Source organism: Variovorax sp. Sphag1AA (assembly GCF_014192575.1).
Classification (GTDB): Bacteria; Pseudomonadota; Gammaproteobacteria; order Burkholderiales; family Burkholderiaceae_C; genus Variovorax.
Genome location: NZ_JACHYC010000002.1, coordinates 338,059 through 1,106,634 on the forward strand (window position 1 = coordinate 338,059; position 768,576 = coordinate 1,106,634).

A 768,576-nucleotide genomic window follows, 5' to 3' on the forward strand; every position below is an offset into this window, starting at 1 on the left:
TGCCTTCTTCCGCGAGCGCGACCAGCAGCAAAAGCTGCCGGGTCTTGAGGCGCGCACGGATGAACCAGTGCGTGTAGTTGGTCATGGGGTTTACCTGAATGCCGGTTCTGATATCGATTCCATCCAAATATTGATTGGAAAGATATCGGGGCGATTCCTAGACTCGCCCCACCTTGAAACGCAACGAACTCCAGCAACGCACACGGCAGTTGATCAACGGCCGGTGGGAGACGGGCGTGACCACCGGGATCAGCCGGAACCCCTCCGACACCCGGGAAGTTGTCGCCGAATATGCGCGTGCCGACCGCAACCAGACCAACCTCGCGATCCGCGCGGCGGCCGATGCCTTTCCGCACTGGAGCCACACGACGCCGCAGCGGCGCGCCGATGTGCTCGACCAGATCGGCACCGAGATCCTGGCGCGGCGTGAGGAGCTGGGCATGCTGCTGGCGCGCGAAGAGGGCAAGACCTTGCCCGAGGCCGTCGGCGAGGCAGCGCGCGCCGGGCACATCTTCAAGTTCTTCGCCGGTGAGGCGCTGCGGGCAGGCGGCGAGATGCTCGCTTCGGTACGTCCCGATGTCCAGGTCGACATCACGCGCGAGCCGGTCGGCGTGGTCGGGCTCATCGCGCCGTGGAACTTCCCGTTGGCGATTCCTGCATGGAAGATCGCGCCCGCGCTCGCCTACGGCAACTGCGTCGTCTTCAAGCCGGCCGAGCTGGTGCCGGCCTGCGGGTGGGCCCTGGCGGAGATCATCAGCCGCGCCGCGCTGCCGGCCGGCACCTTCAATCTGGTGATGGGCAGCGGCCGCGAAGTGGGCCAGACGATCGTCGACCATCCGCTGGTCGATGCGATCAGCTTCACCGGCTCCGTGCCGACCGGTGAGCACATCCTGCAGGCGGCCGCCAAGCGGCGCGCGAAGGTGCAGCTCGAGATGGGCGGCAAGAACCCGCTGGTGGTGCTCGCGGATGCGGACCTCGATCGCGCTGTCGACTGCGCGGTGCAGGGCGCCTACTTCTCGACCGGCCAGCGCTGCACCGCGTCGAGCCGGCTGATCGTCGAGGCGTCGGTGCACGACGCCTTCGTGGTGCGGCTGCGCCATCGGCTTGCCGCGCTCAAGGTGGGCCATGCGCTGGAGCGTGGCGTCGACATCGGCCCGGTGGTCGATGCCGCGCAGCTCGAACAGAACCTGGCGGCGGTCACCAACGCGATCGAAGAGGGCGCCGAGCACCTGTGGGGTGGAGAGCGGCTGCAGCGCGCCAGCGAAGGCTATTTCATGAGCCCGGCGCTCTTTCTTGCAAAGCCGGAGCACCGCGTCGCGCGCGAGGAGATCTTCGGCCCGGTCGCCTGCGTGCTGCGGGCGGACGACTACGAGCATGCGCTCGCATTGGCCAACGACACGCCCTTCGGCCTGTGCGCGGGCATCTGCACGACCTCGCTCTCGCGGGCTTCTCATTTCAAGCGCCACGCGCGCGTCGGCATGACCATGGTCAACCTGCCGACCGCAGGCGTCGACTACCACGTTCCTTTCGGTGGCCGGAAGGCCTCCAGCTACGGGCCGCGCGAGCAGGGCCGTTACGCCGCGGAGTTCTACACCACCGTCAAGACCGGCTACGTGCTGGCCTGATTGATCGAGATAACAACAACACCGAAGATTTCTTTCACCACCACGTCAACCAGGAGACAACATGAAACTGAACCGTCGCACGCTCAACATCGCTCTTGCCAGCGCGTCGCTTTCTTCGCTGCTGCCTGTCACGGCGTTCGCGCAGAAGAAGATCGTGCTGGGCTTCGCCCAGGTGGGCGCGGAGAGCGAATGGCGCACCGCCAACACCGAGTCGATCAAGTCGGCCGCGAAGGAATCCGACATCGACCTGAAGTTCTCCGATGCACAGCAGAAGCAGGAGAACCAGATCAAGGCCATCCGTTCGTACATCGCGCAGAAGGTGGACGTGATCGCCTTCTCGCCGGTGGTCCAGTCCGGCTGGGACACCGTGCTGAAGGAAGCCAAGGCCGCCAACATCCCGGTGGTGCTGACGGACCGCGCGGTCGACAGCAAGGACGACACGCTCTACGTGACTTTCATGGGCTCGGACTTCGTCGAGGAAGGCCGCAAGGCCGGCCGCTGGCTGGTCGAGAAGATGAAGGACAACAAGGGGCCGGTGAACATCGTCGAGCTGCAGGGGACGGTGGGCTCGGCACCCGCGATCGATCGCAAGAAGGGCTTCGAGGAGATCATCAAGGCCGATCCGAAGTACAAGATCATCCGCTCGCAGACCGGCGACTTCACCCGCGCCAAGGGCAAGGAAGTGATGGAAGCCTTCCTCAAGGCCGAGGGCAAGAACATCAATGTGCTCTACGCGCACAACGACGACATGGCGATCGGCGCCATCCAGGCCATCGAGGAAGCAGGGCTGAAGCCGGCGCAGGACATCGTGATCATCTCCATCGACGGCGTGAAGGGTGCCTTCGAGGCCATGATGGCCGGCAAGCTCAATGTGTCCGTCGAGTGCAGCCCGCTGCTTGGCCCGCAACTGATGAGCGCGGTCAAGGACATCAAGGCCGGCAAGACGCTGCCGAAGCGGATCCTGACGAAGGAGGGGATCTTCCCGATGGAGGTCGCGAAGGCCGAGTTCCCGAACCGGAAGTACTAACCCCCAGGCTCGAAGGCCTGGCTCACCCCCAGGCTCGCGCACTTCGTGTCGCTCTCCACCCCCTTTCAGGGGGCGCTCCCAGCGGGCCGGCGGAGCCGGTTCCGCGGGAGCCCACCGACTGCGGCGCGCTGCGCGGCCGCCTTGCACATTTACTCAGAGGAGACGTTATGAAAAGACAATTTTTGAAGGCTTTGTTGGGCGGTGTGGCGGCCGTTGTGGTGCTGGGGCTTGGGCCTGCGGCCTATGCGCAGGACAAGGGGTTGGTGGCGATCTCGATGCCTACCAAGTCGTCGGCGCGGTGGATCGCGGATGGGGGGAACATGGTCAAGTACTTCAATGAGAAGGGGTACAAGACCGACCTGCAGTACGCAGAAGACGACATTCCGAACCAGCTCGCGCAGATCGAGAACATGGTGACGAAGGGGCCGAAGGTGCTGGTGATTGCGGCGATCGACGGGACGACACTGTCCGATGTGCTGCAGAAGGCTGCGGACAAGGGGATCAAGGTCATCGCGTATGACCGGCTGATCCGCGGTTCCAAGAATGTCGACTACTACGCGACGTTCGACAACTTCCAGGTGGGTGTGCTGCAGGCGCAGTACATCGAGCAGGCGCTGAAGCTCAAGGAGGGCAAGGGGCCGTACAACATCGAGCTCTTCGGCGGTTCGCCGGATGACAACAACGCGTTCTTCTTCTACAACGGCGCGATGTCGGTGCTGAAGCCCTATATCGACAGCGGCAAGCTCGTGGTGCGCAGCAAGCAGCTGGGCATGGACAAGGTGTCGACGCTGCGCTGGGATGGTGCGGTGGCGCAGGCGCGGATGGACAACCTGCTGTCGGCCTACTACACGAAGGATCGTGTGGATGCAGTGCTGTCGCCGTACGACGGGCTGTCGATCGGCATCATCTCCTCGCTCAAGGGCGTGGGCTACGGCACGCCGCAGCAGCCGATGCCGGTGGTGACGGGGCAGGACGCGGAAGTCCCTTCGGTCAAGTCGATCCTGAAGAAGGAACAGACTTCCACCGTGTTCAAGGACACGCGTGAACTGGCGAAGGTGACGGTCAACATGGTCGACGCGATGATGGCCGGCAAGGCACCGGAGGTGAACGACACCAAGACCTACAACAACGGCGTGAAGGTCGTGCCTTCGTATCTGCTGAAGCCTGTGAGCGTCGATGCGACGAACTGGAAGCAGACACTGGTCGACAGCGGCTACTACAAGGAAAGCCAGATCAAATAGCGGAGACAGGGTGAACGATGTGATTCTGGAGATGCGCGGCATCACCAAGACCTTTCCGGGGGTGAACGCGCTGGACAACGTCAACCTCGCGGTGCGCTCGGGCGAGATCCACGCGGTGGTCGGCGAGAACGGCGCGGGCAAGTCCACGCTCATGAAGGTGCTGAGCGGCGTGTATCCCTGCGACTCCTACGAGGGCGAGATTCATTTCGACGGCGAGCTGCGCCGCTTCAAGGACATTGCCGACAGCGAGGCACTCGGCATCATCATCATTCACCAGGAGCTGGCGCTGGTGCCGCTGCTGTCGATTGCCGAGAACATCTTCCTCGGCAACGAGACGGCCAAGGGCGGCGTGATCGACTGGTTCGAGGCCTATGCGCGCACCCGTGAATTGCTCGCGAAGGTAGGGCTCAAGGAGCCGCCGACCTCGCTCATCACCAACCTGGGCGTGGGCAAGCAGCAGTTGGTGGAAATCGCGAAGGCGCTGTCGAAGCGGGTCAGGCTCCTGATCCTCGACGAGCCGACCGCGAGCCTCAACGAAAGCGACAGCGATGCACTGCTCAAGCTGCTGCTGGAGCTGAAGGCGCAGGGCATCTCGTCGATCCTCATCTCGCACAAGCTCAACGAGATCGCCAAGGTGGCGGATTCGATCACCGTGCTGCGCGACGGCGCAACGGTCGAGACGATGGACTGCCGCGCCGTGCCGATCAGCGAGGACCGCATCATCCGCGGCATGGTCGGGCGCGACATGGCGCACCGCTACCCGGAGCGCACGCCGGACATCGGCGAAGTCATCTTCGAGGTGCGCGACTGGCGCGTTCACCATGCGCTGCATGCGGATCGCGAGCAGATCAAGGGCGTGAACCTCAACGTGCGTCGCGGCGAGATCGTCGGCATCGCGGGCCTCATGGGCGCCGGCCGCACCGAGTTCGCGATGAGCGTCTTCGGGCGCTCCTACGGGCAGCGCATCAGCGGCTCGGTGCAGATGCACGGCAAGGAAGTCGATGTGAGCACGATCCGCAAGGCGATCGACCATGGCATTGCCTACGTCACCGAGGATCGCAAGAGCGCGGGGCTGGTGATCGAGGAAGACATTCGCAAGAACGTGAGCCTGGCGAACCTCGCGGCCATCTCGGAACGCGGCGTGATCGACGATGCGCGCGAATTCAAGGTGGCGAACGACTACCGCCGCGCGCTCAACATCCGCTGCCCCGGCGTGACCCAGCGCGTGGTCAACCTCTCCGGAGGCAACCAGCAGAAGGTGGTATTGAGCAAGTGGCTCTTCACCGAGCCCGAGCTGCTGATCCTCGACGAGCCCACGCGCGGCATCGACGTGGGTGCCAAGTACGAGATCTACACCATCATCGATCGGCTCGCGAGCGAGGGCAAAGGCATCCTGATGATTTCTTCGGAACTGCCTGAGCTGCTCGGCATGTGCGACCGCATCTATGTGATGAACGAAGGGCGCTTCGTCGCGGAGTTTCCCGTGGCTGAAGCCTCGCAGGAAAAGATCATGAGAGTCATCGTTGCATCCGGGAGCAGCGTCCATGAGCAATAACGCTCACCCCCAGCCTCGCCCACTTCGTGTGGCTCAGACACCCCCTCTCCGGGGGCAACCCCAGCAGCCCGGCGAAGCCGGTTCTGCGGGGTCCCTGGCCTCCGTAGCGGTTGCGGAACATGCAGGCTTCATCAAGAACAACCTGCGCGACTACGGCATGCTGCTGTCGCTGATCGCGATCATGGTGCTGTTCCAGGTGCTGACGGACGGCACACTGATGCGGCCGCTGAACCTCACCAACCTCGTGCTGCAGAACAGCTACATCGTCATCATGGCGCTGGGCATGCTGCTGGTGATCGTTGCAGGGCACATCGATCTCTCGGTGGGGTCGGTATGCGGCTTCATCGGCGCGCTTGCTGCTGTGCTGATGGTGGAGTACGACTGGCACTTCGTGCCGACCTTCATCGTGTGCCTCATTGCCGGTGGCGCGATCGGCGCGGCGCAGGGCTGGTTCGTAGCCTTCTTCAGGATCCCGTCGTTCATCGTCACGCTGGCCGGCATGCTGGTGTTCAAGGGGCTCACGCTGGCGTTGCTTGCGGGGCAGTCCGTCGGACCGTTCCCCGAGGCGTTCCAGAAGCTCAGCTCGGGCTTCGTGCCCGACGTGATCGGCGGCGAAGGCCTGCGCACGACGTCGCTGCTGCTGGGCGTGCTGGCCGCCGCTGCGCTGGTGTTCTTCAAGATGCGCGGCCGTGCACGGCTCGCAGAGCACGGCATGGCGCAGGAGCCCTACGGCTTCTTCCTCATCAAGAACCTGTTCTTCGCGGGAGCGATCCTGCTGCTGAGCTACCTGCTCGCCACCTACAAGGGCCTGCCCAATGTGCTGATCGTGATGGCGGTGCTGATCGTCGCCTACGACTTCGTGACCAATCGCACCACCATCGGTCGCCGCATCTATGCGCTGGGCGGCAACGAGAAGGCGGCGCGGCTGTCGGGCATCAAGACGCAGCGGCTGGCGTTTCTCACCTTCGTCAACATGGGCGTGCTTGCGGCGCTGGCGGGGCTGGTGTTCGCGGCGCGGCTGAATACCGCAACTCCCAAGGCGGGACTGGGTTTCGAGCTCGACGTGATCGCGGCCTGCTTCATCGGCGGCGCATCGGCGTCTGGCGGCGTCGGCAAGGTCATGGGCGCGGTGATCGGGGCGTTCATCATGGGTGTGATGAACAACGGCATGTCGATCCTCGGCGTCGGCATCGACTACCAACAGGTCATCAAGGGACTGGTGCTGCTCGCCGCGGTGTTCATCGACGTCTACAACAAGAACAAATGACCGGCACGACTACATCCAACGACGCGCCGGTGCTGCAACTCACGGGCATCGACAAGCAGTTCAACGGCGTGGCGGCGCTGCGCGGTGTGTCGCTGAGCTTGCGTGCGGGCGAGATCCATGCGCTGCTCGGCCAGAACGGCGCGGGCAAGTCCACCCTCATCAAGGTGCTCACCGGCGTGTATGCGGCCGACAGCGGGGAGATGGTGCTGTCGGGCCAATCGATCCGGCCGGCTTCGCCCATCGAGGCGCAGAAGATGGGCATCAGCACCGTCTACCAGGAAGTGAATCTCTGTTCGAACCTGTCGGTGGCGGAGAACATCCTGGCGGGCCGCTATCCGCGCAAAGGGCTTCGCATCGACTGGGCGGCGGTGAATCGCGAGGCGCGCGCGTTGCTTGCGCGGTTGGACGTGGACATCGACGTGTCGCGGCTGCTGTCGAGCTACTCGGTGGCGGTGCAGCAGATGGTCGCGATTGCGCGGGCGTTGGGCCTGTCGTCGAAGGTGCTGATCCTCGATGAGCCGACGTCGAGCCTGGACGACGACGAAGTGCAGAGCCTTTTCGCGGTGCTCCGGCGTCTGCGCAGCGAGGGCATGGCGATCCTGTTCGTGACGCACTTCCTGAACCAGGTCTATGCGGTGTCGGATCGCATCACGGTGCTGCGCAATGGTGCAGGGGTCGGTGAATGGCCGACCAGCGAGTTGGGTACGCAGGCGCTGATCTCCGCGATGGTGGGACGCGAACTCGCAGCGCAGGCGAGCGGCCCGGCGCAACTGCCGCCGATCGATGAAACGGCCAGCCCCGTGCTGGAGGCCGAGGGCCTCGGTCAGCGCGGCCAATTGCAGCCGGTCGACCTGCGCGTCCGCAAGGGCGAAATTGTCGGGCTCGCAGGCCTGCTCGGATCGGGGCGCACCGAACTCGCACGCCTGCTCTTCGGACTTGCGACGCCCGATTCGGGCGCCTTGCGTATTGATGGCGCGGCTGTGGATCTCGGAAGCCCCGCCGACGCGGTGCGGAATGGGCTTGCGCTGTGCCCCGAGGAACGCAAGACGGACGGCATCGTGGCCGACCTGTCGCTGCGCGAGAACATCGCGCTCGCCTTGCAAGCACGACGCGGCGTGCGCAACACGCTGAACCGCGCCGAGCAGACCGCACTGGCAGAGCGCTTCGTCAAGGCGCTGGGCATCAAGACCGCGAGCGTCGATACACCGATCGGCCTCTTGTCGGGCGGCAACCAGCAGAAGGCCCTGCTGGCGCGCTGGCTCGCGATCGAACCGCGCCTGCTGATCCTCGACGAGCCCACGCGCGGCATCGACGTTGCGGCGAAGCAGGAAATCATGGACGAGATCCTGCGCCTCGCCCGCAGCGGCATGGCGGTGATCTTCATTTCATCGGAGATGAACGAAGTGGTACGGGTTTCGCATCGAATCGTGGTGCTGCGCGAGCGGCGCAAGGTGGGTGAGTTGCCTTCTGGAGTTAGCGAGGACGCGGTCTACGACCTGATCGCGGCAGAACAATGACTCGCCCCCAGGCTCGCGCACTTCGTGTCGCTCTCCACCCCCTACCGGGGGCAACCCCTGCGGCCCGGCGAAGCCGGTTCCGCGGGGTTCCTGGCTTCGTCGGTGATGCACAAAGTGTCGGGGTCCTGATATGAGTGCCATCTTCCGCCATCGGCTCGCGTGGCCGGTCATCACGCTGCTGATCCTTCTGGCGATCAACGCGGTGTTCAACCTGAGCTTCCTGCACATCGAGGTGCGTGACGGGCATCTTTATGGGAGCCTGATCGACATCCTCAACCGCGCATCGCCGCTGGTGCTGGTGTCGCTCGGCATGACGCTGGTGATCGCCACGCGCGGCATCGACATCTCGGTGGGCGCGGTGGTCGCGATTGCCGGGGCATTGGCCGCATGGATGATCGGCGGCTCGCTCGTGGTCAACAACGGCACTGCTGCCGAGGTGAGCCGCTTCCCGATGTGGATAGCGATCGTCGCGGCACTTGCGGTCGCGGCGATCTGCGGGCTGTGGAACGGCCTGCTGGTGGCGCGCGTCGGCATGCAGCCGATCATCGCAACGCTGATCCTGATGGTGGCGGGGCGCGGCATCGCACAACTCATCACCGGCGGGCAGATCATCACGATCTACTACAAGCCGTTCTTCTTCGTCGGCAATGGCTATCTCTTCGGACTGCCGTTCTCGGTCTATGTCGCGGCGCTGGTGTTCGCGCTGGTGTACCTCGCGATCGTGCACAGCGCGCTGGGGCTCTTCGTTCAGTCGGTCGGCATCAACCCGAGCGCGGCGCGCGTGGCGGGCGTGCGGGCGCGGCGGATCATCGTCGGCGCCTACATGTTCTGCGGCTTCTGCGCGGGCGTGGCGGGCCTGCTGATCAGCTCCAACGTGAAGAGCGCCGATGGCAACAACGCGGGTCAACTGCTGGAACTCGATGCCATCCTCGCGGTCACGCTCGGTGGCACGGCGCTGACCGGCGGGCGCTTCAGCCTCGTGGGGAGCGTGATCGGCGCGCTCATCATCCAGACGCTGACCTACGGCATCTATTCGTTGGGCGTGCCGCCGGAGATCAACCTGGTGGTGAAGGCGGCAGTGGTGTTCGTCGTCATGTTGCTGCAATCGGCCGAGTTCCGCGCGAGCCTTCGCCAGCTCGTGCAGCGGCCGGCACGTGGGGAGTTTGTGCGATGAGCGCGGTGGTACCTGAATCGACTACGGTGCGCGCGAAAGCAGGCACCGCCGCCGAGACGCGCCCGCGCACGCGCTTCAATCCGAAGTACCTGCCGCTGGCCGCGACCATCTCGCTGTTCGTGCTGATGGGCACGTTGGGCTCGGTGTTCTACGACGGCTTCTTCTCGCTGCAGGTGTTCCTCAACCTGCTGATCGACAACGCATTCCTCTGCGTGGTTGCGGTGGGCATGACCTTCGTGATTCTCTCGGGCGGCATCGACCTGTCCGTCGGCTCGGTGATCGCGCTGACCACCATGGTGTCGGCCGCGCTGGTCGAGAAGCACGGCTGGAGCCCCGCGATCGTGATCCCGCTGGTGCTGGTGATGGGCACGCTATTCGGCGCTTTCATGGGGCTGCTGATCGAGCGCTTCCGCCTGCAACCCTTCATCGTCACGCTCGCAGGCATGTTCCTCGCGCGCGGGCTCTGCTATCTCATCAGCATCGATTCGATCAGCATCACCAACGAGGTCTATTCGGACATCTCGCAGTGGCGTCTGCCAGTGTGGGGCGGGGCGTCGATCTCGCTCAGCGGCTTGATCGCGCTCGGCGTGGTGGTGATCGCGGTGTACGTCGCGCACTACACGCCCTTCGGCCGCGCGGTGTACGCGATCGGTGGCAACGAGCAGTCGGCAGTGCTGATGGGGCTGCCCGTGCGCTCGACCATCATCGGCGTCTACACGCTCTCGGGCTTCTGCTCGGCGCTGGGCGGCGTGGTCTTCACGTTCTACATGCTGTCGGGCTATGGGCTGCACGCGGTGGGCCTGGAACTCGATGCGATCGCTGCGGTGGTGATCGGCGGCACGCTGCTCACCGGGGGCGTCGGCTATGTGGTGGGCACGCTGTTCGGCGTGCTGATGCTCGGGATCATCCAGACGCTCATTTCCTTCGACGGCACGCTGAGTTCATGGTGGACCCGCATCGTGGTCGGCGTGCTGCTGTTCATCTTCTGCCTGCTTCAACGACTCTTCACGGCGCGTGCCGCCGAGCGCTAGGAATTCCGCATGTCCGATCAGAAACCCAGGAAACTGCGTTCCACCGACTGGTTCGGCCCGGCCGACAAGAACGGCTTCATGTACCGGAGCTGGATGAAGAACCAGGGCATTCCCGATCACGAGTTCGACGGGCGGCCGATCATCGGCATCTGCAACACATGGTCGGAGCTGACGCCCTGCAACGCGCACTTCCGCAAGATTGCGGAGCATGTGAAGCGCGGCATCTCCGAAGCCGGCGGCTTCCCGGTCGAGTTCCCAGTGTTCTCCAACGGCGAATCGAACCTGCGGCCCACCGCGATGCTCACGCGCAATCTCGCGAGCATGGATGTGGAAGAGGCGATCCGCGGCAATCCGATCGACGCGGTGGTGCTGCTTGCCGGGTGCGACAAGACCACGCCCGCGCTGCTGATGGGTGCGGCGAGTTGCGACATTCCCGCGATCGTGGTGTCGGGCGGGCCGATGCTCAACGGCAAGCTGGAGGGGCGCGACATCGGCTCCGGCACTGCGGTGTGGCAACTGCACGAGGCGATGAAGGCCGGCGAGATCGACGTGCATCAGTTCCTCTCGGCAGAAGCAGGCATGTCGCGCTCGGCGGGCACCTGCAACACCATGGGCACGGCATCGACGATGGCGTGCATGGCCGAGGTGCTCGGTGTGGCGCTCCCGCACAACGCGGCGATTCCGGCGGTCGATGCGCGTCGCTACGTGCTCGCGCAGATGTCGGGCATGCGCGCAGTGGAGATTGCGCGCGAAGGGCTCACGCTTTCTAAGATCCTCACGCGCGAGGCCTTCGAGAACGCGATCCGCACCAATGCGGCCATCGGTGGATCGACGAATGCGGTGATCCATTTGAAGGCGATTGCAGGGCGCATCGGCGTGCCGCTCGAACTGGAGGACTGGACGCGCGTCGGGCGCGGCACGCCGACCCTCGTGGACCTGATGCCTTCGGGGCGCTTCCTGATGGAAGAGTTCTATTACGCCGGTGGCCTGCCGGCGGCGCTGCGCAGGCTCGGCGAAAACGGTCTGCTGCCGCATCCGGATGCGCTCACGGTCAATGGCCGATCGTTGTGGGACAACGTACGCGAAGCCCCGAGCCACAACGATGAGGTGATCCGTCCCATCGACAAGCCGCTGATCGAAGATGGCGGCATGTGCATCCTGCGCGGCAACCTTTCTCCGCGCGGCGCGGTGCTCAAGCCGTCGGCGGCTTCGCCCGAACTGCTCAAGCATCGCGGGCGCGCGGTGGTGTTCGAAGACTTCGAACACTACAAGGAACGCATCGTCGACGAATCGCTCGATGTCGATGCGAGCTCGGTGCTGGTGATGAAGAACTGCGGACCCAAGGGCTACCCGGGCATGGCCGAGGTCGGCAACATGGGCCTGCCGCCGAAGCTGCTTCGGCAGGGCATCAAGGACATGGTGCGGATTTCCGATGCGCGCATGAGCGGCACCGCCTACGGCACCGTGGTGCTCCATGTCGCGCCTGAAGCCGCAGCCGGCGGGCCGCTCGCGGTGGTGCGCGACGGCGACTGGATCGAGCTCGATTGCGACCGGGGCCGGCTGCATCTGGACATCAGCGATGCGGAACTGGCCGATCGGCTGCAGTCCATCGCACCTCCGCGAGAGAAGGGCAGCGGTTACCAGCGCCTCTATGTCGACCATGTGCTGCAGGCCGATGAAGGCTGCGACTTCGATTTCCTCGTCGGCTGCCGCGGTGCGGCGGTGCCGAAGCATTCCCATTGATTGAAGACCATGACCACTTCGACATCGACCCAACGCCGCTACCAGGGCATCTTTCCGGTTGCGCCGACCACCTTCACTGAATCAGGTGAGCTCGATCTCGCAAGCCAGAAGCGCTGCATCGACTTCATGATCGATGCGGGCTCGGACGGCATCTGCATCCTCGCCAACTTCTCCGAGCAGTTCGTGCTGTCGGATGACGAGCGCGAAGTGCTCACGCGAACGATCCTCGAGCATGTGGCGGGCCGCGTGCCCGTGATCGTGACCACGACGCACTTCAGCACCAAGGTGTGCGCCGAACGCAGCCGCCGCGTGCAGGAAATGGGCGCGGCGATGTTGATGGTGATGCCGCCGTATCACGGTGCGACCTTCCGCGTCGGCGAGCCGCAGATATACGACTTCTTCGCGCGCCTCTCCGATGCGGTCGACATTCCCATCATGATCCAGGACGCACCTGCCAGCGGCACGGTGCTCTCGGCGCCGTTCCTCGCACGCATGGCGAAGGAGATCGAGCACGTCGCTTACTTCAAGATCGAGACCGCGGGCGCTGCCTCCAAGTTGCGTGAGCTGATCCGGCTCGGCGGCGATGCGATCGAAGGGCCGTGGGACGGCGAAGAGGCGATCACGCTGATGGCCGATCTCGATGCAGGCGCGACTGGTTCGATGACGGGCGGTGGCTATCCCGATGGGCTGCGCTCGATCATCTTCGACCACCTCTCGGGCCGCCGCGAGCAGGCCTTCGAGCGCTACCAGCAATGGCTGCCGCTCATCAACTACGAGAACCGGCAGGCGGGTCTGCTGGCTTGCAAGGCACTGATGAAAGAGGGCGGCGTGATCGCCTGCGAAGCGCCGCGGCATCCGCTCGCGGCGATGCACCCGGACACGCGCGCCGGGCTGATCGAAACCGCGCGGCGGCTCGATCCCCTCGTGCTGCGCTGGGGGCGTTGACTACTTCCAGAAGGGCTCTGCCTTCGCGATCTCGTCGAGTGCCTTGCGGCATTCGACGGCGCTCGCGGGCTGCCGCGCGCTCAGCCAGCCGACCGCGAACCACGAACGACCATCGTGCGGCGCGTTGTCGCGGTAGGCGGCGATGGCGACCGCGTTGTCGTTGTGCTGCCCGAGTGCGTCCTGCGCCGGTTCGAGCTTCTTGAGGTAGCGCTTCGCATTGCGCGAACCGAAGATCGGCGCGACGAATTCGCCGAGATAGCGCAGGCGCTTGAGCCGCTTGCGCACCCGGTGCTGCGCGGCGGGCTCCAGTGCTTCGTAGCGCCGGCCATCTCGCACCACCTGGCGATGCAGTTTCGCGAGTCGCTTGCGCAAGGGCTTGTGCGCGGAGGCGGGTTCCGCAGCGGGCTTGTCGGGCTCGTCGCCGTCCGCTGTTTCGGTCGGAAGCGTGGCGGCCACGAGCTCAAGCAGCGTGCTCTGGAATGCGGCGTTGCGGACCACGTCGGCGGGCGCGCGCGGCGACGGTTCGTCGGCCCACGTGATCGGCGGTGCGCCGACGGCTTCCAGCCGGGGCTGCACATCCTGCAGCAGATGGTCGCGGTCGCGCTGACGACCGAGTTCGCGGAACGCGTCGACCAGCGCCGATTCCCATGCCGGGTTGATCAGCGAGGGGGCGAGCGCTTCCATTTCGCGCAGCGCGGTGCGCAGTCGCCGGATGCCGACGCGCAACTGGTGCACGTGTTCGGCTGCGGTGCTGCCCGCGGCGACCTCGCTCGCGTTGGCAAGGATCTGCGACAGGCATGACTTGATGACCGCGCAGAGCACCTGCGGCCCGTTGTCGGCATCGCCTTCGAGGCTGGGCGGCTCGGCCTTGACCGGATCGCCGAACAGCTCGCCCTTGGCCAGGCGCTGGCCGCGCGCGGACTTCGACACGATGTCGAGCCAGAGCCCGTAGCGGTTGCGCCAGCGATGGGCCAGTTCGAGCATCGAATGCGGGCTGCCGCTCTTCAGCTCGATCTCGAGTTCGCACAGCGCGTGCGAGCGTTCGCTGGCGGTCACTTCGCCATGGTCGAAGGCGAGTTCGACGAGGGCGTCGCCGGTACGCATCTCGCGTGTGGTGCGGCGCACGTCGGTGCCGTAGAGCGCGACGAGTTCCACCGTCGCGGGATCGTGCCCGGCCTTGCGGAGCGCGTCGTGGATCAGCCCACCGACAGGCGTGCCGTCATGGCGCTCGATGCGCGGCACCGGCACTTCGCGGGCAGCAGCGGGTGGCAACTCGACGTTGTGCTCATGGCGTTCGAGCAGCGTGCCGCCCGGCGCCTTTGAGGTCTGCCACCAGGTGCGGCCTTCCTTGCGCAGGCGCAGCACGATGCGCTGCGCAGCCAGTGCACCGTCGGCGGTGTCGAAATAGCGCGCGCGCAGGCGCGACACATGCGAGCGGCCGCGGCCCACGGCCGCTTCGACCGCTGCGCGTTGCTCGGGGCTGATCTGGAACTTGAGTTCGAATTCGGTCACTGGTCGGCATCACTCCTGCAGTTCGCGGACCTGCAGCGAAAGATCGAACAGCTTGGACTTGCTTGCGTAGTACCGGTCCAGTCGCCATTCCTTGAGGATGTCGATGGCCAGTTGGAAACTCTTGTAGTCGAGGCCGTACAAGTGCACGAGCTCGAAACTGTTTTCCGATTCGAGCGCGAGCACGAGCCTCGCAAGGATTTGTGCCGACTCGTTGGTCGGGTCGGTTTCGATAAAGCGACGCGCGACCTTGATGGCGTTCATGGGGAACTCTCCTCGATTGAGACAAGCCCACGAATATAGCCACGGGGCCCGGTTGCATTGTTACTGTTTTATGACACCCGGGGCCGTGAATTGACGATGCGCAAATTAACGCGTTGGAGCGGGCATTGGCATCGGCATCGGGTTCTGCATCGGGGCGGGCCGCGTTGCCGGCATCGGTGCCATCTGTGGTGCGGGCGGGGGCATGGGGGCGTCCGACATTGGGGAGGCCGGGACCGGCGTTTCCGTCGTGCGGATCACGCCGCCGCCCAGCACGCTGCCGGTGAACGTGGTCTGGCCGGTGCCGAGCACGCGTTGCTCGCAGGCCGCCTGATCGGCTGGGGGCTGGCGGCCGCAGCGGGCCAGTGCGTTCTGGCGCAGTTGGGCTTCATCCATCTTCGGAAAGCCGCCCTGGCGCGCGGTCTGGGCCGCCGCACCTCGTTCGCGCAGACAGGCGGCGCGGTCCTGCTTCACGCCGTCGCAGGGCAGGGATCCGGTTTGGGCCAGGGCCGACGAGGCCGTGACAAGGCCACCCGCAGCGGCAAGAACGGCAAGACACGAACGAACAGCACTCTTCATTGGTCACTCCTTTGCTTTGCGGCACGGCAGAGCCGCGCCAGGAGTTCAAAGTATGTGAAGCGGGCGGGCCGGGGGCCAGCGCCCACCGGCGCGCATTCGTGTCGGACAAGACCGGCCGCTCAGCCCTCCGCGATGCGCTTTGCGAGGTGAGCGAGCGCTTCGTCGACCTGATCGACGAGGATCAGCGAGAGATCGCCGGGCTGGAGTCGTGCGAGCGCGGAATCGATCGCGATGAACTCGCCGCGGATCTCATCGATGAAGCGGGTGCGTCCCGCGCCTTCGAGGCCCTGGCGCAGCAGCGCCATCACCTCGCCGTCGGCGCGTCCGCGCTGTGCGGCGTCCTGGTAGAGGATGACGTCGTCGAATGCCTCACCGAGGATCGCGGTCTGGTCGCGGATGTCGCAATCGCGGCGGTCGCCCGCGCCGCTGATGACGACCGAGCGCTTCTTCGCGGGCATGGTGTCGACCGCGGACACCAGCGCGCGCATCGCGTCGGTGTTGTGGCCGTAGTCGGCGATCACTGTCGCGCCGCGATAGTCCATCACGTTGAAGCGGCCGGGCACGCCTGCGGCGTCGTTGTTGAAGCTCGCAAGACCGCTGCGGATGGTGTCCCAGTCCAGGCCGACCGCCCATGCGGCGGCGACGGAGGCCATCACGTTATCGACCTGGAAGCCGATGGTGCCGTTGCGAGTGATCTGCACGTCGCGAAGCGGAATGCGCTCGCGCCACGAACCTTCGGCCGCGACCACGGCGTCCTGGTCGACGTAGACGGTGCGCTTGCCCTGCGCGCGGTGCGTGGCCATGACGGGGTGCTGGCGGTCCGCGGCGAAGAAGATCACGTTGCCGGGGCAGGTGGTCGCCATCGCGGCGACGTTCGGGTCAGCCGCGTTGAGCACTGCATAGCCGCCGGGCGCGACGTTGCGCACGATCACGCGCTTGAGCACGGCGAGGTCTTCCACCGTCGTGATGTAGTTCAGGCCGAGGTGATCGCCGCTGCCGATGTTGGTCACGACGGCCACCTGGCAGCGGTCGAAACCGAGGCCTTCGCGCAGGATGCCGCCGCGCGCGACTTCGAACACGGCCGCATCGACATCGGGATGCAGCAGCACATTGCGTGCGCTCTTCGGCCCGCTGCAATCGCCGCTGTCGGTCTGTCGGCCGTCGACGTAGACGCCGTCGGTGTTGGTCATGCCGGTGCGCAGGCCGCTGCTGGCGAGCAGGTGATTGATGAGGCGGGCGGTGGTCGTCTTGCCGTTGGTGCCGGTGACCGCCACGACCGGGATGCGACCGTCGTCGCCAGGGGCGTAGAGCGTGTCCATCACGGCTTCGCCGACCGCGCGGCCGCGGCCGAACGAGGGCGAGATGTGCATGCGCAGGCCGGGCGCGGCGTTGACCTCGACCACGCCGCCGTGCTGCTCTTCGAGCGGGCGCAGCACGTTCTCGCAGACCATGTCGACGCCGCAGATGTGCAGGCCAACCATCTGCGCCGCATCGACAGCGCGCGCTGCGACTTCGGGGTGAACCGTGTCGGTCACGTCGGTGGCGGTGCCTCCGGTGGAAAGGTTCGCGTTGTTGCGCAGCACCACGCGCTGGCCGAGCGCCGGTACGCTGTCGGGCGTGAGACCTTGCGATTCGAGACGGCCGACAGCGATGTCGTCGAGTCGGATCTTGGTCAGCGAGGTCGCGTGCCCTTCGCCGCGGCGCGGGTCCTGGTTGACGATGTCGACCAGCTCGCGCACCGTCTTCGCGCCGTCGCCGATCACCTGCGGCGGATCGCGACGCGCGGCGGCCACGAGGCGATCGCCCACCACCAGCAGGCGGAAGTCGAAGCCCGGCAGGAATTTCTCGACCATCACTTCGCCGTAGTGCGCGGCAGATGCGAAGGCTGCATCGAGCTGCTCGCGCGTCGTGATGTTGACCGTCACGCCCTTGCCCTGGTTGCCGTCCTGCGGTTTGACCACGACCGGCATGCCGATTTCCTGTGCGGCGGCCCATGCGTCCTCGAGGTCCGTGACCGGACGGCCGAGCGGCACCGGAACGCCGGCGGCATTCAGGAGCTGCTTGGTGAGCTCCTTGTCCTGCGCGATCGATTCGGCCACGCCGCTGGTGCTGTCCACTTCGGCGGCCTGGATGCGGCGCTGCTTCGAACCCCAGCCGAACTGCACGAGGCTGCCGCTGGTGAGCCGGCGATACGGAATGCCGCGTGCGACCGCTGCATCGACGATCGAGCCGGTGCTGGGGCCGAGGCGCTCGTCTTCATCGAGATCGCGCAATTCGGTGATCGCGGCGGTGGCATCGAATTCGCCGCCGGTGCGGACCGCTTCGATGAGCTTGAGCGCCAGTTCGAGCGCGCGGCGGCCGACGGCTTCTTCGCTGTACTGGAAGGTGACCTGGTAGACGCCTTCTTCGACGGTGCGCGAAGTGTGTCCGAAGTTCACTGCGCAACCTGCCTGCGCCTGAAGCGCCATCGCAGCGTTCTCGAGCACATGCGCGAGCGCCAGCGGCTGGCCGAGCACGATCGGATGCAGTTCGCCAATGGTGGGGAAGAGCGCGCGCAGGCGGTTCTCGAAATCGGGCAGTCGCTCGACGGCGTTCTCGTCGCCTTCGCAGCGCACGACAACCTCGATGCAGGTATGGCGGCTCCACAGATTGGGGCCGCGCAGGGCGCGGGTACGGATGACTTCCATGGCAGTGATCAACGGCCCTTGCGGGTCGGATGTCCGTTCGTTTCTCAGGCCTTCAGGCGAGTTGTTGTTCGGGGGACAGCAGCGTTTGCGAGAGCTGCAGGGATGCCAGCGCAGCTTGCAGATCGGCTTCGAAGGCTTCAACGCCGGCGCCGATCAGGTTCAGCGGAATGCCCATGGCCCAGCCGGCGGCGACCGCCGCGAGCAGGCTTTCGAGGCTGACGCCGACATGCGTGGCGCGCCAGACGGTCAGGCGACCGAGGCCCGGCAGGAAGGATTCGCTGGCGCCGTTGGCGAGCACCACGCGGTCCTGGCGGATCAGTACCGCTTTGCCACCATCGGCCTGATGTTTGGCGAGCGCTTCCGCCTGCGGGTCGGTCGAATAGAAGATCACGCCGCCGTCGCACAGTGGCGCGAGCCCGGCCACGCGCGGATCGGCCGCGTTGAGCACCGCGGTGCCTTCAGGCAGCACCACGTCGACCTGCGTGCGCAGCACCTTGACCATCTGGTCGCTCTCGATGATGTCGAATTCGGAGAGCGCTTCGTAGCCTTCGAGGTCGGTCACGATGCCGACTTCGCAGCGGTCGTAAGCGAGACCATCGCGCAGGATCGTCTCGGCGCCGTTCTCGATGACGACCGCCTGAACCGCGCGGTTGACCAGCAGGCGATGGCCGGCTTCCCAGTTGGCGCTGTTGCGTGCATCGACGCGGCGGCGCTCAAGGAAGAGACCATCGCGGCAGGCGAGGCCGGTGTGGCGGCCGCCGAGGCCGATCAGCCAGGCGACGAGCCGCGACAGCACCGCCGTGTCACGCGAGCCGGCGACGCCGACCACCGGAATGCGGCCCGGCGCGTCGTCCGGGAAGAGGTGATCGCAGATCGCGCGGCCCACCGGGCGCGGCGAACCGACGGCCGGTTTCAGGTGCATGAGCAGGCCAGGGCCGGCGTTGACTTCGACGATCGCACCGCCTTGCACGTGCAGCGGCCTGGCGATGTCCTGCGCCACCAGATCGATGCCGGCGATGTCGAGGCCGACCACGCGCGCAGCCAGCACGGCCGCGTGCGCCACTTCAGGATGCACCTGGTCGGTGCAGTCGATCGACATGTTGCCGTTGCGCTGGATCGTGACGACGCGGCCGGTGGCGGGCACCGAGTTGCCGTCGAGGTCCTGGCGCTTGAGTTCGAGCTGCAGCTTGGCGTCGGTTTCGAGAACGATGACGTCCAGCGGGTATTCCTCTTCCGCGCCGCGGCGGGGGTCGCTGTTGAGCTGGCTGTCGATCAGTTCCGAGACGGTGGCGCGGCCGTCGCCGGTCACCGTAATGATTTCGCCGCGCGCGGCCGCGACCACCTGGCCGCCGACCACCAGAAGGCGGTGTTCCGATCCACGGATGAAACGTTCGACCATCACATCGCTGCCCTCGGGCTCGGCGACCGCGAAGGCGGCCATGACTTCTTCGCGCGTGTTCAGTTCGAGCGAAACGCCGCGGCCGTGGTTGGCGTCGGAAGGCTTGACCACCACCGGCAGGCCGATGTCCTCGGCGGCATCCCAGGCTTCGTCGGCATCGGCGACGACCTGGCCTTCGGGCACCGGCACGCCGCAACCTGCGAGCAGCGACTTGGTGAGTTCCTTGTCGCTGGCGATCGATTCGCCGATCGCGCTGGTGTAGTCGGTTTCGGCGGTCCAGATGCGTTGCTGGTTGGCGCCGTAGCCGAGCTGCACGAGGTTGCCGTCGTTCAGGCGCATGTGCGGGATGCCGCGATCCGTCGCGGCGCCGACGATGCAGGCGGTGCTCGGGCCGAGGTAGCAGTCCTCGACCTTGGCCTTGACCGCATCGACCGCCTTCTGCACTTCCGCCGCGCCGAAGGGGTCGTTGTTGATTGCCGCCATCAGCAGCTTGTGGCCTTCGGCCAGCGCGACGCGGGCGACCTGCTCGTCACGAGCGCGGAAGACCATGCGGTAGACGCCATGCTCCGAAGTGCTCCGGGTTTGCCCGAAGCCGGTGGGCATGCCGGCAAGGTTCAGCAGCTCGATCACCACGTGTTCGAGCACGTGGCCCGCCCAAGTGCCTTCGGTCAGGCGCTGGATGAAGCCGCCGCGCTCGCCGACACCGCAGTGGTGCTCGATCAGCGCCGGCAGCAGGGCGGTCAGCCGGTCGGTGAAACCGGGGATCAGGTTGGACGGATGGTCCTCCAGCCGGCCGAGATCGAGCCAGACTTCCAGCACGGGTCGGTAGGTCCAGAGGTTCGGGCCGCGCAAATAGTTGATGCGCAGCAGTCGGATGTCGTCGAAACGGGTCATGAAAACGTTCGATGTGCTTTGGCCGAGCACCGCGGCGCCCTCAACGGCGCCCATGGCGATCGGTCAGAATCGGCGCCCTCGGAAACAGGTCCTGGGCGCCATGAAGGGTCCGGCAGCGGGCCGAAGAAACAGAAACACAATGCAACATCACGATCCAGTCGGCACCCCGGAGGGCGAATCTGAGGAGGCTTCAGCGGCGCTGGAAAGCCAGCTCATACCGGCGGAAAACGTTCTGGCGACGCTGCCGGTTGACCTTGACGAGGAACTTCGGTTTGCATCCGGGCTGCTCGCCCTGACCGATCGGCGCCTGCTCGTGCGCAATCCGGGTGGTGCGTGGTTCGAGTGGGCGCTGCCCGCCGAAGGCCTGGAATTGCAGCTTTCCGACCATGCCGGCATTGGCACGCTGGACCTCCTGGACGAAAAGGGCCGGCTGGCCCGGTGGCGATACACCCTGGCGCACCAGGCCGCGGCGCTGAAGGTGCAGAAGCTGTTCGAGCAGCATGCCGAGCGTGTCGCGCAAGTGACACTGCCGGGCGCCGAGGCGGAGGACTTGGGCGAAGCCGAACTCCAGACCCCGCCGTCCACCTGGGTTCTGCTGCGGCTCGGCCGTTTCGCCAAGCCGTATCGCAAGCAGCTGATCATCGGGTTTCTGCTGACGCTGGCCTCGACCGCCGCGACGCTGGTGCCGCCCTACCTGACCATCCCGCTGATGGACGACATCCTGATCCCGTTCCAGAACGGGCAGCAGATCGCGGTCCACAAGGTGGTGTTGTTCCTGAGCGCGCTGTTGGCTGCGGCGCTGGTCGGCTGGGCACTGGGGTGGGCACGTACTTACTTGCTGGCGCTGGTGTCCGAACGCATCGGCGCCGACCTGCGCACTACCACTTACGAACACTTGCTGACCTTGCCTCTGGATTACTTTGGCGGTAAGCGCACTGGCGACCTCATGGCGCGCATCGGCTCGGAGACCGACCGCATCAACGTCTTCCTGTCGCTCCACGCGCTCGACTTCCTCACCGACGTGCTGATGATCGCGATGACGGCGGTGATCCTGTTCTCGATCAACCCGCTGCTCGCGATCGTTACGCTGGTGCCCCTGCCGTTCATTGCCTGGATGATCCACGTGGTGCGCGACAAGCTCCGCACCGGCTTCGAGAAGATCGACCGGGTGTGGAGCGAAGTCACCAACGTGCTGGCCGACACCATCCCTGGCATCCGCGTCGTCAAGGCCTTCGCGCAGGAAAAGCGCGAGTCCGACCGCTTCCGCGCCGCCAACACCTACAACCTGCAGGTCAACGACAAGCTCAACAAGACCTGGTCGCTTTTCACGCCGAGCGTGTCGTTGCTGACGGAAGTCGGTCTCCTGGTGGTCTGGGCCTTCGGGATCTGGCAGGTGGCCCGCGGCAGCATCACGGTGGGTGTGTTGACCGCCTTCATCGCGTACATCGGCCGCTTCTACACGCGGCTCGATTCGATGAGCCGCATCGTCTCGGTCACGCAGAAAGCGGCTGCCGGCGCCAAGCGGATCTTCGACATCCTCGACCACGTGAGCAACGTGCCTGAGCCCGCGAATCCGGTGCAGGTCGATCGGGTGCGGGGCCGCATCGAGATGTCCGATGTGGGCTTCCGCTATGGCAGCCGCGCGGTGATTCGCGACCTCGATCTGGTGATCGAACCGGGCGAGATGATCGGCCTCGTCGGGCACAGCGGCTCGGGCAAGAGCACGCTGGTCAACCTGATCTGTCGCTTCTACGACGTGACCGATGGCGCGATCAAGGTCGACGACACCGACATCCGCCGGTTCGCGGTGGCCGACTACCGACGGCACGTGGGTTTGGTGCTGCAGGAGCCCTTCCTTTTCTTCGGCACGATCGCGCAGAACATTGCCTACGGCAAGCCGGATGCGACCCGCGAGGAAATCGTGGCGGCGGCGCGTGCGGCGCATGCGCACGACTTCATCCTGCGGCTGCCGCACGGCTACGACTCGCTGGTCGGCGAGCGTGGGCAAGGGCTTTCGGGTGGCGAGCGGCAACGCATCAGCATCGCGCGGGCGCTGCTGATCGACCCGCGCATCCTGATCCTCGACGAGGCCACGTCGGCCGTCGATACCGAGACAGAGAAGGAAATCCAGAAGGCGCTCGACAACCTCGTGCAGGGCCGCACCACGATCGCGATCGCGCACCGGCTTTCCACGCTGCGCAAGGCCGATCGCCTCGTCGTGATGGACCGCGGCGAGATCGTCGAAGTGGGGCCGCACGATGCGCTGATGGAAAAGCAGGGCGCCTACTGGCGCCTCTACCAGGCGCAGTTGCGTCAGGCCGATGAAGAAGAAAGCGCGGGCGCGGCGGCTGAACGCAGCGCCGTGGCCGTTGCGCTCGGTGCGCACGCAGCCCATCCGGCGGGGGACGCATGAACGACTTTCAACTTGAACGCGATGCCTTCGGGCGGCTCGTGCTGACGGATGCCGAGGGCGTTCATCACGCGGGCGTCGTGCCGGTGCGGGCATTTCCACTGACTGCGCCGGATCACGGGATTTCGCTGGTCGGGCCGGACGGACGCGAACTCGTCTGGATCGACCAGATCGCCGACTTGCCCGCGCCGATGCGCGAGTTGCTCGACCAGGACTTGCGGGCGCGCGACTTCGCGCCGAAGCTGCTCAAGCTGCACAAGGTGTCGAGCTTCGGCGTGCCGAGCACATGGAGCGTGAGCACGGACCGCGGTGAGACCAGCTTCGTGCTCAAGGCGGAAGAAGACATCCGCCGGCTGGAGCGCGGTGCGCTGCTGATCGCCAGCGCGCACGGGCTGCAGTTCCGCATCCCGGACGTCAAGGCGCTGGACCGCCATTCGCGCAAGCTGCTGGAGCGGTTCCTGTAACGCGACGGCTGAGCTGTCGTTCGACACTCGACGGGGGTAGTGCCAAACTCGCGCCCTTTCAGGGAACGAAGATCACCATGCACACCACCGCACTTGTCCTGTTCTCCGGCGGTCAGGATTCAACCACCTGCCTCGCCGCCGCGCTCGACAAATACGAACGCGTCGAAACAGTCGGCTTCGACTACGGGCAGCGCCATCGCATCGAACTCGAAGTGCGTGGCAAGGTGCTCGAGCAATTGCGGGAGCGCTTCCCGCGCTGGGACGCGCGGCTCGGCGAGGACCACATGCTCACGGTCGATGTGCTCGGGCAGATCAGCGCGTCGTCGCTGACGCAGGACATCGCGTTCGAGATGCAGGCGAACGGCTTGCCGAACACCTTCGTGCCGGGGCGCAACCTGCTGTTCCTCACGCTCGCCGGTGCGCTCGCGTACCGGCGCGGCATCGACGTGATCGTGACGGGAGTGTGCGAGACCGACTTCTCCGGCTATCCCGATTGCCGCGACGACACCATGAAGGCAATGCAGCTTGCACTGTCGCTCGGCATGGATCGGCGGCTCCTGATCGAAACGCCGCTGATGTGGATCGACAAGGCCGCCACCTGGGAGATGGCCCATCGCATCGGCGGGCCGGCGCTGGTCGATCTCATCGTCGAGGACACGCACACCTGCTATCTCGGCGATCGTGCCCAGCGCCATGGCTGGGGCTACGGTTGCGGCAATTGCCCGGCCTGCGAGCTGCGTGCCCGCGGCTGGGAGCGCTACATCGCCTCGACCCTGTAGCGGGCCGCCCCGCCGTTCGATTCGGGCACCAGCGTCCAGCGCTTGTCGTGGAAAGCGCCGACCGAGGCGCGATGCGCGATCGACACCATCGCGCCGCCGGCGGCCTTCACGCCCGCCGTGAGGCGGTGATAGAGGGTCTCTTCGGTCTCGGCATCCAGCGCGCTCGTCGCTTCATCGGCAAAGACCCAAGCCGGCTTGCGCAGCAGCACGCGGGCGATCGCGAGGCGCTGCTGTTCGCCGCCGGAGAGCTTCTGGCTCCACGCGTCGCTGTCGTCGAGACGGGCCGCGAGATCGGGCAGCATCGCTTCCTTCAGAGCCTGCACGAGCTGCGCGTCGCTGTAGGCACTCGCCGGCTGTGGATAGGCCAACGCATCGCGCAGGCGGCCGTTCGGCACATAGGGGCGCTGCGGAATGAACATCGCATTCGCCGGTATCGAGACACGGCCGTTCGCGAATGGCCAGATGCCCGCGAAGGCCCGGAACAAGGTCGACTTGCCGCTGCCCGAGGGGCCTTGAAGCAGCACGTTGTCGCCAGGCTGGACGGCGAGCGCGGCGCCCTGGATCAGCGGCACGCCATCGGGCAGCGTGACGCTCACGTCTGCCGCCTTCAGGCCTTCGCCGTTGACTGCCGGGGTGCGCTCCAATGCGCTCGTCTCGCTCGCATGCGCCCGCATCGCGGCTTCGAAGCTGGTGAGACGGTCGGCGGTGGCGCGCCAGACGGCCACGCGGTCGTAGTTGTCGACGAACCAGCTCAGCGAATCCTGGACGCGGCCGAACGCGGAGTTGACCTGCATCAGCTGCCCCAGCTGGATCGCGCCGCTGAAGAAGCGCGGCGCCTGCACGATGAACGCGAAGATCACCGATGCCTGGCCGAACGAGGCGGTGAAGGCCACGAGGTTCTTCTGCTTGTTGATCAGCTGAAGGTAGTTCTTGAGGACAGAACCGAAGCGCAGCTTGAGTTGCTCATGCTCCACCTGTTCGCCGCGGTCGAGCGCGATGGCTTCGCTGTATTCGCGCACCCGCACGAGGTGATGCCGGAAGTCGGCTTCGAAGCGCTGCTGCTGGTAGTTGAGGCCGATCAGCGGACGGCCGATGTAGTGCGTGATGATCGTGCCCGCCGCGCAGTAGGCGAGGGCGATCCAGACCATCGAACCCGGCACGGTGTAGCTGTTGCCGAAGAGCGAGAACGTCGTCTCGCCACTCAGGCCCCACAGGATGCCGATGAAGCTCACCAGCGTGACGACCGCGTTGAGCAGCCCCATGGACAGCGTCATCGTGTAGTCGGTGAAGAGCTGCATGTCTTCCTGGATACGCTGGTCGGGGTTGTCGGGCGACTGGCCATCCTTCTGTCCGTAGCGCGCGAGCTCCAGGTGATAGAAGGTGTGGTCCGCCATCCAGCGCGACAGGTAGCTGCGCGTCATCCATGCCCGCCACCGCAGTTGCAGCAGCTGGGTCAGATAGAACTTGAGGATCGCGATGGCGATGTATCCGGCAGCGATCCAGCAGAAGAAGACGATCTCGCGCCAGAACACCGCCTGGTCCTTGTTCTGCAGGGCATCGTAGAAGCGCGCGTACCACTGGTTGTTGAGCACCAGCATGTAGACCACGCCCAGGTTGAGCGCAACGATCGCCGCGAGCAGCGCGCGGGCGGTCCACTTCTCTTCCGATCGGAAGTAGGGTGCGGTCAACGCACCAATGCGGCGCAGGGTGGCAAGGAGGTTCTTGGAGCCGTCAGGAGAATTCATGGCGTGGGCATGGATTCGCGCCGGGAAGGCGCGTTGCTTTCATGCTACCGCCGAGCCGCGTCGCAGTCTTAAGTAACGCTGAAAAAGGATGCTTCAGGCGGCGTGCGGATGCCGCGCGCTCTCGTATAGCGTGCGCGCGAGATCGCGATGCCGCGTCAGCAGCGGTGCGAGCTCGAAATTCTCGAAACGGCCGTCGCGAATGCGTACGCGCCCGTTGATCACGCTCAGCGCGACCGCGCCCGGCTGGCAGAACACCAGGGCCGCGACCGGGTCGTGACCCGCGCCGGCGTGCGCGACGTCGTTCATGTCGAAAGCCACGATGTCGGCCGACATCCCCGGCGCGAGCACGCCGATGTCGTCTCGGCCCAGGACGCGTGCGCCGCCGAGCGTCGCGATCTCCAGCGCCTCGCGCGCCGTCATCGCGGCAGGTCCGAACCCCACGCGCTGAAGCAGCATCGCCTGCCGTGCCTCGCCGAGCATGTGCGCGCCGTCGTTCGAAGCACTCCCGTCCACGCCGAGGCCGACCGGCACGCCGGCGCGGCGCATCGCACCGATCGGCGCGATGCCCGAGGCGAGTCGCATGTTGGAGCAGGGGCAGTGCGCGACGCCGGTGCCGGTGCGGCCGAAGAGCGCGATGCCGGCCTCGTCGAGCTTCACGCAGTGCGCATGCCAGACGTCATGCCCGACCCAGCCGAGGTCTTCGGCGTATTCGGCGGGCGTCATGCCGAACTTCTCGCGCGAATAGGCGATGTCGTTGTCGTTCTCGGCCAGGTGCGTGTGCAACGACACGCCGCGTTCACGAGCCAGTTCCGCCGACAGGCGCATCAGGTCGCGCGAAACGGAGAACGGCGAACAGGGGGCCAGCACGATGCGCCGCATCGCGTGGCGCGACGAGTCGTGCCAACGATCGACGAGGCGTTCGCTGTCGCGCAGGATGGCGTCTTCCGTCTCCACCACTTCGTCGGGCGGCAACCCGCCGAGACTGCGGCCCACGCTCATGCTCCCGCGCGAGGCATGGAAGCGCATGCCCATCGCGTCGGCCGCTTCGATCGAGTCATCGAGGCGCGCGCCGTTCGGGAAGAGGTACAGGTGATCGCTCGTGGTGGTGCATCCGGAGAGCATCAGTTCGGCCATCGCGGTTTGCGTCGAGACCCTGATCATTTCGGGCGTGATGCGCGCCCACAGCAGGTAGAGGTTGGTGAGCCAGCCGAAGAGCTCTGCATCCTGCGCTTCGGGCACCGCGCGCGTCAGGCTCTGGTACATGTGGTGATGCGTGTTGACGAGGCCGGGCATCACCACATGCCCGCGCATGTCGATCGCATCGGCGCGGCCGTCTCGCGCCGCCTCGGCATAGACGGCCGGCAGATCGGCCGTCGCGCCGACCCACGTGATGGCGGGGCCCTCCGCGACCACTGCGCCGTCAGCGATCTCGCGCCGGCCGGCGTCCATGGTGACCAACACGTCGGCATGACGAAGGAGCAATGGGCGATGAGGGACGGTCATTTCATTCGCTCCTGTGAGTGGTGCGCTGCCGCCGCGGTCAGCGCTCGTTGCTGATGCCGCTTGCGACGTGGCCGGCGGGTACGTGGCGCGCGGCGGCATCCACATGGCCCGTCTGGTCGTCGAAGAAGAAGTCGGGCTCGAACTCGCGCAGGAACTCGCCCTTGGGAAGCCCGCCGAGGAACATCGCTTCGTCGACCTTGATGTTCCACTTCATCAGCGTGCGGATCGCGCGCTCGTGCGCGGGCGCGCTGCGTGCCGTGACCAGTGCCGTGCGGATGCGCATCGCGGGGTTGCTCGCAAGCTGGAGCCGATGGAGTGCGGCCAGCAGCGGCTTGAAAGGCCCTTCGGGGAGCGGCATCTCCGCATGGCTGGATTCGTGCTGCTGGAAGGCGTCGAGCCCCTCCGCCTGGAAGATGCGCTCCGCCTCGTCGCTGAAAAGCACCGCGTCGCCGTCGAAGGCAATGCGCACTTCGTTGGGATAGGCATCGCTCGCGTGCACCGATTCGACCAGCACGCGCGCCGCAGGAAAGCCTGCGCGCAGTGCTTCGCGCACATCTTCGGCGTTCACCGAAAGAAAGAGATGTGCGCGCAGCGGCCGCAAATAGCCGAACGGCGGCCGGCCCTGCGTGAACACACCGCGCTGCAGCGTGATGCCGTTCGCCAGGCCTGAACGGAAGATGCGCATGCCTGACACGGGATCGTTGCGAGACAGGATCACCACCTCTACGCGCTGCATGCCGTCATCGTTGAAGCGAAGCAGTTTGCGCACCAGTGAGTACGCGATCCCCGGCTGGGCCGGCACGTCGAGCCGTTCGAGCTGGAGCCTCATGTAGCCGGCATCGTCGCCCGCCTCGAAGATGCGGTTCTCTTCCTCGAGGTTGAAGAGGGCGCGCGATGAAATCGCAACGACGAGCTTGTCTTCGAGGGTGACCGGCATACGCTACTTGACGAACTGGTTGAGCTGGATGATCGGCATCAGTACCGCGAGCACGATCAGCATGACCACGCCGCCCATCGCCACGATCAGGAGCGGTTCAAGGATCGTCGCGAGATGCATGGCGCGGCGTTGCACTTCGGCGCCGAGCTGATTGGCCGCGCGCTGGAGCATCAACGGCAGCGTGCCGGTCTGTTCGCCGAGCCGCGCGAACATGGAGACGATGCCCGGGAAGCGCTTCTTCTGCGCGAGTGCCGAAGCGAGCGGTGCGCCTTCGCGCACCAGCACCAGCGCATCGAGCGCGTCGGCGCGCATCGCGCGGTTGCCCAGCGTTTCGGACGCCGCCTGCAGCGCACGAAGAATGGGCACCCCGGCAGTGGCAAGCATCGCGAGCGTGCTTGCGAAACGTGCTGCGTTGTAGCCGCGCGAGAGCTTGCCGACCAGCGGCAGGTTGAGCCAGGCCGCATCGAACCTCTCGCGAAATGCGGCACGCGACAGCGCAACCCGCGCGCCGAGGAACGCGAGCACGATCACGCCCAGCATCATCCAGCCGTAGTTGCGGACGAAGTCGCTGATCGCGAGCATGGCGACGGTGAGGATCGGCAGGGCGCGCTTGGTCCCCGCGAAGACATTGGCCACCTGCGGCACCACGTAGCTCACGAGGAAGACGACGATCACGATCGCGACCACGGTCACGATCGCCGGATACAGCGCGGCGCCGACCAGCTTCTGCTGCAGCGCCTGCCGCTGCTCCAGGTCGTCCGCGAGGCGTTCGAGCACCAGGCCGAGATTGCCGCTCTGCTCGCCCGCGCTGATCACGGCCGTGTAGATCGGGGAGAACTCTCGCGGATGCTGCGAGAGTGCACGGCCGAAGGGCGAGCCCGCGTTGACTTCAGCACGCAAAGAGGCGACGAGGTTGCGCTGCGGCTCGTTCTCTGCCTCGTCCGTGAGCGCTGTCAGTGCGCGCTCCAGTGGCAGTCCCGAGGACACCAGCCCGGCGAGCTGGCGCGTCCAGACGGCCAGCGTGGTCGAGTTGAAGATGCGGCCGCCGCCGATCACGCGCTTCCAGCCGCTGGCGGCCGGTGCGCCGCTCTCGGCGCTGCCGACGACCGTCACTTCCAGCGGAATCAGCGACTGGGCACGCAGCATCCCGCGCGCACTGCGAGCGGTGTCGGCTTCGAGAACGCCCTTGCGGGGCTGCCCCTGTTGGTCTATGGCTTCGAAGGAATAGGCAGGCATGGGGGACGGGTTGCAGAATGCGCGAGCCCGCATTGTCGGGGCAATAGCAATCAGAGGAGTTCATCATGCCGGTTCGCCATTTCGCCGCCGTTGCAACTCTGCTCGGTGCGCTTGCCGTTCCCGCGTGGGCGCAGCCCACGTTCAGCGGTTACCTGTGCTGCAACCTGCGCACCGACGGCAGTTGGGCCAGCGACAGCAACTATGCCGAAAGTGGTAAGCGCATCATCCCGGTGGGCACGCCGGTTCGCGTGACGGGCTATGGCCGGTATCGCGTGCACGTCGAGATCAACGGCGGCAAGCAGGACATCGGCAACGACTACAGCCGCGACATCGACCTCGGCGGGTTCGCCCAGCGCTGGGTGGTACAGGAAGACCCGGCCGCCAAGATCGCGACCTTCCCGCCGAAGATCCAGGCGGCCATCAAGGAAGCGCGGGTGACCAAGGGCATGACGCGCGAGCAGGTCGCGATGGCGGTCGGCTGGCCGATCAGCAGCGAGAACCCGAAGCTCGATGCCGAGATCTGGCGCATGTGGATCAGCAGCTTTGCCGAATACCAGGTCGTCTTCGACAAGGCCGGCAAGGTGCGCGAGATCGTGACCGATCCGCAGACCAAGAACCTCGTCGTGGCGGACTGACTATTCGCGTGTGACGCGGAGCAGCTCGGCGCGCGAGGTCACGCCGGCCTTGACCAGCCGCTCACCGTCCTCGCGCATCGAGCGCAAGCCACCGCGCTCGCCCGCCACGAAGATCTGGCTTTCTGGCGCACGGTTGTGGATCAGCGATTGCACCGCGTCGTCCGCCACCAGCAGCTCGAAGATGCCGGTGCGGCCCTGATAGCCGGTTTGGCCGCAGGCGTCGCATCCGACGGGCACCGCCTCGCCGCCGCCCGGGCCGGGCGCCGAGCACACGGGGCACAGCTTGCGCACCAGCCGCTGCGCCAGCACACCGAGCAACGATGAACTGAGCAGGAAGGGCTCGACGCCCATGTCGGTCAGCCGGGTCACCGCGCTGACGGAATCGTTGGTGTGCAGCGTCGCGAAGACGAGGTGACCGGTCAGCGATGCCTGGATCGCGATCTGCGCGGTCTCGAAATCGCGGATCTCGCCGATCATGATCACGTCCGGATCCTGTCGCAGGATCGCGCGCAGCGCCTTGGCGAAGGTCAGGTCGATCTTCGCGTTGACCTGCGTCTGGCCGACGCCGGGGAGCTCGTACTCGATCGGGTCTTCGACCGTCATGATGTTGCTGCTGTTGGCATCGAGCTGGCCGAGCGCCGCGTAGAGCGTCGTCGTCTTGCCGGAGCCGGTCGGGCCGGTCACGAGCACGATGCCGTGCGGCTGTCCGATCAGATGCTCGAAGCGCGCGCGCGTGTCGCCCAGCATGCCCACTGATTCGAGCGTGAGCTTGCTCTCGGATTTGTCGAGCAGACGTAGCACCGCGCGTTCGCCGTGCGCCGAAGGCAGCGTCGATACGCGCACATCCACCGCGCGCGTGCCGATCCGCAGGCTGATCCGGCCATCCTGCGGCAGGCGCTTCTCGGAGATGTCGAGGTCGGCCATGATCTTCAGGCGCGAGATCAGCGCCGCGTGCAAGGCGCGATTGGGCTGCACCACCTCGCGCAGCGTGCCGTCGATACGGAAGCGCACCGAGGAGGTCCGCTCGTAGGGCTCGATGTGGATGTCGCTCGCGCCGTCCCGCGCAGCTTGCGTGAGCAGCGCATTGAGCATGCGGATGATCGGCGCATCGCCGGCCGATTCCAGCAAGTCCTCGACCGCGGGTAGCTCCTGCATCATGCGCGACAGGTCGGCATCGCTCTGCACTTCACTGACCACTGCGGCGGCATTCGACTCGCCTTGCGCGTAGGCAGCGCTGATGCGCTTGGCGAGCTGGTCCGGCGCGAGCGGCTCGAAGGTCTTGACCTGGAACTTGCGCAGCACTTCGCCCAGCGCACTGCGCGGCGGCACCTTCGGCATCCAGAGCGTCAGGTTGCCGTCGTCCGTTTCTTCGAGCAGCAACTGCTGGCTGCGTGCGAAAGCGTAGGGAAGTGGATAGCGCATGGGTGCCTTGCCGTTGTCAGGGCAGCTCTCTGGAACTCGCGGGGTCCGCTGTCGGCGGCAGGGCGCCCCTGAGCGGCGAAGGCGCGAGCCGCGTGGACGTCGGCGAGGGCGGCGGGATGAGCACCGTGCCCTCGATCGCGCCACTGTTGCTGCTGCCACCACCACCGCTGCTGTTGCTCTGCGGTCGAACCGGAGGCGGCGGAAGCACGCCGGACTCGGGCACGTTGTTCAGCATGACGTTGCCACCTTCAGGCTGCCCTTGCATCTGGTCGGCTTGAATCATGTGGTAGCGATCGTAGGCCAGGCTTTCCGTCGTGAAGCCATCGCGCACCACCACCGGGCGCAGGAACATCATGAGGTTGACCTTCGCGCGCGAGCGGGTCTCGTTCTTGAACAGATTGCCCAACACCGGGATGTCGCCGGCGAGCGGGATCTTCTCCAGGCTGTTGCTGTAGTTGTCCGACAGGAGGCCGCCCAGCATCACGAGACCACCGTCTTCGACCAGCACGCTCGATTCGATCGAACGCTTATTGGTGGTCGGGCCGTTGAGCGCATTCTCGGTGCCGGGTTGCACGGTGGAAGTTTCCTGGAACACGGTCATCTTGATCGTGCCGTTCTCGTTGATCTGCGGGCGCACACGCAAGGTCAGGCCGACGTCCTTGCGTTCAATCGTCTGGAAAGGATTGACCGATCCGTTGGTCGCGCCGGTGTTGGTGAACTGGCCGGTGACGAAGGGCACGTTCTGGCCGACCACGATCTTTGCTTCCTCGTTGTCGAGGGTCAGCAGGTTCGGCTTCGAGAGCAGATTGCCTTCCTGGTTCGAAGCGAGGAAGTTGGCGATCGCGTTGATCACGAAGCCGCCGGAGGTCTGGCGTCCGATGCCGATGTTCATGCCGGTGCCGAGGGTCGTCAGCGCCGACGTTGTGCCGCCTGCGAGCGCTGCGGTCAGCGCCAGGATGTTCGCGCCGGTGAGGCTGGAGTTGGTGCCGATCACGCCTCGGGTGCCGACTGCCGTTTGCCACTGGACGCCGAACTCGGCGGCTCGCGTGGCGCTGACCTCGATGATCAGCGCCTCGATCATGACCTGCGCGCGACGGCCGTCGAGCTTGTCGATGACGGCGCGCAACTGGCGGTACTGCGGCTCTGCGGCGGTGATGATCAGCGAGTTCGTCGAGGGGTCGGCCTGGATCTGGCCGCCGGTCGACGGCTGGTTCGCGTTGTTGACTGGCGCGGTCGCCTGCATCGATGCCCCGGAGGTGCCTTGCGCCGCAGCGAGTTGCGCTGCAGGCTGGGTGTTCCCGGTGACCGGCGTCGCGCTGGCTCCCCCGGCGGTCCGATCGCCGCCCTGCGCAGCGATGGCCGCGCGCAGCGTCGCAGCCAACCTGACGGCGTCGGCGTTCTTCAGATAGACCACGTACACATTGCCCGCAGCGCCGTTGCCGTTGTCGGCGGGCGGCCGGTCGAGCTTCTCGACCAGCGTGCGGACGAGTTGCGCACGCGCCGGGTTGGCGGCGCGCAGGATCAGCGAATTGCTGCGCGGCTCGGCCAGCAGCGTGGTCCGGAACGATGCGTCGGCAGTGCCCGGTGGAGCGCCCGGCACGCCAGCCGTGCCCGAGCCGCCTTCGATGAGCCGGGTCACGAGCGGCACAAGATCCGTCGCGACCGAATGCCTGAGCGGGATGACCTCGATGTCCGAGGCATTCGGCACGTCGAGCGACGCGATGATGCGGGCCAGCCGGCGCATGTTCTCCGCGTAGTCGGTGATGACCAGCGAGTTGTTGCCCGGGTTCACGTTGATCGTGTTGTTAGGCGCGATCAGCGGCCGCAGCACCGGCAGCAGGTTGTTGGCCGATTCGTAGTTGAGCTTGAAGATCTGCGTGACGATCTGGTTGCCGCTCAGGTTCGAGGTGGGCGTGGCCGTGGTCACGGAAGTGCTCTGCAGCTTGGCATCGGCCTCGGGCACGATCTTGTAGAGCCCATCGGCCTGCACGATCGCAAAGCCCTGCAGCCGCAGCGCTGCGGCGAACTGGTTGAATGCGGCTTCAGGCAGGATCGCGCGATCGGTCTGCAGCGTGACGGTGCCCTTCACGCGCGGGTCGACCACCACGTCCCGGCCGGTCACGACCGCCATGGTCCGGGCGACCGATTCGATTTCGGCGTTGGTGAAGTTCAGCGTGATGGGTTCGCCGCGGCGCGGTGCGTCCTGCGCAAAGGCCGACGGAATGCACGCGGCAATCAACATCTGTGCGGCGAGCGCGATGGTGCCGATGCGCGCACCGTACGAAGTCTTGGGCTTCTTCATGGTCATCCCAGTGTGATTAGCGAGCGTGCGCCTTCGCGCCGTCCGATGATGTTCAACAGATTCGAAAGCGCGTCCTCCCGTCCTGGCGCGGCGCTGGCCTCGCCATCGAAGTGCAGCGTGGAGCCGTTCCATCGACCGCTGCCGCTCAGTTGCAGGCCGCTGCCTTCGCGCGTGGTCAGGAGCAGACTCGGCGAAGGACCGCCTTCGAGCGCGACCCGATAGCTCCCCATGGGCTTCAGGGTCGAGAGACTGGAGGAAATGTCGGTCGCGTCGAGAACTGCGCGGCCTGCAAACGAGAGCTGGGGGCCGTTCCACTTCAAGGCGAAGGACTGCATCGAGACGTCCATGGTGCCGTCGAGCTTGAGCGTGTTCCAGGGCGCGCCGAAGCCAGTCAGCATTGCGGCGGGCCAGCGCGACTGGCCATCGCCCCATGCGAGTTCGAGGCCGTTGGGGCGCGGCCGCGCCCTGAGTTCCAAGGGTTTGGTGGCGCAGCAGGGAATGTCCAGCGCGGCGGCGACGCCGTCCCAGCGGGGGCGCAGCGTCCAGCCGAGGCTGCCCGGCAGCGAGACCGCTTCGGCACCACCCGCGCCGCTCGTAAACACCAGACCCGCCGTACCGGTCCAGACCGTCCCGCGTGCATTGACCAGCTTCAGGTGGCCGTTGCTCCACTGGGACAGTCCGGCCGCCAGCCAACGTGCCGGCGCGAAGAAGGAAAGCGCGATCGCGATGCCGACCAACCCGCCGAGCGCCGCCCAGCGCCAGCCGGAGGCGCCGTCGGAACTCAGGGCGGGACGTGGTGTTGCCATGATTCAGCGTGCCGGCAGGCTCATGACGAGAGTGCCGTCCCAGCGCGAGCCCGAAGGTTCGGTGCCGGAGGGACCAGCGGCGCCAGGCGCAGGCGACTTGCCGCCAGGTTGTGCGCTCTGTTGCGTGTTGCGCGTCAGGTGGACCTCGCGGGGCACCGCCCGGGCGTTGCTGCGGACCTGCGCGAACCACTGCGCCAGCGTTTCGGCGGATGCGCCGCGCACTGCGATGGTCGCGCCTTCGCCAACGCCTGCGGATTGCAACTGGCCCGCGCCGCGCAGGTCTTCACGCACGGAGGTTTCGAGGCTGCGCATGGCGTCGTCGCGACTCGCGCGCGGCTGCGATTGAAGTGCCTTGGCCTGCGCCTGCAGGTTCGTCATGTTCTGCAGTTGCGCGTCGAGCTGCGCGTGTTCGGCAGGGGCGGAAGACAGCGTGCGCAGGGCTGGTGCGAGGCCGATCCACCAGAAGAGAGCAACCACCACTAGCACGCCGGCGGCAATGACGAGGCGCTGCTCGCGCGCTTCGAGTTCGGGCCACCACGCTTGCCAGCGGGCTTCGACCGTTTCGGTCCACTTCATCGCATTGCCTCCGCCTGCACGAGGAGCAGGTCACCCTCGCTGCGCGCGCTGTAGCCGCGCGAAGAAAGCGCCGAGGTCACGTTGGTCAGTTCTGAAGGCTTCAGACCCAGCCCGCGAAGGCGAAGCTGACCGCCGCCGAAATCGATCGCCGTGGGCACGCGCCCGCGCGGGAGGCTCGCGGAGAGCGCACCCAGCATGGGTTCGAAATCGCTCGACGTGACGCCACCGGTGGCCTGCTGCAGCGCCGCGACCTCGCGCGACATCTGCACCGGCGCATCGACCACGAGCTGCACCGAGGGAAAGGTCTGCGTGAGCACGTTGCGCACCGCGCCGCGCTTGGCTTCGAGGGCGTTGCGCTCCTTCCATGCCCATGCATTGAGGCCGATGAGCTGTGCCAGCACCAGCACTAGCGCACCCCAGCGTGCCGCACGCCAACGGCGGCCGCGCCAGAGCTCGCGCGAGATCGCTGCGAGCTTCTTGGTCGCGCGGGCGCGTCCGGTGGAGGCGAGGTCGAACTGGGCGAGGTCCCAGGGCGATTCGCTGGCCTGGAGCCAGCGCTCGGCGGGCTTGATGATCGGCACACGCTGGCCGAGGACGCTTTCGGCCAACTCGGAGACAGCGGGTTCAGCCATTGCGCTCGTGTTGGGCGGAAGCGTGCCCGCCAGTGCGAGGCCCGTGCTGTCGAAGGGCAGCGTCGTGACGCCGTCCGGGCCGGTGATCACGCAGACCGGCGCGTCGGGCTCGCCGATGACGAAGAGCATCGAAGGGCCGTCCGCAGGGGCGGGCGCGAATTCGGGAATGATGCGTGCGACGCGGCGGCCGGCTGCCTCCAGCGCCTGGACGGCGCTGCGCAGCCAGATCCGGTTGCATGCGGCCACCCAGATCGGGGCGCCCGCGCTGGCGCCGGGTTCCAGCGCGAAATGCAGGGACTCGGGGTCGTCGAGGAGATGGTCTTCAAGCAGGCCGTTGAGCACGGAGCGCAGCTTGGCGCCGCTGCTCATGCTGCCCTGCGGCAGCGTGACCTGATGCCAGGACAGTGCCGCAATCGGCACGCAGAGCACGACTTCATCGCTCGACGGCAACAGGGCCGCGGGCGCGGTCCCTTGGGCGTTGAGCCTGCGGCCGTCGCCGGACCAGTCCGCCCAGCCGTATTCGGCGGTGACCGAACCGGATGTGAGAGGAATAGTTACAAGCAGCACGGACATGGACGGAGAAAAAGGGTCGTCATTGTAGGTGCGGGACGACAATTGCCGCTACAGATTTGATAGCGTCCCATACAGGAGCTGCGCGCGTTGCGAATATTCTTGACCTAATCAATGACAGTTGAACTCAGCCGTCAGGTTTTCGGCGGCAGGACCGTGGCGCCCGCGCCACGCTCACGCCACACGATGCGGACGTTGATACCGTCTCTCTGAAGCAGGGTCCGTTCCTCGACCCATGCGCTGTCCAGGCGCAAGCGCGCCTGCACTTCGAAGTAGCTCGTGGCCACGCTGTATTGGTTGGTGTCGGTGAACTGGGTCGAGCTTTCCTGTACTAGCGCACTGGCATCGCCAACGGTTCGGAAATAGCTCCGCGAGCGGCGTTCGACCAGGCGCTTGGCGCTGGCCATATCGAGCTTCGGCGCGCTCGCGTAGATCGCTTCGGCAGTGGCCGTATTCAGGTTGAGCGGCGTTCGCACCGGGAGCACTGTCACGTACGGTTCCAGCGCCGCCGCGGTCGATGAGGAAAGCCCGAGCCAGACGAGTTGGTAGGTGTGTTGGGGAATCAGCGGCCCGGTGCCCGGGGTGTTGCTTGTCGTCGTGGTGCCTGTCGTGCCGGTTGTTCCGGTCGTGGACGTGGTGGACGTCGATCCGGTCGACGTGGTCGAAGTCGTTCCGGTTGTCGTGGTCGTGGTAGTGCCCGTTGTTCCGCTGCTGCTGGTGGTTGCGGCCGGCGGCAGTGCCAGTTGCAGGTTGCTGACGAGCACGCCGACCTCGGCCGCTGGCAGGTCGAGCAACTGGAAGAGCTTGTTGAACGCTGCGACGGCCGATTCCACCGGCTTGCCGTCCGCGACCAGATTCATGACGTTGAGCTTGGATTGCGCGTCGATGATCTGCCCCGAAAGGAAGGCGTCCGGCACGCCTTCAAGCATGTCGCTGGAGATGTTCTTGTCCGCTGCCAGGAAGCTCGACAGCTTTGCCTCCGCCAGCGGAATGGCCCAAGGCTCGGCGAGGTGATCGGCGCCGCCGCTGGCCGCGCTCGCGCGGGCGTCCTCGCGGAGGATCAGCCGTGACCAGTCCAGCGCCCCGACCAGCACCCAGCCCGACTGCACGCGAGCCCGCTCGGCCCCTTCGACTTCCGTGGAACGCCACTGCTGCCACAGCGCAGCCGCCGCGAAGGTCGCGACCAGCGTCACGGTGAGCATGGCGGCCAGCAGGGCCGCGCCGCGCTGGGTCCGCTTCATGACTTGGGCACCGTGACGGAAGGACGCACCCAGTCGCGCGTGATCGTGCCTGACAGCGCTGCGCCCGGGGGAATGTTGATGACCAGCCTGACGCCGTCAGGCAGAGGCGTGCTGGTGCCCAGCGCATCGGCGCTGACGGCCGGGCCCCAGGCGTCGTTGCGGAAGTAGTAGATCTGCCATTCCTGCATCGGCAGAAGGTCGACTTCGGCGTCGCCCGCATCGTTGGAGCTGCCCTGCGCCCACGCAGCCGCGCGCTCCCATGCCTGTTGCCAATCGGCCTGGGTGGTGAAGCCCGGCGACTGCCAGCGGCGCCAACGTGTCCCCGTGGCGGGATCGGTTCGCAGCGCCCATGCCACGACATAGACGCGCGGCGTGTCGCCATCGGTGCTGCGCCGGGTGAGGCGCAGCACGCGACCGTCCCAGTCGATGGCGCGTATCCGTGACAGTGCCACCGTGGCGTCGAGGTCGGCGCCCCATTGGCTCAGGGCCGTCTGCAGGGTGAGGATCGCGTCCCCGCGCTCGCGGTTCTGTGCTTCCGCACGGGCCATTCCGTCCAAGCCGCGCCAGCTCATGATCGCGAGCAGCGCCATGACCGCAATCGCGACCAGGAGCTCGATGAGCGTGAAGCCTTTCGAGCGGCGCATCAGTAGCGCCCCACGACGGTCGACACGCGCAGCACCGGCGCCTGATACACATCGACGACCTGCACGTCCACGCGGCGGAAGTTGGGATTCAGCGTGGCGCTGGTCGAGACCGTCACGCCGAACTCGGTGTTGGCCTGGACGCAGGTCAGGCCCGAATCGCCGACCGCGGGCAACTGCTTGGCGAGACGTGCCTTGATGAGTTCGTTCTCGGCGCAGATCTGGGCGAGCATGACGTCGGACTGGCGCTGCGCATTGCGTGTGAGCGCCATGGTCGCCTGCGTGCCGGCGGCCAGCGCGATCGCGACGATACCCAGCGCGACGAGCACTTCGATCAGCGTGAAGCCGGCTTGGCGAGCGAGCCTCATGGCGTCATCACCGTGAACGGCCGCAGGCCGTCGGTGCCTACGATCAGGCTGCGATTGGGTAGCGTCTCGGAGGTCAGCAGGACCTGCTGCGACGCGATGATCGGATCGGGCCCGAGCTGCAGTGCCGGCAGCGCCACGCGGGCCGCTGACATCGGCTGGGCCGCGATGCCTTCGGCGAGCCACGTGTTCGGCAGCGTGCCGGCCGGCAAGCCGTCGAAAGTGAAGTTGCCAGGGCCTTCCGGCGTGAGCCGCCAGCGCACGACAATGCCGCTGGCACGCGACTGCGCACGCGCCGATTCGAACAGCGCTGCGAGCCTTTCCGCTTCACGGTCGAGCGCCGCCTGGCTGGAATCACGCATCGCGAAGCTGACGCCCGCGGTGGCGACCGCGATGATCGCGATCACGACCAGGAGCTCGAGCAGCGTGAATCCGCGATTTGCGCGGCGTGCCTGCCGGAAAGGTCGCCAGCCGCGCCTACTGCCAACTGCCGATGTCGGCATTCTTGCCCTCGCCGCCGGGCTGGCCGTCGGCGCCGAGCGAGAGCACGTCGACCTCGCCCTTGATGCCCGGATTCATGTACTGGTAGGGATGGCCCCAGGGATCGTTGGGGAGCTTGTCGATATAGGGCTTCCAGTTGGGTGCCGCCGGCCCGGTGGTGGGGCGTGCAACCAGTGCCTGCAGGCCCTGTTCTCCGGTCGGGTAGCGCTGGTTGTCCAGCCGGTAGAGCTTGAGCGCCTGCATCAGGTTGTTGATGTCGGTCTTGGCTGCGGTCACACGCGCGTCATCCGCGCGTTCGATGACGTTGGGCACGATCAGCGCAGCGAGCACGCCGATGATGACCAGCACCACCATCAGTTCGATCAGCGTGAAGCCGCGCTGCAGGGTGCGCGAAATGGAGCGGTAGGAAAGGGGCATGGATTTGAATGAGAACCCGTGAGGGAGGGCGACGTCGCCGGTGTTCGCTGAATGATAATCCGGCCTTATGTCAGTCCCTTACGCACCTGCCCGATGGCCCGCAGCCGCTACGACGGCCGGTATCTGGGCGCTCGCGGCAGCGAGCGTCGTGTTCTGGGGGCTGAGATTGGCGGCGCCCTCTGACGCGATCGCGCCGCCGGCCGTCCTCAAGGCCGCGCTGGAGCCCGATCCGGCTGCTGTGGCCCAGATGCTGGGCGCTGTCTCCAACCAGCCTGTCGCTGCTGCCACACCCGAGGCCGCAAGCCGTTTCGCATTGCTCGGCGTGGTGGCAGATGCGGATCAGCAGGGCGCTGCACTCATCGCGGTCGATGGCAAGCCTGCGCGCCCGTTCAAGGTCGGCGCCAAGGTGGCTGATGGGTTCGTGCTTCAGTCGGTGACGACGCGGGGAGCCGCTCTTGGTCCGAGCGCAGATGGCAAGGCGGCCTTGACGCTGCAACTGCCGACGCGGCCTTTGGCCATCCCGTCACCGCCGCAACCATTTCAGCCGTCGCAGCCGGCGGTGATGGCGCCTCCACAACCGGCCTTCGCAGCACCGCCGCAACCGGCGGTTGCGGCACCGCAGTCACCGGCGGGTGCGCCGCCTGCCGTGACGGCTCCGCCACCGCTCCCGCCGAACTTCCCCGTACCAGGGGTCGCGCCGGTGATGGCGCCGCCGGCCGAGCCGACCTGATCGCGCCGGCTCAGGCCTGCAGGAAAAGGCGGTAGGCGGGGTTCTGGGTTTCCTCGACGAAGGGGTAGCCCAGCGTCTGCAGGAATTCGTCAAAAGCCACGTCGTCGGTCGCAGGAACTTGCAGGCCGACGAGGATTCGCCCGTAGTCGGCGCCCTGGTTGCGATAGTGGAAGAGGCTGATGTTCCAGTTGGGCCGTAGCAGGCTCAGGAACTTCAGCAGTGCGCCGGGACGCTCCGGGAACACGAAGCGCAACAACCTCTCGTCGTGTGCGAGGCCCGTCCGGCCGCCAACCAGGTGGCGGATGTGCTCCTTCGCAAGCTCGTCGTGCGTGAGGTCGATCGCGCCGAAGCCGTGCGCGACGAAGATGTCGGCGATCGTCCTGGATTCGCCCCGCGCCGTGGTGGTCAGGCCGACGAACACATGCGCTTCCTTCGAGTCGCTGATGCGGTAGTTGAACTCCGTGACGTTGCGCGAAGCACCGGGCAGTTGGCCGACCAGTTCGCAGAAGCGGCGAAAGCTTCCGCGCTCCTCGGGGATCGTGACGGCGAACAGCGCCTCGCGCTCTTCGCCGACCTCCGCACGCTCCGCGACGAAGCGCAGCCGGTCGAAGTTCATGTTGGCGCCGCACAGGATGGCGGCGTAGGTCTCGCCACGCGTGCCGCGTTCCTCGACATACTGCTTGATCGCGGCGACCGCGAGCGCACCCGCGGGCTCGACGATGCTGCGTGTGTCGATGAAGACGTCCTTGATGGCGGCGCAGACGGCATCGGTATCGACGGCGATGTACTCATCGACCAGACCGGATGCCAGCCGGAAGGTCTCCTCGCCAACCAGCTTGACGGCGGTGCCGTCGGAGAAGAGGCCCACGTCGGGAAGCGAAACACGTTGCTTTGCGGCGACCGACTGGATCATGGCGTCCGAATCGTTCATCTGCACGCCGATCACCTTGATCTCCGGTCGCAGCGCCTTGATGTAGCTGGCCACGCCCGCAATGAGGCCGCCTCCGCCGATCGCGACGAAGACCGCGTCGAGCGGCCCCTGGTGCTGGCGGAGGATCTCCATGGCGATCGTGCCCTGTCCCGCGATGACGTCCGGATCGTCGAAGGGATGGACGAAGGTCAGGCCGTGCGTCTTCTGCTGCTCAAGGGCATAGACATAGGCGTCGGAGTAGCTGTCGCCGTGCAGATGGACCTCACCTCCGAGCGCTCGCACCGCATCGATCTTCAGTTGAGGCGTCGTGACTGGCATCACGACCACTGCACGGGTCCCGAGCTTTCTGGCGCCCAGAGCCACGCCCTGCGCGTGATTTCCGGCCGAGGCGCAGATCACGCCGTTGGCGAGCTGCTCGGGACTCAAGTGCGCCATCTTGTTGTAGGCGCCGCGCAGCTTGAAGCTGAAGACGGGTTGCTGGTCTTCACGCTTGAGCAGCACGGTGTTGCCGAGCCTTGCGCTCAGCGCGCGCGCCGGCTCGAGCGCGGATTCGACAGCGACGTCATAGACGCGCGCGGTGAGGATGCGCTTCAGGTAGTCGGCGGGGGTGAGCGAATGGGCTGGCGGGTTCGGGTTGCTGGACATAGGGCCGCGATCATAGGCCTCTGATCCGCATGCGGCTGCGCCAAGAAAAAAGCCCCGGGCCTTGCGGCTCGGGGCTAAATCCACCAATTGGGAGGGTGGAGGAGACAACCGGTGCACACGGCTTCGTGTGCGATGAAATAAAGTATATCGACTGTTTGTTGCATTGCAACAAGCGAGTGACGCTTTTCGAACACAAATTCACGCCGCCGTACGGATTTTCTTTTTCTGCGTGCGTCCGTGAACCCTTGGAGCCACTGAGATGGAATGTACTGTGAGTTGGACCGGCAACGCCGGCGCGCGATCGGCAATGGGCTTCGTCGCCGAGACGGGAACCGGCCATGTGCTGATGATGGATGGCGCGCCCGATGCAGCCAAGCCGGAGAACGGTGGTCAGAATCTGGCGCCGCGGCCCATGGAAACGGTGCTTGCGGGCACCGGCGGATGCACCGCTTATGACGTCGTGCTGATCCTCAAGCGGGGTCGGCATCAGGTCGAGCGATGCAGCGTCAAGCTCACCAGCGAGCGCGCGGAAAAGGATCCCAAGGTCTTCACCAAGATCCACATGCACTTCACCGTGGCAGGCAAGGGGATTCCCGCTGCCGCAGTGGAGCGGGCCATCGCATTGAGCCACGAGACCTATTGCTCCGCCAGCGTGATGCTTGAAAAGACGGCCGAGATCACGACCAGCTTCGACCTGATCGACTTGTAAAGCAAGGCGACCCTCGCGAACCGTTAGACGCGGTGGGCGACGGTCGTCATCACCTTGGCAGCTACACGCATCAGCGCCTTGGCCGGCGGCGGCAACTCCTTGGCGCCAGCGCTCCAGGCCTGGCTGGCATGGCGCGCTTCATCCAGCTTCATCTGATCGATCACGGCGCGCGATGCCGTATCGCCGGCAGGCAATCGGTCGAGGTGGCCGTCCAGATGGGCTTCCACCTGCCGTTCGGTTTCCGCGACGAAACCCAGGCTCAACGCGTCGCCGAGCCGCCCTGCAACAAGACCGAGGCCAAACGCGCCCATGTACCAGAGCGGATTCAGCATGGACGGGCGCGCACCCAGCTCGTCGAGCCGTTGCTGCGTCCATGCGAGATGGTCTGTCTCCTCGCGTGCTGCATCATTGAAATGCATGCGGAGCGCCGGATCCCGAGTCACAGCGGCCTGTGCTGTATAGAGAGCCTGCGCACAGACTTCCCCTACATGATTGACGCGCATGAGCGCGCCTGCCTCGCGGCGTTCCGCGTCGGTCAGTGTGCCGGGCGGCGCGTCCGGCGAGGGTGTCGGCCGTGTCGAGTGAGGCTTGGCGAAAAGGGTGCGCAGTGCCGCGTCTGCCACCGACAGGACGGAGTCGAGCGATCGGTTCATCGGGCAATTGGAACCGATCTACAAAAGGACACAAATCGCGAGGGGCGCCTTTCGCATCGCGGTACGCCGCGCGTCCGAGATGCTTTGTTGCAGTCGTGCAACGAAACGTCGAGCCCAGCCGACATTTCGGGCGATTTGTTTTGCCCTTGCGAAGCGGCTCTGGTGCAATAGCGACAACTTCCCAAAAGGAGGTTGGCCCGGGGTCCGGTGGGAGCACAGAAGTGCCAGTCACGGTGAGCCCTTCGCACCGGAGCCCTATGTTTAACCTTGGAGAAACTTGCAATGAAAAAATCTCTAGTTGCCCTGGCTGCTCTGGCTGTTGCCGGCGTTGCTTCGGCTCAGTCGTCCGTGACGCTGTTCGGCGTGGTCGACGCCACCATCAATGGCTACTCGAACAAGTCGGAAAATGGCTTTGGTCAAGAAGTCAAGCTCCAAAAGAACCAGCTGACGAACTCGGGCTACAACAGCAGCCGTCTGGGCTTCCGTGGCACGGAAGACCTCGGTGGTGGCCTGGCTGCTAGCTTCTGGCTGGAAGCTGGTCTGGGCAACGACGACGGCACGACCGGCGGCAACGTGGCAAACGTGACCGGCACGTCGACCACTGGCCTCTTCAACCGTCGTTCGACCGTGAGCCTCTCCGGCGCGTTCGGTGAAGTCCGCCTCGGCCGTGACTACACCCCGACCTTCTGGAACGACACCGTGTTCGATCCGTTCGGCACCAACGGCGTTGGTACCAACCTGATCTCGACGGCCAACGGCGGCGCGACCATCCCCGCTCCCACCGGCTTCACGACCAACCAGATGTATGTCCGCGCCAGCAACTCGGTCGGCTACTTCCTGCCGCCGAACCTGGGTGGTTTCTATGGTCAGGTCATGTACGCTTTCAACGAAGCGTCGAAGTATGACCCGGGCATCCTGACCCCGAACACGGCTAACTCGCAGCGCACCGGCCGTTACGTCGGTGCTCGCGGCGGCTACGCCAACGGCCCGCTGGACGTTGCTCTCGCTTACGGCGAAGCCACGATCGGCGACGACTTCTTCGCTGGCACGACGAACACGCTGAAGACCTGGAACCTCGGCGCTTCGTATGACTTCGGCGTCGTCAAGCTCTTCGGTGAGTACTCGTCTGCCAAGAACGAAACCGACCGTTCGAACCCCAACCTGTTCAACGCCTTCGGTCTGACCGATCCGGGCGCGAAGGGCTGGTTGCTCGGCGCTACCGTGCCGGTCGGCCCTGGCCTGATCCGCGCTTCGTACTCGGCCGTCAAGTACAGCGACCTCCAGATCCCGGGTGCAACGACTGCTATCAGCCAAAACCTGACCCAGCTCTTCGGTCTGCAAGATCCGAAGGCTGACAAGTGGGCTATCGGCTACGTGCACAACCTGTCGAAGCGCACCGCTCTGTACGCTACGGTTGCATACGTGACCAACAAGGACAACACCCTGGTTGGCAACGGTCTGGCAGTTACCGGCGCGTTCGTGAACCCGACCGGCTACGCCCCGAAGAACTCGACGGGTTACGACCTCGGCATCCGTCACGCTTTCTAATCTGACGCTGGCGTAAGCCAGCATCAATGGGAAGTTCTTGAAAGCCACTCGACGAAAGTCGAGTGGCTTTTTTCGTTGCCGCTGCGATGTGTGCGGGCGCACCACACTGGGGTACTCCTGCATGGGCATGCAGCTTGCTCCTGCTAGCATCGATGAACACTTCATCCGCTGAATGATCGCTTTCGTACTGCGCCGCCTGATTCAGGCCGTGATCGTGATGGTCGCGGTTGCATTCATCGCCTTCCTTCTTTTCCAGTACGTCGGTGACCCGGTGGTGTTCCTGCTCGGGCAGGACGCCAAGCCCGAGCAGATCCGCGAGTTGCGCGCTTCGCTAGGGCTCGACCAACCCTTCTTCGTCCAGTTCTGGCACTTCCTCGTCAATGCAGCCCAGGGCGAATTCGGCTTGAGCTTGCGGCAGGGTGCAAAGGTGTCGCGATTGATTGCGGAGCGCTTCCCCGCCACGCTCGAGCTGGCAATGGTCGCCGCAATCCTTGCGCTTGTGATCGGCGTTCCGATGGGTGTCTATACTGCCCTGCGTCGCGGCAGCTTCATGAGCCAGATGTTCATGACACTCTCGCTGCTCGGCGTGTCGCTACCGCCTTTCCTGGTTGGCATCCTGCTGATCCTTGTCTTCGCAGTCCTTCTTGGATGGCTACCCAGCTTCGGGCGTGGCGAGGTCGTTCGACTCGGCTGGTGGAGTACCGGACTGCTGCGCGCCGATGGATGGACGCACATCGTGCTCCCCGCCGCAACGCTCGCGATCTTCCAGCTCACGCTCATCATGCGTCTCGTGCGGGCAGAGATGCTCGAAGTGCTGCGCACCGACTACATCAAGTTCGCACGCGCGCGCGGGCTCTCTGATCGCGCGATCCATTTTGGCCACGCACTGAAGAACACCCTGGTGCCAGTGATGACCATCACCGGGCTCCAGCTCGGCGGCCTCATCGCCTTCTCGATCATCACGGAGTCGGTCTTTCAATGGCCCGGCATGGGGCTGCTGTTCATTCAGGCGGTGACGTTCGCAGACATCCCTGTGATGGCCGCCTATCTCTGCCTCATCGCGCTGATCTTCGTCGTCATCAATCTCGTGGTCGATCTGCTCTACTTCGTTGTCGATCCACGCTTGCGTGTCGGCACTGCAGGAGGACACTGATGACTGAACCAAGTTTGCAAGCCTCTGGAAGAGCCTTCGCGCACATTGCGCGCTTCTATCCAGAGATCACCGCGTTCCGGCGCGATCTGCATGCGCATCCCGAACTCGGCTTCGAGGAGGTCTACACCTCCGGTCGCGTGACCGAGGCCCTGCGGGCTTGCGGAGTCGACGAGATCCACACCGGCATCGGCAAGACAGGCGTGGTCGGTGTGATCCGCGGCCGTTCGGTCGAAAGCGGACGCATGATCGGCCTGCGCGCGGACATGGACGCCCTGCCGATGTGCGAAGACAACGACTTCGCCTGGCGTTCGGCCAAGAACGGCCTGATGCACGGTTGCGGACACGACGGCCATACCGCGATGCTTGTCGGCGCGGCTCGCTATCTCGCAGAGACGCGCAACTTCGACGGCACTGCGGTGTTGATCTTCCAGCCCGGCGAAGAGGGCTTCGCGGGTGCGCGGGTGATGATCGAAGACGGGCTCTTTGACCGCTTCCCGGTTGAATCCGTCTATGCGATGCACAACTGGCCAGGGCTGCCCGCCGGCACCGTCGGCATCAATCGCGGCGCGATGATGGCTGCAGCCGACCGCATCACGATCGAAGTCACGGGCAAGGGTGGGCATGGCGCACATGCCTATCTCACCGTCGATCCAGTGGTGGTTTCCGCACACATCATCACGGCCGTGCAGAGCATCGTGTCGCGCAACGTTCGACCGATCGACGCAGCAGTGATCAGCGTCTGCGCCGTGCAGGCGGGCGATCTCAATGCAATGGCCGTGGTGCCGGGCAAGGCGACGCTCGTGGGCACCGTGCGCACCTTCAGCTCGCGCGTGCAGGAACAGGTCGAGCGCCGCCTTGCCGAACTGTGCTCGGCGGTCGCCGCCGGTTTCGGTGCGACGGCGCATGTAAAGTTCGAGCGCATCTATCCGGCCACCATCAACACCGCGCCCGAGGCGCAGTTCGCGGGCGATGTTGCGCAAACGCTGGTTGGCGCGCACAACGTCGAGCGCAACATGGAACCCAGCATGGGCGCCGAGGACTTCTCCTTCATGTTGCAGAAGAAGAAGGGCGCCTACCTGCGCATTGGTCAGGACGTGAAGGACGGCGCCTTCCTGCACAACAGCCGTTACGACTTCAACGATGAAATCCTGCCGCTCGGTGCCGCGCTGCACGCGGGTCTGATCGAGCAGGGCATGCCGCTGGCCGCGGAGGCCAGCAGTCCACGAAGCAAGATGGCCCAGACGGCCGCTTGAACTTTTCCAACCCAGAGGAGTGCTTTTCATGAGTCTGAAGAAAAAAGTGATCGCCACCGCGATCCTGTCCGTGCTGACGGCCACAAGCCTGGTGGCCGGCGCCCAAACCATTCGCATCGCGAACCAGGGGGACGCACTTTCGCTCGACCCGCACTCGCTCAACGAATCGCTGCAGCTGAGCGTGACCGCCAACGCCTACGAGCCGCTCGTGGGCCGCAACAAGGACCTGAGCCTCGCACCGCTGCTCGCCACGAGCTGGAAGCAGACTTCGCCGAACGTGTGGCGCTTCGAACTGCGCAAGGGCGTGACCTTCCATGACGGTACGCCGTTCACCGCCGATGACGTGGTCTTCACCTTCGCACGTGCGAAGGGCGACGGCTCCGACATGAAGGCCACGCTGAGCGACATCAAGGAAGTGCGCAAAGTCGGCGATCACGCCGTCGAGATCGAAACCAACGGCCCCTTCCCGATCCTCCCGGACGTGATCACACTGACCATGATCATGAGCAAGAAGTGGTGCGAAGAGAACGGCGCCGCCAAGCCGGTCGACAAGCGCAAGGGCGTCGAGAACACCGCTTCGTTCAAGGCCAACGGCACCGGTCCATTCCGTGTGCGCGAGCGCCAGCCCGACGTGCGCACCGTGTTCACGCGCAACCCGACCTACTGGGGCAAGATCGAAGGCAATGCGCAGGAGATCATCTTCACGCCGATCGCGAATCCCGCGACGCGCGTTGCCGCACTCATCTCCGGCGAAGTCGATGTGATGGAGCCGGTCCCGGTGCAGGACATCGCGCGCATCAATTCGAGCCCGAACGCACGCGTGATCACCGGCCCCGAACTGCGCACGATCTTCCTGGGCATGGACCAGAAGCGCGACGAGTTGCTCTATTCGAACGTGAAGGGCAAGAACCCCTTCAAGGACAAGCGCGTTCGCCAGGCCTTCTACCAGGCCATCGACATTGCCGGCATTCAGCGGACCGTGATGCGTGGCGCATCGCGCCCGACTGCCCTGATGGTCGGCCCCGGCATCAATGGCTGGAGCGCCGAGCAGGACAAGCGCCTGCCCTACGACATCGATGCAGCCAAGAAGCTGCTCGCCGACGCGGGCTACCCGAACGGCTTCGAAGTGTCGATGAACTGCCCGAACGACCGCTACGTGAACGACGCGCAGATCTGCCAGGGCGTTGCCGCCGGCCTCGCGCGTATCGGCGTCAAGATCAACCTCGTGGCCGAGACCAAGGGCAGCTACTTCCCGAAGGTGCTGCGTCGCGACACCAGCTTCTACATGCTCGGCTGGACGCCGACCACCTACGACTCGCACAATGCGCTGAGCTCGCTGATGGCCTGTCCGGACGACAAGGGTACTGGCCAGTTCAACCTCGGCTCCTACTGCAATCCGAAGCTCGACGAGTTGACCCGGAAGATTCAGTCCGAGACCGACAAGGCGAAGCGTGACGAGATGATCAAGGAAGCCTTCAAGATCCACGCGGACGACGTTGGCCACCTGCCGCTGCACCAGCAGTCGCTCGCATGGGGCGTGAGCAAGAAGGTGGAGCTCACGCAGCTCGCCGACAACTTCATGATGTTCAAGTGGATGAGCATCAAGGCGCAACAGCAGCCTTGATGGCTTGATGACCCGTGCGACTGGGGCCCGCCGTGGCGGGCCCCGCTTTTTTCCGTTTCCACGATGAACAAGACAATTGCGCGCTGGCTCGACAGCGATGTCGGCCACAGTTTCCGCAGCTCGCCCGTGGCGATGCTCGCGGCGGTGATCGCCTTCGTCTGCGTCTTCTGTGCGGTGTTTGCCAACTGGGTGTCGCCGCATGACCCCTTCAATCTCGCGGCGCTCGAACTGGGTGATGCGCGACTGCCGCCCGCATGGAGCGCCGAAGGCACGACCAAGTTCTTGCTCGGTACCGACGACCAGGGGCGTGACATCCTCTCTGCGCTGATGTACGGCGCGCGGATCTCGCTCGTGGTGGGGTTGGTGTCGGTGGTGCTCTCGGTGCTGGTCGGCGTGGTGCTCGGCCTGTGCGCGGGCTTCTTCGGCGGATGGCTCGATGCCTTCCTGATGCGGCTGTGCGATGTGATGCTGTCGTTTCCGCCGATCCTGATCGCGTTGCTCATTGCCGGCATCGGGCGCGCGCTCTTTCCCGATGCGCACGGCTCGCTGGCCTTTGGCGTGCTCATCATCTCGATCACGCTCGCAGGCTGGGTGCAGTATGCGCGCACGGTGCGCGGCTCCACGCTCGTCGAGCGCCACAAGGAATACGTGCAAGCCGCGCGCGTCACCGGCGTGCCACCCGTGCGCATCATGCTGCGGCACGTACTGCCCAACGTGATGGGGCCGGTGATGGTCCTCGCGACGATCCATGTCGCCACCGCGATCATCACGGAGGCCACGCTGTCTTTCCTCGGCGTCGGTGTGCCGCCGACATCGCCTTCGCTGGGGACGCTGATCAACACCGGGCGCGACTACCTGTTCTCGGGCGAATGGTGGATCACCGTCTTCCCGGGGCTCATGCTCGTTCTGATCGCGCTCAGCGTGAACCTCCTGGGCGACTGGCTGCGCGATGCGCTGAACCCCCGTTTGCGCTGAGCCTGGAGCTGATCGAATGAGCCTTCTTCAAGTCAGCAACCTCGTCGTCGAGTTTCCGCATCGACACGGCACCCTGCGTGCGCTGGACGACATCTCCTTCGACATCGCGCCTGGCGAAATCCTTGGCGTCGTGGGCGAGTCCGGCGCGGGCAAGTCACTCACTGGCGCGGCCATCATCGGCCTGCTGGAGCCGCCTGGCCGCGTGGCTGGCGGCGAAATCCGCCTCGAAGGTCAGCGCATCGACAACCTCCGAAGCGAGGCGATGCGGCATATCCGCGGCCGCAAGATCGGGGCGATCTTTCAGGATCCGCTGACCTCGCTGAATCCGCTCTACACGATCGGAAGGCAGCTCACCGAGACCATCCGCACCCACCTGCCGGTCAACGAGCAGGAGGCGCGGCGGCGCGCGATCGGGCTGCTCGAAGACACCGGCATCCCGGGCGCTGCGCAGCGTATCGACCACTACCCGCACCAGTTCTCCGGCGGGATGCGGCAGCGCGTGGTGATCGCCCTGGCGCTCGCGGCGGAGCCCAAGCTGATCGTGGCGGACGAGCCGACCACCGCGCTGGACGTGTCGATCCAGGCGCAGATCATCCAGTTGCTCAAGGGCATCTGCAAAGAGCGTGGCGCGGCGGTGATGCTGATCACGCACGACATGGGCGTGATCGCCGAAACCTGCGACCGCGTGGCGGTGATGTACGCCGGGCGCATCGCGGAGATCGGGCCGGTGCAGGAGGTGATCCACCAGCCTGCGCATCCCTACACCTCGGGCCTGATGGCTTCGATCCCGGACATGACGATGGACCGTGAACGCCTCAACCAGATCGACGGCGCCATGCCAAGGCTCAACGCGATTCCGACCGGCTGCGCGTTCAATCCGCGCTGCCCGCGCGTCTTCGATCGTTGCAGGATCGATCGCCCGGACTTGATGAACGCCGGCGCCACGCGGGCCGCCTGCTGGCTGCACGAGGCCGCGCCGGCCTACGGAGAAGCGGCATGAGCGCACTGGTGCAGGCCAACGACCTGGCCAAGAATTTCGACGTTTCGCCGCCCTGGCTCAACCGGGTGCTGGAGCGCAAGCCGCGCGTGCTATTGCGCGCGGTCGATGGCGTGAGCTTCACGATCGAGCGCGGCAAGACGATGGCGCTTGTCGGCGAATCCGGTTGCGGCAAGAGCACTGTCGCGCGGCTGCTGGTGGGCTTGTACGAGCCTTCGCGTGGAGGCATGCACTTCGACGGTCAGGACGTGCATGCGGCCTACAAAACGCCTGGAGGCCGCGCGCTGCGGCGGCGGATCCAGATGATCTTCCAGGACCCCTACGCCAGCCTCAACCCGCGCTGGACCGTCGAAGCCATCATCGGCGAGCCCTTGCGGGAGCACGGCATCCTGAAGGAGGGCCCGGAACTCAAGGCGCGGGTCGGCGAGCTGCTGAAGTCCGTGGGCCTTGGCCCGGCCGACATGGTGAAGTATCCGCACCAGTTCTCGGGCGGACAGCGGCAGCGCATCTCGATCGCCCGTGCGCTCGCGACGCAGCCCGAGTTCCTGGTCTGCGACGAGCCGACGTCCGCGCTCGACGTGAGCGTGCAGGCGCAGGTGCTCAACATCATGAAGGACCTGCAGCGTCAGCAGGGCCTGACCTATCTCTTCATCTCGCACAACCTCGCGGTGGTGCGACATGTGGCGGACCAGGTGGGCGTGATGTATCTCGGGCGACTGGTCGAACTCGCGGACAAGCAGAAGCTCTTCGCATCGCCGCAGCATCCGTACACCCGCATGCTGCTCGATGCGATTCCGCAGATGAAGCACGTCGGTCGCTCGCGCACGCCGGTGCAGGGCGAGGTGCCAAACCCGCTCAATCCGCCCTCGGGCTGCACCTTCCACCCGCGCTGCCCGCTCGCCAACGAGCGCTGCAAGACTGAACGGCCGTCGCTCCTGTCATTGCGTGGCGTGCAAGTCGCCTGCCACGCAGTAGAGGAAGGCCGGGCCTAGGCTACTGTTCCTCGCCCCAGGCATAGCCGTCGCGGGCGATCATCGCGCTTGAGGCGCTCGGGCCCCACGTGCCAGCGGCATACGGCCGCGGCGCGCCGTCGGAATTCCAGCTCTCGATCAGCGGCTCGACCCAGCGCCATGCTTCTTCCTGCTCGTCACTGCGCACGAAGAGGTTCAGCCGTCCGTCGATGACGTCGAGCAGCAGCCGTTCATACGCCCCCACGCGCTCCGAGCCGAAGCGCTTGTCGAAGTCGAGGTCGAGCTGCACCGGCGCGAGTTGAGGCCCCGCATGGCGATTCCCGTTGCGCTGCCGGTTGTCCTGCGCCTGCGCGAGCATGTGAAGCTCCAGCCCGTCCTTGGGCTGCAGGTTGATGACGAGCTTGTTCACCGAATTCGTCGGCGCGCGGAAGATGGCATGCGGCGTTTGCCGGAAGCTCACTTCGATGCGCGCGTCGCGCGATGCGAGCCGCTTGCCGGTGCGGATGTAGAGCGGCACGCCGGCCCAGCGCCAGTTGGCGATCTCGGTGCGCAGCGCGACGAAGGTTTCGGTCCGGCTGTCCGGGTCGACGCCGGGTTCCTCGCGATAGCCCTGCACGCGCTCACCATAGGCAGTGCCTGCGGTGTACTGGCCGCGAATCGCGTGCATCCCGATTGACTCCGCGGTCCATGGCTTGAGGGCGCGCAGCACCTTGAGCTTCTCGTCGCGGATCGCGTCGGCGTGCGCGTTGATCGGCGGCTCCATGCCGACCGCGCAGACCAGTTGCAGCGCATGGTTCTGCACCATGTCGCGCAGTGCGCCGGTCTGGTCGTAGAAGGCCCCGCGCTTCTCGACGCCGAGGTCTTCCGCGATCGTGATCTGGATGTTGGCGATGTGCTCGCGGCGCCAGATGGGCTCGAACAGCGCATTGCCGAAGCGCATCGCGAACAGGTTCTGTACCGAAGGCTTGCCGAGGTAGTGGTCGATGCGGAACACCTGCTGCTCGGCAAGTACCTTGCGCACTGCGGTGTTGATTGCGCGATTGGATGCCAGGTCGTGGCCCAGCGGCTTCTCGAGGACCACGCGCGTCTGCTCGCCGTTGAGACCGGCCGCTGCGATCTGTTCGACCACCTGCGTGAAAAGTGCCGGCGCGGTTGCAAGGTACATCACGACCACGTTGGCGTTGCGTGCCTTCAACAACCGGGCAAGTTTTTCGTAATCGGCCGGTTGCGAAAGATCCATGCGCAGGTAGTCGAGCAGGGACGCGAATTTCTTGAACTCTTCGGCCGAGGGGCGTTTGGCGCCTTCGACCGCGTTGAAGCGGTCCTGGATCAGCTTGCGATAGGCGTCATCGTCCAGTTCGTCGCGCGCGATACCGATGATGCGGCCCCCCTCGGGCAGCGTCCCGTGCCGGAATGCCTGGAAAAGCGCAGGCATCAGCTTTCGCCATGCGAGGTCGCCGGTACCGCCAAAAAGTACGAGATCGAAACTCATGGATACATCCCTAGGGTTGCGAAGGCGCGAGCATGAAGCTTGCCAGCGAATGGTACTTGTACCGATCCGGCCATTGATGACCACGCGATAAGCTGAAGGCGGCCCGCGGGGGCCATTTTTGTTTTCCGAATGAGGACCAGATGAAGAACAAGCTCGTGCAAACCTTGCAAATGGCAACTGCAGCGGCACTGATCGGCGCTTCGGCGGGCGCATCGGCTCAGACCGTCAACGTGATCTGTTCGGTGCAGGCCGAGTGGTGCAACATGATCGCGACCGTGTATGCGCGCACCACTGGCGTCAAGCTCAACATGTCGCTCAAAGGCTCGGGCGAGGCGCTCGCGCAGCTCATCGCGGAGAAGGACAACCCGAAGACCGACGTGTGGTTCGGCGGCACGGGCGATCCGCACCTGCAGGCTGCAGAGATGGGCCTCACGCTCGAATACAAGTCGCCGACCTTGCCGCAGCTCTATCCGTGGGCACAGCAGCAGGCCCAGCAGTCGGGCTACAGGACGGTGGGCATCTACTCCGGCCCGCTGGGCTTCGGCTACAACACCGAGCTCATTCAGAAGAAGAAGCTCCCAGTGCCACGCAGTTGGGCCGACCTGCTCAAGCCTGAATACAAGGGCGACATCCAGGTGGCGAATCCGGCATCGAGCGGCACGGCCTACACGATGATCGCCACGCTCGTCCAGTTGATGGGCGAGGACAAGGCCTTCGAGTACCTCAAGGGCCTGCACCGCAACGTGGGCCAGTACACGCGCTCTGGAACCGGCCCGATCAAGGCGGTGGCGCGCGGCGAGACGGCGGTCTCCATCAGCTTCATCCACGACGCGCCGCAAGAGAAGATGCAGGGCTTCCCCGTCGAGACCACGACGCCCTCCGAGGGCACCGGCGCGGAGATCGGCTCCATGAGCATCGTGAAGGGCGCGCGCAATCTCGACCAGGCGAAGAAGTTCTATGAATGGGCGCTCACGCCGCAGGCGCAGACCTTCGGTGCAGCGGCGAAGCAATATCAGCTGCCTTCGAACAAGACCACGCCGGTCGATCCCAACGTGCCCGATTTCAAGAAGATCAAGATGATCAACTACGACTACGCGAAGTACGGCGCGAGCGCCGAGCGCAAGCGTTTGATCGCGCGCTGGGAAAAGGACGTCAACTCGCTGCCGCGATAGCGTGTCGTCGATCTCGCAAGGGCGGCGCAGCCCCAATCGATCGATCTGGACCTGCATCGTCGCGGGTCTGATCGGCTACCTCGCATTGCCCTGGTATGCGATTCAGGACACCTCGTGGTACGAGGTGATCCCTCAGGTGTTCAGCGAAGGCGAAGCGGCAAACGGCGTGATCCAGGCAGCGCTCCAGGGCCGAAGCTGGCTCTACATCGGCCTTATCGGACTGGCGGTGTGCCTGTTGGGCGGCCTGCTTCGCGCCGGACGCGTGCAGGGGCAATTGCTGTTCATCGGTGGCGCGGTGGGGAGCATCGGCCTTGCGTTGAGCGGCTTTCTCATCGGCGCGAGGGGGTGGTCGATCGCGGCCCTCAACACGCAGCTCGGGGAGCTGTCGGTGAACCAGTTTGGGATGGGCGCGGGCGGGTTCGTGGCCTTCTCGGCATTGGTGCTGCTTGCGGCGTTCGGAATCGCACGCCTGGGCTTCTTCAAGGGCGATCTGTTCGTTGCCGGCGCGGTGATCGCGTCGGGCGTACTGATGGCGGTGTTCATCGCCTATCCAGTGAGCAAGGCGCTGGCCGGTGCCTTCATCGACGAAGACGGGCATTGGTCGTCCGCTGCATTCCTCGCCCGCATCGCCACCGAGCGCGTATGGGGGCTGGGCTGTCTCTCGGGCGGGGTTCGATGCGGAGTCGCATGGAACACGCTGGTGCTCGCACTTCTCACGGCAGCGGGCACGACCTTGCTCGGCACGTTGATGGCGCTCATGGCCGAACGCGGCAGCCGCCGCTGGCAGGCACCTCTGCGCGTGCTCGCGCTGCTGCCGATCATCACGCCGCCCTTCGTGGTCGGCTTGGGGCTGATCCTGCTCTTTGGCCGCGCGGGCGTGGTCAACCAGTTGCTCGAAAGCGCCTTCGGAATAGAGCCCACGCGCTGGTTCTACGGAATGCCGGGCGTGCTGGTCGCCCAGCTCTTCGCCTTCACCCCGATCGCCTTCATGATCATGCGTGGCGTGGTGCAAGGCGTGGCCCCGAGCCTGGAGGAGGCGGCGCTGATGCTTCGTGCAGACCGTCGACGTGCCTTCTTCACGGTCACGCTGCCGCTGATCAAGCCCGGACTCGCGAATGCCTTCCTCGTCGGCTTCATCGAAAGCATCGCGGACTTCGGCAACCCGATCGTGGTCGGCGGCCAGTTCTCGGTGCTGTCGACGGACATCTTCTTCGCGATCGTCGGTGCGCAGTACGACCAGGGTCGTGCCGCTTCGCTCGCCTGGGTGCTGACCTTCTTCGCGCTCGCGGTGTTCGCGCTCCAGCGCGGGCTGCTCGGCCGGCGCAGCTACACCACGGTGAGCGGCAAGGGAGATGCCGGCATCGCGATGCCGTTGCCGGATGGCGTGCGCCGCGCGATCTACTGCATTGCCTTGCCGTGGATCCTGTTCACGGTGGTGGTCTATCTCTTCGCTTTCGCGGGCGGCTTCGTACAGACATGGGGACGCGACTACACCTTCACGCTCAATCACTTCAGGACGGCGTTCGCGCTCGAATGGGGCCAGTTCGGCGTGGTGTGGGCGGGTACCGCGTGGAATTCGCTCATCACGACGGTCAAGCTCGCGGGCATTTCCGCGCCGTTCACCGCGGCATTCGGTCTTCTGATTGCGTGGCTGCTTTCGCGCAACGAGTTCAGGGGGCAGGGCGCCTTCGAGTTCGCGGCACTGCTGGCCTTCGCCATACCGGGCACGGTGCTCGGCGTGAGCTACATCCTCGCCTTCAACGTGCCGCCGCTCGAACTCACCGGCACGGGGCTCATCATCGTGCTGTGCTTCATGTTCCGGAACCTGCCGGTCGGAGTGCGAGCGGGCACCGCCGCGTTCAAGCAGATCGACCGTTCGCTGGATGAAGCATCGCTGATGCTGCGCGCATCGACCTCGCAGACGCTCTTCAAGGTGGTGCTGCCGCTGTTGAAGCCGGCGCTGGCGGCGGCGCTGGTCTACAGCTTCGTGCGCGCCATGACGACGGTGAGCGCGGTGATCTTCCTGGTCACGGCCGAGAACGAGCTGGCGACCACCTACATCATCGGCCGCGTCGGCAACGGCGACTACGGCGTCGCGCTCGCGTACTGCACGGTGCTCATGATCCTGATGGCCGCGGCGATCATGCTCGTGCAGCTGCTCGTCGGCGAGAGGAAGCTGGGCCGACGCAAGGCCGACGCGCCGGCGCCCGTCCCGGTCGCGACCTGAATCAAAGGACACCATGAGCAACGGCATCGAATTCCGCAACGTCACCAAGCGCTATGGCAAGAGCGCAGATGCGCCGCTCGCGGTCAAGGGCATCAGCTTCGAGGTGCCGGCCGGCACGCTGACCACGATCCTCGGCCCTTCCGGCTGCGGAAAGACCACGACGCTTCGAATGATCGCGGGACTGGAGTCGCCGACATCGGGCTCGATCATCATGGGCGGACGCGACGTCACCGACCTCGCGCCTTCCGAGCGCAACGTGAGCATGATGTTCCAGAGCTATGCGCTCTTCCCGCACATGAACGTCATCGAGAACGTCAGCTACGGCTTGCGCATGAGCGGCGTGCGCAAGGACGAGGCCCGTGCCCGGGCGCGCGATGCGCTCAAGGGCGTGGGGCTGGTCGACTTCGACACGCGCCTGCCGAGCGAACTCTCGGGCGGGCAACAGCAACGCGTGGCGCTCGCGCGTGCGCTGGTGCTGGAGCCCGCGGTGCTGCTGTTCGACGAGCCGCTTTCCAACCTCGACGCGCGCCTGCGCCGCGAGATGCGCGAGGAAATCCGCAACCTGCAGCAACGCCTGCAACTCACGGTGGCCTATGTCACGCACGACCAGAGCGAGGCGCTGGCGGTCAGCGACCAGATCATCGTGATGGACCACGGCGTGATTGCCCAGCGCGGCACGCCCGAGCAGCTCTATGGCAATCCGGAGAGCGAATTCGTCGCGGGCTTCATGGGCGAGGCGATGGTGTTCCCCGCGCTCGCACAGCCGGACGGACGCGTGCAGATGGGCCCGTTGATGTTGACGCCGCGCCACGCGGTCGCGCCCGGCATCGTCAAGGTCGCAGTGCGGCCGGAAGCCTGGTACATCGGTGCGGCGGTGGGCTTGCCCGCCACGGTGCGCAAGGCGTCTTTCCTCGGCAACTTCTACGAGTATGCTTTTGACACCGCGCTCGGTTCGGTCTTCGTCGTGTCCACCGACCTGGTGCATCCACTTGCCGCCGGCGCGGAGACCCACCTGTCCCTGACCAACCACGGCGTCTCCATCGTGCCCGTTGCCCTATGAATGTTGTTTTCGATCTCGGTGCCGTTCTTCTGACCTGGGAGCCGGTGGCGCTGGTGCAGACCCATTTCGCGGCGCACGCACCCACAGCTGACGCGGCACACGCGCTCGCGAGCCAGATGTTCCACCACGAGGACTGGCTCGGCTTCGACCGCGGCACGCATTCGCTCGATGATGCGATCGGCCGGATGGCCCTGCGTCTTTCGCTGCCGGGAGATCGACTCAGCGAGGTGCTCGCGCCCATGGGCGAGAGGCTGGAGCCCATCGGGGTCACGGTGGACCTGCTTGCGAGCCTGCGCGACCGGCGAGATGCGGGCGAAGACCTTCGCCTCTACTACCTCTCGAACATGCCGGAGCCCTACGCACGCGTGCTCGAATATCGCCATGCCTTCTTCACCTGGTTCGATGGCGGCATCTTCTCCGGCGACGTGAAGATCGTGAAGCCGCAGCGCGGTATCTACGACCTGCTGACTGAGCGATACAAGCTCGATGCCGCGGAGACCGTCTTCATCGACGACTCCGCCGCCAACGTTGCCGCTGCCCGCGAGCTGGGCTGGAAGGCGATCCACTGCGAGCGGCCAAGCCAGGTGCCGACGCAACTGGCCGCCTATTTGCCGGTCAGCACCACTTTGTCGACATCGAAGCCGAGCGTGCGCGCGTAGTCGAGTTCCGCGTCAAGCGCGGCCACGTCAAGCACCGGCGCGCGTGATAGCACCCAGAGGTATCTGCGATCGGGCGTGCCCACCAGCGCGACCTGGTAGTCGCGGTCCAGCTTCAGGATCCAGTAGTCACCCCAGACCACGGGCAGCCACGCCAGCCAGTCGGGCGCGAAACGCACCTCGAGTCGGCCCGCGCCCGGTTGGCCCGGGACGTTCACCACGCGCGCAATGCCGACGGATTCGTCGAATCGTCCGTCGTCAAGAATGCAGCGGTTGCGCACCTGCACGTTGCCGTCGTCCAACAATGTGTATTCAGCGGTTACCGGGCCGGCGCATTGTTTCTCGAAGCGGTTGGGCAAGCGCGCCTGCTCGTGCCAGAGGCCCACATAGCGCTTGAGATCGACCGGCGCGACCACCTGGAGGGGGGCGCGCATCAGCGGCGCGCCATCCGCCGGGCCGGCGATCGTGCCGTTGCGTGCATTGCGCGCGGTGTTGAGCGCCAGCAGCGTCAGGGCGCCGCCAACGCAAAAGGCGGTCGCCAGCGTCCCGATCGAGGCGCTGACAGCGCGATCATCGAATGCGGCTGGGGCCGGCGGTGCCCGGCGAGTGCGTTGACCCATGGGGGTTCCTCCTGAAGCTGAGAGAAGGTCAGTGGGAGGCCAAGATTAGTGACGCGAGACACCGGCCCACGTCAGCCGGGGACCACACGAGCTGTAGTTTTGCAGCGGGATAATGGCCGCATGAACCAACTCGATACCCTCCGTCAATGGACCACCGTGGTAGCCGACACCGGTGATTTCCGCCAACTCGCCCAGTTCAAGCCGCGAGATGCGACGACCAATCCGTCGCTCATCCTGAAGGCGGTGCAGAAGCCGGAATACCGGCCGCTGCTCGACGAAGCGGTCAGCAAACAAGACGGAAAGCCCATCGACGAGGTCATCGACCGCCTGCTGGTGCGCTTCGGCACCGAGATCCTCTCGATCATTCCCGGCCGCGTCTCCACCGAGGTGGATGCACGCTTGAGCTTCGATACCGAAGCCACCATTGCCCGCGCGGAGCGCATCGTGGCGCTCTACCGCGCCGAAGGCGTCGATGTCGAGAAGCGTCTGCTGATCAAGGTCGCCTCCACCTGGGAGGGCATCGAAGCGGCGCGCCGGCTCGAGCAGAAGGGCATCCATTGCAACCTGACGCTGCTGTTCTCGTTCGCGCAGGCGGTGGCCTGCGGAGCGGCCGGGGTGCAACTCATCTCGCCTTTCGTCGGTCGCATCTACGACTGGTACAAGAAGTCGGCAGGCAGCAACTGGAACGAGGCGGAGAACGCCGGCGCCAACGACCCGGGCGTGAAGTCCGTGCGCACGATCTTCGACTACTACAAGAAGCATGGCATCCGGACTGAGGTCATGGGTGCGAGCTTCCGCAACGTGGGTCAGATCGCGGCGCTTGCTGGCTGCGATCTGCTGACCATCAGCCCTGAGCTGCTCGCGGAACTCGCCGCGAGCGAAGCGCCGTTGACGCACGCACTCGATGTGGAAGCCGCGAAGCGCATGGACATCCCGAAGGTCGTGTTGAACGAGCCGGCATTCCGCTATGCGTTGAACGAGGACGCCATGGCCACCGAGAAGCTTGCCGAAGGCATTCGCGCCTTTGCCGCCGACGCGGTGAAGCTCGAGAAACTCATGGGAGCCTGACGATGCAACGCACGCGCGGCGACAGAACGGCGGCCTGGGCTTCGCTGCAGGCGCACTATGACGCAAGCGGCAAGGGCTTCGACCTGCGCCGCGCGTTCGCGGACGATGCAGGTCGCTTCGGCGAATTGAGCCAATCGGCGCCCTATGTCTTTGCCGATCTTTCGAAGAACCTGATCGATGCGCGGACTGAATCGCTGCTGTTGGCCCTGGCCCGCGAGACAGGTCTCGAAGCACATCGCGACGCGATGTTCGCCGGCAAGCACATCAATGCAACAGAGAACCGCGCGGTACTGCATACGCTGCTCCGCACGCCCCAGGGTGCCGCGATCGATGCGGGCCTGGTGTCGGCGTTCAATGATGTGCAGGCGACGCTGGCAGCGATGCTGGCTTTTGCCGAGGAGGTCCGCGCGGACCACACGATCACCGACGTGGTCAATATCGGCATCGGCGGATCGGATCTCGGGCCGCAGATGGCCGTGCTGGCGCTCGAAGCCGATGTCGCACGCGGCAAGCGCTTCCACTTTGTCTCCAACGTCGACGGCCATGAGCTCGATGGGGTGCTCCGCGGGCTTGCGCCGGAGCACACGCTGTTCCTCATCGCTTCGAAGACCTTCACCACGGCCGAGACGATGGCCAATGCGCGCTCCGCCAAGCGCTGGTTCGAGCAGTCGGGCAGTGTCGACATCGCGCGCCATTTCGCGGCGCTCACCACCAACGTCGAGGCCGCGCGCGAGTTCGGCATCGAGACCACCTTCGGTTTCTGGGACTGGGTGGGCGGCCGTTATTCGCTGTGGTCTGCGATTGGCTTGCCCATTGCGCTGGCGATCGGCTCGGACGGCTTCCGAAGGCTGCTGGCCGGTGCGCGTGCGATGGACGAGCATTTCCTCACCGCGCCGCTCGAACAGAACCTGCCGGTGCGGCTTGGCCTGCTCGATGTCTGGTATCGCGACTTCCACCGCTTCACAAGCCGCTGCATCGCGCCGTATCACAGCTCGCTGCGGCGGCTGCCGGCCTATCTGCAGCAACTCGAGATGGAGAGCAATGGCAAGCAGGTGGACATGGACGGCAAGCCGGTGGCGTTCGGGACGTCGCCGGTGCTGTGGGGCGAGCCCGGCACCAACGGGCAGCATGCCTACTTCCAGATGCTGCATCAGGGCACCGATGTGATTCCTCTGGAGTTCATCGCGGTGCGCGATGCGGCGCACGACCTCGAAGGCCATCATCCCAAGCTGCTCGCGAATGCGCTCGCGCAGGCGCAGGCCCTGATGGTCGGGCAGGCCGATGCCGGCGGCCACAAGAACTTCCCGGGCAACCGGCCGAGCAGCTTCTTCGTGTTCGACAAGCTGACCCCCGAATCGTTGGGCGCCTTCCTCGCGCTGTACGAGCATCGCGTGTTCACGAGCGGCTCGGTGTGGGGCATCAACAGCTTCGACCAGTGGGGCGTGGAACTCGGCAAGGTGCTGGCCAAGGACATCGAGCCTCGGCTGGCGTCGGGCAACGTCGAGGGGCTGGACGCATCTACCGCGGGGCTGCTGAAGAGGCTGCGCCCACGCGTCTGAACGCCGTCATCGGCATTCGCAGCACTGCTCGATATGATGGCCGAGGGGGTGTCCCCTGGGAAATCATCGAGAGGAGTTGCTCATGAACTTTCAACAGGCCGTCCAGACCTGCTTTCGCAAGTACGTCGACTTTTCGGGCCGCGCCTCGCGGCCCGAATACTGGTGGTTCGTCCTGGCGTACGTGATCCTTTCCTTCGTCGCCCGCTTCATCAACGACTACCTCTACCTGCTCGTGGTCCTTGCCTTCCTGCTGCCGCTGCTGGCGGCAGGTGCCCGGCGCCTGCATGACGTGGGCAAGTCCGCGTGGCTGCTGCTGATCGGGCTGATCCCCGTCGTTGGCGGACTGGTGCTTCTCTACTTCACCGTGCAGCCGAGCCAGACCGAATCCAACGCCTACGGACCACCGCCGCAGCCGCAGCCAGCAGGCATCTGAGCGTCACGCGCCGGAGCCCACCAGGACCGGCTTCACGCGATAGCGATCCGGAAACACCCGCTTCAGGTTGTCGACCTTCGGCAGGTCGTTGTACGAGATGTACGGGTGGTCCGGGTTGCGGGTCATGAAGTCCTGGTGATAGGCCTCTGCCGGGTAGAAGGCCTTGAGAGGTTCGATCGTGGTGGCGATCTTCTTGCCGAAGACCTTCGCGCCGTCCAGCTGCGCGATGTAGGCCTTGGCGATGCGCGCCTGCTCGGGGTTCGATGGAAAGATCGTTGAGCGGTATTGCGTGCCGGTGTCCGGCCCCTGCCGATTCAGCTGCGTTGGATCATGGGCGACCGAGAAGTAGACCTGCAGGATCTGCCCGTAGCTGATCTGCTTTGGATCGAAAGTGATTCGGACCGATTCCGCGTGGCCCGTATTGCCCATGCCGACCATGTCGTAGTGGGCAGTGCCCGCCTCGCCGCCGGCATAGCCCGACACCGCGTTGCTTACGCCCTTGACGTGCTGGAACACGCCTTGCACGCCCCAGAAGCAGCCTCCCGCAATCACGGCGGTCTCCGAAGCTGGCGCGGTGGCTGCGACCGGGTCGTCTGCGGGCGGGGGTATCACGACCGCCTTTTCGGCTCCGAGAACGGCGGCTGAAGGGAAGAGCGCCAGCGCTGCGAGAAGGACCAATGCCGGCCGGCGCGACATGATGGCCGTGGCGGGGGATTCGATGCGCTGCGTGTTCATCGCCGGTCTCCGTTTCGTGAAGGCCCAGTGTGAGCGCTTTCCGCAAATCGCGCGCGAAAAAAAACCTCGCGGCTTTCGCTGCGAGGTTTTTTCGTTGGCTGGAAGCCGGGCGTGAATTACATGCCCATGCCGCCCATGCCACCCATGCCGCCCATGTCGGGCATGCCGCCGCCGGCAGCGGATTCTTCCTTCGGTGCTTCGGCGACCATGGCTTCGGTCGTCAGCAGGAGGGAAGCCACCGAAGCTGCGTTCTGCAGAGCCGTGCGGGTGACCTTCGTCGGGTCCAGGATGCCCAGCTCGAGCATGTCGCCGTAGGTGTCGTTCTGTGCGTTGAAGCCGTAGTTGCCCTTGCCGGCCAGAACCGCGTTCACGACCACCGAGGCTTCGCCGCCGGCGTTGTTCACGATTTCGCGCAGGGGCGCTTCAACAGCCTTCAGGACCAGCTTGATGCCAGCGTCCTGGTCGACGTTGTCACCCTTGACCTTGTCGCCCACGGCTTGCTTGGCGCGCAGCAGAGCCACGCCGCCGCCAGCCACAACGCCTTCTTCCACTGCAGCGCGGGTAGCGTGCAGGGCGTCTTCGACGCGCGCCTTCTTTTCCTTCATTTCGACTTCGGTGGCAGCGCCGACCTTGATCACTGCAACGCCGCCGGCCAGCTTGGCCACGCGCTCTTGCAGCTTTTCGCGGTCGTAGTCGCTGGTGGCTTCTTCGATCTGCACGCGGACTTGCTTCACGCGGGCTTCGATGTCGGCAGCAGCGCCCGAACCGTCGATGATGATGGTGTTTTCCTTGCCCACTTCGATGCGCTTGGCTTGGCCGAGGTCAGCCAGCGTCACCTTCTCGAGGGTCAGGCCGACTTCTTCAGCGATGACCTTGCCGCCCGTGAGGATGGCGATGTCTTCGAGCATGGCCTTGCGGCGGTCGCCGAAGCCAGGTGCCTTGACGGCCACGACCTTCAGGATGCCGCGGATGGTGTTGACCACCAGCGTCGCCAGGGCTTCGCCTTCGACTTCTTCAGCAATGATCAGCAGCGGACGGCCGGCCTTGGCGACTTGTTCGAGCGTCGGCAGCAGGTCACGGATGTTGCTGATCTTCTTGTCGAACAGCAGCACGAACGGGTTCTCGAGGATCGCGCTTTGCTTTTCGGGGTTGTTGATGAAGTAGGGCGACAGGTAGCCGCGGTCGAATTGCATGCCTTCGACGACGTCGAGTTCGCTGTCGAGCGACTTGCCGTCTTCGACGGTGATGACGCCTTCCTTGCCGACCTTGTCCATCGCGTCAGCGATGATCTTGCCGATGGTTTCGTCGCTGTTGGCCGAGATCGAGCCGACTTGCGCGATTTCCTTCGAGGTGGTGGTGGCCTTCGAAGCCTTCTTCAGCTCGTCGACGAGGGCTGCAACAGCCTTGTCGATACCGCGCTTGAGGTCCATCGGGTTGATGCCGGCGGCCACGTACTTGAAGCCTTCGCGAACGATGGCCTGGGCCAGCACGGTCGCGGTGGTGGTGCCGTCACCGGCGTTGTCCGAGGTCTTGGAAGCCACTTCCTTCACGAGCTGGGCGCCCATGTTCTGCAGCTTGTCCTTGAGTTCGATTTCCTTGGCGACCGACACGCCGTCCTTGGTCACGGTGGGGGCGCCGAAGGAGCGCTCGAGCACCACGTTGCGGCCCTTGGGACCGAGGGTGACCTTGACTGCGTTGGCGAGGATGTTCACGCCTTCGACCATGCGCGCGCGGGCTTCGCCGCCGAAGACTACGTCTTTTGCTGCCATGTGATTTCTCCGAGATTCAGTTTGTGAGGGGGATGAAGGGGGAAGGGATTACTTCTCGACGACCGCGAACAGGTCGTCTTCCTTCATGACCAGGAGTTCGTCGCCGTCGACCTTGACGGTCTGGCCGCTGTACTTGCCGAACAGGACGCGGTCACCGACCTTGACGCTCATCGCTGCGATGTCGCCCTTGTCGTTCTTCTTGCCGGGGCCGACGGCCAGGACTTCGCCCTGATCCGGCTTCTCAGCCGCGTTGTCGGGGATCACGATGCCCGAGGCAGTCTTGGTTTCGCTTTCAATGCGCTTGACGATCACGCGATCGGCCAAAGGACGAAGTTTCATTGCATCTCCTGATTTAGAAACGGGGGTTGGTTTCGGCGCCTGCACCGGGCCTGCGCCGCATCGTCGAGAGCGCTGCTTGTTAGCACTCAAGTTCAACGAGTGCTAATCATAAGGGTGTTTTGTGTCGTTTCAAGGTCGTTCTGTGGTCATGGCCTCAAGACGGCTCGGCCAGCGCGGCGATTCTTGAATCAGGGCTTACCCGGTCTCGTGGTGGGCGGTTCGGGTGAGGTGGGATCGTCTTCCAACTCCAGATCCACGTGCAGCAGCAGTCGTGGCTCGGTGGACACCCGCTCGGCTTCGACGTGGCTGAATTCCTGGTCGCCCGAGACAAAACGCATTTCGTAGCTGCCGAGCTTGATGCTGTCGTCGTGGACGAGCAGTTGGCTTTCGATGCGGTGGTCGTTGACGAAAGTCCCGTTGCGGCTGCCCAGGTCCCGGATGGTGACGAACGCCGGCTCGACCGTGATGACCGCGTGGACGCGGCTCGCCTGCGGAGAGTCGATGACGATGTCGTTCTTGGGTCCGCGGCCAAGCGTGTTCTCGTCGGGCTTCAGCGTAATCGGCATGGATTCGCCGGAGACCGTCGTCAGCATCAATTGCGGCATGTCGGGATTCTGGATGGAAGAGCGCTAATTCTTTTTTCTCCCTTTTTTCTGCCGATGATTTCACAGCCGGCTCGCCAATGCACGTGGTCGGTTATATCGATCGCACCGGCGGACGGTCGGCATCGATCAGTTCGGCGTCCTGTGCCTGGGTCGCTTGAGGTAGGCGTCACGCACGATCAGCGCCATGGTTTCGACCGGTGTGAAGACCAGCGAGGCGCCGGCGAACACCGCAAAGCAGAAGTCGCCGAACATGAAAACGGGTTGTGGGTCCGGCTGGGTCAGGAACGGGCTGAGCACGATCGCGTGGATGATGAAGAGCAGCAGATTCGTCCCGACGGCCGCAATCAGCAACCGGCTGCGGAACATCGCGGAACAGATCAACGCCTGCACGGTGGCGGCGCCCAGTAGCGTCATTCCCATCGGATACCCCGCTGCGTAGCCTTGCAGGCCCAGTGCTGCGAGGAGGAGCGACGCCGCGGCAAGCAGTGCCGACTTGCGCCTCACTGAAGCCATGGCGGCCACGGGCCGCGGGGATCTCATCGGCGATGCGGCGCGCCGCGGATGGCGTCGGTCGAGCGGACCAGCTGAAGCTTCAGTTCCTGCGCGAGATCCGAACTGCTCCAGGGATTGGCATGGTTCACCAGCCAGCCGCACATCAGCACCATCCCGAGCACGCCCAGCGTGTAGAGGTCAGTTTCCATGATCCGCATCCCCCAAGCGATTCCGATTGCGGCAGTCTGCGCGGGCCCGGCGGGATTGGAAATCAGCCAATCGACCGGTGTTGTCGACCGAAGGCCTACAGCTTTTGTCATCGCCCGGACTCACGCTTTTGCCGCGCCGCCCCTGCGGAGCGACTTGGCGCGCTCCTTCTGGACTTCCTTCAGATGCTCGAGTTGGGCCGGGCAGTCCGCCTGTGCGCCGATCAGCACCACCGGGTTCCGCCGCAGCGCGGTCACGGCCTTCTCGACCTGCACGGGGTCGCGATGCCGGGTGACGAGGCCTGCGGCGACCGCGGCTTTCGATTGCTTGAAGAAGGACTTCTCGAAGGCGGGCGTTCCGCAGCGGGCGGCAATGACGCGGTAGTCGGCTTCGAGCTGTTCGCTGGACTCTGCGGAGATACCTGCCGCGCTCGTCGTCTGAGCGTGTGCCGGCCAAGGACCGGCAGCGGCTGCCATCGAAAAGCCCGCGACGAACAGTAAACGCGCATTCATGAGAAACCCCGCATTCGCCGGAAAGCGTCTGCGGGGTGAGAGTGCGACTCGGCCAGAGGAGTTGCGGCGTCTGGCCGATCGTTCGACAAAAAAGCCGAAGGACACCGTGTCGATCGATGCCTAGCTGATCAACTGGTTCTTGAGCGCGTAGTAGGTCAGGTCGCTGTTGGAGGTGAGGTTCATCTTCTCCATCAGCCGGCTGCGATAGGTGCTCACCGTCTTCACCGACAGCGAGAGTGCCTCCGCGATGCTGCCGGCGGTCTCGCCGGTCGCCAGCTTGAGAAAGACCTGGAACTCGCGCTCCGACAATTGCTCGTGCGGCGCGGCGTCGCTGTTGCGGTCCAACTGCCGCGCAAGCAACTCGGCGACCGCCGGCGTGATGTAGCGGCGACCGAGCGCGATGGTGCGGATCGCTTCCACGATCTCCATCGGATCGCACTCCTTGTTGAGATAGCCGCTGGCGCCTTGTCGGATGAGGTTCATCGCGTAGTGCTCTTCCGGATAGCCGCTCAGGATCAGGATGCCGGTGTCCGGCGCCTTGGCGCGGATCATCGCGATGGCATCGATGCCGCTCTGGCCCGGCATGGACAGGTCCATGACGAGCACGTCGATTTCATTGGATCGCACGAGGTCGATCGCTTCTCGCCCTGTCGCCGCTTCTCCGACGACGCGGAGATCGACATGTTGCGAGAAGAAGTCACGCAGGCCCGTGCGCACGATGGCATGGTCATCCACGATACCGATCTTGATCATTGCTTTCCTCCAGTGGTGGCGCCATGAGGATGCACCTGATCAGTTGCACGGACGCGTCTGCCAGTGCGCCGATCGCACGTAGGAAAGTGACGACTCGTCCCGAAAGTCAGGAGGCCGGTGCGATGGCCGCGTCGACGATGGCCTGCGCTTCGCCGAGGATGCGCTGCAGGTGGTCGGCACTGCGAAAGCTCTCGCCGTAGATCTTGTAGATGTTCTCGGTTCCGGAGGGCCGTGCGGCGAACCAGCCGCCCTCGGAGATCACCTTGATTCCCCCGATTGCGCCGCCGTTGCCGGGTGCCTTGCTGAGCACGCTGGTGATCTTGTCGCCGGCGAGTTCGGTGGCTCGCAGTTGGTCGGGCGTGAGCGCGGACAGCTGCTTCTTCTGCGGCACGGTGGCGGGTGCGTCGATCCGGTCGGAATACGGGCGGCCGAATTCGGCAGCGAGATCGGCGTAGTGCGCGCCGGGATCGCGCCCCGTGCGTGCGGTGATTTCGGCCGACAGCAAGGCCGCCGTGATGCCGTCCTTGTCGGTGGTCCAGACCGATCCATCGCGGCGAAGGAAGGTCGCGCCCGCGCTTTCCTCGCCGACGAAGCCGAGTGAGGCATCCATGAGGCCGTCCACGAACCACTTGAAGCCCACCGGCACTTCGTACAGCCGGCGGCCGAGGCGCGCGGTCACGCGGTCGATGAGGGCAGTCGATACGGCTGTCTTGCCGACCGCGGCCTTCGGCGACCACTGGGGGCGGTGCTGGAAGAGGTAGTCGATCGCGACCGACAGGTAGTGGTTCGGCTGCATCAAGCCGGCGCTGCGGGTCACGATGCCGTGGCGGTCGTGATCCGTGTCGCAGCCGAAGCCGACGTCGAAGCGGTCCTTGATGTCGAGCAGGCGCTGCATCGCGTAAGCGGACGAAGGGTCCATTCGGATCTGGCCGTCCCAGTCGAGCGTCATGAAGCCGAAGCGAGGGTCGACGACATCGTTGACCACGGTCAGGTCGATCTTGTAGCGATCGGCGATGGCGCCCCAGTAGTGCACGCCGGCGCCGCCCATCGGATCGACGCCCATGCGGATCTTGGCGTCGCGGATCGCGGTCATGTCGATCACGTTTTCGAGATCGCCGACGTAGGCGTCGAGATAGCTGTGCCGGTGGGTCGTCGGCGCGCGCAGTGCATCGGCGTGCGGCATGCGCTTGACTCCGTCGAGCCGCTGTTCGAGATAGCGATTCGCGGCCGATTCGACCCAGCCCGTGATGTCCTGCGCAGCTGGTCCGCCGTTGGGCGGGTTGTACTTGAAGCCGCCATCGCGCGGCGGATTGTGCGAAGGCGTGATGACGATGCCATCCGCAAGGCCGGACTCCCGGCCTTTGTTGTACGTGAGGATCGCGTGCGAGAGGGCGGGCGTCGGCGTGTATTCGTCGTTGGCCGCCACCATGACGTCGACGCCGTTTGCGGCCAGCACTTCGAGCGCGCTCTCGCTGGCCGGGGCCGAGAGCGCGTGCGTGTCGATGCCGAGAAACAGCGGCCCGTCGATCGCATGCGCCTTGCGGTAGTCGCAGATCGCCTGCGTCATGGCGAGCACATGCCATGCGTTGAACGACAGCTCGAAGGACGTGCCGCGATGCCCCGAGGTGCCGAACGCCACGCGCTGTGTTGGCACGCCCGGGTCTGGGACGCCGTCGTGATAGGCCGCAATGAGCCGGTCGACGTCGATGAGGGTCTCTGGCGGCGCCGGCTTGCCGGCGAGAGGGTTGATTCGCGAGGCCATGTCGTGCTCCCTGTGATCCGGGTCAGCCTTTCGTCTCTGGCGGGTGCGGCTTTTCGGCATGCCCGCCGAACTGGTGCCGCAGCGCCGACAACACGCGGTTCGAGAAGTCGGCCTGTCCGCGAGAGCTGAAGCGTGCGAACACGGCGGCGCTCAACACCGGCACGGGCACGCCTTCGTCGATCGCGGCCTGGACGGTCCAGCGACCTTCGCCCGAATCGGACACGCGGCCCTGGAAGCCTTCGAGGCCCGGATCTTCGACAAGCGCCGCTGCGGTGAGGTCGAGCAGCCACGAGCCGATCACGCTGCCGCGTCGCCACAGTTCGGTGATCTCGGGGATGTTCATGTCGTACTGGTAGAGCTCGGGCTCGCGCAGCGGGGACGTCTCCGCATCGACGTCGTGCGACACCTTGCCGATGCCGGCGTTGTGCAGGATGTTGAGCCCTTCGGCGTAGGCCGCCATGAGCCCGTACTCGATGCCGTTGTGGACCATCTTGACGAAGTGGCCCGCACCATGCGGACCGCAGTGAAGCCATCCCTGGTCGGCGGTGCCGCTGCCCGGTCGGCGCCCCGGCGTCGGTGCGAAGTCGCCCGCACCGGGTGCCAGCGTGGCGAAGATCGGCGAGAGATGCCGCACGGTGTCGTCCTCACCGCCGATCATCAGGCAGTAGCCCCGTTCGAAGCCCGCGATGCCGCCGCTGGTGCCGACGTCGACGTAGTGCAACCCGGAGGCACGCAGCGTTGCGGCGCGCCGGATGTCGTCGCGGTAGTACGAGTTGCCGCCGTCGATCACGATGTCGCCCTCGTCGAGCAGCGGCATCAGATCGGAAAGTGCGGCGTCGACCACCGCGGCGGGCACCATCAGCCAGATGGCGCGCGGCCGCGCGAGCTTCGCGACGAAATCCTGCAGCGAAACGGCGCCGGTGGCACCCTGTGCGGCGAGTCGTTCGATGGCACTCGTCGCGTTGTCGTGCACCACGCATTCGTGGCCGCCGCGCATCAGGCGGTTGGTCATGTTGGCGCCCATGCGTCCAAGGCCGATCATGCCAAGCTGCATCGCTTTGCTCCTGTGGGTCGAAGAGGTTTGAAGTGGAGGGCGATCATCTTCCCGGTCACGCGAAAAGTCGAGCGAGAGGCCCACGCTACAGCAGGTCGGTCGGCACGAACCACGAGAACAGCAACAGCTTCAGGCGCACGAGCGCGTTGGCGTCTGGCTCTTGGTCGAGCACGATGTTTTCGCCATCGGTCGTGACCCATTGGATCGAATCGGTGCCAGGTCGCAGACGGACTTCGTAGACGCTTTCGACGTTGTCGATCTGGAAGGCTTCGAGCAGGCGATGCGCGACGTCGTAGCTGTCCAGGCGCACGCCGAGTTCGGTGTTGAGGTAGGCCGAGCGTGGATCGAAGTTGAGCGAACCGACAAGCGCCCATTCGCGATCGACCAGCGTGAGCTTGGCGTGGAGCGCACCGCGCGACTCACGGAAGACCTTGCGCAGATTGAGGCTGCGCTTGATCTGCGCCGAGCTCACCTCGTACAGCGACACGCCGAGCTTGAGCATCTCGACGCGAAATCGGTTGTAGTTGATGTTGACCAGCGGCTCATCGGTGTCGGCCAGGGAGTTGGTTGCCACCGTGATGCGGATGCCGCGTGCGCGAAGCCGGGCGAGGTGATCCATGCCTTCTTCACCGGGGATGAAGTAGGGCGAGATGATGTTGATCTCGGAGCGGGCTTCGTCGAGCCGCGCGCGCATGCGCTCTGCCACCGTCGGCGGGCGTCGCTGGTGCGGGTCGTCGCCATCGGTGTCCGTGAGCGCCTTGGTCGGCGAATCCGCGACTGCCGTGGCCCGTGTCGGACTCAATTCCAATTTGCCTTGCGCGATGGCGATGCTCACTGGCGGGTCGCCAAACATGTCAGCTTCCGGCGCGGCGGGTGGCAAAGGCGCCTGCGTGGCGGAGGTGATTGCGTTGAACTTCGCGCGCAGTTCGTCGGGTGGCTTGGCACTCTGCACGATGTCGTGCAGGGGAAAAACGACTTCGCTGTTCCAGTAGTTGTCGAAGATCGTCTGCAGCTCGGCGACGACCGGGCCGGCCAGCATCACGTCGAGATCGATGAAGTTGGCGCCGCTGCTGCGCAGGAAATACTCGTCCGCGAGATTCCTGCCGCCCACCACCGCGAGCGCGCCGTCGGCGATGAAGAGCTTGTTGTGCATCCGGTGGTTGAGTCGACGGAAGTCGGCTGCGAAATTCAACCAGCGGGTCGCCGTGTGATCCCGGCCGGTCACGAACGGGTTGAACAGTCGGATCTCGATGTTCGGGTGGGCTGCCAGACCCAGCAGCATCGGATCGAGCTCGGTGGTGTAGAAGTCGTCGAGCAACAGCCGCACACGAACGCCACGCGCAGCAGCATCGCGGAGCTCTCGCGCGATCAGCTTGCCTGTCTTGTCATTGCCGAGCAGGTAGTACTGCAAATCGAGCGACGACCGGGCCCGGCGGATCAGCGCCAGCCGCGCATCGAGCGCAAACGCGGCCTGCGGCAGCACGCGAGCGCCGGACATCCCGTCTGGGTCTTGCCGGAACCCGGTGGTGAGTCGACCCAGCTCAGTCGCTTCCGACGCTGGAAACCCCGGTGCGTACGGCGTGACCGTGCGCGGCGGCACGCTCGCGCACGCCGTGAGAAAGCACGCGACCGCAAAAGCGAAGCAGCGGAAAAGCGGAAATGACCTTGAAAAAAATCGGGGCATGGCTCGCCGAAGGGCTTGGCGCCGGGATCGTAGCTGGCCGGAAGTGCGTGCGCCGCGCGCTGCGTAATTTCGATCTGCGTTCAGATTTTGTTCATGAATAGAATGCGAATCGTTATCAATTACAATCACCAATCCGAATGTTGATCCTTTCGAAGCGGGGCCCCGCGGCCACGCTGATCGCCGGCTGCGTCGCCATGTCCATTCAGCACCAAACCGTCGCCCAGACCAGTCAGGCCACCCTGCCGGAAGTGCGCGTGGACGCGAACGCCGAGGTTGAAACCGCGACCTCGCCAGTCATCGGCTACCGCGCCCGGAACGCTGCTTCCGCCACCAAGACCGACACGCCCCTGTCCGAGACGCCGCAGTCCGTGACGATCGTGACCCGCGACGAGATGATCGACCAGGGCGCCACAAATATTCAGGACGCGCTCAACTACGCCGCGGGCGTTCGCTCCGATGCCTACGGGCTGGATTCGCGCACCGACAGCGCACTGGTCCGCGGCGGAAATCCCGACGAGTACCTCGACGGCCTGCGCAAGAACTTCGACTGGTACACCAGCAACGCGCGCACCGACCCCTACACGCTCGAGCGCATCGAAGTCCTTCGCGGGCCCTCGGCGATGCTTTTCGGCCAGGGCAGCACCGCCGGCGTGGTCAACATGGTCAGCAAGCGGCCCCAGGCCGAGACGCAACGCGAAGTCGGTATGCAGTTCGGAAGCTGGAACCGCAAGCAGCTTCAGGCCGACCTGACCGGTCCGCTCACCGAAGATGGTCAATGGCTCTACCGCCTGATCGCCGTCGCCCGCAATTCCGATACCCAGGTCGACTACGTGCCAGACGATCGCCAGCTGATCGCGCCATCGTTGACCTGGCGGCCGAACGCGCAGACGTCGCTCACGCTGCAGGCTCTCTACCAGAAGGACAAGACCGGTTCGACCTCGCAGTTCTTCCCCTGGGAGGGCGTCGTGCTGCCGAACCCTAACGGCCAGCTTCCCACCAGCCGCTTCATCGGCGAGCCGGGCTACGACCGCTACAACACCGAACGCTCCACGGCCGGCTGGCTTTTCGAGCACAAGTTCAACGACGATTGGTCGGTGCGGCAGAACCTGCGCTTTGCACGCAACAACGTCGACTACACCGGCTTCTACGGTGATTCGTTCACCGAACCGGGTGGTTGGGCGGGTGATCCGGTCAACAAGCGGCTGTTTGGTCGCTTCTGGGATTCGAGCATCACCAAGGTCAACCTGCTGACCACCGACCAGAACATTGAAGGCCGCTTCAATACCGGCGCGCTCGAGCACCAGGTGCTCACCGGCGTCGACTACGCGCGCTACTCGATGAACAAGCGCTCTGCCTCGGACTACCCGATCTACCTCGGCGGCAACCAGCCGCTCATCGATGCTTACGCGCCGGTCTACGGGGTTCCCTTCCCGACGCAGGAGCTGGTCGATAGCCCGAAATCCACGCAGCGTCAGGTCGGCGTGTACCTGCAGGACCAGATGAAGTTCGCCAAGAACTGGATCGTGATCGCCGGTGTGCGGAATGACGATGTGTCGAATGGGCTCGAAGGCAGCGATGACGAAAAGTCCAACGCCACGAGCAAGCGATTCGCGCTGATGTACGCGGCCGACAACGGCATTTCGCCCTATATCAGCTACGGCGAATCCTTCACGCCCGTCGCGGGGCTGAATGCCAACGACCAGCGCTTCACCCCGCAACGCGGCAAGCAGTGGGAAGGCGGCATCAAGTACCTGCCCAACGACAAGCCGATCGCCTTTGCCGCCGCGGTCTATGACCTCCGTGAAGACAATCGCCTGATCCTCGATCCGAATGGCGGCACCGACTACGTGCAGGCCGGCAGCACCAAGACCCGCGGCGCGGAGTTCGAATTCAAGGCAACGCTCGCGAAGGCCTGGGATCTCGTCGCCTTCTACAACTACACCGACCTCGATCCGCAACTGACGCAGGTGCCCCGAAATCAGGCCGCGGTGTGGGCGAAGTACCGCTTCGCGTTGGTAGGGGTACCCGGCTTTTCCGTTGGCGCGGGCGTGCGCTGGATGAGCAGCTTCAAGGACGGCGTTGCGCCGGAGACGCCGGCCGTCACGCTGCTCGACGCGATGGTGGCCTACGAGACCGCCAAGTGGCGCTTCGCGCTCAACATCAGCAACCTCACCGACAAGGTCTACAGCTCCGTGTGCCTGTCGCGCGGCGATTGCTGGTATGGCGCGCGGCGCAACGCGATAGCCAGCGCTTCCTACCGCTTTTGATCTCCCGGCACAATCCACCCCTCTATGAACAGCCGACGTATCAAGATCTGGGCCTGGGTCCACAAGTGGAGCAGCCTGGTTTGCACCGTATTCATGCTGCTGTTGTGCATCACGGGCTTGCCGCTGATCTTCCATCACGAGATCGGCCACCTTCTCGGCACGGAGATCGAGTCCCCGAAGATGCCCGCGAGCACGCCGCGCGCCAGCCTCGACCGCGTGCTGGATTCGGCGCGCGCGCTGTATCCGGATCGCGTGGTGCAGTACGTCTCGCAGGCGGAGGACGACGACACCATCTGGTTCGTCACGATGACGCCGACGCCCGCCCCGACGGATGACTACAAGTCCGTCGCGGTGGATGCGCGTACCGCACAGGTCCTGGGCCAGCCGCCGACCGACGAAGGCTTCATGTACATCATGTTCAAGCTCCACGTCGACCTGTTCGCGGGGCTGCCGGGCAAGCTGTTCCTCGGCTTCATGGGGTTGCTTCTGCTGGTCGCGATCGTCTCGGGCGTCGTGCTCTATTCGCCCTTCATGCGCAAGCTTGACTTCGGTACGGTGCGCCGCGAGCGCCGTCCGCGGGTGAAGTGGCTCGACCTGCACAACCTGCTCGGCATCGTCACGCTGGTGTGGGCGTTCACGGTCGGCGCGACGGGCGTCATCAATACCTGGGCCGACTTGGTCGTGAAGTACTGGCAGTACGACCAGCTCAGCGGGCTGCTCAAGCCGTATGAAGGTCAGCCGCTTGTGCCCAAGGAGGATCGCGCGCCCGTGCAGAAGTCGCTGGACGCCGCCTTGCAGCATGCGCCTGGAATGAAGTTCTCGTTCATCGCCTTCCCGGGCACGGCCTTCTCGAGCCCGCACCACAACACGGTGTTCCTGCGCGGCAGCGAGCCCTTCACCTCGCGGCTGCTGCAGCCGGTGCTGGTCGATGCGCAAACGAACCAGATCACCGCCAGCCCGACGCTGCCCTGGTATCTCACGGGACTTCTCTTGTCGCAGCCGCTGCACTTCGGCGACTACGGCGGCATGCCGATGCAGATCCTCTGGGCGCTGCTCGACGTCGCGACCATCATCGTGCTCGGCAGCGGGCTCTATCTGTGGCTCAAGCGCGGCAAGACGGCGCCTTCAGCACGACGGCTCGAAGAGGCATCGGTCGAAGGCGGCACGCCGCCGCTGGCGCAACCCGCACCGGCGGCAAAGGTGAGCGCATGACGCATCACCACCATCACCACCGCGGCCACTTCTGGCATCTCTGGGGTTGGCCGATCGCGCTTGGCCTGCTCACCGTCTTCGGACTCATCTCGGCCTTGTTCAGCGACGGCGGATTGGGCGACGTGCTCGCCTGGTTCGCGCTCGGCATTCCGGTCGCGGTCGGTATCTGGTTCGGCTGGTGCCGACGCCCGGCCCAGCCCTAGGGTCAGTCCCCCCACCGCGACGCGGCGCATCACCGCAGAATCGCGGCGATGAAAAGAACCGTCGTCGCGTCGGCCTGTCTTCTGCTTGCAGCATCGCCCGCGGCCTGGGCGCAGGCCGAAGCGCCGACGCTGACTGAGGTCACCGTCACGACGCCGCGCGGTCCGGCGCCGGCCTTCGACGTGGCCGGCTCGGTCGATCGGGTGGAAGGCGACGACATCCGCGACAGCCGCCTGGGCGTCAACCTCTCCGAAGGCCTCGGCCCGGTGCCGGGGCTGCAGATCCAGAACCGCCAGAACTACGCCCAGGACCTGCAACTGTCGATTCGCGGCTTCGGCGCGCGCTCGACCTTCGGTGTGCGCGGTGTGCGCCTCTACGTCGACGGCATTCCCGCGACCATGCCGGACGGCCAGGGGCAAACGTCCAACATCGACATCGGCTCGCTCGATCGCGTCGAGGTGCTGCGCGGGCCGTTCTCTGCGCTCTACGGCAACTCGTCGGGCGGCGTGGTGCAGTCGTTCACCGAGACCGGCGAAGGACCGCCCAGGCTCGCCTTCTCGATGGCTGGTGGCAGCTTCGGCACCAGCCGCACCAGCTCGCAGGTGAGCGGTTCGTCCGGGGCGGTGGACTATCTGCTGAGCGGCAGCCACTTCTCCACCGACGGCTACCGCGACCACAGCGAGGCGCAGCGCAACATCGTCAACGGCAAGCTGGGCTTCTCGCTCGAAGACGGAAGCCGGCTCACGCTGATCCTCAACAGCGTGAACATCAACGCGCAGGACCCGCTCGGGCTCACGGCCGATCAATACGCCCTCAATCCGCGCAGCGCTGCGATAGCAACGCAATTCAACACGCGCAAGACCGTGGACCAGACGCAGGGCGGCCTGATCTACGACCGCCGCATCGACGCGGACAACGCGCTGCGGCTGATGCTCTACACCGGCGAGCGCAAGACCACGCAGTTCCAGGCCATCCCGCCTTCCGCGCAGGTGAGCCCGACGAGCGCCGGCGGCGTGATCGGCCTCGATCGCGACTACTGGGGTGCCGACCTGCGATGGACCTCGCACATGAAGCTGGCCGATCGTCCCTTTGAACTGGTTGCGGGCCTTGCCTACGACGACCTGCGCGAGCACCGCACCGGCTACGAGAACTACATCGGCAGCGTCGCGAATCCCATCCTCGGGGTGCAAGGCCGGCTTCGCCGCAACGAGATCAACAAGGTCTACAACGCCGACCCCTATGCACAGGCCAACTGGAAGTTCGCTGACCAGTGGGCGCTTGAAGTCGGCGTGCGTCGCAGCAAGGTCGATTTCGATTCGCAGGATCGCTACATCGTCGGGGCGAACCGCGATGACAGCGGCAGTGCGCGCTACGAGAAGACGCTCCCGGTGGCCTCGCTGCGCTACGAGGCCTCGCGCGATCTGGCCTTCTACACCTCGGTGGGCCGCGGCTTCGAGACGCCGACGCTCAACGAGCTTTCCTACCGGCCGGATGGTCAGAGCGGACTCAACTTCGCGCTGCAACCTGCGACCAACGACAGCGTCGAGGTCGGCGCCAAGGCACGGCTCGGCGGCGGCCTGCTGACCGCTGCGGCGTTCCAGACCCGCACCGACGACGAGATCGTGACCGCCACCAATGTCGGAGGCCGGGCCACCTACCAGAATGCCGGCCGTACCAAGCGCGACGGCTTCGAGCTGGCCTGGCAGCACGAAACCGAGAACCACTGGCGCACGCAGCTCGCCTACACCTGGCTCGACGCGCGCTACAGCGACCCGTTCTGCGGCACGGTGCCGTGCACCGCGAGCAGCTTCGTGCCGGCTGGCAATCGCATCCCCGGCATCGCCTCCCAGACGCTGTTCGCCTCCTACGGCTGGGTGCCGCCTGAAGGCTGGCGCGCGGGCACCGAACTGCGTGCGGCCTCCAACATCGAAGCCAATGATCGCAACACGGTCAGCGCGCCGGGCTATGGTGTGGTTGCGCTTTTCGCCGGCTACCTGAAGCGCTGGGATCGCTGGGAACTCAATGCCTTTGCGCGCGTGGACAACCTGTTCGACAAGCGCTACATCGGCTCGGTCATCGTGAACGAGGGCAATGCCCGCTACATCGAGCCGGCGCCAGGGCGGAACTGGACGGTCGGAGCAAGCGGGGCTTATCGCTTCTGAATTCCGGCCGAAAGGAGTTCAGATGAAGTTCAAGGATCGGCGTGATGCCGGCCGCCGGCTTGCCACGGCGCTCGATGCCTGGCGCGGTCGGCCCGATGTGCTGGTGCTGGCCCTGCCGCGGGGCGGTGTGCCGGTTGCATGGGAAGTGGCGCGCGCGCTCGGTGCGCCGCTCGATGTGCTCGTGGTGCGCAAGCTCGGCTTTCCGGGCCAGGAAGAGTTCGCGATGGGTGCCATCGCGTCGGGGGGCATCCGCGTGATGAGCGATACGGAAGGCGCCTGGCCGGTCTCCGAACGGCAGCTCGAAGCCATCGTTGCGCGCGAGCAGGCCGAACTGGAGCGGCGCGAACGGCGTTATCGCTCAGGCCGTCCGCCGCTCGAGTTGGCAGGACGAGTTCTGGTGCTGGTCGATGATGGCCTGGCGACCGGCGCGACCATGAGCGCTGCGGTCAAGGCGGCGCGCTCGGCTGGTCCGAATCGGATCGTGGTCGCCGTGCCGGTGGCCTCTGTCGAGGCGGTGCAAATTGTGGGCGCGCTCGCTGACGAGGTCGTCTGCCCCTATACGCCGGAGCACTTTCGCGCGGTGGGCCTGTGGTACGAGGATTTCGCGCAGACGAGCGACGAAGAGGTGGACCTGCTGCTGTCCGGGGCGGCTGGGTCTCAATGAAAAAAAGCCTGGGGATGCCGGAGCATCCACAGGCTTCGATGAGGTCGAACGCAGATCGCGTCAGAGACCGGCGGCGGCGCGCAAAACGGCGGCCTTGTCGGTGCGTTCCCAGGTGAACTCGGGCTCTTCGCGGCCGAAGTGGCCGTAGGCAGCGGTCTTGCTGTAGATCGGGCGCAGCAGATCGAGCATCTGGATGATGCCCTTCGGACGCAGGTCGAAGTGCTCCTGCACCAGCGTGGCGATCTTCTCGTCGGAGATGACGCCCGTGCCTTCGGTGTAGACGGTCACGTTCATCGGGCGGGCCACGCCGATCGCGTAGGCGACCTGGATCTGGCACTGGCGCGCGAGACCCGCGGCAACGATGTTCTTGGCGACGTAGCGCGCAGCGTAGGCGGCCGAGCGGTCGACCTTGCTCGGGTCCTTGCCCGAGAAAGCGCCGCCACCGTGCGGGCAGGCGCCGCCGTAGGTGTCGACGATGATCTTGCGGCCGGTGAGACCGCAGTCGCCCTGCGGGCCGCCGATGACGAAACGGCCGGTCGGGTTGATCAGGTACTTGGTTTCCTTCAGCCACTCCTTCGGGAGCACCGGCTTGATGATTTCCTCGACGACGGCTTCGACGAACGAAGACTTCATCTTGGTCGGCGTCTCGCTCTGATCGGGGTGGTGCTGCGTGGAGAGCACGACGGTGTCGATGCTGTGCGGCTTGCCGTCCACGTAGCGCATCGTGACCTGGCTCTTGGCATCGGGGCGCAGGAAGGGCAGGCGTCCGTCCTTGCGAAGCTGGGCCTGGCGCTCGACGAGGCGGTGCGCGTAGTAGATCGGCGCGGGCATCAGCTCGGGCGTCTCGTCGCAGGCGTAGCCGAACATCAGGCCCTGGTCGCCCGCGCCGGTGTTGAGGTGGTCGTCGCTCGCGTGGTCCACGCCCTGGGCGATGTCGTTGGACTGCTTGTCGTAGCAGACCATCACGGCGCAACCCTTGTAGTCGATGCCGTAGTCGGTGTTGTCGTAGCCGATGCGCTTGATGGTGTCGCGTGCGACCTGGATGTAGTCGACGTGCGCGTTGGTGGTGATTTCGCCGGCCAGGACGACGAGGCCGGTATTGGTCAGCGTTTCCGCAGCGACGCGCGAGCGGGGGTCCTGGGCAAAGATCGCGTCGAGGATCGCGTCCGAGATCTGGTCGGCAACCTTGTCGGGGTGGCCTTCAGAGACGGATTCGGAGGTGAAGAGAAAGTCGTTCGCCATTGAAAAAAGCTCCATGCAAGTTGGTTGGCGCGTTGCCAGCCTCATGTGGAGCTTTGGCGAACGCTTTAGCAGGTTGGGTTTAACGTCGCCCTGCAAGTAGTTCCATAACTCGGCGACAATTCGTATTCTATTCGAGCCGCGCCTGTGTTGCGCGCGCGCCATCCTTTCACCCCCTGCCTTGATGATCACTTTGTTCCGATTGCTCGCGCGCGTGCCGCTGCCCTGGATGCATGCGGTCGGCGGCTGCATCGGATGGCTCGTCTGGTGGTTGGCGCCGGACTACCGCAGGCGGTTCAAGGAAAACGCCGAGGCGGCCGGTTTCACGCCAGAGCAGTACCGCCCGGCGATTGCCGCGGCAGGCAAGATGGTGGGAGAGCTCCCGCTGATCTGGTCGCGCCCGCAGGGGCAGAGCCTGCTGCCCCACATCGTTCGTTGGGATGGCATCGAGAAATTTGAGGCAGCACTCGCCGCGCGCAAGGGCGTGATCCTCGTATCGCCGCACCTGGGCAGCTGGGAGACCTTCGGGCAGGCCGTGGGCGAGCGATTCTTCGAAACCTACGGACCGATCACCGCGCTCTTTCGCCCCGCGCGCAAGCAGTTCATGGCGGACCTCATCGCAGGTTCGCGCGATCGACCCGGCCTGCAAACCTTGCCCACCACCGTGGCTGGCGTGCGCGGCCTGATCCGTACGCTGCGCAACGGCGGCTACACCGGACTCTTGCCGGACCAGGTGCCGCCGCTCGGCCAGGGCGTCTGGGCGCCGTTCTTTGGTCGCCCTGCCTACACGATGACGCTGCTGCCTCGCCTCGCGCAACAGACCGGGGCCCGCGTTTTCCTGGGCGTGTGCGAACGGCTGCCGCGCGGCGCTGGCTATGCAATCCGCTTCGAGCCCTTCGACGGTACTGCGATGAGCGATCCAAAGGCCACGCCCGAAGCCGCCGCGACTGCAATGAACGAGGGCATCGAGCGACTGATCCGCAGCCTTCCTGGCCAGTACGTCTGGGACTACGCGCGCTACAAGCAGCCGCGCGAAGAGGTCGTGGCGGCCGAGCGCCCGAAGGGTGCGGCATGAGCCTGACGTCGAGACTCGGTATTGGGTTCATGCGCGCACTGGCCCACGTGCCGTTGCCGCTGGTGCGCGGCTTCGGTGCGGCGATGGGGCCTTTGCTCTATGTGCTCGCAAAATCCCGCCGGCGCGTCGTCGATGCGAATCTGGCGTTGTGCTTTCCCGAGAAGTCGGCCGAGGAGCGCAAGCGCATCGCGCGCGAGACCTTCGTCTACGTCGCCCAGTCGTTTCTCGACCGGAGCTGGCTCTGGCACGCGCCTGAACGTGTAGTGGCCAGTCGACTGAAGGTCGTGGGGTCTGCGACCGAGATTGATGCGCTCGCCAACGGCAACGAGCCGACCATCCTGTTTGCGCCGCACTTCTACGGCCTGGACGCTGCGGCCACAGCGCTGACGATGCGCACCCCGCGCCCTTGCACCACGATCTACACGACGCAGCGCGACCCCATGATCGACGCATGGGTCAGCGAGGGTCGCAGGCGCTTCGGTGACGTGAAGACCCTGAATCGCGTCGACGGCATCAAGCCGATCGTCGCGGCGCTTCGCAAGGGTGGTGTGCTGTATCTGCTTCCCGACATGGATTTCGGCCGCGACCAGACCGTGTTCGTGCCGTTCTACGGGGTGCAGGCGGCGACCATGCCGTCGCTCTCGCGATTCGCCCGACTGGGCCGTGCGCGCGTGGTGCCGGTGATTTCGAGGTTCACCAAGGGTGGCTACGAGATCGAGATGTTGCCGGCATGGAAGGACTTCCCGACCGACGACCTGATGGCCGACACCGCGCTCATGAACGAGCGGCTGCAGGGCTACATCGACACGATGCCCTCGCAGTACTACTGGGTGCATCGGCGCTTCAAGACGCGCCCCGAGGGCGAGCCTTCAGTCTACTGAGCCCGCGCGAGAAAGGCCTTGATCTCGCCCGCGACGAGGTCCGGCTGTTCGTGCACGATCCAGTGCGTCGCGCCCGGGACCTTGCGAACTTCAAGTCGCGGCACATAGTCTTCGAGGCCATCCAGCAGGCGCGGCAACAACGCCGCATCGTCGAGTGCCCACAGGACCAGGGTGGGCGCAGCCACCGTGAGCCGGTCTTTCGGCAAGGCCGGGATCTGCGCTGTCTGGCCAGGCATGGCCGGCTTCAGTGGCGTGACGCGGTAGAGGTTGCATGCGCCGGTCAGACCTGCCTGCCAGACCTCCCGGTACTGGTTCTTGACCTCTTCAGTCAGCCAGCCGAAGCCGTCGGGCCCCGCCTTCATCCGCTCGAAGAACGTCCACATGCGCCGGAAATCGTCTTCGGAGAGCAGCGCCTCGGCGTCGGGCCGCGCCAGGAAGTTCATGTAGGCGCTCGCAGCCTGTTGCGCCGGGTCGCTCAGCAAATCCCGCGCGAAGGTGCCGGGGTGCGGCGAATTGATGATGACGAGCTTTCCGATCCGGTCGGCGTGCTGGTTGGCGTAGCCCCACCCGAAAGCACCGCCCCAGTCATGAGCCACGAGCACGTCGATGCGCCCTTGTGCGTTCTCGGTGGCGGCAAGTTCCGCGACATCCTGCACCAACAGGTGCGGGCGATACGCCGCCACGTCCGTGGGCGAGCTCGACTTCTCGAATCCGCGCAGATTCGGCGCCACGCACCGGAAGCCGCCGTTTTCGGGGCGTGCGAAATAGTCCAGCAAGCCGTCCCAGATGAAGGCGGCCTCGGGAAAACCGTGCAGGAACACCATCAGCGGGCGCCCAGGTGCGCCGGCCGCACGGCAGCTGAGGGTGGTGCCATTCGGCAAGTCGCGGGTGAAAGTCTCGATCAAGGTGTCTCCTTCGGCTCCTCATCTTCCGGATGGGTCCAGCGCCAGAGCAATTCGGCTGCCTCGTCGACACCTTGTTGCTTGAGCGCAGAGAACAGTTTGACCTCGCCGCCGCCGGCTTGCAGTCGCACGATGGACAGCACCTTGGCGCCTTCCGAGCGGGTGAGCTTGTCAGCCTTGGTGAGCAGGACGAGGAACTTGAGACCTTGTTCGACCCGGGGGCGGATCACTTCGAGCAGGATCTCGTCCAGCTCGGTGAGGCCATGCCGGGGATCACACATCAGCACGATGCCGCGCAGGTTCTCGCGCGTCATCAGGTAGTTGCCCATCACGCGCTGCCAGCGCAGCTTGGCCTCGCGCGGCACCGCCGCGTAGCCGTAGCCCGGCAGGTCGGCGAGCACGGCATCGTCCACCTTCTGCTTGCCGACGCCGAACAGGTTGATGTGCTGCGTGCGTCCAGGCGTCTTCGACGCGAAGGCGAGGCGGGTCTGCTGTGTCAGCGTGTTGATCGCGGTGGACTTGCCCGCATTCGAGCGGCCGACGAAGGCAATCTCCGGCAGGTCGAGCTGCGGCAGGTGCTCGAGTTGTGGTGCGCTCGTGAGGAAGTGGGCAGTATGAAGCCAGCCGCGCGCGGTGCGAAAGCGCTCGGCCATCGCCGGGTCGACGGCGGATTTCGTGTGGGGATGGGTGGCCGGCTTGCGCGGCGGGGTGGTCATCGATGGGCTTTCCTAGCGGGGCGCCATTGTAGAATCGCCGGGTTTTGCGCCATAAATTCGAGCCCCCGATATGAAGTTGTTTGCCAATTTTCTGCTTGCGGCCCTTCTGAGCGCCGTTGTCCCCGTCAGCTTTGCAGCCGACGAACCAACCGAAAAGCCGGCCGCCGCGGCGCCCGCCAAGAAGCCCGATCCGGCCAAAGGCGAAGCACTCTTCAATACGGCACCCCCCAATGGCCAGGCCTGCGCTTCCTGCCACAACGCAGATGGCAACTCCGCGATCGCGACGAATCCGAAGCTCGCGCAACAGCATCCTGAATACATCTTCAAGCAGCTCCAGGACTTCCAGTCCGGCAAGCGCAAGAGCGCCATCATGAAGCCGATGGTGGCCGGCCTCTCCGAGGAAGACATGCGCAACATCGCATGGTTCGTCGGCTCGAAGAAGGTCAAGACCGGCTTCGCCAAGGAAAAGGACCTCGTCACGCTCGGCGAGAAGATCTTCCGCGGCGGCCTGGCCGATCGCCAGATCCCCGCGTGCGCCGGCTGCCACAGCCCGGACGGCGCAGGCATTCCGTCGCAGTACCCCCGTCTGGGTGGCCAGCATGCCGACTACACCGTGCAGCAGCTCACCCTGTTCCGTGATGGCGCTCGCCTGAATTCGCCGCAGATGACCGGCGTGACCGCCAAGCTCAGCGACCGCGAGATCAAGGCTGTGGCCGACTACATCGCCGGACTGCGCTGAATCCCCGCGGTTCGTCGTGAACTAACCGCCGATAACAACCCCAAACAGGGCGGGCCGATCCAGCGAGGATGGCCCGCCTTTTTTCTTTTCAACGGTCCGCGCCTCATGTCGGTTTCCACCCACGGTCTTCGCGTCCGTCACGGCCCCCACGCGGTCCGTGCGGCGGTGGAACTGCTTTCGTCGATGCGCTTCGCGATCGCGCTGCTGACCATCATCTGCATCGCATCGATCATCGGCACCGTGCTCAAGCAGCACGAGCCGATCAACAACTACATCAACCAGTTCGGGCCATTCTGGGCCGAGCTTTTCACCACCGCGCGCCTCGACTCGGTCTATAGCGCCTGGTGGTTCCTGTTGATCCTGGCGTTCCTCGTGATCAGCACTTCGCTGTGCATTGCGCGCAACACGCCACGCATCGTCGCGGACCTGCGCACCTACAAGGAAGGCATCCGCGTGCAGAGCCTGCGGGCCTTCGGACAGCGCGCTGAAACGCTTCTGGCGGAGACGCCGGACGTGGCGGCCAACCGAATCGGCCAGCTCCTTGTCAGCGGCGGCTGGAAAGTGAAATTGCAGCACCGGGAGGGCGACGGCTGGATGGTCGCTGCACGCGCGGGTGGTGCGCACAAGCTCGGCTATATCGCAGCGCATAGCGCGATCGTGCTGGTGTGTCTCGGCGGTCTGCTCGATGGCGACCTGATCGTGCGCGCGCAGACCTGGTTCAACGGCAAGAGCGTCTATACGGGCGGCGGGCTGATCGCGGACGTCCCTCCTCAGCATCGCCTGTCGCCGAACAACCCGACGTTCCGCGGCAACATCCTGGTGCCGGAGGGCGCGCAGTCGAGCGTGGCGATCCTCAACCAGTCCGATGGCGTGCTGCTGCAGGAACTGCCGTTCTCGATCGAGCTGAAGAAGTTCATCGTCGACTACTACTCGACCGGCATGCCCAAGCTGTTCGCGAGCGAAGTCGTGCTGCACGACCGCGAGACCGGCAAGGAAATCCCCGCGCGCATCGAGGTCAACCATCCTGCAAGCTACAAGGGCATCGAGATCTACCAGTCGAGCTTCGACGACGGTGGTTCGAGCGTGAAGCTCAAGGCCGTTCCGATGGCCGCCGCTGCCAAGCCCTTCGAGGTCGATGGCGTCATCGGGACCAGCACCGAGATTACCAACGGCACCGACCGGCTCGCGCTCGAATACACCGCCTTGCGGGTGATCAACGTCGAGAACTTCGGCGAGGGTGGAAGCGGCGCGATGACCAGCGGCGCCGATGTGCGCAAGGTTGACCTCCGCGGCGAACTCGAATCACGGCTCGGGGCTGCCAACAAGACGAACAAGCCGAAGGTGCTGCGCAACATCGGGCCCAGCATTGGCTACAAGCTACGCGATGCGGCAGGGCAGGCGCGCGAATTCCAGAACTACATGGTGCCGGTCGACACCGGCGACGGCCAGCCGGTGTTCCTGCTTGGCGTGCGCGAACGGCCCGACGAGCCTTTCCGTTACCTGCGCGTTCCGGCCGACGACAAGGGCTCGATGGACGATTTCGTCCGTATGCGCGAGACGCTGGCGGATAGCGCCGCGCGCTCGCGTGCCATCGACCGGTATATCGCGCGCGTGACCGACCCCAAGCGGCCCGAGTTGGCCGAGCAGCTTCGTGTCTCTGCGGGCCGTGCGCTCGCGCTCTTCGCAGGCGCGGAACGCGCCAAGGCCGACGCAGTGAGCACCGGCGGCTGGCAGGCCATTGCCGAATTCATGGAAGCCAACGTGCCGGAAGGCGAGCGCGAACGCGCCGGGGCCGTGTTGGTGCGCATCCTCAACGATGTGCTCTTCGAGGTGCTCAATGTGAGCCGCGAGAAGGCGGGCCTCGCGGCGCTGCCGGCCGATGAGAAGACGCAGGCCTATCTGACGCAGGCGGTGCTCGCCATCAGCGACGCGCATTTCTATCCGGCGCCGGTCGCGATGATGATGACCGACTTCAAGCAGGTGCAAGCCAGCGTGTTCCAGGTGGCGCGTGCCCCTGGCAAGAACGTCGTCTATCTGGGCTGCCTGTTGCTGATCATCGGCATTTTTGCCATGCTGTACGTCCGCGAGCGCAGGCTCTGGGTGTGGCTCGCGAAGAACGGCGCATCGGCAGACGGTACCGCGGCCACCATGGCTTTCTCGGTCAACCGCAAGACCATGGACAGCGATCGCGAATTCGAGCATCTCAAGGACAAGCTGCTCGCCATCAGGAAAGACACCGCGTCATGACCACGACCACCCTCACGCTCAATGACAGCTGGCTTTCGCGGCGCAATCTGTTCGACTGGGTCTTTGCCGTGCTGGTGCTGGCCGGCGGTCTCTTCGCGTTCTCGCGTTACGCGGCTTCGATGGACTACTACGAGAAGACCATCCTGATCGCCGCCATGGCAGCGGCGATCTGGATTGGCTGGTTCTGGCGCCCCTTGCGTGTGCTGGCGATCGTGGTGGCCGGTGCGTCCCTGCTCGCGATCGCGTCCTACCAGGGTGATCTGGCCCGGGCTGATTCGGTGTTCTGGCTCAAGTACTTCCTGTCGAGCCAGTCGGCGATCCTGTGGATGAGCGTGCTCTTCTTCATGAGCACGCTGTTCTACTGGATCGGTTTCTTCGGCGGCAAGCAGGGCGACACCATGGACCTCATCGGTTCGCGTCTCGCATGGGCCGCCGTGACCATGGCGCTGATCGGCACGATGGTCCGCTGGTACGAAAGCCATCAGCTCGGTCCGGACATCGGGCACATCCCGGTCAGCAACCTGTATGAAGTGTTCGTCCTCTTCTGCTGGCTGACGGCGGCGTTCTACCTCTACTTCGAATCGCGCTATCGCACCCGTGCATTGGGGGCGTTCGTGATGCTCGTGGTCAGCGCGGCGGTCGGGTTCCTGCTCTGGTACACGCTCGTACGCGATGCGCACGAGATCCAGCCACTGGTGCCGGCTCTGCAAAGCTGGTGGATGAAGTTGCACGTCCCGGCCAATTTCATCGGCTACGGGACCTTCTCGCTTTCCGCCATGGTCGCGTTCGCCTATCTGATCAAGGAGCAGGCCGATGAAACGCGCTGGTACAAGCTGACGCCGATCTGGCTGCTCGGCGTGGCGCTGTGCTTCGTCCCGGTGGCGTTCCGTCAGCGCGTGCAGGAAGCCGGCGGGAGCTACTGGGTGGGCTATGCGGCCATCTCGGCGCTGATTGCCGCGGGCATCCTGCTGGGCCGCCGCCGCATCGCGGCCCGGCTGCCGTCCAACGAGGTGCTGGACGACGTGATGTACAAGTCCATCACCGTCGGCTTTGCCTTCTTCACGATCGCCACGGTGCTCGGCGCGCTGTGGGCGGCGGACGCGTGGGGCGGTTACTGGAGTTGGGACCCCAAGGAGACCTGGGCGCTGATCGTCTGGCTCAACTATGCGGCCTGGCTGCATATGCGACTCGTGAAGGGGCTGCGCGGGACGGTCGCGGCCTGGTGGGCGCTTGCGGGCCTGGCGGTCACGACCTTCGCCTTCCTCGGCGTCAACATGTTCCTCAGCGGCTTGCACAGTTACGGCACTTTGTAGTGGGCGGGCGGCGCGGCGTGAACTGAATTCGGATCGCGCGTAACCAATTCGGGGCTGGCAACGAATCTATCCTTGCACGGCAGTTTCTGGTGAAAGGCGATCCATGCTGATTCAATCCCGCGACAGCGGCTTCATTCATCCCGATTCGAGCGACATCACGCCGCGTGGCGTGTACGAAGGGCGTCGCGACATGCTCAAGTGGCTGGCAACCGGCGTTGCCGGCGCCGCGATGGCGTCATGGGCGTCGCGCGAAGCACTTGCCGATGCAGTCGGCCCCGGAAAGCTGCCGCCGCTGCATGGGGCCAAATCGGCTGTCGCTGGCGCGCAGACGATGGAAAAGCCGACGGAGTACAAGGACGCCACGAGCTACAACAACTACTACGAGTTCGGCACCGACAAGGGCGATCCGGTCAAGAACGCCGGCACGCTCAAGACCCGTCCGTGGACCGTGGAGGTCGAAGGACTCGTCAACAAGCCCGGCAAGTACAACATCGAAGACCTGATCAAGCTCAGCGCCCAGGAAGAGCGCATCTATCGGTTGCGCTGCGTCGAAGGCTGGTCCATGGTGATTCCGTGGGTTGGCTATTCGCTTGCAGAGTTGATCAAGCGTGTCGAACCGCAGGGCAGCGCCAAGTACGTCGAGTTCGTGACGCTGGCCGACCCGAAGACCATGCCCTTCGTGGGCTCGCGCATTCTCGATTGGCCCTACACCGAAGGCCTGCGCATGGATGAGGCGATGCACCCGCTCACGCTGCTGACCTTCGGCATGTACGGCGAGGTGCTGCCCAACCAGAACGGTGCGCCCGTGCGCATCGTCGTGCCATGGAAGTACGGCTTCAAGAGCGGCAAGTCGATCGTCAAGATCCGTTTCGTCGAGAAGGAGCCCGGAACGGCGTGGAACAAGGCGGCGGCGAACGAGTACGGCTTCTATTCGAACGTGAACCCGAACGTCGACCATCCGCGCTGGAGCCAGGCCACCGAGCGCCGCATCGGCGATGGAGGCGGCCTGTTTGCCAAGCGCGCCAAGACGCTGCTGTTCAATGGCTACGAGGCGCAGGTCGGCCAGCTCTATGCAGGCATGGACCTGAAGAAGTACTACTGAGGCAGGTCTTCCAGTGAACAAGCTCCTGATGCACCCGGCGACCAAGCCGGTGATCTTCGTGCTTTGCCTGCTGCCGTTCGCGTGGCTGTTTTACGGCGCGCTCACCGACGGCCTCGGCGCGAATCCGGCAGAGCACCTGATCCGTTCGACGGGCGACTGGACGCTTCGCTTCATCTGCATCGTGCTGGCCGTCACGCCGCTGCGGGTCATCACCAAGACCAACGCGCTGGCGCGGTTCCGGCGGATGCTGGGGCTGTTCGCCTACTTCTATGTCGTCATCCATCTCTTGAGCTACAGCTGGTTCGACATGGGCTTCGAGCTGCAGGACATCGCGAAGGACATTGCCAAGCGGCCGTTTATCCTGGTTGGATTCAGCGGCTTCCTGCTGCTGACGCCACTTGCTGCGACGTCGTTCAATCGCGCGATCAAGGCGCTGGGCGCGAAGCGCTGGCAGGCGCTGCACCGATTGGTCTATGTGATTGCGGGGCTGGGTCTGCTGCACTTCTTCTGGATGCGGGCGGGCAAGAACAACTTCAGCGAAGTGTTCGTCTACGCCGCGATCATTGGCGTCCTGCTCGCCTGGCGAGTCTGGAATTTCGCGAGCAAGAAGAAGCCGGCACGGCCGATTGGCGTGCGGCCGCAGCCGACGGAATGATCCGCCGCTGCGGCAAGTTGCTCAGTCTTCGAAGCGTTCTGCGCGCAACTGGTCGTCGAGGGTTTCGCGCCTGCGGATGAGCGTGGCGCGTTCGCCGCTCACCAACACTTCGGCCGCCCGGCCCCGGGTGTTGTAGTTGCTGGCCATTGCCATGCAGTACGCGCCGGCCGAGAGGACCGCGAGCAGATCGCCTTGGGCGACCTGCAATTTGCGATCGCGTCCGATCCAGTCGCCGCTTTCGCACACCGGCCCGACCACGTCGTAAAGGACCGCCGTGCCGTCCGGGCGATCCTTCACCGGGACGATCTGATGGAAGGCCTGGTACATCGCCGGGCGAGGAAGGTCGTTCATCGCCGCATCGACGATGCAGAAGTTCTTCTCTTCGCCCGGCTTGGTGTAGAGCACCTCCGTGACGCAGACACCCGCATTGCCGACCAGCGAACGGCCGGGCTCGACGATGAGCCGGCGTTGTCCGAAGCCGCGCGCATCGAGGCGCGCCAGCATCTGCCGCCAGAGCGTATCGGCGCCGGGAGGCGTGTCGCCGTTGTAGTCGATGCCGAGACCGCCGCCGAAGTCGAGATGATGCAGCCGGATGCCGGTCTTCTCGATCGCCTCGACCAGATCGAGCACGCGCTCCAGTGCCTCGAGGTAGGGGGATACGTCAGTGATCTGCGAACCGATGTGGCAGTCGATGCCGACCACCTCGATTCCCTTGAGGGACGCGGCGTGTTGATAGATTGCCACCGCACGGTCATGGGCCACGCCGAACTTGTTGCCCTTGAGGCCCGTGGAGATGTAGGGATGCGTCTTCGGATCCACGTTGGGGTTGATCCGCACGCTGATCGCTGCGCGCCGACCTTCCTCGAGCGCGACTGCATTGAGGACCTCGAGCTCGGCCTCGCTCTCCACGTTGAAGCATCCGATGCCGGCGGCAAGCGCCTGTCGCATCTCGGCGCGTGTCTTGCCGACGCCGGAAAAGATCACCTTGGCCGGCTCGGCGCCCGCCGCGAGCACCCGTGCGAGCTCCCCGCCCGAAACGATGTCGAAGCCGCAGCCGGCTTGCGCGAATACGCGCAACACGCCCAATGAGGAGTTGGCCTTGATCGCATAGCAGACCAACGCGTCGCGGCCCTCGAAGCCACGCCGGTAGGCCGCGAGCGCGTCGAGCATCCATTGCTTCGAGTAGGTGAAGAGGGGGGTGCCGTGCTCGCGCGCGAGAGAGGCGATGGAGACGCCTTCGATCTGCAGATCGCCGTTCTTGCGTGCGATGTGCGGGTGTCCTGGAAGAAGTGCCGGCTGACTCATTTACTTGTTGCCTTCGGTGGATGCCGGAGCATTGTTTTCGTTTTGCGCGCCAGGAGCTTGCGCAGGTTTCGTCGGTGTTTCGGTCGTGGAACGGCCGGGGATCAGGACCTGGGGCAGGGTGGCCCGATCTTTTGCTGCGGGATCGGTCGGCAGGTACAGCGAGCCTTTTTGACCACAGGCGGTCAAGGCGACCCCAACGAGCGCGAGGCCAACGGCGCTCACTAGAATTTGGCGAACAGACATGGCGAAATTGTAGTAATGACCGACCCCGAGTACATGGACCACGCCGAGGCCGCACTGGCCGCGATCGAACGCAGCTGTGATCGCATCAACGATGCGACCGATGCCGACATCGACAATCAGCGCGTTGGTGGAATGATCACGATCACCTTCCGAAATGGCAGTCAGTTGATCGTCAACCTTCAGAAGCCGCTGCATGAAATCTGGCTTGCGGCGCGCTCCGGCGGTTATCACTACCGCCATGACGGCAACGCCTGGGTCGACACCAAGACCCACGAGGAATTCTTTGGCAACCTGACGCGCGAAGCGACGCTTCAGGCGGGGCTACCGCTGACTTTCTCCCTCGACTGATCAGTTCCGGAACAAGTCGAGGATCTTGCTGCGTTCTTCCGGCGGCGGCGGCGCGCCGATCGGTGGTGCCGAGATCGCCTCGGCCGGCGGCGTCGGGCCGGCCTCGACACCCAGGCTGGCGACGCCGCGACCCGGTGCGTAGTCGTCGTAGTACCACTCGCCGCCGACATTCACGACGCCTGCTGGCGCGGGCACCTCGGCAACCGGGACGCCCTTGATGGCCGTTTCCATGTAGGTGATCCAGATCGGCAGGGCCAAGCCACCGCCGGTCTCCTTGTCGCCGAGCTTGCGCGGCGTGTCGTACCCGATCCATGCAACCGCGGTCATCGTCGGCTGGAATCCGGCGAACCAGGCGTCCAGCGAGTCGTTCGTGGTGCCGGTCTTGCCATAGAGATCGGTGCGCTTGAGCGTCGCCTGTGCCTTGGCTGCCGTGCCGCCGCTCGCAACCGACTGCAGCAGGCTGTCCATGATGTACGCATTGCGCTGCGGGATCGCACGCATCGACTCGTTGAGCAGGGGAGGCTGTCTGTCGACCAGAACCTTGTCCTTGTGGTCGGTCACGCGCGTCACGAGATACGGGTTCACGCGGTAGCCGCCATTGGCGAAGACTGAATAGGCCGTCACCATCTGCATCGGCGTGACCGAGCCGGCGCCGAGCGCCATCGGGAGATACGCGGGATGCTTCTCGCGCTCGAAGCCGAAGTTGGTGATCCAGTCCTGCGCATAGCGCGTTCCGATCGACTGAAGGATGCGGATCGACACCATGTTCTTCGACTTCATCAGTGCGCGCCGCATCGGCATCGGACCTTCGAACTGGCCGTCATAGTTCTTCGGCTCCCAGGGCTGGCCGCCGGTGGTGCCGGCATCGAAGAACAGTGGCGCGTCATTGATGACCGTGCTGGGCGTGAAGCCCTTCTCGAGCGCGGCGGAGTAAATAAAGGGCTTGAAGCTCGATCCCGGCTGGCGCCAGGCCTGTGTGACGTGATTGAACTTGTTCTTGTCAAAGTCGAAGCCACCAACCATGGCCTTGACCGCGCCATCGCGCGGATCGGTAGCCACAAATGCGCCCTCGACTTCCGGCAACTGCGTGATCTCCCAGCTGCCCTTCGGTGTCTTGACAACGCGGATCACCGCGCCACGGCGGATTCTGATGTTCGGCGGTGCTTTGTCGGAGAGCCCCGACTGGGCGGGCTTCAGGCCTTCCCCGACGATCTGGACAGCGTCGCCGTTGCCGCGGACCGCATTGATCTCCTTGGCGTTGGCCTTGAGCACCACGGCCGACATCACGTCGCCGTTGTCAGGATGATCGGCGAGCGCGTCGTCCACGGCTTCGTCGAGCTCCTTGGAGTCGTTGGGAAGGTCGACGAACTTCTCGGGGCCGCGATAGATCTGCCGGCGCTCGTAGTCCATGATGCCCTTGCGAAGCGCACGGTAGGCGGCGGCCTGATCGGCCGCGACCAGCGTGGTGTAGACCTTGAGCCCCCGGGTGTAGGTGCTGTCGCCGTACTGCGCGTACATCAGTTGGCGAACCGTTTCGGCGACGTACTCCGCGTGCAGCCGTGACGGATCAGCTGCGTCGCGCAGATGCAGGTCTTCCTTCTTGGCTTCCGCTGCTTGCTCGGCGGTGATGAAGCCGGCTTCCTGCATGCGGTCGATCACGTAGAGTTGCCGCCCGCGGGCACGCGAAGGATTGTTGACGGGGTTATTGGCGCCCGGCGCCTTCGGCAGGCCGGCCAGCATCGCGGCCTGCGCAATCGTGATGTCCTGGAGCGGCTTGCCGAAATAGGCTTCGGATGCAGCAGCGAAGCCGTATGCCCGATTTCCGAGATAAATCTGGTTCACATAAATCTCGAGGATCTGGTCCTTCGTCAGAAGGTGCTCCAGCTTGAAGGTCAGAAGAACTTCATAAACCTTGCGGGTCAGTGTTTTTTCAGAGCTCAGGTAAACATTTCTCGCTACCTGCATCGTGATGGTCGATGCGCCCTGGCTTTTCACGCGGTTCAGATTTGCGAGTCCTGCGCGAAGCATTCCCTTGTAATCAACGCCTCCATGGTCATAAAAGCGTGCGTCTTCTGCGGCGAGAACAGCATCCTTCATGACTTTTGGGACGGTGGAAATCGGCGTCAGATTTCGCCGCTCTTCACCGAATTCGCCGATCAATATTCCTTCGGACGAAAACACGCGAAGCGGCAGCTTCGGCCGATAGTCCGAAAGCTCCGAAATATCGGGAAGATTGGGATAGGCCACAGCGAGCGCGACGGCGATGATGCAGACCACGGCGACCACACCGGCGACCGCGATCCCGAAGGCCCACAGTACGATCCGCATCAACCATGTCAGCCACGTCGAACGCTTGGGAGGAGGGGCTTTTGCAGGCCCTTTGGGTCGGGAGGTGTCGGGCATTGAGGCTGTCGGAGTCTGTCGAGCATTATAAAAACGCGGTCCGTGGGGCCGGCCGATTCGTAGCAGTTAGGACCCAAGTACTCTTATTTGTGACGAAAGTTGCAGAAGGGAACTGTTACGTCGACTTTTGACAACGATTGGCGCTGTAGGCGCGATCCTGCGCTTGGTTGGCACTGGGGCTTACTGCTAGCATGCAACCACACGCAAATTTTTCCAATCGTTACAAACGGATGGGATAGACCTTGATTGACCTGGGATCGTTATTTCGCCGTCAGCCCGCGCCTCTGCTCGGGCTGGACGTCAGTTCTTCCAGCGTCAAGCTCGTCGAACTCGGCCGTGATGCAAGCGGCAAGCTCGTGCTTGAGCGTTGCGCCATCGAGCCGCTGGAGCGTGGTTGGATCACCGACGGCAATGTCGAAAAATTCGATGAAGTGGCCGAGGCTGTGCGACGTGTCGTGCGCAAGAGCGGCACCCGCACCAAGAACGTTGCGCTGGCCCTGCCGCCATCGGCCGTCATCACCAAGAAGATCGTTCTGCCGGGTGGCATGAGCGAACAGGAACTCGAGATTCAGGTCGAGTCCGAGGCCAACCAATACATCCCGTTCTCGTTGGACGAGGTCAGCCTCGATTTCTGCGTGATGGGGCAAAGCGCCAGCTCCGCTGGCGATGTTGAAGTCCTCATCGCCGCCTCGCGCAAGGAAAAAGTTCAGGATCGCCAAGGCTTGGCTGAGGCTTCCGGCCTGAAGGCCGTGATCCTCGATGTCGAATCCTATGCATCGCGCCTCGCGACCGCGCGGTTGATCGAGCAGTTGCCCGCCCAGGGGCACGATGCTGTCGTGGCGCTCTTCGAGGTCGGTGCGTTCACCACCAGCATGCAGGTCCTGAAGAATCAGGAAGTCCTGTACGACCGTGACCAGGCGTTCGGCGGTGCGCAACTCACGCAGCTCATCGTGCGCCAATACGGTTTCTCCGCCGAAGAGGCCGAGGCCAAGAAGCGCAGCGGCGATCTGCCCGAAGACTACGGCTCCGGTGTGCTCAAGCCCTTCGTGGCGAGCATCGCGCAGGAAATCGCGCGCGCGCTTCAATTCTTCTTCACGAGCACGCCGCACAACCGGGTTGACTATGTGCTGCTGGCAGGAGGCTCGGCGTCGTTGCCTGGTCTGACCAGCGCCGTCACGCGCCAGACCTCCTTCGCGTGCTCGCTCGTGAATCCGTTCGATGGAATGGAAATAGGCAGCAGCATCCGCGAGAAGAAAGTGCGTCGTGAGGCACCGTCCTATCTGACGTCTTGCGGCCTCGCGATGCGGAGGTTTCTGCAGTGATCCTCATCAACCTGCTTCCCCATCGCGAGGCGGCGCGCAAGCGTCGTCGCGAGACCTTCTACGCCACACTAGGCTTGGCCGCGGTCGCTGGTGTACTGATCGCTGGCGGCGCCTATCTCTGGTTCCAGGCGCAAATCTCAAATCAGCAAGACAAGAACGGCATGCTGCAGTCGGCGATCACCAAGCTCGACGCCGAGATCAAGGAGATCTCGACATTGCAGGCGGAAATTGCCGCTCTTCGGGCGCGCCAACAAGCCGTGGAAGACTTGCAGGGTGACCGCAACATGCCTGTGCATCTGCTGAACGAACTCGTTCGTCAGTTGCCGGACGGTGTCTACCTGACCAGCATGAAGCAGGACAACCAGACGGTCACGCTGCAGGGCATGGCCCAATCGAATGAGCGTGTGTCCGAGTTGCTGCGCAACCTCGGCAACAACAGCCCGTGGCTGGTGAAGCCCGAACTGGTCGAGATCACGTCGACCAACATCAACCTCAGTCCCCGCGATCAGCGCCGTGTCGCCAACTTCACGATGCGTATCGGCCTGAAGCGGCCCACCGACGCTCAGAAGCCGGCCGCTCCAGCCATCCCGCCAGCCAAGGGGTAAGCGTCATCATGGCAACCAAACGCTCCTCTCCCAAGATCGATGTCGGGGCCGCGCTGCGGAGCTTCGGCGAGCAATTCCAGGGCCTCAATCCGAACGATCCTTCGGCTTGGCCTGCTATCCCGCGCTACGCGTTGTGTGTCGCCGTGGCTGCCGCGGTGGTCGTGGCGCTCTGGTTCTTCTGGCTCACCAATTCGAACGACGAACTGGAGGCGGCTCGCGCGAAGGAGGTCACTCTCAGAGCGGACTACCAGAAGAAGGTCGCCCAGGCAGCCAATCTCGAACTGCTGAAGAAGCAGCGCGAGCAAGTCCAGCAGTACGTCACGCTGCTCGAAAAGCAGCTTCCCAGCAAGGCTGAAATGGACGCACTGCTGTCGGACATCAACCAGGCTGGTCTTGGTCGCAGTCTCCAGTTCGAGCTGTTCAGGCCGGGGCAGGTTTCGGTCAAGGACTACTACGCCGAACTCCCGATCGCGGTGCGTGTGACCGGGCGCTATCACGACATGGGCGCTTTCGCCGCCGATGTTGCGAACCTCTCGCGCATCGTGACCTTGAACAATCTCTCCGTGACGCCTACGAAGGACGGTGCGCTCGTGATGGATGCGACCGCACGGACCTATCGCTATCTGGACGAGCAAGAGCAGAACATGCAGAAGCGCGCAGCAGCCGGGGCGAAGAAGAAATGAGAACGCTCGGATTCCTAGGGCTCTGTGCCGCCGTCGTGGGGCTGAGTGGGTGCTTCGGTTCAGATCAGGACGAACTTCGTACCTGGATGACCGAGCAGCGCGCGCAAGTCAAACCGAATGTGCCGCCTATCGCCGAACCCAAGAAGTTCACGCCGCAGGCCTACACCGAGGCCGGCGCTGTCGAGCCGTTCAACATGCAGAAGCTGACGCAGGCTCTTCGCCGTGACTCGAATCAGCCGAGCACGTCGGGCCTGATCGCTCCTGAGCTGACTCGCCGCAAGGAGGCTCTGGAAGCCTTCCCGCTTGACTCCATGGCGATGGTGGGCAGCCTCAATCGAAACGGACAACCGGTTGCCCTGATCAGCGTCGACAAGCTGCTCTATCAAGTAAAGGTGGGCAACTACCTGGGACTCAACTACGGGAAGATCACCCGTATCACCGAAACCGAACTCGCCTTGCGTGAAATCGTGCAGGACGCCGCCGGTGAATGGATCGAACGCGTGGCGACGCTGCAGTTGCAAGAGAGGACGAAATGAATCAACAAAAATCGATGCTCGCGCACTGGCTGCGCGCTGCGGGTGCGGCTGTCTTGGCATTCAGTGCCGCGGCCATCGTGCATGCCCAGAATGCCATCGAATCGGTCACGAGTTCGATGCAGTCGGGTTCGGAAGTCGTCCGGATCGATTTCTCGAAGCCACTCGCTGCGCCGCCCACCGGGTTTGCAATCCAGACTCCGGCACGTGTTGCGCTCGATTTCCCGGGGGTGACGAACGCAATCGGTCGCTCTGCCATTGATGTCAATCAGGGCAATCTGCGCTCGATCAACGTGGTTCAGGCCGGCGAGCGTACGCGCCTCGTGCTGAACCTCAAGCAAGCGACCGCATACAAGACCGAGATTCAGGGCAACTCGCTGCTGGTCGCGCTGGAGCCTGTACCCGGTGTTGCGCTGGCGCAGTCGGCGCAGGGCGCGTTCGCGGAAAACCGCAATCGCGACATGCTGCCGTTGAAGGATGTGGACTTCCGTCTCGGCTCCGACAACACCGGTCGGGTGATCGTCGATCTGGCCAACAACCAGGTGGGCGTGGACATTCGCCAGCAGGGCAAGAACCTCGTCGTCGAGTTCACCAAGTCGACGCTGCCGGAAGGTCTGCGCCGCCGACTCGACGTGGCGGATTTCGGCACGCCGGTTCAGATGGTGACGACCCAGCAAGTGGGCGACCGCGTGCGCATGACCATCGAGCCCAAGGGTGAGTGGGAGCACAGCGCCTATCAAAGCGAAAACCAGTTCGTTGTCGAAGTTCGCCCGCGCAAGATCGACCCGACCAAGTTGACCCAGGGCATTGGCTACAGCGGCGAAAAGCTCTCGCTGAACTTCCAGAACATCGAAGTCCGCTCGCTGCTCCAGGTGATCGCCGATTTCACGAACTTCAATATCGTGACCTCGGATTCCGTCACGGGCGCACTGACCCTTCGCCTGAAGGATGTGCCATGGGATCAGGCGCTGGACATCATCCTGCAGGCCAAGAACCTCGGCATGCGCAAGAACGGCAGCGTCCTCTGGATTGCTCCGAAGGATGAAATCAACGCTAAGGAAAAGCTGCAGTTCGAGGCGGAAAACGCCATCCAGAATCTTGAGCCGCTGCGCACGCAATCCTTCCAACTCAACTACACCAAGGCCGTGACGATCGCCCAGGGTCTCACCGGTACCGGCACCGCCAGTGGCGGTGGAGGCGGTGCGGGCTCGACGACCCGCATCCTGAGCCCGCGCGGCAGCGTGCTCGCCGAAGCGCGGACCAATCAGCTCTTCGTGTCGGACATCCCGTCGCGCCTTGCACAAGTGGCCGAACTGATCCAGAAGCTCGACGTGCCTGTCCGCCAGGTTCTGATCGAAGCCCGGATCGTCGAAGCGTCGGACACCTTCGGTAAATCGCTCGGTGTGAAGATGGGCGGCGGTGTCATCAACAACAACAACAGCGTGGGCACCTTCCCGTCCGTGACCGGCGGCGGAACCACCGGCAGCACGACGCTGAACGCGGACGGCACTATTTCGACGACTCGTACGAACACGCTGCCGACCGTGACGTTCCCTTCGTTCACGCAGGGTAATTTCGTCAACCTGCCATCCACTGGCGTGTCTGGCAACGGCAACGCACCGGGCACTTTCGCGATCTCGCTGTTCAACTCGGCGTTCTCGCGGATGCTGAACCTCGAAATCTCTGCCTTGGAAGCAGACGGCAAGGGCAAGGTGGTATCGAGCCCGCGAGTGGTGACCGCTGACCAGACCAAGGCGCTGATCGAGCAGGGTACGGAACTACCGTATCAGGTTGCAACTTCGAGCGGCGCGACCTCCATCGCGTTCCGCAAGGCCAACCTCAAGCTCGAGGTGACGCCCCAGATTACGCCCGAAGGCAACATCATCCTGACGCTGGACGTCAACAAGGACACGGTGGGTCAGGCGACCACCGCAGGCTTCGCGATCAACACGAAGCATGTGCAGACCGAGGTGCTGGTGGAGAACGGTGGCACGGTCGTCATTGGTGGTATCTTCGAGCTCACCGAAACCAACGACGAATCGCGCATACCGGTGCTGGGTGAAGTGCCTTATCTGGGCGCACTATTCCGTACGCGCAATCGCGTTGCCAACAAGACCGAAATGCTCGTCTTTATCACCCCGAAGATGATTACCGACCGTAACGCCGCGCGGTGACGCGCGGTGTTCGCAGCACCGCGTGGCGGTCGCACTCGTCGGATTGCCCGGCGCCGGCAAATCTGCAGTGGGCCGGCGCCTCGCGCAACGTCTTGAAGTCCCCTTCATCGATAGCGATCACGTGATCGAGGAGCGGATCGGCTGCTCGATCCGCGACTACTTCGAGCGGGAAGGGGAAACCAGCTTCCGGGACCTCGAACAGGCTGTCATTGCCGAACTCGCTGCGGCGCCCCACGGTATTGTTGCGACGGGCGGTGGCGCCGTTCTGCGGGAGGCCAACCGGGCCGCCTTGCGCTCGGGCTTTCATGTGATCTACCTTCGGTCGGCGCCCGAAGACCTGTTTCGACGTCTCCGGCACGATGTCAAGCGCCCGCTTCTGCAAGTCGCCGATCCGCTCGGGCGTTTGCGCGAACTGTATGGCGCCCGAGACCCGCTGTATCGAGAGACTGCCCACGACATTGTCGAAACCGGGCGTCCGACGGTCGCGATGCTGGTCAACATCATCGTGATGCAACTTGAGCTCGCGGGCATCGCGTCTCCGCCGCCCGGCACCGATCTTCCCGACTGACAGAGCGTGTTTGGGCATGCACCTAAACTCGGGGCATGCCATTGTCCGCCCCACCTGAAAGCGTCGAGATCCAGCTCGGCGACCGGAGTTACCCGATCCTGATCGGCAGCGGCTTGCTCGGTGACCCGGGCAGTTATGCTGCGCTCCCTTCCGCCGCCACGGCGCTGATCGTCACGAACACCACCGTTGCGCCGCTCTACGCCGAGACATTGCGTGCGGCGCTTGCGAACCGATTTCGCGCCGTTCACCTGCTCGAACTGCCGGATGGCGAAGCGTACAAAGACTGGCAGACGCTGAATCTCATCTTCGATGCATTGCTTTCCCATGGGTGCGATCGCAAGACGGTGCTTTTTGCGCTCGGCGGCGGCGTCGTCGGGGACATGACGGGCTTTGCCGCAGCGAGCTACATGCGCGGCGTGCCGTTTGTCCAGGTGCCGACGACCTTGCTGGCGCAAGTCGATTCTTCGGTGGGCGGCAAGACGGCCATCAATCACCCGCTCGGCAAGAACATGATCGGCGCGTTCTATCAGCCCCGGCTGGTGTTGTGCGACCTTTCGACGCTGACAACGCTCCCGCCGCGCGAACTTAGCGCCGGCCTCGCGGAGATCATCAAATACGGGCCGATCCATGACATGGCATTCATGGATTGGATCGAAGCGAACATCGATGCGATGGTCGCGCGCGATCCCTCGGCACTGGCACATGCGGTCAAGCGCAGTTGCGAGATCAAGGCCGAAGTCGTCGGGCAGGATGAGCGCGAAACCGGCTTGCGCGCCATCCTGAATTTCGGGCACACCTTCGGGCACGCCATCGAATCGGGTCTGGGCTATGGCGAATGGTTGCACGGCGAGGCGGTCGGCTGCGGCATGGTCATGGCTGCGCATCTGTCGCAGCGCCTCGGCGGCGTGGATGAAGCCTTCGTGCAACGCCTCACCGCATTGATTCAGAAGGCGGGGCTGCCGGTCGTCGGGCCTGCGCTCGGGGCGGAGCGCTATCTCGAACTGATGCGCATCGACAAGAAATCCGAAGCCGGCGAGATCCGGTTCGTCGTTATCGACAAACCGGGCTCGGCCATCATGCGCGGTGCGCCCGACGCGATGGTGCGCGAGGTGCTCGCGCAGTGCTGCGAGAAGAACTGAGCGGCGCGGATGAGCCTCGCGCCTTACGCCAGCCATGCGTCGCTTTCGCGCGGACGCAGGCATGCCGAAGAGCCGGCTCCCACGCGCGATGCGTTCCAGCGCGATCGCGATCGCATCGTGCATTCGACCGCCTTCCGGCGCCTCGTCTACAAGACGCAGGTGTTCCTCAATCACGAAGGCGATCTGTTCCGGACTCGCTTGACGCACTCGCTCGAAGTGGCTCAGCTTGGCCGCTCGATCGCGCGGGCGCTCCGGCTCAATGAGGACCTCGTCGAGGCCATCGCGCTCGCACATGATCTCGGGCACACGCCGTTCGGCCATGCCGGCCAGGACGCGCTCGATGCCTGCATGCAGGACCACGGAGGTTTCGAGCACAACCTGCAAAGCTTGCGAGTGGTGGATGAGCTCGAGCAACGTTACCCCCGATACGACGGACTCAATCTGAGCTTCGAGACGCGCGAGGGCATCCTCAAGCACTGTTCGCGCGCCAATGCGGAGCGTCTCGAAGCCGCAGAGCCGGACGGCGTGGCCCGGCGGTTCTGCGATCGCACACAGCCCAGCCTGGAGGCACAACTCTGCAACCTCGCCGACGAGATCGCCTACAACGCGCATGACATCGACGATGGTGTCAGGTCGGGTCTGATCGATATCGAACTGCTGGGCGAACTCGCCCTGTTCGAGCGCTATCGCAAGGAGACACTCGATGAGTACCCGGCGCTTCGCGGAAGGCGGGTGCTCTACGAAGCAATCCGGCGCATGCTCAGCGCGCAGGTATACGACGTCATCGACGCAACCTCGGCGGCGGTCCGGTCCGCGTCGCCTTCCGATGCGGATGCGGCGCGAAAAGCGGGGCCGCTTGTTCTCTTCAGCGAGACCATGCGCCGCGAATCCTCAGAACTCAAGCGCTTCCTGTTTCGCAATCTGTACCGGCATCCGCGGGTCATGGCGACCACCGAGCAGGCGAAGGAGGTCGTTCGCGACCTGTTCGAGGGGTACCTTGCCGATGCCGCTCAGATGCCCGAACGCTACGCGGAGCGCGCGGACCGGCATCGGGCGGTGGCGGACTATATTGCCGGGATGACCGATCGTTTCGCGATTCGTGAATACGAGCGCCTGACCGGACGGCGGTGGATCGAATGAGCAACAGCCACAAGACCGGCGTGCGCGTGCCCCCAGCCGCACTCGCTGTGGTTGCCGCAGGGGTCGCTGCGGCGCTGCACATCGGGAAGCTGCCACCGGCAGTGCCGGCGCTGCAATCCGGACTCGGCATCAGCTTGGTCGAAGCTGGCTTCCTGCTGTCGCTGATACAGGTCGCCAGCATGACCCTCGGCGTCTTCGTCGGCCTCGCGGCTGACTCGATCGGCCTGCGTCGGAGCATGTTGATGGGACTCGTACTCGTGTCCTGCGCCAGCCTTCTGGGCGGCTTCGTCGGCGCCTCGATCCACGACAAGGCGCATGCGCTTCCGCTGCTCCTTGCGCTACGGGCGCTCGAAGGCTTCGGCTTTCTGCTCGCGGTCATGCCTGGACCGGGTCTGATCCGCGCCATGGTTCCCCCCAGCGCCGAAAAGGCCGCAATGGGGCTCTGGGGTGCGTACATGCCGCTCGGCGTTGCGCTTGGGCTGCTTGCCGGCCCGGCCTTCATCGCCTGGCTCGATTGGGCGGGTTGGTGGTGGGCCCTGGGGCTGCTTTCCGCCGCGGCCGCGGTGTGGGTTGCCGCCGTGGTTCCGAGTGATCGGCTCCGAAGATCGGCCGCCGCCGGAGCCGCGGAGGCATGGCCTGCCCGCCTGCGCGAAACCGCGAGCGCCAGCGGTCCTTGGACGCTGGCATTGGCCTTCGCCGTCTATTCGTCGCAATGGATGGCCGTGATCGGATTCCTGCCGGCGATCTATGTCGATGCCGGCGTTCCCGCAGGATGGACGGCCGCGCTGACAGCCCTTGCGGCGGCGATGAACATCGTCGGCAACGTGACGGGTGGGCGGCTGTTGCAGCACGGTGTGGCACCGGACCGCCTGCTTCGCTGGGGCTTTGTCGTCATGGCGCTCGGCAGCGTGGCGGCATTCGCGCAGATCGGTGCGCCGCAAGACGCGTTGAGCCTTCCGCCTGCGCTTCGCTACCTCGCCGTCTGCATGTTCTCGCTCGCGGGCGGAGTGATTCCGGCCACCTTGTTCATGTTGGGCGTGCGGCTGGCGCCTGGGCCGTCCACCGTGTCCACGACGATCGGGCTGATGGTGCAGGCATCTTCCCTGGGTCAGTTCGCTGCTCCGCCGTTCGTCGCGTGGATCGCGCATCGCGCGGGCGGGTGGCAATGGACCTGGGTCGTGACACTGACTTGTTCGCTGTTGGGCATCGCCTTGGCCGCCCGACTGTCGCCGGCCCTTCCGCGCAGGGGGACTGCATGAATTCCTCCACCGTCTCCGCGGAGCAGGCCGAGGCCGATACCCGCCGCTGGCTCGAGCGTGCCGTGATCGGGCTCAACCTGTGTCCGTTTGCCAAGGCCGTCCACGTCCGCGGACAAGTCCACTATGCGATGTATCCATCACCCGACGAATCTGGGTTGATCGATGCGCTTGTCGATGAGGCCAGGGCGCTTCGCGACATCAGCGCCACCGAAAGAGATACGACGCTCCTGATTGCGCCCAACACCTTGACCGATTTTCTCGACTTCAACGATTTCCTCGCGCGCGCCGAACGGCGGCTCGCCCGCGAAGGCTTCGACGGCGAACTCCAGCTGGCCAGCTTTCACCCGCATTTCCAGTTCGCCGGCACGGAAGCGGACGACATTACGAACGCGACCAACCGGGCGCCTTACCCCACGCTGCATCTTCTGCGCGAGGAGAGTGTGGATCGCGCGGTCGAAGCCTTTCCGGACGCCGAGGCCATCTTCGGTCGCAATATGGAGACGCTGGAGAACCTCGGCCCCTCAGGGTGGGAGGCGCTAGACGTCGGCCCGGGAGCGGCGCGATGAGCAAGCTGGCAAAGGCGGAGAAGGCGGCAAAGGCCGAAGTGCAAGGCGAGCTGCGTCCGGGGCAGTCCGTCGAACTGCTCAAGGAACTGCACATCCTCACCCGCGAAGGCCGGCTCAACCAGGATTCGCGGCGAAAGCTCAAACAGGTCTACCACCTGTTCCAGTTCATCGAGAAGCTGCTGCAGGAGCTGCCGGGTGACGGTGCAGGGGCGACGCTGGCCGACCACGGCGCGGGCAAGTCGTATCTCGGATTCATCATCTACGACCTGTTCTTCAAGGCGCGGGGCGGCGGACATGTGTACGGCATTGAGACGCGCACCGATCTGGTCGACAAGTCGCGGGCACTGGCAGGGCGCCTGCATTTCGAGCGCATGTCGTTCCTCAACCTGACCGTGGCCGAATCCGCGACCGCCACCGAGCTTCCCGAGCGAATCGACGTCGTCACCGCGCTGCACGCCTGCGACACCGCTACGGACGACGCCATCGCATTCGGGCTCGCCAAGCATGCGAGCTTCATGGTGCTGGTGCCGTGTTGCCAGGCCGAAGTCGCCGCCTGCCTGCGCCAGACCAAGGCCCTCGCGTTGTCGCGCACGCCGCTGGCCGAGCTCTGGCGGCATCCGCTGCATACGCGCGAGATCGGCAGCCAGCTCACCAACGTGTTGCGGTGCCTCTATCTCGAGGCGAATGGCTACCAGGTCACCGTGACCGAGCTCGTCGGCTGGGAGCACAGCATGAAGAACGAGCTCATCATCGCCCGCCATACCGGCCAGCGAAAGGCGAGCGCCGCTGCGAGGCTGAGCGAATTGCTGGCCCAGTTCGGCCTCGAGTCGCTGATGGAGACGCGCTTCAGGCTGCCCTGAATCAACGGACCCCGCGCCATGGCCCGACTGCCCCGTCTCACGCTGGCTGATCAGCCGCACCACATTGTCCAGCGCGGCAACAACCGGCAGCCGATCTTCATGGACAGTGCGGATCACCAAATGATGCTGGGCCTCCTGGGCGAGAACGCGGTGCGCCACGGGGTCGCCATTCATGCGTACGTCCAGATGGAAAACCATCTTCACCTGCTGGCCACGCCTTCCACGGCTGATGGGCTGCCACAATGGGTTCAGGCAGTCGGAAGGCGCTATGTCCGGTACTTCAATGACCGCCACGGACGCACCGGTACGTTGTGGGAGGGGCGCTACAAGTCGACCCTGATCCAGCCCGAGCACTACCTGCTGGCCTGCATGGCCTACATGGACCTCAATCCGGTGCGCGCCGGGCTGGTTGCGGATGCCCGGGACTACCCGTGGTCGAGCTATGGCCACTACGCCGGGCTGCGCCACGACAAGCTGCTGACGCCGCATCCCCTCTATTGGGCGCTCGGCAACACGCCGTTCGCGCGCGAAGCTGCCTACGCTGAGTTGGTGCGCGCGGGGATTTCCGAGGCCGATCGGGTGCTGCTCACCGAAGGCGTACTTCGCGGTTGGGCCGTCGGCGACCGCCACTTCCTCGAATCGTTACAAAAAACCACAGAACGCCGGATTCGAAAGGCGCGTCCAGGACGCCCCCGTTTGCCGCGCGAATCAAGCTCGTAAGCGCCTGAGCACTAGGTTCAACAAGGGCTCAGTGCTACTGTTTTTGATGTGTCCCCATTTAAATGTTGACAAATATGGGCAAGATTTAATTCAGATCTGACCCCAATTAAACCGTTTGGCATTATTTGTGCAAAGCAATATGCTCCCTTTCCCTGCGAAAACTGAAGGAGCACGCCATGACGACGGCTGCCGAGATCGAGCATCTCCAACAACATGGTCTTTATTCCGCCGCTGACGAACACGACGCCTGCGGTGTCGGCTTCGTGGCCCATATCAAGGGCGAAAAGAGCCACGCTATCGTTGGCCAGGCGCTCAAGATCCTCGAAAATCTGGATCACCGTGGCGCAGTGGGCGCTGACAAACTCATGGGTGACGGCGCTGGCATCCTGATCCAGCTCCCCGATTTGCTCTACCGCGAGGAGATGGCGAAGCAGGGCGTCACGCTTCCTCCTCCGGGCGAATACGGCGTCGGCATGATCTTCCTGCCGAAGGAGCACGCATCCCGCGAAGCCTGCGAGCAGGAACTGGAGCGCGCCGTCAAGGCCGAAGGCCAGGTTCTCCTGGGTTGGCGCGACGTGCCGGTCAACCACGAAATGCCGATGTCGCCCACGGTGCGCGCCAAGGAGCCGCTCCTGCGCCAGATCTTCATCGGCCGCGGCAACGACGTGATCGTGCAGGACGCGCTGGAGCGCAAGCTCTACGTGATCCGCAAGACCGCCAGCGCGAACATCCAGCGCCTGAAGCTCAAGCACAGCAAGGAATACTACGTTCCGAGCATGTCGAGCCGTACGGTCGTCTACAAGGGCCTGCTGCTCGCTGACCAGGTCGGCACCTACTACCTCGACCTGCAGGACAAGCGCTGCGTCTCGGCGCTCGGCCTCGTGCACCAGCGCTTCTCGACCAACACATTCCCCGAGTGGCCGCTCGCCCACCCGTACCGCTATGTCGCCCACAACGGCGAAATCAACACGGTCAAGGGCAACTACAACTGGATGAAGGCACGCGAAGGCGTGATGTCCTCGCCGGTGCTGGGCGCCGACCTGCAGAAGCTCTATCCGATCAGCTTCGCCGGCCAGTCAGACACCGCGACGTTCGACAACTGCCTCGAACTGCTCACGATGGCTGGCTACCCGATCAGCCAGGCTGTGATGATGATGATCCCCGAGCCGTGGGAGCAGCACGCCACCATGGACACGCGCCGCCGCGCGTTCTATGAATACCACGCAGCGATGCTGGAGCCGTGGGACGGCCCCGCGTCGATCGTCTTCACCGATGGCCGCCAGATCGGCGCCACGCTCGATCGCAACGGCCTGCGTCCCTCGCGCTACTGCGTGACCGACGACGACCTCGTCATCATGGGTTCCGAGTCCGGTGTGCTGCCGGTGCCCGAGCAGAAGATCGTCCGCAAGTGGCGTCTGCAGCCCGGCAAGATGTTCCTGATCGACCTGGAGCAGGGCCGCATGATCGATGACGAGGAGGTCAAGGCCACCCTCGCGAACAGCAAGCCCTACAAGCAGTGGATCGAGAACCTGCGCATCAAGCTCGACAGCGTCGAAGCCGAGCCCGTGCAGCCGCTGACGAGCGAAGTCACGCTGCTCGACCGCCAGCAGGCCTTCGGCTACACGCAGGAAGACATCAAGTTCCTGATGAGCCCGATGGCAGCGGCCGGCGAAGAGGGCATCGGCTCGATGGGCAATGACAGCCCGCTGGCCGTGCTCTCCAACAAGAACAAGCCGCTCTACAACTACTTCAAGCAGCTGTTCGCGCAGGTGACGAACCCGCCGATCGACCCGATCCGCGAAGCGATCGTGATGTCGCTGGTGTCCTTCATCGGCCCGAAGCCGAACCTGCTGGACATCAACCAGGTCAACCCGCCGATGCGGCTCGAAGTGAGCCAGCCGATCCTCGACTTCGCCGACATGGCGAAGCTGCGCGACATCGGCAAGTACACGCAGGGCAAGTTCAAGAGCTACACGCTCGACATCACCTATCCGCTCGCATGGGGCGAAGAGGGCGTTGAAGCCAAGCTCGCGTCGCTGTGCGCCGAGGCGGTCGATGCGATCAAGCTCGGCCACAACATCCTGATCGTGAGCGACCGCAACGTCGGTCCGTCGCAGATCGCGATCCCGGCGCTGCTCGCGCTGTCCGCCGTGCATCAATACCTCGTGCGTGAGGGCCTGCGCACCACGGCCGGCCTCGTCGTCGAGACGGGCTCGGCGCGCGAAGTCCATCACTTCGGCGTGCTCGCCGGCTACGGCGCGGAAGCGGTTCACCCGTACCTCGCGATGGAAACGCTGGCCGCGATGCACGAAGACCTCTCGGGCGATCTGAGCGCCGAGAAGGCCATCTACAACTACGTCAAGGCAATCGGCAAGGGTCTGTCGAAGATCATGTCGAAGATGGGTGTCAGCACCTACATGAGCTACTGCGGTGCGCAGTTGTTCGAAGCCATCGGCCTGAACACCGAAACGGTCGAGAAGTACTTCACCGGCACCGCGAGCCGCGTCGAGGGCATCGGCGTGTTCGACATCGCCGAGGAAGCGATCCGCATGCACAAGGCGGCCTTCAGCGACGACCCGGTGCTCGCGCACATGCTCGACGCCGGCGGCGAATACGCCTGGCGCACGCGCGGCGAAGAGCACATGTGGACGCCTGACGCCATCGCCAAGTTGCAGCACAGCACGCGCGCCAACAACTTCAACACCTACAAGGAATACGCGCAGATCATCAACGACCAGAACCGCCGGCACCTCACGCTGCGCGGCCTGTTCGAGTTCAAGTTCGATCCGTCCAAGGCGATTCCCGTGGACGAAGTCGAGCCCGCGAGCGAGATCGTCAAGCGCTTTGCGACCGGCGCGATGTCGCTCGGCTCGATCAGCACCGAAGCGCATTCCACGCTGGCGATTGCCATGAACCGCATCGGCGGCAAGAGCAACACCGGCGAAGGCGGCGAAGATCCCGCGCGCTATCGCAACGAGCTCAAGGGCATTCCGATCAAGATGGGCGACACGCTCAAGAGCGTGATCGGCGAGTCGAACGTCGAAGTCGACCTGCCGCTGAAGGATGGCGATTCGCTGCGTTCCAAGATCAAGCAGGTCGCTTCGGGCCGTTTCGGCGTTACCGCCGAATACCTGTCGTCGTCGGACCAGATCCAGATCAAGATGGCGCAGGGCGCGAAGCCCGGCGAAGGCGGCCAGCTGCCGGGCGGCAAGGTGTCGCAGTACATCGGCGCGCTCCGCTACTCGGTGCCGGGTGTCGGCCTGATCTCGCCGCCGCCGCACCACGACATCTATTCGATCGAGGATCTGGCCCAGCTGATCCACGACCTGAAGAACGTCGCGCCCCATGCGAGCGTCAGCGTCAAGCTGGTGAGCGAAGTGGGCGTGGGCACCATCGCCGCAGGCGTTGCCAAGTGCAAGAGCGATCACGTCGTGATCGCCGGCCATGATGGCGGCACGGGCGCTTCGCCCTGGTCGTCGATCAAGCACGCGGGCAGCCCGTGGGAAATCGGCCTGGCTGAAACGCAGCAGACGCTGGTGCTCAACCGCCTGCGCGGCCGCATCCGCGTGCAGGCCGACGGCCAGATGAAGACCGGCCGCGACGTCGCGATCGGCGCGCTGCTCGGTGCGGACGAGTTCGGCTTCGCGACCGCACCGCTGGTGGTCGAGGGCTGCATCATGATGCGCAAGTGCCACCTGAACACCTGCCCGGTGGGCGTGGCCACGCAGGACCCGGTGCTGCGCAAGAAGTTCTCGGGCCGGCCCGAGCACGTCGTCAACTACTTCTTCTTCGTCGCCGAGGAAGTCCGCCAGATCATGGCGCAGCTCGGCGTGCGCAAGTTCGACGACCTGATCGGTCGTGCCGACCTGCTCGACACCCGCAAGGGCATCGAACACTGGAAGGCGCGCGGCCTCGATTTCAGCCGCCTGTTCGCGCAGCCGAACGTGCCGGCCGAAGTGGCGCGCTACCACGTCGACCTGCAGGATCACGGCCTCGCGAAGAGCCTGGACAACAAGCTCATCGAACGCTCGCGTCCCGCCATCGACAAGGGCGAGAAGGTGCAGTTCATCGAAGTCGCCCGCAACGTCAACCGTTCGGTCGGCGCGATGCTCTCGGGCGCGCTGACCAAGGTGCATCCGCAGGGCCTGCCGGACGACTCGATCCGCATCCAGCTCGAAGGCACGGGCGGCCAATCGTTCGGCGCCTTCCTGGCCCGCGGCATCACGCTGTACCTGATCGGCGATGCCAACGATTACACCGGCAAGGGCCTCTCGGGCGGCCGCGTGGTGGTGCGTCCGAGCCTCGACTTCCGCGGCGAAGCCATCCGCAACACCATCGTCGGCAACACCGCGCTGTACGGCGCGACCACCGGCGAGGCCTATTTCTGCGGCGTGGCCGGCGAGCGTTTCGCGGTGCGTCTGTCGGGGGCGACGGCAGTCGTTGAAGGCACCGGTGACCACGGTTGCGAATACATGACCGGCGGCACGGTGGCCGTGCTCGGCAAGACCGGCCGCAACTTCGCCGCCGGCATGAGCGGCGGCGTCGCCTTCGTCTACGACGAAGACGGCCAGTTCGCCTCACGCTGCAACCTCTCGATGGTGTCGCTCGACAAGGTCCTGACCTCGGCCGAGCAGACCGCGAGCGTGCATCGCAAGGTCTGGCACGACGGCGAGACCGACGAAGCGCGCCTGAAGAAGCTGCTCGAGGAGCACCACCGTTGGACCGGCAGCAAGCGCGCACGCGAGCTGCTCGACAACTGGGCGGTCGCGCGCACCAAGTTCGTGAAGGTGTTCCCGAACGAATACAAGCGCGCCCTGGCCGAGATGCACGACCGCGAGGTCGAGCTCACGAGCAGCGGCAACAACGCACACGCGGGCATGGAACCCCATGCAGCCGCGAAGCCGGTGGCGGCAGTCTGACGCCAATCAGAACGAAGAACAGAGGTAAGCACGATGGGAAAAATCACCGGCTTCATGGAGCATGAACGGATCGAGGAGGGCTACAAGCCCGTCGATGAACGGGTCAAGCACTACAAGGAATTCGTCGTCGGCCTGGACGACGCGCAGGCCAAGGTCCAGGGCGCACGCTGCATGGACTGCGGCACGCCGTTCTGCAACAGCGGCTGCCCGGTCAACAACGTCATTCCAGACTTCAACGACCTTGTCTATCGCGCCGACTGGCAGAGCGCCTTCGTGGTGCTCGATTCGACCAACAACTTCCCGGAGTTCACCGGCCGCATCTGCCCCGCGCCCTGCGAGGCGGCCTGCGTGCTCAACGTGAACGACGACGCGGTCGGCATCAAGTCGATCGAGCACGCGATCATCGATCGCGCATGGGATGAGGGCTGGGTCGCGCCGCGCGTGGCGAAGCACAAGACCGGCAAGAAGGTCGCCGTGGTCGGTTCGGGCCCGGCGGGCATGGCGGCTGCGCAGCAGCTGGCGCGCGTCGGCCACGACGTGACGCTGTTCGAGAAGAACGACCGCATCGGCGGCCTGCTGCGCTACGGCATCCCCGACTTCAAGATGGAGAAGTCGCACATCGATCGTCGCGTTGAGCAGATGAAGGCTGAGGGCGTCACCTTCCGTACCGGCGTGATGGTCGGCGCGGCCAAGGATCCGCTCGGCAAGGGCTCCAAGGTGACGAACTGGGCCAAGGAAACCGTCACGCCCGAGGAACTCCAGAAGGAGTTCGATGCCATCGTGCTGACGGGCGGTGCCGAGCAATCGCGCGACCTGCCCGTGCCGGGCCGCGATCTCGACGGCATCCATTTCGCGATGGAATTCCTGCCGCAGCAGAACAAGATCAACGCCGGTGACAAGGTCAAGGGGCAGATCCGCGCCGACGGCAAGAACGTGATCGTCATCGGCGGCGGCGACACCGGCTCCGACTGCGTGGGCACCAGCAACCGCCACGGTGCTGTCACCGTGACTCAGTTCGAGCTCATGCCGCAGCCGCCCGAGGAAGAGAACCGTCCGCTGACCTGGCCTTACTGGCCGTACAAGCTGCGGACCAGCTCGAGCCACGAAGAGGGCTGCGAGCGCGAATTCGCGATCTCGACCAAGGAATTCATCGGCGAAAAGGGCAAGGTCACCGGCCTGAAGACAGTCCGCGTCGAGTGGAAGGACGGCAAGATGGTCGAGGTCGCGGGCTCCGAACAGGTGCTCAAGGCAGACCTCGTGCTGCTTGCCATGGGCTTCGTCAGCCCCGTTGCGAACATCCTGGACGCCTTCGGCGTTGAAAAGGACGCACGTGGCAATGCCAAGGCCAGCGTCGACTTCATCGGCGGCTATGCGACCAACGTGCCGAAGGTGTTTGCTGCCGGCGACATCCGCCGCGGCCAGTCGCTGGTCGTCTGGGCCATCCGCGAAGGTCGTCAGGCCGCACGCGCGGTCGACGAGTTCCTGATGGGTTTCAGCGACCTGCCGCGCTGAGGTCCTGTTGTTGGGGCGGAACGCCCAGGGAAGCCGGTCGGCGAGCTCCGAACCGGGCTTCCCGTATCATTGCGTTACCGCGAGCCGGGATGTCGAGAGACGCCCCGGCTTTTTCATTGCCATGGATCCAACAACACCAGACACATCGCTCGTCGAATTCCGCCACGTCGCCTTTGGCTACGACTCACGCGCGATCCTCAATGACGTCTCCTTCGCCGTTCCGCGTGGCAAGGTCACTGCACTCATGGGCGCATCGGGCGGCGGCAAGACGACCGTCCTGCGACTGATCGGCGGACAGATCCGCGCGCGGCGCGGCGAAGTGCTGGTCAACGGTCAAGATGTCGGCAAGCTCGATGCCACCGGCCTCTACGCGGTCAGGCGGCGCATGGGCATGCTGTTCCAGTTCGGCGCGCTCTTTACCGACATGAGCGTGTTCGACAACGTGGCTTTCCCGCTGCGCGAGCACACGAACCTACCCGAATCTCTGATCCGGGACATCGTGTTGATGAAGCTCGATGCAGTCGGCCTGCGCGGTGCGCGTGATCTGATGCCCAGCGAGGTCTCGGGCGGCATGGCGCGCCGCGTGGCGCTCGCTCGTGCGATCGCGCTGGACCCGGACCTCGTCATGTATGACGAGCCGTTCGCGGGCCTCGATCCGATTTCGCTCGGCACGGCCGCACGTCTGATCCGCCAGCTCAACGACACGCTGGGGCTGACCAGCGTCATCGTCTCGCACGACCTCGAAGAGACCTTCCGCATCGCCGACCACGTGATCATCCTGGCCAACGGCGGCATCGCGGCGCAGGGCCGGCCCGACGACGTGCGCCGCAGCGATGACCCGCTGGTCCACCAATTCGTCAATGCGCTGCCTGAAGGGCCAGTGCATTTCCACTACCCGGCTACAACGGTCGAGGACGATTTCGGCAACAGCCACGGAGGGCGGGCATGAGTTGGTACCGCCCATCGGACGTCGGCTTCGCCGTGCGTAGCAAGCTCGCCGACCTTGGCGTCGGCGCGCAATTGTTCCTGCGCCTGTTCATCGGCGGCATGCGCAGCTTCCGCCGCTTCGGGTTGGTGCGAGACCAGATCCACTTCCTCGGCAACTACTCGCTGGCAATCATCGCGGTGTCGGGTCTCTTCGTGGGCTTCGTGCTGGGGCTCCAGGGCTACTACACGCTGCAGCGCTACGGATCGTCGGAAGCGCTCGGATTGCTGGTGGCATTGAGCCTCGTGCGTGAACTGGGCCCGGTTGTCGCCGCGCTGCTGTTCGCGGGCCGTGCCGGTACGTCGCTCACCGCCGAGATCGGCCTGATGAAGGCCGGCGAGCAATTGAGCGCAATGGAAATGATGGCGGTCGACCCGGTGCAGCGCATCCTTGCGCCGCGATTCTGGGGTGGCGTCATCACCATGCCGTTACTGGCCGCGGTGTTCAGCGCGGTAGGCGTGCTGGGCGGCTATGTCGTCGGGGTGCTGATGCTGGGCGTCGATCCCGGCGCGTTCTGGGGGCAGATGCAGGGTGGCGTCGATGTGTGGCGCGACGTGGGCAACGGCGTGGTCAAGAGCATCGTCTTTGGCCTGACCGTCACGTTCATCGCGTTGCTGCAGGGTTATGAGTCGCAGCCGACGCCCGAGGGTGTGTCACGCGCCACGACGCGAACAGTCGTGGTGGCCTCGCTTTCGGTGCTCGGTCTCGACTTCGTGCTGACCGCCATGATGTTCAGCATCTAGAGAAACGATCAGGAGAGTGCAAGAAATGCAACGTTCCAACAAAGACATCTGGGTCGGCCTGTTCGTGCTGATCGGGGCAGCGGCGCTGCTGTTCCTCGCCCTCCAGTCGGCCAACCTGTTGGGCCTGAACTTCCAGAAGACCTATCCGGTGACCGCCCGATTCGACAACATCGGCGGCTTGAAGCCGCAGACGGCGGTCAAGAGCGCCGGTGTCGTCGTCGGGCGCGTCGAGTCGATCGCATTCGACGACAAGAACTTCCAGGCCACTGTAACTTTGGCCCTTCAAAGCCGATATAGCTTTCCAAAGGACAGCTCCCTGAAGATCCTGACCAGCGGCCTGCTCGGTGAGCAGTACATCGGCATCGAGGCCGGAGCGGACGAGAAGAACCTGCAGCCAGGCGACGTCATCACCGCGACCCAGTCTGCCGTCGTCCTCGAAAATCTCATCGGGCAGTTCCTCTACAGCAAGGCAGCCGAAGGGGGCAGTTCGCAGAACAACTCCAACAAGAAATGAAACCACGATTTCCTTCCGCTTCGCGTTCCGCAGCCCCTGCTGCCCTGCGCGGAGCGTTGTCCGTCGCCGCGCTGGCGCTGGTGACCGGCTGCGCTACCGGCCCGAACGCCAATCCGGCCGACCCACTGGAGCCGCTCAATCGCCAGGTCGCGCGCTTCAACGACACCGTCGACGACGCGGTTCTGCGTCCGGTGGCCACGGTGTACCAGCGCGTGCTCCCGTCGCCCATCCGGACCGGCGTCAACAACTTCTTCGGCAACCTCTCGGACGTCTGGAGCTTCGTCAACAGCGTTGCGCAGCTGAAGCTGCAGGACAGCGCGCAGACCTTCATGCGCGTGAACGTCAACACCTTCTTCGGTCTGGGCGGCCTGCTCGATATCGCCACCGAAGCTGGCCTCGACCGCCACTCCGAGGATTTCGGCCAGACGCTGGGTCGATGGGGCGTGCCCGCCGGCCCGTACCTGGTGCTGCCGCTGCTCGGCCCGTCGACCTTGCGCGATGCAGCCGCGCTGCCGCTGGACTTCCGGGGCGATCCGGTCAGTTATGTGTCTGAGGTCTCGGTGCGCAACTCGTTGTATGCGCTGCGGCTGGTCGATCTGAGGTCCAACCTGCTGCGGGCCAGCCAGCTTCTCGACGATGCCGCGCTCGATCGATACACGTTCACACGCGATGCTTTCCTACAGCGCCGCCGCAGTGAAGTGCACGACGGTAATCTGCCAGACGACGGAAACTGACGCTGCAAGCGCGCTTGCATTCGGTTGCAGCGCCTCCTTGGCCGGAGGAACCCGGGCAGGTAGGCTCTCTCCAACCGTTCGCGCGAGCGATTTCGTGATTTGAAACAGGGACTATTAATGAACCAGATTCTTCAACGCCGCACCTTCGGGCGTTTCTTGATGGCGGGCCTGCTGCTGGTTGGCGCTGCGGTCGCCTACGTGGGCCCGGTCCGCGCCGCCGAAGACGAGGCGCCGGATGCGCTCGTCAAGCGCCTTTCCGTTGACGTGCTCGAATCCATCAAGGCCGACAAGTCCATCAAGGCTGGCGACCTCACCAAGATCATGGCGCTGGTCGATACCAAGGTCATGCCGAACGTGAACTTCCAGCGCATGACCTCTTCTGCCGTTGGCCCCGCCTGGCGTCAGGCCACGCCGGAGCAGCAAAAGCGGCTGGAAGAAGAATTCAAGACCCTTCTGGTGCGCACCTACGCGGGCGCGCTCGAACAGGTCAGCGACCAGACCGTCAGTGTTCGTCCCTTCCGCGGTTCCCCGGAAGACAAGGAAGTGCTCGTGCGAACCGAAGTGCGCGGCAGCGGCGATCCGGTGCAGCTCGACTACCGCCTCGAAAAGACCCCGGGAGAAGCCGGCGGCTGGAAGATCTACAACATCAACGTCCTCGGCGTGTGGCTGGTCGATACCTATCGCAGCCAGTTCGCGCAGCAGATCAATGCCAAGGGCATCGACGGCCTGATTGCCACCCTTGCTGCGCGCAACAAGTCCAACAGCACCAACCCCAGCAAGAGCTGAGCGAACCATGCTGGTGCTGCCGCCGAAGCTGACCCACGACGAGGCTTCCACTTGCGTCTACATGCTCCAGCGCGGGTTGGCGGGGCAGAACGGCAGTTCGACGGTGGTCGATGCCACCGCGCTGGTTCACTTCGATTCCTCGGCGCTGGCGGTGCTGCTCGAATGCCGGCGGGAGTCCGCAGCCCTCGGGCGCGGATTCGCCGTGAAAGGGCTTCCGCCGCGCCTGCGCGAACTCGCGTCGCTGTACGGAGTTGCCGGCCTTTTGCCGGCCGCGCCATAGAAAAAATCCCAGCCCCGTAAAATCGCCGGCTCCCATGCCCGCGATTTCCTTCCAATCGGTCTCCAAGACCTATCCTGCCTCACGCCAGCAACGGGCCCAGGGAAAACCGGGTCTCCGTGCTGTCGACAATGTGAGTTTCGAGATCGAGGAGGGCGAATTCTTCGGTCTCCTGGGTCCAAACGGCGCCGGAAAGACCTCCCTGATCAGCATGCTCGCCGGTCTCTCGCGCCCCAGCGCGGGCACGATTGCGGTGCATGGCTTCGACGTTCAGCGCGAATACAGCCAGGCCCGGCGCCAGTTGGGCATCGTGCCCCAGGAGCTGGTTTTCGACCCCTTCTTCAATGTGCGCGAGACCTTGCGCATCCAGTCCGGCTACTTCGGCATCAGCAATAACGACGACTGGATCGACGAGCTCCTGCACAGCCTGGGCCTCGCAGACAAGGCGACCGCCAACATGCGCCAGCTTTCCGGCGGCATGAAGCGACGCGTCCTTGTCGCGCAGGCGCTGGTCCACAAACCGCCGGTAATCGTGCTCGACGAGCCGACCGCAGGTGTCGACGTCGAGCTGCGACAGACCCTGTGGCAGTTCGTCGCCAAGCTCAACAAGCAGGGCAGCACGGTGCTGCTGACCACTCACTACCTTGAAGAAGCGGAGGCGCTCTGCCACCGCATCGCCATGCTGAAGCTGGGGCGCGTGATCGCCCTCGACCGGACGAGCGAACTGCTCCGTTCCGCCGCAAGCAACGTGCTTCGCTTCAAGACCGACGGCATGCTGCCTTGGTCGATCGCGCAGCATGCGCGCGTCACGGGACGCATCGTCCAGCTCCCGGCACAGAACGCGCACGAAGTCGAGCAACTCCTGGCTGCTCTCCGTGAAGCGGGGCTCGACGTCGAGGATGTCGAAATGCGCAAGGCCGATCTGGAAGATGTCTTCATCGACCTGATGGCTGGCGAGCAGACACCGTTGGAGGTCGCGCGATGATGGTCAACGCGCTGGGCTGGCGCGCTCTGCTTTACAAGGAAATCCTGCGCTTCTGGAAAGTCGGCCTCCAGACCGTCGGCGCCCCGGTGCTCACCGCACTGCTCTACCTGATGGTCTTCGGGCATGTGCTCGAAGATCACGTCAAGGTCTACGGCACCGTGAGCTACACCGCCTTCCTGGTGCCCGGGCTCGTGATGATGAGCGTGCTGCAAAACGCCTTCGCCAACAGCTCGTCGTCCATCATTCAAAGCAAGATCATGGGCAGTCTGGTGTTCGTGCTGCTCACGCCGCTGTCGCACTGGGGATGGTTCCTCGCCTACGTAGGCTCCTCGGTGGTGCGCGGTCTGGCGGTCGGGCTCGGCGTGTTCGTGGTGACCTCGCTCTTCGCGATGCCCGGCTTTGTCGCGCCGTGGTGGATCATCGTCTTCGCTTTCCTCGGGGCCGCGATCCTCGGCACGCTGGGGCTGATCGCCGGGCTCTGGGCCGAGAAGTTCGACCAGATGGCGGTGTTCCAGAACTTCCTGATCATGCCCATGACCTTCCTCTCGGGCGTGTTCTATTCGATCGGTTCGCTCCCGTCGTTCTGGCAGAAGGTGAGCCACCTGAATCCGTTCTTCTACATGATCGACGGCTTCCGCTTCGGCTTCTTCGGCGTGAGCGACGTGTCGCCGTGGATCAGTCTTGCGATCGTCGGCGGCGCCTGGCTGGTCGTGAGTGCGATCGCGGTGCACCTGCTGCGCATCGGCTACAAGATTCGCGGATGAACCTGCCCCTACGCTGACTGACATCATGACTGCCGAAGAACTTCAATCGATCATTCAAGCCGGGCTGAGCTGCGAGCACATCACGCTCGAAGGCGATGGTCGCCACTGGTACGCCACCATCGTTTCCCCCTCTTTCGAGGGCAAGCGCGCGATCCAGCGCCATCAGCTTGTCTACGCGACCCTGGGTGCCAAAATGCACACCGACGAGGTGCATGCACTCTCGATGAAAACCTACACGCCCGCCGAGTGGGCGAAGCAGGCTTCTTCGCCTTCCCTTTAGACCTCCGCTGGATTCTTCATGGACAAACTTCTGATTCGCGGCGGGCGTACGCTTCGCGGCGAGGTACGCATTTCCGGCGCCAAGAACGCCGCCCTACCCGAACTGTGCGCGGCGCTTCTGACCGATCAACCGGTGACGTTGCACAACGTGCCCCGGCTGAAAGACGTCGAGACCATGCTCAAGCTGGTCCACAACATGGGCGTGGCCGCCGAGCGCGACGACAACGGGACGGTGCGGATCAACGCGCGCTCGCTCGAAGTGCCCGAGGCGCCCTACGAACTGGTCAAGACCATGCGTGCGTCGGTGCTTGCGCTCGGGCCGCTGGTCGCCCGCTTCGGACGCGCCAAGGTCTCGCTGCCGGGCGGCTGCGCGATCGGATCGCGGCCCGTGGACCAGCACATCAAGGGCCTGCAGGCTATGGGCGCCGACATCGTGGTCGAGCACGGCTACATGATCGCGACCATCGGCGGTGGCCGGAAGCGGCTGCACGGTGCGCGCATCACGACCGACATGGTGACTGTCACCGGCACCGAGAACTTCCTCATGGCTGCCGCGCTGGCCGAAGGGGAGACGGTGCTTGAGAACGCTGCGCAGGAGCCCGAGATCACCGACCTGGCCGAAATGCTGATCGCGATGGGCGCAAAGATCGAAGGCCACGGCACCAGCCGTATCCGTATCCAGGGTGTCGAGAAGCTGGGCGGGTGCACCCATCAGGTGGTCGCGGACCGCATCGAGGCCGGCACCTTCCTTTGTGCCGTGGCAGCCACCGGCGGCGACGTCGTCCTGAAACACGGCCGTACCGATCACCTCGACGCCGTGATCGAGAAGCTGCGCGCGGCGGGCGCCGAGGTGAGCGGCACCGACGACGGCATCCGCGTCCGCAGCCAGGGGCGCCTCAAGGCCCAGAGCTTCCGCACGACCGAATACCCGGGCTTCCCGACCGACATGCAGGCGCAGTTCATGGCGCTCAACGTGATCGCTGAAGGCACATCGACGGTGACGGAGACGATCTTCGAGAACCGCTTCATGCACGTCGACGAGATGCTGCGCCTGGGTGCGCGCATCCAGACCGACGGCAAGGTCGCGGTGATCGAAGGCGTCTCGCAACTGTCCGGCGCGACGGTGATGGCGACCGATCTGCGCGCATCGGCCAGCCTCGTGATCGCCGGTCTCGTGGCCGAGGGCGAAACGCTCGTCGATCGCATCTATCACCTCGATCGCGGCTACGACCGCATGGAGTCGAAGCTGCGCGGCATCGGCGCCGACATCGAGCGCGTTGCGGGCCCGGCAGAGGTGCAGCCATGATCACGCTGGCGCTTTCGAAAGGCCGAATCTTCGAGGAGACCATGCCGCTGCTCGCTGCTGCTGGCATCGAGGTGACCGAGGATCCCGAGAAATCGCGCAAGCTGATCCTGGCGACGACGCGCCCGGACGTCCGCGTGGTGCTGGTGCGTGCATCGGACGTTCCGACCTACGTGCAGTACGGCGGCGCGGACCTGGGCGTGACCGGCCTGGACGTCCTGCTCGAGCACGGCAACCAGGGCCTGTACCAGCCGCTGGACCTGCGCATCGCCGCCTGCCGCCTGAGCGTCGCGGTACGGGCCGACTACGACTACGTCTCGGCCGTGAAGCAAGGCTCGCGCATCAAGGTGGCCACCAAGTACGTCGGACTTGCGCGCGACTTCTTCGCCAGCAAGGGCGTGCACGTCGACCTGATCAAGCTCTACGGCAGCATGGAACTGGCGCCGCTGACGGGGCTTGCCGATGCCATCGTCGATCTGGTCTCGACCGGCAATACCCTCAAGGCCAACCACCTGGTGGAGGTCGAGCGCATCATGGACATCAGCGCGCGGCTGGTGGTCAACCAGGCGGCGCTCAAGCTCAAGCGCGAAGCGATCCGGCGTATCGTCGATGCGTTCGAGTCGGCCATTCCTTCCTCGTGACATTGCAATGAACCTGAAAGCCACTCCTCTCCGTCTGTCGACCGCAACGGCCACCTTCGAGGCCGAATTCAAGGCGCGCCTGCATTGGTCCGCCGAGGCGGACGCGGCCATCGAGCAGGTGGTGGCGGACATCCTCGCGGACGTGCAGCGGCGCGGCGATGAGGCGGTGCTGGAGTACACGCGGCGCTTCGACCGACTCGAAGCCACTGGCATGGAGTCGCTGGAACTCACCGCTGCCGAATTGCGCAGCGCCTTCGAATCGCTGCCGGCCGAGCAGCGCAATGCACTCGAGGCAGCCGCAAGCCGGGTGCGCAGTTACCACGAGGCCCAGAAGAAGGCCAGCGGCGAAAGCTGGAGCTACCGTGATGCCGATGGCACGTTGCTGGGCCAGAAAGTCACGCCGCTCGACCGCGTCGGCATCTATGTGCCCGGCGGCAAGGCGGCCTATCCATCCAGCGTGCTGATGAACGCCATTCCCGCGCACGTCGCGGGCGTGGGCGAGATCATCATGGTCGTGCCGACGCCCGGCGGCGAGAAGAACCAGCTCGTTCTGGCTGCAGCACACGTGGCTGGCGTGACGCGCGCCTTCACGATCGGTGGTGCGCAGGCCGTGGCGGCGCTGGCCTACGGCACGGCCTCCGTTCCGGCAGTCGACAAGATCACCGGCCCCGGCAACGCCTATGTGGCGGCTGCAAAGCGCCGGGTCTTCGGCACGGTCGGCATCGACATGATCGCGGGCCCCAGCGAAATCCTGGTGCTGGCCGACGGCACGACTCCGCCCGACTGGGTCGCCATGGATCTGTTCAGCCAGGCCGAGCACGACGAGCTCGCGCAGAGCATCCTGTTGTGTCCGGACGCCGGATATATCGAGCGGGTTCAGCAGGAGATCGATCGGCTCCTTCCCTCCATGCCCCGCGCGGAAATCATCGCTGCCTCGCTGAACGGGCGCGGCGCACTGATCCAGACGCGCAGCATGGAAGAGGCCTGCGAGATCAGCAACCGGATCGCCCCGGAGCACCTCGAGGTCAGCAGCCGCGAGCCCCATCGTTGGGAACCGCTGCTCAAGCACGCCGGCGCGATCTTCCTTGGCGCCTTCACCAGCGAAAGCCTCGGTGACTATTGCGCGGGCCCCAATCACGTGCTGCCGACGAGCGGCACCGCACGCTTCAGCTCGCCGTTGGGCGTCTACGACTTCCAGAAGCGGTCGAGCCTGATCGAAGTCAGCGAGACCGGCGCCCAGGCCTTGGGTCGCGTGGCCGTGACTCTGGCGGAAGGCGAGGGCTTGACCGCGCACGCCGAAGCGGCGCGCATGCGGATCAAGTGATGTTCACCCTCAGACTGTTCCTGTTTGCTGCCCTGGCATTCGCTGCTGCCGGCGCGCAGGCGATGTCCATTCGCGAACTGCGCACGCTCGAAGCCAACGAAAAGGACGGCAAGATCTACGCGAACTACTACCTGGTGGGCGTCATGGAGGGCCTGCGCGAAGCCAGCGACGCCGACCAGCGCGCGGGGCTCAAGCCGCATTTCTGCATCAACGGGCGCAAGTTCGAGCCCGCCATGGCGCGCTCGCTCTACCAGACCGAACTGACGCGCAACGCCGACAACTACGAGGCCGACATGCCGGTGCAACTGGTGCTCGCCTCGGCCCTGCGCAATAGCTACCGCTGCTCGCCCTGAACCGAATGACATCCACCACTTCGACGAACCGCGCACTCGGCCGCATTCGCGCGGACGTGCAATCGATGCACGCCTATGCCGTCCAGGACGCCCGAGGCATGCTCAAGCTCGACGCCATGGAGAACCCGCATGGCCTGCCGCCCGCGCTGCAAGCCGCGCTGGGCCAGCGCTTGGGAGCGCTCGCGCTCAACCGTTACCCGGGCCCGCGCAGCGCCGACCTGCAGCGCGCCCTGGCCGAACACGCTGCCATGCCCGAAGGTTTCTCGCTGATGCTGGGCAATGGTTCGGATGAACTGATTTCCCTGCTGGCCATGGCCTGCGATCTGCCCGGTGCGGCCATCCTCGCGCCGGTGCCCGGCTTCGTGATGTACGCGATGAGCGCGCAACTCCAAGGGCTGCGATTCGTCGGTGTGCCGCTGACCGCGGACTTCGAGCTCGACGAGCGCGCAATGCTCGAAGCCATCGCGCGCGAAAAGCCCGCCATCGTCTACCTCGCCTATCCGAACAACCCGACGGCCAATCTCTGGGACGACGCGGCGATCGAGCGGATCGTCGAGGCGCAAGGCGAGCAGGGAGGTCTGGTCGTCATCGACGAGGCCTACCAGCCGTTCGCCGGCAAGAGCTACATCGACCGCGTGACGCGCCACGATCATGTGTTGCTGATGAGGACGATGAGCAAGTTCGGACTTGCAGGCGTGCGGCTCGGCTACATGATGGGCCCCTCCGCACTGGTTGCCGAGATCGACAAGGTCCGCCCGCCCTACAACATCAGCGTGCTGAACTGCGAGTGCGCCCTGTTCGCCCTGGAGCACGCCGACGTGTTCGCCAAGCAGGCGGCCGACATCCGCAGCCAGCGTGCCCGGATCTTCGAGGCGCTCGGACGGATGCCCGCCGTGAAGAGCTGGCCGAGCGAAGCGAACATGATCCTGATCCGTGTACCCGATGCCGCCAGGACTTTCGAGGGCATGCGGGCTGCCGGCGTGCTGGTCAAGAACGTTTCTAAAATGCACCCATTGCTCGCGAACTGCCTGCGGCTGACTGTCGGAACCGCCGACGAGAACGCCCGGATGATCGCGGCGCTGGAATCCTCACTATGAACACCCCCACGGCCCCCGAAGCAGTCATCGCCGCCGGTGCGCGCACGGCAACCGTCACCCGCAACACGGCCGAGACCAAGATCACGGTCCACGTCAACCTCGACGGCACTGGCAAGGCCAATCTGTCGACGGGCATCGGCTTCTTCGATCACATGCTCGACCAGATCGCCCGCCACGGGCTGATCGACCTGGATATCGACTGCAAGGGCGACCTGCACATCGACGGCCATCACACCGTCGAAGATGTCGGCATCACGCTCGGGCAAGCGGTCGCCAAGGCCGTCGGCGACAAGAAGGGCATCCGCCGCTACGGGCACGCGTACGTGCCGCTCGACGAAGCGCTCAGCCGGGTGGTGATCGACTTTTCGGGCCGCCCGGGCCTCGTGATGGACGTGCCCTTCACGAGCGGGATGATCGGCACCTTCGACACGCAACTCACCTCCGAGTTTTTCCACGGCTTCGTCAATCACGCATTCGTCACGCTGCACATCGACAACCTGAAGGGCGTCAACGCGCACCATCAGTGCGAGACGGTGTTCAAGGCCTTCGCCCGGGCGCTGCGCGAGGCGCTGGAGCTCGATCCGCGTTCGGCGGGCGTCATTCCTTCCACCAAGGGATCGCTCTGAACTGGAACCGTTGCTGCGCGGAGACTCATCCATGACGAAGAACACTGTCGCTGTGATCGACTACGGCATGGGCAACCTGCGGTCGGTGTCGCAGGCGGTCCAGCATGCGGCCGATCAGGTCGGGGTGGAGGTGTTCGTCACTTCCGATCCGGACGTGGTGCGTCGCGCAACCCGCGTCGTACTGCCGGGGCAGGGCGCCATGCCCGACTGCATGCGCGAGCTGCGCGATTCGGGCCTCCTGGAGTCCGTGCTAGAAGCGGCGGCGAGCAAGCCGTTGTTCGGCGTCTGCGTCGGCATGCAGATGCTGCTGTCCCGCAGCGACGAGGGCCCGACGAATGGGCTCGGTCTCATCCCCGGCGAGGTCCGGAAGTTCGAGCTGGAGGGGCGCAAGCAGCCCGACGGCAGCCGCTACAAGGTCCCGCAGATGGGCTGGAACCAGGTCGTTCAGACGCGGCCGCATCCGGTGTGGGCCGGCGTGCCTGACCAGAGCTACTTCTATTTTGTGCACAGCTTTTACGCGAAGCCCGCCGACCGCGCCCACAGTGTGGGGGAGGCGGACTACGGCGACCGCTTTACCGCCGCGGTCGCACGCGATAACATTTTTGCCACCCAGTTCCACCCCGAGAAGAGCGCGGACCATGGGTTGCAGCTCTATCGAAATTTCCTCCACTGGAATCCTTGAGACAGTAGACGCATCGACCGACAGGTCCGGGCTGCGGATGTGCGCGCCCGATTCTGGGTACGATCCCGCCTTTCATTCCCTCTCCCCACCCAGATTTCCCGCGATTCAATCGCTCGTCCCAAGCAATCCCGCACCATGCTCCTCATTCCTGCGATCGACCTCAAAGATGGCCATTGCGTCCGCCTCAAGCAGGGCGATATGGACCAGTCGACCACGTTCAGCGAAGATCCCGCCGCGATGGCGCGCAAGTGGCTGGAAGCCGGTGCAAGGCGGCTGCACCTCGTCGACCTGAACGGCGCGTTCGCGGGCAAACCGCAGAATCATGCGGCGATCAAGGCCATCCTCCGGGAAGTGGGCGATGACATCCCCGTGCAGCTCGGCGGCGGCATTCGTGACCTGGACACCATCGAACGGTACATCGACGATGGCCTGCGCTACGTGATCATCGGCACCGCCGCGGTCAAGAACCCTGGCTTCCTCAAGGATGCGTGCAGCGCCTTCGGCGGCCACATCATCGTCGGCCTGGACGCCAAGGACGGCAAGGTGGCGACGGACGGCTGGAGCAAGCTGACCGGCCACGAAGTGGCCGACCTGGGCAAGAAGTTCGAGGACTACGGCGTCGAGTCGATCATCTACACCGACATCGGCCGCGACGGCATGCTCTCGGGCATCAACATCGACGCCACGGTGCGTCTGGCGCAGGCGCTCACGATTCCGGTCATCGCATCGGGCGGCCTGTCGAACATGGCCGACATCGAGAAGCTCTGCGCCATCGAGAACGAAGGCGTCGAAGGCGTGATCTGCGGCCGGGCGATCTATTCCGGCGATCTCGACTTTGCCGCTGCGCAGGCCCGCGCCGACGAACTGGCCGACGCGGCCTGACGCCTCACCGGGCTATTCCGAGCGCACGGCCATCGTCTGGATGATGGTCTCCAGCTGAGGGCTCATCGGCAGGTTCAGCGCGGTGCCCGAAGGGAGCTTGCGCAGGAACCAGCGCTTGTACTGCCGCTCAATCTCGCCGTCTTCGGCGAGATCGTGAAAGGTGTCGTTCACGACCCGCGCCATCTCGGGATCGTCCTTCCGGTACATCACGCCATATGGGTCGTACGAAAGGAATTCGCCGACGACCTCGTAGTTGCTCTCGCCGTCGCTGCCACCGCGATCCTGCGCGATGAGGCCGTAGAGCAGCACGTCATCCGTCGCGAACGCCTCCGCCTTGCCCGATTTCACCAGTCCGAACGATTCGGCGTGGTCGCGCGAAACCAGCAGGTTCATGCCGATCTTGAAGCGTGCTGCGATGTCGCGCATCGTCTTCTCGTTGGTCGTTCCGCTGGTTACCGCGACCGGGCGGCCGCCCAAGTCCCTGAACGACTTGATCGGCGAACCCTTCGGCACCAGCAGCTTGGTGCCGGAAACGAAGATCGTCGGCGAAAACGCCACGCGTTTCTGGCGCTCGAGGTTGTTGGTGGTTGAGCCGCACTCGAGGTCGACCTTTCCGCTGACCACCGCGTCGATGCGCGATTCGGCGGTGACCGGTACCCATTTCGTCGCGAGCGTCTTGTGCACGGCATCGCCCATGGCTTCGACCAGTGCCTTACACAGCTCGATGGAGTAGCCGATCGGCTCGTTCCGCGGCGACAGGAACGAGAAGGGGATCGAGGATTCGCGGTAGCCGATGGTCACGGCGCCGGCGTCGCGCACTTTCGCCAGCGTGCCGGAGAGCGCTGCGGGCGTTGCGGGCGTCGGCTCGGTCTGCGCCGCAGCTTGTGGCGCAACGCCGGCGAAGCCCAGCCACAGGGCTGTGATTGCCGTCAGCGTCCGCGAGAGCGTCATGGTGGCCTCAGGCGTGCATCGGGTTGGCGAGCGTGGCGGCGCTTTCCTTGTCCATGGAGCGCGCGTTCGCGTCGGCTTCGCTCTCGGACAACAGCTCGCCTTCCCACTTGGCGACCACGGCAGTGGCGATCGAATTGCCCACCGCGTTGGTGGCCGAACGGCCCATGTCCAGGAAGGTGTCCACGCCCAGGATCAGCAGCAACCCGGCCTCGGGGATGTTGAACTGGTTCAGCGTTGCCGCAATCACCACCAGCGAGGCGCGAGGCACACCGGCCATGCCCTTGGAGGTCAGCATCAGGATCAGCAGCATCGTGAACTGGGTGGCGATCGACAGATGGATGTCGTAGGCCTGCGCAATGAAGAGCACTGCAAACGTGCAGTACATCATCGAGCCGTCCAGGTTGAAGGAGTAACCCATCGGCATCACGAAGCTCGAGATCTTGCGCTTGACGCCGAAGCGGTCGAGCGCCACCAGGATCTTCGGGTATGCCGCCTCCGAGCTTGCGGTCGCGAACGACAACAGGAAAGGCTCGCGGATGTACTGCAGCAGCTTCACGATGCGCGGGCCGAGGAAGATGAACCCGGCCAAGGCCAGCAGGCCCCAGAGCATGAAGAGGCTCAGATAGAAGCCGCCCATGAACACGGCGAACTTCAGCAGGATGTCCAGACCGTTGACCGCCACCGTGGCGGCCATCGCCGCGAGCACTGCGAGCGGCGCGAGCTTCATCACGTAGCCGGTGATCTTGAGCATGGCGTGCGAAAGCTCGTCGATCGAGGCGACCAGCGTCTTGCCCTTTTCACCCAGAGATGCCAGCGCGACGCCGAAGAACATCGAGAACACCACGATCTGCAGGATCTCGTTGTTCGCAAGCGCTTCCACGAAGGATCTCGGCACCATGTGGGCAACAAAATCTTTCAGCGTGAACTTGGAAGTCGCGAGATTCGCGGAAGCCCCAATGTCCGGCAATGGGAGTCCCAGGTTGTGCCCTGGTTGCAACAGGTTGGCCATGACCAGACCCAGCACCAGCGAAACCAGCGAGGCGGTGATGAACCACGCCAGCGCCTTGCCGAACACGCGCCCCACTGACGCGGCGTCTCCCATGTGCGCGATGCCCACCACGAGCGTCGAGAACACCAGCGGGCCGATCAGCATCTTGATGAGCCGCAGGAACACGTCCGAGACGATCGAGATGTAGCCCGCAATCTCCGCCGCTGTCCGCTTGTTGGGGAAATTCACGAAGACCATGTAGCCGAGGATGATCCCGATCACCATCGCGATCAGGATCCAGGCGGCGGGCGGCAGCTTTCTTCTCATGGGTTCTCCTCGTGACGGGACCAGCGAGTCTGCTGATGAGATTTCAAGCGAAAACAGCGCCGGCCGCAATCCCGACGCGGCCAAACCTAGAATCGGACCATGTCTGCCCAAACGTCGACCTTCCGTGGCCAGCCAGTGGTGCGTTTCGCGCTGCCCGGCGGTGACAGCTGCATGGTGGCCCTGCACGGCGCGCATGTGCTGTCGTGGATGACGGCCGACGGCGTGGAACGGCTCTATCTCAGCCCCGATGCGCGTTTCGACGGCCAGAGCGCCATTCGCGGCGGTGTGCCGATCTGCTGGCCCCAGTTCAACATGCGCGGTTCCTTGCCGAAGCACGGCTTTGTGCGCAATCTCCCCTGGCAGGCGGAATCCGTCGAGGTGAACGGCAGGCACGCGACCGCCACCCTCGCGCTGCACGACGATGCGGCAACGAGGGCGATCTGGCCGCATTCGTTCCGCGCCCGCCTTGTCGTCACGCTGGCGCCGCATGCATTGCGCATCGCGCTGACGATCGACAACACCGGCAGCGGGCCTTGGTCGTTCGCTGCCGCGTTGCATTCCTATCTTCGTGTCGATGACGTCACGGAAGCCGCGCTCGAGGGCCTCCAGGGTGCCAACCGGTGGGATGCAGTCCGCGACGACCGGCATGTCGAGGTTGCTCCTTCAGTTCGTTTCGGCAGCGAGTTCGACAGCGTCTATGCGTCCCCCGCGGCGCCGTTGCGCCTCGTGCAGCCGTCCGGCACGCTTGAGATTTCCCAGAGTGCGAGCTGCACCGAAACCGTGGTGTGGAACCCCGGTCCGGCGTTGAGCGCCAAGCTCGACGACCTGCCGGACGACGGCTGGCGCCACATGCTCTGTGTCGAGGCCGCGCGCATCGACGAGTCCGTTCTGCTGGCGCCCGGTGCGCAGTGGCAGGGCTGGCAGCAACTCACCGTCTCCTGAATCCTTGTCCTGAATCCCCATGCTTGCCAAACGCATCATTCCCTGCCTCGACGTCACCGGCGGCCGTGTCGTCAAGGGCGTCAATTTCGTCGAGTTGCGGGATGCCGGCGACCCGGTCGAAATCGCGGCCCGCTACAACGCCCAGGGCGCTGACGAGCTCACTTTCCTCGACATCACGGCGACCAGCGATGACCGGGACCTGATCCTGCCCATCATCGAGGCGGTCGCCTCGCAGGTGTTCATTCCGCTGACGGTTGGTGGTGGCGTACGAACGGTGGCGGACGTCCGCCGCCTGCTGAATGCCGGCGCGGACAAGACCAGCTTCAATTCGGCCGCCATCGCCAATCCGCAGGTGATCGAGGACGCCTCGCAGAAATACGGCGCGCAGTGCATCGTGGTGGCCATCGATGCCAAGCGCCGCAGCGCAGAGGACGCCGCCACGCGCGGCCCCGGCTGGGACGTCTACAGCCATGGGGGACGCAAGAACACCGGCCTCGACGCGGTGCAGTGGGCGGCCGAAATGGCCCGTCGCGGCGCGGGCGAGATCCTCCTTACCAGCATGGACCGGGACGGCACGAAGAGCGGTTTCGACCTCGAACTCACCCGGGCGGTGAGTGACGCGGTGAGCGTCCCCGTGATCGCCTCCGGCGGTGTCGGCAGCCTTGCGCATCTGGCGGACGGCATCCAGATCGGCGGTGCCGACGCTGTGCTGGCAGCCAGCATCTTTCACTATGGCGAATTCACGGTCGGCGAAGCCAAGGCGCAAATGGCTGCGCGCGGCATTCCCGTGCGGCAGTAACCGACCACGGACGGTGTGACATTTATTCCACCGACAATAGCCACATGGACTGGTTGGACGAAGTGAAATGGGACGCGAACGGCCTCGTGCCGGTGATCGCGCAGGAACAGGGCAGCAACGATGTGCTGATGTTCGCCTGGATGAATCGCGAGGCGCTGGCCAAGACGGCAGAGACCGGCCGTGCCGTGTATTTCAGCCGGTCGCGCGCCAAGCTCTGGTTCAAGGGCGAGGAATCGGGCCACGTCCAGACCGTGCACGAGATCCGTCTCGACTGCGACAACGATGTCGTGCTGCTCAAGGTCACCCAACGCGGCCATGAGCCGGGAATTGCCTGTCACACCGGCCGTCACAGCTGCTTCTTCAGCAAGTACGAGAATGGCCGCTGGGTCGTGACTGAACCGGTCCTGAAAGACCCCGCAACGATCTACACACCGACCCCAAGATGAGTACCGATACCGCTGGGCGGAATGCCGAGGACGCGCTGGCGCGCCTCGCCGCCGTCATCGAAAGCCGCCTGCCTGCGCGCGGCGGCGACCCCGAGAAAAGCTACGTTGCCCGCTTGCTGCATCGCGGCCCGGATGCATTCCTCAAGAAGATCGGAGAGGAAGCGACCGAGGTCGTGATGGCCGCGAAAGACGCCGATCACGGTGGCGACCGCACGAAACTGGTGAACGAAGTCGCCGATCTGTGGTTCCACAGCATGATCGCCCTCGCGCACTACGGCTTCGCGCCGAGCGACGTGGTGGCGGAGCTCGAGCGCCGTGAAGGCACGAGCGGTATCGAGGAAAAGGCCTTGCGCAAGGCGCAGGCGCGCGAAGCTTCGAACGATTGAGAGGACGCCATGCCCAACGACATCGTCACCGTGGATCCTGATGACTCGCTCAAGACCTGGGGCTGGGTCAGCTACATCCTGCATCTGGTGGTTGCCGTGGGCGCAGTGTTGCCGGGCGCGCAGGCCTCCATCGGGCTCCTGCTGATCGCGCTCATCATCGATCTGGTCAAACGAGACGATGCCGCCGGCACGTGGCAGGCATCGCATTTCAGCTGGCGCATCCGCTCCGTGCTCTGGGCAGGCCTGCTGTACGTGCTGACCTCCTGGCTGTGGCTGCTGTTTTTCGTGCCGGGCTGGGCCGCCTGGGCGCTCATTTCCCTCTGGTTCCTCTATCGCATCGTCAAGGGGATGGTGCGAATGAATGCGGGCCGATCCATGGAGCCATCGAATGTCCTCTGACCCCAACTGCATCTTCTGCAAGATCATCGAAGGGAAGATTCCCTCCAAGAAGGTCTACGAGGATGAAGAGCTTTTTGCCTTCCACGACATTGCCCCGTGGGCGCCGGTGCACTTCATGATCGTGCCCAAGAAGCATGTTCCCTCGATGGCCCAGGTGACTTCGGACGATGCACCGCTGCTCGGAAAGATCATGACGCTGGCGCCGAAACTCGCGATCGAGCAGGGCTGCAGGCCGTATCCGGAGGGCGGTTTCCGCATCGTGGTCAATACCGGGGCCGAAGGCGGCCAGGAGGTCCACCATCTGCATGTCCACGTCATGGGCGGCCCGCGCCCATGGCTTAGAGGCTGATATCCGTCCCGTCGAGCGGCATTTGCGCCCCGACTAAAATTCTTCACATTCTTCAGGAGTAATCCATGGGCTCTCTTTCCATCTGGCACTGGCTTATCGTGCTGCTGGTCGTCGTGATGATTTTCGGCACCAAGAAGCTTCGCAACATGGGGTCTGACCTCGGCGGCGCAGTCAAAGGCTTCAAGGACGGCATGAAGGACGGCGCAGCGCCTGAAACGCCGCCGGCCCCGAGCGCGCAAGTCACCAGCAACGCCGCCGCCGACAAGTCGACGATCGACGTCGAAGCACGTCAGAAGTCTTGACCGACGGCCGTCCGTGATCGATCTCGGCATCTCCAAGCTTGCGCTGATCGGCGCGATTGCGCTGATCGTGCTCGGGCCGGAAAAGCTTCCGCGTGTGGCGCGTACTGTTGGCACCTTGCTCGGCAAGGCGCAGCGCTACGTGAACGATGTCAAGGCCGAGGTCAATCGATCGATGGACCTCGACGAGCTTCGCAAGATGAAGGACACGGTGCAGGACGCTGCTCGCGAGGTCGAGCACAGCATCCATTCCGGCGCCAGCGACCTTGAAAAGCAGTTCGCCGACATCGGTCAGTCGTCTTCCGAATCGGCCGAGGCAACGCCGGTCTACCCCCAATACAAGCATCCGCGCAAGAACTGGCGTTTGAAGCAGGGTGCCACGCCGCAGTGGTACAAGTCCCGCAACGGCGTCCGTACCAAGGCGCTTTCAGGCGCGGCGCGCGTGGCGCGCTACCGCCCCCACAAGATCAACTAGCTTTGGCGTCGATCCGGTCGCGTCGAGCGCGCCCCGAGTTCCCGACCGCGCCCCCACATGGCTGACCCCACAGACAAGAACAAAGAAGACGAACTGGCTGGTACCGAACAGCCCTTCGTCCAACACCTGATGGAGCTGCGGGATCGCTTGCTCTATTGCCTCTACGGTCTTGCGGTGGCCGGCGTCCTGCTTGCGATCTGGCCGGGGCCGAGCGGGCTGATCGACCTGATCGCAGTACCGATCCGCGCCCACATGCCCCCGGACGCGAAGCTGATCGCCATCGGCGTCTTCTCGCCCTTCTTCGTGCCGCTGAAAGTGCTGCTGATGACGGCGGTGCTGCTTGCACTTCCGTGGCTCATGTATCAGTGCTGGATGTTCGTGGCGCCGGGGCTTTACAGCCACGAGAAGCGCTTTGCGCTTCCCTTGATCATCTTCGGCAGCCTGCTGGCCTATGCGGGCATCGCTTTCGTCCAGTTCTTCGTGCTGGACAAGATGTTCAGCTTCATCCAGCGGTTCACGCCGGCGGCAGTCGCGGCCACGCCCGATATTGCTTCTTATGTGGAGGCGATTCTTTCGCTCTACATCGCCTTCGGCGTGGCATTCCAGGTGCCGATTGTGGTGATGCTGCTGGTTCGATTCGAAATGGTCACGGTCGAGAAGCTGCGCTCTTTCCGCGGCTATTTCATCGTCGTGGCGTTCGTCGTCGCCGCGGTGCTCACGCCGCCGGACGTCGTCTCGCAACTGGCGCTCGCGATCCCGATGTGCCTGCTGTACGAAGTGGGCATCATCGGGGCGCGCTATTTCACCAAGTACAGCAAGGCGCCGGAAGAAAGCGCCGATTCCGCCCAGCCCTGAGTGGATTCCCCAATCCTCGTTGCCCTATTCGGTCTGGTCCGGCGCGCGCCGGATCTGCGATTTCGGCCGTGAGCCCGGCGTCACATCCAACTCCAGCTTGTCGCCGCCGCGCTGTAGCGCGAAGCGCGTGGCGCTGCCCGGCTTGAGCCCGGCGACGGCGGTGAGCAGTTCCTGAACATTGCCGACGTTTTTCTCGCCGACACCGGTGATGACGTCGCCAGGGCGCACGCCGGCCTTCGCTGCCGGGCCGTTCTGCAGCACGCCGGTGATGATCACGCCCGAATTCGCCTTCACGCCGAAGGTCTCTGCCAGCTCCGGTGAAAGATCGTTCGGCTCCACACCGATCCAGCCGCGAGTGACGCGGCCCGACTTCACGATGTCCTCCAGCACCTGCTTGGCCGTCGAGACCGGAATGGCGAATCCGATGCCCATGCTGCCGCCCGAGCGCGAGTAGATCGCGGTGTTGATCCCTTCAAGGTTTCCGTTCACGTCGATCAGTGCGCCGCCCGAGTTGCCGGGGTTGATCGCGGCATCGGTCTGGATGAAGTTCTCGAAGGTGTTGATGCCGAGCTTGTTGCGCCCAAGCGCTGAAACAATGCCGCTCGTGACGGTCTGGCCGACACCGAACGGATTTCCGATGGCGAGAACCTGATCGCCAACCTGCAGGGTGTCGGAGTTGCCCAGGACGACCACCGGCAGCTTGTCGAGCTCGATCTTCAGCACCGCCAGATCGGTCTCCGGGTCCGTGCCGATCACCTTGCCCCGCGCGTGCCGGCCGTCGTTGAGCGTCACGTCGATCTCGTCCGCGCCCTCCACGACGTGGTTGTTGGTCAGGATGTAGCCCTCTGCGCTCACGATGACACCGCTGCCGAGGCCGACTTGGGGCTGATCCGCGCCCTGGTCGCCGAAGAAGAAGCGGAACCAGGGGTCGTTGCTGCGCGGATTGAGCTGTGCCGCCTTGCTGGTATTGATGCTCACCACGGTGGGGGACGCCTTCTTCGCGGCAGCGCTCAGGCTGCCCGCTGCGACCGCCACGGGGTTGCTCGGAGGGGCCTCGACGACTGAAACCACCCCACCGAGCGAACGCGCCCGCTTGTCGAGCCACTCGGGTTTGAGCGTTGCGACCACGAAATAGGCCGCGAGAAGGACGGTGACGGCCTGTGAAAACAGCAACCAGGTGCGTTTCATGAAAAAGCTGAGAGACGGTGATAGCAAGCGCCGCTCATGCGGCGCCAAAAGGTCAATTGTCCACCAGTCGCTTGGCGGGGCTTTCGGGTGCCGGACGGGGGTTTCATATCCACATAAGGCAAGAAATTAGGGAAAACCCTAAAATCGACGGGCTTGCGGCCGGACGCCTTACAAGGACTTCTTCGGCGCGGCGCGCGCACAACCCTGCAGTGAAAAGCCGCATACGCAAGAGCCCCAGGCCTCGGTTCGCCGAGGGTCGCTTTCACCGGTTTCTCTTCGTTTGCCATGACTGCACAAGCCTTTGTCGAAGGCGCTTCGACGCTTTCTGCCTCCACCCCTGCGCGCGCACTCAATGCCCGCGACTACAAGACGCTGGCGCTGTCGGCCCTCGGCGGCACGCTCGAGTTCTACGACTTCGTCATCTACGTCTTCTTCGCCACCGTGCTGGGGGCGTTTTTCTTCCCCGCCGACATGCCGGACTGGCTGCGCCAGCTCCAGACTTTCGGCATCTTCGCGGCCGGCTATCTGGCGCGACCGCTGGGCGGCATCGCGATCGCGCATTTCGGCGACAAGCTCGGCCGCAAGCGCATGTTCTCGCTCTCGATCTTCCTGATGGCGGCGCCGACGCTTGTGATCGGCCTGCTGCCGACCTACGCCAGCATCGGCGTTGCCGCGCCGCTGCTGCTGCTCGCGATGCGGGTGCTGCAAGGTGCGGCAATCGGCGGCGAGATGCCCGGCGCCTGGGTCTTCGTGGCCGAGCACGTGCCGGCGCGCCGCTATGGCTTCGGTGTCGGCACGCTGACTTCGGGCATCACGGGCGGGATTCTGCTGGGATCGCTGGTTGCGGTGGCGATCAACAAGCGCTATTCGTCGGCCGAGGTTGCGGACTTCGCCTGGCGCATTCCCTTCATCCTCGGTGGTGTGTTCGGCTTGGTGTCGGTGTACCTGCGGCGCTTTCTTCACGAGACGCCAGTGTTTCGTGAACTCGCGGATCGACGCAGCGTTGCGCGCGAGCTTCCCCTCAAGACCGTGCTGCGTGAGCATCGCGGCGCGAGCGTGTTCGTTGCCTTGTTGACGTGGGTCCTCTCGGCAGCGATCGTGGTGGTCGTTCTGTACACGCCCACCTACCTGCAAAAGGTCCACCATGTGCCTGCGACGCTCGCGCTGGAGGCAAACGCGGTCGCGACGTTGATGCTCACGCTCGGCTGCATTCTGGTTGGCTGGGCGACCGATCGCATCGGCACGCGCGCGGTCATGCTGATCGGGTGGGGCGGTCTCTTCGTGACGACCTACCTGTTCTACACAAGTCTTCCCGGCGCGCCGGAATCGCTGATGTGGCACTACGGGCTGGTGGGCTTCTTCGTCGGCACGATCGCAACGGTGCCGATCGCCGGCGTCCGGGCTTTTCCTGCACCGGTGCGCTTCACAGGGCTTTCGTTCGCCTACAACATGTCCTACGCGATCTTCGGCGGCCTGACCCCAGTCATCCTCACGCTGTGGCTGGAGAAAGATCCGATGGCGCCAGCGCACTACGTCGGACTGCTGGCGGCTCTCGGCTTCGTCCTCGGCCTGTTGCCACTCGCGGCGCGCGGCCATGCGATGCGGGGCGCGCCGGCCGGGGCCACAATGGCGCAATGAGTACGACCCGCCACGAACTCCTTCACGCATTCGACCTGCTGCTCGCCCCCGAGCGATTCAAGGACTACGGGCCTAACGGCCTGCAGGTTGAAGGCCGCACCACAGTTCGCAAGATCGTCTCCGGGGTGACCGCGAGCCGCGCTTTGATCGAGGCTGCGATCCATGCCGAAGCCGACGCGATCTTCGTGCATCACGGATTGTTCTGGCGTGGCCAGGATGGTCGCGTGACAGGGTGGATGCGGCAGCGCCTGGGATTGCTGCTGGGCGATGACGTCAATCTGTTCGCCTACCACCTGCCCCTGGACGCCCATCCCGAACTCGGCAACAACGCGCAGCTCGGCGACAAACTCGGACTCGCGGCGCATACCGGCTCTACCGGTCGCTTCGGCGAGCAGGAACTCGGCTTTCTCGGCGCGAGGGCCAACGGCGAATCGTTTGCGAACGCGAAGGCATTGGCCACGCATGTGGAAAGGGCGCTGGGCAAGTCGGTCACCCTCGTCGAGGGCGGTCCAAAGCCGATCAGGAACATCGCATGGTGCACGGGCGGTGCGCAAGGCTACTTCGAGGCTGCGATCGCTGCTGGTGCGGATGCCTTCATCACCGGTGAGATTTCCGAGCCCCAAGCCCACTACGCGCGTGAGATGGGCGTCGCGTTCCTTGCCTGTGGTCATCATGCGACCGAGCGCTACGGCGCGCCGGCGGTCGCGGGCCATGTGGCGCAGCAACTTGGCCTCGCGCACGAATTCATCGACATCGACAACCCCGCCTGAGAACTGTGTTGCTCCCCATCGCCGTCACCCTGGGTGACCCTGCGGGCATCGGGCCCGAGATCATCGTCAAGGCATTCCGTGATTCGGGCGATGACCTCCGCGGCTGCTTCGTCGCGGGCGACGTCGGTCTCGTGCGGCGCGCCGCAGCGTTGCTTGCCGCGCCCGGTGCTCTCGCGTTGCCGGTTGCCGAGATTGAATCGCCGGCGGAAATGGCTGGCGTCCCTCCGAACTGCGTGCCGGTGTTGCAAGTTGTGGAGGCGCCGGATGCGCCCATTGCGCTCGGCAAGGTCAGTGCCGCAGCAGGACGCATCGCCGGCAACAGCGTTGTCTGGGCCGCGCGCGCCGCATTGCGCGGTGAGATCGCGGCCATCGTGACCGCGCCCTTGCACAAGGAAGCGCTGGCAGCAGCCGGCTTCAACTTTCCCGGTCATACCGAGTTGCTCCAGTCAGAAGCCGCCGCCCATCTTGGTCGCCCGGTTTCAGAAGTGCCGGTGCGGATGATGCTCGCCAACGACGAGTTGCGGACGGTGCTCGTCAGCATCCACATGTCGTTGCGCCGGGCGATCGAGGCGGTGACGTTCGATGGCGTTCTGGAGACGCTGCGGATCACGCACCGCTCGTTGATCGCAGTGCTCGGCAAGGCGCCGAAGATCGGTGTCGCGGGTCTCAACCCGCATGCGGGAGAGGGCGGTCTATTCGGCACCGAGGAGCGCGACATCATTGCGCCCGCGATCGCGGCGGCACAGAGGGAAGGCATCGTTGCGCATGGTCCGCACGCACCAGACACCGTCTTCATGCGCGCGCGGACCGGCGAGTTCGACGTTGTGGTCGCGATGTATCACGACCAGGGGTTGATTCCGGTGAAGTACCTCGGCGTGGAGAAGGGCGTCAATGTGACGCTGGGCTTGCCGCTCGTGCGTACGAGCCCCGATCACGGGACCGCATTCGACATTGCGGGCACCGGTCGCGCCGATGCGTCGAGTCTGATCGAGGCGGTTCGCATGGCGCGATCGCTTTCGCGCGAAGCGGCGTTCAGCGCTGCTTGAGGCTGTCCCGGATCTCGCGCAGCAACACGGTATCTTCAGGCGTCGCTGGCGGCGCCGCATCTTGCGTCTTCCGCAGCCTGTTGATTTGCTTGACCATCAGGAAAATGATGAAGGCAAGAATCACGAAGTTGACGGCGACGGTGATGAAATTGCCATAAGCAAGCACCGGCACGTTGGCCTTCTTCAGTTCCACCAGCGTGTCGGCCACATTTGCTGGTTTGGGCCCGAGCAGGATATAGAGATTCGAGAAATCGAGCCTGCCAAACACCAGCCCAACGATTGGCATGATCACGTCGCCCACCAAGGATTCGACGATCTTGCCGAAGGCGCCACCGATGATCACGCCGACCGCGAGGTCGATCACGTTGCCCTTGACGGCGAATTCACGAAACTCCTTGAGAAAGCTCATGTCGGGTACCTCGTGTCCGGAATTGCGAAAGGCTGGTCAGTATAGGGGCGTGTTTGATGCGCATTAATACGGAGGCAATGTGTCGCTTATGCGCGTCTCTTCGCATTGAATTCGCGATTTACGCTCCGCTACAATCATTGGTTGACCCCAAGACCTTAGCGAAGAACATTGAGGATCCCCCATGAGTGATAGCGCAGCCGGCCACGCCCGGGTTGACACTAGCAAGCGGACGTGGTTGATCGCATCAGGTTGTGCAGGAGCGGTGGGCGGAGTGGCTGTTGCCGTGCCGTTCGTCAGTACGTTCCAGCCATCTGAAAGAGCCAAGGCTGCCGGAGCCCCGGTAGAAGTCGACATCGGCGGCCTCCAGGTCGGCGAGAAGATGACGGTCGAATGGCGCGGCAAGCCCGTTTGGATCCTCAAGCGCACGCCCGAGCAGCTCGCCGAACTGCCCAAGCTCGATCCGCTCCTCGCTGATCCGCAATCCAAGCGCAATCCGGACGAGTTCACTCCCCCTTACGCGCGCAACGAGCACCGCTCGATCAAGCCCGAGATCCTGGTGGTGGTCGGGATCTGCACCCACCTCGGATGTTCTCCGACCGACAAGTTCCAGGCCGGCCCGCAGCCTTCGCTGCCCGACAACTGGCAAGGCGGCTTCCTCTGCCCGTGCCACGGCTCCACCTTCGATCTTGCGGCGCGGGTCTTCAAGAACAAGCCGGCGCCGGACAATCTGCCAGTCCCTCCCCACATGTACCTCTCCGACACTCGCCTCCTGATTGGCGAAGACAAGAAGGCTTGAGGAGAACGACGACATGGCTGACTTCAAGGAAATCTCCCCCAACGCTCCGGCGAACGAGAAGCTGCTCAACTGGGTCGACAACCGCTTCCCGCTGACCGCGCTCTGGAACGATCAGTGGGGCAAGTACTACGCGCCCAAGAACTTCAACATCTGGTACATCTTCGGCTCGCTCGCGATGCTGGTCCTCGTGATCCAGATCGTGACCGGCATCTTCCTGGTGATGCACTACAAGCCCGACGCCGCGCTCGCGTTCGCGTCGGTCGAGTACATCATGCGCGACGTGCCTTGGGGCTGGCTGATCCGGTACATGCACTCGACGGGCGCCTCGGCGTTCTTCATCGTGGTGTACCTGCATATGTTCCGTGGGCTCATCTACGGCAGCTATCGCAAGCCACGCGAACTCATCTGGATCTTCGGTTGTGCGATCTTCCTGTGCCTGATGGCCGAAGCCTTCATGGGCTACCTGCTGCCATGGGGTCAGATGAGCTACTGGGGCGCGCAGGTGATCGTCAACCTGTTCTCCGCCATTCCGTTCATCGGTCCGGACCTCGCGATCCTGATCCGTGGCGACTATGTGGTGAGCGATGCGACCCTCAACCGCTTCTTCAGCTTCCACGTCATCGCAGTGCCGTTGGTGCTGCTCGGCCTGGTGGTCGCTCACCTGATCGCGCTGCACGAAGTGGGTTCGAACAACCCTGACGGCATCGAGATCAAGGCCAAGCGCGGACCGGATGGTCATCCGCTGGACGGCATCCCGTCGCACCCGTACTACACGGTGCATGACATCTTCGGCACGGTCGTGTTCCTCACGATCTTCTCGGCGGTGATCTTCTTCGCGCCCGAGGCCGGCGGCTACTTCCTTGAGTACAACAACTTCATCCCCGCCGATTCGCTGAAGACGCCGAATCACATCGCGCCGGTGTGGTACTTCACGCCGTTCTATTCGATGCTTCGCGCCATCACGAGCGAGATGATGTACGCGCTCATCGCGTGCGTGGTCGCCGGTGCTGTGTTCGGCGTGTGGAAGACGCGCATCCCTTCGATCTTCAAGGGCCTGATCGTGGTGGTGGCCGTCGGTGTCGCCGCGATGATGCTGTCGATCGACGCCAAGTTCTGGGGCGTGGTCGTAATGGGCGGCGCCGTCATCATCCTGTTCTTCCTGCCGTGGCTGGACCACAGCCCGGTGAAGTCGATCCGTTACCGTCCGGGTTGGCACAAGTACATGTACGGCATCTTCGTGATCAACTTCGTGGTGCTCGCCTATCTTGGTGTGCAGCCGCCGTCGCCCGTCGGCGAGCGTGTGTCGCAGGTCGGGACGCTCTTCTACTTCGCCTTCTTCCTGCTGATGCCGTGGTGGAGCCGTCTGGGCGAATTCAAGCCGGTCCCTGAGCGCGTGACCTTCGCTGCCCACTGACCGGGAGAACACAAGAATGAAGAAACTGATCCTCACGTTGATCGCAGCGCTTGGTTTCGTGGTGGGCGCGCATGCCTCGGAAGAGGGCATCCCCTGGGACAAGGCCCCGAACCGCACGACCGACCTGGCGGCGCTGCAGAACGGCGCGAAGCTCTTCGTCAACTACTGCCTCAACTGCCATTCGGCGGCGTTCATGCGCTACAACCGGCTGCAGGACCTCGGCATCACCGAGCAGCAGATCAAGGACAACCTTCTGTTCACGACCGACAAGGTTGGTGAAACCATGAAGGCCAACATCGATCCGCGCCAGGCGAAGGAGTGGTTCGGCGGCATTCCGCCCGATCTGACGCTGGTTGCCCGGTCTCGCGCCGGCCACGGCGGCACTGGTGCGGACTATCTCTACACCTATCTGCGCACCTTCTACCGCGACGAAACCAAAGCCACGGGCTGGAACAACCTCGCATTCCCGAGTGTCGCAATGCCCCACGTGCTGTGGGAGCTGCAGGGAGAACGCCGTCCGATTTTCGACAAGGTCGAATCCCACGGCCACGAGGTCGAGGTGTTCAAGGGCTGGGAGCAGATCACACCCGGTACCATGACGCCGGTCCAGTATGACCAGGCCGTGGGCGATCTCGTCAGCTATATGCAATGGATGGCCGAGCCGGCGCAGAACACGCGCATCCGCGTGGGCGTCTGGGTGCTGCTGTTCCTTGTCATGGCAGTGGTCTTTGTTTGGCGCTTGAATGCCGCGTACTGGAAAGACGTCAAGTAACGCCATGCCGATCGGGTGCCTCGTGCGCCTGGTCCCGCAGAGTGGGTTGCGTACGCGACCCACTCTTTTTGATTTTTAGGAGCCTTTCGCCATGATGGTCTTGTATTCGGGAACGACCTGCCCTTTTTCTCACCGCTGCCGTTTCGTGCTGTTCGAAAAGGGCATGGATTTTGAGATTCGCGACGTCGATCTCTACAACAAGCCGGAAGACATCAGCGTGATGAATCCGTACGGACAGGTGCCGATCCTCGTGGAACGCGACCTGATCCTGTACGAGTCGAACATCATCAACGAGTACATCGACGAGCGCTTCCCGCATCCCCAACTGATGCCGGGCGATCCGGTCGATCGCGCGCGTGTGCGCCTGTTCCTGCTCAACTTCGAGAAGGAGCTCTTTGTGCACGTCTCCACGCTCGAAAACCGCAGCTCCAAGGGGAATGAGAAGGCCCTCGAAAAGGCTCGTTCGCACATCCGCGACCGTCTCACGCAGCTCGCACCGGTGTTCCTCAAGAACAAGTACATGCTGGGTGACAATTTCTCGATGCTCGACGTCGCGATTGCCCCTCTGCTTTGGCGCCTGGACTACTACGGTATCGACCTCAGCAAGAACGCGGCGCCGCTTTTGAAGTACGCTGAGCGAATCTTTTCCCGTCCGGCCTACATCGAAGCACTGACCCCATCCGAAAAGGTCATGCGGAAGTGAAACGCTGGCGCAGCCGGTCATGATCAACGCGCTCGAATCGTCCTCGACACGCCCGTATCTCATTCGGGCGCTTTATGAATGGTGCACGGACAACGGCTTCACGCCGTATGTTGCGGTGCAGGTCGACGACACGGTCCAGGTCCCGCGCGAGTACGTCAAGAACGGCGAGATCGTGCTGAACATCAGCTTCGACGCGACGAGCTCGCTGAATCTCGGCAACGAGTTCATCGAATTCAAGGCGCGTTTCGCGGGCACGGCCCGGGAGATCATCGTTCCAGTCAGCCGCGTGATCGCCATCTATGCGCGCGAGAACGGGCAGGGGATGGCGTTTCCGGCACCGGTGCCGGTTCAGTCGCCCGAGGGAAATCAGGCCGCCGTGCCGTCGGTTCCAGCGCCTGCTTCGGCATCGCCGCGCACGCCATTGCGCGATGCCACGCGAGGTGCGGAAGGTGATCCTGGGCGCGTCGTCCATCTCGTTACTGGCGAGGGTGCCGAGGAAACCGTGGAGGCCGGCTCTGCGCCGACCCCTTCGGAGGATCCGCCGCGGCCACCTTCTGGCGGCGGCTCCCGGCCATCGCTGAAGCGGATCAAGTGAGATTGGCGCGAGTCGCCGGTCGCTAGAATCCCATACTTCGCCGCTTTAGCTCAGTTGGTAGAGCAACCGCCTTGTAAGCGGTAGGTCGTCAGTTCGATTCCGACAAGCGGCACCACTCACAAGCCCCGGGCAGCAATGCCCAGGGCTTTTTTCGTTGCTGGCGTGGCGCGTTTCCGTCAGCTTCGCGTCTGGATCTTGATGCGGAGCGTGGTTACATGCCAGCCGCGCGACTTCAGACGCGACAGGAACGTGGGGGTCAGTTGGCGCAGCTTGGCAGCCGCAGCGTTGCCGGTGACAAGCACGCACCAGACGTCATCTTCCGCGGGGCCTGCCTTAACGCTCTGGCGCAACTCGGCGGGGATCAAATCGACGATGGCCGCGAGCCTTTCGGCCGCGTCACGTGCTCGCGCCGCAAGGCTCGCGAGGGTCGGCGACTCCTCCGTGGCCTGGAAGACGGAGACGGCATTGAAGCGGCGATTCATAGGAAAGTTCTGAAATCAGGGAATCAAACAAGAGGGCTAAAATGTGCGGTTTGCCGGCAATCCTGCAAAGCCAATTGGCTTGTATTGCAGCAAAGCGCGCCCAAGTTCCTTCTCGTCTATCTTAGGGATTTCGGTCGAAGCGTCCGCGTCAGCGAGTGTGCTTCGATCTCTATTCATGGCCACCAACTTCCTGACTCAAATTTTCGGCAGTCGCAACGATCGACTTCTGAAGCAGTATCGCAAGACGGTCGAACGCATCAACTCGCTGGAGCCGTCGTTCGAGAAGCTGGACGAAGCCGCGCTCCGCGCCAAGACCCAGGAATTCAAGGAGCGCATCGCCAAAGGCGAATCGCTCGATTCGCTGCTGCCGGAAGCCTTTGCGACGGTGCGCGAGGCGTCGAAGCGGGTCATGAAGATGCGTCACTTCGACGTTCAGCTTCTGGGCGGCATGGCGCTTCACTACGGCAAGATTTCCGAAATGCGCACCGGTGAAGGCAAGACGCTGACCGCGACCCTCCCGGTGTACCTGAACGCGCTCACGGGCAAGGGCGTGCACGTGGTGACGGTCAACGACTACCTTGCCGGCCGCGACGCCACCTGGATGGGGCGCCTCTACAACTATCTGGGTCTGTCGGTTGGCATCAACCTGCCGCAGATGCCGCGCGAAGAAAAGCAGCAGGCCTACGGCAGCGATATCACGTACGGCACCAACAACGAATACGGCTTCGACTACCTGCGCGACAACATGGTGTATGAACCCGGCGATCGGGTTCAGCGCGGACTGAACTACGCCATCGTCGACGAAGTGGACTCGATCCTGATCGACGAAGCCCGGACCCCGCTGATCATCAGCGGGCAGGCTGAAGACCACACCGATCTCTATCTGGCGATCAACAAGGTCGTGCCGCTGCTCGTGCGCCAGGAAGGCGAAGCCGATCCCCGCACCGGCGAAGGCGTGACGAAGCCCGGCGACTTCACGGTCGACGAGAAGACCCATCAGGTGTTCCTGACCGAGGACGGCCATGAAAAGGCCGAGCAGGTCCTGACGGAATTCAAGCTGTTGCCGGAAGGCGCGTCGCTCTACGATCCGGCCAATATCACGCTGATGCATCACCTGAATGCAGCGCTGCGTGCACGCCACCTGTATCACCGTGATCAGCACTACGTCGTCCAGCAGGGCGAAGTGATCATCGTCGACGAATTCACTGGCCGCCTTATGACCGGGCGCCGGTGGAGCGACGGTCTGCATCAGGCCGTGGAAGCCAAGGAAGGCGTCGAGATCCAATCGGAGAACCAGACGCTCGCATCGATCACGTTCCAGAACTATTTCCGCCTGTACGGCAAGCTCGCAGGCATGACGGGTACGGCCGATACCGAAGCCTACGAGTTCCAGGAGATCTATGGTCTGGAGACCGTGATCATTCCGCCGAACCGGCAGAGCAAGCGCGAAGACCAGCTCGATCGCGTCTACAAGACCACACGCGAAAAATACGAAGCCGCCATTCAGGACATCCGTGAATGCTTCGAGCGGGGCCAACCCGTGCTGGTCGGAACCTCGTCGATCGAGAACTCCGAGATCATCTCCAGCTTGCTCCAGAAGGCCGGCCTGGAGCACCAGGTGCTCAACGCCAAGCAGCACGCGCGTGAAGCCGAAATCGTGGCCCAGGCGGGTCGCGCCAAGATGATCACGATCGCGACCAACATGGCGGGTCGCGGTACCGACATCGTGCTGGGCGGCAACATCGAAAAGGCCATCGAGGCGGTCGAGGCCGATGAGGCTGCCGATCCTTCGACCAGGGCGGATGAAGTCGCACGTCTGCGTGCCCAGTGGGACAAGGACCACGAGTTCATCAAGTCCGTCGGCGGCCTGCGCATCATTGCTACCGAACGCCATGAGTCGCGCCGCATCGACAACCAGCTTCGCGGCCGTTCCGGCCGGCAGGGCGATCCGGGCTCGTCGCGCTTCTATCTGAGCCTGGACGACCCACTGATGCGCATCTTCGCGGGTGATCGCGTCAAGGCCATCATGGATCGCCTGAAGATGCCCGACGGCGAGGCCATCGAAGCTGGAATCGTCACTCGCAGCATCGAGAGCGCGCAGCGAAAGGTCGAGGCGCGCAATTTCGATATACGCAAGCAGTTGCTCGAGTACGACGACGTCTCGAACGACCAGCGCAAGGTCATCTACCAGCAGCGCAATGACATCCTCGACGCAGGCGACCTGACCGCACAGATCGAGGCGCTGCGCGAAGGCTGCTTCATCGATTTGGTACGCGAGTACGTGCCCGCCGAAACAGTCGAGGAGCAATGGAATCTCGCCGGTCTCGAAAAGGTGCTCGCAGACGATTGGCAGATCGACTTGCCGCTGCAGAAGGAAGTCGAGGCTGCGAGCGCAGTCGGCGACGAAGACGTCGTGGAGAAGATCGTGGCTGCCGCCAACGAGGCATTCAGCGCCAAGGTTGCGTTGATCGGCCAGGAGAACTTCACGCAGTTCGAGCGCATGGTGCTGCTGCAGAGCATCGATACGCACTGGCGCGAACATCTCGCATCGCTCGACTACCTTCGCCAGGGCATCCATCTGCGCGGCTACGCGCAGAAGCAGCCCAAGCAGGAATACAAGCGCGAGGCGTTCGAGCTGTTCGGTCAGTTGCTCGACTCGGTCAAGAACGAGGTGACCCGTCAACTGATGACGGTTCGCGTGCAGTCCAGCGAGCAACTCGAGCAAGCCGCCGAAGCCATGGAAAGCCGTGGCGAGAACCTGTCGAACATCACCTACAGTGCGCCGACGGAGACGGGCGAAGTCGAAGTCCGCGTGGACGAAGAGAGCACGCGCCGCCAGGCCGCGAGTGGCTTGAGCGCGGGCGCGGCGGCTTTTGCGCGGGTCGGCCGCAATGATCCTTGCCCCTGCGGCAGCGGCAAGAAGTTCAAGCAGTGCCACGGCAAGCTCACTTGATATTCATCAGCAGGACATCGCCATGCCCGTGAATCTTTCCGCTCCCGATCCCGCCGCCCTGCACGCAGTACCAGGTGTTCGTATCGGCGTCGCCGAAGCCGGCGTACGCAAAGTCAACCGCAAAGACCTCACTGTCGTGCTGATCGACGAAGGTGCCGCGGTGGGCGGCGTGTTCACGCAGAACCGCTTCTGCGCGGCGCCGGTCCAGGTCTGCCGCGATCACCTTGCCCGTAACCTCGGCATCCGGGCGATGGTAATCAACACCGGCAATGCGAACGCGGGCACCGGGGAAGACGGTCTGGCGCGCACGCGGGCAACCTGTATCGCGCTGGCACGCAAGCTGAACCTGGCGCCCGAGCAGATCCTGCCGTTCTCCACTGGCGTGATCATGGAGCCGCTGCCGATCGACAGGATTGAAGCAGGACTGCCGGCAGCGCTCGCCGACGCATCGCCTAGCCACTGGGCGCGAGCCGCCGAGGGCATCATGACGACGGATACCGTGCCCAAGGCCTTCAGCCAGCAGGTGCAGATCGACGGCGCGACCGTCACGATCACCGGCATCAGCAAGGGCGCCGGCATGATTCGTCCGAACATGGCCACCATGCTTGGGTTCATGGCGACCGACGCGAAGATCGATCCGTCGTTGATCCAGCCGCTTTCGAAGGCGCTGGCAGATGCATCGTTCAACCGTGTCACGATCGACGGCGATACGTCGACCAACGACTCCTTCGTTGTCATCGCTACCCAGAAGGCGTCGCATCCGACGATCACCTCGCTTGAATCAATCGCCGGCCAGGCGCTGCTCCAGGCCATGCAGAACGTGGCCCGTCAGCTTGCGCAGGCGATCGTGCGCGACGGTGAAGGGGCGACCAAGTTCATCACCGTTCGCGTCGAAGGCGGCCGTGACGATGCCGAGTGCCGGCAGGTCGCTTACGCAGTCGCGCATTCGCCTCTGGTGAAGACCGCGTTCTACGCGAGCGACCCGAACCTGGGTCGCATCCTCGCGGCCGTCGGCTATGCCGGTATTGCAGACCTCGATCAGACGGGCATCGATCTCTATCTGGACGACGTGCACGTCGCAGTGAAGGGCGGCCGGAATCCGTCCTATCGCGAGGAAGATGGACAGCGGGTCATGAAGCAGAGCGAGATCACTGTTCGCATTGCGCTCGGTCGGGGCAATGCCGCGGACACCGTCTGGACTTGCGACCTGAGCCACGACTACGTCTCGATCAACGCCGATTACCGCTCATGAACGAGAAGTTCGAGCGTCTGATCGAGCGCGCCGAACAGCTGATCGGCCGGATCGAATCGATTCTTCCGCAGCCGCTGGCTGCGCCCGCCGACTGGAATGCTTCCATTGCCTGGCGCTATCGCCGCCGCAGCTCCGGCCATGGGACGCTGGAGCCAATCCGGCATGTCGCGTCAATGCCGCTGGACGCGTTGAAGGAAATCGACGTCCAGAAGGAAAAGATCGAGCGCAACACGCGTCAGTTTGTCGAAGGCAAGCCGGCCAACAACGTTCTCCTGACTGGTGCACGCGGCACCGGCAAGTCGTCGTTGATCCGAGCCTGTCTCCAGGCCTATGCCCCGCAGGGGCTGCGTCTGATCGAGGTCGACAAGGCGGAGCTGATCGACCTGCCGGACATCGTCGAGGTGGTTTCCAATCGGCCAGAGAAATTCATCGTCTTCAGCGATGACCTGAGCTTTGATGAAGGCGAACCTGGCTACAAGGCGCTCAAGTCGATCCTCGACGGTTCCGTGGCTGCGGCGACGCCGAATGTGCTGATCTACGCGACCAGCAATCGGCGGCACCTGCTGCCCGAATACATGAAGGACAACCTCAGCTATACCCATACAGAGGACGGCGAGGTGCACCCTGGCGAGGTGATCGAGGAGAAGATTTCCTTGTCCGAGCGCTTCGGTCTTTGGGTGAGCTTCTATCCATTCACGCAGAACGAATACCTCACGATCGTCGCGCAGTGGCTGTCGTCATTCGGGGTGGACGCCAAGGCGATCGAGGCAGCCCGACCCGAAGCGCTCGTATGGGCGCTCGAGCGCGGATCGCGCAGCGGGCGCGTGGCCTATCAGTTTGCCCGTGACTACGCGGGTCGCAGCTGACACGATGAACGCACCTCGAAAGCACACGGAGGTTGCGGTTGGCATCCTCATTCGCGGAGACGACGCGCTCCTGCTTTCCACGCGGCCTGAAGGCAAGCCCTACGCGGGATACTGGGAGTTTCCGGGCGGGAAGATCGAAGCCGGCGAAACGGTCGAGCAGGCGCTGCGGCGCGAGTTGCACGAGGAACTCGGCATCACCATCGCTGGCGCCGACGTGTGGAAGGTGACCGAGCACGACTATCCCCACGCCTTGGTTCGCCTGCACTGGTGCAAGGTGACCGACTGGTCCGGCGATTTCGAGATGCGCGAAGGACAGGCGATGTGCTGGCAGCAATTACCCCTCGATGTATCGCCGGTGTTGCCGGGCGCGCTCCCGGTCTTGGCATGGCTTGCCGAAGAGCGCGGACTGCCGGTCTCGGTTGTCACGTCGGCGGCGTAAGCGGGCCTCTACTGGCGCTTGGGATCGCCAAACGGGTCATCGTCCGGCGGTGACTCTGCCGGCACCCTGAATTCCTCGCTCGCCCAGGCGCCCAGGTCGATCCCCTTGCAGCGCGCACTACAAAAAGGTCGATAGGGGTTGCTTGCGGCGTAAACGCTGTCGTTCCCACATGCTGGGCATTTGACGATGCGTTCGCCGATCGGAGAGGGCGAATCGGTGCTCATGCGCAGAGCGTCAGTTCGAACGGAGTGTCCTCGACGCTCTGGTGGAGTCGGTCATCGGCTTCCTGCCGCATGAGCCGGACCGAAACCATCAGGCGGTTGCCGCTGATTTCAGGGATGAGCCCCAGTTTCGGGTCGATGCGCAGGCGCAGCAATTGAAAGCTCCGGCCTTGCGGCAACGCTTGCTGAAATTGCCCTTTCGATGCCATGACCTTGTAGGGGACATCCGCATCGCGCAGGAGTTTCAGCAGCAGATAGATCGACTCCGCCAATGGCGCAAGCGTCGACGACCAGCGTTCGAGGTCGGCGCGTCGATCGTTGGAGCGACGGTTCTGCCAAGCGTAGTAGGCCGGCAGGTCGAACTCGCACGTCCCGCCGGGAATGCTCGCGCGGCTGCGAATGCTCATCAGCCATTCGTTCTCTGTGAGAGCCTGCCCGGCCTTGCCCGGTACAGTATTCAGCGTATTGAAGTTGCTTTCGAGCTTGCTGACGACCTGATCGAGCACCGTCTCTGCGATCGCGGGATTGCCGCGATAACTGTTGAACACGTTCTTGTGCTTGTCGAGGTCTCTCAGCACGTCGGCCTTGAGGTCGGCGCGTGCTGCCACATCCATGATCTCGAAGATCGTGACGAGCGCATAGTGATGCAGCAGCGGCGAATCGGCCGGCACCAGCTCGCCGAGACGGCGGAACAAGTGCTCCAGCCGCAGATAGGTCCGGATGCGCTCGTTGAATGGGTACTCGTAAAGGATCACGCGTGACGGCTTCCGGTGAGGATCATAGCCTCAAGAAGGCTTCGCGGGAGGCTGCGGAATGATCTTGCGGACAGCGCCCAGCATGAGATCGCCGAGTGCGAGTTGTCCGTGCATCGACAGGTGCGTGTCGTTGGGGAAGTAGAAGTCCCGGATTTTGGATTTCTGCTCTTTGGCGAACGTGAAAAGGTCCGGCCCGAGGCCTGCGTTCGCAAGAGCGGTCACAAAATCTTTCGAGTGGTCCGGCATGACGTAGGTGGTCGTCTTGTTGGGGATCACCATCCACATGATGGACCGGGCGCGATGCGCTTCCGAGAATGCGCGCATCTGTGCGACGTGCTCGGCCGTGAGTTCGCCGTTGTCGTCATCGTCCTTGAAGAAAAGCACCTTGCTGCAGAAGCGATTGCTGAACATCGAGCAGCCATCGGGCACCGGACGGATCCAGGTCTCCTTCGCAGCGAGCGTCGGCCCCTCGGTCTTCTTCGCCGCTTGCGTGTTGCGGTAAGTGATGTAGCCCGAGGTGAGCTTGGCCTTCCAGTTGAGGGCGAAGCCTGGCACATGCTCAGGCGACTCGAAGAAGGGCTCGGTCCGCGACTCGGGCGGCTTGCTCATTGCCTTGCACTTCTGCGTATTGGCCAGGCGGTCGGCGAGAAGACGCTCGACGCTCTCGATCACTACCAGCTTGCCTTTGAAGCCTGCGCGATCGAGCCATTCGTCGAAATCGTCGCAAAGCGCTTCCTGGAACTCGCCCCAGAAGATCGTTGAGATGCGGTAACCCTGCTTCTGCAGCACGGACTGCCAGCGGTGCGTCATGGAGAAGCTGTCCCCGATCACGAGGATGTCTGCTTCGTTGATCGGCGAGGCATGAAGGTACTTCCGCTCGACATGCGGCGGCTCCAGCTGCCAGCCGAATTCATAGTCCGAGACCAACCCGATCCGCGACAGATCGCCGTAGGGAATTGGCGTGTTCAACGTGACGATCAGCATGGCAACGATCACAGCGAAGCCAGCTGTGAAGACTTGCAGCCAGAGTTTTGCGGGCGTCATATCAGAACTGGAAATAGAGGAACGGGCTGTAGGAGCCCAGCTTCGAGACGCAGAGTCCGAGCAGAAGGACGGTCGCGAGCGACATGAGCCCGGTGAAGACCAGCGAGGCGCGCGGCCGGCCAGCCAGCGACTGTGCCTGGGGGACCCAGCGCTGCAGCGTGATGGTCGGCGGCAGTGCGAGGCAGATGAAGAGCCCGACGATCAGGGTCTGGAAAAATTCGGGCTTGCGGCTAGGAACGGGGCCGAATTCGGTGAATGCCTCCAGTGCAGTTCCATGGAAGCCCAGCATTCCCTTGTAGATCGCCATCGCGGCATGCATGCTTTCCGCGCGGAAGACCACCCAGGCGAGCATCACGCACAGGAATGTGATGAACCAGCCGAGGACTTTCGACAGTCGGCCGGGCTTCGAGTCGCGGCGAACCTTGCCATTCCAGAGATGGTTGATCACCAGGTACATGCCGTGCAGGCCGCCCCAGATCACGAAGGTCCAGGCGGCGCCATGCCACAGACCGCCCAGCAGCATGGTGATGAAGAGGTTCATGTAGCGGCGCGCCGGCCCCTTGCGATTGCCACCCAACGGAATGTAGAGATAGTCCCGCAGGAAGGTCGACAGGGAGATGTGCCAGCGGCGCCAGAACTCGATGATGTTCGTCGACTTGTAGGGTGAGTTGAAGTTGAGCGGCAACTTGACGCCCAGGCACAACGACAGGCCCACGGCCATGTCCGAATAGCCCGAGAAGTCGAAATAGATCTGCAGGGTATAGGCGAGCACGCCAAGCCATGCGGTGTAGAGCATGGGGTCCGTGCCGTGGTGCACACCATTGAACATGAGATCCGCGTACTCGCCCACCTTGTCGCCGATGAGGAGCTTCTTGGCGAGACCGAAGACGAAGATGGCGAGGCCAAGCGAGACCTTGTTCAGATCCACGCGGTAGGTCGCCGGATTGGCGAACTGCGGCATCATCTGCGCGTGGTGCAAGACCGGCCCCGCGATCAGATGGGGGAAGTAGGTGACGAAGAGCACGTAGTGCACGAAGCTGCGTTCGTGAACCTTGTCCTGCCAGCAGTCCACCAGGAACGCGATCTGCGTGAACGTGTAGAAGGAAATGCCGATCGGCAGGGCAATGTGCAGCATCGGCAGTGGCGTGAACCCTGCTGCGCTGATCCCTTCATTCACGTTGCCAAGGAAGAAGTTCGCGTACTTGAACGTGGCGAGCACCGCCAGGTTCACGGTCAGCGCGAACACCAACATGCGCTTTCGGCCCGCGTCGGTGCGGCCGGGCCCGCGCGTCAGGCGCAATCCGGCCCAATAGTTGAAGCAGATCGATGCGAGCAGCAGCGGCAGGGCTTCGACGCTCCACCAGCCGTAGAAGAAGAGCGATGCCAGCGCGAGGAAGCCGGCTGCAGCACGCACATCTCGCTTTCCGATGAGGAAGAACCCGAAAAGGACGATCGGGAAAAAGCAGAAGATGAACGCGTAAGAGTTGAAGAGCATCTTGGGGGAGCGTTGCCGCGGGGCTCGCTGGCACGCCGCTTTCTTGTTCTCCGGCGCTGGAGGCCGGCCAACCGTGGATTATCGCGCGCTGGCGACGGTCCACTGCTCCCAGAGACCCTCGACGTGGAGGGAGAGTTCCGCGAGACCCAGTCCTTCGTTGTAGATCACCGCGTCGGCCGAGGCTCTGCGAAGAGCGCGATGCGCCTGCTGCGCGATCACGGCACGAACCGCGTCGGGCGCCCAGCCCGACCGGGCCACCACGCGCTCGAGTTGTGTCTGCTCGCTCGCATCGATCACGAGGACGCGATCGACGATGGCGCGCCAGCGCTTCGATTCCACCAGCAAGGGCACGTCGAAGACGACCGCCTGTCCGGGTTGAGCGGAGGCGGCCTGACGTTCGCATTCAGCGCCGATCAAGGGGTGGAGGATGCCTTCGAGCCGCTTTTTCGCCTGGGCATCGGAAAACACGAGTTCCCGCATCCGTGCCCGGTCCATGCCGCCTTCAAGAGTCAGGATGGAGGGGCCGAACTCCGCTTCGAGTGCCGGCATCGCGGCGCCGCCCGGCTCGGCGATGGATCGGGCAATCGCATCGGTATCCACAAGCAGCGCGCCGCGCGCGACCAGCATGGCGGCGACCGTGCTCTTGCCGCTTCCGATGCCGCCGGTCAAGCCGATGCGCACCGCGCGCACTCCTTCAAAGGCCAATCGCGCGAAGAATCGCGTCGGGGCCGAAGAGCATTGCAGTCAGGCCCGCTCCGGCCAGGAAGGGGCCAAAGGGGACGTAGCCGCCTTCGCGCAACTTGCTGTTGAATTTGAGTGCGAGTCCGACGATGACGCCGATCACGGACGCCATGAGGATGATCGGTACCAGGGCCTGCCAGCCGAACCACGCACCGAACGCCGCGAAGAGCTTGAAGTCGCCATAGCCCATTCCTTCCTTCCCGGTCGTCAGCTTGAACAGCCAGTAGACCGCCCACAGCGAGGTATAGCCCGCGACGGCACCCCAGACCGCATTCGTCAGGCTGACACCTGTGAAGCCCGCGATGGAGGCGAGAAGGCCGGCCCACAGCAAGGGTAGCGTGATGTCGTCGGGCAACAGCGTCGTGTCCCAGTCGATCAGCGCCAGCGCCAGCAGCGCGGCTGCAAATCCGCACCATGCGAGGCCTCCGAACTGGCCGGGCATGTGCCACACGCTCCATGCGAAGAGTGCCGCCGTGATCAGCTCGACCAGTGGGTAGCGCAAGCTGATCGGCGTCTTGCACGCCGAGCATTTGCCGCGAAGCATGAGATAGCTCAGTACCGGGATGTTTTCGTACCAACGGATGGCGTGGCCGCATTGCTGGCACCGCGACTGCGGCACCATCAGGTTGAACCGCTCCGCTGCTGGCGCTTCGCCACCGTTCAAGGTTGCGCACTCGGCGGCCCATTGCTGCTCGAGCATCTTGGGTAGACGGTAGATCACGACATTGAGGAAGCTGCCGATCAGCAACCCGAGGACGCCTGCCAGGGCAGCGTCCACGCCCTGAGAGACGAGCATCAGACGACCTGGCCGAGCTTGAAGATAGGCAGGTACATCGACACCACGATGCCGCCGATGATCACGCCGAGGAACACGATGATGATCGGCTCCATCAGGCTCGACAGGCCTGCAACCATGTCATCGACTTCCTGTTCGTAGAAGTCGGCTGCCTTTCCGAGCATGTGATCGATGGAACCCGATTCCTCGCCGATGGCGGTCATCTGCAGAACCATCGACGGAAACAGGTTCGCATTGGTCATCGCCGCGGTCAGGCTGGTACCGGTCGACACCTCCTGTTGAATCTTGGTCGTGGCCTCCGCATACACGGAGTTGCCCGATGCGCCGCCCACAGAGTCCAACGCTTCGACCAGCGGCACGCCTGCCGCGAACATGGTCGCGAGCGTGCGCGTCCATCGCGCGACACAGGACTTGTCGATGAGGTCGCCGAAGATCGGCATGCGAAGCAGGAGACGGTCCATCACCTGCTGCACGCGCTCGTTGCGCTTCCACGCCTGGAGGAAGAAATAGATTCCGCCGCCGAGCACGCCAAAGATCAACCACCAGTACGAGACGAAGTATTCGCTGATGCCCATGACGATCAGCGTTGGTGCCGGCAGGTCGGCGCCGAAGGAGGTGAACACCTGCTTGAAGGCAGGGATCACGAAGATCATGATGATCGCCACCACGACGAAGGCCACGACGATCACGGATGTCGGGTACATGAGCGCCGACTTGATCTTCGACTTGATGGCCTCGGTCTTCTCCATGTAGGTGGCGAGGCGATCCAGCAGGTCTTCAAGAATACCGGCGGCCTCGCCGGCCTCCACGAGGTTGCAGTAGAGGCTGTCGAAGTATTTCGGGAATTTGCGGAACGCGGCCGACAGCGACGTACCCGTTTCAACGTCGCTGCGAATGTCGTTGAGCAGCTTTCCGACGCTTGGGTTCGCATTGCCCCGGCCGACGATGTCAAATGCCTGAAGCAGTGGCACGCCGGCCTTCATCATGGTGGCCAGCTGCCGCGTGAAGATGGCGATGTCCTTCGGCTTGATCGCCTTCCCGGACCTCATCCGCCGCTTCTTGATCTTGGTCGTGAGGACGCCCTGGCGCCGCAGCGCAGCCTGCACCTGGTTCTCGCCGGCGGCGCGAAGCTCGCCGCGCACGATCTTGCCGCTGCGGTCCTTTCCCTCCCACTCGTAGATATATTCCTTGAGCGTTCGGTTTGATGCTGCTGCCGTTGCCATTGGTTCTCCGCCGTTGAATGCTATTCGTTGGTGACTGCGAGCACTTCCTCAAGCGACGTCAGTCCCTGCATGACCTTCTTCAATCCTGACTGACGCAGCGAACGTACGCCCTCGGCTTCGGCTTGCCTTGAAATGTCGAGCGCCGACCCGTCCCGGAGAATGATCTTCTGGATCTCTTCACTGATCGGCATGACCTGGTAGATGCCGACCCGCCCCTTGTAGCCGCCGTTGCAGGCAGAGCAGCCGACGGGGTGATAGGGCTTCCATGAACCATCGAGTTCGTGTTCCTTGAAACCCGCATCGAGCAATGCCTGCTTGGGCACGTCCGAGGGCGCCTTGCACACGGTGCACAGGCGCCGGGCAAGACGCTGGGCGGTGATCAGGATCACGCTCGATGCGATGTTGAAGGGCGCGATACCCATATTGCGCATCCGCGTCAGCGTCGTTGGCGCGTCATTCGTGTGGAGCGTCGACAGCACCAGGTGACCCGTCTGCGCCGCCTTGATCGCGATGTCGGCAGTCTCCAGATCGCGGATTTCGCCGACCATGATGATGTCCGGATCCTGCCGCAGGAAGGCGCGCAGCGCGGCCGCGAAGGTGAGGCCGGCCTTCTCGTTGACGTTGACCTGATTGACGCCCGGTAGATTGATTTCGGACGGATCTTCCGCCGTGGCGATGTTCACGCCGGCCTTGTTAAGCAGGTTCAGACAGGTGTAGAGCGACACCGTCTTGCCCGAACCTGTCGGTCCTGTGACCAGCACCATTCCGTAGGGGCGGTTGATCGCATTGAGCAGGCGCTCCTTTTCGTCTGCGTCATAGCCGAGTGCGTCGATGCCGAGGCGCGCACTGCTCGGGTCAAGAATACGGATGACGATCTTTTCGCCGAAAAGCGTGGGGAGCGTGCTCACACGGAAATCGATCACGCGATCCGGGCCGATCTTGAGCTTCATGCGCCCGTCCTGCGGGACGCGCTTCTCGGAGATGTCCAGGCGCGAGATCACCTTGATGCGCGAGGCAAGCTTGTCCTTGATGACTGTCGGCGGGCTTGCGATCTCGCGCAGTTCGCCGTCGATGCGAAAGCGCACGCGGTAGTTGTGCTCGTACGGCTCGAAATGAATGTCCGACGCGCGCATGCTGAATGCGTCGAGCAACATCTTGTGCAAGAAGCGGACGACTGGGGCATCTTCGACTTCCGCTACGGCCTGCTCGTTTGTATCGCCCGCGGTCTCTGCCGAAACGTCATCGAATTCGAACTCGGTGCCGATGATGTTGTCGATGGATTCTGTAGCGGTCACCGCGGCCGCTTCGATCATCCTCGACAGCTTGTCGTATTCGGCAATGACCCAGTCCACGCCCATCTGCGAGGCGAACTTGATCTTCTCCGCCGCCTGCTGATCCGATGGGTCTGCCGTCGCGACAATGAGCCGGTTGTTGCGCTTGCTGAGGACGACTACGCGATAGGCTTGGCACAGCTTGGCGTCCAGGAGATCTTTGGGAAGGCGCTGCGGATCGATCGCATCCAGATCGAGAAGGGGGGCGCCGAAGGCGCTCGACAGGGTGTGCGCTAGGTCAGCCGCCGAGACGGCGCCGGTCCCGGTCAACTCCGCAATGAAGCTGGTCCGTCCGCTGAGCGACTTTTGGTAGATGTCCTCCGCGGCTTTTGCGGGGAGCTTTCCAGCCGAAACCAAGGCACGCGCAAGTCCCGGCAGAGCGACTGGCGAGCTTTCTTTGATCAGGGGTTCGGCAGCGGCCATTCAACGAATGTAAAAAACGTGAGAATTTGCTTCACGATCATCGCTGATCGCCTTCGCACTGTAAACCGCAGAGCCGTCTTCGCTCGCGAAGCATTTGGCGTTTGCGTCACAAAAGGCAGGTCGGACTAGGCGGGGATTAATACCTCCGGCTTCCAAATCCCGAAAAGGTCATGATGACGATCGGGCCCCGTTTGCTGCGGCGACAGAGGGCGAATGATCTTAGCAGCAGTCCAGTGACACGCGGCGGTGATCCGGCTTCGATATAAGGAGGGAGATGTTGTCGACTCCCAACAGCCACAACGCAAGAACCGCTGCATGGATTGTTGGGATAGCTCAATCGCGCGCCGCGGCGATCTTCCAATGAGCATGGCATGACCAGGAATGCTGGTCGGGGTGAGAGGATTCGAACCTCCGGCCTCTACGTCCCGAACGTAGCGCTCTACCAGGCTAAGCTACACCCCGATGGTTGCAAGAAAAGAGAGTCGTCCTTCGTGGTGACTTAGGCGCGTCGCTCAAGCAACTGAGCTGCTAATTGTAGCAAACCTGAAGAGTAAGAATTTTCGGGGAGGCCAGAAAGTGCGTCTATTGCTCGTTGCGCCTCAGCTGCCGCTGCTGCTCTTGTGGCCTCCAAGGCGCCGGTTTGCCGAACGATCGCAACGATCTGGGGTAGCTGCGTCGTGTCGCCCGCTTCGATGGCGGCGCGGATGAGGTCGCGCTGCTCTGGTGTTCCGCGCCGCATGGCAAGGATGAGCGGCAGCGTCGTCTTTCCTTCGCGCAGGTCGTCTCCCACGTTCTTGCCGGTTTCGCTTGCGTCGCCGGCGTAGTCAAGTACGTCGTCGACGACTTGAAATGCGGTGCCTAGCGCTTGACCGTAGGTTGCGCACGCTTCCTCGACTTCTGAAGATGCTTTGGCAAGCACCGCGGCAAGACGCGTGCTTGCTTCAAACAGTTTTGCAGTCTTGGAGCGGATGACGCGAAGGTAGGCTTCCTCATCGAGCGAAGCGTCGTGCATGTTCATCAGCTGGAGGACTTCGCCCTCGGCGATGACGTTGGTTGCCTCGGCGAGGATTTCCATGACGCGCATGTCGCGTGCTTCCAGCATCATCTGGAATGCGCGCGAATACAGGAAGTCGCCGACGAGGACGCTAGCGGGATTTCCGAAGGATTCGTTGGCCGTCGGCCGCCCGCGCCGAAGCGTAGATTCGTCAACCACGTCGTCGTGTAGCAACGTTGCCGTATGAATGAACTCGACAACTGCCGCAAGGTTGAAGCGTTGTTCTTCTTGATAGCCCAGGGCGCCTGCCATCAGCAACAGCAGGGCTGGCCGCAGTCGCTTGCCGCCGGCGGAGATGATGTATTTCGAGACCTCGCTCACGAGCGGGACGCCGGTATCGAGACGGCGTGCGATCACGCGGTCGACCCCGGCCATGTCTTCGGCAATCAGGCGGAGTACGCCGGAGGCAGGGGAGGTGTCTGGAGCAGAAACTGACAAGGCGAAGGCGCTTGCGCGCTGCGAGAGGTGCGACGGTGGCGCTGGGCCGGAAGCGAATGATTATATGGAGTGATGGCGCCGTGAGGCGGCGGACTCGGCGCCGATAGTGCTTTGATTGCGTTGGCGTGCTACAATCTTCGGCTCTGCGGAATTCGCCGTAGAGCCATCTTTTCCCAAGAGGTCCACATGTACGCGGTCATAAAAACCGGCGGCAAGCAGTATCGCGTTGCTTCCGGCGAAAAAATCAAAGTAGAACAGATTGCTGCGGACGTAGGCCAGGAAATCGTGATTGACCAAGTGCTTGCAGTCGGTGACGGCAGCGCAATCAAGGTCGGCACGCCCCTGGTGTCCGGTGCAACGGTAACGGCAACTGTGTTGTCGCACGGCAAGCACGACAAGGTTCGCATCTTCAAGATGCGTCGTCGTAAGCACTATCAGAAACGTCAAGGCCATCGCCAGCAGTTCACCGAACTGCAAATCGGCGCGATCGCCGGCTAAGGAGCTGATTCCATGGCACAGAAAAAAGGCGGCGGCTCCACGCGAAATGGGCGCGATTCGAAGCCCAAGATGCTCGGCGTAAAGGCGTTTGGCGGCGAACTGATCAGCGCAGGTTCGATCATCGTGCGCCAGCGCGGCACGCAGTTCCACCCCGGTGTGAACGTCGGCGTCGGCAAGGATCACACGCTGTTTGCACTGGTCGACGGTCATGTGTCGTTCGGTACCAAGGGTGCTCTCAACAAACAGACGGTCAACGTGACCCCGGCCTAAGCCGATCACTTCGATCTTTCGAAGCCCCGCTTTGCCGGGGCTTCTTCATTTGTAAACTGGACATCTCATGAAGTTCGTGGACGAGGCCTTCATCGACATCGCTGCTGGCGATGGCGGCAACGGCTGCGTGTCGTTTCGCCATGAGAAATACAAGGAGTTCGGCGGTCCGAACGGCGGCGACGGCGGTCGAGGCGGCCACGTGTTCGCGGTAGCCGATCCGAATCTCAACACGCTGGTCGATTTCCGCTATTCACGGCGCCATGAAGCCAAGCGGGGCCAGCATGGCATGGGTTCGGACATGTTCGGCGCCGCTGGTGACGACATCACGCTGAAGATGCCGGTCGGAACAATCATTTCCGATGCTGAGACCGGCGAGGTGCTGTACGAGCTCCTGAACCCGGGCGAGGTGATCACGATTGCCAAGGGCGGGGACGGTGGCTTCGGCAACATGCGCTTCAAGAGCGCGATCAATCGCGCTCCGCGCCAGAAGACGCCCGGCTGGCCCGGCGAGAAAAAGAATCTCAAGCTCGAATTGAAGGTCTTGGCCGATGTCGGGCTGCTAGGCATGCCCAACGCCGGCAAGTCGACGTTCATCAGCGCCGTTTCCAACGCGCGCCCGCGCGTGGCCGACTATCCCTTCACGACCCTTCACCCCAATCTCGGCGTTGTCCGAGTGGGGCCCGAGCAGAGTTTCGTCGTGGCTGATCTCCCCGGCCTGATCGAAGGCGCGTCAGAGGGCGCGGGGCTGGGCCACCAATTCCTGCGTCATCTGCAGCGTACGCGTCTGTTGCTCCACGTTGTCGACCTGGCGCCGTTCGACGAAGGCGTCGATCCGGTGGCGCAGGCCAAGGCCATCGTCGGAGAACTCAAGAAATACGATGCCACGCTGTACGAAAAGCCGCGTTGGCTGGTCCTCAACAAGCTGGACATGATCCCGGTCGACGAACGGGCCGCGCGGGTCAAGGATTTCGTCAAACGCCTTCGCTTCAAGGGACCGGTTTTCGAGATATCCGCGCTCACACGCGAGGGATGTGAGCCACTTGTTCAGGCGGTTTATCAGCAGGTCAAGGCTCAGCAAGTAGCCGAGCAGCCACCTGCAGAAGTCGATCCGCGGTTCTCGTGACTTTGTAATTCCAATGGTCGCCCCGGCGGTGGCCGTTCAACTGCATCAAGATGGCCTTCGCTTCCATGACACCGAGCTCTGGTTCTGCCGCACTTCGTGACGCTCGTCGCATCGTTGTCAAGGTGGGCTCAAGCCTTGTCACCAATGAAGGCCGCGGCCTGGATGAGAACGCCATCGGCGAATGGTGCCGTCAACTGGCGACTTTGGTTCGCGACGGGCGCGAAGTGGTCATGGTGTCGAGTGGTGCGATCGCAGAAGGAATGAAGCGACTCGGGTGGCGTGTCCGTCCGCACGAGGTCCATGAACTCCAGGCCGCCGCTGCCGTTGGCCAGATGGGCTTGGCACAGATCTACGAAACCAAGCTCCGCGAGAACGGCCTCGGAAGTGCGCAGGTCTTACTCACGCACGCTGATCTGGCCGACCGCGAGCGCTATCTGAATGCGCGCACCACCCTCGTGACGCTGCTGGCGCTGGGCGTGGTGCCGGTCATCAATGAAAACGACACCGTCGTCAACGACGAGATCAAGTTTGGCGACAACGACACGCTTGGCGCGCTAGTCGCCAACCTCGTGGAAGCCGATGCATTGGTCATCCTGACGGACCAGAAGGGCCTGTTCACTGCCGACCCGCGAAAAGACCCGGAAGCTCGCTTCGTTCACGAAGCGATCGCCGGCGACCCTGCGCTGGAGGTCATGGCTGGCGGCGCCGGTAGCAGCATCGGGAGGGGCGGAATGATCACCAAGATCCTCGCGGCCAAGCGCGCGGCGGGGTCGGGCGCCTCGACGGTGATCGCCTGGGGGCGCGAGCCCGACGCGCTTCTGCGGCTGACTCGCGGGGAGTCCATCGGCACCCTTCTGCTCGCGCAGACCGCCAAGCATCAGGCGCGCAAGCGGTGGATGGCCGATCACCTGCAGTTGCGCGGTGCCGTCTCCGTAGACGCCGGCGCAGCAGCCAAGGTGCGCGGAGAAGGCAAGAGCTTGCTGCCGATCGGCATGACCGGAGTCGAAGGCGACTTTTCTCGTGGCGATGTCATCGCGATCCGCGACGAGCAGGGATTCGAGCTGGCTCGGGGGTTGGCGAACTACTCGAGCGCAGAGGCACGCTTGCTATGTCGCAAGCCGTCGTCCGAGTTCGAGCGCCTTCTCGGCTATGTCGCCGAGGCCGAGATGGTCCATCGGGACAACATGGTCCTGATGCCTGACGGGCGCTGATCGCCTATTCAACTTCGCGGATTGGCGTCTTCAGGTAGCGGACCATTTCGCCGACAGACCCGCGCGGTGCGTGACCGCGACACAGCCCCTGGCTGGCCAGGGCCTGGGTGTGGCGCGAGGTTCGATCGCTGATCCGCTTCCACTCAGGATTCTGGGCGGATTCCCACGTTCCATTGCTGGTAAAGCGCGCGTAGCTCTTGTACTCGTCAGTGGCGCAGTGCACGCCCTCGTAGAAGGCGTTGAATCCGCCGCCTTCCTTGTTGGTGGCGACGACCACGTAGCGGACGACCCCATCGCCAGTCACCTTGATTGTGTTCGGGTCGACGCCGAACTTCAGGCTCGAGTACTTCGGCATCTCTATGTCGACCAGCTTGTCCTGATTGAAGGCGGGAGGCGGCGGAGCCTCCGATTCTTTCCAGTCGGAATCTCCGAAAAGCTCGGCATTCGCAAGTCCGGAGGCGCCGAGAACACAGGCAAGTAGAACGCCCCGGCTAGCGCGGAGCATGCAACGGGTCGCTTGTGGGGGGAGGCTCATTCGCAAGATTGGCATTCGGATTGGGATCGAAGCTGGCGCCGGGCGGCAGCTCGAAGGTCGGTTCGTGGCCCGGTCCGGGCGGATGTCGCTCGAATTCGCGGGCGCGCACGTTGCTTCGCAGGAAGCGATTGCGAAAGTCCTGTCGCGGCAGGTAGCGGGCGAGTTCCGTCAGCGCCATTTCATAGACGCCGCGCTTGAATTCGACAACGACGTCCAGCGGCACCCAGTAGTCGTGCCAACGCCATGCGTCGAATTCCGGATGATCTGTGGCACGCAGGTTCAGGTCCCAGTCGTGCCCGATCAATTGCAGTAGATACCAGATTTGCTTCTGGCCTTTGTAGTGGCCGCGTGCGTCACGGCGGATGAACCGATCCGGCACCTCGTAGCGCAACCAGTCGCGGGTACGGGCCACGATGCGCACATGCTCCGGGTGGAGACCTACTTCCTCATGCAGCTCCCGGAACATGGCCTGCTCGGGACTCTCGCCGCGATCGATGCCGCCTTGCGGAAACTGCCAGGAATGGGTGCGGATTCGCTTGCCCCAGAAAACCTGGTTTCTCTGGTTGAGCAGGATGATGCCGACGTTGGGCCTGAAGCCGTCCCGGTCGAGCATAATCAAACCCCAATTTTTGAACTGAGTCGATTATGCCTGCCGAGTTGCGCAGGGCAAGCGGCCAGTCCCGGGGCCCCGAGGCCCGTCCATTGCCCCCCAACCTCTAGACTTTGCGCGCCCGATGAAAGCTTCCCAGTTCTTTATCTCCACCCTCAAGGAAGCACCGGCCGATGCCGAAGTCGTCAGTCACCGCCTCATGATGCGGGCCGGCATGATCAAGAAGCTGGGCACCGGGATTTACACCTACATGCCGATGGGCCTGCGCGTGATCCGCAAGGTCGAGGCGATCGTGCGCGAGGAAATGAATCGCGCCGGGGCGGTCGAGTTGACGATGCCGGTGGTCCAGCCGTCTGAATTCTGGGAAGAGAGCGGACGCTTCCAGGCCTATGGGCCGGAACTCCTCCGCATCAAGGACCGGCATGACCGCTCCTTCGTGATCCAGCCGACCAGCGAAGAGGTCGTCACCGACATCGCCCGCCAGGAAATCCGCAGCTACAAGCAGCTGCCGAAGAACTTCTACCAGATCCAGACCAAGTTCCGCGATGAACGGCGCCCGCGCTTCGGCTTGATGCGTGGCCGCGAGTTCATCATGAAGGACGCCTACAGCTTCGACCGGGATCTGGACAGCGCCAAGGCCAGCTACAAGGTGATGGCCGACGCCTACCGGAAGATCTTCGATCGATTCGGCCTGCGCTATCGGGCCGTGGCTGCAGACAGCGGCGCGATCGGCGGCGACGTGAGCCAGGAATTCCAGGTCATCGCCGCGACGGGTGAGGACGCCATCGTCTACTGCCCGGACAGCGATTACGCCGCCAACATGGAAAAGGCCGAGGCACTGGCGCCGGCCGGCCCGCGTCCCGCCGCGAGCAAGCCGCTGACCAAGACGCCGACGCCGGGCAAGGCCACCTGCGAAGACGTGGCCGAGCTGCTGGGCGTCCCACTTTCGACCACGGTGAAGTCGCTGGTCCTCGCGACCGACATCCTCGATGAGGCTGGCGAGATCAAGGGCGCAGACGTCTGGCTGTTGCTGCTTCGCGGTGACCATGACATGAACGAGATCAAGGTCAGCAAGGTTCCGGGGCTCGACAAGGGCTTCCGTTTTGCGACTGTCACCGAAATCGAGGACCATTTCGGCTGCAAGCCGGGCTACCTCGGGCCGTTGAACCTCAAGCAGCCTGTCAAGATCGTCGTCGACCGCGAAGTGGCCGTCATGGCCGACTGGATCTGCGGCGCCAATGAAGTCGACTTCCACATCACCGGCGTCAACTGGGGCCGTGATCTGCCGGAGCCCGATGCGGTGGCCGATCTCCGCAACGTGGTCGCCGGCGATCGGTCGCCCGACGGAAAGGGTGTCCTCGCCATCGAGCGCGGCATTGAAGTCGGCCATGTGTTCGTGCTCGGCACCAAGTACAGCAAGCCGATGAACGCGACCTTCCTCGACGAAGCGGGCAAGCCCCAGTTCCTCGAAATGGGCTGCTACGGCATCGGCGTCACCCGTCTGCCGGCCGCCGCGATCGAGCAAAACAACGACGAGCGCGGGATCATCTGGCCCGACGCGATCGCCCCGTTCACCGTCGTCGTCTGCCCGATCGGCATGGACCGCAGCGCCGAGGTCAAGACGGCGGCCGAAGCGCTCTACGGGCAGCTCCTGGCAGCCGGTGTCGACGTGCTGCTCGACGACCGTGGCGAGCGGCCTGGCGCCATGTTCGCCGACTGGGAGCTGATCGGCGTGCCACATCGCGTGGTGATCTCCGATCGTGGCCTGAAAGAAGGCCAGTTCGAATACCAGCACCGCCGCGATACCTCCGCAACCAAGGTGTCGGTTGCCGGCATCGCGGATTTCATCACCGGCAAACTGGCTGCCGCATGAACCCCGTGGCGCCGATGGATGCGCCCGGACTTTCGAGACGCCTGTGCCTCGGCGGTGCTGCGGCCGGGGTGCTGACCCTGGCGCTGCCGACGCCGGCCCTGGCGGGTGCGCAGATCGAGGAACCGCTGATCGATTCGGTGCGAACGGCACTGAGCGCCGCAATCCGGAACAACGCGCCGCCGGTGCCTGAGTTCAAGGACACCGAGTCGCGCCTGGCCTATCTGCGGTGGCTCGGCGAGATGAGCGAGCGGCTCAAGAAGAAACTGCCCGATTGGCCGACCCGCAAAGAATTCCTCCAGACCGTCTGGTACGAGTCCCGACGCGCCGGCCTCGATGTAAGCCTCGTGCTCGGGCTGGTTCAGGTGGAGAGCAATTTCCGCAAGTTCGCAGTCTCGAGCGCCGGGGCCCGCGGCTACATGCAGGTCATGCCGTTCTGGACTCGGTCGATTGGCGACAGCGATCCGTCCAAGCTCTTCCACATGCAAACCAATCTGCGGTTTGGCTGCGTGATCCTGCGCCATTACCTCGACCGCGAGGCGGGCGATCTCTTCATGACGCTTGGCCGCTACAACGGCAGCCGCGGGAAGTCGCCTTACCCGAGCGCCGTCTTCGCGAACCAGCGCCTGTGGGTCTTCAAGGAATCGCGGCCGGACTGAGGCCCGCGCCAGAGACCAGATCGGCCGTCGCCGCGGGCTTGCCACGGGTGACCATGACCTGGTCAATACGGAAGCTGTCCACGTCCATCACCTCGAAGGTGTAGCCCGCCCAAGTCACGCTGTCCGTCCGCTTGGGCACACGCCGCAGCATCACCATCAGGAACCCGGCGAGGGTTTCGTATTCGTCGCGGTGCGGCAGTTCTTCGAGATCGAGCGCGCGCATCACGTCCTGGATCGGCGTCACGCCGTCGATCAGCCATGAGTTCTCGTCGCGCTTCACGATCTGCTGCTCCTCGTCCTGCGCGCCGACCAGATCGCCCATCACGGTGCTCATCACGTCGTTGAGCGTGATCACGCCCACGACCAGGCTGTACTCGTTCACGATGATCGCGAAGTCTTCGTGTACCTGCCGGAACTGTTCCAGCACTTCGGTGAGCGAGAGCCGGTCGGGCACCACCAGCGCCTTGTGCAGCGGAAGGCCATGGTCGAACGAAAGCGGCTGACCGCTCAATACGCGCTGGAACATGTCCTTGGCATCGACATAGCCCAGCACATGGTCGATGTCACCGTCGCACACCGGATAGGCGGAGAAGGGCTCGGCCACGATGCGGGCGCGCAGGACAGATTCGGGCTCGTCCCTGAGGAACCAGGCGATGCGGTCGCGCGAGGTCATTACGCTGCTCACAAGACGGGTGTCGAGCTCGAAGACATTCGCGATCACTTGCTGTTCCCGCTGCGCGAGCACGCCGGCCTGGGCGCCGGCTTCCGTCATCGCGAGGATGTCGGCGGATGTGATCTTGTCATCGCGCTGTGCCGGCATGCCGAGCAGCTTGAAAAGCAGGTCCGTGCTGACGGTGAAGAGCCAGACCAGCGGCTTGAACGTGGTGATCAGCATCCCCATCGGCCCGACGATCCGCACTGCGAGCCGCTCGGGATTGCTCATCCCGAGCCGCTTCGGAAACAGGTCGGCGAAGATCAGGAAGATCGCGATGATCGTGATGAATGAAGCGAGGAACGCGGCGGTCTGCGAGGCTTTCGGGCTGAGCCACAGGTCGAACAGATCCGCGAAATAGGGGCTCAACGAACCTTCGCCAACGACACCGCCCAGAATCGCGACGGCGTTGAGCCCGATCTGCACCACGGTGAAATAGTGGCTTGGCTGTTCCTGCATGCGCAGCACGCGCTCGGCGCGCAGATCTCCCTCGTCGGCCATCTGGCGGAGGCGCAGGCGACGCGATGCCGCGAGGGAGATCTCGGCAAGGGAGAAAAATGCACTCGTCGCGATCAGCGCAACGATGACCAGCAGGCTTTGGGTCAGGGTCATAGGTCGGTCGTCGAAGACCGACATGGTGCCACGAGCGGCGGGCGCTCAGCCGTGAAAGCGCCTCATCGCGAAGCTACTGGACAAAACCCATGCGGGTGCGTTGCGCGCCTGCCCTTGGAAGGTCCTCCACGCGCACCTCGTCGCGGCAGGCGAGACGGGCATTGCCGAAGCCGGTCATCAGTGCGCGTCGCATCTCGCGCGGGGCGAGCGTGGCGAGCAGGTCCAGCACGTCGTTCGACGGTTCGGGCGACAGCAGGCGGCCCCAATCATGGTCGCCGCGGATCGACGCGTAGAGCTGGCGTGCGATCTGCCGGGAGGCCTCGGGCGAGGGCGCCTCGATCTCGAAGACGTTCATGCGGTTCAGGATCGGCTCGGGAATGCTGCGTTCGTCGTTCGCCGTCGTGATCCAGATGACTTGGCTGGCATCGATCGGCACTTCGGCGAATTCATCGACGAAGGCGTGCGCGGTGTCGTGCTCCAGCAGGTTGTAGAGCGCGCCGAGCGGGTCGTACTGGCTGTCCGCACCGGCCTTGTCGATCTCGTCGATGACCATCACCGGATTCGCGTACTGACCATCCACGAGCGCCTCGAACACCTTGCCGGGCTTCGCGCCCTTCCATTGCGAAGAAGCGCCGGAGAGCAGCCAGCCAGCCGTCATCGAATTCATCGGTACGAGCGACATACCGGTTCCGAGCAGCTCGGCGAGCTTCTTCGCAAAGTGGGTCTTGCCGATGCCGGGCGGGCCGAGCAGCAGCATGGGCGTTACTTCGAGCCCGTCACGGCTGTCCTGCGAGAGTGCGACGTGGCGCCGCACATCGTCGAGCACTTCGGTGAAATTGGGGAGTTGCGCGTAGAGGCCGGACATCTCCGGCACACCGCTGGGTTTGACCTGGAAGCGATCGGGGCCGCGCTCCAGCATGCGTTCGTAGGTGGTGCGCAGATGTTCGTGATCGTGATCCGGCAGCTTGGCGAGCCTGCGCTCGACATCCTGCGTCTGGAAAACGCTGCGCAGGCTGGCGACCGGCAACTGGAACGACGACGCTGGCACGAGACTGCGGGAATCCATGGACACCTCCGTTTCAGACACTCGAACACAGCATAAGGCGTGCCCAGTGTCAGCGGGTGTCTATGTTTTCTCGGATTTGCGGAATCGTCGCGCGTAGGTCAAATACCGCCTTGCGGGTGCGTGGGGTCGACCCACAGCACCGATTCAGGCTTTTCGACAGGCTCGATGTCGAGGTTGATCGCGACCGCCTCGCCGTCGCTGCGGCACAGCACGCACTCGAGCGCCTCGGTCTCGCTGGCGTTGATTTCCTGGTGCGGCACGTAGGGCGGCACGTAGATGAAATCGCCGGGACCGGCTTCCGCCGTGTATTCGAGATGCTCGCCCCATCGCATGCGGGCGCGGCCCCGCACCACATAGATCACGGATTCGAGATGACCGTGATGGTGGGCGCCGGTCTTGGCATTCGCGTGGATGGTGACGGTGCCGGCCCAGAGCTTCTGGGCCCCGACGCGCGCGAAGTTGATCGCGGCTGCTCGGTTCATGCCCGGCGTCTGGGCGGTGTTGGTGTCGAGCTGGTTACCGGGGATGACGCGCACGCCGTCATGTTTCCAGGCGCCCTCGTCGTGCGCATGGCCATGATCGGCGTGGTCGTGGCTCATGTCAGGCGCTGGTGAGCATCTGCTGCAGCTCGCCGGATTCGTACATCTCCATCATGATGTCCGAACCGCCGACGAACTCGCCCTTCACATAGAGCTGGGGGATCGTTGGCCAGTTGCTGTATTCCTTGATGCCCTGGCGGATGGCATCGTCTTCCAGCACGTTGACGGTCTTCAGCGCCTTGGTGTCCACGCCGACGGCCTTGAGGATCTGGATCGCGCGACCGGAAAAGCCGCACATCGGAAAGCTGGCGTTGCCCTTCATGAAGAGCACAAGGTCGTTGGTCTTGACGAGATCGTCAATGCGTTGCTGGGCGTCGGACATGGGAGCTCTCCTGAAATTGGGCTGGGCGGATTATTTCACCGCGCGCCAGATCCCGCCGGAACATCTTGCGATGCCGGCGAGGTCGTCGCGGCTTTGGGATTCGGCGAAGCCGCGCTCCCGGAGCAGCTCCCGGACCGCCGCGCTCTGGTCGTAACCGTGTTCGAGCAGGAGCCATCCGCCATCCGCCAGGTGCGCCGGGGCGGCGTCGACGATGCGGCGGATGTCGTCGAGTCCGTCGTCGCCGGAGACGAGGGCACCCTGCGGTTCATGTTGCAGCGCCGCAAGATGGATGTCTTCGCGAGCGATGTACGGCGGGTTCGAGACGATCAGGTCATAGCCCGCGTCGGCGCCTGCGAGCCAGTCGGCCTGCTGGAAGCGCACCGGCAGGCCGAGCCGCTCTGCGTTGCCACGCGCGACGGCCAGTGCGTCGGCGCTGGCATCGACGGCGGTGACTTGCGCGTCCCGCCGCGCACGCTGGATGGCCAAGGCAATGGCGCCGCTGCCCGTGCCGAGATCGATCACGGTCGGCGCGTCGCGGCCTTCGAGGCATTGCAGCGCCCAGTCGACCAGCGTCTCGGTATCGGGGCGCGGCACCAGCACGCGGGGGTCGACCTGCAGGCCGAGTCCATGGAACTCCTTCTCGCCGAGCAGATAGGCCGTCGGCTCGCCGGCCTTCCGGCGGGCACAAAGGCTCGCGTAGTTGGGCCACACGGCGTCGTCGAGCGGGTCGGTGTCATGCACCAGCAGCCAGGCCCGATCGGTCGTTTGACGTCCGAGCACATGCAGCAAGAGCAGTTGGGCATCGAGCCTGTCGATGCCCATCGACGCTGCCGCGGACAGCATCGCAGCCGGCGTCGCGGGTGAAAGCGGATAGGTGGAGGTCACGCCGGCAGACTGGCTTCGAGCTCTGCAAGCTGCTCGGCTTCGCGGGCGGCTTGCAGTGCATCCAGCACTTCGCCGAGGTCGCCTTCCATGATGGTCAGCAGCTTGTAGAGCGTGAGATTGATCCGGTGGTCCGTGAGCCGGCCCTGCGGGAAGTTGTAGGTGCGGATGCGGTCGCTGCGGTCGCCGCTGCCGACGAGGCCCTTGCGCAGCGCGGCGTCCTTGGCGGCTTGCTCGCTGCGCTCCTTTTCCTGGATGCGCGCGGACAGCACCTGCAGGGCCTTCGCCTTGTTGCGGTGCTGGCTGCGATCGTCCTGGCACTCGGCCACGATGCCGGTCGGGATGTGCGTGATGCGCACCGCCGAATCGGTCTTGTTGATGTGCTGGCCGCCGGCGCCGCTCGCGCGGAAAGTGTCGATGCGCAGGTCGGCCGGATTGATCTGCACGGCCTGGGCTTCGTCCGGCTCGGCGAGCACCGCCACCGTGCAGGCGCTGGTGTGGATGCGGCCTTGCGTTTCGGTCGCCGGCACGCGCTGCACGCGATGGCCGCCCGATTCGAAGCGCAGGCGCCCGAAGACGTCGTCGCCCACGACGCGGATCACCACTTCCTTGTAGCCGCCGAGCTCGCTCTCGCTTTCGCTCACGATCTCGCAGCGCCAGCCCGCACGGTCGGCGTAACGGGTGTACATGCGCAGCAGGTCGCCCGCAAAGAGCGCAGACTCGTCGCCGCCCGTGCCTGCGCGGATTTCGAGGAAGGCATTGCGTGCGTCGTTCGGGTCCTTGGGCAGCAACAGGCGCTGGAGCTCGTCTTCGAGCTGCACCAGTTCCGCTTCGGCGCTCGTGATTTCTTCTTGCGCCATCTCGGCCATGTCGGGGTCTTCGAGCATCTCGCGCGCAGCGGCCAGATCGGATTCACGCTGCTTGTATCGGCTGTAGCGGCCGGCGATCTGGGTCACCTCCGCATGCTCGCGCGAGATGGTGCGGTACTGCGCCATGTCGGACATGATGTCTTCCCGCGAGAGCAGGAAGTCGAGTTCGCCGAGGCGTTGCGCAAAGCGCTCGAGCTGGTGACGCAAGAAGGATTTCACGTGAGTTCGGGGCGGATGGCGGAAGGGGTTGACCGCAAGCGGTGCGGCAACGACGAGGTCGGCGCACGGCGCCGGAAGCGACAGGCGTCGCTAACGCTCTTTGTTGCGCAGGTCGTTGCGCAGGAACAGGCGGGAGATCGTCTGCGCCGTGTGTTCGCGCGCGGTGGAATCGCCCGCGTGCAGTTCGGCCATCGCGCCATGGAGCATCTTCTGCGTGAGCCCGCGCGAGAGCGCCTCGAGCACCGCGTCGACGCTCTCACCCTTGGCGAGCAGTTTGCGCGCGCGCGCCAACTCGGTCGCGCGCCATTCGTCGGTCTGCGCATTGAGCTGGCGGATCAGCGGCACGGCGCCGCGCTGGTCGAGCCAGTGCATGAAGCTCTGCACGCCCGCGTCGATGATGACCTCGGCCTGCGCCACCGCGGCTTGGCGATTGGCTTGGCCCTGCTGCACGACCTGCGCGAGGTCGTCGACGGTGTAGAGGTAGATGTCTTCGAGCGCCTTGACCTCGGGTTCGATATCGCGCGGCACCGCGAGGTCGACCATGAACATCGGCCGGTGCTTGCGCAGCTTGAGCGCGCGCTCGACAGCGCCCAGGCCGATCAGCGGCAGCGTGCTTGCGGTACAGCTCACGACGATGTCGAACTCGGCGAGGCGCGCGGGCAGGTCGGCGAGCCGCATGGCTTCGCCGCCGAAGCGGGACGCCAGCTTTTCGCCGCGCTCCAGGGTGCGGTTGGCGATGACGATGGACTTGGGTTGCTTGGCCGCAAAGTGCGTCACGGCGAGGTCGATCATCTCGCCGGCGCCGACGAAAAGGACACGCGTGCGCTGGAGATCCTCGAAGAGCTGGCCGGCAAGGCGGACGGCAGCGGCGGCCATGCTGATGGAATGGGCGCCGATCTCGGTGGCGGTGCGGACTTCCTTCGCCACGGCGAAAGAGCGCTGGAAAAGCTGGTTCAGCGTGCTGCCGAGCGCTCCGGCGGTTTCGGCGGCACGGACAGCGTCCTTCATCTGGCCGAGGATCTGCGCCTCGCCGAGCACCATCGAATCCAGCCCGCTCGCGACGCGGAAAGCGTGGCGCGCAGCCTGGTCGTTGTGCAGGGTGTAGGCGTGCGAGCGGAGCAGGGCCGGCGAAACGCCGCCGCTCTGGGCCAGCCAGTCGACGGTGTGATCGAGTGCGAGATGTTCAGCCGCGCAGTAGATCTCGGTGCGGTTGCAGGTCGAGATGATGGCGGCTTCGACTTCCGGGTGCCGGCTGGAGCCGAACGAGTGGCGCAGGCTCTGCAGCGTGGGTGCGATCTGGTCGATGGCGAACGCAAAACGACCGCGCAGATCGAGCGGCGCGGTCGTGTGGTTCAAGCCCAAGGCCCAGACTGACATAGCCGCCGATTATAAAATCCGCCGCCCGCAGACGCTCCGGCATCCAAAAATGGCCGTTGCGGGACGAATCGAATGGCCCCGCTGGACTTTCTCAACCACCTCCTCAATTTCATCGCGCCGGCGTTCGCCGTCGGTTTCCTATGCGCGCTGCTCGGCCGGGTGGGCCAGCGGCCGGCCGGCAAAAGGCTCGCCTGGTGGGCGCAGGGCGCGGTCAACTTTGTCGTCGGCGTGGTAGTTCTGGCGGCTGGCCTGTTCTTCTTCGGCCAGGATGGCCGGATGGCCACCTACGCCGCGCTGGTGGTCGCGTGCGGCACCAGCCAATGGATCGTTTCCGGCGGCTGGCGCCGCTAGCAGGCTACGCAGTGGTGCCGGGGAGGATTCCCGGCGCAGGTGCCGCGACGGCCGGTGGCGGAACTGGCGCCCCGGTGGGTGACGGGAATCCCGGATAGGCCGCCATCGGCAGATCGGCTTCGCGCAGGCCGTCGAGGATCGAGAACAGCACATCGCTGCGGATCGAACCTGCGACGCGCGGGCTCTGCACATAGGCCACTGCCTGGAAGATCAGGAATCCGACCTCCACCCCTTCCAGCGTGACGCTCGGGGCAGGGGTCGACAGCACGCCGGGATGATTGCCGAACGCGGCCAGGATCACGTCCCGCGCCCGCGACGCATTGGTGGTCAGCGGCATCGGCAACCGGATCAGCACGCGGCCCTCGGCGTTCGACAGCGTCATGTTGCGCACGGTCTTGGTGATGAACTCCGAGTTCGGCACGATCATCGTCGAGCGGTCGCCCAGCTGGATTTCGGTGGCCCGCACGTTGATGCGGCGGATGTCGCCCTCGGCATTGCCCAGCACCACCCAGTCGCCGACCTTGACCGGCCGCTCCGCCAGCAGGATCAGGCCCGAGATGAAGTTCTGCACGATCGCCTGCAGGCCGAAGCCGATACCGACGGACAGCGCGCTCGCCACCCATGCAATCCGCTCGATGCCGATGCCCAGCGCCGAGAGCGTGAACGCAATCACCGTGATCCCGCCGACGTAGCCGAGCAGCGTGGTGATCGAACTCTGCATGCCCGGTTCGAGGGCGGTGGTCGGCAGGAAACGGCTGTCCAGCCAGTTCTTGAGGATGCGCAGGGCGATGAAGCCGGCGACCAGCACGGCCACTGCGCTGAAGATGGCGCCCGGCACGAGCTGGATCTCGCCCACCTTCACGCCGGAGCCGAACTTGCCGCTGCGCTGGAACACTTCGCCCGGGCTCGTGCCCAGCGGCGTCGCGAGCGCGATGAGCATGTAGAAGAACAGTGCCACCCGGCTCAGGCCCGACAGCGCGACCGCCGCCTGGTCCAGCGTCCGCGTCGCGAGCCCGAAGCTGGCCTGCAGCCGCTGCCCGAAGCTGCTGTGCGACGAGACCACCGCCATGAACAGGTCGTCCGCGAACTTGAACAGCACGTAGAACGCGGCCAGCACGATGCACGACCAGTTGAGCTGGCTCGCGAGAAAGCTCCCCATCGCCACGTAGCCCGTCGCTACGAGGATCCAGATCAGGATGAGGATGAGCGCGATCAGGCCGAGCAGCATGCCGACCCAGAGCGGTCGCTCCGCTTCCTCGGCCGCCGGCGGCGCGGCGGCGTTGGCGTTTGCTGCTGTCTCGGCTGGCGCCGCGTCGCGCGGGCCGCGCAGCCGCAACAGCATCGCGCCGATCATGCCGGTGAGTGCCAGCGCGGTGACGACGTGCGCGGCCACCACCGCCGCGAAGCTGGCATCCACCACCGCATTGACCTGCGTCGGCAGCCAGACCAGCGTTGCAATCAGCGCCATCAGCCACGGGAAGGGCGCGAGCCGCGCCGCCATCGCGTCGGGGATCGGCGGAAGCCGCCAGGACGGCCGGCCGTTGGACAGCAGCGCGCGCCCGAGGCCGACCACGAAGGCGATGAAGATGCCCGACTGCACCATGGCTTGCCCGAGTTTCCGGGTCTGCTCACCCCAGAGGCCGTGGAGGTCGAAGGTCGTGTACACCGCCTGCGCGGCCAGTCCGACGAGGAGCACGTTGGCGGTCACGATGGCGATCACGAGCAGCGACCGCCGCAACCGGCCTGCCGGCAGTACGCGCGCCGCGAGCTGCGTCAGGATGCGTTCGGCCAGCCAGTTGCCCGGCAGCGCGATCAGCAGGGCGAAGATCAGGCTGAAGATCACCGCCGGCGCGTGCTCGGGCTGTCTGGCGACCTCGACGCTGGATCCGATTTCCGCACCGAGCGCTTGCAGCCGATCCACGTCGCCGGACCAGGCGTCCGCGAGATCGCCCCAGAATTCGCGCCCCAGCGGCGAGGCGGCGCGCTCCGTGAGCTGCGCCTCGAACATCGCGCGGCGCTTGGCGAGCAGGTCGCTGGCGCGTTGCTGGGCATCGACCATGACGAGCCGCGCGAGCCGGATGTCCGCATCGACGGTGTTGCGTTCCTTGGTCAGCGTGGCGCGCCGCTTCGTGATGTCGGGCGTCTCGGCCGCAGCGCCGCCGGCCGGGGCAGGCCCGAGTTCTCCGAGCCGCGCGTTGAGGTCGTTGAGCTCGCTGGTGCGCGAGGCAATGAATTTCTCGGTGGTGGCGGTGAGGGCGTTGATCTGCGCGACGAGCGCGCTCACGTCTTCCGAGCTCTCGACCGTCTTCGGCATCTTTTCGAGCTCGGTGCGCAGCGCGGCGATCGTGGGCGCGACCTGCTCGGAGTCGGCCTGCGCAAACGAGGCGCAGCAAAACATGGCGGCCAGCAGCAGGGCCGCGAGGCGTGGGAACCAGCTCATGACTTCATCATAGAAGGCATCCGCCGGCCGCCGAAGCTGCTAGCCGGCGGGGCTGAACCGGTCGACCCGGTCCGTGATGATGCCGTCCGTGCCGAGCGCGATGAGGCGTTCGGCGGCCCATTCGTCGTTGACGGTGTAGCTCAGGGCGCGCAGGCCTGCGGCGTGCACCTTGGCCACTGTTTCTGCATCCCACAGCGCGTAGTTGCAGACGATCGCCTTGCAGTCAAGTTGCAGGGCGGTGTCGAGCCAGCCATCCCAAAGGGTGTCGAGCAGCAGGCCGCGCGGCAACTCGGGCTGCGTCGCCATCGCGCCGCGCAGAGAGTCGGGCTGGAAGGAAGTCAGCAGCGGGGGCGGAAGTGTCGAGTCGGTCCATAGTCGCGCCGCATGCTGCGCGACGACCTCGCCGGTCTTGAGTTCGAGCCCAGGGGTCGGCTTGATCTCGATGTTGAGGGCGTGGCGGTTGGCCAGGCAGAAACGGATCAGGCCCTCGAGAGTCGCAAGCGGCTCGCCGGCATAGCGGCGCGAATGCCAGCCGCCGGCATCGAGCTGCGACAGCGCGGACCACGGCTGGTCGCCGGCCACGCCGCGTCCGCTGCTCGTGCGTTCGAGCGTGGCGTCGTGCAGCAGGAAGGGCACACCGTCTGCGCTCAGCTTGGCATCGCACTCGAACATGCGAAAGCCGTATTCGGCGCCGAGACGGAAGGCTGCCAGTGTGTTTTCGGGCGCCAGCTTGCCGGCGCCGCGGTGCGCGACCCAGCGCGGATAGGGCCAATCGGCAGATGGCTTGCCGATGGTCATGTCGTGCGCTTGCCGGACCCGGCGTCAAACCAGTGCAGTTTGTCGGGCCGCGCCGCGATGCGCATTGTGTCGCCCGGCACGGCTACTTGCTGGCTCTCGTCCACGCGCATGACGAGCTGCTCTTCGCCGATGCGCCCGTAGATCAGCCGCTCGGCCCCAAGGAGTTCGACCTGTTCCACCTGCACCGACCACCCGTTCGGGTCGAGCATCAGGTGCTCTGGGCGAATGCCGAGGATCGTGCCCGGCCGGACGCCCGGCGCGTGCTTGAGCAGGTTCATCGGCGGCGAGCCGATGAAGCTGGCCACGAAGGTGGTCGCGGGTCGCGAGTACACCTCTTCCGGCGTCGCGAACTGGTCCATCACGCCGCCGTTCATCACGATGATGCGCTGCGCGAGCGTCATGGCTTCCACCTGGTCGTGCGTCACGAAGAGCGACGTGATGCCCAGCTCGCGATGCAGCTTCTGGATTTCCAGGCGGGTTTGTGCGCGCAGCTTGGCGTCCAGGTTCGACAGGGGTTCGTCGAACAGGAAGACCTTCGGCTGCCGCACGATCGCGCGGCCCATCGCCACGCGCTGGCGCTGGCCGCCGGAAAGCTGGCGTGGCTTGCGGTCGAGCAGGTGGCCGAGTTCGAGGATCTTCGCGGCCTTGTCCACACGGACCTTGATCTCGGAGGACGGCACCTTGGCAATCTTCAGGCCGTAGGCCATGTTGTCGAACACCGACATGTGGGGGTAGAGCGCGTAGTTCTGGAACACCATCGCGATGTCCCGCTCGGCCGGCTCGAGGTTGTTCACCACGCGGTCGCCGATGAGGATGTCGCCGACGCTGATCTCTTCCAGCCCCGCCACCATGCGCAGCAACGTGGACTTGCCGCACCCGGAAGGCCCGACGATGACGATGAATTCGTGGTCCGCGATCTCGGCGCTGACCCCGTGGATGACCTGGTTCGCCTTCGGCCCGTGGCCGTAGCGCTTGATGACGTTGCGAATCGAAAGGGATGCCATGTTCTGATCTGTTTCTTCGGTTCAGGCGGGGGTCACTTCTCAGTGTCGACGAGGCCCTTGACGAACCACTTTTGCATGAAGACCACCACCAGCGCGGGCGGCAGCATGGCGAGCAATGCCGTCGCCATCACGATGTTCCATTCGTTCTGGCTGTCGCCGCCGCCGATCATGCGTCGGATGCCGATCACGATCGGGTACATGTCCTCGCCTGTGGCCGCGAGCAGCGGCCACAGGTACTGGTTCCAGCCGTAGATGAACTGGATGACGAAGAGCGCTGCGATCGAGGTCTTCGACAACGGGACAAGCACGTCCCAGAAGAAACGCATCGGCCCGGCACCGTCCATGCGGGCGGCTTCGATGAGCTCGTCAGGAACTGTGAGGAAGAACTGCCGGAACAGGAAGGTCGCCGTCGCCGAGGCGATCAATGGAATGGTCAGGCCCGCGTAGCTGTTGAGCATGCCCAAATTCGAGACCACCTGGTAGGTCGGCCCGATCCGCACTTCAACCGGCAGCATCAGCGTGATGAAGATCGCCCAGAAGCACAGGCTCCTAAGGGGAAAGCGGAAGTACACCACCGCGAAGGCCGAGAGCAGCGAGATCGCGATCTTGCCGAAGGTGATGCCCAGCGCCATCACCAGGCTCACGAACATCATGCGCGCGACGGGTGCCGTGGAGCCCGCGCCCGAGCCCCCGGCGCGGCCAAGAAGCGCGGTCTTGTAGGACTCCCAGAAATGCCCGCCGGGCAGCAGCGGCATCGGTCGCTGGACGATTTCCTGCGCGGTGTGGGTCGAGGCGACGAAGGCCAGGTAGATCGGGAAGGCGACGATGAGCACGCCGAGGATCGCGACGGCGTGCGCCAGGATACCGAGGGAAGGATTGCGTTCGACCATTTCAGTAGTTCACCTTCTTCTCGACATAGCGGAACTGCAGGACCGTGAGCACGATGACGACAGCCATCAGCACCACCGACTGCGCGGCCGAGCCGCCGAGGTCCATGGCCTTGAAGCCGTCGTGATAGACCTTGTAGACCAGGATGCGCGTCGCCGTGCCGGGGCCGCCCTGTGTGGCAGCGTCGACGATCGCGAAGGTCTCGAAGAAGGCATAGACGACGTTCATCACCAGCAGGAAGAACGTGGTGGGCGACAGCAGCGGGAACTGAACCGTCCAGAAACGCCGCCAGGGTTTCGCGCCGTCGATGGCGGCGGCCTCGATCAGCGACTTAGGAATGGATTGCAGGCCCGCAAGGAAGAACAGGAAGTTGTAGGAGATCTGCTTCCAGACGGCGGCCATCACGATCAGCGCCATGGCGTGCGATCCGTTGAGCAGGTGGTTCCAGTCGAAGCCCAACTTGCCGAGCCCGTACGAGACCACGCCGAGCGACGGCGAGAACATGAAGACCCAAAGCACCGCCGCCACGACGGGCGCGACGGCGTAGGGCAGGATCAGCAGCGTCTTGTAGATCATCGCGCCGCGCACGATGCGGTCGACGAAAACCGCGAGCAGCAGCGACAGCGAGATGCCGATGCCTGCGACCAGGATCGAGAAGAGAGCCGTGGTCTCGAAGGACTCGATATAGCCCGGATCGTTGAACAGCTCGCGGAAATTCTGTAGGCCCACCCATTCGGTCGAAGAGCCGAAGGCGTCCTGCACCTGCATCGACTGCAGGAGCGCCTGCACGGCGGGCCAGAAGAAGAACACGCCGATGACGATCAACTGTGGCGCGAGCAGCGCCCAAGGCAGCCAGCCCGAGCGAAAGACAACGCGTTTTTCCATGAATCCCTCAAAAAGAAACCCCGCCGGTCGCCCAGCGGGGCTGCGAGTCTACCTGTGCCCAAGTCGCCAAAATCTTCGGCAGGCACCCTCCCCGCTTGGCGGGGAGGGCAGGGTGGGGTGCCATCCTGTGCCCAAAGGGCTGCAAGGGCGCAGCCCTTGTCAGCCCTTATTTGCCTTCTGGAAGCGCTCCAGTTGCTCGTTGCCGCGGTTCACGATGGCGTCGAGGGCCTCTTTCGGGGTCTTCTTGCCGTTCCAGACCTGTTCGAGTTCCTCGTCCTCGATGGTCCGGATCTGCACGTAGTTGCCCAGGCGGACGCCGCGGCTCTTGTCCGTCACCTTGCGGATCATCTGCGTCACGGCGACGTCGGTGCCGGGGTTCTGCTTGTAGAAGCCCGACTCTTCGGTGAGCTGGTAAGCCGCAGTGGTGATTGGCAGGTAGCCGGTGCGCTTGTGGCTGGCCGATTGCACCGCTGGCGTCGAGATGAACTTGAAGAACTCGGCCACGCCCTTGTATTCCTCAGGCTTCTTGCCTGCCATCACCCAGAGGCTGGCGCCGCCGATCACGGTGTTCTGTGGTGCACCCGGCACGTCGGGGTAGTAGGGCAGTGGTGCGACCGCATAGGCGAACTTCGCGTTCTTGGCGACGTTGCCGTAGAAGCCGGACGAAGTATTGATCATGGCGCACTCGCCGGAGACGAACGACGCCTCTGGGATGTTGGAGCGGCCCTTGTAGACGAACAGACCCTGCTTGGCCATGTTCGCGAGGTTCTCGATATGGCGCACGTGCAGCGGCGAGTTCACCTTCAGACGGGCGTCCATGCCCTGCAGGCCGTTGCTCTTGGTCGCGAACTCGACGTTGTGCCAGGCAGAGAAGCTCTCCAGCTGCGTCCAGTTCTGCCATGCGGTGGTGAACGGGCACTTGTGGCCGCTGGCCTTCAGCTTGGCCGCGGCGGCGACCACTTCAGGCCACGTCGAAGGCGCCTTGTTCGGGTCCAGGCCGGCGGCCTTGAACGCGTCCTTGTTGTAGTAGAAGACTGTGGTCGAGCTGTTGAACGGGAAGCTCAGCATCTGGCCGTTGGGGGCCGTGTAGTAGGCGGCCACGGCGGGGATGTACACGCTCGGGTCGAACTTCTGACCTGCGTCCTGCATGACCTTGGCTACGGGCACGATGGCGCCCTTGCTCGCCATCATCGTTGCAGTGCCCACTTCGAAGACTTGCAGGATATGCGGTGCGTTGCCGGCACGGAAGGCTGCGATCGCGGCGGTCATCGACTCGTCGTACTGGCCCTTGAAGACGGGGACCACCTTGTATTCCTTCTGGCTCTCGTTGAACTGCCTGGCCAGATCGTTGACCCATTCGTTGTTGACGGCGGTCATGGAATGCCACCATTGGATTTCGGTCTGTGCCAGCGCGGATGTTGAAATCGTTGCGGCGAGCACCGAGGCCATGGCGAGCGTTTTGAATCGCATGAAGACTCCTGAAGGGAAAAAGAAAGCGCGGATGCTAGGCCGTGCTTATGACACGGTCGCGTCACAATTTTTGACAAGTCCCGGAGTGTGCACCAAGGGGGGAAACCCTTTTGGGGCGCAACAGCCATGACGCCTGCATGCTGCAGCGCACCATGCTAGGATCGCCCTCCCTTTTTTTGGCTCTGCTGGCTCTGCCTCATGGCTCTTGGCGCTTGGGTTCTGGGCTGGCCTTCCTCGACGCGCATGAGCAAGACTTCCCTCGACAAAAGCAAGATCAGGTTCCTCCTGCTCGAAGGCATCCATCCTTCGGCGGTCGAGGTGCTCAAGGCCGCTGGCTATACCAACGTTGAAACCGTGTCGGGCGCCTTGCCGGACGCCGAACTCAAGGCCCGCGTCACCGACGTGCACTTCCTCGGCATCCGGTCGCGCACGCAGTTGACTCCCGAAGTGTTTGCCGCCGCCCAGAAGCTGGTGGCGGTCGGGGCCTTCTGCATCGGCACGAATCAGATCGATCTCGATGCGGCGCGCGAGCATGGCGTCGTCGTCTTCAACGCACCTTTCTCCAACACCCGCTCCGTGGCCGAACTGGTGCTGGCCGAAGCCATCCTGCTCCTGCGCGGCGTGCCCGAGAAGAGCGCCGTCGCGCACCGCGGCGGCTGGCTCAAGTCCGCAGACAACGCCTTCGAGATCCGGGGCAAGACGCTGGGCATCGTGGGCTACGGCTCGATCGGCGCGCAGTTGTCGGTGCTGGCCGAGGCGCTGGGCATGCAGGTCGCGTTCTTCGACGTGGTGACCAAGCTGCCGCTGGGCAATGCGCGGCAGGTGAGGGACCTGAACGAACTGCTCTCGCAGAGCGACATCGTGAGCCTGCACGTCCCCGAGACGCAGGCCACGCAGTGGATGATCGGCGCCGCCGAGATCGCCGCGATGAAACCCGGGGCGATTCTGATCAACGCCTCGCGCGGCACAGTCGTCGAGATCGAGCCGTTGGCCGTGGCCCTCAAGGAAAAGAAGCTGCTGGGCGCCGCGATCGACGTCTTCCCGGTCGAGCCGCGGACCAACAAGGATGAGTTCCAGTCGCCGCTGCGTGGGCTCGACAACGTGATCCTTACGCCGCATATCGGCGGCTCGACCATGGAGGCGCAGGCCAACATCGGTCTCGAAGTGGCCGAAAAACTGGTCAAGTACAGCGACAACGGCACCTCGACCTCGTCGGTCAACTTCCCCGAAGTGGCGTTGCCGGCGCATCCGGGCAAGCACCGGCTGCTGCACATCCACCGCAACGTGCCCGGGGTGCTGTCGGAGATCAACCGGATCTTTTCCGACAACAACATCAACATCGCTTCGCAGTACCTGCAGACCAATGAAAAGGTCGGCTACGTCGTGACCGACATCGATGCCGCCTCTTCGGACCTCGCGCTCGAGAAGCTCGCCAAGGTGCCTGGAACCATCCGCAGCCGAGTGCTGTTCTGACCCGCCTGCAAGGCCCTTTAGGGCTGCCTTAAAATCCATGCCCCTGGTTCAGGGGCGCGCAGCGCCCGACCGAGGCCGACTCCCCGATGAATGCTCCGACCGCGTTGACGGCGTTGTTGTCGCAGGCCGCAGAGCCCGCGCGATTGCGTGAGATCCCATACAACTACACCAGCTTCTCCGATCGCGAGATCGTGATCCGCCTGCTCGGCGAACGGGGCTGGGAGTTGCTGCAAACCCTCCGATCCGAGCGCCGCACCGGCCGCTCGGCCCGCATGCTCTACGAGGTGCTGGGCGACATCTGGGTGGTGCAGCGAAACCCCTATCTGGTCGATGACCTGCTGGACAACCCGCGCCGGCGAGGCCAGCTGGTGGACGCGCTCAACCACCGCCTCTCCGAGGTGCAGAAGCGCCGCACGCCAGACAGCGACCCACAGCGCGATGTGCTGGTGGGTGAGCTGGTCGGTCTCGTCGCCAAGGCCATCGCCGCCTTCGACACCATGTTCCGCGACGTCGCGGCCCTGCGGCGCAAGGCGACGCGCACGCTGCGCCGGCTGACAGCCAAGGACAACATCAAGTTCGACGCGCTTTCACGCGTGTCGCACGTGACCGATGCGACCGACTGGCGGGTCGAATACCCCTTCGTGGTGCTCACGCCCGATACCGAGGTCGAGATGGCGGGTCTCGTCAAGGGCTGTATCGAGCTCGGCCTGACCATCATTCCGCGTGGCGGCGGCACCGGCTACACCGGCGGCGCCATTCCACTGACATGGAACAGCGTGGTCATCAATACCGAGAAGCTCGAGGCGATGACCGAGGTCGAAATGATCTCGCTGCCCGGCATCGAAGCACCGGTGCCGACGATCTGGACCGAAGCCGGCGTGGTCACCCAGCGGGTGGCCGATGCGGCCGAGCGCGCGGGCTTCGTCTTTGCGGTCGACCCCACCTCCGCAGAAGCCTCGTGCGTCGGCGGCAACGTCGCGATGAACGCGGGCGGCAAGAAGGCCGTGCTGTGGGGTACGGCGCTCGACAACCTCGCCTCGTGGCGCATGGTGACACCGCAGGCCGAATGGCTCGAAGTCACGCGTATCGGCCATAACCTCGGCAAGATCCACGACGCCGAAAGCGCGGTCTTCGAGCTGCAGTACTTCGCGGCCGACGGCAAGACCGCGCTGCGCACCGAGCGGCTGGAGATCCCCGGCAAGACCTTCCGCAAGGAAGGCCTCGGCAAGGACGTGACCGACAAGTTCCTCTCGGGCCTCCCGGGCATCCAGAAGGAAGGCTGCGACGGCCTGATCACCAGCGCGCGCTGGGTGGTGCACCGCATGCCGGCGCATACGCGGACTGTCTGTCTCGAATTCTTCGGCAACGCCAAGGACGCGGTGCCCAGCATCGTCGAGATCAAGGACTTCATGTTCGCCGAGCAGAAGCGCTCCGGCGTTCTGCTGGCGGGGCTGGAGCACCTGGACGACCGCTACCTCAAGGCTGTCGGGTACGCGACCAAGTCAAAGCGCCATGGCGGCGGCCTGCCGAAGATGGTGCTCTTCGGCGACATCGCCGGCGACGACGCCGATGCGGTGGCGCGTGTCACCTCCGAAGTCGTGCGCATTGCCAATTCGCGGAGCGGCGAAGGCTTCATCGCGATCAGCCCCGAGGCGCGCAAGAAGTTCTGGCTCGACCGCAAGCGCACCGCGGCGATCAGCCGGCACACCAACGCCTTCAAGATCAACGAAGACGTCGTGATCCCGCTGCCGCGCATGGCCGAGTACACGGACGGCATCGAGCGCATCAACATCGAGCTGTCGCTGCGCAACAAGATTGCGCTCGCCGACGAGCTTGAAGCGTTCCTCGCGCGCGGCAACCTGCCGCTGGGCAAGAGCGACGACGCGAACGACATCCCCACCGCCGAGTTGCTGGAAGACCGCGTGGCGCAGGCCGTTGCGCTGGTGGCTGAGGTGCGTGCGCTGTGGCAGGGTTGGCTCGACAACGTCGACACGCTGTTCCCGCAGTTGCAGGACCATTCGTTGCGCGCAAGCTGGAAGACGCAGATTCGCGAGCCGCTGGCATCGATCTTCACAGGGGCGGAGTTCGCGCCGATCCTGGCCGAATGCAGCGCCATCCACAAGCGCGTCCTGAAGGGCCGCGTGTGGGTCGCGCTGCACATGCATGCCGGCGACGGCAACGTGCACACGAACATCCCCGTCAACAGCGACAACTACGAGATGCTGCAGACGGCGCATGAGGCGGTCGCGCGCATCATGGTGCTGGCGCGCAGCCTCGATGGCGTGATTTCCGGCGAGCACGGCATCGGCATCACCAAGCTCGAATTCCTGAGCGAAGACGAGCTACAACCATTCGCGGACTACAAGCGGCGCGTGGATCCGGAAGGCCGCTTCAACAAGGGCAAGCTGCTCCGCGACAACGCGGGCTTCATGCAAGGCGGACGTACGCTGCACGCCGATCTGACCAACGCCTACACGCCGAGCTTCGGCCTGATGGGACACGAGTCGATCATCATGCAGCAGAGCGACATCGGCGCGATCGCCGACAGCGTCAAGGACTGCCTGCGCTGCGGCAAGTGCAAGCCCGTGTGCGCGACGCATGTGCCGCGTGCCAATTTGCTCTATTCGCCACGCAACAAGATCCTTGCGACATCGCTGCTGGTCGAGGCCTTCCTCTACGAAGAGCAGACGCGGCGCGGCGTGAGCATCAAGCACTGGGAAGAGTTCGAGGACGTGGCCGATCACTGCACGGTCTGCCACAAGTGCCTGACGCCTTGCCCGGTGAAGATCGACTTCGGCGACGTGTCGATGAACATGCGCAACCTGCTGCGCAAGATGGGCCAGAAGTCCTTCCGGCCCGGCAACGCGGCCGCGATGTTCTTCCTCAACGCCACGAACCCGCAGACCATCAAGGCGATGCGCACCGGCATGGTCGACATCGGCTTCAAGGCGCAGCGCCTCGCGAACGACGTGCTGCGTGGTCTCGCGAAGAAGCAGACCTCCGCGCCGCCAGCCACCTTGGGGCCGGCGCCGATCAAGGAGCAGGTGATCCACTTCATCAACAAGAAGATGCCTGGTGGACTGCCCAAGAAGACGGCGCGTGCGTTGCTCGACATCGAGGATGCCGACTACGTGCCGATCATCCGCGACCCGAAGGCGACCACGCCCGATACGGAGGCGGTGTTCTACTTCCCGGGCTGCGGCTCGGAGCGGCTCTTCTCGCAGGTCGGTCTCGCCACGCAGGCGATGCTGTGGCATGCCGGCGTGCAGACGGTGTTGCCGCCGGGCTACCTGTGCTGCGGCTACCCGCAGCGCGGCAGCGGGCAGTTCGACAAGGCCGAGAAGATGATCACCGACAACCGGGTGCTCTTCCATCGCGTGGCCAACACGCTGAACTACCTCGACATCAAGACCGTGGTGGTGAGCTGCGGCACCTGCTACGACCAGCTTCAGGGCTACCAGTTCGACAAGATCTTCCCGGGCTGCCGCATCGTCGACATCCACGAATACTTGCTCGAGAAGGGCATCACCCTGGGCGATGCGGGCGGCGGAGGCTACCTCTATCACGACCCCTGCCATACGCCGATGAAGCTGCAGGAGCCGATGAAGACGGTGAAGGCACTGGTCGGCGACAACGTGCTCAAGAGCGACCGCTGCTGCGGCGAATCGGGCACGCTCGGCGTGACGCGCCCCGACATCTCGACCCAGATCCGCTTCCGCAAGGAAGAAGAGCTGCAGAAGGGCGAGTCGGCGTTGCGTGCGTCCGGCAAGGTCGCACCCGAAGGCAACGTCAAGATCCTGACCAGCTGCCCGAGCTGCCTGCAGGGCCTGAGCCGCTACGGCAACGACCTGAACAACGGCCTGCTCGAAGCCGACTACATCGTCGTCGAGATGGCCAACAAGATCCTCGGCGAGAGCTGGATGCCCGACTACGTCGCCGCGGCGAACCAGGGCGGTATCGAGCGCGTGCTGGTGTGACGATGAAGCGCGTCGAGGGTTGCCCACTGTGCGACGAGACCGGAGGTCGGCTGGTCCATGACGCCGCGAAGTTCCGCGTGATCCATGCGGCAGAAGCGGGCTTTCCCGCCTTCTATCGTGTGGTGTGGAAGGAGCATGTCGCCGAGTGGTCCGATCTCTCTTCCGCGGATCGCAGCCTGTGCATGGAGGCCGTCGCGATCGTGGAGCAGTGCCTGCGCGATGCGCTGGCGCCGGCCAAGATCAATCTCGCGGCGCTCGGGAACATGGTTCCGCATCTTCATTGGCATGTGATTGCGCGCTTCGACTGGGACACGCGCTTTCCCGCGCCGGTGTGGGCGCCCGCGCAACGCGAGCGCGATGCCGCGCGCGAAGCCGCCGTCGAGGCTGCTCTGCCGGCGGTTGAACGCGACATGGTCCAGCGTCTTTCGAGCAGGAGCTTCTGATGGCAGGTTTGCAGGCCGGCGCACCGACGCCGCAATCGATCACCGTGCACAGCCTCTCGCGTGTGTTGGAGATCGGCTTTTCCGACGGCGCGGTCTTCAAGATTCCCTTCGAGCTGATGCGCATCTATTCGCCCTCGGCGGAAGTGCAGGGCCATGGCCCGGGGCAGGAGATCCTCCAGACGGGCAAGCGCAACGTCGAGCTGGTGGACCTCCAGCCCGTCGGCAACTACGCGGTGCAGCCCTCATTCAGCGACGGCCACAACACCGGCATCTTCTCGTGGGACCTGCTGTACGACCTCGGTGCCCGGCAGGATGAGCTGTGGGCCGAGTACGAGAAGCGCCTTGCCGCGGCCGGTGTCGATCGCGATGCACCGATGCCCGAGAAGGGCGGACACGCCTGCGGCAGCCATTGAGAGAGTGAGAAATGCCCGGTGTCCCTACGGGGTCGTCGGCGCGGAGTGAACGCTTCCGGCCTAACATCGGAGGCATGAGTACCACCCATTTCGGATTCGAATCGGTCGAAGAGAGCGACAAGGCACGGCGCGTGCGCGGCGTGTTCGACTCGGTTGCCTCGCGCTACGACCTCATGAACGACCTCATGTCCATGGGCCTTCACAGGGCATGGAAGGCCTACACCATCATGGTGGCGAACGTAGGCGAAGGCTCGAAGGTGCTCGACATTGCAGGCGGCACGGGCGACCTCGCCCTGGCCTTTGCCAAGAAGGTCGGCGCCACTGGCCAGGTGGTCCATACCGACATCAACGAGGCGATGCTGCGCACCGGTCGTGACCGTCTGCTGGATGCGGGCGTCGTGCTGCCCACGATGGTCTGCGACGCCGAGAAGCTGCCTTTTCCCGACAACCACTTCGACGTCGTCACCGTCGCGTTCGGCCTGCGCAACATGACCCACAAGGACGCTGCACTGAAGGAGATGAACCGTGTGCTGAAGCCGCACGGCAAGCTCCTGGTGCTGGAGTTCTCGAAGGTCGCCAAGCCGCTGCAGAAAGCCTACGACTGGTATTCCTTCAGCGTACTGCCGCGCCTCGGCAAGGTGGTCGCGGGCGACGATGCCAGCTATCGCTACCTCGCCGAGTCGATCCGCATGCATCCCAGCCAGGACGAACTCAAGACCCTCATGAAGGAGGGCGGTTTCGGGCATGTGGACTATCACAACATGACTGGCGGCGTGGTTGCGCTGCATGTTGGAATCAAGTGTTGAACCTGAGTTGTTTGTTTGCCGTAGAGGAGACGTCATGAAGAATTTGTGGTCCGTCATGCTGGTGTGTGCACTGGCCGTCGTGAGCATTGATGCCGACGCCGCACGCATGGGTGGCGGCAAGTCGTTCGGCAAGCAGTCGAGCAATGTGACCCAGCGTCAGGCGACGCCTCCGCCTGCGACGCCCGCGCAGCCCGGCGCGCCGGCCCAGAACGCCAACAATGCCGCCGCCAAGCCCGCACCGACCACGCCTCAGACTGCGCCCGCCACGCCGAAGCGCCAGTGGGGCGGCATCCTAGGCGGCCTCGCAGCGGGCCTCGGTCTCGCATGGCTTGCACATTCGCTCGGTCTCGGCGCCGGGTTCGGCAATGTTCTGTTGATCATCCTGCTGGCATTGGCTGCGGTGGCCGTGTGGCGCATCTTCGCCTCGCGTTCGCGCGGCGCGGCGGCGCCCCGTGCCGGCGGCTTCGCATTCCAGGGTGCGGGCAGTCCGGCCGACGCGACAGCGCCCACGCAATACAGCCCCAAGAACGTCGGCAACGATGCTTCGGCCCGTCCATGGGAGCGCAATCAGCTGGCTTTCGATCCGACCCCGGTGAAGCAGCTCGATCATCCGGCCGGTTCGTCCATGGCGGGCGCGGCAGCTGCCGGCGGCAGCATGATCGGTTCGGCCCTTGTTGGATCGCAGTCCTGGGGCATCCCCGCAGGCTTCGACGCCGACGGGTTCCTCACCGCCGCGAAGCGCAACTTTGTCACCCTGCAGGATGCCTGGGACCGCGCCGACATTGGCACGTTGCGCTCGATGATGACCGACGAGATGGTCGGCGAGATCCGCCAGCAACTGGCCGAGCGTGAGAGCCACACCGGAGGCCAGCCGAACAAGACGGAGGTCGTGATGCTCGACGCGAAGCTGCTGGGCATCGAGGAACTGCCGGACGCCTACCTGGCGAGCGTCGAGTTCTCCGGAATGATCCGCGAGGATGTCTCGGCTGGCCCGAGTCCGTTCCGCGAAGTCTGGAACATGACCAAGCCGACCAACGGCGGTGGATGGTTGGTGGCAGGCGTTCAAGCGCTGCAGTAAGCCTTTTCCGTGGGCTGCGAGCCCGATAATGGGGACATGGTTACACCATCGTCCCCTTTTTCGTTTCTAGACGACCTGTTCAATCGCGTCGGCAGTCGTATGCAGCCGCCGGATTGGGCAATCCGCGAAATCCAGCAGCGGACCGTGCTCTTCCTCAACCACGTGCTGCAACAGGAGCCCGAGGCCCAGCAACGGCTGGTGCGCCAGCAGGGCAGGGTGGCGCTGTTCCAGTGGCGCTTCGTCACGATGAAGTTCGTCGCGACGCCCGCCGGCCTGCTGGACCTCGCGCCGGAAGGCGCTGAGCCCGAACTCACCCTGAGCGTCACGGAAGAATCTCCCTTCGGTCTTGCCCGCGCGGCGTTCACCGGCGAGAAGCCAGCAGTGCGCATTGAAGGCGACGTGCAATTGGCGGCGGAGGTCAACTGGCTCGTCGACCATGTGCGCTGGGACGTCGAGGACGATCTCGCCCGCCTGATCGGCGACGTGCCTGCGCACACGATCGCGACCGGCGCGCGCCGGGTGGTGGACGCACTGCGCCGCTTTGTCGGTGAGCGTTCCGGCAAGGCCGGCGGCTCCGCGGGCGCCGAATGAGGCGCATCTATCGCGGCATCTTCATCGTCTGGGTCGCGCTTCGCTACGGCCTCGACGAACTCGTTCTCACGAGCTTCCAGAAGCCCTGGCTGCGCGCCGTGGCTCGAATCGTCTCGTTCGGCCGCAAACTCGATGCCCCGCGCGGCCAGCGTCTGCGCGAAGCCCTGGAGCGCCTTGGCCCCATCTTCGTCAAGTTCGGCCAAGTGCTGTCGACTCGCCGCGACCTGCTACCGCCGGACATCGCGGACGAGCTTGCATGGCTGCAGGACCGGGTACCGCCGTTCCCGTCGAAGGTGGCCATCGCCACCATCGAGCGCGCCTTCCGGCGGCCGGTTGGCGAGGTCTTTGTCGAGTTCGATGAGACGCCGGTAGCAAGCGCGTCGATTGCCCAGGTGCATTTCGCGACCTTGCGCGCGCCCGACGGGTCCGTGCGCGAAGTCGCGGTCAAGGTTCTACGTCCGGGCATGCGCGATGTCATCGAGAAGGACCTTGGACTCATGGCCGTGATGGCCGGTTGGGTCGAGAACCTCTCCGCCGACGGCAAGCGGCTGAAGCCGCGCGAGGTGGTCGCCGAGTTCGACAAATACCTGCACGATGAACTCGACCTCGTGCGCGAGGCGGCCAATGCGGCCCAGCTTCGCCGCAACATGGACAAGCTCAACCTGGTGCTGATCCCGGAGATGTTCTGGGACTTCTGCCACCCCGAAGTCATCGTGATGGAGCGCATGAAGGGCGTGCCGATCGCGCAACTCGACCGCCTGCGCGCGGCCGGTGTCGACATCCCGAAGCTTGCGAGAGACGGCGTCACGATCTTCTTCACGCAGGTCTTCCGGGACGGCTTCTTCCATGCCGACATGCACCCGGGCAACATCCAGGTGAGCCTGGAGCCCGAGAGCTTCGGCCGTTATGTGTCGCTGGACTTCGGGATCATCGGCACGCTGACCGAGTCCGACAAGGAATACCTCGCGCAGAACTTCGTGGCGTTCTTCCGCCGCGACTACAAGCGCGTGGCAGAGCTCCATCTGGAAAGCGGCTGGGTGCCGGTGGGCACGCGCATCGATGAACTCGAGGCGGCGATTCGCACGGTCTGCGAGCCGTATTTCGACCGGCCGCTCAAGGAGATCTCCCTGGGCATGGTGCTGATGCGGCTGTTCCAGACCTCGCGCCGCTTCCATGTCGAGATCCAGCCGCAGCTCGTGCTGCTGCAGAAGACCCTGCTCAATATCGAGGGGTTGGGGCGGCAACTCGACCCCGAGCTGGACCTCTGGAACACCGCCAAGCCGTTCCTTGAAAAGTGGATGAGCGAGCAGATCGGCCCGCGCAAGCTGTTTGAACAATTGCGCGCCGAAGCGCCACGGTACGCAAAACTCCTGCCCCAGCTGCCGCGCCTGATGCACGATTTCCTGGAGAATCGCCCCGCCGACCACCGGCGGGAACTGCTGGAACTCCTGGCCGCCCAAAAGCGGACCAACCGCCTCCTGCAAGCGATCATCTACGGTGGCATAGGTTTTGTATTGGGATTGCTCGCGATGCAGGTGCTGGTGCGCGTGCGTCTTTTCTGACTTGGAGAATTTGCCGTGCTGTTGACCCTGGTCATCGCCTACCTGCTCGTCACCATCGCCATCGGCCTGTACGCCGCCAAACGGGTGAAGAACACCACGGACTTCGCGATCGCGGGTCGGCACCTGCCGCTCTACATGATCGTGACCACGACCTTCGCGACGTGGTTCGGGTCTGAAACGGTGCTCGGCATCCCGGCGAAGTTCATCGAGGGCGGCCTGAATGGGGTGATCGAGGACCCCTTCGGTGCGGGCACCTGCCTGATCCTGGTCGGCCTCTTCTTCGCCGGCAAGCTGTACCGGATGACGCTGCTCACCATCAGCGACTACTACCGCGAGCGTTACGGGCGGTTCATCGAGATCGCCTGCTCGCTCATCATCATGCTGAGCTACCTGGGCTGGGTGTCCGCGCAGGTCACGGCGCTGGGGCTGGTCTTCAACGTGCTGTCGGGCGGCGCCATCGGGGTGTCGATGGGCATGGTGATCGGCGTCGTCTCGATCCTGGCCTATACGCTCTTCGGCGGGATGTGGTCGGTCGCCGTGACCGACTTCATCCAGATGATCATCCTCGTGCTGGGGCTGGCCGTGATCGCGACCTTCGCCGGCAACATGGCTGGCGGCGCAGACAAGGTGGTGGAGTTCGCGGTGAGCAAGGAGCTGTTCAAGTTCTGGCCCGAGCCGACGTTCAAGGACATGGTTTTCTTCTTCGCGGCGGCCATCACGATGATGCTGGGCTCGATCCCACAGCAGGACGTGTTCCAGCGCGTGATGTCGGCCAACAGCGCCCGGGCGGCGACGCTTGGGCCGGTGATCGGCGGCGTGGCCTACATCCTCTTCGCCTTCGTGCCCATGTTCCTGGTGGCGAGCGCGCTGCTGATCATGCCGAGCGAAACCGCGACGCTCCTCAAGGAAGATCCGCAGAAGGTCCTGCCGACGCTGGTCCTCGAGAAAATGCCCTTCGTGATGCAGGTTTTCTTCTTCGGGGCGCTCCTCTCCGCCATCAAGTCGACCGCTTCGGCGACGTTGCTGGCGCCCAGCGTGACTTTCACCGAGAACATCTGGCGCCAATTCCGTCCGGCCGGTAGCGACCGCTCGAATCTGATGACCATGCGTCTCACGGTGCTGGTGTTCAGCGTCTGCGTGCTCGCCTACGCGATCCGCATGCAGGGAACGCCGATCTACGAACTGGTGTCCGGCGCCTATCAGGTGCCGCTCGTCGGCGCTTTCGTGCCGCTCGTGTGCGGGCTTTACTGGCAGCGCGCCTCCACCCAGGGCGCCGTCGCTGCCGTGGTGCTGGGCATCGGCGTGTGGCTGCTCTTCCTTGCGACTTCGTGGAGCGAGGTGTTCCCGGCCCAGTTGGCGGGCCTGCTGGCGTCTTTCGGCGGGATGGTGCTGGGGTCGCTGGCGCCGCAATGGGTGGCCAACACCCGTACGCCGCACCGGCCGCTGGCGGCTGACCCCGCCTGATCCGGGCGGCGCCCGGCGGGGTGGCGCCCCTATAATCGAGGGCTTTGCGAGCGGCCTCCGGCCGCTTCTTACGCCTCCCCACCCATGCCTATCTACGCATACAAGTGCAGCGCCTGTGGCTTTGCCAAGGATGTGCTGCAGAAAATGTCCGATGCTCCCTTGAGGGAGTGCCCGACTTGCGGCGCTGATGCGTTCAGCAAGCAAGTGACCGCTGCCGGCTTCCAGCTCAAGGGCTCCGGCTGGTACGTCACCGATTTCCGCGATGGCGGCAAGTCCGGGGGCGACAAGACGTCGGTCAGCTCGCCCGACAGCGCGTCGGCCAAGCCGGCCGAGGCTCCCGCGAGTGCCCCGGCGCCTGCATCTGCGCCTGCGCCCGCAGCGTCACCCGCACCCAGCGCGGACTGAGGTTGCGACCCGTCATGCTCGCCCTGCGCAAATGGCTGCTGTCCGGCTTGCTGGTCATCGTTCCGCTGGCCATCACGTTGGCCGTGCTGAACTGGATCATCGGCACGCTCGACCAGACGTTGTGGCTGTTACCGGAAGACTGGCAGAAATACCTTAGCGAGCACAAGGTGCGCGGCCTTGGCGTCCTGCTGACCCTGGCCATCTTGCTCAGTGTCGGCGCGGTCGCGAGCAACTTCGTCGGCAAGCGCCTGCTGGGCTGGGGTGATGCGGTGGTTCGCCGCATCCCCGTGGTTCGGTCGATCTATTCGAGCGTCAAGCAGGTTTCCGACACGTTGTTCTCCGAGAACGGCAACGCATTCCGCACAGCAGTGCTGGTCCAGTGGCCACGCGAGGGCGTCTGGACGATCGCCTTCGTGACCGGAACCCCCGGCCAAGAGGTCGTCGATCATTTGGGCGGCGGCGAGTATCTCGGTGTGTATGTGCCGACGACGCCCAACCCGACGGGCGGCTATTTCGTGATGCTCAAGCGCAGCGACTGCATCGAACTCAGGATGAGCGTGGACGACGCGCTCAAGTACATCGTCTCGATGGGGGTCGTCGTTCCTGGCGGCCCTGCAGCGATCGCGATCAAATAAACGCGCCCACGGGCGCCGGAATCCATCTATGGCCATGCGTACAAACTATTGCGGTCTCGTGACCGAAGCCCTTCTGGGACAAACCGTCACCCTTTGCGGTTGGGTCAATCGCCGGCGCGACCATGGCGGCGTGATCTTCATCGACCTGCGCGATCGCGAGGGCTATGTCCAGGTGGTGTGCGACCCCGATCGCGCCTCCACCTTCGCGACGGCCGAAGGCCTGCGCAACGAGTACTGCCTGCAGATCACCGGCCTCGTTCGCGCGCGCCCCGAGGGCACGACCAACGACAACCTCAAGAGCGGCAAGATCGAAGTGCTGTGCCACGAGTTGAAGGTTCTCAACCCTTCCGTGACGCCGCCGTTCCTGCTCGACGACGACAACCTCTCCGAAACCACCCGCCTGACGCACCGCGTGCTCGACCTGCGCCGTCCGGCCATGCAGCGCAACCTGATGCTGCGCTACAAGGTGACGATGGAGACGCGCAAGTTCCTCGATGCGAACGGCTTCATCGACATCGAGACGCCGATGCTCGGCAAGTCCACGCCCGAAGGCGCTCGCGACTACCTCGTGCCCAGCCGCGTGCACGACGGCAGCTTCTTCGCGCTGCCGCAGTCGCCGCAGCTCTTCAAGCAGCTGCTGATGGTGTCGGGCTTCGATCGCTACTACCAGATCGTCAAATGCTTCCGCGACGAGGACCTCCGCGCCGACCGTCAACCTGAGTTCACGCAGATCGACATCGAGACCTCGTTCATGGCCGAGGAAGAGATCCGCGAAATGTTCGAAGGCATGATCCGCAAGGTGTTCCGCGCTGCGGCCGAAGTCGAACTGCCGCCGTTCCCGGTCATGACCTACGGCGACGCCATGTTCAAGTACGGGTCCGACAAGCCGGACCTGCGCGTGAAGCTCGAGTTCACCGAGCTCACCGAGGTGATGCGCAACGTCGAGTTCAAGGTGTTCGCACAGGCTGCGAACGCGACCGGTGGCCGCGTGGTGGCACTGCGTGTGCCGGGTGGCGGCGCCGAGGGTGGTCTCTCGCGCGGCGACATCGACGCCTACACCGAGTTCGTCAAGATCTACGGCGCCAAGGGCCTCGCCTATATCAAGGTCAACGATGCCGAGAAGGGCCGCGACGGCCTGCAGAGCCCGATCGTCAAGAACCTCGACGACGCCGCGCTGGCCGAAATCATCGCCCGCACCGGTGCGCGCAATGGCGACATCCTGTTCTTCGGCGCTGACAAGGCCAAGGTGGTCAACGATGCGATCGGCGCGCTGCGCGTCAAGATCGGCCACAGCGCCTTCGGCAAGAAGAACGGCCTGTTCGACGACCGCTGGGCGCCCCTCTGGGTCGTCGACTTCCCGATGTTCGAGTTCGACGAGGAAGGTCAGCGTTGGTCGGCGGTGCACCACCCGTTCACCGCGCCCAAGGACGGCCACGAAGATCTCATGGACAACGCACCGGAGAAGTGCATCGCCAAGGCCTACGACATGGTGCTCAACGGCATCGAGATGGGCGGCGGCTCGGTCCGTATCCATCGCGAAGAAGTGCAAAGCAAGGTCTTCCGCGCGCTCAAGATCAGCGCCGAGGATGCGCAGAACAAGTTCGGCTTCCTGCTGGACGCGCTGCAGTACGGTGCCCCGCCGCACGGCGGCATCGCGATCGGCCTGGACCGTCTCGTGATGCTCCTGAGCGGCGCCGAGTCGATCCGCGACGTGATCGCCTTCCCGAAGACCCAGCGCGCACAGGATCTGCTCACGCAGGCGCCGAGCCCGGTCGATGAGAAGCAGCTGCGCGAACTGCACATCAAGCTGCGCAATCCGCAACCCGCAAACTGACCGACAGAGGGGCTGCAGTGAGCGAGCGCCCCTGGAAAATCCCGGAGTCGGTGCTGGTCGTGATCCACACGCCGGCACTCGACGTCCTCCTGATTCGCCGTGCCGACGCCGAGGACTTCTGGCAGTCGGTCACCGGCAGCAGGAATTCGGAAGACGAGCCGCTGGCCCTCACCGCTTCGCGCGAGGTGGCTGAGGAAACAAGCATCGATTGCAGCGAAGGGTCTGAACTCGCCGCTCAGCTGGTCGACTGGGGTCTCGAAAACATCTACGAGATCTACCCGCGCTGGCGTGCTCGCTACGCGCCAGGGGTGACGCACAACACGGAGCACCTTTTCGGGCTGTGCGTGCCCGATCGCGTGACGCCACAGCTCGATCCGCGCGAACATACCGATTGGCGCTGGCTGCCCTATCGCGAAGCGGCGGACGCCTGTTTTTCTCCATCGAACGCCGAAGCCATTCTGCTGCTGCCACAATTTGCGCGATGAATCCGCAGGCGAACACCCTCCGCGTGGCTACCTACAACATCCACAAGGGTGTGCAAGGCATCGGCCCGGCGCGGCGCCTCGAAATTCACAATCTCGGCCATGCCATCGAGCAGCTCGACGCGGACATCGTCTGCCTCCAGGAGGTTCGCAAGATGAACCGCCAGGCTGCGATGCGATTCCGGCATTGGCCGGAGTTGCCCCAGGCGGATTTCTTGGCGCCAGAGGGCTACACGGCGGTCTACGAGACCAACGCGATCACCAAGCACGGTGAGCACGGCAATGCGCTCCTGACCCGCTGGCCCGTCGTGCGCAAGACCCACCAGGACATCTCCGACCATCGCTTCGAGCAGCGCGGATTGCTGCATGTCGTGATCGACGTCGACGGCGTGCCAGTGCACGCCATCGTGGTGCATCTGGGGCTGATCAAGGGCAGTCGGATTCGGCAGGTGGCCCAGCTCCGGGAGTTTGTCGATCGCGAAATCCCGCCCAACGAGGCACTAGTGGTGGCCGGCGATTTCAATGACTGGGGCGCGCGCATGCGCTACGCGATGAATGCCATGGGCATGCGGGATTCGAGCGACCTTCGCGGGCCGCGCATCCTGACCTATCCGTCGCGACTGCCGGTGACCCAGCTCGATTTCATCTATGGACGGCGGCTCACCCCGGTCGCCTGTTCGGTGCCTCGCGGTCCGATCTGGGCGCGGATGTCCGACCATCTCCCGTTGGTGACCGATTTTTTGCTATCGAAACAGTAGCAACAACCGTAAGCGGGTAGGGCGCTGTAGGGCTAATCGGCTGGCGGCCATTCGCTGTTAGGATGCTTGGATGCTAAGGACCATCGACGCCGTACGGCGCCCCGCGGACGGGGCTGAAGACGAGGGCACACCCGTGTCCGTGAAGATTCGTGAGCGGCTGCTGGCTGCGCGACGACGCTTCAACGCCAACGACAACATCGCCGAATTCATCGAGCCGGGCGAGCTCGAGCATCTTCTCGACGAGGTCGAGGACAAGATGAAGGGCGTACTCCGCAGTCTCGTGATCGACATCGAGAACGATCACAACACGGACAACACCGCCCGGCGTGTGGCCAAGATGTACCTGCAGGAGGTGTTCAAGGGTCGCTATGTCAACCAACCTTCGCTCACTGAATTCCCCAATGCGGAGCATCTCAATGAGCTGATGATCGTCGGGCCGATCACGGTGCGCAGCGCTTGCTCGCACCATTTCTGCCCGATCATCGGTAAGCTGTGGATCGGCGTCATGCCCAACGAGAAGACCAACGTCATCGGCCTCTCGAAGTACGCGCGTCTCGCCGAATGGGTCATGGGCCGTCCGCAGATCCAGGAAGAGGCCGTGGTCCAGCTCGCTGACCTGATCCAGGAAAAGACGCAGCCCGACGGCCTCGCGCTGGTGGTGGAAGCGGAGCACTTCTGCATGCAGTGGCGCGGCGTCAAGGAGATGGACAGCAAGATGATCAACTCCGTGATGCGCGGCGTCTTCCTGAAGGACCCGAATCTGCGTCGCGAATTTCTTTCCCTTCTTCCGCGCCAGCGCTGAACATCATGCTCGTACGTCTTCTCTACGCCAGTCGCGCTGTGGACACCAGCCAGGAAGCCATCGACGCGATCCTGGCCCAATCGCGCTCGCACAACACGGCCTGCGGCGTCACCGGCATCCTCTGCTATGGCGGCGGTGTGTTCCTGCAGGCGATCGAAGGCGGCCGCATGGCGATCAGCGAGCTGTACGGCCACATCCAGAGAGACGCCCGCCACAAGGACGTGGTCCTGCTGCACTACGAAGAGATCTCGGAACGCCGGTTCGGCGGCTGGACCATGGGGCAGGTCAACCTGTCGAAGCTCAATGCCTCGACGCTGCTCAAGTATTCCGAGCGGCCGGAACTCGATCCCTACTCGGTCTCGGGCAAGGTTTCGCTGGCGCTGCTCGAAGAACTGATGGCCACCGCCGCCATCGTCGGACGGCACTGAGCCTCTGGTGTCTGCCGCTGCCTGGTCAGCGGCGAATCGAGCCGATTCCATGCGCCTGATCGGCTGCGACTTTTCGAGCGCGCCGACTTCACGCAAGCCGATCGTCGTCGCACTTGGCAGCTCGGGCGACGGGCGGGTCGAGCTTCAAGGATTCGAGTGCTTCGCATCGCTGGACGACTGGACCTGCTGGCTGGCCGAGACGCCGCAGTGGGTCGGGGCCTTTGATTTTCCATTCGGGCTGCCGCGCGAACTGTGCGTAGAGTTGGGTTGGCCCCTGGAGTGGAGATCGCTGATGAGCCACTACGCGGCCATCGATCGACCACAGATTCGCGACACCTTTGCCGCGTTCTGCGCTGCGCGTCCGGCCGGCAGCAAGTTCGCGCATCGCGCGACGGATCGTCCTGCAGGCTCCAGTCCGTCGATGAAGTGGGTCAATCCGCCAGTGGCGTACATGCTCCACGCCGGCGTGCCGCGCCTGATCGCCGCCGGCGCTTCATTGCCGGGCCTGCACGTGGCGTCTGAAGGCGGCGGCCGCATCGCATTGGAAGGCTACCCGGGACTGCTGGCGCGTGAGTTGATCGGCCGTCGCAGCTACAAGAGCGATCAGCTCGCCGGCCAGACAGCGGAGCGGAGGACGGCCCGAGACGATCTTCTTGCGGCGCTGGAGCGGGGCGCTTCGCGGTTGGAACTTCGGCTGGCAGTCTCCGACGATTTGCGGGAACGCCTCCTGGCCGATGCGAAGGGTGACCACATCGATGCCGCGCTGTGCCTCGTTCAAGCCGCCTGGGGCGCGGCGCGACGGACGAGCGAGGGACCCGGCTACGGGCTGCCGCCTGCCATCGATCCGCTCGAAGGCTGGATCGTCACGGCATGAGGGCCGCCGTCCTACACCGGCTCGCGCTGATACCGGCGCTCAACCCATCTTCCGCTGAGTAGATTGAAAAACGTGGTTCGAATGAACCATGGGCAAACCCCCTCAACTCGCAAAGGAAGTCTCATGAACAAGGACCAAGTTTCAGGCCGTGTCGAAGAAGCCAAGGGCAAGCTGAAGGAAGCGGCTGGCAAGGTGGTCGGCAGCGAAAAGCTGAAGGCCGAAGGTCAGGTGGACCAGGCTGCCGGCAAGGTGCAGAAGACCTACGGCGACACCAAGGAGCAGATCAAGGACGCGGTGCGTAACGAGATCGACAAGCCTTGAACGACTCGCTCGAAAAGAAGAAAAGCCCGGCATGCCGGGCTTTTTTTGTGGTGCACAGGAAGCGCGGCTTCAATGGCCGAGCCAGTCCCTGAGCTCGTCAGCGTGCTCCTCTTCATCGGTGAGGATTTCCTCGAGCATGCGGCGAGTGGTCGGGTCCTTGTCGCCGATCAGCGTGATCATCTGGCGGTAGGTCTCCACCGCGATGCGCTCGGCCACGAGGTTGGCGCGCACCATGGCCTGCAGGTCCATCGATTCGTCGTAGTCGGCATGGCTGCGATCGAGCAGCGACTTCGGGTTGAAGTCCGGTTCGCCACCGAGTTGCACGATGCGCTCGGCAATCTTGTCCGCGTGCGCCGTTTCCTCGTTTGCATGCACCAGGAACTCTTCGGCGATGGACGGCGAGGCCTCGCCGGTGGCCGTGAAGTAGTGACGCTTGTAGCGCAGGACGCACACGAGCTCGGTGGCGAGCGCGTCGTTGAGGAGCTTGACGATGTCGTCGCGCCACGGCCCGTAGCTCGGCGTGACCGCGCCTTCGTCGAGGTCCTTGGAGGCCGCGGCGTCGATGGCTTTCTGGTTCAGCACGAGGCGGTCGGGGCGTTCTTTGACTGCGGTGTTCATGAGGCATCCTTTCGTGGGTTGGCTGTTTTCTTCATCAGCGTGGTCACGAGGTCGGCCACGTCCGATGTCTTGAGCACGGCGGCCAGGACGGCGGTGATCGACAGCAGCCGCCATGGCCTGATCAGAACGACGAGTGCGCCCGTCGCAGCAGCGGCGGCCATCAGCTTCGCGGGCTCCTCGCGTGCGTAGCGTTCGAGCACCGGTAGCGCAAGCTGGCCCGCTGCGTTGGCTGGGTGGCGTCGCCACCAGCGCCGCACCACACGGCTCGCTACTGCGCTCCATGCAATGCCGGATCGCCCGTCGACTTGCCGCGGCGATTCATCAGGTGCCGCGTCGAGCCAGTCCGGGGACGGCTCATTCCTGTCCCCCTGGAGTTGCGCGATCAACGCGCGACGCGACAGCGAGAGGCGCTGCTGCGGCGTGAGCTGTTCGTGCTCAGTGCTCATGGCGTTCTCCGGCGAGGTGAAGCGCGTGGATGTCGGCCTCGACCTGCGCTCGCAGTTCGGCGAATCCGTGGACATTGCGCTGTCTGGATGCGTAGAGCGCCGAGACGAGTGCGATCAGCATTGCAACACCCGGTACGGCCACGAGGGCCCAGTGGAACCGGTCGTGCATCACGCCGAGCATGATTGCCACGCCGATGAGACCGAGCACCAGCATGACGCTGACCACAGCCAGAACGCCCGCGACCATTCGGGCGATCAGGCCGCGGCTGGCCTCCTGCGCTTCTTCTCGCAGGAGCGCGCCGTAGTTGGCGAGGTGATCGGCGATCAGCTCGGGATGCCCGAGCACCGTGGAATAAATGGGATGGAGCATGGTGCCGGGCAGTTGAGGCTCGCAGTGAGCCGCCGATGAACGTCAGGGACTGAAGATCAATAGTCGTCCCGACGGCGGCTTGCGAGCACGATCAACGCCGTGATGGCCGCACCGGCCGCGGCGGCGATGAGCACCGAGCGCATGGGCTGATCGGCGATGTACTTGCCCGTCACGTCGGCCGCCTGCTCAAAGCGGCGCTGCGCGCGGGCGCTGGTCGTCGATGCCGCGTCCAGGCCGCGCTGGACGGCCTGCTGTACGCGGGCCGCGAGCTGCTCCACGGCAGGTTCCGCATCGCGGCGCAGGTCGCGCACCTTTTCCCCCGCCGCGTTCACGGCGTTCTGCGCATAGGCCCGCGTCGTGTCGATCGCATCGGATGCGGTCTGACGCGCGTCGTCGGCCAGTTGCTGAGGAGTCTTGATGGTCGTGTTCATGAAAATAATCCTTCCGGGAAATTGGTTGCGAGGACCTGCTCATCGTACCGACGCTACCCGCGTCGTATCAAGCCCGCGATGAAGCTGGCCAGTGCGAGGACCAGGAAGATGATGAACAGGATCTTGGCGATGCCCACCGCACTTGCTGCGATGCCGCCGAATCCGAAGATGGCTGCGATCAGGGCAATGACCAGGAACACGACTGCGTAGTGCAACATGCTTGACTCCTTTGATGTGGCCGCGTTGATGTACAAGCGCGCTCTCTGGAACACGCTTGGATCAACGTTAAGACCCGCCCTGCGGAGACCCTGTCAGCAGTGGCGGGCGCGAGGCGTAGGAAAGGGCCGAATGCCCTTCACGCTCACGCCACGGCGGTAGAAGGAACCGAATTTGCCGGCAGCACTGCGCTCAGTCGCGTCCCCTGGCCCTGCTTGGATGTGACCGTGAGCCGGCCCTTGGCCGCCTCGACGCGATGGCGCATGCCGGCGAGGCCATGGCTCGAAGGCCGGTTGTGCTGCGTGTCGAAGCCCTTGCCGTTGTCCGTCACCTCGACGACAACATGATTGCCGTAGTTCTTCATGACGATGCTGGCCTCGGTCGCGTGCGCGTACTTGCCGATATTCGTCAGACCTTCCTGCACCATCCGGTAGACCGTGAGCTGGTTGGCCTCGTTCAGTTCCACGGGCTCGAGCACCATCTCGATCTCGATGTTCGATCGCTCCGCGAATTCGCGGCCCAGGATCTCCAGCGACGCGACCAGCCCGAGGTTGGATAGCGACGAAGGGCGCAGGTCCTCGATGATGCGGCGCTTGAGCGCGATGCCGCTGTTGAGAAGTTCGTTGAGATGCTGCAGCCGCTGGATTGCATCCGGCAAGTCGGTCATTCGCGACTTCAGCCGCGCGACGTCGAGCTTGGCGGCGGTGAGCAGCGAGCCCAGCTCATCGTGCAGCTCTCGCGCAAGGAATCCGCGTTCGGTCTCGCGCACCTGCTGCAGGTGAGTCGCCAGTTCCGCGAGCGTTGCGGTGCGCTCGCGCACTTCGTCTTCCAGCGCGTTGCGCTCGAGTTCGAGGGCCTGTTGCTGGCGCTCCCCACTCTGGCGCAAGGCGTGTGTCTGCCTCAGGTAGAGGTAGAACGCGACGAGGGCTGCGAGCGCGACGATGGCGATGCCGATGCGCGCGAAGCGCAGTGATTTCACGACCTGCAGTTGTCCGCGCGTGAGTTCGTCGCTGCTGAGGGCGACCAGATCGCCGACCTCGTTGCGAATGGCGTCCATTTCCTCGCGGCCGACGTCGGTCGTGATGACGAACTTCCACGCGTCTTCGTTGCCGCTCTGCCGCAGCCGCACGCTCATGTCCATCTCGGCGAGCTTCTTCGAGACATGCTTGGCGAGCTGATTCAGTTGCGCGAGCTGGTTCGGCCGGTTCGCATAAAGAAGCTGAAGTGCGGCAAGATGTCCGTCGACCTGCTTGACGGCTGCGTCATAGGGCTCGCGATATCGGGGCTCGCCTGTCAGCAGATAACCGCGCTGGCCCGTTTCTGCATCGAGGATGTTCTGAAGCATGAGGTTGAGCACGACGCGCGCTCGCTGCGCGTCGCTCACCTCCTCGAGGGCTTGTCGGGACTGGCGATAACCGGCTTCGTTGATGCCCACGAGCACGAGGGCGGCCAGCGTCGCCAGCGTGAGGCTCAGGGCCATCTTCGGGAAAGCTAGCCAGCGCATGGGGTCTCCGAGCGATGCCGAAAAATCAAATTCGGGAATAATCGAAACAGGCCAGGGACCGGCATGTTGCGACGCAAAAAGCCGCGATTCAACAGTGAAGGTAACAGATGATCAAGATTGGAATTGTGGACGACCATGCCATCGTTCGCTCCGGTTTGCGGCAGTTCTTTTCCGAGCATGTCGATCTGCGTGTGGTGGGTGAAGCCGCGAGCGGGCGCGAAGCCATCGAGCTTGTTCGCACCACTGAACTCGACGTGCTCGTGATGGATCTTTCCATGCCGGGCCAGAGTGGTATCGATGCGCTCGCGATGATCCGTGCCAAGGCACCCGATGTCGGTATCCTCATCCTCAGCGGCTATCCCGAAGAGCACTACGCGATGAACCTCATCCGGCAGGGCGCGAGCGGATATCTCAACAAGGAGTGTGATCCGATCGAGATCGTGAATGCAATCCGCACCATCTCGCTGGGGCGTCGCTACATCACGCCGGCCGTGGCAGAGTTGCTTGCGCGGCAGCTCGATCGCAAGGATGACGCCGCGCCGCACGAACAGCTTTCGGAGCGCGAGTTTCAGGTGTTCCTCAAGCTCGCCAAGGGCGAGACCGCGGGCGACATCGCAAAGACCTTGTCCCTGTCGGTGAAGACCGTGAGCACCTATCGCACACGCTTGATGGAGAAGATGAATCTCTCGTCCAACAGCGACCTCACTTATTACGCGCTGAAGAATAAGCTGATCGATTGAGTCGGCCTGTCGCGGCTCGGTCAGTTTCGGCTGGCCGTCTGCCGCTGCGCGGCGGACTGGGCAATGCAGAAATCGATGAGTCCATCGATCTCGTTGGATTTGTCGAAGACCGCATCGACCCCGAATTGCTCGCAGCGCTTGCGGATGTCCGGAGTCGCGTAGTTGCTCAGCACGACCACCTTTTGATCGGGGCGGCGTGACATGCAGGCCTGCAGGACACCCAGGCCGCTCCCCTGCTTGAGGAAGAGGTCGATGATGGCGAGTTCCCACTCGTCGGTGTTTTCGCTCAGCCACTGGGTCGCCTCGGCCTCCGTCTCTGCGAAGCCGATCGTCGAAATGCACGTGAGCTCCTCCAGAGTGCCGACGAGATTCTCTCGGATCGTGACGTTGTCTTCGACGATGTAGGTTTTCAATCTGGGGTCCATGAGAACCGCTTGCCCGTTGGCGAGCCTGACTACGAGCTTGCTTGTCCTCCAAGGAAAGCTGTCGTTGCAAATGCTACGGAATATTAGGCCCGATGATGCAGGGAACCGCGTCCAGCGGCTGTAGGCTTGTTCTTACGACTGTTGCTCGAAAGCCGCAGTCGTAGGCCCGTCCTCACAGCGCTTGCGGCGCGATGCCGACGCGGCAGTGGCGGCAGTCCTCGTACGCTCTTCGTGAAGGCCGCATCCTGCGGCGCCCACTGACCAGAGCTTGGCGAGGAGCCCCTAAATGCAGATTTTTTGGAGTTACGTCGCGTTCGGCATGCTGACGCTTCTGGCTGCGGCCACCGTCGCGGGAGGCGAGCCCGCCGTTGCCGAATTGAAGCTTGCGGAAGCAGCGACCAAGGCTGCGGTTGCCGGCGTGTCAGTGGTCTGTCTCCTGCCCGAGCCGAGGGCCGCGCTGTCATCGGCGAGCGCCGTGCTGGGCATCGACTGAGGAATACGCGGTGGTGGCCTCCCACGCTTCGGGGCACCGCCCGGTCTGGGTCAAGGTCGGCGCGGTCCTGTTGGGGCTGGTGGTTGCGATCGTCCTGATCGTTGCCTTCTTCCCGTGGGATGTGCTGCGTGAGCCGATCAATCGCTACGTCAGCGAACGGACGGGGCGCAAGTTCGAGATCACCCGAAAGCTCGATGTGAAGCCGGGCCTGCACCTTGCCACCGTCGAGCTCGACGGCGTCGAGTTCGCCAATCCTGAGTGGGCGCGCGATCCCTATCTGTTGCGCGCTGAACGAGCCGAGTTCGAAATCGCCTATTGGCGGCTTTTGATGGGCAAGCTCGTTCTTCCGCGCCTGAAGCTCAGTTCGCCAGCGATCGGTCTCCAGCTCGAAGGGGACGGCCGGCGCACGTGGGCGCTGAGCAAGGACAGTTCCGACACCAGCACCGTCCCGAACATCATCGGCCTGGTGCAGGTGGACGGCGGCACCCTGAACTTCCTCGCGAAGCAGCAGGACCTCGATCTCCACGCTGAATTCAACTACGACAACAGTCGTGGCGAGATGCCCCTGCAATACGCGATCAAGGGCCTGCTGCATCGGCAGCCGCTGAAGGGGGACGGCCGCACCGGCGACGTGCTCGAACTCAATTCGGGCAATCGCACGCCTTTCCCGATCGAGATCGACTTGCGTGCCGGCGCGGCCCATCTCAAGGCCAAGGGCACCGTGGCCGAACTGGCCAGTCTCGACGGCCTCGATGCGCAGGTCGATATGCGAGGCCAGAACCTCGGCAATCTCTACCCAGTGCTGGGCATCGCGTTACCGCAGACGCCGCCGTACGCGATCGAGGGCAATCTTCGAAAGAACGGCGACCTCTGGGAACTGCGCACCCTGACGGGTCGGCTGGGCCTGTCCGACATTTCGGGCGACATGCAATTCGACAAGGCGCAGAAGGTGCCGCACCTGGGTGGCGCCCTTCGGTCGCGCGTGCTCGACATGGATGACCTCGGACCGCTCATCGGTCTGGCACCGACCGACCGATCGGCCCGTGCGGTGGAAGGCGTCGCGCCGCCGCCGACGATCGCGCAGACGAAGCAGGGGCGGCTGGATCCGAATCGAAAGGTACTTCCCGATTCGCCGTTGGACTTCGAGCGGCTGCGCGCCATGAACGCGGACGTCAAATACGTCGCTGACCGCATCGACAACGTGCGGCAGTTGCCGCTGGACAAGGGCAGTGTGCAGGTGACGCTGAAGGACGGCGTGCTGACCCTCGATCCGCTCGATCTGGGCGTGGCGAGCGGCAAGGTCGCCGGCAAGATCCGCATCGATGCCACGCAGAATCCGGCCGACATCCGTGCAGCGCTCGACGTCCGTTCGATGCAGCTCGAGCGCTTGATCCCGAAAGCGGACAAGCTCAAGAGCAGCTTTGGCAAGCTGGACGGCCGCATCAATCTGTCGGGCCGCGGCAATTCGGTGGCGGGATGGCTCGGTGGCGCCTCGGGCGATGTTGCCGCGATGACTGGCCGTGGTCAGATGAGCAACCTGCTGCTGGAGGTCTTCGGACTCGACGGCGGCGAGATCGTCAAGTTCCTGCTCGAAGGCGACCGGGAGGTGACCTTGCGCTGCGCCGCGGTGGCATTCGACGTCGGCAAGGGCGTGATGCGCGGCCGCAATCTGCTTCTCGATACGAGCGACACGGTCTTCAACGGAACCGGCGACATCAACCTTGCCGACGAGAAGATGAACATCGTCATCCGCCCTCAGCCCAAGGACAAGAGCATCCTGGTGCTACGGACGCCACTTCTGATCCGCGGCACTTTCGCGTCGCCAAAGGTCGGCGTCGAGGCGGCGCCACTGGCGGCCCGTGGCGCGGCGGCACTGGCGCTAGGTGCCATCAACCCGCTTCTTGCGCTCGCGGCTACGCTCGAAACAGGTCCTGGGCAGGATGCGGACTGCACGGAAGTCCTGGCGCAGGCCCGCAAGCCCGAGTCGGGTGAAGCGGCTGCTGGCGCAGCCAAGGCCAGGAAGCAGCCCGCGCCGACGGGAAATCGCAGTTAACCGGTCAGGCGACCGGGCGATGGCCGCACACGCTGCATCCCGGATCGCGCGCGACGCGCAGGGTGTCGAAGGCTGATCGCCGGCCGTCGAACATGAGCAGGCTCCCGGCGAGGGAGGGCCCGATCCCCGCAAGAAGCTTCAGCGCTTCGTTGGCCTGCAAGGTGCCGATGGTGCCGACCACCGGCGCAAACACGCCAAGCACAGCGCATCGCGTTTCCTCGAAGTCGGCGTCGGGCGGGAAGATGCAGGCATAGCAGGGTGAGGTCGCATCGCGCGTGTCGTACACGCTGAGCTGCCCATCGAAGCGGATCGCTGCGCCGGCGACCAAGGGCTTGGCGTGGGCCACGCACGCACGATTGACGGCATGCCGCGTCTGGAAGTTGTCGCTGCAATCGACGACAACGTCCGCTTCGGCTACCAGCCTGGAAAGAAGCTCGTCGTCTGCCCGCTGCTTGACGGCCTCGATCGTGATGTCAGGGTTGATGGCGCGCATCGCTTCTGCCGCCGATTCGACCTTCGCCATGCCCACGCGCGAAGTGGTGTGTGCGATCTGGCGCTGGAGGTTGGTCAGGTCGAGCTCGTCATGGTCGACGAGCGTGATGCGGCCGACGCCCGCCGCTGCGAGATAGAGCGCAACAGGCGATCCCAGTCCGCCTGCGCCGATGACGAGCGCATGCGCCGCACTGACGCGCGCCTGACCGTCAATGCCGAACTCTTCAAGGAGGATGTGGCGCGAATAGCGCAGGAGGTGATCGTCTTCTTCCATGCGCCGTGCGAGACGCCCCAGGGTCGCGACCCGGTGCCGGGCCGCCCCAGGGTCAGTTTTCCTTCTTCTCTTCCTTGTTGTCGACGATCACCTGCGTCTTGCTCACGAGCACTGGTTGGCCCTTGAGACGGTTGAACGCTTGGACGAGCGGGAAGTCGTTTTCGGCGCCGAACTCCGGAACCTTGCGATCCTGCGGCGGCTTCTTGGCTTCTTCCTCGAGGCGCTTGCGGGCTTCGTCACGTGCCTTCTCGCGCTCGGAATCCTTGACCTCGGGGCCCTGGCCGCTGGCCAGATGCTTCTCGAGATCGGCCTCACGCATGCGCAGCGCAGCGTAGGGGCTGCCCTCGGCGCTTTCGTCGACCAGCACGTTGGGCACGATGCCCTTGGCCTGGATCGAGGCGCCACTCGGCGTGTAGTAGCGGGCGGTCGTGATTTTCAGGCCGGTGTCGGGGCCGAGCGGGCGGACCGTCTGCACGGAACCCTTGCCGAAGGTCTGGCTGCCCATGACGGTCGCGCGCTTGTGGTCCTGCAGCGCACCGGCGACGATTTCGCTGGCGGAGGCAGAGCCTTCATTGACGAGAACCACGAGCGGCACGGTCTTGAGACCCGCCGGCAGGCCGCGCAGCGGATCGCTGCCGGCGCGGCGTTGGTAGAACTCAGGCGCGGCCTTGTAGACGGCCTTGCTTTCCGCCAACTGGCCATCGGTCGAAACGACGGTCACGTTCTCGGGCAGGAAGGCGGCAGAAATCGCGACTGCGGAGTCAAGCAGGCCACCCGGGTCGTTGCGCAGATCGAGCACGAGACCCTTCAGATTGGGCTCCTGCTTGTAGATTTCCTCGACCTTCTTGACGAAGTCGTCGACCGTGCGTTCCTGGAACTGCGACAGGCGGATCCATGCATAGCCAGGCTCGAAGACCTTGCCGCGCACCGATTGGGTGCGGATTTCCTCACGCGTGATCGTCACGGGGAAGGTACGGTTCTCGTCCTTGCGATAGATCGTCAGCAGCACCTTGGTATTGGCCTCGCCGCGCATGCGCTTCACGGCCTCGTTGAGCGTGAGGCCGCGCACGGCGGTGTCGTCGATCTTGGTGATCAGGTCGTTCGGCTTCAGGCCAGCGCGGAAGGCCGGGGAGCCTTCGATCGGCGACACGATCTTGACGAGGCCGTCTTCCTGCGAAATCTCGATGCCTACGCCGACGAAGCGGCCGGTGGTGCCTTCGCGAAATTCCTTGAACGACTTCTTGTCGAAGTACTGCGAATGCGGATCGAGCCCGGCAACCATGCCGGAAATGGCGTCGGAGATGAGCTTCTTCTCGTCGACCGGCTCGACATAGTCGCTCTTGACCATGCCGAAGACCGCAGCGAGCTGCTGCAGTTCCTCCAGAGGCAGGGGGGCCAGCGAACCGCGGGCGACCGTTTGCAACGATACCGTTGTCAGCGCGCCGGCAACGGCACCTGCGGCAATCCAGCCGCCAATCTTCAGTTTCTGGCCCATGTGTAAGAGTCCTTGTCGCCTGTCAAATCAATATACACAGCTTGGAAGCTACTTGTCTGTCCGGGTTCCGTGATGACTCGAACTCTGGAGGATTTTGGTCAACCTTTTTTGCCTTGCGCAGCAACTGCGGCGGCAGCTTTCTCGGCCGCCTCGGCATCGCCAAGGTAATAGTGGCGCAGCGGCTTGAGATCATCGTCCAGTTCGTAGACCAGAGGAATTCCGTTGGGAATGTTGAGGCCGACGATCGCATCGTCGGAAATCCCGTCCAGGTACTTGACCAGTGCGCGGATGGAATTGCCGTGAGCCGCGACGACCAGCCGGCGGCCAGCGCGGATCGCAGGCGCCATCGACTCGTTCCAGAAGGGCAGCACGCGCGCGACGGTGTCTTTCAGGCACTCGGTCAGCGGGATCTGCTCGGGCGACAGCTTGCCGTACCGGATGTCGCTTCGCTCGCTGCGCGGATCGTTCGACTCCAGCGGCGGGGGCGGCGTGCCATAGCTGCGACGCCAGATCAGGACCTGCTCGTCGCCGTATTTCTTGGCGGTTTCTGCCTTGTTCAGGCCCTGGAGGGCGCCGTAATGGCGTTCGTTGAGGCGCCAGGAATGCACGACCGGGAGCCAGGTTCGATCGAGCTCGTCGAGCGTATGCCATAGGGTGCGGGTGGCGCGCTTCAGGACGCTGGTGTACGCCACGTCGAAGTCGTAGCCTTCTGCCTTGAGCAGTCGGCCGGCCTGCTTGGCCTGCTCGATGCCGGTGGCGGTCAGGTCGACGTCGGTCCAGCCGGTGAAGCGGTTTTCGAGATTCCAGGTCGATTCGCCGTGGCGGATCAATACCAGTTTGTGCATGAGGGAGGCCTTTGGGAACGCGGTCGGAAACCCGACATTCTAAAATCCGAGGTTTGCCACTCAAGGAACACCGTGAAATTCATCGTCGACAACTGGATGCTCATCCTGATCGCACTGGCCTCGGGGGGCATGCTCTTCTGGCCGATGCTGCGCGGGGCCAGCAGCGGCTCGCTGACGGCGCAAGGGGCGGTGCAGTTGATCAATCGTGAACGTGCCGTGGTGGTCGATGTCCGTGAGCCGGAGGAGTTTGCCACCGGTCATGTCACCGGAGCCAAGAACGTGCCGCTCAATGAGCTCGAACAGAAGCTCCCCGCTGCTGTGAAGAACAAATCGTTGCCTTTGTTGCTGATCTGTGCCACTGGCGCACGCGCCCAACGCGCCGTGGCGACGGCCAAGAAGCTGGGCTACGAGCAAGCCCAAGCTGTCTCCGGCGGACTCAAGTCGTGGAAAGAGGCTAACCTGCCGGTTGAAAAGGCCTGAACTTCCCTGACTTACGACCCATGCAAGCCGTCAAGATGTACACCACCGCCGTTTGCCCTTACTGCATTCGCGCGAAGCAAATCCTCAAATCCAAAGGCGTGGAGCAGATCGAAGAGATCCGCATCGACAGCGACCCCCAGGCGCGCGCGACGATGATGGACATCACGCAGCGCCGCACGGTGCCGCAGATATTCATCGGCGAAACGCACGTCGGCGGCTGCGACGACCTGATCGCGCTCGATGGTCGCGGTGGCCTGATGCCGCTGCTCCAGGGCGCCTGATAGGGCGTCGTTTTCAACGGCGATAATCGCCGGCTACATCCAGAAGCCCGCTCTGGGATTTCCCGGGCGGGCCTTGTTTTGACCCTAGAAAGTTCAGCCATGGCCGACCAGCAAGCACAAGATCCCGTCTTTCAGATCCAGCGCGTCTATCTGAAGGATCTCTCGCTCGAGCAACCCAATTCGCCGGCCATCCTGCTCGAACAGCAGCAGCCCACGGTCGACATCCAGCTTGGCGTCGACGCCCAGCCCGTCACCGACGGCATCTTCGAAATCACCGTGTCGGCCACGGTGCAGACCAAGATCGGCGAGAAGACCGTGTTCCTGGTCGAGGCCAAGCAAGCCGGCATCTTCGAAATCCGCAACCTGCCCGAAGACCAGATGGGCCCGATCCTCGGCATCGCCTGCCCGCAGATCGTCTATCCGTACCTGCGCGGCAACGTCGCCGACGTGATCCAGCGCGGCGGCTTCCCGCCGGTGCACCTCGCCGAAATCAACTTCCAGGCGATGTTCGAGCAGCAGCAGGCGCAGGCTGCCGCCAACCAGGCGTCGCCGATCATCACGCAGTGATCTCCACCGCGCGCCGCTGATGAAAGTCTGCGTGCTCGGTGCCGGCGCCTGGGGTACGGCGCTGGCGGTCAACGCTTCGGGCCGTCAGGCGGTCACGCTCTGGGCCCGAGATCCCGCTCAGGCGCAAGCCATGGCGGTGGCGCGCGAAAACACCCGCTACCTGCCGGGTGTTGCGCTTCCTCCCTCTATCACCATCACGTCCGGCGACGCGCTCGCCGCGGCGGGATCTGCCGATCTCGTCATCGTCGCAACGCCGATGGCAGCGTTGCGCGAGCAACTCGGGCTGCTCGCTGGCGTGTCTTGTCCGGTTGCCTGGCTCTCCAAGGGCGTCGAGCCAGCGCTCGCCGGCGGGGAAGGGCTGCTCGCCCACGAAATCCAGGCCCAGGTTGCGCCCCGGCTCGCCGCTGGCGTGCTGAGCGGACCCAGTTTCGCGCAGGAAGTGGCGCAGGCCCGGCCCACCGCCCTTGTCGCCGCGAGTCGCGATGCCAATGTGCGCAAGGCGCTGGTGGAGGCCTTCCACGGTCCGTCCCTGCGGGTCTATGCCAACGACGACATCGTCGGTGTCGAAGTCGGCGGTGCGGTCAAGAACGTCCTTGCGATTGCGACCGGGCTGGCCGACGGGCTCTCGCTGGGGCTCAATGCCCGGGCGGCGCTCATCACCCGGGGCCTGGCTGAAATGACGCGCTTCGGCGTGGCGCTTGGGGCTCGGGCCGAAACCTTCATGGGCCTTTCCGGCCTGGGCGACCTCGTGCTGACGGCCACAGGCGACCTGTCCCGCAACCGCAAGGTCGGTCTACTGCTGGCACAGGGGCGCACGCTTTCCCAGGCAGTCGACTCGCTCGGGCACGTGGCCGAAGGCGTCTATTGCGCACGCACTGTCGTGCAGCGTGCGCGGCATCTGGGGGTCGAGATGCCGATCTCGGCTGGCGTGGTCGCCCTGCTCGATGGGAAAGTGCGGCCTGCCGATGCGGTCGCCGAGTTGATGGCGCGCGAGCCTGGCAGCGAATCTGCCTGAGCCGCGGTGCGGGCTCAGGCCGGCGTGTAGGCCAACCGCACGTAGATCGGCGCGAATGCCTCGGCCTGCGTGATGTCGATCAGCGTTTCCTTGGCAAGCTCGAGCATCGCGATGAACGTCACGATCATCACGGGCGTGCCTCGCGACACGTCAAAGAGCTTCTCGAACTCGACGAATTGCCGGCCCTGCAACTGGCGCAGCACGATGCTCATGTGTTCGCGAACGCTCAGTTCTTCGCGCGAGATCTTGTGGTGCTGCACCAGCTTGGCTCGCTTGAGGATGTCGGCCCAGGCCTCGCGCAGGTCGACGACGTTGACATCCGGAAAGCGCGGCTTCAGCGATTGCTCGATGTAGACCTGGGCCTTCCAGAAGTCGCGCCCGGCCTGCGGGAGCGCACTCAGGGAAGCAGCCTGGAGCTTGGTCTGTTCGTATTCGAGCAGCCGGCGGACCAGTTCTGCGCGCGGATCCTCGGCTTCCTCGCCGTCTGCCGTCTTCTTGGGAGGCAGCAGCATGCGCGACTTGATCTCGATCAGCATCGCCGCCATCAGCAGGTATTCGGCGGCCAGTTCGAGGTTGGTCTGGCGGATTTCGTCGACGTAGCTCAGATATTGCCGGGTCAATCCGGCCATCGGGATGTCGAGGATATTGAAGTTCTGCTTGCGGATCAGGTAGAGCAGCAGATCCAGCGGGCCTTCGAACGCCTCAAGGAAGACCTGCAGCGCCTCGGGGGGGATGTACAGGTCATTGGGCAGCGCGAAGAGCGGCTCGCCGTAGAGCCGGGCGAGGGCAACCTGGTCGACCACTTCGGGCATCTGCGGGACGGCGGAGGCGCCGTCGTCCGCGGTGACCGCGTCTTCCGCCGAAACGGCGTGCTCGTCCGCTTCGGTGCCGTCGCCCTGGCGGCGGCTCCCGGTACCCGGTACGGCCCGGATGGTCACTTACTTGGCTTGGGTCTGGTAGACGTAGGGCTGCTGCGCAACCCGGCCTTCGCTGAATTCTTCCTGGAGGCCGGCGTCGAGGTGCTTGTCCCACAGCAGAGCGCGGCCAGCGCGCTGCTCGGCTTCGAGCGTCGGCTTCTTTTCCTTCATCTCTTCGATGAAGTTGGTGATTTCTGACGTGTAGTGGGCGCGGGCGAAGATGGGCATGGCAATTGGACCTTTTGGGGCGGGATTTTACCGGGTGGATTCCGCCTTGAAGCCGGCTGTGGCATGCGCTAGCGTGGCGGCTCCCAATCAACAAGGAGCCTGTCGATGAAACGCCGATACACGATATTCCTTGCTTCGACGATCGCCGCCGCCGCGCTGGTGGCCGCCTGCACGACCGGCGGCTCGTCCGCGCCGCAGAACAAGATGAGCTTCTTCATCACGAGCGCGAACCCGGGCAAGGGCGGGGATCTCGGCGGACTCGCAGGGGCCGACCGCTATTGCCAGAGCCTGGCCGAAAGCGTCGGTGCAGGCGGCCGCAGCTGGCGCGCGTACCTGAGCACGACCGCGACGGCCAGCACCCCGGCGGTGAATGCCCGCGATCGCATCGGCAAAGGGCCGTGGGTCAACGTGAAAGGCGTGACGATCGCCAACAACCTGGACGAACTGCACGGCACCAACAACCTCGACAAGCAGACGGGGCTGACGGAAAAGGGCGAGATCGTCAGCGCGAGTGGTGACCCCGTCAACAACCACGACATCCTGACGGGCTCGATGCCGGATGGTCGCGCCTCCACCGACACCAGCAAGGACACCACCTGCGGCAACTGGACCAAGAGCGGCGAAGGCTCAGCCATCGTCGGCCACCACAACCGGATGGGGACGAATGCGCCGCCGGCTTCGACGTCCTGGAACTCCTCGCACGCGACCAGGGGCTGCAGCCTGGAAGCTTTCAGAAGTACCGGCGGCGCAGGGCTCATGTATTGCTTCGCGCAGAACTGACTCGACGGCTAGACTGACCGCCCCGTGCAAATTCCTGGGACGGTATGCACCCATCGACCATCCGCCGCGGCATCGCGCCCCTTCTGCTTCTGACGACCATGCTCTGGCTTTTCGGCTGCGACACGAAGCGCATCAGCGAACTGGAGGAGGGCGTCGCCACCGAGGCCGACGTCCGTGCGCGGTTCGGCGAGCCCGAGAACGTGTGGGACACGTCCGCTGGCCGCGTCTTCGAATACAACCGCCAGCCGCAGGGGCAGAAGAACTACATGATCACCATCGGCCCCGACGGCAAGATGAGTGCGCTGCGGCAGGTGCTCACGCCGGAGAACTTCGCCAAGGTGACGCCCGGCATGCCGGCAGAGGATGTCCGCCGGCTGCTCGGCAAACCCGCCAAGCGGACGCCCTATCCGCTCAAGAACCAGACCGAATGGGAGTGGCGCTGGATGCAGCCGCCGAATTCGCCGATGGTGTTCACCGCCACGGTCGATGACGCGCAGCGTGTGGTCAGCGCGGCTTCGTCGCCCGATCGCGCGGCGGAGGCGCCTTAGCCTTCGTGTTCTTCAGCGCTCGGCATACCCGATGCGAGTTCGTCCGCGAAGCCCGAGCGGACGATCACTTCCAGCGGCTGCGGCTGCAGCGATTCGATGCAGAGCGCGCCGCCGCGAGCGAGCACCGCCTTGTGCAGTTGGCGCAGTGCATCGAGCCCGGTCGCGTCGAGCGAGATGAGGTGCATCGCATCGAGCACCACCGTCATGCCGCGCGGTGCGCGCTCGACGGCCTGAACCGTCGCGTCCAGCTTGGCAGCGGCACCGAAGAACAGCGCACCGTAGAGCCTGAAGGTGAGTACCGGCGGCTGCAGCGAGACCATCTCGACGGTGAACAGCCCGCTCATGCGCCGGATGAAGAGAGCGCAGGCGAGCACGATCCCCGCCTGGACCGCAACCGTGAGATCGAACACCACCGTGAGGAAGAAGGTGCCCAGCATCAGGAGCCGGTAGTGCCGGCTGAATCGCCGCAGCATGTACGGCGAGAACTCGCGCCACTCGCCCATGTTCCAGGCGACGAAGACGAGGATGCCCGCCAGGACCGAGAGCGGCACATGCTGCGCAAGCGGCGCGGCAACGAGCACGACGATCGTCAAGGTGATCGCATGCACGATGCCCGCGATCGGCGAAGTGGCCCCCGCCCGCACGTTGGTCACGGTGCGCGCGATGGTGCCCGTCGCCGGCATGCCGCCGAAGAAGGGCGCGACCGTGTTCGCGATGCCCTGCGCCATCAACTCCTGGTTGGGGTCGTGGCGCGGGAGGCCGCTCACCTGATCCGACACACGCGCGCACAGCAGCGATTCGATCGCACCCAGCGCGGCGATGGTGAGGGTCGGCGTCACGAGTTGCTTGACCGTCTCCCATGAGAAATCGGGCAGCGCGAACGCCGGAAGACCCTGAGGAATGCCGCCGAACCGCGTGCCGATCGTTTCGACATGCAGGCTGAATCCCCATGACACGAGCGTCAGCGTGATCAGCGCGACGATCGGCCCCGGCACGCGCGAACTCAGTTGTGCCGTGCGCGTGTTGGCGAAGCGGCCGAGCACGATGCGCACCGTCTGGCCCACGCGCGTCTTCTCGCGCAGCAGATGCGGCCAGGCGAACAGGCCGCCGAGGCAAGCCAGCCCGAGCCCGAAGGCGTAGGGATTGAAGCTGTCGAGATTCGTCGCCAGCGTGTGGAGCTGCGAGAACATGTCCGCAGGCATCTTCTCGATCGTGAGCCCGAGCCAGTCCTTGATCTGCGAGATGAGGATCAGGGCCGCGATGCCGTTGGTGAAGCCGATCACGATCGACACCGGCACGTAGCGCACCAGCGTGCCGAGACGAAACAGGCCGAGCAGGAACAGCAGCACGCCGGCGCAGGCCGTGGCGATCAGCAGGTTCGCCACGCCGTAGCGTTCGACGATGCCGTAGACGATCACGATGAATGCGCCGGCCGGTCCGCCGATCTGCACGGCGGATCCGCCGAGCGAAGAGATGAGGAAGCCCGCGATGATCGCGGTCCAGATGCCAGCCTCAGGCTTGAGGCCGGATGCGATCGCGAAGGCCATCGCGAGTGGCAGCGCGACGATGCCCACCGTCGCGCCCGCGCCGACATCCTTGAGGAAGCGCTCCCTGCTGTAGTCCGCGAGCGCGTCGATCAGTCGGGGACGAAACGGAGCGAGCTTGGGGCGCGGAGTCATGAGGGCTATTGTGGGCGTGCCCCCGTGACGAAGGGATTATTTCGAGTCGCCGGGCAGCACCGCATCGGCGGCGGCACCCACCGCCTTGCCGGTGATACGCGCGGTGCCGATTGCCGCATCGGCCGCAAGACCGACGGCTCCGGCGCCCACGCTCACCGCGGTGCTCGTGACGGTGACCGCTGCGCTCGCGACGGCGCACCCGGCCACTGCGACCGAAATCGCGAGCACGATGAACAGGCCAACGCGCCGCATCATGATTAACGCACTCGCATGCCCGGGATGGCTCCGGGCCAAGGTTCGAGCACATAGATGCCCGGGGTCGCCTTCTCGTCCGCATGGCTGGCGGCCAGCACCATGCCTTCGGAGACGCCGAACTTCATCTTGCGTGGCGCGAGGTTCGCGACCATGACGGTGAGCTTGCCCACGAGCTGTTCGGGCTGGTAGACCGAGGCGATGCCCGAGAACACATTGCGCGTCTTGCCTTCGCCCACGTCGAGCGTGAGATGCAGCAGTTTGGTCGACCCTTCGACCTTCTGGCATTCCACGATCTTCGCGATGCGCAGGTCGATCTTCGCGAAGTCATCGATGGTGATCGTCGGCGCGATGCCTTCGCCGCCGGGGAGTTCCGTCGCTGCAGCAGGCGTCGCGGCCGGCTCGGGCGCTTCGAAGAGCTGGTCGAGCTGCTTGGCGTCGACGCGCTGCATCAGGTGCTTGTAGTCGTTGATGGCGTGGCTCGCGCCGAGCAGCTTGCCTGCATCGGCGGATACCAGCGGCGCGGTGCCGAGGAAGGCTTCGACCTGTGCCGCGAGCGCCGGCAGCACCGGCTTCAGGTAGATCGTCAGCAGGCGGAAGGCCTCGATGCAGGCGGTGCACACATCGTGCAGGCGGGCATCCATGCCTTCTTTCTTCGCGAGTTCCCAGGGCTTGTTCTGGTCGACGTATTCGTTGACCTTGTCGGCCAGGCCCATGATCTCGCGCAGCGCGCGTGCGTAGTCGCGGGTGTCGTAGAGCGTCTGCATCTGCGCCGAAGCCGCCTGCAGCGCCGAGAGCAGCGCAGTGCCGTCCGCTGACACCGTACCCAGCTTGCCGCCGAAGCGCTTGGCGATGAAGCCCGCCGCGCGGCTCGCGATGTTGATGTACTTGCCGATCAGGTCGGCGTTCACGCGTGCGATGAAGTCGTCGGGGTTGAAGTCGACGTCTTCCACCTTGGCGTTGAGCTTGGCCGCGATGTAGTAGCGCAGCCACTCGGGGTTCATGCCGATTGAGAGGTACTTGAGCGGATCGATACCGGTGCCGCGGCTCTTGCTCATCTTCTCGCCCGACACCGTGATGAAGCCGTGCACATTGACCTGATTCGGCGTCTTGCGACCGCTGAACTGCAGCATCGCTGGCCAGAACAGCGTGTGGAAGTAGACGATGTCCTTGCCGATGAAGTGCACCTGCTCCACGGAGGGATCGGCCACGAAGTCGTCGAAGCTCTGCGCCGTGCGCGAAGGCTGGTGCCAGTGGTTGGCTGCCTGGCCCTTGTCGAAATGGTTCTTCAGGCTCGCGAGATAGCCCACCGGTGCGTCGAGCCACACGTAGAAGTACTTGCCCGGCGCATCGGGAATCTCGATGCCGAAGTAGGGTGCCTCGCGCGAGATGTCCCAGTCGGCCATGCCAGCCTCGAACCACTCGCCGGCCTTGCGGGCCATCTCGGGTTGCAGCTTGCCGTCCTGCGTCCAGCTCTTGAGGAAGTCGACCACCTGCGGGTCGGAGAGCTTGAAGAAGAAGTGCTCCGAGCTGCGCAGTTCTGGCGTCGCGCCTGTCAGCGTCGAATAGGGGTTGATGAGTTCCGTCGGCGAGTAGACGCTGCTGCACACCTCGCAGGCGTCGCCGTACTGGTCCTTGGCGTGGCACACCGGGCATTCGCCCTTGATGTAGCGGTCGGGCAGGAACATGCCCTTCACCGGGTCGTAGAACTGCTCGATGGTGCGCGTGGCGATCATGCCGCCGGCCTTCAGCTTCTTGTAGATGCCTTGCGCGAGTTCGGTGTTCTCGGCGCTGTCGGTCGAGTGCCAGTTGTCGAAGCGGATGTGGAAGCCGTCGAGGTATTCCTTGCGGCCCGCGGCGATCTCGCCGACGAACTCCTGCGGTGTCTTGCCGGCCTTTTCGGCCGCGATCATGATCGGCGCGCCGTGCGCGTCATCGGCACCCACGAAGTGCACCATGTGCCCCTGCATGCGCTGGAAGCGCACCCAGATGTCGGCCTGGATGTATTCCATGATGTGGCCGACGTGGAACTTGCCGTTGGCATAGGGCAGGGCGGTGGTGACGAAGATTCTGCGCTGGGACATATCGCGAGGGCGCTTTCGGGGGAGATCAGAAACAGGGCTGGCCCGGAGTGCGGCGGCTGCCGCCGGGCCGGCGGAAGGACACGCATTTTAGGTTGCGGGGCTATAGTCGTCCCGCCGACCGGAGTTCCACCGTGATCACCGCTTACGAAATCACCCTCGCCCAGGCGGCCGACGCCCGGGAGATCGCGGAGCTCTCCCGCGACGCGATCGAACGGGGTCTTTCGTGGCGCTGGACGGAGCGCCGCGTGTTGCGCGCCATCCGCAGCGAGGAGACCAACGTGGCCGTGGCGCGCCGCGATGGCGTGCTCCTCGGCTTCGGGATCATGCAGTACGGGGACGACGACGCGCACATTGCGCTCTTCGCGGTGCGTGCCCAGCAGCGCCGCTCGGGCGTGGGCTCCGCGCTCCTGGCCTGGCTCGAAACCACCGCAGGCGTCGCCGGCATGCGCGCGATACGGCTCGAAGCGCGGATCGGCAATGCAACCGCCAAGGCCTTCTATCGGCGGCATGGCTTTACGGAGTACGCCTCCAGCCCGGGCTACTACGAAGACGTGGAAGACGCGGTGCGAATGGTCAAGCGTCTCGGCGCTGAGCCGTGAGGCCGGCCTGCGGGTCTTCGCTGCGCCTCCATCCGAAGAACCTCCGGATCGCGTCGCGCTGCTCCATGGCGTCCGACCGCCCGAGCGCGATCAGTTCGCGGGTGAAGGCTTTCTCGAACAGCAAATAGCTGGCAAGCGCCGCACCCTTGAGTGCTTCTTCCGCGCGCGGCATCGAAGGCTCGCCGAGCAGGCTGCGCACCGCGGGCGGCAGGGCGTGTGCGTGCCGCGCGGCGATGACGTCCACGCGCTGCGAAGGCGCAATCAGCAGCAACTCGACATGACGCAGCGAGGTGCGGTGGCGCTCTTCCAGAGGGATCAGCGAAAGCGTCGCGTTGATGCGGCGTACGCGCTCGACATCGGCGGTCAGCGAATCCAGAAAGATGCTCGACAGCGCGTGCCCCGCAATCTGCGCAAGCGACGGGTAGCCGGTGAGCGCGTTCGGCGCCAGCACGGCCTGGGGCTCCTCCACACGGCCAGAGCCGATCGCAAGGACCCGTCTTGCGCCCAGATGAATGGCCGCAGAGAGTGGTGCCGACTGGCGCATGGAGCCATCGCCGAAGTACTCCACGTGACCACCCATGTCGAGCGCTGCCGCGGGGAATACGAAAGGGATCGCCGAAGACGCGAGCAGATGGTCGTAGGTGATGCGCACCGGCACCGCCACCCGCTTCGACCGGACCCAGGGCTGCTGCTGCGGACCGGCCTGATAGAAGGTGACGTGCTCGCCCGATCCGTAGCTCGATGCGGTTACTGCCAATGCATCGAGGTGACCCTTGGCCATCAGGTCGTCGAGTCGTTGCAGCGGCACCATTTGTTCCAGCACCTGGCGCAAAGGCGCGTTGTCGAGCAGCGAGCGCAGGCCGCTGCGCCGCCATTTGGCAATGAGCCAACCGGCAGAGAGGAGACGCGCCCAGGGCGCATCGCTGCGCACCACGCTCAGCGCATCGGCGCGGTAGATCTGACCGGGGCCGAGCCCCGACCACGCGCGCCCGATCATGCGCACCGTGGCCTCGAAATCGTCGGCCCCGCACGCGAGGGCGGCCGCATTGATCGCGCCCGCCGAAGTGCCGGTGATGATCTGGAAAGGGTTGATGCGCGAGCGTTCGCCGGCGCTGCGCCGCAGGCGGCCGATGGCCTGGAGCACGCCGACCTGGTAGGCGGCCCGCGCCCCGCCCCCGGTCAGGACCAGACCCGTCGGCGAGGTTTCGGAGCTTGGTGGTTCGTTCGGGACAGGGGGCATGCGCTGGGCGCAAGCGTACCCCGTCCCGGCGGATCAGGATGCGTACTGCTCCGCAGGATCGTCCGCCAGCGCCTTTTCGACCGTCTCGCGCGACAGCGTCGGCGCGAACGACTCGATGAAGGCGTGCACATAGCCGCGCAGGTAACTGCCGCGCCGCACGGCGAGCTTTGTCAGGTGGATGCCGAAAAGCTCACCGGCGTCGAGTGCCCGAAGCTGGGTATCGCGCTCGGCCTCGTAGGCGATGCCGGCGACGATGCCCACGCCCATGCCCAGTTGCGCATAGGTCTTGATGACATCCGCGTCCATCGCAGTCAGCACGATGTTGGGCGCGAGTCCACGTTCCTCGAAAGCCCTGTCGATGCGCGTGCGGCCGGTGAAGCCGGTGTCGTAGGTGATCAGTGGATGCTTCGCGAGCGCGTCCAGCGTCAGCGGCTCGTTCAACAGCGGGTGCCCCGGCGGCACCACGACCGAGTGCGTCCAGCGATAGCAGGGCAGCGCGACGAGTTGCGGATAGTCGCCAAGCGCCTCGGTCGCGATGCCGACGTCGACCTCGCCTTCGAGCAGCATCTGCGCAATCTGCTTGGGCGAGCCCTGGTGCAGATGCAGTTTCACGTCGGGGAACTGGGCCCGGAATTCCTGGACCGCCACTGGCAATGCGTAGCGCGCCTGCGAGTGCGTGGCAGCGACCGAGAGCAGCCCGGTCTGCCGCGCGACGAACTCCTGGCCCGCGAGCCGGAGGTTCGAGCTCTCCATCAGCATCCGTTCGATGATCGGCAGCACATGGCCGCCGGGCTCGGTGAGGCCCGTGAGCCGCTTGCCCGCGCGCACGAATAGCTCGATGCCGAGTTCCTCCTCGAGTTCGCGGATCTGTCGGCTGACGCCCGGCTGGGAGGTATGAAGCTGATGGGCGACTTCGGTCAGGTTGAAGCCGCAGCGCACGGCCTCGCGCACCGAGCGCAGTTGTTGGAAATTCATGAGGCCTTCATTGTCCCGAGGGGCAGGCCGATCGCGAACGAACGAATCGTTGGTTCCAAATGGGGAAATGATCTTTGGCCCCGATGGGCAATCGCCGGGCTGCAGGAGCGCCTTCCGCCGCCGCACTAGACTAGCCGCCATTCAGGAGTTACCCAGATGGCAGTTACACAAGAGGCGCTCGCAAGCGCACTTCAGGCGGTCCAGGACCCCAACACCGGCAAGGATTTCGTCAGCACCAAGGCGTTGAAGAACGTCCAGATCCAGGGCGACGACGTCTCGTTCGAGATCGAGCTCGGCTATCCGGCCAGGAGCCAGGTGCCCGAGATGCGCAAGGCGCTCGTGGCGGCGGCGAAGGCGGTGCAGGGTGTCGGGAACGTCTCGGTCAACATCACGACCAAGGTCATCAGCCATGCAGTGCAGCGCGGCGTGCAGCTGATGCCCAACGTGAAGAACATCATCGCGGTCGCCTCGGGCAAGGGCGGTGTCGGCAAGAGCACCACGGCCGCCAACCTCGCGCTCGCGCTCGCGGCCGAGGGTGCGAAGGTGGGGCTGCTCGATGCCGACATCTACGGGCCGAGCCAGCCAATGATGCTCGGCATCGACCGCCGCCCCGAGAGCGAGGACGGCAAGACCATGGAGCCGCTGGAGAACCACGGCGTGCAGGTGATGTCGATCGGCTTCCTTGTCGACCAGGACGAAGCCATGATCTGGCGTGGCCCGATGGCGACGCAGGCGCTGGAGCAGCTCCTGCGCCAGACCAACTGGAAGGACCTCGACTATCTCATCGTCGACATGCCGCCGGGCACCGGCGACATCCAGCTCACCCTCTCGCAGCGCGTGCCGATGACTGGCGCGGTGATCGTCACCACGCCGCAGGACATCGCGCTGCTGGACGCGAAGAAGGGCATCAAGATGTTCGAGAAGGTCGGCGTGCCGATCCTCGGCATCGTCGAGAACATGGCGGTGCACGTCTGCTCGAACTGCGGCCATGTCGAGCACATCTTCGGCGCCGAGGGCGGCAAGAAGATGGCCGAGCAGTACAAGATGGACTACCTCGGCGCGCTGCCGCTGGACATCAACATCCGCCTGCAGGCCGACAGCGGCAAGCCGACGGTGGTGGCCGATCCCGATGGCGAAGTGGCCGGCATCTACAAGGCAGTTGCGCGGCGCGTCGCCGTGGGCATCGCGGAAAAGGCGAAGGACTTCTCGGCCAAGTTCCCGACGATCACGATCAGCAAGAACACCTGAGGCCCGCAGCGCTCGCATGAACCTGCTCGCCTCGATGCGCTATCTCGTCGCGCTCGACGAGCATCGCCACTTCGGCCGCGCCGCCGAGGCGTGCCACATCACGCAGCCGGCGCTGTCGAATGCGCTGCGCGCGTTGGAGGCCGAATACGACGTGGTGATCGTGCGGCGCGGGCGTACCTACGTGGGCCTCACGCATGAAGGCGAACGCGTGCTGGCGACTGCGCAGCGCATGCTGCGCGAAAGCGAAGTGCTGCAGCAGGAACTGCGCAGCGAAGAAGGCAAGCCCTGCGGCCATCTGCGCATGGCGGCGGTCCCGACAGCCATCCCGATGCTGGCGCGCTTCGCGGCGATGCTGCAACAGCGGCATCCGGGCATCGTTCCGTCGGTGCTCACGATGAGTTCGCAGCAGCTCGAAACCGGCCTCGAAACCCTCTCGCTCGACCTGGCGCTGGGCTACACCGAGCGCATGCACCTGCGCGACGTGAAGCTCGATGCCTGGCCGCAGAGCGTCGAGCACTACTTCCTGTTGCGGCGGGCGGAGCGTCCTGCTGCGGACACGCTGCGCATCGGCAATCCGATCACGTGGGCCGATGCGGCTGCCCTGCCGCTCTGTCTGCTGACGCCCGACATGCACAACCGCGCCATCATCGACCAGGCATTCCGTGCCAGCGGCAAGACGGTCACGCCTGCGATCGAGACCAACTCCGTGCTGACGCTGGTGCTCGGTGCGGTGGCAGGCAAGGTCTGCAGCGTGTTGCCCGGCGCAATGGTCGCGGCGGCACGCGACCATCGCGAGCTGGAGGCACTGCCGCTCGTTGAACCGGATGTGCAGACACCCATCGGCTTCATGACACAACAGGGCGTGCGGCCGTCGCGAGCATTGGCCGCGGCACTCGACCTGCTGCAGGCGCCGGAATGGCTCGACCAAGTTGGGCAGCACAGCGGCACGCTGGGGGGATCGTTATAGGGTCAAACCTGCTTGACGATTTGTAACAGTACTTGTGACACTCCGGGGGGCCCAGCAGAGGGCACTCAAGACCACAACAGGAGTTACATCGATGACAGGTTCAAGTGCAGGTGTCCTCGACGGGGACGGCATCGGCGTCGCCGGGCCAGCACCAGGTTTTCTCGACAAGGAACGGATCATCGCGGGCGCCGGCTTCAACCGCTGGCTGGTTCCGCCGGCCGCTCTGGCAATCCACCTTTGCATCGGCATGGCGTACGGCTTCTCGGTGTTCTGGCTGCCGCTGTCGAAGTCGCTGTCCACCGCCGGCACGGGCGCCCAGGCCTGCCCGAACGACATGAGCTTCTTCGCCGAGCTCTTCGCCACCGGCTGCGACTGGCGCATTGCCACGCTGGGCTGGATGTACACCTTGTTCTTCGTCTTCCTCGGCTGCGCGGCTGCGCTCTGGGGCGGCTGGCTCGAACGCGCCGGTCCGCGCAAGGCGGGCGTGGTCTCGGCCGTCTGCTGGTGCGGCGGCATGCTGATCTCGGCGCTGGGGATTCACCTGCACCAGTTCTGGCTGATGATCATCGGCTCCGGGGTGATCGGTGGCATCGGGCTGGGGCTCGGCTACATCTCGCCGGTGAGCACGCTGATCAAATGGTTTCCCGACCGGCGCGGCATGGCGACCGGCATGGCGATCATGGGCTTCGGCGGCGGCGCGATGATCGGCTCGCCGCTGGCGGTGGACCTGATGAAGGCCTTCTCCACCCCGACCGACGTGGGCGTGATGCAAACCTTTGTCGTCATGGCGCTCGTCTATTTCGTCTTCATGATCGGCGGCGCGCTGGGCTACCGCGTCCCGCCGACCGGCTGGAAGCCTGAAGGCTGGACCCCGCCGCCCGCCCAGACCAGCAACGCGATGATCACGCAGCACCATGTGCACGTGAAGAAGGTGTGGGGCATCCCGCAGTTCTGGCTCGTGTGGATGGTGCTCACCATGAACGTGAGCGCCGGTATTGGCGTGATCGGCATGGCCAGCCCGATGCTGCAGGAAGTCTTCGGTGGCAACCTGATCGGCGTTGCCAAGAAGTTCGGCGAGCTCGACAAGACGCAGCTCGCAGCCATCGCGGCGGTGGCGGGCGGCTTTGCGGCGCTGCTGTCGCTCTTCAACATCGGCGGACGCTTCTTCTGGGCGAGCCTGTCGGACAAGCTGGGCCGCAAGCTCACCTACACGGTGTTCTTCGTGCTCGGCGGCCTGCTGTACTGGAGCATCCCGTCGTCGGCCGGCGCGGGCAGCAAGCTGCTGTTCGTCGGTGCGTTCTGCATCATCCTGTCGATGTACGGCGGCGGTTTCGCGACCGTGCCGGCCTACCTGGCCGACCTGTTCGGCACGCAGATGGTCGGCGCCATCCACGGCCGCCTGCTGACCGCGTGGGCCACGGCGGGCATCCTCGGCCCGGTGGTGGTGAACTACATGCGCGAATACCAGCTCGGCCTTGGCATTCCGCGCGAGCAGGTCTACAACCAGACCATGTACATCCTGGTGGGCATGCTGGTGATCGGGCTGATCTGCAACCTGCTGGTGCGACCCGTCGCGGCAAAGCATTTCATGAGCGAGGAAGAGCTTGCCCATGAGAAGAAGCTCGCGCACGAAAAGGCCCTGGCCGCCGAGGTGGGCGCGGCTTCGTCGGGCAGCAGCGACAAGGTGGGCCCAGCCGTGGTGGCGCTGGCCTGGCTGGCGGTCGGCATTCCGCTGGCATGGGGCGTCTATCGCACGCTGGTGGCCGCTGCAAAATTCTTCAATTGACGTGAGAGACAGGCGCCCGGCCGCACGCCGGGCGCTCCGCCGAGGCAAATGAAATACCCAGGCACCGAAGAAAAGATCAGGGAAGTCGCCGTCGCAACGCCCGAGCAGCTGCGCGAGCGCATCCGGCGAAAGAGCAAGCTGAAGGGCCGCCAGCCCGAGGAGGCCTCGCTGGACGAGGTAGGCGGACTCATCGGGCCACCTCCGGGCGACGGCTATCCCCGCGACCTGCTGATCGAGTACCTGCACAAGATCAACGACGCTCACGGTTGCCTGCACGACCATCATCTGGTCGCCCTCGCGAAGCTCATGAACATTCCGATGGCGGAGGTGTTCGAGGTCGCGAGCTTCTATCACCACTTCGAAGTCGTGCGCGGCGACGATCAGGCTCCGGGCCTGACGGTGCGCGTGTGCGAAAGCCTCTCCTGCGAGATGGCCGGCGCGAAAGACCTGCTCGCGCGATTGCCCGAACTGCTGGGGCAGGCCGGGCGCGGCGACGTCCGCGTGATCCCCGCGCCCTGCATCGGCCGCTGCGAGCAGGCGCCCGCGGTGGCGGTGCATCAGCGAGCGGTGCCGCTCGCAACGGCCGACAAGGTCATCGCCACGGTCCTTTCCGGCGAATCGCTGCAGGCTCACTCGCCTGGCGGGCGATCCGTCGCGCGATTCGAACCCTCCGAGCTCGCGCAACAAAGCGTCTCGCCCCTGCCGGATGCGCTCAAGGTCCGGCCCGCCTACACCGACTACGCGACCTACCGCGCACACGGCGGATACCAACTGGCGGCCGCCCTGGTCGGCAACGACAAGGAAGCCGAAACCGTGATCCGCTCCATGGAGAACTCGGGCCTGCGCGGCCTGGGCGGTGCGGGATTCCCGACCGGACGCAAGTGGCGCATCGTGCGCGACCAGCCTGCGCCGAAGCTCATGGCGGTCAACATCGACGAGGGCGAGCCCGGCACCTTCAAGGACCGCGCATACCTCGAACGCGATCCGCATCGCTTTCTCGAAGGCGTGCTGATCGCCGCCCGCATCGTGGGCATCGATGCCTGCTACCTGTACCTCCGCGATGAGTACCACGACTGCCGCGAACTGCTGACGGCGGAGCTCGCCAAGCTCCAGGCCGACCCGCCATGCCCGCTGCCGCACATCGAGTTGCGTCGCGGCGCGGGCGCCTACATCTGCGGCGAAGAGTCCGCCATGATCGAAAGCATCGAGGGCAAGCGCGGCGAACCCCGCATGCGTCCGCCCTATATCGCGCAGGTGGGCCTGTTCGGCCGCCCGACGCTGGAGCACAACTTCGAGACCCTCTACTGGGTGCGCGACATCGTGCAGAAGGGGCCGCAATGGTTCAGCTCCTTCGGCCGCCATGGGCGCAAGGGCTTGCGCAGCTTCAGCGTGAGCGGGCGGGTGAAGTCGCCGGGCGTGAAGCTCGCGCCAGCGGGCATCACGGTGCAGGAGCTGATCGACGAATACTGCGGCGGCATGCTGGACGGCCACGCGCTCTACGCCTACCTGCCGGGCGGCGCGTCGGGCGGCATCCTGCCCGCGCGCATGAACGACATTCCGCTGGACTTCGACACGCTGCAGCCGCACGGCTGCTTCATCGGCTCCGCGGCGGTGATGGTGCTGAGCCAGCATGACCGCGCGCGCGATGCGGCGCTCAACGTGATGCGCTTCTTCGAGCACGAAAGCTGCGGCCAGTGCACGCCGTGCCGGGTTGGCACTGCGAAGGCGGCGGCGCTGATGGAGGCGCCGGCCTGGGACAACGCCACCCTCGAAGACCTCGCGCAGGTCATGGGCGATGCGTCCATCTGCGGACTGGGGCAAGCTGCACCCAACCCCATCCGCTGCATCCAGAAGTACTTTCCGCAGGAGATCGCCGCATGAACGCGCCTGCCACGCTTGCCGAATTGCTGCCGCAGACGGTCGAGTTCCAGCTCGACGGGAAGACCGTGCAAGGCCTTGAAGGCGAGACCATCCTTCGGGCCGCGAAGCGTCACGGAGTCGATATTCCGCATCTCTGTTTCAAGGAAGGCCTGCGTCCTGACGGCAATTGCCGCGCCTGCGTGGTCGAGTTGAAGGGTGAACGCACTTTGGCGCCGAGTTGCTGCCGGACCGTTGCGGCAGGCATGGAAGTCCAGGCAACCAGCGAACGCGCGCTCAAGAGCCAGAAGATGGTTGTCGAGATGCTGCTCTCGGACATGCCCGACCAGGGCTACAAGTGGATCGGCGACGACGCCACCCTGCAGCATGGCGAACTCAGCGAATGGGCGGCGAAGCTCGATATCGCGGTCCGGCCCGAACTCAAGGCGCTGCGCCGCGAGCAGCCTGCGGCCGATGTGTCGCATCCGGCGATGGCGGTCAATCTCGACGCCTGCATCCAGTGCAACCGCTGCGTGCGCGCCTGCCGCGAGGAGCAGGTCAATGACGTGATCGGCTACGCACTGCGCGGACAAGACTCGAAGATCGTGTTCGACCTCGATGACCCGATGGGCGACAGCACCTGCGTGGCCTGCGGCGAATGCGTGCAAGCCTGTCCGACCGGCGCGCTCATGCCCAAGAGCCACATCGGTTCGCAGCAGGTGGATCGCAAGGTCGACTCGGTGTGCCCGTTCTGCGGCGTCGGTTGCCTCATCACCTACAACGTCAAGGACGAGAAGATCGTCAGCGTCGATGGTCGCGACGGGCCGGCCAACCACAGCCGGCTGTGCGTGAAGGGGCGCTTCGGCTTCGACTACGCGCACCACCCGCAACGGCTCACGAAGCCGCTGATCCGCAAGCCCGGCGTGCCGAAAACCTTCGACGATGCACCGCGCCCCGGTGACTGGAGCGAAGCGTTCCGCGAGGCGACGTGGGAAGAGGCTCTGGCGCTCGCCGCCGGCAAGCTCAAGGGCCTGCGCGACACGCACGGCCGCAAGGCGTTGGCGGGCTTCGGCTCGGCCAAGGGCAGCAACGAAGAGGCGTATCTCTTCCAGAAGCTGGTGCGCACCGGCTTCGGCAGCAACAACGTCGACCATTGCACGCGGCTGTGCCATGCGTCGAGCGTGGCGGCCTTGCTCGAAGGCGTGGGTTCGGGCGCGGTGAGTAACCAGGTCAACGATGTCGAGCACGCGGACCTGATCTTCGTGATCGGCTCCAACCCGACCGCGAACCATCCGGTGGCCGCCACCTGGATGAAGAACGCTGCGAAGCGCGGCACGAAGATCGTGCTGGCCGACCCGCGTCGCACCGACATCAGCAAGCATGCGTGGCGCACGCTCCAGTTCAAGGCCGACACCGATGTCGCCATGCTCAATGCGCTCATCCATGCGGTGATCGACGAAGGCTTGGTGGATGAGGCCTTCATCCGTGATCGCGCGAACAACTTCGGGGCGCTGCGCGAGAACGTCAAGGGCTACAGCCCCGAGGCAATGGCGCCGATCTGCGGCATTCCGGCCGAGACGCTGCGCGAAGTCGCGCGTGCCTTCGCGACCGCCAAGGGCGCCATGATCCTCTGGGGCATGGGCGTGAGCCAGCATGTGCACGGCACCGACAACGCCCGCTGCCTGATCGCGCTGGTCACCGTCACCGGACAGATCGGCAAGCCCGGCTCGGGGCTGCATCCTCTTCGCGGCCAGAACAACGTGCAGGGCGCGAGCGATGCGGGGCTGATCCCGATGATGTTCCCCAACTACCAGCGCGTCGACAACGCGGGCGCGCATGCGTGGTTCGAGAAGTTCTGGGGCATGCCGCTGGACGAGAAGCCCGGCTACACGGTCGTCGAGATCATGCACAAGGCGCTTGCACCCGACAGCGATCCGCACAAGGTGCGTGGCATGTACATCATGGGCGAGAACCCGGCCATGAGCGACCCCGACCTGAACCACGCACGGCACGCGCTGGCGAGCCTGGAGCATCTGGTGGTGCAGGACATCTTCATGACCGAGACCGCATGGCTCGCCGACGTGGTGCTGCCCGCGAGCGCGTGGCCCGAGAAGACCGGCACCGTGAGCAACACCGACCGCATGGTGCAGCTCGGCAAGCGCGCGCTCGATCCGCCGGGTGATGCCAAGCCCGATCTCTGGATCATTCAGCAGATCGCCACCCGCATGGGCCTGCCCTGGAGCTACGAAGGCGAGGAATCAGGCGTCGCGGCGGTCTACGAGGAAATGCGGCAGGCAATGCACGCCGCGATCAGCGGCATCAGTTGGGCGCGCCTGCAGCGTGAATCGAGCGTGACCTATCCCTGCCTGAGCGAGAACGATCCCGGCCAGCCGACCGTCTTCATCGAGAGGTTCCCGACCGCCGACGGCCGCGTGAAGCTGGTGCCGGCCGACATCATCCCGGCCGCCGAGCGGCCCGATGCCGACTTCCCGTACGTGCTCATCACCGGCCGGCAGCTCGAGCATTGGCACACCGGCAGCATGACGCGCCGCGCGACGGTGCTCGACGCGCTGGAGCCGATGGCGACCGCCTCGATGAACCAGGCCGACCTGGAGGCGATGGGCCTTCAGCCGGGCGACGTCATCACCATCCGCTCGCGTCGCGGCGAAGTGGCGATCCATGTGCGCCGCGACGACGGCACGCCGCACGGCGCGGTGTTCGTGCCTTTTGCGTACTACGAGGCGGCCGCAAACCTCATGACCAACGCGGCGCTCGACCCCTTCGGAAAGATCCCGGAGTTCAAGTACTGCGCGGTGAAGGTCGAGCGCGGAGGTGTGCCGATGCCGGCAGCGGGTTACGGAACTGGCGCGACAGGGGACAATCCACCCCAGTCATGGACAGCCTCGACCTGATCAGAACCTTTCGCGAAGTCGCCTCCCACGGCAGTTTTTCCCGGGCCGCGAGCAAGCTCGACGTCTCCAAAGCCACCGTCAGCAAGTACATCGCCGAGCTCGAATCGCGGCTCGGCGTGCGGCTCCTCAACCGCTCCACGCGGGCGGTGAGCCTCACCGATGCCGGCTCGCTGCTGCTCGAGCGCAGCAAGCCGATGATGGAAATGTTCGAGGACACCCAGGCCGAAGTGCAGGAGCACGCGAGCCGGCCGACCGGCCGCCTGCGCCTGTCGGCGCCGCTAGGGGCGGGGCATGGCGACCTGCCGAAGCTCGTCGGCGAGTTCATGGGCCACTACCCCGACGTCAGCATCAGCCTGCACCTGACCAACCGCAACATCGACATGGCGGAGGAGGGCATCGACCTGGCGCTGCACTTCGGCCCGATCGAGGACGAGAACCTGATCGTGCGCAAGCTCGCGCGCCGTAGCCTGGTGGTGTGCGCCTCGCCGATCTATTGGAAGAAGCACGGCAAGCCGGCGCATCCGAGCGAGTTGACCGAGCACGATACGTTGACGCATTCGAGGCTGGGCCCGCATCCGCAGTGGCGTTTCGAAGTCGACGGCAAGCCCTTCGACGTCCAGGTCAAGACACGGATGGACGCCAACGAATCCGCGGCGCTGATCCAGGTCGCGCTGCAGGGCTTCGGGCTCATCTACATGCCTGAGATGCTGGTGCAGCCGCACATCGATCATGGCGAGCTCGTCCCCGTGCTGCAGGCCTACACCCGCAACGACATGTGGCTGTCGGCCGCCTATCTCCAGCGGCGCCACAACAGCGCCGCCTTGCGCGCGTTGCTCGACTTTCTGGAAATGCGCTTCGGCCGGGAGGGCAAGTCGGCCCGGTGATTGACCGCCGGTTCGTGAAGGAATGCCTTTGACTGACCCGCGCGGGCCGAAATGCGCGGGATTAAGCCTTCTGTTTCTGTCTTTCGGTTTGGACTTGCCGGCCTAAGCTTCGAAGCAAGTCAAACGAACTACAGGAAGTGGAATGGCAAGACTGATCATCCTGGCCCGGCACGGCAGCGTGCGGCAGGTCAACCTCGCGGGTCCGATCACCACCATCGGGCGCTCGCATTCGAACAACGTGTGCATCGACAGCGACCGGGTGAGCCGCCATCACGCGGCCATCCAGTGGACCGGCGAGCACTACATCCTCACCGACATGGGCAGCCGCAACGGCACCTATGTGAATCGCGAGCGGGTCCGCGCGCACGAGCTGACCAACGGCGACGTGATCCTCGTCGGCGACTGCCAGCTTCGCTTCCTGTGCAACCGGCGCGTCGAAGTGCCGGTCGATGCGCTGCGGCTGATGCCCGCAGCGGACGATTTTCTCCAGCTCGTCCCTTCGCGCTGATCAGGCGGCGTGCGCCTCGCTGCGGTGCTGCACCGGCGCCGCCGTGTTCTGCGCGACGGGCGCTGCGGGCCGCGGACGGCGTTCGCTGATCAACCGGGCCGCCAGTTGCGCGGCCATTTCCAGCTTCTTGAGATCGCGCGCCTCCAGGGCCGGATCGGGGTTGAAGCTGAACGAATACAGGGTGCCGTAGATCCCGCCGTTCACTACCACCGGCGCGCTGAGGTAGCAGCCGGCCGGCACGCGGGCGTTGAGCACTTGCCGGCAGAACGCCATTTCCAGCGGTTCCGCCTGCTCGTCGATGAACTGCGCGCGCAGCGTCATTTGCGAACGGTGCGTCACGCGCTGGCCGTCCACCACTTCACAGGCGAAGGCGGCGTCCATGCCCTGTTGCTCGCGCAACAGCTTCAGCACCTGGTGGACGCCCTGATCGATCAGCGGATCGCAGAAGTCCGGCGTAGCGATGAGCAGGTCCGACACCGTGACCTCGAGGGCGCCGGGAGCGAAATCGCAGTCGTAGTAGCTCATGTGCAGGACCTTCTTTGTTACTTTCTGTGAATGGCTCTATTGAAACGCATATCACCGCGGTTTCAAAAAAATGAGAACTTAGGTTTCAGATTTAGTGACTACTTTGTCACAAAAGTACTACAGACGGTACTACTTTGTTACCTTCGATCAGCCCATTTCCGCGACGGCCTGTCGCCTCTGACGCATCGGCTATCGTCCGGCGCATGGCGCAATCCGAAATTCAACCCCCTGCGGGCCATGCCGCCCCGCTCGACGTCGCGGTCGTGATGCGACGCGAACGCCTGCACGGGCCGTCGAGCCACTGGCAGCCGTGGCGCTGGACGCTCGGCGAGGTCGTGCCTGACGAACCCGGTTTCGGCCGCGAGCCGCGCCTTTTGCACGAAGACGACGAGGAGCAGCGATGGCTGCATCCTGGATTCAAGGTCGAACTGTTCCGCGACGAGGCCGAGGGCTACCACCTGAACGTCTCGTCGCCGGCCCCCTGCTGGTTCGTGCTCTGGCGGATGGACGAGGAAGCCACCGTGGCCGCCGAGCCGATCCCGCGTCCGGTGGTCGTGACGCTCAGCTATTACGAGGCGGGCCGGTGGCTCGACGCGCAGGAAACCGTCGAGCAGGTGCCGGCGCCACCGGAAGTCGTGACCTGGCTGCGCGCCTTCGTCGACGAACACTACGTGGTCGAGCCCAAGCGTCGAAAGCGGCCGGAGAGCTTCCGTTCTCTGACCGATCGCTTCGGCAACGCAGTGAGCGTCTCCACCGAGAAGCCGCGCGGCCGGGGAGCCGGCGATGTCTGAGGGCTTCTTCGATCGCTGGTCGCGCCGCAAGCAGCAGGCGCGTGAGGGGGAGGTGCCGGACGAACCCCTGAAGCCGCAGGCGGAACCGCTGCCGGGTGGAGCGGCAGCGCCGCCAGCGGGCGAGCTTGAAATCCCCGGCGAGCAACTTCCCCCCGAGGCCGTCGAGACACAACCGCTCACGCTGGAGGATGTGAAGGCGCTCGGCATCGATTCGGATTTCCGTCCCTTCGTCGCGCAGAACGTGGCGCCGGAAGTCCGCAACGCCGCCTTCAGGAAGCTCTTCTCCGATCCGCAATTCAACGTGATGGATGGACTCGACACCTACATCGACGACTATTCCAAGCCCTCGCCGCTACCCGAGGGCGCGCTGCGCCAGATGGCCAGCGCGAAGTTTCTGAAGCTTTTCGACGAAGACCCCACGCACCCCGAAGAAACTCCCAAGGGTGATGGATTGGTCGGCGTGGCACAGTCCGGCCATTCCGGGGATCTTCCCAGCCCGCCGGTTGCCGATGCGCAACCCGCCAGCCAAAAGACCAATGACCACGACGCTGATCTGCGACTGCAACCAGACGATGCCCCTCGAGCCGAAGACGCTCGGGGCAGCGCTGACTGAATCCCTGCCACTGCGCTCGGCACTCTGCCGGCGCGAAGCGCCTTCTTTCCAGCAAGCGATCCAGTCCGGCGACGACGTGGTCGTGGCGTGCACGCAGGAGAAAAGACTCTTCGGAGAACTCGCGCAGCAGACGCCCGGAGCGACCTCCCCGATCCGCTTTGTCAACATCCGCGAGACCGGCGGCTGGAGCCGTGACGCTAAAGGCGCGATGCCGAAGATCGCGGCGCTGCTCGCCGCTGCCGGGTTGCCCGAGCCCGAACCGGTCTCGACCGTGAGCTACGCCAGCCAGGGCCGCCTGCTGATCGTCGGGCCGATCGATGAAGCCGAACAGGCTGCCGCGCTGGTTGCCGACGCGCTCGACGTGACCATTTTTTCGCGTGGTCCGGGTGTTGCGGGTGGTGGGCAGGAGCGGCGCTGGCCGGTAATCGCCGGGCGCATCGATGCGCTGGCCGGATGGCTCGGCGCGTTCAAGCTCCAGTGGACACACGACAACCCGATCGACCTCGACCTGTGCACGCGCTGCAATGCCTGCGTCAGCGCCTGCCCGGAGCAGGCCATCGGGCTCGACTACCAGATCGATATCGCGAAATGCACATCGCACCGCGACTGCGAGCGCGCCTGCGCCGTGGCCGGAGCCATCCGCTTCGACAGGACGCCGGAGCAGCAGGACGGTGCCTTCGATCTCGTCCTCGACCTCGGGGACGTGCCGCTCATCGACTGGCATGCGCCGCCGCAGGGCTACTTCCATCTACCGAGGGGTCTGTCGAACGCGAAGGGTGCGCAGACACTTCTGCGCCTGCGCGACATGGTCGGCGAGTTCGAGAAGCCGAAGTTCTTCGACTACAAGCAGAAGCTCTGCGCGCACAGCCGCAACGAAGTGGTGGGCTGCAACGCCTGCATCGATGTGTGCTCGGCCCATGCGGTGAGCAGCGACAAGGAGCGCCAGCGCATCGTCGTCAACCCGAACCTCTGCGTCGGATGCGGCGCGTGCACCACCGTATGCCCGACAGGTGCGCTGGGCTACACCTACCCGCGCACGCCTGACCAGGGGCGCAAGTTGCGCACGCTGCTGTCGACCTACGCGGGCGCCGGTGGACGCGATGCGGCGCTGTTGCTGCACAGCGAGGAGGGCGGTCGGGCGCTCATCGAGCAACTTGGCCGGGCGGCTCAGCTCGGCAAGGCGCAAGGCGTTCCGGCGAACGTGATTCCGCTCGCGCTCTTCCACGCAGCGAGCACCGGTATCGACCTCTGGCTGAGCGCGGTGGCGTTCGGCGCACGGCAGGTGTGCGTGCTGCTGACCGGTGAAGAGGCGCCGCAGTATGTCGACGCGCTGAAGAAGCAGGTGGAAATCGCACAGGCGCTCCTGCACGGCCTCGGCTACACGGGCACGCATTTCAGGCTTATCGAGGCGGCTTCTTCGGCGGCGCTCGACAAGGCACTCGCTGCCTTGCGCGAGACGCGGCAAGTCGTGCCGTCCAAGGCCGCGCGCTTTGCGGTCGGGGCGGAGAAGCGCGGCACGCTCGAATTGGCGCTCGACCATCTGATGGATGAGTCGCCGGTGTTGAAGGCACAGGCCGATTCGTCGCTCGCGATTGCGCTGCCCGCGGGCTCACCCTTCGGCAGCATCGCGGTGGACAAGGACAAGTGCACCCTCTGTCTCGCCTGCGTCAGCGCCTGCCCGGCGAGTGCGCTGCAGGACAACCGGGATTCGCCGCAGCTTCGGTTCATCGAGAAGAACTGCGTTCAATGCGGGCTCTGCGAAACCACCTGCCCGGAAAACGCGATCGATCTCGTGCCACGACTGCTGGCCTCGCCCGCACGCAAGCAGGCGGTGGTGCTCAACGAAGCGAAGCCGTGGGCCTGCATCCGCTGTTCGAAGCCCTTCGGCACGCAGAAGGCCATCGAGGCGATGCTCGTCAAGCTGGCCGGCCACGCGATGTTCCAGGGCGAGGCGCTGGAGCGCCTCAAGATGTGCAGCGACTGCCGGGTCATCGACCTCTACAGCTCGCAGGACGAAACGAAGATCACACAGCAATGAGCCAGACCTTTCCAGCGACCTCGGCCCTCGACGAAGAAATCGCGCGCGCGGAACTCTACGGCTTGCTCGCGCGGCTCTGGTATGCCGCGCCGGATTCGGAACTGCACGAAGCCTTCCGGGTCGCGCCAACCGAAGCGCCTGCCGCGGGCGCCTTCCTTGAGGAGCCGTGGCGGCGCCTCGTCGGCGTCGGCCGCGAAATGGACGCTGCCTCGATCGGCGACGAATACGACGCGCTCTTCGGCGGCATCGGCCGGCCGGAGGTCTTTCTCTTCGGTTCGCACTATCTGAGCGGTTTTCTCAACGACAAGCCGCTCGCCAAGCTGCGCAACGACCTCGACCAACTCGGGCTTGCGCGCGAAGAGGCCGTCTCCGAGACCGAGGACCACATCGCCTTCCTGTTCGAGGTGATGCGCTACCTGATCGCGGGCGAGGACGTCGAAGTGGCCAACCTGACCCGTCAGCGGGCGTTCTTCTCGACCCATATCCAGTCGTGGTTGCCGACCATGTGCGATGCCGTGTCGCGGCACCCGAAGGCGCGCTTCTACGCCGCGCTGGCGGAGCTGACGCGCGCTTTCGGCGAGGTCGAGGCGCAGGGTTTCGACATGCTCGAATGAGAGCAGGGAAATCTCAGGGGATTTTTCGGACGACTGGCATTAGGGTCTCGACTACTATCCGAACTTATGTAACTGGTTTCATATCTGACCAGTGCGTCAGCCACTCCTGGAGTTCGTCATGCAGGACAGCCAAGCCCCCGGTTCACAGCCGGCATCCCGTCGGGGATTCTTTCTAGGCGCCGCCACGGTTGGTGTCGCCGCAGCAGCCGTCACGGCGCTGCCCAAAGTCGTCGATTCGCCCGATGCCTCCGCCGCACCCGAGCCCAAACCCGCGCCGGAAAAAGGTGGCGGCTATTCGCTGAGCGAGCACGTCAAGCGCTACTACAAGACCGCGTCTGCCTGAAGACGGAGGTGAACCCCATGCTGTTGACCAAGAAGACGAGCGGCGCCGCGCGTGACGTTGCCTCGCCTGCCACCAACCCCTCCCACGCCGGCTCATCGTTTGTGCACAGCCTTCGGCGCGGTCTCTCCAACGCACTGCCGACCATGGACCGGCGCGCCTTCCTGCGGCGCTCCGGACTGGGCGTCGGCGTCGGTCTCGCGGCCGGGCAGCTCACGCTGATCCGCAAGGCCAGGGCGGCCGACGGCCGGCCCACCGCGATCGGCGCGGGCAAGGTCGAAGTCCGCCGTACGGTCTGCTCGCACTGCTCGGTCGGCTGCGCTTCCGATGCCGTGGTCGAGAACGGCGTCTGGGTGCGCCAGGAGCCGGTGTTCGATTCGCCAATCAACCTCGGCGCGCACTGCGCCAAGGGCGCGGCACTGCGCGAGCACGGCCATGGCGAATACCGCCTGCGCTACCCGATGAAGCTGGTCAACGGCAAGTACCAGCGCATCAGTTGGGACACGGCGCTCGACGAGATCACAGCCAAGCTCAAGGAGCTCAGCAAGGCCAGCGGCCCCGACTCGATCTACTGGATCGGCTCCAGCAAGCACAGCAACGAGCAGTCGTACCTGCTGCGCAAGTTCGTGAGCTTCTTCGGCAGCAACAACTGCGATCACCAGGCGCGCATCTGCCACTCCACCACCGTCGCCGGCGTTGCGAACACATGGGGCTACGGCGCCATGACCAATTCGTACAACGACATGCGCAACGCCAAGGTTGCGATGTACATCGGTTCCAACGCGGCCGAGGCGCATCCGGTGAGCATGCTGCACATGCTCCATGCCAAGGAGCGCGGCTGCAAGATGATCGTGGTCGACCCGCGCTTCACGCGCACCGCGGCCAAGGCCGACGAGTACGTGCGGATCCGCTCGGGCTCCGACATCCCGTTCCTCTTCGGCATCCTGCATCACATCTTCAAGAACGGCTGGGAAGACAAGAAGTTCATCAACGACCGGGTCTTCGGCATGGACGAGGTTCGCGCCGAAGTGCTCGCGAAGTGGACGCCCGACAAGGTCGAGGAGGCCTGCGGCGTCAAGGAGGCCCAGGTTCTCAAGGTCGCGACCTGGCTCAATGAAAACCGCCCCGGCACCGTCGTCTGGTGCATGGGCCAGACCCAGCACTCGATCGGCAACGCGATCGTGCGCGCCTCGTGCATCCTGCAACTTGCGCTCGGCAACGTCGGGGTCTCCGGCGGCGGCACCAACATCTTCCGCGGCCACGACAACGTGCAGGGTGCGACCGACGTGGGACCGAACCCGGATTCGCTGCCCGGTTACTACGGCCTGACCGAAGGCTCGTGGAAGCACTTCGCTGCGAGCTGGGGCGTGGACTACGAGTGGATCAAGAGCCGCTACGCTTCGCCCGCGATGATGAGCAAGCCCGGCATCACGGTGTCGCGCTGGATCGACGGCGTGCTCGAAAAGAACGAGCTGATCGACCAGGACTCGAACCTGCGCGGCGTCGTCTATTGGGGCCACGCGCCGAACTCGCAGACGCGGGGCCTCGAGATGAAGCGGGCCATGGACAAGCTCGACCTGCTCGTGGTGATCGACCCGTATCCGTCCGCGACTGCCGCGATGGCCGCCATGCCCGGCAAGGCGGAAGACCTCAACCCGAATCGCGCGGTCTACCTGCTGCCGGCCTGCACGCAGTTCGAGACCAGCGGGTCGTGCACCGCGTCGAACCGCTCGCTCCAATGGCGCGAGAAGGTCATCGAGCCGCTCTGGGAGAGCCGCAGCGACCACATGATCATGCAGCAGTTCGCCGACCGCCTCGGCTTCGGCAAGGAGCTGAGCAAGAACTACAAGATGCAGAAGGTCAAGGGCATGGACGAGCCCGTGCCCGACGACATCCTGCGAGAGATCAACAAGAACTGCTGGGCCATCGGCTACACCGGCCAGAGCCCTGAACGCCTGCAGGCGCACATGCGCAACATGTCGGCCTTCGACGTGGCCACGCTCAAGGCCAAGGCCTCGGTCAAGGACAAGGTCAACGGCTACGACATCGCGGGCGACTACTACGGCCTGCCGTGGCCCTGCTACGGCACGCCGGAACTCAAGCACCCCGGCTCGCCGAACCTGTACGACACCTCCAAGCATGTGATGGACGGCGGCGGCAACTTCCGCGCGAACTTCGGCGTGGAACGCAACGGCAAGAACCTGCTCGCAGAGGACGGCTCGCACTCGCTCGGCGCGGCCATCACGACCGGCTACCCCGAACTGGACCATCTGCTGCTCAAGCGGCTCGGCTGGTGGGACGAGCTCTCTGCCGACGAGAAGGCCAAGGCCGACGGCAAGAACTGGAAGACCGACCCCTCGGGCGGCATGATCCGCGTGTTCATGAAGAACCATGGCTGCCATCCCTTCGGCAATGCCAAGGCGCGCGCGACGGTCTGGAACTTCCCGGATTCGATCCCGCAGCATCGCGAACCGCTCTACGGCACCCGGCCCGATCTCGCTGCGAAGTACCCGACGCACGACGACAAGATGGCCTTCTGGCGCATGCCGACGCTGTACAAGACCGTGCAGCAGCGCAACATCGCCGACAAGATCTCGGAGAAGTTCCCCTACATCATGACTTCCGGCCGCCTGGTCGAGTACGAGGGCGGTGGCGAGGAAACGCGCTCCAACCCGTGGCTGGCCGAGCTGCAGCAGCAGATGTTCATCGAGATCAATCCGAAGGTCGCGGCCGAGAAGGGCATCCGCAACGGCGAGCGTGCCTGGGTGATGACGCCGACGGGCGCGCGTCTCAATGTGCAGGCATTGGTGACGGAGCGCGTGGGGCCAGACACGGTGTTCATGCCCTTCCACTTCTCGGGCCACTGGCAGGGCGCCGACCTGCTGGCCTACTACCCCGAGGGCGCGCACCCGATCGTGCGCGGGGAGGCGATCAACACCTCGACCACCTATGGCTACGACAGCGTGACCATGATGCAAGAGACCAAGACGACGATCTGCAACGTCGAACGAGCGTAAAGGAGATCACATGGCCCGAATGAAATTCATCTGTGACTCCGAGCGCTGCATCGAATGCAACGGCTGCGTCACCGCGTGCAAGAACGAAAACGAAGTGCCGTGGGGCGTGAACCGCCGACGTGTCGTCACGCTGAACGACGGCGTGCCGGGCGAGCGCTCGATCTCCGTCGCCTGCATGCATTGCTCCGATGCGCCGTGCATGGCGGTGTGTCCCGTGCAGTGCTTCTACCGCACCGAGGAAGGCGTCGTGCTGCACGACAAGGACGTGTGCATCGGCTGCGGCTACTGCTCCTATGCCTGCCCGTTCGGCGCCCCGCAGTTCCCCTCGCAGGGCACCTTCGGCGCGCGCGGCAAGATGGACAAGTGCACCTTCTGCGCCGGCGGCCCCGAGGCCAACGGCTCGCAGGCGGAATTCGAGAAGTACGGACGCAATCGCCTTTCGGAAGGCAAGCTCCCCGCCTGCGCCGAAATGTGCTCGACCAAGGCGCTGCTCGCGGGCGATGGCGATGTGGTCGCGGACATCTTCCGCACGCGCGTGGTCCAGCGCGGCAAGGGCGCGGAAGTCTGGGGCTGGGGCACCGCCTACGGTTCGCGCCAGGCCGGCACGCCGACGAATGGAGCCACCAAATGAAGCGCGCATTCGCGACCGCCGTTGTCATCGCCGGCGCACTGCTGCTCGGCGCCTGTGGCGAGAGGCCCCAAACCAACGAGCATGGCGTGCGGTTCGATGCGCCGCCATGGACCGGCAGCGGCACGCAGCCGAATACCGGCACCGCTTTTACCGCCAGCGGATGGCAGCCGGGCGACCGAAACTCCTGGGAACAGCATCTCAAGGCGCGCATGCAGTTCAGCCAGAACGAGTACACGCGGATCAACTGAGGCGGAGGCCGTATGAGACACGTGCTTAACGCGCTGATCGTTGCTGCGGCACTAGGCTGCGGCCTGGCCGGCGCGCAGACGCAGGCGCCGTCCCCGGCCCCGGCCCAGCCCCAGGCCGAAAGCGGCATCCGCAGCCAGAACATCTTCGAGGTCAAGCCCGACGCGAGCCAGGATCCCGGCTACCTCGAGCAGACCAACGGCGAGCGCCAGCGCGTCCAACCCGGCAACAACGCGCCGATGTGGCGGCAGGTGAGCGGCGGCGTCACCGGCGTCAGCAGCCTGCCGGTCGAGCAGGCGCCGGAAGCCGGCAACCTGATCCAGCGCTTCGTGAAATACCCGGGCTCGTACTACACCAACGCTGGCGAAGCGTGGCGGCAGACGCGCAACAACCTGATCATTCCCTACGGCGCCGCGCTGCTCTTCGTGACGCTGCTCGCGTTGACGATCTACTACTTCACGCGCGGAACGATCGGCCTGCACGAAAGGGAAACCGGCCGCAAGATCGAGCGCTTCACCCCCTTCGAGCGTGCGACGCACTGGTCGAACGCGATCGCCTTCATCGTGTTGGCGATCTCCGGCCTGGTGATGGCCTTCGGCAAGTTCTTCCTCTTGCCGATCCTCGGCGGCGCGCTGTTCGGCTGGCTCACCTACGTGCTCAAGACGGTCCACAACTTCGTCGGACCGCTGTTCGTCCTCACCACGCTCTTCATGATCTTCACGTTCTTCCGCGACAACCTGCCGCAAAAGGGCGACATGAAGTGGGTTCGCAAGGGCGGCGGCCTCTTCGGTGGCAGGGAGCCCCCCTCGCACCGTTTCAATGCCGGCGAGAAGGTCGTGTTCTGGGGTGGCGTGCTCTTCCTCGGCACCTTCGTGATCGCATCCGGGCTTTTTCTGGACAAGTTGCTTCCGGGCTTCGTCTACACCCGCGGCGAGATGCAGATCGCCCACATGATCCATGCCACGGCGACGCTGCTCATGATCGCGCTGATCATGGGTCACATCTACATCGGCACGCTGGGCATGCGCGGCGCCTATTCGGCCATGCGCGAGGGCTACGTCGACGAGACCTGGGCCAAGGAGCATCACGAGCTCTGGTACGACGACATCGCCGGTGGCAAGATCCCGGCACAGCGCAGCGCCGAGGCCCGGGCTGCGGCCCATGCGCCGGTCGGCGGCGCGCGTGTCGAAGGAAGTCCCTCATGAAGAAGTCGCTGATCCTTTGCGGCCTGCTCGCCGGCGTATTTGCCGCGCCAGCCGCCTTCGCCAGGTTGGCTGCACCGGCTGCGACGCCGGAAGCCAAGCTCAAGGCCGCCGAAACGGCGCAGAAGGCGGCCTGGTCGGCCAAGGTCGACACCTTCCAGCTCTGCCAGGCGCAGGAGCGGGTCGTGGCGCATGTGCGCGACGGCCTCGTCGCCGCCGGCAAGCCCGTACCGACGCCCACGCCCACGCCGGCTTGCACAGATCCCGGCCCATTCGCCTTTGCACCGCCCGAAGAGCCCAAGCCGATCGAGGCATCCGGCGCGCATTCGCCGGCGGCGACCGCGGTGTCCCCACCGAGCTCGAACCAGCCCTCGTCCGAGACGCATCCCGCAACCAAACCGTGAAGCTCCCGCGCCTGACGAAGGCCCGGGCGCCGCTCACGCGCGAGGTCGAAATCGTCGATGAGCACGGCGAGCCCGGCATCGTCTCCATCCCCGCCGAACGGGACCTGACGGTCTACGTCGACCGCCGCGAGCTCGTCACGCTGATGACGCTCGGCGCCGAGCCCGAGTTGCTCGTGCTGGGCTACCTTTTGAACCAGCGGCTCATCGAATCGGCCGCGGATGTCGAATCCATCACCGTCGACTGGGAGGTGGGCGGCGCGGCTGTGCGGACGCATACGGGCATCGACCGGATCGAGGAGCGCACCGCCAAGAAAGTAGTCACGACCGGCTGCGGTCAAGGCAGCGTCTTCGGCGAGCTGATGGCCGGCATCGAGCGGTTGCGCCTGCCGGACACGCGCATCACGCAGGCGCAGCTCTATGCGCTGGTCAACACCATCCGCGTCCAGGAGAGCACCTACAAGTCCGCGGGGTCGGTCCATGGCTGCGCGCTCTTTACGCTGGACGGTGGCGGCGAAGACGTGCGCATGCGCTGTTTCGTCGAGGATGTCGGCCGCCACAACGCGATCGACACGATCGCCGGCTGGATCGCCATGCAGCCGGCACACGAGCTCAGCGGCGCGCGGGTGTTCTACACGACCGGCCGGCTGACCAGCGAGATGATCATCAAGTCGGCGCAGATGGGCGTCGCGGTCGTGGTTTCGCGCAGCGGCATCACGCAGATGGGGCACGAGGTGGCGAACCGTGTCGGCCTGTGTGCCATCGGGCGTGCGACCAACCGGCGCTTCCTCTGCTTCGCGGGCGCCGGGCGGCTGCTGCTCCAGCCCGAACTGGCGGGCGCGCGTCAGCCGACGGCCGCCTGAGCGCCTAAGTCCTTCAGTTTGGCGGGCGTTGGCCGCTCGGCTATCGTCACGCTCCATGAACGCTTCCCTCCGCCTTGGCTGGCGCACGCTTTGGCGCGACCTACGCGCGGGCGAACTCCGGCTCCTCATCGTGGCCGTGCTGCTCGCCGTTGCGGCGTTGACGGCAGTCGGATTCTTCGCCGATCGCCTCAAGGGTGGCCTCCAGCGCGATGCGCGCCAGCTTCTCGGCGGCGACGCGGTGCTCGCCAGCGACAACCCGACGCCTGCCGCTTTCATCGAACGTGCGCGGGCGCTGGGCCTGCAAACCACCACGAACTACGGTTTTCCGACCATGGCGCGCGCAAGCGATGCGCAGGGCGGCGCCACCAAGCTCGTGGCGCTCAAGGCGGTAACGGCGGGCTACCCGTTGCGCGGCAGCCTGCTCGTCAGCACCGACACCACGGCGCCGGGGCAGACGACGCGCGACATCCCGGCGCCCGGCGACACCTGGGTCGATGGCTCACTGCTCGAAGCGCTGGGCCTGCAGGTCGGCGACACGCTGCTGCTCGGCGATGCCGGGCTGCGCATCGCCCGCGTGATCACGCTGGAGCCCGACCGGGGCGCCGGCTTCATGAGCTTCGCGCCGCGCGTGATGATCAACCAGGCCGACGTGCAGCGCGCCGCCCTTGTGCAGCCTGCGAGTCGGGTGAGCTACCGGTTCGCGGTCGCGGGTGAGGCGGCTGCGGTCAAGCGCTTCAGCGACTGGGCGGCCGAGATCCTCAAGAGTGGCGAGGTCCGCGGCGCACGGCTTGAATCCTTCGAGAGCGGGCGGCCCGAGATGCGCCAGACGCTGGACCGCGCCGAGAAATTTTTGAACCTCGTCGCACTGCTGGCCGCGCTGCTGTCCGCGGTGGCGGTGGCGCTCGCGGCGCGTGGCTTTGCCGCCCGGCATCTCGATGACTGCGCGATGCTCCGTGTGCTGGGTCAAAGCCAGCGCACCATCGCCGGCGCCTATGCCTTCGAGTTCGCCGTGGTCGGCGTGATCGCCAGCGTGCTCGGCGTGGCGATCGGGTTCGGCGTGCACTACGCCTTCGTGATGCTGCTGGCGGGGCTGGTCGAGAACGCGCTGCCCGCGCCCACCATCTGGCCGGTCGCATTCGGTCTTGGCGTGGGGCTCACGCTGCTGTTCGCCTTTGGCCTGCCGCCGGTGCTCCAACTTTCGCGTGTGCCGCCGCTGCGCGTGATTCGTCGCGATGTCGGCAACCTGAAGCCGGCGTCGATCGCGGTGCTCGCGCTGGGCGTGGCGGGCTTTGCGGCCCTGCTGGTCGCGGCGAGCAGCGACCTCAAGCTCGGACTGATCGCGGTCGGCGGTTTCGCGGGCGCGGTGGCGGTGTTCGCACTGCTGAGTTGGCTCGCGGTGCTGGTGCTCCGTCGCAGCGTCAACGAGACGACCGCGCCGCGCTGGCTGGTGCTCGCCACGCGACAGATCTCGGCGCGACCCGCGTATGCGGTGGTGCAGGTCAGCGCGCTAGCGGTCGGGCTCCTGGCGCTCATTCTTCTGGTGCTGCTGCGCACCGACCTCGTGTCGAGCTGGCGCAAGGCCACGCCGCCCGATGCCCCGAACCGCTTCGTGATCAACGTGATGCCGGACCAGAGCGATGTCTTCCAGAAGACGCTGCGCGACGCCGGCGTGCGCAAGTTCGACTGGTATCCGATGATTCGCGGCCGCCTGGTCTCGGTCAACGGCCGGCCGGTTTCGCCCGACGACTACGCCGACGACCGCGCGAAGCGGCTGGTCGACCGCGAGTTCAACCTCAGCAACAGTGCCGAGGCGCCGCCGCACAACATGATCACCGCCGGCACCTGGACACCGGGCGCAGCGGGCGAGGTCAGCGTGGAAGAGGGCCTGGCCGAGACGCTGGGCCTGAAGCTCGGCGACGTGCTTCGCTTCGACATCGGCGGGCTGCAGAACGATGCGCGCATCACCTCTCTTCGCAAGGTGGACTGGGGTTCGATGCACGCCAACTTCTTCGTGATGTACACGGTGCCCGAGCTGGCCGACGTGCCGGTGACCTACATGGGAGCGTTCCGCGCGCCGGACGTGAAGGGCTTCGACAACGCGCTCGTGCGAACCTATCCCAACATCACCAACGTCGACATGAGCGCCACGATCGGGCAGGTGCAGCGCGTGCTGGACCAGGTGATCCGCGCGGTGGAGTTCCTCTTCGGCTTCACGCTGGCGGCGGGGCTGGTGGTGCTGTTCGCGTCGGTCACAGCGACTCGCGAAGAGCGTGCGCGTGAATTCGCGGTGATGCGTGCGGTCGGCGCGCGCGGCAGTCTGCTGCGCCAGGTGCAGCGTGCAGAGCTGGCCGGCGTCGGGCTGATGGCGGGCTTTCTCGCGAGCATCGTTGCATCCGCGATCGGATGGGGGCTCGCGCGCTATGTGTTCGACTTCACCTGGACCGCTTCGCCGCTGGTGCCGATTGCCGGTGCGCTCTCGGGCGCGGTGCTGGCGCTGGCCGCCGGCTGGTGGGGCTTGCGCGAAGTGCTGCGCCGGCCGGTCGTCGCGACCCTGCGGCAGGCGGCGGAATAGAAAGTCGAAGCGCAATGGCCCAGTGCATCGAGTTCGACACCGAACGCCTGCGCCTGCGCCAGTGGCGTGAAAGCGATCGTGCGCCTTTTGCCGCACTGAACGCCGATGTGGGCGTGATGGAGTTCTTCCTCTCGCCGCTGTCTCGCGCCGAAAGCGATGCGATGGTCGATCGCGTCACGGCGGTCATCGATGAACGTGGATGGGGCCTTTGGGCGGTGGAAGAACGTGCGAGCGGCAACTTCATCGGCTTTGTCGGACTGAGCATTCCCCGGCCTGATCTGCCGTGCTCGCCCTGTGTCGAAGTCGGCTGGCGCCTCGCACCGGCGTTCTGGGGCAAGGGCTATGCGCTGGAAGCCGCGCGAGCCGCACTCTGCGTGGGCTTCGAGCGCATCGGCCTGCAGGAAATCGTCTCGTTCACCGCCGCACTGAACCTGCGTTCGGAAGCCGTCATGCAACGGCTCGGCATGAGGGCCGACGGTGTCTTCGAGAATCCCGCGCTTCCCGAAGGCCACCCCCTGCGCCCGCACAAGCTCTACAGGCTCGACCGAACGTCCTGGAGCACTTCGTCGCGAAGCTGCGGGAACACCTTCGACACCTTCGCGAGCAGGTAGTCGCCGTACATGCCGTTGAAGGCATGCACGTTCGCGCGATCCCAGCGAAGAGCGCTGTCGTCGAGCGCATTCGCACCGGCGAGGCCTTCGATGCGCTGCACGCGGGCCTCGAAGTTCGGATCGAAGAAGAGCGGGAACGAAAGCCTGTCGCGCCCCGAGGTGTTCCGTGTGACGCGGTGCGGCGTCGACTTGTAGAGCCCGCCGGTCATGCGATCGAGCATGTCGCCGATGTTGCAGACGAAGGAGCCCGCGACGGGCGGCGCCTCGATCCAGCCTTCCGGCGTGCGCACCTGCAGGCCGCCGACGTCGTCCTGATGCAGGATCGTGAGCAGGCCGTAGTCGGTGTGCTCGCCGACGCCCCAGTGCACATCCATGCCTTCCGGAACGGGTTGCGTCGGGTAGTTGAAGATGCGGAACAGGATCAGCGGATCCGCCGTATAGCGCTGCGCGAAGTAGTCGGCCGGCAGCCCGAGGCTGAGCGCGATGCCCTCCATGAGCCGGTGCCCGAGCTGCGTGACCGCGTCCATGTAGGCGAGGATGGTCTCGCGCATTCCCTCGACTTCGGGGAACAGGTTCGGTCCGTGCACTGGCGTGCGGGCGCGTACCAGCGGATGGTCTTCGGGCAACTCAGTGCCGAGATAGAGGCCTTCCTTCCAGTCCGGCCGGCCCGAGGTCAGTTCGCCCGCGAGCGGAAAGTAGCCGCGCCACGCCCGGCCGCCCAGTGCCATGCGCCAGCGCATCTTGGTCGCTTCATCGAGGGCGAAGAAGCGGTGGCTCAGTTCTTCGAGCCGCCTGGCGAGCGCCGGATCGACGCCATGGCCAACCACGTAGAAGAAGCCGTGGGCGCGGCATGCGGCGCCGATCTGTGCCGCCACTTCGTCGCGGGCCGGGCCGCTGCCCGCGAGGCCGGCAACATCGATGACCGGCAGGGCGCCGGAAGGGGGAAGGGGTAAATCACGCATCCCGCCATGGTGCCGCAAGTCCTTGGGACAATGTCGCCCATGCAAATTCAGGAAAAGCCGCCTTTCGACACTCCCTTCGAATGGATCGGCGGCGAAGACAAAGTCCATGCGCTGGTGGAGCGCTTCTACGATCTGATGGACCTCGAGCCGGCCTACGCGCACCTGCGCGCCGTGCACGGCAGTTCGCTGGACAACGCCCGCCAGCGGCTCTTCTGGTTCCTCTGCGGCTGGCTGGGCGGCCCGCAGCACTACACCGATCGCTTCGGCCACCCGATGCTGCGCGCGCGCCATCTGCCGCAGAGCATCGGCGGACACACGATCGGGATCAAGGAGCGCGACGAGTGGCTCGCCTGCATGGACCAGGCGATGGGCGAGACCGGCGTGCCGGAAGCCTTGCGCGAGCGCTTGCGCGGATCGTTCTTCCAGACCGCGGACTGGATGCGCAACCGCAACGGTTAGGCGTTACGTATTCCGCCGAGACGGCGCCAGCAGCACCACCAGCGCACCCGCGCCGCCTTCCGCCGGCTTGGCCTGCACGAAGGCCAGCGTCTCGTTCTTCTGGATCAGCCAGCGCTGCACCTTGGCCTTGAGCACCGGCTGGCGGCCCGGCGAGCCCAGGCCCTTGCCGTGCACCACGCGCACGCAGCGCAGGCCGTGCTTGTAGGCCTCGCGGATGAAGGCGCCGAGCGCCTCGCGCGCTTCGTCGCTGCGCATGCCGTGCAGGTCGATCTGGCGCTGGATGGTCCACTCGCCCGCGCGCAGCTTGCGCGTCACGTCGGTGTTGATGCCGGGGCGGCGGAAGCTCATCGCGTCGTCGGCGTCGAGCAGGGTGGTGACGTCGAATTCGTCGGACAGCGATTCGCGCAGCACGCGTTGTTCGTCGAGCTGCTGCTGCACCGGGAGCGGCGGGGGCGGTTCGGGTGCGAGATGCACCGCGGCCTTGCGCCGCAACGGCTGGGTGGCGCCGATGGCACGTGCGAAGAGGTCCTGCTCGGCCGCGCGCTTCTTTTCGGCCACCGCGCGGACGATCGCCTCGGCGGCTTCGCGTTCGCGCTGTGCGGCGAGCGTGCGTTGCACGTCCTTGAGGTCGGCGAGGCTCTTCAGGTTTCGGGGTTTGGCGGGCATGCGTGCGGTGCGGGAGAAGTCACTCAGACGGCCATGCTCACGTCGATCGGGCAACGCAGGGTCAACACAGTGCCCGTGGCGCCGGGATGGATCTCCAACGTGCCGCGGAGCCGCGACGCACGCGCCTGCATATTGCTGAGTCCCATGCCGGCCGGCGTCGCCGAGTCGTTCGCAAAGCCGCGGCCATTGTCGCGGATTGACAAAGACAGTTCCCCCTGGCGGGCTTCGATGCGGATGCTCACCTGCGTGGCGCTGCTGTGCTTGATCACGTTCGCGAGCCCTTCCTGCACCACGCGCAGGAAGTCGAGCACGCGCTTGCCGCCGAGCCGGCAGCCGTGCAGTCCTTCGATCGTCCAGCGGCATTCGATGTCCGCCGCCTCCAGCAGCCGCGTGCACCGATGGCGCAGCGGCGCCAGGCGTTCCGCGAGGTCGTCGGTGTCGTCGAAGGCGGAGCTTTCGATGATCAGGCGCAGGTCGTCGTTGACCTCGCGCAGTGCCCAGAGTGCGACGCCGTCCTGCGCGCCGACCCGATTGCCGAGCGTGTTGATGTGGCTGCTCAGCGTCATGCCCAGGCCGTCGTGCAGGTCGCGCACCAGGCTCAGGCGTTCGGCCAGGCGTGTCTGTTCCAGCTCGGCCTCATGCTGGCGGCGCAGGCCTTCGGCGAGCTCGTGCGTGGCCTGCGTGACGCGCTGCTGGAGCTCCACGTTGAAGTTCTCGACCAGCCGCATGCCCTTGACCATGCGCCATGTGAGCGTGAAGGCGATGCCCAGCATCGTCGCGCTGGCCGACATCGCGGCGTAGTAGATGCCGGTGGGCAGCCATTCGAAGAACAGCAGCGCGTCGTGCACACCGGCGGCGATCGGGACCAGCAGGCAGAGCGAGAGCACTGCCGCTTCCGTACGCCGCGATTGGATGGCGTTGCGCATGATCAGCCCGATGCCGGCGAAATAGGTAGCCATCGTCACCAGCACCGTTGCATCGCGCAAAGGCGCTTGCACCGACGACGGCGAGAGCACCAGCGTGGCGAGCCCGGCAGCCATGAAGGCGAGAGCCGCGCGGTGCGCCTTCCTGTTCGCGATCTCGCAGTAGGTCAGCGCAAACATCAGGAAGCATCCTGCGCTCGCGAACATCGCCAGATGGTTGAGCCGCTGGAAGGCCTCGGTACTGGCGAAGGGCCACGGGCTCACCGCGACGTTGTTGTACGAGAAGAGCACCCACAGCAGCGAGAACAGGCTGAACCAGCCATAGGGCACTTCCTTGCGCCGGAAGAGCCAGAACATGCCATAGAGCACGCCCATGCCCAGCGTGAGGCCGATGCCGAGCGTCTGCATCGTGCGCCGCGTGAAGTTGGCCTCGCGGTACAGCGCGCGCACCGCCTGCGGCTCGCCGATCGTCACGGCGCCGAGCGATGGCTGGTAGGGTGCAAGGCCCGAGACACGCACCAGCAGCTCGTTCGCGCCGGGGCGCAGCAGGGGTGCATCGAGCGTCCAGTAGCGCGGCAGGTTCCACGAGCGCGAGAGCGGTTCGACAAGGCCGCTGTCGCCGCCGATCAGGCTGCCGTTGAGGTACACCGCGCCGGCCATGTTGATGTATTCGATCATCAGGCCGGTGGGGCGCGGCGGAACGATGTCAGCGGGTTCGTTCCATCGCAGGCGATACCAGACGACGCCGTCGAAGCCGGGCCAGCGCGCGGTCCAGCTGTCGGGCAGCGTGACGGGCGTCCAGCCCTCGGCGGGCGGCGACGTGGCGTCCCATGCGGAGCGCACGGCCTCGACCTGCAGTGGAGGCGCCCCCGCGACAGCTGGCGAGGGCGAGAGAAAGAGAGCGAAGAGCGCGAGCCACGCGAAGAGCGCGCCCGCCCGGAAGATCAGGGCAGCAGGCCCTGCGCCCGCGCGCTGTACACCGCACCGGCCCGCGATCGCACGGCGAGCTTTCGGTAGATGTTCTTGGCGTGGCATTCGACGGTATTGATCGACAGGGTCAGGCTTTGGGCGATCTCGCGATTGCTGTGGCCCTGCGCAACCAGTCGCAGCACATCCATCTCGCGCTCACTCAGTTCAGCGGTAGCCGCCGGAACCGGCGCGTGGGCGATGGTAGCAAGGGCGGGCGAAGCCGGCTTTGGCGCGGCCATGAGCTTGAGGATGCGCCGGGCGATGACCGGGTCGATCGGCGCGCCGCCGCGCTGCATGCTGCCGAGGGAGAGTTCGAGCTCGGTGTCGCTGCCGTTCTTGAGCAGGTAGCCCACCGCGCCACCGCGGATGGCCTGCAGCACGGTGGCATCGTCGCCGAGGCTGGAGACGACCACGGCGTCGACTTCGGGTGCATGGGCCTGCATCCACGGCAGCAGGTCGAGCCCGCTGCCATCGGGCAGGCCGACGTCGAGCAGGGCGAGGTCGTACTTCGTGCTCGCGAGCTGCGCGCGTGCTTCTGCCAGCGAGCCGGCCATCGCGCAGCGCGCGCGGGGCGCGGCCGCGGCGGCCACGCGCTCCAGGCGCTCGCGGACGGCGTGGTCGTCGTCGACGATCAGGATGTCTTCCACAGTCGGTCCCGCCTTGTCATGGTGAAGCGCGCATTGTCCATGGCTACTTCGAGCCGGCCGTTCCCTGCTTGATCACGACGCCGCCCGAGCCGCCGTCGATGGTGGTCGCCTGCGAGCTGCTGCTCTTCTGGTTGTCGACGTAGACGTCCACGATGCCGCTGCCCTTCTGCTGCTGGTAGGGCGATGCCGGTGCCTTGGCCGCGGTGGTCGCCGGGGCCGGTGCGGGCGAAGGCGCCGTCGTCGGTGTGGCCGGCGGAGGCGTCGATGGCGGCTTGCTCGCGCCGCTCTTGCCGGCCGTCGTGGTCGTGGTCGACGGCTTCGGCGCGGGTGCTGGTGCGGGAGTCGTCGTGCCCGGCTTCTTCTTTTCCGGCGTCAGGGTCGATCCCGAGGCCGATGCGGAGAAGCCCACGGTTTCCGAACTCGACGTGCTCTTGGCGTCCTTCTGCACGAAGCTGCCGCCCGCATCGGCGCTGACGCCGTTGGCCGCCTTCACCTGCGTGCCTTCGAGCGTGGTGTTGCCGCCGGACTTGAGGCTGATCGAGCCGCCGCCGCTGGTGATGCTGCCGCCCGTCGCGGCGTCGCTGTTCGACTTGGAAGTGCCGACCCCCAGGGATGCCGAGCCGCTGCGCTCGTCCATGGTCTCGCCGCCGGTCTTCTTGCCGGTCGTGGCATTGCGGGTGCCGCCGACGTTCTCCTTCTTGCCCGCCGATCCGGATGCGGACACGTCCACGGCCACCGAGCTGCTGCTCTCGACCTTGTGTGCGGCGTTGAAGTTGATCGTGCCGCCTGCGTTCACCGAGACATCGCCCTGCTGGCTGGAGATCTGCGTGCCGGTGAAGTTCGCGTCGCCGCCGCTCTTGATCGTCAGCGGGCCGCTGCCGCTCTTGATGCTGCCGGCCACGTCTTCGTTGAGGCTGCTCTTCGACTCGGAGACGCCCACGCCCACACTGCCCGAGCCGCCGGACTTGCCTGCCGTGACGCCGACATCGACGCCCACCTGCTGGCTGCTCGACGACGCGGTGTTCTTCGCGGCCGCGAAGTCGACCTTGCCGCCGGCGTCGATGCTCGCTGCGCCGCCGGCCGAGAGGTTCGTGCCTTCGAGGCGCGTGTCGCCGGTGGTCTTCACCGACAGGTTGCCGCCGGCCTGGATGCCGCCGACCACCGCGGTGCTCGAACTGCTGCTGCTGTTGCTGCCGTCGTAGTTGACGCCGACGCTGGCTTCCTTCTTGACCAGATCGACGCCTACGGAGGCGCCCGCGCTGGTGCTCTTCGAGGTGGAACTGCTCGTGTTCTGCGCGGCCTTGTAGTCGAGCGACGAGGCTTCGAGCGATACGTCCTTGCCCGCCGAGATCTGCGTGCCTTCAAGCGTCGTGGTGCCGCTGGACTTGCTGTTCACGCTGCCGCCCATCTTGATGGTGGAGACCACGGCATTGCTGCTCTTCGAACTCTCCGACGAGTTGTCGTACTGGTAGCTCGCGCGGATGCCTGCGCCGGCATCCGACTCGCTGCCGCCCGGCTTGCTCGCACCCGGGCCGACCGAAGCGTCTGCCGACGCACCCACGCTCGCCTCGGCATAGGCGCCCACCTTGGCGGTGTGCGTCGTGCTGTTCGACGAGCTGTAAGTGGTGTCGGCCGCGGCCGTGCTGGTGATCGTCTTGGCGGACTGGTTGAGGTTGCCCGCACCCTCGATCTGCGTGCCCTGGTCGTTGATGCTGTTGGTCGCCGTGCGGTTGATGTTGCCGCCGGAGGAGAGGCTCGAAGTCACGGCCTTGGTCGAGCCGTCGACGCTGCTGCTCGTGGTGTTCGATCCGTAGAGGCCCACTTCGATCGATGCCGAAGCCTCTGCCTTCGCGCCGGCCTGCGCGCCGAGCCCTGCCTGCGCACCCGCATCGGCACTCGCGTCCGCCTTGCCGGTCGCATAGAGGCCGGCGGTGGTCTTGCTGCTGCTGGTGCTGACCTCATGCACATCGTTCACGGCCTTGAAGGTCATGTCGGTCGCGTTGAGCGTCATGTCGCCGCCGGACTTCATGCTCGAACCTTCGAGCGTGAGGTTGTTGCTGGCATTGACGGTGAGATTGCCGCCGGAATTGATGGCCGAGCCCTGGTGCGTGGTGTCGAGCGTGTTCGTCGTGCTCGTGGTGTGCTGCACGAGGTCGAGGTGGTTCTCGCTCTCGGCGGATGCCTGTGCGCCAGCCTGCGCGCCCGCGCTCGGCGTGCCCTTGCCGCCGGCTGCCTGCGCGCCGGCGCTCGCGCCCGCTTCCGCCTTGTTGTCGGTGCTGGCCATCAGGCCGACCGAGGTCGAGGTGGTTGTGGTGGTGGAGGTCTTCTTGTCCTCCGCCGCGAGCAGGTTCACGTTCTGCGCGTTCACCGTCGCATTGCCGCCGGCGTTGACCGTCGAGCCTTGCAGGTTCACGTCCTTCGACGCGTTGATGGTGACATCGCCGCCGAAGTTGAGGTTCGAGCCGACATGGCGCAGGTCGGTGGTGTCGGTCGTCGTCGTGGTGCTCGCGCCGAAGGCGAGGCCTGCTGCACCGGTGCCGGCCGCATTGGCGGAGGCTTCGGCGGAGGCCGACGCGCGGCCGCGACCCGACGAGGAATCGGCCGATGCATCCGCACCGGCGGAGCCCTTGGCCGACGAGCTGACCTGCATCACGCCCGTGTTCGTCGTGGTGGTGTGCGTTTCGTCGTAGTTGCGGCCCGCGAGCACGTTGACGTTGGTCGCGTTGATCGTGCCATTGCCCTTCACGTTGACGTCCGAGCCCTGCACCGTCACGTCCTTGCCGGCAGTGAGGTTGGCGTTGCCGCCGACCTGCAGCGAGCTGCCGACATTGCGCACCGAAAGGGAGTCGGTGGTGGTGCTGCTCGTGCCGAACAGCGAGTTGTTCATCCCGACGCCCGCCGACTTGCTTTCGGTATGGGTGGTCGTGGTGTTCTCGCGCGCGATGATGTTGAGGTCGCCGCCGGCCTTGAGATCGGCATTGCCGCCAACCTTCGCATCGGTGCCGGCGAGCGTGATGTCCTTGCCGGCGTCGACGCTGAGGTTGCCGCCGACGGTCAGGCCCGACTTCACCTGTTCCACCTTCGTGGTGGTCGTGCTGGTCCAGCCGCTGCCGCCCGGGACCGAGACCGCGCCCTGCGTCGTGCCGGTGGTCTTGTTCTCGATCGTGTCGAAGGTCACGTTCCCACCGGCTTTGAGGCTGGCGTCGGTGCCGGCGTTCATGGTGGCACCGATGTTGGTGATGTCCTTCTTCGCGTCGAGCGAAAGCGCACCGGTGGACTCGATGCCCGCCGTCTTGCCGATCGTGGTCTGGTAGAACTTGTCGCCGCCCGAGCCTTCGCTCACCGTCTTGTTCACGATGCTGCCGTTGGTCGAGGTCAGGCTGACATCGCCGCCCTTGATCGTGCCCGAGAGATTGGTGATGTCGCCCGTCGACGTTACCGCGAGCGTCTTGGAGCCGACGATGGTGCCGCCTGTGTTGGTGAGGGCGGTCAGGCTCATGTTCGCGTCCTGTGCCGAGATGACGGCGCCGGTCGCGATGTTGTCCTTGGTGCTCTTGGCGAGGTAGACGACGGGCGCCAGCACGACCTTGCCGTCGATCTGCGTGGCGACCATCCAGACCATGTCCTGTTTCAGCGAGGCCTGCTGCTCCGGCGTCAGTGCCTTGCCGTATTCGAGGCCGAGCGCCTTGCTCTCGGTCGCGGCGCTTTCCATCAGGCCCTGCATCTGCGCGTCCGCGGACTGGTAGCGCGCGAGCATCACGCCGCCCGTCTGCGCGATGAGCTGCTGCTTGACCAGGTAGGCCTCGTAGCTCGCGTCGCCCAGGCGCATGCCCAGCTCGTCCGGGTTGTAGCCGAGCAGCTTGGCCAGGTACTCCGAGCCCATGCTGGACGAGCCCGTCATGTACAACGGATTGGTCTCGACGAGGTACTTCGCGTCGGGGTCGCGCGTGGTCACGTAGAAGCCGTTGGGATTGGTTGGCAGCGCGACGCGAATGCCGCCGAAGGCGTTCCCGTTGATTCCGTTCGCCGCGTTGAATCCGAGCAGCGAGATCGCCGTTGCGGTCGAGGCGCCGGCCAGTCCTCCGAACGATTGAGTGCCCGAGGCTGCAACACCGCTCACCGTACCGCTCTGCGTACCGGATGCGGCGGTCTGCGTCGACTGGTTCTTCGAAGTGGCCTGCCATGGCGAGCCGGCGTTGACGAGGCTGAAACCCGAGGCATTGAGCGTATTGGCGTAGATGCCCGCACCGATCGACTGCAGGGTCGAGTCGGCATGCGTGACGTTCGACGCGTAGTGGGAATCGTCGGTGTACTTGAGCGGGCCCGCGGCCTTGTACTTGATGTAGTGCTGGTACTGGTCGGTGTAGGTCCTTCGCAGCAGCGAGAGGTCGTCATTGGTGAACGTCGCGGTGCCGGTCTTGCCCGTGAGGTTGACCACATTGCCGGAGATGACGCCGCCGAGGTTCTCGCCCGTCTGGAACGTCAGGTTGACCTGGCCCGCGCCGATGATCTGCGGCTTGAGGTTGGTGTTCGGCGCGCCGCCCACGTAGTACTGGTCCTGGATCCACGTGGCGGTGTAGTACCAGGCTTCGGTCTGGTCGACGCATCCGCAGCCGTTGTAGCCCTGGCCCATGTGGTCCGTCTCGACGACTGTCTTGGCACCCTCGGCGCCCCACGCGCGGGTGGTGTCGGTGGCGAAGGCATTGCGGATCGTCTGGGCGTCGATCTGGACGCTCCCGAGGCTGTTGATGGTGCTGTTGTTGACCACCGAGTTGGCTTGCAGCACCACGGCGCCATCCGCATTGATCGTGCCCTGGTAGGCCGATGCGCTCGCCGCGTTCGTCAACGTGCCGCTCAGGGCCTTGGCCGTGAGCGTGCCGCCGGCGTAGAGCGACCCCTGGTTCATCAGGTTGCCGGTGGTGGCCGTGACGCCAAGGTTGCCGAGGGCAGCGATGCCGCCGGTCAGGCCGTTCGTGATCGACGGTGCGCTCACGCCGAGGCTCGTGGCGGAGAAGATCAGGCCGTTGTTGGTCAGCGCGTTGTCCACGCTGACGGTGCCAGTCCCGGTGCCCCCGAGCGCCGCGAGCACGCGGGTCGTGCTGTCGCCGAGGGTCAGCGTGCCGGCATGGAAGTTCAGGTTGCCGTCCGAAGCCAGCGTCGCGCCGTTGTTCAGGTTGACGGTGCCGGTGTCGACATAGACGCTCGCGCCCCGGGCGGTCTTGCCCTGGCCGACGCTGAGCGTCGAGCCCGTGCCCCCCGTGACGCGGAGTTCGGCGCCGCTTTGCAGCGTGCCGTTGATCGTGGCGCTGTAGTTGCCGGACAGCGCCTGCAGCTTCAGCGCATCGTTCGCGAGGATGTCGCCGTTGCTGGTCAGGCCGCTGCTGCCGATGGACACCGTCAGCTGTCCTGCAGACTGGAGCTTGCCGTCGTTGACGATCTTGTTACCCGAGACGGTGCCTGCGCCGGCCGTCGAGCCGTTGCTGGTGCCGGCAGTGATCACGCCCGAGGTGCGGTTGGTGAGCGTGCCACTGGCGGCCACCGCGCTGTCGGTGCGCTGGCCGCCCTGGATGGTGCCCGAGTTGTCGATCGATGCGACATTGATCTGCAGCCCGTCGCCGAGCAGCTTGCCGCCCGACTGGTTGGTGAGCGCGGTGTTCGTGCCGCCGATCGTCAGCGTGCCGCCGGCCTGCACCGTGCCCGCGTTGTCGTAGTTGCCCGCGCCGGCGGTGGTGTTCAGGTTGCGGCCTGCGCGCAATGCGGCGCCGGCCTGGTTCGCGATCCGGTTCGCGGTCAGCACCGCGTCCTGTTGCGCCTGGAGGATGCCGCTGTTCGTGAGCGTGCCGGTCACGTTGACCGAGCTCTGCACGCCGGTGTCCTGCGTCGAGAGCACCCAGGTGCCGTCGTTGGTCAGTGTGGTCGCTTCGACCGTGCTGCCTTCGGCCGCCTGCACCCATGCGTTGGCGGCCCGGTTGGTGATCGTCGCCGCCTTGAGCTTCAGGTCCTTGCCCGCGAGCAGCAGGCCGTTGTTGTCGAGGTTCTCGCTGCCAGTGCCTGCGCGATCGGCGATGTCGAGCGTCGTGGCTGCATTGATGGTGCCGGTGTTGGTGATCGTGCCGTTGGCGCGCACGGTGGTCGATCCCTGCTTGGCGGTCAGCACGCCGGCGTTGGTCAGCCCCTGCGCGGCGTCAAGCCGGAGGTTGCCTGCGGTGGTTTGCACTCCGCCGCCGGTTGCGATGTCGGCCTTGCCGCCGCTGGTGATCGTGAGATCGCCGCCGGACTGGGCGACCGCGTTCGTGCCATTCGAGAAATCGCCGGCGAGGTTCGCGGTGAGCGCGTCGGTGGCGACCATCACGCCCTGGTTGGAGGCCGAAGCTGCCGCGATGTTGATGCCACCCGCGGATTGAAGCGTTCCGGCATTGGTCATCGCGCCGTTCAGCGTGATCTGGTCGGCCGCGCCTGACTGTTGCGACAGGAGCCAGGTGCCGCTGTTGTCGAGACTCGACGCATCGATGCGGGTGCCGTTCGCGGCCTGGACCCATCCACTTTGCGGGTCTCCGGCAGTGGGTGCGTTCGTGATCGCGGCGGCGCGCACGGAGAGCGCGCCGGCCGTCAGCAGCTTGCCGGTGTTGACGACGTTTTCGCTTCCGGCGCCGCTGCGGTCCGCGATCTCGATGTCCTGCGCCGACTGGATCGTTCCGCTGTTCTGCAGCGTGCCGTCGGTGTGCAGGGTGGCCTTGCCGTCCGCGAGCAGCATGCCGCTGTTCGTCAGGTCGCCCGCCGAGAGGCTGGCGCTGCCGTTGGATTGCAGCTTGCCGCTGTTCGAGAGCTGCCCGCTGACGGCAATGCTGTCGCTGCCACCGGCCTGTTCCGACAGCAGCCATGTGCCGGCGTTGTTCAGGCTCGCTGCATTGATCGAGGTGCCCGTGCCGGCCTTGATGCGGCCGGTGGTGGCGTTGTCGACGGCAGCCGCCGCGATCGTGAGCGTGCTGCCGGCCACGAGGTCGCCGCTGTTGATCAGTGATTGCGTCTGGCCACCGGTGTTGTCTGCAACGTCCAGGGTCGTCGCAGCCGTGATGGTGCCGGTGTTTCCGATCGCCTTGCCGGCGCGGATCTGCACGGCGCCGCTGTTGGCCGACAGCGTTCCGGCGTTGTCGAAGCCCTCGCCGGCGGTGATGTGCACGTCGTTGCCGGCCGCCCATTGGGTGGCGCCGAGCGTCGCGGCGCCGTCGGTGGTGATGTTGAGCGAGCCGCCGGCACTGCGGGTGTTGCTGCCGCTCGCGCTTGCCGCGTCGATCAGGCTGTGGGCGCTGACCGCAAGATCGCTGCCGGCGACGATCGCACCACCGGTGAGTTTCGTGCCGCCTTGGTTCGCGGCGATGCCGATGTTGCGGCTCGCGGCGATGTTCGCGTCCGTCAGTGCGATCGCGGCCGCGTCGTTGCTCGTGCTCGCGATCAGCACGTCGCGTTGCGCGGAGACCTTGTTGTTCATCTCCACGCGCCCTGCGGCCGTGAGCGTGAAGTCATCTGCGCTGGCTGCTGCATCACCCAGCATGCGCACGCCCACGCCGGCTTCGGTGGCCGTCAGCTTGATGCGGTTGGCGTACATGCCGCCGAGCGCGGAGCTGTCGATGGCATAGGTCGGTGCGGTGCCTTGTGCACCCACGCTGCCGGTCACGGCGCGCGTGCCGTAGTCCCACTGGTTGGTGCCGGCGGTGATGCTCAGGTCCTGCGCGTTGATCGCGCCGTCGATGCGCACCGAACGCGCGACCAGGTCCAGCACCTGCTGTGCGGTCGCGTTCAGCCCTGTGCCGGTGACGAGGATGTCGCCCTGGCTCACGTTGAAGCCGCCCAGGCTGCCGTCCGCGCGCATGAAGGGCAGGCCGGTGCTGAGCGTCACGCGGTCGGTGTTGATGAAGCCGCAACCAGAGCAGGTGATGCCGTACGGATTCGCAAGCACCACATCGGCCTTGCGGCCGAGCACTTCGGTGAAGCCAGCCAGCGTGCTGCGGTTGTTCGACACCACTTCGTTGAGGATCACGCTCGCGGTGTTCGCCGTGTTCTGGTTGGCCATGATCTGGCCGGCGAGCTGCGAGCTGTACGAGATCTGCTGCGTGGTCGTGTTGTTCAGCACCAGCCCGCTCGCGTTCACGTTGAACTGCTGATAGCGGTTGTGCGACAGGCCCGCGGCGTTCGGATTGGCGATGTTCACCACCGTGACGCCATTGCCCGAGACGTAGGCGTTGGTCTGCTGGCCCGGTGCGACGATCACCGAGGGGATGGCCTGCGCGTGCGCGATGCCGGCGCCGAGCACTGCCGCGAGCGCGACAGCTGCAGGGCGCGCGGCCTTGCTGCTCTTGCCGCGTCCGCGCGCGGTTTCCGCGACGGCGACCCAGGCGTGAACGGCGTTGTTCCAGACGATGCGATAGACGTGGTTCATGCTGATTCCTTGGGTCTCACAGGGCGTACGAGAGGCGGACGCTGTAGATCGTCCCTTCGGGGGTCATCGATGAAGGCAGGTGGCCGGCGCGCGAGGCGAAGAGGTCCACGCTCAGCCCGCGCAGCTGGAAGGCGACGCCCAGCGTGACGCCGGACATCGAGCCTGAAGTCACACCTGGCGGCCGGTTGTCGACGCTGCCGAAGTCGTAGCCGACGTAGACGCGACCCGCCAGCGGCTCGCTGCCGATGGTGGTCTGCCAGGGCAGCGAGACATCGTTGCGCCAGAACCAGCCGTTGTCGCCGCTCAGCGTGTTGAGCATCGAGCCGCGCACCGAGCTCGATCCGCCAATCAGGATCTGCTGGGAGCCGTAGAGCGTGTCGTTCGCGTACTGGCCGCTGAACTGGCTGGACCACAGCACGGGCTGCTTGCCGGCCTCGAAGCGGCGGTTGAAGCCGAGGTCGAGCGTGAACTTGCCGAACTGTGCGTGCGGCTTGTCGCCCGGCAGGAATTCCGGGTCTTCCAGCGCGCCGAGGATGCGCAGGCCGCGTACATACGCAAACCGGCCATTGACGATGCCGCCCGCCGCCTGCGTGAAGAGCGTGCCACCGAGATCGAGCGTGGTCAGCTTGCGGCTGCCCACGTCGAGGAATTCGCCGCCGAGGAAGTTGCGGGTGTCCTGCGCCGTCAGGTGCGTGCCCAGCGAGACGCGGCTGGCCTGGTCGCGAAAGATGACGCGATCCGCACCGAGGCTCTGCGTCGAGGTCGTACCGGCCGACGTCAGCTTGTTGCCGCTCGGCAGGTCCAGCGTGTTGACGTAGTTGCTTTCGCTGACGTCGAGGCTGAAGGTGTTGTAGCCCCAGGGCACGACGGCGCGCAGTGCGGTGTTGTCGGAGTTGTGCTCGCTGTCGTTGGGCACCGACTGGCGGCGCGTGATCGCGATCAGTTCGTTGAGTCCGAGCAAGCTGTCGAAGCTCAGCGTGGCCGATGCGTTGTCGCGGCCGGTGGAGGGCGTGCCGAGGTTGTCGTAGGTGGCGAACAGGCTCACCGGGAACGTCGACTGGTTGCGCACCACCACCACGCTCTGGCCGGGCTTGGTGCCTGGTTGCACGTCGAGCGTGGCCGAGTTCGACGACAGGCTGTTGAGCTGGTCGATGCCCTGTTCGAGGTCGCGCAGGTTGAGCCGGTCGCCCGGCCGCGCCGGAAATGCGCCGGGGATCGACACCTTGGCATTGCGGCCCGACTGCTGCAGGTCGAAGCGCTCGATGGTGCCTTCGATCACCGTGATCTCCAGCACGCCGGTGCGCAGGTCCTGCGCCGGAAGGTACGCGCGGGTGGTGATGTAGCCGCGGTCGATGTAGCTCTTCGTCAGCGTCGCGAGGATGGCCTCGAGATCCTTTGCGGCAAGGCAGCGGCCGGCGTTGTTCTGGACGATCTCGCGCTGCACGTAGTCCGGGAGCAGATCGGCGCCGTGGATCCGGATCTCGCGGATGTCGCGGCAGGGCACGCCGAGGTCCGGCACGGTGACCTGAGGCTGCATCGAGCGCAGGTCGGTGCCGCCGCGGGGCGCCTGTTGCTGAAGCGCTCGGTCCTGTTCGTCACGCAGGCGCTCCTGCTGCTGGCGCTCGATGATCTGGTTCTGGCGATCGATGGTGCGCGGATCGATCTGGGCGTGGGCGGAAAGGCCGAACAGCAACGCCGGCAAGGCGAGCAGCGGCGCGACTTGTAACCGGACAGACGGACGGAGGCCGTCTGCAGACGGCAGGGGAAAAGTAAAGGGCATGTTCGCGGCTCGGGGAGACGAACCTGTTCCGCATATGAATGCAGCCCCCTCCGGGCTCGGAATCAGGTCGATTTAGGCGCGCGAACTTTTACATATATTTGCAATTGTGGCCATCCCGGAATCCTGTGATGTGGCGAAAAAGTTCACAAGTTCTGGGGGAGCCGATGAGCGCTTGACAGGCTCAGACCAGCCCTCGCTCGGCCATCGACAGCGTCTGGCCGCGACCGACCACCATGTGATCGAGCACCCGCACGTCGACGATCGCAAGGGCGCTCTTGAGCGTCTGGGTCAGCATCTCATCGGCGCGCGAAGGCTCGGTGCAGCCGCTCGGATGGTTGTGTGCCAGCACGACTGCGGCGGCGCCGTGGTGCAGCGACCGGGCCACTACCTCGCGCGGGTAGACGCTGGTCTGCGTCAGGGTGCCGCGGAAAGCTCTTCCATCGCGATCAGGCGGTGTCGAGCGTCCAGGAAGAGCGCCGCAAAGACCTCGTGCGGCTTGTCCGTGAGGTGAAGCTGCAGATATTGCTTCACGGTTTCCGGGGTGTCGAAGACCGGGTTCTGCTTCAGGCCTTCGGCCATCGCGCGGCGGGCGAGTTCGAGAACGGCAGCGAGTTCCGCGCGCTTGGCGGTGCCGCCCAGTCCCTTGATGCGCTTGAGGTCGTCGAGCTTCGCATGCAGCAGGCCGGAGATGCCGTCGAACTCGGCGAGCAGTTCCTGTGCGAGTTGCAGCACGTTCTTTCCGCGGATGCCGGTGCGCAGCAGCAGGGCCACCAACTCGGCATCGGCCAGCGCGCCGGCGCCGAATTCCATGAGCTTCTCGCGCGGCCGCGACTCCTCGATCAGGTCCTTGAATGACATGTCTTCTACGGGGTTCTGGCCCCTCTCCCTAAAATACGGCCCTCAGTCTATAGCGGCCTCCCACCTTGTCTTCGACCACTCAGCCCGCCGTCGTCACGGCCGGTTCCTTCCTCACCCTGCACTACCGCCTGGCCGGTCCTGCGGGCGACATCATCAATACCTTCAACGACAAGCCCGCCACGCTGTCGCTCGGCACCGGCGAGCTTTCGCCCGCGGTCGAGCAGCGGCTGATCGGCATGGAAGAGGGCACGCACGCCACCTTCGATTTGCCGGCCGGTGCGGCTTTCGGCGATCGCAATCCCGACATGCAGCAGTGGGTCGCGCGCAAGCTGCTCGCACAGATGGGCGACCCCGACGAGCAGTACGCGGTCGGCGACGTGGTGCAGTTCCCGACGCCGGACGGCACCGGCAGCTACGCCGGCGCGGTGATCGAATCGAACGAGACCGCCGTGCGCTTCGACTTCAACCATCCGCTCGCAGGTCAACCCGTGACCTTCGAGGTCAAGCTGATCGGCGTGCTGTGAGCAGGGTCCAAGAAGTCATCCTGGCCGAGCCGCGCGGCTTTTGCGCGGGGGTGGATCGCGCGATCGAGATCGTCGAGCGCGCGATCGCGAAGTTCGGCGCACCGATCTACGTGCGCCACGAGATCGTGCACAACACCTTTGTCGTCAACGAGCTCAAGGCCAAGGGTGCGGTCTTCATCGAGGACCTCGCCGAGGTGCCGCCCGGCGCGACACTGGTGTTCAGCGCGCACGGGGTCAGCAAGGCGGTGCAGGCCGAGGCGCGCGAGCGCGGTTTCGAGATCTTCGACGCCACCTGCCCACTGGTGACCAAGGTCCACGTCGAAGTGGCGAAGCTGGCCAAGGAAGGCTACGAATTCATCATGATCGGCCACAAGGGCCATCCGGAAGTCGAAGGCACGATGGGCCAGCTCTCCAGCGGCATCCATCTGGTGGAGGACGTGGAAGACGTCGCGCGCGTGGCGCCTTCGCAGACCGAGAAGCTCGCGGTCGTCACGCAGACCACCTTGTCGGTCGATGACGCGGCCGAGATCTCCGCCGCGGTGCGCGCACGCTTCCCGAAAGTGCGCGAGCCCAAGCAGCAGGACATCTGCTATGCGACGCAGAACCGGCAGGACGCGGTGAAGGTCCTCAGCCCGCAGGTGGACCTGGTGATCGTGGTCGGCAGCCCGACGAGTTCCAACAGCAACCGCTTGCGCGAGCTGGCGCAGCGTCTCGGCACTGAAAGCTACATGGTCGATTCGGCCGCCGAGCTCAAGCCCGAGTGGTTCGAAGGCAAGACTCGCGTCGGCTTGACGGCAGGCGCGTCGGCGCCCGAGGTGCTGGTGGGCGAGGTGATCGATCGGATCAAGGCGCTCGGCGCGGTATCGGTGCGCAAGATGGATGGCATCCAGGAGACGCTCAAGTTCCCGCTGCCCAAGGGCCTCAAGCTTGAAGACGTTCCTGCGCCGGGGCATATCTCGTGACTGGCAGCGGGGTCGTCGACTGGCGCGCGGAGATCGAAGCCGCTTCGAAGCGTGCGCATGAACGCGCACCCGGGTTCCTTCGCGAGACGCCGCTCTGGAAGCTGCAGGGCGGAGCACTGGGTCTTGCGGCACGCAATGTCGAGGTGTGGCTGAAGCTCGAACATCTGCAGATCAGCGGCAGCTTCAAGGCACGCGGGATGATGAACCGGCTGCTGGCCAACGAAATCCCCGCGAGCGGGGTCATCGTGGCTTCAGGCGGCAATGCCGGCATCGCGACGGCCGCGGCCGCGCAGGCGCTGGGGGTGCATTGCGAAGTCTTCCTGCCGAATCTGTCGTCCGAGGCCAAGCGCGCGCGGCTTCGTGCGCTGGGCGCCCAAGTGGTGGTCGGCGGCGATGCATACGCCGATGCGCTCGCCGCCTGCCTCGAACGGCAGCGCGAGACGGGTGCCCTGTTGACGCACGCCTATGACCAGCCCGAGGTCGTTGCGGGCGCCGGCACGCTCGGCCTCGAGATCGAACGGCAGGGCGGTTTGCCCGATTCGGTGCTCGTCAGCGTCGGCGGCGGCGGCTTGATCGGCGGCCTGGCTGCGTGGTTCGAATCGCGTACCCGCGTGGTGGCGCTCGAACCCGAGCGTGCCCCGACCTTGTTCAAGGCGCGAGAGGCCGCCGAGCCGGTCGACGTCGAAGTTGGCGGCATCGCGGCCGATTCGCTCGGCGCACGGCGCATCGGAAGCATTTCCTGGGGCATCACGCAGCTACACGTGCCTGAAGCGCTTCTGCTGACGGATGAGGCGATCCGCGCGGCGCAACTTTGGCTGTGGCAGGAACTGAAGCTTGCCGTCGAGCCGGCGGCTGCGTTGCCACTGGCGGCGTTGCAGAGTGGCGCCTACGTGCCGCGCGACGGCCAGAAGATTTGCCTCATCGTCTGCGGCGCGAACGTGGACCCTGCGACGCTCGCCTGAAGTCCCGGTCGATCAGGCCGGTGGATGGTCGACATTGACTATCCAGGGCACGCCGAACTTGTCTTCCAGCATGCCGAAGCCCGGCGACCAGAAGGTTGCCGCATAGGGCATCGTGACCTTGCCGCCGGCGGAGAGGGCGCTGAAGAGCTGCTCGCCTTCCTTCACGTCCTTGGCCTGAACCGACAGCGAGAAGCCCTTGTAGCCCTCGTGCTTGTAGTCGGGCGGTGCGTCGGACGCCATCAGCTTGTGACCGCGGGCCGACAGCGTGGCATGCATGATCTTGTCCTTGTAGTTGTCGGGCGTCTGCGCCCCCATGGGGCTCTCAGCGAAGGTCATGCTGAATTCGATCTTGCCGCCCAGGCACTTGGCGTAGAACGCAAGCGCCTCGGCCGCATCGCCTTTGAACGTCAGATAGGCTTCCATGTTGGCTCCTTGAGGTGTGTGTCGGAGGTCCACGATGCACGCGCACCTAAAATCGCGCAATGCTCGATATCACACTGTTACGCAAGGACCTCGCCTCGGTCGTTGCGCGCCTCGAAACCCGCAAGAAGAACCAGCCCTACCTCGACGTCGCCAGGTTCAGTTCGCTCGAGGCCGAACGCAAGACCCTGCAGACCCGCACCGAGGAACTGCAGGCGCGACGCAATTCGCTCAACAAGCAGATCGGGCCGCTGAAGGCCAAGGGCGAGTCGGTCGATGCGCTGATGGCCGAAGTCAACGCACTCAAGGCTGAGCAGGAATCGTCGGCGACCCGCCTCGACGCGCTCCAGCCCGAGCTGCATGCGCTGCTGCTCGCGGTGCCCAATCTGCCGCATGCCAGCGTGCCGGTCGGCGAGGATGAGCAGGCCAATGTCGAGATCCGCCGCTGGAGCCCGAAGGGCGGCGCGGGCGGCTCCGCCGACGCACTGGGATTCGCCGCCAAGGACCATGTCGACCTCGGCACACCGCTGGGGCTGGATTTCGAGATGGGCGCCAAGCTGTCGGGCTCGCGCTTCAATGTGATGAAGGGACCGATTGCACGCCTGCATCGTGCGCTGTCGCAATTCATGATCGACATGCAGACGCAGCAGCACGGCTACACCGAGTGCTACGTGCCCTACATCGTGAATGCCGAGACTTTGCGCGGCACGGGCCAGCTGCCGAAGTTCGAAGGCGATCTGTTCGCCGCGAAGAAGGGCGGTCAGGAAGGCGAGGCCGCGCCGGACCTGCAGGCGCTCTATCTCATCCCGACGAGCGAAGTGCCACTCACGAATTTCGTGCGCGACGAAGTGGTGCCCGAGGCGCAGCTTCCGATCCGCCTGACTGCGCACACGCCGTGCTTCCGCTCGGAAGCGGGCAGCGCGGGGCGCGACACGCGCGGCATGATCCGCCAGCACCAGTTCGACAAGGTCGAGATGGTGCAGATCACGCATCCGGAGAAGAGCTACGACGCGCTCGAAGCGATGGTCGGCCATGCCGAAGCCGTGCTGCAGGCGCTTGAACTGCCGTACCGCGTGGTGCTGCTCAGCACCGGCGACATGGGTTTCGGGTCGAGCAAGACCTACGACCTCGAGGTGTGGCTGCCGGCACAGGACACCTATCGGGAGATCAGCTCGGTCTCGAACTGCGAGGCCTTCCAGGCGCGCCGGCTGCAGGCGCGATTCAAGAATGCGCAGGGCAAGAACGAACTGGTGCACACGCTCAACGGCTCGGGACTGGCGGTGGGGCGGACGCTCGTCGCGGTGCTCGAAAACCACCAGAACGAAGACGGTTCGGTCAACGTGCCTCAGGCACTCAGGCCGTATCTCGGAGGCCTCGAAGTTTTGAGGGCCTGAGAAAAAACTGGTCCAAGCTCTGCTAGAATCGCGGGCTCGACCAACACCGGAGAGGTGGCAGAGTGGTCTAATGTACCTGACTCGAAATCAGGCGTGGGTTCATAGCCCACCGAGGGTTCGAATCCCTCCCTCTCCTCCAATATCTTGGCGATCGCTCTGGTCCAGCCAAGGAAGAACGGGCCCTCAGGGGCCCGTTTTCTTTTGTCCGCTCAACCCGTTGGCATCGGCACGTTGTGTGCATGCGACGTATCGGGGAAGAATTGGAGCAGGACCTTTCTTACAGCGAATTAAGATCGGACGCTCGGCGGGCCGCTGCAGGTTGGCAGAGGTAGCCGGGTCATGGCCCCGCGAGGGGCTTTTTTTGTGCCTGACTGACAAGGGATCCGTATTGCCATGATGGGAAATTCGTCGTTTGCGGGCTTGGGCAACTCGTCCTTCGCCAGCCTCACGCCGGCACCGGCGTCTGCCGACGAGGCCGAGCCGTGGGTTCGCGGCGAGTTGATCCGGAGCCTGATGCGGGCCTCGCGCGGTTCGTACTTGCTGGCTGCGGCACTGATGCCTGCGATGGTGGGCCTGAGCTGGGGGCATGTGCCCGTCTGGCAGCTCATGGTGTGGCTGGCGATCGGCATTGCGGCCACTGGCTGCCGCATCTGGGGCGAACAGATCTATGCGCGTCACTACGCCGATCGCGATTCGGCTGCCCAGCAGTATTTCGTCGACCACTACCGTTTTCTCTGGAGCACCAGCGCGTTCGCCTGGGGCCTGTCGATCCTGATCTTCTTCGAGCGCACGCCGCTGGTGAACCAGTTCATGAGCTGGCTCATCGTGGCCGGCGTCGCGACTTTTCCGCTCAATGGGCTGGCGCTTCATCCGCCGCTGCTCAAGCGCTACGTCAACACGCTGTTCTTCACGATGCTCGCAGCGATCGCGCTGCGGATGATCGAGCTGAACTTCGAGAAGCCGCATTTCCACTACGGCTTCTTGATGCTGCCGGGCCTGCATTGGTGGTTGCTGCTGCGCGCAGGCCGGCGGATCCACGAGACGGCGCGCAACAGTTTCGAGCTGCTCTTCCACAACCACATCCTGATCAATTCGCTCACGCAGCAGCGCCAAGCGGCGGTGTCTGCGGTGGCAATGAAGAACCGCTTCCTCGCGAGTGCCGCGCACGACATGCGCCAGCCAGTGCTTGCGCTGTCTCTCTACGCCGACTGGCTGCGCAACGAGCCCGAGCTGGTCGCCGAGATCGCGCCGAAGATCGTGCGTGCCACGCATGCGGTGAATGCGCTTTTCGATTCGCTGTTCGACCTCGCACGCATCGATTCGGGGCAGGTGCGCTTGCACATCGAGCGGGTCGACGTCGCTCAACTGCTGCACGATCTCGAGCTTCAATACCGCCCGGTCGCGGAAGCGAAGGGCCTGACGTTCCGCATGCATGTGACGCCGGGGACGGTGCTCACCGATCCGATCCGGGTGCGCCGCATGATCGGCAACCTGCTCGCCAATGCGATCAAGTACACCGCCGAGGGCGGCGTGCTGCTGGCGTCGCGGCAGACGCGCGACGGCTTGCGGGTGGAGGTCTGGGACACGGGCATCGGCATTGCCCGCGAACACCTGCGCGACGTGTTCCTGGAGTTCTACAAGGTGGCTGACCACGCTGGCACCTCGGACGGCTTCGGCCTTGGCCTTGCGATCGTTGCGCGCCTGTCGCACGCGTTGGGCCACCCGGTCAGCGTCCGGTCGCGCCTCGGCAAAGGCAGCGTGTTCCGCGTCGCATTGCACGACGCGGACGAGAGTCAGGCACAGACCCGAATCTCCGGCGCAGTAGGTTAATCAGGAGATGCCAAGGCTCCCGCGGAACCGGCTTGGCCGGGCCGCCGGGAGCGCCCCCTGCAAGGGGGTGGAGAGCGACACGAAGTGCGCGAGCCTGGGGGTGTGCCCGTTAGCCGGGCAGCAATCCGTTCGTACGTGCGTGGTGGAGTGCTTGCGTACGGCTCTTCACACCCAGGCGGCGGAACAGGCGCCAGAGGTGAACCTTGACGGTGTGCTCGCTGATATCGAGTTCGGTCGCGATGTCGCGATTGCTCATACCCTGGTCGAGCATGGCGATCAGCTGGGTCTGGCGCTTCGACAGCTTGTTGTTGGCCGCCGTCACTGGCTCTTCGGCCTCGGTGTCGGCCATGAGCAGGCCGCGCAGTGCCGCGGTGAGTTCGGCCGAGCTGGCCGACTTCTCGATGTAGGTATCGGCACCGGCCTCGATGCAGGCCTCTTCCATGTCGGCCGAAGGCGAGGCCGAATACACCGCGATCGGGACTTCAGGATAGTCGTGCTTGACGGCGACCACGCCGGAAACGCCCGTGATGTCGGGCAGCTTCAAGTCAAGGCAGAAAAGCCCCGGTGCCCCGTATTGCTTGACGGCGGCGGAGAGTTTGTCGAGGCGTTCGAGTTCGACGATGGTCTCGGCCGGGCGGAGGCGGCGCAGAACCATCACGATGGCGTCGCGCATCAGGGGGTGGTCGTCGATGACGTAGATACTCATGGTTTTCTCACTGTGTGCGCAGTCCGGGTCGTGCCCCTCGCCGCGCGTTGCTTTCTCTCAAATCATCCTTCAGGCCGCTTCGTCGGCCAGTGCATCGAGCGCGGCGGATGCCGCGATCACTCCCCTGTCGTCCATGGGCTCGAGTTGCCCGGCAAGCTGGACCAGCGCGGCACCGCGCTCCTGCTTCAGCGCGGCGATGGCGCGGCCGGCTTCCTGCGGCGTTGCGAACCCTCGGCTTTGTACCAGTTGCGCACCCGTCGCGTCGAGAAACTTGAAGTAGAAAAGACCATCGCTTTCCCTGTATTGCTTGAAGCTCGGACGCGCGACCTTCGCCGCCTTGCGCGTCTCCGGCTTGGCGCTGGAGGCCAGGTTCCGCAGGCCGACCGCATGACGAAGCTCAGTGAGGAAGGGCTTCGACAGCGCACGCGCCTTCTCGGCGCCGGCACGCAGGATCTTTTCGATCCGGGCCGGGTCGTTGATCAATTCGTCGTAATGCTGACGCATCGGCGCGATCTCGCGGTCGATGCGTTCGAAGAGGGTCTGCTTGGCCTCGCCCCAGCCGATGCCGTCGGCGAAGGCCTTGCGCAAGGTCTCGGTCTCCTCGCTGTCGGCGAAGGCCTGGTAGATCTGGAACAGGGCGGAGCCTTCGGTCTCCTTGGGCTCGCCGGGCGCGCGTGAATCGGTGACGATGCCGGCAATGAGCTTCTGCAGATTGGCGCGGGGCGTGAAGAGCGGGATGGTGTTGTCGTAGCTCTTGCTCATCTTGCGGCCGTCCAGACCGGGCAAGGTCGCCACCGCGTCGTCGATCTCGGCTTCGGGCAGCGTGAAGTGCTCGCCATAGAGGTGGTTGAAGCTCGCGCCCATGTCGCGCGCCATCTCGATGTGCTGGACCTGGTCGCGGCCCACCGGCACCTTGTGGGCGTTGAACATCAGGATGTCCGCCGCCATGAGCACGGGGTACATGAAGAGCCCAGCGCTCACGTCCGCGTCGGGGTCTTCGCCCTTGGCGACGTTCTTGTCGACCTGCGCCTTGTAGGCGTGGGCGCGATTGAGCAGACCCTTGCCTGCCACGCAGGTCAGGAACCAAGTGAGCTCGGGAATCTCGGGAATGTCGGACTGCCGGTAGAACGTCACGCGCTCCGGATCGAGCCCGCAGGCGAGCCAGGTGGCGGCGATTTCGAGCGTCGAGCGCTGGATGCGCGCGGGTTCGTCGACCTTGATGAGCGCGTGATAGTCCGCGAGGAAATAGAAGCTCTGCACGTCCGCGCGGCGGCTGAAGCGCACCGAGTGCCGCACCGAGCCCACGTAGTTGCCGAGGTGCGGCGTCCCGCTGGTGGTGATGCCGGTGAGGAAGCGGACGATGTCGGGATTGGACGAGGCCATGAGAAGAAGCTCAGCGGATCAGGGCAATGATGGGAGAGAGCAGCAGGTTGACGACCTCGTAGCCGAAGGCCATCAGGGGCTGTAGCCAATAGGTACTCACGATGCCCGCGAGGACGAGGCCCATGACGATGAAGAAGCCATAAGGCTCGATGCGCGCGAGGATTTCCTGCGCGCGGCCGCGCGGCAGAAGCCCGGCGAGCACCCGGCCGCCATCGAGCGGCGGCAGCGGAAAGAGGTTGAACGCCCACATCACGAGGTTCACCAGCACGCCGCCTTGTGCCATCTTGAGGAAGAAGGTTTCGCTGATGCCGAAAGCGACGAGCGCAACGTAGAAGAGGGCCCAGAGGATGGCCTGGATGAAGTTGGCGGCAGGCCCGGCCAGCGCGACCCAAATCATGTCGCGCTTGGGGTGGCGCAGCCGTCCGAAGCTCACCGGGACTGGTTTCGCATAGCCGAAGAGGAAGCTGCCGGACGTCGCGAAGAACAGCAGCAGCGGCATCAGGATGGTGCCGACCGGGTCGATGTGCTTCATCGGATTGAGCGTCACGCGGCCGAGCACGTAGGCGGTGTTGTCGCCGAAATACCGGGCCACGTAGCCATGCGCCGCTTCATGCACGGTGATCGCGAAGATCACTGGCAGCGCGTAGATAAGCACGGTCTGGATGGTGTTGGAAATGTCCACTTGTGAATTGTCTCAGACGGGTGTTGTGTCCCTTGGGCGACTCAGAGGCCCAGCAAGGCGAGTGGGCCGCGGCCCTCCCGTACCAGCACCGGGTCGCCGCCGGTGCCCATGGGCACGAGGTCGACCACGGTCGTCGGCTCCGACGGGCAGGCGCCCGAATCGATCACCGCACCGATCTGCTTCTCGAATCGTTCGCGGATCTGCTCGGCGTCGTTCATGGCCTGGGTTTCACCGGGCGGGATCAGGGTGGTGGCGAGCAGCGGCTCGCCATGCAGGGTGAGCAGCTCGCACAGCACCTTGTGGTCGGGCATGCGCAAACCGATGGTCTTGCGCTGCGGATGGCTCACCCGGCGCGGGACTTCCTTCGTCGCTTCGAGGATGAAGGTGTAGGGGCCCGGCGTCGCGGCCTTGAGCAGCCGGTACTGCTTGTTGTCGACGCGCGCATAGTTCGCGAGCTCGCTCAGGTCGCGGCAGATCAGCGTGAGATGGTGCTTCTCGTCGACTTGCCGGATGCGCCTCAATTGGTCGACTGCGTCCTTGTCGTCGAGGTGGCAGACCAGCGCGTAGCTGGAGTCGGTCGGCACCGCGACGATCTCTCCGCGCGCGAGCAGGGACGCGGCCTGCTTGAGAAGCCGCTGCTGGGGGTTGTCGGGATGGACTTCGAAGTACTGGGCCATGAAACCGGGCGGGCGAAGTGAGGCCCGCCATTCTGCCGTGAGAAGGGGACGTTCAGGATTCCGCCGGCTCGATCGGCACGTGGCGCTCGCGCACCGTGAGCCACGCGCCCGCGGCACCGCAGACTGCGATCAGGGCCATGCCGGTCAGCGAGACGACGTCGGGCATCTGCGAGAACATGATCCAGCCGCCCAGCGTCGCGAAGGCAATCTGCGCATAGAGATAGGGCGTGAGCGTGGAGGCGGGCGTGCGCTGGTAGGCCAGGATGAGCAGGAAATGCCCGACCGTCCCCATGAAGCCCATCAGGCACAGCAGCGCCCACCACTGCCATGAGGGCAGCGCAGTCCAGACGAAGGGGACCGCGACCGAGGCCAGCAGGGCGCCGACCCAGCCGGTGTAGAAGTGCATCGTGAGCGGGTCCTCCGTGCGCGCGAGCTTGCTCGTCAGCACCTGGAACCAGGCGTTGGTCAGCACCAGCCCGATAGGCAGCAGCACGGCCCAGCTGAAGGCGCCGCCGCCCGGGCGCAGGATCACGAGCGTGCCGACGAACCCGCCCGCGACCAGCGCCCAGCGCAGCGGCGAGACCTGCTCCTTGAGGGTGGTGGCGGCCAGCAGGGTGATGACGAGCGGCGCAATCAGGACGATCGAGGTGAATTCCGCGAGCGGCATGTAGCGCAGGCTGAAGAAGGCCAGCGTGCTCGAGGCCAGGAGCAACGCGCCGCGCAGCAGCTGGTAGCGCGGATGCCGCGTGCGCAGCAGTGCGGTGCCATGCAGCGGCAGCAGCACCATCGTGGTGGCGACGGCCTGGAACGCATAGCGCACCCAGATGCCCATGAGGATCGGCACTGCCGTGGTCGAGAGCTTGGTGGCGGTATCGAGCGTCGCGAAGCAGGCAACCGCCAGTATCACCAAGCCGATCCCGGCGAGGATCCGCTCGGATTCGATGTCGCGCCTGATCCGACTTGTGGCGGCGGCGCCGCCCGGCAGCGAGCTCACTGGATGCGGTGCTCCAGGAGCTCCCACACCGGCGTGAGGTTCCCGGGCAGCCAGGGAAGCTTGCCCAGGTCGCAATGGCTTTCGTCGGGGCTGTGGAAGTCGCTGCCGCGCGAGGCGGCAAAGCCGAATTCCACGGCCTTGTCGGCGTATTCGACGTACTCGGCCGGCGAATGGCTTCCGGTCACCACCTCGATCGCCTTGCCGCCGTGCGCCTTGAATTCGAGGAACAGCGCGTATTCCTCGTTGGCGGTGAACTTGTAGCGGCCTGGGTGCGCGATCACGGCCAGGCCATTGGCGGCGGTGATCCAGGTCACCGCGTCCTTCAGCGTGGCCCAGCGATGCGGCACGTAGCCGGGCTTGCCTTCTGTCAGGTACTTGCGGAAGACCTCCGGCGTGTCGCGGCAATAGCCGCCTTCCACGAGAAATCGGGCGAAATGGGTGCGGGAGATGAGCTCGGGATTGCCGACGAACCTGAGCGCACCTTCGTAAGCGCCCTGGATGCCGACCTTGGCCAGCTGCTCCGACATCTCCTGCGCGCGCTTGCCGCGTCCGCCGCGGGTGTCGTACAGGCCTTCGCTCATCGCGGCATCGTCAGGGTCGAATCCCAGGCCGACGATATGAACCGTCTCGTTCGCGAAGGTGACCGAGATTTCGGTGCCGGTGAGGTACTTGATGCCGTTCTGACGGGCCGCGGCGGCCGCGCGATGCTGGCCGCCGATTTCGTCGTGGTCGGTCAACGCCCAGAGCTCGACGCCGTTGGCCGCGGCGCGCGCGGCGAGTTCCTCGGGTGTGAGCGTGCCATCCGAGACCACGGAATGGCAATGGAGGTCGGCGTTGAGGATCGATGACACGTCACGAATCTTAACTTTCCTGCGCTTTCAGCGCTTTTTGCGGAAAGCCAGCCACGCCGCCACCGCGGTGAAGGTCGCCACGACGCCCACGAGGATCCAGAAACCGTGCTTGTGCTCGGCCAGCGGGATGCCGCCGACGTTCATGCCGAACAGGCCCGCCATGATGTTGATCGGCAGCGCGAGCACCGTGACGACCGTCAGCACGAAGAGGCTGCGGTTGTTGTCCTCGTTGACGTTCGCCGCGATCTCTTCCTGCAGCAGCTTGATGCGCTCCTGCAGAGCGCCCATGTCGCGCAGCACCACCGAGAACTCCTCGGTCGCGGCGCGCAGCTGCTGGGCGTCGGATTCGGACATCCAGTGCGGCGGCGTCTGCAGCAGGCGGAACAGCGCTGCCGGCTCCGGGGCCAGCAGCCGCTGCAGGCGCACCAGTACCCGCCGGAGCATGCCCAGGCGCGCCCGCTTGTGGTCGAGGCGGCCGGCCAGCAGCTCGTCTTCGATCGTGTCGATGCGCGTCGTCACGTCGCGGACGATCCTCACCAGCACATCGGCCTGCACCCGCATCAGGTGTTCGAGGAGTTCGGTGGTCGATCTCGGCGCGTCGCCCGCCTTCACGGCCGTGCGCAGCGCGTCCACCGATCGCAGCGGCTGGCTGCGTGCAGTCACTACCAGTCGCGGGCCGACGCTGATCCACAGTGTCGAGATGTCCGACGGCTCGAAGCTGAAGTCGAAGTGCACGTCGTTGATGACGGCGATCAGCGAGTCGTCCGCGCGTTCGATGCGGGTGGAGTGCAGGCCGTCCTTCAGCGTCTCGTAGAACAGGTCCGACAGGCCCGCATGGCGCGTCAGCCAGCGCTCGGCCTGCGCATGGCTGAGGTTGAAGTGAAGCCACATGAAGGCGCGGTCCTCCGCGTCTTCATGTCCGGCATGCTGGGCCAGCCATGTGGCTGCCTGCGACGAGTCGACCGCGCGCACCGGCTGGGCCGATCCGTCGTCGAACAGGTAGCCGCAGATCAGTCCCGCTTCATCGCTGCCGTAGGCACCGATCGTCCAATCCTGAAGAAGAGCCAAAGCCGGTGTGTCAGAACAGATGAGTGAACAGCCAATAGAGCGTGCCCGACAGCACGATGGCCGCCGGCAGCGTCAGCACCCAGGCCAGCGCGAGATTGCGCAGCGTGGACCACTGCAGGCCCGAGCGGTTTGCCGCCATCGTGCCCGCCACGCCGGACGAAAGCACGTGCGTGGTCGACACCGGCAGGCCGTACATGTCTGCCGCCCCAATGGTGAGCATCGCCACCACTTCGGCGGAAGCGCCCTGGGCATAGGTCAGGTGTGTCTTGCCGATCTTTTCGCCGACCGTGATCACGATGCGCTTCCAGCCCACCATCGTGCCGAGGCCCAGCGCGATCGCGACCACCACCTTGACCCACAGCGGGATGAACTTCGTCGCGTCGTCGATCACCTGCCTGAAGGTGTTGACTCGTGCCTTGGCGTCTTCGTCGAGCTCGATGGCGCCGCTCTTGTCGAGCAGCCGGATGCCTTCGGAGGCCAGGTACATGTCGTTGCGCACGTTGGACACGGCTTCGGCCGGCACGCCGGATATCGAGCCGTGTGCCTTGACCTGCATGCCGATGTCGCCCGCGATCGCCGCGAGCGCTGGCACCACGCCAGCATTGAATTCCTTGGTGCGGACGAAGGTGGAGATCGTCGTGCGTGCCTCTTCGCGCGTGGGCGCCGGACCCGCGGCCGGCGCGCTGCGCAACAGGGCGCCCTGCGCCGATTCGGCCACTGCGACGAACTGCATCGTCTCGTTGACCGGCATTGCGCGATTCAGCGCATAGGCCATTGGCACCGTCCCGACCAGGATCAGCATGATCAGGCCCATGCCCTTCTGTCCGTCGTTCGAGCCGTGTGCAAAGGAGACGCCGGTGCAGGTCAGCACCAGCAGGCCGCGGATCCACAGCGGCGGCGGCTTGTTGCCTTTCGGCTCTTCGTACAGCGCCTTGTTCTTGACGAACACGCGCAGGGTGAGCAGCAGCAGGGCGGCGCAAACGAAGCCCACCACCGGCGACAGCAGCAGCGAATAGCCGACCTTGGTCGCTTGTGTCCAATCGACGCCGCTGGTGCCGTCACGGCCGTGCATCAGCGCGTTGGCGACGCCTACGCCGATGATCGAGCCGATGAGCGTGTGCGACGACGAGGCCGGCAGGCCGAGCCACCAGGTCCCGAGATTCCAGATGATGGCCGCGATCAGCAGTGCGAACACCATCGCGAAGCCGGCGCTCGAGCCCACCTGCAGGATCAGCTCGACCGGCAGCAGCGAAATGATGCCGAAGGCCACGGCACCGCTGGACACCAGCACGCCCAGGAAATTGAACAGGCCCGACCACACCACTGCGAAGTTGGGCGGCAGCGAGTGCGTATAGATCACCGTCGCCACCGCATTGGCGGTATCGTGGAACCCGTTGACGAACTCGAACCCGAGCGCGATCACCAGCGCCACGCCGAGCAGCATGAAGGGCACGTAGGTGGTGACCGGCGCATGAGCGGCGGAGACGTCCTGGACGAGGCTCCATGCCATGTAGAGCAGCCCGGCGGCCAGAAGACCGACGAACACGACCATGGTCGCCGCGTTCGGCTTCGCATCGAGGTGAGGCCGACCGGAGGAGGGGGGTGGGTTGCCGATCGGGCGCGCGGTGGCAATGGAACTCATGATGTTTTGCGGCCTTTTTACTGAGTCGCCAGATGGTCTGCCGGCCATATGACAACGATGTGACGTGCCCGGATTCGCTCACTTTTTGTCACAGGACTGTCATTTGCCGGTCGCAGGATGAGGTTTTCCCTTGCCTAGAGACGGACCATGACGCTCCCCAACATCCTGAGCGACCAGGAAGAACTCATGCAGCGCATCGCGCGCGACCTGGTCGACAGCTACGACGAAGAAATCGAGCTCGAGATCGAAGACCGGAGCATCGAGGAACTCGAATCCGGAAAGATCGACGACAAGGCCGCGCGGCAGGCCTATTTCAAGAACCTGTTCCGCCTTCAGGGTGAGCTGGTGAAGCTCCAGGACTGGGTGCAGAACACCCGGCAGAAGGTGGTCATCCTGTTCGAGGGCCGCGACGCGGCTGGCAAGGGCGGTGTGATCAAGCGCATCACCCAGCGCCTGAACCCGCGCGTGGCCCGTGTGGCGGCGCTGCCGGCGCCGAACGACCGCGAACGCACCCAGTGGTACTTCCAGCGCTACGTGGCGCACCTGCCCGCTGCGGGCGAGATGGTGCTTTTCGACCGCAGCTGGTACAACCGTGCCGGCGTCGAGCGGGTGATGGGCTTCTGCACCGACGACGAGTACGAGGAGTTCTTCCGCACGGTGCCCGACTTCGAGCGGATGCTGGTGCGTTCGGGCATCAAGCTGATCAAGTACTGGTTCTCCATCACGGACGACGAGCAGCACATGCGCTTCCTGAGCCGTATTCACGACCCGCTCAAGCAGTGGAAGCTCAGCCCGATGGACCTCGAATCCCGCCGCCGGTGGGAGGAGTACACCAAGGCCAAGGAAACCATGCTCGACCGCACCCACATCCCCGAGGCGCCGTGGTGGGTGGTGCAGGCCGTCGACAAGAAGAAGGCGCGGCTCAACTGCATCAGCCACCTGCTCGGCCAGCTTCCCTACCAGGACGTCGAGCATGCACCGGTGGTCCTGCCGGCGCGCGAGCGCCATGAGGACTATCTGCGCCATCCGGTGCCCGAGAGCATGTACGTGCCCGAGCAGTACTGATTGCGTCAGCCAGCACGCGTCTGATCGGCCAATCGCCCGGGTAGCCTGCTTCCGTCGAAGCTGCTACCGTGCGCGGACGACCATTGCCGCATATTGATGGCCCGCCGTGCAATCTCTCCGCTCACGCGCGCATACCAGCGCAACCTGAAGGCGCTCACAAAGGCGACGCTGGGCAGCAGCAAGCGCATCGCCAATCAGGTGCAGCGGGCCGCCGCGAAGCAGCTCAAGCCGCCGCCCGGCCGCGGTGACTGGCTGCCCGGCGTGGCGCTGGGTCCGGCAGGCGCTCGGCGCTATCACCTCTACCGGCCGCCCGACCTTCATCTCAAGTTCGGCGAAAAGCTGCCGCTGATGGTCATGCTCCATGGCTGCGGGCAGACCGGGCGGGACTTCGCCATCAGCACCCGCATGAACCGTATCGCCGAGCGCGAAGGCTTCATGGTGCTCTACCCCGAACAGGACCGGATCGCCAATGCGCAAGGTTGCTGGAACTGGTACGACCGCCGCTCGGGCAAGGCTGACGCGGAAGCCGCCACCCTGATGGCTGCGGTCGACCAGGTGCTGATGCTCTATCCGCTCGATCGCGAACGCGTCGCAGTCGCCGGGCTGTCCGCCGGAGCCAGCATGGCGGCGCTGCTGGCGACGCGCTATCCACTGCGCTTCAAAGCTGTGGCGATGCATTCGGGCGTGGCGCCGGGGGCAGCCAGGTCGCCCGCGACCGCGCTGGGCGCGATGCGCGGGCAGCACGTGCCGCCGATGCCCGCCACGGCCGTGGGCAAGGCCATGGGCGCTGCGGCCGTCTTCGCCACGCTGCCGCCGCTGCTGGTGCTTCATGGCGATGCCGACATCGTCGTGTCCGCCAGCAACGCAAGCAGCACCGCGGCGGTGTGGGCAGTCGCCACCGGCGCGCGTGCCGGCGCCATGCGCACCGTGCAGCGTGGCAAGCGCCATCCGATGCGCATCACCGACTTCACGCGCCGGGGACGCGTCGCGGTCACGCTGTGCGAGATCGCCGGCCTTGGCCACGCATGGAGCGGCGGTGCGCCCAGCATGCTGTTCACGGACGCCGCCGGGCCGGACGCGACCAAGCTGGTGTGGGCCTTTGCAGCGCGCCAGTTTCGTCTTGGCGCGGGCCAGCGTCCGCCTTGAATCGGGAGGGAGTCGATCACATGTCCAACATCGCCTACGACGCCAGCCGCGCCGCCTTGTACACCCCGGAGCGCCAAGAGACGCTGTTCGAGAGGGGTTGCCTCTACACGCCGACGCAGTGGGCTGTCGAGGCCGCGCGCCTCGCGTATTACCGGGCGGAGCAGTCGGAAGAAGAGGAACAACGCCTCGCTGCCGCGCTCGCGCAGGCGGGCTTCGGGGAGCCCAGGCTGTTCATCGACGCCGCGACCTTTGCGTTCGGGACGATCCATGGTGGCGACGGCACGACGCTCATCACGTTCCGCGGCACACAGCCCGATGAAATCCGCCACCTCGCCACCAACCTGCAGGCGCAGCAGCTCGATTGGCACGAAAGCGGCGGCCGTGTGCATGCAGGCTTCGCCAAGGCAGTTCGCGGCGTGCTGCCGCAGGTTGTCGATTGGCTCGCGGGCGAGGGGAGGCCGCGCAGCCGCCTCATCCTCGCCGGCCACAGCCTCGGTGCTGCGCTTGCCACGCTGGCCGCGAGCGTCCTCAAACCCGAGATGCTCATCACGCTCGGCTCGCCGCGCGTCGGCGACGCGGAGTTCGTCTCGACGCTTGCGCACCTCAACGTCATGCGTCTGGTGGACGGATGCGACGTTGTGACCCAGCTTCCGCCGGCGCTGTCGTTTTATGCGCATGCGGGTGCGGTGACCTATATCACCTGCATCACCGGCGAATGCATCGACGATCCTGCGCCGACCATGATCGAGGCGGATCGCATCGAAGGACGGGCGAAGTATGCGTCGGAGCATGCGTGGAAGCCGGGGGCCGTGCTGCTGCGCGAGTTGGCGGACCACGCGCCGATCAACTACGCGCGGGCGTTCTTCGGGTAAATGTCGTCGACTCCCCAGCTGTTCTCAAATTTGCTGCATTTGAAGCAAATTTGAGAACACGTCCGAGCGCACGGCGCTTCGGGCTTGTACGCCACTGGGCGTATTTCGGCTCCGCAGCCGAATCCGCAGACTCTCTCCATCGTTCAAACCACAGGAGAAGGTCTCATCATGCAACGTCGTTTCACCCTCAAGGCGCTCACCGCCGCCGTCGCGCTGGCAGGCCTTTCGGCCGCGCCCGTGTTCGCACAGGACACCATCAAGGTCGGCGTGCTGCACTCGCTCTCCGGCACGATGGCGATCTCTGAAACCGTGCTCAAGGACACGGTGCTCATGGCCATCGACGACATCAACGCCAAGGGCGGCGTGATGGGCAAGAAGCTCGAGCCGGTGGTGGTCGATCCGGCTTCCAACTGGCCCCTGTTCGCGGAAAAGACCAAGCAACTGCTCGGTCAGGACAAGGTGTCGGTGATCTTCGGCTGCTGGACCTCCGTCTCGCGCAAGTCGGTGCTGCCGGTCGTCGAGGAGATGAACGGCCTCCTGTTCTACCCCGTGCAGTACGAGGGTGAAGAGCTGAGCAAGAACGTGTTCTACACCGGCGCGGCGCCCAACCAGCAGGCCATTCCCGCTGTCGACTACCTCATGAGCAAGGAAGGCGGCGGTGCGAAGCGCTGGGTGCTGCTGGGCACCGACTACGTCTATCCGCGCACCACCAACAAGATCCTGCGCGCCTACCTCAAGAGCAAGGGCGTGGCCGACAAGGACATCGACGAGAAGTACACCCCGTTCGGTCATAGCGACTACCAGACCATCGTGGCCGACATCAAGAAGTTCTCGGCTGGCGGCAAGACGGCGGTGGTGTCGACCATCAACGGCGACTCCAACGTGCCGTTCTACAAGGAACTGGGCAACGCGGGCCTGAAGGCCAAGGACGTGCCGGTGGTGGCGTTCTCGGTCGGCGAGGAAGAACTGCGCGGCGTGGACACCAAGCCGCTCGTGGGCCACCTCGCGGCATGGAACTACTTCATGAGCATCAAGAACCCGACCAACACGGCGTTCATCAAGCAATGGAGCGACTACGCCAAGGCCCACAACATCGCCGGCCACAAGGACAAGCCGCTGACCAACGACCCGATGGAAGCCACCTGGATCGGCATCCACATGTGGAAGCAGGCGGTCGAGAAGGCCAAGAGCACGGATACCGACAAGGTGATCGCTGCGATGGCCGGCCAGACCTTCACCGCACCGTCGGGCATCGTCTCGAAGATGGACGAGAAGAACCACCACCTCCACAAGAGCGTGTTCATCGGCGAGATCAAGGCCGATGGCCAGTTCAACGTGGTGTGGAAGACGCCGGGTCCGGTCCGCGCCAAGCCGTGGAGCCCGTACATCGAGGGCAACGACAAGAAGCCTGACTACCCTGCCGGGAAGTCGCTCTGACCCCCAGCCTCGCCCACTTCGTGTGGCTCTGACACCCCCTTTCAGGGGGCAACACCAGCGGACCGGCGGAGCCGGTTCCGCGGTGTTTCTGAGATAGGGAACGTCGTGTTCAAACTCTTGCGCCACATTCAATTGCTTGCGGTCTTGCTTGCGCTGGTTTCAGGGAACTCGCATGCGCTGACTGCGGACGAAGCGAAGGCCATCGCTTCGGGCGATACCGAAGCGCGCATTGCGGCGCTCAACAAGGCGGTGGCTGCCGCCGATGAGAAGACGGGCGCATTCATTCAAGCCATGTCGGATGACGCGGTGAAGGTCACCGAAGACAAGGTGTTCGTCATCAAGGACGACAAGGCGTTCGACCCGGTCACCGGCGCGGAGCTGAAGCTCCCGGACGATGCCGAGGACGTGGTCAACAACAACATGATGCGTGGCGCGCTCGATGCAGCGCAGGCCGCGCTGAAGCTCACGAGCAAGGACGATGCTGTGCGCGCTGAAGCGGCACAGGCGTTGTTCAAGGAGCCTGATGAATCGCGGCTGCCGATGGTCGAGAAGGCACTGGCTGCCGAGACCAATCCGAAGATCAAGGCGCAGCTCGAACTGGTGCGAGCGGCGAGCCTGCTCAGCAGCGCCGACAAGGGCAAGCGGCTGGACGCGGCAAAGGCGCTTGGCGACAGCCGGAGCCCGGATACGAAGCTGCTGCTGAATCAGCGGCTTGCCGACGAGACTGAAGCGGATGTGAAGGCGGCGATCACTGCGTCGATCAGCAGCATCGATGGCTCGCTCGTGTGGGGCGATCGCATCAACGCAGTGTTCAGCGGCATCAGTTTGGGTTCGGTTCTGCTGCTTGCGGCATTGGGACTCGCGATCACCTACGGGCTGATGGGCGTGATCAACATGGCGCATGGCGAGCTGATGATGATCGGCGCCTATGCAACCTACGTGATGCAGGGCATCTTCCAGCGCTACCTGCCGGAGTCGATGTTCGGCTGGTATCTGGTGGCGGCTATTCCCGTCGCCTTTCTTGCATCCGCCTTCGTCGGTGCGGTGCTCGAACGCGGCGTGATCCGTTTCCTCTACGGTCGTCCGCTCGAAACGCTCCTCGCCACCTGGGGGATCAGCCTGATGCTCCAGCAGCTCGTGCGTTCGATCTTCGGGGCGCAGAACGTCGGCGTCGAGAACCCGGCCTGGATGAGCGGCGGCCTGAACCTGCTGAGCAACGTCACGCTGCCGTGGAACCGCATCTGCATCATCATCTTCGCGGGCCTGGTGTTGCTCGCGATGGGTTGGCTCATCGGCCGCACACGCCTCGGGCTCTTCGTGCGCGGCGTGACGCAGAACCGGCCGATTGCGTCGTGCATGGGCGTGAACACTGCGCGCATCGACACCTACGCCTTCGCGCTGGGCTCGGGCATTGCCGGGCTCGCGGGTTGTGCACTGTCGCAGATCGGCAATGTCGGGCCTGACCTGGGGCAGAGCTACATCGTCGATTCGTTCATGGTGGTCGTGATGGGCGGTGTCGGCCAGCTCGCGGGCACCGTGTATGCGGCCATGGGCCTTGGCATCCTCAACAAGTTCATCGAAGGCTGGGCTGGCGCGGTGCTCGCGAAGATCGCGGTGCTGGTCTTCATCATCATCTTCATTCAGAAGCGGCCGCAGGGCATCTTCGCAGTCAAGGGGCGGAGTGCCGAGGCATGAGCAGCAGCAAAGTCGTACTTCCCTCCAAGGGCCCACTCCTGAGCGGCAAGGGCTGGACCGCCTTCTTCGTGGCGCTGATCGTGGTCTGCGCGCTCGCACCGGTGCTCAACATGGCGGTGCCGGCCGGCAGCGCGCTGCACATGAGCGACTACGCAGTGGCACTGGTCGGCCGCATCATGTGCTACGCGATCTGCGCGCTCGCGATGGATCTAATCTGGGGCTACACCGGCATCCTCTCGCTCGGGCATGGCCTCTTCTTCGCGCTTGGCGGCTACATGATGGGCATGTACCTCATGCGCCAGATCGGCCGCGACGGCAACTACAAGAGCGACCTGCCGGACTTCATGGTGTTCCTCGACTGGAAGGTGCTGCCGTGGCACTGGGCGCTCAGCGACAGCTTCATCGCCACGCTGATCCTGATCGTCGCGGTGCCGGGGCTCATCGCCTTCGTGTTCGGCTTCTTCGCCTTCCGCTCGCGCATCAAGGGCGTGTACTTCTCGATCATCACGCAGGCGATGACCTTTGCGGCGATGCTGCTCTTCTTCCGCAACGAGACGGGCTTCGGCGGCAACAACGGCTTCACCGACTTCAAGCGCATCCTGGGCATCCCGATCGCGACGCAGGAAATGCGCATGGTGCTTTTCGTGCTCACCGGGCTGACGCTGCTGGGCTTCCTGCTGCTGTCGAAGTGGCTCATCGGCAGCAAGTTCGGCCGCGTGCTGCAGGCCATCCGCGATGCGGAGTCGCGCGTGATGTTCTCGGGCTACAACCCGCTGGGCTACAAGCTCACCATCTGGGTGATCTCGGCCGTGATGTGCGGCGTGGCCGGTGCACTCTATGTGCCGCAAGTCGGCATCATCAATCCGGGCGAGATGAGCGCGGCCAACTCGATCGAGATCGCGATCTGGACTGCGGTTGGCGGCCGCGCGACGCTGATCGGGCCGGTCATCGGCGCCTTCATCGTCAATGGCGCGAAGAGCTGGCTCACCGTGGCCTATCCCGAATACTGGCTGTACTTCCTCGGCGCGCTGTTCATCGCCGTCACCCTGTTCCTGCCGGACGGCATCGTCGGGCTGGTGAAGAAGCTGACATCGAGAGAGAAGAAGGCCGCAGCGGTGGAGGCGGAGCCCGGTGAGGCCCGCCAGCAGCCGCAGCGTTCGGTCGCTGCCGAGCAGGGTGTCGAACCCGCATCGCTCACGCCGCCGCTGGCCGTTGAACCCAAGGGAGCACGCGCATGACCCCCGATCTGATGGACGCCGGCGCCGAGCGCGTCGCCCGGCACATCGCTTTCGAGCAAACCCTGCACACCGAATCCGGCGGTCGCGCCGCGGGCTACGGCCGGCACATGACGCCCGGCGAAGTTGATGTGACGCACGGCCGGATCCTCTACCTGGACGACGTGAGCGTGAGCTTCGACGGCTTCAAGGCGATCAACAAGCTGTCGCTCGACATCGCGCCTGGCGAGCTACGCTGCATCATCGGGCCGAACGGCGCGGGCAAGACCACGATGATGGACATCATCACCGGCAAGACCCGGCCGGACGAAGGAACGGTGTTCTTCGGCAGCACCATCGACTTGCTGCGCCACAAGGAAGCCGAGATCGCGCAGCTCGGCATCGGCCGCAAGTTCCAGAAGCCGACAGTGTTCGAGCAGCTCACCGTGTTCGAAAACCTCGAACTGGCGCTGAAGACCGACAAGGGCGTGAAGTCGTCGATGCTCTTCAAGCTCGATTCGGAACAGTGCGATCGCCTCGCCGAGGTGCTGCACACCATCCATCTCGAAAGCAGCGTGCTGCGGATGGCGGGCAACCTGAGCCACGGGCAGAAGCAATGGCTGGAGATCGGCATGCTGCTGATGCAGGACCCGAAGCTGCTGCTGCTCGATGAGCCGGTGGCCGGCATGACCGACGAAGAGACCGCGCGCACAGCCGAGCTGTTCCTCTCGCTCAAGGGCAAGCATTCGCTGATGGTGGTGGAGCACGACATGAGCTTCATCCGCACCATCTCCGAGATCGTCACGGTGCTCTGCGACGGCTCGGTGCTCGCGCAGGGTACGCTCGACGAAGTGCAGGCGGACGAACGGGTCATCGAGGTCTATCTGGGTCGCTAAGGAAGCACCGCATGCTCACCGTCAAGAACATCCATCAGTACTACGGCGGCTCGCACATCCTGCGCGACGTCAGCTTCGAGGCGCGACTCGGCAAGGTCACCGTGCTGCTCGGCCGCAATGGCGTCGGCAAGACCACGCTACTCAAGTCGCTGATGGGCCTCGTGCCCATCAAGAGTGGCAGCATCGAATTCGACGGCGCGCCGATCCACAAGCGCACGCCCTACGAGCGCGCCCGTGCGGGCATGGGCTTCGTGCCGCAGGGCCGCGAGATCTTCGCGCGACTCACGGTCGAGGAAAACCTTCGCATGGGTCTCGCCTACAAGTCGGGCAGCACGCCGGTGCCGCCGGAACTCTACGAGCTCTTCCCGGTGCTCAAGCAGATGCTGAACCGGCGTGGCGGCGATCTGTCGGGCGGGCAGCAGCAACAGCTCGCGATCGCCCGTGCGCTGGCGCCGAAGCCCAAGCTGCTGATCCTCGACGAGCCGACCGAAGGCATCCAGCCGAGCATCATCAAGGACATCGGCCGCGTGATCCGCATGCTGGCCGACCGCGGCGACATGGCGATCGTGCTGTGCGAGCAGTACTACGACTTCGCTCAGGAACTGGCCGACGACTACCTGGTGATGGAGCGGGGTGAAGTCATTGCGCGAGGGCTCGGCAAGGACATGGAAGCCCAGGGCGTGCGCCAACTCGTCGCGATCTGATCAGCTTGCGGGTGGCTGCGCGGCGGCCATGCGTTCGCGGGCGAGTTTTGCGAAGGCCTGCAACTCAGCCGCATTCAGGTCGGACACTGCCCAGGCCTGCATGCCGCCTTCGGTCCAGCGCACCATGTTGTAGCCGCGGCGCGCGACCAGCTGCTGAGCGGAAGCCGCATCACGCGAATCCGGCCAGACGAACAGGTTGACGACGTGCTGCCCCGACCGGTAGACCAGCGCCGCCACGGCACGCCCTTCGATGTAGTCGAGCCGGGCGCCGATCAGCGGATGGCCTTCTGCCGCGAGATCGACTACCGGCGGAGAGAAATCGAGCTTGCCGGCGAACCAAGGCTTGACGGTGTGATGGTCCGTCGACGCCACATCCATCAGATGCCCGGCCATGAGCGAACGGATGTGGCTGTCGGTGACCGCGTCGTCGAGCGCATTGGTCGCTGTGCCCAGCAGCAAGACGAACGACAGGCCCCACGCCGTGGCGGCACCCGCGCCGAAGAGTCCAATTGCCTGCAGCCAGCGCGGGCGTGCCTTCGGGCGCGGTGGCGGCACGTAGGTCGGCGCGCCTTCCGCGTTCCGCACGCCCGCACGGATGCGTTCGGCCAGCGCGGGCGGCGGCGCATGCCGCGTGGCGTCCCGCCGGATCAGCTTGCCGAGATCGTCCGCTTCAGTGGGTTGCATCGCGATGGGCTCCTGGTTTGTCGGGTGGCGCTTCCTCCTGGAGCGCATTGCGCAGCAGCGCGCGGGCGCGGGAGAGGCGCGACATCACCGTCCCGACCGGGATGCCGGCAATGCGCGCAATTTCCTCGTACGACATGTCTTCCATCTCGCGAAGCACGATGACCTCGCGGAACGGCGGTGCGAGCGCTTCGATGGCCGCATCGATGCGCCGGCCGAGGGCGCGCTGTTCCCAAGCCGCAGCGGGATCGCCGCCGTCGCGCTGTGCTGCGCCGATGCCGGCGTCCTCCGTGCCGGCATCGCGAAACTCGTCGAACTCCACCTGATCCGCCAGATGGCGCGACTGGCGCATCGTGTCGTAGCACGCGTTGCGCACGATGCCCAGCAGCCACGGCCGCGCATCGCCGCCGCGCAGGTCGTCGAAGAATCGGAACGCGCGCAAGTAGGCCTCCTGCACCGCGTCTTCGGCCTGCTGGTCGTCGCGCAGCAGCCAGCGCGCCAGGTTGTACGCGGCGGGCAGGTGCGGCAGGGCCGCGGTCTCGAATCGGCGGGTGCGGTCGTTCAACGCTGTCTTCCCCTTGCATGACGGGGCACGTCGCAGGTTTATTCCCGAACGGGCGGGACAGGCGGCGCCGCCGTCATGCACAGCGCGATTCTGTTCCTTCCCGCCCCATCGGGGAGCCCTTTCACGGCTGGAAGGCGCTACGCTCTGGCCAGTCCAACAACCAGAGCCGCCCGCCATGCCGATGCCTCCCGCTGTCTGCCTGTTGCCTCCGGGGAGCTTCGCATGGAGCAGCTGAGCCTGCTTCTGGTGGAACACGCCATCGCGGTCGTGTTCGTCGCCACCTTCTGTGCGCGGGTGGGGCTGCCGGTGCCGGCGTCGCCGCTGCTCGTGGTGGCCGGTGCGCTGGCCGCAATCGCGCAGCCGGTGTTGCTGGTGGGCATGGTGGCCGCGTCCTGGATCGCGAACCTGCTCGGCGATGCCGTCTGGTTCTATGCGGGGCGGCTCTATGGCTACCGTTTCATGCGGCTGCTCTGCAAGATCTCGATGTCGCCAGATTCCTGTGTGCGCCGCAGCGAAACGCTGATCGGCCGATGGGGCGGGATGTCGCTGGTGCTGGCGAAGTTCGTGCCGGGCGTGTCGGTGATCGCGCCGCCCATGGCGGGTGCGCTGGGGATGTCGTCGTGGCGTTTCGTGGCGTTCGACACCGCCGCTGCGCTGCTGTGGACCGGCATCTTCCTCGCGCTGGGCTGGATCTTCCGCGACCAGATCCAGGCGGTGCTCGATGCCATGTCGCAGGCGGGCGGCATCGCCATCGTGGCGCTCGTCGTCGTGCTCGCCGTGATGCTCGCGGTGCGCTACTGGCGGCGCCGCACCTTCATGCGCCTGACCGGCATGCCGCGCGTGACCGTCGGCGAGCTGTTGACGATGATGGACGGCGAACCGCCGCCGATCGTCATCGACGTGCGCGGCGAGGCAGGCGTGCAGGTGGATCCGCGGCGCATTCCCGGTGCCCTCGCGATCGCGCTCAAGGACATCCAGCAGAGGCGCGTCGAGTTGCCCTTCGAAGGCGGCGACCGCGAGGTCGTGCTCTATTGCAGTTGCCCGAACGAGGTCTCGGCCGCGCTGGGCGCGCAGGCGTTGGCTTCGCGGGGCATCAAGCGGGCGCGACCGCTGGCGGGTGGGCTCGAGGCATGGGTCGAGGCGGGGCACCCCACCTACAACGGTTGAATCAGGCGCGCGGCCCTGGCGCGTCGTGCGGCGCGGACCCGAGAGGCGGCGCGATCTCCTCGAGCGGCTTGCGCTCCGCATCCACCGCCCAGCGCCATGCGATCGATCCGGCCACGATGACCAGCACCGCGCCGACTGCATAGCCGATCGCCACCGCGCCGCGGCTGCCGGTCTCGATCAGCGCACCGAAGAGCGCCGGCGCGACGAAGCCTCCCGCACCCGTGCCGACCGCATAGAAGATCGATATCGCGATGGCACGCATCTCCAGCGGAAAGACCTCGCTCACCGTGAGATAGGCCGAGCTCGCGGCGGCCGACGCAAGGAAGAACACCGCCGACCAGCACAGGGCCTGGCTGCGTGCATCGAGAAGGCCCTGCATGAAGGCCCATCCGGTCAGCCCAAGCCCGATACCCGAGCACACATAGGTCAGCGCGATCATCCGCCGCCGGCCCACGCGGTCGAACAACGGCCCGAGGATCAGCGGCCCGAGCACATTGCCGAGCGCAAAGGGAAAGATGTAGAGCGCGACCCTGCCTTCGGGCACGCCGTGGAATCGCGTGAGCACCAGCGCGTAGGTGAAGAAGATCGCGTTGTAGAAGAAGGCCTGCGAAATCATCAGCGCCAGCGCGACCATGCTGCGCTGTGGATAGCGACGCAGCAGCACATGCAGCACTTCACGCCAGCCGGGCTCGGCGCGTGCGCCGAAGTGCACATGGCCGACGGCGGCTGGCAGCGGACCGTGCTGCTTCGCCACTTCTTGCTCGATGCGCCGCACGATGGCTTCGGCTTCTTCCGCTCGGCCGTGCGCGATCAGCCAGCGCGGGCTTTCCGGCACGTCGCGCCGCACCAGCAGGATCGCCAGCGCGAGCACCGCGCCCAATGCGAAGCCGACGCGCCAGCCGGCCACCGGCCCCAACACGCGCGGGTCGAGCAGCCACAGGCTCACTCCCGCACCCAGTGCCGCCCCGATCCAGAAGCTGCCGTTGATTGCGAGGTTCACTCGCCCGCGCACACGCGCCGGAATCAACTCGTCGATGGCGGAGTTGATGGCCGCGTACTCGCCACCGATGCCCAGCCCGGTCGCGAAGCGGCAAGCGGCGAAGAAGGCGAAGCCGGTCGAAAGAGAGGTCGCCAGCGTCGCGACCGCGTAGACCGCGAGCGTCAACAGAAACAGCCGCTTGCGGCCGAGCCGGTCCGCCAACCGTCCGAAGACCAGCGCGCCGATCACCGCCCCCGCGATATAGAGCGATCCGGACCAGCCGATCTGCGTCGCGGTCAGCGCCAGCGTGTCCGGCCGTTCCAGCACGCCGCCGAGCGAGCCGACCAGGGTGACCTCCAGCCCGTCGAGCACCCACGCCACGCCGAGCGCGATGACGACACGCCAATGCCAGCGTGACCAGGGCAGGCGATCGAGGCGGGCCGGGATGTCGCTTCGATCGATGCGCACGTCGGCGTCCCCCGGATGGCGCGGCTACATCGCCCAGATACGAGGCGGCTGGCCCGGGAGCTTCCAGAGTTCGGCGCGCCAGGCCATCCAGACCTGGCGCAGCAGCTGCATTGCCGGTTCGACCACCGGCGCCAGCGCGCGCAGCACGATGACCTCGGCGTGCGGACTGGTGACGCCGGCGCTTTCTTGCAGCGAATGCCGCTCGATCAGCGACCGCGCCGCATCGAGCGCCGCTTCACGCCGCTCGCGGGCAATCGGCGAGCCGGCGACGAAGAAGATCGATGCGATGCAGCGATGCCCTGCAAAGCCGAGCGGACTCTGCAGCAGCCGCAGATCGCTTGCGTCGATTCGCCCGCGCTCCAGCCAGACGCCCGGCGCCTCGATGTGCTGCTGCAGCGTGCCGTGCTCGAAAGGCTTGCCTGCATTGGGCAGGCCGAGCGCGGTCACGTCCCAGCCGATGAGTTCGGCGCCCGGTGCGACACGCAGGGTCAGCCGGTTCTCGGCGCGGCAGCCGCTGTAGCAGATGGCTTCGAGCGGCAGCCATTCGAGGCGTGCGCCGGGCTCGAGCGTGAGTTCTGTGCGCTGGCGAGCGAGCTCACCCTCAGAGCGGTAGAAGCGGCTGGCACCCGGGGTGGTGATCAGTCCGTGGCTCCCCGAGGCGGCTCGCACGCGGATGTCCAGCGTGTCGCCACTCACCAGCCCGCCGGGTGGATGCACCAGTACGTTGTGGCAGACCGCGTCGCCCTCGGGATAGAGGCTCTGGAGAATGCGCAGCGGCCCGTCGTGTCGGAAGCGCGCGGTGCTGCGTTGTTGTTCGAGACGGTAGTCGAGGTCGAGTTGCGCGTGCCAGGGCATGGACCGAGTGTAGGGATTTCGCGTGCTCAGCGATGACGAAGTGCCTCGGGTGCATGGATCGCTTCACCGAGCGCGGCGTGGAGGGCAGACGCGTCCGCCCTGGAAAGAAGGAAGCCCGATTCGACGCCGCGATCGGTCTGCAGGCACAGGGCGACTGCGTCGTCGACACCGGTCCGCTCGGCGCTCCATTGCGTCACCGGGTAGGCAATCAGCGCGCTGTTCAAGCGGCTACGCGCCTGCAGTGCCGCGTCGAGGCGGGGGAGTGCGCGCATCAACTGGTGGAGCGCCCAGGACGGAAGCTGCATTCGATATGTTCCGTTTTGCATATCGACGAATCCGAGAACGAATCCATTCTCTTGCTCAAGAAGCTCGACGCAATCGAGTTCTACACGCTGAATCACTTGGGATTTTGTGTCGTCCGATCGTTGCATCTGCAGCCAGTCCATGGGAATGTGCTTCGTCCGTGATGTACAGCGAAGCATATCGTGTGATCGCAGCTCGGTGAGTAAACTGCGCGTTTTCACGGAGTCCACCATGAAAATCAGCGCCCGCAACGTTCTTCCCGGCAAGGTTGTGTCCATCGTCCGGGGGCCCGTCACCACGGAAGTCACGCTCGAAATCGCTCCTGGTGTGCAGGTGGTCTCGACGATCACCAGCAGCTCGGCCCAGTCGCTCAACCTCTCGGAGGGCGGCAAGGCTTATGCGGTGATCAAGGCGTCGAGCGTGATGGTCGGCACGGACTGAGGCTCTCGTGGCGCGCCGCGACTCTACCCACCGTGGAGCAGGCGGCGCAGCTTCCTGCGCTCGGGTGTTTCCTCGAGCCGCGCGGGCACGCCGAGCTTCTGCGTCATCAGCGATCGGCTGGTGCCGTCGCGCAGATTGACTTCCTGGGTCACCTGGCCAGCCTCATAGACGAAAGCGACGTCGGCCAGGTCGAGCACGTCGTCGATGTCGTGGGTGATCATCAGCACCGGAATGCCCCACTCGCGCTGCATTGCGGCGAGATCTTGCCGCACGGCGCTGCGCAGCATGGGGTTGAGTGCCGCGAAGGGCTCGTCCAGCAGCAGAACCTTCGGGCGGCACGCCAGCGCACGCGCCAGCGCCACGCGCTGCTGCTGTCCGCCGGACAGGGTGCGCGGACGGCTGTCGGCCATGGCGCCCAGATCGAAGCTGCGCAGCAGGGCGTCCACCTGCTCGGCGTCTTCGTGCGAAAGACGCCGCTTGCGCCACGAGGTGAGCCCGAACGCCACGTTCTCGCGCACCGTGAGGTGCGGAAACAGCGCGTAGTTCTGGAACAGGTAGCCGATGCGCCGCTCGGGCGTCGGCACGTCGATGCCCTGAGCGGAATCGAACAGCGTGCGGTCGTCGACCTTGATATGTCCGCGCGATGGGTGGAGCAGCCCGGCGATGGCCTGGAAGGTCAGCGACTTGCCGGCGCCGGATGGGCCGTAGAGTGCGGCAAAAGGAACGTCCGTGGCAAAGCGCGCCGCGAGGTCGAAGCGGCGCGTGCCGTCAGTGACTGTCAGTTGCAGGTCGACGTCGATCACGGCTTGCCGAAGCCGAAGCGCGTCAGCACCGCCTGCGCCTGCTCGGTGGAAAGGAACGCGATGAAATCCTTTGCCAACGCCTTCTCCTTGCTCTCGGCAGTCACGGCGATCGGATAGGACACGGGCGTGTGGCCGGTCGCCGTGAGCACCACGCGCACCTTGTCGCCCATCACGGCGGCATCGGTACGGTACACGAAGCCGGCTTCCGCTTCACCGCGGCTGACGTAGTCGAGCACCTGGCGGACGCTGTCGGCCTGCACGAAACGGGGTTCGAGCGGAGCCCAGAGTTTGGCGGCCTCGAGCGCCTCGCGCGTGTAGCGGCCAACCGGCACGGTCGCAGTCTTGCCGATGGCGATCTTCTTCACGTTGGGGCCGGTGAGGTCCTGCAGCGTCTTGAGGCCGGCGCCGCCCTGGGCGGGCTCGATCAGCACGAGGCTGTTGGTCGCGAAGTCCTTGCGCGTGGCGGTATCGATCAGCTTCTGGGTCACGGCGCGGTCCATGGTTTCCTGGTCGGCGCTGGCGAACACGTCGACCGGCGCACCCTGGCTGATCTGCTGGAGGAGCACGCCCGAGGCCGCGAAGTTGAAGCGCACGGTCGCGCCCGGCTTGCTCGCCTCGAACTTGGTGCCGATTTCCTTGAAGGCATCGGTCAGGCTCGCGGCAGCCGACACCGTGAGCTGCTGCGCCATGGCGCCAACCGGCAGCGCCAAGGCGAGAACGATGGAAGCAAGGCGGGTGGCGAGACGGGACGTGCGCATGAAGGGGCTCCTTGGCGTCAGCGGAGTGAGAAAAACCGGTTCGACAGAACCAGCACGGTGATCGAAAGCAATGACGTGACGACGACCAGCACCAGCGCGAGGTCGTCGTTGCCGGCCTGCGCGGCGTCATAGATGGCCATGGACAGGGTCTGCGTCTGCTTGGGGATCGAGCCCGCGACCATCAGCGACGCGCCGAACTCGCCCATGGCACGCGCAAAGGCGAGCAGCGTGCCCGCGAGGATGCCCGGCCACGCGAGCGGCAGCGTCACACGCAGGAAAACGGACAGGGGGGACTGGCGCAACGTGCTGGCCGCCGCCTCGAGCGATCGGTCCACATGCTCGAACGCCGCGCTGGCCGACTTGAGCACCAGCGGCAGCGCCACCACCGCCGAGGCCACGACCGCGCCGTGCCAGCTGAAGATGATCGTGTAGTCGAAATGCTCGCGCAGCCAGGCGCCGAGCGGGCTGCGCCGGCCGGCCGCAACGAGGATTCCGTAGCCGATGACGGTGGGTGGCAGCACCAGCGGCAGCATGAACAGCGACTCAAGGACCGGGGAGCCCGGAAACGGCTTCCGCGCGAAGAGCCAGCCCAGCATGACGCCTGCCACCAGTGCGAGCAGCGTCGCAAAGGTCGCGACCTTGACCGAGAGCACCAGAGGTGACCAGTCCATCGATGAAAGGAAGGCGATCGTCATGCACTTGAGGGAATGACGGCATTGTTACACATGGAAAACAAGGAGTAGAAGGGCGCAAGTGTCGATCAAGAAAAGATCAATCTTCATATACTCACCGATACAGCGATGAGGCAAGATCGCGACTGCAAGCAACTGAACCCAGTCACACCATGCGACATCCCGAGTACGACACCGTGGTTCGCTCCGTCGACGGAAGGCCGGAGCTTCGTCGCGTCGCCGAAGTCCATGAATGGCGTGTCGAGCAGGAGCTGGACTCCAGCCGCTTCGTGATCTCGGTAGTGACCGCGGGCGGCGAGGCGCAGTCCTTCCTGGTTGCGCTCGCGGATGCTCAGGACATCGGCGACGTCCTGAGCCGCAAGGCGGGCGCCGCCTGCGGAGGATGACCGACGTGCTGGATGCGCTGACGCTCGCCGAGCAGAGGCTGGAAGACTTCATCTCGCGGCGCTCCGTCTCGCCAAAGCGCCTGAAGGCACCCGCTCCCAACGCCGACGAACTCGAAGCCATCGTGCAGGCCGCGCTGCGCGCTCCGGATCACGGGGGCCTTCTGCCGTGGCGCCTGATTGAATTCCGACCCGAGACGCGCGAGATGCTGGCTCGCTGCTTCGAGCAGGAGAAGCTGCGGCGCGATCCGCTGGCCGGCGAGTTCGATCTCAGGCGGGCCCGCGAGCACGCATTGCGCGCGCCGATGCTGCTGGGCTTCGTCGTGTGTCCCCGCCGGCGGACCCGGGTGCCGATGCGCGACCAGTGGCTCGGTGCGGGTGCGGCGCTTGGCAGCATCCTCGGCGCGGCGCACCGGCTTGGCTACGGCGCGATCGTGCTGAGCGGGGAGCGCTGCTTCGACCCGATCCTCGCCGGGCAGCTCGGCGTGGCGCAGGGGGACTACCTTGCGGGCTTCATCAGCATCGGAACCATCGCGGAGCCGCCACCGCGTGCGCGCGAGCGGCTGTCGCAGGCGGTGCTTTCGCGCTGGCCGGGACAGCCGAACGCCGCCGATCAGGCCATGCGGTCGTCGGACCGCACCTTGGGCAACTGATCGAGCCTCGCGGCGAACCAGCCCACCCGATCGGTCCCGCGCGCGTCGAAACGCGGCACATAGGGCTTGATGTCGAGGACCGGCGTCTCATCCAGCATGTCGTTGCCGGTGAAGTGAAGCGTGCATCCTTCGACCGACACGAGCCGCACGATCGACAGGCCGATCCGGTTCGGGCGTGCCGGCGCACGGGTCGCGAAGACGCCATGCGTCTCGGTGTCGAGAAAGGGCACGACCTCCAGCAACTCCTTGCTGGCCCGGTGCATGTGCGTGAGCAGAATCAAGTACTCGAAGCCCTCGATGTCCTTGAGCCCGGCCGCGAATTCGGGAAGGACTTCGATGCGGCCCGGCTCGTCCGGCGCGCCGGCGGTCTGGATCGGCATGCCCGCCACTTCGGTGAAGCGGCTGTGCACGATGCCGATGGGCCGCAGGCTGATGGTCATGGCGCGAGCAGGCGTGTCAGTGCGGTGATGTCGGCTGCCGCGGCGACGCGCGATGTGCTTTCGATGGCGCGGTAGTGGCGCACGATCTGCTCGCCGACCGGCGTCAGTGCGCTGCCGCCGCCGTGCGTGCCGCCGGTGGCCGTGGCGACCGCCGGCGAACTGAGCGCACGATTCATCTCGTCGATCAGCATCCATGCGCGGCGGTACGACATGCCAAGCTGCCGGCCAGCGGCAGAGATGGAGCCGGTTTCCGCGATGGCTTCGAGCAGCGCGATCTTGCCGGGACCGATGGCGATGCTCTCGTCGCGGTAGATGCGCAGGCGGAACTGCACTTTGGATTTCATGGCGCGGAGGTTAATCGATCCGGCCGTGATGTCAGAATGAATACATCGCGAATCTCCTGGAGTGACAAGCCATGCGCATCGCAATTCGCCAGTGGTGTTTCGGGCTTCTGATGCTGGTGGCGCTGGCCGTTGCGGGCTGTGCCGCGGGGGCGGGCAATGCGCCGGGCGGCACTCCGGATGCAGCCGGCAAGGGTGGATTCGCGCCCAGCTTCTCGGTGTCGGGCGCAGTTGGCAAGCCGTCGACTTTCGACCTGGCGGCGCTCCAGGCGCTGCCGAGCACCCAGCAGATCACGAGCAGCGGCGTCTACACCGGTGTCAGCCTCTGGACGCTGCTCGAAAGCGCCTCGGGCGGCATCAAGCCCGGCAGTGGACGCAATCCATTGATCGCGATGTACGCCGTGGCGACCGGCAGCGACGGCTACCGCACCGTGCTGTCGATCGGGGAGATCGATTCGGCGCTCAGCGGCAAGATGGTGCTGGTCGCTTACAGCGTCGACGGAAAGCCGCTGGATCGCAACGGCATGGCGCGGCTCGTCGTCACGTCCGACGCGAAGGCGACGCGCTCGGTCTCGAACCTGACCAGCATCGAAGTCTTCGCGCTGCCGCCTGCGCGCTGAGCGCTCAGGTCTTCCAGGCGCCGTCGTGCGCCGCAGCGGCTTCGTCGACGAGCGCGGGGCCGATGCACTCGATCGGATGCGGCGACGCGCGGAACACATCGCGGCACGACAACTCCGCATCACGCTGGTCGCCACGTTCACCGCGAAACACCCGCAGGCGCTCCGCATCGATGCCGAACACCACCCGGCCGATGTTGGCCCAGAAGATCGCGCCCGCGCACATCACGCAAGGCTCGCCGGACGAATAGATCGTCGCGCCGGCGAGTTCCTCGCGCGGGAGCTTGCGCTCGGCGAGCATCCGCACCGCGTTGGTTTCGGCATGGCCGGTGACGTCACCTGTCTCAGCCGTGTTGCAGTAGGCCTCGGCCAGCACTTCGCCTGTGGCGGACACGATCACCGCGCCGAACGGCCGGTTGCCACGTCGCCGGGCCGCGTGCGACCAGACGATGGCCTTGCGCAGGTAGCGTCCGTCGCGTTCGTCGAGCGGGGATTCGGTCGGAAAGAAGTCAGGTGGGAGCGCGGTCATGCCTTGATGCTACGTTCTGCGCGGGCCGGCAGCATCGAGCTGTTGAAAATGGCGTCGGCCGATGGTTTGACTTTGAGGCCGAACACATCGGCTACTTCGTCGACCTGCTGTTCGAGCGTGAGCTTGCGGATGTCGCCGAGGCCATGGGCGCGCGTGTCTTCCGCGCCAACGTACTGGGCCGTGATCGCCCATCGGTCGAGTTCCACTTTCGCATCGAGGATCGGCTCGCGCTGCCGCATCGCCGCAATGCTCGGCGCCGGGTTCGCGAAGGTCTCGACGATCGCGCGATTGGTCGCACGCAGGAAGGCGGCCACCGCCTTCGGGTTCTGCGCGATCAGGTTGCTGCTGGCGAGGATCGCGTTGCCGTAGAGGTTGACGCCCGCATCCGAATACTTGAGCACCGACAGCTCGTCGAGCTTCATGCGCGCGAAGAGCGAAATGGCCGAGTCGTGGAAGTAGGTCGCTGCATCGACGTCGCCGCGCACCATCACGTTGTCGCGCGCGCTGAAGTCGGTGGTCTGCCACTGGAAGGCGTCGCCCTTCATGCCCTTCTTGCGCGCGACCATCGGCCATGCGCGGCGGGTGGATTCGACCGCCGCGGCGGCGACCTTCTTGCCCTGCAGGCTCTGGAAGTCACCCGTGATGCCGCGGTCCTTGCGGCCGATGATCACGAATGGTGCGCGGTTGTAGTACTGGTAGACCGCCTGCACCACCGGAGTGCCAGGGTTCTGCGCATTGAACTCGACGAGCGAGCTGATGTCGCCGAGACCCAGTTGATAGACGCCGCTTGCGATGCGCGTGATCGAGGCGACCGAGCCCGCGCCCGTGTCGATCGTCACATCGAGCCCTTCGTCCTTGTAGTAGCCCTTGCTCTCCGCCAGGAAGAAGGGCGAGGTCTGCCCGTTGATACGGAAGTCGAGCGTGAACTTGAGCGGCGTGAGCTTGGGGTTCTGGGCGAAGACGCTGGGCGCGCCGAAGGCGGCGGCACCGGCCGCGACGGAAGCGATGAAGGAACGGCGTTGCATGAAGAGATCTCCGGAAAGTTCGTGGGTCCTGAGCGCCCGCCGTGTCATCAGGGCTGGGCGCCTCAAGAGCAATTTCCGGGCGGCGCACGATGGGTGTGCGTGCGCTGCTGAACGCTTCTACTCTCGACCGTCGTGATGCAGGAGGCATGCCAGCGCATCCGGGCGCGTAACTTGCATGAGCATCAACGCAGAGTAGAAGCGTTCAGCCCGGCCCCGTCCGCGGTGGGAAATTGCTCTTTCATGGTCGTCCCCACGCACATCCGAAGGAGTCTTTCCCATGCTCGTCACGCAGCAACCCGTCTTCCGCAAGTTCTGGCATGCCGTCATGCCGCTAGCCGATCTGCAGCAGGGGCCCAAGCCCTTCACGCTGCTTGGCGAGAACATCGTCCTGTTCCTCGATGCCGATGGGCAGCCTGCCGCGCTGCGTGATCGTTGCTGCCATCGAACCGCGAAGCTCTCTAAAGGCTGGTGCGTCGATGCGGAGGGCAAGGCCTGCAGCCAGGGTGCGATCCAGTGCGGCTATCACGGCTGGACCTATGACCGCGGCGGCCAGGTGATCCGCATCCCGCAGTACGAGCCCGACCGCAAGATCTCCCCGGAGTACAAGACCACGGCCTACCACTGCACTGCGCGCTACGGCTATGCGTGGGTCGCGCTGGAAGATCCGATCGCGGACATCCCGGCAGTGCCTGAATACGACGATGCGGCCTTCCGCACCATTCATCAGTTCTACGAGGAGTGGCAGACCAGCCCGATGCGCGCGCTGGAGAACTCCTTCGACAACTCGCACTTCAGCTTCGTGCACCGCGCGACCTTTGGTGTGGCCGCGAGCCCCAAGCCGAGCAAGTACGAACTGGTCGAGAACGAAGTCGGCTTCTACGCAGAGACGGTCATCGACGCGGTGAACCCCGTCAAGTTCCATGCGATCAGCGGCGTGACGGACCCGATCACCACGCGGCACATGCGCAATGCCTACTTCCTGCCGTTCTCGCGCCGGCTCGACATCGAATACCCCTCGGGCATCCGCCACATCATCATCAACTGCTTCACGCCGATCGACGACGGCCGCATCCAGTTGTGCCAATGGCTGTTCCGCAACGACACCGAGGCCGATTGCGCGGCGCAGATGCTGATCGACTTCGACGAGGAGATCACGCGCGAGGACAAGGACATCCTCGAATCGACCGACCCGGATGCGCTGGTGGATACGCGCCGGCGCGGCGTGGAGTACTCGATGGAGTCGGACCGCCCGGGCATGCTGATCCGCAAGCACCTGATGCAGTTGCTCGCAAAGCACGGGGAGAGCGAAGTACATCGGTGACCGCTACGATCGTGGACCATCCTCAGGAGACCTCCATGACCATCACGGTTCGCCGCGACGACATCAGCGGCACGCGACACACGGTTCGCATCCGCGCACACGAGATTCCGGTTGACGCGGCCGTTGCCGCCGGCGGCGAAGATGCCGGACCGCAGCCCCATGACCTCTACGACGCTTCGCTCGGCGCCTGCAAGGCGCTCACCGTGCTGGTCTATGCCAAGCGCAAGGGCATTCCGGTGGAAGAGATTGAAGTCGTGGTGGACCGTGACGACAGCGAAGAGCGCAAGGGCACTTATCGGCTCGACACATCATTGCGCGTGACCGGCAACCTCAGCGAAGAACAGCGCGCGGAGCTGTTGCGCGTGGCGGGCAAGTGCCCGCTGCACCGGCTGATGACCGAAGTGAAGACGGAGATCGAGACGCGTCTCGTCTGATCAAAAGCGAATCAGCCTAGCCGCGCTTTCGGTCGCGATCAAGTCGAACGCAGTGGCTCGGGGGCGCTCGTTCTCGATGCAATCATTGTCAGCAAATGTGCTGGAACAAGCGGAAATCGTTCCGAAGTCGCAGCCCGTTTTCAGGGAGTGACCATGCAACGTTCAGTTCTGTTCAAGGGCGGCGTCACGAAGGCCGCGGCGCTGCTGCTCGCGGTGTCCTGCATGCCCGATGCGATCGGCGGCGTCATCAATTTCAGCGGGGCTCTCGTCGTTGCGACCTATGAGGTCAATGCGCCTGCCACCTTGCCAGCAGTGGCGGCTTCTTCGCGCAACGGATGGACCGCTATCGGCGTGACCGGCGATGCACGCAGTCTTCCGCAGGTGACCGCACGTGTCGAAGCGGTGGGCCGGTCGGATCTCGTCGTTCGCTGCACCGACGCCCGCTCCGGCGCATCGGCGCCGCTCTCGGGGCAAGGCTGCCGCGTCGGTCCGGATGGCCGCGGCCTCTCGATCCGCCCGGCGGCGGCGACACCGCAGCACGTGCGTTCCGCCGCGATCGTGACGCTGCTCTACGACTGAGCTACCCCACCACCACTTCGCTGATCTGCGCCACAGGCGTGATGTCGGTGTAGTTCGCCACGTCGGCCCTGATCTCCTTCGCGTGCGGTCCGAACGCGGCCTGGAAGGCTTCGACCGAATCGCAGAAGACATGGCACATGGCGACATACGCCGGCGGCGCGCCGGGTGCGCCGCCGGCGAGGCCCTTGTCGATGGTGTACGACTTGCACGCATCGCCCATCAGCCGCTTGAGCATGGGCATGTGTGAATCGCGGTAGTAGTCATGGTCGAAGCGGGACCCGGGCGTATGCGGGTACATCACGCTGAACTTGATCATGTTGCGTCTCCAGTTGGCAAGCGCCAGAGCATAGGAGAACGCGAACCCTCGAACAAGCCGCGCGGCGGACTCAATTGCCTCGCGTTTCCCAGAAGCCGCGATGCGTCGCGATCATCTCTTCAGCGACTTCAGCTACCGGGCCGGTGACTTCGATGTTCTTCTGCCCGCGCGCGAAGACCTCGCGGCACGGCAGCGACAGCGTCGGGTTCTCGGGGTGATCGCCCGTGAGTGCGAGCAGCGCGCTTTCTTCAGCGCCGTAGACCACGCGCCCGATGTTGGCCCAGTAGATCGTGCCCGCGCACATCGCGCAGGGCTCGAAGGTGGTCACCAGCGTGCACTGCGCGAGATAGTCGGCCGGATAGTTCAGCGATGCGGTGCGTGCGAGCGTGGCCTCGGCGTGATGCACCGTGTCGATGTTGCCTTGCTCGGCCAGGATGGTGTCGCCGTCCGGCGCGACCAGCACCGCGCCGAAGGGGTGCCGGCCCATCGCCATCGCGCGCCGCGCGACTTCGTTGGCGCGGCGCAGGGCCTTCAGCTTCTGCGCGTCATTCACCTTGCGATCCCCGGTGCGCCCACGCGGTGGTGTGCTTCTCGACCGCGCTGAAGAGTTCGTACATCAGCATCGCCATCGCGCCGACCACCATCAGGCCCGCGAAGGCGAGGCCCATCTGCATCGACGAGCCGGCGGAGATCAGCAGGTAGCCGATGCCTTCATTGGCGGCGGTCATCTCCGACACCGTGGTGCCGACGAAGGCCAGCGTGATCGCGACCTTCAGCGAGCCGTAGAAGTACGGCAGCGAGCGCGGCAGGCCGATCTTGATCAGCACGTCCCAGCGCTTGGCGCCGAGCACGCGCAGCACGTCTTCCAGCTCGGGTTCGAGCGTCGCAAGACCGGTCGCGATGTTGACCATGATCGGGAAGAAGCTGATGAGAAACGCCGTGAGGATCGCCGGCCCGATGCCGATGCCGAACCAGACTACTAGGATAGGCACGAAGGCCGCCTTCGGCAATGCGTTGAACGCGGTCATCAGCGGATACACCGCCGCATAGGCGATGCGCGAGCTGCCGATCACGAAGCCCAGCAGCACGCCCACCACTATCGCGATGCCGAAGCCCGCCATCGTGACCCAGAAGGTGCGCCATGCATGGCCGGCGATGATTTCCTTGAATTCCCAGAACTGCGTCCAGATGCTCCACGGACTCGGGAAGATGAACTCCGACACGCCGAAGGCCGAGCAGATGATCTGCCACAGCACGATGACGGCAACCAGTAGCAGCCAGGGCGACCAGCGTTCGATTAGCTTCTTGTTCTTCATGTGACTACTGGGGAATCGCGGTGGCGGTGGTCGTCGCAGCCTGGCTACGGATCGCGCCGATATGGCTGCGAAGCTCGAGCACGATGTCGGTGAACTCCTTGGTGTAGGTCAGTTCGAGTTCGCGCGGGCGCGGCAGGTCGATGTCACGCTTCACGACGAAGCGGCCGGGGCTCTTGCTCATCACGTACACCGTGTCGGCAAGGAACACCGATTCGCGCAGGTCGTGCGTGACGAGGATCACGTTGAACTGCTGCTCGGTCCAGAGGTCGCGCAGGATGCACCAGAGCTCTTCACGCGTGAAGGCGTCGAGCGCGCCGAAGGGCTCGTCGAGCAGCAGCATCTTCGGCTCGTGGATCAGCGCGCGGCAGATGCTCGCGCGCTGCTGCATGCCGCCCGAGAGCTGCCACGGGAACTTGTCCTCGTAGCCGCCGAGGCCGACCTTCTGCAGCAGCCGACGGGCACGCTCGACGTATTCCTTGCGTTTGGCCTTGAAGGTGGAGCGATAGGGCTCGACGATCTCCAGCGGCAGCAGCACGTTGTCGACGGTGGTGCGCCAAGGCAGCAGCGAGGGCGCCTGGAAGGCCATGCCCGAGATCTTCAGCGGGCCGGTGACCGGTTGGCCGTCGATGCGGATCTTGCCCATCGACGGCATTCGCAGGCCCGTCGTAAGCTTCATGAAGGTCGACTTGCCACAGCCCGAAGGCCCCACGATCGCGATGAACTCGCCGCGCTTCACCTTCAGGTCGATGGCCTCGACCGCGAAGTGATTGGCGCGCAGCAGCTCTTCGTTGTAGGCGAGCCAGACGTCCTGGAAATCGACGAAGGGCGTGTTGTCCTGCTCCTGCATTACTTGCGCAGGATGTTCAGCTCGGCGGACGTGGGCAGCATCGATCCGTTCCACACCGCATCGGGGTTCACGCGCGTCTTGGTGCCGAAGGCATCGGACACCTGCGAGGCCATCAGCGCGAGACGGCCGGCGTTGATCTGGCCGAAGCCTTCGGCGCGCGCGTCGGGCGTGTTCACCACGGTGTCGATCGCGAGCTTGAGGCGGCGGGTTTCGAGTTCGCTGTTCACGATGCCGTCGCGCGCCTTGATCGATTCGATGGCGACTGCGGGGCTGGCGATGACTTCCTTCGCGCCCTTCGTGAAGGCCTGCAGGAAGGCCTTCACGGCGGCCGGGTTCTCCTTGATGAGCTTCGGCGAGGCAATGATCGCGTTGCCGTAGAGCTTCACGCCGTAGTCGGGGTAGGGGAGGATCACCACGTCGGCGGTCTTCGCACCGCGCGCTTCGAGGTTGAGCAGCGAAGTGAAGGTGAAGCCGGTGATCGCGTCGATGTCGCCGCGCATCAGCATGGTTTCGCGCAGCGTCGGGTCCATCGCGGTCCAGTTCACCGCACCGATGTTGTTGGCCTTGGCGAAGATCGGGAACGAGCGGCGGCCGGCATCGAACACCGGGGCGCCCATCTTCTTGCCGGTGAGGTCGGCGGGCTTGGTGATGCCGCTCTTCTTGAGCGCCATGACTGAGGCCGGCGTGTTGTTGTAGACCATCATCACCGCGACCGGCTTGTTCGGGCTGTCGGGGTTGTTGGCGTGGAATTCCATCAGCGCCGCGAGGTCGGCGAAGCCCATGTCGTAGGCGCCCGATGCCACGCGCGTGACCGCACCGCCGGAGCCGTTGCCCGCGTCGACCGTCACGTCGAGGCCGGCCGCCTTGAAGTAGCCCTTGGCGGCGGGATGGGTGAAGAAGGCGCCAGGTCCTTCGAAGCGCCAGTCGAGCTGGAACTTGATCGGCGTGGTCTGCGCATAGGCGGTGCCGAGGCCGAAGCTGAGGGCGGATGCAGCAAGGAAGGACTGGATCAGTTGGCGCTTGTTCATTCGAATTCCGTTCAGTGGTGTAACGAATTCAAGCAAAAACGGTGCCCGCACGCACTTGGTGCGAACCCTTCCGATGTGCCAATGGGGTGCATCGCGCTGGCTGCGGGTATCCCCGCGCCGTCAGGGCGAAAAAAGAAAAACGCCCCGCCGCATGCACCGCGGCGGGGCGTCTGTTCTGGTGCGCGAAATCAGCGCGGCGAGTTTGCGTTGGCGACCGCGAGCGCAGTCATGTTGACCACGCGGCGGACGGTTGCCGAAGGGGTCAGGATGTGCGCCTGTCCGGCCGCGCCCATCAGGATCGGGCCGACTGTCACGCCATTGCTGCCGGTCATCTTCAGCACGTTGAAGAGGATGTTGGCCGCGTCGAGGTTCGGGCAGATCAGCAGGTTGGCTTCGCCGGTCAGCGTCGAATCGGGCAGCGCCTTGCGACGAACTTCCTCGGACAGCGCGGCGTCGCCGTGCATTTCGCCGTCGCATTCGATGTCGGGTGCCATCTTGGCGAAGAGTTCGCGCGCCTGGCGCATCTTGCGGGCCGAGCCACGCTCGGAGGTTCCGAAGTTGGAGTGCGACAGGAAGGCCACCTTGGGCGGCAGGCCGAACCGGCGCACTTCCTCGGCGGCCATGACCGCGATCTTCGCGAGCGTTTCGGCGCTCGGGTCTTCATGCACGTTGGTGTCGGCGATGAAGAGGGTGTACTTCTCGAGCGTGAGCGCGTTGAGCGTCGCGAAGCCGGGGGCTTCGGGCTTCTGGCCGAGGATGTTCTGCAGGATGCGCAGGTGGCTGTCGAAGCGTCCGACCAGGCCGCAGAGCATCGCGTCGGCATCGCCCAGGTGCACCATCAGCGAGGCGATGGTGGTGTTGGAGCGGCGCACCATGGCTTTGGACGCCTCGGGCGTGATGCCGCGGCGGCCCATGACCTTGTGGTACGCCTCCCAGTAGGTGCGGAAGCGCGGATCGTCTTCCGGGTCCACGCATTCGACGTCGGTGCCGACGCGGATGTGCAGGCCGGCCTTCTTGATGCGCGCTTCGATGACGGCGGGGCGGCCGACGAGGATCGGCTTGGCGAGGCCTTCGTCCACTGCGAGTTGCGCGGCGCGCAGCACGCGGTCGTCTTCGCCTTCGGCATACGCGACGCGCTTGGCGGTCGCGCACTTTGCGGCGGTAAAGACCGGGCGCATGAACATGCCCGTCTGGTAGACGAAGCGGGTGAGGTGCTGGCGGTAGGCTTCGAGGTCTTCGATCGGCCGGGTGGCGACGCCGGAGTCCTGCGCGGCCTTGGCGACGGCCGGAGCGATGCGCAGGATGAGGCGCGCATCGAAGGGCTTCGGGATGATGTAGTCGGCGCCGAAGGCCAGTTCCTGGCCGGCGTAGGCGGTGGCAACCTCTTCGCTGATGTCGGCCTTGGCAAGATCGGCGATCTCGCGCACGCAGGCGAGCTTCATTTCTTCCGTGATCTTGGTCGCGCCGCAGTCGAGCGCGCCGCGGAAGATGTACGGGAAGCACAGGACGTTGTTGACCTGGTTCGGGTAGTCCGATCGGCCGGTGGCGACGATGCAGTCGGGGCGCACGGCCTTTGCGAGCTCGGGGCGAATCTCGGGCTCTGGGTTGGCGAGCGCCAGGATGATCGGCTGGCTGGCCATGCTTTTGACCATGTCCTGCGTGACGACGCCGGGGGCGGAACATCCGAGGAAGACGTCGGCATCCTTCATGACGTCGGCGAGGGTGCGGGCGCCGGTGTCTTTTTGCGCGTAGCGGGTCTTCGAATCGTCGAAGCCGCCGGGGCGCCCGATGTAGATCAGGCCCTTGGAGTCGACGGCGTAGATGTTCGATGCCTTGGCGCCGAGGCCGACCATGACGTCGAGGCAGGCAATGGCGGCTGCGCCGGCGCCGGAGACTGCGATCTTGACGTCTTCGATCTTCTTGCCGACGAGCTCGAGGCCGTTGAGGAGCGCGGAGGCCGAGATGATGGCGGTGCCGTGCTGGTCATCGTGGAAGACGGGGATGTTCATGCGCTCGCGCAGCTTCTTCTCGATGTAGAAGCATTCGGGCGCCTTGATGTCCTCAAGGTTGATGCCGCCGAGGGTGGGCTCTAGCGAGGCAATGATGTCGACGAGTTTGTCGGGGTCGGTTTCGGCAAGCTCAATGTCGAAGACGTCGATGCCGGCAAACTTCTTGAAGAGGCAACCTTTGCCTTCCATGACGGGCTTGCTGGCGAGGGGGCCGATGTTGCCTAGGCCGAGCACGGCGGTGCCGTTTGTGACGACGCCGACGAGGTTGCCGCGCGATGTGTATTCAGCGGCGAGTGCGGGGTCGGCCTCGATGTCGAGGCAGGGGTAGGCGACGCCGGGGGAATACGCTAGCGAGAGGTCGCGCTGGTTCAGGAGGGGTTTGGTGGGCGAGATCGAGATCTTGCCTTTGACCGGTGAGCGGTGGTATTCGCGGGCCGCGTCACGGAGTGCCTGTTCGGCAGGGGAAAGTTCTTTGTTGGCCATCGGTGTCTCCTTGCTTACTGGCTCAGGAGAGAGGCTAACGCAAAGTCGCGGGATGAACGAGGGTGATCGGCTTCGATTGCTCCTGCATTTGATGCGGGATGTTCATGGATGGGACTTGCGGGGTGCATGAGGCGGGTTTTGTTTTTTCTGTGGGACGTCCGCCCGGTTTGCGGTGCGGGGCTGGGGGCTTCACTACGCCGGCCGCTTCGCGGCTGCCCTGCGGTGCTCGCCTCAGGCGGGGTCCGCGCGAAACTCGCTTCGCTCAAACACGCGCAGCCCTTATCCGCCCGAGGCTGCGCTCCTCGGCGGCGTAGAGGCGCCCCCAGCCCCGCACCGCAAACCGGGCTCCAGGGGCGATCTACGTAGGCTCGCCTTCGGCCTCGCTTGGGGCTATGCCTGGGCTACGGGGTGGTTCGCCATTGCTTCCAATGCACGGACCAAGGCCGAGTGGTCTTCCTGGCCGTATCCCAATGCGGCGCATGCGTTCATGAGTTGAGCTGCGCTGGCGGTTTGGGGCAATGCGACACCTAGTGCTCTGGCGCCTTGCAGCGCGAGGTTCAGGTCCTTCTGGTGCAGCGCGATGCGGAAGCCGGGGGCGAAGGTGCGCTTGATCATTCGCTCGCCGTGCACTTCCAGAATGCGCGAACTGGCAAAGCCGCCCATCAGTGCCTGTCGCACCTTGGCCGGGTCGGCGCCTGCCTTGGAGGCGAACACCAGGGCCTCGCCCACGGCGGCGATGTTGAGCGCCACGATGATCTGGTTCGCGACCTTGCAGACTTGGCCGTCGCCGACGTTGCCGACGAGGGTGATGTTCTTGCCCATCTTTTCGAGCAGCGGGCGCACGCGTCCGAAGGTGCCTTCGTCGCCGCCGCACATGATGGTGAGGCTCGCCGCTTTCGCACCGACTTCGCCGCCGGAAACTGGCGCGTCGACATAGCCGCAGCCGAGGTCGAGGATGCGCTTGGCGAATTCCTTGGTGGCGATCGGATCGATCGAGCTGCAGTCGACGACGACTTTGCCCTTGGTGAGGCCGGCAGCGACGCTGTCTTCGCCGAACAGCACTTTCTCCACGTCGGGCGTGTCCGGAACCATCAGGAAGATGATGTCCGCCTGCTTGGCGACGTCGGTGGCGGTCGCGCAGACCATGGCCCTCGAAGCAAAGGGTTCCGGCACCGGGCCGCGGGTGTTCACATAGAGCTGATGGCCGGCTTCGAGCAGATGTCCCGCCATCGGCGCACCCATGATGCCGAGGCCGATGAAACCGATCTTCTGTGCGTTCGTGTTCGACATATCGCGTGCTTTCCTTTTGTCCTGATCTGCCTGATGTGTGACTTGTTTATTGCGTGAGCGCGGTGCGCCAGCCGAGGCCTTCGACGGTGGTGCCGCGGGGCTTGTATTCGCAGCCGATCCAGCCGTCGTAGCCGATGGAATCGATGTGCTTGAAGAGCCACGGGTAGTTGATTTCGCCCGTGCCGGGTTCGCCGCGGCCGGGGTTGTCCGCAAGCTGGATGTGGCCGATGCGGGTGATGTGCTTCGACAGCGTGTTGCCGAGTTCGCCTTCCATCCGCTGCGCGTGATAGATGTCGTACTGCACCAGCAGGTTTGTCGAGCCGACTTCGTCGAGGATCGACAGCGCCTGGTCGGTGCGGTTCAGATAGAAGCCGGGGATGTCGAAGGTGTTGATCGGCTCGATCAAGAGCCGGATGCCGGCGTTCTGGAGTTCCTTTGCGGCAAAGCGCAGGTTGTCCACGACCACCTTGCGCGCGTCGGCAGCGGTGACGCCTGCCGGCAGCTTGCCCAGCAGGCAGTTGACCTTCGGGCAGCCCAGTGCGGTCGCGTACTCGATTGCACGGCCGACGCCTTCGCGGAATTCGCCGACGCGGTCCGGGTGGCAACCGATGCCGCGCTCGCCGGCGTCCCAGTCGCCGGCGGGCAGGTTGTGGAGCACCTGCACGAGGCCATTGCTCTTCAGCGCGGCAGCGAGCTCGTTCTTGTCGTAGGCGTAGGGGAAGAGGTATTCCACCGCCTTGAAGCCCGCCTTGGCGGCGGCCTCGAATCGCTGCATGAACGGCAGCTCGGTGAACAGCATCGTCAGGTTGGCTGCGAACTTGGGCATGTTGTTTGTCTCCTCGGGAATCAGTCGAGCATTGCTGCGGCGATCGCTGTCGGTGCGTCTTCGACGCTCTCTGCAAGCGCTTCGAACTCGTTGATGGCATCGATTTCGGTGCCCATGGCGATGTTGGTCACGCGCTCCAACATGACTTCGATCACCACCGGCACCTTGAACTGCTCCATGAGCTGCTCGGCCTGCTGGATGGCGGGCGTCATCTCTTCCTGCTTGGTCACGCGGATCGCCTTGCAGCCGAGGCCTTCGACGACCTTGAGGTGGTCGACGCCGTAGCTGCGTTCGACGCCTGCGTCCTCGCCGGCGTTGATGTTGTCGAAGCCGAGTTGCACGCAGTAGTCCATCTCGAAGCCGCGCTGCGCCTGGCGGATGAGGCCGAGGTAGGAGTTGTTGACCACGATGTGGATGTACGGCAGCTTGAACTGCGCGCCCACGGCCAGCTCCTCGATCATGAACTGGAAGTCGTAGTCGCCCGAGAGCGCGACGATCTTGCGTGCCGGGTCGGCCGCGCGCACGCCGAGTGCTGCCGGAATGGTCCAGCCCAGGGGGCCGGCCTGGCCGCAGTTGATCCAGTGGCGTGGGTTGTAGACGTGCAGGAACTGCGCGGCCGCGATCTGCGAGAGCCCGATGGTGCTCACGTAGCAGGTGTCGTGGCTGAAGTTGTTGTTCATGCACTGGTACACGCGCTGCGGCTTCATCGGCACGTCGGCGAAGTTGGTCTTGCGCAGCATCGTCTTCTTGCGGTCGCGGCATTCGCCGGCCCACTTGGCGCGATCGGGCAACTTGCCCTTCGCCTTCATCTCTTCGGCGACTTCGACGAAGAGCTTCAGCGCGGCCTTGGCGTCGGAGACGATGCCGAAGTCAGGCGTGAAGACGCGGCCGATCTGCGTGGGCTCGATGTCGACGTGCACGAAGGTGCGGCCCTTGGTGTAGACGTCGACCGAGCCGGTGTGGCGGTTAGCCCAGCGGTTGCCGATGCCGAGGACGAAGTCGCTCGCGAGCATCGTCGCGTTGCCGTAACGGTGGCTGGTCTGCAGGCCGCACATGCCGGCCATCAGGGGATGGTCGTCGGGAATGATGCCCCAGCCCATCAGGGTTGGGATGACTGGGACGCCAGTCGCTTCGGCAAAGCGAACGAGCAGATCGCTCGCGTCGGCGTTGATGATGCCGCCGCCGGCCACGATCAGCGGGCGCTCGGCGGCGTTGAGCATCGTGATCGCCTTTTCGATCTGGGCGCGGGTGGCTTCGGGCTTGTAGGCCGGAAGCGGCTGATAGGTGTCGATGTCGAACTCGATCTGCGCCATCTGCACGTCGAAGGGCAGGTCGATGAGCACCGGGCCCGGGCGGCCCGAGCGCATGAGGTGGAAGGCCTGCTGGAAGACCTGCGGCACCTGGCCGGGCTCGCGGACCGTGACCGACCATTTGGTGACCGGCTTGGAGATCGACTCGATGTCGACCGCCTGGAAGTCTTCCTTGTAGAGCCGTGCGCGCGGCGCCTGGCCGGTGATGCAGAGGATCGGGATCGAATCGGCCCATGCCGAGTAGAGGCCGGTGATCATGTCCGTGCCCGCCGGGCCGGAAGTGCCGATGCACACGCCGATGTTGCCGGCGACGGCACGGGTGTAGCCCTCGGCCATGTGCGATGCGCCTTCGACGTGGCGCGCGAGGATGTGGGCGATGCTGCCCTGCTTGCGCAGCGCGGAATACAGCGGGTTGATGGCGGCGCCTGGGACGCCGAAAGCCTGGGTGACGCCTTCTTTTTCCATCACGAGCACGGCGGCCTGGGCCGCGGTCATCTTTGCCATTTGAAGTCTCCTTGGGATGGGCTCCACTGTAGGAATCGGGGGCCTTCGGCAGAAGACGGCGGGGGGCCATAAAGCCTATTCCATGGCGGAATAAGTCGGACTACGATCCGGCCCTATGGACCGACTGTTGGCAATGGAAATGTTCGTGCGCGTGGTGGAAACCGGCAGCTTTTCGAAAGCCGCCGGCGAGTTCAACACCACCCAGCCCACCGTCACCAAACAGGTCGCGGCGACGGAGGCGCGGCTGAAAGTGCGGCTGCTCAACCGAAACACCCGCGGCGTGAGCCTGACCGAGGCGGGGGCGCTCTATTACGAGAAGTGCAAGTCCATCGTGCGCGACGCGGAGGAGGCAGACAGCATCGTCAAGCTGCGGCAATCGCAGGCGCAGGGGTTGCTGCGGATCGGCACCTCGACCGCGTTCGGCCGACGCATCATCGTGCCGCTGGCGCTGGAGTTCATGGCGCGGCATCCGCAAGTGCAGGTGGATCTCAGCTTCGAGGACCGGTATGTGGACCTCGTCGCACAAGGCATCGACGTGGCGGTGCGCATGGGCAAGCTCGCGGATTCATCGCTGGGCGCGCGCTATCTCGGCATGAATCCATGGGTGATGGTCGCCGCGCCGGACTATCTGAAGGAGCACGGCACACCGAAGAAGGCGCAAGACCTGAGCGCGCATGTGGCGCTGATCTACAGCAGCGTGGTGGGCGATGACGTGTGGCACATGCACACGCCGAAGGGCGAGCCAGTCTCGGTGCCGGTGTCGGGGCGGCTGCGGTCCAACAATGTGTCGGCGGTGCTGGCTGCCGCGCGGGCGGGATTGGGCATCGCGCTGATGCCGCGATATGTGGCGAGCGATTCGCTGGCTTCGGGGCAGGTGGACGAAGTGCTGGCCGATCACGCGCTCGCGGAGCAGGAAATCCACGCGGTGTTCCCCTCGCCGAAGCTCGTGCCCGGCAAGGTGTCGAGCTTCGTGGCGTTCCTGCAGGGGCGATTCGGGGAGCGCTGGTGGGAGCGTTGAAGCAGTGGCCGGTTGAGTGGGTGATAGGCTTTCGGGGTCACACATCAGAAGTCAACCAAGAAGGCCTTACTCGTTTCGCGAGGAATTGGCCCGTGCACCTATGCCCATTGCAGATGCCAGCAATTTGACGAACATCGGCGACTTCGTCTACTTCGCGCTGATCCATAACTGGCTCAGTCAAAGAATCATCCAGTTCAGTGTCGACGTCATGGGTCGCGCTATGACTTGGGTCAGTGCCATCGCGCTGGTCCTGATCACTCTCTGGGTGCTGATCCAGGGCTATCGCCTCATCACCGGCCAATCGCGTGAGCCCTTGGCGGCGGTGGTGACGAACATGAGCAGGATTGCCGTTGTCGTCTCCATTGCATCCACCATGGCGCTGGGTGGCCTCCAGTTGCAGGAGTTCCTCACCACCGGACTGGCGCGCGGTATCAACGAATTGGTCACCGGCTCGGCTGCTTCGCCTGTGGCCTCCATCGACAAGAACTTGGCCTATACCCAACTCGCCATGGGTGCGATCGATGCGGTGCAGGTGCCTGCGGACGATGTCGCCACGGCGCGCACGAAGGCCCGGGCGATGCTTGTCGCCACGCTAGGTACCGCAGGCCCTGCGATGGCTGCCGGAGCGATGCTGCTGCTGTATCAAGTGGCCATGGCGCTGATCATCGGCTTCGGACCATTGTTCGTACTGTGCCTGGCCTTCAATTCGACGAAGGAACTCTTTCATCGCTGGCTGATGTACGGCCTGGGCACCCTGTTTTCCATGGCGGTGCTCAACTTGATGATCTCGATGGTGCTGGAACTGACACTGCGCGTAGCAGGTGCGCTGTGGGGCACTCAGGCCCTCTCGGCCATCACCGGCACGAATGCCGAGGGTTTCACCAGCCAGGCGATGCAGCAAGGCGGTGTGGGGTTGCTCATGACGGTGTTGATCGTCTCGACGCCGCCGATGGCTGCGGCGTTCTTCAGGGGCGTGCTGGGGCAGTTCCTGTCGCTTTCGGCGTTTGGATTTGGCATGGGCGGCGGCGGCGCAGTCGGCGCGAATCGCCGCCGCGCTTCACAGGGGGCCGCGTACGGACAGTCGGCTTCGATTCCGAGCGATCAGGACGACTCGGACGGGGACATCGCCTCACTTCACCGGGTGTCGTGGGGTCACACATCCAGAGGTCCCAGCAACAGCAGCAGCAATGCCGCGCTGGACTACATGAAGAAGCACGAATGGTCGGGGATGAGTGATGCCTCTGTGCCGCGGACACCGGGTGAGCGCCACGTTCAAGCCTGTGGAGACGAAGTGAGCCAGACTAGAAAGGCACTGGATGCTGCTAAGCCGTCGGGGCTTCCGACGGATTTGCCTGGTGACAGGACGTCCGAGTTACTGTTTGATCTTCGTCTTGAGCAAGGGGGTGCGGCGCCGAGCGCGTTAGTTGCGGAAAGCGGCCGGGACACAGGTTTGGCTATAGCGGTCGCACTAGCCGATAGAGCGCGAGCGGGAGCGGTATTCCAAGATGCGGCGACGACGTTTGGCGCCAAAGCGGTTGCCGCCTACAACACGGGCAATACCGCCGAGGGAAATCGCTTTCTGAGTTACGCGGCAACATATTCGACGGAGAGCGCAAACGCTTTTGCTGCAGCAGGAGCCCTCGATGCCGATGCTCCCAGATTTTCATTGCCGCCTGCAGCAGTTGGTCAGCCGCATTTTTCAATTGCCGACCTCTCGCTTGATACGGGATTTACTGTCCAAATTGGAATTGGAGCAAATGCGGCGGGGGGCTGGCTAGGAGGGTACGGCGAATTCGGCATAGCGGCGGGGTTCAGCTACGACGGCCTGAGTGCAGTTACCTATACGTCTGCTGGAGTGGTTTTGGGACCTCAACAAGGCGCCTCTATCGGGTTGGTCGGAGCTATAGCGCAAGGGCTTCCTCGCCTCGGAACGACGACATACTACGGCGCTACTGCCTTTGGGGGCGCTGGAATAGGTGGCAATGTCACGACTCTCACCGATTCCGAGGAAAACCTCGGGATTGGAAGGGCGGCAACTTCTGCTCGACTCTTTGTCGGTGAGGCGGTAGGTGCGGGAGCAATCAGGCTCGTTCAAGAAAACTACCCGCTTTGGAAAAACGCAAAATGACGGCAAGTGTCTTCTTGATGCTGTTTGCGAGCATGGTCGCATTGTTTCTCTATTTCGAGAAAATGAAATTCGATCCACCAAGAGGAAAGATCAAAATTCTCTCTTGGCGAATGGCGTATTGGGGAGCGGCGCTCGCATTTTTTAGTGGAGCAGTTCTCGGAAATTCTTTAGTCGCTTCGAAGGCTCTAGAGATGATCGCTTTGACCTTGTTGATTGCATCAATCTGTGTCGTTTTTATCGGCTTGGCTATCGCGCTGATCTGGAGATGATGCTTTTAGCAATCTTGGTGGGATGCGCCCTAATGCGCCTGCGACGCCACGGGCAAATCCGGCAGCACATTCAAGATCCGCAGTGTCTGCTGAACCACCTGACTGAACACCGGCGCCGCCACCAGCCCGCCGAAATACTTCCCCGCACTCGGCTCGTCGATCATCACCGCGACGATCACGCGCGGCTTGTCGATCGGCGACATGCCGGTGTACCAGGCGCGGTACTTGTTGCTGGCGTAGCCCTTGCCGACCTGCTTGTGGGCGGTGCCGGTCTTTCCGCCCACCGAATAGCCTTCGGTCTGCGCCAGTGGCGCGGTGCCGCCGGGCGCCGCGGCCATGTGCATCATCTTGCGCACTTCGCTTGCCACCAGCGGGGAGAACACCGGCACGCCGACCGGCGGCTCGGTCGATTTCAGCAGGGTGATCGGAATGACCTTGCCGCCGTTGGCAAACGCCGTATAGGCATGGGCGATCTGGAACAGCGACGCCGACAAGCCGTAGCCGTAGGACATCGTGGCCTGCTCGATCGGGCGCCACGATTTGTACGGCCTGAGGCGCCCGGTCACCGCGCCGGGGAAGATCGTCTGCGGCTTCTGGCCGAAGCCGAGCGAGGTGAACGAATCCCACATCTCCTTGGCCGTCATGCGCTGCGAGATCTTGGTCGCGCCGACATTGCTGGATTTCTGGATCACGCCTTCGACAGTCAGCACGCCGAAGTTCTCATCGTCGTGGATGGTCGCGCCGGCAACGGTGATCCGGCCGGGGTTGGTGTCGATGATGGTTTGCGGCGTCACGCGGCCTAGCTCCAGCGCGGTGGCGACGGTGATCGGCTTCATCGTCGAGCCGGGCTCGAAGACATCGGTCATCGCGCGATTGCGCAACTGCTCGCCATTGAGGTTGTGCCGGTCGTTGGGGTCGAAGCTCGGATAGTTGGCCATGGCGAGCAGTTCGCCGGTGTTGGCGTCGACCACCACGGCGCTGCCCGCATGGGCCTTGTTCGCGACCACGGCGTCGCGCAGTTTCTCGTAGGTGACCGCCTGGATGCGGTCGTCAAGGCTCAACTGGATGTCGTGGCCCTCGATCGGCGGGACCTGTTCGCCTACGTCCTCGACCACGGCGCCCAAACGGTTCTTGATGACGCGGCGCGAACCCGACTTGCCGGCGAGTTCCTTGTCGAAAGCCAGTTCGACGCCTTCCTGGCCGACATCCTCGACATTGGTGAAGCCGGCCACGTGCGCCGCGGCTTCGCCCTCGGGGTACTGGCGCTTGTATTCCCGTCGCTGGTAGATGCCCTTGATGTCGAGCGCGGCGATCTGCTTTGCGACGTTCTCGTCCACCTGTCGCTTGAGCCAGACGAAGCTCTTGTCATCGTCGTCCAGCTTGCGCACGAGTTCGGATTGCGGCACGCCGAGCAATTCGGCCAGCTTCTTCAGTTTGGGTTGGGTGACCGGATCAGCGGGGTCCACGTCCTCCGGAATCGCCCAGATGCTTGGCGCCGGGATGTCGGAGGCAAGGATGTCGCCGTTGCGGTCGAGGATGCGGCCGCGGTTGGCGGGCAGTTCGAGCGTCCGGGCGAATCGCACCTCGCCCTGGTGTTGGTAGAACTCGTTGCCGATCACTTCCACATAGAAGGCACGCGCGGCCAGAACGAGAAAGCCGGCTGCGATGCCGGCCACGATGAGTTTGCTGCGCCAGACCGGCGTCTTGCTCGCGAGTAGGGGGCTGGTGGCGTACTGGACGCTGCGTCTGCTTCGATTCATTGAGTTCCGGATTCGTTTTCCACGTTCGACGAAGCGAACAGATCCCATGCAGCCATGAAAAGTGCCGCAATCACCGGCCCGATCACGAAACCGTTGATGCCGAAGAGCGCGATGCCGCCGATGGTGGACATCAGGACGATGTAGTCGGGCATCTGCGTGTCCTTGCCGACGAGGATCGGCCGCAGGATGTTGTCGACGAGCCCGATCACGAAGACGCCGACGAAGATCAGTACCAGCCCCTTCACGACTGCGCCTGTGGCGAGGTAGTAGATGGCGACTGGCGCCCAGATCAGCGCCGCGCCGATGGCCGGCAGCAGCGAGAGAAAGGCCATCAGCGAACCCCACAGCAGCGCGCCCTGCACGCCGAGCAACGAGAAGGTCACGCCGCCGATGAGGCCCTGCGCCACGGCGACCGCGACGTTGCCCTTGATGGTGGCGCGGATCACGGTGGCGAATTTGGCGAAGAGGTGATTGGTATGCGCCTTGGCCAGTGGCAGCGCCGCGCGGACGGTCCTCGACAGGTCGCGCCCGTCGCGGAGCAGGAAGTACAGCATGTACAGCATCAGGCCGAAGGCGATGATGAACTCGAACGCGTTCTGGCCGATGGAGACAGCGCGCGTGGCGATGACCTGGCTGCCGCGCATGGCCGAGGCCGAGAAGCGGCTGATGAAGCCTTCGATATTGGTCAGCCCGAAGCGGTTGAGCTGTTCGATTGCCCATTGGGGCAATGCATTCACGATCTGCTGGAAGTAGTTGGCGAAGCTGATGTCACCGGAGCGCACCTTCTGCGTGACGAAGGCCATTTCGTCGACGAGCGCGAGCGTAATCGCCACGAGCGGGATGATGACGAGCACCATCGCGAGCAGCAGGGTGAGCAGCGCTGCGAGGTTGCGGCGGCCCTTCACCTTGATGACCACCCAGCGGTAGAACGGCGTGAAGAGGATCGCCAGCGCCACCGCCCACATGACTGCGCCGAAGAAGGGGAGGAGGATCCAGCCGAAGGCGAGCGTGACGCTCGCCAGTAGCAGGAGGAACGCAGCGCGTTGGAGAGCCGGGGAATTCATGCCCGGCGATTCTCCCCTAGTGGGCGCTAACGCGCGGCTCTGGGGAGTGCAACCGGGGCGAGCGTGGCGCGGAGGCGCTCGTTTTCTGTCGGATCGGCGGCGGCTTCGACTTCCAGGGCTTCTTCGACGTTGCCGATGTGGTCGAGCATCAACTCGCGGGCGCGGCCGGTGTCGCCTTCTTCGAGCGCGGCGACGATGGCCGCGTGTTCGGCGCAGGACTGGGCGGCTTCGTGTTTCGACTGGAACAGGGTGGCCGCGAGGGTGGTGCGGGCAGTGAGGTCGCGCAGCACATCGCAGAGCAGGCGGTGGCCCATCTGGTCGGCGAGGCAGACATGGAAGTCCGCGAGCAGGAAGGCCCGGGTGGCCGCATCGGCGCCGGCGATGGCGCGTTTTTCGTCGGCGATGTGCTCGCGCAGCTTGCGGATGACCTTCGACAGCGGACGGCCGGCCTGGGAGAGGATGCCGGCCTCGACGATGCGGCGCGCGGCGAAGGCGTCGCGCGCCTCCTCGGCCGAGGGCTCCACCACGAACCACCCGCGCCGCGACTGCACTTCGACGAAGCCGCGTGCCTGGAGCTGCATCAACGCCTCGCGCACCATGGTGCGGCTCACGCCGAAGTTCTCTGCCAGCGCCTGCTCGCCGAGCCGCTCGCCCGGCGCGAGCTTCTGCGCGAGGATGGCTTCGACCACGCGCTCGGCGATGGTGGTGGGCGTGACGTCGGTCATGGTGATGTTCAGTTCGCGGGTTGGACGACGGCTGGGGATTCTGCCGTGTCTCCTGCATGCGCACCCGCCTCGCGCAGGGGCTCGTCCTCGGGCGAGTGCGTTCCGTTGAGCACCGCATGGGCGCGTTCGCGGTCGATGTCGCCTTCCCATGCCGCGATCGCGACGGTCGCGACGCAGTTGCCGATCAGGTTGCCCAGCGCGCGGGCGATGCCCATGAACCAGTCGACCGAGAGCACCAGCACGAGGCCGATCGCGGGAATCGCAGGAATCGCATGGAGCGTTGCTGCGAGCACCACGATCGCCGAGCCCGGCACGCCGTGCGCACCCTTGGAGGTGACCAGCGCGATGGCTAGGATCGTCAGCAGGTCGGTCATCGAGACCGGCGTGTTGGTCGCCTGCGCGATGAACACCGCGGCCAGCGTGATGTAGATCGAGAAGGCATCGAGGTTGAACGAATAGCCGGTGGGGATCACGAGGCCGACTGTCGAATCGCGGATGCCCATGTGGCGCAGCTTGCCCATGATCTGCGGCAGCACGCTGTCGGACGAGGTGGTCGCGAAGACGATGGTGAGTTCCTCGCGCAGGTAGCGCAGCAGCTTGATGAGGCTGAAGCCCGACAGTCGCATCACGATGCCGAGGATGACGAACACGAAGAGGAACACCGCCACGTAGAACAGTCCGACCAGCGCGCCGAGCTGCTTGAGCGAGCCGATGCCGTACTGGCCGACGGTGAACGCGATCGCGCCGAGCACGCCGAGCGGTGCGAGCTTGATGATGATCCCCATGATCTTGAACATCACGAGCGCCGTGGCATCGACGACCGCCGCGACCGGCTTGCCGCGCTCGCCCAGCAGCGTCAGCGCGCAGCCGAAGAGCACCGCGAAGAGCAGCACCTGCAGCACGTCGCCGGTCGCGAAGGCGTTGATCACCGTGGTGGGGATCAGCTTCATGATGAACTCGACCGTGCCGCCGCTGGTGAGCTTGTCGGCGGTCGACGTATAGGCGCTCATGGCGTTGGCGTCGAGCTTCGACGGGTCGACGTTCATGCCGACACCGGGCTCGAAGACGAAGGCAAGCAAGAGGCCCAGCCCCAGCGCGACGGTGGTGAGCACCTCGAAGTAGATCAGCGCCTTGACGCCGACGCGGCCGACGCGCTTGAGGTCGCCCGCGCCGGCGATGCCGTGCACCACGACGCAGAACACGAGCACCGGGATGATCATCTTGATCAGCTTGATGAACCCGTCGCCCAGCGGTTTGAGCTTGATGGCGAAGTCAGGGAAGAAGAGGCCGGCGACCACACCGAGAACCAGTGCGATGACGACCTGACCGAAGAGGGATTTGGCGAATCGGGGCATGAAGGCTCTCCGTGTTGGTGGTTGCATGCAAGACATTCGCTTTCTTGCATACAAGCAATGTAGGCAAGAATTCACGGAATTCCGTGCGGGTATTCCCGGGGAATGAAGAACATTCGGTAAGGCGTTGTTTCATCCTTGCGCCGCGCGCCCGGCTGTAATATGGCGCCGGTCGAGACACGCCCCCCTGAGTGGGCGAGAGGCAGGAAAATTTTGATGAGCGACGCGCACCGTGATGCTGATGCGGACTCGACCGTGCTCGGCCGGCGCTTTGTCGCCTTGCTGTTTGCCGATCTGTCCCAGTCCACCGAACTGGCAGGAGCCCTGGAGGCCGAACACTACGCCCAACTTCTGGCGGCGCTGCGCCGGGCCTATCAGGACATCATTCCCGCGCACGGCGGTCTCGTGGTTCGGGTTCAGGGTGACGGCGTGCTCGCCATGTTCGGCTATCCGGCCACGCGCGAGGACGACGGCCGCCGCGCGGTGGAAGCCGCGCTTCAACTTCATGAGCGGGTGCGCGGCATGCACCTGGAACTCGCCGGCGTCCCGCCGCTGAACCTGCACACCGGCATTCATTCGGGGCTGGTTCTGCTCGGGGAGGGAGACATCGAGCGCGGTCGCTTCGAGCTGCTCGGACCGGTGCCCAACGTTGCGGCCCGCCTGTCGACGGCGGCGGCCGTCAATGAGATCCTCGTGAGCGAAGAAAGCCTCGGGCCGGCCCATCGCTTCTTCAGCACCGGGCCGGCCAGATCGCTGGACATCAAGGGTCAGGCGGCGCCCATGACGGTCTACGCCGTCCACGGCCGGGCCGGACTTGCGCAGCGCCTGGACAACCTGGAGCGCTACCGGTACGCGCCCTTCGTCGGGCGCCGTGCTGAAGGTGCATTGCTCGAAATGCGCCTGGCCGAGGCCATCGCCGGGCGGAGCCATTGCCTGGCAGTCGCCGCACCCGCCGGGATGGGCAAGACACGACTCATCGAACGGATGCTGGCCAGCGCCGCGGCGCAAGGCTGCAGCGTGCTGCGCGGCTATTGCGAAAGCGACCTGGGCGCCGAACCCCTGCAACCCTTCGTCCAGATTCTCGAATCGCTTTCCCGGGAGATGCCCGGCAAGGCCGCCGAGGGGATGTGCGAACTCTTCGCCGAGCTGTCGCAGAAAGCACCGCTGGCCATCTTCATCGACGACTGGCAGTGGGCCGACGAGCTGTCGAAGCAGGTGTTGGCGGCGCTGCGCCGGATCGGGGACTGCCGCCTGCTGATCGTGCTCGCCACACGCGACGCGAAGGCGGATGGTGTCTTCCCGGTGGCGAACGAAACCATCACGCTGGAGCCGCTCGGCGACGCCGAGGCGGCGCAGGCCATTGCGGCACGTCTGCCGGCCGTCGACCCCTTCGTCGCCGCCGAGATCGCGCGCCGCGCTGGCGGCAACCCGCTGTACGTCGAGGAACTGTGTCATTCCATGGCGCGCGGCGACAGTGGTCCCGTCGGACGTCCGCGCGGCAGCGCCGGCTGGCTGAGTCACCTGGTGGAGTCGCGCGTGCAGCACCTGCCCCCGGCGCAGACCGAACTCGTGCGCGTGGCGGCGGTCATCGGCAATGTCATCCCGGTGTGGCTGTTCGAGGCGATCACCGGGACGACCGCGGACAGCGCCCTGGTACGCGGCCTGGCGGAACAGGACTTCATCTTTCCGGGCGAGCTTGCCGGCACGCTGCGCTTCAAGCATGGCGTGGCGCGCGACATCATCTACGAGTCGGTCGGGTTGCATGAAAGGCAGCAACTGCATCTTCGTGTCGCTCAGGCCATCCAGCGCCACGACGCTGAAACGGAGCATGACGAAGCCCTGGAGGCGCTGGCCTATCACTTCGGTGCGGGCGGCGATGGCGGCAGTGCCGCCCACTACGCCGAACTGGCCGGGGACAAGGCGCTCAAGGCCTCGGCGCTCGACCGCGCACGCGCCCAGTACCGGGCGGCGCTGACCGCGCTCGACAAGCTGCCCGACTCATCGGAAGCCGCACAGCGATGGGTGTCCATCGTGCAGCGCCTGGGCATGGTGTGCGTGTTCGATCCCTCGCGCAGCGAACTGGCCCTTTCCACGCGCGCCGTCCACCTTGCGGAGCAATTCGCCGATGCGGCCTCGGTCGCACGGGCCCGCTACTGGCACAGCTACATCAGCTATTCACTCGGCCATGCGCGAGAGGCGATCACGCATGGCGAACGCGCACTGACCGAGGCCGAAGCCATCGGCGACGAGCCGCTGGCCATCCAGATCGTCGCGACGCTGGGCGAGTCGCATGTGCTCGCCGCGCACTACGACGTCGGCCTGCAGCTTCTTGATCGCGCGATCGAGGTCAAGCGCAGCCACCGCAGCGGCCGTCGCACCAACGTCGGCCTGGTCTATTCGCTGGTGTGCCGCGCCTACGTGCTCGGCGACCGCGGGCGCTTCGAGCAGGCGCACGCATGCTTCGACGATGCGCTGGACTGCATCGTCGACGAGACGCATGAGATTTCTGCCACCCTGCACGGCTGGCGCAGCGCGGTGCTGCTGTGGCAGGGGCGCTGGTGCGAGGCGCGGGACACGGCCTTGCGCTCCGGTCGCATCGCCGAGGCCACCCGAAGTCTTTCGCAGCTGTCGATCGCGCAGGCCATCGCAGGCTATGCGCAATGGAAGCTCGAAAAAGCGCCGCAGGCCATCCAGGCCATCGTCGAGGCGACCGATTGGATCGCGCCGCGCGAAAGCGGGCTCTTTCGCTCCTTCAACCACGGTTGGCTGGCCGAGGGCTTCATGGCCCTGGGTCGCCGCGAAGAGGGCCGGCGCCACGCCGCGTCTGCACTGAAGCGTGCGCACGAGCGCGATCTCATCGGCGTGGCGATGGCGTACCGCGCGCTCGCGCGCGATGCCGCGGTGCACAGGCCCGAGGCCGTCGGCCGCTACATCGACCAGGCGCTGCGCGTGGCGCGCGATCGCGATTCGGCGCACGAAACCGCCGTGACCCAGCTGTGCGCTGCCGAGATCGCGATCGACCAGGGCCGCACCGGGCAGGCGATGGCGCTCATCGACGAAGCGACCGCCGCCTTCGACACGATGCGAATGGCGTGGCACCTGGACGAGGCTATGCGCCTGCGGACGCTGGCGGCTGGGGTCGAGGCTGCGTAAGCATCAACAGCACCGGTGACCCGGTCGGCCGCAGCGTGCCGGCTTCGAGGAGCCCCGCCATCAGGCCGAGCATCACGCCGACGCCCATGCCGTAGCCGGGGCAGGCGTGTTCGGTCGCCACCGGGCTCGACGGATTGCGGCTGCCGCCGAACATCATCTCGTCGGGCGCGGCCGCGTCGGTCAATGCCGAGGCGATGCCGAGCACGATGCGTTGATCCTCGCCGGGCTCGCCATCCTTGCCACCCACCACCTGGCCGTTCACGACCGGGCAGCGCCAGAGCTGTTCCGGGACAGGGCGCTTGCGCATGGTGTTCATGATTCCGCCGCGCAGTGCTTGCCGTGCGCGTTCGTATCGATCTGGAACCGTCGTCTTCAGGTCCGCCAGGCGTTGCTGGAATTCCCACAACGACTTCTCCCGGATCCATGCCTCCATGGTGCGCAGGTAGTTGCCATAGACGGTCGGGGGGAAGCCAAGCAGAACGCCCGAGATGCTGTTCGCGATCACGTCCTGGCGCTCCTCGGGCTTGATGGCCTCGACGTTCTCCAGGCTCCCCACGATGGCCTTGGCCAACGGGCCGAGCGGTGTTCCCTGCGCGAGCATCTGCTTGACCGCGTCCAGCACCGCCTTGCCCTGCACCTGCCCGGTTTCCACGGTCTCGGGACGCGGGTGCGGATTGAAGATGTAGTGCGACGCGGAGAAGAAGTTGCCGGGGCAGCGCGGCGGTTGCGGATTGCCCGGCACGCGATCACCCACCACCATGAGATCGCCCGGCTTTGCCGCGCCTGCGAACGACTCGGGCAGGCCGATCCACACCTTGCAAAGCGCAGCCAGCACACCTTCTGCGAACGAGACGAGGTCGATTGGCGCGCGTACCGAGCCGTCTGGGTTGGGCACCGGGAACTTCATGAACTTTTCCAGGGCTCCCTCGACGAGCTTGCTCGTCAACTGGAAGGCGTTCTCTTCCGTGATCGTCTCGATGGCCTGGTTGATCACCGGCGCCTGCACCGCATGGCCCGTGCCCGCATCCATGCCGAGGTGGTTGTGGCCGAGCGAGGCGGCCATGCGATGGCCATAGCCCTGGACGGAGTACTTCTCGCCCTTGTCCTGCAGGATGCGCAGCACGTCCGACTGCATGCCCACCAGCAGACCGTAGGGGCGGGCGTCCTTGTATCCGCCTTCCCGGCGCACCTGCTCCCAGGTGTTCACCGACACGGACCTGACCGGGTCCGGGTCTTCCAGGCGCTGTCGCCAGTGATCGAGGGAACTGGCGGGCGGCCAGGCCGGCGGCAGGATTGCCGTCGCACTCGTCGCCGGCTGCCGGCGCAGCGCTGACAGATTGCGCAGCGCGTCCATCGAGGGCACGAACAGGTAAAGACCCCATTGAAGCGTGGCGAAGGGATCTTTCCCCAGGTCGACTCGCAGGACACCGTTCGGCGATCCGTCTTCCAGGCAACGGAAGGTGCGACGGTCACCGGGCCGGGGGACTGCGAGGAACGGGTCGGCCTGCGCCGAGGACACGCCCGAACTGTTGCCGCCGGAAATCCAGCGCTGGATCACTTCGAACTGCTCGGAGATGCTCGCGCAATAGGCCATGAACACGATGCCGCGGTCGGCGTTCGGTGCAGCACCCGGATTGGCTTGCAGGTCCGCCTTATCGTCGAAGCGATCGCCGTAGGACATCCCCGCACGCACGATGCGCGGCATGGGCTTGCGCCCATCGCGTGGATTGGCGCGCCGCACATGGGCGTGGAAGGGGCATTGCCGGCCTTCGGTGTCCTTGCCGTAGTCGAAGTCGTTGCCAGAGGTCGGGTCGACGAGCGACGTTCCGTCCTGCCGCCGGCCCATCATCTTTTCGAGGATGGCCTGCTTCCGTTTCGCCTTTGCGTCGTCGTCGCCTACGTCCTTGTCTGCCAGGTGCGAATCCAGCGCGGCGTGCAGGTTGTCGAGGTGCTGGCGCAGCTTTCTCACGACGAGGAAGGTGCCGTTCTTGAGAAGCGCGGGCGGAGCGGAATTCGAATCGGGCTTGTCGCCCTGGCTGTTCTCGCAGCCGAGGAACAGGTCCCCGGGGAGGACCGTATCGCGCGGCAGCGGCGGCGGCTCGACACTCTTGAGGCCGGGTTGGCTGAAGCCGTCGAGAAAGCCGAAGTGCTCGCGTCCGTTCGATCCGTCGCGATAACTGCGCATGGGCTGCACTGCCACCACCTGCATGCCCGTCGACGCCGGAGTCAGCTGCGAGATGGCGGCCGCCAGTTGCGGATGCAGTGCTGCGGAGGCGGACTCGGGCTTGTCATCCGTGAGCCGCATCATGAACGCGACATGCACCGTCGGAAGATCGACCCGGCTGTTCGGATCGACCTTGAGGTTTTCGTCGCAGCGCTCGGGCCGCGGCCAGAAGTCAGGATGGTTGGCCCGCACGTCGCCGAGCAGGCCAGAGCGTGATTCCATCCCGTCCATGAATTCGCGCGGCAACGGATCGAGCTGTTCGGCGGAGAAGCCCAAGGCGCGCAGTCCCGCATAGGTGAAAGCGATGTTGCGGCGGATCCCGTCGCCGTCCTGCCCGCCATGGCCGCTGATGGGCGCCCCTTCGAGCCACGCTGCGGCCTGGTCCGCGTCCCGCACGCGAAGGAGGACCATGCAGCCGTGGGTATTGCTGCCACGGTCTCCCACAATGCCGGCCTGCACGACACCGGTCGGCGTGAACGAATCGTCCGGGGGTGTGGCATTGCCGGGCTTCTCGCCGCGGTCGAGGAACCACGCGAGTTCTTCCTTCGCCGCCTCGGCGACGTCGTGAAAGCGCGGATCGCTTGCAAGCTTCGGGAAGATCGCCGCGAAGTCCTCGAGCACCTTGTGCGTGAAGTCCCGCAGGATCCGGCGCTCGGTCGTGCTCGTGAAAAGTGGCGAGAGGCGATAGAGGCCCTTTAGCGCACGAAGCGAAGTGAAAGCAGCGGCGTCCGGGTGCTCCTCTGCCTCCTTCCGCCCCTCGGCAATCTGCTTCACCGTGGGCTTCACCCCGTACGCGGCGATGAGCCGATCAGCCTCTGCCGGATCGGCGGTCTCCCGCTGGATACGCTCGATGTGTTCCAGGTAGGGCTGGTCGCTCGACGTCACCGACGAGTCGGCGAAGAACAAGCCCGCCATCTGCTCGTTCTCGCGCACCCAACGGCAGTAGGTGTCGTAGTTCGATGTCTTCGAGCCCGGATAGCCGTCGCAGTGGCAGAAGAGAGCATCGAGCAGGAAGCCGATGTCCCGGTAGATGACCCGCATGTACGGCTCCCAGCCGCCGTCGAAGGTCACGTTGAGCGCAAGCCTGTAGCGGCCCGGCGTCCCGTCGGCAGCGATGGCGCTTTCGGGCGGCACGACCGTGTACCGGAAGTTGCGCAGGATGCCGAAGCGCCCGAGCGCATCCGGAAACTGCGGATCGACCAGCGTCGCCTCGCGCAGGTTCTGGCGCGACTCGTTGAGCGCGTCGAGCAGCCGGTGCAGCCGGTCGACGTACGTCATCGTTTCCAGGCTGTCGATGAAGCCGGTCTTCACCGGCGCAAGCACAGCAAGATTGGTGAGCCCGGCGAGCTCGCCGCCCGTGACCTTGGTTCGCATGGGGATCTCCTCGCTTCTTTGTGAGGCCACCGGAAGTGGTCCGTCGGCCAGACTAGAGCATGTGCCTGGTGGCCGCATCCGTCATGTTGGGGACAACACGGCCCCTGATGACGGGCCGCCGCGGGCCGGCGCGATTTCGCCTTCGCCGCTAGACTCCACGCCGTGTGCGCCGCCGGCGCGCATCAACCGCTGGTTGCAGAAGGCAGATGCCCATGGCCCCGTCCCGGTCTCGCCCCCTGTTGGAAGACGCGAAAGACGCGCCGCGCGCCGGCAGCGCCGTGCGCGAGCCGTTCGACGGGAAGCTGTTGGTCATGCTGCTCAACGGCATCCAGAAGGGCATGGCGGCGCGGATGGAGTTCCAGGCGATCGTCGACATGGTGGGCGACAAGCTGCGCGAGCTGTTCGATTCCGGCGACCTCAACATCGTCTGGTGGGACGACAAGACCGACCTCGTGCAGGTGCTCTACCGCTACGAGCACAACAAGCCACTTCCTCTGCCGCCGGCGCGGCTGCTGAAGCCGGACGGGTTTCTGACGGACATCCTGCACCGGCGCGAAACGGCAGTCGCCAACACTCGCGAGGACCAGACGCGGGTTGGCGTCGGGCCCGCCCCGGGCACCGACTGGGCGCACTCGATCGCAGCCGTGCCGATCATCGGCAGCGATCGCGCGCTCGGCATCATCGCCCTGCAGAACCACGAGCGCGAATACGCTTTCGGCGCCGACGAGGTCCGGCTGCTGGAGACGGTGGCCGGCAGCCTCGGACTCGCGCTTGAGAACGCTCGCCTGCTCGACGAAACCCGCCGACAGGGCCGTGAGATGCAGGAGGCGTTGGCGCACCAGACGGCCGCTGCCGAGGTGCTGCGGGTCATCGGCAGCTCCGTGGCCGATCCCGGGCCGGTGTTCGACAAGATCCTGGAGTGCTGCGAGCGCCTGTTCGAAGGCAGCTCCTTCGCGCTGATGATGCTCGACGCCGATGGCAACCTGGCGTTGACCCGCTGGCTGGTGACCGCCGCCGGCCGCGCCGTGATCGGCGAGGAGCGCACTGCCGAGATGGTCGCGGCGATGCAGGCCAACTACCCGATGCCGATCGTGGGCACCTCGGCCGAGATCTGCTTCCGCACCGGTGAGGTCGTGGAGTTTGCGGACGTGGTGAACGACCCCGACGTTCCGCTTGTGCTGCGCCGCAATGCCGCACTGGCCGGCACCAGTTTTGCGAACCTCGCGGCGCCGCTGCTCTGGGAAGGTCGGGGCATCGGCATCCTGAGCATGCAGCGCACCCAGACCGGCCCGTTCCGCCCCAGCGAGCGCGCACTGCTCAAGACCTTCGCCGACCAGGCGGTCATCGCCATCCAGAATGCGCGGCTCTTCAACGAGACGCAGGCAGCGCTGCACAAGGTCGAAGAGCGCACTGCAGAGCTGACCGAGTCGCTCGAATACCAGACCGCGGTGAGCGACGTGCTGCGCGCGATCAGCGAATCGCCCACCGATGCGATGCCGGTGTTCGAGGCCATCCTGGACTGCACCATGTGGCTCTTCGAGGGCCCGGCTTCCGCGATCTTCACCTTCGACGGCCGGCTGGTGCACCTCGCCGCGACGCGCAACTGGTCGCCGAGGGCGCTGGAGGTGGCCGCCACCGTGTGGCCCTCGCCACCTGACCCGCGCCAGATGAACGGCCGGGTGATCCTGGAGCGGCGGTCGCTCAGCAATGACGACGCCTGGGCCGATCCCGACTACGACCCGGCGCTGGCCGATGTCGAGGTGCGGCGGCGGATCATCGCCGCGCCACTGCTCAAGGACGGCGTGGCGATCGGCGCGATCACCACGGCATGGCCGCAGCCCGGCAAATCGCCGCAGCGGCAGATCGACCTGCTCGATCTCTTCGCCGAGCAGGCGGTGATCGCGATCGAGAACGCGCGGCTCGCCAACGAGACCCGCGAGACGCTGGAGCGCCAGACCGCCACGGCGCAGGTGCTGCAGGTGATCAGCGAGTCGATGGAGAACGCGCAGCCGGTGTTCGACAAGATCCTCGAAAGCTGCCAGCGGCTTTTCTCGGGCACCGAGCTCGGTATCTCGCTGGTCGGCAACGACGGCCAGATGCATCTGGCCGCGCACAACGGCTTCGCGAGGGGGGAACTGGAGCGCTACTACCCGCGGCCCATCGACCACTCGGCGATGGGGGAGGCCATGGCGGGGCCGGAGGTCCTTCATCTGCCCGATGCGCTCGCCGAGCCGCAACTCCTGCCATTCATGCGCGAGGTGGCCAAGAAGATCGGCAACTACGCGCTCATGCTGGCGCCGCTGATCTGGGAAGGCCAGTACATCGGCTCGATCCACGTCGCGCGCCAGCCGCCAGGTCCGTTCGAGGACAAGGAGATCAAGCTGCTGGAGACTTTCGCCGACCAGGCGGTGATCGCGATCCAGAACGCGCGGCTCTTCAACGAGGCCAAGGAAGCGCGCGCTGCGGCCGAAGCCACCAACGAGGCGAAGAGCGCGTTCCTCGCGACCATGAGCCACGAGATCCGCACGCCGATGAATGCGGTGATCGGCATGAGCGGGCTGCTGCTCGACACGCCGCTCGATCCCGAGCAGCAGGACTATGTCTCCACCATCCGCGAGTCGGGCGATGCGCTGCTGACCATCATCAACGACATCCTCGACTACTCGAAGATCGAAGCCGGCCGGATGGATGTCGAATCGCATCCGTTCGATCTGCGCGATTGCGTGGAATCGGCGCTCGATTTGGTGAGCGCGCGCGCGACGGAGAAGAAGCTCGAGATCGCGTATGTCTTCGAGTGCGACGTGCCGGTGGGCGTGTCCGGCGACCTCACGCGGCTGCGGCAGGTGCTGCTCAACCTGCTGAGCAATTCGGTGAAGTTCACCGAGCGAGGTGAGGTGGTGCTGACCGTCAGTTCGGAGAAGCTGCTGAACGGAGAGGGCAACGGCGACGTGCGCCTGACCTTCGCGGTGCGCGACACGGGCATCGGCCTTTCGGAACAAGGCAAGAGCCGGCTGTTTCAGTCGTTCTCGCAAGCCGATTCGAGCACCACGCGCAAGTACGGTGGCACGGGGCTGGGCCTGGCAATCAGCAAGCGTCTGGCCGAACTCATGGGCGGGACCATGTGGGTCGAGAGCGCCGGGCCGGGCCACGGCTCGACCTTCTTCTTCACCATCGAGGCGCCGGTCGCCGAAGCACCGCCGAGCAAGCGGCCGGTTTCGGTCGGTGTGCAGCACGAACTGCAGGACAAGCGCATCCTGATCGTGGACGACAACGCCACCAACCGTCGTGTGCTCTCGCTCCAGACCGGCCGATGGGGCATGCGTCCGCGCGACACCGAGTCGCCTGCCGAGGCGCTCCAGTGGCTCGACGCCGGCGAGCGCTACGACCTTGCGATCCTGGACATGCACATGCCGGAGATGGACGGCGTCGATCTTGCGCAGCGCATCCGGGTGAACCACGCGGCGCTGCCGCTGGTGCTGTTCAGCTCGCTGGGCCGTCGCGAGGCGGGCGACACCGGATCGCTCTTCAATGCCTACCTCTCGAAGCCGATCCACCAGTCGCAGCTCTTCGACACGCTGGTGAACCTGCTCGCGCACGAGGCGCCGGTGCGGCCGGTCGTCAGCGCCTCGCCGCGGCCGCAGATCGATGCGTCGATGGGGGAGCGCCATCCGCTGCGCATCCTTCTGGCGGAAGACAACGTGGTGAACCAGAAGCTCGCGCTCAGGCTGCTTCAGCAGATGGGGTATCGCGCCGACCTGGCCTCCAACGGCATCGAGGCGGTGGAGTCGGTGCAGCGGCAGGTCTACGACGTGGTGCTGATGGACGTGCAGATGCCCGAGCTCGACGGCCTCGACGCCACACGCCGGATCTGCTCGCTGCTCGGTCCCGGGCAGCGGCCGCACATCATCGCGATGACCGCCAACGCAATGCAGGGCGACCAGGAAGCCTGCCTCGCAGCCGGCATGGACGACTACGTGACCAAGCCGATCCGGGTCGAACGGCTGGTCGAAGCCCTGAGCAACGTGCCCGCGCGCAACCACCGTTGATCGCACTGCCCGTTGATTCCCCCCTAAATAGGGGTGATCGACGCGCTTGAAAATTGAGCGTAAGCTAGAAGAAGGTTCTACCTCCCGATACGCAAGAAGCGCTTGTTTTCGTTTCAGAACAAGACGAACTTGCGAAGCAGTTCACCCTGCGGCGGCAGACCGGTTCAGCACCATCGACATCGACCGCGGAGTGTGTATGGATCTGAGGAGTGAACAACTGGCCGAGGGCATCGAGAAGATCAGCCTCGTCGGCCGAATGGACAGCGTCGGCGGCCACGACATCAACACGCGACTTGCCGCACTGGTGGCCGGTCGCAAGATGCTCGCCGTGGTCGACATGTCCGAAGTCTCTTTCCTGGCGTCCATCGGCATCCGTACCCTCGTCGTCAACGCGAGGGCGCAGTCGCTGCGCGGCGGCGTGATGGCCCTGGCAAACCCACAGCCTGTGGTGGCGGAGGTGCTCAAGATGGCAGGCATCGACTCGATCATCCCGGTGTACCCCGACGTCGACTCCGCCTTCAGCGCGCTGATGGCGTCCTCCTCCGAAAGCCGCTGATGTCCGCCGCCGGCGGGGAGCCTCGCGCTTCCCTCATCGTCGACAACGCCTTGTGCGAGCTGCCGCGTGTTGCCGCCTGGGTGCATGACTGGGCCGAAGGCCAGCACCTGCCGGAGCGCGTCGCGCACAACCTCGATCTGTGCTCGACGGAAGTGGTGACGAACATCATGACCCACGCGGCCGGCGAGGGCGCGCAGAGCATTCTTCTGCGCCTGGGTTGGCAGGGCGATGAAGTGGCCCTCGAAGTGGTGGATGAAGGGCAGGAGTTCGACCTGCGGCAAGTCCCCGAGCCCGCGCGAGCTACCAGCCTGCGCGACGCAAAGATCGGTGGCTGGGGCATCCCCATGGTCCGGCATTTTTCCGACGGCGTGCGCTATCGCCATGAGGATGGCTGCAATCGCCTGACGCTGTTCTTCCGCGCCGCTGCGCCACCCTGACGCTGGCGGGAGTGTTCGATTCGCTTTCGATCCGTTCAATACGTAACCGAGGAGATATCGATGGCAACTACAGCCAAGCCCATTCCAACCATTGATCCACAAGCCGCGCTGGCAGCGCAGGCGGCCATGGCGACCCGTGGCAACGGCTCTGCCGACGCTTCCGGCGTCGACAAGATGCGCGAATTGCTGTTCGGCAACCAGATGCAGGACTATGACAAGCGCTTCTCCGTCATGGAAGAACGCTTCCAGCTGCGATTGCGCGATCTCGAATCGGAGTCGACCCGAAGCCTCGGCGGCCTCGAAACCACGATAAAGAAGCAGCTCGAATCGGTCGCCGGCCAGTTCCGCGAGGAAAAGGATCTGCGTGCCGATGCCGACAAGGAGCTCGAGCGCAGCCTGCGCGACCACACGCAGGCGCTGGAGAAGCGCCTCGCGCAGGTCTCCGACCAGCTTGCCCGGCAGGAGCGCGACTTCACCGAGCGCCTGAACCACGAGGTGCAGGCCCTGCGCGACGAGATGCGGCGGCGCCAGGACGACATGCGCGCAACGACCGAACGCATGTTTGCCGAGCTCAGCAACGTCAAGACCGATCGCAACCTGCTCGCTGGCCTGTTTGTGGAGATTGCCAAATGCCTCAATCAGGAAGTAGCGCCGAAGGGCGTCAACGGCGGCACGGGCGGTTGAACGCCACCACGACCGGCGAGAGGGCAGGGTGAACGCCCGCCTGTCGCCGGTCGCGACGCGGGCGCCCGGCGACGCCGCCAACGACGAGGACCCCAGCAAACGGCTTGCCGAACTGCTGCTGGAGCTGGCCCGCTGCGTCGACCCGACGGTGGCGGCCGACATTCCGAGCCGCCTCGAAGCCGATCCGCGGCTGGATGCGATGCGCGACATGCTCTTCGAGCGCGAGCAGGTCGTGCTCGCGCGCCTGCAGCGCAAGGTCGACGACCCCCAGGAATTCGCGGACGCGATCGGCGCGGTGCTGCCCGAAGCGTTTTCGGTGGCGGTGCGCGATGAAAGGCTGGGCCATTCCATTGCGCCTGCCATGGAGCGCGCCACGCAGGCGTCGATCCAGAAGAACCCGCGGACGATGGTCGACATCCTGTACCCGGTCATGGGTCCGGCCATTCGCAAAGCCATTGCCGAGACGCTCGAAGGCACGTTCCAGTCGCTCAATCTCGCGTTCAAGCACAGCCTGTCGTGGCGTGGGCTCAAGTGGCGCATCGAGGCATGGCGCACGGGCAGTAGCTTCGCGGACACGGTGCTCAAGCACACGGCGGAATACCGGGTCGAGCACTTGTTCCTGATCCATCGCAAGACCGGTCTGCTCATCTCGCACGTGGCGCGCGACGATGCGACCACGCGTGACCCGCAGCTGGTCTCGGCGATGCTGTCTGCGATCCAGGACTTCGTGCGCGATTCGTTCGACGAGTCGGCGGAAGGTGGCGCCGCCGGCGGGGGCAGTCGCAGCGTCGACAGCCTGCGGCTCGGTGACCTGCTGCTGTGGTGCGAGGAAGGCCCCTCGGCGTTCCTCGCCGCCGTGATCCACGGCAGCCCGCCGCCGGTGGTGCGCACGCGGCTCGGCGAAGCGCTCGGGCAGATCCACGATCAGTGGCACCAGCCGCTGGAGGAATTCAACGGCGACACCGCACCCTTCGAGGAAGTCGAAGCGCGACTGCGGCCGTGCCTGCTCTCGCAGACCGCCGACGCGCACCGGAAGGTTTCGCCGTTCATGTGGCTCATTCCGCTGGCGCTGCTGGCCTTGCTGGGCTGGTGGGTCGGCGAGCGCCTCGTCGAGCGCAGCCGCGTCAATGCCTACGTTGCCGCGCTGCAAGACCAGCCGGGCATTGTCGTCACCGGTTTCGAACGCCGCGATGGCAAATGGCTCGTCTCCGGCCTGCGCGATCCGATTGCGGTGCTGCCCGAGACCCTTCTGCCGAACAAGCTCGATCCGACGCATGTCACAGGCCGCTGGGAGCCCTACCAGGCCTTGCATCCGGCGATGGTGCTCAAGCGACTGCAGGCGACCCTCGATCCGCCCGAGACCATCGGCATGGCACAGGAAGCGGGCAGCATCCGCGTCACCGGCAGCGCCTCCCAGCGTTGGTTGGACAAGGCGCGCGCTTACCTGTTGAGCATGCCCGCCGGTGCGCCCAAGGTCGACCTCAGCGCGGTCAAGGATGTGCAGGATCCCGACTACGTGCGCCTGCGCGATGCGATCCAGGCGCAACTCATCCACTTCGACTTCAGCGTGCCGCGGCCCGCGGCGGGGCAGGATGCCAAGATCGACGAACTCGCCGGCCAGATGCGCGATCTGGTGCAGACGGCGCGCGACCATGGCTTCCCGGTGAAGGTGACGATCGTCGGCCACGCCGATGCGACCGGCAAGGACATGTCGAACCTCGCGCTCAGCGTTGGCCGCGCGGAGGTCGTGCGTTCGATGATGCGTGCGCGCGGCGTGGACCCGACGGTGCTCTTCGTGCGCGGCGCCGGCCCGCTCGAGCCGCTGAGTCCCGGCGCGAGCGAGGACGAGCTTTCAATGAACCGCCGCGTGTCCTTCGGCGTGAGCACTGGAGACTAGGGAGACCCGAGCGCCCATGCTGCAAAAGAAGATCTGCCTGCTCGGCGCCTTTGGCGTCGGAAAGACCAGCCTGGTGCGGCGCTATGTCGACACCATCTTCTCGGACACCTATCTCACCACCGTCGGCGTGAAGATCGACAAGAAGATGGTGACCGTCGGTGCCGAGGAGCTCGCGCTGATCCTCTGGGACATCGCCGGCGAGGACGAGGTCGCCGCAGTGCGCGTCACCTACCTGCGCGGCGCGGCCGGCTACCTGCTGGTGGTCGACGGCACACGGCCCGAGACGCTGGACACGGCCGAGTCGATCCAGCGGCGCATCGTTGCGGAACTGGGCCAGGTGCCGTTCTTCGTGCTGCTCAACAAGTCGGACCTCGTGGAAGACTGGGCGCTGCCCCCTGAACGCCTCGAGGCACTGGAGGCTGAAGGCTGGATCTTCCACCGCACCAGCGCCAAGACGGGCACCGGCGTCGAAGAAGCTTTCCTGGAACTCGCGACGCGACTGGCGCGATAGTCATGTTCGACCTGCCGACCCGCGTCGCGGATTCGCTGCTGCAGTTGCTCGAAGGCCAGCGCGTGCTCGCGCACCTGGTCATCGACGAGGCGCAGAACCTCGTGCAGTCGGGCGGCCATCTGGCGCACTATGGGCTCGACGGATTGCAGGCCGGTGGACCGGCTTCCGACCAGCTTCCCTTCATCGAGGGGCTGCTGCCGTTGGTGGAAACGCCATTCCTCATCCGCTCGCTCGCCATGCCCAGCGGGCGGGTCGCGGACGTCCACTTCTTTGCCGACGACGATCGGGTCTGGGTGCTGCTGCTCGACGTGACTGCGGAGTGGGAGGAAGCGCGCCTCGTGCAGCAGAAGGCCTACGACATGACGCTGCTCAGCCAGCGCGAGGCGAGGCTCATCGCGCAGCTCGAAGCGACCAACGACGAGCTGACGCGCGCGCATCGGGACCTCGCTGCTTCGCAGGAAGCGCTGCAGGCGACGCACGACCGCCTCCAGCACGAGCTGCGTGATGCCGAGCGCTACGTCCGCGCCACGCTGCCGGAGCCCTTGTCCGCACCGCTGGATGTGGACTGGCGCTTCGTGCCATCGACCGAGCTTGGTGGCGACTCCTTCGGCTATCACTGGGTGGACGACGAGCACTTCGCGATCTACCTGGTCGATGTGTGCGGGCATGGCGTGGGCTCGTCGCTGCTGTCGGTGGCGGTGGCGAACACGTTGCGTTCAGAGGCGCTGTCGCGCACCGACTTCCACCGTCCGGGCGAGGTACTCGCAGCGCTCAACCAGGCCTACCAGATGGAGCGTCACGGCGAGCTGTTCTCGACGGTCTGGTACGGCGTCTATCACCGCGGAAGCGGCGAGCTTCGCTATGCCTCGGCCGGTCATCCGCCGGCGCTGCTGGTGAACGGACCGCAGGGTGGCGCGTGCGAAAGCCACCCTTTGCCGGCCGCTGGCCCCTGCATCGGCATCATGCCGGCGGCGCGTTATCAGGAACAAGCGTGCACGCTGCAATCGCCTGCGCGGCTCTTCGTCTTCAGCGACGGCACCTACGAGATCACGCGGCCCGATGGCTCGATGCAACCGTTCTCAGCCATGAGCGAACTGCTGGCGCGGCCGGTGGTGCAGGGGCACTCCGAGCTCGACGACCTGCTGGTGCTTGCGCGCGATGCGCATGGCCCCGGTGCGCTGGACGACGACTTCACCATCATCCGCATGGCGCTGTGAGCCGGCACGCAGCAGTCAGTGCGGCAGGATGCCGGGCAGCAGCGGCCGGTCGAGCCGGTTGCGCCACCACTTGAGCGCCTCACCCATGTGCTCGGTGCGCCAGCCGAGCCAGAAGGTCTCGGGCGGACGCGGTTCCTCGACCTGGAGCTCCACGAGGATGCCGGTCTCCAGCTCCACGCGCACGCAGGCGCGGGGCACGAAGCCATGGCCCAGCCCGGCGGTCTGGCAGGCGATCTTGGCCTGCATGGAGGGCACCGTGATGCGGCGCTGGCCCGACTGGAGGCCCACGGTGCGGTCGGTCAGCGAGCGAGCACCGTCGCCCACCACGATCGCCGTGTGCTCCAGCAGATCGCCGCGTGTGAGCGGGCGTTGCAGCCGCACCAGTGGATGCGTGGCCGTGACGCAGAAGACGAAATCGAGCGTGCCGACCGGCACGGCCTTGTAGCCGCCGCCCGCGGGCCCTTCGCCTGCCGCGATCACGATGTCGGCGCGGCCTTCGCGCAACGCTTCCCAGGTGGCGGTGAGCGCTTCGCAGCCGATGCGCAGCCGGGTGCCGCAATTCAGATCCTCGAAGGCGCGCACGTCTTCATTCAGGGCGGAGGTGGGGATCAGCGAGTCATGCACCAGACGCAGCTCGGTCTCGAAACCGGTGGCGATCTGCCGCATGCGCGATTCGAGTTGTCGGGCCGCGGCGAGAAGCCAGCGCCCTTCTTTCAGCAGTTCCTCCCCGGCAGGGGTGAGTGTGACGCGTGGCCCGTTGCGGGTGAAGAGCGCGAGCCCCAGCTGTTCTTCGAGCTTGGCAACGGCATAGGAGATGGTGGAGGGCACCTTGTGCAGCCGTTCAGAAGCGCCGGCAAACGAGCCATGTCGGGCGATTGCATCCACCAGTTCGATGGCTTCGAGGGTGAGTTTCAGCATCGTCGAAATTATCGATGATGACCCTTCAAACCTTTCAACATGAAGGCGGCAGAGGGCTTCGATACTCCATCCATCGCATCACGCAAGTGGTTGAAGACAAAGAGATTTCTCTCTTCAGCCCCAAACGTGAATCCCATCGAATCCGCCAATGAGAAACAACATGATCGAAGTCCGCAAAGCCAACCATCGAGGCCACGCCAACCACGGCTGGCTGAACTCCCGCCACACCTTCTCGTTCGGCCACTACCGCGATCCGCGCCAGGTCGGCTTCTCGGACCTGCTGGTCATCAACGACGACCGCGTCGCACCGTCGCAGGGTTTCGGCACCCATGGCCATCGCGACATGGAGATCTTTTCGTACGTGCTCGAAGGCGCGCTGGCGCACAAGGACTCGATGGGCACCGGCTCGGTCATCCGCCCCGGCGACGTGCAGCTGATGAGCGCCGGCACCGGCGTGCAGCACAGCGAGTTCAACCATTCCGAGAACGAGCAGGTGCACTTCCTGCAGATCTGGATCGTGCCGAGCGAGCGCGGTGCGGTGCCGCGCTACCAGCAGAAGCGCTTCGATGATGCCGAGAAGCGCGGCCGCCTGCGTCTGATCATCTCGCCCGATGGCGCGGACGATTCGCTCTCGGTACGGCAGGACGCCCGTGTGCACGCAGGCCTCTTCGACGGCAATGAATCCGCCGAACTCGATGTCGGTCCCGATCGCAATGTCTATGTGCATGTGGCGCGCGGCAGTGTCGAAGTGAACGGCGAGCGTCTCTCCGAAGGCGACGGCGCCCGCATCCGCAATGCCGGCAAGCTGCGCTTCGACAAGGGCGATCAGGCCGAAGTGCTGGTCTTCGACCTGCGTCCCCGCGAGTTGCCCGCTCTCTGAATTGCCTGATCCGTCATATCCATTCAGTATCTTTTCCCACCCTCTCAACCATCCGATTCAACGAGGAGATTCACCATGACCAACGCAAATACCGCCAAGCCCGTCGCCAAGGCCGTTCCCGGCACCACGCTGCTCAACCCGCAGGACCACACGCTGGTGATGATCGACTTCCAGTCGCAGATGGCCTTCGCCACGCATTCGATCGACGCGGTCACGTTGCGCAACAACGCGAGCCTCGTGGCCAGCGCTGCGGCCGGCTTCGGTGTCTCGACCGTGCTCACGACGGTGGCCGAGAAGAGCTTCAGCGGCCCGATGTTCGATGAAGTCACTGCGCCGTTCCCCGGCCAGGCGCTGCTCGACCGCACCTCGATGAACACGTGGGAAGACGAGGCGGTGATCAAGCGCATCAACGAGATCGGCAAGCCGCGCATCGTGCTCGCCGGCCTGTGGACCAGCGTGTGCATCGTCGGTCCGGCGCTCTCCGCGCTGGACCAGGGCTTCGAGGTCTACGTGATCGCCGACGCTTGCGGCGATGTGTCGGCCGAAGCACACAACCGCGCGATGGAACGCATGGTGCAGGCCGGTGCGCGCCCGATGACTTCACTGCAATACTTGCTGGAACTTCAGCGCGACTGGGCCCGTGCCGAGACCTACGACCTGACGACCGGCATCGCGAAGAAGGTCGGTGGCGCGTATGGCATCGGCATCAACTACGCGAAGAGCATGTTCGGCGCGCACGAAGGCTGATCAACACACACGCGAGAGAGAACGAATGACACAGCCCGGCACCCCGGATCTGATTCTTCACAACGGCCGCTTCACCACGCTGGACCGTGCCAAACCCACGGCGAGCGCCGTGGCCATCGCCGAAGGGCGGTTCACCCAGGTGGGCGGCGATCGCGAGGTGCTGGCGCTGGCCGGGCCGCAGACGCGGCGCATCGACCTCGGTGGCCGCAGCGTGCTGCCGGGGTTGATCGACAACCACCTGCACATCATTCGAGGCGGACTCAACTTCAACCTGGAGTTGCGTTGGGATGGCGTGCACAGCCTCGCGGATGCGATGGAGATGCTCAGGCAGCAGGTCGCCATCACGCCCGCGCCGCAATGGGTGCGCGTGGTGGGCGGCTTCACCGAGCACCAGTTCGCACAGAAGCGGCTGCCGACCATCGAGGAACTCAACGCCGTTGCGCCGGACACGCCGGTGTTCATCCTGCACCTGTACGACCGCGCGCTGCTCAACGGCGCCGCGCTGCGGGCGGTGGGCTACACCAAGGACACGCCCGCGCCGCCCGGCAGCGAGATCGTGCGCGACGCCTCGGGGCAGCCGACCGGGCTGTTGCTTGCCAAGCCGAACGCGGCCATCCTCTACGCGACGCTGGCCAAGGGGCCGAGGCTGCCGCACGAGTACCAGGTCAACTCGACACGCCACTTCATGCGCGAGCTCAACCGGCTCGGCGTGACCGGCGCGATCGATGCCGGCGGCGGCTTCCAGAACTACCCGGACGACTATGCGGTGATCCAGGAGCTGGCCGATGCGAACCAGCTCACGATCCGCCTCGCCTACAACCTCTTCACGCAGAAGCCAAAGCAGGAGAAGGACGACTTCCTGAAGTGGACGGCGAGCTCGCAGTACAAGCAGGGCACCGACTACTTCCGCCACAACGGCGCGGGCGAGATGCTTGTGTTCTCCGCGGCCGACTTCGAGGACTTCCGCCAGCCGCGTCCCGACATGGGGCCGGAGATGGAAGGCGATCTGGAAGAGGTGGTGCGCATCCTGGCGCAGAACCGCTGGCCGTGGCGCATGCATGCGACCTACGACGAGACGATCACGCGCGCGCTGGATGTGTTCGAGAAGGTCAATCGCGACACGCCGCTCGCGGGCCTCAACTGGTTCTTCGACCACGCCGAGACGATCTCCGAAAAATCGATCGAGCGCGTTGCGGCACTTGGCGGTGGCGTGGCGGTGCAGCACCGCATGGCGTATCAGGGCGAGTACTTCGTCGAGCGCTACGGCCCCGGCGCGGCCGAGGCGACGCCGCCGGTCAAGCGCATGCTGGAGATGGGCGTGAAGGTCTCTGCAGGCACCGATGCGACCCGCGTGGCTTCGTACAACCCGTGGGTGTCGCTGTCCTGGCTTGTCACCGGCAAGACGGTGGGCGGCATGCAGATCACCCCGCAGCGCAACCTGATCGACCGCGAGACCGCACTGCGCATGTGGACCGAGAAGGTCACCTGGTTCTCCAACGAGGAAGGGAAGAAGGGCCGCATCCAGGCGGGCCAGTTGGCGGACCTCGTCGTGCCCGATCGCGACTTCTTCGCGTGCGCCGAATCGGACATCGCGGACACGACCTCGTTGCTCACCATCGTCGGCGGACGCGTGGTCTACGGAGTAGGGAGCTTCGCCGCGTTCGACGATGCACCGCCGCCGCCCGCGATGCCCGACTGGTCGCCGGTGCGCCGCTATGGCGGATACGGTGCCTGGGGCGAGCGCGAAGGCGCACCGATGCAAGCGGTGATGCGTAAGGCGGCTGCGTGCGGCTGCGCCAGCAACTGCAACGTGCACGGCCACCAGCATGCGGCCGCGTGGACGAGCAAGCTGCCGGTGTCCGATCTCAAGGGCTTCTGGGGCGCGCTCGGTTGCGCGTGCTGGGCGGTCTGAGATGCAAGCGACGCTGCATGCCGCGCTCACCTCGCCGTGGCTGCACTGGCTGGCGCTGCTGTGCCTGTGCGCGGCGTACCTGCAAGGCGGCTTCGACAAGGCGCGCGACTTCTCAGGCGCGGTGGCCGAGGTGAAGGAACTTGGGCTCACCCCCGCAGCGCCGATCGCCGCCGCCACCATCGTGCTTCAGCTCGGCGCTTCGGCGCTGGTGCTGACGGGCTGGTATCGCTGGCTCGGCGCGCTCGCGCTGGCCGGCTTCACGGTGCTCGCGGGCTTTCTGGCCGATCGCTTCTGGCGGGGGCCGAAGTCGCAGCGACTGCACAAGGCCAATGCGTTCTTTGAACACTGGGGACTGGTCGGCGGCCTGCTGCTGATCGCCTGGATCGATCTGGGAGGCTCCTATGGCGGATGAATCGCCACGCGCTGCGGCTGCGCCCGCAGTGCCTTCGACCGGAGGCGGCAGCTTCGCGCCGCTTCGGCTGCCGGTGTTCGCGGTGCTCTGGGCCGCGACCGTCATCGGCAACATCGGCAGCTTCATGCGCGATGTCGCGAGCGCGTGGATGGTGACGGAGCTGTCCACGAGCGCCACAGCGGTCGCGCTGGTGCAGACGGCCGCGACCTTGCCGATCTTCCTGCTTGCGATTCCGGCTGGCGTGCTGTCGGACATCCTCGACCGGCGGCGCTTTCTCATCGGCGTGCAGATCCTGCTCGGCGCCGTGAGCATCGCGCTGCTGGTGATGGCGCGCACGCACACGCTGACGGTGGAAGCGCTCATCGGACTCACCTTCGTCGGTGGCATCGGTGCGGCGCTGATGGGGCCGACCTGGCAGTCCATCGTGCCGGAACTGGTGCCGCGCAGCGACCTCAAGAACGCAGTGGCGCTGAACTCGCTGGGCATCAACATCGCGCGCGCCATCGGGCCTGCGACCGGTGGCCTGCTGCTGGCCGCGTTCGGCGCCGCGCTGGTCTACGGCGTGGACGTGCTGAGCTATGTGATCGTCATTGCGGCGCTGCTGTGGTGGCGCCGTCCGCCGGCTGAATCGAAGGGGCTCGACGAGCAGTTCTTCGGCGCCTTCCGCGCGGGGCTGCGCTATGCGCGGTCCAGCCGTGAGTTGCACCGGGTGTTGCTGCGCGCGGCGGTGTTCTTCCTGTTCGCGAGCTCGGTATGGGCGCTGCTGCCGCTGGTGGCGCGCGGCATGCTCGGCGGCAGCGCTGGCTTCTATGGTGTGCTGCTGGGCGCCGTCGGCGGCGGCGCGATCCTCGGCGCGGTGCTGATGCCGAAGATGCGCCAGTGGCTCGACGCGGACGGACTGGTGCTCACTGCGTCGCTGCTCACCGCCGGCGTGATGGCGGCACTGGCCATCGCGCCCCCGCAGTGGGCGGCCGTGGTGCTGATGGTGGTGCTCGGCGTGGGCTGGATCATCGCGCTCACTACGCTCAACGGCGTGGCACAGGCAGTGCTGCCCAACTGGGTGCGCGGGCGCGGGCTGGCGATCTACCTGACGGTGTTCAACGGCGCGATGGCGGCTGGCAGCCTCGGCTGGGGCCTGGTGGCGCATCCCGTCGGTATTGCGGGCGCGCTGCTCATCGGCGCGGGTGGCCTTGCAGTGGTTGCGTTGATCTTCCACCGCGTGAAGCTGCCCACTGGTGAAGCCGACCTGCAGCCGTCCAACCACTGGCCGGAGCCGATGCTGGCCGTGCCGGTCGGCGGGGACCGCGGGCCGGTGATGGTGCAGATCGAATACCGCGTCCGCAAGACCGATCTGCCGGCCTTTCTGGAGGCGATGCAGCGTCTTTCGATGGAACGTCGACGGGATGGCGCCTACGCGTGGGGCGTCGCCGAGCACACCGGCGAGCCGGAGCGTGTCATCGAGTGGTTCCTGGTGGAGTCATGGGCCGAGCACATGCGCCAGCACCAGCGTGTCTCCAAGGCCGATGCCGACCTGCAGGCCGAAGCGCTGCGCTTCCACATCGGACCGGAGCGGCCGGTGGTGCATCACTTCCTCGCGCTCGATCAGAGCGCGGCCCAGGCAACCTAGCGTGACCCGGCGCGGAGGGCTTCGGCCCACTGCGCCACGTCGTCGAGCATTTCCTTCAGCACCGCCTCGTCGTCGCGCCCCGAGCGCTTCGGCACGTGGAAGGAGTGGTCGGCGTGCTCGATGGTCACCAGCGTGGCGCGCGCACCGAGTCCGGCGACCACGGGACGCAGCTTGTCGAGTTCGGCGAGCTTGTCCTGCGTGCCCTGCATGAAGAGCATCGGAATCTGCACCTTCGACAGATGCTCCGCGCGCGTGGTCGAGGGCGTTCCGGCCGGGTGCAGCGGAAAGCCTAGGAACACGAGGCCTGCAACGTTCGGCAGCGGCTCGATCGCCTGCGCTTGCGATGTCATGCGCGCACCGAAGGACTTGCCGCCGGCCAGCAGCATGAGCGAGCCGAATTCGTGCACCGCGCGCGCGACCGCCGCGCGCACTGCTGCATGCGCCACAGGCGGCGTATCCGGCCGCTTGCTGCCACGTTCCATGTACGGGAACTGGTAGCGCAATGTGGCGATGCGGCGTTCGGCAAGTCCGTCGGCCACGGCCGTCATGAACGCGTGTTCCATGCCCGCGCCCGCGCCGTGCGCGAACACGTAGCAGGCAACAGGGTCGTCCGGGGTCTGCAGGATGGCTGAGACCGCGGTGTCATCGCTGACTTGAATGGAGAGCTTCTGCATGTCGCCGGGCACTCTACATCCGATCGCCCGCCTGCAACAGATCGTGGCTTTCGCGGGCGATTGCCTTCATGATGCCGACTCGAAGAATCCGATGGAGGAGCGTTCCGCCATGTTCTTGTTGTCGAGGCTTTGGGGAAGCGCGTGCGCCGTGCTGCTTTTGCTCTGGGCGCTGCCGCTTCACGCGCAGGCACCGGCACAGACCGAGGCACCGCATTCGACTCCTGCGTCGCTGGTGGTGATGAACCGGACCATCATGACCTTCCGCGTGCCCTTCATGGGTTTCGAACCCGCGGACCGGGCGCGGGAAGCCCATGACCGCATCGACGACCTGCTCGCCCGACAGGGTCCGGCAAATGTCACCACGCAGGAGATCCCGCAGGGCATCCTGGTGAAGATCGACGATGCGCTCGCGTTCGGAGTGACCGCCGGCGACGTCAACACACTGCACAACGACACGCTGGAGAGCACGGCGACGCGTGCGGCCGACGCGCTGCGTGGCGCGATCAACGAGACACGGGAGTTGCGCGACACCCGAAGCCTGCTGAAGTCCGTGGCCATCGCGGTCGCGCTCACGCTCGGCTACCTGGCTCTGCTTTGGGTGCTCGCCCTGGCACGGCGGCGAATCGGCTATCGCCTCGCCAACATCGCGAAGGCGAAGACCGAGCAACTGCATCTGCACGGCGTGCAACTGATCGAGGGGGACTGGGCACTCGATCTCGTCCGCCGCCTGACGACCTTCCTGTTCTGGGTGCTGGCGCTGCTGCTCACCTACGAGTGGACCGGTCGGGTGCTGGAGCTCTTTCCGTACACACGGCCCTGGGGCGAGCGGATCAACGGCTTCCTCGTCGAGACCGCCGCGAAGATCTTCGGTGGCATCGCCGGCGCAATTCCCGAGCTGCTGATTGCAGTGATCATCTTCCTGCTCGCGCGTTTCGTCGTCGGGCTGCTGAGCCGCTTCTTCGATCGCGTGGCGAGCGGGCGCATCGACTTCGGGTGGGTCGACGCCGAAACCGTGCGGCCGACGCGCAGGCTGCTGACGATCCTGGTCTGGCTGCTTGCGTTGGTGATGGCGTATCCGTACCTGCCGGGTGCGAATACCGATGCGTTCAAGGGCCTGTCGGTGCTGATCGGTCTGATGGTGTCCATCGGCGGCGCGAGCGTGGTCGGGCAGATGCTGAGCGGCACCATCCTGACCTATACGCGCACCTTCCGCGTGGGCGAATACGTGCGCATCGGCGATCACGAAGGCACGGTGGTCGAACTCGGGATGTACCGCACGCGTCTTCGTACCGGTAACGGCGAAGAACTCACGCTGCCCAATTCCATGGTGCTGGAGACGCCCACCAGGAACTTCTCGCGCAACACGGCGGGCCCACGCATCGTGGTGGTCGACACCAGCGTGACCATCGGCTACGACACGCCATGGCGGCAGGTCCATGAAATGCTCAGGGAGGCGGCGCGCCGCACGAAGGGCGTGCTTGCCGAGCCCATGCCGCAGGTCTACCAGACCGCGCTCTCGGACTTCTATGTCGAGTACCGCTTGGTGATGCACGGCATGCTGGAAGAGGATCGCCCACGAATCGAACTGCGCGGCCGGCTGCACCAGAACATCCAGGATGTGTTCAACGAGCACGGCGTTCAGATCATGTCGCCGCACTACCTCGACGATCCTTCGGATGCGAAGGTCGTCCCCCAGTCACGCTGGTTCGAGGCGCCCGCGAAACGCGAATAGGAGCTTGAATTGCAGACTCTGGAAATCCCCGGCGGCGGCGCGATGCCCGCGCTCGGCCTTGGCACCTGGCACATGGGTGAATCAGCCGGGCGCCGCGCCAGCGAAGTGGCGGCAGTCCGTGCTGCCATCGACATGGGCTACAGGCTTATCGACACCGCCGAGATGTACGGAGAAGGCGGTGCGGAAGAAGTCGTCGGGCAGGCCGTGGCTGAAGCGCTGCGTGCGGGCGATGTGAAGCGCGAAGAGCTGTTCATCGTCAGCAAGGTCTATCCGCACAACGCGAGTCGACGAGGTACGCCGGCCGCCTGCTCACGCAGCCTTTCGCGGCTGGGGCTCGATCACATCGACCTCTATCTGCTGCATTGGCGCGGCGAACATCCGTTGGCCGAGACCTGCGACGCGATGCGCGCGCTTGTCGACACAGGGCGCATCCGCCATTGGGGCGTCAGCAATTTCGATGTCGACGACATGGAAGAACTTGAAGCGACCGATGGCGGCTGCGCGGCCAACCAGATCTATTTCTCGGTCGGCGAGCGTGGCGCGGAATTCAGCCTGCTTCCGTGGCAGCGCGAACGTGGAATGCCGTTGATGGCCTATAGCCCCATCGACCAGGGCGCGCTGGCCGCTGATGTTGCGCTGGGCAAGCTGGCGCAGCAGCTTGGCGTTACCACGGCGCAACTGGCGCTGGCCTGGGTCATCTCCCGGCCCGGTGTCGTTGCGATTCCCAAGGCCGTGCGCGAAAACCATCTGCGCGAAAACATCGCAGCGGCCGACCTCGTGTTGAGCGCCGAAACGCTCGCCGAGATCGACCGCCTGCATCCGCCGCCGCGGCGCAAGAGGCCGCTGGCGATGATCTGATCAGTGGGCTTCGGCCTGCTTGGCCGCGGCGATCATCGCCGCCTCGTCGTGCTTCGCGCCATTGAGGAAGAGGTTGAGCGCCACCGCGGCTATCGATGCGAGCAGGATGCCCGACTCCACCAGCGAGTGGATCGCATGCGGCATCCACTGTTTGAAGTTCGGCGCGATGAGCGGAATCATGCCGATGCCGATCGACACGGCGACGATCATCGCGTTGTGCCGGTTGGTCTTGAAGTCCACGCCCGAGAGGATGCGGATGCCGGTCGCGGCGACCATGCCGAACATCACGAGGCCCGCGCCGCCGAGCACCACCGTCGGCAGTGATTCGACCAGCGCCGCCATCTTGGGCAGGAGCCCGAGCACGATCAGGATCGCGCCGCCCGCCACGCAGACGAAGCGGCTCTTGATGCCGGTGACCGCCACGAGGCCCACGTTCTGCGAGAAGCTGGTGTAGGGGAAGGTGTTGAACACGCCGCCGATCAGCGTGCCGAGGCCGTCGGTGCGAAGGCCGCGCGCGAGGTCTTCCTGCGAGATCTTGCGGTCGGTCATCTCGCCGAGTGCGAGGAACATGCCGGTGGATTCGATCATCACCACGATCATGATCAGCGACATCGTGAGGATGAGGATCGGGTCGAACTTCGGCATGCCGAAGTGGAAGGGCAGCACGATGTCGACCCAGGGCGCGTTGCCGACCTTCTCGAAGGTCATGAAGCCGAAGATCGTTGCGACGACGGCGCCGATCACGATGCCCAGCAGCACCGAGATATTGGCGACGAAGCCCTTGGCGTACTTCACGATCAGCAGGATCGACACCAGCACGAGTGCCGCGATGGCGAGGCCGCCCAGGTCGGCGTACTTGGGGTTGGGCACCGAAGGCACGATTGACAGGCCCTTGGGCATCGGTGGGACTGCGGAGCCCGGCGAGGTCACGTCCGCGAGCCACTTGGCATAGACCGGATCGACGATGGCCGGCGCGGTTGGACCGACCGGGTTGCCGAAGATCCAGTTGATGCCGACGCGCATCAGGCTGATGCCGATGACCGCAATGATGGTGCCGGTGACCACCGGCGGGAAGAAGCGCAGCATGCGCGAGACCATTGGCGCGATCAGTATCGATATGACCCCCGCGCCGATGATCGAGCCGAAGAGCAGTTGCGCGCCGGACTGGCCGGGGTTGGCGTTGGCGATCGCGACCATCGGTGCGACGGAGGCGAAGGTCACGCCCATCATCACCGGCAGCTTGATGCCGAACCACTGCGTGGCGCCGAGCGACTGGATCAGCGTCGCGATGCCGCAGCAGAAGAGGTCGGCGGAAATCAGCAGTGCGACTTCCTGCGGGCTGAGCTTGAGCGCACGGCCGACGATGAGCGGCACGGCCACGGCGCCGGCGTACATCACCAGCACGTGTTGCAGCCCGAGGGCGGTGACTTTGCCCAGCGGCAATCGCTGGTCGACAGGGTGAACGGAGGCGGCAGCCGTCATTTCAAGTTCTCCAGGAGCGGCGTGAGAGGGGCAAGCCAGGGCTTGCAGGACTCGTGCCCAGGGAAGCGTTCACGAGTCTGTACGCCAAACTGTATACAGTTGAGCCGGCGCACTGTATGGCGGAAAACCCGGGTGCCGTCGCTGTTTCCCATCGATACAGGTGGCCGATCCTGACCGGACCGGTCAGGCGCATACTCGCCCGACATCGCCGCATCCGTGCGGCGCGTGGCCGTGTGTCTGCAGGAGTCCGCCATGCTCGAATCTCTGCGTACCGATCCCACCTTCTACCCCTCGCCGAAGCTTGCGATGGAGGCCGAGCCCGAGCGCATCGCCTATACAGCGCTGCTCTCGCCCGATGCCTCGCGGCCGGATGCGATCGCGGTGGTGGATGTCGATCCGGCGTCTGCCAGCTACGGCACCGTGCTGTACCGGCTGGACATGCCGAACAAGGGCGACGAGTTCCATCATTTCGGCTGGAACGCCTGCAGCTCCGCGCTGTCGCCGATGTCGGGGCATGCGTTCCTCAAGCGGCGCTACCTCATCATTCCGGGCATCCGTTCGTCGCGGATCTATGTGGTCGACACGCACCCGGACCCGAAGAAGCCGACGCTCAGCCATGTGATCGAGCCCGAGGAAGTCTTCCGCAAGACCGGCTATTCGCGCCCGCATACCGTGCATTGCGGACCGGAGGGCCTCTATATCAGCACGCTTGGCGGCGGTGGCGCCGACGGAATGCAGGGGCCGCCGGGGATCTTCCTGATGGATTGCGAGAGTTTCGAGGTCCTAGGCCAATGGGAGATCGATCGCGGACCGCAGAAGCTGCACTACGACTTCTGGTGGAACCTGCCGCGCGACTACATGGTGTCCGGCGAGTGGGCACTGCCGCCGCAACTCGAGAACGGCATCGTCGCCGAGGACCTGCTGGCCAATCGATATGGGCATCAGCTGCATTTCTGGGAGCTCCGCGCGCGTCGTCACGTACAGACCATTGATTTGGGCGCCAACCATCAGATGGCGCTGGAGATTCGGCCCGCGCACGATCCGACGCGCGAGTACGGCTTCCTTGGCGTGACCGTCGACACCACCAATCTCGAGGGCTCGGTCTGGACCTGGTGGCGCGAGGGCGGCAAGTTCCATGCGAAGAAGTCAGCGGTAGTGCCGCCCGAGCCCGCCGACGCATCCGTGCTTCCGCCGCTGCTGAAGGGCTTCGGCGCGGTGCCGCCGCTCATCAGCGACATTGATCTCTCGATGGACGACCGTTTCCTGTACGTGGCTTGCTGGGGCACGGGCGAGCTGCGCCAGTACGACGTGACGGACCCGTTCAACCTCAAGCTCGCTGGCAGCGTGCGCATCGGCGGCATCGCGAAGCACACGCCGCACCCCAACGGATCGAGTTTCGGCGGTGGTCCGCAGATGACCGAGATCAGCCGCGACGGAAAGCGGGTGTACTTCACCAACTCGCTCTACAGCCGCTGGGATGCGCAGTTCTATCCGGACGGCGTTCCCGGGCGGATGGCGATGTGCAATGTGGGCGCGAATGGCGGTATCGAGCTGGACAGCAAGTTCCTGGTCGATTTCGGCGCCGACTACGGATCGCACCAGGTACGGCTGCAGGGCGGCGACTGCTCGACCGATTCGTTCTGCTATCCGTCGGTCTGACGCAGTGGACCCCGTCACCACCGCATCGCTCTGGGCCGGCGTGGTGGCGGTCGGCGTCTTCCATGGCCTGAATCCGGCGATGGGCTGGCCGCTCGCGGTGGCCAACGGCTTGGGCGAGAAGCGCGACATTGCGGTCTTCGCGACGTGGCTGCCGCTCGGGGCGGGCCATCTGCTCGCCATGGCGCTGGTACTCGTACCCTTTGCCGCGCTTGCGTGGATGTTGCGGTGGAACCAGGAGCTGCGCGTTGGCGCGGGCCTGCTGGTGCTGTCGTTCGGCGTGTGGCGGCTGGCGCGACGGCATCGCCACCGCTGGTTGAACCGCGTGCGGCCGACGCAACTGGCGCTGTGGTCTTTCCTGATGGCGACCGCGCATGGAGCGGCTCTGATGCTGCTGCCCATTCTCATGGGCCTGTGCGAGACGCCACCGGCCGCACCGACCGGCTTGCCGGGTCATGCCACGGTCATGGAACTGATGCGCTCCAGCATCGGGATTGCCGTGACTGTTTCGCTCGTGCACACGGCGGCGATGATCGGGGCGGGCCTCGGCGCGGCATGGATCGTCTACCGCTACCTGGGCCTTCGCGCGCTGCGCGCTGCGTGGGTCGACCTCGACTTCGCGTGGGCACTCGGCCTCATCGCGGCAGGCCTTGCGGGAATCGCGACCGCGTTGATCCGCTAGGCCCCAGAAGCAGAAAAGCCCCCGAAGGGGCTTTTCTTGTTTCGTTCATCTCAGGCTGCGTGTGCCTTCGAGGACTTCTTGTGTGCCGTCTTGTGCGACGACGACTTGTGCTTCTTGGTCTTGGCGGCCGGTGCGGCGCCGGGTTCGGCCGGAGCCTGGGCGAAGGAGGAACCAGCGGCCAGTGCGAAGCCTGCAGCGAGAAGAGCGATGAGAGTGCGTTTCATGAAAGATCGGTGTTGTGACGGTTTTGAATTGGCCAGCCCGAAATTCCGGACTGGTCAAAGCGTTCAACGCGCCACTTCGAAGTCGGATGACACGTTGCAGAATCTCTTGCATGAAATCCAAAAGTCTCGTCGCGGTTGTTTTGGTTCTGCTGGTGGGCGTCGCGGCGTACTGGTATTGGTCACCGTTTCTGGCTTTGCGCCAACTCCAGACTGCGGCGCGCAACGGCGACGCGGAGGAATTCAACCGACACGTGGATTACCCGAGGTTGCGCGAAAGCCTGAAGGACCAGTTCTCGGCGCTGGTCGCGCAGAAGCTCGGCACGCAGCAGGATTCGGGGAATCCGCTTGCGGCGCTCGGCAGCATGATCGGATTGGGACTGGTCAACCAGCTCGTGGATGTGATGGTGCGGCCGGAAACGGTCATGGCCGCTATGACCCACGGGCGGCTCGCCCAGCCCGCACCCGCACCAACAAACCCGGCACCGGTGCCTGCTCCCGCTCCAGGACAGGCTGCACCGGAGAATTCCCCGCCGCCGGCCGAAGGCGCGCAGGCGAACGACAAGCCTCGCTGGATCATCGACCGGCAAGGCGCCAGTCGCATCACGGCCTTCGCGGTCGACCCCGCAAAGCCCGACGAGCCCAATTCAGAGCGCCTCGGACTGGTGTTCGAGCGCAGCGGCTTTGTTGACTGGAAGCTGACTGAAATCAGGATGCCGGCCTCGGCATTCAAGAAATAGCGGGCCTCGCGACATCATGGCCGACACCACCAGCGTCACGGTCCCCAAGAGGAGTGGGCGCGGCTGGCGCATCGCCGGCATTGTGCTGGCAGTCATCGTCGTGTTGCTGGTGGCCGCGGCCATCGGGCTTCGCATGGCCTTTCCGCCCGCGCGCATCTCCGCGCTGCTTGCCGAGCAGGTCACGGCCGCGACAGGCCGTGCGTTTCGCATCGATGGCGATCTGTCGATACGCTTGCTGCCGACGATCGCGGTGCGCGCGGACAACGTTGCGCTTGCCAATGCGGAGTGGGGTTCGCAGCCGGACATGTTCCGCTTCAAGCGTGCGGCGTTCGATGTGTCGCTCAGGGATCTGCTCGATCGCAGGATCCGCATTCTCAGCATCGAGGTGGATGGCGCGGACGTGCTGCTCGAAACGGATGGAGCCGGTCGCTACAACTGGCAGATGGGGCCGCGCGCGCCGTCCACCGGCAAGACGGCTGCACCGGCGCTTGCGCTCGACCGGCTCCTGCTTACGCAGGTGCACATCGGCTATCGCAATGCGGGCAAGGGGACATCGAACGAGATCGACATTGAATCGCTCGACCTGGAGGGGCAGGGCGATCGGGATCGGCTGAGCGCCACCTTCAAGCTCGGGTCGCAGCAGTGGACGGCGGAAGGCGACGTCGGCCGTCCGGCAACCCTCCTGTCGGGCACGGACGAATGGCCGTTCAACCTGCGCTTCGCGACCGGCGGTGCGCTCATGACGGCAAAGGGCGGCATGGGCGTTGGCCCGCGGACCGGAATGCTGTCGTCCCAACTCACGGTTCGTGCCGACAACGCCCAGGCGCTGTCACAGCTGTCGAAGGTGGTGGCTGCGCTGCCGATGCCTGTCGAGGCCAGCGCCGATGTTCAGCGCAATGGGGACGAATGGCGTTTCGACGCGCTGAAGCTGTCGCTCGCAGGACAACACCTGAATGGGAAGGTCACGTGGATGGCCACGCAGCCGACACCGAGCGTGGATGTCGACCTTTCGAGCGCGGAGATCGACCTCGGCAAATGGGGCGTGGGGCGATCTGCGAGCAAGCCGGCACCGGCCGAATCGGGGTCGCGCAAGCCGCTCTTCGGCGATGCGCCGCTGATCACGTTCGAAGCGTTGCCGGCGTTTCCGCTGCGCGTTACGCTGGGCGTCGATCGCCTCACGGTGCCGGGGCTGCCGCTGCTGTCGGGCGTGAAGGCACGCGCGGTGTCCGACAAGGGGCGTTTGACGATCGAACCGGTTTCCTTCGGAGTCGCCGGCGGGGACGTCAAGGGCAGCCTGGCGATCGCATTGAGCAAGGGGACCGCGCCGCGGACCGAGGTGCAACTGACGGCGCGGTCGCTGTCGGTCGACGCCCTCGATGGGATGTGGGGCGGAGGCAAGCAGTTCAAGGGCGGCCGCGCGAGCCTTGCCGCCAAGCTGTCGATGACCGGCCGCACGCCACGCAGCCTGGCCGCTTCATCGAACGGCGACGTGCAGTTCTCGGTGCGGGATGTGGCGCTGACCGGTCGAGCTGCGACGATCGACCGCGACGTTGTCGCGCGCCTCGTCGATGTGCTCCTGCCCAAGCAGGCTTCACGCGACGACCTCGTCGTGCAGTGCGCGGTGGCGCGTCTGCCGCTGCGCAATGGCGTCGCGCCGATCGACCGTTCCATCGCGATGGAGACACGGCAGATCGCTGTCGCTGCGATCGGCCAGATCGATCTGGCGAAGCAGACGATCGAACTCGAATTCCGGCCGCGGGTGAAGAAGGGGCTGGACCTGAACCCAGGCAGCCTCGTGCAGCTCATGCTGCTCAAGGGCCCGCTGGAGAGTCCCGAGCTGAGCATCGACCCCAAGGGCACTGTGCGGCAGGCAGCGACCTATGGTGTGGCTGCGGCGACGGGCGGGCTGTCGCTGCTTGCGCCGGCGTTGCTTGGAGAGGCAGGCGTCGCCACCGGTTGCGGACTGGAGGGTGGCGCTTCGAAGGGCGGCAAGGCGTCGCAGCCGGAAGGGCGCAAGTTCAGGCTGCTGCGCCCGTTTGAATCGATCCGCTGATCAGGCCAACAATGCCTTGATCAGGTCGAGCTGCCGGTCCGGCGCGCCGTTGGTCAACTGCAGATTCGCTTCGATCCGAGTCAGGTGCTCGGTCATGCTCGCAACGGCCGCTTCGACGTCGCCGCTGCGGCACAGGCGCAGGAAGTCCGAATGCTCGTCGGAGGAGCAGTGCGGGTCGTTCGACGAGTGGTAGAGCATCGCGATCAGCGAACTGCGGGCGACAAGCTCCCGGACCAGCTCCGCCAGCGTGTGATTGCCGGTGGCTTCGGCCAGCGCGACGTGGAAGTCGCCGAGGAGCCTTTCGCGCACCGTGCCGGTGGTCGCGGTCGAACGCAGCGTGGACCGCTCGAACTGGATGTGCTGCTCCAGCGCCAGATAGTCGGCTGCCGTCGCACGGGCAACGAACAGGCGGACCACTTCGCTTTCGAGGATGCGCCGCACGCCGAATACTTCGCGAGCTTCCTGCACGCTGGGCTTGCTCACGAAGGCGCCCTTGTCGGGAATGATCTCGATCAGCTTGTCCTTCGACAGCGTCAGGAGCGCGGCGCGGATCTTGGTGCGGCTGACCGCGTAGACCCGGCCCAGCGCTTCCTCGCGCAGCCATGTGCCGGGCGGCAGCCGCTTCTCCACGATGGCGGTCGCAATGTCTTGCGCGATGCCTTCGATGGTCGCGCCCTTGTCGGGCACGGCGGCGTCGGTCGTCGCCGGGGACGGCGTAGGGGTCTTCGGTACGCGGGGCATCCCGCGATTGTGGACGACCCGCACTACGCGCATTTCAGTTTTCCTTTGCGAAGCGAGCTACGCCGCGCGCTTGAGCGAGGGCGGTTGCGGTGCAAGCGTGAAGTCCTGGAGCAGACCAGTCATCGGCTTGGGCAGCGGACGCGCGAGCTCGCCGCGCTTGCTGGTGGCCAGGCGCAGGCTGACCAGCGACTCGATCAACTGCGTGCCCGCCGCGACGCCGTCGATCACCGGCACGCCGAGCACCTGCCCGATGTGCTCGCAGAAGTCGGCCATGCCGGCGCAGCCCAGCACGATGACATCGGAGCCGTCCTCGTCCAGCGCGCGTCGGCACTCGTCGATGATGCGGTCGCGTGCGCGCGAGCCGGGCGCTTCGAGCTCGAGCACCGGGATCTCGCAGGCGCGCACATTGGCGCAGAAGCGCTTCATGCCATAGGCCTCGGCGAGATGCCATGCCTGCCCGACGGTACGGCCCAGCGTGGTCACCACGCTGAAGCTGCTGCCCACGAGGCTGGCCAGGTGCATGGCGGCTTCGGCGATGCCGACCACCGGCCCGCGCGCCAGTTCGCGCGCCGCCTTGAGGCCGGGGTCGCCGAAGCAGGCGATCACGTAGCCGTCGATGCCCTCCCGCTCGCCGCCGGCGATCTCCTGCAGCAGCCCCGGCACCGCGAGCGCCTCGTCGTAGTGGCTTTCGATCGAGGCCGGGCCCATCGAAGGGCTCACGGCGACGATCTCGGTGCCGGGTCGCGCGACCGAGCGGGCGCAGGCACCGATCTTCTCGGTCATGCTCCAGGTCGTGTTGGGATTGATGATCTTGATGCGCATGGGAAAGGCGGAACGGGGTCCGTGGAGTCAGTCGGAAAGGGAATCGAGGTTCAACGCTTGCGTGCGTTGAGCGCCAGGTAGAAGACGAAGGCGAGGCCGGTGCCGATGAACCACGCGTAGTTCGCCGCGCCGTGCAGGTTGGGCAGCAGCACGCACATCACCGGGATCAGCGCGGCCGGAACCATCGCGAAGATGGCGCGGCGGTTGTAGCCGTTGGTGTACCAGTAGTCGCCCTTGGGGTTCAGGGTGTAGAGCGCATCGACGTTCACGCGCTGCTTGCTCACCACGTAGAAGTCGGCGATGAGGATGCCGAACAGCGGGCCGATGAAGGAACCCAGGATGTCGAGCGTGTAGTGGATCACCTCGGGGTTGTTGTAGAGGTTCCACGGCGTGATGAACACCGAGCCGACCGCGGCGATCATGCCGCCTGTGCGCCAACTGATCTTCTGCGGCGAGACGTTCGAGAAATCGAAGGCCGGCGAGACGAAGTTCGCGACGATGTTGATACCGACGGTGGCGATCATGAAGGTCAGTGCGCCGATCACGACGGCAGTGGTGCTGTCGATGCGCGCGACCGTGTGGACCGGGTCGGTGATGAGCTCGCCGAAGACCGGCAGCGTCGCGGCCGACGTGATGACCGACAGCAGCGAGAAGAACAGGAAGTTGACCGGCAGGCCCCAGAAGTTGCCCTTCTTCACTGCGTCGAAGCTCTTGCCGTAGCGCGAGAAGTCACCGAAGTTGAGCATCGGGCCGCTGAAGTAGCTGACCACCAGCGCAATCGCGCTGAGCATCACCGGCAGTGCGTCCCAGCCGCTGAACTTGAGGCCGCCGAGGCGCATGTCGATGTTGTTCCAGCCGGCCTTCCAGACCAGCCAGCCGCACAGCATCATCATCACGACATAGACGGCGGGGCCGGCCCAGTCGATGAAGCGGCGGATCGCTTCCATGCCGTGCCAGAACACGAAGGCCTGCAACACCCACATCGTCATGAACGCGACCCAGCCGAGCGTCGAGAGTCCGACGAAGCCGTGCTGCTGCACGTCGGCATAAGGCGCGAGGTTGGGAAAGAAGTGCAGCGCCAGCAGCATGAAGGCGCCGGAAGCGAGGTAAGTCTGGATGCCGTACCACGCGACCGCGATCAGCCCGCGGATCACGGCCGGGATGTTGGCGCCCAGCACGCCGAACGACGCGCGGCAGATCACCGGGTAGGGCGTGCTCGTCACCTGGCTCGGCTTGGCGACGAGATTGCAGAAGAACTGCACGATGCAGATGCCGACGAGCAGCGACACCAGCACCTGCCAACTCGACAGACCAAGCGCGAACAGGCTGCCGGCGGTGATGTACCCGCCGACGCTGTGCACGTCGGACATCCAGAAGGCAAAGATGTTGTATTGGCTCCACGTCTGCTTCTTCAGCGGGGCCAGATCCTCGTTGGTCAGGCGCGGGTCGTAGCCCGGTTTGATCAGTGCATGAGATTCCGGCTGCGGCGTGGCGGTCGGCGCCGGCATCTCGATGCCGACAGTGTGGATGGCTGTATTCACGGGTTGTCTCCTCGTGGCGGATGGCGGATCTCCGAACCCAAGGTTCGGTTCTTGGCTTGCACCCTATATTTGTATACAAAAAATGGGTGCAAACAAGCGCCGCATGTCGTTCAGAAGTCGGTGTTTACCCTTGCTGCCAATCGCTGGGAGGACTGGCAGGCTCAAGCTGTTGGGAGGCAAGGCTCAGATGGCATGAGCGGGTTTGTGGCGGGCGTATGACAGAAATTCGTGAATTTGTTCCGGCCCGAAAAAACGTAAGAAGAAAGTTGAATGCGATCGCTTGTAACTTTATGTTTACATAGGCACAATGTATTACATGGACGCACGAAACATCTCCAAACCGCAGTGGACGAGCAACGGGCTTCTGGGGCTCCTCCGCGCAAGCCTGCCGCCCTCCGAGCGCGCGCGGGCCGTGGCTACCCATGTGAACGCCAATCCGCCGCCCGAGCGCCTGGACAGCGATGAGCTCGCCGAAGTGGCCAGCGCCTGGCGTGATCGCACTTCGTTTGGAGATCTCGGTGCCGAGTCCGTCGCCCAGGCGCTGGAAATGGTGGCCCGTCGCCGCGCCGAAAAGCAGAACCGCATCCAGGCGATGGGCAAGCGTCTCTCCGATCTGATGAGGCTGCCGTGAGCCGCCTGCATGTCCGTCGCGTCGCGCGCCGCCTGGAGCGAATCCGCAGGATGCGATGCCGAACCCTTCGGTCCCAGTTTGTTCAACACACTCCCAACGCCATGAAAACCCAGAACGAAGCGATCAGCGAAGGCTACAACGTCGATCTTTCCGGCCCCGGCAGGCCGATGGGCGCGCGGGGCAAGTACCCCCACTTCGAAGTGATTCCGCTCCTGACGGACATGGAAGCGGAACTGCTCAACACCCTTGGCCTGATCCGCAAGCTGCTCACCGAAGGTGCGCCGAGCAAGGATGCACAGGAAGGCGTGGTGCTCGCGATCGACGGCCTCCTGTCCGTCGCCCGCACCTGAGTCCGGCTTACGAATCGTCGAGGAACCGAAGATGAACACCTACCAGACCGCGAACCAGGCCGTTGGCGTTGCCCGCACCCTGAGCAAGAGCTCCGCCTGCACGATCGTCGTGTACCAGGCCGGCGCAGGTAGATACGTCACGGCACGGCCCACCGATTCGGTCAGTGGGCTCGTCATCGGTGTCTATCGCAACGGGTATCTGCTGCCCAGCGGTCAGCGCGCCTGAGCTGCTCGACGAAGGCCATCGGCCTTCAGTCTTTGCCCGGCCGCGAAGCCTGTCGCGGCTCGCGCGTCACGGGGCACGATCAATACATCGCTCGTTGCCCAGCGGAGCACCCGCTCCGCCACATTCCCAAGAAAGAAATCCGCGATCGGTGAACGCCGGCGCCGCCCGACCACCAGAAGGTCGGCGCGGAGGTATTCCTGCTGCACGACGACCTGCCGCGCAGGATCGCCCTGGCCGATGGTGGACATCACGCGATTGCGCCGAGCATCGAACGAGTCGGTCAACCACAGGATGCGATTGCGTGCATATCGCAAGCACTCCTCCCTGTACGCGCGAACCTGGCGGGCGGATGCTTCGGCGGAACGCAGCTTTGCCTCGTCGCGCGAACTGATGGCGTGGAAGAGCTGGATGTCCGCATGGCGGTCGAGGTCGCACGCGAACCGCACGAGTTGCTTCGACTCATCGCTGAAGTCGACCGCGACAAGGATCCTGTCGTACGACCTGGGCGCCGCCTGCCGAACCACGAGGATCGGGCAGCGCACGAGCCGCGCCAGTCGTTCGGCGGCGCTGCCGCGGACGAATGCGATGAGCGGGCTCTCGCGACCTTGCCCCAACACGACGAGGTCTGCGCATCGCGCTTCATCGGCCACGTCCGCCAGCGTGTTGGCCGTTTGGCTCACGGTCCTTACCGTGTGCGGGAAGAGCGCATTCAGCGCACGGGCCGACTGCGCCAGCAGACTCGCCGCATCGGGTCTCGGCGCTGTGCCTTCCATCGACGCGGCCATCAGCCTGAGCGTTGCGCCGTGCTCGACCGCGAGCCTCGCCGCACGCTCCATTGCGCGGCCCGCTTGGAGGGAGAAATCGGTCAGGGCGAGGATGGAACGAATCCGTTCCGGCCTGCCATGAAGGGTGTGATGAGGGACGGCGAACACGGGTTCGCCGGAATTCGTTGCATGCATTGACGCACTCCAGTCGCCGCGCCGGAGAAATGCCCGGCGGTCGATGGTTTGCGCAAGAAAGGGAAGGAAACGGACCGCCGGGCTCAGGAATCTGCTGCAAGGAGCAGGGAGCAAAGAGGGACGGTCACGGTGTGCATGCGGGCGAGTGTAGGCCGGGGCGATGCGGTCTCGTTCAATGACCGCACGCCACGTGCCAGATTCGAGCGAGGCCCAATCAGGACAGTAGGTCGCTGAGGGTTCGAGCGATCACCTTGGTTGCGCGACGCAGGTCCTCGAGCACCACGCGCTCGTCGTTGCGCTTGGCGTGCGATTCGAGCACCGTACGCGGCCCGGCGCCGTAGATCACGCCCGGAATGCCCGCTTCGCCGTACAAGCGCACGTCGGTGTAGAGCGGGGTGCCCATGGCCTTGATCGGCTCGCCGAAGATCGCTTCGCCGTGTTTCTGGATCGCATCCACCAGCGGCTTGTTGCCCGCCAGCGGCTTCATCGAATTGGCCAGCAGCATGCGCTTGATCTCCACCGTGATGCCGGGCATCTGCGCAGCGCTGTCGGCAATCACCTTGCGGATGTTGGCTTCGACTTCCACCGGGTTCTCCTCGGGAATCATCCGGCGGTCGAGCTTGAACACGACCTTGCCCGGGACCACGTTGGTGTTGGTGCCGCCTTCGATCAGGCCCACGTTGAGGTAGGGGTGCGTGATGCCCTCGACCTTCGACGTGACTTCCTGATAGAGCTTGTTCTGCGCATAGAGCGCATTGAGGATGTTCACCGCACCCTGCAGCGCATCGACACCAGTGGTCGGGATGGCGGCGTGCGCCATCTTCCCGTGCACCGTGACTTCCATCTGCAGGCAGCCGTTGTGCGCAGTGACGACTTCGTAGCTGAAGCCTGCGGCGATCATCAGGTCGGGCTTGGTCAGGCCGTTCTTGAGCAGCCAGCCCGGGCCAAGGATGCCGCCGAATTCCTCGTCGTACGTGAAGTGCAATTCGACACTGCCCTGCGTCGGCTTGGCGACCGCTTCGAGCGCACGCAGCGCGAAGGTGAAGCTCGCGAAGTCGCTCTTGCTGACTGCCGCGGCGCGCCCGTAGAGGCTGCCATCTTCGATCTCGCCGCCGTACGGGTCGTGCGTCCAGCCCTCGCCGGGTGGCACGACGTCGCCGTGTGCATTGAGCGCGACAGTGCGACCGCCATTGCCGTACTTGCGGCGCACGATCAGGTTCGTGATGGACTCGAGACCGTAGTCCTTCACCTCCTGCTCGGGCACTGCATGCTTCTCGGCCTCGAAGCCGAATGCCTTGATCAGCTCCGCCGTGCGTTCGGCATGCGGCGCGTTGTTGCCGGGCGGCGTGTCGGTGGGCACGCGCACCATTTCCTGCAGGAAGCGCACTTCCTCGTCGAAGTGGGCGTCGATCCAGGCGTCGAGCTTGTTGTAGTCGGTCATGGTCTTAGTGGGCTTGTTCGGTTGCGACATCGTCGAGCAGCAGCTGGAAGGCTTGCACCGCCAGCTGCATGTCGTCGTTGGTGCTCGATTCGAGCGGGTTGTGGCTGATGCCGGAGTTGATGCCGCGCACGAAGAGCATCGCCTGCGGCATGACTTCGTGCAGCTTCATGGCGTCGTGGCCCGCGCCGCTGGGCATGCGGAAGAGCGGCACGCCGAGTTGGTCGACTGCCTTCTCCCAGCGCTTCTGCCACTCGGGCGCGCTGGGCGCGGCGGCGGCGCGCATCGTCTCTTCGAGCGTGTAGCGCACGCCGCGCCGCTCGCAGATTTCCTTCAGCGCATCCAGCACATCGTTGGCCAGCGCATCGCGCTGCTCGTTGTTCGGCGCGCGCAGGTCCAAGCTGAACTTGCAGCGGCCCGGCACGACGTTGATCGAACCGCTGGGCACTTCGAGCATGCCGACCGTGGCGACCGAGTCGCCATCCTTCGCGGCGCGCTTCTCGGCGAAGAGGATCAGCTCGGCGACTGCTGCAGCTGCATCGCGGCGACGGTCCATCGGCGTGGTGCCGGCGTGGCTCGCCATGCCGATGACTTCGCCGACGTAGCGCACGCTGCCGTTGATGGAAGTGACGATGCCGAGCGGCAGGTCGAGCTCGGTCAGCACCGGCCCCTGTTCGATGTGCACTTCGACGAAGCCGAGGTACTTCGACGGATCGCGCTGGAGCTTGGGGATGTCCTCATCCTTGAGGCCAGCGTTGCGGCGTGCCTCGCGCATGGTGATGCCGTCCGCGTCCTTCTGGTCGAGCCAGGTGTTGTCGAAGTGGCCGATCAGCGCGCCGGAGCCCAGGAAGGTTGCCTTGTAGCGCTGGCCTTCTTCTTCCGCGAACCCGACTACTTCGAAGCCGAAGGGCAGGCGGCGGTTCTGCCGCTTGAGCTCGCGCACGCAGGCCATTGGCACGAAGATGCCCAGCCGGCCGTCGTACTTGCCGCCGTTACGCACGGTGTCGTAGTGCGAGCCGGTCAGCAATGTCTTCGCTCCCGGCGTCGCGCCGTCATAGCGGCCCACCACGTTGCCCACCGCGTCGATCTCGACATGATCGAAACCGGCCTCGCGCATGTCCTGCGCGATCTGCTGCGCGCACGCGCGGTGCGCGTCCGTGAGGTAGGTGACCGTGAGCTGGCCCTTCTCGGCATAGCCCGGATCGGTGTGAACCGACAGCTTCTCCTGCCAGTCCCACACGTCGTTGCCGAGCGCCGGATCTGCATTGAACTTGTCGTCCAGCCGGATCTCGGCGATGCGATGGATGTTGCGCAGCGCCTCGCCGAGTTCGAAATCAGGATGGTTGTGCACCCGGCGCTCGAAGGTCTCGATGATCTCCTGCTTCAGGAGTCCGGTGCCGCGCGGACCGCGCACCGCGAGGATGAACGGAAAGCCGAACTTGGCGTTGTAGTCCGCGTTGAGTTGCTGGATCTTCGCGAACTCCTCGGGCGTGCACTGCGTGAGGCCTGCCTTGTTCTGCTCGTTGGTCGATTCGGCCGTGAGACTCTTGGCCACCATGGCCTTGCCAGCCAACTCGGGGTGGGCACGGATCAATCCGAGCTGCTCTTCGCGCGATGCGCCGGTGACAGTCTGCACCAGAGCGTGCTTCAGGTGCGCGAGCGAGCGGAAGGGCCGAGCCTTGGCGGCGCGCTCCGCGATCCACGGCGAGTGTTCATAGACGCCGTCGAGCAGCGCGATGAATTCGGCGCCCGAAGCGGCATTCAGTTGGTCGATGGTGAGGGCCATGTCAGTCTCCGTTCTAGGCTGCGGCGTACGGGTGCGTCGCCTTCCAATGTTTCGCGATGTCGACGCGGCGGCAGACCCACACGCGATCGTGCGCAGCGATGTGATCCAGGAAGCGCTGCAGCGCGGTGATGCGTCCTGGCCGTCCGAGCAGGCGGCAGTGCATGCCGATGCTCATCATCTTCGGTGCCTCGTCGCCTTCGGCGTAGAGCGCATCGAAGGAGTCCTTCATGTATTGGAAAAACGGGTCCGCGTGCGAATAGCCCTGCGGCAGTGCGAAGCGCATGTCGTTGCAGTCCAGCGTGTAGGGCACGATCAATTGCGGTACGACTTCGCCGTCGGTCTTCTGCACCTTCATCCAGAAGGGAAGGTCGTCGCCGTAGTAGTCGCTGTCGTATTCGAAGCCACCGTAGTCGGCCACGAGGCGTCGCGTGCGGGGACTGTCGCGGCCGGTGTACCAACCGAGGGCCCGTTCGCCGGTGAGCTTCTCGATGGCTTCCATGCCCAGGCGCATGTGTTCGCGCTCGGTTGCTTCATCGATGTTCTGGTAGTGGATCCAGCGCCAGCCGTGGCAGGCAATCTCATGGCCCAGTTCCTTGAAGGCGGTCGTGAGTTCCGGATAGCGCTCGAGCGGCATGCCGACGCCGAACACGGTGAGCGGCAGGTTGCGCTTCTCGAACTCCCGCAGGATGCGCCACACGCCGGCGCGCGAGCCGTATTCGTAGATGCCTTCCATGCTGATGTGGCGCTCCGGAAAGCTCGCCGGGTTGAACATCTCCGAGAGGAATTGCTCGGAACCCGCGTCGCCGTGCAGTACGCAGTTCTCGCCGCCTTCCTCGTAGTTCAGCACGAACTGCACGGCAATGCGTGCACGGCCGGGCCATTGGGCGTGAGGCGGATTGCGACCGTAGCCGACGAGGTCGCGCGGATAGGGAAGGGTGGTGTCGTAGATGCTCATGGTGGATCGGATGGGGTTCAGGCCAATGCCAGCGAGATGTCGTGCGTCGGGACCTTTCGGTCGAAGGTGAGGTTGGCCTCGACGTGCTCGAGGTGCTCCGTCATGAGGCGAACTGCGCGTTCTTCATCCTTGGCGGCAAGCGCCTTCACGATGTCGGCGTGTTCGTCGTTCGAATGCTCGGCCGCGCTGGCGCTCTGGTACATCAGCGTGATGAGCGCGCAGCGGGAGATCAACTCCCCGAGGATCTGCGCCAGAACCGCATTGCCCATCAACTCGGCCATGCGGACATGGAAGTCGCCGAGCAACTCTGTGCGACCCGAGATGTCTTCACCGGAGACGGCAGCTTTCTCGAGCGCCACATGCTCCTTGAGCGCCTTGATCTTGGCCGGCGTCACGCTGCGCACGAAGGCACGCGTCATCTCGGCCTCAAGCATGCGGCGCACGGCAAAGACCTGTCTCGCTTCGTCGACTGCCGGCGCCGCGACGAAGGCGCCGCGCGCGGGTTCGAGGCGGATCAGCTTGTTCTGCGAGAGCTGGAACAGCGCCTGCCGGACCAGCGTGCGCGAGACGCCGAAATGGTCTGCCAGCTTCTGCTCAGCCAGCTTGCTGCCTGGCTGTAGGCGGTGCTCCACAATGGCCTTGGTGAGTGCGTCGACGATGGCGCGGGTGGTGGTCGATTCCATGGTTTTTTCATGATAGACCGAAAGCCCGGAACTGTATACACTTTTGTCGACCGGAATTTCCCGAATGCACTGAAGGAGCGAATCCATGGGCTTGAGCACCCACGTACTGGACACGATGCACGGCACACCCGCCGCCGGCATGGAGGTTGCGCTGTACACCACCGACGGCACGGGCGAAGACGCGCGCGCCACGCTGGTGCGGCGCTTCACACTGAATGCGGATGGACGCAGCGACGGTCCGCTCTATGACAACACCACGCTCAAGACGGGGACTTATCGCCTGGTATTCGACGTGGCCGGCTATTTCAAGGCGCGCGGCGTTGCGCTGCCGGAGCCGAACTTCCTCAATCGCGTTGCGCTGGACTTCGGCATCGCGCGGGCCGACCAGCACTATCACGTGCCGCTGCTGGTGAGCCCCTGGAGCTATTCGACGTACCGAGGCTCGTGAAGCGCGCTAGAGCTGGCCTTCGCTGAGCGTATCGAGCTGGAAATGACCTTCCTCATCCCACAGCCAAGTGTCTGTCCAGGTCACCTTGCCGAGCTTCGTCGGCGCGGGGAAGGGCGAGGCTTCGAGCACGGCCTTCTCGACCTCTGCGATGACCTCGGGCGCATGCGTCGGTGCGCGCATCCAATGCATCGACATGACCTTGCCGCTGCCGTCGAGTTCGACCTGCAGCGTACCGACCGCGTAGAGCATGGGTGGCAGCTTGCCTTCGTAGATGCGCGTCTTGTTGAGCTGGTAGATGTAGCGTGCGGCGTCCTTGCGGTAGTCGCGTGCCGTCGTCGCGTTCGACGGGGTGGGGCGGGGACGGTTGGTGTCGCCGCGCTCGGGTACCGCGTTGCTCAGTTGGCCGGGAACGGCGCCCGGTGCAGTCGGACTGGTGCCGCAGCCGGCAAGCCAAAGGCTGGAGAGAAGCGCGCCTGCCAAAGCGAGGCGGCGCGGCGTGAGCTCGAATTTCATTGGCGCGGTTATACCGTGGCGGGGAGCAGGCGCCGAAACCGGGGGTATCGCCGATGACAGGCGCGGTCGATGAACTCCTCGCGCGACTGAAGCGCGAGCCCGGAATCCTGGTGCGGGTCGAATCGACGCAGGGCTCGGCGCCGCGCGAGGCCGGAACGTGGATGGCCGTCTGGGCCGACAGCCTGACGGCGACCATCGGCGGTGGGCAGCTCGAATTCCAGGCGACGGAGGAAGCACGCGCATGGCTCACCGGCGGGCCGGCCATCGAAGGCATTCGCCGCTATCCGCTCGGACCGAGTCTTGGCCAGTGCTGCGGCGGCGTGGTTTTTCTTTCTTACCGACGAATCGACGCTTCGGACGCGAAGTTGCTCCAGAAGGAGCTGCTCGCGCATCTCGAACCCGTCGCGCTGTTCGGTGGCGGCCACGTCGGCGCGGCGCTGGCTCGGCTGCTTTCGACGCTGCCGTTCTCGGTGCGCTGGATCGACAGCCGCGACGGCGTCTTCCCGGATGCGCTGCCCGCGCAGATCGAGACCGAATATTCCGATCCCGTGCAGCAGGCTGTCGCCGACCTGGCGCCCGGCACGCGCGTGCTGATCATGAGCTTCAGCCATGCGGAGGACCTCGACATCGTGATCGCCTGCCTGAAGCGCCTGCGCGAGCGCAACGATCTGCCTTACATCGGCCTGATCGGGAGCAAGACCAAGTGGGCGACCTTCCGCCACCGGCTCGAAGCGCGCGGCTTCACCTCGGACGAGATGGATCGCGTCACTTGCCCGATCGGCGTGCCAGGCATCACCGGCAAGGAGCCGGAGGTCATCGCGGTGGCGGTGGCGGCACAGTTGTTGCAATCCCTGTATTCCGCGTGAGGGTGATCAGGGTTTTCCTGCACACATCCCGGTGCCTGAACCCGATGACATTCTTGCAAAACTGTATACACTTCGGTTTACAAGCCGCAGCGGAGCGAGGAGCCGAAAGGTGCCTTTCGTTCGCGGCAATAACTCTGCTTACAGCGCCCGCAGTGGTGAGCAGGCCGGAACACCACGGCGTTCCCACACGCCGTAAGGGTTGAAGCCAAATGGAAAGCTATTACCTCGACTGGGCCAATCTCCTGCTCCGCTGGGTCCACGTCATCACCGCGATCGCCTGGATCGGCGCCTCGTTCTACTTCGTGATGCTGGACAACAGCCTCGAGAAGCCGCAGGACCAGGAATCCCTGGACAAGGGCGTCGGCGGCGAGCAATGGGCGGTGCACGGTGGCGGCTTCTACAACATGCAGAAGTACGCGCTGGCGCCGAAGAAGCTGCCCGACCACCTGCACTGGTCGTATTGGGAGAGCTACTCGACCTGGCTGACCGGTTTCGCGCTTTTCACCGTCTCGTACCTGTGGAACGCCAGCACCTACCTCATCGACAAGTCAAAGATGGACTGGCAGCCCGGCGCCGCCATCGCAGTCGCGCTGGCCTTCTTCGTCGTGTTCTGGATGGTGTACGACGGCATCTGCCAGATCTTCGGCCAGCGCAAGAACGGCGACACCATCGTCGGCGTGCTGGTGGCGGTCTTCATCGCCTTCGCGGCGTGGCTCGCCTGCCACTGGTTCGCGGGTCGCGCGGCCTTCCTGCTGGTGGGCGCGATGATGGCCACGACCATGAGCGGCAACGTCTTCTTCTGGATCATTCCTGGCCAACGCAAGAACGTCGCGGCACTGCGTGAGGGCAAACCGGTCGACCCCATCCACGGCGCTCGCGGCAAGCAGCGCAGCGTGCACAACACCTACTTCACGCTGCCGGTGCTGTTCGCGATGCTGAGCAACCACTACAGCTTCACGTACACGAGCAAATACAACTGGATCGTTCTGCTGCTGATCATGCTCGGCGGCGCGGCTATTCGTCAGTTCTTCGTGGTGCGCCATCGCTTCAAGCTGGGCAATGCGCGCAATCCACTGCCGTATGCGCTCTTCGGCATCGCGGTGCTGGGTCTCACCATCGTCTGGATGAGGCCCGAGCCTGCCGCTGAAACCGCACCGGGCGCCGCAGCGCAGAAGGTCTCGTTCGGCGAAGTGCAGAAGGTGCTCGAACAGCGCTGCTACATGTGCCACGGGGCGCAGGTGCAGATGAAGAACGTGCGGCTCGATGCACCCGACCAGGTGGCCGCACATGCGCAGGCGGTGTATCAGCAGGTGGTGGTCACCAAGATCATGCCGATGAACAACGCCACCGGCATCACCGACGCAGAGCGCGCTTTGATCGCGAAGTGGTTCGAAGGCGGCGCAAGTACCAAGTAACGCCCCAGGCCGTGCGTTAGCGGCGGGATACTGGGGGCCGACAAGGAGACAAGGGGAAATCATGAACCCGCTGAACACATCACCCGCCCCGAATCCGCAGCGCGCGCCGCGCGAATTCCTGGAGCACCTCTATCGCGTCGCAGTCGAGCGTGCCTTGCCGCTCGCAAGCATGGGGCCGTGCCTGCCCAAGCCGCCGAAGGGTCGCACGCTGGTGCTCGGCGCCGGCAAGGCGGGCGCGTCGATGGCGCAGGCGCTGGAGGCGCTCTGGCCCGTCGATGCGCCCCTGTCGGGGCTCGTCGTCACGCGCTACGGGCACATCCCCCCGCGCCCGGACGGGCTGCCGCAGCGCATCGACATCGTCGAAGCCGCCCATCCGGTGCCCGACGAAGCCGGGATGAAGGCCGCCGAGCGCATCCTCGCGCTCACGCAGGGACTCACGGCGGATGACCTCGTGCTGTGCCTGATCTCCGGCGGTGGTTCGGCGCTGCTGACGCTGCCGGCCGAAGGCCTGACGCTGGCCGACAAGCAGCGCATCAACACGCAACTGCTCGAATCCGGCGCCCATATCGGCGAGATGAATTGCGTGCGAAAGCATTTGTCGCGCATCAAGGGCGGCCGGCTCGCGGCGGCCTGCGGCCCGGCGCAGGTGGTCACGCTGACCATCAGCGACGTGCCGGGTGACGATCCGGCGGTGATCGCGAGCGGGCCGACCGTGCCCGACGCCTCCACCTGCGCGGAGGCGCTTGCGATCCTCGACCGCTATCGCATCGAGGTGCCCGCTGTCGTGCGGGCCGCGCTCCAGAGCGGCGCGCTCGAAACCCCCAAGCCGAACGATCCGGTTTTCAAGCATCACGCGACGCACCTGATCGCCACGCCGCAGCAGTCCCTCGAAGCCGCCGCCGCCGCAGCGCGCGCCGCCGGCATCGAGGCGCACATCCTGAGCGACGAGATGGAAGGCGAGTCGCGCGAGGTCGGCAAGGTCCAGGGCGCGCTGGCACGCGCAGTCTCGATGCGCGGCCAACCATTCGCCAAGCCTTGCGTGATCATTTCGGGCGGCGAAACGACGGTGACGATTCGCCCGCGCCAGCCGGGCCAGGCCAAAGGTCGCGGCGGCCGTGCGGGCGAGTTCTGCATGGGCCTCGCGGGCGCGCTCGCCGGCCGCGAGAACATATGGGCGCTCGCCGCCGACACGGACGGGATCGACGGTGTCGAGGACAATGCCGGTGCCTTTGTGACGCCCGACACGCTCAGCCGCGCGGAAGCCGCCGGCCGCAAGCTCACGGATCACCTCGACCGCAACGACGCCTATGGGTATTTCGATGCGATCGGGGACCTGCTGGTCACAGGACCGACGCACACCAACGTCAACGACTTTCGTGCGCTGTTGATCCTGTAGGTCTGCGTTGTCGTTCGGGCGGTGCAACGGGCATGCTTGCTGCCTGACCGAACGAACACGCCGACCTGCATGAATCCATCCCGCCCGGGGCTCGAGTCCCACCCGTCCCCGCACTGGGCTGCCGACCTCGGCCTGCGAATGCGCCGCTATCTGCCGCTCAAAGTGGTCGGCACCACGGTGTGGACCTGGATCTTCTTCATCGGCTATTTCCACCTGCTGCGCGAGCCGTCCGGCCCGGTGACGGTGATGCCGCTCACGGCGCTCGACCGCTGGATTCCCTTCCAGCCGCCGGCGCTGATCGCCTATTTTTCGCTCTGGGTTTATGTCGGCGTGGCGCCGGGGCTGCAACTGACGTTCAAGGAGTTGCTGTCTTACGGCATCTGGGTCGGTGCGCTATGCCTGACCGGTCTCGGCTTCTTCTATCTCTGGCCTACCCAGATCCCGACGATTCCCAAGGACCCGACAGATTTTCCGGGCTTCGAGATCCTTCGCGGGGTCGATGCGGCGGGCAATGCCTGTCCTTCGATGCACGTGGCCGTGGCGATGTTCACCGCCATCTGGGTGGACCACGTCTTCAGGGTGGTGCGTGCACCGACGTGGCTGCGGTTGATCAATGGTGTGTGGTTCCTCGCGATCGCCTATTCGACGCTGGCAACGCGCCAGCACGTCGCGCTGGATGCGGTCGCGGGCGCCGCCCTGGGCATTGCTTTCGCGATCCCGTCGCTGTATTGGCGGCCCCGTCCGACGCAAATCCATCGCGCCGGAGCGGATATCATGGAAATGCATGGCCAGCGGGTCGATCGCGGCCTTCCCAGGAGGGGTTGAGCCACCGCAGCAACCACCAACAGTGCCATCGGCGGGACCGGTCGATGGACAGAACATGACGACTGACACCGCACAAATGAGTTCGCTCAAGGAACTTCAGGATCTCATCCACGAGAAATACGGCATCGAGCCCGCGGAACTCGACCCGAACGCTTCCATGCGCGAAAAGGGCTTCGATTCGCTGGCGCTGGTCGAATTCGTCTTTGCAATCGAAGACCACTTCGGTATCAGCATGCCCGACGACGATCCCACGATCGACACGCTGGCCCAACTCGCGGCCGTGGTCGACAAGGTGAGAGCCTCGCAATCCACATCAGCGTGACCGAAGTCGCCATCACCGGGATCGGCATCGTCTCGCCACATGGGGACGAACCCCAGGCCATGTTCGATGCGCTGATGCGCGGTGAGTCCGCGCTGCGACCGGTCTTCCCCGAACTCCCCAAGCCTGCCGCGGCGGCCACCGCCGCATTCGACGAATTGCGCTGGTTCACCAAGCTGCAGCTCGCTGGCGTCGACCGCGTCAGCCAGCTGGCCGTCGCCGCCGCCGACCTGGCGATGCGTGACGCAGGCTACGCGGGCAAGGCCACCGACGTGGACCCCGAGCGCATCGGCGTGTTCGCTGGCTGCGGCATGGGTGGCGCGACGGCGCTGGAGACGGCCTATCGCGGCAATGGGCGCGTACCGCCGCTGACCATCCCGGCCTTCATGCCCAGCGCGCCAGCCTCGCATGTGGCGATGCGGCAGGGCGTGCACGGGCCGGTGCTGACGTACTCCGTCGCATGCGCGTCTTCAAGCCTCGCGATTGCCGAAGCCGCGAAAGCGGTGCAGCGCGGCGAAGTCGATCTGGCGATTGCGGGCGGCAGCGAAGCGCTGATCGTGCCCGGCGTGGTTCTCGCATGGCAGGCGATGCAGACGCTCGCGGCGGTCGCGCCCGGCGAAGAGGCTTCGGCCGTTCGCCCGTTCGCGAGCGACCGCAACGGGTTCGCGCTCGGAGAAGGCGCGGCCTTCCTGGTGCTTGAATCCGCGGAGCGCGCACGCCGCCGTGGTGCCAATCTCCGTGCCCTGCTGGCCGGGTGGGGCCAGAGCTGCGACGCAACCCATCTCACGAAGCCCGACGCACCGGGTCAGTCGCGCGCGCTGCGCCAGGCATTGCGCCAGGCCGGACTGCAGCCGCGGGACATCGGCTACTGCAATGCGCACGGCACCGCCACTCGCATCGGTGACGTGGTCGAGCGTGATGCCCTGGCGCAGGTCTGGGGCGACGATCTCGATCAACTGCACGTCAGCTCGACCAAGGCGCTGCACGGGCATCTGCTCGGCGCCGCTGGCGCGCTCGAGGCCGCCATCACTGTTCTGGCGCTGCAGCGGCGCGAGCTGCCGCCGAATGCGCACTGCGCCGAGATGGATCCGGCCTGCAGCCTGAACCTGGTTCCGCAGGCTGGGGCATCGGCTCCCCAGCTCGAAGCGGCGATCAGCAATTCATTCGCCTTCGGTGGCACCAACTCGGTCCTCGTCTTCACGCTCGCCTGAATGACGCGGTTCGGTTTGCGGGGATGCCGGGCTAAACTGCCCCGGCCTCAGCAACTACTGGAGTCAACATGGTCGGACGCTTCGTCGCCTTCGTCTTCGCGGTGCTTCTGTCGGCTTGTGCAGCCACGCCCACGGTCAAGACCGATTTCGATCCCGGTGTGAACTTCTCGCGGTTCAAGACCTACAGCTGGGTGGCGAAGCCTGACGGCGGATCGCCGCTGATGCAGCAGCGCATCGTCGACGGCATCGATTCGCGCCTGCAGGCCCGGGGATGGAAGCTCGCACCCAATGGCGAGGTGCACGTGGCCGCGCATGTGACCAGCCAGGAGCGCCAGGTCTTTAACACAACGACCGTCGGCTACATGGGTTGGGGAGGGTTCGGCCCCGCGGCACCGAACTCCACGACGACGGTCGACACCTTTGAGGTTGGCACGCTCGTCGTCGACCTCTTCGACGGCACCACCAAGCGCGGCCTGTGGCGTGGCACCGCGAGCGGCACCCTGCAGGACGATCCCGCCCGCATGAACGCGTTGCTGCAGACCGCCCTCGACAAGATGTTCGCCGGCTTCCCGCCGGGCAGCGCACCGGCCAAGTAAGCATCGGGGGCGCTTTCAGCGCTTCTTCTCGAGCACCTGGGCAATCTGCTGTGCCGATCCAAAGGCCAGCGTGAAGCCTAGTGCGCCATGGCCGGTGTTGAACAGCATGTTCGACGGTGCGCCGGCCACCTTGCCGATGATCGGCACGCCCGTCGGCGTCGCAGGGCGCATGCCGGTCCACGGATGCAGCGATTCCATGCGGCTCGCCCTCGGGAACACGGCGCGCGTCGCTTCCGCGAGCGTCTCGATGCGCGTCGCCGGGATGCTTGCATCGTGGCCAACGAGCTCCGCCATCCCGGCCACCCGCAGGCGTGAGCCGATCCGCGCGAAGACCACCTTCCGCGCGCTGTCGGTCACGTTGACGTGTGGCGCGGCACCCGGCGCCGGGTTCACATCCAGGGTGATGCTGTAGCCCTTGAGCGGGTAGACCGGCAGATAGGTGCCGAACTGCGCACCGAGCTTGTGCGATGCGGTGCCCAGCGCCATCACGCAGAAGTCGGCGGGTACGTCGCCGCCCGAAGTCCGCACTGCTGCGACGCGGCCATTGCGCAGATCGAAACCGTCCACCTCGGTACCGAGGACGAAGCGAACGCCTCGCGCGCGCAGCGCCTGTTCGAGCGCCGTGCACACCTTGAGGCAGTCGGCCGCGCATTCGCTCGGCGTGTGGATCGCCCCGGCGATCTGGTCGCGGTAGTCCGAGAGCGCCGGCTCGATCCCGACGCATTCGTCCGCCGTCACCAGTCGCTGCTCGCTGCCCATGGCCCGCTGCAACTCGAGCTGACTGCGCGCGCCGTCGAGCGATGCTTCGCTCGCGTACAGCACCAGCTTGCCGGTGGCCGAGAAGTCGCAATCAGGCTGCACGTCGGCGCGCATCTCTTCGAAGGCGATGCGACTGCGCGACGCCAGCGTCAGGAGTTGCGCGGTGGTCTCGCGCGAGGTCTTCGCGTTGCACGCGGCGAGGAAGGCAAGACCCCAGCGCCACTGGAGCGGATCGAGCTGCGGGCGCAACTTGAGCGGGGAGGAGGGCGACAGCAACAGCTTGGGCAACTGCTTCCAGATGGAAGGATCGGCCAGCGGTTGCACGTACGAGTAGCTGAGCTGTGCGCCATTGCCGCCGCTGGCGCCGGCGCCGGGCTCCGCGCGATCGATCACGGTCACCTCGAAGCCCTGGCGATTCAGTTGCCAGGCGGTGGCCAGGCCGACGATGCCGGCACCCAGCACGCTCACGTGCATGACGCTTTCCTCTCTGTTGTTCTGGATGCGTCGACTCTAGGCCGGGCCGATCGTCACGGGAAATGCCAAAAGCAGGTCAGCCCATAGCCAAACCTCATGGGATACCCTGCCCATAACTTTTGGTCATGGGCGTCGCAGCAAAAGGAATTGTGAACACGAGGCTGTGCTTCCTACACTCCGTTTCACATTCAAACCATCGAAAGGGCTCGCATGAAGCTATCTGCACTGATGACCGCCGTCCTGCTCGCCGCCGCCGCAACGGGCGCGCAAGCGGCCGACACCCTGGCCAAGATTGCCGATTCCGGCAAGATCTCGCTGGCCTACCGGGAGTCGTCGGTGCCGTTCAGCTACCTGGAAAGCGGCAAGCCGGTCGGCTTTTCCGTCGAGCTGTCGAACGCAGTGGTCGATGCGGTCAAGAAGAAGCTCAACAAGCCGAACCTCGAAGTCGTGCTGGTGCCGGTGACCTCCGCCAACCGCATCCCGCTGATCCAGAACGGCACGGTCGATCTCGAATGCGGATCGACCACCAACAACACCCAGCGCGGCAAGGATGTCGCCTTCGCGATCAATCACTTCTATACCGGCACGCGGCTGCTGGTGAAGAAGGCCTCCCACATCAAGAACTACGGTGACCTCGCGAAGAAGCAGGTCGCGACCACCACCGGCACCACCAATGCGCTCGTCATGCGCAAGTACAACGTCGACAACAACCTCGGCATGGACATCATCCTTGCCAAGGACCATGCCGATGCCTTCCTGCTGCTGGACAGCGACCGCGCCGTGGCGTTCGCGATGGACGACATCCTGCTGTTCGGCCAGATCGCCAACGCCAAGAATCCGGCCGACTTCGAAGTCGTCGGCGATTCGCTCCAGGTCGAGCCCTACGGCTGCATGCTGCCCAAGGACGATCCTGCCTTCAAGAAGGTGGTGGACGACACCATCATCGACCTCATGAAATCGGGCCGGTTCGAAAAGATGTACGACAAGTGGTTCATGCAACCGATCCCGCCTCGGGGCACGGCGCTCGGCTTGCCGATGAGCCCTCAGTTGCGCGACAACATCAAGACCCCCAGCGACAAACCGGCGACCTGACCGGAGGCGCATCGTGCTCGCACCGCGGACCGTCGGCATTCTCGGAGGCATGGGGCCTGCCGCTGGGGCGGACTTCGTGCGCCTCTTCGTCGAGGCATGCGCGCGCCTGATGCAGGCGCGGGGCGAGCCGGTGCGGGACCAGGCCTTTCCGGAACACTGGCTGGCGCAGGTGCCGGTGCCTGATCGCACGGGCGCGATCGACTCCGCCACGCAGGGTGCGCACCAGCCGCTCGAGCCGATGCTGCAGGCGCTGGGCAGGTTGGCCGCGCTGGGCAGCCGCGCGGTGGCGATCGCCTGCAATACCGCGCATGCGTGGCACGACACGCTGCAGGCGCGTTTTCCGCATATCGAGTTGCTCCACGTCGCGCGCGAGGTGTCGGCACATCTCGCGTCGCAGGGCGTGCGCGACGTGGCACTGATGGCGACCGAAGGCACCTACCGGATCGGCCTCTATGAACACGCCATGGCCGACGCCGGCCTGCGCTGCCACCTGCCGCTGGCCGACGAGCGGCGTCTCCTCATGCGGGGCATCTACGACGGTGTGAAGGCCGGCGACATGGCGCTGGCAGAGGCGTGCTTCAGCGAAGTCGCGTTGCACCTCGCGCGGCGGCACGGCGAGGCGGCCATCGTGATGGGATGCACCGAGATCCCGCTGGGCCTGCAAGGCTCCGTGGCCGTGGGTGGACTGCGGCTCGTCGACCCGGCACAGGTGCTCGCTTCCGCGCTGGCAAACCGCGCCTACGACGGGGCTTCATCCCCGGCCGCACATAGCGCTTGACACGATTGATAAGATGAAAAGCGAACTGGCGGCCGGCTGACCGGCTGCCAGTAGCCAAAGGTGTGGCAAGCCGCATCCTCCAGCCGCTTTCCACCGAAAGCCGTCCGATGGACGGCTTTTGTTTTGCCAAATAGCGTCAAGCCGTCATGAATTTGCTAGCCATCATCGCCGCGACCCTCGTCGCCGGCATCGGAAGTGTGTGGATCGCCGCATTGCTGCTGCGCGTGGGGGTGCGCACCGGCGAAGGCGGAGTCAACCCGCAGCATCTGCTGAGCCTTGCCGCGGGTGCGCTTCTCGCGACCGCCTTCATGCACCTACTGCCCGAGGCCTTCGAAAGCCACATCGAGCCGGGCGTGCTCTTCGCGGTGTTGCTGTTCGGGCTGGTGTTCTTCTTCCTCCTGGACAAGGCCGAGCTGTGGCATCACGGGCACGAGCATCATCATGAAGGTGGTCACGACCACGATCATGACCATCACCACGAGCATGCGCATTCGCACCACGGGCATTCCCATGGCGCACCCAAGAGCGGGGGCTGGGCGGTGCTCACCGGCGACAGCGTGCACTGCTTCGGCGACGGCATCCTGATAGCGTCGGCCTTCATCGCCGACCTGCACCTCGGGCTGGTCGCGGCCGTCGCAGTGCTGGCGCACGAGGTGCCCCACCACATCGGCGATCTGGTCGTGCTGCGCCAGAGCTCGGCCAATCAGCGCGCTGCACTGGTCAAGGTGTCGCTGGCCGGCACCATGACTGCGCTCGGTGGCGTTGTCGGCTGGTGGCTGGTGGACCGGTTGCACGAATGGCTGCCGTACTTTCTGGTGCTCGCGTCCAGCAGTTTTGTCTACGTGGCGCTCGCCGATTTGATTCCACAGCTGCAGAAACGCCTGCCCGCGCGGCAGACGGCCATGCAGATCGTGTGGCTGGCGATCGGCATCGTGCTCGTGACGCTGGTGAGCCGGCTGGCCCACGGCGAGCACTCGCATGCGCACGGCGACGCCGATCAGGCACACCATGCGCACGATCATTCCGATTGAGTGACGCCCGGATCATCACGTTCTGAAACGCTTGTTGCGTCTTTGCTGACAAGACGACTCTGACTGTTGGGCCCACACTTGGGCTGTGCATCGTCGCGATGTACTAGTCAGTCAGCCAGGAGTCCGATCATGAAGAGCGCCGACCCCCCTCTGCGTACCGGAGAAGCCGCAGACGAACCCGAGATCGACGAGACCGAAGACAACGTGTCCGAAGATGCGGAAGAGGAATTCGATGAAGACGAACTCGAGGCCGAACTCTCGGAGGAAACCGGCATCGACCTGACCGACGCGAGCGAGCTCGATGCGGACAACGTGCTGGCGGACGAGGAGTTCGATCGGGTGATTCAAGCGCCGGATTGAGGCCACCCCCAGGCTCGCGCACTTCGTGTCGCTCTCCACCCCCTCAAGGGGGCGCACCTGGCGGCCCGGCGGAGCCGGTTCCGCGGGTGCCTGCGAACGGGCGGGCGCATTGCGCCGCCCTTCTGGTGGCGCTCGCTTTTTAGTCTTCCAGGGTGAAGCCTACTTTTAGGGTTACTTGCCAGTGGGCTACTTTGCCTTCGGTGACGTGGCCGCGGGTTTCGGTGACTTCGAACCACTGGATGTTGCGCACCGATTCGCTGGCCTTGGTGATGGCGCGGCGGACGGCGTCGTCGCTGCTGGTGGGGGAGGAGCCGGTGAGTTCGATGAGCTTGTAGACGTGGCTGGTCATGCTGTTCTCCTTGCTGTCGTTTGGGATTGCTTGTGATGGCGCTGCGATGGTGGCACGTTGGGCGATTGCAGGGTGCCTAGTTGAAACCCGCGCATGAGGGCAAGACGCGCATGTCCCGGATGTGCTTGTGCGGGGGGAGGTGTGAAATATGCTTCTCCACGCTTTTCAACCACCCCTCGTTCTTCATGATGAATCGACGTTTTCCCGGTGTTCTTGCGGCGCTGGCATTGACCTGCGGTCTTGTCCTTGCGAGTTCTGCGGCGCAGGCCGCGCCCGACGCCAAGTTGCTCGCCGCGGCCGAGAAGGCACAGCCTGCGGTCATCGACAACCTCAAGGGCATGGTGCTCATCGAATCGGGCAGCCTCAATGTCGATGGACTGATGAAGATGGCGGATTTGGTCGAGGGCCAACTCAAGAGCACCGGCTTCAAGACCGAGCGGCGCAAGGCGACGGCCGGCGCAGGCGCCGACATCGTGATCGGCACGCTGAAGGGCACCGGCAAGCGCAAGATCATGCTGCAGGCGCACATGGATACCGTCTATCCGGCCGGCATCCTGGGCACGCAGCCTTACAAGGTCGAGGGCAATCGCATCTACGGCCCCGGCATCGCCGATGACAAGGGCGGCATCGCGGTGATGCTGGCCTCGCTCAAGATCCTGGCGGACGCGGGGTGGCGTGACTACGACACGCTCACCGTCATGTTCAATCCCGACGAGGAAGTCGGCTCCGTCGGTTCAGGCGAGCTGATCTCCACGCTGGCGGACCAGCACGATGTCGTGCTGTCCTTCGAGCCGACGGCCGCGAAGTCCGTGGCCAAGGGCGAGGCGCTGCTGCTCGGCGCTGCCGGCATCGCGACCGCCACGCTGGAAGTGAAAGGTCGCGCAGCGCATGCCGGGGCCGCGCCGGAGCTCGGTCGCAATGCGCTCTACGAACTGGCCTACCAGATGTTGCAGACCAAGGACGTGCCGAAGGAAACGCCCGGCGCGACGCTCAACTGGACAGTGGCCAGCGCGAACGGCCCGCTCAACCAGATCACGGCCAAGGCGCAAGCGTTGGGCGACATCCGCATCACGCAGCCCGGCGCCGAGAAGAAGCTCGAAGCCGCGCTGCGCAGCAAGATCGAGAGCGGCAAGCTGATCCCCGACACCGAAACCACCTTGAAGGTCGAAGTGGGTCGCCCCGCATTCGTGGCCGGCGAAAAGGGTGCGGCGCTCGCAGCCAAGGCGCAGGGGATCTACAAGGAGATCGACCGCGAACTTGCCTTGGCGCCCATGACTGGCGGTGGCACGGACGCGGGCTTCGCGGGCCGTTCAGGCAAGGCCACCGTGGTCGAAAGCTTCGGCCTCGCTGGCTTCGGCTATCACGCGAAGGACGAATACATCGAGGTCGACTCGATCGTGCCGCGCCTGTATCTCGTCACGCGGCTCCTGACCGAGATCGGCAAGCAGTGACCATGGAGATCCGGCTCGACGATCTTTCCGGCCCCGAGATCCGCGCGCTGCTCGAAGACCATCTGCGCAACATGCACGAGGTCTCGCCTCCCGAGAGCGTGCATGCGTTGGACCTCGACAAGCTGCGTCAGCCGGACATCTCTTTCTGGACGGTGTGGGAAGGCGTCGAGCTGCTCGGTTGCGGCGCGCTGCGTGCGCTTTCGTCCACGCACGGCGAGATCAAATCGATGCGCACCGCAGAGGCGCATCGCGGTCGAGGCGTGGCACGTGCCGTGCTCGACCACATCGTTGCGGAAGCGAATTCGCGCGCCTATCAGCGGCTGAGCCTGGAGACCGGAAGCGTGGAGGCATTCGCGCCGGCGCACCGGCTTTACGAGTCGTTCGGCTTCGCGCGCTGCGGGCCGTTCGGCGACTATGTCGAAGACCCCAACAGCCTCTTCATGACGAAGCGGCTCTAGATCCAGACCGCCGGCAGCCTACTTCGCGCCGCCGGTGTACTTGGTGACGCTGTCGGCGGTCATGTGATAGCCGCTCACGCCCATCATTGAATCGTTGCGCAGGGTCTGCAGCTTGCCGGTGACCCAGACCGTGTCCATGGCACGGAACTTCGCACCCTGCTTCGGCAGCACGTGCAGGATCTGGTTGGCAGGCGGCGGCGGCGTGTGGATGCAGGCGCCGAAGTAGGGCACCAGCAGGAACTCGGTGACCTCGCCCTTGTTCTCCTCGAGCGGCACGATGAAGCCGGGGATCTTGACCTCGACGCCGTTCATCGCCTTGTTGGTGGGCGCGTTGTTCGACACGTCCTGCAGCTTCATGAGCAACTCGTTCGCGCGCGGATCGCTGTCGTCGAGCTTGCTCAGGTCCATGCCCTTGAGTTCCTTCATCGGATCCCAGTCCTTGGGGATCAGCTCTTCCCACGAGATGACGCGAGGCTGGCCGGGGGCGACCTTCTCGCTGCCTGCCTTGCCGCCGAGCGGATTGGTCGGCGACGTTGCCGAGGGCACGGGCTCAGCCGCAAGCGCACTGCCTGCGATTACTGCAGCGAGAAGAAACGAAAGAGGAAGGCGCAAAGTCATCTTCAGATCCTTGGAGAGAGTCCATCGGCGAGGGAAAGCCGATAGGCGCGGATGCCGGGCAGCAGGCTCGCGAGCCAGCCCGCGACGACGAGGCTTGCCAGCAGCAGCCATTCGTTCAGTGTAGGTTCGGACAGCCGCAGGGCCAATCCGAACTGGGATTGCAGCCATGGTGACAGCACGGCGATCCCGAGCGCCGCAAGTGCGACGCCGATCACGACGCCGAGCAGCGTGACCAGCCCGCCTTCGAGCGCCAGCAAGGTGAGCACATGCCGCAGATTCGCACCGACCGCGCGCAGTACCGCGAGTTCGCGGCGACGTTCGTTCAGCCCAGCCATCACCACGGACACCAAGCCCGCAAGGCTCACGAGCGCGACGAGTCCCGACATCAGCAGCAGCGCGTTCTCGCCAACGCCGATCACGCTCCACAGTTCATCGAGCGCGACGCCCGGCAGGATCGCCATGAGCGGCTCGCCGGAATAGGTCGACACCCAGCGTTGCACCGAGAACACCGCCGCGCGGTTCTTGAGGCCGACCAGCGCGGCAGTGACGTTCTTCGGCGTGAGGTCAAACTTGCGCACCTGATCGGCGGGGATCTTGACGCCGGGCAGCGGCGCGCCGCCGGCCCATTCGAGGTGGATGGCTTCCATCGCGCCGAGGCCGATGTGCACGGTGCGATCGACCGGCGTGCCGGTGCGCGCAAGGATGCCGACGACGGTGAAGGGCTTGTCGGCATGTTCCGCGACCAGTTCGCCGCTGCCGTGCGCGAGCGTGATCTTCTGGCCGACGCGATAGCCGAGTCGATCAGCGACCTCGGCGCCGATCACTGCATCGAACAGCTCGCTGAACGGCTTGCCCTCGCGCATGCGCAGCGATTGGCGGTCGCCAAAGCGGAAGTGCTCGAAGTACTCAGGCGTGGTCGCTAGCACCGCGAAGCCGCGATGCGAATCGCCGAGCGACAGTGGCACGACCCAGCTCACGCCGGGATGCGCGGCAAGTGCCTGCTCGCTCTTCCATTGGATGTTGTTGGTCGCTGCGCCGATCCTGAACACCGAGTACAGCAGCAGTTGCGTCGAGCCGGTGCGTGCGCCCACGATCAGGTCGGTGCCTGACACCGATGACGCGAAGTTCTCGCGCATCTCCGTGCGGATGCGCTCGACGCCTAGGAGCAGAAAGGTCGACAGTGCAATCGACAGCACGGTCAACGCAAGCGTGAAGCGGCGGTTCCAGGCGCTGCGCCATGCGATTCCGAACAATGCGCTCATGCAGGCTCTCCACTTGCGGCGCGATTGATTTCCGGCAGCAGGATGTGCCGCGCAAAGCGCTCGGCAATCCGTTGGTCATGGCTCACGAAGACGAGTGCACTGCGGTTGGTCTTGCAGGCAGAGAGCAGCACATCGAGAAAGGCTTCGCGGCGGTCTTCGTCGAGCGCCGAGGTGGGTTCATCGGCGATCACGACTTCGGGGTGGCCGATCAGCGCGCGCGCAGCAGCCACGCGCTGCTGCTGGCCGACGGACAACTGGAGCGCCTGACGCCGCCACAAGCTCGAATCCAGCCCCATCTGTTCGAGCAGGTGTTCCGCCTGTGCCTGCGCCGTGCCGTCGCGCGTGGCCTGCGCCATGCGACGCCCCGAGAAGCGGCAGGGCAGCAGGACGTTGTCCAGCACGCTCAGGTAGGGCAGCAGGTTGAACTGCTGGAAGATGTAGCCGACATGCGCGACGCGAAGCCTGTCGCGGCTCGCGCCCGAGAGCGAAGCCCAGTCGTGTCCGAGCAGCGTGGCACGCCCGCCTTGAGCGACCAGCACACCGGCCAGCAGGGACAGCAGCGTGCTCTTGCCGCATCCGCTCGGGCCATGCAGGAAGACGGCCTCGCCGGCGGCGATGTCGAGCCGCTCGATGTCGATGCACGGCGCCTTCGCGCCGCGCCATTGGAATTGCAGCGATTCAGCCGAAAGAACGGAGCTCACGGCTGGGTCACTTGCTCCATGCGAGCCGTTCGTTGGGCCGCTTCAGCGACCGCTTGAACTGGCCTTGCGGTGCTGCGATCTGCGCATCGATCTGGCGTGGACCCTTGAACGCGGTGAACAGTCCGACGTCGATGAACTTCGCCGCGCCCGCATTGGTGCAGTTGAAGGCAAAGGTGCCGTCGAGATCGGCATGCCCTTCGGACGCTTCGCCTTCGGTCTTGTCCAGCCCCAGTGCGGGCGAACGCAGCGTGACCGGCCCGAGCTTGCAATTGGCGACGGGGTCGATGCGGAAGATCTGATCTGCCGCACGCAATTGCGCGATGACGGTTTCGGCCGTCTTCTTTTCGGCATCCGTGCGCGGTGCGCGCTCGAAGCCGGTGAAGTTGTCGAGAGGGGAGTCCATCTCGATCACCACCGTCGGGCCTTCGACGACGACGTCGAGCTTGATTTGTCCATGCACATGGGCGTGCTGGGTCTGCGCGAGTGCGCCGAGCGGGGTTGCGACGAGTGCGGTGAATGCGAGCGAAATGAGCGGCTGGCTCATCAATTTCATGGTTCTGCGCCTTGCCGGGTCGGCAGCCCCGGCGTATTGCTCCACTCGCTCCAGCTGCCGGCATAGAGCGCGGTCGGACCGAGTCCCGCGACCTGCATCGCAAGGAGGTTGGGCACCGCGCTCACGCCGCTGCCGCATTGGTGGACCACCGTGGACGGCTCGTGGCCCGCCAGCAACGATTCGAATTCGGCACGCAGTTGCGCGGCCGGCTTGAACTTCCCGTCAGGCCCGAGGTTCTCGGAAAAGGGCCGGTTCAGGGCCCCGGGGATGTGACCGGCAATCGGGTCGAGTGGTTCCACTTCGCCGCGATAGCGTTGCGGTGCGCGCGCGTCGATCAGCGTCTGGTCAGACTGCGCGAGCCGCGCCGCCACCGTCTTCGTGTCGACGAGTCGCACCAGCGGTTCGCCGGTGACGAAATTCGACTGGAAGTGCGATGGCTCCTCGCGGTCCGTGACGGCGCCGCCCGTGGCCTGCCAGGCCTGCAGGCCGCCGTCGAGCACGGCCACCGCCTCGTGGCCCATCCACTTGAGCATCCACCAGAGGCGGCCGCAGTAGTTGGCGCCGTTGCGGTCGTAGACCACCGCCTGCATGTCGTTCGCGAAGCCGACGCTGGACAGCCACGCCGCGAATTTTTCCCGGCTGGGCAGCGGATGACGGCCACCGGATGCTGGCGGGCCTTCCTCCTTCGCGACCACGACGCCGTGCGCGCCGGCCACGCCATGTTTCGCGCTGAGCGCGGTGTCGAGGTTGGCGTACACGGCGCCCGGGATGTGCGCAGCACGGTACTGTTGCGCGCCCGCATCGGGCTTCATGAGTTCGAAGGTGCAGTCGAACACCATCAACCGTGCTTCGTTGGCCTTCAGGGCCTGGAGCTGCTCGGCAGTGATCAGGGTGGTGTACATGTGAAGTCCTTCAATGTTCTTCGGCGGGCGCCCTCGGCAGCGACCGTTGCCGGAGCACCGTCGCCGCGATGCCGCTCGCCACGATGAGCCCCATGCCGGCCCAGCCGGTCGCATCGATGCGATCGCCGAACAGCAGCACGCTGTACATCGCGGCGAACACGATGCCCGAGTACTGGAGATTCGCTACCAGAAGCGTACCGCTTTCGGTCTTTGCGGTGGCGTATGCGCGCGTCATGCAAAGCTGACCCAGTGCGGCCAGCACGCCGACCGGAAGCAGCCACGCGGCGTGACCCCAGGTCCATTCATTGAAGGGTGTCGAGGGGCCCAGCAATGTGCCGAGTCCTCCGGCAACGGCCGAGCCCACGGCGAAATAGAAAACCGTGCGCGATTCAGGCTCACCGATGCGTGACAGTGCGACCACCTGCATGTAGGCGAACGCGGCCGTCAGCCCCGACAACAGGCCCAGCATGCCGGCGAAGCCCTGGCTGCCTTCGACGGAGGGCTTGAGCATCAGCACCACGCCGCCGAATCCAACGAGCACTGTGAGCACCAGGGGCCCCTGCAACGGCGGCTTCTGCGCACGACCGTCGCGCCCCGGCACCGGCACCCACGCCAGCAACGCGCCGCCGACCACGAAGGCCGCGATCCACACGCTGCTCATGTAGTTGAGGGTCATCGCCGTGGCGAGCGGCATGTGCGCAATCGCATAGAACCACGCGCCGAGCGACACGACGCCGATCAGGCTACGCCATGCATGCATGCCCGGATAGCGTGTGGCGAGCGTGACGCCGCGCTGCCGCGCAAGGATCCACAGGAAGACGATGCCGATCAGGCCGCGGTAGAAGACCAGTTCAGCAGAGGAAAACCAGGCGGACGCGACCTTCACGCACACGCCCATCGTGGCGAAGATCAGTGCGCCGAGCACCATCCATAAGGCTTGCATCCGAGGGGCTTACGCCTTCATTTCGCGTCTGTACCACTCATGGAACTGCTGCATGCCGTCTTCCATGGGGCTTTGATAGGGGCCGCTCTCGTCGTCACCGCGCAGCATCAGTGCGCGACGGCCGGCGTCCATGCGCTCGGCGATCTCATCGTCCTCGACGCAGGTTTCCATGTAGGCAGCCTGCTGCGCTTCGACGAACTCGCGCTCGAAGGCGACGATTTCCTCGGGGTAGAAGAACTCGACCATGTTGAGCGTCTTCTGCGGGCCGATCGGATGCAGCGTGGACACCGTGAGCACGTGCGGATACCACTCGACCATGACGTGCGGGTAGTACGTGAGCCAGATCGCGCCGTACTTCGGCGGCTTGCCTTCGCGGTATTTCAGCAGTTGTTCCTGCCAGCGCTGATAGACGGGGCTGCCGGCGCGGCCGAGTCGGTTGGCGACGCCGACCGTCTGCACGGAATGGTGCCTGCCGAATTCCCAGCGCAGGTCGTCACAGGTCACGAAGCTGCCAAGGCCGGGATGGAAAGGTCCGACGTGGTAGTCCTCGAGGTAGACCTCGATGAAGGTCTTCCAGTTGTAGTTGCACTCGTGGAGCTCGACGCGATCGAGCGCGTAGCCCTCGAAGTCGAGGTCGGCGCGTGCGCCGAGATTCGCGAGGTCGGTGGCCACGTCACGACCGCCGGCACCGGAATTCTTCTCGAAGAGCAATCCGTTCCATTCGGTCAACGGATAGTTGTGGAGATTGAGGCAGGGGTCCTGCTCGAAGTGCGGTGCGCCGATGAGCGTGCCGGTCGTGCGCGGGTCTGCCGCCGCGTAGGTCCAGCGGTGGAGGGGGCAGATGATGTTGCCGCCGCTCGTCGGATCGATTTCGCCGCGGCCCTGGAGGATCAGTGCCTGGCGATGGCGGCACACGTTGGAAATCAGCTCCACGCCCTTGGGCGTGTGGACCAGTGCGCGGCCCTGGTGTTCCTGCGGCAGCGTGTGGAAGCTGCCTTGCTCGGGAACTGCCAGCCGGTGGCCCACATAACGCGGACCGGCGGCAAAGAGCGTTTGCATCTCGCGGGCGTAGAGCGCCTCGTCGAAATATGCGGAAACCGGAAGTTGGCTCGAAGCCTGCTGCAGTTGAAGACTTAAATCAGACATGGGTGACCTGACCAAGCTCCCCACAGGGAGAAAGAAAAACGGATGGCCGCCTTGAAAAGCGTGCGATGTCGCGCGGCGGCCCCAAAAGAAAATGGGTCAGCATTTGCCGGCCCGGAGAACTAAGGATTGTACCCGTCGGGATGAGATCGGGTCCCCGACTCTAAAATGTAGGGTTTCACCCACGATCGCCGCATGCCCAAGGTGCCTTCTTCCCCCCAGCCGGCCGAATCCGCCGCGCCCGACACCGGCGCGTTGCCGGCCACCTATGAAGCCGGCTTGCAGGAGCTCGAAAAACTCGTGACCGAACTCGAATCAGGCCAGTTGCCGCTCGATCAGCTGCTGGGCAGCTACCAGCGTGGCGCGGCGCTTCTGGCGTTCTGCCGCGACAAGCTGCAGGCGGTCGAAGACCAGATCAAGCTGCTCGACGCAGGCAGCCTCAAGGTCTGGACCGCCGAATGACGACGGCCTGTGAAACCCTGCGGTGGGATGCCGCCCGTCTGTCCTCGTGGAGCGAACCGCTGCTCGCCCGCGTCGAATCGGCCTTGTCCGAATGGGTCGGCGTCGATGCGCCGGTGCTTCTGGGCGACGCGATGCGCTATGCGGTGCTCGATGGTGGCAAGCGCCTGCGGCCGCTGCTGGTGCTGGCCGCCAGCGAAGCGGTTGGCGGTCACGCCGAAGCGGCGTTGCGCGCCGCCTGCGCGGTCGAACTGATTCACGCCTATTCGCTGGTGCACGACGACCTGCCATGCATGGACAACGACGTGCTTCGCCGCGGCAAGCCCACAGTGCACGTCAAGTTCGGCGAAGCCGATGCACTGCTGGCCGGCGATGCCTTGCAGGCGCTCGCGTTCGAATTGCTCACGCCGGATGGCACCAGCATTTCGCCGGTGGTGCAGGCGACGCTGTGCCGCCTGTTGGCGCGCGCCGCGGGCAGCCAGGGCATGGCTGGCGGTCAGGCGATCGACTTGGCCAGCGTCGGTGTCGCACTGACCGAAGCCGAGTTGCGCAACATGCATCGCCTCAAGACTGGCGCGCTGCTGCAGGGCAGCGTCGAGATGGGCGCGGCGTGCGGCAATACGCTTGCGCCGCAAACGCTCGCCGCATTGCGCGACTACGGCGCAGCCATCGGGCTCGCTTTCCAGGTGGTCGACGACATCCTCGACGTGATTGCCGATTCCGAAACGCTCGGCAAGACCGCGGGCAAGGACGCGGCGAGCGACAAGCCCACCTATGTTTCATTGCTCGGCCTCGACGGCGCGCGTGCACAGGCGCGCCAGTTGCTGGCCCAGGCCCTTGAAGCGCTGGATCGCAGCGCACTGGCCGACACGGGCGCGCTGCGCGCGCTCGCCCACATGGTCGTCGATCGCGATCGATAACGACAAGATTTGCACATGGCTCCGCTGCTCCCCACCATCCACGATCCCTCCCAGCTGCGGCAAATGGACCGCGCCCAACTCAAGCAACTCGCCGACGAGGTTCGGACCTGCGTGCTCGACAACGTCTCGCGCACCGGCGGACACCTCAGCTCGAATCTGGGCACGGTGGAGCTCACGGTTGCGTTGCACCACGTCTTCAACACGCCGCACGATCGCCTGGTGTGGGACGTGGGCCACCAGACCTATCCGCACAAGATCCTGACCGGCCGCCGCGAACGCATGCCTACGCTGCGCCAGCTCGGTGGCATCTCCGGCTTTCCGCAGCGCACCGAGAGCGAGTACGACACCTTCGGCACCGCTCATTCGTCGACCAGCATCTCTGCCGCGCTCGGCATGGCGCTGGCGGCACGGCAGAAGGGCGAGGACCGCCATTCGGTCGCGATCATCGGCGACGGCGCGCTCACCGCCGGCATGGCTTTCGAGGCATTGAACAACGCAGGCGTGTGCGACGACTGCAAGCTGCTGGTGATCCTGAACGACAACGACATGTCGATCAGCCCGCCCGTCGGTGCGCTCAACCGCTATCTCGCGCAGCTCATGAGCGGCAATTTCTACGCTGCAGCGAAGAACGTCGGCAAGAGCGTGCTGCGCGCCGCGCCGCCGCTCTTCGAGCTGGCAAAGCGCCTGGAGCAGCACGCCAAGGGCATGGTGGTGCCGGCAACGCTGTTCGAGCAGTTCGGCTTCAACTATGTCGGGCCGATCGACGGGCACGACATCGATTCGCTGGTGCCGACGCTCGAAAACCTCAAGCACCTTCGCGGTCCGCAGTTCCTTCACGTGGTCACGAAGAAGGGCCAGGGCTACAAGCTTGCGGAAGCCGATCCGGTGGCCTATCACGGGCCTTCCAAGTTCGATCCGGCCGTCGGACTCGTCAAGCCGGCAACCGCACCCAAGCAGACCTTCACGCAGGTCTTCGGAACCTGGTTGTGCGACATGGCCGCCAAGGACGGTCGCCTCGTCGGCATCACGCCCGCGATGCGCGAAGGCTCCGGCCTTGTCGAATTCGAGAAGCGCTTCCCCGAGCGCTACTACGACGTGGGCATCGCCGAGCAGCACTCGGTCACTTTCGCGGCCGGTCTGGCGTGCGAAGGGCTCAAGCCCGTTCTCGCGATCTATTCGACCTTCCTGCAGCGCGGGTATGACCAGCTCATTCACGACGTCGCGATCCAGAACCTGCCGGTCGTGTTCGCGCTCGATCGCGCAGGCCTGGTGGGTGCCGACGGTGCGACGCATGCGGGCGCCTACGACATCTCGTTCCTGCGCTGCATTCCGAACATGAGCGTGGCCTGTCCGGCGGATGAAGCCGAATGCCGCCAACTGCTCACCACCGCTTACGAGCAGAGCCACCCGGTGGCGGTCCGCTATCCGCGCGGCTCGGGCGCCGGTGTCACGCCGCCCCAGTCGCTCGATGGCCTGCCGTTCGGCAAGGGCGAGGTCCGCCGCGAAGGCCGCAAGATCGCGATCCTCGCCTTCGGTACGCTGCTCTATCCGGCTTTGAAGGCTGCGGAGTCGCTCGATGCGACGGTGGTCAACATGCGCTGGGCCAAGCCGCTCGATGTCGAGCTTTTGCTCAAGGTCGCAAGTTCGCACGAAGCACTGGTGACGGTTGAAGAGGGCGCGATCATGGGCGGCGCAGGCAGTGCAGTGCTCGAAGCTCTCCAGGCCGCAGGTCTGCAGAAGCCGGTGCTGCAACTCGGCCTGCCCGATCGCTTCATCGAGCATGGCGATCCGGCAAAGCTTCTGTCCGGCGTCGGCCTGGACGCCGAAGGAATCGAGCGTTCCATCACGCAGCGTTTCGACAGCGTGGTTTCCGCAGGGAAAACCCGCCCCGGCGTTGTGTAAGCACTTTTTACAATGACCGCTGACCGTTCTGGTCAGCGACGCTGCCACAAGCCGCGTTCTCGTTTTTCCAAGTCCCGGAGACAAATCAATGGATCGTCGTTCCCTCATCAAAAACGCAGGCATGGCCGGCGTTCTCGCCGCGGGCATCGCACCTGCGGTTCACGCGCAAGCTGCCGTGCGTTGGCGCCTCGCGTCGAGCTTCCCGAAGTCGCTCGACACCATCTATGGCACGGCCGAGACCTTCGCCAAGAGCGTGAGCGACATGACGGGCGGCAAGTTCCAGATTTCGGTCCATGCGGGCGGTGAGCTGATGCCGGCCTTCGGCGTGGTCGACGGCGTGCAGAACGCATCGGTCGAAATGGCGCACACCGCGCCGTACTACTTCTACGGCAAGGACCCGACCTTCTGCCTGGGCTGCGCAGTGCCCTTCGGCCTGAACACCCGCCAGATGAACGCATGGATGTACGAAGGCAACGGCCTGAAGCTCATGCGCGACTTCTACGCCAAGTACAACATCTACAACCTGCCGGGGGGCAACACCGGCGCGCAGATGGGCGGCTGGTTCCGCAAGGAAATCAAGTCGGTCGCCGACCTCAAGGGCCTGAAGTTCCGCACCAACCCGTTTGCCGGCCGCGTGCTCGAACCCTTCGGCGTGATTCCGCAGTCGATCCCTGGTGCCGACCTGTACCCCGCGCTCGAAAAGGGCACGCTGGACGCGCTGGAGTGGGTCGGCCCGTACGACGACCAGAAGCTCGGCTTCAACAAGGTCGCGCAGTACTACTACTACCCTGGCTGGTGGGAAGGCGGTCCGCAGCTGGACTTCTACATCAACACCAAGGCGTGGGAAGGCCTGTCGGCCGAGTACAAGGCGATCGTGTCGGCGGCGGCCGCGCAGGCCAACGTCGGCATGACCGCGAAGTACGACGCGCGCAACCCGGTCGCGCTGAAGCAGCTCGTGGGCTCGGGCACCAAGCTGCGCCCGTTCTCGAAGGACGTGATGGACGCGGCGTTCAAGTCGGCTCAGCAGATCTACGCCGACCTGAACAACACCAACCCCGAGTGGAAGAAGGTGTACACGGACTACGCCAAGTTCCTGGCCGACCAGAACGCCTGGTTCCGCTTCACGGAAGGCACCTTCGACCGCTTCATGCAAGCGCAGAAGCTGTAATCAGCCGGGCCCGAGGGCTCGCCAAGTCAAAAGGCCCTGCCGACGACGGCAGGGCCTTTTTCATTGGGGGTCCTGAAGTTCAGCTCTTGAAGTTGTGAGCGGCGACGCGGTGTGCGAACTCGGTCAACAACCGTGCATCCGCCGAATGGAACCATCCCACCGCGCCATTTCGCCGACGCACCAGTAGGCGCGGTGCGATCACTTGCTGAAGCCATGGCCAGTGCACGAGCTTGAGCTGCGCGACGTCGGATGCGCGTACGCGCTTGGTCCATAGCCAGGTCTGGATCAACTCGTCGCCTTCGAGGCGGGTGCGGCTGTTGACGATCCAGTAGCCCATCCAGCCGATGCACAGCGCGGCGAGGCCGAACAGCGCCATGCTGCCTGCGGTCCAAGATTCGCCGCGGAGCGCGGGCATGCTCCAGAGCCCGAACCCGATCAGGTCGACCACAAAGATGACTGCGAGGATCCGGACGAAGCGCGGATAGGCCGGGCTCTCGAGCGAGACCGGTGCGTCGTCCAGGGCAGGGGGGCTTTCGGCCCCGTTGTCACTCACTGCTTGGTGTCGCTACCCGGCGCCGGTGCGTCGGGCGTCGCAGGCGTCTCCGGCGTGCCGGGCGCTTCGGGCTCGGACTTCTGGTTGAACGGGTCTTCCATGTTCGCGCCGCTGTCGGGCTCGTTCTGCTCCGCGGGCATCTCCAGCTGCACCTTGTCCACGTCGACGACAACCTGCTTGTCGAGGAACACCGTGACCGTCTGCGGGAAGAAGATGACGATGCCGACCAGCAGCAGCTGCAGACCCACCCACGGCACCGCGCCGAGGTAGATGTCGCGCGACTCGATCTTGCGCGGCAGGGCGCCGTTCTTGAACAGGGTGTCGGCGATGCCGCGCAGATAGAACAGCGCGAAGCCGAAGGGCGGATGCATGAACGAGGTCTGCATGTTCACGCACAGCAGCACGCCGAACCACACCATGTCGATGCCCAGCTTGGCCGCGACCGGGCCGAGCATCGGCAGGATGATGAAGGCGATCTCGAAGAAGTCGAGGAAGAACGCCAGGAAGAAGACAAAGATGTTGACCGCGATCAGGAAGCCGATCTGGCCGCCCGGCAGGCCCGAGAGCATGTGCTCGATCCACTTCGCGCCGTCCACGCCCTGGAACACCAGCGAGAACATCCGCGAGCCGATCAGGATGAAGACCACCATGGCCGTGAGGCGCATGGTGCCGTCCATGGCTTCCTTGAGCATCTGCCAGTTCAGGCGGCGGTGGATCGCGGCGAGGATCAGCGAGCCGACCGCACCCATTGCGCCGGCTTCAGTCGGCGTGGCGATCGCGTGGTCCATGAAGGGCAGGCCGCCCATCGAGCCGAGCACCGCGAAGATCAGGATGGCCGAGGGGATGATGCCGCGCAGGCACTTGCCCCAGAGCGCCCAGCCCGACAGCGTGCGGGCCGAAGCGGGCACGCCGGGCACGTAGTCGGGACGGATGCGGCCGACCAAGAAGGTGTAGATCGCGAAGATCAGCACCTGAAGGATCGACGGACCCCAGGCGCCCTTGTACATCTGGCCCACATCGGTGCCGAGCTGGTCGGCCATGACGATCAGCACCAGCGACGGCGGTACGAGCTGCGTGATCGTGCCCGAGGCCGCGAGCACACCCGTCGAATAGCGCATGTTGTAGCCGTAGCGCATCATGATCGGCAGCGAGATCATCGCCATCGCGATCACCTGGCCGGCCACCGTGCCGGTGATCGCGCCGAGGATGAAACCGACGATGATCACCGAGTAGCCGAGGCCGCCGCGCACCGGGCCGAAGAGCTGGCCCATCGAGTCCAGCATGTCCTCGGCCAATCCGCATTTCTCCAGCACCGCGCCCATCAGCGTGAAGAACGGGATGGCCAGCAGCGTTTCGTTGGAGAGGATGCCGAAGACGTTCAGCGGCAGGTTGGCCATGAAGCCGGCCGGGAACCAGCCCATCTCGATGGCGTAGAAGCCGCTGAAGAGGCCGAGCGCGGCCAGCGAGAACGCGACCGGGAACCCGATCAGCATGATGACGACCAGCCCCGCGAACATGATGGGGGCGAAGTTTTCCATTTGCATTTTTTTATCCTGCGATGCGCGAGAGGCGGGCTAGCTCTGGTGGCTTTGGCGTTCGGTGCTCACTGCACCGGCTTCTCGTAGTGCGTGTCCATCTCGATGAGGCCTCGCAGGTAGGCGATGCGCTTGATGATCTCCGCCACGCCCTGCAGGAACATCGCGCCGAAGCCCAGCGGCATCATCAGTGCGGCGGGCCAGCGGATCAGGCCGCCGATGTTCCCGGACATCTCGCCGGTGCGCAGCATGTTGAGGAAGAAGGGGAAGGTCAGCCAGAACAGCAGGCCCATCACCGGCAGCAGGAAGAAGACCAGCCCGAAGAGGTCGACGTAGACCGGGCCGTTGCGCTTGAGCTTGCCGTAGATGATGTCGACGCGGACGTGCTCGTTGAGCTTCAGCACGATCGGCGCGCCGAGCATCACGGTCGCGGCGAACAGATACCACTGGATCTCGAGCCAGGCGTTGTTGCTGATGTCGAGGCCGTAGCGGATGACCGCATTGCCGGCGGAGATGACCGAGGCGGCGAGTACCGCCCAGGAGGCGACCTTGCCGAGCTGGGCGCTGATCCAGTCCACGGCGAGTGTGAATTTGAGGAAGGCTGACACTTTGTCTCCGGATGCGGAATCTCTTGTCTCGCGCCTTGTGGGCGCGAAGCCGTCGATGGTAACGCTCTGTTGCGAATTTTCTGGGGTCCGGAGAGGCTCTCGCCTTCAGGACTTCCCCAATACAGAAGCGCCGGAAACCGCGTCCGGAAGCAGTGCGGCGCGCCTCAGCCGCCGAGGTATGCGTCCTGGACCTTGGGGTTTCCGAGCAGTTCGTGACCGCTGCCGGACAACACGATCTTTCCGGTCTCGATCACATAGGCGCTGTCGGCGATCTTGAGCGCCTGCCGCACGTTCTGCTCAACCAGGAAGATCGTCAGCCCCGCCTTGTTGATCTCGCGCAGCGTGCGGAAGATGTCCTGCACGATGATCGGCGCGAGGCCCATCGACGGCTCGTCCAGCAGCAGCACGCGTGGCTTGGCCATCAGTGCGCGGCCGATCGCCAGCATCTGCTGCTCGCCGCCCGAGAGGTTGCCGGCGAGCCCGTCGGCCCGTTCCTTCAGCCGCGGGAACAGCGCATAGATGCGTTCGAGGTCGTCGGCACGCTGGGCACGGCCGTCACGGCGCGTGTAGGCACCGAGTTCGAGGTTCTCGCGCACGGTGAGCGTCGTCAGCGTCGCGCGGCCCTCGGCGACCTGCACCATGCCCGACGCAACGATGCGGTGCGGCGACAGGGCCGTCAGGTCCTGCCCATCGAGTACCACGCGCCCCGCCGCCTTCGCCACGAGGCCCGACAGCGCGAGCAGCGTGGTCGACTTGCCGGCACCGTTGGCGCCCACCAGCGTGGTGATGCGGCCTTCGTGCAGTTCGAAATCGATGCCCTTGACGGCTTCGATGTGGCCGTAGGCAACCCGCAGACCTTCGACTTTCAGAAACGGTGCTGCGCTCATGGCGTCGCCCCTTCGATCGTCGCTTCGTCTTCTTCGCGGCCGAGGTAGGCCTCGATCACCTGCGGATCGTTGCGGATCTGGTCGGGATTGCCGCGCGCGATGATGCGGCCGAAGTTCAGCACTGCGATGTGCTCGCACAAGCCCATCACGAAGCGCATGTCGTGTTCGATCATGAAGATGGTGTAGCCACGGCCCGCGATGTTGCGGATCTCGTGCATCAGTTCGGTCTTTTCGGTGCTGTTCATGCCCGCCACGGGTTCGTCGAGCAGCAGCAGCTTCGGGTCGGTCGCAAGGGCGCGCGCGAGTTCGAGCTTGCGCTGGTCGCCGTACGAGAGGTTGTCGGCCACGTCGTCGCCCTTGTGGTCGAGCCGGACCCACGAGAGCAACTCGCGTGCACGTTCGCGCGCGCGCTTTTCCTCGCCGCGGAACAGGCCCGTCCCCGCCAGCAGTCCGAGTGCGCCATAACGCAGCTTGGCGTGCATGCCGACCATCACGTTTTCGAGCAGCGACATCTCCTTGAAGATGCGGATGTTCTGGAACGTGCGAGCGATGCCTGCGCGCGTGATCTGGTGGGGCTTGAGGCCCGCGAGATCGCGCCCCTCGAAACGGATCGAGCCGCCGGTGGTCGGCAGCAGGCCCGTCGTCAGGTTGAAGACCGTGGTCTTGCCCGCGCCGTTGGGTCCGATGAGTCCGAAGACACCGCCCTTCGGCACTTCGAGATTGACCTCCTGCAGCACCTTGAGGCCACCGAAGTGGCGCGAGACGCCGTCGAGTTGGAGAAGCGGTGCCGTCATGCCGTCGCTCCCTTGCGTCCGAACCATTGGCGCAGGCGCGCAGGGTCCCAGATGCCCTTCGGCAGGAAGAGGACGATCAACACCAGGATCACCCCGTTGACCACCAGCCGGAAGTCGCCGAACGCACGCAGCGCCTCGGGCAGCACCGTGAGGATCACGCCGCCGAGCACGGGGCCGGTCAGCCCGTTGATGCCGCCGAGCACGGTCATCGTCAGGATGTCGACGCCACGGTCGAAGCCGTATTCGTTCGGTCCGATGAAGAAGGTCAGGTGCGCATTGAGCACACCGGCGAGACCCGCGATGGCGGCGCCCAGCACAAAGGCCAGCATCTTGTGTCCGCCGACGTCGATGCCCATCAGGCCCGCGGCGGTTTCGTCTTCCTTGATCGCCTCGAATGCACGGCCGACCTTGGAACGGCGCAGCCGCCACAACCCGAACAGCACCAGCACCACGGCGAGCAGCACATGCCACCACTGCGTGGCCTGCGGAATCCCGTTGAGGCCCAGCGCGCCGCCCGTGAGCGATTCGGCATTGAGCACCACGATGCGCACCACTTCGCCGAAGGCGAGCGTTGCCATAGCGAGGTACACGCCAGACAGCCGCAACGTCGGCTTGCCGATCACGAAAGCGACAAGCGCAGGCGCCGCCATGCCGGCCACGATCGCGACAGGGAAGGGCACGCCGTAGTTCATCGTCAGGATCGCCGAGGTGTACGCGCCGATGCCCATGAAAGCAGCATTCGCCATCGCCAGCATGCCGCACGACAGCGTGAGCCAGATCGAAAGCGCCAGCAGCGAATTGGTGCCCAGCGTGAGCACCAGGTTGCTGTAGACCGACCAGAAGTTCTCAAGCGCGCTCATACCTTGCGCTCCTGCACCGTGCCGAAGAGACCCTTCGGCCGCACCAGCAGCACCAAGAACAGCAGGCCGAACGCCACTGCATCACGCATCGTCGAGCCGATGTAGGCCACCGACAGCACTTCCGCGAAGCCGAGGAACAGGCCACCCAGCATCGCGCCGCGGATGTCGCCCATGCCGCCGAGGATGATCACCGCGATGCCCTTGTGCAGCATCGGCTGGCCCATGAGCGGGAAGACGGCGTTGGAATAGAGCCCGATCAGCACGCCAGCGAGCCCGCCCAGGGCAGCGGCAGCGAACGAGGTCAGGTAGAACAGCCCCTCGACATTGATGCCGAGCAGGTACGCGGCCTTCGGCGATTCGGCAATCGCACGCAGCGCGCGACCGAGTTGCGTGCGCTTCAGCGCCAGCATCAGCACCGCCATCAGCACGAACGACAGCAGGATGATCCCCAGCTCCAGCGCGGTGAGATGAATGCCGGCGAGATTCAGCGACTCGCCCGACACCGCGCCCGCGGGGAAACGCACGTTCTGCGCGCCGAAGATGCCCTGCACGCCGTTGTTGAGAATGATCGCCACGCCGATGGTGGCGATCATCGGAATCAGGTGAGGTGCATTGCGCGCGCGCAGCGGCTTGAGGACCAGGAAATCGATCAGCAGCCCCAGCAGGCCGCAAGTGAGAAACGCGAACAACAGTCCGATCCACAGCGGCAGATCGAAGTGCGTCATGATCTGCACGGCCGCGTAAGCGCCCACCATGAAGACCGCGCCGTGCGAAAGATTGATGACGCCGAGCACACCGAAGATCAGCGTGAAGCCCAGCGCGAAGAGGGCATAGACGCACCCGAGAGAGAGCGCGTTAACCAGTTGCTGTTCAAGCATCGTGGTTCCATTCAAAAAAACAAGAAGCGGGACCGGCAATGCCGGCTCCCGCCATCCAAGAAACACCGCGGAACCGGCTCCGCCGGGCCGCAGGTGTTGCCCCCAGCAGGGGGGTGCCCGAGCTACACGCAGTGAGCGAGGCTGGGGGGTTACTTAGTGATAACGAACTCGGAGCCCTTGGTCACGCTGACGATGGGGAGTTGCTGGGCGTCGTAGCCGGCGGGCTTGCCGCTCTTGTCGTTGGCGCGGCGGAACTGGAACGCACCGGTTGCGCCGGTGTGCTTCACGGCCGGCAGCGCTTCACGCACCGCTGCGCGATCAGCCGCGAGGTCACCGCTGACCTTGACGTTCTTGAGCGCCTGGGCAGCGATGTACATCGCGTCATAGGCCTGCGCTGCGAACTGGTCCGGCGCCATCTTGAACTTCTCGGTGTAGGCCTTGATGAACTTCGTGTTCTCGGGCGTGGCGTTGCTGGACGACCAGGGGCTGCCCACGTAGAGGTTGTCCGACTGGCCCTTGGCGAGTTCGAAGATCTTTACCGAGTTCATGCCGTTGCCGCCGATGATCGGCACGTTCAGGCCGAGCTGGCGGGCCTGCACCATGATCGGCGCGCCTTCGGCGAGCAGTGCCGACAGCACGATCGCATCCGCGCCGCTGGCCTTGATCTTGGTGAGTTGGGCCTTGAAGTCCACGTCGCCCTTGGCGAAGGTCTCGGTGGTGGTCACCGGGATCTTCAGGTCGTCGAGCGCCTTCTTGAAGTTGTCGTAGCCACTCTTGGTGAACACGTCATCGTTGCCGTAGAGCACGGCGACCTTCTTGATGCCGGCGTTCTTGACGGCGGTCTTGATCGTCTCGGGCAGCACGTCGGCTTCGGTCACCGAGTTGCGGAAGATGTAGTCGCCGATCGAGGTGATGCCGTCAGCCGTGTTGGACGTACCGAAGGCCACGGTCTTCGCGGCTTGCGCGATCGGGTCGGCGGCCTGCGCGGAGTTGGACAGCGTCGGGCCGAAGACCATCAGCACCTTGTCCTGGAAGATCAGTTTCTTGAAGACGTTGATCGCCTCTTCCTTCTTGCCTTGCTCGTCGGCCACGACCAGCTCGATCTTGTTGCCGTTGATGCCGCCCGCGGCGTTGATCTCGGCGACGGCCAGTTCAAAGCCATTGCGGATGGCGGTGCCGTACTGGGCTGCGCCGCCGGACAGGGCTTCGGCCACGCCGATCTTCAGGTCGGCCGCCTGTGCAGCAGGACCAAATGCCGTGAACGCCGCGAATGCCGCGACGGCGAGCAGCGAGTTCTTGAGGGGGAAGCGTCTCATGATGGAGAGTTCTTTCAGGTCAGGGAGAGAGAGGGCGCATATTTTATAAGTGGGGTGGAAAGGCTCGCTTGACGCGCACAGTGTGCGGATCCTCATAATTCCCGATGCCCTCCAGCTCGTCGTCCTCGGCGCCTTTCAGCACATCCGGCTCGCCCCAGGCGATCGATTCGCCCGACATGTGCCGCGCGGGCCGCGACGTCCTGTCGCTGGCATTGATCGATGCGCGCAACCACACGCTTCACCTGCTGTCGCTCTACGAGCAGGCACTCGGTTCTGCAACGCTCGCGATGCCCCGCGTCGAGGGTGTCGATCCGCCGGTCTGGCTGGCCGGACAGATCGGCTGGTTCGCCGAATGGTGGATCGCGCGCAATACGCAGCGCGCGTTCGGCGCCGAGTGCCCGGTGCGCCCCACGCGGCTCGCGGCGATCGAGCCGAACGCCGATGCGTGGTGGAACCCGTCGCAGGTCGCGCAAGCCGATCGATGGTCGCCCGACATGCCCGATCTCACGCAGACCAAGGCCTACCTGCTCGAAACCCTCGAGATCACGCTGGAGCTGCTCGAACACGCCGCGGAGACCGATTCGGGCCTTTACTTCTACCGCCTCGCGCTGTTCCACGAAGACCTGTGCGGCGAACAGCTCGTGGTGATGGCGCAGACGCTCGGCCTGCGACTGGGTGTCGAACTGCCGCCGGCCCCGGTCGGCCGCCAGCCGCTCTTGATGCCGGCGACGGCGTGGGAGCTCGGCATTTCCGCGCCCGGTTTCGCATTCGCGCAGGAACACGGTGCCGAGCGCGTCGATGTGCCGGAATTCGAGATTGATGCGCAGCCGGTCACCTGGAGCCAGTTCGTGGAGTTCGTCGATGACGGCGGCTACGACCGGCCCGAACTCTGGCGACCGGAAGGCCAGGCGTGGCTTGCCGCCCAGATCGAAGGCCGGCGTGGTCCGCGCCATGTCGAGCAGATCGGATCGACACGCGAGGGCGGCGGCTCGGTGCTCCAGCAGCGCTTCGGTCGGACGATCCGTGCCGCAGACAACCAGAGCGTTGTGCATGTGAGCTGGTGGGAAGCCGACGCCTGGGCGCGCTGGGCCGGCCGCCGGCTGGCGACCGAGGTCGAATGGGAGATCGCGGCGCACTCCGCGATGAACCGTGGCTTTCGGTGGGCGGACGTGCACGAATGGACCGCGGGGACTCTGCGACCCTTTACAGGATTCCGCGTCGATCCGTGGAGCGAAGGTTCGGTCTTCGATCCGCAACCGGCCTTCGGACGTGCGCGTGTGCTGCGCGGTGCGTCATTCGCGACGCGTGCGCGATTGCGCTCACCCAAGCGCCGTAGCTTCGCGGCGCCCGATCGCGACGATGGCTTTTTCGGCTTCAGGACCTGCACGCTCTGAGCGTTGCAGGCACCGGCCTCAGCCCGACTTCTTCGGCTTGAAGCTCCACCACGGCAGCAGCCGGCTCAGCGATTGCACGTTGCCGCTGTCCGCGTTCTCGTAGCCCGGCAGGGTGCCGAGTTGGTGCTGCCAGGCGGCGCCACGCAGCAGTGTCAGCAGGGCCTGGATCGCCGGCTGGTCCAGCGCTGACTTGAGACAGGCGAGGTGGTAGCGCTCGTGGACCAGCGGGACGAAGCTCAGGCCCATCGCTCGCGCGGCTGATTCGATGCCGAGGCCCACATCGACCTGGCCCGATGCGATCGCGTGCGCCACCGCGGTGTGCGAAGGCTCGTTGTACTCGTAGCCGGTGATGGCGTCGGCATGGAGCCCTTCGCGTTCCAGCAGTTCATCGAGCAGTACGCGCGTGCCGGTGCCCAGCGGGCGGTTCACATAGCGCACCCGTCGTTGGGCGACATCACGAAGGGTCTGGAGCCCCAGCGGATTGCCAGGCGCGACGATCAACCCCTGCGTGCGCCGTGCAAAACCGACCAGCTTGTGCAGACCGGGCTTGAGCAGCGGCTTGTAGGTGCGCTGCGCGAGCGATCCGTTCGGCGAATGTTCGAGCGTATGGAAGCCGGCCAACACGCAGCGTCCCTGGTTCAGCGCGCTGATGGCATCGACGCTGCCGGTGAAGCGGATGTCGAGCTGCAGCCGCGCGGTTGCTGCCGCGTGGCCGCGGAGAAGGACCAACGCATCGTCATGGCTCGCGTGCAGGCTCAGCACGTGCGTGCTGTCGTCGAAGGCAAGCGCGAAAGCGCGTTCGAGGTCGGCGTGGAGGGCCTCGATCTGCGGCGCGAGCCGGGCCTGCGCCTGTCGCTCGGCCCAGAGGAGCTTGTCGCCGAACTCCGAGAGCTGTGCCGACCGCCCCTGCTCGCCGGTGACCAGCGCATGGCCGAGCAGTTCTTCCCACCGGCGCAACTCGCCCCATACGTGGCGGTACGAAAAGCCCAGTGAACGTGCCGCGGCCGAGATGGACCCGTGTTCGCGCACCGCGTGCAGCAGTTCCATGAGCGGGTTGCGGATCAGCGCGCGACCGCTTCGGCGCGGTGCGAGGGCGTAGGAGAGTTCGATCTGGTGCACTTGGAGGGGGAGGAGCCGGGAGCCGCGAGGATTATGCAAATGCAATCCCTGACTTATGAAGTGAATTGCACAAGTTGCGGTCGCAAATTGCTACACACTGCCCCGCGTTTCAGTTTCACCACGAATGAACACTTTCACGGACAGCGTCGTCGCCGCAGGCGGACTCCTCGTTTCTGGCGACCCGGTCTTGCTGGCGATCGTCGGCCGCTCGCTAGCGGTCAGCGCGCTCGCTTGCGCGCTTGCCTGCGGTCTCGGTCTGATGCTGGGGGCATGGATCGCGGTCACGCGCTTTCCGGGGCGGGCGCTGCTGCTCACCGTGCTCAACACTCTGCTCGCGCTGCCTTCCGTGGTGGTCGGGCTGGTGATCTACCTTCTGCTCTCGCGTTCCGGGCCGCTCGGCTTTCTCGGCTGGCTGTTCAGCTTCAAGGCGATGGTGCTGGCGCAGACGATCCTTGTCCTGCCGGTCGTCACCGCGCTGACGCGGCAAACCATCGAGGATGCCGATCGGGCGCACGGCGAACAGTTGCGCTCGCTCGGCGCCAGCCCATTTGCACGCGCGCTGCTGCTCGTTGCGGACGAGCGCTATGCATTGACCACCGTCGTGATCGCCGCCTTCGGCCGCGCGGTGTCGGAGGTCGGCGCGGTGATGATCGTCGGCGGCAACATCGACGGCTTCACGCGCGTGATGACCACCGCGATCGCGCTCGAGACCAGCAAGGGCGACCTGCCGCTGGCGCTCGCGCTGGGCTTCGTGCTCCTGGCCGTGGTGCTGGTGCTCAACCTTGCGATCGCGGCACTGCGCACCTGGCGCGAGCACGTCGATGGCGGCGCGGCCGATCCCGCGATCACGCGACATCTGGAGGTGACGTCGTGAGCCGGTTCGCGAGCGCCGAGCCGCTCTTCAGCCTGCACGACATTGATGTGCGCTTCGGGCGCGTGCTGGCCCTGTGCGGCGCCACGCTGACGATCCACGCGGGAGAGCGCGTTGCGCTGATCGGTGCGAATGGCAGCGGCAAGAGCACCTTGCTGCGCGTGCTGCACGGACTGGTGCCGCATTCCCGGGGTGCTTTCGTCAGCCGCGCGCCGCTGCGGCGGCAGGCGATGTTGTTCCAGCGGCCGCACATGCTGCGGGCGAGCGTGCGCAACAACATCGCGCTCGCACTCTGGCTGCACGGCGCACCCTGGCGCAATGCGCAGCGCGAGGCCACCGTGGCGCTGGCGCGCGTCGGTCTTGCCGATCTCGCGGACCGCAATGCCCGCACGCTGTCGGGCGGCCAACAGCAGCGGATGGCGCTGGCGCGCGCATGGGTGCTGCAGCCGGACGTGCTGCTGCTCGACGAACCCACCGCCAGCCTCGACCCCACTGCCAAGCGGGACGTCGAGACGCTCATTGCCGAAGCGGTGCACGGCCGCACGCTGGTGTTTGCAAGTCACAACCTGGGGCAGGTCAAGCGGCTCGCGAGTCGCGTGGTCTACCTCGAGCACGGCCGGCTGCTGGCCGACCTGCCTGTCCAGGATTTCTTCAACGGGCCCTTGCCCCATGAAGCGCGTCTATTCGTCAAAGGAGAAGCGATATGACACTCACCCCCATGCGCCCTCGGCGCTCCCCCTCTCCGGGGGCAATCCCAGCGGCCCGGCAAAGCCGGTTCCGCGGGATTCCCCGGATTGGCCGTGCCGGTCTGCATGCGTTGATTGCCTCGGGCGCGATCGTTCTTTCGCTGGCCGCGAACGCCGAGACCATCACCATGGCGTCGACCACCTCGACCGAGCAGTCCGGCCTCTTCGGCCATCTGCTGCCTGCGTTCAAGCAGGCCTCCGGCATCGACATCAAGGTGGTCGCGGTCGGTACCGGGCAGGCCATCGACATGGCCAAGCGCGGCGACGCCGACGTGCTGTTCGTGCACGACACGGCCGCAGAAGAGAAGTTCGTCGCGGAGGGCTTCGCGGCTAAGCGCTTTCCGGTCATGTACAACGACTTCGTCCTGATCGGCCCGAAGGGCGATCCGGCCGGAACGAAGGGCAACGACATCGTCGCCGCACTCAAGAAGATCGCTGCAACGAATGCGCCTTTCGTCTCCCGCGGCGACAAGAGCGGCACCGACGCCGCCGAGCGCCGCCTGTGGACGCAGACCGGCCTTGCCGAAGCGGGTCAGCCAGTGCCCAACGAAAAGAAGGGCACGGGCTACAAGGAATGCGGCTGCGGCATGGGGCCGGCACTCAACATGGCGGCTTCGACGGGTGCCTACGTGCTGGCCGACCGCGGGACATGGCTCAGCTTCAAGAATCGCGCCGACCTCGCGGTGCTGGTGGAGGGCGATAAGCGCCTGTTCAACCAGTACGGCGTGATGGTCGTGAGCCCGACGAAGTTTCCGCAGCTCAATAGCGCGGGCGCGCAGAAGTTCGTGGACTGGGTGACATCGCCTGCGGGGCAGTCGACCATCGCTGCCTACAAGATCGGCGGGGAACAGCTGTTCTTCCCCAATGCGGAACGCTGAGATCGACGGAACAGCAGAGATCGCGGTCTTTGCGGCCGGAAGTCTGCGTGGCCCGCTCACGCAGGCCGCGCGCGATTTCGAGCAGGTGCATCCGGGCACGCGCATCACACTGACCTTCGGTGCGTCGGGCTTGCTGCGGGATCGCATCGCGGGCGGCGAGAAGGCCGACATCTTCGCGTCCGCCAATATGGCCCATCCGCAATCGCTGGCCGAGACCGGCGATTGGGGACCGACCCGTACCTTCGCGCGCAATGCGTTGTGTGCGCTTGCGCGGCCAGGGCTTGCCGTGACGCCCGAGACGTTGGTCGCGACCATGCTCGATCCGCGGATCAAGCTCGGCACCTCGACGCCGAAGGCGGACCCTTCCGGCGACTACGCGTTCGAGCTGTTCGAGAAGGTCGAGCGCACCGGTACCGCGCCCGCCGGCTCCGCCAGGATGCTCGCCGGCAAGGCGCTGCAGTTGACCGGTGGCCCGAACTCACCGGCGCCGCCGGCCGGACGCAATGTCTACGGCATGTTGGTCGCGAGCGGGCAGGCCGATGTCTTCCTCACCTACTGCACCAACGCGGTCGTCGCGATCGGCGAGGAGCCCGGCCTGCAGCGCATCGATGTACCCGATCCGGTGAACGTGAGCGCCGAGTACGGCCTGGCCGTGCGGACCGGTGCCCAAGCCGCAGCGGCCGCCTTTGCCGACGATCTGATCCATGGCGCGGGGCAGGCGCTCTTGCGCGCGGCCGGCTTTCTCGGGCCCTGAGCTTCAGCGGTCGACCGGCAGGTAGAGGCTTTCCTTGACCTCTTCCATCACCACGTAGCTGCGCGACTCGGCGGTGACCGGGAGCTTCTTCAGCAGGTCGCCGAGCAGGTTCCGGTAATCGCTCATCGCACGCAGCCGGGCCTTGATGAGGTAGTCGAAGCCGCCGGAGACGAGGTGGCATTCCATGACTTCGGGGATGTGCATCAGCTCCTGGCGAACCTTGTCGAACACATCGCCCGACTTGGAAGAGAGCGTGACTTCGACGAACACCAGCAGCGACTTGCCCAGCGCCTGCGGATCGACGCGCGCGTAATAACCGGTGATGACGCCTTCGCGCTCCATGCGGCGCACGCGCTCGGAGCAGGGCGACGTCGACAGGCCGATCTGCTCGGCCAGATCAGTCATCGAAATGCGTCCCTGGCGCTGCAGGATGTCGAGGATTTTTCGGTCCGTTCGGTCGAGGTCGGCCATTTCACTGCTCCAAGGCCCAAAGCGGCAAAACATCAGTAAAAACAACTGACGCACTGGGAAATTTCGGCGAAGTTTATGGCAATTGGGGGGCTACGCTTAGCTCATTTCCTGCATTGAATGGGCTAAGCGATGAAAGTGATCGTTCTGGGCGGCGGTGTCATCGGTGTCACGACCGCGTACTACCTTGCCAAGGCCGGCGCCGAGGTGACCGTGCTCGACCGCCAGAGCGGCCCCGCGCAGGAAACCAGCTTCGCCAACGCCGGGCAGGTCTCCCCTGGCTACTCCACGCCGTGGGCTGCGCCGGGCATCCCTTTCAAGGCGCTCAAGTGGATGTTCCAGAAGCACGCGCCGCTGTCGATCCGTCCGGACGGCACGCTGTTCCAGTTGCGCTGGATGGCGTCGATGCTCAAGAACTGCTCGCCCGAGCGCTATGCGGTCAACAAGGAACGGATGATGCGCGTGGCCGAATACAGCCGCGACTGCCTGCGCGCGCTGCGTGCCGAAACCGGTGTGCGCTATGAGCACCGCACGCAAGGCACGCTGCAACTCTTCCGCACGCAGGCGCAACTCGATGCGGTGCAGCGGGACGTGGCGGTGCTCGAAGAATGCGGCGTGCCGTATCAACTGCTCGATCGCGATCAGCTCGCTTCGGTCGAACCGGCGCTGGCTCGCACCGGCAATCTCCTGGCCGGTGGTCTGCGCCTGCCGAATGACGAAACCGGCGACTGCAATCTCTTCACGAAGGGCCTCGCCGATGTCGCGCGTGGGCTCGGCGTCAACTTCCGCTTCGATCAATCGGTCGAGCGGCTCGTGACGGACGGCGCCCGGATCATTGGTGTCCGTCTTGCCAATGGACATGTGCTCACCGCCGACCGCTTCGTGCTCGCCTTCGGCAGCTATTCGCGCGACTTCATTGCGCCGCTGGGGCTCGACATCCCGGTGTATCCGGTCAAGGGTTACTCGCTGACCGTGCCGCTGGTTGATCCCTCGCTGGCACCGCAATCGACCGTGCTCGACGAAACCTACAAGGTGGCGGTCACGCGCTTCGACGATCGCATCCGCGTCGGCGGCATGGCCGAGCTCGGAGGCTTCGACCTGCGGCTGAACCCGCATCGCCGTGAGACGCTGGAGCGCGTCGTGACCGATCTCTTCCCCGGCGGCGATCTGCCGCGCGCCACCTTCTGGACCGGCCTGCGCCCGATGACGCCCGACAGCACGCCGATCGTCGGTGCGACGCCGTATGCGAACCTGTTCCTCAACACCGGCCACGGCACGCTCGGCTGGACGATGGCTTGCGGCTCCGGCAAGGTGGTTGCCGATCAGGTGATGGGCCGGCGTCCGGACATCCGCACCGATGGCCTTTCGGTCGATCGCTATCTCGCGCCGGCTTCCGGCGGGCGGCGCATCGTGCGGCCGGCGGGTGTGCCTGCATAACCTCCCACGTCATCGACCGGCGGCGGGCTCGCGGCGACCATTCATTCACCCCGCGCTGTTGCGGGTGTTGAACACCGAAAGGACTCGCCATGAACACCGCCACCCCCGATGCCGTCAAGCTCGCCGAGCAGTACATCGCCGTCTGGAACGAGAAGGATGAGGATCGCCGCCTGAGCTTGCTGCAGGCGAACTGGACCGACGATGCAAGCTATGTCGATCCGATCATGCAGGCCAGCGGTCGCACGCAGATCAGCGCGCTCGTCGGCGGCGTGCACCAGCGCTATCCGGGCTTTCGCTTTGCGCTCAAGGGCCGTGTGGACGGCCACGGCGACCAACTGCGCTTTTCATGGACGCTCGGCCCGAGCGGCGCCGAGGACATGATCGAAGGCACGGACTTCGTGCAGCTCGAGGCCGGCAAGCTGCAAAGCGTGACCGGCTTCCTGGATAAGGTGCCAGCCGGGGCCTAGTGCTTCGCGGCTGCGGCCTGTTCGAGTTCGCGGCGGATGGTCGCGGCGCTCTCGGGGCGCACCACGCGCCCGACTTCCAGGCCGTCGCGCATGAAGACGAGCGTTGGCCAAAGCTTGACGTTGAAAGATCGTCCGAGCGGCCGTCCGCTTGCGTCTTCGACCTTCAGGTGCCGCAAGTGCTGCGCGTCGCTCAACGCCTCGTTGATCGCAGGTTGCGCCGCCTTGCAGATGCCGCACCAGTTGGCGCCGAATTCGACCACGGTGAGACCGGGCATTGCGTCGACTTCGGCGCGGGAAGGTTGTTCGGTTGCGTATGAACTCATCGCCTGATTCTGCTTGAGGGGCTCGAATCGCGCTCGTCCGACGCCGGCGGGTCGCCGCGTGGGAGTTAGCTGATCAGTCGGCCGTTGGTGCTGATCACCGCCACGTCGACGAACTGGTTGCCTTCGCGGTTGGTCTTGCCGAAGTTGATCTTCACGCCGCCGAGGTCGAAGGCTTCGATGCGCTCCATCCCCGCGAGCACCGCAGCGCGCGTGGGCGCCGGCCCGGCGCGGCGCAGGCCTTCGGACAGCACGGCGGCATCCATGTAGCCCTCCAGGCTGGGCAGCGAGAAGTCCTTGGTGCCGTTGGCGATCATGTCGGCCTGGTAGCGCCGAACGATCTCGAACTTGGTCGCGTAGGGCGAGGGCACGACCATCGCGAAGCCGAGGCCGTGCGCGAGATCGCCCATCGCGCTGAGCGATCCGGCGGTGATCGAGAGGCCGTAGCAGCTGCTCTTGCCACCCGCGGCGCGCAACGCCTTCACGAAGGCCGGCGCGGTGCCGGCGAGGCCGATGATGACGATCTGCGGGCTCGCTTCGGCAATCTGGCGCGCCGCCGGCTCGACTTCCATGCTGATGGTGCTCGGCGTGCTCGCGATCACCGCCGGTTCGAGCTTGACCTTGGCCAGCGCGGCCTTGTAGCCCGCGAGCAGCGACTGGCCGAGCGGATCGTTCGAATAGACGATACCGATGCGCGACTGGCCGAGCACCGCCGCGGTGGCGATGAGCTTGTCGATTTCCTGGTCGTAGTTCGCGCGGACCCAGAAGGTGTTCGGATTGGCCTTCTTGCGCAGCGACACGGTGCCGGTGTTCGGACCCACCACGGCCATGCCCGGAACTGCGTCGCTGACTTCCGCCGCCTGGCGCGTGCCCAGCGGGTGCAGCATGGCCAACACCGAGCTGTCGGCTGCGAAGGAGAGGGCGTTGGCCTTGGCGAGATCGGGCTTGAACTGGTCGTCGGCCATCACCAACTCGACCTTCGTACCGTTGATGCCGCCGGCGCGGTTCAGTGCGTTGAAATAGGCGCTCGACCCGATGAACAGGCCGGTTCCGTTGGCCTTCTCGACGCTGCTGTTGTCGAAGGTGGCGCCGATCCGGATGGCCTTGGATTGCGCGAAGGCCGGTGATCCCAGCCCGGCGATGGCGGCAGCGCCTGCCAGCCTGCCGATGACTTGGCGACGCGTCGGCTTTGGCGACAGGTCGAAGGTACGGGCCTTGGAATCACTCATGGTCGACGTCCCCAGGGCATGCGACAAAGAGGCATGCGGAAGTTTTAACAACTTCTGACAATAGCAACAAAGTGTAAAAACGTCCATCGGGACGAGCGATGGGGTGGCCTGCCGTTTCGTGGCAAACCGCACGAACGGAACGGACGATTTCAGCCGGCGCGGCGGCTTCGAGGGAGCTTGCGGTAGACGGTCGCGCGACTGATGCCGAGCGCGCGCGCCGCCTCGGCGACGTTGCCGCGTGCTTCGTCGACCGCCTTGCGAATCAGCGCGGTTTCGACATCGCGCAGCCGGGTCCGGCCGTTGCCTTGCGACGACAGCGGTGGCCGGCCGGCGAGCTGCGGCCGGACTTGTACACGCAGTCCCGACCACAGCGGCACTTCGAGCACTGGATCGCCGCGCCGCGCAGCGTCGAAGAGCATCTGCGGCGGCAGCGCGAAGAGATCGTTGCAGTTCAGCGCGAGTCCGGCGCCCAGCGGCTGGTGCAGCATGTGCCGCGCCGCCGCGTTGGCACCGGCGACGTAGCCGTCCGCGTCGATGCACAACAGCCCTTCGGTATCGGCGCCGGGCGCGCTGCCGGGCCAGGCGATCCCCAATCGCAACTCGCAGGGATGCTGCAGCAGCAGCGCGTTCTCGATGCTGCGCGCCGACAGGGCGGCGAGGTGCCGCAGCTCCGGCCGCTCGACCACCTGCACGCCAGTCAGGTCCAGCATGCCGATGCACTCGCCGAGCGGGCCGAAGAGCGGCGCGCCCGCGCAGCTGTAGACGCTGGTGTCGTCGAAGAAATGCTCGCCGCGATGCAGCCACACCGATTCGTGCTCGGCCAGTGCCGCGCCGATCGCGGTGGTGCCGACTGCGCGTTCCGACAGGTCCACCCCGATGCGCGCGATGTCGCGGGCATGCCGCGCGGCCGGATCGCTGCCGCCTGGCAGCGCGCCCACATCGACCACGATGCCGTCTGCATCCGTGAGGATCGCGAAGTAGCGCGTGTCGGCGATCGCGCGCGAAAGTCGTTCGATTACCGGGCGCGCTGCCGAGACCAAAGCCCGGTTGCGCTCCGCAACCCGCATGGCGGCCTGCGCCGAAACCGGGTCGAAGCTCACATGCTCGCGAGGCTGCCGCCCAGCCGCGAGACAGCGTTGCCACGAGCGAAGCAGCCATGGCTCGACGCGCGCGCCTTGCGTGTCGGCGTCACCATCGATCCATTCACGCCGCGCCTGGGCGATGGAGATGGAACGCTCTGGCAGTGGCGAAGCGAGGGAGGCGGTCATCGTGTGGGTCCGGGCCTGAACGGCACCTGTCGTGATGTGCGCATTGCCGGCGGGCAAGCTGTTTCATTTTGAGAATTTCAAGTGTCCCGCGCAAGCGGCTAGGGTTTTGCCTAGGGTTCCGGTCAGGTGCGGCGTCCAAGATTCACATGGCCGAAAACAGCCATCTCTTACCTTTACAACGGAGACAGCCACATGCAGGTTTCTTTCACGGTCAACGGCCGGGATGTCACGGTCGACGCGCCTCCCAACACCTTCCTGGTCCAGGCGCTCCGGGAGCACCTCCATCTCACCGGCACGCACGTCGGCTGCGACACCGCGCAGTGCGGCGCCTGCACCGTTCACGTCAACGGACGCGCGGTGAAGTCATGCAACGTGCTGGTCGGGCAGATCGCCGGCGCGAAGATCACGACCATCGAAGGCGTTGCGCAGCCCGACGGCACCATGCATCCGATGCAGGCGGCCTTCAAGGAGTGCCACGGCCTGCAATGCGGCTTCTGCACCCCGGGCATGGTGATGAGCGCCATCGACCTGTGCACCTACCACCCGAACGCGAGCGAGACCGAGATCCGCGAATTGCTCGACGGCAATCTCTGCCGCTGCACCGGCTACCAGAACATCGTCAAGGCAGTCCAGATGGGCGGCAAGGCGATGACCGAACCCGCCAAGGCCACGGCCAACGCCTGAGGAGAAAAGTCATGGGTGCATCCGACTTCTCCAACCTGCCGCACATCGGCGAGGCGCTGCGTCGCAAGGAGGACTACCGCTTCCTCACCGGCGCCGGCCAGTACACCGATGACGTGAATCTGCAGAACCAGACGCACGCGGTGTTCCTGCGTTCGCCGCACGCGCACGCGAACATCAAGTCCATCGACACGTCCGCCGCGCTCAAGATGCCCGGTGTGGTCGGCATCTTCACCGGCAAGGACATCGACGGAAAGATGGGCGGCCTGCCCTGCGGCTGGCTGATCAACAACCCCGACGGCACGCCGATGAAGGAGCCGCCGCACCCGATCCTCGCGATCGGCAAGGTGCGCTATGTGGGCGATCACGTCGCGCTCGTCGTGGCCGAGACAGTCGAGCAAGGCAAGAACGCCGCCGAAGCCATCGTGGTCGACTACGAAGAGCTCCCTGCGCTGGTCAGCGTCGCCGATGCGGCGAAGAAGCAGAGCGGCGTCGTCATCCACGAGCAGGCGCCGGATAACCAGTGCTACAAGTGGGCGATCGGCGACAAGGCGGGTGTGGATGCGGCTTTCGCGAATGCGGCGCACGTGACGAAGCTCGACCTCGTCAATAACCGCCTCGTGCCCAACCCGATCGAGCCGCGCGTTGCCATCGGCAGCTACAACCGCGCGAACGACGAGTACACGCTGTACGTCGCCAACCAGAATCCGCACGTCGAGCGCCTGCTGATGACGGCGTTCGTGCTGGGCCTGCCCGAGCACAAGGTGCGCGTGATCGCGCCCGACGTGGGCGGCGGCTTCGGCTCGAAGATCTACCTCTACGCGGAAGACGTGGCGCTCACCTGGGCCTCGAAGCAGCTCAACCGCAGCATCAAGTGGACGGGCGAGCGTTCGGAGTGCTTCCTCTCTGACGCGCACGGCCGCGACCACGTGAGCCACGCCGAGATGGCGATGGACGCCAACGGCAAGTTCCTCGCGCTGCGCGTGCACACCGATGCGAATCTTGGCGGCTACCTGTCGACCTTCTCGACCGCGGTGCCGACCATCCTCTACGCCACGCTGCTCGCAGGGCAATACACGACGCCGCAGATCTACGTCGAAGTCGATGCGTGGTTCACGAATACCGCGCCCGTCGATGCCTATCGCGGTGCGGGGCGGCCCGAGGCCACCTACCTGCTCGAACGGCTCGTGTCGCGCTGCGCGTGGGAAATGAACCTCGGGCAGGACGAGATCCGCAAGCGCAACTTCATCACCGCCTTCCCGTACCAGACGCCGGTCGCGCTGCAGTACGACACGGGCGATTTCCACGCTTGCATGGACAAGGCGAAGACGCTGGCCGACGTGGCCGGATTCGCGCAGCGCAAGTCGGCGAGCGAGGGCAAGGGCAAGCTGCGTGGGATCGGCTATTCAAGCTACATCGAAGCCTGCGGCATCGCGCCGTCGAACATCGCGGGCGCACTCGGTGCGCGTGCGGGCCTGTTCGAATGCGGCGAAATTCGCGTGCATCCGACCGGCAGCGTGACGGTGTTCACCGGCTCGCACAGCCACGGCCAGGGGCATGAGACCACCTTCGCGCAGGTGGTGGCCGCACGCCTGGGCATCCCCGTCGAAAACGTGGACGTGGTGCACGGCGATACCGGCCGGGTGCCCTTCGGCATGGGCACTTACGGATCGCGCTCGATCTCGGTCGGCGGCGCGGCGATCATGAAGGCGCTCGACAAGATCGAGACCAAGGCCAAGAAGATCGCGGCGCACCTGATGGAAGCGAGCGACGCCGACGTCGAATTTGCCAACGGCGAGTTCACCGTCAAGGGCACCGACAAGAAGATCCCCTTCGGCCAGGTTGCGCTCACTGCCTACGTGCCGCACAACTACCCGCTCGACAAGCTGGAGCCGGGGCTGAACGAAACCGCGTTCTACGACCCGACGAACTTCACCTTCCCGGGCGGCACCTACATCTGCGAAGTCGAAGTCGACAAGCAGACCGGCGAAGTCAAGGTCGATCGCTTCACCGCGGTGGACGACTTCGGCACCATCATCAATCCGATGATCGTGGAAGGGCAGGTGCTCGGCGGGCTCGTGCAGGGCATCGGCCAGGCATTGATGGAGAACTGCGTCTACGACAAGGAGAGCGGCCAGCTCCTCACCGGCAGCTTCATGGACTACGCCATGCCGCGCGCCGAGGACTTCCCGATGTTCAAGCTCGACACCGTGTGCACGCCCTGCACCCACAACCCGCTGGGCACCAAGGGCTGCGGCGAGGCGGGCGCGATCGGTTCGCCGCCGGCGGTGATCAACGCCGTGCTCGATGCGCTCGCGCCGCTCGGTGTGAAGGACTTCGACATGCCGGCATCGCCCTACCGCGTGTGGGAAACGATGCAGAAGCAACCCTGAACACGGAAAGGTCTGAACACCATGTACGCCTTCACCCTCGAACGTCCCACGACCCTGGCCGAAGCGGTCAAGCTCGCCGCGGCAGGCGCCAAGCCGCTCGCCGGCGGGCAGACGCTGCTGGCCTCGATGAAGCTGCGGCTTTCCGCACCCGAGCAACTGGCCGACCTGAGCGGCGTCAAGGAGCTTGCCGGCATCAGCAAGTCGGGCGATGCGCTCGTGATCGGCGCGATGACGCGGCATCTCGATGTCGCGAACAACGCCGACGTCAAGGCTGCCTTCCCGGCACTCGCGTGGCTTGCCGATCACATCGGCGACCGGCAAGTGCGCGCGATGGGCACCATCGGCGGATCGGTCGCCAACAACGATCCGGCCGCGTGCTACCCGAGCGCGGTGCTCGCGACCGGCGCCACGGTGGTCACCACCCAGCGCGAGATCGCGGCTGATGATTTCTTCCAGGGCCTTTTCACCACCGCGCTGACCGACGGCGAGCTCATCAAGGCGATCCGCTTCCCGGTTCCGAAGCGAGCGGCCTACGAGAAGCTGCGCCAGAAGGCATCGAACTTCCCGCTCGTGGGTGTGTTCGTTGCGCAGTTCGACAGTGGCGTGCGCGTGGCAGTGACCGGCGCTGGCAACGGCGTGTTCCGGCATGCGGGGCTCGAGCAAGCGCTCAGCAAGGCCTTCACGCCGGAGTCGGCCGCGTCGGTGAAGATCGATTCGGCTGATCTGAATACGGACCTGCATGCTTCTGCGGCGTATCGCGCGAACCTGATCAGCGTGCTTACGCAACGCGCAGTACAAAAGGCCTGACCCCCAGCCTCGCCCACTTCGTGTGGCTCGGACACCCCCTTTCAGGGGGCAATCCCAGCGGCCCGGCGAAGCCGGTTCCGCGGAATTCCTGGACTTGTTGCGCCAGTTTCATGCGTCGTGGGGAGTGGCGCGGTAAAACACTGAGATGACCGATCAAACAACGCCCCCGGCGGCTTCGCCGTTCTCTTCCATCGACGCCGTCGTGCAGGCACTGCAAGGCGCCGGCTACTACGCCGACCGACGGCTCGCCACGGCGGTGTTCCTTGCGCTCAAGCTCCAGCGGCCGCTGCTGCTCGAAGGGGAGCCCGGTGTGGGCAAGACCGAGCTTGCCAAGGCGCTGTCGACCGCGCTCAGCCGCGAGCTGCTTCGGCTCCAGTGCTACGACGGCCTCGAACAGCGCGAGGCGCTCTACGAATGGAACTACGCCGCGCAGCTCCTGCACATGCGCGCGGCGGAGGCGCAGGGCATCTCGACCGACGTGGAATCGGAGGTCTACCAGCCGCGCTACCTGATCCGCCGCCCGCTGCTGCAGGCCCTGCAGGCGCCCGCGCCCGGCGCGGTGCTGCTCATCGATGAAGTCGATCGCGCCGACGAACCCTTCGAGGCCTTCCTGCTGGAGTACCTCGGCGAGTACCAGGTCAGCATTCCGGAACTCGGCACCATTCGTGCGCTGGTGCCGCCAGTCACGATCCTCACCAGCAATCGCACGCGCGAGCTCAACGATGCGGTCAAGCGCCGCTGCCTTTATCACTGGCTCGACTATCCGGAGCGCGAGCGCGAACTCGCGATCGTGCGCGCACAGGTGCCGCAGGCGGGCGCCGCGCTTTCCGAGCAGATCGCGAGCTTCGTCGGCCGGCTGCGCAGCACGCCATTCGCGAGTGCCTTCCAGCGCGGACCGGGCATTGCCGAAAGCGTCGAATGGGCGAAGGCGCTGGTGGCGCTCGACACCATCGAGCTCGACCCCGAAATCGTGGTCGACACCGCCGGCATCCTGTTCAAGCAGCGCGACGACGTCGCCTCGCTGACGCACGCGATGGCAACCGATCTCCTCAAGCCCGAGGAGGCCTCGTCTTGAGTGACACCGTCCATCAGCTTGGCGACGCACGCCGCGGCAAGCTGGCGGGCAACATGCTGGGATTCGGCCGCGCATTGCGCCGGGCAGGCGTGCGGACCGATTCGATGCGCATCGCGCTTGCCGCCGAGGCCGCAACGCTGGTGGGCGTCGAGAACCGCCTCGACCTTGCGGCTGCCATGGAAGCCGTGATGATCAGCCGCGAAGAAGATCGCCTCGTGTTCCGCGAACTCTTCGATGCATGGTTTCGCGACCCCGAGCTGGCCAACAAGCTGCTCGCGCAGATGCTGCCGAGCGCCGAAGGCAAGGCCGAGCCTTCCAAGCGCAGGCCGCGTGTGCGGGAGGCATTGGCGCCGCCGCGCGAAGCGGGACGTGCGGCACAGAACGAGCGCGAAGTCGATTTCGATGCCGCGATGACCGCGAGCGACCGCGCGCGCATCCACCATGCCGATTTCAATGCGCTCGGTGCGGCGGAATACCGCCTCGTCGAACGCCTCGCGCGCGACATCGCGCTGCCGATTCCAACGCTGCCCGCGCGGCGTTTGCGCGTCACGGGCGATGCGGGCGCGCATTCGCGCATGCACTGGCCCGGCGTGCTGCACGAGGCGGCGCGCACCGGCGGCGAGATCCTGCGGCTGCCACGGTGGGCGCGGCGCAAGCAGCCGCTGCCGCTGCTCGTGCTGGTCGATGTGTCCGGCTCCATGGAACGCTATGCGCGGCTGCTGCTTGCATTCCTGCACGCGTCGACGCGGCATTCGGGCCGGCGCGACGTCTTTGCTTTCGGCACGCACCTGACCGACCTGACACCGGCATTCCGACTCGCCGATACCGATTCGATGCTGGCCGCCGCGAGCGAATCGATCGACGACTTCGCCGGCGGCACGCGACTCGGCGAATCGCTGGTGGAACTGCGCCGCCGTCACGCCCGCCGCCTGACTGGACGGCGCACGCTGGTGCTGGTGATCAGCGACGGTCTCGACACCGGCGAGCCCGAGATCCTCGACAACGAACTGCAATGGCTCAAGCGCCATTCGCGGCGCGTGCTGTGGCTGAATCCGCTGCTGCGCTACGAAGGCTACGCACCCCTTGCGCGCGGTGCGGCCATGTTGCATCGCCATGCAGACGCGATGCTGGCGGTCCACAATCTCAGCGCACTGGAACAACTGGCGACCAGCCTCGCGATGCTCATGCGGTCGGGCCGCTGAAGATCCGACCCCACTCGAATTCAGAAGGAAGACTCATCATGGAAATGCTCGGCAACCGCAAGCTCGGGATCACGCAGCAGCAGGCCTGGGACGCGCTCAACGACCCGGAGACGCTCAAGAAGTGCATCCCCGGCTGCGACAAGTTCGAGTTGACGGGCGACAACCAATACGCCGTCGGGCTGGCGGTCAAGATCGGTCCGGTCTCGGCGAAGTTCAGCGGCAAGGTCACGCTGTCGGACATCCAGGCGCCCGAAAGCTACAAGCTCAGTTTCGAAGGGCAGGGCGGCGTGGCCGGCTTTGCCAAGGGCTCGTCGGGCGTGTCGCTCAAGCCCAATGCGGATGGGGCCGAAGGCTGCGAACTCGACTACACGGTGCAGGCGCAGGTGGGCGGAAAGATCGCGCAGCTCGGGCAGCGGCTGATCGATGGCGCGGCCAAGTCCACCGCCGACGATTTCTTCAAGCGTTTCGAAGCCGAGATGCAGAGCCGCTACGGCCCGCCGCCCGCGGAAGCATCGGCCGATGGCGACGCCGCGCCGGCCGAGAAAGAAGGCGCGATGGCGGGCTTCATGCGGAAGATGGGATTCGGCAAGAAGGACAAGGACGAGGAAGGCGACACGACCGAGAAGCCCGCCGACTGAAGAACAGAGAGAGATAGAGAGACAGAGCTATGGAAAACCTCGATGTGATGGTGCTTCGTGCACTGCGTGACTGGCGACAGGCCGGCCGCCGCGGTCTGCTGGCGACGGTGGTGCGAACCTGGGGTTCGTCGCCGCGCCCGATCGGCTCGATCATGGCGTTGGCGGAAGACGGTGCGGTGCTCGGCTCGGTGTCCGGCGGCTGCATCGAAGACGACCTGATCGCGCGCTACACCCGCGCGCACGGCGACGGCGTGATGCCGACAGGCAAGCCGGCCTTCGTCAAGTACGGCATCACGGCGGATGAAGCGCATCGCTTCGGACTGCCGTGCGGCGGCACGCTCGAGTTGCTGCTCGAATACGACCCCGATCCGGCATCGTTGCAGACGCTCGTGGCGTCGCTCGAACGCGGGCGGCTCATGCAGCGCACTGTGACGCTCGCGGATGGATCGGTGAAGCTGGCCGAAGCATCATCGCCCGCGGAGTTGACGGTCAATGATGCGGAGCTGGTCAACACCTTCGGCCCCGAGTACCGGATGCTGCTCATCGGCGCGGGGCAACTGGCCGAGTACCTCGCGACGATGGCGCAATTCAGCGGATTCGCCGTGACGTTGTGCGATCCGCGCACCGAGTACCAGACTTCATGGAATGTGCCGGGCGTGACCACCACCACCGAGATGCCGGACGACGCGGTGACGGCGTTCAAGCCCGACCGCCGCAGTTGCGTGGTCGCACTCACGCACGATCCCAAGCTCGATGACCTCGCCCTGCTGGAGGCCTTGGAGACCGAGGCGTTCTACGTCGGCGCGATCGGCTCGCGCCGCAACGCCGAGGCGCGTCGAGAACGCATGATCGAGCACTTCGACCAGACCGAAGCCTCTCTGGCGCGCCTACGCGGGCCGATCGGCATCTATATCGGCAGCAAGACGCCGCCGGAGATCGCGGTGAGCGTGATGGCGGAAATCCTCGCGGTGAAGAACGCGGTGCAGTTGCCGCGCGAAGCGGCAGTCGCGGTTGCGAAGGCGGCGGCTGCGGCCGTCTGAGCTGCGTCAGCGGCGGGTGTCGGTCAGCCCGCCGAGGAAGGTGGTGCTGCGGCCCATCGCGCGGCGCATGTCCTTCGATTCGAGCGACTCGGCGCGGGACATCGAGAACAGGAAGAAGCCCGCGACGATCGCGATGCACAGTGCCACTGCGATGAGCAGGCCAGCCAGCGAGCCGAAGTAGAAAGCGAGTGCGAGAAGGCCGAGATTGGCGAGAAGGAGAAGGGCGCGCATGGCCCGACAGGCTATCAGAGAACGATGACGCGAACGGCCCTTCGCGCTGCGTAAAAACACTGAGCACTTTCTCGTACAGTGATGCGCCATGCCTTCATCTCGATCCCTCGAAATTGCGGGTGACTCCAGCGCTTGCTGGATCGAAGCGCCCGGCCGCGCAATGATCCGTGCCGCGACGGTTTCAGCGCCATCTGCGGGGCAGGTGGTGGTGCGGGCACTTCACTCCGCAGTCAGCCGCGGCACCGAGATGCTGGTGTTCCGCGGCGAAGTGCCTCCAGGCGAGTTCCAACGAATGCGCGCGCCGTTCCAGGAAGGCGATTTCCCGGCGCCGGTGAAGTACGGCTATGCCAGCGTGGGCATCGTCGAGGAAGGTCCTCAGGAACTGAAAGGGCGCCACGTCTTCTGCCTGCACCCGCACCAGACACGCTACGTCGTTCCGGCGGATGCGGTGCATGTGCTGCCCGAGGGCCTGCCGCCCGCGCGTGCGGTGCTGGCCGCGAACATGGAGACCGCCGTCAATGCCATGTGGGATGCCGCGCCGCGTGTGGGCGATCGCGTGGCGGTGGTGGGCGGCGGCGTGGTCGGCCTGCTGGTGGCCTGGCTCGCGGGGCGCATGCCGGGCTGCAAGGTGGAACTCGTCGACGTGCGTGCGCAGCGGCGTGCGGTGGCCGAGGCGCTCGGCGTTGGTTTCTCGACACCGCAGGATGCGACGCCCGATGCCGATCTGGTGGTTCATGCCAGCGGCAATCCGCAAGGACTCGTCACTGCCCTTGGGCTCGCGGCCTTCGAGTCGACGGTCATCGAGATGAGCTGGTATGGCACGCGCGATGTGCCGCTGCCGCTGGGCGAAGCCTTCCATTCGCGCCGTCTCACCCTCAGGAGTTCGCAGGTCGGCCATGTGGCGACGGCCCAGCGCGCGCGATGGGATCGCGGTCGACGCATGGCGCTGGCGCTCTCGCTGTTGTGCGATCCGGTGCTCGACGCGCTCATCACCGACAGCGCACCCTTCGACGAATTGCCCACGGTGCTCGAACGGCTGTCTGGCGGTGCACCCGACACGCTGTGCCAGCGCATCGACTATTCCTGAACCACTCTTCCGTTTCTGAAAGGCCCGCATGTACACCGTCAATGTCCGCGACCATTTCATGATTGCCCACAGCTTCTCCGGCGTGGTGTTCGGCCCGGCGCAGCGCCTGCATGGTGCGACCTACGTGGTCGACCTAGAGATGCGCCGCGCCGAACTCGACCCGGACGGGGTGGTGGTCGACATCGCGCTCGCAACCGAGGTCCTGCGCCGCGTTCTCGGCGATCTCAACCTGCGCAACCTCGACGAAGAGGCGGCCTTCAAGGGCAGGAACACCACGACCGAGTTCATGGCGCGCGTGATCTTCGACCGCGTGGCCGCCTGCATCGCCGCCGGGGAACTCGGCCCGCATGCGAGTGGTCTTTCGGGCCTGCGCGTGCGTCTGAACGAATCGCACGTCGCATGGGCGGCCTACGAGGGCGCCTTGCCTGCGCGCGCATCGTGAAGCTGCAATGCAGCTTCCTCGTGCCGGGCAAGCTCGACACGCGCACCGGCGGCTTCACTTACGACCGGCACATCATCGATGGCCTGCGCAGCCTCGGCTGGCATGTCGATGTGCGCTCGCTCGGCGAAGGCTGGCCGGCACCTGACGATGTGGCCCTGGCCGCTGCTTGGCAAACCCTGAGCGCATTGCCCGACGACTCGCTGGTCGTTGTCGATGGTCTCGCCTTCGGCGCAATGCCAGAGTTTGCAGAGGCGCATGCGAGGCGCCTGCAGTGGGTGGCGCTGGTGCATCACCCGCTCGCGCTGGAGACCGGGCTGGATGGCGATGCGCGCGCGGCGCTGTTCGACAGCGAACGAAAGGCGCTGTCGACCGCGCGTGCCGTCGTCGTCACCAGTCCTTCCACCGCTCGCGCATTGGCGGCGTACGACGTGCCGGCCGCGCGCACCACCGTGGTCGAGCCGGGCACCGAGCCCGCACCGCTTGCAACCGGGTCCGGCTCCGGCGAGCTGCACTTGCTGAGCGTGGCGAACGTGAGTCCCCGGAAAGGCCACGCCTTGCTGATCGATGCACTTGCCGGCTTGCGCGACCGGCGTTGGGTGCTGCATTGCGTCGGCAGCCTCACCATGGATGCCGAATGCACCGCTTCGCTCGTGGCCGCCATCGATCGGCACGGCCTCCGCGATCGCGTGATGCTGCACGGCGAGCAGGACGAACCGGCGCTGCGTGCGTTCTACGAACGCGCGGACGCCTTCGTGCTGCCGTCCTTCCACGAGGGCTATGGCATGGCGCTCGCGGAAGCGTTGGCGCATGGCCTGCCGGTGATCAGCACCACGGCCGGTGCGATTCCCGACACCGTGCCGGCCGATGCGGGCGTGCTCGTGCCGCCGGGCGACGAGGCGGCCCTTCGCGCGGCACTGCAGCGGTTGATGGACGACGCCGGGTGGCGTGCGCAGCTCGCCTCAGGTGCGAGGGCTGCGCGTGATCGTCTGCCGACCTGGGCGGATAGCGCCGCGCGTTTTGCAGTGGCCCTGGAAGCGCTCGAAACGCTCGCCGACGAATGAACGGCTTCAGCGTCGACTGGCTGGCACAGCGCGAACCCTTTGATCGCCAGGCGCGCAACGCCGCGGCCGCGTTGTTCGATCTGCCGGGACTCGCTGCCCGACTGCGCGGCAGCGCTTCGAGCTTGACCGTCCTCGACCTCGCGTGCGGCACCGGAGCGAACCTCCGCGAGCTCGCACCGCGGCTGGGGAGCGCTCAGCGATGGACGCTGGTCGACCACGATCCTCGATTGCTGGCGGCATTGCCCGACGCGTTGGCGCCATGGGTGCGAACGCCGGGTCTGGTCGAGATCGAGACACTGCGTCGTGATCTTGCGCAACCGTTCGACGTGTCGCTGTTCGCACGCCATCGGCTGATCACTGCGTCGGCGCTGCTCGATCTGGTGTCTGCGCAATGGATCGACGGATTGGCCCAATGCGCACGGGACGCCGAAGCCGCGGTGCTGTTCGCATTGAGCGTCGATGGGGGCGTCGAATGGCAGCCCGAATTGCCGGGCGACGCAGAAGTCCATCGCATGTTCGTGGCGCATCAGCATCGCGACAAGGGCTTCGGTCTGGCACTGGGCGGCGACGCGGTGCACCATGCCGCGGCGCGACTGTCATCGTTGGGCTATGAGGTCACGCAGGCGGCAAGCCACTGGCAGATCGATGGCCGGGGCGGTGAGCAGTCGACCGCCATGTTGCGCGCGATGATCGAAGGTGCGGCGGCCGCGGCGCTGGAGCAGCAACCGTCAGCCTTCACGTTGATCGAGGACTGGACTGCACAGCGCCTCGATGCGATCGAATGGACGACCCTGCGCGTCGGCCATCGCGATCTCCTGGCGACCTTGCCCTGAGGTGAAGTTCAGTCCCGGGAAGCGGACGACGTCTCGCGCAGGTCCAGATCCCACAGCACATCGTCGCCCATGCGGAACACGCGCCCTGACGGCCGCAGGCAGTCGCGCATCGCGGCGCTTCGCGGAATCTGAAGGCCGGGCCGTCCGGAGCCGATGACCACCGGCGCGATGCTGAGGTGCAACCGGTCGAGGCAGCCCTGCGCGATGAAGCGCGAGACCGTGACGCCGCCGCCTTCGACGAACAGCACGCGAAGCTCGCGTGATGCGAGCTCGGTCACCAGCGCGCGCAGGTTCAGTCGGCCTTCGCTGTCCACCATCGCGGGCACGGCAAGCACCTGATCGGCACCAAAGCGCCGGCCTGCTTCGGCGGCGCGGCTCGCATCGCAGGCGAGCAGCGTCGGGGCGACCCGATCGGAGAGCGCTCGCAGCGTGGGGGTCAGCCGCAGTGCCGGATCGATCAGCACGCGCACAGGGTGTCGGCCATCGACGTGCCGCGTGGTGAGTTGCGGATCGTCGAGAGCCGCCGTGTTCGCGCCGACGATGACCGCATCGCAAAGGGCGCGCAGACGGTGGAGATGCACCAGCACTTCGCGACCGTTCACGTAGTGCGAATCGCCGCTGTGCGTCGCGACGTAGCCGTCGAGGCTCTGGCCGAGTTGCCCGATGACCCAGGGTGCACCTTGGCGCGGCCGATCGAGCAGCGGCTTGATGAGCTCGAACAGTTCGACTGCCGCATCGTCCCACATGCCGCGCAGCGAGAAGCCTTGCGCGGTATCGCCAGCCAGCGGCGCATCGGGCTTCCATGGGAGCTGTGCCAGTTCGCCGCGGCGATGCAGGACGATGTCGAGGCACAGAGGCCAGAGCGCATCGACGCCGGGAATGGCGGTGGGGGTGGGCATCATCGTGGGCGGATTCTCCGTACTGGACCGTGGCCTGCCTGTCGGGAGGATACCCGCGCAGGCGTCGCCGCGGGCCTACCTGCGTGCCGGCAGTGCGTCCGTAGAGGGCGATGGCGAAACGCCCTGTGCCACCGCCGCAGCATCTTGAGCGGCAAGTGCGCGTCGATAGCCGTCGCGCTTCTGGAGGCGCTCCCAGTAGGCTGCGACGGCCGGCGGGAAGTGCTCGGACAGGCGGACCTCACACGCGAGCATCAGCGCATAGCCCACCGAGATATCGGCCGCGGTGAAGCGATCGGCGCACAGGTAGTCATGCTGCTGAAGCACCGCATCGATGCCACGCAGACGTGCGAGGAACCACTTGGCGTAGTCCTCGGCCGCCTGCGGCAGCTTGCGTTCGTCGGGCTCGAAGTAGCGGTAGCGCAGCACGAGGGTCTGCGGAAAGGTGAGCGTGGCCTCGCCATGGTGCAGCCAGTTGAGCCATCCGCCGTAGCCGGGATCTTGCGGTCGCAGGGCCAGCCCGTGCGTGTTCTCGGGATCGCATCGCTGCGTGAGGTACTGGCACATCGCGGCCGATTCGGTCATGCGCGTCTCGCCGTCGATCAGGTAGGGGATGGTGCCCAGGGCGTTGATCTCGAGGTAGCTGCGCTGCAGCATGCGCGGCGGAAACGGCAGCATGCGCAGTTCGTAGGTTGCACCCAGCTCTTCGAGCGCCCAGAGCGGACGGAACGAACGCGCGCTCACACAGTGGTAGAGAACGATCATGCGCCTCCCTGCGCAGTCAGCCGTTCGCGCAACTCGCGCTTGAGGATCTTGCCTACCGGGCTCACCGGGAACTCCGTCATGATCTCCAGCCGCTCCGGCAGCTTGAAGGATGCGATCTTCTGCTGGCGCAGATAGGTGACGAGTTCATCGAAGCCGAGTGTCGCGCCGGGCTGCAGGATCACGCAGGCACAGGCCTTTTCGCCAAAGACGGGATCGGGCAGGCCCACGAGCGCGACCACCTTGACCTGAGGCATGCCGAAGATGAGGTTCTCGATCTCGTCGCAGCTGATCTTCTCGCCGCCGCGATTGATGAGGTCCTTGCGCCGGCCTTCGGTGAAGACGTGTCGTCCGCGCTTTCGCACGATGTCGCCCATGCGATAGAAGCCGTCGGGCGTGAAGGCCTCGGCGTTCTTCGCGGGTGCGTTGTAGTAGCCGCGGATGGTGTAGGGGCCGCGCGTGACCAGCTCGCCCGGCTCGCCGTCGGGCACTTCGTGGTCGTTGTCGTCGAGCACCTTGATCTCGTCGTGTTCGCTGACCGGCGCACCGGAGCTTTCGAGCAGCAGCGCCTCCGGGTCGTCGAGCCGCGTCATGTTGATGAGGCCTTCGGCGGTGCCGTAGATCTCTTGCGGCGTGCAGCCAAACTGGTCGCGCAGGCGCGTTCGCAGTTCGGGCGCGAGCCGCGCGCCGCCGTTCTGTACCACCTTCAGCGAAGAAAGATCGAAGCGCTTCGGCACGTCGCTGTTGAGCCAGTTCGATATGAGCGGCACGACGCTCGCGATCACCGAGACGCGCTCGCGCTCGACGCTGGCGAAGGTCGACTCGATGTCGGTGCTCGCGGCGATGACCACCGTGCCGCCCGCATGGAAGGTGCCCAGGATGCCCGGCGACGCGAGGTTGTAGTTGTGCCCGAGCGGGAGGATCGCCATGAACACGGTGTCGCGGTCGAAGCCCGCCGCCTGCGCGCACAGGCGGGCATTGAGCACGTAGTCGTTGTGCGTGCGTGGGATCAGCTTCGAGACCGAAGTCGTGCCGCCGGAGAGCAGCATCGTCGAGACGTCGTCGGGTGCAGGGCGGATGGCCTGCAGGCGTGCAGCGATCGCGTCGTCATCGGCCGTGCCGCCGTCGATCAGCGGTTCTAGCGCGCGCTGGCCCGGCGCTGGTTCGCCCGCGACGATCACATGGCGCAGGTGCGGAAACTCCGCCGCCATCTCGGCGGCCATCGACCGATAGTCGAAGTTGCCGGCCACGTCGGGGATGAGATACGCGGTCGCGCCCGATGCCCGGATGAAGTGGCGCACCTCGTTGTGCCGGTGGGCACGAAGCGCCATCACCGGGATCGCGCCCAGCCAGTTGAGCGCGAGATAGGCAATGACGAACTCGGGCACGTTCGGCAGTTGCATCACCACACGGTCGCGCGGCTTCAGGCCGAGGTCGAGCAGAGCTGCCGCGAGGCGTTTCGAGGACCGCACCAGCTCGGCATAGCTGATGCGCCGCTCGTTGAAGATCAGCGCGGTCTTTCCGGGTGTCGCGCGCATGGTGCGCTCGACCATCTCGGCGACCGTGATGTCTTCCCACAGGCCGAGCCTGCGGAACTTGTCGGCCGCCTCCGCAGGCCAGGGCACGCAGCCATCGAGCATGAAGGTCCCTCCGGTCAGAAGCTGAGTTCGGGGTGCAGCTTTTCGTAGGCTGCGGCGAGTTCCGGGTCACGCTTGCGGACATCGTCGTGGTCCACGCGCCCGCTGCGCGTGACGTAGTCGTAGGCGAAGGAGATCGGATCGAGCGGCAGCTTCGGGCCGAGGTTCTCGTACCACTCGGTGCTCCTGATCGCGGCCTTCTGGAGCGAGTCGGAGCCGGGCTGCCGGATGCGAACGAATTCATCGAGCATCTTCGGAACGTCGTTGCCGCAGGTCTTGTACGCGTCGAAGAGCGCGATCGAGTCCTGCATCGCGAGCCGCGTGCCGGAGCCGACGGAGGGATGGCCCGTCCGCAGCGCATCGCCGATGAGCACGATGTTGCGGTAGTGCCAGTTGCGGTTCTTCACGATGGTGTAGCGGAACCAGTTCGATTTGTTCGACAGCAGCGCGTGGCCCTGGAGGTCGTCGGCGAACACCTGCTCGCACCACGCGAGGCTCTGGGCTTCGCTCATTCGCCCGAGACCGGCCTTCTCGAAAGTGGCCGGGTCCACTTCGACGAGGAAGGTGCTGTGCGTGCGGCTGTAGCGGTAGGTGTGCGCGATCGCGAGGCCGTCAGGGTTCTGGCGGAAGATGAGCGACAGCGGATTGAAGAGCTGTGTGGTGCCGTACCACGCGAGCAGGTTCGGTCGCTCGTCGAGCGTGGGCTGGAAGTGCTCCTTGTAGCGCGTGCGGATCGTGCTGTTGGCGCCGTCCGCGGCGACGATGAGGTCCGCATCGGCGAAGGCGTCGACGTCCTCGAAGCGGCGCTCGAACTCGATCACGACGCCGACCTGGCGACAGTGCGCATGCAGCGCCTTGAGCAGGTCGATGCGCGCCATGCGATGGAAGGTGTTGTGCGCCAGCGTGACATGCACGCCCTGGTGCACCACCGCCATTTCGTCGAACACTTCCTGGTTGCGCGTCATGGACTCGTAGAGCTCGGGCGCGACGTCGCGCACGAAGGCGAGCGCGACATCGGAGAACACCACGCCCCAGCCGTAGGTGGCGCTTTCGGGATCGCGCTCGTAGACGCGGATGTCGTGCGACGGATCGTCGCTCTTCATCAGGTAGGCGTAGAACAGGCCCGCGGGGCCGCCGCCGACGATGCGTATCTTCATCTCGTTGTCTCTGTGTTCTCTGTGCTTGTGGCCGCCATGCTAAGGCTACAGTGGCGGACACGTCACGGAAACCATCATGAATTCGAACATCGTCATCATCGGCGGCGGCCACGCGGCCGCCCAACTCTGTGCCGGCCTCGTGGAAGCGGGGCAGGGCGCGCGCATCCACATGGTGTGCGAGGAAGCGGCCATTCCCTATCACCGGCCGCCGTTGTCGAAGGCCTTCCTCAAGAGCCCGGACGAGGTGCCACAGCAGCATCGCGCCGAGGCGTGGTATGCGGAGGCGGGCATCACGCTGCATCTGGGCGACGCGGCGCAGGCCATCGACCGTCAGGCGCGGACGGTCACGCTCAAGTCGGGTGCGGTGCTCGAATGGGAGCGGCTGGTGCTCGCCACCGGGACGCGGGCGCGTCGCATCTCAGCGCTCGAAGGGCTGGAGAACGTTGCGCTTCTTCGCGCTGCCCACGAGGCGGTGCAGCTCCGCGACAAGCTCGCTGCAGCGCAGCACGTGACCGTGCTCGGCGGCGGCTTCATCGGGCTTGAAGTGGCCGCGACCGCGCTCGCGTTGGGCAAGCAAGTGCTGGTGCTCGAAAGCGCGCAGCGACTGCTGGGCCGCGCCGTGTCGCCTGAGCTGTCGGCGCATGTGCTCGCGACGCATCGTGCGGCGGGCATGGACATCCGCGTGGGCGTGAAGACGGATGTGCGACAGGTCGACGGCAACCACCTGACCGCGATCGAGATCGATGGCCAGCCGCAGCCCATCGATCTTCTGCTGCTCGGCATCGGCGCTGTGCCCGAGATCGCGCTCGCGCAGGCAGCCGGCCTCGAATGCGCGGACGGTGTCGTAGTCGATGCCTACATGCAGACCAGCGACGAGGCGATCCTCGCAATCGGAGACTGCACGCGCTTTCCGGACCAGCGCTCGGATGCGCCGCTGCGGCTCGAATCGGTCCAGAACGCCAACGACCAGGCGCGTACTGCGGTGGCGACGCTCACCGGAGCGCCGCGACCGCACGACGTGGTGCCATGGTTCTGGTCGGATCAGGGAAGCATGCGCTTGCAGATGGCCGGGCTGGTGCCGGTGCCAGGGACGCCTGGCGCGCTGACGGTCCGGCGTCCGGGCGCGAATGCCGCGTCGTTCTCGTTGCTGCACTACGTCGGTGCGCAACTGCGCTGCGTCGAATCGGTGAATGCACCGGTCGACCACATGATGAGCCGCAAGCTGCTCGAAGCGGGTCGCAGCCCTGAACCGGCAGTCGCGGCCGATCCGGCCGTGCCGCTGAAGTCACTCCTGGCTTAGGAGACGTTGCGCTGAGCGGGCGCCTCGACGTTCTTGCGAATCTCGGCGTCCATGATGCGCGTACCGGCCGCAAGGGCGGCCTCGTAGGTGTCCGCTCCGTACTCGGCCGAGCGCAACACCTTGCGCGGCGCACCGCCAGCATCGGTTTCGAGGAGCGTCCAGAGGAACGATCCGGGCGCGGGCTCGTCGATGACGAGTTTGATCGGGTTTTTCATGCTTTGATGGTGGGCGCCCGACCCCGGATTTTCTGTAGGCCGATGCCTACGTTACGCCCGTGTCATCGACCGCGACGGTTGTGCACTGCCGCGGAGAAGCACGGCTCCGAGCACGGACGCAACGACCGCGAAGATCGCACCCACCAGGAATGCCGATTGATAGCCCGCAGTGAGCGCGGCGGGTGTCGCAATGCCTGCTGCGAGCAGGTTCCCGGTGCGCGCGGCCGCGACGCTCGCCAGCACCGCGAGGCCGAGCGCGCCGCCCATCATGAACGCGGTGTTGACCACGCCCGAGGCCAGTCCCGATTCGCTCGGCGAGACATCGCTCATCGCGACGAGCAACAGTGGATTGAGCGCCATGCCTGCACCGATGCCCAGCAGCGTCATACCCGGCAACACATCGACGAGGAAGCTGCCGTCGACGGGTGCCCGCGCGAACAGGGCGAGGCCCGCGGCCGCAAGCAACAGCCCGAATGCGAGCGGCCCGCGGTTGCCGAATCGCATCACCAGCTTGGCCGAGAGCCCGAGGGAGAACGCCGCCATGATGAGGTTGGCCGGAAGGAAGGCGAGGCCCACCTGCATCGGCGTGCTGCCCAGCACTAACTGCAGGTACAGCGCGGAAATGAAGAACCACGCGAACATCGCCGCCGCCCAGAGCACGCCGATCACGTTAGCCGTCGAGACGTTGCGCAGGCGAAAGAGGCGAAGCGGCATCAGGGGATGCTGCACGCGGGATTCGATGACGAGAAAGATCGCCATCAGCACGATGGACACGCCGAGCAGCGAAAGCGTCTGCGTCGAAGTCCAGCCGGCCTCGTTGCCATTGACGATTGCATAGACCGCTAGCATCAACGCCGCGGTCACCGTCACGGCCCCGCCGACGTCAAGGCGCTCGCCGGCGGCGTGTCCGCGCGCATCGGGTAGCAGGGCCACGCAAAGCCCGTAGACCGCGACGCCGATCGGCAGGTTGACGAGGAAGATCCAATGCCAGCTCAGCGCGCCGGTGAGCAGTCCCCCCAACAGCACGCCGATGCTGCCGCCGCCCGCGCACACGAAGCCGTAGACGCCCATGGCCTTGGCGCGCTCGGCCGGTTCGGTGAAGAGATTCATGATGAGCGACAGCGCTACCGCCGACACCACTGCGCCGCCGAGCCCCTGGACCGCGCGTGCCGCCACCAGCAGCGCTTGAGAGTTCGAGAGCCCGCAGGCCATCGAGGCGAGCGTGAAAAGCGTGATGCCGAGCAGGAAGAGCCGGCGGTGGCCATAGAGATCGCCAAGCCGCCCGCCCAGCAGCAGGAAGCCGCCGAAGCTCAGCATGTAGGCATTGACGACCCAGACCAGCGAGGTCTCCGAAAAGCCGAGGTCCTGGCGGATGGAGGGGAGGGCGACATTCACGATCGTGGTGTCGAGCACGATCATCAACACGCCGAGGCACAGAACCATCAACGCGAGCCAGCGCCGACGGTCGTCCATGGAATGCTGGGGCATGAGGAAGGGTCTCCTGAAGCTTGTGGATGCTGTACACAAAACCTTATCAGAGGTGCTGGACACCGTCCACATCCGCCCGGCGGGCACTTTTCCGCAGCTCTGGCCTTTCTCAGGGTCTACCCTTGTAAGAATTCATGCCTACTGCTTGTGAGAATTCATGTAAGGGTAGTTAAAATGTATTACATGAATACCGATCGCGACAACTTCCACGACTGGCATCGGGACAAGCCGGACACAACGTCCTTCTCCGGCCTCCATCGCAATGAAATGCCGGAGTACAACCAGCCCGTCGCGCGCTGGGGTCGATTGGTTTTCTTCGCCGTTCTCGGTGTCGCGCTGGTTCTCGGCTTCAAGTATTTCGCGCGTCTCTGAGCCCGCTCAGCCCATGACGCGAAGCGCGTCGGCCGGGCTTTCCGTGCGGGCGGCGCGCAGGCGCAAGACCTGGACCGTCGCGCCGATCAGGAACACCACGAATAGGCCTCCGATGACCGCCTGCAGCGCCGGCGATGCATCCGGATCGGCCACCCACGGCGCGCCCAGCGGCAGGCGCGTCGAGGTCTCGGTGGCACCCGGGATCATGTGGAAGAAGAAGGTCAGCGAATAGCTGACCACCGCCACGTAGGGCGACAGCTTTCCGAAGATATTCGAACGCCCCGCCTGCCAGGCCACCGCGAGCACAACCAGCGTGATGATGCCCAGCGCATGCGGCTTGCCGAAGCCGCCGTGCTGGAAGATGCCGAAGCCTGTGAGGCAGGTCAGCACCGTGGCGATCACGTACACCCGGCCTGCGCGGGTGTTCATCGAGATTTCCTTGAAGCGAAAGAAGGCGATGAGACCGGCGATCACTGCCACGAGGCTGATGGCGGTGTGGACCGTACCGAGGGGCGTCAGACCATAGAACATGCGAGCTCCTGTTTGAGGGTGATTGCGGCACGCAAGGTGCGCGCCAGCTTATAGCGCGCGGAATGCAGGTATCGCTATCCGTCGTTGGTCGTATGTGTAACGCGTCGCGGCGCTTCCAAAAACGGGGTCGCTCGTCTACGCTCGCCTGCCGCGCCCGATCGGGCGTGCGCATCTCACTTCCATCCCTCCCAGCACAACCACGGAAAGGAACGCATGAGCACCATCACCACCAAGGACGGCACGCAGATCTATTACAAGGACTGGGGCAAAGGCCAGCCGGTCGTCTTCTCCCACGGCTGGCCGCTCACGGCCGATGCGTGGGATGCGCAGATGGTCTTCCTCGGCGAGCGCGGTTGTCGCGTCATCGCTCACGACCGGCGCGGGCACGGCCGTTCGAGCCAGCCCTGGGACGGCAATCACATGGATACGTACGCCGACGATCTGGCCGAGCTGATGAACAAGCTCGACATCAAGGACGCGGTGATGGTCGGCCACTCCACCGGCGGTGGCGAGGTCACACGCTACATCGGCCGGCATGGCACATCGCGCGTCTCGAAAGCCGTGCTGCTCGGCGCGGTGCCGCCGCTGATGCTCAAGACCGCCGCGAATCCGGGCGGCCTGCCGCTCGAAGTGTTCGATGGCATCCGCGCAGGCGTCACTGCCGACCGCTCGCAGTTCTTCATGGACCTGACGATGCCCTTCTATGGCTACAACCGTCCGAACGCGAAGGTGTCGCAAGGCGTGCGCGATTCGTTCTGGCTGCAGGGGATGATGGGCGGACACAAGGGCCTGCTGGACTGCATCAAGCAGTTCTCCGAGACCGACTTCACCGAGGACCTGAAGAAGTTCGATGTGCCCACGCTGATCGCGCACGGCGATGACGACCAGATCGTGCCGATCGGGGCCGCGGCCATGCTGTCCTCGAAGCTCGTCAAGGGCTCCACGCTGAAGATCTACCCCGGCGGCTCGCACGGGCTGGCCACCACGCAGGCCGACGAATTCAACGCCGATTTGCTGGCTTTCATCAAAGGCTGATCGCGACTTGCCAACATGCGGGGCCACTGCCTGTTTCCGAGGCAATTCAGTGGCAACCCGCATGGGGCCGAGCTCTGCGCCCCGGCCTCCACGCGCTACACACAACGTTATCCACAAAACCCCGGTACAAGTCGGCGCGCCTGAAGGCTAGGATCGCGCGACTAGAGGGCAAAAATGGACAACAAGACATCCCAGGGTGACCCCGACGATCTGGAGACCTGGTCGTCGCGAATGGCGGCGATCACGCCGGACATCCACACGCACGGCAACCTGACCGAGCGCAGCATCGCGAGCCTGCTGCGCATGGTGCGCGAGCAGCTCAATCTCGAAGTCGTGTTCGTCGGCGAGTTCGTGGATGACCACCGTGTCTTCCGCCACATCTCCTCGAAGACGATCGACGCGATCATCAAGCCCGGCCAGGGCCACCCGCGCATCGAATCGATCTGCCAGCGCATCGTGGATGGCCGGATGCCCTGCATCATCCCCAACGTCACGCCCATCCGGGTCGCGAACGGCCTGCCCGAGTACTACCACGGCATGGGCGCGCACGTTGGCGTTCCGGTGCGCTTCACGGACGGCAGCCTGTACGGCGTGCTTTGCGGATTCAGCTTCGAGCCGCGCGCTGATCTCGACGAGCGCGACGTGAAGCGACTGGAGATGGCTGCCAAGGCAGCCGCAAGGCTTCTCGCTCAGGCCGAAGGGCGCGAATGAGCCGCTGGCCGTGACGGCCTATTTGACCTGCTGCTTGCCCAGCTTGCGCGCCAGGGTCCGCCGATGCATGCCGAGCCGGCGCGCGGTTTCCGAGATGTTGAATCCGGTCTCGGCGAGCGTCTCGTGGATGCGCTCCCACTCCAGCGTCTTGATGGAGGTCGATCGATTGGTCAACTCGACTTCGGTGGTGCCTTCGGCGCGGCCGAAGGCGGCTTCGATGTCGTCCGTGTTCGATGGCTTGGCGAGGTAGTGGCAGGCGCCGAGCTTGATCGCTTCGACTGCGGTGGCGATGCTCGCGAAGCCCGTGAGCACCACGATGAGCATCGAAGGATCGTGCCGGTTGAGCGTCTGCACGCACGCGAGGCCCGAGGCGTCGCCGTTGAGCTTGAGGTCGACTACTGCGTAGCCGGGGGAATGCTCTTTCAGCAACTCGGCCACCTGATCGACGTTCGATGCGTGCATGACGGTGTAGCCGCGGCGCTCGAACGACCGGCCGAGCGTGCGCGCGAAGGCCGCATCGTCTTCCACGATCAGCAGCAGGCGTTCAGCTTCGGTGTCCATCGTCTTCTTCTTCGTCCTCTTCGAGCGTGATCGCGGCCAGCGGCAGCGTCAGCGTGACGACCGCGCCGCCTTCCGGACGGTTGCGCGCCGTGACGCTGCCACCGAGGGTGCGCGCCACGTTGACCACGAGGAATAGTCCCAACCCGCCGCCGGGCCGGCCCTTGCTCGATTGGTAGGGTTTCCCGAAATGCGCCAGCATCTCCGGCGCGAAACCGGGGCCGACATCCGAGACCGTCAAGGTCAGCGCATCGCCATCGTGCGCGGCCGTGAGGCCCACCCATTGCGGCGAGGCCTCCAGCGCATTGTCGAGCACGTTGCAGATCATCTGCTTCAGCGCCGAATCCGAGACCATGGGCAGGTCGTGGCCGAAGCGGTTCTCGTAGGCGAACGAGTTCGCGGCCCGCGTGGTGCGCCACTCCTCGACGAGGTCGTCGAGGAAGGTGCTGACGGTGGTTTCCTCGGAGTTCTCTCCGCGCGCCTCGCCGGCAGACAGCAGGATGCCGCTCAGGATGGTCTTGCACCGCTTGACCTGCGATTCCATCTCGATGACTTCCTCGAGCAGTTCCGGATCGGAGGTGAAGTGGGGCAGGTGGCGCCAGTCGCCCAGGATCACGGCGAGCGTGGCGAGCGGCGTGCCGAGCTCGTGTGCTGCGCCGGATGCCAGCAGGCCCATGCGGACGATGTGTTCTTCTTCGGCCGCGCGCTGGCGGAGGTCGGCAAGGCGTGCGTCGCGGCCGCGCAGGATCCGGCTGATGCGCGTGATGAACACGACCAGCAGCGCTGCGACCAGGGCAAAGCAGATCAGCATGCCGACCACGTAGGGCCTGAACAGGCCCTGGCCCGGGTCCGTCGACAACTGCAGCGGTTCGGAGAACAGCGCGAGGCCAGCGAAGCACGCGATGGTCACGCCGACCATCGTCCAGGTCGACCATGACTCCAGCAGCACGGCGGCGATGATGACCTGCAGCAGGTAGAGGAACACGAAGGGATTGGCTGCGCCACCGCTCAGATAGAGCTGTGCAGTCAGCATCCCGACATCGACCAGCAACGCAATGAACAGCTCGGTGTTGGTCACGTCGCGGGGAATGCGCCACCGCAACTGGCTGGCCGCGTTGAATGCCGCGAGGCAGGCCAGCACCGCCAGCATCTGGTCGAGCGGAAGGTGGATGCCGAAGCCGAAGTGGACGACGAGGATCGTGGCGACCTGGCCGACCACCGCGATCCAGCGCAGCTGGATCAGCTGCTGCATGTTCTTCAGGCCGGTGGCGTCGCCGAAGCGCGAGGCGGGGGCGCTTTCGGATGGAGGCAACGGCGCGATTGCCGTGGTGTCAGTCATGGCGCGCATCTTCGCGCATGCGAGCCCGGCGTACCCGGAGCTCGTCTCGCCCCACGTACCAGGCGGCGGCGACGACCATGAGCGCGAGGGCGAACCAGGTGAACGCGTAGCTCAGATGGTTGTTCGGAAAGCTGATGACCGTCAGCCCCGCGACGGGCCATGCTTGCGCCTTCGGTGATGCCGCGCTTTGACCGGCAGGGGCTGCCTCGTCGATGAAGAACGGCGCGACTTGGTCGAGTCCACGCGCGGCGGCAATGGCCTGCACGTCGCGCGAATACCAGCGGTTTGCGGCGGGGTCGTTGTGACGGAGGAAGCTGCCGCCGGGCTCGGTGATGCGCAGGAGTCCGGTGATCGTGGTCTCGCCAGTTGGCGCGTCGTCGCCGCGATTCGCGCGGTCACGACGCTCAGGCGGAACGAAGCCACGGTTGATCAGGACGATGCTGCCATCTGCGCGCTGCAGCGGCGTGAGCACCCAATAGCCGCCGCCGATCGCCGTGGTGGCCTGCACCAGGGTTTCGCGATCGAGGAGGAGGGTGCCCGTGGCGGAGACGCGTCTGTATTCGTCCGAGGCCGCGCTGACTTGCGACCACTGCCCGGGGCCTGGCGCCGCAACGGGCTGCGCGTGCACGCGCTGGTCGACCTTGTCGATGAGATCCAGCTTCCAGGCCCGCCGCTCCACCTGCCAGAGGCCGAGGGCGACGAGCCCCGTGAAGATCAGTACCGCGCAGATCCCGAGCGCGGTCAGGAAGGGCGCGGAACGGGGGCCGCGCTCGGTCATCAAGGCTTGTGGTGCTGTTCCGTCGACATGTGCGGCATCATGTTGTTGTTCATGTGGTACATGACCCACAACGAGCCGGTCAGGGTGATGACGACCACCACGACGGTGAAGATGAACGCCAGCATCGTCCAGCCATGCTGGGACTTCGAGTCCATGTGCAGGAAGTACACCATGTGCACCACGATCTGCACCGCCGCGAAGGCGAGGATGACGATCGCAGTCGTGCTGGGCTTCTCGAACACATTGCCCATCACCATCCAGAAGGGGATCGCCGTCAGGATGACCGACAGCACGAAGCCCGTGACGTAGCCCTTGAAGGTAGCGTGCGGTGCGCCGTCGTCGTGGCCATGGTCGTCATGGTGATCGTGGCCGTGCTGGTCGGAGATTGCGTTGTGCGCGCTCATGGCAGCACTCCCATCAGATATACGAAGGTGAAGACGCCGATCCACACCACATCCAGAAAGTGCCAGAACATCGACAGGCACATGAGGCGACGGCGGTTCTCTGCGATGAAGCCGTGCTTGGCGACCTGGCCCATCAGCACGATGAGCCAGATGATGCCGAAGGTGACGTGCAGGCCGTGCGTGGAGACCAGCGCGAAGAACGACGACAGGAACGCGCTGCGTTGCGGGCCGAAGCCTTCGTGGATCAGGTGCGAGAACTCGTAGAGCTCGATGCCGATGAAGCCAGCGCCCAGGAGGCCGGTCACGACCAGCCAGATCATCACGGCCTTTACCTTGTTGCGCTGCATCTCGAGCATCGCGAAGCCGTAGGTGATCGACGACAACAGCAGCAGCGAGGTATTCAGCGCGATGAGGCGCAGATCGAAGAGTTCGCCGCCCGAAGGACCGGCTGCATAGCTGCGTCCGAGGACGCCGTAGACCGCGAACAGGCAGGCGAATACCAGGCAATCGCTCATCAGGTAGAGCCAGAAGCCGAGCAGCGTGCCGTTTTCGGGATGGTGCTCGGTCTTCAGATAGAAGCGCGAGCTGGGGCTGGCGCTCGCGGCGCCAGCGGGGGAGAGTGCGGTTGCGTCAGACATGGGCGGCCAGCAGGCGGGTACGTGCGCCTTCGGTTTGGACGACTTCCTCCGCGGGGATGTGGAAGTCGCGCTTGTAGTTGAAGGTGTGGATGATGACGGCGGCCAGCATGGCGACGAAGCCAACGCCGGCGACCAGCCACATGTGCCAGATGAGGCCGAAGCCCATGATGGTGGCGAGGGCCGCGATGATGAAGCCGGCACCGGTGTTCTTGGGCATGTGGATCGGGATGAAGCCGTCGGTCGGGCGAACGTAGCCGTGGGTCTTCATGTCGGTCCAGGCGTCGTTGTCATGCACGCGCGGCGTGAACGCGAAGTTGTAGGCCGGCGGCGGCGACGAAGTCGACCACTCGAGCGTGCGGCCATCCCACGGGTCGCCCGTGTTGTCGCGCAGCGATTCGCGGCGGATGAAGCTCACCACGAGCTGGATGATGAACGAGGCAATGCCCAGCGCGATCAGCACGGCGCCGAAGGCGGCGATCACGAACCAGATCTGCAGCGACGGATCGTCGAAGTGGTTCAGGCGGCGCGTCACACCCATCAGTCCGAGCACGTACAGCGGCATGAAGGCGACGTAGAAGCCCACCACCCAGAACCAGAACGAGCACTTGCCCCAGAACGGATCGAGCTTGTAGCCGAATGCCTTCGGGAACCAGTAGGTGATGCCGGCCAGCAGGCCGAACAGCACGCCGCCGATGATCACGTTGTGGAAGTGGGCGATCAGGAACAGGCTGTTGTGCAGCACGAAGTCGGCCGGGGGCACGGCGAGCAGCACGCCGGTCATGCCGCCGATCACGAAGGTGATCATGAAGGCGATGGTCCACATCATGGGCAGCTCGAAGCGGATGCGGCCCTTGTACATCGTGAACAGCCAGTTGAAGATCTTCGCGCCCGTCGGGATCGAGATGATCATCGTCGTGATCCCGAAGAACGAGTTCACGCTTGCGCCCGAGCCCATCGTGAAGAAGTGGTGCAGCCACACGAGGTACGAGAGGATGGTGATCACCAGCGTCGCGTACACCATCGAGGCGTAGCCGAAGAGGCGCTTGCCGCAGAAGGTCGCCACCACTTCGGAGAAGATGCCGAAGGCCGGCAGGATCAGGATGTACACCTCCGGGTGGCCCCAGATCCAGATGAGGTTGACGTACATCATCGGATTGCCGCCGAGGTCGTTGGTGAAGAAGTTCGTTCCAACGTAGCGGTCGAGGGACAGCAGGGCGAGCACCGCGGTCAGCACCGGGAAGGCAGCGACGATCAGGATGTTGGTGGCCAGGGCGGTCCAGGTGAACACCGGCATCTTCATGAGCGACATGCCCGGCGCGCGCATCTTGACGATGGTCGCGATCAGGTTGACGCCCGAGAGCAATGTCCCGACCCCCGCGATCTGGAGCGACCATATGTAGTAGTCGACCCCCACGTCAGGACTGAAATCCAGCCCCGAGAGCGGCGGGTAGGCCAGCCAGCCGGTGCGCGCGAATTCGCCGACGAAGAGCGATGCCATCACCAGGATGGCGCCGAAGGTCGTCATCCAGAAGCTGAAGTTGTTCAGGAACGGGAAGGCCACGTCGCGCGCGCCGATCTGCAGCGGCACGACGTAGTTCATCAGGCCCGTGACCAGCGGCATCGCCACGAAGAAGATCATGATCACGCCGTGGGCGGTGAAGACCTGGTCGTAGTGGTGCGGCGGGAGATAGCCGGCGGAGTCGCCGAAGGCGATGGCCTGCTGGGCGCGCATCATGATCGCGTCGGCAAAGCCGCGCAGCAGCATGATCAGACCGAGGATCACGTACATGATCCCGATCTTCTTGTGGTCGATGCTGGTGATCCAGTCGCGCCACAGGATGCCCCAGAGACGGAAGTAGGTGATCGCGCCGAGGACGGCGATACCGCCGAGCAGAACGGCGGCGAAGGTGCCGATCAGGATCGGCTCGTGGAACGGGATTGCATCCCAGGTGAGACGGCCGAAGATCAGCTTCGTCAAATCAAGATGTTCGGACATCGTTACTCTTCGATGCGAAAGTTGGTACGCGGGAGGGACATGCCGGCAGGGTCATCGACGGTGCACATGGCCGTCACGTAGCTGCGGGTCGGGGAATTCTTCTGGTCGGGCTGCCAGGGCTTGCGGGCGATGTTGTACGCGCCGTTCGGACCGCCGATGCCGCCGGTCGCGTCGATGGCCATCATCTGCTTCATGCACATCTTGTTGCGATCGACGCAGCGGTTGAGGATCGCGTCGTACAGGTCGGGGGCGACGGTGCCGAAGCGGCGCACGGGCTCGCGCTCGCTAGGCTTCTCGAGCTTCTGGTAGACCTCGCGGCTCAGCTCGGTGCTTTCTGCGCGGGCCTTCTGCACCCACTGGTCGAAGCCTTCGTTGCTCAAGCCATGGAACTTGAAGCGCATGCCGGAGAAGCCGGCACCGCTGTAGTTGGCCGAGAAGCCTTCGAACTCGCCGGGCTGGTTGATGACCGCGTTGAGCCTGGTTTCCATGCTCGGCATGGCGTAGATCATGCCGGCCAGCGCGGGAACGTAGAACGCGTTCATCACCGAGGAGGCGGTGATCTTGAATTCGATCGGACGGTCGACGGGCGCGGCGACCTCGTTCACGGTGGCAATGCCCTGTTCCGGATAGATGAAAAGCCACTTCCAGTCGAGTGCGACGACTTCGACGGTCAGCGGCTTGACATTTTCGGGGACCGGGCGGTTCGCCTCGATGCGCCGGAGAGGCCGATAAGGATCGAGCGTGTGCGTGCTGATCCAGGTGATGGCGCCCAGCGCGATGATGATCATCAGCGGCGCGGCCCAGATCGCGAGTTCCAGCTCGGTGGAATGGTCCCACTCCGGCGAATAGTTCGCCTCCTTGTTGGACTGCCGGTATTTCCAGGCAAAGAATATGGTCAGTCCGATCACCGGCACGATGATCAGTAGCATGAGCACCGTCGAAATGATGATCAGCTGGCCTTGCTGGCGGGCGATGTCGCCGGAAGGGTTCAATACCACCATGTTGCAACCCGCCAACAGGGCGAGCGGCAGCAACAGCAGTCCGCGGAGTTTGGAAAGGGGAGGCATGCCGAAGAGTGAGCTTTTGCTGGGCAAAGAGTCCAGAATCTACTTGGTTTGGCAGGTGCCGGATATTGGACGTTTTGTCCTATGGCGGCAATCCCGAATCGGTGAGAACCTCGCGGGGTCCTAGGATGACTTACGAACCTTTGCAGAAATGATGATGTCCGGCATCAGTCCCACCAACGCCCATACCGAAATCAGCGAGACCCTTCATGCAGGGGATGACCACTCGCACATCACGCCTTCCGAGATCGCTGTCGGCGTGGTCATCGGCCGTGCATCTGAGTATTTCGACTTCTTCGTCTACGGGATCGCCTCGGTCCTGGTGTTCCCGGCGGTGTTCTTCCCGTTTGAGAACCGCCTCGACGGCGTCCTTTTCGCCTTCACGATCTTCTCGTTCGCCTTTATCGCGCGGCCGTTCGGCACGTTGATCTCCATGGCGGTCCAGCGCCGCTTCGGGCGCGAGGCCAAGCTGACGATGGCGCTGTTCCTGCTGGGCATCTCGACCGCCGGCATCGCCTTCCTGCCGGGTTATGCGTCGTTGGGCACGGCTGCGATCGTGCTGCTGTCAATCCTTCGCGTGGGCCAGGGCCTGGCGCTCGGCGGCTCGTGGGATGGCCTTCCGTCCCTGTTGGCGCTGAATGCCCCTCCGAATCGCCGCGGCTGGTACGCGATGCTTGGCCAGCTGGGTGCACCGCTGGGCTTTTTCATGGCCAGCGCGCTGTTTGCCTTCCTTTACTCGAGTCTTTCGATGGAAGACTTCCTGGACTGGGGCTGGCGTTACACCTTTTACGTCGCGTTTGCGATTAACGTCGTCGCGTTGTTCGCACGCCTGCGCCTCGTGTCTACCAACGAATACGACCGTGCGCTCGAGTCCCGCGAACTCCAGCCGTCCAATGTCATGGAGATGACCAAGTCGCAGGGCTACAACATCGTGATCGGTGCGTTCGCCGGCCTCGCCAGCTACGCGCTCTTCCATCTGATCACCGTGTTCCCGCTCTCGTGGATCTCGCTGTTCTCGACCCAGTCGATCAGCGAGTTCCTCGTGGTCCAGATGGTCGGTGCCGTGCTCGGCGCGATCGGCACGGTCGCCTCGGGCCTGATCGCTGACCGCATGGGCCGTCGCAACACGCTGGGTAGCCTCGCGGTGCTGATCGCGGTCTTCAGCGGCTTCGCGCCGACGCTGCTGGACGGCGGCAAGCTCGGCCAGGACGTGTTCATCCTGGTGGGCTTCCTGATCCTTGGTCTGTCCTACGGCCAGGCCGCAGGCGCGGTGACCGCGAACTTCGAGAAGAAGTACCGCTACACCGGCGCCGCGCTGACCAACGACCTGGCTTGGCTGATCGGGGCCGCCTTCGCCCCGCTCGTCGCGCTCGGCCTGTCGTCGAGCTTCGGCCTGGGTTACGTCAGCGTCTACCTGCTCTCCGGCGCGCTCTGCACGCTTGCCGCGCTGTACGCAAACCGCGCAATCCTCGAGCGCGGCGACAACGACTGATCGACGCGGTGCCGCGCTAGCGGCCCGCTTTCTGCTGCATCCCGGACTTCAGCGCCGGGTGCGCCACTGCCTGAACAATGCAAGCACCACGGCGATTGCGAACGCCGAGGCAATCAGCGTGTGTTCATGGGGACGCAGATGGCCAATCGCGGCATGAATCCAACCCGTGACCTTGATCCCGAACAGAGTGATCACGGTGGACCAGACCACCGCCGCAACTGCGCAGAACGCCGCGTAGGGCAGCGCAGCCATGCGGCCCATTCCGAGCGTGAGCGGCATCGCGATCCGCAGACCCCACGCGAATCGCATCACGAAGATCGTCGCGACCGGGTGCCGCGTGACGAAGCCATTGACCCGTTCGACGTACGACTGGAGCTTCGGGCGTTTCGCGAGCAGCTCGGTGCCTTTGCGTCGACCGACGTGAAAGTAGAACTGGTCGGTGCAGAACGCCGCCGCGGCCCCGCAGGCGATCAGCGGTCCCAGCGACAAATAGCCTTGGTGTACCGCGAACGCGCCCAGCATGAGGATCGTTTCGCCTTCGAACAGGCCGCCGAGGAAGACGGCGAGATAGCCGTAGTTCTGCAGGAATTCGGACAGATGCATGGCGCCAATCATGCAGGCAAGCGTGCGCGAGCGGCTCGCTGCGGGCGGCATTCGTCGACAATCCGCCGGCAACTCATCCGACCCGACCCTCCCCGAGCGCATCCATGCCCACTGTCCGTGCGATCCAGGCGATGCGGCCGGTGCTGTCGGTGGCGCTGGCCGTCGGCGCTGCCCATGCGCTGGGTCTGACGGACACCTGGTGGGCCGCGATCAGCGCCTTCGTCGTGATGCAGGAGGATTTCGGCGCTTCGCTCTATCGGGGTGCGCTGCGCATTCTCGGCACGCTGGCCGGCGCGGGTCTCGGTATCGCGCTCGGATCGTTGGTGGCTGCGAACGCCGCGGCTTTTGTGTTCACGATGGGACTCGCGGCATGGGCCGGTCTTTTCGCAGCACTCCGGTTCAGGCACGGCTATGCGTGGGTGCTGTCACTGGTCACGTTCGTGATGGTGCTTTGCGAGGCGTTCAGCCTGCGCGTGCAACTCGTGCCGTTCGCGATGGAGCGTGTTTCCAACATCGTCGTGGGCACAGTGGCCTGCGTGATCGTGGCCGGCTTGACCGAGCCGCGCTTCATCGCCGCATGGTTCGGTCGCGCCGCAGCTGGCGTGGATCTCGCATCGCCACCACCTGCGTCGCCCGCCGATCGGCGCGCCGTGGCGCTGCATGCATTGGATGGTGCGATGGCGGTGGCTTTGCTGGCCATCGTGGTCGTGATGCATGACCTCCGGTCGTTTCCGCAAGCCATGGTCACTGCGATCGCGGTGCTGATCGTTCCGATCGGCGTGGACGCGAACGATGTGCACGGCTCGGTGATGCAGCGCATGGTGCAGCGCTTCGCGGGTTGCTTCGTCGCGGGCGCAGTTGCCTTCGCGCTCCTGCCGCTGGTCCAGGAGAAACCGGTGTGGTGCCAGATCGCGCTAGCGCTCGGTGTCTGGACGGGTGCCTATCTTCAGCGCGGAGCGCCCCGCCTACGTTATGCGGCCCTGCAGTTCAGTGTGGCGTTCCTCATGATGTTCGTGCAGGACCGGGGCTGGACGGTCGAACCCGAACCTGCGCTGGTGCGTCTCGGCGGTGTCTTCGCAGGTATTGCGGCGCTGGCCCTGGTGCTGCTCGTCTCAGGCACCGTTCGCGCGTTCCTGAGTCGCCAGTCGTGAGCTATTGATTGGTCGAGGGCGCGGCCGTGGGCGCGGGGCGGGGGATGGGATCGCCTTCACCCATCTGAGGCCCGCGGGCCGCCTGCGCACCGACCTTGGCGCGACGGGCACGCGCCGCGGCGCGGTCGTCCGTCGAGGTTCTCGGCCGCGTGTCGGGGATCGGATCCCCTTCGTTCACCTGCGGATTGCGCGCGGCGGCCTTCCCTTGCCGGGCGCGCTCGGTACGCGCCGCACCGCCGTCGTCGACGCCGAAGACCTGCGCCTGCGCATTCGACGCGACCAATTGGATGACGGCGAGCGCCGTCGTCAGAACGAGAGCCTTCATGGCACGAACTCCAGGAAACATTGCGATGGGATGATCCGCCTTTGCATGGCTGCGGCCAAGTCTCAGGGCTGGCGGGAATCGGCGCTGGGGACGTTGCCGCCCTTGAGCCTTTCTCGGAAAAGCGCGGCGCGCATGAGGAAGATGGTCGTCACGGGCGCGGAGAGGGCCACGAAAAGCGTGATCAGAACGGCGTGCAGAAAGAGGCTGCCGCCTTGCACCGAGAAGTAGATGATGGTCGCGAGCGTGATGCTCCAGACGCCCAACGTCGCGCCGAGCGTCGGCGGATGAATGCGGCGGAAGAAGGTCGGCAGCCGCACGAGTCCGAACGAGCCGATGGCGGCGAATGCGGCGCCCAGTACTGCGAAGACGGCGGTCAGGATCTCCGCCCACAGGGGCAGCGGACCGGCAACGATGTCGTTCATGCCTGGATCTCCTTCATTCGATGACTTCGCCGCGCAGCAGGAACTTCGCGAGCGCCGTCGAGCCGAGGAAGCCGAACAGCGCGATCAGCATCGCGGCCTCGAAGTAGACATTGCTGGTGTAGTTGATGCCCAGGATCAGCATCATGAGCATGCCGTTGATGTAGAGGCAGTCGAGCGCCATCACGCGGTCTTGCGCGGTCGGGCCGATGAGCAGGCGCGTGACCGCGCAGAGCATCGCCACCGCCAGGAGAAACAGCGCGAGCTTGAGCGCCCAGAAGAGAACTGGCGTCATGGTTCGAAAATCTCCATCAGCGGACGCTCGTAGCGCGACTTCACGAGTGCGATGAAGGCCTCGGGGTCGCGCTCGTCGAACAAGTGGATCAGCAGGCTCGACCGGTCGAACGAAATCTCGCCCCACGCCGTGCCAGGCGTGAGGCAGACGATCATCGCGAGCGCTGCGAGCGCATTAGGGTCGCGCAGTTCGAGCGGAACGCGCACGAAGCACGACTGCATCTCGTCATTGCGGCGGGTTAGCAGAAGTCGCGCGACGATCAGGGCGGACTCGACCATGTCATGGATGACCACGAAGGCCAGCTTGACCACCGTGCCGGGCCGGCGGATGCGCACGGTTCCTCGCGGCCGGAGCGATTGCGTGAGCAGCGGCACCGCGATGGCGAAGATCGCGGCCAACAACAGGGTGCCGATGTCGAGCGACTGGTTGAGCAGCAGCCAGACCACGAAGAGGCCCAGCGACAGCGGCGGGAAGGGCAGCCAGCGCTTGATCATTTCGCGGCTCCTGGTTTCGGCGCGGGGCTGGGCACTTCTCGCGCATGCAACACTGCGTCGCGATAGGCCGTTGGCGTGCGCAGCCCTTCGGCCGTGGCGACGGCATGCTGCATCGCCGGTCCGGCGCCGAGCGCCAGCGCAAGGCAGGCGGCGAGCAATACGCCGACCGGAATCACTTCGAGTGCGGGCAGCGATGGCAGGTTGTCGTGCTCCTGCGTCCAGAAGTGCCGGATGCCGGTGCGGCTGAACGCGATGAGTGTGAAGAAGCCCGACACCAGCAAGAGCACCAGGAATCCCCAGGCCGCGGGCGTGACCCGGGTTGCACCGAGCAGGCCCGAGAGCATCGCGAACTTGCCGAGGAAGCCGGAGAGCGGTGGCAATCCAGCGAGAAGGATCGTGCAGCCGACGAAGCCGAGCCCGAGGAACACGACCCCGGCCGGAATCGCGCGGCCGTAGAGCGCCTGCGCGTTGTCGTCGAGGTTCACGTTGTCCATGTGCTGCAGGTCGGCGGAAAGGAAGGGCACCTCGTCCGCTCCTTCGTGTGGCGCGACGCTCATTCCGGCATTGCGCCAGCGTTCGATCATGTCGATGAGCAGGAAGAAGGCACTCACCGCCAGGGTCGAACTGAGCAGGTAGTAGAGCGCACCGGCCCAGACGGCCGTCTGTCCGAAGCCGACCGCCGTGAGCAGCGTCCCGGCGGAGACCAGTACGCTGAAGCCGGCGAGATTCGACAGACGCTGCGTGCCCACGATACCGAGCGCGCCGACGAAAAGCGTTGCCAGACCCGTTGCGATCAGCACGGGCTGCCCGAACCCCGCAGATGGACCGGTGTCGGGAGCGAACATCAGCGTCCAGAGGCGCAGCAATGTATAGATGCCGAGCTTGGTGAGCAGCGCGAACACCGCGCCGACCGGCGAGACGGCCGAACTGTAGGCGGGAACCAGCCAGAAGTTGAGCGGCCACGCGCCGGCCTTGGCGAAGAAGGCCGTCGCGAGGATCGCCGCCGCTGCATGCACGAGTCCACGATCGGCGGGATTGATCTGCGCGATCTTCATGCCGAGGTCGGCCATGTTGAGCGTGCCGGTCACGCCATAGAGCATCGCGGCGCCGATGAGGAACAGCGACGAGGCCGCGAGGTTGATGGCGATGTAGTGCAAGCCCGCGTGAACTCGTCCGCGGCCGGAGCCGTGCAGCAACAGGCCATACGAGGCCGCGAGCATCACTTCGAAGAAGACGAAGAGATTGAACAGGTCGCCGGTGAGGAACGCGCCGTTGAGACCCATGAGCTGCAATTGCAGCAACGGATGGAAATGCACGCCCGCCCGGTCCCAGCGCGAAGTCGAGTAGATCGACGCCGCGAATGCCACGACCCCGGTCAGCGCGACCATCATCGTCGACAGTCGGTCCGCGACGAGCACGATGCCGAACGGCGCCTGCCAGTTGCCCGGGAGATAGACGCCGATCGAGCCCGGGCCGCTGCCGGTTGCCGGTGCGTTGACCCAACGCAGCAACGCCAGCGCGACCAGGAGGCCGATCAGGCCCGACACCACGCTGAGCGCCGACTTGGTCCGGCGGCGTTCCTCGCGCAGCAGCAGCATGAGCGCGGCGGTGAGCATCGGCACCAGGATCGGCGCAGCGACCAGATGCGGCATGCTCAATTCGAGCAAGCGGTCGAGCAGATGGAAGAAGCCGGTCACGGGTTGGGCTCCCGGCGTTCTTCACCGTCCACGTGGTCGGTGCCGGTCAGCCCGCGCGAAGCGAGGAGCACCACGAGGAAGAGGGCGGTCATCGCGAAGCCGATCACGATGGCAGTCAGCACCAGCGCCTGCGGCATGGGGTCTGCCGTGTTGGCGAGCGTGGCGGTGAAACCCGGCGTCAGCACCGGCTCGCTGTCGACCTTGAGGCGGCCCATGCTGAAGATGAAGAGGTTCACCGCATACGAGATCAGCGTGAGGCCCATGATGACCTGGAACGTGCGCGGACGAAGCAGCAGGTACACCCCCGATGCAGTCAGGACGGCGATGGCGATGGCGAGGACGATTTCCATCAGGCGACACCCTTCGCTGCGGCCGCGATGCGCTCGGCTTCCTTCTCGGCCTGCTCGTCGGACCAGCGGTGGCTTCGGATCGACTGGTGCGCCAGCGCGGTGAGGATCAGCATGGTGGCGCCGAGCACCAGTGCGAACACGCCGGTGTCGAAGAAGAGTGCGCTCGGCACGTGCACTTCGCCGAGCAGCGGTAGGTGCAGATGCGCGGTGTGCGTGGTGAGGAAGGGGTAGCCGAAGAGGATCGCACCGTCGCCCGTGATCAATGCGAGCAGCAGGCCTATCGCGATCCAGCGCCGCGGATAAATGCGCAGATGTTCCTCCACCCATTCGGTGCCGGACACGATGTACTGGAGCACCAGCGCCACCGACATCACCAACCCCGCAACGAAGCCGCCGCCGGGCTGGTTGTGGCCGCGCATGAAGAAGTAGACCGACACCAGCACCGACAGCGGGAGCAGCAGTCGGACGAGCACCGCCGGGACCATCAGGTAGCCGACCGCGGTGTCCTTGGCGAGGCGTGGATTGAGAAGGTCGCTGCTGCCATCGTCGCGATGCGCGCGCTGCTGCGGCGGCAGCGCCATGGATTCGGGTGCCGGACGGAAGCGGCGCAGCAGCGCATAGACCGTCAGCGCCACGACGCCGAGCACCGTGATCTCGCCGAAGGTGTCGAAGCCGCGGAAGTCGACGAGCATCACGTTGACCACATTGGTGCCGCCGCCGCGTGTCAGCGCGTTGTCGAGGAAGTACGGCGAGATGCTTTGCGGGAAGGTGCGCGTCATCATCATCCAGGCGATCGAGCCGAGGCCCGCGCCGGCAGTGATGGCGATCGCCAGGTCACGGCCGCGCCGTCCCCACTGGCGCAGCCACGTCCAGGTGGGCTCGGGCGTGGCGGTGCGCATCGGCAGCCAGCGCAGGCCGAGGAGGATCAGCACCGTCGTCACGGCTTCCACCACGAGTTGCGTGAGCGCGAGGTCAGGCGCCGAGAACCAGATGTAGGTGATGCAACTCACCAGCCCCGCTGCCGACGCCAGCATCAGCGAAGCGAGCCGGTGGAACTTGGCCTGCTGCGCGGCGGCGATCGCGCAGGTGCAGCCGATCAACCAGGTCATCGCGAACATCGGCGAGAAAGGCAGCAGCTCGCGCGATCCGCGTGCGGCCGGCGTGAAGTGGAGCGCTGCCGCAGCGCCCGCGATCGCGACGCCGACGAGCAGCAGCAACTGGATTTGCAGCCGACGCGTGCCGAGCATCCGGCGGCTGCGACGGCCGGTCTCGCTGAGGCGCGCAAGCAGGTTCTCGAAGATGCGCTGGCCGTCGAAGCGATGCAGTAGTGGCGTCGTGTCTGCAAGCACGCCGCGTTCCCGACCGCGGCGCTGCAACAGATAGAGCATCCCGCCGCCGACCAGCGCGATGACGCTCATGAGCAGAGGCAGATTGAATCCGTGCCACACCGCAAGGCTGTATTCGGGCAAGGTGCCACCGACGACAGGCGTTGCCGCTGTCGCGAGAAACGCGCCGACCGACCACGCGGGTGCAACGCCCACCACCAGGCAGATCAGCACCAGCAGCTCGACCGGCACGCGCATCCAGTGTGGGGGCTCGTGCGGTTGCTTGGGCACGTCGGGTGGCGCGCAGGGCGGGCCGAAGAACACGTCGAACACGAAGCGCGCCGAATAGGCCACGCTGAAGATGCCGGCGATCGTCGCGATGATCGGCAGACTGCGGCTCACCCACGGCGTGGCCTCGATGAACACCGTCTCCGCGAAGAACATCTCCTTCGACAGGAAGCCGTTGAGCAGTGGCACGCCCGCCATCGATGCACTCGCGATGATCGCCAGCGTCCCGGTGATCGGCATCAGCTTGAGCAGGCCACTGAGCTTGCGGATGTCACGTGTGCCGCTCTCGTGGTCGATGATGCCGGCAGCCATGAACAGCGACGCCTTGAAGGTGGCGTGGTTCATGATGTGGAAGACCGCCGCGACCGCCGCGAGCGGGCTGTTGAGGCCCAGCAGCAGCGTGATGAGCCCGAGGTGCGAGATCGTCGAATACGCCAGCAGCGCCTTCAGGTCGCGCTGGAACATCGCGACATAGCCGCCGAGCAGCAAGGTGATCGCACCCGCGCCGCTCACCAGCCAGAACCATTCCTCGGTGCCCGACAGCACCGGCCAGAGCCGCGCCATCAGGAAGACCCCGAGCTTCACCATCGTGGCCGAATGCAGGTACGACGAGACGGGCGTAGGCGCCGCCATCGCGCGCGGCAGCCAGAAGTGGAAGGGGAACTGCGCACTCTTGGTGAAGGCGCCGAGCAGCACCAGCACGAGCGCAGCGGTGTAGAGCGGATGCGCGCGGATCTCGCTGCCCGACGCGAGCACCACGTCCAGGTCGTAGCTGCCGGCGATGCGTCCCAGGATCAGTGCACCGGCCAGCAGACACAGTCCGCCTGCGCCGGTGACGACGAGCGCCATGGTCGCGCCACGGCGTGCATCGCGGCGGTGGTGCCAGTAACCGATCAGCAAGAAAGAGAAAAGACTGGTGAGTTCCCAGAACAGCACCATCTGGATGATGTTGCCCGACAGCGCCACGCCCATCATCGCGCCCATGAACGCGAGCAGGAACGAGAAGAAGCGTGGCACCGGATCGGACGGCGACATGTAGTAGCGCGCATACAGCACCACCAGCGAGCCGATCCCCAGCACGAGCATGCAGAACAGCCATGCGAAGCCGTCCATTCGGAAGACGAGATCGAGGCCGATGACGGGCAGCCAGTCGATCTGCTGGCGGATCACATTGCCGCTGGCGACCTTCGGGAAGAACCATGCCGCCTGGATCGCGCAGCCCAGCGCGACGAGGCCCGCGAGCGTCGATTCACGATTGCGCGCATTCGAAGGCAGCAGCGCGGCGAGCACGCTGGCGATGAACGGGAGTGCAACGAGAAAGACAAGGGGCATCGCGATCGATTCTATCGATCGCCCTTTGCAATCTCCGTCACGCCATGAGGTATTGCACCGTGCGGAAGCCCAGCCAAGTCAGGAGCAGCGAACCGCCAAGATGAAGCGCCACCGTCACCAAAGCGTCACCTGGTCGCCCGGCGACCATCATGCTGACTACCTCGGCGGAGAAGCTTGAAAACGTGGTGAGGGAACCAAGGAAGCCCGTGACGACGATCAGTCGCCATGCGGGGTTGATGTCGGGGAGCGCCGTGAAACCTGCGATCGCGAGCCCGACCAGATAGCCGCCGATCAGGTTCACCGCCAGCGTGCCCCACGGTAGCCAGCCGCCCGGGTTGAGCCAGATGGAGAAACCCCAGCGAAGCAGCGCGCCAACGCACGCGGAAACACAGATGACGAGGACGTTCAGCAGCATCACGCGATTGTCATCGGATTGCGTCGCCTACTTCTCCGCGCCCATCACGACGTCCGGCAGGATCGTCACGATGCTCGGGAACACGGTGATCAATCCGATGCACAACACGAGGCAGAAGAAGAAAGGAATGGACGCCTTGGCAATCACGTTGCTGTCCTTGCCAGTCATGTTCTGCAGCACGAAGAGGTTGAAGCCTACCGGCGGCGTGACTTCCGCGATCTCGACCAGCAGCACGATGAAGATGCCGAACCAGACGAGGTCGAAGCCGGCCTTCTGGATCATCGGCAGCACGACGGCGCTGGTCAGCACGATCATCGAGATCCCGTCGAGCGCCGTGCCGAGCACGAGATACACCAGCACCAGCGCACCGATCAGCGCATAGGGCGACAGATGCATGCTGTCGACCCATTCCGCGAGTTCGCGCGGGATGCCGGTAAAGGCCATGGTCTTGGTCAGGAAGGCTGCGCCCGCGAGGATGAACATGATCATGCAACTCGTGCGCGTGGCGCCCATGATCCCGTCCTTGAAGTTCTGCCAGGTGAGGCTGCGGCCCCACGCGGCAATGGCGAGCGAACCCAGCACGCCAAAGGCGGCGCACTCTGTGGCGGTGGCCCACCCGGCGACCAGCACCCACACGATGAAGACGATCAGCAGCGTGCAGGGGATCAGGTTGCCCGAGAGCTGGATCTTCTCGCGGAAGGTCGTTGGCGGATCGGCGGGTGGTACCTGGTCAGGGTTGCGCAGGCTCCACCAGCCGATGTAGCCCGAGAACAGCAACATCAGCAGAAACCCCGGCAGGAACCCCGCGAGAAAGATGCGGATGATCGACGCATCGGCCGCGACCGCGTACACCACCATCGTGATCGACGGCGGGATCAGGATGCCCAGCGTGCCCGCCGTCGCGAGCGAGCCGATCGCGAGCTTCTCGTTGTAGCCGCGGCGCACGAGTTCGGGCAACGCCACCTTGGCGATCGTCGCGCAGGTCGCCGCGGATGATCCGGAGACCGAGCCGAACACGCCGCACCCGAGGATCGTGGTGTGCATCAGCCGCCCCGGCACGCGATTGAGCCATGGCCGAAGGCCTTCGAACATCTCCTCGCTCAGCTTGGTGCGAAAGAGAATCTCGCCCATCCAGATGAAGAGCGGGAGCGCAGCCAGCTCCCATGAGGCATTCGACTCCCAGAACGAAGAGAAGAGGTTCTTGGCTGGCAGCGTCTGCGTGAAGAAGGCCTGGCCGACCCAGCCGACGATCGCGAGCGTCATCGCGATCCAGACTCCGCCGGCCAGGAGCACCAGCATGATGGCGAGCAGCAGCGCGCCCATGAGAAGGGTTTCGAGCATCGCTTGTTCTTGTTGTTGGTGTTAGACGTCGGAGGAAAAATCACCCGCCGCATGCCGCTCTTCGACCGCGCGCTGGTAGCTGGGCTTGTTGCCGCGAAGCACGCCGACCAGCTCGTCGATCATTGCGATCAGGAGCAGCCAGCAGCCGAGCACGAAGGTCGATTGCGGAATCCAGATCGGAATCACGACGAGGCCGGTGGCCATCTCGGCGAACTCGTAGCTTTCCCAGGTGAAGCTGGTGGCCGCGTAGGTCAGGTAGGACACCGAGACGACTGCGATCAACAGGCAGCCGACATCGAGCGCGCGGCGGAGCTTCGGCGAAGCGACTTCGAGCAGCAGCGTTACGCGGACGAAGTCGCCGTGGCGGAAGGCATGCGCCATCGCGAAGAAACCGCCGGCTGCACACAGCCACGCGACCACGTCATTCAGACCGCTCACATGCCAGTTCATCTGCCGGCCGACGCCGCCGAGCACCATCAGCACGAAGATGATGAACACACAGAGTGCGCCGAGCGCGCCGGCGCCGTCGTAGAGGCGGTCGAGCCAAACGCGAGCGCGGCCCGTGCGCTTTTCTTCCAGGGTGACCCCCGTGGGGCTCCCTGCCGAAGATTGCGTCATGGGTCAGTTCTTCTTGTAGGCGTCGACGATGGCTGCGCCGTCGGGGCCCGCGACCTTCAGCCAATCGGACTGCATGATGCCGCCGACCTGCCGCATGTCCGCATCCAGCTTGGGCGAGGGCTTGTGGATCTTCATGCCGCGTTCGGTCAGCAGGCGTTTGTACTCGTCGTTCTTTTCCTGAGCGACCTTCCAGCCGCGTGCCTCGGCATCGGCGGCGGCCTTGGTGACCGCCTCCTTCGTCGCCGGGTCGAGGGCATCGAAGGCCTTGGCGTTCACGAGCACCGCGTTCTTCGGAATCCACGCTTGCGTGTCGTAGAAGTTCTTGATGCTCTCGTAGGTCTTGGTGTCGTAGCCGGTCGAGCCCGAGCTCATGTAGCTTTCGATCACACCCGTCGCCATGGCCGCGCTGAGTTCGGCCTGCTGGATTTGCACCGGTTGCGCGCCGATCAGTTCAGCGATCTTGGCCGTGGCCGGGCTGTAGGCGCGCCATTTGATCCCGCGCAGGTCGGCCACCGAGCCGATCTCCTTCTTCGAGTAGATGCCCTGCGGCGCCCACGGCACCATGAAGAGCACCTTGATGCCTTGCGCGGTAAGCAGCTTTTCCATTGCCGGCTTGGAGGCGACGTACAGCTTCTTCGCGTCGGGGTAGGTCGTGGCCAGGAAGGGCACGCCGTCGAGTGCATAGATCGGGTTCTCGTTCGCGAAGTTGGCAAGCAGGATCTCGCCAGCTTGCGCTTGTCCGCTCTGCACCGCGCGCTTGATCTCGGGCGCCTTGAAGAGCGAAGCGTTCGAGTGCACGGTGATCTTGAGCTTGCCGCCGGTGGCCGCTTCGACATCCTTCGCGAATTGGACGATGTTTTCGGTGTGGTAGTTGGCGGGCGGATAGGCCGTGGGCAGATCCCATTTGGCTTGTGCGAATGCCGTTGCACCGAAAGCGAGGCCCGCGAGGGCAATGCCGAACTTGTGAATCATGAGCTCTCCAGGACGTGCTTGGTGGAAAAGTCGATGGGGAGCATACGTTGCAAGTACCGCGCCATCGCTCGGGCATTTCCCTGCCCAAGGTTGGCCGGTGCATGCGCCACCAAATGCAAAAAGGCCGCCCGAGGGCGGCCCTATGTCAGCGCATCAATTGCGCGAAAAGGAGGCTTACTGCTTGGTCGCAGCCTTGGCCGCAGAAGCCTGCGACTCGTCCTTCTTCGTTTCGTCCTTCTTCACCTTCGCGGCCGGCGCGGATTCGGTGAACGGCTTGCCGTTGACCGTGAGGCCTTCGTCGGAGAGCTTCGTGGCGGACTTGTCCTTCACGCCCTTGACGCGGGTCATGAAGTCGGCCCAATCCTTGAACTCGCCTTGATTGCGGGCTTCGATGATGCGCTTGGAGAGTGCGGGGCCGACGCCCTTCAGTCCGTCGAGCTCGGCTTCGGTTGCCTTGTTGGCATCGACGGCGGCCCAGGAGGCGAAAGCAAACAGCATGGCCGAAGCGGCCACGATCTTCTTGAACATTTTTTGATTCCCTGATTTCTTATGTGAGAAGCGCGGAGCGCTTCGCCGTTCGCAGGATGCGCGCGGCGGTCGGATGATAACGGCCTGCGCGGCGGCCTCGACGCGGCCGCTGTTGGTCAGAGTTCTTCGACGCGGCGCGGCGGATAGCTGTCCCACGCCTGGCAGCCTGGGCAGTGCCAGAAATACTGGTGCGCCTCGAACCCGCAGGCAGCGCAGCGATAGCGCATGAGAGGTCGCGTTGCCTGGTCGAGGGAGCGCTGGACCTGCGGATGGAACTGCTCGTGTTCGAACTTTTCCCCTGCAAGCCAACGCGAGGCGGCGACCAACGATGGCTGTCGCGAGAGATGCGCGATGTAGCCGTCGCGCGGCTCGGGTGGTGGTGCGTCGGCGCCCCGCGCGTCATCCGGCAACGCGGGCGTACCGCCGAGGGCGATGATGGCCTCGAGCACATCGATCGACGGCGAGGCAACGTAGCGGCGCTGCAGCAAGGCCAATGCTTCGCCCGAACGCTGGGATGCCACGGCGGCCTGCTGGAGGATCGCCGCGTACAACGGCAGCGCAAGCGGTGCGCGCTCGCTGAGCGCCTTGAGCGTGTCGAAGGCGGCGGCCGGATCGCCATTGCGCAACTGAAGCGCCGCGGTGTCGATGGCTGGGCGCGGCGCCTGCGGTGCAAGCTCCGCTGCCTGGCGAAGCAGTTGCGCTGCGCCATCCAGATCGGCAGCCGCCACGCGCTCGGAAGCCTGCTCGCAGAAATGGTGAGCGCGCCTCGTGCTGTAGCTGGCCTGCTCGGATTCGTCGAGTTTTTGTGCAACGTCTTCTGCTTGGGCCCACTCTCGCGAACGCTCGTAGATGGCGAGCAGCGAAAGCCTCGCTTCGTTCTCGTAGCGCGTGCCTTCGAGCTTCTGCAGTGCGGCCTCGGCGCGATCGAGCAGGCCCGCGCGCAGGAAGTCCTGCGCCAGCGCATGCTGCGCGCGATCGCGATCCGCGCGGCTCAAGTCACCGCGTCCGAGCAAGTGTTCGTGGACGCGCACCGCACGCTGGTATTCGCCACGGCGGCGGAACAGGTTGCCGAGGGCGAAGTGCAACTCCTGCGTATCGGCATCGTTCTGGACGGCTTCGATGAATGCGTCGATCGCCTGGTCCTGCTGTTCGTTGAGAAGGAAGTTCAGGCCTCGGAAGTAAGCCTTGGGTGCCTGGCGGTTCTCGATCTTGAGCTGTCGCAGGTCGAAGCGCGATGCGAGCCAGCCGAGAACGAAGGCGATGGGGAGGCCGAGCAGCAGCCAGCTGAGGTCAAAGTCCATGTTGGCGTACGGCAGGAAGATCGGCGGCGGAAACGGTGGCAGGTGGAGTAGTCGCTGGTGCTGGCGGCGGAACCAGCGGGGCAGGAGATTGCTGTGCCGCGGCGCTGCGGTGCTTCCACCATCCCGGCAGCATGCCCAAGGCGCCAACCACCATGCCTCCTGCAAAAGCGGCTAGGACCACCAGTACCAGCGGAGCGCGCCAGGAGGTCCCGAAGAAAAAATACACCGTCGCATCGTGCTGGTTGTTCAGCGCGAAGGCGAAGAGGGTAAAAAAAATGGCTGCCTTTAGCAGCCACAGGAGATATTTCATGCGCTTCCCCGTTGGCGGGGGAATTCTATGCCTGCATGTCGATGGACTTGCAGCGCATGTGCTGCGCTTTACGCGCGCCTTTTCTTCTCTGCGTCGAGTTCGACGCTCCGTGCATCGACCGCTTCGCGCAAGGCCTTGCCCGGCTTGAAGTGCGGCACCCGCTTCTCCGGAATCTGCACGCTTTCGCCCGACCTCGGATTGCGTCCGATGCGGGGAGGGCGGCGGTTCACGGTGAAGCTGCCGAACCCCCGGATCTCGATGCGGTGTCCGCGCACAAGCGCGTCGCTCATCGCGTCGAGGATGGTCTTGACGGCGTATTCGGCATCGCGATGCGTCAGCTGTGCAAAGCGTGCGGCGAGTTCTTCGACAAGATCAGAACGGGTCATGGCAGAAACGGTGAGGACGAAAAAAAGGACAGAGCGGCCCGAAGGCCTGCCCTGTCCCCGGACACAGCTTACTTGTCGCTGTTGCTGTCCAGCTTGGCGCGCAGCAGGGCGCCCAGGCTGGTCGTGCCGGCGTTTTCACGCGCAGCTTGCTGGCTCAGGTTGGCCATGGCTTCCTGTTGGTCGGCCATGTCCTTCTGCTTGATCGACAGCTGGATGTTGCGGGTCTTGCGATCCACATTGACCACCACGGCCGTGACTTCGTCGCCTTCCTTGAGCACGTTGCGAGCATCTTCCACGCGGTCGCGGGAGATTTCGCTGGCGCGCAGGTAGCCGACGATATCGTCACCGAGGTCGATCTCGGCGCCGCGCGGGTCAACGGTCTTGACCTTGCCGGTCACGATCTGGCCCTTGTCGTTCACGGTGGTGAACGTCGTGAACGGATCGCTGTCGAGCTGCTTGATGCCGAGGCTGATGCGCTCGCGGTCCACGTCGACGGCCAGCACGATCGCTTCGACTTCCTGGCCCTTCTTGTAGTTGCGGACGGCGGTTTCACCCGGCTCGTTCCACGACAGGTCGGACAGGTGGACGAGGCCGTCGATACCGGCAGCCAGACCCACGAACACGCCGAAGTCGGTGATCGACTTGATCGGGCCCTTGACGCGGTCGCCGCGCTTGGTGTTTTGCGCGAACTCTTGCCACGGGTTGGCCTTGCACTGCTTCATGCCGAGGCTGATGCGGCGCTTGTCTTCGTCGATTTCGAGGACCATGACTTCGACTTCGTCGCCCAGCGAGACGATCTTGTTCGGAGCGATGTTCTTGTTGGTCCAGTCCATCTCGGACACGTGCACCAGGCCTTCGATGCCCGGCTCGAGTTCGACGAACGCGCCGTAGTCGGCGATGTTCGTGACCTTGCCGAACAGGCGGGTGCCTTGCGGGTAGCGGCGCGAAACGCCCATCCACGGGTCGTCGCCCATCTGCTTGAGACCCAGCGACACACGGTTCTTCTCGGTGTCGAACTTGAGGATCTTGGCGGTGATTTCCTGACCGGCTTGCACCACTTCGCTCGGGTGGCGGACACGGCGCCATGCCATGTCGGTGATGTGCAGCAGGCCGTCGATGCCGCCGAGGTCGACGAACGCACCGTATTCGGTGATGTTCTTGACCACGCCGCGCACGATTGCGCCTTCCTTGAGCGTTTCCATCAGCTTGGCGCGCTCTTCGCCCATGCTGGCTTCGACCACGGCGCGGCGCGAGAGCACCACGTTGTTGCGCTTGCGGTCGAGCTTGATGACCTTGAACTCGAGGGTCTTGTTCTCGTAGGGGGTCAGGTCCTTGATCGGACGGGTGTCGATCAGCGAACCCGGCAGGAAGGCGCGGATGCCGTTGACGAGCACCGTGAGGCCACCCTTGACCTTGCCGCTCGTCGTACCGGTGACGAAGTCGCCGGATTCGAGGGCCTTCTCGAGCGCGAGCCACGAAGCGAGGCGCTTGGCGGTATCGCGCGAGAGGATCGTGTCGCCGTAGCCGTTTTCGACGCTGCCGATGGCAACGGAGACGAAATCGCCGGCCTGGACTTCGAGTTCACCCTTGTCGTTCTTGAACTCCTCGATCGGCACGTAGGCTTCGGACTTGAGGCCTGCGTTGACCACGACGTGGTTGTGTTCGACACGCACGACTTCGGCGGTGATGACCTCACCGGCGCGCATTTCGGAGCGCTTCAGGGATTCTTCGAATAGGTCGGCAAAAGATTCAGACATTGTGTGTTCCTTCCGTCACGCAGGGTTTGCAGACGCACCATTGCGGCTGGCTTGGGTCTGGAGACGGCGGTTGTTTGGGCTTGAGGCCCGGTTGAGGTTGAACAACCAGCAGGCCGGTGCGCTGACGCGCGGCGGGGACCTGCTGGACCGAAACGCCGGTCAAGAAGCCTTGAACGGCTGTATTTCCTGCCACCAGTGCAACACCTGACCGACCGATTGCTCGACCGTTTGATGGGAGTTGTCCAGGAGGCGGGCGTCCTGCGCTGGCTTCAAGGGCGCGACGCTGCGGGAAGAATCCCGGAGATCACGTGCCTCCAAATCGGCGCGAAGACTGTCAAGTGTAGTCGAAATTCCCTTTGAAATCAATTGCTTATGGCGTCGTTCGGCCCGGTGGGCGGCGCTCGCCGTCAGGAAGACCTTGAGCTTTGAATCGGGAAAGATCACGGTGCCCATGTCCCGGCCATCGGCAACGAGTCCGGGCAGCTTGCGGAAGCTTCTCTGCAGGTCGACGAGAGCGGTGCGCACCGCCGGCAGCGTCGACACGCGCGATGCATCCATGCCCGCGGTTTCAGTGCGGATGGCGTCGCTGACATCCTCGCCGGCAAGCAGCACCTTGCCTTCGCTGAAGCTCAGCGGCAACGCGGCGGCAATCTGCGCGATCCGGGCTTCGTGCTCCGTGTCCGGTGTCAGACCGGCCCGCCGCATCGCGAGGCCTGTCACGCGGTAGAGCGAACCCGAGTCCAGGTAGTCGTAGCCGAGCCGACGCGCGACTTCGATCGTCAGGGTGCCTTTGCCCGAGGCGGTGGGGCCGTCGACGCAGATCACGGGAATCTCCCCCGCCTGCGCTACCGAAAACAGCGTTTCAAAGTACTCGGGGAAGGTTTTCGCGACGCAGTTCGGCTCGAGGATGCGCACCGGTTGGCCGTCCGGATTGAAGGCTGCGAGCGAGAAGCACATGGCGACCCGGTGGTCGTCGTAGGTCCGAATGCTTGCCGGCCGCCACGCGCCAGCGGGCAGCGGATGGACGCGAATGAAATCCGGCCCGGCTTCGACGGTCGCCCCCAGCTTGCCGAGCTCGTTCGCCATGGCGTCGATGCGGTCGGTCTCCTTGACGCGCCAGCTCGCGATGTTGCGCAGCGTGCTTGGCCCGTCGGCATAAAGCGCCATCACGGCCAGCGTCATCGCGGCGTCCGGAATGTGGTTGGCATCGATGTCGATGGCCTTCAGCGGCCACGCGTCGCGGGAAATGAAAAGCCAGTTGGGGCCGCTGTCGATGCGCGCACCCATCTGCCGTGCGGCTTCGACGAAGCGGATGTCGCCCTGGATCGATCCGGCACCGACGCCTTCGATCCGGATGCCCGTGCCGTTCGCGATAGCGCCGAGCGCGATGAAATAGCTGGCGGACGAGGCGTCGGCCTCGACGTGGATCTCGCCCGGCGAGCGGTAGTGGCTGCCGGCCGGGATCGTGAACCGCTGCCAACCATCGCGTCGCACCTCGATGCCGAAGCGCGCGAGCAGGTTGAGCGTGATCTCGATATAGGGCTTGGAGATCAGCTCGCCGACCACGTCGATCGCGATGTCACGGCGGGCGGCGAGCGGCAACGCCAGCAGCAGGGCGGTAAGAAACTGACTCGACACGTCGCCACGCACGCGGATCGGCGCGTCGAGCTGAAGGGTGTCGATCGAGACCGGGTGGATCGCCAGTGGCGGATAGCCGGGGTTGCCGAGGTAGTCGATGCGGCAGCCGAGTTGGGTCAGTGCATCAACCAGGTCGCCGATCGGCCGCTCGTGCATGCGTGGCACGCCCTTGAGCTCGAATTCGCCGCCGAATAGCGCGAGCGCCGCGGTCAACGGGCGCATGGCCGTGCCTGCATTGCCGAGGAACAGCGACGCTTTGGTGGTCCGCAGCGCGCCACCAAGGCCTTCGAGCTTCACTGTCGTGCCCTGGCGCTCGATGGTGCAGCCGAGGGCCGTCAGGGCGTCAAGCATGACACGCGTGTCGTCCGAGTCCAGCAAGTCGTGGATCGTCGTGGTGCCGCTCGCGAGTGCGGCCAGCAGCAGCACGCGGTTGGAAATGCTCTTCGATCCAGGTAGTTGGACGGTGCCGGAGGCACCGGTGAGCGCGGGAATATCCAGAAATGGCGTGGCGTACATGTTCAGTTCGCGGGCCTCATTCGGGCGAGCCCATGGCGCCGGGCTGCCACTCGCTTCGCAGCTTGCTCACGGACGCAATGGCGTTTTCGAGCGCTTGCGCGTCACTGGAGGCCAGCAGTGCCTCGAATTGCCGCAGCGATTCCCGGAAGGCCTGGGATTGAAGCAGGACCTTCTCCCGGTTGGCCAGGAGGACGTCGCGCCACATGACCGGGTCGCTCGCCGCGATGCGTGTGAAGTCGCGGAATCCGGGTCCGGCCATGTCCAGAAAGCGCTCGCCCTGCGGCTGCGTGGCGATGCCGCTCGTGAAGGCAAAGGCGATGAGATGCGGGAGGTGGCTGACGGCGGCGAAGGTGGTGTCGTGCTCGTCGGGCGTCATGGTGCTGACCTTCGCACCGATGCCGCTCCAGACCTGCGTTGCGCGCTGGACGTTGGAGCGCAATGTGGTCTTGATCGGTGTGAGCACGACCTGCCTGCCGGTATAGAGACCCGCATCGGCGTGTTCGACGCCGGCGACCTCTTTCCCGGCGATTGGATGGGCAGGCACGAAAGACGCGAGTTGATCCTGCAGACCGCGGCGAGCGGCCTCGATCACGTCGCCCTTGGTCGAGCCGACGTCCATCACGAGCATCTGTTCGGTGATGCCGTGGCGGATCGCCTTGAACGTCTGTTCGGATGCGCCCACGGGCACGGCGATCAGCACCAGGTCGGCGCCCGACACTGCGAGCAGGGCGGACGGCGCTGCGACATCGATCACGCCAAGCTGCTTCGCGCGCTCCGTCGTCGAAGGCGACTTGCTGTAGCCGACGACTCGCTTCACCAGCTTCGCCCGCTTGAGCGCGAGCGCGAACGAGCCACCCATGAGGCCGCAGCCGATCAGGCCCAGTTGTTCAAACATCGTCCTTGGCCTCAGGAATTGACCGGGTAGGCGCCGATGACCTTGTAGAACGCGCAGAGCTTGCGCAGTTCGGTCAGCGCGGCCGCAACGTTGGGTTGGGTGGGGTGGCCGTCGAGGTCGATGTAGAAGTAGTACTCCCACTGGCCGGTCCGCGCGGGCCGCGATTCGAACCGGGTCATCGAGACGTTGTTGGTCTTCAGCGGCACCAGCAGGTCATGCACGGCACCGGGCCTGTTGGGCACCGAGACGACCAGGCTCGTGCAATCCTTGCCCGTTGCCGGCGGCATGGCCAGGGTCTGCGGCAGGCAGATGACGGCGAAGCGGGTGCGGTTGTAGGAGTCGTCCTGGATCGCGTGCGAGACGATGTGGAGGCCGAAGCGCGTTGCGGCGCGTTCGCTCGCAAGTCCCGCCCAGGCCGGATTGCCGGCGGCAAGCCTGGCGCCTTCGGCGTTGCTCGAAACCGCCCGGCGCTCTGCGTTGGGTAGATGCTTGGAAAGCCAAGTCTGGCATTGGGCGAGGGCCTGCGGGTGCGCCAGGACGGCCTCGATGCCTTCCAGCGAATTGGTGGTGCGCAGGAGGTGGTGGCGCACGAGGAGACTGACTTCGCCGACCACATGGGTGGGCGAGTGCAGGAAGAGGTCCAGCGAACGGGCGACCACGCCCTCCGTGGAGTTCTCGACCCCGACGACGCCGTACTGGGCGCTGCCGGCGGCCGTTGCGTGGAACACCTCGTCGAAGCTGGCGCAGTAGATCAGGTCGGCGGCGCCGCCGAAGTACTCGATCGCGGCTTGCTCGCAGAAGGTGCCCTCGGGGCCCAACACCGCGACTCGTTGGGGCGACTCCAGTGCCAGGCAAGCCGACATGATCTCGCGCCAGATGGCGGCGACGTGCTGCGACTTGAGCGGACCCTGATTGGTCTGCTGCATCTTCTCGATCACCTGGGCGACGCGATCGGGACGGAAATAGGGGGTGCCCTCGCGCTTCTTGACCTCGCCGACCTGTTCGGCGACGTGGGCGCGCCGGTTCAGGAGGTCGAGAAGCTGCTGGTCGAGCGAGTCGATCTGCACGCGCAGATCGGCGAGGGAGGCGTTGTCAGGGTGCTGGGGCTGTGGGGCGGGTGCGGTCATCGGTCGGGTGCGCATGCCGTCTAGGCATGCGACCGCTCGAATTCTCGCATGTAGCTCACCAGTGCCTGCACGCCTGCCAGCGGCATCGCGTTGTAGATGCTGGCGCGCATACCGCCCACGGATTTGTGACCCTTGAGCTGCAACAAGCCGGCATCGCGTGCGCCCGTGAGGAAGGCGTCGTTGCGACTCTCGTCGCGCAGGAAGAACGGCACGTTCATCCTCGAGCGGCAGGAAGGGTCGACGTTGTTGACGTAGAAGGACGAAGCGTCGATGAAGTCGTACAGCAGACGCGACTTCGCGATGTTCCGTGCCTCCATCGCGGCGATGCCCGTGTGATCGCCCTCGGTCTGCTCCCGCAGCCATTGGAAAGTCAGCCCGGCGATGTAGATACCCCAGGTTGGAGGCGTGTTGTACATCGAGCGGTTGTCCGCGACCGTCTTGTAGTTGAAGGCACTCGGGCAGATGTCGAGTGCGTAGCCCAGCAGGTCGTCACGGACGATCACGATCGTCAGGCCGGCCGGTCCCAGGTTCTTTTGTGCGCCGCCGAAGGCGAGCCCGACGCGGTTCCAGTCGACCGGGCGCGAGGCCACGTGCGACGAGAAATCGAGAACCAGGGGGGCCTTGCAACCTAGCGCTGCAAGATCCGGCAGTTCCTGGAACTCGACGCCGTTGATGGTCTCGTTCGAGCAAACGTGCGCGTACGACGCATCGGCGGAAAGCCGCCAGGACGCGGGATCGGGAAGCCGCGTGTGCTGGTCGTCCGCATTGGTGGCGGCGATGTTCGCTTTGCAGTACCGCTGGGCCTCTTTATAGGACTTGGTGCTCCAGCTGCCCGTGATGATGAAATCCGCGCGGGTCCCGCGCGAGAGGTTCATCGGGACGATCGCGTTTTCGCCGAGCCCGCCGCCCTGCATGAACAGGATGTGGAAGTTCTCCGGTACCGCGAGGAGAAAGCGCAGATCCGCCTCGGCTTGCGTGGAGATCGCGCCGAATTCCTTGCCGCGATGGCTCATTTCCATCACGCCCATGCCACTGCCCTGCCAGTCGAGCATTTCCGAGGCGGCGCGTTGCAGCACCGCGTCCGGCATAGCGGCCGGACCGGCAGAGAAGTTAAAGGGGCGCGGACTCGTCGGCCGCGTCACTTCTTGGCGGGCGCCTTTGCGGGCGCGGCCTTCGGTGCCGCCGCGCCACCGCCGGCCTGCGGATTGGTCGGTGCGCCGAGTGCCTTGGCGACGCTGCTGTCGAGCGCAACCATCTTTGGCTCAATCGTTGCGCGTGTCTCGGCAACCAGCTTCTCGGTGAGCGCTTGCTGCAGCTTCGGATTGAGGTCCTGGTACTTCTTGCTCAGCGGCGAGCTGATCCAGGCCAGGAGCTGCTTCAGCTCGTCTTCGCTGAAGTTCTGTTCCATGATCGGGCCCAGAGCGCCCGGTGCGAGTTGCACTGCCTTGTCCCGCACGATCGGGTAGGCGTCATCGTAATACTTCTTGAGTTCGGCATCGGCCGCCTTTGCGGCTGCTTCGCGCTTCTCGGCCGGAACCTGCGTCTGCAGGTACTGCGAGCCGGCCGCCGCGATCGGGGCGCTCGACTGCTCGACCAGGCCGCGCGCCAGGGATTCGATGCCGGGGCGCTGCAGATCGATGAACTGCTTCACGAGCGCGGCCTTGTCCTGGGCCATGGCAAGCGAGCTACCGGCGAGCGCGACCGTCAGGATCGCGAGTTTCATTTTTTTCACTGAGGATTCTCCGTTGAAGATGTTGAGGAAGTGTCGTCGGCGCCGGAGTCGTTCTCGACGTTCGCGTCATTCTCGACGATGCGCTGCAGCCCGCTGAGCTTGGCGCCTTCGTCGAGTCCGATCAGCGTGACGCCTTGCGTCGCGCGACCGAGTTCGCGAATCTCGGCGACTCGGGTGCGCACCAGCACACCCTTGTCGGTGATGAGCATGATCTCGTCGTCGGTGTGGACGAGAGTCGCCGCAACCACCTTGCCGTTACGTTCACTTTGCTGAATGGCGATCATGCCCTTGGTTCCGCGGCCATGGCGGGTGTACTCGGTAATGCTTGTCCTTTTTCCGTAACCGTTTTCGGTGGCGGTGAGGACGCTTTGCTGCTCATCCTCAGCGACGAGCATCGCGATCACGCCTTGGCCATCCTCGAGGGTCATTCCGCGCACGCCGCGGGCGTTGCGGCCCATGGGGCGAACGTCGTTTTCGTCGAAGCGCACAGCCTTCCCGCCATCGGAGAACAGCATGACGTCGTGCGCCCCATCGGTCAGCGCGGCGCCGATCAGGTAATCGCCGGGATCGAGGTCGACCGCGATGATGCCGGCCTTGCGCGGATTGCTGAATTCGTCGAGCGCCGTCTTCTTCACGGTGCCCATGGACGTCGCCATGAACACGAACTGGTTGGCGGGGAAAGTGCGCTTCTCGCCGGTGAGCGGCAGGACGACGTTGATCTTTTCGCCTTCCTGCAGCGGGAACATGTTGACGATCGGGCGACCGCGAGCGCCGCGTGAGCCGGCGGGCACCTCCCACACCTTGAGCCAGTAGAGGCGACCGCGGTTCGAGAAGCACAGGATGTAGTCGTGCGTGTTCGCGATGAAGAGCTGGTCGATCCAGTCGTCTTCCTTGGTCGTCGTCGCCTGCTTGCCGCGTCCGCCGCGCTTCTGGGCGCGGTACTCGCCCAGCGGCTGGCTCTTGATGTAGCCGCCATGGGACAGGGTGACGACCATGTCGGTCGGCGTGATCAGGTCCTCGGTCGAGAGGTCGAAGGCGCTGTGCTCGATCTGGCTGCGTCGGGCGCCGAGCTTGCTCTGGCCGAATTCCTGCTTGATGGAGGTCAGCTCATCGCCAATGATGATCGATACGCGCTCAGGCTTGGCGAGGATGTCGAGCAGATCGTCGATCTCTGCCATGACTTCCTTGTATTCGGCGACGATCTTGTCCTGCTCGAGACCGGTCAGGCGCTGGAGGCGCATCTGCAGGATTTCCTGCGCCTGTGTGTCCGACAGCCTGTAGAGGCCGTTGGAGGCCAGGCCGAATTCGCGGTCCAGGCCGTCCGGCCGATAGTCGTCGGCGTTGACCACGCCGCCGTCGGCGCGCGTACGGGTGAGCATCTCGCGCACGAGCTTGCTGTCCCAGGCGCGAGTCATGAGTTCCGCCTTCGCGACCGGCGGGGTCGGCGCATTGCGGATGATCGCGATGAATTCGTCGATGTTGGCCAGGGCGACTGCGAGGCCTTCGAGCACGTGACCGCGTTCGCGTGCCTTGCGCAGCGTGAAGATGGTGCGCCGCGTCACGACCTCGCGGCGGTGCTGCAGGAAGACCTCGATCAGGTCCTTCAGGTTGCACAGCTTGGGCTGGCCGTCGACCAGCGCCACCATGTTGATGCCGAAGGTGTCTTGCAGCTGCGTCTGCTTATAGAGATTGTTCAGCACCACCTCGGGCACTTCGCCGCGCTTGAGCTCGATCACCAGGCGCATGCCCGACTTGTCGGATTCGTCCTGGATGTGGCTGATGCCCTCGATCTTCTTCTCGTGCACGAGCTCGGCCATGCGCTCCTGCAGCGTCTTCTTGTTGACCTGGTAGGGCAGCTCGTCGACGATGATCGCCTGCCGCTGGCCGCGGTCGATCTCCTCGAAGTGGCACTTGGCCCGCATCACGACCTTGCCGCGGCCGGTGCGGTAGCCCTCCTTGATGCCGTTGATGCCGTAGATGATCCCGGCGGTCGGGAAGTCCGGGGCCGGAACGATCTCCATCAGGTCGTCGATGCCGGCGTCGGGGTGGCGCAGCAGGTGGAGGCAGGCGTCCACGACCTCGTTCAGGTTGTGCGGGGGAATATTGGTCGCCATGCCGACGGCGATACCGCCAGCTCCATTGACCAGAAGATTCGGCAGTTTGCTCGGTAATACCAAAGGCTCTTTTTCAGAGCCGTCGTAATTCGGACCGAAATCGACAGTTTCCTTGTCAATATCGGCGAGCATTTCGTGCGCAATTTTCGCCAGACGGATCTCGGTATATCGCATGGCTGCCGCCATATCGCCATCCACTGATCCGAAATTGCCTTGTCCGTCAACTAGCATGTGGCGCATCGAGAAGTTCTGCGCCAATCGGACGATCGTGTCGTAGACGGACTGATCACCGTGCGGGTGATACTTACCGATCACGTCACCCACAATACGCGCCGATTTCTTATATGGGCGGTTCCAGTCGTTGTTGAGTTCGTGCATCGCATACAACACGCGGCGATGCACCGGCTTGAGGCCGTCCCGGGCGTCGGGAAGGGCGCGCCCGACGATCACGCTCATGGCGTAATCGAGGTAGCTGCGACGCATTTCCTCTTCGAGGCTGATGGGGAGGGTTTCTTTGGCGAACGAGGTCATGAACGGCGGTCTGACGGCAAGGAGGCGAAATTTTACGCTGTGGGCGGTGTCGCACCGCCGCAACACAAGGCCGGTATTCCGCCTCCGTCCTACGCTTCGGGGGCGTCTGGCGGCCTGTTTGCGAAAGACCCTATGGCACAATCGCCTCAACGTTTTGGGTGGTGGTCACTTAAAGCGTCCTTGATTCGCAGCGCGGCTGCGGCTTTTTCCCCAAGAGGAGAACCATGAAGAAACTGAATAAAGTGGCGATGATGTTTGCAGTCGCTGCGCTCGCCACTGCCGCCGGCGCGCAGAACCGTGTCACCGCCGCGAACGGTGGTCCGGTGATCGACAACTGGCAAAACGGCACCGGCGAACTGGTTTGGAAGAACGGCACCAATGAACTCTGCTGGCGCGATGCCAGCTGGACGCCGGCTACCGCCGCCGCTGGTTGCGATGGCGCTCTGGTTCCGCCGGCACCGGCTGCTGCAGCTCCCGCTCCCGCTCCGGCACCGGTTCCCCCGGCTGTCGCTGCTTCGAAGGTGACCTTCGCTGCTGACGCCTTCTTCGACTTCGACAAGTACGTCCTCAAGCCGGAAGGCCGCGCCAAGCTGGACGACCTCGTTTCGAAGATCAAGGACGTGAACCTCGAAGTGATCATCGCGGTTGGCCACACCGACTGGATCGGCACGAAGGAATACAACCAGAAGCTGTCGGTTCGCCGTGCTGAGGCCGTCAAGGCCTACCTGGTCTCGAAGGGCATCGAAAAGAACCGCGTGTACACCGAAGGCAAGGGCAAGACCCAGCCGATCGCTGACAACCGCACCGCCGAAGGCCGCGCGAAGAACCGCCGCGTGGAAATCGAAGTGGTGGGTACCCGCCCCAACAAGTGATTCGTCCGAATCGCTGATGAAACCCCGCCTCGGCGGGGTTTTTTTATGCCTGTGCGTCCCGCGCAATGCCCTGAATTCGACCCGATTCATAATCAGCACATGACCGATACCGTGAATGCCGATCCCGCCGAGCTGGCCAAATTTTCAGAGCTGGCACACCGTTGGTGGGATGTCGAAAGCGAATTCAGACCTCTGCACGAAATTAACCCGCTGCGACTCGAGTGGATCGACGGCATAGCGCCGATTGCGGGGCGCAAGGTGCTCGACGTCGGCTGCGGCGGCGGGATTCTGGCGGACTCGATGGCGCGAAAGGGTGCCGAGGTCCTGGGCATCGATCTGGCCGACAAGGCGCTCAAGGTCGCACAGCTTCACGCGCTGGAAGCCGGCACGCGGGGGGTGAAGTACCGAGCCGTCAGCGCCGAGGCGCTTGCTGCGGAGCAACCCGGGAGCTTTGACGTCGTCACCTGCATGGAGATGCTCGAGCACGTGCCTCAACCGGCGTCGGTTGTCAAGGCTTGCGCGGATTTGGTCAAGCCGGGAGGGTGGGTGTTCTTCTCGACCATCCATCGCAACCTCAAGTCGTTCCTGTTCGCGATCGTCGGCGCCGAATACGTGCTTGGTCTTCTGCCGCGAGGAACGCACGAATACCAGAAGCTGATCCGCCCGAGTGAGCTCGCCGCGTACTGCCGGGCTGCCGGGCTCGACCTTCGTCAGACTCGCGGTATGGAGCACAACCCGATCACGCGGCGCTACTGGCTGAGCGGCGACACCAGCGTGAACTACATGATCGCCACCCAAAAACCGGTGCTGGTGCAGTGATGGGCGGACGAAATACCCGAGCTGTCCTTTTCGACCTGGACGGCACGCTGATCGACAGCGCCCCCGATCTCGGCGCGGCTGCAGATCAGATGCGCGTCTCTCGCGGGCTTTCATCGCTGCCGATCGAGCGTTACCGCCCGATGGCCGGATCTGGTGCGCGGGGCATGCTGGGCATTGCCTTCGGAATCACCCCGGATGCACCTGAATTTGTCACCTTGCGCGAGGAGTTCTTTCTCAACTACGAGGCGAGGATGCTGCGCAATACGCAGGTCTTTTCCGGTGTTGCCGAACTCGTCGAGGCGCTGCGCGAACGAGGCCTGCAGTGGGGCGTGGTGACCAACAAGTCGGTTCGCTTCACCGATCCGCTCACGCGCGCGATTCCGTTGTTCGGCACAGCGGGCGCGATCATCAGCGGGGATACGACGCCCTATTCGAAGCCGCATCCTGAGCCGCTTTTCGAAGCTGCCCGGCGACTTGGCGTGGCGCCTGAAGCTTGCGTCTATGTCGGTGATGACGAGCGCGACATCCTGGCGGGTCGTGCGGCGGGCATGAAGACGATCGCCGCCACCTACGGATACATGGGCGAGCAGGCGGAAGTCGCGCGGTGGGACGCCGACGCAGCGATCGCGTCGCCCCTGGAGCTCTTGCAACTACTCGATCAGCCCTAAAATGCGTCGCTTGGGGCTGCACTGGTTTCGACGTGGGTTCGGAATCGCAGCGGGGCATGTCGAGCTGAATGCGCTCGTTAAACAGATTCAAATAAACTAACTGCAAACGACGAACGTTTCGCACTCGCTGCTTAATTGCCAGTGAGCTTTGCAACAGCACGCCGATGGGCTGGGCAAGGGGGTGAAGGAGCAATCCGACACCTCCCGGCTGCAAAGTTAATCTACATCGGCTGGCCTTGATCCGGGTACCTTGGGTCAAGGCGAGAACCAAGGGTACTGGCGGCCGGTGTAGCGTGCGACTGCGCGACACCGGTTGCGAGACTTAAATCAGACCGCTAAACATGTAGATCTGCGCGAAGAAGGCTTACGGACGGGGGTTCAAATCCCCCCAGCTCCACCACTCAATGCAACCGGCGCCTATGGATGACCATCGGCGCCGGTCCTTTTTGACATGAGACAACTTCGATGGAGCCCCGCGCTCCGCAAGGCGGTCAGCGCCGTTCTCGTTCTGGCTGCCGCTGCGCATGCAGATGCCGCTTCGCAGGCGCCGGTCGCCGCCGAAAACGGCATGGTTGTAAGTGCGCAGCATCTTGCTTCCAGAGTGGGAGTCGATGTTCTCAAGCGTGGTGGCAACGCCATCGATTCGGCGGTCGCGGTGGGCTATGCGCTGGCTGTGGTCTATCCGGCCGCAGGCAATCTCGGCGGCGGTGGCTTCATGACCATCCAACTCGCCGATGGACGCAAGACCTTCCTGGACTTCCGCGAGAAAGCGCCGCTGGCGGCAACGCCCAACATGTTTCTCGACAAGGACGGCAACGTCGTCCAGAACCTCAGCACTGTGGGCCATCTTGCGGTTGGTGTACCGGGAACCGTCTCGGGGCTCGAGTTAGCGCGCGAGAAGTACGGGACCATGGGGCGAGGTGCGCTGATTGCGCCCGCGATCGCGCTCGCCGAGAAAGGCTTCGTGCTCGACCAAAGCGATGTCGACACCCTGTCGACCGCTACTGACGATTTCCGAAACGACCCTGCTTCCGCAGCCATCTTCCTGAACAAGGGCGAGCCCTTTGCCGTCGGCCAGACACTGGTCCAGAAGGACTTGGCGAGAACGCTCAGGGCAGTGGCTCGCAACGGCGTGGATGGTTTCTACAAGGGCCCGGTAAGCGCGGCAATCGCGGCTTCGAGCAAGGCGGGCAACGGGCTCATCACGCAGGCCGACCTCGATCAGTACAGCACCCGCGAACTCGCACCGGTCGAATGCGACTACCGCGGCTACCACGTGGTCTCGGCGCCGCCGCCGAGTTCGGGCGGGGTGGTGCTCTGCGAGATGCTCAACATCCTCGAGGGCTATCCGCTCAAGGAGCTGGGATTCCGTTCGGCCCAGGCGGTGCACTACCAGATAGAGGCGATGCGCCATGCGTATGCCGACCGCAACAGCTATCTTGGCGACCCCGATTTCGTCAGCAATCCCGTGCGCCGATTGATCGACAAGAGCTATGCCAGCGACATCCGCGCGGCCATCGATCCAGCTAAGGCCGGGGTCTCGGAGGAGATCAGACCGGGTGTTCCCCCGCACGAGGGAACCAACACCACGCACTATTCGATCGTCGATCGCTTCGGCAACGCCGTATCGGTGACCTACACCCTCAACGACTGGTTCGGCGCCAAGGTCACCGCGGGCGGCACCGGCGTGCTGCTCAACAACGAGATGGATGACTTCACCTCGAAGGTCGGCGCGCCGAACATGTATGGGCTGGTGCAGGGACAAGCCAATGCCATCGCGCCGGGCAAGCGACCGCTGAGCTCGATGACCCCGACGATCCTGACAAAGGACGACAAGCCGGTCTTCGTCGTCGGAACGCCTGGGGGCAGCCGCATCACGACGGTGGTCCTGCACGCGATCCTCAATGTCGTCGACTACGGCATGAACGCCCAAGAGGCGCTCGACGCACCGCGCTTCCACCAGCAGTGGCTGCCCGACGTGACGGAAGTGGAGAACTTCGCCCTGTCGCCGGACACGCGCAAGATCCTGGTCGACATGGGACACAAGCTGGGTCCACCGCAGCCGCCCAACCATGCGGAGGCGATCATCGTGGGCGCACCCACGCTGGGCGGCGAGCCGGTCGGCAACAAGCGGTTCTATGGCGCGGATGATCCGCGCCGAAACAAGGGACTGGCCCTGGGGTACTGATGCACATCGACGAAATCCTTTACACGCAGGGCTTCGGGACGCGCCGGGTGTGCGCCGGGCTGATCCAGCAGGGGTATGTCGTCGTGGACGGCACGGCGGTCACGGACCCCGCCGAGGAATTCGAGACCGCCGGGCTCCGATTCACCGTCCAGGGGACCGAGTGGGCGTACCACGAGAAGGCCTACGTGATGCTGCACAAGCCGGCCGGTACCGAGTGCTCGCAGAAGCCGTCGACCTATCCGAGCATCTACACCCTGCTGCCTCCGCCGCTGCGCCAGCGGCCGAACAAGGGTGCTGTGCAGGGTGTGCAGGCGATCGGCCGCCTGGACCAGGACACGACAGGCCTGCTGCTCCTGACCGACGACGGCCAGTTCATCCACCGCATGGGGTCGCCGAGGCACCATGTGCCGAAGGTCTACGAAGTGACGACGAAGCATCCGATCGACGCGAAGCAGGTGGAACGCCTGCTCGCCGGCGTGGTGCTCGACGACGATCCGAAGCCTGTGCGCGCCGCGGCCTGCGAGATCGCCGGGACTCATCACCTGAGCCTGACGCTCACCGAAGGCAAGTACCACCAGGTCAAGCGCATGCTGGCCGCCGTGGGAAATCGCGTCGAGGCGCTGCACCGCTCGCGGATCGGCGGGTTGACGCTCCCGGAGGACTTGGCGCCGGGTCAATGGCGCTGGCTTGACTTGGCTCAAGTCGAGGCCCTGCGAAACGCGCGCGCAAGTCAGCCAGCAGCAGGGGTCGATCGTTAAACTCCGAACTCTTCTTTCGGAAATTTCCCCTTGCGTCTCACTTCCCATCTGACAGGCCGCCTTGCGGCCTTTTTGTTTGCTTGTGCGACGCTCGCGTCGCATGCCGCGGAGGCACCTCCCGTCTTCGTGCTGAACTCCCTCGATGCCACGGTGAGCGTGATCGATCCCGCCTCCTGGACCGAGAAGGTTCGCATCCCGACCGGCAAGGAGCCGCACCACCTCTATCTGTCCCCGGACGAGACGTCGCTGATCGTCGCGAACTCGGCTGGTGATTCGCTGACCTTCCTGAACCCGCGGACGGCCGAAGTGCAGCGCGTGGTCTACGGGATCATCGACCCCTACCACCTGCGCTTCTCGCCCGACATGAAGTGGTTCGTCACCGCGGGCAACCGCCTGAACCACGTCGATGTCTACCGCTGGGACGGCAAGGAGCCCAAGCTCGTCAAGCGCATCCCGACCGGCAAGACGCCGAGCCACATCTGGATCGACCCGCGCAGCACCACCGCCTACGTGACGATGCAGGACAGCGATGAGCTGATCGCCGTGGACCTTGCGACGCAGTCCATCCGCTGGCGGATGCCCACCGGCCCGATGCCGGCCGACATCTACGGCATCCATGACGGCAAGACCCTCCTGGTGGGCCTGACCGGCAGCGATGGTGTCCAGGTGTTCGACGTCGCGGGGCCTCAGCCCAAGCTGGTCGGCAAGCTGCCAACGGGCAAGGGCGCGCACGCGTTCCGGTCTGCGGGCGACGGGCGCAGCGTGTTCGTCAGCAACCGCGTGGCCAACACGATCAGCCGCATCGACATCGCAACCCTCAAGGTCACCGACACCTACGCGGTGCCCGGCGGTCCTGACTGCATGGACGTTTCCGCCGACGGCAAGACGCTGTACGTGACCTCGCGCTGGGCGAAGAAGCTCACCGTGGTCGATCTCGTCGGCAACAAGGTGCTGCGGCAGGTGAACGTCGGGCGCTCGCCGCACGGCGTCTGGACCCTCGACCATGCAAAGTCGTAAGCGCGCATTCGGCGCGTTGCTGCTGGCGACTTCGCTTGCCGGCAATGCGGTGGCAGAGGGCACCTGCAGCAAGCCCGTCTACCTCACTTTCGACACCGGGCATATGGGCATCGCTCCACTCGTGGCGGACGTGCTCAAGCGGCAGGACGTGCGCGTCACCTTCTTCGCCGCGGCCGAGCGCACCGAGACCGGTGGCGACAGCCTCGACACGCACTGGGCACCGTGGTGGAAGGCGAGGGCGGCCGAGGGGCACGAATTCGCTTCCCACACCTACGACCACGCGTACTGGCGCGGCGATCTGAAGGGCATCGAGCCGCGCTTTCGCATCAAGCCCACCGCCGGCGCCTTTGCCGGACGTGAATTCACGTGGGACGCAAAGCAGTACTGCGAGAACATCACGAAAGCCGCCGACCGGCTCGCGTTCGTCACCGGCAAGAAGCCGCTGCCGCTGTTCCGCGCGCCCGGCGGCAAGACCTCGCCGAAGCTGCTGCAGGCCGCGAAGAGCTGCGGCTACGAATACGTCGGCTGGGCGCCCGCCGGCTTTCTCGGCGACGAGTTGCCGAGCGAGAAATACAGCAACGAGAAGCTGCTCCAGCAGGCGCTCGACACCATCCAGCCCGGCGACATCCTGCTCGCGCACCTCGGCATCTGGTCGCGCAAGGACCCCTGGGCGCCGGCCGACCTGGAGCCGCTGATCGTCGGCCTCAAGGCCAAGGGCTTCTGCTTCCAGACGCTTCGGCAGCATCCTGCCTACCGCGATTGGATCGCGGCGCATTCCTGAACCATCGCGACTGAAATCGGATCGCACGGCGATGGAGTGGCTCACCGATCAATTCTCGGCATTGCAGCAGTGGCTGTTCGAGGCCGCCGTGCAGCCGTTCGTCTATGCGATCGGCCTTGGCGGCTGGGTCGAAGATGCCTTCGACGCCACCGGCTGGCTGCTGGTCGGGCTGATCCAGATCGCGGTGCTGGTTGCGGTGATCGGGCCGATGCAGCGCTGGAAGCCGGTGGAACCTGTGGTCGACCGGCCCGCCATCCGCACCGACATCATCTACACCCTGATCCACCGGCTGGGCCTGTTCCGCCTCGCGATGTTCTTTGCGGTGACGCCGTTTTTCGACGACCTGCTCGGCATGGTCCGCGGGGCCGGCTGGGGAACGATGCACCTGGACTCGCTCTTGCCCGGCGTGACCGACATTCCCTGGGTCGCCTTCGCGATGTACCTGGTGGTGATCGACTTCGTCGAGTACCTCATCCATCGCGGGCAACACCACTTCAACTGGTGGTGGGCACTGCATTCGCTGCATCACTCTCAGCGACAGATGACGATGTGGAGCGACAACCGCAACCACCTGCTCGACGACCTGATCCACGACGCGATCATCGTCATCGTCGCGCAGCTGATCGGCGTCGCGCCGGGGCAGTTCATCGCGATCGTGGCGTTCACCCAGCTCAGCGAAAGCCTGCAACACGCGAACCTGCGCCTGAGCTTCGGCAAGCTGGGCGAGCGACTCTGGATCAGCCCGCGCTTTCATCGCGTGCACCACAGCATCGGCATCGGCCACGAATCGGATGGGCCGCGCACGCTCGGCGGCCACAATTTCGGCGTGCTGCTGCCGTGGTGGGACATGCTGTTCCGTACCTCGAACTTCGATGAGCGCTACGACGCGACGGGCATTCGCGACCAGGTCGAGCCCGACGCGCAGGGCCGCGTGAGGGACTATGGCCGGGGCTTCTGGTCACAGCAGTGGCTGGGCCTCAAGCGCCTGGCCGGCCGGGGCTGAAGCGCGCTTTCGCTTCACGCGCTGGCGTTATCCTCTGGCCCCCATGCGACTTCTTCTCGATTCGTTCTGGCGCGCGGTCGCCTACTGCATGCACCCCAAGGTGATCGTGCTGTCGTTCCTGCCGCTCGGGTTGATGGTCGTCATCTCGGCGGTGCTCGGCTACTTCTACTGGGACGCATCGGTCGCGTGGATGCGACAGGCGCTGGATGCATGGCCCCTGCTTTCGGGCGTCTGGGCGTGGATCGGTGGCATCTTCTCCAGCGACGTGAAGGCGATCCTCGCGCCGCTGCTCGTGGTGCTGGCTGTCACGCCGCTGATCGTGGTCGTGTCGTTGCTGATCGTGGCCGGATTCATGGCGCCGGCGCTGACCCGCCTGGTCGCCGAGCGGAGATTCCCGGAGCTTGAGCATAAGAAGGGTGCGTCCTTCATCGGCAGCGCGGCCCGCTCGCTCGGATTGACCATTCTTGCGATGCTCGCGCTCGTGGTGTCGATGCCGCTGTGGCTCATTCCGCCGCTGGTCCTGATCCTTCCGCCACTGATCTGGGGCTGGCTGACCTATCGGGTGATGAGTTTCGATGCGCTGGCCGAGCACGCCACCGCCGAGGAGCGCAACGCGCTCCTGCGCGCCCACCGCCTGCAGCTGCTGGCAATCGGCGTGCTGTGCGGTTATCTCGGCGCGGCGCCGAGCATCGTCTGGGCATCGGGCCTGCTGTTCGCGGCTGCGTTCTTCGTGCTCGCGCCGATGGCCATCTGGATCTACACGCTGGTGTTTGCGTTTTCCGCGCTCTGGTTCGCCCACTACTGCCTCGACGCGCTCGCAAGACTGCGCCTGCAGCAGGCGGCCGCGGCGGTCGCGCCACCGGCTATCGACATGGCGGATGCGAAGGCCGCCGCAAGCCAATGGAGCGCACCATGAGCCGGTCATTCGGTCTGATCGTCGTCGGCGACGAAATCCTGTCGGGCAAGCGCCTGGACAAGCACATGCCCAAGGTCATCGAGTTGCTCGCTGCCCGCGGGCTGCAACTCGCCTGGACGGAGTATGTCGGCGATGTCCCGGCGCGCATCACCGGCGCGCTCGCGCGCGCTTTCGCGTCGGGCGATATCGTGTTCTCCACCGGCGGCATCGGCGCGACGCCCGACGATCACACGCGCCAATGTGCTGCCGCGGCGCTGGGCGTCCCGCTGGCGCTGCACCCCGAGGCCGAAGTGCTGATCCGCGAACGCATGCAGGATACGGCGCGGGAGCAGGGGGTGCCTTACGAACCCGACCGCCCCGATAACGTGCATCGCCTCAACATGGGCGTGTTCCCGCTGGGCGCGAAGATCATCCGCAATCCGTACAACAAGATTCCCGGCTTCAGCGTCGGCGACGTGCATTTCGTGCCGGGCTTCCCGGTCATGGCCTGGCCGATGATCGAGTCGGTGCTCGACGAGCGCTACGCCAACCTCTTCGAACTCGGGCGTTCCGTCGAGAAATCGGTGGTCGTCTTCGGCTCCATGGAGGCGACGCTGACGCCGCTGATGGAAGCCATCGAGCGCGAGCATCCGGGCATCAAGGTGTTCAGCCTGCCGAGCGTGGACCACCCCCAGCACGGCCGGCACATCGAGCTTGGCGTCAAGGGTGACGCCGACAAGATCGATGCCGCCTATGCGCAGCTTCTCCAGGGCTTGCACAGCTTTGATGCGCGCCTTGGCCCCGAATTGGTGCGATGACTATTCGCGCACCAATTTGGTTACAACTTGCATGTTCCTGCCTGTGCATGAGTGCACCAAAGGCTCCTGTGCGCCAGTGACAATGGCACAGAAACTGCATTCCTCGTCCCCCGTAATACCAACCACCATCCAAACCAGGAGAACCTGATGGCAAAGACCGTCGCCGATGTACTCAAACTCGTGAAGGAAAACGAGGTCAAGTTCGTCGACTTCCGCTTCACCGACACCCGCGGCAAGGAACAGCACGTGACCGTGCCGGTTTCGCACTTCGATGAAGACAAGTTCAACTCGGGCCACGCCTTCGATGGTTCGTCGATCGCCGGTTGGAAGGGCATCGAAGCCTCGGACATGCTGCTCATGCCCGATCCGAACACCGCGAACATCGATCCGTTCTTCGAAGAAACGACGATGATCCTGACCTGCGACGTGGTCGACCCCACCGACGGCAAGCCCTACGAGCGCGATCCCCGCTCGCTGGCCAAGCGCGCAGAAGCCTACATGAAGGCATCGGGTCTCGGCGACACCGCATTCTTCGGACCGGAACCTGAGTTCTTCGTATTCGACAGCGTGCGCTGGAAGAACGACATGTCGGGCTGCTTCGTCAAGATCGACTCCGAAGAAGCCTCCTGGAACACCGACAAGGAATACGAGCACGGCAACACCGGCCACCGTCCCGCAGTCAAGGGCGGCTACTTCCCGGTTCCCCCGGTCGACAGCTTCCAGGACATGCGCTCGGAAATGTGCCTGGTGCTCGAATCGCTCGGCATCCCGGTTGAAGTGCATCACCACGAAGTGGCCAACGCCGGCCAGATGGAACTCGGCACCAAGTTCAGCACGCTCATCCAGCGCGCCGACTGGGTCCAGCTCCAGAAGTACGTGATCCACAACGTCGCACACGCCTACGGCAAGACCGCTACCTTCATGCCCAAGCCCATCGTTGGCGACAACGGCTCCGGCATGCACGTGCACCAGTCGGTCTGGAAGGACGGCAAGAACCTGTTCGCTGGTGACGGCTACGCCGGCCTGAGCGAATTCGCTCTGTTCTACATCGGCGGCATCATCAAGCACGCCCGCGCCCTCAACGCCATCACGAACCCCGGCACCAACAGCTACAAGCGCCTGGTTCCCGGCTTCGAAGCCCCGGTCAAGCTGGCTTACTCGGCCAAGAACCGCTCGGCATCGATCCGCATCCCGTTCGTGGCCAACCCGAAGGGCCGCCGCGTCGAGGCACGCTTCCCCGATCCGATGATGAACCCGTACCTCGGCTTCGCCGCGATGCTGATGGCTGGTCTCGACGGCGTGGAAAACAAGATCCACCCGGGCGAAGCTGCGAGCAAGGACCTCTACCATCTGCCGCCGGAAGAAGACGCGCTCATCCCGACCGTCTGCCACAGCCTCGACCAGGCGCTCGACTACCTCGACAAGGACCGCGCGTTCCTGACCAAGGGTGGCGTGTTCACCGACGCCTACATCGATGCCTACATCGAACTCAAGATGCAGGAAGTCACGCGCTTCCGCATGGCCACTCACCCTGTCGAGTTCGACATGTACTACTCGCTGTGATCGGTCGCCGGCTTGCGCCGGCGTTCCGAAAGCGTTGAAAAGGACGGCACTTGCCGTCCTTTTTTCTTAGGTAGGAACGCACGGATCGCACGGGCATCGAATTGCATCAAAATGTCCGGCTGAGCGCACTCCATCGACGACCATGAAGACTCTTTCCGCTTTCCTGCTGGCCACCGTTGCATTCGGCGGCCTCAACATGCAAGCCAGTGCGCAGGAACGCGTCTGGCGCTGCGGCAACGAATACACCAACAACGCCACGGTCGCGCAGCAGCGCGGCTGCAAGATCATGGAAGGCGGCAACGTCACCGTGGTGCAGGGTACGCGGCCCGTGGCGTCCGCGGCCTCGTCGAGCGGCGCGGCCGCTGCGCGGTCGCCGGCAGGCAGCCCGCGTGTCGACGGTGCCGACCAGCGCGCGCGTGACGGCGAAGCGCGTTCCGTCCTCGAATCCGAGCTGAAGAAGGCGCAGGACAGGCAGGCGCAGCTTCTCAAGGACTACAACAACGGCGAGCCCGAAAAGCAGGGCAGCGAATCCAAGAACTACCAGAAGTACCTGGATCGTGTGGCTGACATGAAGGCCGAGATCGACCGCAACCAGAGCGACATCGACGGCATCCAGCGCGAAATCGGCCGGCTGCCTCCCGCAGCCAATCGTTGATGGCTTTTGGCAAACCGGCGGGCCCCGGCAAACGCTTCCAGGCCTTCGACCTGCTCTCCACGCTGATCGCCGTCGTACGCACCGACGGGTCGGTTCTTTTTGCCAACTCGGGCCTCGAAGACGCGCTTGGCACCTCGCGCCGGACGCTCGAAGGCTCGCAGTTCGGGGCCTGCTTCCATGAGCCCCAGGTGCTGCGCACGGCCATCGAAGGCGCAAGCAGCAACGACTTCGCGACGCTCCGCTACGAAGCGATGCTGCGGCGAGTCAACCATGAGCTGATGCCGGTGCAGGTGACGATCGCGCAAAGCGACAAGGCAGGCGAGCTCATCATCGAGTTGTCGCCGCTCGAACAGCAGGTGCGTCAGGATCGCGAAGAGCGCCTGCTCGACCAGGCGCAGGCGAATAAGGAACTCATCCGCAATCTCGCGCACGAGATCAAGAACCCGCTCGGCGGCATTCGCGGCGCGGCCCAGTTGCTGCAGATGGAGGTCGAGTCGCGCGACCTCGTCGAATACACGCAGGTCATCATTCACGAAGCCGACCGCCTGCAGACGCTGGTCGACCGCCTGCTCGCGCCACACCGCCGGCCGCATGTGGTGGGCGACGTCAACATCCACGAAGTGTGCGAGCGCGTGCGCTCCGTGATCCTTGCGGAGTTTCCGCGTGACCTACACATTGAACGTGACTTCGATGTGTCGATCCCCGAGTTCCGCGGCGACCGTGAGCAACTCATCCAGGCGACGCTCAACATCGTTCACAACGCGGCGCAGGCACTCGCAGAACGGCGCGCAGCAGGCGACGCGCAGATCACGCTCAAGACGCGTGTTGCCCGCCAGGTCATCTTCAACAAGCAGTGGTATCGACTGGCACTGGAATTGCATGTCATCGACAATGGTCCGGGCGTGCCGGACTCGATCAAGGACCGAATCTTCTATCCGCTCGTATCGGGTAGGGAAGGCGGGACAGGCCTGGGATTGACGCTTGCGCAGACCTTCGTGCAGCAGCATCACGGCGTGATCGAGTGCGACAGTGTTCCGGGCCGGACCGATTTCAAGATACTGATACCGCTGCCCTAGCAGCCACGCAACAAGGAGCTGCATGAAGCCGATCTGGATAGTGGATGACGATCAATCAATCCGCTTCGTGCTGGAAAAAGCGCTGCTGCGCGAAGACCTGCCGACCCGTAGCTTCACCAATACGCGCGAGGTCCTTGCCGCACTCGAAGCGGCAGCCGACGACGAACTGCAGGGCCCCCAGGTCCTGGTGAGCGACATCCGCATGCCGGGTGGTTCAGGGCTCGATCTGCTCGACAAGATCAAGGCCAAGCACCCGGGACTGCCGGTCATCATCATGACCGCCTTCTCTGACCTCGACAGCGCCGTCTCGGCGTTTCAGGGCGGTGCTTTCGAATACCTTCCGAAGCCTTTCGATTTGCCGCGCGCGGTAGAACTGATCCGCCGCGCCGTCGACGAAAGCCAGCGCGAAGAGGTGGCTGAGGAACGCATGGCGGCCACGCCGGAGATGCTCGGCCAGGCGCCTGCGATGCAGGACGTCTTCCGCGCCATCGGCCGTCTGTCGCAGAGCAACGTCACGGTGCTGATCACCGGTGAATCGGGCTCGGGCAAAGAACTCGTCGCGCGCGCACTGCACAAGCATTCACCGCGTGCCAACGGGCCTTTCGTCGCGATCAACACCGCCGCCATTCCAAAGGACCTGCTGGAGAGCGAACTCTTCGGCCATGAGCGCGGCGCCTTCACCGGCGCACAGACCATGCGGCGCGGCCGCTTCGAACAGGCCGAGGGCGGCACGCTCTTCCTCGACGAAATCGGCGACATGCCGTTCGACCTCCAGACGCGACTGCTGCGCGTCCTGAGCGACGGGCATTTCTATCGCGTCGGCGGCCACAACTCGGTCAAGGCCAACGTGCGCGTGATCGCGGCGACCCATCAGGACCTGGAACTGCGCGTCAAGCAGGGCGGTTTCCGCGAAGACCTTTTCCACCGCCTCAACGTGATCCGCCTGCGCCTGCCCGCATTGCGCGAGCGCAGCGAAGACGTGCCCGCGCTCACGCGCCACTTCCTGCAGCAGAGTGCGAAGCAACTGGGCGTCGAGCCCAAGCGCATTTCCGATGCGGCACTTGCGCAACTGGCGGCGTTCAACTTCCCGGGCAACGTGCGTCAACTGGAGAACATCTGCCATTGGCTCACCGTCATGGCGCCGGCGCAGTTGATCGAGGCCAAGGATCTGCCGCCCGAAGTGACGTCGAATGCAGCCACGCCCGTGTCCCTCGCGTCGCCAGTGGTGCCGCAGGTCCCGGCTGCCGAGCACGATTCGTCGTCCACGGCGGCGGTGCCGGTTGCGGCAGCCGCACCGACTTCGATGCCTGCCGTTCAACCCGCTGCGCCTGCAGCCCCAACCAGCGTTCCGGTCTCCACGGCCTCGTGGGAAAGCGGGCTCGAGCTGGAAGCGCAGAGCATGCTCGCCGCCGGGCGGACCGATGTGTGGGACGCACTCTCGCGCCGCTTCGAGTCGCGGCTGATCCTCACCGCGCTCGCGAACACGCGCGGCCGCCGGATCGAGGCCGCGCAGAAGCTCGGCATCGGCCGCAACACCATCACGCGGAAGATCCAGGAATTGGGTCTGGAGTAGTAGCCGCCGGCTTCAGCGGCTGCGCTGGCCTTGCGTCAGCGTATCGAGCTGGAACTGGCCGCTCCTGTCCCACAGCCAGGTGTCGACATAGGTATGGGCGCCGATCTTGCCCGGGTTGGGCAGCGGCGACGCCTGCTTGATCAGGTCCGCAATCATCGGCGGCACTTCCGGCGCATGGCTCGGCGTACGACTGAAGTGCACGCCGGTGACCTTGCCGGTCGCGTCGATGTCGGTCTCCGTCACGACCACCGCATACACGAGCGGCGGAATCTTGCCCTTGTAGATGCGCTTCGGATACGTCTTGTAGATGTGCTGCGCGCCCAGCTTGCGATAGGTACGCACCGCAGGCGTCTGGGCGGTGATCGTCCGGCCGGTGGTTTCCTGCACCGGTGCGCTCGGTGTGGCCGCTTCCTTGGCTGCCTCGCTCTCGCGCTCCTTCTGCAGCGCCGAACAGCCGGCAAGGCCGACAGCAGCCGCAAGAAGCGCAAGGGCGAGAGCGTGTGTCATGGCGCGAGGTCGAGGATCACCGGTGCATGGTCACTGGGCTTATCCCATTTGCGTGGCACACGGTCAATCACGCAGCCCTTGACGCGCGGCACGAGCGGCTCGCTCACGAGGATGTGGTCGATGCGCAGCCCGCGGTTCTTCTGGTAGCCCAGCATGCGGTAGTCCCACCACGAGTAGCTCTTCTCGGGCTGCTCGAATAGGCGGAAGCTGTCGGTCAGGCCCAGCTTGAGCAGGTCCTTGAAGTGACTGCGTTCCTCGGTGGTGTGATGGATCGTCTCGGCCAGACCCACCGGGTCGAAGCTGTCGCGGTCTTCCGGCGTGATGTTGAAGTCGCCGAGCAGAACGAGATTCGGATGCGCCACGAGTTCCTGCCGCAGCCAGTCGCGCAGCGCCTCGAGCCACTTCATCTTGTAGGCGAACTTGTCGGTCCCCGGCGCCTGGCCGTTCACGAAATAGCCATTGACCACGCGCAGCTCCCCGGAGGGCGTGTCGAGCGTCGTGCTGATCACGCGCGAATGCTCATCGGTGAACCCGACGATGTTCTTCACCACGTTGCGTGTCGGCGCGAGGCTGAGGATCGCAACACCGTTGTAGGTCTTCTGCCCGAACACCGCGGCCTCGTAGCCTGCGGACTTCAGCACCTCCAGCGGGAACTTGTCGTCGCTCATCTTGAGCTCCTGCAGGCACAACACGTCGACGGGATTGGCGATCAGCCAGTCGAGCACATGCTGCAGGCGGGCGGTGAGGGAGTTGACGTTCCAGGTGGCAATTTTCATGGGGCTTGTCTCGTGACCATTGGCCGCGTCTGGCCAAATTCTCGCGTAGTCAGCGATGTTCGAGCGTAACGAAGCTGTAGGGGATGCCGCTCGCTGCGGTGTGGGATTCGCGCGCGATTTCGTGCCAGCCGTCGCCGAAGCGCGGCGCGAACGCATCGCCTTCGTAATCCCGCGCGATCTCCGTGATGACGGCGCGATGCGCGATCGGTTCGGCCTCCGCGTAGATCTGGGCCCCGCCAATCACCCATGCTTCGGGCGATCCGTCGCGCTCGCAGATCGAGAGGGCGTCTCGCAGGCTCCCCACGCGTTCGGCGCCGTCTGCTTGCCAGTCCGGCTGGCGGGTGACCACGATGTTGCGCCGCCCCGGCAGCGGCCGGAAGCGCGGCGGGATCGAATCCCAGGTCTTGCGGCCCATGATCACCGGCGCGCCGGCGGTCTGCTGCTTGAAGTGCGCCATGTCCTCGGGCAGATGCCAGGGCATGACGCCCTTGAGACCAATCACGCCGTTGGCGGCGCGCGCGAGGATGAGGTTGATGCGCGTCTTCACGGCGTCAGACGGCAACCGGCGCCTTGATGGCGTCGTGGTGCTGGTAGTCGACCACTTCGAAGTCTTCGTACTCGTAGTCGAAGATCGACTTCGGCTTGCGCTTGATGACCAGCGTCGGGTAGGGGTGGGGCTTGCGGCTAAGCTGCAGCGCGACCTGTTCGGCGTGGTTGCTGTAGATGTGGCAATCGCCGCCGGTCCAGATGAAATCGCCGACGTCGAGGTCGCACTGCTGCGCAATCATGTGCGTGAGCAGCGCATAGCTCGCGATGTTGAAAGGCACGCCCAGGAAGATGTCGGCGCTGCGCTGGTAGAGCTGGCAGCTGAGCTTGCCGCGCTCACCCGGCGCTTGCGGCGGCGCGACGTAGAACTGGAAGAAGGCATGGCATGGCATCAGCGCCATCTTCGAGAGCTCCGCCACGTTCCAAGCACTCACGATGATGCGGCGCGAATCGGGGTTGCTTCGCAGCGTGTCGATCACCTGCTGGATCTGGTCGATGTGACCACCATCCGGCGTCGGCCAGCTGCGCCATTGAACGCCGTACACCGGACCGAGGTCGCCGTCTTCGCGTGCCCACTCGTCCCAGATCGTGACGCCGCGCTCGCGCAGCCAGTTGTTGTTGCTCGATCCGGTCAGGAACCACAGCAGCTCCTGGATGATGGAGCGCAGGTGCACCTTCTTCGTGGTCACCAGCGGAAAGCCTTCGTTCAGGTCGAAGCGCATCTGGTAGCCGAACACGCTCTTCGTGCCGGTGCCGGTGCGATCGCCTTTCTGCACGCCTGTCGTGTCGACGTGGCGCATGAAGTCTTCGTATTGCGAGCGGATGGGGCGGTTCATTGAGTGGTCTCCGTCCGGATCACCCGACCCGGATTCAGGATGTTCTGCGGATCGAGTCCGCGCTTGATGGCGCGCATCATCGCGAGCGCGACGGGCGACTTGTGCTTTTCGAGCTTCTCGACCTTCAGCGAGCCGACGCCGTGCTCGGCCGAGAACGAGCCCTCGAATTTCTCGACCTCGTCGTAGACCAGCGTGTTGATGCGGTCTTCGTATTCGCGAAGGAACGCGCCGTTGTCGCCACCGGCCGGCGCCTGCACGTTGTAGTGCAGGTTGCCGTCGCCGAGGTGCCCGAAGTTGACCAGCCGCACGCCGGGGATCTCGCGCTGCAGGAGCGCATCGGTCTCGGCCACGAAAGTGGGGATGCGCGACACCGCGATCGAGATGTCGTGCTTGATGTTGAGACCTTCCTCGGCCTGCGCGAGCGGAATGCTCTCGCGCACATGCCAGAGTTGATGCGCCTGCGTGAGGTTCTCGGCCACGACTGCATCGGTGACGCAGCCGGCCTCGAAGGCGCCTTCGAGCAAGGCTTCGAAGCGGGCGCGGGCGTGATCTTCGGATTCGTTGTCGGAGTTCTCGAGCAACACGCAGTAAGGCACCGAGTCATCGTCGATGAAAGGCACGCGCATCGCCGGGAAGTGCTTGGCGACGAGGCTCAGCGCGAACTTGCCCATGACCTCGAAGCCGGTGAGCCCCGCACCCAGGCGCTTGTGTGCGAGGCCGAGCAGCGTCACCGCATGATCCAGCGAAGGCACCGCCGCCCAGGCCGTGAGCTGCGCGGCGGGAAGCGGGTAGAGCTTCATCGTCGCCGCGGTGATGATGCCGAGCGTGCCTTCGCTGCCGACGATCAGGTCGCGCAGGTCGTAGCCGGTATTGTCCTTGCGCAGGCCGCTGGTGCCTTCCCAGATCTCGCCCTGCGGCGTGACCACCTCGAGCCCCAGGCACAGGTCGCGCGTGTTGCCATAACGCAGGACCTGCGTGCCGCCGGCGTTGGTAGCAAGGTTGCCGCCGATGGTGCAGCTCCCTTCGGCCGCAAGGCTCAGGGGGAAAAGGAAGCCCGCATTGCGTGCCGCTTCCTGCAGCGACTGAAGCACGCAACCCGCTTCGACGGTGACGGTGAGATTGGCCGCATCGATGCCGCGGATCGCGTTCATGCGCTGCAGGCTCAGCAGAACCTGCGAGCCGCTGTCGTCCGGAATCGATCCGACCGCGAGTCCGGTGTTGCCACCTTGCGGGACGATCGAGGTGCCAGCTTCCGCGCAGGCCTTCACCACGTCAGCCACCTGCTGCGTGTTGCCGGGCCGGACGACCGCGAGGGCCTTGCCGCGCGAGCGCTTGCGCCAGTCCTGTTCCCAGGCGGTGAGGTCCCCGTCGGTGAGGACATTGGCCGCGCCGACGATGCCGCGCAGCTTCTCGATCAGGACGCTCATTGCGTCGCTCCTTCCAGACTTCGTGCCCGATCGGCGGCATTGCGCAGCCGAAGCCGCACATGCCATGCGCAGGCAATGAAAAGTGCCAGGCACAGCACGACCTGGATCAGCGCCAGCACCTGGCTGACGCCGTTGGTGTCGCTCCAGGCGCGCACCACGCCTTCGGTGAAATAGAGCCAGACCAGCAGGCTGACCCAGCGGTAGGTGTACATGCGGTTCTTCAGCAGCCCGGCCAGCGGCACCACCAGCGGCAGCACCTTGAGCGCGAACCATGAGCCGCCCGGCCGCAGGGGCGCCAGCCAGAGCTCCCAGGCGAGCCCGAGCACGATCAAACCGACGAGGCTGCCGACAGCCAGCCAGCGCGTGGCGGTAACGGATGCGGGAGGCAAAGAGGGATTGATCACGAGAAAGATCGGAGAAGCGGAACGCTGTGAGCGCGGCCTGGGGGTGAGCCGATCCGGCATGATACCGGCCATGAATCGCCGGCAGCTTTGGAGGGACCTTTCGCATTTCCCGTGGCGGAATACGGCGGCGGTGCTCCGGGAGCGCTTCCGGGAAGACCGCCTCGGCCTGACCGCGAGCAGCCTGACCTTCACCACCACCATCGCGATGGTGCCGTTCTTTACCGTGGCACTGGCGCTGTTCACCGTGTTCCCGATCTTCTCGAAGATGCAGGGGCGCCTTCAGCGCTGGCTGATCGAAAGCCTCATCCCCGACAACATCGCGCGGCAGGTGCTCGGTTACCTCACCCAGTTCGCGAACAAGGCCAGCGGGTTGGGCGTCGCCGGCCTGGTGGTGCTGCTGGTGACGGCCGTGGCGCTGATCCTGACCATGGACAAGACGCTGAACAACATCTGGCGCGTGCGCACCCCGCGGCCGTTCCCGCAGCGGGTGCTGGTCTACTGGGCTGCGATCACGCTCGGCCCGCTCGTGCTGGCGCTGAGCCTGAGCACCACGGCAGCATTCTTCGCGGCCTCGCGCGAGGTCATTGGCGGCGCGATCGTCAAGCTCCTCTTCGACGCCTTCGAGTTCGTGCTGCTGGCCGGCGGCATGGCATGTCTCTATCACTACGTGCCCAACACGCACGTCAAGTGGTCGCATGCGTGGACCGGTGGGGTCTTCGTCGCGGCGGCCATCGAGATTTCCAAGCGGGTGCTCGGCTACTACCTGAGCCTCGTGCCCACCTATTCGGTGATGTACGGCGCCTTCGCGACGGTGCCTATCCTGCTGATCTGGACCTATGTTGCATGGCTGATCGTGCTGTTCGGCGCGGTGATCGCGGCCTATCTGCCGAGCCTGCTGACCGGCGTGGCGCGCCGTGGCGGTGCTGCCGGCTGGTCGCTGCAACTGGCGGTGGAGGTGCTGCAGCATCTTTCCGCGGCAAAGACGACGACGGCCAAGGGGCTCGGCGCCGCCGCGCTGGTGGCGCGCATGCGGGTGGAAGCCCTGCAACTCGCGCCGGTGCTCGAAACCCTGGTGGCCATCGACTGGATAGCGCCGATTGCCGAGGAGCCGGACAACGAGGATCCCCGCTTCGTGCTGCTCGCGGACCCGGCGACCACGCCGCTCGAGCCATTGCTGAAGGAACTCCTGATGCCGCAGGCGCCGCCGCTGGAGAACCTCTGGCGCAAAGGCCCTTTGGATACGCTGCTGCTGCAGGACCTGCTGGTCTATCGATAATGGCGGCGGATTTCCATTCCATCCTTCATATCGAGCGAGCCTGGCCTTGACCGACTTCTCCTCCTCCGCAGCCCCCGTTCCGGCCGACGATCCCGTGTGGGTCGTCTGCCTGTGCGCCGAATGGTGCGGCTCGTGCCGCGAGTACCGGCCGCTGTTCGAGCAGGTGGCGCGGGCGCATCCGCAGATGCGGTTCGCGTGGGTGGATATCGAGGACCATGCCGACCTCGCCGACGACTTCGACGTCGAGACCTTCCCGACGTTGCTGGTCGCAAACGGCGACGGCACCCACTTCCTCGGCCCGCTGCTGCCGCACGCCGAGACGCTTTCGCGGATGCTGACGGCTTTGCAGCCCGCGCAGGCTTCGGCGCCGGAGGTGCGTACGCTCCTCGCGGCACTCCAGCGTGAGCCCGAGACCTTCTCGGTGGCCTGAGGCGAGCGGCCGATGAGGATCATTCTCTTCGGCGCAACCGGGATGGTGGGGCAGGGCGTGCTGCGCGAATGCCTCGTCGATGGCGATGTGACCCGGGTGCTTTGCGTGGGTCGAAGACCGAGCGGCGAGCAGCATCCCAAGTTGCACGAACTGGTTCTTCCCGATCTCTTCGACTATTCGGCGGTCGAGGGACAACTCAGGGACTACGACGCCTGCTTCTTCTGCCTCGGCGTGTCGTCGGTCGGGATGAAGGAAGACGACTATCGCCGCGTCACCTACGACCTCACGCTGGCCGCGGGGCGCACGCTGGCGCGGCTCAATCCGCAGATGACCTTCATCTATGTCTCCGGCGCCGGCACCGACAGCACGGAGCGCGGATCGGTCATGTGGGCACGCGTGAAGGGTGCGACCGAGAACGCATTGATGCGGCTCCCTTTCAAGGCGGCCTACATGTTCCGGCCCGGGTTCATCGAGCCGATGCATGGCGTGCGGTCGAAGACGGCGCTGTACCAGGCGGCCTATGTGATCGCGAAGCCGATCTTCGGATTGCTCCAGCGTTGGGCACCCGATCGCGTCACGACCAGCGTGAAGGTGGGCCGCGCGATGCTCATGGCGTCCAAGCGCGGCGCGCCGACGCCGCTGGTCGAGGTGCCTGACATCAACAGGCTGGGCGGCTGATTCAGTTCTTCAGGAACGCGCCGAGCGCGAAGAGCACTTCGTCCGGTGCCTCGGTCATCAACGCATGTCCGGCGTTGACCGTCACCACCTTCGCGTGGGCCGCCTTCGAAGCCAGCGTGCGTGTGGCGCGTGGTGGCGTCATCTGGTCCGACGCGCCGAGGAGGAACAGCGTCGGGCATTGCACCTTCGCCATCGCGGCCTCGCCGTTCGCATAGTCGTTGCACGCCTTGAAGCCGATGTGGAAGACATTCGCGTTCGGATTGCTTGCCAGCACGCGGCGCATGAGCGCGCGCGAGCCGCCGTAGAGCCAGGTGCCGGGCCCGAGCGAGGAGGGTGGCGGTGCCAGCAGCGAATGCGAGAAGACGTTGACCATCGAGATCGCGCGCTGCGGATCGTTGAGCGCGCCGTCGAGCAATGCTGGCGACACCGTCATCGGATAGGCCGTGCCCACCAATGCCAGATGCGTGACGCGCTCGGGCGAGCGTGCGGCGGTTTCGAGCGCGATCAGCGAGCCGAAGCTGTGTCCGATCAGCGCCGCTTTTTCGACGCCCGCCGCATCGAGCAGTGCGACGACGAACGCCGCCGCCTCTTCGACGGTCGCCGGCGGTGGCCCTTCGCTCTTGCAATGCCCGGGCAGATCCACGGCAAGCACGTTCCACCCGTGATTGGCAAACCACCGGCTCTGCAGGATCCAGACGCTGTGGTCGTTCAGCACGCCATGGATGAAGACGACGGTGGGCTTGGCCTTGTCGAACGTCTTGCCGCCGGTGTAGCAGTAGGTCGTGTGGCCGTTGACGACGAGTTCCATCACGCACCTGCCTTCTCTGCTGCCTTGAGCGCGCGCTTGAGATCGTCGATGAGGTCGGCCGGGTCTTCGAGGCCGATCGACAACCGGATCGTGCCCTGCGAAATGCCGGCGCCGGCCAATGCTTCGTCGCTCATGCGGAAGTGCGTCGTGCTTGCCGGATGGATCACGAGACTGCGGCAGTCGCCGACGTTAGCGAGGTGGCTGAACAGCCGCAGCGCCTCGATGAACTTCTTGCCCTGCTCGCGGTTGCCCTTCAGGTCGAAGCTGAAGACCGACCCCGCGCCTTTCGCGCCATGCTTGAGCAGCTTGTTCGCAAGCGCATGGCTCGGATGCGATTCCAGCAGCGGATGCCCGACGTGCGCCACGAACGGATGGCTGGCGAGGAACTCGACCACCTTCTGCGTGTTGTCGACATGCCGCTCCATGCGCAGCGGCAGCGTCTCGATCCCTTGCAGGATCAGCCATGCGGTGTGCGGGCTCATCGATGCGCCGAAGTCCCGCAGCCCCTCACGGCGCGCGCGCAACAGGAAGGCGCCGACGGTGCTTTCCTCGCTGAAGACCATGTTGTGGAAGCCGTCGTAGGCCTCCGTCAGCTCGGCGAACTTGCCCGAGCGCTCCCAGTCGAAGTTGCCCGAATCGACCACGATGCCGCCGATCACGGTGCCGTGGCCCGACAGGAACTTGGTCGCCGAGTGGTAGACCAGATCCGCGCCCCAGTCGAAGGGCTTGATGAGGTAGGGCGAGGTCAGCGTCGAATCCACCAGCAGCGGCACCTTGGCCGCATGGGCGATCTCGCTCACCGCCGGGATGTCGAGCACGTCGAGGCCCGGGTTGCCCACCGTCTCGCCGAAAAGCAGCTTGGTGTTCGGGCGGATCGCGTTGCGCCAGCCGTCGAGGTCACCGGGTTTGACGAAGGTGGTCTCGATGCCGAAGCGCCGCATCGTGTAGTGCAGCAGGTTCTGCGAGCCACCGTAGAGCGCGGTGCTGGCGACGATGTGCGAGCCGGCGCCCATCAGGGTCGCGATCGAAAGATGCAGCGCTGCTTGCCCGCTCGCGGTGGCGATTGCGCCGATGCCGCCTTCGAGCGCCGAGACCCGCTGCTCCAGCACTGCGTTGGTCGGGTTGCTGATGCGCGAATACACGTGCCCCGCGCGTTCCAGGTTGAAGAGTGCCGCAGCGTGGTCGCTGGACTCGAAGACGAAGGAGGTGGTCAGGTGGATCGGCACCGCGCGGGCGCCGGTGGTGGGGTCGGGCGCTGCGCCGGCGTGCAGGGCCAGCGTGTCGAATCCGGGGTCGGAATAGCCGGGCATGGAGACCTTTCGGGACAGGTTTTCAGCAAAGCCCCGTTACGCGCGCAATCCCTGCGATGCCCACGTGGCCTGTGGAGGGTGGTCATTGTGGGCTATATTCAAAACGGCACGCCGTCAACCAAGAGAGGAGCAACACGATGAAGGTCAGCGACATCCTGCGAGTCAAGGGAAACACGCTGTTTACGATCACCCCCGATCAACCCCTGGCCGAGGCCGTCACCACCATGGCCGACAAGGACATCGGTTCGCTCGTCGTGATGGAGCACGGTGACCTGGTCGGCATGCTGACCTTCCGCGAGGTGATCGTTGCGATCGTCGGCAATGGTGGTCAGGTTGGTGGCACCCTGGTGCGCAAGGCCATGGACGACCACCCGGTGACTTGCACGCTCGAGACCGACCTCGACGAGATCCGCCGCATCATGCTGGAGCGCCATGCGCGCTACATGCCGGTGATGGACAAGCGCATGCTGATGGGTGTGATCAGCTTCTATGACGTCGCCAAGGCGGTCGTCGATAGCCAGAACTTCGAGAACAAGATGCTCAAGGCCTACATCCGCGACTGGCCTGAAGAAGGGCAATAAGCTCGCCCCCAGGCTTGCTCACTTCGTGTAGCCGCCAACCCCCTACCGGGGGCAACACCAGTGGCCCGGCGGAGCCGGTTCCACGGTGTTTCCCGATAAGGCCCCGCTTGCGGGGCCTTTGTTTTTCTATTCCTTGATGTTGGCGGACTGAACGATTTTCTGGTTGCGGGCGTATTCGGCTCGCACGAATTGGCCCAGTTCTTCGGCGGAGCCGCTGCCGGGGAGGGCGCCCTGTTCCTGCAGCTTGGCGCGGATTTCGGGGTCCTTGAGGACGGCGTTGAGTTCCTGGTTGAGCCGGTTGACGATCGCCGGCGGCGTGGCGGCTGGGGCGAAGATGCCGGTCCAGCTCACCATTGAAAAGCCCTTGAGCCCGGGCATCTCGCTGAAGCTGGGCGTGTTGGGGAGCGCTTCGAGGCGCTTTTCGCTCGTCACACCCAAGGCATTGAGGCGGTTTGCACCCACATGCGGGATGGCGCTGGTGCTGACCAGCATCGCAAGGTCAACCTGATTGCCGATGACGTCCGTGGCGATCTGCGCGCCGCCGCGGTACGGCACATGGGTCACGTAGATGCCGGTGCGTTCCTTCAGCAGTTCCATCGCGAGTTGAAGCACCGTGCCCACGCCGGAGGTCGCGTAGTTGTACTTGCCCGGCGAGGCCTTCGCGAGTTTGACGAAGTCGGGGAAGTTCTTCACCGGCAGCCCGGGACGCGCGACCAGCACCATCGGCGCGGTGTTCAGCATGCCGACGGGCGCGAGGTCCTTCAGCGGGTCGAACTTGAAGGCGCTTGGGTTGATCAGCCGGCCAATCGCAATGACGCTGTCCGGCCCGGCGACCAGCGTGTAGCCGTCGGGCGCGGCATTGACTGCCTTGGCGACGCCGATCGCGCCGCCGGCGCCGGAGACGTTCTCGATGACGATGGTTTGCTTGAGCCTCTCGCCGAGCTTGGTGGCGACCAGCCGCGCATTGAAGTCCACGCTGCCGCCGGCCGAGTACGGAACGATCAGCGTGATCGGCTTTGCCGACGGCCAGGCGGCCTGCGCGAGCGCTGCGCCGGGCAGAGCGGCGACCAGCAACGAGGCGAGGAGAAGGGGCTTGCGGATGAGCTTGTTCATGGGGTGGGATAGGCGAGAGACGTGGGGTCTTGCGGGAGGCGTGCGCGCAGCGCATCGAATTCGGCGGTCCATTGCGTACGCCATTGGCGGCGAAGCGAATCGTCGATCCAGGCGCCGTCGAGGCCGTTGATCATGAAGCCGCGCAGATCGTCGAGGCCGAAGCCGAAGTCCCGAACCATCATGTGCCATGCCTGCGTGGGTGTGACCTTGTGCAGGGTCGGGTCGTCGGTGTTCGGGTGGATGCGCAGGCCGAGGCCCGGCATGCGGCGGATCGGGTGGTCGAGTGCCCAGCGTTCCGGGGGCAGCGTGCGCAGGTAGTAGGAGTTGGTCGGCACCACGGTGAAGATCACGCCCCGATCCGCGCATTCGCGTGCGAAATCGGGTTGGTCAACCACCGTGTAGCCATGGTCGATGCGGTCCACGTGGAGCAGGTCGAGCGCGGTCCGCACATTGGTCCACGGCATGCCGAATTCGCCGGCATGCGCGGTCGTCTTCAGGCCGGCGCGGCGGGCATCGGCGTACGCCTGCTGGAAGAGTTCCGGCGGGCGGTCGTTCTCGCGGTAGTCGATGCCGATGCCAATCACCTCGTCGCACCGGTTGCCCACCACCCACTGCACCATCTCGACGGCGGCCTCGGGGCTGGCCTCGCGGTCGATCGCCGCGATCAGTCGCCCGGTGAAGCCGAACTGCCGCTCCGCGTCATGGATCGCACGCACGATCGCGTCCTGCGCCATGCGGTAGTCGATGCCGGACTCGTGCACCGTGCCGGTCGGGTTCCAGAAGAACTCGCCATAGCGCACGTTGTGGCTTGCAGCGTCTTCGAGGTATTCGAGCGTGAGCCGGTGCAGGTCATCGGCGCTGCGCACCAGTTCCGAATCGAGCGCCCGCAGCACGCGCAGCACGCCGACGGGCTTCTCGCCGCGCGTATAGAAAGCCTCGATCTCGTCGTCGGGCAGCGGCTTGCCGGCGCCCCGGTTGAGATCGATGAAGGTGTTCTTCCGCACGGTGCCGAAGAGGTGACAGTGCAGCTCGACCTTCGGAATCGCATGGAGGAACGATTCGAGAGGCGATGCCGGAATGGCTGCGGGTTGTGTCATGGGGCGCAGTCTAGGGACGGCTAGGCGATAAGGAAAATTTTGAATTTCTATAATTTGATTCAACCGAATGATGGCCAATCCGCAGCTTTCCTCCTCCCTTCGCGCGCTCACGCTGCGCCAGTTGCGGTTCTTTTCCGTTCTGGTGGAAGAGGGCCAGTTCGGCCGCGCCGCGAAGCGGTTGTCCATCACGCAGCCCGCGCTCAGCAATGCGATCAAGCAGATGGAGAAGCTGCTCGGCGCCGAACTCCTGACCCGCTCCACCCATCGCCTCGAACTCACACCACTCGGCGCCGAGGTGCTCGCGCGGACGGATTTCCTGGTCAACACCTTCGACGTGGCGCTGCGCGACATCGAGCAGACCGTGCAGCGCGGGCGGGCATTCGTGCGCATCGGCGTGATCCCCTCCGCGAGCGGCCGGGTTGCCGCGGCGGCGGGCGAGTTCCTGCGCGCCGACGCGGCGCAGCAGGTGGAGTTCGCGTGGCGCGATGCACCGTCGAACACGCTCCTGGCCGAGGTGCGAAGCGGCCAGCTTGACATGGCGGTCGCTGCCATCACCGAGCCGCCGGGTGGCCTCGTCTGCGTGGACCTGTTCCGCGATCCGCTGGTGCTCGTGGTGCGACGCGACCACGCGCTTGCAGAGGCCGGCGAGGCGGATTGGGAAGCGATCGGCGGCGAGCGACTCGTGCTGTTCGAGAGCGGCAGCATGCCGGCGCTCGGCGATCCGGCGCGCGCGCAGTTCGCGCAGGGCGCGGAGCCGTATCGCGTGAGCTATTCCGAGACGCTCTATGCGCTGGTGCGCGGCTGTCTCGCGCTGGGGCTGATGCCGAAGCTCTACACCTCGTCGCTGCGCGATGACGAGCTGGTGGTGTTGCCGCTTCGCAAGCCCAACATCGAGCGGCGGGTGGTGCTGGTGCATCTTCCCGGGCCGATGCGCAATGTCATGGCCGAGGCGCTGATCGCGCACCTGCGGCAGAGCCTGCCCTTGCCCGCGGACAGCGTTGCGCCCCGGCGCTTTCGTGCGCCGCGCAAGCGAGTGACGTGAGCTTCAGTGCAGTTCGGTCGAGGTGTAGATGGTTTCGCGCACGCGCGGATAGATCTGCGTGTTCCACTTGCTGCCGCTGAAAACGCCGTAGTGGCCGACGCCCGCCTGCAGGTGGTGGATCTTGAGATAAGGCCGCACGCTGGTGCAGAGGTCCTGCGCCGCCACTGTCTGCCCGACCGAGCAGATGTCGTCGCGCTCGCCTTCGACCGTCAGTAGTGCGGTGCGGCGGATTGCGGCGGGATTGACCGCCCGGTCGCCGACCGTGAGCTTGCCGCGCGGCAGGTCGTAAGTCTGAAAGACGCGTTCGACGGTCTCCAGATAGAACTCGGCCGGCAGGTCGTTGACCGCGAGATATTCGTCGTAGAAGGTGCGGATGGTGTCGGCCTGCGCGATCTCGCCATCCACCAGATGCTGGAAGAGCTTGGCGAACTGCTGCTTGTGGCGGTCCGGATTCATGCTCATGAAGGCGGCGAGCTGCAGGAAGCCCGGGTAGACGCGTCGCATCATCCCGGCATGCGGCCATGGCACATGGCTGATCAGGTTGCGCTCGAACCACCCGATGGAGCGGTCGGTCGCAAGCTTGTTCACCATGGTCGGGTTGATCCGGCAATCGACCGGGCCGGCCATCAGGGTGAGGCTGCGCGGCGTCGAGGGGTTGTCGTCCTCGGCCATCAGCGCGGTAGCGGCGAGCGCTGCGACGCAGGGCTGGCAGACGGCCACCATGTGCACGCCGGGGCCGATCGCCTCCAGGAAATCGATGATCCGCAGCGTGTAGTCGTCGAGCCCGAAGCCGCCGTGCCAGAGCGGCACGTCGCGCGCGTTGTGCCAGTCGGTCACATACACGTCGTGGTCGCGCAGCAACGTGCGCACGGTTTCGCGCAGCAGCGTCGCGAAATGGCCCGACAGTGGTGCAGCCAGCAGCACCGGCGGATGCACCGCATTGGACTCTTTCCGGAAGTGCAGCAGCGTTCCGAAGGGCGTGATCAGGGCGGCTTCCTCATGGACCGCGACCTCCTTGCCGTCGACCATCACGCTCTCGATGCCGTAGGGCGGCCGGGTGTGCGTGAGCCGCATGCGCGAGTAGACCTCCATGGCCGAGGCGAACCGGCGGGTGAGGCTGCGGTCCGCCTTGTCGTGCCACAGTGCCTTGCCGAGGTACTGCGCCGTGAGCCGCGTCGGCGAGAGCAGGTCGGCTTGGGTTTGGTAGGCGCGATACAGCATGCACGGGCCGCAGGCAAGTTGCGGGCCAGTCGTCTGCGGTGCACCTTTCTGGCACAGGCCTTGCACGGCTGCATCGCCGATCCGGCGGACCAGGAGCGATGCATGGCCAAACCCGTTCTCACCATCAGCAGCAAGAACTACGGCGCATGGTCGTTGCGCGGCTGGCTGATGTGCAAGCTCGCCGGTCTGGAATTCAGCGAGAAGGTGATTCCGCCGGACGACCCCGCGATGAAGGCCGAGATGCTGCTGCTGTCGGCGTCGATGCTGGTGCCTTCGCTGCAGCACGGTGGCATCAAGGTGTGGGACACGCTCGCGATCGGCGAGTACCTCAATGAAATCAAGCCCAAGGCGGGCCTGCTGCCGGCCGATGCCAAGGCGCGAGCACATTGCCGCGCGATCTGCGGCGAGATGCATTCCGGCTTCTCGTCGATGCGCGGCTCGCTGCCGATGAACGTCAAGGCGCGCTTCCCCGGCTTCAAGATCTGGTCGCGCGCGCAAACCGACATCGACCGCATCGTCGCGATCTGGCGCGAATGCCTCTCGACCTACGGCGGGCCGTTCCTCTTCGGCGAAACGCCCTGCATGGCGGACGCGATGTATGCGCCGGTGGTGACGCGCTTCATCACCTACGACGTGTCGCTGGACAAGGCCTGCACCGCGTATTGCAAGCGCATCGTCGAACTGCCTGCGATGCAGGAATGGATCAAGGCTGCGAAGGCCGAGCCTGAAGAGATCGACGAGCTCGACGCCGAATTCTGAGGCGGGCGCTGCTCAGGCCGGCTTGCGGAACATGCGCAGGTCGAGCGTGGATTCGTTGCCAAGCCACATCGCATGCGCGGTGTGGTCGAGGTAGCCGTCGCCCGTCGACCCGTGCACGAAGATATCGAGCCCGTTGCGATGCGCATCGAGCCATTCGATGACTTCGTCGAACTCGGCCGCATCGAAAGCGATCTGGCAGCTCCAGTGCGGATGCGGTCCGACGAGCTTCTCGTGTACCCGGCCGACCACCACGAGCAGGCTATGGCCCGCGTCCTCCGCCAGCTTCCTGGCCTGCGCGACGGTATCCGGTCCGAAATAGATGTGGGCGTGGTACTGCGGATAGAGATTTTCAGGACGGCGTGGCATGGTGGTCTTTCGCGTGGAATGGGAGCTTAGCGCGCCGCATCGAAGTGCGTTCTCCCCGCGAAACAAGTGGTTGCTGCAAGGGTCGCGAGTTGGTGAAATACTGTGAATCCATCCAGTATTTCAGGTCATCGCCATGCCCGATGCTTTCATCCCCATTCACGCGCTCAAGGGCCGGGGCGCGGCCACGCGGCTGGCGCATCGCTTCGAGCGCGACACCCGCAATGCCTTCGACGACGGCTGGGGCACGCTCGAAGAAGGCGCCGCCGAAGCCGATGAGCTTCCCCCGCTGGCCACCGAGGTGCGTTTCGAAGATGCCAAGTCGGTGCTCAGCCACAACGATTCGCCGGACATCACATTCGACACCTCGCTCAACCCGTATCGCGGCTGCGAGCACGGCTGCATCTACTGTTTCGCTCGGCCCACGCACAGCTATCTCAACCTTTCGCCGGGACTCGATTTCGAGACCAAGCTGATCGCCAAGCGCAACGTGGCCGAATTGCTGCGGGCCGAACTGGCGCGCAAGAGCTACAAGCCGAGCCCGATCATCATCGGCACCGCGACCGACTGCTACCAGCCGATCGAACGCGAGCTTCGCCTCACGCGCTCGGTGATCGAAGTGCTGAAGGAGGCGCGGCACCCCTTCGGCATCATCACCAAGTCCAGCGCGGTCGAGCACGACCTCGACCTGATCGCGCCGATGGCGGCGGAGCATCTCGCAGCGGTGTACGTCACCATCACCACGCTCGACGGCGAACTCGCGCGCAAGCTCGAACCGCGTGCGGCCGCGCCGCATCGCCGGCTCCGGACGTTGCGTACGCTGGCCGAGGCGGGCGTGCCGGTCGGCGTGAGCGTCGGCCCGCAGATCCCGTTCGTCAACGAAGACATGGAGCAGGTGCTCGAAGCCGCCTGGGATGCCGGCGCACGCAGCGCGTTCTACACAGTGATCCGCCTGCCTTGGGAAGTCGCGCCGCTCTTCAAGCAGTGGCTCGAGCTGCACTACCCGCAGCGGGCCGGTCGCATCATGGAGCGCATCCGCGAGATGCGCGGGGGCAAGGACTACGACGCGAATTTCGCGACGCGCATGAAAGGCAGCGGCGTCTGGGCCGATCTGATCCGCCAGCGCTTCGAAAAGGCGACGAAGCGCATCGGCTTCTCCAACGACCGGACGCCGCTGGACCTCAGCGCTTTTCGGCCACCTGGCGCAGCGGGGCAGGGCAGCCTGTTCTAGCGTCTGCGGTAGTGCCGCGCGGTTCGACGCCGCACCAGTCGCCGCCGAGCGCCTTCACGAGGAACACCGACGTCAGCATGCGCTGGCCGTTGATCTGCGCTGCCTGCCGCTCGGTGGTGAGCAACGCCTGCTGCGCGGTGATCACGTCGAGGAAAGTCGAAGCGCCACCCTGGTAGCGGCCCGCCGCCATTTCGAGCACGCGGCGCGAGCTTTCGACCGCCGTCTGCGCCTGCGTCGATGCCCGCTCCAGCGAGGCGAGGCCCGTAATGCCGTCTTCGGCTTCCTGGAAGGCGACAAGGACGGTGCGCTTGTAGCCGGCGACCGCGACGTCGTAACCCGCCTTGCTGAAGTCCACGTTGGCGCGGATGCGGCCGCCGTCGAAGATGGTTTGCGTGGCGGTCACGCCGAGCGACCACAGCAGGCTCTGGGAATCGAACAGCGTCGACAGCGTGCGGCTGTCGACGCCGATCGATGGGAGCAGCATCACGCTTGGGTAGAAGGCCGCGCTTGCCACGCCGATCTGCGCGTTGGCGGCGGCCATCGCGCGTTCGGCAGAAGCGACATCCGGCCGGCGCTGCAGCGCTTCGGACGGAATGCCGATCGGGATCGCCGGCGGCACGAGCGGCTTGACATCAGCCGCGACCGAGAACGACGGCGCGGGCGTGCCGGTCAGCGTCGCGAGCGCGTGCTCGTACTGCGAGCGCGTCTTCTTGAGCACATCGACCTGCGCCAGCGTGTTGTCGAGCAGCGCCTGCTGCTGCGCCACGTCGAGTCCGGAAACCGCGCCGAGATCGTGCCGATCGGTCACGAACTGGAGCGCGCGCTGTTGCAGCGCGATGGAGCGTGCGAGAACGTCGAGTTCGATGTCGGTCGAGCGAAGGTTGTAGTACGCCGACGCCACGTCCGTCGTGAGCAGCAGCCGCGTGTTTTCCAGATCGGCGGCCGACTGCGCGGCAGAGGCGGTCGCGGCTTCGACGGAGCGCTGCACGCGGCCGGCGAAGTCGAGCTCGTAACTGGCCGTGAGGTTCAGCGCGAAATCGTTCTGTACCGTCGAATAGTTGGGCACCGCGTAATTGGTAAGCGGCCGGTTCGCCGAGATATCGAAGCGTTGCGCGCGTGTGCCGACGCCGACCTGTGGATAGCGGCCGGCATTGGCGCCCGCCAGCGTCGCGCGCGCCTGCGCGAGCCGCGCGCTTGCGAGTTCCAGCGTGGGGCTGTTGGCGAGCGCCTTCTGCTGGAGCGCGTCGAGCTGCGGATCACCGAAGCGCAACCACCAGGGGCCCTTGTCGTCGGCGTCGCCCGGAACCGCCTGCTTCCAGGGCTCTTCCAGTTGCCAGGTCACCGGGATGTCGACAGCCGGCGGTTTGTAGTCCGGACCGGCGGCGCACCCGGCCAGGACCGCGGCCATGGCCCACGAAGCCAAGGCAACCGCGGAACCGGCTTTGCCGGGCCGCTGGGTGCGCCCCCTTGAGGGGGTGTCAGAGCCACACGAAGTGGGCGAGGCTGGGGGTGAGCTCATTTCAAGCAGACTCCTTCGCGATCACCACGACGTCGCCGTCGGCCAGCGAATCGGAAGGATTGAGCACCAGCCGGTCGGTCGGACCGATGCCGTCGATCACCTCGACCGTCTCGCCGTAGTTGCGGCCCAGCGTGACCCCGCGCAGCTTGATCTTTCCTTGCGCATCGACCACCGCGACGCGCGTGCCTTCGGCGCGGAACAGCAGCGCGTTCGCCGGGATCGTCAGCGACTGGCTCGCGGCCATCGGCAGCGAGACCTGCACGTAGGCGCCGGGCAGCAGCGTGCCGTCTTTGTTCGGCAGCGAGACTTCGACCTGCATCATGCGCGTCGCGGTGTCGATCGCGCCGGAGGTCCGCGCCACTTCACCCTTGAAGGTCTGGCCGCGAAGCTCCGACTGCGTGACGACCACCGGCTGCCCCGCCTTCACGAGTTGCGCATAGGCCTGTGGCACGTTGATGTACACCCGCAGCGGATCGGTCTGCGCGAGCAGGAAGAGCGCGCGTCCGCTGCCCGCGTCGATCAGGTCGCCGACATCCACGTTGCGACGCGTGACGACACCCGAGAACGGCGCGACCACGCGCTTGAAGCCCTCGGTCTGCTTGAGCCGCTGCACATTGGCATCGGCCGCCGCGAGATTGGCAGTCGCCTGCGCGAGCCCGCTGCGGCGCTCGTCGAGGTCCTGTTGCGAAACCACGTCCTTCTTGCGCAGGTTCTCCCATCGCGCGACGGTGCTCTTCGCGAGCTCGAGGCTCGACGCCGCCTGCTGCCGCGCGGCGATGGCCTGCGAAAGCTGCTGGTCGATCTCGGGCGTGTCGAGTTCGGCGAGCAGTTCGCCCTTTTCGACGTGGCTGCCGATGTCCTTGGTCCAGCGCTTGAGGTAGCCGCTTGCGCGCGCCGAGATCGGCGACTGCACATAGCCCTGCAGCGTGCCCGGCAGCGCCAGCGTCTGGCCGGCAGTGGGTGTCTGCGGAAGGGCGGTCTTCACATACTGCGCTGCGCGTTCGGCGGTGCCGACTTCGAGCGCGCGTGCGTTGGTCATGCGGACGAACACCGTTCGCGCGCCGCCCACGACGAGCACCGCCAGGACGATCCAGACGGCGATGCGGGTCCGGCGCACGATCTGCCGCCGCTTGAGCAGTTCGTGATGTTCGCCGTCTTCCGAAGCGGCGATCGGGTGGATGGCCAATGCCGCGTGGCGTTGCTCCGTCATGGGGTCAGGTCTCCAGGGGCTGCGCCCCGAGCGAGGTGTTGGTCGTTTCGGTGTGGGCTGCGGCGTGGGCGGCCTTTCGGCGTGCACGGCGGCTGTGGATTTCCGCGAAGACGGCAGGCACGAAGAACAGCGTCGAGACGGTCGCGAACAGCAGGCCGCCGATGACGGCGCGGCCGAGCGGCGCGTTCTGCTCCGCGCCTTCGCCGAGGCCCAGCGCCATCGGGATCATGCCGATGATCATCGCGAGCGCGGTCATCAGCACCGGCCGGATCCGCGTCGCGCCGGCTTCGAGCGCGGCTGCCAGCGGCGTCGCGCCGGCCGCGAGCCGCTCCAGCGCGAAGGACACCAGCAGGATGGAGTTCGCGGTCGCGACGCCCATCGTCATGATTGCGCCGGTCAGCGCCGGCACGCTCAGCGTGGTGCCGGTGATGAACAGCATCCACGCGATGCCGGCCAGCGCCGCGGGCAGCGCGGTGATGATGATTGCGGCGTCGAGCCACGACTGGAAGGTGACCACGATCAGTAGATAGACCAGCACGATCGCCATTGCAAGGCCGACGCCGAGGCCGATGAAGGACGCCTGCATCGTCTGCACTTGCCCGCGGATCGTGACCTGGCTGCCGCGCGGCAGCGTCGGGCGCATGTCGTCGACCAGCGCTTTCACTTTCGAAGCGACGCTGGCGAGGTCGGTGCCCTGGACGCTCACGAAGACGTCGACCACCGGCTGAATGTTGTAGTGCGACACCACGGCCTGCTGCCGCCCGGCCTGCGCGTCGACGAGGTTGCCGAGCAGTTGCGGCGCCCCGCCGGCCGCGGCGGTCGTGCCGGTGCCCACCGGAATGTTGAGCAGCGAGTCGAGCGAATCCACCGAATACTGCGGCGACTGCACGGCGATGTTGTAGACCACGCCGTTCTGCGGATTCAGCCAGAACGCGGGCGCGGTCTGCGAACTGCCCGACAGCGCGATCAGCACGTTCTGCCCGACGTTCGATGCGGTCAGGCCGAACTGCTGCAGCCGCGTGCGGTCCATCTGCAGGTTCAGGCCCGGCCCGTCGAGCCGCTGGTGCACATGCGCGTCGACCGCGCCGGGAATCTGCCGGATCTTCTTGGTCAGCTCGGCCGCGCGCGCCGCGTTGGCGTAGACGTCGTTGCCGCTGAACTGCACGTCGATCGCCGCGGGCAGGCCGAAGTTCAGGATCTGCGTGACGATGTCCGCGGGCTGGAAGAAAAACTCGGTGCCAGGGAAGCGCTTCGGCAGCTCAGCGCGCAACACGGAGACGAACTCATCGGTCGGCCGGTGACCTTCGCGCAACGACAGCAGGATCTCGCCGTCCAGCGTGCCGATGGTTCCCGCGTTGCTGTACGAGAGATTGATGCCGCTGTTGGGCACGCCGAGGTTGTCGAGGATGGTTTCGAGCTGGTCCTTCGGCACGAGCTCGCGGATGGCGACCTCGACCTGGTCCGCGAGGCGCGCCGTTTCCTCGATGCGGGTGCCCGTGGGCGCGCGCATGTGCAGGCGGATCTGGCCGGCGTCCACGTTGGGGAAGAAGTCGCGGCCGAGCACGGGAAAGAGCGCGCACGACAGCACGCAGAAGCCCAGGAAAAGCGCGATGAACCGCCCGCGTCGCGAGAGGACTGCAGACAACACCAGCGTGTAGGCACGGCGCACGCGCTCGAAGCGGCGGTCGAAGCTGCGGTAGACGCGCTGCAGGAGGCTCGGCTTGGCGTTCGGATCGGCCTTGGCATGCGCGCCGCCCATCAGCAGCATGACCAGCGTCGGCACCAGCGTGCGCGACAGCAGGTAGGACGCAGCCATTGCGAACACCACCGCCATCGCGAGCGGCACGAACAGGAACTTCGCCACGCCCGAGAGGAAGAACATCGGCACGAACACGATGCAGATGCACAGGGTGGAGACGAAGGCGGCGGGGCCGATTTCACCGGCGCCGATCAGGATCGCCTCCTTGAGTTCGGTGCCCATGTGCAGGTGGCGCTCGATGTTCTCGATGGTCACGATCGCCTGGTCCACCAGAATGCCGACCGATAGCGCGAGGCCGCCCAGCGTCATCAGGTTGAGCGTCTGCCCGAGCGCGTAGAGCGCCAGGATCGACGCCAGGATCGACAGCGGAATGGTCAGCGCGATGATGAGCGTGCTGCGCCAGTTGCCGAGGAAGAGCAGCACCATTGCCGCGGTGAGTGCGGCGGCGATCACCGCCTCGAACACCACGCCCTGCACTGCGGCCTTGACGAACAGCGACTGGTCGAAGAGCGGCGTGACCTTGATGTCCTGCGGCATGCCCTGCGCCGCCACCGGCAGCAGCGCTCGCAGATTGGAGACGATGTCCAGCGTCGACGCGCCGCCGTTCTTGAGCACCGACAGCAGCACGCCGCGCACGCCGTCCTGCCGCACCACATTGGTCTGCGGCGAGAAGCCATCGCGCACGAAGGCCACGTCGCGCAGGTAGATGGTCGCGCCGGCCGCGGTGCGCACCGGCAGGTCGTTCAGGCCTGCGATCTCCTCCGGAGAGCCGTTCATGCGCACGCTGTATTCGGTCGCGCCGAACTTGGCAGTGCCCGAAGGAAGGATCAGGTTCTGCGCGTTGACCGCGTTGACCACGTCCGCCGGCGACAGCCCGCGTGCCTGCAGGGCCTGGGTATCGAGGTCGACGGAAATCAGTCGGTTCTTGCCGCCATACGGAAAGGGCACCGCCGTCCCCGGCACCGTGATGAGTTGCGGCCGCAGTTGATTGATCGCCGAGTCGAACAGCGAGTTTTCCGCCCGCGTCGGGCTGGACAGCGCAAGCTGGATGACCGGAATGCTCGATGCCGAGTACTTGATGACTAGCGGCGGCGTAATGCCCGGAGGAAGCTGCCGCACCTGCGTCTGCATCGAGGCGACCACCTGCGCGATGGCGGTTTCGATGCTCGCGGTCGGCTGGAAGAAGACCTTGATCACCGTCACCCCGGCCAGCGACTGCGATTCGATGTGCTCGATGTCGCTCACCGTCGTGGTCAGGCTCCGTTCGGTCTGACCGGCGATGCGCTGGCCCATCTCCTGCGCCGGCAATCCGCCGTAGTTCCAGATGATGCTGACCACCGGAATGTTGATTTCCGGGAAGATGTCGGTCGCCATCCGCATCAGCACGAACGGGGTCGCCAGCACGATCAGCATCGCCATGACGATGAATGTGTATGGCCGACGCAACGACAGTGGTACCAACGACACGATCTGTTACTTCCGTTCTAAGAGGCCGCCATGATATGCAGAGATCGAAAGACAATGCCGGCGATGCAGCAGCTTTACAAGCCCGAAACAGATACCGCCCGCTGGCTCGTCGTCATGGGCGTTTCGGGATGCGGCAAGTCCAGCCTCGGCGCGGCGCTCGCCCGCGAACTGGCCCTGCCGCTGATCGAGGGAGATGACTTCCATGCGCCCGAAAGCGTTCGCAAGATGCGCGCCGGGATTGCGCTGACCGACGAGGATCGCGCGGGCTGGCTCTCCCGGCTCGGTAAGGAACTCGCCGATCACCATAAAGGCGCCGTGCTGACCTGCTCGGCGCTCAAGCGCGACTACCGCGACCGGCTGCGGGCCGCGCGTCCCGGGTTGCAGTTCGTCTACATGGCGCTTACGAGGGATGAGGCCGAGCGCCGCGTTGCGGAGCGCGCAGCAGTCCACATGTTTCCCGCGAGCCTCGTCGCCAACCAGTTTGCGACCCTGGAGTCGCCCGTCGGCGAGCCCGGCGTGCTGGAAGTCGACGCCACGGCGCCGCTCGAACAACTCGTGGCGCAGGTGCGGGCCTGGCGCTAAAGGCGGGCAGCCTCAACCCGGCGGACGCAAGCCGAGCGCATCGAACACCCGAATCGCCGCATAGGCATCGTTGCCTGCGTATCGCAGTTGCGCCGGGGTCAGCTGCTTGCTGGCCCAGTTCGAGGTGGTCGCCTTGCGCGACTTGATGAAGCGACGGTTGAACATCAGCGCCACGGCGGTCTTCACGCCGATGGATTTGCGATAGCCGCGCCGGCGGAATTCGACGTCGAGATCGAAGACCGCCTGCGGCTCGATGCCGAAGCGCTGGCGGATCAGGCTGAGGTCGCCCGACAGCCCGAAGCCCACTTTGAGCAGGTCCGGCGAAGTGAGCAGTTTCGTCAAGGTGCCGTGGAAGGCGGCGCGATGCGACTGGAAGAGCCACGCCGCGGTGGCTGTCGAGAACTGCAGCACATGCGGGCCGGTGGACACCTCGAACTTCGCGAAGGTCGGTTTCGATTCGGTGTCGAAACCGACGACGCCAGCAGCCAGAAGGGCGTTGGTCGCGGCTTCGGCGTCCTCCGCTGTCTCGACCACATGGATCTCCGGCAGCTCGAGGCCGACGAAGGGCTCCAGCAAGGCGATCTGCTCGCGCTCGGGCAGCGGCGCGGGCGTGGGGACGGCGGCCATTCAGGCTCTCAGCGCCTTCGCGTGATGCGCGAGGTGATCGGCGATGAAGGTCTGGATGAAGTAGTAGCCGTGGTCGTAGCCCTCGTGCCGGCGCAGCGTGAGCGGCTGGCCCGCCGCGCGACACGCGGCTTCGAACAGATTCGGATGCAGTTGTTCGGCGAGGAATTTGTCGGCCAGTCCCTGGTCGACCAGGATGCCCGCCGGGTAGGGCGGCGCGGTCTGGGACTGCATGAGCGCGCAGGCGTCATGCGCGAGCCAGATCTCGTCATCACTGCCGAGATAGCCGGCGAAGGCTTTCTTGCCCCACGGGCACTGCGTCGGTGCGCAGATCGGTGCAAGCGCCGACAGCGAACGGAAGCGACCCGGGTGCCGCAGCGCCAGCGTGAGCGCGCCATGGCCCCCCATCGAGTGGCCGAAGATGCCGATGCGCTTGCCGTCGATGGGCATGCCGTGCGTCACGAGCGGCAGCAGCTCGTTGACGATCCAGCTTTCCATTCGCCAGTACTGGTCCCAAGGCTCGGCGGTGGCGTCGAGGTAGAAGCCGGCGCCGATGCCGAAATCCCAGCTCGCGGTTGCGCCCTTGATGCCTTCGGCCTCCGGGCCGCGCGGACTGGTGTCCGGTGCGATGAGTGCGAGGCCCAACTCGGCGGCGAGACGTTGCGCGCCGGCCTTGATCATGAAAGTCTCTTCGTTGCAGGTGAGGCCCGCGAGGTACACCAGTGCGGGCACCGGGCCGGCTTCGGCCTGCGGCGGGAGGAACACCGAGAAGCGCATCGGCAAGCCGATTTCGCGCGAGTCGTGTTCATGGAATCTTTGAATGCCGCCAAAGCAGCGGTGTTCGGAAAGCGTCTTCAGGCCGTCTGTCATGTCTTGAGGTTGGGGGTGAGTTCGAGCACTGCATCGGCGAACACGCGCGGGACTTCCTGCGGCATGTTGTGGCCGACGCCGGGCACCACGCGGTGCGATCGCGGTCCGGCAAAGCGGTGCGCATGTGCCGAGGCGTCGGCCGGCGGGCGGACCCCGTCGTCCGCGCCGTCGAAGGTGATGGTCGGCACCGTGATCGCCGGCTGAGCCGCGAGCTTCGTTTCGATGTCGGCGTAGGCCGGATCACCCGCCACGAGGCCGAAGCGGTGGCGGTACGAGTGGATGACGACATCGACGAAGTCGGGATGGTCGAACGCTTCGGCGCTGCGCTCGAATGTCGCGTCGTCGAATCGCCAGGTCGGCGACCAGAGCCGCCACAGCAACCGCGTGATGTCGCGCCGGTCGGCGGCGAGCCCGGCGCGTCCGCGCTCGCTGTGGAAGTAGTACTGGTACCAGAGCCGGTATTCCTTCTCGGCGCTATCCGGCTCCATGGACTTCGCGATGTCCTGGATGTTGTAGCTGTTGAACGAGACCAGCCCTGCGCAGCGCTCGGGCCAGAGCGCCGCCACCACACAGGCGGCACGGCCGCCCCAGTCGTAGCCGGCGAGCACCGCCTTCGGAATCGCGAGCGCATCGAGCAGCGCAAGCAGGTCCGCGCCGAGCGCCGCCTGCTCGCCCGAACGCGGCGTCGAGTCGCTCAGGAAGCGCGTGCCGCCGTAGCCGCGCAGATAAGGAACGATCACGCGGCAACCCGCGGCGGCGAGCATCGGCGCGACGTCGACATAGCTGTGGATGTCGTACGGAAACCCGTGCATCAGCAGCACCGGCGGGCCGTCGGCCGGCCCGGCCTCGAAGTACGACACGTCGAGCACACCGGCTCGGATCGTGCGGAGCGGGCCCATGCGCGTCATGGCGATGCTCAGTAAATCACGACCCCACGGATCGACTCACCGCGCTTCATCAGATCGAAGCCTTCGTTGATCTTCTCCAGCGGCATCGTGTGCGTGATCAGGTCGTCGATGTTGATCTTGTTTTCCATGTACCAGTCGACGATCTTCGGCACGTCGGTGCGGCCACGTGCGCCGCCGAAGGCCGAGCCTTCCCACTTGCGGCCGGTGACGAGCTGGAAGGGGCGGGTGCTGATTTCCGCGCCGGCTTCCGCCACGCCGATGATGATGCTGCGGCCCCAGCCCTTGTGCGTGCATTCGAGTGCCTGGCGCATCACCTGCGTGTTGCCGATGCACTCGAAGCTGTAGTCCGCGCCGCCGTCGGTCAGTTGCACGATGGCATCGATGATGTTTGCGTGCTCCTTCGGGTTCAGGAAGTGCGTCATGCCGAACTTGCGGGCCATTTCCTCGCGCGCCGGATTGATGTCGACGCCGATGATCTTGTCCGCGCCGACCATCTTCGCGCCCTGGATCACGTTGAGGCCGATGCCGCCGAGGCCGAACACCACCACGTTCGCGCCGGCTTCCACCTTGGCGGTGAAGATCACCGCGCCGATGCCGGTGGTCACGCCGCAGCCGATGTAGCAGACCTTGTCGAAGGGCGCGTCCTCGCGGATCTTGGCGAGCGAGATCTCGGGCGCGACCGTGTAGTTGCTGAAGGTGCTCGTGCCCATGTAGTGGAAGATGGGCTTGCCGTCGATGCTGAAACGGCTGGTGCCGTCAGGCATCAGGCCCTTGCCCTGCGTGCCGCGGATGAGCTGGCAGAGGTTGGTCTTGCGCGAGAGGCAGAACTTGCACTGGCGGCATTCGGGCGTGTAGAGCGGAATGACGTGGTCGCCCTTCTTGAGCGTGGTCACGCCCGGGCCGACGTCGACCACGATGCCGGCGCCTTCATGGCCGAGGATCGCGGGGAAGATGCCTTCCGGGTCGGCGCCCGAGAGGGTGTAGTAGTCGGTATGGCAGATGCCGGTGGCCTTGATCTCGACCAGCACCTCACCGAAACGCGGGCCCTCGAGATCGACGGTTTCGATGGTGAGGGGCGAGGCGGATTTCCAGGCGACAGCAGCTTTGGTTTTCATGGCGGAGGTGAAGAAATGGAAGCGGGGCAGACGCAGCCCCGGTGCGTCACTTTATGCCATAGAAGGTGGCGGCGTTCGTGCCCATGATCTGCTCCTGCTCGAGAGGAGAAAGGCCGGCCAGCAATTCGCTTGATGCTGCATGCCATTGGCTGTAGCTGCCCGCGAGATTGAGCACCGGCCAGTCGCTGCCCCACATGAGCCGCAAGGGGCCGAAATGGCTGATGAGGTGATCGACGTATGGCTGCAGCGCGGCTGCATTCCAGTCGTCGCCGGCTTCGGTCGCGAGTCCCGACAGCTTGCAGCTCACGCGGGTCGACTGCGCGAAAGTCGCGATCTGGCTCGCCCATGGCTCGAACTGCCCGTTCGCGATGTCGGGCTTGGCCGCGTGGTCGATCACCATCGGAAGGAACGGATGGCGCAAGGCGAACTTCGTTGCGGCGTCGATCTGGTGCGGCTTGATCAGCAGATCGAGGCAGAGGCCGAGTTCAGTCATCGTCCGGATGGCGGGTTCGAGGCGCGGGTCCAGGATCCATTCCGGGTCCGGCAGGTCCTGCAGCATCGGGCGCAGGCCCCTCAGCAACGGCTCCTGCGCGAGGCGGCTGATGCGTCGGGGCGCATCGTTTGCGGCGAGGTCGGTCCAGCCGACCACTGCGCGGACGCTGCTTGCCGGATCGGCCGCGATGCTGAGAAGGCGCGCGGTTTCGGCTTCGGAAGGCGCGGCCTGGACGAGGACCGTGGCGTCGATGCCGGCGTCGTCCAGCAGCGGCGCCAGGTCTTGCGGCCCGAAGTCGCGATGGATGGCGTGGAGCTCGGGCGTATCCCGCAGCCAGCCGTAGTCGCCATGCGCCGGCGACCAGTAGTGCTGATGGGCATCGACACGGACGACGCTCACGGCCAACTCCCCGGTGGCAGGCCGGCGGGCAGTAGCCCTTCGACGACGAGCGCTTCCCAGAACGCGGCGGGGATATGCGCGTCACGATGCGCGACGCTCTGCGTGATCTCGGTAGCGCTGCGGGCGCCGACCACGACTGCAGCGGCGCATCGGCAGGCCATTGCGAACTGCAGCGCGGCGGCCGGAAGCGCCACGTCGAACTCGTTGCAGATGCGTGCGATGTGCAGGGCCTTCTCGCGGTTCTGCCGGTCCGCCGGCCGGTAGTCGAAGTGCGCGTCCGCTGCAACGCCATCAGCGCTTGCGAGGATGCCCGAGTTGAAGACCCCCGCGAGGATGAGCCTGACACCCTTGGCGACGCAGAGCGGCACCAGTTCGGCCGCGGCGGCGTTGTCGAGCAGGGTGTAGCGCCCGGCGAGCATCATGCAGTCGAAGTCGCCTTCGCCGAGCGCTTCGCGACAGGCCTGCCATTCGTTGACGCCGATGCCGATCGCGCCCAGCACGCCTTCGCCGCGCAGCCGGTGCAGTGCGCGGTAGGCACCGTCCATGGCTTCGCGGAAGCGCACCGGTTGCGCGTCGCCATGCGTATGCCGGTCGATGTCGTGGATGAAGGCGATGTCGATGCGGTCGATCTGCATCCTCTGCAGGCTTTCGTCGATCGACCGGAGTGCGCCGTCGAAGCTGTAGTCGAAGCGCGGCGCCAGCGGCAGGCCCCCGACGTAGCCGTCGCGCTCGGCGGGTGGATCCGGGTCGGGGCTCAGTAGCCGGCCGACCTTGGTCGAGAGCACGAATCCGTCGCGCGGCTGGGTGCGCAGGAAACGGCCGAATCGCACCTCGCTGAGCCCGTGGCCGTAGAGCGGCGCAGTGTCGAAATAGCGAACGCCGAGCTGCCAGGCTGCCTCGATGGTCCTCTCGGCCTCGTCGTCGCTGAGCGGGGCATACAGATTGCCCAGGGGCGCCCCGCCCAAGCCGAGGCGCAGCGGGCCCTGGAAGCGGTCGAGAACGGCGTTCTTCGTTGGCATGCCTTGTTGTACTCCGTATCGGTGTCATCGGTGGTGGCCTGGGTCGACACCTGATAAAAAGCAGGCCATGAAAAAGATCCTCGTCCTCAACGGCCCCAATCTCAACCTTCTCGGCACGCGCGAACCCGCGCAATACGGCTACGAGACCCTCGCCGACGTCGAGCGCATGTGCGCGGAAGCCGGTGCGAAGCTGGGCGTGGAGATCGAATGCCGCCAGTCCAACCACGAGGGCATGCTGATCGACTGGATCCACGAAGCGGGCCGCGAGGTCGCGGCGGGCCGCATGCTCGGCGTGGTGATGAATCCGGGCGCCTACACCCACACCTCGGTTGCCTTGCACGACGCGATCAAGGGCGCGAGCGTTCCGCTGATCGAACTGCACATCTCCAACGTGCATGCGCGCGAGGAGTTCCGGCATCACTCCTACATCTCGCCGGCAGCGCGCGGGATCATCGTCGGCTTCGGCGTGAAGGGCTATCCGCTCGCGATCGAGGCGCTGGTCCGAGTGAGCGACGCGGCCTGATGGGCGCGCAAGCCGGGCTTTTCGAGGCCGCGGACGGCACCTTGCGCTGTCGCTGGTGCGAGTCGACGCAGGCCTACCAGAACTATCACGACAGCGAATGGGGCTTCCCGGTCACGGACGACCGGCGGCTTTTCGAGAAGCTGTGCCTCGAAGGCTTCCAGGCCGGGCTGAGCTGGCTCACCATCCTCAACAAGCGCGAGGCGTTCCGGAAGGGCTTCGCGCAGTTCGACGCCGAGAAGGTGGCGCGTTTCGGCGCGAAGGATGTCGAACGGCTGCTGGCCGATGCCGGCATCGTGCGGCACCGGGGCAAGATCGAATCAGCCATCAACAATGCGAAGCGCGTGATCGAACTGCGTGAGGAGTTCGGTTCGCTCGCAGCCTATGCCTGGCGGTACGAGCCGGATTCGGCATCGCGGCCCGACCTGATCACGCACGAGGCGCTCCGGGCCATGACGACGTCGGCCGAATCGGTGGCGATGTCGAAGGATCTGAAGAAGCGCGGCTGGAGCTTCGTCGGCCCGACTACCGTGTATGCGTTCATGCAGGCGATGGGGCTGGTCAACGACCACATCGAGGGCTGCCACGCGCGCGAAACGGCGCTGGCTGCCAGAGCGAAGCTCAAACTGCCACGCTGAGACTTTCGGGCCGCGCTACGTGGCCTGCGGGCCGGACACCTTGCGGTGGCTGATTCGCCCCTGGCTGTCGACGCTTTCGAGATGCACGTCGAAACCCCATAGCCGCGCGACGTGCTTGAGCACTTCCTGTGAATCGTCGTGCAGCGGCCGGTTGTTGTGCTGCGTGTGACGCAGCGTCAGCGAGCGGTCGCCGCGCAGGTTGACGCTCCAGACCTGGATGTTGGGCTCGCGGTGGTTGAGGTCGTACTGCCGCGACAGGGCTTCGCGCAATTGCTTGTAGCCGCTGTCATCGTGGATGGCTGAGACTTCGAGTTCGGATTCGCTTTCCTTGTCGCTGATGGCGAAAAAGCGGAAATCGCGCATCAGTTTCGGTGACAGGAACTGGCCGATGAAGCTCTCGTCCTTGAAATTGCGCATGGCGTAGTCGAGCGACGTCAGCCAGTCGGAGCCCGCGAGGTCGGGGAACCAGCGCTTGTCCTCATCCGTTGGCTTCTCGCAGATGCGCCGCAGGTCGGTGTACATCGCGAATCCCAGCGCATAGGGGTTGATGCCGCTGTACGCGCGGTGGCCGATCGGCGGCTGGAACACGACGTTGGTGTGCGACTGCAGCCACTCCATCATGAAGCCGTCGGCCAGCAGGCCTTCGTCGTACATCGTGTTGAGCAGCGTGTGGTGCCAGAAGGTGGCCCAGCCTTCGTTCATCACCTGTGTCTGTCGCTGCGGGTAGAAGTACTGCCCGACTTTGCGCACGATACGCACCACTTCGCGTTGCCAGGGTTCCAACAATGGTGCGTTCTTCTCGATGAAGTAAAGCAGGTTCTCTTGCGGCTCGGCCGGGAAGCGCTTGGCGGCTTCCTCTTCTTCGGCGGAGCGGGCGCGTCTGGGCAGGGTCCGCCACAGGTCGTTGACCTGCTGCTGCAGATGGTGCTCGCGTTCTTCGCGGCGGGCCTGTTCCTGGCTGAGCGACAGCTTCTGCGGGCGGCGGTAGCGGTCGACGCCGTGATTCATCAGCGCGTGACAGGAGTCGAGCAGATCTTCGACCGCCCCAATGCCATGCCGCTCCTCGCACTCGCTGATGTACTTCCGCGCGTAGACGAGGTAGTCGATGATGGACGACGCATCCGTCCACATCTTGAAGAGGTAGTTGCCCTTGAAGAAGCTGTTGTGGCCATAGGCGGCGTGCGCGATCACCAGCGCCTGCATCGCCATGGTGTTCTCTTCCATGAGATAGGCGATGCAGGGGTCCGAATTGATGACGATCTCGTAGGCCAGGCCCATGTGGCCGCGGCGATAGTTTTTCTCGGTCTGGATGAACTGCTTGCCGTAGGACCAGTGCCGATAGATCACCGGCATGCCCACGGAGGCGTAGGCGTCCATCATCTGCTCGGCCGTGATGATCTCGAGCTGGTTGGCGTAGGTGTCAAGCTTGTAGCCCTTTGCCACGCGAGCGATCTCGCCGTGGTACTGCTCAATGAGTTCGAAAGTCCAGTCGGACGGGCTGGGCAGGGGCGTCCGGGTCTTTTCTGTCACGCCGTTCCCTTCTCTTTCTTGAACAGTTCGCGGAACACCGGGTAGATGTCCTGCGCATCCGAGACCTTGCGCATCGCGAAGTTCTTGTGCGATTCGAGCAGCGTGGTGTATTCCTCCCACATGTTCTGCTCGGCCTCGGCCACCTGCACATAGGCGTAGTAGCGCACCAACGGCAGCAGGTGATCAGAGAGGAGTTCGCGGCACCGGCCGCTGTCCTGGTGCCAGTTGTCGCCGTCGCTGGCTTGCGCACCGTAGATGTTCCAGTCGGTGCTCGGGTAGCGGGCGCGGATGATGTCCAGCATCAGCGTAAGCGCGCTCGACACCACCGTGCCGCCGGTTTCGGTCGCGTGGAAGAACTCTTCTTCCGTCACTTCGGCGGCCTGCGTGTGGTGGCGGATGAAGACGAGATCGATCTTCTCGTAGTGCTTCGTCAGGAAGAGATACAGCAGCATGAAGAAGCGCTTGGACATGTCCTTGCGCGCTTCGTCCATCGAGCCCGAGACGTCCATCAGGCAGAACATCACCGCCTTCGCCGAAGGCACCGGCACCTTCACGCGATTGCGATAGCGCAGGTCGATCGGATCGAGGAAGGGCACGTGCTTGGCCTTGCCGCGCAATTCCTCGAGCTTGGCCTCGGTCTCGCGGATCTCGCGTTGCACCAGGGCGTCGGCCACCCGCGGGCTGCGCTGCAAGTGAAGAAGGTGCGCTTCAAGCTCGCGGATCTCCCGGCGGGAGTCGCCGCCCAGCGCGATGCGTCGCGCCAGCGCACCGCGCATCGAACGCACCACATGCAGATTGCTGGGATTGCCGTCGCTGACGAAGCCTGCGCGGTGGCTCTTCCACTCGGGCACTTCCGCCAGTTGCGTGCGAATCAGATGGGGCAGGGCGAGATCTTCGAAGAAGACCCGCATGAATTCCTCTTTGGTGAGACGGAAGACGAAATCGTCCTCGCCGCCCTCACCGTCGCCGGCCTGCGATCCGCTGCCGGAGCCCGCACCGCCGCCCTGCGGTCTTTCGATGCGATCACCCTTGACGTACTCGCGATTGCCGGGGTGCACGTATTCGCGGTCACCGCCCTGGCCGTGACCGAAGACCGGCTCGGAGACATCGCGCTTGGGCAGCGTGATGTCTTCGCCCTGCTCGAGATCGCGGATGCCCCGGCCACTGACCGCGCGGCGAACGGCCTCCCCGATCTGCTCGCGGTAGCGCCGCAGGAAACGCTCGCGGTTGCCGATGGACTTGTTCTTTCCTGACAACCGGCGGTCGATGATCTGCTGCAGCATGGCCACGGCCGGACCTCCTTCTTACTAGCTCATCATGAGCTCTTGCGTACGCGTAGATACCACTCGCACAGCAGGCGCACCTGTTTGGCGGTGTAGCCCTTCTGAACCATGCGATTGACGAAATCCTCGTGCTTCTTGAGCTCGTCGGCACTGCTCTTGGCATTGAAGCTGATGACGGGCAGCAACTCTTCGGTGTTCGAGAACATCTTCTTCTCGATCACGGTGCGCAGCTTTTCGTAGCTCGTCCACAGCGGGTTCTTGCCTGCATTGCCGGCGCGAGCGCGCAGCACGAAGTTGACGATTTCGTTCCGGAAGTCCTTGGGGTTGCTGATGCCCGCGGGCTTCTCGATCTTTTCGAGCTCGGCATTGAGCGAGCTGCGGTCGAAGACTTCGCCGGTGTCCTGGTCGCGGTACTCCTGGTCCTGGATCCAGTAGTCGGCGTAGGTGACGTAGCGGTCGAAGATGTTCTGTCCGTACTCCGAGTAGCTTTCGAGGTACGCCGTCTGGATCTCCTTGCCGATGAACTCCGCGTAGCGCGGGGCGATCAGCTCCTTGATGTAGGACAGGTACTTCTGCTCGGCTTCGGGTGCGAACTGCTCGCGCTCGATCTGCTGTTCGAGCACATACATCAGGTGCACCGGGTTGGCTGCGATCTCGCTGCTGTCGAAGTTGAAGACCTTCGAGATGATCTTGAACGCGAAGCGCGTCGAAACTCCGCTCATGCCCTCGTCGACGCCCGCGTAGTCGCGGTACTCCTGGATGGACTTGGCCTTGGGGTCGGTGTCCTTCAGGTTGTCGCCGTCGTAGACCTGCATCTTGCTGAAGATGCTGGAGTTCTCCGGTTCCTTCAGGCGGGTGAGCACCGAGAACTGCGCCATCATGCGCAGCGTTCCGGGCGCGCAGGGCGCCTGCGCGAGCGACGAGTTGCGCACCAGCTTGTCGTAGATCTTGATCTCTTCCGACACGCGCAGGCAGTAGGGCACCTTGACGATATAGATCCGGTCAAGGAACGCCTCGTTGTTCTTGTTGTTGCGGAAGGACTTCCACTCGCTCTCGTTGCTGTGCGCGAGCACGATGCCGTCGAACGGGATTGCTCCGAAGCCTTCGGTGCCCTTGAAGTTGCCTTCCTGTGTGGCAGTCAGCAGCGGATGCAGCACCTTGATCGGCGCCTTGAACATTTCGACGAACTCGAGCAGGCCCTGGTTCGCGAGGCACAGGCCACCGGAGTAGGCGTACGCATCGGGGTCGTCCTGCGCGTAATCCTCGAGCTTGCGGATGTCGATCTTGCCGACCAGCGAGGAGATGTCCTGGTTGTTCTCGTCGCCCGGCTCGGTCTTCGCGACCGCGATCTGCCGCAACACCGAGGGGTAGCGCTTGACGACCTGGAACTGACGAATGTCGCCGCCGTACTCTTCGAGCCGCTTCACGGCCCATGGCGAGAGGATGCGTTGCAAGTAGCGGCGCGGGATGCCGTACTCTTTTTCGAGGATCTCGCCGTCTTCGGTCGCGTCGAAGAGACCGAGCGGCGATTCGTTCACCGGCGAGCCCTTGATCGAATAGAAGGGCACGTGTTCCATGAGCTGCTTGAGCCGCTCGGCGATCGAGCTCTTGCCGCCGCCTACAGGGCCCAGCAGATAGAGGATCTGCTTCTTCTCTTCGAGTCCCTGAGCGCCGTGGCGGAAGTACGAGACCACCTGTTCGATGGCGTCTTCCATTCCGTAAAACTCACGGAACGCGGGATAGATCTTGATGACCTTGTTCGCGAAGATCCGCGACAGACGGGGATCGTTGCGCGTATCCACCAGCTCCGGCTCACCGATGGCCTTGAGCATTCGCTCGGCCGCGGTCGCGTACGCCAGTGGATCCCGTTTGCAGATCTCCAAGTACTCCTGCAAGGACAGGACCTCTTCGCGCGTGCGTTCGTAACGAGCCGCGAAGTTACTGATGACATCCATAGACACCTCCATCGAGTCAGCGGGGCGCTGCCCGGAGTCTCCGTGCTGCACACGTTGCATCGTTCGCAGGAATGGTGCCAGGTGATGTGTGCACGCTTTGGATCAACTCCTCAAGCAGGTACTTGCTCAAAGCATAGAACAAAGAGAGCGCTGAGCAAATTGCTTTTGGGATAAGAACCACACGAAGTTTGAAAGTTCAGCGCAAAAGTTGTGGGCATCGTGATCTCATTGAGTAACCCCGATGTGCACGATGGACTTGTTGTCACGATCGTCGTGCGCAAGAGGGTGCGCTCCATGTCGGGATTCATCGTGTGCACCTGTCGGTTCTTTCCATATTTCCTGACGCTCTATTTGCATTGAACGCGCGATGCGACGCGGCGGCATACGAATAAATGCGAATAGCGCGACAATCGCTCTGCATATTCATAAACAGCGGCACGCAACAAAAAAGCGGCCGATGGGCCGCTTTTTCTTCTTTGCGGTCAGAGCCGCTGCCCGAGGTCACGTTCACTCGACCTTGCCGATCTTCCGAACCGCTTCCGTCATGGTGCTCGCATCCGCGTTCCAGTAGGTCTGGAACGCGGGCGCATCGAGGTAGGCCAGCGGGCTGCCCGCCTTTTCGATCACCTGTGCCACCGCCGGGTCCGCGGCAACCTTGGCCGAAGCCGCACGGAGCTTGCGAACCACCTCGTCCGGCGTCCCGGCCGGAACGAAGAGTCCTGACCACTGCGCGAACTTCACGTTGTATCCGGCCTCCTGCAGACTGGGCACGCCGGGCAATGCAGCGAGCGGCTGATCGCCCCAGTGCGCGAGCGCGCGCAGCTTGCCGGAATTGATTTGCTGCACCACGGTAGCCGGCCCGCTCGCCACCGCATCCACCTGACCGGCCAGCAGTGCCATCACCGCCGGACCCGCGCCGGTGTACGGAATGTGCGTCATGCGGAAGCCGGCAGCGTTCTTGAGCATTTCCATCGGCACGTGCATGGTGCCGTAGTTGCCGGAACTGCCGTAGTTGTAGGTGCCCGGTTTGGTGCGTGCGTCGGCGATGAAGTCAGCCAGGGTCTTCCATGGTGCATCGGCGCGCACCACCAGCACGGTCGGGTCGGCGGTAAAGCGCGCAATCGGCTTGAACTGGCTCATCTGGTAGGCCGGCTTGCGGTCCAGGATGACGTCCGCTTCCGGAAGGATCGAGATCGACGACAAGCTCAGGAGCACTGTGTAACCGTCCGCAGGCGCCCGGGCGGCGAAACCGATGCCGACCGCGCCGCCGGCGCCCGCCCTGTTGTCGACGACCACCGGTTGCTTGAGTTCGCGCGAGAGTGCCTCGGCCACCGGCCTGGCCACCGTATCGGCCACTCCGCCGGGTGGGAAGGGCACGATCATGGTGATCGGCTTCTGGGGCCAATCGCCCTGTGCCAGGACGGCGGGCGCGGCGCCGAGCCCTGCGGCCGCGAGCAACGCCGCTTGCAGCAGCGCGCGTCGTGATGCGTTCATATATGTTTGTCTCCGTCTCGTTATGTTTGAAGTCCTCGGATCCGCGATCAGATGAACCGGTTTTCCAGCATGCCCAGGCCGTCGATCTCGATGCGGACGACGTCACCCGACTTCAGGTACTGCGGTGGCGTGAGTCCCATGCCGACGCCGGCCGGCGTACCGGTGGCGATCACGTCGCCTGCGTTCAGCGTGATGCCGCGCGAGCAGGTCTCGATCAGCGTCGGGATATCGAAGATCAGGTCGGTGGTCTGGCCGTCCTGGCGCGGTTCGCCGTTGACCCAGCAGCGGACCCGGGTTTGCGTGCCGTCGAGTTCGTCGGCGGTGACGATCCACGGGCCCATCGGGCAGAAGGTGTCGAAGGACTTGCCGAGATCCCACTGCTGGTGGCGCATCTGCACGTCGCGCGCGGTCACGTCGTTGACGATGGTGTAGCCGTACACATGCGACATGGCGGCCTCGCGCGTGATGTTGCGCCCGGGCTTGCCGATCACCACCGCCAGCTCGGCTTCGTAGTCGATCTGCGCCGAGATCGCCTCACCGGGAAGGCGCACGTCATCATTCGGGCCGATCACGCATTCCGGCACCTTGGTGAACACGATCGGCCAGGAGTCGACCTTGGCGGCATTGTTCTTGAACACGGAACCCGACAGTTCCTTCGCATGTGCGTGGTAGTTGCGGCCCACGCAGAAGATGTTGCGACGCTGCATCGGCAGCGGTGCTTCGAGTCGCACCGCGCTGAGCGGCACGGCCTCGCCGGTGGTTGGCAGGCGGGATTCGCCGGCGGCCTGTGCCTCGATCAGCGAGAGTGCGCCGCGGCGGGTGCGCGGGGCTTCGATCTGGAAGGGCGACACCGTCCGGCCGTCGGCCGAGACGATGCCAACCTGGCGGCGGCCTTGATATTGATAGGTGGCAATGCGCAAAATGATCTCCTTTTGACCGACCAAATGCTACCAATGCGATACCAAGCACACAATAGCGCCTGACCCGCGCATCGACGTTGATACGATCGCTGCGTCCTACCAACTCCTCCTGTCCTGCCATCGTGCACAGTGCCCTGACCCTGCGGGAAGCGATCCTCGAGAACCTGAAGTCGCGCGCCTGGCGTGCCGGACACCGGCTGCCGACCGAGCGGGAACTGTGCGGGCAATTCGGGCTCAGCCGATCGACGGTGCGGCGAGTGCTCGGCGACTTGAAGACCCGCGGCCTGATCACGCAGACGGTCGGCAGCGGCACCTACGTCAGTCATGAGGTCGGCCGCGCGCTGGCCGACATCAGCAGCGGCGAATCGCCGCTCGCGACCAGCCCGGCGGAACTCATGAGCGCGCGCCTCGTGCTGGAACCCGCGATCATCGCGATGGTGATCGGCAACGCAACCGCGGCGGACTTCGAGAAGATGGACCAATGTTGCGACAAGGGAGAGGCGGCCGCGACCATCGAGGAATTCGAGTTGTGGGACGGCAAGCTCCACGAGGCAATCGCTGACGCCGCGCACAACAGTTTCATCTCCACCGTCTTCCAGCGCATGAACGAGGTGCGGGCGCAGAGCGAGTGGGGCATGCTCAAGCGCCGCAGTGCCACGCCGGAACGCCGGCTCGAATACCAGCGCGAGCACCGCGACCTCGTGGCGGCCTTGAAGGATCGTGACAGTGCGCGGGCGGCAGAGCTTTGTCTCGGGCATCTGGTGCATGTGCGCCGCAACCTGCTCGGCTTCTGATTGGCGCCTGCGCCACATCGGCTTGGGGACTACCCGGCCTCGCATTGACCCCCGTCCGGGTGCTCGCTATATTGGTTTCCGATTGGAAGCTTAAGATACCAATCGAGACCAATTAGGCGGGGCTCACCTCGCCAGTTTCGGAGACAAGTCGATGACGCATTGGGTTCAGAGGGTGCGGCCAGCGGTTCGTGCATGGACGGCCGCAGCATTGGTGGTGGCCGCTCCATGGGCTGCGGCGCAGCAGGACTATCCAAACCATCCGGTGCGCGTCATCGTGCCCTTTGCCGCCGGCGGTCCCGCCGACGTCTATGCGCGTTTCGTCGCCAACCGGCTGCAGGAGGCGTTGGGGCAAGGCTTCGTGGTGGACAACCGGCCCGGCGCCGGATCGGTGATCGGCACCGATGCGGCCGCCAAGAGTCCGGCGGACGGTTACACGCTGCTCCTGATGTCCAACGCGCACACGGTCAACGAGTCGCTGATCCCGAACAAGCCCTATCAGCTCATGCGCGACTTCGCGCCCATCGCAGCGATCAACTATTCCGACCTGGTGCTCGTCACGCGCAGCGGCCTGCAGGTCAATGACCTGGGGCAGCTTATTGCGATGGCGAAAGCCCATCCCGGCGCGCTGAGCTACGCCTCGTCCGGACCGGGCACGCCGTATCACATGGCTGGCGAACTCTTCAAGGCGATGGCGGGCGTTTCGATCCTGCACATCCCCTATCGCGGCAGTGCAGGCGCGCGGACCGATGTGCTCGGCGGACAGGTCGACATGATGTTCGACGCGGTGCCGACCATGACCGAGCATGTCCGCACCGGCAGAGTGAAGGCGATGGCAACGACCGGCCTTGCGCGCTCGGCGGTGATGCCCGACGTGCCGACGGTCGATGAGGCCGGCGTGCCCAAGTACGAGGCCACCATCTGGCTGGGCCTGATGGCGCCCAAGGGCACGCCACCCGCGATCGTCGAGCGCCTGAACGCCGAGGTCGTCAAGATCGCATCGAACCCCGAGGTGATCCGAGCGTGGAAGGCGCAAGGTGCGACGCCGATGACGATGAGCGTCGCCGATTTCACCCGCTACATGAGCGACGACATCGCCAAGTGGGCGCGTATCGTCAAGATTTCCGGTGCGAAGGCAGACCAATGAACATTCTTTGTGCGGGCGCTGCCCAGGGCCTGGTGAAGGCATTGCAGGGCGTGTTCCTGGAATTGACCGGTGCGAAAGTGGAAGGGCGCTTCGGCGCAGTGGGCGCCATGAAGGAAGCGCTGCTTGCGGGCGAGCCGTGCGACGTGATGATCGTCACCGCCCCCATGGTCGCCGAGCTGCAGAACGACCGACGCCTGATCGTCGATTCCGAAGCGCCGCTCGGCCGCGTGCGGACCGGCATTGCCGTCCGGGCGAGCGACCCGGTGCCCGCGATTTCCACGCCCGAGGCGCTGAGGGCCAGCCTGCTCGCCGCGAGCGCGATCTACTTTCCCGATGCGCAGCGCTCGACTGCCGGCATCCATTTCGCGTCGGTGCTCGCCAAGTTGGGCATCGCCAATGAAGTCGCTGCGCGCCTTCGCACCTTTCCGAACGGCGCGACGGCGATGCGCGAACTGGCGGCGGAGTCGCGCCGGGGCGCGATCGGCTGCACGCAGATCACCGAAATCAAGTACACGCCCGGCATCACGCTGGCCGGGCCGTTGCCGGAGGCTTTCGAACTCGCGACGGTCTACACCGCCGCCGTGAGCACGACCGCACGCAATCCGGCATTGGCGCAGCGCTTCGTCGCGCTGCTGTCGGGGCCGACCTCGCGCTGCCTGCGCGCGCAGGGCGGCTTCGAGATCAGCTGAAGAATTCCTTCGCCTTGTCGAACCAGCCCTTGTCGGTGGGGCTGTGCTTGTCGCCGCCCTTCTTGAGGGATTCGTCGAGTTCCTTCAGGAGCTTGCGCTGGTGCTCGGTGAGCTTGACCGGGGTTTCGACCCGCACGTGGCAGTACAGGTCGCCGGGGTAGCTCGAGCGCACACCCTTGATGCCCTTGCCGCGCAGGCGGAACTGCTTGCCGCTTTGCGTGCCGTCCGGAATGTCGATCGCCGCCGGCCCCTTGAGCGTGGGCACGCTGATCTCGCCGCCCAGCGCCGCGGTCGTGATGCTGACCGGCACCACGCAATGCAGGTCGTCGCCATCGCGCTCGAAGATGTCGTGCTTCTTGAGGCGGATCTCTATATAGAGATCCCCCGGTGGGCCGCCATTGGTGCCGGGCTCGCCATTGCCGGAACTGCGGATGCGCATGCCGTCGTCGATGCCGGCCGGGATCTTCACTTCCAGCGTCTTGTTGTTCTTGATCTTTCCCTGGCCGTGGCAAGTGGTGCACGGCTCCGGAATGATCTTGCCCGAGCCATGGCAGGTCGGGCAGGTCTGCTGCACGCTGAAGAAGCCCTGGCGCATCTGCACCGCGCCCTGGCCATGGCAGGTGGTGCAGGTGATCGGCTTGGTGCCCGGCTTGGCGCCGGAACCTTTGCAGGTGCCGCATTCGTCCCAGCTCGGGATGCGGATCTGGGCGTCCTTGCCGTCGGCGGCTTCCTCGAGCGTGATTTCCATCGCATAGCTCAGGTCGCTGCCGCGGTAGACCTGGCGGCCGCCGCGCGCGCCGCCACCGCGTTGACCGAACACGTCGCCGAAGATGTCGCCAAAGGCTTCCGCGAAGCCGCCGAAGCCTTCCGCGCCCGGTCCGCGCATGTTCGGGTCGACACCCGCGTGGCCGTACTGGTCGTAGGCCGCGCGCTTCTGGCCGTCGGACAGCATTTCGTAGGCTTCCTTGACCTCCTTGAACTTGGCCTCCGCTTCCTTGCTGGAGTCCCCGTGGTTGCGGTCAGGGTGGTGCTTCATCGCGAGCTTGCGATAAGCCTTCTTGATTTCGTCCTCGCCAGCGTTCTTGGGGACGCCGAGGATCTCGTAGTAGTCGCGTTTGGTGGCCATGATGGGGTCGGGGCGGGGTCGTCAGGAAGCGGGAGCTTGAAGCGGAAAAGGCTGGACCACCTTTTCGGGGCGGTCCAGCCTTGGATCAGGGTCTGAGGATCAGCCCTTCTTGACTTCCTTCACTTCGGCGTCGACGACGTTGTCGTCCGCCGGAGCGCTCGCAGCTTCGGGGCCTGCACCAGCCGCGGCACCGGCCGCGCCTGCGGCAGCCTGTGCGTCCGCGTACATCTTCTCGCCGAGCTTCTGGCTGGCGGCCATCAGCGTGTTGGTCTTTTCCTCGATGGCGGACTTGTCTTCACCCTTCAGGGCTTCCTCGACGTCCTTCATCGCGGCTTCGATCTTTTCCTTTTCGCCGGCATCGAGGCTGCCGCCGTGTTCGCCCAGCGACTTCTTCACGCTGTGAACCATGGCTTCACCCTGGTTGCGCGCCTGGGCGAGCTCGACCTTCTTCTTGTCCTCGGCCGCGTTCAGCTCGGCGTCCTTCACCATCTTCTGGATCTCGTCTTCCGACAGGCCCGAGTTCGCCTTGATGGTGATCTTGTTTTCCTTGCCGGTGCCCTTGTCCTTGGCGCCGACGTGCAGGATGCCGTTCGCGTCGATGTCGAAGCTCACCTCGATCTGCGGCGTGCCGCGCGATGCCGGCGGAATGCCTTCGAGGTTGAATTCGCCGAGCAGCTTGTTGCCGGCGGCGACTTCGCGTTCGCCCTGGAACACCTTGATCGTGACGGCCGGCTGGTTGTCCTCGGCGGTCGAGAAGGTCTGCGCGAACTTCGTCGGGATCGTGGTGTTCTTCGTGATCATCTTGGTCATCACGCCGCCCATCGTCTCGATGCCGAGCGACAGCGGGGTCACGTCCAGCAGCAGCACGTCCTTGCGGTCGCCCGACAGCACCTGGCCCTGAATGGCGGCGCCGACGGCCACGGCTTCGTCAGGGTTCACGTCCTTGCGCGGTTCCTTGCCGAAGAACTCCTTGACCTTGTCCTGCACCTTGGGCATGCGGGTCATGCCGCCGACCAGGATCACGTCGCTGATGTCCGACACGCTGACGCCGGCATCCTTGATGGCGGTGCGACAGGGCGCAATGGTGCGTTCGATCAGTTCGTCCACCAGGCTTTCGAGCTTGGCGCGCGTCAGCTTGATGTTCAGGTGCTTCGGACCCGACGCATCGGCCGTGATGTAGGGCAGGTTGATGTCGGTCGCGGCGCTGTTCGACAGTTCGATCTTGGCCTTTTCGGCCGCTTCCTTCAGGCGCTGCAGCGCGAGCACGTCCTTGGAGAGGTCGACGCCCTGGTCCTTCTTGAACTCGGAAATGATGTAGTCAATGATGCGCTGGTCGAAGTCTTCGCCGCCCAGGAAGGTGTCGCCGTTGGTCGACAGCACCTCGAACTGCTTCTCGCCGTCGACGTCGGCGATCTCGATGATCGAGATGTCGAACGTGCCGCCGCCGAGGTCATACACCGCGATCTTGCGATCGGCCTTGTCATGCTTGTCCAGGCCGAAGGCCAGCGCTGCGGCGGTCGGCTCGTTGATGATGCGCTTGACGTCCAGACCGGCGATGCGGCCGGCGTCCTTGGTGGCTTGGCGCTGGCTGTCGTTGAAGTAGGCCGGCACGGTGATCACCGCTTCGGTCACGGTTTCGCCGAGATAGTCTTCGGCGGTCTTCTTCATCTTGCGAAGAATTTCGGCGCTGATCTGCTGGGGCGCGAGCTTCTTGCTGCGCACTTCGACCCAGGCGTCGCCGTTGTCGGCCTTGGTGATGCTGTAGGGCATCAGGTCGATGTCCTTCTGGACTTCCTTCTCTTCGAACTTGCGGCCGATGAGTCGCTTGACTGCGTAGATGGTGTTCTTGGGGTTGGTGACCGCCTGGCGCTTGGCCGAGGCACCGACCAGCACTTCACCATCTTCCTGATACGCCACGATCGAGGGCGTCGTACGGGCGCCTTCGGAGTTCTCGATCACGCGCGTCGTATTGCCTTCCATGATCGCCACGCACGAATTCGTGGTGCCGAGGTCGATGCCGATGATTTTGGCCATGTTGTTGCTCCTGGGGATCTGAAATGAGGTTGTTGTGAACTTGTGGATAACCCAGTGCGATTCAAGGGATCAGCTGGGGTTTTCCTGTGGGTTTCTTGTTGGCTTTCAGCCCGCGCTGCTGACGGTCACGAGGGCGGGGCGCAGGATGCGGTCGGCGATCGTGTAGCCCTTCTGCAGCACGCTGACGACGGTGTTGGGTTCCTGACCGGGAACCGGAACCATCGAGATGGCCTGGTGCAGGTGCGGGTCGAACTTGCTGCCGGCCGGCGGCGCGATTTCGATGACCTTGTTGCGCTCCAGCGCACTCTTGAGCTGGCGCAGGGTGGCTTCGGTGCCTTCGCGCAGGTGCTCGACGGTGGCGTCCTGCACGGCGAGGCCGGCTTCGAGGCTGTCCAGCACGGGCAGCAGGCTCTCGGCAAAGCCTTCGATGGCGAACTTGCGGCCCTTGCTCACTTCCTCGTCGGCGCGGCGGCGGGCGTTCTGCACGTCGGCCTGGGCGCGGAGGAACTGGTCAGCCAGTTCGGCATTCTTGGCCTGCAATGCGGCGATCTCGGCCTGGGCCGCTGCGAGCGCGTCGGCTTCGTTCGCGGCCTGAGCTGCCTCCAGCTCTTCGGGGCTGGGGGCGCCTTGCAGGGTATCGGGATTCGGTTGGGTGTTTTGCGGGTCTGACATGCTCAATAGGCCGGCAACCAAGCCGGAAATCAACGAGAAACGAACGACAAGCAGCTAACTGGGGTCCGCCGCAGGGTTTTCAAGAAAAAAATGCGCCGGAAAACGGCGCATTTTTCGGCTCTCGGAGAGCCGCTCAGTGGGCGTCGAGCAGCTCGACGTCGAACTTGAGGGTTGCGTTCGGCGGAATCACGCCGCCGGCGCCGCGTGCACCGTAGCCGAGCGATGCCGGAATGATCAGGGTGCGCTTGCCGCCGATCTTCATGCCGGCGACGCCTTCGTCCCAGCCCTTGATGACCTGGCCGGCGCCCAGCGAGAAGGCGAAGGGGTCGTTGCGGTCGCGGCTGGAGTCGAACTTGGCGCCTTGCACGCCGTCGTTGTAGAGCCAGCCGGTGTAGTGCACGTGCACGTGATGGCCGGGCTTGGCTTCGGCGCCGTCGCCGACCGTGGTGTCTTCGTACTGCAGGCCGGAGGGGGTGGTGGGCATGGTGCGCTCCTGTGGAATGTGGAGGAAACCGCGCAGTTTAACGAGGCTGGAGGCGTGTTCCTGCAGGCGGTGATGCCGTCAGGCCGTGCTATGGCGACGGCGCGGGCGCTTTCTTGGCCTGGCCTTGCTGCCACTTCGCGGCGAAAGCCTGCAGGTCGGACAACCGCTTGAGCAGGTCCTGCCCGCTCAGCGTCAGGCTGTATCCCTCATGGCCATGGCTGACGAGGCCTGCTTCGCGCAGTTCCTTGATGCGGGTGTTGAGCGTGTTCGGGGTGATGCCGCCAACGCTGTCCTGCAGCAGGCGGAAGGTCTGGGCATGTCCGTCACGCAGGGCCCAGAGGACGCGCAGCGCGTAGCGGGCTTCCAGCAGCGCGAGCAACTGGCTGATCGCTGCGTTTTCCTTGCCACTCATCGACATCAGACTCCTCGGGAACACGGCAGCCGGTGCGGCCACTTTCTTCTTGTGACAGACCCGTGACCCCACGAGCCGGGCGGCGACTATAGCCCAGAAGGTCGACGATTGCTACAACTTTAATAGCTGAGAAGGCAGGCAGGCTGCGGGCTGTGAGCGTGCGAGTTCAGGCTGCCGCGTAGTTCGCCATCGGTTCGCCGAGGCGGATGGGGCGCGCGGGCGCCCAGTCCGGGTTGAAGGTCACGGACGGGGAGGGGAAGAGCAGCACGACCGTCGAGCCGAGCAGGAAGCGGCCCATTTCGTCGCCCTTCTTCAGCACGATCTGCTGGTCGTCGTAGCGCCACTCGCGGATCTCGCCATGTCGCGGCGGATTCACCACGCCGTGCCACACCGTCGCCATGCTGCCGACGATGGTCGCTCCCACGAGCACCAGCACGAAAGGTCCACGCGCGGTTTCGAAGACACACACGACGCGCTCATTGCGAGCGAAGAGGCCAGGCACCCCGCGCGCAGTCGTGGGGTTGACCGAGAACAGGTCGCCGGGGACGTAGGTCATGCGCAGCAACCGGCCGTCGCATGGCATGTGGATGCGGTGGTAGTCGCGCGGGCTGAGGTAGAGCGTCGCGAAGCTGCCGTGCTTGAAGCGCTCGGCGAGTGCCGCATCACCGCCGACCAGCGCGGTGGTCGTGTAACTGTGGCCCTTGGCCTGGAAGATCTGATCGCCCTCGATCGGGCCGAACTGGCTGATCGCGCCGTCGACTGGCGCCACGAGGTCGGCATCGGCGATCGGCCGCGCGCCGGGCTTCAGCGCGCGCGTGAAGAATTCGTTGAAGCTTGGATAGCTCGCGATGTCGCTGTCGAGCGCTTCGCTCATGTCGACGCCGTACTTGTCGACGAAGCGCCGGATGATCCAGGTCGTCACCGCGCCGCGTTCCTTGCCCGCGACCCACCCGGCAAAGGAGGTCAATGCCTGCTTCGGGATCAGGTACTGCGGCAGGACGGCGAAGCGATCGGACAAGGGCGTTCTCGGCTAAAGCGGTGGGCGATTCTATCGATCGGTCCGGACCCGGCCGGGTCGGACGGCGGGCCGTCAACGGAGCGGCCCGCGCCGCACGACGCGGTCTACCCGGTTACTCGGGCTTGATGTTCGCGGCCTTGATGACCTGCGCCCACTTCTCGACCTCGGCCTTCTGGAAGGCTGCGATCTGCGTGGTCGTCATGTCGGCCGGCAGCATGCCGAAGCTCTTGAGCTTCTCCTGCATCTCGGGCTCCGCGAGGATCGTGCGGATTTCCTTGTGAAGCCGGTCGATGACCGGCGCCGGCGTGCCCGCGGGCACGAAGATCGCCTGCCACGACAGCACTTCGAAGTTCTCCAGGCCGGGAATGCCCGATTCGGCGACCGTGGGCACATCGGGCATCGACGCCAGGCGCTTGGACGAGGTCACCGCGATGGCGCGCAGCTTGCCGCTCTGGATGTGCGGGCCGGCGACGACGGTGGTGTCGAACATCATGTCGACCTGGCCGCCGATCACGTCCTGGATCGCAGGGCCGCTGCCCTTGTACGGAATATGCGTGAACTTCACGCCGGACTTGTAGGCCAGCAGTTCGAGCGCCAGGTGCTGCGACGTGCCGGTGCCCGCCGATGCCGACGAAAGGCCACCGGGCTTGGCCTTGCTGGCTTGGAGCACATCCTTCAGCGTCTTGTACGGGCTCGCCTGGTTGACGACCAGCACGACCGGATTGGTGCCGATCAGCGTGACCGGCGCGAAGGACTTCTGCGGGTCGTAGCCGATCCTCGGGTAGAGGCTGATGTTGATCGCGTGCGAGCTGATCGTGCCGCCCAGCAGGGTGAGGCCATCAGGCGCTGCGCGCGAGGCCATTTCGGAGCCGATGCTGCCGCCCGCGCCGCCCTTGTTGTCCACCACCACGGTGGTGCCCAGCGCGGTGCCCAGCTTCTGCGAGATCAGCCGCGCCAGCACATCGGTCGTGCCGCCGGCGGGGAAGGGCACCATGTAGGTGATCGTCTTGCCGCCCGGCCACTGGGACTGTGCGAAGGTGGGCAATGAGGGCAAGGCGCCGGCCATCGAGGCGAGCGCGGTTTGGATGAGTGTGCGGCGCTGCATGAACATGTCTCCAGGGGGAAAAAGGGGCCGCGCCGTTCTTTTCGTTGTCGTCGTTGCGGCCATGGGAAGGCTCAAGGCTTGATGTTGAGCTTGGTGATGAGGTCCTTGTAGTAGGCGTTGTCCTTGGCCAGCGTCTGCGCGAAGGCCGCGCCGTCGGTGTAGACGTAGCCCAGGTTGAGCTTGTCCATCGCCTCGCGCATCACCGGTTCGGCGGCGGTCTTGGCGGTGATTTCGCGCAGCTTGGCCATCACTTCGGGCGGCGTGTTCTTGGGCGCGCCGAGGCCGCGCCAGGTGCCGATCGAGAGATCGATGCCGCGTTCCTTGGCGGTCGGCACGTTTTCGAAGCCCTTCACGCGCTTGTCGGCCATGACCATCAGCATCTTGAGCTTGCCGGACTGCACATACGTGGAGACTTCGGCGGGGCTGACCGCCACCGCCTCGATGTGGCCGCCGAGCAGCGCCAGCACCGCCGGTGCCGCGCCCTGGAACGGAATGTGGCCGAACTTCGCACCGGTCTTGTCTTCCAGCGCCGACGCGGCGAGATGCCAGATCGAGCCGTTGCCGGAATTGCCCACGCGAACGCTCTCGGGGCTCTTCTTCGCGGCTGCGAGGAATTCCTCGATCGTGTTCCACGGCGCATCGGCCTTGACCGTGATCGCGGCCGGGTCGGCGTTGAGCTGCGCGATCGGCTGGAAGTCGTCGTACTTGAACTTGGCGAGGCCGAGGTGCGGCAGGGTCAGCAGTTCGACCGTGAGCACCGCGATCTTGTAGCCGTCGGGCTTCGAGTTGATGACCTCGGTCCATCCGATCGCGCCACCCGCGCCAGCCTTGTTCACGACGACCATGCTCTGCGACATGTGCTTGCGGCTCGCATCCGCGAAAGTGCGCGCGAGGCCGTCGGTGCCACCGCCGGGCTGGTAGGGCACCATGAGTTCGATCGCGTGATTGGGGAAGTCCGTCTCTGCCGCGGCTGGGGCGGCGAGGCCGAGCGAGAGGGCAGCTGCCGCCGAGATCGCGGCCACGCCGCGCAGAAGGGTCGTTTTCAAGTCTTGTCTCCGTAGTTGTCGATGGAAAAGCGAGCGGCGGGTCAGGGCATGTACTGCCCGCCGTTCACTTCGAGGATCTGCCCGGTGACGTAGCCCGAAAGCTGCGGCGAGGCGAGATAGAGGAAGGCGCCGACGCATTCGTCCGGTTCGCCGATGCGGGCCATCGGGATCGACGCCTTGAAGGATTCGAGCATTTGCGGCGTCGAGTAACGATCGTGGAACGGCGTCTGGATGACGCCGGGCGCCACTGCGTTGACGCGGATGTTGTCGCCCGCGAGTTCCTTCGCGAGTCCGCGCGTCGCAGTGCTCACGAAGCCCTTTGCCCCCGCGTACAGGTAGGCGCCGGGGCCGCCCCCATGTCGAGCGGCGACCGAAGTCACGTTGATGATGGCGCCGCCGCGTCCCTGTGCGCGCATCAGCGGCACCACCTCGCGGCAGAAGTCCAGCACTGACCGCGCATTGAGGTGAAGCACCTCGTCGAAGAGGCGATCGTCGAACTCGGTGATCGGCATCCGCTTGACGAGGCCGCCGGCGTTGTTGACCAGCACGTCGATGCTGCCGAGCCGCTCGTTGACTTCCTTGACCACGCGCGTGATCGCGGCGCTGTCGCGCACATCGGCCTGCACGGCGAAGGCTTCACCGCCCGCGGCCTTGATGGTCGCGACGACCTGTTGGGCGGCGTCCGTGGAGCTGTTGTAGTGCACGGCCACGCGCATGCCGCGCGCCGCGTACGCAACGGCCACTGCAGCGCCGATGCCTGTGCTGGCGCCGGTGACGAGGGCCGTCTTGTTCTTGAGGTCTTCCATGTGCGACTCCAGGGAACGAAAAGAAGCTCTGTGTTGTAGTCGACATCGCGGCGGACGTCGACAGCCGTTCGGCTCAGGTCACCGGCGCCGGATTGAACAGCACCAGGGCGTTGTGCAGCTTCCACTGCTCGGCCCAGGTCTTCTTCCTGCCGCTGGCAACGTCGAGCATCAGGCGGAACAGCTCCCAGCCCACCTCCTCGATGGAGACTTCGCCATCGGCGATGCGACCTGCGTTCACATCCATCAGGTCATGCCAGCGCCGCGCCAGATCGCTGCGCGTGGCCACCTTGATCACCGGCACTTCGGCCAGGCCATAGGGCGTGCCCCGGCCGGTGGTGAACACATGCAGGTTGATGCCCGCAGCCACCTGCAGCGTGCCGCAGATGAAGTCGCTGGCCGGCGTGGCCGCGTAGATCAGGCCCTTCTGCTTGACCTTCTCTCCGGGCGAGATCACCCCCGAGATCGGCGCGCTGCCGGACTTGACGATCGAGCCCATCGCCTTCTCCACGATGTTGGACAGGCCCCCCTTCTTGTTGCCCGGCGTGGTGTTGGCGCTGCGGTCCACGCGGCCCTTGTCCAGGTAGGCGTCGTACCAGGCCATCTCGCGGATCATGGCGTCGGCCACTTCCGGCGTGGTCGCACGCGAGGTGAGCTGGTCGATGCCGTCGCGCACCTCGGTGACTTCGGAGAACATCACCGTCGCGCCGGCGCGCACCAGCAGGTCGGTGCAAAAGCCCACGGCCGGATTGGCCGTGACGCCCGAGAACGCATCGCTGCCGCCGCACTGCACGCCCACCACGAGCTCGCTGGCGGGCACCGTCTCGCGCTGTCGGGTGTTCAGGCGCTCCAGGTGCTCCTCGGCCTGGCGCATGATCGACTCGATCATCGACATGAAGCCCACATGGGCGTCGTCCTGCAGGCAGACCACGTCGAGCTTGCTGTCGGCGCTCTCGCCCACGTCCGCGACGTTGCGCTCGTCGATGAGAGGGATGGTCCCCGGCGGCAGCAGGCGCTCGGGCTGCAGCTTCTCGCAGCCCAGGCTCACCACCATCACCTCGCCGCCGAAGTTGGGGTTCAGGCTGATGTTGCGCAGCGTGCGGATGGGCACCACCGCGTCGGGTGCGTCGATGGCCACGCCGCAGCCGTAGGTGTGCTCCAGCGCGACGACGTCGTCGACGTTGGGAAACCTCGGCAGCAATTCCTTCTTGATGCGATCGACGGCGAACTCGGTCACCCCGGCCACGCACTGCACGGTCTGGGTGATCGCCAGGATGTTGCGGGTGCCCACGGAGCCGTCCGGATTGCGAAAGCCCTCGAAGGTGAAGCCTTCCAGCGGGGGCATCTCGGGCGGCTTGACGGTGGCGATGGGCAGGCCTTCGAGCTCGCGCGCGGCGGGCATCTTGAGGAGGCGCTCATGAACCCAGCTGCCGGCTGCGATGTCCTTGAGGGCGAAGCCGATGGTGACGTTGTAGCGGCGCACTTCGCCGCCTTCGGGGATGTCGACCAATGCGACCTTGTGCGCCTGGGGCACCTTCTCGCGCAGGGTCAGGCCCGAGGGAAAGGCGGTGCCCGCCGGCAGGCCGCCGTCGTTGGCCACGATCGCGACGTTGTCGCGCTCGTGCATGGTGATGTAGAGAGGAGGGCGGTCGGATGTGGAAGACATGGACTTTCTTGGGTCAGGTCTCGAGCATGATGCTCTCAACCCAGTTGGGCCCTTGGCCCGCAGGGCATTCGCCGAGCGTCTGCAGAGCGCCTGTCGCTCCATCGATTTCATACAGCCGCAGCCGATGCGAGCGTTGCCCGGCCGCGATCAGGAAGCGACCATCCGGCGTGATGTTGAAGCCGCGCGGCTGCGTTTCGGTCGGCACATGACCGACCAGCGCCAGCGTGCCGTTCGCGGGGTCGACGCGGAAGGCCGCAAGGGTGTCGGAACGCCGCTCGCTGCTGTAGAGGAAGCGCCCGTCCGGCGTGAGGTGCAAGTCGGATGCCCACGGGTCGCCGCTGAAGCCTGGTGGCAGCGAGCTGATCGTCTGCAGCGGCGGCAGCAGGGTGCCGGCGCTCGAATCGAACGAGAGAACATCGATGGCGCCGTCCAGCTCGTTGAGCAGGTAGACGAAACGCGCGTCGCGGCTGAACACGAAGTGCCGGGGGCTCGCCGAGGCGTGCGGCTGCAACGTGGGTGGTGTGTTGGGCGTCAGTTGCCCCGTGCTCGCGTCGAAGCGAAGCTGGACGACGACGCCCGCGCCCAGCGTGCTGGCAAAGACGAAGCGGTTCGACGGATCGGCCTGGATCGCGTGCGCGTTGGGGCCGGTCGGCACCACCTGCTGCGTGGCCTGCACCACGCCGTCGGCATTGATCGCATTGACGGCGATCTGGTTGCCGCCATACGAGGCGCTCAAGAGATAACGACCGGCGCGATCGGTCGCGATGTACGCCATGCTGTGCGGCAAGGCCGCCGCGCCCAGGGGCGTGAGCTGGCCGGTCTTCGGGTCGATCGCGAAGCTCAGCGCCTCGCGAGGCTCCGAGCGCCGTGCGGCGTAGAGCCGCCGGCGGTCGGGGCTCAATGCGAGCGGCATCACTTCCCCGCCGACCTGCACGGTCTGCACCGGCACGAGCGTCGGTTGGGCGGGGTCGAGATGCAGGACGTTGATGTCGCCGCTCTCGGCGTTGGAGACGTAGACGCAGAACATCGTCAGAACACGGGATGGCCGTTGATGATCGATGGCAGCCAGGTCGAGAACGAAGGCACGTAAGTCACCAGCGTGATCGCGATGAAGATCGCCAGGTAGTAGGGCCACGCTGTCTTCGTGGCTTCACCGATGGAGATCTTGCCGATCGCGCAGCCGATGAACTGCACCGTGCCCACCGGCGGATGCACAAGGCCCAGTGCGCAGTTGAGCAGCAGCATCATCCCGAACTGCACCGGGCCAACGCCCATCTGGATGGCCAGCGGCAGGAAGAGCGGCGTCGTTATCAGGATGTGCGCGGCCATGTCCAGAAACACACCCAGGAAGATCTGGATGATGTTGATGTACAGCAGCATCAGCCACGGCGTGGTGGTTGCTGCCAGCAGCGCCGCCTCGATCGTGTCGGGAATCTCCAGGTACGCCATCTGGTAGCGCAGCATGTTCGACACGCCGATCAGCAGCAGGATCACGCCCGTGGTCTTCGAGGCCTTGGCCAGCGACTTGAGCAGCGCCTGCTTCGTCATCGTGCGGTAGACAACGACGGTGAGAAGCAGCGAATAGGTCACTGCGATCGCTGCGGCTTCAGTAGCCGTTGCAACGCCTTGCATCACGCAGAACAGGATGATGGCGATCACCAGCAATCCAGGGATCGCGGCGATGAAGGTGCGCACCACCGTGCCCCAGCCCGGGAAGCGCTCGATCATCGTGCTGCCGTCTTCGCGCTTCGGGTAGCCGTACTTCTTGGCCTGCCAGTACGCGGCGACCAGCATGCAGACCATGATCCAGAAGACCGGGATCAGGCCCGCGAACATCAGGTCGCCGATCGACACGCCCTTGATCATGTGACCAGCGATCTCTCCCACCGCGGCTTGCGCTGCGAAGGCGTAGATGATCATGTTGTGCGAGGTCGGCATCAGCGCGCCCGAGAGCGATGCGTGCGTGGTCACGTTGACCGCGTAGGCGGCGCTGTAGCCCTCCTTCTTCATGACCGGGATCAGCACGCCGCCCATGGCCGACGTGTCGGCAACCGGCGAGCCCGAGACGCCGCCGAACAGCGTCGAGGCGACCACGTTGGCAAGGCCGAGTCCGCCCTTCCAGTGGCCGACGAGGCTGCGCGCGAAGGCGACGATCTTGTCCGCGATTCCGCCGTGCAGCATCAGCTCGCCCGAGAAGATGAAGAAGGGAATGGCCAGGAACGAGAACACGTTCATGCCGGAGACCATCATCTGGATCGCCGTCTCGAAGGGCAGGCCTTCGTAGGCGAAGGTCAGGAGACAGCTCAACCCGATCGCGAACGCGACGGGCATCCCGAGAACCAGGAAGACCAGGAAACTGAGAGACAGCAGCGTCAATGCCATGATGGAACGACCTCGTGGCCGGAGAATTGGGAGACGAGGTGCTCGACGGAAAACAGCGTGATCAGCACACCGGCAGCGAGAACCGGGAGGTAGCGGATGGCTTCGGAAATGCCGAGGGTCGGAATGGTGGTCTCGCGTGTCGACGTCGCCATCTCCACGCCGCCGGCGACGAGCGCCACGGCGAAGGCGATGGTGAGGACGTACACGACGACCTTGCACCAGAACTGCCCCTTCGGGGGCAGTGTCTTCACCAGCGAATCCAGGCCGATGTGCCCGGCGTCCCGCACACCTGCGGAAGCGCCGAACATGGCGACCGAGACCACCAGCAGCAGTGCAACCTGTTCTACATAGGCAGGCGCGTCATTGAAGGCGTAGCGGAGGACCACGCCATAGACGACCACACCCAGCAGGCCCACCAGGCAGATGCACGCGAGGTACATCGCCCAACGCGAGAGCCTCGCGTTCAGTTGGGTTAGCAAGGTCATCGCGCCGCATTACTTGGTGTCGACGATTTCCTGTACCAGCGCCTTGAGTTCAGGCGTGGTGGCGAACTTGTCCCACACAGGCTTCTCGACTTCGACGAAGGCCTTGCGGTCGATCTCGGCAGCCGGCACGACCTTCGCGCCACCCTTGATCACGGAAGCCTTGGCGTCCTTCTCGCGCGGTTCCCAGAGCTTGACGTAGTAGGGCACCGATTCCTTCGCGGCCTTGCGGATCTGCGCTTGTTCTTCCTTCGGCAGGGTGTCCCAGATCTTCTTGGAGAACACCAGCACTTCGGGCGTCATCACGTGCATCGTTTCCGAAAACACGGGAGCGGCTTCGAAGTGCTTGGCTTCTTCGTAGGACGGATAGTTGTTCTCGGCAGCATCCACCAGACCCGTCTTGAGGCCGGTGTAGACCTCGGCGATCGGCATCGGGGTGGGCGATGCGCCCATCGCGCCCACGAGGCTCACCATCAGGTCCGAAGGCTGCACGCGGATCTTCAGGCCCTTCATGTCGCCCACGGTCTTGATCGGCTTCTTGGCGTACACCGAGCGGGCGCCGCTTTCGTAGAAGGCGAGGCCGACGAAGCCAGCCTTATCGAACGAAGCGAGGATCTTGTCGCCGGTCGGGCCGTACATCACCTTGCGGAAATGGTCGATGTCGCGGAACAGGAAGGGCAGCGACGGAATCACCGACTCAGGCACGATGCCGTGGAACGAGGCGCTGCTCACGCGGACCATGTCGAGCGCGCCGATCTTCACCTGTTCGACCGTGTCCTTCTCCGAGCCCAGCGAGCTGTCGGCGAAGATCTTGATCTTGTCCTTGCCGCCGGTCGCGGCGGAGAGCTGGTCGCTCATGTACTTCACCGCCATGTTGGTCGGGAAGTCCTTGGAGTGCACTTCCGCCGAGCGGAAGTCGCGCGCTTGCGCGTGGGTGGCAGCAAGAGCGACCACGGCGGTGGCGATCAGGCTGAGCAGTTGGCGATTCTTCATGTCTCTTCCTTTGTTGGATGTGGATCTGGAAAAAGTGAGTTGAGGAGGGGTGATCTGTCGCTTATTCGAAGGGGCCCTGCGCGGTGAAGCCGCCGCCCTGGTAGATGGCATTCGGATCGGTGGGCGCGACCGGCGGCTGCGCCTCGACCTTCGCGCGGAAGACTTCCGAGGTGTCCTTCGGGGCGTAGCCGAGATGCGCGGCTGCGCTGTTGTCCCACCACACGTCCTTGTTCGCGGACGCGCCGTAGACGATGGTGTGCTTCACGTCCGGCGTGAAGAGCGACTTCTCGATGAGCGAGGTCAGGTCGTCGTAGCTCAGCCAGGTGCTCATCATCCGGCGGTTGGCCGGCTCGGGGAAAGAGGAGCCGATGCGGATACTCACCGTCTCGATGCCCCAGCGGTCGAAATAGAACTGCGCCACGTCCTCGCCGAAGGACTTCGACAGGCCGTAGTAGCCGTCGGGCCGGCGCAGGGCATGCGCGTCGAGGTGTTCCGTCTGCTTGTAGAAGCCGATCACGTGGTTCGAGCTTGCGAACACCACGCGCTTCACGCCATGGCGGCGCGCTGCCTCGTAGATGTGGAAGACGCCCTTGATGTTGCCTTCGAGGATTTCCTCGAACGGGCGCTCGACCGAGACGCCGCCCAGGTGCACGATGGCGTCGCAGCCGGCCACGAGTGCATCGACGGCTTTCTTGTCGGAGAGGTCGCAGGGCACGACTTCTTCATGAGGGCCCGCCGCTGGGGCCAGCGAAGCGATGTCAGAAAGACGAAGGATGTCGGCATAGGGGCGAAGGCGCTCGCGAAGCACCTTGCCGAGGCCGCCCGCGGCGCCGGTCAGCAGCAGGCGGGAAACGCGTTGGGAGGGGGTTGTCTCGCTCATGGAATTTCCGGATCTCTTGTCGTAAGTTATCGGTTGTCGTACAACAGCGCGGCGATTATCATCACGCCATGTCGAACCTGTCAACGGGGTCAACCTCAACCACAGATCAACCCGTATTCGGCGCCAACCCGCGCCGGAGAGGACGGGGCCTGGCGCACGGGCTGGTCGACGATCTCGGCGAGAAGATTCGCAGCCAGCAGTTGCGTCCGGGGGACAAGCTTCCGACCGAATCGGCCATCATGCAGGCCTACGGCGTCAGCCGCACCGTGGTGCGCGAGGCGCTCTCCAAGCTTCAGGCCGCTGGCCTGGTCGAAACGCACCACGGCATCGGCACCTTCGTGCTGCAGCCCAAGACCGCTGGCATGTTCCGGCTCGATGCGTCGGAACTCGCGGCCTCCGTCGATGTGCTGGCGGTGCTCGAGCTCCGCATCAGCCTCGAGACCGAGTCCGCCGGACTCGCCGCCACACGCCGTACCGACGAGCAACTTGCGGCGATGCGCGAAGCGCTTGACGACTTCGAGCGCAATGTGGCAGTGGCGGGGGACACCGTCGCCCCCGATTTCCGCTTTCACCTCGAAATCGCGCAGGCGACCGGCAATCAGTACTTCGCGGACATCATGAGCCACCTGGGCACCACGATCATTCCGCGCACACGTATCACCGCCATCCGCAACTATGACCGGCGCGGCGAATACCTCACACGCGTGAATCGCGAGCACGAGGAGATCTACGCGGCGATCGCGCGGCGCGATCCGGACTCCGCGCGGGCTGCGATGCGCATCCACCTGACGAACAGTCGCGAACGACTGCGTGTTGCGCAGGAGGCGGCACGCAACGCCTCCGAAGGTGCGCCTGCCGCTGATGCGGCTGCCGCCCCGGGCGCCTCGCCTACGGCCTGAAACCGATTGTCTGAAGCGCTGGACATCGCATCAGACTAGTTGTACGATGACTGACGACGAGCGGTGGCAACACTGCCTGTCACCCGATTCACTGCATCCGGAGACAAAACCCATGACCTTGAACCGCCGCGAACTCATGCTTGGCGCGCTCGGCGCAGGCCTAGTGACCACTGGTGCCGCCCATGCAGCCGATGCGTGGCCTTCGAAGCCAATCCGTATCGTCGTGCCCTACCCGCCGGGCGGGTCGTCAGACATCATTGCGCGAATCATCAGCGTGCAGCTGTCTGAGGCGCTCAAGCAGTCCGTCATCGTCGAGAACAAGGCGGGCGCCAACGGCAACCTCGGCGCCGACTATGTCGCGAAAGCCCCGGCCGACGGTTACACGGTGCTCTTGTGCGATGTCGGCGCGCTGGCGATCAGCCCCTCGGTCTACCCGAAGCTCTCGTTCGATCCGTCGAAGGACCTGCGCGGCGTGACCATGCTGGCCTATTCGCCGCACCTGCTGGTGGTGCACCCCTCGGTGCAGGCCAGCAACCTCAAGGAACTGATCGCGCTGTCGAAGAAGTCCGATCTCAACTTCGCGGTGACGGCCACCGGCAGCGCGCCGCATCTTGCCGGCGTGGCGCTCGAGCGCGCAAGCGGCGCGCGCTGGCAGTACGTGCCCTACAAGGGCGGTGTGCAGGCAGTGCAGGACACCGTCGCCGGCCAGACCCAGGTCCTGATGAACGGCATGCTGGCGACTTGGCCGCACGTGCAGAGCGGCAAGCTCAAGGTGCTCGGCGTTTCGAAGCCGACGCGCATGCCGCTGATTGGCGAAGTCCCGACCATCGCGGAGCAGGGCGTCCCTGGCTTCGAATCCGGCACATGGCAAGGCGTTCTGGTGCCGCGCGGCACGCCCGAAGCGGTCGTCCAGCGCCTGAACAAGGAGCTGATCGCGATCATTCGCTCGACCGACGTGCGCTCGCGGCTCGCCGGGCAGGGAGCCGAAGTCGTAACGATGACGCCACCCGAACAGGACCAGTTCTTCGACAAGGAACGCGCCCGCTGGGCGAAGGTCGTTTCCGCCGCGCAAATCAAGCTGGATTGATTTCGCTCACCAACGCTTTTCCCACTGACCCTTTACCCACCACTGCTTCACCATGAATCCTCAAGAACTCAAGTCCATCATGGGCTCCGGCCTGCTGTCGTTCCCTCTGACCGACTTCGACGCGAACGGCGACTTCAACAAGAAGGGCTATATCGAGCGCCTCGAATGGCTGGCTCCCTATGGCGCGAGCGCGCTGTTCGCCGCTGGTGGCACCGGTGAGTTCTTCTCGCTGACCGGCGACGAGTACCCCGAGATCATCAAGACGGCGGTCGAGACCTGCCGCGGCAAGGTGCCGATCATCGCGGGCGCTGGTGGCCCGACCCGCTTCGCGATCCAGTGCGCGCAAGCGGCCGAGAAGGCCGGCGCGCACGGCATCCTGCTGCTGCCTCACTACCTGACCGAAGCCGGCCAGGAAGGCCTCGCGGCGCACGTCGAAGCGGTCTGCAAGAGCGTGAAGTTCGGCGTCATCGTCTACAACCGCGGCCAGAGCAAGCTCTATCCGGAAACGCTCGCCAAGCTCGCCGAGCGCTGCCCGAACCTCGTGGGGTTCAAGGACGGCATCGGCGACATCGAGCTGATGAGCTCCATCTACCTGAAGATGGGCGACCGCTTCGCCTACCTCGGCGGCCTGCCCACGGCGGAGGTCTATGCAGCGGCCTACAAGGCGCTCGGTACGCCGGTGTATTCGTCGGCCGTCTTCAACTTCATCCCGAAGACCGCGATGGAGTTCTACCGCGCCGTCGCCACGGACGACACCGCGACGCAGCATCGCCTGCTCAAGGACTTCTTCATGCCCTATCTGGACATTCGCAACAAGGGCCAGGGCTACGCCGTGAGCATCGTCAAGGCCGGCGCCAAGATCGTCGGCCACGACGCAGGCCCGGTGCGCACGCCGCTCACCGAACTCAAGGCCAACGAGTACGAAGCGCTCGCAGGGCTGATCGCGAAGCTCGGTCCGCAGTAAGCTGGCAGACCGGTCTGTCAGTACGGCGGCGGCCGGCTCCTCCAGGGCCGGGCCGCCTTTTTCTTCTTGATCCATTCCCAAGGACACCGCCATGCAGAAATTCGACAACCTCATCAACGGCGAATGGACCGCCGGCGCCAGCTACAGCGCGAACACCAATCCGAGCAACCTCGCGGACGTGCTGGGCGAATACGCCCAGGGCGACGCTGGGCAGGTCGATGCGGCCGTAGCCGCCGCCACGGCTGCCTTCCCCGCCTGGTCCACCGGCGGCGTGCAGGCGCGCTCGGAAGCGCTGGACAAGATCGGCAATGAAATCCTCGCGCGCAAGGAAGAGCTCGGCACGCTGCTGGCTCGCGAAGAGGGCAAGACCAAGGCCGAGGGCATCGGAGAAGCCACGCGTGCTGCGCAGATCTTCAAGTTCTTCGCGGGCGAATGCCTGCGCCTTTCGGGCGAACTGATTCCGTCGGTGCGCCCTGGCATCGGCATCGAGATCACGCGTGAGCCGGTCGGCGTCGTCGGCCTGATCACGCCGTGGAATTTCCCGATCGCAATCCCGGCCTGGAAGATTGCCCCGGCGTTGGCTTTCGGCAACTGCGTGGTGGTCAAGCCCGCCGACCTCGTGCCCGGCTGCGCCTGGGCGCTGGCCGAGATCATCAGCCGCTCGGGCATCCCGGCCGGCGTGTTCAACCTCGTGATGGGCCGCGGCAGCGTCATCGGCAATGCGCTGGTCAAGCATCCCGGCATCCATGCGATCAGCTTCACCGGCTCGGTGGGTGTGGGCCGCGACATCGCGGTGCAGTGCGCCACCAGCGGCAAGAAGGTGCAACTCGAAATGGGTGGCAAGAACCCGCAGGTGGTGCTCGACGACGCGGACCTGAACCAGGCGGTCGAACTCAGCGTGCAGAGCGCGTTCTATTCGACCGGCCAGCGCTGCACCGCATCCAGCCGCCTGATCGTCACCGAAGGCATCTACCCGAAGTTCATCGAAGCGATGAAGGCTCGCATGGCCAAGATCAAGGTCGGCGATGCACTTGCGCAAGGCACCGACATCGGCCCGGTCTCCAGCGGCAGCCAGCTGCAGCAGGATCTGGAATACGTCGAGATCGGCAAGAAGGAAGGCGCAACGCTGGCTGCGGGCGGCGAGCGACTCAAGCTCGACACCGACGGCTTCTACATGTCGCCCGCGCTGTTCAGCGAATCGGTGGCCGCCATGCGCATCAACAAGGAAGAAATCTTCGGCCCGGTGGCGAGCGTCATCAAGGTGAAGAACTACGAGGAAGCGCTGGCGACTGCCAACGACACCGAGTTCGGTCTTTCCGCAGGCATCGCGACCACGAGCCTGAAGTACGCGACGCATTTCAGGCGCCACAGCCAGGCCGGCATGGTGATGGTGAACCTGCCGACGGCCGGTGTGGACTACCACGTGCCGTTCGGTGGCCGAAAGGGATCGAGCTACGGGCCGCGCGAGCAGGGCCGCTACGCGCAGGAGTTCTTCACCACGGTGAAGACCGCCTACACGCTGGCCTGATGGCTTGAACTCCGGCCTATTTCGGCGCGCGAATCGCCGATTTGGGCCGGAACGCCTTGCAGACCGAATCGTCGGTCTCGAGGTACGGCCCGCCGATCAGGTCGATGCAGTAGGGCACCGCGGCAAAGATGCCCGGCACGACCTGCGTGCCGTCCGGGTTCTTCAGCCCTTCGAGCGTCTCGGCGATCGACTTGGGTTGGCCCGGCAGATTGATGATCAGGCTCTTGTTCCGAATGACTGCGACCTGCCGCGACAGGATCGCGGTCGGAACGAACCGCAGGCTGATCTGCCGCATCTGCTCGCCGAAGCCGGGCATTTCCTTGTGAGCCACGGCCAGCGTGGCTTCAGGCGTCACGTCGCGCAGCGCCGGGCCGGTGCCGCCAGTCGTCAGCACCAGTGAGCAGCCGGCGTCGACCAGTTCGATCAGCGCGCCGCTGATGCCTTCCTTCTCGTCGGGAATCAGGCGCGACGCGAAAGTGATCGGATTGCGCAGCGCACGCTGCAGCCACTCCTGCAGGGCCGGCAGGCCCTTGTCTTCGTAGACCCCGCTGGATGCGCGGTCGCTGATGGAGACGATCCCGATGCGGACCGGGTCGAAGGTGGTGTCGGTCATGCGTCATCCTCGCGGGACTGCTCGGACGCTTCGGCCGCGTGATCTTCGTTGCCATGCACGCGAAGCTGCTCGCGCACGAGCTGGAACACTTCGCGATAGGCCTTGCCCTGGCGCGGCGCCTCGCCGGGAGGCCCGGACTTGATGTCCTTGCGCGCCTGGCGCACCAGCGCGCGCAACTGCTGCGCATCGGTGCCGGGGTGTGTTTCGATCCAGCCGCCGAGTGCGTCGTCGTCGGCGATGAGGCGATCGCGCCAGCGTTCGGCCTCGTGCAGCGCGGCGGCCTCCTGGGCCGGTCCGCGGTTCTGTTCGGCGAGCGCGACACGTACCGCATCGATCACCGACTCGTCCAGACCGCGCATCAGCTTGCCGATGAACTGCATCTGCCTGCGCTTGCCTTCGAAATTGGTGATGCGCCTCGCCTCGCCGATGGCGTCCTTGAGCTTGTCGCCGAGGTCGAGTTGATCGAAGAGACCGGCACGTAGCGTCAGCAGGGCCTCGCCGAGCCCCTGGAGTTCAGCGCTCTCGCGCTTGAGGTCGGTCTTGCTTGCCGCTTCGGTGCCCTTGAGCTCGCGCTTGAGCTCGAGGTCGAGTTCGCTGCCTTCGGCGACGAACTGGCCGCGGACGAAGTAGCCTTTTTTGGGTTTGCGGGACATAGAGACAATCGTAGACCCCTCCGAGTGCGTCGTGTGCGCGGCGGAAGGGGGCAAGTATCATAGTCAACCACATGAGCACACCATCCTCGCGCGCCGAATCCGGCTTCGCCTACAGCCGTTCCTTCTTCGAAAACCTGGTCGACTCGGCCTTGGCCCACGCCAAGAAGCTCGGCGCCACCGACGTCGGCGCCGAGGCGTCCGAAGGCTGCGGCCTGAGCGTGTCGGTGCGCAAGGGCGAGCTGGAGAACGTCGAGCGCAATCGCGACAAGTCGCTGGGCGTGACCGTGTACATCGGCCATCGGCGCGGCAATGCCAGCACCTCCGACTTCTCGGAAGCGGCGGTCGCGCAGACGGTGCAGGCGGCCTACGACATCGCGCGTTTCACGGCGGAGGACCCCGTCAGCGGCCTCCCCGAAGAGGAAGACATCGCGAAGGACCACCCGGACCTGGATCTCTTCCACCCCTGGGACGTCACCAGCGAGCAGGCGGCCGAGCTTGCGCTCGCGTGCGAAGCCGCCGCGATGTCGACCGACAAGCGCATCACCAACAGCGAAGGCGCTGGCGTCTCGGCGCAGCAGAGCCATTTCTTCAGTGCCCACACGCGCGGCTTCCGTGGCGGCTATGCGAGTTCGCGCCATTCGATCTCGGTGGCGCCGATCGCCGGCAAGGGCGACGACATGCAGCGCGATGCGTGGTACAGCTCCATGCGTTCTGCCGATGAGCTGGCAAGCCCGCAAGCCGTTGGTCGCTACGCGGCCGAGCGCGCGCTGAGCCGGCTGAAGTCTCGCAAGATCAAGACGACGGAATGCCCCGTGCTGTTCGAATCGCCGCTCGCGGCCGGCCTGTTGGGCGGTCTGGTGCAGGCGACCAGCGGCGGGGCGCTCTATCGCCGGAGCACCTTCTTGCTCGACTCGCTCGGCAAGCAGGTGCTGCCGTCGCATGTGGACGTGATGGAAGACCCGCACGTGCAGCGCGGCAAGGGCAGTTCGCCCTTTGACGATGAAGGCGTGGTCACGCGGCGGCGCAAGCTGGTCGACGGCGGCCGGCTCGAAGGCTATTTCCTGAGCACCTATTCGGCGCGCAAGCTGGGCATGAAGACCACCGGCAACGCGGGCGGTTCGCACAACCTCACGCTGACGTCGCGGCTCACGCAGCCCGGCGACGATCTCGATGCGATGCTGGCCAAGCTCGGTACGGGTCTCTTCGTGATCGAGCTGATGGGGCAGGGCGTCAACTACGTGACCGGCGACTATTCGCGCGGCGCGAGCGGCTTCTGGGTCGAGAAGGGCAAGATCGCCTTTCCGGTGCAGGAGATCACCATCGCCGGCAATCTCAAGGACATGCTGCTCGGCATCGAGGCGGTAGGCGCCGATGCCTACAACTACGGCGCAAAGACGACGGGCTCGCTGCTCATCAACCGGATGAAGGTCGCGGGGAGCTGAGTTTGGCGCGTGATGGCGCGTGGCCGGCGAGGCAGCCCGCCCCGGCCGAGGATGAGGCAGTCGGCGGCATCCGCATCGAGGACGTGACCCTGGTGCGGGGTGCGGCGCGGATCTTCGAAGGGCTGACGCTGAACCTCGCGGAGTCGAGGATCGGCCTGATCGGCGACAACGGCGCGGGCAAGAGCAGCCTCTTCCGGTTGATCAGCGGACTCGACAAGCCACAGCAGGGCCGCGTGGTCGTGTCTGGTGCCGCGTCCTCGGGACACGTCGGGCTGATGTTCCAGAACCCGGACGACCAGATCATTTTTCCGACGGTGGCCGAGGAGCTGGTTTTCAGCCTCACAGCGCGTGGAGAACCGCGTCAGGCCGCGCGTCAACAGGCGCTCGACTTCCTGGCCGAGCGCGGGCTGTCCGCCTGGGCGGGTCGCTCCGTCGGCGAGCTGAGCCAGGGGCAGCGCCAGCAGGTCTGCCTGATGGCGCTGCAGATCAGCGAGCCTCGGACTTTGCTGCTCGATGAGCCCTATGCAAGCCTCGATCTGCTGAGCCAGGCGCGGCTCGCCGAGCAGATTGAACGGTCCCGGCAGCAAATCATCGTGTCCACGCATCTGCTCGAGCACGTCCAGGACTTCGAGCGCGTGCTGTGGTTGGATGAGGGTCGCGTGCGTGCAGACGGGCCCGGCCGCGAGGTCTGCGAAGCCTATGCCGCTGACGTCCGGGGGCGCGCAAGGGCAGAGCGGGGCAACCATGCGTAGTCTCTATTCGTCGCAAGCGACCTGGATGCACGGCGTTCCGGCCTGGATCAAGCTTGCGCTGTTGTCGGTCTGCGGCACGATCCTCGTGCTGGTCGAGCGGCCCGCGTACTTGATCGCTGCGTGCGTCCTGACGCTGTTGGTGTTCGCTTCGCTGGGCGCACCCGCATGGCGAAGTGTGCGGATGCTGGTCGGAGTGGTCATCGCGGGCGGACTGATCGTCCTCTTCCACTGGATGCTCGGCACGACTCCGCAAGGCGTGGCGAGTGCCTTGCGCCTCGGCTGTGCCGCAACGCTCGCGCTGATGCTCACGCTGACCACGCGCTTCGAAGACCTCTTGTCGGTCCTCGAGGCCGTCATGCGCCCGTTGCAGCGGCTCGGCGTGCCGACCGAGCGCGTCGCGCTTGCATTGGGCCTGATGTTGCGCTTTGCCGAGAACTTCCACGTCCAGTGGCACCGACTGGATGACGCCTACCGCGCCCGAACAGGTCGAGGTGGCGGACTCCGGCTGCTGGCGCCCATGACGATCCGTACCCTCCAGACTGCCGATCGCGTGGCCGATGCACTGGCCGCGCGGCTCGGCAGGTGAGTCTTCAACCCTTTCTTGAAAGTTGCTCCGATGACCGTAAACGCTTCTGCCGGCACCTCCTCTTCCCGATTCCTGGCCCACATCGCGCTTTTCGCCGCATTGATGGCCGTGCTCGGGCTGATTCCCAAGATCGACTTGCCGTTTGGCGTGCCCATCACGCTGCAATCGCTCGGTGTGATGCTGGCGGGCTGCCTGCTGGGGCCGCGCCGCGGTTTTCTGGCCATCGCGCTTTTTCTGCTCGCGGTCGCGTTGGGCCTGCCTCTGCTGCCCGGTGGGCGTGGCGGTCTCAGCGTGTTCGTCGGTGCGACTTCCGGGTTCCTCTTCGGCTGGATGTTCGGCGCCTTCACCTGCGGTTTGCTGATGCGCCTGCTGGTGCCTCGCCTTGCCGACGTCGCGGGCAAGGGCCTGTTGGCGATCAGCTTTCTTTCATCGGTGATCGGCGGGATCGTCGTGGTCTACGCCTTCGGGATCATCGGGCTCTCTCTGGTTGCCCACATGTCGCTGTCGCAGGCCGCGCTCGCCATGCTGATCTTCATCCCGGGCGACCTGATCAAGTGCGGCATCTGTGCCGTGGTCGTGCAAACCGTGATGCGTGGCTTGCCCAGCTGGCGGCTCGGCCGCGATTGAACGAGCGCGCCGCTACGGCGCCTTGCGTCGCTTGAACAGCGTCGCCGAAACGTAGTCCTTGCGGGGCCCGCGCACCGTGTGCCCGATGACGAAAGTCCCGTCGGCCAGAAAGCGGTAGCTGCTGTCGTAGATGTCGGGCGAGCACAGGTGCGTGGCGTGACCGGCGAACGCATCGCCATCGCACGCGAGCTCGATCTGGTGGAAGACGCGGGGCGGTTCTTCCGCAAAGAACACCGTGAAGCCGCGAGGGGCACGCTCGAAGCGGTATTCGCGATGTGCGTCGAGCACCTTGCCGTCGGCCAGCCGGACCCGGCCTTCCTCGCGGTACGCAAGCACATCGGCGTGCTGCCTCGTGAATCGGGCGGTGCCGGTCATCGTGGCCTGGTCTTCTATGGTCCGGTCCAGATCCCAGGAGCCCTCCAGCCGGTCGAAGACGGCATGCACGCCGCTCCAGGGCCCGGTTGTCACGTTCACGCGGACGGTGCTCCGGCCTGCAGGAGGTGCCGCACTCGCGAGATCACGCGCACGTAGGGTTCGGCGAAAGCGTCGAGCGACGCGTCGTGCGTCAGCCAGCTGAAGCTGAAGACGAGGCCGTCTTCCTCGGGGCTGCCCATGGCCACATGGTCGAAGGTTTCGGGCAAAACGCCGTGCGTCCGCATCAGGAAAAGGTGCCAGAGCTGCGGATGCCGATGCTTGTTGCCCTCGATGCCGGCCTCGCAGTAGCGATCCATGGTGCCCAGCGACACCAGCTCGCCGGTGTAGTCGATGCCCGATTCCTCGAGCAGCTCGCGGCGCACCGCGTCTTCCGGAGCTTCGCCGGGCTCGATCGTGCCCTTCGGAAGCTGCATGCCCTTGTCCTCGGGGTGATGGAAGACCAGGAGACGGCCCCGATCGTCCACCAGGCACGCGCAGGCCTTGAGGACCGGGCGCTGGGTCATGCTCAGGCGCCCGACAGCGCGGCCTTCACGGCGGCACTGACCTGACCCATGTCTGCCTTGCCGGCGAGGCGCGTCTTGACGACACCCATGACCTTGCCCATGTCGCCGGGGCCCTTGGCACCGAGCTCGGCCACGATGGCTTTCACCTCGACCGCGACTTCGTCGGCGCTCATGCGTTGCGGCAGGTAGACCTCGAGCACCTTGATCTCTGCGGATTCCTTGTCGGCGAGGTCGGTACGCCCGCCCTGCGTGAACGCGGCGACCGAATCCTTGCGCTGCTTCACCAGCTTGTCGACGATCGACACGATCATGGCGTCGTCCAGCTCCACGCGCTCATCGACTTCCTTCTGCTTCATGGCAGCGAGGAGCAGGCGGATGGTGCCCAGGCGCTCGGAGTCCTTGGCGCGCATCGCGGTCTTCATGTCTTCGGTGATCTGATCCTTGAGGCTCATGGCTGGCTTTCTGTTCGACGGGGGGAACAACAGGAAAACAAAAAGCCGCGACAGGTAGTCCTGGCGCGGCTCGGGAAGGAGCTGAAGCTGAACCGGGCGCTGGCGCCGGGCCAGCGCAGCGGGTGATCAGTACAGCTTCTTGGGGAGCTGCATGCTGCGCACGCGCTTGTAGTGACGCTTGACGGCAGCTGCCTTCTTGCGCTTGCGCTCGGCGGTCGGCTTTTCGTAGAACTCGCGGGCACGCAGGTCGGTCAGCAGGCCGAGCTTTTCGATGGTGCGCTTGAAGCGGCGCAGTGCGACGTCGAAGGGCTCGTTTTCTTTTACGCGGATGGTGGTCATTTAGTGAATCGGTTGAATTTGGCTCGGGCAAGATCGGTACCCAAGCCGGGGTTCCTCAACTGAAAAATGGGTGCGGCCGTTGAGGGGAGGCCAAAGTTAGCCCGGCATTATAGCGCGAGCTTTGCTTTCAGCGACAGCGCCTCCGCACAGGCATGCGCACTCGCCCACGCCCACTGGAAGTTGTAGCCCCCGAGCCAGCCGGTGACATCGACCACCTCGCCGATGAAATACAGGCCTGGCTGCTTCGATTCCATGGTCTGGGAGGAGAGATCGCGCGTATCGACGCCGCCGGCCGTGACTTCGGCCTTCTTGTAGCCCTCGGTGCCGCTGGGGGTGATCTGCCATCGGGCGAGGCGTTCCGACAGCGTGGTCAGCGCGCGGTCGGCAGCTTCGTTGATGGGCCGCTGCAGGGCCGGGTCCTGCCCGACCCAGGCATCGGCGAGACGCGACGGCACCAGCGCCGCCAGTTCGTTGGCGATGCGTTTACGGGACTGCCGCTTGGCCTCGCCCAGCGCGTCGGCGACATCGACGCCGGGTGCGAAATCGATGGTGAGCGGCGCACCGGGCCGCCAGTAGCTCGAAATCTGGAGCACCGCCGGGCCGGAAAGACCGCGGTGCGTGAAGAGCAGGTCTTCGAGGAAGGTCATCCGCTCTTTCTTGCTGCCGGTTTCGATCTGCACCGGCAGCGAAAGGCCGGCCAGCTCGGCATAGGGTGCCCACGCTTCCCCGCCGAAGGTCAGTGGAACCAGCGCCGGGCGCGGCGTCACCACGCGCAGCCCGAACTGCTCGGCCATCCGGTAGCCGAAGTCGCTCGCGCCGATCTGCGGGATGGAGAGTCCGCCGGTCGCGATGACCAGCTGAGGCGCCTTCACCGTGCCGCGGGCGGTCTCGACGCGGTAACCGTCATCGTCGGACCAATCGATCGCGCCGACGCCGCACGGCTGCCAGTGCGCCACGTCGCCGGCGCGGCATTCGGCCAGCAGCATGTCGATGATCTGCTGCGACGGGCCGTCGCAGAAAAGCTGCCCTTTGTGCTTCTCGTGGTATGCGATGCCATGCCGCTGCACCAGGTCGATGAACTGCTGCGGCGCGTAGCGCGACAGTGCCGAGCGGCAGAAATGCGGGTTGTCGCCGATGAAATGCCTTTGCGGCGCGCGTACGTCCAGGTCGCGGTTGGTGAAATTCGCGCGGCCGCCGCCGGAGATCCGGATCTTCTCGGCGATGCGCTCGTTGTGGTCGAGCAGCAGCACCTTCACCCCGCGCTGCCCCGCCTGCGCAGCGCAGAAGAGCCCGGCTGCACCCGCGCCGATGACGATGGCGTCGAACGACTTCGAATCGTCCGCCATCAGGTGCCGAAGCGGGTGACCGACACCCCCACTGCCGCCAGCCCTTGGAGCACGTCACCGACGACGATCACCGACGGGCTTCCGAGCGCAGCGGCAGTGAGATCCGTACGCAGGGACGACAGCGTGCTGGTGATGTGCCGCTGGTGCGGCAGGCTCGCATGCTGGATCACTGCGACCGGCGTGTTGCCGGGCAGTCCGTGGAGCAGTTCGTTCTGGATGTGGGCGACACCTGAAACACCCATGTAGATGACGAGCGTCAGTCGCGCGTCGCGCGCGGTCGCGGCGAGCTGGCGCCAGTCGGTGGGGTTCTCCTCGGCCGAGTGGCCGGTCTTCGCGTGGCCGGTGACGAACACCACGCCCTGCGCATGGTCGCGGTGCGTCAGCGGCACGCCTAGCGCGGTGACCGCGGCGAGCCCGGCGGTGATGCCGTTGACCACCGTGCATTCGATCCCGGCTTCACGCAGATGCTCGACCTCTTCGCCGCCGCGCCCGAAGATGAACGGATCGCCACCCTTCAGGCGCACCACGGTTTCGCCTTCCTGCACCGCGGTGATCATCAGTCGCTCGATGAAGGCCTGGGGCGTGCTGCGGCAGCCGCCGCGCTTGCCGACGTGGATGACGCGTGCGTCAGGCCGCGCATAGGCGAGGACTTCGGGGCTGACCAGGTCGTCGACCAGCAGCACGGTCGCCGCCTGAATCGCCTTGACGGCCTTGATGGTCAGCAGTTCCGGATCGCCCGGGCCGGCGCCGACCAGCGTGCAGGTGCCTTGGGTTGAGAGTGTCTTCATCGGATCTCCGTCTCTAGCGGCTGTGTCTGTCGGGGCTCTTGCGCCAGCTTCGCGAGCTGGACGATCTGCGCCACCTGCTGCGTGATGGCCTCGGGGGCAGGGATTTCACCGGACAGCACACGGCGCGTGTAGTCCACCGTGGTGTCGATGTCGATTTCTTTCGGAAGCCCCGGTACTTCGCTTTGCGTGCCCGGCTGCTGTTCCTGCAGCGCGACGTGGCTGCCATGCACGAAGCCGTCGATCTGCGCGGTGCGGCGCGGATCGGCAGCGCTCTCGCCTTCGAGGCCCCGTGAGAGCAGGGCGGTCATGCCCATCAGCTCGAAGGTCGCGGCCATCGATTTGGCGTATTCGGGATGGGTGTAGCTGCCGATCACCACGGATTCGCCGGCAGTCGGCTGCATCAGCTTGACCACGCTGTGGCCGGAGTTGCGCAGGCCGACCACGCGCCGGACGTCGAGCAGGCGCTTGAGCCCGAGCGAGAGCAATTCGGTGGGCGCGAACACGACTTCGCCATCGTCGATCGCGCGAATCGACTTGAGGGCAGGGATGCCGAGCCCGGCGAGCACGTTGGACGACAGAACGCGCGACGATTCGGTCGCTGCACCGTGCACCACCACTGGCAACCCTTCGCGCGCCAGCAGCAGTGCAAGGAGGGGCGTCAGCACCGGAAGGCGGCGCGCCCCGTTGTAACTCGGCAGAACGACCAGGGGACGGCCGGTCGCCGGAAAGCGGTTCAGCCGTGCATGTGTTGCATCGAGGAATCCCGCAAGCTCCTCCGGCGTCTCGCCCTTGATGCGCATGGCGAGGCAGAAGGCGCCGATTTCGAGGTCGCTGACCGTGCCGTCCAGCACCTGGCCGAACAGGTCGCGCGCCTGTTCCCGGTCGAGCGGCTTTGCGCCGCGCGCACCGCGGCCGATTTCCTTGATGTAGTGGCTGATTCCCATGGGAGTGGCGATTGTCCCGCAAGGCTTATGCCGCAAAGCGGGCGTCCTTATGCCCCGCCGCGCAGGAAGGTCTGCTTCCGCAAGGGCGGCATGGCTGCTCATGAAGGCACCGCGACCGCCGGCGGCGCGCTGGCGCGCACCATGCGCTTGAGTTCGGGCACGCACGATCCGCAGTTGGTCCCGCATTTGAGCGAACCCTGGAGCGCTGCAAGCCGTGCTTCGTCCGATCCGCCCGACGAGGCGAGCTGCCCCGCGATTGCCGCCTCCGTCACGCCGAAGCAACTGCAGATGATCTTGCCCTTCGAAGCCACGTTGCCGGGCGCCGCCGCGCCGGGACGCAGAAGCTGGCGGCCATAGGACTGGGCCGGCAGACGGTCCTGCAGCAAGGCCTTGATCCACGCCTCGGCGCGTGTGTCGCCCCCGAGCAGGAAGCCTTCAAGGTGGGTATCGGCGCCGTTGCGCACCAGCCTGACTGCACGGCGCTGGCCGCGCCGGGCGTCCGCATAGCGAAGCGTGTCGGCGCCACTGAGGGCAAGCAGGCTCTCGATTTGCGCCAGCAGGGCATCGGGCGGCGCTTCATAGGCTGCGGCACGAAAAAGAACGCCGGTGCGCTCCTGAGCGTTACCGCTGAGTGCCGCGCCGCTGCCGAACGGCACGCAACTCGCGAAGGGAAAGGACCGCATCAAATCGCGCAGCGCGACTGTGACCTCCAGTGCGGTTTCCTGCGGCAGCCATGCAGCGGCGAGCAGTGACCACGGCAATTCGGCCTTGAGGATCTTCACCGCGGCGTGTTTCAGCTCCGGCTGCTTCGAATCGGGGCAGAAGCTCGAGGTGGTCAGCGCATTCACCCCTGCGAGCGGCGTGCCGGTGCTCGACGAACCGCTCAGGTACTCGCCGCCCCAATGCATCGCGATGAATGCCTGGCTCAGCCCGACCTCGGTGCTGCCGGCGACCGGCACCACGATCGAGCCGCGCCGCGAGGTGACGTGCACCAGATCACCTTCCGTGATCTGGCGGCGCGCCATGTCCTGCGGGTGCATTTGCAGGGTGGGTTCGGCCGCATGCCCGAACAGCCGCCCCAGCGTGCCGGTGCGGCTCATGCCGTGCCACTGGTCGCGCAGGCGTCCGGTATTCAGGGAGAACGGGTAGCGCGCCTCACGCGCCTCGGCGACGGGCTTGTAGGGCGTGTCGACGAACCGGGCGCGGCCATCCGGCGTCGGGAAGATCCCGTCTTCGTAGAGCCTCGCGCGGCCGGTGGTCTCGCCTTGGCGCAGCGGCCACTGTTGCGGCGCGACTTCCAGCATTGCGTAGCTCATGCCGGTGATGTCGAGGTCGCGGCCCTGGGTGGTTTCGCGGTGCTCGTTCCAGACGGATTCCGCTGTTGCGTAAGGAAAGAGCGTCCGCGTGCGGCCGAGGCACTCCTCCAGCCGCTGCGCAAAGTCCACCCCGATTGCCCAGTCGTTGCGCGCATCGCCCGGCGCCGCCACGGCGGGGCGTACGCGCGAGATGCGTCGTTCGCTGTTGGTGACCGTTCCGTCCTTCTCGCCCCACGTGGTGGCAGGCAGCAGCAGATCGGCGTACGCGCAGGTGGCGGTGGTCGAGAAGGCTTCCTGCACCACCACGAACTCGCAGCGTTCGAGCGCGCGGCGCACGGTCGCCTGGTCAGGCATCGATTGCGCAGGGTTGGTGCAGGCGATCCATAGCGCGCGGATCTCACCATCTGCCGCCGCCTGGAACATCTCGACTGCGGTCTTGCCGGGCTTCTCAGGCACGTCAGACACCCCCCAGAGCGCGGCGACTTCGGCGCGATGCTGCGGATTCGCGAGATCGCGATGTGCCGACAGCAGGTTCGCAAGTCCACCGACTTCGCGCCCGCCCATTGCATTCGGCTGGCCAGTCAGCGAGAAGGGCCCCGCGCCGGGCTTGCCGATCTGCGCAGTCGCGAGATGCAGGTTGATGAGCGCCGCGTTCTTCAGCGTGCCCGACGACGACTGGTTGAGGCCCTGGCAATACAGGCTCAGCGTCGCAGGCGAAGTCGCGAACAGGCGCGCCGCTTCGAGCAGGTCTTCCTTCGAGATGCCGCAGACTTGCGCGACGCGATCCGGCGTGCAGTCGCGCACCGTGGCCTTGAGCGCATCGAAGCCATTCGTGTGCTCGGCGATGTAGCGGGCATCGGTCCAGCCTTCCCACAGCATCAGGTGGAGCATGCCGTTGAAGAGCATCACGTCGGTGCCCGGCTGGATGGGCAGGAAGAGGTCCGCGATTTCCACCGTGTCGGTGCGCCGCGGATCGGCCACGATGATCTTCATCGCCGGATTTGCCGCCTTCGCGTCCTCGATGCGGCGGAACAGGATCGGATGTGCCCAAGCCGTGTTGCTGCCCACGATGAAGAGGCACTGTGCGTCCTTCAGGTCGTCGTAGCAGGCGGGCGGCGCGTCGGCGCCCAGCGTCTTCTTGTAGCCCGCGACCGCGCTGCTCATGCACAGGCGCGAGTTGGTGTCGATGTTGTTGGTGCCGATCAGGCCCTTCGCGAGCTTGTTGAAGACGTAGTAGTCCTCGGTGAGCAACTGGCCGGACACATAGAAGCCGACCGCGTCCGGCCCATGGTCGCGAATGACCTGCGCGAACTTCTCCACGGCCAGGTCCAGCGCGCCATCCCAACTGATCGGCTCCGGCTCCGAACCGCGCGTGGCGCGCTGCATGGGCCGGAGCAGGCGCGTCTGCATCGTGACCGCGGCGCTCGCGGTGAGGTGCAGCGTCGAGCCCTTGGTGCACAGCCGGCCGAAGTTGGCGGGGTGTTCGGGATCGCCGCGCACGCCGGTGATCTGCGCGCCATCGGATTCGATGATCACGCCACAGCCCACGCCACAGTAAGGGCAGGTCGAGCGTGTTTCCTTCATGGGGCGGCCCTCAGACTTCGATGACGCGCTTGGGGCCCGCGACGGGCTTCGGCAGATCGATCGCGTGCGATTCGAGTTCCTGCGCATCGAGGTGCACCACGCCGTCGCTCACCTTGACCGCGAAGCGCGGCGTGCAGCCTTCGTCGGGCGCTTTCGCGCAGCCGTCGTCGAGGCCGATCGACCAGTTGTGCAGCGGGCAAGCCACGCTGGTGCCGAAGACGATGCCCTGGCTCAGCGGACCGCCCTTGTGCGGGCAGCGGTCGAGCAGTGCGAAGACTTCGTCGCTCGAATTGCGGAACACCGCGACATCGACACCCGTCGGCCGGTTCACGCGCCGCGCACCGAGCACCGGGATTTCATCGACGCGGCAGATCACTTTCCATTCACTCATTGCTGTTCCTTTCAGGCGGGCTGTGCGGCGACATCCTTGACCGGATGGATCACGGCCACGGGCTTGAACTGCCGCACGTCGACCGAGGCCTCCGCCGACGAGAACCACGGATCGGGCTCGCCGTCGAGCGCGAACTGGAGCCGCTCCCAGAGTGCCTTGCGGCCTTCCGCGTCTTCGAGGATCTTCTTCTTCACGTAGTCGAGGCCGACGCGGCCGATGTAGTGCACCGTGCGCTCCAGGTACCAGCCTTCTTCGCGGTAGAGCTGCAGGAAGGCGCCGGAGAACTCCATGACTTCCTCGGCCGTCTTCACCTTGACCAGGAACTGCGCGACCTCGGTCTTGATGCCGCCGTTGCCGCCGACATAGATTTCCCAGCCCGAATCGACGCCGATCACGCCCACGTCCTTGATGCCGGCCTCGGCGCAATTGCGCGGGCAGCCCGAGACCGCGAGCTTGACCTTGTGCGGCGAGTACATCGCCCACAGAGCGCGCTCCAGGTCCTTGCCCATCTGCGTCGAATCCTGCGTGCCGAAGCGGCACCACTCGCTGCCCACGCAGGTCTTCACCGTGCGCAGCGACTTGGCATAGGCAAAGCCCGAGGGCATGCCGATGTCGCGCCAGACGTTTTCCAGGTCTTCTTTCTTCACGCCGAGCAGGTCGATGCGCTGGCCGCCGGTGACCTTGACGGTCGGGATGTTGTATTTGTCCGCGGCGTCGGCAATGCGACGCAGCTCGTCGGGCGTGGTGTGGCCACCCCACATGCGCGGGATCACCGAATAGGTGCCGTCCTTCTGGATGTTCGCGTGGCTGCGCTCGTTGATGAAGCGGCTCTGCGGATCGTCCTTTGCTTCCTTGGGCCAGGTCGAGATCAGGTAGTAGTTGATCGCGGGCCGGCAGCTCGAGCAGCCGTTGGGCGTGCGCCAGCCGAGGTTGCGGTAGACCGCGTCATGCGTGAGGTAGTGCTCCTTGCGGATCGCATCACGCACGTCCTGGTGGCTGACGTCGGTGCAGCCGCAGAGGGCCTTCTTCTTCGGTGCGGCCGAGTAGTCGCCACCGGCGGTGAACATCAGGATCTGCTCGACCAATCCGGTGCACGAGCCGCAGGATGCGCTGGCCTTGGTGTGCTTCTTCACCTCTTCGAGCGTGAAGAGGCCCTTCTCCTTGATCGCCTTGCAGATGGTGCCCTTGTTCACGCCGTTGCAGCCGCAGACCTCCGCTTCGTCGGGCATCGATGCGGCCTTGTTGTGGCCTTCATGCCCGGTGTCGCCGATGTTCGATTCGCCGAACATCAGCTTGTCGCGGATGTCGTGCACGCTGCGGCCGTCGCGGAGCAGCTTGAAGTACCAGCTACCGTCCACCGTGTCGCCGTAGAGGCAGGCGCCGACCAGCTTGTCGTCCTTGATCACGAGCTTCTTGTAGACGCCACCGAAGGGGTCGCTCATCACGATCTCCTCGGTGCCTTCGCCGCCCATGAACTCGCCGGCCGAGAACAGGTCGATGCCGGTGACCTTGAGCTTGGTCGAAGTCAGCGAGCCCTGGTAGCGGCCGATGCCGAAGTGGGCCAGGTGATTGGCCGCGACCTTGGCCTGCTCGAACAGCGGCGCGACCAGTCCGTAGGCGATGCCCCGATGCGCCGCGCATTCGCCGACCGAGTAGATGCGTGGGTCGGTCACGGTCTGCATCGTGTCGGTGACCACGATGCCGCGGTTGACGTGCAGATGGATCTTCTCAGCCAGCTCGGTGTTGGGTCGGATGCCGACCGCCATCACCACGAGATCGGCCGCGACTTCCGTGCCGTCCTTGAAGCGGATCGCCTTCACGCGACCATCGTCGCCGCCGACCAGCTCCTGCGTCTGCGCACCAATCAGGAAGCTGAGGCCGCGGTCCTCGAGTGACTTCTGCAGCATCTTGCCCGCGACGTCGTCGAGCTGGCGCTCCATCAGCCAGGGCATCACATGCACCACAGTGACGTTCATGCCGCGCAGCATCAGCCCGTTGGCCGCTTCGAGGCCCAGCAGGCCGCCGCCGATGACCACCGCGTTCTTGTGGGTGCGCGCGGTCTCGATCATGTAGTCGGTGTCGGCAATGTCGCGATAGGCGATCACGCCCTTCAGGTCCTTGCCCGGCACAGGCAGCATGAACGGGTTGGAACCGGTGCACATCAGCAGCCGGTCGTAGGTGGCTTCGGTGCCGTCTTCCGCACGCACGATGCGCCGGACGCGGTCCACTTCGACCACCTTCTTGCCGGCGTGCAGGGTGATGTTGTTCTCGGCGTACCACTCCCAGCTGTTGAGGACGATCTCGTCGAGCGTCTGTTCGCCCGCGAGCACCGGCGACAGCAGGATGCGGTTGTAGTTGGGATGGGGCTCCGCGCCGAACACGGTGATGTCGTAGAGCTCCGGCTCGATCTTGAGCAGCTCTTCGAGCGTGCGCACGCCGGCCATGCCGTTGCCGATCATCACGAGTTTCATCTTCTTCATGGGGCTCAACCTTTCCTGAATCAAGCAATCGGATACCCACGGCGCGCATGGAGAATCGCGCCATGAGTTTCGAGGTGGACATCGGCTACAGCAGCCAGCGCGGACCCCGCGAAGTCAATGAAGACTTCGCGGGTGCGGTGCATGCGCCGAAGGGCGAAGAGGCACGCGGGCTGATCGCCGCCATTGCGGACGGCGTGTCGACCGGCGGGCGCGGGCTGGAAGCCGCGCAGACCACGGTGATGGGCCTGCTGGGCGACTACTTCGCGACGCCCGACACCTGGGAGCCCACCGCCGCGCTGGACCGGCTGATCGGCGCACAGAACGCGTGGCTGGCCGACCACAACCGCCGCGGCCATGGCGGCGGCGCCGCGCTCACCACGCTCACCGCTCTGGTGCTGCACGGCCAGAGCTACACGCTGGCCCACGTCGGCGATACACGCGCGTGGCGCGTGCGACAGGACGGTGAACCCGCCGCCCCGCTGACGCAGGACCATGCCTTCGACCATCCCGATCTGCGAAGCCGCCTGACGCGCGCGATCGGCCTCGACGACCAGGTGCGCGTCGACTACGTGCAGGGCGATGTGCGTGTGGGCGACTGCTTCGTGCTGAGTTCCGACGGCGTCCACGGCGTGCTCAAGCCCCAGCATCTCGCCGCGCTGGCGCTGCAGGGCCGGGCGGCCGAGGCGAGCGATGCACTGGTGCGCGCGGCGCTGGCGGCGGGCACCCGCGACAACGCGACTGCCCTGGTGATCCGCGTCACGGGGCTGGACGCGCGCCAGCTCGACGATGAACTCGGCGACGTTCGCCGGCTCGCGCCGCCACCCGTCCTGAAGGTGGGCGAGACCCTCGATGGCTATGTCGTCACCGCCGTGGTGGCCGACACCGGCGTTCATCTGCTCTACCAGGCGCGTGACCAAGTGACGCGAAGGCTGGTTGCTCTCAAGACCCTGCACCCCAATCGAGCCAGCGACCCGCAGGAGCGCGCCATGCTCGCTCACGAAGCGTGGCTCGGCCTGCGCGTCAGCACGAGGGACGACAGCGGCTTTGTGCGCGTGCACGAGCGCGCACCCGATGCAAGCGCGCTCTACACCGTCTTCGACTGGCATGGCGGCCGCACGCTGGAGCAGATGCGGAAGACCCAGCCGCGCGGCGCGGTTGCCGAGGTCGCTGCTGCGGCGATCGAAATCGTCCGCGCGCTGGGCCGTCTGCACCGTCATGGTGTGGTGCATCGCGACATCAAGCCCGGCAACCTGCACCTCGGTGATGACGGCCGCTGGCGCATCCTCGACCTGGGCGTGGCGCTTTCCGGGCGCGAAGGCGAGGCACAGCGGGAATTGCATGCCGGCACGCCGAGCTACATCAACCCCGAGCAGTGGGAAGGGCAGGGCGCCGATGCGGGCAGCGATCTCTTCGCGATCGGTGTGACGCTGTACCAGTGGCTCGCCGGGCGCCTGCCCTACGGCGAGATCGAGCCCTACCAGGGTGCGCGCTATCGTCGCGATCCGGTCGCGCTGTCGCGCATTCGTCCCGATGTGCCGATCTGGCTCGACCATCTGGTGTGCAAGGCCGTCGCCCGCGATCCGCGGCAGCGTTTCGAGACGGCCGAGGAGATGCTGCTCGCGCTGGAGCGCGGCGCCGCGAGACCCGTCAGTGCGCCGAGCGCCACGCCGTTGATCCACCGCGATCCGGCGGCGCTCTACAAGATCGCGCTCGCCATCTCGGTCGTGCTCAACGCGCTCCTTGCCTTCTGGCTGCTCTTCCTGCCCCGGTGAGCCTGCGCGGGTCATGACGTTCGTGGCATTCATGCGCTGCGTGCCTTGGGAGTGCGCTTGGGCGCGTGAGACGGTGCGGCCGCATGCGCCGACGTGCGCGCGCGTCCGCCTTTCTCGGCCCAGGTGCGCGTCCAGCGGATCTGCATGACGCGCATCACGCCGAGCATCACCAGCGAGAGCACGGCGAAGAAGACGAAGCCCCAGGTGTAGCTGCCGAGGTACTGCTTCGACAGGCCCATCGCATTCGGCACCAGGCCGCCGCCGAGTGCACCGATCTCGCCGATCATCGAACCGGCGACCGCGGTGGTCGCGGGCCAGCGCAGCGGCACGAGCTGGAACAGTGCGCCGTTGCCCGCGCCGAGTGCGGCGAAGCAGACGATCAGCAGCAGCGTGGTGATCGCAAGCGAACCCGACGAGAAGCCGACCAGCACCAGCGCGACCGCCACCACCAGCAGCACCAGCGTCAGCGTGTTGACGCCGCCCCAGCGGTCCGAGATCCAGCCGCCGATCACGCGCACTGCCGCACCCATGAAGGCGGCGAGCATCGTGAGCTGCCCCGCCTGCACCTTGCTGACGCCGAACTGGTCGTAGTAGTACGACGGCAGGAAGGTCGTGAGCCCGATGAAGCCGCCGAAGGTCACGCCATAGATCAGGCTGAACACCCAGCCGTCCTTCTCGAACAGGCAGGCGATGTGTTCGCGGAAGCTCGAATGGCTGTCGATGTCCGGCGGCTCCTTGGCGAAGACGATCATCACGATCATCGGCACCAGGATCGCGACCGCGGCGATGCCGTAGACGCTCTGCCAGCCCAGCCATTGCGCGAGCGGCGGCGCGACCAGCACCGACACCGCGGTACCCACGTTGCCCGCGCCGACGAGCCCCATCGCGAGGCCCTTGTGCTGCGGCGGAAACCAGCCCGAACCCAGCGACAGCGCCACGCCGAAGCTCGCGCCTGCGATGCCCAGCAGCACGCCCATCGCGAGCAGGTCGTTGAAGGTGTGCACCATGAAGAAGCCGAACAGCATTGCCACCGCGATCAGGCCCATCTCGACCAGCGTGGCTTTCTTGCGGCCGATGTATTGCGCGAGCACGCCGAGCGGAAAGCGCATCAGGGCGCCGGCAATGATCGGCACCGACAGCATCAATCCCTTCTGCGCCGGCGAGAGGTTGAAGGTTTCGCCGATGAAGGGCGCCATCGCGCCGTTGAGCACCCAGATGCAGCACGAGAAAGCGAAGTACAGGAAGGCCGCGAACAACGTCGGGCCGTGGCCTGCGCGCAAGAAGGACTTGAAGCTGGACATGGGCTTTCAATGCGAAACGCCGCGGCGCGGCCGTTGGCGGGCCGTGTCGTGAGGCGGGGTGGGGGTGGTGTGCCGGCAGCGGACGCTGGCGGCGTGAGGGGTGTCGGGCGTGGAGGATTCCGCCACTTCACCAAAGCGGTGCTTCGTTACACCGCACCCACGTTCACGCAAGAGGCATGCCAATGTGCGCGGACGGGCGTGACCTATGCTTCCGTCCGAACCGCGATGAATGCAGTGAATTCCCTTCTCTTCGTCTATTCCTCCGACGCCGCCCCGGTGCCCGATGCACTGCGAAATGCAGTGGGCGGTGGCGTTGATTTTTCGGAGGCTGCGCGAGCCACGCCCCGCACGATGCTGTCGCAGGCTGTCGCGCTCGGCGCGCACGAGATCGTGGCGTTGATGCCGGAAGGCGTGCAGGACCTTGTCGATGCGCTGTCGGAGGCTCGCGGTGTGCTGCCGTGCCCACTCAGCCTGGTTTCCGAGCCGCTGGAGCGTGATTGCCACGAGAAGCTGGCCGCGCTCGGCGTCAATGCATGGATGGCGATCGAATCGCTGGATGCACAGTCGCTCGATGCACTGCGCGGACGTGCGCGCGCACGATGGGCGCGCGAATCCGCGTTGCGCACCGAACTGGACGCGCTGCGCACCCGCTTCGACGAACGCAAGTGGATCGATCGCGCGAAGGGCTTGCTGATGGCCGCGCGTGGCATTGGCGAGGACGAGGCATTCGGCCTGCTGCGCGGCGCCGCGATGCACGCGAACCTGCGGCTCGGCGAAGTGTCGCGCTCGGTGGTCGAGGCCTCGCGATGGGCGGATGCGATCAACCGTGCCGGGCAGCTGCGCATGCTGTCGCAGCGCCTGGTGCGCTTGTCGGCGCAGGCGCTGGCTGGCATCGATGCGAAGCGCGCGCGCGTGCTTCGTACCCAATCGACCGAGCGTGTGCAGGACAACTTCGTTCATCTCGCCGCCCTCGAACTCGACGAGACAGGCGCCCGTGCGCTGGCGCAGGCGCTCGCGTCCTGGAACGCGCTCGAAATGGTGCTCGGCATGCGGATCTCGCCCCAGGTGCTCGCAGACATCGATGCGCACGCTGATGTCTTGCTGCTCGCTGCCGAAGCGCTCACCGGCGTACTGGAAGCGTCCGGTGCACGGCGCGCGCTGCGCATCGTCAACATCTGCGGCCGCCAGCGCATGCGCGCACAGCGGCTCGCGAAGGATGCGCTGCTGGCTTCGACGCTCTCGTCCAGTGCCTCGCGCGAGCGCCTTGCACCGACCATGAGCGAGTTCGAATCAGCGCTGCTCGAACTGGAACAGGCGCCGCTCAGCTCGCCCGACATCCGCACGGCGCTGGCTTCCGCGCGCGACGAGTGGCTGCGGCTGGTGCGCGGCGTGCGCGAGATCGACACGGCCGAAGGGCGCGCCGCGCTCGTGCGCTCCAGCGATGCGCTGGTCGAGACCTTCGACCAGCTCACCGCGTCGTACGAGCACAGTCTGCAGGTCCTCATGTCCTGACTCCACGGGTTCAGGTCACGCGGCGACCTTCTCCACGTGCGCCTGGCGCGTGTACAGGAAGTCGATCACCGCCTTGCGCGCATGCACGTAGACGGGGTCTTCGGCCAGTTCCACACGGTTGCGGGGACGCGGAAGGTCGACGGCGAGCACTTCGCCGATGGTCGCGGCGGGCCCATTGGTGAGCATCACGATGCGATCGGACAGCAGCACCGCCTCGTCCACGTCGTGCGTGACCATCACCACGGTGCTGTGCGTCTTCTGCACGATCGCGAGCAGCTCGTCCTGCAGCTTGGCGCGCGTGAGCGCATCGAGTGCGCCGAAGGGCTCGTCCATCAGAAGCACCTTTGGTTCCATCGAAAGCGCGCGTGCGATGCCGACGCGCTGCTTCATGCCGCCGGAGATTTCGCCGGGGCGCTTCTGCGCGGCGGCCGTGAGGCCGACCAATGCAAGCGCCGCATCGGTGCGCGCCTTCAGTTGCGCCTTTCCTTCGTTCGACGCAAAAACGCGCTCCACGGCGAGATAGACGTTCTCGTAGCAGGTGAGCCACGGAAGCAGCGAGTGGTTCTGGAACACCACCGCGCGCTCCGGTCCCGGGCCCTTGATCTCGCGATTGGCGCACAGCAGCGCGCCTTGCGTGGGCGTGGTGAGCCCGGCGATCAGGTTCAGCAGTGTCGACTTGCCGCAGCCAGAGTGTCCGATCAGCGTGATGAACTCGCCCTTGGCCACCTGCAGGTTGATGTCGCGCAGCGCGAGGAAGCTGCCTTTCGGCGTCTTGAAGCGCTGCTCGACGCCGTGGATGTCGATGTACTTTCGGTCGTCGTTCATGACTTCACCTCTTCGAACGTGAATGCGGTGGCGACCTTGATCAGCGCGAACTCGAGCACGAGCCCGACGATGCCGATGACGAAGATCGCGATGATGATGTTGGCGACGTTGAGGTTGTTCCACTCGTCCCACACCCAGAAGCCGATGCCGACGCCGCCGGTCAGCATCTCGGCCGCGACGATGACGAGCCATGCCGTGCCGACCGCGAGGCGGACGCCGGTAAGCATGTAGGGCAGCACGGCGGGGAAGAGGATCTTCGTGAAGATCTTCCATTCGCTCAGGTTGAGCACGCGGGCGACGTTCATGTAGTCGCTCGGCACGCGCTGCACGCCCACGGCGGTGTTGATGATCATCGGCCAGATCGAGCAGATGAAGATGGTCCAGATTGCGGCGGGGTTCGCGCCCTTGAAGACCAGCAGGCCGATCGGCAGCCACGCCAGCGGCGAGACCGGGCGCAGCAGGCTGATGAGCGGGTTGAACATGCGCGAGAGGAACTCGAAGCGCCCAATCGCAAAGCCGGCCGGAATGCCGACCGCTGCCGCCAGCCCGAAGCCCAGTGCCACGCGGCGCAGCGACGACAGCACGTTCCATCCGACGCCCTGGTCATTCGGCCCCTTGCTGTAGAACGGATCGCTGAAGACCTGCACAGCCTGCTGCCAGGTGGCGAGTGGCGTGGGGAAGCCGGTGGTGCTCTTCATCGCGACCAGTTCCCAGACGAGAACCAGCAGTGCGATGCCGAGCACCGGCGGAAGCACACGCAGCCACAGTCCGCTGAAGTCACGTGGCGTGCGCTGCACGACTTTCGCAACAACAGGCGCCGGTTCCTGCGCAGGCTTTGGCGCCGCGAGGGGCGCGCTCTTCGACGCCGGGGGCATCGCTTCGATGGGGGAGTGAAAGACGGCACTGACCATGACGTGCTCCTCAGGCGTGGACCTTGAACGAATCGGCGTACTGCTTCGGGTTCTTGCCGTCCCACACCACGCCGTCGATCAGCTTGCTGGTGCGCATCGTGTCCTTCGGTACAGCGGTCTTCGTGGCCGCGGCTGCCTGCTTGTAGATGTCGATCTGGTTGATCTGCGTGGCCACCTGCAGGTAGTCCGGATGGTCTTTCAGCAGGCCCCAGCGCTTGTGCTGCGTGAGGAACCACATGCCGTCCGACAGATACGGGAAGTTCACCGCGCCGTCGCTGTAGAACTTCATGTAGTTGGGGTCGTCCCAGCTCTTGCCGAGGCCGTTGGTGTAACGGCCGAGGATGCGCTGGTTGATCGCATCGACGCTGGTGTTGACGTAGCTCTTGTCCGCGATGGTCTCGGCCATCTTGTTCTTGTTCTGCAGGCCGGTGTCGATCCACTTGCCCGCTTCGAGGATCGCGGCAGTGACCGCGCGTGCGGTGTTGGGGTACTTCTTCACGAAGTCGCCGGTGGTGCCGAGCACCTTCTCTGGGTGGTCCTTCCAGATGTCCTGCGTCGTCACGGCGGTGATGCCGATGCCGTCCATGATTGCGCGCTGGCCCCAGGGCTCGCCGACGCAGTAGCCATCCATGTTGCCGACGCGCATGTTCGCGACCATCTGCGGCGGCGGCACGGTGATGACCTTGGCATCCTTCAGCGGGTTGATGCCGTTCGCCGCCATCCAGTAGTAGAGCCACATCGCGTGCGTGCCCGTGGGAAAGGTCTGCGCGAAGGTGTATTCGTCCTTGTGAGCGGCCATCACCTTGGCGAGTGACGGGCCATCCACCGCGCCCTTGTCAGCGAGCTTCTTCGACAGCGTGATCGCCTGCCCGTTGTTGTTGAGCGTCATCAGCACCGCCATGTCTTTCTTGGGGCCGCCGATGCCGAGGTGCACGCCGTAGACCAGCCCGTAGAGCACATGCGCGAAGTCCAGCTCGCCGTTGACCAGCTTGTCCCGCACGCCGGCCCAGCTCGCTTCCTTGCTGGGGACGATCTTCACGCCGTACTTCTTGTCGATGCCGAGCACCGAAGCCATCACGACGCTCGCGCAATCGGTCAGGGGAATGAAGCCGATCTTCACTTCCTCTTTCTCGGGCTTGTCCGAACCCTGCGCCCAGACGGCGGCGCGCAGGGCGGGGTTCAGCCCCAGCGCGCCAACGGCAGTGGCCTGCAGCACACGGCGGCGACTGAGTTTGTGGGTGAGCGAATCGGTCATGGGGCGAGCTCCAGTCAGCAAAGTCAAAACGCAAAAACAAAAAGGCGTCCACACCGCGCAGGGGCTGCTCGAGAACGAGCCCTTGCGGGTGGGGACGCCTTTGTCCGGTGGGTGGGCCGCATCCGCCGTTGGATGCCGCCTGCCTGAGACCTCTTCGGTCTATGCCGGAGATGTTTGCAAGCGGCATGCCAGCCGCGCGCTCGCGATCGATGCTATGAAAAAGGTAGCTTTAAAGCCTTGCTGGCATTGGGATTCCGGCGCTGTGGACTTGCAGGGCGGTGTCTCGTTCGACCGTTGTGCGCTGCACCAATCCGGATCGCCGGCGTCTCAGGGAGCCGCATTCCGGGGCAGAAGCTCCGCCATGGCGAGCACCGATTCGGCGACCTCGGTGAGCCGCCGGCCCTGGTTCATCGCCGTCTGGCGCAGCATCTTGTGCGCCTCCTGTTCACTGATCCGGCGATGCGCCATCAGCAAGCCCTTGGCGCGCTCAATGACCTTGCGCTCGTTCAGCGCGCTGCGGACTGTTTCGAGCTCATCGCTCATCGCCTGCAGCCGGTGCGACTGCTCCTGGACCATGTCGAGGATCGAGCGTTCAAGCTGACGGCCATACGGAGCGGCATCGCTGGCTGGTTCCGGAAGACCATGGGAATCGAAGAACGCCGCGCCAGGCGGGTCGGACTCATCCGGCAGCTTCGGCAGCAGCGCCTCGTGCACGGCGAGTTCATCGTGCACTTCCGCGGTCTTCTGCTGGCAGACGCTGCGCAGGTGGTCGGCGAGTAACTCCTCGACCGCCTGCATGGCATCGATGCGCTGTGTGCAGCAGTCGAACCACACCGGGCTCAGCTCGGGGTCAAGCGCCACGCCGGCTGGCGCCGCGCAGGCGATTCGGCGAAGGCGCTCCAGTTCGGCGATCTGCCCGGAGGGCTGATTCGCGCGCCACGCCTCGGCGAGGGTTTCGTTCGAAAAGCTCACGAAGACCTTGAAGCAGCGCTCCTGCGAATCGATCAGGTGCAGCCATTGCTGCTGCCGCGCGGCGTCGTTTCGGCCCGAGGCGAAGGCGGCGGCACCACAGGCGCGCTCCTGCCCCGCGAACTCCTTGCCCTGCATGAAGTTGAAGAGAGCCACTAGCACGCGGGAGACCTCGGGGTCGGTCGCGCCATCTGCTGCTTCGAACACCACCGCCAGCAGCCCCGCGATGAGCTTGACGAAGGCAGCCGTCGATTCGGCCGCATCGATCTGCAATGCCTCGATGCGGCGCCGCAATTCGGGCAGCGCACCGAGGCCGGGCAGAACCCACGCAATGCGGCTGAACAGGCGGGCGCCGTTCCCGATGCGGTTCTGTGCGGCCAGCTGCTCGAAGCTCTGGCGCACCGCGGCTTCCATCCGTTGGCTTGCCGCGATCTGCTCGCGATGCTGTTCGGCAAAGCGATGGCCGTTAGAGGCCAGCAGCACGTTGGAAATGCCGCGCTCGCGCTGAAGCGCGTGCACCAGCCGGCCGATCGTGCCCACCAGCTCGCTCGTGCGGGCCAGTTGCTCCAGCCCTTCGATCTCGCAGTGCAAGGCGGCAATCAGAAAACCGAGGCCTGATTTCATCGGGTGTGCAGGTTCATCTGGAGGGGCTTGCAGCAACAACCGTGCCCCGGAATGGGCCGCCACCTACACTCGCGGGATGTTTGTATTGGGAATCGAGTCCTCTTGCGACGAAACCGGCGTGGCGTTGGTGGAAGCCGGCGCAAGCGGCCTACCGCGCCTTGCGTCGCATGCGCTGCACAGCCAGATCGCGATGCACCAGGCTTATGGCGGCGTCGTGCCTGAATTGGCGAGCCGCGACCACATCCGCCGTGTGTTGCCGCTGGCTGAGTCGGTCTTTGCACAGGCGGGGCAGCGGCTTTCCGACGTTGACGTCGTGGCCTACACGCGTGGGCCGGGGCTCGCGGGTGCGCTGCTCGTGGGGGCCGGCGTTGCCTGTGCACTAGGCGCGGCGCTGGGCAAACCGGTGCTGGGCGTGCATCACCTCGAAGGGCACCTTCTGTCGCCGTTCCTGAGCGCAGATCCGCCGGAGTTTCCGTTCGTCGCGCTGCTGGTCTCGGGCGGGCACACCCAGCTCATGCGGGTCGACGGCGTTGGCAAGTACGAGCTGCTCGGCGAAACCATCGACGACGCGGCCGGCGAAGCCTTCGACAAGAGCGCCAAGCTGATGGGGCTGCCTTATCCGGGTGGTCCGTGGCTGGCGAAGCTGGCGGAATCGGGAGACGCCGCCGCTTTCAAGCTGCCGAGGCCGCTGCTGCACAGCGGCGATCTGGATTTCTCGTTCGCCGGCCTCAAGACGGCCGTTCTGACGCAGGCAAAGAAGCTTGGAGATGAGCTGGAGTCACGCAAGTCCGATCTGGCGGCCTCGACCCAGGCGGCAATCGTCGAGGTGCTGCTGAAGAAATCCCTCGGGGCCATCGAGCAGACCGGGTTGACCCGGCTGGTGGTTGCCGGAGGCGTCGGCGCGAACCGGTCGCTGCGCGATCAGCTGAACGCCGCCTGCGCCAAGCGGGGCGTTCGGGTGCACTACCCGGAACTTCACCTGTGCACCGACAACGGCGCCATGATCGCCATGGCCGCCGCGATGCGCCTGCAGGCCGGCATCCAGCAGCCGACCGAGCGCTATGCGTTCGATGTCAAGCCGCGATGGCCATTGGCATCGCTGAACGCAGCAGAGCCGGAGCCGGCCTGACGGGCTTCCGGGCCGTCTTCTTCGGCAGCGGCAGCACGTCGAGCATCTGACGCCAGAGCTGCGACCACTGCGGCCAATCGTGGCCGCCTTCGGTGGTGAAGACATGGCCGTCGGGGAGGGCGTCCGCCAGCAATTGATGGTTGGCTGCGAAGCGGTCGCTCAGGCCGTAGCCCAGATAGAGAGGGGGGAGGCTTTCGGCCCGTTCCGGCAACGTGTATTGCTGCAGCCACGGCCAGAGCTTGCGATCGACTTCCTGGTCTGGCGGCGGGCCTTCCGGCACCTTCCAGGTGCGCAGACCGCCGGCCTTCTGGATCTCGGCGGCGACCGGACGACGGCCGAGGTAAGGGGCGAGCGTCACGATGCCGTCGATGGTGCCCGGCTTGGCCAGTTCATGAATCAGCGCGCCGAAGCCGCCGATGGAGATCCCGACGAGCCATACCTTCTTGTAGCCTGCGGCACGCTGTGGCTGGATGACGTCTTCGTGTAACCGTTCGACGAAGGTCTGGTCGTAGAAATACGACACGTCTGCATCGACGAGCAGGGCATCGGCGGCAAAGCCCTGCTCATGTACCGCACCAATGAACCCCTCGCGTTCGAACTCTTCAGGCTTCAGAAATGCCCCGGGAAGAAACACCAGGAGGGTCTCGGAACGGGCATTGGCGTCTGCAAGCTTCAAATGCGTTTTCATGAGTGCTTGTTCGAGTACCCCTCAGCACGCCGGCTGCCCTAGCAGTCCGCCGCTCCCTCGGGTACGGGTTGGTACGAAAGCTTTGAAAAATACGTCACAGAACGTGACGTATTTGGCACGGATTGTGAGTTAGAAATAAGAAAGGGCCGGCAACTAAAAGTTACCGGCCCGTGCTTTGGGGGCTTTTTACAACTGCTTCGGCGTCGAATTAACCGGAGATGCCGCCGCTGCGAATCAGTTGATGGCGAGTTGCGCGACGTTGCTGACAGGTACGCGCTTGCCCAGTTTCAGGGTCAGGACCCCGTTCTCGAGCTTGGCTTCGCTGGTGGTGGCGTCGATTTCGAGCGGCAGCTCGTACGCGGCCTTGATCTGGCGCTTGGCTTCTGCCTTGCTCTCGATGCGGACCACGGCGCCTTCGATGCCGATGGTCAGGTCGTCGCGCGACAGGCCCGGCACGTCGAGCGACAAGGTCCAGGTCTTATCGTCCTGCTCGACGTTGACCGAACGCTGCGCGCCGGTGAAGGCCTCGTTGAAGAAGCGCTCCACACTGCGGTCGAACGAGCGCGGAGCGAAACGGGCGGTGCGAATGGCGGGTGCAAAAAACATGTGAGAACTCCTGGGCATGACGATGAGGACAAGAATGTGTGTCCCGTACACTGCGCGGCGTTTCAACAAGACAAGTGCCGCATGCCTCCCCATCTAGGCATTGCGCAATGCGTTTCAAGAGAATGGCTTCCAGCTTTATTTGGCGTCGAAGGGCCTTGAAATTCGCGGCTCTGGCGCTATGCGCGGGCGCGATCGCGCCGCTCCAGGCGCAGGATGCGAAGCCGATCCGGCTTGCGCTGATCGAGAGCATGAGCGGCCCCTTCGCCAACACCGGCGAGGCCGTCTTCCGCAATCTGCTGTGGGCCGTCGAACGGGTCAATGCACGCGGCGGCGTGAAGCTGCCGGGCGGTGCGCGCTTCCTGCAACTCGATCGCTACGACAGCAAGGGGCAGAACGAGGAAGCGCTCTCTGCGCTGCGCGCCGCGATGGATGACGGCGCGCGCATCGTGCTGCAGGGTAACTCGTCGGCGACAGCGGCGGCACTGATCGATGCAATCGACAAGAACAACGAACGCGATCCGGCAAGGCGCGTGCTGTTCCTCAACTACTCGGCCGTCGATCCGATCCTGACCAACGAGCGTTGCAGCTTCTGGCACTTCCGTTTCGATGCGCATGCCGATATGCGCGTCGCGGCGCTCATGGAAATGATGAAGGACGACAAGGCGCTCAAGCGCGTCTACCTCATCGGGCAGGACTACAGCTTCGGCCAGTCGGTACTGCGCGAATCGAAGCGGCAGTTGGCCGAACAGCGTCCGGATGTGCAGATCGTCGGCGAGGAGCTTCATCCGATGGGTCGCGTGAAGGACTTCGCGCCCTATGCAAGCAAGATCCTCGCAAGTGGCGCGCAGGCCGTGATCACCGGCAATTGGGGCAACGACCTCACGCTGCTCGTGAAGGCGGCGCGCGAAGCAGGATTCAACGGCAGCTTCTATACCTTCTACGGCAATGCGCTCGGCGCGCCGGCGGCCATTGGCGACGCCGGCATCGGCCGCGTGATTGCTGTCGCCGATTGGCTGCCCAATGTGCAGACGCCGCAGTCGGAGGCCTTCTACCAGTCGTTCCGTGCACGCTTTCCGAAGCCTTCGGACGACTATGTGCACATGCGCATGCAGTTGCTGATCGAGGCATTGGCGCAGGCGATCGAGAAAGCGGGCAGCGTCGACACCGTGGCCGTTGCGCGTGCGCTCGAAAGCGCGGACGTCACGCTTGCCGGCCAGCGGGGCCGCATGCGCGCCGAGGATCACCAGTTCCAGCAGACACTGGTCGTCGGCGTCATGGACAAGCAAGGCTCGCCCGGCGTCAAGTTCGATGTCGAAGGATCGGGCTACGGCTTCCGCGTGGTGAAGGTCATTCCTGCCGAGCGCGCGCAAATGCCAACGAGCTGCAAGATGCAGCGTCCCTGAAGTCGAAGAGAAAGAGATACATGCGCGAAGCCATCCACAACCTGGAAGCCTCCAAGATCCGCGAAGTCGCCAATGCCGGGCTCGGCCGGTCCGATGTGCTCGCGTTCTGGTTCGGGGAAAGCGACGAAGTCACGCCGGACGTGATTCGCCAAGCCGCCATCGAGTCGCTGCAACGCGGCGAAACCTTCTATGCCCACAACCTGGGCCTGCCCGAACTGCGCGAAGCGGTCGCGGCCTACATGAGCGGCCTGCATCCGAAGATCGATGTCTCGCGCATCGCGATCACCTCGGGAGGCGTGAGCGCACTCATGCTCGCGGTGCAGGCGCTGGTAGATGCGGGCGACGAAGTCGTCGCCGTTACGCCGGTCTGGCCGAACCTGACCGCGCAGCCGGCGATCCTCGGCGCCAATGTGCGGTGCGTGTCGCTGGTGCCGCGTGATGGCCAATGGACGCTCGATATCGACGCCTTGCGGACCGCGGTTACCTCGAAGACGAAGCTGCTGATCGTCAACGCGCCCAACAACCCGACCGGCTGGACGCTCACTGGCGACGAGCAGCGGGCCATCCTCGACCATTGCCGCAAGACGGGGACGTGGATCCTTGCCGACGAGGTCTACGAGCGGCTCTACTACGAGGCTTCTCCCAATCGCTGCGCGCCCAGCTTCCTCGACGTGGCGACGCCCGACGATCGGTTGGTGGTCGCTCACAGCTTCTCCAAGAGCTTCCTGATGACCGGCTGGCGGCTCGGCTGGCTGGTGCTTCCGCCCTCGCTGATGGAAGGCATGGGCAAGCTCATCGAGTTCAACACGTCGTGCGCGAGTGTCTTCACCCAGCGCGCGGGCATTGCGGCGCTGGCTCACACCGAGGACATCACGCCCCGGATCGTCGCGCACCTGAAGTCGTGCCGGGACACCCTGGTCCCGCTGCTGGCCGAAATCCCCGGCATACAGGTCGCACCTTCGCGCGGCGGGATGTATGCCTTCTTCAAGCTCGACGGCTTCGATGACTCGCTGGTCGTCGCCAAGCGTCTGGTCGCCGAAGCCGGCCTCGGCTTGGCCCCCGGCAACGCCTTCGCCCCCGAAGCCCAAGGCTGGCTTCGCTGGTGCTTTGCCTCCAAGGACAAGCAGCGCCTGATAGAAGGCGTCAATCGCCTGAAACGCTGGCTGGCGGCGCAATAAAGGCCCCAGGTACACCGTGGAACCGGCTCCGCCGGGCCACAGGTGTTGCCCCCGGTAGGGGGTTGGCGAAGCGACACGAAGTGCGCGCAGCCTGGGGGCGAGCTATAATCCCAAGGCTTTGCACCCGCAAGGCACACGATGCGTGCAGTTCCATCGCGCATCGCAAGTCAAACATCCCGGAACAGGAAACATCAAATGATCGCAGCCTCCATCAAGGCCGAAGTTGTCAAGGACAACGCTCGCTCCGCCAACGACACCGGCAGCCCCGAAGTGCAAGTTGCACTGCTGACCGCCCGCATCAACGAACTCACCCCGCACTTCAAGACGCACGCCAAGGATCACCATGGCCGTCGCGGTCTGCTGCGCCTCGTGAGCCGCCGCCGCAAGCTGTTGGACTACCTCAAGTCCAAGGACGCTGACCGCTACACCGCGCTGATCGCCAAGCTGGGTCTGCGCAAGTAAACCGATTCGCAATGAGAGAACGCCTGGGTTAGTCCGCTAGCTCAGGCGTTTTTTACTTCGCGAATCGATTCTGGAGTGCCGAACAGAGCGAAGCTGTGTCATTCCAACGAAGTTCGGTCGTTGAGCTTCTTTGGAATGGCATCGTGTTCTGACAAGCGCTCCGCCACCGTCCAGCCCCTGAAAGCAGGGGGCTGGGCCGTCAACAAAAACAGGAGCTAAACATGAGCCTCTTCAACAAAGTCACCAAGACCTTCCAGTGGGGCGGCAAGACCGTCGTCATGGAAACCGGCGAAATCGCGCGCCAGGCCACCGGTGCCGTGCTCGTCGACATCGAAGGCACCGTCGTGCTCGCGACCGTGGTCGCGTCCAAGTCGGCCAAGCCCGGTCAGGACTTCTTCCCGCTCACTGTCGACTACATCGAGAAGACCTACGCCGCCGGCAAAATCCCTGGCAGCTTCTTCAAGCGCGAAGCCAAGCCCAGCGAACTCGAAACGCTGACCTCGCGCCTGATCGATCGCCCGATCCGTCCGCTCTTCCCCGAAGGCTTCCTGAACGAAGTGCATGTGGTCATCCACACGCTCTCGTTGAATCCTGAAGTCGATGCCGACATCGCCGCGATGATCGCGACCAGCGCCGCGCTTGCTGTTTCCGGCATCCCGTTCAGCGGCCCGATCGGTGCTGCGCGTGTTGGCTACATCAACGGCCAATACGTGCTGAACCCGGGTCAGACCGAGCGCAAAGATTCGCAGATGGATCTCGTTGTCGCCGGTACCGAGTCTGCCGTGCTGATGGTCGAGTCCGAAGCGCTGCAGCTGAGCGAAGAAATCATGCTCGGGGGCGTGGTGTTCGGCCATGAGCAATCCAACATCGCGATCAACGCGATCCACGAGTTGGTTCGTGACGCTGGCAAGCCGGTCTGGGACTGGCAGGCGCCCGCTCAGGACGAAGCGTTCATCTCCAAGATCAAGGGCCTGGCCGAAGAGAAGCTGCGCGCCGTGTATCAGATTCGCAGCAAGCAAGCGCGTACGCAAGCTCTGCGTGAAGCGAACGCGAGCGTGATCGAAGCGCTCAAGGCTGGCGAAGAGCCGTTCGACGCTGCCAAGGTCAGCGACCTGCTGTTCTCGATCGAATCGCAGATCGTGCGCAGCCAGATCCTGGCCGGTGAGCCGCGTATCGACGGCCGCGACACGCGCACGGTTCGCCCGATCGAGATCCGCAACAGCGTGCTGCCGCGCACCCACGGCTCGGCGCTGTTCACCCGCGGCGAAACGCAGGCGCTGGTCGTGACCACGCTGGGCACCGAGCGCGATGCACAGCGCATCGACGCGCTGGCTGGCGAATACGAAGACCGCTTCCTGTTCCACTACAACATGCCTCCCTTCGCGACCGGCGAAGTCGGCCGCATGGGCTCGACCAAGCGCCGCGAAGTCGGCCACGGCCGTCTCGCCAAGCGTGCTCTCGTTGCTTGCCTGCCGAGCAAGGAAGAGTTCCCGTACACGATCCGCGTCGTCTCGGAAATCACCGAGTCGAACGGTTCTTCGTCGATGGCCTCGGTCTGCGGCGGCTGCCTCTCGATGATGGACGCCGGCGTGCCGATGAAGGCGCATGTGGCGGGCATCGCGATGGGCCTGATCAAGGAAGGCAACCGCTTCGCCGTGCTGACCGACATCCTGGGTGACGAGGACCACCTCGGCGACATGGACTTCAAGGTTGCAGGCACGACGAACGGCATCACCGCGTTGCAGATGGACATCAAGATCCAGGGCATCACCAAGGAAATCATGCAGGTCGCCTTGGCACAAGCCAAGGAAGCGCGCATGCACATCCTCGGCAAGATGCAGGAAGCGATGGGCGAAGCCAAGGCCGAGGTGTCGAGCTTCGCGCCGCGTCTGTTCACGATGAAGATCAACCCCGAAAAGATCCGCGACGTGATCGGCAAGGGCGGCTCGGTGATCCGCGCACTGACGGAAGAAACCGGCACGCAGATCAACATCGACGAAGACGGCACCATCACGATTGCTTCGACGGATCCGGCGAAGGCCGAAGAAGCCAAGAAGCGTATCGAGCAGATCACGGCGGAAGTCGAGATCGGCAAGGTGTACGAAGGTCCGGTCACCAAGATTCTGGACTTCGGCGCGCTGGTCAACCTGCTGCCCGGCAAGGATGGCTTGCTGCACATCAGCCAGATCGCGCACGAGCGCGTCGAGAAGGTGACCGACTATCTGAGCGAAGGCCAGATCGTGAAGGTCAAGGTGCTCGAGACCGACGACAAGGGTCGCGTGAAGCTGTCGATGAAGGCCCTGACCGAGCGTCCGGCCGGCATGGAAGGCAACGATCGCCCGCCGCGCGAAGAGCGCGGTGAGCGCCGTGAGCGTCCGCCGCGTGGCGAGCGCGCCCCGCGTGCTGAGAATGTCGAGCGTGCGGAGCCCGCCGAGCAAGTGGCTGAGCAACTGCCGTTGCAAGAGTCGAACCGGGGCGATCAGCAGCCCTGATGAGGCGCGACGGCGGCAACGCCGTCGTCCTTCCGGATATTGCAAATCTGCCAAGTGGCGCGCATTTCAGATCCAGTCGGAAAGTCCATGAAAGCCATTGAGATCTCTTCGTACGGTGCACCGGAGGTGCTGCGCCTGGTGGAGCGCCCTGCGCCCGTCGCGGGGCAGGGCGAATTGCTGATTCGCGTGTCCGCGAGCGGCGTGAATCGTCCCGACGTGCTCCAGCGCATGGGGCACTACCCAGTTCCGCCGGGTGCTTCGGACCTGCCCGGCCTCGAGGTTGCTGGCGAAATCGTCGCCGGTGACGACAAGGCGCTCGCCGCGGCTGGTTTCAAGATCGGGGATCACGTTTGTGCGCTGATCGCCGGTGGTGGCTACGCGGAACTCTGTGTTGCGCCGGTCGCGCAATGCCTGCCGGTGCCCAAGGGCTGGAGCGATGTCGAGGCCGCGACGCTGCCCGAAACATTCTTCACGGTGTGGAGCAATGTGTTCGAGCGCGGCCGTCTGCAGAAGGGCGAGACTCTGTTGATCCAGGGTGGCTCCAGCGGGATTGGCGTGACGGCGATTCAGCTCGGCAAGGCGCTCGGCGCCACGGTGATCGTGACCGCCGGCAGCGACGAAAAGTGCAATGCCTGCTTGAAGCTCGGTGCCGATCACGCGATCAACTACAAGACCGCCGACTTCGTCGAGGAGGCCAAGCGCCTCACCGGCGGGAAGGGGGTGGATGTGGTGCTCGATATGGTGGCCGGCGCCTACGTGGCCCGGGAGGTTGAATGCCTGGCTGAAGACGGCCGCCTTGTGATCATCGCGGTGCAGGGCGGGGTCAAGAGTGAATTCAATGCGGGCCTGGTTCTGCGCCGACGCCTCACGATCACCGGATCGACCTTGCGTCCTCGCTCAATCGAGTTCAAGGGAGCCATCGCGAAGGCGCTTCGCGAGAAGGTCTGGCCCTTGCTTGAAAGCGGCGCTGTCAAACCGGTGATCCACAGCAGATTTGCTGCAGGGGGCGAACCTGGCGGAGCTGCTCAGGCGCACGTCCTGATGGAGTCGAACCAACACATTGGCAAGATCGTGCTGACGTGGTGAACATGACGGAAATGAAAAAGAAGAAACTGATTGCGGGCAACTGGAAGATGAACGGCAGTCTCGTTGCCAACGAGGCGCTGCTCAGCGCCTTGCGGCAAGGGATCGGCGCGCCAGCTTGCGATGTCGCGGTGTGTGTTCCGGCGCCGTATCTGGCGCAGGTTCAGGCGCTTGTGTCGGGATCGGCCATCGAGGTGGGCGCCCAGGACCTTTCTGCGCAACCTCAAGGCGCGTTCACGGGTGAGCAGTCGGCTGCAATGCTGAAGGAATTTGGGGTGCGTTACGTGATCGTGGGGCACTCGGAGCGGCGGCAGTACCACGGCGAGACCGACGAACTGGTCGCCGCGAAGACTGCGGCAGCGCTCGCCAATGGCCTGACGCCCATCGTGTGCGTGGGCGAAACGCTGGCGCAGAGGGAGGCCGGGGAGACTGAGGACGTGGTCAAGCGACAGCTTGCCGCGGTCATTCATGTCAACGGCCATTGCATCAGCGAGATCGTCGTTGCCTACGAGCCCGTCTGGGCCATTGGCACAGGCAAGACCGCAACGCCAGATCAGGCGCAGGCGGTGCATGCCCTGCTGCGCGCCCAGCTCCATCACGCGGCAAACGAGCACGCGGGCGGCATCCGGATCTTGTACGGTGGCAGCATGAATGCTTCCAATGCAGCCGAGCTGCTTGCCCAGCCTGATATCGATGGCGGGCTCATTGGTGGCGCTTCGCTCAAGGCCCCCGACTTTCTGCAGATCATTGCCGCCGCTCACTGACGAGTTGCGGGCATCAAAAAATTTAGGAGTTAGAACGAATGAACTTGGTCCTCAATATCCTGGTCGGCGTGCAGATGCTTGCGGCGCTTGCCATGATCGGCCTGATCCTGGTGCAGCACGGCAAGGGAGCCGACATGGGTGCGGCCTTCGGCAGCGGCAGTGCGGGCAGCCTGTTTGGCGCCAGCGGCAGTGCGAATTTTCTTTCTCGGTCCACGGCGGTTCTTGCTGTCGTGTTCTTTGCCTGCACGTTGGTGCTGGCCTATTTCGGCCATGCACGCCCTCAGGGTGGAAACACCTTGCTCGAGCGCGCCGCCGTTGGTGCCCCAGCTCCCGCACCGGCGCCCGCCACCGCGCCATCCGGTTCTGCGGCGGAAGTTCCTGCTGGCAGCGCGCCTTCGGCGCCTGCGACGAGCGCCCCTGCACCAGCCTCCACGGCACCTGCCGGGGGTGCCAACCAGATTCCGAACAAGTAATCTGACGAAACTATGCTTGCCGAGTGAAAACGGCAGTTTTTCAGGGTAAACTCTAAAGCTGTTCCGGAAAGCCAAAAGCCTGTTGAAGGTTCCTCATGCCATCCGGACAGACAAAAACCGCGGTCGTGGTGAAATTGGTAGACACGCTATCTTGAGGGGGTAGTGGCGAAAGCTGTGCGAGTTCGAGTCTCGCCGACCGCACCAAATCTCACCGGCAGGAATCCTGCTTCCTGCCGGTGTCAAGCGGTGATAGAGCCCCCTGATGAACCTCGATTCCTACCTCCCCGTCCTGTTGTTCATCCTGGTCGGTGTCGGTGTCGGCGTCGCACCTCAGGTTCTGGGTTACATCCTCGGCCCCAATCGGCCCGACACCCAAAAAAATTCCCCCTATGAATGCGGCTTCGAGGCTTTCGAAGACGCTCGGATGAAGTTCGACGTCCGGTACTACCTCGTCGCAATTCTCTTCATCCTCTTCGATCTCGAAATCGCCTTTCTCTTTCCGTGGGCCATCGCGCTCAAGGAGATTGGTGCTGTCGGCTTCTGGGCGATGATGATTTTTCTCGCCATCCTCGTCGTGGGCTTTGTCTACGAGTGGAAAAAGGGTGCGCTCGACTGGGAATGACAAGGAATCCCGAAAATGGCCATTGAAGGCGTCATGAAGGAAGGCTTCGTCACCACGACCTACGACTCGGTGGTGAATTGGGCCAAAACCGGATCTCTGTGGCCCATGACCTTTGGTCTTGCGTGCTGCGCAGTCGAGATGATGCATGCGGGTGCGGCTCGCTACGACATCGATCGCTTCGGTATGCTGTTTCGGCCTAGTCCGCGGCAGTCTGATCTGATGATTGTTGCCGGAACGCTGTGCAACAAGATGGCGCCAGCGCTGCGCAAGGTGTATGACCAGATGCCGGAGCCGCGTTGGGTCCTCTCGATGGGTTCATGCGCGAACGGTGGCGGTTACTACCACTACAGCTATTCGGTTGTTCGTGGATGCGATCGCATCGTGCCGGTCGATGTCTATGTGCCGGGTTGCCCGCCGACTGCCGAAGCGCTTCTGTATGGGGTGATTCAGCTCCAGCAGAAGATTCGGCGTACCAATACGATTGCGCGCGCCTGAAGAGCAAAAGACGATGACCGACTTTGCCATTTCTCCAGAGGCGCTCCAGACCCAGATCACCGAAACGCTTGGCTCCAAGGCGAAGAGCGTCACGGTCTCGCTTGGCGAGGTGATGGTGGTTGTTGGGGCGTCCGACTATCTTTCTGCTGCCGCGCTGCTGCGCGATGCGCCTGGCTGCCGTTTCGAGCAGCTCATCGACCTTTGCGGCATGGACTACTCCAGCTACCGTGACGGCGAATGGGATGGCGAGCGGTTCTGCGTTGTGTCCCATCTGTTGTCCGTGAGTCTCAATCAGCGCGTACGCCTCAAGGTGTTCGTGCCCAACGAGGATCTCCCGGTCGTCGATTCGCTCACGAGCATCTGGAACAGTGCGGGTTGGTTCGAGCGCGAGGCCTTCGATCTCTACGGCATCGTCTTCGAAGGTCACGATGACCTGCGGCGTCTTCTGACCGACTATGGATTCATCGGTCATCCTTTCCGCAAGGATTTTCCGGTCTCCGGTCACGTCGAGATGCGCTACGACGCGGAGCAGAAGCGCGTCATCTATCAGCCGGTGACCATCGAGCCGCGTGAGATCACGCCGAGGGTCATTCGCGAAGACAACTACGGCGGACTCCACTGATGGCCGAAATCAAGAACTACACGCTCAACTTCGGGCCGCAACACCCGGCGGCGCACGGCGTCCTGCGCCTCGTGCTCGAACTGGATGGCGAAGTCATCCAGCGTGCCGACCCTCATATCGGTCTTCTGCATCGCGCAACCGAAAAGCTTGCGGAGACGCGCACCTTCATTCAGTCGCTGCCCTACATGGATCGTCTCGACTACGTGTCGATGATGAGCAATGAACATGCGTACTGTCTCGCAATCGAGCGGCTCCTGGGTCTCGAAGTCCCGATTCGCGCGCAGTACATCCGCGTGATGTTCGCGGAGATCACGCGCCTGTTGAACCATCTGCTGTGGCTGGGCGCACATGGTCTGGATTGCGGTGCGATGAACATGCTCATCTACTGCTTCCGCGAGCGCGAAGATCTGTTCGACTTGTATGAAGCCGTGTCGGGCGCACGCATGCATGCGGCGTATTTCCGTCCGGGTGGCGTCTATCGCGATCTGCCGGATTCGATGCCGCAGTACAAGGCCAGCAAGATCAAGAACGCCAAGGCAATCGAGAGGCTCAACGAGAACCGTCAGGGTTCGATGCTCGACTTCGTCGACGACTTCTGCAAGCGCTTCCCGAAGATGGTCGACGAGTACGAAACGCTGCTCACCGACAACCGGATCTGGAAGCAGCGGACGGTCGGGATCGGCGTCGTCTCGCCGGAGCGCGCGCTGAATCTGGGCTTTACAGGGCCGATGCTCCGCGGCTCTGGCATCGAGTGGGATCTGCGGAAGAAGCAGCCCTACGACGTGTATGACCGCATGGAGTTCGACGTGCCCGTCGGCCGCACCGGCGACTGCTATGACCGCTACCTCGTTCGTGTCGAGGAAATGCGGCAGGCCAACCGCATCATCCAGCAGTGTTCCGCATGGCTGCGATCGAATCCGGGCCCTGTGATCACCGACAACCACAAGGTGGCTGCGCCTCCGCGTGAATCCATGAAGGCGAACATGGAGGAGTTGATCCACCATTTCAAGCTCTTCACCGAAGGCTTCCATGTGCCGGAAGGCGAGGCGTATGCCGCCGTCGAGCACCCGAAGGGTGAATTCGGCATTTACCTCGTGAGCGATGGCGCAAACAAGCCCTATCGCCTCAAGATTCGTGCGCCAGGCTTCCCGCATCTGGCAGCGCTCGACGAAATGTCGCGCGGCCACATGATTGCCGACGCGGTCGCCGTGATCGGCACGATGGACATCGTGTTCGGCGAGATTGATAGGTAAGCGAACCCATGACTTCCGACACCACCCACCGCGAACAGGCGCCGCTGCCCGAGGCGACGCTTGCTCGTTTTGCACGCGAGGTCGCCAAGTACCCGCCCGCCGGCAAGCAGTCGGCAGTGATGGCCTGCCTTGCCATCGTGCAGCAGGATGACGGCTACATCAGCGAACTGCGTGAGCGCGAGATCGCGGACTACCTTGGCATGGCTCCGATCGCTGTCCACGAGGTCACCACGTTCTACAACATGTACAACCAGCGGCCGGTGGGCAAGTTCAAGCTCAACGTCTGCACCAACCTGCCGTGCCAGCTGCGTGACGGCGCGGTGGCGCTTGCACATCTTGAGAAAAAGCTCGGCATCCAGATGGGCGAGACCACGGCCGATGGCTTGTTCACGCTGCAACAGAGTGAATGCCTCGGCGCTTGCGCCGATTCGCCCGTGATGCTGGTCAATGACCGTACGATGTGCAGCTTCATGAGCAACGAGAAGCTCGATCAGCTCATCGATGGCCTGCGCGATTCGACATCGAAGGGAGCGCAATGATGTCGCCCGAACAAGTGCTGTCGCAGTTCCAGGCGACCGGTGTTCAGACCTGCTTTCATGACCGCCACATTTCGCCCCAGATCTACGCAGGTCTGAACGGTACGAACTGGCGTCTGGCTGACTACGAGGCGCGCGGCGGCTATAAGGCACTGCGCAAGATCCTGACCGAAGGACTCACGCCCGACCAGGTGATCGCCGAAGTCAAGGCGTCGGGTCTCCGCGGTCGCGGCGGCGCCGGTTTCCCTACCGGTCTCAAGTGGAGCTTCATGCCCCGGCAGTTCCCGGGGCAGAAGTACCTCGTCTGCAATTCCGACGAGGGTGAGCCGGGTACGTGCAAGGATCGGGACATCCTGCAATTCAATCCGCACATCGTGATCGAAGGCATGGCCATTGCCGCGTATGCGATGGGCATCAGCGTTGGCTACAACTACATCCACGGCGAGATCTTCCAGACCTACGAGCGCTTCGAGGAAGCCCTGGAGGAGGCGCGCGCTGCCGGCTATCTCGGCGACGCGATCATGGGTAGTACCTACAACTTCCAGTTGCATGCTGCGCATGGCTTTGGTGCTTACATCTGCGGTGAGGAAACTGCGCTGCTGGAGTCGCTCGAAGGCAAGAAGGGTCAACCGCGCTTCAAGCCGCCGTTCCCGGCGAGCTTTGGCCTCTACGGCAAGCCCACCACGATCAACAACACCGAGACCTTCGCGGCGGTGCCCTGGATCATCAACAACGGCGGGGCCGCTTATCTCGAGTGCGGCAAGCCGAACAACGGCGGCACCAAGATCTACTCGGTCAGCGGTGACGTCGAGCTGCCGGGTAACTATGAAGTGCCGATGGGCACGCCGTTCTCTAAGCTGCTCGAACTGGCGGGCGGCGTCCGCAAGGGTCGGCAACTCAAGGCGGTGATCCCGGGTGGGTCTTCGGCCCCCGTCCTGCCTGCTTCCATCATGATGGAATGCACCATGGACTACGACTCGATCGCCAAGGCGGGTTCGATGCTCGGTTCCGGCGCGGTCATCGTGATGGACGACAGCCGCTCGATGGTCGAGTCACTCAAGCGCCTGTCGTACTTCTACATGCACGAATCCTGCGGCCAGTGCACGCCGTGCCGCGAGGGCACCGGCTGGCTTTGGCGCGTGGTGGATCGCATCCACAACGGCCGCGGCAAGCCCACTGACATGGATCTGCTGAATTCGGTCGCCGACAACATCCAGGGCCGCACCATCTGCGCGTTGGGCGATGCAGCGGCCATGCCGGTGCGGGCCATGATCAAGCACTTCCGCCACGAGTTCGAAGCCCTGGTTCCGGGCTACGTCCCGAAGGCTCCCGCCAAGGCCTGAAAGCGCAAGAAGAACACAACACATATGGTTGAAATTGAACTTGACGGGAAGAAGGTCGAAGTGACCGAAGGCAGCATGGTCATGCATGCAGCCGAAAAGGCGGGCACCTACATCCCGCACTTCTGCTATCACAAGAAACTCAGCATCGCGGCCAACTGCCGGATGTGCCTCGTCGACGTCGAGAAGGCGCCGAAGCCGATGCCGGCCTGCGCCACGCCGGTGACGCAGGGCATGATCGTCCGCACCAAGAGCGACAAGGCGATCAAGGCCCAGCAGTCGGTGATGGAGTTCCTGCTGATCAACCATCCGCTGGATTGCCCGATCTGCGACCAGGGCGGTGAATGCCAACTCCAGGATCTCGCCGTTGGTTACGGTGGTTCTTCTTCCCGCTACGAAGAAGAGAAGCGTGTCGTCTTCCACAAGGATGTTGGCCCGTTGATCAGCATGGAGGAAATGAGCCGCTGCATCCACTGCACGCGCTGTGTCCGTTTTGGCCAGGAAGTGGCCGGCGTGATGGAGCTCGGCATGTCGAATCGCGGCGAGCACTCCGAAATCGAAACCTTCCTCGGTGACTCGGTGGATTCGGAGCTGTCGGGCAACATGATCGACATCTGCCCGGTGGGTGCGCTCACGAGCAAGCCCTTCCGCTACAGTGCCCGCACTTGGGAACTGTCGCGTCGCAAGTCGGTGAGCCCGCACGATTCAACTGGCGCGAACCTCATCGTGCAGGTCAAGAACAACCGCGTGATGCGTGTCGTTCCCCTCGAAAACGAAGACGTGAACGAGTGTTGGATTGCCGACCGCGATCGCTTCTCGTACGAGGCATTGAACGGCCCCGAGCGTCTGGCGCAGCCGATGCTCAAGCAAGGCGGTCAGTGGCAGCAGGTGGACTGGCAGACGGCGCTGGAATACGTTGCCAATGGTCTCAAGCAGATCAAGGCAGATCACGGCGCGCAGAGCATTGGCACGTTGGTCAGCCCGCACAGCACGCTCGAGGAACTGCATCTGGCCAAGCTGCTTACCAATGGTCTGGGCAGCGACAACATCGACTACCGTCTGCGCAACGCTGAGTTCGCACCGGTCGAAGGCGTTCGCTGGCTCGGAACGTCGATCGCCTCGCTGTCGCAGTTGCAGCGTGCGCTTGTGATCGGCACCAATCTTCGCAAGGATCACCCGCTGTTTGCCCAGCGGATCCGCCAGTCTGTTCGGAAGGGCGGCGTGCTGAATGCGGTGACCTCGCAGGCGCTTTTTGCCGACGACGATGCATGGGCGATGCCGGTTGCGAATGCGATTCGCGTGGCGGCCGACGGCTGGGTCGATGTGCTGGCGCAGATTGCCTCCGCAATCGGCGAAAGCAAGGGCACGAGCGCCCCCGTCGCAGCCAACGGCTCCCCGAGCGATGCGGCCAAGGCGATTGCCGTCTCTCTGCTCGATGGTGAACGCAAAGCCATCCTGCTCGGCAATGCGGCTGTCCATCACGCGCAGGCAAGCACCTTGCTGGTTCTGGCCAACTGGATTGGCGCACAAACTGGCGCGAGCGTCGGATTCCTGACTGAGGCGGCCAACACGGTGGGCGCGCAAGTTGCGGGAGCTTTGCCGAAGTCCGGCGGACAGAACGCGGCCCAGATGTTGGCTGGCGGTCTCAAGGCTGCGCTGCTACTCAACAACGAGCCGGTATTCGACTCGGCTGCAGGAGAGTCCGCGGTTGAAGGTCTTGCTCACGCCCAGATGGTCGTGACGTTGAGCCCGTTTAAGGCCAACCTCGAGTTCAGCGATGTGCTGCTGCCGATCGCTCCCTTTACCGAAACTGCCGGGACCTTCGTGAATGCCGAAGGGCGGGTGCAGAGCTTCCATGCGGTCGTCAAGCCCTTGGGTGAGGCGCGCCCGGCGTGGAAAGTGTTGCGCGTTCTGGCCAATCTGCTGGGCTTGCCTGGCTTCGGGTTCGAATCTTCGGCGGATGTCCTCTCCGACATCGGCGCCTCCACGGAAACGGTCGCGGCTAAGCTGAGCAATGTCACGTCGGTGCAGCCGGCTGCAGATGCTGTGGCGCAAGCTGCACCTGCTGTGGCCAGCATCTATCAGCTTGACTCGATCGTTCGTCGCGCGCCGTCGCTACAACTGACCGCCGACGCTCGTCGAGCGCAGGCTACCGTGGCAGAGGAGGTGCTCGCATGATCGACGCACTGCACGGCTTCGGAGCCGGCCTCGTGTCCGCTGGTTGGTGGACGGGGATCATCTGGCCCATCATCTGGACGTTGATCAAGATCGTGGTTGTCGTTGCGCCGCTGATGGGCGCGGTTGCCTACCTGACCCTTTGGGAACGCAAGGCCATCGGCTTCACGCAGATCCGCATCGGCCCCAACCGGATCGGACCACTGGGTCTGCTCCAGCCCATCGCTGATGCGCTCAAGCTGCTGACGAAGGAAATCATCCTTCCTACGGTCGCGAACAAGGGCCTTTTCCTGCTGGGCCCGATCATGACGATCATGCCGGCGCTGGCCGCCTGGGCCGTGATCCCGTTCGGCCCGGAAGTCGCGCTCGCCAACATCAATGCCGGTCTGCTTTTCGTCATGGCCATTACCTCGCTCGAGGTTTATGGCGTGATCATCGCGGGATGGGCATCGAACTCGAAGTACGCCTTCCTCGGCGCGCTGCGTGCGTCCGCCCAAATGGTGAGCTATGAAATCGCGATGGGCTTCTGCTTCGTCGTGGTGCTCATGGTTTCGGCCAGCCTCAACATGACCGACATCGTGATGGGGCAGGGCAAGGGCCACTTCGCTTCGATGGGCGTCGGCTTCCTGTCGTGGAACTGGCTGCCGTTGCTGCCCATCTTCCTCGTGTACTTCATCTCCGGTCTGGCTGAAACCAACCGCCATCCCTTCGACGTCGTCGAAGGTGAATCGGAGATCGTCGCGGGCCACATGATCGAGTACTCGGGCATGAGCTTCGCCATGTTCTTCCTGGCCGAATACGCCAACATGTGGCTGGTCTCGATCCTCTGTGTGGTTCTGTTCCTGGGCGGCTGGTTGCCTCCGTTCGAGTTCCTCTCGTTCATCCCGGGCTGGATCTGGTTGGGCCTCAAGACCTTCTGCGTGGTCACCATGTTCCTGTGGGTCCGCTCGACTTTCCCGCGCTTCCGCTATGACCAGATCATGCGTCTGGGCTGGAAGATCTTCATTCCGGTCACGCTGGTGTGGCTGGTCGTGGTCGGCGCGTGGATGCAGACCCCGTTCAACATCTGGAAGTAATCGCCATGTCTGCGCAAACCACCAGCGCGCTTGCGCGCTCACCATCGAGTACGGCCCAGCCGTTTTCGCTCAAGGACTTTCTGCGCAGCTTCATGCTGTTCGAACTGTTCAAGGGCCTGGCTATCACTGGCAAGTACGCGTTCAGCCGGAAGATCACCGTCCAGTTTCCGGAAGAGAAGACGCCGCTGTCGCCGCGCTTCCGCGGGCTTCATGCGCTTCGCCGATACGAGAACGGCGAAGAGCGGTGCATCGCCTGCAAGCTGTGCGAAGCCGTCTGCCCGGCCCTGGCGATCACGATCGAATCCGACGTGCGTGACGACGGTTCCCGCCGCACTACGCGCTACGACATCGACTTGACCAAGTGCATCTTCTGCGGATTCTGTGAGGAAAGCTGCCCGGTCGACTCGATCGTGGAAACCCACATCTTCGAATACCACGGGGAAAAGCGCGGCGACCTGTACTTCACCAAGGACATGCTCCTTGCCGTGGGTGACCGCTACGAAAAAGAAATCGCTGCCAACAAGGCAGCAGACGCCAAGTACCGCTAAGCGGTCTGGCCCGAACCTCGCAACGAATTCGACCCATGGACGTCAAGACCGGTCTGTTCTATCTGTTCTCCGCGGTGCTGCTGTTCGCAGCCTTCCGCGTGATCACCGCGCGCAACCCCGTGTATGCCGCGCTCTATCTCGTGCTGGCCTTCTTCCAGGCTTCGGCAATCTGGCTGCTGCTGCGCGCCGAGTTTCTGGCGATCTCGCTTGTCCTCGTTTACGTCGGTGCGGTGATGGTGCTGTTCCTGTTCGTCGTGATGATGCTGGACATCAACGTCGACAGTCTTCGAGAGGGCTTCTGGCGACACTTCCCGCTCGCTGCCGGCGTCGGTGCCCTTATCGCTCTTGAAATGGCTGCGGTCCTGATGGGCGGCTTCCGCCTCGCTGCGCCGAAGAATCCGCTTGCGACCGGCCCCGACACGTCGAACACCCTCGAACTCGGCAAGCTCCTCTATACCGACTACCTGTATCCGCTCGAGATTGCGGCGGTGATCCTGCTCGTTGCCATCGTCGCGGCGATCGCGCTCACGCTGCGTACCCGCAAGGACAGCAAGTACGTCAACCCGGCAGACCAGGTCCGGGTGAAGGCGCGCGACCGCGTTCGCATCGTCCAGATGCCCGTGACTCGCGCGGCGCAACCTGTTGCCGAAGAACAAGCGGCACCTGCGGAGACCAAGGCATGACGCTCACGCTCGGACACTTCCTCTCGCTGGGCGCGATGCTGTTCGCGCTTTCCGTGATCGGCATCTTCCTCAACCGGAAGAACCTCATCGTTCTGCTGATGTGCATCGAGCTCATGCTCCTGGCCGTCAACATGAACTTCGTCGCCTTCTCGTATTTCCTTGGCGACATGCACGGCCAGATCTTCGTGTTCTTTATCCTGACGGTCGCAGCGGCCGAGTCGGCGATCGGTCTGGCGCTGCTCGTTCTCCTGTTCCGCAACAGGTCGAACATCAACGTCGACGAACTCAACGCGCTCAAGGGTTAAGGATCATCATGAGCGCAACACTTTCTGCATCCACGCTGCTGGCCGTTCCGCTGGCTCCCCTGGTCGGCTCCGTCTTCGCGGGCCTGTTCGGCACGAAGTTCGGTGGCGACCACCTCGGCCGCCGCATCACCCATTCGCTGACCATCCTCGGCGTACTCGTGGCTTTCATCATCTCGGCCATGACACTGAAGAGCGTCGTCGTCGACGGCGCCCACTTCAACGAGACCATCTACGAGTGGATGACGGTCGGCGGCCTCAAGATGGAAATTGGCTTCCTCATCGACGGCCTGACAGCCATGATGATGTGCGTCGTGACTTTCGTCTCGCTGATGGTTCACATCTACACCATCGGCTACATGTCGGATGACGACGGCTACAACCGTTTCTTCTCCTACATCTCGCTGTTCACCTTCTCGATGTTGATGCTCGTGATGAGCAACAACATGCTCCAGCTCTTCTTCGGCTGGGAAGCAGTGGGCCTTGTGTCTTACCTGCTGATCGGCTTCTGGTTCAACAGGCCAACCGCGATCTTCGCGAACCTGAAGGCCTTCCTGGTCAACCGCGTGGGCGACTTCGGCTTCATTCTCGGCATCGGCCTGATCGCCGCATACTCGGGTACGCTGAACTACGGCGAAGCGTTCTCGAAGGCCGACGAACTGGCGAAGATTGCTTTCCCGGGTACCGAGTGGATGCTCATCACGGTGATCTGCATCTGCCTGTTCATCGGTGCGATGGGCAAGAGCGCGCAATTTCCGTTGCACGTCTGGCTGCCAGATTCGATGGAAGGTCCGACGCCGATCTCCGCGCTGATTCACGCGGCAACGATGGTGACCGCCGGGATCTTCATGGTGGCGCGCATGTCGCCGCTGTTCGAGCTCAGTGACACGGCCCTGAGCTTCGTCCTGGTGATTGGTGCGATCACGGCGCTCTTCATGGGCTTCCTGGGCATCATCCAGAACGACATCAAGCGTGTCGTGGCCTACTCGACGCTTTCGCAGCTCGGCTACATGACCGTGGCGCTCGGCGCGTCGGCGTACTCGGCTGCGGTGTTCCACCTGATGACGCACGCCTTCTTCAAGGCGCTGCTGTTCCTCGGCGCAGGCTCGGTGATCATCGGTATGCACCACAACCAGGACATCCGCCGGATGGGTGGGTTGCGGAAGTACATGCCGATCACCTGGATCACATCGCTCATCGGCTCGCTTGCGCTGATCGGCACGCCGCTGTTCGCGGGCTTCTATTCCAAGGACACGATCATCGAAGCGGTGCATGAAAGCCACCTCTGGGGTTCCGGCTTTGCCTATTTCGCGGTGCTCGCCGGCGTGTTCGTGACGGCCTTCTATTCGTTCCGGATGTACTTCCTGGTGTTCCACGGCAAGGAGCGATACGACCAGAATCCGGACGCGCACCATGATGCGCACGACGATCACCATGGCCACGACGATCATCATGGTCCGCACGAGTCGCCGTGGGTGGTGTGGCTGCCGCTGGTGCTGCTCGCCATCCCGTCGGTCGTCATCGGGTTCATGACGATCCAGCCGATGCTCTATGGCGACTTCTTCAGTGGCGCGATCTTCATCGACGAGACCAAGCACGAGGCGATGAAGGAGCTGGCCGAGGCATTCCATGGCCCGCTGGCGATGGCACTCCACGGCTTGACCGCAGCGCCGTTCTGGCTCGCACTCGCAGGCGTCGTGCTGTCCTGGTACATGTATCTCGTGAACCCGGCGCTGCCGGCGGCGATCAAGCGTGCCTGCGGTCCGATCTACCGCGTGCTCGACAACAAGTACTACATGGACTGGTTCAACGAGAACGTAATTGCCCGCGCGACACGTGCCCTGGGCACGGGTCTCTGGAAGGGCGGCGACCAAGGCGTCATCGATGGCGCCATCGTCAACGGCTCGTGGAAGTTGGTCGGCCGTGTTGCCGGTGCCGTGCGCTGGCTGCAGTCGGGCTACATCTATCACTACGCATTCGCGATGCTGCTCGGCATCTTCGTGCTGATGTCGTACTTCGTCTGGTTTAAACGGTAAGCGGCTCTCGCTGGAGAAAAACAAAAATGGGTCTGTTGAGCCTTGCCATCTGGATGCCGATCATTGTCGGCGCCGTGCTATTGGCCTTCGGTCGTGACAGTCAGGCGACGCTGGTGCGCTGGATCGCTCTCGTCGGTTCGATTGCGAGCTTCCTCGTCACGCTGCCGCTCTACGCACGCTTCGATACCAGCACCGCCGCGATGCAGTTCGTCGAGAAGACGAGCTGGATCGAGCGCTTCAACGTCAACTACCACGTTGGTCTGGACGGTATCTCGTTCTGGCTGGTGCTGCTGACCGCGTTCATCACGGTCATCGTGGTGATCTCGGCGTGGGAAGTGATCACCGAGCGCGTCAACCAGTACATGGGCGCATTCCTGATCCTGTCCGGATTGATGATTGGCACCTTCGCCGCGCTTGACGGGATCCTGTTCTACACGTTCTTCGAGGCCACGCTCATCCCGATGTACCTGATCATCGGTATCTGGGGTGGTCCGAACAAGATCTACGCGGCGTTCAAGTTCTTCATCTATACGCTGCTCGGATCGCTGCTGATGCTGGTCGCGCTGATCTACCTGTACAACAAGTCGGGTGGCAGCTTCGACATCCTGACGTGGCACAAGCTGCCTCTGGAGGCGACCACGCAGACTTTCCTGTTCTTTGCGTTCTTCGCGGCGTTCGCAGTGAAGGTGCCGATGTGGCCGGTCCACACTTGGCTGCCGGACGTCCACGTCGAGGCGCCGACAGGCGGTTCGGCAGTGCTGGCAGCCATCATGCTGAAGCTCGGTGCCTACGGTTTCCTGCGTTTCTCGATGCCGATCGCGCCCGATGCCTCGCATGAGTGGGCCTGGTTCATGATCACGCTGTCGCTGATCGCCGTGATCTATGTTGGTCTCGTCGCACTGGTCCAACAGGACATGAAGAAGCTGGTCGCGTATTCGTCGGTGGCTCACATGGGCTTCGTGACGCTAGGCTTCTTCATCTTCAACGAGCTCGGCGTTTCGGGTGGCATCGTTCAGATGATCTCTCACGGTTTCGTGTCGGGCGCCATGTTCCTATGCATTGGCGTGCTGTACGACCGGGTGCATTCGCGCCAGATTGCCGACTACGGCGGCGTGGTCAACACGATGCCCAAGTTCGCTGCATTCGCGCTGCTGTTTGCCATGGCCAACTGCGGTCTGCCCGGAACGGCCGGCTTCGTCGGCGAGTGGATGGTGATCATCGGTGCAGTCAAGTCGAACTTCTGGCTCGGCCTCGGTGCTGCGACCGCCCTGATCTTCGGCGCTGCCTACACGCTGTGGATGTACAAGCGGGTGTACCTCGGCGCGCCTGGCAACGATCATGTTAAGGAACTGAGCGACATCGGGTCGCGCGAATTCCTGATGCTGGCATTGCTGGCGATCGCGGTGCTCTGGATGGGCATCTATCCCAAGCCCTTCACCGACGTGATGAATACGTCCGTCGCTGAACTGCTGCGCCACGTGGCCGTTTCCAAGCTGCCCTAAATCCAAGCTGAACAAGAGAACGAGATGATTGACAAACTCAGCTGGATGGCGATCTACCCAGAGGCGGCGCTGCTCATCGCGGCATGCGTCATCGCGCTGGTGGATCTGTCCACCACCAGCCCCCGCCGTACGGGCACTTACGTGCTGACGCTGTTGACGCTGGCCGTGATCGCAGTGCTCACCGGATTCAACGCCGCCAGCGGCAAGACCATCTACGGATTTGGCGGGATGGTCGTGAGCGACCCGATGGGCAACTGGCTGAAGTGCTTCGCGACGCTGGCGCTGATGGTCACCCTGGTCTACGGTCGGCCGTATGCAGCCGATCGTGGGATGCTGCGCGGTGGTGAGATGTTCACCATGAGCATGCTGGCCCTGCTGGGCATGTTCGTGATGATTTCGGGCAGCAACTTCCTGGTCCTCTACCTTGGCCTGGAGCTGTTGACGCTGTCGAGCTATGCGCTGGTCGCACTGCGCCGCGACAACGCCGTGGCGAGCGAAGCAGCGATGAAGTATTTCGTCCTCGGCGCGATGGCCAGCGGCTTCCTGCTCTATGGTCTCTCGATGATGTACGGCGCGACTGGCTCGCTCGACATCAACGAGGTGTTCAAGGCGATTGCGAGCCGCCAGGTCAATCACCAGGTGCTCGTGTTCGGTCTGGTCTTCATCGTCGCCGGTCTGGCGTTCAAGGTTGGTGCCGCGCCGTTCCACATGTGGGTACCTGACGTCTATCAGGGCGCCCCGACGGCCATCACTTTGATGATCGGCGCGGCCCCCGAGCTGGCCGCCTTTGCAATCATCATCCGTCTGCTGGTGGAAGGCCTGCTTCCGCTCGCCATCGACTGGCAGCAGATGCTGACCCTCCTGGCAATCGCGTCGCTGCTGGTCGGCAATCTCGCGGCCATCGCGCAGACGAACCTCAAGCGGATGCTGGCCTATTCGACCATTGCGCAGATGGGCTTCATGCTGCTTGGTCTGGTGGCGGGCGTTGTCAACGGCAATACGTACAACGCACAGTTTGCCTACAGCGCCGCGATGTTCTACATCGTGACCTACGTGCTCACCACGCTCGCGAGCTTCGGGATCATCCTGCTGCTGGCGCGCGAAGGCTTCGAAAGCGAAGAGATCACCGATCTCGCTGGTCTGAACCAGCGCAGTCCGCTGTATGCCGGGGTGATGGCGATTGCCATGTTCTCGCTGGCCGGTGTGCCGCCGCTGGTTGGCTTCTACGCCAAGTTCGCGGTGCTCCAAGCGCTGATCGCGTCGGGTCAGGCGATGCATATCGCGCTGGCTGTCTTCGCGGTGGTGATGTCGCTGATCGGCGCGTTCTACTACCTGCGCGTCGTCAAGGTCATGTACTTCGATGCACCGCTGACGGCGACAACGGTGTCGGCGCCGCAGGACGTCCGTGCTGTGCTCACCCTCAATGGCGCGCTGATCCTGATCCTTGGGATCCTGCCCGGTAGCCTGATGACGCTTTGCGCACAGGCGATCGTGGCAACGCTGGCGAGCTGATTCGACTCCGTGTCTCAGGGCGCCTCGGTCTGGGTGGTGCTGCTGGTTGCGTTGCTGGCAGCGAACCTCCCGTTCTTTACCGAGCGCGTACTTGGGTTGATCTCGCTGTCTGGTGCGAGGAAGTCACTGGCGATCCGGCTCGGTGAACTGGTGCTGCTCTACTTTGTTGTTGGCGGTATCGGACTGCTCTTCGAGCGCCGCGTAGGGCAGATCGCGCCTCAGGGATGGGAGTTCTACGCCGTCACGGCGGCCCTTTTCATCGTTCTGGCGTTCCCGGGATTCACGTGGCGCTACCTGTTGAAGCATCGGTGAAGGAAATCGCATGACCTCGAAGACCCCTGACGGCGCTGACACGCACCTCCGAGAGGAATGCACGGCTAGCGAGGTGTTGTTCCAGGGGAACTTCCTCCGTGCCAAGCGCGATACCGTCAGGCTGCCGGATGGCCACTTGGCGACGCGAGAGTATGTGGTGCATCCGGGCGCGGTCGTGGTCGTTCCGCTGCTGGACGACGGGCGCCTTGTGCTTGAGCGTCAATACCGCTATCCGATCGGTCACGTAATGACCGAATTTCCCGCCGGAAAGCTCGATGCCGGCGAAGATCCGCTGCTGTGCGGCCAACGCGAGCTCCTTGAGGAAACCGGCTACACCGCGCGCGAGTGGGCGTACGCCGGTGCCATGCACCTTGCGGTGGCGTATTCAACCGAAATCATCCATATCTATTTCGCTCGTGGCCTTTCGCTCGGAGCGCGTCAGCTCGATCACGGCGAGTTCCTCGACGTGATCACCGCGACACCCGAAGAAGTGCTGGCCTGGTGCCGCGATGGGATCGTGACCGACGCGAAGTCCCAGACTTGTGCGCTCTGGCTGCAGAACGTCCTTTCGGGCGCATGGACGCTCAACTGGCAGTTGCCCGCGCCGTTCAACGCGGCAGGATAATGGCCGGATGAAGGTCCTCAACCTCCAATGCGCGCATGCCCACGGCTTCGAGGGCTGGTTCGCGTCCCACGAAGAGTTCGAGAGTCAGCTCGCGAGTGGGCTGGTCGAGTGTCCTCTGTGTGGCGACAGGAAAATCACGAAGCTGCTTGCGGCGCCCCGCTTGAATCTGGGCAGCTCCAAGCCGGCCGAACCCCAGGCGGCGTCCACAGAAGGCGATTCGCCTGAAGGCCGTTGGCTCCAGGCTGTGCGCAAGGTCATCGCGCAAACCGAAGATGTCGGAGACCGTTTCGCCGACGAGGCCCGGAAAATGCACTACGGCGAGGCCGAAGAGCGAGGCATCCGCGGCCAGACTACCCGAGAGCAAGCCCAAAGCCTGCTCGACGAGGGCATCCCGGTGTTTTCGCTCCCGTTGCCCCCGGCGCTCAAGGAAACCCTGCAGTAGCGTCGCGGGGCGGCGCTCGGCCCGAACTGCCAGCCTGTCTTCAGGCCACGAATTGGAGCGCCGCGAGTCGCGCATAGACCCCGTTCTGCGCAACCAAGCTGGAGTGGGTTCCTTGCTCGATGATCCCACCGTGATCGAGCACCACGATGCGATCGGCCTTTTGTACGGTCGCGAGTCGGTGGGCGATGACGATCGTGGTACGCCCGGACATCGCCGATTCAAGGGCAGCCTGCACCATGCGTTCGCTTTCCGCATCGAGTGCGCTGGTGGCTTCGTCGAGCAGTAGCAGCGGAGGATTCTTCAGCATGGCGCGCGCGATCGCGATGCGTTGCCGCTGGCCGCCGGACAGCCGCACTCCGCGCTCGCCCAGGAACGTGTCGTATCCCTCGGGCAGGGCGCGCAGGAAGTCATCGGCGAAGGCTGCCTTTGCCGCCGCGCGGACTTCCTCGGCCGTCGCGTCTGGCCGGCCGTAGCGGATGTTCTCGAAGGCGGTCGCCGAGAAGATGACCGCATCCTGCGGGACGAGCCCGGTCCGTGTACGTAGCTCGTCGAGCGACAGCGCGCCGAGCGGAGCACCGTCCAGCGAGATGCTTCCTGACTGCGGATCGTAGTAGCGCAACAGCAGCTGGAACACCGTACTCTTGCCGGCCCCGCTGGAGCCGACCAGTGCCACGGTTTCGCCGGGCGCGATCGTGAGGTCGAAATTGCGCAGCGCCGGAACGCCGGGGCGGGAAGGGTAGTGGAAGGTCACCGATTCGAAACGGACCGAGCTTCCTCCGTTGGAAACAGGCGCCTTGACGGGTGCGGCGGGTGATTCGATCACCGACCTCGCATGAAGCAGTTCCATCAGTCGCTCCGTCGCGCCAGCCGCGCGCAGCAGATCGCCGTAGACCTCGCCGAGCACAGCCGCGGCGCTCGCCAGGATGATCACGTAGACCACGGTTTGTCCCAGGTGGCCGGCGGTGATGTCGCCGCGCAGCACCGCTTGCGTGCCCTGATAGAGCCCCCATAGCAGCGCGGCGGACGTCGCGATGATGATGAATGCGACGAGGATGGAGCGCGCCTTCGTGCGGCGTACGGCGGTGTGGAATGCGCTGTCCGTCGACGCGTCGAAGCGGGCCGCTTCGCGCGCTTCCGCGGTATAGCTTTGGACGACCGGTATGGCGTTGAGCACTTCGGCTGCGATCGCGCTTGAGTCCGCCACGCGGTCCTGGCTGGCGCGCGACAGCTTGCGCACGCGCCGGCCGAACCACATGCTTGGCAGCACCACCAGCACGAGGATGCCTAGCACCTGGATCATGACGTAGGGATTGGTCCAGACCAGCATTGCGAGCGCGCCCACGCCCATCACCGCGTTGCGCAGCCCCATGCTGAGCGACGAGCCGACGACGGTCTGCACCAGCGTCGTGTCGGCGGTCAGGCGTGAGAGCACTTCCCCAGTCTGCGTGGTTTCGAAGAAGACCGGACTCTGGCGCAGCACGTGTGCATAGACGGCGTTGCGCAGGTCGGCCGTAACGCGCTCGCCGAGCCAACTCACGGTGTAGAACCGCGCCGCCGAGAAAAGCCCGAGCGCCACGGCGACGGCGAAGAGGGCGACGAAGTGTTCACGCAGCGCCATGGTCTGGGCACCCTTGTCGCTGGAGATCAGCCCGCCGTCGATGAGGCTTCGCAGCGCGATCGGGAAGACCAACGTCGTGACGGCGGCAAGCACCAGAAATATCCCGGCCAGGATGATCTGGATGCGATACGGCCTAAGAAAGGGCGCCAGCCCGGACAGAGACTTCGGGGAGCCTTTGCCGGGCCGGGTGGAATCGGAGGAAGCCATGGCGCGATTCTAGCTAACGCTTGCCCACTCAAAGGTCGCCTTGACAATAATTGCCGGGGCAACTAATATTCAGACATGTCTGAGTCCAAGAGCCCCGAGTACACGCTGGCAGAGTCGCCTTCCGGCGAGCCGCGCGCCGTCAAGGCGTTCTACAAGGCCGAAAACTACCGTTCGGAAGACAGCATCGGCTACCTGATGCGCCGAATCATGACGGCGGTTGGCCAGTCCGTGGAATCGCTGATGTGCGAGCCTGGCAGCCCGACCTACCCGCAATGGGTGCCGCTGCACAAGCTTCATATGGGGCAGGCCACCACCGTGGCCGAACTGGCGCGCGAGTGCGAACTCGACACCGGCGCCATGACCCGCCTTCTGGACCGTCTCGAGGCCAAAGGTCTCTGCCGCCGCGTTCGCTCGGTGTCCGACCGCCGAGTCGTCAACATCGAACTCACGGACGAAGGTCGTGCCGCCGCCAAACAAGTACCGCATTTGCTCTGCCGCGTGCAGAACGAGCACCTCGCCGGATTTTCCGACGAGGAATGGGAGCAGCTGAAGAGCTATCTGCGCCGCATTCTTGATAACGCTCAGGCCATCTCGGCCCGAAAAGAAAAAAATGACTCATCTTCTTCCTGAAGGCGCGTTGCGCCGAACCACTGCAGTCGCGACCGCCGTGTTCGCCCTGGCGTTGGCCGGATGTGCCGACATGGGCAGCATTTCGTCGCAGGCCAAGCTGCGTGATGCCGACTCGCTCGGCCTCACGGCCCCGGCGTCGCAGCCTGCAGCCGCACCTGCTGCTCCGGCGCTCGACAGCCAATGGTGGCTTGCCTTTGGAGATGCCCAGCTGAATGGGTTGATCGCGCAGGCGCTGGAAGGCAATCCGAATCTGCAGGTCGCCCGCGCGCGGCTCGCACGCGCGCAGGCAGCTGTGACCGTGGCCCAGGCCAATGACAAGCCGCAGATCAGCGGTTCGCTCGACCTCACGCGCCAGAAGTTTTCCAACAACTACATCTACCCGGCACCGCTTGGCGGTTCGATCCAGGAGGTCGGCACGTTGCAGATCTCTGGCAGCTGGGAGCTCGACTTCTTCGGCAAGAACCGCACTGCGATCGAGTCCGCCATCGGCAGCGCCAACGCCGCCGCCGCGGATGCCGATGCGGCACGCGTGCTTCTTGCCAGCAACGTCGCGCGCGGCTATGTGCAGTGGGCACGTCTGCAGGATCGCCTTGCCGTTTCGAACCGCACGCTCGCGCAGCGCGAAGAGACCTTCAAGCTCGTGCGCGACCGCGTTTCCGCCGGGCTCGACACTCGCCTGCAGTTGAAGCAGAGCGAAGGCGGCCTGCCCGAGGCGCGCCAGCAGATCGAGGCGCTCAAGGAACAGATCGAGATCGCGCAGCATGCGCTCGATGCCCTCGTTGCCAAGCCGAACGCCACGCAGGGCCTCGTTCCGCCGGTGCTCGCCAACATGAAGCCGATCGCGCTTCAATCGACGATCCCGGCCGACCTGTTGGGCCGGCGCGCCGATATCGCGGCTGCGCGCTGGCGCGTGGAAGCCGCCACCAGCGACGTGGCGAATGCCAAGACGCTCTTCTATCCCAATGTCAATCTCGTGGCTTTCGCCGGCCTGCAGAGCATCGGTTTCGACAACCTGTTGAAGTCCGCCAGTCAGGAGTGGGGCGTCGGTCCTGCGGTGCGCCTGCCGATCTTCGAAGGTGGTCGCCTGCGCGCCAACCTGCGCGGCAAGTCGGCCGACCTCGATACCGCGGTCGAGAGCTACAACGCGACCGTGGTCGATGCGGTGCGCGACGTCGCGGACCAGATCTCCAGCGTGCAGTCGGTCGCGCGTCAGCAAGTGCAGCAGCGCGAGGCGCAAGATGCTGCGGAAGCCGCGTATGACATCGCGGTGCAGCGCTACAGCGCTGGCCTCGGCACCTACCTCGACGTGCTCACGGCCGAAGTCACCGTGCTGGCACAGCGGCGCGATAGCGTGGACCTCGCTGCACGCGCCCTCGATTCGCAGGTCGGCCTTGCACGCGCCCTGGGTGGCGGCTGGCAACCTGAAGACACAAAGACCGCTGCGGCCGGCTCCGCCACCGCGCACAACTGAATATCGTTTCGTAATCGAAAGACATCGCCATGGAAAACAACAACGCCGCCAACCCTGCCGCTCCGGCTGGAGCCGCAGCAGAAGCACAGGGTTCTAACAACAAGCGTCGCCGCGCACTGACCGCGCTGGCCGCGGCCGTCGTGGTCGTGGGCGCCGGCTGGGGCGGGTATGAATGGCTGGTCGCTAGCCACTACGAGTCGACCGACAACGCCTACGTGCAGGGCAACGTCATCCAGATCACGCCGCAGATCGGCGGCACGGTGATGGCGATCAACGCCGACGACACCGACTTCGTGAAGGCCGGGCAGCCACTGGTGCAGCTCGATCCTTCCGACGCCCGCGTGGCGTTCGAACAGGCTGAGGCAGCGCTGGCCCAGGCGGTTCGCCAGGTCCGCACGCTTTACGTCAACAACGCATCGCTGGCGGCGCAGGTTTCGCTGAAGCAGGCCGACATCGTCCGCGCGCAAAGCGACATCGCTCGTGCGCAGGATGACCTGAAGCGCCGTCAGGCGCTCGCAGGCGGCGGAGCAGTGTCGAAAGAAGAGCTGAATCACTCCGAAACCGCGCTGGCCAACGCCAAGAGCGCGCTGGCAGCCGCACAGGCGGGCGCACTCGCCGCGCGCGAGCAACTGTCGAGCAACCAGTCCCTCACCGAAGGCACGAGCGTCGATCAGCACCCGAGCGTGCAGGCCGCCGCCGCCAAAGTGCGCGAAGCCTTCCTCGCGATGCAACGTGTCGGGATGCCCGCGCCGGTTGACGGTTACGTCGCCAAGCGCACTGTGCAGCTCGGCCAGCGCGTGAGTGCCGGCACGCCGATGATGTCGATCGTGCCGCTCAACCAGCTCTGGGTCGATGCCAACTTCAAGGAAGTGCAACTGCGCAACATCCGCATCGGCCAGCCGGTGAAGCTCACCGCCGACCTGTACGGCAAGAAGGTCGAATACACCGGCCATGTGCAGGGCCTCGGCGTCGGCACCGGTGCGGCCTTCGCGCTGCTGCCGGCGCAGAACGCGACCGGCAACTGGATCAAGGTGGTGCAGCGTGTGCCGGTGCGCATCGCGCTCGACCCGGAACAGCTCAAGGCCAACCCGCTGCGCGTGGGCCTGTCGATGGACGCCGAGATCGACGTTCGCGACAAGGACGGCAAGATGCTCGCCGATGCGCCGCGCGGCGACGCAGCCACGGCGCAGACGCAGGTCTACAGCAAGCTCGAACTCGGCGCCGATGCCGAAGTGGCGCGCATCATCGCTGCCAACATCGGTCATGACGTTCCGCAGAAGGCGCCTGCTGCGAACGGCACCAAGCCGGCCGCCCCGGCCTCTTCGCCGGCCCAACCCGGTTGATCGATCGGGTTCGCGCAATGTCGAACGCCGCTGCACCGCAGCCGCTTCCGCCGCTCGAAGGTTCCGCACGCTTGTGGGGGACCATCGCGCTGTCGGCCGCGACCTTCATGAACGTGCTGGACACCTCGATCGCGAACGTGTCGCTGCCGGCGATTTCCGGCGACCTCGGTGTGAGCTCCACGCAGGGCACCTGGGTCATCACCAGCTTCGCGGTGTCCAACGCCATTGCGGTGCCGCTCACGGGCTGGCTCACGCAGCGCTTCGGGCAGGTGCGCCTGTTTATGGCGAGCGTGTTGCTCTTCATCATCAGCTCGTGGCTGTGCGGTCTCGCGCCCAACATGACGATGCTGATCGCCTTCCGTGCGCTGCAGGGCTTCGTCGCGGGGCCGATGATCCCGTTGTCGCAGACGCTGCTGCTGTCGAGCTATCCGCGCGCCAAAGCGGGCCTGGCCATGGCGATGTGGTCGATGACCACGCTGGTTGCGCCGGTGATGGGGCCGCTGCTCGGCGGTTGGATCACCGACAACATCTCGTGGCCGTGGATCTTCTACATCAACATTCCCGTGGGTCTTCTGGCGGCCGGCATCACGTGGGGTATCTACCACAAGCGTGAGAGCGCGACGCGCAAGGTGCCCATCGACGGCATCGGACTTGCGTTGCTGGTCCTGTGGGTGGGTTCGCTGCAGCTCATGCTCGACAAGGGCAAGGAGCTCGACTGGTTCCACTCGCCCGAGATCGTGACGCTGGCTGTGGTTGCGAGCGTGGGCTTCGCCTTCTTCCTGGTCTGGGAGCTCACCGACAAGCATCCGGTGGTTGATCTGTCGCTGTTCAAGCGCCGCAACTTCTGGTCGGGCGCGTTCGCGACCGCGGTGGCCTATGGGCTCTTCTTCGGCAACGTGGTGATCCTGCCGCTGTGGCTGCAGCAGTTCATGGGTTACACCGCCACGCAGGCGGGGATGATCATGGCGCCGGTGGGGCTGCTGGCGATCTTCTTCTCGCCGATCGTTGGCATGACGGTGGGGAAGGTCGATCCGCGCCGCTATGCGACGTTCTCGTTCCTGGTCTTCGCGCTGGTGTTGTGGATGCGTTCCAACTTCAACACCCAGGCGGACTTCTGGACGATCATGATCCCGACGGTCATCCAGGGCGTTGCGATGGCGTTCTTCTTCATTCCGCTGGTGACGATCACGCTGTCGGGCCTCACGCCGGACCGCATCCCCGCCGCATCGGGCCTGTCGAACTTCCTGCGCATTACCGCGGGCGCCATTGGCACCTCGACGGCGACCACGCTGTGGGAGAACAGGGCGGCGCTGCATCACGCGCAGCTCGTCGAAGCGGTGAACCAGGGCAGCTCGGCCGCGACGGGCGCCATGGCCAACCTGGGCGGTGCCGGCTTCTCGGCCGAGCAGGTGCTGGGTCAGATCAATCGCCTGGTCGACCAGCAGGCCTTCATGCTCGCATCGAGCGATGTGTTCTACGGCTCTGCCGTGCTATTCCTGCTGCTGATTCCGCTGGTATGGCTGGCAAAGCCAGCGCGCGGAGGCGGATCTTCGGACGCCGCAGCCGGCGCGCACTGATTCGGCGCATCCGACCATCAAAGGGCCGCTCACGCGGCCCTTTTTTCGTGGGGCGAGCGTAGCTAGGCATTTGCCCCAGTAGGCAGCTTCGTTACCTCTGCGAACAATGCGGACGCGCAGCCATGGTGGCGCGCTCAGATGGACCGCATGACCGACTTTCCCCGCCAGCAAGAAGGTGACCGCGCGAGATGACCGACATCATTCTCGAAACGCACCAGCTCACCAAGGAATTCAAGGGCTTTACCGCAGTCAGCAAGGTTGATCTGTCGGTCGTTCGCGGATCCATCCATGCCTTGATCGGACCCAACGGTGCCGGCAAGACGACCTGCTTCAACCTGCTGACCAAATTCCTCGAGCCGACCTCGGGCACGATCCTGTTCAACGGCACGGACATCACGAGCGAACGGCCGGCGCAGATCGCGCGCCGCGGCATCATCCGCTCGTTCCAGATCTCGGCGGTCTTCCCGCACCTGACGCTGCTGGAGAACGTGCGCCTCGGACTGCAGCGCGCGCTCGGCACCTCGTACCACTTCTGGAAGAGCGAGAAATCGCTGACGCCGCTCAACGCGCGGGCGCGCGAACTGCTCGCGCAGGTCGGCCTGGAAGATCTCGCCGACGAGCTCACGGTCAACCTGCCGTACGGCCGCAAGCGCGCGCTCGAAATCGCGACCACACTCGCGATGGAACCTGAACTGATGCTGCTCGACGAGCCTACGCAGGGCATGGGCCATGAAGACGTGCATCGCGTTGCAGATCTCATCAAGCGCGTCTCGGCTGGCCGCACCATCCTCATGGTCGAGCACAACATGAGCGTGGTCTCGACGATCGCCGACACGATCACCGTGCTCCAGCGCGGTGCGGTGCTGGCCGAAGGGCCTTACGCCGAGGTCTCCCGCAACCCGCAGGTGATGGAAGCCTACATGGGCACCACCGAAGGCCAACTGCAGGGAGCCCACTGATGGCGGTTCCTGCACTCGAAATCAGCGGCCTGCAGGCCTGGTACGGCGAGTCGCACGTACTGCACGGCGTCGACATGGTCGTGCAGCCGGGCGAGGTCGTCACGCTGCTCGGCCGCAACGGCGCAGGGCGCACCACGACGATGCGCGCGATCCTCGGATTGACCGGTGCGCGCAAGGGCAGCATCAAGGTCAACGGCAACGAGACGATCCATCTGCCGACGCATCGCATCGCGCACTTCGGCATAGGCTACTGCCCGGAAGAGCGCGGCATCTTCGCGAGCCTGTCATGCGAAGAGAACCTGATGCTCCCGCCTCCGTTGAAGGGCGGCGACAAGGGCATGTCGGTGGACGAGATCTACGCGATGTTCCCCAATCTCGCCGAGCGCAGGCACAGCCAGGGCACGCGCCTGTCGGGCGGCGAACAGCAGATGCTCGCCGTCGGCCGCATCCTGCGTACGGGCGCCAAGCTGCTCCTGCTCGACGAAATCTCCGAAGGTCTGGCGCCGGTCATCGTGCAGGCGCTGGCGCGAATGATCCACACCCTGCGCGGCAAGGGTTACACCGTGGTGATGGTGGAGCAGAACTTCCGCTTCGCCGCGCCGCTCGCCGATCGTTTCTACGTGATGGAGCACGGCCGAATGGTCGAGGCTTTCAGCGCCGCCGAACTCGACGCCAAGATGCCGGTGCTCAACGAGCTGCTGGGCGTCTGATTCCCCAACTTTTTGACTGGATGGAGCAAAGCATGAAGACATCTCTCTCCGCACTCTCGCTCGCCGTGGCCGCACTGGCCCTCGCATCCGGCGCCCATGCGCAGGAAAAAGTGAAGATCGGTTTCGTGACGGACATGTCGAGCCTCTACGCCGATGTCGAAGGCAAGAACGGCGCGCTCGCCATCCAGATGGCGATCGACGACTTCGGCGGCAAGGTGCTCGGGCAGCCGATCGAGCTGCTCACTGCCGACCATCAGAACAAGGCCGACATCGCCGCGTCGAAGGCGCGCGAATGGATCGACACCGACGGCGTGACGATGGTCTTCGGCGGCACCAACTCCGGCACCGCGCTCGCGACCGCGAAGGTCGCGCAGGAAAAGAAGCGCGTGTACTTCAACAACGGCGCGGCGACCTCCGCGCTGACGAACGAACAGTGCAGCCCCTACACGGTGCACTACGCGTACGACACGGTCGCGCTCGCCAAGGGCACGGGCGGTGCGGTGGTCGACCGCGGCGGCAAGAGCTGGTTCTTCCTGACCGCCGACTACGCTTTCGGCCATGCGCTCGAAGCCGATACCAGCGCCGTCGTGAAGGCCAAGGGTGGCACGGTGGTGGGTGCGGTGCGCCATCCGCTCAACGCGTCGGACTTCTCGTCCTTCCTGCTGCAGGCACAGAACTCCAAGGCGCAGATCCTGGGCCTTGCCAACGCGGGCGGCGACACGATCAACTCGATCAAGGCGGCCAAGGAATTCGGGATCGGCAAGAACATGAAGCTCGCCGGCCTGCTGATCTTCCTGAGCGACATCCACAGCCTGGGCCTGAAGAACACCGAAGGCCTGCTGCACACGACGAGTTGGTATTGGGATCTCAACGACCAGACGCGCGCCTTCGGCAAGAAGTTCTTCGACAAGACCAAGCGCATGCCCACGGACATCCAGGCCGCCGACTACTCGGCCACGATGACCTACCTGAAGGCTGTGCAGGCCGCCAAGACGACCGATGCCGACAAGGTCATGGCCGAACTCAGGAACATGAAGCTCGACGACTTCTACGCCAAGGGCCAGATCCGTGCCGACGGCCGCTACGTCCACGACATGTACCTCGTCGAGGTGAAGACGCCGGCCGAATCGAAGCAGCCCTGGGACTACCTGAAGGTCATCACCAAGCTGCCGGGCGACCAGGTCTTCACGGCCAAGGCCGACTCCAAGTGCGCTTTGTGGAAGTGAAGCGCACCCCCACGATTGTTTCGTTCCCCTTCAACCAGTACAGCACATGAAAAAGACCCTCGCACTTTCCGCCGTCTCTCTCGCTATCGCGCTCGCGGCAGGCGCCGCACAGGCCGAAGACAAGGTCAAGATCGGCTTCATCACCGACATGTCGAGCCTCTACGCGGACGTCGAGGGCAAGAACGGCACGACCGCGATCCAGATGGCCATCGACGATTTCGGCGGCAAGGTCAACGGCATGCCCATCGAGCTGCTCTCGGCCGACCACCAGAACAAGGCCGACATCGCCGCGTCGAAGGCGCGTGAGTGGATCGACACCGAGAACCTCACGATGCTCTTCGGCGGTACCAACTCCGGCACCGGCCTCGCGATGGCGAAGGTCGCGCAAGAGAAGAAGCGCGTCTTCGTGGTCAATGGTGCGGGCACCTCCGCGTTGACCAACGAGCAGTGCAGCCCCTACACCGTCCACTACGCCTACGACACGGTGGCGCTCGCCAAGGGCACCGGCGGTGCGGTCGTCGCCAACGGCGGCAAGAACTGGTTCTTCCTGACCGCCGACTACGCCTTCGGCGCGGCGCTCGAAGCCGACACCGCCAAGGTCGTGAAGGAGAAGGGCGGCACGGTGGTCGGCAGCGTCAAGCATCCGCTCAACGCGTCCGACTTCTCGTCGTTCCTGCTGCAGGCACAGAACTCCAAGGCACAGATCCTCGGCCTCGCCAACGCCGGCGGCGACACGATCAATGCGATCAAGGCCGCCAAGGAATTCGGGATCACCAAGAACATGAAGATGGCCGGCCTGCTGGTGTTCATTACCGACATCCACAGCCTGGGCTTGAAGAACACCGAAGGCCTGCTGCTCACCACCAGCTGGGACTGGAACCTGAACGAGCAAACGCGTGCGTTCGGCAAGCGATTCTTTGACAAGACCAAGCGCATGCCGACCGATATCCAGGCCGCTGACTATTCAGCGACGATGGCCTACCTGAAAGCGGTGCAGGCCGCCAAGACAGTCGATGCAGACAAGGTGATGGCGCAACTCAAGGCAACGCCCATCAACGACTTCTATGCCAAGGGCAACATCCGCGCCGATGGCCGTTTCGTGCATGACATGTACCTCATGCAAGTGAAGTCGCCGTCCGAATCGACCCAACCGTGGGACTACTACAAGGTCGTCGCCAAGCTGCCGGGCGAAGAGGTCTTCACGACCAAGGCCGAGTCCAAGTGCGCTCTCTGGAAGTAACGCCTAGTTCATGAGCATTTCTCTTCCTGCCCTGTTGAGCCAGCTCCTGCTGGGGCTGGTCAACGGGTCGTTCTACGCCATCCTGAGCCTCGGGCTCGCGGTCATCTTCGGCCTGCTCAACGTCATCAACTTCGCGCATGGCGCGCTGTTCATGCTGGGCGCGGTGTCGACCTGGATGGCGATGAACTACTTCAACGTCAACTACTGGGTGATGTTGATCGTCGCGCCGGTGCTCGTCGGCCTGTTCGGCGTCGTCATCGAGCGGCTGCTGCTGCGCTGGATCTACAAGCTCGATCATCTCTACGGCCTGCTGCTGACCCTCGGGCTCACACTGCTGATCGAAGGCGTGTTCCGCTCCATCTACGGCGTCTCGGGCCTGCCCTACGACACGCCCGATGCGCTGGCGAGCGCGACCGACCTCGGCTTCATGATCCTGCCCAACTACCGCGCGTGGGTCGTGGTGGCCTCGCTCGTGGTGTGCTTCGCGACCTGGTTCGTCATCGAGAAGACCCGCATCGGCGCCTACTTGCGGGCGGGCACCGAGAACCCGCGGCTCGTGGAGGCCTTCGGCGTCAACGTGCCGCTGATGATCACGCTCACCTACGGCTTCGGCGTTGCGCTTGCGGCCTTCGCGGGCGTGCTCGCCGCACCGGTGATCCAGGTGTCGCCGCTAATGGGGCAGAACCTCATCATCGTGGTGTTCGCGGTGGTGGTGATCGGCGGCATGGGCTCGATCATGGGCGCGATCCTCACCGGTCTTGGCCTTGGCGTCATCGAGGGCCTGACCAAGGTGTTCTATCCGGAGGCGTCGTCCACCGTCGTGTTCGTGATCATGGTCATCGTGCTGCTCATCCGCCCCGCCGGCCTGTTCGGCAAAGAGAAATAAGAAGACGGCAAGCCGCATGAAAAAGACTTCGACCGTCATCTACCTGATCCTCCTGGCCGCGCTCATCGTGGCGCCATTTGCCGGTGCCTATCCGGTGTTCGTGATGAAGCTGATGTGCTTCGCGCTGTTCGCTTCGGCCTTCAACCTGCTGCTCGGCTACACCGGCCTGCTGTCCTTCGGCCACGCGGCCTTTCTCGGTGGCTCGGCCTACATCGCGGGCCAGGCGATCAAGGTCTGGGGCGTGACGCCCGAGATCGGCCTCATCCTCGGCACGCTCACCGGCGCGCTTCTGGGCTGGATCTTCGGCGTGCTCGCGATCCGCCGGCAGGGCATCTACTTCGCGATGATCACGCTTGCGCTCGCGCAGATGGTGTTCTTCGTCGCGCTGCAGGCCAAGTTCACCGGCGGCGAGGACGGCCTGCAAGGCGTGCCGCGCGGCAAGCTCTTCGGCGTTATCGACCTGCAGAGCGACCTGACGATGTACTACGTGACGCTGGCGATCGTGGTCGCGGCCTTCCTGCTTATCGTCCGGACCATCCATTCGCCGTTCGGCCAGGTGCTGAAGGGCATCAAGGAAAACGAGCCGCGCGCGCTGTCGCTGGGCTACGACGTGAGCCGCTTCAAGCTGCTCGCGTTCGTGATCTCGGCGGCGCTCTCGGGCCTCGCGGGTTCGCTCAAGACACTGGTGCTCGGTTTCGCCACGCTGTCCGACGTGCACTGGAGCGCGTCGGGCCAGGTCATCCTCATGACGCTGGTCGGTGGTCTTGGCACGCTCTCCGGACCGCTGGTGGGTTCGGCCGTGGTGGTGCTGCTCGAGAACAAGATCGGCGAGTTCGGCCACCTGCTTGCACGCATCACGACCGTCGACTGGTTCAACACCCTGGGCGAATCGGTCACCATCGTCACCGGCCTGATCTTCGTGATCTGCGTGCTCGCATTCCGGCGCGGCGTGATGGGCGAGATCATCGCCTTCATCGATCGGCGGCGCGGCGTGTCGAAGGGCTGAGCGACTTGCGACCGAAGAACCGTCCGGCCCGCATTGCGCTTGCCGCGACGACGGCGACGCTCGTTGTGTCGGCGCTTGTTTCATGCGGGGGTGGAGGTGGTGGCGGTGGCGGCGCCCTGGTCGGTGCGGGGCAGACGACGCCAGCAGCCACGACCGCCGAACTGCCGGCGCGCGAAGCCCTCATTGCGCGCGCTCGCAGCCTTGAAATCGACACGCCCTATGTTCCGCCGCCGGGCGATCCGCTGGAGCACAACACCGCGGGCTACGCAAAGACGGTGTGTTCCAACGTCTTCATCACGGGGATGAGCCCCGACGTGGCGGCTGAAGCCACTGGCTATTTCACGGGCCCCTACGCGCAGCGAAGCAAGGTTGGAACGCCGGTTGTCGATCGCACGAACAACGAAGTGCGCATCACGATGACGAACGGCAAGACGCTCACCGCGCGCTACTACGGCTCGCAAGGCTGCGTCACGCTGGCGGCCGGCGCGACGGATGTGTCCTTCAAGCCCGAATCCGTGACCAGTGCGCTGCCCGACCCGAGCACGCAGTCCTGGCCCATGGGCGATGTCCTTCCGGCCGACAGCGGTCTCACGTTCAATTCGGCGATCGTCGGGCAGGCCGTGGCGGCGCCTTTCGAACAGCCCGGCGCCTACACCACGGCCTTCGTCGTGACCCACAAGGGCCGCATCATCGGCGAGCGCTACATGAGCGGCGTCACGCCCACCACGCCACTGGAATCGTGGTCGATGGGAAAGAGCGTCACCGCCACGCTGATGGGCATCCTCATCAAGCAGGGTGTCTACACGCTCGATCAGCCGGCGCCCATTCCGGAATGGCAGACCGCAGGCGACAAGCGCCAGCAGATCCGCATTTCAGACCTTCTGCAGATGTCCAGCGGCCTGCGCATCAAGGCGCCCGACGATCCGGATTTCGACCCCAACGGGACGTACCCGGACCACATCTATTTCTACACGGGCCGCATCGACGCCTTCAACTACGCCGCCACCCGGCCGCAGCAATGGCCGCCCGGCGCGGTCGGTCGCTACCGCAACACGGATCCGGTGCTGGTCAACTATCTGATCCGGCTGGCAGTGGAGAAGCGCGGCGAGGACTACCTGTCTTTTCCGCAGCGGGCGCTGTTCGACAAGATCGGCGTGCGCTCGATGACCATCGAGCCCGACCCGTACGGCAACTTCCTGACGCAGGGCCACGACTTCATGTCGGCGCGCGACTGGGCGCGCTTGGCCAACCTCTATCTGCAGGACGGCGTCTGGAACGGCGAGCGCATCCTGCCCGAGGGATTCGTGAAGTTCGTCAGCTCCGTCGCGCCCGCCTGGGCGGCCGACAAGCGGCCCATCTACGGTGGCTTCTTCTGGCTCAACGGGATGGGGCAATGGCCGGTTCCGGCGTCGGCCTACTACATGCTTGGCGCGGGTGGGCAGTTCGTGATCATCATTCCGTCGCACGACCTCGTGGTGGTGCGCCTGGGCTATGACAAGGGCGAATCACTCTCGACGGCTGGCGTGCAGAAGGCGCTGTCGCTCCTGATGCAGGCCATCGTGCCCTCGCAGTAGCTGCTCGTCTGCATCAGAACCGCGGAGCTCGCCGCTCCATGAATGCGCGCACACCTTCACGCGCGTCGTCGCTGTGCGCGCGTTCGGCGAGCAGGGCATGTTCCATCCGGAGATGGGCCTGCAGGTCACGTCCCGGAAGGCCGCTGCACAAGGTCTTGATGGCCGCCAGCGAACCGCTCGCGGCATTCGCCAGGCGATGCGCAAGGGCTTCCGCCGCCGCCTGCAAGTCGCCGTCGGGATGCAGCGAGTCCACTGCGCCACGGGCGAGGCATTCCCTGGCATCGATCGCATCGCTCAGCATCAACCATTGCTGCGCACGCACAGCACCCACCCGACGCGCCAGGAAGAAGGAAGCACCGACGTCCGGCGAGAGCCCGATGGCCGCGTAGCCGGTGCGCAGCTTCATTGACTCCGCGGCGAGGACGAAGTCGGCGCAGAGCGCGAGCCCGATGCCCGCGCCGCCGACCGGACCGTTCACGACGGAGATCACGGGCAGTGGTGCGGTCGCAAGCCGGTACAGCGCCGGATGCAGCGGTTCGAGGATCTCGTCGACGAGCGCGTCCAGCGCCGGGCCTGCGGCGACGAATTCTTCGATGTCTCCGCCAGCGCAGAACACTCGGCCTTCTGCAGCCAGCAGCACGACGCGCGGCTTGCTGTCCAACACCTCGTCGATGGCGCGAACCAGCCCGCGACTCGCGCCGCTCGAAATGCTGTTGGCGCGATCGCCCCGCTTCAGCACGATGCGGCCGATGCGATCGGACACACCCCATGCGACGCCGTCGGCCTGCTGCATTGCCTCGTTCATGGTCTTCAGTCCTTTCGTTACTTCAAAGGCAGAAAACGCGGCGCGGCGGCCACTTCGATGCGCCCGCCTTCATGCTCGCGGTAGATGCCACGCGCGACGTTGTGCGGATGCCGTGCCGCTTCCGCGAGGCTGAGCACGGGCGCGAAGCACACATCGGTGCCTTCGAGCAGGGCGCACCAGTGCGCGCGAGGCTGGCTGGCGAACAGCGTTGTCATGCGCGCCTTCAAAGCCGGCCAATCCTCGATGCGGTACTGGGTCTGCGGATCGACGTCGTCGAGCCCCAGCTTCTGCAGAAGCAATGCGTAGAACTGCGGCTCCAGCGCGCCGAGCGTGACGAAGCCACCATCCGCGCAGGCATAGACGTCATAGAAGGGCGAATCGTGGAACGGGCTGGGTCGCGGTGCGTCGAGCTGTCCGGCGCTGCGGATCCATTGCACGAGTGTTCCGAGCATGGCCAGCACATCGACGATGGCGCCATCGACCACGCGTCCTTGACCGCTGCTGCGCGCATCCAGCAATGCGCATGCAATGCCGAAGGCGAGGCCAAGTGCGCCAGCTGCGTCGCCCATGACGGTCGGCGGCACGATCGGCGCCTGGCCGGAGCGCCCCGCCAGTGAAAGCAGACCCGTCAGCGCAACGTAGTTCAGGTCGTGTCCCGCCGCCTGCGACAGCGGCCCGTCCTGGCCCCAGCCGGTCATGCGGCCGTACACGAGACGCGGATTGCGCGCGGCGCAGTCCGCTGGGCCGAGCCCGAGCTTTTCCATCACGCCGGGCCGGTTGCCTTCGATCAACGCGTCGGCTTCGGCCACCAGCGCCATCGCCTTCGCGAGGTCGGCCGGCTGCTTGAGGTCGAGCGGCTGTACGGTCTTGCCGAGGCGCAAGGGGTTGTCGTGGGTACCGCCGAGCCGTTCGCTCACGGCGCCTTTCTGCGGACGTGCGATCACCGTCACCTCCGCGCCCATGTCGGCAAGCATGCGGCCCGCCAGCGGGCCCGGGCCGATGCCCTCGAACTCGACGATGCGGATACCGGCCAGCGGGGCTTTCATGCGGCCAGCTTTCGCGCGATGAGTTCCTTCATGATCTCGTTCGCGCCGCCGTAGATGCGCTGCACCCGCGAGTCCGCATAGAGGCGGGCGATCGGGTATTCGGCCATGTAGCCGTAGCCGCCGAAGAGCTGCAGACATTCGTCCACCACCTTGCATTGCTGCTCCGTGCACCACCACTTGGCCATGTAGGCGGAGGTGTCGTCGAGGTTGCCGTCGAGCAGGCGCTGCACGCAGTCATTGACGAAGCTGCGCACCACGTGCGCGAGGGTCGCGCACTCCGCCAGCTTGAAGCGTGTGTTCTGGAACTCGTAGAGCGACTGGCCGAAGGCCTTTCGCTCCTGCGTGTACTCCAGCGTGAGTTCGACTGCGCGCTCGATCACGGCGGCCGCAGGCACTGCCAGCAGCATCCGCTCGTATGGCAACTGGCTCATGAGCTGCGCGAAGCCGCGGCCTTCGACTTCACCCAGCAGATGGTCCGCCGGCACGCGTACGTTTTCGAAGAACAGCTCGGCCGTATCGGATGCATGCTGGCCGAGCTTCTCCAGCCGACGGCCGACGCGGAAGCCGGGGAGGTTTTCCGTCTCCAGCACCACCAGCGACACGCCGCGGCTGCCGGCTTCTCCGGTGCGCACGGCCACCACCAACAGGTTGGCGGTGAAGCCGTTGGTGATGAAGGTCTTGGCGCCGTCGATGACGTAGCTGTCGCCGTCGAGCCGTGCGCGGGTGCGCATCGCCTGCAAGTCGGAGCCGCAGCCGGGTTCGGTCATCGCGATGCCGGCCAGCATCTCGCCGCTGGCCAGTTTCGGCAGCCAGCGCCGCTTCTGTGCCTCGGTGCCGTATTCGAGGATGTAGTGGGCCGCGATGGTGTGCACCGCGGTGTTGGCGGGCATCTCGGCCTTGGCGAGTTCATCCTGCACCACGCACTGGTAGGCCAGGTTCACACCCGAGCCGCCGTAGGCCTCGTCGAGCTCGGGCAGCATGAAGCCCATGCTGCCGAACGGCACCCACACCTCGCGCGGCACGTAGCCCTGGCGGCGCCAGCCGTCGAGGCTGGGCACCATCTCGCCGGCGATATAGCGGCGCACCTGCTCGCGGAAGGCCTCGATGTCGTCGTCCATCCATTGGTGTCGATAGAGCGGGGGAAGCATTGCGTGCGCCTCCTCAGATGCCGGTGAGGCCGCCGGAGCACATCAGCGTCTGGCCGCTCACATAGTCCGACTCGGGCAGGCACAGCAGGAACACCGCGCCGGCCGCTTCCTCGGGCGTGCCGCCACGGCCCAGCGGAATGCCGCGCTCCATCGCCGCGAGCAGGTCGGGGTTCACGCCGACCTTGATCTCGCGGCCGTCGATGTTCGCGGTGCCGCCTTCGGCCGCGTTGCCGGTCAGGCGGGTCTTGATGAAGCCGTAGGCCACCGCGTTGACGGTGACGTTCAGTCGGCCCCACTCCTTGGCCAGCGTCTGCGTCATGCCCAGGATGCCGGCCTTGGCGGTCGAGTAGTTCACCTGGCCCGCGTTGCCGAAGAGGCCCGCCACCGACGAGATGTTGACCACCTTGCGCACCGAGCGCTTGCCCGCTGCCTGGTCGGCTTTGCTGAGATCGCGCATCACCGGATAGGCCGCGCGCAGGATGCGGAAGGGTGCCGTCAGGTGGCAGTCGATCATGGCGTACCACTGCTCGTCGGTCATCTTCTGGATCACGTTGTCCCAGGTGTAGCCGGCGTTGTTGACGATGATGTCCAGGCCCTTGTATTCGCTGACGGCGGTGCCGATGAAGCGCTCGGCGAAGTCCGGTGCGGTGACGCTGCCGGGGCAGGCGACCGCTTGTCCGCCTGCGGCGCGGATTTCCGCGACGACTTCTTCAGCCGGCCCGGCGTCGAGGTCATTGATGACGACGCGCGCGCCTTCGGAGGCGAACTTGAGTGCGATGGCGCGGCCGATGCCGCGGCCCGAGCCGGTGACGAGGGCCACCTTGCCGTCGAGTCTGGGGTTCATGAAGAGTGTCTCCTTGCAAATGAATTGGGATGGGATCAGGGCAGCGCGACGACGGCTTCGCCGGCGATCTTGGTCTGCCCGTACTGGTTGGTGCTGTGCACTTCAACGCGCACGCGGCGTTCGCCTTCGGCCTCGAACTTCTCCACCACGCGGCCTTCGCAGCGAATGGCGTGGCCCAGGTGCGTGATGCCCTGGAACCGCGCATCGAAGCGCCGCAGGCGCGATTGCGGCGCCCAGCCGGTCAGCAGCCGGCCCAGCCAGGCCATGCCCAGCATGCCCTGCGCGAACACGTCCGGCATGCCGGAGCGGCGTGCGAAGTCGATGTCGATATGGATGGGGTTGTGGTCGCCCGAGGCGCCGCCGAACAGCGCCAGCGTGGTGCGGTCGACGGGCGGCAGTTGCAGGGCAGGCAACGCGTCGCCGATCTGGACGGAATCGAAAGTGGGTGCGGTCATGGTGTCAGTTCCTGCAGACGATCACGGTGCGCATCTCGGCGACGAGTTCGCCGTTCTGGTTGGTGGCGCGCGAGGCTTTCACGACGAATTCGAGTGCGCCGTTCTTCTTGTCGTAGATGTCCTCGATGCGCGAACGCACGGTGACGGTGTCGCCCACGCAGGCGCTGCGGTGGTAGGTAAAGCCCTGCTCGCCATGCAGCAGCTTCGACAACGGGATGCCCAGGTCGGCCAGCAGCTTGTCCGTCGCGCCGGAATCCAGCTCTGCCGCGAAGAGGAAGGTGGGCGGCGCCGGAAGATCCGGGTAGCCGGCGTCGCGCGCGGCAGCCTCGTCGGTATAGAGCGGATCGGTCTCGCCGATCGCCTTGGCGAAGAAGCGCAAACGGCTGCGTTCGATGGGGAGTTCGCTGGCGGGCAGCTCGTGCCCGATCCATTTCTTGTCGATCATCGTGGTGTCCTCTTCAGACGCGCTCGTAGAGCGTCACGACGCACGCGCCACCCAATCCCAGGTTGTGCTGCAGCGCCAGCCGCGCACCCTGCACCTGCCGCGCTTCAGCCGTGCCGCGCAGTTGCTGGACCAGCTCCGTGCATTGCGCGAGGCCGGTGGCGCCCAGCGGATGGCCCTTGGAAAGCAGGCCGCCCGAAGGATTCGTGACCACGGCGCCGCCGTAGGTGTTGTCACCATCCACCACGAACTTCTCCGCGCCGCCTTCGGGGCACAGGCCCAGCGATTCGTAGCTGATGAGTTCGTTGTGCGCGAAGCAGTCGTGCAGCTCGACCACATCGATGTCCTGCGGTCCCACGCCAGCTTGCTCGTAGACGCGCCGCGCAGCTTCCTTCGCCATGCTGAAGCCGACCACCTCGCGCATGTCGCGTGCTTCGAAAGTGGCCGCCGTGTCCGTGGTCATGGCCTGCGCCTTCACGCGAACGCTGCGATCGAGGTTGTGCGCCTTCGCGAAGGCTTCTGAGCAGATGATCGCGGCCGCCGCGCCGCAGGTGGGCGGGCAGGCCATCAGGCGCGTCATCACGCCGGGCCACATCACGGGCGCGGCCATCACTTCTTCTTCGCTCACCACGTTGCGGAAGAGGGCGACCGGGTTGTTCGCCGCATGGCGACTGGCCTTGGCGCGGATCTTCGCGAAGGTCGAAAGCTTCGTGCCGTACTGGTCCATGTGGGCCTTGCCGGCGCCGCCGAAGTAGCGCAGCGCGAGCGGAATATCGCCGTTGCCGACCAGCTCTTCGGTCGCACTGTCGAAACGGTCGAAGGGGCTGGGTCGGTCCGCGAACACGGCGCCGAGCGCGCCCGGGTTCATGTGCTCGAAGCCCAGGGCCAGCGCGCATTCCACCGCGCCGCTCTGCACCGCCTGGCGCGCGAGAAAGAGCGCTGTCGATCCGGTCGAGCAGTTGTTGTTGACGTTGACGATCGGAATGCCGCTCATGCCCACTTCGTAGAGGGCCCGCTGTCCGGCTGTGGAGTCGCCATAGACATAGCCGACGTAGGCCTGCTGCACCTGGTTGTAGTCAACGCCCGCATCGGCCAGCGCGGCGCGCGTGGCCACCGCAGCCATCTCGTGGTAGGGGGCGTGCTTGCCCGGCTTGGCGAAGGGAATCATGCCCACGCCGACGATGTACACATTGCTCATGGTGTGTCCTTTGTGTGTTTGAAAAAAATCAGCTCACCTGCCGCGCCTGGCCTTCCCAGAAGGGCTTGCGCAGTTCGGTCTTGAGTACCTTGCCGGCGCCGGAGAGCGGAAGCGCCTCGCGAAACTCCACGCTGCGCGGGCACTTGTAGCCCGCGATGAGCGTCTTGCAATGCGCGATCAGTTCGTCCGGCGTCACCTTCGCGCCCGGCCTCGGCACCAGCACGGCATGCACCGCTTCACCCCACTCGGCACTGGGTATGCCGATGACTGCGCTGGCGGCGACTGCCGGGTGCTGGGCGAGGGCGTTCTCGACCTCGGCCGAGAAGATGTTCTCGCCGCCGCTGATGATCATGTCCTTCAGGCGGTCGACGATGAAGATGAAACCGTCGTCGTCCATGTAACCGCCGTCGCCGGTGTGCATCCATCCGTTGCGAACGGCGGCCGCAGTCTGCTCGGGCTTGTTCCAGTAGCCCTGCATCACGTTCGGGCCGCGCGCCACGACTTCGCCCACCGTTCCGCGCGGCACTTCGCGGTCCTCGGGGTCGACGATGCGCACCTCGCAGCAGAAGCCCGCGCGGCCGGCCGAACGCAGCTTGCCTGCCGCCCGGCCTTCTTGCGTGTGATACCAGGCCGGGTTGATGGTGGCCAGCGGCGACAGTTCGGTCATGCCGTACGCCTGCACGAACTCCACCCCCGGCAGCGCCGTCATGGCGCGATCGAGCACGGCCTGGGAGATCGGCGAGGCGCCGTAGGCAATGGTCTTCAGCGAACTCAGGTCGCGCGGCTGCTTCATCGCGGGGTGGTCCACCAGCATCTGGATCATGGTGGGCACCAGCAGCAGATGCGTGACGCGATCGCGCTCCACGATGTCGAGCACCGCTTCCGGCGCATAGGCAGGGATCACGGAATGCGTGTTGCCCTCGATCCAGTGCGGCAGCGCCAGACCCATGTCGGCGAGATGGAACATCGGCGCAGCGTGCAGATACGTTCCGCCGGTACTCGCCAGGCCTTCCGAATGCAGTGCGAGGCCCGAGCTGCACATGTTGTTATGGCTCAGCATCACGCCCTTGGGGAAGCCGGTGGTGCCGCCGGTGTAGAAGATGCCGGCCAGGTCCTCGCCGCGGCGCGCCGCATCGGGCACAGGCTGCGCATCGGCGATCAGCGCCTCGTAGCCGTGCATGCCGGCCGGCACCTCGCCTTCGCCGCAATACACCACTTCGCGCAGCGTCGCCGCATCCTTGCGGATGGATTCGACCAGCGGGCGGAAGGTGTCGTCGACCAGCAGGACGATCGAGCCCGAATCGTTGAGCGCGTAAAGGATCTCGGCCGCCGACCAGCGGATGTTGCACGGGTTGAGCACGCCGCCACCCCACGGCACCGCCATCTGGTACTCGAGGTAGCGATCGGAATTCAGCGCCAGCATCGCGACGCGATCCCCTTCGCTCATGCCCAGGCTGCGCAGCGCACCAGCCAGCCGCGCGACGCGGTCGACGTACTCGCGGAAGCTCCGGCTCCGCTGGCCGAAGCGCACCGCGATGCGGTCGGGTTTCTGCTGAACGGCGCGATGCAGCGCTTGGGTAAGGTACATGTCTGTCTCCGTTGTGCCAGCGGTCTTGCGCAGGACTGTTTGTTGATGGGCCTGATGCTAGGAACGCGGACCCCGACTCACAATTGCAGAACGCATCGTTCGCATGGCAAATCACATCAATCCAAAGTGCGTCACCGACTGACGAAGAAGACACCGATCACCATTCCGGTCCCGATGGTGCGCGGCATGCTCGCCGGCATCGAGGCGCGCGGGGAGTCGAGCGACGCGTACCTGGCCGACGCGGCCATTCCTGCGGAGCTGCTGTCGCATCCCGGCGCACGCGTGACGGCGGAGCAATACGTTGCGCTGTTCCGTCTCCTGATCGAGCGGCGCGCCGACGAGAGCCTGGGGTTTCTCGCGCGCCCGCTCAAGCCGGGCAGCTTTGCGCTCATGGCGCATTCGGCCATGGGTGCGCGCAACCTCGACGAAGCCATCCGCCGCGTCGCGAAGACCTTCTGGTTGATGCGTGACGACGTGACGCTCGGTTTGCTGCGCGAAGGCGATCTAGCGGCCCTGGCACTGACGTTCAGCGACACCGTGGTCGCGCGCCAGCACTTTCTTCACGAACTCCTGCTACGGGTGTTCTGGCGGCTTGTCGCATGGCTCGCGGGTGGCCGCCTGCCGGCCACGCGCTTCGACTTCGAATTCGTCAGCCCACCGCACGTGAGCAGCTACAGCCAGGCCTTTCCGGCCCAGCTGCAGTTCGGCCAGGCGCACACCGCGATCTGGTTCGACGCGTCATGGCTGCAGGTGCCGGTGCGTCGCGACGAAGCCGCGCTACGCACGTTTCTGGCTGATGCGCAGGCCAACATCATCATGCCGCGCCGCAACGAAGACGAGACCAGCGCGCGCGTGCGCAATCACCTACGGCGCACCCAGCCAAGCTGGCCGGACCTCGCGGGGACGGCCTCCGCGATGCACATGTCCACCGCGACCCTGCAGCGGCGGCTGGCCATCGAGGGAACGTCCTTCCAGGCCCTGAAGGACGAGCTGCGGCGCGACGTGGCCATCGTGCGCCTGAACACCAGCACCACGCCGCTGGCGGAACTTGCGCTGGAACTGGGCTTTACCGATAGCGCGGGCTTCCAGCGCGCATTCAAGAGTTGGACCGGCAGCTCGCCCGGCGCCTACCGGCAGGGCAAGGCCGAGCGGGCAGCGCCGGGTTAGCGGGTCATAGCCGAAGCCAGCGGATTCGGCGACGGCTCGCCGATCCTGGTGAGCGTGTTCTTGTCGGTGTGGTGGAAGGGCTCGGCCTGCCCACGGATCTGCAGCACCGTGTCCTGCCGGTAGGTCCACGTGCCGTCGGCGTTGAATTCCACCTCGACGCGCCAGTCCGTCGTGGTGAAGGCGTGTTCGAGGAAGGGATTGGACACGATGCCGTTGGTGAGGCTGCCGCGCACCGCACTGAGCTCGAAGCGATCCGCATCCGCCGTCGCATGGCCCGTCGCCATCGCGATCTGCCCCCGCGGAATCGCGAGCGTGTGCAGCACCGTGCCGGTCGCGGGCTCCCAGAGCCAGTAGCCGACCTGGTCGTGATACATCTTGGTCAGCCCCGGCTTGTGGATGAAGGTGTGATAGCGCAGCCCGTAGTAGACCTGCGGGCCGTTGGTCTGCGGGTCGATCGGCTGCAGCTCGTAGTGCTCGACGTAGACCTGCGTCTTCGGCCCTTGCGCCTTGGGCTTCACGTCGACGCCTTTCTCTCCGCGCCAGAGCCCCGCCATGCGGCGCAGGGGCCCCAGATTGGCGAGCGTGTTGCCGTCGAGGTCGGAGGGTTCGGTGTAGATGTCTTCAGGGAAGTCGGACATGGCGGTGCGTGGGGGAGTTGGTGGGGGATGGAGATAGCCGGGCGATCCTACCTCCGCCCACCACCGCAGCCCAAGGCGCGCGATCAGAGCAGACGGACGCGGATCTCTCGAAGACCCCGGAGGTGCCGCGGTCCAAGTTGGCGATCGGCTGTCGCCAGGAGCGAAAGTGGTCCTACGGGCTCCCTGAGCAGCTCCCCGTCGCGTTCGTACACCACGAGCACGCCATCCCCAGCATCGGCGTTGTAGAGCTCGTTCCAGCTGAAGATGGCCTGATAGTCATCGGCGCCTTGTGCGATCACGACGCAGCGCTTCAACTCGGAACGTGGCTGCGAGGAAAAGCCGGACCGATCCAATAGATCGATGAGGCGAACGCCAACGTAGCTTTGAGCGCTGAAGACCGGTCGGCCGGTGAAGCAGTTCACCTGCGTCGGCCCCAGTTCCCGCCGCTTCAGTTGGAAGATCTCGGCCATGTCGATCTGCCGCGGATGAGGCACGTGGCCGCTAAGCGACAGCGTGGGCTCGGCGAGAACGGTTGCTGCTTTCATCCGCGTAGAAATATTGGGGGTGGCCCATTGTGGCGAGGCGAGGGGCCCTCGAACCATGGGTGCACAAATGACCCATATATCCTCGAGAATATAGCGAATGCCCGCCGGCGGCGGGTCACCTTGGCGGTCAGGCGATCGGATTCGCTTCGAGCCAGGCGGATTCCTCGTCCGAATACAGACGCGAGCGCGTGAGGAATCGCAGTCCTTCGGGGCCTTCCAGCGAGAACATGCCGCCGCGCCCCGGCACGACGTCGATGATCAATTGCGTGTGCTGCCAGTACTCGAATTGCGGACCGCTGATGTAGAAGGGCATGCCGCCGATGTGGCCGAGCAGCTTGTCGTAGTCGCCCACGATGAACTCGCCCTGGGGATAGCACATTGGCGCGCTGCCGTCGCAGCAGCCGCCCGACTGATGGAACATCAGCGGGCCGTGCTTCGCTGCGAGCTTCCCGATGAGGCCCAGCGAAGCATCGGTAGCCACTACTCGTTGAACAGACTGCATGAATGCCTTTCGAGCCGGCCCCGTGCGACCTCTCGGCCGCACGGAGCAGGTACCACGGTCAGAAGAAGCCGAGCTTGTTCTCGCTGTAGCTCACCAGCAGGTTCTTGGTCTGCTGATAGTGGTCCAGCATCATCTTGTGGTTCTCGCGGCCGATGCCCGATTGCTTGTAGCCACCGAATGCCGCATGCGCGGGATAGTGGTGATAGCAGTTGGTCCACACGCGGCCCGCCTGGATCGATCGCCCCATGCGGAAGGCACGGTTGATGTCGCGGCTCCACACGCCTGCGCCCAGGCCGTAGAGGGTGTCATTGGCAATCGACAGTGCCTCCTCTTCGTCCTTGAAGGTGGTCACGGAGACGACCGGGCCAAAGATCTCTTCCTGGAAGATGCGCATCTTGTTGTGCCCCTGGAAGACGGTGGGCTTGACGTAGTAGCCGCCGGCCAGATCACCCTCCAGCAGATTGCGTTGGCCGCCGGCAAGCACCTTGGCACCTTCCTGCTTGCCGATATCCAGGTAGGACAGGATCTTCTCCAACTGTTCGCTGGATGCTTGCGCGCCGATCATCGTCTGCGGGTCCAGCGGACTGCCCTGGCGGACGGCGGCCACGCGTTGCAGCGCGCGCTCCATGAAGCGGTCGTAGATCGATTCCTGAATCAGCGCGCGCGACGGACAGGTGCAGACCTCGCCCTGGTTCAGCGCGAACATCGTGAACCCTTCGAGCGCCTTGTCGAAGAAGGCGTCGTCCTTGTCCATCACGTCGGCGAAGAAGATGTTGGGGGACTTGCCACCCAACTCCAGAGTGACCGGAATGAGGTTCTGGCTTGCGTACTGCGAGATCAGGCGGCCCGTCGTCGTCTCGCCGGTGAAAGCAATCTTGCCGATGCGATTGCTCGACGCGAGCGGCTTGCCGGCCTCGACGCCGAAACCGTTCACCACGTTCACGACACCCGGCGGGAGCAGGTCCGCAACGAGTTCCATCAAGACCAGGATGGAAACCGGCGTCTGCTCGGCCGGCTTCAGCACCACGCAGTTGCCTGCGGCCAGCGCTGGCGCGAGCTTCCAGATGGCCATGAGGATCGGGAAGTTCCACGGGATGATCTGGCCCACGACGCCGATCGGCTCGTGGAAGTGATAGGCGTAGGTCTCGCTGTCGATCTCGCTGATGCCGCCTTCCTGGGCGCGAATACAGGCCGCGAAATAACGCAGGTGGTCCGCGGCCAGCGGGAGATCCGCCGCCATCGTCTCGCGGATGGGCTTGCCGTTGTCCCAGGTCTCGGCCGCGGCAAGCATCGGCAGGTTTTCCTGGATGCGGTCAGCGATCTTGTTGAGCACGTTCGCGCGTTCGGTGGGCGAGGTCTTTCCCCAGGCAATCTTCGCCTTGTGCGCGGCATCCAGGGCGCGGTCGATGTCCGCCGCTGTCGAACGGGGTATCTCGCAGAACGGCTTCCCTGTGACCGGCGTGATGTTCTCGAAGTACTGTCCTTCGACGGGCGCGACCCACTCGCCGCCGATGAAGTTGCCATACCGCTTCTTGAAAGGCACCGTCGTACCAAACTTGCCCGGTTCGAGCATGTCCATGCGTGTCTCCTTGCGTAGAGGTTGAATTCGGCGCCGTCATGCACGGCCCCGCATCGGACACTGCAACGCGCATACCCGCTTGCCTTCGGGCATTCCCTGAGTGCGGTTCCCTTCGAGAACTGCAGTGCCCTCAGGGGCGATGTCGCATCGCGCGACGTATTCGTGAGAACATGACGAATCCCGTTGTCGCAATCTGCGACGGCGCTGAAACGGAGACGATCAATGCTCGTGCTGCCGACGCCGGCTCCGCAAGTGGAACTGGCCCGAGAACTGTTTTTCCGTCAGGGCCAGGTTCCGGACGCCGGAATCTCCCCGCTCATCCTGCGTTCCTGGCGCCGGAGTCAGCCCGTGGAGAACCGGCGCATCGACCCCGAGCCGCTCGGGCTGGCGCTCCTGCAGCAGCGCAGGGAACAGGCGATGCAACTGCTGAGGTGCGCGCAGCCGGAGCTGGACGGCTTGGCGGAGCACGCGGCGGCCAGCGGTTGCGTGGTGGTGCTCTCCGACGCGAGCGGCCTCATCCTCGAAGAGATCGGGAGCCCGGAGTTCCTGCCCAAGGCACAGCAGGTCGCGCTGCAGCCGGGTGTCGATTGGTCCGAAGGCAGCCGCGGCACCAACGCGATCGGCACGGCGTTGGCTGAAGGAGAAGCGCTCACGGTCCTCGGCCGCGAGCACTACCTCGATCAGATCGGCGTCATCGGATGCGCGGCCGCACCGATATTCACCGGCAGAGGCGATCTCGTCGGAGCGCTCGACATCTCCGGCGATGCGAGCAGCATCGATGCGCATGCACTCGGACTGGTGCGGCTGGCGGCCTGCCAGGTCGAGCACCGCATGGCGTTGGCAACCGCCCGCGGCGATCTGCTGCGCTTTCATCTTCGGCCGGCCTTGATCGGAACACCACGCGAGGCATTGGTGATGGTGGAGGATGGGCGCGTCGTCGGAGCCAACCGCATCGCGCTGGAGCTTCTCCAACGCGTCTGGAGCGACGTGCTGGATCTGGAGGTGGAGGCAGTCCTCGGCACCCGCTGGAACGTTCTGGAACATCAGCGCGGCCTGCTGACGCTTCCCGGTGGTCAACAGATTGCGGCGTTGGCGGAGCGTGCTCGCGCGGTCGCGGGCAGCGTTCGCCCGCAGACTGGCGGACGACAGGTGGAGACCTCCGACGCGGATGACGTCGTTGCTCCGCTGCTGAAGCAGGCTGTTCGCGTGCTCGACGAAGGCGTGGCCGTGCTCGTGACGGGCGAGACCGGATCCGGCAAGGATCTCTTCGCGCGCAGCTTGCATGCCGCGTCGCGGCGCGCCAAGGGTCCATTGGTGGCGGTCGACTGCGCATCGCTGCCGGAGAGCCTGATCGAAGCCGAACTGTTCGGCTACGAGGAGGGCGCCTACACAGGCGCTCGCCGCCGGGGCATGCCGGGTCGGATTCGCGAGGCGCATGGTGGCGTTCTGTTCCTCGACGAGATCGCGGACATGCCGCTGTCCTTGCAGACACGCCTGCTGAGAGTGCTCGAGGAGCGTTGCGTCACGCCCCTGGGTGGGGGCAAGCCGCAGCCAGTCGATTTCGATCTGGTCTGTGCAACGCATGGGAATCTGGCCGCGCTGGTCGAGCAGGGTCGCTTCAGGGCCGACCTGATGTACCGGGTCGCTGGTTTCCAGATTCGACTTCCCGCGCTGCGCGAACGCAGCGATCGTGGCGCGCTGATCGAACGCCTGCTTGCGGAACTGGGGGGCCAGAGAAAGGGACTGCGGTTGAGCCGGACCGCCCTCGCAGCCCTTGTTCACTACCCATGGCCGGGCAACGTGCGTGAACTCCGCAGCGTGTTGCGCACGCTCGTCGCGCTGTGCGAGCAAGGGCAGACCATCGATGCGGCCGACTTGCCGCTACAAGGCATCTCGCCGTCGGAGCGCGACGTACCCCCGACGCAGGCCTGTGCTTCCGGCACGCTGGTCGCGATCACCGATCGCGCCGTCGAGGAGGCGATGGCGCAATGTGGCCTCAACGTCGCCGACGCGGCCCGCGTGCTGGGTGTGCATCGAAGCACGATCTATCGCCACCTGGCTGCGCGACGTCGAGCCTGAGCAGGAGGCAGAGCCGGGCGGCGATCGCCCATCGTTATGCCAAGCCGTATATTACGGCCGAGCGCTGGCGACTTCTTCCTACTTCGCATGAACAACTTTTCTCAGGCTCGTCCGGCAATCCGGCCGAACTTCCCGATGGGCCGCGTGGCCGGCGAACTCGCCGGCCGATGGGCGGCAGAACCCGAGATGCCACGGCCGGCCGACGTCGAGCCCGCGGCAGCGCGTGTACGACTGGGCGATCTCGACACCCATCTGCATTGCTCGATCGTCGGCACCTGCCTCACCGATGCGGATCTCCGAAAGGTCCTGGCGCGCTTCGTGGACGTGCAAGACGCCACCGATCTCGATCTGCACCACGAAGCTGTGCGACTCGCGGGCAGCGATGCGCAGGTGGCGCGCGCGTTGCACAAGGCGCTGGACGCGCGTTTCGATGCCGTGCTGAGACGCTTTGCCAAGGCCAGGAATGAGCAGGACGTGCGGGCGCTCTGGCGCGAGTTCCATCAGCGCGGGGAGGTGCCCGCGGCCTACTGGGCTGTGCTGTCGCATCGACACGCGTCGGGCGCCGTGCGGCAAGAGGTCTTTGGCGAAGTTCACATGCTGTCGCACCTGATGGGTGCTTCCACGCGTGCGGACCTTCGGCAGCGAGTCTTCCTGCAGGCCGAGAATGACCAGCTCCGAGCGCAGCACGCGCAATTGCAGGATCGCTATCAGCGTCTCGTGGAGACCCATGACCGGACGGATCAGGAGCACCAGCAGACCGCGACCCTGCTACGCGTGGCCCGTTCCGAGATCGAGGAATTGCGGGCACGGACGGCGGTGCGGCCTGAGTCTCCTGCCGATACGCCGTCAGAGCAGGTCGCCCTGCACACGCAGAGGCGCGAACATGCAGAGCAGCGTGCAGCGAGAGCGGTTCAGGAAGTCGACGAGCTCAAAGCGGAGATGGACCATCTGCGGCTGAAGCTGCAGCAGGTGGTGGGCGAACTGCACGCGGCGGATGCCCAATTGCACCGTTGGCTCTCCGAGGAAAGCGCGGATGCAGCGATCGCGCCGGCCGAGCTCGGAGGTCGCCGTCTGCTGTATGTCGGCGGTCGGCCAAGTTCCGCGAACGCCATTCAGGAGTGGGTCGAACGCAATGGTGGGGAATTGCGCCGCCATGACGGCGGGTTCGAAGATCGAAAAGGCCAACTGGCGGCGGACATTGCGTGGGCCGATCGGGTGGTCTTCCCCGTGGATTGCATCGATCACGATTCCGCCGGAAGCATCAAGCGCCACTGCGTCCGGCTGGGAATCCCATTCACGCCGCTTCGCACCGCGAGCCTCGCGAGCTTCGTCGCGGCTGCCAGCAGCGAATGGATTCAGCGGCAGCCGACCGCCGGATCGCACCTTTGCCTGAGGCACGCGTGAGCGCTCGGGACGGCTCCTCGCCCTGGATCGACCTGGACGCGGACGGCGATGGCCTGTCGGTCGATACCTTCATCACCACATTGATGAGCCAGGTCGGGAGCGCACTGCGCCGCACCATCACGGTTCCCTACGTGCAGCAGTTCGGCCTGACGGTGTCCGAGTGGCGCCTGCTGTCGCTGATCGCCCACCACTGTCGCATCTCGTTTGCCGACCTCGTGATGCAATCCGAATCGGACAAGGCATTGGTCAGCCGGACGGTCAAGGTGCTGCAGAGTCGCGGTCTCGTTCGGGTAGAAGGCGAGGGCGATACGCCCCGCAGGAAGGTGTGGTGCGCGATCACGCCATCCGGGCAGGCGCTGTATCAGGACGCGATTCCGATCGCTCGTGAACGACAGGCGACGGCCATCCGGTCGTTGTCACAGGAAGAGCGTGATGTGATGTACAGAGCCCTGAGGCGGCTTCGAGCGCACTGTTTGCAGTCCGAAGCGCAACCAAGTATCAGATCCGCGCGGGATTAGACGAGGTCTTGCCACCACCAACTCTCATCAACCGGAGGCATTCCGATGCATGCTCGACAAGAGATTCTGGGTTCGGCTGCAGTCCTTCTTTCGGCCGTGAGTGGGTCTGCCGCCGCGCAGTCTGCGTGCCCTCCGGGGGCGCCACAGGTCATCGTCTATCACGCGGGAAGTCTTACCGCTGCGTTCTCGCAAGTCGAGAAGCTCTTCACGGCGCAAACCGGGGTCTGCGTGGTGGATGTTGCCGCAGGAAGCGTTGACGCCGCGCGTCGCGTGACCGCCGGCAAGGAACCGTGCGACATCTACGCCAGTGCCGATGCCGAAGATATCGATGCGCTGCTGAAGCCGGCCGGCTATGCGGACTACAGCATCACTTTTGCGCAGGGCGCGATGGTCCTGGCGTACAACACAGCGAGCAAGAACGCGTCGACGATCGCTGCGCCGAACGTTGCCTTCAACCCACCCGCGCAGGTTCCGCCCGTGGCGAGCGACTGGTACAGCCAGTTGACGCAGAGCGGCGTGCTCATCGGCGGCTCGAATCCGTTCCTTGACCCGAGCGGCTACCGCTCCGACCTCATCTTCCAATTGGCCGAGCGCCGCTATCAGGTGCCGAACCTCTACAACACGCTTGTCGGCCACTACACCCTCACACGCACCGGGGACGTCCTGGGCAAGAACTTCGACTATCAGTTCACCTACGAGCACAGCGCCTATGCGGCGTACCTCGCGAACCCCCAGAGCTACAGGTACGCGAGCCTCCCCCCAGAAATCGGGCTCTCCGATTCCAATCTGAACCGGCGATACCGGCAGGTAAGCATCGAAATTCCGGGACTCCACACCGAGCATTCGCAGGCATCCGTGCGCCTGCCCGCAACGCGCGTCGTCTGGGGACTGACCATCCTCAAGGGGGCGCCCAATGAAGCCAACGCAGTGAAGTTCCTCCAGACGCTGTTCAGCGACGAGGGCAGAAAGATTCAGCAGAGCACTGGCCCGACGCCGATCGTGCCGCCCGTGGTGAGCTATGCGGATCTCAGGGATCTTCAGCCCGCATTGCGTGGGCTGGTTCGTCCGGTCCGGGACGAACGCTGACCCGGCTTGCGGCCGCCTCACATCTTCAGCGCGCGCACATACCCAGTCAGCTCAAGATACCCCCGCCCCACAGTTCGCCCCTGCGCATCCCGCAGATCGCTCAACCCTTCCCAATACACCGCCCCTGTCGATCCACTGCTATCAAGCTCCTGATCGTCCAGCAGCGGATGCACGCTGAACGTGCCGACCGGCGTCTGGATGCGCAGCCGCACCGGGTAGTCCCCCTTCGTGCGTGGGCTCACCCATCGCCCTTCAGGCGTGAACTGCAGTTCCTCTGGGCTGAACACACGCATCCGCCCATCCGGACTGCGCATCGATCCTCCGGCCCACAGCGTCGAGCCATCGCGATGCCGGATGCGGAAGGCCATCAACGCGCTGCCATCGAAGAGGTTCATGCCGATCCAGTCCCAGCCCGACGCGTCGGGATGCAGGTAGGCATCGCTCCATTCGTGATCGAGCCATGCGGTGCCTTTCACATCGAAAGCGTGGCCTTGCACCGTGAGTTGGCCTTCGGTCGCAAGCTGGGGTTCGCTGTAGTAGTAGCTCGCCTGTTCGACTGAAGGGCCCTTGCGTGAAAGCCCCGCGTCGCCTTGCAGCATCACCGGCTGCGTGGGCGCAAAGCGCAGGTCGAGCGCGAAGCCATCGGCAGGCAGTTGCGCGGCGTAGCCCTTGCCTTCGCGCTTCAGCGTCCAGTTGCGCAGGCGTACGTCGGTGTCTTCTTCCGAGGCTGACGCGACGCCGAAGCCCGCGCGCGCGATGCGCTGGTCGTGCCAGAGCTTGCGGCCTTCGAGGTCGGTGATGGCCGCGTGCGCAAAGATCAGTTGCCGCGCCGCGAATTCAGATCGCATGTCCTGCGTTTCGGCAATGCGCGAGCGGAAGAAGGTGAGCTGAAATCCGAACTCGCGTGCACCGGAGCGCGCATGGCCGGTGATGTACCACCACTCGGTGTTGAGATCGGGGTGACTGCCGAAGTCCCGCGGAAAGCGCATCTCACGCGGCGGCAATGCCCAGGCGGCCATCGGCGCGGCCAATGCGCCAAGGGCGCCGAGCATCAGCATCCGTCGCGAAAGTCCCGGTAGTCCGCGTGCGTGCATGCGAAGCGTTCAGGCCGCGATCGCTGCGTCGATGCGGCGCTGCGCCTCGCTCACGTCGCCGAAGTTCTGGCGCACCCAGTCGGCATCGTGATAGCTCGGCAGGTAGCGCTCACCGGAATCGCACAGCAGCGAGAGGATCGAACCCTGGCGGCCCGAATCGCGCATCTCCTGCGCGAGCGCGAGCATGCCGACGAAGTTGGTGCCGGTCGACGGCCCGACCTTCCGGCCGAGGAGCGCCGAGAGCGCGCGCATCGCGGCGACGGAATCGATGTTCGGCACCACGATCATCCGATCCACCAGCTCGCGGATGAAGCTCGGCTCCACACGCGGGCGGCCGATGCCTTCGATGCGCGAGCCGGGCGCGGTGAGCGCTGCGTCGCCACTCGCGTAGTAGTCCGCAAAGACAGAGCCTTCCGGATCGGGGACGCACACCTGCGTCTGGTGGCGGCGATAGCGCGCGTAGCGGCCGATGGTCGCGCTGGTGCCGCCCGTGCCTGCGCCCACCACGATCCATGCCGGCACTGGATGCCGCTCGCGCGCCATCTGCTGGAAGATGCTTTCGCCGATGTTGTTGTTGCCGCGCCAGTCGGTCGCGCGCTCGGCGTACGTGAACTGGTCCATGTAGTGGCCGCCGGTGCGCTCGGCGAGCGCGCGTGCCTCGTCGTAGACCTGGTCCGCGCGTTCGACGAAATGGCAGCTTCCGCCATGGAACTCGATCTGGGTCACCTTCTCGGGCGAGGTGCTGCGTGGCATGACCGCGATGAAGGGCAGGCCGAGCAGTCGAGCGAAGTAGGCTTCGCTCACCGCGGTCGAGCCGCTGGATGCCTCGACGATCGTCGTGCCTTCCCTGATCCAGCCATTGCACAGCGCATAGAGAAAGAGCGAGCGCGCGAGCCGGTGCTTGAGGCTTCCCGTGGGATGCGTCGATTCGTCCTTCAGGTAGAGATCGATGCCCGCCGCCGCAAAGGCCGGCAGCCGAAGCGGGATGAGGTGCGTATCGGCGCTGCGCTGGTAGTCGGCTTCGATGCGAAGGATCGCGTTGTCGAGCCAGCGGGTGTCGTGGGATGTCGATGCGTTCATGGCGGCGATTGTCGCGAGTCGCTCACCAGTCTTCCTTGACAGCCATCACGGCGTCATGGCCGGCCGCCGCACGCCCCGCGAGCCACGCGGTGAGCGTGCCGGCCGCAAGCACCGCCGCGCACAGCGCGAAGAGGCGCACCCACGGCACCAGCAAGTCCATCGTCCAGTGGAAGCTCTGCGGATTCACCACGTGCACCAGCACCACCGATACCGCGAGTCCGAGCACCAGCCCCGCTATCGCGCCGATGGCGGTCCATGCCGCGCCTTCGCCCGCGACGATCGCGAGCACCTGCCGCCGCGTGAAGCCGAGGTGCGCCAGGAGCCCGAATTCCTTGCGTCGCGCGAGCACCTGCGCGCTGAAGCTGGCCGCGATGCCGAACAGGCCGATGCCGATCGCGACCGCCTGCAGCCAGTAGGTGACGGCGAAGCTGCGGTCGAAGATGCGCAGCGAGGTGGCGCGGATCTGGCCGACAGAGGCGATCTCGATCGGTTCGGCCGGGCCGAGCCGCTCTGCGGCGACATCGCGCACTGTCTGCGTCACCTTCGATGCATCTGCGCCGGGCGCGAGCCAGAGCGCGACGTCACTGACGCTGCGGTCGCCGGTCAGGCGCTCGAAGTCGCGGGCGTCGATCGTGATCGCGCCGAACTGCCGCACGTAGTCGCGCCAGATGCCCGCGACGAAGAAGACCGGCGGCTGCGCGGGCGATGCGGAAGCAAACGCGTGCGAGAGCGGCTCGAAGACCGCGCCGGGGCGCGCGCCGTAGAGCTCGACCATCGCCTCGCTCACGTAGACGCCGATCTGGCCTGCGGGCACGGGCAGCGCCGCGCCAAGCAGCGGCAGCGAGCGATCGGCACCGTCGTCGAGGCTGCGCGAGATCAGCGTCACGGCGGGTCGCGATGGGTCGAGCAGCAGGGCGCGCGTGCGCAGCGTCCCGGTGCGCGTGACCCCGGGAATCTGCGCGAAGGCCTGGACGGTCGCGGGCGTGAACGAGGCCTGCTCGCTCGTGGAACTGCCGCCGCTCGCACTGCGCAGATAGAGATCGGCCGGCAGCACCACGTCGAGCCACCGCGTGACGGAATCGCGGAAGCTCGCGACCATCACCGTGAGCGCTACAGCGAGACTCAGGCTCGCGACCACGCCGCTGACAGCGACCGCCGCGGTGCCGCGCATGCGTCGCGCCCGTTCGATCGCGAGCAGCGGCAGCACGCGCTGCGAGAAGAAGGGTGCGATGCGGTCGTAGAGCAGGGCGATCAGCCAAGGCAGCGCCGTGATGCCGCCCACCAGCAGAAAGCCGACCGAGAGGTATGCGGCGATCGGGATACCGAAGACCGCGGGCGCCGCGGCGAGTGCCACGCCGGCGGCGATCAGCAGCAGGGCGATCCGGTGTGCGCCGCGTTGCGCATGCGTGGTGCCGAGGCCTTTCAGCGTCTGTGCCTCCGGCAGTGCCTGCGCCGCGCGCGCCGGCCACCAGCCGCCGACCAGCGCCGCAAGAACGCCGAGCGCGCCGTAGAGCAGGGCCGCGCTCCAGCTCCAGCGCAGCGTCGGCGCGACGCCTTCGAAGTAGCCGCCGCCGAGATCGCCGCCGAGCACCTTCAGCGCAAAGGCGGCCAGCGCAGTCCCGAGCGCGATGCCGGCCGCGCTGCCGATGAGGCCCAGCACCAGCGATTCGGCGAGCACCAGTCCGAGCCGCCCGCGCGGCGTGAGGCCCAGCACGCCGAGCAGCGCGAACTGCTGCGCGCGCTTCGCGACGCTGAGGGCCAGCACGGAGAAGACCAGGAAGGCGCCGGTGAACAGCGCCACCAGTGCGAGCACGGTGAGGTTGACGCGATAGGCCCGCGAGAGATTGCTCACGCGCTCCGCCGCGTCGCCGGGCTCCGCGATCTGGATGCCCTGCGGCCAGCCGGGCGATTCGCGCAGGGCATGCGTGAAGGCGGCGCGGTCGGTGCCCGGCGCCAGTCGCAGGTCGATGCGGGTGAGCTGGCCACCGCGACGGAAAAGGTCCTGCGCCGCGCCGATGTCCATGACCGCGAGCGCTGCGCCACCGGCGGCCACCTGGCCGGCAACCTTCATCGCCTGCCACTGGCCCCCGACGCGCAATTGCACGGTGGCAGCCGTCTCGCCGAGCGCTTTGCGCGCTGCCGCGTTGAGGAACACATTGCCCGGCCGCAGCAGCGAAAGGCGCTCGCTGCCTTCGGTCGGTCTGGGCATCAGCGCGGGCGCGATCGACGGCAGCACCAGCGGGTCGATGCCCACCGCGCGAATCGGGATCTGCCGGCCATCCGCCAGGGCAACCGTCGGCACTTCGAGCACGGGGCTCGCGAGGGACACCATTGGATGCGTTGCCACTTTCGCGAAGACGGCTTCATCGAAGCTGCCCTGCACCGCGCGCAATTCCAGGTCGGGCTGGCCGTTGACCGAGCGAACCGCACTCGAGAACTCGTCGAGCGCCGAGGCGTTGATGAGCTGGACCGAGAAGGCCAGCGCCACCCCGAGCATCACCGCGACGATCGCGGCGGCATTTCGCCATGGGTGATGGCGCAGTTCCTGCAATGAGAAGGTGGAAAGCAGCGCCCACATGCAAGGCATTCTGCCGCGCCACTGGGATGGTTGTTCCGGCGCGACAAAAATCACGCTGTTCGTATCTGTATAGGGGGTCTACTGCTTTGGCCGTATTGCGCCATGCGGTACGCAGGCCTATCTTTCGACCACGGTCAAGGTCTTTCAACTCAACAACTTACGGCGGACTTTTCATGTTGACCACTCTGCTTGTCATCGTCGCTGCCTTTGCGCTGCGGGAGCTCTATCTGGAGCACTGGCTGGGCAGGTCGGTCTGTATCAGGAAGCAACGTCAGGGTTGGATGGCCGTCGAAGTCCGCCGCCGCGTCGCCATGGAGCGGCTCCCGAGCAGCGTCTCGGACTACCCGGTGCCGCGCGAGGAGCGGATTCTCGTCAATCGCCTCGCGGGCGTGGTGCTCTGGCATCGCGAAGTGAGCGTGGGGCTGCCGCTCAGCGCCTGCGACCATCTCCAGGATGTGACCGCCCAGGAATTCGATCGCGCGTTCCCCTCCTGGCTGCGGGTGAAGAGCGCGGGCTGATCGCCGCTTACAACCGATTGGCCGCGGCCATCAGATAAGCCCGGATGGCCGGGCTCGTGCTCAAACCGGCCGCGCGCGCATAGGCCTCTCGGGCCTCCGGCACCTTTCCCGTCTCTCCCAGCAGATACGCACGCGCCGCCCAGTAGGGCTGGTAGTTGGCGATTTGCGCCGATGTGAACGCGTCGAGCGCGCGCAGTCCCTCGGCCGGGCCGGCGGCATTGGCCAGTGCGCATGCACGGCTCACCTGTGCGCCCAGGCCGGGGCGCAGGGCGAGGAGCCCGTCGTACAGCGCCACGAGCGCGTCGGGCGGCACCTCGGCGCCAAGGCGTCGCGCGCAGTGCGCGGACTGGATCGCGGCTTCCATCTGATAGGCGCCCGGCCTGCTCAGGCCCGCGGCGGTGCGCAGGGCCTGCTCGGCCTGCTCGCGAAGGGCGTGGTCCCACCGCGTGATGTCTTGCTCGTCGAGCGGCACGTAATCGCCTGCAGCGCTGCGGCGGGCGGCTGCCCGGCTCTCGCAGAACAGCATCAGTGCCAGAAGCCCCCAGGGCTCGGGTTCGCGCGGCATCAGTCCGCAGAGGATCCGGCCGAGTTCGATGGCTTCGGCCGTGAGCCCGCGCTGCTTGGCGTCCGCGCCGTCGACGTCGTCCCACCCCGTGCCGTAGGCGGCGTAGATGCCGTCAAGCACGTCCTGCAGGCGCTGCGGCAGGTCTTGCGCGCGCGGGAATTCGAAGGGAATGCCAGCGGCCCGGATGCGCGCCTTGGCCCGCACCAGCCGCTGCCCGAGCGTCGCCGGCGCGGTGAGGAAGGCGCCTGCCATGCGTGTCGCGTCGAGGCCGAGCACCGTCTGCAGCATCAGCGGCGCGCGGGCGGCCTCGTCGATCGCCGGGTGGGCACAGACGAAGAGCAGGCGCAGACGGTCGTCCGGCACCGCCTCCGCGCCGCCGGGTTCCGCCGCGACTTCATCGGCGAGCAGGAGGAGGGTCTGCGCCGCGTCGTCCTGCACACGGGTGTGCCGCCAGGCGTCGAGCGTGCGGTTGCGCGCGACGCTGAGCAGCCAGGCCTCGGGCCGGTCCGGCACGCCCTCGACCGGCCAGCGTTCGAGCGCACGCGCGAAGGCATCGGCCAGCGCATCTTCCGACGCCGCGATGTCGCGCGTGCGCGCCGAAAGGATTGCGACCAGCCGGCCGTACGACTGGCGTGCGGCCGTCTCGGCGGCCCGTTCGGCGGCCGTTCGCGCTTCGTGCTGCGCAGCCTGCGTCACATTGGGGTCGTGAACACCGGGCGCACTTCGACGCCACCGGTGCTCGCGCAGGGCGCCCGGGCGGCCCATTCGAGCGCGGTGTCGAGGTCGGCGACGTCGATCACGAAGTAGCCGCCGAGCTGCTCCTTGGTGTCGGCGAAGGGACCGTCCTGCACCTGGCGCTTGTCGCCACGGACGCGCAGCGTGGTGCCCGTCATCGGCGGGTGGAGGCCGTGGCCGTTAAGTGCGACGCCGGACTTGCGGATCGCGCCCACGTAATCCATCCAGCTGGCGCGATAGGCCTTGCTGGTGATCTCGTCGCGCTCCAGGAATTCAGATTCCGGCTGATAGAACATGAGCATGTATTGCATGGAAACCTCGCAGAAAAATGTGCCGAGCAGGATCGCTCACTGCAATGACGGCGCGCAAGAGGGCATTTCGACAGCACGTGCCGAAAAAGTGCGAGGAGTATCTGGCAGGCGGCGCTGCAGCGTTACCGGGCCGGCGGGGTCGAGTAGTCGTACCGTGGCCCCGGGCCGATCGCGATCGGCGGGCCGGAGTCGCCGCTCGGCATGACCGCGGCAGCTGGCGCGCGCACTTCCGGGCGCGCCTCGTAGCGCGGTCCCGGTCCGACGGCGATGGGCGGGCCGGGGTCTTGCGTGGCGCGTGGGGCGGCGGCGGGCTGCGTCCAGCTGTATTGCGGGCCCGGCCCGGCCGCGATCGGCGGCCCGAGATCCGGCTGCGAGCTGGGTCGGCGGATGACGACCGGGTAGTCGAGCGGATCCTCGACGTCCCGCGCATCGCGACGTGCGCGTGGCGTGATGGCGGCCGTGCGGGTCGATGCGGGGCGCGAAGCGGCGGGCTGCGTCCGATCCACTGCTGTCGCTTGTTGCTGCGCGGCGGGTGCCGGCGTGGCGGACTTGCCCGCCGAAGCCGCCTGCCGCTTTGCCAGTGCGAGCGCCTGTGTCACGGAGTCCTGCGTCTGCGGTTCGGGCGCGGCAGTGCTCTTTGGCTCGGCGGCCGGAGGCGCGACAGGCGCGGGCACAGGCGTCGGAACGGGCAGCGCGCGGACGGGGTCCCGCGTTTCCGCAGTCTGCGGCGCCACCGTCTCGGCGCGCTGATTCCACGGCGCGGGCCGACCATGCAGCACGTAAATGCACCACGCGACGAAGGCAATGACCATCGTCAACCCAACGAGCCCGAGATGCAGCCAGAACGACGTGGGCGACGCCTCCGGCCGCGACGCGGCAATCGGCCGTTCGCGCTCGAAGGACTGCATCGCCGGTATCTGCGCTGCAACGCCGCCTGCCGGCGCGAGGCCGGGGAGCCGTCCCGCGCAGCCGATGCAGAACTTCGCATTCGCGCGATTGGGTGTTCCGCAGTTTCCGCAGACAAGAGAATTGGACATCCGGTAAAAATTGCACGCTTGAACTCTGCTGTCTGTCAGTCGTGTCCGACAGCCCTGTCACTACCGAGGCCGATATGCATCCACTTCCCACCTACGACGACGTCATTGCCGCTGCCGGGCGAATCCATGGTCATGCCCACCGCACGCCGGTGTTGCGTTCGCGCACCGCCGATGCACGCTGGGGCGCGCAGTTCTTCTTCAAGTGCGAGAACTTCCAGCGCATGGGCGCATTCAAGTTCCGCGGGGCGTTCAATGCGTTGTCGAGATTCGATGCCGCGCAGCGCAAGGCGGGCGTGATCGCGTTCTCGTCCGGCAACCATGCGCAGGCGGTGGCACTCGCCGCGAGCATCCTCGGCATGCCGGCGGTGATCGTGATGCCGAACGACGCACCTGCGGCCAAGCTCGCCGCCACACGTGGCTACGGCGCGGAAGTGGTGCAGTACGACCGCTTCACCGAAGACCGCGAGGCGCTCACGCGCAAGCTCGCCCAGGAGCGCGGCATGACGTTGATCCCGCCCTACGACCATCCCGACGTGATCGCGGGGCAGGGCACGGCGGTGAAGGAACTGATCGAGGAGACCGGGCCGCTCGATGTGCTCTACATCTGTCTTGGCGGCGGGGGGCTGACCAGCGGCTCGGCGCTTTCGGCGCGCGCGCTGTCGCCGCAGTGCCAGATCTACGGCGTCGAGCCCGAGGCCGGAAACGACGGGCAGCGCTCGCTGCGCGAAGGGCGCATCGTCCACATCGACACCCCGAAGACCATCGCCGACGGCGCGCAGACGCAGCACCTGGGCGAATACACCTTCGGCATCATCAAGCGGGACGTGAACGACATCGTGACGGTCAGCGACGCGCAACTCGTCGAGGCGATGCGTTTCTTCGCCGAGCGGATGAAGATGGTTGTCGAGCCCACGGGATGCCTCGCCTTCGCCGGTGCCTGTGCCGCGGGCGATGCGATCAAGGGCGCACGCGTGGGCGTGGTGATCAGCGGCGGGAACGTCGATCTGCCGCGCTTCGCGGCGCTGCTTGCCGGACAGGCTGCCTAGCGAACGCCGTCCGCGCTCAGGTGCAGCACCCGATCAGCCCGCGCCGCCGCGGCTTCGGAGTGCGTGACCAACACCAGCGCCGCGCCATGCTCGCGCGTCTGTGCGAGCAGCACCTCCAGCACGCGCGCGGCGGTGGTCGGGTCGAGATTGCCGGTCGGCTCGTCCGCCAGCAGCAGTGAGGGCTGGTGCACCAGCGCACGCGCGATCGCAACGCGCTGCAACTGGCCGCCGCTGAGCTGCTGCGGCAGACGGTCGCCGAGCCCGGCGAGTCCCACCGCATCGAGCATCCGTGCCACGCGCTCGTCGGCAGCCGGGCCGCGCTCGCCGAGCAACATCAGCGGAAGCGCCACGTTCTGCGACACGTCGAGGTGCGGCAGCACGTGGAAGGCCTGGAACACGAAGCCCACGTGCCTGCGCCGCCAGATGGCACGTGCCTCGGCATCGAGCGCGCCGATGTCGGTGCCGTCGTGCACGACGCTGCCGGTATCCCAATGGTCGAGGCCGGCCATGCAGTTGAGCAGCGTCGACTTGCCGACGCCCGATTCGCCGACGATCGCCACGAATTCACCGGCTGCGACTTCGAGCGATACATGCTCGAACACAGGCACGTCGCCGTAGTGTTTGCCCAGATCAACGATGCGCAATGTCATGCGATTCGCGCCACCTGCTGCACGACCTGCTCGATCGCACCGGGCGCTTCGGCCGCGATGACGTGGCGCTGCGGCATGCTGCGCAGCCAGGTGATCTGACGCTTGGCGAGCTGGCGGGTGGCTGCGATGCCGCGCTCGCGAAGTTCGGCCATGGGCCAGTCACCATCCAGTGCTTCCCATGCCTGCCTGTAGCCAACGCAGCGCATCGAGGGCAGGTCGGCGTGCAGATCGCCGCGCGCGCGGAGCGCATGCACCTCGTCGATGAAGCCTGAGGCCAGCATCACATCGAAGCGCATCGCGATGCGTTCATGCAGCCATGCGCGCTCTGTGGGTTCGAGCGAAATCAGCGCCGCGGGTGGCCATCCCGTCGAGAGCGCGCCGGTGTTGCCGGCAGCATGGAAGCTCGACAGTGGCTGGCCACTCGTGTGCCATACCTCCAGCGCGCGCTGGATTCGCTGGCTGTCATTGGGTGCGAGACGTGCGGCGGTGACTGGATCGACTTCTGCCAACCGCGCGTGCATCGCAGGCCAGCCCAGCGAAGCGGCATCGGCTTCGAGCCGTTTTCGCACCTCGGGGTCCGCGGCCGGCATGGCGTCAATGCCTTCGGCGAGTGCCTTGAAGTACAGCATCGTGCCGCCCACGAGCAGCGGCAGCTTTCCGCGCGCGGTGATCTCGACGATGAGCCGCCGTGCATCCTGAACAAAGGCCGCTGCGCTGTAGGACTCGCGCGGGTCGATGATGTCGATCAGGTGATGCGGCACCTCTGCGCGTTCTTCGCGCGTGGGCTTGGCTGTGCCAATGTCCATGCCGCGATAGACCAGCGCCGAATCGACGCTGACGATCTCCACCGGTCGCGCGCGTGCGACGGCGAGTGCCGCTGCCGTCTTGCCTGATGCGGTCGGTCCGGCCAGCGCAACGTATCGCGGCACGGCGTTGCGATCAGCGGTCATGCCCGTCCCCATACTTGCGGACGGCCGTCCACGCGACGATCGCGATGCACACGCTCCAGAACCACATTCCGAGCGTGAGCGGCATCACCGTGCCGTCCATGCGCGCGCCGAGCCAGCCACCGATGCCGAAGGCGGCCAGCATCATGATGAAACCATTGAGTGCCGACGCCGCGCCTGCCGCCTGCGGAAAGGGGCCGACGGCGCCGGTCTGTCCACAGGGCTGATGCACGCCGTGGCCAAGCATCATGAGCGTGAGCGGCGCCACGATCGCCGCGACCGACTGCACGCCTGCCAGCGAGAGCGCGCCCATCGCGGTGCCGCCCACCAGCGTGAGAACGCCGGCCCGTGCCACGCTGCCGCGAACGCCGAAGCGCACGAGCCAGCGTCGGCAGACGAAGGTGCCGGCGATGTAGGCGACGGAGTTCCAGAGCATCACGAGCCCGTATTGCGTCTTCGTGAGCCCGAGCACCTGGATGAAGACGAAGGAGGACGAAGCCAGGAAGGTGAAGAGCAGTCCGTACGCCGACGTCGTGAGTGCGCTGAAGGCAAGGAAGGTCGGGTTGCGCAGCACGGTCACCCAGGTGCGGACCAGCGTGGCGAAGCGCAGGGCGTCCGGGTTGCGCGCCGGGAGCGTCTCGCTGAACCGGAATGCGATCAGCGCCAGCGTGGCCGCGCCGAACAGGGTCGGCACCAGCAGCGCGAAGCGCCACCCGAAGAGGTCGGAGACCAGCCCGCCCGTCGGTGCGCACAGGCAGGCGATGACGCCCAGGCCGGTGAGTGCGCGCGACATGACGCGGGCACCCTCGGCCGGTTGGTAGAGGTCGCGCACGATCGCGCGTGCCGCCATCACGGCCGAGCCCATGGCAGCGCCCTGCAGCGTGCGCCAGACGATCAGCACTTCGATGGAGGGTGCAACGGCACTGCCGATGCTCGCGAGCACGTAGGCGCCCAGTCCCCATAGCAGCACTGGCCGCCGCCCGAACCGGTCCGACAGCGGTCCGAAGACGAGCTGCGAGCTGCCGAACGCCAGCAGCAGTGCACTCAGCGTGAGTTGCGCATGCGCCATCTGCGCGCCGAGGCTTGCCGTCAGCGCGGGAAGTGCGGGCAGGTAGAGATCGGTCGTGATCGGCTGGATGCCCAGCAGCAGCGCGAGCATGAGCACGACCAGCGCCGCCGGCATGCCAGCGGTGCGAGGAGAGGTCTTGGAGGAGGACGAAAGGGCCTGTGCGGCAGGGGGCGGCATGCGCCCAAGGGTAACAAAGCCCGCGTCAGAGCGAAGGCGTGGATGCGCTGTGCGCGACGGTGGGCGCGGGTTGGGTTGCGGCCATGTCAGACGGCGGCACCAGCGGCGGCTCGTGCATGCGGAACAGTTGCGTGAGCGCGGAGCGGTATTGCGCCTGGCCGATCGAATTGAGGTTGTGGTGCGATCCGCCTTCGACCAGCACGAACATCTTCGGCACGGTGGCCGCGTCGTAGAGCTTGCGGCCGAGGGTCGGATTGATGAGGCTGTCGGCCGTGCCATGCACCACGAGCAGCGGCGCGCCGATGTCCTTGACCTTGCTGATCGCCTCGAAGCGCTGCGTGATGAAGGGGCCGAAGGGCAGCCATCCCCACTTGAAGCTGCTGACCACGTCGGCGATCGACGTGAAGGTGCTTTCGACGATCGTGCCGCTCTCGTCGTTCACACGCGATGCGAGATCGATGCCGATCGCGCCGCCGAGCGAATGGCCGAAGATGTAGCGCGGCTGCTTGGGATGGTGCGCGGCGAGCCACTTCCAGGCCTCGAGCGCGTCCTCGCGCGCCGAGTCTTCGGAAGGCAGGCCCTTGGAACTCTTGCCGAAACCGCGGTAGTCGATCGCAAGGACCGAGAAGCCCAGTTCGTTCATCCGCCGCATCCGGGGCGACGAACCGGCCACGTTGTAGCGCGCGCCGTGCAGGTAGAGCATGACCGGCTGGTCTGGCGATTGCGGCGCGCGGCCGAGCCAGAGGCCGTGCAGCTTCACGGGCTCGCCGGTCAGGGAGGACTTGAACTCGATCCAGACGTCATCCATGCCCACGCTGCTGGCTTCCGAATTGCCCCAGCTTCGGTCGCTGGGCTGGAAGATCCATTCGCGTTGACGTTCGTCGAGCGTCGAGCAACCTGCTGCCAGCAGGGCGACCAGGGCGGTAGCGGATGCATACAGGGACCAGGGTTTCATGAACGTCGAAGGATTGGGGCTCGGCCGGAAAGTTCAACGAAAGACTTCATGCAACGGCTGTGCCCGCCATCCCGATGACCCCGGAAAACCCTAGGTACGGCGCGGCTGTACGCGCATCCAGGGCCCGAAAACCGCCGGATGTAAGCGAGGTAAGGAAAAGAAGAGTGGTGAGTGTTCGCTCAGCGACCGCGCATGAAGAGCGAATCGAGCTCGCGAACCGACAACTGGCGCCATGTGGGCCGGCCGTGGTTGCACTGATCGGACCGTTCCGTGGCTTCCATCTGGCGCAACAGCCCATTCATCTCGTCGATGGTCAGCTTGCGGTTGGCGCGCACCGCCCCGTGGCAGGCCATGGTCGAAAGCAGCTCGTTCTGGGCGCGCTGAACCACGGTGCTGGCGTCGTGGTTGGCCAGTTCGGCGAGAACGCTGCGCGCGAGTTCGACCGGGTCGCCGTCCGCCAGCGTGCTGGGCACGGCACGCACCGCGAGGGTGCGTGGTGAAAACGGCGAGATTTCCAGCCCGAGCGAAGGCAGTACTGCAGCGCAGGCTTCGGCCGTCGCGACTTCCTGTGGCGTGGCCGCGAAGGTGGCCGGAATCAGCAGCGGCTGACTCGCGATGGATGCACCATCGAGCTGCGTCTTGAGGCGTTCGTAGACGATGCGCTCGTGGGCCGCATGCATGTCGACGATCACGAGGCCCTGGCTGTTCTCCGCGAGGATGTAGATGCCTTGCAACTGGGCCAGTGCGCGGCCCAGCGGCCAGCTTCCTTCGGGAGCTGCAGCGATGCTTTCAGGCGCTTGTGCAGTCGGCACGAATGCTGGCATTGCCGGCGCGGGCGTTGCGCGGGCATCCGATGTCCCAAGCGCCACCGGCGTAGCCGATTCGTTGCGATAGGCGGGCCACATCGCCGCCGCATCGCCAAGGCCGCGCTCGGAGGCGAAGGGGATCGCGGGTTGCGTCCACGAAGCCGCTTCAGGCAGTGCGCGCGGCTTGAAGAAGGGCTCGGCAGGTGCGGCAACCGCATCGCCCGCACGCGGCGCTGCGAGTGCGTCCTCGATCGCATGACGCACCGCCTGATGCACCTCGCGGCCGTCGCGGAACCGCACTTCGATCTTGGTCGGATGCACGTTGACGTCGACGCGCGCCGGATCGATCTCGAGGTACAGCGCATACACCGGCTGGCGCTGGCCATGCAGCACGTCTTCGTAAGCGCTGCGCACCGCGTGGGCAAGCACCTTGTCGCGAACGAAGCGGCCATTGACGTAGAAGAACTGCTGGTCGGCGCGCGACCGTGCCGCATCGGGAATGCCTGCGCGGCCGGTGACGCGCACAGGGCCCGCTTCGCGCGAGACCGCCACGCTGTGCTTCACGAAGTCGTCGCCCAGCGTGTCTGCAAGCCGCTGCTCCAGCGTGGCCGCGGCGCGCCACTGTTCGACGAGGCGGCCTTCATGCCAGATCGAGAAGCCGACATCGGGCCGCGCGAGTGCGTGACGGCGAACGGCCTCGATGCAGTGTGCGAGCTCGGTCGCGTCGGTCTTGAGGAACTTGCGGCGCGCAGGCGTCGCGAAGAAAAGCTCGCGCACTTCCACCGTCGTGCCGTTCGCGCGCGCCACCGGGCGCAGTTCGCCCGTGCGGCCGTCGAGTGCGAAGGCGCTGTCTGCGCCGACAAAGCGCGACTGGATGCTGAGCTCCGCGATCGCATTGATTGCCGCGAGCGCCTCACCGCGAAAGCCCATCGTGCCGACCGTTTCGAGATCGTGGAGGCTCGTGATCTTGCTGGTGGCGTGGCGGCGCAATGCGAGCGGAAGCTCGTCACGCGGCAGGCCGGTGCCATCGTCTTCGACGGAGATCAGGCGAACGCCGCCGGCCGAGAGTCGCACCGTGATCTGCCGTGATCCCGCGTCGAGCGCGTTGTCCAGCAGCTCGCGGATCACCGACGCGGGGCGTTCCACCACTTCGCCCGCCGCGATCTGGCTGATGAGTTCGTCAGGAAGTTCGCGGATCGGGCGCCGCATTTCTGGGGCTGTGGAAGAGGGAAGTGCGCTCACGGGGGCATTCTAGAAGGGTGCCTTTGTTGCAGTCGTGATAATGCGCGCCATGGAAATCATCAGCTTTCTCGTCGATTTCATCCTGCATATCGACAAGCACCTCGAAGCCTTCGTGGCGACTTACGGCATGTGGGTCTACGGCCTCCTGTTCCTGATCGTGTTCGTCGAAACGGGCCTTGTCGTGATGCCCTTCCTACCGGGCGATTCGCTCCTCTTCATCGTCGGTGCGCTCAGCGGCGCGGGACTCATGAGCTACGGCATCGCGGTGCCGATCCTGCTTGTGGCCGCAATCCTGGGCGACCAGTGCAACTACAGCATCGGCCGTTACTTCGGTCCGAAGGTGTTCCAGTGGGAAAGCTCCCGCTTCTTCAACCGCAAGGCCTTCGACCAGGCGCATGCCTTCTACGAGCGCTACGGCGGCATCACGATCATCCTCGCGCGCTTCATGCCCTTCATTCGCACCTTCGCGCCCTTCGTGGCCGGGGTGGCCGACATGACCCGCGGCAAGTTCACCATGTTCAACGTCGTGGGCGGATTGATCTGGGTGCTAGGCATCACCACCGCCGGCTATTTCTTCGGCAACCTGCCGCTCGTCCGCGAGCATCTGGAGAAGATCATCTGGGGCCTCATCCTCATCCCCGGCCTCATCGCCATCTTCGGCGCATGGAAAGGCTCAAGAAGCGCCTCCACAGCACGCTAAACAGCGAGGAGCACCCCAAAACAAAAAGCGCGCCCAGGCGCGCTTTTTGTTGTTCCAGAAACCCCGTGGAACCGGCTAGGCCGGGCCACCGGGGTTGCCCCCGGCGAGGGGGTGGAGAGCGACACGCAGTGCGCGAGCCTGGGGGAGGTCAATACCGCGGTCCGTTGTTCGGGTAGTAGCTGTTGCTCGGGTAGTACTGCCGGTCGTAGTTGCGCTGATCGGCGCTACGGCCAACCTGGTTGCCGATCAGGCCGCCGATCGCCGCGCCACCCACCGTCGATGCGGTGTTGCCGCCGATCGCATTGCCAAGGACGGCGCCACCCACTGCGCCGCCGGCCGTTCCCAGTTGCTCGTTCGGTCCTGCTGCACAGCCCGCCAGCGTCATGATGGCGGTGGCAGTCGCGGCCGTGATCCAGAGTCTCGTCTTCATGATGTCCACCTTTCAGTGATTGGTGAACTTCATTCTCTGGAGACGGCTGCGCTGGGGTGTAGGAATTGGCCCCGGTGTCTTGAGCGAATGCGCTATCGCAACATGCACGACAAATTGCGCGCAAGACATCAGTGCAGACGCACTGGGTCGCGTTGCCTCGGTGCGAGGTGAATGCCCGCAATCATGCAGCGCACCGAACCGCCTGCCATTTCCACCGTCGGCACCGAAAGCGGCACGAGTCGCGCCGAGCGCTCGATCACCGCCTTCTGCTGCGCGGTGAGGCTGTCATGCGCGCGCTGCGAGAGCGCGAGGATGCGGCCGTCTCGCCCTGACAGTTCGATCGCGTTGCCCGCGAAGTCGGCGATCTGCTCGGCGCTCAACGCGATGACTTCGCGCCCTGATTCTTCGAGCCGTGCGCGCACTTCAGCGGCTCGGCGGCTGTCGGGGATGAGGTCAAGGCCCACCATCGCGAACTCGGTCGCGACGCACATCAGCACATTGGTGTGATAGACCGGACGGCCGCTCTGATCGCAGGTGTCGAACGCGATCGGCTCGAAGTTGAAGTGCGTGCTGAAGCGCTCCAGCGCAACCGGATCGGCGCGGTTCGAGCGCGCGACGTAAGCGACGCGCGCCATGTGGTCGAACACCATCGCGCCGGTGCCTTCGAGAAAGAGGCCGTCATGCTCGAGGCCCGAATAGTCGATGACTTCCTGCACGCGGTAGTCGGCCTTCAGCGCCTCGATGATCTCGGGGCGACGTTCGCGGCGACGGTTCTCGCAGTACATCGGAAAGAGCGCGACATGCCCGCCCGGATGCGTGGAGAACCAGTTGTTCGGAAACACCGAGTCCGGCGTGTCGCGCTCGCCGCGATCCTCGAAGAGATGCACGCGAACGCCTTCGGCTTCGAGGCGCTCGGCGGCCGCGGTCACTTCGCGGTAGGCCGATTGCGCGATCGCCTGCGCTGCTTCCTTCTCGGCGCGCGTCTGGAATGCGTTGTCCGCCGCGGTCTCCGGATTGGGCGTGAAGCCGTGCGGGCGAATCATCACGATCGCGGAAGGCGCCTGGATGGAATGAAGCCTGGACATGCGTGCGTTTCCTTTCTCTTGCTGGATGGGCGTTCAGGCCACGCGGCGCATCACTGCGCGCGAAGCATTGGAGCGGGTGTAGCGGAACAGATCCTTCGGGTCGTCGGCCGAGGGCACGAGTTCGACATCGACGCCCATGTCGCGTGACATGGCCTGGTCGAACACATAGCGCAGCGTGGAGTAGTCCTCGAGCGCGAAGCCCACCGAGTCGAAGACGGTGACCTGCGAGGCGTGCTGGCGTCCGGCTTCGATGCCGGCGAGCACACGCCACAGGTCGACCACGGGAAAGTCCTTCGGCAACTGCTGGATGTCGCCTTCGATCCGCGTCTGTGGCTCGTATTCGACGAACACGCGCGCCTGGCGCAGCACATCGACGTGCAACTCGGTCTTGCCGGGGCAATCGCCGCCGACCGCGTTGATGTGCATGCCGGGCTCGATCATCTCCGGCGTGAGGATGGTCGCGTAGGTCTTGTCGGCGGTGACGGTGGTCACGATGTCGGCGCCGCGCACAGCTTCCGCGGTCGATGCGCAGCGGATCAGCTTCAGCTCGGGATAGACCGAGAGGTTGCGAAGCAGCTTGTCCGTGGCGCGCGGGTCGACGTCGTGGACCGCGATCTCGTCGATGCCCAGATGCGCATGAAAGGCCAGCGCCTGGAACTCGCTTTGCGCGCCGTTACCGATCAATGCCATGCGTCGCGCGTCCGGCCGTGCGAGTGCGCGTGCCGCCATCAGCGAAGTCGCGCAAGTGCGAAGCGCAGTCGCGACGGTGAGTTCAGAAAGCAGCACCGGGTAGCCCGTGTCGACTTCCGCGAGCACGCCGAAGGCCATCACGGTGTAGAGGCCCTTCGAGGTGTTGCTCGGGTGGCCGTTGACGTACTTGAAGGCGTAGGTCTTGGCGCTGGACACCGGCATCAGTTCGATCACGCCGATGTCGGAGTGGCTTGCCATGCGGGCCGACTTGTCGAAGTCGGCCCAGCGAATGAAGTCCTCGCGGATCACGTCGGAGAGCTGGCCGATGAACGGGATCACGCCGACGTCCTGGATCAGGCGGGACATGGTGGGTACATCGATGAAGCGGGTCATGAGGCTCTCCTTGCGGCATACAGGGCGTTGCCTGGATGAGCTCATTGTTCCGTCGAGTGGTGCCAGATTGAACCCTTCAACCTGTCAAATCCAGCGCCGAAGCTTGCAGTTTGCTTCGCTCAAATAGCAAAATGCCACGTCATGGATGACATCGACCGCCAACTCATCGCACTGCTGAGGGACGACGCCCGCATGTCCGTCGTCGCGCTGGCGCAGAAGCTGCGAGTGGCGCGCGCGACGGTCCAGAACCGCATCGCCAGGCTGGAGGCCGACGGCACCATCGTCGGCTACACGGTGCGACTGCGGCCCGATGCGGAGGGCTACCGCATCCGCGCCATGATGAGCATCGAGGTCGACGGCCCCAACGGCGACGAGGTCCGCCGCGCGCTGCGGGGACATCCGAACGTCATCACGCTGCATTCGACCAACGGCCGATGGGACCTGCTGGCCGAACTGCGCGCGGACACGCTCGAAGCCTTCGACCGGGTGCTGACCGCCATCCGCTCGATCCCGGGGATCTCGAACAGCGAAACCAGCATCCTGCTGTCGACCTACAAGCTGTGATCGAGGCGCGGCCCCAGCATGAGTGCGCCCACAAGCGCGCAGGCCGCGAGCGTCCACACGATCACCGCGCCCGAGGGCAGATCGAACAGCGCCGACAGCGCAAGGCCGAGCGCGTACCCCAGCGCACCCACGGTGTACGCGATGCGCAGGCGCCGCGCGCCGAAGTGCGCACGCGTGCCGAGCGCCGGGATGATGAGGCTGGAGAACACGAGGTACACGCCGACGAGCTGCACCGAGGCGGTCACCGCGAGCGCGAAGGCCGCGTAGAAGCCGAAGCGGCCCAGCCGCTCGATCCAGCCGAGCCGCATTGCGATCAGCAGCACGACAGAGATGCCGCCGAGCCACAGCAGTTGCGTGTTGTTGACCCACAGGATCTGGCCGACCAGCAGGTCCTTGAGATGTTCGCCGCCATGCGGATTGCTTGCGAGCAGCAGGATGCCGGCGCAGGCCGCGAGGATGAACATCACGCCGATCAGCGCCTCCTGCTGCTGCGGCGCGCGGCGTTCGGTCCACGTCAGCAGCCATGCGCCGAACAGCGCCGCGGTCACGGCCGCTGCCTGCACCGCGACGCCGCCCTCGGGCAGTCCGACTGCATCGGCGGCAATCACACCCAGACCTGCGATCTGCGCGATCGCGAGGTCGATGAAGACGATGCCCCGGTCCAGCACCTGCATGCCGAGCGGTACGTGCGTGGCCAGCACCAGCAGACCGGCGATCAGTGCGGGGCCGAGGATGCCCGCGTCGAGCGCGCTCCAGCTCACGACTTCGTCCCCGCGCCGAGCAGCCGCGCGAGCGTGTCGTCGAAGAGGCCGAACAGATCCTTCGCACCGTCGGTCCCGCCCACGGTGAAGGGCAGCTTGACCGCCGGAACGCCCGCGTTCTTGCTGAGCCAGTCAGAAGGCCGCGAGTCCTGGTAGGCGGCGTAGATCACCATCTTCGCGGGCGTGCCCTTGAGGGCGGCCTGCACCTCCTGCAGGTGCGATGCGGTCGGTTCGACACCCGGCTTGGGCTCCAGCACCGCGACTTCCTTCATGCCGAGCCAGTCGTAGAGGTAGACGAAGGCGTTGTGCTGCGAGACCACCGGCGCGCCCTTGAGCGGCGCGGCCTGCGTGCTCCACTTCGTCATCGCCTGTTGCCAGCGCTGGCTGAAGTCGGCGCCGCGCTTGGCGTATTCGGCCGCGTTGGCCGGATCGACTTGCTGAAGCCGCTTGTCGAGCGCCGTCGCGACCAGTGCGATGTTGCGCGGGTCGGTCTGGATGTGCGGATTGCCTGCCGCATGCACGTCGCCCTGCGAGCGGTCGACCTGCGTGGGCACTTCGAGCTTGCGCACGAAGTCGGCGGCCGCGAAGTTGCCGGGCTGGCCGGGCTGCACCTTGGCGTTGCCCGACTGCTGCAGCAGCACTGGAAGCCACCCGATCTCCAGTTCTGCACCGGTGCAGACCACGAGGTCGGCACTGCGCGCGCGGGAGATCAGGCTCGGCTTGGCCTGGATCTGGTGCGGGTCCTGCAGTGCGTTGGTCGCAACCGAGACGTCGACGAGATTGCCACCGAGTTCCTGTGCGAGCGCGCCCCATTCGGGCTCGCAGGCGAAGACGCGCAGCGCGGCCTGCGCGGGTGTGGCCAGCAGCATCAGCGGCGCGGCCAGCAGGGCAATGAGGGGAAGGGGAGAGCGGTTCTTCATGATGTGTGCTCCTTTTCGTGGGTTCTGATCAATAGTTGTGCGCACCGTGGGCGCCGAGGCTCATCTGGTACTGCAGGGTGATCTGGTTGTCGACGAACCCTTCGCGCGCGCGGTCCTGCGCAAACTGCAGCCGGATGCGCGAGAACTCGCTCGGGTTGAAGTCCACCATCACCGAGTTCTTGCGCGGCCGGTAGTCGCTGAACAGTGCGGCGGATGCAAGTCCGAAGTTCGGCGTGCCGGGGTCGAGTTGTTCCGTGCGCGCGCCGACGCGCCAGCGCGGCATGAACTGGTAGACGGCCTGCACGTACCAGCCCGACTGCGCCACGCGGTAGTCGCCGAAGGCATCGGTGTTGCCGACGTCGTAGAGCAGGTTGCCGTTGCGGTTGCTGTGCAGGTATTCGCCCTGCAGCTTGAAGTTGGTCCGCGTGGCGTTGCCATTGGGTGCCCACTTCCACACGCCGTCGAGCACCCACACGCGGGTGTCGCCGTTGAAGATGTCGTTCACCGTCGCGCCCGCCGCGTTCGTCGAGACCAGGGCCTGGTTGTTCGCCTTGGCATTGAGCATCGAGATGCCCGCGCGCCAGTTGCTGCTGTCGCCGATGTCCCCGCCGGTGTGCAGGGTCAGTGCGGTCATGCCCGCGCCGTTGTTGTTCGAGTCGCTGCCGGGGAAGGTGCGGCCCCGGCCGATCTCGGCGCCGAGTTCGATGTAGTGGTCGATCGGCGCGATCCATGTGAGCTGCAGCCCGTCGTCGCCGTACTGCGTTCCCAGCATCGCCTGGTAGGCGAGCGGGTTGTCGACGAAATCCCACGTGTGCGAATGCTGCGAGTTGAGATAGCCGACGCCCGAGAAGAAGCGGCCCGCCTTGAGCGACAGCCCGTTGCCGAGAGAAGTCGTCTGGATGAAGGCTTCCTCGATCGACACCGAGTTGTCCGGCTCCAGCGCGATGTTGGCCGCGCCGCGCAGCCATGGGTCGATGTTGGCCGAGAAGCCCAGTTCCGATTCGGAGAGGCTGAAGCCGCGTTTGCCGGGTCCGATCTCTGCGTCCGGCGGCAGCGGGAAGCCGGTGATCGCGTATTTCGCCGGGTCCTGCGAAGTGTTGGTGTAGCCGCCCGAGAGGATCAGCGACAGCGCAGGGTTGAAGGCGTTCGCGCCGCCTCCGCCGGTTGATGCGACGGCGGCCGCGGCCGGCTCGGCGGCGGGCGGCGGTGGTGTGACCGGCGCAGCGTTGGTCGCGCTGGCGGTGGCCGGAGCCGGCGCCTGCGCCGCAGCGGCCTCAGCCGCTTTCACGCGCTGTTCAAGCGCCTGCAGGCGCGCTTCGTAGTCGGCGCGCATGGATTGGATCTCCCGTCGAAGCGCATCGACATCGGAGGACGAAGGGTCGGCCAGCGCGCCGAGCGGCATGGCCAGGGCCAGCACGAGGCCGACCCGGGAAAGGTGTTGCATGAGCAGGAGCTCCTCGCAGGAACGTTGGAGGGCGCCCGCCTGGCGCTGGGCGCGGGCGGGCGTGGAGTCAACGGGTCAGAGCGAGGAAGCGGGCGGCGCGCGGCTGCGGTAGGGGAGCGCGGGCGTCCCGGACCATCCGGCAGCGAAAGCAACCGGCGGTGCCTGGTGCTTAAGGGCTGGATGCGGGAGCAGGATCGGCGCACTGGGCAGCGCGCCACCGTGGATGGTCGCCGCCAGCAGGCAAAGGTCGCAATGCGCCGCCTGCGACAGCGGCTCGCCGGGCGCCGGTGCCTCCTGCTGGGCAGTTGGCACGACGTGCGACACGCCATGCCACAGAGCGGCGACCTGCGCCACCGGAAGCAGCAGCATGACCCACAGCAGCCACGCGAAGCGGCGCGTCGAAGGTCGTTGAATGCGTGGGGCTGCCATGGCGGAGGCGAAGATCCGCAATCTTAGCGAGTGCGGGTCGCGCCGGGTCAGGGGCGCAGGCGAGCCAGTACTTCGTCGCTCAGCAGCCGTTCGGCCATCGGAAAGAGCTCGTCCTGTTCGAAAGCCGTCTGACGGGCACACAGGGCGGCCAGCGGTTCGATGTGCGCCAGCACCGCTTCTGCATCGGACGGAGGCGATGCATCGTCGCCCAGCATCGGTTCGAGCGCGTGCCATTGCGCCGAGAGGCTTCGGTGGCCCTCGCGCAGGCCGCTCTCCATTTCGCGAATGCAGACGGCGTCGGAACCGGCCATTGATTCGTACAACGCAGGGAACAGCGCCGTCGCGAGCCATTCGCCGTGCGATGCGAGCGCGGGCGGAAAGGCTTCGCGCAGGCGTTGCAGCATCCGGTGCGCTTCTGCGTCGCCCGTGCCCGCCCGCAGACGCGCGGTCAGGCTCGCGAGCAGCGGCGCGATCTCATGGCTCAGCGCATCGTCGAAAGCAGTCATGGCGCTGGGATCGTACCCAGACCTTTCAATGACCGCAGGCAGGGCCCTCGCCGGCCTGGCGCAGATAGGCGATCAGGTCCGCACGCTCGCGCGGATCTTCGATGCCGGCATAGGTCATCGTCGTGCCCGACACCGTCGCGGGCGGGTTAGCGAGGAAGCGGTCCAGCGTCTTTTCGTTCCAGACGATGCGCGAGTTCTTCATCGCATCCGAGTAGGGGTAGCCCGGAATGCTTCCCGCGCGCCGGCCGAAGAGGCCGCAATGGCGGGGCCCGACGCGATCGGTGGCCAGTGCATGGCAGGCCATGCATCGCACGTAGATCTGCTCGCCGCGTGCAACGTCGGGTGCCGCCGCGAAGGCGGGCACGGTCGCGCCGGCGGCCAACGCGACCGCCACCGCCAGGCCATGCGCCTTCACGACACGAAAGCAGTGGGAACGGGCGGTTCGCCCACCGCCTGACGCAGCACGGCCCAATGCATGGCTTCGTCGCCGAGGATGCTGGCCGCCGCCTTCGAGAGATCGCGCTCCTGGAACAGCGGCACCGCGCCCAGATAGGCACTGACCGCGCCCTGTTCGAGCTTCGCCGCGAAGCGCAGCACGTCGGCCTGCGACTTCAGCTGGTCCGTCGGAAAGTCGTACTTCGACTTGGCGGACACAGGCTTGCCGCCGAGCTTCGTGATGGTGGCCGAGAGCAACTCCGCGTGCTGCTTGTGATGGCCCTGGAAGGTTGTTGCCAGATCGAGCACGGGCTTGTCGAGCAGCTTGCTTTCCGCGCCGACCTGGTAGGCGGCCACGGCTTCGAGTTCCGCGCCCAGCGCGGTGTTGAGGATGCGCACGTCGTTGGCGCCATCGCCGCCGGCCTTGGCTGCGAGTGCATGGTTGCCGGCGAGCAGTGCCACGGCTGTGCCGGAGAGCACGAGTCCGGTCTGGCCGAGAAAGAGGCGCCGCGCTGCGACGGTCGAGGGCATGAGAAAGAACGACATGGGGGCTCCCTTCAGTTGGCTGGTTGGCTGGAAATCCTTGCGAGCACGCCAGCCACGATGCGGTCGCAACGTGCGCCGGCGAACGAGAAGGCGTCGCCCAGCGCGACGTCGATGTCGCGCGAGAGGTGCTCGCGCAGCATGCCGCGGGCACGCAGGAAGCGCGTACGCACCGTGGCCTCGTTCAACTGGAGTGCCGCGGCGGTTTCGGAAACGCTCATTTCCTCGACCGCGCGCAGCACGAACACGGTGCGGTAGGCCTCGGGCAGCCGGTCGATCCGGCGCTCGATGAGATTTCGGATTTCCTGCCGCATCGTGATGCGCTCCGGTTGAAGGTCGGGATCGGCTTCCTCCCAGGGCTCACCGGTTTCGGCTGCCGCATCGATCGCGGTGTCGAGCGGGATCACCTGGGCGCCGCGGCGGCGCAGGCGCGCGAGCGCTTCGTTGATGACAATGCGTGCGAGCCAAGTGGAGAGGCGAGCCTCCTCGCGGAAGCCTCCGATCGCGCGCCAGGCGCGCAGGTACGCTTCCTGCAATGCATCTTCCGCTTCGTCGTCGTTTCGGAGAATGCTGCGCGCGGTACGGAACAGCAGCTGGTTGTGCCGCCGCATGATGAGCGCAAAGGCCTGTGCGTCGCCGCCGGCGGCGCGGGCCGCGAGCCCGGCATCGGAATCCTCCGGTGCGGGCGGGCTTGAAGGAGTGGGTGCGATGTGTGACATGAGCTTCTCTTGCCCATTGGATGGCTCAACGCCGCGGCGCGTTTCAACTTTCGTGGAAGCCTCCATATACATCCGGCGCCAGACCCGGCAACATGGTCATTGCCGCCGGGTGGCGGCTCCTGCAGAGGAAAACGGATGAACGGGGCTTGGCGCGAGATACCTGCAATACGCGCAATGGCGCTTCTGGCCCTGGCGCTGGCCTTTGTGCATAGCGCCGATGCGGCGACCCCGGCCCAACTGGAGCGCGAGGTCCAGCGTTTCGCCGTCGCATGCGCCAAGAACGAGGACTACCCCGATCTCTACGACTGCCGTTGCCTCACCGAGGGCTACCGGGATGCGCTGAAGGAGACCGGCTCCACAATGCGCCGCCGGATCGCAGTCGTGCGCGACCACAAGCTTCTGCAGCAATGCCCCGCTGCGAAATCGACCATCGCCGCGTGGTTCCGCCAGGACTGCATCAGCAACGCCGAGCGACGCCCCCGCCACGGCGAGTTCTGCAGTTGCGGCGCCGAAGCCTTCGCTACCGCGTTTCGCGCCTCTCCACCCACATCAAAGCGCGAGATCGCCAATCTGAAGCAAGACGCCATGCACAGTTGCGGCGCCCAGGAACCGCTGCCCCTGCGCCATCCCCAAATCGACCTGAAGTAAAGCCTAGAGCTGCCGGCTGCGTGCGAGAGGCGGGTTTTGCGCGAAGTAGCGCTGGATGCCACGCATCAGCGCATCCGCGAGGTCTTCCTGGTAGGCCACGCTGCGCAGCTTGGCTTCTTCCTCGGGGTTGCTGATGAAGGCCGTCTCGACCAGCACGCTCGGGATGTCGGGCGCCTTGAGCACCGCGAATCCGGCCTGCTCGACCTGTCCCTTGTGCAGCCGTGCGCCGATACCGCGGATCTCGCCGAGCATCGCGCCGCCGAGGCGGAGGCTGTCGTTGATCTGCGCCGTGGTGCTCATGTCGAGCAGGGCGCGTTGCACCTGCACCTCGTGGCTACCGACGTTCACGCCGCCAACCTTGTCGGCCTGGTTTTCCTTGTTGGCAAGCCACCGCGCAGCACTGCTCGACGCGCCGCCCTGGCTCAGCGCGAACACGCTCGCGCCGCGCGCGTCGGGCGTGGTGAAAGCATCGGCATGGATGCTCACGAACAGGTCGGCCTGAACGCGCCGCGCCTTCTGCACGCGTGTGCCGAGCGGCACGAAGAAGTCGGCATCCCGCGTAAGGAAAGCGCGCATCGGATTGCCGTTGACGTTGCTCGCATTGATGCGTTCGCGCAGGCGATGTGCGATCTGCAGCACGATGTCTTTTTCGCGCGTGCCGTTCGAGCCGATCGCGCCAGGGTCTTCGCCGCCATGGCCGGGATCGAGCGCGACGATGATGATGCGATCGGTCTGGTTCGGTGTGGCGCCACCGCGCAAGGGTGCGGGGGCGGGCGCGGGCGGTGGCGCGCTTGCCACCGGCGGGACCTGCAACGGGAGTCCACCGGCGGGCGCTTTGCCTGCTGCGGCAGCGGCCGCGGCGGAAGAAGGCGACTGCGACGGCCGTGCCGCCTGCTGCGCCATGAGGTCGCCGAGTGGATCGGCTTCGGAGCCGGCCTTGGGTGCGGCCGGTGCTTCCGCGACCTGCGGCGCGCCGCGCGGTGCTGGCGCTGCGGCCTGTGCCTTGGGCACTTCGCGCATGCGCTCGGTGATGAAGCTTTCGAGTGGGTCGATCGGCTTCTGCGGATAGAGATCGAGCACCAGGCGGTCGCGATAGGCTGCCACCGGCGCGAGCGAGAAGACCTGCGGCGCCACCGCCTGCTTGAGGTCGAACACGATGCGCACCACGCTCGGAGCGAACTGCCCGACACGCAAGCCGTTGATGTAAGGGTCGTCGGGCTTGATCTTGCCGACCAGTTCGCGCAACGCTGGATTGAGGTCGATGCCTTCGATGTCCACTGCGAGGCGTGGCGGATTGCCGACGACCAGTTGCTGCGAATTCAGTCGCCCATCGGATTCGATGGTGACGCGCGTGTAGTCCTCTGCGGGCCAGACGCGGACGGCCACGATGGTTGCGCCGCGCGCGATCTCGTGGATGCCGAGCAGCAGAGCGAGACTGCCGCCCTGCAGCAATGCGCGGCGCTTCAATCCTTTCGCGCTCATGCGGCAGCGAGCAACCGGGCGCCGCGCTCGGTGTTGGCGCGAAGGGTGACGGTGCGGGTGTCGTCAGTCATTGCTTCGATTTTAATAGCAAGATCCGCAAGCGGGATGCGCCCCGCAGCGTTTTCAGGCCATTCGGCCACCTTGACGCCGGGGCCCGCGAAGATGTCGCGGAATCCTGCGTCTTCCCATTCGCGCGGGTCGCTGAATCGGTAGAAGTCGAAATGAAAGATCGCGAGTCCATCAGGCGCCTCGTGCGGTTCCACCACTGCATAGGTCGGGCTCTTGATGCGGCCCGTGATGCCGAGCGCACGCAGCAAGTGGCGCACGAAGGTGGTTTTCCCGGCGCCGAGGTCGCCCTGCAATGAGATGAACGCATCACGCAGCGCTGGCGATGACGCGAGCGCGCGAGCCAGTGTCTCCGTGTCGTCTTCCGTGCGCCAGACGCGCGTGGCGCTATGCGTTTCTACAATCGGCAGGTGATCGGCAGCCATCAACTCGTGAATCGGATTCGGGCACTGGCCCGGGAACTCGGATTCTCCCAAATCGGGATTGCGGGTGTCGACCTGTCGAGTGCCGAACCGGGCCTCGGGGAGTGGCTCGCGAAGGGTTTCCATGGCGAGATGCACTACATGGCCGCGCATGGCATGCGGCGTGCGCGCCCGGCGGAACTGGTGCCGGGCACGGTGTCCGTGATCACTGCGCGCATGGACTATCTGCCGCGCAGCACACCTGATGAGTGGCAAGCCGTGGAGTTCGCCCGCCTGCAGCGGCCGGGCGAAGGCATCGTGTCGCTCTATGCGCGCGGACGGGACTATCACAAGGTCCTGCGTTCGCGCCTGTCCAGGCTCGCGGAGCGAATCGCGGAAGAAGTCGGTCCCTTCGGCCATCGTGCCTTCACTGACTCTGCGCCGGTGCTCGAAGCCGAACTCGCGTCGCGCAGCGGGCAGGGCTGGCGCGGCAAGCACACGCTGGTGCTGGACCGCGAAGCCGGCTCGATGTTCTTCCTTGGCGAGATCTACGTGGACATGCAGTTGCCGCCGAGCGAGCCGGTCAGCGCGCACTGCGGCAGTTGCAGCGCGTGCGTCGACGTGTGCCCGACGGGGGCCATCATCGCGCCGTATCGCCTCGATGCGCGACGCTGCATTTCCTACCTCACCATCGAGCATGCGGGTCCGATCCCGGTCGAGCTGCGACCCTTGATGGCGAACCGCATCTACGGCTGCGACGACTGCCAGCTCATCTGTCCATGGAACAAGTTCGCGAAGAAGAGTTCGCTGCCCGACTTCGATGCGCGCGAAGGCCTCACCGGGCGGCAGCTCGCCGAGCTGTTCGCATGGAGCGAGGAGGTGTTCCTTCGCTATACCGAGGGCAGCCCGATTCGCCGCATCGGCCATGAACGGTGGCTTCGCAATGTGGCGGTTGCGCTCGGCAATGCACTGCGTGCGGGCGATGAAAGCGCCCGTGCCGCTCTGGAGACGCGCCTGTCGCACCCCAGCCCCCTGGTGCGCGAGCATGTCGAATGGGCGCTCGGCCTTAGTGACGGATGATGGCGGAGATCTGCGCGGTGCCGGTTTCGAGCGAGCGCGTGGAACTCAGGCGGATCGAAGCGTATTTCAATGCCGGGTTGTTCAGAAGCTTGCCGGTGTAGCGGCCGTTGAACCGCACGTCGCGGCAGTCCCTGACGTCGAGATCGATCGTCGCATTCACCGGCGATACGTAGTCGGCGCTGGAGCCGGCCATCAGGCAGGCTGCATCGGGCACGCTACCGCGCACGGCGCCATCGCGTTCGATCTCCAGCGTGCCGGGGTAGACCATCGGCGGACCCAGGGCGCCGCCGTCTTCCTGCGTGAAGTAGAAGAGGAAAGGGCCGTTCCATGTGCCCTGATAGCGCGTGTAGTCCTGTGCCATCGCGGCGCCCGCGAGGGACACTGCAGCGACAGCGACGAGGAAGTAGCGCATCGGCGCATCGTAGCCGCTGATGGGCTTTCCGCCAGTGCCGGCGTCAGGGCGAGATCAGCGACAGCGCGAAGGGCAGACTCGCCACGCCGAGCAGCGTCGAGAGCGTGACCAACCCCGCGACGTAGGGCCCGTTGTAGCCCATGCGCGCCGCAAGCACGTAGGCGCTCGACGCGGTCGGCACGGCGGAGAAAGTCATCAGCACAGCCGCCTGCGCTGGATCGAGCCGCAACACCACCGCAAGGCACCAGCCAATGAGCGGCAGCGCCAGGTGGCGAATCGCCAGCACAGATATCGCCAGAACCTTGCCGCGCGCGAGCGACGCGAACTGCATGCCGGCGCCGGCCGCCATCAGGCCCAGTGCGAGCGACGACGCGCCGATGCGCGAGAGCGTGGGTTCGAGCCACGTCGGCACACCCAGCCCCAGCAGATTGGCGATGAGCCCGGTCACGGTGGCGATGATGAGCGGATTGCGCACAAGCTGCCGCGCGAAGCCGGTCTGCGCATGCCGTGCCATCGGCCACACCGCGGCGATGTTGAACATCGGCACGCACACGCCGATCAGCACCGCGATCATGAGCAGTCCTTCGGGGCCGCCAACGCGGCCCGCGAGCGCGAGGCAGATGAAGGAGTTGAAACGAAAGGCGATCTGCGCGCTCGCCGCGTGCTCGCGCCGGTCGATGTGCGCGCCGATCACCGGCAGGAAGGGCAGGGCATAGGCCAGCGCAATGCCCGAGAGGCCGACACCGACGCCGGCGGTCAGCAGGTTCGAGGTCGCGCTGAAGTCGAGCGGGCTGCGCACGATCGAATGGAAGAGCAGCACCGGGAAGAGGAAGTAGTAGACGAGGCTTTCGACGTGGCCCCACACGAGCCGGTTGAGCGCGGTGTAGCGACAAAGTAGCCAACCGCAGGCGATGAGCGAGAAGTCCGGGAAGAGAAGCTGCGCATAGTTCACCCGGTCGAGGATAAACGGTGGTTTCTTGTGGGTTATCCACGAGGTAGCGCGGCGGACGAGCCGCTAGCATCAAAACCTTTCGTTTCTTCCTGGCTCAAGGAGGCCATTCAATGAATCGTCGTCAATGGAGTGCGTTCGCCGGCGCAGCCGCGCTGTTCGCGGTCGCAGGGTCCAGCTGGGCGCAGAGCTATCCGAACAAGCCCATCGAACTGCAGGTGCCGTTCGCGCCGGGCGGCACCACCGACATCGTCGCGCGCGTGATTGCCGAACCGCTGACCAAGGCGCTGGGGCAGAGCGTCGTGGTGATCAACAAGGCGGGCGGCGGCGGCATCGTCGGCGCCTCCGAGACCGCGCGCGCCACGCCGGACGGCTACAAGCTCGGCGTCGCGACAGTGTCGAGCACCGCGGCCAATCCGGCGATCAACCCGAAGACGCCGTACGACCCGATCAACGACTTCACCCCGATCGTCAACATCGCGGCAACGCCGAACATCATCGCGGTGCATCCGAGCTTTCCGGCAAAGAACTACGCTGAGTTCGTCGCGGTGCTGAAGAAGAACCCCGGGAAGTACTCCTACGCCTCGTCGGGCACAGGGGGCATCGGCCATCTGCTGATGGAGCTCTACAAGAGCCTGACCAACACCTACGTGACCCACATCCCGTACCGCGGCGCGGGTCCGGCGCTCAACGACGTGGTGGCAGGCCAGGTGGCGATCATGTTCGACAACATTCCCTCGGCGCTTCCGTTCATCAAGAGCGGCCGGCTGGTGCCGATCGTGGTGTCCGCGCCGCAGCGTCTCAAGGAACTGCCCGACGTGCCGACCTTCAAGGAAGTCGGCCTGGAGCCGGTGAATCGCATGGCCTACTACGGCATCCTCGGTCCGAAGGGACTGCCGAAGGAAGTGGTCGACAAGATCAATGCCGGCGTCAAGAAGGCGGTCGAGGATCCGGCGGTGCGCAAGCGCATCGAGGACACGGGCTCGCTGATCGTCGCCAATACGCCGGAGCAGTTCGCCGCGCAGATCAAGGCCGAATACGAGGTCTACAAGGAAGTCGTGGTGAAGCAGAAGCTTCAGCTCGAGTAAGCCTTCGCACCAGGCGTTTGCCACTGTCGAAGCCGTGGCAGACGCCGGTGGCGATCAACGCGGTCACTGCGAGCATCGCCGCCGTATGAATTCCCACCGCTGCAAGGGCCAGCGCCAGCGCACCTGATGCGGTGGTTGCCTGTCCCGGCGCACTCCCCATGCACAACGGGACCAGCGCAGGCACCAGCATCAATCCTGCGCCGTGCGCGGTGGACATCATGAAAGACCAGAGCGCCAGGCCGGCATGTCCGACCGGGCCGTGGCCTTGCGCTTGCGGGTCGGGATGGCGGGACCGGCGGCCCGACAGATGCACCAGCGCGACGATCACCAGCAGCCCGGCGGCCATGGCCTGAAGCACGGCGCGGTCCATCGACACGCCGAGCGCCACGGCTGCGGCCACCAAAGCGATCGATGCCGCATGTCCGCCCGCGATCGGCGTCAGCGCGCGTAGCGCCTGCGACCGATCGCCCGAGCGCAATCCCCAGACCGCCGCGAACATCCAGCCGGTGGCGGGATTGAGCCCGTGAAGGGCGCCGCTCCCCGCAACCACCAGCCATGGCCAGAGCTGTGCCATGAGGTTGGCCCCATCACCCGCCGTGCGCCTGTCAGCCGTGCGCGCTGCAGCACGATCCGGCTGCCTTCGGCGAGGGTTCGTAGCGGTCGTGGTGGCGCACCCATCCCATGCCAGCATCGCCTTCGTCGCGGCCCTTGGGCGTCAGGTCGACCATGTTGTAGGCACCCATCATCACTTCCACGCCGCGCCCGTAGGTGGAGTAGGTGTGGAACACCTCGCCCGCCTCGTCCTTGAAGAAGACGCTGATGCCGGGTGCTTCCTCGTGCGGGAACGCCTGCATGCCGTAGTTGTAGTAGACCTCGCCGCGCTGCCTCTCCTCGGGCGTGAAGCTCACGCCGAAGTCGTGGTTGAAGGTGCTGCCGTTCGACGACACCCAGTTGAACTTCCAGCCCATGCGGTGTTGGAAGCGCTCGATTTCCGCCAGCGGCGCGCGCGAGATCGCGACCCAGGCGATGTCGCGGTGCTCGAGGTGCACCGTCATGCTGTCGGTGTGGTCCGCCATGTAAGAGCAACCCACGCAGCCCTGTTCCCATCCCGGGCCGAGCATGAAGTGCTGCACGATGAGCTGGCCGCGATCTTCGAAGAGGTCTGCCAGCGTGCGCGGTCCTTCGGGCGTGTCGAACACGTAGCGCTTCTCGACGCGCACCCACGGCAGCGCGCGGCGCTCGCTTGCGATCTGGTCGTGCAGGCGCGTGAGCTCCTTCTCTCGGGCGAGCAGTGTCTTTCGCTCGGCGATCCAGCGGTCCCTGGAGACGACGGCATGGTTTGCGGTGGTCATGGTGTGCTCCTTCGTTCGATCGGGTGTGTGATCAGGCGGCTGTCTTCGGCCGGCGGACGACGCGGACCTTCCCGCTCGTTCCGCCGCCGCAGTAGAAGAGTCCATCGCCGTCGGACTCGAGCCCGCTGACGCCGATGCCGTGCGGCATTTCGAGTCGTTCGAGCACCGCGCCGCTCTCCGGGTCGACGCGGCGCAGCTCGCTTTCCTCGTCTTCCCAGGTGCCGTGCCAGAGCTCGCCGTCAACCCAGGTCACGCCGGTCACGAAGCGGTTGGATTCGATGGTGCGCTTGATCTTCCCGGTCTCGGGATCGATCTGGTGGATCTTGCGATCGCGGTACTGGCCCACCCACAGGCTGCCTTCGGCCCATGTGAGGCCGGAGTCGTAGCCGTTGCCCGGCGCGGGAATCGACGACAGCGTCTTGCCCGTGACCGGATCGATCTTGTCGATGCGCGATTCGGCGATCTGGTAGAGGTGCTTGCCGTCGAAGGCGGTGCCTGCATCGCACGGATGGTCGAGCGTGCGCGTGGTGGCGCCGCTCCCGGGATCGAAGGCGACCAGCCGCGGCCCGGTGGCGGCCCACACGCGCTCGCCGTCGTGGGTCACGCCGTGCACGTTGTCGGCACCCGGGAAGGGGCCGTATTCGCGCACGATCTCGGCCGCACGCGCGATCGGTCCGGTGCTGTCATCGTTCGTCTTGCTGCTCATCAAGGGCTCCTGTCGGGCGCCGGAAGCGACGCCGTTGGGAGCACTCTATTCAAACGGCAGCGAAGCGGGGAGTAACAAGATCGTCGTGAATCCGGCCAGCGGCGGTGCGAGCCAGCGCTGCGCCCGCGTCCGGCCGATCGACCGCACGCGCCCCGTGGCCTCCAGTTCGACCAGTGCGCGCTGCACCGTGCGCTGGCTCGCGCCCAGCGCCAGCGCGATGCCGGAAGTGGACCATGCGGCGCCATCCGACAGCAGGGCCACGAGCGACGCCTGCTCACCGTCGATCGGCGGCGCGAGCAGGACGACTTCGCGTGCATGGTGCGGCTTGAGCACGAAGCCCTGCGCAGTGGCTTCGACGTCCGCCATCGGCTTGACCAGCGCGCGCAGGCGCCCGATCTCGACCCGCAGGCGCGCCCGATGCGTCTCGTCGGGCTCGCGCATGCGAAACGCGGTCGCAATCAGGGCATCGCGATCGACGTCGCCCGGCCACCCTTCGGCCAGCGCCTGGGCCAGCGCGAACAACACCGGACGCCGTGCGAGCGGCAGCCATGTGTTGTCCATGCGGATGCCGTGGCGGCAGGCGTCCACCACCAGCGCGCCGGCGCTGACGAGCTCGGCGACTTCGTCGAGGCGCAGCGCCTGTTCGGTGCCCCCGGACCGGCGCCGCGCTGCGGGGCGATCGAGCGCGGCGCGCGCTTCCGCCACTTCGGCCATGAGCGCCGGTACGCCGCTGCGCTGGGCGACTTCCTGCGCGCGGGCGAGCGCCGCACGTGCTGCATCGATGCGCAACGAGCGAAGCGCAAGCTCCGCGCCGGTCAGCTCGGCAATGGCCGCCGACAGCGGTGGCAGCCCGCGTGCATCGAGCTGCGACAGTGCGGACTCGGCCTCGTCGAGCCGGCCCAGCAGCAGAAGCCGACGCGCCGCGATCAGCCGCGCCTGCAGCGCGTTCGCGCGATCGGCACGCGCTTCGAGCGTGGCCGATGCCGCCATGAGCGCACGGGGCGAGCCACCGAGATCGCGCATCGCGAGGGCGACTTCCGCTTCGGCGACGACGCAGCGGGCGTGCGCCAGTTCTTCGTGCGAACCGAAGCCGCGTGCCGCGCGGCGCAGCAGTTCGCGCGCACGCGGGTGCTCGCCAAGCTGGGCCATCGCGATCCCGCGCAGCGCCAGCGCGGGCGGATCGTCGCGCAAGGCGACTCGCTTGAGCGCGCCCAGCGGATCACCCGTAGCGAGCGCCCGGGCGGAAGCGGCGATGAGGGAATCCATGCCGTGAGGCTACACCGGTGCGCGAGGGTTCGAATCGATGCACCAGGAGTCGAAACAAACTAGAGTTCGCGCGTATGCAAACGAACGGAGAAAGCGATGAGCGATGAAGTGATCAACGCAGGGCAGCTCGAGATCCGTTATCTCGTCGACGGCTCGGCCAGCGGCGGTCTGGGCGTGTTCGAACTCACGGTGCCGCCGGGCGCCAACGTGCCGCCGCCGCACAGCCATCGCGACAACGAGGAGTTCTTCTACGTTGTCGAAGGCTCGATCACCTATTCGGTCGATGCCGACACGCGCGAACTGAAGCCGGGCGAATGGATGTCCACGCCGCGCGGGTCGGTGCACGGCTTCAGGAACGGCGGATCGCAGCCGGCACGCGCGCTCGTTGTGCTCACGCCGGACATCGGCGCGCAGTACTTCCGCGACGTCGCGACGGTGATCAACGCCGGCGGCCCGCCCGACAAGGCAAGGCTGGTCGAGGTGATGTCGCGCTACGGGTTGACGCTGGCCGCACCTTCGCGAGCGGGGGCCTCGGGCGGCGTGTAGGCGGCGTCGTCCCGCGCGCGCTCGACCATGTACTCGGCCAGCGTGTCGTACAGCGGCCGGCTGATCATGCGCGACACCAGGCTGGCGAGCATCGCGGCGGCCATCAGGCTCAGGACCATCGAGTGGCCGTCGACCATCTCCATCACGATGATGAAAGCGGTGAGCGGCGCCTGCGTCACGGCCGCAAGAAAGCCGGCCATGCCCATCGCGATCAGCGCCGGCGCCAGGTCGGCATTGGCGATGACCGACACCGCATCGCCGATGCCCGCGCCGATCGACAGCGACGGCGCGAAGATGCCGCCCGGCACGCCGCTCCAGGCCGTGAGCCAGGTCGCGACGAACTTGAGGAGCGTGTAGAGCGGCGTCAGCTCGTCATGGCCCCGGAGCATTTGCTTGACGGCTTCGGAACCCGCGCCGAAAGTGATGCCGCCTGTGGAGAGCCCGATGACGGCGATGCACAGCCCGAGCCCGGCCGCGAAGCGCACCGGATAGCGCGCCCGCAATGTGTTGAAGCGCCCCGGCGCGCCGGTCAGCGAGGCACTCATCAGTCGCGCGAAGAGACCGCCCGCGGCGCCGCTCGCCAGCGCCACGAGCAGCCCGGGCCCGAGCAGATCCCAGCCCAGCCGCGGAATGCGGATCACGCCGAAGTAGCTCACATTGCCGAACACCGACACGGCCACCAGACCCGCCAGGACGATCGCCGTGATGATCAGCCCGCTGGAGCGTGACTCGAGCCGGCCCGTCAGCTCCTCGATGGCGAAGACCACGCCGGCGAGTGGTGCATTGAACGCCGCTGCGATCCCGGCCGCCCCGCCGGCCACCAGCAGTGCCCGCCCGTCGATGGTGCTGCCCGGCGAAAGCCAGCGCCGCGCGTGCTGCATCACACCCGCGGCGACCTGCACCGAAGGACCTTCGCGCCCGATCGACAACCCGGCCGCGAAGCCCGCCGCGCCGAGCCCGATCTTGCCGAGCGTGAGGCGCAGCGAGGCGAAGAAGAAGCGCTTGTCGTGCGGCAGGTCCGGGTGCAGCGCCGCCTTGACCTGGGGGATGCCCGAGCCGCCCGCGCCGGGAAAGTAGCGCCGGGTCAGCCACACGATGCCCGCGGTGATCGCCGGCGTGGTCAGCAGCACCACCCAGGGCCAGCGGCCATAGACGTGCTTGAATTGCCCGAACACCCAGTCGCTGAGCAGGGTGAAACCCACCACGAACAAGCCGGCGGCGATGGCATAGCAAAGCACGATCGCCCGGTCGATCCACACGCGGCCGCCCGACAATTCGGCGCGCAGGTGCTCGAGAAAATCAGGCTCGCGATTCATGAAGCGGCCAGTGTAAGCATCATGCGTTTTGTTTTTTGCTATCTTGCCCCGCATGACCGCGGTCACCGAATCCACTGAAATCGACGAATTCATCGACGCCCTCTGGCTGGAGGACGGACTCTCCAGGAACACTTTGGCCGCGTACCGTCGCGATCTGGAGCTGTTCTCGAGATGGCTCGCGGCCGAGCGCGCCAAGGCGCTCGACGGCGCGCAGGAGACCGATCTGCAGGCCTACATGGGTGTGCGCCTGTCCGACAAGGGCAAGGCGACCTCTGCCAACCGGCGGCTGACGGTGTTCAAGCGCTACTACCGCTGGGCGCTGCGCGAGCAACGCATTCCCGCCGATCCGAGCCTGCGGCTGATGCCGGCGCGGCAGATGCCGCGTGCGATCAAGACGCTTTCCGAGAAGCAGGTGGACGACCTGCTCGCCTCGCCGGACGTCGAAACGCCGCTCGGCCTGCGCGACCGCGCGATGCTCGAACTGATGTACGCGAGCGGCCTGCGCGTGAGCGAGCTGGTCGCGCTCAAGGTCTTCGAGATGAGCCTCAACGACGGCGTGCTGCGCGTGCTCGGCAAGGGCAGCAAGGAGCGACTGGTGCCCTTCGGCGGCGAGGCGCGGCGCTGGATCGAGCGCTACATGCACGAGTCGCGACCCGCGATCCTCGACGGCCAGCAGACGCAGGACCTTTTCGTGACCCATCGCGGTGCGGGCATGACGCGCGCGATGTTCTGGGTGATCGTCAAGAAGCAGGCACAGGCTGCGGGCATCCACGTTCCGCTGTCGCCTCATACGCTGCGGCATGCGTTCGCGACGCACCTGCTCAACCATGGCGCGGACCTTCGCGCGGTCCAGCTCCTGCTGGGCCACGCGGACATTTCCACGACCACCATCTACACACACGTCGCGCGCGAACGGCTCAAGCAGCTCCATGCGCATCACCATCCGCGCGGCTGATCTCTTGTCTTTCTGGAGTTGTTTTCATGTCCTTGAACAAACACCGGCGCGCACTCGTGGCGGGGCTGGGTCTTTCATTCATCGCTGCATTTGCGCATGCACAGGCCGTACCGAAGACCGTTCGCCTCATCGTGGCCTATCCCTCGGGCGGGGTCAGTGACGTCGTCGCACGTGCCTTGGCTGACAAGCTCGCGGCGCAACTCGGCGTGACCTTCATCGTCGAGAACAAGGCCGGCGCGAGCGGCACCATCGGCATGGACGCGGTCGCCAAGGCCGCGCCCGATGGTGCAACGCTGGGCTTCTCATCGATCAGCCCGCTGGTGCTCAACCCACATCTTGTGAAGTCCCCCTTCGATCCGATGAAGGACATCGCGCCCGTGGTGAGCGTGATGTATTCGCCCGTGCTGCTGCTCGCAACACCGGCCACCGGGACGCGCGACTTCAAGTCGCTGATCGACGATGCGCGCGCGCGTCCGGGTGCCATTCGGTGGGCCACGTCAGGTCAGGCTTCGCTGGGCCACATCGTGCTCGAACAGGTGCGCGCCGTGGCGAAGGTCGACATCACGCACATCCCCTACAAGGGCGGTGGTCAGCAATTGACTGACGCCGTCGGCGGGCAGTTCGAGATCCTGTCCACCAATGCCGGGCCGTCGGTTGCGACGCAGATCCAGACGGGCAAGCTGCGCCCGCTGGCGGTGGCCGCACCGACGCGTCTCGAAAGCCTGCCGAAGGTGCCGACGCTGGCCGAACTGGGCTACGCCGCCGCCAACCAGACGTCGCTGTTCGGCGTCTTCGCGCCTGCAGGCATGTCGCCGATCCTGATCGAGAAGTACAACGTCGAGATCAACAAGGCGCTCGCGAGTCCTGATCTTCGCGAGAGGCTGAAGCAGTCGGACAACGTGCCGACCGGCGGGCGTGCGGAGGACTTCGCGGCCGAGATCGCGAGCGAGTTCGCGAGCAATGGGCAGATCATCCGCGCCGCCGCGATCAAGCCTGAATGAACGACCTACAGCGTCTCTGACGGATCGAAGTCCAGTTCGACCTTTGCGCCGTTCGGGTCGTAGCAGAACAGTTGCCACGTCCCGGCACCCGCTTGCTGCCGCAGGTCGTACTTCGTGCCGCTGGCGTCGAACCGCGCTTTCACTTCGCGCAGTCCGCGCGCGGTGAATGCCATGTGGTCGATCACGCCCACGCGCTGCTCCGGTGGTTTGCGGTCGAAGTACAGGTGCAGCACGGCCTGTGGCGCATCGCCGTAGAGCCATGCGCCATCGAAGCCCAGGTTCGGCCGGTGGCCGACCTTGAGGCCGAGGAGGCCGGTGTAGAAGTCCAGCGTCGCCTTCGGGTCTTCCGCGATCACGGTGAAGTGGTTCATGCCGACGATCATTCGTGTTCTCCTTGCGGGTTCGGTCAGGGCACCAGCACCAGCGCGCCGATGGTGGCGCGCGATTCAAGTCGTGCATGCGCATCGGCGGCGGCTTCGAGGCCGAAGCGTTCGATCGGCGGTTGACGGATCGATCCATCGGCCAGCGCGTCCCACACGCGTTGCGCACGCTGTGCAAGCTGTTCATTCGTGGCGGTGTAGTCGAAGACGACCGGCCGCGAGAAGCTCAGCGATTTCGCGACCAGGGCATCCGGCGGCAGTGGCGAGAGTGGGCCACTGGCCTGCCCGAGGCTGATCCAGTGGCCGCGTCGCGCAAGGGCGGCGAGGTTTTCTTCGCGCGCCGCATCGCCGAGGCCGTCGATCACCACATCCGCGCCGCCGCACACGCGCTGCACTGCATCGGCAAAGCGGTAGTCGCGCGTGACGATCACATGCTCGCAGCCGTGCTCGCGGGCGACGCGGGCTTTCTCTTCGCTCGACACGGTGCCGATCACGGTCGCACCCAGCCGCCGTGCCCACGCGCAGACGAGCAGGCCCACGCCACCGGCCGCCGCATGCACCAGCAGCCGCGTGCCGCGTTGCACATGGCCCAGGTCGCGCAGCAAGTAGTCGGCCGTGATGCCCTTGAGCAGCAGCGCGGCAGCTGTCGCGTCTTCAACCGCCGCCGGCAGGCGCACCACCCACTCGGCCGGCACGCTGCGCACGCCGCAGTACGCGCCTGGCATCGGGCCGAGATAGGCGACACGATCGCCCGGCAGAACGCCGGTGACTTGCGCTCCGACATCGAGCACGCTGCCCGCGGCCTCCATGCCGGGAACGCCCGGCGATGCGGGCGAGACCGGCATCAGCGATGGAATCCATCCACGTCGCAGATAGACGTCGAGGAAGTTCACGCCGATTGCGCGCTGCTGGATGCGCACTTCGCCCGGCCGTGGCGCAGCCGCGTCGGCAGTTTGCGGTCGCAATACTTCGGGGCCGCCATAGCGCTCGACCGCGATCCGGCGAGTGGGCAAGGGCAGGGCAGTGGGCATCGGCGCGCTGCCGGGTGTACGCAGATCGCCACCCTGGCGCAGGTGGCGACGCAGGTTCTCGAAGCCGGCCTCGTACACATCGCGCGCCACCATCTCGCGCAATTCGCGTTCCATGCCGGGCGGCGTGGAGAAGGTCGAGGTCCAGTGCCAGAAGGTGCGGTTGCCGTCCGTCACCGGTTTGAGCGTGACCGTGGAGACATATCGCTGCAGCGGCACGGTGGCCTCGACGATGCAGTAGGTGCTCTTGTGCTCGGTGTCCGACAGCGTCAGCAGTTGCTCGCGGATCCGGTTGCCGTCGCGGAGCGTGAAGCTGCGCACGCAGCCGACCTGGTCGCTGCGCTCCTGCGCCTCGATGCGACTCTGCTCGACCACGTCATGCCATTGGTCGTGGCTGTTGAAATCGCGCAGCACCGCCCAGACGCGCTCGATGGGCGCGTCGATGATGGTCGAGCGGACGACACGCTGGAGCATCTCAACGGCTCGTTCCGAAGTGGCGTTTCAACGCATCGAAGCCGCCCTGGAAGACGCCATGCCCGATCGTCTCGGTCAGCTCGCGCTCGCGGCTTTCGTCGCATTCGAACTCGGCACTCCACTCGGCAAAGCAGCGCACGCCATCGGTCACCGGCGTGAGCTTGAGCGTTGCGACATAGTTGGCTACGCCCATCGGGCTTTCGAGGATCTCGTAAGTGCAGCTGTATTCGTAGTCCGACAGGGCCAGCAGCCGCTCGCGGATCGTCCCGCCGTCGCGCGTGTGGAAGTGGCGGATGCAGCCGACGCGATCGGCCGGCTGGCCGTTCTCGATGCGGCTGTCCGCGATGCCCGGGTGCCACAGCGGCATGCCGTTGAAGTCGCGGATGCGCGACCACACGTTGTCCGCGCTGGCGTCGATCACGCTCGACACATAGACCTGCACCATGCGCTATTCCCCGCTGCCGCTCTTCGGCGTGCCGGCGGGCAGGGCGGCCTGCGCGCCGCTGGCATCGCCGACCAGGCGCTGGATGTCGCCGCCCTCGATGCCGATCTCGCGCAGCAACTGGTCCACCAGCGGCGCCTGAGCACGGAAGCGCAGTGCGGAGTTGACGAGACCGTCGGCAAACCCGCCGCCGTCGCCGTTGCGCTCGCCGCCCGACGAGCCGCCGAGTCCGTCGACATGCAGGATCTTGATGCCCTCGATGCGTTCCATCGGCCGCACCGATTCGCGAATGATCGCCTCGGCCTTCTCGACCAGCTTCATGCGCAATGCCGACATGCGTGCCTCCGGCGACAGCATGTTGTGCGCTTCATTCATCATGCGTTGCGCTTCGGCCTCCATCTCGGCACGTACGCGCATCGCCATCGAGCGGATCTTCTCGGCTTCTGCGTCGGCTTCGGCCTGTGCGCGCACGGCCGCACCCCGGTCGGCGCTCGCGTCCTTCTCCGCTTGCGCGGCGGTCGTGAGGCGCAGCGCGTCACGTTCGGCAGCCTGCGCGGCAGCGATGAGTTCGATCGCCTTCTTGCGTTCAGCCATCTCGACTTCGCGTGCGGTGAACACCTTCTCTTCCGCTGCCACGGCCTGTGCGCGAGCGGCTTCTGCCTCGGCCTGCGCTTCGCTCTGCGCCTTGCTCTCACGCGCGATCGCGATGGCGCGCTGCTGCTCGGCGAGTTCGAGTTGCAGCCGGCGTTCGATCTCCGCGCCCTGAATCGCGCGCTCCTTGCCGATGCGCTCCTGCTCGACGGTCTGCTCCGACCGGATGCGGGCCGCGTCGATGCTCTGCTTGGCCGCGATCTGTGCGCTTTCCGCATCCTGCTCGCGCTGGGCACGCTCTGCTGCCAGTTCCGCGCGCTGGCGGGCGCGGGCAATCTCCACCTCGCGCTGCTGCGAAAGGCGCGCGTGCTCGCCTTCGCGATCGATCTCCAGCGAGAGCTTCTCGGCTTCGAGGTTCTTGTTGCGGATCGCGATCAGCGTGTCTTGCTCGACGTCGTTGCGCTGCTTCTTGCGACGCTCGATCTGCTCGGTGAGCCGCGTCAGACCCTCGGCGTCGAAGGCGTTGCTCGGGTTGAAGAACTCCATCGCGGTCTGGTCGAGCTGTGTGAGCGATGCGGCTTCGAGCTCCAGGCCGTTCTTCGTGAGATCGCCCGCCACGGCTTCGCGTACGCGCCTCACGTAGGCGCCGCGCTTCTCGTGCAGTTCCTCCATCGTCATCTCGGCGGCGGCGGTGCGCAGTGCGTCGATGAACTTGCCTTCCACCAGTTCCTTGAGCTGCTCGGGCTCCATGGTGCGCAGACCGAGCGTCTGCGCCGCGGCGGAAACCGACTCCGCGTTGGCCGCGACCCGCACATAGAACTCCGCGATTACATCGACGCGCATGCGGTCCTTGGTGATCAGCGCCTTGTCGCGGCCCCGACTCACTTCGAGCCGCAGCGTGTTCATGTTGACGGGGATCACGTCGTGCACGATCGGCAGCACGAAAGCACCGCCGTCGAGCACCACCTTCTGGCCGCCGAGCCCGGTGCGCACGAAGGCACGCTCCTTGGAGCTTCGCAGGTACAGCCAGTGCAGCAGCCAGACCGCGAGCGCGACGACGATCGCGACCACGATCAGGCCGAGGATGAAGTTGCCGAATTGAGCACCTGACATGGATGTCGTCTCCTCTTAATCTCTGGTCATCTGGACGAAGCGGCGCGTCGTCTCGGTGAGCGCCGTCTCTGCGGGCAGCCGCTCCATCGAGCTGGCGCCGTAGAAGCCGTGGCAGTTGGGGCAGCGCGCGAGCACGTAGCGTGCGTCCTCCGGCGTGGCGATCGGGCCACCGTGACACAGCACGATGGTGTCGGGCTTCACCGACCTCGCGGCGGCGGCCCATTCGTTGATGCGCGGTATGCAGTCGTCGAGCGTGAACGCGGTCTCCGCGCCGATCGCACCGCCGGTCGTGAGGCCCATGTGGCACACCACGATGTCGGCGCCGACCTCGGCCATCGCGCGCGCATCGGCTTCGCTGAAGACGTAGGGCGTGGTCAGCAGCTCGAACTCGCGGGCGCGTGCGATCAGGTCGACTTCGAGCTGGTAGCCCATGCCGGTCTCTTCGAGGTTGGCGCGGAAGGTGCCGTCGATGAGGCCCACGGTCGGGAAGTTCTGCACGCCCGAGAAGCCCAGCGCGATCAGGCGCCGCAGGAACTCGTCGGGGATCATGAAGGGATCGGTGCCGTTCACGCCCGCGAGCACTGGCGTGTGCCTGACGACAGGCAGCACCTCGCGCGCCATCTCGCAGACGATCTCGTTCGCGTTGCCGTAGGCCATCAGGCCGGCGAGCGATCCGCGCCCCGCCATGCGGTAGCGGCCGGAGTTGTAGATCACGATCAGGTCGATGCCGCCGGCTTCCTCGCATTTCGCCGAAAGGCCGGTGCCGGCGCCGCCGCCGATGATCGGCCGGCCCGACGCGATCTTGTCGCGCAGTCGTTGCAGGAGGGTGATGCGGGCGATGCGTGGCATGGGGTCCTCCTCCTCTTCAGGCGCGCCTGATGTTCGCGGCCGGTCGCGACACTTCGTGCCACGCGGCGGCCAGCGCATCGGCGAAAGCCTCGTCGTTGATGTGCAGCGGCAGGCGCAGCAACTTGCGCTCCGCGCTGGTGCGGAAACCCTGCTCGATGGCGGTGAACAGCGCGCGATCGGCCTCCGGGTCGTGAAAGGGCTGCCCCGGCCGGTCGATCGACGAGACGCCGCCTTCGGGGATCAGGAACCGCACCGGCCCGCGCATTGCATTGAGCTTCGTCGCGATGAATTCGCCGACTGCGCGGCACTCGTCGGCGGTGGTGCGCATCAGCGTCACGGTCGGGTTGTGGCGGTAGAGCTTGCGGGCGCGATAGCGCTCGGGCACCGTGTCCCACGCGCCGAAGTTGATCATGTCGAGTGCGCCGCACGAACCCACGTAGGGCAGCGCGTGCCGCGCAAACACATCGAGCCGCGTCGGACCGGCAGAGAGCACGCCGTCGCCGATCTCGTCGGCGATCTCGGTGGTGGTCACGTCGATCACGCCAGCCAGCAGGCCGGAGTCGGCGAGCTTCTCCATCGACTGGCCGCCGACGCCGGTGGCGTGGAAGACGAGACAGTCGTAGTCGTCCTCCAGGCGCTTGGTGAGCATCTGGACGCAAGGCGTGGTGACGCCGAACATCGTGAGGCCGAGCGCAGGCTTGCTGGTGGATCCGGTCAGTGGCGGGTGCGCGATCATGCCCGCGAGAGCGTTCGCGGCATTGCCGAGCACCGCTTCGCTGATGCGATGGATGCCCTGCACATCGGTGACCGAATACATCATGCAGATGTCGCTCGGGCCCACGTAGGGGCGCGTGTCGCCGCTCGCCATGGTGGAGACCATCACCTTGGGCACGCCGATCGGCAATGCGCGCATCCCTTGCGTTGCCATCGAGGTGCCACCTGAGCCGCCTGCCGAGATGATCCCGCCGAGGTCGCGACGGGTGCGGATGAACGACTCGAAGGCGAGCGCCATCGCGCCGGTCGCTGCGCCCCGGTCGTCGCTGAAGACGGCGGATTCGCCCTGCGGATGGTGACGTGCCACCTCGCGCGGATGCACGCTGGCCGGCGAGGGCTTGCCGGAGGTTGCGAGGTCGACCGTGACCACGCGCAAACCGAGCCGCTCCAGGCACTGGCGCAGGTAGAACAGTTCGCGGCTCTTGGTGTCGAAGGTGCCGCAGACGTAGGCCGCACGCACGCTGCTGGCCGCGACGGGGAAGTCGAACACCTGTGGTGCGGCGACGGTCGGAGCCGGCGTAGGTGGGGACGCCTGAGGCGCTTCCACCGGCTGCCGCACGATGTCGGCGACCGGCGCTGCCGTGCCGCCCGCGTTCCAGCGCGTGAAGCCGCGCACCGTGCGCGGTGCGATGTCGTCGAGCGAAGGCGTGCCGTCGCCATGTGCGCGTCGCACGGTAAAGACCTGCGTCGGAGGCGGTTCGTCGCTTGCACTCGGGGCGCTGCCGATCTCGTCGTCGTGACCGTTGGAGCGCACGCCGAGCAGGCGCTCCTGCAGGTCGAGGTCCGCCGCGAGCTGCGATGCCGGCATCTGTTGCGCGATGCGTCCGTTGACCATCACGCCGATGCGATCCGCCACCGAGATCGCGACGCCGAGGTTCTGCTCGATCAGCAGCACCGCGATGCGACCCTCGGCCGCGAGGTCGCGCAGCGACTGCGCCACCTGCTCGACGATGACCGGCGCGAGGCCCTCCGTGGGCTCGTCCATCACCAGCAGCTTCGGGTTGAGCAGCAACGCGCGCCCGATCGCGAGCATCTGCTGCTCGCCGCCCGACAGTTGCGCGCCGCCATGTCCCCGGCGTTCGGCAAGGCGCGGGAACATCGAATAGACGCGATCGACCTCGCGCCGCTTGCTCGCGACGAGGCGCAGCGTTTCATCCACCGACAGCGAGGGCCACACGCGGCGCCCCTGCGGCACATAGGCGATGCCGCGCCGCGTGATCTCGTTGGACGCGAGGCCGAGGATCTCTTCGCCCGCGAGCCGGATGCTGCCGCGCGCCGGCACCATGCCGGTGATCGCATTGCACAGCGTGGTCTTGCCCATGCCATTGCGACCGACGATGCCGAGCACGCCGCGCTCGAGCACGAGGCTCACGCCCTGCAGCGCATGTGCGTGGCCGTAGAAGACGTCGAGCGAATCGATCGCGAGCACCGGCGCGTTGTTGGGCAGTGTGCCGTCGCGCTCGCTGCGATCGTTTCGGAACCAGCCGGTCATTGGCGGCTCCCCATGTAGATGGCCTGCACCTGGGCATCGCCCTCGATCTCCTCGGGGCTGCCGGTGCGCAGGGTTCGGCCGTTGTGCATCACCGTGACGCGGTCGACCACGCGCAGGGCGATTTCCAGATCGTGTTCGATCAGCACGAAGCTCATGTGCGCCGGCAGCGAGCGCAGCAGCGCGACCAGTTCGCGCCGCTCGGCCGGGGACAGGCCCGCAGCGGGCTCGTCGAAAAGAATCAAACGCGGCGCACCCGCGAGCGCCATGCCGATCTCGAGCTGGCGCTGCTGTCCGTGTGCAAGGTTGGCGACCTTTTCGTCTGCGATGTGCGTGAGCCGCGTGCGTTCGAGCAGGTCCTGTGTCGCGCGCGTCGATGCATGTCCGCCTCGCGCCCGCAAGAAGCTGAAGCGCCCGCTCGCCACGCCACGCACGGCCAGGAAGAGGTTGTCGCGCACGCTGAGCTCGCGGAACAGCAGCGACGACTGATAGGTGCGCCGCAGTCCCTTGCGAATGCGTTCGTGCGGCGGCAGTTCCGTGATGTCCTCGCCGAAGAACTGGATGCGCCCCGCGGTCGGCGGGAAGTCGCCGGTGATGGCGTTGAAGAGCGTCGTCTTGCCCGCGCCGTTCGACCCGAGGATCGCGTACTTCTGCCCCGCGGCGACGGTCAGCGAAACATCATCGACCGCACGCAGGGCGCCGAAGGCGCGCGTCACCCCCTCCAGCCGCAGCGCGTCGCCTGACAGCAGCTGCGTGCCGGCGACCGCATGCGCAGCGCTGCTGCGCGCTGCGGCCGAACGGAGGGGAGTGATCGTGGCCATGCGTCAGGTGCGGCAGTCAGGCACGTCGCGGGTGCCGAGGCCCATCTTCTTGAAGTCGGCCTCTGGCAGTCCCAGCGTCTGGCTGATGTTCGGCACCGTCTTCACCACCTTGTTGTAGAACGATCCGTCCGGTGCCTTCGCAACTTCGGTGATGTAGGTGGTGCCCACGCCGTTGCGGTTGGCATCGATCTTCACTTCGCCGGCCGGGCCCTTGAAGTCGGTCTTCTGCAGAGCCTCGCGGTAAGCCTTCTGCCCATTCGAGAGATCACCCTTGACCGTATCGAGTGCGTCCAGCGCCGCCTTGGTGTTGATGTAGTAGAGGTACGCGAAGAGCGACGGGCTCGGGAAGCCGTCCTTGAAGTTGGCCTTGTAGTCGGCCACGAACTTCTTCCACTCGGCCGTATCGATCGAATCCGCCATCGGTCCTGCGGAGGCTGTGCCGAGGAGCGATTCACGGCGCTTGCCCTTGTAGTTGAGGACCGTCTGGTCGACCGTGATCGAGCCACCGATCATCGGCTTGTCGCCGCCTGCCTGCTCGTACTGCGTGAGGAAGTTCACCGCGTCAGAGCCGCCGAGCACCACCAGCAGCGCATCGGCGTCCTTCGGCACCTTCGCGATCACCGACGCATAGTCCTTGGTGCCCAGCGGCACCCAGGCCTTGTCGACCACCTTGCCGCCCTTGGCGCAGTAGCTGGCCATGAAGCCCTGCACCTGCGAGTACGGGAAGCCATAGTCCTCGGCAATCAGGTACACCTTCTTGTAGCCCTTGCCGAGCGCGTGCTCGCCCAGGCCGACCATCCATTGCGCGCCTTCGGTGTTGAAGCGGTAGAAGTTCGCCGCCGGATCGCTCAACGTCGCGCCTTGTGCGCCTGACGAGCCATTGATGAACGTGATGTTCGGCTGTGTCTTCGCGTAGTTCTTGACCGCGATGCCCTCGTCGCCCGACAGCGGGCCGATCATGATCTGCACCTTGTCCTGCTCGACCGCCTTGCGTGTGGCATTGACCGCCTTGTCGGGCGTGGCGTCGGACGACACCTTCACGAACTCGATCTTCTTGCCACCGGCCATGCCGTTCTTCTGCTTGAGCGCGAGGTCCGCGCCTCGCATGCCGTCCTGCCCGGGCGCAGCGAACGGTCCCTCGAGGGTGGCCAGCAGGCCGACCTTGAGGGTCTCCTGTGCGTACGCGAAGCCGGTCACCGTGACCAGCGCCGCCGCGGCGACGATGCCGCGTACGAACACTTTTCTCTCTCTGCTCATGTCTCGCTCCTTTGTTGTCAACGATGAAAGCGGCCGGGGCCGCGGTGGGGGAAAGAGGAGCCCAGGCGGTTGCGCGCGCTCTGCCAGAGGCCGAGCAGTCCGTCGGGTGAGAACAGCACGATCGCGAGGAAGACCCCGCCGATCACGAGATTGAAGCGTTCGCGGTCGACGAGGTCGATGGCGAAGTTCTGCAGCAGCACGAAGACGATGGCACCGACGAAGGCGCCGATGGGGTGCTTCATGCCGCCGAGCACGGCGATGATGAGGATGTTGATCATCGCGCCGGTACCAACGGTGCCGGGCGAGATGCGGCCGTTGTACCAGACCATCAGCACGCCGCCGACGGCCGCGAGGAAGCCGCTGACCGCATAGGCCGCAACGCGATGCGCGGTGACGTTGAACCCGAGTGCCTGCATGCGGCGCGGGTTGTCGCGGATGCCCTGGAGCGCCACGCCGAACGGCGCGCGAATGAGGTACTTGACCCAGAAGTAGCCCGCGAGCGAGCAGGCCAGCACCATGAAATAGAAGGGCACTGGCTGGTGCAGGTCCAGTCCGCCGATGACTGGGGGTGCGAGCTTGCTGAAACCCTGGAAGCCGTTGAACAGCGTGTAGTTCTGCTGAGCGAGATAGAAGAACGCCACGCCGACCGCGAGCGTGATCATGATCGTGTAGATGCCCTCGGTGCGGACCGAGAGCCATCCGATGCCCGCCGCAAACAGCGTGGCGAGTGCGACCGCGACGAGCAGCGCGAGCCACCATGGCCAGCCGAGGCTGATCGCGATATTGCTGCTGCTGCCGAAGATCGCGAGCATGTAGGCGGCGAATCCGGCCACCGTCATCTGCGCGAGAGAGACCATGCCGCCGTAGCCGCCCAGAAAGGTGAGGGACAGGGCGATGAGCCCGAGCGCGAGCGATTGGGCGCCGATCTGGTAGGTGAAGAAGGGCGATGCAACGAAGGGGTAGATGAGCACGAAGGCCAGCACGATGACGTGCCGCACGCGAATCGCGCGCCATGCGGAGGCCCAGCGTGATGGCGCGCTGACTTCCGGTGTGGAGGCTCGCGCAACCGGTTGAAGAGCCACCGCATCGCGCCCGCGCCGCGCCACGCCGGCCGCCGCAGCGGACGAGTTCATTGCGCGACGCCACTGTGCTGCGCTCATGCAGCTTTCCCCATCAATCCGCGTGGCTTGAAGGCCAGCGCGATCACCATGATCACGAAGGTGAACACCACGCTGTAGGTGGGCGCGTAGGCGAGGCCGAACTGCTCGGCGAGCCCGATCAGCAGAGCGCCGATCGCAGCGCCGACGACGCTGCCCATGCCGCCGACGATCACGACCACCAGCGAGGCGAGCAAGTAGCGCGTGTCCTCGCCTGGCGAGACCGACAAAGCCGTTCCGCCCACGACCCCGGCGAGCCCGGCCAGCCCGGCACCGATCGCGAAGGTCAGCGCGAACACCCGCTGCACATTCACGCCCGAGGCTGCGAGCATCGCGCGGTCATCCACGCCGGCGCGGATCATCATGCCGATGCGCGTGCGCGCCAGGAGAAGCCAGAGCCCGACGCCGATCACGATCGACGCCAGAAGCACCATCAGCCGGTAGGTCGGAAACTTGTTGACCAGCGGCAGGGTCGTTGAACCGTAGATCCATGCGGGCGGGTCGAAGGTGTAGATCTCCGCGCCCCAGATCCACAGCGCGAGATCCGCGAGCACGATCGAAAGGCCGATGGTCACCAGCGTCTGCCTCAGGTCCTGCCCCTGCATGTGCCGGAAGATCAGCACCTGCATCAGCAGGCCGAGAATCGCCGCCGACAGGAAGCCTGCGATCACCGCAAGCACCCACGAGCCGGTGTGCTCGCCAACCATCCAGCCGATATAGGCGCCGATGAGATAGAGCGACCCGTGCGCGAGGTTCACGTTACGCATCAGGCCGAAGACCAGCGTGAAGCCGCTCGCGACGAGGAAGTAGAGCGATGCGAGCGTGAGTCCGTTGAGCAGCGTCTTGAAGAAGAGCGATGCGTTGTCCGCGATCGCCCAGACGGCGAACACCGCGACCGGCAGGCCGAAGACGATCCACGGAATCCACCGCCGATACTTCATGCGGCGTGCTCCCAGCGCCGTTGCGCGCTGAACTCGGGCGCCTTGGCGAACTCGCCATCCTTCATCACCGCGAGGATGCGCTTCGGGTCGCGCAGGATAGAAAGGTTGGCGAGCGGGTCACCGTCCACCAGCAGCAGGTCGGCGAGATAGCCGTCCGTGATGGTGCCGAGATCATTGGGGCGCATCATGATCTGCCCGCCGTAGAGCGTCGTGCTGCGGATCGCCTCCATCGGCGTGAAGCCGAGGTACTTCACGAAGAACTCGAGGTCGCGTGCGTTCTGGCAGTGCGGCGTCATCGCGAAGCCGTAGTCGCCGCCCGGCAGGATGCGCACGCCGCGCCGGTGCATGGCCTTGAGCGATTCGAGCGCGTTGTCCCACTCGATCTGATAGCCCATCGCGCAAGCCTTCTCGTAGGTGATGCCGTAGGGCTCGGCCTCGTAGAGCATGGCGTAGAGGATCGCAATGCCGGGCGCGACGAAGACGCGGTCCTTCGCGGCTTCGAGCATGTCGAGCGTTTCCTCGTCGGTGAAGCTTGCGTGGTAGATCACGTCGATGCCGTGCCGCAGCGCCTGCTTGACCGAAGCGGCCGAGCGCGCGTGCGCGGTGCCGCGCTTGCCGCGCACACGCACTTCCTCCATCGCGGCATGGACTTCGGCGTCGCTCATCCAGGTGGTCTCGGCCGGTGAATCGGGCGTGAAGTTGTCGCCCGAGAGGTTGAGCTTGATGGAATCCACGCCGTACTTCAGGAACATGCGCACCGCCTTGCGCATCTCGTCGGCCGAGTTCACGTTGACGCCGAAGCTGAATTCCGGGAAGGGCAGATGCGGCAGCGTCTCGTCGCCGAGGCCTCCGGGGACGGTGATCTCCTGGCTCGCCGCGAGATAGCGCGGGCCGGGGATCTGGCCCGAGTTGATCGCGTTGCGGGTCACCACGTCGAGCCGGGGCTTAGCGCATGCCGCGCCGACACACGACGTGAAACCGGCCTGCAGATAGCGGCCTGCCACCTTCGCGCACCACAGCACGTGCTCTTCCAGTGGCATGCGCTGGATGGCGGCGAGCGTGGCCGCGTCGTTCCATGAGAAGTGCGTGTGGGCCTCGCACATGCCGGGCATCAGCGTGGCGCCCGCTCCATCGACCACCATGGCGCCGCTGGGCGCGATCGGTGCGGTGCTGCGGCCTACCTGCCGGATCCGGTTGCCGCGCACCAGCACGCTGCCGGCATACGGGTTCTGCCCGGTGCCGTCGAGGATGCGGACGTTGGTGAAGACAACATCGGCCATGTCGTTCTCCTTGGGGCCCTCATGCGGCCCAGCGGGTCGTGTGTGCGCGGCGCACGGGTGGCGCGCGGTGGAATTCGCCGTCCTTCATGACGGCCAGGATGCGCGCCTTGTCCTGCAGCACCGCGATGTCGGCGAGCGGATCGCCGTCGATCAGGAGGATGTCCGCGAGATAGCCCTCGCGGATGTAGCCGAGCACCTTGCCCATGCGCATCATCGGCCCGCCCCATGCGGTGGCGGAGAGAAGCGCTTCCATGGTGCTCATGCCCACGTACTTCACGAAGTACTCAAGGTCTTTCGCGTTGGTGCCGTGCGGCGTCCACGCAAAGCCGTAGTCGCCGCCGGGCAGGATGCGAATGCCGCGCTTGCGCATCGCCTTCATGCTTTCGATGGCGGCTTCGAGCTCGCGGTGGTAGCCCATCTGGCGAGTGACTTCCGGCGTCAGGCCCCATTCGCTGGCGTGATAGCTGGTGTTGATGAGCCACGCGAGGCCGGGCGCGATGAAGTGCTCGAACTTGTGCGCCTCGAGCATGTCCAGCGCTTCCTCATCGGTGAAGCTCGCGTGGTAGATCACCTCGATGCCCTGCTTGACGCACTGCTTGATCGACCATGTCGAGCGCGCATGCGCCGCGACGCGCTTGCCCCAGGCCTTGGCTTCCTGCACGCAGACGGCCACTTCCTCCTCGGTGAACTGGCTCATCTCGCTCGGCATGCCGGTGATCGATTCGCCAGAGAGATTGATCTTGAGCGAATCGACGCCGTACTTCGCAAACATGCGTACGCAGCGGCGCATCTCTTCGACGCCACTGACGACTGCGCCGAAAGCGAATTCGGGCTGCGGCAGGTGCGGCTGCGTGGTGTCCCCGAGGCCGCCTGGCACGGTGATCTCCTGGCTCGCTGCGAGGTAGCGCGGGCCGATGATCGTGCCGTCAGCGATCGCATTGCGGATCACCACGTCGAGCCGCGGCTTGGCGGTGGCTGCGCCGACGCAGCTTGTCCAGCCCATGTCCAGATAGCGCTTCGCGACTTCGGCGCACCAGAGGATGTGTTCTTCCGGCGGCATGCGCTGGATCGCGTCGAGGCTGGGCTGGTCGTTCCACGAGAAATGCGTGTGCGCCTCGACCATGCCGGGCATCAGGAAGGCGCCCGCGCCGTCGATGACCTGCGCACCCGCCACCGGCATCGAGGGCACGCCATAGCCCGTCTTCACGACGCGTGCGATGCGGTTGCCCTGCACGAGCACATCACCGGTGAACGGCGCCTCGCCGCCGCCGTCGAAGACGCGAACGTTGGTGAACAGCACGTCGGCCATGTTCAGTTCCTCGCTTGTGCGGCCAGGAAGTCGCGCAACTCGCGCTGGCACTCCTCGGGCCTTTCGATGGGCGTCCAGTGGCCGCAGCGCGGCAGGACCACCACGCGCTTTTCTGCTGCGCGGTGCAGTCGGTCGGCCATCGCGCGCACCGCTTGTGGTGGCGCGACGCCGTCTTCGTCGCCCGTGACCAGGAGCACGGGCGCTTCGATGCGCTCCACCTGCGCGGCGGGCGCACTGGCGAGCGCCTCGCAGCTTCGTGCGTAGGCTTCGCCGTCCTGGCGCATCAGGCTTTCGCGCACATAGGCGACGGCGACCGGGAGGCGCTGGCGCGTGTCGGCGGAGATTGCGGCTTGCAGCAATCCCTGGGTGATCTCCTGCATGCCCGACGCACCTTCACGTGCCTTCGCTGCGCGTGCTTTCATCGCGGTGCGTGCCGCATCGGGTGGTTCGATCAGCGGGCCGAAAAGCGCCATGCTCGCAACGCATTTCGGATGGTCGGCCGCGATGTGCTGGCAGACGATGGTGCCCATCGAATGGCCGATCCAGTGCGCGCGCGAGACGCCGAGGCGCTCGCACACACGCAGGAGTGCCTCGACATAGCGCGCGATGCTCAACTCGCCCTCTGCACGTTGCGAACGTCCACTGCCCGGCAGGTCCGCGCGAATCACGCGATGCCGCGCCAGCGCCGGCATCAGCGGTGTAAACGTATTGCCGCTGCCGCCCAATCCGTGGACGCAGACGACGACCGGGCCTTCGCCTTCGTCCTCGACTGCGATGCGATCGATGGTCTGGAATGCCATGGCTTCACTCGAAACGGTTTTCGATGACACCGACGCCATCGATCTCGATACGCACCACATCGCCTGAGCGGAGCCAGCGCGGCGGGTTGAATCCCATGCCGACGCCTGCGGGCGTGCCGGTCGCGATCACGTCGCCCGGATGCAGCGTGATGCCGCGCGAGCAGGTCTCGATCAGCGTGGGGATGTCGAAGATCATGTCTTTCGTCAGCCCGTCCTGGCGCGGCTCGCCGTTGACCCAGCCTCGCACGCGCGTGGCGCGGCCGTCGAGTTCGTCGGCGGTCACGATCCAGGGGCCCATCGGGCAGAAGTTGTCGAAGCTCTTGCCGAGGTCCCACTGCTGGTGGCGCATCTGCACGTCGCGTGCAGTCACGTCGTTCACGATCGTGTAGCCGAAGACGTGGTCCATCGCACGCGTGCGCGGGATGTCGCGGCCGCCGCGTCCGATGACCACGGCGAGTTCGGATTCATAGTCGACCTGGATCGTGGTGGACGCAGAAGGCATTCGCACCGTGTCGAAAGGGCCGATCACGCATTCACCGAGCTTGCCGAAGACGATCGGCCACGGATCGGTTGTCGGCATCGTCTCGCGAAACACCGTGCCGGCAAGCTCCTGCGCATGCGCGCGGTAGTTGCGGCCCACGCAGAAGAGGCTTCGCAGGGGGCGGGGCAGCGGGGCGCGCAGCGCGACGACGTCGACCGGCAGTCGCGTTCCGGAAGGCTGTGGGAGTGGTTCGCCGCGTGCCAGTGCCTGGATCAGCGGGAGAGCACCCCGGGTTGCATCGCCGGCGGCGAGCGGCGTAGCCTCGCGCCCGTCGGCCGAGATCGTGCCGACGTGCTCGCGTCCACCCCAACTCCAGCTGGCCAAGCGCATGCCGTTGTCTCCGGGTTGTCTCGCGAGTCCGTGGGACGTGCGTCCGATGCCGCGAGATCTGGATTTCCGATTTTTGAGACTTGCGTCTCAAATCGGGACCGGTGCATCATACGTGCCGTCCTCGGACCTTCACAAGACACGTCAGGCCAATCAGAACCCGTACAAACCCCATGGCTCGACTGAAGCACAAGCTGAGTGAACCCCCCGTGCCGCCAGAGCGCGGTGTCAGGGCTGCGACTTTCAAACTGCTGCTTGAAACCGCGATCGACATCATCCAGAAGAGCGGCCACATTCCTTCGGTGGCGGAGGCCGCCGCGCGGGCAAAGGTGTCGCGCGCAACCGCCTACAGGTACTTTCCGAGCCGCAGTGCGCTGGTGACGGCGGTCGTCGACAGTTCGCTCGGGCCGGTGCGCAAGCTGGCTTCGGATACGCCGGGCGGGCGCGAGCGGGTGCATGAGCTCTTTCTGCAGACCTTCCCGCGCTTCAAGGAATTCGAGGCACCGATGCGTGCTGCGGCGCAACTTTCGCTGGAGCAGTGGGGGCTGGAGCGGGCGGGCCTGCTCGAAGAGGAGCCCTACCGCCGGGGGCATCGCGTGCGGATTCTTGAACACGCTATCGCGCCACTGGTGCCGCAGCTTCGGCCTGCGGTGCGAGACAGGCTGCATCGTGCGTTGTCGGTCGTCTACGGCATCGAACCGTACGTCATCCTCAAGGACATCTGGGGACTGAGCGACCGGGAGGTGGAACGCACTGCGCTGTGGATGGCGGATGCGTTGATCGATGCGGCGCTGCGGGAGTCGGAGCACAAGCCTGCTGCGCGAGGTAACGGCGCAGCCGGCAAGCCGCGGAGCAGCACCAGCAACGGTGCGCGACGTCCAGCCGCGACTTCGAAGGGTTGATCGATCCGGCCGAAGTGACGCCGGAATCCGGTCGAAGTTCAGCCTTGTGAGAGGGCCTGAAGCTCTTCGTCGGTGAACCCGGCCTGAGCGCGAGCTTCGAGGTTGAAGGGCGCCTTCAGGCGGGGCGCTTCGTGGCGTCGGTAGAGCACCCGGTAGTGCGAGATCGGGTCGAGCCCGTCCCGCTCGCAAAGCCAGCGATACCAGCGGTTGCCGATCGCGACGTGGCCGACTTCGTCGCGCAGGATGATGTCGAGGATCGCGCACGCGGCATGCGCGTCTGGCGTGTTGACGCGCCGTAGCTTGGCCTGGATCAACGGCGTGGCGTCGAGCCCGCGCGCTTCGAGCGTGCGGGGCACCAGCGCCATGCGCGCGACGATGTCGTCCTTCGTCTTCTCGCACATGCTCCACAGGCCGTCGTGGCCGGTGAAGTCGCCGTAGCGGTGGCCCATCTCCTGCAGGTGCGCATGGAGAAGGGTGAAGTGCTGGGCCTCCTCGTCGGCGACACAGAGCCACTCCCGGTAGAAGTCCTCCGGCATGCCGTCGAAGCGCCAGGCAGCGTCGAGCGCAAGATTGATCGCGTTGAATTCGATGTGGCAGATCGAATGGATCAGTGCCGCACGGCCTTCCGGCGTGAAGGGAGAGCGCTTCCCGACGTCCATCGCAGAAACGCGCAGCGGGCGCTCCGGCCGGCCCGGTACGCCGGTGTCGTCGCCGGATGTGCGCACCGGCTGCAGCGAAAGGGGCTCATCGCCCAGTTGCGCGAAGAGCGCGCGGGTGGCGGCCACCTTCTGTTCGGGGTCTGTGAGGCGCAGCGCGGCAAGGGCGCGAAGGCGGGGGTGCATCCCTACAATTCTAGGTTTTCGACCTCTGGAGACTCCGCGATGGCCTTGTATGAACTCGATGGCGTGGCGCCGCAACTGGGAGAAGGCGCCTGGGTTGCCGACAGTGCGCAGGTGATGGGCAATGTCGTGCTGGCCGAGAACGCCAGCGTGTGGTTTGGCGCGGTGCTGCGCGGCGATACGGAATCGCTCCGGATCGGCCGCAACAGCAACATCCAGGACCTCTCGGTGCTGCATGCCGACCATGGCTGCCCGCTCAACATCGGGGAAAACGTCACCGTCGGGCACCAGGTGATGCTCCACGGCTGCACCGTCGGCGACAACTCGCTGATCGGCATCCAGGCGGTGATCTTGAATAACGCGAAGATCGGCCGCAATTGCATCGTCGGCGCCGGCAGCGTCGTGACCGAGGGCAAGGAGTTTCCGGACAACTCGCTCATCATCGGCTCGCCGGCCAAGGTGGTCCGTACGCTGGATGATGCCGCGGCCGCCAAGCTGCGGCAGAGCGCCGAACACTATGTCGAAAACGCCCATCGCTTTGCGAAGGGACTGAAAAAGATTGCTTGATGTCTGAACTTCACAAGTTCCTGTTCGAAGGCCTGCCGGTGCGCGGGATGATCGTGCGCCTGACCGAGTCCTGGCAGGAAGTGCTGGCGCGCCGTGCGTCGAACTCGGAGACGGGCGCCTATCCGCAGCCCATGGCCGAGCTGCTCGGCGAGATGACCGCCGCCGCCACGCTGATGCAAGCCAACATCAAGTTCAATGGCTCGCTGATCCTGCAGATCTTCGGCGACGGGCCGGTCAAGGTCGCTGTGGCTGAAGTCAAGCCCGACCTGAGCCTGCGTTCCACGGCCAAGGCCATGGGCGAGATCGCGGCCGATGCGAAGCTGTCGGACATGGTCAACGTGCACGGCAAGGGCCGCTGCGCGATCACGCTCGACCCCAAGGACAAGCTCCCGGGCCAGCAGCCCTATCAGGGCGTGGTGCCGCTGATCGACGAGAAGGGCAAGAAGCTCGAACGGATGAGCGAAATCCTCCAGCACTACATGCTGCAGAGCGAGCAGCTCGACACGACCCTGGTGCTTGCTGCCGACGACAAGGTTGCGGCCGGACTACTGATCCAGCGCCTGCCGGTGAAGGGCGAAGCCAATCTCGAAGGCACGGCCGAGGGCGGTCGTGAGCAGGTGCAGCAGGACCAGATCGGGCACAACGAGGACTACAACCGTATCTCGATCCTCGCGTCGAGCCTGACGCGCGACGAACTGCTGACGCTCGATGTCGACACGATCCTTCGCCGTTTGTTCTGGGAAGAGAAGGTGCTGCGCTTCGAGCCGCAGACCGGCATGCTGGGCCCGCACTTCGCGTGCACCTGCGGCCGCACCCGCGTCGAAAGCATGATTCGCGGCCTTGGCCGGGAAGAGGCCGACAGCATCATCGCGGAGCGCGGCAACATCGAGGTCGGATGCGACTTCTGCGGCAAGCAGTACCACTTCGATGCGGTGGATGCGGCGCAGATCTTCACCGCCCCCGGCGATCAGATGCCGGGCACCGCGGTCGTCCAGTAATTGCGCAGCGCGCGGCGATCAGTTGCGCCGCGCGGTTTCGAAGTCGCTGAAGCGGATGTCCGGCGCACTGGTGTTGTGGCGCGACGGCGTGGTCCGTGCAAACCGGACCTGCGCGGCTTCGATCGATGAAATCTCCGGCAACGGCTTGGTCTCCGGCGGGGCGGAGCGAGTCGATTGCCAGGTGAGTTCGCTCACGTCCGCGTTGTCCACCGCCAAATACATCGAGCGAAGCACCGCAAATGGCTGCGATTTCTGCGTGGCCGGGTGAAGCGATACGTCGAGTGCAGTGCGTTCTTCGCTGATCTCCGCGACCTTGACCGAGGCACTGCCGCCGTTGGCGAAGCGAAGACGGAACGAGAGCGGCTGCGTCTGGATCGTGATCGACGAGATATTGACCACCGGCCGGCCAGCATCCTCGACCGGCCCCATGAGGAACGACGAGCCGTACACGCCATCGCCGAAGCGCGCCAATGGCAAAGGCTTGAGCCGCCAGTAGCCGTCAGCAGGGTAGAGCACCATCGCCTCCATCGGCTTCTTGCCCTTTTCCTTGCCCTTCGCGAAGACCTGGACCAGATGGAAGTCATTGCCTGAACGCGCGCCAACGCGCACAGGCACGCGATTCGGCCGCCAGAAGGACGGCAGCGTCATGCCGACGATCGTCCATTGCGGGCCGTCGTACAGCACCACGCGACGCGCCTTGAATTTGTAGCTCGGGTCGGTCGGGTGGTCGCCGCCATCGAAGTTGCAGGCCGAGAAGTCGGGCGTGGTGACGTCCTTTTCGATCTTGTCGATGTAGGAAGGCTGGAGCGCCTCGACGCGGAAATTCGTGATGCCCTGGCCGCGGAGGACCATCGAAACGTTGTCCTCCTCGGCGCAAGCCGTGGGGCGGGTCTTGTTCTCGACGGTTGCCGTTGCCGGGGCCGCGAAGGCGGTGGAGACGGCAAATGAGATGGCGGCGATGCCGGATGTTGCGAGGAGCGTGAGGTGCTGTGTACGTGCCATGGGTTTCCGCTAGGTACGGCCTGCGATGAGATCGCGGAAAAGCCGATGCTCGCACGCTGGATCGGAGCATTTGTCGCAGGGCCAGAACCATGCGCGCTCTCCTGAGGCCGTCCGGCCGGAACTCGAACTGACGCCCGCGTCTTCGGCCCGGGCGTTGATTGCGTTCCATGCACTGGCGAGCCGCTCCGGCCCGCGGCCGTGGATGACGGCGAACGGCGACCCGGCACGTGCAAGTGCGGCGCGCAGCAGCGCATCGGCCCGTTCCGCTTCGGCCTGCGCGGCGGGATCCGACCCTTCAGCTTGCGGAAGATCCAGCGCCATCAGCAGCGTGATCGCGTGACTGCGGTGCGCGGCCAAGGCATGGTCGTAGAGGGAGGAGTCGCCGAACCGTATGTCGGCTTCAACGGCGTTCATCAGCGCAGTCGAATCCGCGATCACCACTCCGCGTTGGGCAGCGGCTGCGATGCGATTCGTTTGCTCGAAGGCGGCTTGGGCGTGTTCTTGAACCGTTGGCGATCGCAGTGCAGGGGCAGCCACCAGCGCTGCGGCGACGCCACGCTGCAAAAGCCGCGCGGCAAGCGCATTCGCGAGTTCAGTCTTGCCGGTGCCTGGGGCACCCAGCACCGCAATCACGCAACCGACAGGAAGAGCGGGCGTCATGTCATCCCCGCGAGATTCAGGTCATCGGCCGAGGATCATTTCGTGATCTGCACGAAAACCTCATTGGGCTTGACCATGCCCAACTCCTGCCGGGCTCGCTCTTCGACCATTTCGAGCCCTTCCTTGAGGTCATTGACCTCGGATTCCAGTCGCTCGTTGGCCAGCGCGGCGCGCGCGTTGGCCTGCTTCTGCTCGGTGAGCTTTTCCTGCAGTTGCGCCACGTCGCGCACGCTGCCGCGCCCGGTCCACAGCTGCCACTGAATGATCAGCAGCAGCAGGACCAGGATGATCGGGACGATGCGGGAGCGCATGGCGCCTGATCCGCCAGACGATCAGCGAAGGTTGTAAAACGCAGCGCGGCCGGGGTAGACAGCCACGTCACCAAGGTCTTCTTCGATGCGCAGGAGCTGGTTGTACTTGGCCATGCGGTCCGAACGCGAGAGCGAGCCGGTCTTGATCTGGCCGGCATTGGTGCCCACGGCGATGTCGGCGATGGTGCTGTCTTCGGTTTCGCCCGAGCGGTGGCTGATCACGGCGGTGTAGCTCGCGCGCTTGGCCATCTCGATCGCGGCAAAGGTCTCGGTCAGCGTGCCGATCTGGTTGATCTTGATCAGGATCGAGTTGGCGATGCCCTTCTCGATGCCTTCCTGCAGGATCTTGGTGTTGGTGACGAACAGATCGTCGCCCACCAGCTGCACGCGCTTGCCGAGGCGTTCGGTCAGGAGCTTCCAGCCGTCCCAGTCGCCTTCGTGCATGCCGTCTTCGATGCTGATGATCGGGTACTTGTCGACCCAGCTCGACAGCATGTCGGTCCAGCTTTCGGCGGTGAGGCTCAGGTTTTCGCCCGAGAGGACGTACTTGCCATCCTTGTAGAACTCGCTTGCAGCGCAGTCGAGGCCCAGAGCGATCTGCTCGCCGGCGGTGTAGCCGGCCTTGTCGATCGCTTCGAGGATGAGCTGGATCGCGGCTTCGTGGCTTTCGACGCTGGGGGCAAAGCCGCCTTCGTCGCCCACTGCGGTGCTGATGCCGCGGTCGCCGAGGATCTTCTTGAGCGCATGGAACACTTCGGCCCCGTAGCGCAGCGACTCGCGGAAGCTCTTCGCGCCCACGGGAATGATCATGAATTCCTGCAGGTCGAGGCTGTTGTTGGCGTGAGCGCCGCCGTTGATGACGTTCATCATCGGCACCGGCAGCTGCATGCCGCCCATGCCGCCGAAGTAGCGGTACAGCGGCAGGCCGGATTCTTCAGCGGCCGCGCGGGCCACTGCTATCGACACGGCGAGGGTTGCGTTCGCGCCGAGGCGGCCCTTGTTGTCGGTGCCGTCGAGGTCGAGCAGCGTGCGGTCCAGGAAGGCCTGTTCGCTGGCGTCGAGGCCCAGCACGGCTTCCGAGATTTCGGTGTTGATGTTCTCGACGGCCTTGAGCACGCCTTTGCCGAGATAGCGGCTCTTGTCGCCATCGCGCAGTTCGATGGCTTCACGCGAGCCGGTCGATGCGCCCGAAGGCACGGCTGCGCGGCCCATGGTGCCCGATTCGAGCAGCACGTCGCATTCGACGGTGGGGTTGCCGCGGCTGTCGAGGATTTCGCGCCCGACGATATCTACGATTGCACTCATCTCTTTACTTTCTCCTGGGTCAAATACCTTCGACGACGATCATTCGCATGATCGCGGCGCCCTGGCGCGAAGCGCGCGCCTTGCTGTATTCGGGCGATGAATTGAATTTCTTGGCGGCCTCGACGTCCGGAAACTTGAGGATCACGATACGTTCAGGATGCCAGTCGCCCTCGAGGACTTCCACCTTGCCGCCACGCACGCAGACCTCGGCACCGTGCACCTTCATCGCTTCGGAGGACCACTTCTTGTAGTCCTCGTACTGCGTCGGATTGGTGACCTGGACGTTGGCGATGATGTAGGCGCTCATGCTTGAAAAGTGTCCTCTAGAAATGCGTTCTTCTTCGTGACGGTGTCGAGCGCGAGCAACGTCTCGAGCAGCGCCTTCATGTGCTTGAGCGGCACCGCGTTCGGGCCGTCGCTCAGTGCCTTGGCGGGGTCGGGGTGCGTTTCCATGAAGAGGCCCGCGACGCCCACGGCGACCGCGGCGCGCGACAGCACGGGCACCATCTCGCGCTGACCGCCGGAGCTTGTGCCTTGGCCACCCGGCAGCTGCACCGAGTGCGTGGCGTCGAACACCACCGGGGCGCCGGTCTCGCGCATGATCGCCAGCGAGCGCATGTCCGAGACGAGGTTGTTGTAGCCGAAGCTCGCACCGCGTTCGCAGGCCATGAAGTTGTCTTCTGGCAGGCCCTTTTCCTTGGCAGCCGCACGCGCCTTGTCGATCACGTTCTTCATGTCGTGCGGCGCGAGGAACTGGCCCTTCTTGATGTTGACCGGCTTGCCCGACTGCGCCACGGCGTGGATGAAATCGGTCTGGCGGCAGAGGAAGGCGGGCGTCTGCAGCACGTCGACCACCTTGGCAGCGGCGGTGATGTCGTCCTCGGTGTGGACGTCGGTCAGCACCGGCAGCCTGAGTTCGCGCTTGACGTTGGCGAGCACTTCCAGGCCGCGCTCACGGCCCGGACCGCGGAAGCTGGTGCCGGATGAGCGATTGGCCTTGTCGAAGCTGCTCTTGAAGATGAACGGGATTCCGAGCGAGGAAGTGATTTCCTTCAACGTGCCAGCCGTGTCCATCTGCAGCTGTTCGGATTCGACGACGCACGGACCCGCGATCAGGAAAAACGGCCTGTCCAGCCCGATGTCGAATCCGCAAAGCTTCATGCCACCACCTTCAGCGCCTTCTTGTCGGCGCCCTGGTGATCCAGAGCCGCCTTGATGAATGCGTTGAACAACGGATGACCGCTCCACGGCGTCGACTTGAACTCGGGGTGGAATTGCACGCCCATGTACCAGGGATGCACGCTCTGCGGCAGTTCGACGATTTCGGTGAGGTGCTCGCGTTGCGTGAGCGCGGAGATCACGAGGCCGGCGCGGCGCAGGTCGTCGAGGTAGTTGACGTTGGCTTCATAGCGATGGCGATGGCGCTCGGTGACGACGTCGCCGTAGATGCTGTGGGCCAGCGTGCCGGGCGCGACGTCGGAGCTTTGGGCGCCGAGGCGCATCGTGCCGCCGAGGTCAGACTTCTCGTCACGGGTCTTGACCGTGCCGTCGGCGTCCTTCCACTCGGTGATCAGCGCGATCACCGGGGTGGGCGTCTGTGGGTCGAACTCGGTGCTGTTCGCGTTCTTGAGTCCGGCCACATTGCGGGCGTATTCGATGGTCGCGACCTGCATGCCGAGGCAGATGCCGAGATACGGCACCTTGGTTTCGCGGGCGAAACGCGCCGCTGCGATCTTGCCTTCGACGCCGCGCTGGCCGAAGCCGCCGGGCACCAGGACCGCGTCGTACTTGCCGAGCCGCGCAACGTCCTGCGGCGTGATGGTCTCGGAGTCGACGTAGTCGATCTTCACGCGTGCATGGTTCTTCATGCCGGCGTGGCGCAGCGCCTCGTTCAGCGACTTGTAGCTGTCGGAGAGGTCGACGTACTTGCCGACCATTGCAATGGAGACTTCCTTCTGCGGATGCTCGACTTCGTACACGAGGTCGTCCCAGCGCTTGAGCTTGGCCGGCGGCGTGTTGATACGCAGCTTGTCGCAGATCAGGCCGTCGAGGCCCTGTTCGTGCAGCATGCGCGGCACCTTGTAGATGGTGTCGACGTCCCACATCGAGATCACGCCCCATTCGGGCACGTTCGAGAAGAGGGAGATCTTGGCGCGTTCGTCGTCCGGAATCGGGCGATCGGCGCGGCAAAGCAGTGCATCGGCCTGGATGCCGATCTCGCGCAGCTTCTGCGCGGTGTGCTGGGTCGGCTTGGTCTTGAGTTCGCCGGCAGCGGCGATCCACGGCACATAGCTCAGGTGCACGAAGGCCGAGTTGTTCGGGCCCAGGCGCAGGCTCATCTGGCGCACGGCTTCGAGGAAGGGCAGGGATTCGATGTCACCCACGGTGCCGCCGATTTCGACGATGGCGACGTCGACTTCATGAGCGGTGCCGATGCCGGCGCCGCGCTTGACGTATTCCTGGATTTCGTTGGTGATGTGCGGGATCACCTGCACCGTCTTGCCGAGGTAGTCGCCCCGGCGTTCCTTTTCGAGCACGGTCTTGTAGATCTGGCCCGTGGTGAAGTTGTTGGCGCGACGCATGCGCGTCGTGATGAAGCGCTCGTAGTGGCCCAGGTCGAGGTCGGTCTCGGCCCCGTCGTCGGTGACGAACACTTCGCCATGCTGGAACGGCGACATCGTGCCCGGATCGACGTTGATGTACGGGTCGAGTTTGATGAGGGTGACTTGGAGGCCGCGCGATTCAAGCAATGCGGCGAGGGAGGCGGAGGCGATTCCCTTGCCGAGGGAAGACACCACACCGCCGGTGACGAAGACGAATTTGGTCATGCCAGTTCCGGACGCAGATCCGGGAAGTGGGAAATGGGGATTGTAGAGGACGGCCACCCATTAAACTGGCCCGATGCAACAAGACCTCACGGGCAAACACATCGTTCTGGGACTGACGGGTGGGATCGCCTGCTACAAGTCGGCCGAGCTATGCCGGCTCCTGGTCAAGGCAGGCGCCACGGTGCAGGTCGTGATGACGGAAGCGGCAACACAGTTCATCACGCCGGTCACGATGCAGGCGTTGTCGGGGCGGCCTGTCTATACCTCCCAGTGGGATGCACGCGAGGCCAACAACATGCCCCACATCAACCTGAGCCGCGAGGCCGACGCGATCGTGCTGGCGCCGGCCAGTGCCGATTTCATCGCGCGGCTGGTTCAGGGCCGTTCCGACGAGCTGTTGAGCCTGATGTGCCTTGCGAGGCCGATCGACCGGGTTCCGCTCCTGATCGCGCCCGCCATGAACCGCGAAATGTGGAGCCACCCCGCCACCCAGCGCAATCTGCGCCAGGTCGATGCCGATGGCGCACGCGTGCTGGGTGTCGGCAATGGCTGGCAGGCCTGCGGCGAAACCGGCGACGGCCGCATGCTCGAAGCCGAGCAGCTCTTCGAGGAAATCGTCGCGCAGTTCCAGCCCAAGGTGCTCGCGGGCCAGCGCGTGGTGGTGACGGCCGGGCCGACCTTCGAGGCGCTCGATCCCATCCGGGGCATCACCAATCATTCGTCCGGGAAGATGGGCTTTTCGATTGCGCGCGCCGCGCGCGATGCTGGCGCGGAAGTCACGCTGGTTGCCGGCCCCGTGCATCTCCCGACCCCGCGCGGCGTGCAACGGGTCGATGTCAAGTCGGCCCAGGACATGCTCGAGGCGACGCTTCAGGCGGTGCAGTCTGCATCGATCTTCGTGGCGACGGCCGCCGTAGCCGATTGGCGCCCGGCCACGCACAGCGCGCAGAAGATCAAGAAGGACGGAAGCGGCAAGCCGCCCGTGCTGCATTTCGTCGAGAACGAAGACATCCTGCTCACCGTTGCGCAGGGCGCTCGCGCCAAGGGCGGTGAGCTTTTCTGTGTCGGCTTTGCCGCGGAGAGCGAAAACCTCGTGGAGCACGCCAAGGCCAAGCGCGAACGCAAGGGCATTCCGCTCCTGGTCGGCAACATCGGCCCGCTGACCTTCGGCCAGGACCACAACAGCCTGCTGCTGGTCGATGCCAAGGGCGTTCGCGAGTTGCCGCGCGCGCCCAAGCTCACGCTGGCACGGGAACTCGTGGCCGAGATCGCGGCGCGCGTGCCGGACTACGTGCGTTCGGCAAAGAAGCAATGAAATTTACAAACACTCAAGGACCCATTCAGTGAAAGTCGACGTTCGAATCCTCGATCCCCGCATGCAGGACCAGTTGCCTGCCTATGCCACGCCCGGAAGCGCCGGATTGGACCTGAGGGCTTGCCTCGAAGCGCCGATCACGCTCGAACCGAACGGCTGGCAGCTCGTGGGGACGGGCATCGCGATCCATCTTGCAGATCCGGGTTACGCGGCCCTGATCCTTCCGCGCTCTGGGTTGGGGCACAAGCACGGCATCGTGCTGGGCAATCTCGTGGGGCTGATCGATAGCGACTACCAGGGTGAGCTCAAGGTGAGCGCCTGGAACCGCAGTAACACGCCATTCGTGCTGCAGCCGATGGAGCGGCTGGCGCAATTGATGATCGTGCCGGTGGTGCAGGCGCAATTCCGCGTGGTGGCGGAATTCCCGCCGAGCGAACGCGGCGAGGGCGGCTACGGCTCGACCGGCAAGCACTGAAGCGGCGGGCGGGCGCGTAGGACGCTGCCCGCGACGCAATGCGCCTCCGTTTCGCGCGCGTAAAGACAGGAACCCGACGCCAGCCCGTTGCTCGAAAGTGTCAACATGTGACCGGTGTCATCGCATGCGTCGATCGTGCGTTGTCAGGTCCATGAGAGCGCGATTTCCAGCGCGCCATTTTTGAGAAAGCCATCCAACATGAAGATCTCGATTCGTCCCTTGGCCATCGCCGCTTCGGTCGTCGCACTTTCGGCTCTGACCGCGTGCGTGGCGCCGCAACCGGTCTATGAGACCGCCCGCTATCCCTACCAGCCGCCGCCGCAACAGATGGCGCCCGGTGCCTACGTGGAATACGGCCGTGTCGCCAACATCGAGGTGATCCAGAGCCAATCCTCGGGCGCGCCGACGAGCGGCGCCGGCGCGATTGCCGGTGGCGCTGTTGGCGGCGTGCTCGGCAACCAGATCGGCCATGGCAGCGGCCGCGCGGCGGCAACCGCGCTGGGGCTCGTGGGCGGTGCATTGCTGGGCAACAGCATCGAGGCGAACAACAACGCGCCGAGGACCTACCAGACCTACCGCGTGTCGGTCCAGACGGACAATGGCGGCTATCGCGCATTCGACGTGCCGTCGCCGGGCGATCTGCGCATCGGCGATCGCGTGGTCATCAACAACGGCCAGATTTCCCGCTACTGAGTGCGGGCGCACCATTGAAAAAGCCGGGCATTGCCCGGCTTTTTTGCGTCTGGCGTCGATCGCGTCAGTGGAGGAGGTCGTTGCCCGGCGCGGTCGTCGGAATCTTGAAGAAGCCGGTGCCTGCGGTACCGCGGCCGACTTCCTCTTCAGTCGCTTCGCGCACCGAGTTGACCGTGATGTCGAGACGGATCGCGATGCCCGCGAGCGGATGGTTGCCATCGAGCACGAGGTGCTCCGGGTAGATCTCGCTCACCGTGTAGAGCACGTCCTTCGGCATGTCCGGATTCACACCTTTGGGCAGGGCCGCGCCGTCGAAGGTCATGCCTTCCTCGACGCCTTCGGGAAAGAGCGAACGCGGCTCGAGAAAGAGCAACTGGTCATTGAAGTCGCCGAATGCCTGCTCGGGTTCGAGCTGAAGCTGCACGTTCGCGCCCGGCTCGTGGCCGAGGAGGGCTGCCTCGATGGCATCGAAGAGATCGTCGCCGCCGATGAGGAATTCAACCGGCTCGTCCAGCACGTCGAGCACTTCGCCGAGCGTGTCCTTGAGGGTCCAGGTGAGGCCGACCACGCATTGTTCAGAGATTTCCATACGAGAATTCTCCCATGGAGATTGATCAACCCTTGCCCCTGCTCGGCGGCCTGACCGCCCGGCAATTCATGCGTCGCCATTGGCAGAAGAAGCCGCTGCTGATTCGGCAGGCGATACCCGCGATGGTGCCACCAATCGCCCGCGGCGACCTGTTCGACCTGGCTGCGCGTGAGGATGTCGAGTCGCGCCTCATCCGGCACGGCAACAAGGGGTGGTCGCTGCGGCACGGCCCATTCGCCCGGCGCGCCTTGCCTTCGTTGCGCCAGGCCGAGTGGACGCTGCTGGTGCAGGGGGTCGACCTGCATCATCAAGGCGTACACGAGCTGCTTTCGCGTTTCCGGTTTGTGCCCGATGCGCGGCTCGACGATCTCATGATCAGCTATGCCAGCGATGGCGGCGGCGTGGGGCCGCACTTCGACAGCTATGACGTGTTTCTTCTGCAGGCGCACGGAACGCGCCGCTGGTCCATCGGGCGGCAGCGCGACCTGCGCCTCCAGCCGAACGTGCCGCTCAAGATTCTTGCGCAGTTCGAACCCGAAGAGACCTTTGTCCTGGAGCCGGGCGACATGCTGTATCTGCCGCCTCGCTACGCGCACGACGGCGTAGCGGTCGGCGGCGATTGCATGACCTATTCCATCGGCCTGCGTTCGCCGGCGGCTGCACCGCTGGGCGCGGATCTGCTGGCGCGCATCGCCGAGGCACGCGCCGACGAGCTTCAAGACGCCGTGGGACACGCGGCGGTGCACTACCGCGATCCTTCTCAGCCTGCATTGCAGAACCCCGCGGAGATGCCGTCGGCATTGCAGGCTTTCGCGCGCGACGCGGTGCTTGCCATCATGCGCGACGGCGACATGATCGACCGTGCGCTGGGCGAATCGATGACCGAGCCGAAGCCTACGGTCTGGTTCGACCAGGGCGAGCCGCTTTCGGAACTGAACGGCGTGGCACTCGACCGTCGCACGCGCATGTTGTACGACGCGCGTCATCTCTACATCAACGGAGAGAGCTTTCGCGCGTCGGGCCGCGATGCCAAGCTGATGCGTCGATTGGCGGATCAGCGCATGCTCGGTCCGCGCGACTTGGCAGGCGCGAGCGAAGATGCGCTGGCACTCCTCAGCGACTGGTGCGAAGCGGGGTGGCTGCATGCAGACTGAAGACGATTCACGTAACGAATTGCCTGAAGGTCCCTTCGACGGACGTCACGCCTTCGACGCGCATTTGCGCAGCGCGTTTGCCGCTGCTTCACGACAGAACTGGCGCGAGTTCGTGTGGAGCGATCCTGATTTCAGCGATTGGCCGCTCGGTGAACGCAGTGTCATCGATGCGCTGCAGGCATGGGCTTCGGCGGGCCGCCAACTCATCATGGTCGCGCAGCGTTTCGATGTGTTCGAGCGCGAACATGCGCGGTTCGTGCATTGGCGCAGGATGTGGGGGCACATCATCGATTGCCGCGTCTGCGATGGCCAGGGCATGCCGCAGGTTCCGAGTGCAATCTGGACGCCGTCATGGTTTCTTCACCGTATCGACATCGATCATGTGCGAGGCGTCTGTGGACGCAGTCCCGACAGTCGGCGTGCGGTGCGCGAGCGCATTGACGAGTGCCTTCGCCATGCGAAACCGGGCTTTCCGACTTCGACGTTGGGCTTGTAAGCCAATGCCGCGAATCGCACCTTGAAACAGCTTCACGTGAGGATGCAGGTCTAGAATTTTTTGACCGTGACCCTCACCAAAGGAGCCGTGAAATGAATAAGCACGTATTGCTTGCGTCGCTGGTCGCCGCTGCCGCGTTGACTGCATGCGGAAAGAAGGAAGAGCCTCCGCCGGCCGTCGTGGCACCGCCAGCCGCGCCTGCGCCGGCGCCGGCACCAGCTGCGCCTGCATCACCGTCATCGGACGCGACGACAACGACGCCGTCGCCCAACGCGCAGTCCGCACTCGATGCTGCGAATGCCGCGACCGAGGCTGCGAAGAAGCAGGCAGAGACGCCGCCGGCCAAGCCTTGAGCGCGTTGTCCGGATGAACAAAGGCCGCTCACGGGCGGCCTTTTGCTTTTCTCACCTGACTTGAAAAGTCAGACGTCGAGCCAGGGCGATCCGTCCGCGGCGTTGGCAGCGAGCATCTCGTCCTCTCGCGCGCCGAGTGCCTCGGCCATGATCCGGCGAACGATCTCCGGCTTGTTGTTCTGCTCGCTCAGATGCGCCGCGAGCACATGGCGAAGGCCGGCGTGTGTCACGGCGCGGGCAATCTCCGCTGCCGCTGTGTTCGACAGATGGCCATATTTGCCGCCGACGCGCTGCTTGAGAAAGGGTGGATACCGAGAGCCCGCGAGCATGTCGCTGTCGTGATTGAACTCGAGCAGCAATGCATCGAGGCCCATCAGGCGCGCGAGTACATGCGGTGTCGCGTGTCCGAGATCGGTCAGCACCCCGAGAGTGCGCGCGCCATCGGTACAACGCACTTGAAGGGGTTCGCGCGCGTCGTGCGGCACGGTGAAGGGTTGGACGAGCATGTCGCCAACCACGATGTCGGCGCCGTCATGCGCGAGATGAAGGCGCCCCTCGAAATCGCGCCCACCGGTCGCGAGCCAGGTGCCTTCGCTCATCCACACCGGAATGCGTTCGCGGCGCGACAGCGTGTGCGCGCAGCCGATGTGATCGGCGTGCTCGTGTGTGATGAAGACGGCGTCGATGTCAGCCGGCGAAAGACCGGCCCGTGCGAGCCTGACTTCGAGATGACGCAGCGTGAAGCCGCAATCGATCAGAAGCCGGGAGGTCCTGCCGCCGCTGGTCGCCTCGACCAGCGTGGCATTGCCCGTGCTGCCGCTGCCCAGGCTGCGGAAGCGCAGCATCGGTGGGCCTTTGCTCTTTACTTCAGATCGTCGGCGATGACCTGAACGATCCGCTTGGCGTTTGCCGAGCTGTCAGGTGCGCCCGAACCGTCGAGCACCGACACCGTGCTCGTGTTGCCCGAGCCCTTGACCTGGATTCGGAACTTGAGCGGACCTTCGGTCTTGCTCGAGCCGAAGGTGAACAGCTTGCCGAAGAAGCCCGGCTCGCTCTTGTTCGGGTTCGGCGGAACGTAGCGCACGAAGTAGGTGCCGGCAGAGCGGTCGCGGTCTTCCACGGTGAAGCCGGTGCGGTCGAGTGCCAGGCCGACGCGGCGCCATGCGCGCTCGAAGCCTTCGCTGATCTGAACCACGGGCTGGCCGTTGACGTCGGCGATTTTGGCGGTCTGGATGGGCGCGCCCGCCGCGACGAGGGCCTTGGACTGCTCTTGCGAAACGCCGAGCTTGACCATCAGGCGACGAAGGAACTCGGCCTCGAGCTCTGGGTCGCTCGGGCGCGGCTGCCACATCGTGGCGTCCTGGCGGGCCGTGCTGTAGACCTCCTGCATGCCGCGATGGCTGATGAAGATCTCGGTGCCGTTGGAGGTGCGCTCCATGCGCGTGCGGAAGCGGTCGAGCTCGCCGGTCGAATAGAGCGAATCCATGAACTTGCCGATTGTGCCGCGGATGATGTCCTGCGGGAGCTTGGCCCGGTTCTCGGCCCAGTCGGTTTCCATGATGCCGAGGTTGCGTTGCTCGGTGGTGATCAGGAAGCCGCTTTCCTGCCAGAAGTCCTTGACGGGATCCCAGAGCTGATCGGCGGGGCGGTTCACGACCAGCCAGCGCTGCGAGCCTGCGCGTTCCATGCGGACGTCGCCGATCGAAGAGGCGGCCGTCGGGACGCCCGGTGCATTGGCGAGGCCGGCCTGGTACGTGTTGGCCGACACCGCGCCGCCAGGGATGGCGTAGCGGTTGTCACGCGAGAGCTGCGACAGGTCGGGCGGCACTTCGAGTGTGGGTGCCTTGCCGGCGCTCTTGTAGTCGATCTTGTCGCTTTCGAGGGCCGAGCATGCCGCAAGGCTGACGACCACGGCCAGCAGTGCGAATCGCGAAATGGTGTTCAACGTCATCTTCTTTCTGGGAATGTCTAGCTCAATGGATGGGCTGCATCGCCCGCAGTTTCAGAGCGCAGTCCGAGCAAAAGGTTGCCCGCATTGGCGGACTGCGCGGTAAAGATGGATCAACCCTTGAGCAGACCGGTCGCTCGCAGCGCGGCTTCGACGGCCGGGCGGCTGGCTTCGGCGAGCTCGGTGAGTGGCAGGCGCAAAGCACTGCCGCACAGCCCGAGACGTGCCATGGCCCACTTGACGGGGATGGGATTGGGTTCAACGAAGAGGTTGCGATGCAGCGGCATGAGCTCGAACTGGATCTGCATGGCGCGCTTCACGTCGCCGGCGATGGCGGCCACGCACAGCTCGTGCATCTTGCGCGGCGCCACGTTGGCCGTGACGCTGATGTTGCCCTGGCCGCCGCACAGCATGAGCGCAACGGCCGTCGGGTCGTCGCCCGAATAAACGGCGAAGTTCTTCGGAACGTCGCGGATGAGCCATTGGGCGCGCTCGATGTTGCCAGTTGCTTCCTTGATGCCGATGATGCCGGGCACCTTCGCAAGGCGGAGCACCGTGTCGTGCGCCATATCGGCGACGGTGCGGCCGGGCACGTTGTAGAGCACGATCGGAAGGTCGCCCACTGCTTCGGCGATCGCCTTGAAGTGCTGGTACTGGCCTTCCTGCGTCGGCTTGTTGTAGTAGGGGACCACCTGCAGCTGGCAATCGGCGCCCACGCTCTTGGCGAACTTGGCCAGTTCGATGGCTTCCTTGGTGGAGTTGGCACCGCAGCCGGCCATGACGGGCACGCGGCCTTTGGCCTGCTCGACCGAGACGCGGATGATCTCGCAATGCTCTTCGACGTCGACCGTCGGTGACTCGCCGGTGGTGCCGACCACGCCGAGGCAGTCCGTGCCTTCGTCGATGTGCCAGTCGATCAGCCGGCGCAGGGCGGGATAGTCGACGCTGCCGTCGTCATGCATCGGCGTGACCAGTGCGACGATGCTGCCTGTGAGTTGCTCCAAGGGGAATCTCTTTGTCGGTGGACGAAAAGCGAACATTCTACTGATCCGCCGTTGCTTGCGGCTCAGGACCGCCCCGGGGGCCTAGAGGGCGGTCAGCGGGTGCCGGGGCGGCGAGACAGCCAAATCCGGGGTGGGGCGAACAGCGGCGATCCGCTGGACGAAGCGGTCGGGCCCGGCGAGGAAGCCGTCTTCGTAAGCGACCACTCGCAGGCCGGCGCAGGCGGTCAGCAATTCACCCGGCTGCAGGAGGAAATCGGGCCGGGAGGGCTTTCCGACCGTTTCGTTGCCCGCCGCGAAGGTTTCGTAGAGAAGAACGCCACCCGGCGCTACCGCCGTCACGATGTGGGGGAGCAGGGGACGCCACAGGTAGTTCGTGACGACCACGCCGCCGAACTTCTGGTCAGGGAAAGGCCATGGCCCGTTTTCGATATCGGCCAGGATCGTCTGTCCGTAGGCCGCCGCAGCGTCCAGCGCTTCCTGCGCGCGGTCGACACCGGTGGCCGCGTGACCCCGTTCGGCCGCGAAACGCATGTGCCGCCCCGACCCGCAAGCGACGTCCAGCACCGTGGCGCCCGGCGCCAGAAGGTGCCACCAGCGCTCGATCCATGGCGACGGCGCGACGGAAGCGTGGTTCAAAAGCAGGCCCAGAGCTGGTCGATCATCGTCACGACGAAGGCCGGCTGCGCATAAAGCGCGAAAACTCCGGCGAGCGCGATACCCCCCAATGCCAGCCAGCCGGCACGAGCTAAACCAGAAACCCCGCGGAACCGGCTTTTCCGGGCCGCCGGGGTTGCCCCCGGAAAGGGGGTGTCCGAGCCACACGAAGTGGGCGAGGCCGGGGGTGAGTTCATCACGCTGGCTGGGGAGCGGGGCGCGCGATGGCGCCTTCCTTGACCGGCAGGTTGATCAGCGCCGCGAACACGCCCAGGGCGATCGCGATGTACCAGACGATGTCGTAGCTGCCGGTGCGGTCGTAGAGATAGCCGCCCAGCCAGACACCCAGGAACGAACCGACCTGGTGGCTGAAGAACACGATTCCACCCAGCATCGAAAGATGCGCCACACCGAAGATCTGGGCGACGATCCCGCTGGTCAGCGGAACGGTGGACAGCCACAGGAAGCCCATCACCGCGGCGAATATGTAGACCGTAAGGGGCGAGATCGGCACGAGCAGGAACAGCGCGATCGCCACCGCCCGGGTGATGTAGATGGCAGCGAGCAGCTTGCGCTTGGCCAACCGCGCGCCCAGCGAGCCGGCGACATAGGTGCCGAAAACATTGAACAGCCCGATCAGCGCCAGCGCGTAGCTCGCCACTTCAGGTGACAGGCCCTTGTCGCGCAGGTAGCTGGGCATGTGCACGCCAATGAACACCACCTGGAAGCCACAGACGAAGTAACCGGCCGTCAGCAGCATGAAGCTCGGATAGCCGAAAGCTTCGCGGATTGCCTGACCGATAGTCTGGCTGCGCCGCACGGCCACCGAATCGTGCCGGGGTTCACGCAGCCCGAAGGCCAGCGGAATGATCATGAGCACCATGGCGGCGAGGACGACCAGCGCGGTTTGCCAGCCGAGCCGGGCAATGAGCTGCCCCTCCACCGGCACCATGAGGAACTGGCCGAAGGAGCCCGCCGCGGCCGCCACACCCATGGCCCAGGACCGTTTTTCGGCGGAGATCTGCCGGCCGATGACGCCGTAGATCACCGCATAGGTGGTGCCGGCCTGCGCCGCGCCGATCAGGACGCCGGCCGTCAGCGCGAACATGAAGGGCGTGGGCGAAAACGCCATGCCGAGCAGGCCCAGGCCGTACAGCACTGCTCCGGCGATGAGGACACGGAAGGCGCCCAGCTTGTCGGCCAGCATGCCGGCGAACACGCCGATCAGGCCCCAGGACAGGTTCTGCACCGCGATGGCGAACGAGAAAGCCTGCCGCGACCAGCCCTGTTCCTGCGTGATCGGCTGGAGCCAGAGCCCGAAGCCATGCCGGATACCCATCGACAGCGTGACGATCATGGCTCCGCAGACGAGGACCTGCTTGAGGCTGAGAGGCTGGCTGGCGGAGGGATTCATGGCGGGCAATGTACCGAAAACCCGCTTGCGGCGCCGGCCTGAGGCCAAAACCGATTATTGATATTTGCGCATCGAATTGATGAGGTGAAAGCAGCGGCTTGATCCGAGCGGCCGAATCGTCGCCCTAGAATCCCGCGCCATGGCAAGCAAGGAACCAGGCAGTTACGGCGAGGCGTCGATTCGCGTCCTCAAGGGCTTAGAGCCCGTCAAGCAGCGGCCGGGCATGTACACCCGGACCGACAACCCGCTTCACATCATTCAGGAAGTGCTGGATAACGCCGCCGACGAGGCGCTCGCGGGGTACGGCAAGAAGATCAAGGTCGTCATCCACACCGATGGGTCGGTGAGCGTGGAAGACGACGGCCGCGGCATTCCGTTTGGCCTCCATCCGGAGGAAAAGGCGCCGGTCATCGAATTGGTCTACACGCGGCTGCACGCGGGTGGCAAATTCGACAAGGGATCGGGCGGCGCGTACAGCTTCTCGGGCGGCCTGCATGGCGTGGGCGTCTCGGTGACCAATGCGCTGTCGAAGCGCCTCGAAGTCACTTCGTACCGCGAAGGCTCGGTCGCGCAGATCGCATTCGCAGCCGGCGACGTGGTCGACAAGCTCAAGGTGCGCCCGCAGGAAAGCGCGTCCGCATCCAACGGCGACGGCCCGCGCGACCGCCGGCAGGGCACCACGGTACGCGCCTGGCCTGACGCGAAGTATTTCGAGTCGCCGGCACTGCCGATCCACGAACTCACGCACCTCCTGCGCAGCAAGGCGGTGCTGATGCCCGGCGTCTCGGTCACGCTCCTGGTCGAAAAGACCAAGGAAACCCAGACCTGGCTCTACAAGGGCGGTCTGCGCGACTATTTGATGCAGACGCTCACCGGCGACCCGGTGATCCCGCTCTTCGACGGTTCGGGCCACGCCGACAAGAACGCCGACAACTTCGCCGAAGGCGAGGGCGCCGATTGGTGTGTCGCCTTTACCGAAGACGGCCAGCCGGTGCGCGAGAGTTATGTCAACCTGATCCCGACCAGCGCGGGCGGCACGCACGACAGCGGCTTGCGCGATGGTCTCTTCAATGCGGTCAAGAGCTTCATCGATCTGCATTCGCTGTTGCCCAAGGGCGTGAAGCTGCTGCCTGAAGACGTCTTCGCGCGCGCTTCGTACGTGCTGTCGGCCAAGGTGCTCGACCCGCAGTTCCAGGGCCAGATCAAGGAGCGGCTCAACTCACGCGACGCGGTGCGGCTGGTTTCCAGCTTCGTGCGTCCGGCGATGGAGTTGTGGCTCAACCAGCATGTGGACTACGGCAAGAAGCTCGCCGAACTCGCGATCAAGGCAGCGCAGACGCGCCAGCGCGCCGGCCAGAAGGTCGAGAAGCGCAAGGGCTCCGGCGTGGCCGTGCTGCCGGGCAAGCTCACCGATTGCGAAAGCCGCGATACGGCGCACAACGAGGTCTTCCTGGTCGAGGGCGATTCGGCCGGCGGCAGCGCCAAGATGGGCCGCGACAAGGAATGCCAGGCCATCCTGCCTTTGCGCGGCAAGGTGCTCAACACCTGGGAAGTCGAGCGCGACCGGCTTTTCGCGAACACCGAGATTCATGACATTTCGGTCGCGATCGGCGTCGATCCGCACGGTCCGGACGACACGCCTGATCTCTCGGGCCTGCGCTACGGAAAGATATGCATCCTGAGCGATGCCGACGTGGACGGCTCGCACATCCAGGTGCTGCTGCTCACGCTATTCTTCCGCCACTTCCCGAAGCTCATCGAAGCTGGGAATGTGTATGTGGCGAGGCCGCCGCTTTTCCGCGTCGATGCGCCTGCGCGTGGCAAGAAGCCCGCGTCGAAGGTCTATGCGCTGGATGAAGGCGAACTTACGGCCATCCTCGACAAGCTGCGCAAGGACGGCGTGCGCGAGAACGCATGGAGCATCAGCCGCTTCAAGGGCCTGGGCGAAATGAGTGCTGAGCAGTTGTGGGAAACCACGCTGAACCCGGACACCCGGCGCCTGCTGCAGGTGCGGCTCGGCCGTTTCGACGTGCAGGGCACGCAGGGCGAGATCACCAAGCTCATGGGCAAGGGCGAGGCAGCGGCGCGACGCGAGTTGATGGAACTGCGCGCCGACGACGTCGAGGTGGATATCTAGTTCGGGGCGCGAGCGCCTTGAACAATTTGTGACCGTACGGCCCACGTACGTTTACGCGTCGCGGGCATAGTGCCGCATGGCGAAATCGATGAGGTTTTCCGGATGGATCGTTGCGTTGCTTTCAGCCGTCGTGCTGGCGGCTTCGCCGCAAGCCGCCCGGGCGACGGACATCTTCGGCTACGTCGATGAGAAGGGCGTGGCGCATTTCGCGTCGGAAAAGGTCGACGAACGCTACCAATTGTTCTTCCGCGGCGGACAGAGCTTCGATACCGCGAGCGGCCTCGGGCGAGGAGGCGGCAGCCAGATGAACGGCAAGGTGCCACGCGCCTCGCAGGCGTTGGTCTCGATGTTCGAGGCGTCGCCGAGCTACAAGCCCGCGCAGGGCGCGATGCGCGAAGCCGCGCGCCGTCATTCGATCGACTACGAACTCCTGCAGGCTCTGATCGCGACCGAATCAGGCTTCGATGCGCAGGCCGTGTCCCCCAAGGGTGCGCTTGGCCTCATGCAGGTGATGCCTGCGACAGCGGAGCGCTATGGAGTGGCGGCCGACAAGCGCGCCTCCATCGAGAAAAAGCTCTTCGACCCGCGCGTCAATATCGCTACCGGCTCGCGCTACCTGCGCGATCTCATGGTGATGTTCCCCGGCGATCTCGAACTCGCCCTGGCTGCCTACAACGCCGGCGAAGGCGCGGTGCAGCGTGCAGGCAACAAGGTTCCCAACTACCGCGAGACGCAGAACTACGTCAGCACGGTGCTCCAGCTCTACGCCTATCTCAAGCCATCTGCGGCGATCGGGCGAGGCAAGGTGCCGACGCGCATCCGCATGGAAATGGGTGTGCCGGCGGGCGGTGCCCTCGGTCGTGGCAATATGCCGCCCGACGCGCGCAACCGTCCGGCCATTCCGGAATGGCCCGAGGGGTTGACAACCGCACCCAAAGAGCCAGCGCCGTGACCCGGCAGATTTCCTGAAGGGGTGGTCTCGCCGAAGCGAGCCGACCCGATATCTTTTTCACCTTCTTGTTTCCATGGACCAACCCACGCTCGATCTCCAGAGCCCCGAAGACGACGGCGCGCTGACGCTGGCCGACTACGCGCAGACCGCGTACCTCGAATACGCGCTGAGCGTCGTCAAGGGCCGCGCCTTGCCCGATGTGAGCGACGGCCAGAAGCCGGTGCAGCGACGCATCCTGTATTCGATGTCGCGCATGGGCCTGGGCTTCGGCGGCGCCAACGGCACCGTCGGCGCCAAGCCCGTGAAGAGCGCGCGCGTGGTCGGCGATGTGCTTGGCCGATTCCACCCGCACGGCGACCAGGCTGCGTACGACGCGCTGGTGCGTATGGCGCAGGATTTCTCGCAGCGCTATCCGCTGGTCGACGGCCAGGGCAACTTCGGCAGTCGCGACGGCGATGGCGCCGCGGCGATGCGCTACACCGAAGCACGCCTGTCGCGCATCACCAGCCTGCTGCTCGACGAGATCGACGAAGGCACGGTCGACTTCATCCCGAACTACGACGGTTCGACCGATGAGCCGCGCCTGCTGCCGGCTCGCCTGCCTTTCACACTGCTCAATGGCGCGAGCGGCATCGCGGTCGGCCTCGCGACGGAGATCCCGAGCCACAACCTGCGCGAAGTGGCCGATGCCTGCGTGGCGCTGATCAAGTCCAACGGCAAGCTCAGCGACGAAGAGCTGTTCACGCTTGTGCCGGGCCCCGACTATCCGGGCGGCGCGCAGATCATCAGCAGTGCGGCCGACATCGGCGAGGCCTATCGCACCGGTCGCGGCTCGCTCAAGGTGCGTGCGCGCTGGAAGATCGAGGAACTCGCTCGCGGCCAGTGGCAAGTGGTGGTCAACGAGTTGCCGCCGGGCGTGAGTTCGCAGAAGGTGCTCGAAGAGATCGAGGAGCTCACCAACCCGAAGGTACGCACGGGCAAGAAGGCGCTGACCGCCGAGCAGACACAGCTCAAGGCCGCGGTGCTCGCAGTGCTCGATGGCGTGCGCGACGAGTCGAGCAAGGATGCGCCGGTGCGCCTCGTGTTCGAGCCGAAGACGTCGCGCATCAGCCAGGAGGAATTCATCGGGACGCTTCTGGCGCAGACCTCGCTGGAGACTTCGTCGTCGATCAACCTCACGATGGTCGGCATCGATGGCAAGCCCACGCAGAAGTCGCTCCGGCAGATCCTCAACGAGTGGATCGCCTTCCGCGAGATCACCGTCGAGAAGCGCTCGCGGCATCGTCTCGGCAAGGTGCAGGACCGCATCCACATCCTCGAAGGGCGGCAGATCGTCCTGCTGAACATCGACGAGGTGATCGCGATCATCCGTGCATCGGACGAGCCCAAGGCCGCGCTGATCGCACGCTTCAACCTCAGCGACCGTCAGGCCGAGGACATCCTCGAAATCCGCTTGCGCCAGTTGGCACGCCTCGAGGCGATCAAGATCGAGCAGGAACTCAAGAGCCTGCGCGAAGAGCAGAAGAAGCTCGAAGACATCCTCGGCAGCCCGGCCGCACTGCGCCGCCTGCTGGTGAAGGAAATCGAAGCCGACGCCAAGAACTTCGAAGACCCGCGCCGCACGCTGATCCAGGCGGAGAAGCGCGCGGTCGCTGAAGTGCGCGTGGTCGACGAACCGGTGACGGTGATCGTGTCGCAGAAGGGCTGGGTCCGCACGCAGAAGGGCTGGGCCAGCGAGCGTGCGGCAGGGGCTGCGGCACCCGAGTACAGCTTCAAGTCCGGCGATGCGCTTTACGGCGCGTTCGAGTGCCGGTCGGTCGATACGCTGCTGGTCTTCGGCACCGCCAAGGACAAGAGCGTGCGCGTCTACAGCGTGCCGGTGGCATCGCTGCCGGGCGGCCGTGGCGACGGACAGCCGGTGACCACGCTGATCGATCTCGAAAGTGGCACGCATGTGGCGCACTACTTTGCGGGCCCACTGGGTGCGAACCTGCTGCTGTCGAGCAGCGGGGGCTACGGCTTCATCGCGGCGGTGGAGAACATGATCTCGCGCCAGAAGGGCGGCAAGGCTTTCGTCGACGTGGGCGAGGGCGAACAGCTCTGCCAGCCCTCGCTGGTTGGCGGTGCAGGTGGCGCTGAGCCGCTGCCGGCGGCCACGCATGTGTGCTGCGCATCCACTGGCGGACGCATCCTGACCTTCGAGATCGGCGAACTCAAGGCGCTGCCGAAGGGCGGTCGCGGATTGACGCTGATCGATCTCGAAGCCAAGGACACGCTCGCAGGTGCGGCGGCGTACACGCGCAGCGTGAGCATTGCGGGTGTCGGCCGCGGCGGCAAGGATCGCGAAGAGACGCTGGAGATCCGCTCGCTCAACAATGCGCGCACCGCGCGTGCGCGCAAGGGCAAGGCGGCCGACCTCGGATTCAAGCCGGCAAGCGTCACGCGCGTGCAGTAACGCGAACGGTCGGAGACACACGCATGGAAATCGGCATCCTCGGCCTCGTCATCGCGATCGTGAGCGGGATCGCTAGCTTCGCGCTCGGTCGCTGGCTGTCCAGGCGGCGGCGCGAGAAGACGGCTCACAAGGCGCGCGCTGCGGAATACGCATCGCAGAGCCGCCAGGTGCGACGCGCGCGCGAGCGTCAGCAGCAGCGGCGGGGCTGAGCTTCATCATTCGGTGAAAGAGCGCACCTTCAGCGGCAAGGCCGGCGGCTCCCAGCGGTAGTCCGGGGCCAGGACGTTGCGCCCCGGCTGCTGGCCGTCCCATCGGATGTTCAGCAGGTCGGCCACCGTCCAGCCGACCCAGTCGGCGCGGAAGGGTCGCTGCATGATCTCTTTCGCCATCGGCAGCGGCTGATCGTTGCGCCACACCACGGCGGGAATGCGGTAGCCCGATTCGGTGCTGGGGCTGTGGCCTGCACGATCGGTGCCATGGCCCACTTCCTGGCCATGATCGGACAGGTACATCCACGCCCGATTCGCGCCGCTGTTGCCAACGGTGCGCGTGAGCTGCAATGTCTCCGACACAACGAAGTCGTGATACAGCAGCGCGGCGTCGTATTCATGCCTGAACCGCCGCACCCACGCGGAGCGCCCTTCTTCGATCAGTCCGGCTTCCACCGCGTCGACCTGATCGTCGAAGGGGTTGTGGCCCGTCGGAAAGCGCAGGCTGTAGTGCGGATGCGCACCCAGCAGATGCACCACGATGAATTTGCGCTCGGCGGGATCTTCCAATGCCTCCTGCACGCAGTCGAGCAGTTCGCCGTCGAGCGATGCGCTCGCGCGACCGGGCGTGCGGTTGACGAAGTCGACCACGTCGGCGAGTCGCGCGTGCTGCTGCTCGATCGCGATGTCGTCGTGGTTGCTCATCCACCAGACTTTGTAGCCGGCGGCGCGTGCCAAGGCGAGCAGATGCTGTGTGTCTGCACTTTCGGGGCGGCCGAACCCGAACATGTTGCGCAGTGCGGGCAGGGTGCTCGCATCCGCCGACCACGCATTGCGTAGCACCAGCATCCGGTCTCCCTGTTGTGCTTGATGGGCGACGAGCCGTGGCGTGGTCGCGCGGCGATAGCCGTACAGGGCCATGTTGTCGCGGTTGATGCTGTCGGTGATGACAAGTACGACGGTGGACGGGCCATCGCGCGTGATCGACGGAGCAGCGACCCGAGCGCGTGCAAGCGCCGCTTGTCGCTCGCGCTCTTCGTCGGCCCAGCTTGCACGCAGGGTCTGGATCGATTGCGCCCAGTTCGTCCAGAACGCCAGTGGGTGCAGGCGCCGCCAGGGCTTGCTCGCGTAGGCCGCGGCGCAGACCAGCAGCGTCAGCGTCAACAGGACGATCGCGCCGCGCGATGGACGTTGCGGCTCGCGTCGCCCGTGACGCGCAAGGCGCCAGACACACGCCCCACCGACGATCGACGCGGCGCACCACAGTGCCACGGTGCGCCAGTGCATCGACAGGTATTCGCTCGTTTCCCGCACATTGGAGTTGGCCACTGCACCCAGCACCAGCGCGCCATCGGGCGCGGCCTGATAGGCGTCCAGCAGGTAGGCGCGTGCCGCACCATCAAGTGCGAAGACCATCACCCACAACCACACGGCGATGCGACGGAGCCCACGCACGGCTGGGTTGCGCAATGGCCAGGCGAGCCACGCGAGAAGCGGCAGAAGCAACGCCAGCAGCTGCAGCACCCGCCGGCCGTCGTGCCCCAGCACGATGAACAGGCCGGCAATCCCCGTCATCGCGGCGACGGCCCGCCAGGGTTTTTCGGTCGGTCGGTTCGGCATGGCGTCAGGGCAGGCTTGAAGGAAGCCGGATTCTGAAGGTCCATCGCGCTGCGAGGCAGCGCATTCAGGGCGGCCGCGAAGGGCTATCGGAGCCCCGCCCACCAGCGCGCATTGGTGCGCTGTTGGCCCACCGTGAGCGGCTCGCCGATCATCGGCGTTGCAAGCACGAGCTTCTTGCGCTCGGCCAGATCCGCGATTCGGTCGAGCGGGTCGTGCCAGGAGTGGAAGGCGAGGTCGAAGGTGCTGTTGTGGACCGAGAACAGCACCTTCGCGCGCAGATCCTCGAAGGCCTGCACGCTCTGCTCGGGCGTCATGTGCACGGAGGGCCAGTAGGCGTCGTACGCGCCGTTCTCGATCATCGCGAGGTCGATGCCGCCGAAGCGTTCGCCGATCTGCGCGAAGCCCTGGAAGTAGCCCGAATCCCCGCTGTAGAAGATCCTCTGGCTGCCGCTGTCGATCACCCACGACGCCCACAGCGTCTTGTCGCGGTCGTTGATCGTGCGTCCGGAGAAATGCTGGGCCGGCGCCGCGGAGAGTTTCACGCCGTCTTGTTCACCCGACTGCCACCAGTCGAGTTCGGTGACCCGATCGGGCGGCACGCCGAGTTCGACCAGCCGCGCCTTCACGCCCAATGGGACGAAATAGTGCTGCACGCGCTGCGCGAGATATTCGATCGTCGCGGCGTCGAGATGGTCGTAATGGTCGTGCGAGAGGATCAGGCCTTCGATCGGCGGCAGTTGTTCCAGAGTGATCGGCGGCGGGTGGAAGCGCTTCGGCCCGACCCATTGGAAGGGCGAGACGCGCTCGCTGAACACAGGATCGATCAACCAGTACTTGCCACGCAGCTTGAGCAGGTGCGACGAGTGCCCGAGCCGGATCACATGGTTGGCCTGTGGGTCGAGCGCATCGAGCTGCTGCGACGTGAGTGGCCGGACGGGGATCGGGTCGACCGGCACCGTGTCCTTCTTGCTTGCGAAGATGAAGCGAGTCCAGATGTTCCATGCGCCCTCGGAGGGGCGCGCATCCGGATTGGGCGCGTTGCGGAAGCCGCATCCCTTGAACTGTGGCGAGGCGGCATAGGGGGACTCGCACGTACCGTTGGTGTTGCTCGCGCAGCTTGCGAGAAGGCCGAAAGCGATCAAGGCCAAGCCGAAGCGAAGCACCCGCAGAAGCGGCCGGACGCACTGTTCAGTGGGTGTTGTGAGCGTCATGCGGTCGCGACTTTAACCAATCGCCCGCCCGAAGCCATAGACCTTTCGCTCCATTGCTGCGCCGCGCAAGGCATGAAATATTGCGGCGCAGAACGACGAGGAGCGGCATGGACGAAACCATCCAGCAGCTGGTAGGCGAGCGCCGCCGCGCGCTCCACGGCGTCGACGATGGTCATCGCCCATGGGGTCTCGCGCTGTCCGGCGGAGGCATCCGCAGTGCCACCTTCTGTCTCGGCCTGCTCAAGTCGCTGGCCGAGCGCCGGCAACTGCTGAAGTTCGACCTGATCTCGACCGTCTCGGGCGGGGGCTATATCGGCGCCACCATCGGTCGTCTGTGCACCGACGCCAAATCGCCGGACGACGTGCGCGAAATCGAGCGCGCACTCGGCGACGTGGACCGTGCGCGCTTCGGCTGGTGGCTGCGCGCCAACGGCCGCTATCTCATTCCGGGTGGCCTGCGCGACACGCTCTTCGCCGCGGCGCTCTACCTGCGCAATCTGCTGGGTACGCACATCGAACTCGCGATCGCAGCAAGCCTCATCGGCATGGTGCTTGCCGCGACCAACCTGCTGTTGTGGGACGCAGTGTTCCGTGCGGTGGACCTCAACAGCGTGCCGCCCGACTCGGTCAGCAGCGTGACCGACCTCGATGCGACGCAGTACGTGCGGCTGCTCGTGGAATGGGCGACGCAATGGCCGACCTTGTGGTTCACGCTGGTGGGGCCTTTCATCGCGTCGGTCGTGCTTGCGTGCGCCTACTGGTCGGTGCGCGACAAATACTCGCCGGCGTCGATCCTGCTGCAGATCGGCATGTGGCTCGCGCTCGGTATCGGAGCCGCCTTCATCGGCGGGCCGCTCGTGCAGCGGTACAGCGGGCCGTTGTGGATCACGCCGGCCTTCGTCGGCTTCGCGATGTGCTGGGTCGTTGCGCTGACCTGGGTGTTGTTCCACGGGCGCCGCAAATTGGCGGCCGCGATGCGCAACGAACTCACAGACCGCCTGGCCTCGGTCATCAACACCGCGCTTTTGATCTTGATGCTGGGCCTGCTGGATCGCAGTGCCTGGTGGCTCGCGGCCGAAGATTCGCAGCAGCGCGTGTCCTACGGCGCGGTGCTGTTGGTGTTGGCGGCCGTGCTGCGCGGCGTGCTGCCGATGCTGCTGTCGCACCGGCAGGAGATACCGGGCGTCGGCAAGTCGCTGATGCTCACGATCGCGAGCCTGCTCGGGCTGGTGCTGGCTTTCTGCCTTGCGGCCTGGTGGATCGGCGTGGTCTACACCGTGGCGCTGCTGCCGGTGTTCACGCCTGCAGGGCTCGACTTCACGCGGGGCTGGGCGTGGCTCGGAACCATCGCGGTGATCATCGGCAGCTACGCGTTCGTGACCGGCCGCAACTTCGGCTTCCTCAATGTCTCGTCGCTGCACATGTTCTACAAGGCGCGCATCGTGCGCGGCTATCTCGGCGCAGCCAATGCGCGGCGGCTCGGTGCGAGCCCGGTGGACCAGGTCTCCGGCCTGGAGCCGCCCCAGGTGCCTGTTGGCGAGGTGGACCCGCACGACGACCTCTCGCAGTTGCGCTATTCGCCGCAAAGGCATGGCGGTCCGGTGCACCTTGTGAACATCTGCATCAATCAGACGCACAGCACCAAGGACAAGCTCTTCAACCGCGACCGCAAGAGCCAGCCGCTCACCGTGGGGCCGCTCGGCTGGATGCAGGCCGGAGGCGCGCAGTGGACGCAGGCGCATGGCGACGGCGCGCTCACGCTCGGCGCGTGGACCGCGATTTCAGGCGCGGCCTTCGCACCCGGGCTCGGTCGCTTGACGAAACGCGGGCTCGCGACACTCTCGGTGTTCGCCGGATTGCGGCTCGGCTACTGGTGGAACAGCGCGGACGCCGGCATCGTGCAGCGCGGCGCAGTAGTGCACTCGAGTCCGCTGCTGATGAAGACGCGCTTCCTGCTGCTTGAATGCTTCGGTGCGTTTCCCGGCAGCAGCTCCGCCAACTGGTACCTGAGCGACGGCGGGCATTTCGAGAACACCGCCGCGTATGCGCTGCTGCGGCAGGAGGCCGCGCTGATCGTGATGGCGGATTGCGGCGCCGATCCCGACTACCGCTTCTGCGATCTCGAAATCCTGATCCGTCGCGCGCGCATCGATCTCAATGCCGAGATCACCTTCATGAAGCCGAGGCCAGGTGCCGACTGGAAGCACCTGGAGGCCTTCGGGTCGCTCAACGACCTCGCATCGCCCAGCAGCCAGGCCTGCCTCGCGCTAGCCCAGGTGCGCTATGCGAGCGGCGCCACCGGGCAGATCGTGCTGGTGAAGCCGAACGTCTCGGCCTCGCTGCCGGTGGACCTGGTGAACTTCAAGGCGGCCAATCCGCTGTTTCCTCAGCAGCCGACCACCGATCAGTTCTTCGACGAGGCCCAGTGGGAGAGCTATTTCCGCCTCGGCGCGGAAATCGGCAACCGTCTGGAGGACGAGATGCTCTCGCATGTCGCGACGGGCGCCGTGGGTCTTTTCGTGCCCGACGATGGTCAGCCGGACTCGACACCGCACGCGGGGAAGAGCGGCGACAAGGACAGCGCGACCGCCGCGGCAGTGGGCTCGATGAGCCGTTTGCAGGCGCGCGTGCTGAAGGCCGGCGCGGTGACCGCCTCGATCGGCATCGGCACTGCCGCGACCTTTGGCGTGGCCGCGTGGCAGGGCATCGACAGCTGGCGCGCGCAAAGGGCGGATCAGGAGAAGTCGGAAAACGGCGCCTTCAAGGATCTGACCGAACGCTGGGCCCACTTGCATAGCGGCAACGGCAGCGGCGATGCGCCCGCGCTGCTGGCTGCGGAGCTTCTTCGCACCGGCGACCTGCTGTGCCGCGAGGGCAGCGACAACTTCATGGCGAGGTTCCGCCTCTCGGTGCGCATCGTCGATGACGCGAAGCAGGCTTGCGGCAACGAGGTGGCGGGCCAGCGCTCTCCTGCGTGCTTGCGGCTGCTCGATCCGGGCAACGGTATCGATTGCCTGCAACCCGCGCAGGCACCGCCGTGCGCGCCGCGCTACTGGGCGCGCGACTACTCCGGACAGACCGGCTCGAAGCAGAACTGCAGCGGCACGTTGCCCGAGCCCTGGCCGGTGGCTGTCTGGGTGCGTGACGTGCTGACCGGTCGACGCGGCGAAGAAACCCAGGTGGCGACCGCGCCTCCGCCTCCGGCGCCACCGGTGGCGCTCCCTGGCGGTGCGTGGCCGCCGACCTACGGGCCCGCGGCGCCCGGTGGCAGCGTGCCTACGCCCGCGCCCGCGCCCGCCACGCCACCACCCGACGTCTGCGCGGGCGCGGTGATCTACATCCAGACCTACGGCACCGCATTGCGCGACAAGGCGCGCAACTGGCGTGGACCCTGGCGTGCGCTTGGCGCCTCGGTGCCGCCGATCGAAGACGTGCTCAGCACCTCTCGTCGTGCAGGGCGCGCACCGCCGGTCGGCCATCCTGATCCGACGGTGGTCATCCGCGAAGATTCATCGCGCGCTTGCGCGCAGGCGCTCATCCAGACCGCGAATTCGCCCACCGGCCAGCCGTGGGTCATCAAGTTGCTGCCGCGATCGATCAAGGCCGAGCCGGGCGCGATCGAAGTCTGGCTGCCACGGACCCGGGATGCGTCCGGGAACTGAGCTGCTGCGCCACGCAGTTCACCTGCCGTGGTGATGACAGCGCATCGAACGAGGTGCCCAATCGTCCGCATTCCAGGAGGACGGCCATGGACACATCACCGATCGCAGGCCTCGTGGCCGCTTGCGCATTGATCGCCGCGTGCGAGTCCCAGCCAGCGGTGACCTTCGTCGCAAACGGCAGCCAGTTCAATGTGCTGAGCCTCACCGACGAAAGGGACACGTGCGACGCGCCGGCCCGTCTCGGCTACCTGACGTGGTGGGACGGCGCCACGCTGCGCGGCTGCTGGGTGCGTGACGGCGGGCACATCCGCATGCGGATCACGGACCTGGACGACCTTCGCATCCCCGTCGGCGACTTCCGCAGCACCGAGATCGCGGACTACCGCAATCGCACGCTGGACTGAGCCCGTCTAGTCTCCGCCGGGTCGCCACACGCGCGCGAGCACTCCCAGCTTGGCGCGGAAGGTGGCGCGCTCGTCGGACAGCACGTCGATGAAGTCCGACAGCCGCTTCGACTTGACCATGGTGTAGACCGTGAGCCAGGTGGTGAGCACGAAGACGATGCCGAACCACGTGAGCTTGCGCCACATCGGCGAGTCTGCTTCGGCGAGCAGGTTCATGCCGAGGAAACCCGTCGTGATGGTGCCGACCAGGCCAAAGAGCGTCACCACGGTGAGCCGCACCACCGTATTGGCCTGTCTGCGGAGGCTGTCGGCGTCGAGGTAGGTGTTCATGTCTGCGATGCGCTCCTTGACCTCTGCGTAGAGCGGATCGAGGCCGAGGTGCGTCGTGCACAGGTGCGACAGCGCACGCACCTGCGCCTGTTCGGAGATCTCGTGGAACCAGTAGCGGTGCGTGAAGCGCAGGAAGCCTTCGAAGCACGCGCGGATCGCACGCTTGAAGCGCTTGACGCTCACCACGTCGTGGATGTCGAGCCGGCGCAATGCTTCGACCAGCCGGTCCGAATACATCAGCAGCGAGGCCTTCTGGAAGTGCGCGATCAGGAACAGCAGGAAATGCTGGTGGCGAAACTGCGCAAGCACGCCGCGGTCGCGGCAGCAGAAGAAGTCCGAATCCGCCTGGCCCACCACGACGAGTGCCCGCCCGTTGCACAGGTAGCGCGTGTTCGGAGCGGCTCCAGCGTTGACCCAGAAGCGGTCGTAGCAGTAGCGCTGCTCGAAGTCGAGCATCAGGTCTTCGCCGAAGGGCAGGGGGCCTGTGCCTGATACCGCCGGTTCGGCCGCGCCGGAGACCAGCGCAAGGCGTACGAAATCCGCCCGCGACAGCCGGCGCGGATCGTCGAGCGCGAGATAGGCCATCACCGGCATGCGGTAGTACTCGATCTGCCGGTAGCGCAGCTCGCCGGGTTCTTCGGATTGGTCGAGTACCAGCGGCTGCATGAGCCACGCCCAGTGCGCCGCGATGCGCGGCGCGCGGTGTTCGGCCACGTGCGAAAGAAAGGACTCGCGCTGCTGCGCATCGGACGCGGCGAGTACCTGCCCATCGGCGCCGAGCCACTCGACGCTGTGCATGCAGTGCAGCGCTTCGCCGTTCGCGTCCCAGCCACCGGGATAGGCGCGGCCGAATCGATAGAGGATCTCGTGCGCCATCGGCAGGCTGAGCATGTCGGCACCGACTTCGACATTGAGCATCACCACATCGACGTCGAAGAAGAAGTAGAGGTCGACATGCACCACCTGCAGCGTGATGGGTGCATCGCCCGCATGCGGCCGCACGCGCACTGCGGCCACGTCGCTCCGACGGAAGACGCGCATCGGCGAATCACCTTCGGGGTTTGCTGCGCGCCCGCGGCGGCCATCGCCATACAGGAAGCGCTGCACGTAGGGCAGGAAGCTCACGAACTCGTTGTAGTGGCGCTCGTGAAAGCGGTCGCTGCTGCCGGTGTATTCGTCGATCTCTTCGCGCCACGGCGATGCATCGCCCATGTCGCGCAGCACTTGCCACGGGCCTCGCCTTGAAGGCCGGGCCTCGCGCGTCGTCATCAGGCGAACGGGCCACAGCAGGTTCTGGCGCAGGTGGTGCACCGTGGGGGCGCTCTCCGTTTCTGCCTGCTGTGCTCTTGCTTCTGTTGTTGTGTCCAGCATCGCGCCAGTGTAGGCATCCGCATGACTTAGGGGAATCCCTATGACGGTGCTGAAACCGGTTTCACATATACTGACTTGGCCCGCGATGAAGTGCGTTCATCGCGAAATGCACCAACTGCGAACACGCACTCCAGCCTTGTTTCCTCCGTGAAATACCAATTCCAGTTCGACGCCGTTTTCGCCGCCTGGCCGCTGCTGCTGAAGGGCACCTGGATCACGATCCAGCTCTCGCTCGTGGCGACGCTCCTGGGCCTGGTGGTGGCCATCTTCTGCGCCTGGGGCAAGGTCTCGGGGCCCAAGTGGCTGCGCTTCATCGTCAACGCGTACATCGAGGTCATCCGCAATACGCCGTTCCTGGTGCAGCTCTTCTTCTTTTTCTTCGCGCTGCCTGCGGTGGGCCTTCGGTGGTCGCCCTACACCGCGGCGTTGACGGCGATGGTCGTCAACCTCGGCGCCTATGCGGCAGAGATCGTCCGTGCCGGCATCGAGTCGATTCCCAAGGGCCAGATCGAGGCGGGCAGGGCGCTCAACCTCAAGGGCTGGGAGATCTTCCGCTTCATCATCATCAAGCCCGCACTGAAGGCCATCTACCCGGCGCTCACCAGCCAGTTCATCCTGCTGATGCTGAGCTCCGCAGTGGTGTCCGTGATCTCGGCGGATGACCTCACCTCGGTCGCGGCAAACCTGCAGTCGCAGACCTTCCGCAGCTTCGAGATCTACATCGTGGTCGCGGGCATCTATCTCGCGCTGGCGCTGTCGTTCTCGGCGCTGTTCAAGCTGATCTATCGGCGCACCCTCAACTATCCGGACAGGCGCTGAACACCATGCGTACCTTCGGCTTTCCAGAATTCCTGTTCATCCTCCAGGCGGCCCAGTGGACGCTGGCGTTGTCGGCGATCGCCTTCGTCGGCGGCGCGATCCTGGGGCTCGTCATCGCATTGGCGCGCACTTCGGAGAACAAGGTCGCGCAAGCGCTGTCCACCGGCTTCATCCAGATCTTCCAGGGCACGCCGCTGCTGCTGCAGCTCTTCCTGATCTTCTTCGGCGCACCGGTGCTGGGCTTCGACATCAATCCGTGGATCGCTGCCGGCGTGGCGCTCATCCTCAACAGCGCAGCCTTCCTCGGCGAGATCTGGCGCGGTTGCATCCAGGCGATTCCGCGAGGCCAGTGGGAGGCGGCGCATGCGCTCAACCTCAGCTACACCTCGCTGATGCGCGACGTGGTGCTGCCGCAGGCCTTCAAGATCGCACTGCCGCCGACGGTGGGCTACGTGGTGCAGATCATCAAGGGCACTTCGCTCGCGGCCATCATCGGCTTCACCGAAGTCACGCGCGCCGGGCAGATCATCAACAACGCGACCTTCCAGCCGCTGGAAGTGTTCACGACGGTGGCAGCGATCTACTTCGTCATCTGCTGGCCGCTGTCGCTGCTGGCTGCGCGCATGGAGCGCCAACGCGCTCGCGCCCTTGCTCGCTGAATCTCTTTTCATTTCACCTGTTCTCAACCTAGGAGACTTCGCATGATCCGTATGACCACCCGCCGCGCTGCCGTCGCAGCCCTCGGCCTGGGCGCCGCACTCACCGTGTTCGCACCGCTCGCTTCCGCACAGAGCGTCGCCGACATCAAGAAGAAGGGCGAGGTCACCATCGGCATGCTGGTCGACTTCCCGCCCTACGGCACGACCAACGCGCAGAACCAGCCCGACGGCTACGACGCCGACGTCGCCAAGCTGCTCGCCAAGGACTGGGGCGTGAAGGCCAACATCGTTCCGGTGACCGGCCCGAACCGCATTCCCTTCCTGCTGACCAACAAGGTCGACCTGCTCGTCGCCTCGCTCGCGATCACGCCCGAGCGCGCGAAGCAGGTGCAGTTCTCGCAGCCTTACGCTGCCGCAACCATCGTTCTGTATGGCAAGAAGGCGCTGCCGATCAAGAGCGCTGCCGACCTGAAGACCGTGCGCGTGGGCGTGGCCCGTGCCAGCACTCAGGACGTGGCCGTGACCAAGGCCGCGCCGGAAGGCACCGAGATCCGCCGCTTCGACGATGACGCATCCGCCATGCAGGCGCTGATGTCGGGCCAGGTCGATGCGATCGGCGCTTCGACCACCGTTGCCGCGCAGATCGCCAAGCGCGTGCCGGCCGACACCTTCGAAAACAAGTTCACGCTGGTGCAGCAGAACATGGGCATCGCGATGCGTCCGGGCCAGGACGACCTGCTCAAGAACGTCAACGAGTTCGTGCAGAAGAACACCGCGAATGGCGAGCTGAACAAGCTCTACAACAAGTGGCTGCAGACCGATCTGCCCAAGCTGCAGTAAGCACCTAGGCCAACGCAGGGAACACCCATGACTGACGCAGTCACGACCCACGCAGGCACGGACACCATCATCCGGCTCGAGGCGGTGAACAAGTGGTACGGCACCTTCCAGGTGCTGACCGACATCGACCTTTCGGTGCGCACCGGCGAACGCATCGTGATCTGCGGCCCCTCGGGCTCGGGCAAGTCGACGCTGATCCGCTGCATCAACCGGCTTGAGACGGTGCAGAAGGGCCGCATCGAAGTCGACGGCATCGGGCTCACGGCAGGCGGCAAGAACGTCGATGCGGTGCGCGCCGAGGTCGGCATGGTGTTCCAGCAGTTCAACCTGTTCCCGCACCTCACCATCCTGCAGAACTGCACGTTGGCGCCGATGCGCTCGCGCGGCATGTCGAAGGCGCAGGCGGAAGAGGTCGCGATGAAATACCTCACACGCGTGCGCATCCCGGACCAGGCGCACAAGTACCCGAGCCAGCTTTCCGGCGGCCAGCAGCAACGTGTGGCGATCGCGCGTGCGCTGTGCATGTCGCCGAAGATCATGTTGTTCGACGAGCCCACTTCGGCGCTCGACCCCGAGATGGTCAAGGAAGTGCTCGACACCATGATCGGCCTCGCCGAAGACGGCATGACCATGCTGTGCGTTACGCATGAAATGGGTTTCGCACGCAGCGTGGCCGATCGCGTGATCTTCATGGCGGACGGCAAGATCATCGAGCAGGGTGCGCCGACCGAGTTCTTCGGCAACCCGAAGCACGAGAAGACCCGGCAGTTCCTCGGCCAGATCCTGAGCTCGCATCACTGATGGCCACGCCGGTCCTCATTTCTCTTTCATCCTTCGGCGCTGCCGAGATCGGCCGCCACGGGCAGCTCTGGTGCGCGCAGCTTGCGAAGGCGGCAGGCGCGGACAGCGTCGAAGTGCGCGGTGAGTTGCTGCGCGATCCCGCAGCCGAATTGCCGGCGCTGGCCGGTCTTGCAACCGTCTTTTCGAGCCCTGAAGGTCTGTTTGCCCAGGGCGGCGACTTCGACGAAGCGGCGCTCGGCCGTGGCATCGCGGCGGCAACCACGCTGGGCGCTGCACGGTTGAAGATGGCCATTGGCGACTTCGGCCCGTCGTCGCACGGTTCATTGGCTGGTCTCAAGGCCCGCCTGGCCGAAACTTCGATCGAACTCGTCATCGAGAACGACCAGACCGTGTCTGCCGGCACGTTGTCCGCGTTGCAAGCCTTCTTCGATTCGGCCGATCGTGTCGGGCTTGACCTCGGCATGACCTTCGACATGGGCAACTGGCACTGGCTTGGCGAGTGTCCTCTGCAGGCCGCACAGGCGCTGGGTCATCGAGTCCGCTACGTGCATTGCAAGGGCGTGCAGCGTCTGCCGGCAAAGTGGGTCGCGGTGCCCCTGGCCGATTCGATCGCGCCGTGGCGCTCAGTGCTGCGCGCGCTGCCGGCCGATGTGCCGCATGCCATCGAATACCCGCTGATCGGCGATGATCTGCTCGCTGTCACGCGCGACCAGATCGCGCACATCCGATCACTGCGAAACACAACAACATGACTTCATCTGCCTTCGATGTCGCTCTGTTCGGCGAGGCCATGCTGCTGCTGGTCGCCGACCAGCCCGGCCCGATCGAGAACGCCACCGCTTTCCACAAGCGCACTGCCGGTGCCGAAACCAATGTGGCCATCGGCCTCGCGCGCCTCGGCCTGAAGGTCGGCTGGGCAAGCCGGCTCGGCACCGATTCGATGGGGCGCGCGCTGCTCGCCACGATGAAGGGCGAGGGCATCGATTGCTCGCACGTCATCAGCGACGCGACACAGCGCACCGGCCTGCAGTTCAAGGGCCGCGTGACCGACGGCAGCGATCCGCCGGTCGAGTCTCATCGCAAGAACTCGGCGGCAAGCTTCATGGGCCCGGCCGATGTCGATGAAGACTGGCTGCGCTCGGCGCGCCATCTGCACGCGACCGGCGTGTTCGCGGCGATCTCCGACACGAGCCTCCAGGCTGCGATCAAATCGATGGACGTGATGCGCGCAGCCGGCCGCACCATCTCTTTCGATCCCAACCTGCGCCCGACGCTCTGGTCTTCGCCGGAGGTGATGCGGCACTGGATCAACGACCTCGCGGCGCGCGCCGACTGGGTGCTGCCCGGCATCGAGGAGGGCCTGATCCTGACCGGCCACGACACGCCTGAAGCCATCGCGCGCTTCTACCGTGAGCGCGGCGCGAAGCTGGTGGTAGTCAAGCTCGGCGCGAAGGGTGCCTACTACGACAGCGATGTCGCGGGCACCGGCATCGTGGAAGGCTTCCCGGTCAAGGAAGTGATCGACACGGTCGGCGCCGGTGACGGTTTCGCTGCCGGCGTGGTCAGTGCCTTGCTCGAAGGCAAGTCGGTGCCTGAAGCCGTGCGCCGCGGCGCGTGGATCGGCGCGCGCGCAGTGCAAGTGCTGGGTGACACCGAAGGCTTGCCGACGCGCAAGCAACTCGAGGAGGCCAAGCTGTGACACGCAAGAAGATCCTCGTCTTTCGCGAGTTGCCCGACGACCAGCTCGCACGGCTCAAGGCCGAGCATGAAGTCACCGTCGCCAATCCGCGCATCGATGCGCAGCGCGAGGCCTTCGATGCTGCGCTGCCTCTCGCGCAGGGGCTGATCGGTTCGAGCTTTCCCGTCGACGATGCATTGCTTGCTCGCGCGCCGCAGCTCGAAGTGGTCTCCAGCGTGTCGGTCGGCGTCGACAACTACGCGCTCGCCGCGCTGCATGCGCGGGGCATCATGCTTTGCCACACGCCGGGCGTGCTCGACGAGACCGTGGCCGACACGGTCTTCGCACTGCTGATGGCGACCAGCCGCCGGGTGGTCGAGCTTTCGAACCTCGTGCGCGAAGGCCGATGGATCCAGAACATCGGCGAAGACCTGTTCGGCTTCGACGTGCACGGCAAGACACTCGGCCTGCTGGGCTTCGGCCGCATCGGGCAGGCGATCGCGCGCCGCGCTTCACTCGGCTTCGGCATGCCGGTGCTCTATCACGCACGCCGTCCGGTGGACCTTGCCGTACAGGCGCCCGAGTTGCAGGGACGGGCGCTGCACACCCCGCAGGACGAGCTTCTTGCGCGCGCCGATTTCGTGGTCGCGATGCTGCCGCTGTCGGACAGCACGCGCGGCATGATCGAAGCCCGCGTGTTCGACGCGATGAAGCCGGGCGCGATCTTCATCAACGGCGGACGCGGCGCCACGGTGCGCGAAGACGCCTTGCTCGCCGCGCTCGACAGTGGCCGCCTGCGGGCCGCCGGACTCGATGTGTTCGCCACCGAACCGCTGCCCAAGGATTCGCCGTTACGCACCCATCCGCGCGTGACGCCACTGCCGCACATCGGCTCCGCGACGCACGAGACGCGCCATGCAATGGCCGAGCTCGCGACGACGAATCTGCTGCGTGCCCTGGCGGGCGAGCGTCCGTTGGCGGTCTACGACACGGCCGCCGCTTGAACGCGAGGACACCCATGCAGCGCTCGGCCCGCGCGACCATCGCCGATGTCGCCAAGGCGGCGGGCGTCTCCAAGGCCACCGTTTCGCGCTTCCTCAACCATCGCGAACGGCTGCTGAGCCCGGACATCGCCGCGCGTGTCGAAGCCGCCGTCGCCCAGCTCGACTACACGCCGAGCCCGATGGCTCAGGCGCTGAGTCACGGCCGCTCGCGACTCATCGGCCTGATCGTGGCCGACATCACCAATCCTTATTCGGTTGCGGTGTTGCGCGGTGCCGAGAAGGCCTGCCAGGACGCCGGCTACCTCGTGATGCTGTTCAACCTTGGCAACGACATCGATCGCGAACGCGAGGCCATCGATGCGCTGGCCGGCTACCAGGTCGACGGATTCATCCTGAACACGCTGGGCCGCGGGGTGGGTCTCGCCGACGCCGAGGCGCTGCATGGCAAGCCGGCGGTGCTGGTGGACCGCCGGCATGCGGGCATGCACACCGATTTCGTCTCCCTCGACAACGGCGCGGCCATGAAGGCGGCCTGCGGCCATCTGGTCGAAGGTGGATTCCGCGAACTGCTCTACATCACGGAGCCGCTCAAGGGCGTGAGCTCGCGGCGCGAACGCGCGACTGCCTTCGGTGGCTGCATGGCGGCGCACGAGCCACGCGTGGCCGGCGAGGTGTTCGAGTGCACGGGCGAGGACAGCGACAACCTCGATGCCGCGCTGCGTGCGTTGCAAAAGCGTGCCAAGCGCGGCCGGCGCGCGGCAGTGCTAGCCGGCAATGCGGTCGTGACGCTGCGCGTCGCGAGCGCGATGGCGCGGCTGGGACTGCGTTTTGGCACCGATATCGGCTTCGTGGGATTCGACGACCCGGATTGGGCGCCGCTCATCGGCCCCGGCCTGAGCGCCATCGCGCAACCCACCGATGCAATCGGCCGTACGGCGGCGACCTGCCTGATCGAGCGTCTGCAGGGCCTCGAAGGGCCGCCGAGGCAGTTGCTGCTGCCGGGCGAGTTGATCGTTCGAGGTTCGTCAGGCACGGCCTGATCCGCCACCGCCGTTTCGACGGGGCCTCTCGTCATTTCGTCGGGAAGGCCTCCGTCTTCGACGCTCTGGCAGCTTCCGGCTGGCTGCAATCCCTCCTAGAGTCATTCGCAACAGCAGCGAAATGCGCTTGAGGAGCATCACATGGCAGCGCCAACCATCCGCAAGGTCCTGGTCCTCGGCGCCGGCAAGATCGGCGGCACGGTGGCTGACATGGTGGCCGAGTACCACCGCCTTCCCGTCACGCTCTCAGACCGGCAGCATGCGCGACACGAGCCCGACGACCGGCTGGTGACGCGCACCATCGTCGATGTCGAGGACGATGCTTCGCTGGCCGATGCGTTTGCGGGGCATGACGTGGTCATCAACGCGCTGCCGTTCTTTCTTGCGGCGCGCGTTGCAGCCGCTGCGCGCAGTGCGGGCGTGCACTACTTCGACCTGACCGAAGATGTTGCAGCCACCACTGCGATCCGCGCGCTGGCCGTGGGCTCGGACTCCGTGCTGATGCCGCAGAGTGGTCTCGCGCCCGGTGTGATCGGCATGCTCGGTGCGCATCTCGCAGGGCGCTTCGAGACTCTCTACGACCTGCACCTGCGCGTCGGCGCGCTCTCGCGGCACGCGACCAATGGTCTGCGCTACAACTTCACTTGGAGCATCGACGGCGTCATCAACGAGTACTGCCATCCGTGCGCGGCCATCGCCCAAGGCCAATTGGTGTCGGTGCCGCCGCTGGAAGGGCACGAGACGCTTGTGCTCGACGGCGACACCTACGAAGCCTTCAACACCTCCGGCGGACTCGGCACGCTGTGCGAAACGCTTGCGGGCCGCGTGCGCAACCTCGACTACAAGACGATCCGCTATCCGGGCCATCGCGATGCGATGAAGCTGCTGCTGCATGACCTGCGGCTGGTCGAGCGGCGCGACCTCCTGCGGCAGGTGCTAGAGAACGCAGTGCCGCACAGTCGCGAGGACATGGTGATCGTCTTCGCCTCCGCGTCCGGCTTGCGTGGAGGGCGCCTCGAGCAGGAGACGCGCCTGGCCCGCATCCACGGCGGTCGCCTGCGCGGAGTGGACCGCACTGCGATCGAACTGGCGACAGCGGCTGGCGTGGTCGGTGTCTTCGAACTTCTCAGCTCGGGTCGGCTGCCTTCGAACGGCTTCGTGGGCCAGGAGCAGGTCGCGCTCGACGCCTTCCTTTCGACCCGCGTCGGAAGCTGCTATGCCCAACTGGCCGAATCGACGGCGGGCCGGACGTCCGCCGCGTCGCACCACGGAACCACCTTCGCTCATACTTGGCCACCCCAGGCGCGACGCCGGACCCGGAAGGAGCCACATACATGAACGACGCGAACGATCTGTCCGCACTTTTCGATCGCTGCGGCATCGCCGCTTCCCAACGCACCGGTGGAACGCTGGCCGTCCGCTCGGCCGTCGACGGGGCGGAACTCGCGCAATTGCATGAAACGCCGGAGGCATCGATGCCCGAGGTGATCGCGCGCGCCAAGTCTGCATTCGTGCGCTGGCGCGAAGTGCCCGCGCCGGTGCGTGGCGAACTCGTGCGCCTCTGGGGCGAGGAACTGCGGAAGGGCAAGGCCGACATCGGGCGCGTGGTCTCGGTGGAGGTCGGCAAGATCGCGCAGGAAGGCCTCGGCGAAGTGCAGGAAGGCGTCGACATCTGCGAATTCGCACTGGGGCTCTCGCGGCAGCTCCATGGCAAAACCATCGTCTCGGAGCGGCCCGGCCACCGCATCATGGAGCAGTACCACCCGCTCGGGCCAGTGGCGATCATCACTGCGTTCAACTTCCCGAGCGCCGTCTTCGCGTGGAACGCAGCGATCGCACTGGTGTGCGGCGATCCGGTGATCTTCAAGCCTTCCGAGAAGGCACCGCTCTCCGGCCTTGCCACCTTCAAGGCACTGGAGCGCGCCATCGCACGCTTCGGTGATCGCGCACCGGAGGGCCTGGCGCAGATCGTGATCGGTCGCGCTGCGCAGGCACAGGCGCTGGTCAACAGCCCCGACATCCCGCTCGTCTCGGCCACAGGCTCGACACGCATGGGTCGCGAAGTCGGCCCGCGCGTGGCGGCACGCTTCGGCCGGCGCATCCTCGAACTCGGCGGCAACAACGCGATGATCGTGACGCCCCATGCGGACATCGACATGGCGCTCCGGGCGATCCTCTTCAGTGCCGTAGGCACCGCGGGCCAGCGGTGCACATCGCTGCGGCGGCTCATCGTGCATCGCTCGGTGAAGGATGTCCTGATTCCGAAACTGCTGGCGGCCTACGAGAGCCTGCCCATCGGCCATCCGCTGGAAGAGGGCACGCTCGTCGGCCCGCTGATCGACGAAGGGGCGTTCAACACACTGCAGCTTGCCATCGCCGAGGTCGAGGCCAATGGCGGCCGCATGCTCATCGGTGGCAACCGCGTGCTGGCCGATCGCTTTCGGAAGGCCTTCTACGTGCGTCCGGCCATCGCGGAGATGACGGTGCAGACGGAACTGGTCCGGCGCGAAACCTTCGGGCCGCTGCTCTACGTGATGGTCTACGACGACCTCGATGAAGCGATCGAGATCCACAACGATGTGCCGCAAGGGCTCTCGTCGTGCATCTTCTCGAACGACATGCGCGAGGTCGAGCGCTTCATCTCGGCTTCTGGCTCCGACTGCGGCATGGCGAACGTCAACATCGGGCCGAGCGGTGCGGAGATCGGTGGTGCGTTCGGTGGCGAGAAGGAGACCGGCGGCGATCGCGAAAGCGGCTCCGATGCGTGGAAGCAGTACATGCGGCGCACGACCAACACCATCAACTACTCGACCGAGCTGCCGCTCGCGCAAGGCATCCGGTTCGGCTGATTCGCAATCGCTAAGCCGCAAGCCGCACTGGAATACGGCGACGACCGAACCCACTCTTGAATGCGCCGAAGCGACCCGCGACCGGCGTGCCGCAATGCGGGCAAGTCCCGCGCTCGTCGAGGCTGCATTCGAGCACCAGATACCAATCGCGCCGAACCAGCGGCTCGTGGCACGACGGACAGAAGGTGGTCCCGCCTTCGACGTCGTGCACGTTGCCTGTGTAGACGTGATGCAGCCCGTTGCCAAGCGCGATGGCGCGGGCGCGCGTGAGCGTGGCCGGCGGGGTCGGGGCCACGTCCAGCATCTTGTAGTCCGGATGAAAGGCGGAGAAGTGCAGCGGCACATCAAGGCCGAGGTGGTCCGCGATCCAGCGCGTCATCGCTTCGATCTCCGCGCTGTCGTCGTTGTGGCCGGGAATCAGCAGCGTCGTGATCTCCAGCCAGCAGCGCGTTTCGTGCTTCAGGTACTGCAGCGTATCGAGCACAGGCGCGAGATGCGCGCCGGTCTGCTGGAAGTAGAAGCGCTCGGTGAAGCCCTTGAGGTCGACGTTCGCCGCGTCCATCCGCTCGTAGAACGCACGTCGCGGTTCCGCGTGCATGTAGCCGGCGGTCACTGCCACGCTGTGCAGACCAAGCGCATGACAGGCATCTGCGGTGTCCATCGCGTACTCGGCAAAGATCACCGGGTCGTTGTAGGTGAAGGCCACGCTGTCAGCGCCGCTTTCCCGGGCGGCCTGGGCGATTCGTTCGGGCGAGGCCGCATCCATCAGCCGATCAAGTTCGCGGCTCTTCGAGATGTCCCAGTTCTGGCAGAACTTGCAGGCCAGGTTGCAGCCGGCTGTGCCGAAGCTCAAGACGCTGCTGCCGGGGAAGAAATGATTGAGTGGCTTCTTTTCGATCGGGTCGATACAGAAGCCTGAACTGCGTCCGTAGGTGGTGAGCACCATCGTGTCGCCGACGCGCTGTCGCACGAAGCACATGCCGCGCTGGCCTTCGTGCAGGCGACAGTCGCGCGGACAGAGGTCGCACTGGATACGTCCGTCGTCGAGACGGTGCCACCAATGCGCCGGCCGGTCCATGGCGCTCACGCCTCGAAGGCGATCGCGCTGTAGCCGACGACGCGATCGTGGTCGCCTGCGGTGTCGCCGGAGTTGCGCAGGTCGAGCAGGCGTGGCTTCAATCCATGGTGACGCGCGGCCAGCAGCGCGCCGTTGATCGCTTCCGAGCCGCAGGCTTCGTGGGGCGTGAGCCCGGCATCGAAGCGCAAGATGCGCTGCACCGTCGCCTTGTCGGCAAGCTTCGCCTTCGCGTACGGCAGGTAGTGCGAGAGGTCGGAGCTGATGACGATCAACGTCTCATCGCCGCCCCAGAGTCGTTCGAGCACCTCCGCCACCGCAGCGCCGCCGGTATCGCCGACGACCAGCGGCAGGAGCGTGAACTCGCCCAGTGCGGCCTGCAGGAAGGGCAGGTGCACCTCCAGCGAATGCTCCTGCGCATGTGCGCGGTCGCTGCGGATGACCTGCGGGAGATCGGCGATGCGGTCCAGCAGTTCGCGATCGATCGGAATCCGCCCCAGCGGCGTCTGGAACGCGTTGGCCTCCGGGGCAGCCAGGCCATTCACCCACACCCGATGCGCAGGCCCCAGCAGCACGACGCGGCGAATCGGCGGTGCATCCGGATGCCGGAGCAGCGCATAGGCACTCGCGGCGATGGCACCGGAATAGGCGTAGCCCGCGTGCGGTGCAATCAGCAGCTTCGGCCGTGGGTGCGTTTCGACGTTTCCGTGGACGCCATCACGCAGAAAGCCATCCACCTGTTCCCGCAACTCGCGTGGCGCGGAGGGGTAGAACAAGCCACAGACGGCGGCATGGCGCACGGCAGGCATGAGGGCAACTCCAGCCCTTGAATTTGAACCTTCCGCAGCCGGAAATCAACCGGCGGTTACTCAGTCGGAGGGAGGCGGAGGAACCGCGCTGCGGCGGTCCAGTTTGCGGCTGAGCACCACCGAGGTGTGCGTGTGCTGGATACCTTCGATGAGCCCGATGCCGTCGAGCAGGGCGTCCAGCTGCTCGTTGGTTTCGCAGCGCAGGAGCACCATGTAATCGAATTGCCCGCTGACGGCCGAGACTTCCTCGACCTCGGGTAACCGTTCCAGTGCACGCATCACTGCGGCGCCCGTTTTTGGTGCAACGCTGAGCCCGCAATAGGCGCGCACCGCCGCTTCCTCGAGCCGCTTGCCGAGGCGCACGCCGTAGCCAGCGATCACCCCCTCGCGTTCGAGCCGGGCAATGCGCGCGACGATCGTGGTGCGCGCCACGCCGAGCTTGCGCGCGAGCAGCGCAGCCGACTCGCGCGCGTTGGCTTGCAGCAGGCTCAGCAGGTGGCGGTCGGTGTCGTCCAACGCCTTGGCGATGCCTTATTCGACTTCGGCGATCAGTTCGATCTCGACGCAGGCGCCGAAGGGGATCTGCGCGACGCCGAATGCGCTGCGCGCATGCGCGCCTTTCTGGGCACCGAACACTTCCGCGAAAAACTCGCTCGCGCCATTGGTCACCAGATGCTGCTCGGTGAAGCTGCCGGTGGAGTTGACGAGGCTCATCACCTTCACGATGCGCTTGACCTTGTCGAGGTTGCCGATCGCCGCGTTCAGCGTGCCGAGCAGGTCGATCGCGATGGCGCGGGCGGCCTGCTTGCCTTCTTCGGTCGTCATGTTGGCGCCGAGCTGGCCAACCCACGGCTTGCCGTCCTTCTTGGCGATGTGGCCGGAGAGGAAGACCAGGTTGCCGGTCTGCACGAAAGGTACGTAGGCCGCGGCGGGAACGGAGACGGGCGGCAGCGTGATGCCGAGGCTCTTGAGTTTGTCCTGGATGCTCATGGAATGTCCTTGTTGTCGGTTGGCAGGGAGTCGGATGGCGGATTGTCCGCCACCGGGTCGGCCTGGGCGCGCGCGGCGTTCGCGGCTTCATCGCGCCGTTCCTCGATGGGCTGCACCGTGACGCCGACGTTGAGCGTGTGACGTGCGCCGCCATGCAGCACGCCTCGCATGGGCGAGACATCGGAATAGTCGCGGCCGATCGCGAGCGTCACGTAGTCTTCCCCGGGCTGGCGGCCGTTGGTCGGGTCGAAGTCGACCCAGTCGCCCGGACCGTCGGCGCCGGGAAGGTAGACCGACACCCACGCATGCGATGCGTCAGCACCTACCAGACGCGGCTGGCCGGGCGGTGGCTGGGTGAGCAGGTAGCCGCTCACGTAGCGCGCCGGGAGCCCCATGGTGCGCATGCACGCGATCATGATGTGGGCGAAGTCCTGGCACACCCCGCGACGCTGCGCGAGCGCCTCGATCGCGGGTGTGCTGATCTCCGTGCTCTCGGCGTCGTAGTCGAAGTCGTTGAACATGCGCAGCGTGAGGTCCATCGCGACGTCGAAGGCCGGGCGGCCGGCGGCGAAGCTCGGGCGCGCATAGGCGGCGAAATCATCGTGGCGTGGCACGTAGCGCGACGGAAACAGGAATTCGGCCGCGGGGTCGTAGTGTGAATCCTTGACGTAGCGGAATCGCTCGCGCACCTCTTCCCACGGCAGTTCGCGCGCGACCGAGGCAGGCAGCTCTGGCACGGACGTCTCGACCACGCTTTCGGCGGTAACGAGGAGTTCCTCGTGCGTCGAATCGAGCGCGAAGAAGGTCCGTGCATTGCCGTACACGTCGGGCGATTCGCTGCTCTGCACCGGCGGCGGCGTGATCGTCAGCGCATGGCTCACCAGCCGCTGCGAAGCCGTGGTCATCGGCTTGAGGTGCGCAAGATGCTGCGCCGTATCGACCGGCGGCGTGTAGTCGTAGCGCGTGAAGTGCGTGACGTGAAGCAGCATGGTCAGGCTCCGACAGAGCGCAGGGACTCGGATGTCAGCGTGAAGTAGCGCGTGCCGATCGCGTCCGACACGTGGTAGGACGCCGTCTCGCACGCGGTGCAGAGGTCGACCAGCGCGGCGTATTGCGATTCGGGGCCGGCCTCGCAGAGGTGCTCGAGCGTCCAGCTGTCGGGGTCGGGCAGTTCGTACGACAGCGCCGAGAGCTTGCCCGGCGCACTGCCCGCGAGCTTGGCGATCCGCTTGCGCAGGGTGTGAGTGACCCATGCGAGCGAGCGCGGGTTGTCGCCGTCGAGTACCAGCAGGTCGACCATCGTCGCGACGTCGCGCCGCTGCTGATAGCGCGCGTGGAAGGTGATGGTGCTGTCGAACAGCGCGACCATTGCCTCGAAGCCGGACACCTCGTGCACCGCGCCGGTTTCGAAGCCCGCCGCAAGTGCGCTGGAAAGAAAAGCCAGCCGTTCGATGTGCCGCCCGATGGACAGCAGGCGCCAGGCATCGTCGCGCGTCATGCGGTCGGTCTGCGCGCCGGTCATCGCGGCGAGGGCAGCGCTTGCGGATTCGAGCAGGCGCAGCGCGGCGCCGGACTCGTAGCCCGCCTCGCCTTTCTCGCCCGCCTGTTCGGCGCTGCGGCGCAGGAAGTCGGCCTCGGCACGCACGATCTGGTTCCAGTGGTCCTGCGACAGTCGCTCGCGCACTGCAGCAGCGGCGCGCCGCACGCAACTCAGGCTGAAGCCGACGCTGCCGCCACGCTCGACATCGCCGAGTTCCGCAATCAGCGCGCGTTCGAACACGCGGCGCGACTTCGGCAGGCTCGGCACCTCGCGCGGCACGAGTGCGTTGCGTTCCGTGAGCTGGTGCAGCCAGTTGAGCAGTGCGCGGGAAGACACTTCTTCGCCGCCGAGCAGGTCGAGCGTGACGCGCGCGAGGCGCACCGCGTTCTCGGCGCGCTCGGTGTAGCGGCCGAGCCAGTACATGTTCTCCGCAGCGCGGCTGGTGACCGGCGCGCGGTGCCGCGCCAGCGAAGCCGGCGTCGCCTGCGAGTGCAGGCGCGTGGTCATGTCGACTTCGTCGAGCGTCTGCACCCAGACATCGGCGCTGCTGCCACCGCGCTGCATCGAGGCGATCTGTGCGTCGGGCCCGGCGAGCCGCGCGAGGCCGCCTGGCAGCACGCGCCACGACTGCGGACCGTCACTGATCGCGAAGACGCGCAGCAGCACGGCACGTGGCGCGATGTGGCCCCGGTCGAAGTTCTGCGTCCACGTCGGCATCTGCGACAACGGGAGATAGCTCTGTACCGTGTGCTCCTCGCCCCGGCGCATGATGCGGCCCGCCCATTCATCGAGTCCGCGCTGGCCCATGCGGGTGCCGAGTACCGAGTCGAAGCTGGTGTGCGAATCGTCGCCGGGGTAGGTGGCCTTGATCGCGCAGTCGGACAGCAGCGGCAGCACCGCTTCCATCGCGGCGCGCTCGCCGCACCACCAGGTTGGGAGTGCCGGTAGCTGCAGTTTTTCGTCGAGCAGGCGCCGCGCGAGCGCCGGAAGGAATCCGAGCAGCGCCGGCGATTCAAGAAACGCCGAGCCCGGCATGTTGGCCACGAGGACGTTGCCGGCGCGGATCGCCTGCAGCAGCCCGGGCACGCCCAGCGTGGAATCGGGGCGCAGCTCCAGCGGATCGAGGAACTGGTCGTCCAGCCGCTTGATGAGGCCGTGCACCGGCCGCAGGCCCTGCAGCGTCTTGAGGTAGAGCCGCTGGTCGCGCACCGTGAGGTCGCTGCCCTCGACCAGCGTGATGCCGAGGTAGCGCGACAGGTAGGCGTGCTCGAAGTAGGTCTCGTTGTACGGCCCGGGCGTCAGCAGCGCGATGTGCGGCGGCTGGCCGGCAGGGCACATGCGCTGCAGCCCTTCCATCATCGCGTTGTAGGTCGCGGCGAGGCGCTGCACATGCAGGTTCTCGAAGGCCTGCGGAAACTGGCGCGCGATCGCGAGGCGGTTCTCCAGCAGATAGCCGAGCCCCGAGGGCGCCTGCGTGCGCTGCGAGACCACCCACCAGTTGCCGTCCGGGCCGCGCGCGAGGTCGAAGGCCGCAATGTGCAGCCAGGTGTCGCCCGGCGGCTTGACGCCGTGCATGGCGCGCAAATAGCCCGCATTGCCCTGCACCAGCGCTGGCGGCAGCAGCCCTTCAGAGAGCAGTTGCTGCGGCCCGTAGACGTCGGCCATCACGCGGTCGAGCAGGCGCGCGCGCTGCTGCACGCCGGCCTCGATCTGCGCCCAGCTCTCGGGCGAGAGGATCAGCGGAAAGAGATCGAGAGACCAGGGCCGCTGCGGCCCGTTGGCCGAGTCGGCATAGACGTTGTAGGTGACGCCGTTGTCGCGGATCTGCCGCTCCAGGCTGACCGCTCGGCGCGGCAGGTCGTCGAAGCCGCCGGGGCCGAGGTTCTCGAAGAAGCCGGCCCAGGAGGGCGCGAGCGGCGCATGTTCCCCGGGCGCGAGATCGGTTTCATCCGCGGCTGGCGCAGCGGGCGGGACCGACGCTGCGTCATACAAAGGGGCCGGTTGTGAAGGCGTGCCCTGCCGTGTGGTGGTCTGCGGCGTCGCGATGCCGCGCAGCTCGTCGAAATGCCCCGGCGCGGCCGGCGGCGCGATAGCGGATGCCAGCTCGGCAGGCGCCTCCAGCGCCTGGGCATCGAAGAGGGATGTGTTGTGTGAATCCACTGTGAGATTATGAGTTCACCCCCAGCCTCGCCCACTCCATGTGGCTCTGCACCCCCTCGCCGGGGGCAACCCCGGCGGCCCGGCAGAGCCGGTTCCGCGGGGTTCCTGGATTTGGGGTCGTTACCGTCGCAGATCCAGCGTGAACGGAAACTCGCGGCTGCCGCTGATCTCGATCGTTGCCGGCGGCGTGGTCATCAGGCCCGGCGTATGACCCATGCGCGTGAAGCGTGCATGGCGGCGGCTTTCCGCTTCGTAGGCGTTGACCGGGAAGGTGTCGTAGTTGCGCCCGCCCGGGTGCGCGACGAAGTACTGGCAACCGCCGAGCGATCGCTTCATCCAGGTGTCGACGATGTCGAAAGTCAGCGGCGCATGAACGCCGATGGTCGGATGGAGCGACGACGGTGGATTCCACGCCTTGTAGCGCACGCCCGCAACGAACTCGCCTGTGGTGCCAGTGGGCTGCAGCGGCAGCACCTGGCCGTTGACGGTGATGACGTGGCGGCTTTCGTTCATGCCGGTGACGCGAATCTCGACGCGTTCCAGCGATGAATCCACATAGCGCGCAGTGCCACCGGCTGTGCCTTCCTCGCCCATCACATGCCATGGCTCGAGCGCGTTGCGCAGCGACAACTCGACGCCCATCGCCTGCACCTGCCCGACCAGCGGGAAGCGGAACTCGAAATGTGGCGCGAACCAGTTCGGATCGAAAGCGAAGCCCGCCTGGCGCATTTCGCTGATCACGTCCTCGAAATCCATCTGCACGAAGGTCGGCAGCAGGAAGCGGTCGTGCAGCTCGGTGCCCCAGCGGGTGGCCGGCGCGGTGTAAGGCGCGTCCCAGAAGCGGGCGACCAGCGCACGCAGCAGCAGTTGCTGCGCGATGCTCATGCGCGCATGCGGCGGCATCTCGAAGGCACGCAGCTCAAGCAGGCCGAGGCGGCCGGTGCTGGAATCGGGCGAGTAGAGCTTGTCGATGCAGAACTCGCTGCGGTGCGTGTTGCCCGTGACGTCGATGAGGATGTTGCGCAGCGTGCGGTCGACCAGCCATGCGGGCATGTTCTGGCCGTAGATCTCGCGGTTGCGTGCGATTTCCTTGAGCGCGATCTCCAGCTCGTAGACCTGGTCGTTGCGCGCTTCGTCCACGCGCGGCGCCTGGCTGGTCGGGCCGATGAACATACCCGAGAAGAGATAGCTCAGCGACGGATGGTTGTGCCAGTAGAGCAGCAGGCTTGCAAGCAGCTCGGGCCGGCGCAGGAAGGGGCTGTCCGCCGGCGTTGCACCGCCCAGCACGAAGTGGTTGCCACCGCCGGTGCCGGTGTGGCGGCCGTCGGTCATGAACTTCTCGGCCGACAGGCGCGTCTCGAAGGCCGCGTGATAGAGGAACTCGGTGTGGTCGACCAGCTCGCCCCAGTTGTGCGCGGGATGGATGTTGACTTCGATCACGCCGGGGTCGGGCGTGACCTGCAGCATCTTCAGGCGCGGATCGCGCGGCGGGGGGTAGCCCTCGATGACGATCTTCACGCCGAGTTCTTCGGCCGTGGCTTCGACCGCCGCGACCAGGTCGAGGTAGTCCTCCAGCCGCGCGAGCGGCGGCATGAAGACGTAGAGCACGCCGGAAGCGCTGCCGACCTTCTCGGCCGCGGGTCCGTTGGCGCGGCGCGGGTCGCGCACTTCGACACAGAGGGCGGTGCGCGTGATCCAGTGGGCGGATTCGCCTCGGCGCGGCTGGCGCGTCGCGGTCGGATCCTGCCCCGCGTCGCGCAAGCCGGCGGCGTCGCCCGGCGACTGCATCCGCAGTGCGCTCGGTGTGGCTTGCGGTGCGCGGAAGTCGTAAGGCACCGCACTGCGGTCGGCATCGCCTTCCGCAAATCCCCCGGCGTAGCCGGTGTAGCGGGCGCGGTAGTCGGCCGAGCTCGGCAGACCGGCACGCGGCGCCGTCGGGTCGCGTTCGATGAGGTAGGGGTAGTCGCCCTTGCTGGCCCACGGCTGCGAATCGAGCGGCAGGCGGTAGCCCATCGGCGAATCGCCGGGCATCAGGTAGAGGCGATCGTCGCGCAGGAACCAGGGGCCGGTCTTCCAGCCGGGGCCGGCGAGCGCGGGTGCGTCGCCGTCGGCATTGGAGGCCTCGATGGGCAGCATGTAGCCGATCACCGCGTCCAGCTTCTGCGTGAACACCCGGCGCAAGCGCATACGCTCCATCTCGTCGTCGAGCTTCGACTCGAAGGGGTCGACGTTCACCGGCAGCCGGCGTTCGCGCCAGAGGTAGTAGTAGACGTCTTCGTAGCCCGGCTGGATGTAGCGCTCGGTCAGTCCGAGTCGCTGCGCCAGCGCATTGGTGAAGCGGCGGGCGTCCTCGCTGGTGTAGTTGGTCGGATGGCGTTCGTCTGCGAACAGGTCGGGGTTGTGCCAGATCCTTTCGCCGTCCGCGCGCCAGAAGATCGACAGCGCCCAGCGCGGCAATTGCTCGCCCGGATACCACTTGCCCTGCCCGAAGTGCAGGAAGCCGCCGTCGCCGTATTCGGCACGCAGCTTTTGCACCAGCTCGGTCGCGTAGCCGCGCTTGGTGGGGCCGAGCGCGTCGGTGTTCCACTCGGCCGCGTCGCGGTCGGTGGTCGCGACATAGGTCGGCTCGCCGCCCATCGTCAGGCGCACGTCGCCGGCCTTCAGGCGTTTATCGACCGCTTCACCCAGGGCGAGCACTTCGGCCCATTGGTCCTCGGTGTAAGGCTTGGTCACGCGCGGAGATTCGTAGATGCGCGTGACTTTCATCTCGTGGCCGAAATCGACCTTCGCTTCGTCGACAGCGCCTTCGATCGGCGCGGCGCTCGACGGCGTCGGCGTGCAGGCGAGCGGGATGTGGCCTTCACCGGCCAGCAGGCCCGACGTGGCATCGAGCCCGATCCAGCCAGCGCCCGGCAGGTACACCTCGCACCAGGCGTGCAGGTCGGTGAAATCGACCGTGGTGCCGCTCGGGCCGTCGAGCGATTTCACATCTGGCGTGAGCTGGATCAGGTAGCCCGACACGAAGCGCGCCGCCAGGCCGCAATGCCGCAGCAGTTGCACCAGCAGCCAGCCCGAGTCACGGCACGAGCCCGAACCCTTGGAGAGCGTTTCTTCCGGCGTCTGCACACCGGGTTCCATGCGGATCAGGTAGTTGACGTCCTGTTGCACCTGCTGGTTGATCTGGACCAGGAAGTCGATGGTGCGCTGTTCCTTGCGGTCGATCTTGTCGAGATAGGCCTGCACCAGCGGCGTGGGCGCATCGGCGACGAGGTAGGGCGCGAGTTCCTGCGCCTGCGCTTCGGTGTACTTGAAGGGGAAGTTCTCGGCCTGCGGTTCGAGGAAGAAGTCGAAGGGGTTGTAGACCGCCATCTCGACGACCAGATCGACCGTGACCTTGAAGGCCGTCGTCTTCTCGGGGAACACCAGCCGCGCAAGGTAGTTCGCGAACGGGTCCTGCTGCCAGTTGATGAAGTGCTGCTCGGGCTCGACCCGAAGCGAATACGAGATCACGTTGCTCCGGCAATGCGGCGCAGGTCGCAAGCGGATGACCTGTGGGCCCAATTGCACCGGACGGTCGTACTTGTAGTGAGTGACGTGGTGGAGCGCGGCGTGAATGGACATGTTGTTCAGTGCGTCGGTCGTGCCTCGGGTGAGACGCATACTAGCCGACACAGAAAGCAATTAGCGCGCCAAAAAAGTCGCGTGACAGGGAGCGAATTGAGGTATGCAGGGATGGGATGTGCGCGGCCTGCGGGTTCTGGCCGCGATGCTGGGTTTCGTACTTGGAACGGCGTTGCAGCTGCAGCAGGGTGTGCTGTGGCGGGAAGCGGTCTATGTGGCGCTCCTGGTGGGCGCGGTCGTCGGCGGATTCATTTTGCGTCCGCTGGAGCGGCCTTGGCGGGGCGCGCTCGTGCTGCCTGTGGCGCTGCTGCTTGGCGGAATGGCTGGTGCAGGCTCCGCGGGCTGGCGCTCGGTAGTCTTCACTGCGGACGCCTTGCCCGCGGCCCTGGAAGGCCGCGATCTGGTGGTGACTGGCGTGGTCGCGCAGATGCCGCTGCGCAATGAAAGCGGATTGCGGTTCGCACTCGAAGTCGAATCGGCGCGCTGGCCGGGCACTGCGGATGACAGCCGTGTGACGCCGGATGTGCCGCCGCGCATTTCCCTCGGCTGGTATGCCGACGCAGGGGGCGAACTCGCTGCGCCGATACACGCAGGCGAACGCTGGCGCCTGCCGGTGCGGCTGAAGGCGCCGCACGGCAACCTCAATCCTCACGGCTTCGACTACGAGTTGCGCCTGTGGGAGCAGGGCGAGCAGGCCACCGGCTACGTGCGTGGCGGAATTCCAGCGCCAGAGCGCATCGCGACGACATGGCGCCATCCGATCGAGCGCGCGCGGGAATCTGAAAGCGCAGCTCGCAACGTTCGAAGCGTCCGGGGAGTAAGGCATTCGGTTCGGACGCTGCCAACGAATACGACATGGCGGCAAAGGACGTGAAGGCAAGCTTGCTCAAGCAAGTCTTCGGTGGTAAGCCGCACGCTTGGCTCCTATCAAGCAGATGAGGGCAGGGCGCTTGTATTGGCGTACCGGCCCATCTTCGTAGCCACGGAACCTAACTGAGAACTTCCCAATGTGTTCGTCCTTGACGCGTTCCTCCGTGAACACGTTGAAGCGTTCAACACTGCGGTGAAACGCTGCCTTCAATTCCCGACGCACAGCATATAGTTCGTCGGGTGGTTCTCCATCAGCTACCGCAAGTTCAGCTTCCTCGTGGCGTTCAACGAGCGCCCACGCTTTCTCTTCAAACATCAGCACGTCAGCTTCAGGTTCGACCACCGCCGTTTCGTGGTGCTGTATCTGCATTTCGAGCGCGTTCAGCTTCTCCCGTACCAACGCCGGATTCATCAAGCCGTCTGCTACAAGGTCGATCAATCGGGCCTGTTGTTCCTTCAGCGCCTTGAGTTCAGCAGAAACTACCACCTTGACGGTGGGCTTCTTGTCGAGCAACGCAACATAGTCATGCTCTTGGTCCAAGAGGAGCCAGCCAATCACTTCCTTTTCAAACGCGTCGTAGTTGATGAAGCTGCGATGCTCGCACCCGGTACGGTCCAACGCGCTGACGCATTTCAAATATCTTTGCGAGACCGTCTTGCTGGCCCGGAAGAACCGGAGGCGTGAACCACAGTGGCCGCAGAAGAGCAGGCCAGTGAAGATGTTGGGTTCGTCCTCGGCACGTCTACCTCGCTTCGTCCCGATTGATCCGTCCATCAAGCGCTGTACGTCGTAAAACTCCGCTTTGGAAAGGATCGGTGGGTAGTAGTCGAGCAGAGGCGCTAGTCCTGCTTGACTGATGCGGGTGCCGATGACTGCTGGATTCTTTAGGAGTCGGGCGACCTGCGGCGTAGACCATTTCCACCCGTAGGCTTGGTTCAAATGCCGTGCGATCCGCATGGAGCCGATGGCTTCAGCCCGCATTTTGAAGACCTCACGAACGATTTGGGCTTCGTCCTCAACGATGGTGAACCCTCGTCTGTCCGGCGTGACCTTCAGCCACTTGGGAACCTTGCCATGCTTGAAGCCTTGAGCAAGTTTGGCGGCCTTGACCTCCTTGCCGCGCATGCTCTTGGTGGCGCTTTCCTCGTGGGCGCGACTCATCACCATGATTGAGCCGAAGAGCATCATCCCGCCGTCACTGATGATCGCGTCACGGGTGTAGACCTTTTCGTGATCCTTGATCGTGACAAGAGTGATGCCACGATTGACGATGCCGATAAAAAGCTGGAGGGCGTCAAGGATGTTTGCGCGCGAGATTCGGTCCAGGCTTTCGACGATGAGGGTGACATCGTTGGGAATCAGCCCCTCATCGACGGCGGCAAGGAATTTTCCGAGGGCGCCTTCCTTGGAGTTCTTGCCTTTGAATGCGGACACGCCAGCGTCGGTGTAGACGGTGTCAAGGACCAGTCCCTTCCGGTCGGCGTATTCCTGCGCACTGGTCGATTGGCGGCGGCGTGAGTCGCCCTCATCTTGGGCTTTGCTTGACCAGCGCTGGTAGCTGATTGCTATCTTGGGCATGAGCGTGCCTGGTTAGTGAACACTGTCAATTTTAAACTAAAGTAACCTTTATCGGGCTCCACGTGACGATGTTTGCGTGGCTCGCCGCACAGGTGGTCGAAAAGCTCTGGCGGCGCAGCGGCAGGCTGATGCTTCGTTGGCCCGCGCAGCATGCGGGTCTGGCGGGCGGCGTGGCGCTGGCGGCGCTCTATGCGGCCTTCAGCGGCTGGGGTGTGCCGTCCCAGCGAACGGTATGGATGCTCGCGGTGGTGGGTCTGCTCCGTCTCGGCGGGCGATCGTGGCCGTGGCCATTGGTGTGGCTCGTGGTCTGCACGGCGGTGGTCGCGATCGATCCGTGGGCGCTGATGCAGCCGGGCTTCTGGCTCAGCTTCGTCGCTGTGGGGGTTCTCTTCGCCGCCGGCAACGGGGGGCCGGACGATGCGTCCGCAGGCATGGCAGCGCGCTTTCATCGCCTTCTGCGTGAACAGTGGGTCGTCACGCTGGCGCTGACGCCGCTCACGCTGTTGCTGTTCCAGCAAATCTCGGCCGTCGGGCTGCCTGCGAATCTGATTGCGATTCCCTGGGTGACGCTCGTGATCACGCCGCTTTCCATGCTCGGCGTGTTGGTGCCTTTCCTGTGGAACGCTGCTTCATGGGCGGTCCAGGCGCTGTCCTGGGTGCTGGAGTGGCTCGCGAGGTGGCCGTTCGCGACGCTGTCGATGCACACGCCACCGCTCTGGATGGCCGTCGCGGGCGTTCTGGGCGGCATCGTGGTCGCCATGCGCCTGCCGTGGTCGGTTCGCGCGCTGGGGCTGCCGCTGCTGGTGCCGGCGCTGCTCTGGCAATCCCCGCGTCCACCGACGGGCGAGTTCGAACTGCTGGCCGCCGACATCGGGCAGGGCAATGCGGTGCTGGTGCGAACCGCGTCGCACAGCCTGCTGTATGACGCGGGGCCGCGCTACAGCCTCGACAGCGATGCCGGCCATCGCGTGCTGGTGCCGCTCCTGCGTGCCTTCGGCGAGCGGCTGGACACCGTCGTCCTGAGCCATCGGGACACGGACCACACCGGCGGCGCGCCGGCGGTGCTGGCGATGCAGCCGCAGGCGAAGCTCCTGAGCTCGATCGAGGCCGACCATCCGCTCCAGACGCTGCGCAAGGCGGAGCGCTGCGTCGCCGGCCAGCGCTGGACCTGGGATGGCGTCGATTTCGAGATCCTCCATCCGGCCGACAGCGACTACAGCAGCTTCACCAAGCCGAACGCCATCTCCTGCGTGCTGCGCGTCGGCAACGGTCGCGCGACGGCGTTGCTCGCGGGTGACATCGAGCAATTGCAGGAAGCCGCATTGACCCTGCGCCACGCCGATTTGTCCGCGGACGTGCTGCTGGTCCCACACCACGGCAGCAAGACGTCGTCGACCCGGCGGCTGCTCGAAGCGGTGCGCCCACGCCTCGCGCTCGTCCAGGCGGGCTGGCGCAACCGGTTCGGCCACCCGGCGCCGGACGTGGTGAAGCGCTATGCCGACCAGGACATCTGGCTATTCGACACGCCCCATTGCGGCGCAGCCACCTGGTCAAGCACTGCGCCGGGCGAAATGTTTTGCCACAGAAACACCGCCCGCCGCTACTGGCATCACCAGATGTATTGACGGCGCGCAAGTCCGTCATCGAGACCCCTCGTTTCCCCCATCTGACGCCGAAGTTTGGCCTTGAACTTGCTAAGCTATGGTCAAGGAGATTGGTCGTCCATGCACAAATTCGACGAGATGTATGAACAGGTTCCCTACACCGGCGCTGCCGTCCGGAACCACTACAAGCGATACGACCAATGGCTCGCGAAGCAACCCGAAGCGGTAATGCGTTCGCGGCGCGAAGAGGCGGAAATGATCTTCCGCCGGGTCGGCATCACCTTCGCCGTCTACGGCGCGAAGGACGAGGACGGGTCGGGCACCGAACGCCTGATTCCCTTCGACCTCCTGCCTCGCATCATTCCCGCGCACGAGTGGGCATCGATGGAAAAGGGGCTGGTGCAGCGGGTGACCGCGCTCAACCGCTTCATCCACGACGTCTACCACGACCAGGAAATCATCAAGGCCGGCGTCATCCCGGCTGACATGATCCTGAAGAACGCCCAGTACCGCCCCGAAATGGTCGGCCTGAAGGTACCCAACGACGTCTATTCGCACATCGCCGGCATCGACATCGTTCGCGCGCCCGATTCCAGTGGCAACGGCGAGTACTACGTGCTCGAAGACAACCTGCGCGTGCCCAGCGGCGTGAGCTACATGCTCGAGAACCGCAAGATGATGATGCGGCTCTTCCCCGAGCTGTTCAGCCAGAACCGCATCGCGCCCGTTGCGCATTACCCCGATCTCTTGCTCGAAACCCTGCGCGCCTCCGCGCCGCCGGCCACCGCCGAGCCGACCGTCGTCGTGCTCACGCCCGGCATGTACAACAGCGCGTACTTCGAGCATGCCTTCCTCGCGCAGCAGATGGGCGTGGAGCTGGTCGAAGGGCAGGATTTGTTCGTCAAGGACAACTTCGTCTACATGCGCACCACGCGCGGCCCGAAGCGTGTCGACGTCATCTACCGCCGCGTGGACGACGACTTCCTCGATCCCGAGGTGTTCCGCCCGACCTCCACGCTCGGTTGCGCCGGTCTGATGCGCGCCTATCGCGAAGGCAACGTCGTGATCTGCAACGCGGTCGGCACCGGCGTGGCGGACGACAAGTCGATCTATCCGTACGTGCCGAAGATGATCGAGTTCTACCTCGGCGAGAAGCCGATCCTGAAGAACGTGCCGACCTACATCTGCCGCAACAAGGACGACCTCGACTACACCCTCGCGAACATGAAGGACCTCGTGGTCAAGGAAGTGCACGGCGCGGGCGGCTACGGCATGCTCATCGGCCCCGCCGCCACGCAGGCCGAGATCGAGGACTTCAAGAAAGCAGTGCTTGCCAAGCCGGATGGCTACATCGCGCAGCCCACGCTGAGCCTGTCGAGCTCGCCGACCTTCGTTGACGCCGGCATCGCGCCGCGCCACATCGACCTGCGGCCCTTCGTGCTCTCGGGCAAGGAAGTGCAGATGGTGCCCGGTGGCCTCACGCGTGTCGCGCTCAAGGAAGGGTCGCTGGTGGTCAACTCGTCGCAGGGTGGCGGCACCAAGGACACCTGGATCCTCGAAGGTGACCGCACAAATGGGTCGCGCTCGCACAGCCAGTCGCAAACACAAACGCAATCGTCCTGATCGGGAGCCTTCAGATCATGTTGTCACGCACTGCCGATCACCTCTACTGGATGTCGCGCTACACCGAGCGCGCCGAAAACACCGCGCGCATGCTCGACGTCAACTACCAGACGTCGCTGCTGCCGCAATCGGCCGAAGTCGCCAAGTACGGCTGGCAGGGGCTGCTGTCGATCAGCGAACTGCTGCCGAGGTACAACGAGGACCACGACCAGATCGAACCCAACGAAGTCATGGAGTTCATGGTCAAGGACGAGTCGAATCCTTCGTCCATCCTCTCGTGCCTGCGCGCGGCGCGCGAGAACGCACGTGCGGTGCGCGGCGCGCTCACCACCGAAGCGTGGGAAACGCAGAACACCACCTGGCTCGAAGTCAACCGCATGCTGCGTGCGGGCGATCTGGAGCGCGATCCGGCGCAGTTCTTCGAATGGGTGAAGTTCCGCTCGCACCTCTCGCGCGGCGTGACCCTCGGCACCATGCTGCAGGACGAGTCCTTCTACTTCTCGCGCCTGGGCACCTTCATCGAACGCGCCGACAACACGGCGCGGCTGGTGGACGTGAAGTTCCATGCCCTGAACAGCGAGTTCTTCGGCACGGCCACCGAGGAAGACCAGGAGTACGACTTCTATCACTGGAGTGCGATCCTGCGCAGCGTCTCGGCGTTCGAGGTCTATCGCAAGGTGTATCGCGACGTGATCAAGCCCGAGCGCGTGGCCGAGCTGCTGATCCTGCGTGCCGACATGCCGCGTTCACTGCATGCGAGCCTTGTCGAAGTGGTGGAGAACCTCGACAAGGTGAAGAACGACCAGAGTGCGGAGACGCAGCGTCGCGCGGGCAAGCTCCTGGCGGATCTTCAGTACGCGACGGTAGATGAGATCCTTGCGACCGGGCTGCATGCGTATCTGACGCAGTTCCTCGATCGCGTGAACGAGCTTGGCTGGCGCATCAGTCAGGACTTCCTGGTCCCGGCGCAGTAGCTACGCGGCGGTCGCCTGACGCACGGCGCGCTCCCAGCGCGCCATCGCTTCGTCGGCCTTGTCGCGACTCAGGGTGGGCATGAAGCGGCGCTCGACGCGCCATAGCTTCGAGAGTTCGCTCACATCCTTGTAGTAGCCGGTCGACAGTCCGGCGAGGTATGCGGCGCCGAGCGCGGTGGTCTCGGTCACCTCCGGCCGCACCACCGGAATCCCCAGCAGATCGGCCTGGAACTGCATCAGCAGGTTGTTGACGCAGGCGCCGCCATCCACCCGCAGCTCCGCCACCGGCGTGCCGCCGGCTGCGACCGCATCGCGGCTCATGGCCTGCAGCAGTGCGGCGCTTTGGTAGGCGATGCTTTCCAGTGCCGCTCGCGCGATGTGCGCCACAGTGGTGCCCCGCGTCAGCCCGGTGATGATGCCGCGCGCGTCCGCATCCCAGTAGGGTGCGCCAAGGCCGGTGAAGGCCGGCACCATCATCACGCCGCCCGCATCAGGAACGCTTTCGGCCAGCGCCTGCACATGCGCGCTGCCGGGAATGGCCTTGAGACCGTCGCGCAGCCATTGGACGACCGCACCGCCGACGAACACGCTGCCCTCCATCGCGTACTGCGGCTTCGCGCTGGTCTGCGCGGCGCTGGTCACCAGCAGGCCGTTGTGCGAAGGCTGGAAGTCGCCGCCCGTGTGCATCAGCAGGAAGCAGCCGGTGCCATAGGTGTTCTTGGCCATACCGGCCTGGAAGCAGGCTTGGCCGAAGAGGGCGGCTTGCTGGTCGCCCGCCACGCCGCCGATCGGCAAGGGTCGATCGAACAAGCCCGCGGCGGTGTCCGCGAAGTGCGCGCTCGAAGGCTTCACTTCTGGCATCAGGGCGGCTGGGATGTCCAGCGCCCTGAGCAGATCGGCATCCCACTGGTTGGTGTGCACGTTGAAGAGCATGGTGCGCGAGGCATTGCTCACGTCCGTCACATGCACCGCGCCGCCGGTGAGTTGCCACATGAGCCAGCTGTCGATGGTGCCGAAAGCGAGTTCACCGCGCTCCGCCTGCGCACGCACGCCGGGCACGTTGTCGAGCAGCCAGCGGAGCTTGGTCCCCGAGAAATACGCGTCGATCACGAGCCCGGTCTTTTCCTGGATCGTGGCCGTCATGCCGTCTTCGCGCAGACGCGCGCACAGCGGCTCGGCCCGGCGGTCCTGCCAGACGATCGCGTGATGCACCGGCTGCCCGGTCTTGCGGTTCCACACCACCGTGGTTTCGCGCTGGTTGGTGATGCCGATCGCGTGGATGTCCTTCGCGGTCAGCTTGGCCTTGGCGAGCACGTCGTGCGCGGTGGCGAGCTGGTCGTTCCAGATCTGCAGTGCGTCGTGCTCCACCCAGCCGGGCTGCGGATAGATCTGCGTCAGCTCACGCTGCGCGATGGCGACGATGCGGCCTTCGCGGTCGAAGACGATGCTGCGCGAGCTCGATGTGCCCTGGTCGAGGGCGAGCAGATAGGTCATGAGAGGGTCCTTCAGTGTTCCCGGGCGATGACGCAGCGTACCTGCGCGCGTTCGATCAAGTCCGGAAAGGGCGGCGGTGGCTCCGCGTCGGTGAACAGGCAGTCGATCTGCGAGAGCTTCGCCAGCTCGATCATCGCGGGCCGGTTGAATTTGCTCGCATCGGCGGCGAGCCATACCTCGCGCGCCTGCGCGATGATGGTCTGCGCCACCTTCACCTCGCGCAGGTCGAAGTCGCGTAGCGTGCCGTCGGACTCGATGCTCGACACGCCGATCAAGGCAATATCTACCTTGAACTGGCGGATGAAATCCACCGTCGCCTCGCCCACGATCGCGCGGTCGCGCAGCCGCACCGAGCCGCCGGCCACGATCACCTCGCAATTCGGGTTGTCGCTCAGGATCGTCGCGACATTGAGGTTGTTGGTGATCACCCGCAGCCCCGAATGCCCGAGCAGCGCCTTGGCGATCGCCTCGGTCGTCGTGCCGATGTTCAGGATCAGCGAGCAATCGTTCGGCACCTTGGCCGCCACCGCATGCGCAATGCGCGCCTTGCCTTCGGCATGCAGGTTCTCGCGCTGCTGGTAGCCGATGTTCTCGGTAGTCGAGCTCGGCACCCGCACCCCGCCATGAAAGCGAGTCAGCAGGCCTTCATCAGCCAACCGCTGCACGTCGCGACGCACCGTCTGCAGGGTCACGCCGAGCATGTTGGCCAGCTCGTCGACGTTGATCGACCCGCGCGAACGCACGGTGTTCAGGAGTTTGAGTTGTCTGGGATTCGAATTCACGTGGGGCAGGGCGCAAGGGCGAACGAATTTAGAACGAAAAGAAACGAATGGACTTAAGGGTTAACGCCGACGAAAATCGCACCTTAAGGAACCAAAATGAAAAGATTCGAACACGAATATCCTTCAAATCGCGCCTCGCGTCACGCAGGAGACCCGGCTTCCGTGAGTGCTTCCCAAGCGTCATCCGCTGCGTTCGAGACCGACTGCGACGTCCTCATCGTCGGCGGTGGCATCAATGGCTGCGGCATTGCGCGTGACCTTGCGGGGCGCGGCTGGCGCGTCATTCTTTGCGAGAAGGACGACCTCGCGGCGCATACCTCATCGTCCTCCACGAAGCTGATCCACGGCGGACTTCGCTACCTGGAGTACTACGAGTTTTCACTGGTGCGCAAGGCGCTGCAGGAGCGCGAGGTGCTGCTCAAGAGCGCGCCGCACATCATGTGGCCGCTGCGCTTCGTGATGCCCCACGACCCGTCGATGCGGCCCGCATGGATGATCCGGATGGGTCTCTTCATGTACGACCACCTCGCCAAACGCGAGGTGCTGCCAGGGTCGCGCACGGTGGACTTGCGAAAGCATCCGGCCGGCCAATCGCTCAAAAACGCGTTCAAACGCGGCTTCGTTTATTCGGATGGCTGGGTCGACGATGCGCGTTTGGTGGTGCTCAACGCGCTGGACGCGCGCGAACGCGGCGCCGACGTTCTGACCCGTACCCGTTGCGTGAGCGCGCAGCGTAGCGCCGACGCATGGACCGCAGTGCTCGAAGGCCCCGAAGGGCGGCGCACCGTGCGCGCTCGCGCGGTCGTCAATGCAGCAGGCCCGTGGGCGGAAACCTTCCTGCGCGGCGTCGCGCGCGCGGCCAGCGGCGAGACGCTCGCCACCCGTCACCTCCGGCTCGTCAAGGGCAGCCACATCATCGTGCCGCGTGTGTTCGCTCACGACCACGCCTACATCTTCCAGAACCCGGACAAGCGGATCATCTTCGCGATCCCTTACCAGGACGACTTCACGCTGATCGGCACCACCGACATCGAGCTCCCGGGCGACGACCCCGGCGCGGCGCGCATCGGCGACGACGAGATCGACTACCTCTGCACGCAGGCCAGCCGCTATTTCGAGAAGCCGATCAAGCCTTCGGACGTGGTCTGGACCTACTCCGGCGTGCGTCCGCTGCTCGACGACGCCTCGGGTGATCCGTCTGCCGTGACGCGCGACTACATGCTCGAATCCAACACGACCGCCGCCCCGCTGCTGTCGGTGTGGGGCGGCAAGATCACCACCTTTCGCAAGCTGGCCGAAGACGCTGCCGACGAAGTCGGTCGCATGCTCGGCGATGCACGCAAGCCGTGGACCGAAGGGGCATTCCTTGCGGGCGGCGATCTCTCGGCATGGATCGGACCGACGAGCCGCACGTCGAGGCCCGATGACGATTTCGGGCGCTTCGTCGTCGAAGTGCAGAAGCGGCATCCGTGGCTCGATGCGGGCCTCGCGCGGCGCCTCGCACGGGCCTATGGCGCACGCATCACCGAAGTGATCGGCGATGCGCGGTCGATGGACGACCTCGGCGCCGAAGTCGCACCCGGCCTGCACGAACGCGAGCTGTACTACCTGCAGAACGAGGAATGGGCGCGCAGCAGTGACGACGTGCTCTGGCGCCGCTCCAAGCTCGGGCTGCACTACACCCGCATCGAGCGCGAACAGGTCAACACGTGGCTGCAAGTCCATGAACCCGACAAAGAGGAGGTCCATGCAGCTGTCACTTGACCGCGTCTCCAAGAAGGTGGGCGCGCAGACCTGGCTCTATCCGCAGAGCATCGCGCCGCGCAGCGGCGCGGTCACCGTCTTGCTTGGTGCCACGCAGGCCGGCAAGACGAGCCTCATGCGGCTCATGGCCGGCCTCGACGCACCCACCGAAGGCAAGGTCTTCGTCGACGGCAACGACGTCACCGGGGTGCCGGTTCGCGAACGCAACGTCGCGATGGTCTACCAGCAGTTCATCAACTATCCCTCGCTCAAGGTTGCCGAGAACATCGGCTCGCCGCTCAAGCTGCGCGGTGAAAAGAACATCGACGTTCGCGTGCGCGAACTGGCCGACAAGCTGCACATCGGCATGTTCCTCGACCGCTATCCCTCGGAGCTTTCTGGCGGGCAACAGCAGCGCGTGGCCCTGGCCCGTGCGTTGGCGAAGAACGCGCCGCTGATGCTGCTCGACGAGCCGCTGGTCAACCTCGACTACAAGCTGCGTGAGGGGCTGCGCGAAGAACTCACGCATCTGTTTGCCAGCGGCGATTCGACCGTGATCTACGCCACCACCGAACCCGGCGAAGCATTGCTGCTCGGCGGCTACACCGCGGTGATGGATGCCGGCGAGTTGCTGCAATACGGCCCGACCGCCGAAGTCTTCCATGCGCCGCAGTCGCTGCGCGTGGCCCGCGCTTTCAGCGATCCGCCCATGAACCTCATGGCCGGCCGCGTGGTGGCCGATGGTGCGCAGGTCGAGGGCGGTCCGCTGCTGCCGCTGGTGCTGCCGCCCGGCGTCGAAGGGCCGGTGACCATCGGCGTTCGCGCCAGCGCTTTCGACGTGAGCGCCGCGGCGGGCGACATGGCGCTGCCCGGCAAGGTGGAACTGGCGGAGATCTCGGGTTCCGACACCTTCGTGCACGTCGAAACGCTGGTCGGCGAAGTGGTCGCGCAACTCACCGGCGTGCATCGCTTCGACCTGGGAGCGGCCATCACGCTCTACTTCAGCGCATCGCAGGCCTATGTGTTCGACGGCAGCGGGCGGCTGGCCGTCGCGCCGGATTGGCGCAAGAGAAAGGGCGGGCACTGACATGGCACGCATCGACCTCGACCTCGCGCACGCCTACCGCCCCAACCCTACGCAGGACAGCGACTATGCGCTGCTCCCGCTGAAGATGAGCTTCCGCGACGGTGGCGCCTACGCCTTGCTCGGTCCGTCGGGCTGCGGCAAGACCACGATGCTCAACATCATCTCGGGCCTGCTGGTGCCTTCGAAGGGCACGGTCAAGTTCAATGGCCGCGATGTCACGCTCGAAACGCCGCAGCAGCGCAACATCGCGCAGGTGTTCCAGTTCCCGGTGATCTACGACACCATGACGGTGGCACAGAACCTCGCGTTTCCGTTGCGCAACCGGAACATGCCGGCCGAGCAGATCCGCAAGCGCGTCGGTGAGGTCGCGGAGATGCTCGACCTGAGCGGCCAGCTCAACCAGCGCGCCGCAGGGCTCGCGGCCGATGCCAAGCAGAAGATCTCGCTGGGTCGCGGCCTCGTGCGAAGCGACGTGTCGGCGGTCCTGTTCGACGAGCCTCTCACGGTCATCGACCCGCATCTCAAGTGGCAGTTGCGGCGCAAGCTCAAGCAGATTCATCGCGAACTCAAGCTCACGCTGATCTACGTCACGCACGATCAAGTCGAGGCGCTCACCTTTGCGGAAGAAGTGGTGGTCATGACGCGCGGCAAGGCGGTGCAGATCGGCACGGCCGAGGCGCTGTTCGAGCGGCCGGCCCACACCTTCGTCGGTCACTTCATCGGATCGCCGGGCATGAACTTCCTGCCGGTGACCTCCAGCGGCGGCATGCTCGACATCGCCGGCGCGCAACTGCCGGCCACGCGGGAGTTGCCCGAAGGCCCGCTCAAGCTAGGCATCCGTCCCGAATACCTCTCGCTGGTCGGTGCCGGCATGCCGGGGGCTGTGCCCGCCGTCATCACCCAATCGCAGGACGTCGGTACGCACGCGATGCTCACCGCCCAGCTTGGCGAGAGCACGTTGAAGGCGCGCCTCGCGCCCGATGCGCCGTTGCCCGATGTCGGCAGCACCGTGTGGCTGCGCGTCGTGGGCGCAAAGAGCTGCTTCTATCGCGACGAGGAGCTTGTGGCATGAATGGCAACAACAAGCCGCTGAATCAAAAGGCCTGGTGGCTCGTGCTGCCGGTGCTTCTCTGCGTGGCCTTCTCGGCCATCGTGCCGTTGATGACCGTCGTCAACTACTCGGTGCAGGACATCATCTCGCCCGAGCGCCGCGTGTTCGTCGGCACCGAATGGTTCGCCTCGGTGATGCGCGACGACGAGCTGCATGCCGCGCTGTGGCGGCAACTGGGCTTCTCGCTCGCAGTGCTGCTGGTCGAGATTCCGCTGGGCATCATGCTCGCGCTCTCGATGCCGGCCACCGGCTGGAAGGCGTCGGCGGTGCTTGTGATCGTCGCGCTCTCGCTGCTGATTCCATGGAACGTGGTCGGCACCATCTGGCAGATCTTCGGGCGCGCGGACATCGGCCTCTTCGGCTACGCGCTGCAGAAGCTCGGCATCGACTACAACTACACCGGCAATGCGCGCCATGCGTGGCTCACCGTGCTGCTGATGGATGTGTGGCACTGGACGCCGCTCGTCGCGCTGCTGTGCTTCGCGGGCCTGCGTGCGATTCCCGATGCCTACTACCAGGCCGCGCGCATCGACGGCGCGAGCAAGTTCGCCGTCTTCCGCTACATCCAGCTGCCGAAGATGCGCGGCGTGCTCGTCATCGCGGTGCTGCTGCGCTTCATGGACAGCTTCATGATCTACACCGAGCCCTTCGTCCTCACGGGCGGCGGGCCCGGCAACGCGACGACCTTCCTGAGCCAGTACCTCACGCAGAAGGCAGTGGGGCAGTTCGATCTCGGCCCCGCTGCGGCCTTCTCGCTGATCTACTTCCTGATCATCCTGCTGCTGTGCTTCGTGCTCTACAACTGGATGCTGCGTGTCGGCACGCAGGATCTGGAAGGAGAAGAAAAATGAACGAAGACCGCTTCCAGAAGCGCACCTTGTTCATGGTGCTCTATCTCATCTTCGCCCTGTTGCCCATCTACTGGATGATCAACATGAGCTTCAAGACGAACGAAGAGATCCTGTCGAGCTTCTCGATCATTCCGCAGACGTTTACCTGGGACAACTACCGGCGCATCTTCACCGACGAGTCCTGGTACTCGGGCTACATCAACAGCCTGATCTACGTCGTCATCAACACCGTCATCTCGCTGTGCGTGGCGTTGCCGGCTGCGTACGCGTTCTCGCGCTATTCATTCCTCGGCGACAAGCATGTCTTCTTCTGGCTGCTGACCAACCGCATGACGCCGCCGGCGGTCTTCCTGCTGCCGTTCTTCCAGCTCTATTCGACCGTAGGGCTGATGGACACGCACATCGGCGTCGCGCTCGCGCACCTGCTGTTCAACGTGCCGCTTGCGGTGTGGATCCTTGAAGGCTTCATGAGCGGCATCCCGCGCGAGATCGACGAGACCGCGTACATCGATGGCTACTCGTTTCCGCGCTTCTTCCTCACCATCTTCCTGCCGCTGATCAAGGCCGGCGTTGGCGTCGCGGCGTTCTTCTGCTTCATGTTCAGCTGGGTCGAACTGCTGCTTGCGCGAACGCTCACCAGCGTCAACGCGAAGCCCATCGTCGCGACGATGACCCGCACTGTCAGTGCTTCCGGCATGGACTGGGCCACGCTCGCCGCGGCGGGCGTCCTCACCATCGTGCCGGGAGCGATCGTGATCTGGTTCGTGCGTCACTACATCGCGAAGGGCTTCGCGATGGGGAGGGTCTGATCATGTTCGACTGGATGGTGTGGACTACACCGGTGGCGATCTTCTTCACCTGCGTGGTGCTGGCGCTCGTCGGCATGACCGTTTGGGAAATCAAGTCGCCCACCACGATGCGCCGCGGCTGGCTGCCGCTCGAAACCACGCGTGGCGACCGCCTCTTCATCGGGCTACTCACCGCGGCCTACATCAACCTCGTGTTCGTCGGCATCGCCGGCAAGCTGCAAGAGTGGCTGAGCCTCGATGCCGAGCCGTCGATCTGGATCAGCTTCGTCCTTTCGATGCTCGTCCTCATGCTGATCATGCGAAAGGGCTGAAAGCTTTCAAACCGGACCGGCTCTTCGCTTTCCCGGAGCCGGGTCCGCACAACAGCGGGAAGCGCCACTCAGGAGACATGTATGAAGTTTCGCTACACAGCGTTGGCAGTAGCCGCAGCGTCGCTGGCCATGCACAGCGCCTGGGCCGGGGAGGCGGAAGCGAAGAAGTGGATCGACAGCGAGTTCCAGCCATCGAGTCTCAGCAAGGATCAGCAGGCAGCCGAGATGAAGTGGTTCATCGACACCGCGAAGAAGCTTCAGGACAAGGGCGTGAAGGAAATCTCGGTCGTCTCCGAGACCATCACCACGCACGAATACGAATCGAAGACCCTCACCAAGGCCTTCGAGGAAATCACGGGCATCAAGGTCAAGCACGACATCATTCAGGAAGGCGACGTCGTCGAGAAGCTGCAGACGTCGATGCAGTCGGGCAAGTCCATCTATGACGGCTGGATCTCCGATTCGGACCTCATCGGCACCCACTACCGTTACGGCAAGATCATGTCGCTCACCGAGTACATGGCCGGCTCCGGCAAGGAGTGGACCAATCCTGGCCTCGACGTGAAGGACTTCATCGGCACGAGCTTTACGACCGCGCCTGACGGACAGCTCTACCAGCTGCCCGACCAGCAGTTCGCGAACCTCTACTGGTTCCGCGCCGACCTCTTCGCGCGGCAAGACCTGAAGGACAAGTTCAAGGCCAAGTACGGCTACGACCTCGGCGTGCCCCTCAACTGGAGCGCGTATGAAGACATCGCCGAGTTCTTCACCAACGATGTGAAGACCATCGACGGCAAGCCCATCTACGGCCACATGGACTACGGCAAGAAAGACCCGTCCCTCGGCTGGCGCTTTACCGATGCATGGCTCTCGATGGCCGGGTCCGCCGACATCGGCATCCCCAACGGCATGCCGGTGGACGAATGGGGCATCAAGGTTGCCGCTGACAAGTGCACGCCCGTCGGCGCGAGCGTGGCGCGCGGCGGCGCAACCAACTCCCCTGCGGCCGTCTACGCGCTCACCAAGTACGTGGACTGGATGAAGAAATACGCGCCCAAGGAAGCCACCGGCATGACGTTCGGCGAAGCCGGCCCCGTGCCTGCGCAAGGCCAGATCGCGCAGCAGATCTTCTGGTACACGGCCTTCACGGCGGACATGACCAAGCCCGGCCTGCCGGTCGTCAACGCCGATGGCTCTCCCAAGTGGCGCATGGCGCCCGGCCCCAACGGCCCGTACTGGAAGCAGGGCATGCAGAACGGCTACCAGGACGTCGGCTCATGGACCTTCTTCAAGGCGCACGATCCGAACAAGACCGCAGCCGCGTGGCTCTATGCGCAGTTTGTGACATCGAAGACCGTCTCAGCCAAGAAGAGCGTCGTCGGCCTGACCTTCATCCGCGAAAGCGACATCCGGCACGAGTACTTCACCAAGAACGCCGACAAGTACGGCGGGCTGATCGAGTTCTACCGCAGCCCTGCGCGCGTGGCCTGGACGCCGACCGGCACCAACGTGCCCGACTACCCGAAGCTCGCGCAGCTCTGGTGGAAGAACGTCGCCGAAGCCGTGACCGGCGAGAAGACCCCGCAGAAGGCGATGGACAACCTCGCGGATGAAATGGACCAGGTGATGGCGCGGCTGGAACGCGCCGGCATGGCGAAGTGCGCGCCCAAGCTCGCGGCGAAGGGCGACCCGGCGAAGATGCTAAGTAGCGAGCATGCGCCGTGGAAGAAGCTGGACAACGAGAAGCCGAAGGGCGAGACCATCGACTACAACAAGCTGTTGACGGCCTGGAGGGATGGGAAGGTGCGCTGAGGACGTCAGCGCTGGTTGGTGATTGAAGGGCGCGCGCAGGGCATGAGGCCTTGCGCGCGTTTTTCTTTTTAGCGCGCTCGCATGTCTGCGAGCGTTGCCTTTACTGTTTGCACGCGATGCTTGAAGTCGGCATCTAGCGTCATCAATACGCGCTTTTCGCGCGGGGATAGGACGTAGTCACTGCCGCGCACGACTCGGACTTCTTCGACGACGTCGTGGAAGCAGGAGACGGCTTGGTAGGCCTCGCGCATGGCTTTCATTTCGCTGAAGGCTCGGATTGCGAGGGACAACAGATCGTCTTCGGGTTTGTGGGATGGGTTGTCCCTCGAAGGGGGATCGTCTAGGGGGCGCGCGTGCGCGCAAGTAGGGTGTGCCATGAATGGCTCCTTGAAGGGGTGCGATTTACAAAAACCGCCGCCTTCGCTGTCAGTCGATGGCGGCAGCTCGAACGGGTTGACAGACCGGGCACCCCTTGCGAGAACCGGCAGGGCGTAAGCCCTCCCGTCCGAGCCGCCTAAAAAAGCGAACGCGAACGAAAAAGCCGCAGGTCCTGCGAAGAGTCCTGCGGCTTTCGCCGCAGGGGTGCTTTGGGCTGTCAAACCCCATCACGCCTACCGAGCGTGACGGGTGGAGTATAGGAGGATGAATCGGAGGGCAGGCGGCAGTGTTATCCGCCAGTCTGGGCGTCATTAGGCACCGGCGGCACAGCCATCTGTTTTCCCTACTCAGGAGCATCCCAGATGATGCCTTTCATAAACGAACTCGGAGCAGTGAGATATCCCACTTTTTGGATCAAAGCTATATCAACAGCCGAAACATTGAATCCCGGATTCTTCTCGGAAAAATAACGCACGTCGCGTGCCCTATTGAAATCCTGGAGAGTAATCCGACCGCTATCATAGAAGAGACTTCCGATGTAGGTGACTCTGCCTCCTACCACTTCAAAGGTAAACAAAGGAGCACCCGTCGTCTGGAAATAGGGATTTGCCCCCCAAGGTATCAAATAATACTTTCCAGGGGGCAACGTGAGCGAGCGGACGCGGCCATAGGATTCTTTGAAATGTGATTCAAGAGGGTAAGAAAAGGAGATTATTACTTTGTCGTACCATTTTTTACTGATTCCGTTCACCAAACGAATGCTCACGGGAAAGGCTATGCTTGTGTTGACGCTGCCTGTAGAGAAAAGCACAATTCCTTTGTCTTCCGGTACTCTTTGGAGATTGGCGGCGACATCCTTTCCAACGGTCGTGCACCCGCAGAGCAATGCGGTCACGAGGAATAGGGCGAGTCGAATTGATTTCATTTTTCAGTTTGCATAGAAAAGTGACCAGTCGTGGCCGAATTGGATCGCCGCCGATTGACCGGTTCTGGCGCGCGTTTCCGCCGAAACCTACTGCCGATATTTTTTCGGGATGGGGTGCATCCGGCAGTCGAACGGCCCGTCTGCTCCACTTCCGCGAATGCGCGTTTCAAAGAACTGCCGTTTCGAGCGGGCCGCTTGGAGGCCTTGCACTGTTGCAGCGTCGATTTCGCAGTAGTGGTAGGGTCGTCCTGAGCTGAATGACCATGTAGCGCTGAGCTTTGTCATAGCAAATGCGCGACATGTCGCTGCCCTCCTTGACGTCGGTGCATGCAAAGGCGTCGAGCGGAACGCTTCCGTGATATTTGACTTGAACGATTTCTGCTGTCGCGAGTTGGCATATCCAGAATAGCGCCGAGAAGATAGTGATTCGCAAACCCACCTCCAATGCAGTTAACACCGTGGCCGCGAGCAATCACTCGCGATGCGATACAGCATCACGCTCGAGCCTCTCCACGTCACGGGATAGATGCTCGCGCCTTTCGCGCCTTCTTCGTTGTGGCGTTGAAGAATCGAAGCAGCATCCGGTGGTGAGACGTCTGGCAGCTTGTAATAGAAGAACGTCGCATCTCGTGAAACGTCCTTCGCATAGACTCTTTTGCTGCCCTCGTTGTCGAGAGGCATCTGAAGTATTTGGACGAAACCGAGCGCCCCTTGGGCATTCAGCTCGTCGATGTAGCCTTGCAGCCTCAATTCAACTGGTAAGAGAAATTTGTCCAAGTGAAACGCCCGGTGCGGCCGCATCAAAGCTGGCGGAGAGCGTAGAGGGGTCATTTAACGGCGACTTAAAAGAATTACCACCCGCAAAACCAACGGCGGGGGCAATCGAAGGTCCGGCGATAAACTGCCTTCTTTGTCACCGGCAGAGCCGTGTAGGCCAGAGCTCCCGTTGCACCCATTTTGTTGTAGATTGCAACGCGCTCCTCTGGAGTCATGGTCTCTGGCTGATCCACAACTTCATACGTGTAGCGGGCATTCTGGGTAATGTCGCGAACGTAGTAACCATTGAAAAGCGGCTTAAAGCCCGCAGCGCCGTATGCGCTTATTTTCTGAAAATACTCGTCGTCGCCTACAGGATGATCTGTAGCCCACTCCGTAAAATCACAGGATGCAGGGTTCGCCTCGACCCTTCTTCTGAGCTTCAAGGTGTACCCATTCATATCGATGACAGAACAAAACCCGTTCACGCCGGCCGCATTCATCCGCGCCACAAATTGGTCTAGCGGCTGAATATCTACCAAAGTGGTCTCGTACACGAATGTCTCACTAACAACGGGCCTTCTGAACACTACCGGCCCGGTTCCGTCGAATGCGGCAGAAACTATTTCCGTTTGACTGTCGATGCTGTTCATCTCAGTTCTGGAACCAAGCCAGTAGGTGTAGGCAACCCCGGGGTCGGCCTTAACGTATATCGGGCTTTGTAGCGGTAGGTATTCATAGCCAATTAATTCTGGCGTCGCTAAGGCAGCCAAGACCTTTCGGGCCACGTCGGGATCGAAGTAATTTGCAAGCGGCCCGATCTTGAATGAGTACCTAGTGAACGCCCCTGGGCCCGGATTTGAACCCGGCCCTACGGATTCAGTTGGCGTCGTGCTACCTGATGGACCACCGCCTGAAGAGGCGGTTGAATCGGTTGTAAGGCTTGATTGCGCACCATTCGAAGCGGCACTTGTCTGGCCCTGACTGGCGGCACTGGATGGCGCCGAAACAGGCACTCCCCCGCCGCCACCACCGCAGGCAGTCAATATCAAGGCTGCCGCGCAACTCGCGAGCGCCCCACGGACAGGCGCATGACTTGTCCCGTCCAACGGGGACGACAACTCTCCTCTTTCCATCTCCGACCCTCATCCATTATTAGTTACAAAAAATGTAACACTGAAGTGGTCAGTCGAGGGTCAGTTTGGCAATGAATATGCCTAGGAAGAACACCAATCAGGCGGCCCGCGCGGCGAGCAGGTCGACGTACGCGATATCGACCAATTGCGATGCGTTGATGTCGAGGTGCTTCATGATCTTCTCGGCCTCCCTGACACCAACATCGAGCGAGTCGTCATCGGCTAAGACCACCTCCAGTTCGACAAAGTCACCGAGGCCTTCAACCTTATCGAGATGAATTCTGGTCCGGCCCGCGATGAAGAGCCTACGTTGCTTCACAACGCGACCCGACACCCCATATGCCAGCGACAACGATTCGCGCAGAGTGCCCGGCTCGGCGGTCACCGACCGCACATAAAAGGATTCCTTCGGCCCGGCTTGATTTGCGCGCCGATAGAAGATGAGCTCGCCCTTGTCTGGCGAGAACTGCCGCAACTTGAGGCGTCCTGCGTCGCAGTGAAAGAAGGTGTCGTCCTGGCTGATTTCCGTGGGGCCTTGATCCGCAATGGCCGCGGCCAGCGAAGCAAGCGCTTCGATGTCAGGAATCCTGGCTTTGATTTCGATGTTTCGAGCCATCAGGCGAACGCTGGCAGTTGTCGATGCGGGATGCTAGCGGGCCGGTCCTAGAAGACTCTCTCTTCAATCGAACGCAATGGCCGCGCCGAGCTGCTTCCTCGTCTCCTGGATCGCATCAAGGTGTGCATCCTCAAACGCCTTCATCGTCATCCGCTCGGCCCGCACCGACAGGCTCAACGCGGCGACCGCCTTGCCGGAAGCGTTCGGAATGGGCACCGCGATCGAGCGGACGCCTAGCTCCAACTCTTCATCGCATTCGGCCCAACCAGTGGAGCGGCAGCGCGCCACGCTCTCTGCCGCAGATGCGATGTCCGGCACGGTCCGCGGCGTCCACTGCTCATACGAAGCGTTGGCGAGGTAGCTCATGACCTCCTCCTGCGGGAGCGTCGACAAGATCGCGCGGCCAATGGAAGAGCAGTAAATCGGCAAGCGGGAGCCGATGGCAAGGCCGGTGGAAAGCGTGCGCCTTCCGGTGGACCGGGCAATGATCAGCACTTCGTTGTCGAGGAGTATTCCCAACGAGGCCGACTGGCGGGTGCGCTCGGCCAGCGCATCCAGTATGGGCTGCGCCAGTTGTGGTGCAGGCCGCGACACGAGGTATGGCCTTGCCAGCAGCAGCGTGCGGGGCGACACCCAGAATCGCTTGCCGTCGCTGTGCAGGTAGTCGAGCGCCTCCAGCGTCATGAGAAACCGCCGCGCCGTCGCCGGGGAATAGCCCGTGAGGCGGGCCACTTCGGCCAGGGTCAGCTTGGAGTGCTTGCGTTCAAAGCACAGCAAGACCTTCAGGCCCTTGTCCAGGGAAGCAACGAAGTCTCGGGAGTGCAATCGGTGCTCGTCTGACATCGGCCGATTATTGCGCAATGCGAAGTATTGTGTTGCCTCAAGACTTGTTCATCTTCAAAATTCGCGGATTCGATTCACATTGGATTGAATCCGAATGACGAAAAGAATTCGCTTTTCGACCAACGTTTTTGAATATCTGAACAATGATGATGAAGAGACGAGAAATTCTGGGCCTTGCAGGTTTGTTGGCCACTCCGCTTGTTTCATTTGCGAATGATTACCCGCGGATGACGATCAATCTGGTGACGCCTCTTGCTTCGGGCGACGCTGCCGATACGGCCGCGCGGCTAATGGCGCAGGAATTGTCGAAATTGCTGGGGCAGGCGGTTGTGGTCGTGAATCGACCGGGAGCGGGCGGATCGCTGGGCACGCAATCCGTCATTCACGCGCCGAAGGACGGCTACACGATGCTGTATGCGCAAAACAGCCCGTTGACGATCCGGCGTGTGACTGATCCTGACAGCGCCAACTACGACCCATTGAAAGACCTGACTCCACTGGCATTGGCGACGAGGAGCCCGTCTGTACTGGTGGTACGCAAGGACGCTCCGTTCAAGACCTTTCAGGAGATGGTGGAGTACGCGCGCAAGAACCCCGGCGCGGTTCGTATCGGAAATGCGGGGCCCGGCTCCGTGGGCGACGTCAGCGTGCAGTTGATCAGCGCCGCCACGGACAGCCAGATGATTTCGGTGAGCTACAAGGGCGCTGCCCCGGCCATCACCGATCTGCTCGGCGGCCACATCGACGCCGTCATTCTTGCGCTGGGCGCCGTGAGCGCGCATATGCGCAGCGGTTCATTGCGCGGCTTGGCTATTTCTTCGAAATTTCCGGAATTTCCCGATATTCCGACGTTGGGGCAGCTGGGATTCAAGCAGGAAATTCAAGGGGTGTGGTTCGGTTTGTTCATGCCGGCGGGTGTTCCGAAAAACGTGGTGGATACCGTATTGCCGGCGTTGGAAAAAGTGGTTCGCAATCCGGATATTGCGGCGAAGCTTCAGCCGATGGGAATCATGCAGGAATGGAACCCTGCCGCAAAATTGGCGGAAGAAATTTCCAGCGAATACAGCTCCGTCAAAAAAGTGCTCGCATCTGCAGAAAAGAAGAAGTCTTAAAGGAAATTTTCATGGCACAGAATATTCATGTGGCAATCGTGGGAGGCGGCATCGGCGGTCTGGCTGCGGCCAATGCCTTGTTGCATCGCGGTATCAGCGTGGCGGTCTACGAGCAGGCGGGCGCACTGGGAGAAGTCGGCGCAGGCGTCTTCATCTATCCCAACAGCTTGAGGCAGCTCGAGCGAATTGGCTTGGGCGACGCTTTGGCCCGAGTGGGCGCAAAAGTCGGTAGCGGCTCGGAGTACTGCCGCATGGACGGTTCGGTCGTCGGCAAGATCCTGACCACCGACTCCAGCGGCTGGAACGGGATGTACGGCATGCATCGCGCCGATCTGTTGAATGCGCTTGCGGATGCACTGCCAGCCTCGTCGATCCACACCGGCCACCGCTGCGTCGGGTTCAGTCAAGACGAAAACGGCGCCCGCCTGACATTCGAGAACGGCAATGTGGCCGAGGCCGATGTCGTGGTCGCCGCGGATGGCATCAACTCCGTCCTGCAAAGGTATGTCGTGGAGCCGTCGGCGCCCGAGTACTCCGGTTTTCGCGCCTATCGCGGATTGATCTCGGCAGACAAGGTGCCGCAATGGAAGCGCGAAGCGCATCAGGTCTGGATGGGCGACGGCAAGCATTTCATGGTGTTCCCGGTCCGGCGCGGCGAGTTGCTGAATTACGTGGGCTTCGTTCCCACGAACAACGAGACGGTGGAGTCATGGTCGGCGATCGGGGACCGGGACGAACTGGCAGCGTCTTTCGCCGGCTGGGATCCGCGAGTTACCGGACTGCTGGACAAGGTTGAAAGCTGCTTCTGGTGGGGCCTCTATGACCGCAAGCCGCTCGCGAAATGGACGAATGGCCGACTGACGCTGCTCGGCGATGCCGCACACCCCATGCTCCCGCATCTGGGTCAGGGCGCCAATCAAGCGATCGAAGACGGAACGGCGCTTGCCGTGCTCTTGCAGCAATGCGGCACGAGCGGTGATATCAGCGAGGCGCTGCAGAAATACGAAGCCTTCAGGCACCCGCGGACTTCGCTCGTGCAGTCCGAAGCCCGGAAGAACGGTCTGCGCTATGACTCCAAATACAAGGATCTGGCGCAGCGCGACAAAGAAATCGCCAACTCCGCGGTGTTTCGCAAGTCGCTCTACGACTACGACATCGAGAAAGAGGCAATCGATCTTCACGTTTAGGCAGCAGTTGCCGGGTTGGGGCGAATCGGTCAGGATTCCGCTTTGCCCACAACCTGCACAGCGCAATGAAACTGACCGTAGAAACCACCGTTTCCGCACCCATCGCCGAAGTCTGGCGCGCTTACACCACCCCTGAAGACATCAAGCAGTGGAATGCTGCGTCGGACGATTGGCACACCACGGCGGCCAGCGTGGATTTGCGCGAAGGCGGTGCCTTCTCGTCGCGCATGGAGGCCAAGGACGGCAGCATGGGCTTCGACTTCGCCGGGACCTACACGAAGATCGTGCCGCAGTCGCTGATCGAGTATTCCTTCGGCGACCGCACGGCGCAGGTCGAGTTCACCGACGGCCCGAATGGCGTCAAGGTGCGCGTGACGTTCGATGCAGAGACGACGTTCCCGGTTGAACAGCAGCAGCAAGGCTGGCAGGCGATCCTGCAGAACTTTGCGCGGCATGTGGAGGCGCGGCGCTAACGGCCGGCGCGACCAGCAAGCCCCGAGCGGCCTGCCTCACATCAGGTGAGGAGAAGCGAAACGCGGCTCTGTCCAGGAGGTAGTGGATGAAGCCCGTCGCAAAGCCCAAGGCCAGCAACACAGGCACGAAGGGCGACGAACGCAGCCACCATGCAGCCTGCCCGAAGATGCGGTCGGCATACACGTAGTCGTCGCTCACGGCCTCCACTTCCAGCAGTGGCAGCAGAAGGACGGAGGCGGTGGCAAGCACGAGCAGAACGGCCCAGCCGTGTCGATTGATGGGGGCCAGCAGGCGCTGCCCACGCGTGGTCGCGGCCTGGTCGCCGCCCGAGGCCGCAAGCGAGGTGAGGCCCATCGCGGCACTCCAGTGCTGCACGCTCCACAGCACGATGAATAGGAATGGATCGCGTGCGATGAAGGCCACGAGCACCATCGCCGTCAGGCTGAGGACATAGCCGATGCGCGGAAGCGAAGGGCGCCCCGAGCGAAGCTCCACCCCGAGCACGAGGCCCGTCAGGATCACCACGAGAGCGATGCCGCCATCGTGCAGTGTGCGCGCCAGCAAGTCCGACGCGAATTCGCCGAGCCACGGATCGATCCAGCGCTCCTGGAAGGCAATGGATCCCGTCAAGGCCTGGGCGACCACTACGAAGCCACCACCGACGATGAGCGCGAACCACCGGTCGAGCCGTCGCGCGTTCGGCGATGCCGCGCGTCCCGCCCGTCCGCGGTAGAGGCTGAGCAGGCCGAAGTGCTGGGCAGCGTAGTGGTGACTGACCAGCAGGAAGTCCAGCACCACCAACCAGAGGACGCGCTCCTCCAGCGGCATCGGAAGCACGCTCTCGGGCGCCAGCATCACCGCGAAGCACGCCACTGCGATGAGCACCGGAGCCACGACAAAGCGAAGCCGCTGCCGGGCGAGGAGGGGACGGTAGCCCGGCGTCGCGTAGGCAAGCCAGGCGGAGGACACACGGTGACCGAACCACAGCGGCACGGCGAGGACGAAGAACAGGCTATCGACAGGGCTGCTGCGTGCGTCCTCGTGTCCCTGCGCGAGCAGCAGTATCAGGGGCACCAGCCACAGTGGGTTCAGGATCCAGACGAGATCCCACGCTGGGTTCTTGATGCACCGCGTCGAGAGCGCGGGCGGTGCTTCTGTCCGAAGAGTCGGGCTCGCATCGGGCATATGAACCCCCATGTTGGAGTTGCAACCGCCGGCAGCATACGCCCGCATGCGCCTAGAGGTCGGCCAGCATCCCCGTCGAGGTCGCCTCGGCCGCCAGCTTGCCTTGCGCGTTGTAAAGCGACGCCTCAAGGAACGCGACCCGCTTGCCGCGCCGGATGACGCGCGCTTCGGTGCGCCCCTCGCCCGGCCCGACCTTCTCGTAGAAGCTGACCTTGATCTCGAGGCTGAAGACGGTCTGCTTGTGACCGGACTCGTGCATGACCGCATGCGCCATCGCGGCATCCAGCCACGCGGTGATGAAGCCGCCTTGCGCGATCGTCCCGTTGGTGTGGCAGTACTCGCGCCTCACCGTGAAGGCGGCGCTGAGCAGCTTGCGCTCGGGGTCCCAGCCGGTCACATGGAAATTGCCCATCGATTCGCTCAGCGCCTTGCCGGAGCGGATGCGTTCGTCGAGGTCGTCGTTCATGGAGGTTGCTCGTTGTTGGATGTGCAGCAGGTTAGCGCTTGATGGCACGCTTGAGATTGGCGCGTGCCGCCTCCTCGAAGCGCGCGCGCATCGGCCCGGTGAGGTAGAGCGGATCGCGAGCGAGAAACCCGGCAAGGATCTCGCGTCGCTTCGTCTCGAAGACATCGGCGGGCACATGCAGGTATTCGATGCGGATTTGCCTTTCGTACTCGGCAAAGCGATCGGGTGTCGCACCGAGGATCGCGAGGTCGATGTCGACCAGCAGCTGTGCATCGCCGCCTTCAGGTTGCGCGTCGTGGCGCGTTGCCAGGATCAGCGCGTGGACGCGATCCGCGGCTTCTTCCGAGACGCCTGATTCGAGCATCACGCGCCGTGCCCAGTCGGCGCTGCGTTCTTCGTTGTCATGTCGATGGACGTCGTAGACGGCATCGTGGAACCACAACGCGATCGCCACTTCGGCGGGGCGCTGCGCGGGCCTGTCGCGGCGCGCGTGCAGCAGTGCGAGGCATTCGCCGAGGTGCTGGAGCGTGTGATAGGCGCGATGGGCTTCGCAATGGGCGGCGAGCAATTCGTCCAGCAGGGCTTCGCTCGGCGACGCGACGTCAAGCGCGCGCCAGGCATTGATCCACGATTCGTGCAGTGCTGCCTCGTCCATCAGTTCTCCATCGCGGCGCGCACTTCGCGGCCGAGTTCGATCACCGACATCGCGTAGTAGCTGCTCCAGTTGTAGCGGGTGATGACGTAGAAGTTCTGCGTGCCCGCCACGTAGCTCGGTGTTTCGCCGCCGTTCTGCAGCTCGATCAGCGCGAGCAATCCCTTGAACCGCTGTGCGTCACCGTCGAGCACCGCACCACCCGCGACGAAGGCGTCGGCGCTGAAGGTGGGCACGATGTCGGGGCCCAGCAGCACGGCCTTCTGGAGCCGCGATTGGTCGAAGCTCACCGGAAAGATCGGCGGCATGCCCGGCTGCCAGCCGAACGCCTTGAAGTAGTTGGCCACGGAACCGATCACGTCGATCGGGTTGTTGACGAGGTCGATGCGGCCATCGCCGTCGTAGTCGACCGCGTACTTGGCAATGCTGCTGGGCATGAACTGCGGCATGCCCATCGCGCCGGCGTAGCTGCCGAGCGGAAGCAGGGGGTTCTCGTGGGTGCGGCTTTCGGTGCTCAGGAAGCTTTCGAGTTCGCCGCGGAAGAAGGCTTGCCGTTCGCTCGCGCGCGGATGCGCTTCGGGGAAGTCGAAAGCCAGAGTGGCGAGCGCATCGATCACGCGGAAGCTGCCCATGTTGCGTCCGTAGATCGTCTCGACGCCGATGATGCCGACGATGATCTCTGCGGGCACGCCGAACTCCGCCTCGGCCCGCGTCAGCGTGGCCGCGTTGTTGCGCCAGAAGCGCGTGCCGGCCTGGATGCGCACGGGGTCGATGAAGCGACTGCGATAGACGTACCAGTTCTTCGGTGTGCCAGTAGGAGCCGGCAGCATCAGGCGCGGGACGTTGGGCAGCAGCTTGGCGTTGCCGATCGTGGCGCGCGTCCATTCGCGGTCGAGGTTGCGGCGCGCGGCGATCTCGTCGGCGAACTGCATCGCATCTTCACGCGTGGCATACGGGATGCCGCGCGAAGGCGCGTTGCGTTTGTCAGGCGCTGCCTGTGCGGTTGACAGGGCACCGGGCAGAACGGTGGCGGCGGAAAGCAGGGCTGCGAAGAGTGCGTGGGACAGGGGGCGTGGCATCGCGTGGATTGTGCCGTCGGCGCGGCACGCATCGGATGAAGTTCACATGTGGTTTCAGCGGCGATCAGCGCGGCCAGGTGAGGCGGCGGAACTCCGCGCGCAGCATGGGCAGTGCAGCCGCCGGAGACTTCGCGTAGCGCTGCGCTTCGAGTCGCAGCAGCCAGTCCTGCGCCGCCTGCGCTTCGGTACCGAAGCGTTCGGCGAGGCGCGCGGCCATCTGGCGCGGCGGCGTGGCTTCGGGCACGTCGATGCCGGCCAGCTTCAGCCGCGCGCGAGCCTGCGCGAGCAAGCGCAGCCACGGGTCGTGCTGGCTGCGTTCCCACAGGGTCCAGCCGGCGCCCGCGAGGCTGGTGGCGACGAGCACCACCAGCAGCACAAGGATCAGGTCCTGCAGGCTCGGAGCCTCGAAGCCGATGTTCTTGAGCAGGTTGAGCTGCCGGCTCTGGGTGTAGTTGAGAACCCACTGGTTCCAGCCGTTGTTGATGGCTTCCCATGTGGCCCGCACGCTGAGCACGAGCGATGGTGTCATCGCCTCGATCGCTTCTGCAATGACCCCGGGTTGGGTCGCGAGGCGGCGGAACTGTCCGACGCGATCGGGCGAGATCGCGCCGGTCGGGTCGACGCGGGTCCAGCCCACACCGTCCAGCCAGACCTCGGCCCAGGCGTGGGCGTCGCTGTGGCGCAGCACCCAGTAGTTGTCGACCGAGTTGAGCTCGCCGCCCTGGTAGCCGGTCACGATGCGCGCGGGAATGTTCAGCGCGCGCATCAGCACCACGAAGGCCGAGGCGATGTGCTCGCAGAAGCCGGCCTTGGTGTCGAACCAGAACACGTCGGCGGTGTCGTCGCCGTAGACGCCGGGTTCGAGCGTGTACGAATAGCCGCCAGTGCGCAGCCGCTGCAGCACGTTCTGCACCAGTGCGCGCGGGGGCGCGCCGGCCAGCGCGGGGTCGCTTCGCATTTCGGCGGCGAGGGCGATGGTGCGCGGGTTTGTTCCGGGCGGCAACTGCACGTAGGGTTGCAGTGCGCCGGTGCGGCGCAGAGGGCCGTACTGGAACTCGGTGAAGCTCTCGGCGCGATAGCGCACGAGATCGCCCAGGGGGCGGTTGGCGAGCCACTGCAGGTCTGTTGTGCCGAATACCGTGTAGTCGGGCAGTTCCGGAGCATGGGGCGTGGCTTCGAGCGTCAGGAGCCACGGGCGGTTGGAAGGTTCGAGCGTGACTTCGTAGTTGACCGGTTCGCCGCGCGTCTGTAGATCAGGCGGGGGCAGTTGCCGCAGGAAAGGCGTCGCCTTCCACTCGCGGCCGTCGAACTGCGACAGCACCGGGCCGCGGAAATAGAGGCTTGATCGCGCCGGGATGCGGTCGCCGTCGAACTTGATGCGCGCGGCGATGCCGTCGTCCAGCGCCAGCTCCGCGATGGTGCCGACGCGCATCGTGCCCGACAGGCCGGTGCGCCCGGCCATCGCATCGCCAGGCATGCCCCAAAGCGGCGCCATGCGCGGGAACAGCATGAACAGCACCACCATGATGGGCGCGCCCAGCAGCGCCATCCACCCTGCGGTGCGCGCCGCCTGCGCCAACGGCGGCCGTCCGACGGGCATGTGGGCGTTGACCAGCGCGGTCAGCAAACCCAGCAGCGCGAGCAGCATCGCGAACGCAGTCGGCAGGGATTGCGAATAGAAGAAGTTCGTGAGCATCGTGAAGAAGCCCAGGAAGAAGATGACGAACGCATCGCGCCGCGCGCGGAGTTCCAGCGTCTTGAGCGCAAGCAGAATCACGATGAGCGTCACGCCCGCATCGCGTCCGAGCAGCGTGCGGTGTGTGGCATAGGTTGCGATGAGCGTGATTGCGAGCAGTGCGACGCGCCACCACTTGCTGGGCAGCGGTCTGGCCTGCACCGCGAGCGTGCCGCGCCAGACGAGCACGATGGCCGCGAGCATGGTGCACCACCAGGGCAGGTTCGGCACCTGGGGCAGGAGGATGAGGCCGATGACCGACAGCAGGAAGAGCGTGTCCCGCGCGTCCCTCGGCAGGGCCAGGAGCTTGCTCAGCATAGGGCGAGCGCCTCCAGGCATTGCCGCTTGTGCGCCTCACCTTGCGACGGCTGGACGGTGCGGCCACCGGCACGCAGGCCGTAGTCCACGCCGAGGTGGTCGGCCATCAGCACCCATGCGCAGATGCGTGAAAGGCGCGCTTCGGCATCGGACAGGCCGGCGTGCTGCGTGTCGAGCCAGAGCTGCGAGCGCTGGGCCTGCAAGGTGTCGCGGCTGACCAGTTCGTCGGAGCCTGCTGCCTGCGCTTGCGCGGCGCGCTTCCAGACCACGAGCTTGAGCGAATCACCGCGGCGGTACGGGCGCACGCCGTCGTATTCGCCGGCGATGTGCGCGCGCATCGACATGGCCGCGCTGGGTCCGTCCAGTGGTTCGGCTTCGGGCAGAGGCGGTGGGTTGGGTTCGGGCGCGGGATAGACGAGCACCTGCGAGGCCGGGCGCCAGATCGTCCAGACGCGGAAGGTGCCGAGCGGGAAGCGCGTTTCCGCCGTCAGCGTGGGCACGGCATGCAGACCGCGTCGCTCGGGCTTGAAGGCAACTTCGACCGTCGCACTGCCTTGCGCGGGAACATCGCTCCAGGACCATTGCCCGCTGCGATGTACGGCGAAGCCGATGCCATAGCGCGTGCTACGGCGCGCATTGGTGAGCACGATGCGGAACACTGCCGCCGAGCCCGCGTATTGCGGCTCCGGCGGCATGAGCCGCATCGCGAGGCCGCGCAAGGTGCCATGGCACACATGCATGCCGACCGCCACGCAGCCCGCGAGCAGGAAGGTCAGCAGATAGCCAAGGTTGAGCTGGTAGTTGATCGAGCCGACCAGCAGGACCAGCAGGGTCGCGGCGAGCATCCACCCGGCCCGTGTCGGCAGGATGTAGACGTTGCGTTGGGTGAGTTCGAGCGTGTCGGACGGCGCTCGCCGTGACACAAACCACTGGTCGATCCGGGATCGCAGCGACGCGAACGGATGCACGCCCCACCTGCGAGCGGGCGCCGGCGAGCTCACGGCAAGGGTACCGCCGCGATCATGGCGCGCACCTGCTCGACCGCGCCGCGGCCCGCGTCACCGACTGGCGTGAGGCGGTGGGCGATCGTTTGCGGCAGCACTGCCTGCACATCGTCGGGTGCCACGTAGTCGCGGTTGGCGAGTAGCGCCTGCGCCTTGGCTGCCCGCAGCACCGCAATGCCTGCGCGCGGCGAAAGCCCCTGCAGGAACCAGCGGCCGGAACGCGTGGCGGCGATCAGATCCTGCACGTAGTTGAGCAGCGGCTCGGCCGCATGGACCTGCAGCACACGCTGTTGCAGCGCAGTCAACTCGCCGGCGGTGAGCAGGGCGGGCAGTCCCGCGAGCAGGTCGCGCCGGTCGGCACCGGCCAGCAACTCGCGCTCGGCCGCGCGATCGGGGTAGCCGAGCGAGATGCGCATCAGGAAGCGGTCGAGCTGGGATTCGGGCAGCGCGAAGGTCCCGAGTTGCTCGTGCGGGTTCTGTGTGGCAATGACGAAGAAGGGCGTCGGCAACGGGCGGGTTTCGCCTTCGACGGTCACCTGCTTTTCCTCCATGGCTTCGAGGAGGGCGCTTTGTGTCTTGGGGCTGGCGCGGTTGATTTCGTCTGCGAGCAGCACCTGGGCAAAGATGGGGCCGGGGTGGAACACGAAGCTCTGCTGCCCGCGGTCGTAGATCGCGACGCCCGACAGGTCGCCCGGCATCAGGTCGGCGGTGAACTGGACGCGTGAGAACTGCAGGCCGAAGGTGTGCGACAGCGCATGCGCCAGCGTTGTCTTGCCGACGCCGGGCACGTCCTCGATCAGCAGGTGGCCGCCGGCCAGAAGACAGGCCACGCAGTCGCGTACCTGGGCCTCTTTGCCTACGATCACCGTGTTAAGCTGCCCGAGCAAACTGGCGAGCTTCGCGGCAACGTCCATTTTTGTATCCATATGCAAACCATACCCTAAGCCTTGCGGCCCTTCGTACGCAAGGCCTTGGCGCAGAAGAACCCATGGGCAAAACCGGCTACTTCACACACCGCGACTGCTGGAGACACGAGATGGGGCAGGGGCATCCGGAATGCCCCCAGAGACTCGATGCCATCGAGGACCGGCTGCTCGTCACCGGCGTCGGCGACGCACTCGAGCGCGGCGAGGTGCCTCTGGCGACGCTGCCGCAAATCACCCGCGCGCACAGCGTGGCGCATATGGAGCATCTCGAAGCGCTGAGCCAGCGCCTCGTCGAGGACGAGCCGGCCGGCGGTCCGGACCATGCGCAGATCGATCCCGACACCTCGATGAACCGCTTCACCGTGCTGGCTGCTCGCCGCGCCGCCGGGGCGGCGATTGCGGCGACGGATGCGGTGATTGCAGGGCAGCTCGACAACGCCTTCTGCGCGGTGCGCCCGCCCGGCCATCACGCCTGCCGCGACAAGGCGATGGGCTTCTGCTTCTACAACAACGTCGCGATCGCGGCGCGCCATGCGCTCGAACAGCATGGGCTGGAGCGGGTCGCGATCGTCGATTTCGACGTGCACCACGGCAACGGCACCGAGGACATCCTGAGCAACGACCCGCGCGTGCTCATGGTGGGCATCTTCCAGCACCCCTTCTATCCCTACAGCGGCACGGACCACCCGGCGCCGAACATGCTCAACCTGCCGGTGCCGGCCTACACGCGCGGCATGGACGTTCGCGAGCTCATCGAGGCGTGCTGGATGCCGCGCCTCGAAGAATTCAAGCCGCAGATGATCTTCGTGAGCGCGGGCTTCGATGCGCATCGCGACGACGATCTCGGCCAACTCAAACTCAACGAAAACGATTTCGGTTGGATCACCAGCCGCATCGTCGATGTGGCGCGCCGCCATGCGCAGGGCCGCATCGTTTCAATGCTTGAAGGCGGCTACAACCTCGATGCGCTGGCGCGCAGCGTCGAAGAACATCTGAGGGTGCTGGCCGATTTGTAGATCGATGGATTTCAGCACCCTTACCTTTACCCAGAAACTCAGTCAGGTCGAAGCGCGCAGCCTCTCGATCGAATTCGCCATCCTCATCGCCTGCGTGGCAGTCGCATGGGGCGTCTGTCGCTGGTTCGGACGTGATCAGCCGAAGGATTCCATCTGGTTCGGCGTTCGCATCTTCGACGGGCTGCTGTTTCCGCTGCTCGCACTGCTTTTCACGGACCTGGCTCGGCGCGGCGTGCTGACCTTCCAGCCGGTCCTGCTGCTGCGGATCGCGGTATCGGTCTTCGTTTCGCTGGCGGTGATCCGCTTCTTCGCGCGGGTGTTGCGGGCGGTATTCCCGGCCTCGGCGATGGCGCGCCTGCTGGAGCGCACCATCTCGTGGATCGCGTGGATCGGCGCGATCCTCTGGATCGTTGGATTGCTGCCACCAGTGCTGGCGGAGTTGGACGAAATCACGCTCGCCTTCGGGCGTACGCGCATCAGTCTGCGAACCATCCTCGACGGGGCGCTCTCGGCAGGGCTGGTGCTGGCAATCGCGTTGTGGATCTCGTCGACGATCGAAAAACGCATCCTGAGCGAGGCGGTGAACGATCTCTCGATGCGCAAGGTGGCGTCGAATGCGATCCGCGCCTTCCTGTTGCTGATCGGCCTGCTGTTTGCGCTGTCCGCGGTCGGGGTGGATCTGACGGCGCTGTCGGTGCTTGGTGGCGCGCTGGGCGTCGGCCTTGGCTTCGGCCTGCAGAAACTTGCGGCCAATTACGTGAGCGGCTTCGTGATTCTTCTGGAGCGGTCGATACGCATTGGCGACAACGTGCGCGTCGACGGCTTCGAGGGACGCATCACTGACATCAAGACGCGCTACACGCTGGTGAGGGCAGGCAACGGGCGCGAATCGATCGTGCCGAATGAATCGCTGATCACGAGCCGCGTGGAGAACCTCTCGCAGGCGGATCTCAAGTTCAACATCCAGACGAACATCATCGTTGGCTACGACAGTGACGTGGAGAAGGTGCAGTCCATTCTCCTGAGTGCGGCCAAGTCGCAGGCGCGGGTCATGGCCGACCCGGCCCCGGTGGCCTTCCTGCTGAATTTCGTGCCCGACGGATTAGAGTTCAACCTCAATTTTTGGGTGTCCGACCCCGACAAGGGGCGGGACAACCTTCGCTCGGCGATCAACATCGCCATTCTCGAAGGGCTGCGTTCGGCGGGTATCACCATCGCCAATCCGCAGCGGGTGGTTCGCGTCGCATCGTTACCTTCTGATGCTTCGCCTTTGCCAATTGCCCATCTATAATTACGAAAAAAGCACGATCGTTCGATTTTTCTCCGCGCCCACTATCAAGGCGCAACCCCTGTCTGAAATGAACACTTCGCGCAGGGCCCGGTGCCTAAAATCATCGGCTGCCCTGTACATCTCCCGGTTTCGCAATTCAATGGAGTCAAGCCAATGAAGATCCTGGTCCCCGTCAAGCGGGTCGTCGACTACAACGTGAAGGTGCGCGTGAAGAGCGACGGCACCGGTGTGGACATTGCCAATGTGAAGATGAGCATGAACCCCTTCGACGAGATTGCCGTCGAAGAGGCTGTTCGGCTCAAGGAGAAGGGTGTTGCCACCGAAGTCATCGCCGTGTCCTGCGGCGATGCCAAGTGCCAGGAGACGCTGCGCACCGCGATGGCCATCGGTGCCGATCGCGGCATCCTCGTTGAATCGGCGGAAGAACTTCAGCCTCTCGCCGTTGCCAAGTTGCTCAAGGCCTTGGTCGACAAGGAGCAACCCGGTCTGGTGATCCTCGGCAAGCAGGCCATCGACGACGACAACAACCAGACCGGCCAGATGCTCGCTGCCCTGGCTGATCTCCCGCAAGCCACCTTCGCCTCCAAGGTCGAAGTCGCTGGCGACAAGGTCAGCGTTACCCGCGAAGTGGATGGCGGCCTCGAAACCCTGTCCCTCTCGCTCCCCGCAGTCATCACTTCCGACCTGCGCCTGAATGAGCCGCGCTACGTGACGCTGCCCAACATCATGAAGGCCAAGAAGAAGCAGCTCGACACGGTGACCCCGGCGGATCTGGGCGTGGACGCAGCTCCGCGCCTGAAGACCCTCAAGGTCGCAGAGCCTCCCAAGCGCGGTGCTGGCATCAAGGTGCCCGATGTCGCAGCGCTGGTGGACAAGCTGAAGAACGAAGCCAAGGTGATCTGAGGAAGACTGTCATGACCGTACTTGTTATTGCCGAACACGACCACGCCACCCTCAAGCCGGCGACCCTGAACACCGTGACTGCAGGCATTGCCTGCCAGAGCGGCGATGTGCATGTCCTCGTGGCGGGTGCCAATGCTGCAGAAGCCGGCAAGGCCGCCTCTCAAGTGGCTGGCGTTGCCAAGGTGATCGTGGCGGATAGCCCGAGCTTGGCGGAGAACCTCGCCGAGAACGTTGCGGCGCAAGTTCTCGCGATCGCCAAGAACTACAGCCACATCCTGTTCCCGGCCACCGCCAACGGCAAGAATGTGGCTCCCCGAGTGGCCGCCAAGCTGGATGTGGCCCAGATCAGCGACATCACCAAGGTGGACAGCGCCGACACCTTCGAGCGCCCGATCTACGCCGGTAACGCCATTGCGACCGTGCAGAGCGCGGACCCGATCAAGGTCATCACCGTGCGTACGACCGGCTTCGACGCCGCGGCAGCGACCGGCGGCAGCGCTGCAGTCGAAAACGCAGAAGGCGTCGCCGACAGCGGCAAGAGCAGCTTCGTGGGCCGCGAAGTCACCAAGAGCGATCGCCCCGAATTGACCGCCGCCAAGATCATCGTCTCGGGTGGCCGAGCCCTCGGCAGCGCCGAGAAGTTCAACGAAGTGATGACGCCCCTGGCGGACAAGCTCGGTGCAGCACTGGGAGCCAGCCGTGCAGCCGTGGACGCAGGCTACGCCCCCAACGACTGGCAGGTCGGCCAGACCGGCAAGATCGTCGCCCCCCAGCTGTACATCGCCGCAGGCATCTCCGGCGCCATCCAGCACCTTGCAGGCATGAAGGACTCCAAGGTCATCGTCGCCATCAACAAGGACGAAGAGGCCCCGATCTTCTCGGTGGCCGACTACGGCCTCGTGGCCGATCTGTTCACGGCCGTGCCGGAACTCGTCAAGGCGCTCTGATCCACTTCAGATAGCTGTTTGAACCCAAAAGGGGCATCGTTTTTCGATGCCCTTTTTCACGTCGGTTCGCATCAGGCCCGAGGGCCACAGGAGAGACAACATGAGCTACACCGCTCCCATCAAGGACATGCTGTTCGACATCGAGCACCTCGCGGACATCGCGAAGGTGTCGCAGATGCCGGGCCTCGAGGAAGCCGGCCTCGAAACCGCGCAGGCCGTGCTCGAAGAGTGCGCGCGCTTCAACCAGGACGTGATCGCACCGCTGAATGTGGAAGGCGATCGCAATCCTTCGTCGTTCAAGGATGGCAAGGTCACGACCACGCCCGGCTTCAAGGAAGCCTTTGCGCAGTACGTCGCAGGCGGATGGCAGGGGCTGCAGCACCCCACGGATTTCGCAGGTCAGGGCCTGCCCAAGACGATCGGCGCGGCCTGCGTCGAGATGCTGAACTCGGCCAACATGAGCTTCGCGCTGTGCCCGCTGCTCACCGATGGCGCAACCGAGGCTCTGCTGACCGCAGGTTCGGACGAACTGAAGGCCGTCTATCTCGAAAAGCTCGTCAGCGGCCATTGGACCGGCACGATGAACCTCACCGAGCCGCAGGCCGGCAGCGATCTCGCGCTGGTGCGCAGCCGCGCGGAGCCGCAGCCTGATGGCACCTACAAGGTGTTCGGTACGAAGATCTTCATCACCTACGGTGAGCACGACATGGCCGAGAACATCGTCCACCTCGTGCTGGCCCGCGTGAGCGGCGCGCCCGAAGGCGTGAAGGGCATCAGCCTGTTCGTGGTGCCGAAGTTCCTCGTGAACAAGGATGGCTCGCTGGGTGCGCGCAACGATGTGCACTGCGTGAGCATCGAGCACAAGCTGGGCATCAAGGCCTCGCCGACCGCAGTGCTGCAGTACGGCGACCACGGCGGCGCCATTGGCTATCTGGTCGGCGAAGAGAACCGCGGCCTCGAGTACATGTTCATCATGATGAACTCGGCCCGCTACGCCGTGGGCATGCAGGGCATCGCGATTGCCGAGCGTGCGTACCAGCACGCAGTGGCCTACGCGAAGGAGCGCGTGCAGAGCCGCCCGGTCGATGGCTCGATCAACGCAAGCGCGGCGATCATCCATCACCCCGACATCAAGCGCATGCTGATGACGATGCGTGCCTACACCGAGGGCTGCCGCGCCATGGCGATGACGGCTGCTGCGGCTTACGACGCGGCGCACCATCATCCCGATGCGGACACGCGCAAGCAGAACCAGGCCTTCTATGAATTCCTCGTGCCGCTGGTCAAGGGCTACAGCACCGAGATGAGCCTGGAGGTGGCCTCGCTGGGCGTGCAGGTGCACGGCGGCATGGGCTTCATCGAGGAAACCGGTGCGGCGCAGTATCTGCGTGACGCCAAGATCCTGACGATCTACGAGGGCACGACGGCGATCCAGGCGAACGACCTCGTTGGCCGCAAGACCGCGCGTGACGGCGGACAAGTCGGGAAGGCGATCGCCGCGCAGATCGAGAAGACCGAAGCCGAGCTCGCCAAGCGCGACAGCGCCGATGCGAAGGCCGTACTGAAGAGCCTGAAGGCTGCGCGCCAGGCCTTCGTCGACGTGGTTGGCTTCGTCGCCGGGCAGACCAAGGCGTCGCCCAACGCGGTGTTCGCGGGCAGCGTGCCCTACCTGATGCTCGCGGGCAATCTGGTGGCGGGCTGGCAGCTTGCGCGTTCGCTGCTCATCGCGGAAGACCTCGCCAAGGCGGGCACCGACGTGCCTTTCATGAAGGCGAAGATCGCGACGGCGCGCTTCTACGCGGAGCACATCCTGAACAAGGCGCCCGGCGTGCGCGACAGCATCGTCGACGGCGCGGAAAGCGTGACCGCCCTGGCGCTCGAAGCGTTCTGACGCGCTGGCTCGTGTCGCGCAACGGACCGTTGCGGCACGCGCCTCCTTCTATAAATCCGACTCTGCCGTTTCATTCTTTTTTCGGAGACACCATGTCCAAGCTGCCGCCCGTGCTCGCCAACCTGCCATTGCCGATCATCGGTTCGCCGTTGTTCATCATCAGCAACCCCAAGCTCGTGATTGCCCAGTGCAAGGCCGGCGTAGTCGGCTCGATGCCCGCGCTCAATGCACGGCCTGCGTCGCAACTCGAAGACTGGCTCGCCGAGATCACCGAGGAACTCGCCGCCTACAACAAGGCGAACCCGGACAAGCCGGCCGCGCCGTTCGCGATCAACCAGATCGTGCACAAGAGCAATGACCGCCTTGAGCACGACATGGAACTGGTCGTGAAGTACAAGGTGCCGATCGTCATTACCTCGTTGGGCGCCCGCACCGACGTCAACGACGCGGTGCACAGCTACGGCGGCGTGACGATGCACGACATCATCAACAACGCCTTCGCGAAGAAGGCGATCGAGAAGGGCGCCGACGGCCTGATCGCAGTCGCCGCCGGTGCCGGCGGGCACGCGGGCATCAAGAGCCCGTTCGCTCTGGTGCAGGAGATCCGCCAGTGGTTCGATGGTCCACTCGCACTGTCGGGTTCCATCGCCAACGGCGCGGCCGTGCTGGCCGCGCAGGCCATGGGCGCGGACTTCGCCTACATCGGCACCGCCTTCATCGCGACCGAGGAAGCGCGGGCGAGCGCCGAATACAAGCAGGCCATCGTCGAAGGTTCGTCGGACGATATCGTCTACTCGAACCTGTTCACGGGCGTGCACGGCAACTACCTGGCGCCGAGCATCGTGGCCGCTGGCATGGACCCGGCCAATCTGCCGCAGGGCGACCTCAAGACCATGAACTTCGGCGGCGGCGATAGCGCCAAGAAGGCCTGGAAGGACATCTGGGGCTCGGGGCAGGGCATCGGCGCGGTGACCGAGGTCGGCACCGCGGCGAGCTTCGTCGAGAAGCTCAAGCGCGAGTACCAGGAAGCGCGCAGCCGTCTTGCACTCTGAAGCAGGGGTCATGGATCGCGCCGCGCCAGCGGCGAAGCGCGCCGCGAGTCGCATGCCGCTGCTGGATGCGGTGAAGGGACTCGCGTGTCTGCTGATCGTCGGCCATCACCTCTCTCGCTACGGCCCGCTGCCTGAAGGCGCGGCTTCGCTGGCGCCTGGCGTCTTCGACTGGCTGTCTCAATACGGGCGGCTGGCGGTGCAGGTGTTCCTGGTGCTGGCGGGCTTTCTCGCCGCGGGCAGCCTCGCGCCCGACGGAACGCTTCGCATCGACCGGCCCTTGGTCAGGATCTTCCAGCGATACGGCCGCCTCGTGATGCCGTATCTGGCCGCGCTGACTTTCAGCGTGATCGTTGCCGCGCTCGTGCGGCCCTGGCTGGACGATGAGGTGGTGCCTGGACCGCCGGTGATGGCGCAACTGATCGCGCATGGCCTGCTGCTGCAGGACCTGCTGGGTTTCGAGGCGCTGTCCACCGGTGTGTGGTACGTGGCGATCGACTTCCAGCTCTTCGTGTTGGCATTGGCCGCGATCGGCGTATCAGAGGTGCTTCAGCGTCGCTGGGCCATGCGCCCGGAGACCTCGCGCTGGCTGATGGCGGCATTCGTGTTCCTGCTCGTGGTGTCGTCGCTGGCTGTGTTCAACCGGCACGCGGAACTCGATACGACTGCGCTGTATTTCTTCGGCTCGTATGGCCTCGGCATGTTCGTGTTCTGGATGGGGCGCGTGTCCCGACGCAGGACGTGGGGCTTCGCGGTGGTGCTGCTTGCGCTGCTCGGGGCCGCGGCCTTGGCACTCGACTGGCGCAGCCGGATCGCGACCGCATGGGTCACCGCGTTGGCGGTGGCGATCATCCAGCACCTCGACGGCCTCAAGCCCTCGGCGTGGCCCGCAGTCGGCGAGCCGCTGGTGCGCCTGGGGCGCATCTCGTATTCGCTGTTCCTCATCCACTTCCCGGTGCTGCTGCTTGTGAGCGCAGTGGTGAGCCATTTCATGCGCGTCACGCCATGGATCGGCATGGGCGGTCTGCTCGCGACCGTTGCGCTGTCGATCGGGGCCGCGGTCGTGCTCTATCGCTTCGTTGAATCGCGACCGGCGACCTGGCGCGGTGTGCTCGGTCTGTTCGCAGGCCTTCTGGTCTGCGGTGCGGTGGTTTCGCTGATCTCTGCCTAGGCGCGGCCCAGCGCGCTGGCGTAGTGCTCGGTGAACTGCCGGGCGACCGAGTCCCAGTCGTAGCGCTTGGCGGTGGATTGCGCGGCCTCCGACATCGTTCGGCATTGCCCTTCGTCCAGGGACGTGATGCGGCGCACCACCTCAAGGTCCTTCGCACCACCGTCGAAGCGCAGGAAGTAGCCGTTGACCCCGGACTCCACGAATCCGTTGATCGGCTCCATGTCGCGGCAGATCACGATCTTGCCCGCGGCCATCGCTTCGAGAATGCCCACGCCGAAGCCTTCGTACTCGCTGCCTGTGATGAAGACCGTGCGCTGCTGCAGTTCCGCGATCAGCCGATCGTCCTCGATGTAGGGATGCAGCCGCACAGAATCGCCCAACCGCAGCGATTCGATCTTGGCCTTGAAGCTCTCGCCGAGGTGGTCGAAGTCCGGACCCGCGATGAGCAGGTCGATGGCGATGCCGCTGTCCCGCGCGAGGGCAACGGCGTCGATCACCGCGTCGATGCGCTTGTTGCGCGACCAGCGGCCCCAGTAGATCCATCGCGTCGGATCCGGCGTGCCGGTCGTGCGGCCACCTTGAAACTTCGCGTACGCGATGCCGTTCTCGGCCTTGTGGACCTGCCTGGAAAAATGCCCGAAGTAGTCCGCGTCCGATTCGCTGACCGCGAGCACGCGCTTGTAGTGCTTGAGCAGCGGACGCATCAGGAAATGCTCGTGCACCCACTTGAAGGCTCGCAGCTTGCGCGTGTGCCGGAAGCCGCCATGCGTGCTCAGGATCGCGGGAATGCGGCGGCACTGCAGAAGAACGTTGCCGGTGAGCATCATGAGCTGCGGATCGTGCACGTGCAGCAGGTCATAGCCGGATGCGAGTTCGCCGAAGCCGCGCGCATAGCCAAGCAGGCGGTTGCCTGACACGGGAATGCAATAGACGTCGATGCCGTCCACGCGGTTCACGGAGAACGCCGTGTGCTTGGGCGACACATGCGCCACGTCCACTTGCGTGCCGTTTTCGGAAATGCGTGTGGCCAGTTCGCGAACCACGGATTCGATCCCGCCCACTTCAGGGAAGTACGTAGGCGTGATGGAAAGGATCTTCAATTGGCTTTCTCCGTTGATGGCAGCTAGCTTAGCTGTTGACTCATGGGGGATTTGTCATCCCGCCGGCCGAGTTTGGCTTCAAGATGAGCGTCGCAGTGCGACTTCTCTTATGATTGCTGAGTTTTCAGTAAATACTGAAATTTCAAAAGACTTGTGAACTCCCCTGTACCGCCAACCGCCGGCTTGCATTCCCTCGCCACCGATCGGGTCGGGAATCTGATTCAAGGCATGGCCGCGCTATTCTGGCTGCCGCAGGCGGCATTGCTGGCGTGGGCGGTGCAGCGTCTGGGTCGTGGCGACGGATTCGTCGCGGTCGTCATCCCGGCGGCGGGGATCCTGCTCCTGGGTCTGTTGCGGGCCGCGTGCGAGGCCTGGGGTGCGCGTCAGGTCTATGCGGCGGCGCGTGCCGGGCTTACAGCATTGCGTGCGGATGTGGCTGCGGCGCTCTCCGCGCGTTCACCGATCGATCGCAGTCGCCCGGCATCGGGCCTCGCAGCCAGCGTGATCGCCGAGCAGGCTGAGGCGGTGGTGCCCTATCTCGTGCGCTACGGGCCGGCCCGCTGGCGCGCCACGGTCGTGCCTGTCGTGATCGTCATCGCTGTCGCATTCCAGTCGTGGCTCGCTGCATTGATCTTGCTGATCGCTGCCCCGCTGATCCCCATCTTCATGGCCATCGTCGGCTGGCGCGCGAAGGCTGCAAGCGAAGCGCAGATGGTCGAGATGGGCGGCATGAACGCCTTCCTGCTGGATCGTCTTCGAGGCCTTGCGACCCTGCGTGCGCTCGATGCAGTCGATGCCACCGCGGAGCGCCTCGGCGAAGCCGCCCAGAACCTGCGCGTGCGCACGATGGCGGTGTTGCGCATCGCCTTTCTCTCGTCCGCGGTGCTCGAGCTGTTCTCGGCACTGGGCGTCGCGATGGTTGCGGCCTACGTGGGCTTTCATCTGCTTGGCACGTTCGAATTCGGCACCTGGGGTCGGCGATTGACGCTCGGCGAAGGAATGTTCGTCCTTCTGCTTGCCCCTGCGTTCTTCGAGCCGTTGCGCGATCTGTCGGCCGTGTGGCACGACCGAGCAGCAGGCGAGGCCGCGCTGCGTTCGCTCGATGAGCTTTCGGCAGAGGGTGTGCCGCTGCCCGGTGCGGCGGTTTCCCCGCCTTCGCAGCCGAGGGGCGTTTCCACTGCGCCGACGCTGCGCATCCGCGATCTGCACTACGCGCAGCCGGGCGGCGATGTTCTGTTCGAGCGCTATGAGCTGCGCGTCGCCGCGGGCGAACATGTCGCGTTGATGGGGCCGAGCGGTTCGGGCAAGACCGCGTTGCTGAGCCTCGTCGCCGGACTGGTACGGCCCCAGCACGGTGAGATCGCCATTGGCGGAACGCTGTTGAACGACCGCACGGCGGCCGCCTTGCGCGCGCGCATCGCATGGATGGGGCAGAGGCCGCATGTGTTCGCCGGTTCGGTGCATGCCAATGTGGCGCTGGGGCGCACCGGTGTGCAGACGAAGGATGTCGAAGCCGCCATGCAGTTCGCCGTGCTCGAAGACGTAGCGCAGGCACATCCGGGCATGTCGCTCGGTGAGGGCGGCAGTGGTCTTTCGGGCGGCGAGGCGGTGCGACTGGCGCTTGCTCGCGTGGCCGTGCACGCGCATGCCGATCTGCTGCTGGTGGACGAGCCGACAGCGCACCTCGACACCCAGACCGCCGAGCGCGTCGCCGATGCCCTGATCGAACTCGCGCGCGGCAAGACCCTCATCGCCGCGACACACGATCCCATCCTGGCCGCGCGCATGCACCGCACGATCCGCCTCGATGCCGTACCACGTCAGGAGGCTGCATGAAGCTCTGGCGCGATCTTCGCTCGGTCCTGGTGCCGTTCGTTACCGCACAGCCGAAGCAACTCGTGCTGGGTGCTGCACTGGCTGCATTGACCGTGCTCATGGGCATGGCGCTGCTCGGGCTCTCGGGCTGGTTCATCACCGCCACCGCGCTGGCCGGACTGAATGCGGCGACCGCGATCCGCTTCGATGTGTTCATGCCTTCCGCCGGCATCCGCCTTCTCGCGCTGGGCCGGACGGCTTCGCGCTACGGCGAACGGCTCGTGACGCATGACGCGACCTTCGGTGTGTTGGCTGCGCTGCGCGAACGCCTGTTTCGCGGATGGGCGCAACCGGGCGCTGCCCGCCAACTGCTTGCGAGGCCATCGCGCCTGCTGTTTCGGCTGACTGCGGACATCGATGCGCTCGAAGCGTTCTACCTGCGCATGCTGGTGCCCGCGGGGGCCGCGCTCGCGGCAGCGATGCTTGCGGGCGTGGTGCTCGGCGCGATGAGCGCATGGATGGGCATCGTGCTGGCCCTGTGGTTGCTCGCTGCCGGGTGGGGAATCGCCATCGTGACCGCGGCGCGTGCACGTCCTGCTGCGGTCCGTCGGGCCCAGGCGATGGAGGCACTGCGCGCCCGCGCGGTGGACCTTGTGGCGGGCCAGACCGAACTGGTCATGGCGGGCAGGATCGACGCGCAGCGTGAATCGCTGGCCGCGGCCGATCGCCATCTCGCGCAGGCCGACATGCGGCTCAACCAACTCGAAAGCAGCGCCGGCGCGGCCTACGGCATCGCCGGCACGCTGACCTTGGTCGGTGTGCTGCTCGCTGTGGGTGCGTTGGCGGGCGAGGGCGCCATCGGTGCGCCTGGCGCGGCGCTGGCGTTGCTTGTCGCCCTCACCGCGATGGAGCCCTTCGCCGCCTTGCGTCGTGGTGCGCTGGAAGCGGGGCGCGCGTGGTTGGCCGGCCGACGTCTTGCGCCTCGCATGGCGATGCCCGATGCGAAGGCGCCGGCCCAGTTCGGCGAAGACGAGACAGCGCTGCGTTTGCATGATGTGCACACAGCTCACAACGGCAGTCGCGTGCTCGCACTCGATGGCGTCTCGCTGACCGTCGCACGCGGCGAGCGCATCGCGCTGATCGGTCCTTCCGGCGCGGGCAAGTCGACGCTGCTTTCCGTCATCACGGGCGACATCGCGCCCCAGACGGGTGCGGTGCATGTGCAAGCCCATTGCCTGCTGACCCAGCGCACGGAACTCTTCCAGGACAGCCTGCGCGACAACCTGCGCCTCGCCGATCCCGCAGCGAACGATGCGCGCCTGCTCGCCGCGTTGTGGGCCACAGGCCTCGCACAAGACGTACGCGCCATGCATGGTGGCCTCGACACCCGACTTGGCGAAGGCGGTCTCGGGCTCTCGGGCGGCCAGTCGCGCCGCCTCGCACTGGCCCGACTGTTGCTGCGCGACGTACCTGTCTGGCTGCTGGACGAACCCACGGAAGCATTGGACACTGCGACCGCGCACGACGTACTGCAACGCCTTCACGCCCAGGCCAAGGGCCGCGCTCTCGTGATCGCGACCCACCTGCGCCGCGAGGCCGCGCTCGCGGATCGATTGATCTGCATGCAGCAGGGCCGCATCACGGCCGACCTCGTGCGCGGCACGCCGGCATTCGACGCGGCGCTGAGCGCGCTACGGCCCGACTGAGTTCAAGGATTCGCAAGAACACGAAAGGAACCCCATGGACCTCGACATCGTCGCTCTCTCACGATTGCAGTTCGCGCTCACGGCGCTCTATCACTTTCTCTTCGTGCCGCTGACGCTCGGCTTGTCCATCATCGTGGCGATCATGGAGACGGTCTACGTGATGACCGGCCGCACGATCTGGCGCGACATGACGAAGTTCTGGGGGCTGCTCTTCGGCATCAACTTCGCAATGGGCGTGGCCACCGGCATCGTCATGGAGTTCCAGTTCGGCATGAACTGGAGCTACTACAGCCACTACGTGGGCGACGTCTTCGGCGCGCCGCTCGCCATTGAAGGGCTGATGGCCTTTTTCCTCGAGGCAAGCTTCGTCGGCCTGTTCTTCTTCGGCTGGGACCGCTTGTCGAAGGTCGCGCATTTGATCGTGGCGTGGCTGGTCGCGATCGGCTCGAACTTCTCCGCGCTGTGGATCTTGATTGCAAACGGCTGGATGCAGAACCCGGTCGGCGCATCGTTCAATCCGCAGACGATGCGCATGGAGGTGACCGACTTCTTCGCGGTGCTGACCAACCCCGTGGCGCAGGCCAAGTTCGTGCACACGGTGTCGGCGGGTTACGTGGTGGCGTCGATCTTCGTGCTCGGCGTGTCGGCCTGGTATGTGCTCAAGGGCCGGCATCTGCAACTGGCAAAGCGCTCGATGACGGTCGCTGCGTCGTTCGGCCTCGCGGCATCGCTGTCGGTGGTGTTGCTCGGCGACGAATCCGGCTACCTCTCCACAGAGCACCAGAAGATGAAGGTCGCCGCGCTCGAAGCGATGTGGAAGACCGAGCCCGCACCGGCCGCGTTCACCGCCTTCGGCTTTCCCGACCAGCGCACGCGCGAGACGCACTTTGCGGTCCACATCCCATGGCTGCTCGGCCTGATCGGTACGCGCTCGCTGACCACGGAGATCCCCGGCATCGACGAACTCGTGCATCGCGCGGAGCTCAACATCCGCGTCGGCATCTCGGCGTACGACGCGCTGCAGAAGATCCGCGAGGCGGGCAGTACGGATGCCGTTCCCGAATCGGCCAAGGCGATCTTCGAGGAGAACGGCCATGCGCTCGGCTACGCGCTGCTACTCAAGCGCTATGTCGACGATCCGCGCAAGGCGACGCCGGAGCAGGTCGCGCAGGCCGCGCTCGACACCATTCCGCCGGTGTGGCAGCTCTACTGGTCCTTCCGTCTCATGGTCGGCCTCGGGATGTTCTTCATCGTGCTGACTGCGACCTTCTTCGTGCTCTCCGCGATGCGCAAGCTCGACGCGTATCCGTGGCTGCTCAAGGTGGCGGTGTTCGCGATTCCGTTGCCTTGGATCGCGGCGGAACTGGGCTGGATCGTCGCCGAGGTCGGTCGACAGCCATGGGTGATCGAAGGCGTGCTGCCGACTGCGGTGGCGGTGTCGAACCTCGGGGCGGCCACGGTGCTGGGGACGATCCTGGTCTTCACGCTGATCTACACGGTGCTCTTCATCATCGAGATGAAGCTGATGCTGGGTGCGATCCGCAAGGGGCCGATCGAGCACTGGACGCCCCGTCGCCCCGGAACCGACCCCGAAGCAGCCGCCGTGCTGCCGCGTTCATCGCTGGCCGCCGAATGACCCCCGGAGCACGAACATGATCCTGCACACACTTCTTTCCTACGAATTCCTTCGTGTCGTCTGGTGGCTGCTGCTCGGCGTACTGCTGGTCGGCTTCGCCGTCATGGATGGCTTCGATCTCGGCACCGGCATGCTGCTGCCGTTCGCGGGGCGCAACGACCTGGAGCGCCGCGTAGTCATCAACAGCGTGGGGCCGGTCTGGGAGGGCAACCAGGTCTGGCTGATCCTCGGCGGTGGCGCGATCTTCGCGGCGTGGCCGCAGCTCTATGCAGTCTCGTTCTCCGGCTTCTACATTGCGATGTTCGCGATATTGGTGCCGCTGATCCTGCGGCCGGTGGCCTTCAAGTTCAGGAGCAAGCGGGACGATGCGGCGTGGCGCGGACGCTGGGATGCGGTCCTTTCCATCGCTGGCTTCGTGCCTTCGCTGATCTTCGGCGTGGCGATGGGCAATGTGCTGCAGGGCGTGCCGTTCCGCTTCGCGACCGACATGCACATCCACTACGACGGCACCTTCTTCGGGCTGCTCAATCCCTTTGCGCTGCTCTGCGGACTGGTGTCGGTGGCGATGCTCGCGATGCACGGCGCCGCGTGGCTGCAGTTGAAGACCGATGGCCCGGTCGCGCAGCGCGTTCGCGGCTATGGAAGCATCGCGGCGGTGCTGACCTTGGTGCTCTACGCCGTCGCCGGTGTGCTGCTCTGGAAGTTCATCGACGGCTATCGGGTGACGAGTTCGCTGCCGCCGGACGGGCCATCGAATCCTCTATTGAAGACGGTTGAAGTGCATGCCAGCGCGTGGTTCACCAACTACGCGGCACATCCGGTGCTCTACGTCGTCCCGGGGCTCGGTCTTGCCGGCGCGCTAGTGGCGCTCCTCGGCTTCCGCATGCGGGCGGAGATGCTCACGCTGCTAGCCAGCGCACTGAGCATCGCAGGGATCATCCTGAGCGTCGGCGTGTCGATGTTCCCGTTCATCCTGCCGTCGTCGGCTGACCCGCGGGCAAGTCTTACCGTGTTCGACTCGTCGTCGAGCCACCTGACGCTGTTCATCATGCTGGTGGTGACTGCGATCTTCATTCCGCTCATCGTGGCCTACACGAGCTGGATCTACCACGTGCTGCGCGGCAAGGTCGATCGCGATGCGATCCGCGAAGAACGCGGGCACGCCTACTGATCACACCCAAGAATCAAGAAGGAACAAATTCCATGTGGTACTTCGCCTGGATCCTGGGGCTGCCGCTGGCAGCAACTTTCGCGGTGCTCAATGCGATGTGGTACGAGCTGATGGATGACGAGGCAACTCGCCACGACAAGCTGGATACGCCGCACGGCGACTAGCTTGGCGTCTTCTTCCGGGAAGCGCCGGTGATCCGGTCCTTGAGGCCGAGCACCTTCGTCACGGTCGCGCCCATGCCCATGAGCTGCATCGCAGTTTCGGGCGCGAGACGCTGCACGTCGTCGAACCACTTCATGAGCCGGTCTATGAGGTCGTGCATCTCGCGCATGCGCTGCTGGGCGTGGCGCTCTTCGTCAGACGAGGGCTCTTCGAGCATGGCGTTGCGCAGCATCGAGAGCGTGGGTTCGATCTCGCGGCGGCGGCGCTCCTCGGCGAGCACGCGGAAGATTTCCCATACATCGGAGGGCGCCTCGAAATACTCGCGCCGGTCGCCCGGCTGGTGACGCAGATGCACCAGGCGCCACGCCTGAAGCTCCTTGAGGCCCATGCTCACGTTCGAGCGGGAGAACTCCAGCAGCTCGGAGATCTCGTCGGCGTTGAGCGCCCGTTCTGAAATGAAGATCAGCGCATAGATCTGCCCGACCGTCCGATTGATGCCCCATTTGCTGCCCATTTCTCCGAAGTGGGCGACGAACTGGCGGCTGAGCGGCGGGAGGGTGGATGCAGGCATCCGGCGATTTTCACGCCGAAATGCTCGAAATGCTGCACGTTCAGGAAATACTGAAAACTCACCAGGGCGTCGGCGCCGGCACCTCGCACACCGGATCGACGTCCACGCTCTTGAAGTCGGCCGGCGAGACGATCTCCAGGTATTCCATGTCGGGCGAGTAGTCGAAGAGATAGTGTCGGATGCCCGGGCGCTGATGCACCACGTCACCGGCCTCGACCAGCGTTTCCTTGTCCTCGTACATGAAGCGGGCCCACCCCTTCACCATGATCACGATCTGGAAGTCCGCCTCGTGGCGGTGCCAGCCGGTGCCCTCTTCAGGTGCCATGTTGGCCTTCACGAGGTGCGCGATCACCTTGCCGTGGGTGGCTTCCGCAATGCCCAGATCGCGGTAGAGGAAGAAGTCGCGCAGGCCGCCCGAGACGTACTCGGTATCCGCCGGCTTGACGTGGGAGAACTTCGTGTCGGTGCGATCCAGCATGAGCGTTCCTTTGAAGAGGGGATGCTGCGTCGCAGCATGCATAAAGCGTTCCTGTGGGCCCGCCCCGTCGCGGGGCGCCGACGCTGGGATAATCCGCGCCATGAGCGGCAATACCTTCGGCACCCTTTTCGCAGTCACCAACTTCGGTGAATCCCACGGCCCCGCGATCGGATGCGTGATCGACGGCTGCCCGCCCGGCATGGCCCTGAGCGAAGCGGACATCCAGGGCGACCTCGACCGCCGCCGCCCCGGCACCAGCCGCCACGTCACCCAGCGCAACGAGCCCGACGCGGTGCAAATCCTCAGCGGCGTGTACGAGGGCAAGACCACCGGCACGCCGATCGCCCTCCTGATCCAGAACACTGACCAGCGCAGCAAGGACTACGGCCAGATTGCCCAGCAGTTCCGGCCTGGCCATGCCGACTTCACCTACTGGAAGAAATACGGCATCCGCGATCCGCGCGGCGGCGGTCGTTCGTCGGCACGGCTCACGGCGCCGATGGTCGCGGCCGGCGCGGTCGCCAAGAAGTGGCTCTTCGAGAAATACGGCACCGTGTTCCGGGGCTGCATGTCGCAGATCGGCGAGATCGCGATTCCCTTCGAGAGCTGGGAGCATGTTCCGAACAACCCGTTCTTTGCGCCGATCGCCGATGTGTCGCACCTCGAGGCGTACATGGATTCGCTGCGCAAGGCAGGCGATTCGTGCGGCGCGCGGGTCCGCGTGACCGCCTCGAATGTGCCTGTGGGCCTTGGCGAGCCGCTCTTCGACAAGATGGACGCGGACATCGCCTGGGCCATGATGGGCATCAACGCGGTCAAGGGCGTCGAGATCGGCGCCGGCTTCGCGAGCGTCGCGCAGCGGGGCACCGTGCATGGTGACTCGATCACGCCGTCGGGCTTCGAGACCAACAACGCGGGCGGCGTGCTCGGTGGCATCACCACGGGGCAGGACCTCGACGTGAGCATCGCAATCAAGCCGACCAGCTCGATCATCAGCCCACGGCAGTCGATCGACGTGAACAACCAGCCGGTCGAAGTCGTCACCAAGGGCCGCCACGACCCGTGCGTGGGCATCCGCGCGACGCCGATCGCCGAGGCGATGCTGGCGTTGGTCGTCATCGAGCATGCCCTGCGCAACCGTGCGCAGTGCGGCGACGTCAATTCGCTGCCGGGCAAGGCGAACGCCGCCGAACCTTCGTCGCCGCAGGCGTCCTTCCTGTAGTGCCGGCGCCGCAGGCGGCCGGTGGCAGGGGCCATCTGCTGGCCTTTGCCGCGCTTTCGGCGAGCTATTTCGCCCACATCGGCTTTTTCAACCCGTACCTTCCGCTCTGGCTGAAGGAGCTCGGGCTGCCGATCTTCGTCATCAGTCTGCTGGCTTCGGTCCAGTCGGTCACGCGCGTCTTTGCGCCTTATGCGTGGGGCGCATTGAGCGACCACACCGGCGAGCGCGTCAAGCTGCTGCGCTTCAGCGCGGCCGTCGCGCTGGTGTCGTCGTTCGGCCTCTGGTGGAACGGCGGTCCGTGGTGGCTGGGCCTGGTGCTGCTCGTCATGTTCACGCACACCAGTTCGATGATGTCGCTCACCGAGGCGGCGATGGCGCATCTGGTGGCCGGCGACTGGGGACGCTACGGGCGCATCCGGCTGTGCGGCTCGGCGGGATTCCTGGTCACGGTTTTCTTCGCGGGCGAGTGGTTCGACCGCTTCGGTATGCGGCACTTTCCCGCGTGGGCAGCTGGCTCCCTGGCGATCGTGCTCATTGCGACGATGCGCCTGCCCGACGCGCGCGAGCCGGTCACGGCGCATTCGCATGAAAAGTTGCCGGTCGGCCCGGTCCTGCGCATTCCGGCGGTTCGCTGGTTCTTCGCGTCGCTCTTCTTCCACGTGATGTCGCACTTCGCGGTCTACGGCTTCCTGTCGCTGTACCTCGATTCGCTGGGTTACGGCAAGGGGACGATCGGGCTTCTGTGGGCGCTGTCCGTGGTGGCCGAGATTGCGTGGTTCTTCCTCCAGGGCCGGCTGCTGGGGCTGCTCGCGATGCCGCGCTGGCTGCTGCTTTGCGGCATTGCGACCGTGCTGCGCATGGGAACCACCGCGGGCCTCGGGCAATGGATCTGGGCACTGGTCTTCGCGCAACTGCTGCATGCGCTTTCGTTCGCGGCGCATCACACCACCTGCATCGCGATGGTCACGCGGCACTTTCCGGGCCGGTTGCGCGGGCGCGGACAGGCGCTCTTCACGGTGATCGGCTACGGATTCGGCGGTGTGCTGGGCGTGCTCGCAGGCGGAGCGATCGCGCAGCGCTCCGGCTATGTCGTGATGTTCGGCGTGGCCACGGCGCTAGCTGTCGTCGGCACCCTCTGCGCGTGGCGCGCGCAGAAACTCGACAAGGCCGTCTGACCGTCAGTCCAGCTCAGCCCTTCTGGGCATGTCCGCCCCGCGGCGGGAGCAGGTGATCGCGGCCGCGCGCGCGGCGAATGTGAGGAGTGCATCAAGCCGCGCCGCATCGAGCCCACCCAGTGTCTCTGGCGCGAGTGCATCGTGCTCGTCCAGCCAGGTCAGCATCGCCGCCTGGAAAGTGTCGCCGGCGCCGACCGTGTCGATGACTTTCGTCTCGGGCGTGGGCACATCGGCCTGCGCGTTGCGCGTCCATGCGCTCGCACCATTCCTGCCGCGCGTGACCGCGACCAGCGAAGCCCCTTGCGACAGCCAGCGGGCTGCAACCTGTTCCGGCGTTTCGCCCGGGAAGAGCAGGCCCAGGTCTTCATCGCTCAC

The 768,576-nt window shown here is 65.2% G+C and carries 744 protein-coding genes, 4 tRNA genes, 1 other RNA gene and 5 pseudogenes (1 of these 754 only partly in view); 386 read left to right on the top strand and 368 right to left on the bottom strand.

All coding sequences use genetic code 11. The annotated features are described in order from the left end of the window. Nucleotides 1-85, bottom strand: partial view of a LysR family transcriptional regulator gene (locus FHW64_RS08080; RefSeq protein ID WP_184524876.1) — the beginning only. It extends 872 nt beyond the left edge of the window; 85 of the gene's 957 nt are visible here — the first part of the coding sequence; the start codon lies at nt 83-85; the stop codon falls past the left edge of the window. An 88-nt stretch (nt 86-173) separates the two neighbouring features. Between FHW64_RS08080 and FHW64_RS08085 the strand changes: the two genes are divergently transcribed. The 10 genes from FHW64_RS08085 (at nt 174) to FHW64_RS08130 (ending at nt 13,125) form a co-directional block, all read left to right on the top strand. Further along, a complete protein-coding gene (locus FHW64_RS08085; protein ID WP_184524878.1) occupies nt 174-1,625 on the top strand; it encodes an aldehyde dehydrogenase family protein in 1,452 nt (483 codons plus the stop codon). A gap of 61 nt (nt 1,626-1,686) precedes the next feature. Further along, complete coding sequence (locus FHW64_RS08090; RefSeq protein ID WP_184524879.1) at nt 1,687-2,652, top strand: ABC transporter substrate-binding protein; 966 nt, start codon at nt 1,687-1,689, stop codon at nt 2,650-2,652. Nucleotides 2,653-2,819: 167 nt separating this feature from the next. Further along, a complete protein-coding gene (chvE, locus tag FHW64_RS08095; protein WP_184524881.1) occupies nt 2,820-3,893 on the top strand; it encodes a multiple monosaccharide ABC transporter substrate-binding protein in 1,074 nt (357 codons plus the stop codon). A gap of 31 nt (nt 3,894-3,924) precedes the next feature. Continuing rightward, on the top strand, nt 3,925-5,448 hold the full coding sequence (gene mmsA / locus FHW64_RS08100; RefSeq protein ID WP_260303758.1) for a multiple monosaccharide ABC transporter ATP-binding protein: 1,524 nt from the start codon (nt 3,925-3,927) through the stop codon (nt 5,446-5,448). After that, nucleotides 5,438-6,715, top strand: a complete 1,278-nt coding sequence (gene mmsB / locus FHW64_RS08105; protein ID WP_184524885.1) for a multiple monosaccharide ABC transporter permease — start codon at nt 5,438-5,440, stop codon at nt 6,713-6,715. The genes mmsA and mmsB overlap by 11 nt, the downstream gene beginning before the upstream one ends. Continuing rightward, nucleotides 6,712-8,232, top strand: coding sequence for a sugar ABC transporter ATP-binding protein (locus FHW64_RS08110; protein WP_184524887.1), 1,521 nt, complete (start codon nt 6,712-6,714; stop codon nt 8,230-8,232). The genes mmsB and FHW64_RS08110 overlap by 4 nt, the downstream gene beginning before the upstream one ends. A gap of 130 nt (nt 8,233-8,362) precedes the next feature. Beyond that, entirely contained in the window at nt 8,363-9,406 is a 1,044-nt protein-coding gene (locus FHW64_RS08115) for an ABC transporter permease (protein WP_184524889.1), read from the top strand. After that, nucleotides 9,403-10,437, top strand: coding sequence for a galactofuranose ABC transporter, permease protein YjfF (gene yjfF, locus FHW64_RS08120; RefSeq protein WP_184524892.1), 1,035 nt, complete (start codon nt 9,403-9,405; stop codon nt 10,435-10,437). The genes FHW64_RS08115 and yjfF overlap by 4 nt, the downstream gene beginning before the upstream one ends. A gap of 9 nt (nt 10,438-10,446) precedes the next feature. Then, on the top strand, nt 10,447-12,180 hold the full coding sequence (locus FHW64_RS08125) for an IlvD/Edd family dehydratase (RefSeq protein WP_184524894.1): 1,734 nt from the start codon (nt 10,447-10,449) through the stop codon (nt 12,178-12,180). Between the two features lie 9 nt (nt 12,181-12,189). Further along, nucleotides 12,190-13,125, top strand: coding sequence for a dihydrodipicolinate synthase family protein (locus FHW64_RS08130; protein ID WP_184524896.1), 936 nt, complete (start codon nt 12,190-12,192; stop codon nt 13,123-13,125). Here FHW64_RS08130 and FHW64_RS34695 read toward each other — a convergent pair whose 3' ends face one another. From FHW64_RS34695 to cphA (FHW64_RS08155), 5 genes are all read right to left on the bottom strand, one after another. Beyond that, nucleotides 13,126-14,637: a CYTH and CHAD domain-containing protein gene (locus FHW64_RS34695; RefSeq protein ID WP_184524898.1), complete on the bottom strand. Its 1,512-nt coding sequence runs from the start codon at nt 14,635-14,637 to the stop codon at nt 13,126-13,128. 9 nt (nt 14,638-14,646) lie between these two features. Continuing rightward, complete coding sequence (locus tag FHW64_RS08140; RefSeq protein WP_184524900.1) at nt 14,647-14,898, bottom strand: hypothetical protein; 252 nt, start codon at nt 14,896-14,898, stop codon at nt 14,647-14,649. A gap of 105 nt (nt 14,899-15,003) precedes the next feature. Next, nucleotides 15,004-15,474: a hypothetical protein gene (locus tag FHW64_RS08145; protein WP_184524902.1), complete on the bottom strand. Its 471-nt coding sequence runs from the start codon at nt 15,472-15,474 to the stop codon at nt 15,004-15,006. A 119-nt stretch (nt 15,475-15,593) separates the two neighbouring features. After that, entirely contained in the window at nt 15,594-18,161 is a 2,568-nt protein-coding gene (gene cphA / locus FHW64_RS08150; RefSeq protein ID WP_184524904.1) for a cyanophycin synthetase, read from the bottom strand. Nucleotides 18,162-18,213: 52 nt separating this feature from the next. Beyond that, the gene (cphA, locus tag FHW64_RS08155; RefSeq protein WP_260303718.1) at nt 18,214-20,454 is read right to left on the bottom strand and encodes a cyanophycin synthetase; all 2,241 of its coding nucleotides are present in this window, start codon (nt 20,452-20,454) and stop codon (nt 18,214-18,216) included. Nucleotides 20,455-20,593: 139 nt separating this feature from the next. On the opposite strand from cphA (FHW64_RS08155), the gene FHW64_RS08160 reads away from it, so the two are divergent. The 3 genes from FHW64_RS08160 to queC all read left to right on the top strand — a co-directional run bounded on the left by FHW64_RS08160 (nt 20,594) and on the right by queC (nt 24,107). After that, nucleotides 20,594-22,867 carry an ABC transporter ATP-binding protein gene (locus FHW64_RS08160; RefSeq protein ID WP_184524908.1) on the top strand — a complete coding sequence of 758 codons (2,274 nt, stop codon included), beginning with the start codon at nt 20,594-20,596 and terminating at the stop codon, nt 22,865-22,867. Beyond that, complete coding sequence (locus FHW64_RS08165; protein ID WP_184524910.1) at nt 22,864-23,328, top strand: DUF1854 domain-containing protein; 465 nt, start codon at nt 22,864-22,866, stop codon at nt 23,326-23,328. Before FHW64_RS08160 ends, FHW64_RS08165 begins: the two co-directional genes overlap by 4 nt. A 77-nt stretch (nt 23,329-23,405) precedes the next feature. Continuing rightward, nucleotides 23,406-24,107, top strand: coding sequence for a 7-cyano-7-deazaguanine synthase QueC (queC, locus tag FHW64_RS08170; protein ID WP_184524912.1), 702 nt, complete (start codon nt 23,406-23,408; stop codon nt 24,105-24,107). Here queC and FHW64_RS08175 read toward each other — a convergent pair. The 4 genes from FHW64_RS08175 to gspF all read right to left on the bottom strand — a co-directional run bounded on the left by FHW64_RS08175 (nt 24,086) and on the right by gspF (nt 29,528). Further along, nucleotides 24,086-25,852, bottom strand: a complete 1,767-nt coding sequence (locus FHW64_RS08175) for an ABC transporter ATP-binding protein/permease (protein WP_184524914.1) — start codon at nt 25,850-25,852, stop codon at nt 24,086-24,088. The two genes, queC and FHW64_RS08175, sit on opposite strands and share 22 nt — an antisense overlap. 93 nt (nt 25,853-25,945) lie before the next feature. Beyond that, nucleotides 25,946-27,355 (bottom strand): 8-oxoguanine deaminase, encoded by a 1,410-nt coding sequence (locus tag FHW64_RS08180; RefSeq protein ID WP_184524916.1) that lies wholly within the window; start codon nt 27,353-27,355, stop codon nt 25,946-25,948. Nucleotides 27,356-27,392: 37 nt separating this feature from the next. Next, nucleotides 27,393-28,292 carry a 5'-nucleotidase gene (locus FHW64_RS08185; protein WP_184524917.1) on the bottom strand — a complete coding sequence of 300 codons (900 nt, stop codon included), beginning with the start codon at nt 28,290-28,292 and terminating at the stop codon, nt 27,393-27,395. Nucleotides 28,293-28,295: 3 nt separating this feature from the next. Continuing rightward, a complete protein-coding gene (gene gspF / locus FHW64_RS08190; protein ID WP_184524919.1) occupies nt 28,296-29,528 on the bottom strand; it encodes a type II secretion system inner membrane protein GspF in 1,233 nt (410 codons plus the stop codon). Nucleotides 29,529-29,593: 65 nt separating this feature from the next. On the opposite strand from gspF, the gene FHW64_RS08195 reads away from it, so the two are divergent. Further along, complete coding sequence (locus FHW64_RS08195) at nt 29,594-30,163, top strand: hypothetical protein (protein WP_184524921.1); 570 nt, start codon at nt 29,594-29,596, stop codon at nt 30,161-30,163. Here FHW64_RS08195 and gspE read toward each other — a convergent pair whose 3' ends face one another. The 10 genes from gspE to gspG form a co-directional block, all read right to left on the bottom strand. Beyond that, nucleotides 30,164-31,585: a type II secretion system ATPase GspE gene (gspE, locus tag FHW64_RS08200; RefSeq protein WP_184524923.1), complete on the bottom strand. Its 1,422-nt coding sequence runs from the start codon at nt 31,583-31,585 to the stop codon at nt 30,164-30,166. It abuts the gene before it with no gap. Nucleotides 31,586-31,601: 16 nt separating this feature from the next. Beyond that, nucleotides 31,602-33,887 carry a type II secretion system secretin GspD gene (gene gspD / locus FHW64_RS08205; protein WP_184524925.1) on the bottom strand — a complete coding sequence of 762 codons (2,286 nt, stop codon included), beginning with the start codon at nt 33,885-33,887 and terminating at the stop codon, nt 31,602-31,604. Between the two features lie 2 nt (nt 33,888-33,889). Beyond that, a complete protein-coding gene (gene gspN, locus FHW64_RS08210; protein WP_184524927.1) occupies nt 33,890-34,693 on the bottom strand; it encodes a type II secretion system protein N in 804 nt (267 codons plus the stop codon). Between the two features lie 3 nt (nt 34,694-34,696). After that, the gene (gene gspM, locus FHW64_RS08215; protein ID WP_184524929.1) at nt 34,697-35,269 is read right to left on the bottom strand and encodes a type II secretion system protein GspM; all 573 of its coding nucleotides are present in this window, start codon (nt 35,267-35,269) and stop codon (nt 34,697-34,699) included. Next, nucleotides 35,266-36,474: a type II secretion system protein GspL gene (gspL, locus tag FHW64_RS08220; protein WP_184524931.1), complete on the bottom strand. Its 1,209-nt coding sequence runs from the start codon at nt 36,472-36,474 to the stop codon at nt 35,266-35,268. Before gspL ends, gspM begins: the two co-directional genes overlap by 4 nt. Nucleotides 36,475-36,605: 131 nt before the next feature. Beyond that, nucleotides 36,606-37,712 carry a type II secretion system minor pseudopilin GspK gene (gspK, locus tag FHW64_RS08225; protein WP_184524933.1) on the bottom strand — a complete coding sequence of 369 codons (1,107 nt, stop codon included), beginning with the start codon at nt 37,710-37,712 and terminating at the stop codon, nt 36,606-36,608. Continuing rightward, the gene (locus FHW64_RS08230; protein ID WP_184524935.1) at nt 37,709-38,356 is read right to left on the bottom strand and encodes a type II secretion system protein J; all 648 of its coding nucleotides are present in this window, start codon (nt 38,354-38,356) and stop codon (nt 37,709-37,711) included. The genes gspK and FHW64_RS08230 overlap by 4 nt, the downstream gene beginning before the upstream one ends. Beyond that, a complete protein-coding gene (gene gspI / locus FHW64_RS08235) occupies nt 38,356-38,721 on the bottom strand; it encodes a type II secretion system minor pseudopilin GspI (RefSeq protein ID WP_184524937.1) in 366 nt (121 codons plus the stop codon). The genes FHW64_RS08230 and gspI overlap by 1 nt, the downstream gene beginning before the upstream one ends. Beyond that, complete coding sequence (locus tag FHW64_RS08240) at nt 38,718-39,221, bottom strand: type II secretion system protein (RefSeq protein WP_184524939.1); 504 nt, start codon at nt 39,219-39,221, stop codon at nt 38,718-38,720. The genes gspI and FHW64_RS08240 overlap by 4 nt, the downstream gene beginning before the upstream one ends. Beyond that, the gene (gspG, locus tag FHW64_RS08245; RefSeq protein WP_184524941.1) at nt 39,196-39,636 is read right to left on the bottom strand and encodes a type II secretion system major pseudopilin GspG; all 441 of its coding nucleotides are present in this window, start codon (nt 39,634-39,636) and stop codon (nt 39,196-39,198) included. Before gspG ends, FHW64_RS08240 begins: the two co-directional genes overlap by 26 nt. Nucleotides 39,637-39,703: 67 nt before the next feature. Between gspG and FHW64_RS34700 the strand changes: the two genes are divergently transcribed. Continuing rightward, the gene (locus FHW64_RS34700) at nt 39,704-40,366 is read left to right on the top strand and encodes a type II secretion system protein N (RefSeq protein ID WP_311733270.1); all 663 of its coding nucleotides are present in this window, start codon (nt 39,704-39,706) and stop codon (nt 40,364-40,366) included. Between the two features lie 10 nt (nt 40,367-40,376). Here FHW64_RS34700 and ilvA read toward each other — a convergent pair whose 3' ends face one another. Continuing rightward, on the bottom strand, nt 40,377-41,942 hold the full coding sequence (gene ilvA / locus FHW64_RS08255; protein WP_184524943.1) for a threonine ammonia-lyase, biosynthetic: 1,566 nt from the start codon (nt 41,940-41,942) through the stop codon (nt 40,377-40,379). Between the two features lie 259 nt (nt 41,943-42,201). Here ilvA and FHW64_RS08260 point away from each other — a divergent pair, with 259 nt between their 5' ends. Then, entirely contained in the window at nt 42,202-42,651 is a 450-nt protein-coding gene (locus FHW64_RS08260; RefSeq protein WP_184524945.1) for an OsmC family protein, read from the top strand. 23 nt (nt 42,652-42,674) lie between these two features. Here the strand turns inward: FHW64_RS08260 and coq7 are convergent, their stop codons facing one another. Continuing rightward, a complete protein-coding gene (gene coq7 / locus FHW64_RS08265) occupies nt 42,675-43,304 on the bottom strand; it encodes a 2-polyprenyl-3-methyl-6-methoxy-1,4-benzoquinone monooxygenase (protein ID WP_184524947.1) in 630 nt (209 codons plus the stop codon). 282 nt (nt 43,305-43,586) lie between these two features. Here coq7 and FHW64_RS08270 point away from each other — a divergent pair, with 282 nt between their 5' ends. From FHW64_RS08270 to FHW64_RS08300, 7 genes are all read left to right on the top strand, one after another. Next, complete coding sequence (locus FHW64_RS08270) at nt 43,587-44,852, top strand: porin (RefSeq protein WP_184524949.1); 1,266 nt, start codon at nt 43,587-43,589, stop codon at nt 44,850-44,852. A gap of 172 nt (nt 44,853-45,024) precedes the next feature. After that, nucleotides 45,025-46,005, top strand: a complete 981-nt coding sequence (locus tag FHW64_RS08275) for an ABC transporter permease (protein ID WP_184524951.1) — start codon at nt 45,025-45,027, stop codon at nt 46,003-46,005. Next, complete coding sequence (locus FHW64_RS08280; RefSeq protein ID WP_184524954.1) at nt 46,005-47,258, top strand: M20 aminoacylase family protein; 1,254 nt, start codon at nt 46,005-46,007, stop codon at nt 47,256-47,258. The genes FHW64_RS08275 and FHW64_RS08280 overlap by 1 nt, the downstream gene beginning before the upstream one ends. Before the next feature lie 28 nt (nt 47,259-47,286). Then, entirely contained in the window at nt 47,287-48,882 is a 1,596-nt protein-coding gene (locus tag FHW64_RS08285) for an ABC transporter substrate-binding protein (protein ID WP_184524955.1), read from the top strand. Between the two features lie 63 nt (nt 48,883-48,945). Next, complete coding sequence (locus FHW64_RS08290; RefSeq protein ID WP_184524957.1) at nt 48,946-49,857, top strand: ABC transporter permease; 912 nt, start codon at nt 48,946-48,948, stop codon at nt 49,855-49,857. A 16-nt stretch (nt 49,858-49,873) separates the two neighbouring features. Then, entirely contained in the window at nt 49,874-50,857 is a 984-nt protein-coding gene (locus tag FHW64_RS08295; RefSeq protein WP_184524959.1) for an ABC transporter ATP-binding protein, read from the top strand. Beyond that, a complete protein-coding gene (locus tag FHW64_RS08300) occupies nt 50,854-51,846 on the top strand; it encodes an ABC transporter ATP-binding protein (RefSeq protein WP_184524961.1) in 993 nt (330 codons plus the stop codon). The genes FHW64_RS08295 and FHW64_RS08300 overlap by 4 nt, the downstream gene beginning before the upstream one ends. A 1-nt stretch (nt 51,847) precedes the next feature. On the opposite strand, the gene zwf is transcribed toward FHW64_RS08300, so the two are convergent. After that, on the bottom strand, nt 51,848-53,317 hold the full coding sequence (gene zwf / locus FHW64_RS08305) for a glucose-6-phosphate dehydrogenase (protein ID WP_184524963.1): 1,470 nt from the start codon (nt 53,315-53,317) through the stop codon (nt 51,848-51,850). A 140-nt stretch (nt 53,318-53,457) separates the two neighbouring features. On the opposite strand from zwf, the gene FHW64_RS08310 reads away from it, so the two are divergent. The 4 genes from FHW64_RS08310 to FHW64_RS08325 are packed head-to-tail and all read left to right on the top strand — an operon-like array spanning nt 53,458 to nt 58,435. Next, a complete protein-coding gene (locus tag FHW64_RS08310; protein WP_184524964.1) occupies nt 53,458-54,489 on the top strand; it encodes an ABC transporter substrate-binding protein in 1,032 nt (343 codons plus the stop codon). A 10-nt stretch (nt 54,490-54,499) separates the two neighbouring features. Further along, entirely contained in the window at nt 54,500-56,716 is a 2,217-nt protein-coding gene (locus tag FHW64_RS08315) for an ABC transporter permease (protein WP_409350615.1), read from the top strand. Between the two features lie 13 nt (nt 56,717-56,729). Beyond that, a complete protein-coding gene (locus tag FHW64_RS08320) occupies nt 56,730-57,776 on the top strand; it encodes an ABC transporter ATP-binding protein (RefSeq protein ID WP_184524967.1) in 1,047 nt (348 codons plus the stop codon). Next, on the top strand, nt 57,773-58,435 hold the full coding sequence (locus tag FHW64_RS08325; protein ID WP_184524969.1) for an HAD family phosphatase: 663 nt from the start codon (nt 57,773-57,775) through the stop codon (nt 58,433-58,435). The genes FHW64_RS08320 and FHW64_RS08325 overlap by 4 nt, the downstream gene beginning before the upstream one ends. Here the strand turns inward: FHW64_RS08325 and FHW64_RS08330 are convergent. After that, nucleotides 58,381-59,052 carry a lipocalin family protein gene (locus tag FHW64_RS08330; protein WP_184524971.1) on the bottom strand — a complete coding sequence of 224 codons (672 nt, stop codon included), beginning with the start codon at nt 59,050-59,052 and terminating at the stop codon, nt 58,381-58,383. The two genes, FHW64_RS08325 and FHW64_RS08330, sit on opposite strands and share 55 nt — an antisense overlap. A gap of 120 nt (nt 59,053-59,172) precedes the next feature. Here FHW64_RS08330 and tal point away from each other — a divergent pair, with 120 nt between their 5' ends. From tal to FHW64_RS08345, 3 genes are all read left to right on the top strand, one after another. Beyond that, nucleotides 59,173-60,120 (top strand): transaldolase, encoded by a 948-nt coding sequence (gene tal, locus FHW64_RS08335; RefSeq protein WP_184524973.1) that lies wholly within the window; start codon nt 59,173-59,175, stop codon nt 60,118-60,120. 2 nt (nt 60,121-60,122) lie between these two features. Next, nucleotides 60,123-61,679: a glucose-6-phosphate isomerase gene (pgi, locus tag FHW64_RS08340; RefSeq protein ID WP_184524975.1), complete on the top strand. Its 1,557-nt coding sequence runs from the start codon at nt 60,123-60,125 to the stop codon at nt 61,677-61,679. Between the two features lie 82 nt (nt 61,680-61,761). Next, entirely contained in the window at nt 61,762-62,112 is a 351-nt protein-coding gene (locus tag FHW64_RS08345; RefSeq protein WP_184524977.1) for a DUF805 domain-containing protein, read from the top strand. Nucleotides 62,113-62,115: 3 nt separating this feature from the next. On the opposite strand, the gene msrA is transcribed toward FHW64_RS08345, so the two are convergent. From msrA to FHW64_RS08400, 11 genes are all read right to left on the bottom strand, one after another. After that, the gene (gene msrA / locus FHW64_RS08350; protein ID WP_260303719.1) at nt 62,116-62,847 is read right to left on the bottom strand and encodes a peptide-methionine (S)-S-oxide reductase MsrA; all 732 of its coding nucleotides are present in this window, start codon (nt 62,845-62,847) and stop codon (nt 62,116-62,118) included. A gap of 116 nt (nt 62,848-62,963) precedes the next feature. Next, nucleotides 62,964-64,616, bottom strand: coding sequence for a chaperonin GroEL (gene groL, locus FHW64_RS08355; protein ID WP_184524979.1), 1,653 nt, complete (start codon nt 64,614-64,616; stop codon nt 62,964-62,966). Nucleotides 64,617-64,664: 48 nt separating this feature from the next. Further along, the gene (gene groES / locus FHW64_RS08360; protein WP_088955835.1) at nt 64,665-64,955 is read right to left on the bottom strand and encodes a co-chaperone GroES; all 291 of its coding nucleotides are present in this window, start codon (nt 64,953-64,955) and stop codon (nt 64,665-64,667) included. 188 nt (nt 64,956-65,143) lie between these two features. After that, nucleotides 65,144-65,560: an FHA domain-containing protein gene (locus FHW64_RS08365; protein ID WP_184524981.1), complete on the bottom strand. Its 417-nt coding sequence runs from the start codon at nt 65,558-65,560 to the stop codon at nt 65,144-65,146. A 126-nt stretch (nt 65,561-65,686) separates the two neighbouring features. Further along, nucleotides 65,687-66,073 (bottom strand): hypothetical protein, encoded by a 387-nt coding sequence (locus FHW64_RS08370; protein ID WP_184524983.1) that lies wholly within the window; start codon nt 66,071-66,073, stop codon nt 65,687-65,689. Nucleotides 66,074-66,096: 23 nt separating this feature from the next. After that, nucleotides 66,097-66,261 carry a hypothetical protein gene (locus FHW64_RS08375; protein ID WP_184524985.1) on the bottom strand — a complete coding sequence of 55 codons (165 nt, stop codon included), beginning with the start codon at nt 66,259-66,261 and terminating at the stop codon, nt 66,097-66,099. Nucleotides 66,262-66,381: 120 nt separating this feature from the next. Then, nucleotides 66,382-66,771, bottom strand: a complete 390-nt coding sequence (locus FHW64_RS08380; RefSeq protein WP_184524987.1) for a hypothetical protein — start codon at nt 66,769-66,771, stop codon at nt 66,382-66,384. Nucleotides 66,772-66,891: 120 nt separating this feature from the next. Continuing rightward, complete coding sequence (locus tag FHW64_RS08385) at nt 66,892-67,524, bottom strand: response regulator transcription factor (protein WP_184524989.1); 633 nt, start codon at nt 67,522-67,524, stop codon at nt 66,892-66,894. Nucleotides 67,525-67,630: 106 nt separating this feature from the next. After that, on the bottom strand, nt 67,631-69,286 hold the full coding sequence (pgm, locus tag FHW64_RS08390; protein ID WP_184524991.1) for a phosphoglucomutase (alpha-D-glucose-1,6-bisphosphate-dependent): 1,656 nt from the start codon (nt 69,284-69,286) through the stop codon (nt 67,631-67,633). A gap of 22 nt (nt 69,287-69,308) precedes the next feature. Further along, nucleotides 69,309-70,340: a phosphogluconate dehydrogenase (NAD(+)-dependent, decarboxylating) gene (gene gnd / locus FHW64_RS08395; protein ID WP_184524993.1), complete on the bottom strand. Its 1,032-nt coding sequence runs from the start codon at nt 70,338-70,340 to the stop codon at nt 69,309-69,311. An 85-nt stretch (nt 70,341-70,425) separates the two neighbouring features. Then, nucleotides 70,426-71,838 (bottom strand): phospholipase D family protein, encoded by a 1,413-nt coding sequence (locus tag FHW64_RS08400; RefSeq protein WP_260303720.1) that lies wholly within the window; start codon nt 71,836-71,838, stop codon nt 70,426-70,428. A 161-nt stretch (nt 71,839-71,999) separates the two neighbouring features. Between FHW64_RS08400 and FHW64_RS34365 the strand changes: the two genes are divergently transcribed. Genes FHW64_RS34365 through FHW64_RS08425 form a run of 6 tightly spaced genes read left to right on the top strand, consistent with a single transcriptional unit; the run spans nt 72,000 to nt 78,530 of the window. After that, nucleotides 72,000-72,125, top strand: a complete 126-nt coding sequence (locus FHW64_RS34365; protein WP_260303721.1) for a hypothetical protein — start codon at nt 72,000-72,002, stop codon at nt 72,123-72,125. A gap of 36 nt (nt 72,126-72,161) precedes the next feature. Beyond that, nucleotides 72,162-74,291 (top strand): TonB-dependent siderophore receptor, encoded by a 2,130-nt coding sequence (locus FHW64_RS08405; protein ID WP_184524996.1) that lies wholly within the window; start codon nt 72,162-72,164, stop codon nt 74,289-74,291. Nucleotides 74,292-74,315: 24 nt separating this feature from the next. Beyond that, nucleotides 74,316-75,503, top strand: a complete 1,188-nt coding sequence (locus FHW64_RS08410) for a PepSY domain-containing protein (protein ID WP_184524997.1) — start codon at nt 74,316-74,318, stop codon at nt 75,501-75,503. Next, the gene (locus FHW64_RS08415; RefSeq protein WP_184524998.1) at nt 75,500-75,706 is read left to right on the top strand and encodes a hypothetical protein; all 207 of its coding nucleotides are present in this window, start codon (nt 75,500-75,502) and stop codon (nt 75,704-75,706) included. The genes FHW64_RS08410 and FHW64_RS08415 overlap by 4 nt, the downstream gene beginning before the upstream one ends. A gap of 48 nt (nt 75,707-75,754) precedes the next feature. After that, the gene (locus tag FHW64_RS08420; protein ID WP_184525000.1) at nt 75,755-77,866 is read left to right on the top strand and encodes a TonB-dependent receptor; all 2,112 of its coding nucleotides are present in this window, start codon (nt 75,755-75,757) and stop codon (nt 77,864-77,866) included. 22 nt (nt 77,867-77,888) lie between these two features. Beyond that, on the top strand, nt 77,889-78,530 hold the full coding sequence (locus FHW64_RS08425) for a phosphoribosyltransferase (RefSeq protein WP_184525002.1): 642 nt from the start codon (nt 77,889-77,891) through the stop codon (nt 78,528-78,530). Nucleotides 78,531-78,590: 60 nt separating this feature from the next. Here FHW64_RS08425 and metK read toward each other — a convergent pair whose 3' ends face one another. After that, a complete protein-coding gene (gene metK, locus FHW64_RS08430) occupies nt 78,591-79,772 on the bottom strand; it encodes a methionine adenosyltransferase (protein WP_184525004.1) in 1,182 nt (393 codons plus the stop codon). 181 nt (nt 79,773-79,953) lie between these two features. Here metK and FHW64_RS08435 point away from each other — a divergent pair, with 181 nt between their 5' ends. After that, on the top strand, nt 79,954-80,844 hold the full coding sequence (locus tag FHW64_RS08435; protein WP_184525005.1) for a lysophospholipid acyltransferase family protein: 891 nt from the start codon (nt 79,954-79,956) through the stop codon (nt 80,842-80,844). Then, the gene (locus FHW64_RS08440; protein WP_184525007.1) at nt 80,841-81,725 is read left to right on the top strand and encodes a lipid A biosynthesis acyltransferase; all 885 of its coding nucleotides are present in this window, start codon (nt 80,841-80,843) and stop codon (nt 81,723-81,725) included. The genes FHW64_RS08435 and FHW64_RS08440 overlap by 4 nt, the downstream gene beginning before the upstream one ends. Here FHW64_RS08440 and FHW64_RS08445 read toward each other — a convergent pair. Continuing rightward, nucleotides 81,719-82,630 (bottom strand): alpha/beta fold hydrolase, encoded by a 912-nt coding sequence (locus tag FHW64_RS08445; protein WP_184525009.1) that lies wholly within the window; start codon nt 82,628-82,630, stop codon nt 81,719-81,721. The two genes, FHW64_RS08440 and FHW64_RS08445, sit on opposite strands and share 7 nt — an antisense overlap. Next, entirely contained in the window at nt 82,627-83,343 is a 717-nt protein-coding gene (gene yihA / locus FHW64_RS08450) for a ribosome biogenesis GTP-binding protein YihA/YsxC (RefSeq protein WP_184525011.1), read from the bottom strand. The genes FHW64_RS08445 and yihA overlap by 4 nt, the downstream gene beginning before the upstream one ends. Nucleotides 83,344-83,413: 70 nt before the next feature. Here yihA and FHW64_RS08455 point away from each other — a divergent pair, with 70 nt between their 5' ends. The 5 genes from FHW64_RS08455 (at nt 83,414) to FHW64_RS08475 (ending at nt 89,399) form a co-directional block, all read left to right on the top strand. Further along, entirely contained in the window at nt 83,414-84,082 is a 669-nt protein-coding gene (locus FHW64_RS08455) for a cytochrome c (protein WP_184525013.1), read from the top strand. Between the two features lie 105 nt (nt 84,083-84,187). Further along, entirely contained in the window at nt 84,188-86,329 is a 2,142-nt protein-coding gene (locus FHW64_RS08460) for a cytochrome c biogenesis protein ResB (protein ID WP_184525015.1), read from the top strand. Further along, complete coding sequence (gene ccsB / locus FHW64_RS08465) at nt 86,326-87,642, top strand: c-type cytochrome biogenesis protein CcsB (protein ID WP_184525017.1); 1,317 nt, start codon at nt 86,326-86,328, stop codon at nt 87,640-87,642. Before FHW64_RS08460 ends, ccsB begins: the two co-directional genes overlap by 4 nt. Nucleotides 87,643-87,745: 103 nt before the next feature. Then, entirely contained in the window at nt 87,746-88,744 is a 999-nt protein-coding gene (gene msrP, locus FHW64_RS08470) for a protein-methionine-sulfoxide reductase catalytic subunit MsrP (RefSeq protein WP_184525019.1), read from the top strand. Between the two features lie 13 nt (nt 88,745-88,757). Next, nucleotides 88,758-89,399: a sulfite oxidase heme-binding subunit YedZ gene (locus FHW64_RS08475; RefSeq protein ID WP_184525021.1), complete on the top strand. Its 642-nt coding sequence runs from the start codon at nt 88,758-88,760 to the stop codon at nt 89,397-89,399. Between the two features lie 21 nt (nt 89,400-89,420). Here FHW64_RS08475 and lysA read toward each other — a convergent pair whose 3' ends face one another. Both lysA and lptM read right to left on the bottom strand, forming a co-directional pair. Continuing rightward, the gene (lysA, locus tag FHW64_RS08480) at nt 89,421-90,704 is read right to left on the bottom strand and encodes a diaminopimelate decarboxylase (protein ID WP_184525023.1); all 1,284 of its coding nucleotides are present in this window, start codon (nt 90,702-90,704) and stop codon (nt 89,421-89,423) included. Then, a complete protein-coding gene (gene lptM / locus FHW64_RS08485; protein WP_184525025.1) occupies nt 90,705-90,947 on the bottom strand; it encodes an LPS translocon maturation chaperone LptM in 243 nt (80 codons plus the stop codon). Nucleotides 90,948-90,962: 15 nt separating this feature from the next. Between lptM and cyaY the strand changes: the two genes are divergently transcribed. Beyond that, a complete protein-coding gene (cyaY, locus tag FHW64_RS08490; protein WP_184525027.1) occupies nt 90,963-91,295 on the top strand; it encodes an iron donor protein CyaY in 333 nt (110 codons plus the stop codon). Here cyaY and FHW64_RS08495 read toward each other — a convergent pair whose 3' ends face one another. Continuing rightward, nucleotides 91,296-93,698 (bottom strand): penicillin-binding protein 1A, encoded by a 2,403-nt coding sequence (locus FHW64_RS08495; protein ID WP_184525029.1) that lies wholly within the window; start codon nt 93,696-93,698, stop codon nt 91,296-91,298. A gap of 242 nt (nt 93,699-93,940) precedes the next feature. Here FHW64_RS08495 and FHW64_RS08500 point away from each other — a divergent pair, with 242 nt between their 5' ends. The 31 genes from FHW64_RS08500 (at nt 93,941) to hisA (ending at nt 124,673) form a co-directional block, all read left to right on the top strand. Next, nucleotides 93,941-95,020 (top strand): pilus assembly protein PilM, encoded by a 1,080-nt coding sequence (locus FHW64_RS08500; RefSeq protein ID WP_184525031.1) that lies wholly within the window; start codon nt 93,941-93,943, stop codon nt 95,018-95,020. Further along, nucleotides 95,017-95,625, top strand: a complete 609-nt coding sequence (locus FHW64_RS08505; protein WP_184525033.1) for a PilN domain-containing protein — start codon at nt 95,017-95,019, stop codon at nt 95,623-95,625. Before FHW64_RS08500 ends, FHW64_RS08505 begins: the two co-directional genes overlap by 4 nt. A gap of 8 nt (nt 95,626-95,633) precedes the next feature. Then, nucleotides 95,634-96,308 carry a type 4a pilus biogenesis protein PilO gene (locus FHW64_RS08510; RefSeq protein ID WP_184525035.1) on the top strand — a complete coding sequence of 225 codons (675 nt, stop codon included), beginning with the start codon at nt 95,634-95,636 and terminating at the stop codon, nt 96,306-96,308. Next, nucleotides 96,305-96,844, top strand: coding sequence for a pilus assembly protein PilP (locus FHW64_RS08515; protein WP_184525037.1), 540 nt, complete (start codon nt 96,305-96,307; stop codon nt 96,842-96,844). Before FHW64_RS08510 ends, FHW64_RS08515 begins: the two co-directional genes overlap by 4 nt. Further along, nucleotides 96,841-99,015, top strand: a complete 2,175-nt coding sequence (pilQ, locus tag FHW64_RS08520) for a type IV pilus secretin PilQ (protein ID WP_184525039.1) — start codon at nt 96,841-96,843, stop codon at nt 99,013-99,015. Before FHW64_RS08515 ends, pilQ begins: the two co-directional genes overlap by 4 nt. 22 nt (nt 99,016-99,037) lie before the next feature. Then, nucleotides 99,038-99,583 (top strand): shikimate kinase, encoded by a 546-nt coding sequence (locus tag FHW64_RS08525; RefSeq protein ID WP_184525041.1) that lies wholly within the window; start codon nt 99,038-99,040, stop codon nt 99,581-99,583. Nucleotides 99,584-99,618: 35 nt separating this feature from the next. Continuing rightward, nucleotides 99,619-100,722 (top strand): 3-dehydroquinate synthase, encoded by a 1,104-nt coding sequence (aroB, locus tag FHW64_RS08530; protein ID WP_184525043.1) that lies wholly within the window; start codon nt 99,619-99,621, stop codon nt 100,720-100,722. 9 nt (nt 100,723-100,731) lie between these two features. Beyond that, on the top strand, nt 100,732-101,862 hold the full coding sequence (locus tag FHW64_RS08535) for a deoxyguanosinetriphosphate triphosphohydrolase (protein WP_184525045.1): 1,131 nt from the start codon (nt 100,732-100,734) through the stop codon (nt 101,860-101,862). Then, nucleotides 101,859-103,121: a CynX/NimT family MFS transporter gene (locus FHW64_RS08540; protein ID WP_184525047.1), complete on the top strand. Its 1,263-nt coding sequence runs from the start codon at nt 101,859-101,861 to the stop codon at nt 103,119-103,121. Before FHW64_RS08535 ends, FHW64_RS08540 begins: the two co-directional genes overlap by 4 nt. Further along, nucleotides 103,118-103,687 carry a DUF1415 domain-containing protein gene (locus tag FHW64_RS08545; protein ID WP_184525049.1) on the top strand — a complete coding sequence of 190 codons (570 nt, stop codon included), beginning with the start codon at nt 103,118-103,120 and terminating at the stop codon, nt 103,685-103,687. Before FHW64_RS08540 ends, FHW64_RS08545 begins: the two co-directional genes overlap by 4 nt. Then, complete coding sequence (locus FHW64_RS08550; protein WP_184525051.1) at nt 103,684-104,547, top strand: SAM-dependent methyltransferase; 864 nt, start codon at nt 103,684-103,686, stop codon at nt 104,545-104,547. Before FHW64_RS08545 ends, FHW64_RS08550 begins: the two co-directional genes overlap by 4 nt. Before the next feature lie 18 nt (nt 104,548-104,565). Beyond that, entirely contained in the window at nt 104,566-105,267 is a 702-nt protein-coding gene (locus FHW64_RS08555) for a transposase (protein ID WP_184525053.1), read from the top strand. Between the two features lie 176 nt (nt 105,268-105,443). After that, nucleotides 105,444-110,186 carry a glutamate synthase-related protein gene (locus tag FHW64_RS08560; RefSeq protein WP_184525055.1) on the top strand — a complete coding sequence of 1,581 codons (4,743 nt, stop codon included), beginning with the start codon at nt 105,444-105,446 and terminating at the stop codon, nt 110,184-110,186. A 33-nt stretch (nt 110,187-110,219) separates the two neighbouring features. Next, on the top strand, nt 110,220-111,698 hold the full coding sequence (locus FHW64_RS08565; protein ID WP_184525057.1) for a glutamate synthase subunit beta: 1,479 nt from the start codon (nt 110,220-110,222) through the stop codon (nt 111,696-111,698). Nucleotides 111,699-111,819: 121 nt separating this feature from the next. Beyond that, nucleotides 111,820-112,647, top strand: coding sequence for an ABC transporter ATP-binding protein (locus FHW64_RS08570; protein WP_184525059.1), 828 nt, complete (start codon nt 111,820-111,822; stop codon nt 112,645-112,647). Next, nucleotides 112,644-113,426, top strand: a complete 783-nt coding sequence (gene mlaE, locus FHW64_RS08575; protein WP_184525061.1) for a lipid asymmetry maintenance ABC transporter permease subunit MlaE — start codon at nt 112,644-112,646, stop codon at nt 113,424-113,426. The genes FHW64_RS08570 and mlaE overlap by 4 nt, the downstream gene beginning before the upstream one ends. Before the next feature lie 25 nt (nt 113,427-113,451). Next, entirely contained in the window at nt 113,452-113,940 is a 489-nt protein-coding gene (gene mlaD, locus FHW64_RS08580; protein WP_184525063.1) for an outer membrane lipid asymmetry maintenance protein MlaD, read from the top strand. After that, nucleotides 113,937-114,674 carry a VacJ family lipoprotein gene (locus tag FHW64_RS08585; protein ID WP_184525065.1) on the top strand — a complete coding sequence of 246 codons (738 nt, stop codon included), beginning with the start codon at nt 113,937-113,939 and terminating at the stop codon, nt 114,672-114,674. Before mlaD ends, FHW64_RS08585 begins: the two co-directional genes overlap by 4 nt. A 117-nt stretch (nt 114,675-114,791) precedes the next feature. Further along, a complete protein-coding gene (locus tag FHW64_RS08590; protein WP_184525067.1) occupies nt 114,792-115,460 on the top strand; it encodes a phospholipid-binding protein MlaC in 669 nt (222 codons plus the stop codon). Between the two features lie 7 nt (nt 115,461-115,467). Continuing rightward, the gene (locus FHW64_RS08595; protein WP_184525069.1) at nt 115,468-115,740 is read left to right on the top strand and encodes a lipid asymmetry maintenance protein MlaB; all 273 of its coding nucleotides are present in this window, start codon (nt 115,468-115,470) and stop codon (nt 115,738-115,740) included. A 34-nt stretch (nt 115,741-115,774) separates the two neighbouring features. Then, the gene (locus FHW64_RS08600) at nt 115,775-116,722 is read left to right on the top strand and encodes an ABC transporter ATP-binding protein (protein ID WP_184525071.1); all 948 of its coding nucleotides are present in this window, start codon (nt 115,775-115,777) and stop codon (nt 116,720-116,722) included. Beyond that, entirely contained in the window at nt 116,722-117,486 is a 765-nt protein-coding gene (locus FHW64_RS08605) for an ABC transporter permease (RefSeq protein ID WP_184526274.1), read from the top strand. Before FHW64_RS08600 ends, FHW64_RS08605 begins: the two co-directional genes overlap by 1 nt. 25 nt (nt 117,487-117,511) lie before the next feature. Beyond that, nucleotides 117,512-117,766, top strand: coding sequence for a BolA family protein (locus FHW64_RS08610; protein ID WP_184525073.1), 255 nt, complete (start codon nt 117,512-117,514; stop codon nt 117,764-117,766). An 18-nt stretch (nt 117,767-117,784) separates the two neighbouring features. Beyond that, the gene (murA, locus tag FHW64_RS08615; protein WP_184525075.1) at nt 117,785-119,071 is read left to right on the top strand and encodes a UDP-N-acetylglucosamine 1-carboxyvinyltransferase; all 1,287 of its coding nucleotides are present in this window, start codon (nt 117,785-117,787) and stop codon (nt 119,069-119,071) included. Next, on the top strand, nt 119,068-119,709 hold the full coding sequence (hisG, locus tag FHW64_RS08620; protein WP_184525077.1) for an ATP phosphoribosyltransferase: 642 nt from the start codon (nt 119,068-119,070) through the stop codon (nt 119,707-119,709). The genes murA and hisG overlap by 4 nt, the downstream gene beginning before the upstream one ends. A 7-nt stretch (nt 119,710-119,716) precedes the next feature. Next, nucleotides 119,717-121,033, top strand: a complete 1,317-nt coding sequence (gene hisD, locus FHW64_RS08625) for a histidinol dehydrogenase (protein ID WP_184525079.1) — start codon at nt 119,717-119,719, stop codon at nt 121,031-121,033. Then, complete coding sequence (locus FHW64_RS08630) at nt 121,033-121,386, top strand: hypothetical protein (protein ID WP_184525081.1); 354 nt, start codon at nt 121,033-121,035, stop codon at nt 121,384-121,386. The genes hisD and FHW64_RS08630 overlap by 1 nt, the downstream gene beginning before the upstream one ends. A gap of 5 nt (nt 121,387-121,391) precedes the next feature. Beyond that, on the top strand, nt 121,392-122,483 hold the full coding sequence (gene hisC, locus FHW64_RS08635; RefSeq protein WP_184525083.1) for a histidinol-phosphate transaminase: 1,092 nt from the start codon (nt 121,392-121,394) through the stop codon (nt 122,481-122,483). Further along, nucleotides 122,480-123,109 carry an imidazoleglycerol-phosphate dehydratase HisB gene (gene hisB, locus FHW64_RS08640; protein WP_184525085.1) on the top strand — a complete coding sequence of 210 codons (630 nt, stop codon included), beginning with the start codon at nt 122,480-122,482 and terminating at the stop codon, nt 123,107-123,109. Before hisC ends, hisB begins: the two co-directional genes overlap by 4 nt. 31 nt (nt 123,110-123,140) lie before the next feature. Further along, entirely contained in the window at nt 123,141-123,791 is a 651-nt protein-coding gene (hisH, locus tag FHW64_RS08645) for an imidazole glycerol phosphate synthase subunit HisH (RefSeq protein ID WP_184525087.1), read from the top strand. A gap of 135 nt (nt 123,792-123,926) precedes the next feature. After that, the gene (gene hisA / locus FHW64_RS08650; RefSeq protein ID WP_184525089.1) at nt 123,927-124,673 is read left to right on the top strand and encodes a 1-(5-phosphoribosyl)-5-[(5-phosphoribosylamino)methylideneamino]imidazole-4-carboxamide isomerase; all 747 of its coding nucleotides are present in this window, start codon (nt 123,927-123,929) and stop codon (nt 124,671-124,673) included. 12 nt (nt 124,674-124,685) lie between these two features. Here the strand turns inward: hisA and FHW64_RS08655 are convergent, their stop codons facing one another. Together FHW64_RS08655 and FHW64_RS08660 are read right to left on the bottom strand one after the other, a co-directional pair. Then, nucleotides 124,686-125,624 carry an amino acid ABC transporter substrate-binding protein gene (locus FHW64_RS08655; protein ID WP_184525090.1) on the bottom strand — a complete coding sequence of 313 codons (939 nt, stop codon included), beginning with the start codon at nt 125,622-125,624 and terminating at the stop codon, nt 124,686-124,688. A gap of 7 nt (nt 125,625-125,631) precedes the next feature. Next, the gene (locus FHW64_RS08660; protein ID WP_184525091.1) at nt 125,632-126,939 is read right to left on the bottom strand and encodes a dicarboxylate/amino acid:cation symporter; all 1,308 of its coding nucleotides are present in this window, start codon (nt 126,937-126,939) and stop codon (nt 125,632-125,634) included. 99 nt (nt 126,940-127,038) lie between these two features. Between FHW64_RS08660 and FHW64_RS08665 the strand changes: the two genes are divergently transcribed. The 9 genes from FHW64_RS08665 (at nt 127,039) to tatC (ending at nt 131,889) form a co-directional block, all read left to right on the top strand. Further along, on the top strand, nt 127,039-127,881 hold the full coding sequence (locus tag FHW64_RS08665; RefSeq protein ID WP_184525092.1) for a D-hexose-6-phosphate mutarotase: 843 nt from the start codon (nt 127,039-127,041) through the stop codon (nt 127,879-127,881). A gap of 19 nt (nt 127,882-127,900) precedes the next feature. Then, nucleotides 127,901-128,680 (top strand): imidazole glycerol phosphate synthase subunit HisF, encoded by a 780-nt coding sequence (gene hisF / locus FHW64_RS08670; RefSeq protein WP_184525093.1) that lies wholly within the window; start codon nt 127,901-127,903, stop codon nt 128,678-128,680. Between the two features lie 44 nt (nt 128,681-128,724). Beyond that, entirely contained in the window at nt 128,725-129,126 is a 402-nt protein-coding gene (gene hisI / locus FHW64_RS08675; protein WP_184525094.1) for a phosphoribosyl-AMP cyclohydrolase, read from the top strand. After that, nucleotides 129,123-129,512 carry a phosphoribosyl-ATP diphosphatase gene (locus FHW64_RS08680; RefSeq protein ID WP_184525095.1) on the top strand — a complete coding sequence of 130 codons (390 nt, stop codon included), beginning with the start codon at nt 129,123-129,125 and terminating at the stop codon, nt 129,510-129,512. The genes hisI and FHW64_RS08680 overlap by 4 nt, the downstream gene beginning before the upstream one ends. Before the next feature lie 9 nt (nt 129,513-129,521). Further along, nucleotides 129,522-129,911, top strand: a complete 390-nt coding sequence (locus tag FHW64_RS08685; protein WP_184525096.1) for a hypothetical protein — start codon at nt 129,522-129,524, stop codon at nt 129,909-129,911. Continuing rightward, on the top strand, nt 129,901-130,260 hold the full coding sequence (locus tag FHW64_RS08690; RefSeq protein WP_184525097.1) for a histidine triad nucleotide-binding protein: 360 nt from the start codon (nt 129,901-129,903) through the stop codon (nt 130,258-130,260). Before FHW64_RS08685 ends, FHW64_RS08690 begins: the two co-directional genes overlap by 11 nt. Nucleotides 130,261-130,325: 65 nt before the next feature. After that, the gene (gene tatA / locus FHW64_RS08695; protein ID WP_184525099.1) at nt 130,326-130,562 is read left to right on the top strand and encodes a Sec-independent protein translocase subunit TatA; all 237 of its coding nucleotides are present in this window, start codon (nt 130,326-130,328) and stop codon (nt 130,560-130,562) included. 13 nt (nt 130,563-130,575) lie between these two features. Beyond that, nucleotides 130,576-131,034 (top strand): Sec-independent protein translocase protein TatB, encoded by a 459-nt coding sequence (tatB, locus tag FHW64_RS08700; protein WP_184525101.1) that lies wholly within the window; start codon nt 130,576-130,578, stop codon nt 131,032-131,034. Nucleotides 131,035-131,091: 57 nt separating this feature from the next. After that, the gene (tatC, locus tag FHW64_RS08705; RefSeq protein ID WP_184525103.1) at nt 131,092-131,889 is read left to right on the top strand and encodes a twin-arginine translocase subunit TatC; all 798 of its coding nucleotides are present in this window, start codon (nt 131,092-131,094) and stop codon (nt 131,887-131,889) included. Between the two features lie 24 nt (nt 131,890-131,913). Here the strand turns inward: tatC and FHW64_RS08710 are convergent, their stop codons facing one another. Beyond that, nucleotides 131,914-133,077: a trypsin-like peptidase domain-containing protein gene (locus FHW64_RS08710; protein WP_184525105.1), complete on the bottom strand. Its 1,164-nt coding sequence runs from the start codon at nt 133,075-133,077 to the stop codon at nt 131,914-131,916. A 285-nt stretch (nt 133,078-133,362) separates the two neighbouring features. Here FHW64_RS08710 and FHW64_RS08715 point away from each other — a divergent pair, with 285 nt between their 5' ends. The 3 genes from FHW64_RS08715 to pdxA are packed head-to-tail and all read left to right on the top strand — an operon-like array spanning nt 133,363 to nt 136,531. After that, complete coding sequence (locus tag FHW64_RS08715) at nt 133,363-134,715, top strand: MFS transporter (protein ID WP_184525107.1); 1,353 nt, start codon at nt 133,363-133,365, stop codon at nt 134,713-134,715. Next, on the top strand, nt 134,712-135,485 hold the full coding sequence (locus tag FHW64_RS08720) for a Nif3-like dinuclear metal center hexameric protein (protein ID WP_184525114.1): 774 nt from the start codon (nt 134,712-134,714) through the stop codon (nt 135,483-135,485). Before FHW64_RS08715 ends, FHW64_RS08720 begins: the two co-directional genes overlap by 4 nt. An 8-nt stretch (nt 135,486-135,493) precedes the next feature. After that, nucleotides 135,494-136,531: a 4-hydroxythreonine-4-phosphate dehydrogenase PdxA gene (gene pdxA / locus FHW64_RS08725; RefSeq protein WP_221210245.1), complete on the top strand. Its 1,038-nt coding sequence runs from the start codon at nt 135,494-135,496 to the stop codon at nt 136,529-136,531. Here pdxA and mscL read toward each other — a convergent pair. Next, complete coding sequence (gene mscL, locus FHW64_RS08730) at nt 136,518-136,940, bottom strand: large conductance mechanosensitive channel protein MscL (protein WP_184525117.1); 423 nt, start codon at nt 136,938-136,940, stop codon at nt 136,518-136,520. The two genes, pdxA and mscL, sit on opposite strands and share 14 nt — an antisense overlap. 181 nt (nt 136,941-137,121) lie before the next feature. Between mscL and petA the strand changes: the two genes are divergently transcribed. The 6 genes from petA (at nt 137,122) to FHW64_RS08760 (ending at nt 141,335) form a co-directional block, all read left to right on the top strand. Beyond that, nucleotides 137,122-137,736 carry a ubiquinol-cytochrome c reductase iron-sulfur subunit gene (gene petA / locus FHW64_RS08735; RefSeq protein WP_184525119.1) on the top strand — a complete coding sequence of 205 codons (615 nt, stop codon included), beginning with the start codon at nt 137,122-137,124 and terminating at the stop codon, nt 137,734-137,736. A gap of 13 nt (nt 137,737-137,749) precedes the next feature. Then, the gene (locus tag FHW64_RS08740; protein ID WP_184525121.1) at nt 137,750-139,150 is read left to right on the top strand and encodes a cytochrome bc complex cytochrome b subunit; all 1,401 of its coding nucleotides are present in this window, start codon (nt 137,750-137,752) and stop codon (nt 139,148-139,150) included. A gap of 16 nt (nt 139,151-139,166) precedes the next feature. Further along, the gene (locus FHW64_RS08745) at nt 139,167-139,922 is read left to right on the top strand and encodes a cytochrome c1 (RefSeq protein WP_184525123.1); all 756 of its coding nucleotides are present in this window, start codon (nt 139,167-139,169) and stop codon (nt 139,920-139,922) included. Nucleotides 139,923-140,013: 91 nt separating this feature from the next. Beyond that, complete coding sequence (locus FHW64_RS08750; RefSeq protein WP_088955903.1) at nt 140,014-140,625, top strand: glutathione S-transferase N-terminal domain-containing protein; 612 nt, start codon at nt 140,014-140,016, stop codon at nt 140,623-140,625. 19 nt (nt 140,626-140,644) lie between these two features. Then, nucleotides 140,645-141,220, top strand: coding sequence for a ClpXP protease specificity-enhancing factor (locus FHW64_RS08755; RefSeq protein ID WP_184525125.1), 576 nt, complete (start codon nt 140,645-140,647; stop codon nt 141,218-141,220). A gap of 39 nt (nt 141,221-141,259) precedes the next feature. Next, nucleotides 141,260-141,335 (top strand) — tRNA-Thr (locus FHW64_RS08760). Nucleotides 141,336-141,396: 61 nt separating this feature from the next. Here FHW64_RS08760 and FHW64_RS08765 read toward each other — a convergent pair. Continuing rightward, nucleotides 141,397-141,702 carry a DciA family protein gene (locus FHW64_RS08765; RefSeq protein WP_184525126.1) on the bottom strand — a complete coding sequence of 102 codons (306 nt, stop codon included), beginning with the start codon at nt 141,700-141,702 and terminating at the stop codon, nt 141,397-141,399. A gap of 175 nt (nt 141,703-141,877) precedes the next feature. On the opposite strand from FHW64_RS08765, the gene secA reads away from it, so the two are divergent. Genes secA through FHW64_RS08785 form a run of 4 tightly spaced genes read left to right on the top strand, consistent with a single transcriptional unit; the run spans nt 141,878 to nt 147,212 of the window. Beyond that, a complete protein-coding gene (gene secA / locus FHW64_RS08770) occupies nt 141,878-144,655 on the top strand; it encodes a preprotein translocase subunit SecA (RefSeq protein ID WP_184526276.1) in 2,778 nt (925 codons plus the stop codon). A gap of 22 nt (nt 144,656-144,677) precedes the next feature. Then, entirely contained in the window at nt 144,678-145,907 is a 1,230-nt protein-coding gene (argJ, locus tag FHW64_RS08775) for a bifunctional glutamate N-acetyltransferase/amino-acid acetyltransferase ArgJ (protein ID WP_184525128.1), read from the top strand. Continuing rightward, nucleotides 145,904-146,773, top strand: coding sequence for an ATP-binding protein (locus tag FHW64_RS08780; RefSeq protein ID WP_184525130.1), 870 nt, complete (start codon nt 145,904-145,906; stop codon nt 146,771-146,773). The genes argJ and FHW64_RS08780 overlap by 4 nt, the downstream gene beginning before the upstream one ends. Before the next feature lie 4 nt (nt 146,774-146,777). After that, a complete protein-coding gene (locus FHW64_RS08785; RefSeq protein ID WP_184525131.1) occupies nt 146,778-147,212 on the top strand; it encodes an NUDIX domain-containing protein in 435 nt (144 codons plus the stop codon). An 8-nt stretch (nt 147,213-147,220) separates the two neighbouring features. Here FHW64_RS08785 and FHW64_RS08790 read toward each other — a convergent pair whose 3' ends face one another. The 10 genes from FHW64_RS08790 to FHW64_RS08835 all read right to left on the bottom strand — a co-directional run bounded on the left by FHW64_RS08790 (nt 147,221) and on the right by FHW64_RS08835 (nt 156,733). Then, nucleotides 147,221-147,436: a DNA gyrase inhibitor YacG gene (locus FHW64_RS08790; protein ID WP_184525133.1), complete on the bottom strand. Its 216-nt coding sequence runs from the start codon at nt 147,434-147,436 to the stop codon at nt 147,221-147,223. Continuing rightward, complete coding sequence (gene zapD, locus FHW64_RS08795; protein WP_184525135.1) at nt 147,433-148,188, bottom strand: cell division protein ZapD; 756 nt, start codon at nt 148,186-148,188, stop codon at nt 147,433-147,435. Before zapD ends, FHW64_RS08790 begins: the two co-directional genes overlap by 4 nt. 30 nt (nt 148,189-148,218) lie before the next feature. After that, nucleotides 148,219-149,232, bottom strand: a complete 1,014-nt coding sequence (locus FHW64_RS08800; RefSeq protein WP_184525137.1) for a hypothetical protein — start codon at nt 149,230-149,232, stop codon at nt 148,219-148,221. Between the two features lies 1 nt (nt 149,233). Beyond that, nucleotides 149,234-150,727 carry an MBOAT family protein gene (locus tag FHW64_RS08805; RefSeq protein WP_184525139.1) on the bottom strand — a complete coding sequence of 498 codons (1,494 nt, stop codon included), beginning with the start codon at nt 150,725-150,727 and terminating at the stop codon, nt 149,234-149,236. Between the two features lie 78 nt (nt 150,728-150,805). Then, complete coding sequence (coaE, locus tag FHW64_RS08810) at nt 150,806-151,408, bottom strand: dephospho-CoA kinase (protein WP_409350606.1); 603 nt, start codon at nt 151,406-151,408, stop codon at nt 150,806-150,808. A 13-nt stretch (nt 151,409-151,421) separates the two neighbouring features. Then, complete coding sequence (locus FHW64_RS08815; protein ID WP_184525141.1) at nt 151,422-152,264, bottom strand: A24 family peptidase; 843 nt, start codon at nt 152,262-152,264, stop codon at nt 151,422-151,424. Then, on the bottom strand, nt 152,264-153,487 hold the full coding sequence (locus tag FHW64_RS08820; protein WP_184525143.1) for a type II secretion system F family protein: 1,224 nt from the start codon (nt 153,485-153,487) through the stop codon (nt 152,264-152,266). Before FHW64_RS08820 ends, FHW64_RS08815 begins: the two co-directional genes overlap by 1 nt. Nucleotides 153,488-153,507: 20 nt before the next feature. Continuing rightward, nucleotides 153,508-155,241: a type IV-A pilus assembly ATPase PilB gene (gene pilB, locus FHW64_RS08825; protein ID WP_184525145.1), complete on the bottom strand. Its 1,734-nt coding sequence runs from the start codon at nt 155,239-155,241 to the stop codon at nt 153,508-153,510. Nucleotides 155,242-155,626: 385 nt separating this feature from the next. Next, nucleotides 155,627-155,703: transfer RNA gene (locus FHW64_RS08830), tRNA-Pro, on the bottom strand. Nucleotides 155,704-155,740: 37 nt separating this feature from the next. Next, nucleotides 155,741-156,733, bottom strand: coding sequence for a polyprenyl synthetase family protein (locus tag FHW64_RS08835; protein ID WP_184525147.1), 993 nt, complete (start codon nt 156,731-156,733; stop codon nt 155,741-155,743). Nucleotides 156,734-156,919: 186 nt separating this feature from the next. On the opposite strand from FHW64_RS08835, the gene rplU reads away from it, so the two are divergent. The 4 genes from rplU (at nt 156,920) to proB (ending at nt 159,835) form a co-directional block, all read left to right on the top strand. Further along, complete coding sequence (gene rplU / locus FHW64_RS08840; protein WP_093163773.1) at nt 156,920-157,231, top strand: 50S ribosomal protein L21; 312 nt, start codon at nt 156,920-156,922, stop codon at nt 157,229-157,231. A gap of 12 nt (nt 157,232-157,243) precedes the next feature. Then, entirely contained in the window at nt 157,244-157,501 is a 258-nt protein-coding gene (rpmA, locus tag FHW64_RS08845) for a 50S ribosomal protein L27 (RefSeq protein WP_093163771.1), read from the top strand. Between the two features lie 67 nt (nt 157,502-157,568). Further along, nucleotides 157,569-158,624: an Obg family GTPase CgtA gene (gene cgtA, locus FHW64_RS08850; protein ID WP_184525149.1), complete on the top strand. Its 1,056-nt coding sequence runs from the start codon at nt 157,569-157,571 to the stop codon at nt 158,622-158,624. Between the two features lie 65 nt (nt 158,625-158,689). Next, the gene (gene proB, locus FHW64_RS08855) at nt 158,690-159,835 is read left to right on the top strand and encodes a glutamate 5-kinase (RefSeq protein ID WP_184525151.1); all 1,146 of its coding nucleotides are present in this window, start codon (nt 158,690-158,692) and stop codon (nt 159,833-159,835) included. Nucleotides 159,836-159,839: 4 nt separating this feature from the next. On the opposite strand, the gene FHW64_RS08860 is transcribed toward proB, so the two are convergent. Continuing rightward, entirely contained in the window at nt 159,840-160,385 is a 546-nt protein-coding gene (locus FHW64_RS08860; protein WP_311733272.1) for a CNP1-like family protein, read from the bottom strand. Then, nucleotides 160,327-160,983, bottom strand: a complete 657-nt coding sequence (locus tag FHW64_RS08865; protein WP_184525153.1) for an RNA pyrophosphohydrolase — start codon at nt 160,981-160,983, stop codon at nt 160,327-160,329. The genes FHW64_RS08860 and FHW64_RS08865 overlap by 59 nt, the downstream gene beginning before the upstream one ends. 121 nt (nt 160,984-161,104) lie before the next feature. Here FHW64_RS08865 and FHW64_RS08870 point away from each other — a divergent pair, with 121 nt between their 5' ends. Both FHW64_RS08870 and FHW64_RS08875 read left to right on the top strand, forming a co-directional pair. Continuing rightward, a complete protein-coding gene (locus FHW64_RS08870; protein WP_184525154.1) occupies nt 161,105-162,853 on the top strand; it encodes a proline--tRNA ligase in 1,749 nt (582 codons plus the stop codon). Beyond that, nucleotides 162,850-163,509 (top strand): lytic transglycosylase domain-containing protein, encoded by a 660-nt coding sequence (locus tag FHW64_RS08875; protein WP_184525156.1) that lies wholly within the window; start codon nt 162,850-162,852, stop codon nt 163,507-163,509. Before FHW64_RS08870 ends, FHW64_RS08875 begins: the two co-directional genes overlap by 4 nt. Here FHW64_RS08875 and FHW64_RS08880 read toward each other — a convergent pair. The 7 genes from FHW64_RS08880 to hemA all read right to left on the bottom strand — a co-directional run bounded on the left by FHW64_RS08880 (nt 163,487) and on the right by hemA (nt 170,167). Next, nucleotides 163,487-164,833 (bottom strand): hemolysin family protein, encoded by a 1,347-nt coding sequence (locus FHW64_RS08880; protein ID WP_184525158.1) that lies wholly within the window; start codon nt 164,831-164,833, stop codon nt 163,487-163,489. The two genes, FHW64_RS08875 and FHW64_RS08880, sit on opposite strands and share 23 nt — an antisense overlap. Nucleotides 164,834-164,906: 73 nt before the next feature. Then, nucleotides 164,907-165,899, bottom strand: a complete 993-nt coding sequence (locus FHW64_RS08885) for an AAA family ATPase (RefSeq protein ID WP_184525160.1) — start codon at nt 165,897-165,899, stop codon at nt 164,907-164,909. Between the two features lie 98 nt (nt 165,900-165,997). Beyond that, the gene (locus FHW64_RS08890) at nt 165,998-166,498 is read right to left on the bottom strand and encodes a cupin domain-containing protein (RefSeq protein WP_184525161.1); all 501 of its coding nucleotides are present in this window, start codon (nt 166,496-166,498) and stop codon (nt 165,998-166,000) included. A gap of 1 nt (nt 166,499) precedes the next feature. Continuing rightward, the gene (grxD, locus tag FHW64_RS08895) at nt 166,500-166,820 is read right to left on the bottom strand and encodes a Grx4 family monothiol glutaredoxin (RefSeq protein WP_184525163.1); all 321 of its coding nucleotides are present in this window, start codon (nt 166,818-166,820) and stop codon (nt 166,500-166,502) included. Between the two features lie 30 nt (nt 166,821-166,850). Then, nucleotides 166,851-167,663 carry a peptide chain release factor N(5)-glutamine methyltransferase gene (gene prmC / locus FHW64_RS08900; RefSeq protein WP_184526282.1) on the bottom strand — a complete coding sequence of 271 codons (813 nt, stop codon included), beginning with the start codon at nt 167,661-167,663 and terminating at the stop codon, nt 166,851-166,853. A 38-nt stretch (nt 167,664-167,701) separates the two neighbouring features. Further along, nucleotides 167,702-168,790 (bottom strand): peptide chain release factor 1, encoded by a 1,089-nt coding sequence (gene prfA, locus FHW64_RS08905; protein ID WP_184525164.1) that lies wholly within the window; start codon nt 168,788-168,790, stop codon nt 167,702-167,704. Nucleotides 168,791-168,880: 90 nt separating this feature from the next. Beyond that, complete coding sequence (gene hemA / locus FHW64_RS08910; RefSeq protein ID WP_184525166.1) at nt 168,881-170,167, bottom strand: glutamyl-tRNA reductase; 1,287 nt, start codon at nt 170,165-170,167, stop codon at nt 168,881-168,883. A 72-nt stretch (nt 170,168-170,239) separates the two neighbouring features. On the opposite strand from hemA, the gene FHW64_RS08915 reads away from it, so the two are divergent. Next, a complete protein-coding gene (locus FHW64_RS08915) occupies nt 170,240-170,518 on the top strand; it encodes a hypothetical protein (protein ID WP_184525168.1) in 279 nt (92 codons plus the stop codon). A gap of 4 nt (nt 170,519-170,522) precedes the next feature. Here the strand turns inward: FHW64_RS08915 and FHW64_RS08920 are convergent, their stop codons facing one another. From FHW64_RS08920 to ugpB, 6 genes are all read right to left on the bottom strand, one after another. Next, a complete protein-coding gene (locus FHW64_RS08920) occupies nt 170,523-172,958 on the bottom strand; it encodes a DUF3772 domain-containing protein (RefSeq protein ID WP_184525170.1) in 2,436 nt (811 codons plus the stop codon). A 39-nt stretch (nt 172,959-172,997) separates the two neighbouring features. Beyond that, complete coding sequence (ugpQ, locus tag FHW64_RS08925) at nt 172,998-173,756, bottom strand: glycerophosphodiester phosphodiesterase (RefSeq protein ID WP_184525172.1); 759 nt, start codon at nt 173,754-173,756, stop codon at nt 172,998-173,000. Continuing rightward, entirely contained in the window at nt 173,753-174,760 is a 1,008-nt protein-coding gene (locus tag FHW64_RS08930; RefSeq protein WP_184525174.1) for a sn-glycerol-3-phosphate import ATP-binding protein UgpC, read from the bottom strand. The genes ugpQ and FHW64_RS08930 overlap by 4 nt, the downstream gene beginning before the upstream one ends. A 32-nt stretch (nt 174,761-174,792) precedes the next feature. Further along, complete coding sequence (ugpE, locus tag FHW64_RS08935) at nt 174,793-175,650, bottom strand: sn-glycerol-3-phosphate ABC transporter permease UgpE (protein ID WP_184525176.1); 858 nt, start codon at nt 175,648-175,650, stop codon at nt 174,793-174,795. A gap of 1 nt (nt 175,651) precedes the next feature. After that, nucleotides 175,652-176,533, bottom strand: coding sequence for a sn-glycerol-3-phosphate ABC transporter permease UgpA (ugpA, locus tag FHW64_RS08940; protein ID WP_184525178.1), 882 nt, complete (start codon nt 176,531-176,533; stop codon nt 175,652-175,654). Between the two features lie 159 nt (nt 176,534-176,692). Next, the gene (gene ugpB, locus FHW64_RS08945) at nt 176,693-178,003 is read right to left on the bottom strand and encodes a sn-glycerol-3-phosphate ABC transporter substrate-binding protein UgpB (RefSeq protein WP_184525180.1); all 1,311 of its coding nucleotides are present in this window, start codon (nt 178,001-178,003) and stop codon (nt 176,693-176,695) included. Nucleotides 178,004-178,246: 243 nt separating this feature from the next. Between ugpB and serA the strand changes: the two genes are divergently transcribed. The 18 genes from serA to FHW64_RS09035 all read left to right on the top strand — a co-directional run bounded on the left by serA (nt 178,247) and on the right by FHW64_RS09035 (nt 196,349). Then, the gene (gene serA, locus FHW64_RS08950) at nt 178,247-179,476 is read left to right on the top strand and encodes a phosphoglycerate dehydrogenase (protein ID WP_184525182.1); all 1,230 of its coding nucleotides are present in this window, start codon (nt 178,247-178,249) and stop codon (nt 179,474-179,476) included. An 86-nt stretch (nt 179,477-179,562) separates the two neighbouring features. Then, nucleotides 179,563-183,453 (top strand): FAD/FMN-binding oxidoreductase, encoded by a 3,891-nt coding sequence (locus FHW64_RS08955; protein ID WP_184525184.1) that lies wholly within the window; start codon nt 179,563-179,565, stop codon nt 183,451-183,453. 2 nt (nt 183,454-183,455) lie between these two features. Then, the gene (locus FHW64_RS08960) at nt 183,456-183,896 is read left to right on the top strand and encodes an HIT family protein (RefSeq protein ID WP_184525186.1); all 441 of its coding nucleotides are present in this window, start codon (nt 183,456-183,458) and stop codon (nt 183,894-183,896) included. After that, nucleotides 183,896-184,309 carry a gamma-butyrobetaine hydroxylase-like domain-containing protein gene (locus FHW64_RS08965; RefSeq protein WP_184525188.1) on the top strand — a complete coding sequence of 138 codons (414 nt, stop codon included), beginning with the start codon at nt 183,896-183,898 and terminating at the stop codon, nt 184,307-184,309. The genes FHW64_RS08960 and FHW64_RS08965 overlap by 1 nt, the downstream gene beginning before the upstream one ends. 74 nt (nt 184,310-184,383) lie before the next feature. Further along, entirely contained in the window at nt 184,384-185,115 is a 732-nt protein-coding gene (gene ubiE, locus FHW64_RS08970) for a bifunctional demethylmenaquinone methyltransferase/2-methoxy-6-polyprenyl-1,4-benzoquinol methylase UbiE (RefSeq protein ID WP_184525190.1), read from the top strand. Nucleotides 185,116-185,149: 34 nt separating this feature from the next. Next, nucleotides 185,150-186,193, top strand: a complete 1,044-nt coding sequence (locus FHW64_RS08975) for a Tim44 domain-containing protein (RefSeq protein ID WP_184525192.1) — start codon at nt 185,150-185,152, stop codon at nt 186,191-186,193. Nucleotides 186,194-186,229: 36 nt separating this feature from the next. Beyond that, entirely contained in the window at nt 186,230-186,784 is a 555-nt protein-coding gene (locus FHW64_RS08980) for an SCP2 domain-containing protein (RefSeq protein ID WP_184525194.1), read from the top strand. Beyond that, entirely contained in the window at nt 186,781-188,346 is a 1,566-nt protein-coding gene (gene ubiB, locus FHW64_RS08985) for a ubiquinone biosynthesis regulatory protein kinase UbiB (RefSeq protein WP_184525196.1), read from the top strand. Before FHW64_RS08980 ends, ubiB begins: the two co-directional genes overlap by 4 nt. Nucleotides 188,347-188,361: 15 nt before the next feature. Beyond that, nucleotides 188,362-189,810 carry a sodium:solute symporter family protein gene (locus tag FHW64_RS08990; protein WP_184525198.1) on the top strand — a complete coding sequence of 483 codons (1,449 nt, stop codon included), beginning with the start codon at nt 188,362-188,364 and terminating at the stop codon, nt 189,808-189,810. 84 nt (nt 189,811-189,894) lie between these two features. Continuing rightward, the gene (locus FHW64_RS08995) at nt 189,895-190,215 is read left to right on the top strand and encodes an FmdB family zinc ribbon protein (protein WP_184525200.1); all 321 of its coding nucleotides are present in this window, start codon (nt 189,895-189,897) and stop codon (nt 190,213-190,215) included. Between the two features lie 14 nt (nt 190,216-190,229). Then, on the top strand, nt 190,230-190,850 hold the full coding sequence (locus FHW64_RS09000; protein ID WP_184525202.1) for a DUF502 domain-containing protein: 621 nt from the start codon (nt 190,230-190,232) through the stop codon (nt 190,848-190,850). Nucleotides 190,851-190,878: 28 nt separating this feature from the next. Further along, nucleotides 190,879-192,684: an aspartate--tRNA ligase gene (gene aspS, locus FHW64_RS09005; RefSeq protein ID WP_184525204.1), complete on the top strand. Its 1,806-nt coding sequence runs from the start codon at nt 190,879-190,881 to the stop codon at nt 192,682-192,684. Nucleotides 192,685-192,701: 17 nt separating this feature from the next. Continuing rightward, nucleotides 192,702-193,169, top strand: a complete 468-nt coding sequence (gene nudB, locus FHW64_RS09010; protein WP_184525206.1) for a dihydroneopterin triphosphate diphosphatase — start codon at nt 192,702-192,704, stop codon at nt 193,167-193,169. After that, complete coding sequence (locus tag FHW64_RS09015) at nt 193,166-193,924, top strand: endonuclease/exonuclease/phosphatase family protein (protein ID WP_184525208.1); 759 nt, start codon at nt 193,166-193,168, stop codon at nt 193,922-193,924. Before nudB ends, FHW64_RS09015 begins: the two co-directional genes overlap by 4 nt. A gap of 70 nt (nt 193,925-193,994) precedes the next feature. After that, nucleotides 193,995-194,726, top strand: a complete 732-nt coding sequence (gene folE, locus FHW64_RS09020) for a GTP cyclohydrolase I (RefSeq protein ID WP_184525210.1) — start codon at nt 193,995-193,997, stop codon at nt 194,724-194,726. Between the two features lie 5 nt (nt 194,727-194,731). Beyond that, nucleotides 194,732-195,154, top strand: coding sequence for a BLUF domain-containing protein (locus FHW64_RS09025; protein ID WP_184525212.1), 423 nt, complete (start codon nt 194,732-194,734; stop codon nt 195,152-195,154). 49 nt (nt 195,155-195,203) lie between these two features. After that, nucleotides 195,204-196,028 (top strand): DUF429 domain-containing protein, encoded by an 825-nt coding sequence (locus FHW64_RS09030; protein WP_184525214.1) that lies wholly within the window; start codon nt 195,204-195,206, stop codon nt 196,026-196,028. A 123-nt stretch (nt 196,029-196,151) separates the two neighbouring features. Then, a complete protein-coding gene (locus tag FHW64_RS09035) occupies nt 196,152-196,349 on the top strand; it encodes a CsbD family protein (RefSeq protein ID WP_184525216.1) in 198 nt (65 codons plus the stop codon). 69 nt (nt 196,350-196,418) lie between these two features. On the opposite strand, the gene FHW64_RS09040 is transcribed toward FHW64_RS09035, so the two are convergent. The 6 genes from FHW64_RS09040 to FHW64_RS09065 form a co-directional block, all read right to left on the bottom strand. Next, complete coding sequence (locus tag FHW64_RS09040) at nt 196,419-196,967, bottom strand: bacterioferritin (RefSeq protein ID WP_184525218.1); 549 nt, start codon at nt 196,965-196,967, stop codon at nt 196,419-196,421. Beyond that, entirely contained in the window at nt 196,964-197,413 is a 450-nt protein-coding gene (locus tag FHW64_RS09045; RefSeq protein WP_184525220.1) for a hypothetical protein, read from the bottom strand. Before FHW64_RS09045 ends, FHW64_RS09040 begins: the two co-directional genes overlap by 4 nt. After that, on the bottom strand, nt 197,403-197,783 hold the full coding sequence (locus FHW64_RS09050) for a phage holin family protein (RefSeq protein WP_184525222.1): 381 nt from the start codon (nt 197,781-197,783) through the stop codon (nt 197,403-197,405). The genes FHW64_RS09045 and FHW64_RS09050 overlap by 11 nt, the downstream gene beginning before the upstream one ends. 56 nt (nt 197,784-197,839) lie before the next feature. After that, on the bottom strand, nt 197,840-198,214 hold the full coding sequence (locus tag FHW64_RS09055) for a hypothetical protein (protein ID WP_184525224.1): 375 nt from the start codon (nt 198,212-198,214) through the stop codon (nt 197,840-197,842). Between the two features lie 53 nt (nt 198,215-198,267). Further along, complete coding sequence (locus FHW64_RS09060) at nt 198,268-198,432, bottom strand: DUF1328 domain-containing protein (RefSeq protein WP_093163713.1); 165 nt, start codon at nt 198,430-198,432, stop codon at nt 198,268-198,270. Between the two features lie 143 nt (nt 198,433-198,575). Further along, nucleotides 198,576-199,934 carry a CHASE3 domain-containing protein gene (locus FHW64_RS09065; protein WP_260303723.1) on the bottom strand — a complete coding sequence of 453 codons (1,359 nt, stop codon included), beginning with the start codon at nt 199,932-199,934 and terminating at the stop codon, nt 198,576-198,578. Nucleotides 199,935-200,041: 107 nt separating this feature from the next. Here FHW64_RS09065 and FHW64_RS09070 point away from each other — a divergent pair, with 107 nt between their 5' ends. Continuing rightward, nucleotides 200,042-200,674: a response regulator transcription factor gene (locus tag FHW64_RS09070; RefSeq protein ID WP_028249172.1), complete on the top strand. Its 633-nt coding sequence runs from the start codon at nt 200,042-200,044 to the stop codon at nt 200,672-200,674. Nucleotides 200,675-200,694: 20 nt separating this feature from the next. Here FHW64_RS09070 and FHW64_RS09075 read toward each other — a convergent pair whose 3' ends face one another. Continuing rightward, complete coding sequence (locus FHW64_RS09075; protein ID WP_184525226.1) at nt 200,695-201,099, bottom strand: response regulator; 405 nt, start codon at nt 201,097-201,099, stop codon at nt 200,695-200,697. 286 nt (nt 201,100-201,385) lie between these two features. Here FHW64_RS09075 and FHW64_RS09080 point away from each other — a divergent pair, with 286 nt between their 5' ends. Then, a complete protein-coding gene (locus tag FHW64_RS09080) occupies nt 201,386-201,592 on the top strand; it encodes a hypothetical protein (protein WP_184525228.1) in 207 nt (68 codons plus the stop codon). 13 nt (nt 201,593-201,605) lie between these two features. Continuing rightward, nucleotides 201,606-203,645 (top strand): AsmA family protein, encoded by a 2,040-nt coding sequence (locus tag FHW64_RS09085; RefSeq protein ID WP_184525230.1) that lies wholly within the window; start codon nt 201,606-201,608, stop codon nt 203,643-203,645. A gap of 4 nt (nt 203,646-203,649) precedes the next feature. Here the strand turns inward: FHW64_RS09085 and FHW64_RS09090 are convergent, their stop codons facing one another. The 3 genes from FHW64_RS09090 to gpmA all read right to left on the bottom strand — a co-directional run bounded on the left by FHW64_RS09090 (nt 203,650) and on the right by gpmA (nt 206,751). Continuing rightward, entirely contained in the window at nt 203,650-204,411 is a 762-nt protein-coding gene (locus FHW64_RS09090) for a HesA/MoeB/ThiF family protein (RefSeq protein WP_184525232.1), read from the bottom strand. A 52-nt stretch (nt 204,412-204,463) separates the two neighbouring features. After that, complete coding sequence (locus FHW64_RS09095) at nt 204,464-205,906, bottom strand: S41 family peptidase (protein ID WP_184525234.1); 1,443 nt, start codon at nt 205,904-205,906, stop codon at nt 204,464-204,466. 98 nt (nt 205,907-206,004) lie between these two features. Next, nucleotides 206,005-206,751, bottom strand: coding sequence for a 2,3-diphosphoglycerate-dependent phosphoglycerate mutase (gene gpmA, locus FHW64_RS09100; RefSeq protein ID WP_184525236.1), 747 nt, complete (start codon nt 206,749-206,751; stop codon nt 206,005-206,007). 72 nt (nt 206,752-206,823) lie between these two features. Between gpmA and FHW64_RS09105 the strand changes: the two genes are divergently transcribed. The 4 genes from FHW64_RS09105 to FHW64_RS09120 all read left to right on the top strand — a co-directional run bounded on the left by FHW64_RS09105 (nt 206,824) and on the right by FHW64_RS09120 (nt 209,094). Next, a complete protein-coding gene (locus FHW64_RS09105) occupies nt 206,824-207,231 on the top strand; it encodes a rhodanese-like domain-containing protein (protein WP_184525238.1) in 408 nt (135 codons plus the stop codon). Between the two features lie 20 nt (nt 207,232-207,251). After that, entirely contained in the window at nt 207,252-207,512 is a 261-nt protein-coding gene (gene grxC / locus FHW64_RS09110; protein ID WP_184525240.1) for a glutaredoxin 3, read from the top strand. Between the two features lie 99 nt (nt 207,513-207,611). Further along, nucleotides 207,612-208,079 carry a protein-export chaperone SecB gene (gene secB, locus FHW64_RS09115; protein WP_184525242.1) on the top strand — a complete coding sequence of 156 codons (468 nt, stop codon included), beginning with the start codon at nt 207,612-207,614 and terminating at the stop codon, nt 208,077-208,079. A gap of 19 nt (nt 208,080-208,098) precedes the next feature. Beyond that, nucleotides 208,099-209,094: an NAD(P)H-dependent glycerol-3-phosphate dehydrogenase gene (locus tag FHW64_RS09120; protein WP_184525244.1), complete on the top strand. Its 996-nt coding sequence runs from the start codon at nt 208,099-208,101 to the stop codon at nt 209,092-209,094. Between the two features lie 14 nt (nt 209,095-209,108). Here FHW64_RS09120 and FHW64_RS09125 read toward each other — a convergent pair whose 3' ends face one another. Both FHW64_RS09125 and FHW64_RS09130 read right to left on the bottom strand, forming a co-directional pair. Further along, complete coding sequence (locus tag FHW64_RS09125) at nt 209,109-209,906, bottom strand: ScpA family protein (RefSeq protein WP_184526286.1); 798 nt, start codon at nt 209,904-209,906, stop codon at nt 209,109-209,111. 126 nt (nt 209,907-210,032) lie between these two features. Further along, nucleotides 210,033-210,239: a DUF3460 family protein gene (locus tag FHW64_RS09130; RefSeq protein ID WP_184525246.1), complete on the bottom strand. Its 207-nt coding sequence runs from the start codon at nt 210,237-210,239 to the stop codon at nt 210,033-210,035. Nucleotides 210,240-210,344: 105 nt separating this feature from the next. Here FHW64_RS09130 and FHW64_RS09135 point away from each other — a divergent pair, with 105 nt between their 5' ends. Both FHW64_RS09135 and FHW64_RS09140 read left to right on the top strand, forming a co-directional pair. Next, the gene (locus FHW64_RS09135; RefSeq protein ID WP_184525248.1) at nt 210,345-211,019 is read left to right on the top strand and encodes a hypothetical protein; all 675 of its coding nucleotides are present in this window, start codon (nt 210,345-210,347) and stop codon (nt 211,017-211,019) included. A gap of 98 nt (nt 211,020-211,117) precedes the next feature. Then, nucleotides 211,118-211,567, top strand: a complete 450-nt coding sequence (locus tag FHW64_RS09140) for an outer membrane protein assembly factor BamE (RefSeq protein ID WP_184526288.1) — start codon at nt 211,118-211,120, stop codon at nt 211,565-211,567. Here the strand turns inward: FHW64_RS09140 and FHW64_RS09145 are convergent. From FHW64_RS09145 to metG, 3 genes are read right to left on the bottom strand one after another with little or no spacing between them, the layout of a single operon-like run. Further along, nucleotides 211,564-213,246 (bottom strand): SulP family inorganic anion transporter, encoded by a 1,683-nt coding sequence (locus FHW64_RS09145; RefSeq protein WP_184525250.1) that lies wholly within the window; start codon nt 213,244-213,246, stop codon nt 211,564-211,566. The genes FHW64_RS09140 and FHW64_RS09145 overlap by 4 nt on opposite strands. A 36-nt stretch (nt 213,247-213,282) precedes the next feature. Continuing rightward, nucleotides 213,283-213,501 (bottom strand): hypothetical protein, encoded by a 219-nt coding sequence (locus tag FHW64_RS09150; protein ID WP_184525252.1) that lies wholly within the window; start codon nt 213,499-213,501, stop codon nt 213,283-213,285. A gap of 2 nt (nt 213,502-213,503) precedes the next feature. Further along, entirely contained in the window at nt 213,504-215,582 is a 2,079-nt protein-coding gene (gene metG / locus FHW64_RS09155) for a methionine--tRNA ligase (RefSeq protein WP_184525254.1), read from the bottom strand. A 131-nt stretch (nt 215,583-215,713) separates the two neighbouring features. On the opposite strand from metG, the gene FHW64_RS09160 reads away from it, so the two are divergent. Beyond that, nucleotides 215,714-216,181 (top strand): GNAT family N-acetyltransferase, encoded by a 468-nt coding sequence (locus FHW64_RS09160; RefSeq protein ID WP_184525256.1) that lies wholly within the window; start codon nt 215,714-215,716, stop codon nt 216,179-216,181. Here the strand turns inward: FHW64_RS09160 and FHW64_RS09165 are convergent. Beyond that, entirely contained in the window at nt 216,156-217,421 is a 1,266-nt protein-coding gene (locus tag FHW64_RS09165; protein ID WP_184525258.1) for a patatin-like phospholipase family protein, read from the bottom strand. The genes FHW64_RS09160 and FHW64_RS09165 overlap by 26 nt on opposite strands. Before the next feature lie 33 nt (nt 217,422-217,454). Then, the gene (locus FHW64_RS09170; RefSeq protein WP_184525260.1) at nt 217,455-218,396 is read right to left on the bottom strand and encodes a CysB family HTH-type transcriptional regulator; all 942 of its coding nucleotides are present in this window, start codon (nt 218,394-218,396) and stop codon (nt 217,455-217,457) included. 156 nt (nt 218,397-218,552) lie between these two features. Between FHW64_RS09170 and apbC the strand changes: the two genes are divergently transcribed. The 7 genes from apbC to FHW64_RS09205 all read left to right on the top strand — a co-directional run bounded on the left by apbC (nt 218,553) and on the right by FHW64_RS09205 (nt 228,558). Next, nucleotides 218,553-219,644: an iron-sulfur cluster carrier protein ApbC gene (gene apbC, locus FHW64_RS09175; protein WP_184525262.1), complete on the top strand. Its 1,092-nt coding sequence runs from the start codon at nt 218,553-218,555 to the stop codon at nt 219,642-219,644. Between the two features lie 16 nt (nt 219,645-219,660). Next, a complete protein-coding gene (locus FHW64_RS09180; protein ID WP_184525264.1) occupies nt 219,661-220,611 on the top strand; it encodes a LysR substrate-binding domain-containing protein in 951 nt (316 codons plus the stop codon). A gap of 91 nt (nt 220,612-220,702) precedes the next feature. Further along, nucleotides 220,703-222,397, top strand: coding sequence for an OFA family MFS transporter (locus tag FHW64_RS09185; RefSeq protein ID WP_184525266.1), 1,695 nt, complete (start codon nt 220,703-220,705; stop codon nt 222,395-222,397). 48 nt (nt 222,398-222,445) lie between these two features. Then, nucleotides 222,446-224,278 carry an NADH-ubiquinone oxidoreductase-F iron-sulfur binding region domain-containing protein gene (locus FHW64_RS09190; protein WP_184525268.1) on the top strand — a complete coding sequence of 611 codons (1,833 nt, stop codon included), beginning with the start codon at nt 222,446-222,448 and terminating at the stop codon, nt 224,276-224,278. Next, nucleotides 224,275-227,166 (top strand): formate dehydrogenase subunit alpha, encoded by a 2,892-nt coding sequence (gene fdhF, locus FHW64_RS09195; protein WP_184525270.1) that lies wholly within the window; start codon nt 224,275-224,277, stop codon nt 227,164-227,166. The genes FHW64_RS09190 and fdhF overlap by 4 nt, the downstream gene beginning before the upstream one ends. Further along, nucleotides 227,148-228,050: a LysR family transcriptional regulator gene (locus FHW64_RS09200; RefSeq protein ID WP_184525272.1), complete on the top strand. Its 903-nt coding sequence runs from the start codon at nt 227,148-227,150 to the stop codon at nt 228,048-228,050. The genes fdhF and FHW64_RS09200 overlap by 19 nt, the downstream gene beginning before the upstream one ends. A gap of 142 nt (nt 228,051-228,192) precedes the next feature. After that, nucleotides 228,193-228,558 carry an FHA domain-containing protein gene (locus FHW64_RS09205; RefSeq protein WP_184525274.1) on the top strand — a complete coding sequence of 122 codons (366 nt, stop codon included), beginning with the start codon at nt 228,193-228,195 and terminating at the stop codon, nt 228,556-228,558. Here the strand turns inward: FHW64_RS09205 and FHW64_RS09210 are convergent, their stop codons facing one another. Further along, nucleotides 228,559-229,083 (bottom strand): hypothetical protein, encoded by a 525-nt coding sequence (locus FHW64_RS09210; RefSeq protein WP_184525276.1) that lies wholly within the window; start codon nt 229,081-229,083, stop codon nt 228,559-228,561. Between the two features lie 203 nt (nt 229,084-229,286). Here FHW64_RS09210 and FHW64_RS09215 point away from each other — a divergent pair, with 203 nt between their 5' ends. From FHW64_RS09215 to FHW64_RS09275, 13 genes are all read left to right on the top strand, one after another. Further along, nucleotides 229,287-229,874 (top strand): DUF3305 domain-containing protein, encoded by a 588-nt coding sequence (locus FHW64_RS09215; protein WP_184525278.1) that lies wholly within the window; start codon nt 229,287-229,289, stop codon nt 229,872-229,874. Further along, on the top strand, nt 229,867-230,487 hold the full coding sequence (locus tag FHW64_RS09220) for a DUF3306 domain-containing protein (protein ID WP_184525280.1): 621 nt from the start codon (nt 229,867-229,869) through the stop codon (nt 230,485-230,487). The genes FHW64_RS09215 and FHW64_RS09220 overlap by 8 nt, the downstream gene beginning before the upstream one ends. Then, nucleotides 230,411-232,525 (top strand): 4Fe-4S dicluster domain-containing protein, encoded by a 2,115-nt coding sequence (locus FHW64_RS09225; RefSeq protein ID WP_260303726.1) that lies wholly within the window; start codon nt 230,411-230,413, stop codon nt 232,523-232,525. The genes FHW64_RS09220 and FHW64_RS09225 overlap by 77 nt, the downstream gene beginning before the upstream one ends. Further along, nucleotides 232,522-233,139, top strand: coding sequence for a molecular chaperone (locus FHW64_RS09230; protein WP_184525282.1), 618 nt, complete (start codon nt 232,522-232,524; stop codon nt 233,137-233,139). The genes FHW64_RS09225 and FHW64_RS09230 overlap by 4 nt, the downstream gene beginning before the upstream one ends. Before the next feature lie 118 nt (nt 233,140-233,257). Then, nucleotides 233,258-233,482, top strand: a complete 225-nt coding sequence (locus FHW64_RS09235; protein WP_184525284.1) for a formate dehydrogenase — start codon at nt 233,258-233,260, stop codon at nt 233,480-233,482. A 17-nt stretch (nt 233,483-233,499) separates the two neighbouring features. After that, nucleotides 233,500-236,496 (top strand): formate dehydrogenase subunit alpha, encoded by a 2,997-nt coding sequence (locus FHW64_RS09240; RefSeq protein ID WP_184525286.1) that lies wholly within the window; start codon nt 233,500-233,502, stop codon nt 236,494-236,496. A 10-nt stretch (nt 236,497-236,506) separates the two neighbouring features. Then, nucleotides 236,507-237,127, top strand: a complete 621-nt coding sequence (gene fdh3B, locus FHW64_RS09245; RefSeq protein ID WP_184525288.1) for a formate dehydrogenase FDH3 subunit beta — start codon at nt 236,507-236,509, stop codon at nt 237,125-237,127. Further along, nucleotides 237,124-237,375 (top strand): hypothetical protein, encoded by a 252-nt coding sequence (locus tag FHW64_RS09250; RefSeq protein ID WP_184525290.1) that lies wholly within the window; start codon nt 237,124-237,126, stop codon nt 237,373-237,375. Before fdh3B ends, FHW64_RS09250 begins: the two co-directional genes overlap by 4 nt. Nucleotides 237,376-237,387: 12 nt before the next feature. Further along, a complete protein-coding gene (locus tag FHW64_RS09255) occupies nt 237,388-238,578 on the top strand; it encodes a formate dehydrogenase subunit gamma (RefSeq protein WP_184525292.1) in 1,191 nt (396 codons plus the stop codon). Further along, the gene (locus FHW64_RS09260) at nt 238,575-238,979 is read left to right on the top strand and encodes a hypothetical protein (RefSeq protein WP_184525295.1); all 405 of its coding nucleotides are present in this window, start codon (nt 238,575-238,577) and stop codon (nt 238,977-238,979) included. The genes FHW64_RS09255 and FHW64_RS09260 overlap by 4 nt, the downstream gene beginning before the upstream one ends. Further along, nucleotides 238,976-239,839, top strand: coding sequence for a formate dehydrogenase accessory sulfurtransferase FdhD (locus FHW64_RS09265; RefSeq protein ID WP_184525297.1), 864 nt, complete (start codon nt 238,976-238,978; stop codon nt 239,837-239,839). Before FHW64_RS09260 ends, FHW64_RS09265 begins: the two co-directional genes overlap by 4 nt. A gap of 55 nt (nt 239,840-239,894) precedes the next feature. Beyond that, nucleotides 239,895-242,411, top strand: a complete 2,517-nt coding sequence (locus FHW64_RS09270; protein WP_184525299.1) for an ABC transporter permease — start codon at nt 239,895-239,897, stop codon at nt 242,409-242,411. Between the two features lie 14 nt (nt 242,412-242,425). Then, nucleotides 242,426-243,022, top strand: a complete 597-nt coding sequence (locus FHW64_RS09275; RefSeq protein ID WP_184525301.1) for a GNAT family N-acetyltransferase — start codon at nt 242,426-242,428, stop codon at nt 243,020-243,022. On the opposite strand, the gene FHW64_RS09280 is transcribed toward FHW64_RS09275, so the two are convergent. Further along, entirely contained in the window at nt 242,944-243,984 is a 1,041-nt protein-coding gene (locus FHW64_RS09280) for an isopenicillin N synthase family oxygenase (protein ID WP_184525303.1), read from the bottom strand. The two genes, FHW64_RS09275 and FHW64_RS09280, sit on opposite strands and share 79 nt — an antisense overlap. 39 nt (nt 243,985-244,023) lie before the next feature. Between FHW64_RS09280 and FHW64_RS09285 the strand changes: the two genes are divergently transcribed. Next, nucleotides 244,024-244,443, top strand: coding sequence for a group II truncated hemoglobin (locus FHW64_RS09285; protein WP_184525305.1), 420 nt, complete (start codon nt 244,024-244,026; stop codon nt 244,441-244,443). Nucleotides 244,444-244,446: 3 nt separating this feature from the next. On the opposite strand, the gene FHW64_RS09290 is transcribed toward FHW64_RS09285, so the two are convergent. The 6 genes and pseudogenes from FHW64_RS09290 to radC all read right to left on the bottom strand — a co-directional run bounded on the left by FHW64_RS09290 (nt 244,447) and on the right by radC (nt 258,723). Continuing rightward, nucleotides 244,447-245,109 (bottom strand): Smr/MutS family protein, encoded by a 663-nt coding sequence (locus FHW64_RS09290; RefSeq protein WP_184525307.1) that lies wholly within the window; start codon nt 245,107-245,109, stop codon nt 244,447-244,449. A gap of 23 nt (nt 245,110-245,132) precedes the next feature. Further along, nucleotides 245,133-247,067, bottom strand: coding sequence for a 7TM diverse intracellular signaling domain-containing protein (locus FHW64_RS09295; protein WP_184525309.1), 1,935 nt, complete (start codon nt 247,065-247,067; stop codon nt 245,133-245,135). After that, on the bottom strand, nt 246,977-247,648 hold the full coding sequence (locus FHW64_RS09300; RefSeq protein ID WP_311733274.1) for a response regulator transcription factor: 672 nt from the start codon (nt 247,646-247,648) through the stop codon (nt 246,977-246,979). Before FHW64_RS09300 ends, FHW64_RS09295 begins: the two co-directional genes overlap by 91 nt. Before the next feature lie 43 nt (nt 247,649-247,691). Next, the gene (locus FHW64_RS09305; RefSeq protein WP_184525311.1) at nt 247,692-256,085 is read right to left on the bottom strand and encodes a hemagglutinin repeat-containing protein; all 8,394 of its coding nucleotides are present in this window, start codon (nt 256,083-256,085) and stop codon (nt 247,692-247,694) included. Between the two features lie 16 nt (nt 256,086-256,101). After that, nucleotides 256,102-257,865, bottom strand: a complete 1,764-nt coding sequence (locus tag FHW64_RS09310) for a ShlB/FhaC/HecB family hemolysin secretion/activation protein (RefSeq protein WP_184525313.1) — start codon at nt 257,863-257,865, stop codon at nt 256,102-256,104. Nucleotides 257,866-258,046: 181 nt separating this feature from the next. Next, a pseudogene (gene radC, locus FHW64_RS09315) lies at nt 258,047-258,723 on the bottom strand (RadC family protein). Between the two features lie 65 nt (nt 258,724-258,788). On the opposite strand from radC, the gene FHW64_RS09320 reads away from it, so the two are divergent. From FHW64_RS09320 to FHW64_RS09330, 3 genes are read left to right on the top strand one after another with little or no spacing between them, the layout of a single operon-like run. Further along, nucleotides 258,789-259,247, top strand: coding sequence for a peptidylprolyl isomerase (locus tag FHW64_RS09320; protein ID WP_184525315.1), 459 nt, complete (start codon nt 258,789-258,791; stop codon nt 259,245-259,247). Continuing rightward, nucleotides 259,244-260,209, top strand: coding sequence for a 4-hydroxy-3-methylbut-2-enyl diphosphate reductase (gene ispH, locus FHW64_RS09325; protein WP_184525317.1), 966 nt, complete (start codon nt 259,244-259,246; stop codon nt 260,207-260,209). The genes FHW64_RS09320 and ispH overlap by 4 nt, the downstream gene beginning before the upstream one ends. Beyond that, nucleotides 260,206-261,171 (top strand): threonine/serine dehydratase, encoded by a 966-nt coding sequence (locus FHW64_RS09330; RefSeq protein WP_184525319.1) that lies wholly within the window; start codon nt 260,206-260,208, stop codon nt 261,169-261,171. Before ispH ends, FHW64_RS09330 begins: the two co-directional genes overlap by 4 nt. Before the next feature lie 12 nt (nt 261,172-261,183). On the opposite strand, the gene FHW64_RS09335 is transcribed toward FHW64_RS09330, so the two are convergent. Then, nucleotides 261,184-261,594, bottom strand: a complete 411-nt coding sequence (locus FHW64_RS09335) for a VOC family protein (RefSeq protein WP_184525321.1) — start codon at nt 261,592-261,594, stop codon at nt 261,184-261,186. A gap of 59 nt (nt 261,595-261,653) precedes the next feature. Here FHW64_RS09335 and serS point away from each other — a divergent pair, with 59 nt between their 5' ends. The 3 genes from serS (at nt 261,654) to FHW64_RS09350 (ending at nt 264,815) form a co-directional block, all read left to right on the top strand. Continuing rightward, on the top strand, nt 261,654-262,985 hold the full coding sequence (gene serS / locus FHW64_RS09340; protein WP_184525323.1) for a serine--tRNA ligase: 1,332 nt from the start codon (nt 261,654-261,656) through the stop codon (nt 262,983-262,985). A gap of 48 nt (nt 262,986-263,033) precedes the next feature. Beyond that, nucleotides 263,034-263,124, top strand: a tRNA-Ser gene (locus FHW64_RS09345). Between the two features lie 254 nt (nt 263,125-263,378). Further along, nucleotides 263,379-264,815: a HAMP domain-containing sensor histidine kinase gene (locus FHW64_RS09350; RefSeq protein ID WP_260303727.1), complete on the top strand. Its 1,437-nt coding sequence runs from the start codon at nt 263,379-263,381 to the stop codon at nt 264,813-264,815. Between the two features lie 109 nt (nt 264,816-264,924). Here the strand turns inward: FHW64_RS09350 and FHW64_RS09355 are convergent, their stop codons facing one another. The 8 genes from FHW64_RS09355 to FHW64_RS09390 form a co-directional block, all read right to left on the bottom strand. Beyond that, complete coding sequence (locus FHW64_RS09355) at nt 264,925-265,521, bottom strand: LuxR C-terminal-related transcriptional regulator (RefSeq protein WP_184525325.1); 597 nt, start codon at nt 265,519-265,521, stop codon at nt 264,925-264,927. Nucleotides 265,522-265,590: 69 nt separating this feature from the next. Then, nucleotides 265,591-266,904: a tryptophan--tRNA ligase gene (locus FHW64_RS09360; RefSeq protein ID WP_184525327.1), complete on the bottom strand. Its 1,314-nt coding sequence runs from the start codon at nt 266,902-266,904 to the stop codon at nt 265,591-265,593. Between the two features lie 10 nt (nt 266,905-266,914). Further along, nucleotides 266,915-267,586, bottom strand: coding sequence for a site-2 protease family protein (locus FHW64_RS09365; RefSeq protein WP_184525328.1), 672 nt, complete (start codon nt 267,584-267,586; stop codon nt 266,915-266,917). A gap of 41 nt (nt 267,587-267,627) precedes the next feature. Continuing rightward, a complete protein-coding gene (locus FHW64_RS09370; protein WP_184525330.1) occupies nt 267,628-268,263 on the bottom strand; it encodes an L-threonylcarbamoyladenylate synthase in 636 nt (211 codons plus the stop codon). 52 nt (nt 268,264-268,315) lie between these two features. Next, the gene (locus tag FHW64_RS09375; RefSeq protein WP_221210287.1) at nt 268,316-269,248 is read right to left on the bottom strand and encodes a DMT family transporter; all 933 of its coding nucleotides are present in this window, start codon (nt 269,246-269,248) and stop codon (nt 268,316-268,318) included. 5 nt (nt 269,249-269,253) lie between these two features. Next, nucleotides 269,254-270,108, bottom strand: coding sequence for a 3',5'-nucleoside bisphosphate phosphatase (locus FHW64_RS09380; RefSeq protein ID WP_184525334.1), 855 nt, complete (start codon nt 270,106-270,108; stop codon nt 269,254-269,256). Nucleotides 270,109-270,135: 27 nt separating this feature from the next. Then, the gene (locus FHW64_RS09385; protein WP_184525336.1) at nt 270,136-271,176 is read right to left on the bottom strand and encodes a transporter; all 1,041 of its coding nucleotides are present in this window, start codon (nt 271,174-271,176) and stop codon (nt 270,136-270,138) included. Between the two features lie 10 nt (nt 271,177-271,186). Next, on the bottom strand, nt 271,187-272,728 hold the full coding sequence (locus FHW64_RS09390; RefSeq protein WP_260303765.1) for an inorganic phosphate transporter: 1,542 nt from the start codon (nt 272,726-272,728) through the stop codon (nt 271,187-271,189). Between the two features lie 237 nt (nt 272,729-272,965). Here FHW64_RS09390 and ppk2 point away from each other — a divergent pair, with 237 nt between their 5' ends. The 8 genes from ppk2 to urtE all read left to right on the top strand — a co-directional run bounded on the left by ppk2 (nt 272,966) and on the right by urtE (nt 281,847). Then, nucleotides 272,966-273,883, top strand: a complete 918-nt coding sequence (gene ppk2 / locus FHW64_RS09395) for a polyphosphate kinase 2 (protein WP_184525340.1) — start codon at nt 272,966-272,968, stop codon at nt 273,881-273,883. Between the two features lie 96 nt (nt 273,884-273,979). After that, complete coding sequence (locus FHW64_RS09400) at nt 273,980-275,029, top strand: PHB depolymerase family esterase (RefSeq protein WP_184525341.1); 1,050 nt, start codon at nt 273,980-273,982, stop codon at nt 275,027-275,029. A 20-nt stretch (nt 275,030-275,049) separates the two neighbouring features. Beyond that, complete coding sequence (locus FHW64_RS09405; RefSeq protein WP_184525343.1) at nt 275,050-275,901, top strand: lipase family protein; 852 nt, start codon at nt 275,050-275,052, stop codon at nt 275,899-275,901. A gap of 168 nt (nt 275,902-276,069) precedes the next feature. Further along, nucleotides 276,070-277,338 carry an urea ABC transporter substrate-binding protein gene (gene urtA, locus FHW64_RS09410; protein WP_184525345.1) on the top strand — a complete coding sequence of 423 codons (1,269 nt, stop codon included), beginning with the start codon at nt 276,070-276,072 and terminating at the stop codon, nt 277,336-277,338. Between the two features lie 117 nt (nt 277,339-277,455). Then, nucleotides 277,456-279,033, top strand: a complete 1,578-nt coding sequence (urtB, locus tag FHW64_RS09415) for an urea ABC transporter permease subunit UrtB (RefSeq protein ID WP_221210288.1) — start codon at nt 277,456-277,458, stop codon at nt 279,031-279,033. Beyond that, a complete protein-coding gene (gene urtC, locus FHW64_RS09420; RefSeq protein WP_184525347.1) occupies nt 279,030-280,271 on the top strand; it encodes an urea ABC transporter permease subunit UrtC in 1,242 nt (413 codons plus the stop codon). Before urtB ends, urtC begins: the two co-directional genes overlap by 4 nt. Next, nucleotides 280,268-281,143: an urea ABC transporter ATP-binding protein UrtD gene (urtD, locus tag FHW64_RS09425; RefSeq protein ID WP_184525349.1), complete on the top strand. Its 876-nt coding sequence runs from the start codon at nt 280,268-280,270 to the stop codon at nt 281,141-281,143. The genes urtC and urtD overlap by 4 nt, the downstream gene beginning before the upstream one ends. A gap of 11 nt (nt 281,144-281,154) precedes the next feature. Beyond that, complete coding sequence (urtE, locus tag FHW64_RS09430) at nt 281,155-281,847, top strand: urea ABC transporter ATP-binding subunit UrtE (protein ID WP_184525351.1); 693 nt, start codon at nt 281,155-281,157, stop codon at nt 281,845-281,847. Here urtE and FHW64_RS09435 read toward each other — a convergent pair whose 3' ends face one another. After that, on the bottom strand, nt 281,848-282,531 hold the full coding sequence (locus tag FHW64_RS09435) for an anti-sigma factor (protein WP_184525353.1): 684 nt from the start codon (nt 282,529-282,531) through the stop codon (nt 281,848-281,850). Next, complete coding sequence (locus FHW64_RS09440; protein WP_184525355.1) at nt 282,518-283,093, bottom strand: sigma-70 family RNA polymerase sigma factor; 576 nt, start codon at nt 283,091-283,093, stop codon at nt 282,518-282,520. The genes FHW64_RS09435 and FHW64_RS09440 overlap by 14 nt, the downstream gene beginning before the upstream one ends. A 222-nt stretch (nt 283,094-283,315) precedes the next feature. Between FHW64_RS09440 and FHW64_RS09445 the strand changes: the two genes are divergently transcribed. Next, complete coding sequence (locus FHW64_RS09445; RefSeq protein ID WP_184525357.1) at nt 283,316-284,260, top strand: VTT domain-containing protein; 945 nt, start codon at nt 283,316-283,318, stop codon at nt 284,258-284,260. Nucleotide 284,261: 1 nt separating this feature from the next. Here the strand turns inward: FHW64_RS09445 and FHW64_RS09450 are convergent, their stop codons facing one another. The 3 genes from FHW64_RS09450 to FHW64_RS09460 are packed head-to-tail and all read right to left on the bottom strand — an operon-like array spanning nt 284,262 to nt 287,008. Further along, nucleotides 284,262-285,707 carry an MFS transporter gene (locus tag FHW64_RS09450; protein ID WP_184525358.1) on the bottom strand — a complete coding sequence of 482 codons (1,446 nt, stop codon included), beginning with the start codon at nt 285,705-285,707 and terminating at the stop codon, nt 284,262-284,264. Between the two features lie 24 nt (nt 285,708-285,731). After that, complete coding sequence (locus FHW64_RS09455; protein WP_184525360.1) at nt 285,732-286,562, bottom strand: urease accessory protein UreD; 831 nt, start codon at nt 286,560-286,562, stop codon at nt 285,732-285,734. A 26-nt stretch (nt 286,563-286,588) separates the two neighbouring features. Then, nucleotides 286,589-287,008, bottom strand: coding sequence for a hypothetical protein (locus FHW64_RS09460; protein ID WP_184525362.1), 420 nt, complete (start codon nt 287,006-287,008; stop codon nt 286,589-286,591). An 88-nt stretch (nt 287,009-287,096) separates the two neighbouring features. Between FHW64_RS09460 and FHW64_RS09465 the strand changes: the two genes are divergently transcribed. Then, nucleotides 287,097-287,306, top strand: coding sequence for a molybdopterin-binding protein (locus tag FHW64_RS09465; protein ID WP_184525364.1), 210 nt, complete (start codon nt 287,097-287,099; stop codon nt 287,304-287,306). Between the two features lie 23 nt (nt 287,307-287,329). Here the strand turns inward: FHW64_RS09465 and FHW64_RS09470 are convergent, their stop codons facing one another. Genes FHW64_RS09470 through modB form a run of 3 tightly spaced genes read right to left on the bottom strand, consistent with a single transcriptional unit; the run spans nt 287,330 to nt 289,562 of the window. Next, a complete protein-coding gene (locus tag FHW64_RS09470; RefSeq protein ID WP_184525366.1) occupies nt 287,330-288,109 on the bottom strand; it encodes an ATP-binding cassette domain-containing protein in 780 nt (259 codons plus the stop codon). Next, complete coding sequence (gene modA / locus FHW64_RS09475; RefSeq protein WP_184525368.1) at nt 288,106-288,867, bottom strand: molybdate ABC transporter substrate-binding protein; 762 nt, start codon at nt 288,865-288,867, stop codon at nt 288,106-288,108. The genes FHW64_RS09470 and modA overlap by 4 nt, the downstream gene beginning before the upstream one ends. A 17-nt stretch (nt 288,868-288,884) precedes the next feature. Further along, complete coding sequence (modB, locus tag FHW64_RS09480) at nt 288,885-289,562, bottom strand: molybdate ABC transporter permease subunit (RefSeq protein ID WP_260303728.1); 678 nt, start codon at nt 289,560-289,562, stop codon at nt 288,885-288,887. Nucleotides 289,563-289,711: 149 nt separating this feature from the next. Here modB and FHW64_RS09485 point away from each other — a divergent pair, with 149 nt between their 5' ends. Continuing rightward, nucleotides 289,712-289,945 (top strand): hypothetical protein, encoded by a 234-nt coding sequence (locus tag FHW64_RS09485; RefSeq protein WP_184525370.1) that lies wholly within the window; start codon nt 289,712-289,714, stop codon nt 289,943-289,945. Then, nucleotides 289,942-290,595: a nitroreductase gene (locus FHW64_RS09490; protein ID WP_184525372.1), complete on the top strand. Its 654-nt coding sequence runs from the start codon at nt 289,942-289,944 to the stop codon at nt 290,593-290,595. Before FHW64_RS09485 ends, FHW64_RS09490 begins: the two co-directional genes overlap by 4 nt. Here the strand turns inward: FHW64_RS09490 and tsaA are convergent. Both tsaA and FHW64_RS09500 read right to left on the bottom strand, forming a co-directional pair. Next, on the bottom strand, nt 290,556-291,035 hold the full coding sequence (gene tsaA / locus FHW64_RS09495) for a tRNA (N6-threonylcarbamoyladenosine(37)-N6)-methyltransferase TrmO (RefSeq protein ID WP_184525374.1): 480 nt from the start codon (nt 291,033-291,035) through the stop codon (nt 290,556-290,558). The two genes, FHW64_RS09490 and tsaA, sit on opposite strands and share 40 nt — an antisense overlap. After that, nucleotides 291,032-291,379 (bottom strand): winged helix-turn-helix domain-containing protein, encoded by a 348-nt coding sequence (locus FHW64_RS09500; protein WP_184525376.1) that lies wholly within the window; start codon nt 291,377-291,379, stop codon nt 291,032-291,034. The genes tsaA and FHW64_RS09500 overlap by 4 nt, the downstream gene beginning before the upstream one ends. A 71-nt stretch (nt 291,380-291,450) precedes the next feature. Between FHW64_RS09500 and FHW64_RS09505 the strand changes: the two genes are divergently transcribed. Then, nucleotides 291,451-291,996, top strand: a complete 546-nt coding sequence (locus FHW64_RS09505; RefSeq protein WP_184525378.1) for a molybdopterin-dependent oxidoreductase — start codon at nt 291,451-291,453, stop codon at nt 291,994-291,996. A 4-nt stretch (nt 291,997-292,000) separates the two neighbouring features. Here FHW64_RS09505 and FHW64_RS09510 read toward each other — a convergent pair whose 3' ends face one another. Further along, nucleotides 292,001-292,522, bottom strand: coding sequence for a nucleoside deaminase (locus tag FHW64_RS09510; protein ID WP_184525380.1), 522 nt, complete (start codon nt 292,520-292,522; stop codon nt 292,001-292,003). Continuing rightward, the gene (locus FHW64_RS09515) at nt 292,519-293,547 is read right to left on the bottom strand and encodes an ABC transporter substrate-binding protein (RefSeq protein WP_184525382.1); all 1,029 of its coding nucleotides are present in this window, start codon (nt 293,545-293,547) and stop codon (nt 292,519-292,521) included. The genes FHW64_RS09510 and FHW64_RS09515 overlap by 4 nt, the downstream gene beginning before the upstream one ends. Nucleotides 293,548-293,824: 277 nt before the next feature. On the opposite strand from FHW64_RS09515, the gene FHW64_RS09520 reads away from it, so the two are divergent. The 3 genes from FHW64_RS09520 (at nt 293,825) to FHW64_RS09530 (ending at nt 295,881) form a co-directional block, all read left to right on the top strand. After that, nucleotides 293,825-294,868, top strand: a complete 1,044-nt coding sequence (locus FHW64_RS09520; protein ID WP_184525384.1) for an aromatic ring-hydroxylating dioxygenase subunit alpha — start codon at nt 293,825-293,827, stop codon at nt 294,866-294,868. 35 nt (nt 294,869-294,903) lie between these two features. After that, the gene (locus FHW64_RS09525; RefSeq protein WP_184525386.1) at nt 294,904-295,302 is read left to right on the top strand and encodes an OsmC family protein; all 399 of its coding nucleotides are present in this window, start codon (nt 294,904-294,906) and stop codon (nt 295,300-295,302) included. Nucleotides 295,303-295,455: 153 nt separating this feature from the next. Continuing rightward, complete coding sequence (locus FHW64_RS09530) at nt 295,456-295,881, top strand: hypothetical protein (protein ID WP_184525387.1); 426 nt, start codon at nt 295,456-295,458, stop codon at nt 295,879-295,881. A 1-nt stretch (nt 295,882) separates the two neighbouring features. Here FHW64_RS09530 and FHW64_RS09535 read toward each other — a convergent pair whose 3' ends face one another. The 9 genes from FHW64_RS09535 to gcl form a co-directional block, all read right to left on the bottom strand. Beyond that, nucleotides 295,883-296,197, bottom strand: a complete 315-nt coding sequence (locus FHW64_RS09535) for an EthD family reductase (protein WP_184525389.1) — start codon at nt 296,195-296,197, stop codon at nt 295,883-295,885. Nucleotides 296,198-296,267: 70 nt separating this feature from the next. Continuing rightward, entirely contained in the window at nt 296,268-296,750 is a 483-nt protein-coding gene (locus tag FHW64_RS09540; RefSeq protein ID WP_184525391.1) for a nucleoside deaminase, read from the bottom strand. Further along, nucleotides 296,743-297,513 carry an ABC transporter permease gene (locus tag FHW64_RS09545; protein WP_184525393.1) on the bottom strand — a complete coding sequence of 257 codons (771 nt, stop codon included), beginning with the start codon at nt 297,511-297,513 and terminating at the stop codon, nt 296,743-296,745. The genes FHW64_RS09540 and FHW64_RS09545 overlap by 8 nt, the downstream gene beginning before the upstream one ends. A gap of 4 nt (nt 297,514-297,517) precedes the next feature. Beyond that, on the bottom strand, nt 297,518-298,360 hold the full coding sequence (locus tag FHW64_RS09550) for an ABC transporter ATP-binding protein (RefSeq protein WP_184525395.1): 843 nt from the start codon (nt 298,358-298,360) through the stop codon (nt 297,518-297,520). Then, on the bottom strand, nt 298,360-299,388 hold the full coding sequence (locus FHW64_RS09555; RefSeq protein WP_184525397.1) for an ABC transporter substrate-binding protein: 1,029 nt from the start codon (nt 299,386-299,388) through the stop codon (nt 298,360-298,362). The genes FHW64_RS09550 and FHW64_RS09555 overlap by 1 nt, the downstream gene beginning before the upstream one ends. Before the next feature lie 188 nt (nt 299,389-299,576). Further along, entirely contained in the window at nt 299,577-301,880 is a 2,304-nt protein-coding gene (locus tag FHW64_RS09560; RefSeq protein ID WP_184525399.1) for an NADP-dependent malic enzyme, read from the bottom strand. A 390-nt stretch (nt 301,881-302,270) separates the two neighbouring features. Beyond that, on the bottom strand, nt 302,271-303,170 hold the full coding sequence (locus FHW64_RS09565) for a 2-hydroxy-3-oxopropionate reductase (RefSeq protein WP_184525401.1): 900 nt from the start codon (nt 303,168-303,170) through the stop codon (nt 302,271-302,273). A gap of 46 nt (nt 303,171-303,216) precedes the next feature. Then, a complete protein-coding gene (hyi, locus tag FHW64_RS09570; RefSeq protein WP_184525403.1) occupies nt 303,217-303,996 on the bottom strand; it encodes a hydroxypyruvate isomerase in 780 nt (259 codons plus the stop codon). A gap of 20 nt (nt 303,997-304,016) precedes the next feature. Then, entirely contained in the window at nt 304,017-305,810 is a 1,794-nt protein-coding gene (gene gcl / locus FHW64_RS09575; RefSeq protein WP_184525405.1) for a glyoxylate carboligase, read from the bottom strand. Nucleotides 305,811-305,925: 115 nt separating this feature from the next. On the opposite strand from gcl, the gene FHW64_RS09580 reads away from it, so the two are divergent. The 3 genes from FHW64_RS09580 to FHW64_RS09590 all read left to right on the top strand — a co-directional run bounded on the left by FHW64_RS09580 (nt 305,926) and on the right by FHW64_RS09590 (nt 309,225). Continuing rightward, nucleotides 305,926-306,828, top strand: a complete 903-nt coding sequence (locus tag FHW64_RS09580; RefSeq protein ID WP_184525407.1) for a LysR family transcriptional regulator — start codon at nt 305,926-305,928, stop codon at nt 306,826-306,828. A 100-nt stretch (nt 306,829-306,928) separates the two neighbouring features. Further along, the gene (locus FHW64_RS09585; RefSeq protein ID WP_184525409.1) at nt 306,929-308,956 is read left to right on the top strand and encodes a type IV secretion system protein; all 2,028 of its coding nucleotides are present in this window, start codon (nt 306,929-306,931) and stop codon (nt 308,954-308,956) included. After that, the gene (locus FHW64_RS09590) at nt 308,953-309,225 is read left to right on the top strand and encodes a hypothetical protein (RefSeq protein ID WP_184525411.1); all 273 of its coding nucleotides are present in this window, start codon (nt 308,953-308,955) and stop codon (nt 309,223-309,225) included. The genes FHW64_RS09585 and FHW64_RS09590 overlap by 4 nt, the downstream gene beginning before the upstream one ends. A gap of 29 nt (nt 309,226-309,254) precedes the next feature. Here FHW64_RS09590 and FHW64_RS09595 read toward each other — a convergent pair whose 3' ends face one another. Genes FHW64_RS09595 through FHW64_RS09610 form a run of 4 tightly spaced genes read right to left on the bottom strand, consistent with a single transcriptional unit; the run spans nt 309,255 to nt 314,129 of the window. Beyond that, nucleotides 309,255-310,985: a penicillin-binding protein 2 gene (locus tag FHW64_RS09595; RefSeq protein WP_184525413.1), complete on the bottom strand. Its 1,731-nt coding sequence runs from the start codon at nt 310,983-310,985 to the stop codon at nt 309,255-309,257. Further along, entirely contained in the window at nt 310,982-312,049 is a 1,068-nt protein-coding gene (locus FHW64_RS09600; protein WP_184525415.1) for an AI-2E family transporter, read from the bottom strand. The genes FHW64_RS09595 and FHW64_RS09600 overlap by 4 nt, the downstream gene beginning before the upstream one ends. A gap of 26 nt (nt 312,050-312,075) precedes the next feature. After that, entirely contained in the window at nt 312,076-312,774 is a 699-nt protein-coding gene (locus FHW64_RS09605) for a GntR family transcriptional regulator (protein WP_184525417.1), read from the bottom strand. An 8-nt stretch (nt 312,775-312,782) separates the two neighbouring features. Continuing rightward, nucleotides 312,783-314,129, bottom strand: a complete 1,347-nt coding sequence (locus FHW64_RS09610) for a C4-dicarboxylate transporter DctA (RefSeq protein WP_184525419.1) — start codon at nt 314,127-314,129, stop codon at nt 312,783-312,785. A 135-nt stretch (nt 314,130-314,264) separates the two neighbouring features. Here FHW64_RS09610 and FHW64_RS09615 point away from each other — a divergent pair, with 135 nt between their 5' ends. After that, nucleotides 314,265-317,279, top strand: coding sequence for an adenylate/guanylate cyclase domain-containing protein (locus tag FHW64_RS09615; protein WP_184525420.1), 3,015 nt, complete (start codon nt 314,265-314,267; stop codon nt 317,277-317,279). On the opposite strand, the gene FHW64_RS09620 is transcribed toward FHW64_RS09615, so the two are convergent. Next, the gene (locus FHW64_RS09620) at nt 317,236-320,877 is read right to left on the bottom strand and encodes a Dyp-type peroxidase (RefSeq protein WP_184525422.1); all 3,642 of its coding nucleotides are present in this window, start codon (nt 320,875-320,877) and stop codon (nt 317,236-317,238) included. The genes FHW64_RS09615 and FHW64_RS09620 overlap by 44 nt on opposite strands. A 212-nt stretch (nt 320,878-321,089) precedes the next feature. Here FHW64_RS09620 and FHW64_RS09625 point away from each other — a divergent pair, with 212 nt between their 5' ends. The 7 genes from FHW64_RS09625 to FHW64_RS09655 all read left to right on the top strand — a co-directional run bounded on the left by FHW64_RS09625 (nt 321,090) and on the right by FHW64_RS09655 (nt 330,225). After that, nucleotides 321,090-324,923, top strand: coding sequence for a response regulator (locus FHW64_RS09625; protein WP_184525423.1), 3,834 nt, complete (start codon nt 321,090-321,092; stop codon nt 324,921-324,923). Nucleotides 324,924-325,119: 196 nt separating this feature from the next. After that, entirely contained in the window at nt 325,120-325,479 is a 360-nt protein-coding gene (locus tag FHW64_RS09630) for an STAS domain-containing protein (RefSeq protein WP_184525425.1), read from the top strand. Continuing rightward, on the top strand, nt 325,479-325,916 hold the full coding sequence (locus FHW64_RS09635) for an ATP-binding protein (protein WP_184525427.1): 438 nt from the start codon (nt 325,479-325,481) through the stop codon (nt 325,914-325,916). The genes FHW64_RS09630 and FHW64_RS09635 overlap by 1 nt, the downstream gene beginning before the upstream one ends. Before the next feature lie 60 nt (nt 325,917-325,976). Further along, nucleotides 325,977-326,600: a hypothetical protein gene (locus FHW64_RS09640; protein WP_221210248.1), complete on the top strand. Its 624-nt coding sequence runs from the start codon at nt 325,977-325,979 to the stop codon at nt 326,598-326,600. A 28-nt stretch (nt 326,601-326,628) separates the two neighbouring features. After that, nucleotides 326,629-328,497 (top strand): OmpA family protein, encoded by a 1,869-nt coding sequence (locus tag FHW64_RS34705; protein WP_184525429.1) that lies wholly within the window; start codon nt 326,629-326,631, stop codon nt 328,495-328,497. Between the two features lie 16 nt (nt 328,498-328,513). Next, the gene (locus FHW64_RS09650; protein WP_184525431.1) at nt 328,514-329,008 is read left to right on the top strand and encodes a Rab family GTPase; all 495 of its coding nucleotides are present in this window, start codon (nt 328,514-328,516) and stop codon (nt 329,006-329,008) included. Between the two features lie 2 nt (nt 329,009-329,010). Then, the gene (locus tag FHW64_RS09655; RefSeq protein WP_184525433.1) at nt 329,011-330,225 is read left to right on the top strand and encodes a PP2C family protein-serine/threonine phosphatase; all 1,215 of its coding nucleotides are present in this window, start codon (nt 329,011-329,013) and stop codon (nt 330,223-330,225) included. Nucleotides 330,226-330,240: 15 nt separating this feature from the next. Here the strand turns inward: FHW64_RS09655 and FHW64_RS09660 are convergent, their stop codons facing one another. Beyond that, nucleotides 330,241-331,143: a LysR substrate-binding domain-containing protein gene (locus FHW64_RS09660; RefSeq protein ID WP_184525435.1), complete on the bottom strand. Its 903-nt coding sequence runs from the start codon at nt 331,141-331,143 to the stop codon at nt 330,241-330,243. Between the two features lie 160 nt (nt 331,144-331,303). Here FHW64_RS09660 and FHW64_RS09665 point away from each other — a divergent pair, with 160 nt between their 5' ends. The 5 genes from FHW64_RS09665 to FHW64_RS09685 all read left to right on the top strand — a co-directional run bounded on the left by FHW64_RS09665 (nt 331,304) and on the right by FHW64_RS09685 (nt 336,721). Continuing rightward, entirely contained in the window at nt 331,304-332,023 is a 720-nt protein-coding gene (locus tag FHW64_RS09665) for a pirin family protein (RefSeq protein WP_184525437.1), read from the top strand. Nucleotides 332,024-332,098: 75 nt separating this feature from the next. Beyond that, nucleotides 332,099-332,770 carry a hydrolase gene (locus FHW64_RS09670; RefSeq protein WP_184525439.1) on the top strand — a complete coding sequence of 224 codons (672 nt, stop codon included), beginning with the start codon at nt 332,099-332,101 and terminating at the stop codon, nt 332,768-332,770. A gap of 25 nt (nt 332,771-332,795) precedes the next feature. Next, nucleotides 332,796-334,682, top strand: a complete 1,887-nt coding sequence (locus FHW64_RS09675) for an amidohydrolase (protein WP_184525441.1) — start codon at nt 332,796-332,798, stop codon at nt 334,680-334,682. Nucleotide 334,683: 1 nt separating this feature from the next. Further along, nucleotides 334,684-335,094, top strand: a complete 411-nt coding sequence (locus FHW64_RS09680) for a DoxX family protein (RefSeq protein ID WP_184525443.1) — start codon at nt 334,684-334,686, stop codon at nt 335,092-335,094. Then, the gene (locus FHW64_RS09685) at nt 335,084-336,721 is read left to right on the top strand and encodes an MFS transporter (RefSeq protein WP_184525445.1); all 1,638 of its coding nucleotides are present in this window, start codon (nt 335,084-335,086) and stop codon (nt 336,719-336,721) included. Before FHW64_RS09680 ends, FHW64_RS09685 begins: the two co-directional genes overlap by 11 nt. Here the strand turns inward: FHW64_RS09685 and FHW64_RS09690 are convergent. Then, a complete protein-coding gene (locus FHW64_RS09690; protein WP_184525447.1) occupies nt 336,718-337,395 on the bottom strand; it encodes an alpha/beta family hydrolase in 678 nt (225 codons plus the stop codon). The genes FHW64_RS09685 and FHW64_RS09690 overlap by 4 nt on opposite strands. Here FHW64_RS09690 and FHW64_RS09695 point away from each other — a divergent pair. Then, entirely contained in the window at nt 337,394-339,127 is a 1,734-nt protein-coding gene (locus FHW64_RS09695) for a mechanosensitive ion channel family protein (protein ID WP_221210249.1), read from the top strand. The genes FHW64_RS09690 and FHW64_RS09695 overlap by 2 nt on opposite strands. Before the next feature lie 9 nt (nt 339,128-339,136). Continuing rightward, entirely contained in the window at nt 339,137-339,985 is an 849-nt protein-coding gene (locus FHW64_RS09700; protein ID WP_184525449.1) for an aldo/keto reductase, read from the top strand. Here FHW64_RS09700 and FHW64_RS09705 read toward each other — a convergent pair whose 3' ends face one another. Beyond that, nucleotides 339,986-341,467: a nucleobase:cation symporter-2 family protein gene (locus FHW64_RS09705; RefSeq protein WP_184525451.1), complete on the bottom strand. Its 1,482-nt coding sequence runs from the start codon at nt 341,465-341,467 to the stop codon at nt 339,986-339,988. 252 nt (nt 341,468-341,719) lie between these two features. Between FHW64_RS09705 and FHW64_RS09710 the strand changes: the two genes are divergently transcribed. Continuing rightward, the gene (locus tag FHW64_RS09710) at nt 341,720-343,126 is read left to right on the top strand and encodes a selenium-binding protein SBP56-related protein (protein ID WP_184525453.1); all 1,407 of its coding nucleotides are present in this window, start codon (nt 341,720-341,722) and stop codon (nt 343,124-343,126) included. Between the two features lie 4 nt (nt 343,127-343,130). Continuing rightward, nucleotides 343,131-343,805 carry a hypothetical protein gene (locus tag FHW64_RS09715; protein WP_184525455.1) on the top strand — a complete coding sequence of 225 codons (675 nt, stop codon included), beginning with the start codon at nt 343,131-343,133 and terminating at the stop codon, nt 343,803-343,805. Between the two features lie 50 nt (nt 343,806-343,855). Here FHW64_RS09715 and FHW64_RS09720 read toward each other — a convergent pair whose 3' ends face one another. Then, a complete protein-coding gene (locus FHW64_RS09720; RefSeq protein WP_184525457.1) occupies nt 343,856-344,029 on the bottom strand; it encodes a hypothetical protein in 174 nt (57 codons plus the stop codon). Between the two features lie 14 nt (nt 344,030-344,043). Here FHW64_RS09720 and FHW64_RS09725 point away from each other — a divergent pair, with 14 nt between their 5' ends. Next, nucleotides 344,044-344,766 carry a DUF2939 domain-containing protein gene (locus FHW64_RS09725; protein ID WP_311733275.1) on the top strand — a complete coding sequence of 241 codons (723 nt, stop codon included), beginning with the start codon at nt 344,044-344,046 and terminating at the stop codon, nt 344,764-344,766. Between the two features lie 16 nt (nt 344,767-344,782). After that, nucleotides 344,783-346,819, top strand: a complete 2,037-nt coding sequence (locus tag FHW64_RS09730; protein ID WP_184525459.1) for an AsmA family protein — start codon at nt 344,783-344,785, stop codon at nt 346,817-346,819. Here the strand turns inward: FHW64_RS09730 and FHW64_RS09735 are convergent, their stop codons facing one another. The 3 genes from FHW64_RS09735 to FHW64_RS09745 are packed head-to-tail and all read right to left on the bottom strand — an operon-like array spanning nt 346,820 to nt 349,890. Continuing rightward, the gene (locus FHW64_RS09735) at nt 346,820-347,560 is read right to left on the bottom strand and encodes a GntR family transcriptional regulator (protein ID WP_184525461.1); all 741 of its coding nucleotides are present in this window, start codon (nt 347,558-347,560) and stop codon (nt 346,820-346,822) included. 57 nt (nt 347,561-347,617) lie between these two features. Continuing rightward, on the bottom strand, nt 347,618-348,382 hold the full coding sequence (locus tag FHW64_RS09740) for an aspartate/glutamate racemase family protein (RefSeq protein ID WP_184525463.1): 765 nt from the start codon (nt 348,380-348,382) through the stop codon (nt 347,618-347,620). Between the two features lie 50 nt (nt 348,383-348,432). Beyond that, on the bottom strand, nt 348,433-349,890 hold the full coding sequence (locus FHW64_RS09745; RefSeq protein WP_184526303.1) for an NCS1 family nucleobase:cation symporter-1: 1,458 nt from the start codon (nt 349,888-349,890) through the stop codon (nt 348,433-348,435). Between the two features lie 349 nt (nt 349,891-350,239). Between FHW64_RS09745 and FHW64_RS09750 the strand changes: the two genes are divergently transcribed. From FHW64_RS09750 to FHW64_RS09760, 3 genes are all read left to right on the top strand, one after another. After that, on the top strand, nt 350,240-350,554 hold the full coding sequence (locus FHW64_RS09750; RefSeq protein ID WP_184525465.1) for a hypothetical protein: 315 nt from the start codon (nt 350,240-350,242) through the stop codon (nt 350,552-350,554). Between the two features lie 101 nt (nt 350,555-350,655). Beyond that, the gene (locus FHW64_RS09755) at nt 350,656-350,904 is read left to right on the top strand and encodes a hypothetical protein (RefSeq protein ID WP_184525467.1); all 249 of its coding nucleotides are present in this window, start codon (nt 350,656-350,658) and stop codon (nt 350,902-350,904) included. A 31-nt stretch (nt 350,905-350,935) separates the two neighbouring features. Beyond that, on the top strand, nt 350,936-351,130 hold the full coding sequence (locus FHW64_RS09760; protein ID WP_184525469.1) for a hypothetical protein: 195 nt from the start codon (nt 350,936-350,938) through the stop codon (nt 351,128-351,130). On the opposite strand, the gene FHW64_RS09765 is transcribed toward FHW64_RS09760, so the two are convergent. The 5 genes from FHW64_RS09765 to FHW64_RS09785 all read right to left on the bottom strand — a co-directional run bounded on the left by FHW64_RS09765 (nt 351,118) and on the right by FHW64_RS09785 (nt 356,951). Then, nucleotides 351,118-352,089 carry a universal stress protein gene (locus FHW64_RS09765; RefSeq protein ID WP_184525471.1) on the bottom strand — a complete coding sequence of 324 codons (972 nt, stop codon included), beginning with the start codon at nt 352,087-352,089 and terminating at the stop codon, nt 351,118-351,120. The genes FHW64_RS09760 and FHW64_RS09765 overlap by 13 nt on opposite strands. Nucleotides 352,090-352,303: 214 nt before the next feature. Then, nucleotides 352,304-353,530 (bottom strand): ArgE/DapE family deacylase, encoded by a 1,227-nt coding sequence (locus tag FHW64_RS09770; RefSeq protein WP_184525473.1) that lies wholly within the window; start codon nt 353,528-353,530, stop codon nt 352,304-352,306. Nucleotides 353,531-353,534: 4 nt separating this feature from the next. Further along, nucleotides 353,535-355,313, bottom strand: a complete 1,779-nt coding sequence (gene uraD, locus FHW64_RS09775) for a 2-oxo-4-hydroxy-4-carboxy-5-ureidoimidazoline decarboxylase (protein ID WP_184525475.1) — start codon at nt 355,311-355,313, stop codon at nt 353,535-353,537. Between the two features lie 13 nt (nt 355,314-355,326). Beyond that, on the bottom strand, nt 355,327-356,268 hold the full coding sequence (puuE, locus tag FHW64_RS09780) for an allantoinase PuuE (protein ID WP_184525477.1): 942 nt from the start codon (nt 356,266-356,268) through the stop codon (nt 355,327-355,329). Between the two features lie 17 nt (nt 356,269-356,285). After that, a complete protein-coding gene (locus FHW64_RS09785) occupies nt 356,286-356,951 on the bottom strand; it encodes a GntR family transcriptional regulator (RefSeq protein ID WP_088956075.1) in 666 nt (221 codons plus the stop codon). A gap of 85 nt (nt 356,952-357,036) precedes the next feature. Here FHW64_RS09785 and uraH point away from each other — a divergent pair, with 85 nt between their 5' ends. Continuing rightward, nucleotides 357,037-357,399, top strand: a complete 363-nt coding sequence (gene uraH, locus FHW64_RS09790) for a hydroxyisourate hydrolase (RefSeq protein WP_184525479.1) — start codon at nt 357,037-357,039, stop codon at nt 357,397-357,399. A gap of 6 nt (nt 357,400-357,405) precedes the next feature. Here the strand turns inward: uraH and FHW64_RS09795 are convergent, their stop codons facing one another. Beyond that, nucleotides 357,406-357,912, bottom strand: coding sequence for a hypothetical protein (locus FHW64_RS09795; protein WP_184525481.1), 507 nt, complete (start codon nt 357,910-357,912; stop codon nt 357,406-357,408). Between the two features lie 53 nt (nt 357,913-357,965). Here FHW64_RS09795 and xdhC point away from each other — a divergent pair, with 53 nt between their 5' ends. From xdhC to FHW64_RS09830, 7 genes are all read left to right on the top strand, one after another. Further along, a complete protein-coding gene (xdhC, locus tag FHW64_RS09800) occupies nt 357,966-358,778 on the top strand; it encodes a xanthine dehydrogenase accessory protein XdhC (protein ID WP_184525483.1) in 813 nt (270 codons plus the stop codon). Between the two features lie 209 nt (nt 358,779-358,987). Next, nucleotides 358,988-360,193 carry a urate hydroxylase PuuD gene (locus FHW64_RS09805; protein WP_184525484.1) on the top strand — a complete coding sequence of 402 codons (1,206 nt, stop codon included), beginning with the start codon at nt 358,988-358,990 and terminating at the stop codon, nt 360,191-360,193. A 61-nt stretch (nt 360,194-360,254) separates the two neighbouring features. Next, nucleotides 360,255-361,589 (top strand): glycerate kinase, encoded by a 1,335-nt coding sequence (locus FHW64_RS09810; RefSeq protein WP_184525487.1) that lies wholly within the window; start codon nt 360,255-360,257, stop codon nt 361,587-361,589. 69 nt (nt 361,590-361,658) lie between these two features. Further along, nucleotides 361,659-362,414, top strand: a complete 756-nt coding sequence (locus tag FHW64_RS09815) for a phosphatase PAP2 family protein (RefSeq protein WP_184525489.1) — start codon at nt 361,659-361,661, stop codon at nt 362,412-362,414. 55 nt (nt 362,415-362,469) lie between these two features. Continuing rightward, nucleotides 362,470-362,736 (top strand): acyl carrier protein, encoded by a 267-nt coding sequence (locus FHW64_RS09820; protein ID WP_260303729.1) that lies wholly within the window; start codon nt 362,470-362,472, stop codon nt 362,734-362,736. Beyond that, nucleotides 362,733-363,944: a beta-ketoacyl-[acyl-carrier-protein] synthase family protein gene (locus FHW64_RS34710; protein WP_311733276.1), complete on the top strand. Its 1,212-nt coding sequence runs from the start codon at nt 362,733-362,735 to the stop codon at nt 363,942-363,944. Before FHW64_RS09820 ends, FHW64_RS34710 begins: the two co-directional genes overlap by 4 nt. A 68-nt stretch (nt 363,945-364,012) precedes the next feature. Next, nucleotides 364,013-364,540, top strand: a complete 528-nt coding sequence (locus FHW64_RS09830) for a DUF4136 domain-containing protein (protein ID WP_184525491.1) — start codon at nt 364,013-364,015, stop codon at nt 364,538-364,540. 15 nt (nt 364,541-364,555) lie between these two features. Here FHW64_RS09830 and FHW64_RS09835 read toward each other — a convergent pair whose 3' ends face one another. Continuing rightward, nucleotides 364,556-365,773: a D-amino acid dehydrogenase gene (locus FHW64_RS09835; RefSeq protein ID WP_184525493.1), complete on the bottom strand. Its 1,218-nt coding sequence runs from the start codon at nt 365,771-365,773 to the stop codon at nt 364,556-364,558. A gap of 210 nt (nt 365,774-365,983) precedes the next feature. Between FHW64_RS09835 and FHW64_RS09840 the strand changes: the two genes are divergently transcribed. The 4 genes from FHW64_RS09840 to FHW64_RS09855 all read left to right on the top strand — a co-directional run bounded on the left by FHW64_RS09840 (nt 365,984) and on the right by FHW64_RS09855 (nt 369,034). Continuing rightward, nucleotides 365,984-366,865: a transporter substrate-binding domain-containing protein gene (locus FHW64_RS09840; protein ID WP_184525495.1), complete on the top strand. Its 882-nt coding sequence runs from the start codon at nt 365,984-365,986 to the stop codon at nt 366,863-366,865. Nucleotides 366,866-366,878: 13 nt separating this feature from the next. Continuing rightward, on the top strand, nt 366,879-367,643 hold the full coding sequence (locus FHW64_RS09845) for an aspartate/glutamate racemase family protein (RefSeq protein WP_409350607.1): 765 nt from the start codon (nt 366,879-366,881) through the stop codon (nt 367,641-367,643). Between the two features lie 146 nt (nt 367,644-367,789). Next, nucleotides 367,790-368,674 (top strand): ZIP family metal transporter, encoded by an 885-nt coding sequence (locus FHW64_RS09850; protein ID WP_184525497.1) that lies wholly within the window; start codon nt 367,790-367,792, stop codon nt 368,672-368,674. 129 nt (nt 368,675-368,803) lie between these two features. Continuing rightward, nucleotides 368,804-369,034, top strand: coding sequence for a hypothetical protein (locus tag FHW64_RS09855; protein WP_184525499.1), 231 nt, complete (start codon nt 368,804-368,806; stop codon nt 369,032-369,034). A 139-nt stretch (nt 369,035-369,173) separates the two neighbouring features. Here FHW64_RS09855 and FHW64_RS09860 read toward each other — a convergent pair whose 3' ends face one another. Continuing rightward, nucleotides 369,174-369,383 carry a dodecin gene (locus FHW64_RS09860; protein ID WP_184525501.1) on the bottom strand — a complete coding sequence of 70 codons (210 nt, stop codon included), beginning with the start codon at nt 369,381-369,383 and terminating at the stop codon, nt 369,174-369,176. 185 nt (nt 369,384-369,568) lie between these two features. On the opposite strand from FHW64_RS09860, the gene FHW64_RS09865 reads away from it, so the two are divergent. Beyond that, nucleotides 369,569-370,834: a glutamate carboxypeptidase gene (locus FHW64_RS09865; RefSeq protein ID WP_409350608.1), complete on the top strand. Its 1,266-nt coding sequence runs from the start codon at nt 369,569-369,571 to the stop codon at nt 370,832-370,834. A gap of 2 nt (nt 370,835-370,836) precedes the next feature. Beyond that, a complete protein-coding gene (locus FHW64_RS09870; protein WP_184525505.1) occupies nt 370,837-371,292 on the top strand; it encodes a GNAT family N-acetyltransferase in 456 nt (151 codons plus the stop codon). 18 nt (nt 371,293-371,310) lie between these two features. On the opposite strand, the gene FHW64_RS09875 is transcribed toward FHW64_RS09870, so the two are convergent. Genes FHW64_RS09875 through FHW64_RS09905 form a run of 7 tightly spaced genes read right to left on the bottom strand, consistent with a single transcriptional unit; the run spans nt 371,311 to nt 377,417 of the window. After that, nucleotides 371,311-371,910: a DUF3299 domain-containing protein gene (locus FHW64_RS09875; protein WP_184525507.1), complete on the bottom strand. Its 600-nt coding sequence runs from the start codon at nt 371,908-371,910 to the stop codon at nt 371,311-371,313. 2 nt (nt 371,911-371,912) lie between these two features. After that, entirely contained in the window at nt 371,913-373,172 is a 1,260-nt protein-coding gene (locus FHW64_RS09880) for an FtsX-like permease family protein (RefSeq protein WP_184525509.1), read from the bottom strand. After that, a complete protein-coding gene (locus FHW64_RS09885) occupies nt 373,169-373,873 on the bottom strand; it encodes an ABC transporter ATP-binding protein (RefSeq protein WP_184525510.1) in 705 nt (234 codons plus the stop codon). The genes FHW64_RS09880 and FHW64_RS09885 overlap by 4 nt, the downstream gene beginning before the upstream one ends. 7 nt (nt 373,874-373,880) lie before the next feature. Further along, complete coding sequence (locus FHW64_RS09890) at nt 373,881-374,426, bottom strand: DUF2796 domain-containing protein (protein WP_184525512.1); 546 nt, start codon at nt 374,424-374,426, stop codon at nt 373,881-373,883. After that, nucleotides 374,423-375,328: a sulfurtransferase gene (locus FHW64_RS09895; protein WP_184525515.1), complete on the bottom strand. Its 906-nt coding sequence runs from the start codon at nt 375,326-375,328 to the stop codon at nt 374,423-374,425. Before FHW64_RS09895 ends, FHW64_RS09890 begins: the two co-directional genes overlap by 4 nt. Nucleotides 375,329-375,338: 10 nt before the next feature. After that, nucleotides 375,339-376,271: a DMT family transporter gene (locus FHW64_RS09900; protein ID WP_184525516.1), complete on the bottom strand. Its 933-nt coding sequence runs from the start codon at nt 376,269-376,271 to the stop codon at nt 375,339-375,341. A 9-nt stretch (nt 376,272-376,280) separates the two neighbouring features. After that, nucleotides 376,281-377,417 carry an SRPBCC family protein gene (locus tag FHW64_RS09905; RefSeq protein ID WP_184525518.1) on the bottom strand — a complete coding sequence of 379 codons (1,137 nt, stop codon included), beginning with the start codon at nt 377,415-377,417 and terminating at the stop codon, nt 376,281-376,283. A 192-nt stretch (nt 377,418-377,609) separates the two neighbouring features. On the opposite strand from FHW64_RS09905, the gene xseB reads away from it, so the two are divergent. The 4 genes from xseB to FHW64_RS09925 all read left to right on the top strand — a co-directional run bounded on the left by xseB (nt 377,610) and on the right by FHW64_RS09925 (nt 381,863). Further along, nucleotides 377,610-377,876, top strand: coding sequence for an exodeoxyribonuclease VII small subunit (xseB, locus tag FHW64_RS09910; protein WP_184525519.1), 267 nt, complete (start codon nt 377,610-377,612; stop codon nt 377,874-377,876). Continuing rightward, nucleotides 377,873-378,793, top strand: coding sequence for a polyprenyl synthetase family protein (locus FHW64_RS09915; RefSeq protein WP_184525521.1), 921 nt, complete (start codon nt 377,873-377,875; stop codon nt 378,791-378,793). The genes xseB and FHW64_RS09915 overlap by 4 nt, the downstream gene beginning before the upstream one ends. A 15-nt stretch (nt 378,794-378,808) precedes the next feature. Further along, nucleotides 378,809-380,695, top strand: coding sequence for a 1-deoxy-D-xylulose-5-phosphate synthase (gene dxs, locus FHW64_RS09920; protein ID WP_184525523.1), 1,887 nt, complete (start codon nt 378,809-378,811; stop codon nt 380,693-380,695). 88 nt (nt 380,696-380,783) lie between these two features. After that, a complete protein-coding gene (locus tag FHW64_RS09925; RefSeq protein ID WP_184525525.1) occupies nt 380,784-381,863 on the top strand; it encodes a TRAP transporter substrate-binding protein in 1,080 nt (359 codons plus the stop codon). 79 nt (nt 381,864-381,942) lie between these two features. On the opposite strand, the gene FHW64_RS09930 is transcribed toward FHW64_RS09925, so the two are convergent. The 8 genes from FHW64_RS09930 to FHW64_RS09965 all read right to left on the bottom strand — a co-directional run bounded on the left by FHW64_RS09930 (nt 381,943) and on the right by FHW64_RS09965 (nt 389,294). Beyond that, nucleotides 381,943-382,416: a hypothetical protein gene (locus FHW64_RS09930; protein ID WP_184525527.1), complete on the bottom strand. Its 474-nt coding sequence runs from the start codon at nt 382,414-382,416 to the stop codon at nt 381,943-381,945. Continuing rightward, a complete protein-coding gene (locus FHW64_RS09935; RefSeq protein ID WP_184525529.1) occupies nt 382,413-383,960 on the bottom strand; it encodes a TRAP transporter large permease subunit in 1,548 nt (515 codons plus the stop codon). The genes FHW64_RS09930 and FHW64_RS09935 overlap by 4 nt, the downstream gene beginning before the upstream one ends. 59 nt (nt 383,961-384,019) lie before the next feature. Further along, nucleotides 384,020-384,559 (bottom strand): TRAP transporter small permease subunit, encoded by a 540-nt coding sequence (locus FHW64_RS09940; protein ID WP_184525531.1) that lies wholly within the window; start codon nt 384,557-384,559, stop codon nt 384,020-384,022. Nucleotides 384,560-384,723: 164 nt separating this feature from the next. Continuing rightward, a complete protein-coding gene (locus FHW64_RS09945) occupies nt 384,724-385,446 on the bottom strand; it encodes an ABC transporter ATP-binding protein (RefSeq protein ID WP_184525533.1) in 723 nt (240 codons plus the stop codon). Then, nucleotides 385,443-386,240, bottom strand: a complete 798-nt coding sequence (locus tag FHW64_RS09950; RefSeq protein ID WP_184525535.1) for an ABC transporter ATP-binding protein — start codon at nt 386,238-386,240, stop codon at nt 385,443-385,445. The genes FHW64_RS09945 and FHW64_RS09950 overlap by 4 nt, the downstream gene beginning before the upstream one ends. Then, on the bottom strand, nt 386,237-387,100 hold the full coding sequence (locus tag FHW64_RS09955) for a branched-chain amino acid ABC transporter permease (RefSeq protein ID WP_184525537.1): 864 nt from the start codon (nt 387,098-387,100) through the stop codon (nt 386,237-386,239). Before FHW64_RS09955 ends, FHW64_RS09950 begins: the two co-directional genes overlap by 4 nt. After that, entirely contained in the window at nt 387,097-387,978 is an 882-nt protein-coding gene (locus FHW64_RS09960; RefSeq protein ID WP_184525539.1) for a branched-chain amino acid ABC transporter permease, read from the bottom strand. The genes FHW64_RS09955 and FHW64_RS09960 overlap by 4 nt, the downstream gene beginning before the upstream one ends. A 149-nt stretch (nt 387,979-388,127) precedes the next feature. Continuing rightward, nucleotides 388,128-389,294 carry an ABC transporter substrate-binding protein gene (locus FHW64_RS09965; RefSeq protein WP_184525541.1) on the bottom strand — a complete coding sequence of 389 codons (1,167 nt, stop codon included), beginning with the start codon at nt 389,292-389,294 and terminating at the stop codon, nt 388,128-388,130. Between the two features lie 104 nt (nt 389,295-389,398). On the opposite strand from FHW64_RS09965, the gene FHW64_RS09970 reads away from it, so the two are divergent. Beyond that, nucleotides 389,399-390,688 carry an SUMF1/EgtB/PvdO family nonheme iron enzyme gene (locus tag FHW64_RS09970; protein WP_184525543.1) on the top strand — a complete coding sequence of 430 codons (1,290 nt, stop codon included), beginning with the start codon at nt 389,399-389,401 and terminating at the stop codon, nt 390,686-390,688. An 18-nt stretch (nt 390,689-390,706) separates the two neighbouring features. Here the strand turns inward: FHW64_RS09970 and FHW64_RS09975 are convergent, their stop codons facing one another. After that, nucleotides 390,707-391,807 carry a substrate-binding domain-containing protein gene (locus tag FHW64_RS09975; protein ID WP_184525545.1) on the bottom strand — a complete coding sequence of 367 codons (1,101 nt, stop codon included), beginning with the start codon at nt 391,805-391,807 and terminating at the stop codon, nt 390,707-390,709. A 124-nt stretch (nt 391,808-391,931) separates the two neighbouring features. Between FHW64_RS09975 and FHW64_RS09980 the strand changes: the two genes are divergently transcribed. From FHW64_RS09980 to FHW64_RS09995, 4 genes are read left to right on the top strand one after another with little or no spacing between them, the layout of a single operon-like run. Then, a complete protein-coding gene (locus tag FHW64_RS09980; protein ID WP_184525547.1) occupies nt 391,932-392,681 on the top strand; it encodes an ABC transporter permease in 750 nt (249 codons plus the stop codon). Next, nucleotides 392,678-393,385: a phosphate ABC transporter ATP-binding protein gene (locus tag FHW64_RS09985; RefSeq protein ID WP_184525549.1), complete on the top strand. Its 708-nt coding sequence runs from the start codon at nt 392,678-392,680 to the stop codon at nt 393,383-393,385. Before FHW64_RS09980 ends, FHW64_RS09985 begins: the two co-directional genes overlap by 4 nt. Further along, nucleotides 393,382-394,302, top strand: a complete 921-nt coding sequence (locus FHW64_RS09990) for an extracellular solute-binding protein (protein ID WP_260303731.1) — start codon at nt 393,382-393,384, stop codon at nt 394,300-394,302. Before FHW64_RS09985 ends, FHW64_RS09990 begins: the two co-directional genes overlap by 4 nt. After that, a complete protein-coding gene (locus FHW64_RS09995) occupies nt 394,289-395,056 on the top strand; it encodes an extracellular solute-binding protein (RefSeq protein ID WP_184525551.1) in 768 nt (255 codons plus the stop codon). The genes FHW64_RS09990 and FHW64_RS09995 overlap by 14 nt, the downstream gene beginning before the upstream one ends. A 3-nt stretch (nt 395,057-395,059) precedes the next feature. Here the strand turns inward: FHW64_RS09995 and FHW64_RS10000 are convergent, their stop codons facing one another. Further along, on the bottom strand, nt 395,060-395,527 hold the full coding sequence (locus FHW64_RS10000) for a winged helix-turn-helix transcriptional regulator (protein WP_184525553.1): 468 nt from the start codon (nt 395,525-395,527) through the stop codon (nt 395,060-395,062). A 129-nt stretch (nt 395,528-395,656) separates the two neighbouring features. Between FHW64_RS10000 and FHW64_RS10005 the strand changes: the two genes are divergently transcribed. Then, nucleotides 395,657-396,961 (top strand): D-amino acid dehydrogenase, encoded by a 1,305-nt coding sequence (locus FHW64_RS10005; protein ID WP_184525556.1) that lies wholly within the window; start codon nt 395,657-395,659, stop codon nt 396,959-396,961. Nucleotides 396,962-397,050: 89 nt separating this feature from the next. Continuing rightward, on the top strand, nt 397,051-397,428 hold the full coding sequence (locus tag FHW64_RS10010; protein WP_184525557.1) for a nuclear transport factor 2 family protein: 378 nt from the start codon (nt 397,051-397,053) through the stop codon (nt 397,426-397,428). On the opposite strand, the gene FHW64_RS10015 is transcribed toward FHW64_RS10010, so the two are convergent. The 3 genes from FHW64_RS10015 to FHW64_RS10025 all read right to left on the bottom strand — a co-directional run bounded on the left by FHW64_RS10015 (nt 397,425) and on the right by FHW64_RS10025 (nt 400,245). Beyond that, nucleotides 397,425-397,751, bottom strand: coding sequence for a thioredoxin family protein (locus FHW64_RS10015; protein WP_184525559.1), 327 nt, complete (start codon nt 397,749-397,751; stop codon nt 397,425-397,427). The genes FHW64_RS10010 and FHW64_RS10015 overlap by 4 nt on opposite strands. A gap of 65 nt (nt 397,752-397,816) precedes the next feature. Then, nucleotides 397,817-398,977, bottom strand: coding sequence for an ABC transporter substrate-binding protein (locus FHW64_RS10020; protein ID WP_184525561.1), 1,161 nt, complete (start codon nt 398,975-398,977; stop codon nt 397,817-397,819). 149 nt (nt 398,978-399,126) lie between these two features. Next, nucleotides 399,127-400,245 carry a helix-turn-helix domain-containing protein gene (locus tag FHW64_RS10025; protein WP_184525563.1) on the bottom strand — a complete coding sequence of 373 codons (1,119 nt, stop codon included), beginning with the start codon at nt 400,243-400,245 and terminating at the stop codon, nt 399,127-399,129. 192 nt (nt 400,246-400,437) lie between these two features. Between FHW64_RS10025 and FHW64_RS10030 the strand changes: the two genes are divergently transcribed. The 7 genes from FHW64_RS10030 (at nt 400,438) to FHW64_RS10060 (ending at nt 408,081) form a co-directional block, all read left to right on the top strand. Continuing rightward, nucleotides 400,438-400,929: a (2Fe-2S)-binding protein gene (locus tag FHW64_RS10030; RefSeq protein WP_184525565.1), complete on the top strand. Its 492-nt coding sequence runs from the start codon at nt 400,438-400,440 to the stop codon at nt 400,927-400,929. An 11-nt stretch (nt 400,930-400,940) separates the two neighbouring features. Further along, nucleotides 400,941-403,319, top strand: coding sequence for a xanthine dehydrogenase family protein molybdopterin-binding subunit (locus tag FHW64_RS10035; RefSeq protein WP_184525566.1), 2,379 nt, complete (start codon nt 400,941-400,943; stop codon nt 403,317-403,319). Between the two features lie 21 nt (nt 403,320-403,340). Beyond that, complete coding sequence (locus FHW64_RS10040) at nt 403,341-404,126, top strand: xanthine dehydrogenase family protein subunit M (protein ID WP_184525568.1); 786 nt, start codon at nt 403,341-403,343, stop codon at nt 404,124-404,126. A gap of 145 nt (nt 404,127-404,271) precedes the next feature. Further along, nucleotides 404,272-405,201 (top strand): MoxR family ATPase, encoded by a 930-nt coding sequence (locus tag FHW64_RS10045; protein WP_184525570.1) that lies wholly within the window; start codon nt 404,272-404,274, stop codon nt 405,199-405,201. A gap of 53 nt (nt 405,202-405,254) precedes the next feature. Beyond that, nucleotides 405,255-406,403, top strand: coding sequence for a VWA domain-containing protein (locus FHW64_RS10050; protein ID WP_184526309.1), 1,149 nt, complete (start codon nt 405,255-405,257; stop codon nt 406,401-406,403). Between the two features lie 38 nt (nt 406,404-406,441). Beyond that, nucleotides 406,442-407,041 (top strand): CoxG family protein, encoded by a 600-nt coding sequence (locus FHW64_RS10055; RefSeq protein ID WP_184525572.1) that lies wholly within the window; start codon nt 406,442-406,444, stop codon nt 407,039-407,041. A gap of 29 nt (nt 407,042-407,070) precedes the next feature. Next, nucleotides 407,071-408,081 (top strand): XdhC family protein, encoded by a 1,011-nt coding sequence (locus FHW64_RS10060; RefSeq protein WP_184525573.1) that lies wholly within the window; start codon nt 407,071-407,073, stop codon nt 408,079-408,081. A 6-nt stretch (nt 408,082-408,087) separates the two neighbouring features. Here FHW64_RS10060 and FHW64_RS10065 read toward each other — a convergent pair whose 3' ends face one another. After that, nucleotides 408,088-408,312 (bottom strand): hypothetical protein, encoded by a 225-nt coding sequence (locus FHW64_RS10065; RefSeq protein WP_184525575.1) that lies wholly within the window; start codon nt 408,310-408,312, stop codon nt 408,088-408,090. Nucleotides 408,313-408,400: 88 nt separating this feature from the next. Between FHW64_RS10065 and FHW64_RS10070 the strand changes: the two genes are divergently transcribed. The 4 genes from FHW64_RS10070 to FHW64_RS10085 are packed head-to-tail and all read left to right on the top strand — an operon-like array spanning nt 408,401 to nt 411,735. Next, nucleotides 408,401-409,399: a zinc-binding alcohol dehydrogenase gene (locus tag FHW64_RS10070; protein ID WP_221210250.1), complete on the top strand. Its 999-nt coding sequence runs from the start codon at nt 408,401-408,403 to the stop codon at nt 409,397-409,399. 28 nt (nt 409,400-409,427) lie between these two features. Further along, the gene (locus FHW64_RS10075; RefSeq protein WP_184525577.1) at nt 409,428-409,841 is read left to right on the top strand and encodes a 6-carboxytetrahydropterin synthase; all 414 of its coding nucleotides are present in this window, start codon (nt 409,428-409,430) and stop codon (nt 409,839-409,841) included. Next, a complete protein-coding gene (locus FHW64_RS10080; protein ID WP_184525579.1) occupies nt 409,799-410,902 on the top strand; it encodes a glycosyltransferase family 4 protein in 1,104 nt (367 codons plus the stop codon). Before FHW64_RS10075 ends, FHW64_RS10080 begins: the two co-directional genes overlap by 43 nt. Continuing rightward, nucleotides 410,899-411,735, top strand: a complete 837-nt coding sequence (locus FHW64_RS10085) for a class I SAM-dependent methyltransferase (protein WP_184525581.1) — start codon at nt 410,899-410,901, stop codon at nt 411,733-411,735. The genes FHW64_RS10080 and FHW64_RS10085 overlap by 4 nt, the downstream gene beginning before the upstream one ends. An 8-nt stretch (nt 411,736-411,743) precedes the next feature. Here FHW64_RS10085 and FHW64_RS10090 read toward each other — a convergent pair whose 3' ends face one another. From FHW64_RS10090 to FHW64_RS10105, 4 genes are all read right to left on the bottom strand, one after another. After that, nucleotides 411,744-412,637: a RibD family protein gene (locus FHW64_RS10090; RefSeq protein WP_221210251.1), complete on the bottom strand. Its 894-nt coding sequence runs from the start codon at nt 412,635-412,637 to the stop codon at nt 411,744-411,746. A gap of 72 nt (nt 412,638-412,709) precedes the next feature. Continuing rightward, nucleotides 412,710-413,396 carry a glutathione S-transferase family protein gene (locus FHW64_RS10095; RefSeq protein WP_184525582.1) on the bottom strand — a complete coding sequence of 229 codons (687 nt, stop codon included), beginning with the start codon at nt 413,394-413,396 and terminating at the stop codon, nt 412,710-412,712. After that, a complete protein-coding gene (locus FHW64_RS10100; protein ID WP_184525584.1) occupies nt 413,393-415,033 on the bottom strand; it encodes a (2,3-dihydroxybenzoyl)adenylate synthase in 1,641 nt (546 codons plus the stop codon). The genes FHW64_RS10095 and FHW64_RS10100 overlap by 4 nt, the downstream gene beginning before the upstream one ends. A 14-nt stretch (nt 415,034-415,047) precedes the next feature. Beyond that, nucleotides 415,048-416,187, bottom strand: coding sequence for an FAD-dependent monooxygenase (locus FHW64_RS10105; RefSeq protein WP_184525586.1), 1,140 nt, complete (start codon nt 416,185-416,187; stop codon nt 415,048-415,050). 76 nt (nt 416,188-416,263) lie between these two features. Here FHW64_RS10105 and FHW64_RS10110 point away from each other — a divergent pair, with 76 nt between their 5' ends. Further along, nucleotides 416,264-417,487 carry an NAD(P)/FAD-dependent oxidoreductase gene (locus tag FHW64_RS10110; RefSeq protein WP_184525588.1) on the top strand — a complete coding sequence of 408 codons (1,224 nt, stop codon included), beginning with the start codon at nt 416,264-416,266 and terminating at the stop codon, nt 417,485-417,487. Here FHW64_RS10110 and FHW64_RS10115 read toward each other — a convergent pair. Continuing rightward, nucleotides 417,484-417,702 (bottom strand): hypothetical protein, encoded by a 219-nt coding sequence (locus FHW64_RS10115; protein ID WP_184525590.1) that lies wholly within the window; start codon nt 417,700-417,702, stop codon nt 417,484-417,486. The genes FHW64_RS10110 and FHW64_RS10115 overlap by 4 nt on opposite strands. 51 nt (nt 417,703-417,753) lie before the next feature. Further along, entirely contained in the window at nt 417,754-419,190 is a 1,437-nt protein-coding gene (locus tag FHW64_RS10120; protein WP_184525592.1) for a DHA2 family efflux MFS transporter permease subunit, read from the bottom strand. Nucleotides 419,191-419,373: 183 nt separating this feature from the next. Here FHW64_RS10120 and FHW64_RS10125 point away from each other — a divergent pair, with 183 nt between their 5' ends. Then, a complete protein-coding gene (locus tag FHW64_RS10125; protein ID WP_184525594.1) occupies nt 419,374-419,562 on the top strand; it encodes a hypothetical protein in 189 nt (62 codons plus the stop codon). A 6-nt stretch (nt 419,563-419,568) separates the two neighbouring features. Here the strand turns inward: FHW64_RS10125 and FHW64_RS10130 are convergent, their stop codons facing one another. Then, nucleotides 419,569-420,093, bottom strand: a complete 525-nt coding sequence (locus FHW64_RS10130) for a hypothetical protein (protein ID WP_184525596.1) — start codon at nt 420,091-420,093, stop codon at nt 419,569-419,571. Between the two features lie 213 nt (nt 420,094-420,306). Between FHW64_RS10130 and FHW64_RS10135 the strand changes: the two genes are divergently transcribed. Both FHW64_RS10135 and FHW64_RS10140 read left to right on the top strand, forming a co-directional pair. Continuing rightward, complete coding sequence (locus tag FHW64_RS10135) at nt 420,307-421,128, top strand: alpha/beta fold hydrolase (RefSeq protein WP_184525598.1); 822 nt, start codon at nt 420,307-420,309, stop codon at nt 421,126-421,128. Between the two features lie 174 nt (nt 421,129-421,302). Next, nucleotides 421,303-421,839, top strand: coding sequence for a GAF domain-containing protein (locus tag FHW64_RS10140; RefSeq protein WP_184525599.1), 537 nt, complete (start codon nt 421,303-421,305; stop codon nt 421,837-421,839). Nucleotides 421,840-421,857: 18 nt separating this feature from the next. Here FHW64_RS10140 and FHW64_RS10145 read toward each other — a convergent pair whose 3' ends face one another. Genes FHW64_RS10145 through cyoA form a run of 7 tightly spaced genes read right to left on the bottom strand, consistent with a single transcriptional unit; the run spans nt 421,858 to nt 428,619 of the window. Further along, nucleotides 421,858-422,400: a response regulator transcription factor gene (locus FHW64_RS10145; RefSeq protein ID WP_184525601.1), complete on the bottom strand. Its 543-nt coding sequence runs from the start codon at nt 422,398-422,400 to the stop codon at nt 421,858-421,860. Beyond that, nucleotides 422,384-423,745: an ATP-binding protein gene (locus FHW64_RS10150; protein WP_184525603.1), complete on the bottom strand. Its 1,362-nt coding sequence runs from the start codon at nt 423,743-423,745 to the stop codon at nt 422,384-422,386. Before FHW64_RS10150 ends, FHW64_RS10145 begins: the two co-directional genes overlap by 17 nt. After that, nucleotides 423,729-424,514, bottom strand: coding sequence for an SURF1 family protein (locus tag FHW64_RS10155; RefSeq protein ID WP_184525605.1), 786 nt, complete (start codon nt 424,512-424,514; stop codon nt 423,729-423,731). Before FHW64_RS10155 ends, FHW64_RS10150 begins: the two co-directional genes overlap by 17 nt. Then, a complete protein-coding gene (gene cyoD, locus FHW64_RS10160) occupies nt 424,514-424,918 on the bottom strand; it encodes a cytochrome o ubiquinol oxidase subunit IV (RefSeq protein ID WP_184525607.1) in 405 nt (134 codons plus the stop codon). Before cyoD ends, FHW64_RS10155 begins: the two co-directional genes overlap by 1 nt. Next, nucleotides 424,915-425,556, bottom strand: a complete 642-nt coding sequence (cyoC, locus tag FHW64_RS10165; RefSeq protein ID WP_184525609.1) for a cytochrome o ubiquinol oxidase subunit III — start codon at nt 425,554-425,556, stop codon at nt 424,915-424,917. Before cyoC ends, cyoD begins: the two co-directional genes overlap by 4 nt. Then, the gene (cyoB, locus tag FHW64_RS10170; protein ID WP_184525611.1) at nt 425,549-427,552 is read right to left on the bottom strand and encodes a cytochrome o ubiquinol oxidase subunit I; all 2,004 of its coding nucleotides are present in this window, start codon (nt 427,550-427,552) and stop codon (nt 425,549-425,551) included. The genes cyoC and cyoB overlap by 8 nt, the downstream gene beginning before the upstream one ends. A 2-nt stretch (nt 427,553-427,554) precedes the next feature. Next, nucleotides 427,555-428,619, bottom strand: a complete 1,065-nt coding sequence (gene cyoA, locus FHW64_RS10175; RefSeq protein WP_184525613.1) for a ubiquinol oxidase subunit II — start codon at nt 428,617-428,619, stop codon at nt 427,555-427,557. A 148-nt stretch (nt 428,620-428,767) separates the two neighbouring features. Between cyoA and FHW64_RS10180 the strand changes: the two genes are divergently transcribed. Beyond that, on the top strand, nt 428,768-430,108 hold the full coding sequence (locus tag FHW64_RS10180; RefSeq protein ID WP_184525615.1) for an MFS transporter: 1,341 nt from the start codon (nt 428,768-428,770) through the stop codon (nt 430,106-430,108). Between the two features lie 48 nt (nt 430,109-430,156). Here FHW64_RS10180 and FHW64_RS10185 read toward each other — a convergent pair whose 3' ends face one another. Then, nucleotides 430,157-430,711, bottom strand: a complete 555-nt coding sequence (locus tag FHW64_RS10185) for a DedA family protein (protein ID WP_184525617.1) — start codon at nt 430,709-430,711, stop codon at nt 430,157-430,159. A gap of 104 nt (nt 430,712-430,815) precedes the next feature. On the opposite strand from FHW64_RS10185, the gene FHW64_RS10190 reads away from it, so the two are divergent. Beyond that, the gene (locus FHW64_RS10190; protein WP_184525619.1) at nt 430,816-431,862 is read left to right on the top strand and encodes an FUSC family protein; all 1,047 of its coding nucleotides are present in this window, start codon (nt 430,816-430,818) and stop codon (nt 431,860-431,862) included. A 1-nt stretch (nt 431,863) separates the two neighbouring features. Here FHW64_RS10190 and FHW64_RS10195 read toward each other — a convergent pair whose 3' ends face one another. The 22 genes from FHW64_RS10195 to gyrA all read right to left on the bottom strand — a co-directional run bounded on the left by FHW64_RS10195 (nt 431,864) and on the right by gyrA (nt 454,568). Beyond that, entirely contained in the window at nt 431,864-432,187 is a 324-nt protein-coding gene (locus FHW64_RS10195) for a hypothetical protein (protein ID WP_184525621.1), read from the bottom strand. Between the two features lie 62 nt (nt 432,188-432,249). Beyond that, complete coding sequence (gene mnhG, locus FHW64_RS10200) at nt 432,250-432,609, bottom strand: monovalent cation/H(+) antiporter subunit G (RefSeq protein WP_184525623.1); 360 nt, start codon at nt 432,607-432,609, stop codon at nt 432,250-432,252. A 13-nt stretch (nt 432,610-432,622) separates the two neighbouring features. Further along, entirely contained in the window at nt 432,623-432,901 is a 279-nt protein-coding gene (locus FHW64_RS10205; protein ID WP_184525625.1) for a K+/H+ antiporter subunit F, read from the bottom strand. After that, on the bottom strand, nt 432,898-433,395 hold the full coding sequence (locus FHW64_RS10210; protein ID WP_184525627.1) for a Na+/H+ antiporter subunit E: 498 nt from the start codon (nt 433,393-433,395) through the stop codon (nt 432,898-432,900). The genes FHW64_RS10205 and FHW64_RS10210 overlap by 4 nt, the downstream gene beginning before the upstream one ends. After that, on the bottom strand, nt 433,392-435,047 hold the full coding sequence (locus FHW64_RS10215) for a monovalent cation/H+ antiporter subunit D (RefSeq protein WP_184526315.1): 1,656 nt from the start codon (nt 435,045-435,047) through the stop codon (nt 433,392-433,394). The genes FHW64_RS10210 and FHW64_RS10215 overlap by 4 nt, the downstream gene beginning before the upstream one ends. Nucleotides 435,048-435,088: 41 nt before the next feature. Then, on the bottom strand, nt 435,089-435,442 hold the full coding sequence (locus FHW64_RS10220) for a Na+/H+ antiporter subunit C (RefSeq protein ID WP_184525629.1): 354 nt from the start codon (nt 435,440-435,442) through the stop codon (nt 435,089-435,091). Beyond that, nucleotides 435,442-438,387, bottom strand: coding sequence for a monovalent cation/H+ antiporter subunit A (locus FHW64_RS10225; protein WP_184525631.1), 2,946 nt, complete (start codon nt 438,385-438,387; stop codon nt 435,442-435,444). Before FHW64_RS10225 ends, FHW64_RS10220 begins: the two co-directional genes overlap by 1 nt. 37 nt (nt 438,388-438,424) lie before the next feature. Beyond that, nucleotides 438,425-438,802 (bottom strand): fluoride efflux transporter CrcB, encoded by a 378-nt coding sequence (crcB, locus tag FHW64_RS10230; RefSeq protein WP_184525633.1) that lies wholly within the window; start codon nt 438,800-438,802, stop codon nt 438,425-438,427. Nucleotides 438,803-438,829: 27 nt separating this feature from the next. Next, the gene (locus FHW64_RS10235; RefSeq protein ID WP_184525635.1) at nt 438,830-440,143 is read right to left on the bottom strand and encodes a TRAP transporter large permease; all 1,314 of its coding nucleotides are present in this window, start codon (nt 440,141-440,143) and stop codon (nt 438,830-438,832) included. 21 nt (nt 440,144-440,164) lie between these two features. Continuing rightward, the gene (locus FHW64_RS10240; RefSeq protein WP_184525637.1) at nt 440,165-440,761 is read right to left on the bottom strand and encodes a TRAP transporter small permease; all 597 of its coding nucleotides are present in this window, start codon (nt 440,759-440,761) and stop codon (nt 440,165-440,167) included. A gap of 3 nt (nt 440,762-440,764) precedes the next feature. Beyond that, entirely contained in the window at nt 440,765-441,733 is a 969-nt protein-coding gene (locus FHW64_RS10245) for a TRAP transporter substrate-binding protein (RefSeq protein WP_184525639.1), read from the bottom strand. Nucleotides 441,734-441,907: 174 nt separating this feature from the next. Further along, nucleotides 441,908-442,261 carry a helix-hairpin-helix domain-containing protein gene (locus tag FHW64_RS10250; protein WP_184525641.1) on the bottom strand — a complete coding sequence of 118 codons (354 nt, stop codon included), beginning with the start codon at nt 442,259-442,261 and terminating at the stop codon, nt 441,908-441,910. Between the two features lie 116 nt (nt 442,262-442,377). Next, nucleotides 442,378-443,562, bottom strand: coding sequence for a lipopolysaccharide assembly protein LapB (lapB, locus tag FHW64_RS10255; RefSeq protein ID WP_184525643.1), 1,185 nt, complete (start codon nt 443,560-443,562; stop codon nt 442,378-442,380). After that, nucleotides 443,552-443,872 (bottom strand): lipopolysaccharide assembly LapA domain-containing protein, encoded by a 321-nt coding sequence (locus FHW64_RS10260; RefSeq protein ID WP_184525645.1) that lies wholly within the window; start codon nt 443,870-443,872, stop codon nt 443,552-443,554. The genes lapB and FHW64_RS10260 overlap by 11 nt, the downstream gene beginning before the upstream one ends. Nucleotides 443,873-443,940: 68 nt before the next feature. Then, the gene (locus FHW64_RS10265) at nt 443,941-444,258 is read right to left on the bottom strand and encodes an integration host factor subunit beta (RefSeq protein WP_184525647.1); all 318 of its coding nucleotides are present in this window, start codon (nt 444,256-444,258) and stop codon (nt 443,941-443,943) included. A gap of 68 nt (nt 444,259-444,326) precedes the next feature. Next, a complete protein-coding gene (gene rpsA, locus FHW64_RS10270; RefSeq protein WP_184525649.1) occupies nt 444,327-446,015 on the bottom strand; it encodes a 30S ribosomal protein S1 in 1,689 nt (562 codons plus the stop codon). 159 nt (nt 446,016-446,174) lie between these two features. After that, nucleotides 446,175-448,169, bottom strand: a complete 1,995-nt coding sequence (locus FHW64_RS10275) for a bifunctional 3-phosphoshikimate 1-carboxyvinyltransferase/cytidylate kinase (RefSeq protein WP_184525651.1) — start codon at nt 448,167-448,169, stop codon at nt 446,175-446,177. A 16-nt stretch (nt 448,170-448,185) separates the two neighbouring features. Next, a complete protein-coding gene (locus tag FHW64_RS10280; protein WP_184525653.1) occupies nt 448,186-449,064 on the bottom strand; it encodes a prephenate dehydrogenase/arogenate dehydrogenase family protein in 879 nt (292 codons plus the stop codon). An 11-nt stretch (nt 449,065-449,075) separates the two neighbouring features. After that, nucleotides 449,076-450,191, bottom strand: coding sequence for a prephenate dehydratase (pheA, locus tag FHW64_RS10285; RefSeq protein ID WP_184525654.1), 1,116 nt, complete (start codon nt 450,189-450,191; stop codon nt 449,076-449,078). 20 nt (nt 450,192-450,211) lie between these two features. Then, nucleotides 450,212-451,333 carry a 3-phosphoserine/phosphohydroxythreonine transaminase gene (gene serC / locus FHW64_RS10290; RefSeq protein WP_311733277.1) on the bottom strand — a complete coding sequence of 374 codons (1,122 nt, stop codon included), beginning with the start codon at nt 451,331-451,333 and terminating at the stop codon, nt 450,212-450,214. Then, nucleotides 451,330-451,914, bottom strand: a complete 585-nt coding sequence (locus tag FHW64_RS10295; protein WP_221210299.1) for a DUF2059 domain-containing protein — start codon at nt 451,912-451,914, stop codon at nt 451,330-451,332. The genes serC and FHW64_RS10295 overlap by 4 nt, the downstream gene beginning before the upstream one ends. A gap of 5 nt (nt 451,915-451,919) precedes the next feature. After that, on the bottom strand, nt 451,920-454,568 hold the full coding sequence (gene gyrA / locus FHW64_RS10300) for a DNA gyrase subunit A (protein ID WP_184525658.1): 2,649 nt from the start codon (nt 454,566-454,568) through the stop codon (nt 451,920-451,922). Between the two features lie 224 nt (nt 454,569-454,792). Here gyrA and ompA point away from each other — a divergent pair, with 224 nt between their 5' ends. The 15 genes from ompA to ntrC all read left to right on the top strand — a co-directional run bounded on the left by ompA (nt 454,793) and on the right by ntrC (nt 469,254). Continuing rightward, a complete protein-coding gene (gene ompA, locus FHW64_RS10305; RefSeq protein ID WP_184525660.1) occupies nt 454,793-455,440 on the top strand; it encodes an outer membrane protein OmpA in 648 nt (215 codons plus the stop codon). A 99-nt stretch (nt 455,441-455,539) separates the two neighbouring features. Next, a complete protein-coding gene (gene ubiG, locus FHW64_RS10310) occupies nt 455,540-456,259 on the top strand; it encodes a bifunctional 2-polyprenyl-6-hydroxyphenol methylase/3-demethylubiquinol 3-O-methyltransferase UbiG (protein WP_184525662.1) in 720 nt (239 codons plus the stop codon). Continuing rightward, nucleotides 456,259-456,927 (top strand): phosphoglycolate phosphatase, encoded by a 669-nt coding sequence (gene gph, locus FHW64_RS10315; protein ID WP_184525664.1) that lies wholly within the window; start codon nt 456,259-456,261, stop codon nt 456,925-456,927. The genes ubiG and gph overlap by 1 nt, the downstream gene beginning before the upstream one ends. 12 nt (nt 456,928-456,939) lie before the next feature. Further along, nucleotides 456,940-457,327: a transfer-messenger RNA gene (gene ssrA / locus FHW64_RS10320) on the top strand. A 51-nt stretch (nt 457,328-457,378) separates the two neighbouring features. Continuing rightward, a complete protein-coding gene (ggt, locus tag FHW64_RS10325) occupies nt 457,379-459,115 on the top strand; it encodes a gamma-glutamyltransferase (RefSeq protein WP_184525666.1) in 1,737 nt (578 codons plus the stop codon). Then, entirely contained in the window at nt 459,115-459,873 is a 759-nt protein-coding gene (locus FHW64_RS10330; RefSeq protein ID WP_184525668.1) for a pseudouridine synthase, read from the top strand. Before ggt ends, FHW64_RS10330 begins: the two co-directional genes overlap by 1 nt. Before the next feature lie 48 nt (nt 459,874-459,921). After that, nucleotides 459,922-460,890, top strand: a complete 969-nt coding sequence (locus tag FHW64_RS10335) for a YncE family protein (protein ID WP_409350616.1) — start codon at nt 459,922-459,924, stop codon at nt 460,888-460,890. Continuing rightward, a complete protein-coding gene (locus FHW64_RS10340; RefSeq protein WP_184525672.1) occupies nt 460,877-461,671 on the top strand; it encodes a polysaccharide deacetylase family protein in 795 nt (264 codons plus the stop codon). Before FHW64_RS10335 ends, FHW64_RS10340 begins: the two co-directional genes overlap by 14 nt. Before the next feature lie 31 nt (nt 461,672-461,702). Continuing rightward, nucleotides 461,703-462,674, top strand: a complete 972-nt coding sequence (locus tag FHW64_RS10345; protein ID WP_184525674.1) for a sterol desaturase family protein — start codon at nt 461,703-461,705, stop codon at nt 462,672-462,674. A gap of 43 nt (nt 462,675-462,717) precedes the next feature. Further along, nucleotides 462,718-463,590: an EI24 domain-containing protein gene (locus tag FHW64_RS10350; protein WP_184525675.1), complete on the top strand. Its 873-nt coding sequence runs from the start codon at nt 462,718-462,720 to the stop codon at nt 463,588-463,590. After that, the gene (locus FHW64_RS10355) at nt 463,587-464,387 is read left to right on the top strand and encodes a molybdopterin-binding protein (protein ID WP_184525677.1); all 801 of its coding nucleotides are present in this window, start codon (nt 463,587-463,589) and stop codon (nt 464,385-464,387) included. The genes FHW64_RS10350 and FHW64_RS10355 overlap by 4 nt, the downstream gene beginning before the upstream one ends. A gap of 147 nt (nt 464,388-464,534) precedes the next feature. After that, on the top strand, nt 464,535-465,950 hold the full coding sequence (gene glnA / locus FHW64_RS10360; protein WP_184525679.1) for a type I glutamate--ammonia ligase: 1,416 nt from the start codon (nt 464,535-464,537) through the stop codon (nt 465,948-465,950). Between the two features lie 142 nt (nt 465,951-466,092). Next, nucleotides 466,093-466,605: a hypothetical protein gene (locus FHW64_RS10365; protein ID WP_184525681.1), complete on the top strand. Its 513-nt coding sequence runs from the start codon at nt 466,093-466,095 to the stop codon at nt 466,603-466,605. Next, complete coding sequence (gene glnL, locus FHW64_RS10370; protein ID WP_184525683.1) at nt 466,605-467,681, top strand: nitrogen regulation protein NR(II); 1,077 nt, start codon at nt 466,605-466,607, stop codon at nt 467,679-467,681. The genes FHW64_RS10365 and glnL overlap by 1 nt, the downstream gene beginning before the upstream one ends. 22 nt (nt 467,682-467,703) lie before the next feature. Then, a complete protein-coding gene (gene ntrC / locus FHW64_RS10375) occupies nt 467,704-469,254 on the top strand; it encodes a nitrogen regulation protein NR(I) (RefSeq protein ID WP_184525685.1) in 1,551 nt (516 codons plus the stop codon). Nucleotides 469,255-469,266: 12 nt separating this feature from the next. Here the strand turns inward: ntrC and FHW64_RS10380 are convergent, their stop codons facing one another. From FHW64_RS10380 to FHW64_RS10405, 6 genes are read right to left on the bottom strand one after another with little or no spacing between them, the layout of a single operon-like run. Further along, nucleotides 469,267-469,761, bottom strand: coding sequence for a hypothetical protein (locus tag FHW64_RS10380; protein WP_184525687.1), 495 nt, complete (start codon nt 469,759-469,761; stop codon nt 469,267-469,269). Continuing rightward, nucleotides 469,758-470,537 carry an exodeoxyribonuclease III gene (xth, locus tag FHW64_RS10385; RefSeq protein WP_184525689.1) on the bottom strand — a complete coding sequence of 260 codons (780 nt, stop codon included), beginning with the start codon at nt 470,535-470,537 and terminating at the stop codon, nt 469,758-469,760. Before xth ends, FHW64_RS10380 begins: the two co-directional genes overlap by 4 nt. A gap of 49 nt (nt 470,538-470,586) precedes the next feature. Next, nucleotides 470,587-471,099 carry a dihydrofolate reductase gene (locus FHW64_RS10390; protein WP_221210252.1) on the bottom strand — a complete coding sequence of 171 codons (513 nt, stop codon included), beginning with the start codon at nt 471,097-471,099 and terminating at the stop codon, nt 470,587-470,589. Beyond that, nucleotides 471,089-471,919, bottom strand: a complete 831-nt coding sequence (locus tag FHW64_RS10395) for a thymidylate synthase (RefSeq protein ID WP_184525693.1) — start codon at nt 471,917-471,919, stop codon at nt 471,089-471,091. The genes FHW64_RS10390 and FHW64_RS10395 overlap by 11 nt, the downstream gene beginning before the upstream one ends. After that, complete coding sequence (locus FHW64_RS10400; protein WP_184525695.1) at nt 471,916-473,346, bottom strand: FAD-binding oxidoreductase; 1,431 nt, start codon at nt 473,344-473,346, stop codon at nt 471,916-471,918. Before FHW64_RS10400 ends, FHW64_RS10395 begins: the two co-directional genes overlap by 4 nt. Next, nucleotides 473,343-473,750 carry a DUF2069 domain-containing protein gene (locus FHW64_RS10405; RefSeq protein ID WP_409350609.1) on the bottom strand — a complete coding sequence of 136 codons (408 nt, stop codon included), beginning with the start codon at nt 473,748-473,750 and terminating at the stop codon, nt 473,343-473,345. The genes FHW64_RS10400 and FHW64_RS10405 overlap by 4 nt, the downstream gene beginning before the upstream one ends. A 58-nt stretch (nt 473,751-473,808) precedes the next feature. Between FHW64_RS10405 and FHW64_RS10410 the strand changes: the two genes are divergently transcribed. Genes FHW64_RS10410 through FHW64_RS10420 form a run of 3 tightly spaced genes read left to right on the top strand, consistent with a single transcriptional unit; the run spans nt 473,809 to nt 476,134 of the window. Next, nucleotides 473,809-475,026: a YihY family inner membrane protein gene (locus tag FHW64_RS10410; RefSeq protein WP_184525697.1), complete on the top strand. Its 1,218-nt coding sequence runs from the start codon at nt 473,809-473,811 to the stop codon at nt 475,024-475,026. Between the two features lie 46 nt (nt 475,027-475,072). Continuing rightward, entirely contained in the window at nt 475,073-475,456 is a 384-nt protein-coding gene (locus FHW64_RS10415) for a co-chaperone YbbN (RefSeq protein ID WP_184525699.1), read from the top strand. Nucleotides 475,457-475,468: 12 nt separating this feature from the next. Continuing rightward, entirely contained in the window at nt 475,469-476,134 is a 666-nt protein-coding gene (locus tag FHW64_RS10420; RefSeq protein ID WP_184525701.1) for an NAD-dependent epimerase/dehydratase family protein, read from the top strand. Nucleotide 476,135: 1 nt separating this feature from the next. Here FHW64_RS10420 and FHW64_RS10425 read toward each other — a convergent pair whose 3' ends face one another. Together FHW64_RS10425 and FHW64_RS10430 are read right to left on the bottom strand one after the other, a co-directional pair. Further along, on the bottom strand, nt 476,136-476,942 hold the full coding sequence (locus FHW64_RS10425; RefSeq protein WP_184525703.1) for an alpha/beta fold hydrolase: 807 nt from the start codon (nt 476,940-476,942) through the stop codon (nt 476,136-476,138). Next, nucleotides 476,942-478,252 carry an O-acetylhomoserine aminocarboxypropyltransferase gene (locus tag FHW64_RS10430; RefSeq protein ID WP_184525705.1) on the bottom strand — a complete coding sequence of 437 codons (1,311 nt, stop codon included), beginning with the start codon at nt 478,250-478,252 and terminating at the stop codon, nt 476,942-476,944. The genes FHW64_RS10425 and FHW64_RS10430 overlap by 1 nt, the downstream gene beginning before the upstream one ends. A 137-nt stretch (nt 478,253-478,389) precedes the next feature. Here FHW64_RS10430 and FHW64_RS10435 point away from each other — a divergent pair, with 137 nt between their 5' ends. Further along, entirely contained in the window at nt 478,390-478,833 is a 444-nt protein-coding gene (locus tag FHW64_RS10435) for a CBS domain-containing protein (RefSeq protein WP_184525707.1), read from the top strand. Nucleotides 478,834-478,959: 126 nt separating this feature from the next. Here FHW64_RS10435 and FHW64_RS10440 read toward each other — a convergent pair whose 3' ends face one another. Next, nucleotides 478,960-479,946, bottom strand: a complete 987-nt coding sequence (locus FHW64_RS10440) for a tripartite tricarboxylate transporter substrate binding protein (protein ID WP_184525709.1) — start codon at nt 479,944-479,946, stop codon at nt 478,960-478,962. Further along, a complete protein-coding gene (locus tag FHW64_RS10445) occupies nt 479,943-481,043 on the bottom strand; it encodes an adenosine deaminase (RefSeq protein WP_184525711.1) in 1,101 nt (366 codons plus the stop codon). The genes FHW64_RS10440 and FHW64_RS10445 overlap by 4 nt, the downstream gene beginning before the upstream one ends. A 67-nt stretch (nt 481,044-481,110) precedes the next feature. Here FHW64_RS10445 and FHW64_RS10450 point away from each other — a divergent pair, with 67 nt between their 5' ends. Further along, nucleotides 481,111-482,085, top strand: coding sequence for a LysR family transcriptional regulator (locus FHW64_RS10450; protein ID WP_260303733.1), 975 nt, complete (start codon nt 481,111-481,113; stop codon nt 482,083-482,085). Between the two features lie 3 nt (nt 482,086-482,088). Here the strand turns inward: FHW64_RS10450 and FHW64_RS10455 are convergent, their stop codons facing one another. Further along, nucleotides 482,089-483,306 (bottom strand): polyhydroxyalkanoate depolymerase, encoded by a 1,218-nt coding sequence (locus FHW64_RS10455; RefSeq protein ID WP_184525713.1) that lies wholly within the window; start codon nt 483,304-483,306, stop codon nt 482,089-482,091. A 102-nt stretch (nt 483,307-483,408) separates the two neighbouring features. On the opposite strand from FHW64_RS10455, the gene FHW64_RS10460 reads away from it, so the two are divergent. Next, nucleotides 483,409-484,065, top strand: coding sequence for a glutathione S-transferase family protein (locus FHW64_RS10460; RefSeq protein WP_184525715.1), 657 nt, complete (start codon nt 483,409-483,411; stop codon nt 484,063-484,065). Nucleotides 484,066-484,077: 12 nt separating this feature from the next. Here FHW64_RS10460 and FHW64_RS10465 read toward each other — a convergent pair whose 3' ends face one another. Continuing rightward, the gene (locus FHW64_RS10465) at nt 484,078-484,431 is read right to left on the bottom strand and encodes a DOPA 4,5-dioxygenase family protein (protein ID WP_184525717.1); all 354 of its coding nucleotides are present in this window, start codon (nt 484,429-484,431) and stop codon (nt 484,078-484,080) included. 133 nt (nt 484,432-484,564) lie between these two features. Here FHW64_RS10465 and FHW64_RS10470 point away from each other — a divergent pair, with 133 nt between their 5' ends. Then, complete coding sequence (locus tag FHW64_RS10470; protein ID WP_184525719.1) at nt 484,565-485,659, top strand: PA0069 family radical SAM protein; 1,095 nt, start codon at nt 484,565-484,567, stop codon at nt 485,657-485,659. On the opposite strand, the gene FHW64_RS10475 is transcribed toward FHW64_RS10470, so the two are convergent. The 3 genes from FHW64_RS10475 to FHW64_RS10485 form a co-directional block, all read right to left on the bottom strand. After that, on the bottom strand, nt 485,610-487,067 hold the full coding sequence (locus FHW64_RS10475; protein ID WP_184525721.1) for an efflux transporter outer membrane subunit: 1,458 nt from the start codon (nt 487,065-487,067) through the stop codon (nt 485,610-485,612). The genes FHW64_RS10470 and FHW64_RS10475 overlap by 50 nt on opposite strands. A gap of 112 nt (nt 487,068-487,179) precedes the next feature. Then, nucleotides 487,180-488,388 carry an efflux RND transporter periplasmic adaptor subunit gene (locus FHW64_RS10480; RefSeq protein ID WP_184525723.1) on the bottom strand — a complete coding sequence of 403 codons (1,209 nt, stop codon included), beginning with the start codon at nt 488,386-488,388 and terminating at the stop codon, nt 487,180-487,182. A gap of 4 nt (nt 488,389-488,392) precedes the next feature. Further along, nucleotides 488,393-491,566, bottom strand: a complete 3,174-nt coding sequence (locus tag FHW64_RS10485; protein ID WP_409350617.1) for an efflux RND transporter permease subunit — start codon at nt 491,564-491,566, stop codon at nt 488,393-488,395. A gap of 111 nt (nt 491,567-491,677) precedes the next feature. Here FHW64_RS10485 and FHW64_RS10490 point away from each other — a divergent pair, with 111 nt between their 5' ends. Continuing rightward, the gene (locus FHW64_RS10490) at nt 491,678-492,196 is read left to right on the top strand and encodes a gluconokinase (RefSeq protein ID WP_260303734.1); all 519 of its coding nucleotides are present in this window, start codon (nt 491,678-491,680) and stop codon (nt 492,194-492,196) included. Nucleotides 492,197-492,208: 12 nt separating this feature from the next. Here the strand turns inward: FHW64_RS10490 and FHW64_RS10495 are convergent, their stop codons facing one another. The 6 genes from FHW64_RS10495 to FHW64_RS10520 are packed head-to-tail and all read right to left on the bottom strand — an operon-like array spanning nt 492,209 to nt 497,624. Then, complete coding sequence (locus FHW64_RS10495) at nt 492,209-492,823, bottom strand: 3'-5' exonuclease (protein WP_184525727.1); 615 nt, start codon at nt 492,821-492,823, stop codon at nt 492,209-492,211. Then, nucleotides 492,824-493,690 carry an S-formylglutathione hydrolase gene (gene fghA / locus FHW64_RS10500; RefSeq protein WP_184525729.1) on the bottom strand — a complete coding sequence of 289 codons (867 nt, stop codon included), beginning with the start codon at nt 493,688-493,690 and terminating at the stop codon, nt 492,824-492,826. It lies immediately after the preceding gene. Beyond that, nucleotides 493,687-494,598: an alpha/beta fold hydrolase gene (locus FHW64_RS10505; protein WP_184525731.1), complete on the bottom strand. Its 912-nt coding sequence runs from the start codon at nt 494,596-494,598 to the stop codon at nt 493,687-493,689. Before FHW64_RS10505 ends, fghA begins: the two co-directional genes overlap by 4 nt. 8 nt (nt 494,599-494,606) lie before the next feature. Further along, nucleotides 494,607-495,713 carry an S-(hydroxymethyl)glutathione dehydrogenase/class III alcohol dehydrogenase gene (locus FHW64_RS10510; RefSeq protein WP_184525733.1) on the bottom strand — a complete coding sequence of 369 codons (1,107 nt, stop codon included), beginning with the start codon at nt 495,711-495,713 and terminating at the stop codon, nt 494,607-494,609. A gap of 46 nt (nt 495,714-495,759) precedes the next feature. Beyond that, nucleotides 495,760-496,605, bottom strand: coding sequence for an amidohydrolase (locus tag FHW64_RS10515; protein ID WP_184525735.1), 846 nt, complete (start codon nt 496,603-496,605; stop codon nt 495,760-495,762). Further along, entirely contained in the window at nt 496,602-497,624 is a 1,023-nt protein-coding gene (locus tag FHW64_RS10520) for an aldo/keto reductase (RefSeq protein WP_184525737.1), read from the bottom strand. The genes FHW64_RS10515 and FHW64_RS10520 overlap by 4 nt, the downstream gene beginning before the upstream one ends. Nucleotides 497,625-497,691: 67 nt before the next feature. Here FHW64_RS10520 and aroQ point away from each other — a divergent pair, with 67 nt between their 5' ends. Both aroQ and FHW64_RS10530 read left to right on the top strand, forming a co-directional pair. Beyond that, complete coding sequence (gene aroQ, locus FHW64_RS10525) at nt 497,692-498,147, top strand: type II 3-dehydroquinate dehydratase (protein ID WP_184525739.1); 456 nt, start codon at nt 497,692-497,694, stop codon at nt 498,145-498,147. Beyond that, a complete protein-coding gene (locus FHW64_RS10530) occupies nt 498,147-498,782 on the top strand; it encodes a DNA-3-methyladenine glycosylase I (RefSeq protein ID WP_184525741.1) in 636 nt (211 codons plus the stop codon). The genes aroQ and FHW64_RS10530 overlap by 1 nt, the downstream gene beginning before the upstream one ends. Nucleotides 498,783-498,797: 15 nt before the next feature. Here the strand turns inward: FHW64_RS10530 and FHW64_RS10535 are convergent, their stop codons facing one another. The 5 genes from FHW64_RS10535 to FHW64_RS10555 form a co-directional block, all read right to left on the bottom strand. Beyond that, nucleotides 498,798-500,423 carry a SpoVR family protein gene (locus FHW64_RS10535; RefSeq protein ID WP_409350618.1) on the bottom strand — a complete coding sequence of 542 codons (1,626 nt, stop codon included), beginning with the start codon at nt 500,421-500,423 and terminating at the stop codon, nt 498,798-498,800. Continuing rightward, the gene (locus FHW64_RS10540; RefSeq protein ID WP_184526325.1) at nt 500,309-501,595 is read right to left on the bottom strand and encodes a YeaH/YhbH family protein; all 1,287 of its coding nucleotides are present in this window, start codon (nt 501,593-501,595) and stop codon (nt 500,309-500,311) included. The genes FHW64_RS10535 and FHW64_RS10540 overlap by 115 nt, the downstream gene beginning before the upstream one ends. A gap of 32 nt (nt 501,596-501,627) precedes the next feature. Then, nucleotides 501,628-503,550, bottom strand: coding sequence for a PrkA family serine protein kinase (locus FHW64_RS10545; RefSeq protein WP_184525743.1), 1,923 nt, complete (start codon nt 503,548-503,550; stop codon nt 501,628-501,630). Between the two features lie 507 nt (nt 503,551-504,057). Next, entirely contained in the window at nt 504,058-505,044 is a 987-nt protein-coding gene (locus tag FHW64_RS10550) for a tripartite tricarboxylate transporter substrate binding protein (protein ID WP_184525744.1), read from the bottom strand. Nucleotides 505,045-505,091: 47 nt separating this feature from the next. Continuing rightward, nucleotides 505,092-505,964, bottom strand: coding sequence for a fumarylacetoacetate hydrolase family protein (locus tag FHW64_RS10555; RefSeq protein WP_184525746.1), 873 nt, complete (start codon nt 505,962-505,964; stop codon nt 505,092-505,094). A gap of 122 nt (nt 505,965-506,086) precedes the next feature. On the opposite strand from FHW64_RS10555, the gene FHW64_RS10560 reads away from it, so the two are divergent. The 3 genes from FHW64_RS10560 (at nt 506,087) to FHW64_RS10570 (ending at nt 508,591) form a co-directional block, all read left to right on the top strand. Beyond that, a complete protein-coding gene (locus FHW64_RS10560) occupies nt 506,087-506,758 on the top strand; it encodes an FCD domain-containing protein (protein ID WP_184525748.1) in 672 nt (223 codons plus the stop codon). A 151-nt stretch (nt 506,759-506,909) separates the two neighbouring features. Further along, nucleotides 506,910-507,902: a tripartite tricarboxylate transporter substrate binding protein gene (locus FHW64_RS10565; protein WP_184525750.1), complete on the top strand. Its 993-nt coding sequence runs from the start codon at nt 506,910-506,912 to the stop codon at nt 507,900-507,902. Further along, nucleotides 507,899-508,591 (top strand): substrate-binding domain-containing protein, encoded by a 693-nt coding sequence (locus FHW64_RS10570; protein WP_184525752.1) that lies wholly within the window; start codon nt 507,899-507,901, stop codon nt 508,589-508,591. Before FHW64_RS10565 ends, FHW64_RS10570 begins: the two co-directional genes overlap by 4 nt. Here FHW64_RS10570 and dnaJ read toward each other — a convergent pair. From dnaJ to FHW64_RS10645, 15 genes are all read right to left on the bottom strand, one after another. Continuing rightward, nucleotides 508,584-509,717 carry a molecular chaperone DnaJ gene (gene dnaJ / locus FHW64_RS10575; RefSeq protein WP_184525754.1) on the bottom strand — a complete coding sequence of 378 codons (1,134 nt, stop codon included), beginning with the start codon at nt 509,715-509,717 and terminating at the stop codon, nt 508,584-508,586. The two genes, FHW64_RS10570 and dnaJ, sit on opposite strands and share 8 nt — an antisense overlap. A 99-nt stretch (nt 509,718-509,816) precedes the next feature. After that, the gene (dnaK, locus tag FHW64_RS10580; RefSeq protein WP_184525756.1) at nt 509,817-511,751 is read right to left on the bottom strand and encodes a molecular chaperone DnaK; all 1,935 of its coding nucleotides are present in this window, start codon (nt 511,749-511,751) and stop codon (nt 509,817-509,819) included. A 105-nt stretch (nt 511,752-511,856) separates the two neighbouring features. Beyond that, nucleotides 511,857-512,423: a nucleotide exchange factor GrpE gene (grpE, locus tag FHW64_RS10585; RefSeq protein WP_184525758.1), complete on the bottom strand. Its 567-nt coding sequence runs from the start codon at nt 512,421-512,423 to the stop codon at nt 511,857-511,859. Nucleotides 512,424-512,556: 133 nt separating this feature from the next. Next, the gene (locus FHW64_RS10590; RefSeq protein WP_184525760.1) at nt 512,557-512,907 is read right to left on the bottom strand and encodes an FKBP-type peptidyl-prolyl cis-trans isomerase; all 351 of its coding nucleotides are present in this window, start codon (nt 512,905-512,907) and stop codon (nt 512,557-512,559) included. An 88-nt stretch (nt 512,908-512,995) separates the two neighbouring features. Continuing rightward, the gene (locus tag FHW64_RS10595) at nt 512,996-513,319 is read right to left on the bottom strand and encodes a helix-turn-helix domain-containing protein (RefSeq protein ID WP_093169486.1); all 324 of its coding nucleotides are present in this window, start codon (nt 513,317-513,319) and stop codon (nt 512,996-512,998) included. Nucleotides 513,320-513,485: 166 nt separating this feature from the next. Further along, nucleotides 513,486-514,337 (bottom strand): archaetidylserine decarboxylase, encoded by an 852-nt coding sequence (gene asd / locus FHW64_RS10600; protein WP_184525762.1) that lies wholly within the window; start codon nt 514,335-514,337, stop codon nt 513,486-513,488. 112 nt (nt 514,338-514,449) lie between these two features. After that, on the bottom strand, nt 514,450-515,442 hold the full coding sequence (locus FHW64_RS10605; protein ID WP_184525764.1) for a tripartite tricarboxylate transporter substrate binding protein: 993 nt from the start codon (nt 515,440-515,442) through the stop codon (nt 514,450-514,452). 71 nt (nt 515,443-515,513) lie between these two features. After that, nucleotides 515,514-516,488 carry a tripartite tricarboxylate transporter substrate binding protein gene (locus FHW64_RS10610; RefSeq protein ID WP_260303736.1) on the bottom strand — a complete coding sequence of 325 codons (975 nt, stop codon included), beginning with the start codon at nt 516,486-516,488 and terminating at the stop codon, nt 515,514-515,516. 41 nt (nt 516,489-516,529) lie between these two features. After that, entirely contained in the window at nt 516,530-517,294 is a 765-nt protein-coding gene (locus FHW64_RS10615; protein WP_184525768.1) for an SDR family NAD(P)-dependent oxidoreductase, read from the bottom strand. A gap of 73 nt (nt 517,295-517,367) precedes the next feature. Beyond that, nucleotides 517,368-518,957, bottom strand: coding sequence for a galactarate dehydratase (gene garD / locus FHW64_RS10620; RefSeq protein ID WP_184525770.1), 1,590 nt, complete (start codon nt 518,955-518,957; stop codon nt 517,368-517,370). A gap of 13 nt (nt 518,958-518,970) precedes the next feature. After that, nucleotides 518,971-519,984 (bottom strand): lactonase family protein, encoded by a 1,014-nt coding sequence (locus FHW64_RS10625; protein WP_184525772.1) that lies wholly within the window; start codon nt 519,982-519,984, stop codon nt 518,971-518,973. A gap of 2 nt (nt 519,985-519,986) precedes the next feature. Continuing rightward, nucleotides 519,987-521,339: a TRAP transporter large permease gene (locus FHW64_RS10630; protein WP_184525774.1), complete on the bottom strand. Its 1,353-nt coding sequence runs from the start codon at nt 521,337-521,339 to the stop codon at nt 519,987-519,989. Further along, nucleotides 521,330-521,824, bottom strand: coding sequence for a TRAP transporter small permease (locus FHW64_RS10635; RefSeq protein ID WP_184525776.1), 495 nt, complete (start codon nt 521,822-521,824; stop codon nt 521,330-521,332). Before FHW64_RS10635 ends, FHW64_RS10630 begins: the two co-directional genes overlap by 10 nt. 9 nt (nt 521,825-521,833) lie before the next feature. Continuing rightward, nucleotides 521,834-522,814, bottom strand: a complete 981-nt coding sequence (locus FHW64_RS10640) for a TRAP transporter substrate-binding protein (RefSeq protein ID WP_184525778.1) — start codon at nt 522,812-522,814, stop codon at nt 521,834-521,836. Between the two features lie 61 nt (nt 522,815-522,875). Then, on the bottom strand, nt 522,876-523,694 hold the full coding sequence (locus FHW64_RS10645) for an NAD(P)-dependent oxidoreductase (RefSeq protein ID WP_184525780.1): 819 nt from the start codon (nt 523,692-523,694) through the stop codon (nt 522,876-522,878). 68 nt (nt 523,695-523,762) lie between these two features. On the opposite strand from FHW64_RS10645, the gene FHW64_RS10650 reads away from it, so the two are divergent. From FHW64_RS10650 to FHW64_RS10665, 4 genes are all read left to right on the top strand, one after another. After that, a complete protein-coding gene (locus tag FHW64_RS10650) occupies nt 523,763-524,593 on the top strand; it encodes a FadR/GntR family transcriptional regulator (protein ID WP_184525782.1) in 831 nt (276 codons plus the stop codon). Between the two features lie 112 nt (nt 524,594-524,705). Further along, nucleotides 524,706-525,680, top strand: a complete 975-nt coding sequence (locus FHW64_RS10655) for a tripartite tricarboxylate transporter substrate binding protein (RefSeq protein ID WP_184525784.1) — start codon at nt 524,706-524,708, stop codon at nt 525,678-525,680. Between the two features lie 52 nt (nt 525,681-525,732). After that, the gene (gene kdgD / locus FHW64_RS10660; RefSeq protein WP_184525786.1) at nt 525,733-526,644 is read left to right on the top strand and encodes a 5-dehydro-4-deoxyglucarate dehydratase; all 912 of its coding nucleotides are present in this window, start codon (nt 525,733-525,735) and stop codon (nt 526,642-526,644) included. 91 nt (nt 526,645-526,735) lie between these two features. Next, nucleotides 526,736-528,172, top strand: coding sequence for an aldehyde dehydrogenase family protein (locus tag FHW64_RS10665; RefSeq protein WP_184525788.1), 1,437 nt, complete (start codon nt 526,736-526,738; stop codon nt 528,170-528,172). 16 nt (nt 528,173-528,188) lie between these two features. On the opposite strand, the gene mog is transcribed toward FHW64_RS10665, so the two are convergent. Both mog and yjgA read right to left on the bottom strand, forming a co-directional pair. Then, nucleotides 528,189-528,785: a molybdopterin adenylyltransferase gene (gene mog, locus FHW64_RS10670; protein WP_184525790.1), complete on the bottom strand. Its 597-nt coding sequence runs from the start codon at nt 528,783-528,785 to the stop codon at nt 528,189-528,191. Then, the gene (gene yjgA, locus FHW64_RS10675) at nt 528,782-529,438 is read right to left on the bottom strand and encodes a ribosome biogenesis factor YjgA (protein WP_184525792.1); all 657 of its coding nucleotides are present in this window, start codon (nt 529,436-529,438) and stop codon (nt 528,782-528,784) included. Before yjgA ends, mog begins: the two co-directional genes overlap by 4 nt. A 71-nt stretch (nt 529,439-529,509) precedes the next feature. Between yjgA and pmbA the strand changes: the two genes are divergently transcribed. From pmbA to FHW64_RS10695, 4 genes are read left to right on the top strand one after another with little or no spacing between them, the layout of a single operon-like run. Beyond that, on the top strand, nt 529,510-530,880 hold the full coding sequence (gene pmbA, locus FHW64_RS10680; RefSeq protein WP_184525794.1) for a metalloprotease PmbA: 1,371 nt from the start codon (nt 529,510-529,512) through the stop codon (nt 530,878-530,880). 2 nt (nt 530,881-530,882) lie between these two features. After that, nucleotides 530,883-531,632, top strand: a complete 750-nt coding sequence (locus tag FHW64_RS10685) for an ABC transporter ATP-binding protein (protein WP_184525796.1) — start codon at nt 530,883-530,885, stop codon at nt 531,630-531,632. After that, complete coding sequence (locus FHW64_RS10690) at nt 531,625-532,218, top strand: energy-coupling factor transporter transmembrane protein EcfT (RefSeq protein ID WP_184525798.1); 594 nt, start codon at nt 531,625-531,627, stop codon at nt 532,216-532,218. The genes FHW64_RS10685 and FHW64_RS10690 overlap by 8 nt, the downstream gene beginning before the upstream one ends. Before the next feature lie 30 nt (nt 532,219-532,248). Continuing rightward, nucleotides 532,249-532,845, top strand: a complete 597-nt coding sequence (locus FHW64_RS10695; protein ID WP_184525799.1) for a biotin transporter BioY — start codon at nt 532,249-532,251, stop codon at nt 532,843-532,845. Nucleotides 532,846-532,857: 12 nt separating this feature from the next. Here FHW64_RS10695 and FHW64_RS10700 read toward each other — a convergent pair whose 3' ends face one another. From FHW64_RS10700 to nirB, 10 genes are all read right to left on the bottom strand, one after another. Beyond that, nucleotides 532,858-533,319, bottom strand: coding sequence for a DUF6314 family protein (locus FHW64_RS10700; protein WP_184525801.1), 462 nt, complete (start codon nt 533,317-533,319; stop codon nt 532,858-532,860). Next, nucleotides 533,316-533,783, bottom strand: a complete 468-nt coding sequence (locus FHW64_RS10705; RefSeq protein WP_184525803.1) for an NUDIX domain-containing protein — start codon at nt 533,781-533,783, stop codon at nt 533,316-533,318. The genes FHW64_RS10700 and FHW64_RS10705 overlap by 4 nt, the downstream gene beginning before the upstream one ends. A 2-nt stretch (nt 533,784-533,785) precedes the next feature. Then, a complete protein-coding gene (locus FHW64_RS10710; protein WP_184525805.1) occupies nt 533,786-534,235 on the bottom strand; it encodes a GatB/YqeY domain-containing protein in 450 nt (149 codons plus the stop codon). A gap of 126 nt (nt 534,236-534,361) precedes the next feature. Then, nucleotides 534,362-534,574, bottom strand: a complete 213-nt coding sequence (gene rpsU, locus FHW64_RS10715) for a 30S ribosomal protein S21 (RefSeq protein WP_007833691.1) — start codon at nt 534,572-534,574, stop codon at nt 534,362-534,364. A 107-nt stretch (nt 534,575-534,681) separates the two neighbouring features. Continuing rightward, nucleotides 534,682-535,920: an NAD(P)/FAD-dependent oxidoreductase gene (locus FHW64_RS10720; protein WP_184525807.1), complete on the bottom strand. Its 1,239-nt coding sequence runs from the start codon at nt 535,918-535,920 to the stop codon at nt 534,682-534,684. After that, nucleotides 535,920-536,708: a uroporphyrinogen-III C-methyltransferase gene (gene cobA / locus FHW64_RS10725; protein ID WP_184525809.1), complete on the bottom strand. Its 789-nt coding sequence runs from the start codon at nt 536,706-536,708 to the stop codon at nt 535,920-535,922. Before cobA ends, FHW64_RS10720 begins: the two co-directional genes overlap by 1 nt. Then, on the bottom strand, nt 536,705-537,652 hold the full coding sequence (gene ybiB, locus FHW64_RS10730) for a DNA-binding protein YbiB (RefSeq protein WP_184525811.1): 948 nt from the start codon (nt 537,650-537,652) through the stop codon (nt 536,705-536,707). Before ybiB ends, cobA begins: the two co-directional genes overlap by 4 nt. A gap of 98 nt (nt 537,653-537,750) precedes the next feature. Further along, nucleotides 537,751-540,552, bottom strand: coding sequence for a nitrate reductase (locus FHW64_RS10735; protein WP_184525813.1), 2,802 nt, complete (start codon nt 540,550-540,552; stop codon nt 537,751-537,753). Nucleotides 540,553-540,562: 10 nt separating this feature from the next. Then, the gene (nirD, locus tag FHW64_RS10740; RefSeq protein ID WP_184525815.1) at nt 540,563-540,943 is read right to left on the bottom strand and encodes a nitrite reductase small subunit NirD; all 381 of its coding nucleotides are present in this window, start codon (nt 540,941-540,943) and stop codon (nt 540,563-540,565) included. Between the two features lie 11 nt (nt 540,944-540,954). Beyond that, nucleotides 540,955-543,423 (bottom strand): nitrite reductase large subunit NirB, encoded by a 2,469-nt coding sequence (gene nirB / locus FHW64_RS10745; protein ID WP_184525817.1) that lies wholly within the window; start codon nt 543,421-543,423, stop codon nt 540,955-540,957. Between the two features lie 62 nt (nt 543,424-543,485). Between nirB and FHW64_RS10750 the strand changes: the two genes are divergently transcribed. Further along, nucleotides 543,486-545,195, top strand: coding sequence for a bifunctional protein-serine/threonine kinase/phosphatase (locus tag FHW64_RS10750; RefSeq protein ID WP_184525819.1), 1,710 nt, complete (start codon nt 543,486-543,488; stop codon nt 545,193-545,195). A 29-nt stretch (nt 545,196-545,224) separates the two neighbouring features. On the opposite strand, the gene FHW64_RS10755 is transcribed toward FHW64_RS10750, so the two are convergent. Then, entirely contained in the window at nt 545,225-546,496 is a 1,272-nt protein-coding gene (locus FHW64_RS10755) for a nitrate/nitrite transporter (RefSeq protein ID WP_184525821.1), read from the bottom strand. A 225-nt stretch (nt 546,497-546,721) separates the two neighbouring features. On the opposite strand from FHW64_RS10755, the gene FHW64_RS10760 reads away from it, so the two are divergent. Beyond that, nucleotides 546,722-548,008, top strand: a complete 1,287-nt coding sequence (locus FHW64_RS10760) for a type IV pili methyl-accepting chemotaxis transducer N-terminal domain-containing protein (RefSeq protein WP_184525823.1) — start codon at nt 546,722-546,724, stop codon at nt 548,006-548,008. A gap of 15 nt (nt 548,009-548,023) precedes the next feature. Here the strand turns inward: FHW64_RS10760 and FHW64_RS10765 are convergent, their stop codons facing one another. The 4 genes from FHW64_RS10765 to FHW64_RS10780 form a co-directional block, all read right to left on the bottom strand. Continuing rightward, nucleotides 548,024-548,833 (bottom strand): ABC transporter ATP-binding protein, encoded by an 810-nt coding sequence (locus tag FHW64_RS10765; RefSeq protein WP_184525825.1) that lies wholly within the window; start codon nt 548,831-548,833, stop codon nt 548,024-548,026. Then, a complete protein-coding gene (ntrB, locus tag FHW64_RS10770) occupies nt 548,830-549,744 on the bottom strand; it encodes a nitrate ABC transporter permease (protein WP_184525827.1) in 915 nt (304 codons plus the stop codon). The genes FHW64_RS10765 and ntrB overlap by 4 nt, the downstream gene beginning before the upstream one ends. Before the next feature lie 10 nt (nt 549,745-549,754). Then, on the bottom strand, nt 549,755-550,999 hold the full coding sequence (locus FHW64_RS10775) for a CmpA/NrtA family ABC transporter substrate-binding protein (RefSeq protein ID WP_184525829.1): 1,245 nt from the start codon (nt 550,997-550,999) through the stop codon (nt 549,755-549,757). A 327-nt stretch (nt 551,000-551,326) separates the two neighbouring features. After that, the gene (locus FHW64_RS10780) at nt 551,327-552,592 is read right to left on the bottom strand and encodes a nitrate regulatory protein (protein WP_184525831.1); all 1,266 of its coding nucleotides are present in this window, start codon (nt 552,590-552,592) and stop codon (nt 551,327-551,329) included. A gap of 76 nt (nt 552,593-552,668) precedes the next feature. On the opposite strand from FHW64_RS10780, the gene tsaD reads away from it, so the two are divergent. Next, entirely contained in the window at nt 552,669-553,721 is a 1,053-nt protein-coding gene (gene tsaD, locus FHW64_RS10785; protein WP_184525833.1) for a tRNA (adenosine(37)-N6)-threonylcarbamoyltransferase complex transferase subunit TsaD, read from the top strand. Here tsaD and FHW64_RS10790 read toward each other — a convergent pair. Together FHW64_RS10790 and FHW64_RS10795 are read right to left on the bottom strand one after the other, a co-directional pair. Continuing rightward, complete coding sequence (locus FHW64_RS10790; protein ID WP_184525835.1) at nt 553,666-554,409, bottom strand: alpha/beta fold hydrolase; 744 nt, start codon at nt 554,407-554,409, stop codon at nt 553,666-553,668. The two genes, tsaD and FHW64_RS10790, sit on opposite strands and share 56 nt — an antisense overlap. Nucleotides 554,410-554,643: 234 nt before the next feature. Next, entirely contained in the window at nt 554,644-555,015 is a 372-nt protein-coding gene (locus FHW64_RS10795; RefSeq protein ID WP_184525837.1) for an Hsp20/alpha crystallin family protein, read from the bottom strand. A gap of 122 nt (nt 555,016-555,137) precedes the next feature. Between FHW64_RS10795 and FHW64_RS10800 the strand changes: the two genes are divergently transcribed. The 25 genes from FHW64_RS10800 to FHW64_RS10920 all read left to right on the top strand — a co-directional run bounded on the left by FHW64_RS10800 (nt 555,138) and on the right by FHW64_RS10920 (nt 578,951). Then, nucleotides 555,138-556,418, top strand: coding sequence for a branched-chain amino acid ABC transporter substrate-binding protein (locus FHW64_RS10800; RefSeq protein WP_184526328.1), 1,281 nt, complete (start codon nt 555,138-555,140; stop codon nt 556,416-556,418). After that, entirely contained in the window at nt 556,415-557,596 is a 1,182-nt protein-coding gene (locus FHW64_RS10805) for a pyridoxal phosphate-dependent aminotransferase (protein WP_260303772.1), read from the top strand. Before FHW64_RS10800 ends, FHW64_RS10805 begins: the two co-directional genes overlap by 4 nt. A 195-nt stretch (nt 557,597-557,791) precedes the next feature. Beyond that, nucleotides 557,792-558,058 (top strand): 30S ribosomal protein S15, encoded by a 267-nt coding sequence (rpsO, locus tag FHW64_RS10810; protein WP_088956237.1) that lies wholly within the window; start codon nt 557,792-557,794, stop codon nt 558,056-558,058. A 221-nt stretch (nt 558,059-558,279) separates the two neighbouring features. After that, entirely contained in the window at nt 558,280-560,550 is a 2,271-nt protein-coding gene (gene pnp / locus FHW64_RS10815) for a polyribonucleotide nucleotidyltransferase (protein ID WP_184525841.1), read from the top strand. A gap of 87 nt (nt 560,551-560,637) precedes the next feature. Beyond that, the gene (locus FHW64_RS10820) at nt 560,638-561,636 is read left to right on the top strand and encodes an NAD(P)H-quinone oxidoreductase (protein WP_184525843.1); all 999 of its coding nucleotides are present in this window, start codon (nt 560,638-560,640) and stop codon (nt 561,634-561,636) included. 2 nt (nt 561,637-561,638) lie between these two features. Beyond that, nucleotides 561,639-562,397 carry a triose-phosphate isomerase gene (tpiA, locus tag FHW64_RS10825; RefSeq protein WP_184525844.1) on the top strand — a complete coding sequence of 253 codons (759 nt, stop codon included), beginning with the start codon at nt 561,639-561,641 and terminating at the stop codon, nt 562,395-562,397. A 38-nt stretch (nt 562,398-562,435) separates the two neighbouring features. Further along, the gene (secG, locus tag FHW64_RS10830; RefSeq protein WP_184525846.1) at nt 562,436-562,870 is read left to right on the top strand and encodes a preprotein translocase subunit SecG; all 435 of its coding nucleotides are present in this window, start codon (nt 562,436-562,438) and stop codon (nt 562,868-562,870) included. Nucleotides 562,871-562,989: 119 nt separating this feature from the next. Further along, nucleotides 562,990-563,074, top strand: a tRNA-Leu gene (locus FHW64_RS10835). Nucleotides 563,075-563,132: 58 nt separating this feature from the next. Beyond that, complete coding sequence (locus FHW64_RS10840; RefSeq protein WP_088956239.1) at nt 563,133-563,492, top strand: NADH-quinone oxidoreductase subunit A; 360 nt, start codon at nt 563,133-563,135, stop codon at nt 563,490-563,492. A 15-nt stretch (nt 563,493-563,507) separates the two neighbouring features. Beyond that, on the top strand, nt 563,508-563,987 hold the full coding sequence (locus FHW64_RS10845; RefSeq protein WP_012748606.1) for an NADH-quinone oxidoreductase subunit B family protein: 480 nt from the start codon (nt 563,508-563,510) through the stop codon (nt 563,985-563,987). A gap of 13 nt (nt 563,988-564,000) precedes the next feature. Further along, entirely contained in the window at nt 564,001-564,609 is a 609-nt protein-coding gene (locus FHW64_RS10850; protein ID WP_184525848.1) for an NADH-quinone oxidoreductase subunit C, read from the top strand. Beyond that, the gene (locus FHW64_RS10855) at nt 564,609-565,862 is read left to right on the top strand and encodes an NADH-quinone oxidoreductase subunit D (RefSeq protein ID WP_184525850.1); all 1,254 of its coding nucleotides are present in this window, start codon (nt 564,609-564,611) and stop codon (nt 565,860-565,862) included. Before FHW64_RS10850 ends, FHW64_RS10855 begins: the two co-directional genes overlap by 1 nt. Before the next feature lie 8 nt (nt 565,863-565,870). Further along, nucleotides 565,871-566,401: an NAD(P)H-dependent oxidoreductase subunit E gene (nuoE, locus tag FHW64_RS10860; RefSeq protein ID WP_184525852.1), complete on the top strand. Its 531-nt coding sequence runs from the start codon at nt 565,871-565,873 to the stop codon at nt 566,399-566,401. Then, a complete protein-coding gene (nuoF, locus tag FHW64_RS10865; RefSeq protein WP_409350610.1) occupies nt 566,401-567,741 on the top strand; it encodes an NADH-quinone oxidoreductase subunit NuoF in 1,341 nt (446 codons plus the stop codon). The genes nuoE and nuoF overlap by 1 nt, the downstream gene beginning before the upstream one ends. 24 nt (nt 567,742-567,765) lie before the next feature. Then, on the top strand, nt 567,766-569,916 hold the full coding sequence (gene nuoG, locus FHW64_RS10870) for an NADH-quinone oxidoreductase subunit NuoG (protein WP_184525856.1): 2,151 nt from the start codon (nt 567,766-567,768) through the stop codon (nt 569,914-569,916). After that, on the top strand, nt 569,913-570,989 hold the full coding sequence (gene nuoH / locus FHW64_RS10875; protein ID WP_184525858.1) for an NADH-quinone oxidoreductase subunit NuoH: 1,077 nt from the start codon (nt 569,913-569,915) through the stop codon (nt 570,987-570,989). Before nuoG ends, nuoH begins: the two co-directional genes overlap by 4 nt. Before the next feature lie 5 nt (nt 570,990-570,994). Next, the gene (nuoI, locus tag FHW64_RS10880) at nt 570,995-571,537 is read left to right on the top strand and encodes an NADH-quinone oxidoreductase subunit NuoI (protein ID WP_184525860.1); all 543 of its coding nucleotides are present in this window, start codon (nt 570,995-570,997) and stop codon (nt 571,535-571,537) included. 35 nt (nt 571,538-571,572) lie between these two features. Beyond that, nucleotides 571,573-572,220, top strand: a complete 648-nt coding sequence (locus FHW64_RS10885; RefSeq protein WP_184525862.1) for an NADH-quinone oxidoreductase subunit J — start codon at nt 571,573-571,575, stop codon at nt 572,218-572,220. Beyond that, complete coding sequence (gene nuoK / locus FHW64_RS10890) at nt 572,217-572,525, top strand: NADH-quinone oxidoreductase subunit NuoK (RefSeq protein WP_088956248.1); 309 nt, start codon at nt 572,217-572,219, stop codon at nt 572,523-572,525. Before FHW64_RS10885 ends, nuoK begins: the two co-directional genes overlap by 4 nt. 8 nt (nt 572,526-572,533) lie before the next feature. After that, nucleotides 572,534-574,558 (top strand): NADH-quinone oxidoreductase subunit L, encoded by a 2,025-nt coding sequence (nuoL, locus tag FHW64_RS10895; RefSeq protein ID WP_184525864.1) that lies wholly within the window; start codon nt 572,534-572,536, stop codon nt 574,556-574,558. Nucleotides 574,559-574,584: 26 nt separating this feature from the next. Next, nucleotides 574,585-576,060, top strand: coding sequence for an NADH-quinone oxidoreductase subunit M (locus FHW64_RS10900; RefSeq protein WP_184525866.1), 1,476 nt, complete (start codon nt 574,585-574,587; stop codon nt 576,058-576,060). 24 nt (nt 576,061-576,084) lie between these two features. Continuing rightward, entirely contained in the window at nt 576,085-577,572 is a 1,488-nt protein-coding gene (gene nuoN, locus FHW64_RS10905) for an NADH-quinone oxidoreductase subunit NuoN (RefSeq protein WP_184525868.1), read from the top strand. Nucleotides 577,573-577,581: 9 nt separating this feature from the next. Continuing rightward, nucleotides 577,582-577,884 carry a DUF2818 family protein gene (locus tag FHW64_RS10910; RefSeq protein WP_184525870.1) on the top strand — a complete coding sequence of 101 codons (303 nt, stop codon included), beginning with the start codon at nt 577,582-577,584 and terminating at the stop codon, nt 577,882-577,884. A gap of 10 nt (nt 577,885-577,894) precedes the next feature. Next, nucleotides 577,895-578,509 (top strand): NUDIX domain-containing protein, encoded by a 615-nt coding sequence (locus tag FHW64_RS10915; protein ID WP_184525872.1) that lies wholly within the window; start codon nt 577,895-577,897, stop codon nt 578,507-578,509. 7 nt (nt 578,510-578,516) lie between these two features. Beyond that, nucleotides 578,517-578,951 carry a DUF1178 family protein gene (locus FHW64_RS10920; RefSeq protein ID WP_184525874.1) on the top strand — a complete coding sequence of 145 codons (435 nt, stop codon included), beginning with the start codon at nt 578,517-578,519 and terminating at the stop codon, nt 578,949-578,951. A gap of 40 nt (nt 578,952-578,991) precedes the next feature. Here FHW64_RS10920 and FHW64_RS10925 read toward each other — a convergent pair whose 3' ends face one another. Continuing rightward, the gene (locus FHW64_RS10925; protein WP_184525876.1) at nt 578,992-580,776 is read right to left on the bottom strand and encodes an ABC transporter transmembrane domain-containing protein; all 1,785 of its coding nucleotides are present in this window, start codon (nt 580,774-580,776) and stop codon (nt 578,992-578,994) included. 75 nt (nt 580,777-580,851) lie between these two features. On the opposite strand from FHW64_RS10925, the gene FHW64_RS10930 reads away from it, so the two are divergent. The 11 genes from FHW64_RS10930 to FHW64_RS10980 all read left to right on the top strand — a co-directional run bounded on the left by FHW64_RS10930 (nt 580,852) and on the right by FHW64_RS10980 (nt 593,398). Beyond that, on the top strand, nt 580,852-581,406 hold the full coding sequence (locus tag FHW64_RS10930) for a MarR family winged helix-turn-helix transcriptional regulator (protein WP_184525878.1): 555 nt from the start codon (nt 580,852-580,854) through the stop codon (nt 581,404-581,406). Beyond that, the gene (locus FHW64_RS10935) at nt 581,387-582,877 is read left to right on the top strand and encodes an efflux transporter outer membrane subunit (RefSeq protein ID WP_184525880.1); all 1,491 of its coding nucleotides are present in this window, start codon (nt 581,387-581,389) and stop codon (nt 582,875-582,877) included. The genes FHW64_RS10930 and FHW64_RS10935 overlap by 20 nt, the downstream gene beginning before the upstream one ends. Nucleotides 582,878-582,906: 29 nt before the next feature. Further along, the gene (locus FHW64_RS10940) at nt 582,907-584,220 is read left to right on the top strand and encodes an HlyD family efflux transporter periplasmic adaptor subunit (RefSeq protein ID WP_184525882.1); all 1,314 of its coding nucleotides are present in this window, start codon (nt 582,907-582,909) and stop codon (nt 584,218-584,220) included. A 17-nt stretch (nt 584,221-584,237) separates the two neighbouring features. Further along, nucleotides 584,238-585,797: a DHA2 family efflux MFS transporter permease subunit gene (locus FHW64_RS10945; protein ID WP_184525884.1), complete on the top strand. Its 1,560-nt coding sequence runs from the start codon at nt 584,238-584,240 to the stop codon at nt 585,795-585,797. A 188-nt stretch (nt 585,798-585,985) separates the two neighbouring features. After that, nucleotides 585,986-586,756 carry an ABC transporter ATP-binding protein gene (locus FHW64_RS10950; RefSeq protein WP_184525886.1) on the top strand — a complete coding sequence of 257 codons (771 nt, stop codon included), beginning with the start codon at nt 585,986-585,988 and terminating at the stop codon, nt 586,754-586,756. After that, nucleotides 586,756-587,466, top strand: coding sequence for an ABC transporter ATP-binding protein (locus FHW64_RS10955; RefSeq protein WP_184525888.1), 711 nt, complete (start codon nt 586,756-586,758; stop codon nt 587,464-587,466). The genes FHW64_RS10950 and FHW64_RS10955 overlap by 1 nt, the downstream gene beginning before the upstream one ends. A gap of 32 nt (nt 587,467-587,498) precedes the next feature. Continuing rightward, complete coding sequence (locus FHW64_RS10960) at nt 587,499-588,692, top strand: ABC transporter substrate-binding protein (RefSeq protein ID WP_184525890.1); 1,194 nt, start codon at nt 587,499-587,501, stop codon at nt 588,690-588,692. 46 nt (nt 588,693-588,738) lie between these two features. Next, the gene (locus tag FHW64_RS10965) at nt 588,739-589,932 is read left to right on the top strand and encodes an ABC transporter substrate-binding protein (protein ID WP_184525892.1); all 1,194 of its coding nucleotides are present in this window, start codon (nt 588,739-588,741) and stop codon (nt 589,930-589,932) included. Between the two features lie 10 nt (nt 589,933-589,942). Then, nucleotides 589,943-590,818 carry a branched-chain amino acid ABC transporter permease gene (locus FHW64_RS10970; RefSeq protein ID WP_184525894.1) on the top strand — a complete coding sequence of 292 codons (876 nt, stop codon included), beginning with the start codon at nt 589,943-589,945 and terminating at the stop codon, nt 590,816-590,818. Nucleotides 590,819-590,834: 16 nt separating this feature from the next. After that, nucleotides 590,835-591,824, top strand: coding sequence for a branched-chain amino acid ABC transporter permease (locus tag FHW64_RS10975; protein ID WP_184525896.1), 990 nt, complete (start codon nt 590,835-590,837; stop codon nt 591,822-591,824). Nucleotides 591,825-591,829: 5 nt separating this feature from the next. Continuing rightward, complete coding sequence (locus FHW64_RS10980) at nt 591,830-593,398, top strand: serine hydrolase (RefSeq protein WP_184525898.1); 1,569 nt, start codon at nt 591,830-591,832, stop codon at nt 593,396-593,398. A 13-nt stretch (nt 593,399-593,411) separates the two neighbouring features. On the opposite strand, the gene FHW64_RS10985 is transcribed toward FHW64_RS10980, so the two are convergent. The 8 genes from FHW64_RS10985 to FHW64_RS11020 are packed head-to-tail and all read right to left on the bottom strand — an operon-like array spanning nt 593,412 to nt 600,924. Then, a complete protein-coding gene (locus FHW64_RS10985; RefSeq protein ID WP_260303738.1) occupies nt 593,412-594,203 on the bottom strand; it encodes an enoyl-CoA hydratase/isomerase family protein in 792 nt (263 codons plus the stop codon). 17 nt (nt 594,204-594,220) lie between these two features. Then, complete coding sequence (locus FHW64_RS10990; protein WP_184525900.1) at nt 594,221-595,249, bottom strand: CaiB/BaiF CoA-transferase family protein; 1,029 nt, start codon at nt 595,247-595,249, stop codon at nt 594,221-594,223. Continuing rightward, nucleotides 595,246-596,397 carry an acyl-CoA dehydrogenase family protein gene (locus tag FHW64_RS10995; protein ID WP_184525902.1) on the bottom strand — a complete coding sequence of 384 codons (1,152 nt, stop codon included), beginning with the start codon at nt 596,395-596,397 and terminating at the stop codon, nt 595,246-595,248. Before FHW64_RS10995 ends, FHW64_RS10990 begins: the two co-directional genes overlap by 4 nt. Before the next feature lie 13 nt (nt 596,398-596,410). Next, nucleotides 596,411-597,241: an SDR family NAD(P)-dependent oxidoreductase gene (locus FHW64_RS11000; protein WP_184525903.1), complete on the bottom strand. Its 831-nt coding sequence runs from the start codon at nt 597,239-597,241 to the stop codon at nt 596,411-596,413. 35 nt (nt 597,242-597,276) lie between these two features. Beyond that, a complete protein-coding gene (locus tag FHW64_RS11005; RefSeq protein ID WP_184525905.1) occupies nt 597,277-597,696 on the bottom strand; it encodes a MaoC family dehydratase in 420 nt (139 codons plus the stop codon). Nucleotides 597,697-597,700: 4 nt separating this feature from the next. Beyond that, nucleotides 597,701-598,141, bottom strand: coding sequence for a MaoC family dehydratase N-terminal domain-containing protein (locus FHW64_RS11010; protein WP_184525907.1), 441 nt, complete (start codon nt 598,139-598,141; stop codon nt 597,701-597,703). Between the two features lie 13 nt (nt 598,142-598,154). Beyond that, nucleotides 598,155-599,336, bottom strand: a complete 1,182-nt coding sequence (locus FHW64_RS11015; RefSeq protein ID WP_184525909.1) for a lipid-transfer protein — start codon at nt 599,334-599,336, stop codon at nt 598,155-598,157. A 28-nt stretch (nt 599,337-599,364) separates the two neighbouring features. Continuing rightward, nucleotides 599,365-600,924, bottom strand: coding sequence for a long-chain-fatty-acid--CoA ligase (locus FHW64_RS11020; protein ID WP_184525911.1), 1,560 nt, complete (start codon nt 600,922-600,924; stop codon nt 599,365-599,367). Between the two features lie 126 nt (nt 600,925-601,050). On the opposite strand from FHW64_RS11020, the gene FHW64_RS11025 reads away from it, so the two are divergent. After that, nucleotides 601,051-602,091: an AraC family transcriptional regulator gene (locus FHW64_RS11025; RefSeq protein ID WP_311733281.1), complete on the top strand. Its 1,041-nt coding sequence runs from the start codon at nt 601,051-601,053 to the stop codon at nt 602,089-602,091. Here FHW64_RS11025 and FHW64_RS11030 read toward each other — a convergent pair. The 4 genes from FHW64_RS11030 to adh all read right to left on the bottom strand — a co-directional run bounded on the left by FHW64_RS11030 (nt 602,088) and on the right by adh (nt 605,355). Further along, complete coding sequence (locus tag FHW64_RS11030; RefSeq protein ID WP_184525913.1) at nt 602,088-602,729, bottom strand: FABP family protein; 642 nt, start codon at nt 602,727-602,729, stop codon at nt 602,088-602,090. The genes FHW64_RS11025 and FHW64_RS11030 overlap by 4 nt on opposite strands. Nucleotides 602,730-602,812: 83 nt before the next feature. After that, a complete protein-coding gene (locus FHW64_RS11035) occupies nt 602,813-603,274 on the bottom strand; it encodes a molybdopterin-dependent oxidoreductase (RefSeq protein WP_184525915.1) in 462 nt (153 codons plus the stop codon). Nucleotides 603,275-603,401: 127 nt separating this feature from the next. Further along, on the bottom strand, nt 603,402-603,776 hold the full coding sequence (locus tag FHW64_RS11040; RefSeq protein ID WP_184525917.1) for a DUF779 domain-containing protein: 375 nt from the start codon (nt 603,774-603,776) through the stop codon (nt 603,402-603,404). Nucleotides 603,777-603,834: 58 nt separating this feature from the next. Beyond that, nucleotides 603,835-605,355 (bottom strand): aldehyde dehydrogenase, encoded by a 1,521-nt coding sequence (gene adh, locus FHW64_RS11045; RefSeq protein ID WP_184525919.1) that lies wholly within the window; start codon nt 605,353-605,355, stop codon nt 603,835-603,837. Between the two features lie 222 nt (nt 605,356-605,577). On the opposite strand from adh, the gene FHW64_RS11050 reads away from it, so the two are divergent. The 4 genes from FHW64_RS11050 (at nt 605,578) to FHW64_RS11065 (ending at nt 610,442) form a co-directional block, all read left to right on the top strand. After that, nucleotides 605,578-607,434: a sigma-54-dependent Fis family transcriptional regulator gene (locus FHW64_RS11050; protein WP_184525921.1), complete on the top strand. Its 1,857-nt coding sequence runs from the start codon at nt 605,578-605,580 to the stop codon at nt 607,432-607,434. 87 nt (nt 607,435-607,521) lie between these two features. Beyond that, entirely contained in the window at nt 607,522-608,838 is a 1,317-nt protein-coding gene (locus FHW64_RS11055; protein WP_184525923.1) for a DUF2325 domain-containing protein, read from the top strand. Beyond that, a complete protein-coding gene (locus FHW64_RS11060) occupies nt 608,835-609,356 on the top strand; it encodes a MarR family transcriptional regulator (RefSeq protein ID WP_311733282.1) in 522 nt (173 codons plus the stop codon). Before FHW64_RS11055 ends, FHW64_RS11060 begins: the two co-directional genes overlap by 4 nt. 45 nt (nt 609,357-609,401) lie before the next feature. Further along, complete coding sequence (locus FHW64_RS11065; RefSeq protein WP_184525927.1) at nt 609,402-610,442, top strand: substrate-binding domain-containing protein; 1,041 nt, start codon at nt 609,402-609,404, stop codon at nt 610,440-610,442. A gap of 17 nt (nt 610,443-610,459) precedes the next feature. On the opposite strand, the gene FHW64_RS11070 is transcribed toward FHW64_RS11065, so the two are convergent. The 3 genes from FHW64_RS11070 to FHW64_RS11080 are packed head-to-tail and all read right to left on the bottom strand — an operon-like array spanning nt 610,460 to nt 615,194. Further along, a complete protein-coding gene (locus tag FHW64_RS11070; RefSeq protein ID WP_260303739.1) occupies nt 610,460-611,494 on the bottom strand; it encodes a carotenoid 1,2-hydratase in 1,035 nt (344 codons plus the stop codon). Between the two features lie 51 nt (nt 611,495-611,545). Further along, nucleotides 611,546-612,616 carry a PLP-dependent cysteine synthase family protein gene (locus tag FHW64_RS11075; RefSeq protein ID WP_184525930.1) on the bottom strand — a complete coding sequence of 357 codons (1,071 nt, stop codon included), beginning with the start codon at nt 612,614-612,616 and terminating at the stop codon, nt 611,546-611,548. Between the two features lie 22 nt (nt 612,617-612,638). Then, nucleotides 612,639-615,194, bottom strand: a complete 2,556-nt coding sequence (locus FHW64_RS11080; protein WP_184525932.1) for an ABC transporter permease — start codon at nt 615,192-615,194, stop codon at nt 612,639-612,641. A 173-nt stretch (nt 615,195-615,367) separates the two neighbouring features. Here FHW64_RS11080 and FHW64_RS11085 point away from each other — a divergent pair, with 173 nt between their 5' ends. Next, nucleotides 615,368-615,712, top strand: coding sequence for a hypothetical protein (locus tag FHW64_RS11085; protein ID WP_184525934.1), 345 nt, complete (start codon nt 615,368-615,370; stop codon nt 615,710-615,712). A gap of 7 nt (nt 615,713-615,719) precedes the next feature. Here FHW64_RS11085 and FHW64_RS11090 read toward each other — a convergent pair whose 3' ends face one another. From FHW64_RS11090 to FHW64_RS11100, 3 genes are all read right to left on the bottom strand, one after another. Continuing rightward, nucleotides 615,720-616,973, bottom strand: coding sequence for a DUF6596 domain-containing protein (locus tag FHW64_RS11090; RefSeq protein ID WP_311733283.1), 1,254 nt, complete (start codon nt 616,971-616,973; stop codon nt 615,720-615,722). Then, on the bottom strand, nt 616,970-617,323 hold the full coding sequence (locus FHW64_RS11095; protein WP_184525938.1) for a YciI family protein: 354 nt from the start codon (nt 617,321-617,323) through the stop codon (nt 616,970-616,972). The genes FHW64_RS11090 and FHW64_RS11095 overlap by 4 nt, the downstream gene beginning before the upstream one ends. A gap of 122 nt (nt 617,324-617,445) precedes the next feature. Then, on the bottom strand, nt 617,446-618,360 hold the full coding sequence (locus FHW64_RS11100; protein WP_184525939.1) for a zinc ribbon domain-containing protein: 915 nt from the start codon (nt 618,358-618,360) through the stop codon (nt 617,446-617,448). Between the two features lie 74 nt (nt 618,361-618,434). Here FHW64_RS11100 and FHW64_RS11105 point away from each other — a divergent pair, with 74 nt between their 5' ends. Next, complete coding sequence (locus FHW64_RS11105; RefSeq protein WP_184525941.1) at nt 618,435-619,406, top strand: threo-3-hydroxy-L-aspartate ammonia-lyase; 972 nt, start codon at nt 618,435-618,437, stop codon at nt 619,404-619,406. Here the strand turns inward: FHW64_RS11105 and FHW64_RS11110 are convergent. The 5 genes from FHW64_RS11110 to mutL all read right to left on the bottom strand — a co-directional run bounded on the left by FHW64_RS11110 (nt 619,403) and on the right by mutL (nt 625,252). Next, complete coding sequence (locus tag FHW64_RS11110) at nt 619,403-620,056, bottom strand: ABC transporter ATP-binding protein (RefSeq protein ID WP_184525943.1); 654 nt, start codon at nt 620,054-620,056, stop codon at nt 619,403-619,405. The two genes, FHW64_RS11105 and FHW64_RS11110, sit on opposite strands and share 4 nt — an antisense overlap. Further along, entirely contained in the window at nt 620,053-621,006 is a 954-nt protein-coding gene (miaA, locus tag FHW64_RS11115) for a tRNA (adenosine(37)-N6)-dimethylallyltransferase MiaA (RefSeq protein ID WP_184525945.1), read from the bottom strand. The genes FHW64_RS11110 and miaA overlap by 4 nt, the downstream gene beginning before the upstream one ends. Next, a complete protein-coding gene (locus tag FHW64_RS11120) occupies nt 620,996-622,249 on the bottom strand; it encodes a multidrug effflux MFS transporter (protein ID WP_184525947.1) in 1,254 nt (417 codons plus the stop codon). The genes miaA and FHW64_RS11120 overlap by 11 nt, the downstream gene beginning before the upstream one ends. Nucleotides 622,250-622,274: 25 nt before the next feature. Continuing rightward, nucleotides 622,275-623,204 (bottom strand): alpha/beta hydrolase, encoded by a 930-nt coding sequence (locus FHW64_RS11125; protein ID WP_184525949.1) that lies wholly within the window; start codon nt 623,202-623,204, stop codon nt 622,275-622,277. 179 nt (nt 623,205-623,383) lie between these two features. Next, nucleotides 623,384-625,252 (bottom strand): DNA mismatch repair endonuclease MutL, encoded by a 1,869-nt coding sequence (gene mutL, locus FHW64_RS11130; protein ID WP_184525951.1) that lies wholly within the window; start codon nt 625,250-625,252, stop codon nt 623,384-623,386. Nucleotides 625,253-625,301: 49 nt separating this feature from the next. On the opposite strand from mutL, the gene FHW64_RS11135 reads away from it, so the two are divergent. After that, nucleotides 625,302-625,952, top strand: coding sequence for a DedA family protein (locus FHW64_RS11135; RefSeq protein WP_184525953.1), 651 nt, complete (start codon nt 625,302-625,304; stop codon nt 625,950-625,952). A 94-nt stretch (nt 625,953-626,046) separates the two neighbouring features. Then, nucleotides 626,047-626,202 (top strand): annotated as a pseudogene (locus tag FHW64_RS34825) (hypothetical protein); the annotation flags it as partial. On the opposite strand, the pseudogene FHW64_RS11140 reads toward FHW64_RS34825, so the two are convergent. From FHW64_RS11140 to FHW64_RS11150, 3 genes and pseudogenes are all read right to left on the bottom strand, one after another. After that, a pseudogene (locus tag FHW64_RS11140) lies at nt 626,176-626,382 on the bottom strand (glycine zipper 2TM domain-containing protein); the annotation flags it as partial. The pseudogenes FHW64_RS34825 and FHW64_RS11140 overlap by 27 nt on opposite strands. Nucleotides 626,383-626,510: 128 nt before the next feature. Continuing rightward, nucleotides 626,511-627,467 (bottom strand): citrulline utilization hydrolase CtlX, encoded by a 957-nt coding sequence (gene ctlX / locus FHW64_RS11145; protein WP_184525957.1) that lies wholly within the window; start codon nt 627,465-627,467, stop codon nt 626,511-626,513. Between the two features lie 33 nt (nt 627,468-627,500). After that, nucleotides 627,501-628,550, bottom strand: coding sequence for an ornithine cyclodeaminase (locus FHW64_RS11150; RefSeq protein WP_184525959.1), 1,050 nt, complete (start codon nt 628,548-628,550; stop codon nt 627,501-627,503). 141 nt (nt 628,551-628,691) lie between these two features. Here FHW64_RS11150 and FHW64_RS11155 point away from each other — a divergent pair, with 141 nt between their 5' ends. Next, entirely contained in the window at nt 628,692-629,114 is a 423-nt protein-coding gene (locus tag FHW64_RS11155) for an Lrp/AsnC family transcriptional regulator (RefSeq protein WP_184525961.1), read from the top strand. Here the strand turns inward: FHW64_RS11155 and FHW64_RS11160 are convergent. From FHW64_RS11160 to FHW64_RS11195, 8 genes are all read right to left on the bottom strand, one after another. Beyond that, nucleotides 629,102-629,875 carry a metal ABC transporter permease gene (locus tag FHW64_RS11160; protein WP_184525963.1) on the bottom strand — a complete coding sequence of 258 codons (774 nt, stop codon included), beginning with the start codon at nt 629,873-629,875 and terminating at the stop codon, nt 629,102-629,104. The two genes, FHW64_RS11155 and FHW64_RS11160, sit on opposite strands and share 13 nt — an antisense overlap. Further along, nucleotides 629,872-630,795 carry a metal ABC transporter solute-binding protein, Zn/Mn family gene (locus tag FHW64_RS11165; RefSeq protein ID WP_184525965.1) on the bottom strand — a complete coding sequence of 308 codons (924 nt, stop codon included), beginning with the start codon at nt 630,793-630,795 and terminating at the stop codon, nt 629,872-629,874. The genes FHW64_RS11160 and FHW64_RS11165 overlap by 4 nt, the downstream gene beginning before the upstream one ends. Before the next feature lie 28 nt (nt 630,796-630,823). Beyond that, nucleotides 630,824-632,239, bottom strand: a complete 1,416-nt coding sequence (locus tag FHW64_RS11170) for a porin (RefSeq protein WP_184525967.1) — start codon at nt 632,237-632,239, stop codon at nt 630,824-630,826. A 75-nt stretch (nt 632,240-632,314) separates the two neighbouring features. Beyond that, nucleotides 632,315-632,668 (bottom strand): hypothetical protein, encoded by a 354-nt coding sequence (locus FHW64_RS11175; protein ID WP_184525968.1) that lies wholly within the window; start codon nt 632,666-632,668, stop codon nt 632,315-632,317. A gap of 47 nt (nt 632,669-632,715) precedes the next feature. After that, the gene (locus FHW64_RS11180) at nt 632,716-633,174 is read right to left on the bottom strand and encodes a hemerythrin domain-containing protein (RefSeq protein ID WP_184525970.1); all 459 of its coding nucleotides are present in this window, start codon (nt 633,172-633,174) and stop codon (nt 632,716-632,718) included. A gap of 25 nt (nt 633,175-633,199) precedes the next feature. Next, nucleotides 633,200-633,589, bottom strand: coding sequence for a c-type cytochrome (locus tag FHW64_RS11185; RefSeq protein ID WP_409350611.1), 390 nt, complete (start codon nt 633,587-633,589; stop codon nt 633,200-633,202). After that, nucleotides 633,586-634,155, bottom strand: a complete 570-nt coding sequence (locus FHW64_RS11190; protein ID WP_184525972.1) for a ferritin-like domain-containing protein — start codon at nt 634,153-634,155, stop codon at nt 633,586-633,588. The genes FHW64_RS11185 and FHW64_RS11190 overlap by 4 nt, the downstream gene beginning before the upstream one ends. An 11-nt stretch (nt 634,156-634,166) precedes the next feature. After that, nucleotides 634,167-634,871, bottom strand: a complete 705-nt coding sequence (locus FHW64_RS11195) for an RNA polymerase sigma factor (protein ID WP_184525974.1) — start codon at nt 634,869-634,871, stop codon at nt 634,167-634,169. 174 nt (nt 634,872-635,045) lie between these two features. Here FHW64_RS11195 and FHW64_RS11200 point away from each other — a divergent pair, with 174 nt between their 5' ends. Next, nucleotides 635,046-635,519 (top strand): hypothetical protein, encoded by a 474-nt coding sequence (locus FHW64_RS11200; protein ID WP_184525976.1) that lies wholly within the window; start codon nt 635,046-635,048, stop codon nt 635,517-635,519. A gap of 3 nt (nt 635,520-635,522) precedes the next feature. On the opposite strand, the gene FHW64_RS11205 is transcribed toward FHW64_RS11200, so the two are convergent. Further along, nucleotides 635,523-637,001: an N-acetylmuramoyl-L-alanine amidase gene (locus tag FHW64_RS11205; RefSeq protein WP_184525978.1), complete on the bottom strand. Its 1,479-nt coding sequence runs from the start codon at nt 636,999-637,001 to the stop codon at nt 635,523-635,525. Continuing rightward, entirely contained in the window at nt 636,998-637,492 is a 495-nt protein-coding gene (gene tsaE, locus FHW64_RS11210; protein WP_184525980.1) for a tRNA (adenosine(37)-N6)-threonylcarbamoyltransferase complex ATPase subunit type 1 TsaE, read from the bottom strand. Before tsaE ends, FHW64_RS11205 begins: the two co-directional genes overlap by 4 nt. On the opposite strand from tsaE, the gene queG reads away from it, so the two are divergent. After that, nucleotides 637,478-638,548 (top strand): tRNA epoxyqueuosine(34) reductase QueG, encoded by a 1,071-nt coding sequence (gene queG / locus FHW64_RS11215; protein WP_184526335.1) that lies wholly within the window; start codon nt 637,478-637,480, stop codon nt 638,546-638,548. The genes tsaE and queG overlap by 15 nt on opposite strands. On the opposite strand, the gene FHW64_RS11220 is transcribed toward queG, so the two are convergent. Further along, complete coding sequence (locus FHW64_RS11220; protein ID WP_184525982.1) at nt 638,535-638,960, bottom strand: hypothetical protein; 426 nt, start codon at nt 638,958-638,960, stop codon at nt 638,535-638,537. The two genes, queG and FHW64_RS11220, sit on opposite strands and share 14 nt — an antisense overlap. A 43-nt stretch (nt 638,961-639,003) precedes the next feature. Beyond that, on the bottom strand, nt 639,004-639,912 hold the full coding sequence (locus FHW64_RS11225; RefSeq protein WP_311733284.1) for an AEC family transporter: 909 nt from the start codon (nt 639,910-639,912) through the stop codon (nt 639,004-639,006). A gap of 110 nt (nt 639,913-640,022) precedes the next feature. Between FHW64_RS11225 and FHW64_RS11230 the strand changes: the two genes are divergently transcribed. Further along, the gene (locus tag FHW64_RS11230) at nt 640,023-640,997 is read left to right on the top strand and encodes a tripartite tricarboxylate transporter substrate binding protein BugE (RefSeq protein ID WP_184525983.1); all 975 of its coding nucleotides are present in this window, start codon (nt 640,023-640,025) and stop codon (nt 640,995-640,997) included. Here the strand turns inward: FHW64_RS11230 and FHW64_RS11235 are convergent. Genes FHW64_RS11235 through FHW64_RS11250 form a run of 4 tightly spaced genes read right to left on the bottom strand, consistent with a single transcriptional unit; the run spans nt 640,936 to nt 644,321 of the window. Beyond that, entirely contained in the window at nt 640,936-641,571 is a 636-nt protein-coding gene (locus FHW64_RS11235) for a hypothetical protein (protein ID WP_184525985.1), read from the bottom strand. The genes FHW64_RS11230 and FHW64_RS11235 overlap by 62 nt on opposite strands. A 31-nt stretch (nt 641,572-641,602) precedes the next feature. Further along, nucleotides 641,603-642,349 carry a thioredoxin family protein gene (locus tag FHW64_RS11240; RefSeq protein ID WP_184525987.1) on the bottom strand — a complete coding sequence of 249 codons (747 nt, stop codon included), beginning with the start codon at nt 642,347-642,349 and terminating at the stop codon, nt 641,603-641,605. A gap of 31 nt (nt 642,350-642,380) precedes the next feature. After that, the gene (locus FHW64_RS11245) at nt 642,381-643,055 is read right to left on the bottom strand and encodes a PQQ-binding-like beta-propeller repeat protein (protein WP_184525989.1); all 675 of its coding nucleotides are present in this window, start codon (nt 643,053-643,055) and stop codon (nt 642,381-642,383) included. A gap of 45 nt (nt 643,056-643,100) precedes the next feature. Next, nucleotides 643,101-644,321 carry a helix-turn-helix domain-containing protein gene (locus FHW64_RS11250; RefSeq protein ID WP_184525991.1) on the bottom strand — a complete coding sequence of 407 codons (1,221 nt, stop codon included), beginning with the start codon at nt 644,319-644,321 and terminating at the stop codon, nt 643,101-643,103. A 96-nt stretch (nt 644,322-644,417) separates the two neighbouring features. Here FHW64_RS11250 and FHW64_RS11255 point away from each other — a divergent pair, with 96 nt between their 5' ends. Continuing rightward, entirely contained in the window at nt 644,418-644,867 is a 450-nt protein-coding gene (locus FHW64_RS11255; protein ID WP_184525993.1) for a cupin domain-containing protein, read from the top strand. Here the strand turns inward: FHW64_RS11255 and FHW64_RS11260 are convergent. Next, nucleotides 644,813-646,183 (bottom strand): chloride channel protein, encoded by a 1,371-nt coding sequence (locus FHW64_RS11260; protein WP_184525995.1) that lies wholly within the window; start codon nt 646,181-646,183, stop codon nt 644,813-644,815. The two genes, FHW64_RS11255 and FHW64_RS11260, sit on opposite strands and share 55 nt — an antisense overlap. 52 nt (nt 646,184-646,235) lie before the next feature. On the opposite strand from FHW64_RS11260, the gene xerD reads away from it, so the two are divergent. Together xerD and FHW64_RS11270 are read left to right on the top strand one after the other, a co-directional pair. Next, nucleotides 646,236-647,138, top strand: coding sequence for a site-specific tyrosine recombinase XerD (gene xerD / locus FHW64_RS11265; protein WP_184525997.1), 903 nt, complete (start codon nt 646,236-646,238; stop codon nt 647,136-647,138). 26 nt (nt 647,139-647,164) lie between these two features. Beyond that, nucleotides 647,165-648,139 (top strand): tripartite tricarboxylate transporter substrate binding protein, encoded by a 975-nt coding sequence (locus FHW64_RS11270; RefSeq protein WP_184525999.1) that lies wholly within the window; start codon nt 647,165-647,167, stop codon nt 648,137-648,139. A 5-nt stretch (nt 648,140-648,144) separates the two neighbouring features. Here FHW64_RS11270 and FHW64_RS11275 read toward each other — a convergent pair whose 3' ends face one another. The 15 genes and pseudogenes from FHW64_RS11275 to FHW64_RS11340 form a co-directional block, all read right to left on the bottom strand. Continuing rightward, nucleotides 648,145-648,522, bottom strand: a complete 378-nt coding sequence (locus FHW64_RS11275) for a VOC family protein (RefSeq protein ID WP_184526001.1) — start codon at nt 648,520-648,522, stop codon at nt 648,145-648,147. A gap of 23 nt (nt 648,523-648,545) precedes the next feature. Next, nucleotides 648,546-650,021, bottom strand: coding sequence for an SRPBCC family protein (locus FHW64_RS11280; RefSeq protein ID WP_184526003.1), 1,476 nt, complete (start codon nt 650,019-650,021; stop codon nt 648,546-648,548). Between the two features lies 1 nt (nt 650,022). Then, nucleotides 650,023-650,466: an SRPBCC family protein gene (locus tag FHW64_RS11285; RefSeq protein ID WP_184526005.1), complete on the bottom strand. Its 444-nt coding sequence runs from the start codon at nt 650,464-650,466 to the stop codon at nt 650,023-650,025. 3 nt (nt 650,467-650,469) lie between these two features. Then, nucleotides 650,470-652,167 (bottom strand): flotillin family protein, encoded by a 1,698-nt coding sequence (locus FHW64_RS11290; RefSeq protein ID WP_184526007.1) that lies wholly within the window; start codon nt 652,165-652,167, stop codon nt 650,470-650,472. A 15-nt stretch (nt 652,168-652,182) separates the two neighbouring features. Continuing rightward, nucleotides 652,183-653,016 carry a phosphoenolpyruvate hydrolase family protein gene (locus tag FHW64_RS11295; RefSeq protein WP_184526009.1) on the bottom strand — a complete coding sequence of 278 codons (834 nt, stop codon included), beginning with the start codon at nt 653,014-653,016 and terminating at the stop codon, nt 652,183-652,185. Between the two features lie 16 nt (nt 653,017-653,032). Continuing rightward, nucleotides 653,033-654,250 carry a Tm-1-like ATP-binding domain-containing protein gene (locus tag FHW64_RS34715; RefSeq protein WP_311733290.1) on the bottom strand — a complete coding sequence of 406 codons (1,218 nt, stop codon included), beginning with the start codon at nt 654,248-654,250 and terminating at the stop codon, nt 653,033-653,035. A 522-nt stretch (nt 654,251-654,772) separates the two neighbouring features. Then, nucleotides 654,773-655,282: pseudogene (locus tag FHW64_RS34720) on the bottom strand (ABC transporter ATP-binding protein); the annotation flags it as partial. Next, on the bottom strand, nt 655,279-656,100 hold the full coding sequence (locus FHW64_RS11305; RefSeq protein ID WP_184526013.1) for an ABC transporter ATP-binding protein: 822 nt from the start codon (nt 656,098-656,100) through the stop codon (nt 655,279-655,281). The gene FHW64_RS11305 and the pseudogene FHW64_RS34720, both read right to left, overlap by 4 nt. 3 nt (nt 656,101-656,103) lie before the next feature. Beyond that, on the bottom strand, nt 656,104-657,357 hold the full coding sequence (locus tag FHW64_RS11310) for an ABC transporter substrate-binding protein (protein WP_184526015.1): 1,254 nt from the start codon (nt 657,355-657,357) through the stop codon (nt 656,104-656,106). Nucleotides 657,358-657,374: 17 nt separating this feature from the next. Then, a complete protein-coding gene (locus tag FHW64_RS11315) occupies nt 657,375-658,517 on the bottom strand; it encodes a branched-chain amino acid ABC transporter permease (protein WP_221210255.1) in 1,143 nt (380 codons plus the stop codon). Then, the gene (locus FHW64_RS11320; protein WP_184526018.1) at nt 658,514-659,455 is read right to left on the bottom strand and encodes a branched-chain amino acid ABC transporter permease; all 942 of its coding nucleotides are present in this window, start codon (nt 659,453-659,455) and stop codon (nt 658,514-658,516) included. Before FHW64_RS11320 ends, FHW64_RS11315 begins: the two co-directional genes overlap by 4 nt. After that, complete coding sequence (locus FHW64_RS11325; protein WP_184526020.1) at nt 659,452-660,735, bottom strand: amidohydrolase family protein; 1,284 nt, start codon at nt 660,733-660,735, stop codon at nt 659,452-659,454. The genes FHW64_RS11320 and FHW64_RS11325 overlap by 4 nt, the downstream gene beginning before the upstream one ends. A 19-nt stretch (nt 660,736-660,754) precedes the next feature. Next, on the bottom strand, nt 660,755-662,044 hold the full coding sequence (locus FHW64_RS11330) for an amidohydrolase family protein (protein WP_184526022.1): 1,290 nt from the start codon (nt 662,042-662,044) through the stop codon (nt 660,755-660,757). Between the two features lie 2 nt (nt 662,045-662,046). Then, nucleotides 662,047-662,844, bottom strand: a complete 798-nt coding sequence (locus FHW64_RS11335) for an alpha/beta fold hydrolase (protein ID WP_184526024.1) — start codon at nt 662,842-662,844, stop codon at nt 662,047-662,049. Between the two features lie 4 nt (nt 662,845-662,848). Next, entirely contained in the window at nt 662,849-663,715 is an 867-nt protein-coding gene (locus tag FHW64_RS11340) for a fumarylacetoacetate hydrolase family protein (RefSeq protein ID WP_184526026.1), read from the bottom strand. Between the two features lie 170 nt (nt 663,716-663,885). On the opposite strand from FHW64_RS11340, the gene FHW64_RS11345 reads away from it, so the two are divergent. Next, the gene (locus tag FHW64_RS11345) at nt 663,886-664,614 is read left to right on the top strand and encodes a TetR/AcrR family transcriptional regulator (RefSeq protein WP_184526028.1); all 729 of its coding nucleotides are present in this window, start codon (nt 663,886-663,888) and stop codon (nt 664,612-664,614) included. A gap of 38 nt (nt 664,615-664,652) precedes the next feature. On the opposite strand, the gene FHW64_RS11350 is transcribed toward FHW64_RS11345, so the two are convergent. Continuing rightward, nucleotides 664,653-665,456: a ferritin-like domain-containing protein gene (locus FHW64_RS11350; protein ID WP_184526030.1), complete on the bottom strand. Its 804-nt coding sequence runs from the start codon at nt 665,454-665,456 to the stop codon at nt 664,653-664,655. 39 nt (nt 665,457-665,495) lie between these two features. Here FHW64_RS11350 and FHW64_RS11355 point away from each other — a divergent pair, with 39 nt between their 5' ends. Together FHW64_RS11355 and FHW64_RS11360 are read left to right on the top strand one after the other, a co-directional pair. Further along, entirely contained in the window at nt 665,496-666,020 is a 525-nt protein-coding gene (locus FHW64_RS11355; protein WP_184526032.1) for a gamma carbonic anhydrase family protein, read from the top strand. After that, a complete protein-coding gene (locus FHW64_RS11360) occupies nt 666,020-667,018 on the top strand; it encodes an Hsp33 family molecular chaperone HslO (protein WP_184526034.1) in 999 nt (332 codons plus the stop codon). Before FHW64_RS11355 ends, FHW64_RS11360 begins: the two co-directional genes overlap by 1 nt. 18 nt (nt 667,019-667,036) lie before the next feature. On the opposite strand, the gene FHW64_RS11365 is transcribed toward FHW64_RS11360, so the two are convergent. Genes FHW64_RS11365 through FHW64_RS11395 form a run of 7 tightly spaced genes read right to left on the bottom strand, consistent with a single transcriptional unit; the run spans nt 667,037 to nt 673,124 of the window. Beyond that, nucleotides 667,037-668,020, bottom strand: a complete 984-nt coding sequence (locus FHW64_RS11365; RefSeq protein WP_221210256.1) for a hypothetical protein — start codon at nt 668,018-668,020, stop codon at nt 667,037-667,039. A 9-nt stretch (nt 668,021-668,029) separates the two neighbouring features. Next, nucleotides 668,030-668,680 (bottom strand): AAA family ATPase, encoded by a 651-nt coding sequence (locus FHW64_RS11370; RefSeq protein WP_184526036.1) that lies wholly within the window; start codon nt 668,678-668,680, stop codon nt 668,030-668,032. A 35-nt stretch (nt 668,681-668,715) separates the two neighbouring features. After that, nucleotides 668,716-668,991 carry a cell division protein FtsB gene (gene ftsB / locus FHW64_RS11375; protein ID WP_184526038.1) on the bottom strand — a complete coding sequence of 92 codons (276 nt, stop codon included), beginning with the start codon at nt 668,989-668,991 and terminating at the stop codon, nt 668,716-668,718. Between the two features lie 21 nt (nt 668,992-669,012). After that, complete coding sequence (gene eno / locus FHW64_RS11380) at nt 669,013-670,296, bottom strand: phosphopyruvate hydratase (RefSeq protein ID WP_184526040.1); 1,284 nt, start codon at nt 670,294-670,296, stop codon at nt 669,013-669,015. Nucleotides 670,297-670,315: 19 nt separating this feature from the next. Continuing rightward, nucleotides 670,316-670,603 carry a DUF1330 domain-containing protein gene (locus FHW64_RS11385; protein WP_184526042.1) on the bottom strand — a complete coding sequence of 96 codons (288 nt, stop codon included), beginning with the start codon at nt 670,601-670,603 and terminating at the stop codon, nt 670,316-670,318. Then, a complete protein-coding gene (gene kdsA / locus FHW64_RS11390; protein ID WP_184526044.1) occupies nt 670,600-671,457 on the bottom strand; it encodes a 3-deoxy-8-phosphooctulonate synthase in 858 nt (285 codons plus the stop codon). Before kdsA ends, FHW64_RS11385 begins: the two co-directional genes overlap by 4 nt. Next, on the bottom strand, nt 671,454-673,124 hold the full coding sequence (locus tag FHW64_RS11395) for a CTP synthase (RefSeq protein WP_184526045.1): 1,671 nt from the start codon (nt 673,122-673,124) through the stop codon (nt 671,454-671,456). Before FHW64_RS11395 ends, kdsA begins: the two co-directional genes overlap by 4 nt. Nucleotides 673,125-673,197: 73 nt before the next feature. On the opposite strand from FHW64_RS11395, the gene coaBC reads away from it, so the two are divergent. The 3 genes from coaBC to FHW64_RS11410 all read left to right on the top strand — a co-directional run bounded on the left by coaBC (nt 673,198) and on the right by FHW64_RS11410 (nt 675,607). Beyond that, the gene (gene coaBC, locus FHW64_RS11400) at nt 673,198-674,439 is read left to right on the top strand and encodes a bifunctional phosphopantothenoylcysteine decarboxylase/phosphopantothenate--cysteine ligase CoaBC (RefSeq protein ID WP_184526047.1); all 1,242 of its coding nucleotides are present in this window, start codon (nt 673,198-673,200) and stop codon (nt 674,437-674,439) included. Between the two features lie 28 nt (nt 674,440-674,467). Further along, nucleotides 674,468-674,914 (top strand): dUTP diphosphatase, encoded by a 447-nt coding sequence (dut, locus tag FHW64_RS11405; protein ID WP_184526049.1) that lies wholly within the window; start codon nt 674,468-674,470, stop codon nt 674,912-674,914. A gap of 198 nt (nt 674,915-675,112) precedes the next feature. After that, complete coding sequence (locus FHW64_RS11410; RefSeq protein WP_184526051.1) at nt 675,113-675,607, top strand: glycine zipper 2TM domain-containing protein; 495 nt, start codon at nt 675,113-675,115, stop codon at nt 675,605-675,607. A gap of 64 nt (nt 675,608-675,671) precedes the next feature. Here the strand turns inward: FHW64_RS11410 and FHW64_RS11415 are convergent, their stop codons facing one another. After that, nucleotides 675,672-676,196: a peptidylprolyl isomerase gene (locus FHW64_RS11415; protein WP_184526053.1), complete on the bottom strand. Its 525-nt coding sequence runs from the start codon at nt 676,194-676,196 to the stop codon at nt 675,672-675,674. 14 nt (nt 676,197-676,210) lie between these two features. Between FHW64_RS11415 and FHW64_RS11420 the strand changes: the two genes are divergently transcribed. From FHW64_RS11420 to FHW64_RS11430, 3 genes are all read left to right on the top strand, one after another. Continuing rightward, nucleotides 676,211-677,350: a cupin domain-containing protein gene (locus FHW64_RS11420; RefSeq protein WP_184526055.1), complete on the top strand. Its 1,140-nt coding sequence runs from the start codon at nt 676,211-676,213 to the stop codon at nt 677,348-677,350. After that, nucleotides 677,340-677,846: a hypothetical protein gene (locus FHW64_RS11425; protein WP_184526057.1), complete on the top strand. Its 507-nt coding sequence runs from the start codon at nt 677,340-677,342 to the stop codon at nt 677,844-677,846. The genes FHW64_RS11420 and FHW64_RS11425 overlap by 11 nt, the downstream gene beginning before the upstream one ends. Before the next feature lie 92 nt (nt 677,847-677,938). Further along, nucleotides 677,939-678,199, top strand: coding sequence for a hypothetical protein (locus tag FHW64_RS11430; RefSeq protein ID WP_184526059.1), 261 nt, complete (start codon nt 677,939-677,941; stop codon nt 678,197-678,199). Nucleotides 678,200-678,267: 68 nt separating this feature from the next. On the opposite strand, the gene FHW64_RS11435 is transcribed toward FHW64_RS11430, so the two are convergent. The 5 genes from FHW64_RS11435 to FHW64_RS11455 form a co-directional block, all read right to left on the bottom strand. Then, on the bottom strand, nt 678,268-679,044 hold the full coding sequence (locus FHW64_RS11435; protein WP_184526061.1) for an MBL fold metallo-hydrolase: 777 nt from the start codon (nt 679,042-679,044) through the stop codon (nt 678,268-678,270). A 17-nt stretch (nt 679,045-679,061) separates the two neighbouring features. Continuing rightward, the gene (gene bamC / locus FHW64_RS11440) at nt 679,062-680,150 is read right to left on the bottom strand and encodes an outer membrane protein assembly factor BamC (protein WP_184526063.1); all 1,089 of its coding nucleotides are present in this window, start codon (nt 680,148-680,150) and stop codon (nt 679,062-679,064) included. A gap of 110 nt (nt 680,151-680,260) precedes the next feature. Further along, entirely contained in the window at nt 680,261-681,187 is a 927-nt protein-coding gene (dapA, locus tag FHW64_RS11445; protein WP_184526065.1) for a 4-hydroxy-tetrahydrodipicolinate synthase, read from the bottom strand. Between the two features lie 45 nt (nt 681,188-681,232). Continuing rightward, nucleotides 681,233-681,787 (bottom strand): class I SAM-dependent methyltransferase, encoded by a 555-nt coding sequence (locus FHW64_RS11450; RefSeq protein ID WP_409350612.1) that lies wholly within the window; start codon nt 681,785-681,787, stop codon nt 681,233-681,235. 214 nt (nt 681,788-682,001) lie between these two features. Continuing rightward, nucleotides 682,002-683,219, bottom strand: a complete 1,218-nt coding sequence (locus FHW64_RS11455) for an MFS transporter (protein WP_184526067.1) — start codon at nt 683,217-683,219, stop codon at nt 682,002-682,004. 139 nt (nt 683,220-683,358) lie between these two features. Between FHW64_RS11455 and FHW64_RS11460 the strand changes: the two genes are divergently transcribed. The 4 genes from FHW64_RS11460 to FHW64_RS11475 all read left to right on the top strand — a co-directional run bounded on the left by FHW64_RS11460 (nt 683,359) and on the right by FHW64_RS11475 (nt 688,972). Next, nucleotides 683,359-685,356: a DNA topoisomerase IV subunit B gene (locus tag FHW64_RS11460; protein ID WP_184526069.1), complete on the top strand. Its 1,998-nt coding sequence runs from the start codon at nt 683,359-683,361 to the stop codon at nt 685,354-685,356. 88 nt (nt 685,357-685,444) lie between these two features. Next, the gene (locus FHW64_RS11465; protein ID WP_184526071.1) at nt 685,445-686,308 is read left to right on the top strand and encodes a lytic transglycosylase domain-containing protein; all 864 of its coding nucleotides are present in this window, start codon (nt 685,445-685,447) and stop codon (nt 686,306-686,308) included. Nucleotides 686,309-686,381: 73 nt separating this feature from the next. Continuing rightward, nucleotides 686,382-688,763: a DNA topoisomerase IV subunit A gene (parC, locus tag FHW64_RS11470; RefSeq protein ID WP_184526073.1), complete on the top strand. Its 2,382-nt coding sequence runs from the start codon at nt 686,382-686,384 to the stop codon at nt 688,761-688,763. Nucleotides 688,764-688,786: 23 nt separating this feature from the next. Further along, nucleotides 688,787-688,972 (top strand): hypothetical protein, encoded by a 186-nt coding sequence (locus tag FHW64_RS11475; RefSeq protein ID WP_184526075.1) that lies wholly within the window; start codon nt 688,787-688,789, stop codon nt 688,970-688,972. 6 nt (nt 688,973-688,978) lie between these two features. Here the strand turns inward: FHW64_RS11475 and FHW64_RS11480 are convergent, their stop codons facing one another. Continuing rightward, nucleotides 688,979-690,547, bottom strand: a complete 1,569-nt coding sequence (locus FHW64_RS11480; RefSeq protein ID WP_260303742.1) for a phosphoethanolamine transferase — start codon at nt 690,545-690,547, stop codon at nt 688,979-688,981. 128 nt (nt 690,548-690,675) lie between these two features. Beyond that, nucleotides 690,676-691,803 (bottom strand): MBL fold metallo-hydrolase, encoded by a 1,128-nt coding sequence (locus FHW64_RS11485; RefSeq protein WP_184526079.1) that lies wholly within the window; start codon nt 691,801-691,803, stop codon nt 690,676-690,678. Nucleotides 691,804-691,910: 107 nt separating this feature from the next. Between FHW64_RS11485 and FHW64_RS11490 the strand changes: the two genes are divergently transcribed. Next, entirely contained in the window at nt 691,911-695,465 is a 3,555-nt protein-coding gene (locus FHW64_RS11490; RefSeq protein ID WP_184526081.1) for a patatin-like phospholipase family protein, read from the top strand. Nucleotides 695,466-695,551: 86 nt separating this feature from the next. Further along, nucleotides 695,552-695,869, top strand: a complete 318-nt coding sequence (locus tag FHW64_RS11495; protein ID WP_184526083.1) for a hypothetical protein — start codon at nt 695,552-695,554, stop codon at nt 695,867-695,869. 6 nt (nt 695,870-695,875) lie between these two features. On the opposite strand, the gene FHW64_RS11500 is transcribed toward FHW64_RS11495, so the two are convergent. Beyond that, nucleotides 695,876-697,570 (bottom strand): hypothetical protein, encoded by a 1,695-nt coding sequence (locus FHW64_RS11500; RefSeq protein ID WP_184526085.1) that lies wholly within the window; start codon nt 697,568-697,570, stop codon nt 695,876-695,878. A gap of 147 nt (nt 697,571-697,717) precedes the next feature. On the opposite strand from FHW64_RS11500, the gene FHW64_RS11505 reads away from it, so the two are divergent. The 10 genes from FHW64_RS11505 to FHW64_RS11550 all read left to right on the top strand — a co-directional run bounded on the left by FHW64_RS11505 (nt 697,718) and on the right by FHW64_RS11550 (nt 707,260). After that, a complete protein-coding gene (locus FHW64_RS11505; protein ID WP_184526087.1) occupies nt 697,718-698,389 on the top strand; it encodes an amino acid ABC transporter permease in 672 nt (223 codons plus the stop codon). 5 nt (nt 698,390-698,394) lie between these two features. Beyond that, on the top strand, nt 698,395-699,048 hold the full coding sequence (locus FHW64_RS11510) for an amino acid ABC transporter permease (protein WP_184526088.1): 654 nt from the start codon (nt 698,395-698,397) through the stop codon (nt 699,046-699,048). A gap of 42 nt (nt 699,049-699,090) precedes the next feature. Next, complete coding sequence (locus FHW64_RS11515) at nt 699,091-699,888, top strand: transporter substrate-binding domain-containing protein (protein WP_184526090.1); 798 nt, start codon at nt 699,091-699,093, stop codon at nt 699,886-699,888. A 27-nt stretch (nt 699,889-699,915) separates the two neighbouring features. Further along, nucleotides 699,916-700,689 carry an amino acid ABC transporter ATP-binding protein gene (locus FHW64_RS11520; RefSeq protein WP_184526092.1) on the top strand — a complete coding sequence of 258 codons (774 nt, stop codon included), beginning with the start codon at nt 699,916-699,918 and terminating at the stop codon, nt 700,687-700,689. Further along, nucleotides 700,689-701,441: a sugar phosphate isomerase/epimerase gene (locus FHW64_RS11525; RefSeq protein ID WP_184526094.1), complete on the top strand. Its 753-nt coding sequence runs from the start codon at nt 700,689-700,691 to the stop codon at nt 701,439-701,441. Before FHW64_RS11520 ends, FHW64_RS11525 begins: the two co-directional genes overlap by 1 nt. Next, a complete protein-coding gene (locus tag FHW64_RS11530) occupies nt 701,438-702,388 on the top strand; it encodes a sugar kinase (protein ID WP_184526096.1) in 951 nt (316 codons plus the stop codon). Before FHW64_RS11525 ends, FHW64_RS11530 begins: the two co-directional genes overlap by 4 nt. Further along, nucleotides 702,385-703,371 carry a D-glycerate dehydrogenase gene (locus FHW64_RS11535; protein WP_184526098.1) on the top strand — a complete coding sequence of 329 codons (987 nt, stop codon included), beginning with the start codon at nt 702,385-702,387 and terminating at the stop codon, nt 703,369-703,371. The genes FHW64_RS11530 and FHW64_RS11535 overlap by 4 nt, the downstream gene beginning before the upstream one ends. A 14-nt stretch (nt 703,372-703,385) precedes the next feature. Next, the gene (locus FHW64_RS11540) at nt 703,386-704,411 is read left to right on the top strand and encodes a LacI family DNA-binding transcriptional regulator (protein WP_184526100.1); all 1,026 of its coding nucleotides are present in this window, start codon (nt 703,386-703,388) and stop codon (nt 704,409-704,411) included. Between the two features lie 141 nt (nt 704,412-704,552). Then, nucleotides 704,553-705,749 carry a saccharopine dehydrogenase family protein gene (locus FHW64_RS11545; protein WP_184526102.1) on the top strand — a complete coding sequence of 399 codons (1,197 nt, stop codon included), beginning with the start codon at nt 704,553-704,555 and terminating at the stop codon, nt 705,747-705,749. Further along, nucleotides 705,746-707,260, top strand: coding sequence for an aldehyde dehydrogenase family protein (locus FHW64_RS11550; RefSeq protein ID WP_184526103.1), 1,515 nt, complete (start codon nt 705,746-705,748; stop codon nt 707,258-707,260). Before FHW64_RS11545 ends, FHW64_RS11550 begins: the two co-directional genes overlap by 4 nt. A 10-nt stretch (nt 707,261-707,270) precedes the next feature. Here the strand turns inward: FHW64_RS11550 and amrS are convergent, their stop codons facing one another. From amrS to FHW64_RS11585, 7 genes are all read right to left on the bottom strand, one after another. Beyond that, nucleotides 707,271-708,338 carry an AmmeMemoRadiSam system radical SAM enzyme gene (gene amrS / locus FHW64_RS11555; RefSeq protein WP_184526105.1) on the bottom strand — a complete coding sequence of 356 codons (1,068 nt, stop codon included), beginning with the start codon at nt 708,336-708,338 and terminating at the stop codon, nt 707,271-707,273. Nucleotides 708,339-708,343: 5 nt separating this feature from the next. Continuing rightward, on the bottom strand, nt 708,344-709,144 hold the full coding sequence (gene amrB, locus FHW64_RS11560) for an AmmeMemoRadiSam system protein B (protein ID WP_184526107.1): 801 nt from the start codon (nt 709,142-709,144) through the stop codon (nt 708,344-708,346). A 60-nt stretch (nt 709,145-709,204) separates the two neighbouring features. Then, nucleotides 709,205-709,660 (bottom strand): Lrp/AsnC family transcriptional regulator, encoded by a 456-nt coding sequence (locus tag FHW64_RS11565; protein ID WP_221210257.1) that lies wholly within the window; start codon nt 709,658-709,660, stop codon nt 709,205-709,207. Nucleotides 709,661-709,675: 15 nt separating this feature from the next. After that, a complete protein-coding gene (locus FHW64_RS11570) occupies nt 709,676-710,134 on the bottom strand; it encodes a RidA family protein (RefSeq protein ID WP_184526109.1) in 459 nt (152 codons plus the stop codon). Then, the gene (locus FHW64_RS11575; RefSeq protein ID WP_184526111.1) at nt 710,131-711,123 is read right to left on the bottom strand and encodes a transglutaminase family protein; all 993 of its coding nucleotides are present in this window, start codon (nt 711,121-711,123) and stop codon (nt 710,131-710,133) included. Before FHW64_RS11575 ends, FHW64_RS11570 begins: the two co-directional genes overlap by 4 nt. Nucleotides 711,124-711,125: 2 nt before the next feature. Further along, a complete protein-coding gene (locus tag FHW64_RS11580) occupies nt 711,126-713,834 on the bottom strand; it encodes a circularly permuted type 2 ATP-grasp protein (RefSeq protein ID WP_184526113.1) in 2,709 nt (902 codons plus the stop codon). A gap of 120 nt (nt 713,835-713,954) precedes the next feature. Next, nucleotides 713,955-717,455 carry a DUF2126 domain-containing protein gene (locus FHW64_RS11585; protein WP_184526134.1) on the bottom strand — a complete coding sequence of 1,167 codons (3,501 nt, stop codon included), beginning with the start codon at nt 717,453-717,455 and terminating at the stop codon, nt 713,955-713,957. 103 nt (nt 717,456-717,558) lie between these two features. On the opposite strand from FHW64_RS11585, the gene FHW64_RS11590 reads away from it, so the two are divergent. Beyond that, complete coding sequence (locus FHW64_RS11590) at nt 717,559-718,329, top strand: ComEC/Rec2 family competence protein (RefSeq protein WP_184526137.1); 771 nt, start codon at nt 717,559-717,561, stop codon at nt 718,327-718,329. A 12-nt stretch (nt 718,330-718,341) separates the two neighbouring features. Here FHW64_RS11590 and FHW64_RS11595 read toward each other — a convergent pair whose 3' ends face one another. Further along, nucleotides 718,342-719,904 (bottom strand): recombinase family protein, encoded by a 1,563-nt coding sequence (locus tag FHW64_RS11595; protein WP_184526139.1) that lies wholly within the window; start codon nt 719,902-719,904, stop codon nt 718,342-718,344. Between the two features lie 53 nt (nt 719,905-719,957). On the opposite strand from FHW64_RS11595, the pseudogene FHW64_RS11600 reads away from it, so the two are divergent. From FHW64_RS11600 to FHW64_RS11610, 3 genes and pseudogenes are all read left to right on the top strand, one after another. Continuing rightward, nucleotides 719,958-721,529, top strand: a pseudogene (locus FHW64_RS11600) (DNA internalization-related competence protein ComEC/Rec2); the annotation flags it as partial. A 99-nt stretch (nt 721,530-721,628) separates the two neighbouring features. Continuing rightward, nucleotides 721,629-723,131 (top strand): circularly permuted type 2 ATP-grasp protein, encoded by a 1,503-nt coding sequence (locus FHW64_RS11605; protein WP_184526141.1) that lies wholly within the window; start codon nt 721,629-721,631, stop codon nt 723,129-723,131. Nucleotides 723,132-723,148: 17 nt separating this feature from the next. Continuing rightward, nucleotides 723,149-724,105: an alpha-E domain-containing protein gene (locus tag FHW64_RS11610; RefSeq protein ID WP_184526142.1), complete on the top strand. Its 957-nt coding sequence runs from the start codon at nt 723,149-723,151 to the stop codon at nt 724,103-724,105. Here the strand turns inward: FHW64_RS11610 and glpK are convergent, their stop codons facing one another. Together glpK and FHW64_RS11620 are read right to left on the bottom strand one after the other, a co-directional pair. Continuing rightward, nucleotides 724,106-725,599, bottom strand: a complete 1,494-nt coding sequence (gene glpK, locus FHW64_RS11615) for a glycerol kinase GlpK (RefSeq protein WP_184526144.1) — start codon at nt 725,597-725,599, stop codon at nt 724,106-724,108. 11 nt (nt 725,600-725,610) lie between these two features. Continuing rightward, on the bottom strand, nt 725,611-726,381 hold the full coding sequence (locus tag FHW64_RS11620; protein WP_184526146.1) for a DeoR/GlpR family DNA-binding transcription regulator: 771 nt from the start codon (nt 726,379-726,381) through the stop codon (nt 725,611-725,613). A 96-nt stretch (nt 726,382-726,477) separates the two neighbouring features. On the opposite strand from FHW64_RS11620, the gene glpD reads away from it, so the two are divergent. From glpD to FHW64_RS11655, 7 genes are all read left to right on the top strand, one after another. Next, complete coding sequence (gene glpD, locus FHW64_RS11625) at nt 726,478-728,145, top strand: glycerol-3-phosphate dehydrogenase (RefSeq protein WP_184526148.1); 1,668 nt, start codon at nt 726,478-726,480, stop codon at nt 728,143-728,145. Continuing rightward, the gene (locus tag FHW64_RS11630) at nt 728,129-729,211 is read left to right on the top strand and encodes an ABC transporter ATP-binding protein (RefSeq protein WP_184526150.1); all 1,083 of its coding nucleotides are present in this window, start codon (nt 728,129-728,131) and stop codon (nt 729,209-729,211) included. The genes glpD and FHW64_RS11630 overlap by 17 nt, the downstream gene beginning before the upstream one ends. A 1-nt stretch (nt 729,212) precedes the next feature. Beyond that, a complete protein-coding gene (locus FHW64_RS11635) occupies nt 729,213-730,283 on the top strand; it encodes an ABC transporter ATP-binding protein (RefSeq protein WP_184526152.1) in 1,071 nt (356 codons plus the stop codon). Next, complete coding sequence (locus FHW64_RS11640; RefSeq protein WP_184526154.1) at nt 730,280-731,173, top strand: carbohydrate ABC transporter permease; 894 nt, start codon at nt 730,280-730,282, stop codon at nt 731,171-731,173. Before FHW64_RS11635 ends, FHW64_RS11640 begins: the two co-directional genes overlap by 4 nt. Continuing rightward, nucleotides 731,170-731,982 carry a carbohydrate ABC transporter permease gene (locus FHW64_RS11645; protein ID WP_184526156.1) on the top strand — a complete coding sequence of 271 codons (813 nt, stop codon included), beginning with the start codon at nt 731,170-731,172 and terminating at the stop codon, nt 731,980-731,982. Before FHW64_RS11640 ends, FHW64_RS11645 begins: the two co-directional genes overlap by 4 nt. A 2-nt stretch (nt 731,983-731,984) precedes the next feature. Continuing rightward, a complete protein-coding gene (locus FHW64_RS11650) occupies nt 731,985-732,293 on the top strand; it encodes a DUF2160 domain-containing protein (RefSeq protein WP_184526158.1) in 309 nt (102 codons plus the stop codon). 81 nt (nt 732,294-732,374) lie between these two features. Further along, nucleotides 732,375-734,105 carry an ABC transporter substrate-binding protein gene (locus tag FHW64_RS11655; RefSeq protein ID WP_184526159.1) on the top strand — a complete coding sequence of 577 codons (1,731 nt, stop codon included), beginning with the start codon at nt 732,375-732,377 and terminating at the stop codon, nt 734,103-734,105. A 68-nt stretch (nt 734,106-734,173) separates the two neighbouring features. Here the strand turns inward: FHW64_RS11655 and FHW64_RS11660 are convergent, their stop codons facing one another. From FHW64_RS11660 to FHW64_RS11690, 7 genes are all read right to left on the bottom strand, one after another. Beyond that, nucleotides 734,174-734,395, bottom strand: a complete 222-nt coding sequence (locus FHW64_RS11660) for a hypothetical protein (protein ID WP_184526161.1) — start codon at nt 734,393-734,395, stop codon at nt 734,174-734,176. 431 nt (nt 734,396-734,826) lie between these two features. Continuing rightward, on the bottom strand, nt 734,827-735,408 hold the full coding sequence (locus FHW64_RS11665) for a hypothetical protein (RefSeq protein ID WP_184526163.1): 582 nt from the start codon (nt 735,406-735,408) through the stop codon (nt 734,827-734,829). 87 nt (nt 735,409-735,495) lie between these two features. Beyond that, entirely contained in the window at nt 735,496-735,693 is a 198-nt protein-coding gene (locus FHW64_RS34385) for a KTSC domain-containing protein (RefSeq protein WP_260303743.1), read from the bottom strand. 165 nt (nt 735,694-735,858) lie between these two features. Further along, on the bottom strand, nt 735,859-736,185 hold the full coding sequence (locus tag FHW64_RS11675; RefSeq protein ID WP_184526165.1) for a hypothetical protein: 327 nt from the start codon (nt 736,183-736,185) through the stop codon (nt 735,859-735,861). Between the two features lie 74 nt (nt 736,186-736,259). Beyond that, nucleotides 736,260-736,952: a hypothetical protein gene (locus FHW64_RS11680; protein WP_184526167.1), complete on the bottom strand. Its 693-nt coding sequence runs from the start codon at nt 736,950-736,952 to the stop codon at nt 736,260-736,262. Between the two features lie 445 nt (nt 736,953-737,397). Beyond that, nucleotides 737,398-737,916 (bottom strand): class IV adenylate cyclase, encoded by a 519-nt coding sequence (locus tag FHW64_RS11685; RefSeq protein ID WP_184526169.1) that lies wholly within the window; start codon nt 737,914-737,916, stop codon nt 737,398-737,400. 63 nt (nt 737,917-737,979) lie between these two features. Beyond that, nucleotides 737,980-738,759, bottom strand: coding sequence for an IclR family transcriptional regulator C-terminal domain-containing protein (locus tag FHW64_RS11690; RefSeq protein WP_184526170.1), 780 nt, complete (start codon nt 738,757-738,759; stop codon nt 737,980-737,982). 227 nt (nt 738,760-738,986) lie between these two features. On the opposite strand from FHW64_RS11690, the gene FHW64_RS11695 reads away from it, so the two are divergent. The 3 genes from FHW64_RS11695 (at nt 738,987) to FHW64_RS11705 (ending at nt 741,531) form a co-directional block, all read left to right on the top strand. Beyond that, nucleotides 738,987-739,871 carry a tripartite tricarboxylate transporter substrate binding protein gene (locus tag FHW64_RS11695; protein WP_221220704.1) on the top strand — a complete coding sequence of 295 codons (885 nt, stop codon included), beginning with the start codon at nt 738,987-738,989 and terminating at the stop codon, nt 739,869-739,871. Continuing rightward, entirely contained in the window at nt 739,778-741,058 is a 1,281-nt protein-coding gene (locus tag FHW64_RS11700; protein ID WP_221210259.1) for an FAD-dependent monooxygenase, read from the top strand. Before FHW64_RS11695 ends, FHW64_RS11700 begins: the two co-directional genes overlap by 94 nt. Before the next feature lie 65 nt (nt 741,059-741,123). After that, complete coding sequence (locus FHW64_RS11705; RefSeq protein WP_184526174.1) at nt 741,124-741,531, top strand: SRPBCC family protein; 408 nt, start codon at nt 741,124-741,126, stop codon at nt 741,529-741,531. Here the strand turns inward: FHW64_RS11705 and FHW64_RS11710 are convergent. The 7 genes from FHW64_RS11710 to FHW64_RS11740 form a co-directional block, all read right to left on the bottom strand. After that, nucleotides 741,419-742,717: a hypothetical protein gene (locus FHW64_RS11710; RefSeq protein ID WP_260303744.1), complete on the bottom strand. Its 1,299-nt coding sequence runs from the start codon at nt 742,715-742,717 to the stop codon at nt 741,419-741,421. The two genes, FHW64_RS11705 and FHW64_RS11710, sit on opposite strands and share 113 nt — an antisense overlap. Nucleotides 742,718-742,769: 52 nt before the next feature. Next, complete coding sequence (locus tag FHW64_RS11715; RefSeq protein WP_184526176.1) at nt 742,770-743,183, bottom strand: PaaI family thioesterase; 414 nt, start codon at nt 743,181-743,183, stop codon at nt 742,770-742,772. Nucleotides 743,184-743,214: 31 nt separating this feature from the next. Beyond that, on the bottom strand, nt 743,215-743,838 hold the full coding sequence (locus FHW64_RS11720) for an N-methyl-D-aspartate receptor NMDAR2C subunit (RefSeq protein ID WP_184526178.1): 624 nt from the start codon (nt 743,836-743,838) through the stop codon (nt 743,215-743,217). Continuing rightward, complete coding sequence (gene mltB, locus FHW64_RS11725; protein ID WP_184526180.1) at nt 743,838-744,914, bottom strand: lytic murein transglycosylase B; 1,077 nt, start codon at nt 744,912-744,914, stop codon at nt 743,838-743,840. Before mltB ends, FHW64_RS11720 begins: the two co-directional genes overlap by 1 nt. A 64-nt stretch (nt 744,915-744,978) precedes the next feature. Further along, entirely contained in the window at nt 744,979-746,967 is a 1,989-nt protein-coding gene (locus FHW64_RS11730) for a DUF3488 and transglutaminase-like domain-containing protein (RefSeq protein ID WP_184526182.1), read from the bottom strand. Beyond that, a complete protein-coding gene (locus FHW64_RS11735) occupies nt 746,961-747,935 on the bottom strand; it encodes a DUF58 domain-containing protein (RefSeq protein ID WP_184526184.1) in 975 nt (324 codons plus the stop codon). Before FHW64_RS11735 ends, FHW64_RS11730 begins: the two co-directional genes overlap by 7 nt. Nucleotides 747,936-747,964: 29 nt before the next feature. Next, nucleotides 747,965-748,885, bottom strand: a complete 921-nt coding sequence (locus FHW64_RS11740) for a MoxR family ATPase (protein WP_184526186.1) — start codon at nt 748,883-748,885, stop codon at nt 747,965-747,967. A 74-nt stretch (nt 748,886-748,959) separates the two neighbouring features. Between FHW64_RS11740 and FHW64_RS11745 the strand changes: the two genes are divergently transcribed. The 7 genes from FHW64_RS11745 (at nt 748,960) to FHW64_RS11775 (ending at nt 757,165) form a co-directional block, all read left to right on the top strand. Beyond that, nucleotides 748,960-749,913, top strand: coding sequence for a histone deacetylase family protein (locus FHW64_RS11745; protein ID WP_184526188.1), 954 nt, complete (start codon nt 748,960-748,962; stop codon nt 749,911-749,913). A gap of 4 nt (nt 749,914-749,917) precedes the next feature. Next, nucleotides 749,918-751,204: a mechanosensitive ion channel family protein gene (locus FHW64_RS11750; RefSeq protein WP_184526190.1), complete on the top strand. Its 1,287-nt coding sequence runs from the start codon at nt 749,918-749,920 to the stop codon at nt 751,202-751,204. 153 nt (nt 751,205-751,357) lie between these two features. Further along, on the top strand, nt 751,358-752,107 hold the full coding sequence (locus tag FHW64_RS11755; RefSeq protein WP_184526191.1) for an electron transfer flavoprotein subunit beta/FixA family protein: 750 nt from the start codon (nt 751,358-751,360) through the stop codon (nt 752,105-752,107). 11 nt (nt 752,108-752,118) lie between these two features. Then, nucleotides 752,119-753,054, top strand: coding sequence for an electron transfer flavoprotein subunit alpha/FixB family protein (locus FHW64_RS11760; protein ID WP_184526193.1), 936 nt, complete (start codon nt 752,119-752,121; stop codon nt 753,052-753,054). Nucleotides 753,055-753,154: 100 nt separating this feature from the next. Then, nucleotides 753,155-754,945: an acyl-CoA dehydrogenase gene (locus FHW64_RS11765; protein WP_184526195.1), complete on the top strand. Its 1,791-nt coding sequence runs from the start codon at nt 753,155-753,157 to the stop codon at nt 754,943-754,945. A 92-nt stretch (nt 754,946-755,037) separates the two neighbouring features. After that, the gene (locus FHW64_RS11770; protein ID WP_184526196.1) at nt 755,038-755,997 is read left to right on the top strand and encodes a nitronate monooxygenase family protein; all 960 of its coding nucleotides are present in this window, start codon (nt 755,038-755,040) and stop codon (nt 755,995-755,997) included. 10 nt (nt 755,998-756,007) lie between these two features. Next, entirely contained in the window at nt 756,008-757,165 is a 1,158-nt protein-coding gene (locus FHW64_RS11775; protein WP_260303745.1) for an acyltransferase, read from the top strand. On the opposite strand, the gene FHW64_RS11780 is transcribed toward FHW64_RS11775, so the two are convergent. Continuing rightward, nucleotides 757,162-758,265, bottom strand: coding sequence for a glycosyltransferase family 4 protein (locus FHW64_RS11780; RefSeq protein WP_184526198.1), 1,104 nt, complete (start codon nt 758,263-758,265; stop codon nt 757,162-757,164). The genes FHW64_RS11775 and FHW64_RS11780 overlap by 4 nt on opposite strands. A gap of 228 nt (nt 758,266-758,493) precedes the next feature. On the opposite strand from FHW64_RS11780, the gene cydD reads away from it, so the two are divergent. The 5 genes from cydD to cydX are packed head-to-tail and all read left to right on the top strand — an operon-like array spanning nt 758,494 to nt 764,757. After that, nucleotides 758,494-760,101, top strand: a complete 1,608-nt coding sequence (gene cydD, locus FHW64_RS11785) for a thiol reductant ABC exporter subunit CydD (protein ID WP_184526200.1) — start codon at nt 758,494-758,496, stop codon at nt 760,099-760,101. Next, the gene (cydC, locus tag FHW64_RS11790) at nt 760,098-761,786 is read left to right on the top strand and encodes a thiol reductant ABC exporter subunit CydC (protein WP_184526202.1); all 1,689 of its coding nucleotides are present in this window, start codon (nt 760,098-760,100) and stop codon (nt 761,784-761,786) included. Before cydD ends, cydC begins: the two co-directional genes overlap by 4 nt. A gap of 34 nt (nt 761,787-761,820) precedes the next feature. Then, nucleotides 761,821-763,422 carry a cytochrome ubiquinol oxidase subunit I gene (locus FHW64_RS11795; RefSeq protein ID WP_184526204.1) on the top strand — a complete coding sequence of 534 codons (1,602 nt, stop codon included), beginning with the start codon at nt 761,821-761,823 and terminating at the stop codon, nt 763,420-763,422. A gap of 16 nt (nt 763,423-763,438) precedes the next feature. Then, the gene (cydB, locus tag FHW64_RS11800) at nt 763,439-764,593 is read left to right on the top strand and encodes a cytochrome d ubiquinol oxidase subunit II (RefSeq protein ID WP_184526206.1); all 1,155 of its coding nucleotides are present in this window, start codon (nt 763,439-763,441) and stop codon (nt 764,591-764,593) included. Nucleotides 764,594-764,625: 32 nt separating this feature from the next. Continuing rightward, nucleotides 764,626-764,757 (top strand): cytochrome bd-I oxidase subunit CydX, encoded by a 132-nt coding sequence (gene cydX / locus FHW64_RS11805; protein ID WP_184526208.1) that lies wholly within the window; start codon nt 764,626-764,628, stop codon nt 764,755-764,757. Here the strand turns inward: cydX and FHW64_RS11810 are convergent. Further along, nucleotides 764,754-765,326 (bottom strand): GbsR/MarR family transcriptional regulator, encoded by a 573-nt coding sequence (locus FHW64_RS11810; protein WP_184526210.1) that lies wholly within the window; start codon nt 765,324-765,326, stop codon nt 764,754-764,756. The genes cydX and FHW64_RS11810 overlap by 4 nt on opposite strands. A gap of 58 nt (nt 765,327-765,384) precedes the next feature. After that, nucleotides 765,385-765,804, bottom strand: a complete 420-nt coding sequence (locus FHW64_RS11815) for a cupin domain-containing protein (RefSeq protein WP_184526212.1) — start codon at nt 765,802-765,804, stop codon at nt 765,385-765,387. A 100-nt stretch (nt 765,805-765,904) separates the two neighbouring features. On the opposite strand from FHW64_RS11815, the gene aroC reads away from it, so the two are divergent. Together aroC and FHW64_RS11825 are read left to right on the top strand one after the other, a co-directional pair. Further along, complete coding sequence (aroC, locus tag FHW64_RS11820; protein ID WP_184526214.1) at nt 765,905-767,026, top strand: chorismate synthase; 1,122 nt, start codon at nt 765,905-765,907, stop codon at nt 767,024-767,026. Next, nucleotides 767,026-768,201, top strand: a complete 1,176-nt coding sequence (locus tag FHW64_RS11825; RefSeq protein WP_184526215.1) for an MFS transporter — start codon at nt 767,026-767,028, stop codon at nt 768,199-768,201. Before aroC ends, FHW64_RS11825 begins: the two co-directional genes overlap by 1 nt. A 3-nt stretch (nt 768,202-768,204) precedes the next feature. Here FHW64_RS11825 and FHW64_RS11830 read toward each other — a convergent pair. After that, nucleotides 768,205-768,576, bottom strand: a 372-nt coding sequence (locus FHW64_RS11830; RefSeq protein WP_260303746.1) for a PfkB family carbohydrate kinase, incomplete at its 5' end; no start/stop codon positions are given.

Excerpts from the sequence above, each read along its gene's own strand:
- FHW64_RS10840 (WP_088956239.1), top strand. The coding sequence starts at position 563,133 with ATGAACCTCGATTCCTACCTCCCCGTCCTGTTGTTCATCCTGGTCGGT.
- FHW64_RS08375 (WP_184524985.1), bottom strand. The coding sequence starts at position 66,261 with ATGGAAACTGACCTCTACACGCTGGGCGTGCTCGGGATGGTGCTGATG.
- FHW64_RS09720 (WP_184525457.1), bottom strand. The coding sequence starts at position 344,029 with ATGAAACGCACTCTCATCGCTCTTCTCGCTGCAGGCTTCGCACTGGCC.
- rpsO (WP_088956237.1), top strand. The coding sequence starts at position 557,792 with ATGATCGCAGCCTCCATCAAGGCCGAAGTTGTCAAGGACAACGCTCGC.
- glnL (WP_184525683.1), top strand. The coding sequence starts at position 466,605 with ATGGCTTTTGGCAAACCGGCGGGCCCCGGCAAACGCTTCCAGGCCTTC.
- FHW64_RS10955 (WP_184525888.1), top strand. The coding sequence starts at position 586,756 with ATGGCGGTTCCTGCACTCGAAATCAGCGGCCTGCAGGCCTGGTACGGC.
- hisI (WP_184525094.1), top strand. The coding sequence starts at position 128,725 with ATGGACTGGTTGGACGAAGTGAAATGGGACGCGAACGGCCTCGTGCCG.
- FHW64_RS10065 (WP_184525575.1), bottom strand. The coding sequence starts at position 408,312 with ATGCGCGCCCTTCTCCTTCTCGCCAATCTCGGCCTTCTCGCACTCGCT.
- secA (WP_184526276.1), top strand. The coding sequence starts at position 141,878 with ATGGCCACCAACTTCCTGACTCAAATTTTCGGCAGTCGCAACGATCGA.
- dnaJ (WP_184525754.1), bottom strand. The coding sequence starts at position 509,717 with ATGGCCACCAAACGCGACTACTACGAGATCCTCGGCGTCCCCAAGAAC.
- nirD (WP_184525815.1), bottom strand. The coding sequence starts at position 540,943 with ATGAGTGAATGGAAAGTGATCTGCCGCGTCGATGAAATCCCGGTGCTC.
- FHW64_RS09795 (WP_184525481.1), bottom strand. The coding sequence starts at position 357,912 with ATGAAATTCGAGCTCACGCCGCGCCGCCTCGCTTTGGCAGGCGCGCTT.
- FHW64_RS09075 (WP_184525226.1), bottom strand. The coding sequence starts at position 201,099 with ATGGACCCCAGATTGAAAACCTACATCGTCGAAGACAACGTCACGATC.
- chvE (WP_184524881.1), top strand. The coding sequence starts at position 2,820 with ATGAAAAGACAATTTTTGAAGGCTTTGTTGGGCGGTGTGGCGGCCGTT.
- FHW64_RS08290 (WP_184524957.1), top strand. The coding sequence starts at position 48,946 with ATGAACAAGACAATTGCGCGCTGGCTCGACAGCGATGTCGGCCACAGT.
- FHW64_RS09745 (WP_184526303.1), bottom strand. The coding sequence starts at position 349,890 with ATGCCGGCGCCGACCGCCACGCCGCAGCCGGAATCTCATGCACTGATC.
- FHW64_RS11525 (WP_184526094.1), top strand. The coding sequence starts at position 700,689 with ATGGCCACGCCGGTCCTCATTTCTCTTTCATCCTTCGGCGCTGCCGAG.
- FHW64_RS08410 (WP_184524997.1), top strand. The coding sequence starts at position 74,316 with ATGAACAGCCGACGTATCAAGATCTGGGCCTGGGTCCACAAGTGGAGC.
- FHW64_RS09290 (WP_184525307.1), bottom strand. The coding sequence starts at position 245,109 with ATGCCCGCCAAACCCCGAAACCTGAAGAGCCTCGCCGACCTCAAGGAC.
- FHW64_RS08680 (WP_184525095.1), top strand. The coding sequence starts at position 129,123 with ATGAGTACCGATACCGCTGGGCGGAATGCCGAGGACGCGCTGGCGCGC.
- FHW64_RS10245 (WP_184525639.1), bottom strand. The coding sequence starts at position 441,733 with ATGATTCACAAGTTCGGCATTGCCCTCGCGGGCCTCGCTTTCGGTGCA.
- FHW64_RS08460 (WP_184525015.1), top strand. The coding sequence starts at position 84,188 with ATGTCGGTTTCCACCCACGGTCTTCGCGTCCGTCACGGCCCCCACGCG.
- FHW64_RS11015 (WP_184525909.1), bottom strand. The coding sequence starts at position 599,336 with ATGAGCAATGTGTACATCGTCGGCGTGGGCATGATTCCCTTCGCCAAG.
- eno (WP_184526040.1), bottom strand. The coding sequence starts at position 670,296 with ATGAGTGCAATCGTAGATATCGTCGGGCGCGAAATCCTCGACAGCCGC.
- FHW64_RS09995 (WP_184525551.1), top strand. The coding sequence starts at position 394,289 with ATGCGGAACGCTGAGATCGACGGAACAGCAGAGATCGCGGTCTTTGCG.
- FHW64_RS09240 (WP_184525286.1), top strand. The coding sequence starts at position 233,500 with ATGCTGTTGACCAAGAAGACGAGCGGCGCCGCGCGTGACGTTGCCTCG.
- FHW64_RS11155 (WP_184525961.1), top strand. The coding sequence starts at position 628,692 with ATGGATGACATCGACCGCCAACTCATCGCACTGCTGAGGGACGACGCC.
- uraD (WP_184525475.1), bottom strand. The coding sequence starts at position 355,313 with ATGGCCCTCACCATCGACCAACTGAATGCCGCTTCGGGCGCCGAATTC.
- lapB (WP_184525643.1), bottom strand. The coding sequence starts at position 443,562 with ATGGACTTTGACCTCAGCTGGCTGCTGCTCGGCCTCCCCATCGCCTTC.
- FHW64_RS11040 (WP_184525917.1), bottom strand. The coding sequence starts at position 603,776 with ATGCAGTCTGTTCAACGAGTAGTGGCTACCGATGCTTCGCTGGGCCTC.
- FHW64_RS10650 (WP_184525782.1), top strand. The coding sequence starts at position 523,763 with ATGTCGAACCTGTCAACGGGGTCAACCTCAACCACAGATCAACCCGTA.
- FHW64_RS09025 (WP_184525212.1), top strand. The coding sequence starts at position 194,732 with ATGCTCGTACGTCTTCTCTACGCCAGTCGCGCTGTGGACACCAGCCAG.
- FHW64_RS08765 (WP_184525126.1), bottom strand. The coding sequence starts at position 141,702 with ATGAATCGCCGCTTCAATGCCGTCTCCGTCTTCCAGGCCACGGAGGAG.
- FHW64_RS11495 (WP_184526083.1), top strand. The coding sequence starts at position 695,552 with ATGGACACATCACCGATCGCAGGCCTCGTGGCCGCTTGCGCATTGATC.
- FHW64_RS08455 (WP_184525013.1), top strand. The coding sequence starts at position 83,414 with ATGAAGTTGTTTGCCAATTTTCTGCTTGCGGCCCTTCTGAGCGCCGTT.
- FHW64_RS09585 (WP_184525409.1), top strand. The coding sequence starts at position 306,929 with ATGCCCATTGCAGATGCCAGCAATTTGACGAACATCGGCGACTTCGTC.
- FHW64_RS08115 (WP_184524889.1), top strand. The coding sequence starts at position 8,363 with ATGAGTGCCATCTTCCGCCATCGGCTCGCGTGGCCGGTCATCACGCTG.
- FHW64_RS10705 (WP_184525803.1), bottom strand. The coding sequence starts at position 533,783 with ATGACCCAGCGCCCGGTCCTCAAGGCCTGCGCGTGCCTGGTGGACGAT.
- FHW64_RS09500 (WP_184525376.1), bottom strand. The coding sequence starts at position 291,379 with ATGAAATCCAAAGTGCAGTTCCGCCTGCGCATCTACCGCGACGAGAGC.
- FHW64_RS11175 (WP_184525968.1), bottom strand. The coding sequence starts at position 632,668 with ATGGCAGCCCCACGCATTCAACGACCTTCGACGCGCCGCTTCGCGTGG.
- FHW64_RS08545 (WP_184525049.1), top strand. The coding sequence starts at position 103,118 with ATGAATTCCTCCACCGTCTCCGCGGAGCAGGCCGAGGCCGATACCCGC.
- aroC (WP_184526214.1), top strand. The coding sequence starts at position 765,905 with ATGAGCGGCAATACCTTCGGCACCCTTTTCGCAGTCACCAACTTCGGT.
- grxC (WP_184525240.1), top strand. The coding sequence starts at position 207,252 with ATGCAAGCCGTCAAGATGTACACCACCGCCGTTTGCCCTTACTGCATT.
- FHW64_RS09835 (WP_184525493.1), bottom strand. The coding sequence starts at position 365,773 with ATGCACGTGAGCGTGCTGGGTGCCGGCATCGTCGGCCTGGCCACCGCC.
- metG (WP_184525254.1), bottom strand. The coding sequence starts at position 215,582 with ATGTCCCAGCGCAGAATCTTCGTCACCACCGCCCTGCCCTATGCCAAC.
- FHW64_RS08710 (WP_184525105.1), bottom strand. The coding sequence starts at position 133,077 with ATGAAACGCACCTGGTTGCTGTTTTCACAGGCCGTCACCGTCCTTCTC.
- FHW64_RS08240 (WP_184524939.1), bottom strand. The coding sequence starts at position 39,221 with ATGCCGACATCGGCAGTTGGCAGTAGGCGCGGCTGGCGACCTTTCCGG.
- FHW64_RS09710 (WP_184525453.1), top strand. The coding sequence starts at position 341,720 with ATGCTCGAATCTCTGCGTACCGATCCCACCTTCTACCCCTCGCCGAAG.
- FHW64_RS11120 (WP_184525947.1), bottom strand. The coding sequence starts at position 622,249 with ATGCCGCCCCCTGCCGCACAGGCCCTTTCGTCCTCCTCCAAGACCTCT.
- cyaY (WP_184525027.1), top strand. The coding sequence starts at position 90,963 with ATGACCGACCCCGAGTACATGGACCACGCCGAGGCCGCACTGGCCGCG.
- FHW64_RS08160 (WP_184524908.1), top strand. The coding sequence starts at position 20,594 with ATGCAACATCACGATCCAGTCGGCACCCCGGAGGGCGAATCTGAGGAG.
- FHW64_RS08885 (WP_184525160.1), bottom strand. The coding sequence starts at position 165,899 with ATGGATTCCCGCAGTCTCGTGCCAGCGTCGTCGTTCCAGTTGCCGGTC.
- FHW64_RS08860 (WP_311733272.1), bottom strand. The coding sequence starts at position 160,385 with ATGCCAATCTTGCGAATGAGCCTCCCCCCACAAGCGACCCGTTGCATG.
- FHW64_RS08310 (WP_184524964.1), top strand. The coding sequence starts at position 53,458 with ATGAAGAACAAGCTCGTGCAAACCTTGCAAATGGCAACTGCAGCGGCA.
- FHW64_RS11325 (WP_184526020.1), bottom strand. The coding sequence starts at position 660,735 with ATGGCCGATGTTGTCTTCACCAACGTCCGCATCCTCGACGGCACCGGG.
- FHW64_RS08380 (WP_184524987.1), bottom strand. The coding sequence starts at position 66,771 with ATGAATGCGCGTTTACTGTTCGTCGCGGGCTTTTCGATGGCAGCCGCT.
- FHW64_RS09000 (WP_184525202.1), top strand. The coding sequence starts at position 190,230 with ATGCTCGCCCTGCGCAAATGGCTGCTGTCCGGCTTGCTGGTCATCGTT.
- gspD (WP_184524925.1), bottom strand. The coding sequence starts at position 33,887 with ATGAAGAAGCCCAAGACTTCGTACGGTGCGCGCATCGGCACCATCGCG.
- FHW64_RS34700 (WP_311733270.1), top strand. The coding sequence starts at position 39,704 with ATGTCAGTCCCTTACGCACCTGCCCGATGGCCCGCAGCCGCTACGACG.
- FHW64_RS10425 (WP_184525703.1), bottom strand. The coding sequence starts at position 476,942 with ATGGAACTCGTCGTCAACGGCCACACGACCTACTGCTACACCGGCGGC.
- FHW64_RS09590 (WP_184525411.1), top strand. The coding sequence starts at position 308,953 with ATGACGGCAAGTGTCTTCTTGATGCTGTTTGCGAGCATGGTCGCATTG.
- FHW64_RS11640 (WP_184526154.1), top strand. The coding sequence starts at position 730,280 with ATGAATGGCAACAACAAGCCGCTGAATCAAAAGGCCTGGTGGCTCGTG.
- FHW64_RS11645 (WP_184526156.1), top strand. The coding sequence starts at position 731,170 with ATGAACGAAGACCGCTTCCAGAAGCGCACCTTGTTCATGGTGCTCTAT.
- fdhF (WP_184525270.1), top strand. The coding sequence starts at position 224,275 with ATGAACGCGCCTGCCACGCTTGCCGAATTGCTGCCGCAGACGGTCGAG.
- FHW64_RS08960 (WP_184525186.1), top strand. The coding sequence starts at position 183,456 with ATGAAGCGCGTCGAGGGTTGCCCACTGTGCGACGAGACCGGAGGTCGG.
- FHW64_RS11775 (WP_260303745.1), top strand. The coding sequence starts at position 756,008 with ATGGATCGCGCCGCGCCAGCGGCGAAGCGCGCCGCGAGTCGCATGCCG.
- FHW64_RS10055 (WP_184525572.1), top strand. The coding sequence starts at position 406,442 with ATGGAAATGCTCGGCAACCGCAAGCTCGGGATCACGCAGCAGCAGGCC.
- FHW64_RS10550 (WP_184525744.1), bottom strand. The coding sequence starts at position 505,044 with ATGAACGCATCACGACGCGCGCTGCTGCAAGCGGCGTTGCTCGCGGCC.
- FHW64_RS09830 (WP_184525491.1), top strand. The coding sequence starts at position 364,013 with ATGGTCGGACGCTTCGTCGCCTTCGTCTTCGCGGTGCTTCTGTCGGCT.
- FHW64_RS08630 (WP_184525081.1), top strand. The coding sequence starts at position 121,033 with ATGTTCACCCTCAGACTGTTCCTGTTTGCTGCCCTGGCATTCGCTGCT.
- nuoN (WP_184525868.1), top strand. The coding sequence starts at position 576,085 with ATGATTGACAAACTCAGCTGGATGGCGATCTACCCAGAGGCGGCGCTG.
- FHW64_RS11745 (WP_184526188.1), top strand. The coding sequence starts at position 748,960 with ATGGGCAAAACCGGCTACTTCACACACCGCGACTGCTGGAGACACGAG.
- FHW64_RS09890 (WP_184525512.1), bottom strand. The coding sequence starts at position 374,426 with ATGAAATTGATGAGCCAGCCGCTCATTTCGCTCGCATTCACCGCACTC.
- FHW64_RS09400 (WP_184525341.1), top strand. The coding sequence starts at position 273,980 with ATGGCCCGCCGTGCAATCTCTCCGCTCACGCGCGCATACCAGCGCAAC.
- FHW64_RS11530 (WP_184526096.1), top strand. The coding sequence starts at position 701,438 with ATGACTTCATCTGCCTTCGATGTCGCTCTGTTCGGCGAGGCCATGCTG.
- FHW64_RS11370 (WP_184526036.1), bottom strand. The coding sequence starts at position 668,680 with ATGACGCCCGCTCTTCCTGTCGGTTGCGTGATTGCGGTGCTGGGTGCC.
- FHW64_RS10780 (WP_184525831.1), bottom strand. The coding sequence starts at position 552,592 with ATGAAATCAGGCCTCGGTTTTCTGATTGCCGCCTTGCACTGCGAGATC.
- FHW64_RS11765 (WP_184526195.1), top strand. The coding sequence starts at position 753,155 with ATGAGCTACACCGCTCCCATCAAGGACATGCTGTTCGACATCGAGCAC.
- hisA (WP_184525089.1), top strand. The coding sequence starts at position 123,927 with ATGCTCCTCATTCCTGCGATCGACCTCAAAGATGGCCATTGCGTCCGC.
- FHW64_RS11720 (WP_184526178.1), bottom strand. The coding sequence starts at position 743,838 with ATGGACGAGGCAGCACTGCACGAATCGTGGATCAATGCCTGGCGCGCG.
- pgi (WP_184524975.1), top strand. The coding sequence starts at position 60,123 with ATGCAACGCACGCGCGGCGACAGAACGGCGGCCTGGGCTTCGCTGCAG.
- FHW64_RS09070 (WP_028249172.1), top strand. The coding sequence starts at position 200,042 with ATGATCAAGATTGGAATTGTGGACGACCATGCCATCGTTCGCTCCGGT.
- FHW64_RS08815 (WP_184525141.1), bottom strand. The coding sequence starts at position 152,264 with ATGCTCGTCTCTCAGGGCGTGGACGCTGCCCTGGCAGGCGTCCTCGGG.
- gnd (WP_184524993.1), bottom strand. The coding sequence starts at position 70,340 with ATGCAGCTTGGCATGATCGGCCTTGGACGCATGGGCGCCAACATGACC.
- FHW64_RS09805 (WP_184525484.1), top strand. The coding sequence starts at position 358,988 with ATGGAAAGCTATTACCTCGACTGGGCCAATCTCCTGCTCCGCTGGGTC.
- FHW64_RS09565 (WP_184525401.1), bottom strand. The coding sequence starts at position 303,170 with ATGTCGAACACGAACGCACAGAAGATCGGTTTCATCGGCCTCGGCATC.
- FHW64_RS10945 (WP_184525884.1), top strand. The coding sequence starts at position 584,238 with ATGTCGAACGCCGCTGCACCGCAGCCGCTTCCGCCGCTCGAAGGTTCC.
- FHW64_RS11085 (WP_184525934.1), top strand. The coding sequence starts at position 615,368 with ATGTTGACCACTCTGCTTGTCATCGTCGCTGCCTTTGCGCTGCGGGAG.
- FHW64_RS10155 (WP_184525605.1), bottom strand. The coding sequence starts at position 424,514 with ATGACCGAGCGCGGCCCCCGTTCCGCGCCCTTCCTGACCGCGCTCGGG.
- gspE (WP_184524923.1), bottom strand. The coding sequence starts at position 31,585 with ATGCGCTATCCACTTCCCTACGCTTTCGCACGCAGCCAGCAGTTGCTG.
- FHW64_RS08655 (WP_184525090.1), bottom strand. The coding sequence starts at position 125,624 with ATGACGCTCTCGCGGACGCTGACGGCAATCACAGCCCTGTGGCTGGGC.
- pmbA (WP_184525794.1), top strand. The coding sequence starts at position 529,510 with ATGAGCACACCATCCTCGCGCGCCGAATCCGGCTTCGCCTACAGCCGT.
- FHW64_RS09335 (WP_184525321.1), bottom strand. The coding sequence starts at position 261,594 with ATGGAAGCCTATCTGACGTTCAAAGGCGATGCGGCCGAGGCGCTTGCG.
- FHW64_RS08685 (WP_184525096.1), top strand. The coding sequence starts at position 129,522 with ATGCCCAACGACATCGTCACCGTGGATCCTGATGACTCGCTCAAGACC.
- FHW64_RS10845 (WP_012748606.1), top strand. The coding sequence starts at position 563,508 with ATGGCCATTGAAGGCGTCATGAAGGAAGGCTTCGTCACCACGACCTAC.
- FHW64_RS11795 (WP_184526204.1), top strand. The coding sequence starts at position 761,821 with ATGGACCTCGACATCGTCGCTCTCTCACGATTGCAGTTCGCGCTCACG.
- FHW64_RS09925 (WP_184525525.1), top strand. The coding sequence starts at position 380,784 with ATGGATCGTCGTTCCCTCATCAAAAACGCAGGCATGGCCGGCGTTCTC.
- FHW64_RS08995 (WP_184525200.1), top strand. The coding sequence starts at position 189,895 with ATGCCTATCTACGCATACAAGTGCAGCGCCTGTGGCTTTGCCAAGGAT.
- FHW64_RS08440 (WP_184525007.1), top strand. The coding sequence starts at position 80,841 with ATGAGCCTGACGTCGAGACTCGGTATTGGGTTCATGCGCGCACTGGCC.
- hemA (WP_184525166.1), bottom strand. The coding sequence starts at position 170,167 with ATGTCAGTCTGGGCCTTGGGCTTGAACCACACGACCGCGCCGCTCGAT.
- FHW64_RS08325 (WP_184524969.1), top strand. The coding sequence starts at position 57,773 with ATGAATGTTGTTTTCGATCTCGGTGCCGTTCTTCTGACCTGGGAGCCG.
- FHW64_RS09550 (WP_184525395.1), bottom strand. The coding sequence starts at position 298,360 with ATGCAGGAGCAGGACAACACGCCCTTCGTCGATTTCCAGGACGTCTGG.
- FHW64_RS10145 (WP_184525601.1), bottom strand. The coding sequence starts at position 422,400 with ATGGACACCGAAGCTGAACGCCTGCTGCTGATCGTGGAAGACGATGCG.
- FHW64_RS11335 (WP_184526024.1), bottom strand. The coding sequence starts at position 662,844 with ATGGCATTCCAGACCATCGATCGCATCGCAGTCGAGGACGAAGGCGAA.
- hisG (WP_184525077.1), top strand. The coding sequence starts at position 119,068 with ATGATCACGCTGGCGCTTTCGAAAGGCCGAATCTTCGAGGAGACCATG.
- FHW64_RS08125 (WP_184524894.1), top strand. The coding sequence starts at position 10,447 with ATGTCCGATCAGAAACCCAGGAAACTGCGTTCCACCGACTGGTTCGGC.
- FHW64_RS11180 (WP_184525970.1), bottom strand. The coding sequence starts at position 633,174 with ATGACTGCTTTCGACGATGCGCTGAGCCATGAGATCGCGCCGCTGCTC.
- FHW64_RS08405 (WP_184524996.1), top strand. The coding sequence starts at position 72,162 with ATGTTGATCCTTTCGAAGCGGGGCCCCGCGGCCACGCTGATCGCCGGC.
- FHW64_RS09295 (WP_184525309.1), bottom strand. The coding sequence starts at position 247,067 with ATGCCACGCCAAGAACATCTACCGAAAGCTCGCCGTGCGATCGCGGGC.
- nuoG (WP_184525856.1), top strand. The coding sequence starts at position 567,766 with ATGGTTGAAATTGAACTTGACGGGAAGAAGGTCGAAGTGACCGAAGGC.
- ubiB (WP_184525196.1), top strand. The coding sequence starts at position 186,781 with ATGAGGCGCATCTATCGCGGCATCTTCATCGTCTGGGTCGCGCTTCGC.
- FHW64_RS11070 (WP_260303739.1), bottom strand. The coding sequence starts at position 611,494 with ATGCTCGGCGCCCTTGGCGCATTGGCCGCGCCGATGGCCGCCTGGGCA.
- FHW64_RS09145 (WP_184525250.1), bottom strand. The coding sequence starts at position 213,246 with ATGACTCCGCGCCCCAAGCTCGCTCCGTTTCGTCCCCGACTGATCGAC.
- FHW64_RS08955 (WP_184525184.1), top strand. The coding sequence starts at position 179,563 with ATGAATGCTCCGACCGCGTTGACGGCGTTGTTGTCGCAGGCCGCAGAG.
- FHW64_RS10645 (WP_184525780.1), bottom strand. The coding sequence starts at position 523,694 with ATGAGCGAGACAACCCCCTCCCAACGCGTTTCCCGCCTGCTGCTGACC.
- FHW64_RS11515 (WP_184526090.1), top strand. The coding sequence starts at position 699,091 with ATGATCCGTATGACCACCCGCCGCGCTGCCGTCGCAGCCCTCGGCCTG.
- FHW64_RS10460 (WP_184525715.1), top strand. The coding sequence starts at position 483,409 with ATGGCCAAACCCGTTCTCACCATCAGCAGCAAGAACTACGGCGCATGG.
- FHW64_RS08590 (WP_184525067.1), top strand. The coding sequence starts at position 114,792 with ATGAACCAGATTCTTCAACGCCGCACCTTCGGGCGTTTCTTGATGGCG.
- FHW64_RS11415 (WP_184526053.1), bottom strand. The coding sequence starts at position 676,196 with ATGGAAATCTCTGAACAATGCGTGGTCGGCCTCACCTGGACCCTCAAG.
- gcl (WP_184525405.1), bottom strand. The coding sequence starts at position 305,810 with ATGGCAAAGATGACCGCGGCCCAGGCCGCCGTGCTCGTGATGGAAAAA.
- FHW64_RS09870 (WP_184525505.1), top strand. The coding sequence starts at position 370,837 with ATGGAGATCCGGCTCGACGATCTTTCCGGCCCCGAGATCCGCGCGCTG.
- FHW64_RS08930 (WP_184525174.1), bottom strand. The coding sequence starts at position 174,760 with ATGGCATCCCTTTCGATTCGCAACGTCATCAAGCGCTACGGCCACGGG.
- FHW64_RS11420 (WP_184526055.1), top strand. The coding sequence starts at position 676,211 with ATGGAGATTGATCAACCCTTGCCCCTGCTCGGCGGCCTGACCGCCCGG.
- FHW64_RS08145 (WP_184524902.1), bottom strand. The coding sequence starts at position 15,474 with ATGAAGAGTGCTGTTCGTTCGTGTCTTGCCGTTCTTGCCGCTGCGGGT.
- FHW64_RS08515 (WP_184525037.1), top strand. The coding sequence starts at position 96,305 with ATGAGAACGCTCGGATTCCTAGGGCTCTGTGCCGCCGTCGTGGGGCTG.
- FHW64_RS11385 (WP_184526042.1), bottom strand. The coding sequence starts at position 670,603 with ATGAGCGCCTACATCATCGCCAACGTCCAGGTCACCAATCCGACGCAG.
- FHW64_RS11195 (WP_184525974.1), bottom strand. The coding sequence starts at position 634,871 with ATGTCACACATCGCACCCACTCCTTCAAGCCCGCCCGCACCGGAGGAT.
- puuE (WP_184525477.1), bottom strand. The coding sequence starts at position 356,268 with ATGAGCATCTACGACACCACCCTTCCCTATCCGCGCGACCTCGTCGGC.
- FHW64_RS09455 (WP_184525360.1), bottom strand. The coding sequence starts at position 286,562 with ATGCCCTGGCACGCGCAACTCGACCTCGACTACCGTCTCGAACAACAA.
- FHW64_RS11080 (WP_184525932.1), bottom strand. The coding sequence starts at position 615,194 with ATGTGGGCGCTGCTTTCCACCTTCTCATTGCAGGAACTGCGCCATCAC.
- nuoI (WP_184525860.1), top strand. The coding sequence starts at position 570,995 with ATGTCTGCGCAAACCACCAGCGCGCTTGCGCGCTCACCATCGAGTACG.
- pgm (WP_184524991.1), bottom strand. The coding sequence starts at position 69,286 with ATGGCCTCGCGAATCAACCCTCTCGCCGGCAAGCCGGCGCCGCCAGAG.
- mlaE (WP_184525061.1), top strand. The coding sequence starts at position 112,644 with ATGAGTTGGTACCGCCCATCGGACGTCGGCTTCGCCGTGCGTAGCAAG.
- FHW64_RS08280 (WP_184524954.1), top strand. The coding sequence starts at position 46,005 with ATGACTGAACCAAGTTTGCAAGCCTCTGGAAGAGCCTTCGCGCACATT.
- urtE (WP_184525351.1), top strand. The coding sequence starts at position 281,155 with ATGCTCACCGTCAAGAACATCCATCAGTACTACGGCGGCTCGCACATC.
- FHW64_RS10755 (WP_184525821.1), bottom strand. The coding sequence starts at position 546,496 with ATGTCCAGCTTCAAGTCCTTCTTGCGCGCAGGCCACGGCCCGACGTTG.
- coq7 (WP_184524947.1), bottom strand. The coding sequence starts at position 43,304 with ATGAACCGATCGCTCGACTCCGTCCTGTCGGTGGCAGACGCGGCACTG.
- FHW64_RS10540 (WP_184526325.1), bottom strand. The coding sequence starts at position 501,595 with ATGCTGCAGCAGATCATCGACCGCCGGTTGTCAGGAAAGAACAAGTCC.
- nuoK (WP_088956248.1), top strand. The coding sequence starts at position 572,217 with ATGACGCTCACGCTCGGACACTTCCTCTCGCTGGGCGCGATGCTGTTC.
- FHW64_RS09595 (WP_184525413.1), bottom strand. The coding sequence starts at position 310,985 with ATGAATCGAAGCAGACGCAGCGTCCAGTACGCCACCAGCCCCCTACTC.
- FHW64_RS09705 (WP_184525451.1), bottom strand. The coding sequence starts at position 341,467 with ATGACGGCTGCCGCCTCCGTTCACCCTGTCGACCAGCGATTGCCGCTG.
- ccsB (WP_184525017.1), top strand. The coding sequence starts at position 86,326 with ATGACCACGACCACCCTCACGCTCAATGACAGCTGGCTTTCGCGGCGC.
- FHW64_RS11730 (WP_184526182.1), bottom strand. The coding sequence starts at position 746,967 with ATGCTGAGCAAGCTCCTGGCCCTGCCGAGGGACGCGCGGGACACGCTC.
- FHW64_RS09050 (WP_184525222.1), bottom strand. The coding sequence starts at position 197,783 with ATGCTCCATCCCATTTATTCCACGGTGCTCGGGCATCCCGAGCTGATC.
- FHW64_RS09815 (WP_184525489.1), top strand. The coding sequence starts at position 361,659 with ATGAATCCATCCCGCCCGGGGCTCGAGTCCCACCCGTCCCCGCACTGG.
- FHW64_RS09080 (WP_184525228.1), top strand. The coding sequence starts at position 201,386 with ATGCAGATTTTTTGGAGTTACGTCGCGTTCGGCATGCTGACGCTTCTG.
- FHW64_RS11510 (WP_184526088.1), top strand. The coding sequence starts at position 698,395 with ATGCGTACCTTCGGCTTTCCAGAATTCCTGTTCATCCTCCAGGCGGCC.
- gspM (WP_184524929.1), bottom strand. The coding sequence starts at position 35,269 with ATGAAGTGGACCGAAACGGTCGAAGCCCGCTGGCAAGCGTGGTGGCCC.
- FHW64_RS10060 (WP_184525573.1), top strand. The coding sequence starts at position 407,071 with ATGGAAAACCTCGATGTGATGGTGCTTCGTGCACTGCGTGACTGGCGA.
- FHW64_RS09435 (WP_184525353.1), bottom strand. The coding sequence starts at position 282,531 with ATGCAACCCACTGAAGCGGACGATCTCGGCAAGCTGATCCGGCGGGAC.
- xseB (WP_184525519.1), top strand. The coding sequence starts at position 377,610 with ATGCCCAAGGTGCCTTCTTCCCCCCAGCCGGCCGAATCCGCCGCGCCC.
- FHW64_RS08570 (WP_184525059.1), top strand. The coding sequence starts at position 111,820 with ATGGATCCAACAACACCAGACACATCGCTCGTCGAATTCCGCCACGTC.
- FHW64_RS10140 (WP_184525599.1), top strand. The coding sequence starts at position 421,303 with ATGGACAACAAGACATCCCAGGGTGACCCCGACGATCTGGAGACCTGG.
- FHW64_RS11635 (WP_184526152.1), top strand. The coding sequence starts at position 729,213 with ATGGCACGCATCGACCTCGACCTCGCGCACGCCTACCGCCCCAACCCT.
- ugpB (WP_184525180.1), bottom strand. The coding sequence starts at position 178,003 with ATGCGATTCAAAACGCTCGCCATGGCCTCGGTGCTCGCCGCAACGATT.
- FHW64_RS11690 (WP_184526170.1), bottom strand. The coding sequence starts at position 738,759 with ATGTCAGACGAGCACCGATTGCACTCCCGAGACTTCGTTGCTTCCCTG.
- FHW64_RS09530 (WP_184525387.1), top strand. The coding sequence starts at position 295,456 with ATGCAACGTTCAGTTCTGTTCAAGGGCGGCGTCACGAAGGCCGCGGCG.
- FHW64_RS09535 (WP_184525389.1), bottom strand. The coding sequence starts at position 296,197 with ATGATCAAGTTCAGCGTGATGTACCCGCATACGCCCGGGTCCCGCTTC.
- FHW64_RS08180 (WP_184524916.1), bottom strand. The coding sequence starts at position 27,355 with ATGACCGTCCCTCATCGCCCATTGCTCCTTCGTCATGCCGACGTGTTG.
- pheA (WP_184525654.1), bottom strand. The coding sequence starts at position 450,191 with ATGACCGCACCCGCCCCACAGCCCCAGCACCCTGACAACGCCTCCCTC.
- FHW64_RS09445 (WP_184525357.1), top strand. The coding sequence starts at position 283,316 with ATGGAGCAGCTGAGCCTGCTTCTGGTGGAACACGCCATCGCGGTCGTG.
- dapA (WP_184526065.1), bottom strand. The coding sequence starts at position 681,187 with ATGTTCGCTTTTCGTCCACCGACAAAGAGATTCCCCTTGGAGCAACTC.
- FHW64_RS08785 (WP_184525131.1), top strand. The coding sequence starts at position 146,778 with ATGAACGCACCTCGAAAGCACACGGAGGTTGCGGTTGGCATCCTCATT.
- ctlX (WP_184525957.1), bottom strand. The coding sequence starts at position 627,467 with ATGTCCAGGCTTCATTCCATCCAGGCGCCTTCCGCGATCGTGATGATT.
- FHW64_RS11710 (WP_260303744.1), bottom strand. The coding sequence starts at position 742,717 with ATGCCCGATGCGAGCCCGACTCTTCGGACAGAAGCACCGCCCGCGCTC.
- nirB (WP_184525817.1), bottom strand. The coding sequence starts at position 543,423 with ATGAAGAAGATGAAACTCGTGATGATCGGCAACGGCATGGCCGGCGTG.
- FHW64_RS09090 (WP_184525232.1), bottom strand. The coding sequence starts at position 204,411 with ATGGAAGAAGACGATCACCTCCTGCGCTATTCGCGCCACATCCTCCTT.
- ompA (WP_184525660.1), top strand. The coding sequence starts at position 454,793 with ATGAAGAAACTGAATAAAGTGGCGATGATGTTTGCAGTCGCTGCGCTC.
- FHW64_RS10250 (WP_184525641.1), bottom strand. The coding sequence starts at position 442,261 with ATGTTCAAGAAGATCGTGGCCGCTTCGGCCATGCTGTTTGCTTTCGCC.
- FHW64_RS08555 (WP_184525053.1), top strand. The coding sequence starts at position 104,566 with ATGGCCCGACTGCCCCGTCTCACGCTGGCTGATCAGCCGCACCACATT.
- FHW64_RS08420 (WP_184525000.1), top strand. The coding sequence starts at position 75,755 with ATGAAAAGAACCGTCGTCGCGTCGGCCTGTCTTCTGCTTGCAGCATCG.
- FHW64_RS09730 (WP_184525459.1), top strand. The coding sequence starts at position 344,783 with ATGGCCGACACCACCAGCGTCACGGTCCCCAAGAGGAGTGGGCGCGGC.
- FHW64_RS08550 (WP_184525051.1), top strand. The coding sequence starts at position 103,684 with ATGAGCAAGCTGGCAAAGGCGGAGAAGGCGGCAAAGGCCGAAGTGCAA.
- FHW64_RS09840 (WP_184525495.1), top strand. The coding sequence starts at position 365,984 with ATGAAGCTATCTGCACTGATGACCGCCGTCCTGCTCGCCGCCGCCGCA.
- FHW64_RS11475 (WP_184526075.1), top strand. The coding sequence starts at position 688,787 with ATGGAAATCGGCATCCTCGGCCTCGTCATCGCGATCGTGAGCGGGATC.
- FHW64_RS08915 (WP_184525168.1), top strand. The coding sequence starts at position 170,240 with ATGGCCCCGCTGGACTTTCTCAACCACCTCCTCAATTTCATCGCGCCG.
- nuoF (WP_409350610.1), top strand. The coding sequence starts at position 566,401 with ATGTCGCCCGAACAAGTGCTGTCGCAGTTCCAGGCGACCGGTGTTCAG.
- FHW64_RS09260 (WP_184525295.1), top strand. The coding sequence starts at position 238,575 with ATGAAGAAGTCGCTGATCCTTTGCGGCCTGCTCGCCGGCGTATTTGCC.
- FHW64_RS09605 (WP_184525417.1), bottom strand. The coding sequence starts at position 312,774 with ATGACCGACGTCACGCCCACCACCATCGCCGAGCGCGTGGTCGAAGCC.
- FHW64_RS10480 (WP_184525723.1), bottom strand. The coding sequence starts at position 488,388 with ATGACGGAGCAACGCCACGCGGCATTGGCCATCCACCCGATCGCCGCT.
- mlaD (WP_184525063.1), top strand. The coding sequence starts at position 113,452 with ATGCAACGTTCCAACAAAGACATCTGGGTCGGCCTGTTCGTGCTGATC.
- tsaA (WP_184525374.1), bottom strand. The coding sequence starts at position 291,035 with ATGACCATCAGCCTGCGGCCCATCGGCATCGTGCACAGCCGCTTCACC.
- FHW64_RS10295 (WP_221210299.1), bottom strand. The coding sequence starts at position 451,914 with ATGAAACTCGCGATCCTGACGGTCGCGCTCGCCGGTAGCTCGCTTGCC.
- FHW64_RS09915 (WP_184525521.1), top strand. The coding sequence starts at position 377,873 with ATGACGACGGCCTGTGAAACCCTGCGGTGGGATGCCGCCCGTCTGTCC.
- cphA (WP_260303718.1), bottom strand. The coding sequence starts at position 20,454 with ATGACCCGTTTCGACGACATCCGACTGCTGCGCATCAACTATTTGCGC.
- FHW64_RS10790 (WP_184525835.1), bottom strand. The coding sequence starts at position 554,409 with ATGAAAACGCATTTGAAGCTTGCAGACGCCAATGCCCGTTCCGAGACC.
- FHW64_RS11125 (WP_184525949.1), bottom strand. The coding sequence starts at position 623,204 with ATGAAACCCTGGTCCCTGTATGCATCCGCTACCGCCCTGGTCGCCCTG.
- FHW64_RS10420 (WP_184525701.1), top strand. The coding sequence starts at position 475,469 with ATGAGGATCATTCTCTTCGGCGCAACCGGGATGGTGGGGCAGGGCGTG.
- FHW64_RS09040 (WP_184525218.1), bottom strand. The coding sequence starts at position 196,967 with ATGAACACCGCAGTCAAAGAACGCCCCGACCGCCTCGTGCTGAACCAG.
- ggt (WP_184525666.1), top strand. The coding sequence starts at position 457,379 with ATGAGACAACTTCGATGGAGCCCCGCGCTCCGCAAGGCGGTCAGCGCC.
- FHW64_RS11520 (WP_184526092.1), top strand. The coding sequence starts at position 699,916 with ATGACTGACGCAGTCACGACCCACGCAGGCACGGACACCATCATCCGG.
- FHW64_RS11000 (WP_184525903.1), bottom strand. The coding sequence starts at position 597,241 with ATGAACCCCAGACTCGACGGCAAGGTGGCCCTCGTCACCGGCTCGGGC.
- FHW64_RS08605 (WP_184526274.1), top strand. The coding sequence starts at position 116,722 with ATGGTCAACGCGCTGGGCTGGCGCGCTCTGCTTTACAAGGAAATCCTG.
- FHW64_RS10930 (WP_184525878.1), top strand. The coding sequence starts at position 580,852 with ATGTCTGAGTCCAAGAGCCCCGAGTACACGCTGGCAGAGTCGCCTTCC.
- FHW64_RS09855 (WP_184525499.1), top strand. The coding sequence starts at position 368,804 with ATGAAGAGCGCCGACCCCCCTCTGCGTACCGGAGAAGCCGCAGACGAA.
- FHW64_RS09465 (WP_184525364.1), top strand. The coding sequence starts at position 287,097 with ATGAAAATCAGCGCCCGCAACGTTCTTCCCGGCAAGGTTGTGTCCATC.
- FHW64_RS09485 (WP_184525370.1), top strand. The coding sequence starts at position 289,712 with ATGCGACATCCCGAGTACGACACCGTGGTTCGCTCCGTCGACGGAAGG.
- FHW64_RS11755 (WP_184526191.1), top strand. The coding sequence starts at position 751,358 with ATGAAGATCCTGGTCCCCGTCAAGCGGGTCGTCGACTACAACGTGAAG.
- FHW64_RS10050 (WP_184526309.1), top strand. The coding sequence starts at position 405,255 with ATGCTGGGATTCGGCCGCGCATTGCGCCGGGCAGGCGTGCGGACCGAT.
- bamC (WP_184526063.1), bottom strand. The coding sequence starts at position 680,150 with ATGACGTTGAACACCATTTCGCGATTCGCACTGCTGGCCGTGGTCGTC.
- FHW64_RS09275 (WP_184525301.1), top strand. The coding sequence starts at position 242,426 with ATGGCCCAGTGCATCGAGTTCGACACCGAACGCCTGCGCCTGCGCCAG.
- FHW64_RS11005 (WP_184525905.1), bottom strand. The coding sequence starts at position 597,696 with ATGACCGCACCCACTTTCGATTCCGTCCAGATCGGCGACGCGTTGCCT.
- FHW64_RS09150 (WP_184525252.1), bottom strand. The coding sequence starts at position 213,501 with ATGATGCGGCGCGTTGGCCTGTTCATCGTGCTCGCGATTTCGGTCGCA.
- FHW64_RS09630 (WP_184525425.1), top strand. The coding sequence starts at position 325,120 with ATGGATCTGAGGAGTGAACAACTGGCCGAGGGCATCGAGAAGATCAGC.
- msrP (WP_184525019.1), top strand. The coding sequence starts at position 87,746 with ATGCTGATTCAATCCCGCGACAGCGGCTTCATTCATCCCGATTCGAGC.
- FHW64_RS10105 (WP_184525586.1), bottom strand. The coding sequence starts at position 416,187 with ATGAAGATACGCATCGTCGGCGGCGGCCCCGCGGGCCTGTTCTACGCC.
- FHW64_RS11310 (WP_184526015.1), bottom strand. The coding sequence starts at position 657,357 with ATGAGCAGAGAGAGAAAAGTGTTCGTACGCGGCATCGTCGCCGCGGCG.
- FHW64_RS11135 (WP_184525953.1), top strand. The coding sequence starts at position 625,302 with ATGGAAATCATCAGCTTTCTCGTCGATTTCATCCTGCATATCGACAAG.
- FHW64_RS09060 (WP_093163713.1), bottom strand. The coding sequence starts at position 198,432 with ATGTTGCACTACGCAGTCGTGTTCCTGGTCATTGCCCTGATCGCAGCC.
- FHW64_RS10195 (WP_184525621.1), bottom strand. The coding sequence starts at position 432,187 with ATGAAGGCTCTCGTTCTGACGACGGCGCTCGCCGTCATCCAATTGGTC.
- FHW64_RS08720 (WP_184525114.1), top strand. The coding sequence starts at position 134,712 with ATGAGTACGACCCGCCACGAACTCCTTCACGCATTCGACCTGCTGCTC.
- FHW64_RS10545 (WP_184525743.1), bottom strand. The coding sequence starts at position 503,550 with ATGGATGTCATCAGTAACTTCGCGGCTCGTTACGAACGCACGCGCGAA.
- FHW64_RS09935 (WP_184525529.1), bottom strand. The coding sequence starts at position 383,960 with ATGCAAATGGAAAACTTCGCCCCCATCATGTTCGCGGGGCTGGTCGTC.
- cphA (WP_184524904.1), bottom strand. The coding sequence starts at position 18,161 with ATGGAAGTCATCCGTACCCGCGCCCTGCGCGGCCCCAATCTGTGGAGC.
- FHW64_RS11200 (WP_184525976.1), top strand. The coding sequence starts at position 635,046 with ATGGCGCTTCTGGCCCTGGCGCTGGCCTTTGTGCATAGCGCCGATGCG.
- lptM (WP_184525025.1), bottom strand. The coding sequence starts at position 90,947 with ATGTCTGTTCGCCAAATTCTAGTGAGCGCCGTTGGCCTCGCGCTCGTT.
- FHW64_RS10125 (WP_184525594.1), top strand. The coding sequence starts at position 419,374 with ATGAATACCGATCGCGACAACTTCCACGACTGGCATCGGGACAAGCCG.
- glpK (WP_184526144.1), bottom strand. The coding sequence starts at position 725,599 with ATGACCTATCTGCTCGCCCTCGACCAGGGCACATCGAGCTCGCGCAGC.
- FHW64_RS09285 (WP_184525305.1), top strand. The coding sequence starts at position 244,024 with ATGCAAATTCAGGAAAAGCCGCCTTTCGACACTCCCTTCGAATGGATC.
- FHW64_RS09255 (WP_184525292.1), top strand. The coding sequence starts at position 237,388 with ATGAGACACGTGCTTAACGCGCTGATCGTTGCTGCGGCACTAGGCTGC.
- FHW64_RS10750 (WP_184525819.1), top strand. The coding sequence starts at position 543,486 with ATGAGTTTCGAGGTGGACATCGGCTACAGCAGCCAGCGCGGACCCCGC.
- FHW64_RS10450 (WP_260303733.1), top strand. The coding sequence starts at position 481,111 with ATGATGGCCAATCCGCAGCTTTCCTCCTCCCTTCGCGCGCTCACGCTG.
- FHW64_RS10095 (WP_184525582.1), bottom strand. The coding sequence starts at position 413,396 with ATGATCGTTCTCTACCACTGTGTGAGCGCGCGTTCGTTCCGTCCGCTC.
- tatC (WP_184525103.1), top strand. The coding sequence starts at position 131,092 with ATGGCTGACCCCACAGACAAGAACAAAGAAGACGAACTGGCTGGTACC.
- FHW64_RS11010 (WP_184525907.1), bottom strand. The coding sequence starts at position 598,141 with ATGATCGACAAGAAATGGATCGGGCACGAGCTGCCCGCCAGCGAACTC.
- FHW64_RS10090 (WP_221210251.1), bottom strand. The coding sequence starts at position 412,637 with ATGATGCCCACCCCCACCGCCATTCCCGGCGTCGATGCGCTCTGGCCT.
- pilB (WP_184525145.1), bottom strand. The coding sequence starts at position 155,241 with ATGGCCGCTGCCGAACCCCTGATCAAAGAAAGCTCGCCAGTCGCTCTG.
- FHW64_RS10950 (WP_184525886.1), top strand. The coding sequence starts at position 585,986 with ATGACCGACATCATTCTCGAAACGCACCAGCTCACCAAGGAATTCAAG.
- FHW64_RS10855 (WP_184525850.1), top strand. The coding sequence starts at position 564,609 with ATGGCCGAAATCAAGAACTACACGCTCAACTTCGGGCCGCAACACCCG.
- FHW64_RS09355 (WP_184525325.1), bottom strand. The coding sequence starts at position 265,521 with ATGAGTATCTACGTCATCGACGACCACCCCCTGATGCGCGACGCCATC.
- FHW64_RS10885 (WP_184525862.1), top strand. The coding sequence starts at position 571,573 with ATGGACGTCAAGACCGGTCTGTTCTATCTGTTCTCCGCGGTGCTGCTG.
- FHW64_RS10695 (WP_184525799.1), top strand. The coding sequence starts at position 532,249 with ATGACCGTAAACGCTTCTGCCGGCACCTCCTCTTCCCGATTCCTGGCC.
- FHW64_RS10820 (WP_184525843.1), top strand. The coding sequence starts at position 560,638 with ATGAAAGCCATTGAGATCTCTTCGTACGGTGCACCGGAGGTGCTGCGC.
- FHW64_RS10025 (WP_184525563.1), bottom strand. The coding sequence starts at position 400,245 with ATGACCGCCTCCCTCGCTTCGCCACTGCCAGAGCGTTCCATCTCCATC.
- FHW64_RS11485 (WP_184526079.1), bottom strand. The coding sequence starts at position 691,803 with ATGACGCTCACAACACCCACTGAACAGTGCGTCCGGCCGCTTCTGCGG.
- FHW64_RS08540 (WP_184525047.1), top strand. The coding sequence starts at position 101,859 with ATGAGCAACAGCCACAAGACCGGCGTGCGCGTGCCCCCAGCCGCACTC.
- FHW64_RS08175 (WP_184524914.1), bottom strand. The coding sequence starts at position 25,852 with ATGAATTCTCCTGACGGCTCCAAGAACCTCCTTGCCACCCTGCGCCGC.
- FHW64_RS08560 (WP_184525055.1), top strand. The coding sequence starts at position 105,444 with ATGACGACGGCTGCCGAGATCGAGCATCTCCAACAACATGGTCTTTAT.
- FHW64_RS09030 (WP_184525214.1), top strand. The coding sequence starts at position 195,204 with ATGCGCCTGATCGGCTGCGACTTTTCGAGCGCGCCGACTTCACGCAAG.
- hyi (WP_184525403.1), bottom strand. The coding sequence starts at position 303,996 with ATGCCCAAGTTCGCAGCCAACCTGACGATGCTGTTCACCGAGCTGCCG.
- FHW64_RS09200 (WP_184525272.1), top strand. The coding sequence starts at position 227,148 with ATGGACAGCCTCGACCTGATCAGAACCTTTCGCGAAGTCGCCTCCCAC.
- cyoA (WP_184525613.1), bottom strand. The coding sequence starts at position 428,619 with ATGCCTCCCCTTTCCAAACTCCGCGGACTGCTGTTGCTGCCGCTCGCC.
- FHW64_RS34385 (WP_260303743.1), bottom strand. The coding sequence starts at position 735,693 with ATGACAAAGCTCAGCGCTACATGGTCATTCAGCTCAGGACGACCCTAC.
- FHW64_RS11480 (WP_260303742.1), bottom strand. The coding sequence starts at position 690,547 with ATGACGGGGATTGCCGGCCTGTTCATCGTGCTGGGGCACGACGGCCGG.
- gspK (WP_184524933.1), bottom strand. The coding sequence starts at position 37,712 with ATGAAGCGGACCCAGCGCGGCGCGGCCCTGCTGGCCGCCATGCTCACC.
- FHW64_RS09690 (WP_184525447.1), bottom strand. The coding sequence starts at position 337,395 with ATGCAGAAGCTCTCCATTCAAGTCAGCGATGACACCGCGGTCTCAGCC.
- FHW64_RS10470 (WP_184525719.1), top strand. The coding sequence starts at position 484,565 with ATGCCCGATGCTTTCATCCCCATTCACGCGCTCAAGGGCCGGGGCGCG.
- FHW64_RS09125 (WP_184526286.1), bottom strand. The coding sequence starts at position 209,906 with ATGCCCGAAGTGGTCGACCAGGTTGCCCTCGCCCGGCTCTACGGCGAG.
- FHW64_RS08610 (WP_184525073.1), top strand. The coding sequence starts at position 117,512 with ATGACTGCCGAAGAACTTCAATCGATCATTCAAGCCGGGCTGAGCTGC.
- FHW64_RS08230 (WP_184524935.1), bottom strand. The coding sequence starts at position 38,356 with ATGCGCCGCTCGAAAGGCTTCACGCTCATCGAGCTCCTGGTCGCGATT.
- FHW64_RS08260 (WP_184524945.1), top strand. The coding sequence starts at position 42,202 with ATGGAATGTACTGTGAGTTGGACCGGCAACGCCGGCGCGCGATCGGCA.
- FHW64_RS10530 (WP_184525741.1), top strand. The coding sequence starts at position 498,147 with ATGGGCGCGCAAGCCGGGCTTTTCGAGGCCGCGGACGGCACCTTGCGC.
- yjgA (WP_184525792.1), bottom strand. The coding sequence starts at position 529,438 with ATGTCCCGCAAACCCAAAAAAGGCTACTTCGTCCGCGGCCAGTTCGTC.
- FHW64_RS08585 (WP_184525065.1), top strand. The coding sequence starts at position 113,937 with ATGAAACCACGATTTCCTTCCGCTTCGCGTTCCGCAGCCCCTGCTGCC.
- FHW64_RS11365 (WP_221210256.1), bottom strand. The coding sequence starts at position 668,020 with ATGGCACGTACACAGCACCTCACGCTCCTCGCAACATCCGGCATCGCC.
- FHW64_RS08780 (WP_184525130.1), top strand. The coding sequence starts at position 145,904 with ATGAACGAGAAGTTCGAGCGTCTGATCGAGCGCGCCGAACAGCTGATC.
- groL (WP_184524979.1), bottom strand. The coding sequence starts at position 64,616 with ATGGCAGCAAAAGACGTAGTCTTCGGCGGCGAAGCCCGCGCGCGCATG.
- hisF (WP_184525093.1), top strand. The coding sequence starts at position 127,901 with ATGCTTGCCAAACGCATCATTCCCTGCCTCGACGTCACCGGCGGCCGT.
- rpmA (WP_093163771.1), top strand. The coding sequence starts at position 157,244 with ATGGCACAGAAAAAAGGCGGCGGCTCCACGCGAAATGGGCGCGATTCG.
- ntrB (WP_184525827.1), bottom strand. The coding sequence starts at position 549,744 with ATGGTCAGTGCCGTCTTTCACTCCCCCATCGAAGCGATGCCCCCGGCG.
- FHW64_RS09035 (WP_184525216.1), top strand. The coding sequence starts at position 196,152 with ATGAACAAGGACCAAGTTTCAGGCCGTGTCGAAGAAGCCAAGGGCAAG.
- FHW64_RS09140 (WP_184526288.1), top strand. The coding sequence starts at position 211,118 with ATGCTCTGGCTTTTCGGCTGCGACACGAAGCGCATCAGCGAACTGGAG.
- FHW64_RS09360 (WP_184525327.1), bottom strand. The coding sequence starts at position 266,904 with ATGGCCTCGTCCAATCCCGACATCGTCCGCTTCCTCACCGGCATCACC.
- FHW64_RS11280 (WP_184526003.1), bottom strand. The coding sequence starts at position 650,021 with ATGCTCCAGCGTGTCGTCCGCTCGACCATCATCGACGCGCCCATCGAG.
- dnaK (WP_184525756.1), bottom strand. The coding sequence starts at position 511,751 with ATGGCCAAAATCATCGGCATCGACCTCGGCACCACGAATTCGTGCGTG.
- FHW64_RS10030 (WP_184525565.1), top strand. The coding sequence starts at position 400,438 with ATGCAGGTTTCTTTCACGGTCAACGGCCGGGATGTCACGGTCGACGCG.
- FHW64_RS10100 (WP_184525584.1), bottom strand. The coding sequence starts at position 415,033 with ATGCTCGATGGCTGCGTGCCCTGGCCTGCGGAGGCGGCCGACAAGTTC.
- FHW64_RS09655 (WP_184525433.1), top strand. The coding sequence starts at position 329,011 with ATGTTCGACCTGCCGACCCGCGTCGCGGATTCGCTGCTGCAGTTGCTC.
- FHW64_RS09170 (WP_184525260.1), bottom strand. The coding sequence starts at position 218,396 with ATGAATTTCCAACAACTGCGCTCGGTGCGCGAGGCCGTGCGCTGCGGC.
- FHW64_RS11500 (WP_184526085.1), bottom strand. The coding sequence starts at position 697,570 with ATGCTGGACACAACAACAGAAGCAAGAGCACAGCAGGCAGAAACGGAG.
- ugpQ (WP_184525172.1), bottom strand. The coding sequence starts at position 173,756 with ATGACCATCGGCAAGCCATCTGCCGATTGGCCCTATCCGCGCTGGGTC.
- FHW64_RS11190 (WP_184525972.1), bottom strand. The coding sequence starts at position 634,155 with ATGTCGTTCTTTCTCATGCCCTCGACCGTCGCAGCGCGGCGCCTCTTT.
- FHW64_RS09685 (WP_184525445.1), top strand. The coding sequence starts at position 335,084 with ATGGCGGATGAATCGCCACGCGCTGCGGCTGCGCCCGCAGTGCCTTCG.
- FHW64_RS09015 (WP_184525208.1), top strand. The coding sequence starts at position 193,166 with ATGAATCCGCAGGCGAACACCCTCCGCGTGGCTACCTACAACATCCAC.
- hisD (WP_184525079.1), top strand. The coding sequence starts at position 119,717 with ATGAACCTGAAAGCCACTCCTCTCCGTCTGTCGACCGCAACGGCCACC.
- FHW64_RS11585 (WP_184526134.1), bottom strand. The coding sequence starts at position 717,455 with ATGTCCATTCACGCCGCGCTCCACCACGTCACTCACTACAAGTACGAC.
- FHW64_RS11425 (WP_184526057.1), top strand. The coding sequence starts at position 677,340 with ATGCAGACTGAAGACGATTCACGTAACGAATTGCCTGAAGGTCCCTTC.
- FHW64_RS11435 (WP_184526061.1), bottom strand. The coding sequence starts at position 679,044 with ATGCTGCGCTTCCGCAGCCTGGGCAGCGGCAGCACGGGCAATGCCACG.
- FHW64_RS11810 (WP_184526210.1), bottom strand. The coding sequence starts at position 765,326 with ATGCCTGCATCCACCCTCCCGCCGCTCAGCCGCCAGTTCGTCGCCCAC.
- metK (WP_184525004.1), bottom strand. The coding sequence starts at position 79,772 with ATGGCGAACGACTTTCTCTTCACCTCCGAATCCGTCTCTGAAGGCCAC.
- FHW64_RS11350 (WP_184526030.1), bottom strand. The coding sequence starts at position 665,456 with ATGCACCCCCGCCTTCGCGCCCTTGCCGCGCTGCGCCTCACAGACCCC.
- FHW64_RS11650 (WP_184526158.1), top strand. The coding sequence starts at position 731,985 with ATGTTCGACTGGATGGTGTGGACTACACCGGTGGCGATCTTCTTCACC.
- FHW64_RS11575 (WP_184526111.1), bottom strand. The coding sequence starts at position 711,123 with ATGCTGCTTCACGTCACGCACTTCACGCGCTACGACTACACGCCGCCG.
- FHW64_RS09210 (WP_184525276.1), bottom strand. The coding sequence starts at position 229,083 with ATGAGCTACTACGACTGCGATTTCGCTCCCGGCGCCCTCGAGGTCACG.
- gyrA (WP_184525658.1), bottom strand. The coding sequence starts at position 454,568 with ATGACCTCGTTCGCCAAAGAAACCCTCCCCATCAGCCTCGAAGAGGAA.
- FHW64_RS09960 (WP_184525539.1), bottom strand. The coding sequence starts at position 387,978 with ATGCTTGAACAGCAACTGGTTAACGCGCTCTCTCTCGGGTGCGTCTAT.
- FHW64_RS09520 (WP_184525384.1), top strand. The coding sequence starts at position 293,825 with ATGCTCGTCACGCAGCAACCCGTCTTCCGCAAGTTCTGGCATGCCGTC.
- FHW64_RS09280 (WP_184525303.1), bottom strand. The coding sequence starts at position 243,984 with ATGCGTGATTTACCCCTTCCCCCTTCCGGCGCCCTGCCGGTCATCGAT.
- FHW64_RS10920 (WP_184525874.1), top strand. The coding sequence starts at position 578,517 with ATGAAGGTCCTCAACCTCCAATGCGCGCATGCCCACGGCTTCGAGGGC.
- FHW64_RS10210 (WP_184525627.1), bottom strand. The coding sequence starts at position 433,395 with ATGATCAAGCGCTGGCTGCCCTTCCCGCCGCTGTCGCTGGGCCTCTTC.
- FHW64_RS10915 (WP_184525872.1), top strand. The coding sequence starts at position 577,895 with ATGACCTCGAAGACCCCTGACGGCGCTGACACGCACCTCCGAGAGGAA.
- FHW64_RS10400 (WP_184525695.1), bottom strand. The coding sequence starts at position 473,346 with ATGAGCGTCCTGATCGAGAAGCTGCGCGGCATCGTCGGCGCGGCCAAT.
- FHW64_RS11700 (WP_221210259.1), top strand. The coding sequence starts at position 739,778 with ATGGAACCCTGCCGCAAAATTGGCGGAAGAAATTTCCAGCGAATACAG.
- cyoD (WP_184525607.1), bottom strand. The coding sequence starts at position 424,918 with ATGAGCGCGCACAACGCAATCTCCGACCAGCACGGCCACGATCACCAT.
- cydX (WP_184526208.1), top strand. The coding sequence starts at position 764,626 with ATGTGGTACTTCGCCTGGATCCTGGGGCTGCCGCTGGCAGCAACTTTC.
- kdgD (WP_184525786.1), top strand. The coding sequence starts at position 525,733 with ATGAATCCTCAAGAACTCAAGTCCATCATGGGCTCCGGCCTGCTGTCG.
- FHW64_RS09350 (WP_260303727.1), top strand. The coding sequence starts at position 263,379 with ATGATGGGAAATTCGTCGTTTGCGGGCTTGGGCAACTCGTCCTTCGCC.
- FHW64_RS11655 (WP_184526159.1), top strand. The coding sequence starts at position 732,375 with ATGAAGTTTCGCTACACAGCGTTGGCAGTAGCCGCAGCGTCGCTGGCC.
- FHW64_RS11340 (WP_184526026.1), bottom strand. The coding sequence starts at position 663,715 with ATGCGCTTGGCCAGCTGGAGTTGGGGTGGACGCGAGCACGTCGGCACG.
- FHW64_RS08415 (WP_184524998.1), top strand. The coding sequence starts at position 75,500 with ATGACGCATCACCACCATCACCACCGCGGCCACTTCTGGCATCTCTGG.
- FHW64_RS10205 (WP_184525625.1), bottom strand. The coding sequence starts at position 432,901 with ATGACGCCAGTTCTCTTCTGGGCGCTCAAGCTCGCGCTGTTTCTCCTG.
- FHW64_RS09810 (WP_184525487.1), top strand. The coding sequence starts at position 360,255 with ATGAACCCGCTGAACACATCACCCGCCCCGAATCCGCAGCGCGCGCCG.
- FHW64_RS11110 (WP_184525943.1), bottom strand. The coding sequence starts at position 620,056 with ATGACATTGCGCATCGTTGATCTGGGCAAACACTACGGCGACGTGCCT.
- FHW64_RS10605 (WP_184525764.1), bottom strand. The coding sequence starts at position 515,442 with ATGCAGCGCCGCACACTCATCCAAACCGCGCTCGCCTCGATGGCCGGC.
- mmsA (WP_260303758.1), top strand. The coding sequence starts at position 3,925 with ATGCGCGGCATCACCAAGACCTTTCCGGGGGTGAACGCGCTGGACAAC.
- FHW64_RS08165 (WP_184524910.1), top strand. The coding sequence starts at position 22,864 with ATGAACGACTTTCAACTTGAACGCGATGCCTTCGGGCGGCTCGTGCTG.
- FHW64_RS10940 (WP_184525882.1), top strand. The coding sequence starts at position 582,907 with ATGGAAAACAACAACGCCGCCAACCCTGCCGCTCCGGCTGGAGCCGCA.
- FHW64_RS10495 (WP_184525727.1), bottom strand. The coding sequence starts at position 492,823 with ATGGCCGCCGTCCCCACGCCCGCGCCGCTGCCCGAGCGCGAGCAGATC.
- FHW64_RS08660 (WP_184525091.1), bottom strand. The coding sequence starts at position 126,939 with ATGAGAAGAAAGCTGCCGCCCGCCGCCTGGATCCTGATCGCGATGGTG.
- FHW64_RS11290 (WP_184526007.1), bottom strand. The coding sequence starts at position 652,167 with ATGTCAGGTGCTCAATTCGGCAACTTCATCCTCGGCCTGATCGTGGTC.
- FHW64_RS11695 (WP_221220704.1), top strand. The coding sequence starts at position 738,987 with ATGACGATCAATCTGGTGACGCCTCTTGCTTCGGGCGACGCTGCCGAT.
- FHW64_RS10935 (WP_184525880.1), top strand. The coding sequence starts at position 581,387 with ATGACTCATCTTCTTCCTGAAGGCGCGTTGCGCCGAACCACTGCAGTC.
- ugpA (WP_184525178.1), bottom strand. The coding sequence starts at position 176,533 with ATGGAAAAACGCGTTGTCTTTCGCTCGGGCTGGCTGCCTTGGGCGCTG.
- garD (WP_184525770.1), bottom strand. The coding sequence starts at position 518,957 with ATGTCTTCCACATCCGACCGCCCTCCTCTCTACATCACCATGCACGAG.
- FHW64_RS10615 (WP_184525768.1), bottom strand. The coding sequence starts at position 517,294 with ATGGAAGACCTCAAGAACAAGACGGCCCTCGTCACCGGCGCCAGCACA.
- FHW64_RS10995 (WP_184525902.1), bottom strand. The coding sequence starts at position 596,397 with ATGCTTCCCCCGCTCTATCGACACCAATGGATGGACGACGACATCGAG.
- urtA (WP_184525345.1), top strand. The coding sequence starts at position 276,070 with ATGCAACGTCGTTTCACCCTCAAGGCGCTCACCGCCGCCGTCGCGCTG.
- FHW64_RS08690 (WP_184525097.1), top strand. The coding sequence starts at position 129,901 with ATGTCCTCTGACCCCAACTGCATCTTCTGCAAGATCATCGAAGGGAAG.
- FHW64_RS09180 (WP_184525264.1), top strand. The coding sequence starts at position 219,661 with ATGAACCTGCTCGCCTCGATGCGCTATCTCGTCGCGCTCGACGAGCAT.
- gph (WP_184525664.1), top strand. The coding sequence starts at position 456,259 with ATGGGCGGACGAAATACCCGAGCTGTCCTTTTCGACCTGGACGGCACG.
- secB (WP_184525242.1), top strand. The coding sequence starts at position 207,612 with ATGGCCGACCAGCAAGCACAAGATCCCGTCTTTCAGATCCAGCGCGTC.
- xth (WP_184525689.1), bottom strand. The coding sequence starts at position 470,537 with ATGAAAATTGCCACCTGGAACGTCAACTCCCTCACCGCCCGCCTGCAG.
- FHW64_RS11395 (WP_184526045.1), bottom strand. The coding sequence starts at position 673,124 with ATGACCAAATTCGTCTTCGTCACCGGCGGTGTGGTGTCTTCCCTCGGC.
- aspS (WP_184525204.1), top strand. The coding sequence starts at position 190,879 with ATGGCCATGCGTACAAACTATTGCGGTCTCGTGACCGAAGCCCTTCTG.
- FHW64_RS09515 (WP_184525382.1), bottom strand. The coding sequence starts at position 293,547 with ATGCAACGCCGTTCCTTCATCGCTTCCGTCGCGGCCGGTGCCGCCGCC.
- FHW64_RS09095 (WP_184525234.1), bottom strand. The coding sequence starts at position 205,906 with ATGGGCCAGAAACTGAAGATTGGCGGCTGGATTGCCGCAGGTGCCGTT.
- FHW64_RS08750 (WP_088955903.1), top strand. The coding sequence starts at position 140,014 with ATGATGGTCTTGTATTCGGGAACGACCTGCCCTTTTTCTCACCGCTGC.
- FHW64_RS10430 (WP_184525705.1), bottom strand. The coding sequence starts at position 478,252 with ATGCCCGGCTATTCCGACCCCGGATTCGACACGCTGGCCCTGCACGCC.
- FHW64_RS11095 (WP_184525938.1), bottom strand. The coding sequence starts at position 617,323 with ATGCAATACATGCTCATGTTCTATCAGCCGGAATCTGAATTCCTGGAG.
- gpmA (WP_184525236.1), bottom strand. The coding sequence starts at position 206,751 with ATGCACAAACTGGTATTGATCCGCCACGGCGAATCGACCTGGAATCTC.
- FHW64_RS11165 (WP_184525965.1), bottom strand. The coding sequence starts at position 630,795 with ATGAAGAACCGCTCTCCCCTTCCCCTCATTGCCCTGCTGGCCGCGCCG.
- petA (WP_184525119.1), top strand. The coding sequence starts at position 137,122 with ATGAGTGATAGCGCAGCCGGCCACGCCCGGGTTGACACTAGCAAGCGG.
- FHW64_RS09055 (WP_184525224.1), bottom strand. The coding sequence starts at position 198,214 with ATGAACACGACCATCAAGACTCCTCAGCAACTGGCCGACGACGCGCGT.
- FHW64_RS08365 (WP_184524981.1), bottom strand. The coding sequence starts at position 65,560 with ATGCCGCAATTGATGCTGACGACGGTCTCCGGCGAATCCATGCCGATT.
- cyoB (WP_184525611.1), bottom strand. The coding sequence starts at position 427,552 with ATGTCCGAACATCTTGATTTGACGAAGCTGATCTTCGGCCGTCTCACC.
- hisB (WP_184525085.1), top strand. The coding sequence starts at position 122,480 with ATGAACACCCCCACGGCCCCCGAAGCAGTCATCGCCGCCGGTGCGCGC.
- FHW64_RS11570 (WP_184526109.1), bottom strand. The coding sequence starts at position 710,134 with ATGAGCATCCAGGACAAACTCAAGAGCCTCGGCATCACGCTGCCGCCC.
- glnA (WP_184525679.1), top strand. The coding sequence starts at position 464,535 with ATGGCAAAGACCGTCGCCGATGTACTCAAACTCGTGAAGGAAAACGAG.
- FHW64_RS09905 (WP_184525518.1), bottom strand. The coding sequence starts at position 377,417 with ATGTCTGATTTAAGTCTTCAACTGCAGCAGGCTTCGAGCCAACTTCCG.
- FHW64_RS09785 (WP_088956075.1), bottom strand. The coding sequence starts at position 356,951 with ATGGAATCGACCACCACCCGCGCCATCGTCGACGCACTCACCAAGGCC.
- aroB (WP_184525043.1), top strand. The coding sequence starts at position 99,619 with ATGCCATTGTCCGCCCCACCTGAAAGCGTCGAGATCCAGCTCGGCGAC.
- FHW64_RS10075 (WP_184525577.1), top strand. The coding sequence starts at position 409,428 with ATGTACACCGTCAATGTCCGCGACCATTTCATGATTGCCCACAGCTTC.
- FHW64_RS10215 (WP_184526315.1), bottom strand. The coding sequence starts at position 435,047 with ATGCCGCATCTGGTCGCTGCGCCGATCCTGGTGCCGATGCTCACCGCC.
- FHW64_RS10240 (WP_184525637.1), bottom strand. The coding sequence starts at position 440,761 with ATGACGCAATCTTCGGCAGGGAGCCCCACGGGGGTCACCCTGGAAGAA.
- FHW64_RS09190 (WP_184525268.1), top strand. The coding sequence starts at position 222,446 with ATGAAATACCCAGGCACCGAAGAAAAGATCAGGGAAGTCGCCGTCGCA.
- FHW64_RS08110 (WP_184524887.1), top strand. The coding sequence starts at position 6,712 with ATGACCGGCACGACTACATCCAACGACGCGCCGGTGCTGCAACTCACG.
- xerD (WP_184525997.1), top strand. The coding sequence starts at position 646,236 with ATGACCGCGGTCACCGAATCCACTGAAATCGACGAATTCATCGACGCC.
- FHW64_RS09640 (WP_221210248.1), top strand. The coding sequence starts at position 325,977 with ATGGCAACTACAGCCAAGCCCATTCCAACCATTGATCCACAAGCCGCG.
- FHW64_RS08370 (WP_184524983.1), bottom strand. The coding sequence starts at position 66,073 with ATGGCTTCAGTGAGGCGCAAGTCGGCACTGCTTGCCGCGGCGTCGCTC.
- FHW64_RS11075 (WP_184525930.1), bottom strand. The coding sequence starts at position 612,616 with ATGAACGCATCGACATCCCACGACACCCGCTGGCTCGACAACGCGATC.
- msrA (WP_260303719.1), bottom strand. The coding sequence starts at position 62,847 with ATGAACACGCAGCGCATCGAATCCCCCGCCACGGCCATCATGTCGCGC.
- FHW64_RS11345 (WP_184526028.1), top strand. The coding sequence starts at position 663,886 with ATGGCTCGACTGAAGCACAAGCTGAGTGAACCCCCCGTGCCGCCAGAG.
- mmsB (WP_184524885.1), top strand. The coding sequence starts at position 5,438 with ATGAGCAATAACGCTCACCCCCAGCCTCGCCCACTTCGTGTGGCTCAG.
- ntrC (WP_184525685.1), top strand. The coding sequence starts at position 467,704 with ATGAAGCCGATCTGGATAGTGGATGACGATCAATCAATCCGCTTCGTG.
- FHW64_RS08745 (WP_184525123.1), top strand. The coding sequence starts at position 139,167 with ATGAAGAAACTGATCCTCACGTTGATCGCAGCGCTTGGTTTCGTGGTG.
- FHW64_RS09545 (WP_184525393.1), bottom strand. The coding sequence starts at position 297,513 with ATGAAGAACAAGAAGCTAATCGAACGCTGGTCGCCCTGGCTGCTACTG.
- nuoH (WP_184525858.1), top strand. The coding sequence starts at position 569,913 with ATGATCGACGCACTGCACGGCTTCGGAGCCGGCCTCGTGTCCGCTGGT.
- FHW64_RS09165 (WP_184525258.1), bottom strand. The coding sequence starts at position 217,421 with ATGCCCCCTGTCCCGAACGAACCACCAAGCTCCGAAACCTCGCCGACG.
- FHW64_RS10380 (WP_184525687.1), bottom strand. The coding sequence starts at position 469,761 with ATGACACACGCTCTCGCCCTTGCGCTTCTTGCGGCTGCTGTCGGCCTT.
- FHW64_RS09755 (WP_184525467.1), top strand. The coding sequence starts at position 350,656 with ATGAAAACCCAGAACGAAGCGATCAGCGAAGGCTACAACGTCGATCTT.
- FHW64_RS09990 (WP_260303731.1), top strand. The coding sequence starts at position 393,382 with ATGACACTCACCCCCATGCGCCCTCGGCGCTCCCCCTCTCCGGGGGCA.
- pnp (WP_184525841.1), top strand. The coding sequence starts at position 558,280 with ATGAGCCTCTTCAACAAAGTCACCAAGACCTTCCAGTGGGGCGGCAAG.
- ubiE (WP_184525190.1), top strand. The coding sequence starts at position 184,384 with ATGAGTACCACCCATTTCGGATTCGAATCGGTCGAAGAGAGCGACAAG.
- nuoL (WP_184525864.1), top strand. The coding sequence starts at position 572,534 with ATGAGCGCAACACTTTCTGCATCCACGCTGCTGGCCGTTCCGCTGGCT.
- FHW64_RS09945 (WP_184525533.1), bottom strand. The coding sequence starts at position 385,446 with ATGAGCGCAGCACCGTTTCTGAAAGTCGAAGGTCTGCGGGTTGCCTAC.
- FHW64_RS10225 (WP_184525631.1), bottom strand. The coding sequence starts at position 438,387 with ATGCCCCTTGTCTTTCTCGTTGCACTCCCGTTCATCGCCAGCGTGCTC.
- FHW64_RS11460 (WP_184526069.1), top strand. The coding sequence starts at position 683,359 with ATGGCAAGCAAGGAACCAGGCAGTTACGGCGAGGCGTCGATTCGCGTC.
- prmC (WP_184526282.1), bottom strand. The coding sequence starts at position 167,663 with ATGCTGTCCGCGGCAGCGTCGATGGGCATCGACAGGCTCGATGCCCAA.
- FHW64_RS10180 (WP_184525615.1), top strand. The coding sequence starts at position 428,768 with ATGATGATGTCCGGCATCAGTCCCACCAACGCCCATACCGAAATCAGC.
- crcB (WP_184525633.1), bottom strand. The coding sequence starts at position 438,802 with ATGCTGCTGAACGTCCTCGTCATCTGTGTTTCCGCGTGCGTTGGCGCG.
- FHW64_RS09895 (WP_184525515.1), bottom strand. The coding sequence starts at position 375,328 with ATGTACACCACCCTGATCACTGCCGAGCAGCTCCAGGCCCTGAAGGCC.
- FHW64_RS08300 (WP_184524961.1), top strand. The coding sequence starts at position 50,854 with ATGAGCGCACTGGTGCAGGCCAACGACCTGGCCAAGAATTTCGACGTT.
- FHW64_RS11355 (WP_184526032.1), top strand. The coding sequence starts at position 665,496 with ATGGCCTTGTATGAACTCGATGGCGTGGCGCCGCAACTGGGAGAAGGC.
- FHW64_RS10350 (WP_184525675.1), top strand. The coding sequence starts at position 462,718 with ATGCGACTTCTTCTCGATTCGTTCTGGCGCGCGGTCGCCTACTGCATG.
- FHW64_RS11170 (WP_184525967.1), bottom strand. The coding sequence starts at position 632,239 with ATGCAACACCTTTCCCGGGTCGGCCTCGTGCTGGCCCTGGCCATGCCG.
- FHW64_RS10010 (WP_184525557.1), top strand. The coding sequence starts at position 397,051 with ATGAACACCGCCACCCCCGATGCCGTCAAGCTCGCCGAGCAGTACATC.
- FHW64_RS09880 (WP_184525509.1), bottom strand. The coding sequence starts at position 373,172 with ATGAGCGCATTGTTCGGAATCGCATGGCGCAGCGCCTGGAACCGCCGC.
- FHW64_RS10475 (WP_184525721.1), bottom strand. The coding sequence starts at position 487,067 with ATGGCCGCGGTCCTGGCCGGGTGCGCCGCCGGTCCGGACTACAAACCG.
- nuoE (WP_184525852.1), top strand. The coding sequence starts at position 565,871 with ATGACTTCCGACACCACCCACCGCGAACAGGCGCCGCTGCCCGAGGCG.
- FHW64_RS08965 (WP_184525188.1), top strand. The coding sequence starts at position 183,896 with ATGGCAGGTTTGCAGGCCGGCGCACCGACGCCGCAATCGATCACCGTG.
- FHW64_RS08130 (WP_184524896.1), top strand. The coding sequence starts at position 12,190 with ATGACCACTTCGACATCGACCCAACGCCGCTACCAGGGCATCTTTCCG.
- FHW64_RS09610 (WP_184525419.1), bottom strand. The coding sequence starts at position 314,129 with ATGCCCCGATTCGCCAAATCCCTCTTCGGTCAGGTCGTCATCGCACTG.
- FHW64_RS10235 (WP_184525635.1), bottom strand. The coding sequence starts at position 440,143 with ATGCTCGAAACCCTTCTCATGGGCGCGCTGCTGCTCGCCATCATGCTG.
- FHW64_RS10115 (WP_184525590.1), bottom strand. The coding sequence starts at position 417,702 with ATGAAAAACCCGATCAAACTCGTCATCGACGAGCCCGCGCCCGGATCG.
- FHW64_RS08800 (WP_184525137.1), bottom strand. The coding sequence starts at position 149,232 with ATGACGCCCGCAAAACTCTGGCTGCAAGTCTTCACAGCTGGCTTCGCT.
- FHW64_RS09310 (WP_184525313.1), bottom strand. The coding sequence starts at position 257,865 with ATGCCCTTTACTTTTCCCCTGCCGTCTGCAGACGGCCTCCGTCCGTCT.
- FHW64_RS09735 (WP_184525461.1), bottom strand. The coding sequence starts at position 347,560 with ATGCCCCGCGTACCGAAGACCCCTACGCCGTCCCCGGCGACGACCGAC.
- gspL (WP_184524931.1), bottom strand. The coding sequence starts at position 36,474 with ATGTCCGTGCTGCTTGTAACTATTCCTCTCACATCCGGTTCGGTCACC.
- FHW64_RS10070 (WP_221210250.1), top strand. The coding sequence starts at position 408,401 with ATGCCTTCATCTCGATCCCTCGAAATTGCGGGTGACTCCAGCGCTTGC.
- FHW64_RS10640 (WP_184525778.1), bottom strand. The coding sequence starts at position 522,814 with ATGAAGAATCGCCAACTGCTCAGCCTGATCGCCACCGCCGTGGTCGCT.
- FHW64_RS11665 (WP_184526163.1), bottom strand. The coding sequence starts at position 735,408 with ATGAAATCAATTCGACTCGCCCTATTCCTCGTGACCGCATTGCTCTGC.
- FHW64_RS11050 (WP_184525921.1), top strand. The coding sequence starts at position 605,578 with ATGCTCGTGCTGCCGACGCCGGCTCCGCAAGTGGAACTGGCCCGAGAA.
- modA (WP_184525368.1), bottom strand. The coding sequence starts at position 288,867 with ATGCGCACGTCCCGTCTCGCCACCCGCCTTGCTTCCATCGTTCTCGCC.
- FHW64_RS09185 (WP_184525266.1), top strand. The coding sequence starts at position 220,703 with ATGACAGGTTCAAGTGCAGGTGTCCTCGACGGGGACGGCATCGGCGTC.
- FHW64_RS10395 (WP_184525693.1), bottom strand. The coding sequence starts at position 471,919 with ATGAACCGCCCCATCCGCTCGCAATACGAAGACTTCATGCGCCACGTC.
- FHW64_RS09230 (WP_184525282.1), top strand. The coding sequence starts at position 232,522 with ATGAGCCAGACCTTTCCAGCGACCTCGGCCCTCGACGAAGAAATCGCG.
- FHW64_RS10590 (WP_184525760.1), bottom strand. The coding sequence starts at position 512,907 with ATGCCCACCACCCCCTCCGGCCTGCAGTACGAAGACACCACGGTCGGC.
- FHW64_RS10020 (WP_184525561.1), bottom strand. The coding sequence starts at position 398,977 with ATGAGTGATTCCAAGGCCCGTACCTTCGACCTGTCGCCAAAGCCGACG.
- FHW64_RS11685 (WP_184526169.1), bottom strand. The coding sequence starts at position 737,916 with ATGGCTCGAAACATCGAAATCAAAGCCAGGATTCCTGACATCGAAGCG.
- ilvA (WP_184524943.1), bottom strand. The coding sequence starts at position 41,942 with ATGTCCAGCAACCCGAACCCGCCAGCCCATTCGCTCACCCCCGCCGAC.
- FHW64_RS10220 (WP_184525629.1), bottom strand. The coding sequence starts at position 435,442 with ATGGAAATCGTCCTCGCCATCGCCATCGCCGTCCTGACTGCATCGGGG.
- FHW64_RS11595 (WP_184526139.1), bottom strand. The coding sequence starts at position 719,904 with ATGCCCAAGATAGCAATCAGCTACCAGCGCTGGTCAAGCAAAGCCCAA.
- tatA (WP_184525099.1), top strand. The coding sequence starts at position 130,326 with ATGGGCTCTCTTTCCATCTGGCACTGGCTTATCGTGCTGCTGGTCGTC.
- FHW64_RS11230 (WP_184525983.1), top strand. The coding sequence starts at position 640,023 with ATGAATCGTCGTCAATGGAGTGCGTTCGCCGGCGCAGCCGCGCTGTTC.
- FHW64_RS09045 (WP_184525220.1), bottom strand. The coding sequence starts at position 197,413 with ATGAGCACTGAGCACGAACAGCTCACGCCGCAGCAGCGCCTCTCGCTG.
- FHW64_RS10765 (WP_184525825.1), bottom strand. The coding sequence starts at position 548,833 with ATGAACGACGACCGAAAGTACATCGACATCCACGGCGTCGAGCAGCGC.
- FHW64_RS09510 (WP_184525380.1), bottom strand. The coding sequence starts at position 292,522 with ATGACCGCGCTCCCACCTGACTTCTTTCCGACCGAATCCCCGCTCGAC.
- FHW64_RS10485 (WP_409350617.1), bottom strand. The coding sequence starts at position 491,566 with ATGGCGATGCTGATCGTGCTGGCGACCCCGTTCGTGCTGATGCGGATG.
- FHW64_RS10445 (WP_184525711.1), bottom strand. The coding sequence starts at position 481,043 with ATGACACAACCCGCAGCCATTCCGGCATCGCCTCTCGAATCGTTCCTC.
- FHW64_RS09950 (WP_184525535.1), bottom strand. The coding sequence starts at position 386,240 with ATGACGGCACCGCTTCTCCAACTCGACGGCGTCTCGCGCCACTTCGGT.
- rplU (WP_093163773.1), top strand. The coding sequence starts at position 156,920 with ATGTACGCGGTCATAAAAACCGGCGGCAAGCAGTATCGCGTTGCTTCC.
- FHW64_RS09600 (WP_184525415.1), bottom strand. The coding sequence starts at position 312,049 with ATGAATTCCCCGGCTCTCCAACGCGCTGCGTTCCTCCTGCTACTGGCG.
- FHW64_RS11295 (WP_184526009.1), bottom strand. The coding sequence starts at position 653,016 with ATGCCACGCATCGCCCGCATCACCCTCCTGCAACGACTGCGCGACAAG.
- cobA (WP_184525809.1), bottom strand. The coding sequence starts at position 536,708 with ATGAAGACACTCTCAACCCAAGGCACCTGCACGCTGGTCGGCGCCGGC.
- pilQ (WP_184525039.1), top strand. The coding sequence starts at position 96,841 with ATGAATCAACAAAAATCGATGCTCGCGCACTGGCTGCGCGCTGCGGGT.
- FHW64_RS10035 (WP_184525566.1), top strand. The coding sequence starts at position 400,941 with ATGGGTGCATCCGACTTCTCCAACCTGCCGCACATCGGCGAGGCGCTG.
- FHW64_RS09370 (WP_184525330.1), bottom strand. The coding sequence starts at position 268,263 with ATGGCCCAGTACTTCGAAGTCCATCCCGACAACCCCCAGCAGCGGCTT.
- hisH (WP_184525087.1), top strand. The coding sequence starts at position 123,141 with ATGACGAAGAACACTGTCGCTGTGATCGACTACGGCATGGGCAACCTG.
- cydB (WP_184526206.1), top strand. The coding sequence starts at position 763,439 with ATGATCCTGCACACACTTCTTTCCTACGAATTCCTTCGTGTCGTCTGG.
- secG (WP_184525846.1), top strand. The coding sequence starts at position 562,436 with ATGAACTTGGTCCTCAATATCCTGGTCGGCGTGCAGATGCTTGCGGCG.
- FHW64_RS11760 (WP_184526193.1), top strand. The coding sequence starts at position 752,119 with ATGACCGTACTTGTTATTGCCGAACACGACCACGCCACCCTCAAGCCG.
- FHW64_RS09760 (WP_184525469.1), top strand. The coding sequence starts at position 350,936 with ATGAACACCTACCAGACCGCGAACCAGGCCGTTGGCGTTGCCCGCACC.
- FHW64_RS08980 (WP_184525194.1), top strand. The coding sequence starts at position 186,230 with ATGGTTACACCATCGTCCCCTTTTTCGTTTCTAGACGACCTGTTCAAT.
- FHW64_RS10260 (WP_184525645.1), bottom strand. The coding sequence starts at position 443,872 with ATGAAATATCTCCTGTGGCTGCTAAAGGCAGCCATTTTTTTTACCCTC.
- FHW64_RS10440 (WP_184525709.1), bottom strand. The coding sequence starts at position 479,946 with ATGAACAAGCTCATCCGCAAGCCCCTTCTCCTCGCCTCGTTGCTGGTC.
- mog (WP_184525790.1), bottom strand. The coding sequence starts at position 528,785 with ATGACCGACACCACCTTCGACCCGGTCCGCATCGGGATCGTCTCCATC.
- rpsU (WP_007833691.1), bottom strand. The coding sequence starts at position 534,574 with ATGACCACCATCCGCGTAAAAGAAAACGAGCCCTTCGACGTCGCACTG.
- groES (WP_088955835.1), bottom strand. The coding sequence starts at position 64,955 with ATGAAACTTCGTCCTTTGGCCGATCGCGTGATCGTCAAGCGCATTGAA.
- FHW64_RS09955 (WP_184525537.1), bottom strand. The coding sequence starts at position 387,100 with ATGAGCGCGCTTGAGAACTTCTGGTCGGTCTACAGCAACCTGGTGCTC.
- FHW64_RS09560 (WP_184525399.1), bottom strand. The coding sequence starts at position 301,880 with ATGGCCAACAAAGAACTTTCCCCTGCCGAACAGGCACTCCGTGACGCG.
- FHW64_RS09765 (WP_184525471.1), bottom strand. The coding sequence starts at position 352,089 with ATGCATGCAACGAATTCCGGCGAACCCGTGTTCGCCGTCCCTCATCAC.
- FHW64_RS10110 (WP_184525588.1), top strand. The coding sequence starts at position 416,264 with ATGAATTCGAACATCGTCATCATCGGCGGCGGCCACGCGGCCGCCCAA.
- FHW64_RS08755 (WP_184525125.1), top strand. The coding sequence starts at position 140,645 with ATGATCAACGCGCTCGAATCGTCCTCGACACGCCCGTATCTCATTCGG.
- apbC (WP_184525262.1), top strand. The coding sequence starts at position 218,553 with ATGGCAGTTACACAAGAGGCGCTCGCAAGCGCACTTCAGGCGGTCCAG.
- FHW64_RS09875 (WP_184525507.1), bottom strand. The coding sequence starts at position 371,910 with ATGACTTTGCGCCTTCCTCTTTCGTTTCTTCTCGCTGCAGTAATCGCA.
- FHW64_RS11315 (WP_221210255.1), bottom strand. The coding sequence starts at position 658,517 with ATGAGCGCAGCACAGTGGCGTCGCGCAATGAACTCGTCCGCTGCGGCG.
- murA (WP_184525075.1), top strand. The coding sequence starts at position 117,785 with ATGGACAAACTTCTGATTCGCGGCGGGCGTACGCTTCGCGGCGAGGTA.
- rpsA (WP_184525649.1), bottom strand. The coding sequence starts at position 446,015 with ATGTCTGAATCTTTTGCCGACCTATTCGAAGAATCCCTGAAGCGCTCC.
- FHW64_RS08875 (WP_184525156.1), top strand. The coding sequence starts at position 162,850 with ATGAACCCCGTGGCGCCGATGGATGCGCCCGGACTTTCGAGACGCCTG.
- FHW64_RS09900 (WP_184525516.1), bottom strand. The coding sequence starts at position 376,271 with ATGCAAGCCTTATGGATGGTGCTCGGCGCACTGATCTTCGCCACGATG.
- FHW64_RS09820 (WP_260303729.1), top strand. The coding sequence starts at position 362,470 with ATGACGACTGACACCGCACAAATGAGTTCGCTCAAGGAACTTCAGGAT.
- coaBC (WP_184526047.1), top strand. The coding sequence starts at position 673,198 with ATGCAACAAGACCTCACGGGCAAACACATCGTTCTGGGACTGACGGGT.
- cgtA (WP_184525149.1), top strand. The coding sequence starts at position 157,569 with ATGAAGTTCGTGGACGAGGCCTTCATCGACATCGCTGCTGGCGATGGC.
- cydD (WP_184526200.1), top strand. The coding sequence starts at position 758,494 with ATGGCCGCGCTATTCTGGCTGCCGCAGGCGGCATTGCTGGCGTGGGCG.
- FHW64_RS09965 (WP_184525541.1), bottom strand. The coding sequence starts at position 389,294 with ATGAGACGCTTCCCCCTCAAGAACTCGCTGCTCGCCGTCGCGGCATTC.
- yjfF (WP_184524892.1), top strand. The coding sequence starts at position 9,403 with ATGAGCGCGGTGGTACCTGAATCGACTACGGTGCGCGCGAAAGCAGGC.
- grxD (WP_184525163.1), bottom strand. The coding sequence starts at position 166,820 with ATGTCCGACGCCCAGCAACGCATTGACGATCTCGTCAAGACCAACGAC.
- FHW64_RS10340 (WP_184525672.1), top strand. The coding sequence starts at position 460,877 with ATGCAAAGTCGTAAGCGCGCATTCGGCGCGTTGCTGCTGGCGACTTCG.
- FHW64_RS08330 (WP_184524971.1), bottom strand. The coding sequence starts at position 59,052 with ATGGGTCAACGCACTCGCCGGGCACCGCCGGCCCCAGCCGCATTCGAT.
- FHW64_RS10665 (WP_184525788.1), top strand. The coding sequence starts at position 526,736 with ATGCAGAAATTCGACAACCTCATCAACGGCGAATGGACCGCCGGCGCC.
- FHW64_RS11455 (WP_184526067.1), bottom strand. The coding sequence starts at position 683,219 with ATGAATCCCTCCGCCAGCCAGCCTCTCAGCCTCAAGCAGGTCCTCGTC.
- ubiG (WP_184525662.1), top strand. The coding sequence starts at position 455,540 with ATGACCGATACCGTGAATGCCGATCCCGCCGAGCTGGCCAAATTTTCA.
- FHW64_RS10990 (WP_184525900.1), bottom strand. The coding sequence starts at position 595,249 with ATGAAAGCCCCGCTGGCCGGTATCCGCATCGTCGAGTTCGAGGGCATC.
- FHW64_RS11320 (WP_184526018.1), bottom strand. The coding sequence starts at position 659,455 with ATGAAGTATCGGCGGTGGATTCCGTGGATCGTCTTCGGCCTGCCGGTC.
- ftsB (WP_184526038.1), bottom strand. The coding sequence starts at position 668,991 with ATGCGCTCCCGCATCGTCCCGATCATCCTGGTCCTGCTGCTGCTGATC.
- FHW64_RS11490 (WP_184526081.1), top strand. The coding sequence starts at position 691,911 with ATGGACGAAACCATCCAGCAGCTGGTAGGCGAGCGCCGCCGCGCGCTC.
- FHW64_RS09770 (WP_184525473.1), bottom strand. The coding sequence starts at position 353,530 with ATGACCGACTACAACAAGCTCGACGCCTGGATCGACGCCCACTTCGAC.
- FHW64_RS10630 (WP_184525774.1), bottom strand. The coding sequence starts at position 521,339 with ATGGCATTGACGCTGCTGTCTCTCAGTTTCCTGGTCTTCCTGGTTCTC.
- FHW64_RS09740 (WP_184525463.1), bottom strand. The coding sequence starts at position 348,382 with ATGCGCATCAAGATCATCAATCCCAACACGACCTGGAGCATGACCGAG.
- proB (WP_184525151.1), top strand. The coding sequence starts at position 158,690 with ATGACACCGAGCTCTGGTTCTGCCGCACTTCGTGACGCTCGTCGCATC.
- FHW64_RS08185 (WP_184524917.1), bottom strand. The coding sequence starts at position 28,292 with ATGCCGGTCACCCTCGAAGACAAGCTCGTCGTTGCGATTTCATCGCGC.
- urtC (WP_184525347.1), top strand. The coding sequence starts at position 279,030 with ATGAGCAGCAGCAAAGTCGTACTTCCCTCCAAGGGCCCACTCCTGAGC.
- serA (WP_184525182.1), top strand. The coding sequence starts at position 178,247 with ATGAGCAAGACTTCCCTCGACAAAAGCAAGATCAGGTTCCTCCTGCTC.
- FHW64_RS11105 (WP_184525941.1), top strand. The coding sequence starts at position 618,435 with ATGCATCCACTTCCCACCTACGACGACGTCATTGCCGCTGCCGGGCGA.
- FHW64_RS10120 (WP_184525592.1), bottom strand. The coding sequence starts at position 419,190 with ATGCCCCAGCATTCCATGGACGACCGTCGGCGCTGGCTCGCGTTGATG.
- fghA (WP_184525729.1), bottom strand. The coding sequence starts at position 493,690 with ATGACAGACGGCCTGAAGACGCTTTCCGAACACCGCTGCTTTGGCGGC.
- FHW64_RS09970 (WP_184525543.1), top strand. The coding sequence starts at position 389,399 with ATGCCCTCCAGCTCGTCGTCCTCGGCGCCTTTCAGCACATCCGGCTCG.
- FHW64_RS10345 (WP_184525674.1), top strand. The coding sequence starts at position 461,703 with ATGGAGTGGCTCACCGATCAATTCTCGGCATTGCAGCAGTGGCTGTTC.
- FHW64_RS11150 (WP_184525959.1), bottom strand. The coding sequence starts at position 628,550 with ATGACCCGCTTCATCGATGTACCCACCATGTCCCGCCTGATCCAGGAC.
- FHW64_RS09235 (WP_184525284.1), top strand. The coding sequence starts at position 233,258 with ATGCAGGACAGCCAAGCCCCCGGTTCACAGCCGGCATCCCGTCGGGGA.
- FHW64_RS11590 (WP_184526137.1), top strand. The coding sequence starts at position 717,559 with ATGCAGGGATGGGATGTGCGCGGCCTGCGGGTTCTGGCCGCGATGCTG.
- FHW64_RS08820 (WP_184525143.1), bottom strand. The coding sequence starts at position 153,487 with ATGGCAACGGCAGCAGCATCAAACCGAACGCTCAAGGAATATATCTAC.
- FHW64_RS08345 (WP_184524977.1), top strand. The coding sequence starts at position 61,762 with ATGAACTTTCAACAGGCCGTCCAGACCTGCTTTCGCAAGTACGTCGAC.
- FHW64_RS11750 (WP_184526190.1), top strand. The coding sequence starts at position 749,918 with ATGGATTTCAGCACCCTTACCTTTACCCAGAAACTCAGTCAGGTCGAA.
- FHW64_RS11055 (WP_184525923.1), top strand. The coding sequence starts at position 607,522 with ATGAACAACTTTTCTCAGGCTCGTCCGGCAATCCGGCCGAACTTCCCG.
- modB (WP_260303728.1), bottom strand. The coding sequence starts at position 289,562 with ATGACGATCGCCTTCCTTTCATCGATGGACTGGTCACCTCTGGTGCTC.
- FHW64_RS10690 (WP_184525798.1), top strand. The coding sequence starts at position 531,625 with ATGCGTAGTCTCTATTCGTCGCAAGCGACCTGGATGCACGGCGTTCCG.
- FHW64_RS11020 (WP_184525911.1), bottom strand. The coding sequence starts at position 600,924 with ATGTACCTTACCCAAGCGCTGCATCGCGCCGTTCAGCAGAAACCCGAC.
- FHW64_RS08880 (WP_184525158.1), bottom strand. The coding sequence starts at position 164,833 with ATGACCCTGACCCAAAGCCTGCTGGTCATCGTTGCGCTGATCGCGACG.
- FHW64_RS10965 (WP_184525892.1), top strand. The coding sequence starts at position 588,739 with ATGAAAAAGACCCTCGCACTTTCCGCCGTCTCTCTCGCTATCGCGCTC.
- FHW64_RS08295 (WP_184524959.1), top strand. The coding sequence starts at position 49,874 with ATGAGCCTTCTTCAAGTCAGCAACCTCGTCGTCGAGTTTCCGCATCGA.
- FHW64_RS11220 (WP_184525982.1), bottom strand. The coding sequence starts at position 638,960 with ATGCGCTACTTCCTCGTCGCTGTCGCTGCAGTGTCCCTCGCGGGCGCC.
- FHW64_RS11770 (WP_184526196.1), top strand. The coding sequence starts at position 755,038 with ATGTCCAAGCTGCCGCCCGTGCTCGCCAACCTGCCATTGCCGATCATC.
- FHW64_RS10330 (WP_184525668.1), top strand. The coding sequence starts at position 459,115 with ATGCACATCGACGAAATCCTTTACACGCAGGGCTTCGGGACGCGCCGG.
- FHW64_RS08865 (WP_184525153.1), bottom strand. The coding sequence starts at position 160,983 with ATGCTCGACCGGGACGGCTTCAGGCCCAACGTCGGCATCATCCTGCTC.
- FHW64_RS09505 (WP_184525378.1), top strand. The coding sequence starts at position 291,451 with ATGCGCATCGCAATTCGCCAGTGGTGTTTCGGGCTTCTGATGCTGGTG.
- FHW64_RS10000 (WP_184525553.1), bottom strand. The coding sequence starts at position 395,527 with ATGGCCGACCTCGACCGAACGGACCGAAAAATCCTCGACATCCTGCAG.
- FHW64_RS11715 (WP_184526176.1), bottom strand. The coding sequence starts at position 743,183 with ATGAACGACGACCTCGACGAACGCATCCGCTCCGGCAAGGCGCTGAGC.
- FHW64_RS10365 (WP_184525681.1), top strand. The coding sequence starts at position 466,093 with ATGAAGACTCTTTCCGCTTTCCTGCTGGCCACCGTTGCATTCGGCGGC.
- FHW64_RS10190 (WP_184525619.1), top strand. The coding sequence starts at position 430,816 with ATGCCCACTGTCCGTGCGATCCAGGCGATGCGGCCGGTGCTGTCGGTG.
- FHW64_RS10130 (WP_184525596.1), bottom strand. The coding sequence starts at position 420,093 with ATGTTCTATGGTCTGACGCCCCTCGGTACGGTCCACACCGCCATCAGC.
- tal (WP_184524973.1), top strand. The coding sequence starts at position 59,173 with ATGAACCAACTCGATACCCTCCGTCAATGGACCACCGTGGTAGCCGAC.
- FHW64_RS08740 (WP_184525121.1), top strand. The coding sequence starts at position 137,750 with ATGGCTGACTTCAAGGAAATCTCCCCCAACGCTCCGGCGAACGAGAAG.
- FHW64_RS08805 (WP_184525139.1), bottom strand. The coding sequence starts at position 150,727 with ATGCTCTTCAACTCTTACGCGTTCATCTTCTGCTTTTTCCCGATCGTC.
- FHW64_RS11430 (WP_184526059.1), top strand. The coding sequence starts at position 677,939 with ATGAATAAGCACGTATTGCTTGCGTCGCTGGTCGCCGCTGCCGCGTTG.
- hisC (WP_184525083.1), top strand. The coding sequence starts at position 121,392 with ATGACATCCACCACTTCGACGAACCGCGCACTCGGCCGCATTCGCGCG.
- zwf (WP_184524963.1), bottom strand. The coding sequence starts at position 53,317 with ATGAGTTTCGATCTCGTACTTTTTGGCGGTACCGGCGACCTCGCATGG.
- FHW64_RS09205 (WP_184525274.1), top strand. The coding sequence starts at position 228,193 with ATGGCAAGACTGATCATCCTGGCCCGGCACGGCAGCGTGCGGCAGGTC.
- uraH (WP_184525479.1), top strand. The coding sequence starts at position 357,037 with ATGGGCTTGAGCACCCACGTACTGGACACGATGCACGGCACACCCGCC.
- FHW64_RS08275 (WP_184524951.1), top strand. The coding sequence starts at position 45,025 with ATGATCGCTTTCGTACTGCGCCGCCTGATTCAGGCCGTGATCGTGATG.
- FHW64_RS08510 (WP_184525035.1), top strand. The coding sequence starts at position 95,634 with ATGGCAACCAAACGCTCCTCTCCCAAGATCGATGTCGGGGCCGCGCTG.
- FHW64_RS09460 (WP_184525362.1), bottom strand. The coding sequence starts at position 287,008 with ATGGACTGGCTGCAGATGCAACGATCGGACGACACAAAATCCCAAGTG.
- FHW64_RS10710 (WP_184525805.1), bottom strand. The coding sequence starts at position 534,235 with ATGAGCCTCAAGGATCAGATCACCGAAGACATGAAGACCGCGATGCGC.
- argJ (WP_184525128.1), top strand. The coding sequence starts at position 144,678 with ATGCCCGTGAATCTTTCCGCTCCCGATCCCGCCGCCCTGCACGCAGTA.
- FHW64_RS09625 (WP_184525423.1), top strand. The coding sequence starts at position 321,090 with ATGGCCCCGTCCCGGTCTCGCCCCCTGTTGGAAGACGCGAAAGACGCG.
- FHW64_RS11270 (WP_184525999.1), top strand. The coding sequence starts at position 647,165 with ATGTCCTTGAACAAACACCGGCGCGCACTCGTGGCGGGGCTGGGTCTT.
- xdhC (WP_184525483.1), top strand. The coding sequence starts at position 357,966 with ATGACAGGCGCGGTCGATGAACTCCTCGCGCGACTGAAGCGCGAGCCC.
- FHW64_RS10045 (WP_184525570.1), top strand. The coding sequence starts at position 404,272 with ATGACCGATCAAACAACGCCCCCGGCGGCTTCGCCGTTCTCTTCCATC.
- FHW64_RS10635 (WP_184525776.1), bottom strand. The coding sequence starts at position 521,824 with ATGACCTTGCTAACCCAACTGAACGCGAGGCTCTCGCGTTGGGCGATG.
- FHW64_RS10720 (WP_184525807.1), bottom strand. The coding sequence starts at position 535,920 with ATGGCGGACGATTCGAAGTCGTTCGACGCCATCGTCATCGGCGCGGGT.
- FHW64_RS11035 (WP_184525915.1), bottom strand. The coding sequence starts at position 603,274 with ATGAAAGCAGCAACCGTTCTCGCCGAGCCCACGCTGTCGCTTAGCGGC.
- FHW64_RS11630 (WP_184526150.1), top strand. The coding sequence starts at position 728,129 with ATGCAGCTGTCACTTGACCGCGTCTCCAAGAAGGTGGGCGCGCAGACC.
- FHW64_RS10410 (WP_184525697.1), top strand. The coding sequence starts at position 473,809 with ATGATACCGGCCATGAATCGCCGGCAGCTTTGGAGGGACCTTTCGCAT.
- FHW64_RS11705 (WP_184526174.1), top strand. The coding sequence starts at position 741,124 with ATGAAACTGACCGTAGAAACCACCGTTTCCGCACCCATCGCCGAAGTC.
- FHW64_RS10655 (WP_184525784.1), top strand. The coding sequence starts at position 524,706 with ATGACCTTGAACCGCCGCGAACTCATGCTTGGCGCGCTCGGCGCAGGC.
- FHW64_RS09665 (WP_184525437.1), top strand. The coding sequence starts at position 331,304 with ATGATCGAAGTCCGCAAAGCCAACCATCGAGGCCACGCCAACCACGGC.
- FHW64_RS11250 (WP_184525991.1), bottom strand. The coding sequence starts at position 644,321 with ATGGATTCCCTCATCGCCGCTTCCGCCCGGGCGCTCGCTACGGGTGAT.
- FHW64_RS09130 (WP_184525246.1), bottom strand. The coding sequence starts at position 210,239 with ATGCCCATCTTCGCCCGCGCCCACTACACGTCAGAAATCACCAACTTC.
- mnhG (WP_184525623.1), bottom strand. The coding sequence starts at position 432,609 with ATGAACGACATCGTTGCCGGTCCGCTGCCCCTGTGGGCGGAGATCCTG.
- FHW64_RS11240 (WP_184525987.1), bottom strand. The coding sequence starts at position 642,349 with ATGACCACCGCAAACCATGCCGTCGTCTCCAGGGACCGCTGGATCGCC.
- FHW64_RS10985 (WP_260303738.1), bottom strand. The coding sequence starts at position 594,203 with ATGAACGAGGCAATGCAGCAGGCCGACGGCGTCGCATGGGGTGTGTCC.
- FHW64_RS09305 (WP_184525311.1), bottom strand. The coding sequence starts at position 256,085 with ATGAACCACGTCTATCGCATCGTCTGGAACAACGCCGTTCACGCCTGG.
- FHW64_RS10625 (WP_184525772.1), bottom strand. The coding sequence starts at position 519,984 with ATGTTCTGCGTCTACGTCTCCAACGCCGAGAGCGGCGACATCAACGTC.
- FHW64_RS10900 (WP_184525866.1), top strand. The coding sequence starts at position 574,585 with ATGGGTCTGTTGAGCCTTGCCATCTGGATGCCGATCATTGTCGGCGCC.
- parC (WP_184526073.1), top strand. The coding sequence starts at position 686,382 with ATGGACCAACCCACGCTCGATCTCCAGAGCCCCGAAGACGACGGCGCG.
- FHW64_RS10490 (WP_260303734.1), top strand. The coding sequence starts at position 491,678 with ATGCAGCAGCTTTACAAGCCCGAAACAGATACCGCCCGCTGGCTCGTC.
- glpD (WP_184526148.1), top strand. The coding sequence starts at position 726,478 with ATGAAAAGATTCGAACACGAATATCCTTCAAATCGCGCCTCGCGTCAC.
- tsaE (WP_184525980.1), bottom strand. The coding sequence starts at position 637,492 with ATGGCTGCCGATCACCTGCCGATTGTAGAAACGCATAGCGCCACGCGC.
- FHW64_RS10355 (WP_184525677.1), top strand. The coding sequence starts at position 463,587 with ATGAGCCGGTCATTCGGTCTGATCGTCGTCGGCGACGAAATCCTGTCG.
- FHW64_RS08400 (WP_260303720.1), bottom strand. The coding sequence starts at position 71,838 with ATGTCCGGCGCTCGCGTGCTGCCGCAGGCCGCGTTTGCGCTCGATGCG.
- FHW64_RS08600 (WP_184525071.1), top strand. The coding sequence starts at position 115,775 with ATGCCCGCGATTTCCTTCCAATCGGTCTCCAAGACCTATCCTGCCTCA.
- FHW64_RS11065 (WP_184525927.1), top strand. The coding sequence starts at position 609,402 with ATGCATGCTCGACAAGAGATTCTGGGTTCGGCTGCAGTCCTTCTTTCG.
- FHW64_RS10975 (WP_184525896.1), top strand. The coding sequence starts at position 590,835 with ATGAAAAAGACTTCGACCGTCATCTACCTGATCCTCCTGGCCGCGCTC.
- FHW64_RS10435 (WP_184525707.1), top strand. The coding sequence starts at position 478,390 with ATGAAGGTCAGCGACATCCTGCGAGTCAAGGGAAACACGCTGTTTACG.
- FHW64_RS11610 (WP_184526142.1), top strand. The coding sequence starts at position 723,149 with ATGTTGTCACGCACTGCCGATCACCTCTACTGGATGTCGCGCTACACC.
- FHW64_RS34365 (WP_260303721.1), top strand. The coding sequence starts at position 72,000 with ATGACCTTGAAAAAAATCGGGGCATGGCTCGCCGAAGGGCTTGGCGCC.
- FHW64_RS10510 (WP_184525733.1), bottom strand. The coding sequence starts at position 495,713 with ATGAAAACCAAAGCTGCTGTCGCCTGGAAATCCGCCTCGCCCCTCACC.
- miaA (WP_184525945.1), bottom strand. The coding sequence starts at position 621,006 with ATGACCGCTGATCGCAACGCCGTGCCGCGATACGTTGCGCTGGCCGGA.
- FHW64_RS10005 (WP_184525556.1), top strand. The coding sequence starts at position 395,657 with ATGAAAGTGATCGTTCTGGGCGGCGGTGTCATCGGTGTCACGACCGCG.
- FHW64_RS10150 (WP_184525603.1), bottom strand. The coding sequence starts at position 423,745 with ATGCGCGCCATGACTGACACCACGGCAATCGCGCCGTTGCCTCCATCC.
- FHW64_RS09525 (WP_184525386.1), top strand. The coding sequence starts at position 294,904 with ATGACCATCACGGTTCGCCGCGACGACATCAGCGGCACGCGACACACG.
- FHW64_RS08975 (WP_184525192.1), top strand. The coding sequence starts at position 185,150 with ATGAAGAATTTGTGGTCCGTCATGCTGGTGTGTGCACTGGCCGTCGTG.
- FHW64_RS08435 (WP_184525005.1), top strand. The coding sequence starts at position 79,954 with ATGATCACTTTGTTCCGATTGCTCGCGCGCGTGCCGCTGCCCTGGATG.
- gspG (WP_184524941.1), bottom strand. The coding sequence starts at position 39,636 with ATGCCCCTTTCCTACCGCTCCATTTCGCGCACCCTGCAGCGCGGCTTC.
- adh (WP_184525919.1), bottom strand. The coding sequence starts at position 605,355 with ATGGACATGCTCGAACCGGGCAAGTTTGGTACGACGGTGCCTTTCAAG.
- FHW64_RS08090 (WP_184524879.1), top strand. The coding sequence starts at position 1,687 with ATGAAACTGAACCGTCGCACGCTCAACATCGCTCTTGCCAGCGCGTCG.
- FHW64_RS08715 (WP_184525107.1), top strand. The coding sequence starts at position 133,363 with ATGACTGCACAAGCCTTTGTCGAAGGCGCTTCGACGCTTTCTGCCTCC.
- FHW64_RS09865 (WP_409350608.1), top strand. The coding sequence starts at position 369,569 with ATGATGAATCGACGTTTTCCCGGTGTTCTTGCGGCGCTGGCATTGACC.
- FHW64_RS09250 (WP_184525290.1), top strand. The coding sequence starts at position 237,124 with ATGAAGCGCGCATTCGCGACCGCCGTTGTCATCGCCGGCGCACTGCTG.
- FHW64_RS10085 (WP_184525581.1), top strand. The coding sequence starts at position 410,899 with ATGAACGGCTTCAGCGTCGACTGGCTGGCACAGCGCGAACCCTTTGAT.
- FHW64_RS08140 (WP_184524900.1), bottom strand. The coding sequence starts at position 14,898 with ATGAACGCCATCAAGGTCGCGCGTCGCTTTATCGAAACCGACCCGACC.
- FHW64_RS09850 (WP_184525497.1), top strand. The coding sequence starts at position 367,790 with ATGAATTTGCTAGCCATCATCGCCGCGACCCTCGTCGCCGGCATCGGA.
- FHW64_RS11465 (WP_184526071.1), top strand. The coding sequence starts at position 685,445 with ATGAGGTTTTCCGGATGGATCGTTGCGTTGCTTTCAGCCGTCGTGCTG.
- ybiB (WP_184525811.1), bottom strand. The coding sequence starts at position 537,652 with ATGGGAATCAGCCACTACATCAAGGAAATCGGCCGCGGTGCGCGCGGC.
- FHW64_RS10925 (WP_184525876.1), bottom strand. The coding sequence starts at position 580,776 with ATGGCTTCCTCCGATTCCACCCGGCCCGGCAAAGGCTCCCCGAAGTCT.
- FHW64_RS08385 (WP_184524989.1), bottom strand. The coding sequence starts at position 67,524 with ATGATCAAGATCGGTATCGTGGATGACCATGCCATCGTGCGCACGGGC.
- FHW64_RS08270 (WP_184524949.1), top strand. The coding sequence starts at position 43,587 with ATGAAAAAATCTCTAGTTGCCCTGGCTGCTCTGGCTGTTGCCGGCGTT.
- FHW64_RS11100 (WP_184525939.1), bottom strand. The coding sequence starts at position 618,360 with ATGTCCAATTCTCTTGTCTGCGGAAACTGCGGAACACCCAATCGCGCG.
- gspI (WP_184524937.1), bottom strand. The coding sequence starts at position 38,721 with ATGAGGCTCGCTCGCCAAGCCGGCTTCACGCTGATCGAAGTGCTCGTC.
- amrS (WP_184526105.1), bottom strand. The coding sequence starts at position 708,338 with ATGGACCGGCCGGCGCATTGGTGGCACCGTCTCGACGACGGACGTATC.
- FHW64_RS11285 (WP_184526005.1), bottom strand. The coding sequence starts at position 650,466 with ATGGTGCAGGTCTATGTGTCGAGCGTGATCGACGCCAGCGCGGACAAC.
- queC (WP_184524912.1), top strand. The coding sequence starts at position 23,406 with ATGCACACCACCGCACTTGTCCTGTTCTCCGGCGGTCAGGATTCAACC.
- FHW64_RS10800 (WP_184526328.1), top strand. The coding sequence starts at position 555,138 with ATGGCTTCCAGCTTTATTTGGCGTCGAAGGGCCTTGAAATTCGCGGCT.
- FHW64_RS11410 (WP_184526051.1), top strand. The coding sequence starts at position 675,113 with ATGAAGATCTCGATTCGTCCCTTGGCCATCGCCGCTTCGGTCGTCGCA.
- lysA (WP_184525023.1), bottom strand. The coding sequence starts at position 90,704 with ATGAGTCAGCCGGCACTTCTTCCAGGACACCCGCACATCGCACGCAAG.
- FHW64_RS09225 (WP_260303726.1), top strand. The coding sequence starts at position 230,411 with ATGACCACGACGCTGATCTGCGACTGCAACCAGACGATGCCCCTCGAG.
- FHW64_RS10735 (WP_184525813.1), bottom strand. The coding sequence starts at position 540,552 with ATGAAGGAAACACGCTCGACCTGCCCTTACTGTGGCGTGGGCTGTGGC.
- FHW64_RS09650 (WP_184525431.1), top strand. The coding sequence starts at position 328,514 with ATGCTGCAAAAGAAGATCTGCCTGCTCGGCGCCTTTGGCGTCGGAAAG.
- FHW64_RS08495 (WP_184525029.1), bottom strand. The coding sequence starts at position 93,698 with ATGCCCGACACCTCCCGACCCAAAGGGCCTGCAAAAGCCCCTCCTCCC.
- yihA (WP_184525011.1), bottom strand. The coding sequence starts at position 83,343 with ATGACCACCCCGCCGCGCAAGCCGGCCACCCATCCCCACACGAAATCC.
- FHW64_RS09750 (WP_184525465.1), top strand. The coding sequence starts at position 350,240 with ATGGACGCACGAAACATCTCCAAACCGCAGTGGACGAGCAACGGGCTT.
- FHW64_RS10795 (WP_184525837.1), bottom strand. The coding sequence starts at position 555,015 with ATGTTTTTTGCACCCGCCATTCGCACCGCCCGTTTCGCTCCGCGCTCG.
- FHW64_RS08195 (WP_184524921.1), top strand. The coding sequence starts at position 29,594 with ATGCCGGTTCGCCATTTCGCCGCCGTTGCAACTCTGCTCGGTGCGCTT.
- serS (WP_184525323.1), top strand. The coding sequence starts at position 261,654 with ATGCTCGATATCACACTGTTACGCAAGGACCTCGCCTCGGTCGTTGCG.
- FHW64_RS11245 (WP_184525989.1), bottom strand. The coding sequence starts at position 643,055 with ATGAGCAGCAAGACGAACGATGACAGCACCGGACCGATCGCGCGTGCG.
- FHW64_RS08565 (WP_184525057.1), top strand. The coding sequence starts at position 110,220 with ATGGGAAAAATCACCGGCTTCATGGAGCATGAACGGATCGAGGAGGGC.
- FHW64_RS08535 (WP_184525045.1), top strand. The coding sequence starts at position 100,732 with ATGAGCCTCGCGCCTTACGCCAGCCATGCGTCGCTTTCGCGCGGACGC.
- FHW64_RS11255 (WP_184525993.1), top strand. The coding sequence starts at position 644,418 with ATGAGCGATGAAGTGATCAACGCAGGGCAGCTCGAGATCCGTTATCTC.
- ugpE (WP_184525176.1), bottom strand. The coding sequence starts at position 175,650 with ATGGTCGAACGCAATCCTTCCCTCGGTATCCTGGCGCACGCCGTCGCG.
- dxs (WP_184525523.1), top strand. The coding sequence starts at position 378,809 with ATGGCTCCGCTGCTCCCCACCATCCACGATCCCTCCCAGCTGCGGCAA.
- FHW64_RS09580 (WP_184525407.1), top strand. The coding sequence starts at position 305,926 with ATGGACCGACTGTTGGCAATGGAAATGTTCGTGCGCGTGGTGGAAACC.
- FHW64_RS09680 (WP_184525443.1), top strand. The coding sequence starts at position 334,684 with ATGCAAGCGACGCTGCATGCCGCGCTCACCTCGCCGTGGCTGCACTGG.
- FHW64_RS08285 (WP_184524955.1), top strand. The coding sequence starts at position 47,287 with ATGAGTCTGAAGAAAAAAGTGATCGCCACCGCGATCCTGTCCGTGCTG.
- tsaD (WP_184525833.1), top strand. The coding sequence starts at position 552,669 with ATGTTTGTATTGGGAATCGAGTCCTCTTGCGACGAAACCGGCGTGGCG.
- amrB (WP_184526107.1), bottom strand. The coding sequence starts at position 709,144 with ATGCCTGCCGTGCGCCATGCCGCCGTCTGTGGCTTGTTCTACCCCTCC.
- FHW64_RS09980 (WP_184525547.1), top strand. The coding sequence starts at position 391,932 with ATGAACACTTTCACGGACAGCGTCGTCGCCGCAGGCGGACTCCTCGTT.
- FHW64_RS09065 (WP_260303723.1), bottom strand. The coding sequence starts at position 199,934 with ATGCGCTGGCTAGCTTTCCCGAAGATGGCCCTGAGCCTCACGCTGGCG.
- FHW64_RS08870 (WP_184525154.1), top strand. The coding sequence starts at position 161,105 with ATGAAAGCTTCCCAGTTCTTTATCTCCACCCTCAAGGAAGCACCGGCC.
- FHW64_RS09405 (WP_184525343.1), top strand. The coding sequence starts at position 275,050 with ATGTCCAACATCGCCTACGACGCCAGCCGCGCCGCCTTGTACACCCCG.
- folE (WP_184525210.1), top strand. The coding sequence starts at position 193,995 with ATGCTAAGGACCATCGACGCCGTACGGCGCCCCGCGGACGGGGCTGAA.
- FHW64_RS10465 (WP_184525717.1), bottom strand. The coding sequence starts at position 484,431 with ATGCCACGCCGTCCTGAAAATCTCTATCCGCAGTACCACGCCCACATC.
- FHW64_RS10760 (WP_184525823.1), top strand. The coding sequence starts at position 546,722 with ATGAATGCAGTGAATTCCCTTCTCTTCGTCTATTCCTCCGACGCCGCC.
- FHW64_RS10520 (WP_184525737.1), bottom strand. The coding sequence starts at position 497,624 with ATGCCAACGAAGAACGCCGTTCTCGACCGCTTCCAGGGCCCGCTGCGC.
- FHW64_RS10595 (WP_093169486.1), bottom strand. The coding sequence starts at position 513,319 with ATGAGTGGCAAGGAAAACGCAGCGATCAGCCAGTTGCTCGCGCTGCTG.
- FHW64_RS10775 (WP_184525829.1), bottom strand. The coding sequence starts at position 550,999 with ATGACCGATTCGCTCACCCACAAACTCAGTCGCCGCCGTGTGCTGCAG.
- FHW64_RS11205 (WP_184525978.1), bottom strand. The coding sequence starts at position 637,001 with ATGAGCGCGAAAGGATTGAAGCGCCGCGCATTGCTGCAGGGCGGCAGT.
- FHW64_RS09490 (WP_184525372.1), top strand. The coding sequence starts at position 289,942 with ATGACCGACGTGCTGGATGCGCTGACGCTCGCCGAGCAGAGGCTGGAA.
- FHW64_RS09670 (WP_184525439.1), top strand. The coding sequence starts at position 332,099 with ATGACCAACGCAAATACCGCCAAGCCCGTCGCCAAGGCCGTTCCCGGC.
- FHW64_RS10185 (WP_184525617.1), bottom strand. The coding sequence starts at position 430,711 with ATGCATCTGTCCGAATTCCTGCAGAACTACGGCTATCTCGCCGTCTTC.
- FHW64_RS11740 (WP_184526186.1), bottom strand. The coding sequence starts at position 748,885 with ATGGACGTTGCCGCGAAGCTCGCCAGTTTGCTCGGGCAGCTTAACACG.
- FHW64_RS11605 (WP_184526141.1), top strand. The coding sequence starts at position 721,629 with ATGCACAAATTCGACGAGATGTATGAACAGGTTCCCTACACCGGCGCT.
- FHW64_RS11815 (WP_184526212.1), bottom strand. The coding sequence starts at position 765,804 with ATGCTGGATCGCACCGACACGAAGTTCTCCCACGTCAAGCCGGCGGAT.
- gspN (WP_184524927.1), bottom strand. The coding sequence starts at position 34,693 with ATGGCAACACCACGTCCCGCCCTGAGTTCCGACGGCGCCTCCGGCTGG.
- FHW64_RS09860 (WP_184525501.1), bottom strand. The coding sequence starts at position 369,383 with ATGACCAGCCACGTCTACAAGCTCATCGAACTCACCGGCTCCTCCCCC.
- FHW64_RS09120 (WP_184525244.1), top strand. The coding sequence starts at position 208,099 with ATGAAAGTCTGCGTGCTCGGTGCCGGCGCCTGGGGTACGGCGCTGGCG.
- FHW64_RS10280 (WP_184525653.1), bottom strand. The coding sequence starts at position 449,064 with ATGTTTGAACAACTGGGCCTGATCGGCTGCGGCCTCATGGGTGGCTCG.
- urtD (WP_184525349.1), top strand. The coding sequence starts at position 280,268 with ATGACCCCCGATCTGATGGACGCCGGCGCCGAGCGCGTCGCCCGGCAC.
- cyoC (WP_184525609.1), bottom strand. The coding sequence starts at position 425,556 with ATGTCTGACGCAACCGCACTCTCCCCCGCTGGCGCCGCGAGCGCCAGC.
- FHW64_RS10565 (WP_184525750.1), top strand. The coding sequence starts at position 506,910 with ATGACGCATTGGGTTCAGAGGGTGCGGCCAGCGGTTCGTGCATGGACG.
- FHW64_RS08595 (WP_184525069.1), top strand. The coding sequence starts at position 115,468 with ATGCTGGTGCTGCCGCCGAAGCTGACCCACGACGAGGCTTCCACTTGC.
- FHW64_RS09555 (WP_184525397.1), bottom strand. The coding sequence starts at position 299,388 with ATGAACAAGCGCCAACTGATCCAGTCCTTCCTTGCTGCATCCGCCCTC.
- FHW64_RS11540 (WP_184526100.1), top strand. The coding sequence starts at position 703,386 with ATGCAGCGCTCGGCCCGCGCGACCATCGCCGATGTCGCCAAGGCGGCG.
- gspF (WP_184524919.1), bottom strand. The coding sequence starts at position 29,528 with ATGCCTGCCTATTCCTTCGAAGCCATAGACCAACAGGGGCAGCCCCGC.
- FHW64_RS09635 (WP_184525427.1), top strand. The coding sequence starts at position 325,479 with ATGTCCGCCGCCGGCGGGGAGCCTCGCGCTTCCCTCATCGTCGACAAC.
- mscL (WP_184525117.1), bottom strand. The coding sequence starts at position 136,940 with ATGAGCTTTCTCAAGGAGTTTCGTGAATTCGCCGTCAAGGGCAACGTG.
- FHW64_RS10970 (WP_184525894.1), top strand. The coding sequence starts at position 589,943 with ATGAGCATTTCTCTTCCTGCCCTGTTGAGCCAGCTCCTGCTGGGGCTG.
- FHW64_RS10265 (WP_184525647.1), bottom strand. The coding sequence starts at position 444,258 with ATGACCCGTTCTGATCTTGTCGAAGAACTCGCCGCACGCTTTGCACAG.
- FHW64_RS10850 (WP_184525848.1), top strand. The coding sequence starts at position 564,001 with ATGACCGACTTTGCCATTTCTCCAGAGGCGCTCCAGACCCAGATCACC.
- cydC (WP_184526202.1), top strand. The coding sequence starts at position 760,098 with ATGAAGCTCTGGCGCGATCTTCGCTCGGTCCTGGTGCCGTTCGTTACC.
- fdh3B (WP_184525288.1), top strand. The coding sequence starts at position 236,507 with ATGGCCCGAATGAAATTCATCTGTGACTCCGAGCGCTGCATCGAATGC.
- FHW64_RS11275 (WP_184526001.1), bottom strand. The coding sequence starts at position 648,522 with ATGATCGTCGGCATGAACCACTTCACCGTGATCGCGGAAGACCCGAAG.
- FHW64_RS10275 (WP_184525651.1), bottom strand. The coding sequence starts at position 448,169 with ATGTACGCCACGCCATTTCTGGATATTCCCGCGCTCACCGGTGCCTCC.
- FHW64_RS10135 (WP_184525598.1), top strand. The coding sequence starts at position 420,307 with ATGAGCACCATCACCACCAAGGACGGCACGCAGATCTATTACAAGGAC.
- FHW64_RS10015 (WP_184525559.1), bottom strand. The coding sequence starts at position 397,751 with ATGAGTTCATACGCAACCGAACAACCTTCCCGCGCCGAAGTCGACGCA.
- FHW64_RS08665 (WP_184525092.1), top strand. The coding sequence starts at position 127,039 with ATGTCTGCCCAAACGTCGACCTTCCGTGGCCAGCCAGTGGTGCGTTTC.
- FHW64_RS11305 (WP_184526013.1), bottom strand. The coding sequence starts at position 656,100 with ATGGCCACGATCACTCCCCTCCGTTCGGCCGCAGCGCGCAGCAGCGCT.
- FHW64_RS10960 (WP_184525890.1), top strand. The coding sequence starts at position 587,499 with ATGAAGACATCTCTCTCCGCACTCTCGCTCGCCGTGGCCGCACTGGCC.
- FHW64_RS11330 (WP_184526022.1), bottom strand. The coding sequence starts at position 662,044 with ATGGCCGACGTGCTGTTCACCAACGTTCGCGTCTTCGACGGCGGCGGC.
- FHW64_RS08425 (WP_184525002.1), top strand. The coding sequence starts at position 77,889 with ATGAAGTTCAAGGATCGGCGTGATGCCGGCCGCCGGCTTGCCACGGCG.
- FHW64_RS08890 (WP_184525161.1), bottom strand. The coding sequence starts at position 166,498 with ATGAGCCACGACCACGCCGATCATGGCCATGCGCACGACGAGGGCGCC.
- aroQ (WP_184525739.1), top strand. The coding sequence starts at position 497,692 with ATGAAAAAGATCCTCGTCCTCAACGGCCCCAATCTCAACCTTCTCGGC.
- mltB (WP_184526180.1), bottom strand. The coding sequence starts at position 744,914 with ATGCCACGCCCCCTGTCCCACGCACTCTTCGCAGCCCTGCTTTCCGCC.
- FHW64_RS09270 (WP_184525299.1), top strand. The coding sequence starts at position 239,895 with ATGAACGCTTCCCTCCGCCTTGGCTGGCGCACGCTTTGGCGCGACCTA.
- FHW64_RS10570 (WP_184525752.1), top strand. The coding sequence starts at position 507,899 with ATGAACATTCTTTGTGCGGGCGCTGCCCAGGGCCTGGTGAAGGCATTG.
- FHW64_RS11545 (WP_184526102.1), top strand. The coding sequence starts at position 704,553 with ATGGCAGCGCCAACCATCCGCAAGGTCCTGGTCCTCGGCGCCGGCAAG.
- FHW64_RS09135 (WP_184525248.1), top strand. The coding sequence starts at position 210,345 with ATGAAACGCCGATACACGATATTCCTTGCTTCGACGATCGCCGCCGCC.
- FHW64_RS11235 (WP_184525985.1), bottom strand. The coding sequence starts at position 641,571 with ATGGCACAGCTCTGGCCATGGCTGGTGGTTGCGGGGAGCGGCGCCCTT.
- grpE (WP_184525758.1), bottom strand. The coding sequence starts at position 512,423 with ATGTCAGACCCGCAAAACACCCAACCGAATCCCGATACCCTGCAAGGC.
- FHW64_RS10080 (WP_184525579.1), top strand. The coding sequence starts at position 409,799 with ATGGGCGGCCTACGAGGGCGCCTTGCCTGCGCGCGCATCGTGAAGCTG.
- FHW64_RS08320 (WP_184524967.1), top strand. The coding sequence starts at position 56,730 with ATGAGCAACGGCATCGAATTCCGCAACGTCACCAAGCGCTATGGCAAG.
- FHW64_RS09660 (WP_184525435.1), bottom strand. The coding sequence starts at position 331,143 with ATGCTGAAACTCACCCTCGAAGCCATCGAACTGGTGGATGCAATCGCC.
- FHW64_RS11550 (WP_184526103.1), top strand. The coding sequence starts at position 705,746 with ATGAACGACGCGAACGATCTGTCCGCACTTTTCGATCGCTGCGGCATC.
- FHW64_RS10455 (WP_184525713.1), bottom strand. The coding sequence starts at position 483,306 with ATGCTGTATCGCGCCTACCAAACCCAAGCCGACCTGCTCTCGCCGACG.
- FHW64_RS11260 (WP_184525995.1), bottom strand. The coding sequence starts at position 646,183 with ATGAATCGCGAGCCTGATTTTCTCGAGCACCTGCGCGCCGAATTGTCG.
- ppk2 (WP_184525340.1), top strand. The coding sequence starts at position 272,966 with ATGACGCTCCCCAACATCCTGAGCGACCAGGAAGAACTCATGCAGCGC.
- tpiA (WP_184525844.1), top strand. The coding sequence starts at position 561,639 with ATGACGGAAATGAAAAAGAAGAAACTGATTGCGGGCAACTGGAAGATG.
- FHW64_RS09675 (WP_184525441.1), top strand. The coding sequence starts at position 332,796 with ATGACACAGCCCGGCACCCCGGATCTGATTCTTCACAACGGCCGCTTC.
- FHW64_RS09220 (WP_184525280.1), top strand. The coding sequence starts at position 229,867 with ATGTCTGAGGGCTTCTTCGATCGCTGGTCGCGCCGCAAGCAGCAGGCG.
- FHW64_RS08790 (WP_184525133.1), bottom strand. The coding sequence starts at position 147,436 with ATGAGCACCGATTCGCCCTCTCCGATCGGCGAACGCATCGTCAAATGC.
- FHW64_RS09390 (WP_260303765.1), bottom strand. The coding sequence starts at position 272,728 with ATGGTCGTGTTCGTCGGTCTTCTGGCCGCCGGGCTGCTCTACATGGCA.
- FHW64_RS10505 (WP_184525731.1), bottom strand. The coding sequence starts at position 494,598 with ATGACGCGCATGGGCCCGCTCCGCACGATCCGAGCCGGTGTGCTCGAC.
- FHW64_RS09695 (WP_221210249.1), top strand. The coding sequence starts at position 337,394 with ATGTCGCCGGGCACTCTACATCCGATCGCCCGCCTGCAACAGATCGTG.
- FHW64_RS09215 (WP_184525278.1), top strand. The coding sequence starts at position 229,287 with ATGGCGCAATCCGAAATTCAACCCCCTGCGGGCCATGCCGCCCCGCTC.
- kdsA (WP_184526044.1), bottom strand. The coding sequence starts at position 671,457 with ATGAAGCTTTGCGGATTCGACATCGGGCTGGACAGGCCGTTTTTCCTG.
- FHW64_RS10040 (WP_184525568.1), top strand. The coding sequence starts at position 403,341 with ATGTACGCCTTCACCCTCGAACGTCCCACGACCCTGGCCGAAGCGGTC.
- FHW64_RS11030 (WP_184525913.1), bottom strand. The coding sequence starts at position 602,729 with ATGTCCGACTTCCCTGAAGACATCTACACCGAACCCTCCGACCTCGAC.
- FHW64_RS08920 (WP_184525170.1), bottom strand. The coding sequence starts at position 172,958 with ATGAGCTGGTTCCCACGCCTCGCGGCCCTGCTGCTGGCCGCCATGTTT.
- FHW64_RS09620 (WP_184525422.1), bottom strand. The coding sequence starts at position 320,877 with ATGCGAACCAAGGTCACGGGCGGCGAGCTCGCCGGGCTCACCAATCTT.
- FHW64_RS11360 (WP_184526034.1), top strand. The coding sequence starts at position 666,020 with ATGTCTGAACTTCACAAGTTCCTGTTCGAAGGCCTGCCGGTGCGCGGG.